This is a genomic window from Streptomyces sp. NBC_00234 (genome assembly GCF_036195325.1).
Classification (GTDB): domain Bacteria; phylum Actinomycetota; class Actinomycetes; order Streptomycetales; family Streptomycetaceae; genus Streptomyces.
The window spans coordinates 7,555,585-8,274,316 of sequence record NZ_CP108101.1; the positions used below are offsets into that span (position 1 = coordinate 7,555,585).

Sequence of the window (718,732 nt, forward strand, 5' to 3'; positions counted from 1 at the left end):
CGCGGACGACGTGTACCGCGCCGCGTACCCGCGGATCGAGCGGAAGGTCGCCGCCCACTACGCGCGCTACCCGCAGGACGTCGAGCGCGCCCGCGAGATCGCCGCATACCTCTCCGAGCATCGCCCCGAGAGCGCGGGCCACCGCCTGACGACGGAGGGATTCCAGTCCCTCGGCATCATGCTGGGCGGCGGCAGCGGCAGCCACCAGCTGCACTACCTGCTGGAGAACGCCTTCGTCCGTACGCCGTACGGCACCGAACTCTCTGACACCTTCCAGGAGGCCGTGCGCACGGCCAACTCCTTTGCAGGGCACCCGCTCTACGCGCTGATGCACGAGGCGATCTACGCACAGGGTGAGCGCCCGACCGGCTGGGCGGCCGAACGGGTCCGCGCCGAGTTCCCCGCGTTCGACGCGGCCGAGGCGCTCAAGGGGGAGGGGCCCGTCCTCTTCACCGGTGAGTCCATCCACCCCTGGCACTTCGAGGTGGACCCGGCCCTGCGGCCCCTGCGCGAGACCGCCGAGCTGCTCGCCGCACGTACCGACTGGGCCCCGCTCTACGACGCCGAACGGCTGGCGGCCAACGAGGTGCCGGTCGCCGCGGCGGTCTACCACGACGACATGTACGTCGACGCCGAGCACTCCCTGCGCACCGCCGCGTCGATCGGGGGCCTGCGCACCTGGGTGACGAACGAGTTCGAGCACGACGGGCTGCGGGCCGGCGGACCGCGCGTACTGGACCGGCTCCTCGCGCTGGTCAGGGACGAGGTCTGATCCGTACGGCCGTGTGAACCCGGGGGGCCCTGCCGCACGTCACGTGCGGCAGGACCCCCCGGTCCGCCCGCGTCTCACTTCTGGAGCGCGTCCAGCGTGGCGCCGAGGTCCGTGGCCGAGCGCGGCGCGCGGTTGTACGGGAGCTTCGACAGGGCCGCCGCCATGCCGCAGGTGTTGGTCACCGCGGAGAAGACGAGCCCGGATCCGATGCCCGCGGACAGCCAGCGGGCCGCGGGGAAGCGGGTGCCGGCCAGCAGCCCGGCCACCACCAGGGAACCGGCGGCGAGCCGCACCTGCCGCTCCATGGGCCAGGTGGAACGAGCGCCCTCGGGGCGGTCCAGGCCGTGTCCGTCGCCCTCCCAGGCGGACGTGCCGCCGAGCAGCGCGGCAGCGTCGATGTCGGCTCCCGAGAGGATCTCGCAGGCCCGCGTGGAACGGACGCCGGAGGCGCAGACCACGAGCAGGGCGCCCCGCGCGGCGGCGGCCTTGAGGGCGGGGACGGCCTCGGGGAGACGGTCCAGCGGGATGTTCAGCGCTCCGGGGACATGTCCGGAGGCGTACTCGCCGGGAGCCCGCACGTCGATGACGGTGAACTCCTCCAGACGGGCTGCGGCCTGCGCGGGGGAGAGGGAAGCGGGGCTGGTCACGATCTGAGATTCCTTTCGGTCACCGGGCCGGACGGGAGACTCGTTCTCTCCTGCCCCGGACAGGCTAGAATACCCTCTGGGGTATCCGGAGGAGGATGTGTGGAACTCGACATGGCGGCCGACGAGCTGAGATCGGTCCTCAATCGCCTGCGTCGCGCCCAGGGGCAGCTCAACGCGGTCATCAGGATGATCGAAGAGGGACGGGACTGCGAGGACGTCATCACGCAGATGGCCGCGGTCTCGCGCGCCCTCGACCGTGCCGGCTTCGCGATCATCGCGACGGGCCTGCAGCACTGCATGGCGGACGGGGCGGCCGAACCCGCCGACCGCGACCGGATGCGCGCCCGCCTGGAGAAGCTCTTCCTCTCCCTGGCCTGAGGCCGCCGCGGCGTCGATCACGGGTGATGAGGTCCGCCGCGGATAGCCTGCGGCCATGACGCAGCAGTTGGAACCCATGCCCACGGACTGGCAGCGCGCACTGGCCGTCGTCGCCCACCCCGACGACCTGGAGTACGGCTGTTCCGCGGCCGTCGCGAGCTGGACCGACGGCGGACGCGAGGTCGTCTACCTCCTGGCCAGCCGCGGTGAGGCGGGTATCGACACGATCGCCCCGCAGGAGTGCGCGCCGCTGCGGGAGCGCGAGCAGCGGGCGAGTGCCGCCGTCGTCGGAGTCGACACGGTGGAGTTCCTGGACCACCGGGACGGGGTCATCGAGTACGGCACGCGGCTGCGCCGCGACATCGCCGCCGCCATCCGCCGTCACCGCCCCGAACTGCTCATCACCCTCAACCACCGCGACACCTGGGGCGGCGTCGCCTGGAACACGCCCGACCATCGCGCGGTCGGCCGGGCCACCCTGGACGCGGCGGCCGACGCGGGGAACCGGTGGATCTTCCCGGAGCTGACCGAGGAGGGGCTCGCGCCGTGGGACGGCGTGCGCTGGGTCGCCGTCGCGGGTACCGACCGGCCCACCCACGCGGTGGACGCGCGTGAGGGTTTCGAGCGGTCCGTGGAGTCCTTGCTGGCCCACCGGACCTACATCGAGGTGCTGACGGAGGAAGACCCCGAGGCGTACTGCCGCACCTTCCTGGCCGGAATGTCCCAGGCCGCCGCGAGCCGGTTCGGGGGGCGGCCCGCGGTCACCTTCGAGATGTTCGCCCGTTGAGTCGGGCGTCCGTGGGAGAGGGATCCTCAGGGCGGCGCCGCAGAGCGCCGAGGTGATCGTCGGCCGGCGCCGTGACTGAGATGTTCTCGATCGCCGGGCGGTCCCCGCATGGCGGGCCGTCCGGCGATCCTCGTACGTGATTGACAAAGTCGTTTGCCGATCCTGCAATGGTCGGTATGAACGAACAGCACCGGGACGACCCGGAAATCGACGCCGTGCTCACCGGTGTGGGGCCCCGGCTGCGCCGTCTGCGCAAGGAGCGTGATGTCACGCTCGCCGCGCTCTCCGCGGCCACCGGCATCTCCGTGTCCACGCTCTCGCGGCTGGAGTCCGGCGGCCGGCGCCCCAGCCTCGAACTCCTGCTCCCCATCGCGCGCGCCCACGAGGTCCCGCTCGACGACCTCATCGGCGCCCCGCCCGTCGGCGACCCCCGGGTCAGGATCAAGCCGATCGTCCACGAAGGCCGGACCGTGCTGCCGCTGACCGCCAGGCCGGGAGGACTCCAGGCGTTCAAGGTCGTGCACTGGGCGGGCTGCACGGAGGTGCCGGAGCAGCGCACGCACGAGGGGTACGAGTGGCTGTACGTGCTCTCCGGGACGCTGCGGCTGCTGCTGGCCGAACACGACCTGGTGCTGGGAGCCGGCGAGGCGGCCGAGTTCGACACGCGGCTGCCGCACTGGTTCGGGCCGGTGGGGGACCAGCCGGTGGAGTATCTGAGCCTGTTCGGGCCCCAGGGGGAGCGTATGCACGTCAAGGCCAGACCGAAGCGGGCGTGAGCCGTCCGTCACCTGGCGCCAGGGTGTTCCCAGACGGGCAAGCGACCGCTTAGTATGCGCCGGAGCAGTGGTAATGCCGACAGTGTTGTGGAGGCCCCTCATGCAGGCATGGCGAGTGCACCGGAACGGCGAGCCGAGCGAGGTGATGGAGCTCGAAGAGACGGACCGCCCCACCCCCGGGGACGGGCAGGTGCTGCTCAGGGTGCGCGCGGCGAACATCAACTTCCCCGACGCGCTGCTCTGCCGGGGGCAGTACCAGGTACGGCCCCCGCTGCCGTTCACGCCGGGCGTGGAGATCTGCGGGGAGACCGAGGACGGACGCAGGGTGCTCGCCACCCCCGCCCTGCCCGGCGGCGGCTTCGCCGAGTACGTCGTCGCGGACGAGGCGGCCCTGCTGCCCGCCCCCGACGCACTGGACGACGCCGAAGCCGCGGCGCTGCACATCGGCTATCAGACGGGCTGGTTCGGACTTCACCGGCGCGCACACCTCCGGGCCGGCGAGACGCTGCTCGTGCACGCGGCGGCGGGCGGGGTCGGCAGCGCGGCCGTCCAGCTCGGCAAGGCCGCGGGTGCCACGGTCATCGGAGTCGTCGGAGGTCCGGAGAAGGCCCGCATCGCCCGCGAGCTGGGCTGCGACGTGGTCATCGACCGGCACAGCGAGGACATCGTCGCGGTCGCCAAGGAGGCCACCGGCGGACGCGGTGCCGATGTCGTCTACGACCCGGTCGGCGGCGACGCCTACGCCAAGTCCGTGAAGTGCATCGCCTTCGAGGGGCGTGTCGTCGTCGTGGGCTTCGCGAGCGGCACCATTCCCGCGCCGGGTCTGAACCACGCCCTCGTGAAGAACTACTCGATCGTCGGCCTCCACTGGGGCCTGTACAACACCAAGGACCCCGCCGCCGTGCGCGCCTGTCACGAGGAGCTCACCAAGCTCGCCACGCAGGGCGTCATCAAGCCGCTGGTCAGCGAGCGTGTCGGCATGGAGGGCGCGGCGAGCGCCGTCCAGCGTGTCGCCGACGGCACGAGCACCGGCCGCGTGGTCGTCCTCCCGTCAGGAGCCGCCCGATGACCGTCACCTTTCCCGCAGCCGAAATCCGCCGCCGCACCCGCGAGTTGCTGGCCGCTCACCCGCCGGCCACCACGGACCGCACCGAGTTCCTGAAGGCCCGGTTCGACGCCGGTCTCGCCTGGATCCACTACCCGGTCGGCCTCGGCGGACTCGACGCCCCCCGCTTCCTCCAGCACGTCGTCGACTCCGAACTCGCCGAGGCGGGGGCCCCCGACAACGACCCGCGGCGCATCGGCATCGGCCTCGGCATGGCGGCCCCGACCGTCCTCCGCTACGGGACCGACGAGCAGAAGGAGCGCTTCCTGCGTCCCCTCTGGGTCGGCGAGGAGGTCTGGTGCCAGCTGTTCAGTGAGCCGGGAGCGGGCTCCGACCTGGCGGCGCTCGGGACGCGCGCGGTGCGCGACGGCGATTCCTGGGTCGTGGACGGCCAGAAGGTCTGGACGTCCAGCGCCCATGTGGCCCGCTGGGCGATCCTGATCGCCCGCACCGACCCGGACCTCCCCAAGCACCGGGGCATCAGCTACTTCATCTGCGACATGACCGACCCCGGCGTCGAGGTCCGGCCGCTGCGGCAGATCACCGGAGAGGCCGAGTTCAACGAGGTCTTCCTGACCGGTGTACGCATCCCGGACAGCAGGCGGCTCGGCCCGGTCGGTGACGGCTGGAAGGTCGCCCAGACCACGCTCATGAACGAGCGTGTCTCCATCGGCGGAGCCCGTATCCCGCGCGAGGGCGGAATGATCGGCACCGTCGCACGGACCTGGCGCGAACGGCCCGAACTGCGCACCCATGACCTGCATCAGCGTCTCCTCACCCTCTGGGTGGAGGCCGAGGTGGCCCGGCTCAGCGGCGAACGGCTGCGTCAGCAGCTCATGGCAGGACAGCCCGGCCCCGAAGGGTCGGCCATGAAGCTCGCTTTCGCCCGCCTCAACCAGCAGATCAGCGGGCTCGAAGTCGAACTGCTCGGCGAAGAGGGCCTGTTGTACAGCGACTGGACCATGAACCGCCCGGAGCTGGTCGACTTCACCGGACGCGACGCCGGCTACCGCTATCTGCGCTCCAAGGGCAACTCCATCGAAGGCGGTACGAGCGAAGTGCTGCTGAACATCGTCGCCGAGCGTGTGCTCGGGCTGCCCCCCGAGCCGCGCAACGACAAGGACGTCGCCTGGAAGGACCTCTCCCGATGACCGCACAGACCCCGCAGCCGGCGCAGGACGAACCGATCCCGATGCCCGTCCTCCTGTACTCCGAGGACGAGGAGGACCTGCGCGCCGCCGTGCGCGCACTGCTGGCCGACCGTGCCGACGCGCCGGGCGTCATCGCCCGCGTCGAGTCCGACACGCCGTACGACCCCCGGCTCTGGAAGGCGCTCGCCGCCGACATCGGTGCGGCCGGACTGCTCGTACCGGAGAAGCTCGGCGGTCAGGGCGCCTCGTACCGTGAGGCCGCCGTGGTCCTGGAGGAACTCGGCCGCAGCGTCGCCCCCGTGCCGTATCTGACGAGTTCGGTCGTCGCGACCGAGGTGCTGCTCGCGCTGGCCGCGCAGGACGGTCCCGTCGTCGAGCTGCTGGGCGAACTGGCCGCGGGGCGCAGGACGGCGGCCCTCGCGGTGCCGTTCTCCGCGCCGGCAGCCGACGAGGCGCAGCCGGCGAGCGCCGTGACCGGCAGGCTGGAGGGGACCGTCACCGGTGTCGCCGACGCGGCCACCGCCGATGTGCTGCTCGTCCCCACCACCGACGGTCTGTACGCGGTCGAGACCTCGGCGGACGGGGTCACCGTCGAACCGCTCGTCGCACTCGACCTGACCCGCCCGCTGGCCACCGTCGTCCTGGACGGCGCGACCGGAGTGCGCGTCGCCGACGCCGCGTCAGCGGTTCCGGCGGTGGGGCGCGGACTGCTCGTGGGCGCCGGGCTCCTCGCCTCCGAACAGCTCGGTATCGCCGAGTGGTGTCTCACCGAGACGGTCCGGTACACCCGTGAACGCCACCAGTTCAACCGGCCGGTGGGCTCGTTCCAGTCGCTCAAGCACCGGATGGCGCAGCTCTGGCTGGAGATCGTCTCGGCCCGCGCCGCGGCCCGCAACGCGGCGGGCGAGCTGGCCACGGGCAGCCCGGACGCGCCGCTCGCGGTGGCCGTGGCGCAGGCGTACTGCTCGGGGGTTGCGGTCCACGCCGCCGAGGAGTGCGTTCAGTTGCACGGCGGGATCGGCATGACCTGGGAGCACCCCGCGCATCTGTATCTGAAGCGGGCCAAGGCCGATTCGATCGCCTACGGCACGGCAGGCCGCCACCGCGAGGTCATCGCGGAGCTCGTCGAGCTGCCGGCGCCGTAACCGAACCGGCCCACCGGGCACCGGAGTCACGGGCGGGGGTACGCGTAGGCGTACCCCCGCTCCGTCATGTCCGGCGAGGCCGCCTGTCGCGCCCCCCTGCCTGTGCTGTTTAATTGCGAAGCGTTCGCAATAACGGTGGATCTTCAATAGGGGTGTGCAGCGTATGAGGGCCCGATCGGTACGGGGAGGGGTCGCGCTCGCGCTGGCGACCGTGCTCTCGATCACCGCGGCAGCCTGCTCGAATCCGGGCAGTTCGGACAAGGGTTCCGCCTCCGCGGACTCCGCGGTCGTGGGGATCGCGTACGAGCCCGACAGCCTCAGCCCCCTGCTCGGCTACGGCAAGGACGGCAACTCCAAGATATTCGACGGGCTGCTCGCCCTCGACGGGAACATGGAGCTGAAGCCCGCGCTCGCCACCGCGCTGCCGGACGTGGCCGACGACGGGCTCACGTACACGTACAAGCTCCGCCAGGGCGTGAAGTTCAGCGACGGCGAGCCGTTCGGGGCCAAGGACGTCGTCTTCACCTACCGGACCATCCTGGACAAGAAGACGAACAACCCGTCACGCACCGAGCTGGACGCCGTCAAGGACGTCGAAGCCGTCGGTGACGACACCGTCGTCTTCACGCTCGCGTACCCGTACGCGCCCTTCGCTCGGCGCACCGTCCTGCCCATCGCCCCCGAACACGTCGCGGGCCGGCAGGACGTCAACAGCGGCAGCTTCACCACGCGGCCCATCGGTACCGGCCCCTACGTGCTCACCAAGTGGTCCAAGGGCGAGAAGCTGAGCTTCCGGGCCAACCCCGGCTACTGGGGCGGTGCGCCGAAGGTGAAGAGGTTCACCATGGCGATCATCAAGGACGACGACGTGCGCGCCACGCGGCTGCGCTCCGGCGACCTCGACGGCGCGATACTCCCGCCCAACCTCGCCGAGGGCTTCGAGGGCGGGAGCGGACTCAGCACGTACACGGCGAAGACGTACGACTACCGCACGGTGACCCTTCCGACGCACAACAAGGTCGCCGGTGACCGCGCGGTCCGGCGCGCCCTCGACATCGCCGTCGACCGCGAGGCCATGGTCGACGCGATCCTCAACGGCGCGGGCAAGCCCGCATACGGCCCCGTCCCCACCGACAGCGAGTGGTTCGCCGAGGGCACCGAACGCGCCCACGACCTCGACGCGGCGAAGAAGTTCCTCGACGAAGCGGGCTGGAAGCCCGGCAAGGACGGCGTCCGCACCAAGGACGGTGTGCGCGCGGCCTTCCCGCTCTGGTACCTGACGGGCGACAAGCTCCGCCAGGAACACGCCCTCGCCTACGCCTCCGACGCCAGGAAGGCGGGCATCGACATCACCACCGAGGCCGGCACCTGGGAAGTCATCCAGCCCCGGATGAAGCAGGACGCCGTCCTCGCGGGCGGCGGATCCCCCGCCGACCCCGACTTCGACCAGTACACCCTGCTGAAGTCCGATCTGGCGGGCGACGGCTTCAACAACATGGCCCGGTACGACAACAAGGCCGTCGACGCGGCCGTCGAGGCGGGCCGCAGGAGCGGCGACCCCGCCGCCCGCAAGGCCGCGTACGACACCGTGCAGCGCGAACTCGCCAAGGACCCCGGCTACACCTTCCTCACCCACATCGACCACGTGTACGTCGTCGGCAGCCGCTTCGGCGCGCTCACCACCCAGGTCGAGCCGCACGACCACGGCCTGGCCTCCGGCCCCTGGTGGAACGTCGAGAAGTGGACCCCCGAGGGCGCGGACAAGTGAGCCCTCACCTCCCCTGGGGGCCGATGGCACGGATGACGGCACGGCGGGCCCTGTCCGCCGTGCCCGTCCTCATCGCCGTCACCTTCGGCGTCTTCGCCGTCGCCGCCGCGTCCCCCTTCGACCCCGTCAAGGCGTACGCGGGCACCGCGGGCCTCACCGCGTCACAGGAGAACCTCGACCAGCTGCGGGCCAACCTCGGCGTCGACCAGCCACTGGTCACCCGCTGGTGGGACTGGCTGACGTCCGCCGTCCAGGGCGATCTCGGCGACTCCACCGTGATGCGCATGCCCGTCGCCGACGTCATCGGCGAACGCCTCGGCTGGTCCCTGCTTCTCGCCACCTGCGCGTTCCTCGTCGCCATCCTGCTCGGCACCGCACTCGGCGTCCTGGCGGCCCGCCGCCCCGGCGGCGCGCTCGACCGGTGCGTCAGCTCCGCCGCGTACACCCTGGAGGCGGCACCCGCCTTCTGGCTCGGGCTGCTCGCCATCTGGTTCTTCGCCCTGGAGCTCGACATCCTCCCGGCCGGGGGACTCACCGACGCCGCGAGCGACACCGTCACCTTCGGCCAGGTCGCCACCCACCTGGTGCTGCCCGCCGCCGTCCTCGGCATCTCCCAACTGCCGTGGTTCTTCCTGTACGTACGCCAGGGAGTCACCGACGCCCTGGACGAGGACCCGGTACGCGGCGCCCGCGCCCGCGGACTGCGCGAACGCACCGTGCTGCTGGGCCACGCACTGCGCTCCGGAATGCTGCCGATGCTCACGCTCATCGGCTCCCGTGTCCCCGAACTCATCACCGGCGCCCTGCTCGTCGAGACGGTCTTCAGCTGGCCGGGAATCGCCGCGGCCACGGTGCAGGCCGCCACCTCCGTGGACTTCTCGCTGCTCGCCGCCCTCACGGTGCTCGCCACCGCGGCCGTGCTCCTCGGGAACCTCCTCTCCGACCTGCTGTACGGACTCGCCGACCCGAGAGTGGGCTTCGATGGCTGACCTCGCACTCCGGCCCGCACGCGGCGCCGCGCGCCGCACCCGCGTGGTCGCCTCGGCCGGCATCCTCGTCGCGGTGGCGCTCGCCGTCCTCCTCGTGCCCCCGCTGGTCCAGCTCGACCAGCAGGCCGTCGACCTCGCGGCCAAGCTCCAGCCACCGTCCCTCGCCCACCCGTTCGGCACGGACGACGTCGGCCGGGACCTGCTGCTCCGCTGTGTGTACGGGCTGCGGGTCTCGCTGCTCGTCGGACTCGTCGCCGCCCTCACCGCCACCGTCATCGGCACGGCGGTCGGCGCCCTCGCCGCGGCGTTCGGCGGCTGGACCGACCGGGTCGTCATGCGCCTCGTCGACACTTTCTCGTCCATCCCGCACCTGCTGCTCGGCATCTTCGTCGTGGCGATGTTCCGGCCCGGTGTCTGGCCGGTGATCGTGTCGGTGGCGCTGACCCACTGGCTGTCCACCGCGCGGATCGTCCGCTCGGAGGTGCTGTCGCTGCGCTCGCGCCCGTTCGTCGACGCGGCGATCTCCGGCGGCGCCTCGCGGGGGCGGGTCATCGTGCGTCATCTGCTGCCCGGAGTGCTGCCGCAGGCCGGACTCGCGGCCGTGCTCATGGTGCCGCACGCCATGTGGCACGAGTCCGCGCTGTCCTTCCTCGGCCTCGGCCTGCCCACCCATCAGGCGAGCCTCGGCAATCTCGTGCAGTCGGCGCGGGGTTCCCTGCTGGCCGGGGACTGGTGGCCCACCCTCTTCCCCGGCCTTTTCCTGATCGTTCCGACCCTCGCCCTGGCGGGGCTCGCCGGCGCCTGGCGGGAGCGGATCAACCCGCGCCGCCGATCGGAGCTGATGCTGTGAAGACACCCCTGACGCCCTCACCGCCCGTGCTCTCCGTGGCAGGGCTCTCCGTCCGCTTCCGGATGCGGGGCGGCCGGCACGTCGCCGCGGTCACCGGCGCCACCTTCGACCTCGCGGCGGGGGAGTGCCTCGCCCTGGTCGGGGAGAGCGGCTGCGGCAAGTCCGTACTCGCCTCGGCGCTGCTCGGGCTGCTGCCCGCGAACGCCGAGACCACCGGGGCCGCGGTGCTCGAAGGAGACACCGACCTGCTGACCGCGGGCGAACGCACCCTCGCCCGCACCGTGCGGGGCCGCCGGATCGGACTCGTACCGCAGAGCCCCGCGGCGCACCTCACCCCCGTACGCACGGTCCGCGCCCAGCTGGAGGAGACCCTTCGCGAGCTGACCGGCGTACGGGGACCCGCCGTGCGCCCGGCGGCGCAGGCGGCGGCCGAACGTGCCGCGTTCCCCGCCGGTCACCTCGACCGCTACCCGCACGAACTCTCCGGCGGTCTCGCCCAGCGCGCCGCGACCGCGCTCGCCCTCGTCGGCGACGCCCCGCTGCTCCTCGCCGACGAGCCCACCACCGGGCTCGACCGCGAACTCGTCGAGCGAACCGTCGACGAGCTGCGCCGCCATACCGACGGAGGCCGGGCGTTGCTGATCATCACCCACGATCTGGCGGCGGCCGAGCGGATCGCCGACCGGGTCGCCGTGATGTACGCGGGGCGCATCGTCGAACTCGCCGACGCCGCCCGCTTCTTCGGCCGGCCGGGTCCCCGTCACCCCTACGCGCGCGGCCTGCTGAACGCCCTTCCGGAACGGGAGTTCACCCCGGTCCCCGGCATGCCGCCGGAGCTCGGTGCCCTGCCCGAAGGATGCGCCTTCGCCGCCCGCTGCGCCCGCGCCGACGAACTGTGCGGGCAACAGCCGTCGTTCGACGACGGAGTGGCCTGTCACCACGTATCCGGTGACGGCGTCCGCCGAGCCGAGGAGTCCGCCGATGCTTGAACTCAGCCGTATCACCGCCGGATACGACCGGCGCGACCCGGTCGTGCGCGACGTCTCGCTGAGCGTCGCCCACGGGGAGTCCGTCGGTCTGCTCGGCCCCAGCGGCTGCGGAAAGTCGACCCTGGCGAGGGTCGCGGCGCTGCTGCACCGTCCCGACGCCGGCTCCGTCACTCTGGACGGCGCTCCGGTACGGGGCTGGCGCCACCGTGCCCCGCAGGCCCAGCGCACCGCGGTGGGCGTCGTCTTCCAGCAGCCGCGCCTGTCCGCCGACCCCCGGCTGAGCCTGCGCGAGCTCATCGCCCAGCCGCTGAGGTCCACCGGGCGGCGCAGTGAAGTGGCTGAACGGGTGGGGGAGTTGGCCCGTGAGGTCGGCCTCACCGGGGAGCTGTTGGGACGCCGCCCGCACGCGGTCAGCGACGGACAGCTGCAACGGGCCTGTCTCGCCCGCGCCCTGGTGCTCCGGCCGGGGCTGCTGATCTGCGACGAGATGACCGCGATGCTCGACGCCTCGACCACCGCCGCCCTGGTCGCGGTCGTGGAGGCGTACCGCGAGGAGTCCGGAGCGGCGTTGCTGGCCGTGGGCCACGACCGGGTGCTTCTGGAGCGCTGGTGCGACCGGACGGTCCACTGGGGCGAACCGGACCGGCAGCGCGGACTCGCCGGTGCCCTGAGCCCGGCATGATCCGAACGGCAGGCCGTTTCCGCAGAGTCCCGCCCGGCCGACGGCTCTCCGGTCACGGCCGGGCGCGTCGGGCGCACGGGTGCGGTGCCCGCCTCAACCGGCCTCCTGTGGACCGGCCCTGACCGGGAAACGGCAGACGCGGCGCAGTCGACGCGTGGGCGACGACCGCTCCAACTCTTGGCAGGTACCTGCCTTTAGAGGCCGGTGCGGCCCCATACTCGGTCGCGTCCACTCCTCCGGACGCCGCCACTTCGCTTCAGGGAGACCCCATGGCATACCTGACCCGTCGCAGAGTCGTCACCACCGCGCTCGCCACCGCGGCCGTGGGCGCCGTGATTCCCGCGCAGGCGGCTGCGGCCTCCACCGGCCGGCCGGGCCCGCGCCCGCTGGCCCACGCCCACGCGCACAACGACTACCTGCACGCGCGCCCGCTGCACGACGCACTCGACCACGGATTCACCAGCGTCGAGGCGGACATCTTCCTCGTCGGCGGCGAACTGCTCGTGGCCCATGAACCCGCCGGGCTCGACCCCACCCGCACCCTCGCCTCGCTCTACCTCGACCCGCTGCTGGCACGCGTCACGGCGAACCACGGTTCCGTCCACGCCGGACACCGAGCCCCGCTGCAACTGCTGATCGACATCAAGAACGAGGGCGCGGCCACGTACGCCGAACTCGACCGGCAGCTCCAGCCCTACCGCAAGATCCTGACCCGCTTCAGGAACGGCCGCGTCCACACCGGCGCGGTCACCCCCGTCATCTCCGGCGACCGCGCCGCGCGCGTGCCCATGGAGGCCCAGCGGACCCGGTACGCCTTCTACGACGGCCGGCTCGACGACCTCACCGGGCCGGCGACCGCCTCCTTCATCCCGCTCGTCAGCAGCAACTGGACCCAGAGCTTCCTCTGGCAGGGCACCGGCCCCTTCCCCGCGGCCGAGCGGGACAGGCTCCGCACCCTCGTCGACGCCGCGCACCGCCAGGGCCGCCGCGTCCGCTTCTGGGCCACGCCCGACGTGCCGGGCCCGGCACGCGAAGCCGTATGGACGGAGCTCCTCGCGGCAGGGGTCGACCACCTCAACACCGATGACCTGGCCGGACTCGAAAAGTTCCTGCGCGACCGGGAGAGGGACGGGCGCGCCACTGCCTGACCGCCCACCCGGCGCCGAAACGGTCACACCCAGTCAACACCCGTTCGGCGGACACGCCAGTGCGCCGGATGGCCCCTCCGCTACGCCACACTGGCGGCCGAATGCCGCAATTCCGGCGCGGCGGAGGAGGTTGGCCATGGCCATTTCGATCTCACTGGTGCTGCTCCTGCTGATCCTCGCAGTGATCTTCCTGCGCAACGGAGGACTGAAGGTCTCGCACGCCCTAGTCTGCGCCCTGCTCGGGTTCTTCCTCGCGGGCACGAGCATGGCGCCGACCATCCAGGAGGGAATCACCGCCACGACGAACGTCGTGAGCAGCCTGCACCCCTGACCTGCGGCTGACCTGCTGCGTTTCGCCCCGACCACCTCTTTCCGTTACGTGTCGCCGCCCGATACGGGACAATGGCGACGGAACCCGGCCGCGCACTGCTCCGGACGGCCCCGCCACGTATCTGGAGAACGCAGCAATGTCCTTCCCACCCCCCGGACGGCAGTCGGGCGCCGCCCACCACGAGTACTGCAACACCGGGCTCTGCTGCCGCTGCCAGCAGCGGACCTGGACGACGAAGGTGGGCAACGAACGCCTCTGCGGGCTGTGCGCCGCCTGCTGCCGGGAATGCGGCAGGTCCCCCGCACCCCACCTGGACGGGCTGAACGACGGGCTCTGCGGAGAGTGCCGGGGTCTGTGCGGGCGCTGCCACACCCCGATGCCGCCCGAGGGCGAATGCGGATGCCGGACCTGGCACCAGAGGGCGGGATCGGACCCGGTCGGCTACGTCCTGCGCGCCATTCCGCAGCCGCTGACGCAGGCGCTCGGCCGCCGGATGCCGCAGGAGATCCACGAGCTGATCCATCAGGAGCTGGGCCGCCGCACGCCCGCCCAGCTCGTGGACCGGATGGAACGCCGGTGGAACACACGCTGGTCCCACGCCCTGCACGAGAAGGACGAGGACGGCCGCCGCCGCTGGAGCGTCGAGGCGATCGCGGAGCAGCTGCTCCAGCCGGGCCACTGCTCCGACCCGCAGTGCGAGGACGGCTACCTGGTCACCACCGATACGCCGTGCGTACGGTGCCAGCACCCCACGCACCGTTTCGTCACCGCGGTGGCCGACCGTACGGCGACCTCCGCGCACGCGCGGGCCACGGCGGCCGAGATCAGGCGGGCGCTGCTGGACAACCGCTCCCGCAAGCAGCACCCGAAGCCCCCGCAGAGGCCGCAGCGCTGATCGTTGCGGGGGCGTGAAGCGGTCATGGCCTCCCCGTTTCAATTTCCTCGGGGGCCCGCATTTCCATGGACACCTCAAGGGGCTCGCCCTAGCGTCGGGCGACGGCGCGACCCCCGTCCGTAACCGAGGAGTCCCATGTCCCCGCTGTCCCTGCTCTCCCGCAGAGTGCACGCGCGCACCCCGACGCTGCTGCTCGCCCTCTGTGCCCTCACCCTCCTGGCGCCGGTCTCCCCGGCCGCGGCGGACGACATCCCCAAGGCGCCCGGCCACCGTCTGGTCAGCGGCTACGAAGGGGCGCCGGCCACGGCCGTGCCCGTCCCAGGGCAGGCGCCGCCGCAACACCCCTTCCTCGCCCCCAACGGGCGCAGCGGTATGCACGCGGACGCGGCGGGCAGCGGAACCCACCCGTTCCCGGGGCCGCTCGGCCGCGCCCCCGAGGTCGTCAGCGAACAGATCGCCCCGGTCGGCGGCGAGTGCGCCACCGCCACCTTCGACTCGGCGGGCCGGCTGGTGACCGTCTGCGGTACGTTCACGGGCTTCCTGCTCAAGCTCCTGGACCCGCGCACCCTGGACACCCTCGCCGAGTACAAGCTCCCGCAGCGCTCGTCGACCGTCGAGGCGATCACCAGCCTCGACTTCTCGAAGATCTTCAAGGACACCTCGGGCGGCGCCTACTTCTACCTCGACAACCAGGACCGGGTCGTCCTCGCCGACTCCCGCCAGCACGTCCTGCGCATCGCGCACGGACAGGACGCGGACGGCACCTGGCGCTTCACCGTCGAGAACGACTGGGACCTCACCGGCCAGGTGCCGCACGACTGCGCGAGCTGGACCAACCTCTTCCCCAGCGGCACCTGCGACCCGGTCACCTCCGTGATGCCCGACTGGGAGGGCCGCATCTGGTGGGTGACCCGCCTCGGACGGGTCGGCACCGTGGACCCGCAGACCTCCGTCATCCGCTCCGTGCGGCTGGCGGGGGAGGAGATCCAGAACTCCTTCTCCGTGGCCCGTGACGGCGTATCGATCGTCTCCGACCACGCCCTGTACAGCTTCACCGCCTCGGCGGACGGTACGCCGGTCGTCCAGTGGCGGCAGACGTACGACCGGGGGACCGGCACCAAGCCCGGCTCCGTGAACCAGGGCTCCGGCACCACACCCGACCTCTTCGGCCAGGGCGACGACTACGTCGCGATCACCGACAACGCCGACGACCGGATGAACGTCCTGGTCTACCGCCGCTCCGCCGCCACCCCGGACGACCGGCGCCTCGTCTGCAAGGTCCCGGTCTTCCGGGCGGGCAGCTCCACCACGGACAACTCCCTGATCAGCTGGGGGAACAGCCTGGTCGTGGAGAACAACTACGGCTACGAGAACCCGAGCACGCTCCTGCTCGGCCGCAGCGTCGTGGGCGGCGTCACCCGGATCGACGTGCGGGCCGACGGCAGCGGCTGCGACACCGTGTGGGAGAGCGACGTCCGCTCGCCCTCCACCGTCCCCAAGCTCTCCACGGCGAACGGCCTGCTGTACTTCTACGAGAAGGAGCCCAACGCCCTCGGGATCGACGCCTGGTACCTGACGGCCGTCGACTTCCGCACCGGTGAACGCCGTTGGCGGAAACTGACGGGCACCGGGCCGTCGTACGACAACAACTGGGCGCCCCTCACCATCGGCCCCGACGGTACGGCGTACGCGGGAGTGTTCAACGGCATCGTGGCGGTACGCGACACGGCGTGACCGCACGCCCCGGCTCGTCGGCAGTCAGCTGCCGACGAGCCGCGAGCGGATCAGGAACCGCACCCCTTCGGGAGCCTCCAACGAGAAGCCGCTGCCGCGCCCCTCGACCACGTCGACGATCAGCCGGGTGTGTGCCCACACCTCGTACTGACTCTTCGACATCCAGAAGTGGACCGGCTCGGCGACGCCGGTGACGTCGAGGGAGGCGAGCAGCACGTCCGAGTTCCCCGTCCGGAACTCACCGGCCGGGTAACACATGGGGGCACTGCCGTCGCAGCAGCCGCCCGACTGATGGAACATCAGCGGGCCGTGGTCCGCCCGCAGTCTGCGCAGCAGAACGGCAGCCGCGGGAGTGAACTCCACGACGGGAGCCGGTGCGTCGCCAGGGGCATGGTTCGTCTCGTGTGTGGTCACCTACGGGCCCTTCTCCGACCGCCAGAAACAGCTGCGCCGCTCCAGTGAACCCGCCCCGACGTTGCAGGAGGGTTGCGCGGCTCAGGAACGGCCGGTCAGGACCACGAGCTTGCCGACCCGGTGTCCCCGTTCCATGTCGGTGTGGGCGCGGCGGATGTCGTCGAGACCGTACGTGTGGACCGGTCCCAGGGCGATGTGGCCGGCGGCGATCTCGTCGAGGAAACGCTGGAGCACCCTGGCGGGCAGGTCGCCGCTCTCACCTCCGTAGGCGGTCAGCCGTACGCCGTTGGGCAGGTAACCGATCGGGTAGAAGTCGCGGACGGTCCACTGGTTGGAGAGCATCCCGGTGAAACAGACCGTCCCGTGGACACGGGTGGCGGCGAGCGTGTCGGGAAGGGTCGGGGTCCCCACCAGTTCGAGGGCGGCGTCCACGCCATCGGGGTGGAGCGCCCGGACGGCTTCGGCGACCTGGCCGTCGTCGACGAGGACATGGTCGACGCCCTGTGCCGTGAGGACCTCGGCGCGCCCGGGATTGCGAGTGGTCGCGAGGACGGTCGCACCGATCTGCTTGGCCAGGGCGGCGGCGGCCAGCCCGACCGAGGAGGTGCCGCCGCGGATCAGGAGGGTCTGGCCCGCGGTCAGATCCAGGCCGGTGGTCAGCGAGCCGTACGCGGTCTGCAGTGTTTCGGGGACCGCACCCAGGACCTCCCAGTCCAGCTCCGAGGAGAAGGGAATGACCTGGCCCACGGGGACGAGCGTGTACGCGGCGTACCCGCCGTCGTAGGTGCGGCCCATGTCGCCCATCATCGTCGCGACCTGCACGCCGGGGGCCAGACCGCTGTCCGCGTCCGCGGGATCGAGCCCGTCGACGACACCGACCGCCTCGATGCCCGGCACGCGCGGGAAGGTGACGCCCTCGGCCATGCCCAGGCGGGTGTGCAGTTCGGAGCGGTTCAGGCCGAACGCCTTGACGGCGATCCGCACCCAGCCCGGCCGGATGACCGGAACGGGGCGGTCGGTGACGACCAGATTCTCCACGGGTCCGGGTCCGCTCAGGACCACTGCCCTCATCGTGTCAGCCATACCGGGGATTCTGGCAGGACCGGGGTACGGAGGCAGAAGACGTGACGGTCTCACTGCCCGGGTGACCCCGGACGGGTCCCCCTGCCCTGCTCCGTGACCGTCCTCGCGAGCTCGACGCACAGCCGCTGGATCTCCTCGTGCGTGCGGTTGCGTTCGGTGATGACCGCGGCGAGGAGCAGGGCGGTGAGGGAGAGGGCGCCGTTGAACGCCTGGAGGGTGACCATGTTGGTCAGGAGATCGTGATGGGCGAAGGGACCGGTCTCCCGGCCTGCCGCGAGGATCGCGAGCAAGGAGACGCCCAGGGCGCACGGTGCCGCCCCCGCCTGTTCGAAGCGGAACGCGGCCCAGATCAGGAAGGGGAACACCAGGAAGAGCAGGGAGGAGCTGCCGCTGCCGGTCGCCAGGAGGGTCACGGTCAGGGTGCACACCACCAGGGCCGCCGCCTCCGCCCATCCGGCGAGACCGACGTCGCGCGGCCAACGGGCCTGCCGGAGCACGAGCAGGCAGGGCGTGACGAGCAGGACGCCCGTGGCATCGCCCGTCCACCAGACCGACCAGGCCGGCCAGAAGCCGTCGGCCGGGAGCGCCCCCGAGACGACCAGAGTGCCGCTGCCGACGGTCGCGCTGATCAGCATGGGACCCAGGGCGCCGAGGAAGACCAGGGCGAGTGCGTCGCGCAGGCGGTCGAGGTCGTTGCGGAACCCGGCACGGCGCAGCAGCAGGTACGAGCAGACGGGGGCCAGGGTGTTGCCTGCGGCGATCGCCAGGACGGACGCGGTCGTGGGGCCGATGGAGATGTTGACGGCGAGCGCGCCGATCGCGATTCCGGGCCAGATCCGCAGGCCGAACAGCAGCAGGGCAGCGACGGCGATCCCGGTCGGCGGCCACAGGGGCGTGACCTGGTCGCGCACCAGCTGCTGAAGCAGCCCGAGGCGCGCGGTCGCGTAGTAGAGCGCGGCGACCGCCAGAATCGCCAGAGCAGTGACCTTGTGCCGTCGGAGCCATGCGCTGTCCACCACAGCAGCATCAGACACCACGCCGCGCCGTCCCGGCGGGTCGGACGCGCCGACACCGGTGCCATGGGCCCTGCCGCGCCTCCGCTAGCCGGTGCCCGGCGGCCCGTCGTATCGGACGACGATCACGGCGGCATCGTCGTCGTGTCCGGTGCGGTCGGCGACCTTGATCACCTGTGAGGCGAGCGCTTCGGGAGGGGCTCCGCAGGCGGAGCCCACCAGCCCGGCCACCTCCGCCAGCCCCTCGTCGATCGGGTACGACGGCCCTTCGACCACGCCGTCGGTCAGCAGGACCAGGTACCCGGGTTCCCGCACCTGCCGGCGCATCACGGGGTACGTCTGATCGGGCAGAATCCCCAGAGGCAGCCCCCCGGCGTCCAGGGAGACTCCGGACTCTCCGGCGTCGGTGCCCCACACCATGGGGACGTGGCCGGCCCGGGCGATACCGAGCTCGCCGGTCTCCGGGACGAAGCTCACCAGGCAGCAGGTGGTGAAGAGATCGCAGCCCAGCGCGATCAGCAGGTCGTTGGTGCAGGTCAGCACTTCGCCCGGGTCGGCCGTGACGCTGGCGAGGGCGCGCAGACTCGCACGGGCCTCACCCATGAAGGCGGCGGACTCCACCCCGTGTCCCTGCACATCGCCTATGGCGATGCCCGCCACGCCGTCCCGCATCGCGAACGCGTCGTAGAAGTCACCGCCGATGGCCAGACCGTCCTGACAGGGGCTGTACCGCGTCGCCAGCCGGATACCCGGGAACCGGGGCAGCGTGGGCGGAAGCATGTGCCGCTGCAGGGCCATACCGAATTCGGCCTGGGCCCGCTGGATCCGGAGGTTCTCCAGGGCTTGATCGACAAGACGCCCAAGGGTGTGAAGGAGCTCCTGGGTGTCGTCCGACGCACGGCGGCGTTGTTTCATGACATTCCCGGGCATTTCGAAATGGCTCTGATCAAACCCTAAGCCCATTGAACGGCTGCTACCCACCCCACCCTCTCGGTGTTCCGGACGGTTCGCTGCGTCCGGCCCGGAGGTGTCCGGTGCGGGCACGGGGGCGATCAGCCCTCGAAACCGTTCTCGGCCAGGATCGCCTCGATACGGGCGCGGTGGGTCGCCTCCCAGGCGTCGAGGGACTCGTCCGCCTCCTTGGCCTCCTTCGCCCGGGCGTCGGCGAGCACCTGCTCCCGACGGGCGCCCGGGGTCACGACGATGCCCTCCTCGTCCGCCACCACGATGTCGCCGGCGCTCACCCGTACGCCGCCGCACCGCACCTCACCGTTGAGCGGCGCCACGCCCGTCTTGGCCCCCGGGACGGGAACGACGCCCCTGGCGAAGACCGGGAAGCCCATCTCGCGTACCTCGGCGAGGTCACGGATCACGCCGTCGACCACGAACGCCGCGATGCCCCGGCGCCTGGCGACCGCGCAGACGTTCCCTCCCGCCACAGCGAAGTCCACGTCACCGGCCTCGACGACGACGACCGAGCCGGGCTCCGCGCGGTAGATGGCGGCGTGCAGCATGAGGTTGCCGCCCGGAGGGCAGCGCACCGTGAAGGCCGGACCGGCGATACGTGGCATCGGCTCCCACAGGGGCCGGATGCCGATGTCCATGACCTGTTCGTGCCCGAGGACGTCCGCGAGGGTGGTGGGGGAGATGCTCAGGAATCCGGTGACGTCGCTCATGGTCTTCTCTCGCTCGGGTGACCTGGCATGGACACGAGGGCACCCTAATCCAGGGTCGGGTGCAGCTCCGGGCGGGCGTCCCACCAGGCGCGGTGGAAGGGGTTGTTGTCCACATTGGCCAAGTAGGCGCGGGCCGCGGCCCGGTAGAGGAGGTCCGCCTGCCCGGCGGAGACCGTCGAGCGGTTCCAGGCGAGACGGATGCGGCCGGTGACCGGTGTGCCGGCGAGGGGGCGCAGGACCGTGCCGTGCGCGTACGGAGCCGTCGGTTGGCTGAGGGAGACCGCCCGCCCCGCGGCGATCAGCCCGTAGTGCATCTTGCGGTCGGTGATCCGGTAGCGCAGGGAGGGGACGAACCCGGCCTTCGCGCACGCCTCGACGAGCGCCTCGGGCCCGCCGTCGTCGTCCTCGACCAAGGACATCCACGACTCCTCCGCGAGGTCCGCGAGCTCGACGCATGCGCGGTCGGCCAGGGGATGCTTCGCCGACATCCGTATGCAGAACGGCTCCTTGGGGATCAACGTCCGGGCCAGGACCCCTTCCGGCAGCGGGACTTCGTGCTCGTTGACCTCTCCGTACACGACGGCGTCGTACTGCCCCGCGCCCAGCATCCGGAGCAGTGAGGTCGCCGAGTGTTCGAGGTCCACGGTGATCTCCTGGCCCGACATCGCCAGATCCGTCTGCTCCAGCAGCCCGTCGACCAGCACCAGCAGAATGCAGCCCAGCCGCAGCGGCGCCCCGGTGACGAACGCGCGTGACTCCGCGCCGAGCGAGTCCATCTCGTTGAGCACCCGGCGCGCCTTGCCCAGCACGAACTGGCCCAGAGCGGTGGGTTCCACGCCGTGCCTGGTACGGACGAACAGTTCGCCGCCCGCGACCCGTTCGATGCGGCGCAGCTGAGCCGAGAGCGCGGGCTGGGACACCCCGAGCCGACGCGCGGCGAGACCCAGACTTCCCGCCTCCGCTATCCGGCAGACGGCTTGCAGATGCCTCAGTTCCAGCTGCATTTCAGCAGCGTACGCAGCGTGCCGTCGCCGCACCATAACCCGCGTCTTATGCCCGGCGGGATGTCCCCACTCGTCATGCTCACGCCCATACTCGGCGGCGACGAACCAGCCTCCCCCACGTCTTGGAGCCTCGATGAAGCGAAGAACGATGACGGCCGGTCTGACACTGGCTGTGATCGCCGGGCTGACGGGTACCTCGGTCGCCCAGCCGGTCGGAGCGTCGGCAGCCACCGCCGAAGCGCGCACCACCCCGCTCTCCCGTGCGGTCGCCGCCGCCGACCGGGCCGTCGACAGCGGTCTCGACACCCTGGTCAACTCCTCGCAGGAACAGTACGAGCGACGCCTCGTCACCCCCTGGGTGAAGGGCCTCTACTCCGTCGCCTACGAGCGCAGCTACCGCGGCCTGCCCGTCGTCGGCGGCGACGCGGTCGTCCTCGCCGACGGCGACGGCGACGTCCGCGCCCTCCAGTCCGCATCCGCCACCCGGATCGACGTGGCGACCGACCCGGCCGTGACGGCGAAGAAGGCCGAAACCGTCTCGCGGTCGAAACTGGCCGAGGTCGACAAGGTCCGCAGCAGCCGGCTCGTCGTGAAACTCGACGGCGCCGAGCAGACCCTCGCCTGGGAGACCGTGCTCTCCGGCCGCACCAAGAAGGCGCCCAGCCGACTCCACGTCTTCGTGGACGCGCGTACCGGCAAGGTCGTCGACACCCACGACGAGGTCTCCGCGGGCAGCGGGACCAGCAAGTGGAACGGTCCGGGACCGCTCACCATCGACACCACCAACTCGGGCGGCAGCTACAGCCTGCGCGACCCGAACCGGGCCGGACTGAGCTGCGCGGACTACAGCACGGGTTCGGTCTTCACGAAGTCCTCGGACTCCTGGGGCACGGGCAACCCCACCAGCAAGGAAACCGGCTGCGTGGACCTCATGTTCGCCGCGCAGAAGCAGTGGGACATGCTCGGCCAGTGGCTCGGCCGCAACGGGGTCAACGGCAGTGGCCGCAGCTTCCCCGCCAAGGTCGGGCTGCCCGAACTCAACGCGTACTGGGACGGCAGTCAGGTCACCATCGGCCGCAACAGCGCCAACGAGTGGATCGCGGGCGCGGACGTGGTGGCCCACGAGTACGGGCACGCCATCGACACCAACACCCCCGGCGGAACCGGCGGCCAGGAATCCGGACTCGGCGAGGGCACCGGAGACATCTTCGGTGCGCTGACCGAGGCGTACATGAACCAGCCGTCCCCGTACGACGTCCCCGACTACACGGTCGGCGAGATGATCAATCTCCAGGGCCGGGGACCGATCCGGAACATGTACAACCCGCCGGCCGTCAACAACGACCCGGCCTGCTACAGCTCCGCGATACCCGGCACCGAGGTGCACGCAGCCGCGGGACCGCTGAACCACTGGTTCTACCTGCTGGCCGAGGGCACCAACCCGGGCGGCGGGAAGCCGAGCAGCACCACCTGCAACCAGACCACGCTGACCGGCGTCGGGATCCAGAACGCCGGCAAGATCTTCTACGGTGGCATGCTGCTCAAGACCAGCAGCATGTCGTACAAGAAGTACCGTACGGCGACGCTCAGTTCGGCGAAGTCGCTCGACCTCGCCACCTGTGGGCTCTTCCTGAAGACGAAGGCCGCCTGGGACGCGATCAGCGTGCCGGCCCAGGCCGGGGACCCCACCTGTACGCCGACCGGCCAGAACAACGACTTCTCGCTGGCGCTGAACCCCTCGTCGGGCACCGTCCAGCAGGGCGGTTCGGTCACCACCACCGTGGCCACCAACACCACCACCGGCACGGCACAGTCGGTGACCCTCACCGCCACCGGCCTGCCGTCCGGGGTGACCGCCTCCTTCAACCCGGCCACGGTGCAGTCGGGCCAGTCCTCGGTTCTGACTCTCTCCGCCACCTCCAACGCGGCGCCCGGCGCCTCCCAGGTCGTCGTCAAGGGTCAGGGCGCCACCCTCTCCCACACCGTCGACTACACGCTCAACGTCGGTGGTACGCAGCCCGGCACCGACCCGCCGGACATCTCCGTCTCCAACGTCCAGTCCCATCTGGCGCAGTTCGGCACGATCGCCTCGCAGAACGGCGGCAACCGCCGTGCGGGCAGCGCGGGGTACACCCAGTCGCTGGCCTATGTGAAGGGGAAGCTGCAGGCCGCCGGATACACCGTCAGCGAGCAGTACTGCTCTACCTGCACCTACCCGTCCAACAACCTGATCGCCGACTGGCCGGGCGGCCCCGCCGACCAGACCGTCATGTTCGGCGCGCACCTCGACGGCGTATCGGCCGGACCGGGCATCAACGACAACGCCTCGGGCTCCGCGACCCTGCTGGAGAACGCCCTCGTCCTCGCCCAGAAGAACCCCACGATGACGAAGCACGTGCGCTTCGCCTGGTGGACGGACGAGGAACAGGGCCTCAACGGCTCGGAGTTCTACGTCAACCAGCTCACCAGCACCCAGCGCACCGCCATCAAGGGCTACTACAACTTCGACATGGTCGGCTCCACCAACGCCGGCTACTTCATCAACAACGTCAACTCCACCACCGCGGCCCCGCTCAAGGCGTACTGGACCTCGCTCAACCTCGCACCCGAGGAGAACGTCGAAGGCCAGGGCCGCAGCGACGACGCGTCCTTCCAGGCGGCCGGCATCCCGACCTCCGGCTACGCGGCCGGCGCCAGCGCCCGTAAGACCTCGGCGCAGGCGACCAAGTGGGGCGGCACCGCGAACGCCGCCTACGACCCCTGCTACCACAGCTCCTGCGACACGACCGGCAACATCAACGCGACCGTCCTGGACCGCAGCGCGGACGGCGTCGCGTACGCCGTCTGGAAGCAGGCGGTCGGCAGCGACACCCCGTCCCAGGACTTCTCCCTCTCCACCAGCCCGGCCTCCGGCAGTGCCCAGCCGGGCGGCAGCGTCACCTCGACCGTGAACACCGCCACGCTGAGCGGCAGCGCCCAGACCGTCGCCCTGTCGGTCTCCGGTGCGCCGAGCGGTGTGACCGCGAGCCTGAGCCCGACCTCCGTACAGTCCGGCAGTTCCTCGACACTCTCCGTCCAGATCGGCACCGGCGTCCCGCAGGGCACCTACACCCTGACGGTCACCGGCACCGGAACGGTCAGCCACAGCACGACCTACACGCTCACCGTCGGCGGGGGCGGCGGAACCTGCACCCCGCGCCAGCTCGTCGTCAACGGCGGATTCGAGAGCGGCACCACCCCGTGGACCACCACCTCGGGCGTCATCACCAACCAGACCGGACAGCCCGCGCACGGCGGCTCCTACAAGGCGTGGCTGAACGGGTGGGGCTCCGCCCGGACGGACAGCGCCTCGCAGTCGCTGACCATCCCGTCGGGCTGCGCCGTCCACCGGCTCTCGTTCTATCTGCACATCGACACCGACGAGACCGAGAACGTCGCCTACGACACCTTCACCGTGTCGGTCGGCGGCCAGACCCTGGCGACGCTGTCCAACCTGAACGCGAACACCGGGTACGCGCTGAAGACCTACGACGTCTCGCAGTTCGCCGGCCAGACCGTCACCCTCAAGTTCAACGGTGTGGAGGACCAGTCGCTCCAGACCTCCTACGTCGTGGACGACGTCGCTCTGGAGGTGAGCTGATCCGCACCTGAGCCCCCGACGGGCGGCGTCCGTCCCGGCCCCACGGCCGGGGCGGACGCCGGCCCGTTTCCACGACGGGGGGCCGACTGTCGTACCCGCCCGCTAGGTTGCCCCCATGAGCGAATTCGTACTTGTGGCGGGCGCGTGGCTGGGATCGTGGGCATGGGACGAGGTGGTGCCCGAATTGCGGGCCGCGGGGCACGGCGTGCACCCGCTGACACTGTCCGGCCTCGCCGAGAAGAAGGACCTGGCGGCCGGGCAGCAGACCCACGTCCAGGACATCGTCGACGAGGTGGAGCGCCTCGGCCTGCGCGACGTCGTCCTGGTCGGGCACAGTTACGCGGGCATTCCGGTCGGCCAGGCCGCTGAGCGGCTGGCGGACCGGCTGACCCGCGTGGTCTTCGTGGACGCCGTCGTCCCGGCCGACGGGGAGTCGTTCGCCTCCGTGTGGTGGGAGGGCAGGGAGAAGCTTGAGACCCCGATCAGGGAGAACGGGGGCTTCTGGGCGCCGCTCGCCGCCGACGACTACGCGGGCCAGGATCTGACCGGCGAGCAGATCGCACGGATCGTGGCCGGATCGATCCCGCATCCGGGTACCACGCTCACCGGGGCGGCCGAGCTCTCGCGCGACCTCGGAGAGCTTCCGGCGACGTACATCAAGTGCCTCCTCGACGGCCCCCAGCCCGGCGAGGACGTCGCCGAGCTGCTGAAGAGCGAGCACTGGCACCTCGTCACGATGGACACCGGGCACTGGCCGATGTTCTCCCGGCCGCACGAGTTGGCGGGGGTTCTGCACCGGGCGGCGACGGGCGGCTGAGCCGGGTCGGCCGAGTCGCGGGGCCGGAGGGCGCGGCTTAACGTCGGTGGGGTGAGCGTTTGCCGTGACCGCCGATCCGAGACGCAGGCCATGCCATGACGAGCTCCCACGCGAAACCCTCCGGATCCGCCGAAGCCCCGGAGCGGAGCCGCGGCAGTGGGATGGCGCTGTTTGTCATCGCCTCCTGCCAGCTGATGGTGGTCCTCGACATCACCATCGTGAACATCGCGCTGCCGCACATCCAGACCTCGCTGGGCTTCTCCACCGAGACCCTGTCGTGGGTCATCAACGCGTACACGCTGACCTTCGGCGGCCTGCTCCTGCTCGGCGGCCGGCTGGGCGACATTCTCGGCCGCCGCAGAGTCTTCATGTTCGGCATCCTGCTGTTCGTCCTCGCCTCCCTGCTCGGAGGTCTCTCGCAGGAATCCTGGCAACTGCTCGCCGCGCGTTCGCTCCAGGGCGTCGGTGGCGCCATCGCCTCGCCCACGGCCCTCGCGCTCATCACCACGACCTTCCGCGAGGGACCCGAGCGGAACCGGGCGTTCGGTGTGTTCGCGGCCGTGTCGGCGGGCGGCAGCGCGATCGGGCTGCTCGCGGGCGGGCTGCTCGTGGAGTGGCTCGACTGGCGCTGGATCTTCTTCGTGAACGTGCCCATCGGGCTGCTGATCGTGTTCGCGACCCCCCGCTACATCCGCGAGTCGGAACGCCACCCGGGACACTTCGACATCCTCGGCGCGCTCACCTCGACCGCGGGCATGGTGCTGCTCGTCTACGGCTTCATCCGCGCCTCCAAGGACGGCTGGCGCGACAGCGTGACCCTTGCGGCCTTCGGCGGCGCCGTCGTGCTGCTCGCCCTGTTCCTGATCATCGAGAACAGGTCGAGACAGCCCATCACACCGCTGTGGATGTTCCGCGACCGCAACCGCGCCGGCTCCTACGGCATGATGCTGAGCCTTGCCGCCGCGATGTTCGGAATGTTCTTCTTCCTGACGCTCTTCGTCCAGAACATTCTGGGCTTCAGCCCCTTGGGGGCCGGTCTCGCCTTCCTGCCGGTGAGCGTGATCATCGCGGTGGGTGCGGGAATCGCCTCGCAACTTCTGCCCCGGTGGGGTCCGAAGCCGTTCATGGTGGTGGGCGCGATCCTGGCGGCGGTCGGACTCGCCTGGCTGACGATGACGGACATCGACAGCACGTATCTGGGGAGCATCCTCGGCCCCATGCTGGTCTTCGGCCTCGGCATGGGCATGCAGTTCGTCTCGCTGACCCTGATGGCCGTGTCGGGTGTCGCGCCGCGCGAGTCCGGGGCGGCCTCCGGCATCCTCAACGCCACGCAGCAGGTGGGCGGCTCGCTGGGCCTGTCCATCCTGGTCACGATCTTCGGCACGGCCAGCCGCAACGAGGCCACCGACCAGGTCACGACGTTCATGGCGGAGGCGACCCCGGCCGAGAGGCTGGAGTTCAGCAGGACGGGTGAGCTGCCGGGAACCTGGGGCGACGAGGTGCTCGCCTCGGGCATTTCGAGCGCGTTCATCGGCGCCGCCGTGCTGGCGGTCGTCGCGGCACTGATCGCCCTGCTCGTCATCCAGGTGCGTCCCGCCGACCTGGAGCGCCTGCGGGGCGGCGGCGGCGTGCCGCTCGGGCCGGGCGAGGACGGGTCCGAGGCCGAGGCCGAGGCGGAGTCCCCGTCCGGCCCGGCGCCGCGCGGTTCGGCACCGCCGGAAGGTCCCTCTCCCGGCCCGTGACCACGTGCTTCCCGGCCGGGAGCGGCGCGCCCGCCCGGGACGTCCTTTTTGCGATACGGGCTGCGGCGCGTGGAGCGGAGCACGTACACTCGGCCCGCACTTGCGCCCACCGGCGGGGAGTGTACGCAACTGATCGACGGAGAAGTTCGACATGAGTTCCGCAGACAGGTCCGAGGCACCGATCTACGCCAGTCTCGTGCAGGAGCACGGAGATGTGCTGGCCGAGGTGCGCCGGGTGGCCGAGCAGGCCCTCCGTGACGCGGAACGCGCCATCGACTTCAGCGACCTCCGTGCGCCGGTCGCCTTCCGGTGATCCTGGCCACACCCGCCTGACCGATCCGTACCCGGCCGGAACGGCCCTCTCTCTGGGGATCCGTTCACCCGTTCGATAGGTTGACCGGTCATGTGGGCAATGAGCGCTGTCGCATACCGCCGGCTGGGCACAGCCGGCTCCGTCGCCGTCGTCACGGGGGGCTGGGCCGCCGGCGCGCTGCCGGCCCGCGACCCCTGGGGCCTCTGGGTGCCGCACGGCTCCGTGCTCACCACATCGGCTGCCGTGCTCGCCTACGTGGGGCTGACCCTCCTGGTCGTCGCCTGGTGGCAGTACGGCAGGGCCGGGGCCCCGGTGCGCGAGACGCTCGTCACGCTCGCCTGGTGGACGGCCCCGATGCTGCTGGCACCGCCGCTGTACAGCGCCGACGTCTACAGCTACATCGCCCAGGGCGCGATGGTCCTCGAAGGCCACGACGTCTACGTCGTCGGGCCCTCGGTCCTCGACCCCGCCGGACTCGGCGGCGACGCCGCCTCGAGCGTCGGAGGCCACTGGACGGACACCCCCGCACCGTACGGCCCGCTCTTCCTCGTCCTCGCCCGTGGCGTGACCTGGCTGACCGGCGGGACGATCGTGCCCGCCGTGCTCGGCATGCGGCTCATCGCCGTGGGCGCCCTCGTGCTGATCGTGTGGGCGCTGCGCCGCCTCGCGCGTGAGCACGGAGCGAGCGAGAGTGCCGCACTCTGGCTGGGAGCGCTCAATCCGCTCCTGCTCATGCATGTGATCGGCGGCCTCCACAACGACGGGCTGATGATCGGCCTGATGCTCGCGGGCGTGGTCCTCGCCCTGCGGGGCCGCTGGATCACGGGCAGCGCGCTCGTCGGGCTCGCCATGATGGTCAAGTCCCCGGCAGCCGTCGCGCTGCTGTTCATCGGCGTACTCGTGACGCGGGCGGCCACCGGGCCGTACGTACGCAGGCTGGCGAAGGGCCTGCTGGCCCCCGGTCTGGTCGCGGCTGCGGTCGCCGTCACGGCCACCCTCCTCGCCGGCACCGGCTTCGGCTGGCTCGGCACGCAGAGCGTCGCGGGCACCATCCACACCGCCCTCTCGGCCACCAGCGACATCGGACTCGGCCTGGGCCACCTGCTGCACCTGGTCGTCGGCACCGACCCGGCCGCGGTCAAGTCCGTCGTCCAGACCCTGGGACTCGCGGCGGCGGTCGCCCTCATCCTCCACCTGGGGTGGCGGGCCCTGCGCGGCAGCGTGGAACCGGTGCACGCCCTCGGTCTCGCCCTGCTCGCCCTCGTCGCCCTCTCGCCGATGGTGCAGCCCTGGTACCTGCTGTGGGGGATGGCGGTCGTGGCCGCCACCGCCTCGCACGGCCGCGCCGCCACGGTGGTGGCCGTGCTGTCGGCAGGGCTCGTGTACGAGACGCAGCCCACCGGGAGCACCCCGCCCTACGGCTTCGTCATGGCGGGCATCGCCTGCGCGATCGGCACGCTGCTCGTCCGCCGCGAGCGGAGAGCGCCGAACGGAGTCCGGCTGCCGGCCCAGCGCAGCGCCGAGCCCGCGGGCGCCGGGGAAGCCCCCGTCCGACGAGTGGGCTCCGGCTCCGTTTGACATGCGGGGGCCGGGTGGGAGGGTTGTCGGTGCGCCGGTTTCCGCTCCCGTGTCCGCCGGCGTGACCGCCGTGACGGCGACGCGAAGGAGGACGGACGATGAAGGGCGACCACTCGTCCCAGGTCTGCCGGCACCTCGACCGGGTGCGGTCCGTGCCCCCCGACAGCCAGGACACCTGCCCCGAGTGCGTCGCGCTGGCGGACACCTGGGTCCACCTGCGGATGTGTCAGATCTGCGGGCACGTCGGGTGCTGCGACTCCTCCAAGAACAAGCACGCCACCGCCCACTTCGCCGCGACCGGCCACCCCCTCATCCGCTCCTTCGAACGGGGTGAGGGCTGGTGGTGGTGCTACGTGGACCAGGTGTCCTTCGAGATCGAGGGCGCGCTCCCGGCCCGGCCGGTCTGAGTCTCCAGGGCGTCGAGCAGCCAGTCGTGTGCGGCACCGGCCGTCGGCTGCGCCGGGCCGGTGAGCTCGGCGACGAGCTGCCAGTACCGGTCGATACGAGGGTCCTGCGCGAGCACGCCGGCGAGCCGGTGGCGGAAGCCGGGCGTGTCACGGGTGCCGTGCGAGCGCGCATAGGCCGCGACGAAGCAGTCGAGCGCCTCGCCCTCCCGCGCCGGCCGCCGGTCCCGCAGTTCGGGCGACGCCAGCGCGAACGCCTCCCTGAGACCTTCGTAGAGCACGGCGGGGCGGTATCCCTTGTCGGTCCGGTGCGCCTCCGGCTGGCAGTGGGCGGCGGCGACGCGGACACCGGAGACGAAGGCGAACAGCCGGGCGAGGGACAGCACCTGCGCCGGGGTCGGATCGGCGGGCGGCTGCGGGATCGCCTGGTCGACGACCGCGGAGACCAGCGGGGTGGGCAGCCTCGGCGGCAGCCAGCGCCGCCAGAAGCGCGCCAGCACGGTGGTGTCGGGCGGGATCGGGAGGGCGCCGATCAGCAGGAGCCGTTCGGCACGTTCCGGCGGGGTGCAGTCCTGGAGCACCTGGAGGGCGGCCTCCCGCCAGCGCAGGGCGGCCAGCCGGGAGCCGAGCTCCCTCAGCTGTCCCGCGATGACGTCCTCCAGCGTGTCCTCCTCGTCGAGGACCCGGCCCACTTCCGGAACCGGCAGGTCGAGGGCGCGCAGGGAGCGGATGAGGCGCAGGCGGTCGGCTGCCCCGGGACCGTACCTGCGGTGGCCGCCGCCGCTGCGGGCGGCCTCGGGCAGCAGCCCCCGGTCCGAGTAGAAGCGGACGGTCTTGACGGAGACACCCGCGTGCTCGGCGAGTTCCCCAATGCTCCACATGCCGTCAGGCGTCAACGCTTGAACCTCCCTCAGGGGGAGTTACTACCGTATCGGCGAGGGCGGGCGGCCCACGCGGCAGGCCCCATGGACCACGGCGTGCGAGGAGACGTACATGACGGCATTCATCCTGGTGTCGGGAACCTTCACCGGTGGGTGGATCTGGAAGGAAGTGGCCGACGGGCTACGGGAGTCGGGGGCCGAGGCGTATCCGGTGACGCTCACCGGTATGGGCGATACCGGCCGTCCGGCGGATGCCGGGACGGACCTGGAGACACACGTCCAGGACCTGGTGCGGCTGATTGACCAGGTGGAATCGCCACAGGTGGTGCTCGTCGGCCACGCCTACGGCCTGTACCCGGTGCTCGGCGCCGCCGGTCTGCGACCCGAGCGCATCGCCCGGATCGTCAACATCGACGGGGGCCTGCCCCAGGACGGCGAACCGGCTCTCGGCCTGGTGCCGGACCAGGCCCTCCGCGACCGGCTGACGGCCGTGCCCGGTCCCGCCGGGGGCGAGGGGGTGATCGCTCCGCCCGCGCCCGGCGAGTGGCAGCGCTGGGGGAGTGTCGAAGGCATCGAGGCGGCGGGACTGGAGAGACTGGCCCGGCTCTCCGCGCCGCAGCCGGTGGGCACGCTGGTGCAGCCGCTCCGGCTCTCCGACGAGGCGGCCGAGCTGCCGATGACCGGAGTCCTGTGCACCGCCAACGGATCGAGCATCCAGATCGTCGAGTCCGTGGTCGGTTTCGGGGACCCGCGCTTCGGGGCGCTCACCCGCCCCGGCGTCACGTTCTTCGAACTCGGCACCGGGCACTGGCCGATGCTCTCGGCCCCGGACGAACTGGCCGCGGTGCTGGTGCGGGCCGCGGCGGGCGAGGGCCACCGGATCGCCGCAGCCGTGCAGGAACAGCCCGTACACCTGCGGCCGTTCCTCATGGACGTACCCGAGCGGCCCCGCGAGCGGTCCGGGCACATCGAGTTCCACCGGCCCGACGACGACACCCCACGCCCGGCCGTGGTGTTCGTCCACGGCGGCCCCTTGCCCGCCGACGCCCGGCCGACGCCGCGGGACTGGCCGACCCTTGTCGGCTACGGGCAGTACGTGGCGAGTCGCGGCGGGGTGGGGGTGACGCTCGACCACCGGCTCCACGACTTCACCGACTACGGGCGGGCCGCCCAGGACGTCGTCGACGCCGTCGAGCTCGTACGCGCCGATCCGCGCGTCGACGGGGAGCGTGTGGCGCTCTGGTACCTCTCCGGCGGGGGCATGCTCGCGGCGGACTGGCTCGCCGCGCCCCCGCCGTGGCTGCGGTGTGTGGCGGCGAGCTACCCGGTGCTCGCCCCGCTGCCCAACTGGAAGCTCGTCGACCCCCGGTACCGGCCTTCGGAGACGGTGCGCGGCGCCGGGCACCTGCCGATCGTGCTGACCCGGGTCGGCCTGGAGCGGCCCGAGATCATGGCGACGGTCGACGAGTTCCTGGCCGCCGCCAAGGAGTGCGGGGCGAACATCGAGGTCGTCGACGTGCCCTCGGCCCACCACGCGTTCGAGGCGATCGACCACACCGAGGAGGCACGCGGGGCGGTGGAGTACGCGGTCCGCACCGTGCTGGGGCACCTGCGGAGCTGAGCCGCCTCCGTACGCCCTACTCGAAGCGCGAGGGGTCGCCCGCCCCCCTGCGTACGATCTCCGGCTCGCCGCCGGAGAAGTCGATGACCGTGGTCGGCTCGGTGCCGCAGTCGCCCGAGTCGACCACCACGTCCACGACGTGGTCGAGCCGTTCCTTGATCTCCCAGCCCTGGGTCAGCGGCTCCTCCTCGTCCGGCAGGAGCAGAGTGCTGGAGAGGATCGGCTCGCCGAGTTCCGAGAGCAGCGCCTGAACGACCGCGTGGTCCGGAATGCGTACGCCGACCGTCTTCTTCTTGGGGTGCAGCAGCTGACGCGGCACCTCCTTCGTGGCCGGGAGGATGAAGGTGTAACTGCCCGGTGTCGCCGCCTTGATGGCCCGGAACACGTCGTTGTCGACCTGCACGAACTGACCCAGCTGGGCGAAGTTCTCGCAGACGAGAGTGAAGTGATGCCGGTCGTCGAGATTGCGGATCGACCGGATCCGGCTGATGCCGTCACGGCTGCCGAGCTGGCATCCCAGTGCGTAACAGGAATCCGTCGGATACGCGACGAGCGCGCCGGACCGGATGCTGTCGGCCACGTTGCTGATGGTGCGCCGCTGAGGATTCTCGGGGTGCACGTCGAAGTACTTCGCCATCCGGCGAGTCTAGGGCCTGTCGTCATGCTTCCGTCTGCCGCGCGGGGTCCGGCACGCGCGTCTGCTGCGTCGTCGTCCCTCGCCAGGGCTCGGCCGCATGCCTGTCAGGTGTCCCGCACCGGAACCAGGCCCGTGCGCGGAGTGCTCCCCGCGCACGGACGGTTCTCAGCCCGGCAGTCCCCAGCGGCTGCCCTTCGCGGCAGCCACCAGCTCGGACACGGTGCCGAGTTTGGCGCGCGTCCTGCCCTGGCCCCGGCCGCGGGCCAGCTCGGCCCGGTCGATGGCGGCCAGTCCCCGGGCGTCGACCAGATGGCGGCTGCGGCTCCGTGCGAGACGGCGGAGCGCCGTCGGTGTCCGGGCGGGTGCGGGCAGGGCCCCGGCGACCGCGTCGGCGAGCAGCGTCCCGACGGTCTCCGCCGCACAGGTGCGGTTGGCTCCGATGCCGCCCGACGGGCCTCGTTTGATCCACCCGACGACGTACGTCCCGGGCTGCCCCGTCACTCGGCCGCCCTCGTGCGGCACGGTGCCGGTCGCCTCGTCGAAGGGCAGTCCGGTCACGGGCACGCCCCGATAGCCGACGGCCCGCAGGAGCATGCCGGCCGGGAGCTCCACGTCGTCGGCCACGCCGGTCACCCGAGCGGCCCGTACGGCTCCGGTGCCGAGCAGTTCGACCGTCGAGGAGTGGTAGCGGAGGACGATCCTGCGTCCGGTGTCCGGCGTACGCGACCAGTCGACGGTCCTGCGGGTGACGTCCCGCAGGAGCGCGGCCTTCTCCTTGGGCGAGGCGCCGTCGATCGTCGCACCGGTCCGCGGATCGTCGTCGTCGACGACGAGTTCCACACCCGGAAGGTGCTTGAGAGCGATCAGTTCGGACGCGGTGTACGCGGCGTCCTCCGGTCCGCGGCGGCCGAGCAGGACCACCTCGCGCACCTTCGAGGCCCGCAGGGCGGCGAGCGCGTGGTCGGCGATGTCGGTGCCGGCCAGCGTTTCGGGGTCCGTCGCGAGAATACGGGCGACGTCGACGGCCACGTTGCCGTTGCCCACCACGACCACCCGCTCGCCGGAGAGGTCCACGGCATCGGCGCCGACCTCGGGATGGGCGTTGTACCAGGCCACGAACGTGGTGGCCGCGATGCTGCCCCGCAGGTCCTCACCCGGCACGCCGAGCCGTCGGTCCGTGGAGGCGCCCACCGCGTAGATGACCGCGTCGTGGTGCGCGGCGAGTTCCTGCGTGGTGATGTCCTTGCCCACCTCGACGCCCAGGAGCATCCGGGCCCGGGGATGGGAGTGGAAGCGGGCGAAGGTGTCGCCGACCTTCTTCGTCGCCGGATGGTCCGGCGCGACGCCGTACCGGATGAGGCCACCGGCCACCGGAAGCCGGTCCACCAGGGTCACTTCGGCGTTGGTGTGCAGCAGCAGGTCCTCGGCGGCGTACATCCCGGCCGGGCCCGTGCCGACGACCGCCACCCGGATCGGCGCGAAGTCGGACGGCACTCCGCGCTCGAAGCCGGGCTCGCCCCAGGCGTGGAAGTTCGGTCCCGTCGGCGCCGCTGGGGGCTCGTCGTCCGCGAAGTAGTCCGCGTTGATGGCGGCGTACTCCTGTTGCGCCGCGGGGAGGCTGTCCACCGGGAAGATCGCGTCGACCGGGCAGGCGTCGGCGCAGGCACCGCAGTCGATGCAGGTCTTCGGGTCGATGTACAGCATCTCCGTGCTGCCGAACTCCCGCTCCTGCGGGGTGGGATGAATGCAGTTGACCGGGCACACGGCGATGCACGTGCCGTCGCTGCAGCAGGTCTGGGTGATGGCGTAGGTCATGGCGTCGGCTCGGCTCCGGTCGGGCGATCGGCTCGGGTCAGATGAGGTTGGCGCGCTTGTAGAAGAACAGCGCCGGCTTGGTGAGGAGGCGGGCCGAGGACAGGAACTCCATGAGGCCCGCGCAGCTGGAACGCATCAGGGACCTGTGGTGCTCGTTCGCCGCCGCCTCGGCGAGGGCGCGCTGCGTGTCGAGGCCGGCGTTCGCGTACACGGCCCGGTTCACCATGCTCGTGACGATGAAGTAGGAGGCGATCGCGATCACCAGCGCGTTGATCTGCCGGCGCAGCGGCCCCGCGTGCCGGAGCCGCTTCCGCGTCTCGTCGCGGGCGAACTTCATGTGCCGGGATTCCTCCACGACATGGATGTTGTTGATCGTGCGGACGAAGGGTGCGACCCGCTCGTCGCGCATCCAGTCGCGCTGCATGACGTCGAGGACTTCCTCGGCGACGAGGATCGCGGCGTACGCGGCCTCGCCGAAGGCAAGTGTCTTGAAGGCCCTGCCCAGTTCGATGACTCCGCGGCGGGGCTTGTACGCGGGGGCCCCGAGCTTCGCGGCGCCGCGGGCGAACATGATGGAGTGTCGGCACTCGTCGGCGATCTCGGTGAGTGCCCACTGGAACTCCGCGTCGGTCGGGTCCTTGGTGTAGATGTCGCGCAGCACCATCTGCTGCAGGATCATCTCGAACCAGATGCCGGTGCTGGCCACCGACGCGGCCTCCTGGCGCGTCAGCTCCTTGCGCTGGGCATCGGTCAGTTCGCCCCAGTAGGCGGTTCCGTAGAGGGTGCTCCACTCCGGGCTGGCACCGTGGAAGTCCTTGTCCAGCGGGGTGTCCCAGTCCACCTCGGTGACCGGGTCGTACGAGAGCTTCGCGGACGAGTCGAGCAGCCGCCGTGCGACGTCCTGCTCCTGGAGCCGGTTCTGTTCCTCCGGCCGAAGTGTGCTGCTTGACATGCTGCGGCTCCTTGAATCGAGAGGTCGACCCGACGCCGGCTGCCCTGTCGTCCCCGCGCGCGTGCCCGCCTGGTGGGATCGATGGCTGCCCGGCGCCACCCTTGCTTGTTAGACGCCACGTCTAGCAAGCTGTTAGGCGGAAGGTACAACAAGAGTGGCGCGTGGGCCTACCCCCGGTAACAAATTGCGTGGGAACTCTCCACGGCGCCGCTGCCACGTCTTCACGGCCGGGCGGGCCCGCGGGCCGGCCGGAATTGTCGGACCCTCGCCGTAGGCTCCTGCCATGAGTGTTTCCCTCTACTACAACGCACACCGCGAACAGCCGCTGACCGAGGCCGAGTCGGCCTCCGTCGAGCGCATCGCGGCCGCCCACCTGGAGTCGTTTCCGTACGACTACGAGGAGTCCCTCTACCTGTACGCACCGGACCCTTCCCGTGCGGACGAGATCCTCGGGGGGTCCACGAAGATGCCCAGTGACCCGGGGCGGCTCCTCCCGGTGATCGCCTGTGTCCTCGACTCCGTGACCGAGCTGCGCCGGGCCGTCGAGGGTGCGCGGTGGCGGGTGCACATGGACGATCTCGACGTCCCCTGGGACGAGAGCGAAGGGTATGTCCTGCCCGGTATGCGCGACGCCGACCTCATGGCCGAGCTCAACGGCCTCTGACGGTCAGGGCCGGCCGGCGCGAGGTCAGTCGCGGTCGCGCGCGGCCGACGACCCGGCCATGTCGGCACCGGACGGTCGCGAGCGGTTGAGGCGGAAGCGGCCCCGGAGCTTGTCCACCAGCGGGTACTTCTCCTTCTGCTCGCGGGACTGCCGGTCCAGTTCCTCCACCAACCGCTGGGACCGCTTCTCCACGTCCAGCTCGTCCAGGATCCGGTCGACCTCCGCCAGCAGCGCACCGTGCAACTGCCATTGGCGCGGATGCTGCTGTACGCCGTCGAGCAGCAGATGCGCCACGGTCTCCCGGGCCGCCCGGCTCCGGGAGAGCTCGTCCACCAGCCGGTCCTCGGCCGCGTCGGCGTTCACGCTGACCTGCGTGGTGATCAGTTCGGCGAAGCTCTCGACCGCACGGGCCACATGGGTGAGGAGGTCCCGCAGCGCCTCGGCGGTCTCCGGCGCGAAGAGCGGCTCCTGCGTGCGGGCCTTGGCGAGATCGGTCAGTGTGCGGCACAGGGTGCGGAGCACCACCGCACAGATCTCCAGGGTGTCGAGACCCGTCCGCAGGACGACCCGGAAGAGCATGCCTTCCTTGACGCGCGGGTTGAGGCGGAGGCTGTCCTCCGCCTGCCGGAGCGAGGCGTCCACCTCGACGATGTCGTGGTCCAGCCGGCGGGCCTCGTGCAGGCGGTCGGCGGCCTCGGCCACGGTGGTGTGGCCGAGCACCTCGTCACTGAGGGACATCATCAAGCGCCGCATGCGGCCCGCGAGATGTTCGATGGCCTCGCTGGCCGGCTGCACCCACACCGGCGGGGCGAACAGGACGTTGAAGAGCAGCCCGACGACGGCCCCGATGAGTGTTTCGAGTACCCGGTCCCACGCCGTCGCCGCCACCCGCGTCACACCCAGGACCAGCATCGCGCTGATCGCCACCTCGGGGACGAACTCACCGGCCCGGACGAACCGGCCGAGGACCAGGGACGCGAGGATGATCAGACCCAGGCTCCACCAGCTCAGGCCCACCAGCGAGCTGAATCCGATGGCGATGACCACGCCGGCCACCACGGCGTTCACCCTGCGCATGCTCGTGGTGAGCGTGGAGTAGAGGGTGACCTGCACGACGAGCAGCGCGGTCAGCGGCGCGGTGAGCGGAGCCGGTTCGCTGCTCAGCATGAGGGCCACGACGTAGGAGATCACGGCGGCGACCGTCGACCGGATCGTCTGTACGACCACCGGCTCGTTGTGCCGCCGGACGAGATTGACGAACGGGTCGGTGACGTCGGGCACTCTGTGAATCCTCCGGGGCCTACGGGCGCAAGGGGCGACGGCGAGCTAGGGTCGTTCGTTTGGATCAGGCCGGATCAGGCCCCGCGAGCCCGGCCGGACACGACCTAGGAATCCGTGGCCGACGCCCCTGGCCTCCCCGTCGCGGCGCCGTCCTCGCGGGCGAGCCGGTGCGGCCACCAGACCTTCGGACCGATGTCCAGGAACAGGGACGTGACGAGGATGGACCGCACGACGAAGGTGTCCAGCAGTACGCCCAGCGCCACCGCGAAGCCGATCTCCGCGAGACCCACGATCGGCAGGGTTCCGAGCGCCGCGAAGGTGCCCGCCAGGACGAGCCCCGCCGAGGTGATCACCGCCCCGGTGGCCGCGAGGCCGGTCACCACTCCGGCCCGCGTCCCCTGGTGGAAGGCTTCCTCGCGGATACGGGTGGAGAGGAAGATGTTGTAGTCGATCCCGAGTGCCACCAGGAACACGAACACGAACAGCGGGAAGTCCGTCGACTCGCCCGCGTAGTCGAAGACGTACCGGAAGAAGAGCGCGCTGATGCCGAGCGCGGCGGCGAAGGACAGCACCACCGTCGCGATCAGCAGCAGGGGAGCCACCACCGCGCGCAGCACCAGTGCGAGGACGCACAGCACCACCAGCAGCACCAGAGGGATGATCAGGATGTTGTCGTGCCGCGTGGCGGTGTCCATGTCCAGCAGGGCCGCCGTGCCACCGCCCACCTGCGCATCCGCGTCCGGCACCGCATGCACGGCGTCCCGGACGCGTTCCACGGTGTCCTTGGCCGCCTCGCTGTCCGCGGGGTCGGTCATCGTCGCCTCGAAGAGCACCTGCCCGTCGTGCACCGGCTTCGTACCGAGAGGTACGCCGATGGATCCGGGCACCACGCCCTGGGTCGACGCGACCGCCCTGCGCACCTGGGCGTTGCGGTCCGCGTTGGCGATGATCACCAGCGGGTTGCCGCTTCCCGCCGGGAAGTAGCGGTCCTGGACCTCCTGGCCGACGATCGAGTCCGGCTTGTCGGTGAAGGAGTCGGCGTTGCTCAGCCCCGCGGCACGCAGTTGCGTCAGCCCCAGGGACAGTGCGGCGAGCACCAGCGCGGTGGCCACCCAGATCGCGCGGGGACGGTGCGCGATCCGCGCCCCCATCCGCGCCCAGACGCCGTGCTCGGTGGGCTCGGCGGAACCGAAGTGGGGGACGGCCGGCCAGAAGACCCAGCGGTCGAAGATGACCAGAAGGGCCGGGAGGAGGGTGATCATGGCGACCAGGGCCACGGCCACGCCGATCGCGGCGACGGGGCCCAGGCCCTTCGTGGAGTTCATCTCGGCGGTCAGCAGGACGAGCATGCCGAGCACCACGGTCCCGCTGCTCGCCAGGATGGCGGGGCCGGCGCGGTGCAGCGCCCGGGCCATGGCCTCGTGACGGTTCTCGTGCCGGCGCAACTCCTCGCGGTAGCGGGCCACCAGGAGCAGGGCGTAGTCGGTGCCCGCGCCGAAGACGAGCACCGTGAGGATGCCGGCGCTCTGACCGTTGACGGTCAGACCGGTGTGCGTCGCGAGCAGATAGATGACGGCCTGCGCGCTGAAGAGCGCGGCGACGGCCGCGAGTACCGGCAGGATGAGCAGGGTCGGGCTGCGGTAGGTGATCAGGAGCATCACGACCACTACGCCGAGCGCGGCGAACAGCAGGGTCGAGTCGATGCCCTCGAAGGCGTCGGCGGAGTCGGCCGTGACACCGCCGGGCCCGGTGATGTGGACGGCGAGGCCGTTGCCGCCGGTGCCCACGACGTCCCGGATGGAGTCGACGGCGGACCCGATGCGCTCCCACCCGTCCTCGTCCATGGTGACGGGAACGAAGACCTGGGCCGCCTGGGGCGGGATGTTCCTGTTGTAGACGGGGCCCCGGGTCTCCCAGCCTCTGACGCCGTCCGCCCGCAGCGTCTTCAGCTGCAGGGTGTCCGCCGCGATCTGTGCGCGGTCCTTCGTGGTGAGCCCGTCCTCACGGGCGTACACGACGATCGCCGTGATGATCTCGGGCCGGAAACCCTTCGAGGTCTCCAGTACCTGGGTGGACTCGGCGCTGCTCGGCAGCCAGGAGGTGGCGTCGTTGTCCTGTGCGCCGGTGAGCTTCTGGGCGAGGGGCGCCGCGACGACGAAGACGATCAGCCACAGGGCCACGACCAGCCACTTGGTGCGTGGGCCGCAGATCAGCCAGGCCACGCCGTTCCGTCGAGGCCGCTGTACGTCCGGCATGCCATTCCCCATCGGTTCGTCATGAGTGGCATGGCTGCCCTCGGGACGGCGGCCGTCGAAGTCGCCCGCGCGCGGCAGTGAAAAGCCCCGGCCGCCCGCGGGCCCGGCCCGTGCGGGAGACAGTAAGTGGCGCTGTGGCGGGCGGGCCCGCGACATGCCGTCCGCGCCGCCCCGGGCCCCGGTTGGGCTATCCGGGGCCGCGGGGATCCGGTTACCGGTCCGTGCTCCTCTCCTCCCGCTCCGCCGCCTCCGCGACGCGCTTGATGGTCGCCAGCCGCCGGTCCCAGTCCGAGGCGAGCGCGGCCATCCACCGCGAGGTCGCGTCCAGCGCCGCGGGCCGTACGGTGTAGCGCATCTCGCGCCCCACCCGGCTGCCGGACACCAGTCCGGCGGCGTCCAGGACGGCGAGGTGCTTGACCACGGCCTGCCGCGAGACGGGGAGACGCGCGGCGAGCGTCGTCGCGGTGGCCTCGCTCAGCGCGGCGAGCTGATCCAGCAGCTGACGTCGCGTCGGGTCGGCCAGGGCGACGAGGACGCTGTCGATCGCTTCCGCGTCCCGTTCGTCCGTCACACGGCCGGCTTCTCGGCGCGCACCCTGAGGGCGTCGAGCACCTGCGGCCAGCCGCCGGTGTTGTCCTTCACGGCCTTGCTCCGCAGCTCGTCGGAGCCTGCCAGGGCCGCGAACCCGCTCTCGACGACGCGAAGCCGCGTCCCGTCGCCCTCCGGGGTCAGGGTGAACTCCACCAGGGTGCTGTTGTCCGCGCTCAGCTCCTTCCCGGGGAACGCGCTGGCCCAGCGGTACGCCAGGTAGGTCTGCGGCTCCACCTTCTCCACGCGTACCGGGAAGGTTCCGTACTCGGGGTTCTTCGCCACCATCGACTCGCCCTCCCTGGCCACGGTTCCGGGCAGGCTCGCCTCGTCGGCCACCCAGAAACCCGGCTGGGCCACCAGGGTCCAGACGCGGTCGAGGGATGCGGCGATGAGGGTTTCGCGTTCGATCCGGTCCTCGCTCATGACGTGACTCCTCCGTGTCGTTCATGCCGTCAATCGGTGCAACTCCAGAGTTGCACGTCGAGGCGTGAGGTGCAACCCGAGGGTTGCACTAGGAGGGTCCGGTACGGCTTCGGCTGCGCCGGCGCGTCACCATGCGGCTCGTCACGGGCCGTCGAAGGAGGTCCGTTCGGTCTCGTCCCACAGCACCGGGAACCGCCGTGCCAGCTCGGCCTCCACCCACTCCAGCCGATGTTCCAGCAGGTCGTGCCGGTCGGCGGGACCGTCCGCGCGCAGCCGGAGCAGGAGGGTGCGCAGCCGTCGCAGGGTCATGGGCGAGTTGACGGCGGCGGCGATGGCGTCGTCGACTCCCGTGTGCAGGAAGCGTTCCCAGCCGGGCAGCTGCACGAGCACCCGCGGGGTGCCCCCACGGTCGCGTACGCGGAGCGGACCCACCGACACCGGCATCGGTGCGGCGAGCAGTTCCTCCAGGCAGTCGAGTCCTTCGACGGCTGTGGCGGAGTCGTTCACCGCCGGGGACAGGGCCCGCAGGACGATGTCCGACAGCAGCCGGAACGCGAAGAGAGGGTCCTGGTCGAAGGTCCGTTCGGCTCCGGTGATCAGTGCGCCCAGCACGGCGGAGGCGTCCGGATCGCCGCCGTGCACATCGGCGACCGCGGCGCCGGACGACACGGTGAGGCCCGGGACCGTCCTCAGCACCACGACCGCGTTCGCGTGCCGGGCGACGTCCAGCAGCTTGTCCATGTCGACCTGCTGCAGCACGGCAAGGGAATGCGGCCAGGTCACCGTCGCCCGCAGCGGTGGCAGGGCCTCGTCGGAACCCGGCTTCCCCAGGGAGTACGCGCTCCCGTCGGCGTACAGGGAGTGGAGGATGGAGCGACCGCGGCCGGTCACGAAGTGGAGGACCGGTCCCAGCTGGATCGACGCGAAGGCCCGCAGCAGCAGCGCCCACAGCAGCACCAGCAGGGCGAGCAGCAGCACACCGGCGACCGCGGGCACCAGGATCGTCACACGGGCGTCGGTGCCGATCGTGAGCGCCGCGGTGAAGCTGAAGACCGACAGGCTGACCGCGAAGGCGAACGTCCGCCACACGACGCGGGATTCGCGGAACATGGTCAGGCGCGGCGTGAACGTGGTGTGCGCCCACTGCACCACCAGGAACAGTACCGAGAAGATCACGGTCGTCACGCTGAGGACGCCGACCCCCAGGCCCAGCAGCATGTCGTTCACCTGCGGGCCCGCGACCTGCGGCCCCGGGGTGACCCTCGGCAGGGCCAGGCCCGCGCCGAGTCCGACGAGAGCGAGCAGCAACTGCAAGTGGTCCGCGCGCAGGCCGCCCCTGCGGCGCAGCGGGGTGGGTCCGGTCGGCACAGTCATCACCGCTCCCTCGGGCACAGGTCTGGGGCGCATCGGGCGGGGCGGTGTGCGGCGGGATCGACTGTGGTGGTCACTGGTCAGCGTCCTTGCTCGGCGTCGAGGGCCTGGTCCAGCGTGACCGCCGCCATGATGAGCGAGAGATGGGTGAACGCCTGTGGGAAGTTGCCCAGTTGCTCCCCGCTCGGCCCGATCTCCTCGGCGAACAGCCCGACGTGGTTGGCGTAGGTGTGCATCTTCTGGAACGTGTAACGGGCCTGGCCCACCCGTCCCGCCCGGGCGAGCGCGTCGACGTACAGGAAGGTGCACAGGCTGAACGTGCCCTCCTCGCCCCGCAGACCGTCCGGCGAAGCCGCCGGGTCGTAGCGGTAGACGAGACTGTCGGACACGAGCCTGCGGTTCATCGCGTCGAGGGTGGAGAGCCAGCCGGGGTCCTTCGGGGCGATGAACTCCACCCTCGGCATGAGCAGCAGGGAGGCGTCCAGGACGTCGCCGTCGTAGTGCTGCACGAAGGCGCGTTCCTTCTCGTTCCAGCCGCGCTCCATCACCTGGTCCATGATGGCGTCCCGGGCCCTGCGCCAGCCGTCCAGGTCGGCGGGCCTGCGGAAGCGTTCGGCCAGCTGCAGCCCCTGGTCGAACGCCACCCAGGCCATCACCCTGCTGTAGGTGAAGTCGCGGCGTCCGCCGCGGGTCTCCCAGATGCCCTCGTCCGGCCGGTCCCAGTTCTCCGCGAACCAGTCCAGCGCCCTCGCCAGCGCCTTCCATCCCCGGTACGTCGACTGCTGGGCGAGCCCACGCCCCTGGGACAGCCCGTAGAGGGCCTCGCCGTAGATGTCCAGCTGGAGCTGGTCGGCCGCGCCGTTGCCGATGCGTACGGGGGAGGAGCCGCGGTATCCCTCGAAGTGGTCGAGCGTCTCCTCCGGCAGATGGGGGTCGCCGTCGACCCGGTACATCGTCTGGAGAGGCTCCTCCTCCTTGCCCTCGCGCTGATGGAGCCGGAGCACCAGCCAGTGGACGAAGGCCGTCGCCTCCTCGACGAACCCGAGGTCCAGCATGGCGCGCACGGACAGCGCGGCGTCGCGCACCCAGGTGTAGCGGTAGTCCCAGTTGCGCTCGCCGCCGATCTGCTCGGGCAGGCCCATGGTGGCCGCCGCGACCAGCGCTCCGGTGGGCGCGTAGGTGAGGAGCTTGAGCGTGATGACCGAGCGGTGCACCAGCTCGGGCCAGCGGCCCCGGTAGCGGGACTGGCGCAGCCACGTCTGCCAGAAGTGGACGGTCTCCTCGACCTGCGCGGTGAGGCCGTCGACCGTGAGGGGTTCGGGTGCCGGACCACCGGAGGCACAGACCGTGAACACGGCGCCGGCGGCCTCACCGGCGCTCAGCGTCACGGCGCCCCGGACGTCCTGGCCGTCCCGCTCCAGCGGAAAGCTCGTCTGCAGATGTGCGTCGATGCCCGGAGCCCGGAACAGGCCGTCCTTCTCACCGAGCTCAAGCGTGTGATCCGCCCGGCCGTAGTCGAAACGAGGTCTGCATTCGAGCGTGAACGCGACGGTCCCCCGCACGGCGCGCACCACGCGCACCAGGGTGTGGCGGTCGGTGGCCGTGGCCTTCTGGTCCGGCGGCATGAAGTCGACCACTTCGCCCACGCCGTCCGGGGACATGAACCGCGTCACCAGCACGGCCGTGTCGGGGTAGTAGAGCTGCTTGCAGCTTCCGTCGGGGTGATCGGGGGACAGCCGCATGTACCCGCCCCGGTCGTGGTCGAGCAGGGCGGCGAAGATGCTGGGCGAATCGAACCTGGGAGCGGCGAACCAGTCGACGACGCCTTGGGACGACACGAGCGCAGCGGTCTGCAGGTCGCCCACCAGGCCGTGTTCGGCGATGGGTGGGTAACGGTCCATGGCTGCTCCGGTGTCTCGGACAGAAGCCCCCTGCACCTACCTTCCGGCACCCCGGCCCGCTCTGCGCGCCGGGGAGGCCCGGGGCGCAGAGCGGGCCGGCCCCGCAGCCGGTACCCGACCGGTCCTCAGTCCGCCCGCGCGGCAACGCGCTTGTCCTTGATGGCGTCGAGGAGCGCCTGGTGGTCGCGCTCGTTCTGGTCGGCGTAACGCTCGGCGAAGGTCGCCAGGGCACGGTCGAACACGTCACCACTGCCGAGATAGGCGGCGATGGCGATACGGTCGCCCGACCTGGCGTGGGCCCGCGCGAGCGTGGCCCCGCACAGTTCGCCGAACATCTGCATGCCGCGGGGCACCATCAGGGACGGTTCGGCGACGAATTTCCAGTCCCGCAACTGGCGTACGTAGAAGTCCCGCTCCCGGTCATCGATCCCCTGCACCCGTTCCCAGCCCAGAAAGATGTCGCTGGCGGCCTGCATCAACCGCTGTCCGGCGACCACCCGTTCGCCCTGCGTGGCGAACCGGCTGCTCCCCACGTGCGGGGCGAGGACGGACTCCGATGCCTCCTTGGCCTGGAGGAACAGCGGATCCCCGCCGTCCCGGCCGAGCAGCAGCACGATCCAGCACCGGGTACCGACGCTGCCGACGCCCACCACCTTGCGTGCGAAGTCCACCGGAGTGAACTGCCGGAGCAGGTACTGGCGGTCGGTCGGGAGACTCGTGCCGTACCGGCGGATGAGACCGCGCACGGTCTCCTCCAGAGCCCGGCGTTCCACGTCGGGCAGCAGATCGGCGAGCGGCGTGATGACGGGGGGCGAGGCCGCGATCCGGCGCTCTCCGTCGATCATGGCGGTGAGCTTCCCGAACGCCTGGAGGCTGTCGTGCGTGCGTGCCTTCGCCAAGGACCGGGCGAGCTTCTTGCGCCCCCGCTTGTGCAGCCGTCCGGACGCCAGCGCCGACAGTTGCGCGGCATCGGACCGGGCGTACCACACGTCGAGCGTGCGCATTCCGGCGAACCTGCGCATCTCCTCCCGGTACGACCTCACGGTGGCGCGGACGATCGTGGCGCGGTGCCGTGAGCTGAAACCGTTCTCCCGGCCGGCGATCACCATGCTGGCAGCCAGCCGTTTGACGTCCCATTCCCAGGGTCCGGGCAGCGTCTCGTCGAAGTCATTGATATCGAAAAGCAGATTCCGCTCCGGAGAGGCCAGCAGACGGAAATTGAGCATGTGGGCATCACCGCACAGCTGGGCGCGCAGACCGGAATCCTGCGTGGTGGCCAGATCTCCCGCCATGACCGCGGCTGCACCCCGGTAGAAGCGGAAAGGTGACTCCGACATGCGCCCGTACCGGATCGGAACGAGGTCCTGTACGCGCGTCGCGGACTGCTTCTCGATGGTGTCCACCGGGTCCGGCCGATGCCGGGAGGCCGTGAATTCCGCGTGGGCGGAACGCGGGGCACGCTTACGCGCAGCCTTGCCCCGGGCTGCCCGCTCCCGGGGCGAACGCTGCACTTCTCGTGTGACCGTCACCGATTTCCGTTTCATTTCGCACCTTCCCCAGCGGCGTGCCGCCCGTGCGGCGTGGATGAGCGGATGCCGTGCCGGCCCTGCTCCGTTCCAGGGAACCGCATATCGGGCACCTTCGCGCTGCCGGTACGTCCCGCAGGGGGATGCGGGCCGAGGTGCATGGCGCGGCGCGCGGTGTTGCAATGGTGAGGTTGGTGTGAGGACCGAACCAGATCAGGAGCCCCGATGAGCACAGCCGAGGATTTCGATATGGGCCCTGTCGACTACTTGGTCGTCGAGTTCCCGGGCAACCGCATGACGGGCGAGGCCTTTCCGCTCCTTCTCGATCTGGTGGAGCGGCGCGTCATCCGGATTCTCGACCTGAGTTTCGTCAGAAAAGAGCGCGACGGTTCGGTGACGGGATTGCAGATCGCCGACCTGGACGGTGACGGGCAACTCGACCTGGCCCTCTTCGAAGGTGCCTCGTCCGGACTGCTCGGTCAGGACGACCTGCAGGAGGTCGCCGCCGTTCTGGCGCCGGAGACGTCCGCCGGGATCATCGTCTACGAGAACACCTGGGCCGCGCCCTTCGCCGCGGCGCTGCGGCGCGCCGGAGCCGAGATGGTGGCCGGCGGGCGGATTCCGGTGCCGGCTCTTCTGGAATCGCTCGAAGCGGCCGAAGCCTGAGTCCGCAGCCGGTTCCGTCAACAATCCAGGCCCGGACGCTGTCGCGACGACCGCTCCGGGCCGATCCACGAGCAAGGGAGAATCAGATGCCCGGTCTACTCCGTGGGGTCGCCCGAACCGCTGTGGTCGCCGGGACGGCGACCGCGGTCTCCAATCGTGTGTCGCGACGTCAGGCCGGCCGCTGGGCCGCGCAGGAGGACACGCACGTCGCCCAGGAGCGTGCCTACGCCGCCCCACCCGCCCCTGCCGCGCCGCCCGCGCCGTCGATGGAGAGCAAGATCGACCAGCTGAAGGAGCTCGGCGAACTCAAGGCGCAGGGTGTGCTCACCGAAGCCGAGTTCGAGACCCAGAAGAGCCGCATCCTCAACTCCTGAGCGAATCCCGAGCACTGCCTGAACGCCTGTTACGGGTTGCGGTCCGTGGGCGCGGCCGGCCGCCGAGGCGCATGTGTGCCGAGGCGGTCGGCCCAGTGCGTTTCCTGGGCCAGTACGGCCCCCATGGTGATACCGATGCAGACGGCCGCGCAGACCACGATCAGCCACGACAGCAGGGTGAAGACAGGGCCCAGCGAACCGTACTCGGACAGCGTCCGATTGAGCGCCGTCGGCATGTAGAAGCGGGCGGTGACGGACAGGACGGTCACCGCCGCAGCGGTGAGCAGGGCACCGGGCAGCAACGGCAGCCAGCGGACACGACCGCCCATGAGCAGGTGCTGGCTCCACCACCACAGAGCCGTCTGGCAGGCCAGCGTGACGGGAACTCCCAGCCACAGCCCGGCACCGAACCCGTCCCGCAGCGGGGCCTGCACCACCAGAACGACCGGCCAGACAGCGATCCAGACGAGCCAACGCCACGGGGCGACCTTCGTTCCCCCTCGGGGGATCTCCCAGGCGCGATGGCACAGGCGCTGGACGGCCCGGCTCACCGCTGTGGCCGAGAGCACCACCATCAGGGACCCGACGAAGCCGGTGACCTCGCGCAGGGACTCGCTGTCCGATCGGTAGAGCTGTTCCAGCTGTGTGTTCGAGGCCCCGGTGAGCCCGAAGACCGCGCGCAGGGAGCTGACCAGCTGGTCCTGTACCCCCTGCGGCGCGAAGGAGGCGAAGACGAACAGCAGCGGCACCGCGGTCAGGAAGCACTGCGCGGCCAATCGGGTGGCGGCGTCGAGGATGTTGACGGAGAGCATCCGGGCCGTCAGATGCGTGATGATCGGGAAGCGCGCTTCTCCGGAACTCCGGAGCCGTTGCGCGGTGAGCCGGGCGTCGTCGGACCTCGCCCGCCACCACGAGCGCCGCAGGAGATCGCGGAGGACCGCGGCTGCGCCACGTCCCGCAGGGCCGCCTTGCGAGCCCACGTCGGCGTCCATCCCGTGGCCCACGGGCTCTTCAGCGGTCATCGGGGGAGCGGCAGGACGCTCGTGACCAGCGGCGTGGCGGCCACGGGCGACGAGGTCCGTCCAGCGGTCGGCGTCATGCTGCTCCTTTCCCTCCGTACAGCCTGCGGTACCGCCTCCGTCCCGGCACGTCGGGGCGGGAGGCCGGGTGACCGTACGCAGGGGCGGAGCGCGAGCGGCTCAGGGGGCCGGGGGTTGGGCTGTTGGCGGGAACGGCCGCGGCTGTGGTCCGTCCGTCGGCGCGCCTCGTCGTCCCGTCCCCTCGGCTGCGGCATCCTCTGTGGCTGATCTGGGCCGATGCGAACCCAACGCACCTCGGCGGATGGAGGACACGGGTGTGACGGTCTCTTTCGGAACAGCGTTTCAGTACACCGGCAGTTCGGTTCTGGTCAGTGCCGCGGGCGACCTGGACGCCGCCGCCGAGCCACTTCTCGCCGGCACCCTCGCCAGCGTGCCGTCAGCGGCCACGGTGGTCATCCTTGACATGCACGGGGTGACCTTCATGGACTCGGCCGGTCTGCTGCTCTTCCTCGATCTGCACCGGCGGGCGGAGTGCCGGGGCCTCCGGGTCCTCGTGGTCGGCTGGCAGGCCCAGCCGCAGCAGGTGATGGAGGCCGTCGCCGTTCTGCCGGGCGGTCACGGCTATCCCCCGGAACGTGCCGCACTCATGGGGTTCCGGCGCATGGTCGAGGAGCGGGCCGAACGGCAGCGGCACCTCGCCCTGCGGGCCACGGCGCCACCCGACGGCCTCGTACCGCCCCTGCGGCAGGGCAAGACCTGACCCCGTACGCCGCCGGAGCCGGAGTACGGCAGTCGCCTGGAGCGGTCCCGCGCGGTCCGGGTCAGTGCGGGCGTCCGCTCAGCGTGTCGCGGAGCCGGTCGACCATGCCGACGCCCGGCGCCACGATCTTGATCGCGGGCGGCGAGGTGGGCAGCGAAGGATGCGGACGGGTCGGCGCCGTCTCCATGGTGTGGCGCACGTGCTGCCCCATCAGTTGCAGCTCCTGCGCCGAGCAGGTGTGGGACAGCTCGGGGAACAGCCGCAGCTCCTCGTCGCGGATGTGGGCCAGGACCTCGGCCTTCAGATCGGAAAGCCGCTCCGTGAAGCGCGGATCCTCGGACTCCAGGTCTTCCATCTCCTTGAGGATCATCTCGATCCGGGTCTGGGCGGCGATCTCCTGGGCGGCGAGCTCACGCCCGTTCCTGAGGCGTTCACGTACCACTGGATAGAGATGCGTCTCCTCGGCAACAGCCGTCCGTACCAGCAGCGCTGTCAGCTCGTCCGCCAGCACGCGGCACTGCAGGTCCTGCACGGGCCGGGCTTCGAGGCGGGCGAAGAGCCTTTCGGTCTCACGGTGATCGGCCTGAATCTCCCCGATCACGGTGCTGCCGTGAATCATGGAACTCTCCTTCGGGGTCGGCGGACTGAAGGGAGGGGGAGGGCGAGGGCGTTCAGGCACACCGCCTCACTGCTCGGCGGGCAGTTCCAGGGGCCCGGGGCGTCCGAAGAGCAGATCGTAGCCAGGGGGCAGCTGAAGCAGCAGACGACGGGTGAGATCCTCGCCCGCGGCATCGGCCGCGACGCTCAGCACCGCCCCGACGTCCCACATGGCCGTCTGCTCGTTCGCTCCGTCGATCCACGCCGACGTGGCCCGGACGAATCTTTCCGGTGAGAGCGGTTCGGCTGCCTGCAGGGGGTTGAGCAGGATGAGGGCGAAGGTGTCGGGCAGCCTCGCCGCCAGTTCGGAACGTTCTTCGCCGACCAGATGTGCCCCCAGCAGGGCGAGTACGGTGCGCGCCGCCCGTTCCGCCTCGTACGACGAGGGGTAGCTGCCGCGCTCCCGGACGGCGTCCAGGAACGCCGACCAGCTGATGTGCGTCACTTATGACCTCCCTCGGTGCAGGGAAGGAGGCGGAGGGCGAGCCATGGGAGGGGAACTCATGTCCCGCCCCCCGCCGCTGCGAGGCCGGTACCTGCCTCGATGCTCTCCATGCCAAGGGTAGCGACCGGGACGATCGACCGGGAGGCCGTCCGGGAGCCACCTGGCGAGAACGCAGCCGAACCGGTCGCTGTGGGGGCCGGCGCGCGTCCGTATCGGGAGACACCTCCCATGAGGGCAGTGCGCCATGCGCTGCACCGGCATGCGCGTCACCTCCCCTCCCTTCTAACATGTCGTCGAAGTGATGACAAACGGGGATGTCGCCTTGATGACGACACTCGGGAAGGACGGTCCGGAGTATGGGGGATCCAGCACGGACCGAGCCCACGGGCGGGGCCGCCTCCACGGCACTGGCGGCCATGACCGCCCTGAGCGTCATGGAGGCGGCCGTGGCCGCCGGCTGCCCCGCGTTCCCGGACCGGGGCACGGCCGAGGGCCGGCGATCGGGAGAGGATCGCCGGCCCAGGGTGTCCGTGAATGCACTGCCGCGTGCTCGATCCGCGAATCCTGCGGATCGTTCGTTCCGCCCGCCTAGAAGATGCTCACCCCGTACGCGCTGAGGGCTTCGGTCACCGGCTGGAAGAACGTCGTGCCACCGCTGGTGCAGTTGCCGCTGCCGCCCGAGGTCAGGCCGAGAGCGGTGCTGCCCGAGAACATCGAGCCACCGCTGTCACCCGGCTCGGCGCAGACGTTGGTCTGGATCAAGCCGTACACGATGTCGCCGCTGCCGTAGTTGACGGTCGCGTTGAGGCCCGTGACCGTGCCGCTGCGCAGCCCGGTCGTGCTTCCGCTGCGCTGGACCGACTGGCCCACGTAGGCGTTGCCCGCGGCGGTGATGTCGCGGTAGCTGCCGTTGTAGAGGTAGACACGGCCGTCCGCCGCCGAGGCGCTGGAGTGGCGGATGATGCCGTAGTCGTTGGTCGGGAAGCTGGAACCCGTACGGGTGCCGAGCAGCGTGGTGCTGGCCGAGTTGGTGTACCAGGTGCTGCCGATGTTGGTGCAGTGACCCGCGGTCAGGGCGTAGTACGTGGTGCCGCTGCGGACGTTGAAGCCGAGCGAGCAGCGCCCGCCGCCCGCGTAGATGGCCTGGCCGCCGGCGATGAGCTTGTTGAACGTACCGTCGGTGCGCTTGATCTCCAGCGACGTGGCGCGCTCGCCGGCCGCCTTCTTGATCTTGGCGATCTCGGCGGCCGAGACGGTGGAGTCGGCGGTGAGGACGATCTTCCCGGTTGCCTGGTCGGTGTACCACGCGGTGCCGGCGACATCCGCTCCGCGGACGGCGTCACTGGCGACGGCGAGCTGGGCGGTGGTGGCCCGGCTGTCCTCGGCGGTGGCCGCGGACGAGGCGGGTGCGGCAAGCGCTGCGGCAGCCAGGAGCGCGGTGGCCACGGCGATCAGCCGTGCGCCGTTCGCGACGCCGCCGAGGGGGGACAGACGCTTGAGATTCACTGCATCCTCCGGTGGGAGTGGGGGGCTCCGCTGGGTGGGCGGGCCGTTGCGACGGGACCGGCACGTCCAGGAGGGGGGTACTCCGCCATGGACCTGCCAATCTCGACGTGACGAATCCTGGGGTGCGGGGGAGTGGCGTCGCAAGGATGCCTTTCGGCCGTCTACGCGCGTTCATGTGGAGCGCAGTCCGGCGGGGGAGGCGGCGGCGCGGCCGGTCGGCCGGTCCGGGAGCGGCGGGCGAGCGGAATGCAAACGCTTGCAGAGGTTTGCTGAGGGCGCTTCAGATGGCCGTGGCGAGTCCGCCGGGGACGCTCCGATGGTGCGACGCAGGAGCGGAAGGACTCATACCGTTTCTCCAGTTCAATCGTCGCGTCGCACCGGTGCCGGGCCCCGGCGACGCCGGTCGCCGCCGTCCGGGCGCGGCGTTCCCACTCGTGATCCGAAGGCATAGCTGGCGCACAGATGCGTGACCGGCCCGGCGGCGCCGGGCGGTGCCGCTCCCTCCCCCGGCCGGGGCCGCCGCGCGCATCCGGCTCCCTCCGCCAGGAGCAGCGCCACCGCGCTAATGCCTCAATCGTTCCCGTTCGCCCGGGTCGGCCCGGTGTCCGGTTCCCGTCATCGCCAGGCGTACGGCCCCGACGGAAATCCGCCGCCCGTCCGAAGCCGGGCACCCGGGCACCGGGTCAATATGGTCGCGCCGTGCGTTCCGGACCTGCACAATTCGGTTGTGATGGATGACGACCCGTACCTGTGGCTGGAAGATGTCGAGGGCGAGGCCGCCCTCGACTGGGTGGCCGAGCGGAACGCCGAGACGGAGGCCGCGCTGACCGCCGACGCGGGCTTCGCCTCCCTGAAGGACCGTCTGCGGGAGGTGCTGGACGCTTCGGACCGCATCCCGTACCCGGCCCGCCGCGGAGCGTTCCTCTACAACTTCTGGCGGGACGCCGAGCACGTACGGGGCGTGTGGCGGCGCACGACAGCGGAGCAGTACCGCAAGGACCTTCCCGAGTGGGAGGTCCTTCTCGACATCGACGCGCTCCGTGAAGCGGAGGGCGAGAAGTGGGTGTGGGCCGGTGCGCGGGTGCGCCACCCCGCCTACGACCGGGCGCTGGTGTGCCTGTCGCGCGACGGCGGCGACGCCGTGGTGGTCCGCGAATTCGACCTCGCCACCCGGACGTTCGTCGAGGACGGATTCCAGGTGGCGGAGGCGAAGACGCGGATCGGCTGGATCGACGCCGACACCGTCTTCGTCGGCACGGACTTCGGGCCGGGCTCGCTGACCGACTCCGGCTATCCGCGTACGGTCCGCAGGTGGCGGCGGGGGACGCCGCTGGAGGACGCCGCCCCGGTCTTCGAGGCCGAGGCGGGAGACGTGTCCGCCTGGGGCTGGCACGACAGCACACCCGGTTTCGAGCGGGACTTCGTCGCGCGCTCCATGGACTTCTTCCGCAGCGAGACGTATCTCCTGGCCCCCGACACCACGCTCGTGAAGATCGACGTTCCCGATGACGCCCGCGCGTACGCCCATCGCCAGTACCTGATCGTCACGTTGAAGTCCGACTGGCTCGGGCATCGCGCGGGTTCCCTGCTGGCCTTCGGCTTCGACGCCTTCATGGCGGGCGACCGCACCGCGGACGTCCTGTTCACCCCGGACGAGCGGACGGCCCTGTCAGGGCACTCGTGGACACGTCACCATCTGATCCTGGAGACGATGCAGGACGTCAGCACGCGCATCGAGGTCCTCACGCCCGCCCCCGGCGGCGCGTGGGCGCGCAAGCCGCTCGCGGACGTCCCGGCCCTGTCCGCCGTCACCGTGGTGGACACGGACCCGGACGTCTCCGACGAGTACTTCCTGGACGTGTCCGGGTTCCTGCAGCCCTCCAGCCTCTACCGCGGAGAGATCGACGGCGACACGGAACTGCTCAAGCAGGTCCCGGCACGCTTCGACACGACAGGTCTGACCGTCGGCCAGTTCTTCGCGACCTCCCAGGACGGCACCCGGGTGCCGTACTTCGTGATCGGTCCCGACCGCTCCACCACCGGACCCGGCCCGGCCCTGCTCTACGGCTACGGCGGCTTCGAGGTCTCGCTGACGCCCTACTACGGCGCGGTGAGGGGCCGGGCATGGCTGGAGCGCGGCGGTACCTACGTGATCGCGAACATCCGGGGTGGCGGCGAGTACGGACCCGACTGGCATCAGGCCGCACTGGGAGCGGAACGGCCGCGCGCCTTCGAGGACTTCGCCGCCGTCGCCGAGGACCTCGTCGAACGGGGCATCACGACCCCGGCCATGCTGGGCGCCGAGGGCGGAAGCAACGGCGGGCTGCTCATGGGCGCGATGCTCACCCGCTACCCGCAGCTGTTCGGCGCGATCGTCACCCAGGTACCGCTGCTGGACATGCTCCGCTTCCACAAGCTCCTGGCCGGCGCCTCGTGGATCGCCGAGTACGGCGACCCGGACGACGCGTCCGACCGCGCCCACCTCCGCGCGATCTCGCCGTACCACCACCTCACCGGGGACCGGGTATACCCGCCCGTTCTCCTGATGACCTCCACCCGCGACGACCGCGTCCACCCCGGCCACGCCCGCAAGGCGGCGGCCCGGCTGCGCGAACTCGGCCACCAGGTCCTGCTCCACGAGAACACGGGGGGCGGCCACGCGGGTGCCACGGACAACGAACAGTCCGCCCGCAACAACGCCTTGGTCCATACGTTCCTGTGGCACCACCTGGCCCTGCCGCCGCGCCCGGACTCCGACTGAGCGGTGCCGGGCGGCCTGTGCCGAGGGGCAAGGCCGCCCGGAGCGGTGTCAGTGGCGTGCTCTACGTTGTCCGCATGGTCCAGTTCACCGATTTCGACGTCGAGCGGCTCGATGTCCACTCCCTCGACGAACGCGCGCTCCTGCCGAACCTCAAGCGCCTCGTCGCAGCGGCGGAAGGCGTCGTCGTGGTCCCGGACAGGCCCAGCATCCTTACGGCGCACGGCATAGAGGAGGACTGACATGGAATTCTTCTGCTTCCACCGCGATCGGCCCGGCTCCCTGACACTGCGTGGAGAGCTCCTGGAGGAGCACTGGTCCTACATGGACGGGTACGCGTCGGAGATGATCGCCCGAGGGCCGACTCTCACCCGTGATCGCGAGGACCCCACCGGCAGTGTGCACATCCTCGACCTGCCGGACCCTGCCGTCGCACGGGCCTTCGCCTTCGGCGAGCCCGGCTACCAGGCCGGTGTGTACCGCGACGTCATGCTGCGCCGTTGGCGCAACGTGCTGGGGCGCACCATGTGGGACTTCCCCGGCGGCGAAGGCGAAGGGGACCGGTTCCTGGTGCTCGGCCTCGGTGCCGGGGAGCCCGCCGACCTCGCGGCGCCGCAGGACCAGGACGAGCTGATCGCGTACGGACCGCTGCTGTCCGACGACGGGGCCACCTGGCTGGGTACGGCTGCGCTGGTGCGGGCACCGGACCGGGACGCGGCGCGCGGCGTGCTCACCGCGGACCGGTATGCCGCCATCGAGGTGCACGACTGGCAGTTCGGCGGCCGGGACAGCAAGTGAGGTCCGGTGGCGAGGGGTATGTCCCGGACATAGCCCCCGCCGTCGTCGCGGAGTGCGGTCCTTCGGGGGCGGGACGCGGCTGCTTCTCCGCGGCGTTCCGCCCGCTCCGATGGGCCGAAACCGGGGCGCCTGCGCTGTTCGAATGAAAAGGACGGGCCTTTCGCGCGCTCGGGGCTCGTATGGCCGTCCGGAACGGCGGAAGCCCGCACAGTGGACGGCGTCGGAGAACTGAGGCCCAGCTCCGATGCGCGCGTCGGTGCCGGTACCGGCTACCCAGAGGCAGCGCTCGGCCGAGTCCGGGGAGCGTGGACATGACTGCCCTTCAACTGTCGGTCGTCGTCCCGTGCTTCAACGAGGCCGAAGCGATCGAGACCTTTCACTCCACGTTGCTCGCCGCTCTCGAACCCCTGGGTGACGAGCTGGAGATCTGTTACGTGGACGACGGCAGCACGGACGGGACACGCCTTCTGCTCGGCGGCATCGCTGCCCTGGACCCTCGGGTCCGCTACACCGCCTTCAGCCGGAACTTCGGCAAGGAGGCCGCCATGCTCGCCGGACTCCGTATGTCCCGGGGCGCCGCCGTGGTGCTCATGGACGCGGACCTCCAGCACCCGCCCGAACTGATCCCCCGCATGCTGGAACTGCACCGGCACGGCTACGACCAGGTGATTCCCCGCCGCGACCGGACGGGCGAGGGAGCGCTGCGCAACGCGCTCAGCCACACGTACTACGCACTGGTCCGCCGCTGCATGGACGTGGAGGTCGTCGACGGTTCCGGGGACTTCCGGCTGCTGTCACGACGGGCGGTGGACAGCGTGCTCTCGCTGCCGGAGAGCAATCGCTTCTCGAAGGGGATCTTCTCCTGGATCGGTTTCGATACGGTCAGTTTCCGGTACCGGAACAGGGAGCGGGCGGCCGGACAGTCGAAATGGGGAAGCCGGAGGCTGCTGAACTACGGCATCGACGGATTGCTGTCCTTCAACAACCGCCCCCTGCGCCTCGCCATCTACACCGGCTTCTGGGTCTTCGTCTCGGCGCTCGTCTACGCCCTGTGGACCGTCGTGAACGTCGCGCTGAACGGCGCGGACACACCCGGCTATGCCACCCTCCTCGCGGCCGTCGTGGCGCTCAGCGGAATTCAGCTGGTCACGCTCGGGGTCATCGGTGAATACGTCGGGCGCATTTACCACGAGGCGAAGCACCGCCCCCCGTACGTCGTGCGGGAGACGAACGAGTCGTGTCCCGTGCCGCCCGTCGGGCCCGTGCCCGACGTCCAGGGAGAGCTGAGCGAACTCGCCGCAGGACGGTCGCGCACCCTGCGTCAGTTCGCTTCGTTCGTGCTGATCGGCTGCGTGAACACGGCCGTGTATCTGGCCGTCTACGTCCTGCTGAACCAATGGATCCCGTATCTGATCGCCCACGTCGTGGCCTTCACGGTCAGCGTCATCGGCTCGTTCCTTCTCAACTCCTACATCACCGTGGGGACGAAGCCGACGTGGCGCGGGTTCGTGCGCTATCCGCTGTCGAGCCTCATCAACCTCGTGGCGTCGGGCGCGCTGCTCCATTTCGCGGTCAGTGCTCTGGACATGGACAAGAACCTCGCAGCCCTGGTCGCCGGCGTGCTCGTCACCCCGATCTCCTTCCTGCTGGCCCGCTGGGCGATCACGTCGGGGCGAGGCGCGCGGACGGCGGCCGGCCCGCCGGACGGAACGGACGGGACCCCTTCCTCCGAGCCGCCGATGATCAAGTCCGACAGCCGGTGAACGACGGCCTCGAACACCCCTCCCCGTACGACACCTTTCAGTGAACTCCGATCCCCTCCGATCCCCTCCGATCCCTCCGGCGACGAAAGGCACGTCCGCACATGGTTGGCAGCGTCCACGGAACCGCCGTTCCGGAACCGCCCGACGAGAAGGGCCGGTCCGGGGAGAGGGGCGTGCGGCCGAACGAACCGCACCGTTCACCGGGGAAGCGGACATGGCCGGACTTCTGGATTCCCGCCCTCGCGGTCCCGCCCCTCGCGCTGCTCGCCGCCGCGTCCTGGTTCGGGCGCCGGGTCCGCCCCAGCGCCGACGACTGGTGCTTCCTGCCCGTCGTACGGGACGAGGGCATCGCCGGGATCGTCGGTACCTTCTACCTCGACGACAACGGGCGGATCGCGAACGGGCTGCTGGTCGGTGCCTACGCGAAGTTCGGGGTCGCGGGACACCAGTGGTTCGCCCTGGTCAGCGGCGTACTGATGCTCGGCATCCTGGCGGCGGTGACGGTCGCGGCCCTGCGCAGAGCGGGGCTCACGGCGCCCCGCGGCACCGCACTGCTGATCGCCTCCATGGTCACCGCGCTCTTCCTGTTCGTCACGACCAATACGTACAAGACCTTCTACTGGCCCGCTGCCGCGGTCTCGCACACCCTGCCACCCGTACTCGCCTGCGCCGCGGTGATTCCACTCCTGCGGGCGCGGTCACGGCGGGGGAGGACCGTCGCCCTGGCCGTCGCCTTCCTCATGGGCCTCGTCATCGGCACCTTGTCGGAGGAGACCACGGTCGTCGTGGTGGTCGTACTCGTCGCCGTCATGCTCGTCGGCTTCCGGGTCTTCCCGGCCCACGCCCGGACCTACGGATGGGCGTGGTGCGCGGCGGGCATCGCAGGGACCGGGACCGGCGCCCTGATCCTGCTTGCGTCGCCGGGCTCCCGGGCCCGGCGCGAACGGTACGGCGCGCAGAACTCGGCGCTGCTGGACCCCGATTCACTCATCGGTTCACTGCGCGGTTTCGGGGAGATCGTCGTCACGGTCGCCACCACCTGGCAGTACCTCGGGGCGGTCGCCGTCGGGCTTCTGCTGGGCCTCCTGGCGGAGCGCGCCGACGGGCGCCCGACGCGCCCGCCCGCGCATCGGCCTCTGCTCGTCGCCACGGGCGCGCTCGCGGTTCTCGTCTCCGGTTATCTCTGCACGGTCATTACCTACCCCGCCTTCGGCGAGCGTGTGGCCACGACCAACAGGCTCTGGAACGACTACCTGTTGCTGTACATCGTGCTGCTCGTCGGTGCGGGTCTGCTCCTCGGGCAGGCCGTACGGGCGACCGGCCGGAGCACCGCCCCGGTCAAGGCCGTCTGCGCCGCTCTGTGCGTGCTGGTGTGCGTGGGGCCCGCCATCGCCCTCGTCCGTCTCGACACCAACATGGAGGCTCGGGCGGAGCGGTGGGACCGCCAGGACCGATGGCTGCGGGAGCGGGCGGCGGCAGGTGCCGAGGTGCTCCCCTACAAGCCGGTGACGGTGAGCGGCATGCTGGAGCCGTTCAGCAGGCAGGGGCGCAACCCCTGGCCGGCCGGGTGCGTCGCCGACTACTACCACCTCGATCACGTCACGTACTCGACCGTGCTCCCCTGATCCATGGCCGGACCGTGCGGCTGTTCCGGTGCGGCGCGGAACCGTTCGGACGGGCTCGGAGGGTGATCCAACAGCCCGCCACAAATGACGTGCGGGCTGTTCGGCGGACCTTGTAGTGTCGCGCTGCGGGGCGGCTCCGAAGCGTGCTTCCTTCTCAACTCTTCCAATGAATCAGCGCGTTCACTTTCCGCCCCGCACCTCTTCGCAACCCGACGCGGTGGCGCGGTAGTTGCGCGCCCTCCTCGCGCCGTTCCGGGCGAGGAGGGGCCGACGATGCCACCACACACGCGCCCCGCGCAGCCGCCGGCCGAGCCGGTCGGCACCTTGCTGTCTGCCGGCCGACGCCGGGCAGGAGAGGAACGGCCATGACGACCACGACCACCCCGACGACCACATCCGGCCGCCGCAGCGTTGCCGCGGCACTCCTGGCACGTCGTGGAGCCGTCTACCTTCCCTCCCGGTCCGGTCGGCCCACGGTGGACACCCTTGCCGGCCTGGCACTTCTCGATGCCGACCTGCTGGACCGCGGCTACCTCCTGTCGGCCGCGCTGCGCCACGCCCTGGCCGCCCTCGATGCGAAGACGCTCGCCGCCGAGGGCCGGGCCGTGCTCGCGGACATCGACCGTGCGCTGGGGGCGGACCGGCCCCACGTCCCGCTGTTCCGCACCTTCCCGGAGAGCACCCCGGAGGACACCTTCGTCTTCTACGTCGACCGCGTCCTGACCCTCCTCTTCCAGGCGCCTGAGCAGCCGTGCGTGCTGTGCGGAACCGACAGCACCGTGCACGCCGTCTCCCCGTGCGCCCACCTCGTATGCCGGAGCTGCTTCGACGGATCCGACCTTTCGGCCTGCCCCGTCTGCCACCGCCGGATCGACGCCGACGACCCGTTCCTCCGCCCCGGGCGGCCCCGCCAGGCCGCCCGGAGCGACCGCGCACTGCCGGACCGGCTCCGTGTCCTCGGCCACGGCGGTGATCCCAATGCCCGTACCACGGACGCCGGGCACGAGCTGGCCGTCCTGCTCGCCCGTCCTACGGCCCTGAGCCCGCAGGACACGGACGATCTCGCTCTGTTCCTGGACACCCGGACCCGCAGGGACCTCTCCTGGATCCCCAGGACGATCCCGGGCCGGGAGACGAAGGCCCGTACGCTCGCCTGGCTCCTTGCCGACCCATCCGCCCACCACGTGACGATCCCGGCCGCCACGGCCCTGACGGACACCGCGACCGACGTCCTGCGTCTGCTGGTCGTCCGGTCCGGTGGCGACGCAGGATTGGTCACCGTCCCGCGCTTCACCGCCGTACCGCGCCCCCTTCGCCGCGCGCTGCTCTCGATCCTCGACGGCCTGGACGTCTCGCTCGTCGCCGAGGACATGCGACGGCACACCACGGCGTGGAAGCACGCCGCGGAGCGCCTGCACCCCTTCGAGCACGCGAGCCGCTACCCGAACGCCGCGCTCGCCTTCGCCGCGCTCCGCGACTTCCGCCTCACCGGAGACTCCCTTTCCGTACGGCTGCGCAGGGCGGCGGACGACGTTCCGGCGGCGACGACGGCCGACGCGAAGGTCTCCGTCACCCCGTGGGCGTCCGGCGTCGAGTCCGCACTGGCCCGAGCCGACATCCCGCGCGCGCTCACGCTGCTCGCACAGCGTCCGGGCGAACTCCTGCGGCGACTGGACCACTTGCTGCGTACGGCCGACGCGGCGGACGTCGACCTGGTGCTGATCGCGCTCGAACGGGTCGCCCACCGGGTGGCCCCGGCCGTCCTGCTCTCCGCGCTCGGCGCGATCCGCACCCGCGCACGCGAGGGGTCGGAGCGCGTGTTCTTCCCGAAGGGCGGAAGCGCGAAGGCGCACATCGTCGACGACGAACGCGTCCCGCTGCCCGCCACCGTCGTCGAGCGTGCCGGAGCCGTCCTCACCGGGGAGATCCTGCGACGGGCCGGCCGGCTGGACCGGGTGGGTGTCGCCGTGATCGACGCGGCACTCGACGGTGTGGTCGCACCGTTCGGCGAGCGCACCGCGTCGCGCGCCCTGCTCACCCTGCCGCGAGGCAGTGAACTGGCTGTTCCCGACGGGCGGACGCTCCGCCTCTTCCTGCACTGGATGGAGAGCGAGACCTCCGGCACGACCGACCTGGACCTCTCCGTCGCGATGTTCGACAGTACGTGGCGGCACGTCGGCACCTGCGACTACACCAGCCTGCGTTTCGCACGCTCCGCAGCCGTGCACTCGGGTGACCTGACCAGCGCACCCGCGCCCGGGGGAGCGAGCGAGTTCGTCGACCTGGACATGACCGCGCTGGCCGCCGCGGGCGTGCGCCACCTCGTGACCCTCGTCTACGCCTTCAACAACGTCGCCTTCGGTGACCTCGACGAGGCGTTCGCCGGACTCATGGTCCGTGACGCGCCCGGATCCACCGGACCCGCCTTCGACCCCCGGCAGGTCGAGCAGCGCTTCGACCTCACCGGCCAGGTGAGGGCGAGCATTCCGATGGTCGTCGACGTCGCCGCCCGGACCCTGCGGTGGCTCGACATCGCCCAGGGAGTCACCGGAACCCATCACGCGGTCCACCGCTACGCCGATGACCTCGCCACCCTCGGTCAGGGCCTGACCAACCTCTTCACGTCCGGCGCGCGCGTCGGCCTCGGCGAGCTCGCCACCTGGCAGGCCGCGGCGCGGGCCGACGCCGTGATCGTGCGCCACACCGACGGCTCGCGGAGCACGTACCGACGCCACGCGGGGGAGACCACCGCGACCTTCGCCGGCCGTATCGGCACCCCGGCGACCGACGACGAGCCGGGCCTGGACGTCACGCAGGCGACGCTCGCCTTCCTGCTGCGGGGAGACATCTCCCTGCCGGAGAAGAGCGAGGTCTTCGCCCTGTACCCGGCCGGCCTCGTCGCGGCCGACGTACGTCTCGTCGCGGCATCGGACCTGGCGACGTCGCTCGCCTGAGCACGGGCGAACCGGTCCGGTCGGCTCCCGTCCGGACCGGCTCGGACACGTCGTCAGGGCAGTCCGGCTCGACGGCTTTCCGCTCGGCGCCGCTCCGAACCGGGCACGGCGCGCCCGCCGGCCCGGGGGCCCGTGACCTCGCGACTCTCCTGGAACGGATCATCGCGCGACACTCGCACCGGTAGCCCGGGTCCCGCCGGAATATCTCAGGGGCGATTGTCGGAGGTCCCCCTTACTCTGTGTCTCAGTTCGCGATCTATGAGGGGGGGTACCTCGAGGTCGCCTGTTCAGCGACGACTGCTCACGAGGTGATGCACCATGACTTCCGCCATCCAGGGCGAAGAGACGGCACCTGACGTCAACAGCTTCCAGGTCGACCTGCGGGGGCTGGTCGACCTGCTGTCCCACCATCTCTACTCCAGTCCCCGGGTGTACGTCCGCGAGCTGCTGCAGAACGCCGTGGACGCGGTCACCGCCCGTCAGGCCCTCGACCCGGCCGCGCACATCCACATCCGGCTCCACGCGGCCGGTGGCACGGTGTCCATCGAGGACAGCGGCATCGGTCTGACCTCCGACGAGGTCCACACCCTGCTCGCCACGATCGGCCGCAGTTCCAAGCGCGGTGGTGAGCACGGCCTGGAATCGGCCCGGCGCGAGTTCCTCGGCCAGTTCGGCATCGGCCTGCTCGCCTGCTTCGTGGTCGCGCGACGGATCAGAGTGGTCACGCGTTCCGCGCGCACCCCTGGTGCCTCCCCGGTGGAGTGGCTCGCCTCCGACGACGGTTCGTACACCGTCCGGGTACTGCCCGACGAAGCCCGCACCGAGCCCGGCACCACCGTGTACCTGGAGGCGCGCCCCGGTTCCGGGGAGTGGATGGAGCCCGCCCGCGTCGAGGAACTCGCCCGCGACTTCGGCTCCCTGCTCCCGTACGACATCACCTTCGCCGACGCGGACGGCAACGAGCGCCCGGTCACCGACCGCCCCGCCGTCTGGGACCGCACCTACCCGACCCCAGCCTCCCGCCGCGTGGCGCTCGCCGGGCACTGCACCCGTGTCTTCGGGTTCACCCCGCTCGACACGATCGACCTCGACCTGCCGGTCGCCGGAGTGCGAGGAGTGGCGTATGTACTCCCCGAGCCGACCAGCCCCGCGCACACGGCCGGGCACCGCACCTACCTCAAGGGCATGCTGCTCACCGATCACGCGAGCAACCTGCTGCCCGACTGGGCCTTCTTCGTACGTGCCGTGGTGGACACGGACTCGCTGCGCCCCACCGCCTCCCGCGAGAACCTCTACGACGACGAGACGCTCGCCGCCGTGCGCGACGCACTCGGTGTCCGGATCCGGCAGTGGCTGACCGAGCTGGCGGCAGGTGACCCGCAGCGGCTCGCGGGCTTCCTGCGGGTCCACCACCTCGGCGTGAAGTCCCTGGCACGCCACGACAAGGAGCTCTTCGAGCTCATGCTGCCCTGGCTGCCCTTCGAGACCAGCGACGGGAGCGTCGGCCTGGAGGAGTTCGCCGCCGCGCACGACGAGATCCACTTCACCCGGACCGTGGAGGAGTTCCGGCAGATCGCCCCGATCGCCGCCGCCCACGGCCTCGGCGTCGTCAACGCCGGGTACACCTACGATGCCGAGCTGCTCGCGCTGCTGCCCGCCATCCGGCCCGGCGTGAAGGTCACCGAACTCGACGCCGGAGCCGTCACCGACCGGCTGGACCCGGTCTCCACGACCGCCGAGCTGGCCCTCGCGTCCTTCCTCGCCACGGCCCGGACCCGCCTGGACCCGCACGCGTGCGATGTGGCGCTGCGCGCGTTCCAGCCGGTGAGCGTGCCCGCGCTGTTCCTGGACGACCGCCAGGCCCGGCACGAGCGGGACCGCGCCACCGCCCAGGAGAACGCCGACTCCCTGTGGAACGACATCCTCGGCTCCCTGCGCGGCTCCGCGCCCCGGGCACGGCTGGTCCTGAACCACAACAACCCGCTGATCCGCCGGATCGCCGGCCTGCCCGACGAGGACCTCACCGGAACCGCCGTCGAGTCGCTGTACGGCCAGGCCCTCCTGATGTCGCAACGGCCCCTGCGCCCGGCCGACTCCACCCTGCTCAACCGTGCCTTCCTCGGGCTTCTGGAATGGGCGACCCACTCGAACCCCCAGGAGAACCAGAAGTGACCACCATGACCCCCGACGAGATCCGTCGCGAGATGTTCGAGAACGCGCAGGCGCCCTACGGGACGGCCCGGAACGCCCACGCGGAGGCACTCGGCGCGGCTGCCGAGGCCACCGGAGATCCGGAGCTGTTCCGCCGTTCGCTCGTCGTCATGATCGAGGCGTACGAATACAGCGCCGAGCGCACCAAGATGGTCGTACCCTTCGCCCGGCTGCTCCAGGAGTACGACCGCGACCCGGGCGCCTTCTCCTCCTCCGAAGTCCACAACCTGTTCTGGCGCTTCAAGTGGGTGTCCGGGAGAATCGTCGAGTCCCCGGAGATCCCGCTCACCGCCGTGGACGGCTGGCTGAAGGACATGGAACGCCGCTACCGACTGGCCGGCTACAGCGAACGTGCCGTGCGGCAGTCCGAGTTCTACCTGGCCGACGCGATCGGTGACCAGGCCCGGATGGAGCGCGCCATCAACGGCTGGGCGGCGGCCGAGCGGGACCGCATGAGCGACTGCCATGCCTGCGAGGTCAACACCCAGGGCTGGTACTGGGCACGCAAGGGCGACGACGCGAAGGCGGTCGACGTCTGGGACCAGGTGCTCACCGGCGGCCTCCGCTGCATGGAGGAGCCCCACCGGGTGCTCGCCCGGGCCCTGCTCCCGCTCGCCCGCCTGGGCCGCACCGACGAGGCCCGTACGTACCACTTGCGCGGATACCGCATGGTGCGCGGCAAGGAGAGTCTGCTCCGTTCGGTCGGCGAACACATCGAGTTCTGCGCCCTCACCGGGAACGAGTCGCGCGGCCTGGAGATCCTCGCCGAACACGCAGGGCACCTCGGCGCGCTCGCGGATGTCGAATCGCAGATGGAGTTCACCGGGGGAGTCCTCGTCCTGCTGCGCCGGCTCATGGAGCTCGGACACGAGGACGGCGCCACCGTCTCCTACCGGGGCACGAACCGTACCGTGAAGGAACTGCACGAGCTGCTCTACGCCGAAGCCACGGACATCGCCGCCCTCTTCGACGCGCGCAACGGAACGTCGCTCGTCTCCCAGCGCCTGGTCGACCGGATCGGACAGCAGCCCCTGGTCGGGTCGCTCGCTCTGGGCGTGCGCAGCGCGCAGCTGCCGTCCGTAGCCGCCTCTTCCCGGGCCGCAGCGCCTCACACCGCGGCGCGCGGGACCGAAGACGGCGGTGCGGACGAGGACTTCAGCACCCTCCTCGACCGTGCCCGGACGGCCCGGCGTCAGGGACATCCCTCCGCCGAAGGGCTGTGGGCGCAGGTGGCCCTGCTCGCCGGGACGGGAGAGAAGGGCGTGGGCGGCACGGACCTCGCCGACCCGGCGCTGGCCGGAGACCTGCTCGTGCACCGGGCCACGGCCGCGGTGACCGCCGCGGACCCGACGGCCCGCTCCCTGTACGCCGAGGCTGCCGTGTCCTATCGGACGGCCGGACAGCACAGCCTGGCGGCCCGCGCACACCTGGCCATCGCGGGATGTGCGACCCAGTTCGACGCCGAGCCCGCCGAGATACGGGACCTGCTCGCCGTCGCCCGGCGGTCGGCGCAGGCGCTGGAGGAGACCGAACCGGAGCGCCTCCGCCGGCTCCTGGGCGCCGAACTCACCACCCTCCGTATCGAGTCCCACCTGCGCGAGCGTGCGACGACCGAGCCGGAATCGCCCGTGGACACACGTCTGGTGGCCGAGCTGGAAGGCTTCGTCGCCACGTACGGAGACGAGCCTGCGGCCCGGACGGCCGGTCCGGGGAGTGTGGCCGACCTCGTCGCGGACAGCGAACTCCTCCTGGCGAAGCTGGCTCTCGCGGTCGACGGACTCGACCGCTCGATGCCCCTGCTCACCTCGGCCGCGGATCGCCTCCTGGCGGCTGAGCAGCCCTGGGACGCGGTGGAACCACTGTCCATCCGGGCGAGCGTCCTGGCCGCGCACGGAGACCTGGAGGCCGCGGAGACCACCGCGCGTACGGCGCTGGGTCATGCCGCCGAACTGTCCGAGGGCGCCGATCAGGCCGCTGTACGGATGACCCTCGCGGACATCCTGCTCCGCCGGGGCGACCGTGCCGAGGAGGCGGCCGTGCACGCCCTCGACGCGACGCACTGGCTCGACCAGGCCGGACTGGCGGCAACCACGGGGGCCCGGGCCAGGCTGATGCTGGCCCAGGCGTACGCGGCTGCCGAGCGCACCGTCGAGGCCGCGGAGGTGCTCCAGTCGGCCCTGGCGGACCTGGTGGAGCTCGACGAGGGGGTCGGCGTAGAGGCCAGGGAACTGCTCGGTGGTCTCCTCCGGGACCTGCGCGATCCGCGTGCCGCGGCCGAGCAGTACCTGCTTGCGGCGGAGACCGTCAAGGGCTGGGGCGAGCCCCGGTTCGAGGCCGGTTTCGCCCATTCGGCCGCCGAGGCACTCGCCGCAGCGCAGCTGCACGGTGAGGCCGAGGCCGCTTACAGGCGGTCCCTGGAGCTGTGGCAGCGCATCGGGGGAAACCCGGTGGCGGAGGTGCGGGTGCTGCGCTCGCTGGCGTGGCTGGCCGCGGAGGACGAGCAGCCGGACGGCGGGCTCGCCCGCGCGCGTCAGCTGATGGAGCAGGCGGCGTCGGTCGTCGAGGGCGCCGAAGAGCCTGCGATGCGCTACGAGTTGGCGCAGACCTGGCAGCAGTCCGCCCAGCTCCTTCAGAACGCCCTCTACGAGAGCGAGAGCGAGAGCGAGGGCGACGGCGACGACAAGGGTGAAGCGGAGTCCTCGGCGCAGGCGCGCGCCACCAAGGAGCAGATGGTCCGCCTCCTCGACCAGGCCGCCACGCTGTACCGGGAGTTCGGAGCGGACGTCATCGGCGAGCGCTTCCAGTGTGTGGCCCAAGCGGCGTGGGCGGAGCAGGAAATGGGCCGTACGGACAGTGGAATCGCCCGGGCCACCGCGCTTCTCGAGGACAGCGCCGCGTGGGAAGGACCCGAGGCAACCACGGCGCGGGCTCGGGCGGAGAGGCTGATCGAGCAGCTGAGCGAGAGGCCCTAGGCTCTCCAGGCCCCGGCTGACCGAGGGCTCGTCTCCCCGCCGCGGCGGGGAGACGAGCCCTCCTCACGCTCGGACTACCAGATCGCTTCGACCCACTCGGGGTGGTCGATGAACGGGTTGCGGTTCTTCTGGTAGGTGTCGTAGATGACCTGGTTGCGCTTCTCCTCGAAGGCGCTCGGCGGGTCCTGCTCGTTCCACTGCTTAAGGACGGACAGGCGGCCGTGGTAGGGGACGCTGCCGTTGGAGACCGAATCGTTGGGCTCCAGATCGGCCCAGGCGTCGTCGCCCTCGTAGCGGACGGCCATGTACAGAATCATGCGGGCCACGTCCCCCTTGTCCGCGTTGCGCGGCTCGAAGGAGTTGGTGTCCGTGTAGCTGCCGGAAGCGCCACTGACCGCGCTGCCGCCGAGGTCGAAGTCCTTGTTGCCGCGGATGCTGTTGACCTGTACGTCCGCGGGGCGCAGGTGGTGGAGATCGGTGCCGGGACCGGCCGAGGTGCCGAAGTTGCCGTGCGACTGGGCCCAGACGTGCTCACGGTTCCAGTCGCCGACATCGCCGCCGTTGAGGCTCTTGCTGCGCGAAGTGCCGCTGTACAGCAGGATTACGTTGGCGCTGTTGTTCGGGTCCTGGTCGGTGACCTTCAGCGCGTTCCAGACCGCGTCGTACGAGATCTTGGTCTGGGGGGTGATGATCGTGTGCAGTGAGGACTTGAGGCTCGTACCGGTCTTGCCGATCGCGTTCTTGTAGTACGTGCTGTCGTACGCCGTGGTCGTGGCGCTCGCGGGACTCGCGGCGACCGTCGGAAGGGTGAGGCCGAGGAGGACGGTGGATATGGCTGCCGCCAACACCTTCCATCTGCCTATCTGCGCAACGGACATGGGGGTGCCCTTTCCCGGGGACGTAACGCGACGGAACGCAACATCTGGCTCAACTAGGCCGCGTTCTACGCGTGTTGACTTTTGGTCACCGGGAGCATGGCACGCGGCGGCGGCAGGTCGCGTAACCGGGAGAAGGCTTTTCCGTGACGTTCTCGCATACGACGCAGCCGCGCGAGTGGGGCTGGGGAGGAGGCGACCGCCCTGTTCACCCGCCCTGTTCGCCCGCCCAGGGGAGCTGCTGGCGGCTATCCTCGCTCGGATGCTCGGCGTCCACGCCCAGGTCGCCGTCCCGTGGGCCAAGCAATCCGCCCCGCGACCGGGCCGCCCATGCCGTCCAGCCGACCGCCGCCATCAGCGGTGGTCATGAACTCGGAGGAGCCCGCCCATGACGCCCACACCTCGATGGAGACAGCTTCTTGACGAGCGGCTCACCGAAGCGGTCAACATGCTCGGCGCCGTCCCCGGCATGCACGGCCTGATCGTCGGCGGCAGTCTCGGACGCGGTGAGCCGTGGCCGATGTCCGACATCGATCTCCTGCCTGTCTACGTCTCCACCATGGAGCCGGCGCAGCAGATGGAAGAGCGCCGCAACGAACTCGTCGACTGGTGGGCCGCCTCCGGACATGCGCAGACCCTCGACACCGGCTGGGTCGCCTTCACCACCCAGGAACTGCGCGACGCACTCGCGGCAGGACCGGAGGGCATCGCGCAGCGCATGCAGGATCCACGCTGGTTCCACGGCCTGGACAAGGCGTACGGCGGGCACGCGGCCTCCAACGACGACAAGCTGACTGCCGAGTTCACCCAGTGGGCCACGCAGATCCGATTTCATCCCGCAGTCGTCGCAGCCCGCCTTGAGCGCTGGCGTCACGACGCGCACCAGGCCGCAGCCGAGGCCGCCCGCCTCCGCGACAGTGACCTGCGGCGCGCTACCCAACAACTGCGAGCAGCCGCCCGCGCGCTGCGGCTGGTCTGCATTGAATCCTGGGGAGAGCGCCTTGGATCCATGGGGCGTGAATGGACCCGATTCGCGCGTATCGCGGAACGACATGACGCCCATCGCCTCGCCGCCCGGATCGCCACGATCGCCGGAGCGGACCCCCAAGAGGCAGCCGACCGCGCCAAGACAGCGCCGGCCTGGCTTCAGGAACGCATCGAACTCAGCCAGCGCGCACGGCACATGGTGGGGGAGGACGTCACCGTCGAGGAGAACGCCCGCGACCAGCTGGCCGCATTCACCGTCCACGTCACGCGGCACCGACCCGACCTCGACGGTGCCTGGACCGCCAGCCCCGACCTCGCATTCGACGAGCACCTCGCCGAGCTTCAGGAGCTCCTCGCCCGACACGGCTGAACGCACCGTGGCCCGGGACCAGTTCCGTCCATTCTCGAACCCGGCGGCCCGTAGCGCCGCCCCAGCGGGCTCGGGCCGGGGTCAACAGGTACGGAACCAGCCCTGCCGTCGCCGCCCGCTGGAGTGTGCCCGTCCGGCGGGCGATTCATGTTCTGCGGAACGGGCCGGGAAGCCGGAGGAAGTCGTGATCGCCGGGTATGACGGCATCGAACGGGCCAGCGGCTTGGAGGACAACGTCCAAGGCCCGCTGCGGGTCGGAGGCGTACATGCCGCTCGCCCAGGCGGCGTTGGCTTCGATCACCGACCAGCGCCCGTCGGCCATGCCCACGTCCACGACGATGGCGGAGGGCAGCGTGTCCCGGCACTCGGCGAGCAACTCCGTTCCGAAGGCTGCCGCGTCCTTGTGCAGCGGTCCAGGACTCAGCCGCCCGCGCTGAGCGTACTGACTGCCGGTGTGCACGGTGCCGTTGAGCAGGTACAGCCGGTACTCCGTGACGAACTCCACCACATCGCTGATGAGCACGGGCATGTGCGGATCCACCGAGTCCGGGCCCGGCAACCGTGACCCGTCGGTGTAGACGAGTGCCGGAATCTGTTTGTCGTTAGGAGACTTGACGAACGCGGGCCGGCGCAGGTCATAAGCGTCACGGATCGGCCCGAAGGTGATCTCACGGCCGGTGAACTCCCGGGGCAAACGGGCCAGCCAATCCTCTGGTGCCTGCAGAAGGGCGATGTTCAGAGCAGGTGCCACGATGTCCGCGAAGCCGGGCCCGGCATGTAGATGCTCGGCGCGGACATCGGCCGGAACGGTCGACGTGGACAGGTGCACTGTCCGCAGGCCGCGACGGCGGGCGGCATCACGCAGAGCCTCCGCCGAGGCGGTGAGACGGGGTGGCAGAAGGAGAGTCACAACACCGAGCATCGCTCACGTCCAGCGGTCGGCACACCTGATATTGCCCCCAGCACCGGCCCGCAGGGGCGGCCACCGACTCCGCCGCGCACGCTGTGGCACGAGAAATCCACCGTCCCGACAAACGGCGGGCGCCATCCAGACCCTCGTCGCGAGGCGGACGTCGACCGCACCGCGCGCCTGTTCAGACGTCTCCTGCCTGCGGGCTCGCTCGCTTGAGCACGTCGTATCCGACAAAGCTGAACATGCTCATGCCGGTGACGAGGGGCTGTGGTTCGCCGGTGAAGCGGTGCACACCGACGCCGAAGCCCGCATCCGGATCCGACAGCCACCGCAGCTCGAACCCACGCCCCTCGAACCACTCACAGATCAGCGGCACCCGGTCGGGAGCGGCACGGTGACGGGTCCAGATGACGGCGCCGCCGGTCCGGCACAGTTGGGCGCACGAGTCGATCGTGCGCTCGATGTCCTCGTCGGCGATATTGCCGAACACTCCACAGACCAGCACGAGGTCGGCCGGCGCCATGCCGGCGTAGTGATCGGTGAGCGAGGCATCCGCCGTCACCACGTCCACGTGGTCCAGGCCGGCCGATCGAGCCGTCTCCTCAGCGAAGGCGGAATTCCGTGGGTCCAACTCGACCAGACGCGCACGCACGTCCTCGCGGCGGGGATGGTCGGCCAACACCTCCAGCAGATCACGCCCCTGGCCGGCGCACAGGCTGATCACTCGCAGGGGGCCGGACGGGCTGCTGTCCAAGACGGCCCGGATCTGCGTCTGAACTGCCGTCAGTCGATGGGTCATCCACGAGTCGGGACGATCGTATTGGTCATGCCAAGTTCGCCAGTCCATAGCGGAACCCTAGGGCGAAGGCACTCGCCGGGCGACTCAATTCGGATCACCTCACATGAGGGTGGCCAGGGCCCTCACTGAGCGTCCACTGGGGTCTGCTCCAGCTGTGCCTGCAGACTCATGTGCCTTCGACGCCAGCGCAAGCCGTCCTGAGGCGATCCAGAGGTCACGTCAGAACGATCGGGTTGGTGAGAGCGGCCATATGGCCATGCGGATGGCGTACCTCGATCCGGACGAACGCCGAGTCCTGCGATGTCGTGAGCCACTCGATGGTGCCCACGCCAGAGTCCGGCAGCGTTTCGCAGTGGGTTTCGCCCCGGTCGGTGTGGAAGCCGACGGTCGCCGAGTGGACACCGCGTACGTGCGCGCGCACCGTGACAGGTTCCCCGTGGGTTGCCAGCCGTTCGCCGATCCCTGCTGTGCGGCCGGCGGTGACGGCCGTGACCGACAGGTCGACGGCAGCCGACTCGGCGATCCAACTGCGGCCCGCACGGATTGCGGCGAGGACGGCCGGCGTGCTCAGATCCTCGGCGAACACGACGGTGTGCGGGATGCCTATCTGACCCTTGAGGTGGGTATCGCTGTTGCCCATGGCCGGTTGCCAGCGCCCCTCGTGTATTCCTTGCGCCAGGTCTTGTCCCCACTCGGCGAGGGCGGCCTCGTTGTCGGCGTTCCACGGGCGGTCCGACGTCCACAGCCCGTTCCATACCTCGATCACATCGAGATCCTCACAGGGGTACATGAAGCTGCCTGAGGGGTAGGGCGCGTGCGGATGCGCGGCCACGCACAGTCCACCGGACTCGCGGACCTGGCCCAGACATCGGTCGATGGCCGGGTCCCCCGCGCGATAGTCCCAGTCGATCACCTGCCCCGGGGCAATGCCGAGAGCGAGCCAGTGCCCGGTCCTGGTCGTCACCTCCTCACCTAGGAGGATCAAGAAGTCATCTGAGGCATGGCGCCCCCAGGAGCTGTGCCCGTGCGCGGAGTTGTGCTCCGTGGTGGCGATGAAGTCGAGTCCTGCTGTGCTGGCGTCGGCTGCCAACTGCTCAGGAGTCAGCTCACCGTCTGAATACACGGAGTGGATGTGGCAGTCTCCGCGATACCAGTCGGCTCCTCGGCCACGTGCTTGAAGAGGCGGGAATCCCGAGTCCGGCATCGCTCTCCTTGTCGCAGGACGTCCCAACAGCCGAAACAACGAGCACAGTCGGCACAGCGTTCCCGGCGGACCTGCCCCGGCGTGCACAGCGGGGCTGTCCGAAGCGCGGGCAGTGAGGCTTCTCAACGAAATGGTCTCGTGGGGTGACTCGGCCCAGGGGACCCGGCGAGCCGCGATGAGTCCTGGGGCGTCCGACGCTCATACTGTCGAACCCGCTACCGAGGAGGACTTCTGATGCGCAGCGTGACCTATTCGATGGGCGTTTCACTCGACGGATACATCGTCGGGCCGGACGGCGGCTTCGAATGGACGGCCCCCGACGAGGAGGTCTTCCGCTTCTGGATCGACGAGATTCGACAGGTCGGCGTCCACCTCTTGGGACGACGGCTGTACGAGACGATGCTGTACTGGGAGACCGCCGACCAGGATCCAACGCTCGACGCCCCCACGCGTGAGTGGATCGCGCTCTGGAAGCCGCTCCCCAAAGTGGTGTTCTCCACCACGCTGTCGGCGGTGCAGGGCAATGCCCGCCTGGTCTCCGGCGGCCTGGCGGAGGAGATCGAGCGGCTGCGAGCCGAGCCGGGGGAGGGCGACATCGCGATCGGCGGCGCGACTCTCGCTGCCGAGGCGGCCGCGTCGGGTCTGATCGACGAGTACCAGGCCATCGTCCACCCGGTGCTGGTTGGCGGTGGCATTCCCTTCTTTCCCCGGGACGAGCGCCGGGTGGATCTCGAACTCGTCGAGACACGCACCTTCAACTCGAAATTCGTCTACCTCCGCTACCGCGTGGCGCGCTAGTACTCCAGCCGTAGATCGTGATTTTGCTGGTTGGGGCCGGTTCCGGGTATGCGTACGGCCACCAGTGATCATCGGTGTGTGAAGACAGAAGAACAACTGATGGCCGCAGTGCACGGCATAGATACCGCCCGCTGGCGGGAGACGTTCGAAGTCCTGATGGGCCGGATCGCCTCCCGGTTCGCACGGGTGGAACCGCGCCGGGAAGCAAGGGAGTTCGTCCTCGGCCTGCTGGCGGGCCTGCCACGCAAAAACTGCTGGACGCTGGCCGAGCACGCCGGCCATGCCAGCCCCGACCGGCTGCAGCACCTGCTCGCGCGGGCGAAATGGGACGCGGACGCTGTCCGTGACGATCTGCGCGGCTTCGTCGTCGACCACCTCGGCACAGGAGACGTCGTCCTGGTGGTCGATGAGACCGGTGACCTGAAGAAGGGCACGCACACGGTCGGGGTCCAGCGCCAGTACACTGGCACCGCCCGGCGCGCCGAGAACAGCCAGGTCGCTGTTTACCTCGCCTATTCCACCCCGCAAGGTCATGCCGCGATCGACCGGGAACTCTACGTGCCCCGCTCCTGGACCGACGACCCCGACCGGTGCCGGGCCGCCGGCATTCCCGAGGATCACACCTTCGCGAGGAAGCCCCAGCTCGCCGCCCGCATGATCGACCGGGCCCTGGCCGGCGGGATCACCGCGGCCTGGGTCACCGGCGACGAGGCATACGGCGATAACACGCCCCTGCGTGACACCCTCGAACAACGCGGCCAGGCATACGCCCTCGCCGTAGCCCGTAACCACCGCGTCACCACCCGCGCCGGACAGATCCGCGCCAATGACCTGGTGAAGAAGATCCCGAAGTGGGCCTGGCAGAAGCTCTCCGCCGGAGCTGGCGCCAAGGGCCACCGCCACTACGACTGGGCCCTGGCCATGATCGAGGACGGGCGGCGCGGACACCGGCACCTGCTCGTCCGCCGCAACCGCCGCACCGGCGAACTCGCCTGCTACCGCTGCTACTCGACCACCAAGGCCCCGCTGGCCACCTTCGTCAGGGTTGCCGGGCGGCGGTGGACCATCGAGGAGACGTTCCAATCTCCAAGACCCTGGCCGGTCTCGACGAACACCAGGTCAGGCGCTGGACCTCGTGGCACCGCTGGGTCACCCTCGCCATGCTCGCCCATGCCTTCCTCGCCGCCGTCACAGCCGCCGAGCAGACCCTGGGCGAGACCCAGCACAAGCCAATTTCCACTGACCCGCAACGAGATCCAGCACCTGTTCACGACCCTTGTCGCACAGCCCCGGCACACCACCGGGCACCGACTCCGCTGTTCACACTGGCGCCGATGGCGCCAAGCCAGGGCCGATGCCTGCCACTACCAGCGGCAGGCCACCCAACCGACATGAAGATCAAGATCGGCTGGAGTGCTAGGAGCGGGTCCGGCACAGTTCCTGGTCCACAAGTGTGGTCATGGCCTGCTGAGTGTCTTGGCCGCCGTCACTGGTGACGTACACCACGGCGGTCCGGGTCCCGTCTCGGGTGGCGCCACCCCAGGTGAGATAGCCGAGCAGTTCACCCCGGTGACCGAAGTAGCTGCCGCCACAGGACAACGGGATCTCGGCCAGACCGAGTCCATACCTCACACCCAGCTCGGGCGCGGGCACGGTGGTCGTCATCTCGTCGAGTTGCGCCGGAGCCAGCAGACGGCCGCCGAGCAGCGCGGCGTAGAACCGGTTCAGGTCGTGCGCGGTACTGATGACCGATCCGGAGCCGACGGCCATACTCGAATTGAGCGCCGTGACGTCGATGCCATCGCCGGTGCCGGTGCCGAACGCGTAGCCCTGGGCGTGCGGGCCCGTGATGAACGGGAAGGTGCCGGGCGTACTGGTGTCTCTCAGCCCCAGTGGGCGGATGATCCGGTCGTTCACCTCTTGTGCCCAACTCCGGCCGGTGACCTTTTGGGTGATCATCGCGGCGAGAATGTAGTTGGTGTTGGAGTACGACCAGTCGGCGCTCGGGGAGGGTATGGGCGGGTGCTGCATCGCCAGCCCCACCAACTCCTCGGGGGTGTACGTGCGGAACCGCTCGGCTTGATAGCCGTCCGCGCTTTTCAACGCGGGTATGTCCAGCCCGTCGTCACTGATGCCGCTGGTGTGCTGCAGCAGCTGCCGCACGGTGATCTGCCTGCCGTCGTTGCCGTTGCCGTGGAGCACTCCCGGCAGCCACTGTTCGACGGTGTCCTCCAGGGACATTCGCCCCTCGCCGACGAGTTGCAGGACGACCGTGGCGGTGAAGCTCTTGGTCGCGCTGCCTATCCGAAATCTTCCATTCCGTGGCATCTGCCTCCTGGTGTCCCTCTCGGCCGTCCCGGCTCGCGCACTGTCACGTGTGTCCGGTGACGTCGCCTCGGCGGACACACCAACGGCTCCGGTGCCGTGGACCGCATCCACCTGCCGCTGGAGCGAATCGGCCTGCGGCGGCTTCGCCGCCGCCGTCCCGGTCGACGTGGCGAAGAGAACCGCGCCCAGGCTGCTCAGGACAAGCAGGTCCCGCCGACGCCTTCCTGACACATGCATGATGATCCCCGTCCTGTTCGGGTTGCTGCCTGCGTGTTCAGCGCTCAGGCTGTGGCCGCGGTGTTTCGCCCCCGGAGTCGGAGGTCGACGACCATCTCACCAGCGATGAAGGGATCGGCCCATCCGGCTCTCCCCCTGACGCTCCGATGCGTTGTCCTCAGGGCGGTGCTGGGGGTTAACCCCCGTAGGGACGCTGAGGCTTCTTCACCCCAGCCGGCCCCGACCAGCAAGATCACGATCTACGGCTGGAGTACTAGGCCATCCCTTCGGATCATCGGATTGGCCGTCTGGTGTGTCGTGAACTGACGCCCAGTGGGCACGCCCGCGAACCGTTGCTGCCGGACCGGACGCACCGAAGGGAGGTGGACGCGGGCGTGATCACCGGCAGGTGATCGGCCATCGCGTGCAAGTACCGCACGGGGACGCCGTGGACGGACCTGCCCGAGCGCTTCGGGTCATGGAAAGGTGCCCGCGACGTGATCCCACAGCCCGCGAACCATGCCGCCAACCGCAAACGCCTCCTTCCACCGCGAGGCATGCAACAACGCAACACGGTCGAGCGCTGTAGCAATGAACTCAAGTAGTGGCGCGGCCTGGCCACCCGTTACGACAAGACCGCCACCATCTACCTCGCCGCCATTTTCATCTGGCAGCGAGATGATCCGAAAGCAGTGTCCTATGCCTCAGGGTCGACAGAAGTGCGTTTGTAGTGACATTCGTAGGGATAGGGATCCCCTCCGCCCGCGTAGACGGTCCCATCTATCTGCAGCTCTTTATGCTCCAAAAAGAAATGCAGAATCTGGATGTCGTTGTGATTCTTGAAATTAAGTACCAGATAGGGTGGCAGGCCGGGGTCTTTGTTGACCCCATGCCATTTCCCCTCGGATGAACGGCGTGTCACCTGCGAGTCCGGCACGGGGCCGTCCCACTCGACTGGAAAGTCTCTGCTGGAAAAAGTGTAATCGTCGCGTAGTCGAAACATCGGCGATCCGCATTGCCGCTCCCCGTCCCATCGGCCGACCAATTCGGAATGAGTTACGGCCTTTGGAGTGACGACGGGTTTGCCTGCCCCGCAAGAGGACGGGCCGAGCGCCGTCACGGTGGCAGCTGCCAGGCTTGCGCTGATGCGAAGTATGTCGGATTTCACGCTATCTGCTTCCGGCCGTATTTTGAATGGCGCTCAGTATGCCGGTCGGTGATCCTAAAGAGACGGTCAGGGCGTGTCCTACTGATCGTTTCAGCATGGAACAATCCCTTCAGCGACGGGCTCAGGGGGGATGACGCCGTCTAGAACGGGTTGGGGCTGCGCGAGACCTCGTGCGCGGTTACACCCGCGCTCTGAACGCGGTTGACGAGGCCATGAGGGTGGCGATCCCCAATCCCCTCGCTCGAGCGATTGGCAGATGTCCTCGGCCTGGCCCGTTCACGCCAGATCGGCCGGAGTGATCACATCGGCACCTACTCCTACACGGTCCATGGGGCAGGGTGCTTCGAGCACGCCCTGGCGGAGATCGGCGCGCCGCTCGTAGCGGCTGCGGAGCCGTTTGAAGTGGTGCAGCCGGGCGAAGGCGCGCTCGACCACCCAGCGCACCTTGCCCAGTCCGGAGCCGTGGGCGACGCCGCGTCGCGCCATCGGATCGCCACACGTACATGACATCGGCGAGCGCCGCCCGGTCGGGAACGCGCAGCCGCCCGGGACGGCGGCGGCGCTCGGGAGCGGGCGGCAGCAGCGGGGCCACCCGCTCCCACAGATCGTCAGGCTGCGGAGCGTTCGGTGAGTGAGCGGCGCCGCAAGGCGGTCTCGGTCAGTGATCGCGGGGGGAATGAGGTTGCTGGGTTGTACAGGTTCGTCCCGGGCGGCACGATTTCGTCGATCCGGTCGAGGGCTGCATCGTCGAGGGTGAGCGCGGCGCCCTTGAGCAGGTCCTCCAGCTGTTGCATGGTCCGTGGTCCGATGATCGCCGAGGTGACGGCGGGGTGGGCCACGGTGAATGCTATGGCGAGCTGAGGGAGGGTGCAGCCGATGCTCGTCGCGAGGTCGATGAGTTGCTCGACGGCGTCGAGCTTGGCGGTGTTTTCGGCGATCGCAGGATCGAAGAACGCCGGCCGGACCGCGGCACGGCCGGTTGCCAGGTCGATGGGCTGGTCCTTGCGGTGCTTGCCGGTGAGGAATCCGAAGGCGAGGGGGCTCCAGACCAGTACACCCATCCCGTAGCGCTCGCAGACGGGCAGGAGCGAGGCTTCGATCCCGCGGGCGAGGATCGAGTAGGGCGGCTGGTCGGTGCGGAAGCGTCCGAGATTGCGCCGCTCGGAGACGTGGTGTGCCTCGACGATCTCCTCGGCCTGGTAGTTCGAGCAGCCGAAGGCGCGGATCTTTCCCTGGTGCACGAGGTCGGTGAGTACCGAGAGCGTCTCCTCGATGTCGGTGCGGTGGTCCGGGAAGTGAACCTGATAGAGGTCGATCCAATCGGTGTTCAGGCGCCTGAGGCTGTCCTCGACGGCCTTGAGGATCCAACGCCGTGAGTTGCCACCGCGGTTGCGGCCCTCACCCATGGGGAAGTGGACCTTGGTGGCGAGTACGACGTCGTCACGGCGACCCCGAAGCGCCTTTCCCACTATTTCCTCGGACTCGCCCTGTCCGTACATGTCCGCGGTGTCGACGAAGTTGATTCCCTCGTCGAGGGCGGCGTGGATGATGCGGACGCAATCGTCGTGGTCGGGGTTGAAGCCGTCCTGGAACATCATGGTCCCGAGGCAGTGGACGCTGACCTCGATACCGGTTTTGCCGAGAGTGCGGTAACGCATGGTGATGCCCCCTGGTGGTTCGACTCAGTACGCAGAGCGGCAGAAGAGCCGGTCGCACGACGGAGGTTAGGTTCTAGACCCGGCTCTAGATCAACCCCGTTACCCTGATCGGCATGGCTGAGATCACCACAAGTCTGAGCATCGGACAGGTCGCCGAACGCACCGGCTTGAGCGTTCACGCGTTGCGCTTCTACGAGCGCGAGGGCCTGTTCGTCAATCCCGTTCGACGCGGACCTGGTGGGCGCCGCGTCTACAGCCGGGATGACGTCGACTGGCTGACCGTCTGCATCATTCTCCGTGCCTCAGGCATGCCCCTGCCCGCGCTCAGCCGGTACGCCGACCTCGTGCGAGAGGGAGCCGGTAACGAGGAAGAACGGCTCGCGCTCATGCGCGAGCACCAAGCACACGTCACCACCCAGATCGGCAGGCTCACCGAGTCCCTGGACCTGATCCGATTCAAGGTCGGCGTGTACGAGGACCTTCTGGACCAAGGCGACGCCGCCGCCCATCAATGTCACGCCCCATCCCCTTCGGCTGACGAAGAACGCACGCCACTGCTGCGCCACGAAGCAGTGGTCGAGTAGCGGCACCGCACCACGCGATCGCCCGGCACGGCTTCACGGGCGCGCGGTGCGACTGCGACCGGGCCCACGACGCCCGGGGATCCGGGCCGAAACCCGCCTGGCCCTTGGCCGAGGCGGAAGCGCCGTCCCTGTCGCCGGTGAGGACCAGGACTGCGCCGTCGATGTTGGCGTGGCAGGCCGCTGAGCGGCCGGGCTGCACGTACTCCCAACTCCGGTTGCCGCCACGGGCGTCTTATCCGGCAGACGGACCAGGCGCACCCTGGCCATAACGAGGCGGTACGTCGTTCACCTGCGCGGGGTCATGTCCGCTCTTCGTTTCCCCCGAGCGTGTCGCCGTCGACGGTCCGTCGGACTTTCCGACGTCACTGTGATCACCTAGACAGCCAACGGCCGCTGCCGCGAGTCACAAGCCCAGCGACAGAGTCCGTTCATGTGCATGCAGACTCCACTGGAAGTGCTCTTCACCGAGAAAACCTCAGTCACCCGTTACCCCGTCGGTCCGCTCTCGCAGGAAGTCGGCGTGGCCGTTGTGGCGGGTGTACTCCTGGATCATCAACATGTAGACCCACCGCAGGCTGAGCGAAACTCCGCGCGAGGACATGAAGGTCTCGTCGAGGTCGTGCCCGGCCGCCGCCGCGTCGCACGTGCTGACCTCGGTCCGGTACAGCCCGAAGTCTTTCTCCGCATCGGCTGCGGGAACCCCGTCGAGTCCCTCATTGCCGTCGGACGGGCCGGTGAAGACATCGCCGACAGCCTCACCCGCGAAGCTTCGCCGGAACCACCATCGTTCTACCTCCGCCATGTGCCGGACCAGGCCGTGGAGATTGAGGTTCGACGGCTCTACGGTCGTCCGCGCCAATTGGTCCGGCTCGAGGCCGGTGCATTTGGCGAGCAGCGTTTCTCGGTGCCAATTCAGCCAGCCCTCCAACATCTGGCGCTCGGCTACGGTGCCCAGTTCGCCCAGCTGCTTCGTGCGCTCGACCGGTGGCGCTGTCCATGTCATGGATCTACCCTGCACCGTCACCTGGGCGGGTTCAAACGGGCGCACTTACTGCTCCGTCCGGGGCAAACCGGCAGCTCCGGGGCGGGCGGCCCCGTGATCATCGGGTGTCCGAGTGATCAGCGCTCGGACACCCGATGACCAACGAGGAGATCGTGATGCGTGTTCGTCAATCGCTGCTGTCCGCCGGTGCCGCCGCCGCACTGATGCTGGGCCTGGCTCCGGCTGCGAGTGCCACGGCCACCGCAGGCCACGCGGCAACTGCCCTGAACCCCTGCGGGTTCTACGAGACCGGCTCCGACGCCCGCTACAACCACTGCACGTCCGACGGTTCGAACGTCATCATCGAAGTCGAGGTCTTCGGCCCCAACTACGAACGTTGCGTGGGCCCCGGCGACACCTGGCTGGGGTCGGCGAGCAGGATTCAGGGAGCGCACTACGTAGGCCGCACCTGCTGATAATCGCGTTCCCGCGGCAGGCGTCCGACGGGCGAGGTCTCCGGGCGGTCGGGCAGTGCGCCCACCGGCGGAGACCCGTCCGTCCCAGCCGTGTCCCGCGAGCCGGGGGAACCCTCGAAGCGAGCTGCCGAACCGGGAGCGGCAGGGTCGTAAGGGGCCTCTGGGGCGGCCGTTTCGGAGTACGACCGGAGTATCAATAGGGTTACCCCATGTCTGCCACGTTGAGCTCCACGAAAACCGCCGCCGCGCTACGAACAACAGCACGTGTCTCCGTCGAGTTGCTGCTGGTCCTCGTCGCCGCCGCGGCGGTCGTGTGGGCGCTGGGCTGGATGTGGCCGGTCGTCTGGCCGATCGTCGTGGGCCTCTTCCTCACCACGCTGACCTGGCCCCCCACCCGCTTCCTCCGCAGCCGCGGATGGCGTCCCGCCCTGGCGGCGTCGTTCGTGACGATCCTGTTCCTTCTCGTGGTCACGGCCATCGTGGCGCTGATCGCGGTGCCGGTGACCTCCCAGTCCGGCGAGCTGGCCGACGGAGTGGTCGATGGCATCCAGCAGCTGCGCGAGTGGGCCGCCGGTCCGCCGCTCAACATCGGTGACGACCAGATCTCGGGTGCCTTCGACACCGCGATCGCGCGCGTCCAGGACAGCATCGGCAGCATGGTCACGGCTGTCGCCACGGGCCTCAGCACCGTGTTGAACGGAGTCGTCACCGCCTTCCTCGCGCTGTTCCTGATGTTCTTCTTCCTCAAGGACGGGCCGCGATTCCTGCCCTGGCTCACGCGCCAGCTCCCGGGACGGCTCGCCACCGACGTGCCGATCGTGGCCGCGCGCAGCTGGGAGACCCTGGGCTCCTTCGTCCGCTCCCAGGCATTCGTCGGAGTGCTCGATGCCGTCTTCATCGGTGCCGGCCTGTGGATCCTGGGCGTGCCCCTGGCGCTTCCGCTGGCCGTACTCACCTTCATCTCGGCGTTCGTGCCCATCGTGGGTGCCCTGTTCGCAGGGCTGGTGGCGGTGCTCATCGCCCTGGTGTCGAACGGCCTGACGGACGCGCTGATCGTGCTGGCCATCATCGTTGTGGTGCAGCAACTCGAGGGCAACGTGTTCCAGCCCATGATCCAGAGCCGTGGGCTCGGACTGCACGCGGCGGTGGTCCTGCTGGCGGTGACGTTGGGCGGCAGCCTGGCCGGCATCGTGGGCAGCCTGCTCGCCGTACCGGCAGCGGCTCTGGTCGCGGTGGTCTGGAACTACCTGCGCGAGCAGCTCAGCGAGCCGCAGGTGGAGCCGGAGCCCGACGACGACTCGCTCGTCGGCGCCGCCGTCGCTTCGTAGCCTTCGAGCTGTGCACGATCCGGAGCAGGCACGATTCGAGGGCGCGCGAGCGAGGGGAAGAGGTACCGGAATGGCACGCGTTACGGCTGTGAGCAGCAATGGGACGTACTCGTTCAGTAAGCCGAACCGCCCGAGCGTCATGCTCCTCGCCGGTCTCGGCGTGGAGGGCGACGTCCACGCGGGGGAGACCATCAAGCACCAGTTCCGTATGACGTACGAGCCTGATCTGCCCAACCTGCGTCAGGTGCACCTCATCCACGAGGAACTCTTCGACGAACTCGCCGCCAAGGGGTTCGCCGTCGCGGCGGGCGCGCTCGGGGAGAACATCACCACGCGCGGGGTCGACCTGCTCGGCCTCCCCACCGGGGCGCTGCTGCACCTCGGTGAGGAGGCGGTCGTGGAGGTGACGGGGCTGCGCAACCCGTGCGCGAAGATCAACGGGTTCCAGCAGGGCCTGCTCCAGGAGGTCTTCGAACTCGACGCCACGACGGGGGAGTTCGTATTCAAGTCCGGGATCATGGGGGTGGTCCGGCACGGGGGGAATGTCCGCCCCGGTGACGTGATCGAAGTCGAGCTGCCCGTCGGCCCCCACCGTCCATTGGAACGCGTCTAGGCCGTTTCTTCGGATCGCTGCATCAACAAACTCAAGCAGTGGCGTGGCCTGGCCACCCGTTACGACAAGACCGCCACCATCCACATCTGTCAGCCAGGTGATCCAAACGAGAGGCCCTAGCTGCCAACTGCGGCGACGGTAATCACAGTGACTGCGACCATCGCCGCCTGCATGTCACGGATGGCGGCGCGGACACTCTCGGCCGCCCATTGCCCTGTGGCGACCTCCTCCATCCGCGAGGCAACCTGCTTGCCGTGGTCGTCGGGGAAAGCCAGACGGTGCAGTTTGGCCGAGTGGACCAGCGCGATGAGGCCCGCTGTCCGTGAGTCCGGAACGGCGCCGTCCAGCACCACGGCCCGGAGCCGTTCCCGCAGTTCCCGTTCCACCGCGCCGTCGGCCTCGGGGTAGCGACGTATCGGGAACACGCCGAGTACCTTGTGCTTCTCGTCCACGACCACCCCACGCTGGCACAGGCTCTCGAGAGTCGCGGCGACGGCCTTGGACCGGTCCTTCGTCAGCCAGTCCGTCACCCGGCACTTGCCGCGACCCCGCATCCAGGTCTCGATCAGTGCCGTCCGACTGTCGGCCAACGCGTCTCCGGTCGGAGTGGTGTCCACCAGTTCGAGGTATTTGCCCTTGACTGAAACCTTCCCTGCCAGCACCAGTTCGAGCAGGATCCCGCCCGACACCGCCCAGCTGGCGGCTTCCCGCTGCTTCGCCGATCCGGACTCGTCATCCAGGGACAGCAGCATGATCTCTTCGGCCAGCGTGATCGCCATACTCGCTACCCCCTACACCCAGTGATCGCATTCCCTCTGATCAGACGCCCGGCTCACCGGGGAAGTTCCCTTGCGCGCTCCGGCTCCCTGATGTCGTCTCGAATCGTTCCTACTGACTGGCTTGATCCAAAAGGAATGATTTAGTGAACTGAGTCGGAGTCTTGTCGTTGGTTGGGCCCACGGATCCGTTCTTCATCGACAAGGTCGGTGATGCCGTGGGCCTCTACCTGGACGCTCCGGAAAGAGCACTGGTTCTCTGCGTGGACGAGAAGTCGCGAATCCAGGCCCTGGACCGGTTCCAGCCCGTCTCGGAGCGCCGGCATGGTCGCCTGCGAGGGCCGGCCCGCCCGCCGGCCCTCCTGGTCACCCTGCCGTCGGCGGGACCTCGACGACGAAGAACAGGAAGCCGATCTTGGTCGAAAGGGCGTCGAAGTCGTCGGGGAAGAGCTCGCGGGCGGCCGGGTCGGGCTGCGGCTCGCTGATGACGGAGAGGCGGAAGCCGGCGGCGGTGAAAGCGTCCGTCATCGCGTGCAACGGCCTGCGCCAGAAGCTCATCGGGACGGACTGTCCGCCGAACGTCATGTCGCAGGTATAGCTGGTGGTCGCGAAGTAGTCGGGCCGAGGGTTCTGGATCGCGTAGTCCACGAAGGGGTGCTGGACTGACGCGATCAGGCGACCACCGGGCTTGAGTACGCGCCGCATCTCGGCCAGCGTCGGCCCCCAGTCCTCCAGATAGTGCAGCACCAGCGACGCGACCACGTCGTCGAACGCGCCGTCCGCGAACGGCAGGGGGTCCTTCAGGTCGACCACGTGCAAGGCCGCGTCGTCGCCGAGCCGCCGCCTGGCCAATGCCACCATCCCCGCGCTGGAGTCGATGCCGGTGACGACGGCACCACGCTCGCGCAGTGCAGCGGACAGGGGGCCCGAGCCGCAGCCCGCGTCCAGGATCCGGCGGCCGGCCACGTCTCCGGCGAGGGCCGTCATCGCGGGACGCTCGTAGTACGCGTTCAGGATGTTCTTCTCGTTGTCCGCCGAGTACGCCTCGGCGAAGCTGTCGTAGTCATTCACCTGGGCCGTATCCGCAGGCTGGGTGAGAGTCTCGGGCACGTCGGTTACGCGTTCCATCCGTGCAGCCTAGTAGTCACATGATCCGCCGGGGCGGAACCCGGATAGCTCGTCGAGGGTGTGCGGCGCCGTCCTCGCTTCCGGTCGTGCCCCGTGCGAAGCGTCGAATGAATGTACGAAACACTCTGGCGTCGGTCTGTCGGAGCACGGCACAATTCGACGAGTGAAGATCACCGCGCGCGAGCTCAACCGCGCCACTCTGGGCCGTCAGTTGCTCCTGGAACGGCAGGCGCTGAGCGTCCCCGAGGCGTTCCGTCGTGTTGTCGCGGTGCAGGCGCAGTTCGCGGCTTCGCCGTACGTGGCGTTGTGGAACCGGCTCACCGACTTCGCCGCGGACGATCTTGATGCCGGTTTCGCCGACCGCGCGGTCGTCAAGGCGACTCTGATGCGGATCACGCTCCACGCGGTGCACGCCGACGACTACCAGGCGTTCCGCGAGGCGATGCAGGCGACGCTGTACGGCTCGCGCCTGGGTTTCCGCTTTTCCGCTTCGGGGCTTACGCCGGCGGACGGCGACGCGTTGGTGCCGGAGTTGCTGTCATTCGCCGACCGGGCCAGGACGGCCGCGGAGTTGAAGGCGTGGCTCGAAGAGCGCCTCGGCGCGGACAAGCAGCCGGAGGCGTGGTGGGGGCTCAAGGCGTACGCGCCCCTGCACCATGTTCCGACGGGCGGCCCCTGGTCGTTCGCCACCCGGTCGTCGTTCGTCGCGGCGCGAACCGGGCCGGTGCCCTCCGGGCGGCAGGGGGCAGGGCAGGCTCTGCAGGCCCTCGTCCTGCGCTACCTGGATGGGTTCGGTCCTGCCTCGGTGGCGGACGTGGCCCAGTTCGCCATGGTGCAACGCACGCCGGTCCGCGAGGCGCTCGACGCGCTCGGCGACTCCGTCGAGCGTTTCGAGGGGCCCGAGGGTGTGGTCCTGTTCGACACTCCGGGAGCCCTGCGCCCGCCCGAGGACACCCCGGCCCCGCCCCGGCTCATGGCGATGTGGGACAGCACCCTGCTCGCGTACGCCGACCGCAGCAGGATGATTCCCCCGTCGTATCGCCGACTCGTGATCCGCAACAACGGCGACGTGTTGCCCACCCTGCTGGTCGACGGCTACGTCGCAGGCGTGTGGCGCGCCGTCGACGGCGGCATCGAGGCCACGGCCTTCCACGAGCTCCCGGCCTCGGTCTGGGAGGCACTCGCGGCGGAAGCGCGTTCGCTGTCGGCGCTGCTGGCCGACCGCGACCCCCTCGTGTACGGCCGTTACCACCACTGGTGGGCCAAACTTCCCGAGGCCCGGACCCGCCTGCTGCCCGCTTGAAGCATCGAGCGGAGCTGGCTGGTCAGGAGCCCTGACCTGTGCTTCCATTCCGCGATGAAGATCGAGAGCGCCGGTGCGGCCGGCGGACGTCCTGTCCCGCAGGTCCGTCGCAGGGCCGATCACGACCTGGCCGCCTGCGCCGGCGTGCTCGCTGCCGTCCACGAGCGCGACGGCTATCCGGTGAACTGGCCCGACCGGCCCGGCGACTGGCTGGCGCCGCCGTCGCTTCTGTCGGCCTGGGTGGTGGAACTGGACGGGCGGATCGTCGGCCACATCGGGCTGTGCCGAAGCGACGAGGACGACGTGGCACCTCGCTTGTGGAGTACCCGAGCAGGTGGGCGTACGGACGCGACGGCCGTGGTGTGCCGGCTGTTCGTCGCTCCGGCCGCCCGTGGTCGTGGGATCGGTGCGTTGCTGATGGCGCAGGCCGTCGGGGAGGCGCGGGAACGCGGTCTGCATCCGGTCCTTGATGTGGTCGCGTCGGACACCGCGGCGACAGCGCTGTACGAGCAGCTGGGCTGGGAACTGCTGGCCACGGTCGAACGGCAGTGGGAGCCCCACGGGACTGTGACCCTCCGCTGCTACGCGGCGCCGACGGCTCCGGCCTGGCCGCCTGGTCGGACGTCGGTCACCACGTCAAACGAGGGGTGACCACCTGCGGGCGGGATCGACTCCCGCACCACGCTCCGGTGCTCTGACCGCGCTGCCGCTTCTGCGAACCGGACTTTTCACACGATGAGTTGGTCATGCGCGAAGCCAGGTCCTGTCGTTAAACTCCGTCTGCCGCGCGGTGTCTGGCACGCATGCTCGCGGCGTTTGACGACAGGCCCTAGGTACGTCTACTCATGTGGCGGTTCCCGGCGTCCCGCAGGATGCGGGCATGCGATCAAACCTCCTCCCCAAGTCCGTTCTCGTGGCCGCACTCGGCTGCCTGGTCCTGTCCGGCTGCGGTACCCAGCACGCCTCCGCCGATCGGACCCCTGCGGGAAGCGCCGTCTCGGTGGCGAAGCCGCTCGGCGCCAAGCACGGCGGCTCCGATCCCGTGATGCGGTTTCTCGAACTGAACGTCGGCATCATGGAGAGCTGCTCCCCTGACGCCCCCAGCGGCAGTGATGGCCCACTGTCGCCCGAGGGCCTGGCGTTGTTGGCGGATGAGCCTGAGCCGAGGTACGGGCCGGGCGAGACCCCGCCGGGTGTCCCGAACGCCGAGGGTGACATCCCGGTCCCGCTCGACGATCCGGCGCCGCCGGAGCCGAACCGCGCCACCAGACCCAAGCCCGTCCAGGAAGTGCCGCTGACGGGTGTCGACAAGTGCAGCGGCAGAGAGCACGCGCAGCGCATCAGTACGGCGTTCAAGGGCGCGAAGGCGGTCGGCTACCGGGAGTTGCACCAGAAGCTGACGGGCTTGGACTACCCGGCGTCGCGGATCCACCGTATGGCGAACCACGCGGGCGATCCCCGGGTCAGGCTCGACTTGCGGTTCATGGGCAGCCAGTTGGCTCTTGAGATCACCTGCACGAACGGCGGGGTCGTGGTCGAAGCGTTCGGCGCTTCGGAGGAGGAGCGGGTGCGGGTGACCGAGGTCAAGCGAAAGTCGGTGCTGGACGCGCCCACGTCCTGACCGGAGCCGCGCGAGGGGATGGCGGGCCGGTGTGGGGTGCCGGTGCGCGGAATCGGGGCGGTGGCCAGGCGGACCTGGCCGCCGCCCCGCCGTCGTGGTGCTGCGCCCCGCGGGCGTACCAGGCCCCGACAACCCCCTTGCGGTGCAGGGGGGATGGCGCCGCGCGGCGCCACATCCGGTGGCGTGGTGTGGGGCTCGGCAAGGGCGCGTCCGTGCATGTGTTGGCCGCTGCTTCACCGTGGCGACACTCCGAGGATCGCCTCGTCAACGCGGTTTGACGACCGTGATATGGGCATGTCAACCTCGTCGTCGCGGTACCCCACGCCGCGGTCAATGAGGAGGACGTAGTTGAACACGAGCTCGCGCATTCGAAGAGTGTCGCTGACCCTGGGCAGCGCACTAGCGCTCGTCATCGCATTCCCGGGCAACGCCTTCGCGGCTCCGCCCTCGGCGCTGCCCGCCGCCGCGGACGGGCTGGAGCAGACGTTCCAGCCTGCCTTCGACTACGACACGGACGGCTGCTACCCCACTCCCGCCATCGGATCCGACGGGACGATCGCCCCGGGCCTCAACCCGAGCGGTGCGCTCAACGGGCAGTGCCGTGACGCGTGGGACCTGGACAACACCAATGGGTACGCCCGCTCCACGTGCAACAACGGCTGGTGCGCGATCATGTACGGCCTCTATTTCGAGAAGGACCAGGCCGTGGCGGGCAGCGGGCTCGGTGGGCACCGTCATGACTGGGAACACGTCGTCGTCTGGGTGCAGAACAACCAGGCCCAGTACGTCTCCACCTCCGCCCACGGCAACTTCGACATCTACGGCCGCGACCGGATCCGGTGGGACGGCACGCATCCCAAGGTCGTCTACCACAAGGACGGCCTGAGCACGCACTGCTTCCGTCCCGCGAACACCAACGACGAGCCGCCGGAGAACCACAAGGGCAGCTGGCAGTTCCCCACCCTCGTCGGCTGGAACGGCTACCCGGCGGGCCTCCGTGACAAGCTGAGCCAGGCCGATTTCGGGAGTGCCGTCTTCGGCCTCAAGGACGGCAACTTCAGCGCCCACCTGGCGAAGGCGAAGCCGGCCGGCATCTCGTTCGACCCCTACGCCTGACGGGGCGGCGCCCGTCCGTGTCGCGCCCACCGGGTACGCCGGGGGAGCGGCACGTCGCGGGCGTCGGCCCAGCGGCGGCGCCGGGAGGTCCGTCGGCTGCCCGTGCGAGGATCGCCGCGTGAATGATCTCAACTTCCGTCGTGCCGACGACGCAGACCTCACCACTCTTGTCCGCCTGCGCGACGACGCGGCCCGCTGGATGCTCGCCCAGGGCATCACCGGCCAATGGCAGCCCGGTGAGCTGGACGAGGACCACTTCCGCCGGATCATGGCGGGCGGCGAGGTATGGCTCGCGGAGGCCGACGGCCACGTCGCCGGGGCCCTGGAACTGTGGTGGGCGGACGAGGACGCCTGGGGGCCGCAGCCACCCGTGGCCAGCTACGTGCACCGGCTGATGGTGGACCGCGACCGTGCCCGGCCGGGCACGGGACGGATGCTGCTGCGAGCTGCGGAGCGCCGCGTGGCCGAGGCGGGGCGGACGTGCGTACGTCTGGACTGCCTGGCCGGCAATGCACGCCTGAACGCCTACTACGTCGACATCGGCTACAACGTCGTCGGCCACAAGAAGGGCAAGCCGCAACCGGGCGGTGAACCCAAGTCGTTCACGCTCCTCGAGAAGCCCCTGCCGACGTTGTCCCGTTGTTCGGGTTGAGGGCGCGGGGCTCTCTCCCTCGCGTATCCAGATGAGCCGGAGGAGGATCCGGTCGGTGCGGCGAGGCAGCCGGGGCGTCCGGAAAAAGGAAAAAGCAAGGAGAGCTCTCCTTGCCACTCTCAACATATAGCGCACCGGGGGGCTTGCCGCAAGACCCGGGTCACGGCGGAGAATCGTCTGCCGATGCCACAACCTGCGGAAATGAGGGCACGACGTGCGGGTGTTGTTGTCGACGTACCGGGGATGCGGTGACGTCGAATCAGGGGTGGGACCGACAGGGCGGTCGCGGGTGCACGGCGCGGAGGTATCGCAGTGACTGAGCAGTACGTGGTGGATCTTCACGAGGTTCACGAGACGCAGGTGGCGGTCGTCGGCGGCAAGGGCGTGCACCTGGGCGGGCTGTCGCGGATCGAAGGCATCCGTGTGCCGGGCGGCTTCTGCGTGACGACGGACGCCTTCCGGCGGATCATGGCGGAAGCGCCGTCCATCGACGAGCGGCTCGAACAGCTCTCGCGCGTGAACCCCGACGACCGGGAGGCGATTCGCACACTCAGCGCGCAGATTCGTCGGACCATCGAAGCGATCGCCATGCCGGGAGATCTCGCGACGGCGATCACCGGCGCGCTCGCCCGGCTCGGTGAGGAGGCCGCCTACGCCGTCCGGTCCAGCGCGACGGCAGAGGACCTGCCGACGGCATCCTTCGCCGGCCAGCAGGACACGTACCTGAACGTCGTGGGACCGACGGCGATCCTCCAGCACATCAGCCGGTGCTGGGCCTCGCTGTTCACCGAGCGCGCCGTGGTCTACCGCCGGCGGAACGGCATCGACCACCGTACGGTCCACATGGCCGTGGTCGTACAGCAGATGGCCTTCCCGCAGGCGGCCGGCATCCTGTTCACGGCCGACCCCGTCACGGGCAACCGGAAGGTCGCCACCGTGGACGCCGGCTTCGGCCTCGGCGAGGCCCTGGTCTCCGGCCTGGTGAACCCGGACGTCTTCAAGGTGCGGGACGGCGAAGTCGTCGCCAGGACGATCTCCGCCAAACAGCGTGCCGTTCACGCCCTGCCGGCCGGCGGTACGCAGGAAGTGGTGATCGACGCGCAGCGGCAGGAGCTGCCGGCGCTGACGGACGCGCAGGTCGTGCGGCTCGTGCAGCTCGGGCGGCGGATCGAAGCACACTTCGGCCGGCCGCAGGACATCGAATGGTGCCTGGCCGACGACGACTTCCAGATCGTTCAGAGTCGGCCGATCACGACACTGTTCCCCATCCCCGAGACCGGCGACCAGGAGAATCACGTCTACGTCTCCGTCGGCCATGGGCAGATGATGACCGACCCCATGAAGCCCCTGGGGTTCTCCATGTGGCAGCTGACGGCCATGGTGGCGATGCACGAGGCCGGCGGGAGGCTGTTCGTCGACGTCACCCGGCGCCTGGGCTCGCCCGCGAGCCGCGCCGGCCTCCTGGACGCCCTGGGAAAGGGCGATCCGCTGATCAGGGACGCTCTGGAGACCGTCCTTGGCCGCGACGACTTCGTCCCGTCAGTCCCGGACGCGGGTCCCGGCGGGCCGCCGGCAGGCGCTGCGCCCGCCCCGATCGAGACCGATCCGGCCGTCGTCACCGAGCTGATCGAGCGCAGCGAGGCGTCCATCGCCGCCCTGGAGCGCGACATCCGGACGAAGACCGGACCGGCGCTGTTCGACTTCCTGCTGGATGCCTTCGACGAGCACAAGCGGGTTCTGGCCGATCCGCTGAGCATGCAGGCGATCATGGCGGGGATGGAGGCCACGTGGTGGCTCAACGACAAGTTGCAGGAGTGGCTGGGCGAGAAGAACGCGGCTGACACCCTCACGCTGTCCGCCCCCGACAACATCACCTCGGAGATGGGACTCGCGCTGCTCGACGTCGCGGACGTGATCCGCCCGCGGCCCGAGGTGGTGGCGTTCCTGCAGGGCGTCGAGGACGAGGACTTCCTGGACGACTTGGCGAAGCTCGCGGGCGGGACCGAAGCGCGCGACGCCATCGAGTCCTACCTCGACCGCTACGGCATGCGCTGTGTCGGCGAGATCGACATCACGAGGCCACGGTGGCGCGAGCGCCCCACCACGCTCGTTCCCGTGATCCTCGACAACGTCAGGATCTTCGAGCCGGGTGCCGCCGAGCGGCGCTTCGAGCAAGGGCGGCGGAAGGCTCAGGAGAAGGAACAGGACGTGCTGTCCCGCTTGCGGGCCCTGCCGGACGGGGACCGGAAAGCCGACGAGGCCAAGCGGATGATCGACCGGGTCCGCACCTTCATCGGGTACCGGGAGTACCCGAAGTACGGCATCATCAGCCGCTACTTCGTCTACAAGCAGGCCCTGCTGGAGGAGGCCGAGCGCCTCGTGCGGGCCGATGTGCTTCCTGAGAAGGAGGACATCTTCTACCTCACGTTCCAGGAACTCCACGACGTCGTGCGCTCGAACCGGGTGGATGGCCGGCTCATCCAGCAGCGCAAGGAAGCCTTCCGTTCGTACCACGCGCTCACACCGCCCCGGGTGCTCACGTCGGATGGTGAGGCCGTCACCGGGGCGTACCGGCGCGACGACATGCCGACCGGAGCCCTGATCGGCCTGCCGGTCTCCGCCGGGACCGTCGAGGGACGGGCCCGCGTCATCCTGGACATGGCGGAAGCCGATCTCGAAGCGGGCGACATCCTGGTCACGACCTTCACGGACCCCAGCTGGTCGCCGCTGTTCGTCGGCATCGCGGGTCTGGTGACGGAGGTGGGCGGCCTGATGACCCACGGCGCGGTGATCGCCCGGGAGTACGGCCTGCCGGCCGTCGTGGGCGTGGAGCAGGCCACCCGGCTGATCCGGGACGGGCAGCGGATCCGCGTGCACGGGACCGACGGGTACGTCGAGATCCTGCCCGACCGAACCCACCGGGACGTCCCATCCGTAGCGTCCGGGCAAACAACGCCGAGCAGGTGATGACCGCCCCCACGGCCACGGCTAGGGTCTTTCGTTTGGATCAGGCCGGATCAGGGAGCGGGGTCTGGTGTGGGCAGCTGCAAGGCGGAGGAGGGAGTCGACGCGGAGCGTCGGCGACCGACGACAACGCCGCGGGTGCGCGCGCCAGGGCACGCGAGCCCGGCATGATCCGAACGAGAGGCCCTAACTCTCCTTCGGGTCCTCGGCGTTGCGCCAGATCGTGAGGTCGACGGTGAAGTACCTGCTGGGGTCGTCGGCACCCGACTTGCCGCGGTAGGTCGCGACGGCGATGTGGCCCGCGTCGCTGAGCACGCAGATCTGTGAGCCGTTCGTGAGCTGGTCGAGACCGATCTTCTCGGTGTAGCGGGTCTCGGTGCGGCAGGTCTTCAGGGAGCCCTTCTGTGAGTTGTTCAGCAGGACCAGCTTCCCGTTGGCGGTGCCCAGCTTCTCGTCCCCGAACATGGAGTCGTAGGAGAAGTAGAGGTCACCGTGGCCGTAGGTCACGCCCGCGTCGGTGTCTTCGGCCGGGCGTGGCGGGTTGTCGGCGAGCATGAGGTAGTAGTTGGCCGTCACGTTGACGTTCTTGTAGGCGACCGGCTTGGGGTCGGTCCGCGGTTTGGGTGTGTCGGAGGAGCCGCTCGCGCTCGAACTGCCGCCGGTGGACTTGCCGTTGTCCTTGGGGGCGTCGGGAAGCAGGGCGCTGATGGTCGTGACGAGCGCGATGGCGGCCACGACGGAACCGGCGATGATCAGTCCCGTCGTCCGGCGCTTCGGCGCGCGGGCGGGCGTGAATCCTGCGGTGTGGAAGGGAGGCGGTGTGGTGTACCCCGTGGTGTACCCCTGCGGCGCCCGGTAGGCCGACGGCATGGTGCCCGGGGGGAGCGGAGCGCCGCCCGGCATGCCGTGAGCGCGTGGAGCGTTCGGAGCGCCGGAGGGCGGGCCGAACGCGCCGGACGGAGCGGCCGGATTCCTCGGGGGCGCCATACCCGGGCCGCCCGGAGCTGACTGTGTCGGCGCCGCGGCCATGCCGAAACCGGTGGGCCGGTACGGGGGAGCGGAGCCCGGGGCCGGGGACTGCGGGGAGTGTGCCGTCGGGGTGGGCGTGGCCGGGGCCGTCGGCGGTCTCACGGGTGCGGGCAGTTGCAGCCGCTCGGTGATCGAACCGGCGATCGTCTGCGGCAGCCAGTCCTCGCCCTGGCGCAGCGGGACGGGCGAGACGGCGTGGCACAGCTCGATGACTTCGGCCAGGGCGGGGCGGTCCGCCGGGTCGCGGCTCAGGCAGCGCGTCACCAGGGGCCGCAGCTCCTCGGGCAGCCGGCTGAGGTCGGGGTCCTCGTGGACAATGCGGTAGAGCACGGCATGTGAGGGACCGTCACCGAAGGCGGGCGCGCCGATCGCGGCGTACGCCGTGATCTGGCCGAGCGCGAAGATGTCGGTGGCGGGCGTGATCGTGCCGGCAGCGGCCTGCTCGGGCGCCATGAACGCGGGGGTACCGACGCTGACGCCCGTGCTCGTCAGGGCCGTGGCGTCGGCCGCACGCGCGATGCCGAAGTCGATCACGCGGGGGCCGTCGGAGGCCAGGAGGACGTTGGCGGGCTTCAGGTCCCGGTGGACGATTCCCGCGCCGTGGATGACGTGGAGCGCCTCGGCGACCCCCACGGTCAGCAACAGCACACTGCGCAGGGGCAGTCCTCCGTGCTGGGCGACGGCGTGCGCGAGGGAGGGGCCGGGTACGTAGGCGGTGGCCAGCCAGGGCTGCGCGCCCTCGGTGTCCGAATCGATGACGGGCGCGGTGTACAGGCCCTGCACCCGCTGCGCGGCCTTCACCTCCTGCTGGAAGCGCCGTCGGAACTCCGGGTCGCCACTGAACTCGGGCCGGATCACCTTGAGCGCGATGGGCCGACCGCCCGGTGTGTACGAGAGGTACACCTTGCCCATGCCGCCCGTCCCGAGCACTGCCGCGAGGTGGTACCCGCCCACGACGGCTGGATCGTCCCCTGTGAGTGGCTGGAAAAGGTCGGCCGAAGGTGCACTGCTCATAAGGAACCATCCCCCTGCTAGCGGCGATTCGGAGCTTGTCGGCGCCCCGAAGTCGATCGAGAGCGTATCGAATCTCCGCCTCCTCCGAGCCCCATGAGGGCGCCGTGAGTGCGCCGTTCACGTCCGGGATCGTCGTCAGGTGCGGCCCGTCGCCGGGGGAGTGGAGCGGCGGCCGGCGGGGCTTCCCGTGCGGGACTCCCGGAGTCTTCACCTCTGAAAGTTTCTGCCGGTTCGGCGCGTTGGTGCAGTTGGCGCGCCGCGTCAGAGGTCTACGCCAAGGAGCCCCTTTACGCCCCTCATCACTCGTGCGTTACTCATGGCGTGTCCATGGCAATCACTGACGGTTGCCAGAGGTGTCACTCCCCCCAACGTGCCCGGAGGCAGCTATGCCCGCGTACCGTTCTCCGATCCGCCACCTCGTCAGATCCAGAGGCGCCCTGCTGGCCGGTGTCCTCGGCAGCGTCGCGACGCTGCTCGTGACCGGCGCCGGACCGGCCGTCGCCGCACCTCCCGGCCCCGACAAGCCGGTGCAGCCCGGACAGGCGTGGATGGGGGCGGGGACCCGTATCGAACAGGGTCCCGGCTCCGCGGGGGACGGGGGCGTGTCCACGATGGACACCAGTGGTGTCCAGGGCATCGACGTCTCCCACTGGCAGGGCGCGATCAACTGGGGCTCGGTGAAGGCCGCGGGCATCGACTTCGCCTACGTGAAGGCCACCGAGGGGACGAGCTTCAAGGACAGCCGCTTCAGCGCGAACTACACCGGCTCGTACAACGCCGGCCTGATCCGGGGCGCATACCACTTCGCCCGCCCGAACGCCTCCAACGGGGCGACGCAGGCCGGCTACTTCGCGAGCAACGGTGGTGGGTGGTCCAAGGACGGCAAGACCCTCCCCGGAGTCCTCGACATCGAGCACAACCCTTCGGGCGCCATGTGCTACGGCCTCTCCACCACCCAGATGCGTACGTGGGTCAACGACTTCTACACCACGTACAAGGCCCGTACGACCCGGGACGTCGTCATCTACACGACAGCCAGCTGGTGGAACACCTGCACCGGCAATTGGACCGGCATGTCCACCAAGGCCCCCCTCTGGGTCGCCCATTGGGGCACCAGCAGCCCCACCATTCCCAGCGGGTTCCCCACCTGGACGATCTGGCAGTACACGGCAACCGGCCGGGTCAGCGGAGTCGCCGGTGACGTGGACCGCAACAAGTTCAACGGCGACATGAGCCGGCTCCAGGCCCTCGCCAACAACTCGGCGTAACCCGCGGTACCGCGGTGGCCGGGTGAACTCGTACGGGGGGCTCGCCCGGCCCCGGGGACAGTGCCCCCTCACCCGGCCGTCCCCGCCACCCAGCCGGAACGACCCCAGGACGACCAGGAGTTCGCCGTGAACCTTCCGCAACCCACCCGTCGCCACGTCCTGCTCGCCGGTGCCGGTGGACTGGCCGCCGCAGCGTTACCGGGCACCGCCCACGCAGCAGGCGTCGTCGAACCGGACATCGACAGCACCCAGCTGTGGGGCGCACGCCCGCCGCGCAGCCCGGTGAGCCTCGTCGTGAAGCGTCCCAGCAAGATCATCGTGCATCACACGGTGAGCGCCAACACCTCCGACTTCTCCCGGGCCCAGTCCCACGCGCACGCCCACTGGGTCCAGGACCTCCACATGGACAAGAACGGGTGGATCGACACCGGCTACCACTTCCTCGTCAGCCGCGGCGGGTGGATCAGCGAGGGGCGGCATCGCAGCCTCAGCACCCTGCAGGGCGGCAGCACCTTCGTCCTGGCCGCCCATACGTCAGGACAGAACGACCAGGCCATCGGCATCGCCAACGAGGGGGCGTATCACGACGGCGCTCAGCCTCCCCAGGCGCAGTGGGACGTCCTGGTGGTGCTCTGCGCATACGTGTGTCAGCAGTACGGCATCGCACCGAGCCGCATATACGGACACATGGATTTCGGCAGCACGCTCTGCCCCGGCGTGCTGCACGACATGCTGCCCCAGCTGCGAAGCGAGGTGGCGGCGAGCATGGGCTGATGCCTGCGCCTGTCTGTGCGGACCGCACGGGGCGAACGCCCGGAGCGAGGCTGGTGCAGGGAGGAGAACGGCATGCGGGACTGCGGGCCGGCCGTCTCGAATCGGTCTTCGCGGAAAAGCGGCTCACGAGCCGACGCGGGTCCTCGCAGCGGACTCGTAGAGATCCAGCAACCGGCCCCGCGTCGCCTGCAGCCGCCGGGTGAGTACCACGCCCACCCATTGGCTGATCGCGAATCCGAAGGCGGGGTCCGACGCGCACAGCGCCCGTACCTGCGAAGCGTCGAATTCGTGGGCGCGGACGGGGCTGAGCGTTTCGGCCCCCAGTTCCCACTCGAAGGGCGGGAAGAGCCAGGAGAGCCCTACCAGCTCTCCCGACCCGAGGGTTCCTATTTCCGCGTGACGCCCGTGAGACAGCTGTGCGTCGAGGGTGACCGCACCGGTCTTGAGGACCCAGAAGCGGTCGGCGACGGTGTGTTCCTCGAAAAGCCGTTGTGCTGCCGGGAACCGGACATCGGTCCCGAGGCTCAGGAGCAGTTCACGATGAGCGGCGGGCAGAGACGTGATCTTCAGTGTGGTGGTCATCGGAGTACTCCTCCGAGGAGCGGCTCGCTGCGGAGGGCGGAATCTCGTGCCACGGTCGGCTCGTGCGGCCACGAGGTTCTGCCGACCTCCCGTAGTGAGGTTGTTCCCCGCCACGGCGGAAGTACGCGAGACCAGGGCAGAAGTACGAGACGGACCGCTCGTGCGGTGTCCGGACGAGACGGGGGCCGGGTGACGTGTTCACCCGGCCCCCGTGTCGCCGAACCTCCGTACGGCCGATTTCCGGAGTCCGGCCCGTGCCCGCCCTACGTCGACGCCGCCAGATGCTGTTCCGCGGCGTCGACCGCGTCATGCACGGTCGTCCTGCCGAGCAGCACGCACAGGGTGTAGGCCGCGTCGTCCAGTGCCTGTCTCGCACTCCGGTCGGAGGGTGCGGCGGCCAGGACGGTCTGGCATCTCCGGAACTCGGACAGCACCTGCTCGGTCCGTGAGCGGCTCGGTACGAGTGCCACGCCGCGCACGATGTCGGCGGGCCGGGGCGACGGCGTGCGGGCCGCCTCCATCGCGCGCCGCAGTGCCCGTTCCACATGCGCCGGAACCGGTACACCTTGGGATCCCGCCACCATGGCGGCGGCCAGGGCCGCGGGAGTGATGTGCGCGGACTCTGCCGCCCCGGCCAGGATCCGCTTCGCGTCCCGCCTGGAACACGGGGTCATAGCCATGATCATTCCGACGGCCCACGGCATGGCCGGGTCGGCCACGAGCGGATTCCGTACGAGATGGACGGGCTCCGTCGCCGAGGGCGAAGGGGTGGCGCCGGATTCGGAACGCTGTTCGGCGTATGTGGACATAGTGAAGACCATCCCTTCGGACGGTGGGTCACGGTGCTGTGACGAGCAGTATGAAAGTCATGTGCACCGTGCGGGAGGTTGGCTCACCCATGCGTAACTCCCTCTGGGCCATTGGATTATTGCCCGTCGGAGCGGGTGACGACACAACCGCGCCGGTTCGACGGATATTCCGTTTCTTGATCCGCCTTCCGGGCGGAATGTTTCCGGCCCGCGTCATAGGCCCGGATATCCGTATCGAAGCATTATCGGCAGTGATTTATGAGGCCCGCGATCCAGAAGTTCATTGGGTTCATTGAGTGAATCGAGAGAATTCTGTGACGATCATCTTTGGTATTGATATGTCGACGCGTCCGGGCTTGCCTCAAGCGGACTGGTTCGGGGCGATCTCCTCGATCAGGTCCTCGACGAGCTTCCTGATCTCGTCGCGGATCGGTCGTACCGCGTCCACGCCCTGGCCTGCGGGGTCCTCCAGGGTCCAGTCCAGGTACCGCTTGCCGGGGAAGACGGGGCAGGTGTCGCCGCAGCCCATGGTGATGCACACGTCGGACGCCCTGACCGCGTCGACGGTCAGGATCTTCGGCGTCTCGGCCGTGATGTCGATGCCCACCTCCCGCATGGCCTCGACCGCGGCGGGGTTGACCCGGTCGGCCGGGGCGGAACCGGCGGAGCGGACCTCGATGCGGTCGCCGGCCAGATGCGACAGCCAGGCGGCGGCCATCTGTGAGCGGCCGGCGTTGTGGACACAGACGAACAGCACGGACGGCTTCTCGGGCATCGGGGGGCTCTCTCGTCTCGCGGGGAGTTGGGCGTACAAGGGATCAGTACCGAGTGGTATCAGTCACCACTGATGTGACAGTATCAGTCCATGATGACGTCAGTCGACACTGAACTGATCCGGGTCCTGGCCGACCCGCTCAGGCTCAAGATCGTGACCCTGCTGGCCCACGAGACGCTCTGCACCACGCACCTGGTCGAGGAGACCGGCGCCAGGCAGACCAATCTCTCCAACCATCTGAGGGTGCTGCGTGAGGCCGGGTTCGTGGAGACCGAGCCGTGCGGCCGATTCACCTACTACAAGCTCCGCCCGGACGTCATCGCCCGTCTCGCCGGCCAGTTCGCCGACCTGGCCGACTCCGCTCGTACCGCTGCCGAGAACAAGAGGGCCTGTCCGTGACCCCCACCCAAGCGACCGCGTCCACCGAGGAGCCCTCGGTCGTCGCGAAGCTTTCGACGCTCGACCGCTTCCTCGCCGTATGGATCCTGCTGGCCATGGGTCTAGGCCTGGGCCTCGGCCGGTTGATCCCCGGCCTGAACGACGCGCTCGCCGCGGTCGAGATCGGCGGGATCTCGCTTCCCATCGCGGTCGGCCTGCTGATCATGATGTATCCGGTCCTCGCCAAGGTCCGGTACGACAAGCTCGACGCGGTCACCGGTGACCGCAGGCTGATGATCTCCTCGCTGGTCATCAACTGGATTCTGGGCCCGGCGCTCATGTTCGCGCTGGCGTGGATCTTCCTCCCGGACCTGCCCGAGTACCGCACCGGCCTGATCATCGTCGGCCTGGCCCGCTGCATCGCCATGGTCATCATCTGGAACGACCTTGCGTGCGGCGACCGCGAAGCGGCGGCCGTCCTCGTGGCGCTCAACTCCGTCTTCCAGGTCATCGCGTTCGGCGTACTGGGCTGGTTCTACCTCGACCTGCTGCCCGGCTGGCTCGGCCTCGGGGAGGGCGAGCACCTCGACATCTCCATGGGGAAGATCGCGCTGAACGTCGTCATCTTCCTCGGTGTCCCGCTGGTGGCTGGATTCCTGACGCGCCGCATCGGCGAGAAGAGGATGGGCCGAGAGTCCTACGAGACGACGTTCCTGCCGAAGATCGGCCCCTGGGCCCTCTACGGTCTGCTGTTCACGATCGTCATCCTCTTCGCACTCCAGGGGAAGACCATCACGTCCCAGCCGATGGACGTCGTACGGATCGCGCTGCCGCTGCTCGTCTACTTCGCGGTGATGTGGTTCGGCACGTTCCTGCTCGGCAAGGCCATCGGCCTGAACTACGACCGCACGGCGACGCTCGCCTTCACCGCCGCGGGCAACAACTTCGAGCTGGCCATCGCGGTCGCCATCGCCACCTTCGGCGTGACGTCCGGTCAGGCACTGTCCGGAGTCGTCGGCCCGCTGATCGAGGTCCCCGTCCTCGTGGCACTGGTCTACGTGTCGCTGGCCTGGCGCAAGAAGTTCGTGGCCCCGTCGGGCACGTAGCTACCGGGCCCCCGGACGGCAGGCCATAGGCAATCCCGGGCTGTCCACCCTCGGGGTGGACGGCCCGGAGGGACCCCGCCCGCGTGTGACCGGAGCCGAAGCCCGGAACATGGCAGGGGCCGGTGACGCGGATCAGGTCTCGATCGCGCCGAGCTGCTGCATCAGGCCGAGGTCGTCGAAGTTCCACCAGCTCTCCGCGATCTTGCCGCCCTCGCAGCGGAAGGTGGCGTGGCCCGTGCCCGAGATCTCCCGGCCGGTGGGCTCCAGGCCCTTGTACGTGCCCACGTGGCGCCCCTTGAACGACAGTCGCGCGCACACCGTGTCACCCTCGGCCGTCATGCTCTCGACGGTGGCCTCCGGTCCGAACGCCTCGAAGATCTCCCGGTTCTCGACCTTGGCCTGCGCGAGTCCCACGTCGTACGAGGACAGTGAGGGGTCGTGTTCCCGGTAGTCGGCGGCGCAGATCGCGTCCACCGCGTCGACGTTCCCCGTGTTGACCACGTCGTCGAAGAAGCTGCGGACCACGAGCTTGTTCAGCTGCTCGTCCCGCATGACGTCGAGATCCGTGAACGACGGCTCCCCGTCGCACAGGGCCACCATCTCCCGGAATATCCGGTCGGTCTCCGGCAGGTGCGAATTCTTCTGTGCCTCCTCGTACGAGGGGAACTCCACGATCTCCACCACGTGCGTGGCGTCGGCGCGGTCCTGCCCCACGATCGAGTGCGTGGCTGTCCGTTTGCCCTGCGTCGCGTCGACCCAGGCGTCCATCAACCTGTTCAACTCGTCGGTCTTGCTCGTTTTGCAGTCGATGACCTGCACGAACGTCATGACGCCTCCCAATGATCGGAGAGCTTCGAGCCTCTTCAGGATATGCCCGGCCAGGACGTATGACGTGTTGGTCGGCCGCCAGGAACAGGGCGTGCGCTCGCCCGGGGCCTGTCGTGGCGGAGCGGGGGCCGACCCGGTCACGAGAGGGTGTTGATGACCTCGCGCACCTGGGTCGCCACGGAGGTGGGCAGGGGAGCGTAGTGGATCGAGTGCAGTTGTTCCTGGCCCGCTTCGCTCGCGGTGTAGGTGAGGAAGGACTTGAGTGCCGGCAGGCTGTCGGGCTGATTGCCCGTGTCGCAGACGATCTCGTACGTCACCAGGACGATCGGGTACGCGCCTTCGGCCGACGTCTTGTAGTCGAACCGCAGAGTCAGGTCCTTCCCCCTGCCGGTGATCTTCGCCTCGGCGATGCCCACCGACGCGCTCGTGGTGCTCGGCGGGACCGGATCCGCGGCGCCCGTGGCGATGCGTACCGTGTCGATCTTCCGCTTGACGGCGAAGGACAGTTCGAAGTATCCGATCGCGCCGTCGGTCTGCGTCACCGCCGTGGAGACCCCGTCCGATCCGCCGGCCGACTCGCCGCCCCTGGCCTGCCACTTCTTGCCCGCCGGGTACGGCCACTCGTCGGACGCGGCGCCCTTGAGATAGGCGTTGAGGTTCTGGGTGGTCCCCGAGTCGTCCGTACGGTGGAAGGGGACCACGGGCAGGTCCGGCAGCTTCTTGCCGGGGTTCAGGCGCTGGATCGAGGGGTCGTTCCACCGGGTGATGCGTGCGTCGAAGATCCGGGCGAGGGCCGGGGCGTCCAGGACCAGACCGGTCACGCCGGGCAGGTTGTATCCGAGGGCGATGGGCCCGCCGACCATGGGCAGGTCGATGGCCTGCCCGCCCGGGCACACCTCCTTGGTGGCTTCGACGTCCTCCCTGTCCAGAGCCTGGTCCGTGCCTCCGAACGTGGTCGCACCGCGCTGGAACTGGGCGACGCCCGCGCCCGATCCGAGCGGGTTGTAGACGAGCTGCACGTCCTCGCAGGCGAGTTGGTACTGCTGCATCCAACGGCTCATCGCGTTCTGCTGGGCCGTGGACCCCGAGCCACGGACCTGTCCGGACGTGGCGCACTCGATGTCCGGTACGGGTTCTGCGGGAGCCGACCTGTCGTCGCTCTCGCTGCCGCAGGCCGTGAGCAGTAGAACGCCCGCTACCACGGAGGCCGCCCCTCGCAGCCGGTTCGTCCGTCCTGTACGTCGGAGCTGCACGCTGGTCCCCCTGGAACACACACCGGTGAAGGGTCGTCGGTGCACACCGCCGACCCGGTGTCCAGATGCTCACCGATGCCGAGGAGGTGTGAGTGGCACCAAGGCGAACAACAGGCGTCGCGCTGCCGACGTTTGGGGAAGTGGACTGCTGCGGAGGGGGGTTGGGTCCCTCCGCGAGGCCGGGTGGCTCGGCGCTGCGAGCCCTCTGGAAGTCCTTATGGGCTGCCTCGTAAGCCAGTTGGGGCTGCCGAACGAGCCGCCCTCCGTGCGTCCGTCATCGAGAGATCGGGCGAGGCGAGGTGCGGCGAAGGGTGGGCGGGTCCGACTGCGTGGCCGGCCGGTCGACAGGGCCGGGATCCTCGTCACTGGATTCGATGCATGTCTATGTTGACACTCGTCGATACAAGTGGCAGGCTCTGGGTGTCAGGGGATATTGACAGATGTCGAAGCAGTGTTGAGGAGAACAACCGTCATGAGTGAGCAGCACCTTCCCGTCGTCGTCATCGGTGCCGGTCCGGCCGGCCTTGCCGCCGCTGCGCACCTCACCGAGCGCGGCATCGGGCCCCTGGTCCTGGAGGCGGGGTCCGCCGCGGGCAGCGCCGTGCGTGAGTGGGGGCACGTGCGGCTGTTCTCCACCTGGTCCGAGGTGGTGGACCCGGCCGCCGAGAAGCTGCTGGCGCCCACCGGATGGACCGCGCCCGACGGGGCGACCTACCCCTCCGGAGCGGACTGGGCCGAGAGGTACCTTCAGCCGCTCGCCGACGTCCTGGGGGACACGGTCCGTTACGGCGCCACGGTGACGGGCGTCTCCCGCCTCGGGCGCGACCGGATCGTGGACGCCGACCGCGAGAAGCAGCCCTTCACCGTCCACGTCCGCAACGCTGACGGCTCCGAGGAGCGGATCACCGCCCGAGCCGTCGTCGACGCGTCCGGTACGTGGTCCACGCCCAGCCCCATCGGCGGCGACGGACTCCCGGCACTCGGCGAGAGGGCGCTGGCCGACCGGATCTCGTACCGGATCCCCGACCTCAAGGACCCTGCCGTCAGGGCTCGTTACGCCGGTAAGCGCACCGCGGTCATCGGCTCCGGCGCCTCGGCCTTCACCGCCCTCGCCGCCCTGGCCGACCTCGCCAGTAAGGACGGTGGCACACACGCCGTGTGGATCCTGCGCCGCGGCGTCACCGGTTCCACCTTCGGCGGGGGCACCGCCGACCAGCTGCCCGCCCGGGGTGCCCTGGGTCTCGCCGCCAAGGCGGCCGTCGACGACGGGTACGCCGACGCGGTCACCGGCTTCCGTACCGGTGCCGTGGAGCGGGCCGGCGAGCAGGTCGTCCTGGTCGCCGAGGACGGCCGCCGCCTGGACCCGGTCGACGAGGTCGTCGTCCTCACCGGCCTGCGCCCGGACCTCTCCTTCCTCTCCGAGCTGCGCCTCGGCCTCGACGAGCGCCTCCAGGCGCCCACCGGCCTCGCCCCGCTGATCGACCCCAACCAGCACTCCTGCGGAACCGTCTACCCGCACGGCGTCAACGAGCTCTCCCACCCGGAGCAGGACGTCTACCTCGTCGGCATGAAGTCCTACGGACGCGCCCCCACGTTCCTCGCCATGACGGGCTACGAGCAGGTCCGCTCCATCGCCGCCGCACTCGCCGGAGACCGGGAAGCCGCCGAGCGCGTCGAACTCACCCTCCCCGAGACGGGCGTCTGCGGAGGCGCTGGCCTCTTCGACGAGCCCGAGGCCGCGCCGAGCGACGGCGGCGGCTGCTGCGCCGCCCCCGCCACGCTCCAGATCGGCACCGGTGCCCCGGCTTCCTCCTCCGGTGGCTGCTGACGGACGTGTCACGGACCCAGGCCGATGTGGCCGCGACCGGGACGGGGGTCCGGTCGCGGCCACGCGGCGTGCTGCCCGCCCTCTGCGTCACGCAGATCACCAGCTGGGGCGTCGTCTACTACGCCTTTCCCGTCCTCAACTCCCGTATCACCGAGGACACCTCGTGGTCACCGACCGCAACCACGGCGGCCTTCTCCGCCGCACTGCTCGTCTCCGCGGCCGTCGGCATCCCCGTCGGACGTGTCCTCGACCACCGCGGTCCGCGCGCCGTGATGACCACGGGCTCCGTGCTCGGCACCCTGGCCCTGCTGCTCATCGCCACAGCTCCCAACCTGGCGTTCTTCGCGGCTGGTTGGCTGCTCGCCGGGGTCGCCATGGCCGCCACCTTCTACCCGCCCGCCTTCGCCGCCCTCACCCGCTGGTGGGGGCCGGACCGCATCCGCGCCCTGACCGTCGTCACGCTCGCGGGCGGACTCGCCAGCACCGTCTTCGCCCCGCTGACCGCCGCTCTCGCCGAACACCTCAGCTGGCGCGCCACCTACCTCGTCCTCGCCGTGATCCTGGCGGTCGTCACGATTCCGGCGCATGCACTCGCCCTGCGCGCACCGTGGCCACCGGCAGAACCGGCACCGGCCGTCACGGGCGGTACCCCCGTGGTCCGCAGCCGCCCGTTCCTGCTGCTGGCAGTCGTCTTCACCCTTTCCGGCTTCGCCATGTACGCGGTCGTCATCGGCCTGGTCCCCCTCCTCCAGGAGCGGGGTGCGAGCACCACCGCCGCCGCGTGTGCGCTCGGCCTCGGCGGTGCGGGCCAGACCCTCGGCCGCACCCTCTACGCGAGCGTCGCCGCCCGCACCTCCGTGACCGTCCGCACCGCCACCCTCATCACGCTCGGTGGCGTCACGACAGCCGGTCTCGCCCTCGTCCCCGGGCCCGTCCCGCTCCTTGTGGTGCTGGCCGTCCTCGCCGGAGTCGTCCGCGGCAACCTGACCCTTCTCCAGGCCACCGCCGTCACCGACCGCTGGGGCACCACGCACTACGGCCGTCTCTCCGCCCTCCTCACCGCCCCCGCCTCCCTTGCCGGCGCCCTCGCTCCATGGGCCGGCGCCGCGCTCGCCGGCCCGCTCGGTGGATACGACGCCCTCTTCCTGGCGCTGGCGGGCAGCTCCCTGGCAGCCGCCGCTCTGGCCACGGCGACGGGAGTGCGCAGGACGTGACCGTGCCGCGTACGCCGATGCCAATGCGATGGGGGCGACGGCCCGGCTGCCGGCGTTCCGTGACGCACGGGTCAGTCCACTGCCACGGGTGTGCGGAGCGGCTTCAGTGCTCCGCTCCACGCGATCACCTGGTCGAGCATCGCGTTCACGGCAGCCGCCTGCATCGGCTGCGGGGCGAGCGTCGTGTAGTTCTCGAAGTCGGTGAAGAGCGAGAGCATGACCTGGTTGCGCACGGTGGCCGTCTGGACCTCCGCCATGATGCCGCGCAGGTGCTCGATGGCCCGGGCCCCGCCCACGCTGCCGTAGCCGACGAATCCCGCCGCCTTGTTGTTCCACTCGTTGTAGACGAAGTCGATGGCGTTCTTCAGGGCCGCCGAGGTGGAGTGGTTGTACTCCGGGGTCACGAAGACGAATCCGTCGTAGGCGTCGACGGTGGCCGCCCAGTCCTTGGTGTGCTGCTGCGCGTACTGGGCGAAGGACGGCGGGGCGACCTCGTCCAGCAGAGGCAGGTTGAAGTCCTGCAGGTCCACGACGTCGAACTTGGCGTCGGTGCGCTGCTGCGCGATGTCGTTGACCCAGTCGGCCACGGCTCGGCCGTTGCGGCCGGGGCGGGTGCTGCCGACGATGATGGCGATCTTGATCATGGTGCTTCCTTGGGGTGAGTGGCTGGTGAAAAGGGGATGAAGGTGGTCGCGAAGGGTCCTGGACGGGTTACGGAACACCGGCGTCACGGCGGAGCCGCCTGCTCGGGTACGTCCAGGCCGGACCGGAGGCGCTCGCTCATGTCCCGCAGCTGGACCATCTCCTCGCGGGTGAGGATCTCCAGGAGGCCGGTGTGCTGCCCGTGCGGTGGCCAGGAGGCGGCCTCGTCCAGTGCCCGCCGCCCGGCGCGGGTGAGCTGGGCGAGGTGCACACGCCCGTCGGCCGGACAGCCGGTTCGCCCGATCCAACCGCGCTCTTCGAGCCGGTCGGCCAGATGGGACAGCCTGCTGGCCGAGACGCCGGCGTTCCTGGCCAGGTCGGTCATCTTGAGTCGTCGGCCGGGGGATTCGGAGAGCCTGGCCAGCAGTTCGTAGTGGATCGGCAGCATGCCGTTCTCGCGACGCAGTTCCTGTCCGAGCCGTTCGGAGAGGACCCGTGCGGCGACCAGGAACGCGCGCGTGGTCTGCTGCTCGTCGGCGTCGGTCCGGCGGTTCGGGGGCATGTCGGTCTCCAGTGGGTGTGGACGCCTGCGTTCAGGCGGGGCGCGGTGCCGGGTGGTCTGTGACGGCCGCCCGGCGGGGTGTCAGACGCGGCGCGGCGCCGGGTGAACGATGTGCTTGATCTCCTGGAACTCCTCGAGCGCGCGTTCGCCGTTGAGGCGCCCCACCCCGCTCTGTTTGAAGCCGCCTTCCTCCATCTGGTCGACGACGACCGCCCAGGTGTTGGCCCAGACGGTGCCGGCGTCGAGCTCCCGGCCGACACGCAGCGGACGGTCCGCGTCCCGGCTCCACACGCCGGCCGCGAGGCCGAACTCGGTGGCGTTGGCGCGGGCGATGGCATCCGCCTCGTCGTCGAAGACCTCGAAGGTGGCGACGGGGCCGAAGACCTCCTGCTGCACGATGGGCACGTCCACGTCCGTGACCTCCACCAGGCTCGGGCGGATGAAGGCCCCTGCTGCCAGGGAGCCGTCGGTGACCCGGCCGCCGCGGACGACGACGTCGGCGTAGGTGGCGGCCTCGGCGACCAGTTGGTCGACCCGTTCCGCGTTCGCCCGGTCGATCAGTGGCCCCATGTCGCTGGCCGGGTCGTCGCCGGGACCGACGCGTACGGCTTCGAGCGCTGCCGACAGGCGCGTGCGGAGTTCGTCGGCGATGCCGCGTTGCACGAGAATCCGGCTTCCGGTCATGCAGAACTGGCCGGTGAAGGTCGTGATGGCCTTGGTCAGGACGGGCACCGCCGCGTCGAGATCGGCGTCGTCGAAGACGATCATCGGGGTCTTGCCGCCGAGTTCGAGCGACACGGCCTTGAGCGCAGAGGAAGCGTCCGCCATGATGCTGCGGCCCACCCGAGTGCTTCCCGTGTAGCTGATCACGTCCACACCGGGGTCGGAGACCAGCAGTCGGGCTCCCGCGCTGCCGGACTCCGTGAAGGCGTTGAAGGCTCCCTTCGGCAGGGATGTGGTGGCCGCCACGATCTCGAAGAGCAGATGGTTGGTCAGGGCGGTCTGTCCGGGAAGCTTGAGGACGACGGTGGCCCCGGCCGCGAGGGCGGGCGCGAAGGAGCGCACGGAAAGGATCACCGGCGAGTTCCACGGAGCGATCACGCCGGCGACGCCCGCCGGCTGGCGCAGCGTCATCGAGTAGAGCCCGGGCCTGACCTCCGAAGCCCGCCCGGACTCCGTCAGTGCGAGAGCGCCGTAGTAGCGGATCTTGGAAATCGTCAGGTCGACCTCCAGGGCCGCCTCGGCCAGGATCTTGCCGTTCTCCCGGGAGAGCAGCGCGATCAGTTCGTCACGGCGCTCGGCCATGCGGTCGGACATCTCGAAGAGGGCGCGGGCGCGTAGGTCGCGGTCGCGGGCCCAGTCGCCGGTCTCGAAGGCCCGGCGGGCCGCGTCGATCGCTGCCCGTGCCTCCTCGGCCCCGCCGTCGGCGAAGGTGCCGACGAGCTCGCCGGTCGCCGGATCGGTGGATGAGCCGACGCGGCGGGATTCGGTCCACGCGCCGTCGATGAAGTGACGGGCGTGGGGCGTAGTGGTCATGAACGTTTCTCCTCGTCGAGTGGCTGCCGACGCCGTCCTGCCTTGCCTCCGACTCCCTCCCGCATGCGGAGCATGCGCTTCGGAGAGACGCTGGTCAGGGTTGTCGCCGCAGGGGCCATACATCAAACTAATTCGTTCCGCAACGAATCATGTCCCCCTCAGCGCAGGGAGTGGCGGAGGTATTCCCTGAGGGCGCGACGGGTCGGCGGGGAGGGGGTGGGGGTTGCTTGACTCCGAGTCGAGGGAGATTTATGGTTCGTTGCAGAACGAACTAAATGGCGGCCTGATTCTACGGAACCCAGGGCTGTCGAGGTTCGCCGGCATTCCGCACTCGCCGCTTCGGGCGGCCGAGGGACTGTCGCCCGGGTCGCCTGGAACAGGCCCCGGCGCGCGTATCCGGTTGGGAGAAGAGACATGGCGGCAGAAGAGGGTTCCCCCTCCCCGCAGACAGACAACGGCCCCGGCCCCGGTGCCACCCGCGTGACGGCGGCAGTGGTGCGGGAGAAGGGCGGCCCCTTCACCTTCGAGGAGCTCACCATCGAGGCCGGGCTCCGGCCCGAGGAGGTCCTGATCAAAGTGGTGGCCACCGGCCTCTGCCAGACGGACATCCACGTCCGTGACCAGGCGCTCCCCGTGCCGCTTCCCGCGGTCCTGGGCCACGAGGGCGCGGGAATCGTGGAGCGCGTCGGTACGGCCGTGAACAGCGTGACGCCGGGTGACCGCGTGGTCATGTCCTACCAGTCCTGCGGCCGGTGCAAGCCCTGCCTCACGGGATACCCGGCCTACTGCGCCTCATCCTTTCCCGCCAACTTCGGCGGCTCCCGGCCTGACGGCAGCAACGCCCTCCGTGCCGGGGAGGAGGAGATCCACGGCCACTTCTTCGGTCAGTCCTCCTTCGCGACCCATGCGCTGGCCACGGAGCGCAATGTGGTGAAGATCGAGGACGAGGACGTGCCGCTGGAACTGCTCGGCCCGCTGGGCTGCGGCCTCCAGACCGGAGCCGGGGCCGTACTGAACTCGCTCGCGGTACCGGCAGGCGCGTCCGTCGTGGTGATCGGCGCGGGCACCGTCGGACTGGCCGCGGTCATGGCCGCCCAGGTCGCCGGAGCGAGTCCGGTCATCGCCGTGGACATCGTCCCCGAGCGACTCGGGCTCGCCCGCGAGCTCGGCGCCACCCACACCATCGACGCCAAGGAGGAGGACGTCGCCGCCCGGATCGCCGAGATCACCGGCGGGGGAGCGGACTACGTCCTGGAGATCACCGCGCGCCCGGAGATGCTCACCCTGGCCGTCGACGCCCTCGCCCCGCTTGGCACGGCCGCCCTCATCGGAGGCGCGCCCGCCGGAGCCCATGCCCCGGTGAACATGAACGCGCTGCTCGGCGGACGTACCGTCCGCGGGATCGCCCAGGGCGACTCCGTCCCGCAGTTGTTCATCCCGCGGCTCATCGAGCTCTACAAGGCCGGCCGATTCCCCTTCGACCGCCTTGTCACCTTCTACGGCTTCGACCGGATCAACGAAGCCGCCACGGACACGCGGACCGGGGCTTCGATCAAGCCCGTGCTGCGCATCGGGGAGTAGCGGCACCACCCCGCCGCTTCATCCCACCTACGAACAGTCAAGAGGTACACCGACCATGACCGACCATCAGAAGCCCGGCACCCCCACCGACCGTCACCAGCTCGGCGCCGCCGGTATGCCCCTCCACACCCTCGCCGACTACCGGCCTGTTCCCGCCGACGGCTACGGAGCGCTGTTCCTGCCGGAGCGGATCGCCAAGGGCTACCACGTCGAGGAGATCAACGACGGTGCCTACTACGTCACTTCGGGTGCTTACGACACCATGTTCGTCCGCACCGGAAACGGCGTCGTGGTGGTGGACGCCCCACCGCTGCTCGGCGAGAACCTGAAGCGCGCCATCGCCGAAGTCACCGACGAGCCCGTCACCCACCTCATCTACAGCCACTGGCACTCCGACCACATCGGAGCGGCCGGGATCTTCGCGGCGGACAAGCCCAAGGTCATCGCGCACGACTACACCCGCGAGATGGTCCAACGCTGGCCCGACCTCGGTGGCACGCGGGGCATGCCCGTCCCGACGGAGACCATCACGGAGAGCGACACCCTCGAGGTCAACGGAGTCCGCTTCGACCTCGACTACCACGGGGTCAACCACACCCCGGGCAACATCTTCATCTATGCCCCGCAGCAGAAGGCGCTGGCGGCGATCGACATCATCAGCCCGGGATGGAGCGCGTTCAAGCACTGCGACGCCTCCGAGAACATCCGCGGCTGGGCCGAGGCCCACGACTGGATTCTCGGTTACGACTTCAAGGGTGTCGTCTCCGGTCACGTCAACCGCTACGGCACTCCGGAGGACGCCAAGGCGTCCCGCGACTACACCAACGACATCATCGAGTTCGCCAAGGAGGCCCTCGACAACGGCCACGAGCTGGAGTACATGGAGCGCATCGGCTTCAGCAACGCCTGGGTTCTCTGGGAGAACTACTTCAACGAGATGACGAACTACGTCACCAGGAAGACGCTGGAGAAGGTCACCGACAACGGCCAGACCTGGGCCCAGCGGCTGGCCGGCGCCGACGTCATGACCAAGTACCACGCCTACTCGGTCCTGGAGGCCCTGCGCCTGGAGTACGGCATGGTCTCGGGCTTCGAGAAGCTGATCATCCCGCAGGAAAGCGCCTGACGGCAGCGGACGCGGCATGCCCCCGGCGGACTCCCGTCCGCCGGGGGCCGCTCCGTGTCCGGGCCCCACGCGCACCCGCATCACCGGATATAATTCGTTGTGTAACTAACTTGTGGAGGGTTTTCATGAGCCAGGACGCCAAGACGGACGTGGCCGAGGAGCCCGGCGTGGACACTGCCGGGGGGATCGCCCGGCAGGGCTCGCCGACCCGTGCGCTCAACCGTACGGAGCGTGCGGTCTGGCTGGGATTCCTCTCCACCCATCTGAAGCTGCTGCGCACCCTCGACGCGGAACTCGTGGCCGCCGAGCGCATCTCGATGTCCTCGTTCGAGGTGCTGCTCACGCTCGCCGAGGCACCCGAGGGCCGCGTGCGGATGAAGGACATCGCCTCCTCCCTGCTGATCAGCCGCAGCGGCCTGACCCGCATCGTGGACGACCTCGAACGTCAGGGCCTCGTCGTACGGGAGAAGTGCCCCACGGACGCCCGGGGCTTCGACGCGGTCCTCACCGAGGCCGGCCGCAAGGCGTACCGCCGTGCCCGCAAGGTGCATCTGACCAATCTGCGAAGCGAGTTCCTCGACAAGCTCACCGACGAGCAGCTCGACTCGCTCGCCGAGATCTGGGCCGCCGCGGGCTTCGAGGACGACGCGAACGCCTGCTGACGGGCGCCGTTCCGGAGGCGCGTCACAAAGAAGAGCGACACTCTCCTGCCGTCCGTTCCGCGACGGACGGCAGGAGAGTGTCGCTCGATGGTGCGACCGGGGAACCGGCTCAGGCCGCGACCGGCGCCCTGGCTCCGGCCAGCGCTTCGGCTACGGGGACGACGTCGTCGACCGCCATCTCGATGCGCTCGTACACCTCGGGGTTGAGGATCGTGGTTCCGTCGAAGTCGCCGGAGCCGAGGTAGATCCCCGCAGGCGCGGTCCACGCCTGAAGGAAGCCGAACAGCGGGCGCATGGCGTGCTCGATGACCAGGGCATGCCGCTCGGTGCCGCCCGTCGCCGCGAGCAGCACCGGCTTCGCGGCCAGCCCGTACTGGTCGACCAGGTCGAAGAAGTGCTTGAACAGGCCCGTGTACGACCCACGGAAGACGGGAGTCGCCGCGATGACGAGATCCGCCTCCTCCACCGCCCGCAGCGCCTCCTCGGCCTCCGCGCCGACCTGATCCCGTTCCACTGCGCCGATGAACGCCGTACCGAGCGTGTGCAGCTCGATCAGACGCGTCTCGGTCGTGGTGCGCGTCGCCAGGGTCCGGAGGATCAGGTCCGCCAGTGCCGTGGTCTTCGACGGGGACCGGAGGCTGCCCACGACGGCGACGACCTTCAGGGGCGCGGTCATGCCGACACCTCCGCCGTGGCCGTGGCCAGGGGCGAGCTCCCGGCGATCTCCTTGCGTACGACCGGGGCGACCTCGGAGCCCAGCAGCTCGATGGCCTTCAGGGCCTCGCGCTGCGGCACGTTGCCGAAGCCGAGCTGGATCATCATGCGGTCGTGGCGGAACAGCTCGTGCTGCGCCATGATCTTGTCGACGATCTCCTGGGGGCTGCCCAGGAAGAACGCTCCGGAGGGCGTCGACTGGGCCTCGTACGCCATCCTCGGCATGGGGACGCCCAGTCCGCGCTGGTGGTGGTTGGCCATCCAGCCGGCCTGGAAGTACGGGTGGGAGACCTCGATGGCCTCGTCGTGGGAGGCGGCCACGAAGCCGGGTGAGTTGACCGACACCTTCAGCGTGTCCGGATCGTGCCCGGCCTCGGCCGCGGCCTGACGGTAGAGGTCCACGAAGGGCGCGAACTGGCGGTAGGCGCCGCCGATGATCGCCAGCGAGAGCGGCAGCCCGAGCCGACCGGCGCGTACGACGGAGGCAGGGGTGCCGCCGACGGCGACCCAGACGGGCAGCTCGCGATCGGGCCGGGGGGTGATGTCGCCGTTCACCAGCGCTGGGCGGTGCGCCCCCTGCCAGGTGACGGGGTTCTCCTCGCGGAGCCGGAGCAGCAGATCCAGCTTCTCCGAGAACAACTCCGCGTAGTCGTTCAGGTCGTAACCGAACACGGGAAACGACTCGGTGTACGACCCCCGGCCGGCGATGATCTCGGCCCGGCCGCCGGAGAGCAGGTCGAGCGTGGCGAACTGCTGGAACACGCGGACCGGGTCGTCCGAGCTGAGTACGGTCACCGCGCTCGACAGCTTGATCCGGCTGGTGTTCTCGGCCATGGCGGCCAGCACCACGGCCGGGGAGGACACGGCGAAGTCCGTACGGTGGTGCTCACCCACGGCGAAGACGTCGAGACCGGCCTCGTCGGCCGCCGTCGCCTGCTCCACCAACTCCCTCAGCCGGGTGCCGGGTGAGGGGAGCGCGCCGGTCGTGGGGCTGGGTGTGAGTTCGCCGAAATGGTAGATCCCCAGTTCGAAGTCCATGAGGATGGCCTACTTTCCGATAGGTTATTCGTTGCGCAACGAACAACCTGGTCGGTGGGTCGGCTATTCCGCCTTGGGGGACTGCCCGCCGTCGGGCGGGTAGCTGTGCGCATCGGCGCCCTGCCACGTGACGACGGCGGGGTTGTCGAGCACACGCTCCGGGTCCGACAGCCCGGCATCGGCCAGAAACTCGATGACGTCGTGGTCGCTGTGGGCGAGGCCGATGCGTTCGTGGCGGCCCATGGCGTGCACGGTCACGATCCGGCCGCCTGACGGGGTGGGTTCATGGATGATGATCGGTTGTGTGGCCATGCTTCCAGAGTGGCCCCGGGCGGCGCTCCGCGCATCCGGCTGACCGGGACGCGTGTACGCGGCCCCGCTGGGGGTGTCCGGGCCGGCCATGGCGGCCGGCCCGGACGTCGGGATCAGGCGAGGTCGAACCGGTCGAGGTTCATGACCTTGTCCCACGCCGCGACGAAGTCCTTGACGAACTTCTCCTTCGCGTCGTCGCTCGCGTAGACCTCCGCGACCGCACGCAGCTCCGAGTTCGACCCGAAGACGAGGTCGGCACGGCTGCCGGTCCACTTGACGTCGCCCGAGGCGGCGTCGCGGCCCTCGAACGTGGTCGCGTCCTCGGACGTCGCCGTCCACGTCGTACCCAGGTCGAGCAGGTTGACGAAGAAGTCGTTCGTCAGCGACCCGGGGGTCGTGGTGAGGCGACCGAGCGGCGCGTCGCCGTAGTTCGCGCCCAGCACGCGGAGACCACCGACGAGGACCGTCAGCTCGGGCGCGCTGAGGTTCAGCAGGTTCGCGCGGTCGACCAGCAGGTACTCGGCCGGCAGGCGGTTGCCCTTGCCGAGGTAGTTGCGGAACCCGTCGGCGATCGGTTCGAGCGCCGCGAACGACTCGACGTCGGTCTGCTCCTGCGACGCGTCCACGCGGCCCGGCGCGAACGGGACCTCGATGTCGAAACCGGCGTCCTTGGCGGCCTGCTCGACGCCCGCGGCGCCGGCGAGCACGATCAGGTCCGCCAGCGAGACCTTCTTGCCGCCGGACTGGGCGGAGTTGAAGGACTCCTGGATCCCCTCGAGCGTGCGCAGCACCGTCGCCAGCTGGTCTGGGTTGTTGACCTCCCAGCCGCTCTGCGGCTGGAGGCGGATACGCGCACCGTTGGCGCCGCCGCGCTTGTCGCTGCCGCGGAAGGACGAGGCCGACGCCCACGCGGTGGAGACGAGCTGGGACACCGACAGGTCGGAGGCGAGGACGCGGCTCTTGAGGGTGGCGATGTCGCCGGAGTCGATGAGCTCGTGCGTCACGGCCGGGAGGGGGTCCTGCCACAGCAGCGTCTCGCTCGGGACCTCCGGGCCGAGGTAGCGCGCGAGCGGGCCCATGTCACGGTGGGTCAGCTTGAACCACGCCCGGGCGAAGGCGTCCGCGAACTCGGCGGGGTTCTCGTGGAAGCGGCGCGAGATCTGCTCGTACGCCGGGTCGATGCGGAGCGAGAGGTCGGTCGTGAGCATCGTGGGGGCGTGGCTCTTCGACGCGTCGTGGGCGTCGGGGACCGTACCCGCACCCGCGTTGTCCTTCGGCCGCCACTGGTGCGCGCCGGCGGGGCTCTTGAACAGCTCCCACTCGTATCCGAAGAGGATGTCGAAGAAGCTGTTGTCCCAGGCGGTCGGGGTGTTCGTCCAGATGCCCTCGAGGCCGCTGGTGATCGCGTCGCCGCCCTTACCGGTGCCGAAGGCGTTCTTCCAGCCGAGACCCTGCTGCTCCAGCGGGGCGGCCTCGGGGTCGGCGCCGACGCTCTCGGCCGGGCCGGCGCCGTGCGTCTTGCCGAAGGTGTGGCCGCCCGCGATGAGGGCGACCGTCTCTTCGTCGTTCATCGCCATGCGGCGGAAGGTCTCACGGATGTCGCGGGCCGCGGCCAGCGGGTCCGGGGTGCCGTTGGGGCCTTCCGGGTTGACGTAGATGAGGCCCATCTGGACCGCGCCGAGCGGGTTCTCCAGCTCGCGGTCCCCGGTGTAGCGCTCGTCGCCGAGCCACGTGGTCTCGGGGCCCCAGTACACGTCCTCGTCGGGCTCCCAGACGTCGGCGCGACCGCCGGCGAAGCCGAAGGTCTCGAAGCCCATCTCCTCCAGGGCGACGTTGCCCGTGAGGATCATGAGGTCGGCCCACGAGATGTTCTTGCCGTACTTCTTCTTGACCGGCCACAGCAGACGGCGGGCCTTGTCGAGGTTCCCGTTGTCCGGCCAGCTGTTGAGGGGCGCGAAGCGCTGCTGGCCGGCTCCGGCGCCACCGCGGCCGTCGCTGATCCGGTAGGTGCCCGCGCTGTGCCAGGCCATCCGGATCATGAGCGGGCCGTAGTTGCCGAAGTCGGCGGGCCACCAGTCCTGGGAGGTCGTCAGCACCTCGGCGATGTCCCGCTTCACGGCCGGGAGGTCGAGCGTCCCGAACGCCTCGGCGTAGTCGAAGTCCTCACCGAGCGGGTTGGCCACCGCGGGGTTCTTGGCGAGGATCTTCAGGTTGAGCCGCTCCGGCCACCACTGGCGATTTCCGCCGCCCTGCGTCGGATGGGGGGCGCGTCCGTGCGCTACGGGGCAGCCGCCCTCGCCCTCCGATTTCGCGTCGGTGACGATGGCGTCGTGGTTCTCAGACATGGGAATCCTTCCGGACGGGGCGGATCACATTGCTCAGGAACTGCGGGCGGTGGAACAGTCGGGGGACAGGCCCCGGTGGATCACGGATCACCTCGGCATCCCCGATCGAGGACCGAGGGGCCCGCGTCGCCCGACATGGTCAGGCGGGGGGTCTTGCCGAACGCACAGTCGACGTCTTCGATGTGCGGGGAGCTGTGGTCCACGCGATCACGCGCCCCGGAAGCGATCGCCCCGACGTCGTGGTGGTCACTGCTCCGTCTCCTGTCGTACTGGAGTCATCCTGTCCCTTGGCTATTGCCGTAACCGATCCTACGATGGACAGAGTCCAAGTCAAGAAGTGCACCAAGCCCATTTGACACAGGAACCCGGATGCGCGGACGTGCGCCGCTCGGCTCGGGGCATCCACCGAACCTGAATAGGTGAACCGATATGAGCGGCCTGCTGGAGCGACTGCGAGGGCGTGGGTGGCGGATGACCTCGCAGCGGCGTGTCGTTGCCGAGGTCCTCGACGGCGACCACGTCCACCTCACGGCTGACGAGGTGCACGCCCGTGCGGTGCGACGGCTGCCCGAGATCTCCCGGGCGACCGTCTACAACGCGCTGGGGGAGCTGGTCGCGCTCGGCGAGGTCGTGGAGTTCTCCACCGACGGCCGTGCGAAGCGCTACGACCCCAACGCGCACCATCCGCACCAGCACTTGGTGTGCTCCGGCTGCGGCATCATCCGGGACGTCCATCCGACCGGTGACCCACTGGCCGTCCTCCCGGCGGAGGAGCGCTTCGGTTTCACGGTCTCCAAGGCCGAGGTCACCTATCGCGGGCTGTGCCCGTCCTGCACGACCGGGAGATGACCTGCGTGCGGTGCCGTTCGTCGCATCACGCGCCGCCGGAGTGGGGCTTCTCGTCCCGCAGGCGCGCCGTCTGCGCGTCGTAGTCGTCCAGAATGAGCCGAAGCCGGTCCACGGCCTCCGCGGGGATCCCCGAGGGGGCGGACTCGGCCACGAAGCGCGCCGCGGACACCAGTGCGGCGAATTCGAAGGCGTGCGCAGTGGCTCGCAGAACACCGGGCCGCGCCCACTCGAGTTGCATGGTCAGCCCTTCGCCGCCAGGTATTCCTTGATCTCGCCCAGCTCCTGCGCGAATTCGTCGTAGTCCTCGCGCATGCCGTTGATGTAGGCGCTCCATCCGAGACTGTTCTTCGCGTAGTGCACTGCTTCCTGTATCTCTTCGTCCGTGGCGCCGAACAGCTTCGCGGCCTCCATGTGGAAGAGCGTGCAGTAACGGCACTTCGTCTCGGAGTGCAGAGCAACTCCCATCAGTTCCTTGTACTTGTTCGGAATGAGGGTCTCACCGAGCTCGATCTTCTTGAAGATCTCCCACTGCCCGCCCGGATGCAGGTCGTCGGATGCCGCCGCACGGCCGGACCGGTGGTGCCGACGGGGCGGGCCGAAGAGCGCCTGGCGGGTGGGATCCCGGTTCAGGCGCCCCTCGGACGGCTCGGCGAGCCGGACGGACCTCAGGCGCCGAGGTCGTGGAGGGTGAACTCCTCCCAGGCGCCGGTGATGTCGGTGGACCGGGCGCGCAGTGCGTACTGGAGCGAGCCCGTGAAGTTGTTCTCCATCGCGACGAAGAGTCCGTTCAGCGTGGACTGGAGCGCGTAGCGGTCCAAGTCCTCGTTGTAGTAAAGGAAGAACCGCTCCCAGCCGCTGACGCTGGTGGAACGCGCACGCAGGACGTTCTGCGCGCTGCCGGTGAAGTTCTTCTCGACTGCCACGTAGCGGTCGTTCGCCAGGGACTTCAGGGCGTACGTCTCGGTGACCTCGTCGTACTCGAAGGCGAAGCTCTCCCAGGAGCCCCCGACCTGGGCGGAGCGGGCCCGCAGCACGCCGGTGTTCGGTGCGGCGTAGTTCACCTCGGTGGCGACGAACTGCCCGTTGCGGGCCGACTGCATGGCCAGGAGCTCGGGCTCCGCGGCCGCGGTGGAGGCGCCCTCGCGGAGGGCGGACGGGGCGCGCAGGGTGTCTCCGGAGATCCGCGCCAGTTCGGTGCCGTCCACTGCCTCCCAGCCGCTGGGCACCGCGCCCGGCCGGTCGGCCTGCGGGGCCGCCCCGGCCACGGGGACGGTCAGCGCCGAGGCCGCCAGCACGGCGGTCACGGAAAGAAGGACGGAGGTTATACGTCGCACGGGTGTTCCTCACTTTTCGTCATACGGATTCAGGGGGCACCGGGACGATCGGCCCGTGACGGGCTTCCGGTCGCATTCTCGGGAGAATCACGGCGCGGACATCTCCGGCCGTTTCGCGCGCGCCGGATATTGTTCTCTCTGCGCGGCGACGCCTACCCCAGTATTTTCCGCACCCCCCGGCACCTGCCATCTGCACCCCTCCCCAGGGGCTTCGGCAGCGGCTTCGCCAACTCGGCCAAGCGGCCTCAGCGTAACGGTGGGGCGTGATTTCCGGCAGTGAATTGACGGTACATCCAGGCGTCTTGCAGGTAAACGCGCTGCATTGTCAATTCCGCGGTTTCCCGTTCAGGCAGATGAAACCCGTCGTTCCTGTCGCGTCCACTTCGCGGGCGCGCCGGGGCGACGCATCGTCGCCACCGCAGCACCTGCCGTGCCGCCGGTCCTGATGTAACGCCTGCTACATTCCTGCTCGTGACGAACGCTGAGCAGACCGCGCGCTGGCTGATCCTGGTCATCAAGCTGCCCGCAGAACCGTCCCGGCACCGGGTCGCCGTGTGGCGGGAGCTGCGCAGGATCGGAGCCCTTTCACTGGGGCAGGGCATCTGGGCCGTACCGGAAGTGCCGGTCTTCGCCGACGGCGTCCGGCGTGCCCTCGACCTCACCGCCGCCGCGGACGGCCAGGGCGTGACGCTCCAGGCATCCGGCCGCTCGCCCGAGGACGCGGCCCGCTTCCGGGAGATGTTCACCGCCGCCCGCTCGGCGGACTGGGCCGAGTTCCTCGCGGACTGCGGCAAGTTCGAGGCCGAGATCGCCAAGGAGATCCGGATCGGCAAGTTCACCCTGGCCGAGCTGGAGGAGGAAGAGCAGAGCCTGGAGCGGCTGCGCCGCTGGCACCGAGATCTGACCGCGCGGGACGTGTTCGGTGCCCCCGAGGCCCCCCTGGCCGGCGACCGGCTCAAGGAGTGCGTCGCCGCCTGCGAGGACTACGCCGAACGCGTCTTCGCCGCCCTGCACTCCACCGACGAGGACGTGTGATGACGCATCAGCCCATATCCCCGGCCGCGCCCAGGCGAGCCATGTGGCCGCTGTACGCCGCCGGATTCACCACCGCCTTCGGTGCGCACGGCATCGCCGCCAACCTCGGCGGGTTCTCCGAGGACGCGGTCACCTCGCTCCTCGTCCTCGGGGGGCTGCTCGCCCTCTACGACGGTGCCGAGGTGCTGCTCAAGCCCGTCTTCGGCACGCTCGCCGACCGGATCGGCGCCAAGCCCGTACTCCTCGGCGGCCTGGTCGCCTTCGCCGCCGCCTCCGCGCTGTACGCCGTCGCGGACAGTCCCGGCTGGCTGTGGGCGGCCCGCCTCGGCCAGGGCGCCGCCGCCTCCGCGTTCTCGCCCTCGGCGTCCGCGATGGTCGCCCGCCTCAACCCGGCGGCCAAACGCGGCCGTGCGTTCGGCAGTTACGGCTTCTACAAGTCCATCGGCTACACCCTCGGCCCGCTGCTCGGTGGCGTCCTGGTCTGGGCAGGAGGTCTGCGGCTGTTGTTCACGGTGATGGCCGCGTGCGCGGCAGCTGTCGCGCTGTGGGCCGCTTTCGCCGTGCCCGTGGTGCCGCCGCTGCCCCGCAAGAGGCAGACCGTGGCCGACCTCGCCCGCCGCCTGGCCGACCGCTCCTTCCTCGCCCCGACCGCGGCGCTCGCCGCGGCCACCGCCGCGCTCTCCGTGGGCGTGGGCTTCCTCCCCGTCACGGGGGCCGCGGCCGGGCTCGGCACCGTGGCCACCGGCGCCGCAGTATCCGTCCTCGCCGCCACCGCCGCCGTCGTCCAGCCCAGGGCCGGCCGCGCCCTGGACGCAGGGCGCCTGGCCACCGGTAACGGACTGCTTGCCGGAATGCTCGTCACCGCCGTGGGACTCGCCGCCGCGATGCTGCCCGGCCTCGCCGGGGTCCTGCTGGCCGCCGCGCTGATCGGCACCGGCACGGGGCTGATCACGCCGCTCGGCTTCGCCGCCCTCGCCGCATCGACCCCGGAGGAGCGCATGGGGCAGACCATGGGATCGGCGGAACTGGGGCGCGAACTCGGCGACGCCGGGGGGCCGTTGCTCGTCGCCGGTGTGGCCACCGTCTCGACCCTGACCTACGGCTACGCGGCTCTCGCCGCCCTGCTGGCGGCGGGTGCGCTGCTCGCTCTGGCAGGCAGCCGCCGAACAGCCCACGCACCGCGCTGATTTCGGGTTCCATGGGCATCGGTGGCCGACAGGGTTTCACGTGGCCTGTGCCGGCGCGGTCCGGAGCGGCCGGAGCCGGTTCCCCGGGGTCGCCCCGCCGCCGAAGTCGGCGACGGGGCAACCGTGGTGCGGGAGATGCCTCAGACGAGGCCGGTCAACAGCTCGGCGAAGAGCCGCGGTCGGCTGAAGTAGCCGACGTGCGAGGTGGGCAGGGTGTGCACCTCGAAGGGGTTGTGCGGGGTCAGCGCGTCCGCTGCCCGGATCATGTAGTCCTGGACGGCTGGAGTGGTGCTGCGGTCCGCGGAGAGCCGGACGTAGGTGTGCGGGACGCGTCCCCATCCGTCGGCCCGGACCAGGGCCCCGGGTTCGAGCACCGAGTGGTTCTCGTCCGGGTCCAGGGAGTCCAGCAGCAGCCGGAACTGGTGGTCGGTGGAGTCGGCCATGACGGCGGCCTTCACCTCGGCGAACAGCGCCGGGTCGGTGTGTGCACTGCGCCAGTTGAGCCTGACCACACCGGGGTTGGACACGATGGGCACCGAGATCCGCGCCGCGACGGCGTCCAGCAGGTTGTCGTCGACCACGTCCCACGGCTCGGTGAGCATGGCCGGGTCGCTGAGGCAGAGCGCGGAGAGGTAGACCACGCGGTCGAGCAGTTCCGGGACGGCGTTGGCCACGGCGCTGATCGTCAGACCGCCGAGACTGTTGCCGACCAGGACGGCCGGACCCCATGCGGTGAGCCGCCGCAGGGTGGCCACGACATGGCGCACGTTGTCCTGCAAGGTGACACCGGTCATGGGGGAGGCGGCGGTGGCCAGTGCCGTGAGGTCCTGGGGCTGCCGGTAGTAGGCGGCGGGGCTGTCGGCGAGGTCGCCGTGGCCCGGCAGGTCGACGGCATGTGAACGGTGCCCGCGCAGGGCCAGTTCATTCTGCAACGGGCCCCAGGCCCGGGAATTGCTGGAACCGCCGTGAACGAATACGAATGTGGGGCGCGAGGTTGCGCGCATGGTGAAGATCCTCGTCATCCTGAGGCGAACGGTGGACGTGGGACCTGGTGCCGACGACAGCCGGCATCGCGGTCAGAACGTCGACCGGGTCCGGACTGCCTGCCAGTTGTGGATGACGGAACACATGAGGCGACCGTAACAGATGGTCACGGCCCTTGGCCTGCCCGGGCGGAAAGGACGGTTCGCCGCGAGGGTCCGGTGTCGGACCGGTGGGGCCGACGCGCATCGGGACCCCCCGGTGGCGGTTCCGCGACGTCACCCTTGCGACGGGTGGGTGACGTCGCGGATCCGCCAGTCCTCACCCGGGCAGGGCCTGTGAACTGAGGGAGCCACAACAGCCCCTTCACCGGACGGAACTCATGCCCCCCACACCCACGACCGCCGCCGCCCCACGATCCGGCCCGATCGGCCCACCGGCCCGATCGGCCGTGAGGGGCTGGTTGGCGGTGGTCTCGGTGATGCTGGGAATCTTCTCCATCGTCACGACCGAGATCCTGCCGATCGGTCTGCTCACCTCGATCGGATCCAGCTTCTCCGTCTCCGACGGGAGGGCCGGACTGCTGATGACCATGCCTGGCCTCCTTGCCGCGGTCTCCGCGCCGCTCGTCACGGTGGCGACCGCCCGCATCGACCGTCGCCCGATGCTGTGCGTCTTCATGCTCCTGCTGGCCGCGGCCGACTTTCTGGCGGCCGTGGCGCCGAACTACTGGCTCGTCCTGGTCTCCCGGGTCGTCGTGGGCATCACCATCGGCGGCTTCTGGTCGATCGGGGCCGGACTGGCCGAACGCCTGGTGCCCGCGGAATCCGTCGGCCGGGCGACCGCCGTGATCTTCTCGGCGGTTCCGCTGGGCTCCGTGCTCGGTGTGCCGGCCGGGACCTTCATCGGTGACGTGGCCGGCTGGCGCACGGCATTCGCCGTCATGGGCGCCCTGACCATGGGCGTGCTCGTCATGCTGGTGCTGGTCCTGCCCCCGCTCGCCCCGGTCCGGGCCACGCGGCTGAGCGTGTTGCGCGGCACGCTCCGCGGCACGCACACCCGCTTCGCGTTGCTGCTGACCTTCCTTGCGGTGTCGGCCCACTTCGGGACGTACACCTATGTGACCCCCTTCCTGCGCCAGGTCACCCACGCGAGCCCCGAACTGATCACCGTCCTCCTGCTGCTCTACGGCGCCGCGGGCATCGTCGGCACCTTCCTGGGCGGTGCGTCGGTCGCCCGCAGGCCGCGTCTCACCTTCGGTCTCGCGGCCGGCGCGATCGCGGTGGCCACCCTGCTCCTGCCGGTCCTCGGGCGCTCGCAGGTCGGCGCCGTGATTCTGCTGATCGTCTGGGGCGTCGCGTACGGTGCCGTGCCCGTCGTGTCCCGGACCTGGTTCGCCAAGGCGACCCCCCACGCGCCCGAGGCCGCCTCGGTGCTGTTCACCGCGTCCTTCCAGGCGACGATCTCGCTCGGGGCGCTGGCGGGCGGTCTCGTCGTGGACCGCACCTCGCCGTCCACGGTCATGGTGCTCGGCGGCGCGACCGCGACCCTGGTGGTCATGGCCGCATGGGCCCACCACGCACGGCGGCTCGCCTGGCCCGACGGAGCTGTCCAGGACCACGCCGGCCCGGACGAGGGGTCGGGACGGTCGCGGTGAAACCCGCGTCAGGGGGAGGTCCGCCGCGCCCCGTGAGGGCCGGGTACGACGAGTCCGGGCGGGCGGACCCGGGGCGCGGTGCGTGTCGGCTTGATAGGCAAGTGAACAGTTGCCTATCCTGAAGGGGTGGCCGACGACCTCTTCAAAGCCTTGGCTGACGCCACCCGCCGCACCATTCTCGACGAACTCGCGGAGAAGTCCGGGCAGACACTGTTCGAGATCTGCTCGCGCCTGAGCATGAAGCACCAGCTCGGGATATCGCGCCAGGCGATCTCCCAGCACCTCGCCGTGCTGGAGACCGCCGGGCTCGTCGAGACCAGGCGGGAGGGTCGCTACAAGTTCCACGACCTGAACACGGCCCCGCTGCGGCAGATCGCCGAGCGATGGCTCGTGCACGACACATCCGGACCCCAGGAGAGCACCCCGTGAAGATCCGTCTGACCAGCGTCTTCGTCGACGACCAGGCCCAGGCCCTGCACTTCTACACCGAGATCCTCGGCTTCGTGAAGAAGTACGACGTCCCGGTGGGCGAGAAGGACCGCTGGCTGACCGTCGTGTCGCCCGACGAGCCCGGCGGCACCGAACTCCTCCTGGAGCCCGCGGGCCACCCGGTCGTCAAGCCCTACCGCGACGCGCTCGTCAAGGACGGCATCCCGCTCGCCCAGTTCGCCGTCGACGACGTGCGGGCGGAGTACGAGCGCCTGGTCGGCCTCGGGGTCCGCTTCACCCAGGAGCCCCTGGAGATGGGTCCTGTCACCACGGCGGTCTTCGACGACACCTGCGGCAACCTGATCCAGATCGCGACACAGCCGCAGTAGGCGGGCGGCGCCCGTCGCCGACGTGCCGGCCACGCGTGCGCGGGGGCGGGCCGCTGGATGGCCGGCGGAGCCGGTACGTCGGCATCGGCGCCCGCCCCGCGCCGTCACCGCTCCGACTGGATGTCTCCATGGGTGGAGGAGGTGATCGGGTCGCGGTGCGCGAAGTCGCCCGGCGGAATGCCCGGGTGGTGGCCTCCGCGCGGCTGCGGGACCGCGGCGGACGCACCGGCCGGGTGCGAGCCGAGGGTGAGCCGGGAGACGATGCGGTAGCGGTCGCCCCGGTAGATCGAGTGGACGTACTCCACCGGCCGCCCTTCGGAGTCGGTGGTCAGCCGCTCGAAGAGCAGCGCGGGGGAGAGTTCGGGCACATCGAGCAGCGCCGCCTCGGCCTGGGTGACGACGGTGGGTTCGATGGCCTGGACGGCCTCGCGGACGTGCACCGCGTGCTGGTCCCGCAGATGGTCGTAGAGGTCGCCGCTCTCCAGCTCCTGGGCGGTCAGCCCGGGGACGAGCAGGGCCGGGATGTGCAGGTGCTCGATGGCTATCGGCGCGCCGTCGACGAGGCGCAGGCGGGCGATGTAGACGATCTCGGCTGCCGGGGACATCCGCAGTTTGCGGCCCACCCGGGCGCCGGACTGGAGCGTGGTGAATTCGAGCAGGCGGCTCGACCAGGTGCCCGCGGCCTGCGGCACGCTGAGGGTCTGATGGCCGGAGACGAGCTCCTGGGTGATCTTCTCGGGGGCCACGAACATGCCGCGCCCGTGTTCGCGTACGAGCAGTCCGGCGGCGACCAGTTCGTCGACGGCGGCGCGCAGGGTGGGTCGTGAAACGCCGAGCCGGGCGCACAGCGAGCGCTCCGAGGGGATGGCGTCACCGGGCCGCCGCGACTCGATCAGTTCCAGGATGACGTCGCGGACCCGCTCCCTCTTGAGCACCGCTCCTTGGGCGTCGGCGTCGGTGTTCATTCACTGCCCTTCATGAGCCGGATGATGATTGACCAGTTGCTCTGTTATCGGCCACAACTGGCCTGCTGGTCAAGGAGATTCTAACCGCAGCCGGGGGCGTGGGGGACGCCGACCAGGCGGGTGAATCCCCGAAATCCCTTTGATGCAGGGAGCCTTGACGCCAACAGTGGTCTATGCCAACTTCATCTCTCACCAAGAGGTCACCTGTCCACTGAGTCCAACTGGTCAGGTCCTTGGGTCTCGTGCGGTCCTGTTGTGGGTCCTGTCTCTCAGAGGTGAATCGTGAAGTTCCGTGTGCTTGCGGCTGTGTCCGCGCTGGTGATGACCGCCGGCCTCGGCGCCTGCAGTTCCTCAGACGCTTCCGACGGCGGCTCCGGCGCGTCCGGCGGCGGAAAGACGGCCATCGACGTCTGGCTGATGCGCGACAGCATCTCGGCCGAGTTCCAGGCGGAGTTCGTCAAGGGCTTCGAGGCCGCCCACCCGGACATCGACGTCAAGGTCCAGATCCAGGAGTGGGACGGCATCGGCCAGAAGGTCACCGCGGCCCTGGCCAGTAACGACGCGCCCGACGTCATCGAGACGGGCAACACCCAGGTCGCCCAGTTCGCCGAGAGCGGCGGGCTGCTCGACCTCAGCGACGAGGTCGAGGGGATGGGTGGCAAGGACTGGTTGAAGGGCCTCGCCGAACCGGGCGCGTACGAGGGCAAGCAGTACGGAATCCCGTACTACGCGGCCAACCGCGTCGTCGTCTACCGCACCGACCTCTTCGAGGACGCCGGCATCGACGCCAAGGCCATCACGACCCGTGACCAGTGGATCGAGGCGACCGGGAAGCTCAACAAGGGCGGCAACCAGGGCATCTATCTGCCGGGCCAGATGTGGTACGCGCTCGGTGGCTTCATCTGGGACGAGGGCGGCGACTTCGCCGTCGAGTCCGGTGGTCAATGGAAGGGTGCCCTGGACACCCCCGAGGCCGTCCGGGGCATGGAGTTCTACGAGCGGCTGCAGGCACTCGGCAAGGGGCCCAAGGACTCCGACGAGGCCGAGCCCCCGCAGGCCGAGGTGATGGCCAAGGGCGAGGTCGCCCAGGTCATCTCCAGCCCCGGCCTCGCCAACGCCATCGTCGAGAACAACCCCGAACTCAAGGGAAAGCTGGGCTTCTTCCCGATTCCCGGCAAGACGGCGGACACCCCCGGAGCGGTCTTCACCGGTGGCTCCGACCTGGTGGTACCCACCGTCGCCGGCAACCCCGAGGCGGCTGTCACCTTCATCAAGGAACTCGCCGGTGACGAGTGGCAGAAGAAGCTCGCGGTCGCCATGAGCTACGTACCGAACAAGACCACCCTCGCCGGTGCCGTCTCCGCCGACCCGGGCGCCGCCGCGATGGCCGTCGGCGCGGCCAACGGCCATGCCACACCCAACACCCCCGGCTGGGCGGCCGTCGAAGCCGAGAACCCGATCAAGGACTACATGACCGCCGTGCTGACCGGCGCCGACCCCAGAAGCGCGGGCGCCAAAGCCTCCGAGGAGATCACCCGCGCGATGAACTCCGGTTCCTGACATGCCGGGCGTCAAGGAGCGGGCGGCCCCCACCGTCCCGCTCACCCCCCTCGCCCCGGAGGCGGAACGGCGCGGACGGCGCAACCTCTGGCCGTACGTACTGATCGCCCCCGCCGTACTCGGCATGCTCTACCTGCTCGTCTATCCACTGATACGCGCCGTACTGATCTCCCTCCAGGACTTCCGGCTCCGCCAACTCATCCTGGGCGGCGCCAAGTTCGTCGGAATCAGAAACTACGAGACGCTCCTGAGCGACCCCCGCTTCTGGGAGGTCGTACGGCGCACCTTCGTCTTCATGGCCATCTGCGTGGTGCTGATCCTGGTGATCTCCACCCTGGTCGCGCTGATGATCGAGCAACTCGGGCGGTTCGGCCGCACCGCGGTGCTCAGCGCCCTCGTGCTCGCCTGGGCGATGCCCGTCGTCGCGGCGACCACCGTCTTCCAGTGGCTCTTCCACTCCGAATTCGGCATCGTCAACTGGGCGTTGACCAGCCTCGGCTTCGACTCCTTCGACCGCTACCCCTGGTTCGCCAACGGCCCCGCGTCCTTCGCCATCCTGGTGATGCTGATCGTCTGGCAGTCGGTGCCCTTCGCCGCCATCACCCTCTACTCGGCGCTGACCACCGTCCCCGCCGAGCTGTACGAGTCGGCCCGCCTCGACGGCGCCACCGCCCGGAAGATCTTCACCGCCGTCACCTTTCCGATGATCCGGCCGATCTTCATGCTCATCCTCTCGCTCGAAGTGATCTGGACGTTCAAGGCGTTCGTGCAGATCTGGGTGATGACCCGCGGTGGCCCCGGCGACGCCACCACGATCCTGCCGGTGTACGCCGTCCAGACGGCCCTCTCCAGCCAGCGCTACGACCTCGGCTCGGCCGCCTCCATGGTCACCGTCGTGCTGATGTCGGGCGTACTCGTCTTCTACTTCCGCCAGATGTTCAAGCAGGAGGACGAGCTCCAGTGACCGTGACCCGCCCGCGCATCCGCCGGATCCCGCTGAACGCCGCCGCCGCCGTGACGGTCGTCGTCTGTCTCTTCCCCGTCTACTGGATGATCTCCACCGCGTTCAAGCCGTCCCGCGACATCCAGTCCGACAGCCCTCGGCTGATCCCGTACACCTGGACGCTCGACCACTTCCGCGAGGCGGTGCAGGCCGACGGCTTCGGACTCTTCTGGCGCAACAGCATCCTGGTGACCCTCTCGGCCGTACTCCTGGCGCTGCTCGTCGCACTCGGCGCGGCCTTCGCGGTGGCCCGGCTGACATGGAAGGGCCGCAGCCAGTTCATGCTGATGGTCTTCATCGCGCAGATGGCGCCCTGGGAGTCGCTGATCATCCCGATCTACATCATCTCCCGCGACACCGACATGCTCGACCGGCTGCCCACGCTCACCCTCGTCTACTTCATGATCACGCTGCCGTTCACCATCGTGGTCCTGCGCGGCTTCATCGGCACCATCCCGCCCGAGCTCGAAGAGGCCGCGCAGGTCGACGGCTGCACCCGGGCCGGCGCCTTCCGCCGGGTCGCCTTCCCGCTGCTGGCCCCCGGCCTGATGGCGACCTCGCTCTTCGGCTACATCACCGCCTGGAACGAGTTCGCGTACGCCAACTTCCTGATCATCAAGCAGCAGGACAGCCGGACCCTGCCGGTGTGGCTGTCCTCCTTCCAGAACACCTTCGGCACCGACTGGGGCGCCACCATGGCCGCCTCCACCCTCTTCGCACTGCCCGCGCTGGTGATCTTCCTGCTGCTCCAGCGCCATGTGACCTCCGGCTTCGCCGCCGGCGCCGTAAAGGGCTGACCCCCACGGACCCCCACGCGACCCGACCCCCGGAGGCCGACCCGTGCCCGCACACCGTTCCGACTTCCACCTCGTTCCCCGCCCCACCAAGATCTCGCCCAGACCCGGGCACTTCACGCTCGGCCACGACACCGCCGTACGCGTCACACCCGGCGCCGAGGCCGCCGCCGAACTGCTCCGCACCCTCCTCGCCCCGGCCACCGGACTGCCGCTGCCCGACTCGCCCGCCGGTCAGTTCGTCCTCGCCCTCGACCCGCAGCTCGGTGGCCTCGGCGCGGAGGGATACGGGCTCACCATCGGCCCCCACGCCGTGCTGCTGCGCGCCGGGAACCTCACCGGACTGCTGCGCGGCATGCAGACGGTGCGCCAACTCCTGCCCGCCGCAACCCTGTCGGAGAACCCGGCACGCACCGACCGGCTCCGCCTGCCCTGCGCCGAGATCACCGACGTGCCGCGCCACTCCTGGCGCGGAGCGATGCTGGACGTCGCCCGGCACTACCAGCCGGTCTCGTACCTGCGCCGGTACGTCGACTTGCTCGCCCTGCACAAGCTCAACGTGCTGCATCTGCACCTCACCGACGACCAGGGCTGGCGGATGCCCGTCCCCGCGTACCCCCGGCTCACCGAGGTCGGGGGCCACCGGGCCCAGTCCATGACCGGACCCGCGGGCAGCGACCTCTACGACGGACGTCCGCACGGTGGGTCGTACACCCGGGCCGAGCTGACGGACCTGGTCGGGTACGCCGCCGCGCGCGGCGTCACCGTCGTCCCCGAGATCGAGATGCCCGGGCACGTACGGGCCGCCCTCGCCGCCTACCCCTGGCTGGGGAACGACCCAGGGCGCCCGCTCGACGTGTGGACCCGGTGGGGGGTGTGCGACACCGTGCTCGCCGTCCACGACGACCGGGTCCTCGACTTCTGCCGCACCGTGCTCGAAGAGGTCATGGACGTCTTCGACTCGCCGTACGTCCACGTCGGCGGGGAGGAGTGCCCCACCACCGAGTGGGAGCGGAGCCCCGCCGCCCGCGCACGAGCCGCGGCCGAGGGGCTGCCCGGGCCACGGGCGTTGCACGGCTGGTTCATGGGACGCATCGGCGCGTTATTGGCGGAGCACGGCCGGACACCGGTCGGCTGGGCCGAGACCGGCACCGAACTCCCGGCGGAATTCACCGTGATGACCTGGCGCGACTCGGCCCACGCGTTCGACGCGGCCCGGCGCGGCAACGAGGTCGTCAACGCCCACTACCTGTCCACGTACCTCGACTACCCCCAGTCCGACGACCCGGGCGAACCGCCGGCCCAGCCGGGCGCCGTCGTCGACCTGCGCGCCGTGCACACCCACGAACCGGCACCGGACACGTGGGAGCAGGCGACGGCCGCGCGGGTGCTCGGCGCCCAGGCGCAGCTGTGGACCGAGTTCGTCACCACGCCCGACCACATCGAGTACCTCACCTACCCCCGGCTCTGCGCGCTGGCCGACCGCAGCTGGTCGGGCGCCGCCGACTGGAGCGACTTCATGGACCGGCTGCGGACGCACACCGCCCGGCTCGACAGCCTCGGCGTCACCTACCGCCCGCTGTCCCCCCTGTCCCCGCGGCCCCGCACGGCCGCGGCAGTACCGCCAGCACGACCACGTCCGAGCACCCCCCACCGTTCCTGAGAGGAACACACCTGATGAGACAGATCACGAGGAACCGGATACGCACCGCAGCGGCCACCGCCGTCGCGGCCGGCCTCTGCTGTGTCGGACTCGCCGCCCTGCCGGCCAGCGCCAGCGCAGCCGCGGACGGGCTCAGCGTGCAGTACCGGACCAGCGCGTCGGGCGCCACCGCCGACCAGAGCGAGCCGTGGCTGAAGGTGAAGAACACCGGCAGCACAGCAGTGCAGTTGAGCACGGTCAAGGTCCGCTACTACTTCAAGTCAGATACGGCGGCGGCCACCTACCGTTTCGCCTGCTCCTGGGCGGTCGAGGGCTGCGCCAACATCACCGGTACGTTCGGCACGCTCGCCCACCCGACCGCCACCGCCGACCGCTATCTGGAGATCGGCTTCACCGCGGGTGCGGGCTCGCTGGCCGCGGGCGCCGACACCGGTGACATGCAGCTGCGGTTCTACCAGTCCACCTGGCAGACGCTGAAGCAGAGCGACGACTACTCCTTCGGCGCCGGCCAGTCCTCGTACGGCGACTGGACCAAGGTCACCGCGACCCTCGGCGGCACCGCGGTATGGGGCACCGCACCCGAGGGCAACACGCCGGACCCCGACCCCACCGACCCGCCCACCGACCCGCCGGGCGACGGCGCCACGCTCTTCGACGACTTCAACTACACGAACCACACCGACCCGAAGATCTCCGCGAACGGCTGGAACGTCCGCTCCAACTCCGGTGGTCCCGGCGTCCCGGGCGCCACCTGGGCCCCCGAGAACATCACCTTCGCCTCGTCCGGCGGCAACTCCATCATGAACCTGGAGACCTCGACGGCAGGCACGGGCCAGTCCACGAAGCACACCGAACTCCTCACCAAGTCCATGAAGTTCAAGAACGGGACCTACGCGTCCCGGGTGAAGTTCTCCGACGCCCCGAAGTCGGGCCCCGACGGCGACCACCTGGTGCAGACGTTCTTCACGCTCAACGACCTGACCGCCCCGATGGCCGACGACTACGCGGAGTACGACTTCGAGTACCTGCCCAACGGAGGCTGGGGCGAGCCGTCCAACATCCTCTACACCACCTCGTGGGAGACCTACCGCCCCGATCCCTGGGAGGCTGTCAACCAGCACAGCGAGTCCCGCACCAGCTTCGCCGGCTGGCACGACGTCGTCTTCACCATCGACAGCAGCAGCATCAAGTACTACGTCGACGGGCAGCTGTTCGGCACCCATGACGCCACGTACCTGCCCGAGCGGCCGATGGGGATCTACTTCAACCAGTGGCTGATCGACCTCGCGGGCCAGACGAGCACCACGCCGCGCGCGTACGACCAGCAGGTCGACTACGTCCTGCACGTCAAGGACCAGGTGCTCACCCCGGCCCAGGTGAGCGCCAAGCTCGCTGCATACCGCACGGCGGGCACGACGTTCGAGGACACGGTGCCCGGAGTCTGACCCGACAGTCGATCCGGCAGCGGACACGCAGACGGACCGGGGTGGGTGCCCTCACGGCACCCACCCCGGTCCCGTGCTGTCGGGGAGGGGATCCGACCCTGCGGGGCCGTGCACCGGATCAGTGCCTCGTCCTCCGGAACGGCACGGGTAATTGACGGGTAATGGCGGGTGCCTAGCGTGCCGAGGCGTTCCCGATCCGAAGGGCCACGCGCAGCGGGCGCCCCCAGGAACGACAACGTCCCCCGACAACAACGGAGCTGATGTGTACTCATCCCCGACCACCGGCCGCCCCTGGCCAAGGACGCTCGCTGTCGCGGGCATCCTGCTGGCCACGGTCGCCAGTGCGCCAGGATCCCTCGCCGCCGCCGGGGTGAAACCGCCCGAGGCGACAGGCGTGGTCGGCGCCCCGGCGCAGAAGCCCGTGACGCGCACCTCCTCCGTCACGCTCATCACGGGTGATGTCGTCACGACCACGCTCGACGCCGGGCGCGTCAAGGCGGTGAACGTCTTCTCGGCGGGAGACCGGCCGACCGCCTTCCATACGTCGACCGGTGCCGACGGCGACCTCTACGTCTATCCCGAGGACGCCACCGACACGGTCGACTCGGGCCTCGTCGACCCCGAACTCTTCAACGTCAGTCAGTTGCTCAAGGACGGCCGCGCGGATGCGCGCACCGACGCGATACCGGCGCTCGTGGCCTACGCGGGCAGCCCGGGCTCGCCGGAACGGAGCGCGGCGGCGGAAAGCCTCCCCGCGAGCGGGCGCGAGGTGACACTGCCCCGTCTGGGCATGGCCGCGGTGACCGTGGAGAAGGAGGACGCCGCGCGCTTCTTCCGCGCCGTCCGGTCCAAGGCCGGAACCGAGGCCAGGACGCAGGAGAGGACGGCGCGGTCCACCGCCCCGGCCATCACCCGGCTCTGGTACGACGGCAAGGTGAAGGCGACCCTGGACCGGAGCACCGCGCAGGTCGGCGCCCCCGCTGCCTGGGCCGCGGGCTTCGACGGCAAGGGAGCCAAGGTCGCCGTCCTCGACTCCGGAATCGATCTGAACCACCCCGACGTGTCGGGGCGGGTGAGCCTCAGCCGGAGCTTCGTCCCGGGCGAGGACGTCCAGGACGGATTCGGCCACGGCACGCATGTCGCCGCGACCATCGCGGGGACCGGTGCCGCGTCCGGTGGAACGTACAAGGGCGTGGCGCCGGCCGCCGATCTGATGGTCGGCAAGGTCCTCAACAACAGTGGGGGCGGCGATTTCTCCGACGTCATGGCCGGCATGGAGTGGGCGGCGTCGGAAGGGGCCGACGTCGTCAACATGAGCCTCGGCGCCGCGGCGACCGCCGCCCGCGACCCCCTGACCGAGGCGGTGGACTCGCTGAGCGCGGCGACCGGCACCCTCTTCGTCATCGCGGCCGGCAACAGTGGCCCGGACGAGGTGACCGTCGCCACCCCCGCGAACGCTCCCTCGGCGCTCACCGTGGGCGCGGTGGACCGCACCGACGCGCTGGCGCCCTTCTCCAGCCGCGGCCCCAGGGTCGGCGACGCGGGCATCAAGCCCGAGATCACCGCACCGGGCGTGGGCATCGTGGCGGCCCGCGCCGCGGGCACGAGCCTCGGAGTCCCGGTCGACGCCCAGTACATCGCGATGAACGGCACCTCGATGGCCACCCCGCACGTGGCGGGCGCGGCGGCGATCATGGTGCAGCGTCACCCGGAGTGGACCGGGCAGCAGATCAAGGCCGCCCTCACCTCCCACGCGAAGCCGATCAGCGGCCAGACGGTCTACGAGCAGGGATACGGGCGGCTGGACATCGCCGCCGCCCTCGACTCCGACGTCTCGCTCGACGGCACGGTCGACTACGGCCTCGTCATGTGGCAGGACGGTACGTTCGAGAAGCGCTCCCAGCCGCTCCGGCTCGCCAACGAGGGCGGCGAAGCCGTGGAGTTGACTCTGGACCTGGCGGTCACGGAACGCGCAGGAACGCCTCTCCCCGCCGGCGCCCTCACCTTGAGCAAGGGCGACGGCACCGCGGCCACCACCGTGACCGTGCCCGCCGGTGGCAGTGCCGAGCTGACCGCGACGCTTGACCCGAACCTCGTCCCGGCAGGCCGCTACACAGGCGCGCTCACGGCGACCTCGCCGGACGGCCGGACCGTCCGCACCCCGGTCGGCTTCATCAAGGAGACCCCGCGGCGGGCCGTGACCGTCGACTTCAAGGACCGCCTCGGCAAGACCCCCTCCATGGTCGAGCTGACGGTCCAGGGTCTCGACAACACGTATGTGACGGGGCACCGGCTCCGCGGCCGGGACAGCTTGAGTCTGCGGCTGCCGCTGGGCATGTACTCCATCATCGGCACCCTGATCACCGACGACGCCGCCGGTATCGAGACCGTCGAGTACGCCACCGACGTGTTCGCCTTCCCCGAGATCGACAACACCCGCGAGCCACAGGCGCTCCACGTCGACGCGGCGCGGGCGAAGGACCTGGCGCTGGACGTCGTCGACGAGCAGAGGCCCCTGGAGGCATCGCACGTCACCCTGACGATGCAGCGCACCTCTCCCGGCGGCGCGACGACCCAGATGCGCGGCTACACCGACGTACAGGGCTCCTCCGACGAGAAGTACGGAGTCATCCCCAGCGGCGAGGCCGACACCGGCGAGTTCGTGCTCTCGACCTTCGTCGCCGTGCGCGAGCCGCTCCAGAAGCTGGCTGTCACCCGTCCTGTGCGCGAGGACATCGCGGTACGCGCCCCGGTCAACACCGCGCGATTCTCCGGGACGAAGAATCTGGGCCTGGTGGACGTGGGCGCGGGCAGCCGGGAGGAGATCGCCGCCGCCGACGTGCGAGGCAAGGCGGTCCTGGTGACCTCGGACAACCTGGTCGGAGTCACCGAGCAGGCACGGTGGGCCGCAGAAGCCGGAGCCGAGGCGGTCATCGCCGTTCCTCCTCGGGAGGGCCCGCGCGCCGGCTTCGTCGGCAGCGGTCTGACCATCCCCGTCACCGTCGCGGGTTACGAGGACGGCCGACGACTCGTCGAGCTCACCGCGCAGGGTGACGTGGCCGTGGCGCTCACGGGCGTGCACGAGTCCCGTTACACGTACTCGGCGCAGTACTACGACACCGGCGCGCTGCCCGCCAAGGTGGCGCGGCGGGCCTCTGCCGATGACTTCGTCACGGTCCGCAACACCTTCCATGCGGACGGGGTGCGGCGTGTGGGCTGGGAGATGCTCAACGCCTGGGGCCCGTACGGCATCCCGTCGCTCCAGACCGGTCAGGCGCTCGGCCAGGGCGGCACACGCGACGACCACATCCTCGCCGACAAGCGGGTCAGGTACCAGCAGTTGGTCACCCCGCACACCTCGTACGCGGCGCAGATGGTGAGCCCCGAGACCGTGTACGAGCGGCCGGGCCGCACCTACCGTGAGGACTGGTACGCCGCCCCGATGCACCCGTCGGCCCACACCGAACTCGCTTGTTCCTTCTGCCGAACGGACACCGGCGTCTTCTTCACCGCCAACTCCGGAGGCGACGCGGACCCGGGCCACGGGATCGTCGCCGGGCGGCTGCCCACCTGGACGTACTACCGCGACGGCGAGAAGGCGACCGATCTCGCCCACCTCATGGTTCCCGAGGCCGCGGACTACCGGGTCGTCCTGGACACCAGGCGCTTCGGCGACTACACCGGGGTGACCCTGGGCCCCTCGACCCGCACGGAGTGGAGCTTCCGCTCCCAGGCGCCGCGAACCACGGCGATCAAGGGCTGCGAGAACGTCGTCGCCGGGGCAACACGGTGCGAGCCGCTGCCCGTTCTTCTGCTGGACTACGCGATGCCGCTGAACCTCTTCAACGAGGCACCGGCCGGTCGCGCGTTCGACTTCACCGTCCGCACCTCCCGACCGCGTGGCTGGGAAGGCGATACCGCCCCGGCGGGCGCGAAGGTCTCCGTCAGCTACGACGGCGGAACGACATGGACGGAGGCCGGGACGCGGCGTACGTCCGAGGACTCCTTCGCGGTCACGGTCGACCACCCCGAACGCGCCGCGACGAACGGCTACGTGACGCTGCGGACGGAGGTCTGGGACCGCAGGGGCGCCCGCACGGTGGAGACGATCAACCGCGCCTACGCGTTGAGGTAGCCCCGTAGCGGCTGCCTCGCGCACGTACGACGCATGACGCCGCCCGGACCCGTTCGCTCTCGTCTGGCGCGTCGGGGTCAGTGACGCTGACGCGCCACTGGAATGTCTGTACGAGGCCCTACTCAACTGGAAGCCTTTCCCCCGGATCCACTCGCACGGCACCTGCGATCCGGAGTCAGCGAGCGCCCTGGACAGGGAGCACGCACGGCGAACCGCAGGGCGTATCCGCCTGCATGACGTCGACCGACGTGCAGGCGTGGGCGGTTCGCTACCGACGACCGCCGGAGGCTGCTCCCCATGGGGGTGTGCAGCCTCCGGCCCCCCTTTGCGTACAGGAGATATCACTTCCATGCACCGACCCATACTCAGAGCGACGACGGCCGTCGCGCTCGCCACGCTGATGGGCGCCACCGCCCCGGCAGCCGTCGGCGCCGACACCGACACTCCGAAGGCACCCCGGGTGAGTGCCCTGGGACCCACGACGTCGGCCGCCATCCACACCGTCCGCCTCGTCACCGGCGACACCGTCGTGGTCACCGGCACCGGTGCGGACCAGAACGTGTCCTTCCAGCCCGACGGGGACAGCCCCGAGGGCATCGCGCACATCGAGCAGACCGGTGACCAGATCACCGTGATCCCCGACGAGGTGCGCGCGCTCCTCGACGCGGGAGCCCTGGACCCCCGCCTGTTCGACATCGACGGGCTCATCGCCCAGGGCTACACCGACGGCGCCGAACTGCCGCTTATCGTGCGCGGCGCCACAGCGGACGTGGCGCTCCCGCCGGGTGCCGGGAAGGTGCGCAAGCTGCGCGCGCTGAAGTCGGCCGCGACCCATGTCGCTCCGTCCCGCACCGGCGCGTTCTGGTCGGAGCTGAGGTCGACGCGGAAGGGCGCCTCGGCCAAGAAGCTCGCCACGGGGGTCGAGAAGGTCTGGCTGGACGGCAAGGTCAGGGCCAACCTGGCCGACAGCGTCCCGCAGATCGGCGCCCCCCAGGCATGGGCGGCCGGCAAGGACGGCAGAGGGGTCAAGGTCGCCGTGCTGGACACCGGGGTGGACCAGACCCACCCCGATCTCGCCGGGCGGGTCGCCGAGGCCCGCAACTTCACCGAGACGGAGGACGCGGTCGACCACCACGGCCACGGCACACACGTCGCGTCCACGGTGGCGGGCTCGGGGGCCGCTTCGGAGGGGAAGAACAAGGGGGTCGCGCCCGGCGCGGAGCTCCTCGTCGGGAAGGTACTCAACGACCAGGGGTCGGGCAGCGACTCGTCCGTCCTCGCCGGCATGGACTGGGCCGCGCACAGCGGCGCCAAGGTCGTCAGCATGAGTCTCGGCACCAACGCCGCCTCCGACGGAACCGATCCGCTGAGCGCCGCCGTCGACAGTCTCACCGCCGAGACCGGCACGCTGTTCGTGATCGCCGCCGGCAACACCGGGCCCGACCAGACCACGATCGGAGCGCCCGGCGCCGCCGACGCGGCGCTGACCGTGGCCGCCGTCGACAAGCAGGACCGACTCGCCTCGTTCTCCAGCCGCGGACCGCGGCTCGGGGACAACGCCCTGAAGCCCGACGTCGCCGCGCCAGGAGTCGGTATCGTCGCGGCCCGTGCGTCCGGGACCACCATGGGCACGCCCGTCAGTGCGTCCTACACGGCGGCCAGCGGTACGTCGATGGCGACCCCGCACGTTGCCGGAGCCGCCGCCATCCTTGCCCAGGCCCACCCCGAGTGGACCGCGGCCGACCTCAAGGGCGCGCTGATGTCGAGCGCGAAGACGCTCGCCGGCGGGGCGTTCGCCGAAGGCTCCGGGCGCGTTGACGTTCCCGCCTCGCTCGACCAGACGGTCTGGGCCACCAACGCGTCCTTCGGCACCGTGGCGGCACGCGGATCCGCAGCGCCGATCACCCGCAAGGTCACGTTCCACAACACCGCCGACCGGGAGGTGACCCTCTCACTGGCCGGAGCCCTCACGCTCGACGGTGGCGCGGTCGCCGCCGGCGCGCTGACCTTGGGTGCCGACTCCGTGACCGTTCCGGCCGGCGGCAGCGCCGACGTCGACGTCACGGTCGCGCCCGACCTCGCCACCGCCTACGGGACGTACACCGGGACCGTCACGGCCACGGGGGAGGGCGTCACCGCGCACGCCACCGTGGCTCTGAACCGCGAACAGCCCACGGTGAAACTGTCGTTGAAGGCCCTGATGCCCGACGGCAGCCCTGCCACCGGCTCCAGCATGATCACGCTGCGCGATCTGACCGACTCCGGCCCGCCGGCCTTCATCCGCATGGGCGCCGACGGGGTGGCCACGGCCCAGGTGAGGCCCGGCCGTTACACGATCTTCGGCCATCTCCGTAAGGGCGGTGACCTCGTCACCTTCGGGCTGCCCGACATCGAGGTCGGCGACCAGGACGTCTCCGTCTCCGCGGACGGCCGTGACGCCCGGCTCATCGAGGCCCGGACACCCCTCCGCAGCGAACTGCGCAATCTCAACCTGTCGGTGGGCCGTCGCTCCGCGGAGCAGGCGACCGGAGCCTCCTCCACCTTCGTGCTCGGCCGCGCCGGTGCCGGGCACCAGTGGGCTCTGCCGAGCGCGAAGCCCAAGGACGGCACCTTCGGGACGAACGTCAACTGGATTCTGCAGGCCCCGCCGATCGTGGCCAAGGCGCAACTGCCCGATGACCTCGTGGACCTGCGGGCCGAGTCGTTCACCTTCTCCGGCCGCTTCGACGGAACCCGCCGCCTGGACGTCGCCGATGTCGGCAACGGTTCCGCCGAGGAGCTCGCGGCAACCGACGTCAAGGGCAAGCTCGTGATGGTCCGGCGGACCACCAGCACCGACGTGTACACCGTGCTGCCCGGGCTGGTCGAGGCGGGCGCCGCAGCGGTCATGGTGGTCAACACCGTCGACGAGCGGCTCCCGGGTGCGTTCAGCACCACGGTGCCGGTCTTCGGCGTCCCGAAGAACAAGGGTGACCTGTTGGCCGAGGCCCTCACCCGGGGTCCGGTCGACGTCAAGCTGACCGTCGAGAGCAATCCGTCGTACCTCTACGGCTTTGTGCGCGGTGAGGCGGACGGCATTTCCGCCGATCAGACCTTCGATCCGGACAGGAGTCAGCTCGCGGACATCGCCGTGAAGACCTACTCCCCGGCGGCGAACCCCGATGACATCCGCAACAGCCAGGACGGCTGGATGGGCGTCAGCAACGTCTCCGGGCGGGGCAGCGGGTCGTTCGCCCAGATGTCCTTCGGTACGACGCAGCACGTCTATGTGAACGCCGAGGACGCCAAGTGGCAGCGCGTCGTGGTGCCGGGCAGCAACGGTGCCTCCATGGTCTCCATGCTGCGGCCGTTCACGCCGGGCGAGGAAGTGACGGAGGAGTGGTTCAAGCCGGTGCAGCGCCCGACGTCGCCGGTCGACGTGTACGCTCCCGCAACCGGCATGACGCCGTCGAGGAACGACGAGGAGATGCTCGTCCAGATCCCCGCATGGGCCTCGCCGGACGGCCACTTCTACGAGGGAAGCTCCATGGCGGAGGGCGATGTGGACGAGTTCCGTGTCTACCGCGACGGCACTCTCCTCGGCACCGCTCCCTACCCGTACGCCTCGATCACCGGACTGCCCGCGCAGAAGTCCCGGTACCGCTTCGAGCTGGACGCGAAGCGCACGCAGGAATGGTGGCAGGCGAGCACCGAGACGCACACCGCCTGGACGTTCGACTCCGCTCAGCCGGAGGGTGTCGACTGGCACACGCTGCCGCTGCTCCACGCCGACTACGACCTCCGAGGCGTGGCCATCAACAGCTCGATCACGCCGTCGGTCACCCGCAAGCTCACCGTCTCCTTCCGCAGCGCCGACGGCACGCGGTCGCCGCTCCGGACCGCGTCCGTCGAGGTGTCGTACGACGGCGGCAAGACCTGGCGCCACGCGTCAGCCGAGACGACGTCGCAGACGGCGACGGTGCAGCTGAGGGCTCCGGAGGGGGCGGCGTCCGTCTCCCTCCGAGTGACGGGCGAGAACGTCGCAGGAAGCCGCATCGAGCAGACCGTGATCAACGCGGTACGCGTCGCGAAGTGACCTAGGTCGTGTCCGCAAAGTCTCGTCTGGCCGGCGGTGTCTGGCACGCACTCTCGCGGCGTTGCCGAAATGCCCGAGTAGCTCCGCTACAAGGGCACTCCGGCGCCTTGCGAGAGCACGCACCAGACGCCGCCGGCCCCACCCTTCGGGTGGACGACGATACTTTGCGGACACTCCCTAGCCGGACGTCGACACCGCACGGAGAACGCTCGGCCATGAACGGGGCCGGACTCCGGTGATCCTCACCGGAGTCCGGCCCTGCCGCTTACGCCGCGGTTCGTATCGCCGTGCGTGGTTCTACTGGGTCAGCCACCCGCCGCGTGCCGCCTGCCAGGCGAGCTGGGCACGGTTTCCCGCCCCTGCCCGCTGCATCAACCGGGTCAGCCGGCGCTGGACCGTGCGGAGGCTGGTGTCGAGCTGGCGGGCGATCGCCACGTCGGTGAGCCCAGCGAAGAGCAGGCCGAGCAGTTGGACGTCGGAGGCGGGCAGACCGGCCGCGTTCGTTCCCGTCCCCGCTTGAACCGGCTTGAGCGGGACACTGCGTTCCCACAGCAGCTCGAACAAGGCCACCAGGGCTTCCACGAGCGCGCTGCCGCGGACCGTGAGCCACTCACCGGGCCGGTCGTCGCCCCCGGGGAGCAGCGCGGTGGTCCGGTCCGAGACCAGCAGTTTCAGAGGGAGCTCGTCGAGCACGCGGACGCCTTCCCCGGCCGCCTGGTACGTGGTGATGTCGGCGAGCGAGCTCGGCTGGTCGAGGGCACGCCGGTCGTAGATCGACCGGCACCGTACGTTGCGGCCGAGGGTTCCCAGGACGTCGAGGGAGACCCCTCCGTCGATGACGAACGGCGGCGTACTGAGCACGAGCAGTTCCCGGGTGGTGTTCGCCACGGTCTCCGCGTACCGGCGACGGCAGTGCTCCGCGTCCTTGAGTACGTCGACGGGGCCGGAAGCCTCTCCCGCCAGCTGACCGAGCCGGTAGTCGGCCGCGAGAGTCGTCAACTCGGCTCGGGCCCGGTTCAGTTCGCGCTGGCGGTGCTCGATCAGCCGTTCCACGGCGACCTCGGGAGCCGCCGCTACCCACCGTTGGGGGCTGCCCGCGGTCAGGGTCACCAGCTGCAGAGCGGCCAACACCTGCGCGTGCTCGGCCACTTCGGCCGATGGTCTGCCCACGACGGTGGCGAGCTCCTCGGCGGCCACCGGGCCCGACCGCAGCAGATGCCGGTAGACATGCTCACCGGCCGCGGTCACACCCAGGTCCGCCAGCCCGTTCTGCTCCGTCTCCGCGCTCCGTCGTTGTGCGCGACGCATCACCGCACCCTCACCTTCCTGCCTGGTCCGTCCGTGTGCCGGGACGGTAGGCCGCACCCGTTACCCAGGTGTTGCCACAGAAGGTCGCTGCGCAGATGGGCGGCACCGGTCGCCCGGACGACTGAAGGAGCGGACGATCTCCGACGTCGAATCCCGGCGCAGGCGGGAAGCCGAGTGGGAAGCCATGCTCCTCCGTGCTTCCTGCATGCTGTTTCCCTGGTGGAGCAGGTCTCTGTGCCGTCCAATGATTCCGCACGAGCGTATGGTGGAGATTTGAAGTCCGACCATTTCTCCGCGCCTCAATCCGGATCTTCGAAACCTCTCGCGGAAATTCTGCCCCATTTGGAGTGCGACATGGGCATCAGGAAGAAGGCCAAGAACGTCGGCGAGATTTCCAAGGGAAAGACCAAGGAAACCGTCGGGAAGGCTGTGGGCAACGAAAGCATGGAGGCAGAAGGAAGGGCCGAAAAGACCAAGGGCAAGGTGAAGCATGCCGTGGAGAAGGGCAAGGACAAGCTTCGCCACTGAAACGTGTGGTCCGACACCAGCAGCCGCCGACTCCGCCGTGCTACGTGCACCGACGGGGCCGGCGACGTGCCGAGGCCCTCGTGCGCGTGCTCCGGATTTCCCATCCCGCCTGTGCGGGCCGAGAGGAGAAGATGATGCCTGCCGGCTCCAACAAGAAGCGCGAGCGTCAGTACGAGCACATCAGGGAGAGCGCCGAGGAGCGGGGCGAGTCCACGAGGCGCGCGAAGGAAATCGCAGCGCGCACCGTCAACAAGGAACGTGCGCGCTCCGGCGAGGCGAAGAACCCCGGCAAGGTCTCCACGCAGGACAGGAAGTCCGCCTCCCAACGGGGTGGCGAACATTCCCACAGCGGATCTCAGGGGCCGACGAAGGACCAGCTGTACGCGGAGGCCAGGAAGCGGAATATCGATGGCCGCTCTTCCATGAGCAAGGAGCAGCTCCGGAACGCCCTGGGCCGCTGACACGTCGCCGCTGATACGTGATCGTGTGATTCTGCCGAACACGGTCCGGTACCGCCGTGTCCGCACGTGCCCGCAGTGCATTCCGCGCGGTGAGCCGTACACCTTTCCGTCGGCCGAGAAGAGAAACCACCATGAAGCTGCCGGAATCCAGGGGCGAGGTATCAGCCGCCCTGATCGAGGCGCTCGCCCGGGATCCGGGTCGGAGCCGCTTGCCGGACACGGCCCTGGCGGTGGGCGCCGACCCGTACGGCGACGACCTCCAACTCGCCCTGTACCTCTGCTACGAGTTGCACTACCGCGGCTTCGACGGGGTGGCCGGTGCCTGGGAGTGGGATCCGGAGCTGCTCGGCGTGCGTGCCGCACTGGAGCGTGTGTTCCTGGCGGCTCTGCGCGCCGACGTGCCCGTGACCGAGGACGTCGGCACCGCACTGGAGGAAGCAGTCCTGGCGCCGGCCGAGGCCGGAGGCGTGTCGTCCTTCCTGCGGGACGAGGGTGAGCTGTGGCATCTGCGCGAGTACGCGGCACACCGCTCCCTCTACCACCTCAAGGAAGCCGACCCTCACGTGTGGGTGATTCCACGCCTGACGGGCCGGGCCAAGGCAGGCATGGCCGCGGTGGAGTACGACGAATTCGGGGCGGGGCGAGCGGAACGTGTCCACTCGAAGCTCTTCGCCGACCTGATGGCCGACCTCCGGCTGGACCCGACCTACGGGCGCTACCTCGATGCCGGCTCGCGGCAGATGCTGGCGACCGTCAACCTCATGTCGCTCTTGGGGCTTCACCGCTCCCACCGTGGTGCGTTGGTCGGTCACTTCGCCCTGGTGGAGATCACCTCGTCACCGGGGTCGAGGCTCCTCGCCGAGGCGTTGGAGCGAGTCGGTGCCGGACCCGCGGCGGTCCACTTCTATGCGGAGCACGTGGAGGCCGACGCCGTGCACGAGCAGCTCGTACGCCACGAGGTCGTCGCCGGTCTGCTCCACGAGGAGCCGCATCTGGCACCGGATGTCGCTTTCGGTATCGCGGTCACCGACTGGTTGGAAAACCGGTTGGGGGAGCAGCTGCTCAGCGCCTGGCAGGACGGCGAGTCCTCACTCCGCGTGCCGCTTCGTGGCGCGTGACGCGGTCTTCGGCCTCTTCCGGCCGCGGTGGCTCGTGTCGCACCAAGGGAAGATGTGACTTCGTCGGCAGGTGCACAGTGCCACAACGGGACGGTCCGAGCGTGCAAGAGTGCCGTCCTCCTGGACCACTTCGACCGGCCCTTCCACGAGCATGGGTCCACCCGGCTCCTGCATGACGCGCCGTGCGGCGCCCCGAGATGCGGTCTCCGGTTCAGTACGGCCGTTCTGCACGGATCACCACCAGCTCCTCCTCTTCCTGGCCGGGTTCGATCAGGCCCCGCATCTCCAGCCAGGCGGCCCGTCCACGCAGGACGGGGCCGAAGGGAACGAACCGGCGGTCGGCCACGCTGACGTCCAGCCCGGCGTCGGCCAGCCGTGTCGCGGTGATCGTCGGCCCGCTCAGCACGGAGTGGACGGCGAGCAGCACACCCCCTGGGCGCAGAAGAGCAGGAACCTTGGCGCAGACCCGGTCGATCACCGCTCGGCCGTCCGGCCCCGCCTCCCAGGCGCGAGCTCTGCCGCGACTGGGCAGGCGCCTGCTCGCGGACGGCACATACGGCGGGTTCGCCAGCACCAGGTCGAACCTGAGCCCCGCCACAGGCTCCGTCAGGTCGCCTCGGCCGGCCCGGATCACCCGCGCGTGGCCGGACAGCAGTGCGTTCAGCCGCGTCGTGAGAACCGCCGCGGCGGACATGTCGATGGCGATCACGCGGCCAGCGCCATAACGCGCGGCGGCGATGGCCACCGCGCCCGTACCGGTACCCACGTCCAGGACCTCTGCTCCAGGGGCCAGGTGTTCGCGCCGCAGAGCCGAGATCAACATGGCTGTGTCCTCCTGTGGCGCGTAGATACCCGGAGGGCTGAGGAATACCAAGGTCGGGGTCCGGTTCTCAGAGAGCACGAAGGGCCGGCGGAAGCGTCCTCGCCGACCGGTCGAAAAGGACTTCAACAGAACTGATGGCGCTCACCACCCGCGGTGTCGTCGACCCGGTCCGCGACTGACGTATCCACCTTGCGTCCCTCCTCCCGAGGCTGCAATCGGTGAGCTGAGTGGCCCAGGAGCCTACGTGCCGTGTGCACATGTGAAGCGCATACTGGAAGCACCTGCGCGAACGGAGGATGTCATGATCATCCTCGGCGTTATTCTGCTGGTCATCGGCCTGGTGGCCGGTCTGGGGATCCTGTGGACCATCGGTATCGTGCTCGTCGCGATCGGAATTCTCCTCTGGATCATGGGTGCCGTTGGGCACGCAGTCGGCGGTCGACGCCACTACTACTAGGGCCGCCTGATCCGGCTCCGTGCACGTGGCCGTGTGAGACGCCCAGGGGGACGCGGGAAGTCGGCGGCCCTGGGTACCCCGCGCCCTGCGCACGGACATGACGCCGGTCGGTGGATCGGAACCCTGACAGGGGCGTCGGACACGTCGACAGAACGACGATGAGTCCGGAGCGGGCCCCACCAGGGCAGGTGCGCCCGATGGCTCCGCTCAAGGTGCGGCGCGGCCGATACCGATCAGACTTGAATTCATGGCAGAAGAACGTCGGCCGCGCGCCGGGAAATCCACGAAGACAGCCCCTCGCCGCACGCCGTCAGCGTGTGGAGCGCAGGAGGCTGCCCGTGCTGCTTGCCGGAGCCTGAGCGACCTGATCGACCATCCCGTGGAGGGCGTCTCAGCGGTGAGACGCGCCGAGGACGGTTGGTGCGTCGTCGTGGACGTACTCGAACTGCCCCGGATCCCGGACACCACAAGTCTTCTTGCCTCCTACGAGGTGCAGCTCGATCGGGACGGCGAGCTCATGGAGTACCGCAGGGTCCGCCGCTATCGGCGGGGAGCTGCCGATGAATGACCAGGACTGCCCGACGACCGGAAGGACGACCCATGCCCGCGACCACCTATTCCGATGAGGTAGTGGCGTGCCCGCCGCGCGCCGGCACGTTGTACGACGTGCTGGAACTCATCCTTGATCGGGGCATGGTGATCGACGTGTTCGTCCGGGTCTCCCTGGTCGGCATCGAGATCCTCAAGGTGGACGCGCGCATCGTCGTAGCGAGTGTGGACACCTACCTGCGATTCGCCGAGGCATGCAACCGGCTCGACCTGGAGCGTGACTCCGGAAGCACCACCGTGCCCGAGCTGTTGAGCGGCAGCGCTGCCAAGTCCATCGGCAAGCGCAAGGTGCGCAAGGCCGCGGAGTCCGTGGGCGACACGGTGCGCAAGGCGGTCGGCGGCGGTGACGACGACTCGGACGAGTCGGACGAGGAAGAGCAGCAGGAACGGCCCAGGAAGCGGCGTGCTCCGGCGCGCAGTGGTGCGCCCCGTCGACGTCGTTCGGAGGCGTGAGCCGTGACGGCCGACGGTGTGTACGTCTACGCGATCATCCACGAGGGCAAAAGGCTGCCGAAGAAGGCTGGCGGTGTCGGCGCCCCGGCTGCCCCTTTGCGCACCATCCGGCAAGGACGGGTTGCCGCAGTCGTCAGTGATGCTCCGCCTAAGCTCCGAGCCCGGCGGCGCGACCTGATGGCTCACCAAGACCTTCTGATGCGGCTCGCGGACGATGGACCGGTCCTGCCCATGCGGTTCGGGATGGTCGCACCGGACGAGGAGACCGTGCGCGGTCAACTGGCCGCCGGCGAGACGGACCACGTCGCCGCTCTGGAGTATCTCTCCGACGCGGTCGAGGTCAACGTCAAGGCCCTCCCGGCGCAGAACGGACTCGCGAGTCTCGTCGCGGAGGACACGAGAGTCCGGCGGCTGCGGGACGAAGCACGGCGCCGCCCCGGCTACGAGGCCAGCCTGCGACTGGGCGAAGCCGTGTCGGCCTCTCTTGAGAGCCGGGCAGCCGAGGCAGGACGACGAGTCCTGCGCGAGCTCACACCCATGGCCCGTGCGGTGGCCGTCGGACCGGACGTCCAGGGATGCGTGCTCAACGTGTCGTTCCTGGTCGACCGCGGAGACAGCGACGACTTCCGAAGCGTGGCGGAACGTTTCGGAAGCGCGCACCGTGACCACGTCGAGCTGCGGTGCGCGGGTCCGCTGCCGTGTTTCAGCTTCGTCGCCGCCGAAGGCGCGCACGCACGGGCAGCCGGGGTCTGACATGGGACTGATCACGGGACTGCTCACGCTCCCCATCGCACCGGTCCGCGGTGTCATCTGGGTGGCGGAGAAGCTCAACGACGCTGCCGAGCGCGAACTGCACGACCCAGGAGTGCTCCGCGCCCAACTGGCTGTACTGAACCGGGAATTCGAAGACGGAGACATCAGCCTGGAGGAGTTCGAACGGGAAGAGGAACGGCTACTCGACCGGCTGCATGCTGCACAAGCCGGCCCCACGCCGAACGATCGAAGGTGACGTGCTCATGGATGACACAGCCAAGGTGACCCTCGCAGCCGCAGTAGTGGGTGGCTATGTGCTGGGCCGGACGAAGAAGGGCCGGCTGGCGCTGACCATTGCGACCTATCTGGCAGGCAGGCGATTCGGCCTCGAACCCAAACAGCTTGCCGCCGAAGGGATGCGCAGGCTCGGCGAGATTCCCCAGTTCGCCGAACTGCAGGATCAGCTGACGGGGGAAGTCCTCGACGCGGGACGCAAGGCGTTGACGGCTGCCGCCGATCGGGGGATGAGCACCCTGGCCGGCACCCTCAGCGACCGTACGGCCCGGCTCAGCGGGACGCGGGAAGAGGAAGAGGAAGAGGAGCCGGACGAGTACGAGCAGGAAGAGGACGGCGCGGAGTACGAGGACGAGGAGGAACCGCCGGAGGACGAATACGAGGAGGAAGAGGAGGAGGAAGAGGAGCCGGAGGACGAGTACGAGGAAGAGCCGGAAGACGAGTACGAGGAAGAGGAGGAGGAACCGGAGGAGGAAGAGGAGGAAGAGGAGGAGGAAGAGGAGGAGCCGGAGGGGAAGCAGCCGAAGCGACGCAGTTCTGGGAAGACAGCCCAGGAGGAGAAGCCCCGTCCGGAGAAGAAGACGGCGTCGGCCAAGAAGGCGGCAGCGGGGAAGACCGCTCCGGCGAAGAAGACCGCCGCCCGGAAGACGGCGGCGGCGAAGAAGACCGCTGCGAAGAAGACCGCTCCGGCGAAGAAGACCGCCGCGCGGAAGACGGCCTCGGCGAAGAAGACCGCCGGTAAGACGGCCTCGGCGAAGAAGTCCGCTGCGAAGAAGACCGCCCCGGCGAAGAAGTCCGCCGCACGGAAGACCGCCCCGGCGAAGAAGTCCGCCGCTCGCAAGACGGCTCCGGCGAAGAAGTCCGCTGCGCGGAAGACGACGGCGGCGAAGAAGACCGCATCCAAGCGCGCCGATCGTCGGAGGTAGCCAGTCATGACCAGTACGGAAAGCGACCGGCCCGCAGCGGCGGAGTCAGGTATGGGCCGGCTACGGGAAGAGCTGTCCAACTTCCTCACTGCCCAGGTGGAGAGACTCGCCGAGCAGGCGGGCGACAAGCTGACCGGCGTCACGGAGCAGCTCACCGACGCGGCCGAGACCGGGTCGCTGCCCGCGATCGGCTCCCGCATTCTCAAGGGTGACTCCCCGGTGAAGGCGTTCGTCGGCGAGAAGGCCAAGGGCGTCAAGGACAACATCGTGGAGAAGGCCAAAGAGACGTTCGGTGGTGGAAAGGGGAAACGCAAGTCGAGCGGCGGCAAGGTCATGAACATCATCGAGGTCCTCGATGTGGGTGTTCCCTTGCGTGTTGCGTACGACCACTGGACGCAGTACGACCAGTTCAGCAGTTTCGCCAAGGGGGTTCGCGACGTCTCGAAGAGCGACGAGATGGCCAGCGACTGGAAGGTCAAGGTCGGCCCTTCCTCGCGCAGCTTCAAGGCGACCGTCCAGGAACAGATTCCCGACGACCGCATCGTGTGGACGTCGGAGGGAGCCAAGGGAACCACCCGTGGTGTAGTCAGCTTTCATGAGCTGGCACCCAGCCTGACGCGCATCGTCCTGGTGGTTGAGTACTACCCGTCCGGCTTCTTCGAGAAGACGGGAAACCTGTGGCGCGCCCAAGGGCGCCGAATGAGGCTCGACTTCAAGCACTTTCAGCGATACGTGACCCTCACTGAAGAAGAGCCAGAGGGCTGGCGCGGCGAAATCAGGGATGGCGAAGTCGTCGTGTCCCACGAGGACGCCGTAGAGGAAGAAGAGGCGGCTGAGCAGGAGGACACGGAAGGCGAGGAGCCCGAGGACGAAGAGGGCGCCGACTACGAGGACGAAGAGGACGACGAGGAAGACGAGTACGAGGACGAAGACGAAGACGAAGAGGACGAAGACGAAGACGAAGCAGACGAAGAGGACGAGGGCGAGTACGAGGACGAGGAGCCCGAGGAGCCCGAGGAGCCCGAGGAGCCCGAGGACGTAACCCCTTCCAGGAAGCAAAGAGGGAAGGGGCGACGCCGTGACTGACGTCGACTTCAGACAGGGGTCCTATCCCGTCTCCGGCCCGCAGACCACCAATCTTGCCGACATCCTCGAACGCGTCCTCGACAAGGGCATCGTCATCGCCGGGGACATCAAGATCGACCTCCTCGACATCGAGCTGCTCACCATCCGCCTCCGGCTGTTCGTGGCGTCCGTGGACACGGCGAAGAAGGCCGGAATCGACTGGTGGGAGAACGATCCCGCACTCAGCTCGAGCGCCTCCCGTAGTGCTTTGCAGGACGAGAACCGCGAGTTGCGTGAGCGTCTGAAGGCGCTCGAATCCGCGGCCGACGACGCGTCACCCCAGCGATGACCAAGGAGAACCCACGCACATGACGGAGCGCGGCCCCGATCCCTCGGACGTCAACGCCATCTACGTGTTCGCTGTCTGCCGCAATCTGGACCCGGCGCTCCTCGCCGGTCTGTCGGGTGTCACCGATGAGGCCCCTGTGGCAACACTGCCGATCGGGACGCTTACGGCGGTCATCCAGCCCGTCCGAGCGAGTGACTTCACCGATGAGGCGTGGCAAGCACGCCTGTCCGATCCGGGAGAGCTGGAACGGCATGCCCGCGCCCATCACGAAGTCGTTACCGCGGCTGCGGCCTGCTGCCCCACGGTCCCCCTGCCGCTCGCCACGCTCTACCACGGCGAGGAGAGAGCGCGGGAGGCGCTGGCCAACGAGACGGACCGGTTCCATGCCGCGCTGGAGCGCATCGCGCACCACGCGGAGTGGGGTGTGAAGGTGTACGCGCCGGCCTATGCCTCGAACACCCCGGTCAGGGAGTCGACCCGTCCTGCCGCGCCGGCTGGCCGAGCGCGCCCGGAACCCGGAGCGGGTCTCGCATATCTGGACCGCAAGCGGGGCTTGCAGGAGCGCCGCGAGCAGCATCAGGGAGAGGCACTGCGCAGTGCGGAAACAGTGGATGCCGAAATGAGCAGCCTTGCCACCGCCTCCCGCAGGCTGCGACCCCATGGACCCCAGCCCTCCGGGGAACGGAGGGTCCAAGTCCTCAACGCCACCTATCTGGTGTCGGAACATCGCGCCCACGAGCTCGCCGCGCTGACCCGGACACTGCAGGAACGAACCGGCGCGCAGATCGAGCTGTCGGGGCCCTGGGTTCCCTATTCCTTCGTCGGCGAGGTGTAGGCAGTGACACACGAAGTGGTGCCATGGGACAGGCCCGAACCACTGAGCGGCCCGATCGGCGTGCCGCTCGTCGACCTTCTGGACCGCATCCTCGCGACAGGCGTGGTGATCAGCGGAGACCTGGTCATCGCCATTGCCGACGTACCGCTGGTACGAGTGTCGCTGCATGCCTTGTTGTCGTCCGTCAACGAACGTGTTCCGGCGCCCTGGGCGGACGGAGGCCCGCTGTGACCGACTCGCGCCTCGACCTGGACTCCGACCAGATGGGACGTGACCTCGTCGCCCTGGTGCTGACCGTGGTGGAACTCCTACGACAGTTGATGGAGCGCCAGGCGATTCGGCGCATCGAGCAGGGCGATCTCAGCGAACAGCAGGCTGACGAGATCGGGACCACGCTCATGCTGCTCGACCAACGGATGACGGAACTCTGCGAGCAGCACGGAGTGCGTCCGGAGGACCTCAATCTGGACCTCGGACCGCTTGGAAGCCTCTTGCCCCGAAACTGAACCCGCGCGAACGGTGCGTGAGGCGGCGGTGCCGGCTCACGGCACGTTCGGGCGCGCCGCCGTCCTGCTCGATGGCTGAGGACTCGGTGGGGGAGCGGTGCGTGCGGACGCCGATCATTTAGTCACCCATGAACCACACGTAGCTGCCCGGGGTTGCCGCACACACATCAAGAAGCTCAGCAAGGTCGCGGAGAGCCGCCTTCTCAGGCTGGTCAGTCCACCGTTGCAACAGCGCGGCGACTTCGAGAAGGGCGGCTCGGGCTTCCTGTTCGTTGAAGAGGGTGTCGCCGTAGGGATCCACCCAGCCGAGCTTGCCCGAGCCGTGCCGGTCGAGCGTGCTCAGCACCCGTGCCAACGCTTCACCATGCTGATAGGACCCTCGCAGCACCGTGCTGCGGGAAGCCCTCTTGAACGAGGGACGCCCCGAGTGCAGCTCCAGCTCGATCCCCACGACTCCTCCTTCGACCACGGACACCGAAACTTCGCAGAGACTATGTGTCAGGCAGCACCTGAAGGCTTCCCGCACCTGCCGGCCGCAGGAGCTGAGTCGTCCGCAGTCCGGGCGCTGCCGGTCCTCGAAGGGGTGTCAGTGGGTGGGGGCACACTGGCGGCATGAGCACCTCTTCGCCCTCCTCGGCCGACACTTCGGATGCCTCTCCCGTCTGGGTGGCGTCGATGGGCGGCCCCTTGATCGTCATTCCTGTCTCCGCGCTGGCTTCATGGCGCGGCTGCACCGAGAACGGTGTCATCGTGGGGGACGCGACCGCTCCGGACGATTACGACCGCGCGTGTGCGGTGGACGAACTGGCCGGTGTGATAGCCGTCGGCGACAACGGCGCCCAGGCACTGGTCCTGGCGGACGAACCGGCCACCAGCTGCTACCTGCCCGAGCATCGGGCCTTCCTGCGTTGGCTCGCGGCCGACTCCGAGGACAGGCTGAAGACAGCAGCCGAGGCTGTCCTCGCGGACCCCGCCACCGAGTGGGAAGAGTGCGGCACGTGGCTGTCGGACGGGACAGCCAAGCTCATGGACTCCGCAGGGGCGGGCGCCGAGTACCCCGGTGGCGGGATGCCCGCTCAGGCAACGGTCTCGTTGCCCACGGGCCGATGGAGGGTCCGCGCCGTTCACACCGAGGCGGATGAGGAGAACTGGGTCGGCTTGGTCCAGCTCCTCCCCACCGATGCCTAGGACTCTGATCGGGAGAGTTGGCGGTTGAACGGTTGGATGGGCGGTGACGTCCTTTTGCGACGCATGTGAACGGTCGAGTGGGGCCCTCCGGCCACCTCGATGGCCTCCGCGTCCGCCACGGCTCCACCGCAGGTGGGGCCGCTTCCCGATGTGCCTCGAAAAAAAATGTGAGCCCCTGTCGATCCGGCGATGTCCCGTTCGACGTCATGATGTGCGGCGCCTCGCCGCACGAAGACGCGACAGGACCTGATGAGGAAGCACGTGGATCAACTGCTGAGAGTCCAGAACTTCAACGTCTCGAGTGACGGCATCGCTGCCGGTGTGGACCAGAGTCTCGAGAGGCCGTTCGGCTACGACCATCCGGAGAGACTGTTCGCCTGGGCCGGAGCCACGGCGAGCTGGCCCATGCGCACCGATCCCGGGGGCGGCCGGGGCCTCGACGACTACTTCACGCGGGACTTCGCACGCAACATCGGCGCCGAGATCATGGGGCGCAACAAGTTCGGGCCCCAGCGCGGGCCCTGGAACGACCACGAGTGGCGCGGATGGTGGGGCGACGAGCCCCCCTTCCACACTCCGGTGTTCGTCATGACCCACCACACGCGTCCGTCGTTCACGCTCTCCGACACCACGTTCCACTTCGTCGACGGCGACCCGGCCACCGTCCTCGAACAGGCCCGGGAAGCGGCGCGGGGCAAGGACGTCCGACTCGGCGGCGGGGTCACCACCATCCGCCAGTTCCTCGACGCCGACCTCGTCGACACCATGCATGTGGCGGTCTCGCCGATCAAGCTCGGATCCGGACTACGTCTCTGGGAGTCCCCCGACGAGCTCCTCGACCGATTCCACCTGGAGGTCGTGCCCAGCCCGAGCGGCGTGACACACCACCTGTTCTGGCGAAGGTGACGCGAGGCCCCCTCACGTTCGGGCTGTGACTGCGAGGGGGGCGTCCGCCCCGGCGGATGCCCTTCTCGCTGCCCCTCGAGCACCTCACCGTCCGACGACGCGCTCTGGCAGGCAGTCGTCGAGGCAAAGTGGGAAAAAGCACCGCAGCCAAGCAGACGTCTACCGAAGGGCCCACGACAGGCCAGGGGTCCTCAAAGCCGCTCTGGCCGCACGGGCAGGACCATGGCAGCAGGGCGCCGCCCTCGACTTGCTCGGCCGACTCGTGGGCCGGGCGTAGAAGACCCTAGTCGTCGTCCAACAGGGCCAGTTCCTCGTCCGTGAGCCGACCGAAGCAGGCCTCTTCTGTGATCATGACAGTGGACTGATTCCAGGACTCCAACCTGCTGTGCCGGGCGTTCAGGATCCAGCCCTCCTGCTTGTACGTAGCCAGGAAGTACGAGCCGTCCTTGCCGATCGGCGCTTCCTCGGAAGGCCGGGTCTCCTTCCAACCTCGCGACGCGAGGCCCGCGAGCACGGTGTCGAGCTGCCGGCGTGCCTTGTCCGGGTCGTTCCCGGAGGAACTCCACGTCGCGTTGGACGTCCACGAGACCACACACGGTGTCAGCCGAAGCGCGAACGCGGCCAGAGCCCGGTCCTTGTCGGTGGTTGCCTGGCGGGTCCAGCGATCGCCCACGGAGAAGCCCGTCCTCGTCCGTCCTCCAGGCAGCCCAGCAGCCGCGACGGCCGCGTCCAGATCCGCATGCACCGCCTTCTGACCGAAGGGGGCGGAGGACGCGGCCGCGGTCGGAGCGGAGCCCCCAAGGCTGCCACCGCATACGGTGACGAGAACGACCCATGCGGCGGCGGCCGATACCCGTCGGACTCCGATGGCGCTGGTACGCATGTGCTCTTCCCTCGGTGCGATGGCCGCCGGAGACGGCGCATCCGGTACGGGCTGATGGATTCTCGCACGAGGGTCTCCCCGCTTCCCTGGAAGGGTGACGAGGGAAGAGGTGAGGTCAGAGCCGGGTCCGACCACCGACGTGCCGCCTCGTGTCGATGCGGAGCGCCCACGCACCCGGCGCGCCCGCGGAGTGCTGCGGGAGCTCCACGGCGCTCCGGCGAACGGCTACTCCGGGCTCTTCACCCAACGTGCGGCAAGCAGAAGTGCGATGTCGTCGGGCCGGTCTGCCGCCTGTCGCGCCTCCCGGATCACACGGTCCGCCGCGTCGGTCAGTGACGACGAGCCGACTTCGGCGATCGTGCTGCGGAGCCGCTCGATGCCCAGGTCGATGTCGACTCCCGCCTGCTCGACCAGTCCGTCGGTGAACAGGGCCAGGATCGCGCCCGGTTCGAGTCGTAGGTCCGTGACCGGGTACGAAGCCGTTGGGTCGACTCCGAGCACGACGCCGCCGGCCAGGTCCAGGACCTCGGCCGTGCCGTCGGGGTGGCGCAGCACGGGCTGCGGGTGCCCGGCGCGTACGGCCTGTGTGAAGCCGGTTGCGGGGTCGAGGACGATGTAGCAGCAACTGGCGAACTGGCCAGGATCGAGGTCGATGAGCAGCCGGTTGGTGCCGTCCATCACCTCCTGCGGGTCATGGCCGCTCAGTGCGAAGGCGCGTACGGCGCTGCGTAGTTGGCCCATGGTCGCGGCAGCGGCGACACCGTGGCCCTGGACGTCCCCGATGACCAGGGCGATGTCCTTGCCGGTCTCGATGACGTCGTACCAGTCGCCGCCGACGTCCATGCCCTGGGTGCCGGAGAGGTAGCGCCCGGCGGTGTCGACGTATTCGACCTCGGGCAGCCGCTGCGGCAGCAGGGCATCCTGGAGGCCGCGGGCCAGGGCTGCCTCCGTGTCGTAGCGCTGGGCGCGTTGGAGGGCCTGGGCGATGAGGCCGGCGAGGGCCGTGAGGACCGTGCGTTCCTCGGGGCTGAAGCCCCTCGGCTGGTCGAAGCCCAGGATGCACGAGCCGACGGGCCGCCCGGAGGCGATGAGGGGCAGGAACGCCCGGGCGCCGACGTCGGTCTCCATGGCGACGCCGGGATAGGCGGCGGCCAGGCGCTGCATGGACTCGAAGAAGATGGGGCGGCCGGAGGTGAGTGCCTCCACGCCGGGAATGCGGGCGTTGAGGCCGACGCCGTCGAACGGGTCCAGGAACCCCTTCGGGAAGCCGGTCTCCCACTCCAGGTAGAGATGCCGCTCGTGCAGCAGGTAGATCGCCAGTTGTCTGCCGCCGAAGGCGGGCAGCAACTCCTCCGTGACCACGGCCGACACCTGGCGGGCGGTGACCGCCTCCGTCAGCGCGATGGCCAGGGCGACGGGCCGGTACAGCGCGGAGGACCGGTCGGCCGGGGATCCGAGTCCGACACCCGGGGTGGCGACCGATCCCGGGGCGTAGGCCGGCTGGTCCGTGGTGGTGAGCGTGGCCGTCACGCCGTCGCTGCCCGGGTAGAGCGACACGGACAGCCATTCCGTCGCGGTGTGCCGGGCGAGGAAGTGAACGGGTTCGACGGAGAGCAGGGCCGCCCGGTGGTGGTCGTCGTAGGCGGGGTTCCCGAACCACGGCAGGGCCTCCCACAGGACGTGTCCGACCAGGTCCGTCCTGGCGGTGCCGAGGAGGGCCTCCGCCGGATGGTTGACATAGGTGATCCGTCCGAGCCGGTCGAACGAGAGGATGGCGCGTGGCAGCCGGTCGGCTGCCTCGGGGGTGACCGGTCCCGCACCGAGATCCACCAGGGATCCGGTCAGATGGCTTCCCGCGCCGCGGCCGGGCGGGTGGGACCAGCGCCCCGACAGCTCCAGCAGGTGCGACCGGCCGTCGGCTCCCCGCAGCCGCATTCTGCGGATGATCGGTGTGCCCGACCCCACCGCCTGCCGGGCCAGCGTCCACAGCCCGTACGCGTCCTCGGGCACCAGCTGTGTCGCCAGCGCGTCGATGGTGCGGGGGAATTCGGCGGGCTCCATGCCGAGGATTGCGCACAGCTCCTCGTCCGCGGCGACGGCACCGCTGTCGAGGTCCCAGTCGAAGTGACCGATCTTGACCGGTGCGGCGGTGGTTGCGGGCAGCTGGACGGGTTCCGGATCGTCCTCCCACCGGGCCGGGGTTCCGTCCGATGCAAGCGCTTCGAGGGCGCCGCCGAGCAGCTGGGCGACGTGCTGCAATCTGCGACGGTCTGCCTCCCCGACCGGTTCTCCGGGGGTGGCGGGGCGCAGTACGACCAGGACGCCGACCTTTTCGAAGCCGCTGACGATGGGCACGAACAGCGAGCCGAAGGGGAACGGCAGGCCCGCCATCAGCTGCGGAAACCGGCGCATGGCTTCCTCGGCGTCGCCGAGGTACACGGGCTTCCCGGTGGACAAGGCCATGGCCACGGGGAAGGGCCGGTTCACATGCATGCGCCACCACGGCCGGAACAGCGGGATGGGCAGCCCTGCGAGCACCGCCAGCCGCAGCAGCCCCGGCGTCTCGGACCGCAGATAGATGCCGCCCGCGTAGCCTCCGGTGGCTTCGACCGCGCTCACCACGGCCTGTGCGAGCACCACGGGCAGCTCGTCCTGCACGCGGCCGCCTTTCGGCCGCGCCGGCCCGGCCCCGCTCTCCCTGAGTGGGGCGTGCCTCGCAGCGCCGTACCAGGTCACACCTCAGGATGCTCCACACCTGCGCATTCACGCACCCGGTGGGATGTGGCGCGGCGGGGCTGCCGTCGGAATCCGCGCCCGCGGACGGCCCTGGCGTCGTCTGTGCAGTGGCGCTGGGTGGCCGCTCCACGGATTCGGGGCCTTGCTCTCCGTTACGCGCCAGGAGGCCGGTACCGGACTCGCTCGGCCTCGCGCAGGGCCCCCATCGTCTCGTCGACGGTCAGGAGAACGGTCGTCTCGAACGAGCTGAGCGCGCCACCTCCGCTGATCGCCAACGCGACGGCGGCCATGGAGACGTTGTCCGGGGCTTCCCACAGGTTGTAGCCGTCGTGCGTGCCGAAGGCGTACCAGAAGCCGTGGAGCTTCCCGCCCACGGACTCGATGTACGACTCGGCGGCCTTTGCACGGTCCTCGGGGTGGCCGATCAGCCGTGCCCACGTCTCCGGTGTGTAGCTGAACCTCGACAGATAGAGCGGCATGGTGTCTCCCTTTCGCTTTCAAGGGGATGCCCCCGCTGGGCAGGGAAAGCGCCGGAGCGGCCAGCGCGTCCCCCGAACAGCCGGGGGCGATGACCGGTGTGGCCCACGGGCGGCGGGTGGTGGGCTGGCCCGGTGCCCCGGTTTCGCCCCGCGGCGGGCCGGACCGTTCAGCGGCTCGGACGGACCGGGGCGAACGGTGCCTCTGCCGGTGGCCGCCGTCGGTCTACCGTGTGCTCATGACAGCTCTGATCGTCGGTGGCAGCGGCTTTCTTGGAGCCGAGCTGATCCGGCAGGCGACAGCGGCCGGGCTCACGACGGCCGCGACGTACGCGACCGCGCCCGGCGACGCCTCCCCGGCCGCGTGGTACCCGCTTGATCTGCGGGATGTGGGGCGCCTGGACGCCGTCATGGCCGAGGTCGGCCCGCAGTTCGTCGTCAACACGGCGAGTGGCAAGGCCGACTGGGCGGTTACGGCCGAGGGCCCCGTCCGTCTTGCGAGGGTCGCGGCGGAGTACGGAAGCCGACTGGTCCACGTATCCAGCGACGCGGTGTTCTCCGGGGCCCGAGTCCACTACGACGAGACCTGCCTCCCCGACCCCGTCACCCCGTACGGAGCGGCGAAGGCGGCGGCGGAGACCGGAGTCCTCGTCGTGCATCCGCAGGCTACTGTCGCCCGAACGTCACTGATCATCGGCCACGGACGATCCGTACACGAGCACGCGGTGCACCGACTTGCCGCCGGCACCCGTGACGGCGCGCTGTTCACCGACGACATACGCTGCCCCGTGCACGTCGCCGACCTGGCTGCCGCCCTTCTGGAGCTGGCGTCGAGCGACGCGGCGGGTATCCACCATCTCGCAGGCTCCGACGCCGTGAGCCGTCACGAGCTCGGGGTCCTCATCGCCAGGCGTGACGGCCTCGACGCCTCCCGACTGCCCACGGGCCTGCGCGCGGGCAGCACGATTCCCGGCGCTCTCGACGTACGCCTCGACAGCCGGGCGACCCAGCGGACGCTGCGCACCACCCTGCGCGGTGCTCGGGAGTTCTGTACCGCACCGGCCTGACCCGCCGTGCCCATCGGCCTTGCTTCGGTGGACGGGTTGCGCTGAGTCCCGACGTACAACCAGAGCCCCGACTGCCGTTCCGGGCGGCTCCCTGCTTGTTGCAGACCGCTCATCGGCTTGCAGCAGGGACGCTGGTCGGCACCGCGGTGCTCTGGAACATCGACAACCACAACCGGTCCGCGCACATCGGGCTCGGGCTGCGGCCGTCCTCCCGGGACAAGGGCTACGGTACCGATGCGAGGGTGTGCTGCGCTCCTCCGCCTGGGTGATGGGCGAGTTCCTGGACGACGTGGTGCTCGGGCTCCTCGTCCAGGACTGGAAGCCGGACGCGAAGTCGCCTGCGGAGGTGGGCCCGGCCTGATCCCTCGCCGGGAAGCAAGGGAACGAGCCGGGCCCTGGCCCCGAGGGGGGCTCAGCGCTTGAGCGTGAAGGTGAAGGCGCCGGAGAGCTTGCCGCCCAGCCGGACTGCCGAAACGAGGTTCCCCTCCGCGATCAGCCGTTCGACCTCTGCCCGCGAAAGACCGCACCCTTCAGCGATCAGTCGCACCGGCCGGACAGGGATCCGAGCCGCGTTCCGGACCGAGATGTCGATCACCTCGTGGTCCAGGTGATCCGATCCGCCCGTGTCGAGGCGCCAGGCGTTGTCCCAGTCGAGGGCGATGCGATTACGGCGCCGCACGAGCGGATCCTGGAGCAGCTCAGCTGCCAGGCCCGGGTCGTTGTCGTGCATCCGGTCCAGCAGTTCAGGTCGTATGGAGCGCACGTTCATCCGCTCCAGGACCGTCAGTTTTGCCGTTTCCCCGCAAGCGGTGCAGAGCACGAGGAGCCAGGCGTCGAGGAGCTTGTGGTGTGCGTTGACGCGAAATTTGCCGTTGGCCCGGAAGCGCTCGGACGCGCACGCGGGGCAACGGCGGAGAACGGTCGGCAGGCAGGTGGGCATGACGACCCAGTTGTCGAGCACAGAAGTACACCGGTTTCAGTGAGAAGTCCGCAGCAAAAGGCAGCGCGGCGCACAGGTGCGACGCGCGACGAATCAGCGCTCGGGAGGTCTCACAGGGTGTACAACGGCATGTCCCTCTACTGGACGACAACTTGGTTCGGCAGCACGGTAGTTGCGCACGGCGGCGCAGTTCCAGTGGTTTTCGCCTCACCGCCAGGCATTGGCCGGCGGATCACGGGCGGAGGCGCAGCCGGATCGTGGATCAGTCGCACGAGTCGCCGGACAGGCCCCGGTTGGACCGCCCGGAGTGGTCGCGTGGTGGGATCTCCGTATGACGGATTGGTCGCAACTCAGCCATGCGTACGGCTCCGCGGAGGACATACCCGCCTTGCTGGACCGGATCGCATCGGATCCAGCCCCCGAGCTGTGGAACGACCTGTGGTCGGCACTCTGTCACCAGGGCAGCGTCTACCCGGCCAGCTTCGCGGCGCTGCCCTGGCTTGCCGATGTCGCGGGCGGGAGCGACGGGGAGCAGGCGGTGAGCGCGCTGACCCTGGCCGGTGCGATCTTGGCGGGCTCCGGCCAGCCGCACGGAGCCGGCGACGTACGTGTGCAACACGCGGTCGAGATCGGTACTTTGCTGTCGCTGGCGAACGAACACCTCCGGGCGGCGACCGATCGCACCGAGTACGTCTACCTTCTGGAAGCCGTCCTGAGCTTCGAAGGCGTCCTGGGCTGGAGTGACGACCTGGCGTGGGGACTTACCAACGAGGAGTACGAGGTCTCCTGCTCCGGTTGCGAAGCAGACCTCTTCATCGTCCTCGGCGAGCGAGGACTCTTCTCCAGCAGTGGCGACTACGCGCTGACGGAGGAGGACGTCGATACGAGGCCCTTGCGCCCTGCCAATCCCGCAGACCTGGACGGCATCGGACGACGTCTCCACGGCATCGCGCTCGCCGACGGCCGGCAGGAGGTTGCCGACATGCTGACCTACGTCTTCGGCGACGCGACGTGCCCCGACTGTGAAGCGGACTTCTCGGTGGCCGCTCAGGTCAGCGCGCGCTGGTCGGCCATGGGGCAGGCGGACACTCCCTGGGGCCGCAGGCCCTAGCGCGGTGCCGCGGTGCTGCGGCGGACGACCAGCCGGGGAGTCATCGTGGTGAGCACGGCGCGGTCCCTTCGGCCCTCGACGCGTTCGATCAGCATCCTCGCGGCCGTGGCGCCCATGGTGTGGCCCGCCTGATCGACGCTGCTCAACTGCACGGCGGCCAGCGCCGCGATCGCCGTGTTGTTGTATCCGACGAGCGAGACGTCGTCCGGCACGCTCATGCCGAGAGCGTCCGTCGCCCGGTAGATGCCGAGGGCGGCGACGTCGGCGCCGGTCATGATGGCCGTAGGGGGGCGTTCGCTCGTCAGGAGCTGCATCCCCGCCTTGTAACCCCCGTCGTCCGAGTAGCTGGTCCGCACGACCTGGGCCAGTTCCTCCAGGCCGTGGCGTTCCATGGCCTCCAGGTACCCCTTCGCGAGTTCGGCCTCCGGGGTCTGCTTCCACAGGCTCGCTTTGGTTCCGGGCGCTGATACCAAGGCGATCTCCCGGTGCCCCAGGGACACCAGGTGGTCGACCACCAGGCCCGCTCCGGCTCCGTCCGCGTCCACGACGGAGTCGTGCGCGGGGGAGGGGTCGTGGTGTCCGATCACGACCGTGGGTGTGGTGGCCGCCGTGTCGAGTACCTCGCTGCGGCGCGACCCCGGTGCGATCAGGATGATGCCGTCCATCTGGCGGTCGACCATGGAACGGATCGTGCGGGCCTGGTCGTCCGCGTCGAAGCCGGCCGCGCCGATCAGAACCGTGTACTCGCTCTGGCGCAGTTCGTCGCGGATGCCGTCGAGGATGTCGGCGAAGAAGGGGTTGCGGATGTTGTCGAGCAGGATGCCGATCGTGTAGGTCCGCCCGCGCATGCCGCGTGCGGCGGCGTGCGGCCGGTAGTTCAGCTCCGCCATGGCCGCGCGGACCTTCTCCTGCATGGCCGCGCTCGTTCCGTAGGCATTGCGCAGGACCTTGGAGACGGCGGCCGTGGACACGCCCGCATGGTGAGCCACGTCCGTGATCGTCACGCGCTTCTGCTTCGGTGCCGGATCCATGCGAGTGCCCCCGAGGTGGATGATCGATGCAACGGTCTACATGGTGCCATGAGGTGACCGCCGTGCCCAGCCCTCTTTTCTGGGGCGTTACGGCTGGATGTCTTGACGTGACAGTGGCTTGAGTGCACTGTTGTGCCCACTTCGCGTGGAGAACGTTACACAAGCCGCTTCCCGGTTGGGTCTCCTCGCCTTGCGCCCGCCGCTGCCCTCGTCTCTTGAACATCAGGGAGTCAGTCGTGATCACCTCCTCTTCCCGTGCCGGAAAGGTGCGCATCGCCGGTCTCACGGCAGGTGCCGCGGCCATGGCCGTCCTGGCGACCGCGTGCGGCGGCTCGGGCTCGGCCGAGTCCTCGGCCCCGAAGAACTTCAGCTACCTGAGCGTCACCGAGAACACCACCGTCAAGACCGCTCTGGGCACCCTCTCCAAGGGAGCGTGCAAGACGCAGGAACAGGCGCTGCCGCTCAAGGTGGAGACCGTTCCGCAGTCGGGGCTCGACCAGAAACTGCAGCTGCTCGCCGGTCAGGGGGCCCTGCCCGTGCAGTTCGCCGCCGGCAACGCCCCGGCGCTGACTCAGCAGCTCTACAAGTCCGGCAAGGTTGCGGATCTGGAGAAGGAGCTCACGAACCTCGGGGTCCTCGACCAGCTCGAACCCGCCGCGATCTCCACGATCAAGGCGCTGTACGGCGGCACGGTCGAGGTGCTGCCCTACGAGTACAACATCGAGGGGATCTTCTACAACAAGAAGCTCTTCGGCGACAACGGTATCGCCGTCCCCGGCACCTGGGAGGAACTGGTGGCCGCCGCGGCGAAGCTGGAGGCCAAGGGCATTCAGCCCTTCTCCGCCTCCGGTCAGCAGGGTTGGCCGATCACCCGGCTGGTCAGCACCTACCTCTACCGCAGCCTCGGTCCGGACGCCCTGCAGAAGGTTGCGGACGGGGAGGCGAAGCTGACCGACCCCGAGTACGTGAAGGCTGCCGAGGAGATCGCCGCCCTCGGCACGAAGGGGTACTTCGGCAAGGGCATCGGCTCGATCGACTACGACACGGCGATGAACCAGTTCCTCTCAGGCAAGGCCGGCATGTTCTACATGGGCAGCTGGGCCCTGACGAACATCGCCGACGCGAAGCAGAACAAGGTGGGAGCCGAGAACGTCGGCTTCATGCCCTTCCCCGCGGTTGCGGGCGGCAAGGGTGCGGCCGACCAGTACCCCTCCAACGTCGGCCTGGGGATCGGGCTGGGCGCCACGTCCTTCGACAAGAAGACCGGCGACTGGGTCTCCTGCATCGCCAAGAACTACGGCAGTACGGCGCTGAAGGACCACGGTTCCATCTCCGGGTTCAAGGTGAACACGCCCGTCGAGGACAGCACCGAGGTCACCACCCAGGTCCGCAAGACGATCACCGACTCGAAGCAGAACGTCCTGTGGTTCGAGGCCCTGTTCAGCACCAAGGCCACCACCGTCAGCCAGACCAACGCGGCAGGACTGATCACCGGGAGCATGAGCCCCGAGCAGTTCATGAAGACCGTCCAGGACGCCCTCGACACCAAGTAGGCATGGCGCGGCGCGGCCCAGGATGCGTACCGCCTCCCCGCAGAAACCCTCCGGGCCCGCCGCACCGCTCGCGCACCATCGCTCGCCCACCACAGAAGTGGACACCTTCCATGCACCGTGTACTCGGTGACCGCAGGGCCGTCGCCATCCTGATCGGTCCCGCTCTGCTGGTCTACTCCCTCATCATGCTGGTCCCGATGGTGTGGTCACTGGGGTACTCCTTCACCAAGGGCAACACGATCGACGGCTTCACCGGGAACGGGCTGGACAACTTCCAGCGCCTGTTCACCGACCCGGCCGTCCGTGAAGCCCTCACGTTCACCCTCAAGTACGCGGCCGTCGTGACGGTCGGCCAGGTGCTGACGGGATACCTGCTGGCGCTGCTCTACGTCTTCTTCCTGAAGAAGTCCTCGGCGCTCGTCCGTACGCTGGCGTTCTTCCCCGTCGTGCTGCCCACCGTCGCCGTCGGACTGCTCTTCCAGAAGTTCTTCCAGGTCGCGCCGCAGACCGGACCCGTCAACTCCCTTCTCAACATGGTCGGTCTGGAATCGATTGACTTCTTCGGCAGCGCCGGAAGTGCCTTCTGGGTCCTCGTCGTCATGGACATCTGGCGCTCCATGGGCTTCTACGCCGTCCTCCTCTTCGCCGGACTCGTCGACATCCCCGAAGAGGTCCTGGAATCGGCCCGTCTGGACGGAGCATCCGGGCTGCGGCTGGTCCGTCACATCGTCGTGCCCCTGTCCTTTCCCGTTCTGATGTCGTCCCTGATCTTCAGTATCAACGGCACTCTGAAGGTCTTCGACTCGATCGTCGCCCTGACCAACGGCGGTCCCGGCAACGACACTTCGCCGCTGACCCTCTACATGTTCCAGACGTCGTTCACCTACAGCGACTACGGCTACGGCAGCACCGTCGCCTTCCTGCTGACCGTCGTGTGCCTGCTGGTGACCCTGGTCGTCTTCCGCCTCTCGCGCCGCGACCTCACGAAGGGCTGAAGCCATGGCACTCACCACATCCAGCGACACCGCCTCCGCCAGGAAGACCTTCGGGAGCCAGCGGCCCGGCACGGCCCGCACCGCACCGAAGCGCCCGCGCCGCGGGAGCATCTGGGTCAAGGTCGCCGTCGGCGTACTCCTGGTCGTCGAGGTCTACCCCCTGCTGTGGATGTTCCTCACCTCGCTGAAGTCCAACGACGACTACCTCAACCACTCCACCTGGAGCCTGCCCACCACGTGGGAATGGGGCAACTACACCGAGGCATGGACCACGGGCCATATCGGTCTGTACATGAAGAACAGCCTGATGGCCGTCGTCCCCTCCCTGGCGCTGATCCTGCTGCTCGGCACGGCCGCCGGATTCGCGCTGCAGATCATGGTGTGGAAGGGCCGCAGCTTCACGCTGCTCCTCTTCCTCGCGGGCATGATGGTGCCCTCGCAGATGATCCTGTTGCCGCTGTTCACCGTGTACTTCCAGACCGGCCTCTCGGGCACGCTGTGGCCGCTGATCCTCACCTACACCGGTACCGGGCTTCCCCTGACGGTGTTCATGATGGCCACGTACTACAAGACGGTCCCCAGGGAGCTGTTCGAGGCCGCGACCATCGACGGTGCCGGCATCCTGCGCGCGTTCTGGACCATCAGCGTTCCCATGGTCCGCAACGCCCTGCTCACCGTCGGCCTGGTGCAGTTCTTCTTCATCTGGAACGACCTGCTCATCGCGCTGACCTTCACCAACAGCCAGGACATGCGCACCATTCAGGTCGGCCTGCTCAACTTCACCGGCGACTTCGGCGCCACGCAGTACGGCCCGCTGTTCGCCGCGATCTGCATCAACGTCGTCGGCACCCTGCTGATCTACCTCTTCCTCAACCAGAAGGTCATGAAGGGCCTCACCGGCGGGGCCGTCAAGGGCTGAGAACCGGCCCGCTCCCGACCCCCCCGCTGCTCCACCGCACCCTTCACGGAAGGTCCCCTCACCGATGTCCCTTCAGCCTGCCCCGGTCACGTTCGAGCACCTGACCCATGGTCTCGGGATCGGCGTCGCCGCCCCTCGCCTGTCGTGGCAGCTGCCCGCCGGTACTGCCGTCCAAGAGGCGTACGAGGTCGAGTTCGACCGGGGCGGGCGTCTGCTCCGTACCGGTCGCATCGACAGCCCCGACCATGTTCTGGTGTCCTGGCCCGGGGACCCGCTCGCCTCGCGCGAGCGCGCCACGGTCAGGGTCCGCACGTGGTCCACGGGCTGCGAGCCGTCCGCGTGGAGCGAGCCCAGAGCGGTCGAGCCCGGTCTGCTGGACGCCGGTGACTGGAGTGCGGTCCCGGTCGGTGCGGCCTGGTCCGAGAACCCCGACACCGACCGGCGCCCCGCCCGCGTGCGCAAGGACTTCACCCTCGAACGTCCGGTCACCCGGGCCCGCCTCTACGTCACCGCGCACGGGCTGTACGAGGCGGAGATCAACGGTGCCAGGGTGGGGGAGGACGCGCTGTCCCCGGGGTGGACGGTCTACCACGAGCGTCTGCGCTACTACACCTATGACGTCACCGCCCACCTCACGCAGGGCGCGAACACCGTCGGAGCCTGGCTCGGCGACGGCTGGTACCGGGGGCGCTTCGGGTTCGACGGCGGCACGCGCAACATCTACGGGACCGACCAGTCACTCATCGCCCAGCTGGAGATCACTCACGACGACGGCACCACCACGGTCATCGCCACCGATGCGACCTGGCATGCCGCGCCCGGCCCCATCCTCACGAGCGGCCTGTACGAAGGCGAGACCTTCGACGCCCGCCTGGACGATCCCGCATGGTCCACTCCCACCCCCGGACGTCCCGCGGACTGGGCCCCGGTCGCCGTCCACCGACGGGACCCCGCAACCCTCGTGGCGCCCCAGGGGCCCGCGGTGCGCCGCACGCAGGAAGTCGAGCCCGTCGGCGTCACCCGCAAGGAGGATGGCCGCTACCTGCTGGACTTCGGGCAGAACCTCGTCGGCAGGCTGCGCCTCACGGTCGACGGCGCCGAAGGCACCACGATCACGCTCCGCCACGCGGAAGTCCTGGAGCAGGGCGAGCTCGCCACCCGTCCGCTGCGGGAGGCACACGCCGTGGACGTCTACGTCCTCGCCGGAGACGGCCCACGTACCTGGCAGCCCCGTTTCACCCTGCATGGCTTCCGCTATGCGGAGATCACGGGCTGGCCGGGTGACGACCTGCCCGAGGGAGCGGTGACCGCGCTCGTCCACCACACCGACATGCGGCGCACCGGCTGGTTCGCATGCAGCGATCCTCTGGTCAATCGCCTGCACGAGAACGTCGTGTGGAGCATGCGCGGCAACTTCGTCGACATCCCCACCGACTGCCCGGCCCGCGACGAGCGTCTCGGGTGGACCGGCGACCTCCAGGTCTTCGCCCCTACCGCCAGCTACCTCTACGACTGCGTCGGCATGCTCGACTCCTGGCTCACCGATGTCGCCGCGGAGCAGCTCCCCGACGGCACGGTCCCCTGGTACGTGCCCGTCATACCCGGAGGCCCCTCCTGGACCCCGATCCACCCCGGCGCCGCGTGGGGCGACGTCGCCGCCTTCACCCCCTGGCTCCTCTACCGACGCTTCGGCGACCTGGACCTGCTGCGCCGTCACTTCGCGACCGGTCGCAAGTGGGTCGACCTCGTGGAACGCCTGGCGGGGCCCACCCGACTGTGGGACACGGGAGTCCAGCTCGGGGACTGGCTCGACCCCATCGCCCCGCCCGACGACCCCGGCGACGGTCGCACCGACCGCTACCTCGTGGCCACGGCCTACTTCGCCCGCTCCGCCCGTCACCTTGCCTGGTCGGCGGAGGCGCTCGGCGACACGGACGCCGCCCGCCACTACGGCGCACTCGCCGACGCGGTCGCCGTCGCGTTCCGGGACGCGTACGTCCTTCCCTCCGGGCGTATGACGAGCGACAGCCCGACCGCCTACTGCCTCGCCCTCGCATTCGACCTGCTCGACGCACCCGACCTCCGCCGGCGGGCCGGCGACCGCCTGGCCACCCTGGTCCTGGAGAACGACGCCCGCATCGCCACCGGCTTCGTCGGCACACCGCTGATCTGCGACGCCCTCACCGACACCGGGCACCTCGACGTCGCCTATCGCCTCCTGACACAGACCGAATGCCCCTCCTGGCTCTACACCGTCACCCAGGGCGCCACCACGATCTGGGAACGCTGGGACAGCCTGCGCCCCGACGGCACCCTCAACCCCGGGGGGATGACCTCCTTCAACCACTACGCGCTCGGCGCCGTGGCCGACTGGCTCCACCGCGTCGTCGGCGGCATCACCGCCACCGAGGCCGGCTACCGAACCCTCTCCTACCGGCCCCGCCCCGGCGGCGGCATCACCTGGGCGGACACCAGCCACGAAACCCCGTACGGCCTGGCGGCCCTGTCCTGGCGGCTGGCCGACGGCGTGATGACAGCCCGCATCACCGTCCCTCAAGGCTGCTCCGGAACGGTGGAACTGCCGGGGCGCCCGCCCCTGGCGATCGGCCCCGGAGACCACACCTTCGACACGGCCCTGCTCGACCGGAGCGCCGCCTGACGCAGGCGGCCACCCGCCTTCGTCCCTCAGATTCCTCTCCGGCACGTGCGCCTGCCGGGCGGCTTCATGACCGCCCGGCAAGGCGCCGGTACGGAGAGGTGGATCCGGTGCCGGGTCGGCCTGACCCGACCCGGCACCCCTCGCCACAGCCCCGATGAACGTCCGCTTCGCTCACTCCCACGCCTTTCCTCCGAAGGAGTACGGAAGAATGAATCGTTCCAGAGGTATATCCCGGCGCCAGGTGGTCGCCGCAGCAGTGGTCGGTACCGCCGGCGTCATGGTCACCGGCATCCCTGCGGCCTCCGCAGAGGTGATCACGAAGGCGAAGACGGACCAGCCGTGGCGCGACACCGCCAAGCCGGCCGGCTGGCGTGCCGACACCCTCGTCAGTGCGATGACGCACGCGGAGCGGGTCGTCCTCGTGACCGCCGTCGAGGTCGCCGAGTTCAAGCCCTTGGAGCACCTGGGCATTCCGGCGATGACCCGGGTGGACGCCTCCGACGGCCTGCGAGGAGACACGGGCGTCACGGCCTTCCCGGCGCCCAACGCCCTTGCGGCCACCTTCGACGCCGCGCTCGCCGAGAAGTGCGGGGACGCGATCGGCGCAGAGGCCCGCGGCAAGGGCTGGAACGTCCTGCTCGGCCCCACGGTGGACGTCGACCGCAACCCGCGCAACGGCCGGGAGGCGGAGTCGTACGGCGAGGACCCCCTGGTCAACGGCGTCATCGGAGCGGCCGTGGCGAAGGGCTTCCAGAAGAACGACGTCATCGCCCAGGTGAAGCACTTCACGGTCTACCACCAGGAGGAGGGCCGGAACTCGCTGGACGTGAAGCTCTCCGAGCGGGCGCTGCGCGAGCTCTACTACCCCGCGTTCGAGCACACGATCCGCGAGGGAGGCGCGCTCTCCATCATGACCTCCTACCCCAGGATCAACGGGGTGTTCGCCTGTCAGAACGAAAAGATCATCAACGATCTGAAGACCGACCTCGGCCTGACGGACGGGTACGTCGGCACCGATTACTACCCGACGGGCGACCGCGTCGCATCCTTCCGTGCCGGGATCGACTCCGCGGCTCTCATCCCCGACACGCCCAAGGAAGCGTTCACCGACGGCCGGATCCCCGAGGAGCGCACCCGCGACGCCGCCCGCCGCATCCTGTTCGCCCTCTTCGCCTCCGGCGCCTACGACCACCCGCTGCCCGCCACCCCGGCAGCGGTCGTCACCACTCCCGCCCACCAGGACCTGGCGCGCGTCACGGGTGAACAGGCCACCGTCCTGCTCAAGAACGAGCGCGATCTCCTGCCGCTGTCGGCCCGTACGACCATCGCGGTCATCGGCCCCACCGGCAAGGACGCCATCACCGGCGTCGAGGGCTCGTCCTACGTCGACCCGGGCGACTACACCACGGCGGCGGACGCCATCAAGGCCATCGCCGGATCGAGCCGCGTCCTGCTCTCCCAGGGAACGCTGGGTGATGTCGCGCTCCCGGTGATTCCCGCCGACGCCTTCACCACGCCGGACGGCAAGCAGGGTCTGCACGCGGAGTTCTTCGCCGGCGAGGAACTCTCCGGAGCGCCCCTCGCCACCACGACCACCGGCAACGTCGACTTCCGCGGGGGCAACCCCGTCGGCGGTCTTCCCGCCAAGTGGTCCGGCCGGTGGACGGGCAGGCTCACCCCCACGACGACGGGTTGGGTGCGCTTCTCGACCCTGCTCGCGGGCGCGGGCAAACTCGTCGTCGACGGCGTGACCGTGTTCGACGAGTCCCGCTTCCTGTGGGACTCCTTCTTCGGCCCCCAGGAATCGGCCATAGGCGGTGTCACCCGGCTCACCGCCGGCAAGCCTGTCGACATCACCGTCGAATTCACGACGAAGGACGTCGGCTTCATGGGCCCCAGCATGAAACTGTGCTGGCAGCCCGAATCCCTCATCCCCGCAGCCGCCGAGACGGCCAGGAAGGCCGACGTGGCCGTCGTCTTCGTCAACAACTACTCCGGCGAGGCATTCGACCGCGACGACCTGTCCCTGCCCGGCGACCAGAACCAACTCATCGAGGCCGTTGGCGAGGCCAACCCGAACACCGTCGTCGTGCTCAACACCTCCGGCCCGATGCTCATGCCGTGGCTGAAGCAGGTCAAGGGAGTCGTGCAGAGCTGGTACCAGGGCGCGGCGACCGGCACCGCCATCGCGAACGTGCTGTACGGGAAGGCCGAGCCCGGCGGCCGGCTGCCGGTCACCTTCCCCGCCGACGAGACGCAGGGCCCCTCCACGTACGACGGCGGCAAGAGCGACGGCGCCTACGGCAGCATCACCTACGACGAGGGCATCCACGTCGGCTACAAGTGGTACGGCAAGCACCACGCCGAGCCCCTTTTCCCCTTCGGGCACGGCCTCTCGTACACCACCTTCGCCTACGGCAAGCTCCGCACCGAGGACCTCGCCCTCGCCCGTGAGAAGGACACCGCCAAGGTCACGGTCGAGGTGAGGAACACCGGACGCCGTACGGGTTCCGACATCGTGCAGGTCTACATCGGGCACCTTCCCACCCGCACGGAGACCCCCGAGAAGCACTTGGCCGGCTTCGCCCGTGTCCACCTGCGCCCCGGACAGCGCGAGAACGTGACCGTCGAGATCGACCGTCGCCGCCTGTCCTACTGGGACGAGTCCAGAAACCGCTGGGTGACCCCCACCGGCAAGGTCCGGGTGTACGTCGGTCGCTCCGTCGCCGACATCGAGCTCGCGGGGACGATCACCGTCTCCTGACCGGCACCCGCCTCGCACCTCCGGCACGGACCCGGCGCGGGACCCGCCACCGAACCCGCGCCGGGGGCACCTCCGTGGATCCCGCCGCGCGCCTCCCGCCGAGGCGCGGTGGGAGGCCTGGTCGTCAGGTCAGGGAGTGGTTTCCGTCGTCGGCCCGCGGGGGCCGGTTCGTCTCCTGGGGGTGTGTGACGGCCCCGGCGCGAGGGCCGACGGCGGGCTCGACGCTGCGGCGGCGGACGACGAGCACGATGATCAGGACGATCTGGAGCGCAATGATCAGGCCGACCGTGGCGGACGCCTCGGGCTCGGTGCCGACGAGGCCGGAGAACAGGCTGGTGTCCCACAGCCCGTGCACCAGCATCGGCAGCAGGATCGTGCCGCCGACGCGCAGGCACAGGTAGAAGAGGTACCCCGACGTGGACACGATGACCGCCTGGGCGATGGCCTGCGGTCCCTGGTTGATCGCGTTGGTGATGTGGGCGAGTCCGAAGACGAGGGACGAGTACAGCGCGACCTTGCCCTCGGTGAACCCGGCACGGTGGAAGACGTGGACCCCGAGCCCCCGGAACATGAGCTCCTCGCCGACCCCGACGAAGAGCCCGAGCACCAGCAGCCCGGCCACCAGGGAGGCGGGCTGGTCCGACAGGTGCCCGTAGTTGAGGGCGACGAGCGCGACGAGGAGCATCGAGACGGGCACCACCCGCACCCAGCGCCGCACGGGCGCGCGGTAGCGCAGAACGACGCCCCACCAGCCCAGCCAGGTCACGACCCCTGCGGCGAACACGATGGACAGGCCGATCGGGATCAGGGCGTGGTGTACGAGGGCCTCGGTGGACGGGAACGGGGTGCTCTCCCCGCCGGTGTCCACGTGCAGCACCTGTCCGGCACCCTGGATGATGCCGAGGTAGACGACGACCACGGCAAGGAACCAGGGCACCGAGAGCCGTCTGCCGGCCTGGGCGCCCGACTCAGCTGCGTTCATGGGCCGTCCTCCTTCTTCGGCGAAGACGTCCCCGGTCAGCACCGAGCGGAGGCGGACGTCTTCATGATGTGGGCCTGCGGCCTCCCGTACGGCAGTCTCACATGTCGCACTATGTCCATTTCCAGTGGGGTTAATGCCCGCGGCCGGCACGGATCGACAGCGCGGCCCGGGCCTGGCCGGGTGTCAGGGAGTGGGGCGCAGTCGCTCGGCGTCGGGAACGGTGATCAGCGCCTGCCCCAGTGCCAGCACACTCAAGCCGAACATCAGCACGCCCAGGGGGACATGGAGCGACGGCATGTGGGCGATGCCGAGGACCACCTGCACCGAGGCGAGTACGAGGAAGACGGATGCGTACAGCACGGGGCGGGGGGACCCGCCGCCCGGCCTCCAGGCCAGGATCGCGGCGAGCACGTAGAGCATCGACGCGCCGTACATCACGCGCGATCCGACATCGTGCAGGGTCGCGCCGAAGGATGACGTCAGCAGCAGTCCGGCGGTGGCCGCCTGGAAGAACAGCGCCAGGGTCTGCGAGGCGATCGCGACGCGCAGGAAAGTGAATCCGGCGGGCGTGCTCGTCGTCTGTACGGCCATGAGGTGGCCCCCTCTTCTGCCTCGCGGCGGTGGATCGGTAGTCTCTCGGCAGTCCGACGACGTAGGGCCTCGAAATGTGAGGTGGAGCGTCGACCTCACGGTCCGGTCGGACAGATCGCCGCGGCGGCGCGAGCGGAAGCGGATGAGAAGAACCGAGGAGCGCCCGGCCATGAGTACACCGCCCGAGCCGGCGCACGACCGTTCCGAGCCGGCCCTGAGCGCCGTCGTCGGCGAGCGGCGCCGGCTGATCAATCTCGCCTACCGGCTGCTCGGGTCGCTCGCCGAGGCCGAGGACGCGGTCCAGGAGACCTACACCCGCTGGTACGCCCTGTCACAGCGGCAGCAGGAGGCCATCGAGTCGCCCGGTGCGTGGCTGACGACGGTGGCCGGCCGCGTCTGTCTCGACGTGCTCGGCTCGGCGCGGGCCCGACGCGAACGCTACGTCGGCACGTGGATACCCGAGCCGCTGCCCGACCGCACGGAATGGATCAGTGGGCGGGCGAGCGGTGGCAGGTCCGACCCGGCCGACCGGATCACCCTGGACGAGTCGGTGAGCATGGCCTTCCTCGTCGTACTGGAGTCGATGACGCCGGCCGAACGCGTGGCGTTCGTCCTGCACGACGTGTTCCGCTACTCCTTCGCAGAGGTCGCCGAGATCCTCGGCCGGTCGCCCGCGGCCTGTCGGCAACTGGCGTCCTCGGCGCGTCGGCGCGTCCGCGCCGCTCAGGCCCCAGTGGCTCCGGCGGCAGGGCAGGCCGGTCTGGTACGGCACTTCAAGGAGGCGTGGGAGGCCAGGGACATCGGAGCCCTCGTCAGCCTCCTCGACCCCGACGCCACGATGAGCGCCGACGGCGGCGGCCGGGTCGGCACCGTCCTGCGTCCGGTCGAAGGCAGCGAACGCATCGCCCAGTACCTGATCCACATCGCCGACAAGGCCCCTGGCCTGAAGCTCCTCGAGCGGACCGTCAACGGCCGACCCGGCCTGGTCGCCCAGCACACCGGCGTCACCGTGACCGTGGCCGCGTTCGACCTCGCCGGAGACCGCATCACCCGCATCTGGGCCGTCCGCAACCCGGAGAAGCTCCGCGCATGGACCCTGAGCGAACCGACCTGATCCGGCCACGTCCCGCACGGCACCGGTGGCGGGCCACTTCGCGGCTACGGGTGGGGCCGGGACCGGCCGCCGATGCCCTGACGGTCGGGGAGCTGCGCGACGGTGCGGTGTGCCGGGTCCGGGAACGACCGCTCCACCGATTCGCGTAGGAGATCCAACTCCGTCTGCACCGAGGAGTGCTGCTCCGGTGGCAGGTCGTCGAGAAGACCGTCGAGCAGGGCGTGCAGCCGGCGGCACACCTGCATGGACGTCGCCCCGTAGTCGCGGATCTCGGAGACGGCCAGCTGGAGGTAGTCCTCCCAGTCCCGTCCGTGCAGGACGAGACGCGGCCGGCCGCGGTCGTCCGCCAGCACGTAGCGACCGGGCAGATGCACGCCGCCGACCACGGTGAGGAACGACTCGATGTGGTTGAGCACCTGAACACCTGTCGTGGGGTCGTTGACCGCCGGGGAGAGGGCACGGATGGCGATGTCCACGAGCACACGAAGGGCGAAGGCGGGATCCTGCTCGATGGTCCGTTCCGGACCCAGGGCGACGAGGCCGGTCACATGGCGGGGATCGGGCGTGGACGTACCGCCGTGGACCTCGACGAGCACGGAGCCGGGAGGAACGTAGTCTCCGACGAGGTGGGGCACGGAGAAGGTGCAGTCGTGGCGAACCGCGGCAGCGACCAGGCCGGCTGCGTCGAATGCCTGGATCACGCCGCCGCGCGCTGTGCGGACGTGGGTCACCGCGCCGGTCACCCGTTCCCCTTCGTTCGGCGCGGATCTGCTGATGGCCATGGCCCCCTGGACGAACACCGTCGCACCCATGCGTCCGACAATGTCGGCGATGGCCACCGGCCTGAGGTTGTGCGTGAAGCGGTTGAGATAGATCAGAAGGAGCAGCAGGCTGCAGGCCACGGCCGCGCCGGCCAGGGTGACCCCGAGGTCCGGCACCGAGTTCGACTCGATGCTGCGCAGCAGCGAGAAGGCGAAGGCGAACGTGCCGGTGAAGGTGGCCAGAACGGCCTTCTGCAGCCGGTCCCGGTACCAGAGGCGCATGTACCTCGGGGAAAGCGCCCCGGTCGCTTGCTGGATGACCAGCACACCGATGGTGACGACGAATCCGAGCAGCGCCACCATCGAGCCCACGATGGAGCTCAGAACGGTGCTGGCGGTGGTCGCGGAATACTGCCAGCCGCTCGGGGGCCAGTCCGCGCTGTCCGCACTGATCGCGCATTCGGCGAGAACGACGCCGAGCACCATTCCGAAGAGGGGCGCGATCCACAGACTGCCTTTGGTGTACTGCCGCAACCGGAACACAGCTGCCCAGGAAATCCTGCTGCGCATGCCCATTCTCTTCCCCTCGCGGCAACCGGAGCTCCGGATGCGGGACAGGTGCGCGCTGCCGCAGATCGAGACGGTTGTTGTTCCAGGTATGGACACCGTAGGGCAGCGGCAGGACACCCGCAGCGGCACGGCGCGCAGGCGGACCGGTCCGGAGCAGCTCAGCAGGACCGGCGGGGCGTAACCACGTAGCCTGATGGCGTGGCTCATGGAGTCGGGGCGCCGTTGCCGGGTGTACGTCATTCGGCTGTCCGGTCGGCGACCGGCAGAGACGACGCGGTCCGTCGAATCGGCCCGGATATTCACTCCGGGGTGAAAGCAGGCTCCCTATGGATGCGTACCCCCTGATCGAGAACCACGGGTTGATCGGCGACCTGCAGACTGCGGCGCTGGTGACCACCGACGGCACGGTCGACTGGTTCTGCTGTCCTCGGTTCGATTCGCCCAGTGTGTTCGGTGCACTGCTCGACAAGGAAAAGGGCGGTCATTTCACCGTCCGGCCTGCTGAAGCGAACTACACGACGAAACAGCTGTACTTTCCCGATACGGCCATTCTCGTCACCCGCTTCATGACGGAGTCCGGGACAGGCGAAGTGATCGACTTCATGCCGGTGACCGGGACCGCCGCGACCGGACGTCATCGCCTCGTGCGCATGCTGCGCTGTGTGCGCGGCAGCATGACGTTCGAGGGAGAGATCGCCCCTCGGTTCGACTACGGTCGCAAGCCTCACTCCTTGCACATCACGGAGCACGGAGCGGTATTCGATTCGGAAGAAATGCAGATCGCGGTGCACGCTGTCCGCGAGCCGCAGGACGAGCGGTTGCTCAACCTGCTGTCGGGGAACAACGACCTGCGCTTCGCCCTGCCCCTGCGGGCCGGGCAGGAGCGAGGCGTCGTCCTCGAGTCCTCTCCCGACGGACCGCCCCGCGAGATTCGTGTTGCGGAGTTCCAGCAACTCTACGAGGAGACCATCCACTTCTGGCGGTCCTGGCTCTCCCAGTCCACCTATACGGGCCGCTGGCGCGAGGCGGTGGAACGCTCCGCCGTGACTCTGAAACTCATGACCTACGCGCCGAGCGGCGCCCTGGTCGCGGCACCGACCGCCGGCCTGCCGGAGCAGCTGGGCGGCGAGCGCAACTGGGACTACCGCTTCACGTGGATCCGTGATGCCTCCTTCTCGGTCTACGCCCTGCTCGGCCTGGGTTTCAAGGAAGAGGCCACGGCGTTCATCGGGTGGCTGCGCGACCGGGTGAGGGAGGAGGCGGCCGGTGGCGACTCCGACACGGGCCCGCTGAACATCATGTACCGGGTCGACGGTACGTCCGACCTGGTGGAGGAGACCCTGGAGCACTGGGAGGGGTACGAACGTTCCGCCCCGGTGCGCATCGGGAACGGGGCCGCCAGCCAGCTGCAGCTGGACATCTACGGCGAGGCGCTGGACAGCATCTACTTCGCACACCAGCACGGAATCCGACTCGACGTCAAGGGATGGTCCTCCCTGCACACGCTCCTCGACTGGCTGGTCGACCACTGGGATCAGCCCGGCGAGGGACTGTGGGAGACCCGCGGGGGGCGAAAGGACTTCACCTACGGTCGTGTGATGTCGTGGGTCGCCTTCGACCGGGCGCTGCGGCTCTCTTCCGCCAGTGGCCGCCCGGCAGCCCGCGGGCGCTGGGCGACCGAGCGTGACCGGATCTACGAGCAGGTCCTGGCCCGGGGATGGGACGCGAAGCGCGAGGCGTTCGTACAGCACTACGGCAGCGATGTGCTGGACTCGTCGCTGCTGCGGATCCCGACCGTGGGATTCATTACTCCGGACGACCCGATGTGGCGATCCACGCTGGACGCGATGGACCGGGAGCTGGTCAGCGACAGTCTCGTCTACCGCTACAACCCGGAGGCGTCGCCCGACGGACTCAGCGGTTCCGAGGGAACCTTCTCCCTGTGCACCTTCATGTACGTCGACGCACTCGCCCGGGCCGGCAGGACAGATCAGGCCAGGCTCGTGCTGGAGAAGATGCTCACGTACGCCAACCACCTCGGGCTGTACTCGGAGGAGATCGATCTCACGGGCCGACAGCTCGGCAACTTCCCCCAGGCATTCACCCACCTCGCCCTGATCGACGCGGCGATCACCTTGGACGCGAAGCTCAACGGGGCAGGCGGGAACGGGGGATAAGTCCCCGGACGGGCTCCTGCGGCGCTCACTTTCCGTGGGATGACGGGACGAACAGAACGACGCTGTCGTGTTCCTGGGCGGTGACCGTCCGGTTCTCGGTGACGGGATCCAGTCTGTGGTCGGCCCTGACCACGAAGAGCGTGTCGTGCTCCGGCGGCAGGGGGCTGGAGGCGGGCTGTACCAGGAAATGTGCCCCTCCCTCGTGACGTTCCGCCAGGACGTGACGGACGAGGGGCCTGCCGAAGAGGATGTCGCCGCCGGTGTAGGGGGCGACGACGCCGTGCGCATCGGGTGGGGGGCCGATTCGGTAGACCGGGCCTTCGACGTTGCCCTGCATGACGACCGATGCCAGCGCGTTGAAGTCGTCGTCGTCGGTGGCGAGGAAGACGGCCGTCACTCCCTCGAGCCGAGCCCCCGGGTTCGTGGCCGTGGCCAACAGGTCACCCTTGGCGAGCTCGATTCCCGCGTCCTTGATTCGCTGTCGTTCTTCATTGGCCCCGGCCCACATGAGCACGTCGAGATTGGCGGACTGCAGCGCCTTTCCCATGTCGACGACCCAGGGTTCGCCCCCGACGAGGAGGATGCGTGTTCCGACCGGCTTGACGACCCCGAGCCGCCGGGCCACGGGGGCTGCCGTCAGTGCGTACAGCAGGACCGTCCCCACGATCACCAGGAAGGTGACTGGGAGGATCTTCGCGGCGCCGCTCTCGCCTCGTTCCACGAGGTTGGCGGAGAACGCCGATGCCGTGGCAGCGGCCACGATGCCCCTCGGGTCCATCCATCCGATGAAGGCCCGTTCTCCTGTGGTCAGACCTGAATGTGTCGTCGCCGCGAAGGCGACGACGGGACGTACCACCAGGACGAGGATCGCGATGAGGGCAAGGGAGGGCAGGAGCACCGGTGTCAGCGAGGACGGGGTGACGGTGGACGAGATGGAGATGAACAGAAGCCCGATGATGAGTTGGATCAGGGTTTCGAAGAAGGGCCTGCGTGCGGGCATGTCGAAGCCGGGCAGGTTGGTGACGGCCAGCCCTGTGACGATCGCCGCGATGAGTCCCGTGTCGTCCCGGACGATGTCGCAGCCGGCGGAGACGGCGATGACGGTGGCGAGTTGGGCCAGCGTGCCCAGGGTTTCCCCGAGCCGCAGGACGCGCAGTGTGAACCACAGCAGTGCCGTGCCCACCGCACCACCGATCAGGCCCACGCCGAGGCTGATGCCGAACTGGCCGAGTTGGTACCCCCGGCCGATGTCGATCCGATGGGTGGTGGCGATGGCGTGGAAGACGAGAGCACCGAGAATGCCGCCGATGGGGTCGGTCAGCGTTCCTTCCCAGATGAGAATGCGTCGCACCTTGTCGTTCGGCCGCACGAAGTCGAGCACGGGCCCCACGACGGTGGGTCCCGACACGACGAGGATCACGCCGAGCATCGCGGCGACGCGCAGGGGCATGCCGAACATGGAGGGTGACACCATGCCGACGACCAGAAAGGTCAGGAGCACGCCGAAGATCAGCAGTCTGCCGACGATCCACCGCGTGTGGCCGGTGAGGTTGCGCAGGTTGAGTCCCAGACCGGCGTCGTAGAGGATCACCGCCACGGCCAGGGACACCAGGGCGGAGAAGTTCTGCCCCATCAGCTTGTCGGGATGGATGACATCGGTGAGGGCGCCTGCGGCGAATCCGGCAGGCAGCAGCAGGATCAGGGCGGGGACGCGGAGCTTGTTCGCCAGGATCTGCGAGCCGGTGGCCAGCACGACGGTAAGGGCGAGTCCGAGAAGGATCTGGTCGTCTGTCACAAGGGCTTCCCGAATCGAGTTCCTGCGTGAGGGGAGGCAACGCGGAGCGGGGGCATCAGGCGCTGCCTCCGGTGTCGTCTGCGTCCGGAGCGGTGGTCCGTCGCAGGTCGGAGTCGGTCAGCGCTTCCAGCTCGCCGCGGGTGTCGAGCCAGTACAACAGCCGTAGGGGCCGTCCGCCTCCGGCGCCTGGACGGGTTGCCCGTCGGCCCGCGGCTCGTCCGCGAGCCTCCAGCGGGTACGCATCGTGAGCAGGACGGCGAGGAGCGAGCCGAAGATGATCAGGTAGACCACGACGACCACTCCGAGTCACGGGCGGGCAGCGGTTGGGCGGGCGCGTCCGCCAGCAGGTCGACCGAGGGGTGCATAACCGCCTTCACTGTCAGCACGTAAAGGGGCGGTCAGCCGCCGGTGGCGAAGCCAGGGAAGAGCGTCATGCCGCCATCGACGTAGAGAGTGGTGCCCACCACGTAGTCCATGAGGTCGGAAGCGAGGGCGACGACGGCGTGGGCGATGTCCTGGGGATCACCGATCCGCTTGTACGGGATGAGCCGCAGGAGGTCTTCGCGAGCCTCCGCCGTCTCCCAGGCGCTCCGGTTGATCGGCGTCTGGATGGCGCCCGGGGCGACGGCGTTCACCCGGATCTTGTGCGGGGCGAGTTCCTGGGCGAGGGTCGCCATCATCATCTGGACGCCTCCCTTGGACGAGGCGTAGTTGACGTGGCCCGCCCACGGGATGACCTGGTGCACCGAACTCATACAGATGATCTTTCCGGCCGAGGAGGACACCTCGGGCACGACGCCGCGGCGCCGGAACTCCTTGGTCGCTTCCCGGGCGCAGAGGAACTGGCCGGTGAGATTGACGTCGAGTACCTTCTGCCACTGCTGGAGCGTCATCTCGGTGAAGGGCGCGTCGCGCTGCAGGCCGGCGTTGGCGACCAGGATGTCGATCGTCCCGAACTCCTGGACCATCCGGTCCATCATGGCCGTGACCTGGTCCTCCTGGGAGACGTCCGCTTCGTAGGCAGCCGCACGTACCCCGAAGGAAGCGATCTCCTCGACCACTTCTTCCGCAGCGTCCCGGCCGGACACGTAGTTGACGACCACATCGGCTCCCGCTCGGCCCAGCCCGATGGCGGTGGCCTTACCGATGCCCGAGTTGGCTCCTGTGACCAGAGCTTTCTGGCCCTTCAGCAGCTGCTCCGGGATGACGCCCTGGGGCGCGTTCGCAGTGGAGTCCATGGTCCTTTGTCTCCCTCGTTACGCGGATCCGGGCGGTTGGATCGGTCCCGGCCCGTACACCGGGTCAAGAATCACCGACCGCAGGGCCGCAGAGGTTCGCTGGAGCCGCTGTTGGGCAATCCGGCGGAAGTTTTCGCCCGGTCGGACCAGCGTTACTGTCCGTCAACCCATCCGAGGCGCATCAGAGCGTCCGCCGAGATGCGGGTGGGGCCGTGCCGTCGCGACGGCTGTGGACGAGGTCATGCGGATGCCCATGGGCTCAAGCCCCACCGCAGGACATGGCTGGCGCCGGGCTGCAGGACGGTGAGGTCGGCGCCGCTGCGGAACGCGTCCGGCGGACAGGACATGGCTTCCACGGCAACACCGCGGCGCCGGTGACCGGGATCGGACAGCGTGTCCCCGGTATAGAGCTGGACGTACCGGGCGCCTTCGCCCAGCCAGATGTCGACGCCGTGCGACCTGGACGGATGCGTCAGCTGTACGAAGGCACGGCCCCGTTCGTCGCGGGTCAACCCCGTGAAGGCGGTGTCGAGCCGCAGCGCGCCGATGGGACGCTCGGTGCGGAAGTCGTACGCGCTGCCGGCGACGGACTCGCGGCCGGTCGGAAGGCCCTGTTCGTCGGTGGGCAGCCAGTACTCGCCGGGAACGGTCAACAGGGTGCTGTCGACCGTGTCGGTGCCGACCGTCAGGTACGGGTGCTGCCCCACTCCGTACGGAGCGGCCGTCTCTCCCGCGTTGGTGGCGCAGATGACGACCTCGAGCCCGTCAGGACCCAGCCGGTATTGCGCGACGACGTCGAGGAGGAAGGGATATCCCGGCTGCGGAAAGAGCGAGGTTCCGACCCTCACCGCTTCGTCACTGCGGGCGAGCAGCCGCCAAGGGGTCCAGCGGAGCAACCCGTGGATCGCGGTGAGCCGCTCCGGCTCGGTCAGTGGGAGCTGCTGGTCCACTCCGTCGAAACGGTACCGGCCTCCACCGATCCGGTTCGGCCAGGGAATGAGCAGCTGTCCACGTCCACCGCTGATGGGCGAGCCGGCGTCGACACCGTCCAGTACCGCTCGGCCGTCCACCGTGTAGTGGGTCAAGGTCGCACCCAACTGCACGACGACGGCGCTCTGCCCGCCGCGCCGCAGCTCCCATCGTTCGCCCGTCGGCCCTGGGGACACCCCTGGCATTCCGAACGGGCCGGAGGTGAACCCGTCGGCTCCGGTCGGAGCGTCGCCCGGAGCGGTCTCGCGTCGCAGCAACGACAGGACCGCGTCCACGATCGCCTCCGGTGGCTGATCGATCTCCACCACCAGTGGGTCCTCGTCCGGCTCCGGTTCCTCCAGATCCGCAAGTTGGCTCTGCAGCAGCTCGGCCGGAAAGAAATGCCCGCGCCGTCCCCCCAGCCTCGAGCGCAACAGAGCTGGCGCACCTCGGAGATAGATGAGCCGGACTTCGGGGCGTCCGCCGATGAGCCGGTTGCGGTAGGCCCTCTTGAGCGCGGAGCAGGTGACGACGATCGACAGGCCCGCGGCGATCTTGCGGTCCATCCAGGCTCGGATGTCGTCCAGCCACGGCTCCCGATCCGCATCCGAAAGAGCCAGGCCGGCCGCCATTTTGGCGCGGTTGTGCGCGGAATGGAACTCGTCCGCGTCCCGGTGGGGCCAGTCGAGGCGGTCGGCGAGCAGCCCCGCCACGGTGCTCTTTCCGGAACCTGCCGCGCCGACGATGAGCAGCACCCTCGGCTGCTGCTGGGTATCAGCCCCGCTGTGGTCCGCAGGGGGCACGCCGGGCGTCATGTCTTCTCCGGTCCGGGAGACGTACGAAGAGCCCGGATGGCGAACCCGTCGATGCCCACGCCTCTTGCCGCGTGACCCGCACCACCTGCACCTCGGATCCTCATGGCCCCTGCCTCGTGTCGGGTGCTCCGGACCTGGGGATCAGGCGGAGTACCTCCAATCTCGCCCGGATGGCCAGCGAGCGCACCTTGGTCGTCCGGGCGCACCACGGAACCCTGCCCGGTGCCCGCGCGCCCCGTCGCGAGCCGCTGCACGCTGTGTGTCGGGGGCCGGCGGTGCTTCCCGAGCCCGGGAGGGTTTCACCGCAGCGCGGTCGGCGTTCTGGTCACCACTGGGGGACGAGCGGCGTGTCCGGTTCGTGGCGGCGCCAGGCTTCGGTGAGGCGGACGAGGCGGGTGGGGGCGGCGATGCCGCGCACGGTGGCGATCTTGCCGTTGGCCATGTCGAACGTGACGGCGCCGACGACCCGGTCGTCGCCGAGCACGAAGAGGATGGCGGGCGCGCCGTTGACGCGCGCGTAGTGGATGGCGGTCGCGCCGCCGGCGAGTCGCCGTTTCGCCGGTGTGGAGGTGAAGCCTGCCCGTGCGACGGCGGCGATGCGCTGCGGAGTGTCGTACCGCAGCAGCTTCTTCGTCAGACCGGCACCGTCGGAGATCGAGGTCGCGTCGTCGGTGAGCAGGGCCACCAGCTGTTCGGTGCGGCCCGAGGAAGCAGCGGCGAGGAACTCCTCGACGATCCTGCGGGCGGATGCCGGGTCGGCTTCGCCGCCGCGGCGGCGCGCGGCGGTGAGCCGGCTCCGGGCCCGGTGGAGGTGCTGCTGACTTGCGGACTCCGTGAGGTCGAGGATCTCGGCGATCTCGGCGTGGCCGTACGAGAACGCTTCGCGCAGGATGTAGACGGCCCGCTCGTGGGGGGACAGGCGCTCCATGAGTGTCAGCACGGCCAGGGAGACCGATTCGCGCTGCTCGAACGTGTCGGCCGGGCCGAGCATCGGGTCGCCGTCGAGGAGCGGTTCGGGCAGCCAGTCGCCGACGGCGCGTTCGCGGCGGGCGTGTGCCGAGCGCAGCCGGTCGAGGCACAGGTTGGTGACGACCTTGGTCAGCCATGCTTCCGGCACCTTGATCCGCTGCCGGTCGGCGGCCTGCCAGTGCAGGAACGCGTCCTGCACGGCGTCCTCGGCGTCGGCGGCGGAGCCCAGCAGCCGGTACGCCAGCGAGGCCAGCCGGTTCCGGCTGGCCTCGAACCGACCGGTGTCGAAGCCATCAGTGGTGCTGTCCACGCGGAACACCCTAGGGCCTGTCGTCAAACTTCCGTCTGCCGCGCGGTGTCTGGCACGCACGCTCGCGGCGTTGCCGAAATGCCCTGGTAGCTCCGCTACGAGGACATCCCGGCGCCTTGCGATCGCACGCACCAGACACCGCGCGGCCCGGCCTTCGGCCGAACGACGGCAGTTTGACGACAGGCCCTAGAGCCCTACGCGACCGCCCTCTCGGCGGTCGCATCCGGCGCGGCGGCCAGGCGGTGCTTGCGCTTGGGCAGGCCGAAGGTCGGGTGCGAGTTGGCCCACAGCGACATCCGGAGGATGCCCGCCTTGATCCGCGCGGCCTTCCGACCGCCCATGTACTTCGGCTTCGCCCGCCCTTCGGCATCGACCATCTGCAGGATCCCGTCCCGCCGTCCGAGGCTGATGTGGTTGCCCAGGTACTCCAGCCTGGTGTTCGCGATCCTGCGGTCGGTCAGGCGTCCCACGATCGCCGTCGCGGCCTGCATGCCGGTGTAACCGGCCGACGCGCAGGACATCGGCAGCGGCAGGCCGTTGTCGCCGACGGCGTAGACGCTGTCGCCGACGGCGTAGACGCTCGGGTGCGAGACCGACTGCATGGTGCGATCGACGACGATCCGCCCGTTCTCGGTGACCTCCAGCCCGCCGGCGGCGGCGATGGGGTCGACCGCGAACCCGGCCGTCCACACGGTTGCGTCGGACGCCAGGGCGGTGCCGTCGGTGCACAGCACCCGTGCAGCTTCGACGGCTTCGACCTCGGTGTGCTCCAGGACGGTGATGCCCAGTCGGTCGCACGCCCGGCGCAGGTGGCTGCGGGCTCCGGCGGAGAGCCGGGCGCCCAGCTCTCCGCGGGCGACCAGCGTCACCGACAGACCGGGCCGGGATTCGGCGATCTCGGTGGCGGTCTCGATGCCGGTCAGCCCGTCGCCGACGACCAGCACGGTCCGGCCTCCGTCCCGCCTGCCCAGGCTGTCCAGGCGCTCGCGCAGGCGCAGGGCCGAGGGCCGGCCGGCGACGTCGAAGGCGTGCTCGGCCACGCCGGGGACGCCGTGGTCGGTGACGTGGCTGCCGAGCGCGTAGAGAAGCGTGTCGTAGCCGAGCTCGCCGCCGCCGTCGGCGTCGGCCACGGCGACCACCTGACGCTCCGGGTCGACGGCGGTGACACGGGCCACGCGCAGCCGGATCCCGGTGCCCACGAAGACGTCGGAAAGCTGTGGAGCCTCGATGGCCCGGCCGGCCGCGAGCTGGTGCAGCCGCAGCCGCTGGACGAAGTCCGGCTCGGCGTTGACGACGGTGATCTCGGTGTCCGCCGGGGACAGCCGGCGGGCCAGGGCCCCGGCCACGTAGGACCCGGCATAGCCGGCACCGAGGACGACGATGCGGTGCTTCATGAGTTGCTCCTGTCGGTTCGCTTGCTCCCAGTGACTTGAGCGGGACGGCTCCCCGATTGCTGACAGGAATCGCATGTGACGTGGGTCACAGGGTCGTGGGGGGTGCGCGCCGATGGCCGACCCGCCGATGCAGGTCGTGGAGACGGTGGTGGCGGGTGTTTCGAGACCAGGTGCCGATTTCGGGTGGGCGGGGCATCGCATGGGCCACTGCGGCGTACCCGGGGCCCGCACCTTGGGCGGCCCTATTCACCGACCGTACGGGGGCCGCGTCATTCGGCACCGGCGCACAGCGCACGGTCCACCAGGCTGCGGACAGCCCGCTCGGCCGCGAGCAACTGCTCCTCGCCGCCGGTGCCGTTGGCGGCGACGACGACAGAGCGGCTTCCGTCCGCGGTGAAGCCGGTGCGTACCGTGTTCCCCTCCAGGTCGCCTCCATGGCCCCAGGATTGGCCGCCGCAGGTCAGCGGCTGCCGCATCAGTCCCAGGCCGTACCGCAGGCCGGGGAACCCCACGTCGAAGCGCTCGCCGACGGGCACGGTCCTGCGCATTTCCGCGAGCTGGGCCGGAGGCAGCAGGCGCCCGCCGAGCAGGGCGGTGAAGAAGCGGTCCACGTCGCGTTCGGTGCCGACGAGGGCAGCCGCCGCGCCCGCCCAGGAGGTGTTCCTGGCCGTGGTGTCCGTCCATCCGGCCGGGCCGGGGAACCGGTGGTAGGTGTGTGCGTGCGGCGACTTCAGATACGGGTCGTCGCCGGGGGAGTAGGTCCCGGTCAGGCCGAGCGGGCGGATGATGCGGTCACGCACCTCCTCGGCCCAGGGCTGCCCGGTGGCCTTTTCGATGATCATCCCGGCGAGGACGTAGCCGGGGTTGGAGTAGTTCCAGTCCGGCTCGGGGTCGTCGGCCGGTGCGGGCGGGAAGTCCGGCCGGTGGCCCACCGCTCCGGCGATCATCTGCTCGGGGTCCATGTGGTCGAATCTCGTCCGCTCGAAATCGGCCGCGGTGTTCCCGCTGTCCTCCTCGGGGCCGTAGTTGTACAGGCCGCTGGTGTGCTGCAGCAGATTCCGGACGGTGATGCGGCTGCCGTCGTTGCCCTTGCCTTTCACCACGCCGGGAAGCCAGTGCTCGACGGTGTCGTCCAGGGACAGGCTTCCCTCTGCGGCGAGTTGCAGCATCACGGTGGCCACGAAGGTCTTGGTGACGCTGGCGATCCTGAACTCCGCGCCACGCGGGACAGGGCGGCCGGTGTGCAGCTCGGCCTCTCCCGCACGGGCATGTAACGTGCGGGCGCCGTCGCGCACCCGCACGGAGATGCCGACGAACCCGCCCTCCTGGAGGACGCGGGCCGTCTCGCGTTCGAGCTGCCGGGAGGTGAGCCGGCCGTCCGTGGAGGCCGGGGATGCCTGGTGGGGGGCGGCCGAAGCGCCGGGCACGAGGGCCGTGGACGCGAGGGCGGCCGTGAGCACAGCGGCGGTGGCGAGCCGGGTCCGGGAGGTCTTCGTCGTTGCCTTCATGCCCGCACACTCTGCCGGGGGCGGTAGGGCGGCGCCCATGGCGGCAGCCGCCGGAACGGGCCTGGGGATACCTCCAGGGTCCGGGTCGGGCCAGCCGGGTGATCTCGATCGATTGACAGGGGCATGACTATTGCCTAGTTTGCTCTGCGGCCGTGGTGTCACACAGACCCCCCGCCCTCGGGAGGATGCACATGGTCGCATCGTTCGTCACGCACCGCGCTCTCGACGGCGGGACGTATCACCTGGAGGGCGACGTCGACCTCCAGGCGCCGTGCACGTCGGCCGTCGAGGTGGTGGCCGGTGGCCGACTGGTCGAATTCACCTCGGGTCCCGCCTCGTTGGGGGACGATGTCGCCGCTTCTCTGGGCATCGGATCACCCGACTCCGAGCTCACCTTCCAGAAGGGCACTCTGCGCATCTTCCAGTCGGACGAGCGCGAACCGCGCTCGGGGCTCGTGGAGAGGCCGTTGCTCGTCGTGTGGCGTGGCGAGCGCCACGCACTGGTGACCCGGCTGTACGGCCTGGGCGTGGCCGAGGTGCTGGGGCTGCTCCGGTCGGTGCGTATCGCGGAGAGCGAGCACGGGCTCACACTCCAGCCGGATCCGTCGGCCGGAAGCGCCTTCGCGCGGCCCGCGACGGTGATCAAGGAGGTGCCCGGCCTGGGGCTCCTGGAGCTGTCCCGGCGGACGAAGGAGCACACCGCCCAGCTTCCGCCCTGGAAGGGGGTGGCGGTCGCGTCGGGCGAGTTGTTCCGCGACACGCTCTCCGACGGCAGCCCGTTCTTCGTGCTCTCCTCCACCGAGATCTGGGCGACGTTGGTTCCACTGGCGTCGACCTCGGTCGAGCGGGTGCCCGAGCTCGTCGGACGCCTCGCGCTGCGGCACACCCGGTGAGCCGGCGGTGACCGGCTTCTACGGCGGGCTGACCGCCTCCGTCGTCGTGCTGACCCTGCTCATGGGTGCGGGCTCCCACGCTGCCCATCCGGCCGTCCTGGGCGAGGCGTTGCGGGTGCACGGCGTGCTGGGCCCGCGGTCCCGCCGCGTCACGGCCGCCGTCCTGCCCTTCCTGGAGGGCGCCTTGGGGGCCCTCGGCGCGGTCGCGCTGCTGACGGGTCACCAGCGGGGGCTGCAGGCCGTACTCGCCGTGGGGGCCGTCCTCTTCGGGCTCTACGCCGCCTACACGCGCCGCGCCCTGGCCCTCGGTCGCGGGGGGCCGTGCGGCTGTTCGGGAAAGGACGTGCCCTTGAGCCGCTGGGTGACCCGGCGGGCCGCGGCTCTCGCCGGGCTCGCGCTGACCGGCGCGGCCGTCGCCGGGACCGGCCCCGTACCGCTCTCGGCGGCGGAACTGATCACGCTGTTGCTCGCAGCTCCCGCGTGCGCCCTGCTGCTGTGGTCGCTGCCTGCTGCCATGCACGAGCCGACCGCAGCATCCGTTAACCAGCCGACCGGGACCACCGTGCACCGGACTGCCGAAGGAGTGTCGACGCGATGGACTTCACCACCAGCGCTCTGATCGCCTCGTGGGCTGCCATCGCGCTGCTCGCGCTGGTCGTCTCGGGGCTGATCAGGCAGGTGCACCAGCTGTCACGAACGCAGCCGCACCGCCCCGGGCGCGTGGGCATCACTCCCGGCGCACCGGCGCCCGGTCTCGCTGCCGGCAGCCTCGATCCGGCCGCGCTCGACGGCCTCGTGGCGCCGGGCCGCGCCGCGCTGCTGCTCTTCCTCGACGCCGACTGCGGCACCTGCGGCCAGGTGCTCGCCGAGGCCGACGCCTGGACGGTCCGCCAGGGCGACGCAGCCGCCCCGCAGGTGCTCGGGCTCTACGCGGGCGCCGGGGGCCGGGCCGATGCGGGCGCCGTCCCGGTCAGGGATCACCGTCCGGAGCTGTTCACGGCCTACGACATCCCCGCCACCCCCTATGCGGTGGCCATCGATCCGGAGGGCCGGATCGCGCGTTCGGAGCCACTCGGTTCACCCACCGCGCTGCTGCGGTTGCTCGACGACATCGCACCCGCAACGCCGAGGAGCCGGCCATGACGTCACTGGACGACGTGCCCACGCTGCGCCGCTCGGGGAGTGGTGGCCGCCGCTCCCGTACCGGCCGCGGGGCCCTTCCCTCCTTCGCGCCGTCCAGGCGCACCGTGCTGCAGGCGGCGACCGCCGCGGGATTCGCCGCGCTGGGGGTGTTCTCCGCCGCCCGGGAGGCGTATGCCGACGGCTACGACATCTGGACCGGTGCGTGCCCGAGCTACGCCGCGGACCACAACTGCTCCCCGGGCTGCGGGCCCAGCACCATCTATGCCGACGCGTGCGTGACATCGGGGACGAACACCGGCTTCCACAGGACGGACGGTGTCACCTGGACGCTGCGGCCCAACCAGTGCTACGCAGGTACCTACGACGGCTGGCTGTGGCGCTACAGCGCTGCCTGCGGCACCTGCGGCTGCGGCATCGAGCGGCGCTGCCACGACGGGTACCGCAACACCGGCTCCGGCTGGGTGAAGTCCATCTGCCGCTGGACCACCGACTGCGACTGTCCCGGCACCCTCACCTGGCCGACCCTCGGCAGCGGAGCCACCGGGCCCGACGTCCACACCGTCCAGCATTTGCTCACGCACCACGGTCAACCGACGGATGTCGACGGCATCTTCGGGCCGGACACCGAGGCGCAGGTGGAGGCGTTCCAATCGGCCAACGGGCTCAGCCCCACGGGCAGCGTCGGCCCGGCCACCTGGCCGGTCCTGGTCGTCACCGTGCGCCAGGGCGACGTGAACGACGCCGTACGCGGCGCGCAGCGGCAGCTCAACAAGCACGGCGCCGCTGTGACGGTCGACGGCAACTTCGGTGCGCTCACCAGGCAGGCCGTCCTCTCGTTCCAGTCCCTGCATGGTCTGACCGCCGACGGCGTGGTCGGCCAGAAGACCTGGCTCACGCTGACCGGGACGGTCTAGGTGAGCGAGTCCGGTGGTCCAGCCGTCCGGCCAGGCGGTGCCCGTGCCGTACGGGCGCTGCTCACCGATCCCGTTCTGCCCGTGGCGGCCCTGGGGATCGCGGCGATCGCCGCCGTCCTCCACGCCCCCGTGCTGACCTGGGCGATCACCGGGGGGTTGGCCGGCTACTCGCTCTCCGGCTCCGTTTGAACGCGTAACAGCGCATTCGCGCTGGCCTCGCCAGGTTGGCGGGCAACGTACCGACAGGCGCTGGTCCTCGGCGTGTTCACCGGCGGCCTGCTGGTCGGCGGGGTGCTGACGGCCGGGGTGCTGTGGCTCCTGTCCGGTCTCTTCACACCGCTCCCGGCAGGCGTGCGGCAAGGGCTGATCGTGGCCGTCGCGCTGCTCGCCGCGCTGCGCGACGCGGGCAGGCTGACGCTACGGCTGCCGCAGAACGCCCGGCAGATTCCGCAGGACGTCCTGCGCCGCCATCTGGCGCGTGGCGCCCTGCAGTTCGGCTTCGAGCTCGGTACGGGTGTGCGTACCTACGTCTCGGCGAGTGCGCCGTACGCGATGGTGGTCGCGGTGCTCCTGTCCGGGGGCTCCTACGCGCCCGCCCTGGCCGCCGGACTCGGGTTCGGAGTGGGCCGGGCACTCACCCCGGCCCTTCGGAGGCTCTCCGGAAACGGGGAGCGCTGGGACGACCTGCTTGCGGTGCGGCTGAGCGGCATGACCGTCGTGTGTTCCGCGCTGATCGCCGCTGCAGCCTGTGCGGTCTGTCCATAGGGGTGCCGTCGACGAGCGGCGAACCAGGTGACAGGACAGGGCGCGCGAGGCATGCGCGGGCCGGCCCCGGACGGCCCGGGAGTGAGCCAGCGCGGCAGCTCGCCGGCGCGGTGGCGGAAAGCGCGTCGCTCCTGGCTCAGGGCATGAGGGGAAGCCTGCCAATGATCTTGTCGATCCAGGCGCTCATCTCTCTGCACATCCGGCCCCGGCCCGCCCCGTCATCGAGGAGTTCCGGGAATGGGCCGCACGCCTGCCGGAGGTGATCGGCCTGTTCGTCATCTCCGGTACGCACGACTTCCTCCTGCACATCGCCGTCCCCGGCGTCGACGGCGTGTACGCCTTCGTCATCGACCGCCTCACCGAACGCAGAGAAGTCGCCGACGTGCAGACCACCAGGGCCTATGAGCACGTCCAGTCCCGCTGCATCGAGCCGGCCGGCCCCGACCGCCCCCGGTTCTCCCGCAGAGCCCGCTGACCGGTCGGCTCAACACCCCTTTCCTGCAAGCCAGTTGTGCCGGAGGTCTGGTCCTGTGGCAGATGGTGACGGTGTGGACATGCAACGGAGAGGGAGGCCAAACTCGCCTCAGCCCTCTAGCGGGGAATCGGGAAGGAATCACAACGGAGGCGCCATGCTGAGGCGTACGGTCCAACTCGTTCTGGCTTTTGTCATGATCATGGCGGCCACGGTAGGGGGAGTGCTGGCCACGGCCGCCCCGGCCCAGGCCGACGAGTGCTACAGCTGGGGCCGCACCCTGTCCGAGGGCATGTCGGGTGCCGACGTGACCCAGCTGCAGATCCGGGTGGCCGGGCATGTCGACTACGGCGAGATCCTCTCCGTCGACGGCAACTTCGGCCCGCGCACCAAGGCCGCGGTCACCAAGTTCCAACAGGCGTACGGCCTGGGAGCGGACGGCATCGCGGGTTCCCAGACGTTCAGCAAGATCTACGCACTGCAGGACCCGGACTGCACCCCCATCCACTTCACCTACGCCGAACTGAACAACTGCAACTCCGACTGGTCCGGTGGTGCGGTCAGCGCCGCGACGGCCAAGTCCAACGGCCTGCGCACGATGTGGAAGCTGGAGGCCATGCGGCACGCGATGGGCGACGTACCGATCTCCGTGTCCAGCGGATTCCGCTCGACGGCCTGTAACAACGCGGCGGGCGGGGCCTCGAACAGCCGTCACCTCTACGGTGATGCCGCCGACCTGATCGGCAGCCCGTCGTTCTGCGCACTCGCCCAGCGGGCTCGCTCGCACGGCTTCGGCGGCATCTTCGGCCCCGGCTACCCCGACCACAACGACCACACCCACGTGGACGGACGCACCAGCCGCTCCTGGTCCGCGCCCAACTGCGGCGTCTGACCAACGAGTCCCCACCCACCGCACAGCAGTCCGCCTTCCCCGGGACGGCCTCCGGCCCGGGGAGGCGGACTTCCTCGACCGTAGGGTGCGCGGCCGGTCAGGCTTCGGCCAGGGGCGGGCGCCGCTCATGGCCGAAGCGGAGCAGACCTGCCACGCCGCCCTCCCTCACTTTCCCCCCGCACCCCAGTAGGAGAGCCCTGATGTCGTCCCGCATCCCCTGGCGCGCCCGCGCCGGTACGGCCACGCTGGCCGTGCTCGCCGGTATCGGCGCGCTCGCCGTCCCCGGCCCTGCCGCGGCGGCTCCCCCGCCCGAGAGCCGACAGACCGTCACGTACCACGGGTACCGCATCGACGTGCCCGCCGACTGGCAGGTGGTCGATCTGGCCGAGAACCCGCGCGCCTGCCTCCGGTTCGACAGACCCGCCGTCTACCTGGGTGAGCCCGCCGAGCAGAACGACTGCCCCGCCCGGGTCGTCGGCCGTGTGGGGGGCATCGTCGTGGAGCCCATCAGCTCCGCCGGCCAGGCCACGGCCGCGGTCGCGCGGACCCGGCGCGGCAAGGCCGACGCCCCGTCCGCCGTATCCAGCAACGACACCATTCAGGTCGCGGTCGAGGACGCCGGCGTCCTCGTGACCGCCGCCCACACCCCGGAGACCGAGAGCCTGGTGCGCGGAGTTCTCGCCTCGGCCGAACTCACCGAGGGCGCCGAGCGCACCGAACTGCCCCGCGCGTCCCAGCCGTCCGGCGCCACCGCCCTCGCCGCGGCGGGGCCGCAGCCGGGCAGCTACCTGGGCAAGGGCTTCGACGCCTGCACGGCACCCTCGCAGGCCGCCATGAACGCCTGGCAGGCGAACTCGCCGTACAGCGCCGTCGGCGTCTACATCAGCGGTTCCTTCCGGGGCTGCGCCCAGCCGAATCTGACGGCGAGCTGGGTGACCAGCCAGACCGGCAACGGATGGCGTCTGTTCCCCATCGACGTCGGCCGCCAGGCACCGTGCACCAACTATTCGCTGAAGATGTCCGCCGATCCCGCCACGGCCAAGTCCCAAGGGGTCACCGCGGCGGCCGGTGCCATCACCGCCGCGTCGAACCTCGGAATCCCGGCCGGCAGTGCCATCTACAGCGACATCGAGGCGTACACCTCCACGGCTTCCTGCAAGGCGGCCGTGCTGTCGTACCTGTCCGGCTGGACCGAGCGCCTGCACACCAGCGGCTACCTCTCGGGTTTCTACTCCAGCGCCGCCTCCGGTATCAAGGACGCCGCGAGCGAGTACAACAACAGCGCCTACACACGGGTCGACCACCTCTTCTACGCGTGGTGGAACGGAGCCGCCGACACCAACACCGGCTCCTACGTGCCGTCCACCTCCTGGGCGAACCACCAGCGGATCCACCAGTACGTCGGTGAGGTCACCGAGTCCTACGGCGGCTACTCGATCAACATCGACCGCGACTACCTGGACGTGGGCACCGGCACCCCGCCCACGCCCACCTGCACCGGGGCGAACCTCGACTTCACCGCGTACCCGACCGTCCAGAGCGGCTCGACCGGGAACCAGGTCAAGGCGGCCCAGTGCCTGCTCAAGGCCGCGGGCTTCGACCCGGGAACCCCGGACGGGATCTTCGGGCCCGACACGACCTCCGCCACCCGGAACTTCCAGAGCAGCAAGGGGCTCACGGCGGACGGGGCGATCGGCGCGAAGACCTGGACGGCCCTGCTGTCCCGCGGATCCACCCCGACCGTCCAGAGCGGTTCGACGGGAGAGGCCGTCACCCGGCTGCAGCGTGCCCTGACCGCCGGGCTCGGCCGGACGGTGTCCATCGACGGCGTCTTCGGCTCGGGCACCGCCCAGGCCGTACGCGACTACCAGTCCTCGCGCGGGCTGGGCGCCGACGGCATCGTCGGCCCCGCCACCTGGGGCGCCCTCCAGTCGGGAAAGTGAACAGGAAAGCGAGGCAGACACCGTGAGACGACTCGTACGCACCATCACACTGTTCACCGCGTTGGCGGGCCTGCTCTTCGGACTGGGCGTCCCGGCGCAGGCATTCCCGCAGGCCGCGTTCCCGCTGTTGAGCAGCGGCAACCGAGGCTCCGACGTTGTCGCGCTGCAGCACCTCCTCGCCGCGCACGGCCGCTCCGTGGCGGTGGACGGCGCCTTCGGCTCGGGCACACAGAGCGCCGTGGTGGGCTTCCAGCAGTCCAAGGGCCTGGCCGCGGACGGCATCGTCGGGCCCGCCACCTGGGGCGCGCTCGCCATCACCGTCCGTCAGGGCGACAGCGGGCCGGCGGTGACGGCCCTCCAGTCGCTGCTCAACGCCAAGCGGGGCGCCGGCCTCTCGGTCGACGGGGCCTTCGGATCCGCCACCGGCACCGCTGTCCGTACCTTCCAGTCCCATGCGGGAATCAGCGCGGACGGCGTCGTCGGGCCGACGACCTGGCAGAACCTGCTGTGGCACTACGAGAACATCAACTTCGGCGGCAGCACGATGTGCGCACAGAGCCCCGACGGCAACGCGGGTGCCCACTGGGCGACAGCCGGTGCGGTCGGCCAGTTGGAGGCCGCCGCCGCCACGTTCGCCGCCACCGGGAACGGCAGACTGCCGGTCGGCGACGCGGGCTTCGAGCACGGCGGGGACATCCCCGGCCACGGCAGCCACGAAGTCGGGATGGACATCGACGTGTGGCCCGCCCGCACCGACTCGGCGCAGTGCACCGCGGGGCGCATCACCTGGCAGTCGAGCACGTACGACCGCGCGGCCACCCGCAGGCTCGTGCAGGAGATCCGGGCGAAGGCATCCGGCCACGTCCAGCTGATCTTCTTCAACGACCCACAGCTGATCTCGGAAGGGCTGACCACGAGTTACGCGAACCACGACAACCACCTGCACATCCGTTACCGGTAGCGGGCCGGCCGCGGGCCCCGGGCTTCGCCCGTGGACCCGCGGCCCACCGCAGTGCTCAGCGGATTACCAGCGTGGTGCCGGCCACGGCGGGCACCAGCTCGCCGATGACCAGATGTCCGGGTACCTCCCCGGCGATCAGCAGCCCGCCGGAGGTCTGTGCGTCGGCAAGCAGGTGCAGCTCGTCCTGGCTCGCCCGTCCCGCGTCAAGGTGCGGGCGTACCCAGTCGAGGTTGCGCCGGGTGCCGCCGCTGACGTACCCGGCCCGCAGGGACTCCCGGGCGCCGTCGAGCACGGGGACGGCGGCGGCGTTCACCACGGCCGTGACGCCGCTGGCCCTGGCCAGCTTGTGCAGATGGCCGAGCAGCCCGAATCCGGTCACATCGGTGGCGCACACGGCGCCGGCCTCCAGGGCAGCCGCGGCTGCCCTGTCGTTGAGCATTGTCATGGTGGCGACGGCGTGTGCGAAGACCTCGCCGGTCCGTTTGTGGCGGTTGTTGAGTATGCCGACGCCCAGCGGTTTGGTCAGGGTCAGCGGCACGCCCGGCCGGCCGGCGTCGTTGCGCAGCAGCCGGTCCGGATCCACCAGGCCCGTCACGGCCATTCCGTAGAGCGGTTCCGGGCTGTCGATGCTGTGACCGCCGCCGACGAAGCAGCCGGCTTCGCGGGCCACTTCGAGCGCTCCCGCCAGGACCTCCCGGGCCAGCTCCGCGGGCAGTACGTCACGGGGCCAGCCCAGCAGGTTGAGCCCGACGACGGGCCGGCCGCCCATCGCGTAGACGTCGGACAGGGCGTTGGCCGCGGCGATCCGGCCCCAGTCGCGGGCGTCGTCGACGACGGGTGTGAAGAAGTCGGCCGTCGACACCAGGGCCGTGCCGTCACCGGTGAGCACCACGGCGGCGTCGTCACCGTCGTCGAGTCCGACCAGCAGCCGGTTCTTGTTGCCGCCGAGGGCCTGCCCGGGGTTCCCGGGCGGCAGCAGTCCCGCGACCATCGCCTCCAGTTCCCCCGGAGGAATCTTGCAGGCGCAGCCGCCTCCGTGTGCGAACTGGGTCAACCGCACGGGCGCGGCCGGTACGGCGGCGGGGCCAACTGTCGTCATACGGCGATCATTTCACCCCTTGCCCCAGCAGTGTGCGGGGACCACAATCTTGTTCCGGAGGCGTTGGGCGGGCTGGTGCCCCTCCCGATCTTCAACATCGGTGTGGTCCGGAAACCGGGCCAGGCGGGTTCGATTCCCGTCCGCCTCCGCTGACTTCGATCGGGGTGGCGCGGGTGGCGGACGAGACGGAGGAGCCGCCTGCGGACATCCGGAGGCAGGTGCCGAGCACCACGGTGCTCCTCGGCGACCCCCGGCTGAGCGAGGCGTCCGCACGGCTGGGCAGGCCCCTCGTCAAGGCCGCGGTCGGCACCGCCCAACAGCTCGTACGCGAAGGACGGATCGGCCCGGGCGACGCCGTCCACGCCGCACTTGCCGCGCTCCCCGCGCACACAGGCGGACTGAGCCCCGTGCACAACGCCACCGGCGTCGTACTGCACACCAATCTGGGACGGGCCCCGCTGTCGCGGTCCGCACTGGAGGCCATGGCGGCGGCAGGCGGATACACGGACGTCGAGCTGGACCTCGGCACCGGCAGACGGGCGCCACGCGGACGCGGCGCCATGGCTGCCCTGCGGGAAGCGGTGCCGGCCGCGGAGGCGGTGCACGTGGTCAACAACGGAGCCGCCGCCCTGGCCCTGGCGGCAATGACGCTGGCCCCGGGGCGCGACATCCTGCTCAGCCGGGGCGAATTCGTGGAGATCGGCGACGGCTTCCGGATACCCGAACTGCTGGCCTCCTGCGGCGCCCGCATACGCGAGGTCGGCACCACCAACCGGACCCGTCTCGGCGACTACGCGGACGCCGCCGGCCCGGACACCGGCTTCATCCTCAAGGTCCACCCGTCGAACTTCACGGTGAGCGGCTTCACCGGGGGAGTGGAAGCCGAGGAACTGGCGTCCCTCGGCCTTCCCGTCGTAGTCGACATCGGCTCCGGCCTCCTCGCTCCCGACCCGGTGCTGCCGGACGAGCCCGACGCGGCCACGGCCCTGCGCGCCGGGGCCACCCTCGTCACCGCCAGCGGGGACAAGCTCCTCGGCGGGCCGCAGGCCGGGCTGGTCCTCGGCCGGGCCGCCGTCGTGGAACGGATGCGCCGCCATCCTCTGGCCCGCGCCCTGCGCGTGGACAAGTTCACCCTGGCCGCGCTGGAAGCGACACTGCGCGGTCTCGAGCCTCCCGTGCACACAGCCGTGCACATGCCGCTGCCGCAGCTGCGCATCCGCACGCTGCGCATGGCCGAGGACGCTGTCCGCCGAGGTCTGGACGCCCGCGTCGTACCCCACGAGGCGGTGGTGGGAGGAGGGGGCGCGCCCGGGGCCGTTCTGCCTTCCTGCGCGCTCAGCCTCCCCGACGACCTGGCAGAACCTCTGCGCACCGGTCAACCGGCCGTGCTCGGGCGGGTGGTGCGCGGACGCCTGCTGCTGGACCTCCGGTGCGTACCGGAGGAATTCGACAGCGAGATCCTCGCCGCGGTGCTGCGCGCGGCGGGGCGGTGACCATGCGGGTCATCGCGACGGCAGGGCATGTCGACCACGGCAAGAGCACACTGATCCACGCACTGACCGGCACCCACCCCGACCGGCTGGCGGAGGAGCGGCGCCGTGGCCTGACCATCGACCTGGGCTTCGCATGGACGGACCTGCCGTCGGGCGAACGCCTTGCGTTCGTCGATGTCCCGGGACACGAGAGGTTCGTCCCCACCATGCTGGCCGGCGTGGGCCCCGTGCCCGCCGTGCTGTTCGTCGTCGCCGCCGACGAGGGCTGGAAACCGCAGTCCGCCGAGCACCTCGCCGCCGTGGACGCCCTCGGCGTACGGCACGGACTGCTCGCCGTCACCCGCTGCGACCTGGCCGACCCCGGCCCCGCCACGACGCAGGCACGGGAGCGGATCCGGACCAGCGCCCTCGGCGACGTCGAGACCGTGGCCGTGAGCGCGCGCACCGGCGCGGGCCTTGCCGCGTTGCGCGCCGCCCTCGGCCGGCTGGCCGCGCGGCTGCCGGACGGGGACGCCGACCCCCCGGTGCGCCTGTGGATCGACCGGTCCTTCACCGTGCGCGGCAGCGGACTGGTCGTCACCGGCACGCTCGGCGCGGGGCGGATCCGCAGGGGTGACACCCTGGTGACCGCCCGCTCGGGCCGTCCCGTGCGCGTCAGGGCCCTGCAGGCCCTCGGTGAGGAAACGGGCGAGGTGCGGGCCACCGCCCGGGTCGCCGTCAACCTCCGGGGCCTCGACAAGGAGGCGACCGGCCGTGGCGACGCCCTGCTCACGCCCGACAGTTTCCTCCCCTGCCTGCGCTGCGACGTGCGCGTCCACGGCGGAACACCGGCCGCCGAGCTGCCCCGTACCGCCGTCGCCCACATCGGCTCGGCGGCCGTGCCCGTACGCGTACGGCCGCTCGGCACCGACACCGTCCGGCTGACCCTGCCGGAGCCGCTGCCGCTGCGCATCGGTGACCGCGCGGTGCTGCGCGATCCCGGTCTGCGGCGTGTGCTGGCCGGCCTGACTGTGCTCGACCCCCAGCCACCGGAACTGCGGCGTCGCGGCTCCGCCGCACGGCGGGCGGCAGAGCTCGGCGACGTGCGCGGCACTCCGGGGGAGGCGGCCGAGCTACGGCGAAGGCTGCTGGTCAGGCGCGCCGACCTGACCGCGATGGGGGTGGCCGTCCACACCACGCCGGTCGCGGGGGACTGGCTCGCCGACCCCGCCCACTGGACCGCCCTGCGCGCTTCCCTGGCCGAACTGGTCGCGGCTCACCACCGTGAGCGGCCCACCGAAGAGGGCATGCCGGTGGACGCCGCTCGGCATCGCCTGGGGCTGCCGGCCGTCTCCCTCGTGGAAGCACTGGTCACGCCGCCCCTGCGGATGAGCCGCGGGCGCGTGACCGCCGGGCCCGCGACACAGCCCGCCGTGGTGGCGGACGCGGTCCGAAGGCTCACCTCCGAGCTCGAAGGGCGGCCCTTCGCGGCCCCCCACGCCCAGCGGCTCGCGGAACTCGGCCTGGGCCGCCGTGAACTCGCCGCGGCCGTCCGCCACGGAGCGATCCTGCGGCTCGCGGAGCACGTGGTCCTGCTGCCGGACGCTCCCCTTCTGGCAGCCGACCGGCTGGGCGAACTCGACCAGCCGTTCACCGTAGGAACGGCGAGCCGGGCTCTGGACACCACTCGACGCGTCACCGTTCCCCTGCTGGAGCACTGCGACGGTCAGGGCATCACCCACCTGCTTCCCGACAAGCGCCGCCGGTGTGCGCCCCGCGGCGGGTCTGCGTCGGTGACCGCACCGGCCTGAGGCTCTCAGCGGACGGCCGAGGTGTTCGCCTCCGTGGAAGGAGGAACGGACGCTACTGGAGTGAGGGGTGGTGGGGCCGTGGGGGAGGCGTCGCCCACGCGGGCATCGACGCACTCCCGTTCCCGGTCGGCCGACGCCGGCCGGAAGCAGGCCCGGACGGTGCTGCCGGGGTGGGCCGCGGTCATCTCGGTGTACACGTAGGTTTCCGCGTCGGCGGCGTCCTTGACGCGAACCTCACGGGTCGGGCCGGCCGACGTGACCTCCACCCGGTCGCCGATCCGGGCCTGCCACACCCGGGCCCAGCTCGCGCCGCACTTCTCGCTGTAGCGCAGCTCCACATGGGCGCCGGTAGTGGTGCGATACGTGGTGAGGGTGTCGGGGTCGATGCCGCAGACCATGCGCATCGGATCCAGGCCCTCGCAGGCGCCTCCGTGACACTGGGGGGCGAGCGAGCGCGGGGCGGAGGCCGACAGCGGATCCTCCTCCGCGGCCTCCAGGCCCGGCAGCAGGAAGAGCACCAGCGCCACACCACCGACGATCACGGCGTACGCCGACGCCAGGACCACCATGAGCCTGCCCCGGCGGCCGAGCCGGCGCCCGGCCTCTGGGGGCCGGGGCGGTTCCGGTGTCTGTGCCGGCGGCTCTTCGGCTGCAGGGGCGGGGGCCGCCGCGCGCCCGCTCCACTCCGACTCGACGATCTCCCACAGGGCCAGCAGCCACCCGTCCGGTTCGTTCGCGACCCGGCACAGTTCCCGTACGGCATGACGAGGGGGCAGGCTCTTGCCGTTGAGGTAGCGCTCCCACGAGGACTTGCTGTACGCCGTGCGCTCCGACAGCGCCGCCAGGCTCAGACCCGTACGGGCGCGCAACTCCCGCAGCCCAGCCGTCAACCGGGTGTGTTCCGCGGTCACTTCGGATCCGCCTCCCGCAGGGCCTTCCAGGTGTGCGGGCCGATGACGCCGTCCACGACCAGCCCGTCCCGTTTCTGGATGCGCTCGACCGCGCGCTGCGTCTGCGGGCCGAAGATGCCGTCGATGTCCCCCGGCGATATGCCCGCGCGGCGCAGCAGGCACTGTGCCTCGGCCACCTCCGACCCCACGTGGGTGTACGCGAGGATGGTGTCGGTGGTGCGGCTGTGGCCCGCGTACCAGCGGCCGTCACGCTGCTCCGGCCGACAGGTGTAGACGACCGGAACCAAGGACTCCGACACGATGGCCGGGGGCGCCGTGACCGCGCCGGCGCGCTCGTCCGCGAGCTCGGCGCGGGCGTCGGCGAGTCGGACGCCCAGAACGACGGCAGCGGACACGGACAGCGCCAGGGCCACCGCCCCCGCCACGACGAGGGCGCGCGGGTAGAGCCCGTACGACTGCTCCGTGGGCGCGGGTACCGGTGTCTCCGGGGCGCTCTCCGGGTCACCGGTGGTGATCACCTGTCCCTCCGCCCAGCGTTCGGCGGCGATCTCCCGCAGCACCAGCAGCCGGGTCGCATCGTCACGGCTGATGCGGGCCATCGCCTCGACGGCCTCACGGGGCGGCAGCGACCTGCCGTTCAGATACCGCTGCCAGGACCTCGCGCTGTACCCGGTCTTCGCGGCCAGTTGACGTGTGGTCAGTCCGTCGCGGTCCTTCAGCCTGCGCAACCGCACGATCAACTGATGCACGTGTGGATGCAGTTCAGCGGGCAACTCTTTCCAACGCGACATGACTCCCCCGCCCGCGTCGGGGACCGTAAATCCGGTCCCCCCGTGTCCCGCCCACATTCTGCATCATCAGGGCGCTCACGGAACGGTGACTCCGCTCCGTCCGGAATCGGCCGCCCGCGCCCGGGGCCGTCCCGCCGTACCGACTCGGCGGCCGACGTCCCGGCAGGTCAGCGACTGGGGCTTCCCAGCACCAGTGGCGTTCCGTCCGCCACGCCACTCGCTCCGAGGAGCCCTGTTCATGACGACCGTTGGATTGCATTTCATGGCGACCGTTGGATACGGAAGAGCGCGAAGGAGCCCATCACGTGACCAGGACGCTGACCCTGCGAGCGCTTCGGAAGCTGAGGACGGCTCCCGGCGGGGAGTTCGACTGCCGGATCGACTTCTCCGACGGGCCGGGGACATCGCGGCCGGTCGCCTACGTGGAACGCGCATTGCCGCCGGGCGGCATATCTGCCTACCTCGACGCCCGGAAGAGCGGTGCCCGCTCCCTCGTCCGGCGACACGATCCACGTGAACGCACCTGACCTGGACTGGCGGCTCGGAGCCGCCCTCGGTGCCCTGATCCCTTCGTTCGACAGCTGGATCGGGAATCCCTGGGACAACAGGAAAGACTGACACGTGGCCCCGGCCTGTGGGGCTGAACCGACGATGCCTGCGACCGGATCAACCGCCGCAGATGTGCGTGCCGGACCCCGCGAGCCCGGCATGATCCGGACGACAGGTCCTAGGCTCCCGGTTCGCGCGTGGAGTGCTGCGGAAGCTCCACGCCACTCCCGACGAACGGCTGGACGAGCACGTCGAACTGCCCCACCGTCAGATTCCGTCGCTTCAGGATCGCTCGGGCCGCCGTGGAGATCGCGGCCCAGGCGTCGGAGTGCAGCCCTTCCAGGTGCGCGTCGAGCTCGTCGGCGCGGGAAAGGAGGGCCGTGCGGATCCGGCGCTCGAGCTCGGAGTTCTCGGAGGCGGACGGCACCGCAGCCTGGCTCGCCTCCCTGCCGCCTTCGGTGCGGAGGTCGACCGTTCGATCGAACGCCGACGCGAGCGCTTCCGGTGGCAGCGCGGTGGCCGCATCGACAAAACGTGTGGTCACGGCATTCAGCATGGGGCACCTCATCGAATCGGCGGTCTGTGATCTGCGACGAGAGCGTACCGTCCACGTACGACACGCACGCCGTGGCGGTTGCCACGGCGCCGGGCCCTACTCCTCGACCTGCTCGACCCGATAGCCGGCGCTTCGCGCCGCGGCCAGGAACGCGTCGAGGTCGGGGGCGTTGCGCAGCAACAGCCCGAGCTCGCCCTCGTTCTCCGCCATCCGGAAGCTCGCCGTCGCGAACGGGTGGGTCACCGGCCCCGTACCCGGCAGGGGCGGAGGCGCCGAGGTGCTCACGAGTATCCCGGGCTTGCCGGCGACTTCGACGGCGAGCCGATCGCGAGCGAACACGTGGTACCGGCGAATGGACACTGCTTCGCTGCTCATGTCGTTCCCTTTCCGTGGAGATCCTCGAACGTGCGCCCGTCCGTGATCGTCCCGCCGTTCAGCCTGCCGTGTCGCCCGGGGTTTCGCACGGGAGGCCGTCAACTGTCCTCGTCGGGAACGAGCACGAGGTCGAAACTCATGCTCGTCCACGTGCCCTGCGGCTGCGATCCGTCAGGTGCCGGGCCGGCGGTGTGATGCTCGGCTTCGACGACGAGGCTGTCCTTCACGCCGAACACCGCGTCGCGGCCGAGGTGGGGATCGCCTGCCACGAAGAGGTGGGTGACCAGGGCGCGGCGGCCCGGCGCGGTGACCTTGAAGTGCAGGTGAGCCGGCCGCATCGGCGTGCGGCCGGCGGCCGTGAGCAGATCGCCCACCGGGCCGTCGTGCGGGATCGGATACGGCGTGGGCAGGACCGTCCAGAAGCGGTACGCCCCGTCGGGCCCGGTCCGCAGCCGGCCGCGCGCCGCGGAGCGGTCGCCGGGGTACTGGACGTCGTAGAAGCCGTCCTCGTCGGCTCCCCACACATCCAGTCGCGCGCCGCTGACCGGGGTGCCGTCCAGGCACCGCACGTGGCCCGATACGTAGCACGGCGTCCCCACCGCTCCGCGTGCGATGTCGCCACCGAGCGGGACCTCGGGGGAGTCCTCGACGAAGAACGGCCCCAACACCGTCCCTTCGGTGGCGCCGCGCGTCTTCGGCTCGTTGATGGCGACGGCCAGCGTGGACAGTCCGAGGACGTCGGACAGCAGGACGAACTCCTGGCGGCGCTCGTCGGTGATGTGCCCGGCGCGGGTGAGGAACTCGATCGCCGCGTTCCATTCCTGTTCGGTGAGCCGGACCTCTCGGGCGAAGGCGTGCAGGTGCCGGACCAGGCTCCGCATCACCGTGCGAAGGCGGGGGTCGCCGGTGTCGTCGAAGCTGGCGAGGACCTCGTCGGTGACCGCCTGCTCCTTGTCGTCGGCGACGGAGTGCTCGGCGGTCATGCGTTTCCCCCAGCGGGCTCGGTGCCGGCCCATGCCGCGTGGACCGGCTTCCTCGGACCCGTAGGCGTGACAGGGGGCGGATGGTCGGTGGGCACGAGCGCGAGAATAGCGTCGGGACGAGGTCCTCATGGGCGCACTGCTGCGCGGCGCTGACCAAGATCTCCGAAACCCCCACCGCGGTCCGGCCGATCCACCAGACTTGCTTTTGGTTTCCGACGGAGAAGGGCGGCAGTCATGGCGAAGAGCGCACTCCTGGTGATGGACGTCCAACGGGACGTCGTGGCCATCGCCGACGACGGATCCGGATATCTGCCGCGCCTGCGCAGGGCGATCGACGGTGCACGGGCTGCCGGTATCCCCGTGATCTACGTGGTGATGGCGTTTCGGCAGGGCGATCCGGAAGTCAGCCCCCGGAACAAGGTGATCACAAACGCTGTGCGGGCAGGCATGTTCACCGAGGGTGCCCCCGGTACCGAGATCCACGACGACATCGCGCCCCAGCAGGGCGACGTCGTGGTGACCAAGAGGCGGGGGAGCGCCTTCTCGGGCAGCGACCTCGACCTGGTACTCAGGGCTCGCGATATCGACAGCCTCGTTCTCACCGGCATCGCCACCAGCGCCGTGGTGCTGTCCACTGTGTGGGCCGCCATCGACCTGGACTTCGGCCTCACCGTCCTGGCGGACGGCTGCCTCGACACCGACCCCGAGGTGCACCGGGTCCTCACCGAAAAGCTCTTCCCGCAGTGGGCGGACGTCGTCGCCGTCGAGGACTGGCTCAAGGCCGTCGCGCGGCAATAGCGGGAGGCGGCCCCTCGTGTGAATCTCCGTTTGCGTGCCGAGCACCTCAGGACGGCGGAGTCACAACCGGGGGTGTCAGTCTCCGAGCGTGCCGAAGAAGGCGCGGACATCGGTGACGAACGCCTCGGGCTGCTCCAGCGAGAGGAAGTTGCCGCCGTGCTCCAGTTCGCTCCAGTAGGTGATGTGGTGATCCCGCTCGGCGAAGCGGCGGATGGCGATGTCCGTCTTCAGGGCGACGGCCACACCGGTCCGCACCGTGCCGCGCGGCTTCGGGGCCCAGGCGCTCGGGTCGTGGCCGGACTCGTAGTAGAGGTTTGCCGAGGAGCCGGCCGTACCGCTGAACCAGTAGACGCTGATGTTGGTCAGCAGGCGGTCGCGGCCCACGGCGTCCTCGGGGAGTTCGGCGGCGGGGTCCGTCCACTCCTTGAACTTCTCCGCGATCCAGGCGAGTTGGCCGACCGGAGAGTCGTGCAGCCCGTAGGCGAGGGTCTGCGGGCGGGTGGACTGGATGGCGTTGAAGCCCATCTTGTCCTGCTGGAAGTTCTCCAGACGGGCCAGCCGCTCCTGTTCGGACTCGGTCAGCCCGTCGAGTTCGGCAGGGTCTCCGGAGGGGAAGGTGACCAGACCGTTGACGTGGATGCCGATGACGCGGTCGGGCGCCTGGCGTCCCATCTCGGCAGCGATCCAGGCGCCGCCGCCCGTTCCCTGAACGCCGTAGGAGCTGTAGTCGAGCCGGTCCATCAGCTCGACGAATGCGCCTGCGATGCGCCCGGTGTTCCAGCCGGCCTCGCCGAGCGGACCGGAGAAGCCGGTGCCGGGCGTTGAGGTCACGACGACGTGGAAGTCCTTGGTCAGCGGCTGGATGACCTCGACGAACTGTACGAACGAGCAGGGCCAGTCATGCAGCAGCAGGAGCGGGACGGCCGCCGGGTTCTGCGAACGGACGTGCAGGAAGTGGATGTTCTGACCGTCGATCTCGGTCGTGAACTGGGGGAACTCATTGAGCTCCGCCTCCGCCTTGCGCCAGTCGAAACCGTCGGCCCAGTACGCGGCCAAGTCCTTGAGGTAGCCGGTGGGCACGCCCCGGCTCCAGCCGGTGCCAGGGATCTCGCTGCCCCAGCGGGTACGTGCCAGCCGCTCCTGGAGGTCGTCGAGCGCGTCCTGCGGGACGTCGATGCGGAACGGGTGGATCCGGGCGTCGGTGCTGCTGCTGTTCTCCATGGGTAAAACAGTATCCTCGATATAGGCACGCATCGTTCCTAATCACACAACAGGCTGGGTTCCATGCTCGATACCTCCGCACGTTTGCTGCGCCTGCTCTCTCTGCTGCAGACCTCGCGCGTTTGGCCGGGTTCGGAACTGGCCGAGCGCCTGGAGGTGAGTGGCCGTACCGTCCGCAACGACATCGACCGGTTGCGCGAGCTCGGCTACCCCGTGGACGCGACACGCGGTGCCACCGGCGGCTACCGGCTGGTCGCCGGGGCTGCGATGCCGCCGTTGCTTCTCGACGACGAGGAAGCCGTGGCCGTGACGATTGCCCTGCGCACTGCTGTGCAGGGCGCCGTCCCTGGCACCGAGGAGACGTCATTGCAGGCGCTGGCCAAGCTGGAGCAGGTGCTGCCCCCGCGGCTGCGCCGACGCGTACGCGCCCTTCAGGCGTACACGGTCGCCGTGCCGGCGGACCGTCCGGCACCGGCTGTGTCTGCGGATGTGCTGACCACCCTGGTGTCGGCCTGTCGTGACCGGGAACGGCTGCGCTTCGACTACCTGAACCATGCCGGCTCGACCACCCGCCGGCTGGTCGAGCCGTATCGGGCGGTCAACTGGGGCCGGCGCTGGTACCTGGTGGCGTGGGACGTCGAGCGCCAGGACTGGCGGACCTTCAGGATCGACCGAATAGAGCCCCGCACCCCGACCGGCCCGCGCTTCTCCCCGCGCGAACTGCCCGGCGGCGACGCCGCGGCGTACGTCTCCCTGCGGGTGTCGAGCGCTGCCTGGCGCTACCACGCGCGGGTGACCGTCCATGCCCCGGCGACGGCGGTGATCGAGCGGATCAACCCCGCGGTCGGCACGGTCGAGGCTGTGGATGCCGACAGCTGCATCCTGATCACCGGTGCCGATACGGTGCAGACCCTTGCCGTCTACCTGGGCATGCTCGACTTCGACTTCGACGTCACCGAGCCCGCGGAACTGGTCACCCACCTGCGCCGGCTCGGAGACCGGTACACCCGCTCGACGCCTCCCGCCCATTGAGACGCCGAGACGCCACCCGAACCCGGGCGGTCTCGTCCGGATCATCGCGCAGACCGGTGAGCCGCCTTTCGGAGCACGTCACCAGGGTCCCGGCCCGTCCGGTTCGTCGGCTGACAGAGCCCTCCTAGGACACCCGCAGGATCGCGGCGCGCCTTTCGACGGCCGAGATCAGGGCCTCCACCGTGGCGTCGAAGATCTGCTCGTCCGTCACCTCGGCGAGTTCGCCGCTGAGGCGGGTGATGTTCGGGAAGTGCTGCGGGTCGACCAGTCGGTACTCACGGCTCCATGCGGAGTCGTCGGCTGCGCGGGCGTCCGCGTCGAACAGGAGGAACGCGGCCTGCTGACCCACGTACGCGAGGAGTGTGTCCCCGATCATGCGGTAATGGACGGTGGCCTCGGCGCCCTCCAGGCCGGCCTCGCGGACCGCTCCGAGGATGAGTTCGACGACCCGGAACTCGTTGGTCCGGCGCGTGGTCCGGCTTGCCATGGCCGATCCCACCACCGGGTACTTGAGGGCGACCGCGAGCGAGGCGTCGGCGAGTGCCCGGATGCGGCCCTTCCAGTCGAGGCCCTCGGGGATGGCGTCGAGTGCCTCGCCGAGCGTGCGGTCCGCGACCGACAGCAGGAGCTCGTCCTTGTCGCGGAAGTGCCGGTAGATCGCGGTCGGATCCGCGCCGAGCTCCTCACCCAGGCGCCGGACGGTGAAGGCGTCCTCGCTTCCGCGCTCGGCGATGCGAAGGCTCGCGTCGATGATCGCGTCGGGCGTGAGCTGACTGCCTGCGCGTTTGTTCCGGGACTTGGTGGCGGGTGACTTCGGCATGGTGCGGCCAGTGTAACGGTCCGGGATCCAGTGAGCGCAACACCGTTGACAGCGCTGTTGCGCTGCCGTTCACTCCTCCTCAACGAACACGTCGGGCGGGTCACTCCGCCGTGATGGAGGTTGAATTGATGGCGCACAGCAGCCAAGCCGACACCGTCTTCGTCGGAGGCCGGGTCTTCACCGGAGCGGGCCCCGTCCCGGTGGACGCCGCCGTCGCGGTAGCGGGCGGCCGGATCGTCGCCGTCGCCGACGTGGGTACGGTGCGCTCCCTGACCGGTGCCGGTACGGAGGTCGTCGATCTGGAGGGCGGCCTGCTCGTCCCCGGATTCCAGGACGCCCACATCCATCCCGTGATGGGTGGAACCCAGATGCTCGGTTGCGACCAGAGCGACGAGACCACCGCCGAGGGATGTCTCGCCGTGGTGGCCCGGTACGCGAAGGAGCACCCGGACTCCGCGTGGATCCGTGGTGGCGGCTGGGGGATGGACAGCTTCCCCGGCGGCACGCCGACGCGCTCCATGCTCGACGCGGTGGTGCCGGACCGGCCCGTGCTGCTCATCAACTCCGACGGCCACGGTGCCTGGGTCAACTCCCGCGCGCTGGAGATCGCGGGCGTCGACCGGCACACCCCGGACCCGGCCGACGGCCGCATCGAGCGGGAGGCGGACGGCACCCCGGCCGGCACCCTGCACGAGGGCGCCGTGGAGCTGGTGGCCCGTCATGTTCCGGTCGCGACCGAGGACGAGATGCATGCCGGACTGCTCGCCGCGCAGGAGTACCTGTTCTCCCTCGGGGTGACCGGGTGGCAGGACGCCATGATCGGCTCCTTCTCCGGCTACTCGGACAACCTGCCCGTCTATCTGCGCGCGGCCCGCGAAGGCTCGCTGCTCGCCCGGGTCGTCGGTGCCCTGTGGTGGGACCGTAAGCGTGGTCTGGAGCAGCTTCCGGAGCTGGAGGAACGCCGCCGTATCGGGCAGGCGGGCCGCTTCAGGGCCACCAGCGTCAAGATCATGCAGGACGGCGTCGCGGAGAACTTCACCGCCGGGATGCTGGAGCCGTATCTGGACGGCTGCGGCTGTCCGACCGGTAACTCGGGCTTGAGTTTCGTCGAACCCGGGCTGCTGCGCGAGGCGGTGTGCGCGCTCGACCGCTCCGGCTTCCAGGTCCATTTCCACGCGCTCGGCGACCGTGCCGTGCGCGAGGCACTCGACGCGCTCGGTGCGGCCCGCGCCGCCAATGGCGCCAACGACCACCGGCACCACCTGGCCCACCTCCAGGTCGTCCACCCCGATGACCTCGCGCGCTTCGCGGACCTCGGCGTCGCCGCGAACATCCAGGCGCTGTGGGCCGCCCACGAACCGCAGATGGACGAGCTGACCATCCCGTTCCTGGGGGCCGAACGGGCCGCCCAGCAGTACCCGTTCGGGGATCTGCGCCGTGCCGGGGCGCACCTCGTCGCGGGCAGCGACTGGTCGGTCAGCAGCCCCAACCCCTTGTGGGGCATCCACGTCGCGGTCAACCGTGCCGCCCCCGTGGGAGAGCTACCCGAGGGCGCGACGTACCCGCCGTTCTACCCCGAACAGGCCCTGACCCTGGCCGAGGCGCTCACCGCGTACACCGCGGGCACCGCCTGGGTGAACCACCTCGACGACGTGACCGGCACGGTCGAGGAGGGCAAGTACGCGGACCTCGTCGTCCTCGACCGCGACCCGTTCGCGCGGCCCGCCGACGAGATCGGCGACGTCCGGGTGCGCCGGACCTATGTCGAGGGCCGCCTTGTCTTCGCCGCGGACACACCCGGACCCGCGGCGCCCGCGACCGACTGACGTATCTCCCCTCCCCATGCACTTCACCGAGCCCACCCCGGACGGAGACAGGCGATGTCCTCACAGAGCGCAGGATCGAGAAGGCCGACACGGATGAGGTCGATGCGGCGTGCCGCAGGGACCCTCCTCGCGGCGAGCGCCATGCTCATCACCAGTGCGTGCAGCGGCACGGCACACCCGGACAAGGACGCCGGCGGCAGCACCTCGTACAAGCTCACCAAGCAGACGCCCGCCGCCGCGGGCGACATCGACTCCTTCACCTGGTCGATCTACGCAGAGCCGTCCTCGCTCGACTACGTCTACGCGTACGACTACCCGCCGAACCAGATCCTCGCCAACGTCTGCGAGAGTCTGCTGCGCTGGAACCCGGACCTGACGACGTCACCGAACCTGGCGTCCTCGTACAGCAATCCGACCCCCACCACCTGGGTCTACAAGATCCGTCCGGGCGTGCACTTCCACGACGGGACGGTGCTCACCGCGGACGACGTCGTCGCTTCGCTGCGCCGTCACATGGACCCCGAAGTGGGCAGCGCGTGGGAGAACACGTTCCGCAACGTGAAGTCGATCGACACGACGGGGCCACTGGAAGTCACCGTCAGGCTGACGAAGCCCGACGCGGTCTTCAACCAGGAGATGGCCACCAGCTCGGGAACCATCGAGTCGGCCGCGACCCTCGCCGAGGCGGGCCTGGACTACGGCAGCCCCAAGGGCGGGGTGAACTGCACGGGGCCGTTCTCGTTCGGGTCCTGGGCCTCGGGCCAGTCGCTCACCCTGAAGAAGTTCGACGGCTACTGGAACACCGAGCTGAAGCCCAAGGCCGGCCAGGTCAAGTTCGTCTTCCTGAGCGATGCGACCACCCGCGTCAACGCCTTCCAGAGCGGTGAGGTGGACGGTGGCTGGATGGTCCCCGCCGACGCCTACGACCAGCTCGGCTCGTCTACCGCCGGCAAGCTCTACTACGGCGTCAACAGCACCGTCGCCGAAGAGATCGTCAGCAACCTCGAGGGCCCGCTCGGTGACGCCGAGGTGCGCAAGGCCCTGCTCATGGCCATCGACCGCAAAGGCATCGTCAAGGCCGGCGTCGGCGGGGTCGGCGAGGTCGCCGATTCCCTCGTCACCGACAACATGTGGAACCAGGCGCCCGCGGCGAGCCGCGAGGCCATCGTCAAGGACGTGCCGCACTACCCGTACGACCCGGCGAAGGCCAAGGACATCGCGCAGAAGGCCGGGGTGATGGGGCAGCGGATCGTCATCGCGACCAGCCCGCTCGACTCGCAGACGACGATCGTCGCGCAGGCCGTCGAACAGGCCGCAAAGGCCATCGGCCTCGACCCCAGGATCGAGACGCTCTCCCCGGAGAAGTACTCCACCCTCTTCACCGACGCGGCCGCCCGCAAGGGCATCGACCTCTTCCTCACCTTCTGGTACACGTCGATCACCGATCCGCTGGATGCTTACGGCTCCCTGGAGACCGGCATGTTCGCCAACTACGGCGGCTGGACGAACAAGGAGTTCGACAAGGCGGTCCAGGACGCTGCGGGCACCTATGACCCCGCCGAGCGCGCCCAGGCCACCGCGAAGGCGCAGAAGGTCGCCCTGCGGGAACTGCCCTGGCTGCCCCTGTACACGCAGCCCACGAGCGTCTTCCTCGGCAACCGGATCACCGGCGTCCAGCCGTCCGTCGCCTACCTCTACTACCCGTGGGCGGCTGAGATCGGGGCCAAGAAGTGAGACGTACGCACACACGGGCGCTCGCGGTCGCGCGTCGCCTGGCCGGGATGGCGGCGACCTTGCTGGTCACTTCGTTCCTGGTGTTCTCCTCGCTGTACCTGGCGCCCGGCGACCCGGCGAGCTTCCTGGTCCGCGGCCGGAGCGCCGGCCCCGAGGAGCTCGCCCAGATCCGCCACAGGTACGGCTTCGACGAGCCCTTCTTCGTCCGGTACTGGGACTGGCTGGGCGGCGTACTGCACGGCGACTTCGGCCGCTCCTACGTCTTCCACCAGGACGTCAGCTCGGTCATCTGGTCGCGGCTGCCGACCACGCTGGTGCTGATCGCCGCCGCGGCCCTGCTGATCGCGGTGGTCGGTGTCGCGGCCGGCGTCGTCGGCGCGCTGCGCCGCGGCACGCGCACGGACTCGATGGTGATGCTGCTGGTGACGGTGGGGGCAGCAGCCCCCGCCTTCGTCGCCGCGCTGCTGCTCCGGTCGCTGTTCGGCGTGAAGCTGGGCTGGTTCCCGACCATCGGGAACGGCGAAGGCGTCCTCGACCGGCTGCACCACGTCGTGCTCCCGGCGATCGCCCTGTCCGTCACGTTCATGGCGATGGTCACGCGGGTGACCCGCTCGTCGATGCTGGAGGAAATGGGCCGTGAGCACGTCGAGGTCGCGGTGAGCCGCGGCACCCCGCAGTGGACCGTGATCCGGCGGCATGTGCTGCGCAACGCCCTGGGCCCGATCGTCACCGTCTCCGCGCTCCTCATCTCAGGGATGCTGGTGAGCACCTCGATCGTGGAGACCGCGTTCGGCATGTCGGGCGTGGGGTCGCTGCTGGTGACATCGGTCAACCAGATGGACTTCCAGGTGGTGCAGGCGATCGTGCTGCTCGTGGTGGCCGCGTTCGTCGTGGTCAACTTCCTGGTGGACCTGGTGCATCCGCTCATCGATCCGCGGGTCGCGGCAGCGGGGAGTGCGCGATGAGTGCCCCCACGGCGGGAATGATCCGCACCCCGATCGCCAAGTTGCGTAACCTGGGCGGCGGTTGGCTGCCAAACCTCTGTCTGGGCCTCCTCGTTCTGTTCGTGCTGGTCGCGGTGTTCGCGCCGTGGCTGGCACCGCAGGACCCGACGTACGGAGAGCTCGGTACGGGGCTCGTCGGCCCGAGCGCCGACCACTGGCTGGGCACCGACCAGGGCGGGCACGACACGTTCTCGGCCCTCGTCGAGGGAAGCCGTACGAGTCTGGTCGGGCCGCTGCTCGTGGTGCTGGTCTCGACCCTGGTCGGCATCGCCGTCGGGCTGTTCGCGGCGTGGCGGGGTGGCTGGGTCGACACCCTGCTCGGGCGGCTGCTCGACGTCGTCTTCGCCTTCCCCGCGCTGCTCGTCGCGATCCTCGCGGTGGCGGTCTTCGGCAAGGGGATGACGGCACCGGTGATCGCCATGTCCGTGGCCTACATGCCGTACACCGCACGCCTGGTGCGCAGCCTCGCCCTGCAGGAACAGGCCAGGCCCTACATCGCGGCCTACCGCGTGCAGGGGCACTCCGCGCTGTACGTAGGTGTACGCAGGCTGCTGCCGAACATCGGCCCGACCGTGCTCGCCCAGTCCACGGTCAACTTCGGCTACGCATTGCTCGACCTCGCCGCCCTGTCCTTCCTGGGTCTGGGCGTGCAGGCGCCGACACCCGACTGGGGCGCCATGATCAACCAGTCCCAGGCCGCCGTCCTGCAGGGCCGGCCGCTGTCCGCGGTCGTTCCCGCGCTCGCCGTCGTGGTGGTCGTCGTCGCTTTCAACATCGTCGGGGAGACCTTCGGCGACCGGCTCGCGGGGAGGAAGTCCTGATGGCGCTGCTGGAGTACGAGAACCTGAGCATCACCCTGCCCGGCACGGCCCGACCGGTCCTCGACGGCATCGACCTGACCGTCTCGGCCGGTGAAGTCGTCGCGCTGGTCGGCGAATCCGGTTCGGGGAAGTCGGTCACCGCGCGGTCGGCCCTCGGGCTGTTCCCCGCGGGTGCCGACATCGAAGGGCACGTGCGCGTCGACGGGGCGGAGGTGGTGGGCGTCGACCCCGCGGGGCTGCGGGCGATCCGTACCGGTACCGCGTCGATGATCTTCCAAGACCCCCGGGCAGGCATCAACCCGGTGCGCCGCATCGGCGACTTCCTCACCGAGTCGTTGCGCGTCAGCGGCGGCTGGTCCAAGGGCCGCGCCAACGCCCGCGCCCTCGAACTGCTCGGCGCGGTCGGCCTTCCGGACCCCGAACGGCACCTGCGCCAGTACCCGCACGAACTCTCCGGCGGCATGCTGCAACGCGTCATGATCGCCGGAGCGCTCACCGGCGAACCCCGGCTGCTGCTCTGCGACGAGCCCACCACCGCGCTGGACGTCTCCACCCAGGCCGAGATCATGGCCATCCTCGGGCGGTTGCAGCGTGAACACGGCCTGGGCATGCTCCTCATCACGCACGACATCGAACTGGCGGCTGCCGCCTGCGACCGGATCTACGTGATGTACGCGGGCCGGATCGTCGAGACGGCACCCACCGCCCAGCTCTTCGAGACGCCCCGGCACCCCTATACCGCGGGGCTGCTCGGCTCGTCTCCGCCGCTCCACGCCCCGGACGGACCGCCCGCCCGGCTCACCCCGATTCCCGGCTCCCCCATGGGGCTGCTGGAGTCCGCACCCGGCTGCTCCTTCGCGGCGCGCTGCCGCTTCGCCCGGCCCGGAGTCTGTGACCAGTCACCGCCGCCGCTGGAGCGGCACGGCGGGGCCCTGGTGGCCTGCCACCTCGCAGGGGAGTCGCTCACCTCAATGGACAACCCAGCTACAGGGGAGGGAAGTTGACCGTCGAAACCGGGGCCCGCACACTGCTTCAGGTCAGCGGTCTGCGCAAGACCTACCGGACGGGAAAGACGGAGGTCGTCGCCGTCGACGACCTGTCGTTCTCGCTGCGGGCCGGCGGCGCCCTCGGCATCGTGGGGGAGTCGGGCTCCGGCAAGACGACCACGGCCCGCATGCTGATCGGCCTCGAACGCCCCGACGCCGGACAGATCCTCGTCCAAGGCGAACCGCTGGCCCCGACCGTACGCGGCAAGGCGGCCCGCCTCGCCCGTGCCAAGGCCGTGCAGATCGTCTTTCAGGACCCGTACCTCTCGCTGGACGCGCGCATCAGTATCGGCGCCACCATCGACGGGGCGCTGCGCCTGCACGGCCTCGCCGATCCCGCGGCCCGGGCCGCACGGGTGCGGGAACTCCTCGCCCAGGTCGGCCTCGGCGATCGCGAGGCGGCGGCGCTGCCGCGCAAACTCTCCGGCGGCCAGCGCCAACGCGCGGCCATCGCACGCGCGTTGGCCGTCGGACCGGCCGTCCTCGTACTCGACGAGGCGGTGTCCGCGCTCGACGTCTCCGTCCAGGCCCAGGTGCTCAACCTGCTGTCGGACATCCGCCGCGACACCGGCATCGGCCTGGTCTTCGTTAGCCACGACCTGGCCGTCGTGCGGTACGTGTGCGACGAGGCGCTCGTTCTCTACCGGGGCCGCACGATGGAACACCGCCCCGTCGCGGATCTGCTCGCCGACCCCGGACACCCCTACACAAAGCTCCTGTTGGCGTCGGTCCCCCGGCCGGACTGGGACCCCGACTCCATCAGCCGGCGGCGCAGGGAGCTCGACCCTCTGGCGGCGGGAGGCAACGGCTGACGGGCCCGCCGCGCCCTGGCCACCGGGCGCGGCACCTTGACCTCAGTCCTCTGACACCGGGCCCCGAAGCTTCCGGGGCCCGGTATCAGGCATGTGGACTCAGCGGAACCGGTAGGCGTTGAGCACGGTCTGAGTGACCGTGCCCCCTTCCGCGTCGCGCGCCGTCACACGCAGTGCGGCGCCGCCGCGCTCCGGGCCGGACTCCGGGTTGACGAGTGTGCCTGCCCAGCTCCCGCCGGGGCCGCGGGAGAGGGGAGTGGCCACCCATGTCGTGCCCCCGTCGAAGCTGGCCTCCGAGGTCACTTCCGTCACCTGCGGGCCGCCGTCCGGGCTCTCCGCCCTGACGACGACCGGGAGTTCACTGCCGTACGGGGTCCCGTTACCCCCGTCGAGGCCGCCCGGCTCGATCCGCAGGCTGGTCAGCGGAAGTTCCCGGACCTGGCCGGTGTGCCCGGAACGGAAGGTCCACTCCGTGGTGACCCGGGCACTCGTCGGCAGGATCCAGCCGCTGCGTGACTGATCGAGGGTGAGGCGGTACGTGGCCCGGCCGGCGGACGCCTCAGCGGTGAGAGCGGCGCCCGTCGAGCCGACGGGGCCGGTCGCGAGCCGGTCGGTACCCCGGTCGAGAGTCAGGGTTCCGGTGCTCTCGGTGCCGCCCCTGTGTCCCGCCACCGGGTCGGCGAGCAGGTTGCCGAGACGGATGCGCATGGCGTCGCCCTCGCGGACCGCCTCACCGGCGGCGACCACCGGGCCCAGTGCGGAGGCGCCGAAGGTGTCCTCCTCACCGTCGGCCAGCGCGCGGGTTTCGGTCATGGCGAAGCCACCACCGGTCAGTCCGGTCCAGCCGATCTGACGCACCCACGTCAGTCCGGGCACGGCGTTCTCGACGTAGTGCGTGGTGACCGCGGCGGGCGGGGTGACGGTCTGCCGCAGTCGCACACCGCCCTCTCCCGGATAGAGCGGCGCCATGCGGATCACGGCCTGGTTGTTGCCGGTGTAGGCCTGGGACCGGTAGACGGTGCGCACGGAGGTCAGAGCGGCGAGCGAGGCGTGGTGCGTCTGCTCGGCGGGCACCTCACCGGTCCGGACGTCGACGGTGTCGGCGCGCCAGTTCTTGGTGGGGCTGGTCTTGCTGGGGACGAAGACCGCGTGATGGCGGTAGCTCAGCCCCGCGGCCTGCGCGGGTGGGACCATGGTCACGGTCGAAGGGGACACTCCGGTCGACCAGTTGACACTGATTCCACCGATGCCGCGCTCCAGGTCGAGAGCCTGGAAGTCGAGCTTGGCGGCGGGGTCGTCGTCGAGGACCGCGTCCAGCTTGCGTGTCTCGCGGGCGTCGACCGTGACGGTCTGCGCGCCCGCACGCACCGTCACCGGGACGTTCGCCATGACGGCGACCGCCTTGCCATCGGTCGTCTTCGTTCGTGCGTACACCGGCATGGTGTACTCGCCGGCCGGAAGATGAACCGTTGCCGTTCCCTCGGGGGCGACGACGTAATCCGCCTCACCTGTTCGCATGTTGACGATCTGCCACTCCTGGCCCGGCAGCGGCTGCCCGTCGAAGCCGATGAAGCGCACGGTGAGATCACCGGCCTCGGGCTCGATGTAGGCGCCGACCACCGTTCGCACGGTCCCGCCCCCTGCGGCCCGCGCCGTCAGCACCCCTGCGTACGAGCCGGGGTCGGCGCCGCCGATCCGCAGGTCGACGGAGGCGGTGCCGTGCGCGGGGACCCGCAGGGACCGGCGGTCGAGGTACAGGGCGTCGGCGTCCTCGGCCAGGGCGAGGGTGACGTCACGGTCGCCGTCATTGCGATAGGTGACCGTGCGGCTCGCCTTCTCCGTGCCGTACGGCACCTCGGTGCTGGTGTTGCTGGGGGACGCCGTGACGGTGGCGTCCACGGCCGCGGCGACGTCGAGCTGTCCCGCACCGGTTTCGAAGGCGGTCGCCGCGTCGCCGGACGCCGAGCCCACGAGTGCGTCCTTGAGCTGCTGCCCGGTCCAGTCGGGGTGCTGCTGGGCGAGGATCGCGGCGGCGCCCGCGACGTGCGGGGTGGCCATCGACGTACCGGACATCGTGGCGTATCCGCCGCCCGGGGCGGCTGCGGTGATGTCGACGCCGGGCGCGGCGATCTCGGGCTTCACGCCGTAGTCGCCGGTGCGCGGGCCACGGCTGGAGAAGCTTGCGAGGGCGCCCGTCGAGTCGACCGCGCCGACGGTGAGCGCGGCGTCGGCGCTGCCGGGTGAGCTGATGGTGCGGGCCGCACCGCTGTTCCCTGCCGCGATGACGAAGAGGGTTCCGGTGGTGGCGGACAGCGTGTCGACGGCCGCTTCGAGAGGGTCGGTGCCCTGGGTGTCGGTGCCGCCGAGGCTCATGCTGACCACATCGGCGTGGACGTCCTTCGCGGCCCACTCCATTCCGGCGAGGACACTGGAATCGGAGCCCCGGCCTGCCGAGTCGAGGACCTTGCCGATGGCCAGGGAGGCGCCGGGCGCCGCCCCGGGGTAGGCGGACCCACGGCCGGCGACGGTGGCGGCGACATGGGTTCCGTGGCCGTTTCCGTCCCCTTCACCGGTGCCGGTGAAGTCCTTCGACACGGAGATGGCGCCCGCGAGGTCGGGGTGGTTCGCGTCTGCCCCCGAATCGAGCACGGCTACCGTGACGCCCTTGCCCGTAAGGCCCTTGGACCAGGCGTGCGGCGCGCCGATCTGCCGGGTGCTGGTCTCGTCGAGTGCCTTGCGGCGGCCGTCGAGCCACAGCCGGCTGTCGTCGTCCGCGAGGGTGTCCTTCCACACCTGGCCGAGATCCGGCTTGGCGACCGCGCCCGCGGTGAAACCCAAGGTGGGCAGTGAGCGGGCGGCAGCCGGGCTGCTCCGGGGTGCGCCGTCGGCGATCAGGGGGAGCGTGCGGCGTTCGTCGTCGCCGTACTTCATGCCCAGCAGCCCGGTCACGTCGAAGAGTCGAGGATCCACACGTCCTGCGGCGAGGAGGGGCTGAGCGTCGGCGGGGACGACGGAGACGTGACCGTCCTTTCCACGCAGGGTCGCGTACGGCACGCCCTCCCGGCCCTCGGCGGGCTCGATCGAGGTCAGCTCCTTGCCGCAGGGGCCCGCCGCGGGCAGGACCGTCACCGTGTCCCCGGTGACGAGGGTGACCGAACGACCCTCCGACATGGTCCGGGTTCCCCCGCAGGGCGTGTCGTCCACGGTGATCGCGCCGTCGTTCAGGAAGGCGCGCGCTCCGTCGGCAGAGGGGGTGCCCGCGTCGGCAAGGGGCGCCAGGGCGAGAGCGGGCGACGGGCCGATGACGACGGCCGCCGCAGTGAGTGCGGCGGCCCACACGGCGGATGTACGCCGGGGCGATCGAGGCGGGTGCATGGGCGTGCTCCTCCAGAGGCGGTACGGGAAGCCCATCGGCCACGTCCGCAACAGCAGCGGGTGGGCGACGCGGCACGCCGCAACCTAGGTGGAGGCCGTTACAGCGCAGTTACCACTGGACCGTGCCCCGGGGCCGCGCGGGGGCCTCCAAGCCTTCCTGAGTCGTGGCGACGCGCAACTCGCCCCGGCTGCTGGCGACTTTGTGACATGGCGCCCATCCGCCCGGACGGGACCTCGCCGAGGGGGTGTCCGATCCCCGAGACTTTCTCCGGCCGGGTACTTCACGGGGAGGGCATACCAGGCCACGCGATCTGCGCGCCGAAGCCGACGGGCACGGCTTGTGGTTCTCGTGTGTCACTCAGCCCAGGTGTGCTCGTGAAGCAGGCCCGAGAACGCGACGGCCCCGGCTCCCTGTGGGGGGCGGCCGGGGTCGTCGCTTGGGCATGCCCGTGCCGTGCTGTTCAGGTGAACAGGAGGATGGGCTCGCTGAGATGAGATTCAGGGATGGGGCGACGACGGCCCGAGGACGACGATCGGCGCCTCGGCCTCCTCGCGGGCGCGTACCGAGGCGGCCTCGGCCTCCTCACGGGTGACTTCCTTGTAGAACCGTTCCCCGTTCGCGTCGGTGATGTCGATGACGACCTTGCTCCACTCCTCGGCGGGCTCCTCCGGCACATGCCCCAAGTAGTACTCGGCGTCCTTGAGGAGATCCTCCGTGAGCCGTACGCCGGTCAGCCGCTCGGTCAGGGCGAGGACCGCCGCCTTGGTCTCGGTTCTGCACTCGTTCCCGGTGAGGTCGAAACCGATCTCACGCATCACGGGGACCAGGTCGTCGGGGGTGCTGCCATATCTGTCGGTGGACCGTTCGAAGGTGGTCCGAAGCCCACCGGCCTCGTACCAGTGGAACAGGTCGATGGGTGCGCCCCCGTTGGAGGAGTGCGTCACGGCCCGTCCGTCCACCGACAGGGCCTCCAGGAAGCGCGGTTGCATCCCCACACCACCGTCGAACTGCAGGACGAGCGTCCACTCGCCGCCCGAACCCGGCACCGTGAAGGCGCCCGCGATGAAGGAGTCGTCCCAGTAGTCCGTCGCGTCGCGCAGGTCCGCGTGCCGCTCGATCAGCGCGTCCACTCCCGCGCACCTGCCCCGGGGCTCCGCGCCCATCGCACGCAGTGCGTCGTCGGGGGTGACGCCCCGGACCAGCGTCAGGCCGTATCCGCCCCTGATCGCGTCGCGGAACAGCGGGGAGAAACGAATCCAGGCGTAGTCATCTGCGGTCACCGAAGGCATGCACCGCAGTCTGCCCGCCACCACTGACATCCCCCCGACCCGCACGGCCCGCTTGCAGATCACCCGCGTCGGCGTGCAGCCGGCACCCGAACACTCCCTAGGAACGCCGCCCTGCCAGCGCAACGCCCGTACCGACCCCCGCGATCACCAGGCCGATCCCGCCGAAGATCAGCGGCAGCAGCCACAGCGAGGCGAACCCCTTGATCCGCGCGTCCTCGGGGGAGTTGGCGCGGTACAGCACCTCGACCCGCTCGCCCTCCTCGTACGACGGTGGGTTGGAACCCGTAGAGCTCCGGAACGTCCTCGGGGTGCCGTCCGCCGACGTGAACTCGACCACCGGGTACGCCGCAGGCTTGTCGTTGCCCCGCTTCTTGCGGGAAACGCCGTTGTCGTCGTTCCGCCACTCCAGCGACACCACGGTGCCCGGGGCGCGCTCCGCGTTCGCCAGGAAGGAGACCGACACCCCCGCCAGGATCAACCCGACGACCAAGAACAACGACCCGAACGCGATCGCCCCGATCGAGAACCACTGCCGGGCCCCCCGCCCACGCACCTGAACCTGCACAGCGTCCCTCTCACTTGTCCGGAGTGAGGGACGCTATCCCAGACGCGCCGACGCCGTGCGTCCGCCCCGGGGGGATCAGATCACCAGCGGTGCCTCCGACCAGCGACGGACCCGGTACGGGGCCCACCACAGGTGGTCGCCGAGACGCAGGACGAGGGTCTCGCCCATGAGGTCGTCCAAAATCGGTCGCGGGATCGCGTCGGCGCGGGCGCCGTCGGTGAGGGCCCCGATGGCGTCGTGGTACTCCGGTTCGTCGATGGTGAAGCGGCGCAGCTCGCCGTAGCGCCGGTCGCGTACCTGGATGAACCCCGGGCCGTGCCGGAAGACGCATTTGCAGATGTAGTAGGCGTTGCGCCACGCGAGCGCCGCCGCGGCCGGGTCGGCGGTGCCGAGGACGGCGGTCGGCGGGTGGAGATGGCTGTAGTGGCGCCAGGCGTCCGGGTCGGGGCCGGTGTGGAGCTGCCAGTCGACCGAGATGGCCAGGCTGGACAGGTCGCCGACGAAGCTGAGCGCCCGGACCGACCAGGCCGCGTCGGCGGGGTCCGTCACGTCGACCGGGCGGGGGAGCGTGACGTGCCGGGCCCCGGCGGCGAAGAGCCGCCGGGCGGCCTCGCCGCCGGTGATGTCGATCTCGTAGCGACCCAGGGACATGCTGGGCAGCGTGCCCACCTCGGGGTCGTAGTCCCGTGAGGCGGTCACGGTGAAAGGGGCGGTGCCGGTGAGTGCTGGAGTCATCGTCGTCTCTCCGTCGAGCGGTCGTCGCGGGGTGGTCAGGCGGTCGTCGCGGCGAGTTCGGTGTCGCGGGCGGAGGTGTGCCGCATGAAGTCGATCCGCAGGAACTCCTCGTTGAGCGCCGGCGGCGCGATCTGGACGAACTGCCCGCTGTCCTCGAAGACCAGGCCGAGCGCCCGCCACCGCGTCAGTACCTGCCGCAGTGCGTCCTCGCCCACGTGGTGGTCCTCGTCCAGCTTGCGGGCGGCCGCCTTCACCGTGTGCGGCTGGTCGAGCAGTCGGAACAGGGCCAGCTCGAACGGGTCGGTCAGTTCCAGGTGCGTCCAGTCGAAGGCCCGGCGCTTGCTGACCAGGACGATCCGGTCTTCCAGGTCGCAGTGGGTGAGACGGCTGCCGGAGTAGTTCCGCTTCCAGTGCACAATGGCCTCGTTGAGGCGGTCGACGACGTCCTCGCCGATCCCGCGCGGCGGCACGTCGAAGACATAGGCGAGGTCGAACATCTCGGCGTCCGGGAGGTCGTACGTGAGCCGGTACGGTTCGGCGGCGCGCAGTTCGGAGAAGCCGAGCCCGGGGTTGTTGAAGTAGGGGCTGAACCGCTCGATCGCGATCCGGGAGGACGGGCCCACGGGCGGGTTGAGGTGCTCCAGCGCGGCCAGTTGGGCCACCACGTCGTCGTAGTCCTCGACGTCCTCGCCGGGAAAGCCGTGCAGGTAGTTCCAGGCCACCGAGAGGCCGACGGTGGCGGCGTCCCGGAGCATCCGGACGTTCTGGCCGCCGGTCACACCCTTGTCCATCAGCGTCAGCACCCGGCTGTTGAGGCTCTCGATGCCCGGCTGGACGAAGATCAGGCCCGCGTCGGCGAGGGTCTGGAGCTGCCCCTGGCGCATGTTGGACTTGATCTCGATGTGCATCCGCAGGTCGAACCCGCTGTCGATGATGCGCGGCAGCACCGTGTTCACGTAGCCCATGTCGAGGATGTTGTCGACGACGTACATGTCCAGGACCCGGTGTTTGCGGGCCAGTTCGATGATCTCGTCGTAGAACACGTCCGGGCTCTTGCTGCGGAACTGCATGAACGAACCGTTCAGCCCGCAGAAGGTGCAGTGGTGCTTCTCGCCCCACCAGCAGCCCCGCGCGCCCTCGACCACCAGCTTGGGCTCGACCCAGTGGCGCGCGTGGGAGGAGGCGAGCCGCTCGAAGTACCCGGAGTAGTCCGGCGGCAGGATCGAGGCGGGCGGCAGAGGTTTGGTGCTCATGGCATTGACCACGGAGGCGCCGTCCGCGTCGCGCCAGCACAGCCCGGGTACGTCGGACAGCGGCTCGTCGGCGTCCAGCGCCCTGAGCAGCGCGGGGAACGACACCTCGCCCTCCCCGCGCAGGACGTAGTCGACGAAGGGGAAGTTGCGGTGGACGGTCTCGCCCTGCTTGCCGTCGCAGTTGGCGCCGCCCATGGCCGTCGCGATGTGCGGGGCGAGGCGCTTGACGTACTTGGCAGCCGCCAGGGCGGCGGTGTTCTGCTGGAACGTCGAGGTGAAACCGACCACGTCCGGAGCGAGTTCGACGATGCGCTCGGCGATGTGCTGGACGAAATCGGGTGCGGTCACGTGCAGCGCCTTCGTCATCTCCATTCGAGCCCCGCGCACCCGGCTGCTCATTGCCTCGGTGAACTCGGGAACCCGCCACTGGGGGTCGTCGTAAAGAGCGGAGGAGAACACCCAGTCACCGCAGCCCAGGAAATAGGAACCGAGCGCGTAGTAGGAGTAGTCCTCCAGGTCGAATTCGGTGTTCTTGGTGGTCCAGTCCACGTATTCGATATTGGCGTGGAGAACGTCTGCCGTTGCGCCCGGGACACGCTCGTCGACACTGCGCTTGAGAATTCCGAGAGCCAGCGACGGGAGATCGATCGGGGCCCAGGGCATGTTCACCAGGAGTACGCGCATGGCTGGCCTCTTCTCATTGTGATCAGTGGGCGGAGTCAGTGATCTGTCGGGCATCCGGCCGGGAATCCGGTCCGGTCTGGTCGGGGGCCGGTCGCGCACGGAGTGCGAGGCCGGCCCCCTGGTGCTACTTGTCCTCGTTCTCCATCTCCTCCGCGGAGCGGAGGTAGACGACGACTCCGACGCCCGGCTTGCGGCTCTCCTCGTCGCCCTCGAGCGGGTCGCCGTGGATGATGTCCTTCTGCATGATGTTCACCCCCTCTCCGGGTGCGGGGACGGCTCGGCCGGTACGGGCGCCGAAGGCAGCCCGCGGCCGAGAAACCTGAGGGACCGCTGGATCACGGCCAGGTGGTCGGCGCCGTCGTAGCCGTCATGGCCCGAGTCCAGCCACATCAGCTCGTGGTCCACCCCGCCCGCGCGCAGCACGGCCAGGTACGCCTCGACCTGTTCCGGCGGGCACTTGGCGTCCCGCCGCGCGGCGACGACCAGCAGCGGGGAGCGGATGGCCGCCGCGTACGAGGACGGGGAGGCGTGGGCATAGGCGTCGGGCACCTGGTCCGGAGTGCCGCCGAACAGCGCGGTGTCCAGCGCCTGGAGGGCGGGCGTGGAGTGCCGGAACGCCGTCACGCAGTCGGCGAGCGGTTTGACGGCCACCCCGACGTTCCACAGGTCCGGACGGGTTCCCATGGCCAGCAGCGTCAGGTAGCCGCCCCACGACGTGCCGCAGAGGCCCACGGCGCCCTCGCTGCCGATGCCCCGGTCCAGCAGCTCGGCCCGGGCCCGCACGAGGTCGGCGACCTGGGTGTGGCCGACGCCCTCGGAGTAGGCGGAGCGCCAGCGCGGCCCGTAGCCGGTCGAGCCACGGTAGTTGACGCGGGCCACGGCGTAACCCGAGCCGACGAGGGCCTGCACCATGGGGTCGTAGGCATCGCGATCGTGGTCGGCCGGGCCGCCGTGGACGAGCAGGACGAGCGGGTGCGGCGCGGGACGGTCGGCGGGCGTCGTGACGAAGGTGTGCACCGGGCCGTCCGGCCCGGGCGTCCACAGGTCCTGGCGGTGGCCGAACCGGGGAAGGCGCCACTGGCTCTGTCCGGGCAGCGGCGCACCCGACAGGGACAGTGCGCGCGGCACGTTCACCGCATCGGTCCAGATGAAGTGCACGTCACCGTCGGCGGCCGGCGACGCGTCCAGGATGCTGCCCTCCGGGGTGGCCACCGGGGTCAGTTCGCGGCGGTTCAGGTCGGCGGTGAACAGCCGACTGCGGCCGTGCCGGTCCTGCCGGAGCAGGACCCGCGCGCCACCCGGGCCGGGGTACCAGCGGGCGGTCGTCTCGGTGTCGAACGAGCACCAGGGCAGCAGCTCCAGTCCGCGCCCGGGGGCCCAGGTGCCGAGGTGGTAGCGGCCTGCCCGCTCGCGCATGACCAGCAGCAGGGGGCGGCCGGGCGTCGGTACGGGGCCGGAGAACGGCGCCGGCCCGGGTAACGGCCCGTGCGTGGGCGCAAAGCCGAGCGCCCAGGTGCGCTCGCTGGTGCCGGAGAGCACCGCGACGGTGGTCCCGTCCGGGGTCAGCAGCGTCACGGCGCGGGCGGAGTGCGCGGGTCCGGAGACCGCCAGCAGCCCGCCGTCCGGCGCCAGGTCACACAGCGAGCCGGAATCCGTCGTGCACAGGACGGGTGCGCCCGTGCCACCGCGCCGTCCCATATGGATGCTGAGCCCTTCGGGGCTCCGGATGCCGACGGCCACCGCGCCCCCGGCCGCCAGTGCCAGCCCGGCGGGCCGCCCGTACGGCACCCCGGACAGCGCAGGACGGTCCGGGCCGCCGTCGAAGTGCTGGGTGCGCCAGCCGCCGCTGCCGCCACGGTCCTCGTCGAACCACCAGACGGCCTCGTCGTCGTCGATGGCGCACAGCAGCGTGCCGTGCGGACGGTCCGTCAACTGCCTCTCGATGCCACTGGACCGGTCCCACGCGAAGATCTCGCACCGGCCGTCCGCGTCCCCGGTGTACACCATCCGGTCCGGGTGCCGGGGGCTGGTCACCGGCAGCACAGGCCGGTAGACGCCGTAGTTGCGCGTGGCCGCCCGCGGCGGGGCCGGCGTCACGGCGTCTCCCGGGCCACGAGCCCGGCCCTGGAGCTTGCGTACAGCGCCAGCCCGGCGAACGCGCCCGCGCAGCCCAGTGCCACGGCACGGCCCCCGTACGCCGACACCAGGACCCCCGCCGCCACGGGCGCGAGCACCGCGACGCCCTGGCCGGCGGTGCCCAGCACCGTCCCCATCCGGGCCAGCAGCCGGTCGGGGGTGACCAGCACCGCCCGGGTCTGCAGCACGACCACCACGGACGGCACGATCAGCGACACCCCGCTCAACAGCAGCCCGTAGGCCCAGGTCCGGGACGCGAACGCGAGCCCGGCCGCCGTCGGCACCATGGCCCACGACGCCCCCGTCACGATCCGCGCCGCCGGAACCCTCCGCACCAGCCACGGCGCCGCGAGTGCGCCCAGCAGCCCGCCGACGCCCGCCAGGGTGAGGATGAGCCCGATCGAGGAGGGGCTGGCGCCCTGGGCGTGGGAGGCGAACACCGCGTGGAAGTACAGCGCGCCGAGCAGCGCGTTGATCCCGGCGGTCCACACCACCACGAAGCGCAGGAAGGGCTCCGCCCATACGAAGCGCAGTCCTTCGGCGAGGTCACGGGTGAACGACGCGGCAGGACCCTCCCGTCCGGGCGTCAGGTCCGTGCGGATCGCCTTGCTCAACACGGCCACCAGCAGGAACGATGCCGCGTCCGCGAGCAGCGGCACCCACCGCGCCAGCTGGTACAGCACGCCGCCCAGCGTCGGCCCGACGATCTGCACCGCCTGGTCCCGCGCCTGTAGGTACCCGATCGCCCTGGCGTATCCGTCGGGCGGCACCAACCGCCGGATCGTCCCGGAGGCCGCCGCCCCGTAGGTGGCGCTCGCCGCCTGCTCCACCGCTGCTGCGACGAGTACGTGGACGAGGACGACATGGCCGAGGGCCACGGTCACGAACACCGATCCCATGGCGCCCGCCGCGACCAGGGCCGCCGCGTACATCATCGGCTTGCGCGGCCACCGGTCGGCGAACACGCCCGCCACCGGCGAGACCACCAGGCCGCTGACCAGTGCCACCGACGCGACAAGTCCGGCGAGCCCGGCCGGATATCCGGCACCCAGCAGAATCAGTGGAAGAAAGAGGGAGGACGCGCAGGTACCGAGACCGTCGACGGCGCCCGCCGTCCAGAAGAGCAAGAAATCCCGTCTTCGGAACGGGGAAGAGGACGGGGCTTCAGATAATTCGGGGCCGGAAGATCGTAATCGCTCCTCGGCCTCCTCCATCAAGTATCCCGCTCGGAGACAATTGCTGACGCGAACGCACCCACAATGCCCCCTTTAATAAGCGGACTTACGGCCGTTGAGGAAAGCGATCGTATCGAACGGATACGCCCATCACAACACCGCCTTCGATGGGATTCTTGATCAAGGAACGTGGTGTTCCGGAGTCCCGGACAAATGATCTACGCGCGTGGATCTTGAGGACAACGCTCTTCCTTTGCAGAACTGCCGTCTTTCGGCTCACCGGAGTGGATTTCCGGACCGCTTGTCCGTGCGGGGGTCGGAAGCCGAGCGCGATGCGGTCACGCAGGCTGCACGGAAACCTGAGCTCCGGCAGCCTGCGACACCATCCGCGTTCCCCTTGATCGTTCGGTTCGGTCGTCGGTTTCTCCGGTACCGCCCGGGCCCGCACCCCCCGGCGCCGGCCTGGGCTCAGTTCAGTGCCTCACCGACCAGGGCGAGGTTCTCGATGGCCGCGAGACCGTACAGCGCCGTGGAGTTGGTGCTGATCCACGTGGCGTCGGTCCCGGGGTTGAGCACAGTGGGCCCGCTGATCTCCGTGGTCGTCCACGGGGTCTTCGCGTCCGGGTAGCCGTCGCCCGCGGTGAACTTGCTCCAGGCCCGGGTGGCCAGCGCGGCTTCGCCGGTCAGGCTCGCCGCGTACGCGTCCAGACGGGAGTGGCCCTGGACCAGGCTTGCCTTGAAACTCGCGCCGTAGCGGGCCACCTGTTCGGCGGAGGTGGCGTTGAAGGAACGGCAGTAGTCCAGCCAGGCGGTCCGGAAGCCGGGGATGTCGCTCTCGTCGAGGGCGTCGATGAGCTCGGCGGCCAGTTCGGGCAGGCCGAAGCTCGCGGAGAGGTGGGAGACGGCGATGACAGGCGTGGTCTGGATGGCGAAGGCGCCCGTGTCGAGGTCGTACAGACCACTGCCCTGGACGAAACCGTTGGGCTGGGCGGCGATGGTCGAGGCGCTGGCCAGCAGTTTCTTCCGTGCTGTTCGCCACTTGGGGCCGCGCCGTTCCCATTCCGTCCACCAGGCCCAGCCGAGCCCGCTCCAGTCGGTGCCGAAGCCGATCGACAGGGCGCGCCGGTCCCCAGGAACGTAACCGTCGGTGCGCACCTTGCGGTTGGGGTCGAGCCTCAGGAAGGTCTCGTCCGCGTCGACCTGTGCGTGCATCAGGTCGCCGGTGCGCTCGTCGGCGGTGAGGTAGTAGAAGAGGCGGCGGTAGACGGGCGTCGAGATGCGGACCTGTTTGGCGCTGTCGCCGAAGTGCTGGACGCCGTGCCGGGTGCCCAGGCCGGCCCACTGCCCGAGGTGGTAGGCGTCGACCTCGCCGGTGTGCCGGGTCATGGCCTCGGCGAAGCGGTAGATGTCGGCGCGTCCGGAGCGCAGGTAGGCCAGCCAGAGCCACAGGTCGGTGGAGAGCTCGGAGTTGTCCCAGGCGTAGCCGCCGATGTCGTAGCACCAGGTGTGGCGGTCCGGGTCGTAGGTGTGCTGGACGTCGCCGTAGTCCAGGAAGCCGTACCAGCGGCGTTGTTCGCGCTGGTCCCGGTAGTAGGCGAAGAGCAGGTCGAGGCGGTCCTCGACGGTCTTCCTGGCCGTGGTGGACCGGTCCACGGGGGACCAGAGCCCGGCGAAGACGCCTGCACGGTGGAGGGCCCCGGGGTCGGCGACGAGCTGTGGCGGGGCGGTCAGCGCGTCCTTCTGCGCGACGAGGGTGTCGGCCGTGGGGGTGGCGGCGTTGGCCCACAGGAAGAGCTCGGAGGTGCGGGCGATGCCGTACGGGGTGCCGAAGCCGGGCTCGTAGTCCTCGTAGGTGATGCCGAGTCCGGCGGTCTGCTTCTCGTGGGTGTCCTGGCCGAGGCCGTCGTGGTAGAAGCGCTGGTCGAGCGGCTGGGCCTCGGGCGACCAGAGCCAGAGGGTGACGGTCGCCGCGTCGGATGCGGCACCTCGGACGTCGAGCTGGGCCGGGTGCTTCTGCCAGAAGTCCCGCAGGCCGAAGGAGAGTCCGCCGCTGATCCCGCCGACGTAACCGAAGCCGGGGGCACGGGTGCCGCCGGTGGTGTGGATCCAGCCGTGGCCCGCCTTGGTCCGCTTGCGGATGGTGAAGCCGTCGGCCGAGAGCTGGGCGAGGGTGTGGTCGCCCCAGGCCGGGACGTACTGCAGGGCGGAGGAGACCCGGGTGTCCCAGGTGGAGATGTCCGGCAGCTTCTCTCCCTTGACCTGCGCGGTGCGCACGGCCGCGCCGGGGTCGCGGCGCAGGCCGGTGATGCCCTGGACGGCTTCGGTGAGGAAGCCGTCGTCGGCGCCGGCGAGGCGGACGTGGCGGTTGTAGAGCTCGTCGGAGAGCGGGACGCGGATGCGCAGGCCCAGGCCCTTGATGAAGTCGCCGCTGTCCCGGCCGGGCTCCTGGGTGCCGTCGTACGTGATGGTGTGGACGACGCGGATGGCCTCGGACCCGGCGTAGAGGTAGAGGCGGATGACGAAGGGCAGCCAGGAGCGGCTGCCGCGCTCGTGCCTGCCCTCGAGGCGGATGACGGCGCGCACCGGGCCGGACTGCTCGACGGTGACGGAGCTGACGCGGCCGGTGAAGCGTTCCCAGCGTGTGCTGGAGCCGCTGCCGTCGTAGTCGTCGTCGACCTCCGGTTGGCGGAGTACGACCAGTTCGGCCTTGTTCGCTATCTCGGTGCTGCCGTGCTTGATGGTACGGATGACGTCGTGTGCGCCGGCCTTGGCGATGCTGACGCGGATCACGCCGGTGTCGACGTCGATCGTGCCGCCCTTGGTGTCCACTGTGAGCGCGACGTCCGCGGTCCCGGAAGTGCCGGGGGCCAGGGTGTAGCTCTCGGCGGGTCTGGCGGTGGCCCCGACCGCGTGGGCGGTCCACTTCAGGGTGCCGTCGGGCCAGTAGGCGGTGGGCCAGGACTGGACGGGGACCGCCGTGCCGTCGGCGGCGGTGAGAGCGAAGCCCTGGTCTGCGGGGAGCGAGCCCTTCGGCCAGGCCACACCGAAGGTGGTGCCTGGGGCCTTGGTGGGGGTGCCGTCCTCGAGCCAGCTGAGCTGCACGGGGCCGGCGGTGACGGTTTCGACCGGTGCCGCCGCAGCCGGGTCGGCGGCGAGGACCCAGGAGAGCTGGGTCGCCGCGACGGCCGCGGCTGCCGCCTTGAGGGCGTCTCTGCGTGACATCTCAGGCACCGTGACCGCCCTTGAGCCGCCAGGCGCGGAAGTCGGTGATGTGGAAGTGGCTCCACGTGGTGCGGAAGGCGAACCAGCCGCTGGTGTAGGGGTCCTCGTCGGTGTAGTCGAAGACCAGTTCGCCGTTGTTCCAGTACTGGATGTGCCTGCCGTCGGAGACCAGCCGGACGCGGTTGGGCTCGTTCGCGGTGAGCAGCGGCGAGGTGTAGTCGTAGATCAGCGGGCGGGAATCCGCCACGCCGACGTAGCGGCGCAGTCGGGTAGTGGTGTTGTAGTTGGCGCCAAGGCCCGCGTAATACGTGGTGAGGTGGTCGTAGTCCGCCAGGGCGCCGCTGCGGGCCGTGGCGAACAGGTCCTTGGGGGATCGCGCATCCCGGGCGTTCCAGAAGGAGTTCAGGTCACTGACCCGGTCGTTGGCACCGCCCTTCGAGACCGGGGTCGCCGTGAAGTCGATCTCGTACCGGCCGGAGAACGGCCGCTTGAACCACACCGACGCCCCGGCGGGCACGTCGACGTCCAGCACACCGTTCTTGGCTGTGACGCTGCCGCCCTTCTCCAGTTCGGCCGACCATTGGCCGAGACCGTGCCGGAAGTCGTCGCGGGCCAGCAACTGACGGTGTTCGTACGGCACATGGCGACTCGGTGCGGCTGCGGCACCGGTGGAGAGTGCGGTGGTGACCGCGGCCGCGAGGCTCACGGCAACGGTGGCCCAGGTGTAGCGCATCGGAAGATCCCTTTCTGTGGACGGTCAGGAGCGTACATAAACCAACCCTTCCGATCGGAAAAAGCCACAGAAGTGAAAAGAAGCGTTCATGATGAGTCGAATCCGCCGTCGAATCTGCTGTCGAATCCCGCATGGTGGGACCGAATGTGACGCACTGTTGCACGCCGTGGCCATCTGCACTGACCTTCGTGCGGAGCTGCTCGGGCGGGCCTGTCCGGTGCACCGGCACGTCGAGCGGCGTCCGGCGGGGCACCGGTCAAGATGCTCCAGGGGCCCGCCCAGAACAAGAAGTTGCTCATGGCCGCGGAGCCCGATCCTTCCGAACGGCTGTTACACAACGATCATTGAGTGCGTCCGAGCGCCCCCGGAATACTTCAGTGCCCCGGGGCCGTACGTAGGCGAATACGTCCCCGTGCGGGCTGGGCCTTCGCCCGCCCGATTCACTCCTGAGCAGGGACAATCTTGCGTAGAAGATCAAAGAAGGCGTACGCCGTCGGCGCTGTGGCCGCCGTCGCCCTGACGACGAGCTTGACCGGCCCGGCATCGGCGAAGACCGGCAGCCCGGACACGAAATCCCCTGTCACGGCGAAGGACTTGGGGGCAGCCGGCAGGACCGTGCACACCGTCACCTTGATCACGGGGGACCGGGTCCAGGTGGACTCCCGTGGCCGAGTCGGCGGAATCCAGCGGGCGAAGGGCCGGGAGGACATACCCTTCTTCACCCAGACGCACAACGGCCGTACCTATGTGATGCCGCGTGACGTCCGGCGGCTGATCGCCGACGGCACGCTGGACCAGCGGCTGTTCGACATCACCGGACTCGCGGAACCGGCGAGCCGCAAGGCCAACCGGGCCGGGCTGAAGGTGATCGTCGGCTACGGGGGATCGGCGGCCAAGTCCGCCCGCGCCGAGGTGCGGTCCTCCGACGGCACCACCGTGCGCCGGACTCTGTCGGCCCTCGACGCCGATGCCGTCACCCACGCCGGCGCCACCGACAGCACGGGCTCGCTGTGGGACGCCCTGACCCGCCGCCAGGACGACGGCTCGGCGGCCACGACCTCCGGCATCGCGCGGATCTGGCTCGACGGCGTACGGAAGGCGTCGCTCGACCGCAGCACCGGCCAGATCGGCGCCCCGGCGGCCTGGGCCCGCTCGTACGACGGCACCGGTGTGAAGATCGCCGTCGTGGACACCGGGATCGACGCCACCCACCCGGACCTGACCGGCCGTGTGGTGGCGGAGCGGAACTTCAGCGGCTCCCCGGACGCCCGGGACCGTGTCGGACACGGCACGCATGTGGCTTCCACCGCGGCCGGTACGGGGGCTAAGGACGCCCGGTTCAAAGGCGTGGCACCCGGGGCGCAGTTGATCAACGCCAAGGTGCTGGACGACCGGGGCGTCGGTGACGACTCCGGCATCCTCGCGGGGGTGGACTGGGCCGTCGCCCAGGGCGCCGACGTCGTCAACATGAGCCTGGGTAGCCCCGACACCCTTGGGATCGACCCCCTGGAAGCCCAGGTCAACAGGATCTCCGCGGAGAAGGGCGTCCTGTTCGCGATAGCCGCGGGCAACAGCGGGCCGGGGCGGGGCACGGTCGCATCGCCGGGCAGCGCCGACGCGGCCCTGACGGTCGGCGCCGTCGACGACGACGACCGGATCGCCGACTTCTCCAGCGTCGGGCCCCGCACCGGGGACGGCGCCGTCAAGCCCGACATCACCGCGCCGGGCGTGGAGATCACGGCGGCCGCGGCGACCGGCACCTCGGGACAGAACCCTCCCGGATACATCAGCCTGAGCGGCACGTCGATGGCGACCCCGCACGTCGCGGGCGCCGCGGCAGTTCTCAAGCAGAAGAATCCCACCTGGACGGGCGCACAGATCAAGGCCGTCCTGACGGGCTCGGCCAAGGACGGCTCCCACTCGGTCTTCCAACAGGGCGCGGGCCGGCTCGCCGTCGACAAGGCGATCGACCAGACGCTCGTCTCCGAACCGGGCTCGGTCGGCCTGGGTACCCAGCAGTGGCCCCACACCGACGACACACCCGTCACCAAGCAGGTCGGTTACCGGAACAACGGCACCGCGGACGTGACGCTGGACCTGTCGCTGGCGGCGCCCACCGGCGGCGACGGACAGCCCGCCCCGGCCGGGTTCTTCACCCTTGGGACGCAGCGGATCACGGTCCCGGCGGGCGGCACCGCCGCCGTGGACCTGACGGCCGACACCCGGCTCGGCGGTACGGTCGACGGCTCGTACTCGGCCACGGTCGTCGCGTCCGGAGGCGGCCAGACCGTGCGCACCGCCGCAGCGGTGGACCGTGAGAGCGAGTCGTACGACGTCACCTTCAACACCATTGGACGGGACGGTGCGGCCAGCACCACCTGGCAGGCCGACCTGAAGGGCTACCGCGAGTCCGCCGCGGGCCAGCGGTTCTTCCCCGACCTGTCGTCGGGTTCCACCACGGTCCGGCTGCCGCGCGGTACCTACAGCCTCGCGGCCGACATGCTGGTCGACCCCGCGGCCCCGCGCAAGGGCGCCGATCTGATCAGCAATCCGCAGCTCTCGGTGACCGGTCCCACCACGGTCACCCTTGATGCCCGCACCACCCGGCCCGTGAGCTTCAAGGTGCCCGACGCAGCCGCACGCCCCACGCGCGCCGGGATGATGTACACCCTGAGCACACCCGAGACCTTCATCATCGAGGGGGGCGAGTTCAGCAGCTTCGACAACCTGCGCACCGCGTACCAGGGTCCCACGATGGACGACGGCGCCCTTGCCCAGCAGTGGTCCGCGAACTGGGAGCAGGGCACCACCGAATACAACGTCCTCACCGGCGGCCCGGTCCGGGAGCTGGCCACCGGATACAGCAAGACCTACACGCTCAAGGACATGGCCCTGGTGAAGGCAGGGATCGGGTCGTCCGTACCCGGCCTCGAGGGTGCCGTCGCGGCGCACGGCATGCTGGACTACGGGGGCGGCGTCGAGGCCCCCTACTCCGTGCAGTCGGCACCGGGAACGCGCAATGTGTATCTGTCCACGGCCGACGGGGCCGCCTGGAACATCGTCGCGGGTGTACTGGGCGAGGAAGACCCGACGGGCTACCGGAGCTTCGACTCGGCATACGAGCTCGGCGGGCACCAGCGGTTCGCGGCGGGGGCGACGTACACCGAGACCTTCAACGTCGGTGTGGTGGGGCCGCGGTTGAACGCGAACGACGGGATCGTGCGCGACGGCGACGACATCTACGGCGCGTTGCCGCTGGTCAGTGACGGGTCGGGCCATTCCGGGTTCGCCCAGTATTCGGGTGCGAGCACCACCATCCACCGTAACGGCGAGCTGTACGTGCAGAAGGACGCCGCCATCGACCAGGAGCCCTTTACGCTGCCGTCGGATGCCGCCGCGTACACCGTGTCGACCACGGTTCACCGGAATCCGACGATCAACCGCACCGGGACCCGGGTCGACGCTTCGTGGACCTTCAACTCGGCCCGCACCGAGAGCCCGACGATGCTCCCGGTCTCCACGGTCCGTTTCCTGCCGCAGCTCGCGCTGGACTCCACCGTTCCGGCAGGCACCAAGCAGACCGTCCCCGTCGAGGTGCAGGGAGCGGCGGCCGGCGCCAACCTGAAGACCCTGCGCGTCCTGGTGTCGTACGACGGCACGACGTGGCTGCCCCTCCCGGTCAGCGCGGGCAAGATCACGGTACGCGCTCCGGAGAAGGACAAGGCGATCTCGCTGAAGGCCGTCGTCACCGACAAGGACGGCAACCAGTCGAAGGTCACGATCCACAACGCCTTCTTCGGCCGGTGAGGAAACACCGGCAGGAACCCGTGGGGCGCGCGATCGGGGTGAGACCCCGACGGGCAGGACACGGCCCCGGGTGAGTCGAGGAGAGCGGCCCGCCGGAACGGACGTTCCGGCGGGCCGCTGCCTTCCCGTGCGGGGCCGCCGGAAAGCCTCGATTCCGCGTGGGACGCCTGTCCCGCCGAATATCCACGCCGGGCCGCCCTAGATCGTCGGGCGGCCGGGCGCCCGACGGGTCGCGGTGTTCGACGTCAACCCGGCAGCGTCACTTGAGAATTGGGCTCTACGAACCAGTGCTCAGCCGTTCGCATGCCCCACTGCCACGGCTCAGCGTGCCGGCACCGGGACCGGTCGCACGGGGCAGTCGGCCGGGGCGAGGCGCCCTTCCTTCCCGACCAGGCTTACGGACACGGCTCCCTGCGCATGCGCCGCGTACGCGGCCGTGCAGACGATCTGGTCGCGGGCGGAGGCGGTCAGCCGTGTCACCCGCAGGCGCAGCTTCACCTCGACGGTGAGATCACCCCTCACGACCCGGTCCGCGGCGGATGCCGCACGGGGCAGCGAGGGAGCGTTGCGGAACCCGGCCCGGCGCTCGGCCTTGTCCGGTCCGGCGAACAAGGTGGTGACGGCCGCGAGAGGTGACTGGGACTCGCTCATCTCCTCGCCCATCGGGGGCGATTCGACGAGGCCGTCCCGGCTGTGCGACTCGCCCGGGCGGGCCGACGAGTCATCCGTCCCGACGGAGCCCGCAGTGCCGTTCAGCCACGGTGATTCGACGATCCGTGGCACGGGCCGCAGTTCGTTGTCGGGGGCCAAGAAGAACAACAGCACACGTCCCTCGCGCGGGGGAAGCAGATCGGCGACAGCCGGGCTGCCGGCCTCGATCACGGCCGTCTCCTGGATACCGCAGGCTGCGAGCTGGCCGCAGGCGAGCACCAACAGCGTGGCGAGCCGGACCGCTCGACGCTCACCGAACGCCGACCTCTTCACCCGTTGGCCTCCGTCCGGTCGTGGCTGTCCGCCGGCCCCGTGCCGCGCTGCGCGGGCGACGGATCGTCCGGGCCGCGCCCGGACGCGGGCCCGTCGAAGGGCAGCTCAACGGTGAACAGCGCGCCGCCGCCGGGCGCGTTCTCCGCGCGGATCGTGCCGCCGTGCAGCTGTACGTTCTCTGCGCTGATCGCAAGCCCGAGGCCGCTGCCCGATGAGCGCGCACGCGCGGTGTCCGCCTTGTAGAAACGGTCGAAGATGTGCGGCAGCACGTCCGGCGCGATCCCGGCCCCGCTGTCGTGCACCTCGGTGATCAGCACATCCCTGCGTGCCGACAGCCGCACAGTGACCGGTTCGGCACCGTGGCGAAGGGCGTTGCCGACCAGGTTGGCCACGATGACGTCGAACCGGCGCGGATCGAGGCTGATACGGAGGCCGTCGGGCAGCTCCGAGCGGACCCGGCCGAACCACTGCCTGCCGGACAGGGTGTTGCGCACGGCCTCCCCCGCATCCACCTCGTCTGCGGTGAGCTCCGCCGCACGGGCGTCGAAGCGGGAGATCTCCATCAGATCCTCCACCAGTACGGCCAGTTTGCCGGTCTCGGCGCTGACCAGGCGCACCGCCCGAGCGGTGTCCGGCGCGAGCGTCCCGGCGTCCTCGTCCATCACGTTCGTGACGGCGAGCATTCCGGCGAGTGGGGTGCGCAACTCGTGCGAGACGTCCGCGGCGAAGCGTCGGGCCCGCGCCTCGGCGTCCCGCAACTCCTGCACGGAGCGCTCAAGTCGGGCTGCCGACTCGTTGAACGTCCTTGCCAGGTCGGCCATTTCGGCCCGCCCGTGGACGGGGATACGCGTGTCGAGCTGCCCGCCACCCATCACGTGTGCGGCACGTCGCAGTTCACGGACGGGGCGTAGAACGCTGCGCGCCGCCAGCAGTGCGGGCACCAGGGCCACGGCCAGCCCTGGCAGCGCGCCGTCCCGGGCAGCGGTCACCAAGGCGTCGATGTCCACCTCTTCGTCGGTCATGGGCATCACGGCGTAGAGAACCAGGCCACTGGGCACCGCTCCGCCGCCGGCGACGACCCGGGTCATCACCGGCATCCCGATCGTCAGGTACGCGCTCCCGCCTTTGACGACCCGCTCGAAACTGCCGTGCGGCGAAGTGAGCGCGGTGCGGCGCAGCTGCGCTGTGAGAACACCGGATACGGGCCGGTCACCTGAGGAGGCCCGCAACGAGCCGTACTCGGCGAAGACGATCCACGGATGGGGCTTGGCGCGCGCCGCGATGTCGTAGAGATTCCACCGCAGCGAATCCGGGTCCATGGGCAGGCTGGGGGTGAACCGCTCCACCTCCTCGCGGAAGGAGGCGACGGCCGTGTCCTGCGCACGCACGAGGACCGCGCTGCGCGCCTCCCGATAGGTCAACGCCGCGGTGGTGACGGCGCTGACGGCGGCCACCAGCAGGAACGCGATCACCAGCCGGGTACGCAGCCCGAACGCGGCGGTCGCTCCGGGCATCCTCACAGCGGACCGAAGCGGTAGCCGAAGCCCCGCAGGGTCTGAATGTATCGAGGACTGCGGGACGGATCTTCGATCTTGATGCGTAGCCGGCGCACACAGGCGTCCACCAGACGGACGTCACTGTAGTAGCTGTGCTCCCAGATCTCCTGGAGGAGCCGCTGCCGGCTGAAGACCTGTTCCGGCACCGCGGACAGGTGCAGCAACAGCTTCAGTTCGGAGGGTGCGAGGGCTACCTGGTCACCCGACTTGAGGACGGTGTGACCGGCACGGTCGATGTCGAGTTCACCGTGGTGCTCGACGACGGGCCTCGCGTCGATCGGGCTTTCGATGCGGCGCAGCACGGCACGTATTCGGGCCTCGATGACCTCGGCACGGGCGGGCTTGACGATGTAGTCGTCCGCACCCGCCTCCAGGCCGACGACGATGTCGACGTCGTCGCCACGCGCGGTCAACATGATGATCGGCAACTGGCTGGTCTCACGTACCCGGTAACAGACCTGGACGCCGCTCATGGCGGGCAGCATCAGGTCGAGCAGCAGGAGGTCGGGGTGAAAGGCATGCAGTGCCTCAAGACCGGCCTCGCCGGTCGCGGCGGCGAGGACCTCGTGCCCGCACCGGCGCAGCCCGATCTCGACGCCCTCGCGAACGGAGGGGTCGTCTTCGACGAGGAGGACGCGTGGCATGGAGGTGTCTCCGGGGTCGTGGGGGAAGGGGGGCGAAAGGTTCGGCGACTGGGCGGCGGGGAGGGAATCGAGGACATCACGACCGCGTCCTTGATGTGCCTGCGCGTTACCGGTCAGCGTGCGGCCGGGCCGACAGTTCCCGTACGTACCCGTCCGGTGCCGGCAACCAGGCACGCCTGGGCGGCAGCGATGGCCGACCGCCGCAACCCGCGCTCGGGCCGGAGAGCGGTGCCGTGCCGAACCGCCCGGCGCCGGCCCGGCAACCTGCGCCCCGCGGCGTCGCACCCGGTGCGCGGGAGCGGTGGGACCCTCCGGCCAGGGGTATGAGGTGGCGACGGGGCATCGTGCGTACTCCAAGAGATGAGGCAGCGGTGACTCCTCATACTCCCAGGCGTGCGTGACGTGGTGGGTGACGGGAGGTCATATGCGCTGGCCTGGGACCAGGTTCGTCATGTCCTTGGGGCCGGCTGGGTCAGGTGGACGCCTGCCGGTCGGGCCGAGCATGTGCCAAAAGGAACTCGGTGGCCCCTGCGATGGCCTCGGCATAGGTGCTGTGGACGGCCTTGGACTCCTCGGTCTGTTCGTCCGCGGCGGTGGCGCTGTACCACCAGGCATCGGAGTCGGGTGCGTGGTGAACCACGGCGGAACCGCCCGCGTAGCGGAGCGGGATGGACTCGGCGGCAGGCTTTCTGGCCACCGCGTGCGGCCACTTGAGGCGGGCGGACTGACGCTTGATGCCGCCCCAGGCCGCACCCAGCTGCGCATAACTCGCTCCGCTGCGGCCTGCGACGGTGGCGGCGCTCTCCGCGAGCCGGTCGACGGACTGCTTGGCCTCGTACAGCGCCCGCAGCAGAGCCAGTTGCACATCGGGCGAGGCCATGAGCGCGGGGTCGAAGGGCTTGTCCGCGGCGCGATAGGCCAGCGCACGCGTCGAGATCCGCTCGGCAAGAGCACGGACCGCGTCGAGCACCCTGTCGTCCATGGCGAACATGTCGTCCTTGCTGGGCTCGTTCCATGCGGGCTCCAACAGGGTCAGGACAGTGGTCCAGAAGTTCTCGTCGTCCTTGTCGGGGGTCGGGATCCCTGCAATTTCACTCATGTGACAAGGATACCTGTCGGTCGACGCGAGTGACAGGAATTTCTGTCCGCTGGGGTCCGGTGGGTGGATTCGGGCGGCTCGGTACGGCCTGGGTACCCACCGACGTCGGCAGGTCCCTCCTCGTGCCCTTCGGATCGTCAACGCTCGTGAAAACGCTGGACTTTGGGTCCGTCGACGGGTTAGAAGGAAGGCTGCCTGCCGGCGTACACGGAGCAGCGTGGCGTAGCGGCGCGAGACCCACGGACAGCCCTGGAGAGGAACGCCTCATGTCCTTCGAGCCCGTGTACATATCCCGGCGCAATGCCCTGCGGGCCGGCGCCGGAGCGGCGGCCGTGGCCGGCCTCGGGGCCGGTCAGCTGGCCGGTGCGAGCGGTGCCTCGGCCGCCGCTCCGGCCGACCTGTCGGACACCGCGTACATCATGAGCTGCGACGAGTGGGGTGCCCGGCCGCCCGCCGGGGAGCTGTCGACCCGCACGGGCTCCACCCGGCGGATCGTGGTGCACCACATGGCGTTCCCGAACACCATGGACTTCTCGATGGAGGCGGCCATCGCCTGCGCCGAGCGCGTTCAGTACATCCACATGGACAAGAACGGCTGGTCGGACACCGGAAACCACTTCAGCATCAGCCGCGGCGGCCATGTGCTGGAAGGCCGCCACGGCAGCCTGGACTCGCTCGACGACGGCGGCTACCAGGTCGTCAGCGCGCACGCCGTCGGCCAGAACACCCAGTCGATCGGTATCGAGAACGAGGGCACCTACATCGACGAGCTGCCCACCGGGAAACTGTGGTGGTCGCTGGTTCGGCTCTCCGCCACCATCTGCACCCAGTACGGCTTCGGCGCCCAGAACATCACCGGACACTGGGACTGGAACAACACCCAGTGCCCCGGTGCCGCGTTCTACTCCACCTTCCCGCAGCTGCGCCTGCACGTCGCCAAGCGCCTCGGCCAGGACCCGAGCACCATCCCGGCCCGCACCTGGCCCGACACGTTCACCTCCTGCGCGGGCGCCACGGTCCGTACGCTGCAGCACCTGCTGAACACCCAGGGCTTCGGCCTCGTCGCGGACGGGGCCTTCGGCCCGGCCACGCTGGCAGCGGTGCGCGCCTTCCAGACGGCGCACGGCTTCCCCACCGCTTCGGACGGCACGATGACCGGCTCGACCTGGGAGGCGCTGGCCCCGGAGATCGGCATGGGTGCCACCGGGTCCGCGGTACTCGGCGTCCAGTCGATCCTGGCGACCAAGCTGTACGCCGTGAAGGCAACCGGCACCTTCGACCGGGCGACGTGGGTCGCGGTCGCCAAGCTCCAGGCCCTGCACGGGCTCCGGGTCACCGGGCAGGTGGACCTGAGCACCTGGTGCGCCGCGCTCGGTGGTGTGGTGGAGGAGAACTTCCGCGGGCTGAAGGGCCAGGCGGGGCTGGAGAGCGAGCTTGTCGTGCCGGAGGCCGAGTCCCTGCCCCCGGTGACCCTCGCGGCGGACGGGGTCCTCGCGAGCGACGCACCCGCCACGCAGTTCGAGGAGGTCCCGGTCGACCAGGACGTCCAGGAAGTCCCGTAGGCCCTGCGCCGGCGGCGCCCTGTCTCAGGGCGCCGCCGGCCAGTACGGCGTCGACGCCTCCAGAACTCCTGAACTCCTGACGAAGGAGGCGTGCCTTCCCTGATACGCAGGGATGCGCCCCCGGACAGCACCTGCCACCGGAGTCGTGTCACCTCTCGGCGAGATCGGCGGCAGGGCGCTTCGGCGCTGCGCCCCGCCGCCGTCACCGGCCCGGTACCGCGGCCGGTTCCGGCGTCACCGCCTCCCGCGGTCACGCCGGAGTCATGGAGTCGTTCAGCCGGGCAGGACCCACTTCTGGTTGGCGCCGGTGTGGCACGACCAGAGGTGGAGCTTGGTGCCGTCCGCCGAGGAGACCCCGGCCGCGTCCAGGCACTTGCCCGACTGCGGGTTCTTCAGCGTGCCGTCGGCCTGCGGCACCCATTTCTGGGCGCCCGTGTCGTTGCACCCGTAGAGCTGGATCTTCGTGCCGTCGGCCGAGCCGCCACCGCTGATGTCCATGCACTTGCCCAGCGACCGCAGTGTGCTGTCGGTGCCGACGGTCCACTTCTGGGCGGCCGACTGGTTGCACGTCCACAGCTGGATCTGCGTGCCGTCCGCGCTCGATCCGTTCGACACGTCGACGCACTTGCCGCCGATCCCGGTGATCGCGCCTTCCCGGGGCCCGGGCGTGGTGCCGAGCTCCTTGATCCGGATGTTACGGAAGGCCACGTCGTCGCCGTCCCCGTGGTTCTGCAGACCGATGTGGCCCTGTTGCAGGCTGCGGGCGGGGTCGGCGTTGGTGAAGTCGTTGATCTTCCGGCCGTTGAGGAAGAGCTGGAGGCGCTCGCCCTCGACGCGGATCTCGTACGTGTTCCACTCTCCCGGCGGGTTCAGGGCCGCGTCGCGGGCAGCCAGGTCGGCCGACTTGTAGCCGTAGACGGAGCCGGTGGTGCGGTCCGGGGTGTCCGTGGCGTCGATCTGGATCTCGTAGCCGTTGTTCACGGCCGACCAGGGGTCGTCGGAGGCGGGGAAACCCACGAAGATGCCGCTGTTGTCGTCACCGGCCTGACGCCAGTCGAGCTTGAGAGAGTAGGACGTGTACTCCTTGGCCTGGTACCAGAACAGGCCAAGGCCGCCCTGGGAGGTGAGGGTCGCGTTCGTGTTCACGAAGGATCCGGGGCCGGCCTGCTTCCAGCCGGTGGTGCCCGAGGAACCGAACAGCGGGGTGTAGCCGGTCTCCGGGCGGCAGTCGGCCTCCGTCAGCTCCGCGGCCCAGCGGATACCGCCGAGCAGGTGCCGGCGGAACGCGGGGTCGGTGTAGGAGTCCTCGGTGTGACCGCCGCCGGTGTAGAAGGCGCGCCCGCCCTGGTAGTCCTTGCACCAGGCGATGGGGTGGTCGGCGCCCATGGTTCCGCCGCTGTAGGTGGACTCGTCGAGCGAGGCCAGGACGTGCGCGGTGGTCCGCGGGTTGGTGCGGTAGTCGTACCACTCGTCGGTCCGCTGCCAGCTCGGGCCGAGGTGGGCGGTGGCGTCGTGGGCGCGGTCCTCCACCGTGACCGTGGCCGGCTGGATCTGCGGATGCGACTTGAACAGCGCGCCCGCCAGGCCGCCGTACCAGGCCCAGTCGTACTCGGTGTCGGCCGCCGCGTGGACGCCGACGTACCCGCCGCCCGCCGCCATGTACCCCTCGAAGGCGGTCTGCTGGGTGGGGTTGAGGACGTCGCCGGTGGTGGAGAGGAAGACGACGGCCTCGTACCCGGCGAGGTTCGACGGGGTGAAGGCGGCGGCGTCCTCGGTCGCGGTGACGGTGAAGTTGTTGGCCGCGCCCAGCTCGCGCAGGGCGGTGACGCCTTCGTCGATGGAGGAGTGGCGGAATCCGGCGGTCTTGGAGAAGACCAGGACGTCGTACGCCGGGTCGGCGGCCACCGCCGCGCGGGCGGGGGCGTTCGAGGTGGGGACGGCGGCCGTGGAGACGGCGGCGGGCAGGGCGGCGGCTCCGAGCAGGCCGCAGGCGGCCAGTGCGGCGATGCGCCCGATTCTTCGGCTCATGACAGGGTCCACTTCTGGTTGGCCGCGGCGTTGCAGGTCCACAGGTGCAGCTTGGTGCCGTCGGCGGAGGAGGCCCCGGCCGCGTCCAGGCACTTGCCGGACACCGGGTTCTTCAGCGTGCCGTCGGCCTGGGGCACCCACTTCTGGGCGCCGGTGTTGTTGCAGCCGTAGAGCTGCACCTTGGTGCCGTCGGCGGTGCCGCCGCCGCTGATGTCCATGCACTTGCCCAGCGCGCGCAGCGTGCTGTCGGCGCCGGCCGTCCACTGCTGGGCGGCCGTCTGGTTGCACGTCCAGAGCTGGATCTGGGTGCCGTCGGCGCTCGCGCCGCCCGCGACGTCGACGCACTTGCCGCCGATGCCCTTGATCGGCCCGCCCTGGGATGTGGTCGTGGTCGTGAAGGTGAAGTCGTCGAGGTCGAACAGAGAGCCGCTGCCGCCCTTGAAGACCAGGTGGAGGGTGGTGGTCCCGGCGGGTGCGCCGGCGAGGTTCGCCGTCACGTTCTGGAACGTCTCCCAGCCGCCTGTGACGGGGACGGCCGTCGATCCGAGCAGGGTGCCGGTGGGCGACCCCGCCCGTATCTCAAGCGTGCCACCCGAACCCGCGGAGGAGACGCGGGCCGTCAGCTTGGTGGCGTTGGAGAGCAGGTAGGGCGTGAAGGAGATCCAGTCGCCGTTCTCGATGTGGCCGACGGTCTTCCCGCCGTGCGCGGCGGCGTGGTCCACGACCTGCACACCCGCGGAGCCGCCGTAGTGCTCGGCCTGGCGCTGGCTGCCCTGGCTGATGCGCTGAGCGTGGGTGGTCAGCGCGGGCTGCCCGTTGGCGCCCTTGTCGGTGTACTCGGCGTCCCAGACGCCGAAGATGTTCGCGTTGGGGTCGTGCTCGCCGTCGGCGATGGTCTGCACGGTGCCCGAGCATCCGGTGGCGGAGGTCTGCGGGTGGCCGTGGCTGTCGTGGCCCACGATGAACGTGATCGTGACCTTGGAGCAGTCGATCGCACCGTCCTCGGGGTCGGTGACGGTCACCTTGAAGGGCACGGCGGCGCCCGGATCGATGATGGCGCCGTCGCCGGGCAGTTCGAGGGTGACGGTGGGCGCGGTGTTGCCGACGGTGATGGTCACCGAGGCGGTGGCCGTCCGGCCGGTACCGTCGGAGACGGTCAGCTCGGCGGTGTGACTGCCGTTGACGGTGTACGTGTGCGACGGGTTGGCGGCGGTCGAGGTGGCGCCGTCACCGAACTTCCAGGCGTAGGTGAGCGGGTCGCCGTCGGGGTCGGAGGTGCCGGCCGAGGAGAACTGGACGGTGAGCGGGGCCTTGCCCGAGGTGCGGTCGGCCGCGGCCTTGGCCAGCGGGGACCGGCCGCCGCTGACGTTCTCGATGCGGTAGACCGCGCTGTTGGCGTCGCCGTTGAAGTAGCCGGTGCCGTAGTCGAGGACGTAGAGCGCGCCGTCCGGGCCGAAGGCCATGTCCATGATCTGGGTGCCCTGCCAGGGGAAGGCGTTGATCGACTGGACGGCTCCGTCGGTGCCCTGCTCGATGCGCTTGATCCACTTGCGGCCGAACTCGCCGGCGAAGAAGTCGCCGTCGTAGCTCTCGGGGAACTTCACCGCGGAGGTGGACGCCGCGTCGTAGCGGTAGACGGGTCCGGCCATGGGCGACTCGGAGCCGCTGCCGAATTCGGGGACCGAGCCGCCGTCGTAGGGGATCCAGGCGGGCTGTGCGGCGGGCAGGTCGGTCAGCCCGGTGTTGTTCGGCGAGGTGTTCTTCGGGGCGGCGCAGGAGAAGGCGGCGCCGGAGGTCGAGGTGGCGAAGTTGTAGTCGACGTAGGCGTTGTTCTTGCCGGTGCAGTAGGGCCAGCCGTAGTTGCCGGCCTTGGTGATCCGGTTGAACTCGACCTGTCCGGCAGGGCCCCGGGAGGCGCTCGCGGTGCCTGCGTCGGGGCCGTAGTCGCCGAGGTAGACGGTGCCGGTGGGCTTGTCGACGCTCATCCGGAAGGGGTTGCGGAAGCCCATGGCGTAGATCTCGGGACGCGTTCTCGCGGTGCCCGGCGCGAAGAGGTTGCCCGCCGGGACGGAGTAGGTGGCGTCCGCGTTGACCTTGATCCGCAGGACCTTGCCGCGCAGGTCGTTGGTGTTGCCCGCCGACCGCTGGGCGTCGTAGGCGGGGTTGCGGTCCGCCCGCTCGTCGATGGGCGTGTAGCCGTCGGAGGCGAAGGGATTGCTGTCGTCGCCGGTGGAGAGGTAGAGGTTGCCCTGGGCGTCGAAGTCGATGTCGCCGCCGACGTGGCAGCACAGGCCGCGGCTGGCGGGGACGTCCAGGACCTTCTTCTCGGAGGCGAGGTCCAGCGTGCCGTCGGCCTTGAGGACGAACCGTGAGAGGCGGTTGACGCCGTCGAAGGGGGCGAAGTCGGCCGCGGAACCGGTCGCGGGCGCGTCGCCCGCGGGGGTCGTCAGCTTCGGGGCGTAGTAGAGGTAGACGAACCGGTTGGCGGTGAAGCCCGGGTCGACGCCGACGCCCTGGAGGCCTTCCTCGTCGTGCGAGTAGACGTCGAGCCGGCCGGCGACCTTGGTGGTACCGGCGGCGTCGGTGAGACGCAGGGTGCCGTCCCGTGAGGTGTGCAGGACGGACCTGTCCGGCAGGACGGCGAGCGTCATCGGCTCGCCTGTCTCGGCCACCCCCTTGGCGAGGGTGACCTGCTGGAACTCTTCGGCCGCCGCAGGTGCGGCTTCGGCCGGTCCCTGCTGGACGGTGAGGGCGCCCGCGGCGGCGAGCAAGGTGCAGGCGAGCGCCGCGAGAGGTCGGGTGAATCTCCTGTGCACGCGAATCCTCCGTGTGGGGTCGAGGTGGAGCACAGGCGCGCGCCGTCGCGCCGGGAGGACGGGCGCCCACAGGGGGAGGGGAGGGCGACCCGTCCTTGTTGTCCGGTACAGGTCAGGAAGGTATTGGGTTTTTCCTCCGCCAGAAACCCCTTTGACGTACAGGACTTGAACTTTCTCCTTCGGGGAGACAAAGGCGTGGGGCGCGCACCCCGGCCGGTGGCCGGAGCCGCGGCGTCACGCCAAGAGGCAGCACGGGCTGAGGGACGCTTGCGCGGGCGTGGGGCCGGAAGCGCGGGCGAGCCGCTTCACGACCGCCTCGTAAGCACTGCACAGCCCTCTGGACCAGGACGAAGGAGAGGAAGCGGCGCACGCGAGCCGGCCTGCGGAGCCGTTACCACTGAGGGGGAAGCCACATTTTTCTGCCTCTGATGTCATCCAAGAGGCGGTCACGGTGAGAAGTAATTGATGTGGCGGGCGGTAACAGCTCGTCTCCCTCTCAGGAGAAGGTGAAGGACATGACCGGCAACCGCTTCAGGGGTGTTGCCCTCGCCGGAGCGGGCGCACTTCTCGTTCCCCTTGCGCTCGTCGCAGCGGCCCCCATGGCGCAGGCAGGCCCGGTGGCCGAACCGTTCGGCCCCGCCTGCTCCACACTCCCTGCCAGCGGCGAGGGGAGCGCCTCAGGCATGGCCGATGACCCCGTCGCCACTGCGGCGTCCAACAACCCCGAACTGTCCACGCTGGTCACCGCTGTCAAGAAGGCCGGTCTGGTCGACACGCTGAACAACGCCGAGAACATCACCGTCTTCGCACCCACGAACGATGCTTTCGAAAAGATCCCGAAGGCTGATCTCGACAAGATCCTCAACGACAAGGACCAGTTGACGGACCTCCTCACCTACCACGTGGTGGATGAGAAGGTGACCATCGACCAGCTTCCCGACGGCTCGTTCAAGACCCTCCAGGGCGGGGAGCTGACGACGTCCGGTTCCGGGGATTCCTTCAAGGTGAACGACTCCGCGACCATCGTCTGCGGTGACATCACCACGAAGAACGCAACGGTCCAGCTCATCGACACCGTCCTGATGCCCAAGTCCTGAATGGGCCATGGTACTGGTGAGTTCGCGTATTCAACTGTCGCCAGTTCCCCGAGGAACCCAGCCCGCTGGTGACCGTGTGTGATCTCCAGCGGCGTATCGACTCCGGGTGAGCTGCTTGTGCTGGCCCGGGGCCGGTGGCGTTCAGCGGCGCTCGGCGAGGGCCTGCCGCCGGGGTCCTCCGGCGCCGCTGGGGCCTCGACCCCGGGCAGCCGTGATTCAGCGGTACTGCTCCGGAATTTCCATCTCCTCTGAGCCGTCGGAGATGTATTCCATCCCCGGGTTTTCGACCTCGGTAACGACGATCCAGGGTTTATGCCCCTCAACCTCGCAGACCGCGTGCAGGCGCAGTTTCGCGTCCCAGTACCCGTCCACCCAGTCTCCCGGGTCCTGGAACCAGCTCGGCGGCTCGGAGTTATCCATCTGCCGGTACACGAAGTTGCCGCGCTCCAGGCTCCGGATAATGCTCTTGCGGCCGGGCGCGGCAACCCCGTCGACCCCGGGGCTGAATCGGGCGGCCCCCCAGATCACCGACGACAGCTCCGTACGCATTGCTTCGTCGTAATGCGGTCTGGCTGAGTGATCCCGTCCGGCCTCGTCGCGCACCGTGAGGGTGATCGTGTCGAGGTGATCCAGGCCGACCGGGCCGTCGAGTGTGGTGGCGAGCCTCAGACGGTTGGGGCCCACGCGGATCAGGCTGAAGGTCAGCTCAGGAGTCAGCTCGCGGTGCCAGCGGTCGCGTTCGATCTTCGCCACCTCTCGTGCGGTGTCAGCCGAGTCCGCGGCGGCCGCCGCCGCTTTGCGGGTCGTCCAGTACGCCATGACCGCGGTGACCACCACCCCGACCGCGGCAGCAATGGCGCTGAGCGCCGTCCAGTCGTCAGTGTTCATGGCGCCGGACCGTAGCAGCAGCGAGGGCCACACCCGGTGGAGTGTCCGGATCGGGACATGATCGGGGGCGCTTGGACCAGCGGTACAGCCGTTGGCGCTAAGCCTTGATCAAGGCTGTCAGTTGCGGATCTCGGCGTTCGGATGGGGCTGGGACTGGAGTCGTTCGCGGAGGTCGATCTCCTCGCAGTGAGCGGGCGTCGAACCTGCGGACATCCCGCCGAAGGCAGAGGGGCCGACTGATGGCTCCGTCGGGTCGCCCCGGGCCAGCGGCCCGCATTGTGAACACCACGGTGACTGGCGGCGCCGGTCCGCGCTGCGGGTGAGCGCGGACCGGCTGGGGTGGCGACGGTCTGCCGTCGCCGGGTTGGGTGCGTCCGAGCCGTTCAGTGGCCGGGGGTCGGGCTGTCGGCGGGTGCGGTCTTGGGCAGGAGGCCGAGGAAGGGCAGGCAGATGACGGTGACGGTCATGACGGTGATGATGGCGAGGGTCATGGCGTGGTCGGGGGCCCCGCCGTGGAGGTAGACGGTGGTGACGGTGGCGGAGCCCAGCGCGGTGGCGAGTTGCTGGACGGCGGTGAGGGTGCCGCTCGCACTGCCTGCTTCGGCGGGGTCGGTGTTGCCGATGGTGATGTCGAAGAGGGTGCCGAAGCAGGCGCCCATGCCGATGCCGGCCAGGACGCTGGCGGGTGCCAGGGCGAGCAGGGTGACGTCGGTGCCGCTGGTGACCACCAGGGCCAGGAGCCAGCCGGCGCCGGCGAGGGTGACCAGCATGCCCGCGAGGATGAGGAGGCGGCCCAGCTTCTTGGTCAGGGCCATGCCCGCGCCGGCGCCGGCGATGATGCCGAGGGTCAGCGGAAGCATGCCCACGGCCGCGCTGCCGGGGCTGGCGCCCAGGGCCTGCTGGATGAACAGGGAGATGACGAAGGCCAGCCCGTTGGTGACGGCGAAGAACATCAGCCCGACCAGCAGCCCTGAGGTGAAGCCCTTGTTGCGGAACAGCGAGGGCGCGATGAGCGGCGCAGCGGCGGTCCGCTGACGGCGCGCGAACAGCAGCAGGAACACCACGCCGACGGCCAGGGCCGCGATGGAGAGGATGCTCCAGTCGGACTCGGAGCCCTCGATCAACCCGAACATCGTCCCGAACATGGCCAGGGCGAGGATGCCCGCGCCGACCCCGTCCACGGTGACGGCCGGGTCGGCGTTGTCGCGGGGCAGTATCCGGGCGGCCAGGACGACGCCGATGGTGCCCAGGAGCAGGTTGACCAGGAAGATTGGCCGCCAGGACAGCCCGGCGAAGTCGGCGTCGATGGCGAACCCGGCCAGAACCGGGCCACCGATCGTGGCGATGCCCAGCAGCGGCCCGAACAGGTTGAACGACGTACGTCGCATGTCGGGCGTGAAGTGGCGGGTGATGATCGCCATGCCCTGGGGGATGAGGAGCGCGCCGAAGGCGCCCTGCAGGATCCGGGCGGAGATCATTACGCCGGATCCGCCGGCCAGTCCGCAGGCCGCTGAGGCGAGGGTGAAGCCGCTCATGCCGATCAGGAAGAGGCGGCGCTGTCCGTAGCGGTCGCCGAGGCGTCCGCCGATGACGAGCAGGACGCCCATGGCCAGGGCGTAGGACGCGCCGAGCCATTTGATCAGGCCGTCGCCGCCGCCGATGTCGTCCGCGATCGTGGGCGCCGCGATGTTGGTGACGGTCGCGTCGATCATGTCGAGCGCGTCGGCGAGCAGGACCAGGAGCAGGACGGCCCACATCGCGAGCTTGCCGAGCCGTGCCGCTCCTGTCGGAGGCCCGGTTTCCGTGGTGATGGTCATGACGGCCTCCAAGAGTGAACAGCATCGGATTTCCTACTCAGACTGAAACACAACTATGACTAAAACTGCAACGAGTAGTGTTTTGAAGTTTGTGGTGCTACATTTCAGTCATGGCGACCACTGGAGCCGCGCCTGGCAGGCGCGAACGCAAGAAGGCGGCAACCCGCAAGGCCCTGGCCGACGCGGCCCTGGAGCTCTTCCTGGAGCACGGCTACGAGAAAGTGACGATCGCTCAGATCGCCGAGGCCGCGGACACCGCGACCACGACCCTGTTCGCGCACTTCCCGGCGGGCAAGGAAGCCCTGATCCTCGACGACAGCGGGGAGCGGGAAGCGGCCCTGGTCAACGCAGTCCGCAACCGGCCCGAAGGCAGCTCGGCCCTGGACGCCCTGCACGCCTTCTTCGCCGGCCGGGCCCCCTTCGCCGACGAACGCGACCTGCCCGAGCGCTACCGGCGCGCGTCAAAACTGATCATGGACACTCCCGCGCTGTGGGCCTACGCACGTCAGGTCTGGGTGGCCTGTCAGGAGCCGCTCGCCCGCCTGCTCGCGGAGGCCGCCGGCCAGAGCGAGCCCGACGAATCCCACCGCCTCCTGGCCCGCTACGTGCTGGAGACCCCCGACCTGGCATCGAGCCGCCCCGACCGCAAGGCCGCCCTCGCCGAGGCGTTCCGCCGCCTCCACCTGGGCTGGCCCGAACTCTGATACCGCCCCCGCCCCCGCCGCCCACGGGCCCCACCGGCGACCCCCTGCAAGGAGCCCCCGTGGCCTGGAACGTTCACACGCCCCCGCGCGCCGACGGCACCACCGTGCTGGTGACCGGCGGCAACGCCGGCATCGGCTACTTCATCGCCGAGCAGCTCGCCACCGCCGGAGCAACCGTCATCATCGGCAGCCGCAGCCCGGCGAAAGCCGCCGCCGCCGTGGAAGCCATCACCGCCCGCGTCAGCGGGTCCCATGTGCAGCACATACCCCTGGACCTGGCCGACCTCGCCTCCCTGAGCGCGTCCGTCAGCCAGCTGGACACCGACGCCTTGGACGCTGTCGTCCTCAACGCGGGCATCGCACTGGACGAACCGCCCCGCAAGCAGAACCGCCGCGGCCACGAACTCATGTTCGCCACCAACCACCTCGGCCACTTCGCCCTGGTGCACTGGCTGGCCCCTTGGCTGGAGGCGGCTCCGGCAGCCCGGATCGTCACCATGGGCAGCTTCGCCGCCCGCTCCGAGCGCCTCGACCTCGACGACCTGCAGTCCGTACGCGACTACGACCCCAAGCGCACCTACGGCCGCTCCAAACTCGCCCAGATGACCTTCGCCTTCGAACTCGACCGCCAGCTGCGCGCCGCGGGCAGCACCTGCATGAGCGTGATCGCCCACCCCGGCGGCGCCTTGGACGCCCTCACCCCGCCCCGCCCCGGCATCCACCAGCGCTCCGGACCCCGACAACTCCTGGCCCTCCCCGCGAAAGTCCTTCTCCAGGGCAAGGACGCCGGCGCCTGGCCCGCCGTCCGAGCCACCCTCGACCCAGACGTCCAAGGCGGCCAGCTGTGGGGCCCCAGCAGGCTCGGCCTCAGCGGCAAACCCCACCTCGAAACACCCCACCCCCACATGACCGACCAGCCCACCGGCCAAGCCCTCTGGGCAGCGAGCACCCAACTGACCCGCGTGGACCCCTTCACACACTGACGCTCCACAGCAGCGGTCCTCGGTGGCGCAGGTGACAGTGGCCTGCCGTTGCTGCGGGTCGGCTCCTCGGCGAATTTCCCGTACGCCTCGGCCTGCTCATCAGTCAGTGTGATCGTCGGTGACGGCAGCTGACGGCGTGCACTGGATCAGCGGCGACCTCGCTGATCCAGTGCATGGACCGTGCAGTCGTCGTCGAGGAAGCCCCTCAGTCGATACAGAACTCGTTGCCCTCGATGTCCTGCATCGGGATGCACGCATCGTTGCCGTCATACAGCGTTCGTACGTGCACGGCGCCGAGCGGGACCAGCCGTGCGCATTCGGCCTCAAGTGCGGCGAGACGCTCTTCACCCACGAGTCCGGTGCCGACCCGCACGTCAAGATGCAGCCGGTTCTTGGCAGCCTTCCCCTCGGGGACGCGCTGGAAGTACAGTCGCGGGCCCACACCTGAGGGATCACTGCAGGCGAACCAGGAATCCCGCTGCTCAGCCGGCTGCGAGTCCTTGAAGTCGTCCCACGTGGCAAACCCCTCCGGTGGCGCCGGTACGACGTACCCCAACACCTCGCACCAGAAACGAGCGAGGCGCTCCGGTTCTGCGCAGTCAAAGGTGACTTGGAACTGCTTGATCGATGCCATCAATCCTCCGTAACGCGTGCTGTTCACCGAATCCTTACGGCGGGCCAACTCGCCCCGTGCTATCCCTTGACGCGCTCTTCGACGAACTGGGACACGCGAGTGAACCTGATCAACTCGGCGTCATCCAGCGCACCGCTGCGCCCCACCAGCACACCCAGTGCGACAAGGCGGAAGATCAGCGCCCGCAAGAGCATCTGAGCCCCCTCGGCGCCGGGGAGCGCCGAGTCCACCAGGTGGTGTCCAGCTCGGTAATAGAGCAGACCATCGGCCACCACGATCGCGTCCGCATAGGCGACCGGTCGCCAGTACGGCGAGAAGTCGATGATCGCGGGGGCATGACGAGGCGCGAACAGAACGTTCCCCGTCAGGTCGCCGTGAATGAGCTGCGCAGGCGCGTCCACGGGCTCGCGGAGTGCGTGCAGCCTGGTGAGCAACCCATGGATCTGCACCGGTACTTCCGCGGTTGCTTCGCCCCAGGCGACTCGATCGGCCACCGCCCACGGATGCTGGTGCACGTCCAGTCGATCAGGCCGCGGTACGTCCCGCAGAGCCTCGTGAAAGGCTCTCCCGGCAGCCAACAGGGAATCCCATCGGCCGACGGGCCCCGGTTCGCCCGTCAGGAATCGGGTCGCCGCCCACCCCTCGACGACGAATCCGCCACGTGCGGAACGCAGATAACGCGGGACACGGAAGCCGCGCCCACCCTGCAGACCATCCATCAGCCTCGCGGTCCACTCCACGTCGGCACGGTCACCGGCCGGCTTCAGCACCGCGTCGCCCACTCGGACACTCTGCCCCTGGCCTCCTTCCAGCGGCTCGGGCCTTCCAGTGACCTGGAACGCCTTCAGCACGGACGACGGCGGCAGGGCTGTCTCAGTCGCGGGAGTCACACCACGCATCCTTCACGACCGACGCCGCTTCACGCACCCGCGTTTCAGGAGACCGGCTCGGCGCCACCGACCAAGGAAGCCGGTCCAGAGCCGGACTGTCGACAGCGTCCGGCGTCCACATGCCGAAGACGGTCCCGGGGGCAGACATGACGAAGCTCCTGGCGGTCGGCGGGTGACCTTGGTCGTCACCCCGTCCGCCAGGAGCTTCATCGCTGCGTACCGCTTGGGCGCCTCACGTGGGAGGCGGCCCCGTGGGTGAGCCGTCTCCCGAGGTGGGCAGGATCAGCAGGGGAAGGTGCCGCTGTAGAGGGCGTGTCCGTAGGAGGAGCTTCCCGAGCCGAAGCCGTAGATGCCGTCCTCGCTCCAGACCGCTTCGCGCGAGCCGTTGACGCAGGTCGAGGCCGGCGCGAGCGCGAAGCCCTCCAGGTTGTCGGTCGGCATGACGGCCGGGTTCGTGTAGGTCACGTCCGGCACGATCGCACCGGAGGCGTCGACCTTCATGAACGTGTGTGTCTCACCGCAGGTGTTGTCGCAGGTCGCGACGAGACGCTGGGTGCCCGCGTCGAAGGTCACGTCCATCACGGATGCCTTGCCGGTCGCGATCGGGCCGAAGGTGGTGAACGTGCCGTCGGAGTTCAGACCGTAGACGTGCAGCGAGCCGTCCCACTCCAGGCCGGCGAAGAACAGGCCCGACCCGTGCAGCGGGTAGTTCGCCGGGTTGTAGGCGGCGCCGGTGAGCGGGTCGACCCAGCCGTTCGCGGTCAGCCAGCTGTCCGGCACGTACCCGACACCCTCGAAACCGAGGTTGGCGTCGTCCTTGCTGCCGGTGTCGAGCTGCGGAAACTGCGAGGTCATGTCCCACTGGTGAACCGGCGTCAGCGTCGATCCGGACGCCGACGGGTCGAACGCCAGGACCGTGTCCTTGGGCGCCGTGTTCTTGGTGTTGTCGCGCTCGGAGGTCACGTAGACGTGGCCGTTGGCGCCGACCGTCAGACCCTCGGAGTCCGGCTCGCCCGAGCCTCCCGCGAAGCGGATCTGCTTGCCGGTCGCGCTCCAGGTCGCGTCCGGGATCCACTTGCCGTTGCTCTTGACCAGCTTGTACAGCCAGTTCTTGTTCTTGGCGGCCCACAGCACCGACGGGTTCGCCGGGTCGAACGCCAGGCCGCTCAGGTCCCGGCCTTCCGCGCCGGTGGACGTGGTGAACGCGCAGACGTTGTCCGCGATCGTGACGTCCAGCCCGCCCGGCCACGCCGGCGTGCCCGCCGGGGTGGAACCCGTGCCGCTGGGCGCCTCGGGGGCGCAGCCGCTGGTGAGTGAGCCGCCGCCGCCCAGCAGTTGGCCGGGCTGGGTGCCGCCACCGCCGGTGCCGCCCGAGCAGGAGTTCGCGCTGCCGAGCGTCGCGGTCGTGGCGGTCCGGAACCAGCCGCTGCCGTTGGCGCAGCGCTCGTCCGACGGCTTGGCGCCGTCGGTCGCCCAGCTCACCGAGTCGATGGTGGTGCCGCTGCTGTCGACGAGGAAGACCGAGTCGTTGTCACCCAGTCCGATGGTGGAGTTGAACGTGGCGTAGCCACCCGCGGGGATGCTGGTCGCGCTCGGCGAGGAGGACGAGATCGACACCGGAGAATGGGAGGTGTCGCTGTCGACGTACTTCCACGCCCCGACGCTGACCGCGCTCGTTCCGCCGTTGTACAGCTCCACGGTGTCGGAGCCGTCCGAGGTGACCTCGTTGATCCGTACCCGGCTCGCCGCAGGGACCGACGACGGGCAGCCCGAGGCGTTCGAGGCGCCGAACGTGGACGCCGAGGTCGCGGTCACCCACGTACCGGTGCCGTCGCCGCCGCAACGCGCCATCGCCGGCTTCGCCTTGGCGGTCGCCCACTCGACGCGGTCGACCACCGTGCCGCTGGAGGTGTGGAGCACCAGCTTGTCCGCATCACCGAGCCCCTTGGGCGAGTTGAAGGTGACGAAGCCGCCGGCCGGGATCGTGCTGGAGGACGGGCTGAACGACTGCTGCGAGAAGCTGTCATCGGACATCTTCCAGCCGCTGATGCTCACTGCGGTCGAGCCGGCGTTGTACAGCTCCACCGTGTCGTTGTTCGACGACGTGACTTCGTTGATGCGGATGTTCGGGTAACCGGCGGGGTCCGCGGCAGCCGCAGGCTGAGCGGCCACCAACCCTGTGATGAGCAATCCTGAAAGCGTCAAAGCCGCGGCGCATACAGAGGCGACGCCGGCACGCGAGTGTGAGGTAGGCACGAGGTGACACTCTGGTGACGCGATCTTGAAACGGCGTGTACGCCGGCTGAACGCCGGCAATTGACCACCGGAACGCCACACGCACGCATCATGCCGATCCGGCCACCACGGCCTCCACGTCGGGGTACTTCGTCTGCGCCGGCTTCACTCTCGGCCGTACGTCGAGAGCGACCGCGGTGTCGTGGGAGGCAATCTGTGCGTCATCACTGCGAACACGGTGCCTTCTGGGACGGACGGCCCCATGGCCGGCGCTGGGCCATGCGGAGAGTGCCAGGTCCCACGCGCCTCTGCTGCCGGGCAAGGGGCCCGATCGGGACGGGCGGAACCGACAGCCGTGGCAGCCCGTGGGGAAGGGTGGTTTCCTGAAGGTGAGGAAGGACGCGGGGCGGCGCCGCCGCCAGGCCGTGCATCATGCAATCCGGATCCGCGCGCAGCACGAGTTCCTCGCCCTGCGTGCCCGCCCGCAGCCCCGAGCGACGCGGCCCGGCGTCCGGACTCCGAGCGCCACCGGTGGGCCCTGCCCGCCCCGCCCGTGATCCGCCACCGGGTGCGCGAGCGTGGGATCGACCCACGTCACACCCCGGAAGGCGGTGGCCACTGTGGAGAGGCCCCTGGTGGTAGGAGTCGACGGTTCCGACGCCAGCCTCACGGCGGCGGACTGGGCCGTCGACGAAGCGGTACGGCACGGACAGCCGCTGCGCATCGTCCACGCCTCGCTGTGGGAACGGTACGAAGGTGCCGTGCCGACCCGGACCGCCGACCGGCCTTCGGAGCAGGTGTTCGCCGAGAACATCGTCGGCGCGGTCGCGGAACGGGCCCTGCGCCGTGCACCCGGGCTCACCGTCACGACAGCGGTCCTCGCCGAGGACGCGCCGAGTGCTCTGCTCGACGAGGGACGGCAGGCCGCGTCCCTCGTCGTCGGATCTCGGGGCCGGGGAGCGCTTGCCGGCCTTCTGCTGGGATCTGTCGGGCTCGTCGTCGCGGCCCGGTCCCACTGCCCGGTGGTCGTCGTACGCGGGGACCGGCAGGCCCTGGAAGCGCGCCACGAGCGGGTGCTGGTGGGAATCGGCGACCACGACGTCGACGCTCCGGCCGTGCGCTTCGCCTTTCGCGAAGCGGCGGCCCGGCATGCGGAACTGGACGTCGTCCGCGCCTGGCGACCGGCTCCCGAGCCTGCCGATCACCCGCTCCAGAGCGGTGGCGCGCGGCAGTCCTTCGAGGAGCGGGCGTTCGAAGCGCTCGACAAGGCGCTGGAGTCGGCCGTCCGTGACCACCCCCGGGTACACCTCCGCACGAGCGTGGTCGAAGGACCCGCGCACAAGGTCCTCGTGGAGCGATCGGCCGCCGCCGACCTGCTGGTGGTCGGGGCGAGACGGCGCGACGGCGTCATCGGTCTGGAACTGGGACGGGTCGCCCACCGCTCCCTGCATCACGCCTCCTGCCCGGTCGCCGTCGTGCCCCAGCACCACCAAGTGCCCACTGATGGAGACCGGTGATGAACACAGCCGCTGCGAAGCACCCCAGAAGCGACATCGGCCGCCGTGTCGCCGCCCGCCGCAGACAACTCGGTCTGTCCCGCGAGGAGGTGGCCGCACGCGCCGGTTCCGCGCCCGGCTACATCGAATACCTGGAGGAGCAACTACCCGCCCCCGGAATCGAGTTCCTGGTCCGGCTCGCCAATGCACTGGAGACGACCATCCAGGACCTCACCGGTTCGTCCGTCGACCTGCCGACCGGAGGAACCCGGGCCGGATACCACGCGCGGATGGACGAACTCGACGTGCGGGAGTGCTGGGCGCTGCTCGACGACCACGGCATCGGGCGGGTCGCCGTCGTCACCGAGGACGGGCCCGCGGTCTTTCCCGTGAATTACCAGGTCGTCGAGACGGAACTCCTGTTCATGACCGCCGAGGACTCGTCACTCGCCGGAATGTCCGGCGCGGAGATCGCGTTCGAGGCGGACCACATGGACGAGGCATTCAGCCAGGGCTGGAGCGTGCTCCTCGTCGGCCCCGTGCGCACCGTGTCCGACAGGGCCACCGCAGCGCGACTCACGGACGCCGCGTACTCGACACCCTGGGCGGGAGAGGGGCGCGACACGGTCATGGTGCTCTCCCCACGGCGCGTGACGGGGCGGCGGATTCTGGTGCGCGGCGCCCCCGGCGTGGAATCCGCCCGCGAGTTGTGATGAACAGCCTGTCGGTGCTGATCAGCGCAGCCCCGCTTCTCCGTGATCGGCCCAGGCGATGCGCGGCATCCGGGCTCGCGCCGATGACCGGGGCCGGATTCCCCGGCCGCGCCCCACACCGTCGCCAGGACGCCTCACACGAGCGGGACGACAGCGACCGGAGCGGGGCTGTGGTGGATCACCGCGTGCGCCACGTGGCCGAGATGCGGGCCGACCGGGACCTTGCGCCCCCGGCGCCCCACGATCACCAGCTCGGCGCTCCGAGAAGCCTCGACGAGCTGGAACGCGCCGGAGCCCACGACCGCCTTCGCGACGACCTCGACGCCCGGGTACGTCTTCCGCCACGGCTTCAGCAGATCGTCCAGGCGAGCCGTGACCTCGCTGCCGAGTTCCGCACCGATCTCCGGGTCCACCATGGCCGCGTATCCGTACGAGGCAGGCAGTGTCCAACTGTGCAGGAAACACAGGGGCAGGCCGCTGCGAGCCGCCTCCTCGAACGCAAAGGAGAGCAGCGGTTCGCACGGGTGGTAGATGTCGACGCCCACCACGATCCCACTGTGGGGCGGGTGCACCCGTTCCGTCTCCGCCCGAACGAGGACGACGGGCCGGTGCGCCGCTCCGGCGACCGCGAGCGACACCGAGCCGATGACGTAGCCGAGGATCCCTCCGAGCCCCCGCGAGCCGAGCACCAGCAGGTCCGCTTCGTTCGCGGCGGCGGCCAGCTCCTCGGCTGCGAGGCCCCGTGTCTGTTCGGTGACCACCTCGAGGTCGGGATGCTCCTTCCGCGCGCGCTCCACTGCGTCCCGCAGGATGCCCTCGGCCTGATCGGCCGACGTGCGCGCATACGCCGTCGGCACCTCCGGCGTGCTCGGCCACTCCTCCACGTGGATCAGGCGGAGCGGCACTTCACGCCGCACGGCTTCCCGCCCTGCCCAACCGGCAGCGGCGAAGCTCTCCTGCGAACCGTCCAGACCGACGGTGACCTGGGCTGTCATGGCACGCCTCCCTCTGTTCCTGCGCTGTCGTCGATGTCTTCAGGGTCCCGTCCGGCAGTCGCAGGGAGGAGGGCCGGACAGGACTCGATCGGGACCGAGTGGCCCATCCCCAAGGGGGCCGCCGCGATGCAGCGTGAGAGGTGTCGCCCTTGGGGACGCACGTCCGAACCCCGGGATCCACTCCGGAGGAGGAGCCATGACCAGCGCGATCCCCGCCAGACCGGAGCTCGGCCACGTCGTCGTCGGGGTCGATGGATCGCCGTCCGCCAGGACGGCCGCCCTATGGGCCGCGGCGGAGGCGGACCGCCGGGGCCGCCCCCTGCACATCGTCCACGCCGCCGACACCGACCGGCGTTCCCTGTTCGCCGGCGTCGAGACGATCCAGGAGGTACGTGAAGCGGGCCGCGACCTGCTGGCCGAGACGGCGAACGCGGTCCAGGAGCGTTATCCGGGTCTTGCCGTCACGAGGGAGCTGAGCAGTCTGGAGGCGGTCTCCGGCCTTCAGGCCGCCGCGGGGATCCGGAGCACGATGGTGGTGGGGAGTAGGGGACACGGCGGGTTCACCGCCCTCATGCTCGGTTCGGTCGGGCTCGGTGTGGCGACACGGGCCAAGGTGCCCGTGGTCGTCGTGCGAGGTGAAGGCGAGCCCGCTCCGGTGCCGGCCTCCGTGACCGCAGCGGTGGACGGCGCCTCGGACCTCGGCTGGCTGCTCATCGCCGCCGCGGAGGCCGATGCCGGCAAGGCGGCGCTGCGACTGGTGAGCGTCTGGAACGTGTTCACGCACATCGGCAGTGTCGCGACCATGCTCGACGACCTTGGTGAGCTGGCACGAAAGCGTGTGCACGAGGTCGCCGCTCTCGCCGATCACGTGCGTGAGGTCTACCCCGACCTGGTCGTCAGCCACCACGTCGAGACGGGCACGAGCACGCCCGGCATCCTGGTCGAGGCCAGTGCACACACCGACCTGCTCGTGATGGGCAGAGAACGCCGCATGCTGGGCGTCGGCCCGTCCCTGGGGCGCGTCGCCCACACCCTGCTCCACCACGCCCACTGTCCGGTGGAGGTCGTCCCGCCCGACTTCGCCACCCGGGACGAGGAGACGTGAGAGTCGAACGGCACGTGGCCCAGGCGGAGGCGGCGCTCGAGAGCGGTGCCGGACAAGAGGAGGAGTTGCCATGAACCCGAAGTCGCCACGCCGTAATGCGAGGGACGTCGATCCGTCGGTCCCGCCGGAGCGTCGGGAGGCCACGGGAGACGTGCTGCCCACGCGGACCCGGACGCTCCGGCTTGCTGCGGACATGACGAAGGCGTACCCCAAACGCCCGGTCCACACGATTCGGGTGTCCGCGCTCTTCCTCTGACTGCGGTGACCCGTCGATCGTCCTGCCGGCTCCAGCGAGCGGGGTAGCGGGCGCGCTGCGTGAGCTGCTCGGCAGGGCCCGCCGGACGGCCCCGGTGGGACGTGACGCGACATGGGCCGACCGGTCCCCCCGGGTGCCCGTTCGGCCTTCCTCGACATCCCCCTTGGGCACTGTGCCGGGCGAGGGCTCGGACGGAAGAGTGGGATACGGAGCCGGGGCCGGCTCCGTAAGCCGAATCCGGAACCAGGTTTCGCGGCCCCGCGGTCGGGTGCGCCCCGTACGCGCATACCGTCCGGCCGCCCCGTTCTGTACCGACAAGGGCCCGAGTGACGGTTCGGACCCGCACCAGGAGCAGACGATGACTCGAAACAAGGCGGAACGCAGGCACAGTCACTTCCCCGACTTCAACGAGTGGTTCAGTCGTGGGTTTCCCGGGCTGCCCGGGTGGCGGCCCGCCACGGCTGCCCACTCCATTCCGATCGAGATGACCAGTGGGGACGGCCTGTACGTCCTGCGCGCCGAACTGCCGGGAATGGACCCGGCCGACTACATCGGCGTCACGGTCGAGGACGACCTCGTCACCGTGACCGGAGAGCACCGCGAAAGCAAGGAGGACAAGGAACACTCCGAGTTCCGCTACGGCCTGTTCCGCAGGACCGTGCGCCTCCCTGTTACGGTCCCCGCCCACGGCGGCGACGCCTCGTACGCGCACGGCATTCTCACCGTTCGCATTCCGATGCCCGACGAGCAGATCCGGGCTCGACGAACCATCCCCGTGAAGCGAGCCGACACGGCCGATGACGGAGGGAAGCCATGAACGCCAAGCGAGTCCTGGTCACCTACGGCAGCAAGCACGGGGCCACCGTGGGAATCGCCGACGAAATCGCAAGGACGCTCCAGATCGAGGGTTTCGACGCAGTCGTCCTTCCGGCCGACAGCGTCACTGATGTCAGCGGATACGACGGAGTCGTCCTCGGTGGGGCTCTCTACGCGGGCCGATGGAACGGCAAGGCGCGCCGATGCGCCCGACGCAATGCCGAGCAGCTGCGCCACCGGCCTGTCTGGCTGTTCAGCAGCGGGCCCGTGGACAGCTCGGCCGAGCAGGGCGAGATCCCGCCGGTACCCGGTGTCGCCCGGCGGATGGCGTCCCTGGGCGCGAGGGAGCACGCCACTTTCGGCGGTGCCGTGACCGCACAGACGCCCGGCCCGATCGCGCGTGCCCTGGTCCGGCACGGCAAGGGAGGGGACTTCCGCAATCCGGAACGCGTCCGGGCATGGGCGCACCACATCGGAACCGAACTCGCCGCCGCCGACTGAACGGGGAAGCCGCTGGGCCTTGGACCAGTCCCTGGAGGTGCGACAGACATGATCCACCACAACGCGCCGGGCCGTGGGCCCACCCCGTCCGAGAGGCCCACCGCGCGCACCGCCCTGTTCGTCGTCACGGCGATCGCTGTGATCTGTGCTGCCGTGGCAGCCGGGATGCTGTGGAAGGCGGGTGCCGAGGCCGACCGCGAGTTCGCCGCCCACCACCACCGGGTGACGGCTACCACCACCGAGCGGGCCGTGGGACGGCCGCTGGACTCCGGGTACGGAACGCAGCCGGACTCCCTCGCGTCCGCGGTGTGGGAGTACCCGGACAACGTCCGGCGGTCCGGGACCATTGATGTCCCTTCCCGGACGCCCGAGGGCCGTGCCGTGACGATCTGGGTGGACGACACCGGCGGTCCCTCCCGTGCACCGGGAGGGACCGCCGAGCGCGCGCTCGCCTCGGTATTCGGAGGCGGCGTGGCGGCGGGTGTCGTGGGGGCTTCAGGAGCCGCGGCCGTCGCCCTCGTACGACGGCGTTCCCAGTCCCGTGGTCTCGCGGCCTGGGAACGCGAGTGGGAAGTGGTGGAGCCAGTCTGGTCCGGCCGGACCCACCGGGGAAGGAGTCCAGGGGGAGACGAAGGCGATGGCTGACCATGCCGGGAGGTCGGGCACCGCATGCGCCGCGCGTACCGACCACGCGGCGCTGCGCGACGTCGGAGGAGTGATCCCTCAGGGGCGGTCCCCGGGTGACTGCCGTCCGGCTCGCATCCGTGCCTCGATCTTGTGCCGGACGACGGTGGTCAGGACCGACAGACGCGTCGAGACCGCCGGCACCGGGGCCACCGGATTCTCGATGCGTCGGGCCGTCTCCGGGAGCTGTGCGAGGTCGGCCTCGAAGCGGGCGCGGGCGGCGTCCAGGGTGTCGGGCGGTTCCGTGCGGAGCCCGCCGAGCATCACGGTCCGCAGCAACGGTTCCGTGCCCTCGGGCGGTTGCTCGTTCGCCATGCCGATGAGGTCCCGGAGACCGGGCCTGCGGAAGACCTGTTTCGGAGCCGGTGCCGTGGCCTTTCCCGACGAGAGCTTCATGACCGGGGTTCCGTCGTACTCGACCAGCTTGTACGCCGCGTCGAGATACGGGGCGTCGGCGGCCACGCCGACCTTCGTGCCCACGGCGAAGACGTCGATGGGTGCACCGTCCCGTACGAGCGTGGTGACGGCGTACTCGTCGAGTCCTCCGCTCGCGATGATCCGGACGTCCCGCAGCCCGGCGGTGTCCAGGGCGGTACGGGCTCGGTGAGCGAGGGTGCCCAGGTCGCCGCTGTCGAGGCGGATCGCGCATCCCGGGCCGCGCCGGAGGTCCGCGAGAACGCGTGCGGCCGTGTCGACCCCGTGGTCGGTGTCATAGGTGTCGACCAGGAAGGTGACGGGGCCCGGGTGGGCGCGTGCGAAGGCCCGGAAGGCGTCCTCCTCGGAGGGGAAGGTCTCGATGTACGAATGGGCCATGGTGCCCGAGGCGGGGATTCCGTACCGGCTGGCGGCGGCGACGTTGCTGGTGCCGGCGAAGCCGACCAGCGCGCAGAGCCGCGCCGCCTGCATGCCGGCATCGGGCCCGTGGCTACGGCGGAGCGAGAAGTCCACCAGGGGCCGTCCGTCGGCGGCGATCACACAGCGTGCCGCCTTGGCGGCCACCGTCGTCTGGTGACAGAGGAGCGAGATCAGGTACGTCTCCACGAGCTGGGCCTGGGGGAGCGGTGCGGTGACTTCCAGCAGGGGCTCACCGGCGAAGACGAGCCGCCCCTCGGGAACGGCGCGGACCTGGCCGTCGAAGGTCAGGCCGCGCAGCGGTTCGAGGTCCTTTACGGGACGCCCCAGCACCTCGGCGAACTCCTGGGCATCCGTTCTTCCCACCTGGAAACGGGCGAGGTAGTCGAGGGCGGGTTCGAGACCTGCAGCCACAAGAAATCCCCGGCCCGAGGGAAGGCCGCGGACGAAGAGGCTGAAGGTGGCCGGTGCCCGCATGTTCTCCCGCAGGTACGAGAGCGCCATCGTGACCTCGTACAGGTCCGTGGTGGTCACCTGGGACATGCTTCAAGCATGCGCGGCCGTCCGGGGCTCCGCATGGGGGAAGGGACGTGTCATGGCTCCGCGCGCCCCGGGGAGGTGAGCTCGCACCGGACGTCCACGACGCCTTCGACCGCACGCGCGAGGCGTGCCGCGAGCGGGATGCGCGCGCTGTCCCGTACCTCGCCGGAGAGGGTCACGACCCCGGCGTGGACGTGAACGCGGACCTTCCTGTCGGAGAGCGGGAGCAGGTGCTCCACCACGTCGCGTCGCACCTCGGCCGCGAGATCGTCGTCCGGGCGGAGGAACACCTTGAGCAGGTCGCCCCTGCTCACGATCCCCTGGATGGTCCCGTTCGCGTCGACGACGGGCAGCCGCTTGACCCGATGGGCGGCCATGAGGCGGGCTGCCCGGGGCAGGGAGGCGTCGGGAGTGACGGTGACCGCCGGTGAGGTCATGAGGTCCTGCGCGCACCGGGAGCCGGCCTTCGCCGTGTCGTCGAGATGCCGCATCTGTTCGACGAGTCCGAGGCGGTGGTCGTGGAACTCCTCCTTGAGGAGCAGATCGGCCTCCGAGACCACTCCGACGACCTGCCCTTCCCCCTCGACGACCGGTACGCCGGTCACCTTCCACCGCTCCATGGCGGCGACGATCTCCTTGAACTCGGCGCCGGGCAGGACGGCGACGACCTTCTTGGTCATCACGTCGGCGACGGTGAACGGCTGTGTGGCGTGGGCGAGGTCAGGGGCTGCGTCGGACACGGCTCGACCTTCCTGTGTAAAAGGCATAGGGCCCCTTCAGAGGCGCTCAGACGAAGGAGAGCACCTCGGAAACAGGGCGGCGGGGTGTGGCCCGGCCCGCGGGGCCGTATCCCAGGCGGATCACCATCTGGACGAAGCCCATGGCGGAAACCGGATCACGGGCCATCGAGCGCAGGTCGGGCCACTCGAGTGGCTGCGACATCAGGGAGGTGGAGAGGCCGTCGAGAGTGGCCCGGAGCAACACCCGCTGCAATGCCTGGCCCGCCTTCAGCCAGTCCTCCGGGGCGTCGTCGGCTGTGCCGAGCAGCGCGATCTGGGGCCTTCTCTCGAAGACGGCCGAGACACGGTCGGACGTGTGGCGATGGGAGTCGAAGTCGCGTACCGGGGAGGTCACGTCGTACTGCCGGGGGCCGAAGGCGTATGAGGGAATGCCCTCGGTCTCGGCGCTCTCCTCGCCCGCGCCGGTGCGTGTCCAGGTGGCGATCTCCTTGCGCACCGCCTCGTTCGCGGCCTCCAGTATCTCGGAGTCGTGGAAGAGATCCAGGAGGGTTTCGGTGTGCGAGGTTCCCGGAACGACCAGCCGGCAGCCCTCCAGCAGGGCCGCCGCGCACAGTTCGTCGGTCACCTCGGAGGGGATCCGTTCCTCGGAGAAGGGGAAGCGGCTGGTGTGCCGCAGCCTCAGAGCGGGATGGAGGGACTCAAGGCCGTCGTCCTGCCTGTCGGTCGGGCGCGGCAGTACGTCGGCCAGATGCCAGGGGTCGTCAGGGTCGGGCAACAGCCGGGTATCGGCAGGCAGTCCGCGGTGGGCGGCAGCGACCCGAAGGTTGAACAGAGCGGCGCCGCAGCCGAGATGGAGGGCGCGATGATCGGGATCCTCGTACGGCATGGTGCGGTCGGGGTCCCCGTACAACTCGATGGTGTCAGCGCCCGTCCGGTGGACGAACTTCCAGGGCTGCGCGTTGTGCATGGAGGGTGCGGTGGCGGCGTCCTCGACAAGTGATGTCACGAACTGCCGGGGCATTTCGGTGGTGGACACGGTGCGTCCCGTCTGCGAGGGGTTACCAGGGCTTGTCGTCGCGAGCGGTTCGGGCCGGGGGCGCGGGGTACGAGTCGTCCACGCGCGCGGACAGCCGGTCCACGACGGCGACGACGCCGTCGACCTGCTCGGTGAACTTGAGGACCATCGGGACCTGACTCTGTCGGGGCAGACGGCCCCTGAGGGTCACCACCCCGTCCAGGACGTGCACGCCCACGGCGTCTCCGGGCAGGTCCATCGTGTCCATCAGGACGTCCTCCCTCACCCTGCGCCGTATCTCCGCGTCCGAGCGCAGGAAGACATAGAGGAGATCGCGCCGGGTCACGATCCCGATCAGCCGCTCCTCCTCGTCGACCACGGGGAGTCGCTCCACACCGAGACGCACCATCAGCCTGGCAGCGTCCGCGACCGTCTGTTCGGCGTGCACCGTGACCGCCGGTGTGGTCATGAGGTCACCGGCGGTGAGTGCCCTACGGGCCAGGAGATCGCTTTCGGAGACGACGCCGAGAACCCGGTCTTCCTCGTCAAGGACGGGCACTCCACTGATGTCGTGTGCGGCCAGGAGCTTCGCCACGTTCCTGAAGGATGTCGAAGGGACCGCCGAGACCACTTCGTCCGTCATCAGGCGGCCGACCTCGGTCTGTTTCATCGCCGTGCCTCCTCGTCGAAGGTCCGGGTGCTCTCGCCACCACGGTCCCTCGCGCCCTCCTGACCTGCGAGGGGCCGAACGGTCCATGGCCGGGGCCGAACGGGCCCGTGGTCTCCGGCCTCCTCTGCTGCGGGACCTTTTGTGCGGCGGTCGTGCGGGCGGCGGCGGAATGGGGCCGGCGGGTCGGAGGCATGCACCTCGTACGCGCGACGGCATCGCGAGCCACTCTCCGATCATCTCCCAGGACGGCGTCGCCCGCTTCGGGCGAACCGGCCATGACAGCCTCGGCCACGGGAAAGGCCGCGGATGCACGTTCGTACGAACAGGGCGAAGGTGAAGGTATGAGTGAATCACTCGTACCTCCTGAGGAGACGCCTCAGTGTGAAGGCTCCACTGCCGAGGCCCACGAAGAGCGTGCTGACGGCGGAGTGTGGGAGCACCCGGGCATCTGGTTGTGGCTGATCGTCGCCGGCGCCGTGGTCGTCGCCGCCTTCTTCGTCGGGCGCATGATCTTTCTGTGATCGCCTGCGGAGCGGTCCGCCGGTCGGAGCGTCGCGCTCCCGACGGGTCGCGAAACGGACCGGCCAGAAGCCGGAAACGGCCACCTCGATGATCTCCGCCCTCGGTACGGCGTCGTAGGCGCTGCGAGCCCTTGCGGTCATCCATCGGATCCACCGGCGCACGTCCCGCGAACCCGGCCTCCGGGAGCGGAAAGCCGGCGGGCGGGTACGTCTGCCTTCTGCCTGCATCCGTGGACCGTGGGACCACGGAAGAAGGAGCATGCTGCTCACGTCGCACCCCATCGGACGAAGAGCGCTCCATCCATCCGCACCGGCGAGCTCGAAACGGAGGCGAGGGCTGATGGAGATCAACGGTGCCCGCGTTCTCGTCGTGGGAGCCTCCGGCGTCATCGGCGGCTTGCTGGCTGAAGGGCTGACGCACCGGGGGGCGACTGTGGCGTTGGCGGGCCGCGACCGTGCGCGCCTGATGGAGGCCGCACGACGGTGCGGCAGTGCTCACGTGCGTACCTTCGACGCCTGCGACGGGGATGCCTGCGCGGGGCTGCCCAAGTGGGCCGCCGACGAGCTGGGTGGTCTGGATGCCGTCGTGGCCGCTATGGGAGTGGTTGCCTTCGGCAGGGCCGAGGACGTCGACGATGCGGTGGCTGAGTATCTGATGACGGTCAACGCCCTGGCTCCGGCCGGAATCGTACGCGCGGCGCTTCCCCTGCTGGGCGAAGGAGGCGCGGTGGTCGCCGTCACGGGGGTGGTGGCCGAGCACCCTCAGGCCGGCATGGCCGACTACGGCGCAGCGAAGGCCGCCCTGGCCGCCTGGCTCGGAGCGCTGCGAAGGGAGAACCGCCGCGGGCCCGTCGTGTTGGAGGCCAGACTGGCGCACCTGGACACCGGGTTCGCCGACCGTCCGGTTATGGGCAGTGCTCCGGCCCTGCCGCCGGGAGGCGATCTCGGTCGCGCCGTGGCCACGGTCCTCGAGGCGATCGCCTCGGGCGCCGCGCTCGTGCGCCCGGGGCCCGAGGGGTCCTTGGTCATGGAGCCGCGGATTCGGTGACACCTTCGTGAGCCGGCAGGCGGTAGTGGCGGGAGGCCGCGACGGCGCAGCCCCGATTTGCGCGTTCTGCCCGTATGTTGTTCGTTCGTGATGGTTGTGCCGTGAGGGGAGGGGATGCGTCGCCATGAGGGAGTCCGACGTGATCATCGTCGGTGCGGGGGCAGCCGGTCTGTCGCTCGCCCACCACCTGACGATCCCGGACCCCGTGCTGACCGGCACGGACGCGCTCGGTGGCAGGGAAGCACCCCGGGTGACCCTTGTCGAGGCCCCCGAGGGCCCACTGCGCTCCCCTGAGCGCACCTGGTGCTTCTGGGAGGACGGACGCGGCGAATTCGAGGACGCCGTGGTCCGGTCGTGGGAGCGGCTCAGGGTGCGGGGGCCGGACGGGACGGTCTGGGAGAGCCGGCCGCACCCGTGGCGGTACAAGATGATCCGGTCGAAGGGCTTCGAGGCGCTCGTCGATGCCCGGCTCGCGGCTTCCCCCCTGGTGAACCGGGTGACAGCCACCGTCGATGTCGTCCGCAACGTGGACGACGGAGTGCATGTGCTCGCCACCGCGCCGGACGGCAGGCGGTTGAACCTCGGTGCCCGGTGGGCGTACGACTCGCGACCGCTGCGGCGTCTGCCGCCGGCGCGGACGACCCTGTTGCAGCACTTCCGTGGCTGGTTCGTCCGGACGGGCGCCCGGCATCGGCCGTTCGACGTGGACGTGGCCTGCCTGATGGACTTCCGTACGCCGCAGCCCGCCCACGGTCTCTCGTTCGGGTATCTGCTCCCTCTGGGGCCGGACCGGGCCCTGGTCGAATACACGGAGTTCTCCGCGGCTCCGCTGTCCACCAAGGCGTATGAGGCTGCCCTCCACCACTACACCGGCAGTGTGCTGGGACTGGGTCCGCTCGACGTGTACGCCACCGAACAGGGCGTCATCCCGATGACCGACGCACGGTTTCCCCGGAAGATCGGTGACCGGGTGTTCCGGATCGGCACCGCGGGAGGAGCGACCAGGCCCGCCACCGGGTACACCTTCGCCGCAGTGCAGCGCCAGAGCCGAGGGATCGCCGCCGCCTATCGGTCCGGTGCCGTCCCCGAGCCGCCGCCGCCGCACTCCGTGCGTTCGCGTGCCATGGACGCGGTCATGCTGCGCGCACTGGACTCGGGCCGGGTCGACGGCGCCGACTTCTTCGCCGGCCTCTTCGGACGAGTGCCCATGGAGCGGCTGCTGCGATTCCTCGACGGTCGTACGAGTGTCCGCGAGGATCTCACGATCGGGTTCCGGACCCCCGTGCTGCCCATGCTGCGCAGCGTTGCGGATCTGGCGTTCCGGGGGCTTCGCGAGGCTCCACGCTGACCTCTGACCCTCCGCCGTATGACGGTATGTCACCCCAGACGACAGGGAACGGTGCTGATGACACTTCTGCGTGACGGCCAGCTTGCTGCCGCCTTCGACCACGCTGCACGCCACTACGACCAATTGGTGGCGGTGAACCCCGGCTACCATTCCCATCTCAGACGTTCCGCCCGCCGCCTCGCCCTGAGGAACGCCGGAGCCGGCTTGCGGGTGCTGGATCTGGGCTGTGGCACGGGGGCCTCCACGGCGGCCCTGCTGCGTTGGGCGCCGAAGGCCGAGATCACGGCGATCGACGCGTCCGCAGGCATGTTGGAGCAGGCGCGAGCAAAACACTGGCCGCCCAACGTCCGCTTTCTGCACCTCCCCGTGGAGGAACTGGCCGCGGCGGGGTTCGGGAACCGGTTCGACGCGGCCTTCGCCGCGTACCTCTTCCGGAACGTGTCCGATCCCGATGCCGTCCTCCGCGCCGTACTGGGCCTGCTCGCGCCGGGCGGACGCCTCGCCGTCCACGAATACACCCTCGGCGCCTCGCCCGTGAACCGACTTCTGTGGTCGGCCGTGTGCCGAATGGTGATCATGCCCGCCGGCGCGGTTACCGGTGACCGGGAGCTGTACCGTCACCTGTTCGACAGCGTGTTGGCCTTCGATACGGTCGAGTCGTTCACCGGGAGGCTGCGGCAGGCGGGGTACGAGAATGTCCGTACGGCGCCGATGCCGGGCTGGCAGACGGGGATCGTCCACACGGTGGTGGCCCGTGCGCCTCGGCCTGCGGCCCCAGGACCTGAAACGCACGCCGCCTCCCTGCGTGCGGAAGCCGTGGACGAGGCGGGCGACGAATGACCTCGCGGATCACTCCCCGCCGGGGGAGAGACAGGAAGGCCGAGGTCCTGTACCCGGCCCCCGGCCGTGCACGTTTCACGGGTGGCGCCCCGCGGGTCGCCGTGATCGGCGGCGGAATCGCGGGCCTCGCTGCTGCGACCGGCCTGGCCGAGCGCGGTACACACGTAACCCTGTACGAGCGCGAACCCACGCTCGGAGGCCGGCTGGCCGGCTGGCCGGTGGAACTGGCCGACGGCTCGCGGGCCACCATGAGCCGCGGTTTCCACGCCTTCTTCCGGCAGTACTACAACCTGCGGGGCCTGCTGCGGCGCGCCGACAGCGGCCTCGGCATGCTCACCCCCGTGCCGGACTACCCGCTCCAGCACAGCGCGGGCCTGCGCGACAGTTTCGCCAAGGTCCCCCGTACGCCTCCGTGGAGTGCCATCGGATTTGCCGCACTCAGCCCCACTTTCCGTCCGCGCGACCTGGCCCGGATGGATCCGCTGGCAGCACTTCCTCTCCTGGACGTCCGAGTGCCCGAGGTGTACGAACAGCTCGACTCGATCAGCGCCCACGACTTCCTCGCCGGCATTCGCTTCCCCGAAGCTGCCCACCATCTCGCTTTCGAGGTCTTCTCCCGCAGCTTCTTCGCTGATCCCCGTGCGTTGTCTGCGGCGGAGCTGGTCCTGATGTTCCACATCTACTTCTTGGGATCAAGCGAGGGCTTGCTCTTCGATGTGCCCAACGAGCCCTTCCCGCAGGCCCTGTGGAAACCGCTGGCCGACTATCTGGAGGGACACGGCGTTCGCCTGTGCACCGCGATGCCCGTCGAGACAGTGACCCCCCACGCCTCGGGCGGACAACTGGTCACTGCCGGCGGCCGGACCGAACACTTCGACGCAACGGTCCTTGCCCTCGATACTTCCGGCCTCTGCGGCCTCGTTGCCGCGTCGCCCCAGCTGGCCGACGCACCGTGGCGCGACAGAATCTCCCTGCTGCGCACCGCACCGCCCTTCCTGGTCTCCCGACTCTGGCTGGATCGACCGGTGGACCCGAAGCGAGCGGGGTTCCTCGGCACGAGTGGGTACGCTTCGCTGGACAATGTCAGCGTCCTGGAACGCTGGGAGGGCGAGGCGGCACGCTGGGCAGCCCGTTCAGGGGGCTCGGTGGTGGAACTGCACGCTTACGCGGTGGAACCGGACGCCGACCGTGCTTCCGAACAGGATCGGCTGCTGGACCAGTTGCACTCCGTGTACCCGGAGACCGGGGACGCGAAGATCGTCGATACCCGGCACGAGTGGCGCGCCGACTGCCCGTTGTTCCCGGTGGGGGCGTACGGAAGCCGCCCGGGGGTGCGCACCCCGGACCGAACGCTGGTCCTCGCAGGCGACCTGGTCCGGACGGACCTGCCCGTCGCGCTGATGGAACGGGCAGCTACCAGCGGTTTCCTCGCCGCGAACGTGCTACTCGAACAGTGGGGCGTGCGTGGTCAGGTGCTCTGGACAGTGCCGAGGAGCGGCCGGTCCAGGACCATGAGGTTGCTTGCCGCCCTGGCCACCGACCGGCGGTGACCGCTTGGGCCGGCCGCTCTGGCCTCATCCGGTCCGGTCCCGTTGTTCCTTGCCGCCCGATTCAGCCGGGGAACTTCCCCTGACTGCGGAGTTGCCAGCGCCGCTCGGCATAGGCGAGATCGTCGCGCCACAGGCGGCCGGCGGCCCTGCGCATCATGGGGCGCACCAGCGGCGCCGCGGCCCGTGCCAGAGAGAAGCCCGGACGGGCGGAGGTGGCGATGACGGCCTCGATGACGGCCGTTCGTGGCTCTCCCCGCTCGTCGGGCCCCAGCGGCGTGGCATGGGTCTCCACCACGGAGGTCGCGCCTTCCCCCTCGGTGATGTGCATGACCACCGTGCGTGGTTCGGGGGCGGTGAAGGCCGCACGCACCGGTACTACGGCGCGGCCCGCGACCTTGAACGACACGTCGACGCCGAAGCCCTCCTCGTTCAGGGACGAGGCACTCACGGGCGTCGTGTCGACCTTCAGGTCGACGAACGAGTACGGGTGGAACCAGGCGCCGTGCCACGGGTCGAGCCGATTGGCCATGACGTCCTCGGGCTCGCAGGTTCCCACCGCCGTGTAGACCGCCACGATCGAGTGCCCGATGTCCGGCCGTAGGGGCAACACCGGTTGTTCCAGAGGTGGTTCACCGCCGACCGCGTCCAACCGGACCCACACCAATACGCCGTCGTCGTGCACCGGGTACGGATCCCAGCCGGCGAACGAGTTCCCGTTCAGCGTCAGCCCGTGCCAGTGGCACACCAAGGCCCCGCACAGGACCGGGCTTTGCCGGAGGGGGGCACCCAGGTGCGGGCAGATTCCCGGGCCGGCCCTGAGCCCTCCGGCTTCGTCCCGCCATGCGACCACCTCGGTGCCCCCGACGGTCCGGCCGAACGGCCGCTTTCCACCAGTGATCTCCGAACTGGCTGCCAGCACGTACCAGTTGCCGGACGGCCGGGCAGTCGCCCCCTTGAGCGCCTGCGCGATCAGGGCCGGTTTGGCCTCCCTCCACGTGGCGCCCTGCCGATGCCAGGGCACAGGCCGCCGGAGACGCAAGGGGACACGATCCCGCAGGCTGCGCCGGTGCGAGCCTCTGTCCGTCATTCCACTGCTCCCTTCCTGCCGGCGGTCAATCTCTTCGAACCGGACTGCTCCGAAGAGGACCGGGCCGCTTCGGGGCTTCCCGCTTCCGACATGAACGAGGCCGAGGTCCTGGCGCGGACCCGAAGCCGGGCTGCCGTAACCCGGGCCGCTCCTGCGAGGCCGATCGCCGCCCTGCGCCGTCCGGCTACCGAAACCCGACGGTGCAGGACCCGGAATCCGTCAGCCTCCACGGCCCCCAGGATGTCGCGGTACAGCGTGAACGCTGTTCGGATACAGGGACGCGCCACCGGGTCCAGCATGCCGAGTCCCGCTTCTGCTTGGCGGTAGACGTCACGCGTCAACGCCACCCCTGCCACCAGCGCGGAGCGGATCCGAGGGTCGTCGCATCCGGACCGGCGGCTCCACAACAACAACTCCCGGTCCACACCGTGGGCGGAGAGCAGATCGGCGGGGAGGTAGACCCGTCCTCGGTCGAGGTCCTCGCCCACATCCCGTAGGAAGTTCGTCAGCTGGAATGCCACCCCGAGCGCGGCTGCGTGGGGTGCTGCCTCTTCACGCGGCGCCACGGTTCCGAGCACAGGCAGCATCTGGAGCCCGATCACTGCGGCCGAACCGTGCATGTACCGGGCCAGATGCTCGTACGTGGGGTAGTCGGTCACCGTCAGGTCGCTGACCATCGACGCCATGAAGTCGATGAAGTGCTGGTGATCGATGGAGTACTGGGCGGCCGTGTGCACCAGTGCGCTGACCACCGGTTCCTCGCTCCTGCCGGTACGTAGACCTACCTCCAGCTGATCTCGCAGCGCCGCGAGGGCCTTGTACCTGTCGGCCGGGGCGGCGCCGCTCCCGAGGTCGTCCACGATGTCGTCGGCCCACCGGGCGAATCCGTACAGGGCATGCACCGCAGACCTGCGGCCGACCGGCAGGAGCCGGGTGGCGAGGAAGTACGTCTTGCCGTGACGGGCGTTGAGACGCCGGCAGCGCGTGTACGCGTGACGCAGGTCGGGGTCCGTGATGCCAGCTGCATCGAGTTCTCGTCGGGTCACGGGGCCATGCCTTTCACGGAGCCGTCCCGAGGGAGCACAGCGCTGTCGTGGTGTGTGGGCTTCCTGCGGGCGGAACCCGTCGCGCCGGTGATGCGGGCCGCGGCCAGTTTCCCTGAGATCAGCACGGTCGGCACGCCGACACCGGGGGTGGTGCCACATCCGGCGATGACTGCGTTGTCGATCCCTCGCAGGAGGTTTCGGGGCCGGAACGGGCCCGTCTGCGCGAAGGTGTGGGCAGCGGAGAACGGCGTTCCCGCCGCGTGCCCTTGCGCCGTCCAGTCGGCCGGTGTGACCAGGCACTCCTCCTCGATCGCCGAACCCAGTCCGTCGAGCCCGCGGCGTTCCAGTTCGGTCACCAGGCTGTCGCGGTAGCGCGGTGACAGGTCCTTCCATTCGCGTGCCCCAGGACCGATGTCCGTGTTGGGGCACGGCGCGAGGATGTAGTGCAGATGCTTTCCGTCCGGTGCCAGCGAGGGGTCGTGCGTCGTCGGCCGGGTGATCAGGAGCGAGGGGTCGCGCATCACTTCGCCCTTGACCGTGATCTCCTGGAACGTGCTCTTCCAAGCGGCACCGAAGGAGATGGTGTGGTGGGCGAGCTCCGGCCAGGTTCGGTCCGTCCCGGCGTGCAGGATGACGGCCGAGGGGGAGTGCCGCAGAGCGACCGCCCGCCGGGGAGAGCGGCCCAGCAGTCGGTAGACCACAGGAAGGTCCGGAGTCAGCACCACGGCGTCGCAGGCGATGCGCTCACCGTTCGACGTATGGACGGCCGTGATCCGGGAGCCGCTCTGCTCCAGCCGGGTGACCTCCGTATTCCACCGGAAGTCCGCACCCGCCTCACGGGAGGAGTCGGCCATGGCCCGGGGCAGCGCGTGCATTCCGCCGCGTGGGAAGTAGACGCCGGCCACGGTATCCATGTACGCGATGACCGCGTATGCCGCCAGGGCTCGCTCGGGTGGCACCCCGGCGTACAGAGCCTGGAACGAGAAGACCCGGCGGAGCCGCTCGTCCGAGACGAACCGCCCGATCTGCGGGTCCATCCGGCCGAAGCCGCGGAGGCGCGCCAGCCGGGCCAGGTCGGGGTGCAGCAGTTGGAGGGGGGAATCGAAGTTGGTGTCGATGAAGCGCCGCATCTGGGCTGCGTACAGGTCGGTGAGCCAGGACCGCAGCCGCTGGTAGCCCGCGGCTTCGCGATCACCCGCGAAGCGGCGGATCTCCTCCTCCATGGCCCCCGCGTCCGTGTGCACGTCCAGTGAGGAGCCGTCGGCGAACCGGGCCCGATAGGCGGGGTGAAGCTCGATCATCTCGACCCGCCCGGCCAGGCTGTCCCCGACCGCGGCGAATGCCTCGTCGGCGAACTCCGGCATCGTCATGACGGTGGGACCGGTATCGACGCGATAGCCGCCCATCTCGAAACGCCCCGCTCTGCCACCGGGCAGAGCGTCGCGCTCGATGACCGTTACGCGGCGCTGGGCACCCAGGAGATGCAGAGTCGTGGCCAGTCCGGAGAGCCCTGCTCCGACGACGACCACATGGTCGGTGGGCCCCTTGAGCGATTTCACCGTTGCCCCACTCCGTTCCCTGGCAGGCAGTCCGTCATGACGGACTCCCTGCCGTTGCTCCAGTGGGGTGCGTCGCCAGCGGCGGGATGCCGACGGCGCTGCCGAGCAGGGCTGAAAGGCCGTGGTGGGCGGGTCCGGAGATGGACACTTGATGCAGATGATCCCGACTTCGGCGCATCAGTCTTTCGATCTCCGCCTCGACCGCGCTGCGGGCCCCCGTGTCTTCGAGCACCTGCCGCAGGCGGTCCAGATCGTCCTCCGACAGCTGCGGATCACCCACGGCACGTTCCAGGATCCGCTGGGAGGTCGTATCACCGGTCTTCTCGGCCAGTGTCCGGGCCATGGCCACCAGATAGGTGAGCTTCCCGCTGCGGATGTCCTCACCCGAGGGCTTCCCGGTGACCGCCGGGTCGCCGAACACACCGAGCAAGTCGTCCCGCAGCTGGAAGGCGATTCCCGCACAGCGGCCCGCAGAACAGAGTGTCTTTGCCGTAGGGGCGTCGGTTCCAGCGAGCGCCGCTCCCAGTGCCAACGGCCTCTCCGCGCTGTAGAGAGCGGTTTTGAGGCAGGCGATGTGCAGGGCTTCCTCCGGAGACGAAGCAGCACTCGCGTGCGCGTGCATGTCCAGGTACTGGCCGGCGACCATCTCGCTTCGCATCACCTGCCATTGGTCACGGATGCGTCTGCGGGCTGCCGGATCGGCATCGATGTCGAGTACGAGATCGTCGGCCCAGGCGAGAGCCAGATCGCCGGCCAGGATGGCTGCCGCCCGTCCGTAGGCTGTCCGGTCCCCCCGCATGCCGGAGCGGAAATGCTGTCGTGCGAATGCGACATGGAGTGCTGGTGAGCCGCGGCGCAAGGACGAACCGTCCATCACGTCATCGTGGATGAGGGCGCAGGCTTGAACGAGTTCGAGTGCCGCCCCCAGCCGGAGCGCGGCTTCGGCCCCTGTACCCGTCGTCCCCCCACCGCCGGCCCGCCATCCCCACCAGAGGAACCGGGCCCGCAGCCGTTTGCCGCCGCTCATCGCGAAGTCCCGTACCCGGTCGGCCACGTCCCGGGCGAAGAGCGGGTCAATGGACTCGGCCTCGTGGGCACGCCGCTGCAGATAAGCGGTCATCACCAGCTCAATGGCTTTCGCGGTAGCGATATCGGGGTCCACCGTTTTCGAGGCGGTCGGTTCCTCCCGTGGGGCCAGGCCGGTGTACGACATCTCGCTCTGGCTGCCGGACCGGCTGGGGAGGCGGGTACCCCTGCCTTCGCCTGCATCGCTCCCGTGCGGACCACGGCTTCCGGCTGGGCTGTGGCCGGCGGACTGGTCGTGGTCGGCGTGGGGGAGCGCGGGCGAACCTTTTACGCCCTCAGTCCGCATCTCGTGGGTACGAGGCATGGCTCTCCCTCTCATTGGGCAGCGGTCACTCACCCAGGGAACGGGCGACTGTCCTTCTGATTCCGACCCGTGTTCGGATGCACTCGAGAGCTGGCCTTCTCGCCGATCCGGAACAATGCATTCACCTTCTCTCATGAGAGAGCCCGGTGCAGCTCTCCGCGAAGCGATCGCCCGCGCGCCGTCCCGATCGTCACTCGTCGGCATCTGGCCCGTTGCATCCGAACGAGTGCTCGAAGGTGAGCGAAGAGCCGCCGTCTCGGTGTCGACTCTGTGGGGGACCTCTCTGCCATCGCGTCGATCAGACGGGACGCGGCCCGGTGCGGACCGCGCGCCCGGATCGAGGGGCAGAGCCGGGCCGGTCCCGATGGAGGATCAGTGAGCGGGCCCGACACGGTGCCCGAGCGCCGGGAGATGGAGAAGCTCGAGCAGAACCGTCCTGATGTGAGATCTACCTACGGTTTCTCATGTCAGTGACGATCCGCGGGCGAGCGCTATTGGGGCAACATCTTTGAGCCGGCCATTGGTTCCGTCGGTCACAGGGTGTCATCGCGTGGGGATGCTTGCTCGTCCCGCTCCTGGGACGTGTGCGCCGGTGAGAAGAGCTGCCGGATTCCCGTGGTGTTGAGGACGCGTTCCAGGAACGGGGGCGAGCTGTCCAGGTGCAGCCGTACGTTCCGTGCGGTCGCCTTCCTGTGGATCATCAGCAGGGTCGAGATGCCGGTGGAGTCGCAGAACCGGAGTCCTGTGCAGTCCAGGCGCAGGTCCTGCAGGTCGGGGTGGGTGTCGAGGCACTGGTCGGCGTGCTGGGCCAGCTCGTCGCTGGTGTCGTAGTCGAGGTCGCCGACGAGATGGAGACGTACTGTGCCCGGGCCGGCTTCAACGGTGAGGGTGAAGGGGGAGTGGGGCAGGGGGATCATGCGGGAGCTCCGGGGTGTGCTCCGGCCGTCACGGGTGCGCCGTCCAGGGCTGAGCGCGCCCGGTCGAGAAGCCGGGTGGATCGGGGGAAGTCCTTGAGCTGGTCGGCCAGGACGTTCAGGGCGGGGTGCAGAGAATCGGCGGGCACATGGCGGGCGGTGAGGATGCCGGCGGTCCAGGTGACGAAGGTGGTGAACAGGTCGTCGTCGTCGGTGTAGAGAGCCACGCCGAGGAATTCGACGATGTGCGCAATGTCTTCAGCGGTGCGCTCGCGCTGGTGAACGCTGTAGGAGGCCATCGCCGGGAAGCGGTCCTCCAGCTGCGCGAGGACTTCTCCGACCAGCCGGCCCAGGGAGCGGGCGACGAGCGTGTACTCCTGGTCGGCGAGGTGGGGCAGGTCATCGATCTGCTGCCGCCCGGTGGCGAGACTGCGCTGGGGAATGCCGTCCGCGAGCTGCTGGGCTGCGGCGCGGGCGTCGGGGGCCCAGGCGTTGGCTCCCAGGAGGCGGGCGTAGCGGCCGTCCGGTCCGAAGGCTGCTCCGCCGACGAGGACGGGGACTCCGATGGCCTGGCAGGCGGTGATCGCGGCGTGGGCGGTGGGCAGCCGGGTGGGGATCGAGGAGGAGAGCGCGACCGCGTCGGCGCCGTTGCTGTGGAGGTGGGCGATGAGGTGAGGGGTGGGGACCTGGGCGCCCAGGAAGTCGACCTGCCAGCCACGCAGAGTGAGGACCTCGGCGAGGAGGCGGGCGGGCAGGACGTGCCATTCCTGTTCCACGCAGGCGACGGTGATCCGGCCGAGGGGCGAGGGGGTGCGGAGGGAGGGGTGGTGGGCGAGAGCGGCGACGACGCGTTCGGCGATGGCGCTGGCGGCGTGCTCCTGTGCGACGCTCAAGCGGTTGGCCGCCCACTCGGCCCCGACTTTCGCCTGCACCGGTGCGATGAGGTCGAGCAGGACCGACTCCGCGGCCCAACCGTTCTCCAGGGCGTCGAATACGGCATCCGCGGCCCGGAATTCGTCGCGGTTGGTCACCGCTGTCCAGAGCCGGTCACGGAGTGCCTGGATGCCTTCGGTGCCGGTGTCGTCTCTCGCGCTCATGCGGTGTACCTGCCCCGGGTGTGGCCGTTCACCGCACTCAAATGGTTCGTCGGAGGGGCGCTGATCGCGACGACGGCCATGTCGTCGTGGCTGCCGTTGCGGAGCCACTGCGCGGCGAGCATCTGGATCCGCTCGACGACAGCCTCCCCGGGCAGACCCGCGCACTCCGACAGGGCTCGCTTCAGACGCTCCTCGCCGAACAGCTCGTCGCCGAGCGGCCCGCCGCGGGCCTCGGTGAAGCCATCGGTGTAGAGCAGGCACGTCTCGCCCGGCTGCAGTACGGCCTCGACCGAACGAGCCTCGATCGTCGGGAGAACTCCGATCAGAGTGCCGCGGGTGGGGATCTCCTCGACGCTGCCGTCCACTCGGACGACCAGCGGTGCGGGGTGGCCGGCCGAGGTGAGGCGCAGCCGCACCTGGTTCCCCGCACGCTGTATCGAGGCCATCACCAGCGTGGCGAAGCGGGTGTGGTGGGAGCTCAGGAGCGCCCCGTTGAGCAGGCTCAGCATCCGCCCGTGATCGTCGGCCATCGGCATCAGGGCCTGCAGCGTGTTGCGGATCTTGCCCGTCAGGACAGCCGCCTCCAGGCCCTTCCCGCATACATCGCCCAGCACCGCCAGCGAGGCGTCAGTTGCGGTGCTGCCGGGGTGGACGTCGTAGAAGTCGCCGCCGACCCGCTCGCGGGCCTCGGCGGGCCGGTAGCCGCCGGCGATCTCCACCCCGTTGAGCCGGTGCAGCCGGGGAGGAAGGAGGTCGCGCATCAGGGTCTGGGTTATGGCGCTCTGCTCGCCGTAGAGACGGGCCGCGGACAGGGCTGCGCCGGCCCGTGCGGCGAACAGCCTGGCGAAGATCTCCTCGCTCTCGCTGAACTGAGCATGCTTCGAGCCGCGCAGCAGGATCAGGGCTCCGGCGGGCACACCGTGCCCGGGGAGGGGGGTCACGACGACCGACCCGATGGTCCCGCCGAAGTCCTGCGGGACGATCCAGTCGGGCAGGGCCGCAGGGTCGATCCAGCGTGAGGGTACGGGCGGGAAGCCCTGCAACGCCTCGCTGAGACCGGGCAGTTCGGAGGGGTCGGCGCTCACCAGGGTCCGGACGGCGTCCTGCCCGGCGATGGCACGTGCTACGGGCAGACGACTGCCGGTGGGCGGGGTGACGACCACCGCCACATCCGCGAGGTGCCGACCGGCAAGCTCCGCGGTAGCGGCCATGCACCTGTCGGTGTTCAACGAGGCCAGCAGGACGTTGGACGCCTCCGCGAGGAACCTGGTGCGTTCGCGCTCGGTGACGAGCGCCTCTTCGGCCAGCTGACGGTCGCTGTCGTCGACCAACCACCACACCACGCTCCCGTCCTCGCTCCGGGTGGGGTGCGCCTCGAACCTCTGCGCCGCGATACGCCCCGTTATCGGGGAGGGCGCCCCGGCCTCCGGGCGACACCGAGCAGGAAGCCGGCCGTGCTGAACCGCTTGCTGGTGTGCCTGCGCCAGCCAGCCGGGAACCGCATCCAGCATGCTCGCCCCGGGTACCGCACTCTTCAGGAGGAGAGCGGCGGCAGGGTTCGCGTCCACGACGGTGCCGGCCTCGTCAGCCATGATCACGGGATAGGGGGCGAGAGCCCACGCACGGGGCGCGGAGCGCTTCTCGGGTCTCGTGACGGAGGCCTCCTCGGTAGAGGTCATAAGAGGGCCCGCCCGGAGCGAACCGCACCACCTTCCACTGAAAGGAAAATACTTAACGTGCGGCAAGCATTGCCCGTGAGCGCCCCCGATAGCAACCCACTCCCGCCCGCCACTTCCGCGAGAGGTGTGCCAAGCGGACTTATCGCGGCGAAGGTTGCAAGGTCTTCACATGAGGACCACATACCCGGTGTCCGAAGGCTTAGCGGTCGCGGTCCATGGAACGGCCGTGCCAGTCCAGACACATCACGAGAGAGTCGTCCGCCGCCGGGCCGGAGCCGCGGTGGCCCAGCAGCTCCTGCAGCATCGCTCTGGGCACTTGCGCGGCGGGCAGCATACGCGTGCTGTTGATCGACGCGGCCAGCGCACGGAGGCTGTACTTCTCACCGCCCGGAGACAAGGCGTCGTAGACGCCGTCACTGATGAAGAGCAGGCGGTCTCCGGGTTCGACCTGGAAGTGCTGGGGAACGTAGGCGGTGTCCTCGAACATGCCCAGGGGCATCTGAGCCTCCAGCTCGACCGGCTCGACCACCCCCCGGCGCACCCGCCACACCCGCGGTGAACCGGCATCGATGATCTCCACGTCCCCGGTCGGGAGGTGGAAGCGGAACAGCAGAGTCGACAGGTACTGGGTCCCGCTGTGCTGCCCGTACACCGCCTGATCGGCCAGATACGCCTGATCGCCCAGGCTCAGGCCGGCACGGCGGGCATTGCGCAGTGCGTTGACCGCGAGGTTGGTCAGCAGCGCGGCGTCGATCCCCTCACCCATGCCGTTGCTGACGGTCACGTACAGGTCATCGGCCGAGGCCGACCAGTCGAAGCTGTCGCCGAAGATGGCGTAGGCGGGCTCCAACTGGGCGCCCAGGCTGTACTCCGGCCGGGAGCAGGAGCGCCCCGGCAGCAACTGCCACTGCATCTCGGCCGCCAGGGTCAGTCGTTCCGCCCGTCGCGCCTGCAGGAACAGGTCGGTGTCCCTTTCTGCGACGACCACCTCGTGCGCAAGTGCGTCGGCGCACTCCTGCAGGTTCTCCAGGACGGCCGGTGCCAGGTCCTCGCCCTCTCCGACCCGCATGGTGACGCCCAGGATGCCCAGCCGGTCCCCCCGGACGCTGACCGGCAGGTACACCGTTACCGCGGAGGCCGGGCGGTCGTACACACAGTGCGCTTCCTGGGCACCGAACGCGCGACCAGGAGCACTGTCGTACACCGACACCGGCGGATGGGTTTGCGGCAGAACCCCGACCGGCTGCAGCCTTGTCATGGCGTAGTCGGCCATCATCAGCTCCACCGCCTGCGCACGATGGCGGCGCACGATGAGGGAGCGGATCACGTCGAAGATCTCGTGAGGCGCGGCCTCGCGCAGAGAACGCTCGACCGCGCTGGGTCTGTCCACCGGTACCGGACCTACTTTCTTTCGCATATCTTCATCTGTGCGACTGCCAACATCGACCAGCCGGAACGGGCACGACGGCCCACACGGGAGTGTCACATGCGCGAGGCCCCCACCCCCCTCCACCAGCACACACCCCATGCGGTGCCCGAGATCGGCCAGGTCCTGGAGCTCCTCGAGATCGCCTGGGAACGTGGCCGTGACACCCTCGGCACCGCGCCGCTCTCCGCCGCCCAGACCCGTGTGATGTACATCATCGAGCGCGAGCCCGGCGTCAACCTGAGCACCCTGGGCCGCCGCCTGTCCGCAGCAGCGCCGTCCATCACCCGCCTCTGCGACCGCCTCCAAGCCGCCGGATTCCTCCGCCGAACCCCACGCCCCGAGGACCGCCGCGAAATACAACTGGAACTCACCGAATCCGGCATGGCACACCTGCACCACATCAGGCGCCGTCGAGAGCAAGCCCTCCACCAGGCCATGAGCCATATGACTCCCGACGCCCAGCACGCCCTCGTCACGGGACTCGACGCCCTGTGCAACGCAGTCAGCACACCCGGGCAGGGCATCGTCCTCGAAGAGTCCGCCTGAGCCACCGCGGCGGCTCGGCTTTCTTCGACGAACCGCTGGGTGGGGCAAAGCGAAGAAGTGTCCGGGGGCTGACCCGCGGGCCGACTGCCGGGTATGCGCCGAGTGTGCCCGGTGCAGTGGTCGCGATTGCTGTCCGCTTCGCTGTCCCCACCCACCCGAATGGCGGCGTACTGGTTGCCGGAGCACAGTGGAACTGGGGGCACAGGCCGGCGGAAGGGTTCCGCCGATCATCCGTCCGCCCCTTCGCAAAACAACGTGTGCGAGGAACTCATGGCGACAAACGACAGTCAGAGCGGAACTGCGCTGGACGCGAGTGACGACGGCGGGGTCCGGGGGACCACGGTCATTGCGGACAACGTGGTCTCGACGATCGCAGGAATAGCCGTGCGCGACACCGAGGGAATCAAGGCGGTCGGAGGGGGCGCCTCACGGGCTCTCGGGGCGGTCAAGCAAAGGGTGTCCCGCTCCGGTGACCTCGGCCGCGGGGTGAGGGTGGAGGTAGGTGAAAAGCAGACCGCCATCGATGTCGACGTCGTGGTGGAGTACGGCTTTCCCATCACGGAGGCGGCGAAGAACATCCGCATCCATGTCACCGATGCGATCGAGACCATGACCGGACTCGAAGTCGTCGAGATCAACATCAAGGTACTCGACGTCTACGTACCGGGATCCGACGACGACGAAACAGAAAGCTCTCCGGCGAAGCCCCGCGTCCAGTGACGTATGCCCACGCACCGCAGGCGGCGGCTTTTCGACTACGCCCCCGGCACCTGCCTGTGCACCGTGGCCTGCTCCAAGCGGATGTGTCGGCCCGTTGAGTGCTACATCGAGGTGGGCACGTGCGGGGAGCGAAGCACGAGCAGGGTGATCTCGCTGGGGGCGAAGACGCGGAACGGCGGGCCCCAGAAGCCGGTGCCGCGGCTGGTGTAGAGAAGGGTGCGGGGGCCGTGGTGGCTGAGGCCGGCGACGGCGGGTTGGTCGAGGCGGACCAGGTGGTGGAAGGGCCAGATCTGGCCGCCGTGGGTGTGGCCGGAGAGCTGGAGGTCGATGCCGTCGGCTGCCGCCCGGTCGATGAACTTGGGCTGGTGTGCCAAGAGCAGGACGGGCAGGTCGGGGGCGGCGCCCTTCAAGGCTCCGGCGAGGTGGGCGCGGTGGCCTGCCAGGCCGGAGGACTCGGCAGTGACGTCATCCACGCCGGCGACCACGAGGGTGTCGCCTCCGCGTTCGAGCAGCAAGTGGCGGTTGCGCAGCGGCTCCCAGCCCAGCTCGTCCATCAGGTCGACCCAGCCCTGGGCCTCGCTGTAGTACTCGTGGTTGCCGGTGACGTACACACGGGCCCGGGTGGCCCGCACGGTTCCGAGTGGGGCGGCCTGGGCACGGCGGCGTTCGGCCGTGCCGTCCGCGATGTCGCCGGTGTGGCAGACCAGGTCGGCTTCCAGGGTGTTCACCGTCTCGCATACCCGTGCCGACCAGCGAGTGCGATCGAGGGGGCCGTAGTGGGTGTCGGTGATGAGGACGACGCGGATGCCGTCCAACCCGGCACCCAGCCGCGGGAGTTGCACGTCGAGTCGGCGCACGCGTGGCACGCGGCGGGCTTCGGCGTACCCCCAGGCGAGTAGTACGGCGGTTATTCCGAGGACGGCCCAAGTGGCCATTCGAGCCCGGTCCTGACTCTCGCCGACGCCGGCGACGGTCAGGAGGAGCCGCAAGGGGATGCCGAGCAGAACGGACCAGGTGAACAGAACCCAACTGGTGCCCAGCAGGGTGTCACCGAGAATCGCCGCCCGGTCTTGCTGGCGTCGGCCGTGGCCGCGCACCATCGCGAGCGGCATACCGACGAGGCCGAGGGCGAACAGGACGGTGCCGGTGAGCGTGACGGGCAGCGGCCAGTGTTGCCCGCTGTGCAGGAGCACCCAGCAAGGCACGGCCCACAGCAGGACGGGGGCGATCAGGGGGATGTAGCGCATCAGGCGGTGCAGTCGGCTCTGCTGCGCACCTTGCGCTTCGCTGTCGGCGGGGCGGGTGTCGCTGGTGTCGGTCACGCTTCCCTCTCTGACCAGGCTGCCGTCCCGCGCACTGTATCGGGTGGCCCTCGGGCAGGCCGGACCGGTGTTCATGGGTGCGAACCCTTGGGGCGAAGGGGCTCTGCGGGATTGCAAGCCTCCGCCGCAACCACACAACGGACAGGCGCTTTACCTCACCGCACCCATGCGGAGGCCGGGCGTCACTCCTCCGCTTCAGGTCGGGGCCGGGTGTCTGCGCCACCTGCGGATCGAACAACGGCACTCGGCCGTGGGCGGGGTACGTGGAGTTGGACTGTGGCGGACAGGTGGTGGGAGATCGCGGTGCCGCTGATCCCGCCGTCGAAGGTGCGCCCCGGGCGGCGGGACACAAGACTCGCCTGATGAGCCGCTGTTCGCGGCGATCATTTACGTCCTGGTCAGCGGTTGCGCCGACGGGCAGTGTCATTCGAATCACCACATAGGACACGGCCCAAGACTTTGCCGGCCCCTGGTGCGCGGGGTGGCGGCCGGGCAGGCTAGTTTGCTCGGGTGAGTCTCCTTGATGATGTGGCAGAGCGCGACGGCTGGCTGTGCTGGGTGTGTGACGAACCGGTCGACCCCGACGAGTCGGTGAACGACCCGCGAGGGCCCAGCGTCGACAGCCGGACCGCCGACCGGAAGGCCAAGGTCGCCGAGCGGCTCGCGCACCGCGGGTGCAACACCCGCAAGGGCGCGGTCAAGGTGGTCATCGCCTGGCCGGACAGCCTGTACGTGGTCGAACCCGCGCCGCTGATCACAGTTGCCGGGAGGCTGGAGCGCAAGGGGGGCCGCGAGATGGTGGGCCGTTGTCCGACCAGGCGGGACGCCCAAGAGGCGGCGGATTGGCTGGTGGACCGGTTCTCCCGACTGGTACCGGGACTGCCGATCACGGCCGACATCGAGGCGGGCGGCGGCCAGTTCCTCGTCATCCTGTCCGCCGGCCGCCGCTGACCGGGGATCGCCGGCGCCCGCTGTCATCGAGCTGAAACGTCGGCCCACATCGCCCCGTCCCGGCACGAGCTCAGCTTTCTCAAGAGCTTCGACGCCGACCAGCGGCCGGTCGAACGGGTCGGGGGCGTTGAGGTCCGGCTTGAGGGAGTAGTCGATGGTGCCGTCCAGTTCGCGGGCGGCTGCCCGACGATCTGGCAGCCGAGGTCAAGCTGCCTGCCCATAGGCGAGGAACTCCTGGACCTGCTGCAGTGTGCCCTTGCTGACCGCGGCCTCACCGGCTTGCTCGGCCCGGGCGAACGCTGCCCGGCTGTTGCGCGCCGTTCTACGAGGAACCGGCCGGTAACCTGCCTCGCCGCGTTGCCTACGCCCGACCATGCTGACAGGTTTCATTCCGTCCTGTCGCAGGAACGCGGCCGCGGCCTCCCCGCACACACCGCACGTGTGAACCCGGCTGTCGGAACGCATCGGCCAGGGCCCGGCGGGCGCGCGTACGTGCCCTGACCTGCGCTGCCACGATTTCGGTCGGCCGGCTCCCCCCTACCCGCCCGCCGCCCCGCCTTGTAGCCTCTGCGCATGTCGCTCCCTGAACACGCAGCCCGGCGCGACGGTTCGGGGGAGCCGTCGCCTCCCTCCCGCGATAGAGGAATCCCTACCAGCGGATCCGGCACACGCAACCTGTCTGCGATAGCGTCGCCCGACTTGATCGGGCGCGAGCGCGAGCTGGCCGCCCTGAGAGCCGCGCTGTCGGGCCCGCCGGTGGTGGTGCTGGTCGAGGGTGAGGCCGGGATCGGCAAGAGCCGGCTGGTCCAGGAGCTCCTCGCGGCGCACGCCCCGGCCCAGCAGCGGGTATTGCTGGCGGGCTGCCCGGCTGTTCGGCAGCCCTTCACGCTCGGGCCGTTGGTCGACGCGATCCGACCGGCGACCGAGGATGTCGCCGGGCTCGGCCTGAGCGGGTTGGCGGGGGCGCTCCGGCCGTTGTTCCCCGAGTGGGCGTCGGCGCTGCCGCCGGCACCCGAGCCGGCGGAAGACGCGGCAGCGGCACGGCACCGGCTGTTCCGGGCCATCGAGGAGATCCTCGAACGGCTCGAGATCGGGTTGCTCGCGGTCGAGGACGTGCACTGGGCAGATGAGGCCACCCTGGAGTTTCTGCTGTTCCTGGCATCACGCCAAAGGCAACGGGTCAGCCTGCTCGTGAGCTACCGTCCGGAGGAAATCGCGCCGGACTCCCTGCTGCTGCGGTTGACGTCGCGCCAACCGGCGGGAGCGGCGCGGCTGCGGCTGACGTTGGAGCCGCTGGATGTCCCCGGGACTGCCGAAATGGTGTCCTCGATGCTCGGTGGGGAACGGGTTTCCGACGAGTTCGCGACCTTCCTGCACGACCGGACCGATGGGCTTCCGCTCGCGATCGAGGAGTCCGTCCGGCTGATGTGGAACCGTACCGACCTGACCAGGCGGGGTGATTCCTGGGGGCGGCAGCGGCCGAGTGAGATCGACGTACCGCCGACGGTGCGGGACGCCGTACGGGAACGCAGTGCCCGGCTCGGACCGGCGGCGCAGGTCATGCTGCGTGCGGCTGCTGTGCTCACCGACCCCGCCCCCGAGGACATCGTCGTCGAGGTGCCGGCGCCGGCAGGCGATCGGGGGGTCCGGCTGGCGGGCCTGGCGGAGGCAGTGGGTTCGGGGCTGCTGAAGGAGGATGCGAGCGGGCTGGTCTCGTTCCGGCACATGCTGGCGTGCCGAGCGGTGTACGAGGCGATTCCTGGGCCACAGCGACGGGCGATGCATTTGCGTGCCGCACACATCCTCGAAGGCGTCACCCCGCTCCCGGTGGCTCAGCTGGCGCGCCACTTCCGGGAGGCCGGCGACATGACGGCATGGTGCCGGTACGCGGAACAGTCTGCCGACCTCGCCCTCGCCTCGGGTGACGATGCGACGGCGGTCGTCCTCGTGCACGACCTGCTCACCAACGCCGACCTGCCGCCCGCCGACGTGGTGCGGCTTACCGGCAAGGTGCCGTTCTGCCTGCTCAGCGGGCACAAGCGTTACCGCGAACTGATGGACGCTCTCCGGCTCGTGCTGGAAGCCGGCGGGCCGACGCCCAGCGAGGCGGCGGAGATCCGCTTCCATGTCGCCCGTCTGCTGCAGCAGACGGAGGCTTTCGAGCAGTCCCGGATCGAGATGGAACGCGCGTTGCCCGACCTCGGGCACGACCCGGAGAAGGCAGCCCGCGCCATGATGTTCCTCGGCCTGCCGTACGGGACGACGACACCGGCGGCCGAACACCTCAGGTGGCTGCGGCGCGTTGCGCAGTTGCCGGCCTCGATGGCGCCGGGGGACCGGATGAACATCCGGGTCGGGCGGGCGAGCGGGCTGTTGCTGCTCGGCGAGGAGGAGGGGTGGGCGGAGGCAGCGTTGATCGCCGATGACGCCTCCACCAGCGCGGAGAGGCAGCACATCACGGTCGGTCAGCTCAACGTCGGGCACATGGCGCTGATCTGGGGGAGGTACCAGGAGGCGAGGCGGCTGCTGACGCTGGCCGTGGGGCTGGCCGACACGTATCAGTACCGGAAGCTCCATGGGATGGGGCAGGTGACGCTGGCCCACCTGGACTGGCTCACCGGAGCCTGGGACGGGCTGGCCGACCGGGCCGGATCGCTGGCCTGTGACGAGGAACTCCTGCAGCCGGTGAGTCGCCTGGCGCCGGCCATGGTCACCGGCTTGCTGTACGCGGCCCGCGGTGACCGGGACCGAGCGGACGAGTGCCTGCGGCTCATCCTTGAACAGGCGGATCAGCACGGTGGGGCGGAGTGCTCCCTCGAACCTGCCGGTGCACTGGCCAGGCTCCGGCTCCACGCGGGGCGGATCGACGACGTGCTGCAACTGACCGACAAGCCGATCCGGTTCCTGGACCGCAAGGGCACCTGGATCTGGGCCACCGAACTCGCTCCGGTCCGGGCCGAGGCCCTGCTCATGGCCGGCCGCGCCGACGAGGCCGAGGACCTGATCGACGCTTTCGCGGCGGGCTTGCGAGATCGCCGTGCACCTGGCCCGCACGCCGCCTTGTCGACCTGCAGGGCGATCCAGGCCGAGCAGCACGGCGATACCCTGCGCGCCGCAGGACTGTTCGCGCGTGCGGCCGACGCGTGGCAGAGCCTTCCACGGCCGTACGAGGCCCTCCTCAGCCGTGAGCGACAGGCATGCTGTCTGCTGCGTGCGGACCGGACTGACGCAGCGCTCTCCGTCCTTGCCGACACCTTCCAGGGGTTGTCCACCCTCGGCGCTCGTGGCGACGCCGAGCGCGTCATGCACACGCTGCGCTCATGCGGTGTCGAAGTGAAGCGTCCCTCGTGGCAGGGCGGACGGCGGAGTTACGGCGATCAGTTGTCTCCCCGGGAACTCGACGTGGTCCGGCTGCTCGTCGGAGGCCGGACGAACCGGGAGATCGCCGGCGTCCTCACCCTGTCGCCGAAGACGGTCGCGCGGCACATGGAAGCAGCGATGCGCAAGCTCGACGTGTCGTCCCGTACGGCGCTGGCCGTCAAGGTCGTCGAAACCGGTGTCGTCATCGACGTCCCGGCCGGCGGCAACCGCTAGGGCCTGTCGTCAAACTTCCGTCTGCCGCGCGGTGTCTGGCACGCACGCTCGCGGCGTTGCCGGGATGTCCTGGTAGCTCCGCTACGAGGACATCCCGGCGCCTTGCGATCGCACGCGCCAGACACCGCGCGGCCCGGCCTTCGGCCGAACGACGGCAGTTTGACGACAGGCCCTAGGGTCCCTCGTTTGGATCATGCTGGGCCCGCGGGGTCCGGCATGATCCAACGAAAGACCCTAGGCGTAGGCGAGGCTGCAAAGTTGGGTCATCTGCCCAATCGTCCGGCAGCCGGTGCGCGAACGATACTCGGCCCGTGGAAACGAAGAAGTTAGGTTTCGGGGCGAATTCCGCAGGCTGACCGGCCGGTGGCGGGCCACTGCCGCAGCAGCAGGGCGCGCGGTCGGCCGTGCCGGCGCTGCGTCACCACTCGCGCTCCGGCGAAGCAGCACCAGGGGGCACCAACCACCTTCGTCGCAGCCACTCGGCGCTCATACCGAATCCACGCCTCCGCGCGGTATCCGCGCGCATTCTCCCCTCAGAAAAGGTCCTTACCGCATGAGACAGTCACTGTCGGCTGGTGCATCCAGGTTCCCGGTCCACCTGGCCATCCCCATATTCCGGCGCTTGCCGCGCCGCTCGCATCGGGCACTCACGGCGCTGTTGGCCACGGCCTGTGTGGCGGGGACGCTCGGCATCCCCGCCACCGCCGCCGCCGGAACGCCGGCCCCCCGGGCGACCCAGCCGCAGGAGAACGGCCCGGTCGTCGCCACACACACCATCACCCTCGTCACGGGCGAGGTCGTGACTCTGGAGCGCCACGCCAACGGCCTGCAGGCGGCAACGGTCGCGCCCGCCCCCGACGGCACCCCGGAGGCGTTCACCACCATGAAGGTGGGCGACGAGGTCTATGTCATACCGGACAAGGCGCAGCCCTACCTCGGCGCGGACGAGCTCGACCGCGAGCTGTTCAATGTGACCAAGTTGGTCGAGTACGGCTATGACGACGCGCGCCGCTCCGCCGTGCCGTTGATGGCGACCTTCGCGGGGGCGCCGGGCAAGGCGGGCAAGGCCCTCAAGCAGGCCGCACCGGCAGGTTCGGTGAAGGCCGACGAGCTGCCCAGCGCCAACGCGGTGGCACTGCGGGCGAGCAAGAAGAAGGCGGCGACGTTCTGGGAGGCGGTCGACGACGACAGCGCCGCCGCGACGAAGGCTCCAAAGCTTGCCGATGGCATCAAGAAGCTCTGGCTCGACAGGCCGGTGCAGGTATCGCTGGACCAGAGCGTGGCGCAGATCGGCGCGCCGGAGGCGTGGGCGGACGGCTACGACGGCACCGGTACCAAGGTGGCCGTCCTCGACACCGGAATCGACCCCGACCATGCTGACGTCGCGGGGCGGGTGAAGGGTATGGAGAACTTCACGGACGACCCCGACGCGGTCGACCACCACGGTCACGGCACGCATGTCGCCTCGACCATCGCCGGCTCGGGTGCCGCGTCGGGCGGCAAGTACAAGGGTGTGGCACCGGGCGCCGACGTGTACGTCGGCAAGGTCCTCAACAACGCCGGCAGTGGCCCCCAGTCGGGAGTCATCGCCGGCATGGAGTGGGCGGTGTCCCAGGGTGCGGACGTCGTCAGCATGAGCCTGGGCACGGAGGCAGCCAGCGACGGCACCGACCCGATCAGCCAGGCCGTCAACCAGCTCACCGCCGCCTCCGGCTCGCTGTTCGTCGTCGCGGCGGGCAACACGGGCCCGGGCAAGGCGACCGTGGGTTCGCCCGGTGCCGCCGACGCCGCGCTGACCGTCGGCGCGGTGTCCAAGCAGGACCAGCTCGCGAACTTCTCCAGCCGTGGTCCGCTCAAGGAGACCTTCGCGGTCAAGCCGGAGATCACCGCACCGGGCGTGGGCATCGTCGCCGCGCGCGCCGCCGGCACCTCGATGGGCACCCCCGTCGACGCCAACTACACCGCGGCCAACGGCACCTCGATGGCCACCCCGCATGTGTCCGGCGCCGCGGCGATCCTCGCCCAGCGCCATCCTGACTGGACCGCCGACCGGCTCAAGCAGGTGCTGGTCGGCACCGCCGAGCAGGGCTCGTACACCGCCTACCAGCAGGGCGGCGGCCGGGTCGACGTACCCAAGGCGCTCGACGCCACTGTCCACTCCAGCCCCGCCGTTGTCAGCATGGGCAAGTCGTCCGCCGAGAGCGCACCGGTCACCAAGACGATCAGTTACGCGAACACCTCCGCGACGGACACGACGCTCTCGCTGCGCCTGTTCACCGTCGGGGAGAACGCTCCACCGCTGGACGGCACATTTACGCTCAGCGACACCAGCGTGACGGTCCCGGCGAACTCCACCCGGAGCATGACGGTGACCTACCATCCCGAGCTCGGCGCCATGGGCGACTACACCGGCGTCATCACCGCCACCGCGACCGACGGCACCGCCGTCCACACCACCATCGGCGCTACGAAGTCCGTCCCCACCGTCGACCTCACCGTCAACACGATCGACCGGAACGGAGTCCCGGCGACCGGCGAACTCGCGGTGTTCGACCTGGACACCGGCGTAGTCCAGCAGGCATTCCCGCAGGGTGGAACCAAGACTGTCTCGGTGCCGGAGGGGCGCTACTCGGTCATGGGTGTCATCCACACGAAGGACGAGGCATCGTCCCTGACCACGGACTACACCCTCGCCGGTGAGCCCATCGTGGAACTGAAGGCGGATCGGACGATCACGCTGGACGCCCGGCTGGGCAAGGAGGTCAAGGTAGCGACGCCCACGAAGTCCGAGCAGAGCGGCTTCAAGTTCGGGTACCGCCAGCAGCTCCCCGGCAAGATCGGGATGGACTTCCTGAAGGGCGCGTCGAGCCCGCTCTGGGACCACACCTACGTGGTGCCCACCAAGCCGGTGGAGCACGGCATGTTCGAGTTCCACTTCCAGCAGCGCAGATACTCGCCGGTGATCCAGGCGTCCTACGCCCCGCAGAACGGCGCGCTCCCACTTGAACAAGTGATGTACGCGGCCCGGCTGCACGGCACCAGCACGCTCCAGGCGGTCGACGCGGGAATGGCACGTCCGGAGGACCTGACCGGCAAGGACCTCGATGGCAAGCTCGCGGTGGTCACCCGCGATGCCACCCGGAAGTCCATCGACCTGATCACCGCGGTCGCTGGTGCGGGCGCGAAGGCAGTGGTCATCGTCAACGACCGGCCCGGCCCCTTCGCCACCATCGTGCCGCGCGTCATCGGCACCTCCATCCCTGCCTGGTCCCTCACCCAGGACGAGGGCGCGGAACTTCTCGGCCGGGTGGCCGATGGTCCCACCCGGATCGTCCTGAAGGGGATCACAGGCGTTCCCCAGGTGTACAACATCGCGATGATGGTTCCCGGTGAGATTCCGGCGGACCCTGCTGATGCGGTCACCGCGGAGAACTCGGCCGTGGTGAAGGCTCAGTACCGCAGCGCCGAGGACACCCTGATCGGCGACGCCGACTCGGCTGTCCGTCCGACCGACGCCCTCATCTTCCAGGTCCCGGACTTCTTCGATGTTCCCACGGAGCGGGAGGAGTGGTACTCCACCGGCAGCAACTGGCCGGCGATGGAAGGGCTGCGCTGGTATCACTCGGTCTTCCCGGACCGCGTCGAGATCGGCCACAGCATGAAGGACCGGATCCGCAGCTACCAGGCAGGCGAGCGGCACAACGTGACCTGGCTGGGCGCGGCGAACGGCCCGGCCGGGCCGCCGAGCACCGTGGCGGTCCGCGAGGGTGACAACATCAACCTCACCATCCCGGAGATGGGGGACAGCCAGCCGGGGCACTACAGCCAGTTCGCCGGCGCCAACACGGCGACGGCGCGGGTGTACCAGGACGGGAAGCTCCTCAAGGAGGCCCCGCGGCTCTCACTGACGACGGTGCCGGTCAGCCCCGACCCGGCGACCTACCGCGTCACCCTGGACACCCAACGCCCGGCATGGTTCCCGCTGTCCACACAGACCAGCACCGCGTGGACGTTCAAGTCCGTTCGGCCCGCGAGCGGCCGGGAGAACCTCGCGCTGCTCTGGCCGAAGTACGGCTTGGACCTGGATGCGCAGAACGCCGCCCCGGGCGGCACAGTCGACCACTTCGATCTGGCCTTCGCACTCCAGACCGGTGCTGTTCCGGACATCCGAGGGGTCGAGGTCACGACGTCGACCGACGACGGAGCCACCTGGCGCGACGCGACGGTGGAGAGCAAGCAGGGCGGCAACTACACGGTGACCGTGCGCAACCCGGAATCGGGCCACGTGTCGCTGCGTGTCAAGGCGTGGGACGCCAACGGCAGCAAGGTGGAACAGACCCTGATCAGGGCCTACGCCGTGCGCTGACCCTCGCGGCACAGTCCGATCGTCTTGATCGCGCCCCTGGCACGAGGCATGTCCTCGTGCCAGGGGCGCATCCCTTGTCCGGGCCGGGCTCCTGACGGTGGGCTCCATGCGATCCGCGTCACCGAACGGCCCTTGCGAAGTCATGAACGTGTCTCTGGATCACGAAGAGGAGCATCATGCTGTCGGACGTGCTGGGACTGACCCCCGAACAGTCGGACACCTACCGCGCGCTGATCTCGCTAGCCCCCGCCACCGCCGCCGAGCTCGCCGAGTCCCTCGGCTTCGGCGTCGGCCAGGTGGTTCGTACCCTCGGCACGCTCGAAAGCCGGGGGCTCGCCGGGCACAGTCACGGCGACACCACCCGGTTCGTGGCCTGCCCACCGGCGACGTTGCGGGCGCTCCTGATCCAGCGGCAGAACGAACTCAAGCTGGCGGAAGTCGAACTCGACTCCCTCGCGGAATTCTACCGCGCGGGCGCACTCGGGCGCGGCGTCGCGGACGTTGTCGACGTGATCCACGGCACCGAAGCCGTCCGTGAGCACATCGGTCACATGCAACTCGGCGCCCGGGAAGAGGTCCTGAACCTCGTCAAGGCGCCAGTCATTTCAGCCGGGAGCCTGACCGATGGTGCGGCCATCGCTCGCGGTGTTCGTTACCGGGTGATACTCGAACGCGCGATCCTCGGCGAGAGAGCCGCACCATTCGACAATTTCGTCGAGGCGCGGGCCGCAGGAGAGGAGGTCCGCATTGCTGAAGCGCTGCCACTGAAACTCTTTGTCGTGGACCGCGAGTTTGCCATGGTTCCGCTCCTTGGCCCGGCCAAGGACGCAAGGGGCGGCGCCCTTCTCGTGTACGAGAGCAGCCTGCTCGATGCGCTGATAGCGCTGTTCGAGTCCGAGTGGGGGAAGGTGACGCAGGCCGTCGGCTCCGCGACTGCCGTGCAGAACGGGTCAGCAATCGAGGATCTGGATGCGCAGATCCTCAGCCTGTTGCTGGGTGGCCTCACCGACAGTGCGATCGCTGCCCAACTGCGTATATCCCTGCGAACGGTTGCGCGTCGGGTCCGGAACCTGATGGATATCGCGAAGGTGCAGACCCGCATGCAGCTGGGCTTCCAGGTGTCACGGTTGGGCTGGCTCGAAGCCGAGCGGGACGGCAGCCGGACCGAATGAAATGGACCACTCGATTTATATACGGGTGGATTACTCGGCTCGGAGTCCGGCGTTCCAACGGAAATGTGAACAGTGCGACGGCGCACGCCAGTCGGTGAACGATGCCGGAATGACGTGTCCGGGAGAACCGCATTCACGGTTCGATACTGCGGGGACTGGAAACGGACCGCAATCGACCGCCCGCGCCGAGGCCGGCTCATCGCTCGCCCCCCCCAGTACGACCTGGACGTCTGGCTGCGCCACTTCGTCTGCGGGTTTACGACATGGCATTTTTGCGCCTTCGGAATCTCTTGATTCGCTCTGCCTCTGAGACGAGACTCCGAAAGCCCAATCGGCAAGGAGTTGGCGCGTGCGGTGATCCGCACCGCGTGTTCCGCACCCCACGGCGGGCGACCCTCGCCGTAAGTCGGAAGGAGAATCGTGGCAAGACAGAGAAGACCGTTGCATCTGGCCTTGGCGACCTTGGTCTCGCTGGTGCTGGTGCCGGTCGCCGGTGGCCCCTCATTCGCGCAGCAGGTCCGGGACGAGCCCGTGGCCGAGCGGAAGGTGGAGCCCGAGCTGCTCGGACAGCTTCAGAAGGAGGAAAAGGTCACCTTCTGGGTCGAGTTCGGCCGCGACGCCGACCTGCAGGCGGCGGCGAAGGCCCGGACGAAGACCGAGAAGGCGACCGCCGTCCTGGCGGCGAAGAAGCAGCAGGCCAAGACGTCCCAGGCCAACGCGGTGAAGGTGCTGAAGTCGGCGGGAGTCGACTACAGCTCCTTCTGGATCAACAACTCCCTCCAGGTTGTCGGCGGCAAGGAACTTGTCGGGAAGCTGGCTGCCCTGCCCGAGGTCGCGCAGATCAACTCGGACGAGGAGTTCAAGCTCGACACGCCGGTCGCGGGCGAGGCCGAGCCCACGGTCGACGCGGTCGAGTGGAACCTCGACTCGATCGAGGCTCCGAGGGTCTGGGACGAAATCGGGGTGCGCGGTGAGGGCATCGTGGTCGCCAACATCGACTCCGGTGTCCAGTACGACCACCCGGCGCTCAAGAACCAGTACCGCGGTCTCAACGCCGACGGCACCTACGACCACAACTACAACTGGTTCGACCCGACCAGTGATTGCCTCAGTGCCGCGCCCTGCGACTACGACGGCCACGGCACGCACACCATGGGCACCATGGTCGGCGACGACGGCGGCACCAACGCGATCGGTGTCGCGCCGGGTGCCAAGTGGATCGCGGTCAAGGGTTGCGCAGCCCTCTGCACCCAGGAATCGCTGCTCGCCTCGGGGCAGTGGATCGTCGCGCCCACGGATCTGACCGGCGCCAACCCGCGCCCCGACCTGGCACCCGACGTGGTGAACAACTCCTGGGGCGCGAACACCTTCGACCCCTTCTATCAGGACATTGTGGCCACCTGGCGGGCCGCCGGCATCTTCCCGGCGTTCTCCAACGGCAACTCCGGACCGAGCTGCAACACCAGCGGCTCGCCCGGTTCGTACGTGAGCAGCTACAGCTCCGGCGCGTTCGGCATCAACAACGAAATCGGGAGTTTCTCCTCCCGGGGCTCCGGCGAGAACGGGACGATCAAGCCGAACCTCGCCGCGCCGGGCGTCAACGTGCGTTCCAGCTGGCTGGCCGGCGGCTACAACACGATCTCCGGTACCTCGATGGCCTCCCCGCACACCGCGGCCACGGTCGCACTGATGTGGTCGGCGTCCCCCGCCATCCAGGGCGACGTGGCACGGACCGAAGCGTTCCTCGACCAGACCGCGATCGACACCGACGACCTCACCTGCGGCGGCACCGCGGCCAAGAACAACGTCTTCGGTGAGGGCAGGCTCAACGCCTACGACGCGGTCCTTGCCGCACCGCAGGGGCCGACCGGCGCGCTGGGTGGCACGGTCACCTCGGGCGGCGAGCCGGTCGCCGGGGCGAAGCTGAACGTGGACGGCCCGATGGACCGCACGCTCAGCACCGCAGGCGACGGCACGTTCACGCTGCCCAAGCTGCCCGTCGGCGACTACACGCTCACGGCAAGCAAGTTCGGCTACTTCACGGATACGGGTTCGGTCACGGTCACGGAGGGGCAGACCACCACCCGGGACTTCACGCTGGAGCAGGCACCGTCGGTCAAGGTCTCGGGAACGGTCACCTCCAGAGCCGGACCCGCGGCGGGCGCGACGATCACCGTCAAGAACACCCCCGTCACCGCCACCGCGAACGCCCAGGGCCACTACGAGGTGGCCCTGCCCCTCGGCACCTACGACGTGACGGCCTCGCCCCGCATCCGCTGCGCCGCCGTGGGCACCGCGCACGTGGATGTCACGGCCGATGCCACCGCGGACATTTCCCTGGCGGACCGCACGGACGCCTTCGGGTACGCCTGCCAGGGCGCCGACAACACCGAGTACGTCGCGGGCACGGACAAGACGACCCTCACCGGCGACAAGGGGCTCCTGCCGATCACCCTGCCCTTCCAGGTCCCGTTGTACGGCAGGACCTACACCTCCGGCTGGATATCCCCGGACGGTGCGCTGGCCTTCACCTCGCCCTCGGTGAGCGGCAACACCACCATCCCTCGCACCACCGGACCCAACGCGGCGCTCTACCCGTTCTGGGACGACCTGATCGTGAATGCGAACACCGGGGGCGTCTACACCGGCGTCATCGGCACCGCCCCGCACCGCTCGTTCGTCGTCGAGTGGCGCAACGTCATCCACCAGTTGGCCGGGCAGGACAGGTTCTCGTTCTCCGCGGTCATCGGCGAGGACGGCAAGATCTCCTACCACTACAAGGACATCACCGGCATCGGCTTCGAATCGGGCTCCAGCGCCACCATCGGCGTGGAGAACGCCTCGGGCACCGATGCGTTCCAGTACTCCTACGACACTCCCGGTGCGCTCTCAGACGGCTTCAGCCTCGACTTCCGGACCAGCAAGTCCGGTGTGGTGCAGGGCAAGGTCCTCGACGCCAACGACGGTGAGGCCCTCGCGGGAGCCACCGTCACCCTGGGCACGGGTGGCACGGTGATGACCGGCAAAACCCGAGCGGACGGCTCGTACCTGTTCCAGGCGCCGTCCGGTGCAACCTCGATCAGGTTCACCGCCCCGGTCTATCAGCCGTCGGAGCAGGCGGTGACGGTTGACGCGGGCGGTGTCGTGACGATGTCCGAGGCGTCGCTCAAGACAGGCAAGGTGACGGCCGCGACGAAGGCGTACGAGATCGTCGTCCCCGCCGGCCAGCAGCGTGCCCGCGCCTTCGAGCTGGCCAACTCGGGTTCCTCGGCGGCGTACACGGTCGTCGAAGACGCCCCGTGGCTGACGGTCAGCCTGACCGGCGGCGAGCTGGCCACGGGCGAGAAGGCCACCGGCACCCTCTCGGTCGACCCGGCCGGGTATGCGGCGGGCGAGGTGCTCACCACCACCGTGCAGGTGAACTCCGCAAGCGGCCGGGCCCCGGTGGTCAACATTCCGGTGAAGGTCGTCGTGCCCCGCTACCAGGCAGCACTTCAGGCCGGTGCCTCCAGCGCCGCCGTGGACACATTCGGCGACACCTGGCAGCCGGACCGGAAGCACCTGGCGGGCGACTTCGGCTATGAGGGCACGTCAAGCGTCAGGTCCACGACGAAGGCCATCGCCGGAACCGACGATCCGAAGCTGTTCCAGGACGCGCGCGAGGGCATGACCGGCTACCGCTTCGACAACGTCCCCGATGGCGTCTACACGCTGGAGCTGGACTTCGCGGAGCTGTCGAGCAGCAAGCCGGGCCAGCGGGTCTTCGACGTCCTCGCCGAGGACATCGAGGTACTGCCGTCCCTCGACATCGCCTACAAGGCCGGCTCCTATGCCGCGGTCACTCAGACCTACACGGTCACCGTGACCGACGGTGTGCTCGACGTGCGGTTCGTGGCGGGCAGCGGCAAGACGCTGATCAACGCGATCCGCGTCACCGAACGGCCCGACAAGGCCTGACGGACCGACCACAACGGGCCCGTCCCGCCGCCCAGCGGGGCGGGCCCTTCGCCGTCGTTCGCCTTGGGCCCGCGCCTGGCTCCGCCACTTTCATGGCGCGTTTGAGCCATGGCATTCATGCGCCCTTGGCATCTCTTGATTCGCCTCATGCCTCAGTCGGGACTCCGCAGGCCCAATCGACAAGGCAGTTGGCTTCGCGGGCGGGTGATCCGCACCGCTTCTTCTCCATCCCGCGGTGGGCGGCCCTCGCCCTTTTTCGGAAGGAAATCTTGTGGCAAGACAGAGAAGACTGTTGCGTTCGGCCTTGGCGGCCTTGGTCATACCTTTGCTGGTGCCGGTCGCCGGTGGCACCTCGTTCGCGCAGCAGGTCCGGGACGAGCCCGTGGCCGAGCGGAAGGTGGAGCCCGAGCTGCTCGGACAGCTTCAGAAGGAGAAGAAGGTCACCTTCTGGGTCGAGTTCGGCCGCGACGCCGACCTCCGGGCGGCGGCGAAGGCCCGGACGAAGACCGAGAAGGCGACGGCCGTCCTGGCGGCGAAGAAGCAGCAGGCCAAGACATCCCAGGCCAACGCGGTGAAGCTGCTGAAGTCGGCGGGAGTCGACCACACCTCCTTCTGGATCAACAACTCCCTCCAGGTTGTCGGCGGCAAGGAACTCGTAGACAAGCTGGCTGCCCTGCCCGAGGTCGCGCAGATCAACTCGGACGAGGCGATCGAGCTCGACACGCCGGTCGCGGCCGAGACCGAGCCCACGGTCGACGCGGTCGAGTGGAACGTCGACCGGATCGAGGCTCCGAGGGTCTGGGACGAAATCGGGGTGCGCGGTGAGGGCATCGTGGTCGCCAACATCGACTCCGGCGTCCAGTACGACCACCCGGCGCTCAAGAAGCAGTACCGCGGTCTCAAGGCCGACGGCACGTACGACCACGAATACAACTGGTTCGACCCGACCCAGGAATGCGACGTTGCCGCGCCGTGCGACACCAGCGGTCACGGCACGCACACCATGGGCACCATGGTCGGCGACGACGGCGGCACCAACAGGGTCGGTGTCGCGCCGGGTGCCAAGTGGATCAGCGTCAAGGCCTGCACATTCAAGCTCTGCAACACCGCCCCGCTGCTCGCCGCTGGGCAGTGGATGATCGCGCCCACGGATCTGAGGGGCGGCAACCCGCGCCCGGACCTGGCGCCCGACGTGGTGAACAACTCCTGGGGTGGGGACGGCTCCAACCCCATGTATCAGGATATTGTGGCCGCCTGGCGGGCCGCCGGCATCTTCCCGGCATTCTCCAACGGCAACTCCGGACCGATCTGCAACACCAGCGGGTTTCCCGGTTCGTACGTGAGCAGCTACAGCTCCGGCGCGTTCGACATCAACAACGAAATCTTCCTGTACTCCTCCCGGGGCTCCGGCGAGAACGGGACGATCAAGCCGAACCTCGCCGCACCGGGCGTCAATGTGCGTTCGAGCGTCACCGGAGGCGGCTACGCCCCGGCCAGCGGTACGTCGATGGCCTCGCCGCACACCGCGGCGACGGTCGCGCTGATGTGGTCGGCGTCCCCCGCCATCCAGGGCGACGTGGCACGGACCGAAGCGTTCCTCAACCAGACCGCGATCGACACCGACAACACCACCTGCGGCGGCACCGCGGCCAAGAACAACGTCTTCGGTGAGGGCAGGCTCAACGCCTACAAGGCAGTCTCTGCCACACCGCACGGGCCGAACGGCGCGCTGGGTGGCACGGTCACCTCGGGCGGCGAGCCGGTCGCCGGGGCGAAGCTGAACGTGGACGGCCCGATGGACCGCACCCTCGACACCGCAGCCGACGGCACGTTCACGCTGCCCAAGCTGCCCGTCGGCGACTACACGCTCACGGCAAGCAAGTTCGGCTACTCCACGGATACGAGTTCGGTCACGATCACGCAGGGGCAGACCACCACCCGGGACTTCACGCTGGAGCAGGCACCGTCGGTCAAGGTCTCGGGAACGGTCACCTCCAGAGCCGGACCCGCGGCGGGCGCGACGATCACCGTCAAGAACACCCCCGTCACCGCCACCGCGAACGCCCAGGGCCACTACGAGGTGGCCCTGCCCCTCGGCACCTACGACGTGACGGCCTCGCCCCGCATCCGCTGCGCCGCCGTGGGCACCGCGCACGTGGATGTCACGGCCGATGCCACCGCGGACATTTCCCTGGCGGACCGCACGGACGCCTTCGGGTACGCCTGCCAGGGCGCCGACAACACCGAGTACGTCGCCGGCACGGACAAGACGACCCTCACCGGCGACTCGGAGTACCTGCCGATCACCCTGCCCTTCCAGGTCCCGTTCTACGGCAGGACCTACGCCTCCGGCTGGATATCCACGAACGGTGCGCTGTCCTTCGACGCCCCGTCGTCGGCCACCAACGTCAACAGCGCCATCCCCCACCCCTACAGACTCAACGCGGCGCTCTACCCGTTCTGGGACGACCTGATCGTGAATGCGAACACCGGGGGCGTCTACACCGGTGTCATCGGCACGGCCCCGCACCGCTCGTTCGTCGTCGAGTGGCGCAACGTCACCCAGTGGTCGGCCCAGTTCGAGAGGTTCTCGTTCTCAGCGGTCATCGGCGAGGACGGCAAGATCTCCTACCACTACAAGGACATCACCGGCGTCGGCGTCGAATCGGGCTCCAGCGCCACCATCGGCGTGGAGAACGCCTCGGGCACCGATGCGCTCCAGTACTCCTACGACACTCCCGGTGCGCTCTCCGACGGCTTCAGCCTCGACTTCCGGACCAGCAAGTCCGGTGTGGTGCAGGGCAAGGTCCTCGACGCCAACGACGGCGAGGCCATCGAAGGAGCGACGGTCACCGTAGGCACGGGTGACACGGCGATGACCGGCGAAACCCGAGCGGACGGCTCGTACCTGTTCCAGGCGCCGTCCGGTGCAACCTCGATCAGCCTCACCGCCCCGGCCTACCAGCCCTTCGAGCAGGCGGTGACGCTCGACGCGGGCGATGTCGTCACGATGTCCGAGGCGCTCAAGACCGGCAAGGTGTCTGTCGCCACGAAGGCGTACGACTTCCTCCTCCCCGCTGATGAGCCGCGTACCAGCGCCTTCGAGCTGGCCAACTCGGGTTCCTCGGCGGCGTACACGGTCGTCGAAGACGCCCCGTGGCTGACCGTCAGCCTGACTGGCGGCGAGCTGGCCGCGGGCGCGAAGGCCACCGGCACCCTCACGGTCGACCCGGCAGGACACGCGGGCGAGGTGCTCACCACCACCGTGCAGGTGAAGTCCGACAGCGGCCGGGCCCCGGTGATCAGCGTTCCGGTGAAGGTCGTCGTGCCCGAATACCAGGCCGCGGTCGACGCCGGTGCGTCCAACACTGCCGTGGACACATTCGGGGACACCTGGCAGCCGGACCGGAAGTACCTGGCGGGCGCCTTCGGCTATGAGGGCACATCGAGCGTCAGGTCCACGACGAAGGCCATCGCCGGCACCGACGATCCGAAGCTGTTCCAGGACGCGCGTGAGGGCATGTACGGATACCGCTTCGACAACGTCCCCGACGGCGTCTACACGGTGGAGCTGGACTTCGCCGAGTTGTCGAGCAGCAAGCCGGGCCAGCGGGTCTTCGACGTCCTCGCCGAGGACATCAAGGTTCTGCCGTCCCTCGACATCACGCGCGAGGCCGGTACCTACGCGGCGGTCACCCGTACCTACACGGTCGCCGTTACCGATGGTGTCCTCAACGTGCGGTTCGTGGCGACGAGTGGCAAGCCGCAGATCAACGCCATCCGTGTCACCGAACGGCCCGACAAGGCCTGACGGACCGACCACAAAGGGCCCGTCCCGCCGTCCGGCGGGGCGGGCCCTCGCCATGAGATGACCGTGTCCCTGGACGCACGAGGGGAGGCATCATGACCTCGGGAACGATCGTCACGTGGTACCGCTCCGCGGGCCGGCGAACCGGGGCAGATCACTGCCGACGCGCTGAATCGTCGGGAACAGCGTCTGATAGCCGGGGCGGGGCCAGCGGGAAGGTCCGCCTGGCCGGTCCAGCTGTCGTTGGAGTTCGGAAGGCGCAGGTGGTCGGACGCATGCCGTTGTCCTCGAGCCAGGCTTGGTCCGGAAGTAGCCTGGATCTTGGGGAGGCTGGAGGCGCTTGTCGCGAACAGCCCCGACGTGGCCGCCATTCAGCCGCGCCGGCATCGCCAACGCCCACCACCTGGGAGTGTCCGCCTTCGCTACCCAGCGGTGGTCGACCGGCGCTCGATCGTGCCCGTCGGCGACGACATACCTGCCGACGTTGCTGCACTGCTTGGGTGCGCGGTCCTGGTCGGTCCCGGTGCGGTCCTCACCGTACGCCCGCCGCGCACGGGCATCACCGTCGCGGTGATCGGGCTCGGCGGAGTCGGCGTGGCCGCGCTCATGGTCGCCGTAGCGGCCGCCAACTGCCGGGTCATCGCCGGCGGCACACTGGAGACGAAACTCGTCCAGGCCCGCGAGCTGGGAGCCGCCGAGGCACTCACTCCGCAGCAGGCCGCCGAAGCAGGCGTGGCGCCAGACCTCGTCGTGGAGGCCGCCGGCCATCCCCTGGCTTCGAGTCCGCGCTCGCCAGGCGGAGTACCCGTGTCGTACCTCCGTGGTACTCATGTCCCATGAGCCAGTTCCGCGACTTCAACCTCAAGCTGCTCGTCATCGAGGAGCTCATGTACGGCCCCGAGCCGATCCTCCCGGTCTACGACCTGTCCGCGCGGCTGGCCGAGAGGGGGATCGGCGACCCCGCGTCCTACGTCCTGGAGAACGGCCTGCACGCGGAGGTGCTGCCGGAGTCCCGGGCCCATTTCGAGGCCCTGGAGATCCCGGCCGAACTGCTCGCCCGTGTCGAGGAGCTGTGCTTCGACGCCGGGGCGGACGTCTTCCGGCACTGCGCCCCCGCCTGGGACGGCGAGGACGACCTTTTCGACGTCCGCGCGCTCGACGACCTCGCCCTGCTGCCCAACCTGCGGGAGGTCACCTTCGTGGAGGACGGCGTCCTGGCGGTGGCGGACGCGGCGGAGGTCTTCGCGGCGCGCGGCATCGACACCGACTGAGCCCCGGCACCCGTTCGTCGCCCGCGGCCCCGGCCGGGGAGGTCGCGCACCGCCGTCACACGGACGCCTCCAGCGCTTGTCGGTCGATTACGCGATCTGCCGGGCCCACCGGCACGCCGCCGGGGCGAGGAGAAGGAGGCTGCTGATCCGGGCCGGGCCACTCCCGGCGGCCTGGCGGCCGAGCCGGACGACCACGCCAGGCGTCGACAGCCAGGTAAATTTCGACGGTCAGGCCGCCGCGTGAGCGACCAAGGGTCTTTGGCCGGGACTTGGTCCGGGAATGGCCCGGGTCTTGGAACAGGGAGTCGATCGTCGGCCTGCGCCCCCGCCCGGCAAGGACCCACGCCACCCTTGTCCGGTCTGCCCGCCGCATATCCTGGAGTCGGCCGGTGAGTTCCGACTACGGCGTCCTGCACAGGGAGTCACGCGGCGCGGATGGCCAGTGCCATACCGGCCGGACTCACCGCGAACTCATCAACCATCACACGGGCTCGCCCCGGCCGGATGCGGGGCCGACCCGTCGAAGACGGTTCCGTCCCAGTGCAGGGCCGGCACCCTCACCCGCCAGTAGCCCAGGGTCCGGCCGCGCTCCGCGAGCCGCGAGGCCGCGCTCGTACGGTCCTGCGGAGCTGCGGGAAAGAGGGCGGCGGCGGGTGGGCCCCAGGTGGGCTCGCCCCGCCTGGGCGTATCTGCGGCGCGGCGAGGTCGCCCGCGTGTTCCTTTCGTATGTGATGAATTGAGAGATCGTGTGCCGTTATGTGGTATTCGGCCACTCATTGCCTGGCATTATCCAGTCCATGACTGAATCGACGACCGGACCGATGTCGTATCTGCCCGAGCGGGCCCGCGTGTTCGTCGCGGGGCACCGCGGCCTCGTCGGCTCCGCGGTGGCCCGCCGGCTGGGCGCGGACGGGTACGAGGTGCTCACCCGCGGCCGCGCCGAGCTCGATCTGCGCGACGCGGCATGGACCGCCGCGTTCCTCGCCGGGACCCGCCCCGACGCCGTGGTCCTCGCCGCCGCCAAGGTCGGCGGGATCTTGGCGAACAGCACAAGCCCGGTGCAGTTCCTGGAGGAGAACCTCCAGATCCAGCTGAGCGTCGTCGCCGGGGCGCACGCCGCGGGAGTCGAGCGGCTCCTCTTCCTCGGATCGTCCTGCATCTACCCCGGGCTCGCACCCCAGCCGATCTCCGAGGACGCCCTGCTCACCGGTCCGCTGGAGCCGACCAACGAGGCGTACGCGCTGGCCAAGATCGCCGGAATCGTGCAGGTCCAGTCGTACCGGAAGCAGTACGGCGCCGCCTACATCTCGGCCATGCCGACCAATCTCTACGGGCCCGGCGACAACTTCGACCTGGAGACGTCGCACGTCCTGCCGGCGCTGATCCGCCGCTTCCACGAGGCCCGCGAAGCCGGTCACGAGGAGATCGTGCTCTGGGGTTCCGGCACCCCGCGCCGTGAGTTCCTGCACGTCGACGACCTGGCCGAGGCCTGCGCCGTACTCTTGCGGACGTACGACGGCGACGAGCCGGTCAACATCGGCTGCGGCGAGGACCTCACCATCCGCGAACTGGCCGAGACTGTTGCCGAGGTGACGGGCTTCGAGGGGAGGCTGGCCTGGGACACGAGCAAGCCCGACGGCACCCCGCGCAAACTGCTCGACGTGTCCCGCATCAACGGGCTCGGCTGGAAGCCGTCGATCGCGCTGCGCGACGGCATCGCGTCCACGTACGCCTGGTGGCGGGCACAGCACTGAGGCCGATCCCGCCGCCGGACCGTGCGATGCCGGTGTCCATGGTCACAGAGCTCTTCATCACTCCTGACCAGAGGCTCGCGAGAGGCTGTAGTCAGTGGTGGCCCTACCGTTTCGACATGACGATGAAGACCTGTCCGGAGCTGTCCCAGGACGGCGGCGGCGCGCACCGTTCTACGAAGTGACAGCCGAGGGCCTGGTGGTGCCGGTCAGTTACGGCCGGATCGGTGCGGCCGGACAGGCACGAGGACGAGAACCATTGGTTCCGTACCGGCCGCTGCGAGCACGCCTGGATGGTCCGTGCCGACGACCGGGCCGGAGTACCACGGGCACACCAAGTGCGTCACCGCGTACGCCCCGGACGGTGGTGGTGAACTGCGGCACACCAGCCACCAAGGGCGGGGTGCTCTTCGGTCGGCAGCAGAGGATGCCGTCTACGCGGGCACCGCGCGCGAGAGCCGTTTCGTCTTCGCCGCCTCTTTCGCCTCCTCGGTGTACTGCTTTGCCGAGGAGGCACCCGGCTGTGGAAGCTTGGCACCGGGGGGGCCTCTCCATGCAGTACCGCGACGAGCGGCTCTACCTGGTCACCACGGACGGCTCCCTCGTCTGCGTGGACGCGAGCGAGGCGGCGATCACGGCCGCGCAGAAGGGCGGCCGGACAAGGGTGCGCGTGGTGTCCGAGGGCTACGAGAGCTCCTGGAACGTGTAGTTCCCACGGGCGCCCGGGTAGCGACGGGATACGAGGTCACGGCCGGAAAGCGGCCCCAAACCGCCGTCGTGGAATGGGTACGGCCGCCGGCCGCGGAGCCGCGCGGGAGGAGGAGTCCGCACTCCGCGCGTGCGTCCCGTCCCGGAACGGCTCGGCAGGGACGCGCTGCTGTACCGGGGGCCGCGCCGGAGGTGGTTCCTGTAAGCCGACGCGGCCGTGGAGGCGAGGCCCTTGCCGAAGTCGTGGTAGCTCGTCCAGATCGACGTGAAGACGATTCCTCCGATGTCGAGGAGGGCGGAGCTGAGCAGCAGCGCGGCGTTGTGGTTGCGCTCCTCCCAGATCTGCCGGCCGAGCTTCCCCGGGGTCAGCATGTTCACCAGGACGACGCCGAGGATCAGCAGCACCACGCCGAGGGCGCGGCAGGAGGTGGCCCGGCCGAGGCATGGGCGTAGGAGTACTGCGGCGTTTGCCGCCGGTGACGACCTGGCGCCGCGTCACCGCGGGCCGGTGGAACTCGGCGGAGTGGGCCCCCCGTCGGGGCGCAGCTTCTGCTGATGCTCATGGGCAGCAGATCCGGCCCGGAGATCTTCACCGACCCGGAACTGATGTGTCCGCGCCGTTCGCACGCCCGCCGCCACCTCGAATTCGGCGTGGGATGCGGATCCCGCGTCCTGACTCTGCATCGGCTTGGAACCGCAACAGCCGCCGATGCTCGGCCTGCTGTCCTTCCGGGCCCCGTTGCGGGTGCCGGTCGTACGAGGCTGAGAAGTTCGCGGAGGCTTTCGTCCCGTCACACGCGGTCGGGGAACGACACGCCGAAGCCGTTGCCGGGGTGCCAGTGGTCGCCCGGCCTGTCGTCGAAGTGGAGGAAGCGACGCTGACGCTCCTCGGACCAGCGCGCCAGGCACGGCCAGGCATGGCTCCGGCTGGACAGGACCAGCGCGCGCTCCGAGAGCGCCGGGGTCACGGCCGCGAGTTCGGCGTCCTCGTGGTCCGGCCCCACCGAGGTGTCCAGCAGGACCATGCCGACGCCGCGCTCCTGGACCTGCGGGCTGCCCAGGACCTTCACGGAGTCGCCGATGACCTGGTCCACGACGTCCCGGTACGGCCCCCGGATCAGTTCGCCGGCCCGGGGGTCGATGTCGACGGTGGTGAGCCGGCCGCTGCCGTTGCGGAGCAGAGCGGCGGCGATCAGGCTGCTGGTGATGCCACGGTGGGGGCCTGCCTCGACCACATGCGCGGGGGCGAGCGTCCGCACGAGGGCGTAGTACGCGACGCGCCGGCCGTAGCGCACCTCGCGGTCGCAGGTCCCGGAGCGGACGCTGGTGGCCAGTCCCTCGTTCAGGGTCCTGCGGAGTTCGGCGTCCTCCTCCGCCTCCTGGATGTGCGCGCGCACCGCCTTCACCGGGGCGCCGGTCACCTCGCTCACGAACCAGCAGAGGTGGTCGTGGTTCGAGGGCTCCAGGTCGTAGGTGAAACAGGAGTGCTCGCGGGAACGGACGAGCCAGGCGCCCGAGCGCTGGAGCACTCGGGCGTCGTAGCGGGCGACGGTGGCCAGCCGCAGGGGCAGCGCGGCTGCCCGCGCGAGCGGGGTCGCGGCGATCCTTCGGGTCAGGTTCTGCATGGGGGAAGGCTAGGGGCGAGGACTTCGCAATCCATGAAGAAATCGCCGATTTCGCCCCGCGTCGCCGTTGTGGACCAAGACAGTCAGCGGTTGGACGGCGGCTGCGCCGTTCAGAGCCGGTCGACGCCCTCCCCGCGGTATCGGTTGCGGGTGTCGAAGACGTAGCGGGCGTGCCGTTCGACGAGCGCGTAGTCGAAGACGTCGTGGTCCGTGGTCACGACGACCGCGTCCGCGGCGCGCAGTTCCTCCTCCGTCAGGTCCACACACAGCACGTGGGGCGGGAGATGGGCAGGGGTCGCGTACGGTTCGACGGCTCGCACATGGGCGCCCGCCTCGTGCAGCAGCCGCGCCACCTCGACGGCCGGGGACTCGCGTACGTCGCCGGTGTTCTTCTTGTAGGCGAGACCGAGCAGCAGGACATGGGCGCCGGTCAGTTCCCGTCCCAGCCCGGTGGCCACGCGTTGGGCGACATGACGCGGCATGTGCGCGTTGATCTCGTTGGCGAGCGAGATGAACCGGACGTCGTGGCTGAGCTGGCGACGCACCTGCCAGGCCAGGTAGGTCGGGTCGACCGGCAGGCAGTGGCCACCCACCCCCGGACCCGGCAGGAACGGCATGAAGCCGAAGGGCTTGGTGGCGGCGGCCCCGACCGCTTCCCAGATGTCCACGCCGAGCGGGCGCGCGCACATCGCGAGCTCGTTCACGAGGGCGATGTTGACCTGACGGAAGGTGTTCTCCAGGAGCTTGGTGAGCTCGGCGGTGCGCGGGGACGAGACCGGCACGGTGCGGGTCACGATCCGGCGGTAGAAGGAGTCGATCGCGCCGAGGGAGTCCTCGTCGACCCCGGACACGACCTTCGGCGTGTTCTCCAGCCGCCACTGGGTGTTGCCCGGGTCGATGCGCTCGGGGCTGTAGCCGAGATGGAAGTCCCTGCCCGCGCGCAGCCCGCTGCCGTGTTCGAGGATGGGCAGCAGGACGTCCTCGGTGGTGCCCGGGTAGGACGTCGACTCCAGGACGACCGTCGCGCCGGGCCGCAGATGAGGCGTGACAGATGACGCGGCGCTCTCGATGTACGAGAGGTCGGGTGCCCCGTCCCGCAGAGGGGTCGGCACCGCGATCACGCAGACATCGAAGTCCTTGGTGTCTGCGTAGTCGTGGCTGACCGTCAGCCCGCTGTCGAGCGCGCCGAGCAGTCGTTCGGCGGGGATGTCCTCGACGTAGGAGTCGCCCGCCGCCAGCTGCTTGATCCTCAGCTCGTCCGTGTCGAGCCCGGTGACCAGAAATCCGGCTTCCGCCGCGGCCACCGCCAGCGGCAAACCTACGTATCCAAGCCCGATCACAGTGACGCGGCAAGGCGCCTCGATTGGTCCCATGGGGCAATCTCCGATCGATGAACGAAAGAAACAGATCGTGTTTATCACCGGATATCTGAAGAAAAGCGACTAATTTACCGAAGGCGGCCGAGCGCCCCCCTCGGTATCACCCCGATACCGCAACGTGGTCCCACGTCGGCCGGGAGAAACTACGGAACGGGCTGCGCATGGAATCCCTCACGTATTTGGTCACCGGCGGTGCCGGCTTCATCGGTTCCCATCTGACGGAAACCCTGCTCGACGTGGGTCACTCCGTGGTCGTCCTCGACGACCTGTCCACCGGCGACCTGGCGAACCTCGCGGAGGTCTGGTCGCATCCCCGATTTCACTTCGAGAGCGGCTCCGTCCTGGACGAACGCCTGGTCGACGAGCTGACCGGCCGCTGTGACGCCGTCGTCCACCTGGCCGCGGCGGTGGGCGTGCGCCAGATCGTCGAGCAGCCGCTGAGGTCGTTCACGACGAATGTGCGGGGCGCCGAGCATGTCATCGAGGCGGCCCACCGCCACGGCCGCCCGCTGCTGCTCGCCTCCACCTCCGAGATCTACGGCAAGAACGCCTCCGGGCCGCTGACCGAGACCGCGGACCGGGTGCTCGGTGCCACGACCGTCGCCCGCTGGTCGTACTCGACGGCGAAGGCGGTCGACGAGATCCTCGCTTTCGCGTATCACCGGGAGCACGGGCTGCCCGTCACCGTGGTGCGCCTGTTCAACACCGTGGGGCCGAGGCAGTCCCCGGCGTACGGCATGGTCGTGCCCCGCCTGGTCCGCCAGGCGGTCACCGGCGAGTCGCTGACGGTCTACGGCGACGGGCGGCAGCGGCGCTGCTTCGCGCATGTCGCGGATGTGGTGGACGCGTTGATGCGACTCCTGGCGCACCCCGGCGCGGTCGGCCAGGTGTTCAACGTGGGCACCTCCGAGGAGACCTCGGTCGGCGAACTTGCCGCGCGCATCGTCCAACGGGTGGGCAGCGGCTCGTCCGTGCGGCTCGTCTCCTACGAGGAGGCGTTCGGTACCGGCTACGGATTCGAGGACATGGAGCGCCGAGTCCCGGACACGACCCGTCTGCGTGAACTGACGGGCTGGCGCCCGCGGCGCACGCTGGACGACATCCTGGACGCGGCGATCGCCGACGCGAGACGCGCCTGCGCCTCCCCCGAGGACAGTGCTCCGGCGGACTACGCTCCCGCCGGTGGCCCCGTCGCCGACCGCACTCCCGCGGACGGCCTTTCCCTCTCCTGCGCTCCCGCGAATCCGGACGGCCGGACACCCCTCCCGGTGCCCAACACCCGAGGGGTGGAGTCGTCCCCGGTGGCCGATCGCACCACTACCTCCTCCCAGAACCATTCCTGACGGGACATCACCGTGATCTACGGAATCGCGGCCGTCGCCGCACTTCTGCTCACCGCGATGCTCGTCGGGCTGCTGCGCGCCTGGGCGCTGCGCGTCGGACTCGTCGATCGCCCCGCCGGTCGCAAGGTTCACGCCCGGCCCACCCCTCACCTCGGCGGTGTGGCCGTGGCCGTCGGCACGGTCGCCGTCAGCCCGCTCGCCTGGTGGGGAGACACCCCGCTCGGACCGGCCACCGGAGCGCTCCTGCTGGCCGCCGGCGCCGTCGCCGTCCTCGGACTCCTCGACGACCTGCGGCCGATGAGCGCGCGTACCCGGCTCGTCGTGGAGGCGTGCGCGGCCGTTTTCGTGGTGCACCGCGCCGGATTCGGCCTCCTCCTGGGGGCACTGGCTGTCCTCTGGATCACCTTCGTCACCAACGCCTTCAACCTGCTGGACAACTCGGACGGCGCGATGGGCACGGTCGGCGCGGTCACCGCGTTCGGCCTGAGCATCTGCGCGGCGGCGGAGTCCCTGTACGGACTCGCCCTCGTCCTGTGCGCCCTGGCCGCCGCGCTCACCGGTTTCCTGGTGCACAACTGGTACCCGGCCCGGATCTTCCTCGGCGACTGCGGCTCCCTGTTCACCGGCTTCGTCCTGGCCTCGGCCGCCGTCCTGGTGCACACCGGTCACGAGCCGCTGACGACCGCGGGGGCCGTCTTCGCCCTCTCCGCCGTGGTCGCCGCCGACAGCCTCCTCGTCGTGGTGTCCCGCCGCCGGGCCGGCCGTTCCATTCTCATGGGCGGTACCGACCACATCGCCCACCGCCTGCGCCGGCTCGGCCTCACCACGCCGGGCGCCGCGACGGTCCTCGGCGCGGCGTCCTGCGTGGGCGTGCTCATCGGGCTGCTGCTGCACCGCGGCGTCCTGGGCCCCTCGGCGGCTCTCTGGGTGGCCGGCGGCGTTTTGGCGGCGGTCCTGGGCCTGTTGAGAGTTCCCGTCTACACCTGGCAGGTGCGCGCGCAGCGGCTGCCCGGCCGCCCGGCCGCCACGGGCACAACCGTCGACGCGGCCAGGGGATGACGACGATGACCACAGCACCCGCTCTGCCCACGCTCCTCTGCGCCGGGGTGCCGGTCGCGGCCACGACACCCTCGAACGCCTCCTCGTTCGTCGTCGACCTCGCCCTTGCCCGCGTACCGGCCGACGTCCACCTCTGCAACGCCTACACCCTGGCCCTGGCCGACATCGACCCGGACCTGCGGCGCGTCCTGCGCGAGGCCCGGCTCAATCTGCCCGACGGGCAGGGTGTGGTGTGGGCCAACCGGCTCGCGCACCGGGGCCGTGAGGTGCCGCGCGTCCGCGTCTACGGCCCCGACCTCTTCCTCGACGTCGTCCGCACCGGACAGGAGGCGAACCTCACCCACTACCTCCTGGGCTCCACCCGAGACGTACTGGACCGCCTCACCGCCGAACTCCTCGCTCGCTTCCCCCGCGCCCGTATCGTCGGCTCGGAGGCCCCGCCCTTCTGCGACGTCACCGACGAGCAGCGCCGGGCCCAGGCCGACCGGATCGCCGCGAGTGGCGCACAGATCGTCTGGGTGGGCCTCGGCACGCCGAAACAGGACCACGAGGCGGCACGCCTCGCCGCCCTTCACCCCGCCGTGTACGTGGCCGTGGGCGCCGCCTTCGACTTCGTCTCGGGCAACAAGCCGCAGGCCCCGCTGTGGATGCAGCGCCACGGCGTGGAATGGCTGTTCCGGCTGTGCAGCGAACCGCGACGCCTGGCCCGCAGGGTGCTGTGGGGGCATCCGCGATTCATCTGGGCGGCGTGGAAGGGGGCCCGCGCATGATCCGTCCGCGGAAACTGCGCATCGCCCTCGTCCACAGCTTCTACGGAGGCTCGGTCCCCGGCGGCGAGAACATGGTGCCGCTCGACCAGGCAGAGGCGCTGCGCCGGGCCGGCCACGACGTCCATCTCGTCGCCGCCCGCACCGACGAGCTGGCCACCCGCCCGCTGCACCCGCTGCGCTGCGCCGTGACCGTCGCGAGCGGCCGGGGCCGCACCCCGCTCCCCGAACTGCGGGCGATCGCCCCCGACGTGGTCCATGTCCACAACCTCTTCCCCAACTTCGGCCGCGCCTGGGCGGCCCAGTGGCCTGGCCCCCTCGTCGCGACCTTGCACAACTACCGCCCCCTGTGCGCCTCGGCCGTCCTCTACCGGGACGGAGCCGCCTGCACCCGGTGCCCGGACGGAGACCGCTGGGCGGGGCTGCGCAACGGCTGCTACCGCGGCTCCCGGCTCGCCACGCTCCCGCTGGCCTGGGCGTCCCGCGACGGGGTGTCCGGAGATCCGCTGCTGCGCCGCGCCGACCGTGTCGTCGTGCTGTCGGATCTGAGCCGCGCCACGTACGAGCGAGCCGGGATCCCGCCCCGTCGCATGGCGCTGGTCCCCAACTTCGTGCCCGCGCCGGACGCCGCGACGGCCTCCCCGGTCCCCGCCTGGGTCTACGTCGGCCGGCTCAGCGAGGAGAAGGGCATCCTCGAGCTGCTCCGTCGCTGGCCCGCCGGCGCACGGCTCGACGTCATCGGCAACGGAACGCTGGAGGAGGACTGCCGCGCCGTCGCCCCCGCCTCCGTACGCTTCCTCGGGGCCCTGGACCGCGCCGCGTTGCGCGAGCTGCTCCCCGGATACCGCGGCGCGGTCTTCACCAGCCGCTGTTACGAGGGAGCCGTGCCGCTCGTCTACGTCGAGGCCCTCGCGGCCGGCCTGCCGGTCCTCGCCTTCGAAGGCTCGTCGGTGCCGCTCGCGGTCAGAGCCGAAGGCACCGGAGCGGTCACCTCGTGGGACGCCCCGCTCACGGACGCCCTGCACGCGGCCGACCGCATCTTCCCCGCACTGCGGGAGCACTGCCGGGAGGTGTACGCGCGGCAGTACGGCGAGCGGGCCTGGACGGAGCGCATGGTCGGGCTCTACCAGGAGTTGACGGCGTGACCGCGGCCCGGGTGGGCCTGGTCGTGCCGTACCTCACCGCGTACCGGCTGCCCTTCTTCGCGCGGCTCCGGGGCGAACTCGACGCACGGAACATCGAACTGGTCGTGGCCCACGGCCTGCCGACCGGACTGTCCGCGGCGCGGCGCGACACCGTCGAACTGCCCGGTTCCGTCGCGCTGCGCCAGCGGGTGTGGAAGGTCGCGGGCCGCGACCTGATCTGGCTCGGGCTCGGCGAACTCGCCCGCACCTGCGACGCTCTGGTCCTGCCCCAGTCCATGCACCACCTACGGACCTTTCCCCTCCTGACCGCCACGGGCCCGCCCCGGATCGGGCTCTGGGGGCACGGCAGGACACATGTGTCGGCCCACGGGCCGGCGGCCCGCTGGGTCAAGGCCGCGCTGACCCGCCGCGCCGACTGGTTCTTCGCCTACACCGAGGCGGGCGGGGCCTACGCCGTACAGGCCGGGCTGCCGCGCCCCCGAGTCACCGTCGTCCACAACTCGCTGGACACGACCGCGCTCGCCGCCGCCCGCGATGCCGTCACCGACGCCGACGTCGCGGCCCTGCGCGACCGCCACGGCCTCACCCAGGGCCGCACCGCCCTGTACGTCGGCGGGCTCGACAAGCTCAAGCGGGTTCCGTTTCTGATCGAGGCCGCCGAGCACGTCGCCCGGCAACTGCCCGGCTTCCGGCTGATCGTCGCCGGCGACGGCGCGCACCGGCCGCTGGTGCAGGCCGCCCAGGCATCCGGCTGTCCCGTCGTCTACCTCGGGACTGTCGGCGAGCGCGAAAAGGCGCTGATCGGCGCCGCCTCGGACGTCCTCCTGGTGCCCGGCGCGGTCGGGCTGTGTGCCGTCGACTCCTTCGCGCTCGGCACCCCCGTGATCACCTGTCCGTGGCCGTACCACGGACCGGAGTTCGAATACCTGGAAAGCGGACGCAACGCGCTGGTCGCACCCGACGACACCGAGGCGTACGCGGAGGCCGTCGTCGGACTCCTCACCGAGCCGGGCGAGCTCTCCCGGCTGCGCCGTGCCTGCCAGGCGGACGCGAAGCGCTACACGGTCGAGGGAATGGCCGCCAGGTTCGCGTGTGGCGTGGAAGGACTTATCCATGGCACGACGCAAGGCAGAACCTGACCAGCCGGACGCACCGCGCCCGGGACCCCCGACCCGAACCCGGCGGATCCTGTTCCTGACACGACTCGGACTGGCGCTGCTCGTGGTGACGACGGCAGCCGCGGCTTCGCTGCTGTACGCGCGTCTCGACGGAAACATCCGCACCGACGAGGAGGCCGCTCGTGCCCTCGCCGCCGACCACGCCTCCCGCCCCAAGGCGCTGGTCCCGAAGGCCCAGAACATCCTGCTGCTCGGATCCGACCTGGAGTCGGTGAAGGACAGCGAGCGCAGCGACACCACGATCCTGCTGCACCTGTCCGCGGACCGCAGGAGCGCCGCCGCCGTGAGCGTGCCGCGCGACCTCATGGTGAAGATCCCCAGCTGCCTGCAGTCGGACGGCGGCCGCAGCCGGGCCCAGTACTCCCAGTTCAACTGGGCCTTCCAGTTCGGCGGCGCGGCCTGCGCCATCCGCACCTTTGAGAACCTGACCGGCATCCGGGTCGACCACCATCTGGTCGTCAGCTTCACGGGGTTCGAGGAGGTGATCGACGCCATCGGCGGGGTCGAGGTCGATGTGACGGAACCGGTGAGCGAACCGGAGTACGGGGTGACGCTGCAGCCCGGGCACCAGCTCGTGAAGGGCAAGGAGGCGCTGACGTTCGTACGGACCCGGGTCGGCGTCAGCGACGGCAGCGACCTCCAGCGCATCGAGCGGCAGAAGCAGTTCGTCCGCTCGCTCTACGACAAGCTCAGCGACACGGGCACGCTCAGGAACCCCACACGGCTGTGGCCGCTCCTCGACGCCGCCACCTCCGCGCTGACGGCCGACCCCGGGCTCGAATCGCCGGGAGAGTTGTTCGAGCTGATGAGCAGCGCCGGCAACATCCCCTCCGACCAGGTGAAGATCGTCACGCTTCCGTGCGTGGAGGACCCGGACCGCTGGGGCAACTACCAAATGGTCAAGGGGCAGGGGCAGGCGCTGCTCAGGGCGCTCCGCGAGGACAAGCCGCTTCCGGACCACCTCTACAACGCCTACCAGCCGGACGGCCGCCCCAAGGTCTGATGGAAGCGGCTACACGGAGCCGAGCGCGGAGATCGCCGGCCAGGGACCCGACCGGGGAGCGGGCACTGGGAGGTGGCCGGAGAGCATGTGCCGCAGCGCGTGCAGCTCGGTCAGATGGGCGCGGGCCCACGTGGCGGCCCGGACACCGTCGGCGAGCAGCCGGCCGGGCTCGGCGGCGAGCAGGTCCCGCACCCGGTCGGCGGCCTCCCGTGGTGTGTCCGTGAGATGCAGCCCGGTCTCCGGCCCCGGCAGCCAGCCCAGGTCGGGCTGCCGGGAGGAAACATGCACCCGGCCCGCGCTCAGCGCGATGGGCAGCCGGTCCGAGAAGTACCCCGAGTGGCCGCGGAAGCGGTCCCAGCCGACGGTGATCAGCGCCCGCCGCATCACCGCCACCTGGTCGTCGTACGGGACGGGGCCGCGGGCGTGCGAGCCGCGCCAGCCCCGCCCGTAGATCGACAGCTCGCAGCCCGGGACGCGCGCCAGCTCACGTGCCAGCCGCGCGCGTTCACCGTCGTCCGCGATGAGTTCGATGCCGCAGTAAGTGAGCCGGGAGCCCACCAGGGCGACGCCGCGCGGCTCGGCCGCCTCTGCGGGGGACTCGGCGAAGCAGAGCGGCGTCACGTGCGGGACGTAATGCACCGGACGCCCGCCGGCCCGCCGCAGCAGCTCGGCCTGCGCGCCGAGCGCCACGCTGTACACCGCGTCGGCGTGTCGCAGCCACGCCACGTTCCGCGCCTTCAGCCGTTTGCGTCCGCCCCAGGCGTCGCCCTCCCAGACGACGACCTGCGGCGAGCCGAGCGCCCGCAGTAGACCGGCGACGCCCCGTTCCGTCCAGCGGTGCGGCTGCGGCGACTGGACGAAGACGAGGTCGGGCCGGGTGCCGGCCGCCAGCCCGGCGATCCGCTCCGGAGCGGCGGCCGGAGCGATCCACTCGTGGCGGAGCACGCCATCTGCGGACAGCTCGCGAAAGGCGCGCAGGAAGCCGTAGTCGGGGCTGACGGGTGGGTGCTCATTGCTGACGTGCAGGACGAGCGGCGGACTGGCCACGGACACTCCAGGTGGACGGACGAGGGAGCAGACCGTGGCGATCGGCCACGGCGTACAGCGGAATTCGGGCGCGCAGCGGCATTGCGCACACGAGGACGGCGAGCGCCGCAGCGGTGCCGAGCAACAGCCCGTGGAATGGGGTGTCACCGGCCGTCGCCCCCCAGTACGCGGCCAGCGCCAGCGCCGCCCCGGCCGTGAGGTGCGCGGCATGGACGCGCAGCAGCGGGGCGAGGGCGATGACGCCGTGGGCGCGCCAGCGGAGCAACTGCGCCGCGTGGGCGACGAGCGGACCGGTGACGGTGGCCGCGGCGAGCAGCGTGAGCGAGTGCCGGGCGACGACCGCGGCCAGCGTGACGGCGATCGCGGAGGCAGCCCAGCCTTGCGTGACCAGCAGGGAACGCCGGTCGTCCCGCGCCTGGTTGACGCTGTCGCCGACCGAGGTCAGCAGAGACAGGGCCGAGGCCACCGCCAGCAGCGGGACGAGCGCTGCCGCCGTGTCCCAGCCCGGCCCGAGCAGCAGGTTCAGCGCGGCGGGCCCCAGACCGGCGACGGTGCCGAAACCGATGAAGGCGATCGCGGAGGCCAGACACAGCACGTCGGACACCGCCTGCGGGGACTGGCCGCGGTCGGCGGCGAGGACCGGGGTGGTCGTGAGTCTGATGCCCTGTACCAGTACCGTCAGCGGAAGGCCGGTGAACAGACTCGCGCGCGAGTAGTGCCCGGCGGCGCTCGCGCCGAGCCGGCCGGCCAGCCACAGCGGCGCGCTGTTGAACACGTACTGCGCGAGGCTGTATCCGCTGAAGAATCCGGAGGCGTCCACGAGCCCGCGGACCGTGGGGCGGGGACCGTCGGGCAGGTCCTGTCCGCGCAGCAGCCACAGCGCACCCGCCAGGAGGACGGCCGAGCTCATGGGGGCGGCGACCGCCAGGGCCATGGGGGGCCACCCGGCGGCGAGGAGTCCGAGCGAGGTGGCGGCTCCGGTGGTGTGGCCCACCAGTTCCAGCCGTACGACCTGGGGTGTGCGCCCGCAGCGTCGCAGCGCGGCCACCGCCGTGAGGGCCGCAGGCAGTGTCAGGAACTGGAAGATGGCCAGCCGCAGCATCGGCCCTGCCTCGGGCATGTCCCACAGGGCGGTCACGGCGAAGGCGACCGCCTGTGCCACCAGGAAGCACAGGGTGCCGCTCACCGCGCCGATGCGCAGGGCCAGAGCGGTGAGAGGCGCGGTGAGCCGCTCGGCGGTCAGCAAACAGGTGGCGACGCCACTGTTGGAGAAGTATCCGAGCACCCCGGCCACGGTGGATGCCGTGGCGAAGGCGCCGAACGCGGCGGGCGGCACCATCCGGGACGTGCAGGCGGTGTACACGAGCTGCATCACGATGGTGGCGGCGGAGCCCGCGTAGTTCCACAGCAGCCCCTGCAGGGCGTGGCGGGCCCGGTTCCCCGACGGATGGACCGCGGAGGCGTGCTGTGCAGCGGGGTGTTCCACGGAGGCGGGGGAGTCGTCGGGCGTGCGGCTCATGCGGGGACAAGGGGCTGGATGAAGGCATGCCACGGATCCGCGGGAGGCGACGGGGGCGTCACCAGGCCGCCCAGCATGTGCAGCAGCGCCTCCTGGTCGGTGAGCCGCTCGCGCACCCAGGCATGGCCGTGCAGGTCGTCGTCGTCCGCGGCGAGGAGCCGGCGCACGATACTCACCGCCTCGGCGGGTGTCGCGGCGAGGTGCAGGCCGGTGCGCGGGCCGGGCAGCCAGTCCAGTCCCGGCTGCCGGGAGGTGACATGGGGGCGCCCCGCGGACAGCGCGATGGGCAGCCTGTCGGAGAAGTAGCCCGGGTATTCGGTGTAGTGATCCCAGCCCGCCGTGATCCGCCCCTGACGCAGGACCTCGACCTGACGGGGAAAGGGCGCCGGACCCCGCGCGCCGCGGCCACGCCAGCGTGCCCCGTACACCGCGAACCGGCAGCCGGGCAGCCGGAGCAGTCCGCGGACCATACGGGAACGGTCCAGACTGCCCTCCACTCCGCCCCAACAGCCGAAACGCACATAGCAGTTGCCCATGGCGACGACATCGTCGAAGGCCTCGCCGAGCGGCGGCGCGGGGGTGTCGTCGAACGACAGTGGTAGCACATGGGGGACATAGCGCACGGACGCGTGGGAGCGCCGTCGCAGCAGGGCCGCCTGGGGGCCGAGTGCCACGGAGTAGACGCGGGCGGCGGCCTCGAGCCAGGCCACGGACCCCGGCGTCAGCTGCTTGTGGCCTCCCCAGGCATCTCCCTCCCAGAAGACCACGGGTGGGTCTCCGAGCAGGGCGAGCAGGGCCCGGACGTCGTCGTCGGTCCAGGGGAACGCGCCGGGCGTCTGGACAAAGACCGCTGCGGGACGCAACTCGCCGACCTCTGCGTGGAGTTGCCGCAGCGCCGCCTCCCGCCCGCCCCCGAGCAGGGCGAGCGGGGAGACCACGGCGTGTCGCAGCAGCCCGTCTGCGGCGAGCCGGCCGAAGACCCGTACGAAACGCGAACTGGGTTCCAGGACCGGCTCGTTGGCGATCTGCAGGACCAGAGGCCGCGTCATCGGGGCGGTACGGGGAGGGCGGCGGCGGTCGGCAGACCGGCGGAGGCCGCGGGCGCCGTCGGGCCGGGTACCGCGGAGGTGTTTCTGCCGAGCTCCGAGTCGACCATGATGCGGGCGAGCTCCGGTGTACGGACCGAGGCCCGCCAGCCGAGGAGCCGCTCCGCCTTCGAGGCGTCGCCGATCAGGTCCGGCACCTCCGAAGGCCGCAGGTACCGCTCGTCGAAGCGGACGTGCCGCTCCCAGTCGAGACCCGCGTGCTCGAAGCACAGCGTGAGGAAGTCGTGCACGCTGTAGCTCGTGCCGGTGGCCACGACATAGTCGTCCGGCTCGTCGCGCTGGAGCATCCGCCACATGGCCTCCACGAACTCGGGCGCGTACCCCCAGTCGCGGCGTGCCTCCAGGTTGCCGAGGTGCAGTTCCTTCTGCTCGCCCCGGGCGATGCGGGCAGCGGCCATCGCGATCTTGCGGGTCACGAAGGTCTCGCCGCGACGCGGGGACTCATGGTTGAAGAGGATGCCGTTGACGGCGTGAACGCCGTACGCCTCACGGTAGTTGCGCGTGATCCAGTACGCGTACACCTTGGCGCAGGCATAGGGCGAACGCGGGTGGAACGGCGTGGTCTCCGACTGCGGCGCGGGCGAGATGCCGTACATCTCCGAGCTCGACGCCTGGTAGAAGCGGCAGGGCAGGCCGGTCATCCGGATCGCCTCGAGGAGACGGGTGGTGCCGAGGCCCGTGGTGGAGCCGGTGAACTCGGGCTCGTCGAAGGAGACCCGGACATGGGACTGGGCGGCCAGGTGGTAGACCTCGTCGGGCTGGATCGCCTCCAGCAGGGTGCTGACGCGGGAGCCGTCGGCGAGGTCGCCGTAGTGCAGCCGCAGCCGGGCGTCGGGCTCGTGCGGATCCTTGTAGAGGTGGTCGATCCGGCCGGTGGAGAAGGACGACGAGCGGCGGATGAGACCGTGCACCAGATAGCCCTTGGAGAGCAGCAGCTCGGCGAGGTACGAGCCGTCCTGTCCGGTGATTCCTGTGATCAGTGCAACCTTCGGCGGCATGAGGTCACCTCAACTGTTCGGTACGGGGAGCGCGGGGCGGATCTCTTGATGTGCGGGCGGACGAGCCGGCCCGGACTGCGCGGGGTGCGGTGCGACGCCGACGGCGAGAGTGCAGAGCACGCCGAGGACAAGGCCTTGTTCGGGGTGGACCTGATAGGTCAGCGCGAAGACGAGCTGGCCGCAGGCGAGGATGCCCAGGGCCCGGGAGGTGAGGTCGGCGCCGCGCCGAAGGGCGGGCGCCAGTACCGCCGCGTACAGGGCGAGAAAGGCGAAGAGGCCCAACAGCCCGATGCGCAAAAGTAGATGAAGAAAGTAGTTGTGCGGGGAGACGCCGACGATCAGGCCCTCGACCACCCGGTCGAACCCCGAGCCGAAGGGCCGGCCGATCAGCCACTCTCCCGGGCCGTCGAGTGTGCCGAGCAGTTCGTACCAGCCCGTCGCCCGCCAGGCGAGCGTGCCGCTCTCGGAGGCGGAGACGGTCAGGCCGGTGCCGAAGCGGCCGAGCAGCCCGGCCGAGACGGCGAACACGGCGAGACAGAGTCCGGCCGCCGCGAGCCCGAGGCGCAGCACGCGTCGGCCGTGGGCCGAGGCGTTGCCCGCTCCGGGGCCGGTGAACAGCCAGCCGGCCAGCATCACGGCGGCCACCAACCACACCGTCCGGTGCTGCAGCAGGACCACGGCGAGCAGCAGGGGAGCGGCGAGAAGATGGCGGCGGGCGCCGAGCGGGGTCGCGTACAGCAGGATCACCCCCGCCTGAGCGATCAGCAGTGCCTCGGGGGCCGACAGCGCGCGGGACTCGGTCGCCAGTCCGTCGATCAGGATCTGTCCCACGGCCGAGCCGATACCGTGCTCTGCCCACCACAGCACGGCCCGCAGGGTCTCGACGCAGGCCGCTGCCACCCAGAGGGCGGCCAGGCGGTGCACCAGCCGTTCGGTGTACGGCAGCGTGAGGCCGTAGAGGGCGAGCCCGAAGACGTACAGGAACGGCATCCGCATGTCGTTGCCCGCGGCCTGCGGCCCGAACGTGGCCGCTCCGACGAGGAACGATCCCGCCGTCAGCAGCAGGATGACCGCCAGGAGCAGCAGGACACGGTGCGCGCGGGGCGGGCGCCGCAGCAGATTGACGGCGGCCGCCGCCAGCGCGCAGCACACCAGGAGGTCCTGCGGCGTCAGGCTCACGCCCAGGTGGACCACGGTCTCGGAACGTGCTGCGGGCCACAGCCCGGCGGTCAGCAGCAGCGCGACACCGACGACGGGCGCTCGTACGTAGAGGACGGTCAGCATGCCGAGGGTGAGCAGGCTGGTGAGGGCGAAGAGCAGGAGCGTGGGGGTCACCGGGCGGCCGTCGCCCGCAGAACGGTCCGCACATAGGGCGAGACCATCAGCAGTGGCGCCCAGGGCCAGTTGTGCCGCAGGCAGTAGACCCACCACTGGCGGGGCGGCAGTTCGCGCTGCGAGGTGACCCGGCGCAGCGCCGTGCGTACATCGATGCCGGGTTCACGGGAGCCGGCGTGTGGCGGATTGGCCTCGCACACGCCCACGTGGTGCGGTGCCACATAGATCCGGAAGCCCGCTTTCCGCGCGCGGAACCCGTGGTCGTAATCGCCCATGCCGTGCTTGAAGGGCCGGTCGATGTCCCCCACGCGCTCGCGTACGGCGTGCGGCAGCAGGACGACATTGCCGTTGTATGTGTCGCAGGGCTCGGGGCGGCCGGTCGGTTCGACCAGGTCCAGGGCGCGGCCCCGGCGGCCGGAGTACGTGGTGCCGGTGCCTGCGCCGAAGTTCTCACGGGAGCGCACGGCGCCGACGACCACCGCGTCCTCGCCGACCTCTTGCGCGGTGGCGAGGAGCACCGCCAGGGCGTCGTCAGCGAGTTCGACGTCGTCGTTGAGCCACAGCTGGTGCGTCCAGGCGGCGGCGCCGGCGGCACAGCTCTCACGGCTGGCGATGCGCATGCCCTCACCCCAGAAGACGTCCGTGCCGACACTCCGCAGCCGCACCTCGGGGTGGATGCGCCGTACGGCATCCGGCGTACCGTCCCTGCTGCCCGCGTCGACCAGGTGGGTGCGCACCACGGTCCCGGCGGGCAGCGCACGCTGCCGGTCCAGCGCGGCCAGCGCCGACAGGGTCTTGGCGCACCGGTTGTGACTGGTCATCAGGACGGCTACGTGCGGAGTTGGCGGCATACGGCCCTCGGGTTGCGTTCTGCGGATACGTGCCGCACGAGTCTTGAACACGGTGCCGGGAGAATCGCCGGACCACACTCAAGAGGGCGCCGTCGACCGCCCGCTTGGCCGTACAGCCCCGGGGGCCGGCCCACGCACGGCTGAACGTGCGGCTCGGCTGCGTGTGATGCCGTGGAGCGAATGCCTATGCTCAACACGCAAGTATGGATGAATCGGAAAAGTCAGGCGTCTCGTCCTGGCATGGCTGAGGGGTATTCCTTGGATCTCCGCGGTTTCCTGACCGTCGTCGTCAGACGCTGGCCGTCCTGCGCCGCGTGCCTGCTGCTCGGAGCCCTCGCGGCCTGGGCGGTGAACGCGCTGACCACTCCCGTGTACGAGGCCCGCACGCAGTTGTTCGTCGCCACCCACGCCGGGTCCGACACCATGCAGCTCAACCAGGGGCAGAGCTTCTCGCAGGCCCGAGTCCTTTCGTATGCGAACATCGTGAACACTCGTCAGGTGACCGAAGCGGTGGTCAAGGAGCTGCGGCTGCCCACTACGCCGGACGAGCTCGCCGGACGCATCCGGGCCGAGGCGCCCGTCAACACCGTCCTCATCGACATCACGGTGTCCGACACCGACCGGCAGCGCGCCGCCCGCACCGCCAACGCCGTCGCCGTCCGCTTCGGCCGGGTCGTCGAGCGACTGGAAACCCCCCGCACCGTCGTCTCCGACCTCGACCCCGAGATTGTCGATGCCGCGCCGGTCTCCCCGGTGACCCTCGGAGTGACCCAGCGAGCAACCGTGCCGAGTGTCCCCGTCTCGCCGAGGCCGCTGCTCAACCTCGCGGTCGGGCTGCTTGGCGGACTCCTGCTCGGCGTCGCACTCGCCGCCCTGCGGGAGACCCTCGACACGACCTTCAAGACCGCCGAGGCGCTGAGCGAGCTGACCGCGCTGGCGCCGCTGGCCACGATCCCCTTCGACAACGACGCCCCGCTCCACCCGATCACCGTGGGCGAGGCGGCACACTCGCCGCGCGCCGAGGCCTTCCGCAGACTGCGCACCAACCTGCAGTTCGCCCAGGTCGGCGAGCGGCCCCGGATCATCTCGGTGACCAGCTCCCTGCCCGGCGAGGGCAAGACCAACACCGCGGCCAACCTGGCGGTCTCCCTGGCCCGGGCGGGCATCGCCACCTGCCTCGTCGACGCCGACCTGCGCCGGCCCTGCTTGGCCCGCACCTTCGGACTCGTCCAGGACGCGGGACTGACGAGCGTCCTGATCGGGCAGGCGTCGGCCGCGGACGTGATGCAGCAGGCGAACGCCGGACTCGCCGTCCTCACCAGCGGACCGATGCCGCCCAACCCCACCGAGCTGCTCTCCTCGGCCCAGATGGGCGAGGTGCTGCAGGAGCTCGCCGCCGCCTATGAGGTCGTCATCGTCGACACCGCGCCGCTGCTCCCCGTTGCGGACACCGTCGGCCTCGCCCCGCTCACCCAGGGCACCCTCCTCGTCGTTCGGGCCTCGAAGACCTCGCGCGAGCAGGTCCGCACCGCCGTGGACTCGCTGCGCAACGTCGGCGCCCGCCCGCTGGGCGTGGTCTTCAACATGGCGGATGTCGCCAAGGGCGGGTACGGCAGCTACGGCACGTACGGCGAACTGCCCGCGCCCCGCCCCGCGGTGCGACGACGGGCCGCGGGCGACCCGCAGGACGCCGAGGCGCGCGGATGACGCGGCGGAACGGCGCCGGCAGAGGAGCCCGCCGATGATTCCCGAACCCGCGCCGACGGCACGCTCCGTGTCCGCCCGGCCCGCGACCGAGCCCGGCCTGTCCCCGTCGGCGGGTTCGTCCGATGGGCTGACCGATCCGCGTGCGACCTTCACCGTGCTCTTCGTGTGCACGGGAAACACCTACCGGTCGCCGCTCGCCGAACGCCTTCTCGCCGCCAGACTCGGACCGGACACGAGAGTGCGGGTCGGTAGCGCGGGCACCGAGGCGCCGTGGGGCGACAAGATGGACCGGGCCACCCGGTCCGTGCTGACGGGTCTTGGCGGCGATGCCAGGGGCTTCCGGCCCCGGCTCCTCACGGCGGAACTGGTGGCGGGCGCCTCACTGGTGCTGGGTCTGGAGCGCCAACACCGGGAAGCCGCGGTGCGGCTGGTCCCGGTGGCGCTGCGCCGCTGCTTCACGCTCAAGGAGTTCGTCCGGCTCGCCGAGGGCGACGCCGGACCCGGGCAGGGGATCGACGTCGTCGCGCGAGCCGTCGCCCGCCGCGGCACGGTGTGCGCACCCCGTCCCGCGGACGACGACATCGCCGACCCCTGGCGCGAGTCCTACGACGTGCTGCGGCGCTGCGGCGAGGACATCGACGCGGTGGCCGTCCGGCTCGCCGCCCTGCTCAGCGCCGAGCGCGGACCTGTCGTACGGCTCTGACCACACCGAGACCGGTCCGGTACACGGCGGGCTGCAGGCCTGACAACACCGTCGCGAACCGGGCCGGCGAGGTACGCGTCGATACCCTCAGGCGGCTGAGGCGCAGCGGGTGCTGGGCTGCCGGGTCACTCAGCGCATGGTCGTAGAGGAAGCCGGAGCGGTAGCCCAGCTCGCGCAGCACGGCGTCGGCGCGTGCGTCGAAGTCGCCGTTGGGGTAGGCGAAGGCGGTCGGTGCGTGCCCCAGATGTGCCGTCAGTAGCCGGTGTGACTCGTGCACTTCGTCCAGGACCGTCGTCTCGTCGCAGCGGTCGAGGCACGGATGCGTGAGGGTGTGGCTGCCGATCGTGACGCCACCCGCTTCGAGCGTACGCAGGTCGGCGGCGGTGAGTTGACGCCTGCGGGGCGCGGTCACGGAGGCTGTCTTCCGCAACTCCGCGAAGGAGTGCAGGCGTTGGGCGTCGGGAAGCTGCTTGAGGGCGTAGGCCGCCGCGTGCGGAGGGATGTCCCGTGACAGGCCGCGATACGTTCCGCCGTGTGCGAGCAGATGCTCCAACTCGTCCCACCAGAAGGGTTCGTCGGTGCCGATGAGCCCTGCGATGACGAAGCACACGGCGGGGATGCCCCGCTCGGTCAGCAGCGGCAGCCCGTGCTCGAGTACGGACGGGTCGCCGTCGTCGAAGGTGACCAACACACTGCGGGGCGGCAGTGGGACGCCGTCGCGCACCGCCGCCTCGACCTGGCCGAGGGAGACCGGACGGGCGGTCCTGATGAGCCGGTCGAGCTGGGCGGCGAAGGCGGCCGGATCCTCGACGCCGTGATAACCCAGCACGGCGAGGCGGCCGACGGCGCGGTGACGGAACCACAGCTGGGCGGGGGAGCGGCGCAGCGCCCGGTCGAGGCCGTGCCACCGTTCGTAGCGTTCGTACCAGGCCGTGCGGCGGGCCGCGTCCGTGGTGAGGCTCATCCGGGGCGCCCGGGAGTCGCGGCGTCGGGGGAGACATGGGTGAAGAGGTCGGGTGACGCGCAGGGGAAGGACGCGCCGTACCCCTCGCCGGGATGCCAGTGCTGGGCCGGGTCCTCGCGGAAATGCAGGAAGGCGCGGTGGTGGCGCTCGGACCACTCCGCCAGCGAGCCCAGGAAGTGGCTCGTCGTCGACAGCACCACGGCCCGTTCGCCGAGCGCGGGCAGCGCGGCCGTGAGCTCGGCGGTCTCGTGCCGGCTGTCGACGTACGTGTCGAGCACGAGCAGGTCGATGCCCTGTTCCTGCACGCGCGCACTGCCCAGGGCGGCGACCGAATCGCCTACGACCCGGTCGACGACAGGGGCGTACGGGCCGTCCTGGATCAGCTCCCCGGACTGCGGATCGAAGTCCACGGCCGTCAGCCGCCCGTGGCCGTTGCGCAGCAGAGCGGCAGCGATCAGACAACTGGTGATGCCGCGATGCACCCCTGCCTCGACGACATGCTCGGGTCGCAGAGCCCGCACCACGGCGTAGGCGGCGGCCCGCCGCGCATAGCGCACCAGATGATCGCAGGTCCGCCGCCGGGGTCCGGCGGCGAGCACCTTTCGCATGTGGGTGCGCAACGCCACGTCGGCCTCGACTTCGTCGAGGTAGCCGCGTAGCTCCTCGACTGGCCGCCCGGTGACGGTGGCGGTGAACCAGGCGAGGTGCTCACGGTTGACCGGGGTGAGGTCGTAGGTGAAGCAGGCGTTCTCACGGGACCGGACCAGCCAACTGCCGGAGCGGCGTAGGACGGACGCGTTGTGTCTTGCGACGGTGGCGAACCGGAGGGGAAAGGCGGCGATGGGCGCGAGCGGACTGGCGGCCAGCCGCCGCGTCAGAGAAGTGGGCTGCACCGGCCCACCCTAGAAGGGGCGAAACCCTCTTGACCGAGCGAAATGCACAGCCCTCCCGGGATGTCACTCGACTGGAGAGTCGGGTGCGGCCGACGCCGCACCCGAGGGCGGAGCAGGGATTCAGGAAGCCTTGCGGCCGGCAGGGGTGCTCGGTGTGGCGCCGGACGGTCGGCTGTTCCGGAACCAGGTGGAAACTACGTGGACGCAACTGCTTATGGCGTTCTCGCTGTACTCCGGTGTGGACCCGGCCGAATGCGCCCGCCGTGAGGGCCAGGGCATCGGGGTCCTCTTTTGGAAAGGCTGGTCAGGAGTGGGCAGCGGTGGGCGAAACTGGGAGTTTTAGCGCAAACCTGGCTCCGCCCTAGGTAGGGCGAGCGAGAGGCGCCTGACGGATGATGGTCTCTTGGCGACAGCTTCGGTGTCCCACCCGACGGTCGCCTGTTCCGCAATGCTGCGGGCAACTACATAGGCCCCGCTGCGTACTGCATTACATGGCGACGGGCACGCGAGGCGGTGCTCACCCTCGACGAGCTTGCCCTTGAGCTGGTGAGGCGCCCCTACGACCTGCGCCATGCAGGAATCTCTTTCTGGCTTGCCTCGGGTGTCGACCCCGCTGAGTGTGCGCGCAGGGCCGGACAGAGTATCCAGGTCCTCTTCCGCTACGACGCCAAGCTCCTGGCCGAGGCGCGGAATCATGCCAACAGCTTGATAGAGGAGTCGATGCGGAGATGGGAGGGATCGGACGACTCCGCGCAGGACAACACGTAGGGCGGGCCTTGGCCCGGAAATGCCCCGGAACAGCTGGTCGGAAGTGGGATAGGACTGGGCGATATCGGGAGTTACCGCGTATCTCGCTGCACAGCCTAGATGCCTGGCGCTTAAGGGCGCCTGGCAGGTAAATCACCTGCTCAGGCGCCCTTCTTGGGTGTCTAGAAGAAGCCCAGCTTCTTCGGCGAGTACGACACCAGAAGGTTCTTCGTCTGCTGGTAGTGCTCCAGCATCATCTTGTGGTTCTCCCTGCCGATACCCGACTGCTTGTATCCGCCGAAGGCCGCATGGGCCGGGTAGGCGTGGTAGCAGTTCGTCCAGACGCGGCCCGCCTTGATGGCGCGCCCGGCGCGGTAGGCCGTGTTGACGTCGCGGGTCCAGACGCCCGCGCCGAGGCCGTACAGCGTGTCGTTGGCCGTGCTGATGGCGTCGTCGAAGTCCGAGAACGAGGTCACCGCCACCACAGGGCCGAAGATCTCCTCCTGGAAGACCCGCATCCGGTTGTCGCCCTCGAAGATCGTCGGCTGGACGTAGTAGCCGCCCTCCAGGTCGCCGCCGTGTTCGATCCGCTGACCGCCGGTCAGGATCTTCGCGCCCTCCTGCTGGCCGATGTCCAGGTACGAAAGGATCTTCTGCAACTGGTCGTTGGACGCCTGCGCGCCGATCATCGTGTCCGTGTCCAGAGGATGACCAGGCACGATCTGTTCCGTGCGGGCGACGGCCGCCTCCAGGAACTCGGCGTAGTGCCCCCGCTGGATCAGCGCGCGCGAGGGGCAGGTACACACCTCGCCCTGGTTGAGGGCGAACATGGTGAATCCTTCGAGGGCCTTGTCCCGGAAGTCGTCGTCCGCGGACCACACGTCGTCGAAGAAGATGTTCGGGGACTTGCCGCCCAACTCCAGCGTCACCGGCTTGATGTTCTCGGAGGCGTACTGCATGATCAGCCGGCCCGTCGTCGTCTCGCCGGTGAAGGCGATCTTCGCGACGCGCGGACTCGACGCGAGCGGCTTGCCCGCCTCCACGCCGAAGCCGTTGACGATGTTGACCACGCCGGGCGGCAGCAGGTCGGCCACCAGCTTGAGCCAGACGTGGATGGACGCCGGGGTCTGTTCGGCCGGCTTGAGCACGACCGCGTTGCCTGCGGCGAGCGCCGGAGCGAGTTTCCACGTGGCCATCAGGATCGGGAAGTTCCACGGAATGATCTGGGCGACCACGCCCAGCGGCTCGTGGAAGTGGTACGCGACGGTGTCGTCGTCGATCTCGCTGAGCGAACCCTCCTGGGCGCGCAACGCACCCGCGAAGTACCGGAAGTGGTCGATGGCGAGCGGGATGTCGGCGGCAAGAGTCTCCCGTACCGGCTTGCCGTTCTCCCAGCTCTCGGCGACCGCCAGCTCCTCCAGATGCGCCTCCATCCGGTCGGCGATCTTGTTGAGGATGTTGGCCCGGTCGCCCGCCGCGGTCGCTCCCCATGCGGGTGCCGCCGCGTGCGCGGCGTCCAGGGCGCGTTCGACGTCCTCGGACGTACCTCGCGCGATCTCGGTGAAGGGGCGTCCGTTGACGGGGCTCGGGTTCTCGAAGTACTGACCGCGCGCCGGTGGGACGTAGGCGCCGCCGATCCAGTGGTCGTAGCGCGACTCGTACGAGACGATCGCGCCCTCGGTGCCCGGCGCAGCGTAACGGGTCATCTCTGTGGCCTCCCGGATCCGGTGCCGCCCGCCGTTGGACGGCCCTCGGCGCGAGGCTAGGGAACGTAACGTTGCAACCTCGTTGCGTCACCGCCCCGTCGGAGCCTCTCGCCCGCACGCGTGGACCTCAGGCGCGCTGCTCCGCGTCCAGCCTCCGCACCCTCGCCAGGAGGGCTGCCTGTCGGCCCGCCGGGACCGCCCGTGCCAGCGCCTGCCACACCGGGAGATCGTCCTCGCCCCATGGGCTGTAGGCCCAGTCGGCAAGGAGTCCCGGGTCGTTCCGGGCGATCAGCGCCGCGCGCAACTGGTCGTCGATCCGGTGGCGCAGGCGGACGACGGCAGGCGACTGCGAGCCGGGGAGCAGAGGTCCGGCGTACGCGCCGAGAGCGGCGGCCACCGCTCCCGAGGCCAGCCTTCGTGCCACCGTGTCGAAGTCCGCGTCGACCGGTGCGGCCAGCCGGTACGGACGCGAATGCAGCAGTCCGGGTCCCAACAGCCGCCGGAGCCTGGAGAGTTCGGCGCGCAGGGTCACCGGGGTCACCGACTCGTCCTCGTACAGCTCCAGGAGCAGTTCCTCGCCGCCGATGCCCTCGGGGTGGCGGGCCAGTGCCACGAGGATCTCGCTGTGCCGTCTGCTGAGCCGGACCTTACGTCCCCCCGCGACGAGCAGGGCCTCGTCCCGGCCGAGCGCGCTGAGCTGCACGCAGTCCTCGGCCGGCTGTGGTGCGAGCAGGGCGAGCTGGCTCTCCGCGGCGCGTGCCACGGCCTGTACGAAGGCGAGGCTGTGCGGGTGCGCGAGCCGGTCGCCGCCCGTGATGTCGACCGCACCCAGCACCCGCCCGGTGTGCGGGTCGTGCAACGGGGCTGCCGCACACGTCCATTGCTGGACCGGCCGGAGGAAGTGCTCCGCGGCGAACACCTGGACCGGGCGGTCCACGGCGATCGCGGTGCCGGGTGCGTTCGTCCCCGCCACGGACTCCGCCCAGCGGGCACCCTCCACGAAGTTCATCAGCCCCGCTCGTCGCCGGGCCGCCGCATGCCCCTCGACCCACAGGAGCCGGCCGTGCGCGTCGCACACGGCGAGCAGATGTTCCCCGTCCGTCGCGTACGCGCCCATCAGTTCGCGGATCACCGGCATCACGCGCGCCAGCGGATGGCCGGCACGGTACGGCTCCAGGTCCTCGGCGTCCAGATCCACCAGCGCCGCGCCGTCCGGGCTGACCCGCGCCCGCGCGGAGCGCCGCCAGGATTCGCCGACCACGGTGCGTACCGGCCGCTCCAGCCGCCCCGCGGAGGTGAACACCTCGTGTGCGTGGCGCAGTTCGTGGAGCCGTTCACCGGGATCGGCATCGGCTGCCAGGGCCACCCAGGGGTCCGTCAACTCACCCTCCCGTCCAGGGGTGTCGTGCCTCCCCATCGTCGCCGCAGTCGGCGCCCGCGACAACCTCGGTGCGGAGAGTAATCGGCAGCGACGGCAGGCGGGGGTCAGGAGAGGTTGACGAGGCGTATGTAGCGGACCCAGTCCCAGTTGCTCCCCGGGTCGGTGTGGTCGCTGCCCGGGACCTGGTGGTGGCCGATGATGTGCGCGCGGTCCTTCGGGATGCCGTAGCGGTCGCACACGTTCGCCGTGAGCTTCGCGGAACGCTCGTACATGACGTGGGTGAAGTACGCGGGCTGGTCCACCCACCCCTCGTGCTCGATTCCGATGCTGCGCGTGTTGTAGTCCCAGTTCCCGGCGTGCCAGGCGATGTCCTTCTCCCGTACGCACTGGGCGATGTAGCCGTCCGCCGAACGCACCACGTAGTGGGCCGAGACCTGCTTCGCCGGATTCTGGAAGATGCCGACGGTGTCGCCGAACGTCTCCTGGGCGACGTGGATGACGACGAAGTCGACCGGAGAGGAGGAAGGGCGGTTCGAGACCGTGTAGTTGGAGGTGGAGGCAGGCGCCCAGGTCGCGAGGGGATAGTCCGTCTCGCCGGTGGACGCGGCGACCGCGCGTGCGGAGGCGGGGAGGAGAGCCGCGGCGGCGGTGACCGCGGCGCCCTGAAGGATTCTTCTGCGGTCCATCGGCACTCCAGGGGGCAGGAAACGGGGGGCGGGTCGGCTGTGCGGGAACAGGTGGGACTTCTCCCGCACAGGACGACGGAGCCCTCGGTTCGGTTCCCCGGCCGCCGTCGCTCCTTGCGATTCCCGGCCATGCGGGCGCAGTTGATGGCATGCATCTCATCGCGCGGAGGGGCATCCTCAACAGGGTTACCTGGAAGGTGCGTTGAGCGAACCTCGTCGATTCGCCCTGACGCGACGACAGCAGGATCACGGTACGGCCCGGCCTTCGGCCGAACGACGGCAGTTTGACGACAGGCCCTAGGAATCAGCCGCGGAGCGGGCGAGGCAGTTTCAGCAGCGTCACCGAGGTCTCGATGCCGCTGTCGACCAGCCGGCCGTTCGCGTCGAAGGCTTCGGCGCCGTCCGTCATCCCGAAGTCGTTGTCGTTGATCAGCGCGAGGGTGTCACGGCCCGTGACCGCCACGCCCTCGATCTTGCCGGGGATTCCCTCGATCGTGCCGAGGTCGACGACGAGACTCTTGTGCAGGACGGGAACGCCCGCCGCCGAGGGGTCGGCGAGTTCCTCGTACGAAGGCGAGGACGCCGGGTCGTCCCAGGCCGAGCCCAGGATGCCGGAGCCGTGGGGGAGGGTCACACGGTGCAGCCGCGCGGCCTTGTCGGTGCGCTCCTCCACGAGCAGGGTGTTGCGGCCGAGCGCGACCACCGAGGAGATCTTCAGCTCGGAGGTGTCGTCCTCGCTGGGATCGACGACCTCGACCGGGTCGAAGCGGTAGGCGTACTCGGCGGTGACCGCGTGCCTCTTCGTCGAGAAGCGCAGCAGCCGGACATTGCGCGAGCTCTCGCCCGCGTCCTCGTCGGGGAGGGAGAGCGGGCTCTGCACGGCCAGCACCAGATCGCCGCCGGGCAGCAGGGCGAGCCCTTCGAACCCACGGTTGATCTTGCGGTTCAGCAGGATGCCCGGCAGTGCCTCGACCACCGGGTAGCCGGCCCCTTCCAGCCGGAGCCCCTCGGGGACGTAGCGGGCGAGCACCCGGCCGCGCGAGGAGACGTGGACGAGGGAGGGCCCGTACTCGTCGACCAGCCAGAAGGTTCCGTCCGCCGCGCGCACGATGCCCTCGGTGTCGAGGCCGTTCGGGTCGTACGCGAGTGGTGTCCGCGCGTCATGGCCGTACGGGGCCTCGTCACGTCCCTGCTGGTTCGGCAGGCCGGTGACGGCGGCACCGGACGATGTCGTCAGGGGAAGGGCCTGGAGCACGTCGATCCGCTTGCCGCTGACGCGGATCTTCACGATCGCGGGGTCGAAGCCGGGCACGGGGAACGTACGCCGCTTCTTGCCGTCGATCTTGATCTGGCCGTTGGGGCCCCGGTCCGTGACCGTCCAGTACTCACCCTTGCGGCCCGCCGGGTAGATGTCACTGCCGATGCCCCCGAGCATCACGCCGCGGTCGTCGGAGACCGAACCGGCCAGCAGGCCGTTGCTGAACCCGGCAAGCGGAATGTCGCCGAGGACGGCGCTCCCGGTGACCTCCGCGGTCGGTACCGCGGCGTTGTCGTGATGTCCGGCGCGGTCCTGTGCACCGGTCGCCGTGGTGGCCACGCAGAGCGTCCCCAGCAGGGCGAGCGGCAGCCCGGCGGTGAGAGAACGACGGACGGTACGCGCGGACATGGGGCCTCCTGATGCACTGACGCTCGGACGAGCGTCAGGTTCCGCCGTCGCCCTCAACGCGTGGTGACATCGAGTTGAACGTGAGGACAGCACGTGACGAACGCGGGCGCGGCCCGCTCGCCGGCCCTGGTCGGGAGACGCGCTGCTGCCCGATGTGTACCGCTGCCCGGCCCCTGGTTCCGGCGCACTCCTCGTCACCGTCCCCACCTGGGCCCGACCACCCCGGATCCGCCCCGACACCCCCTGGATAGGGTGGCTGCGACAGCACACCGTGAACCGGAACCAAGGAGCAGACGTGAGCGAGCCGGCGTCCATCGCCCTGCAGCAGGAGATCGCCCGGGATCTCGAGGTCGCCGAGACCTTCGAGGCCGAGCGGGAGATCGAACGCCGGGTGGCCTTCCTCGCCGAGCGGCTGACCTCCACCGGTCTGCGCTCCCTGGTGCTCGGCATCAGTGGTGGTGTCGACTCCACCACCACCGGCCGCCTCTGCCAGCTCGCCGTCGAGCGGGCCCGGGCCGCGGGACACGAGGCGCGGTTCTATGCGATGCGGCTGCCCTACGGAGTCCAGGCCGACGAGCACGACGCCCAGCTGGCGCTCACCTTCATCCGGGCGGACCACGTGCTGACCGTGGACATCAAGCCCGCGAGCGACGCCGCGCTCGAAGCCTCGCTGTCCGCCGGGGTGAGCTTCAGCGACGCCCACCACCAGGACTTCGTGCACGGCAACATCAAGGCCAGGCAGCGCATGATCGCCCAGTACGCGGTGGCCGGCGCGCACGGCGGCCTGGTCGTCGGCACCGACCACGCGGCCGAGGCGGTCTCCGGCTTCTTCACCAAATTCGGTGACGGTGCGGCCGACCTGGTCCCGCTGACCGGCCTGACCAAGCGCCGGGTGCGCGCCGTCGCGGACGCCCTGGGTGCCCCCGCCGAGCTGGTGTGGAAGGCCCCGACGGCCGACCTGGAGTCGCTCGACCCGGGCAAGACCGACGAGGACGCCCTCGGGGTCACCTACGACGACATCGACGACTTCCTGGAAGGCAAGCCGGTCGACGAGCGGGTCTTCGAGACGATCGTCGGCCGCTACCGCCTCACCGACCACAAGCGCCGTCTGCCCATCGCCCCGTAGGCACGGTCGGCGAAGGGCCGCCGACCGGGATCGTCCCCTGCCGGCGACCGGCCCGGCCGCTCCAGCGGACCGGGCCGGGCCGGTCGCCGGCTACGCCTCGGGCAGTGCACCCGCCAGCGCACCCGACGGATCGTTGTCCGCCGGGCCCACCGGCATCCAGCGCCCCCGCTCCTTGCGGTACGGCCACCAGCGCCCGTCCCGCCCGTACCTGAGCTGGACATCCGCACCCGCGACAGTCCAGCGGCTGCGGCCGGCCCGCAGACGTGGCCTCTCGCCCTCCTCCCACGCCTCGGCGAGCTGGGTGCGGGCCCGTGCCAGGGACTCCGCGTCCGGATCCCACTCCTCGTCGAGGACGGTCAGCGCTGCGGGCCCGCCGTACTGCCACGCGCGCACGGCCGCGTCGAGATCGGCCCGCTGCCGCCCGGCTCCCGCGGCGATCCGGGCCGCGATCCACGGCTCGGGCCGGGTATCGGCAGCCAGTCGCACCGCGTCCTCGGCGACCGTCAACTCCCGTGGAACGGGCTGCTGTTCATGGCCTTCGGTCAGTGCCTCCGCCAGCATCCGGTAGGCACGTACGGCGCTGTCGGTCACCAGGAACTCGAGCGCCGCCGGGTCGATGCCCGGTGCCGGGCCGGACTCCGTGTCCAGTGACGGTGCCTGCCCCGGCTCCGGGGGCAGTACGGGAACGGCGGGCAGCGGCGGCAGGATGTCCCGCGCCGCGAACGCCTCCCGTGCCTCGACACCGGTTCGCGCACCCGGACCGGGCCTATCCTGCTCGTCGGCCGCGGGGGCCTGCCGAACGGCCCGGGCGGCGCTGCGGGCCTGGAGCTCGTCGAGCAGCCGGCGTTCGTCGCGCCCACGCAGCAGGAGCAGGACGAACGGGTCCTGGTCCAGCAGCCGCGCCACCTGGTAGCAGAGCGCGCCCGTGTGCGGGCAGTGGTCCCACGCCTCGCAGGTGCACTCCGGCTCCAGGTCCCCGATCCCCGGCAGCAGATCCACCCCGGCAGCTGCCGCGTCCTCCACCAGATGCGGCGGCATCTCCCGGTCGAGCAGCGCTGCGATGTGCCCGGCACGGTCGACCGCCATGTCCAGGAAGCGGTCCCACTCCTCCTCGCTCAGCTGCTGGAGCAGCACATCACCGCGGTACGCGGCCGAGTCCCGGTCCTGGACGACCGCGGTGATCCGGCCGGGCCGTACCGAGACCGCGCCGACCCTGCCGTCGCGGGCCAGCCGGCGTCCCTTCTTGAGCTGCTCGCCGTCGAGCGCCGTGTCCTCGAGCGCCTTCAGCCACGCCTGGCCCCACCAGGACGTCGCGAAGCCGCGGCCCTTGGCGGGCGGCAGGGCGGAAAAGGTGCGCTCCGGCTCCTGTCCCGCCGGGAGGCCCTGCTCCTCGTAGTCGTCGTCCGTCTCGTATCGGTCGTTCATCGGGCGCCCCCTCGCAGTTCCACCAGATCGGCCAGTTCCGCATCGGTCAGTTCGGTGAGCGCCGTCTCGCCGGAACCGAGCACCGAGTCCGCGAGGCCCTGCTTGCGGGCCAGCATGTCGGCGATCCGGTCCTCGATGGTCCCCTCGGCGATCAGCCGGTGCACCTGCACGGGCTGGGTCTGGCCGATCCGGTACGCGCGGTCCGTGGCCTGGGCCTCGACGGCGGGGTTCCACCAGCGGTCGAAGTGCACGACATGGCCGGCGCGGGTGAGGTTGAGCCCGGTTCCGGCCGCCTTCAGCGACAGCAGGAAGACCGGCGCCTCGCCCGCCTGGAACCGGTTGACCATGGCCTCGCGCTCCGCGACCGGCGTACCACCGTGCAGGAACTGGGTACGGACGCCGCGTACGGCCAGGTGCTGTTCCAGCAGCCGGGCCATCTGGACGTACTGGGTGAACACCAGCACGCTCGCGTCCTCGGCCAGGATCGTGTCGAGGAGTTCGTCGAGCAGCTCGACCTTGCCCGACCGGTCCGCGATGCGGGGCCGTTCCTCCTTGAGGTACTGGGCCGGGTGGTTGCAGATCTGTTTGAGCGCGGTCAGCAGTTTCACGACCAGTCCACGGCGCGCGAAGCCCTCGGCGCCGGAGATCTCGGCCATGGTCTCCCGCACCACCGCCTCGTACAGGCCGGTCTGTTCGGCGGTCAGCGACACCGCGCGGTCGGTCTCGGTCTTGGGCGGCAGCTCCGGCGCGATGCCCGGGTCCGACTTGCGGCGGCGCAGGAGGAACGGGCGCACCAGTGCGGCGAGCCGTTCGGCGGCTCCAGGATCGTTGCCGCCCTCGACCGCGCTGGCGTAGCGGGTACGGAAGGTGCCCAGCCGCCCGAGCAGGCCGGGGGTCGTCCAGTCGAGGATGGCCCACAGCTCGGAGAGGTTGTTCTCCACCGGGGTTCCGGTGAGCGCGACGCGTGCCCGCGCTCCGATGGTCCGCAGCTGTTTGGCGGTCGCCGAGTACGGGTTCTTGACGTGCTGGGCCTCGTCCGCGACGACCATGCCCCAGTCGGCCCCGGCGAGCCGGGGGGCGTCCAGCCGCATCGTCCCGTACGTGGTGAGGACGAACTCTCCGTCGGCGAGTCCTTCCAGGGAGCGCGACGCGCCGTGGAAGCGGCGTACGGGAGTGCCGGGCGCGAACTTCTCGATCTCCCGCTGCCAGTTGCCCATGAGGGAGGTGGGGCACACCACCAGCGTCGGTCCCGCGGCGGAGTCGACGCCCTGGCGGTGCAGGTGCAGCGCGATCAGCGTGATGGTCTTGCCCAGCCCCATGTCGTCGGCGAGACAGCCGCCGAGGCCGAGCGAGGTCATGGTGTTGAGCCAGTTCAGACCGCGCAGCTGGTAGTCGCGCAACGTCGCGGTGAGCGCGGTGGGCTGGGGGACCGTCCGGTTCCCGCCCGCCTCCGGATCGGCCAGCCGGTCCCGCAGCTGCTGGAGCCAGCCCGTCGCCGCCACCTCGACGCGGCGGCCGTCGACCTCGGTGGACCCGGTCAGTGCGGCGCCGAGCGCGTCGATGGGTGTGACCTTGCGGTCCTGCGTCTCGCGAGCCCGGCGCGCTTCCTCCGGGTCGATGAGCACCCACTGGTCGCGAAGGCGCACCACCGGCCTGCCGGCTTCCGCGAGGCGGTCGAGCTCTTCGCGGGTGAGCTTCTGGTCGCCGAGTGCGAACCACCAGTTGAAGGCGAGCAGCGCGTCGGCGGAGAGGAAGGACGGCGTGTCCGACGCGGTGCGGTCGGGCCCCTTGGGGCCGTCCTGGCCGTCGTCGGTCTCATGCGGGTCCACCGGGCCGATCACCGCGCGAGCGGTGAGCTTCCGGGCCAGCTCCTTGGGCCAGTGGACCTGGACGCCGGTGGCGGCGAGCGCCCGCGCCGCGGGACCCAGAAGTTCGGCGATCTCCTCGTCCGCGGGGTCGACGGAGTCCGGCACGGCGGCCGACAGGAGAGGTGTCAGCGGAGGCCAGGCGCGTGCGGCGCGGCGCAGCGCGAGCAGGGCGTCCATCCGGGCCCGCGGGCCGAAAGCCGCAGTCGTCGGAGCGGTGCCCGCCCAGACGTCGGCCGCATCGGCGACGAGCGTCGGGTCGCTGACACTGTGGATCTGCAGAACGGCCCGGAAAGTCGGCCCTGCAGGAGCCTCACTCTCCATTCCGGTTGTGCTCTCCGTCGACTCCCCGATACCGGAGACCTCGATCCGGAGAGAGAGCCGTACCCCGGCGTCGTGGCCGGCTGCCACATCAGCTGCCCACCCGCGCTGATCAGCAATCTTCTGCGGTTCTTTGGCAGCGAAGGCGGGGGTTCCGGTGGCGATCCCCGCGGCTGGGGTGCGCGGGAGGCTGTCGGCAACGGCGTCCAGGAATGCGCGCAGAAGCGCTTCCGGTTCGGCCAGCAGGGCGGGCTCGGCCGCCTCGTCGAGCGGGACCGCGTGGGCGGTGGGCGGCATCGCCGCCGCGAGCGTCCGGATCCTTTCGAAGTCCTCGGCCGTGAGCGGGCCGGCCCGCCAGGCGTCGTGATCGGTGGCACTCAGTCCCGGCAGGAGCAGTCCGCGAGCGGCGAGTTGCAGTGCGAGCAGTCCCGCGGCGCCCCAGAACGCGGTGGCGGGGGAGGCGTTCGCGCCCGCGCGCGCCCGTGTGAGAACCGGCAGGGCTTCCCTTACGGACAGGAGCAGAGCCGGTACCACGTACGGCAGGCCGTCCGCCCCGACGACGGTCAGTTCCCGCTGAATCCCGGGGGCCTCGGGAGGGGTGCTACCGTCCGGGTTCCAGAACGCGATCAGGCCGGTACGGGCCGGATCCGCGGGGAGGAAGACTGCGGAGCAGCGGGACAGTTCAGAGATCTCGGAAAGCGTTGCCGCAGGAAGCCTGTGCACAGCGATGTCAGATTCCTCAAATTTGACTAGTGGGGCCGGGGTCGCCGAGGGTACTCCACCCGACGCTCCTTCCGGGAGAAATGCGCTGTGATTCAGGTCACTCATTTCTGCCTTCAGGGACTCGTGGTGTAGCCAGCACCACCAACCGTGCTGGGGGCATGCCCCCGGAAAGGCCGGGTGGTGGCGCCATGGCTGCCGCGTGCCTCCCATCCGTACGTTTCATGAGGTCAGCGCAGATGCCCAGAGACCGGAGACGTCATGCCCCAGGCGGTAGCCACCGTTGCTGAACACACTCGCGACGGATCGGAGGTACCCGGCGACTCCGAGAGCCTCGGCAGCTCCACTGGTTCCGGTAACGCCGGGAGCGATTTCGCGCCCCTCCTGCGGGCCGTCAGGAGCGAAGGGCTCCTGGAGCGTCGCGCCGGCTGGTACGCGGCGGGCATCGCGGTCAACTTCGTCGCTCTCGGAGCCGTGATCACCGGCCTGGTCCTCCTCGGCAACACCTGGTGGTCCCTGCTCCTCGCCCTGCCGCTCGCCCTGGTGTGGTCCCGGATGGCCTTCGTCGGGCACGACGCGGGGCACTCCCAGATATCGAGCAACCGCAGGACGAGCCGGAACATCGGGCTGGTCCATTCCAACCTGCTCCTCGGGATGAACGAGGCGTGGTGGAACGACAAGCACAACCGCCACCACGCGAACCCCAACCACATCGACAAGGACCCCGACGTCGGCGTCGGGGCGCTGGTGTGGACGCAGAAGCAGGCGGCGCAGCGCGAAGGCTTCGCACGCTGGCTCACGCGCAACCAGGCCCGGCTCTTCTTCCCGATGCTGCTCCTCGAAGGCATCGCCCTCAAGGTCTCCGGCTTCCAGTTCCTGCGCAACCAGCCCGTGCGTGACAGGGCCGTCTCGGGCCTCCTGATGGTCGGCCACCTCGCGCTGTACGCGACGCTGCTCCTGACCACCATGTCGATCGGCAAGGCCGTCGTGTTCGCCCTTGTGCACCACGCGCTGTTCGGTCTCCACCTGGGCATGGCCTTCGCGCCGAACCACAAGGGCATGGAGATGCCCGACCCCGACGGCGAACGCTGGGGCCACCTCCAGCGCCAGGTCCTCACCTCGCGCAACGTCCGGGGCGCAGTCCTCACCGACTGGTTCCTGGGCGGGCTGAACTACCAGATCGAGCACCACCTCTTCCCGAGCATGCCCCGACCCCACCTCCGTCGCGCCCAGCCGCTGGTCAAGGCCCACTGCCAGGCGATCGGCATGCCGTACGCGGAGACTGGACTCATCGAGTCCTACCGGCAGGCGCTGACACACATGCACGAGGTCGGCGAACCGCTCCGATAAGGGTGGCGGTTCCCAGGAACCGATGGACGCGTACAAGCGTTCACACAGCAGGAGCGGCTCCGGCCGCGAAGGAGGCGTGGACCATGTCCAACGGTGCAAAGATCGCCATCGGGGGAGTTGTCGCGGCAGCCATCCTGTGGCCGCTCATCGGATTCTGGTGGACCCTGCTCGTGCTCATCGGGGTGCCGGCAGTGGGATATCTGATGCTGGACCCGTCCCAGCGACGCAGGCTCCGCAGGGTCGGCCGCAAGGAGATAGGCCGCTGACCCGGCGCCGATAGCCCCCTGCCGCGCCGCAGCGCCGCCCGCCCCGCGGGCGGCGCTCGGGCGCGCTCAGGCCGGCCGGACGGCCATGTCGTCCAGCGCCTTCAGCAGGCCGGGCAGCTCCGGCCCGCGCCCGATCGGCAGCACCTCGCCCGGCTCCTCGTCCAGCAGGACGAACGCGATGTCGTCGGTCCTGGCGACCAGGGACCAGCCGGGACCGTCGACGCGCAGGGTGCGGGCGCCGCCCGGGGCGAAGGCGGACCGGATGCGGCCGGGCGGTGGCGGCGCGTCGGCGTAGGCGCGGGCTTCGTCGAGAACCCTCCGTATGCCGGGATGCCGGCCGGAGGGATCGGCTGCGGAGCCGCTGACCTCCGCCTCGGCCTCGCCGGCGCCCTCCTGGGAGTCGGCAGCGTCTTCTTGCGCGTTCCCGGCGTCCGCCTGGGGCTCGGCAGCGTCTTCCTGCCCCGCCTCCGTGTCTTCCTGGGTGTCCGGGGCGCCGGCCTTCTCAGGCGCCCGGCCGAAGGCCGTCTCGTCGTCGACCTGCTCGCGCCACGCCTCCCACTGCGAGGCGATCTCGTCCGCGCCCAGGCGCCGCTGCGCGGGCCCCCACGTCTCCGTGTCCGGCGAAGTCAGCGGGAGGGGTTCTTCGCCCTCCGCGTCCGGGTCCGGCAGCGGATCGTGCGGAGCGGGTACGCCGGGCGCCGCGACCGCGACCGCGAGCGGCCAGCCCGGCAGGGCGCAGACCACCGAACGGTCGTCGGGCGAGAGGTCGTACTCCATACCGCAGTCCCAGGAGGCGATGGCCACCGCGACCAGGGAGACGTCGTCGACGACCACGGTCCAACGGGCTCCGCCACCGTCCTGGCCCAGCACGAGACCGTACCCCTCGGCGTAGGGCTCGAGGGCCAGCGCGCCACACGCGGCCACGTAGTCGTCGCCCAGCACACTCGGGAACTGCGCGGGCGTCAACAGCACCGCGGTCAGCACATACAGTGCGTCGTCGTCGGCGACCGTGTCGTGCGTCCCGGCCACAGCGCCCTCCTCGTTCTCGTCACGGCTTGTCCGTCGGCGCACCTTAACCAGTCGGTAACCCCATCGTCGAGGCCCTGACAAGGGAGGTCGCGGCCGGGGGCGTACCGCCGGCCGCCCGTCCGAATGCGTCGCCCGGGCCGGGGCAGACACTCCGGGAGCGCCCGGACGACGGTCTCGCGCGAACAGCCGATCCGTCCTTATCCTCGTAAGGGAGGACGTCCGGACGGCGATGGGGGACAGCATGGCGAAGCGGTTCGACCGGCTGAAGGAGATTCAGCAGCTGGACCCGGAACGGGAGTTCCTGGAGATCTACCGGCTGACGGCGGCGTACGAGTTCCCCTGGGACATCGCACGCGCCCTCGAACTCGCCCTGTACCGCACCTATGCCGTTCCCAGCATCGGACGACTGCTGGCGGAGACCGCGGAACTGACGGACCGTTCGCAGAAGAGATACGACGACACCGCCCTCCTTCTGGACACCGTCGTCGAGCACGGCTTCTCCAGCGAGGCCGGCCGCACCGCCGTCCGGCGGATCAACCAGATGCATCGCAGTTACGGCATCAGCAACGACGACATGCGCTACGTGCTGTGCACCTTCGTCGTCACGCCGAAACGCTGGCTGGACACCTACGGATGGCGGCGGCTCTCCAGCCACGAGCTGAGGGCCTTCGCGGCCTACTACCGCACGCTGGGCGCCCACATGGGCATCAAGGGCGTGCCGCAGACGTACGAGGAGTTCGAGCACACCCTCGACGCCTACGAGGACGCGCATTTCGGCTGGGACGAGGGTGCGCGCGAGGTGTCCGACGCCACGCTCGCGCTGATGGCCTCCTGGTATCCGAAGCCCCTCGACCGCATCGCACGCGGGGCCAGCCTCGCGCTGCTGGACGACTCGTTGCTGCGGGCCTTCCGTTACGAACGGCCGGGGCCCGTCGCCCGCGGGCTGACCCGCACGGCGCTGCGTCTGCGTGCCCGAGCGGTACGCCTCCTGCCGCCCCGTTCCACCGCGCACTACGCACGCCTGAATCCTGAGATCAAGGGATACCGGAACGGCTACGAGGTCGCGTCGCTCGGTACGTTCCCGACCCCGGGTGTGCGTGGCTGCCCGGTCGCGCACGTGCGAGGGTCAGAGGCGCCCGTCGAGTGACTCCAGCGTGGTGTGCAGCCAGCGCAGTTCCGCTTCCGTGGTGGCCCGGGCGATCGTGAGAATGCCCCGGCGGAACGGATCGTCCAGTTCCTCCGCGCGCACCGGCCGGTCCCCCTCGTAGAAGAAGCTCGCAGGCTCTTCGAGGAACGCCAGTCGCTGCCGCAGTACATCGGCCTGAGCCGCCGGGTCCGGCAGGTGCCGGAGGAACGCCAGGAGTACGAACCAGCGGTTCTCGTCGGTGATGTCCCCCCGTGCGGGGAGGGTGAGGCGCCGAAGCAGCTCAGCCCTGCCCTCGTCGGTCAGGGTGAGTACGTGGCGCGGGGCCGCCGTGGCACCCGGCTGCGTTTCCCGGGCCAGCAGCCCCGCCTTCTCCAGCCGTTTGATCGCCGGATAGAGCGTGCTCTCCGCGACCGGCCGCACATGTCCGGTGAGGGCAGTGATGCGTTTGCGCAGCTCGTAGCCGTGCAGCGGGGCGGCGTACAGGAATCCAAGGATGGCGAGCTCCAGCATGCCCGCATTCTGCCGCACGGCGGGTACAGCGGCGACGTCATACTTCGCTGGCGCTATACATCGGCGCCGATGTATCGTGCGGGTCCGATGGTGTGCGAGGCATGCGGTGGAGCGCTGCGGCGGCGGTGGAGGAGTGGGTCGATGTACGAGGCGAAGTTCGACGAGCAGGGCAGCAGGATCCGGTGGACGGAATCGGGAACGAGGACGGAGGGCGGCGGAGAGGCAACCGTCTATGTGCACGGGCTGGGGGCGATGTCGGCCGCCTATCACGCCCATATCGCCGCCGCCCCGGCGCTCGCGGGGCGGCGCTCGCTCTTCGTCGACCTGCCGGGGCACGGCATCAGCGACCGTCCCGCGGACTTCGGGTACACCCTGGAGGACCATGCCGGCGCGCTGGCCGCCGTGCTGGACGGAGCAGGGGTGCGCGGGGCGGAGCTCGTCGGACACAGCATGGGCGGCGCGGTCGCCGTCGTACTCGCTTACCGCCGACCCGAGCTGGTCGCGCGCCTGGTGCTCGCCGAGGGCAATCTCGATCCGTACACCTCGCCGCCGACCGGAAGCAGCGGGATCGCGTCGTGGACCGAGGAGACCTTTGTCCACGGAGGCGGTTTCGACCGTGTGCTGGAGCGCGTCGGCCCGACCTGGGCGGCGACGATGCGGCTGGCGGACCCGCTGGCGCTGCACCGCACCGCGATCGGGCTGATGCGTGGCACCGACCCCACCATGCGGCGGATGCTCATGGAGTCGACCGCGGAGCGGACCTATCTCCAGGGAGCCCTGAGTGGTGAACTCCCGGGCGCGGACGGGCTCGTGGCTTCGGGGGTTCGCGTACTCACCGTTCCCGGCGCGGGGCACAACATCATGTTCGACCGGCCCGACGCCCTGGTGGGAGCCATCGCCGGACGCTTCGAGTGACGCGGTGCGTGTGACGCGGTGCGTGTGACGCGGTGCGTGTGACGCTTCGGGTCAGCCGACGCGTTCGGCGCGGACGAGGAAGCGGTGGTCCTCGTCGACGTACGCGTCCATGCGCCACCCCGAAGCGGCCAGCAGGGGGCCGAGCCGGGGTTCGGCCCGCAGGTCGTCATCGGTGATCGCCCGGCCGTGGCGGGCCGCGAGTGCGGCCCGGCCGACCGGGTGGAACAGGGCCAGCTGCCCGCCCAGCCGCACCACGCGCGCCAGCTCCCGCAGCGCCGGCCCGGGGTGCGCGAGATGCGAGATCAGGCCGGCCGCGAACACGGCATCGAGCGACCGGTCCCGCAACGGCAGCCGTGCCACGTCGGTGAGGAGCAGCGCACCGCTGCGGTCGCGGCCGGCCCGTACCGCCGTCTCCAGCATGGCGGGGGTGAGATCCGCGCCCAGGACCGTGCCCTCGGGGCCGACCGCCGCGCGCAGGGCGTCCAGCGCGCGGCCCGTTCCGCAGCCAGCGTCGAGCACGGCGTCACCGCGCCGCAGCCGGAGGTCTTCCACGGCGGCCGTGTACGCCGGCCCGTCATCGGGAAAGCGACTGTCCCAGTCGGCGGCGCGAACGGAGAAGAAGTCCTGCACGTGTGTGCGGTCGTCAGTCATACGCACATGATCGCGCAGTCCTCAAGTGAACGAAACGGTCAGAAACGGTGTGCATGTTCGAGCGCTGGGCGATCGTTCGGGAACATCTCTCTGTCATATTTCATCAGCTTTCGAACTGCGCCCCTGGCGTGCGCCCCAGGGCGGACTAGCGTCCCCGAGTCATGGGACACCTGGACCACGCCACTTTCGGCTGGCTTACACCCGCACTGTCGTACGCGATGGCATGCATCGGAGCCGCGCTCGGACTGCGCTGCACCGTGCGCGCGCTCAACACGAGCGGCCGATCGCGTCGCAACTGGCTGCTCACCGCCGCCTCCGCCATCGGCACCGGCATCTGGACGATGCACTTCGTCGCCATGCTCGGGTTCGGTGTCACGGGCACCGACATCCGGTACAACGTGCCACTCACCCTGCTCAGCCTGCTCGTCGCCATGGTGGTGGTCGGGGCCGGGGTCTTCGCCGTCGGATACGGCCGAGGCAAGCCCCAGGCCCTGCTGATCGGAGGGCTCACCACCGGACTCGGCGTCGCGAGCATGCACTACATCGGCATGCTCGCCCTGCGGTTGCACGGCACGATCCGGTACGACCCGCTCCTGGTGACGCTCTCCGTGGTCATCGCGGTCGTCGCCGCGACCGCCGCGCTCTGGGCCGCGCTCAACATCAAGACCCCGGGTGCCGTCGCCCTCGCCTCCCTCGTCATGGGAGCGGCGGTCAGCAGCATGCACTACACCGGCATGCTCGCCGTCGACGTGGAGGTCGTCCCGTCCGGAAGCCAGTTGTCCGGGGCCACGGTCATGCAGTTCATCTTCCCGCTCGCCGTCGGCCTCGGCTCCTACCTCTTCCTCACCTCGGCCTTCGTCGCCCTGTCGCCCACGGCCCGGGAGCAGGCCGCCTACGCCTCGGCCCAACGTCCCGGCCGGGCGCCCGCCGAACCCGTACGGAACCCCGCGGACGTCCAAGCCGCCCCGGCCCCCTGACACACCCAGAGCCCACACCGGAACGAGGAGGCCATGCGCCCACCCCGCACGACCCCGGAGCCCGGCGCGCCCGCCGCCCGGCCCGCACCTCCGACACGCGGACGGCGCGCGCACGCGGGGCCGCCGGCCGACGAACGACAAGAGCGCGAGACATGGGCACCCGCGCCGGACGAACAGCCCGAGCCGCGCCGCCTGTCCCTGCGCCCCAGGACCGTACGGGCCAAGATCATCTCCTTGCTCATGGTGCCCGTCGTCTCGCTGCTCGCCCTGTGGGGGTTCGCCACCGTCACCACGGCCCAGGACGTGGCCCGCCTGCGCCAGTTGCAGCGCGTGGACTCCACCGTGCGGGGACCGGTCTCGGGCGCCGTCGACGCGCTCCAGGCCGAACGCAAGGCGGCGCTGCGCCAACTCGTCGCCCCCGACCGCGGACACGCCGCCGAACTGCGGCAGGACGCCAAGCGCACCGACACCGCCCTGGCCGCGCTCAGGCTCGGCGAGAACCACACGGTCGCCGACGCGGGCGGTCTGCCGGCCGGGGTCGCGGACCGCCTCACCACCTTCCTGGACCGCACCCGGCCGCTCGCCGCGCTGCGCACCCGTCTGCTGGAGCCGCCGGCCGGCGAAGCCGTGGACCGGGACACGAAAGCCGGCCAGGACGCCGCGTACACGCAGTACACCGAGGCCATCACGGCGGCGTTCGGCGTCTCCGGTGCGCTCACCGGCATCCAGGACGCCGAACGCGGATCCGACGCCCGCGTCCTGCTCGAACTGAACCGGGCCGGCGAGATGCTCTCCCGGGAAGACGCGCTGCTCGCCACGGCCGCGCTCACCGGAACCCTCGAAGGCCCCGGACTCCGCCGGTTCACGGGTGCCGTGGAGAGCCGCCGCGGCCTCGCCGAAACGGCCGGCGCCGACCTCCCCGCAGCCGAGGGAAGGACATGGCGAGCCCTCACCGGCGGGGGCGCCTACCGGGGGATTCAGGCAGCCGAGGAGAAGGTCCTCGCCGCGACGCCCGGCCGCAAGGCAGCGCGGGCGGTCCCCGCCGCCGTATGGGGCCGGGACGCCGCGAGCGTACGTGCCGAGCTGCGCGCGATCGAGACGGGCGCCGCCCGGGACGCGGCGGACCGTGCCGATCCGCTGGCCGGTGGGCTGCTGAGTCCGGCCGGGGCGGCAGTCCTCTTCGGCTTCCTCGCCGTGGCCGCCTCGCTCGTCATCTCCGTACGCATCGGCCGCGCGCTCGTCGTCGAGCTCGTGAGCCTCCGCAACAGCGCCCTGCAGATCGCCCGGCACAAACTGCCCCACGCCATGCAGCGTCTGCGGGAGGGGGAGGAGCTCGACATCGAGTCCGAGGCACCTCCCGGCCGGTCCTCGCACGACGAGATCGGCCAGGTGGGCGAGGCACTCGACACCGTCCACCGGGCCGCGCTCAGCGCTGCCGTCGAGCGCGCCGAGCTCGCCAGCGGCATCTCCGGCGTCTTCGTCAACCTGGCCCGCCGCAGTCAGGTGCTGGTCCACCGCCAGCTCAACCTGCTGGACGGCATGGAGCGCCGCGCCGAGGACCCCAACGAGCTGGGTGACCTCTTCCGGCTCGACCACCTGACCACCCGCATGCGCCGCCACGCCGAAAGCCTGATCATCCTGTCCGGATCGGCTCCCGGGCGGGCCTGGCGGATGCCCGTACCGCTGACCAACGTCGTACGCGCGGCCGTCTCGGAGATCGAGGACTACGCACGGGTCGAGGTGCGCCAACTGCCCGACGCGGCGGTCAAGGGCGACGCGGTCGCCGACCTGACCCATCTGCTCGCCGAACTCATCGAGAACGCCGCGCAGTTCTCCCCGCCGCACACCAAGGTGCGCATCAGCGGAGAACCCGTGGGCAACGGCTACGCGCTGGAGATCGAGGACCGGGGGCTGGGCATGGGTGGGGAACTCCTCGCCCAGGCCAACCGGAGGATCGAACAGTCCGAGACGCTCGACCTCTTCGACAGCGACCGGCTCGGGCTCTTCGTCGTGAGCCGCCTCTCCGCCCGCCACCAGATCAAGGTCAAGCTCCGCACCTCGCCCTACGGGGGGACGACCGCGGTCGTCCTCGTACCGACCGCGTTGCTGCCGAGCGGACTGCCCGCGGCCGAGACACCCCGCGCGGCGGGCACCGGCCCCGCTACGGCGACGACGGACCGGGACGACACCGACAGGCCGGACCCGCGCTCCGGCCCGGGTCGCAGGCGTCCCACCGCGTTCCCCGCCCCGGTCGCGGTCCCCGCCATCGAGTCGGCGCCCGGCCCCGGTTCCGCACCCGTCACGAGCCTGCGCCAACGTCAGCGTCCGCGCCCCGGGGACGACGCCAAGCCGGGCCGCCCCCGCCTTTCGGACCGGCCGGACCGCACGGTCCGGACGCCCACCACCCCCGCGCCGGACCACCCGGACAGCGGTGACGACAGCGACCTGCCCCGTCGCGTCCGGCAGGCCAGCCTCGTACCCCAGTTGCGCGAGGAACCACGCCCCGAACCGGCTCCCCGGGGCAGCGCCGACGGCGCTTCGCCGCCCGCCGAACGCACCCCGGAACAGGCCCGCGACCGCATGACCGCCTACCGCAACGGCTGGGTCCGCGGTGGCGGCCCGGCGCCCGGGCGTACGCCCCCGCAGGCAGCCCCCACAAGCCACCGGCCGAACAGCGGGCCCCGTCGGCCCATCGAAGGAGACCAGGCATGACCGTGAACGAATGGACGGCGGGGGCGCGTCGCTCCGGCGAACTCGACTGGTTGTTGGACGACCTGGTGACGCGGGTCGGCGAGGTGCGGCACGTCGTCGTGCTCTCCAGCGACGGTCTGGCCGTCGGCGCCTCCAGCGCGCTCAGCCGGGAGGACGCCGAGCACCTGGCCGCGGTGGCATCCGGCTTCCACAGCCTCGCCAAGGGGGCGGGCCGGCACTTCAGGGCGGGGGGAGTGCGTCAGACCATGGTCGAGATGGACGACGGCTTCCTCTTCGTCGCCGCGGCCGGGGACGGTTCGTGCCTCGCGGTGCTCAGCACCGCCGCCGCCGACATCGGCCTGGTGGCGTACGAGATGGCGCGCCTCGTGAAGCGTGTCGGCGAGCATCTGCGGACCCCTCCGCGGCTCGTCGGACCCCAGACGGCGGGCTGACGGGACGGAGCCGTGCGCATGACCGAGGAACAACCCGAGCACCCGAACACGCCCCGAGGCCCCTCCGGAGCACACGCCCGCTACCCGGCACGGGAGAAGGCGGACGAGGAGGCTCTGCCGGGCAGTCAGTGGTACGACGCCGAAGCCGGGCCGCTGGTGCGTCCCTACGCGATGACGGGCGGACGGACCCAACCCGGGCCCAACGGGGTGCGCTTCGACCTGATCGCGCTCGTCGACGTCGCCGACCCGGCACCCGTCGACGCCGACGAGTCCCTGCTCGGCCCCGAACACCGGGCGCTGCTCACCCTGTGCCGCTGCGAGACGCAGTCGGTCGCGGAACTCGCCGCGGACGCGGACCTTCCGGTGGGCGTCGTGCGGGTACTGCTCGGCGATCTGCTCGAAGCGGGCCATGTAAGGGTCAGCCGGCCGGTCCCGCCCGCCCAGTTGCCCAACGAGCGGATTCTGCGTGAGGTGATCGACGGTCTCCGGGCACTGTGACGACGACGTCCCGGCCCCGCGTGACGACGTCCTGCTGGCGAAAAATCAACCATCCCGTTTCGAACATCGCGTTTCGAATCGCGACCACATACGGGCAATTGACGACCTGCGTTCGGTCGCATCGGTCAAAAGTGATCACACCCCTCGGGGTGGGCTCCGTGCTTGTCATGCTGTCCCCGTACTGATGCCCCTCCTTGTCCCACCGATGCCGCAACGATGCCCGAAGATACTCGACCGAGCTCGACAAGATGGCTCTGACCTGCGCTCATACATCTTGAGGCTCATGCGTGAGAGAAGTGATCGATGCCCTCCGAGCACGTGGGAAACGCCGACACCGTGGGCGGGGAGGAAGGCGGCGAGTCCACCGCCCTCGCTCTGAAGATTTTGGTCGCCGGCGGCTTCGGGGTCGGGAAAACGACCCTGGTCGGTGCCGTGAGTGAAATCAGGCCATTGCGCACCGAGGAGCTTCTCAGCGAGGCCGGACAGACGGTCGACGACACCGGCGGAGTCGACCAGAAGACCACCACGACCGTGGCCATGGACTTCGGCCGCATCACCATCAGGTCCGGGCTGTCGTTGTACCTGTTCGGCACGCCGGGGCAGGACCGCTTCTGGTTCCTCTGGGACGAACTGTCCCAGGGCGCACTCGGGGCGGTGGTTCTCGCCGACACCCGGCGCCTGGAGGACTGCTTCCCGGCCGTCGACTACTTCGAGCACCGCCACATTCCCTTCGTCGTCGCAGTGAACTGCTTCCCGGGCGCCCGCACCTACGGGGCGCAGGACGTGTCCCGGGCCCTGGACCTCGATGAGGGCACGCCGGTCGTGCTGTGCGACGCGCGCGACCGCGACTCCGGAAAGGAAGTCCTGATCCGCATGGTCGAGTACGCGGGGCGCATGCACACGGCCCGGCTTCTCGACTCCGTGAGCTGAGACCGGCGGGGAGGGCCGCCGCTGACAGGTGACAGCGCCGATCGCCGTCGGCTGCCAGCGGCGGCCCTCCCCAGCCGATCGGCACCTTGCCTGTGCGTGTGCCCTCCGAAACGAAGAAACGCTGTGCGCCCTGCGCCATGTGGTGTGCCATGAAGCCGGGCTCGGACGAGGAAGGGGCGTGGCGCGAAGCGGCGCCCCGACGGACGAGAGGCGCTTGCCCCTGCGGGAGCGGTACGCGAGGCTTACGCGCGATGTGGGGAACGTATGAGCGGGGAGGACGAGCGCATGGCGTTGGACCGGGGACTTGACTGGCTCCTTGACGATCTGACCGGTCGGGTGGAGCACGTACGGCACGCCTTGGTGCTGTCGAACGACGGCCTCGTGACGGGGGCGAGCACGGGCCTGGCGCGCGAGGACGCGGAGCACCTCGCCGCGGTGTCGTCGGGTCTGCACAGCCTGGCCCGTGGATCGGGGCGGCACTTCAGGGCCGGACGGGCACGGCAGACCATGGTGGAGTTCGACGAGGCACTGCTGTTCGTGACGGCCGCGGGCGAAGGCAGCTGCCTCTGTGTGCTGAGTGCGGCCGAGGCCGATGTCGGCCAGGTCGCCTACGAGATGACTCTGCTCGTGAACCGAGTGGGCGAACATCTCGGCGTCGGGATACGCAACGGCGGAAGCGACGGACCAAGCCGCCTCTGACCTGCGTCTTTCGTTCGGCTGCGACGTTATCCACAGGCCGAACGGGGAGAGCCTCCTCCGGGCTACCGTGATGACACGGAGTAATCGAGCCTCACGGGGGAGGACAGTCATGGCTGTTACGGAAGCGACGCGCGTACACGCCGTCGGAACGGGCGGCGGGGCCACGGTGGCGGCGGGCCGCGCCGCACAGGAACTGGAGCTCAGGCGTGGTGAGTTCGAGCTGGCCGTGCACCTCGGGCTGATCGGGGTCACTGCGGGGCAGGGTGGCGGGCGGCCGAGGGTTCCCGTCGAGGAGATCGACCGGCTGCGGGCTCAGGCCGGATTCCCGGAAGCTCTGCGGGAGCGGGTGCGCACCGTGGGGACGGCGGAGGGGGCCGCACTGCTCGGGATCAGCCCGGTCAGGTTCACGCGGCTGGCCCGCGTGGGGTGCGTCTCCCCGGTCTCCTTCTATCTCAATCGCTACCGCGCGGTGGTCTGGCTCTATCTTGCCGAGGAGCTGGCCCGGTTCGCCACGCGTGAACCCGGGCTGCTCGCCGGGAAGAGCCCGGTGGGCATGCGCACGATGCTGGAAGCGGGCACCGACTGGCGGGCGCGCAACTGGCGTTCGGGCAGGATCGACCGCTTGCTCGGCGGCACCGGGGACGCGTGGGTGCGCGCTGCCGTGCAGGCGTCCGCGCTGGATCCGGTCCAGCTCGCGGAGGTGGTCGACGATCCGTACGAGCGTGCCTACCTGGCCAGGGTCAGGCCGGAACCGATCTTCGGCCGACCAGGGTCAGTGAGCGGGAGGGAGATCATGGAGCGGTTGATGCTCGCCGACGATCCGGACGAGATTCTGTGGCGGCGGGTCAATCTGACCCTGGAGCTGGACCGGGCACGTGAGACCAGGCCCGCCCCGCGTCCGGGCGAGGCCCGAGGCCGCCCGGTCGCACCGGAGCGGGCGGGCGGGGTGCGGCCGGACGCCACGGCCGCGGTCGGGGAGCCTGAGCAGAACGGCGAACGGGGAGCGGGGCCGGGGCTGTTGGCCCGACTCGGACTGCGCAGGAGGGCGACCGCTCCATAGGTGCTCGGCCGCTGACCGGGGGACCCGGGGGTACCTGCCGTCGAGGTCCTGGCCGGCGTCGTGGGCAAAGAATTCGCGGGCTGCTGAGGCAGAAGGCATCCTGATGCCCATGTTGATCAGAGAAGCCACCACCGAGGACTGGCCCGCGATCTGGCCGTTCTTCCACGAAATCGTCGCCGCGGGCGATTCGTTCACCTATCCCGTCGACCTTTCCAGGGACGAGGCGCGGGAGTGGTGGCTCGTGCCCGCGCCGAGCCTGGCGGTTGTCGCGGTCGACGACTCCGGCACGGTGCTGGGGACGGCCAAGATGAACCGGAACCACATGGGCAACAGCTCGCACATCGCCAGCGCGAGTTACATGGTCGACCCCGCCCACTCGGGCAAGGGCGTGGGCCGGGCGCTGTGCCAGTACAGCGTGGACTGGGCCCGCACCGCCGGGTTCCGGGCGATGCAGTTCAACGCCGTGGTGGAGACGAACGTGTACGCGGTGCGGCTGTACCGGTCGCTCGGGTTCGAGGTGGTGGGGACCCTGCCCGAGGGCTTCAACCATCCGGTCGAGGGCTACGTCGGGCTGCACGTCATGCACAAGGCTCTCTGAACGGGGCGCCCGCTGTCCGGGCCGGGCGTCCGCCGTCGCAGAATGGCAGTGAAAGATCGTCCACGACCGGCGGAAGACACGCCCAGGCCCTGACCGGAGCGCATAGATGAACGACGACACCGTCCTGCTGCACACCGAAGGCCGCACCCTTCACATCACGCTCAACCGGCCGCGGGCTCTCAACGCGCTGACCCACGCCATGGTGCGGCGCATCGACGAAGGGCTCGCGACCGCCGAGCAGGACGACTCGGTCGTCGCCGTCGTGATCAGTGGGGCGGGGGAGCGGGGACTGTGCGCCGGCGGGGACATCCGTTCCATCCATGACGACGCGCGCGCCGGGGGCGAGGCGTCCTTGGCGTTCTGGCGCGACGAGTACCGGCTCAACGCCCGTATCGCCCGATTCCCCAAGCCGTACGTCGCGCTGATGGACGGCATCGTCATGGGCGGCGGGGTAGGAGTGTCGGCCCATGGTGATGTCCGCATCGTCACGGAGCGCTCCCGCGTCGCCATGCCCGAGACCGGAATCGGATTCGTTCCCGATGTCGGTGGCACCCACCTGCTGGCGTCGGCGCCCGGCGAGCTCGGCACCCATCTGGCGCTCACCGGGCAAGCGGTCGGTGCCGCGGATGCCGTGCTGTGCGGGCTGGCCGACCACTTCGTCCCCTCGGAGCGGCTGGCGGACCTCACCGCGGCGCTCGCCGGGTGCACCGGTCCCGCCGACGTGGAGAGGACGGTGCTCGGGTACGCGGGTGAGGCGCCCGAAGGCGAGCTCGCCACGCAGCGTGCGTGGATCGATGCCTGCTACGAGGCCGACAGCGTCGAGGAGATCATCGACCGGCTCAACGCCACGGGCGTGACCGCGGCGAAGGAGACCGCCGAAGCACTCCTCGCCAAGTCGCCCACCTCGCTCAAGGTCACGCTCGCCGCCGTTCGCCGGGCGCGCCGCCTCGACGGCCTGGAAGCGGTGCTCGACCAGGAGTACCGCGTCTCCTGCCGTGCCTTCACCGGGCACGATCTGGTCGAGGGCGTACGCGCACAGATCATCGACAAGGACCGCGCCCCCAAGTGGCGGCCGGCCGAACTCGCGGACGTCTCCGAGGCCGCGGTCGCGCGATACTTCGCCCCGCTCGGTGATCAGGAGCTGGGCCTCGGCTCGCCCCTGTAGAACGAGCCGAACGCGTCGACCCCGCAGACCACCCGGGCGTGCCCGGATCCCCCGACGGCCGGAAAGCGGCCAGGTGCGGATCCGGTGCGCCCGGTGGGTCAGTCGTGCCGCAGCCGTGCCGCCGCGCGGTCCCAGCCCGTCCGGTCCGGCTGGGGGCTGTAGTGGCGGAGGTCCTGAGTTTCGGCGACCAGCCGGCGCATGTCGGCGAGGTCGCCCACCAGGCCGTGGGCCCGCGCCTGGACCAGGATGTTGCCGAGTGCCGTCGCCTCGGCCGGTCCCGCCGTCACCGGCAGACCGGTCGCGTCGGCCGTCCACTGGCACAGCAGCTCGTTGCGTGAACCGCCACCGACCAGATGGATGCGGGTCAGTTCCCGGTCCGCCAGCTCCGCCGCCTCCCGCAGGGTCCGGCGATGAGCAAGGGCCAGGCTCTCCAGTACGCACCGCACATAGCCACCCGGACTGTCCGGCGGAGTCTGCCCGGTCCGTACGAGGAAGGCGTCGATCCGTGCGGGCATGTCACCCGGCGCCAGGAACTCCTCGTCGTCGGGGTCCAGGATCGCGGCGAACGGCCGTGCCCTGGCCGCGTCGGCGAGGAGATCGGCCAGGCTCGGAGCGCTGCCCTCCCGCTCCCAGGAACGACGGCACTCCTCCAGCAACCACATGCCCATGATGTTGCGGAGATAGCGGACCGTTCCGTCGACCCCGCGCTCATTGGTGAAGTTCGCCGCCCGGGACCGGTCGGACAGCACCGGGCCATCGAGTTCGAGCCCGGCCAACGACCAGGTGCCGCACGAGACATAGGCGAACCCGGGCTCCGTGGCAGGCACGGCGGCGACCGCCGACGCCGTGTCGTGGGAGGCGACCGTCGTCACCGCAGTACCCGCGGGCAGTCCGGTGAACTCGGTGACATGCGGCAGCAGAGTCCCCGCCGGGTCACCGGGTTCCCGCAGCGGCGGAAACAGGGACCGATCCAGCCCCAGCCGCCCGATCAGCGCGTCCGACCACGTGCCGCCGCGCGCGTCCAGGAAACCGGTCGTCGACGCGTTGGTGATCTCCGCGCCCATCGAGCCGGTCAGCCAGTGCACCAGCAGATCGGGCATCAGCAACAGCTTCCGCGCCGCTCGCCACTGGGCCGTCGAGCGGTGTGCGGCCAGTTGGAACACCGTGTTGAACGGCAGATGCTGGAGACCGCCGATGGCATACAGCTCCTGCGCTCCGCAGCGCGCGAGCACCCGCGCGGCGGCGTCGCCGTTGCGGCTGTCCCGGTAGTGGAACGGTAGCCCGAGCAGCGAGCCGTCGGCGTCGAGCAGCCCGTAGTCCACGGCCCACGTGTCGATGCCGATGGACGTGACCGGGCCCAGGCGCCCGGCTGCGCGCAGCCCGTCCAGCACCCCCTGGTACAGGGCGAGTACGTCCCAGCGCAGACCGTCCGGCAGTCGCACCGGGGTGTTGGGGAAGCGGTGTGCCTCGGTCAGTTCCAGCGTGCCGGGGCCGGCCCTGCCCGTGATGACCCGGCCGCTGGTGGCACCGAGGTCCACGGCGGCGAAGACCGCGTTGTGTCGTGAAGTCGCAGGCATTGAGTTACTCATCCGATCCGGGCGGGTCCGCGCACGATCGTCGCCGGGCCCCGGCACGCCGAGCGGCATGCCGGGGCCCGGCGGACAGGGCGTGGTGGTCCCGTACGTGTTCAGCGCAGGAAGGCCGCCGCCACACCGGCGTCGACGGGAATGTGGAGGCCGGTGGTGTGGGTGAGGTCGCCGCCGGTCAGGGCGAAGACGGCGTTGGCGACGTGCTCGGGAAGAACCTCGCGCTTGAGCAGGGTCCGCTGGGCGTAGAACTCCCCGAGCTTGTCCTCCTCGATGCCGTACGTCGCCGCGCGCTGGGCACCCCAGCCCGCAGCGAAGATGCCCGAACCACGCACCACGCCATCGGGGTTGATCCCGTTGACCCGGATGCCGTGCTCTCCGAGTTCCGCGGCCAACAGGCGGACCTGGTGGGCCTGGTCGGCCTTGGTGGCCGAGTAGGCGATGTTGTTGGGGCCCGCGAACACGGCGTTCTTGGACGCGATGTAGATGATGTCCCCGCCGAGGTTCTGCGCCAGCATCACCCGGGCCGCCTCGCGCGAGACGAGGAACGAACCGCGCGCCATGATGTCGTGCTGGAGGTCCCAGTCACGCGCCGTGGTCTCCAGGAGGGGCTTCGAGATCGAGATCCCGGCGTTGTTCACGACGAGGTCCACACCACCGAACGCCAGCACGGCAGACGCGAACGCCTCGGCGATCTGCTCCTCGCCCGTGACGTCGACCGTCACCGCGACGGCCTTGTCGGGCCCCCCGAGCTCCTCCGCGACGGCTACCGCGTTCTCCGCGTCGAGATCCGCGACGACGACGCACGCACCCTCGGCGACCAGCCGCCGAGCGATGGCCCTGCCGATTCCTGAGCCCGCGCCGGTGACGAGAGCGACCCGGGTGGCGAGCGCCTTCGCCTTAGGCATCCGGCGCAGCTTGGCCTCCTCCAGCTCCCAGTACTCGATGCGGAACTTCTCGGACTCCTCGATCGGCGCGTACGAGGAGACGGACTCGGCGCCCCGCATGACGTTGATGGCGTTGAGATAGAACTCCCCGGCGACCCGGGCGGTCTGCTTGTCCTTGCCGAACGAGAACATCCCGACACCCGGCACGAGGACGATCGCCGGGTCTGCGCCCCGCATGGCGGGGGACTCGGCGGTGGCGTGCCGCTCGTAATAGGCGCGGTACGCCTCCCGGTACTCCGCGTGCAGTTCCTTCAGGCGTGTGACCGCCTCGTCCAGCGGCGCGTCGGCGGGCAGGTCGAGGACGAGGGGGCTCACCTTCGTACGCAGGAAATGGTCGGGGCACGAGGTGCCGAGGGCCGCGAGCCGGGGGTGCTCCGCGCGGGACAGGAAGTCCAGGACCGGTTCCGCGTCCGTGAAGTGCCCCACCTGGGCGCGATCGGTGGAAGCGAGACCGCGGATCACCGGGGCGAGTGCGGCGGCACGCGCGCGCCGGAGCACGTCCGGCAGCGCCTCCCGGCCGGCGAGCACGGCGCCGAACGGTTCGGCCCTGCCCCGCCCCTGGAGGAACTCCTCGGCAGTCCGGATCATCCACAGGGCGTTGCGCTCGCACTCCTCGGACGTGTCGCCCCAGGCGGTGATGCCGTGGCCGCCCAGGATCACGCCGACGGCCGCCGGGTTGGCCTCCTTGACCGCGGCGATGTCCAGACCGAGCTGGAAGCCCGGCCTGCGCCAGCCCACCCAGGCCACCTTGTCCCCGAAACACTCGGCAGTGAGCTTCTCGCCGTCCGCGGAGCACGCCAGCGCGATGCCCGAGTCCGGGTGCAGATGGTCGACGTGCGCGGCCTCGACCAGCGCGTGCATCGCCGTGTCGATCGAGGGAGCGGCGCCGCCCTTGCCGTGCAGGCAGTAGTCGAACGCGGAGACCATCTCGTCCTCGCGTTCCACGCCCGGGTACACGTCCTTGAGCGCGCGGACCCGGTCCAGGCGGAGCACGGCGAGGCCGGACTCGGTGAGCGTGCCGAGATCACCGCCCGAGCCCTTCACCCAGAGCAGCTCGGTCTCGCCTCCGGTGACCGGATCGGCCGCGGAGACCTTGGCCGACGTGTTGCCGCCGGCGTAGTTGGTGTTGCGGGGGTCCGAGCCGATCCGGTGGGCGCGCTCCAGAAGCGCGGCGACTTCGGCATGTGTCGCGGACGTCATGAGAGTTCCTTCGTGGTGGGGCCGGGCGGGCGGATGCGGTGACGAACGGACGTCAGGAGCTCAGGCACCCCAGCCGGCCTGCTCGCCGCCGACCCGGGCGGCGGCGATCCGCTCCTGGTTGCCGGAGGCGAGGTACGCCGCGAACGGGTCCGGGGCCAGCCCCGCCTCCTCGCGCAGCTCGGCGAGCAGCGGCCGTACGTCGGTGTTGTAGGCGTCCATCAGCACACCGTTCGACGCCAGGACGTCACCGGAGCGCTGAGCGCGCGCCAGGGCGCCGGCGTCGATCATGAGCGCCTTCGCGGTCGCTTCCTGCACGTTGGTGACCGAGCGGATGACCGCCGGGATCTTCGCCTCGATGTTGTGACACTGGTCGAGCATGAAGTTGACGTTCGTCTCCGCGTCGAGACCGCCGTTCTTGACCACCTCGTGCATGATCCGGAACAGCTGGAAGGGGTCGGCCGCGCCCGCCATCAGATCGTCGTCCGCGTAGAAGCGGGAGTTGAAGTCGAAGGCGCCGAGCTTTCCCTCGCGGAGCAGGAACGCCACGATGAACTCGATGTTGGTGCCGGGGGCGTGGTGACCGGTGTCCACCACGACCTGTGCCTTCGGCCCGAGCTTGAGGCAGTGGGCGTACGACGTGCCCCAGTCCGGCACGTCCGTCGTGTAGAACGCCGGCTCGAAGAGCTTGTACTCCAGCAGCATCCGCTGGTCGTCGCCCAGTCGCGCGTACACCTCGGTCAGGGCCTCGGCCAGCCTGTCCTGGCGTCCCACGATGTCGTCCTGGCCGGGGTAGTTGGTGCCGTCGGAGAACCACAGCTTCAGGTCCGGGGAGCCGGTGGCGTCCATGATGTCGACGCACTCCAGCAGATGGTCCGTGGCCTTGCGGCGGACCTTCGGGTCGGGATGGGTCACCGAGCCCAGCTTGAAGTCGTCGTCCTGGAACACGTTGGAGTTGATGGCCCCGATCCGCAGTCCGAGGTTCTCGGCGTGCCGGGTCAGTGCCGCGTAGTCCTCGACCTTGTCCCACGGGATGTGCAGCGAGACCTTGGGGGCGACGCCGGTGAAGGTGTGGACCTGGGCGGCGTCCTCCAGCTTCTCGAAGGGATCGCGCGGGACTCCGGGCTGGGCGAACACCTTGAAACGGGTCCCGGAGTTGCCGTAACCCCAGGACGGCGTCTCGATCACCTGAGACTGCAGAGCTGCCTTGACGGCCGACACATCAGACATGAACACCTCGTAAGCAGAGTCATCCGGCGACCCGTTGCGATCGAAGGATGTGAATCGTTTCATCCGGAACGTACGCTAGGTTTCGATGGCTCTACCAGTCAAGCAGCTCGGTCAAGGTTCTTTCTGACTTGAAACAATTCATCCCTGGTGGAAGGCGTGCGCCCTCGATTCCCTCGTGCGGCGCTCCACCGATTGACAGGTGACCAAAAGGTCACATATTTTTGAAGGCATGGACGCGGTGTTCAAAGCCTTGGCGGACCCGACCCGGCGCAGCCTGCTCGACGCGCTCTTTCGTGAGGACGGGCAGACACTGGGTGCGTTGGAGGCCCGCTTCGACGTCACCCGGTTCGCCGTGATGAAGCACCTCAAGCTGCTGGAGGCGGCCGGCCTGGTCGTCACCAGGCGACGTGGCCGGGAGAAACTGCACTTCCTGAACCCGGTGCCCATTCGGCTCGTCCACGACCGGTGGGTGAGCAAGTATGCGGAGCCCTGGGCCGCAGGGCTCAGCGGCCTCAAGAGCCGGCTGGAGAATCCCATGGAGAAGGTCTTCGAAATCTACATCCGCACCACGCCCGAGCGTCTCTGGGAGGCGATCACCGATCCCGGAATCAGGGGCAAGTACAACTTCGGCGCCGGTATCGCCTCCGACTGGACTCCGGGGTCACGCTTCGAGATGAGCGCGCCCGGAGCGCCCGGCCCGCTGGGCGAAGGCCGGAATCTGGAGGTCGACCCGCCGCGCAAGCTCGTGCAGAGCATGGTGGCGCTCTGGAGCGAGGAGGCGAAGCGCGAAGGGACGACGCGTGTCACCTGGGAGATCGAGCCCGTCGGCGATTCCTGCCGGCTGACGGTCACCCACGACGAACTGCGCGAGGGCGCCCCCGAGGAGCTGTACGGCGGTTGGCCGATGATCCTGTCCGGCCTCAAGACCTGGCTGGAGACAGGCGAGCTCCTCACCACCCCGGGCTCGCTCCTGTACGGCACCTCGTAGACACGGTGGTGAGGCACGCCGGGGGCGCCGGAACACGGTGCCCCCGACGGCCTGTCAGCGCTCGGACGCGGTCAGGCTGGGTCGAAGCGCCCGTACGAGGGAGAACAGACGCTCCTCGTTTCCCGAGAGCCCCGCGCTCCGAAGCGCTGCGTCGGCCTCCGCGATCGGCGAGGCGAGCAGCGGTATGTAGAGCGGGGCTTCATCCGGGTCGGTGAGCGCGGCGCGGGTGGCCTCCAGTAGGCGGACATACGCCTGGGCCGCGGCGATCTCGTCGTTGTGCATCTCAGCATCTCCCGGTCAGAGGTGTCGGACCGTCAAGCATTCACCATGGGTCTGACAGTGCCCTCCCGGCGTCGGCGCACACATGCCGGCCGCTCAGGCGCCACGCCCGCGGGGACCACCCGCCGGTGGCTCGACCTCCAGGAAGCGTCTTCGACGCGGCCCCCGGTACAGCAGCGCCGTCCAGCCCAGCTGCTGGAGCACCACCGCGCACCGGGGCAGCGCTTCGTCCTCGTCATGGGCGGCCCCGCTGCCCGGCGGGCCGAGCCACTCCACGCGGACGGAACCCGGGGACTCTCCCGAAATCACGCGATATCCGAGGGCGAGCCGTTCACCGGACGCGTCGACTGCGGAGGCGGGTATTCCTGCGGCTTCCAGGCCGAGCGCCACGGCCCGGACCGTCCGATGGAGCTCCCAAGGAGCGGGCACCCCTTCCGGATTCGCGTGTTCCGCGTTGGTCAGCCGCCGGATCTGCAGCATTCCCTCGTAGGCGGTCCTGACCGATCCGGCGCGTTTCTCCCCCGCGTCGGGAAGTGGCGGGCCGTCTCCGGTGGCGGGTTCGAACCCCGCGTCGTCCCCCGTGCTCATCGGTGCCCCCATTCGGCGTGACCTGCGTGAGCACCAGTCTGCGTCACCCCACTGACAGTGCCCGGGGACGGAGATCGGAAGCCCCGGTCACACGGGCTCGAAGCCCCGCAGATAGTGGGCGCGCAGTACGGCCCGGTGCGCGGGCTCGGAGAGCTGATCGGCCGCCCACAGGAAGAAGTCGTCCGCGACGGCGTCCGTCCAGTCGTAGGACGGATCGAACGGGCCGGTGTCCGGGGCGGGCAGGGGCACCTCCCGGGCAGGGGCGTCCGGAGGTGCGAGCGTGACGAGGCGGGAGCCGTCCGGCCGCCGGGCGTACCGCACCTCCACGACCTCGCAGTCCCAGCGGTCCGCGCCGAGTTGCAGCCAGAGTCTCGACGACTCGGCGTACAGGGCGGCGCCTTCGGCGGCCTCGCTCGGAGAGGAGGCATCGTGCGGCAGGACATGGACGAAGCCGTGGCAGAGGGGCGTCGCGTTCGCATCGTCGGTGCTACGGGTCGCGCCGGGGGAGAGGCGGCCGGAATCCGGGTCGAGCACCCGTACTTCGCCATGGCGGTCGTAGTCCTGCAGCACGACGGGCGTCATCAGCGGCGCGGCTCCAGCCCGAGCTCCTCGTCGACGGCGGCGCTGCTGCGCGTCGCCGCGTCGATGACCTTGTCCCAGCTGCCGTACCTGGCGAACTGCTGGTCGGCCGTCGGGCCCAGCGGGTTGCCGTACTTGACCATGTTGCGGGCCTCCAGAAGTGCGACCGCCTCCGGCGACATCCCGGCCCTGGTGATGTCCTTGGCCTCGTTGCGCATGTTCACCAGGACCCTGGCGATCTCTTCGTCCGACCGGCCCTCGTCGCGCATCTGCTGCTCGACCTGTTCCATCTGGTCCAGGAGCTCGTGGTACCGCATCCGGACCTCGCGCGCTTCCGCCCGCTCCTCCGGCGTCATCTCCCGGATCGCGCAGACGACCGGATCGCTGCTGGTGCACGGCCCGTCGGCGGACGGGGCGAGGGTGATGGAGAGCGACGAGGCCGCTACGGGAGCGGCGACCGAGACTCCGGGCGCGAACAGTGCGCCGCCCGCCACGGTCAGCAGCGGGAGCAGCAGGGACACGACCAGCCGGCGGGCGAGGGGGCTGTGACGGGGGCCGCCGCCGGAGGGGGAGCCGGGGGCAGTCATCGGAGGTACATGCATGAAGGAGGGCTCTTTCGCCTGGGGAATAGGGCGAAACTGGACGTTACGGCGGCTACCCGACCCGGTGATGATCATGAGGCGGCGCGTATGGGTGACACCTCGTTAAGCTCGTCCCGCTCGTAGATCACACAAGAAGCTTGTACGTCACGCGACGGCTTGTCCGTCGCACCGGAGGAAGCGCGCCCGTGCCCGAGAACGTTCCGACTGCCGTCCCCGCCGGCGAGCGCCCCGCTCTGCGCGCCGACTGTGCGAAGTGCTTCGGGCTGTGCTGCGTCGCGCTGACCCTCACCGCCTCGGCCGACTTCGCCGTCAACAAGCAGGCAGGAGAGCCCTGTCGTAACCTGCGGGACGACTTCCGCTGCGGGATCCACACCCGGCTGCGGTCCGAGGGATTCTCCGGCTGCACCGTGTACGACTGCTTCGGAGCCGGTCAGAAGGTCTCCCAGGAGACGTACGGAGGCAGGGACTGGCGGCGGGAACCAGGTACCGCGCAGGAGATGTTCCAAGTGTTCCCGGTGATGCGTCAGCTCCACGAACTGCTCTGGTATCTCACGGAAGCGCACGCACTGTCCGCGGCGAAGCCGCTCCACGCGGAGATCGAGCGGGCCATCGATGCCACGGAGCGTCTGACGAACCAGCCCGCGGGCTCCCTGGCGGAACTGGATGTATCGGCGCATCGCGAGGGTGTGGCCGCTCTGCTGCTGCGGACCAGTGAACTCGTGCGGGCCACCGTGTCCCGGCGCAAGAAGCGCAATCACCGCGGCGCCGACCTCATCGGAGCCCGGCTCAGGGGCGCCGACCTGCAGGGGGCCGACCTGCGCGGCGCGTATCTCATCGCGGCCGACCTCACGGGCGCCGACCTGCGCAAGGCCGATCTCATCGGCGCCGATTTCCGTGACGCCGAACTGGCGGGCGCCGACCTCACCGGGAGTCTGTTCCTCACGCAGGCCCAGCTCAACGCCGCTCGGGGCGACGCCAGCACCCGGCTGCCGCCCTCGCTGAACTGTCCCTCGCACTGGGCCTCATGAGCGCACCGGGCCTCGTGAGTCGAGCGGGCGCCCGTCGCCGTACGGCGCCCCGCGTGTGACGGCGACGGTACGGATCCCGCACCGTGCGCGCCGCCTCAGCCGTTTCCGTGCTCCGCGGGCTGCTCGGCACTCGGCTCCAGCGCCGCCTTCAGCCGCTCCAGCGTGGTGCGGATGTTGCCGGCCTGGAACTCGGCGAAGGTGTGCCCCCGGGTCGCGATCCGGTCGAAGGCGTTGGCCACGAAATCGGGCCACGCGCGCCGGTTGTCGGTCCAGATCTCGGTGACCCGCGTGGCGCCGTCGACCGCCTCGAAGCGGTAGTCCCAGGTGGCTATCGCCCCGGGGAGCCGCGGGCGCCGTGCCCCGATCGCGTGGACGCGGAAGGCGAAACGGCTGCCGGGGTCGGCGGCCGTCACCGTGCACTTCGTGGTCCAGCGCAGGGAACCGCGTTTGTTGCGCCCTTCGAAGACCATGCCGACGTACGCCTCCCGGCGTTCCCCGACCACCGTCGCACCGGTGTTCTCCGGGCTCCAGCGCCCCATCGCCGTAGGGTCGCTGAGCTGCTCGTACACGGCCGACGGGGCGGCGTTGATCACGATGCTGTCCGAGACGGACATGGTGCGGGGCATGCGGCGACTCCTTCTCCACGGCCGTCCTGGACACCTGCCGGGAGCCGCTGGGGCCGTGGAACCGGCGCTCCGGAGCCACACCTTACTCACCGGTAGCGTCAAAGTTCTACGGCGCTTCGCGCCCCGGCGTCCGGGATCCCCGCGCGCCGTCGGCCAGGGTTGCCCCGCGGCGTGCGGAAGGCGGCCGGAAGCACTTCCGGCCGCCTTCCCGTCGTGACAGGGGTTCAGGCGCGCCACTCCGCGGTACGTTCCGGCGACGCCTCCGCGAGGGCCTTCACGATGGTGTCCACGTCGCCCTGACTGCCGTACACCGGCGTGCCGGGCTGCTGGCGCCACGAGTCGTCCAGGCCGCCCGCGTCCACGGTGTCGAAGCCCAGCTCGTCGATGAGGTCCCGCACGGTCTGCTTGGCCGCCGGGTCGTCACCCGCGACGGGCAGCGCCTGCCGGCCGGGCGAGCCCTGGGGCAGCCCCCGGTCGAGGATGTCCTGGGCGTACGTACCGTTGAACGCCTTGATGACGGGGCGGCCGATCTGCTGCTCCGTCCAGCGGCTCTCGGGCAGCCCGTCCTCGATCGCCTCGATGCGGCCGTCGCGCTGCTGTGGGTAGTAGTTGCCCGTGTCGATGACCGCGGCGCCCGGTGCCGCTCCGTCGAGGATGCCCTTCGGCAGGGCGGGGACGGCCTTCAGCGGGACCGTCACGACGACGACTTCCGCGCCCCGCGCCGCCTCGGTCGCGGAGACCGGGCGGGCGCCCGTCTCCTCGGCCAGCGCCGTGAGGGTTTCCGGGCCGCGCGAGTTCGCTACGGATACGTCGTGCCCGAGGGCGGTGAGGCGGCGGGTCAGGTTGCCGCCGATGTTGCCCGCTCCGATGATGCCGATCTTCATGGCTCCGACCTTCCGATCCAGAGTGCGTGCTGTGACCAAGCCTCGTTCGGTCACCAACTGTGAGTGGCCCGGCACTATTCCGGCGGCGCCGGATCGGTTCTTCGTCCCTGCGGCGGATGGAAGGCCGGCGGCCCGGGCACGTAGGGGAGAAGAGCGGAAGCCTCTTGCCCCCAACGGAGGTGGCCCCATGCTGCACGGCGTCGACGTCAGCGCGTACCAGACGTCCTTCGACACCGACGGTCTCGACTTCGTCTTCATCAAGGCCACCGAAGGCCGCTCCTACGTCAATCCACGTCTCGCGGCGCAGACCGAGCGTGCGCGGGGCGCCGGCCTCGTGGTCGGCTTCTACCACTTCCTCTGGCCGGGGAACGTCGCCGACCAGGCGGAGTACTTCGTGAGCAGAGCTCCTGAGCGTGCCGGTGACCTGCTCGCCGTCGACTGGGAGCAGACCGGCGAGGGTACGCACGCCGGCAACGCCGACAAGGACCGTTTCATCCGTGCGGTGAAGCGCCTGCGGCCCGGTCACCGCGTGCTGCTCTACTGCAACCGCCACTTCTGGCTCAACCACGACACGACCTCGTACGCGGGCGACGGACTGTGGATCGCGGATTACGTCACCGCGGGCAAGCCCCGTATCAAGGCGCCCTGGCTCATCCACCAGTACACCGACCAGCCCCTGGACAGGGACGTCGCGGACTTCCCTTCACGCCGGGCCATGCGCACATGGGGCGGCGCCTAGGTCGTGTCCGCAGGGTCTTTCGTTTCGATCAGGCCGGGCCGGACCGGGAAGCGAATGGCGCGTATTCGACATACTCTGCTGTGGAAATTTGCCCTGGTTTGTCAGGGGGTCTGTCACGCCACGACGGGCCCCTCGCATCCGATCGAAGCAGAGGAGCCGCCCCATGAAGGCCGCCGTCGTGCGCAGCTTCACCGAGCCTCTGGTCCTGGAGGACCGGCCCGTCCCGACCCCCGCCGCACACCAGGTCCTCGTGCGGATGGAGACCTCGGGACTGTGCCACACGGACATCCACGCGGCGCGGGGTGACTGGCCGGTCAAGCCGAGTCCGCCGTTCGTTCCGGGGCACGAGGGCATCGGCATCGTGGAGGCCGTGGGCGACCAGGTGGGACACCTCGCCGTGGGGGACCGCGTGGCGATTCCCTGGCTCGGCGAGGCGTGCGGACACTGCGACCACTGTGTCTCCGGCTGGGAGACGCTCTGCCTCCAGCAGCAGAACAGTGGCTACTCCGTGGATGGCAGCCATACCGAGTACGCGCTGGCGCACGGTACGTACGTGGTGCCGGTCCCCGAGGGCATCGACCCGCTGGACGCCGCCCCGCTGACCTGCGCGGGCGTGACCACGTACAAGGCGGTGAAGGTGTCCGGGGCCAGGCCGGGCACCCGCGCGCTGATCTCCGGCATCGGCGGCCTGGGCCACCTCGCCCTCCAGTACGCGCGGATCTTCGGCGCGGAGACCATCGCGGTCGACGTCACCGACGAGAAGCTCGCACTCGCCGAGGAGCTGGGCGCGGACCACGTCATCGACGCCCGCGTCCAGGACGTGGCCGAAGAGGCCCGGCGGCTCGGCGGTGTCGACGCGGCGATCTCCCTCGCGGTGAGCAACGAGTCGTTCGGTGCGGCCTACGGTGCGCTGCGCCGCGGCGGCACGCTCGTCCTTGTCGCGCTCCCCGCCGAGGGCGCACTCGAACTCCCCGTGTTCGACACCGTCCTGAACGGGACGAAGGTCGTCGGGTCGATCGTCGGCACCCGCGAAGACCTGGCCGAGGTCTTCCGCCTGCACGCGCTCGGCCGCACCCGGGTCGTCCGGGAGACCCGCGCCCTCGGTGACATCAACACCTCGATCGACGAGGTGCTGGCCGGGAAGGTGTCGGGCCGTCTCGTCTTCGACATGCGCTGACCTGCGTCGGGCCAGGGCGGCAGTCTGTTCATCATCCCGCCCCCGACCCCCGCGAAGCCGCCGCCGTCGGCCAAAGGAGTGTCCTTGGCGGCTGCCGTCGTTGCGCTGAGAAGGATGTCCCACAGCACGGATCACTGCGGGTCCATTCTGGTCGCCGAGTCCGCGAACGGCCGTCGACCGAAGGAGTGTCGCAGTGACGACGAGGGACACCTCAGAATCGGCTGATGCCGATGTCTACCAGAACGAGCTGCCGGTAGCGAGCAAGGAGCCGGGCAATGTGGTCGTGAAGTGGCTGACCACCACCGACCACAAGACGATCGGCACGCTCTATCTGGTCACGTCCTTCGCCTTCTTCATCGTCGGCGGTGTCCTCGCCCTGGTCATGCGCGCCGAACTGGCACGTCCGGGCACCCAGCTCATCTCGAACGAGCAGTTCAATCAGGCGTTCACGATCCACGGCACGATCATGCTGCTGATGTTCGCGACCCCGCTGTTCGCAGGCTTCACGAACTGGATCATGCCGCTGCAGATCGGCGCGCCCGACGTGGCGTTCCCGCGGCTGAACATGTTCGCGTACTGGCTGTACCTCTTCGGCTCGCTCATCGTCGTGGCCGGTTTCCTCACCCCGCAGGGCGCGGCCGACTTCGGCTGGTTCGCGTACGCCCCGCTCAACGACGCCATCCGCTCGCCCGGCATCGGCTCCGACATGTGGATCATGGGTCTGGCCTTCTCCGGCTTCGGCACGATCCTCGGTTCGGTCAACTTCATCACCACGATCGTCTGCATGCGCGCGCCCGGCATGACGATGTTCCGCATGCCGATCTTCACCTGGAACGTGCTGCTGACCGGTGTGCTGGTCCTGCTCGCCTTCCCCGTACTCGCCGCGGCCCTGCTGGTCCTGGAGGCCGACCGCAAGTTCGGTGCGCAGGTATTCAATGCGGCGAACGGGGGAGCACTGCTCTGGCAGCACCTCTTCTGGTTCTTCGGCCATCCAGAGGTGTACATCATCGCCCTGCCGTTCTTCGGGATCGTCACCGAGGTCATCCCGGTCTTCAGCCGCAAGCCGGTCTTCGGCTACATCGGTCTGATCGCGGCCACCATCTCGATCGCGGGCCTTTCGGCGACGGTGTGGGCGCACCACATGTACGTCACCGGGAGCGTGCTGCTGCCGTTCTTCTCGTTCATGACCTTCCTCATCGCCGTACCGACCGGTGTGAAGTTCTTCAACTGGATCGGGACCATGTGGAAGGGGTCGTTGTCGTTCGAGACCCCGATGCTCTGGTCGATCGGCTTCCTGGTCACCTTCCTCTTCGGTGGTCTGACCGGCGTCATCCTGGCCTCGCCGCCGATGGACTTCCAGGTCTCCGACTCGTACTTCGTCGTCGCGCACTTCCACTACGTCGTCTTCGGCACCGTGGTCTTCGCGATGTTCTCCGGATTCCATTTCTGGTGGCCGAAGTTCACGGGCAAGATGCTGGACGAGCGGCTCGGCAAGATGTCGTTCTGGACGCTGTTCGTGGGCTTCCACGGCACGTTCCTGGTGCAGCACTGGCTCGGCGCCGAGGGCATGCCGCGACGCTACGCGGACTACCTCGCGGCGGACGGCTTCACCGCTCTGAACACGATCTCGACGATCTCCTCGTTCCTGCTCGGCCTGTCGATCCTCCCGTTCCTCTACAACGTGTGGAAGACCGCGAAGTACGGCAAGAAGGTCGAGGTCGACGACCCGTGGGGTTACGGCCGTTCGCTGGAGTGGGCCACGTCCTGCCCGCCGCCGCGGCACAACTTCCTCACGCTGCCCCGGATCCGTTCCGAATCCCCGGCGTTCGACCTGCACCACCCCGCGGTCCGCAACCTCGACGACGCCGCCAACAAGCCCGTGCTGCCGGGGGACCGGTGGACGTGAGTCAGCCCGCTCAGGACGAGGACGGCCCGACGAGAAGGGGACGCCGTGGAGCACGACAAGGACAGTGCCAGGGGCCTGGCCCAGCTGGAGGGCTACCTGTTGTGGAACGCCGAGGTGGAAGACGCGCGCCGACGCGCCGGCCGCTTCACCGACCAGCTGCCCTGGCTCACCCGGGCGCAGCGGGAGGACGTAGAACGCGTCTACATTGCGGACCGGGTGGCCTCCTGCCGGGAGTCGCTCGTCCGCGTCTCGGAGCGTGCGGCCGAACTCCGCGGTGAATACTCCGACCGCTATCGGCTGCTCAAGAAGCGCTGCCTCGCAGCCGTGCTCCTGGCCGTCGGCGCGGCGAGCGGAACCTGCGCCGCACTGACCCTGCTCACCCGCTGACCCTCCGCCCGGGCGCCTTCGAGGCGCCCGGGCGGACCTGCGTGCCCCGAACCCTCACACCGCCTCGGAGCGGTCCGTCGACATGTAGACACCGGTGGCGACGGTGAGCGCGCAGACCAGCCCGGCCAGCGGCACGGCCCAGTGCCCCGCGAACGTGGTGACGAGCACCAGCACCGCGCCGACGGGAAGGACGAGTTGCTGGAGACTGCCCTCCTTGAAGTGGCGGGCGTGCAGGGCCCACACCATGAACATGAAGAGCGCCGTGGGCACCGTCACCGCCGCGGCTGCGGCGTTCGCGGAGATGTGCGCGTGGTGCGTCACCTGCTCCACCGTCACCTCGATGCCCGCACCGATCGCCGCGGCCGAGCCGAAGATCAGATAGTGGCCGTAACCCCATACGAACGCCTGGCGGCTGGCGGACAGGTGCAGATGAATGGGGACGGAGAAGTAGATCCAGTACGCGGCGAAGACGATGACCAGTCCACCGGCAGCGATCGGGAGCAGTTCGTCGAGAGCCGCGGAATCGTCGAGCGCCGACTGCACTGCGACCGTCGCGGCAGCGATCGTCTCTCCGAGCATGATGATGGTGAACAGCCCGTAGCGCTCCGCGATGTGGTGCGGATGCCAGCTCGTGCGCCGATGGCGCTCGGCGATGGCGGGCACCGCCAGTTCGGCGGCGACCAGGATCACGAAGCCCCACGCCCACGCGCCGTCGGGCAGCAACAGCAGCACCACCCACGCGGCCTGAACGATCACCAGCCCGGCCGCGTAATGCAGCGCCGTGACCCTGGCCGCACCCGTTTCCCCGCGAGCGGCGCGCAGCCACTGGAAGGTGAGCGCCACCCGCATGATCAGGTAGCCGACGATGGCCACGGTGTAGTCGGAGTGTTCGAAGGCCCGGGGTACTCCGGCGGCCAGGACGAGCACGCCCGAGATCTGTACGAGCGTGGCGAGCCGGTACGGCACGTCGTCGCAGTCGTACGCGGAGGCGAACCAGGTGAAGTTGACCCAGGCCCACCAGATGGCGAAGAAGACGAAGAGGTATCCGGTGATGCCGTGGCCGGGATCGCCTTCGGCCACGGCGTGCACCAGCCGCGCGCCTGCCTGGGCGACCGCGACGACGAAGCAGAGGTCGAAGAACAGCTCCAGCGGTGTCGCCGCGCGATGCGCCTCGTCGGGGTCGCGGGACTTCATCCGGAGCAGGGGCGCCGCAGGACGGCCGTGACCGGCTCCGTGGGGCGTGTGGTCACTCATGAAGCCATCGATCCTCAGGGTTGTCGGAGACCCACGCCAGGGCGCACGGGTCGGTCGGGGCGACCTGCGCGGGAGGAGGGCCGGCGTGCCGGGAGCGAGCCGCTCTCAGTGGCGTACCAGACAGAAAGGATGCCCCGCCGGGTCCGCGTAGACCCGCCAGCCACGCCCGTCGGGCCCCTCGTCGAGCAGGCGCGCGCCCAGGGCCAGCACGTCCGCCTGGGCCCGGTCCAGATCCGCGACGGTGAAGTCCAGGTGGAACTGCTGGGGCCGGGCCGGGTCCGGCCACTGCGGTGCCTGGTACTCCGCCGCGCGCTGGAACGCGTACACCGCCCCGTCCGTGGTGTGGACGGTCGCCCAGCTCTCGTCGACCGCCCACCGGCGGTCGGGTTGGTTGACGGTCCCGCCGAGCAGGGCCCCGTAGAACCCGGCGAGACGCAGCGGGTCCGGGCAGTCCAGCACGATGCACTGCATTTCTGCGATCATGGCTACATCTTAGGAAGACGTCGAATCGGCCGACCCCCACGAGGCGTTCGCCGTAGGGAACGTCAGAGCGCCGGTACCGTCCTCCGGCACTCCCTGTCCCGGGCCTCGCTGAGTGCCGACAACTGTTCCGCGAGCCGCTCGGCGTGAGCGGCGGGCAGTTCGGCGGTCTCGTGGTGAAGATGTACCGCGCAGGCCGTCGTGGTGTCGATGAGGCGTTCCAGCGCACCCGCGACGTCCTCCGAGCCCGCCGTCCGCCGGGCGACCGTGGGGAGTTCGGCCGCCGACAGGTCGATGGCCGTCCTGGCCTCCGCCAGCGAGCGGTAGGCGTCGCGCCGCAGCGCACCACGTCCCGTCCGGTCCTCGGGAGATTCCAGCACGTGCCCGAGATAGCGGTGTGCCGCGCTCACCGCCGTATCGAGAGCGGCCCTGACGGTGTGGCCGCGCTGTCCCGGCAGCGGAAGGTGGCCGACCAGCAGAACCGTCGCGCAGGCGAGCAGCGACTCCACGATCCGGTCCCAGGCCGCCTGCGGTTCGCCGGCCAGCAGCACCAGGGAGAGGACGAGCACGGTGACCACCGCCGTCTGCGCCGCGAAGTGCCGGGTGGCCACCGGGATCAGCGCCCCGCAGAGGGCCACCACGCCCACCAGCGCGAACCGGCCGGAAGCCGCCGCCACGAGGGCGGCGAAGAACGCGGCGCCCGCGACCGTCCCCACGGCCCGGCACAGCACCCGGGAGACGAGGGGTCCCAGGTCGGGCTTGACGAGGAACACGGTGGTCGCGGGCAGCCAGTACCAGTGCTCGTGGTGCAGGCTCTGCGCCACCGCCGTACTCGTCGCGCAGCACAGCGCGACGCGGATGCCGTACTCGCGGCCCGCGGCGCCGAAGGCCCTGCGCAGCACGGAGACGTACGAGCCCTTGCCCCGGGTACGCAGCCGCTGTCCGGTACGGCAGTCGAAAGCCGCGGCCGCCTGCAGCAGGGCCTCGTCCAGCGCCCGCAGCCCGGCATCGCCCCGAGCCGGCGCGGGAAGAGGACCGGAAGGCCCACCCGTGCGTACGGCGGTGGCCAGACGGCGGGGGCCCTCCGCGATACGGGCGGGCAGCGGGTCGCCCGCCCAGGCCAGCGCAGTCGCCGCCTCGGCCAGGGGCAACGCCGCCGCGTACTGGGCGTGCAGCCGCCGCTCGGCCGCGGAACTCGCATGGCGCCGCAGGCGGGGACCCGACAGGGCGTCCTGGGCGTGGTCGAGGGCGGCGGTCAGCGCGGCGCGCCGAGCCAGAGCCCGCGGACCGCCCGCCGCGCCGAGAAGGCCGGCCACCGCCGTGTACACGGCTGCCACCGCTTCCCGCTCGCCGTCGAAGCGGTACGGTCCGCTGCCGGACGTCCCGGGAGAGGGCAGCGCCAGACGGAGCGAGGTGAGCCAGCCGGCCCCGGCCAGGAACAACAGGGCACGCAGCCATCCTGGTTCCGGCAAGGGCATGCCGGCCCCGATCACGGCCGCCACCATCAACTGCGTACCGCAGGCCGAGGCCACCGGCCCGACCGAACTGATCGCTCCCGCGACCAGCCCGAGCAGCCCGAACACGAGCGGCAGTACGAACACGGAGCGATCCGGACCGACGGTCGTCGCCGTCACGGTGCCCAGCAGGAGACCTGCGGCGCCCGCCAGGGCCGGAACCCCCAGCCGCGTGACGGAAGCCCGCCGGCCGCCCGGCCTGTCGTTGATGCCGGCGAACATCGCCCCCAGCGCCACGGGAACGCCGGCCGTCGGGTGACCGGCGAGCACGGCAGCGAGCAACGGCACCGCGGCGAGCGCGCCCCGAACGACGGCACTCCACCGCACGGGCCCCCGCTGGGTGCGCAGCACATGGCCGAGCCACGGCGGGAGGGGAGGCGACTGGCGGGGAAAGGCGGGTGTGAACACCGGGCTCCAGTGGTGCGCGGGGAATCGGAATTCGCCTGGACACCTTCGGCCTGAGCGCTGATGACGCCAGCCTAGAGCCCCGATGTGGAGGGGATGCTTCCTGCCGATTTCCGCAAGGTGTCGGCCTCGCGCCGCCGAACCGCCGAGCGCTCGAACCGCGCTGCCCCACCGCGTGACCGCGCCGCCCACCGCCGGACGGCGCGACCCTCAGAGTGCCGTGCCGAAGTTCTGGGTCCACACAGGGCCTGCGGAGGTGTCCTGGACACCGACGCCGATCTCCTTGAACGAGCAGTTGAGGATGTTCGCACGGTGTCCCGGGCTCTGCATCCAGGAATTCATCACGTCGGCCGCGGTGCGCTGGCCCTTCGCGATGTTCTCTCCGTACGTGCTCCACCGGTATCCGGCCGCGGTGATGCGGTCGCCGGGGTCCGAGCCGTCGGGGGCGGTGTGCGAGAAGTAGTCGCGGGCGGCCATGTCGGCGGAGTGCCGCGAAGCGGCCGTCGCGAGCTTGTCGTTGCTCCGGACGGTCCCGCACCCCTCTTTCGTACGCTCGGAGTTGACGAGTGCGGTCACCTGCTCGGACATGCCGGACGGAGCCGCCTGCGTGGGCTTCGGCGGTGCGGGACGCGGGGACGGCTTCCGCGTGGTCGGCGTGGCCTTGGGAGTGGCCTTCGGGGTGGGCGTGGGGGAGGCGCTCCGCGTCCGTGACGGGGTCGGCGAGGGCGAAGGGGAAGGCGGCGGGGAGGGAGTCGAGGCCGTCGGGAGTTCCGCCGGTGCCGCGGCCGACGCGGGAACCTCGTCCTGGCTCTCCTCGTCCCGGCCTTGGTCGTCCGCGTACAGGTGCACCGCGCCGCCGCCGGTACCCAGGACCGCCACGGCGACCAGCGCCGCCAGCACCGTGCTGCGCCGACGCCGCCGGGACTGACTGCGTCTGCGTTCCGCGCGTCCCGGCTGCGCCGAGTGCGACGCCGAGTGCGACACGGCAGCGGTCGGGATCAGGTCCGGCGTCGCACCGCCGGCGGCGGACAGGGCGAGGGGAACCAGCGCCAGTCCGACGAGCAGTCCCTCCGCCGGGACCAGTCCCACCCGGTGCCCCGAGCAGACCGTGCAGTCGCGGGCGTGCCGGGCGAGCCGCTTCCGCCAGAGGGCGGAAGGGACTCCGTCCCACTCGGCGGTGATGGACTCCAGCAGGGCACACCGCGGCTCAGCCGCCAGGGCCCGGACCACCAGCCGGGCCGCTTCCAGCTGGGCCTTCATCCGCTGGACCCGCACCGCGGTGTGCTGCGGGGACAGTTCGAGCGCGAGCGCCACATCGGACCTCGTCAGCTCCCCGGCGGTCTCCAGCCACCAGAGGGACAACAGGGCGCGGTCGTCCTCGTCCAGCCACCGCGTCGCCTGAGCGACCTCGCGGCGCTGACCGGTGAGACCCAGCCGGATGATGGTCACGTCGACGAAGTCCGCACCGGGGTCGACCACGTCATGCGCGTCGTCCAGCCCGCCGGCCGGTATCCGATCCGCACGGCGCTCACGCCAGTGCGTCCGTATCTCGTTCATGGTGATGGCCACGAGCCAGGAGCGGAAGCTGTCCGGCGTACGCAGCGAAGGCAGCGCGCGGAGCATGCGCAGCACGCTCTCCTGCACCACGTCGTCGACGTCGGCGTGGCCGTTGAGTGCACGGCCGACGATGTTGTACATCAGCGGCAGGTACGCGGTGACGAGCTGGTCCTGCGCCTGCTCGTCACCACTCTGCGCCGCCCTGATCAACGCCGTCTCGTATGCCTCGCCCATGCTGCGCTCACTCTTTCGGTGTCCTGTTCCGTCACGTCCCACACCCGGGAGATGCGGTGAGGCCGGGAAGATAACAAGAAAACCCTGAGAACACACCGCACGCCGGAACCGTGCGGGCGCGGAGCCCGCCGGGATCCGGCGTGGGGCGGGTGGGGAATGCCCGGGGCGGCCCGTCGGCCGCCCGGGGCAGCCCGGTCAGGAGGCGGGCGGCACGTCCTGGTCGCGGTCGGTGCCGAGCTGTTGCTTGATCTTGTCCTGCGCGATGTCGACCTTGTCGCTGTACTTGCCCTGCGTGCGGTCGTCGACCATGTCGCCGGCCTTGTCGACGCCCTTCGCCGCCTGGTCCTCGTGACCCTTGAGCATGTTCTTGATCTTGTCCATCGCGGACATGGATGACCCTCCTCGAATCGGCACCCCCACCCGTCCAGGGTCACCGCACCCGGTGGTCTTCGCATCCGGGACGTGTGAAGGTCGCCACGGTGGGCACATACCGGTTAACCAGGAGGGGGTGGTGGCCATGGGCCGCATCCAGATCGTCCGACGTCCCGCGCCTCCGTCGGGCCCGCCACCGCTCGACCTGCGCACGCCGTCCGGTCGCCCGCTTCCGTACTGAGCGGGCCCGGCCGGGCGGGATCAGCGGTCGTCCTCGTCCCATGGGCCGGTGTCGGAGCCGATTCCGGTGCCCGGCCGCGGAATCGGGGGCAGGGGGGCGAGCTGGTCCACCAGCGCGGCCAGTTCCTCGCAGGCCAGCTCCGTCTCCCGCCGTATGTTCTGGTGCTCGGTGACGATCGCGGCCAGCAGCAGCGCCGTCAGGGCCACACAGCCGTTGAGGATGTTGAGGTTCACCATGACCTCCAGGACGGTGTGGTCCTCGAACGGTCCGACGGCTTCCCTCCCGGCGGTCACCGCGGCCACGGAGACGAGCAGGGCGCATGGTGCGCTGCCGGGCAGCTCGAACCGGAGAGCCGCCCAGATGAGGACCGGGAAGACCAGATAGATCATGGACAGCGTGCCCCTGGTCGCCACCAGCGTCACCGCCAGCGCGGTGACCAGCAGTAACGCCGCTTCCGCCCACCGGTCCGTCCGCCGGGGCATCCGAGCCCGGCGCAGCACGAGCAGGAACGGTGTGACCACGAGGACGCCCATCGCGTCCCCCACCCACCAGGCCGACCACACGAGCCAGAACCGGTCGAGCGGCAGCTTGTCGCTGAGCAGCAGCGCCCCGGCACCCACCGTCGCACTGATGAGCATCCCCAGCAGCGCGCCCACGAATACCAGCGCCACACCGTCCCGCAGCCGGTCCAGCTCGACTCGGAATCCGATCCTGCGCAGCATGAGGAAGGCACACAGGGGAGCCACGGTGTTGCCCGCGGCGATCACGACGCCGTACAGGGTGAGCGAACCGCTGATGTCGATGATGGTCACCAGCGCACCGAGTGCGATGCCCGGCCAGATCCGTGTGCCCAGATACAGCAGTGCCCCCAGGGCGATGCCCGTCGGTGGCCAGAGCGGGGTGACGACCGCACCGTCCACCACCACCTCCTGGAGGAAGCCGAGCTGGGCGGACGCGTAGTAGGCGGCGGCGACACCGAGCATCTGCAGGGCGGCTACGGTCCGACGTCTCGATTCCTTGCTACGGATCACGGCTCTCATGAGACACCGGCCGTGACGCCACACGGCCGTGACACGCTTTGGGAGCCCTACGTCACCTCGGGACGGATCGCGGCCTCGTGGCGCAGGACGAGTACGGCGGCGTCGTCCTCGTGACCGGTGAGCTCCGCCGCCCGGAGGATCTCGTCGGCCAGTTCCTCTGCCGACGCATCCGCGTGCGCACTCACGATCTGCCGCACGCGGTCCAGGCCCTCGTCGATCCGCAGGGACGGGCCCTCGACCACCCCGTCGGTGAGCAGGACGAAGGCTCCCGCCGCGTCGAGCCTGTGCCGGGTCACGGGATAGCGCTCGTGCGCGGCGATGCCCAGCGGCATTCCGCCCTCGTCGGCCGTCACGCCCGACCGCCCGTCGGCAGTGGCCCACACACACGGCACATGACCGGCGCGCGCACTGTGGAGCTCCCAGGTCAGCGGGTCGAGGCGGAAGAACGTACAGGTCGCGAAGAGCGTCGAGCCCACCGAGACGAGCAGGTCGTTCGTACGCCCCATGACCTCGCCCGGATCGGGTTCGGTTCCGGCGATGGCGCGCATGCCGATGCGGATCTGGCCCATGAAGGCGGCGGCCTCGACGTCGTGCCCCTGGACGTCACCGATGGCGAAGCCCAGCGAGCCGTCGGGGAGCGCGAAACCGTCGTACCAGTCGCCGCCGATGTCCAGCCCGTGGTGCGCCGGCGTGTACCGAGCGGCCGTCTGCAACCCGCGCAGGGCGGGCAACGAGGCAGGCAGCATCCCGCGCTGCAGCGCCTGGGCGAGCTCCACCCTGGCTCGGTGCAGCTCCACTTCCTGCCGGGCACGCGCCGTCAGGTGGTGAAGCGTGTTGAGGAGCTCTTCGGCGCTAGCTGAGCGGGGGGTCCGACGCCGGTTCATGGCCGCTCCGCGGTGCGTAAGTGCCTGAATCCTATTTCGGCGACGGCACTCCTGCGACCTCAACGGCACAGGGGACGGCCGACCGGCGCGGACCCCTCGCCCGCACGGCGTGGTCAGGACAGTTGTCCGAGGACGTGGGCACGCGCGATGGCGTGGTGGTTGCGCCACCCGTCGAAGGCGCCGTGGGACAGAACGACGTCGAGGGCTTCCTCCGTACTGACGGCTCCGCGGCCCAGCACCTCGCGAACGACGACGACGGCCGCTGTCAGGCCGTTCCCCTCGGACTCGGCGAGATGGCTCGGCGGAGTGGCGGGACGTGCGGCGCCGGACGTGCGGCAGGTGTCCACCAGGGGGCTCAGCCACCGGGCCCAACGGTCGTAGGCGTGTTCCCCCTGCGGCTCGGCCACCTGGAGGACCGGTGCGAGGGCTCGTTCGAGTCGCGCCGTGTGGCTCTCCGCCGTTCCCTCCACCCACGGATGCTCGGCCGTGAAGTGCGCCCAGCCGTTCTCCATGTGCAGCTCGTCCAGCCACCATCTGCCGCCGGGACGGAGACCGTCCGGCCCTCCGAGGACGAAGGCATCACGAAGCCCCTCGTACGAAGGCGGTGAGTGTTCGGCCAGCAGGACCGCGTCATAGAGGTCCTTGCCCTGGGGATGTGCGTCACTGACCAGCCACAGGAGCTTCCAGGCCAGGGACAGCTGAGGGGTGGCGGCGAGGACCCGGCAGCCCGGGCCCGCCCCCAACGGGCTGAGTTCCGTGAGGACGGCAGGTGCCGGCAGCGTCTCGTCGAACACCACGTCGAGCTGGACGGTGCCGCCCGCGGTGCCCGGCGCCGTCCAGGGCAGCAGCATGCGCCTCCCCGGTACCCGGTCGTACGTCCAGATGTCCTCCGTGACCGCGCCGTCCGCGTCGATCGCGACGACACCGTCCGGAGCAGCCGTCGCGGCAGCCCGCGCGATGCCCTCGAAGAGTGCGGCGATACCGGGCCCGGTGACGGCCCACTCCTTCGGGACGGCGACGAAATCCAGGTCGCCGGGGTCACGGGCGGCCCCCGGGAACCACGTCGCCATGAGCACGCTGCCGCGCAGGACGAGCTGCGTCGCCCACGGTCCGTCGGCGATCGCGGCGAGCACGACGTCCAGCACGGTGCGGCGTGCCCCACGCCAGGCCCGGGCCGTCTCCTCGTCCTCGAAGCGTGGCTCACCCGCCCGATAGGCGTTGGAGAACTGCTGCATCGCCGGATCGAAGACCGCCGGCTGGGTCAGCCCTTCGGGCGCGGGCAGCAGCGTGCCCGGCAGGTTCATGCGCGTCCGGGTCTCCTCGTCGAGCGGAGCGTGCGGAAGGCCGGGGGACCGGGCCCAGAGCCCGTCCCAGGAGCTGCTGTCGGGAGGGAAGGCGGATGACATCGTGAAGACTCCTGGGGGTCCGGCTCGGGCCGAAGTGGCCTGCTGTACATGATCGGGTACGGCGTCACGGTGTCAGTCACCGCGTCACGGCCCCACGGTCGCGGTGGGAACCTCACCGTCCAGGGCCTGCTGGGTGCGCGCCGCCATGGCCTCGGTGAGGAAACTCAGCCAGCCGAGGTCGGGGGCGCCGCCGTTCTCGTGGATCACCAGCACTGCGGCCACCACGGTTCCGACGCGGACCACCGAACGCGCCTGCGCCCGGGTCACACCGTCGGAACGGGTGTACATCACGGTGACGGCGGCCGACTCGTCGCCGAACTGCTTCTCCAGATCGGCGGATTGGGTGCCGCCCCCGAAGGCGGCCTGTTCCTCCTTGAGCCCGATGTACGCCTCCGACGCCTCCTCGACGCCGGTGTACGGCAGGAGCTCGATCTGCACCTCGGTGAACGACACGGCGATCCCCGGTTCGTACACCGACCGCACGTCGAGCTGTGAACTCGACCGGCAGATGTAGTGGCGCTCCCCACCGGCGAGGCCACCGATGCGCGTACTGCGGCACCGTTCCGCCGTGGGCGAGTCGCTCGCGAGCTTCCAGCCGTCGGGCAGGCTCGCCCGGTCCGGCAGGATCTGCCATGCCTGCTCCACTCCGAGGAGCACCGGCGCCGAGCCGTCGGGCGCACCGGAGGCCGACGCCCCGGGGGCTGCCGGGTCCGAACTGCCGGGCGCGCCGGAGGGAGCCGCGTCGTCGGGGTTGCGCCCGGACGTCGCGCCGGACCCGCCGGGGGAGCGGTCCTCGGTGAACAACTGGACCGCGCCGTAACCACCGAGGACCAGCAGCACGAGCAGGACGGCGGCTGCTCCGACCAGGGTGCCTCGGACGGAGCGTGTGTTGTTGATCGTCAGCGGCCCCAGCGAGATCTGGCTGCGCCGGACCGTGCTGCCACTTCCGATGACGATGCTGTCGGTGTTCGAGGGGCTCACGGTGTACACCTGTGCCACCGCGGGAGGGTCGGCGAGCACTGCCGTCAGGCGGCGGCCGAAGTCGGGATCGGCAGCCAGTGCCTCCCGGACGGCCTCCTCCAACTCCCGTGTCACCGAAGGATCCGCCGGATCGGCCGCCAGCCCGGCGAGGGCGGCGCGACCGCCCTCGGAGGTCCCCAGCCGCGACCGCACGAGGCCGGCCAGTGCCTCGCCGGCCTCGGTCCCCACCGCCGTGGCCGCGCCCGAAGCCACATCGGTGAGGATCCGTACGGCGGTTAAGACCATGCTCCCGGCACTGTCCATGCGGCATCCCCCTGTTGATCGATCCTTGAGAGAACCACAGACAGGTTCGTCGCACCATGGCGTCCGAGAAGCGTGACGGTCGACGGACGGCGCGGGTACGGCCAGGGCGGGCTCGGACCGCTCACTTTCCGTGCGGGCCGCCCGGTGCCCCCGCCGTGCCGCCGTCCGCAGGTGCGGCTCGGCGCAGGGTGCGGATCGCCGGGATCGCGAGGAGCGCCACGCAGCCTGCGAGGCCGGTGCCCGCCGAGATCAGCAGCAGCCTCTCCGGCGAGGCCAGCGCGAGGGCCGGGCCGGCCAGTATCTGGCCGAGCGCGATGCCGGACACCGAGCCGGCGAGCTCGTACGCGGAGACCCGGTTGAGTACGGCGGGCGGGGTGTGGGTCTGCACGCTGGTCGCCCACATCACCGACCAGAAGGCCAGGGAGCCGCCGCCGAGTACGTGGCCCGCCAGGAGCACCGGCAGGCCGGTGTCCAGCGCCACGCAGAGCGGCAGCGCGGTGTACAGGGCCATCGCCACCGCGCCGGCGGCCAGGGGCCGGGCAGGGCGCAGCCGCAGTGCCAGCAGGCCGCCGAGGACTGTTCCGATGCCGAGGAAGGAGACGGCGAGACCGTAGGCGTTCGGGCCGAGCCGGGCGTCGATCAGCGCGGAGCTGAGCGGCACCAGCGGGCCGAAGAGCAGCACGCCGTAGACCATCCAGATCAGGATCACCGCCCACATCCAGGTACGCGCGCGGAACTCCTGCCAGCCCTGGCGCAGGTCGCGGCGGAGTGAACTGCCGGTGCGGGTGGGGGAATCGGTGTCGGCCGGGGTGTCCGGTCCGTCGGCCGGGGCGAGCCTGATGAGTACCAGGCACAGGGCGCTGAGCAGGAAGGTGCCGGCGTCGATCGCGTACACGGTTCCGGCACCGGTCAGCGCGATCAGCAGCCCCGCGAGGGCCGGGCCCAGCAGGTGGGCGATCGCTTCGGCGACCTTGAGCGTGGCGTTGGCCCGTTGCGGCTCGGCGGCGACCAGCGGGACCATCCCGTTCGCCCCCGGCAGGAACATCGCGACAGCCCCACCGGCCAGGGCCGCCATGGTCACCAACAGCCAGAACGGCGGCGGCCCGACGAAGAACGCGGCAGCCAGCACACCTTGGGTGAGCACCCGGACGAGGTCCGCGCCGATCATCATGCGGCGCGCGCCGAACCGGTCGGCGAACACCCCGCCGAACAGGACCAGGAGGACGAACGTGCCGGTCCAGGTGCCGAGGACGAAGCCGACCCCGGAGATCCCGTACAGCGCGCCCACGGCGAGCGCGGCGGCCACCGGCATCATGGCGTCGCCGAGCAGCGAGATCGTGCGGGCGGTGAAGAAGAGCGTGAACCGCCGGTCCCACAACTGTGGCCGGGCGGGCGGACGTTGGGTGGGCGGATCGGCGGGGGCGGGCTGGGTTCGGGTCTGCGAGGTGGTCACAGCACCGATAATGGTTTGGACCAATCGCACACCCCAGTGTCCGGAACGACATGATGGGGTACTTTCGCGCCATGACGCTTCGTTCGCTTCCGAAGTCCCGGGCGCCGCACCGGGTGGTGGCCCTCCTGCAGCCCCCGCAGTCGACCTTCCCGCTGGCCTGTGCGACCGAGGTGTTCGGCGACCACGGCCCGGCGATCCCGGCCCGCTACGCGTTCGAGATCTGCACCGAGCACCCCGGCCCGGTGCGCACCCAGGCCGGCTACGACCTCTTGGTCACGGCGGGCCTGGACGCGCTGGAGCGGGCGGACACCGTGCTGGTTCCCGGTTGGCAGCAGGCGCCCGGCACCGAGGTGCCCCCGACCGTCGTCGCGGCGGTCCGCGGGGCGCACCAGCGCGGCGCACGGATCGTCGGTCTCTGCTCGGGCGCCTTCGTGCTCGCCGCCGCCGGACTGCTGGACGGCCGACGGGCCGCCACCCACTGGGCGAGGGCCGCCGAGCTGGCCGCCCGGTTCCCACAGGTCCGGGTCGACCCCGCGGTGCTCTACGTCGACCACGGCGACGTCGCCACCAGCGCCGGATCGGCAGCGGGCGTGGACCTTTGCCTGCACCTCGTGCGCTGCGACCAGGGAACCGCGTACGCGATGCGGATCGCCCGGCAGATGGTGATGCCGCCGCACCGCGAGGGCTGCCAACTCCAGTACGCCGAGCTGCCCACCTCCGGGCCGGTCGCCGACTCGCTGGCCCCGCTGCTGGAGTGGCTGTCCGGGCGGCTGGACCAGCCGGTCAGCGTCGCCGAGATGGCGATCCGCTCCCAGGTCTCTGCCCGCACACTGACCCGGCGCTTCACCGAACAACTGGGCATCAGCCCCGGACGCTGGCTGCTCGACCGACGGCTCGCCGCCACGCGGGCACTGCTGGAGGAGACCGACCTGCCGGTGGAAACCATCGCGCGCCGGGTCGGTCTCTCCTCGGCCGTCAACCTGCGCCGACGCTTCCACGAGGCTCTGCGCACGACACCTGCCGCATATCGGCGGGCCTTCCGCGCGGACGAGGCCGGGAAGGCCAAGGCCGGCTAGGGCCTGTCGTTTGGGCTACACGGAGCGCTGGGCCGTCGCACGCCTGGCCCGCTCACAGTTCGGGGATCCCGTTTCGCCTCATGTGCAGTTCGGAGCGGACAAGTTCAAGGAGACGGCCTGTCCAGTTGCGGCCGTGGCCGCCGTTGTCACCCCAGAAGGCCGAGGTCGTGTCGTCGTAGATCAAGGTGGCGTCGTCCGTCGCCAGCAGGGTCTCGGCGAGCTCGGGATGCTGGTCGTATTTGGTGCGCAGCAGACTGGTCATGACGGCGGCGCGGACGTGCTCCCAGCCCTCGCGGCGAGCTGTCGCAGCCGCGAGTTCGTGTGCTGCGGCAGCGGTGTCCGCTGCCGTGATCGCGCTGCGGACCTCCGGCTGCGTGACCGACAGGGCCCAGTAGGCGTGGGCGACGGAGGGGTAGACGACCTTTTCGACGGTGATGGGGGCGGGGTAGTCGTTGCGCAATCCGAGGTGGCCGGGATTGGCCACCGGCTCCTTTGGATACGAGTGGCAGAGCTGGACCGCCGGGGCATGCGGGGCCGCCGGTCCGTCTGCTCGGACACGCGTGTCGCGCTCCGCACTCCAGCGGGCGCGCTCCTCGAAGTACGCGAGGGCCCTGTCGTAGTTCGCCTGTGAGACCGGCGGGTCACTCGGCAGGTACGTCCGGCCTCCGGGACCTGCCACCAGAACCCGTAGCGGCCAGTCTTTTGTGTCCATGTCGCCCAGCGCGTAGCGGCGCTTCGAGGCCGGGACGGCCAGGAACGCGGTGTGTGCCGCGACCCGGTTCTCCTCTGTCCGATCTGCGAGGAAGGCGTCGACGGCGGCCAGGCAACGGCCGGTCGAGTCGGGCCGCTGGTTCAGCTGGTCGATGGTGTCGCGGACTTCGGCGACCAGAAGTTCAGGGGTGAGTGGGCTCCGCGGCTCGCTGAACTTCCAGCGCGCCAGACCGTGCGCGGATGCCTTGGCGCCGTCCGGGAGAGTGGTGGCCACCCAGCCGGTCCGGAGCTTCTCCTCGAACTCCTCGATGGTGACCAGGCCCCAGCAGTCGATGAGTCCGTCGGCATAGATGAAGAGGTCGGTGAGGAAGTAGCTGCCGTTGTGGATGAAGGCGTGCCGCCAGGTGCCGGGTATGCGGACACCGTCCACGGTGCGATAGGTGATGCGTCTGCCGATCATCCCGTGATTGTGCCGCAGTGGCCGCCGAGTGGACCTGATCTTTTTCCGGGAGAGATCACTGACCTTCGGTGACGACGAGCGCCCCCGCGACGAGAGGCTGGGGTCGCACCGGCGACAGCGTGACCCCCGCTCGAACTGGCCCATCCGCAGACCCGCGAACGTCTCGACCCGCAACACCCCACGGATACCGGTGAAATGCCCAGATCGCAGCCTTCTGTGACGCGTTTTAGGGCGAGTCCCCGGCAGGGTTGTGAAGGGCGCAAGCCGGCGTGGGTGTGGCCCGGACGGTTACGACGGCAGGGGCATGCGGTGCAGGGTGACGAGGAGGCGCCAGACCCACTGCGCGATCTCGGCGGGAGCGCCCTCGATGAGGCCGTGCAGCCAGTCGGCGAGCACGCCCGCGAAGACGGCGGTCACGGCGGAGGCGATCAGGTCGGGCTGAGGGGCGCCGACCAGGGAGCGTTCGGTGCGGCTGCGGGCCCGGAGGTCCGCGTGGAGCACCTGGCCGAGTGGACCCGCACCGCCCGGGCGCAGCAGTTGCCGGTAGAGACCGGCATGAGGGGCGAGGCCGATGAAGAACGCGGTCAGTGCGGGCGGCGGGGCGGCGATGTCGGGTGTGCCGCGCCAGGCGTGCAGGGCGTCGACCGCGTCGCTGACCACGTCGGCGCAGGCGTCGACTGCCAGTGCCTCCAGGTCGGTGTAGTGGAGGTAGAACGTGGCGCGGCCGATGCCGGCCCGGCGCACCAGCGCGGCGACGCTGACCTCGGCCAGCGGGCGCTGGGTGCACTCGTCGAGGAGGGCTTGGCGCAGCTTGGCCCGGGTCCGGGCGGCCCGGGGGTCGCCTTGCGCGGCGGTCACCGGGCCAGCAGTACGGCAGCCAGCGCCAGCGCCCCCGGAAGGGCCTGGGCGAGCAGGATGCGCCGGCTCGCCGTGGCGCCGCCGTACAGGCCGGCGACGATCACGCAGGCCAGGAAGAAGACCTGGACCTGAAAGCCCACCGGGTCGCCTGCGATCAGCCCCCAGACGAGCCCGGCAGCCAGGAACCCGTTGTAGAGGCCCTGATTCGCCGCCAACGGCGCGGTAGCCCGGGCCAGCGAGGCGTCAAAGCCGGAGAGCTTGCGGCCCGGCTTCTTCTCCCACAGGAACATCTCCAGAACCAGGATGTATACGTGCAAGGCGGCCACCAGGCCGACCAGGACGTCTGCTGTCGTCTCCACTGCGAGCTCCCGCCGTTGCGATTTCATGGACAGGTGTCCAATGTACATGGACACCTGTCCATGAAATCTGCGGGCCCGGTGGCTCGACCATCGCCGCACTGTGGAGGCGAGCGTGTGGAAGTGACGGCCCCCGCAGCCGAACCGCATCGGGGTGACGTGCTGCACCATCGAATCCGTCCACGGCCGCGAACTGACCGTGGTGGGCCTCGACGCGGTGTCGGGCACGCCGGTCATCGACCTGAAGTCGGCCATGGAGGAGTTCCGCACGGTGGACGTCAAGCAGCCGGAATGGGTCACCCACCTGATGTCGGAGTACTTCCAGCCGTAACCGGCGCCCCGTCAACCCGCGCGCCTTCCACATGACGGATCACGCTCGGATCGGAGCGCCGCGCGCTCAGCCCGAACTGCCGGCGACGCGGGCCAGTACGGCACGGAACCGTTCGCGCCCCGACTCGAAGCTCGCCTCCCACAGTCCTGCGACGTCACCGGACACCGAGAGGGACTGAAGCCGCTGCTCCTGGGCGCGGAAGGCGGCACCTGCCACGTTCTGGTCCAGCAGTCCCATCGCCGTGAGTGCCGCATGGCCGCAGGCCACCGCTTCTGCGGCGCTCCCCGAGCCGTTGGCCGACAAGGCGTGCCGCAGGACGAGCGCGGCGAAGAAGGCGTAGGTGTCGGCGACGTCCGTGATCCCCTCCTCGCTCGGCTGCAACTCGGGGAACTGCTCCAGTCTGTGTACACGCGCAGCGGCGTCGGAGAGCGGCCGGTCGGCCTGCCAGAGGTCGCGGACCGACTGCACGTAGAAGTCCACGTCGGCTGTCCGATCCGCTGTTCCCGCGCGCAGGCCCACGAACAGAGGCGCCATGCTTTCGGTGCACGTTGCCACGTACAGGCGGATCGCCGTCCCGCCCTCCTCGCGCAATGCCTTTGCGACGGCCTCTTCCACCAGCGTCTCCACGCCCACACCTCTCCCGCACCGATCCGTACGGGCGTCATGCTGGCAGGGGAGATGCGCTGGTTGCGCGCGGGGGTGTTGCCTCCGGTGCGGCACAGTGAAGCCCCATTCTTGATCAATACGAGGGGGTCCCGACATCGTCTGGGGGGCAGGCGCCCGTCTCGCGGGCGGCCGTCCCGTGGGCTTCGGAACGGGCGACCGTCGGCGCCGTGTCCTGCACGACCGGAAGTGCCCGCCCCAGGCGTGCGAGCGGAGACATGGCCATCACCACGGGGGACGCCATCATGCCCGCGGCCGTCACCAGGAGGCTGGTGCGCAACCCCCACCCCCTCGCGAGAAGCCCGCCGAGCAGGGAACCGAGCGGGGCCATCCCCATGCCGACGAACGTGATCGTCGCCGCCGCGCGGCCCTGCATCCCATCCGGAGTGACGGCCTGCCGCACCGCCATGACCGTGACGTTCACCAACTGGCCGGCGGCCCCGAACACGAGGTTGATCGCCAGGAGCGCGGAAACCGTCACCGCCGAGGAGCCGTGCAGCGCGGGCACACACAGGAACACGCCGTCGCCGAGTGCCGCCGCGGACACGAGCACCGTGCCGTAACCGAACCTGCTCGGCAGGCGAGCGGCCAGCATTGAGCCCAGCAGCGCGCCCGGCCCCATGGCCGCGAGCGCCAGCCCGACGGCGGTGCCGGACAGGTGCAGTTCCCGCGGCAGGAAGAGCAGATAGACGGTCATCATGGCCGCGAAGGAGAACTGGAAGGCGGCCGAGGCGAGGCCAACGGTCCGCAGCGAGGTGTCGCTGACGACGAAGCGGAGGCCCTCGTGGATCCGTCGCCATACCCGAGGGGGACGTTCCGAGCGTTCCGGGACCGGTTCGGTCCGACGGATCCGTCGGATCGACAGGAACGACAGCGCGAAGAACACGGCGCTGGAGGCAGCTGCGACCGGCGCCGACACCAGTGAGACCAACGTACCGCCGAGGGCGGGGCCGCCCATCTGCGCCGCCGACCGGCTGCCTTCGAGCGCGCTGTTGCCCTGGAGCAGCTGATCGCGTTCCACCAGTCGTACGAGAGATGCCTGGTAGGCCACGTCGAAGAACACGGACAGGGCGCCGACGGCGAAGGTGACCACGAGCAGTGCGGGCAGGCCGAGCCAGCCGAGGAGACCGGCCGCGGCGGCGGCGCCCAGTGTCAGGGTCCGGCCGGCGTCCGTCAGGACCATCACCGTGCGGGTCCGCCACCTGTCCACCCAGGCGCCGACGCTGAGCGAGAGCAGCAGGATAGGCGCCTGCCCCACCGCGCGGAGGACGCCCAACTCGCCGGCGCCGGCGTTGAGCGTCAGGACGGCGAAGAGCGGGAGAACGATCAGAGTGGTGTGTTCGCCGAGTTGGGAGGCCGTCTGACCCACCCAGAGCCTGCGGAAGTCGCGATCTCGCCACAGGCTAGGCGGTACGGATTGACCGGAGTCGGGCACGGAGGAAGTGGACGGCACGAAGATCCCTTGGATTGCCGACGACGAAACCCATCACCCGGCGCACACCAGGTGCGCCTGCGATTCAGGCAGGGGAAGGCTCGCTGTGCCGCACCCTCAAGGGCAGCACGCGATGACTGGCCGAATACGGCCTACAGCGTCAACGCGTGCTCGGACGACCGGCCATGTCTTGCTCCTCGTGGGTCACTCGGTGTCCGAACAGTAGCCCTCGACTTCTCAGCGCGAAAGGCGATTTCCGTGACGCTCGACCTGACACCGGGCGGTCCCTGGTGAGGCACCCAGCAGGATGGTCACGGCTCACCCGATCTACGCACCGTCCTGTGGACCGGCGTGCTCGCGGTCCGTCACTTCGACATGATGAAGTCCAGGGCGGCGCCGGAGGCCGTCGTCCAGTAGGTGACCAGTTGACCGTCGTCCGCGTACAGCGTGGCGACGGGCATGGGGACGTCGATCGGCTCGCCCGCCGTGCTGCCGACCTCGTTGCCGTGGAGGGTCAGGCTGATGGTGGTCGCCTCGTACTCGTCCCTGGCGCCTCCGGCGACGAGCAGAGCGGCGTGCGCCTCCTCGCCCGGAGCGAGGGTCATGGGCTTGCCCGGGTCCGGGCTGCTGTCCTTGATCACGGGGGTCGGGGCCTGCGCGTCACCGATCTCCACCCAGGGGTGGTGGTAGACGTTGCACTTCTTGTCACCGGCGTTCTGGACGGTGAGGAGGAGATGCCGGGCGCCCTCGTCGTCCGGGGACTCCTTCGTCGCGGAGACCGCGAGGTCCTCCTGGGTGCAGGCGGCGACGGCGCCGACGTCGCCCGAACCGCCGCCCGGCTTCGCCGAACTCGTCGCGCTCGGCCGGTCCGAGGGCTGGGCGCCGTCCGAGTCCTCGGCCGCGCCCGGCTCGCAGGCCGTGGACGCGAGCAGCGCGGCGACCGTCGCGGCCCCGAGGGCGTAGGACTTCCAGCCCCTGGCGATCCTGGTGTTCTTGCCGGCAGCACTGTTCATGGTGGTCCCCCGTGGTCAACCGAGCGCGGTCGCTCTCGACTCCCGACCGTGAGCCGAGTGTGCACCAGGAACTGCCCTCAACCCGTTGGCCTCGTACGCCTGTTACCGAGCGCGGACAAGGATGGGGCTGTTCCGTCGGAAGATCCCGATGCGGCCGGACGTCGGGCCGGTCGCATCGACCGCCGGGGCCGAAGCCGCCCGACGTCCGGCCGAGGACCTCAGGCGCGCGCCGCTGCGGCGGCGATGATCCAGTTCCTGAACTCGACGGCGTAGTGCCGGAGGTGATGCTCCAGGACGTCCTTCGGGCAACTGGCGGGCACGTAGACCGTCAGGCTCGCGGTGAAACCGTCGGCGGTGTCACCGAACTGGGTCAGTGCCCGTCCGACGACCGTGCCGTCGGACAGGAAGAGGTTCGACGACATCTTGTGCGGAAACTCGGACTCCGGGAGGAGCTCGGCCGCGTCCGCGGCCCAGGCCATCGCGTCCGTTCCCCAGCCGCCCATGTAGAAGGAACAGACGTGGGGGCCGATGTTCTCCACCACGTTGAACGATCCGTCGGCGCCGGGAGCCATCACGTAGTGCTCGGGGTGCGCCTCCAGGAGTGCGCTCTCGTCGCCTGCGAAGGCATTCTCCATCCAGGCCAGGAATTCGCCCGAGGTGAGGCCCTGCGTCGCGAGAACCGTCGTGCCTGCCGTGAAGCCGCCGGCGGAGGCGCGCGCACTGTCTCGCAGGAAGGCGTTGCCTTCCTCGATGTCCGCGGCCAGCAGGTCGAGCAGGCCCTGGCGCCCCAGCCGCGTCCTGAAGCGGTCCAGGGCGCGGCGGGCGTAGAACAGCTCGAAGTCGTCGATGCTCCCGAAGCCGGTGGGCCCCGACTCGAGCGTCACGGTCACGGGCGGGGTGAACCGGTTGTCGGTCATGGTCGAACCTCCAGTTAAAATGCGAATGCGAATTCACATTCACGTTTTGAGGGTATCCGGAGGGGTGCGCCCCTTGTCAAGAGATCGTGCTGAAGCCGCCGCCGATACGATGCGAGGCATGACCGATGAGCCCGACCGCCTCCTGCGCTACCGAGAACCCCAGCAGGCGCGCAGCGCCGCGACACTGGCTCGCGTACTGCAGGCGGCCGAGGAAATCGCCTCCTTGTCCGGCCTGGAGGAGATGACGATCAGCGGCGTCGCAGAACGCGCCGGTGTCTCGGTCGGTACTATCTACCGCCGTTTCGAAGACAAGGAACAGCTGATCACCGCCCTGACCGAGCGGATGCTGGAACGGCGCGAGGCGTACGTCGCCGAGCAACTGCACGCGGCCGAGCCCTCGCTCGAAGGCGTCATGGGCGCTTACGCGCACGCGCTGCTGCAGTCCTTCGCCGACAGCAACAACCTCTTCCCCGAGCTGCTGCGCGCGCGGGGAAGCAGGTCACTGGACCGCGGGGCCCGCACCATCACCGAACTCCACCGCCTTCTGCTCGACGCGGCAGCCCCGTACGCCGACGAGGTCCGGCGCTCCGATCCGCAGGCGGCGCTGGACACCGCGGCCCGCGCCATCCTCGGCGCCTGCTTCCACAACTCCGTACGCCCCGACCCCGCTGACGAGCCAGCCGCCAGGCGTCGGTACGGGGACGAGCTCAGCGACATGGCGATCGCGTACCTCCGCACCCCCGACCGCCGCCGCACCGCCCACACCTGAGCCGCTCGACGTCCTGGGCGGTCAGCGGGTGTGGTCGGGTAGCCGGGTCACGGCAACGCGATCCGGCTACCCGACCACAGTGGGTGTGACTGTGCACGCCAGTTGGCGCTGTCCGTCAACTCGCGCCGGATCAGCGGGACGAGTGGGTGGTGTGGGCGGCGTTGAGGAGGGTGCGCAGCCGCAGGCCGTCGGGGGCGACTGCGGTGATGAGTGCGGCGGGGCCTGCGAGGGGGGTGAGGATCGCCAGTCCGTCTTGTGGGGTGTCGGTGAGGGCCTGGGCCGCGGGCGGTTCCGTGTCGAAGTCGGGGTTGACGATGAGGATCTGGCCGGTCGCCCGGTGGTGGGCGAGGACGGCCGGGCTGTCCCAGCCGACGGCTCCCGGCCCGTAGTCCGCTTCCTGGTCGAGGAGCACGTGTCCGTCGCGACGGACGGTTAGCCGGGTGGTGACGTGGCCGGGTGGTTCGCCGGTGCGCCCGAGTACCTGCTCTTCGCGCAGGACGAGCCGTGCGGTGGGGGCGAGGTCGATGGTCCATGTCTGCCGCAGATTGCTGCCGGTGGCGCTGATCAGGGGTTTGGGCAGCCAGCGGAGTTCCGCGTGGTCCTCCACGGTCAGGTGCACGTCGTAGGTGGCGTGTGCGGTGGTGGGGCCGCGCAGGGCGAGGGTCGCTGCCGCGGAGGTGATGTGGAGGGCGGCACCCTGCTGTGCGGTGGCTTCGATGCGCAGACGGTCCCCGCCGAGGGGAGCGCTCATGGCTCCGACGACGCACACCCGCGCTTCCGCGCCCCGTGGGCGCAGACGCCGGAGTTCGAAGGGGCCGTCGCCGTCGAGGACGGGCAGGACGGTGGCGCCGCCCCTGGCGGCGGCCGTGATGCGGGCCGTGGCTCGTACGCCGATGGCGGCTGTGCTGCGCCCCGTCGGCGTGGCGGGTGCGGTGGCGAGGGTCATGCGGAGCCTGCGGCCCAGTCGGTGAGGTGTTCGCGGACCCAGTCGGCGACGGGCTTGACGCCGCCTTCCTCCTTGAGTGAGGTGAAGGCGACCGGGAGGTCGCCGCGCTGGGCCTTGGCGTCGCGCGCCATGGCTTCCACGTCGGAGCCGACGTAGGGGGCGAGGTCGGTCTTGTTGACGACGAGGAGGTCGGCGGTGGTGACGCCCGGGCCGCCCTTGCGGGGGATATCGTCCCCGCCGGCCACGTCGATGATGAAGATCTGGGCGTCGACCAGCCCTTTGGAGAAGGTGGCGGTGAGGTTGTCCCCGCCGGACTCGACCAGGATGAGGTCGAGGGGGCCGGTCGTCTCCTCCAGCTCCTCGACGGCTTCGAGGTTGGCGGAGATGTCGTCGCGGATCGCGGTGTGCGGGCAGGCGCCGGTTTCGACGGCCTGGATGCGCTCGGGTGGCAGGACCGCTTGTCGGAGCAGGAAGTCGGCGTCCTCGCGGGTGTAGATGTCGTTGGTGACCACGGCGATGGACACTTCGGTGCGCAGGGCTCGGCAAAGGGCGGCGACGGTGGCGGTCTTGCCGGAGCCGACGGGGCCGCCGAGCCCGATGCGCAGCGCGCGGCGGGTGCCGTCGGGGCGCTTGGGGGTGGGGGCGCTGTAGGTGTGTCGGTGCGGGTATTTCTCGTCGAGGTCGTGGTCGAGGTGCATCCGGTTTCCTTGTGTCGTGTCTCTGTGCAGGTCAGGAGGCGAAGAGGCGTGCGGGCCGGGTGGCGTGCTGCTGGGCACTGATGTCCAGCAGCGGCGCGGAGGCCGCGGGCAGGGCGTCGACTCCTTCTTCGGGGACGCGTCGTGCTGCGGCGGTGGCGGCTGCGGCGACGCGGTCGAGTTCCGGTGCCAGGCGGGCGAGCACGACGGTGGCGTCGAACGGGTCCAGGCTCAGCAGACGGACCGTCGCGGTGGCCGGCCCGCCGACGGATTCGTACACCACCGCGTATGCGGCATCCAGCGGTTCGAGTCCGGCCGACCGAGCGGCCACGCCCAGCACCACCGGCTGGTGTGCGCCCCGCGGCCGGGCTGCCGCGAGCGCGTCGAGTTCGGCCGTGGGCCACGTGGCGCGGGCCGCTCGCATCATCTGCCGGCCCAGCTTGCGGGCGGTGTTCCGCAGAGCGGCCACGGGGGTACGGGCGTCGGCGGCTTGGTCCAGGACCAGTGGATCGTGCCCGGCGGCGGCCGCGGCGGCGAGCGCCGCCGCGACCAGGCCGGCGGTGTGCAGCCGTCCGCGGCAGAACTCCTCCAGCGTGCCGGCGTCCTTGATCCGGCCGGAGGCGACCGCCGGTTCGGCTCCGCCCGAGTGGGCGTGGCCTCCGGCGGGGAACCGCCCGTCGGCCAGGACGAGCAGCGCGGCACGGTTCATTCTTCGTTCCTCTGCTTGATGGCTCGGCTCCTGCGCTCCGGAGAAGCTCAGAAGAGGAAGTAGCGCTGGGCCATGGGGAGTTCGGTTACATAGGCGCGGTCGACGATGTGGCCGTCGACGAAGGTCGTCACGTCGGTCACCTTTGCTCCGCCGATGATGACTTCATAGGTGTCGGGATCGATCCGGACGTGCGGGGTGGCGTGGTTCTCCTTCATGTGGGCCTTCTTGACGCCACGCGTGTCGGTGATCGCCTTGAACTGCTTGTTCAGCTTGGAGCCCTTGGCCAGGCCCTTCTCGATGGCCCGTTCGGTGACGAAGTTGTAGGCGAGGGAGCCGGGCGCCAGGCCGGTGGCCCCCCACATGGGACGGGGCAGTACGGGTTGGGGGGTGGGAATGGACGCGTTGGCGTCGCCCACCTGCGCGTAGGCGATCTGGCCGCCCTTGATGACCATGTGGGGCTTGACTCCGAAGAACTTCGGTTCCCACAGGACCAGGTCGGCCAGCTTTCCGGTCTCCACGGATCCGACGACGGCGTCGATGCCCTGGGCGAGGGCCGGGTTGATGGTGTATTTGGCGACGTATCGGCGAGCGCGCCGGTTGTCCGCCAGGGGCGGCTGGGCTTCCGGGGTCGTGTCCGCAGTTGTCTCGTCCTGCGCCTCGGCCTTAGGGCCGGTCTCCGGATCGTCCCGGGGCCGGTCTTCTTCCAGGAAGCCGCGGCGGACCTTCATGACGTGCGCGGTCTGCCAGGTACGCATGATCATTTCGCCGATGCGGCCCATGGCCTGGGCGTCCGAGGACATGATCGAAATGGCACCGAGGTCGTGGAGGATGTCCTCGGCGGCCATCGTGGAAGGGCGGATGCGGGAGTCCGCGAAGGCGAGGTCCTCCTCGACCTTCGGGTTGAGGTGATGGCAGACCATCACCATGTCGAAGTGCTCCTTGACCGTGTTGACGGTCAGCGGTCGGGTGGGGTTGGTGGAGGCGGGCAGTACGTTCGGCTCGCTCACCATCTTGATCATGTCGGGAGCGTGGCCGCCTCCGGCGCCTTCGACATGGAAGACGTGGATGGAGCGGCCGTCGATGGCGTCGATGGTGTCCTGCACGAACCCGGCCTCGTTCAGCGAGTCGGCGTGGAGGGCGAGCTGGACCCCGGTCTCCTCGCACACCTCCAGACACTGCTTGATGACCGCCGGCGTGGCGCCCCAGTCCTCGTGGATCTTCATGCCGAGCACACCGGCGTCGACCTGGGCGAGCATCGACTCCTTCGACATGGTGGCGCCCTTGCCGAGCAGCCCGATGTTCACCGGTGCGCTGTCCAGAGCCTCGAACATGCGGTTGACGTGCCACGCGCCCGGCGTGACCGTGGTCGCCGTGCTCCCTTCCGCTGGGCCCGTTCCGCCACCGATGAGCGTGGTGACACCCGCCGCCAGCGCCTCGCGGACCTGGTCGGGGCAGATGAAATGGACGTGCGTGTCGATCCCGCCGGCCGTCAGGATTCTGCCCTTGCCGGAGATGACCTCGGTGTCGGGCCCGATGACGAAGTCGGTGGGCCGGGGGCCGATCCCGTTGTGAGGCTCTGCTCCCTCGTGGAGGGGGTTCATGGTCTCGGGGTTGTACGCCTTGCCCAGGGCGACGATGTTTCCGTCGCGGAGGGCGACATCTGCCTTGACGATGCCCCAGTGGTCCAGAACGACAACTCCCGTGATGACCGTGTCCGGGGGACCCGCCATCGTAGGGTCGGCCGACTTCCCGGACTTGGCCTTCGCCGGGTCGCGCGGCACGACGGACTGCCCCATCGACTCGCGGATCACCTTGCCGCCGCCGAAGACCATCTCGTTTCCGCTGCGGCCGGGGCCTCCCGACCAGTCGTCCTCGATCTTGACGCTCAGCGCGGTGTCGGCGAGGCGGATACGGTCACGGGTCGTCGGCCCGAAACGGTCCGCATAAGCCGGTCGCGTCAACGGATCAAAGGCCGTCGGCTCACCCGGGCAGCAGGAACAGTCGGGGCACTGAACGGTGGCACTCACACCTGCTCCTTGTCGAACGAACCCTTGACCTTGTCGAGCGAGCCATTGACCTTCTCGGGCAGTCCCTCGATCCTGCTGCGCAGACCGTGGACCACTCGGGCGCCCTCGATGGGTACGAGCTGGACCTTCTCGGTGATGCCGGGCTCGAACCGCACCGAACTGCCGGCGGGGACGTTCAGACGCCTGCCCCATGCCTCCTTGCGAAGGAACTCCAGCCCGTTGTTGGCCTCGGCGAAGTGGTAGTGGGAGCCGACCTGGATGGGCCGGTCGGTCGGATTGGCGACGATCAGCTCCGTCACCTGGCCGAGCTCCCTGTTCCGTTCGTTGAAGACCACCACCTCGTCCTCCTTCACGGGGGAGAAGTCGACCTTCCCCGGACAGGTGACCGGCCCTTCGTCGTGGCCCGCCTCCGGGAAGGGGCCGTGGACGGTGACCAGCTTCGTCCCGTCCGGGAACGTGGCCTCCACCTGCACGTTCTCGATCATCTCGGGGATTCCCTCCATGACCTCCTCCCGCGACAACACCTTGCGGCCGGACGACATGAGCTCGGCCACGGTCCTGCCGTCCCGGGCCCCTTCGAGAACATGGACGATCAACAGCGCCATGGCCTCCGGGTAGTTCAGCAGCACGCCGCGGGCCCGGCGCTTCGCCGCTACGTCGGCGGCCACGTGCATCATCAGACGTTCTTGCTCGTGTGGGGTGAGGTGCACAGATATGTCCCTGTGTTGGCTTCCGCCCAGGACTCCTGTCCTGGGCTGCGAGCTGGAAGACGCGGCCACGCACATCCACGGCCCGGGAAGCCTCCATGACGTTGCTTCCGGTGTTTCTTGGCGCAGCACGGATGTCGTCCTTGGCCGTTCAGGCCCAACCCGACGAAGATCCATCATGATGACGCCGACAGTGCCGAATCCGCGTACTGGGCACGGGGCACCCGAATGAGTGATCACCGTGGCAGGTGAGCTGACGGCATGAGGCGGGAAGGCCGGGCACCCTCTACGCGTCCTGGGGCCGAGCGGCCGACGGCCCGGGTCGGCTCGCGGCACAGCGTGGTTACTGTCGATCCCTCATTGGTGGCACCGGGTTCCTGCCAACGGTCTTCCTGGACGCCGGCTCGCCGACTCGGCTGATCGGAGACGAGCACCCCGCCGAGAGCCTGGTAGGCGCCCGCGAATCGTTCCTGCGGTGAACGCCTGCGTCCGTGTGGGTGAGGGACAGTCGTTGGGCACGAGCTGGTGATGCGAAGGCCGGTAGAACACGCAGAGGTGCCGCCGCGATCTCCACGCCACCGCGCTCCGTGTGCCAGGGAGACTCCGCAGCAGTCCTGACCGCTGTTCCAAGACGTTGTGAAGGGGGCTCATAAATGAGCCGAGGCTTGATCGTCGTAGACGTGCAGAACGACTTCTGCGAAGGAGGCAGCGTTCCCGTGGCGGGCGGCGCGCAGATCGCGACGAAGATCGCCGACCTGGTGGAGCAAAGCGCGGGCCGGGACTACCAGTACGTCGTGGCCACCCGCGACCACCACATCGACCCGGGAAGTCACTTCTCGGAAAGCCCGGACTTCAAGGACAGCTTCCCCGTGCACTGCGTGGCCGGGGACGAGGGCGGAGAGTTCCACCCGAACTTCGCGCCCGCCGTCACTGGCGGCAAGATCGACGCCGTCTTCTTCAAAGGCGCCCACAGCTCATCCAAGAGCGGCTTCGAAGGCGCCGACGAGCAGGGCGCGTCCCTGGCGGACTGGCTGCGCGCCCGCGGGGTAGAGGACGTCGACGTGGTGGGCATCGCCACGGACCACTGCGTACGCGCCACAGCCCTGGACGCTGTGCAGGCCGGCTTCCGCACGCACGTACGCCTGGACTACTCCGTCGGCGTCGCCCCCGACACCATCACCTCCACCCTGGTCGATTTCCGCGCGGCAGGCATCGCCGTATCCGGCGAATCCCCCGTACCGCAGTAGCCTCACCGTCAGACCCGCAGAAACCGCCGGCGTCCGGTGTACAGCCCGCCGCTGCGCATGCACACACCGACGGATCCAGCTCTGTCACAGCGGGGGGACGCACCCGCCCGCGGCGGGCGGCATCAGAAATCGATCTCGATGTAGTCGATCTCGTTGAGCTCGACCAGGAGACCCTCGGCCCGGCGGCCCCGGTCCCGGAAGTAGATCTCCTGGAGGCCCTCTGCGGCGATGCGCTGGAGCTGCTCCTCGGTGGCCCCGGTGGCTTGTGCGTCGAACAGCCGGGCGGCGTAGGCCGGGGGCAGGTGCTGGGTGATGAGGCGGATGCGGCCGTCGTCCGTCGTTCCCGGAGCGGCGGTGAAGCCGAATCTCGCCCGGGTCTCGATGACGATGCCGCCCGTGCTCGCGGCCTGCTTCTTGGCCCGGTCCCGTACGCGCGGCTGCCAGCGCTTGCGCACCTCCTCGGTGAGGCGGGCCGCCAGCTCGGCGCGTGGCCGCTTCAGCTGTGCCTTGAGGTAGCGCTCCACCGTGCGTTGCGAGACACCGAGGAGCTGCGCCACGATCCTGGTGGAGCCTGCGTTCTGCTTGACCAGGAAGCGCATCTGGGCCGGGGCGGACTTCGGGATCGGGCGGGTGGCGGTGTTCGCGGACGCCTTGTCCAGGCTGTCTCCGAGGATGCCCATCTCAGTCCTTTTCCTGGGGGCGGCGGGCGTCTTGGCCGGGGTGGCGTGATGTCCGTACCGGGCCGGACCCGGTGGGGGAGACGGCGGAGGGATGCTCCGTTCCCGGTGTCATCACTCGCCGTCCTCGGCCGCGTCGGTGCCCTTGATGTGCCGGGCCGGATTGTGGCCCTCGTCGAGCATCTGTACGGCCCACAGCAGATCCTGGGTGCCCTCGTGCTTCACCATGCCGGGGCTGACACCGAGCCGGAAGGAGCCGGGGGCCGGTTTTCCTTCCGGTGTGCGCGGCAGGAAGTCCAGTGGGCCGGGTCCGTCGGCGAGGTAGACCGCGCAGTCCGAGAGGAGCGCCACGGGGATCAACGCCTCGTCGGCGAGGGTCAGATGGCCCGACGGCGCCGGTGTGCGCTGGGTGGCGAGCGCCGTCTTGAGGACCTTGCGGTGCATGTTGACCCGTGCGGCGGAGATGACGGCGGCGCGGATGTCGGGGCGCCAGGTCGGGCGTTCCAGTGCGGGCCACCGCTCCCCGTACGTGTATCCCGCTCCCTGGGGCCGCTCCCTGAGTTTCCCGATGCCGCCCTTGACCGTCGACTTGATCGCGGACAGGACGATGGCCATCCTCGGGTCGGTCTGCCGGTACGTGGTCATCGCGGTCAGGAATTCGTCCTCCGCCATCCCGGACACGATCCCCAGGTCGGCCATCGTCGCCTTGTACGCCTCCGAGAGCTGCTTGTACCAGGGGTCGAGATACGGCCCGTTCGCCGGCCGGACCCATGCCTCCAGCGGCGCGAGGGCGACCGGAAGCCCGAACGTGGAGATGAGCTCGGCCGCGTACGCGACGGTGGGCGTCGCGTACCAGGCGGGACCGGTCGGCCGTTCGCCGTGCGGTGTGAAGGGGTTCGGCAGGCGGGGGTCCAGTTCGATGCCGGACAGGTCGACCAGCCAGGAGCCGGGCAGCGCCTTGTCGAAGGCGGGCGCATGGGCGTGGACCGGTGCTCCGAGGCCGACCGTCAGACGATTGGCGGCGGCGAGGAACGCGGTGTTCACGTCGATGCCGACCGCGTACTTCCTGGCGCATTCGTCATCGGTGAGGAGTTGCGGGTCGCGGATCCACTCGAACGCCTCCTCGTCGAGGACCTCGTCCGGAGTGCGCTGTCGGCCGCGCGGGTGGACCGCCGCGACGACCGGATGCTCGGCAGGAGCCTCGGGCGGTGCCGGATCGACCGGCTCGGTCAGCGAACCGGGGTTCGGGCCCGACACCCAGCCCTCGCCCGCCTCGTCCTTCACCGCACGGGTCGGTGGCCGCAGACTCGTCATCAGTTCCAGCCCCGACACGGCTGTCGAGCCTCGGGGGGTGATGACACGCTGCGCGTACGTACCCAGTACGGCGGCGAGTTCGGCCGCACCCAGCTCGGCGGCGTCGCCCCAGGAGCGTGTGTCGAGCGCGCCCCACGGAAGGATCGCGAACTGCACGCACTGGCGCTTTCCGGACTGCGCCGGACGGTAGACGCGGGCCCACGGCCCGAAGCCACGCTTCGTCAGTTTCCACTTCCCCTTGGTGATCTGCCGGCTGACCGCGTGGTCGTCGGGCAGGCGAAGGCCCCGCCGGTCCTCCAGCACCGTGGGCAGCCCGAGCCGTTCGGCAGCCGTCGCCGTGATGACGAGCAGCGGGTCCGCGTCCTTGCCCTGACGGTTCAGCCGGGGAGCGCCGAGTCCGGCCTCGGCGAGGGTCCATTCGACCAGCGAGACGAGGTCCTCGGCCGGGCAGTCGAGCACCAGCCCGCCGACGCAGTACGCCGCTCCGTCGCCGTCCAGCACCGCAAGGGGCCCATGGGCGAAGCGCGGATCGGCCGGGGGTGCGGGGGACGGGGCGACGGAGGTGCGGGCCACCGGCCGGCCGGCGGGGCGGCGCGGGGCCGAGGTGCGGGCCGCCGCAGGGGCGGTGGAGGGGGTCGGCGGGAGGCCGGTGGGTGCGGGCGCCGGGGGCTGGGGGAGTGGTGCTTCCTGGGGCTGCGGCACGACCGGATGCGTATCGGCCTCCGGCTCCGGTGCCGCCCCGTCCTCGGGCTTCACGTCCGGGTGCCGGGCGGCGAGGCCGTCGAGCAGCCTGACGTACGCGGCACGCTTCGGCGGGCGCGGTTCGGTACGCCCGGACTCCCAGCCGGTGATGGTCTCGCGCCGTACCGACAGTGCCCGGGCGACCTGATCCTGGCTCAGCCCGCCCGCTTCCCGCAGCCTCTTGCGCTCGGCCGGAGCCGGCAGATCGTTCTGCGCCGCCGCCTGTTCCAGCAGCGCGTCCACCGACGCGAAGAGCTCGTCCTGCTCGTGGGGCACTGTGACCACCTCCGCTCCAACCCTAGCCGAAACGCACCATCCGTAGCGCCGGAACACACCGTGGGGAGAGGGGGGAGTCGGCGGGCTGGAGTCGCTGGTCAAACGAGATCATGTGCATGTAAACATTGACATGGTAGAAAGCCTTATGAGTGTTGCTGATCGTCTCGACCTGACCTTGCGGCTGGTGCAGGGCTCCGACCGGGTCTCCGTCGCGGAACTCGCCCAGCGCCTTGGTGTTTCCGAGATGACCGTGCGCCGAGACCTCGACGCGCTGGAGCGCAAGGACCTGGTCCGCCGAGTGCACGGCGGAGCCGTCGCCACCCGGACCCGCGCCGAGGACGCGGGCTTCTCCGCGCGCGAACCCTGGCAGGCGGCGACGAAGGACCGCCTGGGCGCGGAAGTTGCCGCGATGGTGGAGCCGGGGTCCCGCGTGCTGCTCGACGCGGGGACCACCACCGTCCACGTCGCGGAGCACCTCGTCGCCCGGGCACCCCTGACCGTGGCGGTGCTCAGCCTCCAGGCGGCGGTCCGCCTCGCCGACCGTCCCGGGATCGAGCTGATCGTGGTCGGGGGACGTTCCCGTGCAGGGGAGCGTTCGCTGGTCGGTCCGCTGGCTCTGCGCACCCTGGAATCGCTGGCGTTCGACTGCTTCGTCATGTCCATTGGTGGCGTCCACGCCGAACACGGCTGGTCGGAGTTCTCCTTGGACGACGCGGCCGTCAAGCAGGCCGGTCTCGCGCAGGCGGCCCGCACCGTCGCAGTGGCCGACGCCACCAAGCTCGGAGTCCGGGCGTTCAGCCAGGTCGCGCTCCTCGGTGCGGTCGACGGCCTGGTCACCGACGCCGCCGCCGAGGATCCCGAAACCCATCCGAACGGTCCGCAGACGTTGACGGCACTGCGCGACGCGGGCGTTCCCGTCGTCCTGGCCTGATTCCCGTCGGAGCCGTCGGGGCAAGGAACGGTACGAACGACGAAGGCCGCCGCCCTCGTCGGGCGGCGGCCACCGGTCACCGTGTCTGCCGTTCTCAGCCGGGAAGGTCCCACCGCTGGTCGTCGCCAGCGGCACACGCGCGGATCAGCAGTTCCCCACCGCTCTCCGCGTGCAGGCACAACCCGGACTTCACGTTCTGCAGCGTGCGGTCCGACCGGTGCGTCCACGACTGGGCCGGAGTCCCGTTGCACTGGTAGAGCTGCACGACCGTGCCCTCGGCGGTGGAGCCGTTACGGACGTCCATGCACTTTCCGTACGCCGTCACCGTGCCGTCGCCGGGCACGGTCCAGGTCTGCGCGGGTGTGCCGTCGCAGGGGGCGAGCTCCAGTGCGGTGCCGTCGGCCGAGCTTCCGCCGGAGACCCCCACGCACCTGCCGTCCACGCCGGTGACCGGACCCGGAAGGGCCGGTGCGGGAAGCGACGCGCGTACGGTGCCGGCGAGCGCGAACGGGTCACCCGTGGGCTTCACCGGATAGTCCGTTCGCTCCAGGTTCCACGCGTTGTCCCTCGCGAACCAGTCGATCGTGGCCGGAGCCCGGCCCGTGACCAGCGCCGTGTCGAGCGAGTCCAGATACGCCGTCCAGCGCTCGGCGTAGAAGCCGGAGACCAGACCGGACCACTCACGGTTCGCGTAGTCCCGCAGCCCGCCGGACTCGCTGCCGGAGCGATGCCCCCATGTCGTGAGGATCGAACGTGCGTCGAACTCGGCCGCCGCCCGCTCCGCTTCGGTGCTGCCCCAGGACCTGGCGTCCGCCAGCCAGGGGCCCAGCATGAACCGGCTGTCGGTGGCGAGCAGCCCGTCGAGCAGGGCGAGATCCTGCTTCCACTCGGCGGCACGCTGCCGGTACAGGGTGAGGTCCTTCGCCTCGTACGCGGCCTTGATCTGCGGAAGCAGCGTCCGGCTGCGATTGGCCAGCGCCTGGCGGGCCACGTCCACCAGGTCGAAGCGGTACGCATCGGAGGTCCTGAGGGCCGGCGCCACCTGGAGCAGCTCGTCCAGTGCCTTCTGTACCGTCCACGCGTCGTAGCGCATCGAGGCGGGACTCCAGCTGGCCGCCGTGGTGGCCGTCAGCCCGGGGCGGGCGGTGAACAGACTGTCCTGGGACTCGCTCCAGCTGCCGGAGCGGGTGCTGTACGGCCCGGTCCGCAGCAGTTCCCACGCCTTGGCGGCATGCGGATCGGCGCCGCCGTACCGACGCCCGGCGTAGTCGGCGAACCATGCCTGGTGGTCCAAGGTGCCCGTACGCCAGGCGAGTTCGGTGAACAACTCGTAGGCGACGGGGTTGCCGCCGGTGCCTTCCGGTAGATAGGCGATACCTCGGAGCGCACTGTCCGGCTTGGTGCGCCACTCCTCGAACCGCGTTGTCCAGGCTGCGGTGTTGGCGCCCATCGTCGTGTGGCCGCCGAAGTTGGGGATGGTCCCGAACGCGTACGGCGTGCCGTGCCAGGCGGTTTCGCGGTCCAGGCCGTTGTAGCGGTCGGCCAGGCCGTCCACGATGAACAGCCTGCTCTTGTCGACCGCGTCGATGATCTGGGTGGAGGGGTTGTTCTGCCAGCCGAGCAGGACCCAGGTGGCGCCCGGGTGCGCGGCCTGCAACGCGTTCATGACCGCCTTGGCGGCGTCACCGATGGGCACGTCTCCGGGCCTGCCGCCCTCGTGGAGCAGGTCCATCTTGTACATGGAGGAGTTGCCGAAGCGCTCCGCCTGGTGGCGGTAGAACGCCGCAGCCACCTTCGGATACATCGCGCTGCGCGGATCCAGCCAGTCCGGCCGCTCGAAGCCGACCCAGCCGCCCTGCGGCACGACGGGGCCCGTGGGGTTCCGGTCCGTGAAGCCGGGCGGGACCGTGCCGTAGTAGCCGGGCAGGACGGGTGTCATACCCAGTTGGCGCAGCCGGTCGGCGATCTTGCTGCCCAGGGCCGCGCGCTGTTCGAGCAGCCTCTCCGTCACCGGCCCGCCGAAGCCGGACATGTTCTGCATCAGCCACCACGGCTGGTGTGCCGGGCCCGGAATCCAGGACCTGAGCTCCGACGGTGCGTACCCGAACTCCTTGAAGGTGTCGTAGTAGACGGCGTCCGCGCCCATCTGTACGAAGACCTCGTTGACGCCGTGCAGGGCGAGGAGATCGATCTGCTTCTCGAAGGAAGCCCAGTTCCGGTACGCACCCGAGTAGCCGTCGTCGGTGTCGTTGAGGGCGAACCGGTGCGGCACCGAGGCGTCCTTGCGGATGGTGCCGGCGGGCGCGGGGAGCCGGGAGGGCAGCTTCGACGTGCTGTCGCCGGGCCAGCCGATGTCCACCTTGGCGGTGTACTTGAGGTACCAGTTGACCCCACTGAGCAGCACGGCCGGGCTGGTGCCCCGGATCCGTACGTGGCCTGCCGTACCGGAGACGGTGAAGTAGTCGCCGGCCTCCGGCCGGCTCACCGGCACGAGGTCGAACTGGGACACGTGCCGCGGCAGCAGCCGGCCCAGTGCCGCCTCGGCGGGGCCGACGGCGAAAGCGGGCCTGTCCATTGGCGTGGCCGCCGCGGGTGCGGACGGAGTGCTGAGGGCCGTGGCGAGCACGGCGAGAGCGGTGGCCGTGCAGGCCGCGGCCCAGGATCTGAGGCTTCTCAAGGGGGACCTCGTCCGGTGAAGTGGCGTCGGGGGCAAGGGAATCGGGGACTGCGTACGGACTTAGTAACGGAGCATTCGTTAATATGGGTACGGCACCCCGTGACCGTCAAGAGGGCGCGCGGCCTTCGACCCGGATCCTCTGGGTACAGTGCCGACAGCACGTACGGGCAAGGGAGTTGGCACGCATGCCAGTCGGGAGAACAGCGGCCACCGGTCCGCACGTCCTTCGCCGGATGAACGTCGCCGCGGTCCTGGCCGCCCTCCGCGAGGGGGACACGCCCACCGCCCGGGTCACCGACCTCGCCTCGCTCACCGGTCTGTCGCGGCCCGCGGTCACGAGAGCCCTGACGGAGCTGCGGGACTGCGGACTGGTCGAGTTCACCGCCTCCGCCGGAACCCCGCAACTCGGCCGCCCCGCCCAGTACGCCCGGTTCCGTGCGGAGGCCGGTCATGTGGCCGGTGTCGACATCGGGCCCCACAAGGTCCTGGTGATGATCGCCGACCTGGCGGGGACGGTACTGGCCTGCCACCGTGCGGCGGTGCACGAAGGATCGACGGGGCCCCAGCTCTTCACCACGGTCCGGACCGCGCTGACGGCTGCGGCGGCCGAGGCCGGAGTGCCGCTGTCCGGCCTGTGGGCCGTCAGCACCGGCACGCCCGGCATCGTCGACCGGGAGCGCGGAGAGGTCCTGCTGGCTCCCAGCATTCCCGACTGGGCCGGACTCCCCGCGGTGTCCATGCTGCGCGACTGGCTGCACTGCCCGGTGTCCATCGACAACGACGTGAACCTCGCCGTGCTCGCGGAGCGCTGGCGGGGAGCCGCGGCCGATGGAGCGGACTCCGACTCCGAGGGCAGTACCGGCACGGCCAGGGGGAGCGACTGCCTGGTGTTCGTCCAGTGGGGTACGCGCATCGGCACCGGCATCGTCATCAACGGCAGGCCCTACCGGGGGAATTCGGCCGCGGCCGGCGAACTGGGCTTCATCGACCTGGTACGCGACCCGGACGCCCCGCCCGGCCCCCGCGCCGCCGACGGCATGGGTCCGTTCGAACGGCTCGTCGGCGCCGAGGCCATTCACCGGCTGGCCGTGGAGGCGGGCGCTCCGGTCGGCGACGACCACGACATCGCTCCGCTCTTCGCGGCTGCGGAGGCCGGTGACCGGGCAGCCGTCGAGGTGGTCGACCGTGTCGCCGCCCGGTTCGCCCGAGGGCTCGCGGCACTCCTCCTCGTACTCGATCCCGGCCGGGTCGTCATCGGCGGCGGGGTGTCGCGGGCCGGGGACACGCTGCTGGAACCCGTACGGAAGCACCTGCGGGCGCACGCCCTGATTCCCGTCGCGCTGAATGCCTCGATGCTCGGTGAGCGGGCGGTGGCGCTGGGCGCGGTACGCCACGCGCTGGACGTCGCGGAGGAACGGCTGACCGCCGCGCAGGTGTGTCGCTGAGGGGAAGGCCGGCCGGCGGGGAGCAGTGGCCGGAGGCTCTGCCATGCTCGTTGCATGATCTTCCGCAACGCCACCCGCGAGGACCTGCCCGCCGTCGTCGCCCTCCTGTCGGACGAGGACTCCGTCGTCGATCCCCTGAGCGTGGACGTCGACGAGGCGTACACGCGGGCGTTCGAGGCGGTGGAAGCGGACGCCCGGAACGAGATCGTCGTCATGGACGACGGAGACGGCACGGTCCTCGCCTGTCTCCAGCTGACCTACATACCGGGCCTGGGACGCAAGGGTCAGGAGCGTGCGCTCATCGAGGCGGTGCGGGTGCGTGCGGACCGGCGCGGCGCCGGACTCGGCCGCGCGCTGCTGACGGCGGCCATCGGGCGGGCGCGTGAGCGCGGGTGCACCTTGGTACAACTCACCAGCAACAAGCGGCGCGAGGAGGCTCACCGGTTCTACGGCTCGCTGGGCTTCGCACGCAGCCACGACGGGTTCAAGCTGGCGCTGTAGCGGTCCGGGGTGCTCTCGCGGATCGCCGGCTGCGCGTCGTGGGTTCCGCGGGCGGGCGTCACGGGTTCTGCGGGCGGGTGAGGGCCGCAGAACCCGTGTGCCCGCGACGTGCGGAGGGCGCTTCTCAGACCCGGGCGTCCTCGGGAATGCTGACCAGCCAGCGGGTGTCCTTGCGGGGCCGCAGGTAGAGCGCCCAGTACAGCGTGGCGACCGCGGTGATCCCACCGGTCCACAGCAGGTACTCGGTCTCCTGCTGCACGAGGATGTAGCCGAGCACGACGACGAGCAGTGCGGGAATCGCGGGCCACAGCGGCATCCGCCAGGCCGGCGTCTCCCGGTGCGCACCGCGTCGGCAGAGGAGTGCGGCGACGGCGACGAGCAGGTACATGCCGGTGACCGAGACGCCGGTGACGCCGTACAGCGTATCGAGGTTGACGAAGCACAGGACGGCGCCGGGAACGCCGACGACCAGCGTCGCCACCCACGGCGAACCGAATCCGCCGAGCCGGGACAGGGCCTTGTTGACCGGCTCCGGCCACGCCTTGTCCCGGGCCGACGCGAACAGGACCCGGGAGTTCTGGATGACCATGACGATGCCCGCGTTGACGATCGCGAGGGCGACGCAGAGGCTCACGAACGTGCCGACCGCCGAATTGGACCAGGCGGCGACCATGCCGCTGAGATCGCCCGAGGTCAGGGTGGCGAGGTCGGGGGCGCCCATGGTGATGGCGACGACCGGAACGAGGATGACGGCCGTCGAGATGGCGAGCGTGGCGAGTACGGTGCGGGCCACGTTGCGGCGGGGGTTCTCCAGTTCCTCCGAGAGGTAGACAGCCGTCGAGAAGCCCTGCGTGATGAAGAGTGCGATCGCGAGGCCGGAGATCACCATCATGGCCGTGACGGTGGAGGTCGTACCGCCCTCGGCGGCGACCGAACCCTGGGCGAGTGCGGCCGGGCCGCGCTCGGAATGGGCGAACCCGAGGACGGCGACGACGCCCGCCGCGATCACTTCCAGGACCAGGAAGATCCCGGTGATCCACGCGTTGGCGCGCAGGTCGAGGAGGCCCGCGAGGGTGGCGAGGAGCATGACCCCGGCACCCGCGAGGGGCGCGGGTACGTGCACGAGAGGGGCGAGGTAGTCAGCGGTCCCCATGGCGATGACCGGGGGCACGATCATGACGACCAGCAGCGACAGGACGAAGACGAGCCATCCGGCCAGCCGTCCGGCCATCGTCGACACCATGGCGTACTCACCGCCCGCACTCGGTATGAGAGTGCCCAACTCCGAGTAGCAGAACGCGACTCCGATGCAGAGGAGGGAGCCGATGGCGATGGTGAGGGCCGTGAAGGTGCCCAGGCTGGAGAACAGGTCCGGCACGACCACGAACAGGGTCGAGGCGGGCGTGACACAGGAGAGCGTGAGCAGGGTCCCGCCCACGACGCCGATGGAACGCTTGAGCTTCTGCGGCGTAGGTCCGGTCGCGGGCGCGAGCGCCTGGGGGGCGCTGAGCGTGTCGGTCATTCTGCGGTTCCGATCAACAGGTGCGGAGTCTGAGCGCGGGAGCGGTATCGCCTCCAGACGAGCGGGTGGTGAGTGGTTCCATCGCTCCCGGCGCGTCATGCAATCCCTATGTCTTCCGCAGGTCAAGAGCGGTTCATCTTCGGAATTCGTTGCCTTTACCCTTTGTTCCTGCGGTTTTCGGCGCGAATGGCCTGTGGGTCAACGGAATCACCGCCTGCGGGAATCGCAGGAATCGGCAGGGAAAGTTTCGGCCAAGTCCGGATTCCGGACGGGTGGGGCCCCACTGCCCGACGTCGCCCGGGACGGCGTGCGCGGACGCCGGTGCACGCAAGGCCCGCCGCGTTCCGGGGTGTTGCGTTCCTTGCCGGACGTCCTCGTGCGGTGGCTGCTCCCGTCGTTCGGTGAAAGGGATGCGTGCCGGGTCGCGCGTCGAGGCCGACCGGCACATTCCCCCGCAGAACGGATCACGCTCGTGCCCGTCCTCACCGTCTCCCCGCGTGCTCCTGCGCAGGGTCAGGAGGGGCCTGCGACCAGCTGGGATCCCTCCTGGGCACCTCGACTCCGAAAGATCCTGGGCACTGGTGGACGCCCCGCGCCGTGGTGGCCTGGCTGTCCTGTGGATGCGGGGGTTAGAGTCTGCAGGCGCGGCATGATTCCGATTCCCGGAACTGCCGCTGCACCGGCGCCGGATCCTCGTCGCCTGACCAGTCCTGCACTCTGCTCGGACTGTGTCTCTCACCGCCACCGCCATGTACCTGGAGACTCGATGTCTTATGCCTCGCCCCGTCAGGCGCAGCGCCGCGTGGACGACAGCCCTGCCGATGCGCAGACGCTCGCCGGCCCCGGTCACGACGGGGGCCAGCCGAAGCCGCAGTACGCGGGACTGTTCATGGAGCCGAACCTCCCGCCCGTCGCCGACGAATCCGAGTGACGGCGCCCGGCTCCGGGGCGACACACGGGATGAGCCGGGGCCGCGCTGCGGGCGCGGCCCCGGAATTCCGCCGGGAGTAGGCTCTGGGCGGATCATCATTACGTGGGAAGAGGGGGGTTTCGCGGCATGCGCGGGACAGTGGCGGTAGTCAGCAGCAACGGCGAGTACTCGTTCACCAAGCCGAACCGGGACCGCATCACCCTGCTGGCCGGACTCGGTGTGGAGGGCGACATCCACGCAGGGGTGACGGTCAAGCACCGCTCACGCGTCGCACAGGACCCCACCCAGCCGAACCTGCGTCAGGTCCACCTCATCCATGAGGAGCTCTTCACCGAGCTCCGTGAGTCCGGCTTCTCCGTCGCCCCCGGCGAGCTGGGCGAGAACCTCACCACCCGCGGCCTCGACCTGCTCGGCCTGCCTGTCGGGACACTGCTGTGCATCGGCGAGGAAGCGGTCCTGGAAGTCACCGGTCTCCGTAACCCCTGTCTGCAGATCGACAACTTCCAGGACGGCCTGCTGAAGCAGGTCGTGGGCCGGGACACCGCGGGCAACATCGTGCGCAAAGCCGGCATCATGAGCGTCGTGCTGGAGGGCGGGGTGGTGCGCCCCGGCGACACCATCGAGGTGAAGCTTCCCGCCGAGCCGCACCGGCCGCTCGAGCGGGTCTGACAGGGACTCCGCCCGCAGGCAGGTGACGTCGGGGGAGCGGAAGGCCACGCCGACTGCTCTCCCGACGCGGTCGAAGTCCCGAGTGGTGAGCGCCAATCGTGTGGCAAACACGCCAGGCTCCTGATCACGCGCTGCGGTCCACGTGATCTCGTGTCACTTTGGATGATGCAGAAGGACAGGGTTTCGTTCGCCCGGCGTACGCGGACGGGGGAGGAGCCGTCATGACGGAGCCGCCCCCCCGACCCGGAGCACCCGCCGACGGGAAGCAACAACCGGAAGAGGCGGACCTGCTCCGGGACATCCTCCGGGCCCCCGGCTACCTCAAGGTCCTCGTCTTCTCGGCCCTTCTCGGCGTCCCGGTGTCCCTGGCCGCCTTCTGGGTCCTCGTCGGCCTGCACGAGCTGGAACACTTCCTGTGGGCGGACCTTCCCCACGACCTGGGCTGGGACACACCTCCCTGGTGGTGGCCGTTCCCCCTGCTCCTGGTGGCCGGTGTCCTCGTCGGCCTGGTCGCCACGCACCTCCCGGGCGCGGGTGGCCACGTTCCCGCAGCCGGACTGCACACCGGTGGCGCCTCGTCGGTGGCGCTGCCCGGCGTACTGCTCGCCGCCGCCGCGTGCCTGCCGTTCGGAGCGGTCCTGGGCCCGGAGGCACCGCTGATCGCCCTGGGTGGCGGTCTGGCCCTCCTCTTCCGGGATCTCGCACGGGCCCAGGCCACCCCGCAGAGCACAGCGCTCCTGGGCGCGGCCGGTGCCGCCGCCGCCATCGCGGCGATCTTCGGGAACCCTCTGGTCGCGGCGGTGCTCCTGATCGAGGTGGCGGGGGTGGGAGGGCCCCAGCTCTTCGCGGTCATGCTGCCCGCCCTGCTCTCCAGCGGAGTCGGGGCACTGGTCTTCACCGGCTTCGGCCGCTGGACCGGGCTGGAAACCGGCACCCTCCGCATCGAGCTGCCCGGCCCCGTCCCGCGCCTGGACGCCGGGGACGTGCTCTGGGGGGTGCTCATCGCCCTCGCCCTGGCCGTACTCCTGCAGCCGGTGATGCGGGCGGGCCAGTGGGTGGTGTCCTTCGTCGCGGCCGACGTCCTCTCGCGCACCGTCCTCTGTGCACTGGGGGCCGCCGCCTGCGCCGCTCTCTACGCCCTGGCCACCGACCGCTCACCCGCAGAGGTCGCCCTCTCGGGCCAGGCCACACTGACCGAGCTGGCCGCCGATCCCTACGCCTGGAGCGTGGGGGCGCTGCTCGCCGTCCTGCTGTTCAAAGCGGTCGCGTACGCCCTGTGCCTGGGCAGCCTGCGCGGCGGACCTGTCTTCCCCGCACTGTTCCTGGGAGCCGCCGCAGGCGTACTCCTGGCGCCGCTGCCCGGTCTGGGCCTCGGGCCGGCTGTGGCCGCGGGCATGGCCGCTGCCGCGGCCAGCACGCTTCGGCTGCCGGTCAGCAGCGTGGTCCTCGTGGCGTTGCTGCTCGGAAGCCCCGCCATGATGCCGGTGGTGATCCTCGCGGCCGTGGTCGCCTTCGTGACCACCGAACTGCTGCCGACGGGCGGCGACAAGGCGTCCGGCCGCCGTGCGGCCGAAGCGGGCGGGGCGGCGTGACACGGGCTCAGCGACTCCCGCACCGGGTCCGAGTGTCCGCTCAGTGCGGCTCCACCCAGCCGTGCCGGACGGCATGACCCCCGAGCTGCATCCGAGTCCGCACTCCGGCCATGTCCATGAGGTGGCGCAGGCGCCGGTGCAGTGTGCGCGGTGACAGTCCGAGCTGGGCCGCGGCCGTCGGGTCGGTCAGGCCGGCCAGCAGCAGGGCGAGGATCTTTCGGTCGAGGTCGGTCGGGCCCTCCGTACCGAGCTCGACGGTGGGTTCGGATTCTCCGCCCGTGCCCGACAGCTGGAGCGGGTGGGCGGTGTGCCATACGGTCTCGAACAGCGCGTCCAGCGCGTCCAACAGGCCGCTGCGGTGCAGCAGCACGGCGCCGGGTTCTCCGGCTGGTGTGACCGCGAGTGGGACAAGGCCGAGATCGGCGTCGGCCAGTACGAGTTTCATCGGCAGTCGGTCGGCGACCCGCAGGTGCACGCCGTTGCGCATGGAGTCGATCGCATCGGCGATGATGCCCGGCTCTGCCAGCACGGCCCGGTCCAGCACCGCACGGAAGTGCACGCCGCGGCCGATGGCCACGGGTTCGGCCGAGTTCTCGCCGGGCGGCACGGCGACGAACGGTGCGGTGATGAAGGTGCGGACCTGCGTGCGGGCTGCCTGCTGCACCTGGAGGAAGCGATGCCGGATGGCGTCGACGCCCGTGACGACCTCGATCAGATCGCTGATGCTGTTCCCGGTCATCGCCGCCCGGTGTTCCTCGGCGAAGGTCACCAGTGCCTGCTCGGCCATGCGCAGTCCGTCCTGGCGCCGGCTGATGAGAGCGCCGAGGGCCATGGCCGGCGGCGCGGCGGTGAACTGTTCGTCCGCCGAGCTGGTCACCAGTCCCCACTCGACCAGATGACACAAGGCATTCTCGGTGTGGGCCGGCGACAGGTCGAGCAGATCCGACAGCGATATCGCGGTGGAACTCGGCCGTCCTAGGAGCGCCCGGTAGACGCGCTCGTCATCGGGCTCCAGGCCCAGAACATCCAGCATCGGCGACCGACTCTCTTCCACTTGTCGCAGCGGGGAGAGTATGCGCCACGGCGGCAGGCCCTGAATAGTCCCTGCTGGGAGCAGGTGCGAGGGGAAGGGCCCCGGGGAGCAGGGCTGATGCGTTCTCGGGCTGCGAGAGGAAGCAGGTCGAGCGCGTGCTCGGTCCGTGACCGGTAGTGGCCGGCACCGGCGGTGAGGTCCGCCCAGCCGGCTCGGCGGAACCGCCCGGCAGCCGCCGATCAGGGGAGCGCGGTGGCGGTACGCCCACCTGTGACGCGAAGAAGGTCCAGTTTCCCCGCGTCGCTGCTTCCGGTCGCTGCCGTGTAGGTGACCATGCGCAGGTCCGCGCCGGGGACGATGAGGACGTCGCAGTCGAGCAGGATGTCGCCGATCTCCGGATGCCGGATCGTCTTGCGGTCCGTCGTGTGCTGGGCGGCGGCCGTCCGCGCGGCCCAGTGATGAGCGAAGGCGTCGGATATTTCTCGCAGTTCCCGCACGAGACGATCGAGCCGGGCGTCCGCGGGATAGCGGGACACGGCGTCCTTGAGGTCGGCGACGATCGACGCCTCGAAAGCATCCTGCCCGCGCTCGGACTGGGCGGGAAGCATCGAGGCGTGGGCGGCGCCGTTGCCGAAGAGTGCGCGGGCAAGGTTGCGTTCGGCGGTCGGGAGGACGGCGGGGTCGCCGTGCAGGGCGCTCCACGTGGTGTTCCACCACACCAGGGTCCAGTCGGCGGTGAACACGCCGATCGGTACGTTGCCCAGCCGCGCGGCGAGCCGCTGGATCCCCGCGGGCACGTGGGTGCCGACCGTCCCGTCCTGGGGCGGCAGGAGCCCGGCGCTTCGGTACAGCTGGTCGCGCTCGGCGCGGGAGAGCTGAAGGGCGCGGGCGAGGGCGTTGACGACCTGGGCCGAGGGGTTCTTCGCGCGTCCCTGTTCCAGGCGCAGGACGTAGTCGACGGAGATCCCGGCCAGCTGTGCGAGCTCCTCGCGGCGCAGTCCCGGGGCACGGCGGCCGTCCGACAGCGTGAAGCCGGCGTCGGCCGGGGACAGCCGGTCGCGCCAGGCGCGCAGGAGTGCGGCGAAATCGGAGCGGGAGGAGGCCATGGGTTCATTCTCTCCGGTCGGTGCCGGATGAGCCTGGGTACTGCCGGTCCTAGTGACGGGGACGGCACTGGTTGGCGGTGGCGCGAGCGGCGAACGTGGAGGGGCGCCCGAGCCGGGCGCCATCGCTTGACCAGTGAAGGAGTCTTCCATGAAGCACACCATCGTGATGACGGGCGCGAGCCGGGGGATCGGCCGCGTCGCCGCGGAGCACATCCTGCGCCAGTCGCCGGACCTGCACCTCCTGGTCGTGGCCCGTGGCTCCTCCGGCACGCAGCTCGCCGCGGAGCTCGGCGCGGACGGGCACACGGTCTCGCACGTCTCGGCGGACCTCGGCTCGCTGGCCGGCGTCCGCTCGGCTGCCGGCGAGATCCGCGACCGGCTCGATCGCGCTGACCTGCCGCCGCTGCGCGGCTTCGTGGGCAACGCGGGCATGCAGTACACGAACGCGCTGACCGAGGGACCCGACGGGTTCGAGTCCACCTTCACGGTCAACGTGCTCGCCAACCACCTGTTCGTCCGCCTGCTCCAGGACCGATTCGTGGCTCCCGCCCGGATCGTGATCACTGCCAGCGACACCCACTTCGGCGACTTCAAACACAACATGGGCATGGTGCCCGGCCCAGCATGGAAGTCCCCGGACGTCCTCGTGCGCACGGGCGCCTTCCCCGAGCCGGACACCGCGGCCGGCGGGCGCACCGCGTACTCGACGAGCAAGCTGGCCGCGATCTACCTGGTGCACGAGTACGCGCGCCGCCTGCCGTCCGGGATCGACGCCATCGCCTACAACCCGGGATTCGTCCCCGGCACCGGCCTCGCCCGCAATGCGGGACCCGTCTCAAGGTTCGCGATGCGTCGCATCATGCCGGTGATGACCCTCACCCCGTTCGCCACCAGCCGCACCGCGGCGGGCCGCTACCTGGCCGATGTCGTGCTCGGCACGACCCGGGCGCCGACCGGCTCCTACGTCGACCGCAGCCGTGCAGACCGCTCGTCGCAGGAGTCCTACGACCCGCGGCGCGAAGGCGAACTCTGGGATGCGGCTGAACGGTTCACCGCGGCGTGAGCAGCCGGGGCGGTTGCGCTCCGAACAGGCCGACCCGGCACAACTCGCCGAACTCATGCGGAATCACTGGTCAGTTGAGGCCCTAGGTCGCCGCACGCATACGCACCGGCACCGGACCCCGCGCCATGGCCACCTGCGCACCCCCGCCGGACTCAAGCGCCAGGCAGGCTGGACCAACTGCCCCGGGGAGTCGCCTCCCCGGGGCCCGGCAGTGCGGCTCATCGCAGGCCGTACGCCCGGATGATCTCGTTCTTGACGCCGAAGCCGCGGTCCGTCCCGGCGCTCGCGCGGACCGACACGAACCCGCCGGGCTTCCTGGCCGTCCTGAACGAACCCGTCCAGGAGCCGCCGGAGCCCTTGGCCAGGGTCACCTTCTGCCAGGTGGCGCCGTCGTCGTACGAGACGTCCAGCCTCACGGTGGTGACCTTGCCCGGCACGGTGCCGAGGTCCATCGACACCGGCTTGAGCGCGATGCGCTGCGTGGTGTTGGCCTTGACGTCGCCGTGCAGGTCCGACTCCAGTTCGTAGTTCAGGTTCAGCACCGAGAACGGCTCGAAGAAGTCCGAGTCGACGGTGTCGGACATGAACGTCCACTCGGAGTGGGTGCGCGTCGACAGCCGGAAGACGTCACCGGGACGCTCCACGTCGAGGACGGTGCGGTAGGGAAGGTTGCCCGCCGGCACCTCCACCCACTGCATGTCCCCGCTGACCGGGTTGTCGTGGATCAGCTTGTCGCCCTGGAAGACCTGCAGGTGGGACGGAGTCTCCCCCCACGGCAGGTAGCCGCCGAGCCGCATGTTGTCGCTGGCGGAGGCCCACGCCTGCACGTTCCAGGTCATGTAGTTCTGCCAGCGGGAGTTGTACACACCGAAGGACTCGCTCTGAGCGGGGCGGGTCAACGGAGCGAACCAGTCCAGACGGCTGGTGCTGCCCTTGGCATAGGTGTTGTCGCCCGACACCATCACCCACGGCAGGGGGCCGTCGACACCTTGCGCGTGGAACTCCCTCCAGACCTGGCCCGGGGTCACCCATTCGGTGCGGGTTCCCGGGTGCCACTCGATCTCGGGCATGTTGAACGACGGGCTGAGGGTGAAGTCGGACCGGTAGCCCTCCGACAACTTGCCCTCCGTGGCCGAGTAGTAGCGGGCGTCGATCCGGGCGAGGTCCCGCTGGGACGGCTTGTAGACGAGCTCCCGGTCCGGGACCTGGCCGGGGTAGTCCCGGGTCAGGTCGTAGACGAACGGTGTGTGCTCGGTCTGCTTCACGGTCAACTTGAGGATGCCGGCCTTGGCCGTCGCTATGAGGGCCTTGCCCGCGTCGCGGTGCACGGTGGCGACGGGGATGGCCGACTCGCCGACGTACTCCATCAGGCCGCCGACACCGTCGTTGACCACGATCAGCGCCTTCGCGCCGGCCGCGACCGCGGCGTCGGTGCGCTCCTGCGGCGAGACCTCGTCGCTGCGCGTGATGACGACGACCTTGCCCTTGGCGTTCGTCTTCTCGTACGCGGACGTCGCGCCGTTGCCCGCGTAGACGGCGGCCAGCGTGTCCGTGGCGGTGCCCAGGGCGCTGCCCGCCTGCACCATCGCCTCGAAGCGGAGCCGACCGCCCAACGTGCTCAGGCCGAGCTGAGGCTCGCCCTTGCGCCAGCGGGTGATCAGCATGAACTCGCCCTGCTTCATGGGCTCAGTCGGGGCGATGTAGACGTCGTCGTACGTCGGCGGCAGCACGTAGGCGCTGCGGTAGTCCATGTACGGGTCGAGGCCCTTGTAGTGGACGTTGAAGTCGACTTTGCGCTGGCGGTCCTCGGTGCGCTGCGGCGCCTCGGTCTGCAGCAGGTTTGCCTTGCTCGCGTCGAGCACCACGTTCGCGGAGCTGTCCTTGAGCACGGTCTCCGGGTCGACCAGCACGGCCACGCCGGAGCGGTCCGCCTTCTCGCCTGCCACGTCGAGGTACCCCGCGACGGTGTACAGGCCGGGTGCCATGCGCATCGTCGTCGAGCCTTCGACGTAGACGTTCCACGGCCAGGAGTCGCCGGCCAGGTTGATTCCGACCCAGCCGCTGGCGGGCTTGCCGTCACGGCCGACCAGCTTGATGTTCAGGTCGTAGCGCTCCTCCTCCTTGAGCAGCGCCACGGAGGTGCGGGTCACGGGCTTCCCGGTGGCCGCGTCGGTGGCTGTCACGTAGCCGACGTGCCGGCCCGCCGAGGCGGCTTGCGGGTCACCGGTCACCGGGACGGCGGCGGTTCCGCCCGCGGGGACGGTCACCGTGGTGGCTCCCAGTGCGAACGGCCCGCCATCGTTGGTCAGCGCCAGGTCCAGCGTGATGTCGGTGGAACCGTTGTTCGTGTACGTCAGGTCCTTCGTGACGGCGACGTCCTCCGGCTTGTGCGGCCAGGTGTAGTTGCCGAAGAAGAGCGATCCGGTGCCGCGGACCGTGGTGCGCACGGCGGCGGCCACGTCGAGGCGGCCGGTGCCGACCTCGTACGGCGAGTACCCGTCGTCCAGGCCCTTCGCGGTGCTCATCAGGTGTTCCTTGAGCTGCGCGCCTGTCCAGTCCGGGTGCAGCTGGGCCAGGATCGCCGCGGCGCCTGCCACGTGCGGGGTGGCCATCGAGGTGCCGCTGATGGTGCGGTAGAGGCCCTCACCACCGTCGGTCATCTCCTGCGAACGGGCGGCGGTGATGTCCACCCCGGGCGCCGCGATGTCCGGCTTCATGGCGCCGGAGTAGGTCAGCGGGCCGGTGCTGGAGAAGCTCGCGAGCTGGTCCTGCTTGTCCGTGGCGGCCACGGTCAGAGCCGAGGCGGCCGCGCCCGGGGCGGAGATGCTCTCCGGGCCCGAGTTGCCGGCCGCGATGACGAACAGCGTGCCGTACTGCGCGGACAGTGCGTCGACCGTCTGCGACATCGGGTCGCTGCCGTCCGTCGGGTAGGAGTCGCCGAGGCTCATGTTGACGACGTCCGCACCGGTCTCGGCGGCCCACTGCATGCCGGCGATGATCCAGGAGTCCTGGCCGTAGCCCTCCACGCCGCCGAGCACCTTGCCGACGAACAGGTCGGCGCCCGGGGCGACGCCCTTGTTGTCGCCACCGGAGGCGGCTCCGGAACCGACGATCGTGCCGGCCACATGCGTGCCGTGCCCGTTGACGTCGGTGACGCCCTCACCGGGCACGAAGCTGGCCGTGTCGTCGATCAGGCCGGCGAAGTCGGGGTGGTTGGCGTCGATGCCGGTGTCGAGCACCGCCACCTTGACGCCCTTGCCGTCGTACCCGGCGGCCCACGCCTCGGGCGCGCCGATCAGGGGCACGCTCTCCTTGAGGCCGGCCTTCACACGGCCGTCGAGCCACAGCTTCGCCACACCCGCGCCCAACGTCGGGCTGCCCTGCGGCGCGACGGTGGTCCAGAAGGTGCGGGTCTGCTTCTTCTCGGCGCTGAGTGCAGCACCGCTGATGCCCTTGAGCTTGCGGGTCAGCTTGCTGCCCCGGGGGGCCGTCGGCTCGACGGCCGAGCGGGACTTCGGCCGGTCGTACGTTGCGATCAGTGGCACCGCGGCGGACTTCGCGTCGTCGTAGCCCATCTCGATCAGGTCGGTGACGTTGAACAGCCGCCTGTCCAGCTCGGCCGTGCCCAGGAGCGGCGCCGCCTCGTCCGGGACGACGAAGAGGTCACCCTTGATCTTCTGGATCTTTACGCCGCCGACGGCGCTGTCCGGCCGGTCGACGTCGGCTGTCTGCGTGCCGTCGGCCATCGTGCTGACGGTGACGACATCGCCGGTGACCAGGGTGACCTTGTGGGTCGCCGAGGGCTTGGCGGGAACGGTGGGCTTGCTCGGGGAGGCTTGTGCGGGCGCTTGCAGAACCGCGAGCCCCGACGCCAACAGCGGCACGGCGGTGGCAACCGAGATCAGCTGCCAGCGCCTGCGCCGGAAGGCGGAAGACTGAAAGGGGGAGAACATGCCATGGGTCTATCGGCCGGCGACGCCCGACGTGAAGACTTGATGACGGCAAGTCCTTGCCATGGCAAGGACTTGCCGACCGCAAACGGCGCTTATCCCGGGCAAGCCTGACGTCTCGGCGCCGACGACAGCGGCCGACGCCGTGCGCGGCTCCGCCGCCGACGAAGGCGATCGCGGGACCTGGGGAGACCCTCTCCACAGCTTCGTGTGCTGCCTCAGGAGGCGGAACAGTCACCCCTGAGGCACCGTCACTTTCGCCAGAACAGGTGGTGTGTCACGCCGCTCGGGCTGGGCACGACCTCCAGGTGGAATCGGTCGAGGAGCTCGTCGGGGGACTCCCAGAGACGTAGTCCGGATCCGAGCTTGATCGGCGAGACGGCCACATGCATGGTGTCGACGAGGTCGGCGTCGAGGAACTGGCGGATGGTGGTGACTCCGCCGCCGAGTCGGACGTCCTTGCCCCGTGCCGCTTCCCGGGCCTGTTCGAGGACGGTGGCCGGGTCGCCGTCGGCGAAGTGGAACGTGGTGTCGGAGAGCGTGAACGACGGGCGCGTGTGGTGGGTCATGACGAACACCGGAGTGTGGAAGGGGGGCTCGTCGCCCCACCATCCGCGCCACTCGTGGTCGTTCCAGGGCCCGCGCTGGGGCCCGAACTTGTTGCGCCCCATGATCTCGGCGCCGATGTTGTGTGCGAAGTCCCGTGTGAAGTAGTCGTCGAGGCCCCGGCCGCCCCCGGGGTCGGTGCGCATGGGCCAGCTCGCCGTGGCTCCGGCCCAGGCGAACAGTCTCTCCGGATGGTCGAAGCCGAACGGCCTCTCGAGACTCTGGTCCACACCGGCAGCGACGCCGTCACTCGAGACGTTGAAGTTCTGGACCCGCACTAGCTGAGCCACGTGTTTCTCCTGGGGTGGGGACCTGTGGGGCTGCGTGGTGCGGACGCCTCGTGTGGTGAGAGGGCGTTCGCCCTGTGAAGACTTCCACTATCTGCTCGATCATCAAGGAGGCTTGACGGAGCCGTCACGGACGGCAGGGCCAGGTCAGTGATGTCACTCCGACGACATCAGTCACGAGACCCGGACAGGGCGACCGTCACGCGCCCCTGGTTCCCAGAACCATGTTCACGCCAGGGCTGTCGCAGGTTCGGCCACCCGCGTACAACCGCGACGGGACGGCACGGAGTCGGCCCAGCTCCGACGCCCAGACCCCGAGCGCGGTGAAATCCCCGTCGGCGAGGCCGCACCGCGGGTCGACCCGGTGCAGCAGGGCAGGACCGTCGTGGTGATTCCGGACCCAGGCGCGATCCGCCTCCGTGATCTCGTCGTCGACCCAGGCGAACGCACGGCCCCTCGCCCACTCCACGATCTCCGGCGTCTTCCAGAACACGCCGTCCACGGGCGCGCGTCGCGGCGAGGGCCAGGGGATGAAAGGCAGGTCCGGCAGGCCCAGGACGGGGGCGACGAAGGTGTTGGCCTCCTCCTCCCACGTCGTCGCCCAGACCAGGTCGTAGGGAAGGTCGGCCAGCGCCGGGCCGTGGGTCGGGTTGAGCCACACGCGCAAGGGCTTGACCGGCTTGTTCGGCAGGCCCCACTCGGTCAGGCGTCGACGCTCGGCCGCCTCCCAGCGAGGCGTGGACCAGCGGTGCGTCTCGTAGCCCTCGGGTCTGCGGTGCGGCTTCGCGGCGTACGGATTCAGTGGTCCGTCCACATCGATCAGCAGGAGGGGACGCACGTCGACCCTCCTTTGCCCGAGACCCGAACGCTACAGGGAGGGACGACGACACCCGGCGGAATTTCGGCGGTCAACTGCTGAGTTCGATGCGCGTGCCCACCCCCCGCGCATGGGCGAGGTCGATCAGCAGTCGGGCCAGGGCGAGGTCCTGGAGGCCCACGCCCACCGAGTTGAACAGGGTGATGTCGCTGTCGGACGTCCGGCCGGGTTCGAGACCCGCGAGTACGGCGCCGAGTTCGCAGCGGAAGTCGTCCTCGGTGACTGCGCCTTCGGCGAGCGGGATCAGGACCTCGCCGGACTTCGCGCGCGCCGTCGTATAGGCGTCCACCACCACGCGGCTGCGTACGACGCCCTCCGTGTCGATCTCCCGGTGGTCGGGGCGCGGCGGGGCGCCGACCGCGTTGATGTGCTGGCCCGGGGACAGCCAGCTGCCCAGGACCAGCGGTTCGCGGGACGGGGTCAGTGTGCAGAGGACGTCCGACGCCTCCACGACCGCTCGGGGCCCGGTCGTCACCGTCGCGTCGGTGGCCAGTTCCGTGCGGATCCAGTCCGCTAGTTCCTGGCTTCGGGCGGGGGTGCGCCCCCAGAGCACGACGCGTTCGTAGGCGCGGCCCGGCAACAGCGCGCGGGCGTGCGCGCGGGCCAGCGGTCCGGTGCCGATGAGGCCGAGCGTGCGCGCGTCCTCCCGGGCGAGGGCGCGGGTGGCGACCGCGGTGGCGGCTGCCGTGCGGGCGCGCGTCACCTCGGCTCCGTCGAGCAGTGCCTGACAGGCCCCCGTCTCCGCCGACACCGCCAGCACGGCCGAGCGCTGCACGGGGAGTCCGCGTTCGCGGTTGGCGGGCAGGTCCGCCAGCAGTTTCACCGTGGCCAGGCCGGCCGGAGCCGATGCCGCCGCCATGGCGAGGAACGTCCCGTCGGAGCCGGGGAGCGGCATGGCGGGCGGGGGCGGCAGGACTGCGCGGCCGAGCGCGAGATCCAGGTGACACTGCTCCACTGCCGCCTCGACGTCCTCCCCGGCGTCCTTGAGCAGCGTGACGATGTCGGAGCGGGTCAGGATCAGCGTCATGATTCTTGTCCTTGGGGAGTTGGGGGAGGGCGGGCGGAGGGCGGTCGGCGTGCGGGGCTGCGAGGGACCGTCAGGTTCCACGCAGGAACGGGACCGTCAGGCCCGAAGGCGCCCGGCTGCGGCCGACCAGCCCGCTGACCGCGAGCAGCGCGAAGACGTACGGGAGCGTCGACAGGAGCGGCGCGGACAGGTGCAGACCCAGCGCGGGCGCCGCGAACCGCAGCGACTGCACCACACCGAAGAACAGGCAGGCGACGAGAGTCGGCCAGGCGCGCCAGCGGCCCGCGATCACCGCGACGACCGCCAGATAGCCGATGCCCCCGGTGATGTTGTCACTGAAGGCGTGGACCTCCGACAGCGCCAACTGGGCTCCCGCCAGGCCGGATACGGCGCCGGTGGCCAGCACCGCCGCGTACCGGATCGTACGCACGGGAAGGCCGCAGCGGTCCGCGGTGGTCGCGTCCTCACCGACCGCGTCGACGGCCAGCCCCCACACCGTACGACGGCTGAACCCGAGAGCCAGGGCGACGGCGATGACGAAAGCCGCGTAACCGAGTGCGGTCTGCTCGAAGAGGGCCGGACCCAGGACGGGGATGCGGTGCAGCCCGGGTACGGGGATCGGTTCGAAGCCGGGCACGGACTCGGCCGCGGCGTCGCCGAACAGGACCCGGGAGCCGTACGTCGTCGCGCCGAGCGCCAGGGCGTTCGCCGTGATGCCCGTGACGATCTGGTCCGCGCGCAGGGTCACGCTGAGCACCGCCTGAAGTGCCGCGAACAGAAGCCCAGCGACCAGGGCCGTGAGCACGCCCACGCTCGCGCTCCCCGAGGCGAGTGCGCCCGCGGCGCCGGCAAAGGCGCCGGTCAGCATCATGCCTTCGACGGAGAGATTCAGGACTCCCGCACGTTCGCTGAGGAGTTCGCCCGACGAGGCGAGGAGGAGAGGGATGGCCAGGCGCACCCCACCGGAGGCGAGCTCGTCGACGACCGCACTCATGAGGCGCTCCCGGTGCGTGTGGTGTTGAACATGGCGGCGGCGACGAACAGGACGAGCAGGCTCTGCACGATCTGCACGGACGAGGCGGGGACATCGGCCGCGAGCTGGAGGTTGATGCCGCCGTTGGTCAGGAATCCGAAGAGGAGCGACACGGCGACCACGGCCATGAGCGAGCCGCGTGCCAGCAGTCCCACGACCAGCCCGGAGAAGCCGTAGCCGGAGGAGAAGTGCTCGGCGAGCACGTACGGGGCGATGGCGACGAGGGCCGCGCCCGCGACCCCCGCCGCACCGCCGGCGAACGCCAGACTGCCCGCTTCGAGCCGGCCCACGGGCAGTCCGAGGCGGGCCGAGGCGGCGGGGGAGTGCCCGACGGACCGGAGCCGCAGGCCGACGGCCGTGTGCCGCAGGACGACACCGGTGATCACGGCGGCGACTGCCGCGATCACCACGATCGCGGTCGCGGGCGACTCGACACCGCCGATCAGGGGCAGTTGGGCCCCGGGCGGCAAGGGAGCGGACTGCGGAAGGGTCTCGGACGAGGTCACGGGCTGGCGCAGCAACGCCTCCTCGTGCACGGCCACCGACACCAGGCCCACTCCGACGAAATTGAGCAGAAGCGTCGTGATCACCTCGCTGGTGCCCCGCTTCATCCGCAGCCATGCGGCGATCCCGGCCCAGGAGGCTCCCGCGGCGAACCCGGCGACGAGGACCACCGGCACCCCGAGCGCGGACGGTACCCCCGCGGGCAGCGCCAGCCCCACGGCCGCGGCAGCCGCCCCGCCCGCGCAGAGCTGGCCCTCCCCACCGACGTTCACCAGGCCCGCACGGTGCGCGACGGTGAATCCGGTGGCGATGAGGGCCAGCACCGCGGCCGAGTTGAGGGAACTCCCGATGGCGTACGGCGACCCGAACATGCCCTCGACGAGCGCGTCCCAGGCCGTCGCCGGCGCTGTTCCGGCTCCTACGACGAGTCCGAGTCCCACGGCACCGGCGAGCACAACGGCGAGAACGCCGACAGCGACCGGGTGCCGGAGGGCGACGGAGAACCGGAAGGGCGCGATCGCGGGCAGGGGAAGGGATGGGGGCGACATGGTGGCTCCTATGAGGGGCGTGGAAGACGTGCGTGTCCCTGCGCCGGTGGGGACGAGGGGCGGGGCGAGGGCGAGCGCGGTCTCGCCCGCAGGCGCGGGACGGGGAGGGAAAGGATGGGATGGGAGAGGGGGCGAGGTGGGGGAGAGGGGACGGGACCGGGCCCGGCCTTCGGCTGATCCGGAGTCAGGTTCAGCGGCCCGAGGCGCCGTCGCGTACCGCCTGCGCCGGCTCCTGAGCGACGCCATCCGGCCCGGGACGCACGCACTCCACGCCGGTTTCCGGCGTGCTCGCGCCGAGCATCAGCGTGCCGATTCGCTCCCGGGCGTCCGCTTCCCGCGGATCGACCGGCCCCAGCAGCTTCCCCCGGTACGCCACGACGATCCGGTCGCACAGGACCAGCAGCTCGGCCAGCTCGCTGGAGACCACCAGGACGCCGGCCCCCGCCTCGGAGGCGCGGCGGATACGGGAGTGCACGGCGCCGACCGCTCCGATGTCCAGGCCACGGGTGGGCTGCGCCGCTGCCAGGCAGATCAGCGGGTCGAGTGCCAGTTCCCGCGCCAGGACGACCTTCTGCTGGTTGCCGCCGGACAACGACGACAGGAGGGCCGCGGAGCCGTCCGCCCGGATGCCGTGCTCGGCGATCACCTCGTCCGCCGCCCGGCCCATCGCCCGCCGGTCCAGGAACGTCCCGTACCGGCGGAACTGCCCGAGCCGTCCGAGGAACAGATTCGCGGCGACCGGCAGTTCGGGCACGCACCCCTCCCGGTGGCGGTCCTCGGGCACCACGCCGAGCCCCGCCCGGGTCCGCTCGCGCGGCGCCGCGCGCGTCAGATCCCGTCCGTCGAGCTCCACCCGGCCGCCGTCGGGCGTCAGCGCGCCGCCGAGCAGGGCCATCAGCTCGCTCTGGCCGTTTCCCTCGACCCCGGCGATCCCGACGATCTCGCCGGCTCCGACATCGAGGGAGACGGTGTCGAGCGCGTACGTGCCGTCGGGGCGACGCAGGCTGATCCCGCTGAGGCGCAGCGCCGGCCCGGCCGCCGGACCCTCCGCCCGGCGTGCGGGCGTGGCGGGTGCCGGACCGTCGGAGCGGCCGTCGTGTCCGGCCCCGTCGGTGGAGGAGCGCGGACTGCCGGTCTCGTCCGTCGCCGGAGCCACGTCGTCGGCGGCGAGACCGATCGTGCCCGCGAGCCCCGCGCCCAGTGATTCGGCGGGCCGCCCGATCATCAGAGGTACCAGACGCTCCGGGGGCAGTTCGGACAGCGGCCCGCCCCCGGACACCCGCCCACCGCGCAGGACGGTCGCCGCGTCCCCGGCCCGCGCCGCCTCGCCGAGCTTGTGCGTCACGAGGACCACGGCCCGCCCCGACTCGGCGATCCGGCGGCAAGTCGCCAGGAGTGCGTCCGTCTCGGCGGGGCCGAGGACTCCGGTCGGTTCGTCCAGCACCAGCAGCCGGGGTTCCCGCAGCAGCGCTTTCACGATTTCGACCCGCTGCCGCACCCCGACGGGCAGATCACTCACCCTAAGGTCGAGGTCGAGGTCGAGCCCGTAGTCCTCCCGCACACGCGCCACCCGACGCGGCAGATCCCGCAGGCGCAGCAGTCGCAGGTTCTCGCCGACCGTCAGGGTCGGTACGAGGCTGAAGTGCTGGTGCACCATGGCGACGCCCGCGGCGAGCGCGTCGGCGGGCCGGCGTGGCGCGTAGGGCGAGCCGTACAGCCGCAGTCCGCCCCCGTCCGGCGTGACGGAGCCGCCCACGACGTGGCAGAGGGTGGACTTGCCGGCGCCGTTCTCACCGAGCACGCAGTGCACGGTGCCGGCCTCGACGACGAGGCCGACCTCTTCCAGGGCCCGCACCGCACCGAAGGACTTGGTGAGCCCCGTGATCTCCAGGGCGGGAACAGGCGCGCTCATCGGGTCGTGATCTCCCCGGCCGTGATCTTGCGCTTCAGCTCGTCGAGCTTCTTGCCCACGGCCGGGTCGGAGGTGTCGCAGAGCACGATGTCGTTGCGCGGCTCCGTGAAGGTCAACCCGAAGTGGACGGCCTCCGCCTTCCAGTCCCCGGCGACCAGGTGGTCCACGGCGTACTCGATCTCCGCACCGATGTCCGTCTCGACATATCCGGCGTACGCGGGATCGGTTCCGCACGGGTGGGCGATCGGGCCGCCTATCAGCTTTCCCTTGCGCTGGCCGGCGGCCTGAGCGACCCCCTTGTGGCCGAGGTTCAGAATCTGCCCGAGGACGTCCGCACCCGCGCCGAAGTCGGCGAGCGCGGACTGCTTGGCCTTGGCGACGTCGTTGAAGTCACCCACGTACTGGGGTGCGAGGACCTTCACGTCCGGGTCGGCCGCCTCGGCTCCCCTGGCGTACTCCTTCGCGGCGTTGACGATCGCGGGCAGCTCGGCGCCGCCGACGAATCCGACCGTGCCCTTCTCGGAGAGCAGCGCCGACGCGGCGCCGGAGAGGAACGCGGCCTCGGCCTGCTGCGGGTCGTACAGGGAGAGGTTCGCGAGCGGCTTGCCGTCGGCAGGGCCACCGATCTCCGCGAACTTCACCTTCGGGAAACGGGCCGCCACGTTGCGGACGTCGGCGTCCGTCTGTCCGCCCAGGGAGATCACGAGGTCCGAGGTGGTGGCGAAGCGGACCAGGGCCTTCTCGTAGTCGGCCGTCGCCACCTGCTCGACCTTGCTGAACTGCACCGCGCCGGCGTGCCGCTTCTCCGCGCGCTGGTAGCCGAGGTGGGCCGAGGCCATGAACCCGTCGTCGGAGAGCGAGCCGGGGAAGAGGACGCCGACCCTGAGCTTGCCACCGCCGTCCGTGTCCCCGGCGGCGGAGGAACCGCCGCAGCCGGTCAGCAGGAGCAGCCCCGAGACCACGGAGGCGGCGACGGCGAGGGTGGAGAGAGAAGTTCGGGAAGGTGCCACTGAGGTGCCTCCAGGAGACGGGGCCCGCGAGCCGGTTAGTGGTATACCGCTATGCGGCCCCAGTTTCCGGGTGCGATGTTGCCGTTGTGTTAGCGAGCGGTTAGCACTAGCGGTCCTGCCGCACGGTCCGCTTACTGTGGAACCGTTCGCGAGTGGAGGAAAAGCCTTGGTGACACCAGCTCAACCGTCCGAAGCAGGGCGCCGCTCACTGCGCGACCATGCGTACGAAACCCTGCGACGGCGCATCATCGAGGTCGAACTCCAGCCGGGCGAAAGGCTCGTCGAGCGCGACCTGGCCACGGAGCTCGAGGTCTCGCGCATTCCCCTGCGCGAGGCGCTGCGTCTCCTGGCGGCCGACGGACTCGTGGTGCTGGTCCCGCACCGGGGAGCGCTGGTGGCACCGTTCACGCCGACCGACGTACGCGACCTCTTCGACGTACGCGAGTCACTGGAGTCCCTCGCCGCCCGCCTGGCGGCGGAGCGGGCGGGCGAAGAGGGGCTGGAACGCCTGGCGGCGCGCCTGGACGTCGCCCGTACCGCGATACGTGAGCAGGACCGCCGCGCCATCGCCTTCGCCAACGCGGCTTTTCACACCGACATCGTCGACCTCGCGAGCAACGCGCTGCTGAGCGGAGTAATGCGTCCGCTGGAGGCGCGTATGCACTGGCTCTTCCGCCTGACCGCCCAGCGGGACCCGGCGCAACAGTGCGCGGAACACCAGCAGTTGTACGAGGCCGTCGCCGCCCGCGACGGCGACCTCGCGGCCCGCCTGGCCCACGAACACGTCGCGGACGGCCGTGCGACCAGCCTGGCCCTGGCGGCCCGGTGGTCCCACGCGGACATCGACCCGCAGGAGGTCGCCGCACGCCGTCGCCGGGGGTGAGAAGCGGGCGATGTGCGTGCCGCGGCACCCGGTCCCTCGGTGCCCTGCCCGGTTCGGGCATCATTCCGTCACATGATCACCATTCACCTGAAGTACGAGATCGACCCCGACCGCATCGAGGACTTCGAGGAGTACGGCCGCCGCTGGGTCACCCTGGTCAACCGGTTCGGCGGCACGCACCACGGCTATTTCCTGCCCAGCGAGGGGGACAGCGACATCGCGTACGCACTCTTCTCGTTCCCCGGCTTCGCGGAGTACGAGCGGTACCGGACGGACAGCGTCACTGATCCCGAGTGCCAGGCCGCGTTCGAGCTTGCTCGCCGGACGCAGTGCATCCGGCGCTACGAGCGCCGCTTCCTGCGCCCTCTCGACCCGGCGAACACGGACTCCGCCGCGCACTGAGCGTCGCGGGGCGAACGCGTCACGCGGGGGTGTCGGGCCGCAGTCCGCGCTGCATCCTCGGACCTCCCGCCGGGAAGGGACGGAGGATCGACGTCCGTCCTCTCCCGGCGGGATGACCTTCCGCGTGTGCGGTCAGTGCGTCACAGCGGCAGCCTGGCTCGCGCCCGACTCGGAACCGTCCGCGTAGACGACCGTGACGCGGTAGTACACCGTCGTCGCCGCCGGCAGGTCCCTGTCCACCCAGGACCCGGTGCTCGACGTGTCCTCGGGCTCGGTGCCGACCAGGTCGAACGCCTCGGTCTGCCGGTTCCAGCGGTAGACGTTGAAGCCGGTGACCGCACTGCCGTTCTCGTTCTCGGCGCTGGACAGGGCCCAGCTCAGCCAGCCGCTCTGATTGACGCCGAGATAGGCGAGAGGGGCTCCGGGCGCGGCCGGAGCGGTCGGGCGGAGGTCCAGCTCGGTGACCGGTGTGACCGTGGCGCCGGAGTCCGGCGTGATCTGGTTCCCGTACTGGTCGACGGCCACGACGCTGTACCGCACCTGCTGTCCGTCGGCGGGTACGAAGTCGTGGAACGTCGTCCCGCTGATCTCCCACGGCTGGAAGTTCGAGGGGTGAGGCACCGGGGTGTAGGTCCACAGGCCGTCGACGAGCGTTCCGCGCAGCAGGCGGTAGTGGTCGAGACCGGGCTCGGTGCTCGCGTCCCAGGTGAACGTGATGCCGTTCTCCTTCGGGACGGCGGTGACTCCGGTGACCGCCGCGGGTGCCGTCGTGTTGCCGACGACGCCGACGGAGAGCTCCTGGGACGCCACGCCTCCGTTCCCCTCGTGGTCGAGGGCGACCACCGCGTAGTAGTACGTGACGCCGGGCGGCGGAGCCGCGTCGGTGAAGGTGGTGCCCTGCACCCCCTTGCCGACCTCCTCGATCGTCCTTCCGGGGGTGGTGCGCGACTGGCGCGACCGGAAGACCGAATAGCCCGCGAAATCGTCGCTGGTCCGCTCGGAGGCGTCCCAGGCCAGCGTGACGCCGGCCTCGCTCTCCACGGCTCGCGCGTTGAGCGCGGTGTCGACCGGGCCCGTCAGATCGCGGCTGTAGTACTCCGCCGTGCCGGACGCCGGGGATTCGTTGCCGTGCGTGTCCACCGCGGTGACGACGTAGTAATAGGTGTGCCCCGTCTGCGGGAGGGGACCGCTGTAGCCGCCCGACGAGAAGGCGTCGCCGGTCAGCCGGTTCTCAGCGGTGAGGGCGACCGGAAGGGACGTCGAGCGGTAGACGCGGTAACCGGCGAGGTCGGTCTCCGCGTTGCCGTCCCAGTAGAGCGTGACGGTCTTCGGGGTGCCTATGGCCCAGTTGTCCTCGACACCCTTCGGGGCGGCGGGAGCGGTCCGGTCCAGGGTGGTGATGCCGAGGTCGGCTGTGCCGGAGGAGATGTTGCCGGCCTTGTCGAAGGCACGGACCTCGTAGTAGTAGAACCTGCCGTCCTTCGGGACGGTCGTGTCGGTGTACGACGTGGACGTCGTCGTCGCGATCGGCTTCGCCGGGTAGGTGGTGCCCTTGAGGCGGCGGAACACCTGGTAGCCGGCGAGGTCCATCTCCGCGTTCTTCGCCCAGCCGACCTTCGCCGCCGCGGTCGCCGTGCTGTAGGTGACGGCGGTGCCGGTGGGGACGAGCGGCTTGACCTTGTCGGTCGTCGCCGAAGTGCGGGGAGCGTAGGCGAACTTGACGTTGGCCGCCCCCGTCCAGTTGACGAAGTCGATGCGCAGACTGTGCTTGCCCGACGGGATGGTCAGGGTGACGGTCTTGGAGACGGTTGTGGCGACGTTCTTCCACAGGTCGACCTTGCGGACGCCGTCGAGGTAGACACGGATGCCGTCGCGCGAGGACGCGCTGAACGTGAAGGGCCCGCCGGATCCGAAGTCGCGGGTCACGGCCCAGCGGACACCGAAGTAGTTGGCGGGCATGCCCTTGTAGCCGGGCGCTCCGGTACCCCAGTTCTGGTCGATCACGGAGTCGCAGTCCGTGCCCTTGGGCGTACCGGAGAAGGTGGTGTTCGCGTAGAACGTCCGCTTGAAGACCGGCGACGCGCAGGTCACAGCGGCGGAAGCGGGGTGGGCCGCGCCAAGCAGGCCGCCCGCGGTGGCGAGAACGACGGCGCCGGCGGTGGCGACCTTCGTACCCCTGGGTCGGTTCATGCGTTCCTTCGGTCTTGATCGTTTACGGCGGAGAGTGGCCGCCGACGATCAAGACACGCGAGCCGGGCGCTTGGTTGTAAGGCGTCGGGCGAATCCCGCCGCCCCTCGATCCGTGCGTGTGATCCCGGGCCGGGCGGTCCTGCCGTGACACGGGGCCACCGGCCGGGTCAGACCGGTCGTGAGCGGTAGAGATCGCGGATCAGGGCGATCTCGGCCCCGTGGTGCAGGACTTCCTGGTTGACCCACCACACGATGTCGATGAACGGCTCCTCCGCGTCACTGCCATGCGGATAGGTGCAGTAGCCGACGGTGTCGAGGGCGGCGTCGTCGACGCCCACCAGTGCCTCGCGCCACGCCGCGGCCCCGGCGGTGAAGGCGGCGAGTGCCTCCGCGACGTCACCACTGACGCGGTAGTCGGCCCGTGTCAGCACGTGGCCGCCCGCTGTGTGTTCCGCCCGCAGCGTCAGCATCTCGCTCAGGTGACTCAGACGCCAGGCGAGGGTGGTGAAGGGCGGCGGCCAGGGGTGCGGATAGGACGCGGCATCGCGCCCCCAGTCACCGGCACCCGCCAGGAGCGTCGCCCGCGGCCCGGGCCCGTCCGAACGCCGCCGTACGGACCAGCAGTCCGGCACCGGCTCCCAGAAGTACTCCTCGTCGCTCATGGGGCCGACCTTGGTCTCCGAACCGTCGCCGCTGTCCATCACCGGCCCGCTCAGGCGGCCGGTCAGGCGCTCGCAGGCGAAGTCGAACTGCTCCAACAACGGGTCCAGGCGGGGCGGTGTCACTGAGGCTCCCAAAGTGAGGGCGAGCTGGTAGGAGTGCGAGGACGGACGGGCCGACAGCCCGGCAGCCTCGCACAGCTCCCGGCGTCCCGGCCTCCCATTTTCCGGTGAGTCCTCCGCCTTCAGGCACGCCACCGGTCGCGCAGCTGCCACATCAGCCGTTCGGCGAGATGGTGACGCCACAGCCACATCGGCAGCCGACGGTGCGGTACGTAGGACCAGAGGTCGTCGTCGGCCTCGTTGCCCCGGGGCTGGGATCGCAGGAGTTCCAGGCAGCGCCGATCCACGGTGCGGTGCAGCCGGGCGACGTGGGCGAGTGCGACGCGGCCCTGGTGGCGCAGCTCGGCGTCCGCCGACTCCAGTGCCCGGGCGACCCTGGGCAGGATCGCCGTCGCCTCGGGATGATTGAGCGCGAGACCGATGACCGCCACGCCGACCAGATCCTCCCCCCGGTCGAAGGCCGCGTCGACCTCTTCCGGCCGATCGGTTCCCAACAGGGCCGAGCTGTTCTGCCAGTTCATGCCCTGTCCGGAGGCAGCGCGGCCGACGAGGAACTCGTCCCGACCGGCAGCCCGCCGGAGCAGCGCGTCGTCGGGGGAGCGGCGTCCGACCCGCGCGGTGCCGGGCTCCCCGACTGTCCCGAGGAGCCGGTCGCGTTCCTCGTCGGGGCGGGAACAGGCCCAGCTCAACACGAGATGGTCCCAGATGCGGTGAGCCTCGGCCCGACTGTCGGCAAGCCGGTGGCACAGCACGTCGAGCTCCGGCGCGCCCGGTTCCAGGCCCTCGAACCGGGTGAATGCTCCGGCGCGCTCCCGGAGATCGCACCGGCGCAGAAAGGCGAGGCGGAGGGTGTCCTGGTCGTCCAGCCGGCCGTTCACGTATCCCCAGGCGAGTTCCGCCGGCTCCAGCGCCACCGCGTACCGGACGAACTCGGCCGGGACACGGAAGGGGGCAGCGTCGGTCTCGGCAGGCAGCATGGGCCGAGCCTAGGTCGTGTCGTCAAACTGCCGTCGTTCGACCTCGATCGCTCGACGGGCCTGATCCGGTCGGTCGCACGGCCGAAGGCGACGTCGGGGCGTTCCTGTAGCCCGGAGACGTACGCCCCCAGGCCCATACCCCCGCCGGACCCCGGCACCTACGATCGGGCCATGCCCGTCATGCCACGTCCACCGCTGCCGAAGAGTGCGCTGCGCATTGCGGAAGTGACCCTGACCTGGTGCGGAGCCATCGCGTTCCCCTGGATCCTGTACGTGACCATGCGGGGCAGCCGAGAGGGCTTCTCCGTTCCCCTGCTCCTGGCAGCGGTCGCGCTCACGGCATACTTCGCCGGCCGGCTGCGGCACAGACCCCTGCCGGCTCTGGCGGTGCTGCTGGCCGGTGGTCTGGCCGGGTCGGCGGCGCGGAGCATGACGGAGCTCGGCCTTCTCCAGGTGCTCGTCGGCGACCTCGCCGTCGGCTACGTCGCGGCGACCCGCCCGCGCAGGACCTCACTCACCGCCGTGGCCATGGCCCTTGGCACCCAAGTGGTGATCGCGCTCGACCACCGGGCGTGGACGGGTCCTCACGTGGAGACCCTGGCGTTCCTCGTCGTCGCCCTCGCCGCCGCCTGGACGGCCGGTGACGCGACGCGCGAGCGCCGGGTGCACACGGAGGCGCTGCACGCCCAGGCCACCGCCCAGGCCGTCACCGCGGAACGGCTCCGGATCGCACGTGAACTGCACGACATGATCGCGCACAGCATCGGCGTCGTCGCCATCCAGGCCGGAGTGGGCAGACGCGTCATCGACACGCAGCCGGACGAGGCACGCAAGGCGCTCGCCGCCATCGAGGCCACCAGCCAGGAGACCCTGGCCGGCCTCGGGCGGACGCTGGGCGCGCTGCGCCGAGCGGATTCGGGCCGTGCACCGGACGCCGCACCGCGCGAGCCGACGCCGGGCCTGGACCGGGACGGCATCGAGCGACTGGTCGAGTCGGCGAGGGGCACCGGCATCCGGGTCGACCTGCGGTGGCGCGGAGAACGACGCACACTGCCCGCCGACATCGAACTCGCCGCCTACCGGATCATTCAGGAATCGCTCACCAACGTCGTCCGGCATGCCGGAACCGCCGACTGCCACGTCGCCGTCGACTACCGGCTCGACGAACTGTCCGTCGAGGTCGAGGACCGCGGGCGTGGCGGCCTCGCCTCCGGACCCGCTCGCGGCACCGGCTACGGCGTGGTCGGAATGCGCGAGCGAGTCGCCCTGCTGCGCGGCCGGTTCACCGCCGGACCGCTCCCCGAAGGGGGATTCCGTGTGACGGCGCGGCTTCCCCTGCCCGAAGGAGCACCTCTGTCATGACGATCCGCGTCCTGCTCGCAGACGACCAGCCGCTGGTACGTTCCGGCCTGCGTGTGCTGATGGCCGACACCGACGACATCCGCGTCGTCGGAGAGGCCGCGAACGGCGCCGAGGCACACCAGCTGGTCAGGGACGTCCACCCCGACGTGGTGCTGATGGATATCCGGATGCCCGGTATGGACGGCATCGAGGCCACCCGGATCATCGCCGGCGAGGCCACGACGACACGCGTGCTGATCCTCACCACGTTCGACGACGACGACTCCGTGTACGCGGCGCTGCGTTCCGGCGCGAGCGGGTTCCTCGTCAAGAACATGGACCTGGACGACATCCTCGCAGCAGTCCGCGTGGTCGCCGCCGGAGACGCCCTCATCGCTCCGAGCGTCACCCGCCGTCTCATCGAGGAGTTCGCCGCACGCCCCGAACCGGCTCCCCGGTCGCGTGCGGTCGAGGGCGTCACGGAGCGGGAGCGCGAGGTACTGACGCTCATCGGCCGCGGCCTGTCCAACAGCGAGATCGCCGCCCAGCTCTGCATCAGCGTGTCGACGGCCAAGGCGCACGTGGCACGCCTGCTGTCGAAACTCGACGCCCGCGACCGGGTGCAACTCGTCATCCTCGCCTACGAGACGGGGCTGGTGACACCGTCCCGGTGACGACAGAGGGCCGCGCCGGGTGTGGGGCGGGGCGGATGCATGGTCCCCGCAGGCCGGGTGGGACCATGAACCGGTGTCCGAGATTCCCTCCCTGGTGACCACGCGCTGGCCCCTCGCTCCGAGCAGCGCGACCGACTGGCTGCAGGAGCTGGCGGGCGACGGCATCACAGGGTTCATGCCGCCGCCCCTACCCGACGCGGCCTGGGTGCTCAACGCCATGTACGAGCACGAGCAGGGCCCGTCCGGCCTGTCGTACGACGCGTACCACCGGGCCCGCGTGGCGGACGGAAGCGTCGCGCCCGAGAGGGTGGGCGGCATCGACCTCACAGGAGTGGGGATCGCGAGCGGCGGGGCGCTCGGTCGCGCCGAGCACCCCGGCCCCGGCTGGCGGCGCCTGCGCTGGGCCGAGTTGGCTCGACGAACCGGCGATCCGCTGGTGCCCGAGGGGTCGCTGCCTTCCTACCGCTGTTTCCCGTCGGCCAAGAAGGGCAACAGCTGGCCGCTCGGCATCCGCCCGCCGACGGAGGGCAGCCTGGACCGGGAGACCTGGGACCGCCTGATCGGGCTTCTCGTCCGGTACAGCCCTGCGGGAACGGCCACCCGCTGCCTGGGCTACTACAACCCGTTGATGCTCGGCGCCACCGACTTCGACAGCCGGCACGTCCGGGCCGGCCGCCTCGGTGACGCCCGGATCCTGTACGACGTTCCCGATGCGGACTTCAGCCCGTCCAACCTCTGGGCCGAGAACCGCTCGTGGGTCACGTGTACCGACTACGACCTGTGGGCCACCAAGGTGGCAGGCCCCACCGCGCTCATCGATGCCCTTCTGGGCGACACCGAGATCGAGGCCGTACGTCTGCCGTGGGCTCCCTGATCCTCATGACCGCAGCCGATGCACCGCCCATCGTGTTCGTCCATGGAACACGGTTCAGCGCGGGACAGTGGAGTAAACAACTCGCGTCACTCCAGGGGGAGTTCCGAGTTGCAGCCGTGGACCTGCCGGGCCATGGTGCCCGCGCCGCAGAACCCTGGAGTCTGGACGCGGCGACGGAGACCATCGCCACGGCCGTGGAGTCGCTCGACCGTGGGCCGGCCCTCGTCGTCGGACACTCGCTCGGGGGATACGCCTCGCTCGAGTTCGCCCGGCGCTCCCCGGAACTGCTGCGCGGACTGGTTCTTGCCGGAGCCAGCGCCTCGACCTGCGGTCCGTGGGCAACCCCGTATCGGTGGGTTGCCCGGCTCGTCCCGCACCTGCCGGCCGACCGTCTGTCCCGGTGGAACGACCGGTTGCTGCGCCGCCTCTATGCTCCCGAAGTGGTGGATGCCACCATCCGCTCCGGATACGCGTTCCACACTCTGCCGGACGCCTGGGACGAGATCCTGGGCCGCTTCGACGCGGATGCGATGCGTCATGTGGCGGCGCCCGTGCTCATCCTGAACGGCGAGAAGGACAGCCTTTTCCGGTCAGGAGAGCAGGACTTCGCCCGCGCGCACCCGCAGGCCCGCGTCGAACTGATCCCGCGGGCGCGGCATCTCGCGAACTTCGACGATCCGGATGCCTTCACCGACGCGGTCCGCCGCTTCGCCCGGCAGCTCCCGCTGCGCAGCTGAGCGCTCGTGATCACGTTCCCTGACGCGGCACCGACGGCACAGCTTCGAACCCCCACGCGCTCCCCGCCAAAACCTGTGGGAATCCCGCTCGGGACTCGGGCAGTATGCCCCCTGTGAATCACGTCCTGTTCGGACTCGCCGCCAACGAGGCCCTGCCGTCCGACCTGGTCGACCGTCTGATCGCCGTCGCGGATGCCGATCTGGGCCACGTCCTCGCCGGCCGAGCGGACCTCAGCCACGCCCAGGCGGTCTCCTTGGCCTCGCGCGTCGCCGGGAGTGCTGTTCGCCTTGCCCACGGCGGCCATCTGACCGCAGCCGACATCGATCCCGTCGCGCAGCCCCTCGCCGCTCTCGCCCTGCTCGACGCGCGGGCCGGCAGCCCGGAGTGGGCGCGGATCCTTGCTGCCGACCCGTCTCATGAGCACAGGGAGAAGCTGGCCGCCTGCCCGGAACTTCCCGCGGACGTGGTGGACACTCTCGCCGCGGACGCCGACGTACGCGTCGTCGCGGAGCTCGCGTTGTGGACCACGCCGCACAGGGCCGCCGTACTCGCGCGGCACCCGCACGCGGAGGTGCGCCGCGCCGTGGCGCTCAACGAGGCCACCCCTCCAGCCGTGTTGGCGGCGCTGCTCACGGGCGAGGGACTGCCTCCCGCGCAGCACTGCCTGGTCTGCGACCGCGAGGCGACCCCGTTCGTGCACGACCCCGAGTGCCCGCGGCTCGACTGCGATCTGATGCCCGGCGCTTCCTGCGACGGCTCCCACGCGTCCACCCTGCACGACATCCGGCACGCCGCACTGGGGAACCCGGCGACACCCACCGAAGCCGTCACCGGTTTCGCCGACCATCCGTCACTGTCGTTGCGCTGGGCGCTTGCCGCGCGCCCCGACCTGCCCCCGGAGGTGTGCCGACGGCTTGCCACCGATCCCCACTCCGGCGTACGGGCCGACCTCGCCGGGAATCCGGCGGTCGACGAGGCGCTGATCCGTACGCTGGCCGACGATCCTGACCACGAGGTGCGGCGCAGCCTGGCACACCACCCGCACGTGCCGCTCGACGTGCTGACCCGCCTCGCCGCCACCACCAGGGTCGGCGCCACCCTGCTGCCGAGGATCGCCGCCGCCACACCCGCGGAGGTCGAGGAGCTGGCCCACTCACCGAACCCGTCGGCCCGCATGCTCCTCGCCCGGCGACGCGAACTGCCTCCCGGGATCCGCGACAGGCTGGCCCAGGACCCCGACGCGAAGGTGGTCAAGTCCATCGCTGGGCACCCGGGCCTTTCGGACGCCCACCTGCGCGCCATGGTCGACCGGCACGGTGTCCGGGTCGTCGCCAAGGTGGCGACCAACCCCGAGGCGACGCCTGCGCTGCTGGAGGACCTGACCCGGCACGAACCAGTGGTGCACAAGGCGTTGCGTGAGGTCGCCCGGCACCGCCGCGCGACGGCTCCGGCCCTGCGCGCATGCCTCGCCGACCGACAGGCGAGGCCCCTGGCAGCAGGCCACCCGGCGCTCCCGCCGGCGACCATAGTGGAACTGCTGACCGACACCGACTGGCACGTGGTGGAAGCCGCGGCCGCCAATCCCTCGCTCCGCCTCACCGTGCTCTCGGACCTGGTGCCGTGACCGCGCCCGTGCGGCCCGCCGGCTGAGCCACTCGGCGGGGCGGGGCCACCCGTTCTGCTGGTCCCCGGCGCCGACTTGCCGAACCGGCAACAAGACTCGTGGCAGCCGAGCCTCCTCTCGCATGATCAGGACACCAGCCTCGGGCGCCCGGCACATCGAGAGCATCGGAGAACTCATGTCGCAGCAGGTCGCAGACGTCACCCACCGGTTGATTCCCGGGCCGGCAGGCCGTATCCACGTGGTGGAGCAGGGCACCGGACCTCTCGTCCTGCTCGTGCACGGATTCCCCGAATCCTGGTACTCCTGGCGCCGACAGCTGCCGATCCTGGCAGCCGCCGGGTACCGCGCGGCGGCCATCGACGTCCGTGGCTACGGTCGCTCCTCCAAGCCCGCCGATCCCGCCGCCTACCGCATGCTGGAGCTGGTCGAGGACAACGCCGCGGCAGTCCGCGCCCTGGGCGAGGAGTCCGCGGTGATCGTCGGCCACGACTGGGGGGCGACCATCGCCGCGAACTCCGCCCTGGTCAGGCCGGACGTCTTCCGCGCGGTGGGGCTCCTCAGTGTTCCGTACGCCCCGCGCGGCGGTCCGAGGCCCAGCGAGGTCTTCGCGCGGATGGGCGGGGCCGAGGAGTTCTACGTTTCCTACTTCCAGGAGCCCGGACGTGCCGAGGCCGAGATCGAGCCCGACGTACGCGGCTGGCTCGCAGGGTTCTACGCCGCCCTGGACGGACAGACCATGCCGGGCGCCGACGCACCCGACCCGCACTTCGTCGCCCGCGGCGGGACGCTGCGCGACCGCTTTCCCACCGGGTCACGGCCTGACTGGCTCAGCGAGGACGACCTCGATTTCTACGCCGGCGAGTTCGAGCGGACCGGCATGAGCGGGGCGCTGGGCCGCTACCGGAACATGGACCGTGACTGGGAGGATCTCGCGGACTTCGACGGCGCCCCCCTCACCCAGCCGTCCCTGTTCATCGGCGGTGGCCTGGACGCCTCCACCACCTGGATGGCCGACGCCATCGACGCGTACCCCACCACCCTGCCCGGCTTGACGGCCTCTCACATCCTCGACGGCTGCGGCCACTGGCTCCAGCAGGAGCGCCCTGCGGAGATCAACCGGCTCCTGACGGACTGGCTCGCTTCCCTGCCCGCCTGAGGTGTTGGCCGGCGGCCGTGCGAGGGCGTGAGGGGGCATGAAGAGCCCTTTTCCGCGCACTCCGGTGAACGAATCTCACCGAATGCTCCCGTCCCCGACCGCAGCAATTTCGTTGTCGGTAATCCTGTTCCAGGATGTCGCCGGTGCGGGCTTGATACGTGAATTCGATCGGCAGGCCGCGGCCGATGAGGGGCGACGTATGCCCCTATTTCTGAGAAAGAAACCCATCCATTCGGATGCATGACAAGGGGCGGGCAGGGCACACGCTGTTCTGGAGGTTGATAACTATGGTTCCCCTGCTTCTCGTTCTCCTGCTCGCTGTGGTTCTCTTCGGTGCCGGTTTCGCGCTGAAGGCACTGTGGATCGTGGCGTTCATCGTGCTGGCCGCATGGCTGCTCGGTTTCGTCATGCGTTCCGCCGGGACCGGTGGCCGTCGTGGCCGCTGGTATCGCTGGTAGGCAGCAGAAGCACCTTTCGCTTATCCGGGGTGGGCCCCGACCATTCGGTCGGGGCCACCCCGGATTTCTGCTTTCCCGTAAAGGGATTTCCCTGAGGGGGAGTTGGAGGCGCGAGAGGATTTCGGGAGGGTGTTGAGATCAGGAAACCCGCTCCCAAAGGCAATGGTTCGGGTCCGCGACCCGTGGCGCAGCACTCGGTCTCCCCGCATCCAGCCGAAACGCGGGAGTTACGGACGTACGCCGAACCGTCGGGGGCTTCTCACTCTTCGAGCCAGGCCGCGAGCGCGTGCAGCGCGTCGGGGGCGATGCTGTGGCCGACCGGGTCGAGCCGTGCGCTGGTGGCTGCCCCCGACTCGGCAGTCAGGTAATGCCAGGTCCTGTCGAGCAGTTCACGGGGGATGACGTGGTCGTACGTACCGTGGGCGACGAAGACCGGCACCCCGGCCAGCCGTGCGATGTCGGTCGGCACCCCTGCCTCGAAGGGCAACGTGCCGTAGAGGATCGCCACGCCGGCGTACCGCGAGGGGTCGTCCAGCAGCAGACCGCCCGCGAAGGCGGCTCCGCCGCTGAACCCGACGAGGAAGACCGGGCGGCCGGGCGGGGCCACGTCGTCCAGCCATTCCCTGAACCAGTCCATGGTGGCGCGGAGCGATTGCGGAACGGGACGCCCGATGCCTCGGTTGGCGAACCAGGCGAACCCTCCGCTCTCGGCGATCGGCGCCCGTACGGCCGCGTACGACAACGAGCCGGGAAGGTCCTCCGCCAGCCCGATGATCTCGCCTTCGTGCGAACCACGACCATGCAGCAGCACGACCAACGGGCTTTCCGCGTCTCCCCGCGTCACTACGACAGGGGCATCGAACGAGCTCACGAGATGTCTCCCTCGGTGATGCCGGGGAAAGGCATCAGGGCGATGATGTTCCGGTCTTCTGTCCTCGTCACGCTCTCTGTTCTCCTCATGATTTCCGTCCTCTCATCAGCAGGTCGGGCCGACAGCGCCCAGCCTGTCTGCCAGACCCAGCCGTTGTGGAGCGCAGGTCACCTTCGGTGGGAGATCCGAGACGACAGGCGAGGGCGTGTTGAACGCATTCCTCACCGGCATGCCGGAGTCTGCGCTGCGGCGGCTTCCTCGATGTCGAGGCCGGTGTAGGTGCGGTTGAGCGGGTGCGGCCGACTGTGGCCTTGCGAGCTCTTCCGTCACCGCGCTGACTGCGTTGCCCGGCGCCGACGGCGCTCAGGGCGGCGCCCACGGTTCCGGCCCCGATGGTCGCGATGCGCATCGTTCCACCGAAATAGTTGATGGGTGAGATATCTCGACGGTAACAAACCTCCCTGCCCCGTCAGCTGTTACGGCTCGGCACTCACTCTGTGTCGTCGTGTTCACCCGCCTCCCTCGGTGCTCGCTGGTCACAGCAGGCTCACGCCGCAGGGTCCGATCACGGACTTGTTGAACTTTCACGCAACCTGTTACGTTCCTGCTTGAACTTTCAAACATGTCTTCGCCCGCGACCGAGAGGCCAGCGCCCCATGTCTGCCACGCTTCACACCGATAGCCTGCCGTCCAGCGCCGCCCAGCCCGCCACCCCTTCGCTCCGCGCCTACGACGGAGGCATGCTCCTGCTGCGGATCGTCCTCGGCCTGACTGTCGCCGCGCACGGTGCGCAGAAGCTCTTCGGGTGGTTCGACGGCGGCGGCATCGCGGGAACCGGCCAGTTCTTCGAGATGAGCGGCTACCCCTCCGGCGAGACGATGGCGCTGATCGCCGGGCTGAGCGAGATGCTCGGCGGGCTCGGTCTTGTCCTCGGCCTGCTCACCCCGCTCGCAGGCGCGGCTGTGTTCGGCACCTTGGTCAATGCCATAGCGGTCAAGTGGGGTGGCGGATTCTTCGCGCCCGAGGGTGTCGAGTACGAGGTCCTGCTGGCAGCAGCCGGCGCCGCGCTGGCGCTCACCGGACCCGGCCGGATCGCCGTGGACCGCTTCCTGCCGTGGCTGCGTGCGCACCGCCTGGCGTACGGTGTCGCGGCCGTGATGCTTGGCGCGGTGACCGCCGGCCTCGTCCTGCTCATCCGCAACTGAATTGGGTTGTTGCCCCCCGCTCAGCTCTCAGTTCGCAGCCGGGGAAGCCTTGTCGTCGGCCTTGATGTCGAAGTTGATCCGGTCTCCGTCGACAGATGAAACGGTGACCGACACGCCGACGGTGCTGCCGTCGCCCGCTGTGAGCGTGCAACGGGTGGTGTGGCCGACCTTCCCGACGAGGTCCTCGGGGCAGGCGACGTCCGGCGTCGGCTGGCCCGTTGTGGAGGCGAGCTTTTCGGCGACTGTGATGGCCAGCTTGTCCTTGGAAAGTTTCGGCTCGGAGCTTCCCACGCTGACGGAGCCCGAGCAGCCGACGAGCAGCACGCCGGCGGCTACGGCAGAGAGGCTCCAAGTTGCTGCGGACAAGCGGGCTATGGTCATGGTGGGCTCCATTCCGGGTGATCAAAATAAGAAGGCGCCGGAAGCGTACTGCCTATGTATCAGGCGTGCGCAGAGGACCGCCGCGGTCTACCGCGTCGGCCTCCTCGTCGCAGACGTCCTCCCCGCGCGGTTCGCGTCCTCGTCGGCGTCAGCCTGCACAAGGGGCCGTGAACGCGCGCTCCCGAGCCCTGTCACATGCCCACATCCGCAGTCTGCCGGGGCGCCCCGCGAGTTGCCGTCATTCTCCGGCAGGTGAATCCGCGTCCGGGCCGTCGACGTCGAACGCCTCGGCGGCAGTGAGGCCCTCCACGAACGTTCTGAAGTCCGCAGCCAGGCTGAGCTCCGAGTGGCTTTCGGTGTCGAACCACGTCACCGACGGCTCACCCTGTCGGCCGCAGACCCGGTAGTCGAGCGCGATCCAGTAATGCCCGTCTCCGGAAAGCAGGACGAGGGGGGACGGCAGGTTCCACTCCTCCACCAGATAGGCCGTGTCCAACAACGACAAGTGATCGTCGTCGTTGCCGATGCCCATCATCATGTCGAGCGGAACATGGTCCTCGCTCCACGACGTCGGCACATCGATCGGAAACGCGTCCCAGCGATCCGCCACCGGGCCGCCGTTCCGGCCGCGCAGGATCTCCAGCAACGAAGACGGCAGAAGGACACCCAGCCGAACCTCGGCGTCCTGGGCGGCCGCGTCGGTCAACGGCGGCTGGACTCCGTAGAGCCCGTCCCCCCAGAAGGTCGCCCTGACCTCGTCGAATCGCGCCACACGAGCATCCTACGGCCGAGCCGGCATCGCTTCGAGACCCGGTGGAATGCCTACGGGGGTGAACCTGCGGTGCCGTTCACGTTCGTCACGCGCGGGAGGTGTGCTGGTCCAGGATGGCCCGCAGCCGGTCGAGGGCCCCGGCCTCCTGCACGCCCCGCTTGGGCAGGACATCGAGGGACATGATGTTGGGGTCCCGGCTGAGCAGGACGAAGTGATGTGCCGTTTCCCGGTAGCCCCGGAAGACGGACCACTTCTGGATCAGCGTGCTGTGGTCGCTGCTGCAGGAGATTCCGGCCGGAGACACGGTGGTGCGGTACTCGCCCTGCCATCCGATGATCCGCTGTACATGGGCGGCCTGGAGCCGCGGGTACCCCCACACCACGAGGACGACGACCAGGAACAGGACCGTCGAGACCACGTCGATACTCCCGCGGCCCACGGCGGAGAGCAGCCAGTGCCCTACCCACAGGGCGAGGAACGCGCCCCGCAGTACCAGTCCGGTCCGCTTGATCCGCTCGCGGACCCGAAGCCCGACCAGTGTGTCGGCGGTCTGCGGTCGGTACAGCAGTTGGACCGTGGTGTGGTCGTCCACGACATCGTCGGACGTTGCCGCGCTGTTGGTGCCTTCGGTGCTGCGGCCCTCGGCCATGACCCCTCCCCGGTACGAAGATCCGCGGATCTTACCGAACCTCAATGACGGGGCGGACGACCGCCGTAGCGGGGCAGGTGGCGCTCGAGAATGCCGCGCAGCCGGTCGGTGTCGTCCCTGCCCATGGCGCGCTTCGGCAGATAGTGCACGACGAGCAGGTACGGCCGAGGCGTCAGCAGGACGAATCCGGCGGCGGTCTCCACGTACCCGCCCAGGCTCCGCCAGCCCCGGTGCGTCTCCATGTCCGTGCCCATGAACCGCACTCCGTCGTCGGAGTCGGCGACGGTCACGGTCCAGGGCCCCAGCGGGGCGCTCATCCTGGCATGCCGCGCGGCCAGGACGCCCGTCCTGACGACCAGGCCGAGCATGCTGCCGAGGAAGGCCATTCCCGCGGCCGGGGCACTCTCGGCGAGCAGCCACACCATCACCGCGAAGAGGACCGGCAGAAGCAGTCCTTGCAGCCGGCCCTTGACCCCCCGTACCCGCCCACGTGCGCGGAACGTGTCGGACCAGTCCGGCTTCCCCAGTGCGTATCTCAACTCGACGACGGCGCCCGCCGCCACCCTCGACCGCTCTGTCACGGCCCCTCCCCAGGTGCTGTGCTCGCTGACTAGCCGTGATCGTAGCGGGGGAGCAGGTCTCAGCCCAGGTCGAGGGCCGGCCGCCCCCACGACACCGCGAGTTCAACCGCAGGAGTGGACTCGCCTGGCCGACCGGCCTTTCGCACCACGGTGCACCTGATCGCGCCATGTGCATCGGGCGTTGTAGAACGTCACGAAGCGGGTCGTGAGGGCGGCCGGTCGAGCTGAGCGGACGGGAACGGCGTCCGTTTGCTCTGCGTGAGCAGACGACGGTGGAAGTCGTAGAGAATCAGGGCCGGCCGTGCGTGCCTTTCGATGAGCGCAGCGCTCGTAGCCGGAACACCATCGTGGTGGCGGCCCGCGATCCATTCGCGCAGGAACGCATCGTGCTCCCTCCCTCCCCGCAAGCCGCCGAGCAGATGGTGGTGGAGCAGGTGGCCTGCGGTGTAGTGATGGTCGTACGTGAGATGAGCCGAGAGGAACTCGGTCTCGTCCGCCGCAAGTTCGAAGTCGGAGCTGAGGGCAAGTCCGAAGTCCGCGAAATAGAGGAGTCGGCCGTCGGTGAGGATGTTGGCGAAGTGGGCGTCGAAGTGGACGAGCCCGTGCGAGCTCATGAAGGCGGTCCCGCGCGCCAGGGCCTCTTCCACGCGGGGGTAGGGCGAGCCGTCGCTGTCCTCCGACACCGCGTCATCTCGGTGATCCGCCAACCATGCGCCGAGGGTCTGCGGCACGTGTTCCAGGAAGAGCACGAGGCTGGACGAAGCCCGGCCGATGGCCTCCAGTCGCTTGCGCACGGCCGGCGAACCTTCCCAGTGCGCGACTGCGCCGTCGACACCCCCGAACTCGTCGGCGAAGCCATCGGGAGGTGAGTCGGGCAGCACGCGCCAGTGGTACATCAACGGGAATCCCTCGTACTCGTTCCCGAGAACCCAATGAGTGGTCATCGTGTGCACGGCCAGTTCACGCCAGGCGCCGAACCCGGCCGATCCCACCCCGTACTGGTAGAACATCGGCAGCCCGAAGAGGTTGGCTGTCGACCGTACGTTCTCCGGCCGTAGCTCGATGTCGGTCAAGGGCACTCGCTTGACGAAGACCCGCCTTCCCGCAACGTTCATTTCCGCCGACCTGCCACCGATGCCCGAGCCGAGCGGGGTGGCGGCGGCCACGGCCTGGCCGAGCCGGCGGTCGCTGAGCAGCGACAGAGAGGTGGCTACGGGTCCATAAGAGGCCAGGCGCGCGGCATGTCCCGGGTCGGGAAGGTGCATATACGACTCCTCTGCGCTCCATCTGTGAACGACGTGTGCGAGCGTTCATCGGTGCTCCCGTGGCGACGTTGTGCGGCCCCATCGTCGTTCGGAACCTGGGTCCCGTGATGAGTACCTGTACCCACTGCGATCACCGTGCGCTCGGCCCGGGCCCTTGCATCGCCCGTACCCATGGGGCGCTTCTTTGAGGTGACCTCCCTGGGGCGCCCGGTGACTCGGCAGGTCGGTACGCTCGCGGCATGGCATCACCGATACTGCGTGCGATCGAGGCGGATGAGACCGTCTGGGACGACCCGTCCGACGACCGGTTGCACGACCTGCTGGCCGACATGAGCCTGAGCTGGCGCTTCGTCGTCGTCCTGCGCCTCGATCTGGAACCTGCCGATCAGCACTACATGCAGGTCTACCTCAATGACGATCTGAGCTATCAGCTGGAATACAGAGAAGGGGGCCCGGAGAAGCACTTCCAGGCCGAGGCGGAGCGGGGCCACGAGATTCTCGGCCTGGAGCCTGTGGCCAAGATCCTCCAGGACTGGGCCCGTGGACGCCCCGGTTGGCGTGATGCCCTTCCCTGGAGGCCGTGGCCGAGCCCGGCGCCGACGACCTGACCTGGGGCGCGCGCGGGCCCGGCACTGCAGGAGCCCGCCCGGCGACGGTTGCCGAGCGCTCTCCGTCGAACGCGCAGAGAGCGGAATCGGGGAGTGTCCGTCGAACGGTGGTGCAATCGAGTTAAAACAGTGACCGGGTTGCATTATTGTGTGGGGATGCCACGCTCCGACTCCGTACTCAGCAACGCCCTCGACCGGGAACGCTCCTACCACGACGCCTGCCGCACAGCGCTCGACGCCATGATCGAAGGTGCGCAGGAACAGGTGGTCGTCGGTGAGGACGTGTCCGCGTCCGGTGCCGACGCCGAAGTGCTCGGCTACCAGTTGCGGACCAAGGCCAAGGTGTTCCGGGAGCTGCCCGAAGGGCCGTTGTTCTTCGGGCGCCTCGACTTCACCGAGGCCACCGGGGCGGCCGGCGACCACGCCGGCCAGCAGTACCACATCGGGCGTCTGCGCATCACCACCCATCCGTCGGCGCCGCCGCTCGTCGTCGACTGGCGTGCTCCCGTCGCCCGGGCCTTCTACCAGGCAAGTCCCCGTGACCCGCAAGGTGTCGCGGTCCGGCGCCGCTTCGGCTGGTCGCACGCGAGCCGGGGCGATTCCGCCGATCTGACCAGCCTCGAGGACGAGCACCTCGGCGCGGGCGAGACCCGGGAGAGCAGCATCGTGGCCGTCGAGGTCGAGCGCCCCCGCATCGGGCCCATGCGCGATATCGCCGCCACGATTCAGCCCGAACAGGACCACCTCGTACGGGAGGACCTCGCCACCACCTTCTGCGTCCAGGGCGCCCCGGGCACCGGCAAGACGGCGGTCGGGCTGCACCGGGCCGCGTACCTCCTCTACACCTACCCGCAGCGCATCCAGCGCGGCGGCATGCTGATCCTCGGCCCCAACCGCACCTTCCTCGCCTACATCTCCGAAGTGCTGCCCGCCCTCGGCGAGACCAGCGTGCGGCAGTCCACCCTCGACGACGAGATCGCCCGCCACCCGGTCACGGCGTACGACAGCGACCACGCGGCCGCCGTCAAGCACGACGTCCGCATGGCGGAGGTCCTGCGCCGCGCGCTGTACGCACGCGTGCGCCCCGAGCTGGCGGATTCCATCGCGCTGGCGGAGGGGTCGTACCGCTGGCGCGTCTCCGCCCACGAACTGGAACAGACCGTCCGGGACGTCCGTGCCGAGGAGCCCCCGTACGCGGTCGGGCGCGACCGAGTCCGTGCGCGCATCGTCCGCCGGATCCAGCGACAGGCCGAGCACCGTGCCGGCCCGCGCACCAACCTCTGGGTCCAGAAGGTGTCCCGGGCCCGCCCGCTGACCAGTCGGATCAACGCCGTCTGGCCCGCCGTGCGAGCGGAGGAGATCCTCACGGATCTGCTCAGCCACCCGGACCTCCTGGCTGCCGCGGCCGAAGGCATTCTCGACCCGGGCGAGCAGAAGGCCCTTCTCTGGGCCAGGCCACCGCGCACCCACAAATCGGCTCGCTGGTCAGCGGCCGATCTCGTACTCCTCGACGAAATCAGCGGCCTGATCGAGCGCCCCGCCGGCTACGGGCACATCGTGATCGACGAAGCGCAGGACCTTTCCCCCATGCAGGGCCGCGTCATCGCTCGGCGCTCGCCCTCCGGCTCCCTCACCGTCCTCGGTGACCTCGCTCAGGGCACCACCCCGTGGGCCGCGCGTGAATGGCCCCAACTCCTCGCCCACATGGGCAAACCGCAAGCCGTCGTCACCCCGCTCACGACCGGGTTCCGTGTCCCCGGCGCGGTCGCCGAACTCGCCAACCGCCTGTTGGACCACCTCGATGTCGACGTCCCCCCGTCCCGGTCCCTGCGCCGCGACGGCGAGGCGAGCATCTCGGCGGCCGACGACACGGTGGCAGCGACCCTCGCGGCCGTGAACACCGCGCTGGAGCACGAGGGTTCCATCGGCGTCATCGCGAGCGACGTCGATGCGCCGGGGCTGTACGGCGCGCTCGTCGCAGCGGGCATCACCGCGGCCGGGCCGGAGACCCTGGGGGCGCGCGTCACCGTGGTGCCTGCCTCCGCGGCCAAGGGCCTGGAGTACGACCACGTCGTCGTGGCCGAGCCCGCTGCCATCGTCCAGGCCGAGCCCCGCGGGCTGAACCTCTTGTACGTGGCGCTCACCCGGGCCGTCTCCCGATTGCACATCGTGCACTCCAGGCCGCTGCCCAGCGCGCTCCTGCCCCTGGGCGGACCGCGCGAGGCGGCCTTGCAGCTGCACGCACCGGACCTCGCTCCCTGATCCGGCCTGATCCAAACGAAAGACCCTAGGGCGTCGGCATGCGCAGGTCCGTGCAGCCGTGCCGTGCTGCCGACCGTTCCACGAACTCCCGGAACGCGGGCAGCCCGAAGGTCTCCTTGCCCTTGTCCCCGGGAAGCCACACAGTGGCCGCTTCGGGCGGCACGTACCCCGCGAACAGGGCCCGCTCGGAATCTCCGGGGCACCGGGCACTCGCCCACATCGCGCCGTCCTCGGTCCCGGCCCGTTCGCTGCTGCCGCGACCGGAATCCCCGTCCCGTGCGCGCAACGCGTAGGGGCCGAAGCGCGCGGAGAAGACATAGCGTGCGTCGAAGTAGTGCGGGGCCCCGACCTTGCAGATCTCGTACAGCCCGGTGCCACCGGCGGTGGCTTCCTCCACGACGTCCAGACGCGGGTCCCGGCTGAAGGGCAGACCGGCGCAGGTGCCGTCCGCGCCCGTGGTCTGCTCCTCGCCGGTGACCGGCGGCAGAGTACGCAGCGGCTTGCCCTCTTCCGCCTCGCAGCCCCAGCGGTCTGCCGCCTTGACGGCCGTCGCGGTAGCGAACCGGGCCCAGTACACATCCCCGTCCAGCCACCCGCTCTCCTGTTCCTGCCGCGCTTCCTCCGTTTCGGAGGGGCTCGTCGAGATGTACGAGTCGACCGTGACCGAGACGAAGTCGTCTCCGCCCTGGCATCCGACCAGCACCCGGACCGAATCACCGTCGGCCGCACCGCGCCAGTCTCCGGCCAACGGCACCGGCAACCGACGCCCGGTGAGGGGCGGGAGGAGCTCCTCCATGTCCTGGCCGCCGTGCGCGTCGGCGCGCAGAAGCGCCACGGTCACCTCTCGGCGGTGGTCACCCAGGAAGCAGGCGTACGCGTCCGGGCCGAGAGCGCGATCGTTCGACAGCTCCAGGCCGGGCCAGAGACCCTCGAACAGGGGACTCTTCTCGTGGGCCAGCACACCGCCGCAGAACGTCCCCATCGCCTTCTCGAATCGCCAGCGGCCCGCTGTGTCGCTCTCCCGCCACCAGATCCAGGCCGCCAACAGCCCGAGAACCAACAACCCTGCTATCCACGCGGTCCACCGGATCCCCGCTGTACGTGCCATGTTCAGCCTCACTCCTTCTTCTGCCGGGCGCCGCCGGGAAACGTACAGCTGTTCCTTGAGCTTGTACGAGCGGGGGGTGTCCGAGCCGTCCGTGCGCTCGGCGGGACGTCGAAGGTTCCGAGCAGTACTGCACACGGTCGTCCGACCTTGCGCCCGTTTCGCCGATGGGGTCACGGGCGTCAGCGGGACGTTAGTGGGACGTCAGCAGGACGGCAGGGCGCGGTCCCAAGCTGAAAGCAGACCAGATGTTCGCACCGGACATCGACCACGTACCGACCGCATCACACGGGGAGCCCCACATGCGTACCTCCATCCGCCGCCCTGCCGTTCTCGCCGCGACCGCCGTAGCCGCCCTCAGCATGGCGCTCACCGCTTGTGGTGGCGAAGACGGCGCGAAGAGCGATGCCGCCGCCGCGCCCGTCTCGGCCCCGAAGGCCGCCAAGAGCGACGCGGGTACGGGCACGAACGGTAAGGGCTCAAGCGGTTCGGGGACCGCCGGTTCGGGCACCTCCGGTTCCGGCACGGCCGGGTCGGGTACGTCCGGCTCGGACACGGCAGGCTCCGCCGGCGCTGCCACACAGGCAGGAGCCAAGAGGAAGAGCGGCGCCAAGGCCGCCGCCTGCACGGTCAACGATGTGAAGGTCTCCGCAGCCAAGCAGGACGGCGTACCCACCACGCACATCACGCTGACGGCGAAGAACGTCTCGGGCAAGACCTGCACGCTCCTGCAGTACCCGCTGATCGCGTTCGGCGACCTCCCGCAGACCTCGAAGGACGTCCCGCCCGTCGCCAAGAGCAAGCCCGGCACTCCCGTCGTGCTCGACGCCAACGCCTCCGCCTACGCGGCCGTGCGGATCAACAACGGTGGTGTCGACGAGGAGAACCACGCCGTCACCTCCTTCTACGTGAACCTCTTCGCCGCCGACGGTCCCGCCGAGGGCAGTAAGACCGTCACCGCACCCCAGGGCGGCATCGCGATCGACGACGCCGCTGCGAAGACCGGCTACTGGACGTACGAGCTGCGCAACGGCGCCGACGAGTTCTAGAGTTCCGCCCGCCGCCGCCTGCGGCAGCGGCGGCACTGTCCGACTCGCGTCCGTCCGCTCTCCGAGCGGGTGGACGCGTCGGTGTGTTCGCCAGGCGTTCGCCGGCCCACTGACATGGAGGAGGCCGGCCCGCCCGGCTTCAGATGCGCTCCGAGAGCAACGTCGCCAGGTGATCCGCGAATGCGGTGATCCAGTCCAGCCGAGGCCCCCTGCGGGCCATGCGGAATCCGTGGCGGCGTCCCCAGAAAGCAGCCTGGACCGCGTGGAGTTGGGCCCACCGCTGGACCCGTTCGCGATCGAGTTCCGCCGCGTCGGCGAACACGTCCAGGGTGCGGTGGACCGTCGCCCGGAGGTCGTCCGCTGCGAGAAGCGCCGGCGCTCGGGACTTCAGCAGGGTGCCGCCGTCGTAGGCGGGATCTCCCGCGTACCCCTTGGGGTCGACCGCCAGCCATGGTTCGCGGTCGGCCCGCAGGATGTTTCCGACATGCAGGTCGCCGTGGATGAGCGTGTCCGGCTGCACGCGGGCCAGTTCACGGACAGTCGCCGCTGCCGCATCCACGACGTACGGCGGCAGCTCGTGCGACAGTTCCCGGGCGTCCGTGCGCAACTGCTCCTCCCAGGCGTCGGCCTGCTCCCGCAGCCGTGGGAGCCCGGCCGGCGCGGGTACGGCCAGCCTGCGGCTGAGCCGCCCCGCGACCGTCATCGCCTCGTCGCCGTCGACGACCTCCGTCAGGGTCGACGTGTGGACCCGTTCCAGCAGCATCGCGTAGTGCCCGTCGTCGCGCTCGTACAACAGGACGGCACCGCGCCCGTCCCAGGCCGCGAACGCGTCCGGCTCGTGCACGTTGCCGGGGTGCGGAAAGGACACCTTGAGCACAGCGGCACCTGCGCCCTGCCGCAGCACCGGGACGATGACCCCCACGCCCCCGTGCATGACCTCGCCGTCAGGCACGCACTCCCAGCGACCCAGCAACTCCTCGACAATCCGGGGAAGTTCCTCGATCCACGCCGCTCCCGGCTCTCCCTCGCGCTCGACAGTGGTCCGCGAGAACGCCTCTGGTGTCCCGATCATCCAGGCACCCTACGCTCACCAGTCCCGGGTGCCGATCAGTTCCTCCGGGTCCGCCGCGGTGAACCCGTATGCCGACGCGACGAACCAGAAGTCTCCGCCGATCTCGTCCCGCGCCACCGTCTCGATCTCACTCCCAGCGGCATCGAACTCCGCCTCCAACCGGTTGAACTCCTCCGTCGCCCCGTGCGTCAGTACGTACAGGGACGCGAGATCCGACGGCTGCTCGGACTCGATGCGTTCGCACAGGCGCAGCAGGATCGCCTTGCCCTTGTCGACGACGTGGTCCGGGTAATACGCGTCCGCGTACAACTGCCGCAGAAAAGGGTGTGCTGCTACGTGCTGGTTGGTGATCGACATGACGCCTTCTCATCCGCTTCGAGGAATCGACGCGCTGATCATGCATGACGGGACTGACACGCGCCCGGACACGTGAGCCCGTTCTGCGGTCGGGGGTCCGAAGGCGCCGGACTCAGACCGCGCCCGCGTTCTCCGCGGCGATCGATCGACGCAGCCACTGCCCGACCATCGCGAAGTCCGAGGCGGTGAGGCCGATGGTGGAACGGACGCGATGGAGCAGCGCCCGTCCTCGGTGATGCCTCGAAACCCACGCCCGATCGAGATCGGTGATCTCGTCGTCCACCCAGACGAAGGGGCGCCCGGCTGCCGCTTCGACAAGTGCTCGGGTCTTCCAGTGCAGGAGATCGGCCTCGTCCGTCTCCGGCGCATCGGGCAGGTCCGCCACCGGCAACTCGGGCAGGCCGAGCAGGGGAGCTATCACCTCGTTCGCGTCTTCCATCCACGCCGTTGCCCACACCAGAGCACACGGAAGCGCCAGCAGACGCGGACCATGCGCGGGGTCCAGTTTCGCCAGCTGGGGATTGGACGTGCTCTGCCAGCCGTTCCGCGCGTCGAGGGTCGACGGGAGCTGTGCTTCACCAAAGGGCAGAAGCGTGCCATCGACGTCCAGGAACAGCAGGGGGAGTTCCTCGGGGACAGCCATGACCGCACGATAACGGCTTACACCGCCCGTGAGTCGTGAACGACTGCTGGAGCCGCTTCCACCGCACACGGCGTGCTCCGGCTCAGCAGCCGTACCCCACCCCCCGGCGGCCCCGTATCGCGATCGCTCGACTCCAGTCCGTGAGATTCCCGCGACCTCCCACGGCCGAGGGCCGCGGGGGCCCCGTGGGGCGCGTGGCCGGGACAGGGCTCTGACACGCGGGTTCGGAGCCGTTGTCGGGTATTCCGGGTCGGAGGGCTGCGGGGGTGACGGGAGCGGGGGACTATGGGAGAGGTCACGACGTCTGCAGCGGGAACGCGATCATCGGCCCGCCTGCGGCGGAAGGAGCGGCAGACGATGGCTACAGAGGGCTTGGAGAGTGATCTGGGCTCTGCTGGGCGGGCGGAGCTGAGCGGTTCGCCTCCCGGCGGGCTGCTTGACGTGCTGGGTGTGGCCGCGATCGTTCTGGACTCCGAGGGCCGGATCGTGTTCTGGAGCCCGCAGGCGCAGGCACTGATCGGGTACAGCGCCGAGGAGGCACTCGGCCGGCTTGCCATCCAGCTGATGGTGGCCGACGAGCACATCGATCTTGTGCTCCGGTTGTTCGGCGAGGTCATGGGTGGGGAAGGGAGCTGGGCGGGCACCTTCCCCGTGCGGCACAAGGACGGCAGTACACGGCTGCTGGAGTTCCGCAACATGAGGCTGCTGGACGACCGAGGGGATCTGTATGCCCTCGGCCTCGCCACCGACCAGGCGACGTTGCGGCGAGTGGAACGCGACCTGGCGCTGACCGTCCGGCTGGTCGACCAGTCGCCGATCGGGCTGGCCGTCGTGGACACGAACCTGCGGTACGTGATGGTCAACCCCGCGCTGGAGCGCATCAACGGCCTGCCCGCCAAGGAGCACCTCGGCCGGAGCGTGCGGGAGGTCCTGCCGTTCCTGGACGCCGACACGATCGAAGCCGCGATGCGGCAGGTCCTGTCCACCGGTGTTCCGCTGGTGGACCAGGACACCGTGGGCCGTACGCACGACGACCCCGATACCGAGCATGCCTGGTCGGTCTCCTTCTACCGGCTGGAGGACTCCAGCGGGAAGGTGCTGGGCGTGGGCGTCTCGGCCGTGGACGTGACCGACCGCTACCGCGCGGCCCGGGACGCCGAACGTGCCCGGCACCGCCTGACCGTGGTCGCCGAGGCGTCCGTGCGCATCGGCACCACGCTGGACCTGGTCCAGACCGCCCGTGAGCTGGCCGATGTGGCCATTCCCGAGCTCGGCGACATGGGCGCGGTGGACGTTCTCGAAGCAGCGCTGAACGGGCACCGCAATCCGGACCCCTCCAACGGCCCCGCGGTGTTCCGTGCCCTGGCCGTTGCCACCGCCTATCCCACCGACGCCGTCGCGGCAGCCGACCCGCCCGGCGAAGTGGCCCGCTACGACGCCGAGCGGCTGATCGCCCGCTGCGTCAACACGCGCCGCCCCGTGATGGTCTCCCACGTGACCGAGGCGGATCTGCATCTCATAGCGCGCGACGCCCGCTCCGCCGCGCTCCTCGCCGAGGCAGGCGTCCATTCCTATCTGGCCGTCCCGCTGATCGCCCGCGGGAAGGTCCTCGGGGCTCTCGACGTCGTACGCGCCCGAAACCCGCTGCCCTTCACCGAGGACGACGCCACGCTGGCCGGCGAGCTGGCCGCCCGTGCCGCCGTCTGCATCGACAACGCCCGCTGGTACCAGGCACAACGCGATACCGCACTCACCCTCCAGCGCAGTCTCCTGCCCGACCCGCCCCGGTCCCTCTACGGCCTGGAAGTCGCCTCCCGGTACCAGCCGGCCGGGGCCGCTGTCGAAGTGGGCGGCGACTGGTACGACGTCCTCCCGCTGTCCGGCGACCGCACCGCGCTCATCGTCGGCGATGTGATGGGCAGCGGAATCAACGCCGCCACCACCATGGGGCGACTCCGGACCGCCACTCAGACGCTCGCCGGACTGGACCTGTCGCCTGCGGACGTCCTGCGCAACCTGGACAGGATCACCGCCGGACTCGACCCGTATATCGCCACCTGCATCTACGCGCTCTACGACCCGCACAGCGCGCACTGCCACATCTCCACCGCAGGTCACCTGCCTCCTGTTCGCATGCGGCCCGGACACACACCCGAACTCCTCGACCTGCCCACCGGCGCGCCACTCGGCGTGGGAGGCGTTCCCTTTCGCACCACTACCGTCGACCTGGACCCGGGCGACCAGCTGCTCCTCTATACGGACGGCCTGGTCGAGACCCGTGACCAGGACATCGACACCCGTCTCGACGCCCTCCTCGCACTCCTCGACGGCCCGCACCGCGGCCTCGAGGACACCTGCGACCTCCTGCTGGACGCACTGCGTCACCCCGCCGACCACGACGACGTCGCGCTGCTCATCGCTCGCATCCGCCGCTGATCGGGTGCCGGGCTCGAAGCCGTACGACGACACGCATCGCCGTCGGCGTCGAGCAACAACTGTCCGGCCCCTCCCTGGCGATGGAAGGCACAGCGCACGAGGTCCGGTGAGGGCGCAGCGATGGAGGAGCCTTGCGATGCCCGGCGGCTTCGGCGAGTGGCTGCGTCCCTCGCCCGGACGGGACCTGGTCGAGTCATCCCTGTGCGTGCTGATTACCGTGGAGAGGTGGTTGCCTTGATCGAGAGGACGGGGCCTCGTGGATGTGTACGAAGCGGTGGACAGTCGCCGGGCCGTGCGGGCCTTCAGTGACGAGCCCGTTCCCAAGGACGTACTCGAACGCGTGCTGGCTGCAGCCGCGCGTGCTCCGTCGAGTGGGAACCTCCAGCCGTGGCACGTGTACGTCGTGGCCGGCGAGCCCCTGGCCGAGCTGAAGAGACGCGCGACGGCCAGGGCGCTGGCGGGAGACCCGGGTGACGAGCGGGAGTACCCGATGTACCCGTCCGGACTGGCCTCGCCGTATCTGGACCGCTTCGCCGCCGCGGCCGCCCAGAGGTACAAAGCGCTGGGAATCGAGCGCGACGATCCCGACAGGCCCATGAAGATCGGCGCCTTGAACGCGCAGGCGTTCGGGGCGCCGGTCGTCCTGTTCTGCTACCTCGACCGGACGATGGGGCCCGGACAGTGGGGGGATGCCGGGATGTACTTGCAGACGGTCATGCTGCTGCTGCGGGCCGAAGGCTTGCACAGCTGCCCCCAGGTGATGTGGACGATGTGTCGCAGGACCGTCAGCCAGACGGTCGGTGCCGATGACGGGCTCATACTGTTCTGCGGTGTCGCGGTGGGTTTCGAGAAGGACGGTGTGCCACAACTGCCCGCCGGGCGGGCGGACATGGCGGAGACGGTGAGCTTCATCGGAATGTGACCGCTGGGCAGGCAGTCACGACCCTCAGGACCGCCCCCTTGGCGCCGCGGCTCGGCCGGCCGGTTGTCCCTGCCCAGCACGGTCGCTCACGTGATCGACTGCTCGGAAGGGCTGCCCTACCATTGATCCATGTCCACGATGTCGTCACGGGTTGAACTGTGCCCGCTCACCCTCGCCGACCAGGATGAGTTCTGCTCGCTCGTGAGGGCCAGCACCGAGCTCCATGTGCCCTGGATGCAGCTGCCCGCGACCGCGGAGGAGTTCCAGGCGTGGATGCGCCGCTTCAGCGAGGGCAGCAACCTGGGTTATGTGATCCGCGTTCAGGAAACCGGCGCGGCTGCCGGCATGGTCAACATCAACTCGATCATCCGGGGCCGTTATCAGGGCGCGTCCCTCGGCTATGCGGCCTTCGCCCCGTCTGCGGGGCGGGGTTACATGACGGAAGGGCTCACCATCGCCCTGCGGCACGCCTTCAACGACCTGCGGCTCCACCGGCTGGAGGCGAACATTCAGCCGGCAAACAAGGCGTCTTTGGCCTTGGTCCAGCGCCTGGGCTTTCGATACGAGGGTATGTCGCCCGACTATCTCTATATCAACGGGTCCTGGCGCGACCACGAACGTTGGTCCATCACCGCACCATCTCCGTGGACGCCCGATCCTTCCCTTCCCGCGGTCTAGGCATTTCGTCTGCGGTCACAGCCCGTGGAGGGCGGCGATGGTGACGGCCGCTCCGTGGCGGACCGAGATCTCGCCGAATGGGCGAGTGGGTGTCAGAGGCCGACCTGCGATGCGCAGCCGGCTCCGCCGCCGCAGCACCCGCACACGATTCCCCAGCGGGCCGATTCAGGCCCGCAACCGGAATCCGGCGCGGCACCCACGGCGGCCGACCTTCGACCGCGAGATCTACAAGCACCGTAACGTCGTGGAACGGTGCTTCAACCGCTCGAAACAGTGGCGCGGCATTGCCACCCGATACGACGAGACCGCCGTGTCCTGCAAGGCGGCCGTCACCCTCGCATCACTCCTGATGTGGGCGTGACATCCGACGGTTGAACCTTAGTGGCCCCCTGTGGGGTCCGCCGTTTCGTCGACCAGTTCCCAGAGGGTGGCGCGGCATTCGGCCAGGCGCCGGTCGCCGATCCGGTCGACCCACTGGCGGTCGATGTTCTCCGCGCTGCGCCGGGCGACCTCGGCGGCGGTGATTCCGTCGGGGGTGAAGTCGACGATCTTGGCTCGCGCGTCTGCCGGGTCGCGCCGGCGGTGGAGGTAGCCCTTCGCCACCAGTTCGTCGACCAGGGGGCCGACGGTCTGCTTGGTGCTTCCGAGGCGTTCGGCGATCTCGGTGACGCGGGCCCCGTCGCCATGGCCGAGCGCCGCGAAGATCCGCAGGTGCGCGGGGCGCAGATCCGTGATGCCTTCACCGGCGAGGTCGCCTTGCACCCGGTCAGTGACGATCGCGGCGAGCCGGCGCGCCAGCGCGCCGAGCCGTGAGTCCGGTTCCAGGCGGGTGTCGGCGAGCTGACCGGTGTCTGCGGGGGAATGCGGGTTCCTCGGCATGGTCAGGTCACCATACCTTCCCTAAATAGTCAGGTGACCGTACTGTTCGTGCCCTGAAGCCAGCCGAGCGGATCCGCTACCGGAACCGCCGGCACCACCGGAAGGAACACCCGCGATGAACACCCCACCCCGGGCGCACTCGCCCCTCCCGCAGGCCGCCAGGGTGCTGGCGGGCCTGCTCCTGCTGTCCGGCGTCACCCACCTCGCACAACTCGCCGTCTACCAGCACGAGGCGAACGTGCTGGGTGCCGCCGGATTCGGCGCCGTGTACTTCATGATCGGCATCGCGATCCTCAGGCGATGGCCTGCCGCGCTCCACCTCGCGGCAATGCTCCCCACGATCGGCGGTCTGCTCGGCATCTACCGTTTCTTCTTCCTCCACACGAACCCCTTCAGCGTGTGGCACGTCGCCCTCGACCTGATCATCGTGCCGCTGGCCGTGACCCTCCTGGCCCGCCGGCGCACAGAACCCGCCGGAGCCCCTTCCGGCTCACCGGCCAGCCTCTGAAACGCGTCCCGAAAACCCGCGGCACGACGGCCCGCGACGGAACGGGCCCATGCCGGGCTCGCGGGGTCCGGTGCGCGCTCCCCCCGAGCTCTCGGCTTCGCTCGAGCAGGGAGGGGCCCCCTCCGGCCGTGTCGTCCATCACCCAAGCTCCGCGTTGCCTCGATCCTCCGCCTTGCAGCTGCACGCACCGGACCCCGCTCCTTGATCCGGCCTGATGCAAACGAAAGACCCTAGGGGGCGGTCCAGGGTCTTGCCGGATACCGGGCGGCGTGCACGCGGACGATGCTCGAGACCTCGGACAAGGTGAGGGGCAGTTGCTGTGATGGACAGTCATGCATCGCGTGAACGGCGTAGCCGCCGAGGGAGAGGGCGGTCGCACCTTGCCTGGGGTGCGGTGTTGGCTTTAACGGCCAGTTTCGCAGGCGTGGAGAGCGCGAGCGGGGTGCAAGGCCGAGGAACGGATGCGGCGAGTGAGGGGCGGGTGCCCGGGCCTGCTGGAGCGGGTTCGCATATCGGGTGGAAGCCCTGCGAGGGCGATGCCTCGGCGGAGTGCGGCGCACTCTCGGTGCCGGTGGACTGGGGCAAGCCGGACGGTGAACGGTTCGACCTCCAGCTCGCCCGGCGGAGGGCCACGGGCCCCGCGCGGGTCGGCTCCATGGTGTTCGGGCCCGGCGGACCCGGGGATTCGGGCGTGGACCGGATCGTGGGGACGGGCAAGATGGGCCGCTTCAGCGACAACCTCCGCAGCCGGTTCGACATCGTCAGTTTCGATCCGCGCGGTGTGGGGCTCAGCAACCCGGTCCGTTGCTCGAAAGAGCTCCTGGACAGGCGTCCGTCGCCGGTCATGAAGAGCCAGGCAGAGTTCGACGCCACGGTGAAGTACAACCGCGACCTGCGAGAGGACTGCAGGAAGAACACCGCGAACGGACTCTTCGACCACGTCGACACCCTCAGCACGGTCAAGGATCTCGACGCCGTCCGGGCAGCTCTCGGTGAGAAGTCCCTCACCTTCCACGGCAGTTCGTACGGAACGCTGCTCGGCGAGCAGTACGCGGAGCAGTATCCGAAGCGGGTCCGTGCCCTGGTCCTGGAGTCCGTGGTGGACCACAGCCTGGGCACGAGGGAGTTCCTCTCCACGCAGGCCGCCACGCTCCAGGACTCCTTCGACGAATTCGTGGCCTGGTGCGAACGGACCGGGAGCTGCGCCCTGCACGGCTCGGACGTGCGGGCACGCTGGGCGGTTCTGCTAGACCGCGCCGAACGGGGGAAGCTGGCGGACAACGGCACCGCCCTGACCCCGTTCGACCTCAACGTCATGGTGATGAAGCGCCTGTACGGCCCCGAGTGGACGAGGCTCGGCGAGTACCTGCGGGGGCTGGAGGGGAGCCGGCCGGAAGTGACGCGAACGGCCGGAACGGCCGAGGAGAGGTCGGAACCCACGCTCGGGGCGCAGCCATTCGAGATCTTCTGTCAGGACTGGAGTCTGCCCGTCCGCGGCTACCAGGGGTACGCACGGGAACTGCGCCACGTCGGCAGGATCGCCCCGGACATGAAGTACCCCCGCGCTCTGATGTCCGTATCTGCCTGCCTCGGCGCACCCGAGCCGGACAACCCGCAGCACCGGCTCAAGGTGAGGGACAGCAGTCCCATCCTGCTCACCAACTCGGCTCACGACCCGGCGTCCGGCTACAACTGGGCCACCCATGTAGCCGAGCAGCTCGGCAGGAACGCGGTCCTGCACACCCACGAGGGCTGGGGTCATGGCACGTACAGCAGCAGCCCCTGTGCGCAGGAGATGATCGACGCCTATCTGATCTCGCTGAAGGTCCCACCCCGCGGAGCCAGTTGCCCCGCCGTCGAGCCCGTCGGGTGAGGTGGCGGCCGGCCCCGGACGTTGGCCGTCACCGGCCCTTGACCTAGAGCGCTGTCCAGCATCTAGCGTCTCCTCCATGACGACACCTCAGCACAAGATCGGATCGGGCTTCGGTGCCCGGAGCACCACGGACGACGTTCTGAACGGGATCGACCTGTCCGGCAGCACCGCGATCGTCACCGGCGGCTACTCGGGGCTCGGTCTGGAGACAACGCGCGCTCTGGCGGAAGCCGGTGCACACGTCGTCGTCCCCGCCCGGCGACGGGAGATCGCTCAGGAGGCGGTTCAGGGCATCGACGGCGTCGAGACCGACGACCTCGACCTGTCCGACCTCGACAGCGTCCGCGGTTTCGCCGAGCGGTTCCTGGCCTCGGGTCGCTCGGTCGACATCGTGATCAACAACGCTGGGGTCATGGCCTGCCCCGAGACGCGTGTCGGCCCGGGGTGGGAGGCCCAGTTCGCCACCAACCACCTCGGACACTTCGCGCTGATCAACCATCTCTGGCCGGCGATCGCCCGTGGTGGCGCGCGTGTGGTGGCCGTGTCCTCCGGCGCCCACGGCATCACCGGGGTGCGCTGGGACGACGTGCAGTTCGAGCGCGGCTACGACAGGTGGCAGGCGTACGGGCAGGCGAAGACGGCGAACGTGCTGTTCGCGGTGCAGCTCGATGCGCTCGGCCGCGACTCCGGAGTCAGAGCGTTCGCGCTGCATCCGGGCAGCATCCTCACCCCGCTGCAGCGCCATCTCGCGAAGGCGGAGATGGTCGACGCGGGCTGGATCGACGAGAGCGGCAACCCGACCGATCCCACCTTCAAGACGCCCGGGCAGGGCGCGGCGACGCAGGTGTGGGCGGCGACGTCCCCCCAGCTGGAGGGCATGGGCGGCGTCTACTGCGAGGACTGCGACGTAGCCGAACCGGCGGACGACGGCTCGGAAGGCGGCGTGCACGCACACGCGATCGACCCCGAGCAGGCCGCGCGCCTGTGGGCGCTGTCGGCCGAACTCACGGGCGTCGACGCCTTCTCGGCGGCAACCTGACGTGTGGAGCAGCATCAGATCGGTGCTGCGTTGCGGGCCGTGATCGGCGCTCGTGAACGCCTCGCGATGTCGTGCTGGCTGAACCAAGTGGGGCGGTGTTCCTCCGCCCAGGCGGATGCGGCGTCGATGCGGTCCACAAGCGCCAAGAGGGGTTCAGGTGCGGGACCGCAGCTGAACCGCACGAGGAAGCCTTCGGCGTCGGCGGCCCACCCATCCCATAGGAATCCAGGTCGAGGGCTTGTTCGGCGGGTCGCTTCCGGCTGGCCGAACCTGCCTGGTCCTCGCGTGCCAATGACCGCCACCATCTGCCGAGCCGGACCTACTTCTCATCGCGGGCATCTTCCGCCGGTCCGCCGGCTGAGCTGCTCAGGGGGAGTCCGCTTGATCTCCATTGCCGAACCACCACTCGACCCCATCGATACCTGCGACCCAGGTGTCCATCACCTGCTCGATCGCAGGCAGGCCGCGCTCGCGCACGACAGTGACGACGATGAAGCGCAGATCCGGCGGCGCCTCTGCCAAGCCCCCGAGCTCCTCGACCGCGTGCCTGAGTTCCGCAAAGGACTCGGGGCTGAAGTGGCCGTGGCCGGCCGTCTGGATGCACAGGTTCCTGCCCTGCTCGACGACCTCGAACTGGCCGTCGTCGGCGACCCGCAGGACATCACCCGCCGCGCATCCTAGGACCAGGCCCGGACTGCCTCCCAGCTCGAATAGGTCGGAATGCACCTGCCGGGCGGGCAGTACCTCGAACACCGGGCTCCCGGGTGCGGCGTGACCAGCGAGAAGGCGTATGTGAGTGCCGGGCATCGGCTGTGGATCGGGCGTCATGCGTGTGATCGTCCCACAGGCATCTGACCGTCCGGCCTGCGGCGATCCAAGAACAAAAGGGGGACAGGGGGACCGGCTCAGGGTGCTCCATTAGGGTTCCGGTCATGACCGAAGCCCCCGCCGTTCGCGACGCGACCATTGACTCCATTCTGGGCAGCGCACGCCGCTCCACCCTTCCGTACCAACAGGCCCACCGCGGGGAGCACTTCGGTACGGCGTTCTGGTTCAACGACCTCGTCGACACCCAGGGCGACACGGAGACGGTCCGGCAGTATCTGGTGACCGCCGGGGCGATGACGCGGTACGACCTCGCCGAGGTGCGGCTGCGGCCCGAACTGTCCGAGTCCGCGATGAGTGCCAACGGCCTCATCATGCGCGACTTCGAACAGGAGTGGACCCCTCTCGGCGACTCCGGTGTCTCGGTGATGTCCACCGCGGGACTGCACGCGCTCGCCCGCCGCAAGCGGTGGGAATGGGCGACCGACGAGATCACCGACGGGATTGCGGCGACGGCGGAGGATGTTGCCGCTGTCGGGGGCGAGCCGATGCCCGCGTACACCCTGGGGCACGACGTCGGACCGGACCGGACCCAACGGCTGCAGGCCGTCGTCGTCGGGGACGTGGTGCGGGGATCGGACGACGGGCAGGTCTGGTGGAACAACACGGTTCCCGTCGGGTGCGTGGGGGCGCCTGTCTTCATCGGGATTCCCCGCGGCGATCAGCAGTACAAGTTGGTGTGCCTCGGTGTCCTCCTGCCTGAGGTCGACGCACGGCATCCGGTTGCCACGTTCGACCGGATTCGGTCCGCTGTACGGGAGCTGAGCAGTTCGCCCTCGACCACGGTGTCCGATGGCCAGGAGTCCGCACCCAAAAGGTGGTGGAGGCGGGCGAAGTGACGGGCGCCGTCCGGTCCCGGACGGGCACAGCACCCCACTGCCGGCCCCGGCGTCTACAGACCCAAGCGTGTGACGAAGGTGGAGAACGTGGGCGCCACAACCCGCCACCGGCACACGAGCGAGTCCGTCCAGAAGTCACTGCCGACCACGCGGGGGTCCGAGGGATCGGTGCGGTAGTCGAGCGCCAGGGCACCGTCGTCACCGGGGTTGCGAGTGGTGGCGATCAGCACCGCCTGCTCGGCGTCTAGCCATGGCAGTTCGAGCGGGGCGGCTGCCGTGCTTCCGCGGGCCACGCCGAAGAAGGCGGAGTGCGGATCGTCGGCGAACATGTCCAGCGACTGGGATGCGTACGCCATCTGCTCAGGGTTCCTCACGAAGGCAAGCGGGTCCTCGAACCACGGGACGACCTCCGCCAGCACGGCGTCGCCCGGATGACGCCAGGCGTCGCGATCGATGAGGGACGTCAGTGGGGCGGGCAGAGCGAGTCCGCGAACTACCGAAGGCGCCATGGCGCACAGCCTCGCACAGCATGTCGGCTCTGCGGCGGCCCACTCGTGCGACAACGGAGCACTCCCTAAGGGCTGTCCCGTAACTGATCTTTGGCACGAGAGTGGTCGGCTGAGTTCGGATCCTGGGTCCCACCCTTTGGGAGAGGTGCCGACCTCGGTTCACCCCTGTGACCGCACGTCACAGCAGCGGATGGCAGGGGACGTCCTCGCGGCAACGTGTGGATCCACCCGCCCGGGGAGATGAGCAGGGCCCCTGTTATCGTGCGCCGATGTCAACGATCAAGCAGTTCCAAGTGACCTTCGACTGCGCGGAACCTGCGCGCCTCGCCGCCTTCTGGTGCGAGGTGCTGGGGTACGTCGTACCGGCAGTCCCGGAGGGCTTTGCCACGTGGGAGGAGTACCACCACTTGCTGCCGCCTGAGGACGAGGTCTACTTCGCGTGCGCTGATCCCTCGGGTGTGGGCCCGCGCGTGCTCTTCCAGCGAGTTCCCGAAGGCAAGGTCGTCAAGAACCGGGTGCATCTTGATGTGCGGGTCGGCACAGGGCTCGTGGGTGACGAGCGCCTGGCCACACTCGAGGGCGAATGCGCACGGCTGATGGCGCTCGGCGCGAAGCACGTGCTGACGCAGCGTGCCGATGGCGTCAACGAGTCGTGCATCACGATGCAGGACATCGAGGGCAACGAGTTCTGCCTCGCCTGATTCTCCTCCGAGACTGCGAGGGGGAGCCGTCTCCCGGGGACCTCTCAGGTTTTGTATGCGGGAGAAGCTATCCCGTGAGAGCGAGGTTGTGCAGTCGGGCGATGCCGAGCATGGCGTGTCGGACCCCGTCGCCTTTGAGATGGCAGTCGCGGAGGATCTTCCAGGTCTTCATGCGGGCGAAGACGTGTTCGACGCGGGCCCGGACCTGTTTGTGCGAGCGATTGTGCTCGCGCTTCCAGCCCGGCAACTCTTCGCCCGGGGTGCGGCGGTGGGGCATGAGGAGGCCGGTGCCCGGATAGCCGCCGTCGGCCATCGTGAGGGTCCTGCCCACGGCGGCCTTCGCGCCAGACTCCTCCCATGCCCGGTAGTCGTTGCGGTTGCCGGGCAAAGGCTTACCGACCACAACGACCAGGCGGGTATCCGCGTCAATGACGACCTGGTGGTTGGTGGAGTACCGGTAGTTCTTTGGCTGTTCAGCGATGCTGTGGTTCCGGGTAGGCACCAGGGTGCCGTCGACCACCAGCACGGTGTCCTTGGCGAACCGGCGCCGAGGCTGGAATGCGATGAGCGGGCCGAGCTGGTCGATGATGCGGTCGGCCGCCGACTTCGAGATGTGCTCTGGCCGGGTACGCGGCCTTCGGTCGGAGGTGCCGAAAATCGCGGCGCACTCGGGCAGGGGTAAGTCTGTCCGCGGGACTTGGCTTCTCCCACGGTCGGTGCAGGTCGGCCGCCAGTGGGCGGGCGAGCCGGAGCTGGGTGAAGGCCACGAGGACCAGCCAGGTCCAGCGGTCGGCGGCTTCGGGGCTGCGGATCTTCGGGCAGGTCCAGCCCAGGGTCTGCTTGAACAGCCGGAAGGTGTGTTCGATGTGGAAGCGCCGCAGGAATGCCTGCCAGAGCGTGTCCACGCCGGTTTCCGTGGCATCGGTGCCTGACCACCACAGCCAGACCGGCTTCGGTGTTGCCCCGCTGGGCAGGTGGTCGACCTGCAAGCGGATCACGGTGCCCTCGATGACCGGCAGGGCACCGAGCTGAGCCGTCCAGGCCGAGCGATGGGCCAGTCTCGGACGGAGCCGGTCCCAGGCCCGTGCGACGGCGGTGCCGTCGAGGCGGGTCTCGGTCATCGTCTGGGCATCGGGAGTGTTCCAGGTGGTGGGGTCACCGAAGACGAACTCGCCACCGTGGCGGGGCGGACGGCCCCGGACACCCGGCTCGCGGCATGGGACCGCACGTCGAAGGACTCGACCCGAGCGCATCCGGCCCAGCACCTGCACCGGCAGGTCTTTCAGAGGGAAGGCCAGACGGGGCACGTCATAGCCGGCATCCACCACGATCAGGATCTCCGAGTCGCCGCCCTTCCACTGGAACAGGGATGTGCTGGTCCTTGCCCCGCCCATAGGTGTGGCGCAGGATCCGCTGCGGTGAAGTGTGGGCACTGGGCCGCAGCCAGCACGTCAGGTAGAAGGCCAGCCCCAGCCGACCGTCCACCGCCCGCGGCACCGTCGCCAGGGCCCGCCGGCACGGCGTCGTCGGCGCGTGCCCGACCCTTCCATCCGTCCCTCGGCCTGGCATAAGGGCCGGAACAGGTGGGCGCGTGAGGGCGATGGGTGTCATCCGACGACGGCGCGGCGGCGCGGGGCGTGGGCATCGCGCCAGTAGAGCGCCGCCGCGGCGGCGAGGGTCCATGCGGCAAGGACGGTGATACCAATGGCCAGGCCGTCGTTGGCGAAGTGGGACAGGCCCTGGAGAGCGCGTACACCGACGCCCACCGGGAGGATCTGGGACAGCGGGTGCAGCCAGTCCGGGAGGTAGGCGGTAGGCAGCGTGCCGCCGCTGGTGGCGTTGCCGAAGATGAGCAGCACCACGGAGGCCAGCGGCATGCCGGCGCGGCCGAACAGGCGCAGGAACACCATCGTCGCGCTGCTGATGGCCGCGGCCATCAGCGCGGTGACGCCTGCGATTCCCAGGAAGGGGCCGGGCAGCGCGGCGAAGCCGAGGCTGCCGGTGATCAGGGCCACGGCGATGCCGCCGAGGACGCTGAACGCGGCCAGGCTGGCCATCCTCCACCGATAGGGCAGGCGGGGAGCCATCTGATAGGTCATCATGCCGAACAGGTAGCCGGCCAGGACGATGCCGAAGCCGGCGTAGAAGACCGACATGCCGCGGGTGTCGCCGGCCGAGGCCGGGGCGACGTCGTGCTGGTCGAGACGGTCGCCGTTCGCCTGCGCGATGCCGGAGAGCGCCCCGGTGACGGTGGAGGTCACGGAGGGACCGTTGGCCCCGGCGTACAGCAGCTCGGCGGATGTTCCGTCACCGGTCAGGTAGGCGGCGTAGACCGTGCGGTCTTGGACCGCCTGACGGGCGGATTCCTCGTCGGCGTAGTGCTTCACTTCGAAGCCGTCCGGCAGTGCGTGCTCCAGGCCGTCGGTGATCTGGTCCGCCTGTGCGGTGCTGCCGACGACTGCCACCGGAAGGTCGTGCGGCTGGGGTGCGTGGAAGGCGGACAGGAAGACGCTGACGAAGATGGAGCCGATGGCCAGCACGATGACGACCGGGAGCAGGATCGCTCGTGCTCCCGAGGCGCCGTGCTGCGGGGCGGCGGTGTCGGGCGTCGGCGGACGGTGCGTCAGGCGCGGTTCGACGGCGGTGGAGGCGTTGGTGTGGGTGGTGGACATGAGAAGGGGGTCCTCATTCACGTACGGGAGCGACCTGACGAGGCAGGCGTGGAGCGAAGGGGCCGGGGCCCGGCCGCGAGTGCGGCCGAGCCCCGCCGGGTTGGTCAGTGGGTGGTGTCGGTGTCCTGTTCGGCGAGGATCCTGTCGCGGACGGTGGCGAGGGCTGCCGCCATGGCGCCTGCGGGCCTGCCGAAGGTCGAGGCCGAGAAGTGGGCGGGGCCGGTCTTGGCGGTGAAGGAGTGCGGCCAGGCGAATTCCCGGAGTCCTTCCTCGCCCTGCTTGCGCCCGTATCCGCTGTCGCCCCGGCCGCCGAAGGGCAGGGCGGGGTTCATGGAGAACACCAGGGCGTCGTTGATGCTGGTCATTCCGACACGCAGGCGACGGGCGATGTCCTCACCGTGGTCGCAGCTGAAGACGGCGCTGCCCAGGCCGTAGCGGCCCGCGTTGATGTGCGCGGCGGCCTCGTCGGTGTCGGTGACCTTGACGACGGCCAGCGTTGGCCCGAATGTCTCGTCCGTCGCGGCGAGGGCGTCGGGGTTCACGCCGACGAGGACGGTGGGCGCGGCATAACGCTCGCCCAGCGTGTCGAGGCCGCCGACCGTGGCCCTCGCGCCGCGCTGCAGCGCGTCTTCGATGTGTTCCCGGATGATCGGGATCTGGCCGGTCAGCGGGACCGGTCCGATCTCCGCGTCCGGGTCGCTGCCGACGCGGATCTGCCGGGCGAGCTCGCTGATCTTCTCGACGAGCTCGTCGTGCACGGACTCGACGACGTAGGCCACTTCGAGGCTGATGCAGCCGTGCCCGGTGTTCTGCATCGCGCCCCAGACGATGTGCTTGGCGGCTTCGTCCAGGTCGGCGTCCTCGGCCACGATGGCGCCGTCCTTCCCGCCGAGTTCCAGCAGGACGGGGGTGAGGGTCTGCGCGCACTGGGCGGCCACCGTCTTGCCGGTGGCGACGCTGCCGGTGAAGGCGAGCTTGTCCAGGCCGGCTGCGATGAGTGCCTGGCCGGTCGCTCCGTATCCGTTCAGGTTCTGCAGGACGGCCAGCAGGTCGGGGACTGCGCGCTGCCAGGTCCGGATGAGCCACTCGGCGACGCCGGGCGTGATCTGACTGGGCTTGAGGATGACGGCGTTCCCGGCCGCGAGCGCGTCGGCGACGATCGCCACGGGGGTGAGCAGGGGGAAGTTCCACGGGCCGATGACGCCGACGACGCCGTACGGCTGGTATTCCACCCAGGCTCGCTGGTTGGACGTGGTGGGGTTGGCCGGAACCTCTCGGCGTCCCAGCACGCGCTCGGCGTTTTCGATGACGTACTGAAGATGCTCCAGGGCCCCGAGCACTTCTACCCGCGCGTCGTCGAGGGGCTTGCCGTTCTCCGCGTGGATCAGGGCGGCTCCCTCCTCGCCGCTGACGGCGATCTCGCGCCGCCAGGCGCGCAGCCGCTGCGCGCGGCCCTCGAATCCGAGATCCCACCAATGGCCGGTGGCGGAGCGGGCGGCGGTGACGGCCGTGGTGGCCTCGTCCTTGCCCGCCACGGCGTAGCGGGCGAACTCGGCCCCGGTCGCCTGATCGACGGTGATGATCTCAGCCGCGTCGTATCCGATGACTCCGTCACGTGTGATCAGGGGAGTGTTGTTGGTCACGGGTTTCTCCTGCTCTCGTGCGCACGCCGGTGCGATCAGCCCCTGAGGGCCGGGGCGGGGGGCGGACGCGGTGCTCGACGCGATGAGCCGCATGGTGGTGGCGGATGCGCGTCGGAAGGAAGGACTTCGCTGGGGGCCGACGGCGCCACGGGAAGCCCCGGTGGCATCGGCCTGAGCTGCGGGATTTCCGGCGAGCTCACGATTCGCCCGGCTCCGCAGCACTCTCAGAGTATCAACCACGTTGGCGACTATCAAGCGCTTGATATCAATGAACTGCCGTATCCTTCTCGCATGACTGGAGACGATGAGGAGCCCGTCGGGGCTGACGCGCTGGATCGGCTGGTCTGGGCGCTGCGCCGCGCGGAACTGGCGGTACAGGCACTGAAGGAGCAGCGGCTGCGGCCCCTGGGCATGGCGGCCGCGCACTACACGCTGCTGATGACGGTGCACGCCGAGCCGGGGCTGACCGGTGCCGAGCTGGCTCGCCGCCTCAACGTGACTCCCCAGGCCGTGGCCTCGCTGGTGGCGAGGCTGGAGAAGCGCGAGCAGCTGGAGCGTCGCGCGCACCCTCGGCATGGGCACGTGCAGGAGCTGCACCTCACCGATGCCGGACGGACGGCGCTGCGTGCGGCCGATGAGGCGATCGCCGGCATCGAGCGCCAGATCAGCGGCGAGCTCAGCACGCGGGAGGCGGCGCAGCTGCGTGCTCTACTCGACCGCGTGGCCGAATCGGCTCGCGGGGCCTGAGCCTCGCGGGGGTCGGTGAAGACATGGAGGCCCTGCACCAGGTCTGACCGGATTCGCCCCTTCCGCACGCCACCTGGCCGCGTCGTGCACAGTCGCATCCGGATGCAAGGAGCACCCGTGCCCACGAACTTGATGCCGACCAGCACCACCGCACCGTCCTCGCGCTCGCCGAGCAGATCGGCGCCCAGACCAAGGACCTCACCCGAGCACTGACCCTCACCGTCACGTACGCGGACCAGAGCCAGAGCACCCGCACCCGCAAAATGGCCGAACCCACCGCACACACCTTGGGCCTCGCCGCGACCGGACGCGAACTCCTCGCTCTTCTGGCCCTGGAGCGGGCCCGCGTGCGCGCCATCTCCCTCCGAGCCGAGCAGCTCGCCCCGGCCGAGGACGCAACCCGCCAGCTCACCTTCGACACCCGGGACGACGAAGTCCGCGACCTTGAAGCCGCCCTCGACCGGGCGCGCACCCGATACGGGCCTGGCATTGCCGGAGCGGCGGCAGCCTACCGCCGTGCCGACTGAACCCACGTTTGACGGACGGTGCCTCACCGCCGACCGCTCAGGGCGCAGATGCGTCAGCCACCGCCCTCGTGGACCGCGCCGCGATCGCAGTCGTACTGAAGAAGGCCGCCGATGGCCAGGTGGGACTCGACGAGCTCACGACCTGGGCCAGACGGTGCACTTCGTCGACGGACTGAACATCGAAGACGGCCACGAGGACCTGCTGACACAGTTCCACTTCGAGACGTCCACGCCCGAGCTCTTCGAGCCGGTGACGACTGAGCTCTGCCGTCGATGGCTGAGCAGAATTCGATCGTCACTTGCGGCACCGCCAGCAGCCGGACGATAAACGACAAGCTAGGAGAGGTTCTTGCGCATCAAGGTGCACATCGTTTCGTAGCGGCGCAACGACCCGTCCGGGGCCTGCTCGTCCCACGAGTCCGGCTGACGGTCGAATGCGACGTAGCCCAGTCGTTCGTAGAGGGCCCGAGCGCGGGGATTGCTCTCCTCCACACCGAGCTCGGCCTGCCACAGCCCCCGGCTCTTGATGCGCAGCTCCGCTGCCTCCACGAGGAACGTGCCGATCCCGCACGACTGCAATGCGGGATGCACGGCAAGCTGCCACAGGGTGCCGACTCCCTCTTTGACCTGGTAGTCGACGCCGCCCTTCGCCACGGGTATGTCCGTTGCGGCGCAGACCGCCAGGTAGTCGACCTCTCCGAGACGGGCACGCTCCAACTGTGCTGCGACGCCCGCCAAGTGGCGTTCGGACCCTGCCCATCCGCACGACGCCAGGTCCCCCTGCACGAAATCGCGCGCCGACACCTTCAACTCGATGTTGATCGCCCTCACCCCTTCCAGCCGGCCAGCATCCATGCCGGCCGCACGGGACGCAACGCCGTTTCCTGGCAGGGCTCCTGGCCGGCCGCCGCCCTTGCCTACGACGTACCCCCTCGGTTGCCGACATTGCGTATCACGGAGGCGTACGCCTCCCGCTGGATCAGCCGGCCGTCGGCCGGTCACCAGGTGCGGCCCGCTTGCAGCAGCAGGTCGCGGACCCGGATGACGTCGGGGTTCTCGGGAGTGCCGGGCCGCTGGACGAGATAGCCGGTGTTGATCGGCGGGTCTTCCGGTTCGTGCAGCGTGACGAGGGCGCCGGAGGCGAGGTCGTCGAGGCAGAGGTAGCGGGGAAGAACGGTGAAGCCGGCCCCCGCGACGACCGCGGCGCGTACGCCGCGCAGGTCGGGCACGGTGACGGCGGCCGGGCACGACAGGCGCGTGCCGAAGACGTGGCGCCAGTAGCGGCGCGCGATGGGCAGGTCCTCGGCGTACGTGATGAGTGGGACGGTGTGCAGGGCGGCCGGGCCCACCGCGGCGAGGCGTGGTGCGACGTGGTCGGCCCAGGACGGCGCCGCGACCAGGACGAACTCCTCGTCCATGAGCGGTACGGCGGTCAGTGTCCTGCCGCGCGGGCGGGCGGTGGCGATGACGAGGTCATGGCGTCCCGCGCGCAGCTCCTCCAGGAGCGGCTCGGTGAGGTGCATGGACACGCGCAGCCGTACGCCTTCGGCTGCCAGGGGAGCGAGTGCGGGTAGGGCGAGGGTGCACAACAGCTCGGCGGGTCCCGCGAGGTGTACGGGAGCGGCCGTTTCGGGCGCCGTGGTGTGGTGCCCGGAGACGGCGGCGAGCGCGTCGAGGGGCTCGGCGACACGCGTCACGAGATCGTGGGCGACGGCCGTCGGTGCGACCCCGCGAGGCAACCGCTCGAACAGTTCGCGTCCCGTCTGACGCTCCAGAGTACGGATCTGGGTGGTCACCGTGGGTTGGGACAGGCCGAGCAGTCTGGCGGCGGCCGTGAACGATCCGGAGCGATAGACGGCCAGGAAGGTGCGCAGCAGGTTCAGGTCCGGCGCGAGGGGCGTGGGGGAGTGCGAGTGCGGCGGCGAACCGATGCCATGGGGATCTGCGTGCCTCATGAGGTGACCCTAATGATTCCTGTGTCGACTCGACCGCCTCCCGAGCCGGCTGTCGAAAAGGCGGTCGAGCCGGCTGTGGGGAGGGCGGTCGAGCCGGCTGTGGGGAGGGCGGTCGAGCCGACTGTGGGGAGGGCGGTCGAGCCGACTGCGGGGAGCGCGGCCTTGGCGCTGCTACGTACTAAGGGGCGGCCTCAAGGGCTTGCCGAGCCGGTCGGTGGTCACCGTCACGCCAGCTTCTTGAGGACCTCTGCGGCGAGCGGGGCGGAGGAGGCGGGGTTCTGCCCGGTGACGAGGTTGCGGTCGACGACGACGTGCGGTGCCCACGGCTCACCGGTCCGGACGTCGACACCGGCTTCGACGAGGCGGGTCTCCAGCAGCCACTTCGCCTTGTCGGCGAGCCCGGCCTGGGTCTCCTCCACGTTGCTGAACGCGGCCACGCGGTAGCCGCCGAAGGCGTTCGCGCCGTCCGCGCGCGTTGCCGCGAGGAGCGCGGCCGGGGCGTGGCAGACGACGGCCAGCGGCTTCCCGGAGTCGAGCGTGTCGATGAGCAGCCGGCCGGAGGTGGCGTCGACGGCGAGGTCCTCCATGGGGCCGTGGCCGCCGGGGTAGAAGACGGCGTCGTAGGCGTCGAGGGCCACGTCCTCCAGCCGGATCGGGGTCCTGATCTCGGTGAGGGAGCCGAGGGCGGCGGCGACCCTGTCGGCACCCTCCTGGCCACCGTTGACCTCGGGCGCCAGACTGCCCTGGTCCACGGTCGGTACGACCCCGCCGGGTGTGGCGACGACGATCTCGTGGCCCGCGGCCTTGAACGCCTCGTACGGAGCGACGGCCTCCTCGGCCCAGAAGCCCGTCGGGTGCTTGGTGCCGTCGGCCAGCGTCCAGAAGTCGACGCCGGTCATCACGAAAAGAATCTTGGACATGAGGTGTCTCCGAGGGGTGCGGGGTCTGCCTGGTCCGGGGCGCTGAGCCTTCGGATACAGATCGTCAGTGCGGCGATGCCCCCGAACGTAGCCCCCGACCCCAGGGGTTTTCCAATGGGGAATCCCATGTCCGGTATTGGAATTCGGATGGCTCCCCGGGAATACGCGCCGAAGCCTTCATGACCTTCTCGGTCGCTCGCGAGGCCGGAGCGACGGGCGAGGAGGAAGGACTCAGAGCGGTGCTGCTTCCCGGGGCTGACCGGCCGGGACCGGTGCCCCCGGGTTCGCCGCTCCGCCGCGGAAGGTGCGCCGGTAGGCCAGCGGGGAGACTCCGATGGAGGCGTGCAGGTGCTGGCGCAGGGAAGTGCCGGTGGCGAAGCCGACCTGGCCGGCGATGTCGTCCACGGGCAGGTCGGTGGACTCCAGCAGGTGCCGGGCCCGGGCCACCCGCTGCTGGATCAGCCAGCGCCCGGGGCTCATGGCGACCTCCTCGTTGAACCGGCGCGCGAAGGTCCGCAGGCTCATCCGGGCGTGGTCGGCGAGTTCGCTGAGAGTGAGCGGCTCGTGCAGGTTCTCCAGCGCCCACTGCCTGGTGGCCGAGGTCCCGTTGGCCATGGTGTCGGGGACGGGCTGTTCGATGTACTGGGCCTGTCCGCCGTCCCGCCACGGCGGTACGACGCACGAGCGGGCCACGCGGTTGGCGACGGCGGTCCCGTGGTCCTTGCGTACGAGATGCAGGCAGACGTCCACCCCCGAGGCCGCCCCCGCCGACGTCAGCAGGTTCCCGTCGTCGACGAACAGGACATCCGGGTCGAGCGCCACCTGCGGGTACCAGGCACTGAAGGTGGCGGCGAGCGCCCAGTGGGTCGTGGCGGGCCGGCCGTCCAGAAGTCCGGCGCCGGCGAGCAGGAAGGCTCCCGTGCAGATGGACACGATGCGGGCCTCGGAGGGGATCGAGGCGAGTACCGCCCGAAGCTCCGCCGGCACCTCGCGGGTGAGGAGCGCCGGATCGTAGGGCGGGATCACGACGGTCTCGGCGGTGCGCAGGGCCTCCGCGCCGTGCTCGACGGTCACCGAGAAGTCGGCGTTGGTCCGTACGGACCGGCCGTCGACCGAGCAGGTCAGGACCTCGTACCGGCCCTCGGCGGAACCGAGGACACGGCTCGGAATTCCGAGCTCGAAGGGGTACACGCCGTCGAGGGCGAGTACGACGACACGGTGGGGGCGACGCTGCATGGCAGAATCCTGTCGAAAGATGGCAATCGTGCCATGGTACCCGGGGCGTCCGCCCGCGAAGCTGAGTGCATGACCAACAACGCCACCATGCGCGCCATCAGCCAGGACACCTACGGAACGACCGACGTACTCACGGAGACCAGGATCCCCAGGCCGACGCCGGGCCCGAGCCAGATCCTGGTCGCCGTCAAGGCGGCCGGGGTCAATCCCACCGACTGGAAGCACCGCGGCGGCGGACTCTTCCTGGACCACCTGCCGCTCGTTCTCGGCTGGGACGTCTCCGGTGTCGTCGAGGCCGTCGGCTACGGCGTCACACTGTTCAAGCCGGGCGACGAGGTCTTCGGCATGCTGCCCTACCCGTACGGAGTCGGGGCACACGCCGATTACGTGACCGCACCCACGCGCGCTTTCGCCCACAAGCCCCGGGGCATCGACCACGTCCAGGCCGGCGCCCTGCCGCTCGCGGCGCTCACCGCGTACCAGGCACTCGTGGACACGGCGCAGGTGACCGCGGGACAGCGGGTTCTCGTTCACGCGGCGGCCGGTGGTGTCGGCCACCTCGCCGTCCAGATCGCCAAGTCGCGCGGCGCTTACGTCATCGGTACGGCGAGTGCTCCGAAGCACGACTTCGTCCGGTCCCTCGGCGCCGACGAAGTCGTCGACTACCGGACCACCGACTTCCGGGACGTCGTCCGGGACATCGACGTAGTCCTGGACCCGCTCTCCGGGGACACCCGCACCCGCTCCCTCGAGGTCCTGCGCCCCGGCGGCGTGCTCGTGTCCCTTCTGCCGGGCACGGACCCGGACGAGGCGGCGAAGGCGGCCGAACGGGGCGTACGGGTGGAGACGCTCCTCGTGGAGGCCGACCACGCCGGTATGAACGCCATCGCGGGCCTTGCGGAGTCCGGTGCCCTGCGTGCTCATGTCGAGGCGGTGTTCCCCCTCGCCGACGCGGCCAAGGCCCACGCCCTGGGCGAGACCGACCGCACCACAGGCAAGATCGTCCTGCTGGTGGACGGAGCACTCGCGGAGGGATAGGGCCTGGTCGAGGCGTGGTCGACCACGCCTCACGTCAGTCCTTCGTCGTCATTGGTCTGTCGTACGCAGGAGACCACCACCACGAGCGGCCAGAACGACTGTGCGAAGGTCAGGACCCGCTCAGCCGCCCCCGCGGTGTCGTGCACGAACAGCGCGAGCAGGAACCAGGCACCGCCGAGCCACATCGATGCGGTCGCCATGAGCGACGGTCCGGGGCGGAGCCCCCACGGTGCAGTCCGCGTTCGGGACAGGGCCACCGAGCCGCCCCCGGTTGCGCGGCGTCGGTCGGAGGGGTTGCTTCGAACCGGTGTCACGTTCCGCTCCGCGGTCGCGCCTCGCGTCGAGGCGTGCACTTGGGGGACGGCACCGCGCCGCATGGCCAGGGCGGGCCACAGCGCGAGAAGCGAGAAGCCGACCGAGACCACCGCACCGTGTTCGAGCGAGCCCCCACTGCTGGGCGCCGGGAACAGTGGCAGAAGCAAGGCCGACAGGCCGCCACCGGCCAGTGCCAGGCGTCCGGGCGAAGCCGCGGGGTGCAGCCCCCAGGCGGTAATCACGTGGCAGACGCCCAGCGCGATCAGGGCCGAGGTCATCACCCAGTACCCGGCGGCGCCGTTGGACGCGAGGAGGCTGATCGTTTTCGAGGCGGGGTCGTAGCTGGGCCCCTGAAGCGCCGCTGAGATCGACCAGCCGCCGACCAGCAGGATCGGCGCGGATGCCGAAGAGAGGAGGGCCCACCAAGGGACAGATCGCATTGGACGACCGTAAGACGACTGAAGTTCCCTTTCTCGACGTACACGCGGGTGGGCGCGGAGGATGCAGGGGGCTGGGCCCGAACGGGCGGGCGGTGGGTCGGCCGGCTGGGCTCTGTCCGGGTGGCCGCGGGACGGTCATGCCACGAAGGCCGAGTCCACTTACGCGTCCCGTCGACGCCGCTGATCGCGCCCGCCCTCGGGAGAGCGCTCCGGCTCCCACCGTCGCGCGGCCTGGATGCCGCCGAGGTGAAGGCACCGCACCTTCCGGTCCGCCGAACTGGGCCTGACATGACGGCAGTTCTCGTGCCGACGCCTCCCTCGGGGTGGATGGCGTTCAGGAGAGGGTCATGTCCAGCAGTCACGTGGCATGCTGGCTCGCATGGGTGATCATGACCATCACAACTCTGTGCGCCGCAGCTACGACGCCGTGGCCGAGGAGTACGCGGCCCGGTTGCACGACGAGCTCGCGGGGAAGCCGCTCGACCGGGCGCTCCTGGCCTCCCTTCTGGAACAGACCGAAGCCGGAACCGTCGTCGCCGACCTCGGCTGCGGCCCCGGGCATGTCGCGGCCTGGCTGGCCGACAAGGGTGCACGTACGGTCGCGATCGATCTGTCGGCGGGCATGATCGAGGCCGGTCGGCGCCGGTTCGCGGACGTGGAGTTCCGCGAGGGGGACCTGCTTGAACTTCCCGCAAAGGACAGCGAGTTCGGATCAGCAGTTGCCTTCTACACGATCATCCACCTTGACCCGGGTGACCTGCACCGCGCCTTCGAGGAGGCAGGGCGGGTCCTGCGTCCCTCCGGGCTGCTCCTCCTCTCCTTCCACATCGACGAGGAGGTCCTCCACCGGGACGAGTGGTGGGGGCACGAGGTGGACATCGACTTCCGCTTCTTCGATCCCGCGCGCATCGCCGACCTTCTGAAGGCGGCCGGGTTCACCGTGGAGATGCACATGGAGCGCACCCACTACGAGCACGAGGTCGCCACGCGCCGGGCCTACCTGCTGGCACGCCGCGGCTGACGCCCTCGCGACCCCGCCCGTGCGGGAGCTTCGGTGCGCGGCAACGCCGGCCCGGAGGGTTGACGGACGAGTTCAGCTGCCCGGAGCCCGCGGAGCACTGGCTTCCCCCGACTCCCGGCCGCCGAGCGTGGCGTCCAGTGTCTCCTGGGCCACGCGCATCGCCTCGGCGTACTTCGGCTCGGACATGCGCTGCCAGGCCACGTCCGGTTCGACGTCCTCGACCCGGCTCGTCACCCACCAGATGTTGCCGAACGGGTCCCGTACCCTGCCGCCGCGATCGCCCCACGCGCTGTCCAGGATCTCGGTGATCACCTCGGCGCCGTGGGCCGCGGCAGCGGCCATGGCGGCGTCCGCGTCCGGGACGAAGATCCGCAACAGCGAGGGCATGACCGGCCAGTCGGACCGTCGGTCGAAAGCCAGGACGACGGTGTCGCCGACCCGGATCTCGCCGTGGCCGATGGTGCCGTCCTCGAGCGGCACCCGCGCAAGCTCTTCGCCGCCGAACGCGCCAGTGATGAAGTCGAGCAGTCCGCCGGTGTCGTCGGTGACCACCCACGGCGCGACGCTGGTGTAGCCCTCGGGAGGATTCCGGATCATCTGTCGCATCCATTCTGTCTGGTGCTTCTGTCTGCCGATGCGACGACACTAGGGGCGGACTAGGCCAGAGCCCGTCCTAAAGGGCGCCCTGCTACAGCGTGACCGATTCGGTCGGGCGCGCCTGGTCCCGGTCCGCGACGGACAGCGTGCACCGGCCGGCCTCACAGCTCCGTTGCAGGCGCCCTCGCGAGATGGTCTGCATCAGGCCGATGGTCCAGCACATCGGGCAGCCACGCAGCGCCAGTGCGCCGATCGGCAGAAGCAGCAGGCTGACCGGGCCGACGAGAGGGATGAACGCGACCGAACCGATCAGGCTGCCGAAGCCGATCACGCCCCGGCCGAGATGGCGGGGGAGGGACGAACTCGCGAAGTCAGGCCCGTCCGTTTTGGACGTCGTCATGGGCATCTCCAGGAACAGGCTCGGGTTCGGGTGTGGAACGAAGAGACTGCTGAACCGCGGTGCGGGCGCGGTGCAGACGCGATTTCATCGCGGCGGTACTGAGGCCGAGTGCCTCGGCGACCATGCGTCCGCTGTAGCCCTGGATGTCCCGCATGATCAGCACGCGGCGCTGCTCGGCCGGCAGGGCAGCGATGACGGCCGCCACCTCGCCCGCCTCGATGCGCTGCAGAGCCAGCTCCTCGGCGGAGCGCTCGGCGCCATCAGGCATGGGCTCGTGGGACCGCATCGTCCGCGCGCGCCGCAGGCACTCGTTGCGGACGATGCGAAACATCCACGACGCCAGCGCGCCGGAGGCCCGGAGCATCCCGATCTTGCGATAGAGGATGATCAAGGCTTCCTGCGCCGCGTCCTCGGCATCCTCAGGAGTGGCGCAGAGCGAGCGGGCGAATCGCTGCACGTTCGGGTGCGAACCCGACACCAACGCGGTGATCGAGTCGATGTCGCCGTGCTGGGCGGCGACGATCAGCTGTTCACCGGGCCAGGACGCGTCAGCCACGGGACTGCTTTCGCTTGCGCAGGACGACGTAGCTGCACGTGCAGAGCAGCACGGCTCCGGCGGCGATGGCGATACCGATCATCATGAGGACCTCCTGATCCCGTCCCGACGTTTGTCGGCACATGTATAGGAGGCGCGGTCCCGCCGAAAGGATTCGGCCTGCGCCCTGCAAAGTTGATCGGGCCGAGTGGCATCGGCTTCAGCGCGGCCATTCGGCCGGTTCGGCAATTGGTGCGCCGCTGCCACCCGTCGGCAGGCGCCTGCTGGGCGGCGCGTCACGGCAGCGCGAGCACCGCGTCCATCTGTTCGCGGATCTCCTCGTCCTGGAGGAACGTGCGGTAGTCGCCGTACTGGGACAGCCGGATGTCCGCATCCCGGAGGGCGGCCAGCGCCTCTCTGACCGGAGTGGTGGTACGTCCGTGGTGGATGAGCGAGGACAGGGCGGTGACGAACGGCCCGATCGGCTCCCCGTCGGGTGCCGACGCCAGCACGACCGACTCCGCCTCGGCCGGCGTCATCAGCGGCGGCGACCACGGCTGAGCGTGCGTCGTCGTCTCGCCCGGGAGTACCGGGTCCTCTCCCCATGCCTGGAGTACGTCGCGGAGCTGTCCGACCAGCCAGCCCGAGCGGGCGACCTCGTCGCGCAGTGCCTCCCGTACGGCGGGCAGCAGCACCTCGGCGTGAGCGTGCAGCGGTGTGAGCACGTCGACGACGTCCGGCTGCCGTGGGTCACTGATGCCGTAGCCCCGGCCCGGCATGTCGCGGTACGGCTCGACGAGCCGCTCGACCAGATCCGGCAGTGCGCGCGGGTCTCCGATCCGGGTCAGTGCCCACCGCGCGTGCTCGCCGACAGTGCCGTCGAAGAACTGCGACTCTCCGGTGTCGTCCAGGAGGGCGGCGAGCCGGTCGGCGTACGGGGCGGCCCGGCGACCGATCACCGCCAGGAGATGCGTCGCCTTGTAGCGCACGTCGTCGTCGGGGTCGGTCAGCAGGCCGGCCGCCATGGGCAGGAACGTGTCGGCCGCGGACGGCCGACGCTCCAGCAGCCGCCACGCCTCGTCCAACGCGCACCGACGCAGGTCCGCGTCCCCCGTGCGGTTTCCCGCCTCGGCGAGCCCCGCCACGAAGGAGATCGCCACCCCCGTGTCGCGTTCCAGGAGGCCCACGACCCAGCCGGCGACGCTGCCGCGGTCGTACGGATACTCGCAGTTCAGGGTGTACCAGACCCTCCCGAACTCCGGGGCGAGGGCAGGGTCGCAGAGGATGTCCAGCAGCATCGGGCAGGCGCGCAGGGCTGCTTGCGGGTCCAGGAAGCAGGTGGCGATCACAGCCGCCACCCGCAGCACCCGGTCCTCGCCATGGAAGGCGGCGTCCAGCACCGCACACACCTCGTCGGCCGTCGCACCCGCCCGGTCCTCGGAGGCCGCCGCCTCGCCCAGCGCCAGCAACAGCGTCACCCGCACCGAAAGGTCCGTCTCCACGCGCCACCGCTCCAGCAGCGGTCCGGTCCGGTCGGCGATCAGCTGCAGCGCGGCCCGGCGCACCTCTGGATCCCTGTCGCCGAGCAGCCTCCGCAGCCGGGGCCACTGACGCCTCCAGGCGGCATCCCACCCGGCATCCGTCGACGCGTCGTCCCCGGCGGCCCTGTTGTGGGCGAGGCTCGCCAGTACGTCGACCGCGTCCGGCCGTCCGACCGTATCCGCGTCAAGAGCGAGGTCGACGAGGAACGGCAGCGAAGCGGTGCCCGCATCGGTGAACCGACCGCGGGACAGGAGGAGTTCCTGCAGTTGGCCGTATGCCCTCTCCACGGCATCCCGCGGGGTGGCGGCATCCGCCCGCGCGATCCGGCGCAGCACCTTCGCTAGGTCGGTGGCCGGCAGATCCGGATCCAGCCCGCGCCAGTCCACCGCGTCCAGCCCCTCCAGCATGTTCCCCCGCCCGTCTCTCGCGGATGCGCCCCGCGTCCCGGTCATCCTTCCACCGCGGTGCAGGGCGCCGGTCGCGTCCCGAGGTGATCGAGTGGCACGACGTGCACCTCGACCGCCTGGGGCGACCCTCCTCGGCCGCGGGCGGTTCGCCCGCCCCGGTGCCGTCAAGGAAGCGGTCGAGGACGTGGGAAGATCCCCGCAGGCCGACAGTGTGTCGGTCGGTGGAAAGGATGTCCTCATGGCAGCTGGATTCTCGGAGTGGAAAGTCAACCGGCAGTATTCGGCCAATGACCGGGTCACCTATATGGGTAAGCAGTACCGCTGCTCGGTGACACACAAGTCGAACTCCGCTTCCAATCCGAAGACTGCTGTCAAGATGTGGCAGAAGAGCACCGACTGAGCTGACTTTCAGCCGAGCACCCGCCGCGACGCGGGATCCGCGTCCAGCATTAGCTTCCAGGCCCCCCTTCGGGGCCGTAGCCGGTGCTCCTGCCCCTGGGTGGAACGGCCGGACGTTCCACCCGACGTCGGCTGCCCCCTGTACAGAGACAGGCCGGTTCGTAGATCCTTTGTTGTTGTGAATCACACCGAGAATCCGGCATGGCCCACAGGCATCAGCGCCATCACCCTGTTCGTCGAGAACCTGGAAGAGGCGAAACGGTTCTACCGTGAGGTGTTCGGTCTGCCCCTCGCCTTCGAGGACGACAGTTCCGCCGTATTCGACTTCGGAAACAGCCTCATAAACCTCCTGAGCACGACCTCGGCCCACGATTTGATCGACCCGGCGCGGGTCGCCGAGCCGAGTGCCGGGTCCCGTGTGCAGCTCACGCTCCCCGTGGACGATGTGGACGCCATGTGCGCGGAGCTGGTCGCGCGAGGCGTGAAAATGCTGAACGGCCCGGTCGACCGCCCTTGGGGGATCCGGACAGCCAGCTTCCGCGACCCCGGCGGGCACATCTGGGAGATCGCCAGGTGAGCAGCCGGGTGAAGGGACCGCCTGCCACGCGGGCCACCGTGATTCCGCGCGCGAACTCATCGACGGTCGGCGGTGGTTGACGCCGACCTGACCCGGTCCCGCCCCTCGGCCCGCGGGTGCGGCTCCTGCCTTGCCCGCGCGGGCGCGCGCGACACGATGCGCGGGATGCGGGGCGTGCTCGGCCGGGAAAGGCCGGGGCGGCCGAAGCGCCCTTCGGCGGGACGAGCCCCGGACTCCCCGCTCGTCGATGGGAGCGCTCTCATCGAGCCGGCCGGTGGCGTTACGCTGTAGCGGATCCGGCGGTCGCCACTGGTCGGCCCGTACCGCCGCCGCCCAGCGACGAGGAGTTCCTGCTGTGCCCCAGCATTCCCCCGGGTCCCGGCCCACCCTGGAAGGCGTCGCGGAGCGTGCCGGTGTCTCCCGGGCCACCGCGTCACGGGTCGTGAACGGGGGCGACGGGGTACGCAAGCCGCTGGTCGACAAGGTCCTCCAGGCGGTCGAGGAGCTCGGGTACATCCCGAATCACGCCGCCCGGACCTTGGTCACCCGGCGGACCGGGGCCGTGGCCGTAGTCATCGCGGAGCCGGAGATCCGGATCTTCTCCGACCCGTTCTTCTCCCAGCAGCTCCGGGGCATCAGTAAGGAACTGGCCGCCCACGACACGCAGTTGGTCCTGCTGATCGTGGAGGGGGCCGAGGATTTCGACCGGGTCGCACGCTATCTGGCCGGTGGCCACGTCGACGGTGCGCTGGCGTTCTCCCTGCACACCGACGACCCGCTCCCCGCGATCACCAGGCGGGCCGGAGTGCCGACGGTGTACGGCGGCCGGCCGAGCTGGAGCGTGGCTCCGGGCGATCGGGCGGTGCCCTACGTGGACGCCGACAACCGGGGCGGCGCGCGGGCGGCCGTGCAGTATCTCCGCGATCTCGGGCGGGAACGGATCGCCCACATCGCCGGGCCGCCCGACCAGACCTCTGCCATGGACCGGCTGCACGGCTACCGCGACATCCTGCTCGACGTCGACCCGACTCTCGTGGCCGAGGGAGCGTTCACCGTGGAGAGCGGGGAGCGGGCGATGGTGGAGCTGCTGGAGCGGCGGCCCGACCTCGACGCGGTGTTCGCCGCCAACGATCTGATGGCCTCGGGCGCCCTGCGAGTGCTGCGGGAGCGCGGGATCCGGGTTCCCGAGCAGGTCGCGCTGGTCGGCTTCGACGACATGGAACCGGTGGCGGAGACCACCGATCCGCCGCTGACCACCGTGCGGCAGGACATCGAGGGCCAGGGCAGGCTGATGGCCCGGCTGCTGCTGCGCGGCCTGAGCCGTGACCGTGCGGGCGCCGACGCCTTCGACGCCCCCGACTCCGTGATCACCCCGACCACACTGGTGCGGCGGGCCTCGGCCTGAGGGGCACGAGACCCGCCGCACATGGGCGCGCGTACACAGGGGCGCACGCGGATGTGGCGACGTACGTCCGGTCCGCGGAACGGACCGGGCGTACGGGGCGGAGAGAAGACCGGACCTACGGGGTGCGTGGAGAAGATCAGACGTACGGGATCTTCAGGACGGCCCCGTCCGTCCCGGTCTGCACCGTGGACGTACCGGTGTTCAGAGCGTTCCAGATCTCCAGGCGGACCGTGCCGCCCTGGAGGTTGCCCAGGCTGCCGGTCACCGACCTGGTGCCCACGGCCTGGGTGTACTCCTCCCACCCCGCGACCGGGTCGGTCGCGAAGTAGCGGAACGTCTCGGCCCGGTCGAAGGTGCCGTCGCCTGTCAGGTCGTAACTGACCCTGACCTGCGGGGCGAGCCCGACCGTCGTACCCGCGTCGACCCGCAGGCGGAACGTGGTGGATACGCCCGGTGCGAGTGACCCGCTGACGTTCCTGACCTCGTAGACCGTCGGCTTGTACGGCGTTCCGTCCCGGTTGACGCCGTCCGCTGAGGCCAGCGTGTCCGCTCCCGCCGCGCCGTCCGTGGCCGTGGTGAGGGTTCCGCCGGACTTCAGCCGGAAGGTGTTGCCGGTGGACGGACCCGGCTCCTCCGGGTCGGGGTCGGTGCCGCCCGTGCCCGTACCGGTCGCCGTGGAGCGGGCCGGGACGGAGAGCGTCGCGCCGTCGGAGAACGTCACGGTGCGGGCGGTGGAGCCGTGGTTGTGGGCCGCGTAGGTCCGGACACCGTTCTTCACGAAGACGGCGGAGGTCGGGATGTTCCCGCTGATCGTGAGGTCGGGGGCGCCCAGGCTGTCGAGCGTGGTGACCCAGTGGTACGTGTGGGCCTTCGACTCGCCCTGCTCGGGGGAGTAGCCCGCGTTGCCCGCGTCCCACTTGGCCTTCGCCGCCGCCGGATCGGCCAGCGACTCGAACTCCCAGAGCAGATCGCGCCACTCGACCGCCGGTCCGCCGTTCTCGCGCTCCATCTCGGCGATGTTGCGCTTGATGGCGGCCTTCTCGCGCGCCAGGTGCAGCGAACCACCGGTGACGGGAAGGACGTTGATGCCGTGGATCTCCTCCGGGTTCGCGGTCCACCAGGTGGAGTACGCGGCGCCGCTGCCCCAGACCATACCGACCGTGTCGTGGCCGAAGGAGCCGGGGAAGACCTGCTGGTCGGCGTCGAACCAGTACTGGGTGATCGCCTCCGACTCCGTGGTCAGCAGATAGCTGCCGAGGTCGCGCAGCGCGGTGTCACCCGTCGCCGCGCCCCACAGGACGAGCCCGGCGCTGAGGTTGATGGACTCCGAGGAGGACTCCTGGTTGTTGCCCGCCGCGAATCCCTGGTGACCGGAGGCCCAGCTGTGGCCGGCGTACACGTCGAAGCCGCGCAGGAACGGGAACGCGGTGTCCGTGCGGCTGGGGTTGGCCGCGTCGCGCACCAGGGTCTTGACCATGGTGCCCCAGGCGGAGTCGGCGGCCCACGCCTGGTCGTACTGGGCGACGATCGCCGCCGCGTACACGTAGTAGCTGTAGTGGAAGTGGTGGTCGTTGAGCTCGGTGTCGCTGCCGTACGAAGCCGGGTAGCCGGTCAGCGTCTTCCAGTCCTTGTCGTAACTGAACTCGCTGGCACCGCCCGCCGTGAACCACTCCTGGAGCCGGCCCTTCATGAGGCCGAGCAGCTTGTCCCGGATGCCCGGCTGGCCGATCTGGTCGGCGACGGGCACCAGTTGGGCAAGACGGCCGAGCGCCTTACCGGTCCAGTAGGTGTCACTGGCGCCGGAGAACGGGTCGGAGGCGTTCGCCACCTCGTTGAGATATCCGGTCAGCCTGGCCTTGTCGACTCCGCTCGCCGCGGGGAGGGCGGGCAGCACACCGGAGTTCTTCTGGCTGGTGGTGAAGGAGGCGGACTCCCGCACCTTCATGGTCCCGCGCGGGGAGACGTACGTGTACGGGGTGAGCGCGTCGGACGTGTGCAGCCACTGGTGGCGGTAGAGGGCCTGGAGCGTGCCCCGTTCGGTCCCCTCCTTCGCCTCGGTGGTCAGGCTGTAGGTCGCCTTGACGGTGCCGCCGGTGGACTCCCAGGTCACCTTGGAGCCGGTGACGAAGCTGAAGGCGTACTTGCGGTACGTGGCGAGCGCGTCGGTGGAGGGCAGTACGGCGAGCGAGAAGTAGTCCTTCCCGCCGAGCCCGGCGGTGATCGCCGTGCCGGAGACGTTCCAGTCGCTGCCGGTCGGGGCGAACAGCGCGTAGTGGTGGCCGGCGACCGTGATACCGAGGACGTTGCCGTTGTCGGCGAAGACGGTCGGGGTGCCGGCGGTGGTGATCCGCGCGTCACCGCCGGAGCCCTTGGCGTACACGAAGGGCATGCCGTGCCCGATGGTCGTGCGCAGCGTGCGGGTGCCGTCCGACCAGTAGGGGGTGACGGTCCAGTCCGACCAGTCGTCGGCCTTGGTGTCGGGGGAGTTGAGGCCGTTGAGCCCGACGGTGAGGTCCGCCTTGTGGGCGTACTCGTACTGGCGGCCGTCCCCGACGACCGCGGGCGTGGTCGGGTAGCCGACCTCCAGCCCGCCGGAGGTGGCCTGGTAGGTGAGCGGGTGGCCGTACATGGGGGTGGAGTACGGATTGTCGCCGTAACGCTGGTAGGCGAGCGAGGTCCACCAGTCGTTGGTGGGGACCGGCTTGTCCCGGGCCGCCGCGGTGAGTTTGGGCGTGACGGGGGCGCCGGTGTTGGTGGTGGGGCCGGACGTGCCGGCGGGGCGGGCGTCGGAGTAACTGCCGGAGCCGGCGGGGACGGTGGCGGCTGCCGCCGGGGTCGCGGCAGGACCCAGACCCAGGGCGGCCAGGGCGAGGGCCAGCACCGTCGCCGCGGCAGGTCTGGAGAAGGAGGCTTGCATGAGCAGCACCTCGAAGTCGTGGGAGGACGGAGGGCGCGGATGAGAGCGCTCTCAGATGCCAAGGAACGTAAAACTCCTGAAACGTAGTGTCAATAGATCGAGCACCAGGGGCAGTTGGTGGCTACCAAACGTCGTTATGCGTTCGAGTCTTGACGGTGAAGTCGTCCTGGGGGACGCTCCAGACGCACCGCTTGAGAGCGCTCTCAAGCCTCGGTTCATCCCGAAAACAAGGGAGACTCCCATGCCCATCGCCCGAGCCGCCAGGAGAGCCACCGTTCGCATAGGCGCGGTCGTCCTCGCCGGGGCACTCCTCGCCGCCTGTGGATCCGACGCTTCGGACTCGTCCGACAGCGCGAACGGCAAGGTCACGCTGACCGTCGACCTCTTCGGATCGTTCGGCTACAAGGAGGCCGGGCTGTACAAGGAGTACGAGAAGCTCAACCCCGGCGTCACCATCAAGCAGACCGACACCGAGGACGAGGCCGACTACTGGAAGTCGCTCCAGACACGGCTCGCCGGCGGTGGCGGGCTCGCCGATGTGCAGGGCATCGAGGTGGGCAGGATCGCCTCGGTCACCCAGCAGCAGTCCGACAAGTTCCAGGACCTGAGCGAGTTCGGTGCCGACAAGCTCAAGAGCCAGTTCGCCGAGGCCAAGTGGTCGGCGGCGACGACCGAGGACGGCAAGATCCTCGGACTCGGTACCGACGTCGGGCCGGAGGCGATGTGCTATCGCACCGACCTGTTCAAGCAGGCCGGGCTTCCCACGGACCGCGAGGAACTCGCTCAGAAGTGGTCCACCTGGGACGGCTACCTGGAGCTCGGCAAGCAGTACAAGAAGAAGGCCCCCGCCAAGAGCGCCTGGCTGGACAGCATCGGCAGCCTCTACGGGATCATGATCGGCCAGGAGAAGGAGCGGTACTACGACGCCTCCGGTGAGCTGATCTACGAGAAGAACCCGGCGGTCAAGCATGCCTGGGACACCTCGGTCAAGGCATCCGACGCCGGGCTGAGCGCCAAGCTCGACCAGTGGTCGCCGCAGTGGAACCAGGCGTTCGCCGCCGGATCCTTCGCCACCATCCCGTGCCCCGCCTGGATGCTCGGCTACATCAAGGGCCAGGCCGGTGACGCGGGCAAGGGCAAGTGGGACATCGCCAAGCTGCCCGGCGGCGCGGGCAACTGGGGCGGCTCCTACCTCTCGGTCCCGCGTGCGGCCGAGCACAAGAAGGAGGCGTACGAGCTGATCAAGTGGCTCACCGCTCCTGCGCAGCAGGCCAAGCTCTTCCAGAAGCAGGGCAACTTCCCGTCCTCGACGGGCGCGATCGAGAAGGTCGCCGCCGCCAAGGACCCGTACTTCACCGACGCGCCGATCGGCCAGATCTTCGGTGACGCGGCGAAGGCGTCCCCGGTGCAGGTACTGGGTGTGCACGACCAGAACGTGGCCCAGCAGCTGACCAACGCGCTGAGCGAGGTGGAGCGCAAGGGCACGTCGTCGGCCAAGGCGTGGGAGACGGCCAAGAAGGGCGTGGCGAACGTCGTCGGCTGACCCGGGGCCGGACACCGGCGCGGGGCGTGGCACGCGTCCACCTTCCGGGCCACCGGGAGTGGACGCGGCCCCCGTCAACTGCCCCCGTCGGAACCTCGAACAACCGGCCCCCTCGGAACACACCCACGCCACCCACACCTTGTGACACCCGCCCGCCCGCTCTCTCGAAGGGCCGACCGTGACCCTCACCGCCACCGCGAAGGCCGCACCCCGGGCGCCCGGATCCGGGCCCGACGACACTCGGGCCGCCTCCGTCCGGCGCACCTGGCGCAGACTCTCGCCGTACGCCTACATCGCCCCCTTCTTCACCCTGTTCGCCGCCTTCGGTCTCTTCCCGCTGCTCTACACGGCGTTCGTCTCGCTCTACCGGGTCGAACTCCAGACGAGCGGCGACATGGAGTGGCGGGGCACCGCCAACTACACGGCGCTGTTCACCGACGAGTACTTCTGGACCGCGCTGCGCAACACGTTCACCATCGGTGTGCTGTCCACCGTGCCGCAGCTCGCGATGGCCCTGGGGCTTGCGCACCTGCTCAACTACAAGCTGCGCGGGCGCACCTTCATCCGGACGGCGATCCTGCTTCCCTACGCCACCTCGGTGGCCGCCGCGACCCTGGTGTTCGCGCAGCTCTTCGGCCGCGACTTCGGGCTGATCAACTACGTGCTGGGGCTGGTCGGAGTCAGCCCGGTGGACTGGCAGACCGGTACGGTCGCCTCGCAGATCGCCGTCTCCACCATCGTGGTCTGGCGCTGGACCGGCTACAACGCGCTGATCTATCTGGCGGGCATGCAGTCCATCCCGGGTGAGCTGTACGAGGCCGCGGAGATGGACGGGGCGTCCCGTTGGCGGCAGTTCGTCCATGTCACGCTGCCGGGTCTGCGGCCCACCATCGTGTTCACCGTGATCGTCTCGACGATCGGTGCCACCCAGCTCTTCGGGGAGCCGCTGCTCTTCGAGGGGTCCATCTCCGGGGGAATCGCCCACCAGTACCAGACGCTCGGGCTGTACATGTACGAGCAGGGCTGGGGCTTCTTCCACCTCGGCCGTGCCGCCGCCATCGCCTGGGTGATGTTCGTCCTGATCGTGGTGCTCGTCGGGGTCAACGCCCTCGTCGTACGCCGCCGTGTCCGCAGGGAGGCCGGCCGATGACCGTGCTCGAAGCACCGCCGACCGCGTCGGAGACCGTACCGGCCCCACCCCCGCGGCGCCGGCGCAGGAGACCGCAGACCGCGGGCACGCTGCAGGGCGGCCGGCTGTCCTACCTGATCCTCGGCTTCGCGCTGCTGATCTCGGCGTTCCCCTTCTACTGGACGATCGTCGCGGCCAGCCGCTCGAACGCCGACCTCGCGAAGGTGCCGCCGACGCTGCTGCCCGGCCCCAACCTCATCAAGAACTTCGAGGCGGTGCTGGAGGAGGCGGCGATCGGCAAGGCGCTGCTGAACTCGTTCATCGTGTCGGGTTCCATCACCGTGGGCACGGTGCTGTGTTCCACCCTGGCCGGCTTCGCCTTCGCCAAACTGCGCTTCCGGGGCCGGGGCGCGCTGCTCACCCTGACCGTCGGGACGATGATGATCCCGCCGCAGCTCGGTGTGATCCCGCTGTTCATGCTGATCGCGGAGCTCCAGTGGGTGAACCAGCTCCAGGCCGTGATCCTGCCCGGTCTGGTGTCGGCCTTCGGAGTGTTCTTCATGCGCCAGTACCTGGCGCAGTCACTGCCCGACGAACTGATCGAGGCCGCCCGTGTCGACGGCGCGTCGACGGCGCGGATCTTCTGGTCCATCGTCATCCCGATCGCCCGGCCGGGCATGGCCGTGCTCGGCATGCTCACGTTCATGACTGCGTGGAACGACTTCTTCTGGCCGATCATCGCGTTGTCCTCGCAGGAGCCGACCGTGCAGGTCGCGCTGCGGCAGCTCGGCGGCGGCTATGTGCACGACCAGTCGGTGATCATGGCCGGCACGCTGCTCGGCACGCTTCCGGTGCTGCTGGTCTTCGGCCTGCTGGGCCGTCAGATCGTCGGCGGCATCATGCAGGGAGCCGTCAAGGGCTGAGCTCTCCCGCACCGCATCGTCACACCCCGACTCACCTCCTGGAGTGCCTGCCCCATGACTGCTCTCGATGCCCGCCCGGAGACCGTGACGGCGCCGCGGTTCCCCACCGGATTCCGTTGGGGGACGGCCACCGCCGCGTACCAGATCGAGGGAGCGGCCACGCAGGACGGCCGCACCGCCTCCATCTGGGACACCTTCAGCAGGATCCCCGGCAAGGTCCGCAACGGCGACACCGGTGACATCGCCGCCGACCACCTGCGCCGGATGCCCGACGACGTGGCCCTGATGAAGGACCTCGGCGTCACCGACTACCGCTTCTCGGTGTCCTGGCCGCGGGTCCAGCCCACCGGCCGGGGTCCCGCCGTCGAACGCGGCCTCGACTTCTACCGGCGGCTGGTCGACGAGCTGCTGACCGCCGGCATCCGCCCGGTCGCCACGCTCTACCACTGGGACCTGCCCCAGGAGCTGGAGGACGCGGGCGGCTGGCCGGAGCGTGACACGGCACACCGGTTCGCCGCGTACGCCGGGATCGTGGCCGACGCGCTGGGCGACCGGGTGGACACCTGGACGACGCTGAACGAGCCCTGGTGCGCGGCGTTCCTCGGGTACGGGAACGGGGTCCACGCCCCCGGCCGTACGAGCGATCTCGCCGCCCTGCGCGCGGCCCACCACCTCAACCTGGCGCACGGCACCGCGGCCCGGGTGCTGCGGGACCGGTTGGCGGCCTCCTCCGAGATCTCGCTGACCCTGAACCTGCACGCCCTGCGCCCGCTGACCGACAGCCCGGCGGACCTCGACGCCGTCCGGCGGATCGACGCCGTCGGCAACCGGATCTTCCTGGACCCGGTCTTCCACGGCAGGCTGCCGCAGGACCTGGTCGAGGACACGGCATCGGTGACCGACTGGTCCTTCGTGCAGGACGGGGACCTGGAGATCATCTCCGCGCCCATCGACTCCCTCGGCATCAACTACTACTCGCCCAGCGTCGTTTCGGCCGGCTCCTCGGAGTCCCCGTCCCCGTGGGCCGGCGCCGAGGAGCACGTCGCGTTCACCCCCGCGGCCGGGCCGCGCACCGCGATGGACTGGCCGGTGGACGCGGACGGACTGCACGAACTCCTCACCCGGCTCCGCGACGAACTGCCCGGCCTGCCGCTGATGGTCACCGAGAACGGGGCCGCGTACGACGACTACGCCGACCCGTCCGGTCAGGTGCACGACCCGGAACGGGTGGCCTATCTGGACGCCCATCTGTCGGCGGTGCACCGGGCGATCGCGGACGGCGTGGACGTGCGCGGCTACTTCCTGTGGTCGTTGCTGGACAACTTCGAGTGGGCGTACGGCTACAGCAAGCGTTTCGGCATCGTCCACGTGGACTTCGCGACGCAGCGCCGGACGGCGAAGGACAGTGCCCGTTGGTACGCCGAGGTCATCGCACGCGGCGGCCTCGAACGCCCCTGACCGGGCTGGTTCGGCGGACGGCACGCGGGACACGTCCTGCGTGCCGTCCATCCCGTACCGGGATCACACGGTCGTGGTGGACCCGGGGCGGACGATCATCAGGACGACGACGACCGCCCAGAGGACGTTGAAGATGCCGGTGAGCATGGTCAGACGGGTCGCCGCGGGACGTGCCGCCTCCGCCGTCGGCTTCTTCTGCTCAGGCGCTTCCTGCTCTGGCGCACCCTGCTCGGACGCTCCCTGCGCGGGCGCCTGGGCCAGGTCGAGGAGCCGCTGCTGGCCGGGAAGGATCGTCAACGCGAGGAGGGCCGCGGCGATCGTGGTCAGGGCGAGCGAGGCGATCAGCCAGGCGTCGGTGAGGACACCGAGCTGGGCTCCGGTGGCAATCCCGAAGACCGGCACGGCAAGACCGGCGAACGCGTAGGCGCGGCAGACGCGGTGGAGGAGTGCGGCGATCCCGGTGGATCGGCCGTCCTCACCCCCGTCACCACACGCCTGCAGCGCATAGCGGGGGAACATCGAGGCGGCCACGGTGATCGATCCGACCGCCAGGATCGCCGCCAGGACGTGTACGGACAACAGCAGCTCGGTCACTGCGGGGCCTCCAAGCCGGAGCGCGTATATGTTGGCTGCCAATACATACACTGCCTACGGTGAAAATGGGTAGGCTGCCTACTCATGAAGGCGGACGCGGTGCGAGGGCACCTCGATGGACTGTTGCTGGCCGTGCTCGAACAGGGCCCGCTGCACGGGTACGCGATCATCGCGGCGGTGCAGCAACGCAGTGGTGGCGTACTCGAACTGCGCACGGGCACGATCTACCCGGCGCTGAACCGGCTGGAGCGGATCGGGCTGCTGAGCAGCAGTTGGCAGTCCGCCGGTGAGCGCCGTCGGCGCTGCTACGAACTCACCGAAGCCGGACGGAGCTCGCTGGCCGGCGAGCGGACGGCATGGAGCGAGTTCACCGCCGCGATCGGCTCGGTCCTCAACCCCGTCACCCCGCCCGGCCTCGCCACATGAACGCCACCGGCCGGCACGCCGACCCCATCCGGGACCACGTGGCGGCCTTGACGGCTGCCCTGTACGGACCTGCCAGGGCCAAGGCCCGGTTGATCGAAGAGATGCGCGGCGGGCTCACGGACACGGCCGAGGCGTACACGGCCGAGGGCATGCCCTACGAACGCGCCGCCGACCGAGCGGTGCGGGAGTTCGGGACGGTCGACGTACTCGTCCCGAGCTGCCAGCAAGAACTGACCACCGCCCAGGCCAGGCACACCGCCCGGGCCGTCGCGCTCACGGCGCCGTTCCTGATCGTCTGCTGGCACCTGGCCCGGACCGCGGATCGCGAACAGGCGTGGCAGTTCTCGCACGCGGCCCAGCTGCTGGCCGCTCACCTGGCCGGGATCGCGGCCGTCGCCGCGCTGCTCGCCGCGGCGACGCTGGCCGCGACCGGCCCCCTCGCCCGCCGGCTGCCGACACCGCACCGGCTGCCCCTCCTGGTCGCCTGGGCCGGCACCACCGCCAGCACCTCCATGGCGGTCACGACCCTCGCGCTCGCCACCGCCTCCGCCCTGGCCACGAACTGGCCCCTGCTCGCCTTCGCCGGTGCCCTCGCAGCCGTATCGCACGCCGCGGTTGCCGCCTCGGCCCGCGCCTGCCGCCGCTGCGCTCGCCTGTCCGTCTGACGGACGCGGCGGCCTGTCCGTCCTGGAGGGCCGACGCCAGTCGGTCATACAAGGCTGACGGGCGCCGGGAACCGGCGGCACCCGCGATCGGGTGAGCGGTTCGCTACCTCCTCGCCATCGGTCGCGTACGTGCGCCACCGTGCCGTGCGGCACCACCGATTCCGGCCACTCCTCACCCGAGGGGATCGGGCCAACACCCCTTGCTTTGCTCCGGATTGCTGCGTCAGGGCCCTTGCGGGCGGCGGAGCGGCACGCTCCAATGGACGCGTTCAATGGAAAGGAAACTTTCCTAACAGAGCTCCACTCCCTGGCTGAGCTGTGCCCGCGCGCCCCTCCACGGCCCTCTGCGCGCTCGGCGTCCGGCACGTCGCAAGAGATCGGAGAACCACATGCGTCTGCGCATTCCCCACCGCATCCCCCGTCAGGAACGGCCACCCAGGCCCACGCACCGCCGTCGGCGCGTCGGTGCGCGGATCGCCCTGGCGACGGCGCTGGCCGCGATTCCCGCCGTCGTGGTCCTCGGCACCGGGCAGGCGGCCGAGGCATCGGGCCTCGACGATCCGGTGAAGAAGGAAATCGCCATGCAGATCGTCTCCACCGCCGAGAACTCGTCCCTGGAGTGGCGCGAACAGTTCGACTACATCGAGGACATCGACGACGGGCGCGGCTACACGGCCGGCATCATCGGCTTCTGCTCCGGCACGCACGACATGCTCGAACTCGTCGAGTACTACACGGATCAGGTGCCGGACAACCCGCTGGCCGAGTACCTCCCCGCGCTCCGCGAGGTCGACGGGAGCGACTCCCACGAGGGCCTCGACCCCGGCTTCACGGCCGCCTGGGAGGAAGCCGCGGCCACCGAGGAGTTCCGGGCGGCCCAGGAACACGAGCGCGACCGCGTCTACTTCGGCCCGTCGGTGACACGGGCCAAGAGCGACGGACTGCGGACCCTCGGCCAATTCGCCTACTACGACGCCATCGTGATGCATGGTCAGGAAGGCTTCGACAGCATCCGCGAGGAGGCCATGAACGAGGCAGCCCCGCCTGCCGACGGCGGTGACGAGACCGAGTACCTCGACGCCTTCCTCGACGCCCGCGTCGTGGAGATGAAGAAGGAGGCGGCCCACGAGGACACCAGCCGTGTCGACACCGCTCAGCGGGTCTTCCTGAGGAACGGCAACCTCGACCTCAACACCCCCCTCGCCTGGTCCGTGTACGGGGAGAACTTCCGCATCGACAAGGACCCGGTGCCCGGCCCGGGGCCGACGGACCCGCCCGCCGGCGAGACGCTGATATCGCGGGGCAAGCCGGTCACCGCCTCGTCCTCCGAGGACTCGACCCTCGCCCCCGCCAAGGCCGTCGACGGCGTCGCGTCCACGCGTTGGGCCAGCGCCGAGGGTGTGGATCCCCAGTGGCTTCGGGTCGACCTCGGCGCGGGGGCGGAGATCTCCCGGGTCGAGCTGACATGGGAGGCCGCCTACGCGAAGCAGTACCGGCTGGAGGTCTCGGCGAACGGTACCGACTGGACCCGCCTGGCCGCGGAGACCGCGGGCAACGGCGGCACCGACACCTGGACGGGACTCACGGGGGAGGGCCGGTACCTGCGGATGTACGGCACCGCGCGCGGCACCGCGTGGGGCTACTCGCTGTGGGAGATCGAGGTCTACGGCAGCACCGGCGGCACCACGCCCCCGAATCCGACCGACCCGCCCGCGAGCGGCGCGTTCAGCGTGGTCGGGGCCGGTGACATCGCCGACCAGTGCAATCAGAGCGACTCCGGGTGCCAGCACTTCAAGACCGCCGCGCGTGCGATGGCGATCGACCCGGCGTTCTACATCACCATGGGCGACAACCAGTACGACGACGCCCACATCGAGGACTTCCGCGCCTACTACGACAAGTCGTGGGGGCAGTTCAAGGACAAGACCCACCCCGTGCCCGGCAACCACGAGGCGTACGACGACTGGGACAACCAGGACGAGGTTGCCTACCGGGAGTACTTCGGTGACCGGGCGACTCCCCAGGGCAAGATGTGGTACAGCTACGACTACGGCAACTGGCACTTCATCGCTCTCAACTCCAACCGGTTCGACGAGCGGGAACAGCTCGACTGGCTGAAGGCCGACCTCGCGGCCAACGGCAAGAAGTGCGTCGCCGCCTACTTCCACCACCCGCTGTTCAGCTCCGGAAGCCATGGCAACGACCCCGTGGGCAAGCCGGTCTGGTCGATGCTGCGTGAGGCAGGCACCGAGCTGGTGCTGAGCGGACACGACCACCACTACGAGCGGTTCGCCCCCCAGAACCCGGACGGGGCCGCGGATCCCAACGGCATCGTCGAGGTCCTCGGCGGCATGGGCGGCAAGGACCTCTACGGCCAGGGCGACACCGTGCAGGCCAACAGCCAGAAGCGGATCTGGGACAAGTTCGGTGTGATGCGGCTCGACTTCACCGACACGAGCTTCACCTCCAAGTTCGTCGGTACCGACGGCACGGTCCTGGACACCGGTCCGACGTACAGCTGTCACTGACCCCGTGTTCGTCCGTCGTGGTCGGCTGCCGTGCTCCGGCGGCCGGCCGCGCCGGGCGAACGAAGCCGCCCCGAGCGCCGGTCGTGCAGCCGGAGCTCCGGGTACCGCGCACCAGGAGCGTGTATGTACCTCGCCGCCGGCCGAAGCCGTCCACCGGACGACCCCGCGCCCGCCAGGAACCCATCGGACGGCCCGCGCCCCGCCCGGACCTCCTCACCCGCTCGGCCCGCCGGCCGGAGGCGCCTCGCCGGTACGGTCGTCGCGCTCGGCGCGGTCAGCCTCGTCACCGACATCTCGTCCGAGATGGTCACCGCCGTGCTCCCGCTGTACCTCGTCCTGGGACTGGGACTCAGCCCTCTCCAGTTCGGTTTCCTCGACGGTCTGTACAACGGCGTCACGGCGTTCGTGCGGCTGGCCGGCGGGCACGTGGCCGACCGCTGGCAGCGGCACCGGCTCGTCGCCGGGTCCGGCTACGCCCTCTCCACCGTCTGCAAGCTCGGCCTGCTGCTGGCGGGCAGTTCCACCCCCGCCCTGTCCACGGCCCTGGCGGCCGACCGGGTCGGCAAGGGGGTGCGCACGGCGCCGCGCGACGCCCTGATCTCGTTGAGCTGCGACGAGCGGGACCTCGGCCGCGCCTTCGGTGTGCACCGGGCGATGGACACCACGGGTGCCCTGCTCGGACCGCTCGTCGCCTTCGCCGTCCTGTGGGTGACCGTCGACGCCTACGACGCCGTCTTCGTCGTCAGCTTCTGCTTCGGGCTGCTCGGTGTGCTGATCATGGTCGCGTTCGTCCCCGGCCGCACGGCCGCGCCGGTCCGGGCCTCCGGCACGGTCCCGGCGACGCTCGGGGAGACCCTGCGGCTGTTCCGGGTCGCCGCGTTCCGCCGGATCCTCGCCGCGGCCACGCTGCTCGGCATGGCCGGCGTGGGCGACGGATTCCTCTATCTGGTGCTGCAGAAGCGGCTGGGACTCGACGTGGAGTACTTCCCCCTGCTGCCGCTCGGCAGCGCCGCCGTCTACCTCCTGCTCGCCGTGCCGTTCGGCCGGTTTGCCGACCGGACCGGCCGCCGCGTCCCGTACCTGCTGGGGCATGTCGCGCTGCTCGCGGTGTACGTGGCGCTGTTCTCACCGGTGGCGGGATGGCCGCTCACCGTGCTGGTGCTCGTTCTGCACGGCGCGTTCTACGCGGCGACGGACGGAGTCCTGATGGCCCTCGGCGGGCCCGTCGTGCCCGCCGACCGGCGCGCGGGCGGGTTGGCACTCCTGCAGACCGGACAGGGGCTGGGCCGGCTGGTGGCGTCCGTGCTGTTCGGCGCCGTCTGGACGGTGGGGGGCATGGACACCGCCCTCGTCGTGGCCGCCACGGCACTCGCCGCCGTCCTGCTCGTCGCCCGCGTCCTGCTGCCCAGCGCGCCCTCGCCCGCCGAACCCACCCCCACCACTGTCCCGGAGCCCTGATGACGATGTTCCCGCTCTCCCTGCGCGCGCGGATCACCGCGCTCACGGCGGCCACGGCCGTACTGGCCGCCGTCGCCGTCGGCTACACGGTCGAGGCGGCCGACGGCGAAGACCGGGCGTCCTCGCCTTCGGGCGCCCCGGGCATCACCCTCGACGACGCGCCCGGTCTCTACCACCGTTCGCAGAAGGGCGACGTGTTCTCGACGCCGTACAGCCCCTCCGGCACACGGACCGCCGACCGGACGAAGAGCAGGAGCACCGGTCTGTCCTGCCACCGTTTCCACGCGAGCGGGCGGACGGCCGTCTGTCTCGCGACGGCGCCGGGCATCCCGCAGAAGACGAAGGTGACCGTCCTCGACCGCGACCTGGACAGCCGTCGTACGGTCGTGGTCGGCGGCATCCCCAACCGGGCGCGGGTATCTCCCTCGGGCCGGATGGTCGCGTGGACGCTGTTCGTCAGCGGCGACTCGTACGCCTCCTCGTCGTTCTCGACGCGGAGCGGCATCCTCGACACGCGGACCGGCTATCTGATCAAGAATGTGGAGACCCTCCAGCTGTACCTCGAAGGCCGCCGTTACCACGCGCCGGACGTGAACTTCTGGGGCATCACCTTCGCCGACGACGACAACCGCTTCTACGCGACGGTGTCCACGAAGGGGAAGACGTACCTCGTCGAGGGCGACATGAAGACGTGGAAGGCCCGCACGCTCCGGGAGAACGTCGAATGCCCCTCCCTGTCGCCCGACGGCACCCGCATCGTCTTCAAGAAGCGTGTCCGCAAGGGCACTCGGGACCCGTGGCGGCTCCACGTCCTGGACCTGCGAACCATGCGGGAGACCCCGCTGGCCGAAACGCGCAGCGTCGACGACCAGGCGGCGTGGCTCGACGACTCGACCGTCGCGTACGCCCTCCCCGGCCGCTCCAAGGGCGTGTCGGACGTCTGGACCGTCGGCGCCGACGGCTCACGCGCCGCACCCGCCCTCCTCCTGAGGGACGCCTCGTCGCCCTCCATGGTCCCGGGGTCCACCGGGCCGTAGACGGCCTCCTGCGCAACCCGCCCGGTCGGCTCGCGCAGTGGCGTTCCCGCAGGCGCAGTGTGCGGTATTCCGCAGGGTGAGAACTGCGGAAAGCCCCACCAGGGCGAACGGCCTTCCCCATACCCACGGTGGTCTGCGGTTTCTAGCGTGAAGGGGCACCAGGGCGCCTGCCCCGGTGCCCCTTCACGCCGTCCTGGAGACTCATATGCACCTCACACCCGTGGCTCTGCCTCAGGAACCCGCGGACGGCATCGCGGGCTGGGCCGCCGATCTCGTCGACACCCTGGGCGGCCCGGGTGCCGGCCTGGCCATCGCGCTGGAGAACCTCTTCCCGCCGTTGCCCAGCGAGGTGATCCTGCCGCTGACCGGATTCGCCGCCGGGCAGGGAGTGCTCACGCTGGCCTCGGCGCTGTTCTGGACCACCCTCGGCTCGGTCGTGGGAGCCGTGGCCCTCTACTGGATCGGCATGCTCTTCGGCCGTGAACGCATGCACGCGATCTGGGCGAAGCTGCCGCTGGTGAAGACCTCCGACCTGGAGCGTACGGAGAAGTGGTTCGCGAAGCACGGCACCAAGGCGGTCTTCCTCGGCCGCATGGTGCCGATCTTCCGTAGCCTCATCTCCGTCCCCGCCGGGGTGGAGCGCATGCCCCTGCCCGTATTCCTCATGCTGACCACGCTCGGCAGCCTGATCTGGAACTCTGTCCTGGTGCTCGCCGGTTACTGGTTGGGCGGCCGGTGGACGGAGGTGGAAACCTACGTCGGGATCCTGTCCAAAGCCGTTCTGGCCCTGGTCGTCCTCGCCCTCGCGGCGTATGTGACCGTACGGCTTCGCGGCCGGAACCGGGCCCAGCACCGCCGCACTTCATGACCCACCCGCGCCCTCACGCACGACGGACCCGCCGCCCGCACAGCCTGGGTGATCTTGCTCCGGCTGTGCGGGCGGCACTAGGGTCGGTCCCTGTGCAGGAGGACTCCGCAGGCAGCACCACGCATCGGCTCGCGAGCAGGGGCCGGGACGGCCTCGATGCGGACCGTGCGCCCGTGGTACGGACACCTTCCTGGCCGCGCAGAAGCCTCGGTGCGCTCCTCGGCTGTGCCACGGGCCTGCTCGGCTTCCTGTACTTCCTCCTGGTCGGCACCGCCCTCGGCTCCTTCCTGCTGTGGCCGCTCACCCGGCCCGACGCCCTCGGCGTCCTCCTGGCGGGAGCGCGCCGGCTGGCGGCCCTGGAACGGATCCGCCGGTCCGTCTTCTTCGGCGACCGCTTTCCCGAGCCCTACGCGTCGTCCGGTCCCACGATCCTGCGCTATCTCGCGGTCCGGAGCTACACGGGCCTGCTGAGCGGCGTCGTGATCGGACTGCTGGTCTTCGGCATTGTCCTGGCGGGACTGCTGCTGAGAGGGATGGCCCAAGGGACACTCCGCTGGGACGAGTTGGTGATGCAGCTGCTCCTCGGCAGCGTGCTGCTCTTCCTCGACCTGCAGGGACTCCACTCGCTTTCCGCCCTGGACGCGCGGATCGCCCGCGAGTGCTTCGGCCCCTCCGAACGAGAGCTGTTGCAGCGGCGCATCGACCAACTGGCCACCAGCCGGGCGGCGGTGGTGCAGGCCGTGGACGCCGAACGCAGGCGCGTGGAGCGAGATCTCCACGACGGAGTTCAGCAGCGTCTGGTGGCTCTCGCGATGCTGCTCGGCCGTGCACGCAGGCAGCGCGACCCCGAGCAGGCGGACGCCCTGCTGCGCCAGGCGCACCAGGAATCCCAGGATGTCATCACGGAGCTGCGCGAAGTGGCCTGGCAGGTCTATCCGTCCGCGTTGGACAGTCTGGGACTGGAGGAGGCGCTGGGCGGCGTGTCCGAGCGGTGCAGCATTCCCATTCGTACGGAATTCGATGTGGGCGGGGAACTGCCGCAGCCGGTGGAGACCGCCGCGTACTTCGTCGTGTCGGAGTCCGTGACCAACGCCGCCAAGCACTCCGGTGCCACGGCCATCTCCGTACGGGTCGAGCTCCGCGGCAGGGTGCTGGGAGTGCGGATCGAGGACAACGGCCGAGGTGGCGCACATCCCACGGGCAGTGGGCTGCGCGGCTTGCGCAGCCGGGTGGACGCGCTCGACGGCGCTCTGCACATCGACAGCCCCCCGGGGGGACCGACCACCATAACCGCGGAGCTTCCATGCACGTGATGATTGCCGAGGACTCGACCCTGTTGCGGGAGGGCCTGGTCCGCCTCCTCGTCGAGGAGGGGCATGAGGTCCTGGCCGCGTTCGGTGACGCGGATTCTCTGCTCAAGGAGATGGAGTCGCGGCGACCCGACGTCGTCGTCCTGGACATCCGGATGCCTCCCACGCACACCGACGAGGGACTGCGTGCGGCGCTGGAGATCCGGGAGCGCCGGCCGGAGGTCGGCGTGCTGGTGTTGTCCCAGCACATCGAGCGCAACTACGCGGCCCGACTGCTGGCCTCCGGCGCGGAACGGGTCGGATATCTCCTCAAGGACCGCGTCGGCCAGGTCGAGGAGTTCCTGGACGCGTTGGAGCGCGTTCAGGCGGGTGGTGCCGCCCTCGACCCCGAGGTGGTGCGGCAATTGGTCGTCCGCACCACGCACGGAGACCCGCTGGCCCGCCTCACCCCTCGCGAACGCAGTGTCCTGGAGACCTTGGCGCAGGGGCACACCAACACGGCCATCGCCCAGAAACTGCATATCTCGCTGAGTGCGGTGGAGAAGAACCTCAACAGCATCTTCGACAAGCTGGAACTGTCACACACCACCGGTTACAGCCGGCGGATCCTGGCGGTGCTGAGGTACCTGGAGTCGTAGGGGCATCTCGGGGCCGCCGGCGAGGAGCTGCCTGTCCCCACGTCACACGCTGAAGCGGTCGACGAGCGTCCTCATGGTGGTGAAGGCCGGCTTGGGTGCGTAGTCGTCGGTGGTGAGCCCGAATTGATGGAACAGTCCCGGCTTCGCACTGTCGGCGTCGCGCAGCGCGAAGTGCGTGTAGCCGCTCAGGCCGAGCTGCTGCGAGCGGGCGGCCACGACCCGTACGACGGTCTCGACGACGTCGGCCTGCCGTTGCGGGGACCGGTCGGGACCGGTGGGCCAGCCGTGCTCGGTGATGTGGAGCGGCAGGTGCCCGAGACCGGCGGGTGTCAGCACCGCGTCGCGGTGGTGGCGCAGGAGCCCCTCGACGGCGTCCGCGAGGTCGGACGCGGCCACCGGCCGGAAGACGTCGGGGAAGAAGTCCAGTCCCACGTAGTCCAGATCGGCCACGAAGCGTTCCCCGCCGCGGTGGGTCAGGTCGGTGACGAAGGAGGCGGCCGGGCCGAAGAGGGGCGTGGTGTTGAATCCGACCCGCAGGTGCGTGTGCCCGAGTTCGAGTGCTCGCGCCTTGACGGCGGACACCCCGCGGACGATCGCCTCGTGCACGGCCGGGTAGTAGCCGTCCAGCGTCGGGTTCGACGTGATGTTCGGCTCTTCCGTCACCTGCAAGGTGCTGGTGACCCCGCCGTACTGCTCGACCAGCTCGCGCAGGAAGACGCAGTAGCCGTCGACGTCTCCGGCCGCGGAGCGGTACTGCGCCACCAGGTCCAGTCGGCGCCCGCGGACGGCGTACCGGGCTGCCGCGGCCGGTGTCGCGGTCGCGTGGGGACCGCCGGGCCGGGTGTCGTCGGTGAAGGCGGTGTAGGCGCGCACCAGGAACGGGCGGCCCGGTCGGCCCTGCAGGTGGTCCAGTGCGCGCGACACGCGCGCCGGGTCGTCGGGCGGTCCGTCGGCCAGGCTCCCGGCGTCATCTCCGGTGACGCCGCCGGGGTAGATCCCGAAGAGTATGCCGTCAGGCGCGGTCGGTGGCACGGTTCGATTCCTCTCGGTCGTGTGGTGCCGGGGGAGTCGGAGGCGTCGCCGCCGCGGCCGGCCAGGTCAGGGAGCCACTGCGGATGTCGTCGACGACCGAGGCGATCCAGGTCAGTTCCGCGCGCGCGAGGCACAACGCGTATTCGGCCTCGATGACATGAAGGCGAGGTACGTCCGCCGCCAGGGCGTCGGAGAGGCGCTCCTGATCGGCGTCCGTGCGCTGCTGGAGGCGACCGGCTCGCTCGGTCAGGGCCTCCACCGCGCCGTTGGGCCCGAGCGCGCCGAGGTAGGTCACTGCGCCGAGGAACTGCGAGAACTCTCGTTCCGGGTTACGGATCTGGGAGTCCAGACGTCGTACGAGTTCCTCGTGGCCCTCTTGCGTGAGGGCGTAGACGGTCTTCTCCGGGCGGTTTCCCGAGCGTTGCCGGCCTTGGGAGGCGACCCATCCTGCGGTGGCCAGGGCGCCGACCGTGTTGTAGAGCGTGCCTCGTGTGATCGCGGCCGCGTGGTTGTCGCTGCGCTTCCGCAGCTCGGTGAGCATCTGATGCGGGTGCGAGGACTGCTCCAGCAGGAGGCCCAGCACCGCCAGGACGATCGGGTTGTCGAGAGCGCGACGTGGCATGGTCGAACTCTATCAGTCCAAATAGACTATTGAGGAGACGGCTGCAGGGCGGTGGCCATGCCGCCGCCCTGCAGCGTGCCGGAACCCGACGCCGACCGGGAGCCGGGGCCCGTCGTCACAGCCATCCGGAGCGCTGCGCCTGCAAGGCCATCTGGAAGCGGTTCGCGGCGCCCAGCCGGGCCATCAGGATCTGCAGCCGGCGGAACAGGGTACGGCGGCTGATTCCCATCTCGCGGGCGATGACGTCATCGCTCGCACCGCCCGCGAGGAGCCACAGGAGGCGGCGGTCGGCGGGGGCCAGGCCGCCCGGGCCGGTGGTGCGGCCGTGGAACGGCAACGCGTTCTGCCAGGACTGCTCGAACAGTGCCATGAGTGCGGAGAGCAGGCCGCACGGCTGCACGACCAGCATCGTGTTGTGGACGTCCGCCTCCCTGATCGACAACGACACGAGTGCGAACGCCTCGTCGATGATCACGAGTTTGACCGGCACCGAGGGCAGCACCCGCGCCTGTTCGCCTGCCTTCACGCACGGTTCGATGACGTTCTTCAGATGGCCCGGATACTCGAGCGACTCCCGCGAGTACACGACACGCTGCGTCACACCGCGGGCGAGCGTGGCCAGCGCGTCCTCCGTGGCCCCCGGGAGGGGGAAGTACGGCGGTGACTCGAACTGCCGGATCTGGTCGCGGGCGCTCGCCCACGCCTGACGAACCCTGGGACCGACGGCGTCGCCGGTGACGACCTCGACCAGATGGTCGTTGTACGCGGCGAGCCGCTGGCGCCGGAACGAATCGAAGGCGCCCCCGACCGCGATGCGCGACTCCTCGACCTCGGCGGCCCGGTGCCGGGCGAGGACCTCCAGACCCGCGGTGGGCGGAACCGGGGCCACCACGTCCCCACCCTCGGCGGCACTGGCCAGACCTGCGTCGACCAGTGCGTCGTACGCCGCGGCGAGGTCCGTATCGCCCAGACCGGCCGCGGTTCCGATCGCCCTCAGCGGAGCAGGGGCCAGCTCCAGCAGCGCCAGATAGACCTGGGCCGCCGCGGGATCGATGCCCAGAAGCCGAAGGGCATCGCCGAGTTTCGCGTTCGTCATACCGCCCATTATCGACCGCTCCCGTCGGCGGTGATGGCCGATCTGTGCCAGTGGCACTACTGGGCACCAAGGGCGCCCGGCGGGGGATACCGTCCAGGAGCCGCCGGCGACCGGCGGCGGCGAGGACGCCCGGGCCGTACCGGGAGGGAGCTCGGCCTGTCCGGGCGCTTCCCCCTGCCCCTCGCCGCTGAGGAACTCACCAGAGGAAGGTGTACGACGTGGCGAAAGGCCGAAAGAACGGTCTCTACTCAGGGATCTCCGAGGAACTGTCCGCACTGATGCGGACGGGCTGGGCGGACACCGAGCAGCACGACCTGCGGCTCGACGCACAGGCTCCGTACGCGGCCCACCGCCGCGCCGCGCTCTCCGCGTGCTTCCCCGGCGAGCGCCTCGTGATCCCCTCCGGAAATCTCAAGGTCCGCTCGAACGACGACACCTACTCGTTCCGCCCCTACTCCGGTTATGTGCACATGACCGGAGACCGGGCCCGGGACGGCGCTCTCGTCCTCGAACCCCGAGCCGACGGCGGCCATGACGCCTACTGCTACCAGCTGCCCCGGGACAGCAGGGACAACGACGAGTTCTGGACCGGCACCACGGCAGAGCTGTGGATGGGCCGCCGCCGCTCCCTCGCCGAGGCGGAGCTCGTGCTCGGCCTGCCCTGCCGCGACGTCCGCACCATCGCCGAGGACCTGGCAGCCACCTCCGGTGCCCCGACCCGCATCGTCCGCGGTATCGACCCGTCCCTGGACGCGGCCGTCACCACCGACGAGGAGCGCGACGCCGAGCTGGAAGGGGCGCTCAGCGACCTCCGCCTCGTCAAGGACGAGTGGGAGATCGTCGAGCTCCGCAAGGCCGTGGACTCCACCGTGCGCGGCTTCACCGATGTGATCGGTGAGCTCTCCCGGGCGATCGCGTCCTCCGAGCGATGGATCGAGGGCACGTTCTTCCGTCGCGCCCGTCTTGAGGGCAACTCCGTCGGCTACGGCTCGATCTGCGCCGCGGGCGACCACGCCACGATCATGCACTGGACCGACAACGACGGTCCCGTACAGCCCGGAGACCTGCTCCTGCTCGACGCCGGCGTGGAGACGCACACCCTCTACACCGCGGACGTCACCCGCACGCTGCCGATCAGCGGGACCTTCACGCCCCTGCAGCGCAAGGTGTACGACGCGGTGTACGAGGCCCAGGAGGCCGGCATGGCCGCAGTCAAGCCTGGCGCCGCGTACCGCGACTTCCACGAGGCGTCCCAGCGCCACCTGGCCGCCCGGCTGGTCGAGTGGGGCTTCATCGAGGGCCCGGCCGACCGCGCGTACGAACTCGGTCTCCAGCGCCGCTTCACCATGGCGGGCACCGGCCACATGCTCGGTCTGGACGTCCACGACTGCGCGCAGGCCCGGAACGAGGAGTACGTCGACGGCGTGCTGGAGCCGGGCATGGTGCTCACCGTCGAGCCCGGCCTGTACTTCCAGCCGGACGACCTCACCGTGCCCGAGGAGTGGCGCGGCATCGGTGTCCGTATCGAGGACGACCTGGTCGTCACCGAGGACGGTCACGAGAACCTGTCGGCGGGCCTGCCGCGGTCGTCGGACGAGGTCGAGGCGTGGATGGCCCGGTTCGCGGGCTGAGTAGGCAGAAGCCGACTACGCAGAAGCCCATGCGGTAGCAACAGCAGAGCGAGCACGACGTCGGACCCCCGCGCCTGCGGGGGTCCGATCTGCGTCGCGGGACCTCGCTCCGACGGCGAGGCGTTCCTCCTGGCGGGGAGCCTCACCGGTTCCGCTGCGGATCCTTCACCCGTCCGGGGGAGGAAAGCCGGCCGGCATCGCGTCAACACCCCGGCCTCCGCCGGCGGTGGCGCGGACATTGCGAGGATGGCCGCTCCAGCCTGCCTTGCCGCATCCGGTGTTCAGCACCGGGCAGCCGTGCATTTCCCGCAGGCGTGCTTCTTCAGGAAGGACCCTCACGGTGCTGATCGACCTCGCCGGGAAGACCGCCCTGGTCACCGGATCGACCCAGGGCATCGGAGCGGCCATTGCCAAGGGGCTCGCCCGGGCCGGGGCGCGCGTGGCCGTCAATGGCCGTACGGCCGGCTCGGTCGGCCAGGCCGTGGAGCGGCTGAGCAAGGAGCTCCCCGGGGCCGATTTCCTGGCGGCGCCGGGCGACATTTCCCTGGACGAGGGCGTCGAGCAGGTGGTCGGCGCCGTGCCACAAGCGGACATTCTCATCAACAACCTGGGCATCTTCGGCGCCAAGGGAGCCCTCGACATCAGTGATGACGAATGGCGACGGTACTTCGAGGTGAACGTGCTGTCCGCGGTCCGCATGATCCGCAGATATCTGCCGGGCATGACGGAACGCGGCTGGGGGCGTGTCCAGAACATCGCCAGCGACTCCGCCATCGTCACCCCGGCCGAAATGATCCATTACGGGATGTCGAAAACGGCGCTGCTCGCGGTGTCGCGCGGATTCGCGAAGGAAGTGGCGGGAACCGGAGTCACGGTCAATTCGGTCATCGCGGGTCCCACGCACACCGGCGGAATCGAGGACTTCGTCTATGAGCTGGTGGACCGCGAGCTGCCCTGGGACGAGGCGCAGCGCACGTTCATGCGCGAGCACCGCCCCCAGTCACTCATTCAGCGGCTGATCGAGCCCGAGGAGATCGCCAACATGGTCGTCTATCTCAGCTCGCCCTTCGCGTCCGCCACCACCGGGGGCGCGGTCAGGGTGGACGGCGGATATGTGGACTCGATCCTCCCGTAACGCCGCTTCGCACGGAGCGAACCTGGGGTTCCGGCGAGGAGGTCGACGACGTCCGGGTCGCGGGGGCTGCTCCTCAGCGGCCGAGGGCTTCTCGTCACGAAGGGCCGATTACTTCACGTCCGCGCTCCGGTCTCCACATCGACCGATGGTTCATCATCCGAAGGTGAGGGCGCGTGTCCATGACGCGTAAGAAGACGGCTGCAGGGGAATCGACCGCCATATCGCGCGACGGCACGGAGATCGCGTTCGAAGAGTCGGGAAGCGGGCCCCAGGTGATCCTGGTGTCCTCGGCACTCGCCGACCGCTCCGACGCCAGGAAACTCGCGGGTCTCCTCGCCGAGCGTTTCACGGTCATCAACTACGACCGGCGCGGTCGTGGGGCCAGCTCCGACGGTGCCGCGTACGCGGTGGAACGCGAGATCGAGGACATCGCGGCACTGATCGAGCACGCAGGCGGCTCCGCGTCGCTCTTCGGCAGTTCCTCCGGCGCCGTTCTCGCGCTGCGCGCCGCCGCGGCGGGCCTGAAGGTCGACCGACTCGCGCTCTACGAGCCGCCGTTCGCCGTCGCCGACGCCGACTTCGGTCCTCCGGCAGGCTTCGCGGACCGCATCGACCGCCTCCTCGCCGAGGGCAAGCGCAGCGAGGCGGTGAAGGCGTTCATGGTCGAGGCACAGGGCATGCCCGCGCCCCTGGTCGCGATGATGAGGCTGATGCCCGGCGTCTGGTCGAACCTCAAGGGCCTGGCCCACACACTGGCGTACGACATCGCCGTGATGGGCGACACGCAGCAGGGCAAGCCGCTCAGCCCGGACCCCTGGTCCGCGGCGAAGGCACCGACGCTGGTCCTCACCGGTTCCAAGAGCCCGGCCGGTTTCCAGAGGGCCGCGCAGGCGCTGGCCGAGGTACTCCCCGAAGCCGACCACCGCACGCTGCGCGGCCTCAACCACGGAGCGGTTGTCATGGCACCCAAGAAGATCGCACCCGATCTCGTCGAATTCCTGCGGGGCTGAGTTCCGGGGGTGGTGGGGGAGTGGCTCCTCCGCCCCCGTCCCGTCGGACCGTCAGAGCGGCCAACTCCACTTGCTGAGCGCGCGTTTCCTCGGCAGCGTACGAGCGGCGCGCCCACCTGAGGGCGCCGACAGTCTCGGCCACTCATATCGCCGAATTGTCACTTGCTGCCCTTGGTGAACTGAATAGCCCGGCGTGGAGCTCCTGTTCATCAGCATGAGATGCCGAAGTGCCACTTACGTACGCTGCTGTTCGCTGAGAATCACCGCCTGACACGCCCCACTCTGTGGCAGCGCACCACCTATGGGGTGCGCTGCCACAACACGTCCACCTTCGGCATCCATGCAGGTAAAGGGAAGATCAACTCGGCCTCTCCGTGCGTGTGTTCGCGTTAGCGTGCGCCTGTCCCCGCGGTGCCCGAAGTGGCACCGGGGCAACCAGGAATAGACACGGCAATTCGTGCTGCGCTTGATGCGGCGCGGAGAAGAAATATCCGAGGTGATGTGCGTGCACGGCATACGTAGATGGGGGCCGGCGGCGGCTGCTCTGACGCTGCTGGCGGGAGCCTTTCAGGGAATTGAGGCGTCGCCGGCAGCCGCAGCAGACTGCTGGCGAGCGACTTGTTCGGACAAGGACCCCATTCAGATGGGATGCGACGACGACGCCGAGCTTCTTCAGCAGGTGACCAATTCGGATGAGTCGGTCCAAGTACGGCTGATGTGGTCCCCGCAATGTCAGGGGGTATGGGCGAAGGTTTCACGCGATCTCGACACGTCGCCCGACTACGTGTACCTGACGTTGTGGACGACACGTGATCCCGACGGCGGTATCCAGCGCTACGACACGGCGGGCCTTCTCGGCGACGGCGTGGCAGGCGCCTACACCAAGATGCAGAACTGGAAGGCCACGACGGCGAAGGCGTGCTGGAACGACGTCAATGCCCAGTACGACCCCGAACCGATGAAATACATCATCAACGACCCCAACGTCACGACGGACAAACCGGTCGACGCGAGCCTCCCGATCATTCACGGCTTTTGTACGGACTGGCTGTAAGGAAGATCATGCGCACAAGACGCCTCAGAAGATACTTCTCCATCAACCCGCTCATAGCCATGAGTGTCGTGGCGGCATCCGCCGCTCTGGTCCCGCTGACTTCCGCGGACACCACGGTGGCCTCGACCGCCGCGGACGGCACGACGCCGCGCCTGTTCGCCACACCCAGCAAGGACCTGGGATCGGGATACGCCTCTTCGGCTGACGCGATCGTGCAGGCCACCGGCGACGCCGAGGGACTGCACATCCTCGCGGCGAGGGAGAGCGACGGGTTCTCCTTCTACGAGATCGCCCGCCTCAACCGCAAGCAGCTGTCCGAGGTCGGCCCGTGGACGGGCTACGTCTGCACCACGGGGTCAGGGAACTACGCGGCGGCGGTCTACGCCCCGTCGGCCTGGTCCAACGAGCCCGGCGCGTACGAGAACGGCGCGTTCGCCGCGGTGATCCGTCTCTCCGACGGCAAGGTCACCGAGGTTCCCGACCGGGTGCAACTGGCGTACTTCACGCCGGGCTGCGGAGCGGGCGACGAGGTGGCGTTCACCTCCAGTTCGGCCACCGACACGTCCGCCGGTTCGACGACGGTGACATCCGTCGACGCGGCCACGGGATCGGTGTCCTCCCGCCGCACGGTCGACGGCTACCTCACGCACGTCACGCCCACGCAGAACGGGACCGTCGGCGTGCTCGCCGGCAACCTCGTCGACCTGAAGGGCAACGGCAAGAAGCTGTCCGCCCGCAAGCTCGCAGCGGTGCCCGGCCCGATGTTCGCGCTGACCGCGTCGAAGAACGGCACGGTGGACGTCGGCACCGTCGACGGCAAGAGCAGCGTCATCTCCCGCTTCGACGGCAAGAAGTTCACCGAACTGGGCCGCGCCCCGAAGGGGGAGGTCAAGCTCCTCCCCGTGGCCGGCGGCGACGCGGTTGTCGGAGACGTGAAGGGAATCGACACCAGCACCGCCCCGGGCCTTTCCAAGCACGCGGTGGACGGCCGCGTGGCCGGGATCTCCCGTCACGGTCACCTGGTGACCAACTCGGTGTTCTCGGAGCAGATGAAGGGCATCACCACGAGCATCGGCTCGCCCTCGGAGAAGGGCGTCGGATCGCTGACCATCGAGGCGACCGCGCTCAAGACCGGTGCGAAGGCCACCAAGCTCGTGGACGCCGACCTCAAGCGGCCGAAGCCCGACTCCTCGCTGCCCGTCGACCCGGCCGCGTACACCGTGGCCGGTGACGACGACGACGATCCTGCCACCTGCGGTGAGGGCATGCCGGAAACGCAGTGCCTGTCCGGGTCCGGTGCGCCCGTGTACGGCAAGGTCGGGGAGATGGAGAGCCCCTGCATCGTCAAGCGCAACGACCCCAAGCGCCAGGCGCTCCAGGCCAGCGCGAACATGGTCGAGTGGGCGGTCGACCAGGCCGTCCACGGCGAGCTGACGGTGTCCCGGCCGAAGGACTGGCACGACACCGGCCTTGCCGCCTACACGCCGCAGGGCCTGTTCCCCAAGCCGTTGCTGAGCGGCGGAGGTGAGATTCCCGCACAGGTCATGCTGGGCATCATGGCCCAGGAGTCCAACTTCAAGCAGGCGTCCTGGCACTCCATGAACGGCGACTCGGGCAACGTCACCAAGTCCGACTGGTACGGCAACGAGAACGGCATCCACGGCTACCCCAACCGGGCCAAGGCGGACTGCGGTTACGGCATCGCCCAGGTGACCACCGGCATGTCCGAGGAGCACGCCGAGCAGTTCGACACCTTGCGCGCCGGCGCCGTCACCACCGACTACGCCGCGAACATCGCCGCAGGGCTCGGCATCCTGGCCGAGAAGTGGAACCAGCTCAAGGCGCTGGGCATGAACACCAACAACGGCAGCCCGGCCTACATCGAGAACTGGTACATGGCGCTCTGGGGCTACAACTCCGGCGTCTACACCTCCGGCTCCGTCGGCCTGGGCTTCTTCAACAACCCGATCAACCCGCGCTACCCCGCCGACCGGCAGCCGTTCCTGCGCTACAGCTACAACGACGCCTCCCACCCCGGCGACTGGAACTACTCGGAAAAGATCTTCGGCTGGGCGGAAGTCCCACAGATGACCTGGGACGCCGAAGAGTCCTACTCCGAGCCGACCATGCCGCTCGGCATCGTCAAGGCCCCGCCGCGCACCCTGTTCTGCAACCCGTCCATCAACGCGTGCGACGCGGCCGCGGCCGACCCGTGCCCGAGCTGGGACGCGGCCTGCTACTGGAGCGGCAGCGTGGACTGGATGGGCCCGCAGAGCACCGGCAACTCCAGCACCGAGAATCTCAGCTACTCGCTCGGCTCGGGAGAACCCGAACTCCAGAGCAAGTACGGTCACGGCCCGTGCATCGACCACCCGAGCGTCTACACCAACGCCATCATCGTCGATGACCTCGGAGAGCACGAGGACACCTACGACTGCGGGGACTTCGAGGCGGCCGACGACGGCAAGTTCACCCTCCAGGCCGGTGACAGCATCACCACGCTGAGGGACGACGGCACCTTCCGCGCCACCCCCTACATCGCGCCCATCGACCTTCACCAGCTCGGCGCCGGGTACGACCACCACGTCTACTTCACGCACAGCTACGAATACACCGAGCCCTTCCACCGGGTCACCGGCCGGTGGCAGGTCAACCAGAAGAAGCTCCCCTCCGGAGACCAGCCCGGCCAGCGCTACAAGGTCTATCTCCACCTGCCCAGCCACGGCGCGGAAGCGGTCGTCCGGTACGACTTCATCCCGGGCGACAACACGAGCGGCGCCAAACCCGACTACTGCAATGTCAACCAGGGAACCCGCAGCGCGGGCAAGGACACCTGGTTCGAGATGGGCACCTTCAGCTTCTGGAAGGGTGGCCGGATCGAGGCGGACAACATCCACAAGGGCGGCACCGGAGACGACAACGTGGTGTTCGACGCGATCGCCTTCGTTCCGTTCAACTCCGCCGATCCGGGCGCGTGCGCCCTCGTCGACGGTGGCCTGTGATACGCGCCGCCATCCGCGTTCCCGCCGTGCTGATGACCGTCGTCATCGGCATGGCGGGAGCCGCCTCCTGCAGCCAGAACAGCCCCGGAACGGCAGCGTCGGAGAGTCCGAAGGCAGCAGTGCCTGATCCGTCGGCGTCGGCGTCCAAGACACGGACGGCGCCGCGTGCAGCCGATCTGCCGAAGCACGCGGTATCCGGCGACAAGCGGCCCGCTTTCGGTGAGGTGGACACGATGGCCACCGGATACACAGGGAAGGAATTCCTCGCCGGGCTCGCGAAGGACTGGAAGCTGAAGCTGGACGAGCCCGTCGAGCAGGAGATGCCCGACGGGGAAAAGAGGACGTACGTCCACGGGCGCGGCGGAAGCGGCGTCACGATTTCGGCTGGGTACGCCGATCACGAGGACATGTCGTCTCTTCTGTGCAAGACCGGCGCGAACCAATCCGATGGTCCGGGCTTCCTTGCCGCCTGTACTGGACTGGACGTGGCGGGAGTCGATCACGGCAAGGCGTCTTCGTGGCTCGAGCAGGCGAAGAAGGAGACCGATGCCCTGTACGAGAAGAAGGTCGCCGAAACCGGCAACAAGAAGGAGTACGTCGTCAGCGGGGTGTTCGTCTCGGGGCCGGTCGTGATGGTTCTGCACCGGGCGTACGACACGTACTCGCTGAGAATTCTCGGAGGCGCGGTGGCGTAGAGCCGTAGCCGGCTTCCGGTCGCGAAGGTCCCTGCCGGCTACGGCAGGGACCTTCGCTCTGCGAGCGATGGTCTGCCCCTGGAGCGCCTTGACGGGCCATCCGCTGTACAGGGGTCAGCAGAGGAACTTTGCGGTCTTTTCCTTGTACTCCTGCATTTCACCTGCCTCGTAACCCGCTTCCTTCAGGCTCTGCATGAGTGCCGCCGTGTCGCCGCACAGGCGGGGGCGCTGCTCGTTCACATAGGACTTCACGCCTTCAGCGGGCAGTTGTTCCCACGTCTGCTTGATTTCCTTGTTCTTTTCATGGGCGTAGGAGAACTCGACCCATTCTTTCTCCCGGTCGGTCAGCTTCGACGTGTTGACGGACGTGCTGCTTCCCCCGCATGAAGCGACCATGAGAGTGCATGCCATGACGAGAAATATGCGCGCTTTCTTCACAATGCTCTCTTCCGAGTGGATTCCAGAGGCGCATTGTACTGCATGTACGCGACAATCACTTGAAAGGAAACGTCCTGATTTGCGCTTGATTGGGCGCGCTGTACGTGCTCCTTTTGACGCTTCTTCAATTCGGTAGTGAGGCTTGGCTGCTGAGAGGTCCGGCTCTCGCTCGCTGATGGGTTCAGCGTTCGCGAGCATTGATCCCATGTCGAGAACGAGTCGTGCCTCGTCATGCAGGACATCGAGGGCAACGAGTTCTGCCTCGACTGTGACCGCGAACGTGGCGCCTTCGGTCTTTCGCCCGGATCATGCCGGCCCCCGCGAGCCCGGCATGATCCAGAGGAGAGCGCCTAAGCCAGGGGCGGGTCGAAAAGGTCCAGCTCGGCCTGCGTCGGGGCCTCGAACTGACTCTGCGAACTTCTGAGCAGTTCGTTCGTCAGCACGACCGAACCCGGTTCCTGGTTCCGCAGAGCGATACGCCGCTCCAGCTCTTCCATCGGCACGTCGAGGTAGCGCAGTTCGACATCGGCTCCGAGCCCTCGGGCGCGGAGCCGCTTCTCGTCACGTTCAGACCTTTCCCAGAAGCCGTTCTCCAGGATCACGACGACTCCGGCAGCAAGCAGAGCCTGGGCGTGTCGCCACAGGCTTTGTTCGACCCGGTCCCGAGCCGCACCGTCGAAGAGGTCGAAGCCCAGCTCCGTGAGCCACTCGTCCGGGCAGAGGCGGACCGCGGACAGCTCGTACTCCAGAGTCCTTGCCACCGTGGTCTTCCCCGCACCGGGAAGACCGCACACGAGAACCAACCTTGGCCGTCGGTCGACCATGATCACCTGCCCTTCATCGAATCCTTGCGGAAATCATCGCTCCTGCCCGTGCCATCCCGGCTCACCGAACAGGCGACCCTCAGGGCGAGCGGACAGACGGAGCATGACAACGCCGACCCGTGTCCGGCGACATGCACGGCCTGCTCAACGGGACTCTCCGGAGGAGTCCCGGTACAGGTCCCGGACCTCGGGGCACTGCTGGAAGCCGGCCGACGTGTAGGCGGCGACGGCGCCGACATTGGCGCTCGGGGTGCAGACGATCGCGCTCGAGGAGCCCAGCTCCTGGAGTGCGGACGCCGCAGCGACGCTGATCGCTTTGCCGTAGCCGTGAAGGCGGTGTTCGGGGTGCACGCCCATCGGTTCGAGCAACCCGGGCCTGCCCGGACCGGCCGACCACACCGTCACCGCCGCCACGGCGCTGCCCTGGTCGTCGTACGCGACCAGACACCGGGCGTCGGTGTACGGCAATCCGGTCGCCATCGCGTGCCAGCCCTCGTCCGTGAAGCGCGACCCGTCGAACGCTGCCCGATGTACGGAGACGAACACGTGGGCCTGTTCCGGGCCGACCACCTCGATCCGTACACCTGGGTCATTCACCGGCTCGGTGAGGTCGCGGCGCAGCGGCGTCCACGGTTCGTCGGTGTTCCAGCCGTCCTCGACCAGCAGCTCCTGGACCAGTGCACCCGTCGGCGCCTCGATGTTCGCCCTCCCCTCGGGCAGCACGCCGCGCTCCGGGTCGGTCACGTCCTCGACCAGCTGCTGAGCCAGTTCCTCCTCCCGCAGAGCGTGTGGCGCGATCGTCAGCCTCAACAACCCGGGACCGTCCAGCAGCCCGACGGCGAGCATCTCTCCGTCCCGACTCCACGTCCTGACCGCCGCGGCGGTCGCGTCCGCACCTGCCCGCCAGAACCAGCCGAGGTCCCCCGGATGCAGTTGCATCGGCGCCCCGTCGTCCTGCCACTCCCGCAGCACGCTCACAGCCTTGCTCAGCCCGTCGACTCCCGGCTTGCTCAACACCATCGCCATGCCCTCGATCACACACCACGGCACGCACCGCCCGCATCCGGTTTCCGACCCCGGTCGGCGTGGTGCGGCGCGGCCGAAGCCTCGGGCGTGACCCGTGACTTGTGACCCGTACCCCGCGCTGTCGTCGGGGCGCGGCGCGTGAGCGGGTCAACCTGTTTCGCCGGGCAGGTCCCGTACGCCCGCGCGCTGATCGATCCAGGCCCGCGCCGCCGTGATGCCGGACGGTGTCGGGGCAGGGCGAACCTGGTCCGGATAGCGGATCAGGCAGTGCTCGCGGGCTGCCAGGAGCCCGACGGCCCGCGCCTCGGGCGACAGTTCGGGGTGATCCGCGACGACCTGCGCGCGCTGCCACCAGCCCCAGTTGCGCTGGTCGATGGAGTAGTGCCACAACGGCTGGGCCGGGTCCGCCACTCCGATCAGCACCCGGTTCAGGACGTACCCGCGGACCGCCGACTCGCTCAGCAGGCGGTCGGCCACCAGCAGCGGAGGCGTCTTGTCGAGCCTGGCACGCATCAGGACCCAGGTCATCAGATGGCCCTCGTCGTGGGCTCCGGAAGCGATGAACTCCCACAGCTCGCCGGCCTTGGCCTCGTCCGGGGCGCCGAGGTGGGTCAGAAGCCGCAGCTTGTTCTTCCAGACGGGCCGCGGCTTCGCCCACCAGGCCACCAGCTCCGTGGCGACGGGGTGGCCGAGGTCGAGCGCCAGGCAGGTGAGGGTCACCAGCGGGTGGCGCCACTCGGTGTACGTGGTCCGGTACTGCTTGGTCAGGTCCTTCTTCCAGCGCGCCAGAAGCGCCTCCACCTCGGCCTCGGTCGCCGCGCCGTGGGCGTAGAGGAGTTCGAGACAGAAGGCGACTCCCTGCATGCCGGTCTCCTCGTCGGCCACCTGGGTCCGCAGCCAGCCGATGTCGGCGTCGGTGAGCGCGCGGTAGCGGCTCCAGACGTCGCACAACGCGCCCTCGCGGACGGTCAGGTCGGGGCCTCTGCCGGCCAACAGGCCGTCGCGGACGCTCTCGTACCGGTCGGCGGCGGCCAGCGCGTCCGTCGCGGCGGTGCCGGTGAGATCGCCGTAGGCCGGGCCGAGACGTACGGCTTCCTCCCGCACATGCGCGACCAGGTCGCGGGCCGCGTCCGCAGCCGCCACACGCAGCGGGTGCGACAGGCGCTCGTCGCTGGTGAAGCGGACGGCCGTGAGCGCTGCGAAGCTCTGGCGGGCGCTGCGATCCGCCCCCGAGTACTCCCTCCACTCGTTTGTGGTTGCCGCGCTGAGTGCGGCGAAGAGGGCTCGAATCGATCGCTGCGGGGCACGTTGTCCGACCAGTTCCGCGGCGAGCGTGTTCGCGGCCCGTACCCGGTCGGGCTCGCGGGTCGACGTATGCACCGTCAGCCACGCGCTGATCGCGGCACCGTCGCCGGTGAGCGCCAGGGGGCGTACGGCGGTGAGGCCCCGCTCGGAGGGAACCTGGCCGATGACCCGTGCGGCACGGGATCCGACGGCGGCGGCGACGTCCCCGACGAGGGCGTGGTCGTGACGGAGCATCGCGTGCAGCAGCGGCTGCCATCCCACCCACTCGGCGAGCCGCCCCGCGTACTCCTCCCGCCACCGGGGCAGCAGCCGTGCCACCTCGTCGTGTGTGAGCGCGTCCCGGTGCTCCAGCGAGGTGGCGAATCCCGCGACGGCGGACATGGTCACCGGTTCGCGCAGCCGGTCGTGGAGCCAGGCGGCCTCGATGTCGGTCAGCGCCCGGTACCGGTGAGGCTGCCTGCTGCGATCGATCGGGGTGTCGAGCTGCTGGAGGAACTGGCGGACGCCGGCCGGGTCCCCGGGGCCGGGCAGCCCGGTGTCGTCCCGGTGGGTGATCCGGTCCAGCCGGAAGGCGCCCTGCGGGCCGCCGTCGACGACCTGGTAGCCCTCCGGGCCGCATCCGAGGCCGGCGGCTACGGTGGCGTGGTCACCGCCCCAGTGGAGCATCAGTTCGCGGGTGAGGGCGCCGGATCCGTCGAAGGCGCTGTGCGCCTGCCAGTGCCAGTACGCGAACGAGGTGTCCGCTCCGAGCCCCTGTGCGGCGAACAGCTCGGCCGCATCCCCATGACCGTCGGTCTGGGTGTAGCGGTTCCGGGTCGGAGGGGGGAGGGCGACGAAACCGTCGCCGCCCAGCCTCCGCCACCAGGCTTTCACCTGGGTGAGATCCGAGCGTCTCCGTGCTGGAGTCGTCCTGCGCGGGGCCGGATGCCGACCGGTCATGTGAGGTCCTCCTCGGCGAGGTTCCGCGCCCGGCCCCGCCTACCGGCCCGGTGCGTATGAGATGTGTGCGTGCCTTTGCCCCGCCCTGTCACGGAGGCAGGCTGTCGCTGTTGCTCCGGAGGGCATCATCGTGCGGGGTGCGGGCGGGATCCGGACTGCCGGCCGGCGTCCGGGGGTGGTGCCCTCCACGCACCGGTGTCGGCGAGGAGGCTGAAGGTCAGGCGGTGTCCATCTGCTGATGGCGCTCCTGCATCCGGGCAATGACGCGCTCCCGGCCCAGCTGCTTGGCCTGACGGAGTTTCGCTTCCGCGAGCAGCACCGGAATCCAGAACAACCAGCCCCACAGACTGAAGTCCACCACCCCGCCCCACACCAGGGCCTTGTTCACGCCGAACGACAGAGCGAATGTCAGTACGTACGCTGCGACCCGATGGGCCAGAAGCAGGCGCAGTGGTGCGTTCAGCGGCCCCTGCAGAAGCTCGACCGCCGCCGCCAGTTCGGCGGCCTGGAGGTCCTCTTCGGCCGCCCCGGCGGGCTCGCCGAGGGCGGCACGACGGAGCGCGTCGGAGACCAGCACGCTCTGTTCCGCAACGGCGGCCTGCTGAGCCTGTCCTTGGAGGGCGCCCGTCTTGAGCTCGTCCCAGTAACCGCGACCCGCCCAGCCCGTCGCGTCTTCGACGCGCCGGCGTTCCTCCGACCCGGCCGGCGCCAACTCGTCGATCCTCGCCTGGAGGCCCGCCGCACGGTTCGAACGACCGGGGTACGTAAAGGAGTCGGCGCGAAGGCACAACTCCAGATACGACACCAAGAGCCCGAGATCGTCCTGCGCCAGCGCGAGGCCCTTGCGGTACGCGGTCTCGGCCCCGGCGTCGTGGTCGTCCTCGTCCTCCGCGGCATGGGCCTGTCCGAGCCAGCGGAAGAGAACGGGATCCGGCCCGACCTCCGCAAGTCCCGCCTCCGCCGTCGTTCTGACAGCGGCGTAGCCACCCACCTCGAAAAGCTCGGAGCATCGCTCCACGTACTGCTGCTGTGACACGTCCCCACCCCAGTTGTCCGAACAATCACCCTGCGTAGAACTCGGTGCCGCTGTCAATGGCTGCTGGATCACCATGTGCAGGTCAACCGCGTGCGGGTGTGCCTCGGCGGGCGATCGCCGATCCGGCCACGAAGGACCGGACGAGGTACTGCGACTTCCTTGCCGAACTGCTACCGAGCCGTTCCGCAGCGCTCGCGGAGGAGCTCGACACCGTCGCCTTCCAGGTCGTCGACATATACCTCGCGCCCGGTCATGGCCATCGTCAGGGCCACGGTGCTACCGGACACCAGCGCCCCGGATCCGGTCTCGAAAGGGCCGTCATCCGCGACGAGTCGTAGATCGCCGATGCGTCCCTTGGCAAGGACCACGAGATCCGATCCCTGGTAGTACTCAGCCACCCGTGTGACCGTCTCGATCGGGTAGTCGCGGTGGATGCCCAGCGGGCGCCGGATGTCTTCTGCATGCACGATCGTCTCGCCGAGCATGGCGACGGCCGGGAGGGGAGGCTTGGTTCTGCTGGGGACAACGCGCCGGAACCGTTCAAGTGTCTCGGCCGGATTCGCCCCGAGCTGTTCGGCCAGCCGCATTGCTACCTGCTTGTCGAAGTCGAATCGGCAGCGGATCACACCCGCCATCCAGCGCACCGGGTTGAGGCTCGCCGCCGCAGTGAGATGTGCCAGCACCTCACGCACCGTCAATCCACTGCACAGTGACGGCGTCGCCCATTGAACGTCCGACGTATCCGCAAGATCGGCTACCAACGCCGCTCGCTCAGCATGGATGAGCGGCCATACCGGGGCCTCCGGGCTGCGATCGGCTGCCGGCTTCGAACCAGTCATGTGGACGATCCTCCTCCTGCGAGTTGTGCCCTGCACCGCCCCGGAGCACAGGGGTGGCCGGCAGAGCATTCGATGAAGAGACTCTCGCCCTCGAACAAGGTCATCGCCCAGCGACACTCCTTCCTGGGCGCCCGGACCGGGGTCGCGCGGACGTCGGAGTGGGCACACAGAGCCGACGGCAGATCCTGGTGCTGGTCGTGCATGATTTCCGGCTACCCCCGCCAACAACGCTGCAGGTCCGGCGGGGTATTCTGGCATCCCATGGCAATGAGCACAGCCCTGTGGTCCTTCGCCCTCGTTGTAGGGCTTCTTACTCTGACTCCCGGTCTCGACACCGCGCTGATCCTGCGCACGTCGGCCCTCGGCCGGCGCAGGAGAGCCTGGGGCGTCGTCCTGGGAATCCAGACCGGCACCCTGCTGTGGGGAGCGTTCACCTCACTCGGAGTGACCGCACTTCTCACCGCTTCCCACCTGGCCTACACGGCGTTGCGCTGGATCGGGGCCGGCTACCTGATCTGGATGGGGGCCCGCATGCTCCGGGACACCTTCCGGGGCCTGCCCGCGTCGGACCTGGACGATTCTGTCCTGACGGCCGACGCGGACTCGGTCAGCAGCGGCTGGCGGCAGGGAACGCTCACCAACCTCCTGAACCCGAAGATGGGCGCCTTCTACGTCGCGGTCCTGCCCCAGTTCATCCCTCCGGGCGTACCCCACTTCACGATGGGTCTCCTGCTCACCACGGTGCACATCCTCACCGGTCTGCTCTGGTCGGCCGTCCTCATCGGCTTCGCCCGCGTCCTGCATGGCTGGCTCCGCAAACCCCAGGCGCGCCGCTTGCTCGACCGGATCACCGGCACGGTCATCGGCGTCTTCGGCATCAGACTGGCACTCGGCAACTGACCCTCCGGGTGCCCGGTTCCGGCGGCCTGCTCAGCTGTCCGTCCGTTCGTCCGCCCGCACGCACGTCCGGTCGTGGGCTACGGGCGGGGTGAGTGTGCCGGTCATGCGGCGGGCCGCGTCCCGAGTGCCTGTGCCAATCGGGCACTTTGCTCCCGGGTGATGCCCTGGGCGAGGTGTGTCTCGCACCGCGGACTCATGACACCGTCGCAGTGCAGGATTCCCTGGAACACCTCCGGGTCGTCCGAGAGCGGAGAGACGGCAGGGAGCGTCCATGCAGCCGGTTCCCACAGGGGGTGGTCGGCGAGGAGCGCTTCCGCGAGGTGCGGCGCCAGCGCCGAGCTGACGCCGGCACGCAGGAGCGCGTCGCCGACGACCCCTGCGGCTTCCTCGGGCAGGTCCTGGTCGCCGAGAGCCGGCAGCAAGAGGAGCAGCCGTGCGTAAGCGGCGTGGACTCCCGGGGCTGTGAGGTCGGGCGTGCGGGCGATGTGGTGGAGCTCCCGCCAGGAGAGCCCCGGCCCGGCCTGGTGCCCGCTGACGGTGGCCAGGTGGCCGTACCGTCTCCACTCGGGGTGGGTGATGAAGTACTCCGTCGCCGGATCCTCGGGGATGTTGCACCCGAGGACCACTGCGGTGTGGCCGCCTGCGAACGGGATCCGGAATGCGGGCCAGCGGTCCTCGTCGCTCAGCGCATCGCAGGCCGCGTCGGCATCGGCCCCGTCGACACCGAACCATCCCTGCGTGGCGTCGTACTCCTCCGTCTCGCTCAGCCACATCAGGTAGGCATCCCAGAACCCCGGAAGTGCCAGCAGTTCCTCGCCCGCGACAACAGGTGCCTTCTCAAATCCCTCTATCACCATCGGCCCAGGCTCTCACCCGCCTATGACAGCCCGAGTGCGGCATGGAGTGGCCCCTCGCGCCGAAGCACCGTCACAGGCTTCCCGAACTGCAGCGGGCTGAGCCCGGTGAACGGGGCTCTCCAGGACGGCTCCGACGCCGTGATCACACCAGCCACGGCGAGATCGTCTCGCCTTGATCGCGCTGTGGGTCCCGCCAACCTCTGGCGGGATATATCTCGGTCGCCAGGACGGTTTCGGCATGAGAGCCTCACGCCCGTGGCTACTGAAACCGAGGTAGGAGAGCGGTTGCACCAGCGCGGCTGGCGGACGGCATTCACGGTCGCTGAAAGGGTGAACGCGTGGGCCGCCCTGGTGACCGCCATCGAGCGCGGCTACGGCGACGACATCTACGAGTACACCAACGACCTCTACTGCCGAAACTGGCTCCACGAGGCTTGGCTTCTCCTGGACGAACACATCGTCCAGCTCTGGACCCTGCAGATCAAGGCACTGGACGACCGGTACAAGGCCGCGACCTTCGACGACGATGGCCAAGCACTCGACCAGTTTCACAGGCTGCCTGGCCTCGACCTGTGGTGGTGGCGGCGACACCCTCGCATCCTCACTGGAGACCTCGGGCGTTCGCTTCGTTCGGCCGGTGCCATCGGCGCCGAAGTGGACACAGCATGACCCTCAGCCTTGTGGGATCAAGGAACATCTCTCAGCGCTCGCCGGTCGAGCCGGGGCCCGCAGAATCACTCCACGGAATGTGAGCCAGAACCCGGGAATGGGCTTCGGCTCACCATTTGTGCACCTTGCCGACATGGCAATTCCGTGCGCTGAATCAAGCCCAGGTCGGCTGCGGTGCCGACGGGATTCGAACCCGCGGACAGGTAGGAGCAGGCCCGCCCCGTCTCCGTCAGTCGCCGTGAGAGGGACCTCGCCCACGGCGATCGCAATGGGCCGCTCTGCCACGGCACCGCAACCTGCGGGTCTGCGCGCAGCCCCGCTCCGACTCAGGGTAGAGACATCGCCCTCCGCGGACGAGTCCTTATAGGACCCCGGCAACTGCTGCTGCGTGACCACAGGGTTGGTGCCAGAACCCGCGTTCTGACGGCGCTGCGGTACCTGCCAGGGCGGCACCGGCACTCAGCGCCCTCGCCGCCATGACGCGTGGGACTTCACGGCGCCTGGCTGGAGGGGCTGGGATTCACGTCATCGCGTCGTTCTTGATCACCCGTCTCGGGCAACGTCCCCAACAACGGCCGTATCAAGCAGTGGGCGACCACCTCGGCACCCGCCGATCACGCCGAGACTCTGGCTCGCTGGGAGGCGTTCAACTACGCCCGCACAGGAACCGCGTTCGCTGCCTTCGGACTGCTGATCGTTCTCTCCACGTGTCGAAGGCACTCGCCTCGAGATCCGGACGACGGGCTCTAGCTGCCGACGCCGGCGAGATCGAGAAGTCGGTGCATCAGCTCCGGGGACAGGGCGGGGTTGCGGGCCGCTGTCGTGGGCATGGCGCCCGCGCCCAGCATCTCGATCAGTCGCGCGTGGGGCAGGCGCGGATCGCCTACGGCCTGGCGGCGCACCATGGCGTCCTCGTCATAGGAGAGCCGCTCGACCAGTTCCGGCGGCGCCTCGGGGTCGAAGAGTGCCGCGTACCGCAGGCGGTGGTTCGGGTCCTCCGCGAACCGGGCGAGACCCGGGCGGGCGAAGTTCCGGCGGAAGGCCAGCATGCCCCAGCTCAACCCCTGCCAGTCGGCGAACATCTCCACGAGCAGTTCGTGCGGGGCGTGGTTGTTCTCGCACAGCATCAACCGGACGTAGTAGTCCTCGTCGCCTGCCAGCCTCTCGACCACGTCGCCCGGCAGTTCCGGCGCGCATGTCGCTGCCCGGCGCAGCAGGACGTGGGACGAGGCGGCGATCTCCCGTAGCGCGTCCGGATCGCCGAGGCGTTCCTCGACCCAGGCGGGCACCGGATGGCGGCCCTCGGACACGGTGTAGTCGATCGCCGTCCGCTGCTCCTCCGTGAGATCCCCACGCAGTGAGACCGCGAGCCGGACCGAGGCGACCCCGTCGGTGGCCAACGACAGGGCGAGAGCCGTCGGGATGTGCCGGTTGCAGGCGGCTGCATGGCGAATCCGGTCGTCCTCGTGCGCCACGAGGAGCCGCGCCAGCGCTGGTTCGACGGGTGCCTTGAACGCGGCGTCCCGGCGCCGTTTGTCGTCCTCCTCGGCGAGGAAGTCCTCGACCGTGACCGCGAGCGGCACGTCGACGCGGGTTACGCGTTCGACCGCCTTGCGTACGTGGGGATCGGCGTCGGCCTCGGCCGCGGCCCGGACTTCCGGGCGTAGCCGGGGCCAGCTCCATGAGTCGATGGCGGCGGACCGGACGCGCGGGTCGGGGTCCTCGGCCAGGGAGAGCAGTGTCTCGTCCGGCAGGCCAATCAGAGCCGTGGCCCTGTAGCGCAGCCGCGCCTCGGGGTCGGTCGCGACCCGGAGGACGACATCTGCCGGCAGCTCGACGCCGAACTCGGTCGCCATGAAGACCGCGTAGCGGCGCACTTTCGGGTCCGGATCGTCGACCAGTACGGCGAGCGCTTCCGGCGGCAGGTACGGGTTCTCGGCGAGAATCCGACGGACCTGGGGATCGGTGTGCGTGACGGCGGCCATGGCCACCTGGGACGACAGCTTCCGATAGGCCAACCACGACGTGGGACAGGGCAGCGGGTCGACCGTGAAGACGCGCCGGAGAACCGAAGACGGTGCAGCGGGGTTCACCGCGAGCCCCATGATCCATTCCGCGTGCAGGGCCGTGTCGGCACCGAGTACCCGCAGGGCTTCGGTCCGGGTGGTACCCGATCCCTCCAGGGCGTCGAACGCTATGCATGTCGGCTTCTCACCCGTGTTTTCCACGGAGTGATCTTTGCAGACCCGTCCTGTGGTCCTCGGGTTCTGTCGTCCGGTCGCCCAGTCCCCTGGGGCGGTTGAGCAAGAAGCGTCTTCTTTTCGCGTGCTGCGACTGCGGAGCTGCGCCTGGTTGCTTCATTCCAGTCACCTGGTTCGCGCAGGCCGACCTGGGTGCGCTTACTCGTCAGCGCCGAGCTCGATAGGGCGGGAAGCTCATCGGGTCGAGGAAGTCCTGATCAGAGTCTGGCCAGCGACAACGCAGCACACTGGCGATGCGGCGGATCCACGCGGTGAGGTGGGGCAGGGTGCTGTGGGACTGGGCGGTGCGGGCTGCGGCTTCGAGTGTTTCGATGAGTTGGAGACGACTGTCGTCACCAGCTGACCGGGTGTCGAGCAGGGGGAACCGCTGCAGACGGACCAGCGCCCAGGACATGCAGGCCGCGGCGAGGCCGAATCCGTACCGGCGATCGTCCTCCGCCTCCGGGATGCCGCGGACCAGCGTGCGGCGGTAGTGGTCAGCCAAACCTGTGGCGGTTGGGTCGCCCACCGTGATCCATGCCGGGCCAGGGACATGCAGACACACGGCGTCGGTCAGCGCGTGTGCGTAGTCGGCGAACTCGAAGTCGATGAGGCGGGCGTCGGTCGGCCCGGAAGCGTGAAGGAGGATGTTGTTGGCTTCTGCGTCGCCGTTGCTGAGGGCGAGGAACGGGCCTGGTTCGTGCAACTCATCAAGTAAGGCAGTTAGTTCGGTCGCAGCCCGGCCGGCAAGTGGAGCCCCGAGCGCCATGGCGTGTTCGATCGCTCCCTCCCGGAACCGCGCGAGTCGTCCCGCCCGGTCGGCAGCCGGATCAACCGGCCCCAGCGCGGCTCGGCGCGCGTAGTAGGCCGCAGCCTGCCCGGCCGTGGCTGCGCCCAGCTCACCGAGGGCGTGAGAGAAGGCGGCCAGCCGCTCGCTGTGAGTCGTCGCTCCGTCGCGCCGAAGCAGCTGGTCCAGGGCAACGCGGGGTGCGAGGTCTTCGAGCACCAGGAGCCCGGCGGTGATGTCGGCGGCAATGACGCGAGGGGCAAGGCCGCCCCCGACAACGTCGCCGAGGAATTGGAGCGCAGCATGCTCGGTGCGCAGCCGCCAGGCGGCGGCCCTCGTCTCAGTCGGGTCAGCCTCTACCCACTTGACGACGACGGAGCGTGGAGCGGCAGCGCCCCGCAGCCCCACCCGGGCTACGGCCCAGGGTTCCAGCCGCTCCCAACGGTCGACAGCGATCGGAGAGGAGTAGTGATCAGTCAAGAGGTTCTGCAGAACAGCGGCTCGGGAGATCGCTCTGGGGGCAGGCACCCGCACACCCTACGGCTCGAATGCCGGGGCATCGCGCGTCAGGGCGAGAGATCAAAGGGAGCGGCTGTTGGCCTTTGCTTGCGTACCAACTGGGGGATCTCCAGCGAGCGCAGCACCGGGCCGCAGGTCTTGACTAATACTCCATCGGCTTCGCCCGCTCCCTCGGTGCCAGCCCCCTCGACATCGGCCCGGACTCACTGTCGCGGGAACCGGCATCCTCGCTCTGACTCCGTACGGCGTCGCCCGTGGTGTACCGGCAGGCGCCTACCGGATCTGAGGCGGCAACAGGGATTTCCTCATTCCGTGTGCAGGGGAACTGTCGTCCTGGCCACCGAACTCAGCGGACTCGGTCGTAGACGAGCGCCAACGTGCCGTGCTCGCCCGCGGTCTGGTCGGCGAGTGTCCATCGGCCGGCGGGCAGCCCGTCGTCGAAGAGGCGCGGGCCGCCGCCGAGGAAGACCGGGAAGACCGTGAGTGCCAGCCGGTCGACCTGGTCGGCTGCGAGCAGGGCCTTGATGACGCTCGCGCTGCTGAGTACGAGAATGTCGCCGCCTTCGGTGGCCCTCAGCTCCGTGACCGCCTCGGCGGCCGGCTTGTCGACGATCGTCGTCCGCTCCCACGGCGCCACGTCGAGGGTGGAGGAGAGGACGACCTTGTCGGTGTCGACGAGCCACTTCGCGAAGCCCTCGTCGCGTGGGTCGGCACCCTCCATGCCGATGACGGTGGGCCAGAACCCGAGAAATCCCTCGGCGTTGACCCGCCCGAGCAGGGCGGTCGTCGCCGGCTCGCAGAGGCTGGTCAGGTGATCGCGGGCGACGTCGGTATGGGCGTAAGGCATCACCCAGCTCATGTCCAGCGGGTTCTCCGGCGCCGCGTAGCGGCCGTCGAGGGAGAGGCTCATGTTGGTGACGACTCGGCGGGCTGCGGTCTGCTCGGTCACTTCGTGCTCCCTGTGTCGGTGGAGTTGGTTGAGTCGGTCGCGTGGCTTCCGGCGAGGTCGGCGATGTCGGTGAAGTCGGTGGGCGGGGTGTCGCGCGAGTCCGAGGAGAGGGCCGCCGCGAGCTTGTCGAGGCTCTGGCCGAATCCGATCTCGATGCCCGCCACGAAGTCCGCGGAGTCGACTGTGCTGTCCGTAATCCTCCAGTGCACGTCGAGGTCCGTGCCGGTCTCGGTCGGCCTGAGGTCGAGGTCGACGTGGGCGGTGAAGGCGAGCCCGCCGTCGGGAAACAGAGGGGAGAGCCGGTACGCGAGACGCTCGCGGGGGCGTACGTCGTCGACGACGCCCTCCGCTCGCCCGGCGACCGGTTCGGAGCCGTCGGTGTCCTCGGCGTCCCGGTACTCGTGGACGATCCGCCCGCCCCGTCGCGCCTCGAAGACGAGCTCGGAAACGCGCAGGTCGTCCGGTGTCCACCAGCGTGCGAGCAGGGCGGTGTCGGTCAGGTGGCGCCACACCAGCTCCGGAGTCCCCGTCAGCGACCGGAGGAATCCGAACGAGCGGCCGTCGGCCCACCCCGACTCCTGCGCGGCGAGCCGCTCCGCCTGGAGGCTGAGCCCGTAGCGGTCGTAGGTCGTGTGCGGGCCGCCGGCCCGGTCCGCGGCATCGGCGAGCCCACCGAGGGCGTCTGCCAGGTCCCGCAGGGGAGTGGACCGGAGCGCGTAGATGCGCCGCTGCCCGGTGCGCTGGGAGGTGACCACGCCGGCGCGCTCAAGGGTCTGCAGGTGCTTGGTCGTCTGCGGCTGCCGCGCCTCGGCGAGCTGGGCGAGAACGCCGACGGAGCGGGGTCGTTCGGCGAGCAGACTCACCAGCCGCCAGCGTGCCGGGTCGGCCAGTGCGGTGAGGAGTGCATCCATGACCACAAGTATTCTCGATGGAGAATATTCGTGTCAAGGAATATGAGTGGATCGGTCGGGGCGCGGCGCGGGCGGGGAAGAGTGGTCTGTCCGGGAGGCCGCAGATCTTCGTATGCGACGTGGGTGAACTGCCCGTTGCGAGAAGACACTCACGGCCATGCGACGGCCGAAAGGCCAGGGGCACGCTGAGCGCACGGAGCCGCTCTGCAGCAGTGCCACGCCCTCTGTGCATCTGGAGCGCGACCTCTGTTGCCGGTGGACATGACGTCCATGCACCGGGTGCATGACCTCGCCCGTGCATACGCGACTGTGTCATCGCTCGTACTCGTGCTGCACGGGCCGAGGCCACGCAACCATGCCGTACGTGAGCGTCAGTCGGCCTTCCTGAACACCTCCGACATCCCGTCCCCCGTCTCTCGGTCCAGCAGTCCCACCGAGTCCGGCGCGATCAGGCCGACGCGCGTGGCCAGTTCCCGGCCGTGTACGTCGACGGCCGCCTCGATCAGGCCCGCCAGCGCCTCCAACGCGCTGCGGCCACGCGAACGGGACACCGTCGCGCAGCCGACGGCGACCAGCGCCGCCGGCCACCACCAGAGGGCGAGCAGGGCGTAGCCCACGGCCCAGGCGGCCAGGCGGGATGCGGCGCCGAAGGAGTCGCGGGCGGACTGGATCTGTTGTACGGCGGGTTCGGGGAGGATGAGCCACAGGCGCGGCCACAGGGCCGCGAGGTCCACGCCGTAGGCGGCCTCGACGCGGTCCGCGGTCGCCTGCATGCGGTCGCCGTACCAGGTGGGGCGGGTCGGTTCGCGCAGCGCGATGCGGTCGCGGGCCTCGGTGAGGGCTTGGATCCGGTCCCACCGGCCGCGCGGGATCGACACCGTGCCGTTCACCACCGTGCCGGTGGCGCCGGCGACGGTGTCCTCCACCTTCGCGTCCCGTTCCTTCCATCGGCGAAGGCGCCGTTCGGTGAGGGCACGCGAGAGCGGGTCCCGGCCGAACCGCAGTCGGCACTGCTCGATCGCACCGCCGAGGAACTGGGCGGCGAGGGAGGTGGCCGCCGCCGTGAGCAGCACGAGCGCGACCAGGAGCGCGGCGGTGCCGGTCCGGTCCAGGGCGGGACGAACGGCCAGATCGTCCAGGGTGGTTCGTAGTCGCTCGACGTCGTGCCAGTGGCGGTGCCCCAGCGTGGTGCCGACCACGGCGACGCCGAGGAAGAGGGCGCCGGGCAGCACCAGCATGTTCAGCCAGCGCTCGGTGAGTTTGCCGCCCAGAGTGGCGAGGAGCGGGTTCATGAGATCGAGGAGCGTGCGACGGTCACTGCTCGGGCTCCAGCCGGGCCTTGTGCATGCGCGCGTCGTTGACGGCGCAGTGCGCGGCGGGAAGCCGGTAGCGGACCACGTGGAGTCGGCTGCACCGCGCCGGTCCCGGGCACACGGCCACCTTGGTGTGGGGCGCGAGACCGGGTGCCGTGGCCCCCCGGGCATGGCCGGCCAGCCCCTGCGCGTCTCCGGCCACGCGCAGGGCGTGGTCGAGGTCGTCGTAGCAGGCCGCGAGTTCGTCGGCGCCCGCACCCGACCGAAGGAGGTCCCGTGCGCGCTCGGCCGACTCCTGGACCCCGGGTCGGCGCAGCTCCGTGGACGTACTGAACAGCTTGCACAACGCGGCTGCCTTGTCGCTGAGTTCGGGGATCCCGGGCGATGCGGTCATGCTCCAATTGTGCCGGACGGCCGGCGTGGCCGAGGGCGAGTCGGTGCGCGACCGTCATCGACGGCGGGATGGACAGCAGGAGGGGAGCGACGAGGTGAGGGACGTACGGGACCGGCTCGTGCAGGCGATCCGTGCACGCCTCGCGCGGGCCATGGCGGCGGACGGCGCAGTGCTCGGAGACGTGGTGTTCGGGCCCGAGACGGATTCCGAACTCCGGGCGCTGCTCAGGGCCGTCGACACCAGGACCGATATGGAGGCCAGGCACGTCGCGGGCTGGCTCTGCATCGCTCGTGCGGCGGGGTCCTCCGGCTTGCAGGGTGCCATCCACGGATCCATGGCCGGGACGCTGCTCTACCCGGTGTGGGTGGCCGAGCCCGGTCTCGTACCACCGCAGTTGGCGGCCGGGTATGCGGCGGCCGACCCGTCGAGGCACCCCGATCCCGCGAACGCCGACAGTGCGGACGAGTGGTCGGCCGAGTGTGCCGCGGCCCTCATCGCGGCCGAGGGCCAGCAACACAGTCCGCCTCGGGACGCCGGTGAGGACGAGCTGCTTCTCTACGAGTTGGCTGCACGGGTAGGCGCCGAGGTCCCCGCGCGTGAGGCGTTGCTCGGCATCGCGATAGGGATGGGCAGTCTGGCGGTCCTTGCGACGCCCGAACACGACCCCACGTACACGACGCGGATCGCCGACCTGAACCACGCGCTGTCCCTCCCCGGCCGCCCGGCAGACGACGCCGACAAGGGCACCGAAGCGGCGATCCTTCTCATGTACCGCACCCTCAAGAGCACGCCCGCTGCCTCGCCCGACCGGCTGCTCGCCCTCAGCAACCTGGGCATCCGGTTCCTGGACCGCTACTGGGAGTCGTTCGACCCGGATGACCTGTACGAAGCGGTCGGCATTTCGCGAGACGTGGTGGCCCAACTGCCTTCGCACAGCCCGCATCTCGCCCACGGTCTCAGTACCCTGGGCAGCTCGCTGATGGCGCTCCGGCAGCGGGAGGGCGGCACCCGCGAGGAGTTCGACGAGGTCGTGGACCTGTTCCGTCGGGCCGCTCCCGGCGATCCGAAGGGTGCGGCGGCGGCAGGACGCAATCTGGCCCTCGCGCTCGTCCTGCGGTGCCAGCGCGGCGGCCGGACGCAAGATCTGCACGAGGCGGTCGACGTGCTGACCCAGGCACTGAGCGCCTCCGGGGATCCGGAGCAACTCGTCCTCGTACGCGCCGCCTTGGGCAACGCGCTCCGCGCCCGCTTTACGGTGATCGGCGACGGCGCCGATCTGGATGCCGCGATCACGCATCTGACCGCCGTGGTCGCCGCGACCGGGGAGGTGTCATCCCGGACGGCGACGCGGCTGCTCGCCCCCGCGATGGCCCTGTATGCCAGGTACGGCCTGGATCCCCGGCGCCACAGCGCGGACCTGGCCGACGCCCTGCGCCTCCTGCGGCAGGCCGTGACACTCCTGCCGCGGAGCCATCCTGAGCGGCCCGTCGCACTCAGCGATCTCGGCATGGTGCTGACCAAGCGCTACCAGGCCATCGGAAGGCCGGAGGATCTGAACGAGGCGATCCAGGCGTGTAGGGACGCCGTGACGCTGACCCCCGAGGAGCACGAGATTCTCGGCGTCCGGCTGCTCAACCTCGGCATGGCCCTGGGCTTGCGCCACGAGCTGATCGCGGACGGCGAGGATCTGCGGCAGGCGCAGGAATGCCGGGACCGGGCCGCGAGGCTGCCCGGCCTCGGCCGGGCGCACCAGGCGGCGCTCCTCGGCTCGACAGCGATCTCCCTGATGACCGGCTTCGAGCGTGCCGCGGACCCGTCCGCCCAACTCGACGAAGCAGTACGGTACTTCCGGGACGCACTCGCTCTCACCCCGGCGGCCGACCCCTTGGTCCAGCGCCGCCGCCACAACCTGTCGATGGCCCTCATCACCCGCTGCCGGGTCGCCAACCGGCTCAGCGACGCCCGTGAGGCACGTGATCTGGCCGATGCGGTGATCGCGGCTCTGCCCGCGGACTCGCCCGAGCTGCCCGCCGCTCTCGAAGTGGCCGCCGGTGCCCGCATGTCGAGCGTGCGCGCCCTGCTCTCGTCGGCGGTCAAGGACGAGGCGGTGGCGCTGATCCGCCGGGCCGTCGACGCCACGCCTCCCGGCCACGCGAGGCGCACGCCGCGCCTGATGAACCTCGGCAACGTCCTGCGGGCCCGGGCCATCGGGCGCCGTCGCGGCAGCGCAGCCGAGGCGGCCGAAGCGGCCGACGTGTTCAGGGAAGCAGCCCTGGAGCAGCAGTGCGCGCCCTTCGAACGCCTTGACGCCGCACGCGCCTGGGGAGACGTATGGGCGGAACTCGGCCTCTGGGATCGCGCCTTGGACGGCTACGTGACGGCCGTCGACCTGCTGCACCTGGTTGCGCCCCGCCATATCGTGCGCGACGACCAGGAGTTCCTGCTGAGCCGCACCGTCGGACTGGGCGCCGCGGCGGCGGCCTGCGCGGTGCGCTGCGGCCGGCCGGAGCTGGCCGTGGGACTCCTCGAACAGGCCAGGGGAGTGCTGCTCTCCCACGCCTTCGACGCCGACAGCGATCTGACCCGGCTCCGGGAGACCGACCCGCACCTCGCCGACCGCTTCGTGGAGCTCCGGGACGCCCTCGACACGGCGACCGACAGCCGGGCCGGGCTGAGCGAGGAGTTCCCCGGCGAAGGACCCTCGCGCGCCTTCACCGCGCACGCCGACCGGCGCCAGCGACTGGCCACCGAATGGCGGGACCTCACCGCCCGCATCCGCGCCGAGCACCCCGGGCTCGGGCTGCTGCGTCCGGTACGGGAGTGGGACGAGCGCGAGCTGCGCGCGACGGCCGAGGCAGGACCCGTGGTCCTGGTCAACGTCTCCCCGTACGGCAGCGACGCACTGGTCGTCACCGGGCGCTCCATCGAGGCCGTGCCGCTCCCGGGGCTCGATCCACGGACGACGGCAACGCGCCGACGGACCTTCGAGGACGCGCTGGTCCGCATCGAGGCGCCCGGAACCTCCCGCAAGCAGTCCCATCGCGCCCAGCAGGTCGTACGTGAAACGCTTGCCTGGCTGTGGCAGGCGGTCACCGGCCCGGTCCTCGACCATCTCCGCCTCCCGGCCGCACCCAACGGCCCCTTGCCCCGCATATGGCTGTCGCCCGGCGGCGCCCTGGGCACGCTGCCGCTCCACGCGGCGGCCCCCGCCGAAGGCGTGCCCGGCGCACTGGACCGGGTGGTCGCCTCGTACACGCCGACGCTGCGCGCCCTCCACCACGCTCGGCAACGCGTCGCCCGCCCGGCGGGTGCCGGAACGCTCCTCGTCAGCGTCGCGCAGGCCGACGGACAGGCCCCTCTGCCCGGCGCCCGCCGCGAGGCGGACCACCTTGCCCAGCTGCTGCCCGACGCCGCGCTACTGGCGGACACCGCGGCCACGCACGCCGCGGTCGTCTCCGCGTTGCCCCGCTGTGCCTACGCGCACTTCGCCTGCCACGCCTTCGGCGACCTCGAACGCCCGTCCGCCAGCCGCCTCGTCCTGCACGACCACACCGAACGCCCGCTGACCGTCCGCGACCTCGCCCGACTCCGCCTCCCGTCGGCCCGGCTCGCGTACCTCTCCGCCTGCGACACCCTGCGGACCAGCCCCGAACTCGCCGACGAGGCCGTCCACATCGTCAGCGCCCTCCAGATCGCGGGCTTCCCCCATGTCGTCGGCTCGCTGTGGCACGTCGACGACACGATCGGAGCGGTTGTCGCGCAGGGGGTGTACGAGGCCCTGAGCACGGGCGGCGGCGCGCTGGACGTCGAAAGGACGGCCGAGGCCCTGCACGCCACCGTGCGCAAGCTGCGCGACACCTACCCCCGGACCCCGAGCCTGTGGGCCTGCCAGGTGCACGCGGGCCCCTAGCCACGGGTCCCTAGCCTGTGCGGCTCGGCAGTGGGGACGTTGACTTCTTGACCCCGTCGATTCGCTTGAGCCGAGCCGAGCATGCGGTGGGCAGCCGACAGCAGATGCGGTCGTGCGGTCGCCTGTACGTAGGCCAGTTACCGGAGCGAGTGCTGCTGATCCCGCAGCACCGGGCGGTGCCGTGTCGACCGCCGGATCCTGGCTGCGACCGCGGCGGTCAGGATGGCCCCGAGGCCAGCCCACGTGGGGCGAGAGCCGGTACGACGAGGAATCCGCCGCCGGAGCCCACCAGGCCCGTCACCGCGCCGACCACGAGACCCTCGACGGCGATGTGCTTGAGGGGCAGTTCACTGTGGGCGGGTCGCGCCCATTTCCGGCTTTTCGGGGCTTTCGGAGCATCGCGACAGCGGTGGCCAGCATCATCAGCGCGAAGGCGATGAGGAGGACCCTTCCGGGGATGTGTTCGGCGAGACGTCCGCCGCCGTATTCGCCGACCATACTGAACGCGCCGAAGAGCAGACCGGTCCGCCAGCGGACCCGGTGCGCCCGTGCGTGCGGGACCAGCGCGGCCAGGCTGGTGACACCGAGCGCTGGTCGCGCTCGGCTGATGGTGCGGCGTTGAGGACCGGTCGAGCAGCCCGAGGTCGCCGTGCTTACGCCAGCGGTTCACCCACTTGGATGCGCATGCGCGGGAGATGCCCGTCTCCGCGGCGACGTGCGCAATCGGACGCGTTTTACAGCGTTCGATCAACCGGCAGCGGCCTTCCGCGAAGAGGGGTGCGTTGGCGTGGGTCATAGTTTGCCCACGAAGAAGCTGGTGCTGGCGACTGCGAGTAGCAGGTAGCCGCTCGGGAAGGCGATGTTGTAGAAGACGCGTGCGCGGACGTGAGCTAGGACCGCGCCGATGAAGAACGCGGTCAAGCCGATTCCTGCTGCCAGGCCCAGCCAGTGGACCCCGAGCAGCCCCATGAGAAGGCCGACAGCGCCCGTGAGTTTGAGGGTTGCCAGGTACGGCATTGCAGCTGGCGGGAGTCGAACCTCTGCGGAGTTCGCCAGCACGAACGGTGCCCGCGCGTAGTCCGCGATCGCAATGAAGGCGTTCGCGACGACGCACCCAACCGTGGCGATGATCAGTACGGAGCTCACGAGTTGTACGACCCCACGACGGAAAACGGTTCTGGTAGAACCGGCGCTCCCGCGGCGCGGCTGATCAGGTCTCGCAGCTGAGAGGCTTGCGGTACTCCCACCAACGGATTCTGTGCTGCCTCCTCCATCTCGAGGGCCAGGATGAAGTCCTGCCCCGGCTGACTGGAGTACGCCGTGTAGACCACGTCCTGGGGTGATGCCGCGCGGAGGGCGACGAACACCCTCGCAAGTCGCGACCGGACGTCGGCAGCTGTGCCGCTGTCGGTGCGGAACCGCACCATCTGTAGGCTCATGACGTTGTCATCTCCTCGGGATGCGAACAGGAATGGGTTGAACCGACCGTCCTGACGTCCGCAAGCCCGGAAAGGTGACACCCATGACGATCACGGTCGAGGAATTCGAGACCGCACGACCGCATCTGCTGTCGGCTGCCCACCGCATGCTCGGCTCGGCTCATGACGCCCAAGACGCCGTCCAAACGGCATGGTTGCGGGTCATGATTGCCCGACCCTCACCATCGATTGAGAACCCGTCAGCCTGGCTCACGACTGTCACCGCCAGGGTCTGCCTGGACGAGCTGCGTGCCCGACGCCGTCGCAACGAAGCGCCGCTGCTCGCGGACGCCATCCCGGCCGCAGAACTGGCCGCGGACGAAGCAATCCTCCGTACAGAGGACGTCTCCCGGGCGCTCATGGTCTTGTTGAACCAGTTGACCTCGTCCCAACGGGTCGCGTACGTCCTGCATGACCTGTTCTCTGTGCCGTTCGACCAGATTGCGCACGTGCTGGGCGGGACAGTGCCCAGTGCCAAGAAACACGCCAGCAGGGCTCGACAACGCCTCGACAGCGCCCAGCATGCCTCGGAGCGGAACAGTCGGCCAGACCAGCAGATCGTCGAAGCCTTTCTGACAGCAGCCCAAACCGGGGATACGCGCAGAATGATCCAGCTGCTCGCGCCCGACAGCGTCCGCGACGCCGACGCGGCACTCCTGCCTCGCGGAGCCCGCACCGCCGTCATCGGTGCTGTCGACATTGCCACCGAGACCGTGCACTTCCGTGATCGCATTCAGGCGGCTTGCAGACTCACTGTCAACAACAAACCGGTGTACCTCATCGCCCCGGGAGGACATCCCCTCGCCACGATCGAGATCAGCACAGCCAATCAGAAGGTCACGAGAATCACGCTGCGATTGGCCCAAGCCGACGACCACTTCGCGGCCGCCCTACCGTCAACAACCTCCTGACCCGCAACAACTAGGGCCTGTCTCTTGGAAGTGCGGTTCGATGGTGCCGCATGCCTGATCGATAACCTGTGTCGGCGTCGGCAGCATGGTGCGAAACTTCGGTCCATGACCTCACCCGAGCTCAGTGACCTGGACTATCTCCGGGAGATCGAGCGTCTCGCCGGCCGCGTCAGCGTGGAGGCATCCAACGAAGGATGGCTCTCGTTTCAGGCAGAGCCGGAAGACGCAACACCACTCCAGCGCAGCGTGAACGTGCTTGCTCGGGCTCTTCGCCACTACCACTTCGAAGGCGACGGTTGCCTCGACGAGGACCGGCCTCTGATCCGCCTCGTCGGAGCCTCGGTGTTGAAGCCCGGGACCATGCCGGCCGGAGTGGAGGAGTCGTACGAGGAGGTGTGTGCACGGATCGGCGTCGGCCCCAGGCCCGAGGGCTGGGCCCTGTGGAACACCTGGAGCGATGGAGACCTGAAGGTGACCATGGTGGTTTCCACGGTCGAGACGACCGAGGGCCTTTTCGAGAACTGGGCCCGCGGGAGGGCACTCGATCCGGTGTCACCGCTGCCCTCCCAGATCGCCCTCGTCCGTCAGGGTTGGATAGGGCCGATGACGTTCTCACCTCGCGGTGTCAGACGGACTGGCCTTGGCGGTCGGCCGCTGTCCTAAGGGCTGTCCGTAACTGATCTTTGGCACGAGAGTGGTCGGCTGAGTTCGGATCCTGGGTCCCACCCTTTGGGAGAGGTGCCGACCTCGGTTCACCCCTGTGACCGCACGTCACAGCAGCGGATGGCAGGGGACGTCCTCGCGGCAACGTGTGGATCCACCCGCCCGGGGAGATGAGCAGGGCCCCTGTTATCGTGCGCCGATGTCAACGATCAAGCAGTTCCAAGTGACCTTCGACTGCGCGGAACCTGCGCGCCTCGCCGCCTTCTGGTGCGAGGTGCTGGGGTACGTCGTACCGGCAGTCCCGGAGGGCTTTGCCACGTGGGAGGAGTACCACCACTCGCTGCCGCCTGAGGACGAGGTCTACTTCGCGTGCGCTGATCCCTCGGGTGTGGGCCCGCGTGTGCTCTTCCAGCGAGTTCCCGAAGGCAAGGTCGTCAAGAACCGGGTGCATCTTGATGTGCGGGTCGGCACAGGGCTCGTGGGTGACGAGCGCCTGGCCACACTCGAGGGCGAATGCGCACGGCTGATGGCGCTCGGCGCGAAGCACGTGCTGACGCAGCGTGCCGATGGCGTCAACGAGTCGTGCATCACGATGCAGGACATCGAGGGCAACGAGTTCTGCCTCGCCTGATTCTCCTCCGAGACTGCCGCCTCAAAAGCGACGGCGTCCACCACGCCATGCTCGGCATCGCGCGACTGCACAACCTCAACCTTGTCGGATAGGTAAACGGTTGGGCCGGTTACCGACCGCGTCCGCAACCAACGCAAGATCATTTGCGGGACAAGCCTTAGTCGACTGTTCCTTTCTGGCGGCACGTCGACCGGGCATCGCGTGCGTCACCGCCCGCCCGGGAGGAAACGGATGGACGGTGATGACCTGCGGCTTGGATCAGAATGCCCGAAAATAGGGCGATGGGATCGAATTTGCGACACCGAAGGGTTCGCATTCCGTCTCCACGGGAGCGCGGTAGATGAATTCCGAGGCTGGCACGCCAAAGCGCTGAAATGGGTCCAGGGTCAACGCGAGCGATCACCGGCCAAGTGGCCGGGTCTCATGCTGTGTCAGCCAGCCAGTAGTACTCTTCCTCGATCACGGAAAAGCCTCACTGTACGAGGCCCGTTCCCGGACTATTCTCGTTCATGCCGAGAAAGCCGGAGGGGTTGAACTTCGTAGGCGTAGGCGAAGTTCTTCCTTTTGTCCGTGTCACCGGAGGCGGACTGGACCAGCCTGACGCAGTCGGGGCCCGCCTCCTGATGGAAGCAGGCCCCGACGCCATCATCCGCTACGGGGCGACTCTTGAGCCCCCTTAGTCGACGGAAACTATGGGTTCAGGCCCCGGAAAGTTCGGAGGGATCCTATGAGGTGTGGCCGTTCCGGAGCACAGCCAGGCGAGATAGCTCGAGAGGCTGCCCTTGTAGTGGAACCAGTCGTCATTCCGCCCAGCCACAACGACTGTCCATTCGTTGGGCTGCCCTTCTGTTCGCCAGTGAAACTCGTCCCCATCTATCGAGCTGCCCCACTGCAGCAACCCTCCCGATTCCGGGAACACAGGGTAGCCGCCGAGCATTCCCTTGTGCGCCATGCCCTCGGCACCAGCGAGATCCTCTGTCTTCCCCTCAACGAATCGCGCTTCGTTTCCTGGGAGCGGCGACGTCACAAAGAGGAATTGCCCGATCTGCAGTCGAGGGTACGACTCCGCCAAAGTGACATAGTCGTCCGGCAGTCGAGTCCCCAACCCGTCGAAAACCAACTGCCAGTCGATGCGCCTTGGAACCTCGAGACGCTGCGCCACCAGCCCCGGCAGTGCAACCTCCAGGGATTCGATACTCAACAGCCACCTCCATTTGCGCCCTTGTTTTCTATCCGCACACTGAAGAGTTTACGGGTCGGTGTCGACGCCGTCATGGTGATCGCAGTCGGCCGGTCAAATCGCCATGATCTTCACGGGCGGATTGGCAATGCCGTAGCCTGCCGCTTTCCGAGCCCGCTCCTGGATCCACTACCTAATGCGTGTTGCAGAAGGCCGTGTGGTGGCGTGACGCCGGGCTGCGGTCGTGTCTGATCATGCGGTGAGGGCGCGGTTGTGCATGTGGGCGACGGCCTGGACTGCGTGATGGAGTCCGTTGCCGTGCTGTCGGCAGTCGCGGAGGATCTTGTAGTTCTTCATGCGGGCGAAGGCGTGCTCGACGCGGGCGCGGACTTTGCGATGGGCGGCGTTGTCCTCCTCCTCACCGGGCAACAAGGGCCGGCCGGGGCGCTTTCGGTGCGGGACGACGAGGCCGGTGTTGATGTAGGCGCCGTCACCGAGCACCGTCACACCGTGACAGTGCTCGGCCAGCCCGGACTCCCGCCAGACCCGGGCATCGGCCCGGTTGCCCGGCACCGGAGGAGCCGTTGCGATGACCAGAATCCACAGCCGGTCGACCGCCTCGTCCCGACGGGCCACCGGCTCCAGAGCCAGCTGCGGTCCCATCCGCTGGATGACCCGGCACACGGTGGCCGGCGAAACGCCGAACAGCGGCGCGAGCTGTCTCATCGTGAGGTTCGTCCGGGTAGTACACAGCCACCAGCGGCACCCGGTCCGCCAACGGCAGGCACACCGGCCGCCCGATCCGCGGACCGGCACCACCACGCTCACGCACCACCCGCAACAGCCGCTCGAACTGGCCCATCCGCAAACCCGTGAACGACTCAACCCACAACGCCTCGACCCTCAACACCCCACGCATACACAGGAAATGCCCAGACCACAGCCTTCTGCAACACGCTTTAGGCTGGCCCTCGGTCAGCGCCGTGTCCACATGAGAATCGCAGCCAGGTGCAGTGCGGCCTGGTAGGCGACGGCGAGTTCGTCGGTTCGCATGGCCAGACCACGCCACTGCTTGAGCCGATTGATGCACCGTTTGACGGCATTGCGCTGCTCGTGCGCCTCGGCGTCGAAGGCGGGCGGGCGACCACCGGCGCGACCTCGTCGCAGTTGGTGACCCACCTGGTCGGCGGGCTGCGGGATCACGGCACGGATAGCTCTCCGCCGAAGATGCTCACGGATCGCGCGGGATGAATACGCGCGGTCCGCCAGGACAGCGTCCGGCCGGGTTCGCGGTCTTCCTGGTCCGCTTCGCGGAACACGGATGCCTGCCATGACCACCTTGAAGGGCCGGCGCGTCACCCGCCTGGCCCGCGAAGACGCGGAGGGCCAAGGGCCGTGCATGGCAGTCGCTGACGAGAGGGGCCTTCGTGCTCAGGCCGCCGCGGGAACGTCCGAGCGCATGGTCGTCGGGCTCAGCCCGCTATGGCGCCCCTTTTTTCTGGCCCCAGCGGCGTGCTGGTGGGCCCGGTAGACGGTGGAGTCCACCGACACGGTCCAGCCGATGTCGTCAGCACCATCGGCCGCTGCCAGGAGCGCGGCAAGGATCCGTTCCCAGGTGCCGTCCATGGCCCACCTGAACAGCCGTTTATGAGCGGTCTGGTATGGCCCCAGCTCGTCCGGCAGGTCCCGCCAGGGCGAGCCGGTGCGGTACTTCCACGCGATGGCTTCCAGGGTTCGACGATGGTCAGCCCATCGCCGACCACGGACCGGATCGGCCGGCATCAACGGCTTGATCCGGTGCCACATCGCATCAGTGATCACCCACCGGACAGACACATCCGATCAACCGGCGAGCAGGTCAAGGAGACACGCTCTAGGTGGAACAGGTTGGGCCCGTCGAAAAATACTTCGACATCGGTCGTGTGATCGGGGACGCTTCGCGCGATGACCAGAATCGACGACACACCGCCCGCGTGGGACGAGCGCACCCAGCTCACCACGTTTCTCGACTACACACGTGACACCGCCCGCGCCAAGTGCGATGGCGTCTCCGCGGAGAACGCCCGCAAGGCGCTCCTGCCGGGCTCACCGCTGATGACCATGAGCGGATTGATCAACCACCTCCGCTGGGTCGAGTACTACTGGTTCCAGGTGGTCTTCCTCGGCGAGGAAGACCGGGGTCCCTGGACCGATGAGGACCCCGACCGCGAGATGCGTATCGCCGTTGACTTCCCGCTCACGCAGTTGCTCGACGAATACGCCGAACAGAGCGCCGGCTACCGCGAACTGGTCGCCGGGAACAGCCTGGACACCCAGGCCAAGGGAGCCGTCCGCGACGGTCTCCATGTCGACCTGCGCTGGATCCTCCTTCACCTCACCGAGGAGACGGCCCGCCACAACGGCCACCTGGACATCCTGCGCGAGATGCTCGACGGCCAGACCGGCGACTAGGGCCTCTCGTTTGGATCATGCCGGGCTCGCGGGGTCCGGTGCGCGCTCCCCCGAGCTCTCGGCTTCGCTCGAGCAGGGCGGGGCCCCTTCCGGCGTTGTCGCCCATCACCAACGCTCCGCGTTGCCTCAATTTTCCGTCTTGCAGCTGCATGCACCGGACCCCGCTCGCTGATCCGGCCTGATCCCAAACGAAAGACCCTGGATCCGGCGGAGATCATGGGCGGAGCCGGAGCCGGAGCCGGAGCCGGAGTCGGATCGAGGCGACGGTGCCGTGGAAGGTGTAGCCGCGCTTGTCGAACCTCGTGGCCAGGGCCCCGTTGATGACCCTGCGGTGGCCGGCCCACCGGCCGCCGCGCTGCCTGGACTTCGGCAGATGGGGCTCAGCCGGGCCCACTCCTCATGCGTTGAATCTCCCCGCCCCATGCTCATGCCAACGACCCAAGGCCGCGACGGTCACAAGATCCGCCGGACAGGCCCTAGCCTCGATCGGGTGACATGCGGCGGTGTCGGGATGGCCGGGAGTGTCCGGGGTTGCGATGCGGCGTGCGCGGAACATGACGCATCGTCAGATCGGGTGGCTCCCAGTTCTGTTGCCCGAACTGTGGCCCCCCAACTGACCGGCCGACCCACCGGATCTACTTCAACCTGTCGAGAACAGGGCTACTACTGAAGGTCTGTGCTGGGTAGGCGACGCCAGTCCCATTGCGGGTATCGGTCGACCAGCACGAGAAACTCGTCCGCCTGCAGGATCTCGAAATGGTTGGTGTCGACAAGACCAGTGCAATCCGGCAGGACACGGCGGAGGAAGGCTCGGGCGGCGTCCATGGACTGGCAGGACACGTAGACCGCGTACGGTTCGCCGATCTGGGTCCTCACCTGCTCGAGCTCTTCGGGCTCGTACTCCGCCAGGATCCCGCCCGAGAGGTCGATGTAGTAGGAGTACCCGCTCCAGTGCAGCTTCTCGTGGCCCGTCACGGAATCTGGCACGAGCTCAAAGGAACGGATTCGCCCCTCAAGCGACGAACGTCGCCCCGAGGGGACAAGAATGATCACAGACGGCCAGGACACGGGTTCACCTCAGCAGTGACCGTAGCCGAGCAGTCCCCGCAGGTCGCCAGACTTTCCGCCCGGCTGGTCCTCTCTCCCGCAGCGTGGGCCCCGCAGTGGCGCGCGCACCCCGCGCGCACCTCGCCCCGTCCCACGCCCGCAGTGGGGATGGATGCCTCCGTGCGCTCGCACTTGTCCTAGCCGCGCGTGCGAAGCAGTCGGCCCGCGTCACCAGGGGCGCGGGCCGGCCTGTTCCGAACGGCGTCAGGGTCGGTCGATCGCCGTCTCGGCCGCCGCCTTGATCCGGGCACCGAAGCCGGGGGCGTCCTTGCGGGCAGCCGCGACCGCCAGGCCGACGAGGAGCTTCCCCACCCCGTGGCCTTCCAGAACGTTGAAGATGCGGACGCGGGTACCGCCGCCGGGCAGCGGTTCCAGGTCGTATCCGCCTTCGCGTGCCATCACGCTGGTCTTCGACACCTCGGCCCACCGGATCTTCACCGGCGCTTCGAGAGCGGTGATGCGGAACTCTCGGGCGCTCTTCATCCCTGCGTCCTTGACGGTGCTCCGGAAGATGGTGCCCACGGCGGTAGGGGTGTCGGGGATACGGTCGATCTTGAGCACCCGGGGGCTGAACTGGGGGTCGTTGCGCCCGTCGGCGAGATAGGCGAACACCTCTTCGGCGGGCCTGTCGACCTCAACCGTCGCTTCGAACTGACCTGACATGAGCACTCCTGGTCGGTGGGAGCCGGAAGACATCCGCGCGCGCCCTCCCGCAGACGTACGCCGGACCGCGAGGCCGCGTGCGAGGTGCTCTCGCGCTGCTCCGCGCACGCGGGAAGGAACCCGTTTCGTAGCGGCAACGTGACCCTACGGGACCGCCCGGCATCCCGCGCGGCGATGGGCGTGATCCGCGCGCGGGGGACTGCTCCGATCCAGATATCGCCCTTGGGGCCCGTAGACGCCCGGCCGAGCCGACCGCGGGCCGTGCGGACACTGCCGGGGGGAGTGGATGCACACTCCTCGTACCCAGGGCGAACCGGCGTTCGGCGTGCGCTGCCTCGCCCGGGCTGCCGCCTCCGCTGCCCGCCGAGTTCTTCGCGCATGTGCGGGCACACACCTACGAGCGCCCCGCTGGACATGCGAGCAAGCGGCCGTTGTGGTCCGCGTACGTCAGGGGAGGCGTCGCTCGCTCGTCGGTGTCGGCTGACCGGTGCGGATCGCCGTCGGCCGTCGGCGGCAGTCCGCTGCGGCTGCCGGCCATGTGGCGCCTGCACGTGTCGTACGTGGGGGCTCACGGAGAAGACGAGACCGGCCCGGCGTGGCAAGAACACCCGGCCGCCCTCGGTTGCACGGCCACCAGGGTGACCGCGATGGCGTCCGGCAGAGGTCAGGCGTTCCACCATGCGTCGGTGCCGCAGCCCACCTCGTAGTGCCACCATCCTTCGTCCTGCCCTCGGGCCAGAAGGGCCTTGATCCCAGCGAAGTCCGCGCCTGCCGGCGCGGTGAAGGCCACCATGGGAAAGTCCTCACTGAAGACCTCACCGCCGAGTCCGAACGCCGAAAGGCGCTGATGCACCGCCTGCGGGCTGCGTCCCAGGGGGCCGGTGGGCACGGGGACGACACGGATCGTGCAGTTCCCGAATGAACTGACCCGTCCGACAGCCCAGTGGAGCCCGTCGGAGTCGGTCCGATACCGCACCACGTCGCCCTCGGCCACGCCGTCCTGAAGGAAGGGGGCGTTCTGCACACGGGCCGTGTCGTCGCCGAGCTTCGTCGCCCACAGGCCCTCGGTGTCCTGCGGGAACCACCCCTCGCGAGGGACGAACCGGAACCACACCTTGATCTTCTCGACCGCGTTCTCCATAACGGGCATCATGCGCCGATCGTCAACGAGCCCTCGCACCGGGCCTGAACGGGAGATCAACCTCCGCCGTGCGGCCGGCCTCATGGACTGTGGTGCGCCTGGAGGTCTCGCTCGTGTGACGTCCGGCGCCCGCCGGAGTCCGGGGCCATAGCATCGACTTCTCGACAAACCGTGGGGGCAGAGGCTGTGGAGATCACCGTCCAGTGGGTCCGGACGACCTGGACGAAGGCGTCACGGGGAGGGGAGGCTGCGGCGCGGAGGAACGCGGTCCCGGACGGTTTCGCTCTCCCGCCCCTGGAAGCCCGCCTCGCCCATGTGATCCGGATGCACGAGTGCGACGGCTTCGAGCCGCATGACGGCCGGGAAGTCCGAAGCAAGGTCGATGTGCAGCTCCGTGAAGCGGACGGGCGGCTTCGGGTGTACCCCGGAGTGGAGCCCATGTTCGGTCTGCCGCCGCGGAAGAGGCGGCCTCCAGGTGTGCGTCTCGTGCCCGGGCAATGCGTCCGCTGGCAGCTCAACTACCGCTTCAGCAGTGCACTGGGGATCCGGGGCTGGACGTATTGGCAGGACACGTTCAATGTCGCGTACGGCCCGGTGGACGCGGACGTCTTCTTGTCGGAACCCACTGTGTTCGTCGACGAGCGCGGACCGCTTCGATAGCGCACGCGGGCGGGGCGGTCAGCGAGCCAGCCGTATGCCGGCGGCGACCGGGAGGTGGTCGCTGCCGGTGGCGGGCAAGGTACGCATGTCCGTCACGACCGCTGAGCGGGTCAGGACGTGGTCGATCCGGGAGACGGGGAAGGACACGGGCCAGCTGAAGGCCAAGTCCCGTGCCTGTGAGGTCATGTGTGACGTGACCGGCGCCAGCCCGCGATCGTCCGCCGTGCTGTTGAGGTCGCCGAGCAGGATCACCCGGTCCCGTTCCTCGGCGGCGATGGCCGTGCCCAGCAGAGCGGCGCTCTCGTCCCGCCAGTCGGTGTCGAAGCCGCTCGGCCGGACACGGACCGAGGGCAGGTGGGCGACGTACACGGCGATCTCGCCCCGCGGCGTACGTGCCTCGGCGCGCAGCCCACGGCTCCAGCCCTCCGCGATCCCCTTGGGTTTGATGTCCAACAACCGCACGTCCGAGAGCGGGTACGCCGACCAGAGGCCGACGGTGCCTTCGACGGCGTGGTGAGGGTAGTCGGCCGCCAGGGCTGTCTCATAGAGCGGCAGCACGGACGGCGTCAGTTCCTCCAGAGCGATGAGTTCCGGCGCGGCCTTGATCAGTGCTTCTGCCGTGCCGACAGGATCGGTGTTCTCGTCACTCACGTTGTGCTGGACCGCCGTGATGTCGTGCGCACCGCCGTCCTGCGGGAAGAGCGACCCGCCGAAGAGGCTTGCCCAGACGACTGCGGGCAGCAGCAGGGACACCAGGGCGGTGGCCGAGCGACGCAGGAGGGCCAGGACGAGCAGCACCGGGACAGCCAGCCCGATCCAGGGCAGGAATGCCTCCAGCAGACTGCCCAAGTGGCCGACGGCGTTGGGCACGGCACTGTGGAAGGCCATGAGACCGGCGGTCAGCACGGCAAGCGCGGCGAGAACACGCCCACGTGCCCAGGACGACCGACCCTTCGCATCGTCGCCCCATTGCCACGGCGAGTGGCTGATGCGATGCAGCCACCGCTGGGGCGCTGGAGTCGTCGGCTCCGACGCCTCTCCGCTCTTCTCTCGATTCACCATGTCCTGTCCATCTGCCTCGGACCGTCCTCGAGCCGGCGGGCCATGAGCACGACGTGCCTCATACGACGCAGCGCACGGTGATCAGGTTCCGAAAGAGGCGCATGGTGGTGTCGAGGTGGATGAGTCCCGTCGCGGAGGTCCACCCGTCCGGTCCGCGGCTTTCGGGCGCGACAGCGGGGATGCGCTCCAGCACGCGTTCGGTGAGGGCGGTCAACGGCGACGAAGCCTTCGGAGTACGTACTCCGAAGGCCGGCAGAGCGTTCGAACGACCCGGTTGGTGACGACGAAATACCAAGGGCTCACCCAGCCGTCCTCCTTGCTCATGAGCCCTGGGCCGCCCTCGCGGTAGACATGGCGCCACAAACGGCGGAGCAACGGAGTCCCCGCAAGAATCAGGACTGGAGCGACAGCGAGCGCACCGGCCGTCACAGCGAGCCTGAGCGCCTGGATCCGGATGTTGAGAGCGCTCCTTATCCGCATCCCTCCAGCTTGCCCATGAGCGGTGCTCGGCACTGGCGAACTGCGAAAAGGGGGTGGTGATTCCGTTCTGGCGTCACCGACGGACGCAGGAGCTGGAGTGTCCGAGGTGTCGACTAGGGTGCGCGAATGATATTCGGACGTCGACGGTTCGTGGACACCGTCGAGAACTTTGAAGCGGCTGTAAGGGCTCAGGACGCGGACGCGGCGGAGCGTGCCTTCGCACAGCTGACGCGCGGCTTCGGCAAGGCATCGGACACCGAGGTACGGGCAGCCGCCCCTCGGCTCGCCGCCCTGCTCGGGGAGGTGCCGCCCGGTCCGCGAGCCGTGGTGGCCGTGATGACCGGAGCCTGCGTCGAGCGGGGTGCGGACCCCCTGGCCTGCGCGCCCGATGTGTTCGCGAGCGCTCTGGACGCCTTCGAGAACGCTGCTGTCTTCTGCGAGCGGTGGGCGGCTGCGGACCGTGGCGAACTGCCCGACCCCGAGGGATCGGGACTGGAGGAGGCCGACTTCGAGCGGATCGGCTTCGAGCCCGTCATGGGCTGGCAGGCGCTCCCGCAGTTCGAGATGGCCTGCGTGGCGATGCCAACTCCCCGAGGGTCCGACGCGAGGTTCCTGACCGCGAGGGGTTGAGGGCCGCTGTCACCCGGGTTGCGGAGCTGTCCGGCGAGTCGTTCAAGTGCCTCGTGTACGCCCTCGCCGTCCTCGACGACGAGCCGCTCGTGGCCCTCGACCGCGCAACCGGCACCGGCTTCATGCTGCGCGCTTCCGGCATCGGTGACAACTTCCAGCTCCACACCCTCCTTGCCGATGCGCTGATCGGTCGCGGCCTCGTCACGGGCGAGGCGCCGTCGGCCGAAGCCGTCGCCTGCTGCCGCGACCAGGCCGGGATGGTGCCGACCACCGGCGCCTTCAACCTGGTCGGTGCCGACGGCGAGTGGATCTGGAACGAGGGCAATCCCGCGGACATCCCTGTCGTGGACGGGGTCCGGCTCGTGGTCCTCGACCCGCCCCCGTACGGGAGGAGCTGGCAGGCCGGCCGCTTCTTCCCCGGGATGACCGGCGAGCTCGTGTACGACCACGCCCTCGCGCCGGAGGAGGCGGCTGCCCTGCTCGCCCGCGTGGCCACGTCCGTCCGCTGAGGCGGGAGGCACGGCTGAACCTCTGGAAGTCGGCGCTCGCCGCCACTCGGATTTCACGGCACCGCGGAAGCTGCGCCACACGGCTGCCGGCGCCAGGAGTCCGGCACCGAGGCATTCCGGTGCCGGACTCCTGGTGCCGGACTCCGCTGCCGGACTCCGCCCTGCGCCGCTCAGATCTGCCAGCCCGTCGCGGTCCGCAGCGCGGACCAGAGCGCGCGGGCCACGAGCGCGGCGCCGGTACGCACCGCCAGTTCCCGCAACACGCTGCCGCGGTCGCGCCCTGCCCCGGGGTCCCGTTTCATGCCCGACTCCTCACTGTCGTGTCCCGCCTTCGTCCGGTCGACGGCCCCACCTTGCGCCGGGGGCGCGGTGTTGCGGAAACTGCAACGGGCCGATGCGGCGAACTGGCAACGGAGACGGGGCGGGTGACGGTGTGACAGAGGACGACGACGAATGGCGCGCCCTGCCGCCGCCCGCAGGCCTTCCCGTCGACGACCAGGAGCTCGTTCAGGCGCTGCGCCTCTACATGGGACGCACGGGCCTCTCTCTCCGCGCATTCGGCAGGACCTACCAGTACAGTCCCGGAACCGTGTCGCGGTACCTGAGTGGCGAGCGGGGAGTGTCGAGCGCCTTCGTCCGTGACCTGCTCACGGCGGTGGAGACCGCCGGGGAACAGGTCCGGGCGAGCGACCGGGCGCGCCTGGAGAACGTCCATCGACGGACCCTGGCCCACGCCAAGGGTGCTGCCTCCAAGAGCATGCTCAAGTCCGAGTTCGCGAAGGTCTCTCTGGAGCTCGCGCAGCAGGCTCACACCTTGGAGAAGGTCACGGCGCAGCTCGCCCTCTCCAGGATCGAGGTTCTGGACGCCACGGAGCGTATCCAGCAGCTGACCGAGTCCCTGGCCCTGAAGGAACAGGACATCCAGGCTCTCGAAGCCCGGATGGCGGCGGCGCACCAGTGTGACGGGACCGGGCCGCAGGAGCTGCGGGAGATGACCGCCTCGTACGAGAGGGCCCGCGCCGAAGCCGAGGCGCTGCGGGCGGAGTTGGCGAAGACCAGGACCCTCCTTCGTGAGGCCGAGCAGAGGTTGGCGGACAGCGGGCGGGGAATGGCCGTCATCGCGGAGTCGATGGGGGCGGAGCTCCGGAAGCAGGACGCCGCCCATCGTGCCAAGGTCCGGGAGTTGGAGTCGCGGGTGCGGTCCCTTCAGGGGGCGGTGAACCGCCGCCAGGACGGCGACGACCGGAGCTCGGACGAACTCGATGTGAATGTGCCGACGGACCTGCCGATCGACCCGCGCCTGCAGATCTACTCGGTCGGCGAAGCCCTGCGCCAACTCCTCGTCCACGCGCGCTCACCGGGGCTGAACGCAGTGAGTCGCATGTCGTCCGTTCCGCTGGGTGACGTCCAGCGCATGTTCATTCACAACGAAGTGCGCGACGAAGCGAAGCTCCGGGCCGTCGCCATGAAACTGGCCGAACGCGCGGGACGGCCCGAGGCCGTTCAACAGATCATGGATCTGTGGCAGGCGGGGGCGCCGTGAAGGGGAGCGACCGATACTCCCTTCGCCCGGATCGTCCGTACGCACGTACACCGTAGGGACATCCGGGGCACGGCAGACGATCCGAAGGAAGCGGCCCGGCCGTCCGCTCGACGAGCGGTGAACTGCCGGGCCGCGCTCCTCGATCAGCAGGAGGGAGGCGTCGTGCTCCCGATCGCGATTCTGAGATCCGCTCCCTGGCTGTCCACCGAGCACGTCCTGACAGCGGCGTTGGCGATCTCGTCCACGAGCGTCCTGCCCGCGGCCAGCGGTGCGTCGGCGGTGGTCGAGGTGGCGGGCGTGGCGTCGACGAGCCTGTTGTGCACCGTTGCTCCGCTCGTGACGATGCGGACAAGGACGCCGTTGACCAGCGGGTCGGAGGCTGCGTAGTCGTCGTACGGCGGGGTGGCGCGGCGGTATTCCAGGGACAGATAGCTGCCGTCACCACGGGCGATGCGGTACTCCTGGATTCCGTTCACTCCGAGCACACCCAGCTCGTGGCTTCCGCTGGACGCGACCCGGATCACCTGGGCCTCGGGGATCCATCCGGCGAACTGCCGGTAGTCGGCCGGGTAGAGGTGCATGCCGCCACCGCCCATGGTGTCCGTCGGGTCGTCGCCCCCGGACACCGTGCAGGAGCTGTTGACCTGCGTCACGCTGCTCGTGCTCGGGCACCCCTTGAGCGTGTCGGAGTGCGTGAAGCCGAGGTTGTGGCCGAACTCGTGGGTCCACATCCATGTCTTGTAGCCCACGCCGTTGGAGAGGATCCAGTTTCCCGGCTGGGAGGCCAGTCCCTCCCACGGGCAGGCCGAATGACGCGACAGGTCGACGAAGAGGTAGTCGTAGTCGTCCGGGTCGACGCCGCGTGCCAGTGCCGCCGTTCTGGCAGAGCTCCGTATCGATGTCGAGTCGCACCCGGTCGGCCGCGTTCCCAGATCGACGCCCGTGAGCATGTCGCCCGTCAGGTCGAGTGCGCCTCCGGACACTTCCTGCAGATACGAACGGAGCGAGGGGGAGCCGGTGCCGAGCGTCGCCTGCTGGACTGCGGCAGGATCGGCGGGAGCGGCATCGTTCCAGTGGGTCGCCATCACCAGGGCCCGCTTCTGGCCGGTGACCGGGCGACTCGGCCAGCCGGAGACGAAGGCGTCCCCGTCCCACAGGCGCATGGAGGTGTAGTCGGTGGCGCCGCCCTGGCCGGCGCAGTCGCCCACCTCGACGGTGTCGGCGCCGTTGAAGGTGCGCAGGCACGTGCCCAACTGGGCGTCGCCCCGGTACTTGTTCTGCAGGAGGACGTAGCCGTTGCCCTGGTCGACGGCCTGCCAGAGGCGCATGGACGTGTAGTCGGTGGCGCCGCCCTGCGCGGTGCACTCACCGACCTGCACGGCGGCGCTGCCGCTGAAGGTGCGCAGACAGTTCCCGAGCCCGGCGTCCGCCCGGTACTTGTTCTGCACCAGGACGTAGCCGTTGCCCTGGTCCACGGCCTGCCACTGGCGCATGGCGGCGGAGTCGGTGGGATCGCCCTGCGCGGTGCACTGACCGAGTTGCACGGCGGCACTGTCGACGAACGTGCGCAGGCACGTTCCCAGTCCGGCGTCTCCTCGGTACTTGTTCCCCAACAGGGTGTAGCCCACGGCCGCGGTTCCGGCGCTACTCGATGCGGACGTACGGGCGGCCCGCTGTTCGCCGCCCTGCGGAGCCGCTGCTGTCGCCGGTGCGAACGACAGCAGAAGCAGAGCTGCCGGCACCACGGTTGCCGCGAAGGCTGTCCTCACCTTTGCCGCGTACCACTTCATCTCTCCTCCATTGGCTTGCTGTTGGCCTTGCAGAGTGAGACGAGCCCGAGCCTGCCCCCGAGAGCCGGACTCATGAGGGCTGTCAGGTACCTGCCATTCGGGTCCCGCCGCTTCCCCGGCACAGAATGTAAGCGGTTGCCATCCTGGCGCAAGGCATCCCTCGAAGTTTCTGTCAGTTTCTATGGAAGAAGGGCTGAGGACGGCCTGCGGAGTGTAGTAACCGCTCACTATCGGAGGGGAGTTCGTCTCTTCAGTTCCGGCCCGGCGGGGCCGGGCGTCCTGCACCGACCTGCACCGTGGCGCGAGAGGCGCACCATCGTTCGCAATCTGTTTCGGCAACCCTCTGCAAGTTCTTGCCAAGGATCTGGCGGCCTGCTTGACTCACCTGCCGGTAGACACAGGTGACGGCCCGTCCGGTCGATGGCGTGGCGGCGACGACGCCGCGCCGCTCGCCCCCACCTCAGGTTCGAGAGGTACGCCCATGAGCACCGAGACCGACGTCCTCGTCCTGGGAGGCGCAGGCGTGGACACGATCGTCTACGTCCCCGAACTGCCGCTGCCCTACGCCGACAGTTACATGGTGCGGCCCGGGATCGAGACGCGGGCGGGGCAGACCGGGGACTTCGTGGCTCTGGGAGTGAGTGCGCTGGGCCTGCGGACCCATCACTTCGACATGATCGGCGACGACGACGCGGGAGACCTGGTCCGCGCGCTGCACCGGGACCGGGGCATCGCGCTGACCGAGGTTCCCCTGCCCGGCGGCACCAAGCGTGCGGTCAATCTCGTCGGTCCCGACGGACGGCGGCTGTCCTTGTACGACGACAGCCGCTCGCGGGAGGAGGACCGACTGCCCCCGGCGACCGTCCGGGCCCTGGCGGCGGCGAGCCGTCACGCTCATGTCTCCATCACGTACCCCTGCGCCTTCGCCCTCCCCGAGCTGCGGGAGGCCGGTGTGACGATCTCGACCGACCTGCACAACTGGGACGGTGTCAACGCGTACCACGAGCCCTTTGCCTATGGCGCGGACCTCGTCTTCCTGTCCACCACCGCCCTGACGGACACGGAGCGGACCATGCGTCGGATCGTCGAGCGCGGACGGGCCGACGTGGTGGTCGCGACGGCAGGGGCCGAAGGGGCCTACCTGCTGGTCGAAGGGGAACTCAGCCACATTCGGGCTGTCCCTCCGCCCTCGCCGGTGGTGGACTCCAACGGTGCCGGAGACGCCTTCGCCGCCGGATTCCTCTTCGGCCGTCTGGCCGGCGAGCCGCCCCTGCGGTGCGCCCTCTACGGAGCGGTCGCCGGAGCGCATGCCTGCACCGTTCCGGCGACGCGGGCCGACTCCATCGGCCGGGACGAGCTCCTTGCCCGCGTCGCCGCGTGGGAAGCCGCGGGCTGACCGTCCGGCGGCCACGTACGTCCTTGGCCCCTCCCGGCCAGTCCTCCCGGCCAGTCCTCCCGGGCCCCTGCCGGTCAGGCCCTCCCGGCCCCGCCCGTCACGCCCTCCCGGCCGCAGCTCGATCCGCGGCCCCGTCCAGGCCCCGGACCGGCTCCCTCGCCAGGATCACCGAGCGCGACAGATTGCGCGGCCGGTCCGGGTTCATGCCGCGGCGGGCCGCGAGTTCCACGGCGAGGCGCTGGGCGCGGACCAGGGAAGCGACCGGGTCCAGTGCGTCGGCGGTGAACAGGGCGCCGGTCGTGGCGACTTCGTCCTCAAGGCCGGCCGGTGGATCGCCGAAGGCCCACACCAGGCTCGACCTGTCGCTGATGGTGATCGGGCCGTGGCGGTACTCCATCGCGGCGTACGACTCGGTCCAGGCACGCGCGGCCTCGCGCAGCTTGAACGCGGCCTCGTCGGCGAGGCCCGTCGTCCAGCCGCTGCCGAGGAAGGTGAACTGTCTCCGCTCGCGCCAGCTGCGCGGCAGCGGTTCGGCGACTGCGAGTTCGCCGTCGGCGATCGAGAGGGTGAGGTCGGTGCCGAGGCCGGCGCGCAGCAGCTGAAGCGCGGTGGTCGCGAAACGGGTCTGCAGGACGGACTGCTCGTCGGCGAAGCCCAGGTCGATCACGGCGTCCGCGCGATGGGCCACGGGCGCGGTGGGGACTCCCGTCACGGCGAGGGTCGGAACGCGGCCCGCAACCGTGCCGAGCAGCCGCAGCACCTCGGTCGTCGTACCGGAGCGGGTGATCGCCACGATCCGGTCGTACCGGCGGCCGAGCGCCACCTCGGAGGCCGGGTAGGCATCGGTCTCGCCGAGGCCCGCGGTCTCCCGCAGCGCGGCGTAGGCGCGGGCCATGCAGTACGACGTACCGCACCCGACCACGGCGACCCGCTCGCCCGGGTGGGGCAACCGGTCGGCGACGGAGTCGGCCAGCTCCGCCGCCCTCGTCCAGCACTCCGGCTGGCTCGCGATCTCCGTGATGACATGTGCGGCGGCGTTCATGGGGCCTCTTCTCCGTCGCTCTGCTGGGTTGCCTCGGGTCTTGTTTCTAGCCCCGTCCGCGCACCATTGCAATGAGCAATAGGCGAGCAATGATCGAGAAATTCCCCATCACTTCAGTGATTGCTTATTGATTGCGTACTCGAAGGGTGAGTAGACCTGCGGCTCAACAGGCCGACAACGGTGTTGAGGAGCAGGGCGATGAACAGACGATTGATCCGGCGGACCGCGGCCATGGGCGTGGCCGGTGCACTCGCCCTCGGGCTGACCGCGTGCGGTGGCTCGACAGGCAGCGCCGCCGCGGGCAGCGGCAAGGAGCTCACCTACTGGTCGATGTGGAAGGAGGGCGAGCCACAGCAGAAGGCGCTGTCCGCCGCCATCGAGGACTTCACCGCCGAGACGGGCATCGAGGTGAAGGTGCAGTGGCAGGGCCGTGACGTCCTGAAGAAACTGCAGCCGACCCTTCACGGCGTGCCGGCCGCCGACCTCATCGACCGGAACCTCCCGCAGGTCAAGTCGATGATGGTGTCGACCGACTCGGCCGCCGACCTGTCCGGCGTACTGAAGGAGCCGATCCCCGGCGAGCCCGGAAAGACCGTCGGCGACGTCGTGCCGGCGAAGTACCTCGACCTGGGCAAGGCCGAAGGCAAGCAGGTCGTCCTGCCCTACGCCATCGTCGCCAACGGCCTCTGGTACGACGGGAAGTCCTTCCCCGCACTCGGCAACAAACCCCCCAAGGACTGGGACGCCTTCCAGGCGACACTCGCCGCCGAGAAGGAGGCGGGCCGCGCTCCGCTCGCCCTCGACGCGGACATCCCCGACTACGGCGCCTACTGGTACAGCAACTTCGTGGTGGGCGCGATGGGCCCCGGGTCCTTCCACGCGGCGGCGGCCGACGAGAGCGGGAAGCGGTGGAAGGAGCCCGGATACGTCGAGGCCGCCCAGCGCGTCTCCACGCTCGCCAAGGGCGGCTACTTCGCCGACGGTTACGCCGCCAGCAAGTTCCCGGCCATCCAGCAGAAGTGGGCCACGGGCAAGGCCGGCTTCCTGCTGATGGGTTCATGGATCGCGGGCGAGACCAAGCCGTACGCCACGTCCGGCTTCGACTTCAGGATGCTGCCCTTCCCCACCGACGGCGCACCGGGCTCCGGCGCGTCCATCGAGGCCACCACCTTCGGCTGGGTCGTCCCGAGCAAGGCCAGGCAGGGCGATGCGGCGCGCAAGCTCGTCGCCTTCCTGTACGGCAAGAAGCAGATGCAGGCGTACGCCGACGAGGCACAGGGCATCGTGGCCCGCGAGGACATCGAGGTCGCCCCGGCCATGGCCGATGCCGCCGCTGCCCTGAAGGCGAGCACTCCGTACAACACCTTCGACGGGGTCGACATGGACTTCGCCGAGTGGTGGACGAAGACCTTCCACCCGCTGCACACCAAGCTGGTGACCGGCAAGATCTCCGCCGAGGACTTCAGCGACCAGCTCGCCGCGCAGAGCGCCGACTTCTGGAAGCGGGCGGGCTGATGACCACAGCCGTCGCCGACGGCGCGCGTTCCTCCGTCCCGGCCCGCCGCACGGTGGCGGGCCGGGACGGAGTGGGCCCGTTCGCCGCCCACCGCAAGCGCCTCTACCTGCCGTTCGTCCTGCCCGCCTTCCTGCTGTACGCCGCGTTCCTGCTGGCCCCCGTCGTTGCCACTGGGTGGATCAGCCTGCACGAGTGGGCCGGTGTCGGCCCCATGAAGTGGGTGGGCGCGGACAACTACACCCGGATGTTCCAGGACCCGGCCTTCCGGACGTCCTTCGGCAACACGCTGCTGCTCCTCTTCGGCGGCGGCGCCGTCACCTTCCTGCTCAGCTTCGCCCTGACGATGCTGCTGCGCGACCTGGCCGGGCGCTCGACCGCGCGCTCGGTGATCTTCTTCCCGAACATCGTCCCGGCGCTGGTGATCTCGATCCTCTGGGGCTTCCTCTTCCAGGCGGACGGCCTGCTCAACTCGGCGCTGCGCTCGATGGGGTTCGCGCACCCGCCCGCTTGGCTCGCCGAAGAGAACCAGTTCAAGATCATCATGCTGGGCATCATCTGGATGAGCACCGGCTACTACACGACGATCATCATGGCGGCGGTGGACCGCATCCCGCCGTACCTGTACGAGGACTGCGCCCTGGCCGGCGCGAACGCGTGGCAGCGCTTCCGTCACGTCACTCTCCCGCTGTCCTGGGACGTCATCGGGATCTGCGCGGTGCTGTGGACCATCAACGCGATGAAGACCTTCGAGTTCATCCTCGCCATGGCCGGCTCGGCCAGCTCCATGCCCGCCACGTCCACCTGGACCGCGTCGCTGTACGCGTACACCTCGGTCTTCGCGCCGACGGGTGTACCGCAGTACGGCGTCGCCGCGGCCTCGGCCGTCGTCACGCTCGCGCTCGTCGGCGTCCTGGTGGTGCTGATCCGCCGCCTGATGCGGCGCGAAGCGCTCGAATTCTGATCGGGGAACACTGTGAGCTCTGCATCGACTCTGCGCGCCGGCCGGACACAACGGCTGCTCGGCGCCCCACTGGTCTGGGCGTTCGTCGCCTTCAACGTCCTCGTGCTGGTCTGGATCCTGGCCTCCTCGGTCAAGGGGACCAGGGACATCATCGCCTCCCCCTGGTCGGTGCCCGACGCGATCCACTGGGGCAACTTCGAACGGGCCTGGAGCGCCGGGAACTTCGGCCCGGCCGCCCTCAACTCACTTGTACTCGTGGGTGGTACGGCCCTCGCGACGGTGCTCCTTGCGGCCCCCGCCTCCTACGCGCTGAGCAGGCTGGGGGCGCGGAGCGCGGGCGCGGCCACCTCGCTGTTCGCGATCGGTCTCGGCATTCCGGCGCACGCCGTGTTCCTGCCGCTGTACCAGGTGATGGCACCCCTGGGCCTCGTCAACAACCTCTGGGGTCTGTGGCTGCTCTACACCGCGACCTCGATGCCGTTCGCGGTCTTCTTCCTGACGGGGTTCTTCCGCTCGCTGCCCGCCGAGCTGGAGGAGGCGGCGGCCCTGGACGGCGCCTCTCCCTCGTACACCTTCTGGCGGATCATGCTGCCGCTGGCACGCTCCGGGCTGATCACCCTGCTGCTGCTCAACGTCATCAACCACTGGGGGGAGACGTTCTTCGCGCTGGTCTTCATCCAGGACCAGCAACTCCAGACCCTGCCGCTGGCACTGCTCGGCTTCATGCAGCAGATGCAGTACAACGGCGCGGACTGGGGCGGGCTGTTCGCAGGCATCGCGGTGGTCGTCCTGCCGCTGGTGGGGCTCTACGTCTGGCTCGGCCGCCGCATCATCGAGGGCATGACCCTCGGCTCCGGCAAGTAGTACGTACACGTATCAGGTTGCCGGTCATGGAAGGGCAGAACGTACTGTGTCACCCCGACTTACAGCTCTCATCGCCATGCGCCAGGACGTGGCGGCCCTGGCACTCCCCGCCGACGTACGGGCCAGGCTGGGGGCGGTGTGCGACGTACCGGACCTGGTGGTCGACGATTTCGCGCGGCCCGAGGCGCGCAAGGCCCTGGCCCGTACCGACGTGCTGATCTCGGGGTGGGGCTGCCCGGCCGTCGACGCGGACGTGCTCGCGGACGCACCGCGGCTGCGAGCCGTCATGCACGCGGCGGGCTCGGTCAAGCACGTGATCACCCCGGCGGTCTGGGAGCGGGGCATCACGGTCTCGTCCGCCGCGCCCGCCAACGCCGCACCGGTCGCCGACTACACGCTCGCCGCGATCCATCTGTCGGCCAAGAGGGCCTTCCGCACGGCGGGGGAGTACCGGGCGGGCCGGCCCCAGGACCTGACGGTCTCCCCGGCCACCGGCCTGCTCGACCGTACGGTCGGCATCGTCGGCGCCTCGAAGATCGGGCGGCTGGTCCTGGAGCGGCTGGCCGGTGCGGGCGTCGGACTGCTGGTGCACGACCCGTACCTGGAGGCCGCGGACGCGGACGCGCTCGGCGCTCGGCTCGTGGGCCTGGACGAACTGTTGGCAAGCTCGGACATCGTCTCGTTGCACGCCCCCCTGCTGCCCGAGACGAGGCACCTGATCGACGCGCGGGCGCTCGGACTGCTGCGCGACGGCGCGGTGCTCATCAACACCGCGCGCGGTGGACTCGTCGACACCGAGGCGCTGGCACGGCACTGCGCGGCGGGGCGCATCGACGCGGTGCTCGACGTGACCGAACCGGAACCCCTGCCGCCGGGCCATCTGCTGCTCACCCTGCCCCATGTGCTGGTCACCCCTCACATCGCGGGTGCGATGGGCACGGAGGTGCGGCTGCTCGGCGCGTTCGCCGTCGGGGAGGCGGAGCGGTTCGCGGCCGGGGAGCGGCTGCACGGCGAGGTACGGGCGGAGGACCTGCCCCGCATCGCCTGACGACCCCGGCGGAGCCATGTGGGGACGGGCGGGGTGGGGAACGGGCCCGAGGGCCTCACCCCGTGCGCCCGCCGCACGACGCGCGGACCACCAGATTGGGGCGCAGCTGCACCTGGTGCAGTGGAGAGGCGTCGCCGTCGGACAGACGGCGCAGCAGGATCTGCGCGGCCAGCCGGCCCACCTGGAACTTGGGCGGCGAGACCGCGGTCAGCGGGATCTCGGCCACGTCCGCGAACTCGTTGTCGTAACTGACCATGGCCAGGTCATGAGGGACGCGCAGTCCTGCCCGCCGGGCCGCCGACTGCACGAGGGCGGCCTCGCGGTCGCCGAAGCAGAGGGCGCCCGTGACCCCCGCGGCCACGAGTTTCGCCACGGTGGCGTCGGCGCGGTCCGGGTTCCAGGCGTCCATCACGGCGCTGTCGACCACCGGCTCCGGCAGTGCGAAGTCCGCGACGGCTCGGGCGAATCCGGTGCGGATGGGTGTGGCGGTCGGCGCGTCGACGCGGACCACCAGCGCGAGGCGCTCATGGCCGAGGCCACGCAGGTGCCGTACCGCGTCGTACGCACCGCCCTCGTGGTCCGTGCAGACATGCTCCGTGGGGTCGCCGGGGCCCGCCGCCGTCAGCCGCCGCTCCACCAGCACGGCGGGGACGGGAAGACCGAGCAGTTCCTCCGTGCGCCGTGCCGGATCGTCGGAGGCGTGCAGGCCCGGCACCAGCAGCAGACCGTGCACACCCGCGGCGAGCAGCTCGGCTATCGCCGCGTCCTCCGCCTTCGGGTCGTAGTGCGAACAGGCCAGCACGAACTGGGCTCCCGACTCCGCCAGCACCTCCTGGATGCCCTGGATGACGCGCGGGTAGTAGAGGGCGGTGTCGGGCACGAGAACGCCGACGATCCTGCGCCGGTCGGGCACGCGCGGCGGGAGACCGAGCGCGAAGGTACCCGCGCCCTGCCGCCGCTCCACGAGGCCCTGGGCGACCAGGTCCTCGTACGCCCTGCGGACGGTGGTGACGGACAGGCCCGTCTCCGTGGCGAGCGCCCGCTCGGTGGGCAGCTTGCTGCCCGGCGGCCAGGTGCCGTCTTGGATGCCGCGGCGCAGATCGGCGGTGAGCTTGCGGAACTTGAGTTCTCGGGCCGACACGGTTCCCCCATGGGCGTGCGAAGAAGGAGCAATTCCCGATCGACGGCGGAATGCTCCTTGAATCCTATCGTCGGACCTCCCTAACGTCCGCAGGCAATTCGGCATCAGGTTCAGCGCCGCCGCACGTCCCAGCTCAGCTCCCTGGAGGACGCTCATGGACGCACTCCCCGCTTCGCCCGTCACCCGCCGCAGACTGCTGGCGTACGGCGCCGCCGCCACCGGCGCCGTGGCGCTGCCCTTCGTCGCGGCCCCTGCCGCGGAGGCCGTCGAAGGCGTCGCCGGGGCGCCCGCATTCACCGAGCTGGAGGCACGGGCCCTGGCCCTGCGACCGCCCGCGTTCCTCCTGGAATCGGCCGTGCCGCGGCAGATCACCTCAAGTCCGGACGCCGCCCTCGCCCTCAGCGATCTGCGATCCGTCTGCGGCACGCGCTCCCTGCGCTGGGACCACGGCCCGCGCTCCGTGATCACCGTCGACGTCGAGCTCGCCTGGTCCGCCGACCCGTACGAGCCGAAGCCGCTCGCCGACCAGGCATGGCAGGGCACCGTCGACACCTTCTCGGTCTGGATCCACAACGAGAAGCCCAGCGGCAGCGACGACGTCGTGCGCTTCGAGTTCGGGCGGGGGAGCCGCACCGACTGCTGGTTCGAGTTCCGGCTGGACTTCACCGGCTGGCGCACCGCCTGGGTGCGCTACGCGTACGACATGCACGGTCGCCCGCACCCGGCCATGGACACCCTCCGCATCATCGCGCCCCGCAGGTCCGGCACGCTCTGGATCGACCAGCTGCTGCCGAACGTGGCGCTGCGCCCCGACGCCCCGACCCGTGACCGGCAGGTCCCCGAGATCTGCGTCGAGGGAGACGACTGGGACCAGCAGCACTGGCAGGCGCTTCACCTCTTCGACCGCATCCTCACCCGCACCACCCTTCCCGCTCCCGACCCGTCCGGCGCCGAATCCGACGCCCTGCACGCCCTGGCAGACCGCTACCACGCGGACTACCTCGCCGCCGCCCCCAAGGTCGACGACGCGTACGTCGCCACCCTCACCGGCCAGGCGAACACGCTCCTCACCGGCCGCCCCGTCTTCTCGTACCAGTCCCAGATCTACCCGCCGGAGATCAGCGCCGACCTCAAGACCTTCGTCGGCGCCGTCACCCTGCGCGCCGTCACCGACCTCATGCAGAAGACCGCCCAGGCGTACGACGCGGCCGGGACCGAGCACCGGCAGACGCTCGGTGCGCTCTACGTCCGGCTCGTGGAGCGGCTGCGTGAGCAGGGCTGGACGTACGGCAGCTGCCTCGGCACGATCCACCACGTCGGCTACGACATCCGCGGCTACTACGACTCCGTGTACCTGATGCGCGAAGTCCTGCGGGAGGCAGACCTGTTCGAGGCCGTGCGCGCCGACCTGACCTGGCTCACCGGCTTCGGCCGGATCTTCCGCGGCCTCGACCACCGCAACGCACACGGCTCCACCTCGGACATCATCAACACCACCGTGCGCGGCATGCTCGCCGTCGCCCTCCTCCAGGACGGCGAGGCCCGCCAGGTCGCGTACCTCAAGGCGCTGCGCGACTGGCTCAGCCGCTATCTGCTGCCCACCGACGGCATCCAGGACGGTCTCAAGACCGACGGCACCACCTTCCACCACGTCGGGTTCTTCCCCGACTACGCACGCGACGGATTCGTCGGGCTCGCGCCGATCGTGTACGTGATGAGCGGCGGCCTGTTCCGGATCTCGGCCGAGGCCCACGCATCCCTCAAGCAGGCCGTACTCACCATGCGCGTCGTCGCCAACACCAGCCACTGGCCGATCTCGCTGAGTGGCCGCAACCCCATCGGCACCACCGGTCTCGTCGTCTCACCGTTCCAGTGGCTCACCATCGCCGGCACGCCCGACGGCTCCGAGGACCTCGATCCCGAGCTCGGCGCAGCCTTCCTGCGCCTCCTGCCCGCCGCCCCCGCCACCGCTCAGAAGAAGATCGCGGCCAGGCTCGCCGCCGCCGGTGTCACGGCGGAGAGCGCACCGTCCGGCGCCTGGGCCTACAACTACGCCGCACTCGCCGTGCAGCGCCGCGACACCTGGCAGGTGACCGTACGCGGCCACAACCGCTACCTGTGGTCCACCGAGATCTACGAGGGCTCCAACTGGTACGGCCGCTACAACACCTACGGCCAGATCCAGGTCCTGCACCGCGGCAGCCCCGTCACCAACCTCGACAGCGGCTACAGCCACGACGGATACGACTGGAACCGCCGCCCCGGCACCACCACCCTGCACAAGCCGTGGGCGCAGTTGAAGGGCGACCTCACCGGCACCATCGAGGAAGTCCTGCTCACCGAGGAGCGGTTCGCGGGCGCCCACACCATCGACGGCCGTAACGGCATGTTCGCGATGCGGCTTCGCGAGCACCCCAAGTACGACGGCAGCCACCGCGCCCGTACGTCCGTCTTCCTCTTCGACGATCGGGTCATCGCGCTGGGCACGGGCATCGAGAACGACGACGAGGTCCACGAGACGGAGACCACCCTCTTCCAGACCCGTCTGGCCACGACCACCGCGCCCACCCACGTGGGCGCTGAACCGGTCACCGCGTTTCCCTACGAGCAGGACCACGAACTCACCTCCGCGCAGTGGTTGCTGGACGACAAGGGCCTGGGCTACTACCTCCCGCCCGGCCAGCACCTCGCACTCACCCGCGCGGGCCAGCTCTCGCGCCACCACGGCACGGACGCCGAGACGCGCGGCGACTTCGCCACGGCCTGGCTGCGCCACGGCACCGCGCCACGGGGAGCGTCGTACGCGTACGCCATGCTCGTAGGAGCGACCGCCGCGTCCATGGCGGACTTCACCGAGGCGATGGCCGACGAGGCGCGGGCGCCGTACACGGTCCTGCGAGCCGACGACACCGCGCACATCGTCACCGACCGGGCCACCGGCATCACCGGCTACGCGGTCTTCGACGCGACCCGCCGGCTCACCGGCGAAGGTCCGGTCCGGGCCGTCGACACACCGTGCATGGTGCTGGTCCGCACCCCCTCCGACACAACGGGGGACGCCTCGCTCGTCCTGTCGGTCTGCGACCCGGACCTGCGTCTCTACGAGGGCCGCGACCACGACCAGTACGAGAAGGGCGAGTACACCGGCGGCTACAGCCCGTTCTCGCGCTCCTGGCTGGGCAGCCCGAGCGCCCCGCACACTCTGCGCGTCACACTCGACGGCCGCTGGCACCCGGCCGGTTATCAGCCCTGCACCACCCTCGTCCAGGACGGCCGCACCGTCGTCTCCTTCCGCACGGTCGACGGCCGCCCCGTCCAATGCCGCCTCACAAGGGAGTCATGATGACCGGAACCCTCCGCCCGCTGGCCGCTGCCGCGCTGGCCGTCCTGCTGCTCGGCTCCACCGCGCACGCCGATCCGTCCGCCACATCCGCAGCGGTGGACACCGCGACCCCGGACTCGGCCCAGCCCACCGCCGGGCCCGCGGGAACGCTGGTGTTCAGCGACGAGTTCACCGGCTCGGCGCTCGACACCACGAAATGGAAGGTGCGCGACCAGGAACGCACCGAGACGGGGCGGACCGACGGCATCCGGTGGTGGTACAAGCCGGCCAACGTCCGGGTGATCCCCGACAACGGCGGCAACCTCGCCATCGACCTGAGCAATCCGGCGACGAACCAGTACGCGGGCGGCCGTGTCGACACCGACGGTGTCTTCGACTACACCCACGGCACGCTTGAGGCCCGCATCCATGTTCCGCCCACCGAGGGGCACTTGGGCGCTGTCTGGCTCCAGACGCACAGCTGGGGCAGCATCACGGGCAGCGCCGAGGACGGTGCGGAGATCGATCTGATCGAGAGCGCGTACGACGACGACAAGTACGCCGCGACCATCCACTACGACGGCTACGGCGCCGACCACCAGCAGTCCGCCCAGGTCGTCCCGGCTGCCGCCCTGCACAGCACCCACTACCACACGATCGGTCTCAACTGGACAGTGTCACGTATGGAGTTCACGTACGACGGCGCTGTCGTCCGCACCGTCACCGACCCCAAGCTGATCAGTCAGGTGAAGGAGTATCCGATCCTCTCCCACGAGGTCCTGGACTGGGCCGAGGGCGACGTCACGACAGCGCCAATGGACTACCGGTCCACGATGTACGTCGACTGGATCCGCGTCTGGCAGTGACCCTGCGGGCCTTCGTCCCGACGGCCCGCACCCGGACCGACGACGCGCGTCACTGCTCTTCCGGCCCCTTCCGCGCGGGGACACGCCGCAGCGTGAGAAGGGTGGCGTCGTCGGCGCGGTGGGGGCCGTCGAGGAGGCCGAGAAGGCGTTCGGCGTACTCCTGGAGCCCCTCGTGCCCGTGGGAGAGTGCCGCTTCACGGGCACAAGCCTCCGCCGTGTCGAGAAGGCGGGCCATGTCCTCGTCGGGATCGCTGTCGCGGCGCTCGATGAGTCCGTCGGAGAAGAGGAGGACGATGTCCCCGTCGGCGAGGACGGTCTCGGCCGCCGGGTACGTGCTGCCCGGCAGGACGCCGAGGGTGAGTCCGGGGCCGCCGTCCGGGGCCGGCAGCTGTGTCGCCCGGCCGTCGCGCAGCAGGACGGGGCGGGGGTGGCCTGCGCAGGTCCAGCGGAGCATCGAGAGCTCGGGGTGGTAGCGGGCGATCACGGCGGTGGCGGTCGACTCGATGCCGTCGTCGTAGGCGACCTCGTTCAGCCAGCGGGTCAGCTCCTCCACGGGCGCATCGGTGTAGGCGAGGCCGGCCAGGGCGTTGCGGAGCTTGGCCATCAGGGTGACCGCGGCGAGTCCGTGGCCGCGGGCGTCGCCGAGGGCGACGAGGAGCCGGCCGCCGGGGAGCCTTCGGGCCTTGTACCAGTCCCCGCCGACGCCGGATCCGGTGGCGTCCGGCCGGTACACGGCGACGGCGTCGAGGCCGTAGGAGGAGAGTTCGCCCTGGAAGCGGGGGAGGACGGCGTCGCGGAGCGCGTCGGCGACCTCGGTCAGGGCTTCGGCGCGTCCGCGCTGCCGGCGGGCTTCCTCTCCGGCGGCTCGGGCGAGTGTGCGGCGGCGGTGGTCGTCGGTGACATCGACGAGTACGGCGCGGACGGCCCAGACCGGTCCGTCCTTGGGACGGACCGGTTCCGCGACCATGCGGATGAACCGGTTGACGGGTCCGCGCAGGCGCAGCTCGCATTCCGACTGCCTCGTGCGCAGGAGTACGTCGTAGAGCAGGCGGTAGAACGCGGGCAGGCTGTCGGCGCTGAGCAGGGAGGCCATGCCGAGCAGGTTCGGGACGGGATCCGTCGCGAACCTGCCGAGGACGTGGCCGAAACCGAGGGACGGCACGACCGTGTCGTCGGCGAGGTTCCACTCCGCCCAGCAGGTCTTCGCGAGATTCTGGGCCGCCTTCGCCATCCGGACGCGGTGCCCCGGCTCCCAAGTGACGAGGAGGTCCTTGCCGCACGGGGACACGGTGACCTCGTGGCTCAGCCGCGCGGGAGGACCGTCCCGCCTGGGAATGAACCACTCCACCTCCGCGGGCCCCTGAGGGGCGCGCTCGTGGTGGGCGTCGGCGAGCATCCGGGGCAGCGCCGTGCCGCCCGTGACGGGGTAGCGCTCGAACAGCGGGACCGGGCCGGTCCACTGCGGTGCGGAGTCCTCCGGCACATGGGTGGCGGCGTAGGCGCGGGCCCGCTCGTTCTGCGTCAGGTACAGGAAGTCTTCGATGCCGTCGTCGGCGCCGAGCACGGGTGTCACCAGCATCGCGGCCGTCGGAAGCGCGTCCAGCAGGTCCACCACGGCGCCCGGGACCGCCTCCGGCTGCCGCGCGAGGGCCCCTCCGGGCGTGCGGGGCTCGGGCCTGTGCGTCTCGGCGTAGGAGCCGATGCGCTGGTGCTGGCAGGACAGCAGTTCGCTCACCGCCCGGAGGCCCAGTCGGGCGCGCGCGTCGCGTCCGGGAGGGAGATGCTCCATGGGCGCTGCCCTTTCGAGGGTGTGGCGACGACTCGCGATCATCCTCGCCTTGTCCCGGACCGGCGGCGACCGGACGGCGGGCTGGACCCCTGGTGGTCGACCGGAGTCACTCCTCCGGCGGATAGGGCAGGAGGCCGGGGCGTTCCGCGTAAGGCGCGACAGGTACGTCATCCGGCCCGCGTCCAATGCACCGCTTCGGGTGGAGCGTCGGTCAGGCCGTTGCCTTGTCGTTCTGGCGGCGCACGATCTCGGTGATCCAGGTGGGGGCGAACGGAGATGTGCAGCCCGGGGGAGTGGGGTAGTCCTTGAGCACTTCCAGGCGCTCCCCGATCCCGATCGCACGGGTGCGATGCTCGGCGTGCTCGATCCCGATCTGAGCCAGGCAGTGGTTCATCGCCCACTGCAGGCGATCCGGGGCGTCCTTCATCTCCGCCTCGATGATGTCGAGCAGTCCTTCGAGGTCGAGGACCTCGGGTTTCTTCGCCACGCGCTCGGTGGTGAGCGCCCAGCCGGCACTGGCCACCGCGGGGTCCGGATCGGTGAACCAGGCCAGGCGCAGCTCTTCGGAGTGCGGGTTCTTCTTCACCACGTAGTTCACGAGCCAGTCGTGCACCTTGGGTGTGCGCGCCTCGCGGACCATGGTGTCCAGCTCGTCGCGTTCGAACGTCTTCGGGCGGCAGATCAGGATCGCCAGCAGTCGCGCCGCGGTGTCATCCGTCTTCCAGAGCCGGTCGGCGAGTTCCTGCTGCGTCTTCAGTCGCTTCGCGACCGCGCGCAGCTTGGTGAGGTTCACGGCGTGATCGTCGCCGTGCTTCTCGTTCACCTTGCGAATCTTCCGGTCCTCGAGCGCGGCCAGCTCGGCCATCACCTCGGTCAGCGTCGTCTCGGTCACCGCGGTCTCCTGTCCGTCACGTGCGGGATGCAGCCTACGACGGAGGCCGGCATCCCGGCGTACGTACCGGTTCGGCGGCAGCCATCGACACGACTCCCGCGCCTTCATGAATGGGGCCGTGCTCGTCACCGGCCTCGCGTTCGGAATTACGGGAGGGCGTTGCGGGGTGTGTTCGGTTCATTCCCTGGCGCTTATTCTTGTTTCTGTTAATTGTTGGACGCTTCGGTGGATGTATGTGGCGCCGAATGAGTGGACTCGTCCGGATGTGCGGCGGAGGCGGGTTTGTGCGGGTGATCGGGGTGGTGATGTTGCTTTCCGTTCCCTGACCTGGAAGAGGCACCCCGAAATGCGACGCATCCCCGCTCGACGTTTGTTCGCTGCAGCGCTGCTGGTGGCGTCAGTGCTCGCCCCGGTGGCGGTGGCTCCTGCTCCGGTGGTGCAGGCCGTGGGTGTCGACCGGCACGAGGAAGAGAACTGCCCGCCCGGTGGTCTCGGTCCCGAGGTGAGCGCCCGGCTGGACAAGGCGATCGCGGACGTCCGTAAGCAGGCCGGTATTCCTGGTGTTGTGGTGGGGGTGTGGATGCCGGGGAAGGGGAGTTATGTGCGGGCGACGGGGGTCGCCGACACGGCCACGGGTGAGCCGATGTCGGCCGACTCGTACATTCGGATCGGTAGTGAGACCAAGACCTTCACGGTCACGGCGCTGCTCGAACTGGTCGATGAGGGGCGGATCGCGTTGGACGATCCGATTTCTGCTTACGTTCCCGGTGTGCGCAATGGCAAGCGGATCACGCTCCGTCATCTTGCCGAGATGCGCAGTGGTTTGTTCCCGTACACCGCGGACGCGGACTTCCAGCACGATTTGCTGAGCGATCCACAGCGCTATTTCACCCCGAAGGAATTGCTCGCGTACGGCATGAAGCACAAGAACACCTTCAAGCCGGGTGCCACTTTCCAGTACTCCAACTCCAACCTCATCCTGCTCGGCCTGGTGGTCGAGAAGATGAGCGGTCACAGGCTCGACGACTTCATCCACCATCGCGTGCTCCGCCCGTCGCACCTGCGCCACACGCAGCTCCCGACGGGGCCCGAGTTCCCCCGGCCGCACTCGCACGGCTACACGGACCAGACGCTGAGCGGCAAGGTCGAGGACTCCACGAACTGGAACCCCAGCTGGGCCTGGGCCGCCGGAGGGATGATCTCGGATCTGCACGATCTGCGCCGCTGGGCCAAGATCGTTGCCACCGGAGAGCTGCTCAGCCCCGAGACCCAGGCGCAGCGGCTGAAGACTTTGCCGACCGGCTTCCCCGGTACCAGCTACGGTCTCGGCATCTTCGAGACCGGCGGATGGATCGGTCATAACGGCTCGCTGCCGGGGTACGAGACGGTGACCGTCTACCTGCCGTCGCAGAAGGCCACTCTGGTCATCATGATCAACACGGATATCCGTCGCGGGGGCCAGGAGCCGTCCACGCTGCTCGCCCGGGCAATCACCCAGATCATCACGCCGGACAACGTCTACGACGGCGGGGTCGCCCCGCGCTAGAGGGTGTGGCTGGCGGGGCCCTTCCGGCCGGGCTCCGACAACCCACGTATGCCTCGTGGGCGAGTGCGCTCCGCCGCCCTCGGGCGACCTGCACTCACGTACCCGCCGCGAAGCCGTCCAGCAGGGCGTCGAGCCCGTCCGTCAGCGCCTGCTCCCCGGCCCGTTCCGCGAGTGCCGGCGCGGTGGCGCGCAGCAGCGGGAACTCCTGGGCCGGCATCCGGTGCAGCCCGAGCCGTATCGCAGGCTCCGGCTCGTTCGGATTGTTCACGACGGTGCGCAACTCGACGAAGGCGTAGCCGAGCACCCAGGCGGTGACCGCCCGATACAGCAGCTGGGTGCGATGGTCGTCCAGGCCCGCGCGGGCCAGCAGCGCGAGCATCCGTTCCTGGGTGCGCAGCACCGAGGGCGGGAGGCGGGAGAGCGGCACTGCCAGCATGCGGGTCGCGAGCAGTGGCACCACCTGCGGATGGCGCAAGGAGACCCGGTAGGTCTCGCGGGCCGTACGGTGCAGATCGGACCGCCACCCGGCCGCCGCCACGTTCCCCGGCCCCCGTTCCGCGACTTCGGGCCGCTCCTCCTCCAGGGCCTCCTGGAGTTCCCGGTGGAAAGCTTCGACCAGGCCGTCGAGGAGGGCGTCCTTGCCGGGCGTGTACCGGTAGAGCGCCATCGCCTCCACTCCCAGTTCGGCGGCGAGACGCCGCATGCTGAGCGCCGACAGGCCCTCGCGGTCGACCAGGGCCAGGGCAGCCGCCAGCACGCGTTCCCTGCTCAGACGACCTCGGTGGTGCCGTGGGCCGCCGCTGCGCTCCGACATATCTCGCCTCCGGAGGTCACGCGGCCGGAGTCCGGTCTCCTTGATCCTCTCGGAACTCTCGGTGCAAGCTAAGTGTAAGTATACGCCGTAAATATGTCATATATGGGTGTATGGGGCGCCCTTGAAGTCGACCTGCGCGAACGGTTCGCGCTCGCCGCGGTCTTCGACCGGCGCCGCGTCGATGCCGTGGCGCGCTCAGCGGGGGCCGCCGCTCGGACGGAGTCCGTACGGCAGTCGTTCCTGTGCCGAACTTCCCAGTACCCGCCGGGTGGTCGGAGCGGCGGTGAAGAACCATCCGCCGAACCACGCGCCCTTGGCACGTACGCAGCGCTCGGTGTCGCTGCGCATGGCTCGACCATCGGGCACGCGGAGGTCCCGGGGCCGACGGGAATCCGACCTGGAAGTCGCGCTGCCAGGACACACGGCTCTCAGCCGGCATGCCCAAGCCGCGGAATCGCGTTGAGCGTGTTCAGAGCGGCGCGGCGCAGCACGGGACTGCCCGCCACCACGCCGCGAACCCTCGTCACCGCCTCCACCTGTGCGCGTCGTACGGTGGCTGGGATCGTGCGCCGGTCCACCCATCCCTCCGAGAGGCGGAGTTCCGACGTCTTTAGCCTGTCCTTGTACGGTTCACTGCCCTTGCCGAGATCGATGCGGTCGAGTCCTTCGGCTGCCGCGGACTCCGCCGCTTTGAGACGCAGCAGGATGCCGGGTGAGAACTGGCCCACGTCCGGGTCGTACGCCGAGAACCAGATGTGCAGAACACGCCGGGACCGCAGCCCGAACAGCCAGCCGACGGGCCGCCCGCCCGCGTAGAGCACCGAGAGAACGCCGGTGCAGGTCGCCCCCCGGGCGCGCTGCAGTTCCCGCACCAGCGCTGTCGCTCTCGGCTGGGCGAACAGGTCCACCTGCTCCTTCGCCCGGTAGTGGGCGGACTTGTGCCGCATGAGTGCGTCGAGCGATCGCGGGTCGGATTCGTGGAAGGCGAACCGTACCTCTCCCACTCTCCTGCCCAGCGCTCGCTCGTCCTGTCGCAGGTGTTTGGCCCGTCTGGCCGACCTGGCGCGGAGCACGGCGAGATAGGCGTCGTACCCCTGCCGGAGGTCGATGACCGGAGATCCCGCACGACCCACGACCTCGGTTTCGAACGGTGTCTGGCCTTCGACGAGATGGTCGTATCGCCACAGGCGGAGCCCGCAGGCACGCAGGAGTTCCATGGGGTCCCAGTCGAGCCCCGGTACGTGGATCAGCCCCTGGCTGTCGCACATACCGCTGCCGATCGGCAGGCCGAGTCCGAAGCGATGCCGTTCGAACGGGAAGAATCCCAGCAGACGCTGTCCGTCGGAGAGGACAGCCACGCGGGCACCGGGGCGCTGGTGGCCCACGGCCCGGGCGAATTCCGGCGACAGGAAGGGGCTGTCCAATGCCGGGGTTGCCTCCTGCATGGCTCGCCATGCGGTGAGTTCTGTTGCTCCGAGTTCGTCCGGAGTGATCACCGTGACATTCATGTCCTGGCTCCTCAGTTCGAGCGCTCGATTACGGCTGAGTACTCCTGGAGTGATGAGCCGGGAGTGCCGTCGTAGAGGTTTTCGTCGAAAGCCCACATGAGACCTTTGAGTCCGCAGGACTCCATCTGCAGCGCGGCGTCTTCCATGACGCCGTCATAGTAAGGACGGATATGAGGTCCGGCGCTTTCTCCGTTGAGATCGAATCCGTAGTATCGGGCGAGGTTCGCGATCCAGCGCACGGATGACCAGTCGTCGACGACAGTATTGGACGGATCGAGGATGTCCTCTCCCGCGTCGGACGGCGCGCACCCGTTGTTGTTCGGCTCTCCCGAGCCATCGACGAGCGACGTGGAAACAATCTCAAGGTTCTCGCTTCCGCGGATCTCCGCAAGGCTCTTGTAGAAGCTCACTCCGCGGCCCATCAGATCCGGCAGCACCGTGCCGTCGAGATAGCTGTTGACGGCCTTCTCGTGTTCGCTTGGACGGACACCGGTACCAGGAACCAGGATTTTTATCTTCCCCTGGTACCCGAGTGACTTGTAGTGGCGGATCTGCCAGTTCACGGTTTGGGCGATCGCCTGGACATACCAGTCGGACCATGCGGCCACATCCGCCCGTTCGACATTCCTCCCCTTGTAGGTCCGGTCTCCCGGCTCCCATCCGGGCAGCGGGTTGGGAGGAATACCCGGTGGTCTGCCCGAGTTGCGCGTCGCGCTCTGCGCATTCCTGTCGAACGCCCAGAAGGAATTCGTCCCTTCTTCGCCCAGATCTGCGGGCGGATAGCTGAACTCTCCCGTTTCACTCACACCGATCCGGACCGCCCAGAAGTTGTGGAGTCCGAGCTCGCTGTTGAATTTGTCGATGTACTCCTGGACCTCACGCCTGACGGACTGGCTGAAGACCACGTTCGGTGCATCCGTGAAATGAGCTCCGTGCTGGTTGACGAAATCGGAGTCCGGGTGCTCCTTGAGCCACGCGGGCGGGGAATGGATCGTGATGCCGACTTCGATCTCCATCCCCGCCTTTTCGAACTTTCTTATCGTGTCCCTGAGTCGGACTATGTATGCGGCGTCGAACGCGTCGTCCTGCGGTTCGAAGTGATCCCAGCGCACTTCGAGATGCGCGATCCGTATTCCCTTCTCGTGTTCCCTCGGCGCCCGTTCATGGTCCGTCAGCAGCGTGCCGAAGTGGTATTCCTCCTCCTTCCCGTCGGACCGCAACAGCGCGATCGATGCCAGCATGGCCAGAACGAGGGCCACGACACCGACGATCCACCAGCGGTGCAGGGTACGGCCGGCGACATGCTTCATGGCGTCCTCGCCTGGCTTTCGGGAGAGACGGACGGGCCCGGCGGGGGCATGCGGTAGAGAGCGAGGGTGTCGTAGGTCCGCCCCTCGAAGGAGAACACCAGGTCGCCCTGCCCGATCAGCCGCCGTGTCTCACCGACCGTCAGGAAGGTGTAGCCCTCCCTGACTTCCTTCCAGGGAACGACCACGTACCGGACCCCCGCCTCGGCTCGGGCCTGCGGTGTGACCCACCTGCCCACGCGGTAGAGATCCTGCAGACCGCTGGTTCTCCCTTGCCCGGTCGAAGCGAAGTAGGGCGTCCCGTCGACGACGGTGATCGAGCTTCCCGCAGGCAGGTGCGCCGCCAGATAAGCTCTCAGCTTCGCGTAGCCGTCGTCCGGCTCGGCCCTTCCCGTGACGTAGGACGTGCCGGAGATTCCGAGCAGCACCACGAGAAGGGTCACGGCGAACCGGCGTACGACTCGCGCCGTGCGGCGGTTGCGGCGCCTCAGCACGAGCGGGACGGCCACCGCCACCGACATCACGCTGGGCACCAACAGCAGGTAGAGGTAGTGCTCCTCGAGCGTGCCGAAGAGCACCGCGTAGGCGAGAGCGCAGCCCCCCGACAGATTCAGCAGCCCTATCAGGCGCTCGGCGGGATTGCCCCAGCGCAGAAGGATGGCCAGCGCGATCAGGCCGACCGTCAGCACGAGGTACGTGGCGGCGTAGGTAGGCGCTTCGTCCGTGAGCCGGGACACCACGGAAGGAGACTTCGCCGAGTTGAAGCCGGTCTCCTGGACCACACCCAGCAGCCGTTGGATTCCCTGGCTCTTCACCTCCAGGAACCAGCTCAGCTGTCCGCCGAGCGCCACGACGGCCACATAGACGGCGTACGGCACGGCGCTCATTCCCACGATCCCGAGCAGCAGCCGGCGCGGTGGTCCCCAGCCCATCACCATGGCCAGGAACACGGGCAGCACAGTGACGAACACCGCCCAGTCCTTGGTGATGACGGACATGCCGAAGAGAAGACCCGCGCACACCGCCCGCAGCCGTGCCCTTGCCGGCAACGGACGCCAGAACAGTGGAAGCAGCACCGCGAACCCCGCGATCGCGGGCAGCATCATGGAGGTTTCCAGCAGCACCCGGCCGTTCTGGCGAATACAGAAGGCGTCGACGGCGAACAGCGCTCCGGCTGCGGCTGCCGCCTGCCACGATCGTGACGCCCGGGCCACCACAACCGTCAGCGCCGCGGCCGTACCGGCGGCGAGCAGTGCGTTGAGGACCCGCATGTCGTAGACCGACATGATGGCGTTGGACTCGAAGCCGAAAGCGTATTCCCATCCGGCCAGGAGGTAGAAGAAGCCCGGCGGGTGCAGGAAGAACGGGCTCCCTCCTTCATAGGGATATCCATGGACCACGGTGTTGTGGCCGATGTCCCGGTAGAGCACCTCGTCGGTGAAGATATCCGCCGAACTGCCGATGCTCACCAGTCGCAGCACCGCCGTGAGGGCGAATACGGCGCCGGCGACCACCACGACCATCGGAACCCGGATGCCGGCTCGCCGGGTCGTCGACGCCGAAGCCGACGCGATCCGTGACACCAGAGCCATCATTGCGGGCCTCCTGGACACAGATAGATCTCGGGTACGAGCGGGATGCGCCCATCGGGGAACATCGCATCGGCCTGGGTGCGGTAGCCCTGGATCAAAGCGGCCTTACCGTCGAGCCCGCGCTGCCAAGCGGTCTCCACAAGAGCGTTGCGCCCGGTGAAGTCGGCGCCCACTGCGTGATGCTGGTTGTACGGGAAGTCGCTGTAGTACACGACGGGGCGGCGGCTCAGCTCGGCGGCCGTGCGGACGAGCAGATGGTCGACATGCCCGCCGATGGCCAGCGGTGCCAGCACCAGATACGGCTCGGACGGCGGGGCCTGCTCGTCCAGGGTCTTGGCGATACGGCCCAGTACGCCGCTGTCGTGGCGGGAAATACGGCCCGCGGCGAGGTGGAGACGGTAGTTCGGATAGACGTGGGCCAGCTCGGGCAGGAGCCTGCTCACCCGACGGGGACCGTCGGGTGCCCAGCCGGACTTGCGGCGGAACAGTCCTTCCATCAGTCCGGTGTGCCGCCAGGCGACCCCCATCTCCTGAAGCACCGCCCGGTCCTCGGCTCGCCGTGCGGCGTACAGCTCCTCTGCGTCGTGCGCCCCGGTCTGGTGGAGATAGCGGCGCGCCGACAGGGTGTACGGCGGCGGGGAGCCTTCGGTGAACAGAGTCGTGACGTTGACCGGTACATGCTGCCGGGCATGCGACAGCAGTGCTCCGCAGGACAGGACGGCGTCGTCGAGATGGGGCGACAGCACGATGAGTGGGATTCCCTGCGCGATCGCGGTGGTCAGTGGATCAGCGGTCATGGCGCACCTCCTGCCGGGCCCGCCGTCTCCGAATTCGACAGCTGCCGCACGAGTGTCAGATACCGGCCGGTCATCCTCTCCCAGGTGTACTGCTGCGATGCCAGATATGCCTGACGGCCCAGCCGTTGACGCGTGCGTGCGTCCGAGGCCAGGCGAGCGATCTGATCGGCGAGGCGTTCCACGTCGAAGGGCGGCACTCCGACGTTTCCCTTGCCCGACATCCAGCGCAGGCAGGGCAGTTCGAAGTGCAGAACCGGCTTGCCGTACGACATGCCCTCGAGCGCGACCAGTCCGAACGCCTCCCGCCGCGAGGGCATGACCATGAAGGCGCTGTCCGCCAGCAGCCGATGCTTACGGGCTCCGGCGGCGTAGCCGACCCAGCGGACGTTCCGGTCCGTTGTCGCCAGCAGTGCGGCCAGCTTCCGTTCCTCGGCGGGGGTTCCGTGGCCGACGAGCAGCAACGGCATGGACGGTGCGGCCTTCTCGTATGCGGCCAGCAACAGTTCCAGACCTTTCAACTTAACGTCGACGCGGCCCAGACAGACGATGTACGTGCCGCTGCCGAATTCACGGTCGTCGTCGATAACCTGCGGATCGACGCCGTTCTCGATCACGTGCACCGCGGCTCTCGGGCTGTAGCGCCGTGTGTCGACGGCATCGGCTTCATTGAGGACGACGAGGTCGCGGTAGAACCGGAGACCGAGGCGCTCCACGATGAATGCCGGTATGCGGTACTTCTCCCAGATCAACTCACCGCTCCGGCACTGGCTGATCCCGACGACCGGTGCCCTGGTGAAGAGGGGGAGGAAGCTCGTCGTGAACGGCGGGGTGAAGCTCTCCAGCCATGCGTCATGGGGTATCCGCCGGGCCATGACGGGAAGTACCGCCTGGAACAACAACTGGCCGACCCGTGGTCCGGCCCAGCACACCGGCAGGTATCGGCGGCGAAGCCCGCCACGCACTTCGGTAACGCCGCGCCGGGCGGCGGTGAGGACGGTCACGTCGAACTCTTCGGACAGCCTGCGTGCCACCTTGTCGATGACGACGGCCCCTCCGCCTCGGTAGGCATCGTTACCGGTGTCGTCGAAGGTCGATATCACCACGCGCTTGCGTGCGGACACGGTGCCGGGATCCGAGCGCAGAACACCGGCGCGTGGGCGGGTGAACCGGGCCCGTACGGCGTCGCGCCATGCACGCATCATGAGGAGTCAGTCCTCTCCTGGTCCGCGACGGCGTCCGGCAGTTGGGTGTTCGCATCGGCCCGTTGGCGGAAGAACCGCACCCCGGCCAGAACTCCGGTCGCCGTCGCGGCAATCAGCCACATCACGGGAAGGGGCCGGAGCAACAGCAGTGCGCCCGTGACGAGGGCCGGCTCGACGAGCGGTATACGGGGGAACACGCGGAGGCCATGTGTCCGGACCAGCCTGTGCACGAGCAGGAGGAGCGCCGCCACTGATCCGCAGGCTCCGCCGATCGCCAGCCCCAGCACTCCGCCGATGTGCCAGCCCGCCAGCAGGGCCGCGACGAAGACGAGCAGCCCGGCGGCCTGCCGGCGCAGGCACGAGCGGTCGTTGACCGCCTGGAAGAAGGTGGAAGCGAGATTGATGCCGCCGATCGCGAACCCGGACACCGCCGCGAACAACAACAGGGAGCCCATCATCGAGTACTCGGACGGGAACACAGTGGTAATGACGGCTTCGGGAGCCGTGGCGCAGACGACGGTCACCGGCAGGGCGACGATGAGATACATCCGTACGGCGCTGCCTGCCAGCGGTGTCCCCCGGCGTCGCCGTGACAGGGCGGGGAAGAACGCCACCGAGATGGCGCCGGCCACGAACAGGGGCGCACGGCCCAGCATCACGCTGGCCTGAAAGCTCGCGGCCTCCGTCCCGTCGGTGGCCAGCAGCGCGACCACGACCACGTCGACCGCGGCCATCAGCGCCACCATGCCCTGTATGGAGCCCAGTTCCAGAGCCCGTCGCCACAGATCGCGGTTGGCGGTGAAGTCGAGCCACCGCCGGTCACCACCGCGGGTCCGGTAGGGCCACCAGATCAGGAACGGCAGTACGGCGATGCCGCAGGCGGCCAGAGCGCCGGTGTCGGCGAGTCCGAGCGAGGACACCAGGAGCACCCCGACGGCGAGTTTGAGGACCGCTTCGCTCGTGATCACACACGCGAGGGTCCCCATCCGCTCGGTGCCCTGAAGCCATCCGTTGGTGACCCTGGTGACGTAGATGAGCAGGGTGACGCCCGCCAGTACCCCTGTGGTGGCCGTACCGGCGAACTGTGCGGCAACGGCGGCCACGATTCCTCCCGCCAGAATGCCGCCCGCCACCGCGAACACGACGGCGAACCGGATCGCGTTCGCGCGCTCGGCCTGTGACGTCGCACGGACGAGAGCCTGGGCCAGCACCCAGGGGATGGCCACGACAGCCACCGTCGCCGCGCACTGCACCAAGCCCGCTCCCGCCGCGAACACCGCGTAGGCGTCGGCGTCCAGCAACCGGGTGAGCAGCAGGGCGTAACCGTAGTTGAGTACTCCCACGGCCAGTGAGCCGGCCGTGATCCAACGTGCCCCGTGCACCGCTGTGACATCGTCCGTACGCGCCGGTCGCACCGGGCGCTCGGTGGTGGTCGTGCCGTCGGCGGTCACGGCGTGTCCTCCCCGCCGCCGGTGAGGACGTCCGTCCTGCTTGCCGGCCTCGTCGGGGGGATCTTCGTCTTCTCGTCGCACCCGTGCGGGAGCAGCGGGAAGGTGTCGCCGCGCCGCTTCCAGTCATCGGGCCTGCGTCCGGACCTGCACCTGGAACGCCGGGGCCACACGTACCGATTCGCTGGACAGCCGCTCCCGCTGTCCGCGTCGTCCGTGCGACGACCGCGGCTCGTGCGGGACGAGGCCGCGCGAGCGCGGCGGCGCCTCGGGGCCCGACGCGGCCTGCGCGCGGCCGCACAGTGCACGTCGGCGGGGAACGCGAGCCGGTCCGAGGCACGCCGAGCGGGATGGGCACCTCGGCGGCCCGCGGCCTGCCGCACCGGGCAGCGACGCCCGGGACCGGCAAGGGGCCAGTCGGTCGCCCGCCGCAGCGGGTGGGGGACGGAAGGTGTCCGAGACCGGCTCACCTGAACGGAGATCATCGTCATCCTCTCCCGGAGGCTGCTCGCGTTCTCCAATGGGTCCGATTTACGATGTATACGTACATCTTTGCCCGGTTTTCCCCTTCGGTCAAGAGGGGACGGGGGCGGCCCGTCCGGTCCGGAGAGCGGACATGGCGATGCGACGGTGGCCGCACCCAGGACGAGTCCCCGGCCGGCGGCGAAGCTCGCGTACGCCTTGACGTCGAGCAGCCGGGTGAGCACCAGTGCGTAACCGTAGTTGAGGGCTCCGACGACCAGCGCGGCCGTGATGACCCAGCGCGCGCCATGGACCGCCCTGTCCGTGTCCGCCGGCACCGGAAGGGTCGCGTCCGCCGTACCCTGCGGCGTCATGCGGGTGCCTCCCCGCCGTCCACCAGCACGTCCTGCCTGCTGGCCAGGGTGAGTTCGGGCTCGTTGACGTCGATTCTGCTCAACGCGTCGAGGGCGCGTACCTCGTCGCAGCCGTGCAGCAGAAGCCGGAAGGCGTCACCCTGCCGGGACCATGTGTCCGTCTGTCGCAGGGAGCGCGCGAGGGCCCGTTCCATGGCGTCGGCGTCGACCGCACGGAAGCTGCCGACGACGGTGAGGTCGCTGGGGCGCCGGCGCGAACGGCGGTGCCGCCGGACGCGGCGCATCTCCTCCAGGACGACGCCGGCCAGCTTCTCGGCGCTCCGGTCCCAGGAGAACCGGTCGGCCCAGGCCCGGCAGCGGGCCGCCTTGCGCTCGCGCGCGGCGGGCTCGCTCAGTTCGTCCAGGGCCTCGCCGATGCCTTGCGCGAGGGGGGCTTCGGTGGGCAGCAGCCAGCCGTTGAGGCCGTGCCGGACGGCATCGCGCAGTCCAGGCACGTCGTAGGCGACGGCGGGCGTGCCGAGTTCGTTCGCCTCGATGACGGCGAGGCCCCAGCCCTCGGCCACCGACGGCACGACGGTGAGCCAGGCGCGGGCCAGCAGTTCCTGCTTGTGTTCCTCGCTGACCCGGCCGTGGAAGGTGACCGCCCGCGTCACGCCGAGCCGCGCGGCCAGTTCGCGAAGGGCGCCGAGCTCTTCGCCGGCGCCGCCGACGTCGAGCCGGATGTCCGGGTGCCGACGCAGCAGTTCGGGCAGGGCGCCGATCAGCAGGTCCACGCGCTTCTGCGGGACGAGGCGGCTGACGACCGCCAGGGACGGCGTCGCGCTGCGCGTGATCGGGGGCGGGGCCAGGTGCGGGCTCCCGTTCGGCACGATGTAGATCGGGTTCTCGAAGCCGAGTTCCCTGCGGGTGCACTCCCGGGTCGAAGGGGACACGACGACCATCGGGCGCCCGCGGTAGACCCGTCGGCTGAGCTGTTTCTCCATCAGCCGGCCGGCCACGTTCAGCGGCCACTGGAAGCGCAGGTCGAACTGGTCCTGGTGGACGTGGTGGATGACGCAGATGCCGGCGGTCCACCGGGGTGTGAAGAGCGGTGAGAAGAACGGGATGCCGTTCTGGAAGTCGACGACGGCGTCGTACGCGTGCCGGTGACTCAACAGGTGCCGGGCCGCGGCCGGGTACACGCCGAAGGTGCCGCCGCCCCGCACGATCCGCATGCCCTGCCACCGGGAGCTCGGCGCGGAGCCGGGGTGCCGCGCCGAGAAGAGAGTGAGATGCGCACCTGCGTCGGAGAACCGTCGGGCGATTTCGAAGCAGTACGCCTCGGCGCCGCCGGCCTGCGGGTGCGAGGGATCGCGCCAGTTGAGGAAGAGGACGTCGGCATGGGCGAGTTGGTCGAGTGCGGTCATCACGGTCACCTGAAGCCAGAGATACGAAGAAGGTCGGTCATGGAGCGCAGTCCGTCGCGCCGTGCCGAGAACGTCGAACCAGGTACGTCCGACCAGTCCACCGGCACTTCGACCACGTCGTCGCCCCGATGGACGAGGCGAGCGAGGATCTCCACGTCGAAGGCGAAGCCGTCGATGCGGCACTGGTCGAGGACGGAGCGGACGTGCGGGCCGTCGAAGAACTTGAAGCCGCACTGGGTGTCGGCGACGCCCGGCAGGGTGCGGCTCGCCAGTCGCCGGAACAGCCAGCCACCGCACCTGCGCAGGGCGGACTGCTCGATCTCGTAGTGGGCGCCCGGCGCGCGGCGGGACGCGATGACCGCGGTGTGGCCCTCCTGCAGCAGGCTCATCACCGGGTCGAGGGTGGCGATGGGGGTCGCGTTGTCGGCATCGGCGAAGCCGACGTACCGCGCGGCGGAGGTGGCGATGCCCCGCCGTACGGCGGCGCCTTTGCCGTGGTCGCTGCACCCGATCACGTACACCGTGACGGGTTGGTCCCGGAACGGAGCGAGTACTTCGAGCGTGCAGTCGGCGCTGTCGTTGTCGACCACGACGACCGCGGACGACCAGGGCCGTTGGGCCAGGAAGCCGACGGTGGCGGCGACGGTCGCGGGCAGTCGCCGCTCTTCGTTGAAAGCCGGAATGATCAGTTCGAGGTCGACCGGGGGACGGGTCGGGGCATGGGGGACGTCGGTGCGCGGGAGGTCCGTGCGATCCGGGGCGGGGGGTTCGTCGGGACGGCCGATGACACCGGCATGCGTGGTGGGGGTGAGGGTCATCAGGAGTCGCCTCCGCCGGGTGCGCACCGCGACGGAGCCGCGCCGGACCGGCACCGTGCCCGGATCAGGGCGTGGTGGGGCCGCGAGGCGTCATCGGGCGGTGCTGGAGATGGATCGCCGTTCGCGTCGGCCGGATGGCCGTCGCCGGCGTCGTCACGCCGGCCGCCCGTGTGGTGCGCGGTGGCGGCGCGTGACCGCCGGCGGCGCGGGGCGCCGAACCGGCGGTGGGCGGCGACGCGCGGTGCGCGGGCTGCCGGGGTCATACGGTCGGAGGCCCGGCGGGCGGGATGCGCTCCGTGCCGGGAGGGCGTCGTGCGGGAGGCGGTCGCGGACACCGTGGCAGGCCAGTCGGTCGCCCGCCGCAGGGGATGCGGCTCGTGGGGCGCCGGATGCCGGCGAACCTGAACGGTGAACACGATGGGCCTCTTTCGATGATTCGCGAGGTCTACGGCGCCTTCTCGTGCGCCGCCTCGCGCGCCCAGAATTCCGAACGGTATGGAATTTCCAGGCTTAGCACATAAGGAGCGGAGGTTCAACTGGTCCTGTTCGAAACGGCGACCAGACGCAACAGTGCGCTACGCGGGCGCCCCGCGATCAGGGCCTGCAGAATCCGGGCCCCTTCGTGGAGCGTATGCCGACGGCTCCTGCGGTCGCGGCGCGGAAGTTCCCGGCTCGGTACTTCCGCAATGCGGAGTCCGTAGTGCAGGGCGTGCGTCACGACCTCCACGTCCAGTTCCATTCCGTCGCCGCTCGGATCGAGCAGAGTGACGAACCCGCGCCGGAACGCGCAGAATCCGTACCAGAGATCGGTCAGTCGCTGCCCGTAGAGAAAACGTGCCACCGTCAGCAGGAATCGATGGCCCAGTCTGCGGACCAGGGGATATCCCGCCGGGCTGCCCCCGGCGATGAATCGCGACGCCTTGACGAAGTCGAAACCGCTCTCCAGGTAGTGCAGATAGTGCGGGATCTCCAGGGGCGACATGCTTCCGTCTGCCTCGATCAGCACGAGGAAGTCGCCGGTCGCGGCCGTCAGGCCGGTGTGCAGCAGGGCCTCCGGGCCGCTCACGGGGAGCTCCACCAGGCGCGGTGCGGGTCCGGTGCCCATCGGCGGCAGATCGGGCACACGCCCGGCGGGCGCCCCGACGAGAATCACCTCTCCGACACATGCCGGTACCTGCCCGGCGAGCCAGGAAAGGTCCGCACCCGGCTCCCTCAGGGCAATCACGAGGCTCACCGTGGGGCGGCCCGGAATTCCCTCGGAGGATGTTTCCGACGGAAAGTCGGTGGCGCGTCGGCGCGGATGAGTGATCAACGAGATCACCTCGGGAGGCGGAATGCTGATGTCCTGATGCGGTGCCGCCATGCGCCGGGTCAAGATCCGCGGGGCGCGTGAGCACGATGAGACAATGGAGGCACGTGTATGCAAAAGGGTGCTGAGGGAAGTCTACGAGTCCATCGCGCCATGCGTCAACGGATGGGGCAGAGTCTAGAATTCAACTAAAAGCCGGGCGCATTATTCCGTCCGATTCGCCGCACTCTCGCGAATGCGCCGGCCGGCGTGCTGGAGCGCTCTGACTGAATTCGCCCTGGCTCTTCCCCAGCAGCAGCCGGTCTACGCGGCTCCGTACGTCCCGTACTCCGGAAGCCCTGTCGATTCGTATACGTGAATCGCGAGTCCACCCGGTGTCGTGTCATTGCTCAGGAGTCGCAGTCCGGCCGGGGTACCGCCGTCCGGGAACAGACGGCGACCCGTGCCCACGACCACCGGGGCGATCGCCAGCCGCAGTTCGTCGATCAGGCCGGCGGCCAACAGGGAATGGGCCAGCCGGGCGCTGCCGTGGATCTGCAGCTCGCGGCCGGGCTGCCGCTTCAATTCGGCGACCTGGGCAGGGACATCGCCGGACAGGATCGTGGTCGGGTCCCACTCGGCCTTGACCAGGCTGTGGGAGGCGACGTACTTCGGCAGGCCGTTCAGGGTGCCGGCGAACGGGTGCTCGGTCATCTTCGGCCAGTCCCGTGCGAAGTTCACGTAGGTGCGGCGGCCGAACAGGAACGCATCCGCTCTGCCGAGCCAGGTGCCGGCCTGGCGTTCGAACTGCTCGTCCATGTGCGGCACGAACCAGCCGCCCCGGGTGAACCCGTCGCTCCTGTCCTCGTCCGGGGAGCCCGGGCCCTGGGAGACGCCGTCCAGCGACAGGAACTCCTGCAGTACCAATCTCATGGCGCACCACTCTCTCCGGGTGGAGGACGTGTCCGTCTCTCCCTCCTAAGACATTGTGGCGCCCGAGAACTCATCGGTCCGCTTATGGAGACCCTGCCGTCCCGTCGTCGACGGGGATGCCCAGGCGGCCGGCCACGGTGGTGAGGGCCGTTCCCAGCGGGAGCGCGACACGGGTCACGGAGTGACGGTCGCCCCGGGTCGGGTCCCGGTTGACGATCAGCACCGGCTTTCCGTCCTGTGCCGCCTGGCGGACGAACCGAAGGCCGGACATCACCGTCAGTGAGGAGCCGAGGACCAGCAGAGAGGCCGCCCCACGGACCAGTGCGCGGCAGTGCTCGACCCGCTGCGGGGGCACGGCTTCGCCGAAGAACACCACGTCCGGTTTGAGGATGCCGTCGCACACCGTGCAGGACACCACGCGGAAGTCACCGACCTGCTCGTCGGTCAGGTCGGCGTCGCCGTCCGGGTTGATCGCGGCGGCCACCGGCCCGAAGCCCTCATTGGCCGCCTCCAGTTGGCGCGCGAGTTCGCGGCGCAAGGTGAAGGCGCCGCAGGAAAGGCAGACGACCCGGTCCAGGCTTCCGTGGAGTTCCACGGCGCCCTCGCTGCCGGCGGCCCGGTGCAGGCCGTCGACGTTCTGGGTGATCACACCCGAGAGCAGGCCGTGCCGCCCGAACGCTGCCACGGCCCGGTGCCCGGCGTTGGGGCGGGCGCGGCCGAAGGTGCGCCAGCCCAGGTGACTGCGCGCCCAGTACCGGCGCCGGGCCCGGGCACTCGCGGTGAACTCCTGGTAGGTCATCGGGGTGTGCCGGCTCAGGCTCCCGCCCTCGCCCCGGTAGTCGGGGATACCCGACTCCGTGGAGATGCCCGCCCCGCTGAGCACCAGCACACCGCCGGCGCTCAGCGCATCGGCGACCGGCTTCAGATCCGTGGTGCCCGGCGACAGGTCCTCGGTAGGGGCCCAGCTCAGAGTGGGGCGCATACGCATGCCCCCAGAGTACGGAACACGGCGCTGCCACCCGCCTCCCCGTCGGCGGCACCGCTTTCGCGGCGAGGTCACGCCGACGCGGCTGCGCGAATCATCCGTGCCGGACCGCGCGGCGCGGCGCCGGGGCTCAGAGCCCCACGGGCACGTGCCCGATCGCGCGACCGCTGTCGTCCAGGACGCGGCCCATGCGCTTGGCCGTGCGCAGGGTGACGGTCCGGTCCTGGACGGCGAGCCGGGGGAAGCGCTCGTCGAGCAGTGACTCCAGTGCCGTGATCCCGTCGAGACCGCGCAGCCAGACGGAGAACAGCAGATTGCAGGAGCCGGTGACCGAGGCGCACAGCCGGGTCTGCGGCAGTCGCGCGAGCGCCCCGCCGATGGCGTCGAGCTCTCCGTGCGGCACGACCGCACGGTACGTGGCGATCGCCGGCCACCCGGCCAGCTGCTGGGCCAGGTCGCAGCGGAGCAGGATCTCGCGTTCCCGCAGCTCGTGGGTGAGCCGGCGGCGCACGGTGGACTCGCTCAGGCCGCTGCGGGCGGCGAGCTCGGCCCAGCCCGCGCGGCCGTCGGCGCCGAGGGCCGCGAGCAGCTCCGGGCCGGCATCGGTACGAGGCCCGAACGGGAAGGGCCGGCCGACCTTGCTGCCGGCGGGTCCTGCGACCGTGTGCGGCCCGGTGAGCCGGGCGCGGCCCGCCGGTTCCAGGGCGCGCACCTTCCAGCCGCTGCCCTCCTGGTAGAGCCGGATGCCGAGCCGGGTGCGGGTGGAACGCACACCGGGCAGTACGGCGATGTCGCTGCCGACGCGGCGGCCGAGCGCGGGCAGGTCCGCGGCGGCCACCGTCAGGAACAGGTCGAAGTCGCCGACCACGTGCTCGACGCTGATCACCCACGGCAGGGCGGTGAGCCGCTCGCTCAACTCCGCCAGCTGCCGTGGCCGGCAGATGAGCTCGACATAGCCGACGGTCGCGGTCGCGGGTCCCGCGTACGCCGTGACCCAGGCCAGGCCCGCGCTCTCCAGCCGCGCCCAGCGCCGGGCCGCGGTCGTCGCGTCGACCCCGATGGCCGGACCGATCCGGGACCAGGCGGCGCGCGGATCGGTCTGCAGCGCGTCGACGAGCGCGAGGTCGATCTCCTCGAAGCCCGTGACGGATCCCGGCGCGGAAGTCGGTCTGTTGCTCTTTTCCTGCAATCTCGCCCCTAATTCGCACGACGGACAGAACCTGTCTGCACTTCTGTGACGCATGTGTCGCACCACTCCACCAGCACGCCCACTCTAGAAGGAGTGTCCGTGGCCTCACCGTCCCCGGTCCGCAGCAGGGAACGCCTCGACCGACGCGCGAAGCTCACCGTCGCGTTGCTCTTCGGCGCCTGGCTCATCGACTACGTCGATCGGCTCGTCATCAATCTCGCCCTGCCCTCGATCGGCAAGGAGTTCGACCTCACCCGTACCGAGCAGGGACTCACCGTCTCGGTGTTCTTCCTCGCGTACGCGCTCTGCCAGATACCCGGCGGAATGCTCGCCGACCGCTTCGGCGCCAAGCGCGTCACCTGCTGGGCGCTGCTGATCTGGTCGGTGTTCACGGCCGTGACCGGCCTCGCCGGGTCGTTCGCGATCCTGCTGGTGGTGCGGTTCCTGTTCGGGGCCGCCGAGGGCATCTTCCCCAGTGCCTCGATGAAGGCGATCACCGAGCGGACGACGCCGGGGCAGCGGATGAGCGCCAACGGCATCGTGCAGTCCTCGAACGCGGTGGGCGCGGTCCTCGCGCCGCTCGTCGCCGCCCCGCTGATCATCCAGTTCGGCTGGCGCTCGGCCTTCTTCACGGTCGCCGCCGTGGGTGTCTTCGTGTACGCGGCGGTCCAGCTCTGGCTGCCCGAGACGGTCCGGAGCGCCCAAGGCCCCGTCTCCGTCGGCACTGCTGCCCGTGTCGTGCTGCGCTCGCCCGCAATGTGGGGGTTCGCCGGCATGTTCTTCGGTTACGACATCATCGTGTGGGGTCTGAACACCTGGGTGCCGTCGTACCTCAGTGAGGAGCGGGGCATCGCGCTGACCTCGGCCGGCGCCCTCGCGGTGATCCCGGCGGGTGCCGCGACCGCTGCCGTCGTGATCGGCGGTCGGCTGGCGGACCGGCTCCAGGGGCGGCAGCGTCTCGTGGTGGTGCCCGCGATGGTGGTGGCCTCCATCGCGCTGGTCCTGATGGCGACGGCGTCGACGACGCCGACGTTCGTGCTGTGGATGACCGTGGCCATCACCTCCTCGTCACTGTCGTACATGCCGGTCTACGCCGTGCCGCTGCGCAGCCTGCCGGCCGAACTCACCGGCGTCGGCGCGGGGATGATCACCTTCGGCGGGCAACTCGCCGGTGTCGTCGCCCCCACCGCGATGGGCGCGCTCGCCGACCGCGCGGGATTCGGCGCCGCCTTCGGCTTCCTGGTGGTCGGCGCCGTCCTGGCCGCGGTCCTCGCGGTCACCACACCGCAGGACACCGACTCCTTCCGTCGGGCGCTGCGGCTGCCCGACGCTCCGGCCGGGGACACACACCCTGTACCGACGGAATCCGCGGCACTCATGGCGCCCGTGGGCTCCGCCGTGCCCGAGGACCCCATGGATCCCAGGGGGACCGTGGAAACAGAAAGCGAGAAGGCATGACCACCGACACCGATCTCACCACCGGGCTCGACGCGCTTCTTCCCTCCCTGCGCGAGCTCTACCAGGACCTGCACAGCCACCCCGAGCTGTCGCTCCAGGAGACCCGAACCGCAGGCGTCGTCGCCGGGATGCTGCGCGCCCAGCCCGGCTGGGAGGTGACCGAGGGCGTCGGCGGAACCGGCGTCGTCGGCGTGCTCACCAACGGCGAGGGCCCGACCGTCCTGCTGCGCGCCGACATGGACGCCCTGCCGGTCCAGGAAGCGACCGGGCTGCCCTACGCCTCGGTGGCGCGCGCCACCGACCGCGAAGGCAACGACGTCCCCGTGATGCACGCCTGCGGTCACGACATGCACATCACCTGCCTGCTCGGGGTGACGGCGCTGCTCGCGCACCACCGGGACGGCTGGCACGGCACGGTCGTCGCCGTCTTCCAGCCCGCCGAGGAGACCGCCGAGGGCGCACGCGCCATGCTCGACGACGGCTTCGCCGAGCGCTTCCCGAAGCCGGACGTCTGCCTCGGCCAGCACGTGGGTCCGTTCCCCACGGGGGTCGCCGTCACCCGGCCCGGACCGCTGATGGCGGCCTCGGACAGCTACCGGGTACGGCTCTTCGGTCGCGGGGGGCACGGTTCGGCGCCCGAGTCGACGGTGGACCCGGTGGTGATGGCGGCGGCGGTGGTCATGCGGCTGCAGACGGTGGTCTCCCGCGAGGTCGGCGCCTCGCAGGCCGCGGTCGTGACGGTGGGTTCGATCCACGCCGGCACGAAGGAGAACATCATCCCCGACGAGGCCGAGCTGAAACTGAACATCCGCTCCGTCGACCCCGTCGTACGCGAGAGGGTACTCGCCGCGGTCCGCCGCATCGTCACGGCCGAAGCGGAGGCGTCGGGCGCTCCCAAGGAGCCGGAGATCACGTCCCTGGGCTCCTTCCCTCTCACCGTGAACACCGCGGACGCCACCGCGACGACGGTCGAGGCCCTGCGCGGTGCACTGGGCGAGCAGGCCGTACTGACGCTGTCGCAGCCGGTCAACGGCAGTGAGGACTTCGGCCTGTTCGGTACGGAGCTCGGGGCGCCCTCGGTGTTCTGGCACTTCGGGGGCGCCGACCCGGCCGCCTTCGCCGGGACCACCGCCGAGTCCCTGGCGAGCCGCGGCCTCCCGCCGGAGATTCCCATGAACCACTCCCCTTACTACGCGCCTCTCCAGGACCCCACCGTCGAACTCGGTGTCCGGGCTCTGCTGGGCGCGGCCCGCGCCTGGCTCGCGCCGGGGGAGTGACACCGGTCCCGGGCTCTGCTCGGCCGAGCCGAGAGGGTGCTCAGCGCTTCGGCCCGGCCGCCGGCCGCAGTTCGAACCAGTCGAAGGCAGGGGCGCCCCGGGTCGCGTACATCCCGAGGACCCGGCCGGTGAAGCCACCGGCCACCTCGGTGGTGAGGTAGCGGCCGTCGAGTTCGGCGAGGATCTCGAACGTTCCGCCCTCCGTCTCGTACCCGAGACGGAGGGTGTCGGGGCCGCCGACCCGGAGGCCGGCCGGGAGCGCGGCCCCGGGTTCCGTGGGACGTGCCGTGACGGTGGGCGGCAGGACCCCGGTGGTGGTGATGTCGACCCGCAGGGTCAACGGGCCCGGAGGGACGGCTCGTTCGGCGACGGTCTGGCGCAACGGCCCGATCCGGGCGACCACCCGCACGGTGCCTTCGCCGATCTCCACCTGGTAGTGGTGCGCCTCGTCGAGGCGTACGGCGATTCCGCCCCGGTCACCCCCGCCCGCGTCGACACGCGTCCGCGCGCTGCAGTCGGGATCGCGCTGGCGTCGGCCCAGGAACACAGCGCCGGGGGTCTCCAGGCCGTCCGTCCGGGCGTGCAGCACCACGTGGCCCGGCCGCGTGTCGAGCCCTACGGCACTCGGGTCGTGCCGTCTCAGCGACATCCAGCAGGGTGCGAGTGCGGGGGAGTCGAAGTCGTCGCGAACCGGCTCGGCGGGCCAGGGGTGCGGGGGCAACGCGGGCGCCGGGGCGCGGAGTTCCAGCGGTCCCGGCAGCGGCCATTCGTCCTCCCACCGGACGGGCACCAGGAACGTCTCCCGGCCCATGCCGTGGAACTTCGGGGTGTCACCGAGGGGACGGGTGCCGAGCAGAACCATCCACCAGGTGCCGTCCTGCGCCTGTACGAGATCCCCGTGGCCGGTGTTCTGCACCGGGTGGCCCGTACTGCGGTGGGACAGCACGGGGTTGTCCGGGTGCGGCTCGAACGGCCCCGGCAGCGTGCGGGCACGGGCCACCGACATCGCGTGACCGCGCTCCGTGCCGCCCTCCGACAGCAGGAGGTACCACCAGTCGCCGATCCGGTACAGGTGCGGGCCCTCCGGATACTGCAGCCCGCTCCCGGACCACATGGGCACCGGCTCGCCCAGGAGTTCGCCCGTCTCCGGTTCGATGCGCACTCCGCGGATCATCCCGTCGTGCGAGAACACGCACCAGCAGTGCCCCTCGTCGTCCCAGGCCAGATCGGGGTCGATGCCGGGGATGCCGACCGGTACGGGTTCCGACCACGGGCCGACGGGGTCCTTCGCGGTCACCATGACGGTGCCCGCGCCGGCGACCACGGTGGTGATCATCCAGAAGCGCCCGTCGTGGAACCGCAGCGTGGGCGCGTACACACCGCACGAGGACGGGACTTCGTCGGTCAGCGCCAGCTGCGAGGGCCGGTCCAGGGCGTGCCCGATCAGCCGCCAGTGCACGAGGTCGCGGCTGTGCCACAGCGGCACCCCGGGTACGTACTCGAAGCTGGACGTCGCCACGTAGTAGTCGTCGCCCACGCGACAGATGGTCGGATCGGGGCTGAAGCCCGGTATCACCGGATTGTCGAAGAGCGCCATGTCCGTCCTCGGGTGGGTCGCGGTCACGCAGTCGGACAGGCGCCGGCGAAGGACGGGCCGTCAGGCGTACGGGCTCCAACGGCAGATCGTTGAAGCGCTTCGAAGATCGCACTTGGGTGGTGGGCTGTCAATAACGTGCGCCAGGGTCGGTCTCTGCCCTGGTCCGCGCAGGCGAGTGGGGGCCGTAGGCGTGCGGGTTCCGGGCAGGGTGGTCGAAGCGCTTCGATTAAGGTGAGCCGGTATCCGTGAGGGGTTGCGGTCGACCCGGGGCGGTTACCTCTGCGGGGTGATGCCGAAGGACCGGACGAGCTGGGTCAGTTCTTCACGGAAGAGCTTCTCCGGGCTGAGGGCCTGGGTCCGCAGGTGGCCGTAGATCTCTAGGGACACGAGGCCGTGCAAGTGGCTCCAGATGCGCAGGGCGAGGGCCACGGCAGCCGGGGGCAGCTCGGGGAAGGCCGGACGGACCTTGTCGAGGAGACCTGCCTCGAAGTCGGACCACTCGAAGTCGCTGTCCGCGTAGCGGTGTTCGGCGTGCGGCCAGGCGGCGGCTGCCAGCGCCGTGATGCCGGTGCAGACGCGGTGGGCGGCGTCCGGGGCGGCGCCGCCCTCGGGGGGTCGGTACCCGGGCACGGGGTCACCGTAGATGAGGCGGAAGCCCTCGGGATTGGCCAGTGCCCAGTTCCTGAAGGCGTGCGCCCATGCCTGGATCCGGGCGGCCGGGTCCTGAGCGGGGGCGGCGTCCCAGGCCGCGTCCACCGTGTCGGCCAGCGAGGTGTAGACGTTGTTGATCAGCGTGGTGACCAAGTCGTCACGGGTGGCGAAGTAGCCGTAGATGGCGTTGGCCGTCATGCCCATTTCGCGGGCGATGGCCCGCAGGGTGATCGCGTCGGGTCCTCCCGAGGCCATCAGCTCCAGCGCGACCCTCTTGATCTCGGCGGTCGTCTCGGCCCGCAACCGCTCGCGGCGCCCTTTGGTGCTTCCCACGCTTCCCACGAGCACGCACTCTACAGCGTCATAAAACTGAGTGCCGTATCAAAACTTCACACCGTATAGTTTCTGCGTGCCGCGAAGGGAGATGGCGGCACGGGCAACCGACCTACGAGCGATCACCAGGGGAGAGCCATGTACATCGGAGTCATCGGGGCCACGGGGGGCATCGGCAGTCGCGTCGTCACCGAAGCGCTCGGCCGGGGGCACCACGTCGCGGCCTTCAGCCGCGACGCCACGCGGATCGAGGAGGACCGGAAGGGCATCGCCTGGCAGAGTGTCGACGTCCTCGACGCCGGCGCGATCGCCGCCGTCCTGCCCGGACTCGACGTCCTGATCAGTGCTTTCCAGCCCGGAAACGCCGCCAAGGACATCGCCGACACCGTGACCCGCTCGATCGCCGATCCCACGGTGTACGCCACCGCCGCGCGTGCGCTCCTGAAGGCGCTGGAGAGTCATCCCCGGACCCGGCTCCTCGTCATCGGCGGCGCCGGCAGTCTGGAGATCGAGCCCGGACTCGTACGGGCCGACTCCGACGAGCTGTTGCACGAGACCCTCGACGCGATCGGCCTGCCGAGGGAGTACGCCGCCGCGGTGCGCGGCCACTGGGACGCTCTGGACGTCCTGCGCACGTCCAACCGGTTGTGGACCTACTTCAGTCCCGCCGAGGACATCGCGCCCGGCGAGCGCACGGGCCGGTTCCGGATCGGCGGCGACCAGCCGGTCCTCGACGCGGACGGGCGCAGCCGCATCTCGATGGAGGACGCCGCAGTTGCCCTCGTCGACGAGGCGGAACTGCCCCGCTTCGTCCAGCGCCGCTTCACCGTCGGCTACTGAACGGGTAGGAGGCACCGTTGTCGGCCCCGACCCGAATGCGCCCCCATTGCCGGCAGGCGAAGGGGGCCGACCTGGTGGTCCTGCACCGCAGGACCACCAGGCTCTCGGGCCGGGGATGATCCCGGCCGACTGGAGGCATGCGCGCCACTGGGGGCGCCCAGGATGCGTTACGCCGGGTCGATGCGGGAGATGCTGCCGGCTATGGCGAGCACGTACAGCTCGCCCTTGCAGCCCTGCACGAACGAGACGGTCTCGCCGCCGTTGACTCCGAGGTCGCTCACGCCCGTCACCTTGCCGTTCTTCATCTGCAGGGCGCGGACGGTGCCGTCGCAGTAGTCGCTGAACACGTACTGACCCTTGAGGCTCGGGATCGCCTTGCCCCGATAGACGTACCCGCCGATCACCGAGCAGCCCAGCCCGGTGCGGTCGTACTCGTGGACCGGAGGTACATGGTTCGCGGGTTCCGTCGCGCCCCGGAAGGGATGGGTGCCCTCCATCTGGGACCAGCCGTAGTTCTCGCCGCCCTTGCTGTCGGCCGGAGCCCAGTCGATCTCCTCCCAGTCGCTCTGGCCGACGTCGCCGATCAGCAGGTCGCCCGTGCCCGCGTCGAAGGAGAACCGCCACGGGTTGCGCAGCCCGTACGCCCAGATCTCGTCCCTGGCGTTCGGGTCGTCGACGAACGGGTTGTCCTTCGGGATCGCGTACGGCTCGCCGCCGCTCGGGTCGATCCGCAGCAACTTGCCGAGCAGCGTGTCGAGGTTCTGCCCGTTGCCGTGCGGATCGCCGCCCGCGCCGCCGTCGCCGAACGCGATGTAGAGGTAGCCGTCGGGGCCGAACCTGATGTCGCCACCGTTGTGGTTCGAGTAGGGCTGCGTCTGGGTGAGGACGGTGCGCCGGCTGTCCGGCAGGATCTTGCCCTCCCGCATGGCGAACTCGTCCACGGTGCTGGTGCCTTCGAGGTTCGTGAACGAGATGTAGAAGTGCGCGAACCTCTTGTCGAACGCGATACCCAGCAGGCCGCGTTCGCCGTCGGTGGTGGTCTCGCCGGAGATGTCGAGGACGGGTTGGCCGAGCCCCTTGTTGTTCAAGACCCTTACGGTGCCCGCGCGTTCGGCTATCCAGACCGTGCCGCCGGGACCGGCGGTGCCTGCGGACGGGTTCTGGGCCGTGGCCACCTTCGTCAGCACGACCTTCGCTGCCTGATGTGCGGCGGCGGGCTCCACGGCGGACGCCGTGGACAGGGCGAGGGAAGCGACGAGGCAGATGGCGCCGATGACTGCCGAGCTTCTGGTGCGAAATTTCACCGTGACCTCCGGAGGTGGCGAACAGGGAGTTCACCCGGCTGCTGGGGGCAGAGTCGGGTGGCTGTCGCCCGCGCCGGCACGCAACCTGGGTGGGGGGATCGTGTGCTACTGGCCAGGGATGAGGATACGGGGGCAGGGGTGGTTGGTATAGACCAAGTCCCGTTCCATCTGGCCCTGTTGCTCTCCCGCCGAGCCCTCCGCCGCTGGTTGCCGGCCGCTCCCGAGGGGGGAAGCGCGGACGGACCCGGCCCAGCCCGTCAGAGTGAGGTGGTGGCGGTGACGCACAGCCCGGCCAGGGCGACGGCCCAGACGTACGGCAGCGTGCGGACCATCACCTGCTGCGGGGAGACTCCCGCGTACTGCGCGCTCCACACGGTCTGGGTGCTGGTCGGATCGGAGACGCCGAAGACCTGGTTGTACGAGGTGGCCAGGCCGAGGACGGTGGCGGCGGGGTAGATGCCCGCGGCGATGAGGACTCCCGCGATGTCGGCCCCGAGACCGAAGACGTTCAGCGGGCCCCGGTAGAGGCACAGCGGGACGAGCACGGTGAACACGGCGACGAACAGGACCGGGTTGTCCGGACTGACCGCCTTGACCAGGGGTTCGAGGGCGGAGATCGCCCCGGGGAGCTTCACGGCGGCGAGCAGCGCCACTCCGCGGGGGACTCAGGATATCCCCTGAGGGCCTGTCCCTTCACGGTCGGCAGCGGCGCGTGAAGGGACAGGAGCACACCCGGGCACGGTGACGCCGGCAGCTGGTGCTGCCGGCGTCACCGTGCCCGGTGCGCGTGCGAAGCCGGAGCCGTTACCGGGGGAGTACGGAGAGGGTCCTGAGGCGTGCGTGATCGCCGCTCCAGCCCGAGACGTCGAGCGCCACGTAGCGGGCGGTGGTGCCGGCGGTGAGGCGGGTCGTGGTGCCGCGGCCCCGCAGCGTTCCGCCGGGCCGGTAGGTGACGCCGTCGTCGCTGAACTCGACCGTCGCCTGCGGCACCCTGCCCGTCGTCCACTCCGCGAGGACCCGCTCGACGGGGAGGGTGGAACCGAGGTCCACGACCATCCGGGCCCGGTCGGATCCCGGGGTCCACGATGTCTGCCGGTCGCCGTCCACCGCGGCCGACGGGTCCGACATGCCTTCGGGGCGGGGTGCGTTCGGGAACGTGTCGCATCCGAGCGCGGCGTCGTCGAGCGGATAGGGGACGACGTCGCGCACCGACACCGTCGCGGTCCGGCCGCGGCGCAGCCGTACCTTCGTACGCCGGCCATCGCCCGCCGTCACGACCAGGTCGCACGAGGGTCCGGTCAGCCGTACGGTCGCGGCGTCGACCACATCCGCCTGGACACCCGGCGGCACCGTCCGTCCCGTCGCCGGGCGCAGGGTGAACCGGGCCGCGGCGACAGCGGCGGTCGCGCCGCCCAGCTCGGCCGCGAAGTCCGTGCCGGAGGCGGTCACCGTCTGCGAGCCGGCGTAGAGGACGAGGCCGGTGCCCTGCCGGGGCAGGGCCACCGAGGTCTTCACGGCCTCGGGGGAGAGGTTGAAGAGACTCAGGTGCCCGCCGGCGGTGCTGGCGTGAACGGCGGGGATTCCGGCCTGCGGCGTCTTCCGGGCCGCCGCCGCCTTCAGCACGGCGGGATCTCCGGTCGGATGGCCCTCGACGGTGAGGGGCTCGGCAGGACCGTCGGACAGCACGACCATGTCACCGTAGACGGCGAGCGGGTTGGCGGCGTCACGGACCACCAGCCCGGCCCTTCCGTCCACGGAGAGCCAGCCGCCGCGGCTCGTGAGCTCGGCCTCGGGGAACCGGGTCAGCTCGGTCCAGCTCTCCCCGTCGTCGGAGCCCTGTACCTGGTACCTGGTCGCAGCCGCGGACTCCCACGCCAGCGTGACGTGGTCGAAGGCGACGCTGCTGCCGAGGTCGACCGTCAGCCAGCTGTCCTGACGGTTGCGTTCGGCGACGGCGACGGCCCAGCGGCTGGTGTCGTCACCGTCCAGCACGCGTGACGCCTCGCGGCCGGGCGTCGCCGACGAAGCGGTGGCGGTGGCCCCGCGCGCGAGATCGGCGCCGTCCGCACCGTCCCGCACGGAGAAGGTGTACAGGGAGTACCCGTACTGCGGGTGTCCGGAGACGCCCTGCATCCGGACGAAGCGGTGGGAGCCGCGGGGGAGCGCGAGGGTGTCCACCCGGGGCCCGGTCCCGCCGGAGGTGTTCCCGCTGTCCTTCGACTTCACCTGAACCGATCCCTCGGCCGAGGTGTACGTACGACTGCCGTCCAGGCCCGCCAGACCCGGCATCGTCAGGTTGTGTATCTGCAGGTGCCCTTCACCGGCGGCCGTACCGCTCGTCGCGTAGACGACCGCACCCGACGGGAGGGTGGTGAACCCGGCGATTCCGGTGTCGAGTTCGAGTACGGAGGCGGTCGCGTCGATGCCGTCGCGGACCTTCCGGTAGGTCGTGACCGAGCGGCGCAGCACCTTGCTCCCGGTCGAAGGCAGGAACATCGGGGTGCTGCCGCTCAGCGCGAACAGCCAGTCGTCATGGGCGGGCTGCCATGCGAACTTGACGAAGCCCGGCTTGCTCACCGTGGCCGCCCAGGCTGCCGGGGACTGCTGGACCACCAGGCCCGGTCCTTCGGCGAAGTCCCGGACCCCGGAGGCGTGGGCGTAGAACTCCTCGTCGGACAGCGGCGCCACGATGCCACCGTGCGCCGCCCGCCAGCGGTGCAGCAGATAGCTGATGGCGACTTCGGCCCGGGCCTCCGGTTCGTACTTCGCCTCACCCGAGAACTTGGCGAGCCGGAACTCCGGCGCGTACGCCTGGTAGGGCGCCAGCCGCTTCGCCATCGCCGCCTCCGCCCAAGCGGCGGCGCGGTCCCCCGTCACCTGGGCCAGGAAGGCCAGCGGGATCACATCCCGCCCGTAGAGGTGTTCGCGGTCCGCCACCATGGGCATCAGCGGCTCGCCCGCGTCGCTCATGACCATCAGCAGAGTGCGCCACAGCGGCCCGGCGTTCGGCTGCGCGGTCAGGACCTGCGGCATGGGACGGCCTGCGGTGATGAAGTGGGCGGCGTTGCGGCCGGAGGTGCGCCACAGCTCCTCCTGGTAGTGCGGGCCGAAGGAGTTGTGGTTCTCGACGATGAAGGTGTCGTAGAGGTTCGTCGCGGTGTTCGCCTGGACGGCGACTCCGTCGACCAGGGCCGGATTGGCCAGGTCCGCCGCGGGCAGCCCCGCTTCGTTCCGCGTCCACCGGCCGAAGGCCGCCGTCCACTCCTCGTGCCGGGAATCGGTGGGTGCCCACGCGAGACCCGGTGCCAGCGACTGGGCGTAGACACCCATCTCCTCGAGCTTCGTGTCACCGACGAAGCCACCCTTGAGCCCGTTCGGCGTCCAGCCCCCGGAGGCGGGGTCGGTCTTGCTGCCGAGGGCGGTGGTGTACTGCGCCTGCTCGCGGGCGATGGTGTCGACATTCTGCCGCGTGGCATCGTCCAGCTGATCCCAGAGCAGCCGGGCGGCGAGCACGAAGTACAACTGGAAGGTCGTGTCGAAAAACAGAGTGCGGCCCCACTCCGTGCCGCCTGCGAGGCGATTGGAGGCGGCGAAGTGCTTGATGGTGGCCAGCGTGCGGGAAAGCAGCTCGTCCTTGCCGATGCCGGCGAGCCCGGAGTCGTAGGTCCCCTGGGTCAGGAGCACGGCGTTGCCGAGCACCACCGCGAAGCCGAAGTCCTTGGCCGTGTAATGACCGCGAGCGGAGTCCCACTGCGTCTCCGCCCAGCGCGTGTGCGTCAGCAGGACCTGGTAATAGGTTTCCGCGATGCTGTCCTGATCCGTGCCCTCGTAGGGGAGGTCACCGACGGCGGCAGACGGCTCCGCAGCTGCCGCCACGCCCGGGAGAGCCAGCGAGCCGGCGGTCAACAGTCCTGCCAGTCCTGCGAGTTGGATGAACCTGCGTCTGTCGTAGTAGGTCGGGTTATCGGACATGGGGCCCTCCGGGCTGTGACAACGTTGTCAGATTTCGGCCATCCTTTCCCCTGACCCGGTACTCGTCAAGGGTTATGTCCCGTAGCGGCCCTGCTCAGTGGCGACCCCGCCGACCTCCGGGCTGCCCCGGCCCGGCAGGGTGACGCAATGCTTCTGACTCCTGAGGGAACCTTGTTCGTCCGGGGCGCTCCCCCCGTTCTCCTGCTGTCCGATGCCCCGGTCCACGCCGCCCTGTGCTCCGGCGGCGCTTCGTCCTGCTGGCCTGGGGCTGGGGTGCCGACCCCAGGTGACACCGAGCGGACCCTGACTGTCAGACCCGGCTCGTACCGTCGTACGTATGGGCCTGGACAGGTCAGGTCCTGGAGCTTGCGGGAGCAGTCATGGGTGAGATCAGAGTAAGCAGTGAGCGCCTGGACCGGCTGCTCGCCGACAGCTCACGTACCCACGGTTCTTCGTACCAGGCGGCGTTTACGGAGCTGGCGGAGACGCACCGCGGCCGGCCGGTGGGGGAGATCCTGCCGTTGCTGCGCCGGGCGGCGGACCGTGCCCTGCTTGGGTTCACGCCTGGGGATCTTCTTGAGCAGGCGGAGGCGATCAGTGCTGGACTGCCCTACGTCCTGCGCGTCACGGTCACCTGATGAGGGTGCGGTCCGTTCGTGGAGGAGCGGCCGGTCCGGGGTGGCGTGCGAAGGGCGTCCGGGCGCTCCGCACAGCGCGACGATCGCCGATGAGGCGGGGCCGTGAAGCGGTGAGCCGGTCGAGGCGCTGACGGCCGTAGCGCCACCCCGCGTGGGCTCGCCCGGTCCCGCAGACGCCAAGGGAACCTTGGTCGTGTGTCACTGAACCTTGACCGCTACTCGGTACGTGCCATCGAAGTCTGACCTTCCAAGCCAGGACATTCGCGCGCCCCCTGCGTACAGGCCGCATGCGGCGAACCGCGACCGCCGCCAGCCCGCGGCGCGGAACCGGCTCTGGAGCACGGAGTCGTCGAGCCGCCCTCTCGCCAGCTCGTTCCCGGGGCGCTGACCTGCATGGTCACTCTCCGATGACACAAACCGTCATCTGTCGGTCGTCGGCGGCAACCGGTCGGGGTGCGACGGCGCAGGACAGCGGGTGTCCTGCGCCGTCGGAGCTTGATCACTGCCAACGAAGACCGACCTCGGCGATTCAATCCCTACGGCGTCGACCTGCTCGACTGCGTGTCTGTCTCTTTGAGCTGATACAGCTCGGGTACCGAGACCTTGATCGGCTCTTGGGTGGTCCGAGCGATCACTACAATCGCGGGCTCATCCGGGTCGGGGTTCTCCTCTCGGTGCGGGACGAATGGGGGGACGAGAAAGAAATCGCCCGGGCCGGCGGCGAGCCGTACCTCCTGTGTGCCGTCGTGGTAGACGAACACGGGGTGACCGCTGACCACGTAGATACCGGCCTCCGAATCGCCGTGATGGTGGTTGTCCGTCGAGCTCAGCGGCGGGTTCTCCACCATGCCCATCCAGAGGTTCTTCGACCCGACCGTGCCTCCGCTGATCGCGGCGTAACCGTCCAGTTCGCCGGATGCGACGTGGTGAACGCGGTTGTTGAACGGCGCGCGGTCGCTGGAGTCCGGTGCCGGTCCGACGCCTTCATGGGTAGTCATCGTGCAGCCTTTCGGTTTCGCTTCCCTTGACCGGCACCAGACTGCAACTCCCTTACTGAGGTAGGCAATTGTGCTTGCTGATCTGGCAAAGTGCACGCTTCCGGCACGCATGGAGATCTGATCGGACCTCGATGGCACACGCTCAACATGGAGGGGCACAGGACATGAGGGAGCGAGGGTAGAGTTCCGCCCGTTGAGGAGACCGGTTTGGGCGTGCGCCAACCAGCGCCAGCAGCCCCAGGCCGTGGATGCCGGCCCCACTTCACGCCGGTTCTCCTGCGGTGGCAGGATGCCTGATCATGGACGGGCTCAAGGGAGATCCCATGAACGATGAAGGCGCCCCTGGATCGGCAGATGGCTTCAGCGTCTTCGCTGTCGACGGCAATTGGCCGGAATCACGTCAGGTCACGGGTCACGGCCACAGCCGAGCCTCTGGCGACATCCATGTGTACCTGTGGTTCGGCTCCCCGTACTTCGACCCCGAGGTCGATCACGTCACGGTCTTCAGCGCCTCCTCAGGCAATGCAGAGACCAGCGAGGCCCTGGAGCGGGCTTTCGAGATCTACCACCACCCCGTCGAAGAACCCCCGGCCGGCCTACCGGCCTCCGAACCCGTCACCATCACCACGGACGGGAATCCCACCACGTTCGAACTCTGGCGCAACAGCAGCAACCGTTACTGGGTCGCACGGGGACGCGTTGAGAGCACCGAACTGGTCCTGTCCGGCTCCGAGATCGAACCCAGCGAGCTCAGCCTGGTCCGCGTGCGCGACCTGACCTCGTTCTCGAACCCATTCGGGCCTCTCAAGTAACTCCACTACATGGCGCCCCTCAGGCCACGTCCGGGAAATGATCTCCGCCGATACGGCAGGCAATCTCCAACCCAGCTCAGCCCCCACTTCCTGGCCGCCCAACGACGCAAACGCACCTCCGTCCGCAGCGAGAAGGGCGTTCGCTGGGGCGACAGACCACTAACGGCCATTGCCTGACCACCCAACCCGGCGAACCATCCCGGTCAAAGCGCTGGCGGCAAGGTCGGCACGGGGTCCGCACCGTGTGGATGGGCGCGTGCTCGGAGCCACCGCCCCGATAACCGTTTGGCGGACCACGGCGACCACTGCTACCTTCCCGGAGGCCGTGCAGGAGAACGAGGAGGTGGTACCCGTGAACGTATCGACATGGGTGCTCTCCTCCGGGGTCACGGTCGGGCGATAGGTCGTCCGGGAGCGCCGTTCAAGCGCACTCCCGAAAGGCACGACCATGCACTTCACTTCCGAACAGCGCCTCGACGACGGCGTTTTCCAGCGCGAATTCACCCTCGGCGAGATCCCCCGCACCCTGTGGACACCTGAATCCGACGCACCGGTGCCGCTGATTCTGATGGCCCACAACAACGGCCTGCCCAAGGCTGCAGCCCGGCTGGTGGCCCGGGCCCGGCACGCCGCGGCGTACGGCTACGCGGTGGCCACTATCGACGCCGCCGGGTGCGGTGACCGGCCCCGTTCCGCCGTCGACGAGCAGGCTCGCACCGATCTCCGCAGGGCGGTGCAGGCCGGTGAGCCCGTCGACGAGATCTTCGAGTCCTTCATCGGCCCGCTGGTCGAAAAGGCGGTCCCGGAATGGCAGACCACCCTGGACGCCCTCCTTGCGCTGCCCGAGATCGGCGGCCCGGTCGGGTACTCGGGCTGGACCGCCGTCGGCATCCGCCTGGCGGTGGTCGAGCCGCGCATCGCGGCCGCCGGCTTCTTCGCCGGGGGATACGTGCCCCTCGCCCAGCGCGAGGAGGCCCGACAGCTCACCCTTCCGCTGCTGTTCCTGCTGCAGTGGGACGACGAAGGGAACCCCCGGCAACGGGCCCTGGACCTGTTCGACGCCTTCGGCAGCAAGGAGAAGACGCTGCACGCCAATCTGGGCGGGCACACCGGCACCCCGTGGTTCGAGGTGGAGGACGGGAACCGGTTCTTCGGCCGGCACCTGATGAAGTGAGGCCCGGCCGTCAGGGCGGCAGCAGACGGTAGGTGCTGTCGGCCAGGAACCCGCTCATCGAGGACAGGTTCCGGCCCTCCTCGATGAGCAGTGGCCGGCAGAGTGCAAGGCCGCCCCGATAGCGGCGGTACCGGCCATCGGCGGTACCGGCCGGTCGGGGCGGCGCTCGGCCGCCAGCGCCTCCATCAGCTGAGCCCGACGCCTGAGCGATTGAGTTGGCGAGCGCCGACTCAATTGCTCCCGTGAGTTGTGAGGCGCCGAAGCGAGGCCGGCCAGGCGGCCAGCCGGTCTGGGGTCACGAAGAAGCTGAGGTCACAGCCGACTCCGGGTAGGAACTCCGCGCCGAGGAGAGGCCCGTGACATTGTGTGGCAGTGCTCGTTTCATCCTCTTTCGCATGCTCACTCCCCATGCGTGCCGCGTGGTATTAGAGGGCAGCGTCGCTCTGGTGCGGGAGGGGTCATTGGAGTATGAGGGGAGCGATGGGAGGGTGTGCTGATGGGGATGATCGATAGGGATAACCAGGCCGTTCGGTATGTGCGGTTTCAATCTCCACACCGGAACAACCGGGGCAACTTCACCGGCGTTTTTGGACTCGTCAATAATCTGGCGAGGGAGGGAAGGCTCTCGGACGAACAGGAGTCTTTCCGTCGTCGCAACAACAGCTGGTACAACGCCGCGTACACCGACCCTTCGACCGTTGACCCCCATGTCTACGACGACGAGATCAACCCTGGCGCGGCGGCATGGTTCAAGCCGTCAGCCGCTCATCTCCTTGCTCGGCTCCCCGGTTATCTGGAGATTCTGTCCGCGCACGGCGTCGACTGCCAGGCTCTGCGTTCCGCAGACCCTGGGCGGATCATCTACGAGGACGACGTACAGATCGTGGTCGTGCCGTATGCGCTGAATGCGACCGCCACCCACGAGAGCACCGACATCCATAAGTGACCCGGCGCGCAGCCAGGTTGGGCGTCAAGTGTCGCGCCAGTTTGGGGGTGGGCTCTCGGGTGAAAGGGTGGCACCGTGATCGATGGCCTTGGTGCGGTAGCTGCTGTCGGCCCATGGTTTCGTGACGCGGGTGCGGCCTTCGGAGATGGTCGAGAGCAGGTGGATGCCGCCGGCGTTGTCGGAGGCGCGAGCGGCGGTGACGAGTACGGCCAGGAGGAGGTCGGCGGTGTCGACGCCGTGGCGTTTGCGGCCTGCGATCTTCTTGCCCGCGTCGGCGACGTTACGAACGTAAGGCTGAGCACTTCCTCGCCTTCGTCGGCATCGCCGCAGCCCTTGTCGGTTATCGCGGATTGGTCAGCCCATTCAGGTCCTGAGCCGGTCCTGCTGCACATCGAAACAGAGCAGCCCCATCGAGGCCGCCAGACTTGCCGCGTAGGCCGAGGCTTCCTCGGCCCTGTTCCAGGCCATCCCGAAGTAGATGAGGGGACCACTCGCACCGGCGATCAACGGCCCGACCGACCATGGCGACGTCTCGTGCTCGTCCGCGGTGATGTCACACCACCGCTCAAGAAGCGCCGCAACATAGGCCGTGATGCGATCAGACGGAGGTTCTTCGATCTCACCGTCGAGATAGCGGTCGTACAGGTTGCTGAAGGACCGGCGGGCGCTCTTGTCGTCCGTCGGCCGCTCACCTTCCCAGACAGCCAGGTCGTAGCTCATGCCCGGAGGTTCTCACACCACACTGACAGCCAAAAGAAGCGGCGTCTAAAGCGGAAGGCTCAGGCACGGAAGGTCGCAGCCTCCTCCCGTGCGACCGGTTCTCAGCGAACGTGCAGGGCATCATCGATGCGTACTCCGTCCGGCCATCGCCACGGCCCCTCCGGGCCCGGCAATCGGGCCGATGTCCGGGTCTGGCGCGAGTCCGGACTCACTGAGCACGGCCATGGTGTGACGGTCCTCGGCGACGGGGCTTACATCAACACCAGCCTTGTTGTTATTCCTCACCGAAAACGCCCCGGCCGGCCGTTGCTTGCGAGGACGAGGACAACGCCGCCCACCGCAAAGTCCCAGCCTCTGACAAGCAACTGGGCCGGTCATCAACACCTGCTACAGCCAGAGAGTCAGCGTATGAGTTCAGGGTGGTCAGCTGCTTCGCGCGCTCCACAGCCCGCTGCGTGTCCTTCCCCGGAAGTCCTTGCGTCGCAGGCTGCCAGATCCTGCCGACAGGCATGGTTGCCTCGCCCTGCCGTACCTTCGTAGCAGCTTGCGAGGTTTGTACCTGCGGCTGCACATTATGTGATGGCACCGTCTTCGCTCTTGCCGGGCGAGGCTGACCGGAAGGCACTGTGAAGATGACTGGGCAACGCGACCGTTGGGCGGAACTGACCGGCGGAGAAGCTGGAGAGGAGTACGCTCAGCGGTTCGCGCGGCTCGCTGAATCAGGTCACGACATCCACGGCGAGGCCGCCTTCTGCGCCGCATTGCTGAAGCCCGCCGCCCGGATTCTCGACGCTGGCTGCGGCACTGGTCGGATCGCGATCCGACTTGCGGAGCTGGGCCACTCCTGCACCGGCGTGGACGTCGACGCCTCGATGCTCGCCGTAGCCCGCCGGGATGCTCCCACGCAGGAATGGGTCCTCGGGGACTTGGCCCGTCTGGACACTCTGGGCCTGAGTCAGGACTTCGACCTGGCGCTCGCCGCCGGAAACGTGATCCCGCTGCTGGCCCCCGGCACCGAATCAGTGGTCGTCCGGCAGCTTGCGGCCGCACTGCGCCCCGGCGGTCTGCTGGTTACGGGCATGGGACTGGATGCAGCACACCTGCCGCTGACGGAACCGCCGGTGACCCTCACGGAGTTCGACCACTGGTGCAGCCAGGCCGGACTGACCTTGCGGCAGCGCTACGCCACCTGGAGCGGCGATCCCTACTCCCCAGGCTGCGGCTACGCCGTCAGCGTGCACTCCCGCCCTGCCGCCTGAGCCCGCGCCTTCTTCGCGACGACCCGGCCCGGCACACACCCGAGTGACTCCACCTCTTGATCATTCGTTTACGCCGTGGGCCGGGCGGCAGGGTGTCGGCCGTTGACCGGGCCCCTGGGGGCATGGCCCTGCGCCTGGCCCGCGAGCGGAGCGAATCGAACTCATCCGGGTCGAGGTGGCAGATGGTCGCGACCTGCTGGGCCAGGTCGCTGTCGACGCGGACCAGAAGGCGGGCGCGGGCAACAGAGCGCCGGACGTGAGCCCGCACTGGCGGGCCAGGTCGAGCGGACGGATTCGGATCCGGTGGGTCGTGGCCCCCGCCGGGGACGTCGACCTCCATGAACGCGGTCACCTCGGTGCAGGTCCGGCGGATGCCGTCGATCGGCAGCCGCGGTGCGCGGGCGGTGAGGTGAGCGGATGGGTCGGCGGTGTAGTCCCAGAGCACGTCGCGCAGCCGGCGCCGTCACGATCGAGCTGGGGAAGCGCGGGAAGTTGCCCAGATCCAGGTCGGTAGCGAGCCGGCGTCGCGCTCACGGGTGCACACAGGTCGGAATGCTCCTAGGGTCGATATATGGGACACGCCGCAGCAGAAACCTGCTCCCTGAGCTGACACGCGTCGACGCCCAGCCCTGTCAGGAGACGACCGGGTATGACCGCCTCCTTCGATCCGGAGCTCCACGCACGGTACAAGGACCGGCCAGAGGACGTGAGGACGATGTCGCAGTCGCAGCCTTCCGGCGCATCCGCGCGCGCTCGGTGGTCGGCCAGGCTGGCGTTGTTCTGCGCGCTGGGCGCCGTGGCGGCATTGGTGACCGCGAGCGGCGCCGGCGGTCTGCTGATCCTCGTGGTCGGGGTGGCCGGCGCGGCCCTCGCGGGCGTGGGCACGTGGTGGGTGCTGTCCCACCGTGGGGCGGTGAGGGTGGCAGGGACACTGCTGATGGTGGCCGCACCGGTGGCCATCCTGGTCGTCTACACGTGGGCCGGCCTGTGGCCCGAAGCGCTGGTCGCAGGCACGCTGTGGGCAGCCGCCGTCCTGTGCGGGCGGGCGGCGTTGCGCGCGGTACGAAAACCGCAGGGCATGCGGGCGGTCGTCGGCGCCCTCCCTAGGCGTCCGGTGCTGATCATGAACCCGAAGTCCGGTGGTGGCAAGGTCGGCCGTTTCGGCCTGGTCGAGAAGGCGGAGGCCCTGGGTGCCCGGGTCGTGCTGCTGGACACGACGGTCAAGACGGACGTCGCCGCCATCGCCCGCCAGGCGGTGGCAGACGGCGCGGACCTGCTCGGAGTGGCGGGCGGCGACGGCACCCAGGCCCGGGTGGCCGAGGTGGCCGCCGAGCACGACCTGCCGTTTCTCGTGATCTCCGCAGGCACCAGGAACCACTTCGCCATGGACCTCGGCCTGGACCGCGACGACCCCGCCCGGTGCCTGGACGCACTGACCGACGGGGAGGAACTCCGGATCGACCTGGGCGTCGTGGGAGGCCACACCTTCGTCAACACGGCCTCGTTCGGCGTCTACGCGGAGATCGTGCAGCGCCCGGACTACCGGGATGCCAAGGCGGACACGGCACTGGACGCACTGCCCGACCTCCTTCTCGGATACGCCGGTCACCCTCTCGACGCCGTGACGGACGACATGCGTCTGGAGTCCCTGCAGGCACTGCTGGTCAGCAACAACCCCTACGCCGCCCCGGAAACGATGGCCCTGGGCGGCCGCAGATCCCGGCTCGACCACGGAGTGCTCGGCCTCGTCGGGATCCGGGTGACCAGCGCGGCCCAGGCAGTCGACGTCGCGCTCTGGGGTGTCGGGGCGACCGGCCTCCACGAGCTCACCTCCCGCCAGATCGTCATCAGTTCCGACACGGAGAGTCTCCCGGTCGGCGTGGACGGAGAGGCCCTGACAATGCCTGCACCCGTCACCTGCTCCATCCGCCCCGGCGCGTTGCGCGTACTGGTACCGAGGCTGCGCCCGGGGGCTCCGGTGGTCAGTCCGCCCATGGACTGGCATGAGGTCTTCGCACTGGCCTTCAGCCGAACGCTGCCGGGCCCGTCAGCGGAGGACCGATCCGGCGGGGCGCCTGCCTCGTGACCCGAGCGCACCACCCAGGACAGCTCACCAGGTCAGGTCGGTGGCCTGCGTCAGCCGCCCGCCGGTGACGTTGCCTCGCTCGCTTCCAGCGGGGCCAGGGGGAATCGTTTACGGGGCAGCCCTTGGGGAGACTCGAGACCTCTGTTCGCGCAGCTCCTGGCCCGGCACGGCCGGGGGAACGAAGCGATCGACGTGCTGCGCCTCCAGGCCGATGCCCGCAACGGGGATGACTGGATACTCCATAACCTGTCCGACCTGTACCTCGACCGAGGCCGCCCCGAGGACGGCCTGGCGCACCTCGACGCCCTCGCCGCCGCCGCAGGGGCGAGGAGGAGTGGGACCTGTAATGGATACGGCTGCCGCTGATCGCCGCCCGCGACGGCGTTCACGAAGCGATCGCCCAGGCCCGCTCGCACCCCGAGGGGGCCACCTCGTACGCCGCGCCGCACATCGCCGAGCTGCTCGCCGGTGCCGGACGCCCCGAGGAGGCCGTCGCCGTCCTCGAAGCGCACGCCTCATCGCACAGCCGCGACTGGCCGCCTACCTCATCGATCTCGGCCGCATCGATGACGGCCTGGCCATCCTCCAGCGGCGCCCCCCGCGGTCGCCCGAGCTGTCAGGCGGCCGCGGGCACGACGACCCCGCGCTCTGAGGCCCTGCCCGGTTGTGAGCCCGACGGGTGACGGCGACGTCACCGGAGAGCGGTGTGCCCATTGCCCGGGGGAGCGGCGCCTGCAGGGCCGGGTGCCGCCCCGCATCGAGGCCTTTGCAGGGATGCACGCCACGTGCTGAGAGCATTCCAAGCCAAGGGTCGGCGACGAACAGCCGCGTCAAGCAGACCGAGGAACCATCTACTCCGCAAGCTCGCCAAGCAGGTCCCAGGTACGGCGGCGGTCAGTGTCCCCGGCGATGTCCGTCCCCGAGAACACCACCTCCGTGGCCCCGGCGTCCCGATAGCGCCGCACCTCGTCGGCGACGGTGCGCTCGTCGCCGATCACCGCCACGTCGGTAGCCCGTTTGCCACCGGAGAGTTCGATGGCCCGTGCATAGGACGGGAACTGCTCGTAGAACGCCAGCTGTTCGGTTGCCCTCGCACGTACGACGTCGGCATCGTCGGTGACCACGCCGTACACCAGAGCCACAATTCTGGGCGCAGGGCGGCCCGCGGCCTCCGCCGCCGCGGTCACGGCCGGCACGATGTGCTCGGACAGCGCGCGAGGGCCGGCGAGGTAGGGAAGGATCCCGTCCGCCAACTCGCCACTGGCGCGCAGCGCCTGAGGACCCATCGCGGCGACCAGGAGGGGCACACCGCCTTCGGCTCCCGGAACGCGTGCCGACAACGGGGTGGTCGCGGTGAGCAGTTCACCGTGGAAGTCGGCGGAGCCGGTCTCGGTCAACTGCCGAAGTGCGGTGAGGAACTCCCGCAGGCGAGCGATGGGCCGTTCGTAGGGAATGCCGAAACCCGCCTCGGTCAGCAGCTTGGTCCCGAGCGCCAGCCCGAGGTGATAGCGGCCGTGGGTCGCCGCCTGCGCGGTCTGGGCCTGGCTGGAGACGAGCAACGGATGGCGGCCGAAGACGGGGATCGCGGACGTGCCCACCTGGAGGTCCGGTACTTCACGGCCGACGATCGCCGCGAGCTGAGGCGAATCGGCGCCGAAGGTCTGCCCGAACCACGCGGAGCGGAGCCCCGAGGCCGCCGCTTCCGCGGCAAGTCGCACGGTGGCATCGATCTGGTTGTCGGGGCCGGATGCTTGGAGTGCTACTCCTACAGTCATGTCAGTTCGAACCAGAAGCCTCCGGACACGAATTCCGGTTCCAGTGTGACAACTTCTTGTCCGCTGTGTGTACGCGAATCTCCCCGCGGCCGGGCCGCGGGCGCTTCTCGGACCGAGTCCACGACCGTTGTCAGCGCAGTCTGAAGGACCTTCCGAGCAGACGACCACGCGCCACCAGGCGACGCCCAGGACCCATACCCGCGGACGCCCGCGGACGCGGGGAGCAGGGCCTCGCCATCATCGAGTACGGGCGCAGCGTGCCGATGACGTAGCAAGCCCGGTCACGCTGAGCATCGTGCTCCGTTGGGCTTGATGCACTCCAGGAGATCAGCGTTCACGGCAGCATGATGATCTACTGCATAGAGTGACCATGGGCCTGGCTGGTCCGTATGAAGGCTTCCGGTGGCGAGCGAATGAGGCTGCAATGAGTGAACTGACGAAGCCCGAGATCGACCTTCCGGAGGGTGACGCTCCCACCGAGCTGACAATCCGCGACCTCGTCGTCGGGGACGGGCTTGAGGCGAAGCCGGGCAGGGTGGTCCAGGTTCACTACGTCGGGGTCACCTTCGAGTCCGGAAAGGAATTCGACACGTCCTGGGACCGGGGCCAGACGTACAAGTTCGCCGTGGGCGGTGGCAAGGTCATCAAGGGCTGGGACCGCGGGGTCAGAGGGATGAAGGTCGGCGGTCGGCGCGAGATCATCGTTCCCCCGCGCCTCGGGTACGGCAACCAGTCACCCTCGCCGTTGATCCCGGCGGGCTCGACACTCGTCTTCGTGGTGGACCTGCTCTCCGTCGCAGTCTGAGGCCTTCTGCGACCCGGCCTTTCCGCCCGGAACCAAGGCCGGGCAACACCTGCCGGCCGACGGCCGGGGTGCGGGCGGCCATGAACCCCACGAAACGAACCATCTGCGCGGCGACCTCCCGCCGCCCACGGGCAGATCAGCATTACTCGTCGAGCACGGGCACCCAAGAGCGCAGGTGTTTCTCGGGTTCCGGGACGCCACGACGGCGACCGCCTGCCGAGGCGTGCGCCCGCCGGGCCGACTGCTAACGGCAGGTGCCGCTCGCCGGTGTGGTCACCTCGAGCCGGGCACCGCGGGTCCGGTCCGAGGACGGGCCCGTCTCGATCACGAACTCTCCCGGCTCCACCGCACGTTCCCACGACCGGGTGACGGAGGCCAGGGTCCGCTCCTCCACCGGGAAGGAGACCTCCGCCCGCTCCCCGGGCTCCAGCACAACCCGGGCGAAGCCGCGCAGTTCCCGGACGCGCGGCCACGACGTGCCGCCGACCACCCGGCGTACGTACAGCTGAACCGTCTCCCGTGTGGACCGGTCGCCCGTGTTGCGGACCTCGACCGTGCACAGGAGCGGCTCCGCCGTCCCGGGAAGTGCGTCCCCCGCGAACTCCGCAACCGCGACGGACGTGCGGGAAAGGCGCGGCTCGCCGTACTCGACCGACGTATAGGCCAGGCCGTGGCCGAACACATGACGTGCAAGAGCGGGCTGGTCGACATAGCCGCGGTATCCGTGGTCCTTCCCGTTGTAGAACACCGGCAGTTGCGCCGCCGACCGGGGAACCGAGACGGGCAGCCGGCCCACGGGGTCCGCCGTGCCGAACAGCACGTCCGCCACCGCGCGCCCGCCCCACGGGCCGGGGTACCAGGCGCTCAGCACCGCCCCGGCCCGGTCGGAGAGATCCTGCAGCGCGTGGGGACGGCCCTGGATCAGTACCACGACGACAGGGGTCCCTGTCGCCGCGACTGCGTCGAGCAGAGCCGACTGGCCCTCGGGAAGCCCGAGTTCGGCCAGGTCCACTCCCTCTCCGCAGGTCATCTCCACGGGGTTGCCGGAGGTGATGACCGCCGCTCCGTTGGCGTCGAAGTGCGTCCCCGACGCCCGCGCGCTCGAACCGCCGAGCACCACGACCGCGACATCTGCCCCGGCGGCGAGAGCGACCGCCTCGGGTACGGCCGACCGGTCTCGTCCGACAAGATCGCTGCCCCGGGCGTAGGTGACGTCCGTGCCGGCCGGTGCCGCGGCCCTGAGGCCGTCGAGGACGCTGATGCCCGTGCCGGGCCTCTGGGGCGCGGTGTAGTCGCCGATCTGCTGCGGTACGGAGTCGGCGTTCGGGCCGATGACCGCGATCCGTCCCAGGCGGCCGGTGAGCGGGAGCGTCTCCCCGTCGTGCGCGAGCAGCGTGACGGATTCCCGTGCGATGCGCTCGCTCAGCAGCTCCGGCCCCGGAGCCGGTGCGCGCTCCCCGGTGTACGGGCGCTCGAAGAGGCCGAGCCGGAACTTCAGTGCGAGGACCCTCCCGACGGCGGTGTCGAGGGTGCCTTCGTCGACCAGGCCACCCAGCACGGCCTGCTCCAGCCGGGGGAAGCAGTCGTCCCACAGACTCAGGTCGGTACCCGCCTCCAGTGCCAGCGCACCGGCCGCCACCGGATCCCCGGCGAGCCGCACCAGGCGGTCGACCGCGAGCCCGTCGGCCATCACCAGACCGGTGAACCCCCACCGTTCGCGCAGGATCCCGGTCAGCAACTCCCTGTTCGCCGCACACGGGATGCCGTCGAACTCGTTGTACGCCGCCATGACACCCGCAGCCCCGGCGCGGACCCCGGCCAGAGCGGCCTCCAGGTGGATCTCGTGCAGCTCGCGGGCGCCCAGTTCGGTGGCCGCGCTGTTGCGGCCGCCGACCGTGGCTCCCTGCCCGGCGAAGTGCTTGAGCACGACAGCGGCCCGGTCCGGCCCGAACCGGTCCTCCGGCGGCCCCTGAACACCCCGCACCAGGGCTTCGGTGAACCGTGCCGCCAGGTACGGGTCCTCGCCGAAGCACTCCTCCGCGCGACCCCAGCGCGGATCCCGCACCAGGTCGAGTGCGGACACCAGCGCCACATGGCCGCCGCGCGACCGGAGCTGCGCGGCGGCAAGGGCGGCGGCCTCCTCGTACAGCTCAGGATTCCAGGTGGCACCGACCGCGAGGTTGACCGGCAGCAGGGTGCCGTCCAGCGCCTGGAGGCCGTGCGGCATCTCCTCGACCAGCAGGACCGGAATGCCGAGCCGGGTGTTCTCCACGACGTGCCGCTGCACGGCGTCGGAGACCCGCGCACCGTCGGACGCACCGATGCCCGTGGCCGCTGTCACGCCCGACCAGGGATCGGCCCGCTGCAACCCGTAGAGCGCACCCATCCCGCCGAAGGCGGCCACCTCCGTACGGAACGCCTCGGTCAGCCGGTGGCCCGAGGAGGTGCGTTCGTACGCGTCCCACCCGTACATCCGCTGGTTGACCTGGCCCACCTTCTCGGTGAGTGTCATCCGGGCCAACAGGTCACGCACCCGGTCGGCGACGGGCGCCGCGGGGTCTCGGAAGAGCGGCTCGGACGACATCGGGTGGCTCACTTTCACGGAACTGGCGGGAGAGCCAGGACAGGAGGGGGTGGGGTGAGGATGGGTACGCCGGTCCGGCCGGTCAGCGCAGTTCGAGGACGCGTACCCCGTACGGAGCGATCACCACGTCCCGCACCGGCTCGCCGCCCGTCAGCTCGCGCAGCTCCCCGTCCGCGGACGGGCGCACGGTCAGCTCCTCCGCCGACTGGCTGACCAGCCACACGTAGCGGGTGCCGTCCTCGCGGACCAGGGTGTCGGCGGCGACGTACGGCGTGTCGACCGTCACCGGCCTTGCGGCTCCAGCGAGTTCGGCGAGCGCCGCGTACAGCCGGTGCGTCTGCTCCGGATTGGCGCGGGCCGTGCGGGCGGCCATGTGCTCCAGCGGGTAGGTGGCCAGGACCGTACGTCCCTCGCCCGTCTCGTGGCACAGCAGCGCCGGGCGGCCGTGCGCGTCGGTGGCGACGACCCGCGCACCGGCCGGGACGACCGGCAGGTACGCGCGGCTGTCCTCGTTGCCGGCGACCGGGAAGGTCAGGGTCTCGCCCGCCGCGATGGAGCCGAAGTCCTCGGTGAACGTCATTTCCAGGACGTCGTCCTCGATCGGCTCCGCGACACCGTAGGAAAGCTGGTGCTCCACACCGAACAGGCCGTCGAGGTCGTGGAACCACGGACCGCGTGTCGCCGGGTGTTCGCCCGAGCAGAACGACAGGTAGACCGTGGCGCCTTCGCGGGCACGGCGCTCCAGATCCCGCCTGGTGCGAGTGGTCAGCTGCCGCGTCGACGGAAGCAGATACAGCGCGGCGTCATCCGGCAGCCCGTCCGCCTCCCGGGCGAACGCCACGGGCAGGTCGGCGCCGCGCGCGGCCACGTACCCCTGGTGCAGCGAAGTGAAGATGAGCGGCCGGTCGGCGGGCCGGCTGTAGGGGTAGCCGCGCTCCAGGAAGGCGGGCACGACCAGAGCGGTGTCCGCGTCCGTCCGACGGCAGCGGGCGAAGTCGACCCGCTTCAACACCTCGGCGAAGTCGGCCAGTTCACGCAACGGCTCCTTCGGTCGACCGGTGTGGTCGGTGATCCCGAAGTGCATCTCGAAGGGGTGGTGGTCGTACGGCGACTGGTCCCACAGCTCGTCGTAGTCCGTGTTGTTCCAGGCGATCCAGCCGGTTGCCCCGCCGAGCAGCGAGTTGTGCAGGGTCTGCCGGTAGAACACGCCCGCGTTCGCGGCCGAGACCGTGTCGGTCGAGAGCCCGAACTCCTCCAGCACGACCGGCTGTCCGGTCACGGCGGCGAGTTCGCACTCGAACGCGGCGCGGTAGTGCTGGCGTGCCCGGTCGGTGTCCGAGCGGTAGACGTGCGGCCCCACGAAGTCCACGTACTCGGCGGTGTCCCGCAGCGAGAAGCCGTTGTCGCGGCCCGTCACCTCGATGCCCCACGCGCCGTCCCCGAGCGAAACGGGCTGGGTGCCGCCCGCCGCGCGTACCGCGTCGCACATGAACTGCGCCCAGGCGGTGACGACATCACTGGACGGCGGGTCGACCTGGTAGATCCGGCCGTAGCCCGGCATCTCGTTGGTGATCAGCCAGCCGGTGACCGCGGGATGGTCCTTGAAGCGGCGGGTCATCTGGGAGACGAACCACGCCTGCCGCCCGACGAGCCACACGTCCTCGTACAGATCGCGGTCCCCACGCCAGGCGGGGTCCCAGTTCTCGCCCGACATGTGGCCGACGATGAAGGTGGGTACCGTCCCCATCCCCGCCTCGGTGTGGGCGTCCAGGAAGTCACGGAAGCGGTCGCACAGTTCCTCGTCGATCCGCCCGGGCTCCGGGTGGAAGTCGGGCCAGTAGAAGAAGGAACGGGTCATGTTCAGCCCGTGGTCCCGCAGGACGGCCAACTCCTCGCGGACCGTCTTCGGGTCGTAGTTCCGCCACATCAGCGGACCACCGGTGCGGGACCAGAAGTTGGCACCGAGCCAGGGGAGAACGGCGGAGTCATGGGTGAGCTGGGCGCTGTGGCGTCGCATGGTCTTTCTCTGACCTCTTCGAAGTGCGGGGGTGGGGCGGGTGCGGCAGGCGGCGGGGCCGTTCGGGCCGGGCCGGCGTGCCTCGGGACGAGGCGGGGACGTGCCCCGGTGGGCCGCGTGCGGTACGGGGCAACGAGCCAGGGTTCAGGGCGCGGGGGCGGTTGGTTCAGGGCGCGGACGGTACGGGACCGGTGGACTCCCGTACGACCAGGCTCGGGCGTCCGTCGAGGACCGGCGGGGGTACGTCTTCCCCGCACCGGACGAGCAGCGCGCGGGCGGCGGCCGCGCCGACCCGTTGCACCTGCTGGTCCACGGTCGTGAGCCGGGGGTGCAGCCAGCGGCCGAGCGGCAGGTTGTCGTACCCCACCACCGACACGTCCTCGGGCACCCTGAGCCCGGCGCGCTGCGCCGTACCGATGCCGCAGACGGCCATGGAGTCGTTGGTGAACACCAGCGCGGTCGGCCGGTCGGGGAGCGCCAGCAGTTCCTCGGTGACGGCGACGGCCGCCCGCTCCGTGAAATCGGTGTGCCGTACGGCGACGGGCCGCAGCCCCGCTTCGGCGAGGGCACTCTCGAACGCGGCCCGGCGCAGCCCGGTGTGCACCAGCTCGGCCGGGCCCGCGACGTACGCGACACGCCGGTGGCCGAGCTCCAGCAGGTGCGCGACGGCCTCACGGACACCGGCGTCCTGCTGCCCGAGGCCGACGCCGGGCACCGGCGACCCGGGGTCCGGCGTACCCAGCAGGACGGCGGGCAGCCCGAGGTCCCGCAGCAGTTGGGGGCGCGGGTCGTCCGCCCGCGCGTCGGTCAGGACCGCACCGTCGATCCGGCCTTCCGCGACCAGCCGTTCGTACAGCGCGCTCTCCTGGGCCATGTCGGCGACCAGGTGGAGCAGCAGACCGTAGCCCCGGGGGGCCAGTTCGCCCTCCAGACCGGTGATCAGCTCGCTGAAGTGAGGGTCGGCGCCGAGCACGTCCGTGGGGCGGCGGACGACGAGCGCGATCGTACGGGTACGGGCCCGGCGCAGGGCGGACGCCGACGCGCTGGGCGACCAGCCCAGTTCGGCGGCCGCGTCCAGGACCCGTCGGCGGGTGGCCTCCGATATCCGGCCGGTGCCGTTGACGGCCTGGGACACCGCGGCGGTGGAGACCCCGGCCGCGGCGGCCACGGCCTTGATCGTGGGCCGGGCGGCTCCCTCGGATCCCGCGCGGGCCCCGGGCTTGGCACCGGTTGCCGCTCCCGTGGGTTGTCCGGCGTCCTCGGGACGCTTCTCGGTTCGTACCTTCACATCTTCACCGCCCCGCTGACGAGAGCCTGTTGCATGCGCTTCTGGAGCAGGGTGTACACCACCCAGACCGGGACCAGGGTCAGTACCGTGCCTGCGGTCAGGATGCCGTAGTCGGTGCCGGTCAGGGACTTCAGGGTGGGCAGAGCCACCTGTACGGTGCGCTGCTCGGGGTCCGGGCCGATGATGACGAGCGAGTACAGGTACTCGTTCCAGAAGGTCAGGAAGTTCAGCAGGAGGATGGTCGCGATCCCCGGCATGCACATCGGCGTGTACACGTGCCGCAGGACAGCGAAGGTGGACGCGCCGTCCAGGCGCGCCGCCTCCTCCATCTCGTGCGGGATGGTCCGCATGAACTGCACCAGGATCACGACCGAGAGCGGCATCGCCGTGGCCGGCAGGAACAGCACCATGAAGGCGCGGGTGTGGAACAGTCCGGTCGCGGCGGCGAGCAGGAACGTGGGGAAGAGCGCGGCGAACGTGGGGACCAGGAACCCCAGCGAGAACACCCGCTCCACGAACGCCCCGAGCCGTCCCTCCGAACGGGCGATGGCGAAAGCCGCCGGAATGGCGAGACCCAGGGTGAGAGCCAGCGCCAGCACCGTGACCAGCACCGAGTTGACGACGGCCGGTCCCAGGCCCGCGGAGGAGAAGGCTTCCCCGAAATTGTGCAGGGAGAACGAGGTCGGCAGGGAGAAGGGGCTCCCGAAGATCTGGTCGTTCGTCTTGAACGCCGAGACCAGCAGGTAGTAGAGGGGGACCACCAGTAGCGCCGCGTACAGCCACGCGAGGACGTGGGCCGGCAGCCAGGACCTTCCGAACTTCATGGAACTGCTCCGATCAGTAGTTCTGGCGGAAGACGCGACGGATGGTCAGCAGCCCGGCCAGACCGACCAGGAACAGGACCACACCGACGGTCTGGCTGTAGCCGAGGTCGGCCGCGATGAACGCCTTCTGGTACACGAGGAAAGACAACGTTGTCGAGGAGCTTCCCGGGCCGCCCTGGGTGAGCAGCAGCACGTTCTGTGCGGAGCCGAAGAGCGTCCACAGGAACTGAAGCATCGTCACGACACCGACGAAGTCACGGATGACGGGGAAGTGGATGCGCCACATGGCACGCCAGTGTCCGGCGCCGTCGAGCTGGGCGGCCTCACCGATCTCGTCCGGCACGCTTCCCAGCCGGGCGGCGAACAGCACGGCGGTGAAGCCGATGCCGCTCCACACGTCGAGGACGATCAGGCAGTAGAGGGCGGTGGACGGCGAGGCGAGCCAGGCGTCGGCCAACGATCCCAGACCGACCTTGTCGAGCCCGCCGTTGAGCAGACCGTCCGGCGAAAGGACCGCGTAGAACACCATGGCCTTGGCCGGCGTGGAGATCAGGCCGGGGATGAAGAGCAGGTACCGCAGGACGCGGTGGCCCGGCGGCTTCTGCGCGACGTAGTACCCCAGCATGTACGCGCACACGATCATCACGGGCAGTGCGACGACGAGCTGCACGCCGGTGTTGGTCACCGCGTCCCAGAAGACCGGGTCGTCGAGAACGGTACGAACGTTGCCGAGACCGGCGAAGGAGACCGGCTGGAGCATGCCGGGCCAGTGCAGGGCGGCGATGACGAAGATGGCGACCAGCGGGCCGACCATGAAGACGAGGTACCAGACCAGCGCCGGCACGGCGAGGACGACCCCGCCCTGTTTGCGGCGCGAAGGAGTGGTGGGGGACGGCAACGGCGGATCCGGCCGGCGGACCGAGGCGCCGCCCGGGGCGGACGAGAGCAACGTCATGAGGGGACTCGCAGAGGGCTGGGGCGCGCGGATCAGGCCGTGCGGTAGGCGGATTCGAGGGCGGAGCGCACGGCAGCCGCGCTCGTCCCCCGGGTGAAGGCGGTGCTGGTCGCCGTGATCAGAGGCTGGGTGGCCGTCGGAGGTACGTACAGGTCGGGCAGGAGGACCTGGCCGACCGAGTCACCGAGCTGCTGGGCCTTGGCCACCAGGGGGAAGTCCTTGCTGACCGTGTCCGTCACCAGAGCCATGTCCCGCCCGCTCTCGGTGATGAAGCGCGAGACCACCTCGGGCCGGTACATGAAGCGCAGGAACTTCTCGACCGAGGACAGCTTCTTGACGCCGTTGGGGCTGATCCAGAAGCCGATGAGGGTGTACGAGCGCAGGATCGTCGGCTTGCTGTGCGAGGCGCCGGGGGCCAGCGGCCAGCCGCCGACCTCGGTGTGCCCGGCGGTCTTCGGGGCGACCTTCGCCAGCGCCGAGGACATAGCGGACTGGATGGCCGCAGCCTCGGTGTTGTACTGCGTGGTCATCGTGTCGGAGGTCAGCCCCTGCGCCTTGTCGGCGAAGACACCGGCGTCGCGCAGCTGGACGAAGTAGTCGATGCCCTCGCGGGCACCCCTGCTGCCGCTGAAGTCGCCGGTCGTGTAGACCTTCCTGGCCTCGTCGGGCGTGAGGAAGGTCTGGATGATCTGGGCCAGCAGCTTCTGCCCGGTCCAGTCGTTGCCGCCGACGGTGACCGGGGCTATGCCCTTGGCGCGCAGCCTGCGCGCGGCACCGATCAGCTGGTCGCCGGTGGTGGGGACGGAGCCGACGCCGGCCCGCTCCAGCAGGGCGGTGTTGTAGGCGACGGGCCAGTTCGTGGCGAAGTACGGGAAGGCGCGCAGCCTGCCCTTGCTGTCGGTCCACGCCTCCAGGGCGGCGGGCAGGACGCGCTCGCGCAGCCCCCAGTCGTCGAGGTACCCCTTCACGTCGACGGTGGCGCCGACATCGGTCCAGGCCAGCGTCTTGTCGTAGAGGTTGACCATGACCACGTCCGGCTCCTTGCGGGCCAGCCGGGAGGTCTCGTACACCTGGGGAAGATCGTCGCCGTTGACGAGATTCTTGACCCGTAGGCCGGGGTTCTCGTCCTCGAACGTCTTCACGACGGCTTTGTAGGTGGGGGAGCCCGGTGCGGTGGTGCCGAGCTGGGTGTGCACGAGCAGAGTGCCGGGGTCGGAATCGGCCGAGGCGAGTGTGGAACAGCCGGACAGAGCGGGTATTGCGGTAGCGGCAGCGAGGCCGGAGCCTGCAGCGAGGAAACCGCGCCGACTCAGGGATGAGCGCACAGCGGGATGTCTCCAACCAGGACGTTAACCATGTGGTTAATCGATGTACCAGTGGGCTGCGAGAAACCTAAGGGCACTTGATTGAATGGTCAACCCCCGGTTGCGCATGCTGAAAACACGGACATATCGGGTGAGTTGAGGGTCGGTTTCGTGGAGTGGGAGGGCCACACGTCACGGGAACACGGCATGACCTGCTCACCCTCGGCTGCCGTCCGAACTGCCGGTCAGCGAACGCCCCGAAGGCGTACACCGACACCTCCTTCCCCCGCTGCGGGTGCAGTGGGGGAAGGAGCCGTCGGCCGGCCGGGGGACCACTCGCGTCAGCGGGTCCCGAACAGGGCGCGCCAGGTCTCCGGGCCGATGACGCCGTCGACCTGCACGTGGTGGTTCTTCTGGAAGGCGACCGCCGCCGACTTCGTATTCGAGCCGAACCTGCCGTCGACCGTGAGGCTGTAGCCGTACACCTTCAGCTGCGTCTGCGCTGCCTTCGCCGCCTTGCCCGACGAGCCGTACTGCACCGTCTTGATCAGCTTGGACCAGGTGTTCGGACCGATGATGCCGTCAGCGGCCAGGGACCGGGACTTCCCGAGCGACGTAGGACTTCGCGACCAGTTCCTCCACCAGAGCGCTCTTCGCCCTCGAGTAGTCCCGTCTACCCTGGCTGTCGGCACGGAACCGCTGTGCGAGGGCCACCTTCAACGCGCTGTAGCGCCGGACTTCATCGGGCCGCTGACGTAGGTAGTCACGGAGCAAGACGTGATCAAGGTGGGGTCTGGAGCCGGTGACCACGCCATACAGGTGATGTTCGGGAGCCGCAGGAGGGGCTTGAAAGGCATCCCGCCCTGGAATCCCCAGATCGCCTTCGTGCCGGTAGCCCAGCTCGGTGAGCCGGGAGATCAGCTCGGGCATGGTGGCGTCCTCGGCCACCACAATGTCGAGGTCGATGATCGGCTTGGCGGCACATCCGGGCACGGCTGTGCTTCCGACATGCTCGATGGATACAGCCAGGTCCGCGACGTGAGGCGCAAGCCGCTGCCGCAGGTCCTCAAACTGCTCGGGCCATCGGCGGTCGTAGTCGCCGACCACGATCATGCCAGTCATGCCAGTCAGTCTCGCAGGATCGCCAGGGCCCATCGAATCGCTCTGACGGCCCTGGCTATCGCGTACCAAGTCGTAAGCTGGAGCGCGGCCACGACCACCTCAGGCCAGCCCTGTGGCCGACCGGCCCACCCGCTTCAAAGGAGACCACACTGAGTACACGCGCCCTGCTGTGGTCGATTCCGATCGCAGCGTTCGTGCTGGGTCTGCCCTTGTTGACCGGCTGCGCCATCGACAAGGGCACGGCACTTGCCGCGGATTTCGAAGAACGCTGGGCCGGCACGCCGGACGTGGCACGTATCCGCACCACCAAGAACAACACGCTGCCCTTCAGCGGAACCTCGACCGGCACTCTGGTCCTTGAGGACGGCACTTCGGCCGACCGTGTGACCAAGCTGGCGGGCGAGATGAGGGAATACGTCGCCCGTCACAAGAAGATCACCGGCCGGCTCACGGCGGATGGCCTGACTTTCACGGTCGTCGCGGACGAGGGGCGTACCGGTGAGGTCCTGGCGCTATGGCGGTCATTGAAGGCCGACGAGCAGGTGACAGTCGCCGACATCCATGACGCGCCCTGGAAGGAAGCGACCGACCGCTGGCGGATCGAGGTCAACACGGTCGATGCCACCGGCGCATTGGCGGTGTTCAAGGACATGTACGCCGAGGGCGGTCGGCACCGGCCGCTCAACGGTGTCACGGTCCTGGAAGTCCGTGGACCGGGGCTGTTCGTGGAGACCGGCTTCAACGACCGTTACCCCACCGAGGCGGTCGCCGCGTACGAGGCGGTGCTCGCTCGGCACCCGGTCGTCGGCGCGAATCTGCGGCGGGACGCTGTATCGGGGTCGGCGGTGAGCATCGTTGTCGCCAAGAGCGCGGATCTGGACGATGCCCGCGAACTCGCCAGAAGGGCGGCGCCGAACCTCGGCGCCGCCGTCGAGGTCACGAGCAGCAGCGGCGACTGAGCTCTGGCTGTCCGCGGTGCCGGGCGTCGACGGGGTCGGGAGGCGGTCGGTGATCACGGGCTCTTGGATGTGGAGACGGCACGACGCTGCCGTCTGTGCCTGCTCCCCGGCATGGCCGACGGCTGCCGGGGGAGTGCGAACGGGTGCGGTGAACGACACCCGCTCACTCAACCCTCGGTGGGCGTGAGTTGTCGCCGCAGACTGGGTGGATGAACAACCGAACGATGACTGCCGCTGTTCTTTATCGGCATGGAGGTCCGGAGGCGCTCCAGCTACGGGAGGACTGGCCGCTACCAAGCGTGGGACCTGGGCAGGTTCTCGTGCGTGTTTCCGCGGCGGCCGTGAACAACACTGACGTATGGACCAGGCAAGGCGCGTACGGCTTGCCTGGTCGTCCCGAGGCGAAGGCCGGATGGCGGGGAGCAGTGGACTTTCCCCGCGTCCAGGGCGGCGACATCGCGGGAGTCATCAGCGAAACAGCCGAGGACGTGCCCGACGCATGGGTCGGTCGCCGGGTTCTCGTCGACCCCGCGTTCTACGCGGATGCGGGCGAGGATGCTGTGGCCGTCGGGCTGCTGGGCAGCGAAGCGGACGGCGGCTTCGCCTCCTACGTCGCGGTCGATGCCTCCCGTGTCCACGACATGAGTGCCTCCCCGCTCTCGGACCAGGAGCTCGCTGCGCTTCCAGTGGCCTACGGCACGGCGATGGGCATGCTGGAGCGGGCCCGCATCAGGAGCGGGGAGACGGTCCTGGTGACCGGCGCTTCCGGCGGTGTCGGACTCGCGCTCGTCCAGCTCGCCGCCGCACGCGGCGCACGCGTGGTGGCGCTCACCAGCGCATCCAAAGCGGCCTCACTGCGAGAGGCAGGCGCGACGGCCACACTCCTTCGGGAGACGGAACCAGCAGGACTGCAAAGCCAGTTGAAGGCAGTGGCGCCCGAGGGGCTGGATGCCGTCGCCGACGTTGCCGGCGGGCCGTGGCTTGAACAGCTCCTGCCCGCGATGCGCGACGGTGCTCGCTGGGCCATCGCCGGAGCGGTCGCCGGGGCCGTCATCACCTTCGACCTGCGTCGCCTGTACCTGCACAACCTCAGCCTCATCGGCTCCTCGATGCACACCCGCGCCCACTTCGCATCCTTGGCGGACCTGGCTCGCGTCGGCACCGTGCACCCGCGCATCGCCGCCAGCTATCGACTCACCGAACTCCACGCCGCCCAGGAGGAGTTCCTGCGCGGCACACACGTAGGAAAGATCACCATCACCCCGTGAGGATCGTCGGTACCCTTCCGTACGGGCCCTCGGTTCAGGCCCTTGCTGCGGCCCCTGCACACTCGGGCCGCTGGACACGGCGCATCCCGACGCTGTCCGTGTGCGGACCGGGCCGGGTCCGCCGCGAGCGGAGTGTCCGGCCCGGGATGCGGTGGAGGAGCGGCTCGTCGAGTACTCCGCGCACTGGCCTCTGATGCTCCCGGCCCGTGTCCGGCCCACCCGAAAGGGAGGCCGGACACGGTTCACCGGCTGGGAGTGGGTTACTTCTGCGTGCGGCCGAAGATCTCGGCCTCGGCCATATTGAGCTCCCCGGGAGTCTCGACAGCGAGCCATATCCGCACGTAGCGACCCTTGGCCGAGGTGTCGATGGTGGTCGGGCTTCCCGCCTGGTCGGCCTCGTGGTGGCTCCAGACTCCCGGCTTGCCGAGCTGGTCGGCCAGCGTCCCCGAGAAGGGCTCGTCGGACACCAGCACGTAGTAGTCCTTGAGCCGTCCCGAACAGCAGTCCGTCCGGTTGTAGATCTTGATCTGCTCCAGGTCCGCAGATGCCCCGAGGTCGACTTGCCACCAGGGCTGCGCCTCCTTGCCGCTGGTGGCGGAGAAGTCGAAGCGGTCACCGTTGACGGACTTCTCGGCGGTGAACGGGAACGCCCCGTCCCAGTTGTAGTCGGAGATCTGCGTCGCCGTCCTGCCCCGGGCGAGCTCGCGCAGTGGAGGCAACCCCATCGAATCGTCGTGCAGGTTCTGCACGCGGGTCACGAAGTCCGTGATGAAGGGATCACCGATCTGCACCTGGCCGAGCTGATGGTGCTCCACCGGGTCGACTGAGATCTTCGCTGCTTCGGCGGCACGGGCATCCATCGCATCGCGCTGCGCCGCGGCCGTCGAGGCGTCACCGGCCTCGATCGCGGCGAGCGTGTCGAGTCCGCGCTGCATCGCCTGTCCCCACAACTGCGTGGCATCCAGCCAGCGGGATGCGTCGGACAGGAACAGCTTGTCCGGCACACCGGCGCGAATCGTCGCCGGTGCTTTGGTGATCGCGGCCACGGTCGGCCGGAACTCGCGGATCGCCCGTGGTCCATCGGTCCCGTAGCCGTCCCAGAATCGGTCCAACTCGGCGCTGAGCAAAGGCGCCTGGGGCTGCCACGGCTCTGCCCCGAAGGTCGGCGCGGCGTGGTTCAGGTCGACGAACGTCTGGACCGCATCCGCCGTACGGGGGTCTCCGCCGGCCAGGTAGAGCGCGGCCTGTCGACCGGAGCGGGTCCGGTCGTATCCCCGGTCGTTCCACGAGAAGTCCGACATCGTGAAGACGGCGAGTTTACTGGCCGCCTCCTGGTTCATCGGGTTGGAGACGATCCCGCTCAGGTGGTCGGACAGTCCGCTCTCGCGCTTGTCGTAGGGCGCGAGCAACAGCCGCCCAGCGGTCCGGCCGAAGTCGTTGACCGGGTAGTTGTCCCAGACGAAGACCTTGCGTCCGAACAGCTCGGACGCCTCGGACGCCTGGGCGTTGGTGATCTCCTGCGGCACCACATCCGTCCCGGTCCACATCACCTGCACCGCAGGGTCGAGAGTGGACCGGATCGTCTGCTTGTACGCCGTGTCGGTGAGGTCGCCGTACTCCGTGGGCACCATCTGCAGGGGGTTCGCCCCGTCGCGCTCGGCGATGAAACCGCGCTGAACCTCGTTCAGCAGACCGACCTGCGCCGTGGCTGCCGCTCCTCGGCCAGGTGCCCCGAACTTCGTCTGGTCGCCTTCGCAGTTCCAGCGGGTGTAGCTGATGTCGTCCAGGGGGACGGAGAACGACCGCACGCCCACGTCGTACATCGCTTGCAGTTTCGCCGTCAGCGCCTTCGTGTCGTCCGGGTCGGAGTAACAGACGGAGGCACCGGGCGAGACGGCGAAGGTGAAGCGCACGTGGTTCGCTGTCGCGCGCTCGACCAGTGCCCGCAACTCGCCGAGCTTGTCCGCCGGGTAGGGCTCGCGCCACTTCTCGCGGTGGTACGGGTCGTCTTTCGGAGCGTACACATAGGTGTTGGACTTCACGTCACCGAGGAAGTCCATCTGGTCCAGGCGCTCGGCATTGGTCCACGGAGGTCCATAGAAGCCCTCGATACTGCCGCGCAGCGGCATCGACGGGTAGTCGGAGATGCCGGCTCCGGCGATCCGGCCTTCGTCCTCCGCATCATTGGTGACGAACAGCTGACGCAGTGTCTGAACGGCGTAGTACTGGCCGGTCGCGTCGGTGCCGCCCAGGGCCACTGTGGGCAGGCGCTCGGCGTTCCGGCCGACGCGCAGCGCGTAGCCCTCGCCGTGGTCGGGGACCGCGGTGCCCGCCAGGGCCCTGTCCAGGTCGGGGCGGGTGGCGGGCCCGAGCAGGAAGGTCAGCGGAGAGCGGCCGGACGCGTGGTCACGTACGTCGATTCGCTCCACGCCGTGCGCGCGCAGGGTGGCCAGGAGCAGTGAGCGTGCGGCGTCGTCGGTGTCGCTGCCGACAACGACTTCCGCCCTGCCGGTCAGGTTCACGTCGTTGCCCACGCGTGCCATGTGCTGCGGTGTCGGCGACACCATCGGGAGGGATTCCTGCGTTGCCGGTCCGGACTGCCGGTCGGCGGGCGCCGCGGGCGCGCCGAAAGCTTGAGGGGTTGTGGCTATCGCTGTGACCGTCAGCAGGGTGGCGACAGCTCTCACGAGTCGGTACATGCGTCCTCCGGGGTGACGAGAGGTTGCGCTTACTTGTTCGGTTACTCGCATCTTCAATCAGATGCACGCAATGAACGGACACCGAGTGGAGTAGACCACCGGGTGAACCTCTGTGGCTACCCTCGTTCAGCAGGCGATTGCCGAGACCCTTTCGATGACGCCCTCCGCCCCCGAGCTCCCTGCCCCGGGCCGAGGCGCGGCTTCGCAACTCACCGAACCAGTACGGCCCTTCCCGCTTCGCGCACGGTGGTCTGCAACCCGGTCATCGCCTTCGCCGAGATGGGCCGGGCGCTGGGTGCTCCTAAGGGTTCGGTGCACGGTTCTGTCCAGGGGTTGCCGGCGAAGGGGCGTACGACCTCACCTTGGCCAGTGGACACACCCGGGCCGGGCAGGTGAGGCAGGCGGGACCTGGGGACAGCGTCGCGACGGCCGTCCCCATCCGCCAGGCAGCCGGCATGAGGCGCCGAGAGGAGAAGCTGCACGCGACGCTTCTCCAGCACGTCGAGAGGCGGACCGTCGCTCGCGAGGAGGTCGGTGAGGCCGGGCATCACGGGAGTGGCACACCTGACCCCGCTTCCGGCCGAGACGCCGATGTTCTGTCAGGGCTGAATGGGCCGTGTCGGGTCGGTCTTCACGCCGGGGGACCGGGTGGGCTGGGGCGCGGTCATGTCGAGCAGGAGCATGGCGTCGTGATCCGCAGTGTCCGGTTCGGCGGTGTAGGCGCCGAGGCGTTGGCCAGGCGTGCCTTCGAGATTCATGCTCTGTCCGCTGAGAGTCAGGATGCCGACCTGCGGGTGGTGGAAGGTCTTCTGGATCTTCTTGCGTCCGATGACCTCGTAGCGTTCCCAGAGTTTGGCGAAGTCGGGGCTCTTGAGCAGAAGCTCTCCGACCAGGCTGGTGAGGTCCGGGGCATCAGGGTTGGTACCGGCCTCGGCGCGCAGGCGGGCGACGCACGTACGGACCTGGGTCTCCCAGTCGGGGAACAGCTCGTGTGCCGTCGGGTGGAGGAACAGGTAGCGGGCCAGGTTGCGCTGCTTGGCCGGCCAGTCGCCGAGCCCTGCGTAAAGGGCGAGGCCGGCGGGGTTCCAGGCGAGGAGGTCCATGCTGCGGCTGACGATGTAGGCGGGGTTGGGCCGCATCGTCTCCAAGAGGAGCTTCAGGTGGGGGCGCACGGTCCGGGCGGGTGGGGGAGGCGGTTCGGGTGCGTAGTGCGCCGCGCGGGCGGCGAGCTCCCGGAGGTGGTGGTGTTCGTCGTCGTCGAGGTTGAGGGCGCGGGCGAGAGCATCGACGACGCCGGGACTGGGCCGGGTCTCCTTTCCGCGTTCGATGCGGGTGTAGTAGTCGATGCTGACTCCGGCGAGGGTGGCCAGTTCTTCGCGGCGGAGCCCGGGGGTGCGACGGGTACCGGGGCCCGGAGTGAGGCCCGCGCTCTGAGGGCTGGTCTGGGTGCGGCGAGCGCGCAGGAAGCGCGCCAGTTCGTCGCCACTGATGTGATGCTCGCGTGCCATAAATCCAGTGTCGCAATGGTGCCCTCGGAGCGGAATCCGCGAGGGGGGCCGTGTCATACCCCCCAAGGAAGCCGACGCGCTTGTGGTCGACGGCGTGGGCGCACTGACCGACCGGCTGGGCGCCGCACCCGCCAGTGAGGGCCTGGAGGGTGCGGCTGGTTCGGCCGGGGCCTCTCGTTTGGATCATGCCGGGCTCGCGGGGGCCGGTGCGCACTTCTGCGGCGCTGTCGTCCAGTACCAACACTCCGCGGCCCCTCCGCCGTGCAGCTGACGGCGCGCTCCGCCCGTGCAGTGGCCGGTTGCGGACGGCAGCTGCCGGGCGGGCCGCTTTGCCCGCGGCGTTGAGCCACGCCTCTGCCCCGGGGCAAGCCAGGGCCCCGGGGAGAGTCCTGTTCGCCCGGCTTGATCACGCGTCCGTGTGGCAGGGTCAGGTCCGGTTCAGGATCAGAGTTCAGCTGGTGGCAGGCCCAGGTGGTCGTGCAGTGCCCGGCGGCCGACGGGTGTCACGAGGAGGGCGCGGCTGGTTCCGATGCGCGTCATCCACCCGGTGGCAAGTGCGTGGGCGGACAGGGCGGCGCCCACCGCGCCGGCCAGGTGGGGACGGCGCTCGGTCCAGTCGAGGCAGGCGCGCACCGGTGGCCGGCGTGAGCCGACGGGCACCGTGATGCCGACCTCGGCAAGCCAGAGGGCGCCCTTGCCGGTCAGGCCCGGCTCGGGCCCCCACTCCAGGAGTCCGTGTTCGACCATCGCGTCGGTGATAGCCAGCGCGGTGGTTCCGGCCAGGTGGTCGTAGCACAGCCGGACGCGGGCCAGTGCCTGCTGCCGGCCGGAGGCCGCCAGCGAGCGTGGCCGGGGGCTGTGCTTCGGGGCCAGCACGGCAAGGCTCTCGATCAGTTCGACCACTCTGCGGTCGGCCACCCGTACGTAGCGGTGGCGTCCGTGCCGCTCCTCGACGAGGAGTCCGCCGTTCACGAGCAGGTTCAGGTGCGAGGTCGCGGTGGACGGTGCGACTCCGGCGTAGCGCGCGAGCTCGTTCGCCGTCCACGCCCGGCCGTCGAGCAGTGCGAGGCAGAAGGCGGCCCGGGTGTTGTCGGCCACCAGTTTGGCCACGCCCGCCAGGTCCACACCCACATCCTGGTCTGCGCGCTGAATGTCCACGGTGCCCATTGTCGCCGACGTCCCTTCGACGTCCGTCGAAGCGTCCGGGTCCTAGCGTCGGCTCGTGCGCCGGGCTCACCGGCCCTGCACCCGCATCCGCTCACGTACTGGAGCAACCATGCCTGCGTCCGACACTGCCGTCACCGCCTCCCACCAGCCCAAACCCCGGACGGACTGGGTGCTCACCGACTCCCCCCTATCGGAGGACGTCGCGGCAATCTCCGACGCGCTGGACCGCTTCAACATCGAACACACGGGAATCGCCGACCGCAGACCTCTGGCCGTCCTGGTCCGTGATCCCGAAACGCGCCAGGTGGTCGGCGGACTGACCGGGCGTACCTCGCTCGGGCTGTTCTTCCTCGACCTCTTCTACCTGCCGCCCCGGCTGCGTGGTAGCGGGCTGGGAACAGAGCTACTCCGGCAGGCCGAGGACGAGGCTCGTGCCCGTGGCTGCCGTATGGCCGTGCTCTACACGATCACCTTCCAGGCCCCCGGCTTCTACCAGAACCACGGTTGGAAGCGGCTCGGAGAGGTGCCCTGCGATCCGCCAGGCACCAGCCGCGTCTTCATGACCAAGGAACTCACGGCACCGACCGGTGAACCAACCCGGTTCCGGTAAGGTCGCCGTGCTCGTTGCACCATCATCTGATCCGTCCGCTCCGCACTTGCCACAGGCCGCGTTTGGAGCGTCACGGCCCGAGGTGGTGGTGCCGTCCGGTCTGCTCGACGCACTGGCCCAGGCGCCAGATCCGGGGAATCCGCGTGGGGTGCGGTTCCGGCTGGCAACGCTGCTCGCGGTCGGCGTATGTGCACTCACCAGCGCCGGACACAACTCCCTAACCGCCATTGCCGAGTGGGTACGCCGCTGCGACCAGGATGTCCTGGCCCGGCTGGGCTGCCCCTTCGACCCCTTTACCGGCCGGTTCAAGGCTCCGGGCGAGCGCACTTTGCGCGACGTATTTGCCCGTGTCGACCCCGCGATACTCACCGCCGCCGGTTTCACCAGGCTCACCACACTCCAGGCCCGCCCGATATCCGCAACAACCCCGGACGGGACCGTAGAGCGCGAACAGCGCCGCGTCCACTGCACCGCCCAGCACGAGACGGACCCGCCGCAACCACGTCGTACGGCCTTCGCCGTGGACGGCAAATGCCTACGCGGAGCCGTCCGTGCGGACGGCAGCCGCGTCTTCGTCCTGTCCGCAGTGCGCCACCACGATGCGTTGACCGCCGCTCTACGCGAGATCGGTGCGAAGACGAACGAGATCCCCGAGTTCGCTCCGCTGCTGGACACCCTCGATGATCAGGATCTGGCCGGCTCCGTCGTCACCGTCGACGCCCTGCATGCCCAGACGAGTCACGCTCGCTACCTTGTCGAGGACCGCCAGGCCCACTACCTGCTGTCGGTGAAGAACAACCAGCCCACCCTGGCCCGTCAGTTGACCAAACTGCCCTGGAAGCAGGTACCGGTCCTCGATCAGTCCCGCGACCGCGGGCACGGCCGGGAGGAGGTCCGCGAGGCGAAGGTGGTGAGCGTGGACGGACTGCTGTTCCCCCATGCCCGCCAGATTGTTCGCATCCACCGCAAACGCCGCCGAATCGGGACATCGAAGTGGCAGACCGAGATTGTCTACGCCGTCACCGATCTCGCGACCTATCAGGCGTCTCCCGCTGAGATCGCTGCATGGGCGCGGCCACTGGATCATCGAGAACACCGTCCACTGGACGAAAGGCGTGACCTTCGCCGAAGACGCCAGTCAGATCCGCCGGCATCGCACCCTCGCCGTCATGAGCGCCCTGCGCGATCTTGCCCGCGCCACCCTCCGCCGCTCCGGATGGGCCAACATCGCCAGCGGCCGGCGAGCCCACACGCAACCGCAGCCACGCTCACCCTCCACGGGATTCCATGATCAAACCGGGCGAACGCGACTCTCCCCGGGGCCCTGCGGGGCAAGCCGCCGTGCGCCTCATGTGCGCGCCATTCCGATCCGTTCGAGCCAGGCGACCACCTCGGATTCGGCGTCGTCCATGTCATCCCGCGAGATGGTGAACGCATTGCCCACCACGGCTGAGTCGGAAAGTGTTTCGGTGATGGTTTCCACAGTGCCCGAAAGACCGTTTCCACCATGGGTGCTGAACGGAATTACATTCTTTCCGGAGAAAACGTGACCCTCGAAGAACGTATGCATCGGCATCGGCAGTTCGTACCACCAGATCGGATAGCCTACGAACACGGTGTCGTAATCGCTGAGGTTCTGGATCGGCGACTTGAGCTTCGGTCGTGCATCTGCTTCCTGTTGTTCGAGCGCGATGTCTTCCAGTGTGTCGTGATCAAGGGGCAGCTGTTCAGCCGTCTCGATTCGGAAGCCTTCGGCGCCGGTTCGTTGGCTGATGATCTGTGCGACGTACTGGGTGTTCCCCAGAACCCTTCCCTCGACGACGTGCGCGCTGTTCTCCTCGTCCTCGCTCATATCATCGGGGCTATCGGTCTCCGGCACGGAGAAGTAGGCGACCAGGATGCGCGATTCGTCCTCCGGCGGAGTCATTTTCTTGGGGCTTTCTCTTCGGAGGAATCCGCACTCCCCACTATGGAGCAGCCTGCGACGTGGATGAGCGCACTGCCTTCTCCGTCCTCACGCGCGACGCCAAGTTCGATATCCTTTTGCTCCGGCTGGCACTCGGCCTGCCGGTGGGGTACGTCGGCTCACTCGGTTCACGACCGCATGCGACTTCTCATCGGCCTTCGACCTCAGTGCCCACACTGCCGAGGAAACCGCCGTCTCGATCGCGGCGGAGATCATCGCCCTCACGCACAGGAACACCCCTGACCCAGCGCACTGGTCCGATCCACCACCACGCACACCCATTGTGAGCGCGGACCGAGGGGAGCCCTCTGCGCGGTAGTGGGGCGGGTGATTGGCGCCGTCCGGCTCAGGCGCCGATGCGGCGCTTGGAGAGGCAGGTGGGCCGCGTCGGTGTCCAGGCCAATGGAGGCCATCTGGGTCACCGGAGAGCTCGCAGGTGCTGGGGGGTGGTTCCAGGCGCGATCCACCATTCCCACTGAGTCCTGGTCCGTCTTCAACGGCTGTGAGGTGGTACCGCTGTTGACTCATGTCGCGGCCTCGGGGTCGGTGACGCCGTACCAGAAGGCGGCGGAGGGCGTTCCAACGCGCCCCGCTTGGATGGCCGTTGGCCTGTTCGCGGGGGAGTGGGAGTCGCGTCGGCGGATCACGTCACCATGGGCACTCCGTAAGCGGGGGTCGCCTCTGACATTGCGTCCAGCGCAGGTGACGGGCCCGCCACCTGCGCACGTCACGGGCAGTCCGGCCGGAGGTGATCCGGCCGGACTGCCCGGCGCTCTCGACGCTCGCCGGCGTCAGCCGAGACCGAGGACACTCATCGTGCGCTCGGCCATGCGCTGCTCTCCCAGCGCGTTGGGGTGAACGGGCACGATGCTCTGTCCGAACAGCAGCGGCTCGATCCACCGGGTGCCCGTCGGCTTGCACGCGTCATGCCCCTCGGACACCTGCGAGAAGTCCACGTAGATGGCTCCGGTCTCCTGGGCCGCCCGCTGGATGGCGGAGTTGAGGTGCGCCTGGATGGAGCGCATGTAGGGGACATCGCCGGCGGCGAGGGGCAGCTTCACGAAGCAGGACGCGTCGGCGGTGGCCGGCGTGATCCAGGGGTAGCCCAGGGCGGCGACGCGGGCGCCCGGTGACTTGGCCCGGATGTTCTGTAGGGCCTTCTTGAGTGCGGGGTAGGTGTTCGCCTCGATCTGGTCATCGAAGCTGGTGCCGTTCTGGTCCTTGCAGGGGCTGCCCTTGCCGCCGCTCAGGACGCCCGCGGTGCCGCAGGTTGTCAGGGCGTTGATGAACGTGTTGTTGTCGTTGCCTCCCATCGTGAACGTCACCAGATCGGTGTCGGCGCTCAGCGCGTCCAGCTGCGGCGCCACCCCCGGGTACTGAGACACGGTGAAGTCTTTGGTCTGGGCCGCTCCGCAGGTCACGTCCTTGAGCCGGGCACCGGTCCGGGAGGCGAGGACGTGGGGGTAGTTCGCGGTGGACCGCAGGCACAGCAGGTTGCTGGTGTCGATGGGCAGCACCCCCGAGCCGGCGCTGTAGCTGTCGCCGAGCGCGACGTAGTCCACCGGCGGCGGCGCGGCGTGTGCGGTGGCCCCGGTGAGGCCGGCGGTCAGCAATCCCGCGATGGCTGACGCGATCATGACATTACGAGCAGTGGGCATGTGCTCTCTCTTCTCAGCAGAGTGGGGATGAGGGTCCCGCCCGCAGTGACGCGGTCGGGTCCGACGAGAATGAGGCGGCTCGAGCAGGCGGCAGGCGTCGGTGCGCACCGACGGAATGGGGGCCGGGAACGGGGTTACCGCTTGGTACTACCGATAGGTAATGTGGGGCCTCGGCGCCCTGGGGTCAACATAGTTGACAGCAGTTTTTGAACCGCCGGGCAACACGCGGCCAGCATCTGCCTCATCGGCAGTCCTGCACCGGCCGGGATGCCGGTGGCCACTCGGGAGGAATTCGGTGCAGGGCAAACCGGCAACGAGCACACGTCAGGCCATCCATGCGGCAGCCACTGCCCTGTTCCGTCAGCAGGGGTACGCCAAGACCACCGTCCGTCAGATCGCAGCAGCCGCCGGCAGCGACCCGGCGCTGGTCATCCGCCACTTCAAGAGCAAGGAGCTGCTGTTCCTGGAGACGATGCAGCTCAGCATCGACGACGAACCGCTGCTCGATGTACCCCTGGAGCACCTGGGTGAACGGCTCATCGACCTCGTCATCGGCCTCGACGGAGGCGCCCGCGGCGTCTTCCTCGCTCTCGTTCACGGCAGCAACGAACCCGAGATACGCAAACGCCTGACAGATACACACGAGCAGCTGTTCATCGACCCCCTGCGCCGCCGCCTGAGCGGACCCGACGCCGACATCCGTGCACGTCTCGCCGCCTCCGTGACAGCAGGACTCCTGTACTCCCTGTGGATCGCCCGGGACGAGACCCTCCTCGCCGCCGACCGCACCCTACTTGTCGCCCGCTACGGCGCACTCATCCAACACATCCTGACCCCCACGGCGTAGCCGCACGGTTCATGCCGCGGATGAGGGTGGCGTCGGCCGCGAAGCGTGGGCCTGCCGCGAGTGCGACCCCGTTCCAGCCGGCTCGTTCCACGACAGTGCCGGCGAGGACGGTGGCCAGACACAGCCACAGGGAGAGCCCCGCCGGACGGGAGGGTGAAGTGCCAACGACCGTTTCCGGCAGGCAGGTTGCTGAGGCGGTCGCGCTGATGCCGCAAGTCGTGCCGGCGCTTTCTGAGCACCGGTTCCAGGTCACCCAGCAGTTCGGTGGCCACGAGCTGCTGCATCGGAGGCGCGGACAGTGGCGCGGCCGAAGGGTGGTCCTGCGGTTCCCCGATGCGCGAGGCGGCGGCACGGATCCAGCCGATGCGCAGGCCACCCCAGATGGACTTGCCGGTTGAGCCGATCAGCAACGCGTCGCGCAGACGGGGCGCGGAGGCCGGACTGGCCAAGTAGGCGCTCAGCCACAACCAGTGTGACTGAGCAGCTCGGGTGGCACCCGTTCGCCAAGTACCCTGCGCGCAGTCGTTGCTGCGCAGTCGGCCGAGCCGTTTGCCGGGCGGCATCATCCGCCGCGCATGGTGGGGCCCAGGCCGGTCGGCAACTGGCGCACTGCTACCGCCACGGCCTCCTGCGCTGTGGCGAATTGGCCGAGGTCCTGGCTGATGAAGCCCGTACCCACTCCGTATGTGCCGTCGCTGTTGGCGCTCAGGCATGGTCCGGCGATGGTCAGGCCCGGCCGGGTCGTGGTCGAGAAGCGCAGTGCCCAGTGGCTCGTGAACGGGTAGAGGGCGCGCAGCGCCGGCTCGGCGTGCGCCGTCTCGATCAGGTTGTGGTACGTCTCCTGCCAGGCGTATTCCAGTTCGGCTGCCTCCAGGCGCATGCCCTGCCATTCGGATTGCGTCAAGCGCGCGGGATCGTTGTCGGGCACTTCGAAGCGGCCGGTCAGGTGCACGAAGGGTGCCACCTGTCGGATGGTTTCCAGGGGTGCCCCGTCGTGCCAGGCGCGGGCAGCCTTGGCGACCTGCGCCAGGTCGTCCGTCGTGCCGTCGATGAGGGGCACGCTCTGGAACGGTTCCTCGCCGCGGATCGACCACCGCCGTTCGTGCGACCATGCGCTGATCGCCAGCGGCCTGCGGTGCGGCAGGAGAGTTTCGACGGCCGCCTGGCACAGTGGAGCGAAGTCCGGGGACGTAACGGGTACGGCGACGAGGCAGCCGTCCGCCTCGGCCCGGAGCGCCGCGGCGAGGCTGCCGCAGGCCGCGACCTCGGGGTACAGGACGGAGGGATCGGGAGGGGTAGGCACGGCTCCTGATTATGCCCGGGTCGCCGATTCCCGGGACAGCCGGATGGCCCGCCGGAGCCCCGCATGGCTCCAGTCACGGTGATGAGACCCCGGTCAAGCCCGTGCAGGACCCACCCGCGATGCCGGCAAGGCTGCGCATCACTGCACGGGCAGGCGCAGCTGAGGCGTCGCCGGTCTGGGGCGGCCGCAGAGCAGCCTGCCCATGTGTCGTGACCTACCTCGCCGACCATGTCGACGCCGGTCGACTCGTGCAGCGCACGAGAATGCAGCCGAGGCAGGCACTGCTCAACCCGGCACGACACCCGGTAGCCCTCTTTCAATTGCGCGAACTGCGAGCACGGACGCCATACCCGCTGCTGTGTGAGCGAGGAGACGCGAGCGCAGCCTAGAGGCGCTGACCCGCTTGCCAGGTGGCGAGGTTGTTTCGGGTGTTGAGGGTGTCGGGGTGCTGGGGTCCGAGGATGCGTTCGCGGTCGGCGAGGACGTGTTTGAGCAGGGTGGTGGCTTCGCCGGTGCGGCCCGCCTGCCAGTAGCAGATGGCGAGGTTGCCCCGGGTGGTGAGGGTGTGGGGGTGTTGGGGTCCGAGGATGCGTTCGCGGTCGGCGAGGACTTGTTTGAGCAGGGTGGTGGCTTCGTTGGTCCGGCCCGCCTGCCAGTAGCTGATGGCGAGGTTGCCCCGGGTGTTGAGGGTGTCGGGGTGTTGTTTGCCGAGGGTTCGTTCGCGGTCGGCGAGGACCTGTTCCTGCAGAGCGGTGGCTTCGTCGGTGCGGCCCGCCTGCCAGTAGTTGGTGGCGAGGTTGTTTCGGGTGGTGAGGGTGTGGGGGTGTTCTGGCCCGAGAATGCGTTCGCGGTCGGCGAGGACTTGTTTGAGCAGGGTGATGGCTTCGTTGGTCCGGCCCGCCTGCCTGTAGTTGGTGGCGAGAGTGTTTCGGGTGGTGAGGGTGTCGGGGTGTTCTGGCCCGAGAATGCGTTCGGATTCGCTGAGCACGTGTTCCTGCAGGGTGGTGGCCTCGTTGGTCCGACCCGCTTGCCAGTAACTGGTGGCGAGGTTGCCCTGGGCGATGAGGGTGTCGGGGTGTTCATTGCCGAGCGTCCGCGCGGATTCGGTTCTCAGTCGTTCCCAATACGCAACCGCGGCTGCGATCAGTCCTGCATCGATCAGACTTTGGCCTGCGCGGTAGAGGATCGGGTGGGCGTCCGGCTGCCAGAGGCGTTCGCCTGCGAGCTGGGCGAGGCGGTCGGTGTTGGTGCGCAGGGTTGCGGCCAGGTCGGCATGGGGCTGGTCGAGGTCGGGCCAGTTGTGCATGAGGGCGTCGGCGACTGTGGCTGTCAGGGAGGGGAGGAGTTCTGTGGGCGTGGCCTCGTGGACTGCGCGTGCGGTGAGGGCGTGGATGCGTACTGCACGGGGCTCCTGTCGGCTGTCACTGGTGATCAGTGCGTAGCGGTGCAGGACCCGCAGGACCGCTTCTGCTTCCTCGGAAGTTACGGGCTCACGCTCGCCCAAGTGGTCCGTGGTCAGGGCGCGCTGCTCGGCGATGAAGGCGAGGACGGCCGGAGCGGCCCACAGAGCTTTGGGGTGGCCCGCCGGGTCGAGTAGAGCTACGAGACGCAGGGCCGGTTCGGCGAGACCGGCGGGTTCGGTGCGCTGAGCGGCGTCGAGGGAGAGCAGCAGAGTCGTGGCGACCGGTCGGCCGTACCCCTCGGTGTCAGCGGTCGCGGGCAGAAGGCGGTCGAGCCTCCGGCTGCTGTCGGTGAACCGTGCCAGGTAATGGGTGCAGCCCATCTCTTCGTTGATCATGTACGCGGCGGCGTGCCCGAGGGCGAGTGGCAGATACCCGAGTGCTGCGGCCAGTTCCCCGACCGCGGCATCGAGGAGGTGCTCCGCACCGTCCTTGGCCAGCCGCGCCCGGAGATAGGCGACGGCTTCTTCGGGTGTGTAGACGTCGACGCCGATCCGGCGACGGTCGCCGCCGGTGAGGCGTGCGTCGTACAGCCGCGTGGTGGCCAGCACCCAGCCGCTGCCGGTGCGACTGGCCGGCCACCAGGCGGCCATGCCCGCCGGGTCGGTGACGTCGTCGAGGACGACGAGCCAGCGGCGGGCGGTCGTGGCCAGCCAGGACAGGAACGCCCGGGCATCGTCCTCGGGGCTATCGCCGGTTGCGCCTGGTGCTGCGACGAGATTCGCTGCCTGGGCGTAGAGGGTGACGACCTGTTGGACTTCGACGGCGGTCGCCCACAGCACGAGATCCGTGCCGTCCCGCAGGGCCGCGTCGGCGTAGGACGCGGCGAGCTGGGACTTGCCCACGCCACCGCCGCCGGACAGCACCTGGGTCAGTACGGTCGTCGCCCCGTCCGCGCGGGCGGCGTCGACCTGCTTCCGTAGTGCGTCCCGTGGCTGGAACGCGGTCGCCAGCCGCGGGACCGTGCCCACTTCCAGCGGCCACGACACCTCACGCGGCACACCATGAACGTGAATCTGCCGGTTGTCGATGACCTGACTGTTCTCGCCGAGCGCGCTGTGGGAGATGTCCCTGCCGGCGCCGATGCCACCGCGCCGCACATCCACACGGGGCGGGAGTTCCGGCTCGTGCCGGGCAGCGGGCACCGTGTCCTGCGCAGCCGCCGATGCAGCTTCTGGTGGGGCTTCGTCATCGCGCCGGCGGCGTGGCCACACCGGGGTCACCGGCGCTCGCTGTCGTCACCGAGTGCGTTGTCCCGCACGTCACCGGCCGCGGCGATGCCGTCCCGCCCGGCACGCACATCCACCGGCCCGCTCACAGGGCTCGTCCCAGGGGTCGACGGGGGACCGGCAACGAGGGACCGATCACCGATCGCGTTCCCGGCCACGTCACGACCCGCGGCGATCCCGCCCCGCCCGGCACGCACCCGACCAACACCACCGCTACCGCCCCCGGGGGTACGTACGAGGGTGACCACTGCGATCACCAGGGCGGCCAGACCGACCACCGCCCCGGTCACGCTCGCGGACCGGTCCGCCGTATCCGGCGCCACCACCAAAGCCACGAGCAGCCCCACCGACACCACGCCCGCCACCACGGCGACCACCCACACGGCGCTACGCGCCGCCCCCGAAACCGCCACCGCTGGCACCCACTCCCTGTCCGACACCCCGTCAGGCCACGTGCCTCTCGAACATAGCGCGGCCCTCGTACGTAACCTTGTTGCAGACCCCCGACGATGCCCCCGGCCAAGTCCTGAGGTGCCCCACCTTTGGTAGCGTCGTTACCTCGGTCGGGCGGTTTGCTCGACAGGTCATTTCATACCGGATTCCAGAGGCCGCATGTCCACGATTCCCCCCGAGGTGGCGTCCTTCGTCGCTCAGGCGTCAGGACTGACGGCAGAGGTCCTGGACGAGATCCGGCGCGCCACCGCGGCGGCGATGGCCACGGGTGCGTACGACCACTCTGTCGTACCGAAGCTCTCCGCGTCGCAGTTCAGCGCGCTGAACAAGCAGGTGCGTGACGCCTTCGCCCCGCGCGCCGAGGAACTGTCGAGTTTCCGCCCTGGCGGCCTACGTGCGGCGATCTCCCGGACCGTGCTCACCGCGCAGACGGTGTGGAAGCGCGAGACGTTGACTGCCGGCCAGTACGCGGCTCTCATCTCGCAGTTTGCTGCCACGGGCGTGCCCCTGCCGGGCCGGACTCCTTGATGTTCGCTCCAAACTGCGATTGAGCTGAAGTCATGCTGGTGCGGGCGACTTGGCCGGTAGCGCGTGAACCTGGTCGATGGATCGTTCGGTGGTCGCATCCAGCATGAACCGGTCCCCTTCGCTCATTCGGGAACGGCGACCGGCGTCATCGCGCTGATCTTGCGGAAGTTCAGCGTGCGCAAGTCCGAGCGAACCTCGCCGGTGCGCTTGTCAATGAAGATCGCGAGGTTGTCCCATCGACCGAATGCCTCCCTGCCGTCGACGAGGAACTCCCGCGCGCCCCAGAGAGGCAGGTAGTCCAGGGCGTCCTCGTACCACTCGGGCGCGATGTACAACTCACCCGAAATCGCTGGCGGATGCTCGGCGAAATACGCCACGAGCAGGTTCCGGGCTTCTGAAGGGGGCAGCATGATTCCAACTCTCGCACACCCGTGCCATCGCCCCGTAACTGTTCAGACCGGAGTCCCACGGTCCCAACCCGCGTCGAATGCCGACCGCCCTACGCTCCAGGGTCTCGCGTGGGGTGCTGCGGGAGCTCCACCCCGCGGCTGACAAACGGGCTGAACGAGCACGTCGAACTGCCCCACCGTCAGATTCCATGAACCCACTGCGTTCCGGTCTGGGACCTGAAGGCGACCGCATCGATCACCTGCCGGTGGTCCCGCCAGCGGCCACCCCGCTTCGGTGTCCGGTCCGGGAGCAAGGGCTCGATCCGTGCCCACTGCGCATCAGTCAAGGGCTACCCGGACCAACGATCAGGTGATCGGAGAGTGGCGGGCTAATCGCCGGAGAAGGCAATGCGCAGGTCTCTGTCCGCGCGGCAGCGCAGGCCCCAGGCCAGCAGTGTCGAGACGGCCTGGCTCTCGGCGCCTCTCAGCCGAGCAAGATCCGAACCTTCCAGCTCCCGCACCATGCGGTCCACTGCCTCACCGCGCAGCAGAGTCTCCCCATAAGGATCGACGTCAGCCAGGGTGGGCAGCCGGTGTCGGCCCAGCGTTTCCAGGGCTGCCCAGAGCTCGCCATCGACGACTATCCGCTCAAGTACCCCTGCTGCGGGACGCGGTCCTGACTTCCGTCCGGTCCGAGCAGTTGAGGCCCCGCGCCGCAGCTCGATGACGAGTGTCATCACACCCCCTCGTTTGACCCTCGGACCATCGATCTTATCGACCAAAAACTCACTTTCATGATCGGAAAGAAACGCCCTAGACGTTGAGGGCCTTCCGCAGCAGCGCGTCTGGCCGACGGCCTGAGCGCCGGGTGGGCGGGTCTCGGCGGTGACGCGGGTGAGTTTCTCGGCACCGAGGACGAGCCTGACCGCGGCACCATCGATGCCGCCCCCCCCCGCTGAGCGGGACGCCCCCGGGGACGAGCACGTTTGGGGGACCGTCCTGCCGAGACCGGATTGCGAAGGTGCTCTAGCGTAGAGGCAGAGAGGGACCAGGCACCGTCAGCGGCGAAAGCGGAGACCTTCAGTTCGTCCGGCCGGCCGCCCCCGGGCGATGTGTCCGATCGGCAGGTGAGATCAATGAGCGGCAGGGCCGGCTCAGCCGAGGGCCGGAACCACCACGACGTGATCGTCGTCGGTGCGCGCTGCGCAGGCGCGCCCACTGCGATGCTTCTGGCTCGCCTCGGTCACCGGGTCCTCCTGGTCGACCGGGCGACGTTTCCGAGCGACACGATCTCCACCCATCTGATCCATCCCCCCGGACTGGCCGCGCTGGACCGGTGGGGACTGCTGGAGCGGGTCGTGGCGACAGGGTGTCCGCCCATCGATACCTATTCGTTCGATCTCGGACCGTTCGACATCGTCGGGTCCCCGGCAGGAGAGGGCTTCGAGGCTTCGTACGCACCGCGCCGCACGGTCCTGGACAAGATCCTCGTGGACGCCGCCGCGGATTCCGGCGCCCAGGTGCGTGAGGGGTTCACGGTCCAGGAACTCCTGTTCGACGGTACGACGGTGACCGGGATCAAGGGCCATGGCAAGGACGGCAGTACCGCAACCGAGCGCGCGCGCATCGTCGTGGGTGCGGACGGCCTCCACTCGTCCGTCGCAAGGGCGACGGGTGCCGTCGCGTACGCGGAGAAACCAAAGATCAACGCCTACTACTACACGTACTGGGCCGGACTGCCCATGCACGGCACCTTCGAGGCGTACGACCGCGGCGACTGCGCCTTCGCGGCCTGGCCCACCAACGACGACCTGACGATGGTCATATGCGGCTGGTCCATGCGGGACTTCGAGGCCCGCCGCAGGTACGTCGAAGACAACTACCACGCCACGCTGGCCCGGGCGCCCGCCTTTGCCGAACGGGTCGCGAAGGCGACCCGGGTCGAGCGGTTCGTCGGCATGGCCGTTCCCAACTACTTCCGCAAGCCCTACGGCCCCGGCTGGACTCTCGTCGGCGATGCCGGGTACCTGAAGGACCCCATCACCGCCCAGGGCATCCAGGACGCCTTCCGAGACGCGGAGCGGTGCACCAGCGCACTTGACGACGTGCTCGCCGGCCGCCGGCCCTTCGACGAAGCGATGCGGGCCGCCCAGGAAGCCCGGGATGCCCAGGTCACGAACATGTACGAGTTCACGGCCGACTTCGCGGCGATGGAACCGCCGCCCCCTGAGATGCAGGAGATGCTCCTCGCCGTGTCCCAAAGCCCCTCGGCACGCGATGAGTTCGTCAGAGTTACAGCGGGGGTGACGCCGCCCGAGGAGTTCTTCGGGCACATGCAGGAACGGATGAGCCGCCATCCGTCACCCCGCGCGGCCTGATCCCTGGCCTGGTCCCTTGGCGAGGTCCTTTGGAGGGAGATAACCAGGCTGCGAGCCACGCGCCGCTCATGCCAACTCCGCCGCCGCGGTCTTCCTCGATGAAGGCCAGAGGGAAGTCCGGTGCGCTCGCCTGAGACGTGCCTGGGGTGGGGTGGCCCGGCACGCCCGTTCGCGGCGTTGTCGTCAGGTGAGGGAGGAGAATGAGCGGCATGACCATGGTGAAGGACGTCGATGTCCGCGGTATGCAGCACTGTGAGACGACGGCGCTGGGCGTGCTGCTGCGGCATGAGGGACTCGACTTGTCCGAGCCCATGCTGTTCGGGCTGGGCTCCGGGTTGTCCTTCATCTACTGGGACAGCAAAGGCATGGACTTTCCCTTCCTTGGAGGCCGGGTCAAGCCGTTCGAGCTCACCAGGAACCTGGCCGCCCTACTCGGGCTTGAGCTGCTGGTCGGGGAGACCACCTATCCGCGCAAGGCGTGGCAGAACGTGGTGGCACCCATCGACGCCGGACGGCCGGTCGGCCTTCAGCTCGACAGCTACCACCTGGACTACTTCAGTACCAAGGTGCACTTCGGCGGACATGTCGTGGCCATGTACGGCTACGACGAGCACGACGCCTATCTGGTGGACACCGACCCGCAGGGCGGAGCCGTGTCGACCAGCCTCACCGGCCTCGCCAGGGCCAGGGCCGAGCGAGGCCCCATGACCGCCAAGCACCGCTCCTTCACCATCTCAGCGCCCAGCAACCTGACGTCACCGCAGGACCGGATCATCCCCGCGATCAAGAGCTGCGCCGACGCCTTCCTGAACCCGCCCATCGCGAACCTGGGCCACCGGGGCATCGAGAAGACCGCCAAGCAAGTCCCGAAGTGGCTGCAGCGCAGCGACAATCCGCGGGAGGTCCTGCCACAGGCCGCCGTCCTAATGGAGAAGGCAGGCACCGGCGGCGCCCTGTTCCGCATCCTCTACCGGGACTTCCTCGCGGAGTGTGCCCAGCTGATCGACAGTGACCACCTGCGCACTGGCCATAGCCTGTACGCCGAGGCTGCCACCCACTGGACACAGGTGGCCGCGCTCCTCGCGGCGGCAGGTGAATCGGGCGATGCGAACCACCTCATCCAGGCCGGCTCCATCCTCCACGAGCTCTCGCGCATCGAACGCGATGCGATGCGGGCACTCAGCATGCTCTAGAGGGCTGGTCCGCCAGGTCATACGCGGAGCCGGATGGTGGCGACGGTGACGGTGCCTGGGCAGACGTAGGCCCCGAGAGAGGGTGTCGCTGCCGATTCAGGCGGGCGGCGAGTTCGTGCGGGTGAACTGCATGCAGACCACGGGCGTGGTTTCGTCGACACTGCGACCCTCGACGTCCTGCCAGAAGTCGACATGGGCACGGCGCCAGTGGGCGAGGTCGGTGTAACCCTCGCCTTCGGCCTCGGCGAAATCCCAGGGCACCTCGCTGAAGGGCACCGTCATCACGTCGGTGACCCGAAGTTCCGCGAGGACAGCGCCGTCGTTGCCCAGGAGAGCAAGGCGTTCTCCTGGAAACTCACGCTCCTCGCCCTCCTCCGCGTACTCGGCGAGCAAGGTGGCGGTGGCGGTTTTGACTCCCTCCAGCACAAGGGCGTTGAGTTCGTCTCGAAGGCTGCCGGGGCTGCCCAGTTCAAGCGTTCTCATTCCGTTCACCCGAGGCCACATGCCGCCGAGCCTACCCACACCATGGATGCGCACGGCCGCCGGGCAGGACGCCCGCCCGGTGTGCGGGTGAACCGGCGGACCCTCAAGGACAGCTCCACACGTTGGCCCGCTGCCGGAAGATCGTGTGGAAACCGCAGGTACGAGCCATGCCCGCATCGACCACTGTCCGCAGCGTGGGCAGGACGCCCCGCCCATCGTGGAGCGGGCCTCCACTTGGACACCGGCCTCGGCCACGTGGACCGCCACCACGTGGACGCCCTCAACCGACCAGAGCAGCACCTCTCCGCGCTGTATTCGCTGTCTGCGGCGACTTGTTTCTGCAGGACGATGGCTTCGTCGGTCCTCCCCGCCTGCTCAGCGGAACGGGAAGCAGCGCTCGACGACGTTGCGCCGCATCGGTAGACCTGTCGGTCACATGCCCGTGGCCCGGCCTCCGCGGGGCGGGGCGCAGCCCCGTGGCATGACCTGGGGGACTGGACCGCCCAACCTCTCCGCGATCTCTGGTGGCGCCTCCCGGTCGGCCGCGCCATCGGTTTGCCATCCACTCGTACGTCAGTGGTCTCGTCCCAGCGGCAGTTCTCGCCACAGTCCGGCCGGGGTCAAGGTCTGGGTGCCGAGAGTGCTGAGGAGTGCCACTGTGCTGGCGTCGGACGATCCTGGCTCAGCGGTGTAGATCACGATCTGCAGGTCGCTGCCTTCGTTGGTGAGGACGTCACAGTCCACGGTCATCGGACCAACCTGAGGGTGAAGGATCGTCTTACGGGTTGCTGTGTGTCGGGCGACGGAGTCCTCCTGCCAGAGCTGGTCGAAGAAGCGCGCCCTCGGCTCGCGCAGGTCGGCGATCAGGGAGTGGAGCTGTTCGTCGTCCGGGTGGCGCCCGACGGCGGCACGCAGATCTGCGTTGCCAGGCGCCATCCAGGACCATCACGGGAGTGTCGCCCAAAGGATTGACGACCCGTTGGGTACCCGGAGTCAGGTGCCGGTCGCCAAGATCCTGCGCTCGGCCGACCCGAAGACCACCTGGCTCACCGGTCAGGTCCTCACCGTCGACGGCGTTCTGGAACTGGTCTGGGTTCTGGGCACGGCCTTGCGGAACAGCTCCGCCCAGGACCACCGCTGGTGGAGCGTGCTACGCGGCCCGCCCGCAGAGACGCCGGGACACCCGCGAACGGAACCGTCGGCGCGAAACTCCACCCCTACGCCGACCTCCAGCCCGCAGGCACCCGGTCCGACGACTTCACCCGGCTCGGCCACACCAGCCCCGGTTCTCCGGACTTCTGATGTCTCATGAGACATCAGGAGTAGCGGTACTGAGGCGCGATCCAGTTCCTCGGATTTCGGCGGTCCGAGGATGTCGAGAACGTGTTACCGGCTCCGTCCCAGGGACGTCAGCGGCCACCACCGGCCGCACGAGGAAGAAGGAGAAGCCAGCATGGCGATTCAGCGGATGGACAACGTCGGCATCGTCGTCGAGGACTTGGATGCCGCCATCGCGTTCTTCGTGGAACTCGGTATGGAGCTGGAGGGCAGGGCGGAGATCGAGGGCCTCTTCGCCGACCAGTGCACCGGACTCGACGGCGTCCGCTGTGACATCGCGATGGTCCGGACCCCGGACGGTCACAGCCGGCTCGAGCTGGCGAAGTACCGCAGCCCCGCGGTGATCAGTGCCGGGCCGCGCAACCGGCCGCACAACACTCTTGGCACGCACCGCGTCATGTTCGCCGTCGACGACATCGAGGACACTGTTGCCCGCCTGCGCCCTCACGGCGCCGAACTCGTGGGCGAGATCGCCCGGTTCGAGGACAGTTATCTGCTCTGCTACCTCCGCGGCCCGGAGGGCATCATCGTCGGACTGGCCGAGCAGCTGAGCTGAGGAGGAGAAACCGAACCCTGCAACCGAACGAGATCATCGAGGTTCTGAACCGCCCAATCAGCCAGGAGCGGCTGGCCCGTGATGTGATCCGCCTGGCCCAGGGCCTCTCGTTTGGATCAAGGTGGGGTCGGGTGCGGCGGGAATTTCCAAGGTGGCAATTGGTGGCAATCTGGGGCGATGCAGCCCTGGAGCCCATCTGTTGAGAACGATCTGCGGCAAGTGCTCAATGAGTGGGACCCGATTGGCGTCGCCGACGAGGTGCAGGACGAGTACGAATGCATGCTCGCCCCCATGCTTCAGCGGCTTCGTGACGGTGCCAACGAGACGGAGATCGGTGAGTTCCTGCGGCACGAGGTGGAGGAGCACTTCGGTCCCGATCCTCTTGGCGCGCGACCGGAGGCGATGGCCATCCGAGTGATTGCCTGGTGGGCAGCTGTTGGAAAGGCCGATGGCGACAGCGCGTAGCCGCTCCTTCCGGATCGTCTGTTCGTTGTTCCAGGTGTGTCGTTGACTGATGCGTAAGGGGCGCGGATGAGCGGTTACTCCCAGACCGGAAGCCGAAGCGAGGCGGCCGGTGGGCGGACCACAGACAAGTGATCGACGCGATCGCGTGGAAGATCCAGACCGGATCACAGCGGGTGCACCTGCCGGAGAAGTACGGCAACTGGCGGGGCGTCTACAACCGGCTGCAGATGTGGTCCGCTGAGGCCACCTGGGAGCGGGTCTTCACTCCGCTGGTGGCCCAGGCCGACGCCGAGAGAGACTTGAACTGGTCGTCTCGGCTGACTCCACGATTGTGCGGGCCCACAAGCACGCAGCCGGAGACCGCAAAAAAGGGGGGCCCGGCCGACGAGCCGGACGACCACGGCATCGGCCGGTCCCGCGGCGGGTTGACCAGAAGGATCCATCTCGCGGCCGATGGCAACTGCCGGCCCCTGGCCTTCCACCTCACTGCTGGACAGGCTGGTGACGCACCCGCCTTCGCTGACGTGATGGCCTGCCTGCGTGTTCCACGAAGGCGAGGGCGGTCCCGCGATCGGCCGGACGTGGTCCTGGCCCATAAGGCGTACTCCTCCCGCGCCATCCGTGAGCACCTGAGCAGGCATGGCATTCGGGCGGTGATCCCCGTTCGGCTCCACCAGCGATGAGAGCCCAGGCGGTGCCGCCAACGGCAGCAAATAGGGCCACGATGAGGAACGCTGTAGCCAGCCCGGCATGGGTACCGCCGATACTCACACGGAGCATCTCGCGCACTACGCGACGGTCCTCTGCAAGAACCCGCTCATACGCGCTCAGCTCTCGCCCCGGACCGTCCTGTTCTTGAGTGATGAATGATCACGGTTCATGGCGCGGGGGAGATCTCACGAACGAACAGTGGGCTGCGTTGGAGCCGTTCTCGCATGTGGCATCAACCGCCTCAACGGGCACCTGGCTGTGACCTGCGTCGTCAGGCCAGACTGCTACGTGCCACGGCGAGAAACTCCGCCCTTGAACGGCTCCAGACGCTCGGCCAGGCATCCTTCGTCACGCTCCTGCCAGACCGCTTGGTTAAGGGCACGGGCGTAGAGGGTCGTCGGTGAGTGAAGGCCAGGAGCGCAGAGCAACTCGATGCTCTTCTCGGCTATTCGAAGACCGTCCATCGCCGGCCTGGCCCTCACATACCAGTCATCACCAACCTCCCATTGGGACGGCCTCGCATGCGCCACGCCTTCAGCCTCCAGCGCGGACCGGATGAACTCCAACACAGTCCTGATCTGCTCGGCACGTCTCTCCTCCACTCGTGCCGCAGCCCGCCGTCGATCTTCAGTGCGATCCCCAGCCCGCTGCGTGGTGCGCTGCGTCAGATACGTCAACGCACCCAACGCACCGCCTACAGCTACACCGACGATCGAAATCACTGGGGTCCAAAGGTCTCCTGCCGTGGCCAATTACTACCAGTGCCTGCCCCGTCGGTCGCTGTCACCCATGACCGCCTTCACCACCAAAGCTTGGATCGAGGGTCTCCTCTCCGCCCCGATCCTGCTCAGCGCGGCTGCCTGGTGGAGATCCGAGACAGCATCCTGGACCGGATTTGCCGACGCCGCGCGGGAAGGCTGGCTCGGGGAGGTCGAAGGAGCTCCGGGGCAGCCTGGCTGGGGCCGAAGGCAAGCTCGCTCTGGGTGCGGCCGGCCCGCAGTCGCACCCACCGGTCGAGAACTGTGCTCGATCACAGCCAGGTGATGGCCAGCCAGATGGTCACGGCCGCAGTGGCGATGAGCCCGACGTTGAGTGCGATCCGACGGTCCTCGCCGGTCAGGTGGACGGCGATCGCACCGATCTGCAGGAGCACGAACCCGATGGCCGCGGCGAGTGCCAGCCAGGGTGCGATTCCGGTCAGGGGCGGCAGGACCAGCCCGGTCGCGCCGAGTATTTCGACCGTCCCCAGCGCCCTCACGGCGGGCAGGGGCATCCGATCGACCCAGGCCATCATCGGTCGAAGTTGATCTCGGCTACGGAAAACCTTCATCGCACCTGCGTAGAAGTAGAAGAGGGCGAGCAGTCCGCCGATGATCCAATACGCGATGTTCATGATTCCCGTCTACGGTCACCGGTTGCAGGTGACCCGTCGATTCCCAGGGCAGCCTCTGGAGAAGGCCAAGCCATGGTTTGAGTGATCCGGAAGTCGAAAGGTGGGAGCGCCCTTGCTGCGCTGGTCAGGTGAAGGGCGGCCGGGTGGTGTCACCGTCGTCGAGGACGCACATGCGTGTGGTGCCTATGACGATCGTTTCGCCGTCGTCGGGGCCGACCACCGATACGGCGGGTCAGTCTCCGGTGCGCTGCTCTTCGCTTCTTCGGTCATGCTCCGATTGCACCGCCAGGGCCCTGCGGCTGTCCAAGACCCATTCCGCGACGCCGATGCAGTTTGGGTATCGTTGCAGCGTGGAGCTACGTACCCTGCGCTACTTCGTGGCGGTCGCTGAGGAACTCCACTTCGGCCGGGCCGCCACTCGACTGCACATGAGTCAGCCGCCGCTCAGCCGGGCGATCAAGCAGCTGGAGACCGAGGTCGGCGCCCTGCTGTTCGTCCGCTCGCCTGTGGGCCTCACGCTCACCGGTGTGGGCGCAGTGCTGCTCGACGAGGCGCGGGCCCTGCTTGACCATGCCGACCGCGTCCGCGTACGCGTGACCGCGGCAGCCGGCGTCGCGACCATCACCGTCGGCATCCTGGGCGACAGCACTGACCCGGGAGCGACCAGGCTGGCCGCCGCTTACCGTCGAAACCACCCCGGCGTCGAGATCCGCATCCGCGACACCGATCTGACCGACCCGACCTGTGGGCTGCGTGCCGGACTGGTCGACGTCGCCCTGACCCGGGCGCCGTTTGACGAGACCGCCCTGACGGTACGTGAGCTGCGTGCCGATCCGGTTGGCGTGGTCCTGCGCGCCGATGACCCGCTGGCCCGCCGAGGTCGGCTGCACCTGGCCGACCTGGGTGGCCGCCGCTGGTTCCAGTTCCCGCAGGGAACCGACCCGGTCTGGCAGTCGTACTGGAACGGCGGCGAGCCGCGCGAGGGCCCAGTGGTGCGCGTCGTTCAGGAATGCCTGCAGGCCGTGCTGTGGAACGGCACGGTCGGCATGGCCCCGCTCGGGCACGACCTGCCCGCCGAGCTGGCCGTGGTACCTCTGATCGACATGGCGCCGAGCCGAGTGGTGGCGGCGTGGAACGAGGGTGACACCAACCCGTTGATCCGATCGTTCATCGAGATCGCGACGGCCGCGTACCGCCTCTGAGTACCGGGCAAGCGGTGCTGCCGCAGCTCGAAGACCATCCGGACGTGGCCGCCCTCGGGACTGCCTCCCGAAGTAGTGAACATCTGCTGCCCGTGCTCGGGCTCTGGCTCGCTTTCCGTGAATCGAGCACGCTCGGTGATGGCTGATCTTGGTGTGTGTCTGGCCTAGGTTTCCGCGTGCTGGGCACCACCAGCCGCCGAGAGGTGCGGTTGACCTGGGATACTTCCGTCCTGTGACTTCCTCAGAAATTGCCCTGCAGATCCATGCTGCTTCCCACCTGGCGGGTGACTTTGTCCTCCGCTCTGGCCGTAGAGCCTCGGAGTACTTCGACAAGTACCGCTTCGAGAGCGACCCCGTTCTCCTCGATTCCATCGCCCGGGCGATGGCCACGCTCGTGCCGACGGACACTGAGGTGCTGGCCGGCCTTGAGATGGGTGGCATCCCGGTGGTCACCGCGCTCAGCCGGCACACCGGCCTTCCCTGCGCTTTTGTCCGCAAGCAGGCCAAGTCGTACGGAACGTGCCGTCTGGCTGAAGGCGCGGACATCGCCGGGCGGCGGGTGCTGGTCGTGGAAGACGTGGTCACCAGCGGTGGGCAGATCGTGCTCTCCACTACCGACTTGCGTGATCTGGGTGCAGACGTTCGCGAAGCGCTCTGCGTCATCGACCGCCAGCAGGGTGGGGCCGAGGCGCTTGCGTCCGAGCGAATCCAACTGCTGTCACTGCTGACTGCGGATGATCTGAGAACTGCTGTCTGAGGCAGAAGAAAATCCGCCTGGGCCCGTCAGGCGAGGAGGACTCGTTTCCGAAGGAGAGAGAAACCCGCTCGGCCGAACATCTGGCGCTTGAGCATCTTGATGCGGTTGACGTGTCCTTCGACGACGCCGGAGCTCCACGGCAGTGTGAGGCCGGCGATGACGGCGTCGCGGTCGCGGTCGATGCCTGCGGCCAGGGAGTGCAGGCTGGGCAAGTCGTCTTGGCGGACGGCTTGGAGCCACTGCGGGAGCCGTTCGCCCTGGCGCTCGGTGAGCATCTGGGCGAAGGACCGGACGTGGCCGGTAAGGGGCGTCGAGTTCAGGGCAGTTGGCCAGGACCGCTTTGAGCCGGAGTTGTTCGATCTTGCTGAGGGATTCCGGCCGGCTGAGGATCCACCTGGTCACTACGCGGGGGTGCTGGCGGCTGCGCGGTGATAGGGCGGGGTGAGGTGCGCTTCTTCCTGACGTAGGCGCTGACAATGCCGTAACTGCCCAGGTAACTGAGCGGAACGATCTCCTCCCAGAGCCTCCAGGCGTTGGTGCAGCCATCGTTCCACCGGTCGTCCAGGTAGGGCTTGTACTCGTCCAAGGCGGAGGTCCGGTTGTACTGCCACTGCGCGCGGAAGAGCTCTTCGGGCTTGACGGCGTCGGCGAGGCTCTTGACGGTGCGATGGGTTATGTGGAGTCGGCGGCCGATTGAGCGGCGGCTGTGGCCAGCTTCCAGCAGTGCGTGGACGGTGGCGTGCCTGGCTCGGATGTGGTTGGCGAACCGGTGGCTCTGCCACGGCGAGACCGGTGTCTATTCGGGAGGCGTGGGCTCGTCGTCCTCTTCCCCGGCCGGTTCGGGGACGAGGACGCGAAGGCACTGGCGGTGGCCGGCGCCGGCCCGCTCGGCCGCATCGCCGAGGTTGTGCCACAGGTGCCAGCGGTCAGCGACTGGGTTGCTTGGGGTGCTCCGGCTTTGGCGCCTTCCGCGAAGAACGGAGCTCGGTCTCGGCAGCCCACTTCGATCCCTGGCCGCTTCGCCAGCCACTTGGCCAGGCTGGATGCCTCTCGGTCGGGCAGCAGGTCCACCGGTCGACGGGTCTCGACATCGACCAGGACCGTGCCGTAGAAGCGACCCTTGCGCGTCGCGTACTCATCGACACCGACCACCCGCGGGGCCGGTGCCACAGTGTCGAGCAGGCGCAAGATCGTGCTGCGGCTGACCGACACCCCAAAGACCCGTGCCATCCGGGCACCGGCCCGGCCGGCGAGGGCAAGACCGACCGCGGCCAGCGTCGAACGCAGGCGCTCGGTCCACCGGCCGTGCCGCCGGGCCAGCCCAGGTACTTGCTCGACGAACGTCCGCCGTCCGCACGAGGCGTCCCGGCAGAAGAACTGGCGGACTCGCAGACAGAGGACCACCCGCCTTCCCTCGATGGAAACATCGGCAGGAAAACGCAGGTAGGAGCTATGAATCTGGCTCGACCGGCTGCCACAGTCCGGACAACCGGCCCCGACCGCCGTACACCGGGCCTCTACGCGTAACGCCTCGTCGTTCACGTCCGCCGACAGCACCGCCACGTTCGCGGCCGGCGGGAACAACAGCTCCTGCAGCCGGAGCAATGTCTCTTCCACGACGCTGAACTGTCGACCACAGCGAGATCGACACTGGTCATTTTCAGGCAACTTCCAGCAGGCTGATCCGAGCGTCAGTCGTCACTCAGCGTGTCCCCTTCACGGAAAGCGAGCCAGAACCCGTCCTCGTGTTCAGAGCCACCGGGTCGAGTGGGGCGACGCGTCGCGGAAGCGCTGGCAACTGGGCGGAGGCGGCGCCCTCTGGAGGCGGCGGTGGCTGGGGGATACCGGGGGCGGCTCGGGTACGGGCGCGCCGTGTAGGCGCACTCGACGAGCAATTAGACGTGCTGTGCAAATCTGGATAGTCCGTCTAAGGTGGAGGTTGCAGGGTGCACGTTGGAATGCGAGACCCAGCGACACGACAGCACGTCGAGTGAGTGGAGCCGGAACCGCCCATGAACGCCGAACAGCACTCAGCCGTCACCGCCCCCGACCTCTACGACCGGTCCGGAAAGCGCTACGCCCTGGACGACCGCCGCTGGCGGGGCGAGGACGGCAGCCCCCTCGCCGTCAGTGCACTGCGGGGCCTGCGTCCTGAGCAGATCGACACCGCCGAACGGTCCCTGTGGCGCTACCACGCGGCCCTGCCCGTCCCGGTCGCCCGGCGGGTGAGCCTTGGCGAAGGGTGCACGCCGATGGTCCCGATCGACTGGGCCGGCCGCCGCGTCCACTTCAAGCTGGAGTGGTTCAACCCGACCTCCAGCTTCAAGGACCGGGGCGTATCGGTGATGATGTCCCACCTCGCGGCGCACGGCGCCGACCGCGTGCTCGAGGACAGTTCGGGCAACGGCGGTTCCGCGGTGGCCGCCTACGCCGCCGCTGCCGGTATCCGCGCCAAGATCATCGTTCCCGCCGCCACCTCGGCGGCGAAGATCCTCCAGGCCCGCGCCTACGGAGCCGAGATCGAGCTCGTGGGCGGCACTCGCGACGAGGTCGCCGACGAGGCGATCCGGCAGTCCGAGCAGATCCCCTACGCCAGCCACAACTGGCACCCCATGTTCGTCCAGGGCGCCAAAACCATCGCCTACGAGATGTGGGAGTCCCTCGGCTTTACCGCGCCCGACAACGTGGTCCTCGTGGCCGGGGCCGGGAGCAACATCCTGGGGTGCGACCTCGCGTTCGGCGAGCTGCTCGACGCCGGCCAGATCGACAGGCGCCCGCGCCTGTTCGTCGGGCAGCCCGAGCACTGGGCGACCATCGCCGACACGTTCAACGGCATCGACCCTGCCGGCCGCGGCGAGCGGGTGCCGACGATCGCCGAGGGCGCGTCCATCGCCCACCCGGTCCGGCTGCCCGAGGCGGTGGAGGCCATCCGCCGCTCCGACGGCGCCGCCTACGCCGTTCCCGAGGCGGAGATCCACGCCGCGGTCCGCGCACTGAGCGCGCGAGGCATGTACGCCGAACCGACCAGCAGCGTCGCCGCGGCGACCCTCGATCACTTCATCGCGACCGGAGAGATCGCTCCGGACGAGACGACCGTGGTCGTGCTCACCGGTGCGGGGCTGAAGTCCGCCGAGAAGATGGCCGCGGTGTTCGCCGGGCACTTCGACGGTGCCCAGGAATCGAGCAGCGCCCGATGACACACCCCACCGGCCGACCGGATGACCAACGCGCCGACCAGCCCGCCGTACCGGAAGACGGGCGCTTCCTACCGGATGACGAGCACCTCGTACGGGAAGTCGAGCGCATCGCTGTCGCCGTCGGGCGCATGTTCCCAGGTCTGTGCGAGGTCGTCCTGCACGATCTGCGTCGACCCGACAGCGCCATCCGCGCCATCGAGAACAACTTGTCAGGACGGCAGGTCGGCGACTCCGCCACCGAGCTGGGCCTGCGCCGCATCGCGGACCCCGACTACCCCGGCGTCATCCAGAACTACAGCAACCAGTTCCCCGACGGGCGCCCGGCCAAGAGCACCTCGATCGGCATCAAGAACGCCGAGGGACGTTACGTCGCGGCCCTGTGCCTGAACCTGGACGTCAGCACGCTGTCCCCGCTGGCCCTGACCCTGGCCAACCTCGTCGCCACCGATGTCGAACACCAAGGCGAGGCCCTGGAGACCCTGCGCGACCGCACCGGACGCGAACTTCGTTCGGCCATCGACTCTTTCGCGGCGCAGCGCTCCAGCACCCCGCGTGGTCTCAATCGTGACCAGAAGCGTGAGCTGGTGCGGCGGCTGCATGGCGAGGGCTTCTTCGAGACCCGCAGCTCCGCACAACTCATCGCCGACCAGCTCGGCGTCTCTCGGGCGACCGTCTACAACTACACGAAGTAGCCATACCGATGAACGGGCGCCGTCCGGGATCTTGTGATGCTGCAGGGACAGGGGGCGTTCATGACCCAGCCGATCGTGCGCTCGACATTCCAGTGGCAGGTCAGGACGACGAATCCAGCACATTCCGGGCCGGGATGTTCACCATGGCGGCGGCTGTGCTCGCCGCGGCCACGGCGGTGTGCTGAGCCTGGGCCACGGCCGCATCGGCCATGGCCTGGGCGCGACTTACGCCCTCGCTTCCCGCAGCTTTGGGCTGGAGCTCGCGAAGACTGGTGCACAGATCCACTTACCAGTGGAGCACCTTTACAAGTACGCCGACCCCTCGGTGTTCACGATCTTCCTCAACGCAGCAGCGACAGCAGTGGAGGTCTGCGCTGGAGGGCCTCAGTCCGGCAACCCCGCAAACGTTCTCCCGGATACCAGGGCGTGTTCCGAAAGTGCTGACCGTGCCGCACAACGATGTCTGATTTCCGCGAGCAAGACGCGTCGTTTCTGATCATGCTGGCGGCATGACGATGTCATCCACTACAGACTCAGTGACAGTGCTCACCGGCATGTATGCAGCTGAGGCGGAGTACCTGGCGGCCGGAGGCCCTGGCGAGGCTTCGTTCGACTTGCTCGCCCCCTTCTTCGCGCCGAATGTCGAGCTACATCAAGCGGATGCTCTGCCATACGGAGGTACTTGGCGTGGGCACTACGGAATGACGCAGTTCTTCCTTGCGATGGGACAGGTCTGGGAGACGTTCGACATGGTGGAGCAGGAGTTTCTCGCCACCGGTGAGACTGCGGTCGTGCTCACTCAGGTCCGTGCTCGCGTTCGTGCGACTGGGCGCGAACTCAGCTTCCCAATCCTGCAAACGATCACGGTGAAGGACGGGCAGATCACCGAGGTCCGTCCGTTCTACTGGGACACTCAAGCTATCGCCGACGCCTGCGCCGCGTCCGCGCCGACAGACTGAGAACGCCTGCAAACCCGCTGGTCACAACCACTCGTTAATGACTGCGACCAATACAGTCGCGTCGTAGCGGACGGCAAGTTTGTCGTTCCTCGTCGCCACGGCCCTGTGCGGAATCAACCGTCTCAAGCGCCACAGCCACGGCATGCCGCTCGCGGTAGTCGGTCTTGTCGAACTTCGGTGGCCGGCCGCCCCGGGAGCCGAGCTTCTGGCGGTTGCGGACCCGGTCCGAGGGTACTGGGATCGTCGCCTTGATCCCGCGTCTGCGCGGGCAGGCCCGGTTGCTACGAGAGTCGTACGCCTTGTTCGGCACGCACTCGGTACGGGCGCTTGTGCGGCCGTCCCAGGCCCAACCGCGGGACCCGGATTGCTTCCAGGAGCGGCTCGAACTGCGGGGAATCACCCCGCTGACCGGCCGTGATCACCACCGCCAGGGGCTTCTGCCCTTGCTCGACTGCCAGGTGGATTTTGCTAGTCAACCCGCCGCGGGACCGACCGAGTCCGTGGTCGGCCGGCTCGACGGCAATGCCGCCGGGCGGCTCCTTCTGGAGATCCCCCTTTTCGCCGCCCCGGCGGCGTGCTGGTGGGCTCGGCAGACCGTGGAGTCGACGTTCACCTCCCAGATGATCAGGCCTTTCGCGTCGGCCTCAGCCAGGAGCTGGGTGACGATCCGGGCCCAGGTACCTCGCGCTGTCAGCGCCGGAACAGGTCATAGACCCAGTCCCACGGGCCGAAACGCTCAGGCACGTCCCGCCACGGGGCGCCGGTCCGCGTCCGCCGCCGTATGCCGTCGATCAGCTGTCGCCGCGTCCAGACCGGCGGACGGACCGACTTGATGCCCGAAGGCAACAACAGCTCCAGCCGGACCCACTGGCCGTTCGTCAGATCCCCACGTCCCACAGAACGTGATCATCCACGACCAAGATCCACTTTCGCGACAGACCTAGCCGAACAGGACGCGCACAGCGACCTCACAGGCCCGGCCGAGATTCTCATTGGAGGTGCCCGGCGTGTGGACAACGGTGCGAGCCCAGGCCAGGTTGCTGCTGGACTCTTCTCGGGTGATGCCCGGCAGGGCGGCGAACTTGTGGGCGGTCACGAGGCAGTTCTCTGCCTTGAGGCGTATTCCTCGGTGAGCGCACGGAAGGCGTCGACGGTGCCGAAACCGGTCGGGCCCGCGGGTGACATCTGGCAGAGGCGGCGAGCCGGGTGTTCATGCTTCTATGCGTAGCCAGGTGTTGCCTGTGCGGAGCCAGAGGGAGCCGTCGCGGCCTTGGCCGCACCGCATGACTACTCGACCGGGCACCCGAAGCCGGTGGCGGCTGGTTACTGTCCAGGTGGCGCCGTTGAGCTTGGCGCGTGTGAGCTCGACGGACCGCTTGTTGTGGTCTCGGCGGGTGAGTACTGCCCGGTTGCCGCGGACCGCGAATCCGTCCGGTTGGGGAACGGGGCTGGCGTAGCTGGCCACGTCGCCGGTGGACGGAGTGATCTGTGTCAGGAAGGTGCTGCCCCTGCTGCTGCCGGAGTACCAGACGAGCCAAACGTGCTCGTTCTCAGTCGCGGCGGTGCAGCCTTCCAATGGGTGGTCGGGCAGCCGTCCCTTGGGAGCCCAGTACGTCTGGCCCTGGGTGTTCCAGCCCGCGAGGCCTGCTGCTGACTCGGGGTGGCCGCCGTAGATGCCTTCGTCGCCATAAGCCGTCCAGATACCTCCGTGGAGGTCGGTGACCAGGGCGGGGATGTCATCGCCGACGCAGAACTCTCCTTCAGGTGTACCCGACGGGGAGAACACCACCGCGTTGGGCGTCCAGGAGCCCTCGGTCTCGTTCCGGAACGTACGACCGCTCACGAGCAGGCATCGGGAATCCGGGAGCATGGCCAAGTGGCTGGGCCGAATCCGGATGTCCTTCACCAGGATGCGCCGCTCTTCCTGTCCTGCGACGGTGACCAGCTCACCGGTGAAAGGGAGTTCCGGCCCCCACCCGATCCACCCCTTGATGTATCGGGTGTGCTTAAGGTATCGCCGGTGGACCAGCAGGACCGCGAGCTCACCGGCGGGACCGACGCTCCACCAAAGGGCTCGGAGCCCCCGCACGGCATCGGCAGCGGGAAGATGCCACACCTTGTGTATCGCGGTATCGGAACGAGCAGTAATGGGGCGGAGATTCATGGGCAGTCGCCTCTGGGACTCCGGGAGCTGAGCCACCCGAAGAGCGCTACCTTACCGGCCCTCGCCTGGGTACAACTCCGTGGGCCATCCGTCCAGCGGTCGTGTCACAGGACATCCAGTGTCGAAATGTGCCTCGAACTATGCCTCTCACCTAGTGCTCTGACCGGAAACGATCAACGACTTGGTGTCGACTGACCCTGTTCCGTTTGGATGTGACGACACATCTGTTCGATGCGAGGAGGTGCGATGGCAAGGCCGGTCAGGGTGCGCTGAGCAGGAGGGGCAGACGCTTCAGGGGATCGCGCGGCGGGGTAGCACCAGCACGCTGAGGTTCCGGCGGGCGATGATGCCGTTGGCCTCGGCTGACAGGAACACCGGGCACCGCTAATTGCGCTGGCGCAACCAGAGCGCCCTCCACCACTCCGTCCTGGCCGCCCCACGGCGCAAACGCGCGCGTCTCCGCAGCGAGAGGTGCATTCGGTGGGCGGTCGACACTGGCAGCAGCGTCCTGAGGATCCCCGCCACGGCCATCTACTCGGCCATCTCCTCGGGAGAACGACGAGTGATCTCCTTACCCGCTTCGGTCTCCGCCAGGGTCACTGCACCGATCCAATTGTCATGCGGGTACTCCCAGTTGGATGCGTCCTCCAGGACCGCCCGAAGCTGGTCACGAGGCACCAGCTCCCCGAGCTGGAAACCCTCCTCCCCTGACGGCGACGTCCACGGCGCGACTCGACGAACCTCGATCCATCCACGATCGATGAGAGTGAGCAAGATCCCTGCCAGCTCCTTCACGGGCCGGGACTGATCGGCATCGTCGAGATCTCCCCAGACACCAGCCAGGATGTCGATCTCATATGAATTGACCATGAACGCTTCCTCGGACTGGGTCAACGCCTGCCACTCACGCTCGCTCATTCACCGATCATCACAGGACACCCCGGTGATCGTTTACCGTCCCTTCGCCTGATCATGTGCTCCGACCAAGGTGCACTGATCAACCACTTGTCGATGAGCGACGGCCATGTAGTCGATTCGAGTGCCGGCCGCCGTCTGGGCGGTGTCCGGTTTGTTGTCCGTCGTCGTGGACATTCGGCTCGTGCTGACGGACATGCCTGCGGAACTCAACAGACATTTCCGCCGAGCGAAGAGGAACAGCCAGATCGTGGTTCGAGGTCGTGGCTAGTCCTTCCGGCGCGCAGCAGTGTCTGCACGACGATGCTCGCCTCGGCTTCCCCGCCGATCTGACACAGGGCTTTGGCCGAGTGGACGAGGGTCCACACGTTTCGCGCGTCCAGCATCTGCCTCAGCCGTGGCAGGGCGGCTGAGGCGGGCGCATCCGCTACCGCCGACTCCCCAGGTGGGATCAGCCCTTCAGTCGTCGGGCTCATTCCTCCATGGGTAGCCGTAGTGGTCCAAACGCTTCCGCTCTCCTATGACGAGAAGGCTCGAAAACGCACCCATGGCACAGCTGTACAGGGCGACTTGCAGGTCCACCCTGGCGAGAGCGAAGGCGCAGAGACCGCCGAAGAAGAGGCCACCAACGAGTCCGCGGAGCACTGGATGGCGGAGGAACCGTCCGCGTGGCCGCGAGGGTGGCCGATCACCCCCCAACCAGCGGTCGACCACGCACAGCACCCGCTTGACTGCGCCCATCCCTGCGCCCCCGGCCCAGGCCGGCTACCGAAAGAGGCAAGAGGGGTCGGTTCATCCCGGTGACCCGTTGATCACGAATTGCTCCGCACCCTAGCGCCGTCTGCGTCCGCCCTGCTGTCTGTCCTTGGCCTTGCCTCTGCGTGTGCCCGGAGTTTGCACCGGGCCCCCCTGCCAGTCGATGCTGTCGTCATCCGACAGGCTTGCCGCATACGAGAGCGCATGCTGGACCAGCAGCGCCAGCAGGCGCTTGGACTCCGCGGAAGGAAGCTCGCCCTGCCAGGGGCAGACCGAGTGCCAAGCCTGGCTCGGGTCAGTCAGGGGTGGGCAGGGCTCTGCGTACTCCAAAGGCTCGGTTGGCGCTCCTGGAAGGCGCACTAGCAGTGTGCTCGTGCCCCGTGCGACGACCGCGGCGATGCCCTTGGCTGCGAGAACCGGCACCCCGAATGTCGCCAGGACGGGCCATCGAGGAGCAAGGTCCTCAAGTCTCGCGACCAAATCGGGGTGGGTGTGTAACTCCCACCCCTCGTAGGCGTAAGTACCGCGCTCCTGCGGAACGCCCTGCTTCCGCAGCAGGTCGAGCAGCGCCGTGTTCTGAGGCAGTCTTGGCAGCAGAGTCATGCCCCGACACGCTACGCGCCGCTCAGCGAAGGTTCTCTATGCCCGGCAGAGCCCGGGCCACATCGTGTGCGGTCACGCGACCGTTCCACTGCACCCCCTGACAGCCGACAGCAGGCAGCCGCCCCGGTCCGGGATGCGTCCGCGCTTGCCGAGCGTGCCTGCCGCAGCGCTGCTGCGCCGAAGCTCGCTAGCTGTCACCAGGATTGATGGTGGTCTGCGGGATCTGCGGGATCTGCGTATGTGGGAGTGCAGGAGTGGTCATCGGATCGGCACGGTACGCGGTACGGATGGTCGGGTCGGGGCCGTTGTGGTCACTGATCACGACGGCATTTCAGCCGGTCAGGTGAGTGCCCGTGAGGTTCTGGCAGAACCGGCGGTCTCGCTCCGGTATCTGTGTCCGCGGACCAGCTGAGCGCAGGACGACGTCCAGGACCCGGTCAGGATCTGCGGCGTAGCAATTGCTGAACCACGGCATGTTCGCCTCGACCACCGCCCACTGGCCGGCGGTAGCGTGTTCAGGTGTGGCCAGGAGCCCGACGTCCACCACCACCGCGCTGGGCAGGCTACCGGCGCACGTGGCCAGGAGATCGTTCGCGAATTCCAGGACAGCGGCTTCATAGCGGTGCCCGTCCAGCCGCTCGGCGTCGAGACGGCCGTAGGTGGCGTACTGCGAGCCCGTGCGGACCTCGCCGTCCAGGAGGTACAGGCGAAACTCCGCTGCCCAGGTCACCACGTCGCTGATTTGTACCGGCACGTTCAGCGACAGTTCCGGCGCTGTCGGGAGGCAACTACCGCTGGCGTAGACGGCGGCCGGGAAGCTTTTGTCACTCGGCGGCTTGACGAAAGCCGGCCGGAACAGACGGCGCGCCTCGCCCAGGGTCGCCATGGTGATGCGCCGTCCGGTGTACTCGTAGGGCAGTGTGGCCAGCCAGTCGTCAGATGGCTCCAGGAGCGCGATCTCAAGGGCGTCCACGACGCGTGCCGCGAAAACGGGGCCGCCGTAGTAGTGGCCACCAGGCATCCATATGGCAGTGCCCGCACCGCCATGGGCGGGAAGCACTTGTACATCCATGCCCCGCCGATGCGCCGACCTCGAGAGCAGCTCGGATGTCGTGGTGTATTGCGGCGCCAACGCCAGGAAATCATGCCCCGTCACGATCGCTGACGATGCCACCGATTGGTCCGCACAGTCCACTGCATTCGGTCAGGCCAGAGGACTTACTGGCGCTCGGTCCTACCGACGCCACCCCAACATCGCCCGGCCATGGTCCGTACCGTCGCCAAGCGCGAATGGATCATGAAGAGTCTGCCGTTCTGCCTTATCTGGGACTCCGGCGCCGGCAAGTCTCACCAGGCCGGCTGTCCCGTCGGCCCGCGCCCGGCCCTGTGTGTGACCGGAGTGGGGTCGGTCCGGACACTGTGAGATCACTGGAGGGGGGTCGGTCCGGGCCCTGTGAGATCACCGGAGTGGATTCGGTTCGCTTTGTGCGTCACGGGAGTGGAAGCGGTTCCGCAGTCGGGGCGGTCAGAGCTCTGCCTCTCGCGCAGGGAGGTGTCATGTCTATGATGCTGGTCCTCTTGTGAAGGGACTGACCTTGCGTCACCAGCCATACGTAAACCGGCGAACCGTCCTCCAGGCGGCGGGAGTCGCTGCTGCGGCGGGCCTCGCCACAACTGCCCCCGCCTCGGCCGCCTCGGCCGCGCCGGCCTCTCCGGCGGCCCGGGTGCCCCGGACCCTCGCCAGCCCTGTCAGCAGCGCGGCCGGACGGACGGTCCGAGCGGACTTCCCCATCGAGTACGTCGGAGTTTCCTGGAACGGGCCCCGGCGCGGGGCGGGAATCCGGCTGCTCGGGCAGGACGGCAGCCGCGGCGAGTGGACCACGCTGCAGCCCATGTGCGCGGGCGGTGCCGATGGGGACCCCGCCACGCGCGTCGGCGTGCTGGTGCCGGCCGGCGGTGCCGCCGGGTACGAGATCCGCCTGCCGGACGGAGCCGACGACCTGCGAGCGACCGCCGTCGACACGGTCAACGGCCCTACCGCTGCGGCTTCCAGCGACCCCGCGACCCGCAGCATCGAGGGGGTCGAGTACATCACGCGCGCCGGCTGGGGAGCCGACGAGTCGCTGCGCTTCAAGGCGGACGGCAGCGAGAACTCGCCGCCGACCTACTACCCGGCGCAAACCCTGACCGTCCATCACACGGCCGGCGTCAACGGCGACCCGGACCCGGCGGCCACGATCCGTGCGTACTACTACCAGCACGCGATCACGAACGACTGGGGCGACATCGGCTACCACTTCCTCATCGACGAGGCCGGGCGGATCTACGAGGGCCGGTACTCGGGCGATGACGGTCTCCCGGCCCACGACACCACCGGGAAGATGGTGACCGCCTTCCACGCGGCCGGGTACAACTCGGGCAACCTCGGGATCGCTCTGCTCGGCACCTTCAGTGACCAGTCCACCGCCACGGCGGCTCGTGACTCGCTCACCCTGCTCCTGGCGACGCTGTCCGCGGTGCATGGCTTCGACCCGCAGGCCGACGTCACCTTCGTCAACCCGGTCAACGGGGTCACGAGGAACGTTCCCATGATCAGCGGCCACCGCGACTGGCTCGCCACGGAATGCCCCGGCACCACGCTGTACGGCGAGTTGCCGGCGCTGCGGGCGGACGTCGCCGCGGTCTTCTCCGGCTGACGGGACGGCCGCACGCCCGGCGGCGTCGGCAGTACGCTCGCCGACGCCCGGGCGTGCGGCCGTCATTGGAGGCGGCCGCTCAGCGCGGTCGCCTCACTGCTGTCTTGTTGCCGCGCCTTCGGGTCGAGTTTCGATCCGTCCAGCTTGTGCGGCTTTCCCTCGACGAGGATCTCAACGGCGTCGAACTTGCCGTATGTGGGGCGGAGTATCCGCAGCGGCTCGGGCACCTGGTCGCCTTGGGCGTCCAGAGATTCCGGAGCAGGAAGAGACCGTTCGCAGTGAGCGCGGCATGGCCCCACCCGCCACGGTAGAAGGCCCGGACGACTTCGCCGGGCTCCAGCTCTAGCCAGCGGACGCACACCGGCGGCCGGCGTAGAGGGGGAGGACCGCCTACGTGGAACCGTTCGTGCCGAAGGTTCAAGGTCGCCCGTGGGTGAGCTGTATGCGAGCTCTGCCCGTGTACGTGCTGCCTCGGCCCGGAGTAGATGACGATCTGCTCAGCGTCGCCCAGTTGTAGGCCCGCATTTCCGATGTCATTTTCTCTCTGACAGTGGTCCTTTTCTGGCCCAAGGGACAGGGTAGTGAGAAGAACTCCTGTCTGACCGTTCGCCCGTAGTACTGCTGATGAACACCCTTTGTTTCAGCCTCATCAGGGAGAAGCCATGAGACGAACCATCGTTGCCCTGTTGTCCCTTGCCACCGTTCTCCTCGGCGCGGTGCCTGCCTCGGCCGTGCCCGCCGGCACCAACAACGGCTGGGAACCGGCGCCCTCCGCGCCATGGGACGTCTCTGCAGGCGTTCGGTGTGACTTTCCCGTCCATGGCGAGCCCGTCGTCGATGAAGTGGTGCAGCGCGTGCTGGACACCCATCCCGACGGCTCCGCGAAGCGGGTCGCGTACAAAGGTGACTTGGTCGTGCGGGTCACCAACACCGGGACCGGCGCCTTCTACGATGCGGACGCGAGCGGCACAGCCGTCGTCGACTACCGCACAGACGGCTCCCAGTTCTGGTCCGTACTCGGTCCCGTGCTGGTTGGTGTGGGGGAGGACAGGGGCAACCTGCCGCGCGGCCTGTACATCATCGACGGGATGTACACCTTGGACATCAACTCCACGGGATACAAGACCGTGAACATGGCGTACGGGACGCAGGACGACATCTGCGCGCGCATCGACTGAACACGCAGCCTTGTAGGACCACGCGGCTGCGTGACGGGGTGGCGAAGCGTCCGGTGGGCTTGATCCGCTTTGACGGACATTCGAGATCGGGGGTTCAGCCCGGGGAGGATGTCCAACGTGGAGAGCATGGGGAAGAAGAAGCCTCGCCGCCCGCGCCGCTCGTTCACGCCCGAGTTCAAGGCCGAGATCGTCGGGCTGTGCCGACGGGGTGACCGCTCGGTCGGTCAGTCGCCAAGGACTTCGATCTGACCCAGACCGCGGTGCGGGACTGGGCGAAGCAGACCGTGGTCGACGCGGGCGAGCTAATGGGCTGAAGGACGACGTCGTCTACGAGGTGCATATTTTGCGGGTCTGACGAAGAGCGACCGTACTGCAGTGAACAGGTAGTCGGAATCTCCAACGTCTCCGCGCTGGACGGCGGTCCTGACGCGGCCTGGCCGGTCGTACTGAACACCGTGAACAGGCTGTTCCCCACCCAGCCGGTAGTCGGCTAAGAGCCGGGCGAGGACCTGGCGGACGCTGTCCACCATGGCTTCGAGACGGTGGGTCCCCTGAGGATCTGGCTGCACGGCCAGTAGCCAGACCGGCTCCAGGGCCCGCCGGAAGCGGAATAGGTCCTGCCGGTGCCGGACGTGAGTGAGGGAGACATTCGGCCGGCACGGAGTGACCCACGGTGTGAACGGTCCCGTTCCCGCCGGCGAGAACTACGCCCCCACGACGGAGGACCTCGCTCGCCGAACTCCGGGCTGGCGACGCCTTGGACCTGTCCCGCGCCGCCGTCGACGGCTCGCATCTGCGGGCCCTGAAGGGCGGAGACGCCACGGAGCCCTCGCCAGTGGACCGGGGCAAGACGGGCAGCAAGCACCACGTCATTGTCGACGCCCACGGCATACTCCTGGCCGCCACCGTGACCGCTGGGAAATCCGCGCCGACATCCACCAGTTTCGTCACCCTCGGCTGCGCAATCATCTGCCGGCGGCGCCTCAAAGAACAGTGCTGATCTGAGCCCTCAGCCCGAACCGCCGACCAGTGCCTCGCCGAGCGGGGTGCGCCGGTAGAGCACCGACCGTCCGGACCGGGCGCGGACGAGCAGCCCCGCGCCTCGCAGGATGGCGAGGTGGTCTCCTACCGCGCCGGGTGCCATGGCGAGGCTTCGGGCGAGGTGGCTGGTACTGGCCGGGGCGTCCAGCGCCAACAGCAGCCGGGCTCGGGACCGGCCGACCAGAGCGGTCAGGGCGTCCGGTCGGGGGACGGTCTCCTGTTCGTCCCACAGGGCGGCGGTGCCGCGGGCACGATAGATCAAGGTCCTGGGCCAGGGGTCTTCCAGGTGGGCGGCGATATTCGCGACGAAGACCGAAGGGATCAGCAGGAGCCCGTCGCCGGCGAGGCGGACTGTTCCGACTTGGGGGAAGTGGCCGATCTCGATACCGCCGGCTTGCCAGGCGATGCTCGGGTGCAGGCTCTCGATGGTCGTGACCCATCCGTGTTCGCCGATCACACCCACCCGGTGCACGACGTCGCGCTCACAGATCGCGCGCAGTTGCGGCCAGTCCGTGGCGAGCAGCTCGTGCCACGCCTGGTCCATCGCCTCGGCGATCCTGGAGACGGCGTCCGTCGAGTCCAGCACTGCGCGTACGCGGGGATCACGGGCGGACGGGCCGGTCGCGTTGGTGGCGATTTCGTGGCGGGCCGCTTCCAGCGGTGTGGCCCGGATCATGGCTAGGTCGTCTGCCCAGGTCTGGTTGAGGCCGCGCGGGGGCGGGGCGACGAAGTTCGGTCCGGATTGCGGGGTGTGCAGGGCGAGGGCGGCGTTCAGTTCGCTCTCGCGGCGAAGCCGTTCAAAGGCCGGCAGGAGCCGGGTGGCCCAGGCTCGCGGCAGCGGCCTGTCTCGGCCGGCGAGCGAGCGCAGCAGGAAGCACAGGTCCATCGCGGGCGACAGTGCGAAGCGGCTGCGCAGCAGGTCCTCGACGGAGACTTCGAAGCGGAGCACCGCGCCATGCTACCGAAGGACGTCTGTTCCGATTCGTCCAGCGACGAATCATTGGTGAGTGGCGTGGGCGCACGGCGAGGCTGGGCGTCATGACCCCAACCGCCGAACCCGCGCTGGGCAACCACCGTGCCACCTACCGGGAGGTGCTGGCCGAGCCACGATTCCGGCTGCTCTTCTCAACCCGCACCGTCGCGATCACTGCGGACGCGCTGCGGATCACCACGTTCTCGGTGCTGGTCTTCTCGGCCACCGGCTCCGCGCTGCTGAGCGCACTGGCCTTCGGCATCGGCTTCATCCCGCAGCTGTTCGGCTCGCTGCTGTTGGGCTCACTGGCCGACCGACTGCCGCCCCGCGCGCTCATCACCGGCGGCTACGCCTTGACGTGCGCCGCCGCCCTGCTGCTCGCCCTGGTGCGGATGCCGATCGCGGCAAGCCTCGGTGTCGTGGCGCTGGTCGCCCTTGCCACACCGGTGTTTCACGGCGCGTCGAGTCGGCTGGTCGCGCAGTCGCTGGAGGGCGACGCCTACGTACTGGGCCGTTCACTGAACAACATCGCCTCTTCCGGCGCGCAATTGTTCGGTCTGGCGCTGGGAGGTGCTGCCGTCGCGGTACTCGGCCCACACCGGGCACTCGCGGTAAGCGCCGCCCTCTACCTCGGCTGCGCGCTCGCTATCCGCATCCGGCTACCCCGGCTGCAGCCGGGAGAGTTCGGCGGCACACCCGGCAGCGCTCGGGGCGATGGCGGGGCCGTCCGGGCAAGCCTGCACGGTGCCGGCCTGCTGCTGCGCGGACGCACGGTGCGACGACTGATGCTGGCCCAGTGGCTACCGCCCGCGTTCGTAGCGGGCGCGGAAGGCATGCTCGTCGCCTATGCGGGAGGACGCCACTTCGCGCCCGGCTGGTACGCGGTGCTGATGGGCTGTCTGCCGGTCGGCATGCTTGTCGGCGACCTGCTGGTGGGCCGACTGCTACGGCCACCCACCCGGGAGCGACTGGTGGTCCCGCTGATTGCGCTGATGGGACTGCCGCTGGTCGGCTTCGCTGCCGAGCCCGGAGTGGGCGTCTCGTCCTGTCTGCTGCTGCTCTGCGGCTTCGGATTCGCTTACGGTCTCGGCCTGCAACGGCCGTTCCTGGACGCCCTGCCGCAGGATGGACAGGGCCATGCCTTCGGTCTGCTCGGCTCCGGCAACATGACGCTGCAGGGCGTCGGGCCGGCCTGCTTCGGCTCGGTGGCCGCAGGCATCGGAACAGGCGGCGCCATAGCCCTGGCAGGCGGCGCGGCGGCGCTTACCGCCGGCTGGATTCTCACCTGGCACCCGCCCACCTCCGCGGTCCCCGTCCCGAACTACTCAACGGGCTCAGAGAACGGCACCGAACGGCATGCGTGTAGTTCTCCTGCGCAGTAACCGTCGCAGGACGGGGCGGCCGCGAGCCGTCACGCACCCACCGCTTCCCCCCCCCAACACTTCGTCCACCCCGCAACCCCGTCGCCGCTACCCGCGCGAACACGGCGAACAGCACGTCGAGATCCGCTTGGCAGGGGAACGGTTCGACACCGACGGCACCGAGCCCGTCATCATCCACTACGCCACCGAGGCTGACTCCGGGCGCTTCACTAAGGGCGGTCCCGGAGTCCAGTGCTGGGCTGGGGCGCCACTGTCCCAGGGCGGGAAGTGGCGGCTACTGGCCTGGCCCGGGACTTGCGTTCGGCGCCCGCCCCGGGAAGAGTTTCGCGGACGCCGTTCGGGGCGAAGTCGTGGGGGCAGGGGCCGAGAGATGTGTGTGATAGATGCGGCGGTCAAAGAGGCTGCCGTTGCCCGGTTCGTCCGCGAATATCCGCAGATGGAGAGAGCTGTATGCGACCACCCCGCGCTGCTGGGCTGTGCTGATGTCGACTGGTCGCGGATTTCCGGGTGCCCTGCCGGGATCCCGGTCCTGCTCCGCGGTCTCCTGGATGAGGTAGCCGGCCCCGCGGCTCTGCCCGTGCTGGAGAACGTCCTTATGAACAGCGTCTTCCACGTGAGCGCCGTGATGCCGGCCGTCCTGCCCTTCCTGATCCGCCTGGCAGCTGTCCCTGACATCGCGGTGCGGTCCGACCTGGTAGAACTCTTGGTCGTCGCCGCGGAGCTGTCTCTACCCGTCGACGCCGACGATGAACGCCAGGTGCTGCTGTTCGGGAAGGACTCCGATCACCCGGAACGCGAGTGGTGCAGGGCCGCCTTCGCCGCACACGCTTCCGACCTGCGCGCGTTGCTGGAGGAGGGGACCCTTCCGGACGGACTGATCAGCGTGGACGACCGCGAGTGCCTGCTCAGGGCTGTGGAACCGCAGCGATGTCCATCCTGACTGCCCGCAGGCCGGCACTGCGGCCCGTGAAAAGATCTTGCGGTGTCTGGTGTGATTACGGCATCGGAGCCTTCCTGGGTAGCCCCGTTCACTGGGCTGAGCCCCCGCTGTTTCGGCACGTTGGTAACACAGCTGCGGCGTGAAGGAGCTGACGCGGTCCGCAGGGGCCAGCCGTGGAGCCTGCCGCTGGAGGAGTGAGTGCTGCTGGTCACGGCGTACTGGCGCACCAACTTGACGCTACGGCAGCTCGCACCACTGTTCGGCGTCTCGAAGTCCGCGGCCGACCGCATCATCAGCCACCTCGGCCCCTCTGCTCGCGCTCAAGCCCCGCAGACGGTTCCGCAAGGACTCCGTGCTCATCGTGGACGGCACGCTGGTCCCCACCCGCGACCACACGGTCGCCGAGCAGACGAAGAACTACCGGTACTCCACCAACCACCAGGTCGTCATCGACGCCGACACCCGACGCGTCGTCGTGGTCTGGCGACCGTTGCCCGGCTACCGCAACGACCGCAAGGCGTGGGCACTGTCCGGAGCCAAGGGTGCCGTCGGCCGGACCACCGTGATCGCCGACGGCGGCTACCGGGGCACCGGCCTGATCATCCCGGACCGCTGCGAGTTCGGGCAGAGTGAACTGCTTGCCTGGAAGGAAGAGCACAACACCTCCCACCGCCAGGTTCGCGCCCGTATCGAGCACGCCTTCGCCCGTATGGGATACCTGGAAGAGGAATTGTCAAGACTTGTGGGTGCGGAGTGGTTTGGTGCTGGCAGACGGATGGGCTTGAGTCTCCCGTAGGGGGAGGCGCGAGAGTGAGGGCATGGAAGGCGACACGCTCTACTCGATCGGTGATCTGGCCCGGCGGACCGGTCTGACGGTCAAGGCCATTCGGTTCTACTCCGACTGCGGGATCGTGCCGCCGACCGACCGTAGCCCGACCGGCTACCGCCTCTACGGCATCAACGCCGTCGCACGCCTGGACCTCGTGCGGACGCTGCGCGACCTGGGACTGGACCTGCCCACGATCCGAAAGGTCGTGGACCGGGAAATCTCGCTTGCCGAGGTCGCCGCGGCGCACGCCGAAGCACTGGCGGTGCAGATCCGAACGCTGCGTCTGCGGCGCGCGGTGCTGACGGCGGTGGCCAAGCGCGGGTCCACCCCTGAGGAGATGGATCTCATGCACAAGCTGGCCAAGCTCTCCGAAGACGAACGTCGACGTCTGATCGGCGAATTCCTCGACACCGCCTTTGGCGGCCTGAACGCCGATCCCGAATTCGGGGGGATCATGCGGTCGATGACTCCCGAGCTGCCCGACAACCCCGAGGCCGAGCAGGTCGAGGCGTGGGTGGAGTTGGCCGAGCTGTCCCAGAATCCGGATTTTCGCGCCGACATGCGGCGCATGGCTGGGCACTATGTGGCCGATCGCGCCCAGGGCGGCCCCACGGGCCTGCGCCGCGACCCTGCCGCATCGGTCCGCGACGAGGTCGGCCCGGCCCTGGTAACCGGCATCGACCCGGGCTCACCTCAGGCCGATCCAGTCGTCGCGGCGGTCATGGCTCAGTATGGGCGTGTCTTGGGCCGCCCCGATGACGTCGACCTTCGGCGCCGGTTGTTGACCCGGCTGGAGACCGCGAACGACCCTCGCCGGGAGCGGTACCTTCAGCTGCTCGCAGTGATCAACGGTTGGTCGGCCCCTGAAAACCTGGCACCGGTGTTCGTCTGGTTCATCCGGGCATTGCATGCCCGGATGCCGGGGTAGCGCTCCGGTCGCGACGCGGCGTGACCGGACCGGTTCACGTCACGCTGCCTTCGCCTGGTCGCGTTCGACCAGCAGGCCGTGCTGGAAGCGGGCTCCGGCGCGGACGAGCGCGACCAGGTGGGCGCCGTTGACCGCTCGCCAGCGAGCCTGGGCGGACTCGACAAGCTTGAACACCATCGCCAGCCCAGCGGCGCGGGATCCGGCGCCCTTGGTGACCTTGGTCCTCAGGCGCACGGTGGCGAAGGTCGACTCGATGCGGTTCGTCGTGCGCAGGTGGATCCAGTGCTCGGCGGGGTAGTCGTAGAAGGCCAGTAGCTCGTCCTGGTCGTCGGTGACCTTCGCGACGGCCTTGGGGAACTTCGCCTGCACCGAGCGCGAGGGCGAGCGATTACCGGAGTGGCTCGACGCCGTCCGGCAAGACGACCTGCCCACCCTCCATACCCTCGTCGCAGGCATCGACCGCGACCGGGACGCCGTCATCGTCGGCCTCACCCCGCCCTGGAGTTCCGGCGTGGTCGAAGGACACGTCAACCGGCCACTCCTGCCCGGAACTTCCACATGATTCCGTTGAGTATCGTCCGGTCATCGAGTCGAGGCCGACCCATCAAACGTCCTGGATAGCAACGGCCGTAGTGCTTTGCTCGGGCCGCCCAGACACCGGTGGAACGGGGATGGCCAGACCTGCAAAACAGTTCGGTCTATCCGGCTGAGAGAGACCAGTCCTCGGGGGAGCCACTCCCGCGATCGCACGTATGGGTTTCTTCGTATGATCCTTCCGCATGGCGTGGCCGGGGAAGGGCGGATGGAGTGGCGCGAAATGCTGATCGCGGACGGAGGAACGGGGCCGGTGAGGAGCGCGAGGGCTGCTGCGCGACCACGCTCGACGCTCTCACGCACCCGTGCTGCTGCGGGGGTGTGTGGACGCAGACGGCCTTGGTGCTCGCCGTTCTGCGCGCCTCGCCTACGGCCATCAATCACGGCGCTGATCCTGCCGCGCCTATTCCGGGTGAGAGGGTGGCCGCCGCGTTGTACCGGTCCGTACGCCACTATCGCGTCGCCGTCAGCCCGGCCAGGCCGGCGTGCTGCCCGTACACCCCGAGCTGCTCGACCTACGCGGTCCAGGCGCTCCACCGCCACGGGACCCTTCGCGGCGGCTGGCTGATCCTGGTGCGCCTGCTGCGCTGCCGCCCGGAGGTGGCCCGCCGCCGGGGCTTCCGGGACCCGGTGCCGCCTGGCCGCGGCTGACTCCGAGCCCTCGAACGCTCGTCCGGCCCGGTCCTGGCTCCTCGCGCTCTTCGGCAGTTTTGCCGCGTGTCTCCGGCCCGACTCCGTTGCATTGCCCAGCCGTTCACCGGACCGTCCGTCAAGTCCGCTCTGGTGGGCCCCTACTCGCCTTCCGCCAGGCGCGGCGGGGCCTGGCGCCATGTCTGGTCGTGCGCCCGCTGGGCTGTTCCTGCCGCGGCTGTAGTTCATTGCGTAACCGCCGCGTCCCGTGCCCCTACTTCTGCCGATCGTCCCGCGGTCGTCCGCTCGTGCACCGGTGCCGTCGCGGCTGCCTGCCCCGCCACCGCCTGGTCGTCGCCGATGTGGTGTTCGTCGGGCGGTCACCGTATGTCCCCGGGAGGTGGTCGCTGTGTGCCGGGTGAGGCGTTCGCCGTCGCTTTGCCGCCCGGCCGTTTCGGCCCGGACCTCGCCGCACGCGCGCTGGGCTGCCTGCTGGACTACGCCGCCCACCACGCCCGCACCACTGGCCAGATGCCCCCGACAATCTCGAACTCACCGCCGGAGCCATGAGCACCCGCGGAAAACACAAGGCCGTCGCCCTTACCATCGGCGTCCGCCAACCCGACCTGTACCGCCATGCCCCCGACTTCACAGTCGCCCGCTGCGCCGGACTGCTCGTCCTGTCCAGGGACGGACGGCCGTCACCGGCTGAAGCATGGCTGGGGTGGGGCCGAGCCGCCCCGGCTTCTCGCCGCCTTCGATCGCACCGAACTCCTGGCCGCCCTGCCCACGTGCCTGGCGCAAGCGAGCACCTGGTGCACACGCTCGTTGGAGACGGGACTTCCTCGGCGATACGGCCACCGCCTGGGCGATGGTCAGCGACGTTCCCGTCGGCGCGGCGGCCTCCCGCCTTCTGGAGGACCTGGCTCTGCTCCCCGCGTGCCGCCCGTGCCCAGTCTCCGACGCCGAAGCCGCTCTGTGGCGCACCGCGCTCGCCGCGGACCTCCCGGCGCCGGCCCGCCCATGACCCCGCACACGCTCGAACTCAGGCTTCGCCACATGGGCTTCCCCCCAGCGAGGACGCACGGCCGCCATCCGCCACCTCGTCCTTCAGGCCCCCGCACCCGTGATCGCCTGCACGCTTGGCTACCACGACGACACCACCGCCCAGCTCGCCGCCGAGGCAGGAGAAACCTGGCGGCACTATGCCCCCGGCGACCACTCACGGTGAACACGAGCCCGGGAGCGATCACCCTCCGGTTGCACGGATCTCGGCGCGCGTACGGGCTGCACGTGCGGCCTCGACGGCCACCCAATCCAGAAGCACATCTGCCAGATCAGAAAGGGATCGTCCTTCGCCGAGAAGGACGAAGCGGCAGTCGAGACGGTCTCCCGGATTGTGGGGGTTCAGGATGCCGCAGCGAAGACCCGTACGGTCGATCTGGCCGCCCAAGCAGGTGCTGATCATATTGCGCACGGGGTCTACCAGGCTCGTCCACACCAGCAGGCCGTCTGTCCATAGAACGTCGACGGGGAAGTCCACGCAAAAGTCTTCAGGTTCCGGCGCCCCCCTGGGCCAGCTCGTGACGCGGGCCGCCAGGTGCTCGACCACTGGCCGCCAGTCTTCGCCGAACTCCCAGTCCGTGAGGTACTCGTCGAACGTGCTCATCGGGCCAGTGAATCACCGTTGCGTCTGGACTCGCCTGCGCATGTCGACTCCACGCCGCCTATCTCGTTGAGGAGCGCGGACAGGTGAGTCGGGGCGGAACGGCCGACCTGCCCGACGGCAGGGGAAAGGGGTGCTCCAGGTGGGTGGGGTGCGAGGCGGCCGGATCGGTTCAGCTCTGCGACGACGTCACTTCAGTGGTCGTGCGCGCTGGCGGGACAGGCGTGTCGCGAACGCTGTGGGCGACGGTGCGCGTCGTCCCGTGCTTGCTGGTGACGGCCAGGGCGATCAGCGGCAGCAGGGTCAGGCATGCGAAGACGGCACCGATCAGGGCGGGTCCGGTCACACCGAGAGGGGAGGCGAGGGCCTGCCCGGCGAGCGCGGAACCGACGGCGATGCCGGTGTTGTACGCGGACGTGGTCAGCGCCGAGGCCAAGGTGGGGGCGTCGCCGGCCAAGCGGACGGCGAGGGCGGTGACGACCGGGTTGATCGTGAACCCGGCCAGGGCCATGAGGAAGATCAGGGCGATGGCGGCGGCCGGGGCGGTGGACAGCGGGATCAGCGCGAGCAGGATCAGCGCGGTCGCTGCGGCAGCCGGGATCGTGGTGGCCATCGGACGGCGGTCGCCGAACCGGCCGCCGATCGCGGTGCCGCCCAGCGCGCCGGCGCCGAACGCGATCAGCACCAGCGGCACGACACCGGCCGGGATGCCCGCACGGTCGGTCAGCAGGGGTGTGATGTAGGTGTAGACGGCCAGCACACCGCCCATGATCAGCACGGCCGAGGCCAGTGCCAGCCACAGGCGGCCCTGCCGCAGCGCCCGAATTTCGTCGCGTACGGAGACCTGGGCGCGTTGCTCCGTTCGGGGGATGAAGCGCCCGATCACGGCGGCGGCGAGGGCGGCGAGCGCGGCCAGGGACCAGAACAGTCCGCGCCAGCCGGTGACGTGACCGATGAGGGACCCAGCGGGGACGCCGACGACGTTGGCCAGGGTCAGGCCGCCCATCATCACGCTGACGGCCCGGGTGGCATTCGCGGGTCCGGCGGCGGTGGTGGCGATGACGAAGCCGACGGCCCAGAACGCGCCGGTGGCCAGCGCGGTGACGAAACGGGCGGCCAGGACGACGGTGAAGGAACTGGTGAGGGCTGCCACGACGTGCCCGGCAGCGAACACCGCCAGGGCGAGGACGAGGGTGAGGCGTTGGGGCAGGCGCAGGGTGGCCAGGGCCATGGTCGGACCGCCGACGATCATGCCGACGGCGAAGGCCGTGATCAGCAGTCCGGCGTGGGAGACGCTGGCGCCGAGGTCGGGGGCGATTTCCGGGAGGATCCCGGCGATGACGAACTCGGTGGTGCCCATCAGGAAGGTGCCAGCGGCAAGCACCCACACGACGAAGGGCAGCTTGCCCGGCGCGTGAGCGGCGGGAGCGGACATAGGGGGAATTACTCCTTGGGAAGGGGGACGGGGTCAGGAGGCGGGCTGGATGCGGACGCGGTCGGCGTCGGCCAGGCGCGCGATGTCGTCCCGTTCGGTGAGGCGGCCGAGGATGACCAGGCCCGGTGAGCGGTGGCCGTCGCGGTAGAAGAGGGCCAGGTTGCCCCACGGCGCGTAGAAGGCCAGGTCACCCGCCTTGGGGTCGGACGACGCCGGGGCGCCGTCGGTGCTCAGCTTGCGCGGCAGGTCGGTGACGCGCTCGGTTTCCTGGAAGTCGTCGAGATCGAGGGTGAGCGGCAGCAGCGCGGCGAAGTCCCGCGCGGTGGAGCTGTCGTTCAAGGCGGCGTCCACGCTGTGGCCGTCGATCATGAGGCGGATGCGCATGGCGCTGTTCTCCTCTGAGGGTTCGGTCGTCGGCCGATCCGTCGCGGACTGCTGCGGTGAACCCTGGGGCGGCGAGGCCGCAGGTGTGGTGTCCGGCGTAGCGCTGCACGCCGTCACAGTGAGCAGCAGCGCCGCGGCCGGGACCGCGTGAGCGATGGTGCGCAGGGCGGTGTGGGGCATGGCAGTCGGGCTCCGGCTCAGTCGGGCATCGGTTCGGCGTAGTGCCGAAAGCCGTCCCGGTCGGTGTGCAGGCTGTACAGCCGCTCGGCCAGCGCGCTCGGGCTGGAGTGCTCGGCGTCCGGGCTGATGGCTCCGGGCACGATGAGCTGGGCGGCGTGGATGTTCTCGTCGGCGAGCGCCTGGTGCAGCATCGCCGCGTACGCGCTCTCGCCGGCGAACGCGATCGAGGTGCCCGCACGGTCGGGGTGCGGGCGGACCGCGCTGCCGCCGTTGACGAACAGCAGCGTGCCGCGCCCCAGCGCCCGCATCCCGGGCAGGACCGTGTTCACGCAGTTCAGCGGGCCCTTGATGGAGAAGGCGAGCGGATCGTTCAGGTCGGCCGGGCTGGTTTCGAGGACCGGCTTCATGAAGTCGGCGCGGGGCACTGGGCTGAACTGCAGGACCTCCACCGGCCCCAGCTCCTCACCGGCCCGTCGCAGGGCGGTGCTGAGGGAGTCGGGGGCCAGGACGTCGGCGGTGTAGCCGCGGGCCTGGATGCTGTCTCGGTTCAGCTCGGCCACGAGAGGGTCGAGGTGTTCGGCGTTGCGCGACAGGAGAGCGACGGTGTGGCCGGCGGCGCCGAAGCGGCGGGCGCAGGCCAGGCCGAGGCCGGGACCGGCGCCGACGAGGGCGAAGGTCGTCATGAAGGTGCCTCCGGATGATCAGAACAGAGTGAGGGAGTGAGCGCGCGTCTGGGACGGTCGAGCTGTCCTGGTCAGGGCTTCAGGAGTGCCTTGATGGCGCGGCGCTCGTCCATCGCCCGGTAGCCCTCGGCGACCTCGTTGAGCGGCAGGGTGAGGTCGAAGACTTTGCCCGGGTCGATCCGGCCCGACTGGACGCGGTCGATGAGGTCGGGCAGGTAGCGGCGTACGGGAGCGGGACCGCCGCGCAGGCCGACGTGGGAGAAGAACAGCTCCTGGCCGTCGACCGCGACGTCGTGGGGGACGCCGACGAAGCCGACGTTCCCGCCGGGCCGGGCGGAGTGCAGAGCCTGGCGCATGGCCTGGGAGGTGCCGACGCACTCCAGCACACTGTCGGCGCCGATCCCGCCGGTCAGCTCCTTGATCCGCTCGACGCCCTCCTCGCCGCGCTCGGCGACGATGTCGGTGGCGCCGAACTCGCGGGCCAGCTGCTGCCGGGAGGCGTGGCGGGACATGGCGATGATGCGCTCGGCGCCCATCTCCTTGGCGGCGATCACCGCGCACAGGCCGACCGCGCCGTCACCGACCACCACGGCGGTCGAGCCGGGCTTCACCTCGGCCGCGTCCGCGGCCCACCAGCCGGTCCCCATGACGTCGGAGACCGCCAGCAGGCCCGGCCACAGCTCCTCGCCCGGCACGCCGTCGGTGGCGACCAGAGTGCCCTGGGCGTTGGGGATGCGGACGTAGTCGGCCTGGCAGGTTGACATGAATTCGCGGTGCAGGCAGTTGGACTGGAAGCCGTTCTTGCAGTGCGCGCAGGTGTTGTCCGAGGTGGCGAACGAACCGATCACGAACTGGCCCGGCCTGACCGCCGTGACCTCGGAGCCGACCTCCTCGACGAAGCCGACGTACTCATGGCCCATCGGATGCGGCTCGTCCGTCGGTTCGGCGCCGCGGTAGGGCCACAGATCCGAGCCGCACACACACGTCACGGCGGTGCGGATGATCGCGTCGGTCGGATTGAGGATCTTCGGGTCGTCCAGGGTCTCGAAGCGGATGTCGCCGGGGGCGTAGATCATTGCGCCGCGCATGAGAGGGGTTCCTTTGCAAGCCGAGGCGCCGTACCGAGTGAAAGCGGCCGTCGCCGAGTGCAGATCCGGTGGCTTTTCACCCTGCCGACCCACGGCTGGGCGAGAAGCACCACGTCATCCAGGTAACCCGCTCTCGGCGCGCGTAGCGAGGCACGGTCGAAGGGTGTACTGCCAGTACATCCCCTCCGCCGCGGGCGGGACGTACCGTCGAAGGCGTGGACAACCAAGCAGAGGTCCGCGAGTTCCTGACCTCGCGGCGCGCCAAGATCACTCCCGAGCAGGCGGGCCTGCCCTCCGGCAGTCGGCGACGGGTGCCAGGTCTGCGCAGGAGCGAAGTCGCCGCCCTGGCCGACATGAGCGTGGAGTACTACTCCAAACTCGAGCGCGGCAACCTCGCCGGCGCCTCCCCGGCCGTCCTGGAAGCCCTCGCCCGCGCCCTCCGGCTGGATGACGCCGAACGTGCTCACCTACTGAACCTCGCCCACGCGGCGGACGGCTCCGACGCCCTCACGCGCCCCCGGCGGCGTACCCCGCAGTGGAAGGCGCACCGCAGCCTGCAATGGGTCCTGGACGCCGTCACCGCTGGCCCGGCCTTCGTCCGCAACGGCCGCATGGACATCCTCGCCACGAACCACCTCGCCCGCGCCTTCTACGACGACGTCTACGCCACGCCCCACAACCAGGCCAACCTGGCACTCTTCAACTTCCTCGACTCCGCCTCCCGGCGCTTCTACCCCGACTGGGACCAGGCCGCCGACGTCGCCGTGTCGATCCTGCGCACCGAAGCCGGCCGCAACCCCCACGACAAGGGCCTGCACGACCTCGTCGGCGAGCTCTCCACCCGAAGCGACGACTTCCGCACCCGCTGGGGCGCCCACAACGTCCGCCACCACGGCACCGGAACCAAACGCTTCCACCACCAGGCCGTCGGCGAGCTGACCCTCGCCTACGAAGGACTGGAGATGGCCGCCGAACCCGGCCTGACCCTCACGATCTACACCGCCGAACCCGGCTCACCCTCCGAAGAGGGGTTGCGCCTCCTCGCGTCCTGGGCCGCCACCCGAGATGCCGACGCCACGGAGCCCTCCGCGTCGAGCTGAGCCTGACCCTCGACGAGCGCGTGCAGGCAGTTCGTCCTTCGTCAGCGAGGTTGGTCGTGTGCAGCCAGCTGTCTTGGGCCGGCTGGCTGGGATATCAGTGAGTCTGCTCGTGACGATGCCCTTCGGGGTCGTGTGTATCTCATGTAGTGGCGGATGCTGTCGTAGGTGACCAAGTAGTCGTGGTGGTCGAAGAGTTCTGTCCAGATCTGCCTCCGTTGAGCCTTCTGCTGATCATGTGCTCGATCAGCTCGGCGAGTTCGCCTGTGATGGGTCGGTCAGCGGACCGGTCTCAGTGGCGGTCAGACGTGGGATCTCCAGGGCCAGGCGGACGCCTCGATTGGACGACGAAGGACATCACCGTCGCCCGGCACCAGCTGCCGCCCAGCACCTACTGTCGAACGGCTGAACCTGCGATGGCCAAGACGTCGAGTGGTGGGGAGACCTGCTCCTTCAAGCAGCGCGCAGCCTTCCAACCACGCTGGCGCAGCCCACTTTTAACCACGTCCACTACTGGAACGTCCCGCTTGCCAGGAGGCAAGGCTGGTCCGAGTGGCGAGGGTGTCGGGGTGTTCGTTGCCGAGCGTCCGCGCGGATTCGGTTCTCAATCGTTCCCAATACGCAACCGCGGCTGCGATCAGTCCTGCATCGATACCGGTCGCCGCGGGGGTCGCCATCCGTCCTCGTGCGTATCTGCGGTGGGTGCACGGGTGTGCGAAGAATTGTGCAGGAGGCTTGTTACGGAGCTGTGGCCCGGTTGGTGTGGTGGCGCGCTGGGTGGCGTGCGGGATGGTCCGTCGGGCGGGCAACCGCTTTCCGTTGATGGTTCAACGGGTGGGTGTAGCTGTCAGTGAATGTCAGGGTCACGCCTATATGTGTTCAATGTGTTGTACATGTGCGGGTTACGTAAATGTCCGTAATTGGTAACACGGAGTCAGGCGTTCCCACGGGCCGGCGCCGACGGGTCAGAGTTTGGGTCCTCGGCACCGACAGGGAGCCGAGACCCGCACCGCACCCTGGCCCTTTATTGGCTGGTGGTGCACATGTTCTGAGGGGACATCACCTATGTCTGCTTGTTCCGCCCGCCGTCTGGCCGCTACCGTTCTCGCGGCCGGCGCCATCGTTTCCGCCGCCGCTCTGCCGGCCATGGCTCAGGATGGCGACAGGGACCGCCACCAGCGTCGCTCCGGCGTCGAGATCAGCGCCGTACAGGCCGACAGCCCCGGCCCCGAGAGCCGCTCGAACCGGTCACTGAACCGTGAGTGGATCGAAATCACCAACACCCACCGGCGCGCGGTCAACCTGGATGGCTGGACCCTGCGCGACGAGGACGGAAACCGCTACCGCTTCGACAACATCCGCCTCGCCGGCCGCGCAACCGTCCGCATCCACACCGGTATCGGCCGCGACACCCGCACCGACCTCTACCAGGACCGCCGCCACTACATGTGGGACAACCACTCCGACACCGCGACCCTGCGCGACGACCACCGCAACGTCGTGGACACCGAGTCCTGGCGCCGCGGCGGACACCACCACCACTGACCAAACCGCCCGCACCTGACCCCGGGCACCCGGCACGACGGGGGCGGCACGCCAATGGCGCGCCGCCCCTCGCCGCTGCACTCACCAAGGTGTTTCCGTGGAGGATGAGATCGTGATGAGGTCTTCGCGCACCGTTACCCGCCGAATGCCAGGGGACGGTTACAGGTCTGGCGGCACACCCACCGCCGGCAGCTCCTTGTCCTGGGGTCTCCCCGCACGGTCGGTCGCACTGATGGGGCTCGACAAATCTGGTTCTGTCCGCACTTCCGTGAACGATCTATCTCCGATCCTCACTCAGGGACTCGATGGGATCGCGGGATGATTGAGGATCCCGTGGCCGCGCTGCCAGAGGCTGAGTACCGACGCGCCTGGGACCGCTTCTACGAGGACTTCAACGTCCGGCCGAGTATGCGTTCGTTCAAGTGGCCGGCCATCAAGGAGCCCGTTGCGTCGCTCACCTGGAGCCTTTCTGCGCTTGACGACGATTCGGGTTACGACCGCCTGGACCGCCTGGTCTAGGTGGTCGAGCAGGGGCTGGCCTCCTGCGTTGGCCCGCAGGGCACGCTGCTCGCGCTCGACTGGCAGCACACGTCGTATCGCTTCGCACCCCAGGAGGCCGGTGGTCCTGGGTAGCCGGCTTGGCTCTGAGCCCGTACCCCGACGGGGATTACTGCATCTGCCTCTCGGAAGACTTCCGCTGCGGCAGTTTTGGTCACTCCTTGGGAAGAGTCCCTCTGCCTGTTCGGTGAGGAACTCCTCGACGCCGTATCGGCGGAGGTCCTGATTCGGGGGCGGGCGCGCCCACCTTTGGTGTCGCGGGTGTTCTCGGCCCGCGTCACCAGTGTCCGGATCATCGACCTGCACCCGCGCGCGCCGACGGCCCGCCCCGGCCAACCTTGGGGGCGGGCCGTCCCGCGTCGGAACCCTCTCCGTGCGTCGTGCCCGACCGGCCCTGCAAGGCCGCGCCGGTGCCGCGTGTCTCTCCCGCCCCACGCAGCCCGAGCCCAGCCGTCTCAGCACTGGAGGTGCGCTGACGGGCCGCCTGCTGCACAAGGAACTCCTCCGCGTGGCAGCGTCCTTGATAGACCGGGCCCGGCGACGACGGCCGTTATGCCGGGACAACCGCGCCGGTGACGCGCCGGACGCCGACCGATGACCCGGCCGGTGCCGCTCGGCCGTTCGCCGAGTGCGCGCATCAAACCCCCGGCCCGGGGCACGGGGGAGGGGTGGCCGCGTATCAGGCCCACACCTTGGGGAGGACATTGTGACGCCGTCCAGCACGCGCCAGGTCGTGAAGTCCGCGGCCCGTTCCGCGCAGAACGAGACGCTGACTGCCGCGGGGCGGGCGGGCTTTGTCGCTCGGGGCGTGGTGTATGTCCTGATAGGTGCCCTTGCCCTTCGAGTTGCGCTCGGCACCGGCGGTGAGTCGGCTGATCGGCAGGGCGCGCTGGCCCAAGTCGCGGAGCAGCCGTTCGGGAGAGTGATGCTGTGGGCGCTGGTGGTCGGCTTCGCGTCTATGGCGCTGTGGCGGGGTACTCGCGCCGTGCGCACCCGGGGACCCCGACGCAAGGCGGGTTCACGAGTCCTCGATGGTGGGCGGGCGGCCTTCTACGCCTTCGTCTGCTGGACCACGGCGGTGTATGCCGCCGGTGGCGGCCAGGGCTCCAGCGGCAACGAGCAGTCGCAGGACGGGACGGCATCTGCGCTCAAACTGTCGTACGGCCAGGTACTGGTGGGGTCTGCGGGCTGCCTCCTGATCGGCATCGGCGGGGTACTCGCCGTCCGGGCGGCTCTGAGCCGCTTCATGAAGCAGTTGGACACCGCCACCATGAGCCGTCGTACGAAGCAGGTCGTCACCGCTCTGGGTGTGGCTGGAGGCGTGGCGCGTGGTGTGGTGTTCGCCGCGGCCGGGATCTTCATCCTGGTGGCAGCCGTCCGCTTCGACCCGGCCGAGGCCAAGGGCGTGGACGCGACGCTCCGGAGCTTCACACAGACACCGGCGGGACCGTGGCTCCTGATCGCCGTCGCGATCGGGCTGATCCTCTTCGGCGTCTTCTCCTTCGCCTCGGCCCGCTGGCGCCGCCTGTAAATCCGCTCTGACAACCCGCCTGACGCCCCCAACCCCGGCCCTCGAACTCCCCGCCCACACGGCAGGAGTCGGGGGCTGCGTCATGTACGGATCGCCAGGGATCTCGTGGTGGAACACCCTCAGCTGCGTGCTTGTTGCGAGAGGATGGGGTGTGATCCGCCACGACCCTGAGATACAGGCTCTGCTCCGCCGCTATTTTGCCCCGCGCGCCGCTACCTGAAGCTTGGCGGAGCGGTACTTCGTATGTCGCGCGAGGAGTACGAGCCGCTCGTTCATGCCCTGGCCGCTGATGCGAATGCTGCCCCGACGCCGAGCTCACCATCCTCTTCGAAGGCAGCTGGCGCGAGCGGCGGACCGCGGCATGGCTCGCCGCCGCCTCGCGCCGTGACCACTTTCGCAGGAGGGCGGCCTGTGGCCGCAGTGGTTCCAGGACGACCCCACCTGCACGGCGACGACGGCATCTCCACATACCTGGGCGGCATTCGCCTCGCTTGCGCCGTCATCGACGAATGCGCCGACATCTGGCCCCATTGTGTTCACTTCGAATGCTCTGGCTCAACGTCTGTGACGTGGCCACCCACCCTCACGCCAGTAGGACGCGCTTGCGGAGAAGTTGGAAGCCTGCCCGCCCGAACATCTGGCGCTTGTGTATCTAGATCCGGTTGACATGCCCTTCGACCACACCAGAGCGGTTCGGGCAGTGGGAAACGGTGTATAAACGACATCGTCGCTGGTCAGCCGATGGAGCGGGGCCCCAGACTGCTGTGGGGATCCACCCTGACGAGAGAATCAGCTTGTCCAGGTCTTGATCTGAGCGGCGACCTCACGCACCGGGAGCCCATCCCGGGCGGCGCGGGCAAGGCGGAGAACGGTGTCCAGGCCAGGGCTCACGGGCAGGCCGCACGCCGACAGGTAGGCCGCGGTCACTGTGGCCGCGAAGAGGAGGTTGCGCATCTCGAGGCTCGGGTTTCTCGCCAACTCGCACAACACGGTGGCGCGATCACCGCCAGGTGGTCAACGGCATCCTGCACCGGGTGCGGACGGGTTGCAGTGGGGTGACCTGCCTGAACGCTACGGGCGTGGAAGACCGTCCATGAGCGCCATCGGCCCTGGTCGGCCGACGGAACCTGGGAACGGTTGCTCCAGCAGGTGCAGGCCCAGGCCGATGTCGCCGGTGGGATCGACTGGGACCTCTCGCTTGACTCCACCTCGATCCGTGCCCACCAGCATGCGGCCGGAGCCCGGAAGGCCCACCACCCGCCGCGTCAAAAGGGGCGGTGGCTATGACACACCAGAGCGAAAGGCCATGGGAGAGACTGTGCGCCCGCCTGGTGGAGGTGGTGAGGAGGTGAGGCGCTCGGTTGCTCGTGCGGTTGTGGTCATTTGGCTGGTTCCCGTTTCTGGGAGGGCTTTCTGAACCGGTATGACCGATTTCCGGTGTTGGTTTGTGTCAGGCGCCGTTCTGGTGGTCAGGTGGTCCTTCGGTGGCTTCTGCAGTGTCCCGAGGTCAGAGGGGGCGGGCGGGGGCGGTGGATCAGAGGGGCTGACTCAGGAACGTGGTACGGATCGAGCGATTGACGGACCTGAAGCCCGTTCACCAGCGTCAGGCGGCCGTCCTGGCCCTGTGGCGGTGGCGGGCGCCGATGCTCGCGTTCGAATTGGATGCAGAGTGGGGCGTCGAGCAGTCCGTGCTGGAGTCGCTGTTCCGACTGGCAGCATCGCCCCCGGGCGAACAGTGGGAGCGCGCATACCGGCGAGGAATCGCCGAGCTGTGCACGGCCCCGCTCTTTGCGTCTGAAGTCGACCCGGACGCGGTCCAGCTCTTCCAGTTGGAGACCATCAGCAACCTGCTGACTTTCGGGGAACTGCTGGACAAGCCTGGCGTGGACGAAGTCGAGCGAGTGGTCGAAACCTCGGCCGGCCTGGCGTACTACCTCGACGGTCTCGTCGAGGGCTCCTTCTACTCTCATCCCGCGGAGGAAGCCCACCGTCGGTACCTCGCCGACTTGGCGGACCGGGCGAGCGAGGGCTATTTCGCGTGGCGCCACCTTGCCGTCGAGACCACCTGTCATGGTGCTCTCGGGGTTCTCCCCGATTCCGCAGGGCTGCTCGACTCGTCCATGGGTCGTGAGTTGCTCGCGCTTTGCGAGGATTTCGGCGAAGAGCTCGTCACAACGATGCAGTGGCTCCGCACGACGGGTCACTAGTGGCGTGAGCCGGATGGCGAGTGCGGCAGCCGTGACGGACGGGTGACCTGGAACGGAGGGCTGCTACGGGGGGTGCTGGAGGAACAGGCATGGTTCGGTCTCGGCGAGGACGCCCAGGCTTACCAGGGGCTTGAGCGTGTGCCGGGTACTCTCGATGTTCTTCAGGATGGTGCCGCTCTTTTTCGTTGTTGTGACGGTGCCCGGCTGAGTGTCGAGCCGACCCGCGACTGGCTCGGACTGGTAGGCCCAAGGCGCGCAGCGTCGTTCACAGCGCCGAGGCGGCATGACCGCAGCGTAGAAGCCCGATCTGGGTCTGACTGGAACGGCGTTGTCATGACCTCGTACCCGCGCAGACACCCCGTTCGGCGCAGCGAGACTCCGCGTGGCCCGGAGCACCGCGAAGGGCTACCGGGAGTCCGTGACGCCCTCTGCCGCTGCGAGACGCGCAGAGTGTGGGGTCGGACCCCCTGGCGCGCAAGGGGAGTGTGCCTGGCGAGTTGCTCGCTTTGGTGAAGCATCACTGCCGCAGCATCAACAGGTACCTCGGCAGGGCTCAGAGTGTGGGCAACCTGCCCAGGATTCAATGACTGAACGGCGGCGCCTGGTTCTGTACGCCCTCACAGATGGACGCGCTCATAACCACCTACTCGTAGGAACGATCGCCGCGCACCTGGAGCGCGAGAACTTTGGCCCTGACCTGCTGCGACGCTCATTGCGGGCCCTGGACCCGCACTGCTGTGATCAGCGTGGTCCGGCCGTTCTCGTGCAGGTGGGCGATGGTCTCGGCGTGGCTGCCGCCGAAGTCCGGATGGGCCAGGGTTGACTCGTCCAGTACCCCCCCGAGTGCCCCGCCGGCCCTTGGGCGACAGGTTCACGTCAGTCGGCGGCGAGCGGGGCCGTGGCGGTGAGGTAGGCCGGCCGGCTGTCGATGAACGTCCGCAGCCTGCTGTCGATGCTCGCGTAGGCATTTCCCGTGGGTCCCAGCGTCGCGGACCGTCCTGCTGCAATCAGGATTGCGGGCGCCGGGGCTCCCCGGAACGGGGTGTCGTGTCTCTCTTACGAAGGTGGGACGGTGGTGGCAAGGCCCCGGTCCGTGGTGCCACTGCTCGCGGTCTGCGCGGGTTACTTCATGGTCATCCTGGACGTGACCATCATCAACGTCACCGTTCCCGTCGTGGGTCGGGAGTTGTCGGCCTCGCTCACCGGAATCCAGTGGATCACCAACGGTTACACGCTGGCTTTCGCCGGCCTGCTGCTCACCGGCGGCGCGCTCGGGGACCGACTGGGCAACCGCCGGATCTTCTGTACCGGGGCAGTGGTGTTCATAGTGGCCTCGGCCGGCTGCGGGCTGGCCCAGCACACCGGGACCCTGGTCGCCGCCCGGCTGCTGGAGGGAGCCGGCGCGGCACTGATCGTGCCCGGCTCCCTCGCCCTCCTCCAACAGGCATACCCCTCGCCCGCCGAGCGCTCACGCGCCTTCGGACTGTGGGGCTCGATGGCCGGCATCGCCGCCTCCGCCGGCCCCCTCCTTGGCGGACTCCTCGTCACCACCGTCGGCTGGCGATGGGTCTTCTTCATCAATCTGCCCATCGGATGCGCCTGCCTGCTGCTGACTCTGCGCCACGTAGCCCCCTCGCCCCGGCACACCGGCCGCTCCCTGGACTGGCCGGCCCAGGGTGCGATCCTCGCCACGGTGGCTCTGCTCACCGCTGTCCTGAACGAGGCCGGACGACGCGGCTGGACAGACCCGCTGATCCTCGCCGGGGCCGGCCTGTGCGTGCTGGCCGCTGCCCTGTTCGTCCTGCGCGAGCACCTGGCCCGCACTCCCGTACTGCCGCTGCGGCTGCTGCGCTCGCGCGCGCTGAGCGGCGCGGCGGTGATCGGCCTGCTGTTCAACTTCGGCTTCTACGGCATGATCTTCACCGCCAGCCTGTACTTCCAGCAGCACCGCGACCTGAGCGCACTGCGCACCGGGCTCGCCCTTTTCCCCGCAGTCGCCATGACGATGTTCGCCTCCGTCCTGTCCGGGCGCCTCGCACGACGCACCGGACACCGCCCGCTGGTGGTCTTCGGCATGCTGCTGGCAGCTGCGGGCCTGGCCGGCTGGGCAGCCGCCGGGACGGACCCGGGCTACCCGCTGCTCGTCGCACCGATGATGGCAGCCGGATTCGGCACTTCCTTCGCCCTCACCGGCTCGACCACCACCGTCATGACAGCCGCACCCGAGGGCTTCTCGGGCACCGCCTCCGCCCTGTTCAACACCACCCGCCAAGTAGGCAGCGCCGCAGGTGTCGCACTGGGCGGCTCACTGCTCGCCGCGACCGGTGACTTCACAGCGGGGCTGCGAACCAGCATGGTCATCGGCGCGCTCGCCTATGTGGCAGCCGCCGCTCTCGCGTTCTCCTGCATTCCGCCGAAGGAGATCCACCACACCGGCTGAAGTTCCGCCGACCAGCCACCGACGCGAGAGCAAGCCGACCCGCTGGGAGTTCCCGGTCACTCATCGTGAACGCCTGACAGGTCCTTGGGTTTGGTGCACGTGGTCTGGCGCCTCAAGGCAGCATGCGTGTAACGCAGCGACATCTCCGCGAAGCCGAGCCAGCCCGGTTCACCACGACCCTGCCCCACCAGCTCGGCTCAGCGTCCCACGGTGCACTCGCCAGATGACATCCCAGGAGTCCTCGGGGGGGCCAGCCCCCATGCCCGACCGTCAGCCCCTCGACGAGCACGCGCCCTCCGTGTTGGTCTGTTTCCTGCCGGTGTGTGGGAGTTCAGCCCGGCGGTGTAACGGACGCGGGGGGAGGGGGTCTTGGCTGTCGGTTTCGATTTCCGCGTTCTGGTCGCGGGGGACGTGGGATACAGGTGACGGAGGGGGAGTTGTTCGCGTAGACAGGATTGCAGCGGGTCGGTTGCCTTCGGTCCTTGTTGGGTGCTCGTCCGGTGTCCGGCGGAGTGGTGACCGGCCTGGGTCCTGCTCCGCCGGACGTGCCCGCTGTGTTATCGGGCCGGTGGTTTTATCCCAGCAGGCGGCCGAAGCCGACCGCGGACGGCTCCAGTCCCAGGCTTGCCTCGCCGAAGGCGATGCTGCCCTGGGTGACCGGGCCCGAGCTGCTGCTCTTGATCAGCCATACACCGCCCTGGCCGGTGTTCTCTTCGGGGGCGGCCACCGCGAGGGTGGCCGGTACGCCCTTGGCGGCGGTCACGATGTGGACCTCGCCGCCGAACGCGTCGCCCTTCTCGTCGACGCCGGGGACGTTCGCCGTGGACTGGCCGATCACCTTTGTGTCGGCGCCCGTGATGCCCGAGGCCCGGCCCTTGAACACCAAAACGCCGCCGGCGTCCCTGGCCGTGCCCACGTCCTCGCCCGGCAGACCCACGACGACCTCGCCGTAGCCGTCACCGTCCAGGTCCTTGACTGCCGCGCTCGCGCCGAGGTCGTCGCCGCTCTCGTCGGCGCCGGGCACCCCGGCCGTGCTCTGGGTGATCCACTTCGGCTTCAGTGTGGTGTTCTGCCCCTGGGGGCCGCCGTAGACGACCGCTACCGCACCTCCCTTGCTCGGGAAGTCCAGGTCGCTGTCCAGGCCGGTGGGCTGGCGTGTGAAGACCAGGTCCGGGTAGGTGTCCCCGTTGACGGAGCCGACGGTCACCGAGGAGTGGTTGAGGTACGTCCCGGGGGCGGCGACGATCGGGGTCTTCTCGAAGCCTGTGCCGGTCGACAGATACAGCGACGCCGAGCCGCAGTCCGGCTCGTCGCTGCAGCCGCTGCGTACCAGCAGGTCGTCCTTGCCGTCGTTGTTGATGTCCACGGCCTGCACGCTCTCGTAGACGGTGATGCCGTCGGCGACCAGGGCCGTGCGGGTGCTCCCGACCGAGCCGTCCGCGCCGATGTTCTCGCTCACCACGATCTTTCCGCCCCAGTCGGCCGGGTCGATCCCGGCCACGTCCGTGCGGCCGTCCCCGTCGAAGTCGCCGACCGCGTTGCCCTGGCCGTGGAACTCCACCGCCCGGGTTGCGAGCCCGTTCGTCCCGCCGAACAGGATGATGTGCGTGTCCTGGCCGGCCGATGCGAGCAGGTCCGTGTATCCGTCGCCGTCGATGTCGGCGGCCACGCCCGCCCCGAACCGGGCGTTCGCCGTGACCGCCCCGGGCACCCCGGAGGAGTTCTGGCTGATCACCCGGTGCCGGGCCGGGCTGATGCCCTTCGCGTCACCCGGGTACACCGCGATGTACCCGGCCTTCGTGATGCCGGAGACGGTTCCCTCGGGCACCGGGGCGAACATGTCCTCGTAGCCGTCCCCGTTGAAGTCGACGTGCTGCCCCGTCACCGCCGCGGCCCCGGTGGCCGCAGCCGTACCGGACAAGGCGAGCGGAGCGGCAGCCGCGGTGACCGCGAGCACCACCAAGACCGCAGACGCGGTACGGAATCGAGAATCCAGCATGGTCCATCCCCCTGTTGTACGAACGAGCACTTGTCAGCGGCGGCACCCGGATCTGCGGCCATGGCCTCCGCCCCCGCAACCGGCCGGCTGCCCCGCCCTCCTGGAAAGACCACTCGCACGCCAAATGGTTGCGCTGCACGCCTCCACGCAACGCCGTCCGACGTCCGACCGTGCACCACCCCTCCCCGACGACCCGGCCCCGACGACCCGGCCCTGGCACCCCGTACCTGGCAGGCCACCGACCGTGAGCTCGCGCCGCCGCACCGAGGCTCTCCTCCCACGCCGCATCCGCCGGCTCCCACACAACGCGCAGCGCCTCCAGGCCGGTTGCCCGCTCCGGAAGCAGCACCGGGCCTTCCGCTCGGCCCGAGTGTGGTGGGGGCTCAGCGCCAGTCGTCGATCACGTAGGCGTCTCGGTGGCTGTAGCCGGGTTCGTTGGGCCTGTGCATGGTCACGCCCTGCAACCAGGTGCGGAAACCTCGGTCGACCATTCGCCGGTAGGCATCCGGGCGGGCCAGGTTCATTCCGGCGTCCAGTTGACCCAGTCCGCGCTCGGCGGCCAGCTGCTCGCACGCGGTGAGCAGTCGTTCGAACCGGTCGGCGGCCTCCGGGCCGGGGCGTACGGCGCCGAATTTGACGAAGCACACGTCTTCTCCGGCCTCGGACCCGGCTCCGCAGTGGCAGACGGCCAGGCCATCGAGCTCTGAGCCGGCGCCCTGAAGCAGGATGGTGTCACCGAGTCCCTGCGCGTGCGTGGCCACGATCTCGCGTTCCAGGCTCAGGCCCTCGTACACGGCCCCGGTCAGTGTGCGACAGAGGCTCAGGGCGTCGGGCTGCTCTGCGGCGGGCAGCTTGCCGTACAGCACTCGGCCGGGGACCGCGGTACTGCCTGCGACCTGCTTCTTCATGATGGCTGTGAGGAATCGGGGCCAGAAACCGTACCGGCGGTAGAGCTCAAGGTGTTTGGGGCTGTGAGAGAAGGTGAACAGGCCCAGGTGGCGGTTCTCCCAGGTGTCGAAGCAGTCCATGACCGGTTCCATGAGGCGCCTGCCGACGCCCTGGTCCCACAGGTCCGGACGTACGGTCAGCGGGCCGAAGTACCCGACGCTGCCCCAGTTGACGGCGAAGTTCGATCCGGCGACTTCGCCCTCGACCGTCGCTGCGAAGGCCGCCTGTGGATCGGCCGCCCAGCGAGTGCGGACGTAGTCGGCGGTCCCGAAGAACGTCTTCGGCTCGGGAACCCCGAGGAACGTCCCGAAGGCGACCCTGAAGATCTCGTCGGCCCGATCCAGGTCCGCCTCACCCAGCGGGCGGACCGACACCGGGCCCGTGCCACTCTTGCGCTCCTCTGCCGGTGGGATCATCGCTCTCTCCTTCCCGACCCCCTCTTTCATCGCACCACGGGCGTGCGCCGCAGGCGAGGCGAAAGGTCCACCGATACCCAGGGGCCGAGGACCGGGCGGGTCTGCCGTGCCTGTCCGCCGGGAACTGCAGCGGTCACCAGGACGAATACCGACCGGTCGAACAACGGCTACTACAGGAACCGAGGCCCAGGAAGGCCACTTTCTGGCCGGGACGGGGAGTCAGTCGCCGGGTGCTGTCCGTTCTTGTGAACATCGACCTCGGCCGCCCGGGTGGGTGCCTCCCGGGGTGCTGAACAATCGCCGTCGTGATCGGGCTCTGGCTCAAGTTCTGTGGAGTGTCACTCCCTGTGGCGTAGGGCTCTTGACGGCCGGTCGGCTGGGAGCCGTTCTCATGGCTGGCCAGGCCCGTCGAGGCGTTCCGTGGGACCGGCGAAGGAGAGGAAGAGAGTCCGGGTGGTGAGCAGCCAGGTGTCGTCCACCTTGCGGAACGTGTCTTCGTAGTGCCCCACCTGAACCGGGGGCCGCGGCGGTACGAGGCCCTCGCTGTAGCCGTCGACACGGTACGTGGTGAAGTAGGTGGTGGCGGCGGCGGTGTCCGCAGAGGTCACGGTAACCAGGATGTTGGTGCATATACGGCGTGACAGCCGGTCTGCGGGCCGGTTGCCGAAGTAGATGCGCAGGGCGTCGTGACCCGCAATGCGGCGGTCGCCGGCGGGCCATTCCCAGGTGCCTTCCTGCGTGAAGAGGTCCGCCACCGAGCCCGGGTCCCCGAGGTCGAGCCGGTGGACGAACTCGACGACCAGCCGCTCACAAGCCCGCTCTGCGAGCAGGCGCTCCATCGGGTCAAGAGTCTCAGCATTCATGATCAACTCATATCAGGTCGCCTCGGGTGAGGCTGCGCAGCCTCACCCGAGCTGGACCCCGGTTCCGGGCGCGTGCCCGTCCGCGGCCGCCCCCACCTGCCGATCCGTGACTCAGTGTGGCCAGTCCACAGAACGTGTGCCAGAACTGTGATCGGTGAACACCATTCTTTCCCGACCCGGTCGCCGAGATCATCGTCGGCACTCGTCGGCACTGCCTTCAACCGCGGATATCAGGATCACGGGTGCTGCGCTTCCGGAGCCGGCGTTAGGGTCCCGTCATGGAGATCATCAAGGGCGCAGGCGTGTGGACGCACCCCGGCGAGGCCGGCAATGACTGGATCGAGCAGCTACGGACATCGGATCTGTCGGTGGGAACGTACTGCATCCCGGTCGGCGGGCGTGATGCCCAGAGCCCGCACACCGAGGACGAGATCTATGTCGTCACAGCCGGGCGCGCCAAGATCGAAACACCAGGTCGAACGGACGAGGTGAGTCCCGGGACGGTGATCTTCGTGCCGGCTGGTGAAGAGCATCGATTCACAGAGGTGGCCGAAGACCTGGTGCTGCTCGTGGTGTTCGGGCCTGCGTACGGCTCGCGCTCGACCAAGTCCTAGCGATCAGGAAGGGGCTCTCCTCAGAGGCCGCCGGAAGATGAGGCTGGCCAACGGCAAGAAGACATCGTGGAGTTCGACGCGTCGTTCCCCCACGCAGGGCGAGGCGTTTGGACGGGTGGGGCAGGGCGAAGGTCTGCTCGGCGACGTAGCGGAGCCTGCCCAGGTCCTGGTGTTCGCAGCGCCCTTGCGGGAGATCACCGGCATGATCCGGCGACGCCGCAGCTCACGCCGCACGGCTTTCGAGTCGTGCGCCTTGTCACCCAGGACGGACTCGGGCCGCCACCTTGGCCGACCGGGGCGTCCGGCGAGCGGCGGGATGCCGTCGACCGGGGCCAGGGTCCCGGTGATGTCGTTGACGTTGGCCGCGGTGGTGGTGACGTGCAGCGGGGTGCTGTGTCCGTCGCAGATCAGGTGGTGTTTGCTGCCTGTCTTCCGCCGGTCGACCGGCGACGGGCCGGTTGCGGCTCCCTCTTTTGTCGCGCGGACGTGGGAGCTGTCCATGCGCGCGGGTCCGGCCGAGTTCGCCGGCCGCGTTCAGCTGGGCGAGCAGCAGCCGGTGGCTGGCCAAGGCTCCGGCTTGCTGCGAGCGATCCTGCCGTCGCCAGCAGGTCTGTTCCAAGCCGAACCCAGTTTCGGTGGCAGGAGTCGCCAGGCCACATCGTTGAACAGACATACAGAATTCCCTGCAAACAGAGTCTGTCCGGAAACCGGCCTCGGGCCCGGAGACCGCGAGACCGCTCAGGTCAGGGCGGCAGCAGCGGTTTGATCAAGGCCGGCGACGCCGAACGGGCCTTCGTGGGGGATCAGACTGCGTCCACTGTGTGGACGACGTACTCCGCACGCGGCCCGCCGGCCGGCCGTCGTCGCAACCGCCTGCCCGGCTTGGAGTCCCTTGCCGTGGTGCGAGGCCCGCAGGTCGCGGCGGGCGGCAAGGATCTCGGGTTCCGCCGCGCCATCGCCGGGGAGCGAGGAGGTGGCGGCGTTGACCAGGATGTCGGCGTGCTGCTCTGTGATGTCCCCGCGCACGAGGGCGATCGTCGGTCGTGTCGTCATGCGGTCATCCTGCTGTCAGCCCTGGCGTTCATCTGCCGCCTGCGGTGGCCGGTGGGCCGCTGCGAGAGCGTTGCGGACAGCAAGGCGACCGGCCTGGCGGAACGCCCGCGGGTGGGAGTCGACCGGGTGGAAGCGCATGCGCCGCAGGACTACCGCCGTGGCCGGAGACAGCATGGTCCCTGACTGTGTGAGTTCGTCGCGTATGCCCGCCTCCACAGCGGCCTGGCACTTGGCCTGCCACTCGGGATCGTCGTCGCCGTCAACGACCAGATCGGCGGCCATCTCGAAGGTGACACCCCTCTCCCACGGCTCGAAGTCCACAGTGACCTCCGCGAAGTCGGAGGGACAGCTGGCTTGGCGCGCGTAGACGGCTCGGACACCCCGGATCGGGTGAAGCGGGAACGTTGCAGTGTCAGAGTCCACGGGGCCACGATAGCCAGTGAGGTCGGTCCGCACGTCATGCCGTCGCCGCGCACGCCCTCGCCCTCGTACGCCAGCGGATCCCGGCAAGCGGCGCGTGCTTTCGAGCAGGGCGGCCTGGCGCCGGGAGAGCGGTCTCTCCAAGGCCGGGCGAGGCCCGGGGTGGCGGGCGCTCCGCAGACGCATGGGAACACGCCCCGTACCGCCCGTGCCGACGGCGGTACGCAGGTTGCCCTGTAACTCCTCCTCGCCCTCGTCGAAGCGGTCGAGGCGGCCCGTTGCTGGGATAGAGCACGTGAGCCTGTCGACCGTCGGAGCGCACCTCAGGGTGACCGACGTGTGCGGAGGCGGGCGTCAAACCTGGGCGGTCCGCGCCGGGGCCACTGTCGTGCAGGGCGTCGGCCTGCACGCCACCAGGCGCTGGTACGCCTGACGGTCGTGGTCGAGGGCGACGCCGGATCTCTGCGGCGCCTGGCCGGGCACGTCGAGAAGGGTGAGGTCGGCGTGAGTGGCCCGGGCATCGCAACCGTGTGGCACCCGGGCACCGCAACCGTGTGGCACTCGGGCATCGCAACCGTGTGGGACTCGTGCCCCTCCGCCAGGTGGACGAAGGGGCACACACCCGGGGCATGACGAGGTGTCAGCGTGACGTGCCGGAGTTCACCACCCCGCGAGTACGCCGATCCGCGACGCGATACCGGGGGGCGGCTCAGCCGCGCTGGGCACGGATGAGGTCGCCCGACGCGATGCCGGGGGCGGCTCAGCCGCGCTGGGCACGGATGAGGTCGCCTGACGAGATACCGGCGGGTGGTTTAGCCGCGTTGGGCACGGATGAGGTCGCGGTACCACGCGAAGGACGCTTTCGGGGTGCGGAGCTGGGTGTCGTGGTCGACGTGGACGAGGCCGAAGCGCTGGTGGAAGCCCTCGGCCCATTCGAAGTTGTCCATCAGGGTCCAGGTGAAGTAGCCGCGCACGTCCACGCCCTGGGCCACGGCGGTGGCGACGGCCTGGAGGTGGGTGTCCAAGTAGTCGATGCGGTCGAGGTCGAGGACGGTGCCGTCCGGGTTGACGACGTCCTTCGTCGAGCAGCCGTTCTCCGTGATGTAGACCGGCGGGAGTGCCGGGTAGCGCTCCTTGAGGCCGACGAGTAGTTCCCGTAGGCCGTCGGGGACGACGGGCCAGTCGAATGACGTGCGGCGGTAGCCCTCGATGGGGGCCTCTTCGAACGGCAGTCCCTCGGACGTCGGCGCCTGGATCCGGGTCGGGTTGTAGTAGTTGATGCCGAGCGCGCTCAAGGGGGCCGAGATCAGTTCGAGATCGCCCTCCCGCACGGAGCCGCCGAGGGTCGTGTCCGCGCCGAAGTCGGACAGGTCCGGGTAGGTGCCCGTGAGGATCGGGTCGTTGAACAGGCGGTTGTGCAGGTTGTCGTAGGCTCGCGCGGCGGTGTGGTCGGCGGGGGAGTCCGAAGCGGGCCAGACAGGGGTGCAGTTGTTGGCGATCATCACCTGGAGGCCGCGCGCCCGCAGCTCCCTCAGCGCCAGGCCGTGGCCGAGCAGTTGATGGTGGGCGACCGGCAGGCAGTCCAGGAACAGGGTGCGGCCCGGTGCGTGAGTGCCGAGACCGTAGCCCCAGACCATGTGGATGAACGGCTCGTTGAGTGTGATCCACTTCTGGACGCGGTCGCCCAGCCTGTCGGCCATGATGGCGGCGTACTCGGCGAAGCGGTGCGCGGTGTCGCGGTTCAGCCAGCCGCCGCTGTCCTCCAGGCCCTGCGGGAGGTCCCAGTGGAACAGGGTCGGGACAGGTTCGATGCCGCGTGCGAGCAGGCCGTCGACCAGCCGGTCGTAGAAGTCCAGACCCCGGGGATTGACCTCGCCTGTGCCGGTCGGCTGGATCCGGGGCCAGGCGATGGAGAAGCGGTAGCCGGTGAGGCCCGCCTCGGCCATCAGCGCGATGTCCTCGTCGTAGCGGTGGTAGTGGTCGCAGGCCACGTCTGCGGTGTGCCCGTCGCGGATGGTGCCTGGTCGCGCGGTGAAGGTGTCCCATACCGAGGGTCCGCGGCCGTCCTCCTTGGTGGCGCCCTCGATCTGGTACGACGCCGTCGAGGCGCCCCAGATGAAGTCCGCGGGGAGATGGTCCAGTGTCACGTCTAACCTCCTGAAACATGAGCAAGGCTCACGTTAACCCGCTCGGTGGGATGATGGAAGCGTGAATCAAGATCGCACCGCAGGGACGCTGCGCCGGCTGCCGGTCCAGAAGCGCAGCGCCGAGCGCTTCGAACGGCTGCTGGACGCTTGCGCCGAACTCCTGGACGAGGTCGGCTATGCAGGGCTGACCACCAAGGAGGTGGCCCGCAGGGCCGAGGTGCCCATCGGGACCCTTTACCAGTTCTTCTCCGACAGGGAGGGGCTGATCGGTGCGCTCGCCGCCCGGAATCTGGAGTCCTTCCTGGGGCGGGTCGCGGACCGGCTGGAGCAGGAGGAGCCCGAGGGCGTCCCGGGCATCGTGGATGTGACCGTCGACGAGTTCGTGACCATGCGCCGGACGATCGCCGGTTTCGGCGTGGTCGACTTCGGCGCGGTGGGGCAGGACCACATCCTGGAGCCGACTCTGGACAACAACACCGCGGTCGCCGGAAGGCTGCGCTCGCTGACCGCCTCTTTGATTGGGGTCCAGGACGACGCCGATTTCGAGATCGCGGTGCGGGTGGCCCTGGAGTGCGCCGACAGTGTGCTGCAACTCGCCTTCCGTATCGATCCGTTGGGCGACGCCCAGCTGATCGCTGAGTGCAAACGAGTCCTCAACAGCTATCTGAGCGATCGACGCCGGTAACCGGCCCTGGGGCCTGTCGTCGGACTTCCGCCTGCCGCGCGGTGTCTGGCACGCACGCTCGCGGCGTTGCCGAGATGCCCTGGTAGCTCCGCTACGAGGACATCCCGGCGCCTTGCGATCGCACGCACCGGACACCGCGCGGCCCGGCCTTCGGCCGGACGACGGCAGTTTGACGGCAGGCCCTAGCGGACGGCCTTGACCTTCCAGACCAATACCGCGCCCAGCGCGGACATGGCCGCCGAGCAGAGGAAGAGCGAGCTGTAGCCTCCCGGGCCGCCGAGCACGACCGAGGCGACCGGAGGGACGAGGACGTAGGGCAGGGAGGTCATCAGGTTGGCCAGGGCCATGTCCTTGCCGCGGTCCGCCGAGGCGGGGAGCACCTCGGTGACCAAGGCGGTGTCGACGGCCAGATACACGCCGTAGCCCAGGCCCAGGATGACGGCCGCGACCAGCGTCATGGTCCACGTGGGCGACAGGGCGAGCGGGACCGCGGCGACGGCCATCGTGACGCCGCCGAGGAAGACCAGCATGCGCCGCTTGCCCAGCTTGTCGGAGAGCCAGCCGCTGAGGACGACCGTAGAGATCGTGGCCAGGCAGTTGATGCCGATCACGATGAGCAGACCGTCCTCGGTGGACTGGCCGGGGAACAACTTCTCGTAGTGCAGTACGTCGTCCAGGAAGTACGGCAGGTAGAGCGTGCCCATGCCGTAGCCGAGACCCATGATGAAGCGGGAGCTCATTGCCCAGACGAAGTCGGGGTGTGCGCGCGGGCTGATCCGGTAGCCGTCCAGGAAGGTGCGCGGTGAGAACGGTTCGCGGTGCCGGCGGGGCAGCGGCGGATCCTTCATGGTGGTCGCGAACAGCAGGATCAGGAGCGGCAGTGCGGCCATCAGCAGGTACTGCGAGGCGAAGCCGGTGACCAGGCCGATCAGCAGCCCGCCCGCGATCAGGGCGCCCGCCTGCGGGACCATGGCCCAGCCCAGCACGGCGCCGCGCTGGGCGGCCGGGACCTGGTCGGGCACCACCGGGGAGAGTCCGGCGCCGATGATCATGAACGAGGCGGACAGCACGAGGGAGCCGAGGGCGACCCCGGCGACCGTCGTCTGGAGGCCGGTGAAGACCAGCGTCGCCATGCAGGCGAGCGAGCCCGCGAGCAGCCACGGCCGGCGGCGGCCGAACCGGCTGGTGGTGCGGTCGCTGAGCGCGCCGGCCAGCGGTGCGATGACGATGCCCGAGATCGCGCCCATCATGCTGACCCAGGCGTAGCTGCCGACCTTCCCCGCCGGGTCGATCTGGGCGATCTGCTCGGGCATCAGGAACGTGGTCGGTATCTGCATCGGGATGAACACCCCGATGTTGGCCAGGACGTACAGGGCGACCCAGCCGGGGCCGACCCGGTGGACGGGCTCGGCGCGGGCCTCGGCTTGCTCGGGCAGCCGGCTGCGCTCGGGGTGGTCGGGCAGGTCGGGGGCGAGGTTCATCGGGGCACTCTCTTGAGGTGGACGAGCTCGCTCGTCCAGTCGAAGGGCAGCAGCGGCGGGAGACCGTGGCTGAGCAGGACGGCGCCCTCGTGGACGGTGCCGGTGGTCTCGTCCCGGTAGCGGGCGTCGGGGTCGAGGGCCTTCAGCCGGGTGCGGGCGACCGGGCGGGTCGGCGCGGACGGCTGGAACTGGAAGACGACGGCCTCGTCCTCGGTGAGGTACTGCACGGCGTCGTGCTCCAGGCGGTACTGGACGCCGCCGTGCACCACGGGCCGGATTCGCTTGTACTGCTCGACCAGCATGCGGGCCCAGGCCAGATCCTCCTCGCTCCACTTCCGCAGGTCGCCGCCGATGCCCAGCGCCCCGGCCATCGAGACATGGAAGCGGTAGCGGACCGAGGTCGGGCGGGCGCTGAAGCTGTGCGGGCTGTCGGTGACCCAGGCGCCCATGGTCCGGGCGGGCAGCAGCTGGCCGTGGCCGTGCTGGATCGCGACCCGGTCGGCGGCGTCGGTGTTGTCCGACGTCCAGACCTGGTCGGCGCGGGCCAGCACGCCCAGGTCGGCCCGGCCGCCGCCGCCCGCGCACGATTCCAGGTACAGGCCGGGACGGGCGGTACGCAGCCGGTCCATCACCTCGTAGACGCCGCGCGTGTGCTCGATCCAGACCCGGTCGGGGTCGGCGGCCCCGGGCTGCCCTGCCTCGCTGAAGGGCCGGTTCATGTCCCATTTGAGGAAGACCACGTCCAGCTCGGTGACGGTCCTGACCAGCCAGTCGACCGCCCATTCCCGGACGTCGCGACGGGCGAAGTTCAGCACATGCTGGTGGCGGCGCCGGGTGCGGGTACGACCGTCCTGGCACAGGATCCAGTCGGGGTGCGCACGGTAGAGGTCGCTGTCGGGGTTGACCGCCTCGGGCTCGACCCACAGGCCGAAGCCCATGCCCAGCGTGCGGACGTGGTCGGCGAGCGGGCCCAGACCGTGCGGGAAGCGGTCGGGGTTGGGCCACCAGTCGCCGAGCCCGGCCATGTCGCTGGTGCGGGCGCCGAACCAGGCGTCGTCCACGACGAAGACCTCGACGCCGAGACCCGCGGCCAGGCCGGCCAGCCCGGTCTGCTGCTCCTCGCTGATGTCGAACTCGGTCGCCTCCCACGAGTTGAAGATCAAAGGGCGTTCGGCGGGGCGGGCGGGCAGCACCTCGCGTTCGACGTAGGCGTGCCAGCGGCGGCTGGTGCCGCCGAAGCCGTCGGGGGCATACAGCCCGGTGAAGACCGGGGTCTCCAGACGCTCGCCGGCGGTCAGCTTCCAGACCAGCCCCTCGTGGCCGAACCCGCCCGTCCAGGATGTGCGGCCGTAGGTGTCGCGGCGCAGGGTGATCCGGCGACTGCCGCTCCAGGCCAGGGCCGCGCTCCAGACCTCGCCGTGCTCCTCGGCGGCGTCCTGCGCGTCGAGCATCAGCCACGGCCCGGCGTGCTGTCCCGTGATGCCGAGGCGGCTGGTGAACACGGTCTCCCCGACGGGCACCCGGTCGCGCCGGAGTTGGAACTCCCGGCCCCATTGCCCCACCACATGACTGACCCGGTAGTCGTCGCGGGCGGGCAGCGTCCAGGCGGCGGAGTCGAACCGCAGGACGTCAACCGGCTCGTCGGTGGTGAGGACGGCCCAGCGCTCGATCTGGTCATGGCCGTCCCGGAGCCGGTAGTGCAGGTCGAGACCCAGGGAGCGGACACGGTCGGTGAAGGAGAGCGTGAGCAGGTCCTCCTCGACCGTGTGCGAGAGGAACCGCCACTCGAAGCCACGGACACCGTCGTCGAACCGGACGGTCAGCGACGGCGCCCCGAACCGCAGGCCGCCCTCGACCACGTACTCCTCACCCCCGGGGTCGTCGCCGCCGGGGTCCTCGTCGGGCAGGTCGGCCGCGATCACGACGGCCTGCTCCGGGGTCAGCGGCCGGCCCCAGTGCACGTGCCGGGGGACGTCGTCGGCGTCCAGCCGGAAGGCATACGAGGTGCCGGGAGTGCTCAGGAGCCAGAGGCGGGCTTCGGAGTGGTGTGTGATCACGAAAATCCTCAAACGTGAGTAGGGCTCATGTTTTGCTCATACGGTAGGCATGCGAGCCCGCAACGCCAAGCCCCTGACGGGCGCTATCGAATGTCGCGGCGTGTGGTTCCCCGTGCTCTGCGCGGCCCGGTCGGCGCACACGCCGAAAGCCGGCCGGGGCCGGCCGGATCAGGAGAGCTGATTCGGCCGGCCCCGGCCCTGGACCTGGACACCCCCTCACCGGTGCGTCAGTCGGCGTAGATGCCGACCTCGCGAAGTGAGTAGCCCCACTGGGTGCCGCGCTCCAGCCCCTTGATCCGTATGTAGCGCGCCGGAGTTCCGGCGAAACGCGCCGTGTCCAGTCCGCCGTCACCGGCCGCCGTGGACCAGACCGTCTTCCAGGACGTGCCGTCACCCGACAGCTCGACGCGGTACGACTTCGCGAACGCCGCCTCCCAGTCGAGGGTGACACGCCCGACCGGCTTCGAGGATCCGAGATCGATCCGCAGCCACTGGTCGTTGTTCCACTCGCTGGCCCAGCGGGTGCCGCCGTCACCGTCCACGGCCTTGCCGGGCGCGAAGCTGACGAACGGGTCCCACCATTCCGACGAGGACGCCGAGGCGGCGGCGCCCGAGGCCAGGTTCGCCCCGGACGTGTGCTGCTCGGTGTTGCCCCAGGTGCGCAGGTAGGACTCGGCGCCCGAGAAGAGGTCGTCCACGACCCCCTGGCCGCCGACGATCCGGATGTCCTCGATCCAGTCCGGGACCATGCCGTAGTGCGCGGCACCATCGGTGTTGAAGTCCCATGTGCGCTCGCCGGCGGTCTGCTTGTCGATCACCGAGCCGCCGTCCGTGCTGCGGAAGGGGTACGTGACCGGGTTCGGGGTGTCCCCGCCCCGCGGGGCGGGCCAGCCGCCGACACCGTTCATGTCGGTGCCGTAGCCGTAGCCGACGTTGTACTTCTCGCGCAGCGCGTCCGTGCGCTCGGCCTCCGCACTGAACGCCTCGGAGCCGCTCATGTACTGGGTGGCGAACCCGCCGAGCTTGTAGAGGCGCTCGGTCCAGCCCAGGTCCATCCAGCTGTGCGAGGAGATGGCGCCCGGGTACGACTCGGACTCCAGGATGTCGAAGGCCTGATCAGCGGCCTTGACACTCATGTGGTCGAGCTCCAGCATCATGTGACGTTCCATCATGCCGCGTACCGCGTACGCGCCCAGACCGGTCAGCCCGCGGGTGTTGCACTGCGCGTCCGAGGCGTACGAGGGGACAGCCACCCCCGCCGGCAGCAGCTTCTCCGCCCCGGGCGCCTTCGCGTTGCCGATGGGGTTGTCGTGCTGCGGGCCGCGGCAGGTCTCCGTCTTCCAGAAGGTGCCGGTCGACAGGAACTGGCCCACGTTGATGGCCGTACCGAGGGCGCCGGAGTCGTAGCGCACCCCGCACAGGGCGTTGTCGAACTTGTGACACAGGAACATGCTGCGCACGCCCAGTTGGTGCAGCTCGTCCAGGCCGCGGTCGATGTCCTCCTTGCTGCACTGCGCGACATCAAGGATCTGCTTGCAGCCGAACGGCTCGGAGGTCTCGACCCCCAGGACGACGGCCAGCTTGCCCTGCTTGATGACCTCGCGGGCCTGCGCGCTGTCGGTGACGATCCGGAACCAGCCCTTGCCCGGGCCGCCGTACATCTTGTCGATGAACGCCTGCATGTCATACGTCTTCTGCGCCTCAAGACGGATGGCGGTCATCTCGTCACAGCTGCGGTCCTTGAAGAAGTAGACCGAGCAGATCACGCCGTTGGTGACCAGGTCGTTGACCAGCACTCGCTGGCCGCCGCGCCAGGCCCGCTCGATCCAGGCGTAGTAGTTCTGCTGGTGGGTCAGTGAGTCGTGGGCGGGCCAGTCCTTGAACGTGGGCCACCCGTCGGGGTCGTGCTTCCCGTCGCCCTTGGTGATGAAGTCGAAGACGGCACCCGTACCGTCGGGGTAGTGCTCGGGGCAGTCCTTGAGCGCGTCGGCGACACCCTGCCCCGAGAACGGCTTGCCGCAGATCAGCCGGCCGCCGAAGCCCTCGTTGGACATGATGTGGTCGTGGGCGTCGACGAAGCCCCTTACACGCCCCTGGGCGTCGGTGCCCTTGAAGGGCTCGCCCGTCACGCCGATCTGCGCGTCGGGTGCGGGCCGGGCGGCCGGATCCCACCAGTTGGGCTCCGCCGCGGAGCTGGGCATCGGGCCGAGTGCCAGGGCCATCACGGCGAGGAGCAGCGACACCACCGTGAGGGACCTGAGACTGCGGTACGGAGGTTGAACCATGGTCATCGCATAGATCCTTAAATGTGAGCGGGACTCATGTTCTGCTCACAACTTAGGGATACAAGCCCACAACGCCAAGCCCCTGACGGACCATCATCGGAAAATGAGGAAGAACACCCCACCGAAAACGGGGCACTCGCACGCCTACTGTCGAAATCACGGAACGCACGGGCGCCCCGGACACGACGGGCGCGTACACAGACACCTGCGGCAACGGGCGTGACTACGGCGCGGGCAGCCGCCGCGCCGTGACCCATCACCCGAGATCCTCGCCCCACACAAGCCGGGTGCAGCACAGCCTGCACTCTTGACCTGCGGCATCACGGCACGCGACGGCCGCTGCACAACTACGCGCAACCGGCTCGCCCGCGAGCGATCACGCCGTCGCACTTCTTCTGCGCGCGACATGCCCACCGCATCACACACGACGACTGCGCCAGAGGCATACGGCCATCAGATGACCGGCGGAACAATGCCGTCAACCCATGGCTGTGGCAGCACGGACGACGCGGGCAGGGCGAGTTGATGCCCATTCGACGCCGAGCTGCTCCAGGCCGAGCTTGTCCCGCCTCGCACCCCCACTGGAGACCCACACGCTCAGCTTCACGAACACCGACACCGCCTCGCCGCCGACCGAGGGCCGTAACGTGCCCCGGGACCTCGACCTCGGCGACCGGGCCCGCGCCCTGCACCAGCTGAAAGTCACCCCCGCCGCGCACTTCCGGATCGTGTCGATGCTCAGGACCGCCCTGCCCCACCACGAGGCAGGGCTCCTGGTGTCCAACCGTCAGTGGCCGCTGCTCGCCGCCCGGATGCAGCGCATGGCCGAGGACGCTGTACCCGTGGCCGCGCACCTCGCCCGTCTCCAGCCGACCGACGCCTCCTGGCCAGGGCGAGCCCTCACAGACCGCGGGGCGCCTGCTCCTGGCCACCCACCACACACTGACCACAACGCCCGGCGAGCCCCTGCCGACCAAGCCTCGCGTCTCCGCGACCGCGGCCCGCTCCCGCCCCACCACAGCCCCCACCGGCCACCAGGCCCCGACCGAACCAGCCCTTCCCGCACACAGCCAACAGACCGCACCTCCCCAACGGCAGAGCCGCACCCAGTAGCCCCACCGGACCCGGTGCTGACGTTCCAGATTTCTGGAACGACTGTGGGCCTGTCCATCACGGACGGGCCCACTGGCTTTGTCCACGAGATTGGACAGCACTTCGACACCGTTGGGGAGGCGGGAAGCCCACGAGGCCGGGGCGGAATGTTCACGAGTTCGACAGCCCCACCAAAGGGGCGGCCTGGGCGGGCACCGAGCCCCTGACATACGTTCGAACCTATGACGCGCACCCTGAGATCCCGGCTGGTGGCCCAGTGAGCGGCTGGTGGGCCTACTTGGAGGAACGGACCTGCCGAGAGGTCGATGCCGACGTGCTGCGCGACCGCCGGCTGTCGGCGGTCAGGTCCGTCTGGGAGGCGCTGCGCCCGCTAGGGGTGGGCCTGCACGAAGCCGAGCGGGTGGTCCACGCGCGATACGAGGCTCTGGGCGACCACGTCCAGCGCACGCCGCCTGATGCGCTGGACCTCCCCTCGCTCGCAGCCCGCGTCGCGGCTCTCCCGGGCCGCGTGGTGGCGGTGGAGGCGCTCTGGGACGGCGATACAGTGCACGACTGGTTCGTGCTCCTGGTCGCGGTCCTGAACGCCCCAGAGGGGGAGGGCCACCTGGCGACCGTCTACCACCGCCGTGACGGCCCTCATCCTGGTGTTGCCGCCGCCGTGGCCGGTCGGGCGCTGGCCGGCCACCTTCACGTGCCTTTGGGTGGCGATAGTGTTCCGGGTCGAGCTCTCACCGCTTGGTGATGGGGGACCGGGTTTCAGTTCTCTGAGCTGAGCTGCTGTTTCATCAGGTGGAGCGGGTGCTGGTCAGGTGTGGTCATGTTCCGGGTGTGTTGATCAGATTCGTTGAGTGCTGGTATGTGGTCATCCAGTACAGGGCAGTGTCGATGTCGCGGGCGGTCCAGTTGCGGATGGGGTCTGGAGCTGGTCGATCGCTTCTATGTAGCGGCTGTAGCGGCCGGGTGCGTGGCTGAGGGGGATGCCGAGGGTGCGCAGTCCGTTGTGGGCTCGGCGGTCGTAGACGGCCATGCGGTCCGGTGCGGCTGCTGTGAGGACGGCGGAGGCGAGGGCGTCACCAGTACGGAAACCGGGTAGTGAGGCCAGGGCTGCTCGGCTGGCTTGCGCTGCCGAGCGGCGGCTGAGAGAGGTGTCACGGGCGCACTCGACCGTGAATCGTGGACGACGACTTGTGGGCACTGATCGAGCCGCTGCTACCTCCGTGGCCGCAACACTCAGCGACACGGCGCCGCTTCTCCTCCGCTTCAACGCGGGCGACCTGCTCGCAGTAGCGGGCCTCGCCATCGGGGCTGTCGAGCGCGTCGCCAGGGCCTGTTCGTCCGCACGCCCCAGGCGCCGCCACACCGTCGGGGTCAGCGGGTGTGGGTGGGCTCATGGGCACCGCCTCCGTTACTGGGTGCGTCGGTGCCGTTCGACGCTACGGAGGCCGCCGCTCGTTCCACAACAAAATTGCGGAGGTTCACTCCAGGGCGTTGAGCGCAGCCCGAATGAGCGCGCGGGCCATGTCCCCGTAGACCGCCATTTCCCCGCTCCTCTACGCCGAGGCGCCCGCTCTTTTCGCACTACCCTGGCCCAGGTCCCAGGGCTAAGGGCTGTCCCGTAAGCCGTGCTTCAGCTGACGGTGGCAGGGCGCGGGGGTGGAGAAGTTGGTGGCAAGCTGACCGCGAGTAAGGGACGATCACGACGTGCACGGCTCTGCTCTTGCCAGACGCGCCCGAACGCGTTGAGCGGTGTGGTGCCGTGCTGACGTCGGATGGATGCTCGGCTTGGCGCCTTCCACGCCGGGCCGGAGAGGACGCGTGTGTCGCTCGCTCTTGAAGATCGCTTGGCCATCATCGAACTGGTCTCGTTGCACGGTCACCTCGTTGACGACGGAAGCCTTGACCGGTTGGAGGAGCTGTTCACCGCCGATGTGGTCTACGACCTCACCGACTTCGGTCAGGAGCGGCTGTCCGGGGTGGCAGCCATCCAAGAAGCGGCATGGGCGCTGGGAGCGGCCAACCCTGTCGCGCATCACGTCACCAACGTCGTCGTAACCGCATGGGCGGACGGCCGGGTGCAGGTCCGTTCCAAGGGGCTGGGTGTCAAGGCGGACGGCTCCTGCGGTTCCGTCTCCTATGACGACACCGTCGTGCGTACCGCTGACGGCTGGCGGATCAGCTACCGCAGGGTGTCGCCACGCCGAACTCCCTTGGGTGGGATGGCAAAGCCTGGCTGACGAGGCACGTCTCGCCTGGTTTTAGCCGGTGAGGACGACATTGTGCAGGCGGGCGCTGCCGAGCATGGCGTGGTGGACGCCGTCGCCTTTGAGGCGGCAGTCGCGAAGGATCTTCCAGGTCTTCATGCGCGCGAAGACGTGCTCGACGCGGGCTCGGACTTTCGGTGGGAGGCGTTGTGATCCTCCTTCCAAGCGGGAAGTTCGTCCTGGTCGCGCTCGCGGCGGTGCGGGATGACCAGGCCCGTGCCCCGGTATCCACCGTCGGCGATGACAACGGCTCTCCCGACAGTGGCCTTGGCTCCGGACAGTTCCCATGCCTTGCAGTCGTTCCGGTTGCCGGGCAGGGGTCGGCCGACGGCGACGACGAGCCGGGTGTCGGCGTCGATGACGACCTGGTGGTTGGTGGAGTACCGATAGTTCTTCGACTGCTCGGCGACCGTGTGGTCGCGGGTGGGGACCAGGGTGCCGTCCACGATCAGCACTGTCTCCTTGCGGAACCGTTTTGCGAGCGCATGCGGGCCACGCAGCGACCTAATTCCAGGACTCGACCATCCGGTCGGTCCGCCACCTCACTAGCCGTTCGTGGCACCAGCGCACCCCACGGGCCCCGGTCTCCTCGGGAGCTCTGACGGCTCTGGAGTATCAGGGGGTCACCGTGCGGCGGGCTCGCACTACCAACACCAACGAGTGATCAAGCGGACAGTGTTGACGGTGGTGGCGACCTCGAAGGCACCGAGCGCCGCCGCTCTGGATAAAGGGATCGAGTGCCCAGACGGCTCCAGGCGTACGGTCGGTGCCCGCGAGGCTGCCACCACCTGCGCCGCGGAAGGCCGGGATGAGAGAAGAGATCGGCCCCCGGCCCTCGAACGGACTGGTGGCAACCTCCGGCTCCCGCGGCCCGTTACCAAGGAATTAGGACGGCTCCGACGCCGTGATCAGACCAGACACGACAAGAGCTCGTGCACGATAGGGATTGGCGCTCTCCCTCGACTGCATCCATCCTGGTGACAGCCTAGTCCCTTGACAGCAGGCACCGCTGGCGCGCCCGAATCCTCATGGTGCACGAGGTCGTTAGACGGTGTACTTTCCCGGGGCGAACCGCTCGACCGCGTCAACGATCAAGTCAGCTTGACCCGGCCGCCGTCGGCGCCAGAGGGAGTTGCCGAGCGAATACATCACCACCGCTCTCGGCCCGCCTGAGGCGTTCCGCTGCTCCGGGAGTGCACCTGCCTTCAGCACCAGCAGCAGGTAGCTCCGCCTGCTGTTGAACCGGACCTTGTCGATATCGGCCCAGCGCACGCTCTCCGTGCGGCGGGTCCCCACCTTGCTGATGCCCGTTGAATCGATACGCAGGGCCGGATATCGCCACGCAAGCGCGAGCAGCGGCGGCAAGCTCACCACTGCTGCTATCACCGGCAGTCCCACATATCCGCCGACGCCCGGCCAGCCCACGGCCCCCATGCCCTCACCCTGGATCAGCGCAGCGGACACAAATACCATGAGCCCTTCGACGATCACCAGGGCGAGCATGGCCGCGAGGAGCGCACGGAGGTAGGTCCCGCCGCGGCGCGCCCGCTCAGCGGGGAGCTCTAGCCCTTCGGTGGAACCGGGGGGTGTGGACATGATGTTTCCTCCGTTTGAGCCTCAGGCGGCGAGTGCTCGTCTCACAACTCGGCGCTGGAGAAGCGTGGTTGGACGTCCGATATGAACTGTCCGGGCTGGAAACATCATGTCAGCATGATCGCGGGAAACGAGGAGGGGGCAGCGGTACGTCGCGCGTCGCCTACGCCCACCACGCACGCTCACAATGCCTTGACCAGGGTTGCCGCTACGACCCCGCCAGCTGACAAACCTACAGAGCCAGACCCCCAACCCGGAGCCGGCGCCCACACAGGCCACGGCTACCGAGCCAGCAGCACCGTCAGCAAGAGGCAGCAGACGCCGTGTGGAAAAGTCGTCCACCGCAACGACCCCGGTCATGTCCAGGCACCAGGAGGGATAGCCGGGGTCTGTGAGCAATTCAGCGGCCCGTCTGTCGAGAGGGCGCTGACCAGCCGAACTGTCAGCCCGTCTCCCGGCGAGGGAAGAAGCGCCGCCGCAGCCGATCGCCGACTTCACCTACGGCAATCACCAGCACAGCACTCGCCGCACACCCCTCGAGGTCTGTCGGCTGATCGAAAACCTTGGCCAAGAACAAAAAGGCCGCGGTAATAGCCGCCCACCACATAACCCACAAGCTGATCGCGGACCACCAGCGCCGTCTCTTCACGCATCAAGATACGTCCCTCGCCCTCCGCCCAGAGCGGCCTGGGATCAGAAACAGGTACTCATCTTGACGTCTAACGTTTCAGGCTGAACAGCGCCTCGATCGCCCAACGGTCTGGGGGACGGGCTCGGAGTCCCTGGATCAGTTGGTTTTGCTGATGGTGCTGCGGGCCGCGAGGCGGAAGTCCTTGACTGCTTTGTAGAGGGTCCGCTCTCGTTCGGCGGCAAGGGCGATGTTTTCGGCCTTGCGGGTGGTGTTGCCCGCGTGGGCGTTCTCGGCCATCCGTCGCATGACGTGTGAGAGGTCGCTGGAGGCGACGGTGACGCGTTCCGCGACTTCCGCGACGGGTGCCGGCCCTTCGAGGATGACGATTTCGCAGGCGCGGTGGACCTCGCGGGCCAGGGTGATGAAGCGGCCTATCTTCTCATCGATGTCGGGCAGGTCGGGTTGTTCTGAACGCAGCGCGTCGAGGACGGCGTCCATGGCGATGTCGCGGTCATGGAGAGCGCTCAGGTAGCCGGCGTAGGCGTCGCGGCGATGCTGGCGGCTCCATTGGGCTTGCTGAGACCGTGCCTGAGCGCGGCCGTTGACGATTGCGGCCCCGAGAGTGGTGGCGGATCCGACGGCGGCGCCCAGCAACGCGGCAAGTCCTGAGTCCATGGGCCCTAGTCTGCCGTTCCTGCTGTTCATCCAGTTCGCCGGGGCTTGGTCCCCTTCTTGTGGTGTGCTGGCCGGGTGTAGGACTCGGCGGTGGCGAGGACCCGCCCGACGTCGTAGCGAGTGGCGGGCCGCCGGTTCTTCGAGCCGAGCGGGCGGCCGGGGCCGGGCCGTGTGGGTTTCGGTGCACCGGCTGGTGTGCCGGTCTTCGCGTGCAGGTTCCTGAACCCGCGGCGGACGCGGGCGGGGGTGAGTTTGTTCGGTTCCGCTGGCCGTTCCCACGGTCGGCGCAGATCCTGGGCGAGCGGACGGGCGAGCCGAAGTTGAGCGTGTGCGGCCAGGACGAGCCAGGTCCAGCGGTCGGCGGCCTGGGAGTCCCGGAGCTTCGGGCGGGTCCAGCCGAGGGTCTGCTTGAGGAGCCGGAAGGTGTGCTCCACGTCGAAGCGGCGGAGGAAGGCCTGCCAGCACCGGTCGACGTCCTCGGGGCGGGCGCCCGTGCCCGACCACCACAGCCAGACGGGCTTGTTCACCCCGCCGCTGGGCAGCTTCTCGACCGTCAGGCGGATCACAGTGCCCTCGATGATCGGAAGCGGGCCCTCGTGGTCGAGCCAGGCGGCCCGGCGGGTGAGCCGGGGATGGAGCCGGTCCCACGCCTGCGCGGTCGCCGTCCCGTACCGGTCGGTGTTGGTGAAGGTCACCGCCGTGACCTCGCCCCAAGTCTCGGGCCGGCCGAAGACAAACTCACCACCATGTTTGGGCGGGCGTCCGCCCTGCGGCGGGCAGATCCACGGCACCGGGACCGGCTTGCGCATGACCCGGTCCGAGCGCAGCCGGCCCAGCACTTCGACTGGCAGATCACTCAGGAGGTGGGCGATGCGGGGCGCGTCGTAGCCGGCGTCGAGGACGACCAGGATGTTCGGGGCCCCTGTCTGCCATTGGCCGGCTTCGACGAGGCGTTCGACGACGTCGCGGACCTGGTCGGCGGTGACCGCAGCCAAGTCGGCGCCAGGCTCCAGCCGGATCGCGTCCAGCAGGGCCGTCCATGAGGTGCGGCCGGTCTCCAGGGCGGCGACGATCGAGTAGGGCCAGCCGGGCACCATCTGGTGCTTGCCCAGGCATCGGCCGAAGGTGTGGCAGAAGGAGCGGTCCGAGCAGGTATCGGCATCCGGCCGAAGCCACGGGGAGACGTCCACGGCCAGCACCAATCGGCCGTCGCTCGCCCGGGGCAACGGCACGCCTGCCAGCGCGCGACGAAGCCGAGCGACGTCGATCCGGCCTCGGTTGATCCCGGAGTACAGGGCCCCGTGCCCGCGTCGGTGTTCAGGCGCGAGCGCCAAGTCCACGAGGGTGCGGACCGGTCCGTCGGTGCACAGCAGCGCGTCACACAAGTCGAACAGGGCATCCGCCCGCGACGTCAGGCACGCGTACAGCTCAGACCGGAACTCCGACACCTTCGACAACGCGTCGCGTTGGACGCTGTGCTCGACCAGTCCCACGACCCCGGCCTCCGTGCTGGATCAACCCTGAACACAGGATCGGGGCCCAGCCTCTCGCACGTTCGGTGAACTGGGGAAACTCCGAACAAGTTCGATCCCAGTTCGACACCGGTGGATAAACGACAAGCTCATCGCGGTGCGCATGTGCCCGTACTGAATGGCCAGCGCTACCAGCCCGCCCGGGCGGCGTGCAATGTGCCAGGCCAGAGTTCGGCGGAAGCGGTTCAGTCCGATCGCGCCGTACGGATCGTCGGGGACGGCCTCCTGGTCGCGGCCCAGCCGCCGCGCCAGGCCGGAGGCCCAGGCTGCGAAATCTTCGATGCGCCCGCGCAGCCCCTGCTGCCCGATAGAGGTGGCCGACGCGGTGGGGATGTTCCGGAAGGTGTGCGTGGCCGCGTCGAACAGAAGCCCTCCGTCAGGGGCAATCCTTTCCAGAACGCGGATCGCTGTGACGACCGGTGCGATGGCCACCCAGGGAACTTCGCGCGGGTGGCCGGCGGAGTGGTAGTTGCCTTCCTCGTCGGCGGCGTTCTTGAACACCCGCCCGTAGATCAGGTGGTGGTGGCCGTCCGGTTCGGGGCAGCAGCCGCTCTTCAGGCCCAGTACCTCCGCCGGGCGCATCCCGGTCAGGTAGGCCAGGACGATGAAACAGGCTGTGCCCAGGTGCCGCATGAGCGTGCGGGCCTCGGTGAAGTCGATGAATGCCGTCCACCGGGTGTCCCCCACGCGGCCGGTGACGGGGGTGCTCAGGGGGCACGGGCCCGGGTTGCTTCGCACGTACGGGAGCAGGTGCTGCCACGGCGCGGCGAACAAGAGCCCGTTGACCTGCATGGGGGAGCAGCCCACATGCCCGGCGATGTAGGTGTTGGCCAGGGCGTGGGCATAGCCGGCGTTGGGGCGGGAGGGCACCGGCTGGCGACGGTCGATGAGGTCCTGCAGATAACGCTTCAGGCGGTCCTTCGAAGCGCGGCTTGGTTCGGTGTGCGCGGCGCCTTCGGCGAGCCGCTGGGCCTCCGCCCATGCGGCGAGGATGTCGTCGGCGAAGTCGTCGACCATCCGCAGCGCCCAGATGAGCAGCGGTCCCATCGTGGCCGGGGAGATCGGCTCCGTAGCATTCTGGCCCCGCCCGGCTGATGGGGTGGCGGGGAGGAAGTCGTCAACGCCCAGGCGGTTCCAAGGCGGCATCGCCATCCCCACCCCGGACCCGGCCCGGGTGGTTGCGGCGAAGGCCCACAGCCGGGTCAGGGCCACCAGGTCCTTGGTGACGTTGTCGCGGTGTGCGCCCGGCTGCCGGGCTAGCTGATCTGCCCAGGTGGCCCTCGCCGTCGGTGATCTGGTCCAGGCCGGTCAGGCCCTGGTGGTGCAGCCAGACGGTGAACCGCTGCCAGCGCAGCACGGTGTCGTGAATGCCGTGCGGGCCCAGGCGGGAGTGCCAGGTCGGATGCCCGGCCAGCACGCTCGCCAGCAACGGCGTGTTGATCATCATCCAGGCCGCGAGCTGAACCTGGGGCCGCAAGGTTTCGGGGAAGTGCACCCAGTCCAGATGCGGCCTCGATGCGCTGGGGTTGGCGACCAGCGGGGCGAGATGCCAGAGATCGTCGGCATAGATCGAGACCGGAACCGGGCCGGCGCCAGAACCAGCGACGGTGCGACGACCGGGGTGTCCCAGGCCGGAAGCGCCGGCACGTCGGCGGGCAGAGCACTCACCTGTCGAACTCTCCGTTCAGAAGCTGATCGATGACCGCACGATCGGTATCGGTGACCGCGCCCAGCGCGGCCTGCCAGATCGCGGCGATCCAAGTCGGGCGTGCAATTCGGCGAGCCGGGCATGGGCATCAGCCCAGTCCGCGTCCCACACCGCCGGATCCACGACGCCGCGCAGATGGTCCAGTGCCTTCAACAGGTGGGCCAGGCGCGGGTGATGAGCGGGCGTGACCCGCGAATTCGGGCAGGCGGTGCACAACAGAAACGACGCCGCGCAGCCTTCCCCGGCCGGGCTGAAAGGGCTGTTCTCGAAGTCTGCGCAGCCCGTGGTCGCCGTCTCCAGGTCGCCCGCGGCCGGCTCGTCGGCCAGACGGGCGGCCAGGACGGACCCCGTTCAAGACAGCGGGTGTTCCGGCGGGTGTCGTCGTCTGCTCGGAGAGCGAAGAACGGCCGACCGACAACCCTCGGTTGTCGGTCGGCCGTACGGCAGATCACAGCGTCGCCGTCACACCTTTTCCCGCTGGTCCATCCAATCGCCGATCTCGGCGGCGAACGCCTCGCGCAGGTCCCAAGCGGCGGTCCCGGCATTGGGGTCGGGTGTCCCGGCGAGGCGGGCGCGGGCGGCGACTGCGGCCGGCGCGGCGTACGGGTCGAGGTCGAGCGGGTAGGCGGTGCGATTGGGGCCGGTGTCCGTGAGCGCCCACCCGTCACTGCTGGTCCAGCTCAACGGCTTACTCAAGCTGAGTTGAGTATGTGCACTCATGCCCAGCAGGCCCTTGCGCAGCGAGTATCGGTGCAGCGGCGCAGCCGAGAGTGCCGACCTGATCCAGTTGAGACAATTACGGAGAATCTCTCATGTCCCGACGTATTGCTCTGTCCGTGGCAGCCGGTGTCGTTGTTCTCGGAGGTGCAGGCACCTTCGCTCTCGCCTACGCCGGGGAGCAGCCTCTGGCTCTGGCGCACAGTACTGCCCGCTACACCGCTCCCGACGGCGACCGCGACGGCTCGTTGACCTTCGCCACCGAGGTCACGGCGTCATCCGGTGTCAAGAGCGTGAAGGTGCTGGCCTGGCCGGAGAACTCATCCTTCGCCAAGAAGGAGCTGACCACCAAGGACATGGCCGCCGTGGAGTCGGCCGTCTGCAAGCCCTCCGGTGAGGACACCGTGCGCTGCACCTACACCGCCAAGGTCACCGGTTCCGACGCCGAGTCGTCCCCGCACGGTGTCTGGCACGTCGCCGTCCTGGCCACCGCGCAGGACGGCACCACGACCCTGGACACCAAGGCGGCTGGTTTCACCGTCAGGTAACCACCCAAACGCGCACGTGATCGAGACCGAATCCATCTCTTCCAACTCCTCTGACCACGAAGCGGCCCCCCACCCCGGACAAGTTCCGGGGTGGGGCCGCTTTTTTTGTTGTGCGGATCAGTCGCTGATCAGTATCTTCCCCAGCGTCCGACGGTTCTCCTCGGACATGTGCTGCCGCAGTATCCGGTTCAACGCGTCCGGAGAGTCCCATGGCAACGCGGGGACGGGGCTGATCTTCGGCTTGGGAGCCGCCTGCGGCTTCTTGGGTCCGGCTTCCTTCTTGGCGGCGACTTGGGCCAGGGCAGCGCGGACAGCCGAGGTGAGAGCCTCCTGATCGATCTCCTGCCCCTTGGTGAGCGTCTTTGTGACGCCCTTGACCACACCCTTCACGACCTCTGCGGTCATGGGGCCTTCATCGGCCTCCACGGTGGTCTTGTAGACAGCCGTGGCGGCCTCCAAGTCGTACCCTTCGGCGACGGGAACCAGCTCCCAGATCACGGCCTGGTTCAGCCGAATCACTCGAATTCGAGTGGGATCGTTCGATTCCGAATCCATGGATTCGAACAGGGCCTGCGCGATCGGCCACATCCGGATCAGCTTGTCGGCCTGACCGCGACTCATGGCCCAACGCTTGTCGACGTAGTCATCGAAAGACGTGTGCTCCGCTCGGTACAAGCGGCCGTCCCTGATATCTCCAGTGCCTTACGGCTGCCCAGAACGCGACCTTCAGGTTCTCTGTCGCCACCTCGCACCGAGCGAAGACGTCCTCTTCCTCAGTGATCAGGACAGGGCTGCTCGCGATCGGCTTCTGGGGTGGAGCCGGCAGCTTGAGGACGAGGTCGGTCGTCGTCTCCATCCGGCGCTGACCGCCCCCCGACTTCCCGGTGTCCATACGGCGCCCCATTACAGAGCCTGCTCAACGCAGAGGGCCAGGTTCATGAGGTCCTCCCGAGCACGCAACGCGGTGCCGCTCTCCTTGTACTCCACCACCGTCAACCCGTCCTCGGCCGCATGGGCGTGGATCTTGTACTTGCGGATCGGGTCCGCCATACGCGGGTAACTACGCTGGTCGATCCATGTCTTCACCTTGTCCAGCGCGGTGTCGCCGTCGCGTGGGTCGTGCAGGTTGATCACGACAATGAAGGGGATACCCCGCGGCTTCAGGATTCGCTCGATCGTGAACTCTGCTGGCGCCCACGACAGCCATTCCGGAGTGATGGGCACGATCGCCAGGTCCGCCAGTTCGAGAACCTCACGCAACGCGTCAGCGACGCGGCTCTCACCGAGCGGATCGTCACCCCACGCGGCATCCGGGTCGATCTCCATGAAGCCAGGGGTGTCGACGATGACGCGCTTGCGGCTCGGGTTGTCCCGCAGCTCGCTCAGAATGCCGACCTTGCCCCGGGTGACGAGGTAGTCGAAGGGGAGGGCTTCCTCGGGAACCTGGTCAGCCCAACCTTCCAAGCTGCCCTGGGGGTCGATACCAGCCGCGACGACCGCGGCGTCCTCGATGTCGTTCTGCATCACACTGCTGCGCCCGGACGCGGCGGCGAGGTTGACCGTTATGGTCGACTTCCCAGCGCCGCCCTTCTGCTGAATGACGATGATGAACTTCGGGCCGGTCGCGGCTACCGCGACGTTGGTGGCCTGCTTTTCGGCAAGGGTCAAGAAAGCCTCCGTTGGCTTCCCCGTGGGTACTCGGACCCCGGACGGCATCGCAGATCCTGCGCCGACAGGTTGAAACGACAAGCCGACTGGAGCCGTTCACTGCTCCCGGGTGGCGTCGCCTGGGAGCCACGGCCGCAGCGTCCCACCGATCGGCGGGACGCTGCGGCCCTTCAATTCGTATGGCAGGCATGGAGAAGTCCCCCGGCGGGTGAGCGGAGCGGCCAACTGCCGCGGGACTTCGGTGCGCCTGAGCCACGGGGGGAGGCTGCAGGCGGTTCAGGTGGCCATGGTGGGCCGTGCGGCGTTGAGTCGGTCGAGTGCCCGGTACAGCGCCCGCACCAGACGCGCCCTGTTCTGCGCGTGCGCCACAGTGTTGTGAGAGGGCACTGACAGTCGGCGCACCGTCTCCCGGAGCACCACCTCGGTCAGGGGCCGCAGCTCACTGTCCTCCGCTAGACGCTCGAAGTCCCGGCGGACGTCCGAGGCGACGCACCGCGCATGTCCGGTGAGTTGCAGGCTGATCTGTTCGATGTCGGCGGAGCGCAGTCCTGCCTCAGCGGGCCCCCAGGCGAGCACGGCCGCGGCGAGCGCCAGGTGCATCTCACGATCGAGTGGCAGGGTTTCCGTCACGATGCTCTCCGGGTCGTGCAGAACTGTGTGGGTCATGGCCACAGTTCCTCCGGTCCAGGCCCGCCGGATGCAGCGGGGACGGTGGGGCGTACTCCCAGATAACCGCGTCTCGTTCGTGTGGGATCAGGCCGGATTCCGGGAACTTCCCGGAGAGGGACCGGACAGTTTTACCAACACGGGAGCGACGGCAGGACTACCGTCACGCCCACGCTCAGCACATTCCTCGGGGGCCCCGATGGACAGACAGCGCAACGCGGTTCTCGAAGCGCTGCTCGACGAGTTCGACTTCACCCACCGGGGCCTGGCGGACGAGGTGAACCGGGATCACCGCGATCCACGCACTGGCGCAGGACAACCAAGTCGCCGCGGCGGTGACCAGCGATTTTCTGAAGCGGCCGGAGGTGACGGCCAAGGTGACTGCCGTGGACAAGGCCCGGGTGGTGGACGAGTCCACCCGCGACGAGCCTGGTTCCTGGATCGTCAATGCCCGGCGTCCTCCGCCCGGTGCTTGCTTGTGCTCGGACTGTGGCCTGTTAACCGGGAGGCGCCGGGTTTGTGCCCGACCGTATCCGTCACTGTTCGACACCGGATACCTCATCATCGAACACGCGAAAATCTATAACGGCGGGAGTAGACATTGGTTGGTGGTGTGGTTATGGTTTCTCTCGTAGCCCAGAGAGACAGCGATGCCTGGCAGAGACGAACTGCCGGGAGTGGTACATGCAGTTGCAGTGCGCAGGATGGTGCGGTGGTGGAGTCGCGAAGCCAGAGCAGGTGCAGGACGGCGACGCGGCTGACGACCGGACCGGGTGGCCCGCAGTGATCAGGGGCCGCCGCGAGTAGTACCGCAGTTCATGCAAGGGCAGTACCCAGCAGTGAAGTCGAGTGAGCAGTACCTCGGTGAAGGCGTCGGCTGCGGACGCGCGCACCGGGAAGTTCGGCAGTGGGGTTCCAAGCCAGAGCAGACGCAGGACGGGCGACGGGGCTGGCTGCCGGAGAGCGGCGCCGGTCGAGGCCGCCGAGTAGTTCGCATCACCAGCAGTACGCAGGAGAGCAGTACCAGCATTTCGCAGTCCCCCACTTGGTAGGCAGTTGACACCGAGGGAAGAACGGAGGAGCCGAGCGCCATCAGGATCGCCCGGACGGACGTCTGAGTCCGGGTACCGCAGGACATCGATAGTGAGGTGGTCTCCGGTCAAGCAACCGCGATCCCCGCACCCCCGACACAGCTCAGGTCGGGTCGGCGGACACAGAAGGCCGGCGCAGTACCAGGGCCGGCAGATGGTGTAGCAGTTCCTTCGGGGCCCTGGTGCCATAGGCACCAGGGCCCCTCCACGCGTTCCAGAAAGAGGTGCGATGACTGCAGACGACTCGTTCGGCCGTCCCGACGACGACGACTACCCCGCCTACACCATGGGCCGGGCCGCCGACATGCTCGGCACCACCCAGAGCTTCCTGCGCGCCATCGGGGACGCCCGCCTCATCACCCCGCTCCGCTCCGCCGGCGGACACCGCCGCTACTCCCGCTACCAGCTGCGCATCGCCGCCCGCGCACGCGAACTTGTCGACCACGGCACACCCGTCGACGCTGCCTGCCGCATCGTCATCCTCGAAGACCAGCTCGAAGAGGCACAGCGCATCAACGCCGAGCACCACCGCGTGGCCGAATCGGTGAACCCGCCGACTGCGGTCTAAGACGGTCCGAGTCTCTCACCAGAGTTCCGCCGCCACCGCGGCGTGCTGCCCCAGGACCGGGAGCGGCCGGTCACCGGACGAATCGGGCCTTTACCTGTGACAGCACACCGGCTTCCCGGACCGGTACGTGTCCTGGACGACCAGGCGCGCCTGCGCGACACGCCCGGCGTTCGGGCGCTGGAGACGTTGAACGGGCACAGTGCCACGGGTGGGGCCCGACCGCCGTCCGGGCCCGACACCCTTCTGCCATCACAGGGGGCCTGGCCCGGATGCGCCACCCACGCATGCCCGGGAGCGTTGGGCACGGCAGGGACACCCAGCCGCCCGCCCCGGCCCCGGTCGCTGCAACGGTCCGCCATCTCGCCCGACTGACCGCCGAGGCGCTGGGCCAGGACGACCAGGAAACCGCCCGCGCGCTGGCCGACATCGCCCTCTTCCACGTCTACCTCGGTTTTCAGCCCGCCTTGCCCCGGAACCAGATCCACGCAGCACACAGCTGAGAGCCGGCCCGCCCGGGCGGGACCGTCGCTCGCCCCTCACCACACCACTGAGCTCCTTCGCCACCGATCGGGTGAGACGACCGTGTGAAACTCACCCCCGCCGAAAGAACCTCCACGGTCAGCGGTGGGCGGCGCGGTTCATCTCGACGACGTCATCCAGCGTGAAGTCGGCCGGGAGGGCGGCGAAGCGCTCCGGCACGCTGTCGCGGACCGCCGCGTCCTTGACGCGGTCGGCTGCGGCCAGGGCCGCCGGCAGCTCTTCCAGGGTCAGTTCGGTGCAGTAGGCGGGGCTGTTGGGCTGCTGGCGCCAGGAGTCGGCCAGCGCGCCAGCGTCGTAGGGGTCGAAGCCGGTGTCGTTCACGAGCTGCATGGCCGCCTGCTTTGACTCCTCGGAATCGGCGGCGACGGGGATGGCGATGCGGCCAGGGGTTCCGGCCGGAACGCCGCGGGTGCGCTGGGTCTCGGCCAGGGCGGCGTTCCACGCCTTGACCACGGGCCGCTTCAGCTGCTCGGCGTTCCACACGCTTTCCACCTCACCGTTGTCCACGGCGTCGATCTGCCCGCTGAGGTGCGGGTAGTAGTTCGAGGTGTCGACGACAACCGTCTCGGCGGGGACCGAGGCGAACAGGTCGGCCAGCTCCCCCGCCACTCCGAAGGGAACGGCCAGGACGACGACGTCGCGGCCATGGACTGCGTCGGCCAGTTCCACCGCGCGGGCCCCGGACTCAAGGATCTCGCCCCCGATGCCCTCTGGGCCGCGGGCGCTGGCCACCTGGACCTCGTGACCGGCCGTGCTGAGCTTGACGGCGAGGTTCCCGCCGATGGCGCCAGCACCTATGACAGTAATTTTCATGATTTGTCCCTTGAGAGGTCGTGCTGCCCCTGGGGCAGCACGATGTGGTGGCTGTGTGGCGGGCGGCCGGGGGCGTGCGGCGTTTACGCCTGGGTGTCCCGTTCGCGGTACCCGCTCGCGATGAGCGTGCGGAGACGGTCGAGTGACTTCTCCTCGGTGCCGGTGCCCTTGATCCAGGCAACGGAACAGGCCGCGAGGAACAGGTCGTACCCCTCGACCGACGCACGCACGTGCCCCGCACGCTGCGCGGCGCGCACGTACTGATCGGTCGCGGTGATGAGGATGTCGCAGGGAATCGTGAGGGGGTTGTCCGGATCCTGGGCCCGGGCCGCGGCCATGAGCGGGTCCGGCAGTCCGCTGAAGGCGCTGAGATACTCCTCCATCGCCCGCAGCCAGCGCCCCAGCGCTTCGGCGGCGTCGCTGAGCTGCTCGATGCCCGCCCGCCGGGCCATGAACTCCTCGGAACGCGTTTGCAGCACGGCCGCGAGCAGTGCCTCGCGGGTGGGGAAGTGCCGGTACAGCGTGGCGGGTCCGACGCCCGCTTCCTTAGCCACCGCCTCCAGAGAGGTGCCGACCCCGTGCTGCAGGAAGTGACGCTGAGCCGTCTCCAGGAGAGCCGCGCGATTGCGCTGGACGTCGACACGGGGCCTGCGCCTCTGCTGCCCGCTGGCGTTCATACGCGCTCCAACCTCCTGCGATTTTGCGACCGCACCAAAAACGGATGCTGCCTCCGTACGCGATCGAGGGTAAAGCGGAGGCAGCATCCGGTCAAGCCGGTGCGCACTCCGCGAGGCCGGAGCAGCCCACCGGCACAGCTGGTCGCAGGACGGGGTCACGCGCTCACTGCGACCGGCGGCCACCGTCGCGCCGGACCCATGCCTTGGCACCTGCACATCACGCGCCGGGCCGACGGGCCCGGCTACCGCAGGCGGATCAAGGTGCAGGTCAACAAGTTCGAAAACAGGTACTAACGGAATCCGCCCGTTGACGTTCATGTATCCATCGCGCTTGGGCGATGTTCGGATCTAGAGACTGAAAGGCCGGCACCCTCAGTCCGCCGGAGCGGGTGGCATGGGTGCCGGCCGACCCAAGTGCACAACCCCTAGGAGTCACGCCTCGTGTTGGTGAGCGTACCCGTACGCTGGAGTCGTAGGGAACGTCGGTACCGTTTTGTAGATGTCATGTCAGGTGCGTTGGGGAGATTCCGTGATCAGAGCTGGCCGTAGGCGCCTGGTGCGCACTCTTACCGACTTGGCCGCGCAGCAAGGGGTGCGGCTTCAGAGCTACCTGAATGCCAAGCCGTACACGGCCGGGGGCTTTCCCGAGCCGATCAGCTCGTCCGGCGCCCGTACCCGCTTGTACGACGGCGACCAGGTCGACGCGTATCTCGCGGGCGAGCCGGTTCCCCCGCTGCCCTCCGAGGACGACGACCGGGACCTCCTGGATCGCAGGGAGTGCGCCGCCGAGCTCGGTGTCTCCCCGCGCACCTGGGACACCTACAAGAAGGCGCCCCTCCTGGTCGAGAACGTGGTCACCGTCGGGGGAAAGGACGGGGTGGAGCACTGGCCCCGGAGCATCGTGCGGCAGTACAACGACGACCGGCCGGGCAGGCCCGTGTCCGCCGGCCGACCGAAGTGGTCCGGGGACCAGGTCCCCCGCGAGCAGCTGCTCCCTCGCACCGCTCCGCTGCTCGACGCAGACCCCGCGATCAGCTCCGCAGCCGTGATCGAGGCGCTGGGCGTGCACCGCGACACCGCCCAGGACGCTCTCACCCACCTACGCGCCGACCGCATGGCCGACCTCATGCACACAGACCCGTCCCTGACGCCGGACCAGGCCGCGGGCGCCCTCGGGTATCCCGCCGCGCAGGTGCGCCGCGCCACGGTCCGGGTCCAGGCCGTACTGCGCGGTCGCCACGTTGCGCCGTACCTTGCCGATGTTGCCCAGGCGCTGCACCGCGAGGGCTGGACCACAACGGCTGCCGCGCCCCTCATCCAGCACCCCGCCGATGAAGCCGTTGTGGCCGTGCTCGTCCTCGACGGCCCGCATCCCCCGGCACCCGCGCTCGTGTGGGACGAGCGGTACGGGTGGCGCACCGCCCCTTCCCGCCGGCACCCCCTCACCCGGGGCGCAGCCGCACCCCCGCCCGGAGACGGCATCCGGTACCTCGCGACGGGCACCGCACCCCCTCCAAGCGACGTCATCGCGGCTCTCGCCACATAGCAGCGGCGCAGCGGCCAAACCTCCCCCCCCCCAAGGCCCGCCACGAGGCGGAAGAGGGCCCGTCACCGGCATCCGGTGACGGGCCCTTGTGCGGCCGAGGCAGAAGGGCGCAGCGAGGGGAAGGGTGGCAGTCGGTTCAACCTGGACCTTGTTGTCCTTTGACAGCGAAGTTAGTCGGGTGGAGTGGGCTGACCTGGGGCGACTGAGTTGGATGTCAAGGGGGAGGCCGGCCATTCACTCAGGAGATGCCCGACAGCGGTTGAGAGTGAAGGCCGTATATGAGGATGCTTGCATGGCAATCAGCGCTGGTCACGGCTCCGCTAGCAGGCGAGGCTTCCGTCTCATGGGTCGACCGGATGGCGCGGCTGAATGGGTCTTCGCCAGCAGCGGTCGCTGATTCTGATGGGCCCCTGGCGTGGGAGCTGTCAGTTGAGCCTGGGGGCGTCATTGCTTGATCGCGATCCCGCCCCGGTGACGCACCCAGGCACGCTCCTGCCCGTCGGTTGTAGCACTCGACGGGCAGGAGCGTGACCATACGAAGGAGGCTGAACTGTCCACCCCTCAGCGCCTGTCGGCTGGCCGGAGTCTCCTATCGAACCTGGAAGGGTTCGGGTGGGACACCCCGGCAACGGTCATCGTCAGGCGAAGCGCATCCCGGGCCGACAAGGGTGCGTTCGATGGGTCTACCTCGCAGTAACTGCCGCGCCGGGTATGGGCGCCAGCTTGTCGGCTTCGGCGACGGCGGCGCTCCAACTGAACTCGTTGTTGTCGCTGAAGTAGTAGTAGGTGGCGCCGTTCGGCATCATCGCGACGGTGATGCCGCCGTATCCCGACATGAACGGTACGTAGAAGGGGCTGGTGTAGGCGGGGTTGTCGGCGGAGGTGAACTCGCGTCCCCAGAAGCCGTTCTGGTACTTCATGGGCTTGGTGCCGGTGGTGGTCATGCCCCGGTCCTGCGGTGTGCGTTGCATGGTGGCCGCGAGCAGTGTCGGGTCGAGTATCTGCGTGCCGTTGACGGCGCCGTGGTCGTTGTTGAGGAATTTCGCGAACCGGGCGACGGAGTCCTGCGTCCAGAACATGCCGTAACCGCCGAAGGGTGCCCCGCCGGGGCTGTTGTCGGTGCGGGAGGAGACGAGGGAGTCGGGCCCGACGCCGATGGGTTCGAGCACGTCGTCACGGAGCATGTCGAAGATGTCGGCGTCCGAACCGGCCTCGTTCTGCAGGTAGTTGTTCATCGCGCGGGTGGCGAGGAAGGTGTCCGAGGTGTGGTAGACCCACTTCCTGCCGGGGCTGGCCTTACGCGGGAAGGACAGGGCGAGTCGCATCTTGTCGGCGTAGGGCTCGGCTGCGAAGAAGTCCGCCATGGTGCGGCCCGATTCGTCGGTCTCGTAGCCGGGCGAGGTGTAGTTCCCGGTGGCCATGTCGAGGGTGCGGTCGAGGGTGACGCCGCTCCAGGCAGTGTTGCCGGCGGTCTCCGGGATTCGGTCCGAGAGCTTCTCCTGGGCCACGGCCGGGCCGTATCGCTGCGCCAGACGCAGCATGGCGGTTCCCGCGAACGCCGACTTCGCGGTCGAGTACGAAGGCAGCAGCATCTGGCCGCAGAACGGGTACTCTCCTTGCCGGGTCCGACAGTTGCCCACGTAGTGGACTCCGCCGAAGTAGAAGCCGAAGGTGCTCAGCGCGGACGGCGTGATGCCGGAGCCGAACTTCGTCACGTCCACCCCACTTCCCGGGTGGTCGGCGGCCAGCGCCGAGATGGGCTTGGCCGGGAGCCGGTCCTTGACCTCGGAGGCGTACGCGTCGCGCAGGTTCTCGGCGCCGTCGACGGGGCCGGGCCGGTAGTCGGCCGGTACCTGGCCCCACATGTCGAACTGGAAGTACTCGCAGGTCTCCGTGGTGATCTGGTAGCGGACTTCGGAGATCGATGTGTCGTCGAAGAGGAACGTCAGGGCGCCGTTGTGCACGCAGTTGGCGTTGCGCTCGACGAGCGCGAACGGCAGGGAGACGCGGGTGCGTTGGCCGTCGCCGTCCTCGTTCCACGCGCGGCCGGGTCCCACCGCCAGGTTCCACGCCTGGTTCCCCGTGTACTGCAACCCGCGCTTCGCCGGGACGAGGTGGCTGCCGTCCTGCACGAGCGCGATGTCGACCGGTGGCAGGTGCCGGGTCGCTGCTGCGTCTCCGTATCCGTTCGGGTCCTTCAGCGCGCGGAATCCGCCGGCGGTGGAGAGGCCGTCGAGGGTGAGGGTGCCCTCGAAGCTGCGGGTGGGTGGCGCTGCTTGCGCCGGCAGGGCAAAGGCACTGTCGGGCACGGTGTCCTCGGCGGCACCCCCGGTGAGTTGGCCGGCGGTGAGTTCGGACCGGTTCACCGCACCGCTTCCGGTGAGCGGATCACCCGGTACGGGTGCGGTTGCGGCGGGCGCCGCCATCGTCGGTGGCGGGACGGCGAACAGCCCCGCGAGCACGGCGGCAGTGGCGGCGGCACGGCGTAGCCGTCGGGTATGGAACGGTCTCGGCATGGTCCGAGGTCCTCTCGGGCTGGCAGCTGATGCGGGATATCGCAGCATGGTGAGGCGCGCCGGGGCCGCCGTCCAATGCCTGCCCGGTCTGGTCAGGCTGCCTGCCGGGCATACCTCCAGCTCTTTTTGGCCTGTCGGCCGTCGGGTCGGCGTGCGATCACGCCTCGCGTCGTGGTGAGGGCCGTGGTCTGCAGTCGTCGCTGCAGTTCATAGGCCGGCGGCGACCTGTGGCCCGTACCGCTCGACACAAAAACGTGACAAACCGGCCGCGAAGGCCTCAATGCTGTGCAGCGCATAGTGGCTGGCGTCCCACGCCGCGTGCAGGTGGATCTGCAGCGGTTCACCCGTGCTGTCGAGGATCAGCAGCGGGTGCAGGTCGAAGCGGGGATCGTCGGAGACCACCGCGACACCATGGCCCGAAGCCGCCATGGCCTGTACGACGTGCGGGGTGTCGCATTCGAGCACGATCTCGTACGAGGCGTCCGCATCCTGCACGGCATGGTCCAGGATGCGGCGGGTGCCGTGCGCCGGGGTGAGGACGATGAGGGGCTCCGCGGCAAGTTCCCTGATGGTGACGCGGTCCCGGTCCGCCCAGGCATGGTCGTCACGGACGTAGGCCCACAGCGGCAGGCGGGCTACTGGGAGCCCGGCGAAACGGCTCCTCGGGGGTGCCGAGGAGATGGCTACATCGGCGCCCCTCGCAAGGGCCTGGTACGCATGTGCCGGACTCTCCGCCTGCACGGTGACGAGCGGATCCTCCGGCCCCCAGGTGGCCAGGAACGGCGCGATCACGTCGGTGATGGTGGTGGGCGGCGCCGCCACGGTGATCCGCATGGCGCGACCGGCAGCCAGCGCACCGACTGCGGCCGCGGCGGCGTCCGCGCGGGCGACCAGGTCGCGGGCCAGGGGAAGGAAGCGCCGGCCGGCCGCCGTCAGGACCATCTGCTTGCCGCCGCGGTCGAAGAGTGTCATCCCCAAGGTCCCTTCCAGACCGCGCAGTTGGCGCGACAGCGAGGGCTGGGCGACGCGGACCACCTCGGCAGCCTTGGTGACGGAACCGGTCTCCACGATGGTCAGGAAGTAGCGCAGCACTCGGATTTCCATGGCGGTGGTCCCTCGGGAGACGGAGGAGGCATGACACCATCATGCCTCAAAGGCATGATAACCAACCCTCTCAAGTATTTGAGGCTATGGCTGACTGACTGCATTCTTGTCCCACCGGAATTCTTGGTTATCGGAACCCGAATCTCCGTCGACTTCTCCTCGTACAACAATCCTTTCGATTGGCTGGTGTTCCCGCATGGCCCGCCCCCTGCCCCTGATCCTCGCCCAGGCGCCCGGCCGCCCGGCCGACGACCTCGCAGGCTTCGCCACCGACGTGGAGCGGCGCGTGAAACTGCGCGCACCCGGCGCCCTCGTCGTCTACCCCGAACTGCACCTCGGCGAGAGCGCCCCCGGCGTCCCGGCCGCCCCGGAGGAGGGGGCCGAGCCGCTCGACGGCAAACGCGATGCGGCCTTCGCCGAGCTCGCGGGCGACCTCGGCATCTGGCTGGTACCCGGCAGCGTCTACGAACGAGGCGCCGACGGCCGCGTCCACAACACGGCACCGGTCTACTCACCGCAGGGCGAGCGCCTCGCCGCGTACCGCAAGATCTGCCCGTGGCGACCGTACGAGACGACCACACCCGGCAACCGGTTCGAGGTCGTCGACCTCGCCGGGGTCGGCCGCATCGGACTGTCCATCTGCTACGACACCTGGTTCCCGGAGATCTCCCGCCATCTGGCCTGGATGGGCGCAGAGTTGATCGTCAACGTGGTCCGCACGCCGACGAGCGACCGTGCGCAGGAAGTCGTCCTCAACCGCGCCAACGCCATCACCAATCAGGTCTTCGTCGCCAGCGTCAACTCCGCCGCCCCATCCGGGACCGGCCGCAGCCTCGTCATCGATCCACAGGGCACAGTGCGCGCCGAAACCGTCGACGCCGGAGACTCCACCCTCACCGACGTGATCGACCTCGACGAGGTCGGCAACGTCCGCCGCTACGGCACCGCCGGCCTCAACCGGATCTGGGACCAATTCCGCCCCGGCGACCCAGCCCTCGAGCTCCCGCTGTACGGGGGCCGCATCGACCCCGCCACCTGGAACCCCGCCCACACCACCGAGGAGCCACCACGATGAACAGCGAGACCACAGAGAACACCATGAGACTGAAGGGCGACCTGAGCCTCCTCTCCGTCGTCCTGTTCGGCCTGGCCTACATCTCCCCCGGCATCGTCGTCACGATCTTCGGCGTGGTCGCCGCCACCAGCGGCGGCGCGGCCCCGACCGCGTTCGCCATCGCCACCCTCGCGATGCTGCTCACCGGGCTGAGTTACGCGAAGATGGCGCGCGCCGTGCCCGGCGCGGGATCGGTCTACACCTACGCCCGCAAGATGCTCGACAGCCGCATCGGTTTCCTGTCCGGCTGGGCGATGCTGCTCGACTACTTCTTCATCCCGATGGTCGGCTGGCTGATCACGGCGATCTACTTCAACGCCCAGTTCCCTGACATACCCAAGTGGGTCTGGCTGATCGTCTCGGTGGGCATCACCACCGCCATCAACGTCTTCGGCATGAAGCTCGCGGACCGCGTCAACAAGGTCCTGATGTTCATCGCTCTGGGGTCGCTGGTCCTCTTCGCCACCCTGTGTGTCGTCTTCCTCGGCAAGCACGGCTCCTCCGCCCCCGCCACGGACGCCCTGTGGAACTCCGGCACTTCGATCGGCGCGGTCACTGCGGCCGCCGCCATCGCCGCGTACTCCTTCCTCGGCTTCGACGCCGTCTCCACGCTGGGCGAGGAGGCCACGGGCGGGGCAAAGACGATCGGCCGCGGCATCATCGGCTGCGTCATCGCCGCCGGAGCGATCTTCATCGTGCTGTCCTTCGTGATGCAACTGGTCCACCCCGGCGCGAAGTTCGCCGACGTCGACGCGGCCGCCTACCACCTGAAGGTCCAGGTCGGCGGCGAGACGTACGCCGAGATCATCAACTTCGTCACCATCGCCGGATCCATCGCCTCGTGTATCGCCCTGCAAGCCTCCGCCGCCCGCCTCATGTACGTCATGGGACGCGACGGCGCACTGCCCAAGGCCGTCTTCGGCAACCTGTCGAAGAAGACCGGCACGCCCGTGCCGAACCTGCTGCTGACCGCGGCCGCCGGTGTCATCGCCATGAAACTCGACCTGACCACAGCCACCTCGTTCATCAACTTCGGCGCCTTCCTCGGCTTCGCCCTGGTGAACGCCTGCGTGATCGCCCACCTGGTCCGAGAGCGCAAGCACAGCCGCACCCCCAACCTCTTCTCGTACCTGGTGATGCCGGCCATCGGCGCGGGCGTTTCCCTCTACCTGCTCACGAAGCTCGGTGACGTCGCACTCCAGATCGGCGGCGTCTGGCTGGCGATCGGCGTCGTCTACCTGGCCGTCCTGACCAAGGGCTTCCGCCGGCCCGCACCGGAGATGACCTTCGACGACGACACCGAGGCCACGGACAGAGTCACCGCATAGCTCCCCTCCCTCGCCCGGCTCGTCGTGCGGTGTCGCGACGCCGTCACCGGCCGGGTGAGGCGCGGCCGTACCCCTTCCGAGCTGCCCTTTGCCCTGCGTCCAGGGCCAGCTGCGGCGAAGTCGACGAAGGGAAGCGCGTTCCTCAGCTCGCACACGGCAGAGCGGATGGTGCGGCGGATCAGACCAGCCGCTTACGCCTCCTCGCCGACCCGGGGAAAGCGGACCCCATTGGCGTCGCCGATATCCGGCACCGCCACCCAGTTTTGGCCGATGCCTGCGAAGGCAGAAGTGGCCCCGGCGTTCCTAGAACTCGGCGAACAGGCAATCGTTGCCCGGCGCACCAACGAGGGCTGGCCGTTGCGCTGGCAGGACGGGGCGTGCGCAGGACGGGGGCGTGCTCGACTGGCGCGTTCAAGATCCATCGTCGTCTTGGCCGGGACCCGCTGGGCCGGGTGTGGCGGCCGCCTGGCTGGGAGCCAGTCGGCGAGGCGCGGCCGCGTGCGCGACGGCTTCGGGCTTCCAACCTTCAACCCTCACTCGGGGCATCCTGGCCGGTGGCCGGGAACATGCGGGAATGTGTTCCGGTCGTAGTCCCCTGCGGCAGGACGAGGCGCGAATGCTGTCGTGCTCCTGAGCGAAGCGTAGAGCGGTCTTCCGAATCCGGACAGAGTTGCTCTGGCCTTGGGATTTCTGATTCCCGTGTGGGCAAGGGGTGTTGATGGTTCGGGTGCGTATCAGCGGTGCGGAGCCTTCTTGTGCTGTCTGCAATTAGATTCACTGTCAGAGAAGTCGAAACGACTGGGTTCGCTGTCAAACGACTCGATTGGCTCACAAAGGACAGCAGTTGTCCTCTGGCATCCAATCCAGTCGTTTGACAGCGAACCCAGTCGCCGAAGGCGAGCGGAGCGGGTCCGCGTCCGCGGCCTGGTCAAGCCGGGGATGCGGGCCCGGGTGGCAGATGGACGGTCATGATCAGGTGGCAGGGCTCGTCGCCCACCCCGCGATAGGTATGGGGGGCGTCACCGTCGAACGTGGCGGTCTGCCCGGCTTCGACGGGGTGCTCCGCACCGTCGACGACCAGGACCATGCGTCCCGCGGTGACGCTGACGGTCTCCACGACGCCGGCCTGATGAGGGTGGCTGGGGTACTCCTCGCCCGGCTCGAGACGCCAGCGCCACACCTCGACCGGAGCGGAGCCCGAGGTCGTCAGCATGAGCCGGGCCTCGCTGCCGCGCTCGCCCGCCCACAGCGGCATCACAGTGCTGGCCGAAACCACACGGACGCGCCCTTCGGCCGGACCATCCATCAGCGCGGAGACCGAGACACCCAGCGTGTCGGCAAGCCGGACCAGGGTCGCGAAGTTCGGATTTCCCTGCGCCTTCTCCAGCCCGACCAAGGCCCCCTTGCTGACCTTGGCCCGGCGGCCGAGTTCGTCCAGGGAAAGGCCGGCGCGAGTGCGGGCCGAGCGGACGTTGTGCGCGAGCGTGCGCAGGGCCGCCTGTGTCTCGGTCACCTGGTCACCATCCCCATCGTTCGGTCAGTGGAATGCACCACTCGGTCGTTCGGTTGACAGAGGGCGGTCGTTCCGTTGTACGGTTTAGTCGTTCTGCTGTAATCGTAAGGGATCGTCTCGTGATAGCTCTACTGCTGGCCCTGGGCAGCTCACTGGCCTACGGATGCGCCGACTTCCTCGGCGGTCTGGGCGCCCGCAAGGCCCACGTGCTCCGCACTGTGATGGTCGCCGCGCCAGCCAGCCTGGCGGTCGAGCTGCTGTTGTGGCCCGTGCTCGGGGCCTCATTCAGCCCCGCCGCGCTCGGCTGGGGCGCCGCCTCCGGGGTGGCCTCGGCCGCCGCGTTCGCCCTGCTCTACAAGACCCTCGCCATCGGCCCGATGAACGTGCTCTCCCCGATCACCGCGCTGGTGTCCGCCGCGCTCCCGGTCGCGGTGGGCCTCCTGCAGGGCGAGCACCTGGGGACGGCCGGCCTTTTGGGTCTGCCGCTGGCGCTGGTCGCGGTCGTGCTGGTCAGCGCCGGACACGGGACAGGCTCGTCCCGGCCGTCGCGTACGGCGCTGCTGCTGGCCCTCGGCGCGGGCGCGGCCATCGCACTGCAGCTGATCTTCCTGCACCAGGCGCCGTCCGACAGCGGCGTGGCACCGTTGATCATCGGCAGAGCGGTCTCCTCGGCCGTCACACTGACCGCGGCCGGCCTCCTGCACCGCAGGCTCGGCCCCGAGAAGCCCGCCTACGCCCTGTCGGCCGCCGCCGGAGTGCTGGACTCGCTGGCGAACCTGCTGTTCCTGCTCGCCGCACGCAGCGGCGACCTCACCGTCGTCGCCGTGATCACCGCCCTCTACCCGGCCGGCACCGTCCTGCTCGCCCGCAGCGTGCTCGCCGAACGCATCCACAAGGGACAGATCATCGGCCTCGGCGCAGCCGCAGTCGCCGTCAGCCTCCTCGCCCTCACCTGACCGCCCTACGCACTTCAAGGAGCCCCCGCATGTTCATCCAGCCCTGGGACACCGCCCTGGACGAGGCCGAATGGCAGACCTGGATCGCCGAAGGCCACGACTTCGGACTACTCAGCGTCAACGGTTTGCTTGGCCACGCGCCCACCACCGTGCCGACCCACTTCGTCCCCGACGGCAAGCAACTGCTGATCCATCTGGCCCGCCCGAACCCGGTCTGGGAGTCGATCGAGTACGACCCGAACGTCACCTTCACCGTGATCGGCGACTACGCCTTCGTCCCCGGCCCCTGGCGCGCCAAGCCCGGCACGCCTCCCACCGAAGGCGTGCCCACCAGCTACTACGCCGCCGTCCAGTTCATCTGCCAGGCCCACATCGTCGACGAGCCGCAAGCCAAGGCCGAGCTACTGCGCCGACAGATGGCCCACTTCCAGCCCGCCGGCGACCACGCCCCCATCGAGGTCGACCAGGCACCGTACGGGCGGATGCTGCCCGGCATCCGCGGCCTGACGCTGGAGGTGACGGAGGTCCGGGCCAAATTCAAATACGACGACCACAAGCCCGTAGAGCACCGCGCCGCCGTCGCTGACCACCTCACCGCCCGCGAGCAGGCCCTCGACGAGCCCACAGCGCGCCAGCAGCGGCGCCGCCTGGACCGCATCGGCCCGTGGAAATCCTGACCCCGTCCACCCCGCACCACCTCGGAACGGAGCCCTGCCCATGACCGCCTTTCGCATCACCTCCGCCGTCGCCAACGCCTTCCCCGACACTCTCATCGCCGTGGTCACCGCCAGCGGACTGCGCGGCCGCGAACCCTGGCCCGACACCGCCGCCGCCCTCGACGACCTCGAACAGCAGCTGGCCGCCGGTACCTGGACCCCGGCCGACGAGAGCGACCCGCGTATCGCGTCGTGGCACACCGCCTACCGCTCTTTCGGCACCAACCCCCGCCGCATCCGCCCCAGCGTCGACGCCCTGGGACGCCGCATGGCCAAGAAGGGCACCCTGCCGCGCATCAATCCGGCCGTCGACTCCTACAACGCTGTCTCCGTCCACCACGGCCTGCCCGCAGGAGCCTTCGACCTCGACCACGTCACCGGCGATGTCGAGATCCGGTACGCGGACGGCACCGAGGAGTTCACCCCGCTCGGCGAACCCGACACCACCGAGAACCCCAAGCCCGGTGAGATCATCTACACCGATGCCACCGGTGTGCTGACCCGGCACTGGAACCACCGCGACGCCCACCGCACTCGCGTCACCGAGGACTCCACCCGCGTCGCCTTCGTCCTCGAAACCCTCCACGCCACCCGCGACGGCCACCTGCTCAAGATCGCCGCCGAAGAGCTGCACGGCCTGCTGATGCTCCACGCCGAGCAGACACGCGTGCACTACCTCAGCCCGGAACAGCATGAAGCCACAGCGTGAGCCGGGGCGCCCAGCCTTCTCGCGGAGCTGGCCCGGAGTGCACACGCGCCGACACTGCGCAGGCTTGCGGCGCAGGGGGTGACCGTACGGGGCGGCCCGCTTACCGGGCCGCCCGACTCCGGCAGGTCGCCGGGCCACCTCGATAGGTCTGCTACTGCACGGTGATGGTGAACGACGAGTTCGTCCAGGTGGTGCTGTTGCGGTCGGCGCTCCACACCGTGATGGTGTTCGCAGCGTTGCCGCAGGTGCTCGTCGGCTGACCGAAGACGATGAGTGTGGCCCACGTGCTGTTGCTCGTGGCCTGGATCGCCGCGTCCTTGAGGTCGTCGATGTCGGGATCGGACACCTTGACGCAGTACTGCCCGGTGGCGGGCTTCGTTACGGAGGCGACGTTCTTGGCTGCCAGGAGCGTGCCGTCGCTCGCCACCTTGGCGGCGGCGCGGGCGTACGGGGCGTACAGGTCGACCGGTGCCGCGGAGGCCGTACCGGTCAGGAGCGGGACCGACACCAGGGCGGCGACGGTCAGGGCGACGGCGCGAGCGCGCCCTGTGATGCTGCGGAACATGGGTTCGTCCTTACATCTCGGCCGCGTCGGTCCCGTGGTCGGGAGCGGCCAGGTCGAGCCGGCGTGCGGGTGGGCCCGATTCCCGGCTGTTCAGGGAGGGAGGGTCAGGGGACGAGAAGGAAGAAGGGCTCGTCCCGGTAGCTATCGGCACTGGTGCCGGTGATGACGGTCACGGTGTCCGCCGCGTTCCCGCACTCGCCCGACGGGGTGGTGCGCACCATGATCGTTCCCCACGAGGTGCCGCCGTCCGACGCCAGCGTCGCGACCGGGGTGCTACGGCTCACGTCGATTCGGGTGGCGTCGTCGAACGTCACGCAGTACGCCCCGTCCTGGGGGTGGGTGATCGACTTGATGCCCTTGGACTGCACGCGGGTGCCGTCCCTATTGACCTGGGCGGATGCCTGCGCGTACGGGGCCTTGGCCCTGACGGCCGAATCGTCGGCCAGGGCCACGCCTCCGGCCGCTCCCGCGGCCAGCAGGCTCAGCGCGGCGGCCGTCCCGACGATTCCCCGACGGGACGTGATGGTCTTCAGCATGGGTTTCCTTCCCGGGCAGTGATCGCCAAGCGGCTTGATCACTCAACGCATATAAGCCGATACATAGAGTGATAACCAGGCAGGGGGTGGACCGCTCACTCGAACGTGTCAGAAACGAGGGGGCACAGCAGGGGACGGGGCGCAGCGGGGTGTGCGTGTGGGGTGTGGTGGCAGTGGGTGGGCGTCAGCGGTTTCGAGGTCAGGAATTCCTGGTGGTTGGGGGTCTGTCGTGGATTCTGCTGCTGTCATGAGGTGATCAAGCCGCTGCTGTTTTTGGCTAGCACGAAGGGGTCTGGCTGTCATGGAGTTCGCTGTCCTGTGTGAGGGCCAGTGGGTGGGGTTTGTGCTGGGGGCATGGCTCGTGAGCGGTCGGTAGAGGGTGCTCCTGTCACGTCGTCTGCGTGGTCGGGGGATGCGGGGTTGCTGCGCGGTGTGGTCGTGCGGCCTCTGCTGGCGGTGGACGAGAGCGGATCGCTCAGGACGCTCCATGTGCGGATCGCGGCCGAGGCCGCGGGGGTGGCGGAGCGGACGGTGTGGCGGTGGCTGTCCGAGGGCCGTGACGGTCAGATCGAGGCCCGGTCGCGGCGGGGCGGTCTTTCGTTGGGTGACGGTTTGTGGGCGGTGCTCGGTGAGGTGGGCGGGAATGTCGCGGCGTTGCACCGGCGGCTGGATGAGGCGGAGACGGCAGGAAGGTTGGGGGAGTGGGGCTTGGAGTCGGCCCCGTCGGCGGCAACGTTGCATCGTGTGGTGCGCAGGGATCTCCGGGCGGGCCGGGTATTGGAGATCGCCCGGCCGGCGAAGACCCGCATCGAGCCCAGCCATTACGACCGGGCGCTGGCAGAGCTGCGGCTCACAGCGGGCCCTGAGGGGCCGCTGGTCCTGGACAGCGGGCAGACACAGGACCAGCCGCAGTCCGGGCCGCAGACAGTGGCATCCCAGCGGGGGTCGCCGCGGGCGGGTGGGGTGCGGTTGTACGCGCCGGGGGCCCAGCTGGTCTCGACACGGCAGCTCAGCGGTGTGGTGGAGGCGGTCGGCCATACGGTGGCCGCGCGTGGGGTGTGCTGTGTGTACGGGGATACGGGCCACGGGAAGACGGTGGCGGTCCAGCAAGCTCTGCATCTGCTGCCGGCCCGGACTCCGGTGTGGCGGGCGGTGGTGGCGGTCAAACCAGGTCTGCCGCAACTGCGGGCCGCGTTGCTCGACGCGCTCGGTCTGCCCGCGGGTGCGTTGACGCACCGGGCCGGTGCGGCGGACCGGGCGCTGGCGGAGGCACTTGGACAGCCGGGGGTGTTGTTCCTGGATGATGTCCAGCGCCTGACGCCGCCGTTGCTGGACTACCTGCGTCAGCTCTGGGACGAGCCGGGCACGGTCGCGGCGCTGGTGTTGTGCGGGGCGGGCAGTGAGCGGGCTGTTGCCCGGGCAGCGGCGCTGAGGTCGAGGGTGCTCACCTGGCACCAGGTGGACCGCATGGACACGAACCAGGTGCCTGACACGCTGCAGTTGTTCCATCCGGTGTGGGACGCGGCTGATCCTGCGGATCTCGCGTGGGCGGATGCTTCTACCGCCCGCGGCAACTTCCGGACCTGGGCGAAGATCACCTCGCACGTCTACGCCGCCCTCCACCGTAGCCCCGGTGCGGTCGACCGCGCGCTGCTGGAACGGGCGTGCAGCCGGCTGGGCCCCTACACCTGACCGCCCGTCTCTTCCTCATCAGTGCGACGGAATTCCTGGCATCGGAGACAACCGGAGGCGACGGTGGACAGCAGGGCCGACCATGTGGACACCACACCGGCAGGACCGCCAGCCGTTGAGGCCGGGGTGCTGGGGGAACAGTCGCTGATCGCGCTGCGCCCGCCGGCGGTACGACGGTTGCTGGCAATGCGCGAGCAGCGCCGTCTGACACGGGGCCATGTGCGCCTTGCGGCCGAATGCCTGGGACTTTCGGAACGGACGGTCTGGCGCTGGCTCGCCGAAGCCACCGACGCTCCCGGCACGGCGGCCCGCCCTGGCGCCCGCCGTGCGGAGCATTTCGAGATCACCGGGCCGATCCGGGTGCTCCTGGCGTACTGGCACGGGAACGCCTCCGCGGTCCACCGCCAGCTCGTCGCCCGCGCCCGGGACGCGACCACACCGTCGGCCTCTGCTGCAGACACGAGCCCGCACGATAAGGCGGTTGCCGGAGTGCCGGGCGGCGCTCCGCTGTCTGCGGTACCGCTCGTGGACCCCGTGCCCTCGCTGTCGACGTTCCTGCGGGCGGTCCGCCGGGACCTGACAGCGGGAGAGCGGGCCGGCCTCGCCGCAGGACCGGATGCCGCCCGCGCCCATGATGTGTTCGGTAAACGGCCCGTGAAATGGCGAGACCTGGGAGACCGATCACGTCCAGGCGCCCCTGCTCGTGGACACGGACGGCGACCTCGTACGCCCGTGGATCACCTGGTTCATCGACACGGCGACCAAGGTCATCACCGGCACCGCCGTCACCCCCGGCTCCCTCTCACGGGCCTCTGTCCTGGCAGCGCTGCGCGCTGCCGTGCTGCGCACCGACCCCTACGGGCCGGCAGGAGGGGTGCCGGAGCGAGTGCGCATGGATAGAGGCAAGGACTTCCTGTCCACCACCGTCATCACCGCTTTCGGCATCCTGGGGACGACCGTCGTGGACCTGCCGCCCTACAGCCCCCACCTGAAGGGCACGGTGGAAAACCTCAACCGCTCGGCCGACCGCATGCTCTTCGCCGCACTGCCCGGCTACACCGTCACCCCCGCTCGCCGCTCTGCACGGCCAGCCCGGTCCGCTGCGCCCCCGCTGTCCTTCCGCGACTTAACCGCGGAGGTACTCGCGTGGGCTGGTGGAACACCGAGCACCGCCCGGCCGCACTGGACGGCCGCACGCCTGTGGAGGCGTGGCAGGCGGACCCCACTCCGCTCACCGATATTCCCGCCGCCGACCTGTGGTCTCTCACCCTCGAAGACGATGGCCGACCGCGGACACTGACCAGCCACGGTGTGCGGTTCAGGAACCGCGACTACGTCGGCGCGTGGATGACCGGGCAGGCCGGGCGCACCGTCCGTGTGCGCTACATGCCCCACCACGACCACGAGATCGAAGTCTGCGACCCGGGGGGCCGGCACCTGGGAACCGCCTACCTCGCCGACGCCGCCACCCCCGAACAGCTCGAGGCCCTGCGCCAGAGCCGCACTGACCGCGCTCGCCGCCTTCGCACGGAAGCGAAGGCGGCGAAGAAGTTGCGACGGCAGCGCTTTGCCGCCGTGACAGCGCCGGAAGCTCCCCAGCGGTTGGGCACGGTCACTGCCATAGAGGCGAGCCACGAACTCGTCAGCAGCGAGCACACCGACCTAGCGGCGCTCGCCCTGCCCGACCTCATCCCGCCCTCCCCGCCGCCGGCCGACTGGAACACCCCCACCGCGCTGCGTGCCACCGCCCCACCGGACACGACAACGCCTCCCACCGACCTGACCGCCGAAGACGAACCCACCCTCCCCCCAGCCTCCCAGGAGCACACCGTGACCGGTCACCTGCCGCCCTCGGCCAGCGACCACTACACGCAACTGCCCGACGCCCAGGTCGTCACCACCCGTGCTCTGCTCACCGCCCGGGAGAACATCACCGACACCATCGCAGCCCGAGCGATGATGTGCATCCACGGCGGCGCCGGCCTCGGTAAAACCCTTGCGGTCAACTTCTGCCTGCGCACACTCGATCCGGCCGACGACGTCTGCCGGATCACCTTCCGTGCCCGCCCCACCGCCCGCGCTGTGCGCCACGAATTGTTCACGGCACTCGGCCTCCCAGGGGAACCACCTCGCCACCCGAGCGAATTCGACCGCCTCCTCCTTGATGCCCTCGCCGCGGAACCGCGCACCCTTGTCGTCGACGAATCGCAGTGGCTGAACCGAGAGACGTTCGAGTACTTCCGCTTCGCCTGGGACAACCCGTACACCCAGATCGCGATCATCTTCGTCGGCGGAGAAGGCGCCCACACCGTGCTCCGCAAAGAGCCGATGCTCTCCTCCCGCATCTTCATCTGGCAGCACTTCACCCGCCTCACCCCCGAAGAGTCCAGCAGGTCATCCCGCTCTACCACCCCCTGTGGGCCGACGCAGACCCCGACGACATCGCCTTCGCCGACAGCCGCGCCGCCCACGGAAACTTCTGCAACTGGGCACGCCTGACCGCCCACACCCGCACCGCCCTTGAGCGCACCGGCCGCACCCAGGTCGACCAAGACCTGTTGCGCTGGGCGTTCAGCCGCCTGGGAAGCACGGTGTAATTCCACCTGATCCACCAAGGCCCGGTCTCCTGCAAATCGAGCCCTTGCCGGTCTGACCGCGGAACTGCGGGCCGCACCGGCTTGTCTTGGTAGGCCGGGTCGGGATGGTGGGAGCCGGTGTTGCTCCTGGCCAGTGGAAGCCGAGTTCGGCGAGCTGATGTGACCATGGATAACTGCAGGCGCGGGCCGGCCCGCGCGGCGTAGCGTGCTTGGCTATGAGTACTTCTGATAGAGGGCGGGAGGATGTCTCCTACCTCGTACCGCTTTTCGCGGCTGCTGGAGCGTACCGAGACGAAGAACATTTCAGGCTGTTCCCCGAGCCTGTGGCACACAGCCGCCTGGCGGCAGACGACGAGCCGCTTAAGGCGTGGGGCTCCGCCAAATTCGTTCAGTCCTCCTTCTCCGCCGGGCTGATGCACGTCGAGGCGCTGACGAAGCTGGTGAGAGTTGCAGGGCAAATCGACCCGATCAGCCTTTGGACGCTGCTGCGCGGCGCCCTCGAAAACTTCGCCACGGCCGTGTGGCTGCTCGACGGCAAGGACCGAGACGAGCGCCGACACCGCGCACTCACGTTGTGGGCCGAAGACTTCCGCAACCGTCAGCAGCATGAGACCGACGTCCATCACATCGTCACAGGCCCTAAAGAGAAGACCGGAGCCCAGCGGGAGGTTGAGGTCAAAGACCTTGCCGACAGCCTGGGTCTCCCCAAGCTGCCCAAGCCGAGCGCCGGAGACATCATCGTCAGCGCGGCCACTACCGCCGGACTCGATCCAAAACTGACCCGGGCGTTGTGGCGCGTGGGCTCCGGCTTCGCCCATGGCCGCTTCTGGCCCTACCTGCGTGCTTCGGAAGTCCGCGGGCTGGCGATAGGGTCAAACGGCGGCTACCTGCTCAACTTCGTAGTCGACGACGACCAACTCAAGAGCATGGCCGATGCCTGCCAGAAACTCCTTGAACACATCGCTAAGCGATACGAGGCCCGCAGCAGCGCGCCGTAGCACCGCTGCCCGGCATCACGCCCACTGCATCCCCAGTTCTGCGAGCGAAGCCCTGGAACGCTCGGGCAGCAGGTTTGGTGCCTGCTCGTTCTCCCAGGTCAGCGACTTGCCAGGGATAGATTTCCGGGTATTCACCGCGCCCAGTCGACCCCGAGCGTAGCCAACTGCTCGCGCTGTTCCTGGGTCAGCCCGCCGCGCCTGCTGCGGGTGTTGGAGAGCCATACGCCCAGCCGGACAGTCGTTCCGTCGGGCAGCTCTTCGTTCCAGGACCTCGCGACGACGGTCTTGCCTTCCCGTTCTTTGTACTGTGTGAGTGCGGTGGTGCCGCGCTCGAACGCCCCGCCCGCTGCTCCCCGCCCGTTTCGTGTCTTGCGGGCCGGGGCTGCCGACCGCGGGGCGGGCTTCACACCGAGCTGGGCCAGGCGCTCACGCTGCCCGACGGCGAGCCGGTCCCAGCCTTCCCGCTGTACGGCGAGCCACCGGCCCACGTCCATCCCGTGGACCATCGACCCGGGCTCCACCTGCGCGAGCACGTTGCCGGGCGCCACAAGGCCCGCCAGGGCGGCGTAGTGGCGCTGCCAGTCGACGGGCCAGTCCGGGTTCCAGTCCGGGTCGATCGCCGCGAGCTGCGCCGCCCTGCGCGCTGCGCGGGCCTCGTCCTTGCCGAGTCCGTTCTTCTTCCGGGCGTTGGCGAGGAATTGCCCTGCCGGCCGGTCCATGATCGCGGCCGTGACCGGAGCGGCGAGTGTTCCGTACGTCTCGAACCAGGCCCTGGCCGCGCCGAGGTTTTCCTCCCACGCCGCGTCCGCCGGGTCCCACACGATGTCCAGCGCTTCCAGGTCGGTAGCCCGTTCCGGGAGCATGGTCCCGGAACGCATCGCCCTGCGCTGGTCCGACAGCCACCTCCCCAGCGGAAACCCGCCCCCGCCCCCGCCCCCGATTCCGCCCCTGACCTCGCTCGTCTCGTCCCTGCCTTCGACGTGGTTGTACGGGACCGCGAGGTCTCCCTCCCGCTTCCGGTACGCCACAGCCGCCCGGTGGCCGGCCTTCCAGTTCGCGTGCTCGGGCGTGATCAGGTTGTACTGCACCAGCCGTGCGATCAGAACCGGGTCGCGGTGCGCCCCGAACCGGAGCAGCAACCGCTGCTCCTCGTCCTCGTCGCTCTCCGGCGCCTCACCGATCCAGGACGACGTCTGCTCGGTGCGTGTGGCGTCCTCCTGGGGAATTGCCAGCATCTCGACGGCACGTTCATCGTGCGCCCTCAGTCCGGAAAGAACCTTCAACAACGGCCCATACGAACCGGAATACGGCATGTCTTCCGGCTTTTCATTCATCCCGAGGAAAACAGGCACAATGAGCGTCGCCAGTTTGTCCTGCCCGGGCTTCTGCCGCAGCGCCCGACCGATCGCCTGGACGATATCCACGGCCGATCCCTTGGGATCGATCAGGGCAACAGAATCCACGCTTGGAACATCGACACCCTCACCCAGAACCCGACAATTCGACATCACCGCACGCCCGGCCCGCGCCCCGAACTGCCGCAGCTCCTGCGAGCGCATCTCCGGCCGGTGCTCACCCGACAGCCATCCCGACCACACCCGCTCCGGATGCCGCCCAGGGTCGGCCGCGTGCAGCCGGGCCGCGATCCTGCCCAGCCCCTCCGAGAACGCACGGGCCTCGATCGTGCGGTGGTGGAAGGTGATGCAGGTCGTCAGCTTGTGCTCGCTCATCGCCTCCAGCAGCGCCGCCTGGAGCACCGCCAGGCGCTCACCCCGAACGTGCTCCTCACGCCGCTCCTCCCCGTACAAACGCTCCAGCGTCAGCCGCTCATCCCGTAGTTCGGCCACCACGATCTGATACCGGGCAAGCAACCCGCGGCTGATGGCATCCGACAAGGACATCGACCACAGGACAGGCCCGAAGATCGCCTCATCCGCCATGGAACAGGCCATCTCCTGCGGCAGCGGATCGAACGCCGCCGGCCCCCCGGCAGCAGGCTCCCACCGCCGCGGCGGCCGCTCCATCCAGATCCTCGGCGTCGCCGTCAGATACAACCGCCGCACCGCAGGAAGCTGCTCCTGGTCGTGCACAGCCGCCCACGCCTTACCCAGCGACCCCGACGTACGGTGCGCCTCGTCCACACACACCAGGTCGAACACGTCCATCGGAAGGCCGTACAGGCCCTCGTGAGCCTCGATCAGCACCGGCAGGGACGCATACGTCGCGAACACCGTCACCGGCCCGCTGCCGTAATGCAGAGCCAGCTGCGGGGCACTGGTCGTCGACGGCACCCCCAGCGCGTACAGACGCGGGTCGTCATCCATCGAGCACACCGCCACCATCGGCCCCGTACGCCCGAAAGCCCGCCACTCACGCACCGTCTGGGACAGCAGATCGAGCGTCGGAACAAGAACAAGAACACGACCATGAGGGGCAATTCGCTGCGCAGCAGCTGCAGCAATGAAAGTCTTTCCAGTGCCGCACGCGGCGTGCACCTGCCCGCGCAATCCCTGATCCGGGAAGCGCTGCCCAGGCCGAATTTCCAGCCCCGTGACGATTGCTTCCACCGCTTCCGCCTGATGCGGGTAGAGCTTGATTCCATCGGCCATGAGAGAACGACTCCAAGATTCAAGGGGAAGGGGTGGAAGCTCGCTCGTGATGCTACCCGGTGCATCACATGATGCACGACCCTGACAGCCCAAGATGCATCTTCAGTCGACGGTTGACCGCTCCGGGGAACGATGGCTGATAGCGTGTTACACCTCGACCCAAGAGCAGCACACACCAACAGAGATTTACCGAAGATGGACATGGTGTCCCGTCAGGGACAGACCAACCGTCAAAGCCAACCAGGGCCGATCTTTCCTGACGGTGCACCACCAGCAAAGCCGGCCCCGATGGTGACAGTCCATTCGTGACCCAACCCAGCAACCAGCATGATGCACAGCAACCCCACCCCGCTGCCGCCCGGCGAAGCCGGAAGGGTGGAAGCGAAGCGGACACCCCAACCCGAAGCGAAGCGCAGGGCCCACGCGTTGAAGCGAAGCGGAAACGCCCACGGAATTTAAGCGAAGCGTAATTCCGAATTCCCTTACGAAGTAAGGGAATTGAAAGGCGCGAAGCGCATTTCACGAATTGCGAAGCAATTCGCTTCACTTGCACATCGCGCAGCGAT

614 protein-coding genes, 2 tRNA genes and 41 pseudogenes (1 of these 657 cut by a window edge) are annotated in these 718,732 nt (G+C 69.7%); 320 read left to right on the forward strand and 337 right to left on the reverse strand.

Going from position 1 to position 718,732, the window contains the following annotated elements:
• A protein-coding gene (locus OG230_RS33060) for an alpha/beta fold hydrolase (protein ID WP_328907432.1) crosses the window boundary here: on the forward strand, positions 1 to 772 show its 3' portion. It extends 524 nt beyond the left edge of the window; 772 of the gene's 1,296 nt are visible here — the last part of the coding sequence; its start codon lies beyond the left edge, outside the window; the stop codon is at positions 770 to 772.
• Between the two features lie 74 nt (positions 773 to 846).
• On the opposite strand, the gene OG230_RS33065 is transcribed toward OG230_RS33060, so the two are convergent.
• A complete protein-coding gene (locus OG230_RS33065) occupies positions 847 to 1,419 on the reverse strand; it encodes a rhodanese-like domain-containing protein (protein WP_328907433.1) in 573 nt (190 codons plus the stop codon).
• A 99-nt stretch (positions 1,420 to 1,518) separates the two neighbouring features.
• Here OG230_RS33065 and OG230_RS33070 point away from each other — a divergent pair, with 99 nt between their 5' ends.
• The 15 genes from OG230_RS33070 (at position 1,519) to OG230_RS33140 (ending at position 16,147) form a co-directional block, all read left to right on the forward strand.
• Positions 1,519 to 1,797: a metal-sensitive transcriptional regulator gene (locus OG230_RS33070; RefSeq protein ID WP_328907434.1), complete on the forward strand. Its 279-nt coding sequence runs from the start codon at positions 1,519 to 1,521 to the stop codon at positions 1,795 to 1,797.
• Between the two features lie 55 nt (positions 1,798 to 1,852).
• Positions 1,853 to 2,584, forward strand: coding sequence for a PIG-L deacetylase family protein (locus OG230_RS33075; protein WP_328907435.1), 732 nt, complete (start codon positions 1,853 to 1,855; stop codon positions 2,582 to 2,584).
• Between the two features lie 176 nt (positions 2,585 to 2,760).
• Positions 2,761 to 3,360 carry a helix-turn-helix domain-containing protein gene (locus OG230_RS33080; protein WP_328907436.1) on the forward strand — a complete coding sequence of 200 codons (600 nt, stop codon included), beginning with the start codon at positions 2,761 to 2,763 and terminating at the stop codon, positions 3,358 to 3,360.
• Between the two features lie 100 nt (positions 3,361 to 3,460).
• On the forward strand, positions 3,461 to 4,429 hold the full coding sequence (locus OG230_RS33085; protein WP_328907437.1) for an NADPH:quinone oxidoreductase family protein: 969 nt from the start codon (positions 3,461 to 3,463) through the stop codon (positions 4,427 to 4,429).
• Positions 4,426 to 5,616, forward strand: coding sequence for an acyl-CoA dehydrogenase family protein (locus tag OG230_RS33090; protein ID WP_328907438.1), 1,191 nt, complete (start codon positions 4,426 to 4,428; stop codon positions 5,614 to 5,616). The genes OG230_RS33085 and OG230_RS33090 overlap by 4 nt, the downstream gene beginning before the upstream one ends.
• Positions 5,613 to 6,761: an acyl-CoA dehydrogenase family protein gene (locus OG230_RS33095; protein ID WP_328907439.1), complete on the forward strand. Its 1,149-nt coding sequence runs from the start codon at positions 5,613 to 5,615 to the stop codon at positions 6,759 to 6,761. The genes OG230_RS33090 and OG230_RS33095 overlap by 4 nt, the downstream gene beginning before the upstream one ends.
• Positions 6,762 to 6,924: 163 nt before the next feature.
• Complete coding sequence (locus OG230_RS33100; protein WP_328907440.1) at positions 6,925 to 8,529, forward strand: ABC transporter substrate-binding protein; 1,605 nt, start codon at positions 6,925 to 6,927, stop codon at positions 8,527 to 8,529.
• 23 nt (positions 8,530 to 8,552) lie between these two features.
• Positions 8,553 to 9,518, forward strand: a complete 966-nt coding sequence (locus OG230_RS33105; RefSeq protein ID WP_328907441.1) for an ABC transporter permease — start codon at positions 8,553 to 8,555, stop codon at positions 9,516 to 9,518.
• Positions 9,511 to 10,368, forward strand: coding sequence for an ABC transporter permease (locus tag OG230_RS33110; RefSeq protein ID WP_328907442.1), 858 nt, complete (start codon positions 9,511 to 9,513; stop codon positions 10,366 to 10,368). Before OG230_RS33105 ends, OG230_RS33110 begins: the two co-directional genes overlap by 8 nt.
• Before the next feature lie 62 nt (positions 10,369 to 10,430).
• On the forward strand, positions 10,431 to 11,357 hold the full coding sequence (locus OG230_RS33115; RefSeq protein WP_328911611.1) for an ABC transporter ATP-binding protein: 927 nt from the start codon (positions 10,431 to 10,433) through the stop codon (positions 11,355 to 11,357).
• A complete protein-coding gene (locus tag OG230_RS33120) occupies positions 11,350 to 12,039 on the forward strand; it encodes an ABC transporter ATP-binding protein (protein ID WP_328907443.1) in 690 nt (229 codons plus the stop codon). Before OG230_RS33115 ends, OG230_RS33120 begins: the two co-directional genes overlap by 8 nt.
• A gap of 269 nt (positions 12,040 to 12,308) precedes the next feature.
• Entirely contained in the window at positions 12,309 to 13,187 is an 879-nt protein-coding gene (locus OG230_RS33125; RefSeq protein ID WP_328907444.1) for a phosphatidylinositol-specific phospholipase C/glycerophosphodiester phosphodiesterase family protein, read from the forward strand.
• A gap of 136 nt (positions 13,188 to 13,323) precedes the next feature.
• On the forward strand, positions 13,324 to 13,518 hold the full coding sequence (locus OG230_RS33130; RefSeq protein ID WP_328907445.1) for a hypothetical protein: 195 nt from the start codon (positions 13,324 to 13,326) through the stop codon (positions 13,516 to 13,518).
• Between the two features lie 136 nt (positions 13,519 to 13,654).
• Positions 13,655 to 14,413 carry a hypothetical protein gene (locus OG230_RS33135; RefSeq protein ID WP_328907446.1) on the forward strand — a complete coding sequence of 253 codons (759 nt, stop codon included), beginning with the start codon at positions 13,655 to 13,657 and terminating at the stop codon, positions 14,411 to 14,413.
• 135 nt (positions 14,414 to 14,548) lie between these two features.
• Positions 14,549 to 16,147 carry a hypothetical protein gene (locus OG230_RS33140; RefSeq protein ID WP_328907447.1) on the forward strand — a complete coding sequence of 533 codons (1,599 nt, stop codon included), beginning with the start codon at positions 14,549 to 14,551 and terminating at the stop codon, positions 16,145 to 16,147.
• A 24-nt stretch (positions 16,148 to 16,171) separates the two neighbouring features.
• Here OG230_RS33140 and OG230_RS33145 read toward each other — a convergent pair whose 3' ends face one another.
• From OG230_RS33145 to OG230_RS33170, 6 genes are all read right to left on the reverse strand, one after another.
• Positions 16,172 to 16,561: a DUF779 domain-containing protein gene (locus tag OG230_RS33145; protein ID WP_328907448.1), complete on the reverse strand. Its 390-nt coding sequence runs from the start codon at positions 16,559 to 16,561 to the stop codon at positions 16,172 to 16,174.
• A gap of 81 nt (positions 16,562 to 16,642) precedes the next feature.
• The gene (locus tag OG230_RS33150) at positions 16,643 to 17,644 is read right to left on the reverse strand and encodes a zinc-binding alcohol dehydrogenase family protein (protein WP_328907449.1); all 1,002 of its coding nucleotides are present in this window, start codon (positions 17,642 to 17,644) and stop codon (positions 16,643 to 16,645) included.
• A gap of 50 nt (positions 17,645 to 17,694) precedes the next feature.
• Complete coding sequence (locus OG230_RS33155; RefSeq protein WP_328907450.1) at positions 17,695 to 18,663, reverse strand: MASE1 domain-containing protein; 969 nt, start codon at positions 18,661 to 18,663, stop codon at positions 17,695 to 17,697.
• Between the two features lie 81 nt (positions 18,664 to 18,744).
• The gene (locus OG230_RS33160; protein ID WP_328907451.1) at positions 18,745 to 19,572 is read right to left on the reverse strand and encodes a PP2C family protein-serine/threonine phosphatase; all 828 of its coding nucleotides are present in this window, start codon (positions 19,570 to 19,572) and stop codon (positions 18,745 to 18,747) included.
• A gap of 137 nt (positions 19,573 to 19,709) precedes the next feature.
• A complete protein-coding gene (locus OG230_RS33165) occupies positions 19,710 to 20,333 on the reverse strand; it encodes an RraA family protein (RefSeq protein WP_328907452.1) in 624 nt (207 codons plus the stop codon).
• Positions 20,334 to 20,377: 44 nt separating this feature from the next.
• A complete protein-coding gene (locus OG230_RS33170; RefSeq protein ID WP_328907453.1) occupies positions 20,378 to 21,337 on the reverse strand; it encodes a LysR family transcriptional regulator in 960 nt (319 codons plus the stop codon).
• Between the two features lie 133 nt (positions 21,338 to 21,470).
• Here OG230_RS33170 and OG230_RS33175 point away from each other — a divergent pair, with 133 nt between their 5' ends.
• From OG230_RS33175 to OG230_RS33200, 6 genes are all read left to right on the forward strand, one after another.
• Complete coding sequence (locus tag OG230_RS33175) at positions 21,471 to 24,977, forward strand: M28 family peptidase (RefSeq protein WP_328907454.1); 3,507 nt, start codon at positions 21,471 to 21,473, stop codon at positions 24,975 to 24,977.
• Positions 24,978 to 25,092: 115 nt separating this feature from the next.
• A complete protein-coding gene (locus OG230_RS33180; RefSeq protein WP_328907455.1) occupies positions 25,093 to 25,794 on the forward strand; it encodes an alpha/beta fold hydrolase in 702 nt (233 codons plus the stop codon).
• A gap of 95 nt (positions 25,795 to 25,889) precedes the next feature.
• The gene (locus OG230_RS33185; protein WP_328907456.1) at positions 25,890 to 27,536 is read left to right on the forward strand and encodes an MFS transporter; all 1,647 of its coding nucleotides are present in this window, start codon (positions 25,890 to 25,892) and stop codon (positions 27,534 to 27,536) included.
• A gap of 151 nt (positions 27,537 to 27,687) precedes the next feature.
• Entirely contained in the window at positions 27,688 to 27,849 is a 162-nt protein-coding gene (locus OG230_RS33190) for a hypothetical protein (RefSeq protein WP_328907457.1), read from the forward strand.
• A 90-nt stretch (positions 27,850 to 27,939) separates the two neighbouring features.
• Positions 27,940 to 29,427, forward strand: coding sequence for a polyprenol phosphomannose-dependent alpha 1,6 mannosyltransferase MptB (gene mptB, locus OG230_RS33195; protein ID WP_328907458.1), 1,488 nt, complete (start codon positions 27,940 to 27,942; stop codon positions 29,425 to 29,427).
• A 98-nt stretch (positions 29,428 to 29,525) separates the two neighbouring features.
• Positions 29,526 to 29,834, forward strand: coding sequence for a UBP-type zinc finger domain-containing protein (locus OG230_RS33200; protein ID WP_328907459.1), 309 nt, complete (start codon positions 29,526 to 29,528; stop codon positions 29,832 to 29,834).
• Here OG230_RS33200 and OG230_RS33205 read toward each other — a convergent pair.
• A complete protein-coding gene (locus OG230_RS33205) occupies positions 29,777 to 30,727 on the reverse strand; it encodes a helix-turn-helix domain-containing protein (RefSeq protein WP_443051438.1) in 951 nt (316 codons plus the stop codon). The genes OG230_RS33200 and OG230_RS33205 overlap by 58 nt on opposite strands.
• 97 nt (positions 30,728 to 30,824) lie before the next feature.
• On the opposite strand from OG230_RS33205, the gene OG230_RS33210 reads away from it, so the two are divergent.
• Entirely contained in the window at positions 30,825 to 32,333 is a 1,509-nt protein-coding gene (locus tag OG230_RS33210; protein WP_328907460.1) for an alpha/beta fold hydrolase, read from the forward strand.
• Positions 32,334 to 32,349: 16 nt separating this feature from the next.
• Here the strand turns inward: OG230_RS33210 and OG230_RS33215 are convergent, their stop codons facing one another.
• From OG230_RS33215 to OG230_RS33225, 3 genes are all read right to left on the reverse strand, one after another.
• A complete protein-coding gene (locus OG230_RS33215; protein WP_328907461.1) occupies positions 32,350 to 32,970 on the reverse strand; it encodes an L-threonylcarbamoyladenylate synthase in 621 nt (206 codons plus the stop codon).
• Positions 32,971 to 33,135: 165 nt separating this feature from the next.
• The gene (locus OG230_RS33220; protein WP_328907462.1) at positions 33,136 to 34,785 is read right to left on the reverse strand and encodes an FAD-dependent oxidoreductase; all 1,650 of its coding nucleotides are present in this window, start codon (positions 34,783 to 34,785) and stop codon (positions 33,136 to 33,138) included.
• A 37-nt stretch (positions 34,786 to 34,822) separates the two neighbouring features.
• Complete coding sequence (locus OG230_RS33225; RefSeq protein WP_328907463.1) at positions 34,823 to 35,737, reverse strand: AurF N-oxygenase family protein; 915 nt, start codon at positions 35,735 to 35,737, stop codon at positions 34,823 to 34,825.
• Positions 35,738 to 36,020: 283 nt separating this feature from the next.
• On the opposite strand from OG230_RS33225, the gene OG230_RS33230 reads away from it, so the two are divergent.
• Positions 36,021 to 36,401, forward strand: a complete 381-nt coding sequence (locus OG230_RS33230) for a hypothetical protein (protein WP_328907464.1) — start codon at positions 36,021 to 36,023, stop codon at positions 36,399 to 36,401.
• Between the two features lie 24 nt (positions 36,402 to 36,425).
• Here the strand turns inward: OG230_RS33230 and OG230_RS33235 are convergent, their stop codons facing one another.
• The 7 genes from OG230_RS33235 to OG230_RS33265 all read right to left on the reverse strand — a co-directional run bounded on the left by OG230_RS33235 (position 36,426) and on the right by OG230_RS33265 (position 45,767).
• Positions 36,426 to 37,682: an aromatic acid exporter family protein gene (locus tag OG230_RS33235; RefSeq protein WP_328907465.1), complete on the reverse strand. Its 1,257-nt coding sequence runs from the start codon at positions 37,680 to 37,682 to the stop codon at positions 36,426 to 36,428.
• 104 nt (positions 37,683 to 37,786) lie between these two features.
• On the reverse strand, positions 37,787 to 39,937 hold the full coding sequence (locus OG230_RS33240) for an MMPL family transporter (RefSeq protein ID WP_328907466.1): 2,151 nt from the start codon (positions 39,935 to 39,937) through the stop codon (positions 37,787 to 37,789).
• A gap of 211 nt (positions 39,938 to 40,148) precedes the next feature.
• Complete coding sequence (locus OG230_RS33245) at positions 40,149 to 40,508, reverse strand: ArsR/SmtB family transcription factor (RefSeq protein WP_328907467.1); 360 nt, start codon at positions 40,506 to 40,508, stop codon at positions 40,149 to 40,151.
• Positions 40,505 to 40,951, reverse strand: coding sequence for an SRPBCC domain-containing protein (locus OG230_RS33250; protein ID WP_328907468.1), 447 nt, complete (start codon positions 40,949 to 40,951; stop codon positions 40,505 to 40,507). The genes OG230_RS33245 and OG230_RS33250 overlap by 4 nt, the downstream gene beginning before the upstream one ends.
• 141 nt (positions 40,952 to 41,092) lie before the next feature.
• On the reverse strand, positions 41,093 to 42,325 hold the full coding sequence (locus OG230_RS33255; protein WP_328907469.1) for a DUF2254 family protein: 1,233 nt from the start codon (positions 42,323 to 42,325) through the stop codon (positions 41,093 to 41,095).
• 77 nt (positions 42,326 to 42,402) lie between these two features.
• Positions 42,403 to 44,223, reverse strand: a complete 1,821-nt coding sequence (locus tag OG230_RS33260) for a glycoside hydrolase family 15 protein (RefSeq protein WP_328907470.1) — start codon at positions 44,221 to 44,223, stop codon at positions 42,403 to 42,405.
• Between the two features lie 125 nt (positions 44,224 to 44,348).
• On the reverse strand, positions 44,349 to 45,767 hold the full coding sequence (locus tag OG230_RS33265; RefSeq protein ID WP_328907471.1) for a DUF2252 domain-containing protein: 1,419 nt from the start codon (positions 45,765 to 45,767) through the stop codon (positions 44,349 to 44,351).
• A 207-nt stretch (positions 45,768 to 45,974) separates the two neighbouring features.
• On the opposite strand from OG230_RS33265, the gene OG230_RS33270 reads away from it, so the two are divergent.
• The gene (locus OG230_RS33270) at positions 45,975 to 46,415 is read left to right on the forward strand and encodes a DUF6325 family protein (protein WP_328907472.1); all 441 of its coding nucleotides are present in this window, start codon (positions 45,975 to 45,977) and stop codon (positions 46,413 to 46,415) included.
• Between the two features lie 86 nt (positions 46,416 to 46,501).
• A complete protein-coding gene (locus OG230_RS33275; protein WP_328907473.1) occupies positions 46,502 to 46,789 on the forward strand; it encodes an SHOCT domain-containing protein in 288 nt (95 codons plus the stop codon).
• 29 nt (positions 46,790 to 46,818) lie between these two features.
• Here the strand turns inward: OG230_RS33275 and OG230_RS33280 are convergent, their stop codons facing one another.
• Positions 46,819 to 47,811, reverse strand: coding sequence for a YhjD/YihY/BrkB family envelope integrity protein (locus OG230_RS33280; protein ID WP_328907474.1), 993 nt, complete (start codon positions 47,809 to 47,811; stop codon positions 46,819 to 46,821).
• Between the two features lie 334 nt (positions 47,812 to 48,145).
• Here OG230_RS33280 and OG230_RS33285 point away from each other — a divergent pair, with 334 nt between their 5' ends.
• Positions 48,146 to 48,589, forward strand: a complete 444-nt coding sequence (locus tag OG230_RS33285; RefSeq protein ID WP_328907475.1) for an STAS domain-containing protein — start codon at positions 48,146 to 48,148, stop codon at positions 48,587 to 48,589.
• A 61-nt stretch (positions 48,590 to 48,650) separates the two neighbouring features.
• Here OG230_RS33285 and OG230_RS33290 read toward each other — a convergent pair whose 3' ends face one another.
• The 3 genes from OG230_RS33290 to OG230_RS33300 all read right to left on the reverse strand — a co-directional run bounded on the left by OG230_RS33290 (position 48,651) and on the right by OG230_RS33300 (position 51,197).
• Positions 48,651 to 49,208: a hemerythrin domain-containing protein gene (locus OG230_RS33290; RefSeq protein WP_328907476.1), complete on the reverse strand. Its 558-nt coding sequence runs from the start codon at positions 49,206 to 49,208 to the stop codon at positions 48,651 to 48,653.
• 66 nt (positions 49,209 to 49,274) lie between these two features.
• On the reverse strand, positions 49,275 to 49,682 hold the full coding sequence (locus tag OG230_RS33295) for a DUF2267 domain-containing protein (protein WP_328911613.1): 408 nt from the start codon (positions 49,680 to 49,682) through the stop codon (positions 49,275 to 49,277).
• A 597-nt stretch (positions 49,683 to 50,279) separates the two neighbouring features.
• On the reverse strand, positions 50,280 to 51,197 hold the full coding sequence (locus tag OG230_RS33300; RefSeq protein WP_328907477.1) for a S1 family peptidase: 918 nt from the start codon (positions 51,195 to 51,197) through the stop codon (positions 50,280 to 50,282).
• Positions 51,198 to 51,927: 730 nt separating this feature from the next.
• Here OG230_RS33300 and OG230_RS33305 point away from each other — a divergent pair.
• The 8 genes from OG230_RS33305 to OG230_RS33340 all read left to right on the forward strand — a co-directional run bounded on the left by OG230_RS33305 (position 51,928) and on the right by OG230_RS33340 (position 66,278).
• On the forward strand, positions 51,928 to 53,958 hold the full coding sequence (locus OG230_RS33305) for a prolyl oligopeptidase family serine peptidase (RefSeq protein ID WP_328907478.1): 2,031 nt from the start codon (positions 51,928 to 51,930) through the stop codon (positions 53,956 to 53,958).
• Positions 53,959 to 54,032: 74 nt separating this feature from the next.
• Complete coding sequence (locus tag OG230_RS33310; protein ID WP_328907479.1) at positions 54,033 to 54,197, forward strand: hypothetical protein; 165 nt, start codon at positions 54,033 to 54,035, stop codon at positions 54,195 to 54,197.
• A 1-nt stretch (position 54,198) separates the two neighbouring features.
• Positions 54,199 to 54,753, forward strand: coding sequence for a YciI family protein (locus OG230_RS33315; protein WP_328907480.1), 555 nt, complete (start codon positions 54,199 to 54,201; stop codon positions 54,751 to 54,753).
• 311 nt (positions 54,754 to 55,064) lie between these two features.
• The gene (locus OG230_RS33320) at positions 55,065 to 56,516 is read left to right on the forward strand and encodes a glycosyltransferase (protein ID WP_328907481.1); all 1,452 of its coding nucleotides are present in this window, start codon (positions 55,065 to 55,067) and stop codon (positions 56,514 to 56,516) included.
• A gap of 101 nt (positions 56,517 to 56,617) precedes the next feature.
• A complete protein-coding gene (locus OG230_RS33325; RefSeq protein ID WP_443051439.1) occupies positions 56,618 to 58,141 on the forward strand; it encodes a DUF6056 family protein in 1,524 nt (507 codons plus the stop codon).
• Positions 58,142 to 58,506: 365 nt separating this feature from the next.
• On the forward strand, positions 58,507 to 61,095 hold the full coding sequence (locus OG230_RS33330) for an MXAN_6230/SCO0854 family RING domain-containing protein (RefSeq protein WP_328907483.1): 2,589 nt from the start codon (positions 58,507 to 58,509) through the stop codon (positions 61,093 to 61,095).
• Between the two features lie 318 nt (positions 61,096 to 61,413).
• Entirely contained in the window at positions 61,414 to 63,267 is a 1,854-nt protein-coding gene (locus OG230_RS33335) for an HSP90 family protein (protein ID WP_328907484.1), read from the forward strand.
• Positions 63,264 to 66,278, forward strand: coding sequence for a hypothetical protein (locus OG230_RS33340; protein ID WP_328907485.1), 3,015 nt, complete (start codon positions 63,264 to 63,266; stop codon positions 66,276 to 66,278). Before OG230_RS33335 ends, OG230_RS33340 begins: the two co-directional genes overlap by 4 nt.
• 74 nt (positions 66,279 to 66,352) lie before the next feature.
• Here the strand turns inward: OG230_RS33340 and OG230_RS33345 are convergent, their stop codons facing one another.
• Positions 66,353 to 67,156 (reverse strand): endonuclease I family protein, encoded by an 804-nt coding sequence (locus OG230_RS33345; protein WP_328907486.1) that lies wholly within the window; start codon positions 67,154 to 67,156, stop codon positions 66,353 to 66,355.
• 385 nt (positions 67,157 to 67,541) lie between these two features.
• Here OG230_RS33345 and OG230_RS33350 point away from each other — a divergent pair, with 385 nt between their 5' ends.
• Positions 67,542 to 68,510 (forward strand): nucleotidyltransferase domain-containing protein, encoded by a 969-nt coding sequence (locus tag OG230_RS33350; RefSeq protein ID WP_328907487.1) that lies wholly within the window; start codon positions 67,542 to 67,544, stop codon positions 68,508 to 68,510.
• A gap of 145 nt (positions 68,511 to 68,655) precedes the next feature.
• On the opposite strand, the gene OG230_RS33355 is transcribed toward OG230_RS33350, so the two are convergent.
• The 3 genes from OG230_RS33355 to OG230_RS33365 all read right to left on the reverse strand — a co-directional run bounded on the left by OG230_RS33355 (position 68,656) and on the right by OG230_RS33365 (position 71,426).
• Positions 68,656 to 69,432 (reverse strand): ATP-grasp domain-containing protein, encoded by a 777-nt coding sequence (locus tag OG230_RS33355; protein ID WP_443051440.1) that lies wholly within the window; start codon positions 69,430 to 69,432, stop codon positions 68,656 to 68,658.
• A gap of 172 nt (positions 69,433 to 69,604) precedes the next feature.
• On the reverse strand, positions 69,605 to 70,270 hold the full coding sequence (locus tag OG230_RS33360; protein ID WP_328907489.1) for a class I SAM-dependent methyltransferase: 666 nt from the start codon (positions 70,268 to 70,270) through the stop codon (positions 69,605 to 69,607).
• Between the two features lie 166 nt (positions 70,271 to 70,436).
• Complete coding sequence (locus tag OG230_RS33365) at positions 70,437 to 71,426, reverse strand: CehA/McbA family metallohydrolase (RefSeq protein ID WP_328907490.1); 990 nt, start codon at positions 71,424 to 71,426, stop codon at positions 70,437 to 70,439.
• 234 nt (positions 71,427 to 71,660) lie between these two features.
• Between OG230_RS33365 and OG230_RS33370 the strand changes: the two genes are divergently transcribed.
• Together OG230_RS33370 and OG230_RS33375 are read left to right on the forward strand one after the other, a co-directional pair.
• Entirely contained in the window at positions 71,661 to 72,224 is a 564-nt protein-coding gene (locus OG230_RS33370) for a dihydrofolate reductase family protein (RefSeq protein WP_328907491.1), read from the forward strand.
• Between the two features lie 156 nt (positions 72,225 to 72,380).
• A pseudogene (locus OG230_RS33375) lies at positions 72,381 to 73,619 on the forward strand (IS701 family transposase).
• 21 nt (positions 73,620 to 73,640) lie between these two features.
• Here the strand turns inward: OG230_RS33375 and OG230_RS33380 are convergent.
• Entirely contained in the window at positions 73,641 to 74,789 is a 1,149-nt protein-coding gene (locus OG230_RS33380; protein ID WP_443051442.1) for a serine hydrolase domain-containing protein, read from the reverse strand.
• Positions 74,790 to 75,132: 343 nt separating this feature from the next.
• Between OG230_RS33380 and OG230_RS36445 the strand changes: the two are divergent.
• Positions 75,133 to 75,253: pseudogene (locus OG230_RS36445) on the forward strand (transposase); the annotation flags it as partial.
• A 212-nt stretch (positions 75,254 to 75,465) separates the two neighbouring features.
• On the opposite strand, the gene OG230_RS33390 reads toward OG230_RS36445, so the two are convergent.
• The 3 genes and pseudogenes from OG230_RS33390 to OG230_RS33400 form a co-directional block, all read right to left on the reverse strand.
• Positions 75,466 to 75,936, reverse strand: a complete 471-nt coding sequence (locus OG230_RS33390; RefSeq protein WP_328907492.1) for a hypothetical protein — start codon at positions 75,934 to 75,936, stop codon at positions 75,466 to 75,468.
• Positions 75,937 to 76,212: 276 nt separating this feature from the next.
• A pseudogene (locus OG230_RS33395) lies at positions 76,213 to 76,422 on the reverse strand (transposase); the annotation flags it as partial.
• 122 nt (positions 76,423 to 76,544) lie between these two features.
• Positions 76,545 to 77,594, reverse strand: coding sequence for an aldo/keto reductase (locus OG230_RS33400; protein WP_328907493.1), 1,050 nt, complete (start codon positions 77,592 to 77,594; stop codon positions 76,545 to 76,547).
• Positions 77,595 to 77,707: 113 nt separating this feature from the next.
• Between OG230_RS33400 and OG230_RS33405 the strand changes: the two genes are divergently transcribed.
• Positions 77,708 to 78,178, forward strand: a complete 471-nt coding sequence (locus tag OG230_RS33405; RefSeq protein WP_328907494.1) for a MerR family transcriptional regulator — start codon at positions 77,708 to 77,710, stop codon at positions 78,176 to 78,178.
• Positions 78,179 to 78,653: 475 nt separating this feature from the next.
• Here the strand turns inward: OG230_RS33405 and OG230_RS33410 are convergent, their stop codons facing one another.
• Positions 78,654 to 79,181 (reverse strand): DinB family protein, encoded by a 528-nt coding sequence (locus OG230_RS33410; RefSeq protein WP_328907495.1) that lies wholly within the window; start codon positions 79,179 to 79,181, stop codon positions 78,654 to 78,656.
• A gap of 155 nt (positions 79,182 to 79,336) precedes the next feature.
• On the opposite strand from OG230_RS33410, the gene OG230_RS33415 reads away from it, so the two are divergent.
• The 3 genes from OG230_RS33415 (at position 79,337) to OG230_RS33425 (ending at position 81,577) form a co-directional block, all read left to right on the forward strand.
• The gene (locus tag OG230_RS33415) at positions 79,337 to 79,636 is read left to right on the forward strand and encodes a DUF6355 family natural product biosynthesis protein (protein ID WP_328907496.1); all 300 of its coding nucleotides are present in this window, start codon (positions 79,337 to 79,339) and stop codon (positions 79,634 to 79,636) included.
• A gap of 209 nt (positions 79,637 to 79,845) precedes the next feature.
• The gene (locus tag OG230_RS33420; RefSeq protein ID WP_328907497.1) at positions 79,846 to 80,964 is read left to right on the forward strand and encodes an AI-2E family transporter; all 1,119 of its coding nucleotides are present in this window, start codon (positions 79,846 to 79,848) and stop codon (positions 80,962 to 80,964) included.
• Between the two features lie 70 nt (positions 80,965 to 81,034).
• On the forward strand, positions 81,035 to 81,577 hold the full coding sequence (locus OG230_RS33425) for an MOSC domain-containing protein (RefSeq protein ID WP_328907498.1): 543 nt from the start codon (positions 81,035 to 81,037) through the stop codon (positions 81,575 to 81,577).
• A gap of 116 nt (positions 81,578 to 81,693) precedes the next feature.
• Here the strand turns inward: OG230_RS33425 and OG230_RS33430 are convergent, their stop codons facing one another.
• The gene (locus OG230_RS33430) at positions 81,694 to 82,356 is read right to left on the reverse strand and encodes a GOLPH3/VPS74 family protein (protein WP_328907499.1); all 663 of its coding nucleotides are present in this window, start codon (positions 82,354 to 82,356) and stop codon (positions 81,694 to 81,696) included.
• A 179-nt stretch (positions 82,357 to 82,535) separates the two neighbouring features.
• On the opposite strand from OG230_RS33430, the pseudogene OG230_RS33435 reads away from it, so the two are divergent.
• A pseudogene (locus OG230_RS33435) lies at positions 82,536 to 82,664 on the forward strand (IS630 family transposase); the annotation flags it as partial.
• A gap of 55 nt (positions 82,665 to 82,719) precedes the next feature.
• Here OG230_RS33435 and OG230_RS33440 read toward each other — a convergent pair.
• On the reverse strand, positions 82,720 to 83,481 hold the full coding sequence (locus tag OG230_RS33440) for a class I SAM-dependent methyltransferase (protein WP_328907500.1): 762 nt from the start codon (positions 83,479 to 83,481) through the stop codon (positions 82,720 to 82,722).
• A 163-nt stretch (positions 83,482 to 83,644) separates the two neighbouring features.
• Between OG230_RS33440 and OG230_RS33445 the strand changes: the two genes are divergently transcribed.
• The 3 genes from OG230_RS33445 to OG230_RS33455 all read left to right on the forward strand — a co-directional run bounded on the left by OG230_RS33445 (position 83,645) and on the right by OG230_RS33455 (position 86,405).
• Entirely contained in the window at positions 83,645 to 84,784 is a 1,140-nt protein-coding gene (locus tag OG230_RS33445; protein WP_328907501.1) for a winged helix DNA-binding domain-containing protein, read from the forward strand.
• 54 nt (positions 84,785 to 84,838) lie between these two features.
• Positions 84,839 to 85,435: a GNAT family N-acetyltransferase gene (locus OG230_RS33450; RefSeq protein ID WP_328907502.1), complete on the forward strand. Its 597-nt coding sequence runs from the start codon at positions 84,839 to 84,841 to the stop codon at positions 85,433 to 85,435.
• A gap of 229 nt (positions 85,436 to 85,664) precedes the next feature.
• Positions 85,665 to 86,405: a hypothetical protein gene (locus OG230_RS33455; protein WP_328907503.1), complete on the forward strand. Its 741-nt coding sequence runs from the start codon at positions 85,665 to 85,667 to the stop codon at positions 86,403 to 86,405.
• A gap of 233 nt (positions 86,406 to 86,638) precedes the next feature.
• Here OG230_RS33455 and OG230_RS33460 read toward each other — a convergent pair whose 3' ends face one another.
• Positions 86,639 to 86,773: a hypothetical protein gene (locus tag OG230_RS33460; protein ID WP_328911651.1), complete on the reverse strand. Its 135-nt coding sequence runs from the start codon at positions 86,771 to 86,773 to the stop codon at positions 86,639 to 86,641.
• Here OG230_RS33460 and OG230_RS33465 point away from each other — a divergent pair.
• From OG230_RS33465 to rph, 3 genes are all read left to right on the forward strand, one after another.
• A complete protein-coding gene (locus OG230_RS33465; protein ID WP_328907504.1) occupies positions 86,754 to 87,521 on the forward strand; it encodes an NPP1 family protein in 768 nt (255 codons plus the stop codon). The two genes, OG230_RS33460 and OG230_RS33465, sit on opposite strands and share 20 nt — an antisense overlap.
• A gap of 118 nt (positions 87,522 to 87,639) precedes the next feature.
• Complete coding sequence (locus OG230_RS33470) at positions 87,640 to 88,173, forward strand: GNAT family N-acetyltransferase (protein WP_328907505.1); 534 nt, start codon at positions 87,640 to 87,642, stop codon at positions 88,171 to 88,173.
• Between the two features lie 312 nt (positions 88,174 to 88,485).
• Positions 88,486 to 91,140 carry a rifamycin-inactivating phosphotransferase gene (gene rph, locus OG230_RS33475; protein WP_328907506.1) on the forward strand — a complete coding sequence of 885 codons (2,655 nt, stop codon included), beginning with the start codon at positions 88,486 to 88,488 and terminating at the stop codon, positions 91,138 to 91,140.
• A gap of 183 nt (positions 91,141 to 91,323) precedes the next feature.
• Here rph and OG230_RS33480 read toward each other — a convergent pair whose 3' ends face one another.
• A complete protein-coding gene (locus OG230_RS33480; RefSeq protein ID WP_328907507.1) occupies positions 91,324 to 93,180 on the reverse strand; it encodes a serine/threonine protein kinase in 1,857 nt (618 codons plus the stop codon).
• A gap of 386 nt (positions 93,181 to 93,566) precedes the next feature.
• Between OG230_RS33480 and OG230_RS33485 the strand changes: the two genes are divergently transcribed.
• Entirely contained in the window at positions 93,567 to 94,448 is an 882-nt protein-coding gene (locus OG230_RS33485) for a lysozyme (RefSeq protein WP_328907508.1), read from the forward strand.
• A gap of 126 nt (positions 94,449 to 94,574) precedes the next feature.
• Positions 94,575 to 95,222, forward strand: coding sequence for a peptidoglycan recognition protein family protein (locus OG230_RS33490; protein WP_328907509.1), 648 nt, complete (start codon positions 94,575 to 94,577; stop codon positions 95,220 to 95,222).
• Positions 95,223 to 95,345: 123 nt separating this feature from the next.
• Here OG230_RS33490 and OG230_RS33495 read toward each other — a convergent pair whose 3' ends face one another.
• The 3 genes from OG230_RS33495 to OG230_RS33505 all read right to left on the reverse strand — a co-directional run bounded on the left by OG230_RS33495 (position 95,346) and on the right by OG230_RS33505 (position 97,388).
• Positions 95,346 to 95,804 (reverse strand): Crp/Fnr family transcriptional regulator, encoded by a 459-nt coding sequence (locus tag OG230_RS33495; RefSeq protein WP_328907510.1) that lies wholly within the window; start codon positions 95,802 to 95,804, stop codon positions 95,346 to 95,348.
• A 263-nt stretch (positions 95,805 to 96,067) separates the two neighbouring features.
• Positions 96,068 to 96,613 carry a DUF5133 domain-containing protein gene (locus OG230_RS33500; protein ID WP_328907511.1) on the reverse strand — a complete coding sequence of 182 codons (546 nt, stop codon included), beginning with the start codon at positions 96,611 to 96,613 and terminating at the stop codon, positions 96,068 to 96,070.
• A gap of 361 nt (positions 96,614 to 96,974) precedes the next feature.
• Positions 96,975 to 97,388, reverse strand: a complete 414-nt coding sequence (locus tag OG230_RS33505) for an arsenate reductase ArsC (protein WP_328907512.1) — start codon at positions 97,386 to 97,388, stop codon at positions 96,975 to 96,977.
• Positions 97,389 to 97,478: 90 nt separating this feature from the next.
• Here OG230_RS33505 and OG230_RS33510 point away from each other — a divergent pair, with 90 nt between their 5' ends.
• Both OG230_RS33510 and arsB read left to right on the forward strand, forming a co-directional pair.
• Positions 97,479 to 97,787: an ArsR/SmtB family transcription factor gene (locus OG230_RS33510; protein ID WP_328907513.1), complete on the forward strand. Its 309-nt coding sequence runs from the start codon at positions 97,479 to 97,481 to the stop codon at positions 97,785 to 97,787.
• Positions 97,784 to 98,872, forward strand: a complete 1,089-nt coding sequence (gene arsB, locus OG230_RS33515; RefSeq protein WP_328907514.1) for an ACR3 family arsenite efflux transporter — start codon at positions 97,784 to 97,786, stop codon at positions 98,870 to 98,872. The genes OG230_RS33510 and arsB overlap by 4 nt, the downstream gene beginning before the upstream one ends.
• 132 nt (positions 98,873 to 99,004) lie before the next feature.
• On the opposite strand, the gene OG230_RS33520 is transcribed toward arsB, so the two are convergent.
• Both OG230_RS33520 and pstS read right to left on the reverse strand, forming a co-directional pair.
• Entirely contained in the window at positions 99,005 to 99,700 is a 696-nt protein-coding gene (locus OG230_RS33520; protein ID WP_328907515.1) for an ester cyclase, read from the reverse strand.
• 137 nt (positions 99,701 to 99,837) lie between these two features.
• Positions 99,838 to 100,953 carry a phosphate ABC transporter substrate-binding protein PstS gene (gene pstS, locus OG230_RS33525; protein WP_443051443.1) on the reverse strand — a complete coding sequence of 372 codons (1,116 nt, stop codon included), beginning with the start codon at positions 100,951 to 100,953 and terminating at the stop codon, positions 99,838 to 99,840.
• A 472-nt stretch (positions 100,954 to 101,425) separates the two neighbouring features.
• On the opposite strand from pstS, the gene OG230_RS33530 reads away from it, so the two are divergent.
• Together OG230_RS33530 and OG230_RS33535 are read left to right on the forward strand one after the other, a co-directional pair.
• Entirely contained in the window at positions 101,426 to 102,781 is a 1,356-nt protein-coding gene (locus OG230_RS33530; RefSeq protein ID WP_328907517.1) for an NAD(P)-binding domain-containing protein, read from the forward strand.
• Positions 102,778 to 103,995 (forward strand): MFS transporter, encoded by a 1,218-nt coding sequence (locus tag OG230_RS33535; protein WP_443051616.1) that lies wholly within the window; start codon positions 102,778 to 102,780, stop codon positions 103,993 to 103,995. The genes OG230_RS33530 and OG230_RS33535 overlap by 4 nt, the downstream gene beginning before the upstream one ends.
• A gap of 71 nt (positions 103,996 to 104,066) precedes the next feature.
• Here the strand turns inward: OG230_RS33535 and OG230_RS33540 are convergent, their stop codons facing one another.
• From OG230_RS33540 to OG230_RS33550, 3 genes are all read right to left on the reverse strand, one after another.
• Positions 104,067 to 104,639: an NADPH-dependent FMN reductase gene (locus OG230_RS33540; RefSeq protein ID WP_328907519.1), complete on the reverse strand. Its 573-nt coding sequence runs from the start codon at positions 104,637 to 104,639 to the stop codon at positions 104,067 to 104,069.
• A gap of 83 nt (positions 104,640 to 104,722) precedes the next feature.
• Complete coding sequence (locus tag OG230_RS33545) at positions 104,723 to 105,199, reverse strand: MarR family winged helix-turn-helix transcriptional regulator (protein ID WP_328907520.1); 477 nt, start codon at positions 105,197 to 105,199, stop codon at positions 104,723 to 104,725.
• A gap of 81 nt (positions 105,200 to 105,280) precedes the next feature.
• Positions 105,281 to 106,735, reverse strand: a complete 1,455-nt coding sequence (locus OG230_RS33550; protein WP_328907521.1) for an aldehyde dehydrogenase family protein — start codon at positions 106,733 to 106,735, stop codon at positions 105,281 to 105,283.
• 414 nt (positions 106,736 to 107,149) lie between these two features.
• Here OG230_RS33550 and OG230_RS33555 point away from each other — a divergent pair, with 414 nt between their 5' ends.
• From OG230_RS33555 to OG230_RS33565, 3 genes are all read left to right on the forward strand, one after another.
• On the forward strand, positions 107,150 to 108,316 hold the full coding sequence (locus tag OG230_RS33555; protein WP_328907522.1) for an NAD(P)-dependent alcohol dehydrogenase: 1,167 nt from the start codon (positions 107,150 to 107,152) through the stop codon (positions 108,314 to 108,316).
• Between the two features lie 55 nt (positions 108,317 to 108,371).
• Positions 108,372 to 109,442 carry an MBL fold metallo-hydrolase gene (locus OG230_RS33560; RefSeq protein ID WP_328907523.1) on the forward strand — a complete coding sequence of 357 codons (1,071 nt, stop codon included), beginning with the start codon at positions 108,372 to 108,374 and terminating at the stop codon, positions 109,440 to 109,442.
• Between the two features lie 125 nt (positions 109,443 to 109,567).
• Positions 109,568 to 110,104, forward strand: coding sequence for a MarR family winged helix-turn-helix transcriptional regulator (locus tag OG230_RS33565; RefSeq protein WP_328907524.1), 537 nt, complete (start codon positions 109,568 to 109,570; stop codon positions 110,102 to 110,104).
• A gap of 109 nt (positions 110,105 to 110,213) precedes the next feature.
• Here the strand turns inward: OG230_RS33565 and msuE are convergent, their stop codons facing one another.
• The 4 genes from msuE to katG all read right to left on the reverse strand — a co-directional run bounded on the left by msuE (position 110,214) and on the right by katG (position 114,513).
• The gene (gene msuE / locus OG230_RS33570) at positions 110,214 to 110,780 is read right to left on the reverse strand and encodes an FMN reductase (RefSeq protein WP_328907525.1); all 567 of its coding nucleotides are present in this window, start codon (positions 110,778 to 110,780) and stop codon (positions 110,214 to 110,216) included.
• Positions 110,777 to 111,856, reverse strand: coding sequence for an LLM class flavin-dependent oxidoreductase (locus OG230_RS33575; RefSeq protein ID WP_328907526.1), 1,080 nt, complete (start codon positions 111,854 to 111,856; stop codon positions 110,777 to 110,779). Before OG230_RS33575 ends, msuE begins: the two co-directional genes overlap by 4 nt.
• Positions 111,857 to 111,919: 63 nt before the next feature.
• Positions 111,920 to 112,168, reverse strand: coding sequence for a hypothetical protein (locus OG230_RS33580; protein WP_328907527.1), 249 nt, complete (start codon positions 112,166 to 112,168; stop codon positions 111,920 to 111,922).
• 113 nt (positions 112,169 to 112,281) lie between these two features.
• Positions 112,282 to 114,513: a catalase/peroxidase HPI gene (gene katG, locus OG230_RS33585; RefSeq protein WP_328907528.1), complete on the reverse strand. Its 2,232-nt coding sequence runs from the start codon at positions 114,511 to 114,513 to the stop codon at positions 112,282 to 112,284.
• Positions 114,514 to 114,942: 429 nt separating this feature from the next.
• On the opposite strand from katG, the gene OG230_RS33590 reads away from it, so the two are divergent.
• On the forward strand, positions 114,943 to 115,362 hold the full coding sequence (locus tag OG230_RS33590; protein ID WP_328907529.1) for a Fur family transcriptional regulator: 420 nt from the start codon (positions 114,943 to 114,945) through the stop codon (positions 115,360 to 115,362).
• 25 nt (positions 115,363 to 115,387) lie between these two features.
• On the opposite strand, the gene OG230_RS33595 is transcribed toward OG230_RS33590, so the two are convergent.
• From OG230_RS33595 to OG230_RS33605, 3 genes are read right to left on the reverse strand one after another with little or no spacing between them, the layout of a single operon-like run.
• Positions 115,388 to 115,600 (reverse strand): hypothetical protein, encoded by a 213-nt coding sequence (locus OG230_RS33595; RefSeq protein ID WP_328907530.1) that lies wholly within the window; start codon positions 115,598 to 115,600, stop codon positions 115,388 to 115,390.
• A gap of 2 nt (positions 115,601 to 115,602) precedes the next feature.
• Positions 115,603 to 116,064, reverse strand: a complete 462-nt coding sequence (locus OG230_RS33600; RefSeq protein ID WP_328911615.1) for a carboxymuconolactone decarboxylase family protein — start codon at positions 116,062 to 116,064, stop codon at positions 115,603 to 115,605.
• Positions 116,028 to 116,687 carry a fascin domain-containing protein gene (locus OG230_RS33605; RefSeq protein WP_328911616.1) on the reverse strand — a complete coding sequence of 220 codons (660 nt, stop codon included), beginning with the start codon at positions 116,685 to 116,687 and terminating at the stop codon, positions 116,028 to 116,030. The genes OG230_RS33600 and OG230_RS33605 overlap by 37 nt, the downstream gene beginning before the upstream one ends.
• Before the next feature lie 480 nt (positions 116,688 to 117,167).
• Between OG230_RS33605 and OG230_RS33610 the strand changes: the two genes are divergently transcribed.
• Both OG230_RS33610 and OG230_RS33615 read left to right on the forward strand, forming a co-directional pair.
• The gene (locus tag OG230_RS33610; RefSeq protein ID WP_328907531.1) at positions 117,168 to 117,731 is read left to right on the forward strand and encodes a Chromate resistance protein ChrB; all 564 of its coding nucleotides are present in this window, start codon (positions 117,168 to 117,170) and stop codon (positions 117,729 to 117,731) included.
• Positions 117,731 to 118,918, forward strand: coding sequence for an MFS transporter (locus OG230_RS33615; RefSeq protein ID WP_328907532.1), 1,188 nt, complete (start codon positions 117,731 to 117,733; stop codon positions 118,916 to 118,918). The genes OG230_RS33610 and OG230_RS33615 overlap by 1 nt, the downstream gene beginning before the upstream one ends.
• Positions 118,919 to 119,058: 140 nt before the next feature.
• On the opposite strand, the gene OG230_RS33620 is transcribed toward OG230_RS33615, so the two are convergent.
• Complete coding sequence (locus tag OG230_RS33620) at positions 119,059 to 119,940, reverse strand: alpha/beta hydrolase (RefSeq protein ID WP_328907533.1); 882 nt, start codon at positions 119,938 to 119,940, stop codon at positions 119,059 to 119,061.
• A gap of 341 nt (positions 119,941 to 120,281) precedes the next feature.
• Here OG230_RS33620 and OG230_RS33625 point away from each other — a divergent pair, with 341 nt between their 5' ends.
• The 3 genes from OG230_RS33625 (at position 120,282) to OG230_RS33635 (ending at position 122,374) form a co-directional block, all read left to right on the forward strand.
• Positions 120,282 to 121,556 carry an MFS transporter gene (locus tag OG230_RS33625; protein WP_443051444.1) on the forward strand — a complete coding sequence of 425 codons (1,275 nt, stop codon included), beginning with the start codon at positions 120,282 to 120,284 and terminating at the stop codon, positions 121,554 to 121,556.
• Positions 121,557 to 121,682: 126 nt separating this feature from the next.
• Entirely contained in the window at positions 121,683 to 121,985 is a 303-nt protein-coding gene (locus OG230_RS33630) for an ArsR/SmtB family transcription factor (protein ID WP_328907534.1), read from the forward strand.
• Positions 121,982 to 122,374, forward strand: coding sequence for a VOC family protein (locus tag OG230_RS33635; RefSeq protein WP_328907535.1), 393 nt, complete (start codon positions 121,982 to 121,984; stop codon positions 122,372 to 122,374). Before OG230_RS33630 ends, OG230_RS33635 begins: the two co-directional genes overlap by 4 nt.
• Before the next feature lie 104 nt (positions 122,375 to 122,478).
• Here the strand turns inward: OG230_RS33635 and OG230_RS33640 are convergent, their stop codons facing one another.
• Entirely contained in the window at positions 122,479 to 123,339 is an 861-nt protein-coding gene (locus tag OG230_RS33640) for a GntR family transcriptional regulator (RefSeq protein ID WP_328907536.1), read from the reverse strand.
• 282 nt (positions 123,340 to 123,621) lie between these two features.
• On the opposite strand from OG230_RS33640, the gene OG230_RS33645 reads away from it, so the two are divergent.
• From OG230_RS33645 to OG230_RS33675, 7 genes are all read left to right on the forward strand, one after another.
• Positions 123,622 to 124,899, forward strand: a complete 1,278-nt coding sequence (locus tag OG230_RS33645) for an extracellular solute-binding protein (protein ID WP_328907537.1) — start codon at positions 123,622 to 123,624, stop codon at positions 124,897 to 124,899.
• Position 124,900: 1 nt separating this feature from the next.
• Positions 124,901 to 125,863, forward strand: coding sequence for a carbohydrate ABC transporter permease (locus OG230_RS33650; protein WP_328907538.1), 963 nt, complete (start codon positions 124,901 to 124,903; stop codon positions 125,861 to 125,863).
• Positions 125,860 to 126,699, forward strand: coding sequence for a carbohydrate ABC transporter permease (locus OG230_RS33655; protein WP_328907539.1), 840 nt, complete (start codon positions 125,860 to 125,862; stop codon positions 126,697 to 126,699). Before OG230_RS33650 ends, OG230_RS33655 begins: the two co-directional genes overlap by 4 nt.
• A 43-nt stretch (positions 126,700 to 126,742) precedes the next feature.
• Positions 126,743 to 128,359, forward strand: coding sequence for a beta-N-acetylhexosaminidase (locus OG230_RS33660; protein WP_328907540.1), 1,617 nt, complete (start codon positions 126,743 to 126,745; stop codon positions 128,357 to 128,359).
• Between the two features lie 14 nt (positions 128,360 to 128,373).
• Positions 128,374 to 129,804, forward strand: coding sequence for a cellulose binding domain-containing protein (locus OG230_RS33665; RefSeq protein ID WP_328907541.1), 1,431 nt, complete (start codon positions 128,374 to 128,376; stop codon positions 129,802 to 129,804).
• Between the two features lie 262 nt (positions 129,805 to 130,066).
• Positions 130,067 to 133,939: a S8 family peptidase gene (locus OG230_RS33670; RefSeq protein ID WP_328907542.1), complete on the forward strand. Its 3,873-nt coding sequence runs from the start codon at positions 130,067 to 130,069 to the stop codon at positions 133,937 to 133,939.
• A 349-nt stretch (positions 133,940 to 134,288) separates the two neighbouring features.
• The gene (locus OG230_RS33675) at positions 134,289 to 138,014 is read left to right on the forward strand and encodes a S8 family serine peptidase (RefSeq protein ID WP_328907543.1); all 3,726 of its coding nucleotides are present in this window, start codon (positions 134,289 to 134,291) and stop codon (positions 138,012 to 138,014) included.
• Positions 138,015 to 138,311: 297 nt separating this feature from the next.
• On the opposite strand, the gene OG230_RS33680 is transcribed toward OG230_RS33675, so the two are convergent.
• On the reverse strand, positions 138,312 to 139,322 hold the full coding sequence (locus tag OG230_RS33680; RefSeq protein WP_328907544.1) for a LuxR C-terminal-related transcriptional regulator: 1,011 nt from the start codon (positions 139,320 to 139,322) through the stop codon (positions 138,312 to 138,314).
• Between the two features lie 354 nt (positions 139,323 to 139,676).
• On the opposite strand from OG230_RS33680, the gene OG230_RS33685 reads away from it, so the two are divergent.
• From OG230_RS33685 to OG230_RS33695, 3 genes are all read left to right on the forward strand, one after another.
• Positions 139,677 to 139,850, forward strand: coding sequence for a CsbD family protein (locus OG230_RS33685; RefSeq protein WP_328907545.1), 174 nt, complete (start codon positions 139,677 to 139,679; stop codon positions 139,848 to 139,850).
• 134 nt (positions 139,851 to 139,984) lie between these two features.
• Positions 139,985 to 140,311 (forward strand): plasmid stabilization protein, encoded by a 327-nt coding sequence (locus tag OG230_RS33690; protein WP_328911618.1) that lies wholly within the window; start codon positions 139,985 to 139,987, stop codon positions 140,309 to 140,311.
• A 131-nt stretch (positions 140,312 to 140,442) separates the two neighbouring features.
• Positions 140,443 to 141,429: an iron-containing redox enzyme family protein gene (locus OG230_RS33695; RefSeq protein ID WP_328907546.1), complete on the forward strand. Its 987-nt coding sequence runs from the start codon at positions 140,443 to 140,445 to the stop codon at positions 141,427 to 141,429.
• Here the strand turns inward: OG230_RS33695 and OG230_RS33700 are convergent.
• Together OG230_RS33700 and OG230_RS33705 are read right to left on the reverse strand one after the other, a co-directional pair.
• On the reverse strand, positions 141,400 to 141,603 hold the full coding sequence (locus OG230_RS33700) for a CDGSH iron-sulfur domain-containing protein (protein WP_328907547.1): 204 nt from the start codon (positions 141,601 to 141,603) through the stop codon (positions 141,400 to 141,402). The two genes, OG230_RS33695 and OG230_RS33700, sit on opposite strands and share 30 nt — an antisense overlap.
• A gap of 37 nt (positions 141,604 to 141,640) precedes the next feature.
• Complete coding sequence (locus OG230_RS33705; protein ID WP_443051445.1) at positions 141,641 to 142,252, reverse strand: HemK2/MTQ2 family protein methyltransferase; 612 nt, start codon at positions 142,250 to 142,252, stop codon at positions 141,641 to 141,643.
• A 301-nt stretch (positions 142,253 to 142,553) separates the two neighbouring features.
• Here OG230_RS33705 and OG230_RS33710 point away from each other — a divergent pair, with 301 nt between their 5' ends.
• The 11 genes from OG230_RS33710 (at position 142,554) to OG230_RS33760 (ending at position 148,499) form a co-directional block, all read left to right on the forward strand.
• Complete coding sequence (locus OG230_RS33710; protein WP_328907549.1) at positions 142,554 to 142,709, forward strand: DUF6131 family protein; 156 nt, start codon at positions 142,554 to 142,556, stop codon at positions 142,707 to 142,709.
• Positions 142,710 to 142,956: 247 nt separating this feature from the next.
• Positions 142,957 to 143,277, forward strand: a complete 321-nt coding sequence (locus tag OG230_RS33715) for a gas vesicle protein GvpO (protein WP_328907550.1) — start codon at positions 142,957 to 142,959, stop codon at positions 143,275 to 143,277.
• Positions 143,278 to 143,309: 32 nt separating this feature from the next.
• Positions 143,310 to 143,771: a gas vesicle protein GvpJ gene (gene gvpJ / locus OG230_RS33720; RefSeq protein WP_328907551.1), complete on the forward strand. Its 462-nt coding sequence runs from the start codon at positions 143,310 to 143,312 to the stop codon at positions 143,769 to 143,771.
• 3 nt (positions 143,772 to 143,774) lie between these two features.
• Positions 143,775 to 144,524 (forward strand): GvpL/GvpF family gas vesicle protein, encoded by a 750-nt coding sequence (locus OG230_RS33725; protein WP_328907552.1) that lies wholly within the window; start codon positions 143,775 to 143,777, stop codon positions 144,522 to 144,524.
• A gap of 1 nt (position 144,525) precedes the next feature.
• Positions 144,526 to 144,780, forward strand: a complete 255-nt coding sequence (locus tag OG230_RS33730; RefSeq protein WP_328907553.1) for a gas vesicle protein GvpG — start codon at positions 144,526 to 144,528, stop codon at positions 144,778 to 144,780.
• A gap of 7 nt (positions 144,781 to 144,787) precedes the next feature.
• Positions 144,788 to 145,744, forward strand: coding sequence for a histone protein (locus OG230_RS33735; RefSeq protein WP_328907554.1), 957 nt, complete (start codon positions 144,788 to 144,790; stop codon positions 145,742 to 145,744).
• A 6-nt stretch (positions 145,745 to 145,750) separates the two neighbouring features.
• The gene (locus tag OG230_RS33740) at positions 145,751 to 146,830 is read left to right on the forward strand and encodes an SRPBCC family protein (RefSeq protein WP_328907555.1); all 1,080 of its coding nucleotides are present in this window, start codon (positions 145,751 to 145,753) and stop codon (positions 146,828 to 146,830) included.
• Positions 146,823 to 147,158 carry a gas vesicle protein gene (locus tag OG230_RS33745; protein WP_328907556.1) on the forward strand — a complete coding sequence of 112 codons (336 nt, stop codon included), beginning with the start codon at positions 146,823 to 146,825 and terminating at the stop codon, positions 147,156 to 147,158. Before OG230_RS33740 ends, OG230_RS33745 begins: the two co-directional genes overlap by 8 nt.
• Positions 147,159 to 147,177: 19 nt before the next feature.
• A complete protein-coding gene (locus tag OG230_RS33750; protein WP_328907557.1) occupies positions 147,178 to 147,993 on the forward strand; it encodes a GvpL/GvpF family gas vesicle protein in 816 nt (271 codons plus the stop codon).
• Between the two features lie 3 nt (positions 147,994 to 147,996).
• Positions 147,997 to 148,224, forward strand: coding sequence for a gas vesicle protein (locus OG230_RS33755; RefSeq protein ID WP_328907558.1), 228 nt, complete (start codon positions 147,997 to 147,999; stop codon positions 148,222 to 148,224).
• Positions 148,221 to 148,499 carry a gas vesicle protein K gene (locus tag OG230_RS33760; RefSeq protein WP_328907559.1) on the forward strand — a complete coding sequence of 93 codons (279 nt, stop codon included), beginning with the start codon at positions 148,221 to 148,223 and terminating at the stop codon, positions 148,497 to 148,499. Before OG230_RS33755 ends, OG230_RS33760 begins: the two co-directional genes overlap by 4 nt.
• A 118-nt stretch (positions 148,500 to 148,617) precedes the next feature.
• On the opposite strand, the gene OG230_RS33765 is transcribed toward OG230_RS33760, so the two are convergent.
• Positions 148,618 to 148,950 (reverse strand): hypothetical protein, encoded by a 333-nt coding sequence (locus OG230_RS33765; RefSeq protein WP_328907560.1) that lies wholly within the window; start codon positions 148,948 to 148,950, stop codon positions 148,618 to 148,620.
• A gap of 161 nt (positions 148,951 to 149,111) precedes the next feature.
• On the opposite strand from OG230_RS33765, the gene OG230_RS33770 reads away from it, so the two are divergent.
• Positions 149,112 to 149,687 (forward strand): Imm21 family immunity protein, encoded by a 576-nt coding sequence (locus OG230_RS33770; RefSeq protein WP_328907561.1) that lies wholly within the window; start codon positions 149,112 to 149,114, stop codon positions 149,685 to 149,687.
• A 261-nt stretch (positions 149,688 to 149,948) separates the two neighbouring features.
• Positions 149,949 to 150,593, forward strand: a complete 645-nt coding sequence (locus tag OG230_RS33775) for a dihydrofolate reductase family protein (protein ID WP_328911619.1) — start codon at positions 149,949 to 149,951, stop codon at positions 150,591 to 150,593.
• A gap of 283 nt (positions 150,594 to 150,876) precedes the next feature.
• Here the strand turns inward: OG230_RS33775 and OG230_RS33780 are convergent, their stop codons facing one another.
• The 3 genes from OG230_RS33780 to OG230_RS33790 form a co-directional block, all read right to left on the reverse strand.
• The gene (locus OG230_RS33780) at positions 150,877 to 151,476 is read right to left on the reverse strand and encodes a hypothetical protein (protein WP_328907562.1); all 600 of its coding nucleotides are present in this window, start codon (positions 151,474 to 151,476) and stop codon (positions 150,877 to 150,879) included.
• 225 nt (positions 151,477 to 151,701) lie between these two features.
• Positions 151,702 to 154,134, reverse strand: a complete 2,433-nt coding sequence (locus tag OG230_RS33785) for a SpoIIE family protein phosphatase (protein ID WP_328907563.1) — start codon at positions 154,132 to 154,134, stop codon at positions 151,702 to 151,704.
• 230 nt (positions 154,135 to 154,364) lie between these two features.
• A complete protein-coding gene (locus OG230_RS33790; protein ID WP_328907564.1) occupies positions 154,365 to 154,691 on the reverse strand; it encodes a GYD domain-containing protein in 327 nt (108 codons plus the stop codon).
• Positions 154,692 to 154,927: 236 nt separating this feature from the next.
• Between OG230_RS33790 and OG230_RS33795 the strand changes: the two genes are divergently transcribed.
• Entirely contained in the window at positions 154,928 to 155,755 is an 828-nt protein-coding gene (locus OG230_RS33795) for an SDR family oxidoreductase (protein WP_328907565.1), read from the forward strand.
• A pseudogene (locus tag OG230_RS36450) lies at positions 155,737 to 156,116 on the forward strand (GNAT family N-acetyltransferase). Before OG230_RS33795 ends, OG230_RS36450 begins: the two are co-directional and overlap by 19 nt.
• Positions 156,117 to 156,167: 51 nt before the next feature.
• Here OG230_RS36450 and OG230_RS33805 read toward each other — a convergent pair.
• On the reverse strand, positions 156,168 to 156,716 hold the full coding sequence (locus OG230_RS33805; RefSeq protein ID WP_328907566.1) for a DUF1062 domain-containing protein: 549 nt from the start codon (positions 156,714 to 156,716) through the stop codon (positions 156,168 to 156,170).
• 310 nt (positions 156,717 to 157,026) lie between these two features.
• On the opposite strand from OG230_RS33805, the gene OG230_RS33810 reads away from it, so the two are divergent.
• The gene (locus tag OG230_RS33810) at positions 157,027 to 157,806 is read left to right on the forward strand and encodes a hypothetical protein (RefSeq protein ID WP_328907567.1); all 780 of its coding nucleotides are present in this window, start codon (positions 157,027 to 157,029) and stop codon (positions 157,804 to 157,806) included.
• On the opposite strand, the gene OG230_RS33815 is transcribed toward OG230_RS33810, so the two are convergent.
• The gene (locus OG230_RS33815) at positions 157,803 to 158,837 is read right to left on the reverse strand and encodes a LacI family DNA-binding transcriptional regulator (protein WP_328907568.1); all 1,035 of its coding nucleotides are present in this window, start codon (positions 158,835 to 158,837) and stop codon (positions 157,803 to 157,805) included. The two genes, OG230_RS33810 and OG230_RS33815, sit on opposite strands and share 4 nt — an antisense overlap.
• A gap of 236 nt (positions 158,838 to 159,073) precedes the next feature.
• Here OG230_RS33815 and OG230_RS33820 point away from each other — a divergent pair, with 236 nt between their 5' ends.
• The 5 genes from OG230_RS33820 to OG230_RS33840 all read left to right on the forward strand — a co-directional run bounded on the left by OG230_RS33820 (position 159,074) and on the right by OG230_RS33840 (position 167,727).
• The gene (locus tag OG230_RS33820; protein ID WP_328907569.1) at positions 159,074 to 160,390 is read left to right on the forward strand and encodes an ABC transporter substrate-binding protein; all 1,317 of its coding nucleotides are present in this window, start codon (positions 159,074 to 159,076) and stop codon (positions 160,388 to 160,390) included.
• A gap of 110 nt (positions 160,391 to 160,500) precedes the next feature.
• A complete protein-coding gene (locus OG230_RS33825; protein WP_328907570.1) occupies positions 160,501 to 161,385 on the forward strand; it encodes a carbohydrate ABC transporter permease in 885 nt (294 codons plus the stop codon).
• A gap of 4 nt (positions 161,386 to 161,389) precedes the next feature.
• Complete coding sequence (locus OG230_RS33830) at positions 161,390 to 162,304, forward strand: carbohydrate ABC transporter permease (RefSeq protein WP_328907571.1); 915 nt, start codon at positions 161,390 to 161,392, stop codon at positions 162,302 to 162,304.
• Positions 162,305 to 162,368: 64 nt separating this feature from the next.
• On the forward strand, positions 162,369 to 164,963 hold the full coding sequence (locus OG230_RS33835; protein WP_328907572.1) for a family 78 glycoside hydrolase catalytic domain: 2,595 nt from the start codon (positions 162,369 to 162,371) through the stop codon (positions 164,961 to 164,963).
• 208 nt (positions 164,964 to 165,171) lie between these two features.
• The gene (locus tag OG230_RS33840; RefSeq protein WP_328907573.1) at positions 165,172 to 167,727 is read left to right on the forward strand and encodes a glycoside hydrolase family 3 protein; all 2,556 of its coding nucleotides are present in this window, start codon (positions 165,172 to 165,174) and stop codon (positions 167,725 to 167,727) included.
• A gap of 124 nt (positions 167,728 to 167,851) precedes the next feature.
• Here the strand turns inward: OG230_RS33840 and OG230_RS33845 are convergent, their stop codons facing one another.
• Both OG230_RS33845 and OG230_RS33850 read right to left on the reverse strand, forming a co-directional pair.
• Positions 167,852 to 168,709 carry a CPBP family intramembrane glutamic endopeptidase gene (locus OG230_RS33845; RefSeq protein WP_328907574.1) on the reverse strand — a complete coding sequence of 286 codons (858 nt, stop codon included), beginning with the start codon at positions 168,707 to 168,709 and terminating at the stop codon, positions 167,852 to 167,854.
• A gap of 183 nt (positions 168,710 to 168,892) precedes the next feature.
• Positions 168,893 to 169,300, reverse strand: coding sequence for a hypothetical protein (locus OG230_RS33850; protein WP_328907575.1), 408 nt, complete (start codon positions 169,298 to 169,300; stop codon positions 168,893 to 168,895).
• Positions 169,301 to 169,469: 169 nt separating this feature from the next.
• Here OG230_RS33850 and sigJ point away from each other — a divergent pair, with 169 nt between their 5' ends.
• Positions 169,470 to 170,414, forward strand: a complete 945-nt coding sequence (gene sigJ, locus OG230_RS33855; protein WP_328907576.1) for an RNA polymerase sigma factor SigJ — start codon at positions 169,470 to 169,472, stop codon at positions 170,412 to 170,414.
• Positions 170,415 to 170,458: 44 nt separating this feature from the next.
• Here the strand turns inward: sigJ and OG230_RS33860 are convergent, their stop codons facing one another.
• Positions 170,459 to 171,745, reverse strand: coding sequence for a DUF2254 domain-containing protein (locus OG230_RS33860; RefSeq protein WP_328907577.1), 1,287 nt, complete (start codon positions 171,743 to 171,745; stop codon positions 170,459 to 170,461).
• On the opposite strand from OG230_RS33860, the gene OG230_RS33865 reads away from it, so the two are divergent.
• Both OG230_RS33865 and OG230_RS33870 read left to right on the forward strand, forming a co-directional pair.
• The gene (locus OG230_RS33865; protein ID WP_328907578.1) at positions 171,744 to 171,926 is read left to right on the forward strand and encodes a hypothetical protein; all 183 of its coding nucleotides are present in this window, start codon (positions 171,744 to 171,746) and stop codon (positions 171,924 to 171,926) included. The two genes, OG230_RS33860 and OG230_RS33865, sit on opposite strands and share 2 nt — an antisense overlap.
• A 145-nt stretch (positions 171,927 to 172,071) precedes the next feature.
• Positions 172,072 to 173,922 carry a glycoside hydrolase family 15 protein gene (locus OG230_RS33870; RefSeq protein ID WP_328907579.1) on the forward strand — a complete coding sequence of 617 codons (1,851 nt, stop codon included), beginning with the start codon at positions 172,072 to 172,074 and terminating at the stop codon, positions 173,920 to 173,922.
• 25 nt (positions 173,923 to 173,947) lie between these two features.
• Here OG230_RS33870 and OG230_RS33875 read toward each other — a convergent pair whose 3' ends face one another.
• From OG230_RS33875 to OG230_RS33905, 7 genes are all read right to left on the reverse strand, one after another.
• Positions 173,948 to 175,717: a cation:proton antiporter gene (locus OG230_RS33875; RefSeq protein WP_328907580.1), complete on the reverse strand. Its 1,770-nt coding sequence runs from the start codon at positions 175,715 to 175,717 to the stop codon at positions 173,948 to 173,950.
• A gap of 117 nt (positions 175,718 to 175,834) precedes the next feature.
• Positions 175,835 to 176,008, reverse strand: a complete 174-nt coding sequence (locus tag OG230_RS33880) for a hypothetical protein (RefSeq protein WP_328907581.1) — start codon at positions 176,006 to 176,008, stop codon at positions 175,835 to 175,837.
• A gap of 107 nt (positions 176,009 to 176,115) precedes the next feature.
• A complete protein-coding gene (locus OG230_RS33885) occupies positions 176,116 to 176,955 on the reverse strand; it encodes an SDR family oxidoreductase (protein ID WP_328907582.1) in 840 nt (279 codons plus the stop codon).
• 239 nt (positions 176,956 to 177,194) lie between these two features.
• Positions 177,195 to 178,739: an aldose epimerase family protein gene (locus OG230_RS33890; protein WP_328907583.1), complete on the reverse strand. Its 1,545-nt coding sequence runs from the start codon at positions 178,737 to 178,739 to the stop codon at positions 177,195 to 177,197.
• A gap of 325 nt (positions 178,740 to 179,064) precedes the next feature.
• Complete coding sequence (locus OG230_RS33895) at positions 179,065 to 180,018, reverse strand: sigma-70 family RNA polymerase sigma factor (protein WP_328907584.1); 954 nt, start codon at positions 180,016 to 180,018, stop codon at positions 179,065 to 179,067.
• Between the two features lie 194 nt (positions 180,019 to 180,212).
• Entirely contained in the window at positions 180,213 to 181,412 is a 1,200-nt protein-coding gene (locus tag OG230_RS33900) for an NAD(P)/FAD-dependent oxidoreductase (RefSeq protein ID WP_328907585.1), read from the reverse strand.
• 269 nt (positions 181,413 to 181,681) lie between these two features.
• Entirely contained in the window at positions 181,682 to 182,920 is a 1,239-nt protein-coding gene (locus OG230_RS33905; RefSeq protein WP_328907586.1) for a serine hydrolase domain-containing protein, read from the reverse strand.
• Between the two features lie 191 nt (positions 182,921 to 183,111).
• Between OG230_RS33905 and OG230_RS33910 the strand changes: the two genes are divergently transcribed.
• The 10 genes from OG230_RS33910 to OG230_RS33955 all read left to right on the forward strand — a co-directional run bounded on the left by OG230_RS33910 (position 183,112) and on the right by OG230_RS33955 (position 190,903).
• Positions 183,112 to 183,813 carry a hypothetical protein gene (locus OG230_RS33910; protein WP_328907587.1) on the forward strand — a complete coding sequence of 234 codons (702 nt, stop codon included), beginning with the start codon at positions 183,112 to 183,114 and terminating at the stop codon, positions 183,811 to 183,813.
• 7 nt (positions 183,814 to 183,820) lie between these two features.
• Positions 183,821 to 184,432, forward strand: a complete 612-nt coding sequence (locus OG230_RS33915; protein ID WP_328907588.1) for a MauE/DoxX family redox-associated membrane protein — start codon at positions 183,821 to 183,823, stop codon at positions 184,430 to 184,432.
• On the forward strand, positions 184,408 to 184,956 hold the full coding sequence (locus tag OG230_RS33920) for a hypothetical protein (RefSeq protein ID WP_328907589.1): 549 nt from the start codon (positions 184,408 to 184,410) through the stop codon (positions 184,954 to 184,956). The genes OG230_RS33915 and OG230_RS33920 overlap by 25 nt, the downstream gene beginning before the upstream one ends.
• Complete coding sequence (locus OG230_RS33925; RefSeq protein WP_328907590.1) at positions 184,953 to 185,870, forward strand: peptidoglycan-binding domain-containing protein; 918 nt, start codon at positions 184,953 to 184,955, stop codon at positions 185,868 to 185,870. Before OG230_RS33920 ends, OG230_RS33925 begins: the two co-directional genes overlap by 4 nt.
• Positions 185,871 to 186,059 (forward strand): hypothetical protein, encoded by a 189-nt coding sequence (locus OG230_RS33930; protein WP_328907591.1) that lies wholly within the window; start codon positions 185,871 to 185,873, stop codon positions 186,057 to 186,059.
• Positions 186,060 to 186,131: 72 nt separating this feature from the next.
• The gene (locus tag OG230_RS33935; RefSeq protein WP_328907592.1) at positions 186,132 to 186,635 is read left to right on the forward strand and encodes a hypothetical protein; all 504 of its coding nucleotides are present in this window, start codon (positions 186,132 to 186,134) and stop codon (positions 186,633 to 186,635) included.
• A 259-nt stretch (positions 186,636 to 186,894) separates the two neighbouring features.
• Positions 186,895 to 187,110, forward strand: coding sequence for an Lrp/AsnC ligand binding domain-containing protein (locus tag OG230_RS33940; RefSeq protein ID WP_443051448.1), 216 nt, complete (start codon positions 186,895 to 186,897; stop codon positions 187,108 to 187,110).
• Positions 187,111 to 187,264: 154 nt separating this feature from the next.
• Positions 187,265 to 187,999, forward strand: a complete 735-nt coding sequence (locus OG230_RS33945; protein ID WP_328907593.1) for a D-Ala-D-Ala carboxypeptidase family metallohydrolase — start codon at positions 187,265 to 187,267, stop codon at positions 187,997 to 187,999.
• A 200-nt stretch (positions 188,000 to 188,199) separates the two neighbouring features.
• The gene (locus tag OG230_RS33950) at positions 188,200 to 189,942 is read left to right on the forward strand and encodes a glycoside hydrolase domain-containing protein (protein ID WP_328907594.1); all 1,743 of its coding nucleotides are present in this window, start codon (positions 188,200 to 188,202) and stop codon (positions 189,940 to 189,942) included.
• A gap of 22 nt (positions 189,943 to 189,964) precedes the next feature.
• Positions 189,965 to 190,903 (forward strand): penicillin-insensitive murein endopeptidase, encoded by a 939-nt coding sequence (locus OG230_RS33955; RefSeq protein WP_328907595.1) that lies wholly within the window; start codon positions 189,965 to 189,967, stop codon positions 190,901 to 190,903.
• A gap of 55 nt (positions 190,904 to 190,958) precedes the next feature.
• On the opposite strand, the gene selD is transcribed toward OG230_RS33955, so the two are convergent.
• The gene (gene selD, locus OG230_RS33960) at positions 190,959 to 192,002 is read right to left on the reverse strand and encodes a selenide, water dikinase SelD (protein WP_328907596.1); all 1,044 of its coding nucleotides are present in this window, start codon (positions 192,000 to 192,002) and stop codon (positions 190,959 to 190,961) included.
• A 56-nt stretch (positions 192,003 to 192,058) separates the two neighbouring features.
• On the opposite strand from selD, the gene OG230_RS33965 reads away from it, so the two are divergent.
• The 3 genes from OG230_RS33965 to selB all read left to right on the forward strand — a co-directional run bounded on the left by OG230_RS33965 (position 192,059) and on the right by selB (position 195,285).
• Positions 192,059 to 192,152: transfer RNA gene (locus OG230_RS33965), tRNA-Sec, on the forward strand.
• Between the two features lie 23 nt (positions 192,153 to 192,175).
• On the forward strand, positions 192,176 to 193,495 hold the full coding sequence (gene selA, locus OG230_RS33970) for an L-seryl-tRNA(Sec) selenium transferase (protein ID WP_328907597.1): 1,320 nt from the start codon (positions 192,176 to 192,178) through the stop codon (positions 193,493 to 193,495).
• A gap of 2 nt (positions 193,496 to 193,497) precedes the next feature.
• A complete protein-coding gene (gene selB / locus OG230_RS33975) occupies positions 193,498 to 195,285 on the forward strand; it encodes a selenocysteine-specific translation elongation factor (protein ID WP_328907598.1) in 1,788 nt (595 codons plus the stop codon).
• Between the two features lie 5 nt (positions 195,286 to 195,290).
• On the opposite strand, the gene OG230_RS33980 is transcribed toward selB, so the two are convergent.
• Entirely contained in the window at positions 195,291 to 196,196 is a 906-nt protein-coding gene (locus OG230_RS33980; protein WP_328907599.1) for a DUF2690 domain-containing protein, read from the reverse strand.
• Entirely contained in the window at positions 196,193 to 196,987 is a 795-nt protein-coding gene (locus tag OG230_RS33985) for a peptidoglycan-binding protein (protein ID WP_328907600.1), read from the reverse strand. The genes OG230_RS33980 and OG230_RS33985 overlap by 4 nt, the downstream gene beginning before the upstream one ends.
• Positions 196,988 to 197,292: 305 nt before the next feature.
• Between OG230_RS33985 and OG230_RS33990 the strand changes: the two genes are divergently transcribed.
• Entirely contained in the window at positions 197,293 to 197,514 is a 222-nt protein-coding gene (locus tag OG230_RS33990) for a hypothetical protein (protein WP_328907601.1), read from the forward strand.
• Between the two features lie 200 nt (positions 197,515 to 197,714).
• Here the strand turns inward: OG230_RS33990 and OG230_RS33995 are convergent, their stop codons facing one another.
• The 3 genes from OG230_RS33995 to OG230_RS34005 form a co-directional block, all read right to left on the reverse strand.
• Positions 197,715 to 198,092 carry a hypothetical protein gene (locus OG230_RS33995; RefSeq protein WP_328907602.1) on the reverse strand — a complete coding sequence of 126 codons (378 nt, stop codon included), beginning with the start codon at positions 198,090 to 198,092 and terminating at the stop codon, positions 197,715 to 197,717.
• A gap of 96 nt (positions 198,093 to 198,188) precedes the next feature.
• Entirely contained in the window at positions 198,189 to 198,467 is a 279-nt protein-coding gene (locus OG230_RS34000) for a hypothetical protein (protein WP_328907603.1), read from the reverse strand.
• Positions 198,468 to 198,565: 98 nt separating this feature from the next.
• Positions 198,566 to 199,450: an intradiol ring-cleavage dioxygenase gene (locus OG230_RS34005; protein ID WP_328907604.1), complete on the reverse strand. Its 885-nt coding sequence runs from the start codon at positions 199,448 to 199,450 to the stop codon at positions 198,566 to 198,568.
• A gap of 234 nt (positions 199,451 to 199,684) precedes the next feature.
• Between OG230_RS34005 and OG230_RS34010 the strand changes: the two genes are divergently transcribed.
• Positions 199,685 to 200,248 (forward strand): cysteine hydrolase family protein, encoded by a 564-nt coding sequence (locus tag OG230_RS34010; protein ID WP_328907605.1) that lies wholly within the window; start codon positions 199,685 to 199,687, stop codon positions 200,246 to 200,248.
• A 75-nt stretch (positions 200,249 to 200,323) separates the two neighbouring features.
• Here OG230_RS34010 and OG230_RS34015 read toward each other — a convergent pair whose 3' ends face one another.
• Positions 200,324 to 201,469 (reverse strand): epoxide hydrolase family protein, encoded by a 1,146-nt coding sequence (locus OG230_RS34015; protein ID WP_328907606.1) that lies wholly within the window; start codon positions 201,467 to 201,469, stop codon positions 200,324 to 200,326.
• Between the two features lie 63 nt (positions 201,470 to 201,532).
• Here OG230_RS34015 and OG230_RS34020 point away from each other — a divergent pair, with 63 nt between their 5' ends.
• Entirely contained in the window at positions 201,533 to 202,501 is a 969-nt protein-coding gene (locus OG230_RS34020; RefSeq protein ID WP_328907607.1) for a helix-turn-helix transcriptional regulator, read from the forward strand.
• A gap of 124 nt (positions 202,502 to 202,625) precedes the next feature.
• Here OG230_RS34020 and OG230_RS34025 read toward each other — a convergent pair whose 3' ends face one another.
• Positions 202,626 to 203,321, reverse strand: a complete 696-nt coding sequence (locus tag OG230_RS34025) for a TetR/AcrR family transcriptional regulator (protein WP_328907608.1) — start codon at positions 203,319 to 203,321, stop codon at positions 202,626 to 202,628.
• A gap of 128 nt (positions 203,322 to 203,449) precedes the next feature.
• Here OG230_RS34025 and OG230_RS34030 point away from each other — a divergent pair, with 128 nt between their 5' ends.
• The 6 genes from OG230_RS34030 to OG230_RS34055 all read left to right on the forward strand — a co-directional run bounded on the left by OG230_RS34030 (position 203,450) and on the right by OG230_RS34055 (position 210,564).
• Positions 203,450 to 205,147 (forward strand): amidohydrolase, encoded by a 1,698-nt coding sequence (locus tag OG230_RS34030; protein ID WP_328907609.1) that lies wholly within the window; start codon positions 203,450 to 203,452, stop codon positions 205,145 to 205,147.
• A gap of 102 nt (positions 205,148 to 205,249) precedes the next feature.
• Positions 205,250 to 206,881 (forward strand): ABC transporter substrate-binding protein, encoded by a 1,632-nt coding sequence (locus OG230_RS34035; RefSeq protein ID WP_328907610.1) that lies wholly within the window; start codon positions 205,250 to 205,252, stop codon positions 206,879 to 206,881.
• A complete protein-coding gene (locus OG230_RS34040; protein WP_328907611.1) occupies positions 206,878 to 207,846 on the forward strand; it encodes an ABC transporter permease in 969 nt (322 codons plus the stop codon). Before OG230_RS34035 ends, OG230_RS34040 begins: the two co-directional genes overlap by 4 nt.
• Positions 207,843 to 208,706, forward strand: a complete 864-nt coding sequence (locus tag OG230_RS34045) for an ABC transporter permease (protein ID WP_328907612.1) — start codon at positions 207,843 to 207,845, stop codon at positions 208,704 to 208,706. The genes OG230_RS34040 and OG230_RS34045 overlap by 4 nt, the downstream gene beginning before the upstream one ends.
• On the forward strand, positions 208,706 to 209,710 hold the full coding sequence (locus OG230_RS34050; RefSeq protein ID WP_328907613.1) for an ABC transporter ATP-binding protein: 1,005 nt from the start codon (positions 208,706 to 208,708) through the stop codon (positions 209,708 to 209,710). The genes OG230_RS34045 and OG230_RS34050 overlap by 1 nt, the downstream gene beginning before the upstream one ends.
• Positions 209,707 to 210,564, forward strand: a complete 858-nt coding sequence (locus tag OG230_RS34055; protein WP_328907614.1) for an ABC transporter ATP-binding protein — start codon at positions 209,707 to 209,709, stop codon at positions 210,562 to 210,564. Before OG230_RS34050 ends, OG230_RS34055 begins: the two co-directional genes overlap by 4 nt.
• Before the next feature lie 99 nt (positions 210,565 to 210,663).
• On the opposite strand, the gene OG230_RS34060 is transcribed toward OG230_RS34055, so the two are convergent.
• The 9 genes from OG230_RS34060 to OG230_RS34100 form a co-directional block, all read right to left on the reverse strand.
• Entirely contained in the window at positions 210,664 to 213,939 is a 3,276-nt protein-coding gene (locus OG230_RS34060) for a S8 family peptidase (RefSeq protein WP_328907615.1), read from the reverse strand.
• Between the two features lie 498 nt (positions 213,940 to 214,437).
• On the reverse strand, positions 214,438 to 215,229 hold the full coding sequence (locus OG230_RS34065) for a DUF6461 domain-containing protein (protein ID WP_328907616.1): 792 nt from the start codon (positions 215,227 to 215,229) through the stop codon (positions 214,438 to 214,440).
• A 97-nt stretch (positions 215,230 to 215,326) separates the two neighbouring features.
• On the reverse strand, positions 215,327 to 215,692 hold the full coding sequence (locus OG230_RS34070) for a DUF3592 domain-containing protein (protein WP_443051450.1): 366 nt from the start codon (positions 215,690 to 215,692) through the stop codon (positions 215,327 to 215,329).
• Between the two features lie 177 nt (positions 215,693 to 215,869).
• Positions 215,870 to 216,529 carry a DUF5825 family protein gene (locus OG230_RS34075; RefSeq protein ID WP_328907618.1) on the reverse strand — a complete coding sequence of 220 codons (660 nt, stop codon included), beginning with the start codon at positions 216,527 to 216,529 and terminating at the stop codon, positions 215,870 to 215,872.
• A gap of 35 nt (positions 216,530 to 216,564) precedes the next feature.
• Positions 216,565 to 218,466 (reverse strand): RiPP maturation radical SAM C-methyltransferase, encoded by a 1,902-nt coding sequence (locus OG230_RS34080; protein ID WP_328907619.1) that lies wholly within the window; start codon positions 218,464 to 218,466, stop codon positions 216,565 to 216,567.
• Between the two features lie 249 nt (positions 218,467 to 218,715).
• The gene (locus OG230_RS34085; protein WP_328907620.1) at positions 218,716 to 220,563 is read right to left on the reverse strand and encodes an alpha/beta hydrolase family protein; all 1,848 of its coding nucleotides are present in this window, start codon (positions 220,561 to 220,563) and stop codon (positions 218,716 to 218,718) included.
• Positions 220,560 to 221,729, reverse strand: coding sequence for an MFS transporter (locus OG230_RS34090; protein ID WP_443051451.1), 1,170 nt, complete (start codon positions 221,727 to 221,729; stop codon positions 220,560 to 220,562). Before OG230_RS34090 ends, OG230_RS34085 begins: the two co-directional genes overlap by 4 nt.
• 516 nt (positions 221,730 to 222,245) lie before the next feature.
• Complete coding sequence (locus OG230_RS34095) at positions 222,246 to 225,008, reverse strand: exo-rhamnogalacturonan lyase family protein (RefSeq protein ID WP_328907622.1); 2,763 nt, start codon at positions 225,006 to 225,008, stop codon at positions 222,246 to 222,248.
• Entirely contained in the window at positions 225,001 to 225,732 is a 732-nt protein-coding gene (locus OG230_RS34100; RefSeq protein WP_328907623.1) for a DUF6250 domain-containing protein, read from the reverse strand. The genes OG230_RS34095 and OG230_RS34100 overlap by 8 nt, the downstream gene beginning before the upstream one ends.
• A 462-nt stretch (positions 225,733 to 226,194) precedes the next feature.
• On the opposite strand from OG230_RS34100, the gene OG230_RS34105 reads away from it, so the two are divergent.
• On the forward strand, positions 226,195 to 229,539 hold the full coding sequence (locus tag OG230_RS34105; protein ID WP_328907624.1) for a S8 family peptidase: 3,345 nt from the start codon (positions 226,195 to 226,197) through the stop codon (positions 229,537 to 229,539).
• Positions 229,540 to 229,860: 321 nt separating this feature from the next.
• On the opposite strand, the gene OG230_RS34110 is transcribed toward OG230_RS34105, so the two are convergent.
• From OG230_RS34110 to OG230_RS34125, 4 genes are all read right to left on the reverse strand, one after another.
• Positions 229,861 to 230,523 carry a hypothetical protein gene (locus OG230_RS34110; protein ID WP_328907625.1) on the reverse strand — a complete coding sequence of 221 codons (663 nt, stop codon included), beginning with the start codon at positions 230,521 to 230,523 and terminating at the stop codon, positions 229,861 to 229,863.
• Positions 230,520 to 232,037 carry a HAMP domain-containing sensor histidine kinase gene (locus tag OG230_RS34115; RefSeq protein ID WP_328907626.1) on the reverse strand — a complete coding sequence of 506 codons (1,518 nt, stop codon included), beginning with the start codon at positions 232,035 to 232,037 and terminating at the stop codon, positions 230,520 to 230,522. The genes OG230_RS34110 and OG230_RS34115 overlap by 4 nt, the downstream gene beginning before the upstream one ends.
• A gap of 2 nt (positions 232,038 to 232,039) precedes the next feature.
• Positions 232,040 to 232,723, reverse strand: a complete 684-nt coding sequence (locus OG230_RS34120; RefSeq protein WP_328907627.1) for a response regulator transcription factor — start codon at positions 232,721 to 232,723, stop codon at positions 232,040 to 232,042.
• Between the two features lie 472 nt (positions 232,724 to 233,195).
• Positions 233,196 to 233,822, reverse strand: a complete 627-nt coding sequence (locus OG230_RS34125; RefSeq protein WP_328907628.1) for a hypothetical protein — start codon at positions 233,820 to 233,822, stop codon at positions 233,196 to 233,198.
• 266 nt (positions 233,823 to 234,088) lie between these two features.
• Here OG230_RS34125 and OG230_RS34130 point away from each other — a divergent pair, with 266 nt between their 5' ends.
• A complete protein-coding gene (locus OG230_RS34130; protein ID WP_328907629.1) occupies positions 234,089 to 235,384 on the forward strand; it encodes a peptidoglycan recognition protein family protein in 1,296 nt (431 codons plus the stop codon).
• Positions 235,385 to 235,657: 273 nt separating this feature from the next.
• Here OG230_RS34130 and OG230_RS34135 read toward each other — a convergent pair whose 3' ends face one another.
• Both OG230_RS34135 and OG230_RS34140 read right to left on the reverse strand, forming a co-directional pair.
• The gene (locus tag OG230_RS34135; protein ID WP_328907630.1) at positions 235,658 to 237,412 is read right to left on the reverse strand and encodes a ThuA domain-containing protein; all 1,755 of its coding nucleotides are present in this window, start codon (positions 237,410 to 237,412) and stop codon (positions 235,658 to 235,660) included.
• Positions 237,409 to 240,228 carry a PQQ-dependent sugar dehydrogenase gene (locus OG230_RS34140; RefSeq protein WP_328907631.1) on the reverse strand — a complete coding sequence of 940 codons (2,820 nt, stop codon included), beginning with the start codon at positions 240,226 to 240,228 and terminating at the stop codon, positions 237,409 to 237,411. Before OG230_RS34140 ends, OG230_RS34135 begins: the two co-directional genes overlap by 4 nt.
• 515 nt (positions 240,229 to 240,743) lie before the next feature.
• On the opposite strand from OG230_RS34140, the gene OG230_RS34145 reads away from it, so the two are divergent.
• Positions 240,744 to 241,325 carry a fasciclin domain-containing protein gene (locus OG230_RS34145; protein WP_328907632.1) on the forward strand — a complete coding sequence of 194 codons (582 nt, stop codon included), beginning with the start codon at positions 240,744 to 240,746 and terminating at the stop codon, positions 241,323 to 241,325.
• Positions 241,326 to 241,541: 216 nt separating this feature from the next.
• Here the strand turns inward: OG230_RS34145 and OG230_RS34150 are convergent, their stop codons facing one another.
• Positions 241,542 to 242,213: a hypothetical protein gene (locus tag OG230_RS34150; RefSeq protein ID WP_328907633.1), complete on the reverse strand. Its 672-nt coding sequence runs from the start codon at positions 242,211 to 242,213 to the stop codon at positions 241,542 to 241,544.
• 383 nt (positions 242,214 to 242,596) lie between these two features.
• Positions 242,597 to 244,030, reverse strand: a complete 1,434-nt coding sequence (locus tag OG230_RS34155; protein WP_328907634.1) for an MFS transporter — start codon at positions 244,028 to 244,030, stop codon at positions 242,597 to 242,599.
• A 110-nt stretch (positions 244,031 to 244,140) separates the two neighbouring features.
• On the opposite strand from OG230_RS34155, the gene OG230_RS34160 reads away from it, so the two are divergent.
• Positions 244,141 to 244,734: a TetR/AcrR family transcriptional regulator gene (locus tag OG230_RS34160; RefSeq protein WP_328907635.1), complete on the forward strand. Its 594-nt coding sequence runs from the start codon at positions 244,141 to 244,143 to the stop codon at positions 244,732 to 244,734.
• 44 nt (positions 244,735 to 244,778) lie between these two features.
• The gene (locus OG230_RS34165; RefSeq protein WP_328911621.1) at positions 244,779 to 245,717 is read left to right on the forward strand and encodes an SDR family NAD(P)-dependent oxidoreductase; all 939 of its coding nucleotides are present in this window, start codon (positions 244,779 to 244,781) and stop codon (positions 245,715 to 245,717) included.
• A 205-nt stretch (positions 245,718 to 245,922) separates the two neighbouring features.
• Here OG230_RS34165 and OG230_RS34170 read toward each other — a convergent pair whose 3' ends face one another.
• The 3 genes from OG230_RS34170 to OG230_RS34180 all read right to left on the reverse strand — a co-directional run bounded on the left by OG230_RS34170 (position 245,923) and on the right by OG230_RS34180 (position 249,413).
• Positions 245,923 to 246,351 carry a VOC family protein gene (locus tag OG230_RS34170; protein WP_328907636.1) on the reverse strand — a complete coding sequence of 143 codons (429 nt, stop codon included), beginning with the start codon at positions 246,349 to 246,351 and terminating at the stop codon, positions 245,923 to 245,925.
• Between the two features lie 59 nt (positions 246,352 to 246,410).
• Complete coding sequence (locus OG230_RS34175) at positions 246,411 to 247,133, reverse strand: aminoglycoside phosphotransferase (protein WP_328907637.1); 723 nt, start codon at positions 247,131 to 247,133, stop codon at positions 246,411 to 246,413.
• 390 nt (positions 247,134 to 247,523) lie between these two features.
• A complete protein-coding gene (locus OG230_RS34180; RefSeq protein ID WP_328907638.1) occupies positions 247,524 to 249,413 on the reverse strand; it encodes a lamin tail domain-containing protein in 1,890 nt (629 codons plus the stop codon).
• Positions 249,414 to 250,054: 641 nt separating this feature from the next.
• Between OG230_RS34180 and OG230_RS34185 the strand changes: the two genes are divergently transcribed.
• Together OG230_RS34185 and OG230_RS34190 are read left to right on the forward strand one after the other, a co-directional pair.
• On the forward strand, positions 250,055 to 250,993 hold the full coding sequence (locus OG230_RS34185) for a universal stress protein (RefSeq protein WP_328907639.1): 939 nt from the start codon (positions 250,055 to 250,057) through the stop codon (positions 250,991 to 250,993).
• A complete protein-coding gene (locus OG230_RS34190; RefSeq protein ID WP_328907640.1) occupies positions 250,993 to 251,685 on the forward strand; it encodes a helix-turn-helix domain-containing protein in 693 nt (230 codons plus the stop codon). The genes OG230_RS34185 and OG230_RS34190 overlap by 1 nt, the downstream gene beginning before the upstream one ends.
• Positions 251,686 to 251,819: 134 nt before the next feature.
• Here the strand turns inward: OG230_RS34190 and OG230_RS34195 are convergent, their stop codons facing one another.
• Positions 251,820 to 252,680: a universal stress protein gene (locus OG230_RS34195; protein ID WP_328907641.1), complete on the reverse strand. Its 861-nt coding sequence runs from the start codon at positions 252,678 to 252,680 to the stop codon at positions 251,820 to 251,822.
• 196 nt (positions 252,681 to 252,876) lie between these two features.
• Between OG230_RS34195 and OG230_RS34200 the strand changes: the two genes are divergently transcribed.
• From OG230_RS34200 to OG230_RS34215, 4 genes are all read left to right on the forward strand, one after another.
• Positions 252,877 to 253,785 carry a universal stress protein gene (locus OG230_RS34200; RefSeq protein WP_328907642.1) on the forward strand — a complete coding sequence of 303 codons (909 nt, stop codon included), beginning with the start codon at positions 252,877 to 252,879 and terminating at the stop codon, positions 253,783 to 253,785.
• Positions 253,786 to 254,399: 614 nt separating this feature from the next.
• A complete protein-coding gene (locus OG230_RS34205) occupies positions 254,400 to 254,858 on the forward strand; it encodes an Hsp20/alpha crystallin family protein (RefSeq protein ID WP_328907643.1) in 459 nt (152 codons plus the stop codon).
• Complete coding sequence (locus OG230_RS34210) at positions 254,855 to 255,358, forward strand: flavodoxin domain-containing protein (RefSeq protein WP_328907644.1); 504 nt, start codon at positions 254,855 to 254,857, stop codon at positions 255,356 to 255,358. Before OG230_RS34205 ends, OG230_RS34210 begins: the two co-directional genes overlap by 4 nt.
• A gap of 48 nt (positions 255,359 to 255,406) precedes the next feature.
• The gene (locus OG230_RS34215) at positions 255,407 to 256,003 is read left to right on the forward strand and encodes an Rv1733c family protein (protein WP_328907645.1); all 597 of its coding nucleotides are present in this window, start codon (positions 255,407 to 255,409) and stop codon (positions 256,001 to 256,003) included.
• A gap of 78 nt (positions 256,004 to 256,081) precedes the next feature.
• Here OG230_RS34215 and OG230_RS34220 read toward each other — a convergent pair whose 3' ends face one another.
• The 4 genes from OG230_RS34220 to OG230_RS34235 all read right to left on the reverse strand — a co-directional run bounded on the left by OG230_RS34220 (position 256,082) and on the right by OG230_RS34235 (position 259,859).
• Positions 256,082 to 257,437 carry a nicotinate phosphoribosyltransferase gene (locus tag OG230_RS34220; RefSeq protein ID WP_328907646.1) on the reverse strand — a complete coding sequence of 452 codons (1,356 nt, stop codon included), beginning with the start codon at positions 257,435 to 257,437 and terminating at the stop codon, positions 256,082 to 256,084.
• 50 nt (positions 257,438 to 257,487) lie between these two features.
• Positions 257,488 to 258,114, reverse strand: a complete 627-nt coding sequence (locus tag OG230_RS34225) for a CBS domain-containing protein (protein ID WP_328911622.1) — start codon at positions 258,112 to 258,114, stop codon at positions 257,488 to 257,490.
• 106 nt (positions 258,115 to 258,220) lie between these two features.
• Complete coding sequence (locus OG230_RS34230) at positions 258,221 to 259,195, reverse strand: Acg family FMN-binding oxidoreductase (protein WP_443051617.1); 975 nt, start codon at positions 259,193 to 259,195, stop codon at positions 258,221 to 258,223.
• Positions 259,196 to 259,232: 37 nt separating this feature from the next.
• The gene (locus tag OG230_RS34235) at positions 259,233 to 259,859 is read right to left on the reverse strand and encodes a CBS domain-containing protein (RefSeq protein ID WP_328907648.1); all 627 of its coding nucleotides are present in this window, start codon (positions 259,857 to 259,859) and stop codon (positions 259,233 to 259,235) included.
• Between the two features lie 341 nt (positions 259,860 to 260,200).
• On the opposite strand from OG230_RS34235, the gene OG230_RS34240 reads away from it, so the two are divergent.
• The 5 genes from OG230_RS34240 (at position 260,201) to OG230_RS34260 (ending at position 265,166) form a co-directional block, all read left to right on the forward strand.
• Positions 260,201 to 260,380 (forward strand): DUF6480 family protein, encoded by a 180-nt coding sequence (locus OG230_RS34240; RefSeq protein WP_328907649.1) that lies wholly within the window; start codon positions 260,201 to 260,203, stop codon positions 260,378 to 260,380.
• Between the two features lie 340 nt (positions 260,381 to 260,720).
• A complete protein-coding gene (locus tag OG230_RS34245) occupies positions 260,721 to 261,428 on the forward strand; it encodes an SDR family NAD(P)-dependent oxidoreductase (protein WP_328907650.1) in 708 nt (235 codons plus the stop codon).
• Between the two features lie 124 nt (positions 261,429 to 261,552).
• Complete coding sequence (locus tag OG230_RS34250; protein ID WP_328907651.1) at positions 261,553 to 262,776, forward strand: lycopene cyclase family protein; 1,224 nt, start codon at positions 261,553 to 261,555, stop codon at positions 262,774 to 262,776.
• Between the two features lie 57 nt (positions 262,777 to 262,833).
• The gene (locus OG230_RS34255; RefSeq protein ID WP_328907652.1) at positions 262,834 to 263,616 is read left to right on the forward strand and encodes a class I SAM-dependent methyltransferase; all 783 of its coding nucleotides are present in this window, start codon (positions 262,834 to 262,836) and stop codon (positions 263,614 to 263,616) included.
• The gene (locus OG230_RS34260) at positions 263,613 to 265,166 is read left to right on the forward strand and encodes an FAD-dependent oxidoreductase (RefSeq protein ID WP_328907653.1); all 1,554 of its coding nucleotides are present in this window, start codon (positions 263,613 to 263,615) and stop codon (positions 265,164 to 265,166) included. The genes OG230_RS34255 and OG230_RS34260 overlap by 4 nt, the downstream gene beginning before the upstream one ends.
• Positions 265,167 to 265,227: 61 nt before the next feature.
• Here OG230_RS34260 and OG230_RS34265 read toward each other — a convergent pair whose 3' ends face one another.
• The 8 genes from OG230_RS34265 to OG230_RS34300 all read right to left on the reverse strand — a co-directional run bounded on the left by OG230_RS34265 (position 265,228) and on the right by OG230_RS34300 (position 275,328).
• Positions 265,228 to 266,253: a DUF5914 domain-containing protein gene (locus OG230_RS34265; RefSeq protein WP_328907654.1), complete on the reverse strand. Its 1,026-nt coding sequence runs from the start codon at positions 266,251 to 266,253 to the stop codon at positions 265,228 to 265,230.
• Positions 266,250 to 267,299: a phytoene/squalene synthase family protein gene (locus OG230_RS34270; protein WP_328907655.1), complete on the reverse strand. Its 1,050-nt coding sequence runs from the start codon at positions 267,297 to 267,299 to the stop codon at positions 266,250 to 266,252. The genes OG230_RS34265 and OG230_RS34270 overlap by 4 nt, the downstream gene beginning before the upstream one ends.
• Positions 267,296 to 268,858 carry a phytoene desaturase gene (locus OG230_RS34275; protein ID WP_328907656.1) on the reverse strand — a complete coding sequence of 521 codons (1,563 nt, stop codon included), beginning with the start codon at positions 268,856 to 268,858 and terminating at the stop codon, positions 267,296 to 267,298. Before OG230_RS34275 ends, OG230_RS34270 begins: the two co-directional genes overlap by 4 nt.
• A gap of 34 nt (positions 268,859 to 268,892) precedes the next feature.
• The gene (locus OG230_RS34280; protein ID WP_328907657.1) at positions 268,893 to 270,071 is read right to left on the reverse strand and encodes a polyprenyl synthetase family protein; all 1,179 of its coding nucleotides are present in this window, start codon (positions 270,069 to 270,071) and stop codon (positions 268,893 to 268,895) included.
• A 710-nt stretch (positions 270,072 to 270,781) separates the two neighbouring features.
• Positions 270,782 to 271,165 carry an STAS domain-containing protein gene (locus OG230_RS34285; protein WP_328907658.1) on the reverse strand — a complete coding sequence of 128 codons (384 nt, stop codon included), beginning with the start codon at positions 271,163 to 271,165 and terminating at the stop codon, positions 270,782 to 270,784.
• Complete coding sequence (locus tag OG230_RS34290; protein WP_328907659.1) at positions 271,162 to 272,259, reverse strand: cobalamin B12-binding domain-containing protein; 1,098 nt, start codon at positions 272,257 to 272,259, stop codon at positions 271,162 to 271,164. The genes OG230_RS34285 and OG230_RS34290 overlap by 4 nt, the downstream gene beginning before the upstream one ends.
• Entirely contained in the window at positions 272,256 to 273,938 is a 1,683-nt protein-coding gene (locus OG230_RS34295) for a SpoIIE family protein phosphatase (RefSeq protein WP_443051452.1), read from the reverse strand. The genes OG230_RS34290 and OG230_RS34295 overlap by 4 nt, the downstream gene beginning before the upstream one ends.
• A gap of 199 nt (positions 273,939 to 274,137) precedes the next feature.
• Entirely contained in the window at positions 274,138 to 275,328 is a 1,191-nt protein-coding gene (locus OG230_RS34300; RefSeq protein ID WP_328907661.1) for a PP2C family protein-serine/threonine phosphatase, read from the reverse strand.
• A 96-nt stretch (positions 275,329 to 275,424) separates the two neighbouring features.
• On the opposite strand from OG230_RS34300, the gene OG230_RS34305 reads away from it, so the two are divergent.
• Both OG230_RS34305 and OG230_RS34310 read left to right on the forward strand, forming a co-directional pair.
• Positions 275,425 to 275,913 carry a MarR family transcriptional regulator gene (locus OG230_RS34305; RefSeq protein ID WP_328907662.1) on the forward strand — a complete coding sequence of 163 codons (489 nt, stop codon included), beginning with the start codon at positions 275,425 to 275,427 and terminating at the stop codon, positions 275,911 to 275,913.
• A 270-nt stretch (positions 275,914 to 276,183) separates the two neighbouring features.
• Positions 276,184 to 276,633 (forward strand): Asp23/Gls24 family envelope stress response protein, encoded by a 450-nt coding sequence (locus OG230_RS34310; protein ID WP_328907663.1) that lies wholly within the window; start codon positions 276,184 to 276,186, stop codon positions 276,631 to 276,633.
• 101 nt (positions 276,634 to 276,734) lie between these two features.
• Here OG230_RS34310 and OG230_RS34315 read toward each other — a convergent pair whose 3' ends face one another.
• The gene (locus OG230_RS34315) at positions 276,735 to 277,955 is read right to left on the reverse strand and encodes a metallophosphoesterase (RefSeq protein ID WP_328907664.1); all 1,221 of its coding nucleotides are present in this window, start codon (positions 277,953 to 277,955) and stop codon (positions 276,735 to 276,737) included.
• A gap of 210 nt (positions 277,956 to 278,165) precedes the next feature.
• On the opposite strand from OG230_RS34315, the pseudogene OG230_RS34320 reads away from it, so the two are divergent.
• The 11 genes and pseudogenes from OG230_RS34320 to OG230_RS34370 all read left to right on the forward strand — a co-directional run.
• Positions 278,166 to 278,367: pseudogene (locus tag OG230_RS34320) on the forward strand (hypothetical protein); the annotation flags it as partial.
• Positions 278,368 to 278,465: 98 nt separating this feature from the next.
• Positions 278,466 to 278,906: a hypothetical protein gene (locus OG230_RS34325; protein WP_328907665.1), complete on the forward strand. Its 441-nt coding sequence runs from the start codon at positions 278,466 to 278,468 to the stop codon at positions 278,904 to 278,906.
• A 699-nt stretch (positions 278,907 to 279,605) separates the two neighbouring features.
• Complete coding sequence (locus OG230_RS34330) at positions 279,606 to 282,500, forward strand: helix-turn-helix transcriptional regulator (protein WP_328907666.1); 2,895 nt, start codon at positions 279,606 to 279,608, stop codon at positions 282,498 to 282,500.
• A 622-nt stretch (positions 282,501 to 283,122) separates the two neighbouring features.
• Positions 283,123 to 286,866 carry a S8 family serine peptidase gene (locus OG230_RS34335; protein WP_328907667.1) on the forward strand — a complete coding sequence of 1,248 codons (3,744 nt, stop codon included), beginning with the start codon at positions 283,123 to 283,125 and terminating at the stop codon, positions 286,864 to 286,866.
• Positions 286,867 to 287,042: 176 nt separating this feature from the next.
• The gene (locus OG230_RS34340) at positions 287,043 to 288,038 is read left to right on the forward strand and encodes a helix-turn-helix domain-containing protein (protein ID WP_328907668.1); all 996 of its coding nucleotides are present in this window, start codon (positions 287,043 to 287,045) and stop codon (positions 288,036 to 288,038) included.
• A 453-nt stretch (positions 288,039 to 288,491) separates the two neighbouring features.
• On the forward strand, positions 288,492 to 291,995 hold the full coding sequence (locus OG230_RS34345; RefSeq protein ID WP_328907669.1) for a S8 family serine peptidase: 3,504 nt from the start codon (positions 288,492 to 288,494) through the stop codon (positions 291,993 to 291,995).
• A gap of 304 nt (positions 291,996 to 292,299) precedes the next feature.
• On the forward strand, positions 292,300 to 295,806 hold the full coding sequence (locus tag OG230_RS34350) for a S8 family serine peptidase (protein ID WP_328907670.1): 3,507 nt from the start codon (positions 292,300 to 292,302) through the stop codon (positions 295,804 to 295,806).
• Positions 295,807 to 296,235: 429 nt separating this feature from the next.
• The gene (locus tag OG230_RS34355) at positions 296,236 to 296,643 is read left to right on the forward strand and encodes a hypothetical protein (protein ID WP_328907671.1); all 408 of its coding nucleotides are present in this window, start codon (positions 296,236 to 296,238) and stop codon (positions 296,641 to 296,643) included.
• Positions 296,640 to 297,074 carry a DUF6892 domain-containing protein gene (locus OG230_RS34360; protein WP_328907672.1) on the forward strand — a complete coding sequence of 145 codons (435 nt, stop codon included), beginning with the start codon at positions 296,640 to 296,642 and terminating at the stop codon, positions 297,072 to 297,074. The genes OG230_RS34355 and OG230_RS34360 overlap by 4 nt, the downstream gene beginning before the upstream one ends.
• 797 nt (positions 297,075 to 297,871) lie before the next feature.
• Positions 297,872 to 298,828, forward strand: a complete 957-nt coding sequence (locus OG230_RS34365; protein ID WP_328907673.1) for a GDP-L-fucose synthase family protein — start codon at positions 297,872 to 297,874, stop codon at positions 298,826 to 298,828.
• Positions 298,829 to 299,067: 239 nt separating this feature from the next.
• A pseudogene (locus tag OG230_RS34370) lies at positions 299,068 to 299,531 on the forward strand (molybdenum metabolism regulator); the annotation flags it as partial.
• Here the strand turns inward: OG230_RS34370 and OG230_RS34375 are convergent.
• From OG230_RS34375 to OG230_RS34385, 3 genes are all read right to left on the reverse strand, one after another.
• Positions 299,510 to 299,941, reverse strand: coding sequence for a DUF350 domain-containing protein (locus OG230_RS34375; protein ID WP_328907674.1), 432 nt, complete (start codon positions 299,939 to 299,941; stop codon positions 299,510 to 299,512). The pseudogene OG230_RS34370 and the gene OG230_RS34375 sit on opposite strands and share 22 nt — an antisense overlap.
• 383 nt (positions 299,942 to 300,324) lie before the next feature.
• The gene (locus tag OG230_RS34380) at positions 300,325 to 301,158 is read right to left on the reverse strand and encodes a class I SAM-dependent methyltransferase (protein ID WP_328907675.1); all 834 of its coding nucleotides are present in this window, start codon (positions 301,156 to 301,158) and stop codon (positions 300,325 to 300,327) included.
• Between the two features lie 110 nt (positions 301,159 to 301,268).
• Positions 301,269 to 302,531: a nucleotide sugar dehydrogenase gene (locus OG230_RS34385; RefSeq protein WP_328907676.1), complete on the reverse strand. Its 1,263-nt coding sequence runs from the start codon at positions 302,529 to 302,531 to the stop codon at positions 301,269 to 301,271.
• A 167-nt stretch (positions 302,532 to 302,698) separates the two neighbouring features.
• Here OG230_RS34385 and OG230_RS34390 point away from each other — a divergent pair, with 167 nt between their 5' ends.
• From OG230_RS34390 to OG230_RS34415, 6 genes are read left to right on the forward strand one after another with little or no spacing between them, the layout of a single operon-like run.
• On the forward strand, positions 302,699 to 303,880 hold the full coding sequence (locus OG230_RS34390) for an NAD-dependent epimerase/dehydratase family protein (protein ID WP_328907677.1): 1,182 nt from the start codon (positions 302,699 to 302,701) through the stop codon (positions 303,878 to 303,880).
• Positions 303,881 to 303,892: 12 nt separating this feature from the next.
• On the forward strand, positions 303,893 to 304,939 hold the full coding sequence (locus OG230_RS34395; RefSeq protein ID WP_328907678.1) for an MraY family glycosyltransferase: 1,047 nt from the start codon (positions 303,893 to 303,895) through the stop codon (positions 304,937 to 304,939).
• Positions 304,940 to 304,944: 5 nt separating this feature from the next.
• Positions 304,945 to 305,709, forward strand: coding sequence for a WecB/TagA/CpsF family glycosyltransferase (locus OG230_RS34400; protein WP_328907679.1), 765 nt, complete (start codon positions 304,945 to 304,947; stop codon positions 305,707 to 305,709).
• On the forward strand, positions 305,706 to 306,851 hold the full coding sequence (locus OG230_RS34405) for a glycosyltransferase family 4 protein (protein ID WP_328907680.1): 1,146 nt from the start codon (positions 305,706 to 305,708) through the stop codon (positions 306,849 to 306,851). The genes OG230_RS34400 and OG230_RS34405 overlap by 4 nt, the downstream gene beginning before the upstream one ends.
• Positions 306,848 to 307,990, forward strand: a complete 1,143-nt coding sequence (locus tag OG230_RS34410; RefSeq protein WP_328907681.1) for a glycosyltransferase family 4 protein — start codon at positions 306,848 to 306,850, stop codon at positions 307,988 to 307,990. The genes OG230_RS34405 and OG230_RS34410 overlap by 4 nt, the downstream gene beginning before the upstream one ends.
• Positions 307,965 to 309,032 carry an LCP family protein gene (locus OG230_RS34415; protein ID WP_328907682.1) on the forward strand — a complete coding sequence of 356 codons (1,068 nt, stop codon included), beginning with the start codon at positions 307,965 to 307,967 and terminating at the stop codon, positions 309,030 to 309,032. Before OG230_RS34410 ends, OG230_RS34415 begins: the two co-directional genes overlap by 26 nt.
• Before the next feature lie 9 nt (positions 309,033 to 309,041).
• Here OG230_RS34415 and OG230_RS34420 read toward each other — a convergent pair whose 3' ends face one another.
• Genes OG230_RS34420 through OG230_RS34445 form a run of 6 tightly spaced genes read right to left on the reverse strand, consistent with a single transcriptional unit; the run spans position 309,042 to position 315,888 of the window.
• Positions 309,042 to 310,079: a glycosyltransferase family protein gene (locus OG230_RS34420; RefSeq protein ID WP_328907683.1), complete on the reverse strand. Its 1,038-nt coding sequence runs from the start codon at positions 310,077 to 310,079 to the stop codon at positions 309,042 to 309,044.
• Entirely contained in the window at positions 310,042 to 311,598 is a 1,557-nt protein-coding gene (locus OG230_RS34425) for an oligosaccharide flippase family protein (protein ID WP_328907684.1), read from the reverse strand. The genes OG230_RS34420 and OG230_RS34425 overlap by 38 nt, the downstream gene beginning before the upstream one ends.
• Entirely contained in the window at positions 311,595 to 312,647 is a 1,053-nt protein-coding gene (locus OG230_RS34430) for a glycosyltransferase family protein (RefSeq protein ID WP_328907685.1), read from the reverse strand. The genes OG230_RS34425 and OG230_RS34430 overlap by 4 nt, the downstream gene beginning before the upstream one ends.
• Positions 312,644 to 313,702: a GDP-mannose 4,6-dehydratase gene (gmd, locus tag OG230_RS34435; protein ID WP_328907686.1), complete on the reverse strand. Its 1,059-nt coding sequence runs from the start codon at positions 313,700 to 313,702 to the stop codon at positions 312,644 to 312,646. The genes OG230_RS34430 and gmd overlap by 4 nt, the downstream gene beginning before the upstream one ends.
• A gap of 9 nt (positions 313,703 to 313,711) precedes the next feature.
• Positions 313,712 to 315,037: a hypothetical protein gene (locus OG230_RS34440; protein WP_328907687.1), complete on the reverse strand. Its 1,326-nt coding sequence runs from the start codon at positions 315,035 to 315,037 to the stop codon at positions 313,712 to 313,714.
• On the reverse strand, positions 315,034 to 315,888 hold the full coding sequence (locus OG230_RS34445; RefSeq protein WP_328907688.1) for a glycosyltransferase family 2 protein: 855 nt from the start codon (positions 315,886 to 315,888) through the stop codon (positions 315,034 to 315,036). The genes OG230_RS34440 and OG230_RS34445 overlap by 4 nt, the downstream gene beginning before the upstream one ends.
• Positions 315,889 to 316,128: 240 nt before the next feature.
• Here OG230_RS34445 and OG230_RS34450 point away from each other — a divergent pair, with 240 nt between their 5' ends.
• The gene (locus OG230_RS34450; protein ID WP_328907689.1) at positions 316,129 to 317,595 is read left to right on the forward strand and encodes a polysaccharide biosynthesis tyrosine autokinase; all 1,467 of its coding nucleotides are present in this window, start codon (positions 316,129 to 316,131) and stop codon (positions 317,593 to 317,595) included.
• 34 nt (positions 317,596 to 317,629) lie between these two features.
• On the forward strand, positions 317,630 to 318,298 hold the full coding sequence (locus tag OG230_RS34455; protein WP_328907690.1) for an arsenate reductase/protein-tyrosine-phosphatase family protein: 669 nt from the start codon (positions 317,630 to 317,632) through the stop codon (positions 318,296 to 318,298).
• Here the strand turns inward: OG230_RS34455 and OG230_RS34460 are convergent.
• The 6 genes from OG230_RS34460 to OG230_RS34485 form a co-directional block, all read right to left on the reverse strand.
• On the reverse strand, positions 318,264 to 319,262 hold the full coding sequence (locus OG230_RS34460) for a polysaccharide deacetylase family protein (protein ID WP_328907691.1): 999 nt from the start codon (positions 319,260 to 319,262) through the stop codon (positions 318,264 to 318,266). The genes OG230_RS34455 and OG230_RS34460 overlap by 35 nt on opposite strands.
• Positions 319,259 to 320,155 (reverse strand): class I SAM-dependent methyltransferase, encoded by an 897-nt coding sequence (locus tag OG230_RS34465; protein WP_328907692.1) that lies wholly within the window; start codon positions 320,153 to 320,155, stop codon positions 319,259 to 319,261. Before OG230_RS34465 ends, OG230_RS34460 begins: the two co-directional genes overlap by 4 nt.
• A gap of 929 nt (positions 320,156 to 321,084) precedes the next feature.
• Positions 321,085 to 322,608, reverse strand: a complete 1,524-nt coding sequence (exaC, locus tag OG230_RS34470; RefSeq protein ID WP_328907693.1) for an acetaldehyde dehydrogenase ExaC — start codon at positions 322,606 to 322,608, stop codon at positions 321,085 to 321,087.
• Between the two features lie 127 nt (positions 322,609 to 322,735).
• Positions 322,736 to 323,989: a GAF domain-containing protein gene (locus OG230_RS34475; RefSeq protein ID WP_328907694.1), complete on the reverse strand. Its 1,254-nt coding sequence runs from the start codon at positions 323,987 to 323,989 to the stop codon at positions 322,736 to 322,738.
• A 104-nt stretch (positions 323,990 to 324,093) separates the two neighbouring features.
• Positions 324,094 to 324,675 carry an N-acetylmuramoyl-L-alanine amidase gene (locus OG230_RS34480; protein ID WP_328907695.1) on the reverse strand — a complete coding sequence of 194 codons (582 nt, stop codon included), beginning with the start codon at positions 324,673 to 324,675 and terminating at the stop codon, positions 324,094 to 324,096.
• Positions 324,676 to 324,979: 304 nt separating this feature from the next.
• On the reverse strand, positions 324,980 to 326,341 hold the full coding sequence (locus tag OG230_RS34485) for an esterase-like activity of phytase family protein (RefSeq protein ID WP_328907696.1): 1,362 nt from the start codon (positions 326,339 to 326,341) through the stop codon (positions 324,980 to 324,982).
• A gap of 295 nt (positions 326,342 to 326,636) precedes the next feature.
• Here OG230_RS34485 and nadE point away from each other — a divergent pair, with 295 nt between their 5' ends.
• Complete coding sequence (nadE, locus tag OG230_RS34490; RefSeq protein ID WP_328907697.1) at positions 326,637 to 327,467, forward strand: ammonia-dependent NAD(+) synthetase; 831 nt, start codon at positions 326,637 to 326,639, stop codon at positions 327,465 to 327,467.
• Positions 327,468 to 327,557: 90 nt separating this feature from the next.
• Here nadE and OG230_RS34495 read toward each other — a convergent pair whose 3' ends face one another.
• Positions 327,558 to 328,892, reverse strand: a complete 1,335-nt coding sequence (locus OG230_RS34495) for an SWIM zinc finger family protein (RefSeq protein WP_328907698.1) — start codon at positions 328,890 to 328,892, stop codon at positions 327,558 to 327,560.
• Complete coding sequence (locus OG230_RS34500) at positions 328,889 to 331,801, reverse strand: DEAD/DEAH box helicase (protein WP_328907699.1); 2,913 nt, start codon at positions 331,799 to 331,801, stop codon at positions 328,889 to 328,891. Before OG230_RS34500 ends, OG230_RS34495 begins: the two co-directional genes overlap by 4 nt.
• Before the next feature lie 258 nt (positions 331,802 to 332,059).
• Between OG230_RS34500 and OG230_RS34505 the strand changes: the two genes are divergently transcribed.
• Complete coding sequence (locus tag OG230_RS34505; RefSeq protein ID WP_328907700.1) at positions 332,060 to 333,148, forward strand: fatty acid desaturase family protein; 1,089 nt, start codon at positions 332,060 to 332,062, stop codon at positions 333,146 to 333,148.
• 83 nt (positions 333,149 to 333,231) lie between these two features.
• Complete coding sequence (locus OG230_RS34510; protein WP_328907701.1) at positions 333,232 to 333,414, forward strand: hypothetical protein; 183 nt, start codon at positions 333,232 to 333,234, stop codon at positions 333,412 to 333,414.
• Positions 333,415 to 333,480: 66 nt separating this feature from the next.
• Here the strand turns inward: OG230_RS34510 and OG230_RS34515 are convergent, their stop codons facing one another.
• A complete protein-coding gene (locus tag OG230_RS34515) occupies positions 333,481 to 334,443 on the reverse strand; it encodes a hypothetical protein (RefSeq protein WP_328907702.1) in 963 nt (320 codons plus the stop codon).
• Positions 334,444 to 334,684: 241 nt separating this feature from the next.
• Between OG230_RS34515 and OG230_RS34520 the strand changes: the two genes are divergently transcribed.
• Positions 334,685 to 335,590 carry an oxygenase MpaB family protein gene (locus OG230_RS34520; protein ID WP_328907703.1) on the forward strand — a complete coding sequence of 302 codons (906 nt, stop codon included), beginning with the start codon at positions 334,685 to 334,687 and terminating at the stop codon, positions 335,588 to 335,590.
• On the opposite strand, the gene OG230_RS34525 is transcribed toward OG230_RS34520, so the two are convergent.
• A complete protein-coding gene (locus tag OG230_RS34525; protein ID WP_328907704.1) occupies positions 335,570 to 336,100 on the reverse strand; it encodes a PadR family transcriptional regulator in 531 nt (176 codons plus the stop codon). The genes OG230_RS34520 and OG230_RS34525 overlap by 21 nt on opposite strands.
• A gap of 141 nt (positions 336,101 to 336,241) precedes the next feature.
• On the opposite strand from OG230_RS34525, the gene OG230_RS34530 reads away from it, so the two are divergent.
• Entirely contained in the window at positions 336,242 to 337,015 is a 774-nt protein-coding gene (locus OG230_RS34530) for an alpha/beta fold hydrolase (protein ID WP_328907705.1), read from the forward strand.
• A 51-nt stretch (positions 337,016 to 337,066) separates the two neighbouring features.
• Here the strand turns inward: OG230_RS34530 and OG230_RS34535 are convergent, their stop codons facing one another.
• Complete coding sequence (locus OG230_RS34535) at positions 337,067 to 337,666, reverse strand: class I SAM-dependent methyltransferase (RefSeq protein ID WP_328907706.1); 600 nt, start codon at positions 337,664 to 337,666, stop codon at positions 337,067 to 337,069.
• Between the two features lie 161 nt (positions 337,667 to 337,827).
• On the opposite strand from OG230_RS34535, the gene OG230_RS34540 reads away from it, so the two are divergent.
• The 9 genes from OG230_RS34540 (at position 337,828) to OG230_RS34580 (ending at position 346,736) form a co-directional block, all read left to right on the forward strand.
• Positions 337,828 to 338,643 (forward strand): MHYT domain-containing protein, encoded by an 816-nt coding sequence (locus tag OG230_RS34540; RefSeq protein ID WP_328907707.1) that lies wholly within the window; start codon positions 337,828 to 337,830, stop codon positions 338,641 to 338,643.
• A 33-nt stretch (positions 338,644 to 338,676) separates the two neighbouring features.
• Positions 338,677 to 341,355: a sensor histidine kinase gene (locus OG230_RS34545; RefSeq protein WP_328907708.1), complete on the forward strand. Its 2,679-nt coding sequence runs from the start codon at positions 338,677 to 338,679 to the stop codon at positions 341,353 to 341,355.
• Entirely contained in the window at positions 341,352 to 341,786 is a 435-nt protein-coding gene (locus tag OG230_RS34550) for a roadblock/LC7 domain-containing protein (RefSeq protein WP_328907709.1), read from the forward strand. The genes OG230_RS34545 and OG230_RS34550 overlap by 4 nt, the downstream gene beginning before the upstream one ends.
• An 18-nt stretch (positions 341,787 to 341,804) precedes the next feature.
• A complete protein-coding gene (locus OG230_RS34555) occupies positions 341,805 to 342,284 on the forward strand; it encodes a DUF742 domain-containing protein (RefSeq protein ID WP_328907710.1) in 480 nt (159 codons plus the stop codon).
• A gap of 303 nt (positions 342,285 to 342,587) precedes the next feature.
• Complete coding sequence (locus tag OG230_RS34560) at positions 342,588 to 343,214, forward strand: GTP-binding protein (protein ID WP_328907711.1); 627 nt, start codon at positions 342,588 to 342,590, stop codon at positions 343,212 to 343,214.
• Between the two features lie 285 nt (positions 343,215 to 343,499).
• Entirely contained in the window at positions 343,500 to 343,913 is a 414-nt protein-coding gene (locus OG230_RS34565; RefSeq protein ID WP_328907712.1) for a roadblock/LC7 domain-containing protein, read from the forward strand.
• Positions 343,914 to 344,022: 109 nt separating this feature from the next.
• The gene (locus tag OG230_RS34570) at positions 344,023 to 344,973 is read left to right on the forward strand and encodes a DUF6397 family protein (RefSeq protein WP_328907713.1); all 951 of its coding nucleotides are present in this window, start codon (positions 344,023 to 344,025) and stop codon (positions 344,971 to 344,973) included.
• A gap of 109 nt (positions 344,974 to 345,082) precedes the next feature.
• Positions 345,083 to 345,571, forward strand: a complete 489-nt coding sequence (locus tag OG230_RS34575) for a GNAT family N-acetyltransferase (RefSeq protein WP_328907714.1) — start codon at positions 345,083 to 345,085, stop codon at positions 345,569 to 345,571.
• 106 nt (positions 345,572 to 345,677) lie between these two features.
• Positions 345,678 to 346,736: an enoyl-CoA hydratase/isomerase family protein gene (locus tag OG230_RS34580; RefSeq protein ID WP_328907715.1), complete on the forward strand. Its 1,059-nt coding sequence runs from the start codon at positions 345,678 to 345,680 to the stop codon at positions 346,734 to 346,736.
• A 98-nt stretch (positions 346,737 to 346,834) separates the two neighbouring features.
• Here OG230_RS34580 and OG230_RS34585 read toward each other — a convergent pair whose 3' ends face one another.
• The 3 genes from OG230_RS34585 to rhaI all read right to left on the reverse strand — a co-directional run bounded on the left by OG230_RS34585 (position 346,835) and on the right by rhaI (position 351,696).
• Complete coding sequence (locus OG230_RS34585) at positions 346,835 to 348,313, reverse strand: rhamnulokinase (protein WP_328907716.1); 1,479 nt, start codon at positions 348,311 to 348,313, stop codon at positions 346,835 to 346,837.
• Between the two features lie 110 nt (positions 348,314 to 348,423).
• Complete coding sequence (locus OG230_RS34590) at positions 348,424 to 350,469, reverse strand: bifunctional aldolase/short-chain dehydrogenase (protein WP_328907717.1); 2,046 nt, start codon at positions 350,467 to 350,469, stop codon at positions 348,424 to 348,426.
• A gap of 60 nt (positions 350,470 to 350,529) precedes the next feature.
• Entirely contained in the window at positions 350,530 to 351,696 is a 1,167-nt protein-coding gene (gene rhaI / locus OG230_RS34595; RefSeq protein WP_328907718.1) for an L-rhamnose isomerase, read from the reverse strand.
• Positions 351,697 to 351,925: 229 nt separating this feature from the next.
• Between rhaI and OG230_RS34600 the strand changes: the two genes are divergently transcribed.
• Complete coding sequence (locus OG230_RS34600; RefSeq protein WP_328907719.1) at positions 351,926 to 352,684, forward strand: ArsR/SmtB family transcription factor; 759 nt, start codon at positions 351,926 to 351,928, stop codon at positions 352,682 to 352,684.
• A gap of 54 nt (positions 352,685 to 352,738) precedes the next feature.
• Here the strand turns inward: OG230_RS34600 and OG230_RS34605 are convergent, their stop codons facing one another.
• From OG230_RS34605 to OG230_RS34620, 4 genes are all read right to left on the reverse strand, one after another.
• Positions 352,739 to 352,966 carry a hypothetical protein gene (locus OG230_RS34605; RefSeq protein ID WP_328907720.1) on the reverse strand — a complete coding sequence of 76 codons (228 nt, stop codon included), beginning with the start codon at positions 352,964 to 352,966 and terminating at the stop codon, positions 352,739 to 352,741.
• 93 nt (positions 352,967 to 353,059) lie between these two features.
• A complete protein-coding gene (locus OG230_RS34610) occupies positions 353,060 to 353,551 on the reverse strand; it encodes a hypothetical protein (RefSeq protein ID WP_328907721.1) in 492 nt (163 codons plus the stop codon).
• Positions 353,552 to 353,638: 87 nt separating this feature from the next.
• Positions 353,639 to 354,133: a hypothetical protein gene (locus OG230_RS34615; protein ID WP_328907722.1), complete on the reverse strand. Its 495-nt coding sequence runs from the start codon at positions 354,131 to 354,133 to the stop codon at positions 353,639 to 353,641.
• Positions 354,133 to 354,717 (reverse strand): hypothetical protein, encoded by a 585-nt coding sequence (locus OG230_RS34620; RefSeq protein ID WP_328907723.1) that lies wholly within the window; start codon positions 354,715 to 354,717, stop codon positions 354,133 to 354,135. The genes OG230_RS34615 and OG230_RS34620 overlap by 1 nt, the downstream gene beginning before the upstream one ends.
• Positions 354,718 to 354,917: 200 nt before the next feature.
• Between OG230_RS34620 and OG230_RS34625 the strand changes: the two genes are divergently transcribed.
• A complete protein-coding gene (locus OG230_RS34625; protein WP_328907724.1) occupies positions 354,918 to 355,760 on the forward strand; it encodes a pentapeptide repeat-containing protein in 843 nt (280 codons plus the stop codon).
• Between the two features lie 95 nt (positions 355,761 to 355,855).
• Here the strand turns inward: OG230_RS34625 and OG230_RS34630 are convergent, their stop codons facing one another.
• Together OG230_RS34630 and OG230_RS34635 are read right to left on the reverse strand one after the other, a co-directional pair.
• Complete coding sequence (locus OG230_RS34630) at positions 355,856 to 356,386, reverse strand: SRPBCC family protein (protein WP_328907725.1); 531 nt, start codon at positions 356,384 to 356,386, stop codon at positions 355,856 to 355,858.
• A 224-nt stretch (positions 356,387 to 356,610) separates the two neighbouring features.
• Positions 356,611 to 357,528: an NADPH-dependent F420 reductase gene (locus OG230_RS34635; protein ID WP_328907726.1), complete on the reverse strand. Its 918-nt coding sequence runs from the start codon at positions 357,526 to 357,528 to the stop codon at positions 356,611 to 356,613.
• Between OG230_RS34635 and OG230_RS34640 the strand changes: the two genes are divergently transcribed.
• The 4 genes from OG230_RS34640 to OG230_RS34655 all read left to right on the forward strand — a co-directional run bounded on the left by OG230_RS34640 (position 357,458) and on the right by OG230_RS34655 (position 361,479).
• Positions 357,458 to 358,009, forward strand: coding sequence for a glycoside hydrolase family 25 protein (locus OG230_RS34640; RefSeq protein ID WP_328907727.1), 552 nt, complete (start codon positions 357,458 to 357,460; stop codon positions 358,007 to 358,009). The two genes, OG230_RS34635 and OG230_RS34640, sit on opposite strands and share 71 nt — an antisense overlap.
• Positions 358,010 to 358,172: 163 nt before the next feature.
• Positions 358,173 to 359,186 carry an alcohol dehydrogenase AdhP gene (gene adhP, locus OG230_RS34645; protein ID WP_328907728.1) on the forward strand — a complete coding sequence of 338 codons (1,014 nt, stop codon included), beginning with the start codon at positions 358,173 to 358,175 and terminating at the stop codon, positions 359,184 to 359,186.
• A 193-nt stretch (positions 359,187 to 359,379) separates the two neighbouring features.
• Positions 359,380 to 361,092: an aa3-type cytochrome oxidase subunit I gene (ctaD, locus tag OG230_RS34650; protein WP_328907729.1), complete on the forward strand. Its 1,713-nt coding sequence runs from the start codon at positions 359,380 to 359,382 to the stop codon at positions 361,090 to 361,092.
• Between the two features lie 45 nt (positions 361,093 to 361,137).
• Entirely contained in the window at positions 361,138 to 361,479 is a 342-nt protein-coding gene (locus OG230_RS34655; RefSeq protein WP_328907730.1) for a hypothetical protein, read from the forward strand.
• Between the two features lie 54 nt (positions 361,480 to 361,533).
• Here the strand turns inward: OG230_RS34655 and OG230_RS34660 are convergent, their stop codons facing one another.
• The 10 genes from OG230_RS34660 to OG230_RS34705 form a co-directional block, all read right to left on the reverse strand.
• Positions 361,534 to 362,733, reverse strand: a complete 1,200-nt coding sequence (locus OG230_RS34660; RefSeq protein WP_328907731.1) for a low temperature requirement protein A — start codon at positions 362,731 to 362,733, stop codon at positions 361,534 to 361,536.
• A gap of 105 nt (positions 362,734 to 362,838) precedes the next feature.
• On the reverse strand, positions 362,839 to 363,216 hold the full coding sequence (locus OG230_RS34665) for a VOC family protein (RefSeq protein WP_328907732.1): 378 nt from the start codon (positions 363,214 to 363,216) through the stop codon (positions 362,839 to 362,841).
• Between the two features lie 62 nt (positions 363,217 to 363,278).
• Complete coding sequence (locus tag OG230_RS34670; protein ID WP_328907733.1) at positions 363,279 to 365,135, reverse strand: FUSC family protein; 1,857 nt, start codon at positions 365,133 to 365,135, stop codon at positions 363,279 to 363,281.
• 207 nt (positions 365,136 to 365,342) lie between these two features.
• Positions 365,343 to 366,923, reverse strand: coding sequence for a sigma-70 family RNA polymerase sigma factor (locus OG230_RS34675; protein ID WP_328907734.1), 1,581 nt, complete (start codon positions 366,921 to 366,923; stop codon positions 365,343 to 365,345).
• Positions 366,924 to 367,118: 195 nt separating this feature from the next.
• Entirely contained in the window at positions 367,119 to 367,313 is a 195-nt protein-coding gene (locus tag OG230_RS34680) for an antitoxin (protein ID WP_328907735.1), read from the reverse strand.
• Positions 367,314 to 367,556: 243 nt separating this feature from the next.
• Complete coding sequence (locus tag OG230_RS34685) at positions 367,557 to 368,567, reverse strand: MASE1 domain-containing protein (protein ID WP_328907736.1); 1,011 nt, start codon at positions 368,565 to 368,567, stop codon at positions 367,557 to 367,559.
• Positions 368,568 to 368,623: 56 nt separating this feature from the next.
• Positions 368,624 to 369,460, reverse strand: a complete 837-nt coding sequence (locus tag OG230_RS34690; RefSeq protein WP_328907737.1) for a PP2C family protein-serine/threonine phosphatase — start codon at positions 369,458 to 369,460, stop codon at positions 368,624 to 368,626.
• Positions 369,461 to 369,573: 113 nt separating this feature from the next.
• The gene (locus tag OG230_RS34695) at positions 369,574 to 370,866 is read right to left on the reverse strand and encodes a nucleotidyl transferase AbiEii/AbiGii toxin family protein (protein WP_328907738.1); all 1,293 of its coding nucleotides are present in this window, start codon (positions 370,864 to 370,866) and stop codon (positions 369,574 to 369,576) included.
• Between the two features lie 84 nt (positions 370,867 to 370,950).
• The gene (locus tag OG230_RS34700) at positions 370,951 to 372,132 is read right to left on the reverse strand and encodes a hypothetical protein (RefSeq protein ID WP_328907739.1); all 1,182 of its coding nucleotides are present in this window, start codon (positions 372,130 to 372,132) and stop codon (positions 370,951 to 370,953) included.
• A gap of 139 nt (positions 372,133 to 372,271) precedes the next feature.
• A complete protein-coding gene (locus OG230_RS34705; RefSeq protein ID WP_328907740.1) occupies positions 372,272 to 373,603 on the reverse strand; it encodes an MFS transporter in 1,332 nt (443 codons plus the stop codon).
• Positions 373,604 to 373,674: 71 nt separating this feature from the next.
• Between OG230_RS34705 and OG230_RS34710 the strand changes: the two genes are divergently transcribed.
• Positions 373,675 to 374,679 carry a GlxA family transcriptional regulator gene (locus tag OG230_RS34710; protein WP_328907741.1) on the forward strand — a complete coding sequence of 335 codons (1,005 nt, stop codon included), beginning with the start codon at positions 373,675 to 373,677 and terminating at the stop codon, positions 374,677 to 374,679.
• 52 nt (positions 374,680 to 374,731) lie between these two features.
• On the opposite strand, the gene OG230_RS34715 is transcribed toward OG230_RS34710, so the two are convergent.
• From OG230_RS34715 to OG230_RS34725, 3 genes are all read right to left on the reverse strand, one after another.
• Positions 374,732 to 375,850 carry an NADAR family protein gene (locus OG230_RS34715; protein ID WP_328907742.1) on the reverse strand — a complete coding sequence of 373 codons (1,119 nt, stop codon included), beginning with the start codon at positions 375,848 to 375,850 and terminating at the stop codon, positions 374,732 to 374,734.
• A 288-nt stretch (positions 375,851 to 376,138) separates the two neighbouring features.
• A complete protein-coding gene (locus OG230_RS34720) occupies positions 376,139 to 376,708 on the reverse strand; it encodes a TetR/AcrR family transcriptional regulator (protein ID WP_328907743.1) in 570 nt (189 codons plus the stop codon).
• Entirely contained in the window at positions 376,705 to 377,067 is a 363-nt protein-coding gene (locus OG230_RS34725) for a DUF1304 domain-containing protein (protein WP_328907744.1), read from the reverse strand. Before OG230_RS34725 ends, OG230_RS34720 begins: the two co-directional genes overlap by 4 nt.
• Positions 377,068 to 377,206: 139 nt before the next feature.
• Between OG230_RS34725 and OG230_RS34730 the strand changes: the two are divergent.
• Positions 377,207 to 377,395 (forward strand): annotated as a pseudogene (locus OG230_RS34730) (TrmO family methyltransferase domain-containing protein); the annotation flags it as partial.
• 66 nt (positions 377,396 to 377,461) lie between these two features.
• On the opposite strand, the gene OG230_RS34735 reads toward OG230_RS34730, so the two are convergent.
• From OG230_RS34735 to OG230_RS34750, 4 genes are all read right to left on the reverse strand, one after another.
• Entirely contained in the window at positions 377,462 to 378,022 is a 561-nt protein-coding gene (locus OG230_RS34735; RefSeq protein WP_328907745.1) for a hypothetical protein, read from the reverse strand.
• Positions 378,023 to 378,134: 112 nt separating this feature from the next.
• Positions 378,135 to 379,511 (reverse strand): MFS transporter, encoded by a 1,377-nt coding sequence (locus tag OG230_RS34740; protein WP_328907746.1) that lies wholly within the window; start codon positions 379,509 to 379,511, stop codon positions 378,135 to 378,137.
• A gap of 344 nt (positions 379,512 to 379,855) precedes the next feature.
• Positions 379,856 to 380,503 carry a DUF4232 domain-containing protein gene (locus OG230_RS34745; RefSeq protein ID WP_328907747.1) on the reverse strand — a complete coding sequence of 216 codons (648 nt, stop codon included), beginning with the start codon at positions 380,501 to 380,503 and terminating at the stop codon, positions 379,856 to 379,858.
• 218 nt (positions 380,504 to 380,721) lie between these two features.
• The gene (locus tag OG230_RS34750; RefSeq protein ID WP_328907748.1) at positions 380,722 to 381,420 is read right to left on the reverse strand and encodes a hypothetical protein; all 699 of its coding nucleotides are present in this window, start codon (positions 381,418 to 381,420) and stop codon (positions 380,722 to 380,724) included.
• A gap of 118 nt (positions 381,421 to 381,538) precedes the next feature.
• On the opposite strand from OG230_RS34750, the gene OG230_RS34755 reads away from it, so the two are divergent.
• Positions 381,539 to 382,189, forward strand: a complete 651-nt coding sequence (locus OG230_RS34755; RefSeq protein ID WP_328907749.1) for a TetR/AcrR family transcriptional regulator — start codon at positions 381,539 to 381,541, stop codon at positions 382,187 to 382,189.
• A 130-nt stretch (positions 382,190 to 382,319) separates the two neighbouring features.
• Here the strand turns inward: OG230_RS34755 and OG230_RS34760 are convergent, their stop codons facing one another.
• From OG230_RS34760 to OG230_RS34780, 5 genes are all read right to left on the reverse strand, one after another.
• Positions 382,320 to 383,135 carry an urease accessory protein UreD gene (locus tag OG230_RS34760; RefSeq protein WP_328907750.1) on the reverse strand — a complete coding sequence of 272 codons (816 nt, stop codon included), beginning with the start codon at positions 383,133 to 383,135 and terminating at the stop codon, positions 382,320 to 382,322.
• The gene (ureG, locus tag OG230_RS34765) at positions 383,132 to 383,833 is read right to left on the reverse strand and encodes an urease accessory protein UreG (RefSeq protein WP_328907751.1); all 702 of its coding nucleotides are present in this window, start codon (positions 383,831 to 383,833) and stop codon (positions 383,132 to 383,134) included. Before ureG ends, OG230_RS34760 begins: the two co-directional genes overlap by 4 nt.
• A 31-nt stretch (positions 383,834 to 383,864) precedes the next feature.
• Positions 383,865 to 384,539: an urease accessory protein UreF gene (locus tag OG230_RS34770; protein ID WP_328907752.1), complete on the reverse strand. Its 675-nt coding sequence runs from the start codon at positions 384,537 to 384,539 to the stop codon at positions 383,865 to 383,867.
• A gap of 47 nt (positions 384,540 to 384,586) precedes the next feature.
• Positions 384,587 to 386,500, reverse strand: coding sequence for an urease subunit alpha (locus OG230_RS34775; protein ID WP_328911623.1), 1,914 nt, complete (start codon positions 386,498 to 386,500; stop codon positions 384,587 to 384,589).
• Between the two features lie 62 nt (positions 386,501 to 386,562).
• Complete coding sequence (locus tag OG230_RS34780; RefSeq protein WP_328907753.1) at positions 386,563 to 387,276, reverse strand: urease subunit gamma; 714 nt, start codon at positions 387,274 to 387,276, stop codon at positions 386,563 to 386,565.
• Between the two features lie 650 nt (positions 387,277 to 387,926).
• Here OG230_RS34780 and OG230_RS34785 point away from each other — a divergent pair.
• Positions 387,927 to 388,520: an isochorismatase family protein gene (locus OG230_RS34785; protein ID WP_328907754.1), complete on the forward strand. Its 594-nt coding sequence runs from the start codon at positions 387,927 to 387,929 to the stop codon at positions 388,518 to 388,520.
• A gap of 122 nt (positions 388,521 to 388,642) precedes the next feature.
• Here OG230_RS34785 and tpg read toward each other — a convergent pair whose 3' ends face one another.
• Entirely contained in the window at positions 388,643 to 389,200 is a 558-nt protein-coding gene (gene tpg / locus OG230_RS34790; RefSeq protein WP_328907755.1) for a telomere-protecting terminal protein Tpg, read from the reverse strand.
• Positions 389,201 to 389,311: 111 nt separating this feature from the next.
• On the reverse strand, positions 389,312 to 391,528 hold the full coding sequence (gene tap / locus OG230_RS34795) for a telomere-associated protein Tap (protein WP_328907756.1): 2,217 nt from the start codon (positions 391,526 to 391,528) through the stop codon (positions 389,312 to 389,314).
• Positions 391,529 to 391,673: 145 nt separating this feature from the next.
• Between tap and OG230_RS34800 the strand changes: the two genes are divergently transcribed.
• A complete protein-coding gene (locus OG230_RS34800; RefSeq protein WP_328907757.1) occupies positions 391,674 to 392,459 on the forward strand; it encodes a DeoR/GlpR family DNA-binding transcription regulator in 786 nt (261 codons plus the stop codon).
• A 94-nt stretch (positions 392,460 to 392,553) separates the two neighbouring features.
• Here the strand turns inward: OG230_RS34800 and OG230_RS34805 are convergent, their stop codons facing one another.
• Positions 392,554 to 395,136 (reverse strand): alpha-N-acetylglucosaminidase TIM-barrel domain-containing protein, encoded by a 2,583-nt coding sequence (locus OG230_RS34805; protein WP_328907758.1) that lies wholly within the window; start codon positions 395,134 to 395,136, stop codon positions 392,554 to 392,556.
• Positions 395,137 to 395,321: 185 nt separating this feature from the next.
• On the opposite strand from OG230_RS34805, the gene OG230_RS34810 reads away from it, so the two are divergent.
• Together OG230_RS34810 and OG230_RS34815 are read left to right on the forward strand one after the other, a co-directional pair.
• Positions 395,322 to 396,581 (forward strand): ROK family transcriptional regulator, encoded by a 1,260-nt coding sequence (locus OG230_RS34810; RefSeq protein ID WP_328907759.1) that lies wholly within the window; start codon positions 395,322 to 395,324, stop codon positions 396,579 to 396,581.
• Between the two features lie 54 nt (positions 396,582 to 396,635).
• Positions 396,636 to 397,082: a GNAT family N-acetyltransferase gene (locus OG230_RS34815; RefSeq protein ID WP_328907760.1), complete on the forward strand. Its 447-nt coding sequence runs from the start codon at positions 396,636 to 396,638 to the stop codon at positions 397,080 to 397,082.
• 124 nt (positions 397,083 to 397,206) lie between these two features.
• On the opposite strand, the gene OG230_RS34820 is transcribed toward OG230_RS34815, so the two are convergent.
• On the reverse strand, positions 397,207 to 398,604 hold the full coding sequence (locus tag OG230_RS34820; protein WP_328907761.1) for an APC family permease: 1,398 nt from the start codon (positions 398,602 to 398,604) through the stop codon (positions 397,207 to 397,209).
• Positions 398,605 to 399,370: 766 nt separating this feature from the next.
• On the opposite strand from OG230_RS34820, the gene OG230_RS34825 reads away from it, so the two are divergent.
• From OG230_RS34825 to OG230_RS34835, 3 genes are all read left to right on the forward strand, one after another.
• The gene (locus OG230_RS34825) at positions 399,371 to 399,535 is read left to right on the forward strand and encodes a hypothetical protein (protein WP_328907762.1); all 165 of its coding nucleotides are present in this window, start codon (positions 399,371 to 399,373) and stop codon (positions 399,533 to 399,535) included.
• A gap of 126 nt (positions 399,536 to 399,661) precedes the next feature.
• Positions 399,662 to 400,204 (forward strand): MOSC domain-containing protein, encoded by a 543-nt coding sequence (locus OG230_RS34830; RefSeq protein ID WP_328907763.1) that lies wholly within the window; start codon positions 399,662 to 399,664, stop codon positions 400,202 to 400,204.
• 221 nt (positions 400,205 to 400,425) lie between these two features.
• Positions 400,426 to 401,796, forward strand: coding sequence for a chloride channel protein (locus OG230_RS34835; RefSeq protein WP_328907764.1), 1,371 nt, complete (start codon positions 400,426 to 400,428; stop codon positions 401,794 to 401,796).
• A gap of 40 nt (positions 401,797 to 401,836) precedes the next feature.
• On the opposite strand, the gene OG230_RS34840 is transcribed toward OG230_RS34835, so the two are convergent.
• Together OG230_RS34840 and OG230_RS34845 are read right to left on the reverse strand one after the other, a co-directional pair.
• On the reverse strand, positions 401,837 to 402,829 hold the full coding sequence (locus OG230_RS34840; RefSeq protein WP_328907765.1) for a transcriptional regulator TrmB: 993 nt from the start codon (positions 402,827 to 402,829) through the stop codon (positions 401,837 to 401,839).
• 239 nt (positions 402,830 to 403,068) lie between these two features.
• A complete protein-coding gene (locus OG230_RS34845) occupies positions 403,069 to 403,935 on the reverse strand; it encodes a helix-turn-helix transcriptional regulator (RefSeq protein WP_328907766.1) in 867 nt (288 codons plus the stop codon).
• Between the two features lie 148 nt (positions 403,936 to 404,083).
• On the opposite strand from OG230_RS34845, the gene OG230_RS34850 reads away from it, so the two are divergent.
• On the forward strand, positions 404,084 to 404,998 hold the full coding sequence (locus tag OG230_RS34850; RefSeq protein ID WP_328907767.1) for an SDR family NAD(P)-dependent oxidoreductase: 915 nt from the start codon (positions 404,084 to 404,086) through the stop codon (positions 404,996 to 404,998).
• Between the two features lie 218 nt (positions 404,999 to 405,216).
• Here OG230_RS34850 and OG230_RS34855 read toward each other — a convergent pair whose 3' ends face one another.
• The 8 genes and pseudogenes from OG230_RS34855 to OG230_RS34890 all read right to left on the reverse strand — a co-directional run bounded on the left by OG230_RS34855 (position 405,217) and on the right by OG230_RS34890 (position 416,752).
• The gene (locus tag OG230_RS34855; RefSeq protein WP_328907768.1) at positions 405,217 to 408,951 is read right to left on the reverse strand and encodes a S8 family serine peptidase; all 3,735 of its coding nucleotides are present in this window, start codon (positions 408,949 to 408,951) and stop codon (positions 405,217 to 405,219) included.
• 248 nt (positions 408,952 to 409,199) lie between these two features.
• The gene (locus OG230_RS34860; protein ID WP_328907769.1) at positions 409,200 to 409,844 is read right to left on the reverse strand and encodes a dihydrofolate reductase family protein; all 645 of its coding nucleotides are present in this window, start codon (positions 409,842 to 409,844) and stop codon (positions 409,200 to 409,202) included.
• A 292-nt stretch (positions 409,845 to 410,136) separates the two neighbouring features.
• Positions 410,137 to 410,679: pseudogene (locus OG230_RS34865) on the reverse strand (hypothetical protein); the annotation flags it as partial.
• Between the two features lie 70 nt (positions 410,680 to 410,749).
• A complete protein-coding gene (locus OG230_RS34870) occupies positions 410,750 to 411,745 on the reverse strand; it encodes an ornithine cyclodeaminase family protein (RefSeq protein ID WP_328907771.1) in 996 nt (331 codons plus the stop codon).
• Between the two features lie 70 nt (positions 411,746 to 411,815).
• Positions 411,816 to 412,739 (reverse strand): ABC transporter permease, encoded by a 924-nt coding sequence (locus tag OG230_RS34875; RefSeq protein WP_328907772.1) that lies wholly within the window; start codon positions 412,737 to 412,739, stop codon positions 411,816 to 411,818.
• The gene (locus tag OG230_RS34880) at positions 412,736 to 413,830 is read right to left on the reverse strand and encodes an ABC transporter permease (protein ID WP_328907773.1); all 1,095 of its coding nucleotides are present in this window, start codon (positions 413,828 to 413,830) and stop codon (positions 412,736 to 412,738) included. The genes OG230_RS34875 and OG230_RS34880 overlap by 4 nt, the downstream gene beginning before the upstream one ends.
• 190 nt (positions 413,831 to 414,020) lie before the next feature.
• Entirely contained in the window at positions 414,021 to 415,742 is a 1,722-nt protein-coding gene (locus OG230_RS34885) for an ABC transporter ATP-binding protein (protein ID WP_328907774.1), read from the reverse strand.
• Positions 415,739 to 416,752 carry a BMP family protein gene (locus OG230_RS34890; RefSeq protein WP_328907775.1) on the reverse strand — a complete coding sequence of 338 codons (1,014 nt, stop codon included), beginning with the start codon at positions 416,750 to 416,752 and terminating at the stop codon, positions 415,739 to 415,741. Before OG230_RS34890 ends, OG230_RS34885 begins: the two co-directional genes overlap by 4 nt.
• A 169-nt stretch (positions 416,753 to 416,921) precedes the next feature.
• On the opposite strand from OG230_RS34890, the gene OG230_RS34895 reads away from it, so the two are divergent.
• The gene (locus tag OG230_RS34895) at positions 416,922 to 417,635 is read left to right on the forward strand and encodes a GntR family transcriptional regulator (RefSeq protein ID WP_328907776.1); all 714 of its coding nucleotides are present in this window, start codon (positions 416,922 to 416,924) and stop codon (positions 417,633 to 417,635) included.
• A gap of 72 nt (positions 417,636 to 417,707) precedes the next feature.
• Positions 417,708 to 418,037 (forward strand): NIPSNAP family protein, encoded by a 330-nt coding sequence (locus tag OG230_RS34900; protein WP_328907777.1) that lies wholly within the window; start codon positions 417,708 to 417,710, stop codon positions 418,035 to 418,037.
• Positions 418,038 to 418,169: 132 nt separating this feature from the next.
• Here the strand turns inward: OG230_RS34900 and OG230_RS34905 are convergent, their stop codons facing one another.
• The 3 genes from OG230_RS34905 to OG230_RS34915 all read right to left on the reverse strand — a co-directional run bounded on the left by OG230_RS34905 (position 418,170) and on the right by OG230_RS34915 (position 421,986).
• Positions 418,170 to 420,227, reverse strand: coding sequence for a PA14 domain-containing protein (locus OG230_RS34905; RefSeq protein WP_328907778.1), 2,058 nt, complete (start codon positions 420,225 to 420,227; stop codon positions 418,170 to 418,172).
• Positions 420,228 to 420,394: 167 nt separating this feature from the next.
• Positions 420,395 to 421,012 (reverse strand): DinB family protein, encoded by a 618-nt coding sequence (locus tag OG230_RS34910; RefSeq protein ID WP_328907779.1) that lies wholly within the window; start codon positions 421,010 to 421,012, stop codon positions 420,395 to 420,397.
• A gap of 119 nt (positions 421,013 to 421,131) precedes the next feature.
• Positions 421,132 to 421,986, reverse strand: coding sequence for a hypothetical protein (locus OG230_RS34915; protein WP_328907780.1), 855 nt, complete (start codon positions 421,984 to 421,986; stop codon positions 421,132 to 421,134).
• A gap of 171 nt (positions 421,987 to 422,157) precedes the next feature.
• Here OG230_RS34915 and OG230_RS34920 point away from each other — a divergent pair, with 171 nt between their 5' ends.
• From OG230_RS34920 to OG230_RS34950, 7 genes are all read left to right on the forward strand, one after another.
• Positions 422,158 to 423,348, forward strand: coding sequence for a sensor histidine kinase (locus OG230_RS34920; RefSeq protein WP_328907781.1), 1,191 nt, complete (start codon positions 422,158 to 422,160; stop codon positions 423,346 to 423,348).
• Positions 423,345 to 424,001: a response regulator transcription factor gene (locus OG230_RS34925; protein ID WP_328907782.1), complete on the forward strand. Its 657-nt coding sequence runs from the start codon at positions 423,345 to 423,347 to the stop codon at positions 423,999 to 424,001. Before OG230_RS34920 ends, OG230_RS34925 begins: the two co-directional genes overlap by 4 nt.
• 73 nt (positions 424,002 to 424,074) lie before the next feature.
• Positions 424,075 to 424,875, forward strand: coding sequence for a hypothetical protein (locus OG230_RS34930; RefSeq protein WP_328907783.1), 801 nt, complete (start codon positions 424,075 to 424,077; stop codon positions 424,873 to 424,875).
• Positions 424,876 to 424,880: 5 nt separating this feature from the next.
• Complete coding sequence (locus OG230_RS34935) at positions 424,881 to 425,612, forward strand: alpha/beta fold hydrolase (RefSeq protein WP_328907784.1); 732 nt, start codon at positions 424,881 to 424,883, stop codon at positions 425,610 to 425,612.
• 113 nt (positions 425,613 to 425,725) lie between these two features.
• A complete protein-coding gene (locus OG230_RS34940) occupies positions 425,726 to 427,237 on the forward strand; it encodes a hypothetical protein (RefSeq protein WP_328907785.1) in 1,512 nt (503 codons plus the stop codon).
• 175 nt (positions 427,238 to 427,412) lie between these two features.
• Entirely contained in the window at positions 427,413 to 428,393 is a 981-nt protein-coding gene (locus tag OG230_RS34945; RefSeq protein ID WP_328911624.1) for an alpha/beta fold hydrolase, read from the forward strand.
• Positions 428,394 to 428,680: 287 nt separating this feature from the next.
• Positions 428,681 to 428,851 carry a hydrophobic protein gene (locus OG230_RS34950; protein ID WP_328907786.1) on the forward strand — a complete coding sequence of 57 codons (171 nt, stop codon included), beginning with the start codon at positions 428,681 to 428,683 and terminating at the stop codon, positions 428,849 to 428,851.
• Between the two features lie 259 nt (positions 428,852 to 429,110).
• On the opposite strand, the gene OG230_RS34955 is transcribed toward OG230_RS34950, so the two are convergent.
• Complete coding sequence (locus OG230_RS34955) at positions 429,111 to 429,722, reverse strand: alpha/beta hydrolase (protein WP_328907787.1); 612 nt, start codon at positions 429,720 to 429,722, stop codon at positions 429,111 to 429,113.
• A 656-nt stretch (positions 429,723 to 430,378) separates the two neighbouring features.
• Here OG230_RS34955 and OG230_RS34960 point away from each other — a divergent pair.
• Positions 430,379 to 430,927 carry a DoxX family protein gene (locus OG230_RS34960; protein ID WP_328907788.1) on the forward strand — a complete coding sequence of 183 codons (549 nt, stop codon included), beginning with the start codon at positions 430,379 to 430,381 and terminating at the stop codon, positions 430,925 to 430,927.
• Between the two features lie 27 nt (positions 430,928 to 430,954).
• Here OG230_RS34960 and OG230_RS34965 read toward each other — a convergent pair whose 3' ends face one another.
• From OG230_RS34965 to OG230_RS34985, 5 genes are all read right to left on the reverse strand, one after another.
• The gene (locus tag OG230_RS34965; RefSeq protein ID WP_328907789.1) at positions 430,955 to 431,308 is read right to left on the reverse strand and encodes a DUF4333 domain-containing protein; all 354 of its coding nucleotides are present in this window, start codon (positions 431,306 to 431,308) and stop codon (positions 430,955 to 430,957) included.
• 238 nt (positions 431,309 to 431,546) lie between these two features.
• Positions 431,547 to 432,014, reverse strand: a complete 468-nt coding sequence (locus OG230_RS34970) for an SMI1/KNR4 family protein (RefSeq protein ID WP_328907790.1) — start codon at positions 432,012 to 432,014, stop codon at positions 431,547 to 431,549.
• Positions 432,015 to 432,165: 151 nt separating this feature from the next.
• Entirely contained in the window at positions 432,166 to 432,729 is a 564-nt protein-coding gene (locus OG230_RS34975; RefSeq protein ID WP_328907791.1) for a YcxB family protein, read from the reverse strand.
• A 41-nt stretch (positions 432,730 to 432,770) separates the two neighbouring features.
• Positions 432,771 to 433,310: a YcxB family protein gene (locus tag OG230_RS34980; RefSeq protein ID WP_328907792.1), complete on the reverse strand. Its 540-nt coding sequence runs from the start codon at positions 433,308 to 433,310 to the stop codon at positions 432,771 to 432,773.
• A gap of 191 nt (positions 433,311 to 433,501) precedes the next feature.
• Positions 433,502 to 434,575, reverse strand: coding sequence for a protein kinase family protein (locus tag OG230_RS34985; RefSeq protein WP_328907793.1), 1,074 nt, complete (start codon positions 434,573 to 434,575; stop codon positions 433,502 to 433,504).
• 239 nt (positions 434,576 to 434,814) lie between these two features.
• On the opposite strand from OG230_RS34985, the gene OG230_RS34990 reads away from it, so the two are divergent.
• Both OG230_RS34990 and OG230_RS34995 read left to right on the forward strand, forming a co-directional pair.
• Complete coding sequence (locus OG230_RS34990; protein WP_328907794.1) at positions 434,815 to 435,183, forward strand: hypothetical protein; 369 nt, start codon at positions 434,815 to 434,817, stop codon at positions 435,181 to 435,183.
• A 156-nt stretch (positions 435,184 to 435,339) separates the two neighbouring features.
• Positions 435,340 to 437,445, forward strand: coding sequence for a HelD family protein (locus OG230_RS34995; protein ID WP_328907795.1), 2,106 nt, complete (start codon positions 435,340 to 435,342; stop codon positions 437,443 to 437,445).
• 25 nt (positions 437,446 to 437,470) lie between these two features.
• On the opposite strand, the gene OG230_RS35000 is transcribed toward OG230_RS34995, so the two are convergent.
• On the reverse strand, positions 437,471 to 438,553 hold the full coding sequence (locus OG230_RS35000; protein ID WP_328907796.1) for a hypothetical protein: 1,083 nt from the start codon (positions 438,551 to 438,553) through the stop codon (positions 437,471 to 437,473).
• Positions 438,554 to 438,852: 299 nt separating this feature from the next.
• On the opposite strand from OG230_RS35000, the gene OG230_RS35005 reads away from it, so the two are divergent.
• Positions 438,853 to 439,599: a DUF4232 domain-containing protein gene (locus tag OG230_RS35005; protein ID WP_328907797.1), complete on the forward strand. Its 747-nt coding sequence runs from the start codon at positions 438,853 to 438,855 to the stop codon at positions 439,597 to 439,599.
• Between the two features lie 139 nt (positions 439,600 to 439,738).
• On the opposite strand, the gene OG230_RS35010 is transcribed toward OG230_RS35005, so the two are convergent.
• The 3 genes from OG230_RS35010 to OG230_RS35020 form a co-directional block, all read right to left on the reverse strand.
• Positions 439,739 to 440,671: an aminoglycoside phosphotransferase family protein gene (locus OG230_RS35010; protein WP_328907798.1), complete on the reverse strand. Its 933-nt coding sequence runs from the start codon at positions 440,669 to 440,671 to the stop codon at positions 439,739 to 439,741.
• A 15-nt stretch (positions 440,672 to 440,686) separates the two neighbouring features.
• A complete protein-coding gene (locus OG230_RS35015) occupies positions 440,687 to 441,028 on the reverse strand; it encodes a DUF5713 family protein (RefSeq protein ID WP_328907799.1) in 342 nt (113 codons plus the stop codon).
• Positions 441,029 to 441,140: 112 nt separating this feature from the next.
• Positions 441,141 to 441,671 carry an HAD domain-containing protein gene (locus OG230_RS35020; protein WP_328907800.1) on the reverse strand — a complete coding sequence of 177 codons (531 nt, stop codon included), beginning with the start codon at positions 441,669 to 441,671 and terminating at the stop codon, positions 441,141 to 441,143.
• A 357-nt stretch (positions 441,672 to 442,028) separates the two neighbouring features.
• Between OG230_RS35020 and OG230_RS35025 the strand changes: the two genes are divergently transcribed.
• The 4 genes and pseudogenes from OG230_RS35025 to OG230_RS35040 all read left to right on the forward strand — a co-directional run.
• The gene (locus OG230_RS35025; protein ID WP_328907801.1) at positions 442,029 to 444,107 is read left to right on the forward strand and encodes a SpoIIE family protein phosphatase; all 2,079 of its coding nucleotides are present in this window, start codon (positions 442,029 to 442,031) and stop codon (positions 444,105 to 444,107) included.
• Positions 444,108 to 444,363: 256 nt separating this feature from the next.
• On the forward strand, positions 444,364 to 445,029 hold the full coding sequence (locus OG230_RS35030) for a nitroreductase (RefSeq protein WP_328907802.1): 666 nt from the start codon (positions 444,364 to 444,366) through the stop codon (positions 445,027 to 445,029).
• 129 nt (positions 445,030 to 445,158) lie between these two features.
• On the forward strand, positions 445,159 to 445,707 hold the full coding sequence (locus OG230_RS35035; protein ID WP_328907803.1) for a GNAT family N-acetyltransferase: 549 nt from the start codon (positions 445,159 to 445,161) through the stop codon (positions 445,705 to 445,707).
• A gap of 199 nt (positions 445,708 to 445,906) precedes the next feature.
• A pseudogene (locus OG230_RS35040) lies at positions 445,907 to 446,068 on the forward strand (IS5/IS1182 family transposase); the annotation flags it as partial.
• A gap of 17 nt (positions 446,069 to 446,085) precedes the next feature.
• On the opposite strand, the gene OG230_RS35045 reads toward OG230_RS35040, so the two are convergent.
• Positions 446,086 to 446,586, reverse strand: a complete 501-nt coding sequence (locus tag OG230_RS35045; protein WP_328907804.1) for a MarR family winged helix-turn-helix transcriptional regulator — start codon at positions 446,584 to 446,586, stop codon at positions 446,086 to 446,088.
• Between the two features lie 115 nt (positions 446,587 to 446,701).
• Between OG230_RS35045 and OG230_RS35050 the strand changes: the two genes are divergently transcribed.
• The 3 genes from OG230_RS35050 (at position 446,702) to OG230_RS35060 (ending at position 450,006) form a co-directional block, all read left to right on the forward strand.
• Positions 446,702 to 447,094 (forward strand): hypothetical protein, encoded by a 393-nt coding sequence (locus tag OG230_RS35050; RefSeq protein WP_328907805.1) that lies wholly within the window; start codon positions 446,702 to 446,704, stop codon positions 447,092 to 447,094.
• Between the two features lie 481 nt (positions 447,095 to 447,575).
• The gene (locus OG230_RS35055) at positions 447,576 to 448,967 is read left to right on the forward strand and encodes an alpha/beta hydrolase (RefSeq protein WP_328907806.1); all 1,392 of its coding nucleotides are present in this window, start codon (positions 447,576 to 447,578) and stop codon (positions 448,965 to 448,967) included.
• A gap of 76 nt (positions 448,968 to 449,043) precedes the next feature.
• Positions 449,044 to 450,006, forward strand: coding sequence for an SDR family NAD(P)-dependent oxidoreductase (locus OG230_RS35060; protein ID WP_328907807.1), 963 nt, complete (start codon positions 449,044 to 449,046; stop codon positions 450,004 to 450,006).
• 366 nt (positions 450,007 to 450,372) lie between these two features.
• Here the strand turns inward: OG230_RS35060 and OG230_RS35065 are convergent, their stop codons facing one another.
• Positions 450,373 to 450,759: a DUF4265 domain-containing protein gene (locus tag OG230_RS35065; protein ID WP_328907808.1), complete on the reverse strand. Its 387-nt coding sequence runs from the start codon at positions 450,757 to 450,759 to the stop codon at positions 450,373 to 450,375.
• 179 nt (positions 450,760 to 450,938) lie between these two features.
• On the opposite strand from OG230_RS35065, the gene OG230_RS35070 reads away from it, so the two are divergent.
• Complete coding sequence (locus OG230_RS35070) at positions 450,939 to 451,730, forward strand: hypothetical protein (protein ID WP_328907809.1); 792 nt, start codon at positions 450,939 to 450,941, stop codon at positions 451,728 to 451,730.
• Between the two features lie 53 nt (positions 451,731 to 451,783).
• Here OG230_RS35070 and OG230_RS35075 read toward each other — a convergent pair whose 3' ends face one another.
• Positions 451,784 to 452,239, reverse strand: a complete 456-nt coding sequence (locus OG230_RS35075) for a hypothetical protein (RefSeq protein WP_328907810.1) — start codon at positions 452,237 to 452,239, stop codon at positions 451,784 to 451,786.
• Between the two features lie 269 nt (positions 452,240 to 452,508).
• Here OG230_RS35075 and OG230_RS35080 point away from each other — a divergent pair, with 269 nt between their 5' ends.
• On the forward strand, positions 452,509 to 452,940 hold the full coding sequence (locus OG230_RS35080) for a VOC family protein (RefSeq protein WP_328907811.1): 432 nt from the start codon (positions 452,509 to 452,511) through the stop codon (positions 452,938 to 452,940).
• Positions 452,941 to 453,007: 67 nt separating this feature from the next.
• On the opposite strand, the pseudogene OG230_RS35085 reads toward OG230_RS35080, so the two are convergent.
• From OG230_RS35085 to OG230_RS35100, 4 genes and pseudogenes are all read right to left on the reverse strand, one after another.
• Positions 453,008 to 453,631, reverse strand: a pseudogene (locus OG230_RS35085) (transposase); the annotation flags it as partial.
• Positions 453,555 to 454,458, reverse strand: a pseudogene (locus OG230_RS36455) (transposase); the annotation flags it as partial. The pseudogenes OG230_RS35085 and OG230_RS36455, both read right to left, overlap by 77 nt.
• A gap of 89 nt (positions 454,459 to 454,547) precedes the next feature.
• Positions 454,548 to 455,612, reverse strand: a complete 1,065-nt coding sequence (locus OG230_RS35095) for an ABC transporter permease (RefSeq protein WP_328907812.1) — start codon at positions 455,610 to 455,612, stop codon at positions 454,548 to 454,550.
• 104 nt (positions 455,613 to 455,716) lie between these two features.
• Positions 455,717 to 457,255 carry an aldehyde dehydrogenase family protein gene (locus tag OG230_RS35100; RefSeq protein ID WP_328907813.1) on the reverse strand — a complete coding sequence of 513 codons (1,539 nt, stop codon included), beginning with the start codon at positions 457,253 to 457,255 and terminating at the stop codon, positions 455,717 to 455,719.
• A 291-nt stretch (positions 457,256 to 457,546) separates the two neighbouring features.
• On the opposite strand from OG230_RS35100, the gene OG230_RS35105 reads away from it, so the two are divergent.
• Both OG230_RS35105 and OG230_RS35110 read left to right on the forward strand, forming a co-directional pair.
• Positions 457,547 to 458,002 (forward strand): MarR family winged helix-turn-helix transcriptional regulator, encoded by a 456-nt coding sequence (locus tag OG230_RS35105; RefSeq protein WP_328907814.1) that lies wholly within the window; start codon positions 457,547 to 457,549, stop codon positions 458,000 to 458,002.
• A 143-nt stretch (positions 458,003 to 458,145) separates the two neighbouring features.
• Positions 458,146 to 458,529: pseudogene (locus OG230_RS35110) on the forward strand (DinB/UmuC family translesion DNA polymerase); the annotation flags it as partial.
• Positions 458,530 to 458,865: 336 nt separating this feature from the next.
• Here OG230_RS35110 and OG230_RS35115 read toward each other — a convergent pair.
• From OG230_RS35115 to OG230_RS35130, 4 genes are all read right to left on the reverse strand, one after another.
• Positions 458,866 to 459,384 carry a GNAT family N-acetyltransferase gene (locus tag OG230_RS35115; protein ID WP_328907815.1) on the reverse strand — a complete coding sequence of 173 codons (519 nt, stop codon included), beginning with the start codon at positions 459,382 to 459,384 and terminating at the stop codon, positions 458,866 to 458,868.
• A gap of 143 nt (positions 459,385 to 459,527) precedes the next feature.
• Positions 459,528 to 460,484: a LysR family transcriptional regulator gene (locus tag OG230_RS35120; RefSeq protein WP_328907816.1), complete on the reverse strand. Its 957-nt coding sequence runs from the start codon at positions 460,482 to 460,484 to the stop codon at positions 459,528 to 459,530.
• A gap of 224 nt (positions 460,485 to 460,708) precedes the next feature.
• Complete coding sequence (locus OG230_RS35125; RefSeq protein ID WP_328907817.1) at positions 460,709 to 461,404, reverse strand: type 1 glutamine amidotransferase domain-containing protein; 696 nt, start codon at positions 461,402 to 461,404, stop codon at positions 460,709 to 460,711.
• A 231-nt stretch (positions 461,405 to 461,635) separates the two neighbouring features.
• A complete protein-coding gene (locus OG230_RS35130; protein ID WP_328907818.1) occupies positions 461,636 to 462,640 on the reverse strand; it encodes a GlxA family transcriptional regulator in 1,005 nt (334 codons plus the stop codon).
• A 69-nt stretch (positions 462,641 to 462,709) separates the two neighbouring features.
• Here OG230_RS35130 and OG230_RS35135 point away from each other — a divergent pair, with 69 nt between their 5' ends.
• Complete coding sequence (locus tag OG230_RS35135; RefSeq protein WP_443051455.1) at positions 462,710 to 463,678, forward strand: NADP-dependent oxidoreductase; 969 nt, start codon at positions 462,710 to 462,712, stop codon at positions 463,676 to 463,678.
• Positions 463,679 to 463,707: 29 nt separating this feature from the next.
• Here the strand turns inward: OG230_RS35135 and OG230_RS35140 are convergent, their stop codons facing one another.
• Positions 463,708 to 464,433: a DUF998 domain-containing protein gene (locus tag OG230_RS35140; RefSeq protein WP_328907819.1), complete on the reverse strand. Its 726-nt coding sequence runs from the start codon at positions 464,431 to 464,433 to the stop codon at positions 463,708 to 463,710.
• A 379-nt stretch (positions 464,434 to 464,812) separates the two neighbouring features.
• On the opposite strand from OG230_RS35140, the gene OG230_RS35145 reads away from it, so the two are divergent.
• Positions 464,813 to 465,454 (forward strand): class I SAM-dependent methyltransferase, encoded by a 642-nt coding sequence (locus tag OG230_RS35145; RefSeq protein WP_328907820.1) that lies wholly within the window; start codon positions 464,813 to 464,815, stop codon positions 465,452 to 465,454.
• Positions 465,455 to 465,526: 72 nt separating this feature from the next.
• On the opposite strand, the gene OG230_RS35150 is transcribed toward OG230_RS35145, so the two are convergent.
• From OG230_RS35150 to OG230_RS35165, 4 genes are all read right to left on the reverse strand, one after another.
• Positions 465,527 to 466,060, reverse strand: a complete 534-nt coding sequence (locus OG230_RS35150) for a VOC family protein (RefSeq protein WP_443051456.1) — start codon at positions 466,058 to 466,060, stop codon at positions 465,527 to 465,529.
• Between the two features lie 82 nt (positions 466,061 to 466,142).
• Entirely contained in the window at positions 466,143 to 466,451 is a 309-nt protein-coding gene (locus tag OG230_RS35155; protein WP_328907822.1) for a hypothetical protein, read from the reverse strand.
• Positions 466,423 to 467,007 (reverse strand): RNA polymerase sigma factor, encoded by a 585-nt coding sequence (locus tag OG230_RS35160; protein ID WP_328907823.1) that lies wholly within the window; start codon positions 467,005 to 467,007, stop codon positions 466,423 to 466,425. Before OG230_RS35160 ends, OG230_RS35155 begins: the two co-directional genes overlap by 29 nt.
• Before the next feature lie 275 nt (positions 467,008 to 467,282).
• On the reverse strand, positions 467,283 to 468,980 hold the full coding sequence (locus tag OG230_RS35165; protein ID WP_328907824.1) for a HEAT repeat domain-containing protein: 1,698 nt from the start codon (positions 468,978 to 468,980) through the stop codon (positions 467,283 to 467,285).
• Positions 468,981 to 469,173: 193 nt separating this feature from the next.
• Between OG230_RS35165 and OG230_RS35170 the strand changes: the two genes are divergently transcribed.
• The 3 genes from OG230_RS35170 to OG230_RS35180 all read left to right on the forward strand — a co-directional run bounded on the left by OG230_RS35170 (position 469,174) and on the right by OG230_RS35180 (position 471,316).
• Positions 469,174 to 469,335 (forward strand): carbohydrate-binding protein, encoded by a 162-nt coding sequence (locus OG230_RS35170; RefSeq protein ID WP_328907825.1) that lies wholly within the window; start codon positions 469,174 to 469,176, stop codon positions 469,333 to 469,335.
• A 177-nt stretch (positions 469,336 to 469,512) separates the two neighbouring features.
• Entirely contained in the window at positions 469,513 to 469,911 is a 399-nt protein-coding gene (locus OG230_RS35175) for a VOC family protein (protein ID WP_328907826.1), read from the forward strand.
• Between the two features lie 355 nt (positions 469,912 to 470,266).
• Positions 470,267 to 471,316, forward strand: coding sequence for a LacI family DNA-binding transcriptional regulator (locus OG230_RS35180; protein ID WP_328907827.1), 1,050 nt, complete (start codon positions 470,267 to 470,269; stop codon positions 471,314 to 471,316).
• Between the two features lie 136 nt (positions 471,317 to 471,452).
• Here the strand turns inward: OG230_RS35180 and OG230_RS35185 are convergent, their stop codons facing one another.
• Positions 471,453 to 474,233: a glycosyl hydrolase gene (locus OG230_RS35185; RefSeq protein ID WP_328907828.1), complete on the reverse strand. Its 2,781-nt coding sequence runs from the start codon at positions 474,231 to 474,233 to the stop codon at positions 471,453 to 471,455.
• Positions 474,234 to 474,474: 241 nt separating this feature from the next.
• Here OG230_RS35185 and OG230_RS35190 point away from each other — a divergent pair, with 241 nt between their 5' ends.
• The 4 genes from OG230_RS35190 (at position 474,475) to OG230_RS35205 (ending at position 479,286) form a co-directional block, all read left to right on the forward strand.
• Positions 474,475 to 475,776, forward strand: a complete 1,302-nt coding sequence (locus tag OG230_RS35190; protein ID WP_328907829.1) for an ABC transporter substrate-binding protein — start codon at positions 474,475 to 474,477, stop codon at positions 475,774 to 475,776.
• 178 nt (positions 475,777 to 475,954) lie between these two features.
• The gene (locus tag OG230_RS35195) at positions 475,955 to 476,926 is read left to right on the forward strand and encodes a carbohydrate ABC transporter permease (RefSeq protein WP_328907830.1); all 972 of its coding nucleotides are present in this window, start codon (positions 475,955 to 475,957) and stop codon (positions 476,924 to 476,926) included.
• Entirely contained in the window at positions 476,923 to 477,828 is a 906-nt protein-coding gene (locus OG230_RS35200) for a carbohydrate ABC transporter permease (protein ID WP_328907831.1), read from the forward strand. The genes OG230_RS35195 and OG230_RS35200 overlap by 4 nt, the downstream gene beginning before the upstream one ends.
• 54 nt (positions 477,829 to 477,882) lie before the next feature.
• The gene (locus OG230_RS35205) at positions 477,883 to 479,286 is read left to right on the forward strand and encodes a GH1 family beta-glucosidase (protein WP_328907832.1); all 1,404 of its coding nucleotides are present in this window, start codon (positions 477,883 to 477,885) and stop codon (positions 479,284 to 479,286) included.
• A 63-nt stretch (positions 479,287 to 479,349) separates the two neighbouring features.
• Here OG230_RS35205 and OG230_RS35210 read toward each other — a convergent pair whose 3' ends face one another.
• Entirely contained in the window at positions 479,350 to 479,880 is a 531-nt protein-coding gene (locus OG230_RS35210; RefSeq protein WP_328907833.1) for a hypothetical protein, read from the reverse strand.
• An 84-nt stretch (positions 479,881 to 479,964) separates the two neighbouring features.
• Between OG230_RS35210 and OG230_RS35215 the strand changes: the two genes are divergently transcribed.
• The 9 genes and pseudogenes from OG230_RS35215 (at position 479,965) to OG230_RS35255 (ending at position 488,810) form a co-directional block, all read left to right on the forward strand.
• Positions 479,965 to 480,306 (forward strand): PadR family transcriptional regulator, encoded by a 342-nt coding sequence (locus tag OG230_RS35215; RefSeq protein ID WP_328907834.1) that lies wholly within the window; start codon positions 479,965 to 479,967, stop codon positions 480,304 to 480,306.
• Complete coding sequence (locus OG230_RS35220; RefSeq protein ID WP_328907835.1) at positions 480,303 to 480,971, forward strand: permease prefix domain 1-containing protein; 669 nt, start codon at positions 480,303 to 480,305, stop codon at positions 480,969 to 480,971. Before OG230_RS35215 ends, OG230_RS35220 begins: the two co-directional genes overlap by 4 nt.
• A 389-nt stretch (positions 480,972 to 481,360) precedes the next feature.
• A pseudogene (locus OG230_RS35225) lies at positions 481,361 to 482,209 on the forward strand (chitosanase); the annotation flags it as partial.
• A gap of 9 nt (positions 482,210 to 482,218) precedes the next feature.
• Positions 482,219 to 483,499 (forward strand): discoidin domain-containing protein, encoded by a 1,281-nt coding sequence (locus tag OG230_RS35230; protein WP_328911627.1) that lies wholly within the window; start codon positions 482,219 to 482,221, stop codon positions 483,497 to 483,499.
• Positions 483,500 to 483,622: 123 nt separating this feature from the next.
• Complete coding sequence (locus OG230_RS35235) at positions 483,623 to 484,957, forward strand: MFS transporter (protein WP_328907836.1); 1,335 nt, start codon at positions 483,623 to 483,625, stop codon at positions 484,955 to 484,957.
• Entirely contained in the window at positions 484,957 to 485,994 is a 1,038-nt protein-coding gene (locus OG230_RS35240) for a TolB family protein (RefSeq protein ID WP_328907837.1), read from the forward strand. Before OG230_RS35235 ends, OG230_RS35240 begins: the two co-directional genes overlap by 1 nt.
• Positions 485,995 to 486,199: 205 nt before the next feature.
• Positions 486,200 to 486,862, forward strand: coding sequence for a DedA family protein (locus OG230_RS35245; RefSeq protein ID WP_328907838.1), 663 nt, complete (start codon positions 486,200 to 486,202; stop codon positions 486,860 to 486,862).
• Positions 486,863 to 487,035: 173 nt separating this feature from the next.
• Entirely contained in the window at positions 487,036 to 488,175 is a 1,140-nt protein-coding gene (locus tag OG230_RS35250; RefSeq protein ID WP_328907839.1) for a sensor histidine kinase, read from the forward strand.
• Positions 488,166 to 488,810, forward strand: a complete 645-nt coding sequence (locus OG230_RS35255; RefSeq protein WP_328907840.1) for a response regulator transcription factor — start codon at positions 488,166 to 488,168, stop codon at positions 488,808 to 488,810. The genes OG230_RS35250 and OG230_RS35255 overlap by 10 nt, the downstream gene beginning before the upstream one ends.
• Before the next feature lie 42 nt (positions 488,811 to 488,852).
• Here the strand turns inward: OG230_RS35255 and OG230_RS35260 are convergent, their stop codons facing one another.
• From OG230_RS35260 to OG230_RS35270, 3 genes are all read right to left on the reverse strand, one after another.
• Positions 488,853 to 489,842: a hypothetical protein gene (locus OG230_RS35260; protein WP_328907841.1), complete on the reverse strand. Its 990-nt coding sequence runs from the start codon at positions 489,840 to 489,842 to the stop codon at positions 488,853 to 488,855.
• Positions 489,823 to 490,464, reverse strand: a complete 642-nt coding sequence (locus OG230_RS35265) for a PadR family transcriptional regulator (protein ID WP_328907842.1) — start codon at positions 490,462 to 490,464, stop codon at positions 489,823 to 489,825. Before OG230_RS35265 ends, OG230_RS35260 begins: the two co-directional genes overlap by 20 nt.
• Positions 490,465 to 490,579: 115 nt before the next feature.
• On the reverse strand, positions 490,580 to 491,560 hold the full coding sequence (locus tag OG230_RS35270) for a LuxR family transcriptional regulator (RefSeq protein WP_328907843.1): 981 nt from the start codon (positions 491,558 to 491,560) through the stop codon (positions 490,580 to 490,582).
• Between the two features lie 218 nt (positions 491,561 to 491,778).
• Here OG230_RS35270 and OG230_RS35275 point away from each other — a divergent pair, with 218 nt between their 5' ends.
• From OG230_RS35275 to OG230_RS35300, 6 genes are all read left to right on the forward strand, one after another.
• Positions 491,779 to 493,191 carry an aminopeptidase P family protein gene (locus OG230_RS35275; protein WP_328907844.1) on the forward strand — a complete coding sequence of 471 codons (1,413 nt, stop codon included), beginning with the start codon at positions 491,779 to 491,781 and terminating at the stop codon, positions 493,189 to 493,191.
• 340 nt (positions 493,192 to 493,531) lie between these two features.
• A complete protein-coding gene (locus tag OG230_RS35280) occupies positions 493,532 to 494,326 on the forward strand; it encodes an SDR family NAD(P)-dependent oxidoreductase (protein WP_328907845.1) in 795 nt (264 codons plus the stop codon).
• A 173-nt stretch (positions 494,327 to 494,499) separates the two neighbouring features.
• Positions 494,500 to 495,336, forward strand: coding sequence for an alpha/beta fold hydrolase (locus OG230_RS35285; RefSeq protein WP_443051458.1), 837 nt, complete (start codon positions 494,500 to 494,502; stop codon positions 495,334 to 495,336).
• Between the two features lie 457 nt (positions 495,337 to 495,793).
• Positions 495,794 to 496,390, forward strand: coding sequence for a DUF2690 domain-containing protein (locus tag OG230_RS35290; RefSeq protein ID WP_328907846.1), 597 nt, complete (start codon positions 495,794 to 495,796; stop codon positions 496,388 to 496,390).
• A gap of 8 nt (positions 496,391 to 496,398) precedes the next feature.
• Complete coding sequence (locus OG230_RS35295; RefSeq protein WP_328907847.1) at positions 496,399 to 499,392, forward strand: transglycosylase SLT domain-containing protein; 2,994 nt, start codon at positions 496,399 to 496,401, stop codon at positions 499,390 to 499,392.
• Positions 499,389 to 500,087 (forward strand): hypothetical protein, encoded by a 699-nt coding sequence (locus OG230_RS35300; protein ID WP_328907848.1) that lies wholly within the window; start codon positions 499,389 to 499,391, stop codon positions 500,085 to 500,087. Before OG230_RS35295 ends, OG230_RS35300 begins: the two co-directional genes overlap by 4 nt.
• A gap of 114 nt (positions 500,088 to 500,201) precedes the next feature.
• Here the strand turns inward: OG230_RS35300 and OG230_RS35305 are convergent, their stop codons facing one another.
• From OG230_RS35305 to OG230_RS35330, 6 genes are all read right to left on the reverse strand, one after another.
• On the reverse strand, positions 500,202 to 500,525 hold the full coding sequence (locus OG230_RS35305) for a hypothetical protein (protein WP_328907849.1): 324 nt from the start codon (positions 500,523 to 500,525) through the stop codon (positions 500,202 to 500,204).
• 350 nt (positions 500,526 to 500,875) lie between these two features.
• Positions 500,876 to 501,349, reverse strand: a complete 474-nt coding sequence (locus OG230_RS35310) for an AAA family ATPase (RefSeq protein ID WP_328907850.1) — start codon at positions 501,347 to 501,349, stop codon at positions 500,876 to 500,878.
• A gap of 144 nt (positions 501,350 to 501,493) precedes the next feature.
• Positions 501,494 to 502,375 (reverse strand): GNAT family N-acetyltransferase, encoded by an 882-nt coding sequence (locus tag OG230_RS35315; RefSeq protein ID WP_328907851.1) that lies wholly within the window; start codon positions 502,373 to 502,375, stop codon positions 501,494 to 501,496.
• Between the two features lie 147 nt (positions 502,376 to 502,522).
• A complete protein-coding gene (locus tag OG230_RS35320; RefSeq protein ID WP_328907852.1) occupies positions 502,523 to 504,619 on the reverse strand; it encodes a hypothetical protein in 2,097 nt (698 codons plus the stop codon).
• A 217-nt stretch (positions 504,620 to 504,836) separates the two neighbouring features.
• Positions 504,837 to 505,655: a hypothetical protein gene (locus tag OG230_RS35325; RefSeq protein WP_328907853.1), complete on the reverse strand. Its 819-nt coding sequence runs from the start codon at positions 505,653 to 505,655 to the stop codon at positions 504,837 to 504,839.
• 170 nt (positions 505,656 to 505,825) lie between these two features.
• On the reverse strand, positions 505,826 to 506,494 hold the full coding sequence (locus OG230_RS35330) for a maleylpyruvate isomerase family mycothiol-dependent enzyme (RefSeq protein ID WP_328907854.1): 669 nt from the start codon (positions 506,492 to 506,494) through the stop codon (positions 505,826 to 505,828).
• A 261-nt stretch (positions 506,495 to 506,755) separates the two neighbouring features.
• On the opposite strand from OG230_RS35330, the gene OG230_RS35335 reads away from it, so the two are divergent.
• Positions 506,756 to 507,394, forward strand: coding sequence for a LysE family translocator (locus tag OG230_RS35335; RefSeq protein WP_328907855.1), 639 nt, complete (start codon positions 506,756 to 506,758; stop codon positions 507,392 to 507,394).
• A 101-nt stretch (positions 507,395 to 507,495) separates the two neighbouring features.
• Here OG230_RS35335 and OG230_RS35340 read toward each other — a convergent pair whose 3' ends face one another.
• Both OG230_RS35340 and OG230_RS35345 read right to left on the reverse strand, forming a co-directional pair.
• On the reverse strand, positions 507,496 to 508,251 hold the full coding sequence (locus OG230_RS35340) for a hypothetical protein (protein ID WP_328907856.1): 756 nt from the start codon (positions 508,249 to 508,251) through the stop codon (positions 507,496 to 507,498).
• Positions 508,252 to 508,301: 50 nt separating this feature from the next.
• Positions 508,302 to 508,406: pseudogene (locus tag OG230_RS35345) on the reverse strand (IS5/IS1182 family transposase); the annotation flags it as partial.
• A 100-nt stretch (positions 508,407 to 508,506) separates the two neighbouring features.
• On the opposite strand from OG230_RS35345, the gene OG230_RS35350 reads away from it, so the two are divergent.
• On the forward strand, positions 508,507 to 508,920 hold the full coding sequence (locus tag OG230_RS35350; protein ID WP_328907857.1) for a hypothetical protein: 414 nt from the start codon (positions 508,507 to 508,509) through the stop codon (positions 508,918 to 508,920).
• A gap of 172 nt (positions 508,921 to 509,092) precedes the next feature.
• Here the strand turns inward: OG230_RS35350 and OG230_RS35355 are convergent.
• From OG230_RS35355 to OG230_RS35385, 7 genes are all read right to left on the reverse strand, one after another.
• Positions 509,093 to 509,211 (reverse strand) — tRNA-Glu (locus OG230_RS35355).
• Between the two features lie 455 nt (positions 509,212 to 509,666).
• On the reverse strand, positions 509,667 to 511,148 hold the full coding sequence (locus OG230_RS35360) for a hypothetical protein (protein ID WP_328907858.1): 1,482 nt from the start codon (positions 511,146 to 511,148) through the stop codon (positions 509,667 to 509,669).
• Positions 511,149 to 511,326: 178 nt separating this feature from the next.
• Entirely contained in the window at positions 511,327 to 512,475 is a 1,149-nt protein-coding gene (locus OG230_RS35365; protein WP_328907859.1) for a hypothetical protein, read from the reverse strand.
• Positions 512,476 to 512,812: 337 nt separating this feature from the next.
• Positions 512,813 to 513,415 carry a dihydrofolate reductase family protein gene (locus OG230_RS35370; RefSeq protein ID WP_328907860.1) on the reverse strand — a complete coding sequence of 201 codons (603 nt, stop codon included), beginning with the start codon at positions 513,413 to 513,415 and terminating at the stop codon, positions 512,813 to 512,815.
• Complete coding sequence (locus OG230_RS35375; RefSeq protein ID WP_328907861.1) at positions 513,412 to 514,326, reverse strand: metalloregulator ArsR/SmtB family transcription factor; 915 nt, start codon at positions 514,324 to 514,326, stop codon at positions 513,412 to 513,414. The genes OG230_RS35370 and OG230_RS35375 overlap by 4 nt, the downstream gene beginning before the upstream one ends.
• Before the next feature lie 371 nt (positions 514,327 to 514,697).
• A complete protein-coding gene (locus OG230_RS35380) occupies positions 514,698 to 515,618 on the reverse strand; it encodes a hypothetical protein (RefSeq protein ID WP_328907862.1) in 921 nt (306 codons plus the stop codon).
• Between the two features lie 22 nt (positions 515,619 to 515,640).
• Positions 515,641 to 516,033 (reverse strand): hypothetical protein, encoded by a 393-nt coding sequence (locus tag OG230_RS35385; RefSeq protein WP_328907863.1) that lies wholly within the window; start codon positions 516,031 to 516,033, stop codon positions 515,641 to 515,643.
• Positions 516,034 to 516,127: 94 nt separating this feature from the next.
• On the opposite strand from OG230_RS35385, the gene OG230_RS35390 reads away from it, so the two are divergent.
• On the forward strand, positions 516,128 to 519,943 hold the full coding sequence (locus tag OG230_RS35390) for a CHAT domain-containing tetratricopeptide repeat protein (RefSeq protein WP_328907864.1): 3,816 nt from the start codon (positions 516,128 to 516,130) through the stop codon (positions 519,941 to 519,943).
• Between the two features lie 297 nt (positions 519,944 to 520,240).
• On the opposite strand, the gene OG230_RS35395 is transcribed toward OG230_RS35390, so the two are convergent.
• The 4 genes and pseudogenes from OG230_RS35395 to OG230_RS35410 form a co-directional block, all read right to left on the reverse strand.
• Entirely contained in the window at positions 520,241 to 520,552 is a 312-nt protein-coding gene (locus OG230_RS35395; RefSeq protein WP_443051618.1) for a sulfite exporter TauE/SafE family protein, read from the reverse strand.
• Positions 520,530 to 520,739: pseudogene (locus tag OG230_RS35400) on the reverse strand (leucine zipper domain-containing protein); the annotation flags it as partial. The gene OG230_RS35395 and the pseudogene OG230_RS35400, both read right to left, overlap by 23 nt.
• Positions 520,736 to 521,089: a DoxX family protein gene (locus OG230_RS35405; RefSeq protein WP_328907865.1), complete on the reverse strand. Its 354-nt coding sequence runs from the start codon at positions 521,087 to 521,089 to the stop codon at positions 520,736 to 520,738. The gene OG230_RS35405 and the pseudogene OG230_RS35400, both read right to left, overlap by 4 nt.
• The gene (locus OG230_RS35410; protein WP_328907866.1) at positions 521,086 to 521,382 is read right to left on the reverse strand and encodes a hypothetical protein; all 297 of its coding nucleotides are present in this window, start codon (positions 521,380 to 521,382) and stop codon (positions 521,086 to 521,088) included. Before OG230_RS35410 ends, OG230_RS35405 begins: the two co-directional genes overlap by 4 nt.
• An 83-nt stretch (positions 521,383 to 521,465) precedes the next feature.
• Here OG230_RS35410 and OG230_RS35415 point away from each other — a divergent pair, with 83 nt between their 5' ends.
• From OG230_RS35415 to OG230_RS35430, 4 genes and pseudogenes are all read left to right on the forward strand, one after another.
• The gene (locus tag OG230_RS35415; RefSeq protein WP_328907867.1) at positions 521,466 to 522,332 is read left to right on the forward strand and encodes a sigma-70 family RNA polymerase sigma factor; all 867 of its coding nucleotides are present in this window, start codon (positions 521,466 to 521,468) and stop codon (positions 522,330 to 522,332) included.
• Between the two features lie 105 nt (positions 522,333 to 522,437).
• Complete coding sequence (locus OG230_RS35420; protein ID WP_328907868.1) at positions 522,438 to 522,995, forward strand: hypothetical protein; 558 nt, start codon at positions 522,438 to 522,440, stop codon at positions 522,993 to 522,995.
• A 199-nt stretch (positions 522,996 to 523,194) separates the two neighbouring features.
• The gene (locus tag OG230_RS35425) at positions 523,195 to 523,626 is read left to right on the forward strand and encodes a VOC family protein (protein WP_328907869.1); all 432 of its coding nucleotides are present in this window, start codon (positions 523,195 to 523,197) and stop codon (positions 523,624 to 523,626) included.
• Between the two features lie 2 nt (positions 523,627 to 523,628).
• Positions 523,629 to 523,718: pseudogene (locus tag OG230_RS35430) on the forward strand (IS5/IS1182 family transposase); the annotation flags it as partial.
• Between the two features lie 584 nt (positions 523,719 to 524,302).
• Here the strand turns inward: OG230_RS35430 and OG230_RS35435 are convergent.
• From OG230_RS35435 to OG230_RS35445, 3 genes and pseudogenes are all read right to left on the reverse strand, one after another.
• Positions 524,303 to 524,827: an SMI1/KNR4 family protein gene (locus tag OG230_RS35435; RefSeq protein WP_328907870.1), complete on the reverse strand. Its 525-nt coding sequence runs from the start codon at positions 524,825 to 524,827 to the stop codon at positions 524,303 to 524,305.
• A gap of 231 nt (positions 524,828 to 525,058) precedes the next feature.
• Positions 525,059 to 525,725 (reverse strand): annotated as a pseudogene (locus OG230_RS35440) (transposase family protein).
• 56 nt (positions 525,726 to 525,781) lie between these two features.
• A pseudogene (locus OG230_RS35445) lies at positions 525,782 to 526,642 on the reverse strand (IS5 family transposase).
• 108 nt (positions 526,643 to 526,750) lie between these two features.
• Between OG230_RS35445 and OG230_RS35450 the strand changes: the two are divergent.
• Positions 526,751 to 527,257 (forward strand): DinB family protein, encoded by a 507-nt coding sequence (locus OG230_RS35450; RefSeq protein ID WP_328907871.1) that lies wholly within the window; start codon positions 526,751 to 526,753, stop codon positions 527,255 to 527,257.
• Positions 527,258 to 527,564: 307 nt separating this feature from the next.
• Here OG230_RS35450 and OG230_RS35455 read toward each other — a convergent pair.
• The 4 genes and pseudogenes from OG230_RS35455 to OG230_RS35470 all read right to left on the reverse strand — a co-directional run.
• Positions 527,565 to 527,680, reverse strand: a pseudogene (locus OG230_RS35455) (IS5/IS1182 family transposase); the annotation flags it as partial.
• A 240-nt stretch (positions 527,681 to 527,920) separates the two neighbouring features.
• Positions 527,921 to 528,244: a hypothetical protein gene (locus OG230_RS35460; protein ID WP_328907872.1), complete on the reverse strand. Its 324-nt coding sequence runs from the start codon at positions 528,242 to 528,244 to the stop codon at positions 527,921 to 527,923.
• Between the two features lie 324 nt (positions 528,245 to 528,568).
• On the reverse strand, positions 528,569 to 529,027 hold the full coding sequence (locus OG230_RS35465) for an SRPBCC family protein (RefSeq protein WP_328907873.1): 459 nt from the start codon (positions 529,025 to 529,027) through the stop codon (positions 528,569 to 528,571).
• Positions 529,028 to 529,691: 664 nt separating this feature from the next.
• Entirely contained in the window at positions 529,692 to 530,180 is a 489-nt protein-coding gene (locus OG230_RS35470) for a DUF4265 domain-containing protein (RefSeq protein WP_328907874.1), read from the reverse strand.
• A 174-nt stretch (positions 530,181 to 530,354) separates the two neighbouring features.
• On the opposite strand from OG230_RS35470, the gene OG230_RS35475 reads away from it, so the two are divergent.
• On the forward strand, positions 530,355 to 530,828 hold the full coding sequence (locus OG230_RS35475) for a hypothetical protein (protein ID WP_328907875.1): 474 nt from the start codon (positions 530,355 to 530,357) through the stop codon (positions 530,826 to 530,828).
• 18 nt (positions 530,829 to 530,846) lie between these two features.
• On the opposite strand, the gene OG230_RS35480 is transcribed toward OG230_RS35475, so the two are convergent.
• Positions 530,847 to 531,716 (reverse strand): endonuclease/exonuclease/phosphatase family protein, encoded by an 870-nt coding sequence (locus OG230_RS35480; RefSeq protein WP_328907876.1) that lies wholly within the window; start codon positions 531,714 to 531,716, stop codon positions 530,847 to 530,849.
• A 232-nt stretch (positions 531,717 to 531,948) separates the two neighbouring features.
• Positions 531,949 to 532,104: a hypothetical protein gene (locus OG230_RS35485; RefSeq protein WP_328907877.1), complete on the reverse strand. Its 156-nt coding sequence runs from the start codon at positions 532,102 to 532,104 to the stop codon at positions 531,949 to 531,951.
• A 392-nt stretch (positions 532,105 to 532,496) separates the two neighbouring features.
• On the opposite strand from OG230_RS35485, the gene OG230_RS35490 reads away from it, so the two are divergent.
• Positions 532,497 to 533,000 carry a hypothetical protein gene (locus tag OG230_RS35490; RefSeq protein ID WP_328907878.1) on the forward strand — a complete coding sequence of 168 codons (504 nt, stop codon included), beginning with the start codon at positions 532,497 to 532,499 and terminating at the stop codon, positions 532,998 to 533,000.
• Positions 532,997 to 533,509, forward strand: a complete 513-nt coding sequence (locus OG230_RS35495) for a hypothetical protein (protein WP_328907879.1) — start codon at positions 532,997 to 532,999, stop codon at positions 533,507 to 533,509. The genes OG230_RS35490 and OG230_RS35495 overlap by 4 nt, the downstream gene beginning before the upstream one ends.
• 170 nt (positions 533,510 to 533,679) lie before the next feature.
• Here the strand turns inward: OG230_RS35495 and OG230_RS35500 are convergent, their stop codons facing one another.
• Positions 533,680 to 533,811, reverse strand: a complete 132-nt coding sequence (locus OG230_RS35500; protein WP_328907880.1) for a hypothetical protein — start codon at positions 533,809 to 533,811, stop codon at positions 533,680 to 533,682.
• A gap of 131 nt (positions 533,812 to 533,942) precedes the next feature.
• Between OG230_RS35500 and OG230_RS35505 the strand changes: the two genes are divergently transcribed.
• Positions 533,943 to 535,052: a helix-turn-helix domain-containing protein gene (locus OG230_RS35505; RefSeq protein ID WP_328907881.1), complete on the forward strand. Its 1,110-nt coding sequence runs from the start codon at positions 533,943 to 533,945 to the stop codon at positions 535,050 to 535,052.
• 143 nt (positions 535,053 to 535,195) lie between these two features.
• Here the strand turns inward: OG230_RS35505 and OG230_RS35510 are convergent, their stop codons facing one another.
• Positions 535,196 to 536,842 (reverse strand): hypothetical protein, encoded by a 1,647-nt coding sequence (locus OG230_RS35510; RefSeq protein ID WP_328907882.1) that lies wholly within the window; start codon positions 536,840 to 536,842, stop codon positions 535,196 to 535,198.
• Between the two features lie 481 nt (positions 536,843 to 537,323).
• Here OG230_RS35510 and OG230_RS35515 point away from each other — a divergent pair, with 481 nt between their 5' ends.
• Positions 537,324 to 538,238, forward strand: a complete 915-nt coding sequence (locus OG230_RS35515; RefSeq protein WP_328907883.1) for an adenosine kinase — start codon at positions 537,324 to 537,326, stop codon at positions 538,236 to 538,238.
• 97 nt (positions 538,239 to 538,335) lie between these two features.
• On the opposite strand, the gene OG230_RS35520 is transcribed toward OG230_RS35515, so the two are convergent.
• Positions 538,336 to 539,280, reverse strand: coding sequence for an SIS domain-containing protein (locus tag OG230_RS35520; RefSeq protein ID WP_328907884.1), 945 nt, complete (start codon positions 539,278 to 539,280; stop codon positions 538,336 to 538,338).
• A gap of 198 nt (positions 539,281 to 539,478) precedes the next feature.
• Between OG230_RS35520 and OG230_RS35525 the strand changes: the two genes are divergently transcribed.
• From OG230_RS35525 to OG230_RS35540, 4 genes are all read left to right on the forward strand, one after another.
• Positions 539,479 to 540,795, forward strand: coding sequence for an ABC transporter substrate-binding protein (locus OG230_RS35525; protein ID WP_328907885.1), 1,317 nt, complete (start codon positions 539,479 to 539,481; stop codon positions 540,793 to 540,795).
• Positions 540,795 to 541,757 carry a carbohydrate ABC transporter permease gene (locus OG230_RS35530; protein ID WP_328907886.1) on the forward strand — a complete coding sequence of 321 codons (963 nt, stop codon included), beginning with the start codon at positions 540,795 to 540,797 and terminating at the stop codon, positions 541,755 to 541,757. The genes OG230_RS35525 and OG230_RS35530 overlap by 1 nt, the downstream gene beginning before the upstream one ends.
• Before the next feature lie 12 nt (positions 541,758 to 541,769).
• Positions 541,770 to 542,621, forward strand: a complete 852-nt coding sequence (locus tag OG230_RS35535) for a carbohydrate ABC transporter permease (RefSeq protein ID WP_328907887.1) — start codon at positions 541,770 to 541,772, stop codon at positions 542,619 to 542,621.
• Between the two features lie 76 nt (positions 542,622 to 542,697).
• Positions 542,698 to 543,669 (forward strand): hydroxyacid dehydrogenase, encoded by a 972-nt coding sequence (locus OG230_RS35540; protein WP_328907888.1) that lies wholly within the window; start codon positions 542,698 to 542,700, stop codon positions 543,667 to 543,669.
• Between the two features lie 55 nt (positions 543,670 to 543,724).
• On the opposite strand, the gene OG230_RS35545 is transcribed toward OG230_RS35540, so the two are convergent.
• The gene (locus OG230_RS35545; RefSeq protein WP_328907889.1) at positions 543,725 to 544,810 is read right to left on the reverse strand and encodes a substrate-binding domain-containing protein; all 1,086 of its coding nucleotides are present in this window, start codon (positions 544,808 to 544,810) and stop codon (positions 543,725 to 543,727) included.
• 154 nt (positions 544,811 to 544,964) lie between these two features.
• On the opposite strand from OG230_RS35545, the gene OG230_RS35550 reads away from it, so the two are divergent.
• Positions 544,965 to 548,153, forward strand: a complete 3,189-nt coding sequence (locus tag OG230_RS35550; protein ID WP_328907890.1) for a chondroitinase family polysaccharide lyase — start codon at positions 544,965 to 544,967, stop codon at positions 548,151 to 548,153.
• Positions 548,150 to 548,998 (forward strand): glycoside hydrolase family 16 protein, encoded by an 849-nt coding sequence (locus OG230_RS35555; RefSeq protein ID WP_328907891.1) that lies wholly within the window; start codon positions 548,150 to 548,152, stop codon positions 548,996 to 548,998. The genes OG230_RS35550 and OG230_RS35555 overlap by 4 nt, the downstream gene beginning before the upstream one ends.
• Before the next feature lie 49 nt (positions 548,999 to 549,047).
• Here OG230_RS35555 and OG230_RS35560 read toward each other — a convergent pair whose 3' ends face one another.
• A complete protein-coding gene (locus tag OG230_RS35560) occupies positions 549,048 to 550,787 on the reverse strand; it encodes a PP2C family protein-serine/threonine phosphatase (RefSeq protein ID WP_328907892.1) in 1,740 nt (579 codons plus the stop codon).
• 211 nt (positions 550,788 to 550,998) lie between these two features.
• Complete coding sequence (locus tag OG230_RS35565; RefSeq protein WP_328911629.1) at positions 550,999 to 551,652, reverse strand: DNA alkylation repair protein; 654 nt, start codon at positions 551,650 to 551,652, stop codon at positions 550,999 to 551,001.
• A gap of 373 nt (positions 551,653 to 552,025) precedes the next feature.
• On the opposite strand from OG230_RS35565, the gene OG230_RS35570 reads away from it, so the two are divergent.
• Positions 552,026 to 553,225, forward strand: a complete 1,200-nt coding sequence (locus OG230_RS35570) for a serine hydrolase domain-containing protein (RefSeq protein WP_328907893.1) — start codon at positions 552,026 to 552,028, stop codon at positions 553,223 to 553,225.
• Between the two features lie 94 nt (positions 553,226 to 553,319).
• Here the strand turns inward: OG230_RS35570 and OG230_RS35575 are convergent, their stop codons facing one another.
• The 14 genes from OG230_RS35575 to OG230_RS35640 all read right to left on the reverse strand — a co-directional run bounded on the left by OG230_RS35575 (position 553,320) and on the right by OG230_RS35640 (position 569,348).
• Positions 553,320 to 554,039 (reverse strand): TetR/AcrR family transcriptional regulator, encoded by a 720-nt coding sequence (locus tag OG230_RS35575; RefSeq protein ID WP_328907894.1) that lies wholly within the window; start codon positions 554,037 to 554,039, stop codon positions 553,320 to 553,322.
• Between the two features lie 195 nt (positions 554,040 to 554,234).
• Positions 554,235 to 554,387: a hypothetical protein gene (locus tag OG230_RS35580; RefSeq protein WP_328907895.1), complete on the reverse strand. Its 153-nt coding sequence runs from the start codon at positions 554,385 to 554,387 to the stop codon at positions 554,235 to 554,237.
• 80 nt (positions 554,388 to 554,467) lie between these two features.
• Positions 554,468 to 555,547, reverse strand: a complete 1,080-nt coding sequence (locus OG230_RS35585) for a GNAT family N-acetyltransferase (RefSeq protein ID WP_328907896.1) — start codon at positions 555,545 to 555,547, stop codon at positions 554,468 to 554,470.
• A gap of 11 nt (positions 555,548 to 555,558) precedes the next feature.
• On the reverse strand, positions 555,559 to 556,857 hold the full coding sequence (locus OG230_RS35590) for a beta-galactosidase (RefSeq protein ID WP_328907897.1): 1,299 nt from the start codon (positions 556,855 to 556,857) through the stop codon (positions 555,559 to 555,561).
• Positions 556,854 to 558,449 carry a phospholipid carrier-dependent glycosyltransferase gene (locus OG230_RS35595; protein WP_328907898.1) on the reverse strand — a complete coding sequence of 532 codons (1,596 nt, stop codon included), beginning with the start codon at positions 558,447 to 558,449 and terminating at the stop codon, positions 556,854 to 556,856. The genes OG230_RS35590 and OG230_RS35595 overlap by 4 nt, the downstream gene beginning before the upstream one ends.
• A complete protein-coding gene (locus OG230_RS35600) occupies positions 558,446 to 559,243 on the reverse strand; it encodes a PIG-L deacetylase family protein (RefSeq protein WP_328907899.1) in 798 nt (265 codons plus the stop codon). Before OG230_RS35600 ends, OG230_RS35595 begins: the two co-directional genes overlap by 4 nt.
• Positions 559,240 to 560,445, reverse strand: coding sequence for a glycosyltransferase family 4 protein (locus tag OG230_RS35605; protein WP_328907900.1), 1,206 nt, complete (start codon positions 560,443 to 560,445; stop codon positions 559,240 to 559,242). The genes OG230_RS35600 and OG230_RS35605 overlap by 4 nt, the downstream gene beginning before the upstream one ends.
• On the reverse strand, positions 560,442 to 561,896 hold the full coding sequence (locus OG230_RS35610; RefSeq protein WP_328907901.1) for a lipopolysaccharide biosynthesis protein: 1,455 nt from the start codon (positions 561,894 to 561,896) through the stop codon (positions 560,442 to 560,444). Before OG230_RS35610 ends, OG230_RS35605 begins: the two co-directional genes overlap by 4 nt.
• A gap of 829 nt (positions 561,897 to 562,725) precedes the next feature.
• Positions 562,726 to 564,135, reverse strand: a complete 1,410-nt coding sequence (locus OG230_RS35615) for a glycosyltransferase family 4 protein (RefSeq protein ID WP_328907902.1) — start codon at positions 564,133 to 564,135, stop codon at positions 562,726 to 562,728.
• 5 nt (positions 564,136 to 564,140) lie between these two features.
• A complete protein-coding gene (locus OG230_RS35620) occupies positions 564,141 to 564,953 on the reverse strand; it encodes a glycosyltransferase (protein ID WP_328907903.1) in 813 nt (270 codons plus the stop codon).
• A gap of 532 nt (positions 564,954 to 565,485) precedes the next feature.
• Complete coding sequence (locus tag OG230_RS35625) at positions 565,486 to 566,178, reverse strand: glycosyltransferase (protein ID WP_328907904.1); 693 nt, start codon at positions 566,176 to 566,178, stop codon at positions 565,486 to 565,488.
• Between the two features lie 387 nt (positions 566,179 to 566,565).
• On the reverse strand, positions 566,566 to 567,174 hold the full coding sequence (locus OG230_RS35630) for a dihydrofolate reductase family protein (protein WP_328907905.1): 609 nt from the start codon (positions 567,172 to 567,174) through the stop codon (positions 566,566 to 566,568).
• 82 nt (positions 567,175 to 567,256) lie between these two features.
• Positions 567,257 to 568,162, reverse strand: a complete 906-nt coding sequence (locus OG230_RS35635) for an NAD-dependent protein deacetylase (RefSeq protein ID WP_328907906.1) — start codon at positions 568,160 to 568,162, stop codon at positions 567,257 to 567,259.
• Between the two features lie 127 nt (positions 568,163 to 568,289).
• Entirely contained in the window at positions 568,290 to 569,348 is a 1,059-nt protein-coding gene (locus OG230_RS35640; RefSeq protein WP_328907907.1) for an Lrp/AsnC family transcriptional regulator, read from the reverse strand.
• A gap of 99 nt (positions 569,349 to 569,447) precedes the next feature.
• Here OG230_RS35640 and OG230_RS35645 point away from each other — a divergent pair, with 99 nt between their 5' ends.
• The gene (locus OG230_RS35645) at positions 569,448 to 570,806 is read left to right on the forward strand and encodes an MFS transporter (RefSeq protein WP_328907908.1); all 1,359 of its coding nucleotides are present in this window, start codon (positions 569,448 to 569,450) and stop codon (positions 570,804 to 570,806) included.
• The gene (locus OG230_RS35650; RefSeq protein WP_328907909.1) at positions 570,803 to 572,083 is read left to right on the forward strand and encodes an amidohydrolase; all 1,281 of its coding nucleotides are present in this window, start codon (positions 570,803 to 570,805) and stop codon (positions 572,081 to 572,083) included. Before OG230_RS35645 ends, OG230_RS35650 begins: the two co-directional genes overlap by 4 nt.
• 40 nt (positions 572,084 to 572,123) lie before the next feature.
• Here OG230_RS35650 and OG230_RS35655 read toward each other — a convergent pair whose 3' ends face one another.
• Both OG230_RS35655 and OG230_RS35660 read right to left on the reverse strand, forming a co-directional pair.
• Complete coding sequence (locus tag OG230_RS35655; RefSeq protein ID WP_328907910.1) at positions 572,124 to 573,680, reverse strand: glycoside hydrolase family 43 protein; 1,557 nt, start codon at positions 573,678 to 573,680, stop codon at positions 572,124 to 572,126.
• A gap of 273 nt (positions 573,681 to 573,953) precedes the next feature.
• Positions 573,954 to 574,664, reverse strand: a complete 711-nt coding sequence (locus tag OG230_RS35660; RefSeq protein ID WP_328907911.1) for a TetR/AcrR family transcriptional regulator — start codon at positions 574,662 to 574,664, stop codon at positions 573,954 to 573,956.
• A gap of 138 nt (positions 574,665 to 574,802) precedes the next feature.
• Between OG230_RS35660 and OG230_RS35665 the strand changes: the two genes are divergently transcribed.
• Positions 574,803 to 575,504: an NAD(P)-dependent oxidoreductase gene (locus tag OG230_RS35665; protein WP_328907912.1), complete on the forward strand. Its 702-nt coding sequence runs from the start codon at positions 574,803 to 574,805 to the stop codon at positions 575,502 to 575,504.
• Positions 575,505 to 575,671: 167 nt separating this feature from the next.
• Here the strand turns inward: OG230_RS35665 and OG230_RS35670 are convergent, their stop codons facing one another.
• From OG230_RS35670 to OG230_RS35680, 3 genes and pseudogenes are all read right to left on the reverse strand, one after another.
• The gene (locus OG230_RS35670) at positions 575,672 to 576,808 is read right to left on the reverse strand and encodes a PQQ-dependent sugar dehydrogenase (protein WP_328907913.1); all 1,137 of its coding nucleotides are present in this window, start codon (positions 576,806 to 576,808) and stop codon (positions 575,672 to 575,674) included.
• A gap of 257 nt (positions 576,809 to 577,065) precedes the next feature.
• Positions 577,066 to 577,455 (reverse strand): annotated as a pseudogene (locus OG230_RS35675) (transporter); the annotation flags it as partial.
• A 157-nt stretch (positions 577,456 to 577,612) separates the two neighbouring features.
• Positions 577,613 to 580,780 carry a discoidin domain-containing protein gene (locus OG230_RS35680; protein WP_328907914.1) on the reverse strand — a complete coding sequence of 1,056 codons (3,168 nt, stop codon included), beginning with the start codon at positions 580,778 to 580,780 and terminating at the stop codon, positions 577,613 to 577,615.
• A 380-nt stretch (positions 580,781 to 581,160) separates the two neighbouring features.
• Between OG230_RS35680 and OG230_RS35685 the strand changes: the two genes are divergently transcribed.
• The gene (locus OG230_RS35685) at positions 581,161 to 581,418 is read left to right on the forward strand and encodes a hypothetical protein (RefSeq protein ID WP_328907915.1); all 258 of its coding nucleotides are present in this window, start codon (positions 581,161 to 581,163) and stop codon (positions 581,416 to 581,418) included.
• A 536-nt stretch (positions 581,419 to 581,954) separates the two neighbouring features.
• On the opposite strand, the gene OG230_RS35690 is transcribed toward OG230_RS35685, so the two are convergent.
• Positions 581,955 to 582,416 (reverse strand): cupin domain-containing protein, encoded by a 462-nt coding sequence (locus OG230_RS35690; RefSeq protein ID WP_328911630.1) that lies wholly within the window; start codon positions 582,414 to 582,416, stop codon positions 581,955 to 581,957.
• Positions 582,417 to 582,715: 299 nt separating this feature from the next.
• Here OG230_RS35690 and OG230_RS35695 point away from each other — a divergent pair, with 299 nt between their 5' ends.
• The 3 genes from OG230_RS35695 (at position 582,716) to OG230_RS35705 (ending at position 585,348) form a co-directional block, all read left to right on the forward strand.
• Entirely contained in the window at positions 582,716 to 583,228 is a 513-nt protein-coding gene (locus OG230_RS35695; protein WP_328907916.1) for a hypothetical protein, read from the forward strand.
• A 448-nt stretch (positions 583,229 to 583,676) separates the two neighbouring features.
• Positions 583,677 to 584,402: an alpha/beta hydrolase gene (locus OG230_RS35700; protein ID WP_328907917.1), complete on the forward strand. Its 726-nt coding sequence runs from the start codon at positions 583,677 to 583,679 to the stop codon at positions 584,400 to 584,402.
• A 496-nt stretch (positions 584,403 to 584,898) separates the two neighbouring features.
• Entirely contained in the window at positions 584,899 to 585,348 is a 450-nt protein-coding gene (locus tag OG230_RS35705) for a hypothetical protein (RefSeq protein ID WP_328907918.1), read from the forward strand.
• A gap of 177 nt (positions 585,349 to 585,525) precedes the next feature.
• On the opposite strand, the pseudogene OG230_RS35710 reads toward OG230_RS35705, so the two are convergent.
• Positions 585,526 to 585,621 (reverse strand): annotated as a pseudogene (locus tag OG230_RS35710) (IS5 family transposase); the annotation flags it as partial.
• A gap of 90 nt (positions 585,622 to 585,711) precedes the next feature.
• Complete coding sequence (locus OG230_RS35715) at positions 585,712 to 586,068, reverse strand: hypothetical protein (protein WP_328907919.1); 357 nt, start codon at positions 586,066 to 586,068, stop codon at positions 585,712 to 585,714.
• Between the two features lie 95 nt (positions 586,069 to 586,163).
• Here OG230_RS35715 and OG230_RS35720 point away from each other — a divergent pair.
• From OG230_RS35720 to OG230_RS35730, 3 genes and pseudogenes are all read left to right on the forward strand, one after another.
• Positions 586,164 to 586,421 (forward strand): annotated as a pseudogene (locus tag OG230_RS35720) (IS5/IS1182 family transposase); the annotation flags it as partial.
• A gap of 279 nt (positions 586,422 to 586,700) precedes the next feature.
• Positions 586,701 to 587,327, forward strand: coding sequence for a class I SAM-dependent methyltransferase (locus OG230_RS35725; RefSeq protein ID WP_328907920.1), 627 nt, complete (start codon positions 586,701 to 586,703; stop codon positions 587,325 to 587,327).
• 715 nt (positions 587,328 to 588,042) lie between these two features.
• A complete protein-coding gene (locus tag OG230_RS35730) occupies positions 588,043 to 589,413 on the forward strand; it encodes a diacylglycerol/lipid kinase family protein (RefSeq protein ID WP_328911631.1) in 1,371 nt (456 codons plus the stop codon).
• Positions 589,414 to 590,264: 851 nt separating this feature from the next.
• Here OG230_RS35730 and OG230_RS35735 read toward each other — a convergent pair.
• The gene (locus OG230_RS35735) at positions 590,265 to 591,188 is read right to left on the reverse strand and encodes an LLM class F420-dependent oxidoreductase (RefSeq protein ID WP_328907921.1); all 924 of its coding nucleotides are present in this window, start codon (positions 591,186 to 591,188) and stop codon (positions 590,265 to 590,267) included.
• 424 nt (positions 591,189 to 591,612) lie between these two features.
• On the opposite strand from OG230_RS35735, the gene OG230_RS35740 reads away from it, so the two are divergent.
• Positions 591,613 to 591,993 (forward strand): FKBP-type peptidyl-prolyl cis-trans isomerase, encoded by a 381-nt coding sequence (locus tag OG230_RS35740; protein WP_328907922.1) that lies wholly within the window; start codon positions 591,613 to 591,615, stop codon positions 591,991 to 591,993.
• A 244-nt stretch (positions 591,994 to 592,237) separates the two neighbouring features.
• On the opposite strand, the gene OG230_RS35745 is transcribed toward OG230_RS35740, so the two are convergent.
• The 8 genes from OG230_RS35745 to OG230_RS35780 form a co-directional block, all read right to left on the reverse strand.
• The gene (locus OG230_RS35745) at positions 592,238 to 594,577 is read right to left on the reverse strand and encodes a glycoside hydrolase family 3 N-terminal domain-containing protein (RefSeq protein ID WP_328907923.1); all 2,340 of its coding nucleotides are present in this window, start codon (positions 594,575 to 594,577) and stop codon (positions 592,238 to 592,240) included.
• Between the two features lie 82 nt (positions 594,578 to 594,659).
• On the reverse strand, positions 594,660 to 596,594 hold the full coding sequence (locus OG230_RS35750; RefSeq protein WP_328907924.1) for a cellulase family glycosylhydrolase: 1,935 nt from the start codon (positions 596,592 to 596,594) through the stop codon (positions 594,660 to 594,662).
• A 166-nt stretch (positions 596,595 to 596,760) separates the two neighbouring features.
• The gene (locus OG230_RS35755) at positions 596,761 to 597,762 is read right to left on the reverse strand and encodes a LacI family DNA-binding transcriptional regulator (protein ID WP_328911632.1); all 1,002 of its coding nucleotides are present in this window, start codon (positions 597,760 to 597,762) and stop codon (positions 596,761 to 596,763) included.
• Between the two features lie 116 nt (positions 597,763 to 597,878).
• Positions 597,879 to 598,706 carry a carbohydrate ABC transporter permease gene (locus OG230_RS35760; protein ID WP_328907925.1) on the reverse strand — a complete coding sequence of 276 codons (828 nt, stop codon included), beginning with the start codon at positions 598,704 to 598,706 and terminating at the stop codon, positions 597,879 to 597,881.
• 13 nt (positions 598,707 to 598,719) lie between these two features.
• Positions 598,720 to 599,661 (reverse strand): carbohydrate ABC transporter permease, encoded by a 942-nt coding sequence (locus tag OG230_RS35765; RefSeq protein ID WP_328907926.1) that lies wholly within the window; start codon positions 599,659 to 599,661, stop codon positions 598,720 to 598,722.
• Positions 599,662 to 599,693: 32 nt separating this feature from the next.
• Positions 599,694 to 600,986 carry an ABC transporter substrate-binding protein gene (locus tag OG230_RS35770; protein WP_328907927.1) on the reverse strand — a complete coding sequence of 431 codons (1,293 nt, stop codon included), beginning with the start codon at positions 600,984 to 600,986 and terminating at the stop codon, positions 599,694 to 599,696.
• Positions 600,987 to 601,306: 320 nt separating this feature from the next.
• Positions 601,307 to 601,504 (reverse strand): peptidoglycan-binding domain-containing protein, encoded by a 198-nt coding sequence (locus OG230_RS35775; RefSeq protein ID WP_328907928.1) that lies wholly within the window; start codon positions 601,502 to 601,504, stop codon positions 601,307 to 601,309.
• Between the two features lie 43 nt (positions 601,505 to 601,547).
• Positions 601,548 to 602,087 carry a GrpB family protein gene (locus tag OG230_RS35780; RefSeq protein WP_328907929.1) on the reverse strand — a complete coding sequence of 180 codons (540 nt, stop codon included), beginning with the start codon at positions 602,085 to 602,087 and terminating at the stop codon, positions 601,548 to 601,550.
• A gap of 194 nt (positions 602,088 to 602,281) precedes the next feature.
• Between OG230_RS35780 and OG230_RS35785 the strand changes: the two genes are divergently transcribed.
• Positions 602,282 to 603,046, forward strand: a complete 765-nt coding sequence (locus OG230_RS35785; RefSeq protein WP_328907930.1) for a hypothetical protein — start codon at positions 602,282 to 602,284, stop codon at positions 603,044 to 603,046.
• Positions 603,047 to 603,270: 224 nt separating this feature from the next.
• Positions 603,271 to 604,314, forward strand: a complete 1,044-nt coding sequence (locus OG230_RS35790) for a zinc-binding dehydrogenase (protein WP_328911633.1) — start codon at positions 603,271 to 603,273, stop codon at positions 604,312 to 604,314.
• 260 nt (positions 604,315 to 604,574) lie between these two features.
• Here OG230_RS35790 and OG230_RS35795 read toward each other — a convergent pair whose 3' ends face one another.
• The 3 genes from OG230_RS35795 to OG230_RS35805 all read right to left on the reverse strand — a co-directional run bounded on the left by OG230_RS35795 (position 604,575) and on the right by OG230_RS35805 (position 609,688).
• Positions 604,575 to 607,013, reverse strand: coding sequence for a beta-N-acetylglucosaminidase domain-containing protein (locus tag OG230_RS35795; protein WP_328907931.1), 2,439 nt, complete (start codon positions 607,011 to 607,013; stop codon positions 604,575 to 604,577).
• 599 nt (positions 607,014 to 607,612) lie between these two features.
• Positions 607,613 to 608,521: a helix-turn-helix transcriptional regulator gene (locus OG230_RS35800; protein WP_328907932.1), complete on the reverse strand. Its 909-nt coding sequence runs from the start codon at positions 608,519 to 608,521 to the stop codon at positions 607,613 to 607,615.
• A gap of 444 nt (positions 608,522 to 608,965) precedes the next feature.
• Positions 608,966 to 609,688: an ArsR/SmtB family transcription factor gene (locus OG230_RS35805; protein ID WP_328907933.1), complete on the reverse strand. Its 723-nt coding sequence runs from the start codon at positions 609,686 to 609,688 to the stop codon at positions 608,966 to 608,968.
• A 109-nt stretch (positions 609,689 to 609,797) separates the two neighbouring features.
• On the opposite strand from OG230_RS35805, the gene OG230_RS35810 reads away from it, so the two are divergent.
• Together OG230_RS35810 and OG230_RS35815 are read left to right on the forward strand one after the other, a co-directional pair.
• The gene (locus OG230_RS35810) at positions 609,798 to 610,298 is read left to right on the forward strand and encodes a GNAT family N-acetyltransferase (protein ID WP_328907934.1); all 501 of its coding nucleotides are present in this window, start codon (positions 609,798 to 609,800) and stop codon (positions 610,296 to 610,298) included.
• A 7-nt stretch (positions 610,299 to 610,305) separates the two neighbouring features.
• Positions 610,306 to 611,589 (forward strand): annotated as a pseudogene (locus OG230_RS35815) (ISAs1 family transposase).
• A 57-nt stretch (positions 611,590 to 611,646) separates the two neighbouring features.
• Here OG230_RS35815 and OG230_RS35820 read toward each other — a convergent pair.
• Entirely contained in the window at positions 611,647 to 612,225 is a 579-nt protein-coding gene (locus tag OG230_RS35820; RefSeq protein ID WP_328907936.1) for a flavodoxin, read from the reverse strand.
• Positions 612,226 to 612,260: 35 nt separating this feature from the next.
• Here OG230_RS35820 and OG230_RS35825 point away from each other — a divergent pair.
• Positions 612,261 to 612,551, forward strand: a pseudogene (locus OG230_RS35825) (XdhC family protein); the annotation flags it as partial.
• Positions 612,552 to 613,055: 504 nt separating this feature from the next.
• On the opposite strand, the gene OG230_RS35830 reads toward OG230_RS35825, so the two are convergent.
• A complete protein-coding gene (locus OG230_RS35830) occupies positions 613,056 to 613,922 on the reverse strand; it encodes an SGNH/GDSL hydrolase family protein (RefSeq protein ID WP_328907937.1) in 867 nt (288 codons plus the stop codon).
• Between the two features lie 295 nt (positions 613,923 to 614,217).
• Here OG230_RS35830 and OG230_RS35835 point away from each other — a divergent pair, with 295 nt between their 5' ends.
• Positions 614,218 to 614,769 (forward strand): TetR/AcrR family transcriptional regulator, encoded by a 552-nt coding sequence (locus tag OG230_RS35835; RefSeq protein WP_328907938.1) that lies wholly within the window; start codon positions 614,218 to 614,220, stop codon positions 614,767 to 614,769.
• A 562-nt stretch (positions 614,770 to 615,331) separates the two neighbouring features.
• Here OG230_RS35835 and OG230_RS35840 read toward each other — a convergent pair.
• From OG230_RS35840 to OG230_RS35850, 3 genes are all read right to left on the reverse strand, one after another.
• Positions 615,332 to 616,072, reverse strand: coding sequence for a DUF6193 family natural product biosynthesis protein (locus OG230_RS35840; protein ID WP_328907939.1), 741 nt, complete (start codon positions 616,070 to 616,072; stop codon positions 615,332 to 615,334).
• Between the two features lie 385 nt (positions 616,073 to 616,457).
• Positions 616,458 to 618,677 (reverse strand): FxSxx-COOH system tetratricopeptide repeat protein, encoded by a 2,220-nt coding sequence (fxsT, locus tag OG230_RS35845; RefSeq protein WP_328907940.1) that lies wholly within the window; start codon positions 618,675 to 618,677, stop codon positions 616,458 to 616,460.
• A gap of 74 nt (positions 618,678 to 618,751) precedes the next feature.
• A complete protein-coding gene (locus OG230_RS35850; protein ID WP_328907941.1) occupies positions 618,752 to 619,174 on the reverse strand; it encodes a hypothetical protein in 423 nt (140 codons plus the stop codon).
• Between the two features lie 199 nt (positions 619,175 to 619,373).
• Here OG230_RS35850 and OG230_RS35855 point away from each other — a divergent pair, with 199 nt between their 5' ends.
• A complete protein-coding gene (locus tag OG230_RS35855) occupies positions 619,374 to 619,742 on the forward strand; it encodes a hypothetical protein (RefSeq protein ID WP_328907942.1) in 369 nt (122 codons plus the stop codon).
• A 122-nt stretch (positions 619,743 to 619,864) separates the two neighbouring features.
• On the opposite strand, the gene OG230_RS35860 is transcribed toward OG230_RS35855, so the two are convergent.
• The 3 genes and pseudogenes from OG230_RS35860 to OG230_RS35870 form a co-directional block, all read right to left on the reverse strand.
• The gene (locus OG230_RS35860) at positions 619,865 to 620,152 is read right to left on the reverse strand and encodes a hypothetical protein (RefSeq protein WP_328907943.1); all 288 of its coding nucleotides are present in this window, start codon (positions 620,150 to 620,152) and stop codon (positions 619,865 to 619,867) included.
• 194 nt (positions 620,153 to 620,346) lie between these two features.
• A pseudogene (locus OG230_RS35865) lies at positions 620,347 to 620,478 on the reverse strand (transposase); the annotation flags it as partial.
• Positions 620,479 to 620,520: 42 nt separating this feature from the next.
• Entirely contained in the window at positions 620,521 to 620,868 is a 348-nt protein-coding gene (locus tag OG230_RS35870) for a hypothetical protein (RefSeq protein ID WP_328907944.1), read from the reverse strand.
• Positions 620,869 to 621,267: 399 nt separating this feature from the next.
• Between OG230_RS35870 and OG230_RS35875 the strand changes: the two genes are divergently transcribed.
• On the forward strand, positions 621,268 to 622,509 hold the full coding sequence (locus OG230_RS35875) for an NAD(P)/FAD-dependent oxidoreductase (protein ID WP_328907945.1): 1,242 nt from the start codon (positions 621,268 to 621,270) through the stop codon (positions 622,507 to 622,509).
• 209 nt (positions 622,510 to 622,718) lie between these two features.
• Positions 622,719 to 623,702, forward strand: a complete 984-nt coding sequence (locus tag OG230_RS35880) for a BtrH N-terminal domain-containing protein (RefSeq protein ID WP_328907946.1) — start codon at positions 622,719 to 622,721, stop codon at positions 623,700 to 623,702.
• Between the two features lie 96 nt (positions 623,703 to 623,798).
• Here OG230_RS35880 and OG230_RS35885 read toward each other — a convergent pair whose 3' ends face one another.
• On the reverse strand, positions 623,799 to 624,185 hold the full coding sequence (locus tag OG230_RS35885; protein WP_328907947.1) for an ASCH domain-containing protein: 387 nt from the start codon (positions 624,183 to 624,185) through the stop codon (positions 623,799 to 623,801).
• Between the two features lie 573 nt (positions 624,186 to 624,758).
• Positions 624,759 to 625,121 (reverse strand): MmyB family transcriptional regulator, encoded by a 363-nt coding sequence (locus tag OG230_RS35890; protein ID WP_328907948.1) that lies wholly within the window; start codon positions 625,119 to 625,121, stop codon positions 624,759 to 624,761.
• 204 nt (positions 625,122 to 625,325) lie between these two features.
• On the opposite strand from OG230_RS35890, the gene OG230_RS35895 reads away from it, so the two are divergent.
• The 4 genes and pseudogenes from OG230_RS35895 to OG230_RS35910 form a co-directional block, all read left to right on the forward strand.
• Complete coding sequence (locus OG230_RS35895; RefSeq protein ID WP_328907949.1) at positions 625,326 to 625,487, forward strand: hypothetical protein; 162 nt, start codon at positions 625,326 to 625,328, stop codon at positions 625,485 to 625,487.
• A gap of 151 nt (positions 625,488 to 625,638) precedes the next feature.
• On the forward strand, positions 625,639 to 626,079 hold the full coding sequence (locus tag OG230_RS35900) for a VOC family protein (RefSeq protein ID WP_328907950.1): 441 nt from the start codon (positions 625,639 to 625,641) through the stop codon (positions 626,077 to 626,079).
• Between the two features lie 177 nt (positions 626,080 to 626,256).
• The gene (locus tag OG230_RS35905) at positions 626,257 to 626,544 is read left to right on the forward strand and encodes a hypothetical protein (RefSeq protein ID WP_328907951.1); all 288 of its coding nucleotides are present in this window, start codon (positions 626,257 to 626,259) and stop codon (positions 626,542 to 626,544) included.
• A gap of 80 nt (positions 626,545 to 626,624) precedes the next feature.
• A pseudogene (locus OG230_RS35910) lies at positions 626,625 to 627,227 on the forward strand (IS5 family transposase); the annotation flags it as partial.
• 1,058 nt (positions 627,228 to 628,285) lie between these two features.
• On the opposite strand, the gene OG230_RS35915 reads toward OG230_RS35910, so the two are convergent.
• Together OG230_RS35915 and OG230_RS35920 are read right to left on the reverse strand one after the other, a co-directional pair.
• Positions 628,286 to 628,648, reverse strand: coding sequence for a DoxX family protein (locus OG230_RS35915; RefSeq protein WP_328907952.1), 363 nt, complete (start codon positions 628,646 to 628,648; stop codon positions 628,286 to 628,288).
• A gap of 142 nt (positions 628,649 to 628,790) precedes the next feature.
• Positions 628,791 to 628,918 (reverse strand): annotated as a pseudogene (locus OG230_RS35920) (cupin domain-containing protein); the annotation flags it as partial.
• Positions 628,919 to 628,974: 56 nt separating this feature from the next.
• On the opposite strand from OG230_RS35920, the gene OG230_RS35925 reads away from it, so the two are divergent.
• Positions 628,975 to 629,850 (forward strand): LysR substrate-binding domain-containing protein, encoded by an 876-nt coding sequence (locus OG230_RS35925; RefSeq protein ID WP_328907953.1) that lies wholly within the window; start codon positions 628,975 to 628,977, stop codon positions 629,848 to 629,850.
• Positions 629,851 to 630,082: 232 nt separating this feature from the next.
• Positions 630,083 to 630,607 (forward strand): orotate phosphoribosyltransferase, encoded by a 525-nt coding sequence (pyrE, locus tag OG230_RS35930; RefSeq protein ID WP_328907954.1) that lies wholly within the window; start codon positions 630,083 to 630,085, stop codon positions 630,605 to 630,607.
• A gap of 26 nt (positions 630,608 to 630,633) precedes the next feature.
• Here the strand turns inward: pyrE and OG230_RS35935 are convergent, their stop codons facing one another.
• Together OG230_RS35935 and OG230_RS35940 are read right to left on the reverse strand one after the other, a co-directional pair.
• Positions 630,634 to 630,882, reverse strand: a complete 249-nt coding sequence (locus OG230_RS35935) for a transposase (protein WP_328907955.1) — start codon at positions 630,880 to 630,882, stop codon at positions 630,634 to 630,636.
• Between the two features lie 397 nt (positions 630,883 to 631,279).
• The gene (locus OG230_RS35940) at positions 631,280 to 632,224 is read right to left on the reverse strand and encodes a transposase family protein (protein ID WP_328907956.1); all 945 of its coding nucleotides are present in this window, start codon (positions 632,222 to 632,224) and stop codon (positions 631,280 to 631,282) included.
• Positions 632,225 to 632,619: 395 nt separating this feature from the next.
• On the opposite strand from OG230_RS35940, the gene OG230_RS35945 reads away from it, so the two are divergent.
• The 3 genes from OG230_RS35945 to OG230_RS35955 all read left to right on the forward strand — a co-directional run bounded on the left by OG230_RS35945 (position 632,620) and on the right by OG230_RS35955 (position 635,455).
• The gene (locus OG230_RS35945) at positions 632,620 to 633,804 is read left to right on the forward strand and encodes a threonine synthase (RefSeq protein ID WP_328907957.1); all 1,185 of its coding nucleotides are present in this window, start codon (positions 632,620 to 632,622) and stop codon (positions 633,802 to 633,804) included.
• Positions 633,801 to 634,496, forward strand: a complete 696-nt coding sequence (locus tag OG230_RS35950) for a helix-turn-helix transcriptional regulator (RefSeq protein WP_328907958.1) — start codon at positions 633,801 to 633,803, stop codon at positions 634,494 to 634,496. The genes OG230_RS35945 and OG230_RS35950 overlap by 4 nt, the downstream gene beginning before the upstream one ends.
• A 509-nt stretch (positions 634,497 to 635,005) precedes the next feature.
• A complete protein-coding gene (locus tag OG230_RS35955) occupies positions 635,006 to 635,455 on the forward strand; it encodes a nuclear transport factor 2 family protein (RefSeq protein ID WP_328907959.1) in 450 nt (149 codons plus the stop codon).
• Positions 635,456 to 635,476: 21 nt separating this feature from the next.
• Here the strand turns inward: OG230_RS35955 and OG230_RS35960 are convergent.
• The 6 genes and pseudogenes from OG230_RS35960 to OG230_RS35985 all read right to left on the reverse strand — a co-directional run bounded on the left by OG230_RS35960 (position 635,477) and on the right by OG230_RS35985 (position 641,049).
• Positions 635,477 to 636,352: pseudogene (locus tag OG230_RS35960) on the reverse strand (IS5 family transposase).
• A 43-nt stretch (positions 636,353 to 636,395) separates the two neighbouring features.
• Entirely contained in the window at positions 636,396 to 636,551 is a 156-nt protein-coding gene (locus OG230_RS35965; protein WP_328907960.1) for a hypothetical protein, read from the reverse strand.
• 114 nt (positions 636,552 to 636,665) lie between these two features.
• On the reverse strand, positions 636,666 to 637,619 hold the full coding sequence (locus tag OG230_RS35970) for a hypothetical protein (protein ID WP_328907961.1): 954 nt from the start codon (positions 637,617 to 637,619) through the stop codon (positions 636,666 to 636,668).
• 531 nt (positions 637,620 to 638,150) lie between these two features.
• On the reverse strand, positions 638,151 to 638,537 hold the full coding sequence (locus tag OG230_RS35975) for a hypothetical protein (protein ID WP_328907962.1): 387 nt from the start codon (positions 638,535 to 638,537) through the stop codon (positions 638,151 to 638,153).
• Positions 638,538 to 640,080: 1,543 nt separating this feature from the next.
• Positions 640,081 to 640,215 (reverse strand): hypothetical protein, encoded by a 135-nt coding sequence (locus tag OG230_RS35980; protein WP_328907963.1) that lies wholly within the window; start codon positions 640,213 to 640,215, stop codon positions 640,081 to 640,083.
• Positions 640,216 to 640,224: 9 nt separating this feature from the next.
• Positions 640,225 to 641,049 (reverse strand): ATP-grasp domain-containing protein, encoded by an 825-nt coding sequence (locus OG230_RS35985; protein ID WP_328907964.1) that lies wholly within the window; start codon positions 641,047 to 641,049, stop codon positions 640,225 to 640,227.
• 439 nt (positions 641,050 to 641,488) lie between these two features.
• Between OG230_RS35985 and OG230_RS35990 the strand changes: the two genes are divergently transcribed.
• A complete protein-coding gene (locus OG230_RS35990; RefSeq protein WP_328907965.1) occupies positions 641,489 to 642,589 on the forward strand; it encodes an N-acetylmuramoyl-L-alanine amidase in 1,101 nt (366 codons plus the stop codon).
• Between the two features lie 62 nt (positions 642,590 to 642,651).
• Here the strand turns inward: OG230_RS35990 and OG230_RS35995 are convergent, their stop codons facing one another.
• Positions 642,652 to 642,816 carry a hypothetical protein gene (locus OG230_RS35995; protein WP_328907966.1) on the reverse strand — a complete coding sequence of 55 codons (165 nt, stop codon included), beginning with the start codon at positions 642,814 to 642,816 and terminating at the stop codon, positions 642,652 to 642,654.
• Between the two features lie 435 nt (positions 642,817 to 643,251).
• Between OG230_RS35995 and OG230_RS36000 the strand changes: the two genes are divergently transcribed.
• The 3 genes and pseudogenes from OG230_RS36000 to OG230_RS36010 all read left to right on the forward strand — a co-directional run.
• The gene (locus OG230_RS36000; RefSeq protein WP_328907967.1) at positions 643,252 to 643,767 is read left to right on the forward strand and encodes a hypothetical protein; all 516 of its coding nucleotides are present in this window, start codon (positions 643,252 to 643,254) and stop codon (positions 643,765 to 643,767) included.
• 374 nt (positions 643,768 to 644,141) lie between these two features.
• Positions 644,142 to 644,345: pseudogene (locus tag OG230_RS36005) on the forward strand (hypothetical protein); the annotation flags it as partial.
• A gap of 149 nt (positions 644,346 to 644,494) precedes the next feature.
• Positions 644,495 to 644,686, forward strand: a pseudogene (locus OG230_RS36010) (IS5/IS1182 family transposase); the annotation flags it as partial.
• A 90-nt stretch (positions 644,687 to 644,776) separates the two neighbouring features.
• On the opposite strand, the gene OG230_RS36015 reads toward OG230_RS36010, so the two are convergent.
• Positions 644,777 to 645,757 carry an ArsR/SmtB family transcription factor gene (locus OG230_RS36015; protein ID WP_328907968.1) on the reverse strand — a complete coding sequence of 327 codons (981 nt, stop codon included), beginning with the start codon at positions 645,755 to 645,757 and terminating at the stop codon, positions 644,777 to 644,779.
• Between the two features lie 89 nt (positions 645,758 to 645,846).
• Here OG230_RS36015 and OG230_RS36020 point away from each other — a divergent pair, with 89 nt between their 5' ends.
• The 4 genes and pseudogenes from OG230_RS36020 (at position 645,847) to OG230_RS36035 (ending at position 649,860) form a co-directional block, all read left to right on the forward strand.
• Positions 645,847 to 647,163, forward strand: coding sequence for an MFS transporter (locus OG230_RS36020; RefSeq protein WP_328907969.1), 1,317 nt, complete (start codon positions 645,847 to 645,849; stop codon positions 647,161 to 647,163).
• A gap of 370 nt (positions 647,164 to 647,533) precedes the next feature.
• Positions 647,534 to 648,103, forward strand: coding sequence for a hypothetical protein (locus tag OG230_RS36025; RefSeq protein ID WP_328907970.1), 570 nt, complete (start codon positions 647,534 to 647,536; stop codon positions 648,101 to 648,103).
• Between the two features lie 42 nt (positions 648,104 to 648,145).
• Positions 648,146 to 648,815 (forward strand): annotated as a pseudogene (locus OG230_RS36030) (transposase family protein); the annotation flags it as partial.
• A gap of 106 nt (positions 648,816 to 648,921) precedes the next feature.
• Entirely contained in the window at positions 648,922 to 649,860 is a 939-nt protein-coding gene (locus tag OG230_RS36035; RefSeq protein WP_328907971.1) for a MerR family transcriptional regulator, read from the forward strand.
• A gap of 39 nt (positions 649,861 to 649,899) precedes the next feature.
• Here the strand turns inward: OG230_RS36035 and OG230_RS36040 are convergent.
• Positions 649,900 to 650,223, reverse strand: a pseudogene (locus OG230_RS36040) (transposase); the annotation flags it as partial.
• A gap of 651 nt (positions 650,224 to 650,874) precedes the next feature.
• Here OG230_RS36040 and yidD point away from each other — a divergent pair.
• Positions 650,875 to 651,105, forward strand: a complete 231-nt coding sequence (gene yidD / locus OG230_RS36045) for a membrane protein insertion efficiency factor YidD (RefSeq protein WP_328907972.1) — start codon at positions 650,875 to 650,877, stop codon at positions 651,103 to 651,105.
• A gap of 1,228 nt (positions 651,106 to 652,333) precedes the next feature.
• Here the strand turns inward: yidD and OG230_RS36050 are convergent.
• The 5 genes from OG230_RS36050 to OG230_RS36070 form a co-directional block, all read right to left on the reverse strand.
• The gene (locus OG230_RS36050; protein ID WP_328907973.1) at positions 652,334 to 652,753 is read right to left on the reverse strand and encodes a hypothetical protein; all 420 of its coding nucleotides are present in this window, start codon (positions 652,751 to 652,753) and stop codon (positions 652,334 to 652,336) included.
• Positions 652,754 to 652,922: 169 nt separating this feature from the next.
• Positions 652,923 to 654,185, reverse strand: a complete 1,263-nt coding sequence (locus OG230_RS36055; protein WP_328907974.1) for an MFS transporter — start codon at positions 654,183 to 654,185, stop codon at positions 652,923 to 652,925.
• 33 nt (positions 654,186 to 654,218) lie between these two features.
• A complete protein-coding gene (locus tag OG230_RS36060; protein ID WP_328907975.1) occupies positions 654,219 to 654,749 on the reverse strand; it encodes a cyclophilin-like fold protein in 531 nt (176 codons plus the stop codon).
• Between the two features lie 17 nt (positions 654,750 to 654,766).
• Positions 654,767 to 655,432 (reverse strand): SDR family NAD(P)-dependent oxidoreductase, encoded by a 666-nt coding sequence (locus OG230_RS36065; protein ID WP_328907976.1) that lies wholly within the window; start codon positions 655,430 to 655,432, stop codon positions 654,767 to 654,769.
• Between the two features lie 71 nt (positions 655,433 to 655,503).
• The gene (locus tag OG230_RS36070; protein WP_328907977.1) at positions 655,504 to 656,520 is read right to left on the reverse strand and encodes a zinc-dependent alcohol dehydrogenase family protein; all 1,017 of its coding nucleotides are present in this window, start codon (positions 656,518 to 656,520) and stop codon (positions 655,504 to 655,506) included.
• Between the two features lie 215 nt (positions 656,521 to 656,735).
• Here OG230_RS36070 and OG230_RS36075 point away from each other — a divergent pair, with 215 nt between their 5' ends.
• From OG230_RS36075 to OG230_RS36105, 7 genes and pseudogenes are all read left to right on the forward strand, one after another.
• Complete coding sequence (locus OG230_RS36075; RefSeq protein ID WP_328907978.1) at positions 656,736 to 657,620, forward strand: helix-turn-helix transcriptional regulator; 885 nt, start codon at positions 656,736 to 656,738, stop codon at positions 657,618 to 657,620.
• 1,062 nt (positions 657,621 to 658,682) lie between these two features.
• Entirely contained in the window at positions 658,683 to 659,162 is a 480-nt protein-coding gene (locus tag OG230_RS36080) for a lamin tail domain-containing protein (protein WP_328907979.1), read from the forward strand.
• 318 nt (positions 659,163 to 659,480) lie between these two features.
• Positions 659,481 to 659,795 (forward strand): annotated as a pseudogene (locus OG230_RS36085) (DUF2716 domain-containing protein).
• A gap of 5 nt (positions 659,796 to 659,800) precedes the next feature.
• A complete protein-coding gene (locus tag OG230_RS36090; protein ID WP_328907980.1) occupies positions 659,801 to 659,911 on the forward strand; it encodes a DUF2716 domain-containing protein in 111 nt (36 codons plus the stop codon).
• Between the two features lie 512 nt (positions 659,912 to 660,423).
• The gene (locus OG230_RS36095) at positions 660,424 to 661,251 is read left to right on the forward strand and encodes a DUF1206 domain-containing protein (RefSeq protein ID WP_328911634.1); all 828 of its coding nucleotides are present in this window, start codon (positions 660,424 to 660,426) and stop codon (positions 661,249 to 661,251) included.
• Positions 661,252 to 662,177: 926 nt separating this feature from the next.
• A pseudogene (locus OG230_RS36100) lies at positions 662,178 to 662,499 on the forward strand (transposase); the annotation flags it as partial.
• Between the two features lie 326 nt (positions 662,500 to 662,825).
• Complete coding sequence (locus OG230_RS36105; protein ID WP_328907981.1) at positions 662,826 to 663,458, forward strand: hypothetical protein; 633 nt, start codon at positions 662,826 to 662,828, stop codon at positions 663,456 to 663,458.
• A 718-nt stretch (positions 663,459 to 664,176) separates the two neighbouring features.
• On the opposite strand, the pseudogene OG230_RS36110 reads toward OG230_RS36105, so the two are convergent.
• Positions 664,177 to 664,442 (reverse strand): annotated as a pseudogene (locus tag OG230_RS36110) (pyridoxamine 5'-phosphate oxidase family protein); the annotation flags it as partial.
• Positions 664,443 to 664,533: 91 nt separating this feature from the next.
• Here OG230_RS36110 and OG230_RS36115 point away from each other — a divergent pair.
• Positions 664,534 to 665,898, forward strand: a complete 1,365-nt coding sequence (locus OG230_RS36115) for an MFS transporter (RefSeq protein ID WP_443051460.1) — start codon at positions 664,534 to 664,536, stop codon at positions 665,896 to 665,898.
• Positions 665,899 to 666,472: 574 nt separating this feature from the next.
• Here OG230_RS36115 and OG230_RS36120 read toward each other — a convergent pair.
• From OG230_RS36120 to OG230_RS36130, 3 genes are all read right to left on the reverse strand, one after another.
• Positions 666,473 to 667,897, reverse strand: coding sequence for an FG-GAP repeat domain-containing protein (locus OG230_RS36120; protein WP_328907983.1), 1,425 nt, complete (start codon positions 667,895 to 667,897; stop codon positions 666,473 to 666,475).
• 383 nt (positions 667,898 to 668,280) lie between these two features.
• On the reverse strand, positions 668,281 to 669,261 hold the full coding sequence (locus OG230_RS36125) for a GNAT family N-acetyltransferase (RefSeq protein ID WP_328907984.1): 981 nt from the start codon (positions 669,259 to 669,261) through the stop codon (positions 668,281 to 668,283).
• A gap of 389 nt (positions 669,262 to 669,650) precedes the next feature.
• A complete protein-coding gene (locus OG230_RS36130; RefSeq protein ID WP_328907985.1) occupies positions 669,651 to 670,124 on the reverse strand; it encodes a nuclear transport factor 2 family protein in 474 nt (157 codons plus the stop codon).
• A gap of 278 nt (positions 670,125 to 670,402) precedes the next feature.
• Between OG230_RS36130 and OG230_RS36135 the strand changes: the two genes are divergently transcribed.
• On the forward strand, positions 670,403 to 670,738 hold the full coding sequence (locus OG230_RS36135) for a cupin domain-containing protein (RefSeq protein WP_328907986.1): 336 nt from the start codon (positions 670,403 to 670,405) through the stop codon (positions 670,736 to 670,738).
• A 3-nt stretch (positions 670,739 to 670,741) separates the two neighbouring features.
• On the opposite strand, the gene OG230_RS36460 is transcribed toward OG230_RS36135, so the two are convergent.
• From OG230_RS36460 to OG230_RS36150, 4 genes and pseudogenes are all read right to left on the reverse strand, one after another.
• Positions 670,742 to 671,239, reverse strand: a complete 498-nt coding sequence (locus tag OG230_RS36460) for a transposase (RefSeq protein WP_443051462.1) — start codon at positions 671,237 to 671,239, stop codon at positions 670,742 to 670,744.
• Between the two features lie 348 nt (positions 671,240 to 671,587).
• Positions 671,588 to 671,791 (reverse strand): annotated as a pseudogene (locus tag OG230_RS36140) (O-acetyl-ADP-ribose deacetylase); the annotation flags it as partial.
• A 15-nt stretch (positions 671,792 to 671,806) separates the two neighbouring features.
• Positions 671,807 to 672,397, reverse strand: a complete 591-nt coding sequence (locus tag OG230_RS36145) for a hypothetical protein (RefSeq protein ID WP_328907987.1) — start codon at positions 672,395 to 672,397, stop codon at positions 671,807 to 671,809.
• A 626-nt stretch (positions 672,398 to 673,023) separates the two neighbouring features.
• Positions 673,024 to 674,358, reverse strand: coding sequence for a GH1 family beta-glucosidase (locus OG230_RS36150; RefSeq protein WP_328907988.1), 1,335 nt, complete (start codon positions 674,356 to 674,358; stop codon positions 673,024 to 673,026).
• A gap of 61 nt (positions 674,359 to 674,419) precedes the next feature.
• Here OG230_RS36150 and OG230_RS36155 point away from each other — a divergent pair, with 61 nt between their 5' ends.
• Positions 674,420 to 675,043 (forward strand): TetR/AcrR family transcriptional regulator, encoded by a 624-nt coding sequence (locus OG230_RS36155; RefSeq protein ID WP_328907989.1) that lies wholly within the window; start codon positions 674,420 to 674,422, stop codon positions 675,041 to 675,043.
• A 182-nt stretch (positions 675,044 to 675,225) separates the two neighbouring features.
• Here OG230_RS36155 and OG230_RS36160 read toward each other — a convergent pair whose 3' ends face one another.
• The 4 genes from OG230_RS36160 to OG230_RS36175 all read right to left on the reverse strand — a co-directional run bounded on the left by OG230_RS36160 (position 675,226) and on the right by OG230_RS36175 (position 682,583).
• The gene (locus tag OG230_RS36160) at positions 675,226 to 676,524 is read right to left on the reverse strand and encodes an MFS transporter (protein WP_328907990.1); all 1,299 of its coding nucleotides are present in this window, start codon (positions 676,522 to 676,524) and stop codon (positions 675,226 to 675,228) included.
• Entirely contained in the window at positions 676,521 to 678,581 is a 2,061-nt protein-coding gene (locus OG230_RS36165; RefSeq protein ID WP_328907991.1) for an alpha-galactosidase, read from the reverse strand. Before OG230_RS36165 ends, OG230_RS36160 begins: the two co-directional genes overlap by 4 nt.
• A 227-nt stretch (positions 678,582 to 678,808) precedes the next feature.
• Positions 678,809 to 680,872, reverse strand: a complete 2,064-nt coding sequence (locus OG230_RS36170) for a discoidin domain-containing protein (protein ID WP_328907992.1) — start codon at positions 680,870 to 680,872, stop codon at positions 678,809 to 678,811.
• A 1,477-nt stretch (positions 680,873 to 682,349) separates the two neighbouring features.
• Entirely contained in the window at positions 682,350 to 682,583 is a 234-nt protein-coding gene (locus tag OG230_RS36175) for a hypothetical protein (protein ID WP_328907993.1), read from the reverse strand.
• 1,213 nt (positions 682,584 to 683,796) lie between these two features.
• Between OG230_RS36175 and OG230_RS36180 the strand changes: the two genes are divergently transcribed.
• On the forward strand, positions 683,797 to 684,213 hold the full coding sequence (locus tag OG230_RS36180; protein ID WP_328907994.1) for a nuclear transport factor 2 family protein: 417 nt from the start codon (positions 683,797 to 683,799) through the stop codon (positions 684,211 to 684,213).
• A 21-nt stretch (positions 684,214 to 684,234) separates the two neighbouring features.
• Here the strand turns inward: OG230_RS36180 and OG230_RS36185 are convergent.
• The 6 genes and pseudogenes from OG230_RS36185 to OG230_RS36210 all read right to left on the reverse strand — a co-directional run.
• Positions 684,235 to 684,716, reverse strand: a pseudogene (locus tag OG230_RS36185) (transposase); the annotation flags it as partial.
• Between the two features lie 568 nt (positions 684,717 to 685,284).
• Positions 685,285 to 685,836, reverse strand: coding sequence for a PH domain-containing protein (locus OG230_RS36190; RefSeq protein WP_328907995.1), 552 nt, complete (start codon positions 685,834 to 685,836; stop codon positions 685,285 to 685,287).
• Between the two features lie 784 nt (positions 685,837 to 686,620).
• Positions 686,621 to 687,139 carry a proline dehydrogenase gene (locus tag OG230_RS36195; RefSeq protein WP_328907996.1) on the reverse strand — a complete coding sequence of 173 codons (519 nt, stop codon included), beginning with the start codon at positions 687,137 to 687,139 and terminating at the stop codon, positions 686,621 to 686,623.
• 26 nt (positions 687,140 to 687,165) lie between these two features.
• On the reverse strand, positions 687,166 to 688,632 hold the full coding sequence (locus OG230_RS36200) for an NF041680 family putative transposase (protein WP_328907997.1): 1,467 nt from the start codon (positions 688,630 to 688,632) through the stop codon (positions 687,166 to 687,168).
• A gap of 21 nt (positions 688,633 to 688,653) precedes the next feature.
• Positions 688,654 to 689,883: a hypothetical protein gene (locus OG230_RS36205; protein WP_328907998.1), complete on the reverse strand. Its 1,230-nt coding sequence runs from the start codon at positions 689,881 to 689,883 to the stop codon at positions 688,654 to 688,656.
• Positions 689,884 to 690,841: 958 nt separating this feature from the next.
• Complete coding sequence (locus OG230_RS36210) at positions 690,842 to 691,075, reverse strand: hypothetical protein (protein ID WP_328907999.1); 234 nt, start codon at positions 691,073 to 691,075, stop codon at positions 690,842 to 690,844.
• Positions 691,076 to 691,191: 116 nt separating this feature from the next.
• On the opposite strand from OG230_RS36210, the gene OG230_RS36215 reads away from it, so the two are divergent.
• A complete protein-coding gene (locus OG230_RS36215; RefSeq protein ID WP_328908000.1) occupies positions 691,192 to 691,644 on the forward strand; it encodes a DUF5707 domain-containing protein in 453 nt (150 codons plus the stop codon).
• A 117-nt stretch (positions 691,645 to 691,761) separates the two neighbouring features.
• Here the strand turns inward: OG230_RS36215 and OG230_RS36220 are convergent, their stop codons facing one another.
• The 3 genes from OG230_RS36220 to OG230_RS36230 all read right to left on the reverse strand — a co-directional run bounded on the left by OG230_RS36220 (position 691,762) and on the right by OG230_RS36230 (position 693,978).
• Positions 691,762 to 692,265 (reverse strand): hypothetical protein, encoded by a 504-nt coding sequence (locus OG230_RS36220; RefSeq protein WP_328908001.1) that lies wholly within the window; start codon positions 692,263 to 692,265, stop codon positions 691,762 to 691,764.
• A gap of 282 nt (positions 692,266 to 692,547) precedes the next feature.
• Positions 692,548 to 693,312, reverse strand: a complete 765-nt coding sequence (locus OG230_RS36225; RefSeq protein WP_328908002.1) for a ParA family protein — start codon at positions 693,310 to 693,312, stop codon at positions 692,548 to 692,550.
• Between the two features lie 276 nt (positions 693,313 to 693,588).
• Positions 693,589 to 693,978, reverse strand: coding sequence for a restriction endonuclease (locus OG230_RS36230; RefSeq protein ID WP_328908003.1), 390 nt, complete (start codon positions 693,976 to 693,978; stop codon positions 693,589 to 693,591).
• A 287-nt stretch (positions 693,979 to 694,265) separates the two neighbouring features.
• Between OG230_RS36230 and OG230_RS36235 the strand changes: the two are divergent.
• From OG230_RS36235 to OG230_RS36245, 3 genes and pseudogenes are all read left to right on the forward strand, one after another.
• A pseudogene (locus OG230_RS36235) lies at positions 694,266 to 694,406 on the forward strand (DUF6192 family protein); the annotation flags it as partial.
• A gap of 892 nt (positions 694,407 to 695,298) precedes the next feature.
• Positions 695,299 to 695,637, forward strand: a complete 339-nt coding sequence (locus OG230_RS36240) for a helix-turn-helix domain-containing protein (protein WP_328908004.1) — start codon at positions 695,299 to 695,301, stop codon at positions 695,635 to 695,637.
• Between the two features lie 284 nt (positions 695,638 to 695,921).
• Positions 695,922 to 696,137 carry a hypothetical protein gene (locus OG230_RS36245; protein WP_328908005.1) on the forward strand — a complete coding sequence of 72 codons (216 nt, stop codon included), beginning with the start codon at positions 695,922 to 695,924 and terminating at the stop codon, positions 696,135 to 696,137.
• A 118-nt stretch (positions 696,138 to 696,255) separates the two neighbouring features.
• Here the strand turns inward: OG230_RS36245 and OG230_RS36250 are convergent, their stop codons facing one another.
• Together OG230_RS36250 and OG230_RS36255 are read right to left on the reverse strand one after the other, a co-directional pair.
• The gene (locus OG230_RS36250) at positions 696,256 to 696,990 is read right to left on the reverse strand and encodes an NADPH-dependent F420 reductase (RefSeq protein WP_328908006.1); all 735 of its coding nucleotides are present in this window, start codon (positions 696,988 to 696,990) and stop codon (positions 696,256 to 696,258) included.
• 83 nt (positions 696,991 to 697,073) lie between these two features.
• Positions 697,074 to 697,667, reverse strand: coding sequence for a TetR/AcrR family transcriptional regulator (locus OG230_RS36255; RefSeq protein WP_328908007.1), 594 nt, complete (start codon positions 697,665 to 697,667; stop codon positions 697,074 to 697,076).
• 574 nt (positions 697,668 to 698,241) lie between these two features.
• Between OG230_RS36255 and OG230_RS36260 the strand changes: the two genes are divergently transcribed.
• Positions 698,242 to 699,213, forward strand: a complete 972-nt coding sequence (locus OG230_RS36260) for a DUF6292 family protein (protein WP_328908008.1) — start codon at positions 698,242 to 698,244, stop codon at positions 699,211 to 699,213.
• Between the two features lie 683 nt (positions 699,214 to 699,896).
• Here OG230_RS36260 and OG230_RS36265 read toward each other — a convergent pair.
• Both OG230_RS36265 and OG230_RS36270 read right to left on the reverse strand, forming a co-directional pair.
• On the reverse strand, positions 699,897 to 701,729 hold the full coding sequence (locus OG230_RS36265) for a hypothetical protein (protein ID WP_328908009.1): 1,833 nt from the start codon (positions 701,727 to 701,729) through the stop codon (positions 699,897 to 699,899).
• A 207-nt stretch (positions 701,730 to 701,936) separates the two neighbouring features.
• Entirely contained in the window at positions 701,937 to 702,833 is an 897-nt protein-coding gene (locus OG230_RS36270; RefSeq protein WP_328908010.1) for a LysR family transcriptional regulator, read from the reverse strand.
• A gap of 196 nt (positions 702,834 to 703,029) precedes the next feature.
• Here OG230_RS36270 and OG230_RS36275 point away from each other — a divergent pair, with 196 nt between their 5' ends.
• Both OG230_RS36275 and OG230_RS36280 read left to right on the forward strand, forming a co-directional pair.
• Positions 703,030 to 703,908, forward strand: a complete 879-nt coding sequence (locus OG230_RS36275; protein ID WP_328908011.1) for a carbon-nitrogen hydrolase family protein — start codon at positions 703,030 to 703,032, stop codon at positions 703,906 to 703,908.
• Positions 703,905 to 705,275, forward strand: coding sequence for an APC family permease (locus OG230_RS36280; protein ID WP_328908012.1), 1,371 nt, complete (start codon positions 703,905 to 703,907; stop codon positions 705,273 to 705,275). Before OG230_RS36275 ends, OG230_RS36280 begins: the two co-directional genes overlap by 4 nt.
• A gap of 928 nt (positions 705,276 to 706,203) precedes the next feature.
• Here the strand turns inward: OG230_RS36280 and OG230_RS36285 are convergent.
• A complete protein-coding gene (locus OG230_RS36285) occupies positions 706,204 to 706,788 on the reverse strand; it encodes a helix-turn-helix domain-containing protein (RefSeq protein ID WP_328908013.1) in 585 nt (194 codons plus the stop codon).
• A 119-nt stretch (positions 706,789 to 706,907) separates the two neighbouring features.
• On the opposite strand from OG230_RS36285, the gene OG230_RS36290 reads away from it, so the two are divergent.
• From OG230_RS36290 to OG230_RS36300, 3 genes are read left to right on the forward strand one after another with little or no spacing between them, the layout of a single operon-like run.
• Positions 706,908 to 707,744 carry an EamA family transporter gene (locus tag OG230_RS36290; RefSeq protein ID WP_328908014.1) on the forward strand — a complete coding sequence of 279 codons (837 nt, stop codon included), beginning with the start codon at positions 706,908 to 706,910 and terminating at the stop codon, positions 707,742 to 707,744.
• A gap of 29 nt (positions 707,745 to 707,773) precedes the next feature.
• Positions 707,774 to 708,421: an FMN-binding negative transcriptional regulator gene (locus OG230_RS36295; RefSeq protein WP_328908015.1), complete on the forward strand. Its 648-nt coding sequence runs from the start codon at positions 707,774 to 707,776 to the stop codon at positions 708,419 to 708,421.
• A 40-nt stretch (positions 708,422 to 708,461) separates the two neighbouring features.
• Positions 708,462 to 709,169 (forward strand): B3/B4 domain-containing protein, encoded by a 708-nt coding sequence (locus tag OG230_RS36300; RefSeq protein WP_328908016.1) that lies wholly within the window; start codon positions 708,462 to 708,464, stop codon positions 709,167 to 709,169.
• Between the two features lie 151 nt (positions 709,170 to 709,320).
• Here OG230_RS36300 and OG230_RS36305 read toward each other — a convergent pair whose 3' ends face one another.
• Positions 709,321 to 709,734 carry a hypothetical protein gene (locus OG230_RS36305; protein ID WP_328908017.1) on the reverse strand — a complete coding sequence of 138 codons (414 nt, stop codon included), beginning with the start codon at positions 709,732 to 709,734 and terminating at the stop codon, positions 709,321 to 709,323.
• 104 nt (positions 709,735 to 709,838) lie between these two features.
• Complete coding sequence (locus tag OG230_RS36310; RefSeq protein ID WP_328908018.1) at positions 709,839 to 710,270, reverse strand: hypothetical protein; 432 nt, start codon at positions 710,268 to 710,270, stop codon at positions 709,839 to 709,841.
• 420 nt (positions 710,271 to 710,690) lie between these two features.
• On the opposite strand from OG230_RS36310, the gene OG230_RS36315 reads away from it, so the two are divergent.
• The 4 genes and pseudogenes from OG230_RS36315 to OG230_RS36330 all read left to right on the forward strand — a co-directional run bounded on the left by OG230_RS36315 (position 710,691) and on the right by OG230_RS36330 (position 715,557).
• A complete protein-coding gene (locus tag OG230_RS36315; protein WP_328908019.1) occupies positions 710,691 to 711,962 on the forward strand; it encodes an ATP-binding protein in 1,272 nt (423 codons plus the stop codon).
• 186 nt (positions 711,963 to 712,148) lie between these two features.
• Positions 712,149 to 713,717, forward strand: a pseudogene (locus OG230_RS36465) (Mu transposase C-terminal domain-containing protein); the annotation flags it as partial.
• A 255-nt stretch (positions 713,718 to 713,972) separates the two neighbouring features.
• Positions 713,973 to 714,461 (forward strand): annotated as a pseudogene (locus OG230_RS36470) (ATP-binding protein); the annotation flags it as partial.
• A 313-nt stretch (positions 714,462 to 714,774) separates the two neighbouring features.
• A complete protein-coding gene (locus OG230_RS36330) occupies positions 714,775 to 715,557 on the forward strand; it encodes a hypothetical protein (RefSeq protein ID WP_328908022.1) in 783 nt (260 codons plus the stop codon).
• A gap of 131 nt (positions 715,558 to 715,688) precedes the next feature.
• On the opposite strand, the gene OG230_RS36335 is transcribed toward OG230_RS36330, so the two are convergent.
• Complete coding sequence (locus tag OG230_RS36335) at positions 715,689 to 718,166, reverse strand: DEAD/DEAH box helicase (RefSeq protein WP_328908023.1); 2,478 nt, start codon at positions 718,164 to 718,166, stop codon at positions 715,689 to 715,691.
• Between the last annotated feature and the right edge of the window lie 566 nt (positions 718,167 to 718,732).

Bases quoted from the DNA above. Each gene is read 5' to 3' on its own strand.
- OG230_RS35010 (WP_328907798.1), bottom strand. From the start codon at position 440,671: ATGATCGGGACACCAGAGGCGTTCTCGCGGACCACTGTCGAGCGCGAG.
- OG230_RS34635 (WP_328907726.1), bottom strand. From the start codon at position 357,528: ATGAAGACGAAGTCGAGACCGTCGGTGTCGAAGGACGTCTGGTACGCG.
- OG230_RS33695 (WP_328907546.1), top strand. From the start codon at position 140,443: ATGAAGCTGCCGGAATCCAGGGGCGAGGTATCAGCCGCCCTGATCGAG.
- OG230_RS33510 (WP_328907513.1), top strand. From the start codon at position 97,479: ATGATGACGTCAGTCGACACTGAACTGATCCGGGTCCTGGCCGACCCG.
- OG230_RS34815 (WP_328907760.1), top strand. From the start codon at position 396,636: ATGATCTTCCGCAACGCCACCCGCGAGGACCTGCCCGCCGTCGTCGCC.
- OG230_RS33110 (WP_328907442.1), top strand. From the start codon at position 9,511: ATGGCTGACCTCGCACTCCGGCCCGCACGCGGCGCCGCGCGCCGCACC.
- OG230_RS33835 (WP_328907572.1), top strand. From the start codon at position 162,369: ATGTCCCTTCAGCCTGCCCCGGTCACGTTCGAGCACCTGACCCATGGT.
- OG230_RS33520 (WP_328907515.1), bottom strand. From the start codon at position 99,700: ATGACGTTCGTGCAGGTCATCGACTGCAAAACGAGCAAGACCGACGAG.
- OG230_RS35415 (WP_328907867.1), top strand. From the start codon at position 521,466: ATGACGATCACGGTCGAGGAATTCGAGACCGCACGACCGCATCTGCTG.
- OG230_RS33795 (WP_328907565.1), top strand. From the start codon at position 154,928: ATGACAGCTCTGATCGTCGGTGGCAGCGGCTTTCTTGGAGCCGAGCTG.
- OG230_RS34785 (WP_328907754.1), top strand. From the start codon at position 387,927: ATGAGCCGAGGCTTGATCGTCGTAGACGTGCAGAACGACTTCTGCGAA.
- OG230_RS33210 (WP_328907460.1), top strand. From the start codon at position 30,825: ATGACGGCATTCATCCTGGTGTCGGGAACCTTCACCGGTGGGTGGATC.
- OG230_RS35595 (WP_328907898.1), bottom strand. From the start codon at position 558,449: ATGATGGCTCTGGTGTCACGGATCGCGTCGGCTTCGGCGTCGACGACC.
- OG230_RS33095 (WP_328907439.1), top strand. From the start codon at position 5,613: ATGACCGCACAGACCCCGCAGCCGGCGCAGGACGAACCGATCCCGATG.
- OG230_RS35115 (WP_328907815.1), bottom strand. From the start codon at position 459,384: ATGGATGCTGGCCGGCTGGAAGGGGTGAGGGCGATCAACATCGAGTTG.
- OG230_RS33185 (WP_328907456.1), top strand. From the start codon at position 25,890: ATGACGAGCTCCCACGCGAAACCCTCCGGATCCGCCGAAGCCCCGGAG.
- OG230_RS36145 (WP_328907987.1), bottom strand. From the start codon at position 672,397: ATGCGTCTGCGGAGCGCCCGCCACCCCGGGCCTCGCCCGGCCTTGGAG.
- OG230_RS34605 (WP_328907720.1), bottom strand. From the start codon at position 352,966: ATGCACAACGACGAGATCGCCGCGGCCCAGGCGTATGTCCGCCTACTG.
- OG230_RS35420 (WP_328907868.1), top strand. From the start codon at position 522,438: ATGACCTCACCCGAGCTCAGTGACCTGGACTATCTCCGGGAGATCGAG.
- OG230_RS34025 (WP_328907608.1), bottom strand. From the start codon at position 203,321: ATGCCGAAGTCACCCGCCACCAAGTCCCGGAACAAACGCGCAGGCAGT.
- OG230_RS35955 (WP_328907959.1), top strand. From the start codon at position 635,006: ATGACGATGTCATCCACTACAGACTCAGTGACAGTGCTCACCGGCATG.
- OG230_RS35795 (WP_328907931.1), bottom strand. From the start codon at position 607,013: ATGTACCGACTCGTGAGAGCTGTCGCCACCCTGCTGACGGTCACAGCG.
- OG230_RS33320 (WP_328907481.1), top strand. From the start codon at position 55,065: ATGACTGCCCTTCAACTGTCGGTCGTCGTCCCGTGCTTCAACGAGGCC.
- OG230_RS33240 (WP_328907466.1), bottom strand. From the start codon at position 39,937: ATGCCGGACGTACAGCGGCCTCGACGGAACGGCGTGGCCTGGCTGATC.
- OG230_RS36020 (WP_328907969.1), top strand. From the start codon at position 645,847: ATGACCCCAACCGCCGAACCCGCGCTGGGCAACCACCGTGCCACCTAC.
- selB (WP_328907598.1), top strand. From the start codon at position 193,498: ATGCGGGTCATCGCGACGGCAGGGCATGTCGACCACGGCAAGAGCACA.
- OG230_RS34245 (WP_328907650.1), top strand. From the start codon at position 260,721: ATGGAGATCAACGGTGCCCGCGTTCTCGTCGTGGGAGCCTCCGGCGTC.
- OG230_RS33530 (WP_328907517.1), top strand. From the start codon at position 101,426: ATGAGTGAGCAGCACCTTCCCGTCGTCGTCATCGGTGCCGGTCCGGCC.
- OG230_RS35620 (WP_328907903.1), bottom strand. From the start codon at position 564,953: ATGACCCTCACCCCCACCACGCATGCCGGTGTCATCGGCCGTCCCGAC.
- OG230_RS33380 (WP_443051442.1), bottom strand. From the start codon at position 74,789: ATGCATGTGTCAGGAAGGCGTCGGCGGGACCTGCTTGTCCTGAGCAGC.
- OG230_RS34460 (WP_328907691.1), bottom strand. From the start codon at position 319,262: ATGAGCCTCACCACGGACGCGGCCCGCCGCACGGCCTGGTACGAACGC.
- OG230_RS34035 (WP_328907610.1), top strand. From the start codon at position 205,250: ATGCGGCGTGCCGCAGGGACCCTCCTCGCGGCGAGCGCCATGCTCATC.
- OG230_RS34710 (WP_328907741.1), top strand. From the start codon at position 373,675: ATGACGCTTCGTTCGCTTCCGAAGTCCCGGGCGCCGCACCGGGTGGTG.
- OG230_RS36000 (WP_328907967.1), top strand. From the start codon at position 643,252: ATGAGACGAACCATCGTTGCCCTGTTGTCCCTTGCCACCGTTCTCCTC.
- OG230_RS35240 (WP_328907837.1), top strand. From the start codon at position 484,957: ATGACGATGTTCCCGCTCTCCCTGCGCGCGCGGATCACCGCGCTCACG.
- OG230_RS34150 (WP_328907633.1), bottom strand. From the start codon at position 242,213: ATGAACACTGACGACTGGACGGCGCTCAGCGCCATTGCTGCCGCGGTC.
- OG230_RS35070 (WP_328907809.1), top strand. From the start codon at position 450,939: ATGACCGAAGCCCCCGCCGTTCGCGACGCGACCATTGACTCCATTCTG.
- OG230_RS35830 (WP_328907937.1), bottom strand. From the start codon at position 613,922: ATGCCCACTGCTCGTAATGTCATGATCGCGTCAGCCATCGCGGGATTG.
- OG230_RS33355 (WP_443051440.1), bottom strand. From the start codon at position 69,432: ATGCTCGGTGTTGTGACTCTCCTTCTGCCACCCCGTCTCACCGCCTCG.
- OG230_RS35880 (WP_328907946.1), top strand. From the start codon at position 622,719: ATGACCATGGTGAAGGACGTCGATGTCCGCGGTATGCAGCACTGTGAG.
- OG230_RS35060 (WP_328907807.1), top strand. From the start codon at position 449,044: ATGACGACACCTCAGCACAAGATCGGATCGGGCTTCGGTGCCCGGAGC.
- OG230_RS34255 (WP_328907652.1), top strand. From the start codon at position 262,834: ATGACACTTCTGCGTGACGGCCAGCTTGCTGCCGCCTTCGACCACGCT.
- OG230_RS35615 (WP_328907902.1), bottom strand. From the start codon at position 564,135: ATGACCGCACTCGACCAACTCGCCCATGCCGACGTCCTCTTCCTCAAC.
- OG230_RS35540 (WP_328907888.1), top strand. From the start codon at position 542,698: ATGCGCCAGGACGTGGCGGCCCTGGCACTCCCCGCCGACGTACGGGCC.
- OG230_RS35935 (WP_328907955.1), bottom strand. From the start codon at position 630,882: ATGCTCACCGAGCGCCAGGGCGAACGGCTCCCGCAGTGGCTCCAAGCC.
- OG230_RS33365 (WP_328907490.1), bottom strand. From the start codon at position 71,426: ATGCCGGACTCGGGATTCCCGCCTCTTCAAGCACGTGGCCGAGGAGCC.
- OG230_RS34950 (WP_328907786.1), top strand. From the start codon at position 428,681: ATGGTTCCCCTGCTTCTCGTTCTCCTGCTCGCTGTGGTTCTCTTCGGT.
- OG230_RS33450 (WP_328907502.1), top strand. From the start codon at position 84,839: ATGAAGATCGAGAGCGCCGGTGCGGCCGGCGGACGTCCTGTCCCGCAG.
- OG230_RS33945 (WP_328907593.1), top strand. From the start codon at position 187,265: ATGCTGAGGCGTACGGTCCAACTCGTTCTGGCTTTTGTCATGATCATG.
- OG230_RS33290 (WP_328907476.1), bottom strand. From the start codon at position 49,208: ATGATTCACGGCAGCACCGTGATCGGGGAGATTCAGGCCGATCACCGT.
- OG230_RS35635 (WP_328907906.1), bottom strand. From the start codon at position 568,162: ATGCGTATGCGCCCCACTCTGAGCTGGGCCCCTACCGAGGACCTGTCG.
- OG230_RS33270 (WP_328907472.1), top strand. From the start codon at position 45,975: ATGAGCACAGCCGAGGATTTCGATATGGGCCCTGTCGACTACTTGGTC.
- OG230_RS34290 (WP_328907659.1), bottom strand. From the start codon at position 272,259: ATGAGCGCGAGAGACGACACCGGCACCGAAGGCATCCAGGCACTCCGT.
- OG230_RS34850 (WP_328907767.1), top strand. From the start codon at position 404,084: ATGAAGCACACCATCGTGATGACGGGCGCGAGCCGGGGGATCGGCCGC.
- OG230_RS36335 (WP_328908023.1), bottom strand. From the start codon at position 718,166: ATGGCCGATGGAATCAAGCTCTACCCGCATCAGGCGGAAGCGGTGGAA.
- OG230_RS34885 (WP_328907774.1), bottom strand. From the start codon at position 415,742: ATGAGCGCGCCTGTTCCCGCCCTGGAGATCACGGGGCTCACCAAGTCC.
- OG230_RS35765 (WP_328907926.1), bottom strand. From the start codon at position 599,661: ATGACGTTGCTCTCGTCCGCCCCGGGCGGCGCCTCGGTCCGCCGGCCG.
- OG230_RS35800 (WP_328907932.1), bottom strand. From the start codon at position 608,521: ATGGCACGCGAGCATCACATCAGTGGCGACGAACTGGCGCGCTTCCTG.
- OG230_RS33910 (WP_328907587.1), top strand. From the start codon at position 183,112: ATGGTCGCATCGTTCGTCACGCACCGCGCTCTCGACGGCGGGACGTAT.
- OG230_RS34170 (WP_328907636.1), bottom strand. From the start codon at position 246,351: ATGGCATCGATCAAGCAGTTCCAAGTCACCTTTGACTGCGCAGAACCG.
- OG230_RS33625 (WP_443051444.1), top strand. From the start codon at position 120,282: ATGCCCCCCACACCCACGACCGCCGCCGCCCCACGATCCGGCCCGATC.
- OG230_RS35035 (WP_328907803.1), top strand. From the start codon at position 445,159: ATGTCCACGATGTCGTCACGGGTTGAACTGTGCCCGCTCACCCTCGCC.
- OG230_RS34065 (WP_328907616.1), bottom strand. From the start codon at position 215,229: ATGCCTTCGGTGACCGCAGATGACTACGCCTGGATTCGTTTCTCCCCG.
- OG230_RS33545 (WP_328907520.1), bottom strand. From the start codon at position 105,199: ATGCCCCCGAACCGCCGGACCGACGCCGACGAGCAGCAGACCACGCGC.
- OG230_RS35200 (WP_328907831.1), top strand. From the start codon at position 476,923: ATGACCGTGCTCGAAGCACCGCCGACCGCGTCGGAGACCGTACCGGCC.
- OG230_RS33640 (WP_328907536.1), bottom strand. From the start codon at position 123,339: ATGAACACCGACGCCGACGCCCAAGGAGCGGTGCTCAAGAGGGAGCGG.
- OG230_RS35050 (WP_328907805.1), top strand. From the start codon at position 446,702: ATGAACACCCCACCCCGGGCGCACTCGCCCCTCCCGCAGGCCGCCAGG.
- OG230_RS35520 (WP_328907884.1), bottom strand. From the start codon at position 539,280: ATGAACGCCGCCGCACATGTCATCACGGAGATCGCGAGCCAGCCGGAG.
- OG230_RS33160 (WP_328907451.1), bottom strand. From the start codon at position 19,572: ATGAAACAACGCCGCCGTGCGTCGGACGACACCCAGGAGCTCCTTCAC.
- OG230_RS36120 (WP_328907983.1), bottom strand. From the start codon at position 667,897: ATGCTGGATTCTCGATTCCGTACCGCGTCTGCGGTCTTGGTGGTGCTC.
- OG230_RS35915 (WP_328907952.1), bottom strand. From the start codon at position 628,648: ATGAACATCGCGTATTGGATCATCGGCGGACTGCTCGCCCTCTTCTAC.
- OG230_RS34235 (WP_328907648.1), bottom strand. From the start codon at position 259,859: ATGAAACAGACCGAGGTCGGCCGCCTGATGACGGACGAAGTGGTCTCG.
- OG230_RS34485 (WP_328907696.1), bottom strand. From the start codon at position 326,341: ATGTCCGCGCGTACCGTCCGTCGTTCTCTCACCGCCGGGCTGCCGCTC.
- OG230_RS36190 (WP_328907995.1), bottom strand. From the start codon at position 685,836: ATGTCCACACCCCCCGGTTCCACCGAAGGGCTAGAGCTCCCCGCTGAG.
- OG230_RS35740 (WP_328907922.1), top strand. From the start codon at position 591,613: ATGAGTGAACTGACGAAGCCCGAGATCGACCTTCCGGAGGGTGACGCT.
- OG230_RS35335 (WP_328907855.1), top strand. From the start codon at position 506,756: ATGGCAATGAGCACAGCCCTGTGGTCCTTCGCCCTCGTTGTAGGGCTT.
- OG230_RS33275 (WP_328907473.1), top strand. From the start codon at position 46,502: ATGCCCGGTCTACTCCGTGGGGTCGCCCGAACCGCTGTGGTCGCCGGG.
- OG230_RS34995 (WP_328907795.1), top strand. From the start codon at position 435,340: ATGCCACGCTCCGACTCCGTACTCAGCAACGCCCTCGACCGGGAACGC.
- OG230_RS35075 (WP_328907810.1), bottom strand. From the start codon at position 452,239: ATGGCGCCTTCGGTAGTTCGCGGACTCGCTCTGCCCGCCCCACTGACG.
- OG230_RS35525 (WP_328907885.1), top strand. From the start codon at position 539,479: ATGAACAGACGATTGATCCGGCGGACCGCGGCCATGGGCGTGGCCGGT.
- OG230_RS36035 (WP_328907971.1), top strand. From the start codon at position 648,922: ATGGAAGGCGACACGCTCTACTCGATCGGTGATCTGGCCCGGCGGACC.
- OG230_RS33920 (WP_328907589.1), top strand. From the start codon at position 184,408: ATGGACTTCACCACCAGCGCTCTGATCGCCTCGTGGGCTGCCATCGCG.
- OG230_RS35745 (WP_328907923.1), bottom strand. From the start codon at position 594,577: ATGTCGTCCGAGCCGCTCTTCCGAGACCCCGCGGCGCCCGTCGCCGAC.
- OG230_RS33255 (WP_328907469.1), bottom strand. From the start codon at position 42,325: ATGACTGTGCCGACCGGACCCACCCCGCTGCGCCGCAGGGGCGGCCTG.
- OG230_RS35190 (WP_328907829.1), top strand. From the start codon at position 474,475: ATGCCCATCGCCCGAGCCGCCAGGAGAGCCACCGTTCGCATAGGCGCG.
- OG230_RS33420 (WP_328907497.1), top strand. From the start codon at position 79,846: ATGTCTGCCACGTTGAGCTCCACGAAAACCGCCGCCGCGCTACGAACA.
- OG230_RS33790 (WP_328907564.1), bottom strand. From the start codon at position 154,691: ATGCCGCTCTATCTGTCGAGGTTCAGCTACACACCGGAGACGTGGGCA.
- OG230_RS35310 (WP_328907850.1), bottom strand. From the start codon at position 501,349: ATGGTCGACCGACGGCCAAGGTTGGTTCTCGTGTGCGGTCTTCCCGGT.
- OG230_RS36240 (WP_328908004.1), top strand. From the start codon at position 695,299: ATGACTGCAGACGACTCGTTCGGCCGTCCCGACGACGACGACTACCCC.
- OG230_RS34700 (WP_328907739.1), bottom strand. From the start codon at position 372,132: ATGGTCTTAACCGCCGTACGGATCCTCACCGATGTGGCTTCGGGCGCG.
- OG230_RS35095 (WP_328907812.1), bottom strand. From the start codon at position 455,612: ATGTCCACCACCCACACCAACGCCTCCACCGCCGTCGAACCGCGCCTG.
- OG230_RS34250 (WP_328907651.1), top strand. From the start codon at position 261,553: ATGAGGGAGTCCGACGTGATCATCGTCGGTGCGGGGGCAGCCGGTCTG.
- OG230_RS33310 (WP_328907479.1), top strand. From the start codon at position 54,033: ATGGTCCAGTTCACCGATTTCGACGTCGAGCGGCTCGATGTCCACTCC.
- OG230_RS35605 (WP_328907900.1), bottom strand. From the start codon at position 560,445: ATGATGCGTGCATGGCGCGACGCCGTACGGGCCCGGTTCACCCGCCCA.
- rhaI (WP_328907718.1), bottom strand. From the start codon at position 351,696: ATGTCTGATGTGTCGGCCGTCAAGGCAGCTCTGCAGTCTCAGGTGATC.
- OG230_RS33555 (WP_328907522.1), top strand. From the start codon at position 107,150: ATGGCGGCAGAAGAGGGTTCCCCCTCCCCGCAGACAGACAACGGCCCC.
- OG230_RS33550 (WP_328907521.1), bottom strand. From the start codon at position 106,735: ATGACCACTACGCCCCACGCCCGTCACTTCATCGACGGCGCGTGGACC.
- OG230_RS33430 (WP_328907499.1), bottom strand. From the start codon at position 82,356: ATGGCGATCACGCTGGCCGAAGAGATCATGCTGCTGTCCCTGGATGAC.
- OG230_RS36195 (WP_328907996.1), bottom strand. From the start codon at position 687,139: ATGGACTCAGGACTTGCCGCGTTGCTGGGCGCCGCCGTCGGATCCGCC.
- OG230_RS35715 (WP_328907919.1), bottom strand. From the start codon at position 586,068: ATGAGCTACGACCTGGCTGTCTGGGAAGGTGAGCGGCCGACGGACGAC.
- OG230_RS36160 (WP_328907990.1), bottom strand. From the start codon at position 676,524: ATGAACCTCGCCCCCGACCTGCCCGACCACCCCGAGCGCAGCCGGCTG.
- OG230_RS35080 (WP_328907811.1), top strand. From the start codon at position 452,509: ATGTCAACGATCAAGCAGTTCCAAGTGACCTTCGACTGCGCGGAACCT.
- OG230_RS33175 (WP_328907454.1), top strand. From the start codon at position 21,471: ATGAAGCGAAGAACGATGACGGCCGGTCTGACACTGGCTGTGATCGCC.
- OG230_RS34660 (WP_328907731.1), bottom strand. From the start codon at position 362,733: ATGAGTGACCACACGCCCCACGGAGCCGGTCACGGCCGTCCTGCGGCG.
- OG230_RS34445 (WP_328907688.1), bottom strand. From the start codon at position 315,888: ATGCCGCCAACTCCGCACGTAGCCGTCCTGATGACCAGTCACAACCGG.
- OG230_RS34755 (WP_328907749.1), top strand. From the start codon at position 381,539: ATGACCGATGAGCCCGACCGCCTCCTGCGCTACCGAGAACCCCAGCAG.
- OG230_RS35530 (WP_328907886.1), top strand. From the start codon at position 540,795: ATGACCACAGCCGTCGCCGACGGCGCGCGTTCCTCCGTCCCGGCCCGC.
- OG230_RS34145 (WP_328907632.1), top strand. From the start codon at position 240,744: ATGACCGGCAACCGCTTCAGGGGTGTTGCCCTCGCCGGAGCGGGCGCA.
- OG230_RS34505 (WP_328907700.1), top strand. From the start codon at position 332,060: ATGCCCCAGGCGGTAGCCACCGTTGCTGAACACACTCGCGACGGATCG.
- OG230_RS34230 (WP_443051617.1), bottom strand. From the start codon at position 259,195: ATGCCCCGGCAGTTCGTGACATCACTTGTCGAGGACGCCGCCACCGCA.
- OG230_RS33905 (WP_328907586.1), bottom strand. From the start codon at position 182,920: ATGAAGGCAACGACGAAGACCTCCCGGACCCGGCTCGCCACCGCCGCT.
- OG230_RS36050 (WP_328907973.1), bottom strand. From the start codon at position 652,753: ATGAGCACGTTCGACGAGTACCTCACGGACTGGGAGTTCGGCGAAGAC.
- OG230_RS36130 (WP_328907985.1), bottom strand. From the start codon at position 670,124: ATGAATGCTGAGACTCTTGACCCGATGGAGCGCCTGCTCGCAGAGCGG.
- OG230_RS34825 (WP_328907762.1), top strand. From the start codon at position 399,371: ATGTCTTATGCCTCGCCCCGTCAGGCGCAGCGCCGCGTGGACGACAGC.
- OG230_RS34810 (WP_328907759.1), top strand. From the start codon at position 395,322: ATGCCAGTCGGGAGAACAGCGGCCACCGGTCCGCACGTCCTTCGCCGG.
- OG230_RS34875 (WP_328907772.1), bottom strand. From the start codon at position 412,739: ATGAGTGCGGTCGTCGACGAGCTCGCCTCCGGTGGGGTGCGCCTGGCC.
- OG230_RS33460 (WP_328911651.1), bottom strand. From the start codon at position 86,773: ATGCGCGAGCTCGTGTTCAACTACGTCCTCCTCATTGACCGCGGCGTG.
- OG230_RS34800 (WP_328907757.1), top strand. From the start codon at position 391,674: ATGAGTGTTGCTGATCGTCTCGACCTGACCTTGCGGCTGGTGCAGGGC.
- OG230_RS35220 (WP_328907835.1), top strand. From the start codon at position 480,303: ATGAACGCCACCGGCCGGCACGCCGACCCCATCCGGGACCACGTGGCG.
- OG230_RS34295 (WP_443051452.1), bottom strand. From the start codon at position 273,938: ATGACCTCTACCGAGGAGGCCTCCGTCACGAGACCCGAGAAGCGCTCC.
- OG230_RS36070 (WP_328907977.1), bottom strand. From the start codon at position 656,520: ATGCGCGGCGCAATGATCTACGCCCCCGGCGACATCCGCTTCGAGACC.
- OG230_RS33105 (WP_328907441.1), top strand. From the start codon at position 8,553: ATGGCACGGATGACGGCACGGCGGGCCCTGTCCGCCGTGCCCGTCCTC.
- OG230_RS34745 (WP_328907747.1), bottom strand. From the start codon at position 380,503: ATGAACAGTGCTGCCGGCAAGAACACCAGGATCGCCAGGGGCTGGAAG.
- OG230_RS36280 (WP_328908012.1), top strand. From the start codon at position 703,905: ATGAACAGCGAGACCACAGAGAACACCATGAGACTGAAGGGCGACCTG.
- OG230_RS35385 (WP_328907863.1), bottom strand. From the start codon at position 516,033: ATGACCGCATCGCCCGGGATCCCCGAACTCAGCGACAAGGCAGCCGCG.
- OG230_RS36305 (WP_328908017.1), bottom strand. From the start codon at position 709,734: ATGTTCCGCAGCATCACAGGGCGCGCTCGCGCCGTCGCCCTGACCGTC.
- OG230_RS35515 (WP_328907883.1), top strand. From the start codon at position 537,324: ATGAGCACCGAGACCGACGTCCTCGTCCTGGGAGGCGCAGGCGTGGAC.
- OG230_RS34630 (WP_328907725.1), bottom strand. From the start codon at position 356,386: ATGCCCCGCACCATGTCCGTCTCGGACAGCATCGTGATCAACGCCGCC.
- OG230_RS34030 (WP_328907609.1), top strand. From the start codon at position 203,450: ATGGCGCACAGCAGCCAAGCCGACACCGTCTTCGTCGGAGGCCGGGTC.
- OG230_RS35320 (WP_328907852.1), bottom strand. From the start codon at position 504,619: ATGACCGGTCGGCATCCGGCCCCGCGCAGGACGACTCCAGCACGGAGA.
- OG230_RS34855 (WP_328907768.1), bottom strand. From the start codon at position 408,951: ATGTTCTCCCCCTTTCAGTCTTCCGCCTTCCGGCGCAGGCGCTGGCAG.
- OG230_RS34200 (WP_328907642.1), top strand. From the start codon at position 252,877: ATGACCAGCGCGATCCCCGCCAGACCGGAGCTCGGCCACGTCGTCGTC.
- OG230_RS34750 (WP_328907748.1), bottom strand. From the start codon at position 381,420: ATGACCGACAACCGGTTCACCCCGCCCGTGACCGTGACGCTCGAGTCG.
- OG230_RS35490 (WP_328907878.1), top strand. From the start codon at position 532,497: ATGATATTCGGACGTCGACGGTTCGTGGACACCGTCGAGAACTTTGAA.
- OG230_RS35465 (WP_328907873.1), bottom strand. From the start codon at position 529,027: ATGTCAGGTCAGTTCGAAGCGACGGTTGAGGTCGACAGGCCCGCCGAA.
- OG230_RS35135 (WP_443051455.1), top strand. From the start codon at position 462,710: ATGACCAACAACGCCACCATGCGCGCCATCAGCCAGGACACCTACGGA.
- OG230_RS35125 (WP_328907817.1), bottom strand. From the start codon at position 461,404: ATGTCCAAGATTCTTTTCGTGATGACCGGCGTCGACTTCTGGACGCTG.
- OG230_RS33075 (WP_328907435.1), top strand. From the start codon at position 1,853: ATGACGCAGCAGTTGGAACCCATGCCCACGGACTGGCAGCGCGCACTG.
- OG230_RS35810 (WP_328907934.1), top strand. From the start codon at position 609,798: ATGCCTGCGTCCGACACTGCCGTCACCGCCTCCCACCAGCCCAAACCC.
- OG230_RS34130 (WP_328907629.1), top strand. From the start codon at position 234,089: ATGTCCTTCGAGCCCGTGTACATATCCCGGCGCAATGCCCTGCGGGCC.
- ureG (WP_328907751.1), bottom strand. From the start codon at position 383,833: ATGCACCTCGACCACGACCTCGACGAGAAATACCCGCACCGACACACC.
- OG230_RS35165 (WP_328907824.1), bottom strand. From the start codon at position 468,980: ATGACCGGGACGCGGGGCGCATCCGCGAGAGACGGGCGGGGGAACATG.
- OG230_RS34310 (WP_328907663.1), top strand. From the start codon at position 276,184: ATGGCGACAAACGACAGTCAGAGCGGAACTGCGCTGGACGCGAGTGAC.
- OG230_RS34360 (WP_328907672.1), top strand. From the start codon at position 296,640: ATGAGCCAGTTCCGCGACTTCAACCTCAAGCTGCTCGTCATCGAGGAG.
- OG230_RS35725 (WP_328907920.1), top strand. From the start codon at position 586,701: ATGACTGGGCAACGCGACCGTTGGGCGGAACTGACCGGCGGAGAAGCT.
- OG230_RS33680 (WP_328907544.1), bottom strand. From the start codon at position 139,322: ATGCGTCGCGCACAACGACGGAGCGCGGAGACGGAGCAGAACGGGCTG.
- OG230_RS36220 (WP_328908001.1), bottom strand. From the start codon at position 692,265: ATGAGTCGCGGTCAGGCCGACAAGCTGATCCGGATGTGGCCGATCGCG.
- OG230_RS34565 (WP_328907712.1), top strand. From the start codon at position 343,500: ATGGCGTTGGACCGGGGACTTGACTGGCTCCTTGACGATCTGACCGGT.
- OG230_RS34935 (WP_328907784.1), top strand. From the start codon at position 424,881: ATGACCGCAGCCGATGCACCGCCCATCGTGTTCGTCCATGGAACACGG.
- OG230_RS35945 (WP_328907957.1), top strand. From the start codon at position 632,620: ATGAACGCCGAACAGCACTCAGCCGTCACCGCCCCCGACCTCTACGAC.
- OG230_RS34945 (WP_328911624.1), top strand. From the start codon at position 427,413: ATGTCGCAGCAGGTCGCAGACGTCACCCACCGGTTGATTCCCGGGCCG.
- OG230_RS35000 (WP_328907796.1), bottom strand. From the start codon at position 438,553: ATGGCACGTACAGCGGGGATCCGGTGGACCGCGTGGATAGCAGGGTTG.
- OG230_RS34455 (WP_328907690.1), top strand. From the start codon at position 317,630: ATGATTCCCGAACCCGCGCCGACGGCACGCTCCGTGTCCGCCCGGCCC.
- OG230_RS33730 (WP_328907553.1), top strand. From the start codon at position 144,526: ATGGGACTGATCACGGGACTGCTCACGCTCCCCATCGCACCGGTCCGC.
- OG230_RS33265 (WP_328907471.1), bottom strand. From the start codon at position 45,767: ATGAAACGGAAATCGGTGACGGTCACACGAGAAGTGCAGCGTTCGCCC.
- OG230_RS33115 (WP_328911611.1), top strand. From the start codon at position 10,431: ATGCGGGGCGGCCGGCACGTCGCCGCGGTCACCGGCGCCACCTTCGAC.
- OG230_RS33815 (WP_328907568.1), bottom strand. From the start codon at position 158,837: ATGGATCCGGCACCGAAGCAGAAGCGCGTGACGATCACGGACGTGGCT.
- OG230_RS33705 (WP_443051445.1), bottom strand. From the start codon at position 142,252: ATGTTGATCTCGGCTCTGCGGCGCGAACACCTGGCCCCTGGAGCAGAG.
- OG230_RS34135 (WP_328907630.1), bottom strand. From the start codon at position 237,412: ATGAGCCGAAGAATCGGGCGCATCGCCGCACTGGCCGCCTGCGGCCTG.
- OG230_RS34215 (WP_328907645.1), top strand. From the start codon at position 255,407: ATGATCCACCACAACGCGCCGGGCCGTGGGCCCACCCCGTCCGAGAGG.
- OG230_RS33850 (WP_328907575.1), bottom strand. From the start codon at position 169,300: ATGGCCGTACAGACGACGAGCACGCCCGCCGGATTCACTTTCCTGCGC.
- OG230_RS35245 (WP_328907838.1), top strand. From the start codon at position 486,200: ATGCACCTCACACCCGTGGCTCTGCCTCAGGAACCCGCGGACGGCATC.
- OG230_RS36245 (WP_328908005.1), top strand. From the start codon at position 695,922: ATGCCCGGGAGCGTTGGGCACGGCAGGGACACCCAGCCGCCCGCCCCG.
- OG230_RS35150 (WP_443051456.1), bottom strand. From the start codon at position 466,060: ATGCGACAGATGATCCGGAATCCTCCCGAGGGCTACACCAGCGTCGCG.
- OG230_RS34265 (WP_328907654.1), bottom strand. From the start codon at position 266,253: ATGACGGACAGAGGCTCGCACCGGCGCAGCCTGCGGGATCGTGTCCCC.
- OG230_RS34965 (WP_328907789.1), bottom strand. From the start codon at position 431,308: ATGACCATAGCCCGCTTGTCCGCAGCAACTTGGAGCCTCTCTGCCGTA.
- OG230_RS35170 (WP_328907825.1), top strand. From the start codon at position 469,174: ATGGCAGCTGGATTCTCGGAGTGGAAAGTCAACCGGCAGTATTCGGCC.
- OG230_RS34480 (WP_328907695.1), bottom strand. From the start codon at position 324,675: ATGGACCGCAGAAGAATCCTTCAGGGCGCCGCGGTCACCGCCGCCGCG.
- OG230_RS34835 (WP_328907764.1), top strand. From the start codon at position 400,426: ATGACGGAGCCGCCCCCCCGACCCGGAGCACCCGCCGACGGGAAGCAA.
- OG230_RS34430 (WP_328907685.1), bottom strand. From the start codon at position 312,647: ATGACGCGGCCTCTGGTCCTGCAGATCGCCAACGAGCCGGTCCTGGAA.
- OG230_RS35005 (WP_328907797.1), top strand. From the start codon at position 438,853: ATGCGTACCTCCATCCGCCGCCCTGCCGTTCTCGCCGCGACCGCCGTA.
- OG230_RS34495 (WP_328907698.1), bottom strand. From the start codon at position 328,892: ATGAACGACCGATACGAGACGGACGACGACTACGAGGAGCAGGGCCTC.
- OG230_RS36080 (WP_328907979.1), top strand. From the start codon at position 658,683: ATGTCTGCTTGTTCCGCCCGCCGTCTGGCCGCTACCGTTCTCGCGGCC.
- OG230_RS36270 (WP_328908010.1), bottom strand. From the start codon at position 702,833: ATGGAAATCCGAGTGCTGCGCTACTTCCTGACCATCGTGGAGACCGGT.
- OG230_RS33335 (WP_328907484.1), top strand. From the start codon at position 61,414: ATGACTTCCGCCATCCAGGGCGAAGAGACGGCACCTGACGTCAACAGC.
- OG230_RS36125 (WP_328907984.1), bottom strand. From the start codon at position 669,261: ATGATCCCACCGGCAGAGGAGCGCAAGAGTGGCACGGGCCCGGTGTCG.
- OG230_RS33405 (WP_328907494.1), top strand. From the start codon at position 77,708: ATGGCTGAGATCACCACAAGTCTGAGCATCGGACAGGTCGCCGAACGC.
- OG230_RS33260 (WP_328907470.1), bottom strand. From the start codon at position 44,223: ATGGACCGTTACCCACCCATCGCCGAACACGGCCTGGTGGGCGACCTG.
- OG230_RS36295 (WP_328908015.1), top strand. From the start codon at position 707,774: ATGTTCATCCAGCCCTGGGACACCGCCCTGGACGAGGCCGAATGGCAG.
- OG230_RS35205 (WP_328907832.1), top strand. From the start codon at position 477,883: ATGACTGCTCTCGATGCCCGCCCGGAGACCGTGACGGCGCCGCGGTTC.
- OG230_RS33215 (WP_328907461.1), bottom strand. From the start codon at position 32,970: ATGGCGAAGTACTTCGACGTGCACCCCGAGAATCCTCAGCGGCGCACC.
- OG230_RS35705 (WP_328907918.1), top strand. From the start codon at position 584,899: ATGGGGATGATCGATAGGGATAACCAGGCCGTTCGGTATGTGCGGTTT.
- sigJ (WP_328907576.1), top strand. From the start codon at position 169,470: ATGAGTACACCGCCCGAGCCGGCGCACGACCGTTCCGAGCCGGCCCTG.
- OG230_RS34900 (WP_328907777.1), top strand. From the start codon at position 417,708: ATGATCACCATTCACCTGAAGTACGAGATCGACCCCGACCGCATCGAG.
- OG230_RS35375 (WP_328907861.1), bottom strand. From the start codon at position 514,326: ATGGATGCACTCCTCACCGCACTGGCCGACCCGGCACGCTGGCGGCTG.
- OG230_RS33350 (WP_328907487.1), top strand. From the start codon at position 67,542: ATGACGCCCACACCTCGATGGAGACAGCTTCTTGACGAGCGGCTCACC.
- OG230_RS35510 (WP_328907882.1), bottom strand. From the start codon at position 536,842: ATGAAGTGGTACGCGGCAAAGGTGAGGACAGCCTTCGCGGCAACCGTG.
- OG230_RS33220 (WP_328907462.1), bottom strand. From the start codon at position 34,785: ATGACCTACGCCATCACCCAGACCTGCTGCAGCGACGGCACGTGCATC.
- OG230_RS35330 (WP_328907854.1), bottom strand. From the start codon at position 506,494: ATGACTGGTTCGAAGCCGGCAGCCGATCGCAGCCCGGAGGCCCCGGTA.
- OG230_RS34870 (WP_328907771.1), bottom strand. From the start codon at position 411,745: ATGACGCTGATCCTGACCCGCTCCGACATCGTCACGCTGCTCAAGGAC.
- OG230_RS34545 (WP_328907708.1), top strand. From the start codon at position 338,677: ATGCGCCCACCCCGCACGACCCCGGAGCCCGGCGCGCCCGCCGCCCGG.
- OG230_RS36170 (WP_328907992.1), bottom strand. From the start codon at position 680,872: ATGACCATGGTTCAACCTCCGTACCGCAGTCTCAGGTCCCTCACGGTG.
- OG230_RS34770 (WP_328907752.1), bottom strand. From the start codon at position 384,539: ATGAACCGTGCCGCGCTGCTCGTCCTGGCCGACGGGCGGTTCCCCGCC.
- OG230_RS33345 (WP_328907486.1), bottom strand. From the start codon at position 67,156: ATGTCCGTTGCGCAGATAGGCAGATGGAAGGTGTTGGCGGCAGCCATA.
- OG230_RS34260 (WP_328907653.1), top strand. From the start codon at position 263,613: ATGACCTCGCGGATCACTCCCCGCCGGGGGAGAGACAGGAAGGCCGAG.
- OG230_RS33995 (WP_328907602.1), bottom strand. From the start codon at position 198,092: ATGCTGAATGCCGTGACCACACGTTTTGTCGATGCGGCCACCGCGCTG.
- OG230_RS35860 (WP_328907943.1), bottom strand. From the start codon at position 620,152: ATGCTGCCCCCTTCAGAAGCCCGGAACCTGCTCGTGGCGTATTTCGCC.
- OG230_RS35470 (WP_328907874.1), bottom strand. From the start codon at position 530,180: ATGATGCCCGTTATGGAGAACGCGGTCGAGAAGATCAAGGTGTGGTTC.
- OG230_RS33360 (WP_328907489.1), bottom strand. From the start codon at position 70,270: ATGGACTGGCGAACTTGGCATGACCAATACGATCGTCCCGACTCGTGG.
- OG230_RS33500 (WP_328907511.1), bottom strand. From the start codon at position 96,613: ATGTCCACATACGCCGAACAGCGTTCCGAATCCGGCGCCACCCCTTCG.
- OG230_RS33280 (WP_328907474.1), bottom strand. From the start codon at position 47,811: ATGACCGCTGAAGAGCCCGTGGGCCACGGGATGGACGCCGACGTGGGC.
- adhP (WP_328907728.1), top strand. From the start codon at position 358,173: ATGAAGGCCGCCGTCGTGCGCAGCTTCACCGAGCCTCTGGTCCTGGAG.
- OG230_RS35630 (WP_328907905.1), bottom strand. From the start codon at position 567,174: ATGAGATTGGTACTGCAGGAGTTCCTGTCGCTGGACGGCGTCTCCCAG.
- OG230_RS35855 (WP_328907942.1), top strand. From the start codon at position 619,374: ATGTCCACGATTCCCCCCGAGGTGGCGTCCTTCGTCGCTCAGGCGTCA.
- OG230_RS33135 (WP_328907446.1), top strand. From the start codon at position 13,655: ATGTCCTTCCCACCCCCCGGACGGCAGTCGGGCGCCGCCCACCACGAG.
- OG230_RS34590 (WP_328907717.1), bottom strand. From the start codon at position 350,469: ATGACGTCCGCGACACATGCCGAAGTCGCCGCGCTTCTGGAGCGCGCC.
- OG230_RS33750 (WP_328907557.1), top strand. From the start codon at position 147,178: ATGACGGAGCGCGGCCCCGATCCCTCGGACGTCAACGCCATCTACGTG.
- OG230_RS34840 (WP_328907765.1), bottom strand. From the start codon at position 402,829: ATGCTGGATGTTCTGGGCCTGGAGCCCGATGACGAGCGCGTCTACCGG.
- OG230_RS35215 (WP_328907834.1), top strand. From the start codon at position 479,965: ATGAAGGCGGACGCGGTGCGAGGGCACCTCGATGGACTGTTGCTGGCC.
- OG230_RS33595 (WP_328907530.1), bottom strand. From the start codon at position 115,600: ATGCAACTCGAGTGGGCGCGGCCCGGTGTTCTGCGAGCCACTGCGCAC.
- OG230_RS34385 (WP_328907676.1), bottom strand. From the start codon at position 302,531: ATGGGACCAATCGAGGCGCCTTGCCGCGTCACTGTGATCGGGCTTGGA.
- OG230_RS34560 (WP_328907711.1), top strand. From the start codon at position 342,588: ATGCCCTCCGAGCACGTGGGAAACGCCGACACCGTGGGCGGGGAGGAA.
- OG230_RS33950 (WP_328907594.1), top strand. From the start codon at position 188,200: ATGTCGTCCCGCATCCCCTGGCGCGCCCGCGCCGGTACGGCCACGCTG.
- OG230_RS34585 (WP_328907716.1), bottom strand. From the start codon at position 348,313: ATGCCTGCGACTTCACGACACAACGCGGTCTTCGCCGCCGTGGACCTC.
- mptB (WP_328907458.1), top strand. From the start codon at position 27,940: ATGTGGGCAATGAGCGCTGTCGCATACCGCCGGCTGGGCACAGCCGGC.
- OG230_RS34880 (WP_328907773.1), bottom strand. From the start codon at position 413,830: ATGTCGCCCCCATCCCTTCCCCTGCCCGCGATCGCGCCCTTCCGGTTC.
- OG230_RS34365 (WP_328907673.1), top strand. From the start codon at position 297,872: ATGACTGAATCGACGACCGGACCGATGTCGTATCTGCCCGAGCGGGCC.
- OG230_RS36300 (WP_328908016.1), top strand. From the start codon at position 708,462: ATGACCGCCTTTCGCATCACCTCCGCCGTCGCCAACGCCTTCCCCGAC.
- OG230_RS35735 (WP_328907921.1), bottom strand. From the start codon at position 591,188: ATGACTGTAGGAGTAGCACTCCAAGCATCCGGCCCCGACAACCAGATC.
- OG230_RS35690 (WP_328911630.1), bottom strand. From the start codon at position 582,416: ATGACTACCCATGAAGGCGTCGGACCGGCACCGGACTCCAGCGACCGC.
- OG230_RS34665 (WP_328907732.1), bottom strand. From the start codon at position 363,216: ATGATCGCAGAAATGCAGTGCATCGTGCTGGACTGCCCGGACCCGCTG.
- OG230_RS34045 (WP_328907612.1), top strand. From the start codon at position 207,843: ATGAGTGCCCCCACGGCGGGAATGATCCGCACCCCGATCGCCAAGTTG.
- OG230_RS33590 (WP_328907529.1), top strand. From the start codon at position 114,943: ATGAGCGGCCTGCTGGAGCGACTGCGAGGGCGTGGGTGGCGGATGACC.
- OG230_RS34690 (WP_328907737.1), bottom strand. From the start codon at position 369,460: ATGAACCGGCGTCGGACCCCCCGCTCAGCTAGCGCCGAAGAGCTCCTC.
- OG230_RS35020 (WP_328907800.1), bottom strand. From the start codon at position 441,671: ATGGCTGTCCCCGAGGAACTCCCCCTGCTGTTCCTGGACGTCGATGGC.
- OG230_RS34760 (WP_328907750.1), bottom strand. From the start codon at position 383,135: ATGACCCTCGCCACCGCACCCGCCACGCCGACGGGGCGCAGCACAGCC.
- OG230_RS34575 (WP_328907714.1), top strand. From the start codon at position 345,083: ATGTTGATCAGAGAAGCCACCACCGAGGACTGGCCCGCGATCTGGCCG.
- OG230_RS35975 (WP_328907962.1), bottom strand. From the start codon at position 638,537: ATGAGCGAGCGTGAGTGGCAGGCGTTGACCCAGTCCGAGGAAGCGTTC.
- OG230_RS33985 (WP_328907600.1), bottom strand. From the start codon at position 196,987: ATGTCGCGTTGGAAAGAGTTGCCCGCTGAACTGCATCCACACGTGCAT.
- OG230_RS34305 (WP_328907662.1), top strand. From the start codon at position 275,425: ATGCGCGAGGCCCCCACCCCCCTCCACCAGCACACACCCCATGCGGTG.
- OG230_RS34285 (WP_328907658.1), bottom strand. From the start codon at position 271,165: ATGATCCCCCTGCCCCACTCCCCCTTCACCCTCACCGTTGAAGCCGGC.
- OG230_RS34960 (WP_328907788.1), top strand. From the start codon at position 430,379: ATGTCTGCCACGCTTCACACCGATAGCCTGCCGTCCAGCGCCGCCCAG.
- OG230_RS35650 (WP_328907909.1), top strand. From the start codon at position 570,803: ATGACCACCGACACCGATCTCACCACCGGGCTCGACGCGCTTCTTCCC.
- OG230_RS35600 (WP_328907899.1), bottom strand. From the start codon at position 559,243: ATGACCGCTGATCCACTGACCACCGCGATCGCGCAGGGAATCCCACTC.
- OG230_RS35550 (WP_328907890.1), top strand. From the start codon at position 544,965: ATGGACGCACTCCCCGCTTCGCCCGTCACCCGCCGCAGACTGCTGGCG.
- OG230_RS33780 (WP_328907562.1), bottom strand. From the start codon at position 151,476: ATGCGTACCAGCGCCATCGGAGTCCGACGGGTATCGGCCGCCGCCGCA.
- OG230_RS34985 (WP_328907793.1), bottom strand. From the start codon at position 434,575: ATGCACCTTCCCGACCCGGGACATGCCGCGCGCCTGGCCTCTTATGGA.
- OG230_RS34695 (WP_328907738.1), bottom strand. From the start codon at position 370,866: ATGTCATCCGCCTTCCCTCCCGACAGCAGCTCCTGGGACGGGCTCTGG.
- OG230_RS35680 (WP_328907914.1), bottom strand. From the start codon at position 580,780: ATGTCCGATAACCCGACCTACTACGACAGACGCAGGTTCATCCAACTC.
- OG230_RS34190 (WP_328907640.1), top strand. From the start codon at position 250,993: ATGAACACAGCCGCTGCGAAGCACCCCAGAAGCGACATCGGCCGCCGT.
- OG230_RS33615 (WP_328907532.1), top strand. From the start codon at position 117,731: ATGACGCATCAGCCCATATCCCCGGCCGCGCCCAGGCGAGCCATGTGG.
- OG230_RS34225 (WP_328911622.1), bottom strand. From the start codon at position 258,114: ATGACCAAGAAGGTCGTCGCCGTCCTGCCCGGCGCCGAGTTCAAGGAG.
- OG230_RS33425 (WP_328907498.1), top strand. From the start codon at position 81,035: ATGGCACGCGTTACGGCTGTGAGCAGCAATGGGACGTACTCGTTCAGT.
- OG230_RS34155 (WP_328907634.1), bottom strand. From the start codon at position 244,030: ATGACCATCACCACGGAAACCGGGCCTCCGACAGGAGCGGCACGGCTC.
- OG230_RS35105 (WP_328907814.1), top strand. From the start codon at position 457,547: ATGACTGGAGACGATGAGGAGCCCGTCGGGGCTGACGCGCTGGATCGG.
- OG230_RS34820 (WP_328907761.1), bottom strand. From the start codon at position 398,604: ATGACCGACACGCTCAGCGCCCCCCAGGCGCTCGCGCCCGCGACCGGA.
- OG230_RS34405 (WP_328907680.1), top strand. From the start codon at position 305,706: ATGATCCGTCCGCGGAAACTGCGCATCGCCCTCGTCCACAGCTTCTAC.
- OG230_RS33715 (WP_328907550.1), top strand. From the start codon at position 142,957: ATGGCAGAAGAACGTCGGCCGCGCGCCGGGAAATCCACGAAGACAGCC.
- OG230_RS35730 (WP_328911631.1), top strand. From the start codon at position 588,043: ATGTCGCAGTCGCAGCCTTCCGGCGCATCCGCGCGCGCTCGGTGGTCG.
- OG230_RS35140 (WP_328907819.1), bottom strand. From the start codon at position 464,433: ATGCGATCTGTCCCTTGGTGGGCCCTCCTCTCTTCGGCATCCGCGCCG.
- OG230_RS34205 (WP_328907643.1), top strand. From the start codon at position 254,400: ATGACTCGAAACAAGGCGGAACGCAGGCACAGTCACTTCCCCGACTTC.
- OG230_RS34125 (WP_328907628.1), bottom strand. From the start codon at position 233,822: ATGAGTGAAATTGCAGGGATCCCGACCCCCGACAAGGACGACGAGAAC.
- OG230_RS33710 (WP_328907549.1), top strand. From the start codon at position 142,554: ATGATCATCCTCGGCGTTATTCTGCTGGTCATCGGCCTGGTGGCCGGT.
- OG230_RS34925 (WP_328907782.1), top strand. From the start codon at position 423,345: ATGACGATCCGCGTCCTGCTCGCAGACGACCAGCCGCTGGTACGTTCC.
- OG230_RS35950 (WP_328907958.1), top strand. From the start codon at position 633,801: ATGACACACCCCACCGGCCGACCGGATGACCAACGCGCCGACCAGCCC.
- OG230_RS35145 (WP_328907820.1), top strand. From the start codon at position 464,813: ATGGGTGATCATGACCATCACAACTCTGTGCGCCGCAGCTACGACGCC.
- OG230_RS33455 (WP_328907503.1), top strand. From the start codon at position 85,665: ATGCGATCAAACCTCCTCCCCAAGTCCGTTCTCGTGGCCGCACTCGGC.
- OG230_RS34675 (WP_328907734.1), bottom strand. From the start codon at position 366,923: ATGGGCGAGGCATACGAGACGGCGTTGATCAGGGCGGCGCAGAGTGGT.
- OG230_RS35590 (WP_328907897.1), bottom strand. From the start codon at position 556,857: ATGAAGCATGTCGCCGGCCGTACCCTGCACCGCTGGTGGATCGTCGGT.
- OG230_RS35655 (WP_328907910.1), bottom strand. From the start codon at position 573,680: ATGGCGCTCTTCGACAATCCGGTGATACCGGGCTTCAGCCCCGATCCG.
- OG230_RS35870 (WP_328907944.1), bottom strand. From the start codon at position 620,868: ATGACACTCGTCATCGAGCTGCGGCGCGGGGCCTCAACTGCTCGGACC.
- OG230_RS34060 (WP_328907615.1), bottom strand. From the start codon at position 213,939: ATGCACCCGCCTCGATCGCCCCGGCGTACATCCGCCGTGTGGGCCGCC.
- OG230_RS35875 (WP_328907945.1), top strand. From the start codon at position 621,268: ATGAGCGGCAGGGCCGGCTCAGCCGAGGGCCGGAACCACCACGACGTG.
- OG230_RS35970 (WP_328907961.1), bottom strand. From the start codon at position 637,619: ATGAATCTCCGCCCCATTACTGCTCGTTCCGATACCGCGATACACAAG.
- OG230_RS33560 (WP_328907523.1), top strand. From the start codon at position 108,372: ATGACCGACCATCAGAAGCCCGGCACCCCCACCGACCGTCACCAGCTC.
- OG230_RS34415 (WP_328907682.1), top strand. From the start codon at position 307,965: ATGGCACGACGCAAGGCAGAACCTGACCAGCCGGACGCACCGCGCCCG.
- OG230_RS36310 (WP_328908018.1), bottom strand. From the start codon at position 710,270: ATGCTGAAGACCATCACGTCCCGTCGGGGAATCGTCGGGACGGCCGCC.
- OG230_RS34120 (WP_328907627.1), bottom strand. From the start codon at position 232,723: ATGCCACGCGTCCTCCTCGTCGAAGACGACCCCTCCGTTCGCGAGGGC.
- OG230_RS35555 (WP_328907891.1), top strand. From the start codon at position 548,150: ATGATGACCGGAACCCTCCGCCCGCTGGCCGCTGCCGCGCTGGCCGTC.
- OG230_RS33620 (WP_328907533.1), bottom strand. From the start codon at position 119,940: ATGACGAGGATCTTCACCATGCGCGCAACCTCGCGCCCCACATTCGTA.
- OG230_RS35270 (WP_328907843.1), bottom strand. From the start codon at position 491,560: ATGACGAACGCGAAACTCGGCGATGCCCTTCGGCTTCTGGGCATCGAT.
- selD (WP_328907596.1), bottom strand. From the start codon at position 192,002: ATGACGACAGTTGGCCCCGCCGCCGTACCGGCCGCGCCCGTGCGGTTG.
- OG230_RS35340 (WP_328907856.1), bottom strand. From the start codon at position 508,251: ATGGTGATAGAGGGATTTGAGAAGGCACCTGTTGTCGCGGGCGAGGAA.
- OG230_RS35750 (WP_328907924.1), bottom strand. From the start codon at position 596,594: ATGCGACGCCACAGCGCCCAGCTCACCCATGACTCCGCCGTTCTCCCC.
- OG230_RS34535 (WP_328907706.1), bottom strand. From the start codon at position 337,666: ATGACTGACGACCGCACACACGTGCAGGACTTCTTCTCCGTTCGCGCC.
- OG230_RS33825 (WP_328907570.1), top strand. From the start codon at position 160,501: ATGCACCGTGTACTCGGTGACCGCAGGGCCGTCGCCATCCTGATCGGT.
- OG230_RS36265 (WP_328908009.1), bottom strand. From the start codon at position 701,729: ATGCCGAGACCGTTCCATACCCGACGGCTACGCCGTGCCGCCGCCACT.
- OG230_RS34610 (WP_328907721.1), bottom strand. From the start codon at position 353,551: ATGAGCACGGGGGACGACGCGGGGTTCGAACCCGCCACCGGAGACGGC.
- OG230_RS33690 (WP_328911618.1), top strand. From the start codon at position 139,985: ATGCCTGCCGGCTCCAACAAGAAGCGCGAGCGTCAGTACGAGCACATC.
- OG230_RS35805 (WP_328907933.1), bottom strand. From the start codon at position 609,688: ATGGGCACCGTGGACATTCAGCGCGCAGACCAGGATGTGGGTGTGGAC.
- OG230_RS34905 (WP_328907778.1), bottom strand. From the start codon at position 420,227: ATGAACCGACCCAGGGGTACGAAGGTCGCCACCGCCGGCGCCGTCGTT.
- OG230_RS34975 (WP_328907791.1), bottom strand. From the start codon at position 432,729: ATGGCCGAGGGCCGCAGCACCGAAGGCACCAACAGCGCGGCAACGTCC.
- OG230_RS33650 (WP_328907538.1), top strand. From the start codon at position 124,901: ATGCCGGGCGTCAAGGAGCGGGCGGCCCCCACCGTCCCGCTCACCCCC.
- OG230_RS35130 (WP_328907818.1), bottom strand. From the start codon at position 462,640: ATGCAGCGTCGCCCCCACCGTGTCGTCGTACTCGCCCTCGACGGCGTG.
- OG230_RS33130 (WP_328907445.1), top strand. From the start codon at position 13,324: ATGGCCATTTCGATCTCACTGGTGCTGCTCCTGCTGATCCTCGCAGTG.
- OG230_RS35900 (WP_328907950.1), top strand. From the start codon at position 625,639: ATGGCGATTCAGCGGATGGACAACGTCGGCATCGTCGTCGAGGACTTG.
- OG230_RS35885 (WP_328907947.1), bottom strand. From the start codon at position 624,185: ATGAGAACGCTTGAACTGGGCAGCCCCGGCAGCCTTCGAGACGAACTC.
- OG230_RS35780 (WP_328907929.1), bottom strand. From the start codon at position 602,087: ATGACTGGCATGATCGTGGTCGGCGACTACGACCGCCGATGGCCCGAG.
- OG230_RS34020 (WP_328907607.1), top strand. From the start codon at position 201,533: ATGCTCGATACCTCCGCACGTTTGCTGCGCCTGCTCTCTCTGCTGCAG.
- OG230_RS33315 (WP_328907480.1), top strand. From the start codon at position 54,199: ATGGAATTCTTCTGCTTCCACCGCGATCGGCCCGGCTCCCTGACACTG.
- OG230_RS36055 (WP_328907974.1), bottom strand. From the start codon at position 654,185: ATGTCCGCTCCCGCCGCTCACGCGCCGGGCAAGCTGCCCTTCGTCGTG.
- OG230_RS34520 (WP_328907703.1), top strand. From the start codon at position 334,685: ATGGCGAAGCGGTTCGACCGGCTGAAGGAGATTCAGCAGCTGGACCCG.
- OG230_RS33230 (WP_328907464.1), top strand. From the start codon at position 36,021: ATGAGTGTTTCCCTCTACTACAACGCACACCGCGAACAGCCGCTGACC.
- OG230_RS33870 (WP_328907579.1), top strand. From the start codon at position 172,072: ATGGATGCGTACCCCCTGATCGAGAACCACGGGTTGATCGGCGACCTG.
- OG230_RS33085 (WP_328907437.1), top strand. From the start codon at position 3,461: ATGCAGGCATGGCGAGTGCACCGGAACGGCGAGCCGAGCGAGGTGATG.
- OG230_RS33440 (WP_328907500.1), bottom strand. From the start codon at position 83,481: ATGGAACGCGTAACCGACGTGCCCGAGACTCTCACCCAGCCTGCGGAT.
- OG230_RS35450 (WP_328907871.1), top strand. From the start codon at position 526,751: ATGACCAGAATCGACGACACACCGCCCGCGTGGGACGAGCGCACCCAG.
- OG230_RS34015 (WP_328907606.1), bottom strand. From the start codon at position 201,469: ATGGAGAACAGCAGCAGCACCGACGCCCGGATCCACCCGTTCCGCATC.
- OG230_RS34010 (WP_328907605.1), top strand. From the start codon at position 199,685: ATGGCGAAGAGCGCACTCCTGGTGATGGACGTCCAACGGGACGTCGTG.
- OG230_RS33250 (WP_328907468.1), bottom strand. From the start codon at position 40,951: ATGAGCGAGGACCGGATCGAACGCGAAACCCTCATCGCCGCATCCCTC.
- OG230_RS34075 (WP_328907618.1), bottom strand. From the start codon at position 216,529: ATGACTCCAGCACTCACCGGCACCGCCCCTTTCACCGTGACCGCCTCA.
- gvpJ (WP_328907551.1), top strand. From the start codon at position 143,310: ATGCCCGCGACCACCTATTCCGATGAGGTAGTGGCGTGCCCGCCGCGC.
- OG230_RS35695 (WP_328907916.1), top strand. From the start codon at position 582,716: ATGGACGGGCTCAAGGGAGATCCCATGAACGATGAAGGCGCCCCTGGA.
- OG230_RS34220 (WP_328907646.1), bottom strand. From the start codon at position 257,437: ATGTCCCAGGTGACCACCACGGACCTGTACGAGGTCACGATGGCGCTC.
- OG230_RS35760 (WP_328907925.1), bottom strand. From the start codon at position 598,706: ATGAAGTTCGGAAGGTCCTGGCTGCCGGCCCACGTCCTCGCGTGGCTG.
- OG230_RS35265 (WP_328907842.1), bottom strand. From the start codon at position 490,464: ATGCCACGTCGCGCTCTCGACAACCCGATCGTCCTGGCGGTGCTGGGC.
- OG230_RS36135 (WP_328907986.1), top strand. From the start codon at position 670,403: ATGGAGATCATCAAGGGCGCAGGCGTGTGGACGCACCCCGGCGAGGCC.
- OG230_RS35665 (WP_328907912.1), top strand. From the start codon at position 574,803: ATGTACATCGGAGTCATCGGGGCCACGGGGGGCATCGGCAGTCGCGTC.
- OG230_RS35925 (WP_328907953.1), top strand. From the start codon at position 628,975: ATGCAGTTTGGGTATCGTTGCAGCGTGGAGCTACGTACCCTGCGCTAC.
- OG230_RS34615 (WP_328907722.1), bottom strand. From the start codon at position 354,133: ATGACGCCCGTCGTGCTGCAGGACTACGACCGCCATGGCGAAGTACGG.
- OG230_RS33305 (WP_328907478.1), top strand. From the start codon at position 51,928: ATGGATGACGACCCGTACCTGTGGCTGGAAGATGTCGAGGGCGAGGCC.
- OG230_RS33140 (WP_328907447.1), top strand. From the start codon at position 14,549: ATGTCCCCGCTGTCCCTGCTCTCCCGCAGAGTGCACGCGCGCACCCCG.
- OG230_RS33325 (WP_443051439.1), top strand. From the start codon at position 56,618: ATGGTTGGCAGCGTCCACGGAACCGCCGTTCCGGAACCGCCCGACGAG.
- OG230_RS35120 (WP_328907816.1), bottom strand. From the start codon at position 460,484: ATGAGGCACGCAGATCCCCATGGCATCGGTTCGCCGCCGCACTCGCAC.
- OG230_RS33415 (WP_328907496.1), top strand. From the start codon at position 79,337: ATGCGTGTTCGTCAATCGCTGCTGTCCGCCGGTGCCGCCGCCGCACTG.
- OG230_RS34680 (WP_328907735.1), bottom strand. From the start codon at position 367,313: ATGTCCGCGATGGACAAGATCAAGAACATGCTCAAGGGTCACGAGGAC.
- OG230_RS36250 (WP_328908006.1), bottom strand. From the start codon at position 696,990: ATGAAAATTACTGTCATAGGTGCTGGCGCCATCGGCGGGAACCTCGCC.
- OG230_RS33700 (WP_328907547.1), bottom strand. From the start codon at position 141,603: ATGCAGGAGCCGGGTGGACCCATGCTCGTGGAAGGGCCGGTCGAAGTG.
- OG230_RS34570 (WP_328907713.1), top strand. From the start codon at position 344,023: ATGGCTGTTACGGAAGCGACGCGCGTACACGCCGTCGGAACGGGCGGC.
- OG230_RS36460 (WP_443051462.1), bottom strand. From the start codon at position 671,239: ATGGACAGCTCCCACGTCCGCGCGACAAAAGAGGGAGCCGCAACCGGC.
- OG230_RS34400 (WP_328907679.1), top strand. From the start codon at position 304,945: ATGACCACAGCACCCGCTCTGCCCACGCTCCTCTGCGCCGGGGTGCCG.
- OG230_RS33810 (WP_328907567.1), top strand. From the start codon at position 157,027: ATGACGGATTGGTCGCAACTCAGCCATGCGTACGGCTCCGCGGAGGAC.
- OG230_RS35380 (WP_328907862.1), bottom strand. From the start codon at position 515,618: ATGAACCCGCTCCTCGCCACTCTGGGCGGCAAACTCACCGAGCGCTGG.
- OG230_RS35045 (WP_328907804.1), bottom strand. From the start codon at position 446,586: ATGCCGAGGAACCCGCATTCCCCCGCAGACACCGGTCAGCTCGCCGAC.
- OG230_RS34540 (WP_328907707.1), top strand. From the start codon at position 337,828: ATGGGACACCTGGACCACGCCACTTTCGGCTGGCTTACACCCGCACTG.
- OG230_RS33770 (WP_328907561.1), top strand. From the start codon at position 149,112: ATGAGCACCTCTTCGCCCTCCTCGGCCGACACTTCGGATGCCTCTCCC.
- OG230_RS34390 (WP_328907677.1), top strand. From the start codon at position 302,699: ATGGAATCCCTCACGTATTTGGTCACCGGCGGTGCCGGCTTCATCGGT.
- OG230_RS34510 (WP_328907701.1), top strand. From the start codon at position 333,232: ATGTCCAACGGTGCAAAGATCGCCATCGGGGGAGTTGTCGCGGCAGCC.
- OG230_RS35890 (WP_328907948.1), bottom strand. From the start codon at position 625,121: ATGGCGCCTGGCAACGCAGATCTGCGTGCCGCCGTCGGGCGCCACCCG.
- OG230_RS35410 (WP_328907866.1), bottom strand. From the start codon at position 521,382: ATGAGCCTACAGATGGTGCGGTTCCGCACCGACAGCGGCACAGCTGCC.
- OG230_RS34380 (WP_328907675.1), bottom strand. From the start codon at position 301,158: ATGCAGAACCTGACCCGAAGGATCGCCGCGACCCCGCTCGCGCGGGCA.
- OG230_RS34915 (WP_328907780.1), bottom strand. From the start codon at position 421,986: ATGCTGCCTGCCGAGACCGACGCTGCCCCCTTCCGTGTCCCGGCCGAG.
- OG230_RS33170 (WP_328907453.1), bottom strand. From the start codon at position 21,337: ATGCAGCTGGAACTGAGGCATCTGCAAGCCGTCTGCCGGATAGCGGAG.
- OG230_RS35700 (WP_328907917.1), top strand. From the start codon at position 583,677: ATGCACTTCACTTCCGAACAGCGCCTCGACGACGGCGTTTTCCAGCGC.
- OG230_RS33845 (WP_328907574.1), bottom strand. From the start codon at position 168,709: ATGAACGCAGCTGAGTCGGGCGCCCAGGCCGGCAGACGGCTCTCGGTG.
- OG230_RS33505 (WP_328907512.1), bottom strand. From the start codon at position 97,388: ATGCCCGAGAAGCCGTCCGTGCTGTTCGTCTGTGTCCACAACGCCGGC.
- OG230_RS34115 (WP_328907626.1), bottom strand. From the start codon at position 232,037: ATGCCCGGAGCGACCGCCGCGTTCGGGCTGCGTACCCGGCTGGTGATC.
- OG230_RS34845 (WP_328907766.1), bottom strand. From the start codon at position 403,935: ATGGCCTCCTCCCGCTCCGATTTCGCCGCACTCCTGCGCGCCTGGCGC.
- OG230_RS34525 (WP_328907704.1), bottom strand. From the start codon at position 336,100: ATGCTGGAGCTCGCCATCCTTGGATTCCTGTACGCCGCCCCGCTGCAC.
- OG230_RS36025 (WP_328907970.1), top strand. From the start codon at position 647,534: ATGTGTGTGATAGATGCGGCGGTCAAAGAGGCTGCCGTTGCCCGGTTC.
- OG230_RS35905 (WP_328907951.1), top strand. From the start codon at position 626,257: ATGCAGCCCTGGAGCCCATCTGTTGAGAACGATCTGCGGCAAGTGCTC.
- OG230_RS33580 (WP_328907527.1), bottom strand. From the start codon at position 112,168: ATGGCCACACAACCGATCATCATCCATGAACCCACCCCGTCAGGCGGC.
- OG230_RS34195 (WP_328907641.1), bottom strand. From the start codon at position 252,680: ATGACAGCCCAGGTCACCGTCGGTCTGGACGGTTCGCAGGAGAGCTTC.
- OG230_RS33125 (WP_328907444.1), top strand. From the start codon at position 12,309: ATGGCATACCTGACCCGTCGCAGAGTCGTCACCACCGCGCTCGCCACC.
- OG230_RS36255 (WP_328908007.1), bottom strand. From the start codon at position 697,667: ATGAACGCCAGCGGGCAGCAGAGGCGCAGGCCCCGTGTCGACGTCCAG.
- OG230_RS33675 (WP_328907543.1), top strand. From the start codon at position 134,289: ATGCACCGACCCATACTCAGAGCGACGACGGCCGTCGCGCTCGCCACG.
- OG230_RS33150 (WP_328907449.1), bottom strand. From the start codon at position 17,644: ATGGCTGACACGATGAGGGCAGTGGTCCTGAGCGGACCCGGACCCGTG.
- OG230_RS33840 (WP_328907573.1), top strand. From the start codon at position 165,172: ATGAATCGTTCCAGAGGTATATCCCGGCGCCAGGTGGTCGCCGCAGCA.
- OG230_RS33925 (WP_328907590.1), top strand. From the start codon at position 184,953: ATGACGTCACTGGACGACGTGCCCACGCTGCGCCGCTCGGGGAGTGGT.
- OG230_RS34450 (WP_328907689.1), top strand. From the start codon at position 316,129: ATGGCTGAGGGGTATTCCTTGGATCTCCGCGGTTTCCTGACCGTCGTC.
- OG230_RS33090 (WP_328907438.1), top strand. From the start codon at position 4,426: ATGACCGTCACCTTTCCCGCAGCCGAAATCCGCCGCCGCACCCGCGAG.
- OG230_RS35025 (WP_328907801.1), top strand. From the start codon at position 442,029: ATGGCTACAGAGGGCTTGGAGAGTGATCTGGGCTCTGCTGGGCGGGCG.
- OG230_RS34555 (WP_328907710.1), top strand. From the start codon at position 341,805: ATGACCGAGGAACAACCCGAGCACCCGAACACGCCCCGAGGCCCCTCC.
- OG230_RS35155 (WP_328907822.1), bottom strand. From the start codon at position 466,451: ATGACGACGTCCAAAACGGACGGGCCTGACTTCGCGAGTTCGTCCCTC.
- OG230_RS34000 (WP_328907603.1), bottom strand. From the start codon at position 198,467: ATGAGCAGCGAAGCAGTGTCCATTCGCCGGTACCACGTGTTCGCTCGC.
- OG230_RS35570 (WP_328907893.1), top strand. From the start codon at position 552,026: ATGCGACGCATCCCCGCTCGACGTTTGTTCGCTGCAGCGCTGCTGGTG.
- OG230_RS35500 (WP_328907880.1), bottom strand. From the start codon at position 533,811: ATGAAACGGGACCCCGGGGCAGGGCGCGACCGCGGCAGCGTGTTGCGG.
- OG230_RS36230 (WP_328908003.1), bottom strand. From the start codon at position 693,978: ATGACCCACACAGTTCTGCACGACCCGGAGAGCATCGTGACGGAAACC.
- OG230_RS34620 (WP_328907723.1), bottom strand. From the start codon at position 354,717: ATGACTGCCCCCGGCTCCCCCTCCGGCGGCGGCCCCCGTCACAGCCCC.
- OG230_RS33190 (WP_328907457.1), top strand. From the start codon at position 27,688: ATGAGTTCCGCAGACAGGTCCGAGGCACCGATCTACGCCAGTCTCGTG.
- OG230_RS34050 (WP_328907613.1), top strand. From the start codon at position 208,706: ATGGCGCTGCTGGAGTACGAGAACCTGAGCATCACCCTGCCCGGCACG.
- OG230_RS36060 (WP_328907975.1), bottom strand. From the start codon at position 654,749: ATGCCCCACACCGCCCTGCGCACCATCGCTCACGCGGTCCCGGCCGCG.
- OG230_RS34005 (WP_328907604.1), bottom strand. From the start codon at position 199,450: ATGACCGCCGAGCACTCCGTCGCCGACGACAAGGAGCAGGCGGTCACC.
- OG230_RS33370 (WP_328907491.1), top strand. From the start codon at position 71,661: ATGCGCAGCGTGACCTATTCGATGGGCGTTTCACTCGACGGATACATC.
- gmd (WP_328907686.1), bottom strand. From the start codon at position 313,702: ATGCCGCCGAAGGTTGCACTGATCACAGGAATCACCGGACAGGACGGC.
- OG230_RS35560 (WP_328907892.1), bottom strand. From the start codon at position 550,787: ATGGAGCATCTCCCTCCCGGACGCGACGCGCGCGCCCGACTGGGCCTC.
- OG230_RS35565 (WP_328911629.1), bottom strand. From the start codon at position 551,652: ATGGCCGAGCTGGCCGCGCTCGAGGACCGGAAGATTCGCAAGGTGAAC.
- exaC (WP_328907693.1), bottom strand. From the start codon at position 322,608: ATGACCCGTTACGCTGCGCCGGGCACCGAGGGCGCGATCGTCTCGTAC.
- OG230_RS34210 (WP_328907644.1), top strand. From the start codon at position 254,855: ATGAACGCCAAGCGAGTCCTGGTCACCTACGGCAGCAAGCACGGGGCC.
- OG230_RS33540 (WP_328907519.1), bottom strand. From the start codon at position 104,639: ATGATCAAGATCGCCATCATCGTCGGCAGCACCCGCCCCGGCCGCAAC.
- OG230_RS33665 (WP_328907541.1), top strand. From the start codon at position 128,374: ATGAGACAGATCACGAGGAACCGGATACGCACCGCAGCGGCCACCGCC.
- OG230_RS33495 (WP_328907510.1), bottom strand. From the start codon at position 95,804: ATGACCACCACACTGAAGATCACGTCTCTGCCCGCCGCTCATCGTGAA.
- katG (WP_328907528.1), bottom strand. From the start codon at position 114,513: ATGTCTGAGAACCACGACGCCATCGTCACCGACGCGAAATCGGAGGGC.
- OG230_RS33900 (WP_328907585.1), bottom strand. From the start codon at position 181,412: ATGAAGCACCGCATCGTCGTCCTCGGTGCCGGCTATGCCGGGTCCTAC.
- OG230_RS33180 (WP_328907455.1), top strand. From the start codon at position 25,093: ATGAGCGAATTCGTACTTGTGGCGGGCGCGTGGCTGGGATCGTGGGCA.
- OG230_RS34715 (WP_328907742.1), bottom strand. From the start codon at position 375,850: ATGATCGGCAGACGCATCACCTATCGCACCGTGGACGGTGTCCGCATA.
- OG230_RS34240 (WP_328907649.1), top strand. From the start codon at position 260,201: ATGAGTGAATCACTCGTACCTCCTGAGGAGACGCCTCAGTGTGAAGGC.
- OG230_RS34080 (WP_328907619.1), bottom strand. From the start codon at position 218,466: ATGCGCGTACTCCTGGTGAACATGCCCTGGGCCCCGATCGATCTCCCG.
- OG230_RS33830 (WP_328907571.1), top strand. From the start codon at position 161,390: ATGGCACTCACCACATCCAGCGACACCGCCTCCGCCAGGAAGACCTTC.
- OG230_RS36330 (WP_328908022.1), top strand. From the start codon at position 714,775: ATGAGTACTTCTGATAGAGGGCGGGAGGATGTCTCCTACCTCGTACCG.
- OG230_RS36275 (WP_328908011.1), top strand. From the start codon at position 703,030: ATGGCCCGCCCCCTGCCCCTGATCCTCGCCCAGGCGCCCGGCCGCCCG.
- OG230_RS34580 (WP_328907715.1), top strand. From the start codon at position 345,678: ATGAACGACGACACCGTCCTGCTGCACACCGAAGGCCGCACCCTTCAC.
- OG230_RS36065 (WP_328907976.1), bottom strand. From the start codon at position 655,432: ATGACGACCTTCGCCCTCGTCGGCGCCGGTCCCGGCCTCGGCCTGGCC.
- OG230_RS33885 (WP_328907582.1), bottom strand. From the start codon at position 176,955: ATGGACTCCACTGCGAACGCGCCCCAGGGCGTCATCCCGGAGCAGCTG.
- OG230_RS33225 (WP_328907463.1), bottom strand. From the start codon at position 35,737: ATGTCAAGCAGCACACTTCGGCCGGAGGAACAGAACCGGCTCCAGGAG.
- msuE (WP_328907525.1), bottom strand. From the start codon at position 110,780: ATGACCGCGCCCCTGAAGGTCGTCGCCGTCGTGGGCAGCCTCCGGTCC.
- OG230_RS35015 (WP_328907799.1), bottom strand. From the start codon at position 441,028: ATGTCGATCACCAACCAGCACGTAGCAGCACACCCTTTTCTGCGGCAG.
- OG230_RS33890 (WP_328907583.1), bottom strand. From the start codon at position 178,739: ATGACGCCCGGCGTGCCCCCTGCGGACCACAGCGGGGCTGATACCCAG.
- OG230_RS34340 (WP_328907668.1), top strand. From the start codon at position 287,043: ATGCTGTCGGACGTGCTGGGACTGACCCCCGAACAGTCGGACACCTAC.
- OG230_RS33565 (WP_328907524.1), top strand. From the start codon at position 109,568: ATGAGCCAGGACGCCAAGACGGACGTGGCCGAGGAGCCCGGCGTGGAC.
- OG230_RS33200 (WP_328907459.1), top strand. From the start codon at position 29,526: ATGAAGGGCGACCACTCGTCCCAGGTCTGCCGGCACCTCGACCGGGTG.
- OG230_RS33485 (WP_328907508.1), top strand. From the start codon at position 93,567: ATGCCCGCGTACCGTTCTCCGATCCGCCACCTCGTCAGATCCAGAGGC.
- OG230_RS35685 (WP_328907915.1), top strand. From the start codon at position 581,161: ATGGGTGAGATCAGAGTAAGCAGTGAGCGCCTGGACCGGCTGCTCGCC.
- OG230_RS35585 (WP_328907896.1), bottom strand. From the start codon at position 555,547: ATGAATGTCACGGTGATCACTCCGGACGAACTCGGAGCAACAGAACTC.
- OG230_RS34550 (WP_328907709.1), top strand. From the start codon at position 341,352: ATGACCGTGAACGAATGGACGGCGGGGGCGCGTCGCTCCGGCGAACTC.
- OG230_RS33480 (WP_328907507.1), bottom strand. From the start codon at position 93,180: ATGAGCAGTGCACCTTCGGCCGACCTTTTCCAGCCACTCACAGGGGAC.
- OG230_RS33165 (WP_328907452.1), bottom strand. From the start codon at position 20,333: ATGAGCGACGTCACCGGATTCCTGAGCATCTCCCCCACCACCCTCGCG.
- OG230_RS34920 (WP_328907781.1), top strand. From the start codon at position 422,158: ATGCCCGTCATGCCACGTCCACCGCTGCCGAAGAGTGCGCTGCGCATT.
- OG230_RS33865 (WP_328907578.1), top strand. From the start codon at position 171,744: ATGCCCATTCTCTTCCCCTCGCGGCAACCGGAGCTCCGGATGCGGGAC.
- OG230_RS36215 (WP_328908000.1), top strand. From the start codon at position 691,192: ATGTCCCGACGTATTGCTCTGTCCGTGGCAGCCGGTGTCGTTGTTCTC.
- OG230_RS34990 (WP_328907794.1), top strand. From the start codon at position 434,815: ATGGCATCACCGATACTGCGTGCGATCGAGGCGGATGAGACCGTCTGG.
- OG230_RS33685 (WP_328907545.1), top strand. From the start codon at position 139,677: ATGGGCATCAGGAAGAAGGCCAAGAACGTCGGCGAGATTTCCAAGGGA.
- OG230_RS34530 (WP_328907705.1), top strand. From the start codon at position 336,242: ATGTACGAGGCGAAGTTCGACGAGCAGGGCAGCAGGATCCGGTGGACG.
- OG230_RS33735 (WP_328907554.1), top strand. From the start codon at position 144,788: ATGGATGACACAGCCAAGGTGACCCTCGCAGCCGCAGTAGTGGGTGGC.
- OG230_RS35820 (WP_328907936.1), bottom strand. From the start codon at position 612,225: ATGACTCCGCCGGAGGACGAATCGCGCATCCTGGTCGCCTACTTCTCC.
- OG230_RS34100 (WP_328907623.1), bottom strand. From the start codon at position 225,732: ATGCGCTACACCTGGGCCACCGTTGCCGTGAGCCTCGCGGCCGCGGTC.
- OG230_RS35575 (WP_328907894.1), bottom strand. From the start codon at position 554,039: ATGTCGGAGCGCAGCGGCGGCCCACGGCACCACCGAGGTCGTCTGAGC.
- OG230_RS35235 (WP_328907836.1), top strand. From the start codon at position 483,623: ATGTACCTCGCCGCCGGCCGAAGCCGTCCACCGGACGACCCCGCGCCC.
- OG230_RS35295 (WP_328907847.1), top strand. From the start codon at position 496,399: ATGCGCACAAGACGCCTCAGAAGATACTTCTCCATCAACCCGCTCATA.
- OG230_RS34425 (WP_328907684.1), bottom strand. From the start codon at position 311,598: ATGAGCCGCACGCCCGACGACTCCCCCGCCTCCGTGGAACACCCCGCT.
- tpg (WP_328907755.1), bottom strand. From the start codon at position 389,200: ATGGGCATCCTCGGAGACAGCCTGGACAAGGCGTCCGCGAACACCGCC.
- OG230_RS35480 (WP_328907876.1), bottom strand. From the start codon at position 531,716: ATGGCCTTCCACAGTGCCGTGCCCAACGCCGTCGGCCACTTGGGCAGT.
- OG230_RS33410 (WP_328907495.1), bottom strand. From the start codon at position 79,181: ATGACATGGACAGCGCCACCGGTCGAGCGCACGAAGCAGCTGGGCGAA.
- OG230_RS34640 (WP_328907727.1), top strand. From the start codon at position 357,458: ATGCTGCACGGCGTCGACGTCAGCGCGTACCAGACGTCCTTCGACACC.
- OG230_RS35425 (WP_328907869.1), top strand. From the start codon at position 523,195: ATGTCAACGATCAAGCAGTTCCAAGTGACCTTCGACTGCGCGGAACCT.
- OG230_RS33080 (WP_328907436.1), top strand. From the start codon at position 2,761: ATGAACGAACAGCACCGGGACGACCCGGAAATCGACGCCGTGCTCACC.
- OG230_RS35185 (WP_328907828.1), bottom strand. From the start codon at position 474,233: ATGCAAGCCTCCTTCTCCAGACCTGCCGCGGCGACGGTGCTGGCCCTC.
- OG230_RS33860 (WP_328907577.1), bottom strand. From the start codon at position 171,745: ATGCGCAGCAGGATTTCCTGGGCAGCTGTGTTCCGGTTGCGGCAGTAC.
- OG230_RS34280 (WP_328907657.1), bottom strand. From the start codon at position 270,071: ATGTCGTACACCGGCCTGGCCCCACGGGAGGAACCGACCGCCTCGAAA.
- OG230_RS34160 (WP_328907635.1), top strand. From the start codon at position 244,141: ATGGCGACCACTGGAGCCGCGCCTGGCAGGCGCGAACGCAAGAAGGCG.
- OG230_RS33120 (WP_328907443.1), top strand. From the start codon at position 11,350: ATGCTTGAACTCAGCCGTATCACCGCCGGATACGACCGGCGCGACCCG.
- OG230_RS35315 (WP_328907851.1), bottom strand. From the start codon at position 502,375: ATGGCGATGGTGTTGAGCAAGCCGGGAGTCGACGGGCTGAGCAAGGCT.
- OG230_RS34830 (WP_328907763.1), top strand. From the start codon at position 399,662: ATGCGCGGGACAGTGGCGGTAGTCAGCAGCAACGGCGAGTACTCGTTC.
- OG230_RS35790 (WP_328911633.1), top strand. From the start codon at position 603,271: ATGACTGCCGCTGTTCTTTATCGGCATGGAGGTCCGGAGGCGCTCCAG.
- OG230_RS33100 (WP_328907440.1), top strand. From the start codon at position 6,925: ATGAGGGCCCGATCGGTACGGGGAGGGGTCGCGCTCGCGCTGGCGACC.
- OG230_RS33740 (WP_328907555.1), top strand. From the start codon at position 145,751: ATGACCAGTACGGAAAGCGACCGGCCCGCAGCGGCGGAGTCAGGTATG.
- OG230_RS34600 (WP_328907719.1), top strand. From the start codon at position 351,926: ATGGACGCGGTGTTCAAAGCCTTGGCGGACCCGACCCGGCGCAGCCTG.
- OG230_RS33575 (WP_328907526.1), bottom strand. From the start codon at position 111,856: ATGGACTTCGAACTGGGGATCTACCATTTCGGCGAACTCACACCCAGC.
- OG230_RS35580 (WP_328907895.1), bottom strand. From the start codon at position 554,387: ATGCGCAGCGACACCGAGCGCTGCGTACGTGCCAAGGGCGCGTGGTTC.
- OG230_RS33400 (WP_328907493.1), bottom strand. From the start codon at position 77,594: ATGCGTTACCGCACTCTCGGCAAAACCGGTATCGAGGTCAGCGTCCAC.
- OG230_RS33330 (WP_328907483.1), top strand. From the start codon at position 58,507: ATGACGACCACGACCACCCCGACGACCACATCCGGCCGCCGCAGCGTT.
- OG230_RS35255 (WP_328907840.1), top strand. From the start codon at position 488,166: ATGCACGTGATGATTGCCGAGGACTCGACCCTGTTGCGGGAGGGCCTG.